Source organism: Chitinophaga flava, from assembly GCF_003308995.1.
GTDB classification, from domain to species: Bacteria; Bacteroidota; Bacteroidia; order Chitinophagales; family Chitinophagaceae; genus Chitinophaga; species Chitinophaga flava.
Genome location: NZ_QFFJ01000001.1, coordinates 1,903,158 through 2,825,903, shown reverse-complemented (window position 1 = coordinate 2,825,903; position 922,746 = coordinate 1,903,158). Strand labels below are relative to the sequence as shown.

Sequence of the window (922,746 nt, the reverse complement as noted above, 5' to 3'; positions counted from 1 at the left end):
TATCCTGAAAGCGATGGGTGCCCGGAAGTCGCTGGTTATGAGAATATTTTTGGCTGAAGGGTTGATTATTGCGGGTATCGGGACCTTACTGGGTTTTGTATTAGGAGGAGGTTTCTGTCTGATTCAACAGCATTTTGGTATTATTAAGCTGGAGGGTACTTCCTTTCTGGTAGATGCTTATCCTGTGAGCATGCATCTGGCTGATTTCGGGCTGGTGTTTATTACCATTCTGGTGATTGGTCTGGCGGCCAGCTGGTATCCTGCGAGGAGAGCGGCAGAGGAAGCAATAACGTTAAAGGCTACCTGATAAGTAGAACAGTCATGATAGACAGTATATAAAAAGCAAAGGAGCGAATCATCTTCGCTCCTTTGCTTTTTATTTTTAGAATTTTGTTATTGGGTTATTAATAATCGCCCAGTGTTTCCGGCAGTTGAGCCAGTGCTTTCGCGAGTTGTTCATCGCTGGGGGCGATACCATGCCATTCGTGGTGGCCTTCCATGAAGTCAACTCCTTTGCCCATTATAGTTTTCATGATAATGGCGATAGGTTTGCCTTGTCCGGTGAGGCTTTTGGCTTTTTCCAGTGTAGCTACGGTATCGTTCATATCATTACCGTCCATGTGGAGGATGGTCCATCCGAAGGTTTCGAATTTGGCTGCTACATCGCCGAGGCCGGCTACAGCGTCGGTAGTACCGTCGATCTGCTGGCCGTTGAGGTCTATAGTAATGATCAGGTTGTCTACTTTATGGTGTGGCGCAAACATAGCGGACTCCCAGATTTGTCCTTCTTCCAGTTCACCGTCACCATGGAGGCAGAAAACAATGCCTTTATCGTTATTCAGTTTTTTACTCAGTGCGGCGCCGATGGCTACGCTCATGCCCTGGCCGAGGGATCCTGAAGCCATGCGTACACCCGGGAGGTGTTCGTGTGTGGTAGGATGGCCCTGGAGGCGGGTATTTAATTTGCGGAATGTGGCAAGTTCAGCTACCGGGAAATAACCGGAACGGGCCAACGCGCTATAGAAAACAGGGGAAATGTGCCCATTGGAGAGGAAGAAAAGGTCCTGGTCGCGGCCGTCCATGTCAAAAGGCTGTGGCGTATGCTTCATAACCTTAAAATAGAGTGCAGTAAAGAAATCTGCGCAACCTAAAGAGCCACCTGGGTGACCACTTTGAACGCCATGTACCATTCGTACAATATCTCTTCTAACCTGGGTAGCAATATCCTGAAGCTGTGGCATGATACTTGATGATTTTTGTGCCGCAAAACTAATTGAATTTCTAGATTTTGTGGCGTTGAATGTTGTTTTTGCGATCTCAAAGTATTAAAAATCCTGATTTTTTTAGTGTTTCTTTTACACATTTCATTGAAATTAATATCTTTGCAAAATAAGCCCCACTAATGGAGAATGTTTTAATTGCTACCGTCCTAAGCTTTGTTGTAACCTATTTTTCAATTCCAATACTGATTAAAGTGGCGGATCTGAAACACCTATACGACGAACCGGACGAAAGGAAAACGCACAAACAACGCATACCAACGCTCGGGGGAATCGGTTTCTTCTCAGGGTTTATTATTGCTGCTGCGGTATGTGTTCCAACCGTACAAAATTCGCCATTTCAGTATATGATGGCAGCCTTTTTTATCATCTTCATGGTGGGAATGAAAGATGATATCGTAGGCCTTTCTCCGTTAAAAAAACTGATCGGTCAGTTAGTGGCCTCCTTCGCAGTTATCTATCTGGGCAATCTGCAAATCAACAGCATGTATGGTTTTCTGGGTATTACCACCCTGCCTGCTAATATCAGCCTGATGCTCACCTACTTTTACTTTATTGTGGTGATCAACTCCTTTAACCTGATAGACGGGGTAGACGGACATGCCGGCAGTATTGGTTTGCTGGTAAGTGCGATCCTGGGTGCATATTTCCTGCATGTAGGTGAAATCACTTATGCTGTATTGGGTTTTGCCCTCGCCGGCGGCCTGGCCAGCTTTCTGATTTACAATATTTCTCCTGCCCGTATTTTTATGGGCGACACCGGTTCCCTGCTGATCGGACTCGTGAATGCGGTATTGGTACTGAAATTTATTGACGTAGCCGGTAACCCTGCCAGTAAAATGCCGGTGGACGCTACTCCTGCTGTCGCCATTGCTATCCTCATCGTACCGCTTTTTGATACCCTGAGGGTATTTGCTGTACGTATGCTGAGAGGAAGATCTCCATTTTCTGCAGACCGGAATCATATCCATCACTATTTGCTGGACCTGAAGCTGGACCATAGACAAACTACCCTGGTATCCGTAACCGTGAACGCTATCTTTATCGCTGCTGCTTTTATGCTCCAGGGACTGGGTACCACTGTTCTTACAGTGCTCGTAGTAGGTACAGCCACCGTGTTTACCAGTTTCCTGTATGTGGCCCGCAAACGGAAACAGGCCCCTCAACCAGCTGTTGCCATCTCCCCGTCGGCTAACACAAGCGCCGCTCCTCCTAAAATACTAAGGGTTACTACCGAAGGTGTGTTGCAGGACAAATAACATTCATGGCGATATACATACCCTTTCAACGGTTACGGTTGTAAAGCAGGTATTTCTAACGCCATTCTTGTATCTGTCACTTTGACGATTAAAAGAAATCCTGTAGGTTTGCAGGCACTTAACTATTTATGTTATGCAAGACGATCTAACGCTTATCATGGATGATGCAGCTGGTTCGATGGCTAAAGCAGTCGGGCACCTGGAGCTGGAACTCACAAAAATAAGGGCGGGTAAAGCTAACCCCCAGATACTGGACGGTATTGCCGTGGATTATTATGGCTCCCCTACTCCGCTTAACCAGGTAGCAAACGTAAGTATAGCGGATGCTCGTACCCTGACCATTCAGCCCTGGGAAAAAAATATGCTGCAACCTATCGAAAGGGCTATTATCGCCTCCAACATTGGTCTCAACCCTCAGAATGATGGTGTCATTATTCGCCTTTTCCTGCCGCCACTGACAGAAGAAAGAAGGAAGGAATTTGTGAAAAGGGCTTATAATGAGGGGGAACAGGCTAAAGTAGCGATCAGAAACATCCGCCGCGATGCAATTGAAGGTATCAAGAAATTGCAGAAAGATGGCCTGAGCGAAGATACCGCCAAAGGTGCAGAAGCAGATATTCAGACACTGACCGACAAATACATCGTGCAGATAGACAAACACTGCGAAGTGAAAGAAAAAGAGATCCTGGCTGTTTAAAAACAGTTATTGTATCAGATAAACGTATAAAAAAGCGGAGAGACCGGCACTGGTCTCTCCGCTTTTTTATTTATCAGGAAGCTGTTTTAGCCCGATTAACCATATATACCCCCAACAGAATAATACCCATACACAACACCTGCACCCAGGTAATCGGCTCATGAGCCAGTAATCCCCAGCCTATAGCCACTACCGGTAACGCATAAGTAACCATCGAAGCAAACATAGACCCTGCACGTCTGATCAGCAGATAAAATAATACAGCTGCCACACCGGTGCCCATCACCCCTAATATCAACCCTGCCGACAATGAACGCCATGGAGCATGATCTGTCGCAAACTGTGGAAAAAAGTCACTAAACCACAATATGGGAAAAGTGATCAGTCCACAAAAAAACATAGCGATAGACCCCAGTTGCAACGAGCCGAATCCCTTCAGGTAATGATGTACCAGACTGATATTAGTGCCGTAGCTGATAGTGGCTACCACCACCAACAGGCTATAATACCAGTGGCCACCGGCGCTGATACCCTTGGAGCTGAAAAGTAGTACTACACCTAATAAGCCAACACATACTCCCGTTAGCTGTGCTTTTTTGATAGGGCTTTTGAAAAGGATCAAACCTGTCAGCAATGCCATCAGCGGTGTTAGGGAGTTGAGAATACCGGCAAGGGAACTGTCTATTTCTGTTTCTGCCACGCAGAAAAGAAAAGCCGGAAGCCCATTGCCCAGTAAGCCGGAGAGAAAAATGATCGGTAATTTGTTGACCGGCGTTTGCCGGAGAGCTTTGGGAAGGAAGGGTAACAAAGCCACACCCGCAGCTACCAGTCTTAAGCTGGCTACCTGATAGGGTGTAAATGATTCCAGTCCGATCTTCATTAAGATAAAAGAGCTACCCCAGGTGAGGGATAGCAACAGAAAAACACCCCAGTGGGCAAATTTGTGGTTCAAAGCGGCATTTTTTTAAGACTACAAAGGTGTGAATATAACCCTACTGCGCAAAATATAAATCATCCGATACAACACTTCTGGACTGATTTTGTTAAATTCATTGACAAAGAGTTTAATCCATGAGTAAGATCAAGTTGTCAGCCATCAGTACTACTGCACCTAAGAAAATAGACAAGGAAAAAATAAAAGCCGCCACACAGGAAATTTTACAGGAACTGGACGAGTTGCAAAATCTGTTATATGCACAACACAAACATTGCATATTGTTGGTTATTCAGGGAATGGACGCCAGCGGAAAAGATGGTGTAATCAAGAATGTAACCGGTACCCTGAACCCGCAAGGCGTAATGGTGCATTCCTTCAAAGCCCCTACTGCCGAAGAAGCTGACCACGATTTCCTGTGGCGGGTACATCAGCATGCGCCGGCTAAAGGAATGATCCAGGTATTTAACCGCTCTCATTATGAAGACATATTGATACAGAGAGTGCACAAATGGATCGACGATAAAATGGCCCGTAAACGAATGGAGGCTATTAATGATTTCGAGAAGCTGCTTACAGTACACAACAACACAAAGGTGCTCAAATTTTACCTGCATGTATCACAGGAAGCCCAACAGCAAAGGCTGATAGAACGGACAGAAGATCACCGTAAAATGTGGAAATACAATGAAAGTGATTTTGAAGAAGCCAAACTCTGGGACCAGTATATGGATGCTTATGAAGATGCGTTCAAATACTGTAACGATATTCCGTGGATGATTGTACCGGCAGACCATAACTGGTACAAGGAGTATATTGTGGCACTAACGTTAAGGGATACACTGAAATCACTGAACATGAAATATCCCCGTTTAAAGAAATAATACACTAATAATTAAGCTGTTCCGCGATTAAACGCTATTTTCGTCGTCTTGTTTTAACCAAAATAAAACCTTGCATTATGTCATTCATCAAAGAATTTAAGGAATTTGCCATGAAGGGCAATGTGATGGATCTTGCTGTGGGTGTGATCATTGGAGGCGCTTTTGGAAAGATAGTTACATCGCTGGTAGATAACATCCTGATGCCACTCGTGGGCTTATTTACACACGGCAAAAATTTCAACGATTATTTTGTGTTGCTGGATACAAGCAAGGGAGACATTCAAACCCTGGCAGATGCCAAAGCCAAAGGAGTAGCGGTATTCGCTTATGGTGCCTTCATCCAGAGTATCATCGACTTCCTGATTATCGCTTTCTGCATCTTTGTGCTGGTGAAGTTTGTGAACAAAATCAACAGAAAACCTGAGCCTGCTCCGGCAGAACCCACTGCACAGGAAAAACTGCTCATGGAGATCCGTGATGAGTTGAGAAAAAAATAATTATCCGTTTATATCCCTCACAGCATTCAGCCTCACCCTTCCCAGGCGTGACGCTGAATGCTGTGTTTATATGTTTATGTTAATCAAAAAAAATACATTGATGAGAAAATTTACTTTGTCCATTGCCTGTTGTTTATTGTGCTTTATGACAGTACAGGCACAAAACGACTGGATAAAGACCCAACGGGAAGAAACCGCCAAAAAAATCAAGAAAGATGATAAGGATACTTCTACCCAGATATGGAGAAAAGGGTTGAACCTGAACGTGAATATTAATCAGGGAACGCTGACCAACTGGGCTGCCGGTGGAGACAATTTCTCCTTTTCCCTGGGTTCCACCGTATATGCGTGGGCGTTTTACAAAGAAGGCCGCCGCGCCTGGGATAACGTAGCCGACCTGGCCTATGGATACATTAATACAACCAGTCTGGGCGGCCGTAAAAGCGATGACCGTATAGACCTCACTTCCAAATACGGCTATGATATCGGCCGGCATTGGTATGTAAGCGGACTGGTAAACCTCCGTACACAGTTTACCAATGGTTATCTGTATTCTTCAGAGGCTCCTCCACAATTGTCGTCTAAGTTCTTTGCTCCTGCTTATGTGCTGCTGTCTCCGGGTTTCGACTATAAACCAGTGCCTGAGTTCTCTTTATTCCTCTCCCCCGCTACTTCCCGCTTTGTTTTTGTAGCAGATGATTTGCTCTCCAAACAAGGGGCTTATGGCGTGGATACCGGTAAATACTTCAAATATGAAATTGGTGCTTACCTGTCTGCCAACTATGTGAAAACAGTAGTTAAAAATGTGACCTACAAAGGCCGGCTGGACCTGTTCTCCAATTATCTTCACAACCCGCAGAACATCGTAGTATTTTTTACCAATGCGTTTGAACTGAAGGTGAACAGGTATATCTCTGCCGTGCTCAACGTAGATATGATATATGATGATAATGTAAAAGTGTTTGAAAACAAAAAAACAGGCGTGATGGGGCCCCGATTGCAGGTGAAACAGGTAATAGGGGTAGGTTTTGCAGCTAAATTCTGATTAGCCGGAATTTTGTTATTTTTGATCATGCAGAGGCGCAGAGCAGCAAAAGGAGTAAAAGTCTTCGCGTTGTAGCTCTGCGCCTTTCGCATAAAAAAACATCATCAAGTGAGTGAACAGGTTTCCTACAAAATAAAATTACCGCAGTTTGAAGGTCCTTTTGACCTCTTGTTGTTCTTTATAGAACGTGATGAGTTGGATATCTATAATATCCCGATCAATACCATTACGCAGGAATTTCTGCAGTACATCCATCATATCGAATCGTTGAACATCGAGTTAGCCAGCGAGTTTATCCTTTTTGTATCAACTCTGATGCGTATTAAGGCTAAAATGCTGCTGCCCCGCAAGGAACTGGACGAGCAGGGGAATGAAATAGACCCGCGGATGGAGCTGATAGATAAGATCCTGGAATACAAGCGGTATAAACAGGCTGCAGCTGAGATGGCGGAAATGGAGGCTGAGAGGATGTTGCATATCAAACGTGGTAATATTGCAAAAGAGCTGGCGGAAATCGGGGAAGTGACCAGTGAAGGAACGGAAATTCAGACCCTGACGCTGTTTAAGCTGGCGCAGACCTTTGAAAAGGTCATTCAGCGCATGAAAGCGCGTGATCATAAGCCCCAGCACGTGGTATACAAATATGATTATACCATGGAAGGCTCCAGAATGTACATGGAAGAGCTTGCTAAGGCAGAACGCACCTTGTCGTTCGAAAAAATATTTGATCACTGTAAAGACAGGGTCCATGCCATTTTCCTGTTCCTGAGCATGCTGGAACTGGTACAGATGAAGCACCTGGGCATTATGGTGGGCGAAGGCAGAAATAACTTTATTATAGATTACATTGATCCGGAAAACAGGGAGGAAGAGCCTGCCGGTACTTTAACTGAGGAGTAAACAGATGGCGGAAAAACGCGAAAATATCGGGATTATTTCTTTACCAGCCTATGCACAGGCAGATCCATCTTTTGTGGTGTCTGGCCTCTGTGAGCTGGGAGAAACCTTTTTTGACCAGGCTGGCGTGCCTCACCGGCACGATTTCTATACCATCTACTGGATCAAACGAGGATCCCTGTTGCATACCATCGATACCGTAACCCATGTGGTAAAACGCAACACCTTGTTTTTCCTCGCACCTGGTCAGGTACATAATTTACAGATGAGCGAGCGCATCGAAGGGTATATGATCGCCTTTCAGGATGCTTTTATGTGTCTGAAAGACCAGACTCAGGTGTCTGGCATCAATTCCGGCCTCTTTTTCAACGACCAGTTCAGCAGTGTGATCACACTTGATCAGGATCAATCTGCTGATATTGAAGCTATTGTGCGCCTGATGCTGAAAGAACTGAATACCCGGGAGCCTGAATATGAAATGGCCCTTCATGGACTGCTGCGTTATTTCCTGGTACTGGGGTCCCGTATTAAAGGCCACAGTGTGGCCATTCCACCGGAACAGCATGCTATGCACAACAGTTCCATCTTCCTGAAATTCAAAAACCTGATCGAAGAAAAATATCACGAACTAAAGACCGTATCTGACTATGCCGGTCTGCTTCATATAAAACCCGTGCTGCTGAATGAAATCAGCAAGCAGCTGTCTGGTATCACCGCAGGAGAGCATATTCGTAACAGGGTTATCCTGGAGGCACAGCGTTATCTTTATAATACCGACCTCACCGCTAAAGAAATTGCCTATAAGCTTGGGTTTGATGACCCACATTATTTCAGCCGTTTCTTCAAGAAATACACGTCCCAGAGCCCTTCCGAATTTAAGGAAGCCTCCCGCTCTGTCAGCCATCAGGTCTGATTTTTTACCCTTCCGGAAAAAAAGTCCATCAGGTAAGACATTTTATCCATTCTATTTAGGTGTTGCAACATGTAATTTTGTATTGTCTTTTAAAAGGAGGCAATATGAAAAACATAAAACATGTCAGTCAGATTTTAATAGCACCAGCGCCACATATGGTGGGCGATGGATTCAGAGTACAGAGTGTTCTGCCAGGCGGTACCCGTACACAGAACAATAAAGTAAGCCCTTTCATCCTGATGGACTATGGTGCTCCATCCTACTTCCCCCCTACCAACAGGCCAAGGGGAGTAGATCAGCATCCACATAAAGGATTTGAAACGGTAACCGTTGTATATCAAGGAGAACTGGAACACCGCGACTCTACCGGCAGCCATGGTAAACTGGCCCCCGGTGATGTACAGTGGATGACCGCTGCGGCTGGTATTGTGCATGAAGAAAAACATGAAACCGAGTTCAGCAAACGTGGTGGGAAAGTGGAAATGGCACAGCTGTGGGTGAATCTGCCTAAAGCATTTAAAAATCATCAGCCTGGTTACCAGAACCTGACCAAAGCCGAAATACCAGTAATAAAAGTAAGTGAAGAAGGATATGTAAGAGTGATTGCAGGGGAATATAACGGTACCAAAGGTGCGGCCAGGACTTTCTCTCCGGTAAATGTACTCGATGTGAAACTGAAAAAGGGAGATACCATTGATGTGGCTTTCCCGCAGCACTTCAATACGCTGGCAGTGGTATTGCACGGAGAAGCCGACTTCAACGGCAACGCAGCCAAAGGTGTGGAAACAGTACTCTTCGAACAGGATGGTACCGATATTACTGTCACCGCCCTGGAAGATACCAGTCTGCTGATCCTCAGCGGTGAGCCTATCAACGAGCCTATTGTAGCCTACGGTCCTTTTGTGATGAATACTCCGGAAGAGATCAATGAAGCCATCAACGACTACAATACCGGTAAAATGGGCTTCCTGAATTAATCTTAACAAACAAACACTATCAATAAACAACTAAACAACAAATAATATGACTACCTGGAAAATAGATACCGCTCATAGCGATGTGCAATTTAAAGTGAAACACCTGATGATCACTACTGTTACTGGTCAGTTTCAAACATTTGATGCTACCATGGAAACTGCCGGTGATGATTTCAGCAGCGCTAATATTTCTTTCAGTGCAGATATCAACAGCATCACTACTCAGAACGCACAACGTGATCAGCACCTGCAGGCGAGTGATTTCTTTGAAGCAGATAAATATCCCAAGCTGCTGTTTGTTTCCAAAGAAGTGAAAAAAATAGATGACGAAAATTATAAAGTGATCGGTGATCTGACGATCCGTGACAATACCCGTCCGGTAGAGCTGAAAGTAGAATTTGGTGGTGAAGTAGTGGACCCATGGGGACAAACCAAAGCCGGATTTGAACTCAGCGGTAAAATCAATCGTAAAGACTTCGGTCTGACGTTTAACGCAACCACAGAAACAGGCGGTGTATTGCTGAGTGATGAAGTGAAACTGCTGGCCAGCGTACAAATGATCAAACAATAACCCCAAAACGATAAAGACACAATCATGGATATCTTAGAGAAACTGGAATGGCGTTATGCCGTGAAAAAATTTGATAGCACCAGAAAACTGACTGCTGCTCAGCTGGACAGGCTTACAACCGCTACACGGCTTTCTGCCTCGTCTTATGGCCTGCAGCCTTACAAGATGCTGGTCATTGAAAATCCAGCCATCAGGGAAAGACTGAAAGCAGCATCCTGGAACCAGCCACAGATCACTGATGCATCACAGCTGGTAGTGTTTGCCAGAATAAGCAATCTGAACGAAACTCACGTAGACGATTATACGAATAATATAGCGGCTGTCCGTAATATCAATCCGGAAGATCTCGCAGGATTTAATGGTGTGATGAAAGGAACTATTAACAGACTGGATGAAGCAGGAATAGCTGTATGGACTTCCAAACAGGCTTATCTGGCACTGGGCACATTGCTTACTGCTGCAGCTGCAGAAGGTATTGATGCTTGTCCTATGGAAGGTTTCGACGCAGCTCAATACGACGAGATTTTAGGACTGAAAGAAAAGGGACTGGCTACAGTAGTGATTGCAGCCATTGGTTTCAGAGCGGAAGATGATGTTATGCAACACGCAAAGAAAGTAAGGAAACCGATAGCTGAATTAGTAGAATTAATCTAAGGCGGCAAGCAAGGCATTAACGGACATAACCTGACGGGACCTACCCGTCAGGTTATTTATTTTAATCACGATAATCCTGTTTATTTTTGTAATTTGAGGCCTCTCACGGATTAATCACCTCAAATTTATAAAAGCACTATAATATGAAAAGAACTGCAACTGCCAATTGGCAAGGCACCGGTAAAGAAGGAAAGGGTACACTGACTTCCCAGTCTACTGTATTAAACAACACGCAGTACTCTTACAGCAGCCGTTTTGAAGAAGGCGTTGGTACCAATCCTGAAGAGCTGGTTGCTGCGGCCCATGCCGGCTGTTTTACGATGAAACTGAGCTTCGTAATTTCCGGTGCAGGTTTAACACCAGGCAGTATAGATACAAAATGCACCATCACCCTGGAAAACGGTGCTATTACCTCCAGCCATCTGGAAGTAAAAGCCAGCGTTCCCGGACTGGACGCAGCTAAATTTGCTGAAATGGCCGCTGATGCAAAAGCAAACTGCCCTATCAGCAAACTGCTGAATACCAATATCACTATGGATGCTGTACTGGTATAACCGGAACAATAAAATTTATGGGAATGCAGCGGTTTTCCGCTGCATTTTTTTTGTCCACGTTTTTCAACATATCATCCATTTCTCTCCCCCTTCTTTATACCGATCTTTGTATTGTTAAACAAGGAGATTAAGTTATGGAAAAGATTATACATCGTGCAGATAACAGAGGTTATGCAAATCACGGCTGGTTAAAGAGCCATCATACTTTCAGCTTCGCCAATTATTATGATCCCGCCAGGATACATTTCGGCGCGCTGCGTGTATTCAACGACGACTATGTGAAAGGTGGTATGGGCTTCGGTGCGCACCCGCACGACAATATGGAGATTGTGTCTATCGTTCTCGACGGTAGTATGGAACACCGCGATAATACCGGCAGACATGAAGTGATCAGAAAAAATGATGTGCAGGTAATGAGTGCCGGTACCGGTATTGTACATTCAGAATTTAATGCATCGAAAACAGAAGACGCCAACTTCCTGCAGATATGGGTTTTTCCGAAAGAAAGAAATATTACACCCCGCTATGATCAGCGTACCTTCGATCCGGCAGCTCGTGAAAACACTTTACAGGTGGTGATTTCACCCGATGCTACTGATGGTGCACTGACACTCCATCAGGACACCTGGTTTTCGCTGGGGGATTTTGAAGCAGGCCGTAAGATTGACCTGACACCTAAACAATCTGGTATTGGTTCTTACCTCTTCCTGATTGATGGTGAAATAAAAGTAGCTGATGAAGTATTAACGACAAGAGACGCGATCGGATTAACTGATTACGAAAAGGTAACAGTGGAAGTAGTGAAACCGGCAAAATTTTTGTTGATAGATGTGCCTATGCTGAACTGATTATTTAGTGAGATATATTAACCCGTTATATGCAGCAAGAGACCGCCGGAAGGCCGGTCTCTTGTTTTTGCGGGTAGTTTGCCATGGCTGAATTTGTATTACACGTCTAAACCTTTTATCTTGACGCATTCAACAGCAGAAAATAAAGATGTTATTAGCAACAGATCTTGACGGAACATTCCTGGCTGGCTCAGCGGCCGACAAAGCACAGTTATATGAACTGGTGCGCAGCCGGGAAGACATACAACTGGTATTTGTAACGGGAAGGGGTATACGTAGTGTACTGACATTACTGGAAGATCCTGCTTTGCCCAGGCCGGAATATATTATCTGTGATGTGGGTGCTACCGTAACACACCTGGCTTCACTGGTGGCGGTAGAACCTGTACAGTCTGCCATTGCGGGGTTATGGCCCGGAGATGAGGTGAGGGAAAAACTGAAATCGGTGAAGGGGTTATTGCATCAGGAGGCACAGCAGCAGTATCGTTGTTCCTATTATTATGATGATGCTACTGATATTGAAACAGCCAGGCAGGTAGCGGAATCGCTGCAGTGTGATCTGGTATTGTCTGCCGGAAAATACCTGGATGTTCTTCCTAAAGGAGTGAATAAAGGCAATACACTGCAACAGTTGTTAGGAGTGCTGTCGTTACCGCATCATCAGGTATTGGTAGCTGGCGATTCTATGAATGATTATTCCATGTTTGAGATGGGATTTAAAGGGGTGGTTGTGGGAGATGCAGAACCCGAATTGCTGGTCCGTACAGCGGGAATGCCCAATGTGCTGCAATCGGACTGCATTGGTGCTGGTGGTATTCTGGAGGCATTAAACCGGTTTCCGGAGTTTGGTATATATCTCTGAATAACAAGTGAGGAAGTACGAAAGTTATGAGGTCGGCATCAAAAAAGATCGTATCTTAGAAGTAGGTCTTTGTTAATAATTGCGGAATGTAAACTGCCAAGTGGATATTGAAATTACTGATTGGGTAATGATGAATCATCATTTTATAAATGGATAAATCAATACACCATGGAAATTACAACACAGCCTGAAGATCTGATCCATCAGATCGACTCCTGGAAGGAGGAGGTAAACGAAGTAAGAGAAGAAGTGCAACTGATGCGGGAGCGACTGGAGCAAATTGCGCTTAGTGTTGCACCGGAAGAAGTAATGAAAAGTGTCGAACACTTTGAGAACCGTTTGTTAAGACAGCGGGAAGTTGCCGACGAGATGTTCCACGATATTAAACAATTTGCCAAAAGCCAGTCGGACCATCCACAAACGGTCATCCACGACGACCGGCCTGTATGCGACTACGAAACCCTGCAACGCCGCATGGAGATTTTTCAGAAACTATTTATTGAGCTGAAAGAAGATTTCAATCATTTTATGATGAATGAGGTGTAGCAGACTATTCTATATTCTTCACCTTATGCTCTATCTTATGAATAATTTCATCCAGTTGCAGGGTGGACTGATGTAGCCATTCCATTAAACGCGAGTTGAGATGAATATCCTGATTGCTTTTATCGAAGAGGTTTGCAATACTGAGGATAGAGACAACGGGTCTGCGTATTTCATGTGAATTGATCCAGGCTATTTCCCGGAGTGTTTTATTCTGTGCTTCGAGACGTACGGCCTGTTTGATATACTTATCTATATCCTGTACGATACCGATCATCCGTATGGGCTGATTGTTTTCGTAGATGACGAAAGCGCGGTCTACTACGTATTTGTAAGTGCCATCGGGGCATCGGAAGCGGTATTGTTGTGACCAGTAATTGATCTTGTTCTGGGTACAGGTTTCAAGCGAGCTCATAACAGCTGGTCCATCTGCCGGATGAATATGGGTGCGCCACCATTCGTAGAGGTCGGCGCCGGATTCGACAGGTGGCTGGAAGAAGCTTTCCAGTCCATGTTTCCAGATGATGGCGTTGGTTTGCATGTTGCGGTCGTAGATGGCATCGTTGGTAGCTTGTGCCAGCAGTTCGTACCGTACACCCAGCTGATGTGCTTCTCTCGCTGCTTTTACCTGTTCGTTCACATCTTTGGCCATAATAAAACGGGCATCTTTCCCATCATACATGGCAGAGTGAGCGTATATTTCCACGAAAAAATTTTCTCCGTTTTTCTGGCGGTGTTTCCATATGCCCCGATACTCTGTTCCGTTACAACGTTCGCGTACATTTTCCATCAGTGCATCCAACTCTTCATGTTCCCGTATATCCCTGATCGTTAGTTGGAGAAATTCTTCTCTTGTATAACCGTATTTGTGACAGGCGGAATGGTTGACATAGAGGAATCGCAGGGTATCTTTCTCATAAACCCACATGGGAATGGGGTGAGTCATAAAGAGGTTTTCGAATTCGGAAACAGCCGGCTTGCGGATCAGCGGAATTGTTAATAACAGAAATGCGCTACACAATACAATTTCATTCAGAATAAGCCAGGTTTTCTGAGTAGATGATTCGCTTCCAGCGAGCAGGTAAGCATTAATAACAATGATTACAAAAAGCAAACACAAACAAGCAATCTTTATCGGGGAGCGTTGCATTTCTCGAATTTCCTCAAAATTTAAATAAAAAAAATCACATGGGAAAAATAATACGCAGACAGATATGATTGATAATTAAACAAATATTATGATACTTTATAATTCAATATTGATCTTTTCACTGGCAGGATAACCGACACAGGTGAGGATCAGCCCTTCTGCCAGCTCTTTGTCTGTGAGCACTTCATTAACAGGCATCCATACTTTACCGCTGGTGCATAGTGCTGTACAGGAACCGCATACACCACCCTTACAGCTATATGGAAGCGGCACATCATGTTCGAGTGCATAGCTCAGGATAGTTTGATTGGCAGGTACGGTGAGGGTATAGGTTTCGTTGCGCAGCAGTATGTTGACTTCCCGCGGTGTAGTATCTGTAGGCAGGGTTGTTTTGGACAGCCGGGCTTCGGTATTCACCACAAAGTTTTCTTTATGCATTTGCGCGTCGCTGAAGCCCATGAAATGGAGAGTCAGCATTATCATGCGCATATATTCCGGCGGCCCGCAGAGGAAGAACTGCGCATCTGTTTTATGGAACAGGAGGTGTTCAGTGACCAGCAGTTCGAGCAGGATATTGTTGAGCCTTCTGTAAGTGTGGTTACTGTCAGGGTCATTACTAAAAAGAAAGAGGCATTTCAGTTGCGGATGCCGGGATTGCAGTGTTTGTAGTTGTTCGTAGAAAATAGTCCTTTCAGGCGATGTATTGCTGTAAATGAGGGTTATTCTGGCAGCAGGTTCATCCTGCAGTATTTGTTTGAGCAGGGAGAATACGGGCGTAATGCCGCTGCCGGCGGCGAGGAGGAAGATATCACGTTCTCCCGAAGGAATAGGTGCAAAAACAAATCTTCCGGAGGGCTCCAGTGAGGTGACGATGTCCCCTTTCTGCCAGGACCGCAGTATATGGCGGGATATTTCGCCGTTTTCTTTTTCGCGGATGGTAACGGCTATTAGTGGGTCGATACCGGGTGTAGAGCTGAAAGAATAAGAGCGGCGATATTCCTTGTTATTGACATAGATGATGAAGGTCAGGAACTGGCCTGCCTGATAAGGGATAGGCTCCGGCGCTGTATTTTCGAGGTAATAGGTGTAGGTGCCGGGTGTTTCCTTTTTTATATCAACGATCCTTAACTGAAAATACATATGGCTGTTAATTACAGGCGTACAAATAAATAAGGAGCGAAGATAAGCCGTGGATATTGAACTTTCCGGCCGGATCTTCGCTCCTTTATCTGTAACGTAAGTTGTATTGATGTTAGATAGTCACGGTAATTTTCTCGCGCAGCATTTCTCTGGTGGCGCGGGCGATACCGGCGGGATCGTATCCGCATTCGCGGAACAGTTCATCCGGTTTACCGTGTTCTATGATCCTGTCGGGGATACCGAGTATACGAATCTTGGATGTGTAGTGATGTTCTGCCATGAACTCCAGTATGGCGCTGCCGAAGCCACCTTTGATGGAGCCATCTTCCACGGTGATCACTTTGTCGAATTTGCTGAACACTTCGTGCAGCATGGCTTCGTCGAGTGGTTTTACGAACCGCATATCGTAGTGGGCAGGTTGCAGTCCGTCGCTGATCAGTTCTTTGCAGGCTTCTGTTACGAAGTTGCCTATATGACCGATGGAAAGGATGGCTATATCCTTGCCGTCGCGGATCTTACGTCCTGTGCCGGCTTTGATGGCTTTAAAAGGAGTTCTCCATTCGGGCATGACACCTTGACCACGGGGGTACCGGATCACGTACGGATGGGTATTTTCTTCCAGTTGGGCGCTGTACATGAGGTTACGCAGTTCTTCTTCGTTCATCGGTGCGCTGATGATGACGTTAGGAATGCTACGCATGTAGGCGATATCGTAAGCACCGTGGTGAGTAGGTCCGTCTTCTCCTACCAGTCCTGCCCTGTCGAGGCAGAAAACCACGGGGAGGTCCTGGATGGCCACATCGTGAACGGCCTGATCGAAGGCGCGCTGGAAGAAAGAAGAGTAGATATTACAGAACACGCGCATACCCTGTGTGGCCATGCCGGCGGAGAGGGTAACGGCGTGTTGTTCGCAGATACCGACATCGAAGGCTCTGTCAGGCATCTTTTCCATCATAAATTTGAGGGAAGAGCCGGAAGGCATGGCGGGGGTGATACCGATGATTTTATCGTTTTTCTCTGCCAGTTCGATAATGGTATGGCCGAAAACGTCCTGGTATTTGGGAGGTTGCGGTCTGTCCGGGATTTTTTTGAATATTTCGCCGGTGATTTTATCGAAGAGGCCTGGAGCGTGCCAGGTAGTCTGGTCCTTTTCTGCGAGGGCATAACCTTTCCCTTTGGTGGTAACGATATGCAGCAGTTTAGGGCCGGGAATATCTTTCAGATCCTGCAGGGTATCGGCCAGTTTGGTGATATTGTGGCCGTCGATAGGGCCAAAATAGCGCATCTGCAGGGATTCGAAGAGGTTACTGGATTTAGACACCACACCTTTGAGGGAAGCTTCCAGTTTGGAGGCCATTTCGCGGGTAAAGCGTTTTCCTACCGGCAGTTTACCGAGCAGGTTCCATACATCGTCCCTCAGTTTGTTATAGGTGGGAGAAGTAGTGATATCTGTCAGGTATTCTTTGAGCGCACCCACGTTCGGGTCGATAGACATGCAGTTATCGTTGAGGATAATCAGCACGTTGGCATTGGCCACACCGGCGTGATTGAGTGCTTCGAAGGCCATACCGGCAGTCATGGCGCCATCGCCGATAACGGCGATATGCTGGCGGTCGAACTCTCCTTTGTAGTGGGAGGCCATGGCCATGCCCAATGCAGCGGAGATGGAGGTAGAGGAGTGCCCTACTCCGAAGGTATCGTATTCGCTTTCGTCTCTTTTGGGAAATCCGCTGATGCCTTTGTATTTCCGGTTAGTCGGAAAGGAATCGCGGCGACCGGTAAGGATCTTATGTCCATACGCCTGATGCCCTACGTCCCATACCAGCTGGTCGTAAGGAGTATTAAATACATAGTGCAGGGCTACTGTGAGCTCCACTACGCCCAGGCTGGCAGCAAAGTGGCCGCCATGCACACTTACCACGTCAATAATATACTGACGTAGTTCATCACACACCTGATGAAGCTGGTCTTTGCTCAGCTTTCTCAAATCCGCTGGGTAATTAATCTGGCTTAAAAGTGAACCGGCCGTGATATTCATAATTTGATAATCCAGGGTTTAATTAAAAACAAAACTACTAAAAAATATGGGTTATCATGCGATATTGGGCGGGAAAAACCCCATATAGCCGGAATACCAGCCATTCGGCAGGTGGGATTCACCATTTACCGGTTTTGATTCGCCATTTATAACATTTTAGATTCCGTTAGGGTGTGTCATACGGTATTTTTGGTATACTTGGGAAGTTTACTAATTTAAATGGATGTTTAAACAAGTATATAAATACTGGTGGGGACAATTGTTAGGGTGGTCGGCGTATTTCCTGATCAATGTATTCTTCAGTTTCACGCTGAAAAAACCAAATCTGCAAACTGCGATGATCTACCTGATCATCTTTGTACTGTGCGGTATTCTTTCTACTCATTTGTTCAGAGCTTTGTTAAACAAGCTCAGAGGCTGGGGAAGTTTCAGTTCTGAAAAGCAGTTGGTACTATATCTGGTGCTGGTATTAAGTACCAGTGTGGTTTTGTATTTTGTGTATAATCTGGTGTTGGATTATCTGGTGGGTAATCCTCCCCGGAGTAAGAACTTCCTGCAGAACCTGCTGGACAGAGGTTATGTATCCTGTTTTGCTGTTTCCTTTATCTGGTGGGCGATATATTTCATCGGGCATTATGTGGACCGAAACCGGATTTCACAGGTAGACCGGCTGAAGCTGGAAGCAACTGTAAGGGAACTGGAGCTTAAAACGATCAAGGCACAGCTGAATCCTCATTTTATCTTTAACGCGCTCAACAGCATCCGGGCACTGGTGGATGAGAACCCGCAGCGGGCAAGGACGGCCATTACGGAGCTTTCCAATATCCTGCGTAGTTCCATGGCTACAGAAAAGATGGAAACGGTGAGCCTGGAGAGTGAATTAAATATTGTAAAGGATTACCTTGCATTGGAGCATATCCGCTTTGAAGAGCGATTACAGGTAAGGTATGAAATAGATCCCGATACACTGGGGCTGCAGGTGCCGCCCATGATGTTGCAAACACTGGTGGAAAACGCTATCAAACATGGCATTTCCAGGGTAGTGAGTGGCGGAACAGTCTTTATCGCTTCCCGGTTGAACAACATGGAACATGAAATCATGATCGAAAATACCGGCCAGCTGGTGGAGAAAAATGTTCTCAATGGCCATGGATTTGGATTACAGAGTACGCGGCAACGATTAAGTATTTTGTTTGGAAACAGGGCTACCTTTGACATCAGAAATAAAGACGAGGCAACGGTAGAAGCCAGGGTGGTAATGCCGTTACTCTGATTGCTTGTTATACGGAAACCGCTATGGCAGATCGTTTGGACTGTCTATAGCTTATTTGGATTATTTAAAAATTAATCATCAACCAAACTTCATATTGCCAATGAAAAAAGCATTGATAATAGATGATGAACGCCTGGCCAGGAGTGAACTGAAAAAATTACTGGCAGATCACCCGGAAATAGTGGTGGTAGGAGAAGCGGTTAACGCGAAGGATGGTATCGAGAAGATAGAGACCCTACATCCTGACCTGTTGTTTCTGGACATTCAGATGCCGGACAAAACGGGATTTGATCTGCTTGCCGAACTGGAGAAGGCACCACAGGTGATCTTCACCACTGCATATGATGAATATGCGCTGAAAGCATTTGAATACAATGCGCTGGACTACCTGCTGAAACCGGTGGAGCCCAAGCGTTTGGCAGATGCAATCCATAAACTGCATCAACTGGAGGAGAAGGACCGGCTGGCCACTGCGGGTGGTATCCGCACCCTGCTGTCTGAAAATGATCAGGTGTTTGTGAAAGATGGTGATCGTTGCTGGTTTGTGAAGCTGCAGGAAATCCGTTTGTTTGAAAGCGTGGGCAACTACGCCCGAGTGTATTTTGAGACTAATAAGCCGTTGATTCTGAAGTCGTTGAATGCACTGGAGGAAAGACTGGACGAAAGGGTTTTTTTCAGGGCCAACCGCAAACACATAGTGAACCTGCGTATGATCGAGAAAATCGACACTTATTTTAACGGAGGGTTGTTACTGGAAATGAGAGGTGGGGAAAAGATAGAGGTGAGCCGCCGGCAGGCCGTTAAATTCAAGGAAATGATGAGTTTGTAACAGTCTTTTGTTATTGAATTGATAAAAAACAGCGGAGACAGCCACTATGGCGATCTCCGCTGTTTTTTTATATCGATAAAAAAGTGAATAAATCGTAAATTACAATGTTACGGGTGCTGTGGAATGTACAGCATCTGCGAGTTCCTTGATCAGGGAAATATCGTGTTCGATGGCATTACCTACTACGATGATATCGGCACCGGCTTTACAGTTGCGATAGGCTTTTTCAGCATCGCGGATACCGCCGCCAACGATAATGGGTACTTCTACCTGGCTAGCTACCCGGTTGATCATGGTTTCAGTGATAGGGTTACGGGCGCCGCTGCCGGCATCCATGTATATAACCTTCATACCCAGCATCTCTCCTGCCATGGCTGTACACATCGCGATATCTGCTTTGTCGGCAGGAATAGGAGTGGCATTGCTAATGTAGGATACAGTGGTAGGAGCTCCACCATCAATGACCATATAGCCGGTAGAAATTACTTCCAGCTGGCTTTTTTTGACAGCAGCAGCAGAAACCACATGCTGACCAATCAGTAACTCAGGATTTCTACCTGATATCATTGAAAGATAAAGGAGCGCGTCTGCATATCTCGAAACCTGCGAAGGGCTTCCCGGAAACAGAATAACGGGAATATCACAGCTGGCTTTCAATTGTTGCACGCATTCATCCAGGTGGTTAGTAATAACGAGGCTGCCACCGAGGAAGATATAATCCACCTTGGCCGCAGTGCATTTAGTCGCGAGTTCAATGATCCCGGCAGGGGTAACCTTATCCGGATCAATCAAAACCGCGAATGCCTTTTCTTTCCTAGCCTTTCTTTCGATGAACGAAGTGTATATTTTATTGTACATCAATAGCGCATTGTTCCGGTTGTCGCAAATGTATAATATTTTTATTAATAACCCACAATGCTAAATAAATATGCATGCAATTCATTTTCTATGAATGAAGTTCATGATACTTACGGCATTATAAGTAACACCCACATATAAAGCTCTGCTAACGACAAATTTTGAGCCGGATTTTTGTTGTACTGGTTTGGGTATAACAAACATCCCGGCAAAGAGTTGATTCAATTATCCACAAGTTGTGCATAATAATCCAACTTACCCAGGTATTTTAAAATTAATTTTAAACCCTCCCCCCTTACATATTTCTTTAATCGTAAGAAAAAAATTTTGGGTATGAAAAATCCAGCAAGCAGCCAGAGTGGCCTGACGTTTTCCCGTTATTTCACACGGGAAGGAGTGTCTCCGTATGAACAGTTTGAGTATGACCTGCGCTCGTCGGTGATCCGTAATCCCGGTGGTGATGTAGTGTTTGAGATGAACAACGTAGAAGTACCTAAAGGATGGTCGCAGATCGCGACTGATATCCTGGCACAGAAGTATTTCCGAAAGGCAGGCGTGCCTCAGGAAGATGGTAGTGTGGGCCGTGAAACGTCGGTGAAACAGGTGGTGCATCGTATGGCCCATTGCTGGAAGGCATGGGGAGAGCGCTATGGGTATTTTGCTTCTCCGGAAGATGCGCAGGTATTTTATGACGAGCTGGTTTATTGTATGCTGAACCAGGCTTGTGTGCCTAATTCGCCGCAGTGGTTTAATACCGGGCTTTATGACAGTTATGGTATCAAAGGAAAACCACAGGGACATTTTTACGTGGAACAACATACCGGTAAACTGGAGAAATCGACTTCTGCCTACGAAAGACCGCAGCCACATGCCTGTTTTATCCTAAGTGTAGAAGATGATCTGGTAGGTGACGGCGGAATTATGGACTTGTGGATGCGTGAAGCCCGTATTTTCAAATACGGTTCCGGTGTGGGAACCAATTTTTCCCATATCCGGGGAGAAGGAGAGAAACTAAGTGGTGGCGGTACTTCCAGCGGATTAATGAGTTTTCTGAAGATCGGTGACCGCGCTGCCGGTGCTATTAAATCAGGCGGTACCACCCGCCGGGCGGCCAAAATGGTGTGCCTGGACCTGGACCATCCGGAAGTACTGGAGTTTATCAACTGGAAAGTAGAAGAGGAAAAAAAAGTAGCGGCATTGATAGCTGCCGGTTATTCTGCGGATTATGAAGGTGAGGCTTACCGGACTGTGTCTGGGCAGAACTCCAATAATTCTGTTCGCATCCCAAACCGCTTTTTTCATCAGCTGGCTGATGATAGTGACTGGGATCTGACAGCCCGGACTACCGGTAAAGCTGTCAAAACCATTAGGGCCAAAGATCTCTGGGACCAGATTGCTTATGCCGCCTGGCGTTGTGCAGATCCTGGCACCCAATACGATACGACCATCAATGAATGGCATACCTGTCCGCAAGGCGGCCGGATCAATGCTTCCAATCCCTGTTCTGAATACATGTTTCTGGACAATACTGCCTGTAACCTGGCATCTGTCAATCTGCGGCGATTTTTTGATGAGCAGCAGCGTCTTTTCGATGTACCGGGATTTGAATATACAGTGCGGTTGTGGACGGTAGTGCTGGAGATATCTGTATTGATGGCACAGTTCCCTTCCCGGGAAGTGGCTCAGTTGAGTTACGATTACCGTACGCTTGGGCTTGGTTATGCGAATCTGGGTTCCATGCTTATGGTGAATGGTATTGCCTACGACAGTGAAGAAGCTCGTGGTATTGCAGGAGCTATTACAGCTATTATGACTGGTGTGGCTTATCAGACATCAGCGGAGATGGCTTCGCATCTGGGTGCTTTCCCACGTTTTGCAGAGAACCGGGAAGACATGTTGCGTGTGATGCGTAATCATCGTGCTGCGGCTTATGATGCAGCAACAGCCTATGAAGGACTCGAAATTCTTCCTCAGGGTATCAATGCCCGGTTCTGTCCTGATTATCTGCTGAAGGCGGCTACCAGGGCCTGGGACGAGGCGGTACAGGCAGGTGAGAAATACGGCTATCGTAATGCTCAGACAACGGTGATTGCTCCTACCGGGACCATTGGACTAGTAATGGACTGTGATACTACAGGGGTAGAGCCTGATTTTGCGCTGGTAAAATTTAAAAAGCTGTCCGGTGGTGGTTATTTCAAAATCATCAACCAGTCTATTCCAACAGCCTTGCATAATCTGGGTTATCAGCCTCATGAAATAAAAGCAATTGTTGACTATGCAAAGGGTACCGGTTCTTTTGCCGGAGCACCTTATATTAATCATCAGTCACTCAGTGAAAAAGGGTTTATCGCTGAAGAGTTGAAAAAGCTGGATAGTGCAGTGGTTTCTTCGTTCGATATTTCCTTTGTGTTTAATGTTTATACGCTGGGAGAAGCTTGTTTGCAGCGATTGGGTTTTACGCCGGAGCAGTATTTTAATCTTGACTTCAGTTTGTTGCATGCGTTAGGATTTACGGATGCAGAGATAGAGGCAGCCAATGATTACATCTGCGGTACGATGACGATAGAAGGCGCGCCGTATCTGCAGGAGGCACATCTGCCGGTGTTTGACTGTGCCAACAGGTGTGGCAAACATGGGGAGCGTTATATTCATCCACATGGACATATCCGGATGATGGCAGCTGCGCAGCCGTTTATTTCCGGGGCTATTTCCAAAACGATCAACCTGCCGCATGAAGCGGAAGTGCATGAAATAGCGGATGCCTATATGCTGAGCTGGGAGCTGGGGCTCAAAGCCTGTGCGCTTTACAGGGATGGTAGTAAGTTGAGTCAACCACTTAGTAATAAGAGTGATAAGAAGAAAAAAGCAGATGTTGCAGCCACTACAGAATCTGCACAGATTTTAGATACCGATCAGTTAACGATTGAAGAGTTGCTGGAAGAAGTGAACAAGCGGATGATCGCTAGTACGGATACTACGTTGAAGCGGCAGCTGTCAAGGATTGTAGAGCGTAAGACATTGCCAGCCAAACGGGGAGGTTTTACCCAGAAGGCAAAAGTAGGTGGGCAGGCTATTTACCTGCATACGGGAGAATATAATGATGGTACACTGGGAGAGATTTTTATTGATCTGGCGAAGGAAGGATCTACGTTGCGAAGTATGATGAACTGCTTTGCCATAGCGGTTTCTGTGGGATTGCAGTACGGTGTTCCGCTGGAAGAATTTGTAGATAAGTTTGTATTTACCCGTTTTGAGCCGGCGGGGATGGTTGACCATCCGAACATTAAATCGGCTACATCGCTGGTAGATTATGTATTCCGGGTATTGGGATATGAGTATCTGGGGCGTACAGACCTGGTGCATTTGCTGGATGCGCCGGGGAATACCGGAGATGAAGACGAGGAAAAAAACGACTCCCATTTGTTATCAGGTATGCGGGTGACTTATCATGGGAGTAGTCCGCAAAGCGTGCCCAGAGCGGTAAAGCAGCAGCCTGCGGTCATGCATTCTGCAGAAAAGAGCACGCAGGATTATTTGCGTAGTATGCAGAGTGATGCCCCTGCCTGCAACGTTTGTGGGCATATTACAGTAAGGTCCGGCACTTGTTACAAATGCCTGAACTGCGGTAACAGCATGGGTTGTAGCTGATTTGATGTTGCAACTCTTGTTAATGATATGTTATTGTGCCTTTAAAATTTCAAAGAAAAATAACATGCACTTACCTTTGTATTCAAATAGGGTTTTCATAGGATAGTAACAAATTGAGGGCGCTTTTCTAGGCGCCCTTACTTTTTTCCAAAAACCCGGTGTTTGAAACACCTTTTTTACCCTCCTTCTTCTAACCTATTACTCCAATGGGGTATTAGGATATTTCATTTTGTCTAATTTTAAGCCTTTAAATTTTCGTTTCTGAAGTTTTGCCTCTTCATATTAGAAAATATTTAATTTTTACCCTTTCCTGCCTGTCACCATATAATTTTATTATATTTGTTATTGTATTAATTTTTATTATGGTTACTGTCCTATGAAAAACCAAATATTCCTACACCGCGTGATTCATCATGCACTGTAAATGACTCTCGAAAGCAATGGTTCGTCCATTGCTTTTGTTTTTTCAGGGAGATACCTATTTTCTGGTAATAGTTCGGTTTCGTGTCGCCGCAGTTGCGGGAGGTTCAGTGGGTGCCGATGGTTGGTATTAAAAAGCCGAAATTGAGACGCTACCTATTTTCTGGTAATAGTTCAGTTTCGTCTTGCCGCAGTTGCGGGAGGTTCAGTAGATGCTGCCAGCCGGCATTAAAAAATTGAGACACTACCTATTTTTTTTAGGCATGAGAAATCTCAGAATATAATTGTATTTTTAAGACTCGAAAAATTGACGCCTTATGAAAAAGCTGTTGTTCTTGCTGCTGGTAGTTTTGGCCGCAGCCACATCAGCAAATGCCAACACTGGTGGCGGGAATGGTGATAACACCTGCACCTGCAAGACCGGGGAGAACAATGGAGATAAAAACGGGGATAACAACGATAACCGTAATAATGCCAGAAATAATGATAAAGCCAAACCTGTACGGGTAGAAGAGTTTGTATTATTATTTCCCCGGGTAGAGACGGCTGAGAAAGTAGATGAAGCAGAGTTGGAAAAAGCTATTGTGGACCTTTACAAATGGTATTTACAAAACGAAACAAAAATAAACACCAACGACTTCCTGAAAGGAAGTGGTAAGGAGATGGCTTTCCCCTTCAAGGTGGATCCCAAGACCTTACAGCAGTATTTCCTTTTCATCAAGAAAAACTTTCCGGGCTTCAATGAGGAGTTCCTTTCCACACTGAAGCGTAACCGTAAGAAAGATGCACCTGTTACTGTACGTGATGAAATGGATAATCCTATGTCGATTTCCGTAAACAGATAAAAATCGTTTTGCCAGTCGCCTAATGCAGTTAGAGTTCAGTTACAATAAGGGAGATGTGTTGCATGCATTACGCTATCATTTTATGCAGCGGGGTGAGATTAAGGTGTTTAGAAACACCCTTATGATCCTGTTGTTGGCCACTATAGCGGGTTATTCCTTTAACCTGGTCACACCAGGCACTCTTTCCGGCATCGCCGTTATGGTACTCCTGCTCGGGCTCGTTTTCTGGTACCTCCTCCCCATTTCCATCTATAACAAGGCCGCTACTTTCAAAGACAATATCCAGCTCCGCTACTCCGACGAAGGCATACAGATCTCTACCAGTGCCAGCGACCGCGAACGCTCTATCAGCTGGAAAAGCTTTTACCGCGTAGTGGAAACCAAAAAATTCTTCTTCCTTTACAGGGATAAAAAATCCTTCTTCCTCATTCCTATCAGTGCTTTTAAAACAGAAGATGCCTACCAACTCTTCTCAACTATGATGAAGTCTAAATTTAGCACCAGCTATTAATTCAGGCGGGTGGTATTTTAGCTGATGGATACTGATTTTCCTGATGAAGGGAGATTATGCTTTATGATTTTGCTGCGAATATTTAATTTCTGATAGATAGAAATTATTTTTTATATATGATATTTAATTAGTTCAAAAGCCCGCTGATTATCAGCGGGCTTTTGTTTGTATTATGTATATGTTGTTTTAGATTATCTGTTTGGGAAGTAATATCAAATGCATTAAAGATTAATGTTCTGAAATACGCTGAAATGCAGGATATGGTTCATGGTTTTGGCTCCGCTGTTTACCTGAACAAGCTGGTTCATATAGCCGATATCAGCTTTCAGGTTGGGGCTGATCTGATAGCCAAAGGCGGTCAGAAAGCGGTTCTGATCAAAAAGGAGGTTGCTGATACTATTACCCCAGAGATTCAGGAAAATTTCGTCCTGTAATGCCACGTAAAACCGGGTTGACTGTTGGTGATGGCGGATAGCCAGCTGGGTACGGTTGAAATACCGCAGGCGGTTACCATATTTCCAGTCACCGATGGCCCTGTGGGCGCCAGGTGCTGATGATTGTGCCACCCAGCGCTGTTCCAGCCGGAAACGGTGGGTCATATCGATTTTAGGAGCTTTGTAGATGTATTGCTCAAAAATACGCTGTTCCGGTAGCCAGGTATCGCTAACATTGTTATACGTAGGTACAAAAGCATATCCCAATAAGACCTGGTGCCGTTTGTTAATAGCATATTGTAGTCCTCCCCTCATCAACAGCTGTCCCTTATTGCTGATTCCGTCTCTGATACGCAATTGTACATCAAAGGGGACAGACCAGTGCTGATTAATTTTCATTGTCCCGAAATAAGTGTACCAGTGCTGATAGGCATGCGTGGTCTCCTGGGCCGAGGCATAGCGGGTAAGGGCTATCACGGCCAGTAATAACAGTACTTTCTTCATAAAAACGCTTAAAACTTACTATAGGGGGGCTTAAAGATAAAGCAAGTGCAGCATTGAGAAAAACGGGAAGACAAGGATCAGGGCCGGACAGAACAAAAAAGCGCCCGCAAAAGCGGGCGCCGGTTGATTGTTTTAGTTGATTGTGTTTTTTTGTTAAAATTTGTTAAACCACAGTTTAGTGCCTTTCACATCACCGCCAATTGCTTTGGCGGCATTTTCATATGATGCTTTATTAATGGTTTGTTCGGAGATCAGGTAAGTAAGGCGGTATGGTACCAAAGGTGTGGAAGGGTCCATAGAACCGGATATGGGTGCTATGAACAAGGCTGTTCCACCTGGTTTTTTGAAGTTGAGCCTGGTGCGCTCAAACCAGCCCTGGAGACCCTGGGGATAGAGCGCCAGCCATTTCTGCGTACCGATTACATTACGCCAGTCGCTGGCATTGTAGGGCACTTTTGCGATGTAGCTGTTAATAGCAGGGTCATCGATACTTCTGTCGTCTGCCAGTTTTTTCCAGAAGCTGATGGATGCTTTGATACCATTGGTGTAGTGGGTGGCGGCGTCGCCTACGTTCATGCCGCGGGCGGCTGCTTCTGCCAGGATAAACTCCACTTCTGCATAATCCATCAGGATACCGGGCATAACGGCGCTATAGATCTGTTTGCCAGGATAGGAAAACTTTCCGGGAGCAGGCCGGGTTTTATCGGCGCTGGCCCAGCCGTAAGGCATTCCGTTGATGACCTGGTCATCTTTGGAAGGACGGGCATAGATGGCCAGTCTGGGATCGGCTACACTTTTCATATAGTCTACCAGGGTAGCACTTACGAAAAAGTCAGAGAGCTCCCTTTCGGAATCATTGTAGGGAAATTTATTGGGAGCGGCATTCAGATAGGTGAACAACGCGTTATCATCATTGCTGGTAAACGCCTGTTGGTAATTAGCTTCGATGATTTCCCGGGCTTTGGCATCGTTGGCATCTGCCATGCGGATGGCGATACGCAACAGCAGTGAATGAGCCAGTTTGCTCCATTTGTCAGTACTGCCAAGATAGATCACGTCGCCGGTGGCCAGTGTGCCTTTAGTGACATCCAGTATTTTGATCTGTGCCTGCAGGGTATCAATCAGCCGGGCATAGACGGTTTGTGCGTCATCGTAGGCTGGGGTGATATTACCGGCGTCGAGCTGGAACGTGCTGGAATAGGGTATGTTGCCGTAGGCATCAGCAAGCACCTGGTATATCCAGCAGGCTGTGATCCGGGCGATGGCCGTTTGCGCAGCTATTTTCGGATCATCGAGTTTGTTGCCGTTTTGGCGGACAATGTTATTGAGATTGTTAAGTGATATACGGTACAGATTGTTCCAGAGCGTGGAGTTGTTGCCTTCGTCCAGTTTGTAGCGGCTGTCATCTGTACGGGAGTTGCCAGACCAGTACTGGGCATAGTGCATACCGATATAACCGTTCTGGAGGCCGCTGTAGAGCACGTCCATCGCGTTTTTCTGGGCGCCGGCCAGCAGGTACTGCGGATCGGCGGTAGTAGGTTTCGTTGGGTCGTGATTGATATCATCGAGCTTTTTACAGCCGGAAAACGCTATGGTGGCCAGCAGTAGAAAAGCGGAGCTATATTTCAGGATCTTGTTAGTCATCTTCACAAATTTTAGAATGATACACTCAGGTTTAAGCCATAAGAGCGGAGTGAAGGCAAGGCCCCTCCTTCTATCCCCTGCACGTTGGTAGAGGAATTGATAATATTGGCCGGGTCTACATTGGGCGCGTTTGATTTGATCAGCCACAGGTTACGGCCATAGAGGGACAGACGTGCGCTTTGGGCACCGATTTTTCTGTACCATGATTCCGGAAGGTTGTAGCCGATTTTAGCTTCTCTCAGGTAGACATAACTGGCATCATACAGATTCGCTTTGCTGATCACATTGCCGCCATTGGAACTGAAGTGGTCCTGTGCGGTGATATTGACTGTATTGGGATGGCCATCGGCGGTAATACCGGGTACTACGATACCTGTTTCGCGGATATTGTTTTCCACTGTGCTTTGCAGCAGGCCAGACTTCTCACCGTACAGGTTGGTGTAGGAGAAGAAGTTGCCACCATGCTGGAAGTCTATCAGGGCGGAGAGGTAAATACCCTTATAGGTGAAGGAGTTGGTGATACCTCCTACGTAGTCCGGATAGGCGTTGCCGATAGGTACGTTTGTTTTGGTAGGCACATAGTGTCCCTGGGCGTCTACTACTTTCTGACCGTTAAGGTACGTGTAGTCGGTACCGATGATGGTGCCGAGCGGCTGCCCCACCATGGCCACTACAGATACCTTCTGGGTACGGCGGTCGGTGCCGATATAGAGCACCGGCAGAGAGGTGTTGTACTGCTCAATGTCGAGGCTGAGCAGTTTGTTGCGGTTGCGTGCGATATTGGCGCTGATATCCCAGCGGAAACCGTTTTTAAGGCGGATAGGATTCAGGTTCAGGCCAATTTCGATACCGCTGTTTTGTACACTGCCACCATTGACATATGAGCTGGTATATCCGGTTGCGGCAGGCAGTGCCAGTGCAATGATCTGGTTTCTGGTGGTGCGGTTATAGTAGGTAAAGTCAACGCCTACACGATTGTCCAGAAATTTCAGTTCCACCCCTGTTTCCACTTCAGAGGTACGTTCAGGTTTGAGATCTCTGTTGTATTTGGTGGCAGAAGACTGTGTGATCGGATAGGAGCCGAACGGCGGTACAAAATCGTAGGTGTTGTAGATTCTGTACGGGTCAGCGTCGTTACCTACAGCGGCCACGCTGCCTCTTACCTTACCAAAGGAGAGCCATTTCCATTCCTTCAGCAGATCGGAGAATACGAAGGAAAGGGATGCTGACGGGTAGAAGTATTGATTGTTGCCTTTTACGAGTGTGGAGCTCCAGTCGCTGCGGCCGGTGAGGTCGAGGAAGAGCATGTTTTTATAGCCCAGATTCGCGGTAGCGAAAGCAGAATTGATCTGTTTTTCGTAGAACTCATCGATAGACTGGGCTGGCTGTACGGAGTTGGCAAGATTGTACACATCCTTGATGGTAAGGCCTTGTACAGTGCTTCCTCCGGTGGTAGTCCAGCGGCGGTGCATAATGTTACCGCCTACTGTAGCATTGAACTGAAAATCGTGTCCGAAGTTTCTTTTAACATCGGCGGTCAGCTGATAGTTCATTTCGCGGGAGGTACGTACGCGTTTGATATAACCACCTACAAAATAATCTCTGGCGGTCCTTTCTTCTTCGAGGGTGTTGTAATCGTCCATGAATACGCGGCCGGAGAAGCTGAGCCATTTGTTGGCGTCTATGTCTACACCGGCGAAACCAAAGAGTCGGTTACGGCTGTCGGTTTCATAGTCCATATAACGGTTCCAGTAGGGGCCATTGCTGGAGAGTGGAGCCGGGTCGTTCCAGGCTTTGCGGTTCCAGGTGCTCTGGGAACCGTCGTCGTATTTGTAACGTTTTTCCATGTCGAGGTCGAGCTGACGCTGACCGTACATGGTAAACTGCAGTGCCGGATTGGGGCCTGTAAAGCCGGTACCAGGGCGGCCCTTGGCATTAAGGGCTACATAATTCATGGCAGCTACTGCCCTAACGCCTTTGGTTACTTCGTAATTGCCGTTGAACGACAGGTTATTACGTTTAATGGAGGCGTTGGGGAGCACAAAAGTCTGGTCCATATTGCCGTAGGAAAGGCGGAAACCACCTTTATCGTTACTACCGGCCATGGATATATTATTTGTAAGGGTAAAGCCTGTTCTGTAGAAGTCTCTTACGTTGTTGGGGTGCGCTGCCCAGGGGGCTGTCTGACCGAAGTAGGGATTGTTTTTGTTTTTATCCCATGACCAGTACGGACGTACGAGGCGCCCATCGAGTTTAGGACCCCAGGAGGCATCTTCGTAATACTGCGGCATCAGATCATAACGGCCTTTGCCATTATTATCGTCGTAGGCACCGCTTTGTGCATTGAGGAAGCCCTCGGGGTTTTTGTTGTAAAACAACGTATCAAAGCGTGGACTGGAGCCACCACCGTATTGATTTTGATAGTCGGGCAGTTTATATACCTGGTCTATCTGAGCATTGAGACTATAGGTAACGCCTATCCCGCGTTCTGAGTCCGGGCGTTTTTTAGTGGTGATGAGCATTACACCGTTGGCACCACGGCTGCCATAGAGTGCAGTGGCGGCAGCACCTTTCAGCACAGAGATATTTTCGATGTCTTCCGGATTGATGTCCTGGAGAGGGCTACCATAATCGTAACCACCACCACCATTGAGTTGGCCGCCCTGGTTGGTGTTGTTGTTCATCATGGGCACTCCGTCGATCACGAAGAAGGCGTTGTTGTCGCCGAGGATGGATTTAACACCGCGGATAGTGATTTTGGTGGCACCACCCATAGAGCCGCTGTTGGTATTGATTTGTACGCCTGGTACCTTGCCGGTAAGGGCGTTTACAAAGTTGACTTCTTTTGCTTCCTGTACAGTGCTACCGCTTACTTCCTGTATGGCATATCCCACGGAGCGTGGGTTTTTTCTAATACCGAGGGCTGTTACCACTACCTCACCCAATACTTTTTTGTTGGCATCAGCGGGCATGAGTGTAATGGCCAGTGTTTCCTTTTTGGAGAGGATAACCGATTGTTCTGCGAAGGTTGGTGAACTTATCTTGATCGTGTCTTTTAATCCTGCTTTGATGGAGAATTTGCCATCAGGGCCGGACTGGGCATAGGTGCCGGTGGTTTGGTTGCGAATGTGTGCGCCGGGAACGGGAGTGCCTTTATCATCCTTTACCATTCCGTTGATAGTAAATTTCCCGATTTCTTTCTTCACGGTTGCATCATCCGGCGGGAGGATAAGGGCGGTGTCCTGTTTGGGTTTCGCAGTATCTTGTCTTGTTTTGGCAGTGTCGGCAGCAGCAGGTTTGGTTACTACCGGAACGGTGGTATCTGCTGGCTGCTGAGCGGTGAGATACCCTTCGGGTTTTGCGTATGCACTGCCGGAATGATAGCAGAATAGGGCATAGCACAGGCCCGACCAGGCTAGTACTTGGCTTCTCATTGTATAGTGCTTGATTTGGTTACAAATTTTTGTTGCAGCGTTTAGGGGCTGCCGATGGTTATACTGGTGGTCCATATCAATTATCTATACAATTGAAAGCCCATTTACAATGGGCTTTATTTCATTTTATCAGGTTTTTCTTCATTTCGTAGTGTGGGATTCCCACTTCAGTAAACTCGTCTCCACAGATTTCGTAGCCCAGTTTCTGATAGAAACCGACGGCTTCTTTTCTAGCATGCATGGTTAGTATTCCGAACCCGTTGCTGACAGCATGTGATTCTGCAAAGAGGATGATATCTCTTCCGACTCCTTTGCCCTGCAATAAGGGTGATACCGCCATTTGCCTTAACTGTACTGTGTTTTCGCTGACGGGTGTAAGGATACAGCAACCGGCCAGCATTGTTTTGTCACCTTCCTGCAGGAACCCGCCGATGAGGAAATCGTTGATTTCCTGCTGCAGGTATTCAGCCGTAAACGTTAGTCCCAATGGTTTACGCAGCACTTCATCACGGAGTGCAACCATGTCCTGGTAGTCGCAACTACCGTATTCGATTATACGAAAATCAATCATCAGACCGGTTTTAATGGTGAATAAGATGTATTACGTTGAGGTATGAACGAAGTTGAGTATTAGCTTCTGGCCATCACGGCATTTACGATAAGTTGATCAACGGATTTAACCTGTAGCATATCATCCTGGATGAGGAGTGCGTTGGGATGGGTATCGGTGCAATAGATACCTTTAATGATACCGCTATCTTTTATTTTCTGAAAGCCGTTGCCAGCGAAGATTCCATGGGTGGTGATGACATAGATTTCATGGGCACCTGCCTGGATGTAGGCTTCAGCTGCATGCAGCAGAGAGCCGCCGGTGCGGATCATATCGTCATATATGATCACGATTTTATCTTTTACATCGGCGCTGATGGCGGTGATGGCTGTTTCTTCACCGGAGATGCGGCGTTTGAAGGCAAAAGCGGCCGGAACATGAAAATCATTGGCTAGTGATTCAACCCATTTGGCCCTGCCTGCATCGGTGCTGGCGAGTACAAAGGGGTTACCGCCGGCTATCTCCAGTGCTGCTTCCTTCACAAAATCTTTCGCATAAAGGTGTACCGGACGGATATCATTCTCAAAATACCAGGTGATACCATCTACATGAAGATCTATCAGCATGATCCTGTTGCCCCGGGAGGTATTAGGAAGAGAAGAGAATAATACTGCCCTGGTTTTGGCTTTTACGATTTCTCCGTGCTGAACGGCTCTTTCCATGGTGGAATAACCGAAGAAAGGAATTACAATGGTAAGAGAGTGTGCCCCCAGCTGGATACATCCGCTGGCGAGATCATATAATTCAAGGGTTTCCTTGTCATCGATGGTGCCGCCTAACAGGATTACTTCTTTATTACTGATCTCACTGACAATACGGTGGTAATGTTCTCCATCAGGGAAATCACGGATTTCGAGCTGGCCGTTTTCCCACTGGGAAGCGGTCTGGGCCAGTATTCGGTCCTTTAAATATTGATAATGCTGGGTGGCAAAAATGATCTTCTGTGGCATGATAATGGTGAATTGAGGTAAAATTAAGCTATTTATAAGGCTGATAATTAATAATTTTGTGCCTGAGCACTGTCATTCCCCCGCTTTTTTAACTTTTCATTTGCGGGTGGAACGTTAAATTTGAACGATTAGTATGTCCATGATTCGACTTTTAGCATATATCGGAGCACTTTTTTTCTTCTTTTTCATTTGCCAACAGCACACATCAGCGCAGGTACGATTGTCTGGTATGGTGGCAGACCAGGAAACGAAAACGGGATTGCCGTTTGTTTCCATCATTAATAAAAGAACAATGACGGGCACGCTCAGCAGTGAGAGTGGTCGTTTTTATATTGAAGGTATGCCGGGTGATACCATTGAGTTTTCTATGCTCAGTTATACCCAGCGCCAGATTGTAATGCCTGGTATGTCTTCTTCTCTGGATATCTACCTGCAGAAAAGGCTTTTTGAGTTACAGGGTGTGAATGTAAGAGGAAGCAACTATAAAAAGGATTCACTGGCTATGCGTGATGAATACGATCGTTATTTCCGTTACCGCAAACCAGGTGCTGTAGACGTATTAAAAACGCTGCCTGCCAATCCTATTACTGCCTTGTCGTACCTGGTGCCCAGCAAAGCGCGTAAGCGTAAGGAGCAGTTCCATGAGCAGCTGTTGTATTGGGAAAAGGAAAAGTATATTGATTACCGTTATTCTCCTGAGCTGGTGGGCAAAATGACCAAACTGCAAAGCCCTGAGCTGGATTCCTTCATGCATAAATATCGCCCTGGTTATCAGTTCCTCAATGATGCTACTGAATATGACCTGCTGCTGTTCATCAAACAGTCATTTGAAGAATATCAGCGGACAAAGGGCAAATAATTCTCCCCAAGGTCAAATATTACCAAATTGTTAACCCGTAAATCTGACTAGGAACATCCCGTTTCCCGAACGTACTCTTCATGTAAACACCCAAAGCAGGGAATCTGGGATATGGACAAACAACTACTGGACAAGTATTTTAAAGGACATTGTACGGAACGGGAAGCGACTGTTGTTGAAGCCTGGTTATCGGCGCCGGACTCTCCCCTGCTCGATGAGTTTATGATGGAAAAGTGGGATGCCGCCAATCCACCGGTAGCGGCTACGCCCAAAATACATCGCTGGTGGTATACAGCAGCAGCGGCCGTAGTAACGGGTATGATAGGGCTGGTATCTTTTCTGTGGCAACAGGGACATGCGCGGCAGGAACTGGCAGCCCATTATGACACATTGCGCAACAACAGCAACAATATCCAATTGTTTACCATGGCAGATGGTTCTGAAGTGTGGCTGAATGCTCATTCCACGGTACGTTATGGACTGCTGTACAACAAAGAAAACAGAGAACTGTGGTTATCCGGCGAAGCCTATTTTAAAGTAGCAAAAGATGAAGACCGGCCTTTTATGGTCCATGCCGGCGGTCTTACTACCACTGTACTGGGAACATCCTTTAATATTGCCACTTCCAACAAGGCCGATGGTGCTATCCAGGTGAGCCTGATAGAGGGAAAAATTGCAGTAAGCAAATTGCATGGATTCAATAAAATATTATTACCTGGCCAGATGCTGGAGTATGTGAATGGCAAAGAACCACAGCTGATGGCTTTCGGACAGAACGAAGTACTGGACTGGAAGAGCGGTAAAATACATTTTGAAAATACCAGTCTGGCGGATGCCTTAATGAAACTGCAGCAGCGTTATGGTATCCATATCATCCTGGAACAACCGGAAATAGGCCACAGGAAGATATCCGGCGAGTTTAAAAAAGAAGTATCACCAGAAAAAATATTGACCACCCTGGCGTATGTGCACAACATCTCCATTACTCGTGTAAATGACAGTACATTCCAGGTACAACGCAAACGCAACTAACCACAATTAAAACTATCTATTTAATCTAACTGAAGTATGCAAAAATCTACACAAAGATTTTGTACAGGGAAACGTATGTCCTTTAAACTGCTGTCCCTGTTCCTGTTGATGATGGGGTCATCGCCTTTCCTGTTGCAGGCCCAGTCCTATATTTCTCTTACTGAAAAAGTACAGCTGCAGTCGGTACGGACTAATGCGGCCGCCGTTGTGAAATCATTGCAGGACCAGACCTCTTATACTTTTATATACGATCCCGAATACCTGACACAGTGCACACTTTCTGCTGTAAAGTTTGATGGTGCTCCATTAGGAAAGGTATTGCAGTATCTCGATCAGCATGCTCCTGTTGATATTGAACTGACTAATAACCGTACTATCGCCGTACGCAAAGGCAAGGCGGAAAAAGCAGCCGTAAAGGTTAGCGGCCGTGTTACCGGCAGAATAGTAGACAGTAAAAATGAACCATTACCAGGTGTAACCATCGTGGTAGAAGGAGGACAAGGCGCCGTGTCTAATGTAGACGGTAGCTACGAGCTGCAACTGGAGCCAGGTAAATACACGCTCACTTTTTCCTATATCTCTTTCGACAGCCGTAAAGTGACAGATGTGGAAGTGACATCCAAAGAGATCACACCACTGAATATTGTACTGAAAAGCAGCGGTTCCCGGTTGAAGGAAGTGACAGTTACCGGCAACTACCGGAAATCCTCTATAGAAGGGCTTTATGCGCTTCAAAAAAATAATGCGGGCATCACTGATGGTATCAGTTCAGACCTCATCGCCCGCACACCGGATAAAAACGTAGGCGAAGTGCTGAAACGCGTGAGTGGCTTGTCTACACTGGATAACAAATATGTAGTGGTACGCGGATTGAGCGAGCGTTATAACCAGGCATCGCTGAATGGTCAGCTGATGCCCAGCACAGAACTGAATCGTAAAAACTTCAGCTTCGATATTATTCCTTCTAATGTAATTGAAAATATAACTGTCATTAAGACACTTACTCCTGACCGTAGTGCGGAATTTGGTGGAGGGCTGGTTGAAGTAAATACAGTAGACATCCCTTCTGAAAATTTTCTCAACATCAGTGTGGGTGGTAGTTATAATGATAAAACAACTGGTAAAACGTTTTTATCGCTTCCGCTGGAAGGCAAGGAATACTGGGCGAAAGCTTCAGACCATCGTAAGCTACTGGGTAAATTTGACTGGAAAGACCGTGCAGATATCATCAGTGCATTTGACGCCAGTATCGGTAAAGGCGAACATTTCAATAACAACTACGGAATTACATCTTTTAATGCACAGCCATCTACGAACTATCAGGTTTCTCTGGGCCGTGTGTTACCAGAGCATGGTAAAGGACAGTTTGGTGTGATCCTGGCAGCCAATTACCGTAATACGCTGGCTACACAGGATGTAGTGATGAGCCGTGCAGGTTTTGAAGGTGATAAGTCGATGGATTATGCCGCTTTCCGGGGACAACGTTATGGCTTTACCACCAATCTGGGTGGCATGGCAGGAATCGGTTTCCGTAATGAGCGCAACCGTATTGGTTTTCAAAGCATCTATCAACGTTCTCTTGATCAGCAGCTGGTATCTGGTATTGGCCAGTCTGCCGCCTACAGTGCACATACCTATGCTTATTTTGATATGACTGGTGTCACTGGTTTGTGGCAGAACCAACTGAAAGGAGAACATTCCATTGGTCATAACGGGCTTAAAGTAAAATGGCTGGGTAGCTATACACAGCTGGACCGCCAGCGCCCCGACAACCATTTTTTTGCAGGTAACTACCTGGACACAGACAACAATTATCCCAACAACTATAACGTTGATTATCTTTTCCCGATCAATGTGACCGCCGGCGCACTCCGCACCTGGAGCAGAGCTCGTGAGAACAACTACAGCTGGGACCTGTCTGCTACACAACCTTTTAAATTCAATATCGGTGCTTTGCCGCTGGATAATACTTTCAAACTGGGCTATGGTGGCTGGAGTAAAAACCGCTTTTTTTATGTGATCAACACTGCCAATACCATCCAGAACCCAGGACAAAATTATCTGCCTGTATCTTCTCTCATGACACCTGCAAACGGACTGGAAACAAAACTGGAACGTTTTGGTGACAACTATAACCGCTCGGCCTCCCTGCATGCCGTTTATGGTATGCTGGACAACAAGATCGGTGATTTCAGGCTGGTATGGGGTGTTCGTGGAGAATACTATAATCTTAACAATGTTAATGCTGCCCTGGATGTGCTGGATCAGGACCTCAACAGAGGCCGTGGTGAAGATAATAAACTGGACCTGTCCGGTTTAAGAAACAGGGAACCTAATTTCCGGCTGTTTCCTTCCGCCAATCTTACTTACAGCCTCACACCTTCCATGAATCTGCGTCTGGCTTATGCAGAAAGTATTATCCGTCCGGACTTGCGTGAGATGAGCGGTTTGAGAGAGTATGACTTTGAACTGGGAGGTACTTACTATAGCACCTATGTAACGTCTACCACTATACGCCATTATGATTTCCGCTATGAATGGTATCCAGGACCTGGTGAGATTGTGTCTTTCTCTCTTTTCTATAAGAAGATGAAGAACCCGATGGAGATATTCAAGGAAGCCAACAACGAATTCCGTTTGCGCAACAGTAAAGAGGCAAAGAATTATGGTCTGGAGATAGAGCTGCGTAAATCATTTCAGTTTACTGGTGTGCCCGTGTTGCGTAACATCACGTTATCCGGCAACTTCACTTATCTGGATTCCCGTGTAACGCCGATGATTGTTCGTTTTGATGGGACAGACCCTGATAACCCGCGTAAAGTGGTGATCACTGAAAATGTATTACCGGAAGAAAAGAGACCACAGGCTGGCGCCAGCAACTACATGGTGAATGCTGGTCTGGCTTATGATACCAAGCCGGTATCTTTTAACCTGGTGTACAACTATGTAACCAACAGGATGTACAGGGCCAATGAAATCTATGCCCTCTCGTTGTTTGAGCGTCCGCTCGAATCACTGGACGCACAGCTGGCATTTCATCTGTTGAAAGGCAAAGGTGAATTAAGATTAAATGTATCCAATCTGCTGAACAGTTTCAGCCTGGTATATATCAACCGTTTTGATGATGATCCGCAAATTCTGGCTGGCAGTAAAATGCCTACTACCAAACGGTTGTTATACCATGCCGGTAACGATGCGATCGACTATAAAGCCAGTCCTGGAAGGACTTTTAGCCTGACCGCCAGTTACAAATTCTGATGAAAGAGCATGCGCATTTTTGTTATATATCCTGATCAGGTATCCCGTTTTTGTTAAAAGAAAAAAAACAAAATCATGAAAAGAAAACCCTTTGGATTAGCCCTTTTATCAGCTGCCGCTTTAGGTGCTGTACTGTTTGCTTCCTGCAAAAAAGAGAACCACGCTCAGGAAGGTCGTCCGGTAACTGCTATCGGAACGCCTCCAGCTTCTCCTACCCTCTCTGGTGTATTAGGTACTTCCCACAGTGTAGCGGATACCATTCTGCTGACCAGTGGTACTGTATGGCACCTGAGTGGCCTGGTGTATGTTGACTCCGCTGACGTACTGATTATTCAGCCTGGTACCGTTATCAAAGGTGACCTGAGTGGTTCCTCTACCGTTGCCGGTGGTGGCCTCATCATCACTAAAGGTGCAAAAATTCTGGCTGAAGGTACTGCTGCCAACCCTATCGTATTCACTTCCAATTCCAGCACTCCACAATCCGGTGACTGGTCTGGTGTAGTACTGCTGGGTAAAGCACCTACCAACGCTCCTACTACCACCCGTGTAGAAGGTATTCCTGACGTATCACCTGCTGATGCTACTTTCGGCGGTAATCTTCCTAATGACAACTCCGGTATCCTGAAATTCGTTCGTATTGAGTATGCTGGTTTTGCTCTGTCTCTGAACAATGAATTAAACGGTCTGACACTGGCTGGTGTTGGTAACGGAACCGTTATTGATTACGTAGAAGTATTCAAAGCAAACGATGATGCTTTCGAATTCTTCGGCGGTACTGTAAATGCTTCTCACCTGCTGGCTATTGACGCACTGGATGATATTTTCGATACAGACAACGGATATAGCGGTACTATCTCTTATGCACTGGGTCTGTCTGACACTACCCGTGCTGACCAGAGCGAGTCTAATGGTTTTGAAAGCGACAACAACGCTGGTGGTACTGGTGCTACTCCAATCACCCGTCCTACTTACAACTATGTCACCATTGTAGGTTTACCCAACGCAGCCAAAGCTGCCAACGGCGCTGGTGGATTCAAATATGGCCGTGCCGCTCACCTGAGAAGAAATGCTGAATTCAACCTGAAGAACTCCATCTTTGTTGGTTTCTCTACTGGTATCAGCCTGGATCAGACAGTAGGTACTACTTACGACAAATACGTAAGCGGTGTGTCTGTTTTCACCAACAACTTCGTTCATGGTTATGTTAGAGCTTATGCTAAAGAGGTGAGCAAAGTATTCACTGTTATCGGTACACCAACCGGAAACGTTGGTACTACGACTCTGTCTAGTATCAGCCTGACTAGTCCGTTTGACCGCAGCGGTGGAGCAGCCAGCTTCTTTGCCGCAGAAGGTACTCCTGAAGATCAGGCGGGTGCATTCCCGAATGGTATTGACTGGACTACTGTAGGTGGTAGCCACAACTGGACCAGATACAATTAATTTTTTCAACAACGTGCAGCAGCTTGCTGCACGTTGTTCTCTTACCCTTTTATCCGCAACAATAAATACATATGCGATATAGAAAGTTACTTTTTTTAGCTGCATTTATTACGCTGCTATACGCCTGCCGGAAAGGCGAACTTCCCATGGAAAACTATTTCGGCAGAGTAGCCCTTACTCAGGTTGTATTAGGTGATACCACCAATCTGGACATCTTTTATAACGGAAAAAAGGTGGGAGCGATGATAAAAGCCCCTGAGGCGATACCCACTGTGGATGTGGTTTTACCAGCCGGACAGCAGGCAGCCAAATTAAGTATTTATAAAGCCGGCACAGATTCGCTGGTAGCAGATACCTCCATCATCATTACCCAAAACAGCGCGCAATCTTTTAGGGTGATCAGTTCCCGTCTGCTCAATATTAACGGTTTTATCGGTAGTGCCGCTGTAACACCTGATTCCAGTAAGTTTCAGCTTTTTTATTATCTCAATCAATCCTTTAATGACTACCCGGAAGCCGAGATGTATATCTATACCTCCGTTGGAAGACCAGCAGTGCTGACGGAAGTGTTGGTAGTAAAAGGATTGAAAAAAGGTGTGCTTGACCCGCGTGTGTTTACATTGCCTTGTAAGTCGGCCGCCGGAGCCACCTTAAATTATGTGTTCAAACTGAAGGATAGCAAAACGGGTAACTGGATATTACGTCAGGCTAATACCGTAAATGGCAGCTACATCTTTATGAACATGAGCTATGAAAGCTTTAAAGGCCGCTTTAACCTGGTGTCTATTATTGATGTGGACGGTGATACACCGGAAACCAACAAGGTTAAAATGGTTCCCAACACCATCTAAAATAATGTGGTATGTTACCAAAAGAAAACTTTTCGTATAGGCGATTGTGTTACATCGGAGTTATCTCCCTGTTGTTGCTATACGCCTGCACGAAGGATGATCAGCCGGTAACAACGCATACAAACCTGGAAATCATCCCCACCACCGATACGCTGACACAGGTGATCAATGCCAATACTCTCCTTACTGCCAATCATCCATGGTATATCAAAGGATGGGTATATGTGAGCAATGAGTCTACCCTGCGTATTGAGCCGGGGTCCATTATACATATTCTTCCGGGAGAACAGAGCAACAGCGGTGGTCTCGTGATCACCCGCGGTGCATATCTGCATGCAGCAGGTACAGCGGGTTCCCCGATTCATATCTCTATAAAGGAAAAAGGCAATGTACTGTTGCTGGGCAAAGCCCCGGTTAAAAACAAGATGCCGCTGGCAGATCATCCCGACAATAAACTAATGCCGGGTATTGCCTATGGCGGAACAAATGAACAGGATAGCTCCGGTGTTGTACGATATGTACAGCTGCATTACCACTCCCCGATGTCTGAAGGTTTAAAACTGATGGGAGCCGGTAGCAGAACAGTTTTGCAGCATGTTACCTTATACGACCGTCATCCTGGTATGAAACCCATTTTCCTCTACTAACATATTTACGAAGACCCTATTTGGTTTATTCTCCATATTTATTACAAGCAATGCAAAAGAAAGCGGCTGCCTCCTGTTTAGGAGACAGCTTTTTTTATTAGAGACAAGCACCGTACTCATCAGGGTCCTAATAAGTTGAATTGAATTTAAACCTCTTTTGTTATAGACTGTTTTCTTAATACCTCTGATTGTTTTATCAGTGGTCTATGTTTGTTGTGAATAACTCCAATTGTTTGCTTTTAAGCAGACTTTTAAATTTAAATCTATGAGAAAATCAAGTGTTCTTTTGCTGTTGTTTATCAGCATAACTGTCATTGGTTTTGCCCAGTCTATTAAGCCTGCTGCTCCACCTTCCAATTTTGCAAGCAAAGTGATGACCGTTGAAAACGGATTGACCATCCATTATGTCATAGGAGGAAAAGGCCTGCCGCTTTTGTTATTGCACGGCTTCGGACAGAACTGGTATATGTGGGAGCGTTTGCTTCCTGAATTGTCAAAACACTTTACAGTGATTGCTCCCGACCTTCCCGGGCTTGGTGAATCCGGTAAGCCTGCTGATGGTTACGATAAGAAAACGATGGCGTTACATATACATGCCCTGATGCAAAAACTGGGATTTAACAATATCATGCTTGCAGGCCATGATATAGGACTGATGGTGGCCTATGCCTATGCCAGACAATATGAAAATGAAGTGACGAAACTGGTCCTGATGGACGCATTATTACCAGGTGTAGAACCGGTGTGGTCGCAGGTCCGGGGCGCTGCCTGGTGGTTTGGTTTCTTTGCCTGGCCTACTTCACCGGATATTGTTGAGGGAAAAGCGAACGCATTCCTGACAGGCTTCTGGCCGGTAGTAGGGCATGTAAAGGACCCCTTTACCAAACAGGAATCAGATGAGTTTATCAGAGCCTATTCGGTACATGGGTCTATTGCAGGAAGCTTCCATTGGTTTGCTGCATTTCCACAGGATGCCAGAGATAATCAGGAATTTATGAAGCACAAGCTGAAAATGCCGTTGCTGGCTATGGCCGGAGAGTTCGCATCTTCTTTTCTTCCGGAACATTGCCGGTTGGTAGCCGACAACGTTAAAGGGGTGATCATAAAAGATGCCGGACACTGGATTGTACAGGAGAATACTCCCCAGGTACAAAAAGAATTCCTGGCTTTTTTACTGGCTCAATAATGGAAACCACGCTTTAGCGTGGAATGATCACTTCTGCACCGGTAGACAAGGTGTTAAAGTAGGTGTTCTCTCTGTTTACATTTTCTGATGATGCTGATCTGCTTCCTCCGTTGATCAGCGCCAGCGCCCTGTTGATGAGGGGATCGCTGATATCGCCGATGGCAGAAAGCGGGAGGTTGGTCATTTCATCTACCACATATTGCGGTGCGATACCTGCAGCATAATTGCCTTCTCCTTTGGCATTGGACAGCCGGTAAGCAATAGGCTGTAATACCCAGGTGATGCGGCGGCTACCGTCTTTGATAATAACGGCACCTTTGTCTTTTCCGTAGGTAGTTTGTCCTATCTGTATTACCTGCGTATAGGGCTTGAGGTTATTGATGGTCAACTCTGCTGCGGAGATGGTTTGACGGCCGGTAAGGATATAAACGCGGTCCAGTGTGAGACGGGAAGACTGGATACTGCTGAAGTTTACCGGTGTGCCACTTTCGGGATAACGCAGTGTAGTGCTGACATCCAGCAGTTGTTTGCCTAGTCTGTTATTACCGGTATACTCTACAAATGAAGTTTGTGCATTGAGCCGGCTGGCTACCAGGCTGGATAAAACAGCCGCTGCGGCCAGGCTTCCGCCCGTATTGTATCGAAGGTCAAGAATCAGTTCGGTGACACCTTGTGTTTTGAAATCCTGAAAGGCAGTCAGCAAAGCGTTATTGTAACTATCGTTGAATGCGTTGTAAAAGAGGTAGCCGATTTTTTTGCTGTTGCTGTTAATCACTTTCTGAAGATAGATCGGATTTTCAGTAGCGATGCCCAGTAGTACTTCCACCGGTGTTTGTTCGCTGATAACGCCTGCTGTGATGGTGGCCGGGGTGAAGTTTCCTTTTCCTTCCCGCAGAAGTTGTGCAGTGATGGTGGCAGCATTGCTGTTGTTGACCGGCTGACCATTGATAGCTGTAAAATACATACCACGGCTAAAGCCCGCCTTCTCGGCATTAGAGCCTGGGACAACGAGGCGCACGACGCCAATAAAACCACTGGAAGCAGAAGGATGTGGAATGATGCTGTAATCCATGCCATAGTTGTATAGCATGCTTCTGGGGTAGGTGGCCCAGTTGCCCGGATTATAAATCGCCGAAAAAGGATCTGCGGTGTTTTTCAGGCTGTTGTAAAAGGAGACTGTTTCCTGTTGGGGGCTGGCAGAGATGGGCAGGGTTTCATTCCACAGGTAGAAAAGGCGCATGCTGTCCAGCATCCAGTTGTTGATTTCCTGTTGGGTGACAGGGCCAGTGGGCGTAGGTGCGGGCTGATCTTTTTTGCTACAGGCCATACAGAAGAGGGCTATTCCCAGGTACCAGTATTTCATGATGTAATTATTGGGTGGTGTCGATATTAAAGTGATGGAGCAGTTCTTTGCGGATGTATTGCAGTGCGGCTGTCAGGTGGTTTTTAACGGTAGCCGGAGAGATGGACAACTGTTGTCCGATTTCCTTGTGGCTATATCCTTCACTACGGCTTAGTATGTATACGTTACGTCGTTGTTCCGGCATATTTTCCACTACTTTTTGCAGTTGTGTAGCTAACTCTTTTTGCAGTAGTATTTTTTCTCCGCTGCTGGCTGTTTGGGAGGCCTGGTTATCAGCTACCAGGGAGAGGGCTTTTTTTTCCCGGTAAAGCTTACGGGTTTCGTCTATGACGAGATTTTTGACGTACACAAACAGCAAGGGAAAAACATCCTGCCCTTCTTTCAGCTGGTGCATATTTTCCCAGAGGCGAACAAAGCATAACTGGGTGATTTCCTGTGCCCGGTTAGCATCACCGGTTAATTTGAATGCAAACCGGTACACCTTCGCATTGTTCTCCTCAAATATTTTTTCAAAATGAGCTTTAGGAGGGCTTACAGACATAGTTCGAGGTTGTTGCATTATCTGGTTATAAATATAAGCAGGCTATGTTACAGGAATGTTAAGGAGCTGCACTATTTCATATAAAAGCGCAAAGCAGCAAAAACCCTTGATGTCTTTGCTGCTTTGCGCTTTTATGGAGTGGTATACTGACTATTGCAGGAGGGAGCCGTTGAGCCGCTGCAGTTCTGTTTCAGCGAGTTTGGTATTATATCGGGCCTGGATAAGACGGTAGTTGGAGTCTTCCAGGCTTTGCTGGGCCTGTTTTACCTCGATGGTAGTAGATACGCCTTGTTTGAAGCGTTCCAGTGCCACCATCATATTTTCTTCTGCCAGCGTGTTATTTTCTTCTTCCAGTGCTAAAGCTTTCTTGTAATATTCATAATCCTTGAAAGCATTATTCAGGGAGAGATCGATCTGTGATTTGATGTTATCGAGTGTGATATTCTGATAATCTAAATCTATCCGGGCATTTTTCACCTGACGTTTTACATTGAAGCCATTGAAGATAGGAATAGCTGCAGTGAGTCCGTAGTTGATTACCCCGTTGCGGTTAAAGCGAGGACTGAAGTTGTTGGATGCTGCGTTAGACGTACTCCTGTTGAAGTTATAAGCGGAGTTGAAGGATACAGTCGGGAAGTAGTCGGCGCGACGTTCTTTGATAGTGAGCGCTGAGATATTGATATTCTGTTGTTGTACTTTGATCGCCGTGTTGTTGTTGGCGATGTTTTGCTGCAACGTTACAAATGACAGACTTGCATTGATGGGAATAGAATCCTGTACATCATATCCGATGGCGTTTGCAGGTACGGCCATCAGCTGATTCAGTAATGCCTTGCTTTGTTCGATGAGCGTAAGCTGCCGCAGGAAAAGTGCTTTCTGTGCGTTGTAATCCACTTTAGACTGCAGCAGGTCTGTTTTAGGACCCAGGCCGGTAGAGAATTTAGCGTCGGAGAGTTTCACTCTTTCTTCTGAAATCGACAGTTGTTCTTTGATAGCGCGCAGTTGTTGTTTTTGCTGCACGATATTGTAGTAACCACCGATCAGGGTAGCAATGGAATTTTGTATCTGGTCTTTGATGCCCATCTCACCAAGGTCTTTGATGGCTTCCAGTTTTTCGCGGGTAGCGAACATTTTGAGACCATCGAAGAGTGTCCAGCTGAGATTGACGCTGGCATTGACATTATTTCCTTTGATGCCGCTGGTATCTCTTTTGGAACCGTTGGCAAACTCCTGTTTGGTGGCGGTACGGCTCCAGTTGGCGCCGGCGGTGGCGTTGAGGCGTGGCGCAAATGCAAAGTCCGCATAGGCGTAATCGTTAGCCGACAGTTCAGCCGTATTTCTGGCCAGCCTGATAGAGAAATTGTTTTTAAGTGCCACGTCTATTGCCTGCTCCAGGGTCAGTATCTTTTCCTGCGCAGTGGCGGCGATACTTCCCAGTAACATGATGAGGAACAGGCAGCTTCCGGTGATATATTTCTTCATAAAAAAATTAATACAGTTTATGCATGAGCGGCTGCTACACCTTCTTCTTTATCTTCTTCCTCCTCCTCTCCATCGTTGCTTTTATTACCGTGACGGGAGAAGAATGTATACATAGCCGGAATAACATATAATGTGAGTACCAGGGAGAACACGATACCACCTACGATCACGATACCCAGCGGAATACGGCTGGTAGCCGCAGCTCCCAGTGACATAGCAATTGGTAATGCACCCAGTGCCATGGCAAGGCTGGTCATCAGGATAGGACGCAAACGCATGGCAGAAGCATGTATTACAGCGTCTCCTTTGGCGAGGCCTGCATCGCGTTGATGGTTAGCAAATTCCACGATGAGGATACCGTTTTTGGTTACCAGCCCGATGAGCATGATCACACCAATCTGAGAGAAGATGTTCCAGGTTTGGTCAAATATCCACAGTGATAACAATGCGCCTGCGAAGGCCAGTGGTACGGTGAGCATGATAATCAGCGGGTCGATCCAGCTTTCAAACTGTGCAGCGAGTACGAGGTAGATCAGTACCAGTGCAAGTCCCAGCGCGAACATCGTATTGGAGCCACTTTCCGCGTAGTCGCGGGAAGATCCGGACAATGCGGTGGAATAAGAGTCGCTGATGACTTTTTCTTTTTCCAGTTTGTCGTAGATGCGGTACATCTCTTTAAGGCCGTCGCCGATAGTTTTGCCGGGAGCAAGACCTGCGGAGATGGTCGCTGATTTATAGCGATTGAAGTGGTAGATAATCGGCGGACTGGTTTCTTCTTCGATGCTTACTACGTTGTCGAGTTGTATAGCTTCGCCGCGGGAGTTGCGTACATACAGGTTCTGAAGGTCGGTAGGATCGTCGCGGTCAGCGCGGAACACCTGGCCCATTACCTGGTACTGTTTACCATTGCGGATGAAATAACCATAACGGAGATTACTCAGTGCAAGCTGCAGCGTCTGAGAGATGTCCTGTACTGAAACGCCCAACTGTGTAGCCTTATCACGGTTGATATGTATACGCAGTTCCGGCTTGTTGAATTTCAGATCTACGTCGGTACCCTGGAAGACAGGGCTGTTACCTACTTCTTCCATGAACTTGGGCAATACATGTGTGAGTGAGTCGAAGTTGATATGTTCGAGCACAAATGAAACGGGGAGGCCGGCTCTGCGTCCTACCTGTATGGTCTGTGTTTCGATGGCAAACACTTTACCCTGAGGATATCGGGCCATGTTGCGGTTGACCATGTTCACGATATCCTTCTGAGAGCGGGTACGCTCCTGTGGTTCGGTGAGCATGACGTTGGCAAAGGCGGAGTTGACCGCACCGGCGCCACTGAAACCAGGAGAGGTAACGCTGAGGATGATTTTCTTTTCAGGTATGGAGTCCGCGAGGAATTTGGTGAGTTTGTCCACGTAGTTATCCATATAGTCGAAAGAGGTACCTTCCGGCGTGGTGATGGAGAGGCGGAACTGGCTTCTGTCTTCCAGTGGAGCCAGCTCGGAGGGCAGTGTTCTGAACAGGAAATAAATCATCACCAGACAACCAGCGATGATCAGTCCGGCCACCCAACGGAAACGCATAAACGCTTCCAGTGAATTTTTATAACCATCTTCCATCCAGCGGAAGAAAGGTTCTGTTTTGGTATAGAACCAGGAGTGGGTATGCGTTTTACGGCCCAGTTTTACGTTGAGCACCGGTGTGAGTGTCAGCGATACAAAGGCAGAGATCAGTACGGCACCAGCCACCACGATACCGAATTCGCGGAAGAGCTGTCCTACGAATCCCTGTAGGAAGATGATCGGAAGGAATACGAAGGCCAGGGTGATGGAAGTCGCAATTACGGCGAAGAAAATTTCTTCAGACCCTTCCCTGGCGGCCTTCATACGAGGCATACCGGCTTCAATCTTTTTGTAAATATTTTCAGTCACTACGATACCATCATCCACCACAAGGCCGGTAGCCAGTACGATAGCCAGGAGGGTGAGGATATTTATTGTGAAGCCGCAGATATACATGATAAAGAAGGCGCCAATGAGAGACACGGGAATGTCTACCAGCGGGCGGAAGGCCATGAGCCAGTCACGGAAGAAGAGGTATACGATGAGGATCACGAGCGTGAGTGCCACGATCAGGGTTTCTTCTACTTCCTCAATAGATTTTTTGATAAACCGGGTATTGTCCATGGCAATGTTGACCGTATAGTCTTCCGGGATATCTTTTTTCAGTTGTTCGTATCGTTTATAGAACTCATCGGCGATAGCTACATAGTTGGAGCCGGGCTGCGGGATGAGCGCCAGCGAGATCATAGGGATGCCGGACTCTTTGAGTACCGTTTCTTCATTTTCGGGGCCTAGTACAGCCTGGCCTATATCCCGGATGCGTATTTCGCTGCCGTTGATATTTCTGATGATGAGGTTGTTGAAATCTTCTTCCGTGAAGAGGCGGCCGAAGGTGCGTACGGTAAAGTCGGTGGCGTTACCGGCGATTTTACCGGAGGGCAGTTCCACGTTTTCTCTTTGAAGCGCAGCCTGGATATCAGATGGCGTAAGGCTATAGGAGGACAGTTTAGCCGGGTCCATCCAGATACGCATGGCATATCTTTTTTCGCCCCATATCTGGATCTGGGAAACTCCAGGGATGGTCTGCAGTTTTTCGAGTAATACGTTGGTACCGTATTCTGTTATTTCCAGCTGGTTGCGGGTGTTGCTTTGTACCGTCATGGAGATGATGGCGTCTGAGTTAGCATCCTGTTTGGATACAACGGGTGGTGCGTCGATATCCGGCGGGAGGCTGCGCAGGGCCTGGGATACCTTATCGCGCACGTCGTTGGTGGCGCCTTCGAGGTCCTGGCCCAGCTCAAATTCCACGGTGATATTACTACTACCCTGGCTGCTGCTGGAAGATATGTTTTTGATACCGGCGACACCGTTGATAGATTTCTCCAGTGGTTCGGTGATCTGTGTTTCGATGATGTCTGAGTTGGCGCCGGCGTAGGATGTCCGCACGTTTACGATGGGCGGATCGATGGCCGGGAAGTCTCGCACTCCAAGGAAGGAAAAGCCCACGAGACCGAATATCACAATGATGATATTCATCACAATTGCCAGAACAGGGCGTTTGAGAGATAATGAAGGTAGACTCATTGGAATATTTTTTTAGGGATTACAGCAGGTAATCGCCCTCTTTCACTATTGTATTTTGTTGAACTTCAGCGGCATACCAGGTTTCAGCTGGAGGATACCGGTGGTAACTACGGTATCTCCTGGCTGGAGGCCGCTGGTGATCTGTACATTGTTTTCGTTGCGGATGCCTGTTTCTACGATCACAAATTTGGCTTTGCCACTATCGGCAACGATTACTTTTTTATCGCGGGTGCCAGGGATGACTGCCTGAGAGGGGATCATGATAGCATCCGGAAGATCTTTCAGGGTGATCTTTACTTTAGCAAAAGATCCGGGGAAGAGTGTACCATTATTGTTGGGTACGATGGCCCTGAGTTTAACGGTGCGGGTGGTCAGATCTATTTTCGGATCGATAGCATAGATGCTGCCTTTGTATTCTTTATTGTCGCCGGCAACGGAGAAGCTGACCTGGTCGCCTATTTTGATGACGTTCCGGTATTTTTCTGCTACGGCGAAGTCCATTTTAAGAGGGTCTATCTGTTGGAGGGTGGTAATGATGGTAGCAGAAGATACGATGGCTCCTTCACTGACATTGCGGAGTCCGAGTTTGCCGCTGAAGGGGGCGCGGAGTTCTGTTTTCTGCAGCTGGGTCTGGGTGTATTGCATATCGGCGCCGTAGGCACTAACCTGGTTGCGGGTTACGTCTACATCCTGGCGGCTGATACCGTTTATTTTGAGCAGGTTTTCCTGGCGTTCGAGTGTTGTTTTGGCCAGTTCCTGTTGTAGTTTCAGTTTTTGTAATTGGGCGCGAAGGTCTTCATCGTAGATTTTTACGAGGAGGTCGCCTTTTTTAACGTTGGTACCTTCTTTAAAATAGAGGTGGGTGATGCGGCCGTTAATTTCCGGTTTAACTTCTACTTCTTCATTGCTTTGTAATGTACCGCTTGCTTCGATGGCTTGAGCGAGGGCATCAGTTTTTACGATCCAGGCGTCTGTGAGGAGCTGTTTTGAGTTGGCTCCTTTGGCGGCGGCGCCGTTGGTTGCGGCGGCAGCTTCTTTTTTGCCGGTTATTTTTTTATAAATCAGAAAGATCACGATGCCTACAGCTACCACTATAATAGTGGAGCGGACTGTTTTGTTGATGTTGGGCATGTTGTTAAGCCTTTTAGCGATTAGCTTTTAATGATAAATTACCGAAGGGCAGTTAGTATTTTAACATTCTACTGTTGAGGTGTTGCATCCAGTTGTGTTACGTATAGCTAACGGCTTCTCATAAGCCGGACAAATTTAATAAATGGAGGGGGTGAATGGATGAGGTGACTGTTAATTAGCGTTAAGGGGTTAGATAAGTGGTGAAAAAGCAGGTTAAATGGATTTTTATTGCTTCGGCAAGGATGAATATTTAAATATTTGGCTATTTTAGAACATGATAATATACGTTTTTTGGAAGAGATGAAGAAGGGTGTATTGGTATTCAGGGGATGGAAAAAAGGGGGAAAATCCTATCAGACGGGGGGATGCCGGGACATAAATCTTTTATTAACAAAGTGAAGAATATGTTTACTGTATTGGGTTTGGGAGGAATAAAAAAGGAGAGTGCAGGTTAAAATTCGGGCTATCTCTTGGCAATTCAATAAAAATTATATTTTTGCACTCAAGTTTTAAACCAAAAACACTTAAAATTATGTCAGACATTGCATCAAGAGTTAAAAAGATCATCATTGACAAATTGGGCGTTGACGAAGCCGAGGTAACTCCTGAAGCCTCCTTCACCAACGACTTAGGCGCTGACTCTTTGGATACGGTAGAACTGATTATGGAATTCGAAAAAGAATTCAACATCTCCATTCCTGACGAACAAGCTGAAACTATTACTACTGTTGGCCAGGCAGTTGTTTACCTGGAAGAACATGTAAAATAATCCTACTAATCAGAATTGTTTTAATGCAACCAAGACGAGTTGTCGTTACAGGTTTAGGCGCTCTTACACCGCTCGGCAATTCCGTAGCCGAATTCTGGCACGGATTGGCGAACGGTGTATCCGGCGCGGATTATATCCGTCAATTTGACGCTTCCAAGTTCAAAACCCGTTTTGCTTGTGAACTGAAGAATTTCGACCCTACTAACTACCTGGATAAGAAGGAGGCCCGCAAGATGGACCCCTTTACACAAACAGCGGTGATAGCCGCAGATCAGGCAATACAGGACGCCAATATCAACAAGGACAAGATCGATGTGGATCGGGCCGGTGTGATATGGGGTACCGGTGTTGGTGGGATGATTAACTTCAGTCACGAGTTAAGAGAATTTCATACCGGAGACGGGACTCCCCGTTTCAGCCCTTTCCTGATCACCAGGCTTATTCTTGATATTGCCGCTGGTTATATTTCTATCCGCCACGGCTTCAGAGGGCCTAATTTTTCCGTTGTATCTGCCTGTGCTTCTGCCACCAATGCAATCATTGAGGCGATGTACAGTATCCGTTATGGTAAAACCGATCTGGTAGTTACCGGCGGCTCGGAAAATGTGATCAACGAACCTTGTGTGGGTGGTTTTAACGCCATGAAGGCTTTGTCTGAAAGAAATGATGATCCTAAGACCGCTTCCCGTCCTTTCGACCTCGACCGCGATGGTTTTGTAATGGGAGAAGGTGCAGGTGCGCTGGTACTGGAATCATTGGATCATGCGTTGGCGAGAGGTGCAAAAATTTATGCTGAATTAGCCGGCGGAGGCGCTACAGCAGATGCCCATCATATCACAGCCCCTCATCCGGAAGGACTGGGTGCGATGAACGTAATGCGGCAGGCGCTGGCAGATTCCGGTTTACAGGCTAATGATATTGATTATATCAACGTACATGGTACTTCTACCCCACTGGGTGATATCGCAGAAGTAAAGGCTATTCAGAAAGTATTTGGTGAACATGCTTATGATCTCAACATCAGCTCCACCAAATCCATGACAGGCCACTTACTCGGTGCAGCCGGTGCTATTGAGTCAATAGCTGCTATCATGTCTATCATCAATGGTCTTGTACCACCCACAATTAACCATTTTACCGACGACCCTCAGCTGGACCCGAAATTAAACTTTACCTTTAACACTGCACAGAAGAGAGAAGTAAGAGCTGCATTATCCAACACCTTTGGTTTTGGCGGACATAATGCCTCTGTTATTTTCAAAAAATTTGTTCCTTGATCTTGATCGTGTGAGATTACTGCCAGGATTTTTATATCGACTCGTATCCAAGAAGCGGCACTTATACAAAGAGCTCACTAGCCTGTTGGGTTTCCCGCCAGGTAACTTTGCCCTGTATGAGATAGCCCTTAGCCACCGCTCAAGCAAAGAGAAGTTTCTCGAAAGCAATGAGCGGCTGGAATACCTTGGCGATGCCATTCTGGGAGCAATTGTGGGTGATTATCTCTTTAAAAAATATCCTTACAAAACAGAAGGATATCTTACAGAGATGCGTTCCAAAATTGTAAACCGCCAGCAACTCAATGATATCGCTATCAAAATGGGCCTGCGCAAACTCACTATCTACGATAAGTACAATAGTTTTCTGAAAATCAGTCAGATCTTCGGTAATACCCTCGAAGCCCTCGTAGGTGCTGTATACCTCGACCGCGGCTACAATAAAACCCAGCAGTTTGTGCACAAACGCATCCTCATGCCTTACATCGATATGGAGCTGCTGGAAAGCGTGGAAATGAACCACAAAAACAAGCTGTATGGCTGGGCTAATAAAAACGGCAAAGTCCTCGAGTTCGAACTCCTCGAAGAACAAATGGACAATGGCCGGCGTATCTTTACTGTAGGCGCTGTAGTAGACGGTGAACTGATTTGCACCGGTAAAGCTTTCAATAAAAAAGACGCCAGCCAGATCGCTGCCCAGCAAGCCATCCAACAGTTAGGACTCGCTGACTAATTTCTCCTTATCATTTTACCGGATGCCGCAGAATCGTTTTCAGTTTCTCCGGTGCTGTTTTCCTGAAATCCGACAGGTATATCTCATGATGCCGTCCATTCATTTTCAGGTTTTGCTGCTCCATCAACACTTCCAGCTTTTTCAATGAAACGGGTTCTTCGCTAAAAGGTCCTATGTGCATGATCTGCACACATCTCCCCTCCTCTATCGTTTTCAGGTCTACGTTTCTGAAGAGGGTTGACTGCTTCTTCTTTTCTGCACTCATCACGGAGGCAGACAGTTGTTGACGGGTTACAAAATCGGGCATACGGATGGCCAGCTCATAACACCATTGGTCTCGCGGCGCCTGCCGCGGATCTCCTTTGGCATCCTCTACCCACCAAAAACCTTCCAGCTTGCTGACAGTAAAGTCACTGTCCGCTTTTTTACATAAAAACTTGATGCCGTATGCAACTGTATACAGGGCGCCGATGTTTTCCGCGAAAGCCTCCCCGTTAGGGTCTCCCTGACCGTTGATCGTCAGGAAGAGCCCTTTTTCCATAGTGGCCAGCTCCGCTGTAGTGGCAGCGCTGTAATAGCTTTTGAATGATTTGGTAAGTTCGAGTTTAGCCATTTCCGTTAGTTTTATTTCATAGTCAATAGTAAATCCTATCAGTAGTATCCATCCAAGGTTACTCCAGTATTTCATTGTAATTAGGGTTTTACCACACCAATCTGGATATTGGTAATATTCTGGTCTGGCTGTTGAAAGTCGTATTGGAAATATTGTTCGCGGTTGTAGCCCGTCATCTTGATACCCAGGAGGTTGATAGCGCCCAACAGTTTACCATAGGTTTCTCCCAGCTTGTCCCAACCGCCTTTGTGGGGCATGGTGATACAGTCGAAACCTGGCAGAACCTCGCACTGGTATGGAGCAGGCACCGGGCCAGCGGTGGTAACAGGAACGCCTATATCAAGCCGGAAGACTGTTTCGGGTTTGCCATCAAACTGGTGATAGTGCCACTGAACAGGGCCAGAGATCTCCATGCCGGTAGCGATGGCCTGCTGGTATATTTCCCGGGCGGCGGTACGTACCAGTGCAAGCATACCACTATAATTGACTTCATAGCTGCGGTAGAAGAATGTAAGGGGATTTACCTGGCTAAACTCCGGCGCCGGACCGTCGGCAAAGAAGCCAAACCAGAAAGCCAGCTGCTGGTTACCGAGCAGGTCGAGTGCCATATAGATCTCTCTGGTAAAAGGCACCATGGCGGGGCCACTGGCAGTAATCAGGTTACCACCGGTTACAGCAGGTTGATTTTTATAGTGGGCCTGTCCTTTATAATCAGGGGCCAGTATTTTGAGTACCGAAGCATCATTGCTGGTATGAGGTACCTCATCAAGGAAACCATGATTACCGATAAAAGCAGTAGCATCGCAGATGGCGGCCAGGAGCCGGCCATTATCCAGTTGTTTGTGTATCAGCGGCAGAATGGCGTTATGTTCGGGGTTGCTGGCGATGGTGGCTCCTCCCGGAATGATGAGCAGGTCTATATCAGCATCCAGGGCCTGTGACAGGCTTTGCTGTGGTGTTACGCTCACATTGCCTCCGGAGGTAATAGGTTGACCGTCAAGTGAAAACGTCACTACCTGAACATCAGTGAAATTACTGAGTCCGTAAATGGCTAAAGCTGGTTCCCAATCTGAATACTGATTGTATACATACACATAACATTTGCGTGGCGCTTTCATAATTGCTTTGTTTTTTGATTACAATACAAAGCAACGAACGGGGTGTGACAACCCTATGTCAGGAGAGGTCTAAATATATTGAATATTAATTTTAAAGTGTGTATGTTGTTGTGTATTATATTTTTACAGATAGTGATCTTTTAGCTCTGTTACCAGTTCTCGCATGGTGGTTTTGAGAGGCTCTGGCTCCAGTACCTTCACAGTGTTACCATACATGACCAGCCAGCGGCTAAAGTACTGGAAACTGCACATGAGGAAAGTCAGTTCCACTTTATCGTCTTTGGCGACTTCCTTCATGAGACCGAAATAATACAACTGCTGACGCATATAGCGCATCATCTCCTTATCCACTTCTATTCTTACCAGCAGGGTTTTTTCAGGGGCGTTACTACGTCTCTGTTCCAGGTATTGCTGGAGCGATGGGTGTTTGTCCTTTTTGAAATAGGAGGAAGAGAGGCTTAATTTGCGGATACGATCTACCCGGAAATCCCGGTATCCCTGCCGAAGCCGGCACCAGGCGATCAGATGCCAGTTGTGGTTGTCATGGAAGATCCCGATAGGTTCTGCTTCGCGGCGGGTGTTCACTTCTTCTCCCAGGGAAAAATATTCTATGCTGATGATCTGCTGGTGGCCAAGGGCTTGCTGGATATCTGAAAGAAAACGGTTGGGAAAGCTGTCTTCTGAAACAGTGGGGCCGTTGCGGATAACGGCAATATTTTCTTCCAGAGATTCCAGATAATCCTTTTCGGAGCCCCGGAGCACAGACCGGATCTTTTCCATAGCAAAGCCAAACTGCTTGCGGTTGGAATGGTCACTGAACTGTTCCATCAGCTTTTCACCGGTCAGCAGGGCGGCAGCCTCCTCCTTTGAGAACATTACCGGGGGAAGATGGTACCCGTCTACAATATAATAACCGGTGCCGGCCTCTGCGCCAATAGGCACACCGGCCTCCTGCAATGCTTTCACATCGCGGTAAACCGTTCGGAGGCTGATATTAAAGCGTTCGGATATCTCCGCTGCTTTTACAATCTTTTTGCCTTGCAACTGGATCAGGATGGCGGTAAGTCTATCTATGCGGTTCATGGAATAGCCTGGTTAAGACCACTAATTTCGGTCGCCTAAAATTATTTTTCATTTTTTTTTATCCTCCGTTAAACTTTGAGAAGATTCAGCTGTCTTTAATATGTAAGAAATCTCCGAAAATAATTAAGTGGTTGATAATGAGTGTGAGATTGAATTTTTTGGAGATCAACAAACACGATGCTACAGTACAGAATATAGGTTAAATGGTAAGCCCCTGTAATTTCTTACGGGGGCCTTTTTTTAACTATGATATCTAAAGTTGCTGTTTTGATGTTTGCTGATAATCCTGATGAACGGAGATTAAATCGAATTTTAGTTATAACTAATTTAATATATAAAGGCGAAGCCCCCGTTGATTAATCAATGGGGGCTTCGCTTTTTATCTCCGCTCATCAGGAGCATCAGTAAAATCATATGAATCATCGTTCTAGTAGCTCATATCTGTCAACTTCACCTTACCTCTAAAAGTCCAGAACACAAAAATACTGTAACCAATTACCAGCGGAGTACCGATGGCCGCTATCAGCAGCATTATTTTCAATGATTTTGTGGAAGAGGCGGCATCATAGATGCTGATACTATTAGCAGGGTCTGTGGTAGAAAGCACAATATTGGGATACAGCCCCACCGCAAAGAGAATCAGCAGACAGGAAGTGATAATGCAGGAGTAGAAAAAGGCGGTGAAGTATCTCCTGGAATCAATATTCCGTTTGATGTTGAGCAGGGTAAACACCGCTATCATCGGGAGAATAAATAGTTGTGGATGGTCCTTGAACTGATGTGTCATATGTGGGATATAGATCAGTGTAGCCATCGAGGTTAATATGAAACAGAGAATGAAAAACTTGCTGCAATTATTCACCAGGACTGTGAGCTTGGCATAGAGCCGGTTTTCGGTTTTCATCACCAGGTAAATGGCGCCATGCAGCATAAACAGCGACAAGGTGGTGAAAGCGATGAGAATAGCGTAGGGGTTGAAGAATGTCAGCAGGTTGCCGGTGAATTCATGCTGACTGTTGAGCGGCAGCCCATGGATAAGGTTACCCAATACCAATCCCAGCAACAACGTGATGGCGGTACTGGAAACAGTATAAGAGATATCCCACATTTTACGCCACCAGGTCCAGGGTTCCTTGCTACGGAATTCTATAGAGATAGCCCTGAAAATCAAAGCCACCAGAAATAACATAAAAGGAATGTAAAAGGTCGAAAGGATCACTCCGTAAACGAGCGGAAAGCCCGCAAACAATGCTCCTCCGGCGATGACCAGCCATACTTCGTTACCATCCCATACCGGCCCGATTGCATTTAGCACCAGACGGCGGCTTTCTTCCTTATTAAAGAACAGGTGTAAAGATCCGGCACCGAGGTCAAAACCATCCAGTACACCATAACCGGTGATCAGTCCGCCGATCACTAAAAACCACCAGGTGGGAAGGTCCAGTCCGAGTATTGTTTCCATACAACAGTATTTTAAGCAGGGAGATTTTCGAGATTATTAGGATAGTACTGATCGTGGTCGTCATCTCTTTTGCTTCCACTTATATCTGGTCCATGCTGTATTTTACGGTTCAACAGGTAGAGGAACAACGCAAACAGCAACACATATACTAACGTAAAGAGGATGAGGGAGAACATAACCTGATCGGCGGTGACCTTTCTGGAAAGGGCATCGGAGGTACGTAACAGTTTATATACCACCCAGGGCTGGCGGCCTACTTCAGCGGCATACCATCCCATCTGATTAGCGATCTGCGGCAGTAACACTGCCCAGGCGAAGATGATCATCAGCCATCGTTGTTCAAACAGTTTCTTTTTCCATAGTAATAACAGTGCCAGCAACGTAAGTCCTATCAGTGTTACACCGATAGAGATCATAATGTGATAGGTCTGGAAAACGAAGTTGACAGCGCCGGGTCTGTCCTGTGGCGGAGTAGCCCGCAATCCTTCCACCGGAGCGCTGAAGCTGCCATGGGTCAGGAAAGAAAGGCCTCCCGGAATTTTGATACCGGTAGTGGTTTCAGTTTTATTATTAACCCAGCCCACGATATACATATCTGCTACGGAAAGGCTGTCGTAATGCCCTTCCATCGCGGCCAGTTTGGCTGGCTGATATTTACTGACATAATGTGCTGAGCGATGGCCGGTGAAAAGCTGCATCAGCGCGGCTATCACCGCTACCGATAAGCCTACTTTGAACATCGCCTGTGCATGTGCTTCAAAACGTTTTTTCAGAATATACCAGGCGGCAACGCTCATCACCAGGAAAGACCCTGCCAGAAAAGAACCGATGATAACATGCGCATAGCGGTCTATGCTGGAAGGGTTATACACCATCTCCCAGAAATCAGTCACCACAGCGCGTGCTCCAAGCGCATGTCCTTCTATGCGGTAACCGGCAGGGGTTTGCTGCCAGGAGTTGGCAATCACGATCCACAATGCAGACAAGGCAGAGCCGAATGCTACCATAATAGTGGAAAAATAATGTACAGCTTTATGCACGCGGTCCCATCCAAATAACAGCACTCCGAGGAAGGCAGACTCCATCGCAAAAGCAAAAATCCCTTCCGCTGCCAGCGCGCTTCCGAAGATATCTCCTACGTAATGGGAATAGGTAGCCCAGTTGGTGCCAAACTCAAATTCCATGACAATACCAGTGGCCACACCTATGCCAAATATCAGGGCGAATATCTTAATCCAGAATTTGGTGATTTCCTTGTACAACAACTTACCTGTTTTCAGGTAAAGACCTTCCATTATCACCAAACACAAGCCCAGTCCGATACTCAGCGGAGGATAGATGTAATGGAATGCTATTGTAAAAGCAAATTGTACTCTGGATAGTATTTCAACGGAAGGCATAATCTTGAATTATGATACAAAGTTAGGAGCTCATCCAATCTGACAACCTGATATTTATCATGAACCATTGATTCATTTGATTCTCCCGATGAGCGGAGATATAAGCGAAGATTTAGCCATGCTTATATGAAGATAAAATAATTAATTTGTATGAAAAGAGAAAGCCCCCATTGATTTGTTTTAATCAATGGGGGCTTTTTTATTTTTTCGCTTAAGTCTTCGCTCATCAGGAGCATCAAAATTATCAGAATTAATCAGCGGTTGTGGTGGCGAAGTCCTTTTTCTTCTCCCTGTACTCTTCCATGGTGAAGTTGTACACGACGGAGTCGCGTTTGTTTTTATTGGAAACAAAGTGACAGGCGTGAATGTAAGGTTCGGCGATGTTGAGTTTGTCGAGCGGTGTTACTACCAGCAGCTGCAGGTTGAGCTGGCCGCAGTATTCCATGAGGTAATGGCTTTTTTCCGGATCCAGTTTACTGAAGGCTTCGTCTACTGTGATGAAGCGCAGGCTGCGGTGCTGGCGGTTGGCCTCATTGATACCAAACTGGTAAGCGATGGCAGCACCCAGGATAGTGTAGGTGAACTGGGCTTTTTCTCCACCGGAGAGGCTGGCCGTGTCTTCGTAGTATTTGAAGGCCTTGTTGTCTGCGATATAGTATTCTTTGGCACCGAAGTCAAGCCAGTTGCGGACATCCGTTACTTTACGGCGCCATGCTTCATTTTGCTGTAATTCGGTGATGAGTACTTTGATGTTTTCGAAGAGTTGTTCTCCATATACTGCATCTTTTTCGAGATGGTATTTAAAGGAGTCCGGCACAGCATTGCTCAGTTTTTCCTTGAAGTTTCTGATCTCTACATCTTTCACATGACGGCATTCCAGCTGGAGATAAGTATCCGGATTTTTGTTGAAGGTGATGTTACGGAGTGGTTCGTTGAGATCGTCCATCACTTCACGGATGAGGTCTTCCTGGCCGTATATCCATGCACGGTAGTTGGTGATGGCGTTGAGCATACTGGTGTCCATGTATTTACGGAAACGTTCTTTATGCTCTATGAGGCGCTGGTACTTGATGTTTTCGTATAGTGAGGTAAATTCTTCAAGATATTTCACATGCGGCTGTAGGTCGCTGACATCACCGAGCCATTCGGGATAGGCGTCGTGGATGGCTTTTGAAGGCATCACGAAAGCAGACAGCTGCCGGGTGATTTCGGCTTCTTTTTCTGCGGCCTGACGCATGGCATCGTGCAGGGTAGCTTTCAGGTTGTCATCGGCCCGTTTGCGGTAGGCAGCCAGTTCTGCGGTGGTCTCAGCCGGTTCGGTGAGTGACAGATCCGACAGGTATTCCAGCACGTATTGCAGGGATATATCGTCGAGTTTATTTACTTTAAGCTGGTTGAAGTGACGCAGTTTTTCTGCGGCTTTATCATCGATACGGCCTTTTTCCTGCAGTGCTCTTTCTTTCTCTTTCTCTTTTTCCTGGATATGGGCGATGGCTTCATCGAGTTGATCACATATTACCTGGTATTTGTCGCTGGTTTTAAGCAGCTGTGTTTTTTCGCGGGTAAAGGACTCGATGACGCCGGCATGTGTTTGCCAGTTGATTTCGCTGTAGTTGCGGAGTGACAGGAAGGCATTCATCAGTGTATTGGCGGTAGCGATGGCCTTACGGCTTTCTTCCAGCTGTGAGATGCTGTGCTGTAGCGATTCGATGTTGCTGTTGCACTCGTCCTGTTCTGCTTTCAGGAGCCGCAGTTTGTTTTTGTTGTTCCAGCCCAGTACATAGCTGTTTTGCTGGGAACGGTTGGGGCGGTCATCTTTTTCATGGCGTGTAGCCTGTCGCGTTAGTCCGTTGGAAGTAACGGCTTTGCGCGATTTGTTGAAGACAGCCATATCATCTGTGCAGGTATAGTCAAACTGGTCCAGCAGCTGGTTTTCCAGCCATTCCTTGAAGATGGTGCCGGGTTTGATTTCTATTTTCTGCAGGAGGCTTGTTTTTTCTGTGGGCATCCTCAGCATGGTATAACTCTCATCTTCCACCTTGTGATAAACCAGGCGGGTTTGCAGGTTATTGGAGTTGATATACCGGTTGATATCCATGATATATTCTTCCGGCACGAGGAGACGCAGACCGAAGTTGTGCAGTACTTTTTCGATGGCGTTTTCCCAGTGGCTTTCGCTGTCTTTTACCCTGATCAGTTCACCGGCAAAAGGCAGGTCATCTTCCTGAACATCGAGCATATCAGCCAGCTGCTGGCGGATACGGACCAGTTCATAAGGAATGTTGCTTTTACGGTTGAGGAAGGAGTCGATTTCTTCTTCCAGCCGGGTAGCCTGTGTCCTTTCGGCGGTGAGGCTGCTTTTGTAGTGGAACATTTCCTCCTGGAGTGTTTCCAGCTGTTTGTCGTGGGCTCCTTTAAGAACGTCGGCGCCGTAGACATTTTCATGGAACTGCTGCTCATCCGGATTGGGGGCGAGTTCCAGCTTATCGGCCAGCATGTTGTATTCTTCCATCTTGTTACGTTTGGCTTCGAGGGCCTTTTGTTCGTAGTGGATGGATTTTTCGATGGAACGTAATTGTTCGTCCACGCTGTTGTTGGCCTTTTGGGCTATGAGCTCATCTTTGCGGAGGTTGAGCGTTTGCAGGTGTTCGTTGATGCCGGTGAGTATGCTGGTGGTTTTCTGTTGTACTTTCTGCAGTTGTTCCAGCTCATTTTCCAGGATATCTTTTTCCTGTTTGTTGAACCAGGCAGGCAGCAGGTCCTGGAGCATCTGCAGCTCGCGGTTCCTGTCCTGCAGCTCCTGCCAGGCAGTTTTATTGGAGATGATGGGCTCCAGCATTTTCAGCTGGGTTTCATCCTTCTGAATGGCGCGGTGGCTGGACAGCAGGCTGTCGTAGTTTTCGCGTAGTTTGAGGAATTCGCCTTCCGCTTCTGTTTCTTCCAGCATCTGGCTACGGATGAAGGTATTGAGGTCACCCAGTACTTTGATACCGACGGTCTGGTTAAAAAGTGAAAGGGCTTTTTCACTTCTGAGGCCGAAGATGTTGCTGAAGAGAGAGGCGTATTCCTTGAAGCTATCGGTGATTTCTGTTTTCGGATATTCGAGGCGGAGTTTCTTTTTCCAGTCTCCTTTCATATCAAACCTGCCACTGCCGAAGTGGTCGTTGATATTGAGTTTATGGGGAGATACGATGAATTGTCTTTTTAATTCTCCCGAATACCATCTTACCTGCGCCAGGGTGATCTGGTGCATGGTGGCAGCATTGTAGAAATAGGCCAGCAGCACGGAATACGGGTTGCTGTCTTTATTACGCAGCTGTTCTGTTTTGGACTGCAGGGAGTCTTCGGAAAATGTTTTTCCGTAATATCCCCAGAAGTAGGATTCTTCTCCGCGGTCTTTACGTTGATCGGTACCGGAAGACTGGTTATAGAAACGTTTACCGGCTGGCACGAGAAGTGTCAGCAGGGCGTCGATGAGTGTTGTTTTACCGCTACCATTGGCACCCGTGAGCAGAGAAGTCTGACCGTTGGTGTTGAGACGGTATATTTTATTATGAAATGTGCCCCAGTTGTATATTTCAAGATACTGCAACCGGAAACCACTTTCTTTAGAATCACTGTTGAACAGGGTTGACATGCAGTTTTAATTTTGATTTTATTTCTTCCAGTTTTTCGTTGTTGACCAAAGCTTTGATCACTCTTTTCACTTCATACTGATGCAGTTCCTTGTTGGCTGCATCTTCCCGGGTAGCCTTCAGGATGCCTATGTTGAGCAGGCTGTTGATTGGCTTGTTGAGATCTTTCAGCAGTTTGGATTTATTGTTACGTTCCTTGAAGAATAAGGTGAGTCTTTCCTTGATTTCCTTTTGTGTCATGAACAACCGGGTACCATTGCCCTGGATATCAAATTCGTCGAGGGCTTCACGCAGCACGATGCAGAGCAGGGTGGCTTCGTAAGTGAGCCTGGTTTTACGCATGAGTCGTGGCAGTGGTTTGTCGCCGGAGCTATCGTCTGCTTCCGGTTGCTGGATGCGGGCGAAACCATCGCTTTCGTTGATGATGAGTTGGAGTCCTACCTGATTGAGATATTTGCTGAGCTCTGTCTGCCAGCCCAGAAGATCTTTCCAGTAAGCTTTGTCTTCTTCATACACAGGTCCCTGCATAAGTTTGAGGAACACGTGTGCAAAGGGAGAAATATTGTTATTGGCCATACTTCGTTTTAGTTTTGTGAGTTAGTAAACAATACCATCGGCATGTTGATGATACGTTCGCCCAGAGATACCGGATCAGGCGTTTCCAGTATAATGTGGCTGGATGACTGGCTGGCGATGGAGAAATAGGTGATGAGCTCTGTCAGCCCTTTTTCTGCGCCATAGATATCTACCAGTTCCTTGAGACTAACCTGTTTTTTGTTTTGCAGTTGGGTATTGATACGATCTTCCAGTAAGGTACGATCGATATTGAAATGATTGAACAGTGCATCGAGATCGGATGCGGAGAAGTCGTTGCCACCAAGACCGTCGGGGAACTCCACGTCGGGGTGGGTTTTTTTATCTTCGGCCATCTCCCAGCGGTCCAGCATATCTATTTCCGGGTCGCTTTCTATTTCGATATAAAACTCTTCTCCGGGAATGTTGTCGAGTGTCTGGAAAGCCAGTTGCCGTATATCGTTGATCAGCTCCATGGCTTTGCGGTGGTCGGTGAGATTTTTTTCACTGAGCACGCGGCTGAGCTTATCACTGAGTTTTTTGTTGGCGTCGATTACTTTTTTGCCGGAGGCATGGAGAAACTGTTTGAGTTTTTTAAGGAAGCGGTCGTTTTTGTATTCGATGTTCCGGTCTTCCAGAAGCGCATAGAGTTGTTCTATGAGCGTCCTCATTTCCTCCTGTTTGTTTTCATCCATGAGGAACTGCCAGAAGGAGTAGAAGCTTTTGCCCTGGTCTTTCTGGCGGAGTGCTTCAAAAGAATCGAGGGTATAGGCCAGCAGGGTGCCTTTGGCGATATCCCGTTCGCTTTGTTTGCGGTAAATTTCCTGGGTGATCTGTTCGAAGTTCTGTTCCACTTCCTTAAAATCGCTCAGAAGTTCGCGGGACATGCGGTTTACGTCGTAACATCTTTCTTTGATCTGCGTATCATCGAACACCTGCACCTTGCCACTGAGAGTGATGCTTTTTATTTCCTGCTCTATCTCGAACTTCTTTCTTTCCAGCTCCTGGATACGCTGTTTGGGGTCTTTGTTGCTCTGGTCTACCAGTTCTTTCAGTTTGGAGAAGATGTCTTTAAAGCGGCTTTCTGTGCCTACAAATTCTCTTTTCTGGAGGGTAGACACCCAGTGCATTACTTTTTCCATGTCGCTGCTCAGCTCATGGATATCATTGCCATCGTCATCGGGGTACTTCCGGAGGAAGCCCTTGTTACTCCATTGCTCTATATATTTCCGGGCCCTTTCGTCTTCATTGTCGAGCAGGCCGGTAGCGTCTATTTCATCATCTGTGGCCCGGTAACCGGTGATCACCAGGTAATCCGACAGACGGGTTACCAGTTCCACATTGGGAACGGTAGTATGGTTTTTCTCCTTGAATGTTTGGTGAAAAAATGACAACATCATTGGCGCGCTACGTGCCCGGAGTATCTTTAGTGTGACTGACTGGGCATATAGATTACATAATTGATCATAAGTCATGCGGTAAAAATAAGGAATTACGGATTATGAATGGCAAATCCGGGTAGGGGTTTACATAATATAAAGCCCGTCTGCCTTTGTTTTTACCGGCTGGGGTATGGGTTCGTCGCCCATCAGCTCTATGAGATTGATTTCTATGGTGCGGGAGATGCTGTCCAGCGGGGTTCCCAGCGGATGGTAGTCGAAAGGATTCATGAGGGTGATGCCGTTCAGATGGGTGACATGGAACACGAATCCGAATATCCAGCCGAAGAGGATGGACCAGGCGCCGATGGCTTCTGTCATCATCAGGGTATTCATGATAACGTAGAACCAGATGAAGAGGCGGGTAAAATACACGTAGCTGGGCGGAAATACTGTGTTTTTGATACGTTCGGATTTACCCATCTGATCGCAGTGTTTTACCAGGAGTTCATTGAGTTCCAGGAAGGCGAAGCCGTCGATGGCACCGTTGTGACGGAGTTGTTGAAGGTCTCTGGACTGGAGATTGAGGATAGCGTTGGGTATGTTCTGTTGGTTTTGTATGTAGTCTATTTCTTCTTTGGTGAGGTAGCGGGTGTAATATTCATCGGGGAGTTTGCGGAGGGATGTTTTCAGGGCGTAGACAAAAGAGAGGTGGCGGTAGATCATGTGGCGGACAAAGGTGTGCAGCTCCGGATCGTCTTTGGTATTGGCGTAATAGAGGAGGCTTCTGGCCCAGGACCGGGAGTCGTTGACCAGGCCTCCCCAGATTGTGCGGGCCTCCCACCAGCGGTCGTATGCCTGATTGTTATTGAAACCTATAAAAAAGGCAATAGCGGTACCCAGTACGGCCGATACGGCCACGGGGATGGCTATATGGGCAGACAGCCAGTAAGTGTCCAGAAAATAAACAACGGTGCAGCAAAGGAGTAGCATGATGTCTACCTTCCAGGTGAAGGCAAAGATCTGGGCAGGTGTGAGACTGTGTTTCAGCAGCATATGTCGGATTTATTTCTTCAGCAATTTATCCTTTAAAATGGTATTCATGACACTGTCTTTTAATCCTCTGGAAACGGGTACGGCAGCGCCGCCCATGTCGATCATGTTCCCTTCTATGCTGGTAATTTTCCGGGTGTTGATGATGTACGACTTATGGGTCTGAACAAATTCCGGACCGGTTACGTTTTCCGCCACGGCTTTCAGGGTAGCGTGTGTCAGATAACGGCCGGTGGTCGTATGGATATATACGTAGTTTTCCATGGCCTCGATGTAGATGATATCTTCGAGCATGATCCGTACCAGTTTTTCCCCGGTTTTGATGTAGATATCCCTTTCTGTGGTGATGGAGGGGGTGGGTGGTGCAAATATTTCCCGGGCTCTGTTGGCTGCTTTCAGGAATCTTTCGAAAGAGATGGGTTTCATCAGATAGTCGATGGCGTCCAGCTCGAAGCCTTTGAGGGCGTACTGTTCGTAGGCAGTGGTAAAAATGACCTTGGGGGGCTGGGAGAGGCTTTCCAGGAGTTCTACACCGTTGATATAAGGCATTTCAATATCGAGGAAAAGCAGATCTACTGGTTGCCGCCGGAGGAGATTGTTGAGTGACAGGGCATCTTCGCAGATGCCGGCGAGTGACAGGAAATCGATTTTTTCGACATATCCGGCTAATCCTTTTCTTGCTACAGGCTCGTCGTCAGTGATAATACAGCTGATCTTCATAAGGCTATTTTTAAATCTGCCGAATAGTTATGCTGGCAGGTATTGATATCGAGGGCATGTTTGCCGGGATAGAGGAGGGCAAGGCGCCGCCGGAGATTTTCGAGGCCTATCCCGCCTTTGCGGTGTTTGGTTGCTATCTGGGGTACGGCATTGCTCACATGGAATACGAGCCATCCGTTTTGCAGGCTGGCGGAAATATTGATCCAGTAGTCGCCGCCGGCGTATTTGAAAGCGTTTTCTACCAATGGCAATAACAATAACGGGTAAACGTTTTGTTTGTTCAGCTGTTCATCAATTTTAACCTGTAACTGGAGATGGTCGTTCATGCGGCTTTTCTGCAGATCGATATAGGACTGCATGTATTGCAGCTCCGCTCCTACCGTAACGGTCTGTTGATGATCGTACAGTTGGTAGCGGAGCAGTTCGGACAGTTTTTCGACAGTATGTTTGGCTGTGCCTACGCTTTCATCCATCTGAAAATAAACGGTATTGAGCGCATTAAACAGGAAGTGGGGATGGAACTGGGCTTTGAGGAAACGCAGTTCTGTCTGCAGTTGATCGTTGCTGATTTTCTCGAGCAGCAGCTGCTGCTCGTAGCTTTTTTTCATGGAGGCGTTGGCACGCTTGATCACATAATACAGCAGGTAAAACAAAGTAGGAATCAGTGTGAAGTTGATCACATCATATAGTTCACAACCCCGCTCACCAGTAAAATGCTGGATGGGCAGGATAAAACCATCGGTCATCAAAATGATCACCCCTGCCACTACCAGATACTCCTTTATGGCGGAAGGAGGTTTGGGTTGTTGTTGATATTTCCGGAGGAGATAGTTCAGCACATAGGAATATGCATATCCTGTTGTCAGCAGCAGACATTCTATAGCAGTCTCTTCCCAGCTTCTTTCCCAGAAGCGGAAGCCGGTAAGGACCGCATTGATCAGCCGCATGCTGGCGGCGATGATGAAAGTATATAAGACAGGGAAAATGTATTTGCGCCAGAACTGTTCCATCAGATCAAGTTAGTAAAAAAAATCGGAAGGAGGCGTGGGCACTTTCACTACCTTACCGGTGACCATTGGCGGTCTTCCAGGTTTTATACCAAAGAAAAAACGAGTCAGCACAAAAGGTTTGATGAGCATATTAAATACAACGATGGCAATAAGGTAGGTGCTGAGTACAACGAAAATGTATTCCATCACCATAGGGTACTCCCATTGCATAACATACCCCGAAATGAGCATGATCAGCGGCTGTTGCAGCATATAAAACGGATAGGCGAAGAGGTTGGCATATGGCCGTAAGGGATGTTCCAGGTCCAGATATTTTTTACCATAACCGGTAAGTACAAATACCCACAGGCCTGCGTGCAGTGGTTCCAGCATTAGCTGTATCCATCCCTGAGGATCAAAGTGGCGGAGAATGATGATGGTGATAATGGCGATCAGCAGCAGGAGCAGCGAACAACGGCGATTGCGTTCCAGGCTGTCCATCAGCTGTGGCTGCAGCATGCAGCAGAATCCGGTCAGCAGCAATATCCACCAGTAAAGGAAACTGGTTGCATATCCTGGTAGCTGCAGGACGATGCTGGCAGCAAAAAGTCCGGCTATGGGGAGTAACAAGGCATATACCCGTCTGCCGGCAGCCAGTACCAGCAGCCGTTGCTGGGTTTTGCGGGCAGCAGCGGTACGGGTCCAGTTCAGTAGTGGAACCATCAGCACCATATAAATGGCCAGGCAAAAGATGACCCACAGGTGGTGCCAGTTTTCAGGTAACAAAGCCATACGGACAGCTTTTGGATAAAACTGCCAGAAGCTTTGCTGGTTGCCGGTTTGGGTTTGTTCGAGATAAATCAGTGGTGGCAGCAACAACAGCATGCCAGTGATCAATGGAATCAGCAGCCGGCGTATCCACAACAAGACCATTTTCGTTTTATTACGTTTAAGTGCCATATGCAGGGAAACGGCGCCGGATATAAAGAAGAGCAGTGGAATACAGCTACTGTTGAGCATATAATCTATTTTATCCGGTAGTGGTGCAGGGATGCCGGGAGTAAAAGGCCGGGCGGCGGTAAACAAAAAAACGCCCAGGATGGCCAATACCCGGAGCCAGTCCAGATAAGCCAGTCGGCAAGTATGGGTGTGCATCTGAAAATGATTTACACAAACCTACGTGCCGGCGGGTTACCAGCCGGGCAGCTTTTGACCATCTGCAGGAATCCTTTGACGAAATGTAAAAATGTGGAAAAGGGTTCTGGGAAGGGTTGTGAAAAATAATCTGATTGCAATATTCTAATAACCAGCTTTTTATAATTTCAATCACATATAGTCTATAGAATTAGTAGGATATTAGTTTTTTTGTTTTATCTTTGTTTCAGTATTCACAACGAGCGATAATATACCTGCGACGGCCATTTTATCAGCCATTAAAAACGAGCGAACATGTCTACTTTACATCGATATGCAGACTACCTGCCAGCACCAACACCAGAGCGTTTCCCCAGCCCTGTTAAAAACAGGGAGCGTATCCAGCCACTGGCCACAGGGCAGTTTTTTCCGGATTTTTATGTAGCAGAAGATAAGGTGATCAATGAGGTTTCTCTGCTGGGGGACCATGTTTCCGGCACTTCCCTGCACCTGCTTACGGTGCAGCCGTTGATCGTTGTATTTTATTCGGTTAACTGGAACGGCTATGGCGATGCACTGATTGCGCAGCTGGCGGAAAAACATGCGGCTATTGAAGCAGCAGGAGCACGGTTGCTGGTATTGTCTGCAGAAGAGAAGAAAGACTTCATGCAGTTTAATAAACAGCCGTTGCCTTTTGATATAGCGTGGGACGCACAAAATCGTATCGCGCGGAAAGCAGGCATCTATCGTGAAACAGACCCTATCTGGGGCCGCGTAGCTGGTGTGAATGCCGACGTACCAATTCCGGGAGTATTCCTCATCACGCCTTCACTTGAAATCACCTATAGCTTTACAGATGCTTATCTGCAGGAAGAATTTTCCATTGATCATCTGCTGACTGCTGTGGAAAAAAAACTGGCTATTAGCGCCTGAGTCCCAGGGCTGAAGCCCTGGGCTAATATTGTGGTAAATGGCCTTGAGTACAGCGTATTGCGACTGAACTCTTTGAGTATATCGTATTTAAGCTACCCCCCTTGCTTATAGCATATTTGAATTAACCCCCTGCCAATATATTTTAGCTGCCCCCTGATTACAGCATATTTCGTCCCATACATTATTTACATATTTGATAAAAGCCTCGCTAGCATCTATTATAGCCCAGGGCTTCAGCCCTGGGACACTAAACGAAGGTGCGCGTTCCGGATGCGGTATAAGCCATACGGAACTCTTTGGGCGTACAATCTTTTTTCTTTTTGAAGATGCGATTGAAGTTGGAGATATTGTTAAACCCGCATTTATAAGCAATTTCATTGACCGTCTGTGTTGTTTCTATCAGCATACGGGAGGCGTGACCCAGTCTGATTTCTATGAGTGTATCCACAAATGTTTTTCCGATTCTGGCTTTGAAAAAACGACTGAAAGCTACGTCTGTCATGGATGCTAGCTTGGCAGCTTCATGAAGGGAGATGTTTTTGTCGAAGCTGCTGTTGAGATAATGCATGACGCTCTCTACACGACGGCTGTTATAGGAAAATGTTTCCAGGTTCCGGAAGGTGGCATCGGAGAGGATGCGCATATTACGGCTGGTAGACAGGTCGTGAAGGATAGACATTAATTCCAGTACGGAGTCGAAGCCTTGTTTTTGTGGCAGGTTGACCAGCCTGGGCATGATTTGCCGGGTGGTTTCTTCGGAAAACAGGATTCCCCTCAGCGAGCGATCAAACATGTTTTTAACAAAACTCATCTGGCTGCGTTGCAGGAATTTTTCATCAAACAGGTCGCGATGAAACTGGATGGTGATTTCCTTGATGGTGCCGCCTTTATGTTTATGGGTAAACCATCCGTGTTGCAGATTGGGTCCTACCAATACCAGTTCCATATTTTCAATGTCTTCCATATGGTCGCCGATAATACGCCGGGCGCCGGCAGCGTGCAGGATGAAGTTCAGTTCAAATTCATCATGATAATGAAGTGGAAAGTCGAAGGCAGTTTTTTCCCGGGAGAAAAGGGAGAAGCAGTCGCTTTGGGTCAATGGGGTGATTTCGCGTAGCAATTTGCTTTTCATGTAAGCAGATTTTGGTTGAACGATAACGTGGAATTGGCTGATTTACTAACCCTTGTACAGACTGTAAGGATAAAAAAGCATTATTTTTTTCTTGTTCCTGTAATAAAACGGGTTTGTGGAATTCAGTATATAATATTACTGATTATCGATGATTTTAACTACAGGAAATTATAGGAGGAGATTATCAAAGTATAACGAATAGATAATAAAGTATTACATAGTTGCAGAAATAAAAATCACTTTTACAAAACGACGATTTCCACATTTATGTGCTGATAAGGGAAGACCGGTTGCATTTTATTTCCACTTATTCGTTTTATTACCTTGCCAGCGGAATGTCTGTTTGTACGCAGGATGTGAGTTCCTGCGACAAACAGGCCCCCGTATAGTGGATGCACTATTTTTCCCAGGGGCCTTCAAAACGTTAGTTGCCAGCAGGTTTAGCCTTGCAGCCCGTAATAGTCGTACTACTGAGCTGTCGTTCGAGGGTATTGCCATCAATCAGTGCCCGGTGCTCAAGGATAAGACCATCTTTGAGCAGAAAGGAACGATAGCCGTGGGTGGTGGCAGTGATGCCTGTTGCAGGAATACCTCGCCATAAGCCAACATGTTTCAGGTGCATGGAGATGCGGATTATGCACCTGTCTGGCTCGGCGAGGTGTTCCTCAATGATCGTCTGTGGTTGAAGGGACTGATGAGTGAGGTCAACCCATTCTTTCAATCCATTAGCATCTGGTGAAAGTTCTTCGGGAAGGGAAAAATCCTTAAAGTTCGGATGCAGGTACATCGATAAGTTGTTGGTGTTGCCTTCATCCCATACTTCCGTAATGTAGCGGGTGATCAGTTCTTTTTGCCTAGTCAGTTCCATGGTATTGGCTTTTAAACAAAGGTACCGGCATGGAACAGATGGCAGTTGTGTCAAACGTCACAAAACGCGGCGCCGGATGCGACTGAGGGTTTCCCGGGAGATACCGATATAGGAACTTAGTTGTGTAATAGATACACGTTGCACTAATTGAGGCTGATGTTGCAGGATGTACTCGTAACGTTCTTCGGGGTTTAGCACTTTTAACCAGTCGGCATGGGCTTCGCTGGTGATGGCGAGTTGTTCGAGTTGTGCGGTGCCATAGGCGGCTATGGCGGACGATTGCTGATACAGTGCTGTCAGCTCTTCTTTACGCCAGCGTAATAAGGTGGTGGCTTCTATTGCCTGCAGATGATAAAGGGAAGGTTCGTTGTTACGCAGACTTTTCATGTTGGTGATAAATGCCTGTTCGAAGAAAAAAGCGGTATTGATTTCTTTATGGTTATTATCGTAGAATGCGCGGCAGGCGCCCTTTTCCACCAGCCATATATGTTGGCAGATTTGTCCTTCTGTTAATAGATAGTCACCTTGTTTGACCACTTGTGTTTGTGCTGCGTTAAATAACATTTCTTTTGAAATGCTATCCAGTTGGGCGTTTTGAAGGACGGATGCTTCAAAAGTGAGGGTTGTTTTTTTCATGTATGATGTTATCGGGAATTTAAAAATACTCACTACTAGGTATTTTAACAATCATTCACTTCACTTACCTTTGTTGGTAAGAGAAATTTATAGACCAATACTGTCACACTAAGTTAATACTGTCACAGATCATCATATTTTTACCCCCAAAAAAGGGTCATCTTCTTCGTGAAGAGGACCCTTATCTGTTTTTTATATACATTTGCTGCAGAGAGCATCAAAAATCAACCACACAGAATTATTTCCTATACACTATATAGCAGGACATGAGTACGTATACCGTATTATCCGAGGCTACCAGTCTTGAAGACAAGCTGAAAGCCCTGCAGGCAATAGAGCGTGAGTTGCCGGCAGTATTTATTGTTATGAACGTGGAGAAGGATTACGTGGAATATATGTCAGAGAACGGGCGGCGTCAGCTGGACGTTTCGATGGAAACGTTGCAGGCCATGGGGCATAGCTATTACGACACTTATTTTAGTCCGCATGATGTGGCAGACTATCTGCCTAAGATTACCGCCATGCTGAGTGCTCCGGCAGAGAAAGATGCCGCAGTGACCTTTTTTCAGCAGGTGAGGCTGGCCCGCCACCTCGACTGGTCCTGGCACCTGGGCACTACCCGTGTATTTATGCGCAATGCCAAAGGAATACCTACCCATGTGATCACCTGCGCCATTCCCATCGATCCGCTGCATCATGTTTCCAGTAAAGTAAACCGGCTGCTGGAAGAAAATAATTTCCTGCGGAGAAACCAGCATATTTTTGCCGCACTTACCAAACGGGAAAAGGAAATCCTTCGCTTGATGGCATTGGGTTTCAGTGCAGGGGAAATAGCAGAAAAAGTGCATATCTCGGAAAAAACAGCCGTTACCCATCGCCGGAATATTAAAAGCAAGATAGGGGCCCAGTCGGGTTATGACCTGACCAGTTTTGCACAGGCTTTTGACCTCATCTGATCCCGACATATTTTATCCGGAATTCCTAAAAAATTAAAGGAAAGAATGCTGTCTGTATAAGGATAAATCGTATTTTCAGGCTGTATACCATATTTTTTCCTGTCTGCCTGTTTTGCAGCAGACTTGTTAACCGGATTATTTATGTCTTTTAAAGCAGTTCTCAACATCGACGGAGAAGAAATGAACATCCTGGAGTGCGACTTTTCCTTCAGTCAGCAAACAGACCACAATGGAAAGCCTGCAGCCCGCCCCAAAGGAGGTGTTATCAACCTGGTAATAGAATCTGCCGGCGAAACCCATCTTTTTGACTGGATGGTCTCCAATACCCAAACGAAAAACGGCAGCATCATTTTTTTCCGCCGCGACTCCATGTCCAGGCTGAAAGAACTGAAGTTTACCGACGCCTTTTGTGTTGGGTATACCGAGCAGTTCAATGCCGCTAATGAACAACCTTTGCAGATCCAGTTGTCCCTTTCTGCCCGTGAACTGAAACTGAACAATTCAGTTTATCAGAACCCCTGGGCACACTGATCCTGTAAAGGCACCAGCACTTTTCCATAACAGAAGAACGCCAACATGATGGAGTATACAGCCCCTTCCGTTTTGTTTGCGTTCTTCAGAGGCCTTATGCGCCCCCTCCTCCCCTTCACCCGCTCTCCCATTCCCGTAAGCAAAAAATGTATGTACCTTTAGGAAACTGCAGCCCTGCTGCTGTCTGCTAAAATGGAAGAGAAAAAAGTTATAACCTATCCTAACGGGAACATCAGTATGACGACCTGGACCTGCGATGGTATCCTCATCGGACACGGTCTGTCTTCATTCAGAGAACTATTTACCTACCCCGCCCATAGTGACAATGATGTGGTGAGGCTGCACTTCGGTCTCAGGGGGGATTACCTCTTTACTTATCAGCAACTGGGACGAACATTTGATCTGGTAGGCGGTCATCACAATATCATGTACTCCCATCCTTTTGATATCGTGGTACAGAATAAAGCCCTGGAAATAGAGACTTTCGGGGTGCAGTTTCCAAGAGAGACCTTCCTGAGTTTCACCCAAAACGCAAGCGACCAGTTGAAGCGTTTTGCGGAATGTATTGTGCTGGGTAAGCCCGTTCTGTTTTCCGATACCTGGGGCGCCGTAGATACACAGATAGAGCAAGTCATCTCCCAGGTTATGCACAGCAAGTATGCCGGTGATTTTCAGCGGCTGTTTCTGTTGTCAAAAGCCCTGGAGCTGCTGGTACTGTCTGCCGAATCCTGTAATATGGCTGCCAGTAAAGCCAATCCATTCTTAAAAAATAAACAGGACACAGAAAAAATCATCGCTGTCCGCGATCTGATCAATACCCGGCTGGATTCCCCACCCAGCCTTACTGAGATCGCCAAAACAGTCGGATTAAATGAATACAAACTAAAACGGGGCTTCAAAGAAAAGTTCAATAATACTGTGTTTGGTTATCTGGCTGATCAACGGTTACAACTAGCCCATCAATATCTGCGGGATACGCGCAAAACAGCCGCTGAGATAGCTGCCGAGCTGGGATATGCTACCCCACAGCATTTCAACAACGCCTTTAAAAAGAAATTTGGTATCACTCCGTTTTCGGTTAGAAATAATCCGTAATGTGCAACGCTCCTGATATCCGGCATTTTACTTTTGTAGGACTACTACAATGAAAAATAACTGTCTACCTAAAAAATAATTATATGAGCCAAGGATTCTTCTTAAGAAATGATATTACTATCAACGCTCCTGCTAATGTAGTATGGGATACACTGGTGAACCCGGAAAAAACCAAACAGTATATGTATGGTTGTGAAACAGTATCCGACTGGAAAAAGGGCAGTGAACTGCTGTGGACCATGATACATGAAGGTAAGGAGCTGGTAGCTGTAAAAGGCGTGATCGAAGAGATCATCCCCAATGAGTTGCTGGTATATACTACTATTGATCCCAACTCCAACATCGACGATGCTTCTGAAAACTACCTGAAAGTAACTTACCGGTTGTCTGATCAGAATGGCCAGACCCTGCTGCAGGTAAGCCAAGGCGATTATACGACAGTGGCTGAGGGTGACAGAAGATACAAGGAAGCGATGGAGGCCGGTGGCTGGGCTTCTATCCTGACAGAGATTAAAAAAGTGGCAGAGTCCAATTAAATAACCGGTAAAAAACCGGCTTTCACCGGTTTCCTGCCTTTGTTTACCTAACGTCGGTTGACCAACTGGGGGCTGTGTCGCAATTTTGGGGTATAAACCTCTATTTTATGACACAGCTCCCAACAAACTTCCATATACTTATTGCCGGTGGCGGCATCAGTGGCCTGGCGCTGGCGCTCTTCCTGAAAAAGGCCGGCATTTCCTGCAGTGTTTATGAAGCATATACTTACAGGGCTTCTGCCGGCGGTGGGTTTAATATCGCTCCCAATGGTATGAATGTGCTGAATACCCTGGGCCTGGCACAAAAAATAATTGATGCAGGTGCTATAGCGGAAGAGTTTTGTATGCGTAATGGCAAAGGCAAAGTGATCGGCCATATACAAAACGGTTCTCCGGAAAAATATGGGCAACCAGGTGTAAGCCTTTCCCGCGCTGCATTATATGATATTTTGCTGGAAGAAATCCATGCACAGGGCCTTAAAATTCAATATGAAAAAAGACTTTGTGATATCCGTCAGGATGAACAGGGTGTTACTGCTGTATTCGCAGATGGTTCCCAGGCAGTAGGTGATATACTGATTGGAGCAGATGGTGTACACTCTGCTACCCGGCAGCTTCTTTTTCCGGAGGGGCCTACTCCGGCTTTTACAGGCATGAAAAATTACGGCGGTTTCACTCCTCTTTCTGCCGTACCCCAATTAACAACCCGCGAAATCAACAGCCTCAACTTCACTTTCGGTAACAACGGATTTTTCGGTTATTGCGCAGCCGGTAATGATATGGCTATGTGGTGGTCCAATCTCCCTTCTGATGAACCTTTTACCAAAGCTGAACTGGAATCTACTACGCTGGAAGACGTAAAAGCCACGATGCTGGAACGGTACCACGATTACCATGCCCCGGTAGCTGCTCTGATTACCAATACAGAAAAGGTACTGAAGGTAAATGTGTCAGATATCGCATCTCTTCCTACCTGGCATAAGGACCGGGTATTGCTGATCGGTGATGCAGCACATGCCGTAAGCCCTAATGCCGGCCAGGGAGCCTCCATGGCGTTGGAAGATGCCATGTATCTGGCAATGCTGCTGCGTGATGCCGGCGTGGGTTCCTATGCAGCCGCTTTCCGTAAATTTGAAAACGACCGTAAGCCGAGGGTAGAAAAGATTGTAGCAGAAGGAAGAAGAAGAGGTGCCACAAAGACCATCCTTAAACCCTGGCAGGCTAAAATCCGGGAGTGGTTGATGGCTTTGCTGATCCCGCTGTTTGCAGCAAAAAATGCAGACTGGCTGTATAAATACCGACTTGACTGGAAAATGAAATACTGATGGATGTAGCTATCTTGCAGGCATAAGTTCTATTTATGCCAACCCATCATTCAAATTTTAGAGTCCCTGCGATTATTGTTATCCCTTTGCTCTTTGGCCTGGCTATGCGTTTTGTATTCGGTTTGAATACTGTAGAAGCTATCTATTCAGTAATGGGATTGTCCTTTCTTTTTCTGGTGCCTTTTGGGATAGGTGCACTCACTATTTACCTGTCTTCTAAAGAAAACGCGGCCCGCAGGGTGTACCGTATTTTTATGCCCTGGGTGCCTATTGTTGCTTTTTTTCTATTGACGCTTCTTTTAGGATGGGAAGGATGGGCATGTTGGCTGATGGTATTGCCTTTGTTTCTGGTGGCAGCTTCACTGGGAGGTAAAGTGGCCGCCCGGTATAAGTTGAAAGGTGAGAAAAAGGAACGGATATATGTATCACTCATCGCCTTGCTGCCATTGGTTGTTTCCCCGGCAGAACAACTGATCAAAAAGATACCTGGACAATACAGAGCATATACATACATTGATATTCATGCCAGCAAGGAAAATATCTGGAGAAATGTAACCCGCGTTGGCGAAATAACGGCAAAACAGGATAAGGGTTGGTTTACCCGTATGCTTGGTTTTCCCCGTCCTATCAAAGCCGAGTTAAACTATGAAGGAGTAGGCGCTTACCGCAAAGCTGTTTTTGATAAAGGACTGGTATTTGACGAAACAGTTACTGCGTATAGCCATCAACGTAGTATGCATTTCGTTATCAAGGCAGATCCCTACAATATTCCTTCTACTACCATGGATGAACATGTGGTGATTGGTGGAAAATATTTTGATGTGCTGACAGGAGCGTATGAACTGCAACCGATGGCCAACGGCTATTACCGGCTTCATCTTTACAGTTATTTCAAACTCACTACCTCCTTTAATTTTTATGCCAGCTGGTGGGCATCCTGGATCATGAAGGATATACAAAACAATATCCTGCAGGTGATCAGGCAGCGTGCGGAATCAGCCTCACCAGAACACGGTATATAAAGCCGTCAGAATACCCACGATGATTACTGAGCCCACGACAAAACCCGGTGTGGTGCGGAACATGGACTTGTCTATTTCGATAGCCTGACCTTCTGCGTCTGTGGGCCTTATGATGCTGATCGCTATCATGATCAGTACAATCAATACAAAAGTGATAGACATGCGGTCGAGGAATGGATAGTCAGGAAAAGCGCCATGGGTCCATGCTGGCAGGAACTTGAGTACGGTTGATATGGGGATGGTGAGTAGCGCGCCGGTGAGTGCTGCTCCGGCTGTTGTTCTTTTCCAGAAAAAGCCGAGCAGGAATATAGCCAATACACCAGGAGAGATAAACCCGACATATTCCTGAATGAACTGATAGGCCTGGTCGAGTGATCGCAGCGAAGGTGTGACGATGGCAGCCAGTAGCATGGCGATGATAACAGCCCAGCGGCCAACGTTGACCAATTGTTTTTCGCTGGCAGCAGGCTGAAAGAATTTTTTATAGATATCCAGTGAGAAGATGGTGGAGATACTGTTGGCTTTTCCTGCCAAAGAGGCCACGATGGCTGCTGTGAGTGCAGCAAACGCTACACCTTTGAGGCCTGGCGGTAGCAGGTTCATCAGGGTAGGATACGCGTGGTCCGGTTTGATGGTGCCAGTCGCATCGGTCATCTCCTGTTGAAACATACCATTTTTGTGCAGTACAAACATTACAATGCCCGGCAGCACAGCAATCACGGGGACCAGCAGTTTCAGGAAAGCCGCAAATAATATCCCTTTGCGTGCCGTCTGTAAATTGGCTCCCAGTGCGCGTTGTGTGATATACTGATTACATCCCCAATAAGCGAGATTGTTGATCCACATACCACCGATCAAGACGGACAGGCCTGGAAGGTCTTTATAATACGGATGGTCACTGCTGAAGATCATATGAAAATGTGAAGGTGCTTCTTTTCGCAGTACAGACAAGCCTTGCAGGATATGGCTTCCATAACCGAATTTCTCTGATAGTAAGGAGAGCGCAAGATAGGTGGTGACGAGGCCGCCGATGATCAGCACGGCCACCTGTACTACATCGGTGTAGCCGATCACTTTCATACCACCGAGCGTAACGATAACTGCGAAAATACAGAGCCCTGCTATACACCATTCAAATGGGATGGCAGAGATGGAAGCAATGGCCAGTGCGCCGAGGTAGATGATGGAAGTGAGGTTGACGAATACATATACCAGCAACCAGAATACAGCCATTACAGTACTGACTTTATCATTATACCTTTTGGCCAGAAACTGTGGCATGGTGTATATCTTATTCTTCAGGTACAGTGGTATAAAAAATACAGCCACGATGATCAGGGTGGCAGCGGCCATCCATTCATAGGTGGAGATGGCGAGGCCCAGTGCAAACCCGGAGCCGGACATACCGATGAAGTGTTCTGCCGAGATATTGGAAGCTATGAGTGAGGCGCCGATAGCCCACCAGGTCAACGATCCTTCGGCCAGAAAAAAATCACGGGAACTGGTGGCAGCTGTTTTTTTTCTGTGGTAGATGTAATAGCCGTAAGAGGCAATGGCAAGGAAGTAGATGAAGAAAACGATGTAGTCAGCCTGATGCAGCTTGTTCATGCGGTGGATGTGTAAGTTGGATAAGGTGTGGAATTGCTGTGGTTGATAAGATACACTGAATTTCGCAATCCCCCAAAGGGGACGCTCATATTCAGTGCAGGACAGTATGTGGACGGTTTTTCAGAATTATCAGAACTTTAAAGTAGCCGGCAGGTATTTGGCCACCAGGTCTTCATAATAAGGCCGAAGCTTGTTCCAGTCTGGTGGTACCGGATTTTTGGAATAGAGATCATATGGGTTGAAGAGCTTCACCCATTTGAGCATTTCGCGGTCATGATCATCGAGGAGATAATCGTAGGCGCCTTCCCGGTGCCAGGCGTAGAATGAATGGTAGCGCAGCATGTACAGGCCTGATTCCGGAAGATGGTCTTTCATCATCTGGTATACGTATTCATCATGTCCCCAGGACATATGAACGTTGCGCAGGCCGCATCCTCGCTGATAGATGCCGCAGCCTTCCTGATAGGCTTTGTTTTGATAGTCAGGATTATTCCGGAAAAACTCCGGATAAACAACTTTGTCGGAGTAAGGACAGCCAACGGGGAAGGTGTCTCCTACTACGGCCCATTGTGGTTCTCCGAAGAGACACAATACTTTGCCCATATCGTGCATGAGGCCAGTGAGCACCATCCAGTCGGGATGGCCGTCGTTTCTGATGGCTTCGGATGTTTGCAGCAGGTGCTGGAACTGGTCCAGGTCTGTGTCGGGATCTGAATCGTCTACCAGCTGATTCAGAAACTGAAAGGCTTCCCATACCGGCATTTCTTTTTTATCAAACCGGAGGAAATTATTTCTTTTCTCTACTACAAAATCGTAGGTCTGATAAGTATGATTGAGCCGGTAAAACTCGCGCACAGTATCTCTTTCAGGCGTATCATAGTTACGGTATTCATCAACGGATTTTGATGTGGCAATACTCTCAGGTGTGGGGTAACGTTCCAGTACGGCATCTTCCCATTGATCAAGGCTTGTTAAAGGATTTTGTTCTTGCTCATTGAAGGATGGCTGTTTGTTATCCATGGCAGGCTGTTTTATGACTGATTTAAATTTCGGCTATTTGAAAGGATTATTCATCTAAACCGGAGGTTTTATTTACGAAACCGGTTTCGTAGATTTATTGACCATGAAAAATGTCAACATCAGGGAGCTGGCGCGGGAGCTGAATCTTTCACCGTCTACTGTTTCCAAGGCGTTGCGCGACAGCTATGAGATCAGTGCAGCCACCAAGGAGCGGATAAGGGCATTGGCGGAAAAGCTGAATTATATTCCCAATGCATATGCCGGCAGTTTAAGGGGCCGTAAGAGCAAAAATATCGCAGTGGTACTGCCTGAGGTGGCAGACAGTTTCTTTTCAATCGCTATTAATGGAATAGAGGCCGCTGTGAAGCCGAAAGGATATCATGTGATTATTTACCTTACGCATGAGAGCTATGCCGGAGAAGCGGCTATATTGAAAGATTTTCAAAGTGGCCGTGTAGATGGGGTGCTGTTATCCGTATCAAGAGAAACCACCACTGCTGCGCATGTGCAGGAGCTGCTGGAAAAAGAAGTGCCGGTTGTGTTTTTCGATCGGGTCCTGGAAGCGGTGCCGGTACCCAAAATAGTGACTGATGATTTTGAAAGTGCCTATAGAGCTACCACCCACCTGATCGAACAAGGCTGCCGCCGCATTGCTTATCTGGGGCTTTCTGAAAGTCTTTCTATCTGCAATCGCCGCCGGGAAGGCTGTGAACAAGCGCTGGAAGACCACTCCCTGCCCTGTCTCAGGCGAAATATGCTCACCTGCTCTACCGACGCCACGCAGAATTTCCGGATGGTGAAAAAACTACTGCAGCATCCTGAAAGACCCGACGGTATCATTGCCTCCGTGGAAAAACTGACGGCCACCGTGTACCAGGCCTGCCAGCAGCTCGCCCTTCATATGCCGGAAGACATCAGACTGGTTTGTTTTTCCAACCTGGAAATCGCCACTATCCTTCAGCCTTCCCTGAGTACTGTAACACAACCCGCTTTTGATATGGGCAAGGCCGCTGCAGAAACACTGGTGAAATGGCTGGAAAAAAGAACACTAACGGCGAAGGACGTACGTATTGTGATTCCTTCGGAACTGATGGTGAGAGGATCGAGTGGGAAATGATTTTATTTTGATTTGTAGTTAATTGATATTTACTCATTTGTTCGATGGATGCGGATTTGCTTAATTTTGATATTATGTTCATCCTGGGCATAGCATTATCCATTTTTTGACCATTTTTATGCGAAGAGACTATATCGTAGAAATATTTGAAGAGCTGGGGAAGATACTGGCGGCTGTAGTGCTTTTGAAGAAAACCCAGCCGGGCAAGGCGCTGGACCAGATCAATACCGCTTTTAAAGGCACGAAATTCGGTGACCGCGCTGCTTTTGACAGCCTGAGCACGGAAGCATTCCCGGATTTCCTGGAGCAACGGCAAATGGGTTATGAAACAGCGGAAGTGATCGTTGACCTGCTGCTGGAGGAAGTAGAGATCCGGTTGGCAATGGGAGATGTAGAGCCGTTGCCGGCGTTGCTGGAAAAGACCCGTCTGTTAATGGATTATGCTGTACAAAAAGAAACAGCGTTAAAAATCTTCTCTCTTAAACATGATCAGCAGTCAGCAAGACTAAAAGATCTCAGCGGAAAAATAATATGAAAAACCTGTTAGCCTATATCCATTCCCTGACCACATTTTCGGAGCAGCATTGGGAGCACCTGCAGCCTGCACTGACAGTAGAGTATTACGGGAAAGGTGATTATCTGTTGAAGGCGGGGCAGATATGTGATGCCCTCTTTTTTATCAGCCGTGGTTATTGCAGGGCTTATTATGACAAGGATGGTGTGGATATCAATACCGACTTCTTTTTTGAAGATGAGATTGCTACCAATATCAACAGCTATGGCCGGCGGGAGCCCTCAGCTTTTGCGATTCAGGCCTGTGAAGATACGGAGGTGGTGCGTTTTGACCGGGAGCAGCTGCTGGCGGCCGCTGCCAGGGATTCACAGATTGAAACCCTGGGTCGGCTGTGTTTGCAACGTATAGCCGCCAAACAGGAAAAACATGCTGCTCTCTTCAAACTGATGTCGGCGCAGGAGCGCTATGCCTACCTGGAAGAACACTATCCGGAGATGTTACAACGGGTGTCACTGAGCCAGCTGTCTTCTTTCCTGGGCATAGCCCGGGAAACGTTGAGCCGTATCCGTGCCCGGCGTTCGTCCTGAGTTTTGTGACGATCGTCACAGGACAGATTCCTTTCGGTCCACGACCTTTACACTTTGATTATTAAAAAACAAAGTGATGACATCAGCAGGAACAACCGTAGAACAATTTATTACAGCCCTGAATCAGGAAGATATGACAACAGCCGGTGCTTTACTGGCCCCGGATTTTAAATTTGTGGGTGTGCTGGGTACCCGCGACGGCGCAGCTGTTTATATGGAAGACATGGGCCGGATGAAAATTAAGTATAATATTCACAAATTATTTGAAGACGGAAATGATGTTTGTGTGATCTGCGACTATATCATGGGCGGAGTTACCGTGTTTGGCACTAGCTGGTACCAGTTGACCGATGGCAGAATCAGCTCACTCAGGGCTGTTTTTGATCCCCGGCCGTTGTTATAATGTTCAGGGCGCGGTTCTAAGGGCCGTGCCCTTCAAAAAAAAATTTCTTGTAGCCGTAGGGTACCTGTCTGATTCGGGTACTATTTACTAGGCTATGGATAAAAATACCTTTCAAGAACTCGTCAACCGATATCTGGACGGCTCTGCCACTACCGCAGAGAAAGCACTGGTAGACCGCTACTGTGAACACCTGGAGACTTCCGGTGATACCGGGCTGGAACCGGAGCAGGAAGCGTATCTGCAAAGTGCGATGTATGCCCGTATCCTGAAAGGGATACAAACACCCCGGAAACGGAATTTCCGCTGGGCCTATGCCGCAGCGGCATCTGTACTGGTACTGGTGACAGTAGGCGCTTTCTTCTATACACGGCATAGTACACCGCCTGCCCGGATGGCACAGGCTTCTGTTTATCATAACGATCTGCAACCCGGTAGTAACAAAGCCACCCTTACATTAGCCAACGGCACTACCATCGTGCTGGATGAAAAAACGACCGACACACTGGCCCTTCAGGGCAATAGCAGAATTGCAAAACCTGGTGGCGGCCAGCTGGTCTATGAAGCAGCTGCCGGCACGCAACCTGTTGTATATAATACTTTGTCTACCCCGGCTGGGGGGCAGTTCAGGCTGATACTGTCGGACGGCAGCAAAGTATGGCTCAATGCCTCCTCCACCATCACCTTCCCTACTGCCTTTACCGGCAAAGACCGCAGCGTGGAGCTGAAAGGAGAAGCCTTCCTGGAAATTAATAAAGACGCCCAAAAACCTTTTAAGGTAAAGGTGCGGGATATGGAAGTAACAGTCCTGGGGACTCAGTTTAATATCAATGCCTATAATGATGAAACCAGCATCAGCACTACGCTGCTGGAAGGCGCCGTCAGCGTGAACCGTGGCGAACGCGTCTGTATGCTGAAACCCGGGCAACAGGCCCAATTGCTGACCAACGGGGAGTTTTCCCTGTTAAACAATGTGGATACCGATGGTATCACCGCCTGGAAAAATGGAGAATTCTCTTTCAACGATGCAGATATAACTACCGTCATGCGCCAGGTAGCCCGCTGGTATGGGGCTGAAGTGATCTATGAGGGAAAAATCAACCACCACTTCATGGGGACTATCCCCCGTGATGTGCCCGTTTCCAGATTGCTGAAAATGCTGGAGCTGACAGGCAGGGTATCGTTTACTGTAGATGGAAACAAAATTTTCGTAAGACCTTAAATCAAAAACCAATCAAATACCAGCAAAAAATGCCGACATCTACCTATAAAAAATCCCGGCCGTAAAAGGCCGGGAGCTGGTCAGACATATTCGCAGTATGGCTGACCGGAAGGGTAACGTCAAATGTCCTGTTTAGAAATTTATTCATCACCCAAAATCAAATGTATGATTTTAAGAGCTTGGTTCCAAGACCAGCGCGGTACCCTGTACCCGCCAGCTAATGAGCACTCCGGGAGATATGCCATCCGGAGAAAAATCTGGAAGATTATGAGATTAACTGTCATGTTATTGTTGGCTGCTTTTATGCAGGTGAGCGCAGGATCCTACGCCCAAACAGTGACGCTTTCTTTAAAGAGAGCACCTCTGACAAAGGTTTTCAAGGAAATGCAACAGCAAACAGGATACTCTTTCCTGTATTCAAAAGAAGACCTTCAACGAACAGAAAACATCAGTCTGGAGTTAAAAAACATCCAGCTGTCTGCTGCGCTGAAGGAGTGTTTTAAGAACCAACCGCTCACTTTTACGATCGTAGATAAAGTAGTAATTATCAAACGGGAAAATCCAGCTCCTTCCGCCATTGAAGAAGCAACTATTGTAGCTTTCGTGCCTATCACCGGTACGGTTACAGATAACTCCGGAACGCCGCTGCCAGGTGCTTCCATCGTGATTAAAGGTACCAGCCACTCCGCTGTTTCGGATGTGAACGGGACATTTAATATCGATGCTAAACCAGGTGATGTACTGATGGTCCGGTATGTAGGTTTCAATACCCGTGAGGTAGTGGTAGGAAAAAATGGTAACATACAGATAGCGCTGGAACAGCTTTCCAGCCGTCTGGCGGCTGTGTCGGTGGTGAGTACCGGTTATCAGACTATTTCCAAAGAGCGCGCCACCGGGGCCTTTGCTGCTATCTCTGCAAATGATCTCAACGGTAAACTGCAAACAAATATCATTGACCGTCTTGAAGGTATGGCTGCAGGCCTGACTTCCAACAGAGGGGTTGTAAATATTCGCGGTGTATCTACTTTAAAAGGTGAACAAAGACCTTTGTATGTACTAGACGGAGTGCCTTTTGAAGGAGATATTGAAGCGATTAACCCTTCTGATATAGCCACGATTTCTGTGTTAAAGGACGCTACGGCGGCTTCTATCTATGGTGCCCGTGCAGCCAATGGAGTTATTGTGATGACTACGAAACCCGGAAAAGCTGGCCCTATAAGGGTTACTTATAATAATTCCATCAAGTTCACTCCCCTGCCCGACCAGGGTTATCGTAACCTGATGTCCAGCGCTGAACTGGTGAATTTCCAGCAGGAGATGTTTAACTACCGTTCTGGTGACTATGCATCGATTGATCCCCGTAAGGCCATGAATGATGTGTATAGATTATTGTACGAACGTAAGGCTGGAAAAATTACAGAAGAACAATTGCAGACTGCACTGGATGTGTTTCGAAACAGAGACCGGTACGACCAGATGAAGGATGAATTGCTTCGCAAAGCGGCTGTTACCCATCAACATAATCTTGGATTCTCCGGCGGCAGTGAAAAATACAGCTACAACCTCTCTGTAAATTATACCGGTACTGCTCCATACGAGAAAAACCAGCAAACACGGCGCCTGGGATATAACCTGCGTAATACTTTCAATTTCACCAAATGGATGCGTGTGGATGTAGGGATATTGGGTAGTAACACCAAGCTGGACTATGACAATGGATTTGCAGGTGAACGTTATCTGCTGGACAAAGAAAGAAAAGCTTCCTACTATATGCTCCGGGATGAAAACGGACAACCAGCTCAATGGTACCAGTCAAAGTCTCAGTATGAAATTGACCGGCTGAACAAACTGGGTCTGCAGGATGAAACCTATCGTCCGCTGGATGAAATCAAAAGGCAGCATTATACCCGTACCAGCAAGTATCTCAATATGAACATCGGTGCTAACTTCAAACTGATGCAGGGCCTTTCCCTGGATGTACGTTATCAGTCTGAACGCACAGATACGATGGACCAGCAGCTGTATCGCAAAGATGCGGCAGCGGTGAAAACCATGATTAACGATGCTACACTTATTCAAAACGGAAAGGTGTTGAATTACATTCCTATCGGTGGTCAGTTCAGGGAGATAAGAGGTGAAACGAATTCCTATACGTTCCGTATGCAGTTGAACTATAACAAACTGATTAATTCGGATCATGAAATCCAGGCGCTGGCAGGTGCGGAAAGACGTGGAATCAGGAGTGCCAGCACCAATATGTATAAATATGGGTATGATGAATACAGCCTGAACTATAAGCCAATTGACGAATGGGCACTCAGCCAGCCCGTTTATGGCACAGAGGCTTTATTCGGTCAGTTCAGACTGGATAGGAAAGAAAAGGAAAAAGAGATGGGTTTCATTGATAGAGAAAACAGATATGCTTTCTTCTACGGAAATGCATCTTATACCTTTAAACGCAGATTAACTGCTTCCGGTAGTATCAGGATAGACCAGTCCAACCTCTTTGGTACCGATCCGAAATATCAATACAAACCTATGTGGTCAGCCGGTTTGCTGTATGTCATCACAGAAGATTTCAAATGGTTAGATCGTTTGGCGGTACGCACTACCTATGGTATCAACGGTAACATCCCGAAAGAAGCCGGTCCTTATATGATCACCAGGGATGACGGCTCCAACAACTGGACGAATGAATCACAGGCTTATATATCCAGCCCGCCAAACTCCGGACTGCGCTGGGAAAAAACAAGAGTGACCAACCTGGCTGTCGACTTCAGCGTGTTTAAAGGTAAGTTGACAGGGTCTGTTGACTTCTATAATAAAAATACTTCCGACCTGTTGGGCAATCGCACAGCAGATCCTACGGTAGGCTGGTCTTCCTACCTGGTCAACTATGGCTCTATGTTTAACCGCGGTGTGGATGTGACATTGACCAGCACCAATATCAATACCAGGGATTTTCGCTGGAATACCACTTTGAATTTCAACTACAACAAAAACCAGCTGACCCGTCTGGACGTATCCCGTAATACGCTGTTCGATTACCTGAGTGGAGTACAGGACCGTGTCGGCAAGCCAATGGGTTCTTTGTATTCCATTCGTTATGCCGGCCTGGACGACAAAGGAAAGCCAATGGCTTATACCAAAGATGGTAAGGTGGTAAAATCAACAGATTTACTTACAATTGATGATCTGGTGTATGAAGGTACCACCGTGCCTCCTTATTCAGCATCTCTGCAGAATACGGTGCATTATAAAGGATTTGACCTCTTCGTGATGTTTATTTACTACGGTGGTCATGTAATGCGTGATGTGACCTCTCCATATCTTACAAAATATCCGGAATTAAACTACACTTCCAATATGGACAGGCTGGCACTCAACTACTGGAAAAAACCAGGAGATGAGGCAAATCCGGATATCGCACCCGGTTATAGTTTCAGCGCACCTTACAACGTCACCCAGATATGGGATGCTGCAGACAAAAACATGAGCAAGGCATCCTATATAAAACTGCGGGATGTAACCCTCAGCTATAATTTGCCCGGCCGCTTACTGAAGAAATATTATATCCAGAACATGCGCTGGAGCTTCCAGGTACAGAATCTGTGGAGTTGGTCTGCCAACAAACAGCATCTGGACCCCGAAGCATGGAGCGGTTTTAACATAAATGCAACAAGAGGATTTAAGGTACCCACCACTTATACAATTGGTGTAAATGTTAATTTCTAAAAGGGACAAGTATGAAAAGGATATTTTACCTGTTATTGACAGGAGCTACCATTATAACTACGCCAGGATGTAAAAAGTTTCTGGATATTAAACCTAAAGGCTATACGATTCCGGAGTTTTATGAGGACTATCAGAAGCTGTTGAGCAACGCTTCCCTGATAAGGGCTACCGCTGCTTATCCCAGCTATATCACAGATGATGTTTTAGCCGGAGAGGATAATGATGTAACAAAATCAGCGGCATTCGCAGGATATTCAGTTTTCAAGAAAAGCCTCTATACCTTTAAAAACGGTCAGACCTTTGAACCGAGCGACTCAGATCCATTTTGGGAACCAGCTTATAATCACATCTATACTTACAATACTGTGATTAATAATATACTGAATGTTCCGGATGGTACTGCACAGGATAAAAAGCGGCTGCGTGCGGAAGCACAGGTGGCCCGCGCTTTTGAATACCTGTCACTGGTAAACGTTTATGCTGAGCATTATGATGTTGCAACAGCCGCTACAGCCTTAGGTGTGCCCCTGGTACTGTCAGAGGATATTAACCTGTCTTATGAACGTAAGAGCGTGGCAGAAGTATATGCACAAATCAAAAAAGATCTGGACGAAGCATTACCTAACCTGCCTGATAATGTTCCCAATAATTTTAAGCCGATGAAGAGCGTAGGGTATGCTTTTCTGAGCCGTATGAACCTTTATATGGGAGATTACAGGGCTGCGCTGGCCAATGCCAATGAAGCACTGAAGCTGAACAGCTTCCTGTTGGATTATAAGATCTATACCAACAAAAAAGGCACCACCTGGGGACGTGTCTGCAAAATCAGTGATGGTACTGCATTTCCGGATGGCAAGCAAAACCAGGAAAGTGTCTGGATCCGTTACGGTAGTTCCAGTTCCAGCCATCTCTTCAACGAAGTATATGCAAGTAGTGATTTAATTAATGCTTATAAAAAGGATCTCCCTGCCGGCGCTACAGATAAACGTTTTGCACTTTTCTTCTGTCATGGTGAATCCAATCTGGGTGGAGGAACGGTATCCTTTCCCGGCAGAGAATTATGGGCGCCTTATGTTGAGTTCAACCTGGGATTCAGCACACCGGAGTTATACCTGATCGCTGCAGAGTGTGAGGCAAGGGTTGGTGACCCGGCAAGAGCTATCCAGCTGATGAATACACTGCGTGACAGCCGTATTGAGAATAATCAGCCACTGGTTGCCAATACCAGCGATGATGCATTAAGACTTGTACTGGAAGAACGCAGAAGGGAAATGCCTTTTATGGGAAGTACCCGCCTGATTGATCTCAAACGTTTGAACAAAGATCCGCGCTTCGCTAAAACCATTACCCATACACAGGGTGCACAGACCTTTACTTTGCCGGCGAATGATAAACGATATATTCTGCCGGTTCCTCCTAAGGTACTCGCGGTAAATCCCAACATTCCGCAATACGAACGATAAATAATTTTGATCACTGCCCGGAGAAAACTTTTCTCCGGGCATTTATAATATTTTATGAAGAGAATTCTTTACGCTTTCCTGATGCTGGCAGCACTCCAAAGCAATGCCCAGGAAGAGATAGCGTTTAACAACGCTTCCTGGCAGGCTACGCTGGACCAGGCCACCAAAGAAAATAAACTGGTATTCCTCGACTGTTACACCTCCTGGTGCGGCCCCTGCAAATGGATGGAGAAAAATGTGTTCAACGTGCCGGAAGTATATCAGTATTACAACCAGCATTTCATCAACACCAAGCAGGATATGGAAAAGGGAGAAGGTGTTGATTTAAGAAAACAGTATAATGTTCAGTCTTTTCCTACCTATCTTTTTATCAATGGTAAAGGTGAAGTAGTACATCGTACCGGTTCCCGCATGTCTGTAGAGGAGTTCCTGGAAGAAGCCCGTATGGCGGGTGATCCGGAGCGTAATATGTCATCTTTGTCTGCCCGCTATAATGCCGGAGAAAGAGGCATTCCCTTCCTGATTAATTATTACCTGGCGGTGCATAAATCGGACCGTCGTGCTGCAAGCAAGATCGGTGAAGAAATCAGTGAGAAATTCCCGGAGAATGAGCTGAATTCTTCACTGGGTTGGAAGGCCATCAAAAACATCGCCGAATCCGGTAAAGACAGATTAGGCAAATACTATCTGGCCAACCAGGCCCAGTTTGCTTCTTACGCCAATCAGGCGGAAAGGGATGCTCTTGCTGACCGTCTTATCTCCAGTATGCTGTATCCGATGATCTATGCCGGAGATGCAAAAGGTTTCTACGCCGGTCTGGACCACTTCAAAAAATCCCCGCAGCCTGAAAGGCAGCGCCAGGCCGTGATGCTGGAAGCAGAATTCTTTTTCCAGGAAAACAAACTCAATGAATATATAAAACTCACCGACAAGGCGATGAAAGGTGTTTTAAAGAATGATGGTGAAAAACTGAGTTTTCTGGCCCGTCGCCTGAATGGCAAACGGGATGCTGATGCTAAAACATCCGCTTTCCTGCCACAGGCTTATAAACTGGCTAAACGCGCTGTGGAAGTAAATCCTGAAGAATACAGCATTCAAAGCACTTTTGGATGGGTATGCCTTTCTATGAAGAAAAAAGAAGAAGGTCTGGTAGCAGCCCGCAAGGCCAGAGCACTGGCAGATGCAGAGACCTCCAAAATACAGAAACTGGCGCAGGCGCTGGTTGATGACCTGGAAAAATTGTAATAGTACCACCATATCCTATGTAGACAAGGTGTAGCGATGATCGCTACACCTTTTGTTTTGAAAAAGGATTTGCATTATTTCCCTTCTGAAATTATCTTCGCCCTAAACCAACCTGCTTCATATATTATTTTTTGAATGTGTTTTGAAGCAGAGATCTCTGTTACTTCCTGTCTGTATACCCGCAACTAACCGAATAAACACCTGAATGTCAAACTGCAGTACATACACGGATGATCAGCTCTGGCAACAGATCACACAGGATGATCAGGAAGCCTTCACGGCGGTGTATAACCGTTACTGGAAAGTGCTGTACCTGCGTGCTCAGCATATGCTGACTGACAGCGACCTCGCACAGGACATTGTACAGGAGGTGTTCATCTCTCTCTGGCATCGCCGTAAGGAAGTGGAGGTATTGCATCTGAAGGCTTACCTTTTTCAGGCGGTGCGCTTCCAGGAACTGAAAGCCCTGCGTAATCTCAAGTCAGACATTAACTTCTACGAGCGGCTGGCTCTTATTTCCAAAGACCTGCTCATTCATGAACCGCTGGCATTTAAAGAGCTGGATACCGTATTGCAGCGGGTGCTGGCCTCCTTCCCGGAAGATCAGCGGATGATCTTTGGCATGAGCCGTGAGGAAGGACTTACCTACCGTGAGATAGCCGGTAAAATGGAGATCTCTGTGAAAACAGTGGAAAAGAAGATGTCGCAGGCATTGCGGGCCCTCCGCAAAGGTATGGACAGCGCTTTCCCACTGGTATTGAGTATGATGGCATTATTGGAGAATAGCCAGAATTAATCGTTTCCCTGATAAATACCTCTTTCCATCTGAATATGCAACTGCTGGTAAAATCCGGCAGGATTAAAACCAATCCGCTTGTATTCAGCCTGCACCTGTGTTTTGGCATTGTCCAGACATTCCTGATTTTTCCAGGTGGCAACGGTAATAACGGAGTACTGTCCGTTTGGTTCCTGGTGCTGAAATACCTTATCTCCCATAAAACCTTCCAGTTTTTGAATAAAGGTTCTGTTGTAGTTCATTTTTTGAGTGAATTCACTGATAGCCGCTGACGGTACAATGAATTTATCGATGAAGTACACCTGATTACGTTTATTCGTTGACGTAATATCTGCGGGGATGGCGCCTAATTGTTGTAGAAAGCCCAGCCGGTCTGTCTGAACTTCGTGACTTATAATTTTTCCGTTTTTGAAAGTATAGATGGCGGTTCCTTCGCTGGTAACGGCTTTGTGTGTAGGTGCGATGTGCTGAAAAGTGTTTTGATGAGTGCCTTGCATGGTTTGTTTTACGAAGACTTTATCACCTTCTGCCATTACCAATGACAAGCTCCATTGGGCATCGGGAAATGACTGAAGGACTGTTTGTGCCGACTGTATAAATCCCTGTATACCGCTTCCTCCCTGGCTATTGGCATACTCCAGGGAGATGAGGCCATCCAGCTGGGCGAATTTTCGCTGGTTGAGGATATCTTCATAAAAGTGGATGATGGCGGCTTTGTTTTGTTGCTGTATTGTTTCCATATCTGATACTTTTTGCTGTGAGAAGGCAGTAGTTGCTATAAGCAACAGACCACCCAGTAATTGTTTGATCATTGTTTGTTTTTATACAGCAAAATTCAGTTTTAGGACAGCCTTATCATTGTAAAAAATCATTGATTTTACCAGAACAGCGGTGACTGGAAGAAATGAGAGGGTGTGAGGCCGGTGAAACGTTTGAAGCTTTTGTTGAAATGGGCCTGATCGAAATAACCGGCATCCAGGGCCAGATCAGTAAGGCTTTGAGAGGGTTGTTTGCGGGTGATGAGAGATTTTAACCGGATGATGGAGGCGTATTGTTTGGGCGAAGTGCCGATGGTTTTTCTGAAACGTTTTTCGAAAGCGTCCTGGCTTAGGTAGTTGGATGCAGCCAGGGTTTTTATAGGGAGATCTCCCTGTGTTGTTTGTATTTGCTGAAGGACGTTTAATATCAGATTGTCCTGTTTGTAGCCTTGCAGTAAAGAAAGTAACAGTGTTTCAATAATCGTTATTTTCTCGTGGGTAGTTTTGGCTTCGGCCAGCTGTTCTTCTATGATAGCTGTCTGCTGGCGGCTGATGAAATTATCCAATGAAATGCTGTGTTCAAACAGTTCATGTAGTGGTGTTTTAAAGAAAGCAGCTGCACCGGCAGGCTTAAACTGCACAATAATAGCTGCGGTATTTTCCTGGTAGTTGATCAGCCGCACAGAAGACCTCAATCCTGAGATGACGGCTGCCGGCACTGGACTGGCCTGCTGATCGCTGAGGTAATTGATCTGGCCTTTATAACGGAAGGCGATAGCCGGCGTAGTTTCAGGCAATACCCGGTTAACCCGTTCATCCTGGCTTTCAATGATTTTGTAAGCCTGAATGAAAGGTTGCAGTGGTGCGGAGGGTATGTAAGGCTGCATGAGCATCTTACTCAAAGATAATAAAATCAGGATTCCGGGGCTGATTCATCATATTCATCCAGGACAGTAGGTTTGAGACTGGCGAGGTGTTTATCTTCCGCGATGAGTAATACACTCTCATAACTCAGATAGGTACACGTATTTTTCATAGGGCCATGTTCCATGAATGAAAATACGGGTCTTGTTATTTCCTGGAAAACTTTATCCCGTCTTTCCTGCGGAGCTACGATATGTAGTTTCACATTCATGTTGGGTTGTAGTGCCATAAGGTCGGCCATGCGGAGAATACCGGAGTAAACAGAAGTGGTATGTTCTACTTCAAAGGCTCTGACGATCATGTTGCGGCTGATCCACAGCACATCAATGTTTTCGATGGTTTTCAGTACAGCGTTTACATAATTTAATGGTAGTGTCTCCAGCAGGCTGTTATCTGCTGTATGCCAGTGCTCCAGTACTCTTTGTCTGTCAGCCTTTGGCAACCATATGCTGAAACCCATTTTCTCCCCTATTTCAGCCAGTTTGGCCTGTATCCTGATGCTCTCCTTTGGAATGGGCTGATTGGACAGGATAACGGGGTCTTCGCGCTCCGGAATGGTGAGCTCAATAGCACCTGTTGTTTGTAATGCTGTGACGGAAGTGTCGATCTTTTTCTGATCAGCATCAGTGAGTGTATAGGTAACAGGAGCAGACTGCTGTTGCAGCAGTATTTTCTCCAGATAGGCACCATCTTCATCCTTCAGTCTGCGCAGATTGCTTCTTAAGTGTACAGTCCAGGTATTACTGCCGGCCGGCAGCGTGCTGGTAAAAGACAAATGATTAAAGCTTCTGTCGTCCGTAATCGGGATACCTTGTTCAAAAGGCAGCCAGACAGCGGGATTGATTTTAAAACGTAACGTATATGGATCATTAACCGGCAAGTATATAGGTTTATCGTTTTCAAACAGGAGACTGTTAATTTCCATGACGCCTATCCATCTCGATAGTTTGGTTACATAACAAATAAGCTTATCACCAGGGCCAAGGTTTTTAGCGATAGAACGCTTGTTCTCCATAAAACCGGAAAGGCTTTTGTCTGAGTTGGAGAAGGCTTCGTAGGTGGCTGGAGAGAAAAGATTGATATAATAGGCCATGGGTGTTACATTCAAGGATTTGGTGATGTAGACAAGTATAAGGTTTTTTGGTGATTAATTATAAAAGCGGGTCAAGATAACAAAGAGGGTAAATAACTAATTTTTTTCAAATTAAAAACCTGGACCAATTCTGATATTGATCCAGGTTCATTTTGCGAAAGCAATATTGCAGTATTTAAAATTAGTTTTTCAACATATAGAAAATCTCATTTTCAATAGCATAACCATCCTTGCCGTTTCCGAGTTCAGTAAAATCGGAAGTATAGAAATGGTCACCTTTCCCCGCATGGTTATAACGGTATACAGGGATTAAATTCGGATCACTCCCCTGAGACTTAAACACATAACCAGCAATGGCTTCGTAAGCATACCCTGCACCGCCACCACCTAATTCATTATAATTCGTGGTATAAAAGTGATCTTCGGTCCTGGCGTTAAAATATCGGTGTAAGGGAACTGATCCGGCTACCTGTGTAGTATAGATATGACCAATAATCCTTTCATAGATATAGCCTTTATCCTGCACGCCTATTTCGCACCAGTCTGCGGTATAAAGGTGATCCTGTCTGTTTCCATCCCAATATTGCATGAATGGTTTAGCGCCTGTATATATAATTGGCTTTGCTGTAAAAACACTTTTGTTGACATAATTGGAAAACTGTTTCACCAGTTGATATACTCCTAAAGTAGGATCATAGAAAGTAATGTGGCATTCAAGTCTGATTTGACCATTCAGATTTGAGAAATTGAAATTTGATATCGTTACACTATGATCGTCGTCATAGTTCGTTCCAATATAAATATAACTATTGGTAGCTTGCTGATAAAGGTACCAGTCATACTGTCCTCCAAGTCCCCAGCAGTTAGTCATTTTTATATCGATGGTATTGTTGGAACAATTGAAATTACCAAACTCAAGATTGGTATTACAACTGGCTTTTGCAGTAAGCTGGCTGTTCTTGTTATTTGATGCGACAGCAGCTTTAATTCTTGCAGAGTCTTTAATAATAAGAGTCGGATTGTCAATTGGTAAAAATATATTTTTACCAGCAGTAATTTCCTTTGGAGCAATGGCAGATTTTATGGCTACATCTATAGCTACAGTATCCGTTGATTCCTGGGCGTCTTTCTTACAGGCTACAAATGAGCACAGCAGGGCGATAGCTATCAAGCTATTTTTAAGGTTCATAGGGAAGAAAATTTGAGAAAATAAAAAGGCTAATACGGGTTACATGATAATACAGAATATTTTGCTTTCACAGATCAAATATATTTAAAAAAACAAAACTGCTTCGATTGATTTTTTGCTTGAAAACAATAGCTTCAGTACGGAACTTTTTATACTTATATGAAGTACCCCAAAAAGTGTTTGACTTTTTGAGGTACTTCATTGTGATAATTTTTTTCCTATCAATATCCATGTGCGATATATTCATTCTCCACTTGTCCATCTTCGTATAACCGCAGGATAGCATATCCCGGCGGTGTCTCGAAGTAGTATCCTTTGCCGGCAGAATCCTTATCACCGGCTCCCCACCAGAAGCCAGACATGGAACCATTGCAGCAATAATGAATACCATTGTATAGGGCATTGTCGGCAAGGTGGTTGTGACCACTGAGACATATCTTCACTTTATCCTTGTGTTTGTAGAAGAGGTTCTTCAGTTTTACATGGTCGCTATGACCACCACCTACCAGTGTGGGTGTTACACCCAGGATGGGATAATGCGACATCACTAATGTAGGTGTACCGGGAGCCAGTTGCTGCAGATCGTTTTCCAGCCATTTGAACTGCTCCTCATCCAGCGATATTTTATCATTGTTGCCATCGAGGATTACAAAATGCCAGCCTTTTTTAGTGAAGCTGTAATAACGTGCTGGGATTTTGAGCCGTTTAACTACATAAGGTTTGCCGTACATCTCATCTTGTTCTGACGGTGCTTTCCACCACATGTCATGATTACCAAGACAGCTATATACCGCATAAGGTTTTACGGTTTCTATGCATCGGTCCCATATGCTCCATAATTCAGTTACCTGCTCCCGTTTAACGTTATCATAAGAGGCATCCATGATGGAGTCGCCACCATTGAGGATAAAGTCAACGCCCTGTTTTTTTACGGCTGCAAGGCATTGGATAAAACGTTCGGGGGCATTATCTCCTGCGGCTATGTGTACATCCGTAATATGGGCAATTGTCAGTGCCGGCTTGCGTTTAGAGCCGGAGGTTGTTGCGGCCTTTATGGCCGGTGATAGTAAGGAGGCTGCTGCGAGCAGGCCACTACCCTTGATGATATCTCTTCTGTTCATATTATTGCCAGTCAAAAATTTGTTTGAGATTAGGATTTAATACCATTTGGGTATAGGGAATCGGACGGTAGTAGTATTGAGGTTCCAGGAATGTTCTGGGTGTGATCTCTGTAACCAGTGCACCGCCGGCGGTACCGTTTTTCATATATACGGTCACGTTATCACCGAAGGCACCGGCTTTGTAGTAGATGAGGTTTACGCCCAGTGAATTTTTTTCCTTCTTATCATCTGTTGGAATATCTGCACTTTTATCTATCAGGATGATATCCGGAACACCATCTCCGGTCAGGTCAAATTTGCCGAGTCCGGGGAAGTACAGGCCTTCGGGCTGTTTGGTGAGCAGCTTGCCGGCATGCCATCTCATCAGGTCATCGAAACGGTAGCCTTCCATCGCCAGTTCTACCCTTCTTTCCCGGCGTATTTCAAGGATGACACCTTTCATCGGGCCGCTTACATCAGGATACCTGGCTGCGAGTATCATATCGGGGTCTGCACCGGCCATGGCCAGGCTGACAGGTGGCATTTGCACGCGGGCCCGCAGCAGGTTAATGGATTGGTCAAGATCAGCTTGTGTAAGGCTTCCCTGTTCGGCTTTTGCTTCTGCATAAGTCAGCAATGTTTCAGCATAACGGTACATTGGTACATCTACACTACCTGCTATAATATTGTCGGTAGTATTGGTAAAACCTTTTATCTGGTGGTAACCGGAGAAGTTTTTATTCAGACGCTGGATATATGGTTTGTTATCACCAGCTTTTACAAAACCGGGCCAGGCCAGTGTTTGCTTCAATCTGGGATCGCGGTCCTGGAACTCCTGTACAAACTGCATTTGATCGTATCCGGGTTGATCGGTGTAGCGGGTACCATCTTTCATGAGGTAAGTCTGTACGAGGTCGCGGGCAGGTGACTGTTCGTAGTCTCCGAAGACAGTGCCGGTACCGCCGCTGCTGGCGGATTTGCTGGCATCATAAGGATAGGCCAGTATCACCTCCTTGTTCTGGAGCAGGTCCTGACTGCTAAAGAGCGTGGCATAATCCTGAGTAGGATTGCCGGTGTTATAGATGGTGAAACCGCCGTTTTTAATAATATCCTGTGTTACATTGATGGCGGTATCCAGAAAACGTCCGGCAGTGGCCTGCAGATTCAGTTCCGGGTGGTATTTACGGAAGGTGCCTTCGTATAGTGCAATGCGTGCAAACAGTGCTTTGGCGGCCCATACGTTGGGAGTACCGGAAGGTACGTTGCTGCGTATATGGGCGACGGCAAAACTAAGGTCTGCCATCATACTGTCTACTACGAGCGCCCGCGGGGAACAGGGTTTATACAGTTGTGCGGTATCATTGGGGTTCATTGTCTGACCATACCAGGGCACATCTGAATAACGTTTTATTTTACCGAAATAAAAGAGTGCGCGGTAATATCTGGCCATGCCTGCATAATGGTCTTTTACATCCTGGGTAGCCTGGGCTTTGTTGTAGTTCTCCAGAAAATAATTGATGTTGCGCAGACGTGCCCAGTCCCAGCCATCAGGCAGATTTTTGGAGCTGGGTGAACCGGTCATGATGTTTTTGACTTCTTTGGCAGCGGTAGTGGCCATATTGTCGCTGCTTTGGTCATCATAGTAGATCCCTGTGCCAGACATAGAGAGCAGACCATTGATATACAATGCCAGATCTTCTTCTGATTTAAAAAAGAGCTGTGGGGAGATGGCATCCTGCGGATACCGGTCGAAAAAAGATTTTTTGCAGGCAGTGCCGGCCAACAGAAGACCGGTTATTATTATGATGGAAATTTTTTTCATGTTACGGTGTTTAAAAGATTACCATATCAGGGATTACAGGTCAAGATTGATACCTACAGCATATTTGCGCTGATAAGGATATGCCCATCCGTAGCCATCTGTAATGGATTCCGGATCGAGATATTTTTTGATGGCAGAAAACTCGAAGAGGTTTTCACCGGAGACAAATACACGTAAGCGTGAGATACGGTAACGTTTTAAAACAGATTGCGGCAGTGTATATCCTATCGTCAGGTTTTTGACACGGAGATAGGCCGCGTTCAGCAGATATTTTGTTTGCGGGATATCCAGGCCGCTGCCATAGTTGTTGTCCGCCAGCCATGACTGTAATACAGGGAAATAGCCATTTGGATTGGCATCTGCGAGGCCGGCCTTGATATAGGACTGGGAGTGCTGTGCGCGCAGGGAAGCATCGTCAGCTGTACCGCGGTAGTAGTCGAGGTTCCATGGGTAAATGCTGGCATACGGCTGTTGATAAGGCCCCCAGAAGAGATAATGGTGCGGATAATAATCCATCTTGGCGATGCCTTGCAGGAAAACGTTTATATCAAAACCTTTCCAGCTGGCGTCCAGGTTGATGCCGAAACGGTAGCGCGGACTGCTGTTGCCAATGATAGTGAGGTCCTGAGGATCTTTGGTACTTGGACCACGATCAATTTTGCCATCACCGTTGAGATCTTTGTATTTAGGCCATCCGGGTACGATATCGAGGGCTCCCCAGGGAATGATCGCTTTTTCATCCAGGGCTTTGATTTCATCTTTGTTTTTGAAGACGCCATCATTAACAAGGCCCCAGATTTCGCCAAGGGTCTGTCCTTCCCGGTAAGTATTCAGCAGTTGCTGATCATTTTTGAAACGGGTGATCTTCGTCTTATCATCAGACACAAACACTTTTGCACCAAAGCTCAGTGGGTCACCCCCAACGTTGAAGGTATTGTGGTAGCCAAGTGTAAGCTCCCAGCCACGGGTAGAGAGGTCTGCAGAATTCTGCATGGGAGGTGCTGTGCCGAGTACTGCCGGCAACTCCACACCTTTCGACAGCATACCGATGGTATTACGTATATAATAATCAAAAGTAGCCTGTACAATGTTGCCCCACAATCCCACGTCTGTGCCTATGTTGGCTGTGGTTACCTTTTCCCAGGTATAGTTGTTGGGATCTACGAGGATATTCGGTGCGCTTTTGATGATGGTTTGATTGATATTCCCTCCGATCAGATAACCGGAAAGATCGGTAGGAAGTGTCTGGATATATCCGAAATCGCTAACGCTCTGGTTGCCCAGGTTTCCGTAAGAAGCTCTGATTTTAAGTGTTGGTAATTGTTTGGAAATACCTTTCATGAAACTTTCTTCACTGGCGATCCAGGCTCCTGAGATGGAAGGGAAGAGTCCCCAGCGTTTGTTGGAAGGGAAGCGTGAGGAGCCATCATAGCGGCCATTGGCTTCGATGATATAACGGTCTTTGTAGGTATAGTTGATCCTGCCAAAGAAACTTCTGATTGCATAGGCTGTATAATCGGTGCCCAGTTTGCTATCACCGCTGGTCAGTGCTATATAAGGCAGGGATGAAGAGATAAGTCCTTGTTTGGTAACATTTAATTTATTCCATTCATAGCTCTCCTGGTTAAAGCCGCCCAACAGCTGGATTTTGTGGTCTTTGCCGAGGGTTTTGTGATAGTTGGCATAGAGGTCATATACATCGTGGATAGCCATGGCATTGTTTTCTGCCACATATCCTGTACCACCTTCCTGACGGATATCATTGGGGCCGAAGCCGATATTGTATTTTTTGGAGTCTGTATGATATTTCCATTGTTCCCGTTTGAAGCTGGCGTCACCGGTAATCTGCAGGTCGTTGTTGAGGAAGGAGGCTACGCCTCTGATTACGTTCTGGAAGCCGAAGCGTGTTTGTGTGGTCCTGCCGCCGTCTACAAGTTGTGCTGCCAGGCGTCCGGCGCTGGTGTTGGCCCAGGTGCCATCAGGATTTACCGCCACCATAGTGGGTTGCAGGTAATAAACGTCGGTGATTTTATAGGTAGGTGCATCCGCTTTGGTCTGGTATATGCTGAGGTTATTGTCTACCTGCAGCCAGCTCAATGGTTTAATATTGATTTTATTGCGCAGCCCATAGCGGTCCCATTTGTCTTTAGCCAGTCTGTTAAGGCCGTTCTCATCGGTGAAGTCGGCTGAAAGCAGGTATGACACCGGCATTTTTTTCGCTGTTTCAGCGGAGCCGTTCAAAGAGATACTATGGTATTGGGAGAAGTTAGACTTACTGAAGAAGTAATCGTTCCAGTTATTGCTGCCCATATAAGCCCATTTGGAAGGGTCGCTGGGGTCGATGCGGGTATCCGGGAGGGAAGGATCATCCGACCTTTCTCTGGCCCATTTATAGTATTCATCGGAATAGCTCACATAGGCCCAGGGGGTATTATGCGTGGCTGTTTCCATTACACGGGAAACGATATAAGGATCGGTTACCGCATCCGGCATTACAGTTCGGCGGGATTTCGCGAAGTAGTTGTTATAGCTGACAGATTGCCGGCCGCCGGTGGTACCTTGTTTGGTGGTGATGAGGATCACGCCAAAAGCAGCACGGGCACCATAGATGGCCGCAGAGGCAGCGTCGCGCAATACAGAAATGGAAGCGATGTCGGAAGGGTTCAGCCGCAGCAGGTCGTCGGTGGCTGCGGTGATACCATCAATAATGATTAAGGGTGCATCTGTTTTGTCATTCAGGGAGGTTACACCACGGATATTGATTTTAGGAGTCTGGCCGGGAGCACCGCCTTTGTAGGTGATATTCAAGCCAGGACTCACACCTTGCAGACCCTGCATAACATTGGCTATCGGTCTTTCTGCCAGCTGTTTTCCGCTGATCTGGTCGATGGCGCCTGTAACATTGATTTTTTTCTGGGTGCCATAACCCACTACGATCACTTCTTCCATAGAGTTTTTGGAAGGCTCCATAGTGATGGTCACATTATCTCTTCCATTAAGACTAACCTCCTGTTGGTTGAACCCTATGTAAGAAACAACCAGTACGGCGTTTTCCGGCACTTTTATTTCGAAATTACCTTTAGCGTCTGTTGTAACGCCAACGGCTGTATTTTTCAGCCGTACGGTAACGCCGGGAAGTGCCTCGCCTGCAGGGGTGATGATCTTTCCCTTTACAACCACATCTTTGCTTACAATGGCTGCAGGAGCGATCACGATAAGGTTACCCGGAATGATACGGTACCCCAGTGCTGTTTTGTTCAGCAATTGCCCCATTACTTTGTCGATAGACAGCTCGTTGGCATCCAGCGATACTTTGAGATGCAACGGAAGATTATCATCATTGTACACAAAGCGATAGCTACTGGTCTTTTCCAGCATGACCAGTGCTTTTTCAAGCTGTACCTGTGATATCTTCAACGTTATCCTTGACTGGGAGCGCACTGCAGCACTCAGATGCAGGCAGGCTACCGTTATGAATAGTGTAAGAAATTTCATAAAAATTAACAGCTTATACAAGCCCCGCCGTTGCAGGGCACAATTGTCCACTGTGTTTTTTTTCATAAATTTGTTTTGTTGGTTAATTAATTTTTGTTTGTTGCGCAAAAGACAATACAAAGCCGTTAACCGATAAATGAGCGGGGAATGGTGCGAACATTTCCCGTTTTCTTTATCCGCTAAGGAAGTAAGTTGGAATCAGTGTTGTAAGATGTGAATTAAGCCATATGGTTAGTTTTATGTTAAACAGATTGGACTATTCAATCCAGATTTTTCCTCTTGTATCTTTAGTGTAAGTAAATGACCCTGTAGATGTTAATGCATCCAGGACTTCATCTAGACTATCTGTTTCAAACATACCGGTAAAGTACAGTCGTTTCTTCTCTTCGTTATGGAAGCCTATTTCCACGCCATACCATTGTTCCAGCAATGCCGTTACTTTTTCAAGTTCCAGATGTTTGAATGCCAGTTTATTTTTTACCCAGGCTGTTTCAGAAACGATGCTGTCTTTTACCTGTGTCAGTTGTTGTTTGTATATCGGGATCTGTAATTTTCCTGTTTCGTTTTCGTGTAGCCGTGCATCATCCGGATTGGCAAACAATCCGGCGGGCACCGTCAGTTTTTCATTTGGACGAAGCAGGACTTTTTGCTGGCCGACCTGGTCCAGCTGTACTTCTACGGCACCATTTACCAGAGAGGTGACGGCACTGTCTTCTTCCGGGTAAGCCCGCACATTAAAAGAGGTGCCCAATACCAGTATGGTAAAGGATTTGGTTTTTACCCGAAAGGGTCTGTTGACATCAGTGGCAATCTCAAAAAAGGCTTCTCCTTCCAGTTCCACCATTCTTGGCTGGCCGGCGGCAAATGTTGGTGGATAGTTCAGTTTACTGCCTGCATTCAGCCATACATGGGAGCCATCCGGTAATAACAGTTGAGAGCGTGTACCCTTCGACGTTACCAGTTTTTCCAGCGGCAACGGTTGGGTGGCAGGGTGGTACAACAGCTTCCATCCGGTGAAGGCTATCAGCGCGATGCTGGCTGCAACGCCAGCTACGCGCCACCAGAGGCGGCGTACCGGGGTGGTAGTGGTTACGTCATCGGTGATGGTTGCTGCTGAAGAGGTGGCTGCCTGCAGACGTTGCAGGTGTCTGGCCTGCATTTGTTGCAGCTGCTCAGGAGTGCTTCCATAGCTTGTTTCCTGCCAGGGTTTTGTAAACACTTCCCGGATATAAGAGGCATGCGGATACTGCTGCAGTAGTTGCTGCAGTTCCTCTGCCTCTGCGGGCGTGAGTTCGTTGGCGATTTCCCTGGTCAGTAGGGTATATAATCTTTCCTGATCCATGATCTTCAGATATTAAAAGGACAGTATTACGCATCGGAATTCCCTATGCGTTTTGAAAAAAAATTAGGAGTCGAGGTGGAGGTAGGATTTTGCCAGTTCGCTGGACAGGTCAAAACGTACTGCCTGGGATATTTTTTTAACGGCAGTAGCCAGTTGGGCATCAACGGTTTTTGGGGAGATATTAAGCAGATCTGCTACTTCGCGGTAACTGAGCCGGTCGTGTTTTACGAGCCGGAAGATAAGCTGGCAGCGGGCCGGCAGGCTACGTATGGCTGATTCTATCTTCTGCGACACTTCCGCGGAGATCATACTGCTCTCTGCATCCGGCGCTATTATCAGTGCAGCAGTATCCAGTAATTCCAGGTTTTCGTGTAGGTGACGACGTTGTTGCTGTAACGTGTTTAATGAAAGATTTTTGGTAATGACATACAGGTAAACAACAGGGTTTTCTACATGCGACAACTGATGGCGCTTTTGCCATAGGGTAACAAAAACATCGGAAACTACTTCTTCTGCAAGATGGAAAGACGAGACGATCGCGGCGGAAAAATGAAGCAGCTGCTGGCACAAAGCAAGATATAACTCATTGTATGCCTGCATATCATCACTGCAGACTTTTTGAAAGAGAGATCTAATCTGCTCATTGTTCCTCATAACACAAAAGTATATAAATCATGGAAAGCTTATTATTAACGATATGTTACGAATTCAGCTTCCACACGCGGAATTACTTAAAAGTAGTAAAATAAATTAAACTATAATAAACAAGATAATTAAACCGCGATACCTTTTTTAGGTGGTGGCAGGCTAATGGTTAACCTCCTAGTTTACAACAATATAGCTATTGGTTGAGTAATAAAAAAACTATATATTTACCTTGTTGTATTTTCATTCTGTAGCTTGAAAAATTGGTCGGAGTACCGGGAAGTACAAGGTTTTGCAGCCCCATCTGAATCATTTTTATTCAGGATATCCCGTAAATAATACCTGGCAGCATTTGAAAGCAGATATGTCAAAACCTTTATTATGGTTGAATCGGAGTCTGAAGTGACAAAAGAACCTTTTATTGGCAAACGATCCACAAACCCAACACTAAGCGCGGAAAAAAGTGAAGGGAAGACCTATATTTTTGCTATAGGTATTGATAATTATCGGGACAAACCGTTACCGAATTGTGTGAAAGATTGTAAAGATCTGATTGAGGTATTGACAAAGGAGTTTAATGATGTTGTAAAAGGAGAGGTATTATATAATGAAGAAGCTACAAGAGAAAATATTTTGTATGCACTGGGTGATATAATTGAGTCACCAATAAACAACCCTACTAACAATCTTATTATTTATTTTTCAGGTCATGGAGATTCTACGGATTCTGAAAAAAACGATTTCTTCTGGGTTCCTTATATAGAGGACCCTAGAAAAATCAAGGACGAATCTTTCTGGGTTGAAGCAAGTGATATTTTGCGCAAACTGGAAAAATACCGATTTGGACATATTCTGGTAATCTGTGATTGCTGTTTTTCCGGAGGTATGCTGAATGTTAGTCAGTATTTCAGGCGTAAAATGAAGGATGGTAGGGATAATGGAATACCAATGTCAAGATTTTATCTTGCTGCAACAAGGGACTATGAGTTAGCCTTGGCTGGGGAACGGAATACGAATAGTAAATTTACCGGGCAGCTTCTTGATCTTCTTAAAGACAACACAGCAGAGTCAGTATCTTGGGAAAATATTGCAAGAGAAGTACAAAGTAAATTTGTGGGTTCTTCTTCACAAGTGGAATATGGGCATTTGTTTAAGGTGGACGTACCCGGTGAATTTAAATTAGCTGGCAAAACTGATATTGTCCGAAAAAGGCAGCGTATTGAACTACTTCCGAAAGTTCTGGAGATATTAAATTATAATGAGCAAGTGGATGAGTTTTCAGACCTGGAAATGTCAGGGAAAAGCCCCTCGTTTTTTATTATTTCAGGAACACCGGATAGTGGGCTGAATAGGGTTTGTAAATTGCTTTATGATGATATTTTTAAAGAAAAGCTAATAGAGAAAATTCGTGTTCCAATCCAGCTTCTGGAGAATCCGCCTGAAGATATGGTAGATATCATTGCTGGTAGTTCTAATCAAGGGAAATCTGATAATGAAAGGTTTTTAACGATGATGAAAAATGTGCCTCATTCTGATATTGTGATAGAAATACGGATTCCCCATGATAATACTGCTGTAAAGAGAAATTCCCGGATTTATGAATCCTTAATTCGCAGTCTGGTAGAAATAGTAGAAAAGATGAATGCTTTAGCTCAACAACAGAAGGTGTACATGGTGATAATTGATGATCATAATACTGATTATTCATTTATTAATCAGTTTGTGCGAACGATCGATATTTTGCACGTTAAAACTGTAAAACCACTGACCCACGTCGGGTATAAGCGTTGGTATAAAGGCAGCAAACGAATGGAAGAAAACTTTCATTACCTCTTTGAAGAGTTATTATGGACCAATATAAAAACTGTGTTTGATCAGGAACCAGAATTGCTGCCGGGGAAAATCATTAAGAACATTTGCAATCTTTCCGGCTGCCCTGATATCGCCTCTAAATTTTTACATCATGACTAATGAAACAAGATACACCGGAGAAGCACTCAAAACAAAAGCAGATGCCGAAAAGCTAGGGGTGGAATCCGCATATATTCCTTCTAAATCTCTGGTGGCTGCTGTCAATCTGGCCTTGATCCTAAAGCGTCCTCTATTGGTAAAAGGGGAACCCGGTTGTGGAAAAAGTACTTTGGCAAAGGCAGTTGCTGCAGAGTTTTTCGGGAAAGATTATAAGGGTAATTATTTTGAATGGAATGTGAAGTCTACTTCCAAAGCACAGGAAGGACTTTATACGATCAAACACCTGGAGCGGCTAAGTGAAGCCAATCTGAATACCGGGCCGGAGAAACTGAAAATCGAATTGAAAAGCAATGGTGATGGTACCTATAAAGCGTCAGGTCAGTTTATCGAACTGGGGCCACTGGGACAGGCATTTTCCAGAAGTAATAAGGAGGGTTTGGTTGCCCCGCAAGTTATGCTGATTGATGAAATTGACAAAGCAGATATAGACTTTCCTAATGATCTGCTATGGGAACTCGACCGTATGGAGTTTCCTATCCCGGAAATCAAGGGAAATGATACCCTAATAATCACCGCAAATAAAAACCTGAGACCCTTGGTAATCATCACTAGTAATGATGAGAAACCGTTGCCCGCGGCTTTTTTGCGCAGGTGTCTTTTTCATCATATCGGTTTTGAAGATATTCAGCTGAAAGAAATACTCAAGGCACAATTCCCCTCATTGGATGAAGCTTTGTTGATAACACCCGCATTGAATATTTTCGAAAAATTAAGGAAAGAAATAAGCGACAAAGGGTTCAGTAATAAAAATGTTACCACAGCCGAACTAATGGATTGGATGAACCTGATAGCTCACTATCATGCTGGAAGTACGGACCCAATTGAGTTTCTGAAGGATGGAAGACCAATTTATCACGAAGCCTTACTCAAGGACGAAGAAAGCCTAAAGATTTCCCTGCGTCATGATAGTTAAATCAACATCGCCTTTGTTTCTGCAGCTTTTTAATAAGTTAAGCAGTATCCAGTCCATCAAGCCCGGTCTGGATGCTTATTTTCTATTATTTCGTTTGCTGGATACTCCAGGGTTTAAGTTAGAAAGTATCGACAATTTTATGTCAATACTGGAAACGATGTGGTTGAAGTCTTTGGATGACAGAGCAGCGTTCAGGCAAATAATGAAGGAACAGGTCAGTTTATTGAAGACAGTATTTGAATCAATAACGCAGCAAAAGGAAGTGCAGGAGACTACTGCAGTGTTGAGTAATGCATTGGTTAAAACGCCTTTACTACAGGCGGAGCAGAACGAAAAGCAAGCTGAAATACCTGCTGCAGCCAGGACTAATTTAGACATAAACAATCAGAATTCTCCTGTAAATACGCCTTTGCCACCAGTTCCACCTCCTGACCTGGAGAGTGACCCGGCACAGTATCACTTTGACGCTGGAAAACTGAGGAAGGACGCTAATTTCATTGATAAGAAGAAACCAAAAATTTTGCTTCCTCGCGAAAAGTCTCTTTATATGCTGAATGATGATTATTTCCCTGTTCGGCGCAGAGATTTGTTGCACGCCTGGAAAAGGTTATCTGTATATGGGGAATACGGTACTTCTGCTGAGGTAAGTATTGAAGGTACTGTTGACCTGATGATTAAAAACGGATTTTTCTCTGACCTTGTCTATAAAAAGAAAACTGTAAATGAGCGGCATCTTCTGATATTACTAGACAATTCAAAGTCTATGGTAGCGGTAGGAAAGTTTGGAAGAGCGCTTCTATCAACAGCGGCAGAAAGTGGTCTTTATATGGAGGGCGGTGAAAAATACTTTAATGGTATTCCGGTTAAAAAAGAGGGTGATTTTTTTCTTAATACGGATGATGGGATGTCACCCAAAAAGTTGAAGGAGCTACTGACGCCGTATTTCCGTGGTAATATAGTGGTACTCATATATAGTGATGCTGGTGGTTTTGCAGGAGATAACAGTGAAAATAGAAAAAATAAAACACTGGACTTTGTCGGACAATTAAAGTCTATGGTGTCCAGAGTGGCATGGATAAACCCTGTACCAGCCTATCGCTGGGAGTTTACTAATGCTGCTGATATTAGTGAGAAAGTACCTATGTTTGAGGCTACCAAAACTGGTATTGATAACGCTGTAGCTATACTTAAAGGAAAACCCGTTTTAAAACCATAATACAATGTTACCTGTTAAAGCTGGTTCCCTGATTTTGGATGAAGATGCCAACTACAGACTGAAAAGTTATTATCAGCAGTTCTGTACTGGCGAAAACAGAAGGAGATATGGCCTTGGTCATATCGTATATGCCTGTCATGCAGCACTGCCATTGGTGTTGAATGCAGACCTGGCTAATCTTATCTGGCTCAACTTCAATACTTACAGGAGCAGTGGGGAAACGCAAAGGATAGATCTTGCTACGGTATCTGATTTTCTGTTGTCGCCATTGGTCAGACGGATCTCCGATACAACATTCGAAGTAATACCGCAGATCCGGACCTTTCTGCTTTATCTGTTGAATAATGGTCAATGGTTTGAATTATTTGGAATCGAACATTTTGGACAATCCCGGTTGGATGATCTGGCCAGCTTCCTCTATTACTATGTTAAGAATGTACCGGATAGTAATCCATCTCCGGGGGTGCAATTCAATAAGCTTAACGAATGGGCTGCGTTGTCATATCTGCAGCCGGATTACCTCGGAGAGGAACTGGTGAAAGAGCTGAAACCCTTGTTGGATGAGAGAAATGAAAATGAATGGGGGCAGCTTAGAATAGACATGCTCCTTAGCCAATTTATTCAACAGGTGAATTTAAGCATCCATGAGCCCAATGCCTCAAAGGATTTGTTAACCAACCTGGTAAGGTATAGCAAAGCCAATACGGCCAGGCTTGCCGCCGATAGTGAAACTGATCTTTTTAAACTATACAATGCTATTGGTAAATCCTATCTTTCGAAAGAAGAAGATGACGCTAGTCAATCACTCAGACTCCCACTTCAGCAAGGCATGGGTGCAAAAATTGACCGGGCAAGACCTTCCGTCTCCACCATACATCCCCTACTGATAGATGCAGACTATACTGCGGTATCACAAAAGGATAATAGCGTCTTCTTAATGGAAGAGTTGTTCCATTTCCTAAATGAGCTTAATGGAAGAAACATTGGACCAGTTTTGATTTCCCGACAACAGGAAATTACAATGGGCACCTTCAGTCATTTTCTGTCGGAGCATGCTGCACAACTGAAAAAAAGGGATATCTCCTTCATTTATTTGTCCTGTGAAAGCCAGGAAAGGGACGGGAATGATAGCCTGATAATAAAAAATGACAGGAATGCGGTAAATGAGGAACCTGATACATGGCTGTCTGCAGCAGCAATGTGTGAGTTGATAAAGTCAAAAGAATTCTACAGCAAACAAACTGTATTAGTACTTAATGCGCCGATTAGCCCAAATTCAATCTTCGTTACGGCAAACAATATTCAGATTAGCTATAGTTCATTGTATCTCCAGTCAGATATAAATAGAGTATCGATAAAAGATAATTTTGCTCAATGGATTTCCGATATATTGAGACACTCCAGGGGGCAGGTTACTTACTCCCACCTGGAGTTAATACTTAGGTATTATGCAGATTTGGAGGCGTCATACATTCTTCCGGAAATTCAGGCACCTTTATCTGCCTGGCATTGTCAATTCTTAACAGTTCATCCGGTAAAATCTGCATTCCGTGGTTACCTCGCTACTTACAATAAAGAAGAAAACTCGTTTGACGTTCACCTTCCACAGTTTGTAAATCCTATTGTGAATAAAAATGCAAGGGCGGTAACATATGATATGTCCGAGCTAATAGGGGATGGAGAGGTGTTTACAAGATATGATGGCAAATTGCGTTTTTCGGGTGCAAACAGGGATAGGAATGGAAAGCCCTGGCCGTTCTTTAAAGTAATACCTGAGCGGCCATATTTAGCTTTAGTTTGGGATTTAAATGAAAAACATAGCAAACAGGTTTACCGCCAGATCTGGCACCAGGGATTTGATATTTATTCATTTTGGGAGGATGTTGATCCCCCTAATCAGCGGGAGATATTTCCATATCATAAAAACGAAGACCATCAATTACGTATAACCAGTGTTCAGAATACAGACCAGTTTTCCTGCGAATATCGAACGGGGCCACCTATATTTTGGACAGCATCCAATTGGGTAGAGTTGAGAAGGACCATCGATAAGCTTGCCCGTTATATCTACCTGCGTGATATACAAGAAATGAGGGATAACAGGTTGATCGAAGAAAATGAGATAGGATATGCGTTCTCCTGGATTCCGCGTGCGAACTTTGACCTGACTCGTAATGATAATGAACTTATGATTACTAAAGATGCTTTTGAAGTTGTTGATGGCGAGGTTAGAATTCAGATACCAATTTTAATGCTCAAGGCATCCAATGCTCCACTTTACTTCGATGTGTATCTGCTGGGTTCAGACATGTCTATTTCAAGGGTGACACCCCGTGATGCGGAGAAATTTGCAGTTGGTGATCGGGGGCGGATGGAGTTGTTTAAATTGAATGATCGGCAAAAATTCCAGAAGCTGATGGAAAAATCCAGAAAGATAGACTTGAAAATATTGTTTAGTACTACTCCTATTAGGATCAACTTTGAGCAGTCAGGAGTAAATTATGTTGAAGAATATGCAGCAATCTGAAAAAGGGAAAAAACATCAATGGGCATCTGCTACTGTTTCCATTGTATCGTCTCCAGACTTCAACTGGGACATTCCAATTGAATATTCTCCCATCATACGTGAGGTGCTGGTTGGTATTAAAGCGATAAGTGTCCTTGATACCACGGAAAAACGGCTTACATTTCCTATGTTCCAGGCATTTGTGCAATATCTTTATGAAGAAGGATATAATACCAGTAACATGCCACAGGTAACAGAATTATGGTTGAGCCGTACCGGCTTGTTCAGAGCAGTGTATAATGCGGGTGTTGTTGAAAAACTACACTTGATATATCCAGAGATACTTTTGACAGTGGAAGGGTTGGGTTACGATCATTGGAATGAAGATGCCCAGCTGGCTTTTAATAAGTTCAAATCAGACTATGTCTTACCCAGGTTGGAGAGAGATAAACAGACTGCCAGTATAATCGGTGCCGTGGCCAATAGGATCATTAAATTTCAGTCAAATAACAGCGATATAATCTCTCTGGAATCTCCATTTTTAAAGTTCAGTGATAACCATAGTGATTTTCGGGTTATAGAGAACCAGAATGAATTTACAATTACCAGGACAGGAAAGGCCGGCATTCCTATTGCCAGAGGAATCATTCCTGGCGTCTGGAAGAAAGAAGATATTGCGGAATTCAACAGTTTGGGTGCATGGTTGATGCTACTGAATATGAAGGTGAAGGTGGGCACTTTTTTTTCTCCATCTAATTTTACTCTTACGTCTGGTGATATGACCATTCCGGTTAACGAGCTTGATGCTGCAAACGAAGGCTTTAGCCAGGTTGTTAATGAAAATTTTATCTTCCCACCATCCAGAAGTTTAACATACATTCAGAATGATTTCATAACAGTCAGTGCTAGTGTCCTGGAGAAAGGCTTTGCACTTATTGTGGCTGTCTTTACTAATAATTTATCATGTCAGTTATATACTTTACCAGTTCCAGGAGGTACGCCCGATTCTAAGCTTGTTTATATTGATAATATTAAAGCGCTTTTTGGAGTAAAGCCCACTGATCCTGGAACGACGATAGTGTCATCCACAAAGGATGTATTTATGAAAATAATGGTGGTTGATGAGGATATCCTGGATACTACTTCTATGAAACAGGTAGAGCCCCTTCCTGGGATGAGCAATACGCCGTTGTTTTACAAACTGATCACTGCTCCGGAGAGCAGTATTTTCTTCGAAACAGTGATCCGTTTCCGTGGTTACACATCCCCGGTTAGTTGACACTGGGAGGAACTATTATATGCTCCGCAATGTCATCCAGCACTTCCTGCATAAAGAAATAGCTCATGTGATCGGAGGCTATTTCTTTACGAATAGGTTTTAAAGACCAGTTGTCACTGTTGCGCAATTGAGTGATACTCTCTGTAGATACAGCAATGTCGTTGGGTTTTTGAAACAGTATATTTAGTGTGTCATACATCATTTGTTTCCTGGAAAATAACTTTTTGAGTCGCTCCATTATATCACCGTGACCGGTAGTCAACAGTTTGGTATTGCCAGCAATAATCACATATGGGGTTTCAGGATCTTTACCGGTATTCAGGTTGGCATATATGCCAGAATGGGCATTCATCTGTTTCAGTGTAACCTGTGTACCTTTTACGAACCTTTTGCTGGCAGCCAGGAGCACTTGCATCCAGGGTTTTAAGGTGATGAGATTATTTAATGCATACGTCAGAAGAAGATCAATCATGTCCCGGACATCTGCCCAGGGAGTACCGTTGTTGGGTGTTCCAAGCATGATGAGTTTGGATACAACTGTCTGCCCCTTTAATTGCTCGATGAAATGCCGGCACACCAGTCCACCCATCGAGTGTGCAACAATTGTCAGCTTTTTACTATGATTGTTTGTCAAACCAACCTCATGTAGTTTACGAGCCAGTAATTCCGCATTTTCTTCTATGGTCGTATGAAGATTTTCATAGTCGTAGGTGAGTATCAGATCACATTTATTGCTTAATGTGCTGGCATCTTTCAGCGGTGTAGTGATACATTTTGCCATGTTTTCTGTATCGCCAATGATTCCATGAATAAACAATACGATGGAATCGGCTTTTTCCACTGCTGCGGCTACATCGGCGCTCTTATAATTATAGCTGACCTCATTATCTAAACTCAACTGAGGAATAGCCAGGCGTGGATAATCATACCTCATGCCGATCCTCCTGCCAATTACTTTCAGGAAGTATATCTTAATAGAGCCTGTAAAGCTGCGTTTGGTAACGGCTGCATCTGAGGTAGTAGGTGTAGGTAGTGTTGTAATATGAACCGTATGATCCTCTGTATGGAAGCCGACAGGGTAATATAAACCTGTTTCTTCATCATATCCCACCGGCAACAGATCTTTATCTTCCTCGCCTTTATGCTTTGTCAAATGTAAAATGACAGGATTTTCATGTGTAACAAGTTCAGGATTTGAAACATCAAAGAGCTCTATTATGTCAGTGATGGGTTGGGTGGTGTCGCCAGGTACCAGGTTGAATGGTATTATCCCGTTGTCTTTGCTGGCATAGGCAGGAGGTGTAATGCCGGTAGTGTTTTTGGTTACGACATTCGAAGAGGAAAGACCTATTGATCCGGTTAATCCGGTAGGAACTTCCACAGTTATGCCATTCAGCACTATTTTGCCGTTTACTGCTTCATGGATATTTTTCTCATCCCTGGGATGGATTATCCGGAATCCAAGTAGTGCCACATCCCATGAATCCGAAACAGGGGGCCCTATATATGGACCTTTTGTTATTGTATTCGTTATATCTGATTTTTCATTAGTTGCACCTAAGTTTTCTTGTGCATATCGTTCGGTGTCGATCCTGGAGGTGCCTATAAATATTTTCAGGTATTCTGTTATTTCAAAATATCCTTTAGATAACAGCTCTTTATCAATATGTAGAGGAATCTTCGTAGTGTCGCCACCGTGAGTTTTTAATATTACCTTCTTCGTGTCCCGGGGCTGTAGTTTCATATCATTGTCGAAGAAATCAGCCTTCACGCCATATTCCACATTTAAATATGCAAATGAGGCATAAAGTGGATGGGATGATAGGTTTTCCAACTCAATCTCAATACTGGGCATTTCCCAATCATCCCCTTTCCACCAAAGATCATTTATTGCAAAAGGATCAGTGATTTCTTCCCTTTCAGAAGAATGTAGTTTGAATAAACGAATTTTATAAACATTTTTTAAAGTACTGTCTGGGTTTTCCAGTTTTTTCATTTGTTCCCACTTCAGTACCTTTTCAAGATTACTCAGCAGTTCAAGCGCGGAATCCCGGTTATCAACTGTTTTTGGGGTATCTATAAGCTTGTCTTCTTGGGTGCGGACAAAGATAAGGTCGCCGTTGTTGGTTTGCTTTATTTGATATAATCCGTTGGGTTCGGAAGTTAAGTGGAAGTACGCGGAATTAAATTCATCGGCTGCATTCAGCAGGTGTTGCCGCGCTTCCGGGGTTATATCAATATGCAGTGTTATCGCTGTTGTTCTCAAATCTTTCCGTTCCACTAACGCCGGTATCTGTACTGATTTGTCCTGTATATGTGAGGGCTTGGTAATCTGGGATTGATCCGGCCGAACGGCTTTTAATACATTTAGTTTGCTATGGCTTTTATCCTGTAAAATCAGTTGATCACCTTCCATAACATTCTGCCATGGTCCTGCATTTACACACCAGTCATATGATGTATCAAAGGAAACAGTATACCTGTTTTGATTGACAATTTTATTTCGGGTGAGAAATATGTGTTGCTGATCATCTGGTGAGATGTCGCCGATGAGGTGCATTTCCGGCGTTTGGTCCTTTACGGTATTCTTTACGTTCCCTTTCACGCGGTCCATCAGTGAGCGATAGTTGATTTCTCTGTTTTCTGTTTCAAGTATTTTCAGGAGGCAATGGGTGAAAACGCCTTGTATTTTACCATCCAATAGTATCTCTGCAGAGAGCTCTGTGGGGGATGATGCGGCGAGGTGAAGGTGGGGGCCCTTTTTTACTTTTAAGCGGCCATCTCTGGTGCGGTCATAAGAATCCTCATCAAAGCCATGATAATCCTTAACGCTGTTGATGTTTTTGGGAGAAGGTGATACCCTCCGGTATTTTTTACTATCACTATCCTCGGAAGCGCCTTTGGTTACGCCTCCGGAGAAGCAGGAATCAGTAATGGCAATAAAATCTATTTTTTTATTTTGGGTAGCTTTCCGGATCAGGAAGGCCACTTCCTTATCTATCAGATCTCTTCCCTCCGCTTCTCTGCTATCGAAACATACAAATGTTTGCACATAGGGGTCTCCTTCGTTATCAAGATCCTTAGGGGCCGGCATCCGGGACCCATGACCGCTATAGTAAAACAGGCAGGTGTCTCCGTCTTTTGCATCATCAAAGAAGGAAAAAGATGCGATCAGGTTATTCCTGGTAGCTTCAGTATCTGTTAATATTTTTACTTTCAGCTCATCATCTGAAAAGCTCTTTTGTAAAAAGGATTCCATTGCTGTTGTATCATTGACACAACCATTTAAAGGAAAATCGGAGTATTTATCAATACCAACCAGCAGTACAAAAATATTAGACATATGGGGAATAAGGGTTTTGGCAATCGCTAATTTACAATTTCTATGGCAGAAGCAGGAGTTGTGTTGGGTAGAGAAGATATTAAATAAAAGAGGCTTGCAAGATGCAATCCTCTTTTATTTAACGGAGAACCCTGCTGCCAACTAATTCAGCAAAATTCATTCGCGGGAATACCGGTCATTAGTCCTTCAGGCCCAGATAATCTTTCACCGCTTTATAATTGTTCCAGTCGATCACATTCGCTTTCCTGGCTTTGGTGCCGCCTGGTATGAGAATGTATCGGTATTGCTGCATTTTCACACCAGCATTATTTTGAATTGTGCCTACGTTCGCGTTGGAATACAACTCTATAGCCTGTTTATATGCAATATATCTGATGTACATACCGGTTTTTAAATCAGTGTATGGCAGGGGCGTTATAACCGGATCAGCAGCGCCATTCAGGTTAATATATACCTTCAGCTCACCTGTGTTCAGTATGCTGGTTGTCAGCTTGGGAGCATCGATAACGGCAAAATAACCCATGGTGTCAATTCTGTTACCGGCAGTATGAACTGTATCGGCCTTAAAGGGAATATCGAGCCAATCGGAGTAGATAATATTGGCGGTGCCGGTATCACCTTTTGGTCCTTGTGGGCCGGCAGGGCCGGTATTGCCGTCTTTGCTGCAGGAGGCGGTAAACAATACTACAGCTGTTGTTATTAGCAGGAAAGGTAGAGAGTGTATTAAACGTTTCATGGATCAGATAATTTAAATTTTGGAGGTTTATTTATTAAAAGTTGGCTGAAACGATTTGAATAGGTTGAATCGGTATAGGGCTCTTGTGCTAACTGCTCTGGTATAAAGAAAAAACCCTGATGATCGGTGATCATCAGGGAATGGTTGCGGAGAAGAAGGGATTCGAACCCTTGATAGGCTTTCACCTATACACACTTTCCAGGCGTGCCAGTTCAACCACTCCTGCACTTCTCCGTAGATTATCTTTGAAACATATTTGGAAGGGTTGAGCTTCCGTTTCAGGGTTGCAAAGATAATCCTTTACTTTTAATTTCCAAGAATTTTTTATGGTTTATCATAAAGTCTCCAGATTCCACCGCCCAAAAGCCCGCCGATAATGGGTCCTACGATGAATATCCAGAGGTGTGCGAGCGCATCACCACCTACAAAAAGAGCCGGTCCGATACTACGTGCGGGGTTTACGGAAACACCGGTGATGGGAATACCTACGATGTGGATCATGGTGAGTGAGAGGCCGATGGCTACACCTGCCAGCATGCCGTTCTTATTGTTTTTGCTGGTGCTGCCATGTATTACTATCAGGAAGATGGCAGTAAATACGATCTCGAAGATGAGGCCGCTGAGTACGTTGTAATGGTCCTGATAGGCGTCGCCGATACCGTTTTGTCCGAGGCCGTTGGCTGCAAGGGTATAATCGCCTTTACCGGCAGCGATGATGTAGAGGATGGCGGAAGCAGCGATAGCGCCGGCTATCTGTGCTACAATGTAGGCGCCGGCATCTTTACCGGATATTTTGCCGGTGGCCAGCATGGAGATGGTGATGGCAGGATTGATATGGCAACCGGAAATATGTCCGATAGCATATACCATGGTCAGTACCGACAGGCCGAAGGCGAAGGCAATCCCCAGCAGGCCTACGTGACTGCCGGCTATCACGGCGCTGCCGCAACCGATTAGTACCAGTACCAGTGTGCCAAAAAATTCTGCAATAAACTTTTGCGTTAACGAAACATTCATACCTATAGATTTTGTGGTGATATAAAGAGCTGCACGGTAAGGGGTAAAATAGGGCACTCAACAATTAAATTTAATAAAAATCTGTAATAAAAAAGCGGAAAGTATACTATTACAATACTTTCCGCTTTAATTATCTTTTATATTCAAATTAGTAGACCTCTATCGGGGTCAGCTCTCCCCTCAGGGATGTCTCGATCATTTTTTTACTGTCAGCTATAGAGAGACCTTGTCCGAGTACAAACATCAGTTTGGTAACGGCTGCTTCGAAAGTCATATCATGGCCGCTTACCACGCCTATTTCCACCAGGTGTTGACTGGTTTCATATTTGCCCAGCTCTACAGAGCCACCGTCACACTGGGTGATATCTACTACCAGGGCGCCGTTGTCGATTACTTTTTTAATGCTTTCTATAAACCAGGGCTGGGTATTGGTATTGCCACTACCGAAAGTCTCCATGATCACGCCTTTCAGGCCGGGAACGCTGAGTGTCGCTTCCACTGCCCTGCGGGTAATGCCGGGAAACAGCTTCAGCACGGTGATATTCGTTTCCAGTTCTTTATGCACTTTCAGCGGAGCTGCAGGTGTAGGCAGGATAAACTGATTTTTGTATTTGATGTCGATGCCTGCTTCTGCCAGCGGAGGATAGTTCATGGTATAAAACGCTTCGAATTTTTCGGCGTTGTATTTTTTGGAACGGTTGCCTCTGAACAGGGAGAAGTCAAAGTAAATACATACTTCCGGCACCATAGATGCCTGACTGCCGTTATGCCTGCTGCAGGCTATTTCCATGGCAGTGATGATATTTTCCTTGGCATCGGTACGTATCTTACCGATAGGGAGCTGTGAGCCGGTGAGGATAACCGGTTTGGACAGATTTTCCAGCATGAAGCTCAGCGCGGATGCGGTGAATGACATGGTGTCTGATCCATGCAGGATGACAAATCCATCGTATCGGTCATAGCGGTCTTCAATGATACTGGCCAGTTCTATCCAGATCTCCGGTTGCATATCTGAGGAGTCTATAGGCGGGTTGAACGCATATACATAGAAGTCGATCCCCATCCGGTAAAGTTCCGGTAAATTGTTTCTTATTTCATTGAAGCCAATAGGGCGGAGCGCTTTGGTCTTATCGTCGTAGATCATGCCTACTGTACCGCCTGTGTAGATTATCAGAATTTTACTCATTGTCTAGCTGCCAGTTGCCTGCAAAGGTATCCACTAAACAGTTAGAGCGTTTTGAATAATTTCCGGGCATTACTGTTGGTAATAGCGGCTACCTCTTCTATTTTTAGATTTTTTATATCTGCCACCTTTTCGCCTATCAATGGGATATAGGCACTTTCATTGCGTTTGCCACGGTGTGGAACGGGGGCCAGGTAAGGCGCATCTGTCTCCAGTACAATATGTTGCAGATCTATGTTTTCAAGCAGTTTGTCGAGGCCTGATTTTTTAAAGGTGACTACCCCACCTATGCCCAGGTAGAAGCCCAGGTCGATGATCTCTTTAGCTTCTTCCAGCGTTCCTGAGAAACAATGAAATACGCCGCTGAGGTTACCATCCTGTAAGGCTTTCACTTCGTTTATACATTCCCGTGTTGCTTCCCGGCTGTGGATGGAAACAGGCAGCTTATATTGCCTCGCCAGCAGCAGCTGCTCCCGGAAAGCCTGGTATTGCTGCTCCAGCAGGGATTTGTCCCAGTAAAAGTCAAGCCCTATCTCTCCGATGCCTTTAAACGTGCGATGTATCAGCCAGTCTTTTATCAGGCGCAGCTGGTTTTCCACGTCGGGTTTTACATAGCAGGGATGCAGGCCCATCATGGCAAAACAGTTTTTGGGATACGCCGCTTCCAGTTTCAGCATGCCGGTGATAGACGACTCGTCTATATTCGGCAGCAACAGTGTGGTCACGCCTGCTTGCAGTGCACGCTCTATCATCTCCTGCTGGTCAGCCAAAAATTCATCTGAATACAAATGGGCGTGCGTATCGGTCCAAAACATGATAAAATTATTTTTTTAAATTTCTATTTTTTGTAATATTAAATAGGTATTTTTATTCCTGCAAAGGTAAAGCCTGAAAAACCTAAACCTAATTTAAAAAAACTATAACTATGAAAAGCTACTTCAGTACAAATCGTGTGCTGGCTGGTACTATCGCGGTCGTGGCCGTGGCTACCCTTTTCTTCGCCTGTAAAAAGGAAGTGACCACTGATACCGCTGCTGCCAACGAAGATGATAACAAAACCCTGCTGGCCGCCTCTCATGAAACAACTGCCCATGCTGTTTATGGCGACCTCTTCGAAACTACTGCAGTGATTGCAGCTAACCAGGGCCTTACCAACGGCCGTAAAGCCGAATACAACGACTACGCCAACGTAACAGCTTGTCCATCTATCCTGCTCAGCAGTGCAAACCCTACAGACTGGCCTAAACAGCTGGTCATCGATTATGGAGATGCCTGCCGTGATAGCTACGGCGTTACCCGCAGCGGTAAAGTATACATCACCGTTTATGGCCTGCTCTTCGGACCTAACTCCAATATTGCTATCCGCCTGGATGGTTATAAATACAATGGTATCCCCGTACAAGGCAGGGATTCTATCTATAACGTCACTTACAATGCCACTACCGGTGTTCAATACACGACAGAAATCACCGGTGGAAGAATGCTCTTCAGCGATACCCTTATCCTGGGATATACCAGCAAAAAAACTGTTAAACAAACTGCTGGTGCAGGCACGCCAACTCCTAACGACAACGTATATAACGTGGAAGGCACCGCTTCCATCAACTACGAAAAAGGTGGTCCTGCCGGTAGCGCTACTTTCACTACTCAAACTCCGCTGGTGAAAGCAACTGCCTGCCAATGGGTAAGCCAGGGCAAGCTGCAGGTAGCTTTAGGCAACCTCTCTGGTATTATCGACTATGGCAACGGCGTATGTGACAACAAAGCCACCATCACCGTTAATGGCGATAAAGTGAAAGAAATCATTTTAAAATAATCTCCAACACTCAATAACAACAATCTTAGCCCAGGGCTTCAGCCCTGGGTTTTTTATTTGATAGCAGCTACGTTGTAGCCTTGTTTTTTGCAATATTCCAGTACACGGGGTAAAGCGTAGGAAAGGCGGTCCCAGGCTTTGGTACTATCGTGAAATACAACGATAGAGCCAGGCTGCATTTTAAACACCACATTCTGTACGCAGGCTTCTCCGTTAATATCCTGGTCGAAGTCGGCGCTGAGTACATCCCACATGATGATTTTGATACCAGGAATAGTCTTTTTCAGTTGTTTGATCTGAAAAGGGGTGATCCTTCCGTAAGGCGGGCGGAAGAGGTTGGTGCTGATATATTTCCTGGCTTCGAGGATATTCTCAATATACTTGTCTGTATTGGTTTTCCAGCCATTGAGATGGTTGTGTGTATGGTTACCTGTACTATGACCCGCTTCCAGTATCTGTTGATAGATATCCGGGTGCTCCACCACATTTTTACCGATACAGAAAAAAGTGCCTTGGGCATTATATTTTTTCAGTTGTTCCAGTATAAAAGGGGTTGCTTCCGGATGAGGGCCATCATCGAAAGTCAGGTAGACGGTATTATTAGCTGGAGACAAGTCCCAGATACAGCTTTTATATAAAGCTTTCAGGATGCCGGGTGTTTTGGTAAGATAGAACAAAGCTTGAGCTTTTTAGCAGTGAGCTGATAACTGCAAGATAGTTAAAAGCACTAAAAGCTGATGGCAGAAAGCTAAAAGCTATTTCCTTACCTTTGCGATCTATGGATCACAAAAAAGTAAGAGTGCGTTTTGCTCCCAGCCCTACTGGTGGCCTACATCTTGGAGGTGTACGCACTGTATTGTTCAACTATTTGTTTGCAAAGCAGCACAAGGGGGATTTTGTACTGCGTATTGAAGATACAGACCAGACCCGTTATGTAGCGGGCGCAGAAGAATACATCAATGAATGTCTGCGCTGGTGTGGGCTCACGCCGGACGAAAGTCCTGCGGTGGGTGGTCCTTATGCACCTTACCGCCAGAGTGAACGTAAGCCGCTGTACCGTCAGTATGCTGAAAAACTGGTTGCTTCCGGTCATGCCTATTATGCATTTGATACACCGGAAGAACTGGAAAGCATGCGTGAACGGTTAAAAACACCGGAAAACCCGCACCCACAGTACAACCATAAGGTAAGAGAAAAGATGCGTAACTCCTTCTCTCTCTCCGAAGCGGAAGTACAGGAACTGCTGGCTAAAAACACTCCGCACGTTATCCGTATTAAAATGCCTGCCAATGAAGAACTGTCCTTTACCGATATGATTCGGGGAGAAGTGACTTTCAACACCGGTCAGGTAGATGATAAAGTATTACTGAAAGCAGATGGTATGCCTACCTATCACCTCGCCGTGGTAGTAGACGACTATCTGATGAAGATATCCCACGCTTTCCGTGGTGAAGAATGGCTGCCTTCTGCACCGGTACATATCCTGCTCTGGAAATATCTGGGCTGGGAAGCCGATATGCCGCAGTGGGCGCACTTGCCGTTGATCCTCAAACCGGATGGCAACGGTAAACTCAGCAAACGTGATGGCGACCGCCTCGGTTTCCCGGTATATGCCATGAACTGGACAGATCCCCGTTCCAACGAATTCACCAAAGGATTCCGTGAACTGGGCTTCCTGCCGGACGCATTTATCAACATGCTGGCCGTGCTGGGATGGAATGATGGTACCGAACAGGAGATCTTTAGCCTGGATGAACTGATTCAGAAGTTCTCCATCGACCGTGTTCATAAAGCCGGCGCTAAATTCGACTACGAAAAGGCTAAATGGTTCAATCACCAGTACCTGCATCATAAAGACAACCAGAGCCTCGCCAATCTCTTCCTGCCTGTACTGGAGGAAAAAGGTATCAAGGCAGATGTTGATTATGTAGCTACCATAGCCGGACTGGTAAAAGAACGCTGCTACTTTGTCAACGAAATATGGGACCATGGCTTTTTCTTCTTCCAGGCACCAGCTGCCTATGACGAAGCTGCCGTAAAACCCAAATGGAACGCTGACAAATCAGCCTTCTTCACTGAATGGTCTGATAAGCTGGCAGATGTTTCTGCCTTCACCGCTCCTGAGCTGGAAGCCAGCTTTAAAGCTTTTGCTGCAGAGAAAAATATCAAGATGGGCGAGTTACAGCTGCCTTTCCGTATCATGCTCACCGGTGGTAAATTTGGTCCTCCCGTATTTGATATCGCAGCAACTATCGGTCTCACGGAAACCCGTACACGAATTGCAAAAGGGTTAATAGCATATAACCAATAACATATAACATTCGCATAAAAAAGCCCGTTTGGTTCATACCAAACGGGCTTTATTTTATCATTTATATCCTTTTAATCTTCGCTTAAATCTCCGTTCATCAGGAACATAGCGGCATCAGATGAATCATTTGTTTACTTTAGCCCACGCGTCCTTCAGTGTCACTGTTCTGTTGAAGACTACTTTTTCAGCGGTGCTGTCCGGGTCTACGGTGAAGTAGCCTTTGCGCATGAACTGGAAGCGGTCTCCCGGTTGGGCTTTGAGCAGACCGGGTTCTACATAGGCTTCTTTGATGACCTGCAGGGAATCCGGGTTGATGAAGTCTTTGAAGTCGCCTTCTTCTGCATTCGGGTTCTCTGATTTAAAGAGACGGTCATATACGCGTACTTCGGCGGTGGCGGCATGTGCGGCGCTTACCCAGTGGATGGTACCTTTTACGGTCATGCCGCTGTGGTCTCCTCCGCTTTTGCTTTCTGGCAGGTAGGTGGCGTAGATGGTGGTGATGTTGCCATCGGCATCTTTTTCCACGCTTTCACCTTTGATGATGTAGGCGTTTTTAAGGCGTACATGCAGACCAGGACCGAGACGGAAGAATTTTTTAGGTGGTTCTTCCATGAAGTCTTCGCGCTCTATGTACAGTGTATTGCTGAAGTGGAGGGTACGGCTGCCGGCGGAAGCATCTTCCGGGTTGTTTTCGGCGGTCATTTCCTCTACTTGTCCTTCAGGGTAGTTGGTGATCACCAGTTTCACCGGATCGAGTACGGCCATTACACGGTTGGCTGTTCTGTTCAGTTCCTCGCGGATACAGAATTCCAGCAGACCTACGTCGATCATGTTATCGCGTTTCTGTACACCAACACGTTCGCAGAGCCCGCGGATGCTGGCTGCAGTATAGCCACGGCGACGCAGACCGCTGATAGTAGGCATACGGGGATCATCCCATCCGCTTACGTAGTTCTCTGCTACCAGCTGTTTCAGTTTTCGTTTGCTCATCACCGTATAATTGAGGTTCAGACGGGCAAACTCATACTGGTGGCTGGGGAATATTTCCAGTTCTTTGATAAACCAGTCGTACAGCGGGCGGTGAGGGATGAACTCCAGTGTACAAACGGAGTGGGTGATATTCTCGATGCTGTCACTCTGACCATGGGCGAAGTCGTACATCGGGTAGATGCACCATTTATCGCCGGTACGGTGGTGATGGGCATGTTTGATGCGGTACATGATAGGATCGCGCATGTGCATATTGGGAGAAGCCAGGTCTATCTTGGCCCGCAGGGTTTTTTCCCCGTCTTTGAATTCTCCTTTACGCATACGTTCAAACAAGTCCAGGTTTTCCTCTACTGACCTGCTTCTGGCCGGAGTCGGTGTACCTGGAGTGGTTGGAGTACCTTTGCTGGCAGCAATTTGCTCGGAAGTAGCATCTTCCACATAAGCCAGTCCTTTTTTGATCAGCTCTACAGCAAATTCGTACATCTGGTCAAAGTAGTCGGAGGCATACAGTTCCTTGTCCCACTCAAATCCCAGCCAGCGGATATCTTCCTTGATAGAATCCACGTATTCAGTGTCTTCTGTAACAGGGTTGGTATCGTCGAAGCGGAGATTGGTTTTACCGTTGTATTTCTGGGCCAGACCGAAGTTCAGTACTATAGACTTGGCATGCCCTATATGGAGATAGCCATTGGGCTCCGGCGGAAAACGTGTCAGTACACGTCCGTCATTGACGCCATTAGCAATGTCGTCTTCAATGATCTGTTCTATAAAATTGAGTGACCTTTCTTCGCTCATAAGAAAAATTAAATATGTCTGCAAAAATAGGAAAAATAGCGGTTAGCTTTTAGTTACGGCTAATCCTTATCTTTACGACCTTAATTTTTAAGCATGGTCAACCAGTTAAATCGTCCTGTTCGTGTGTTGGTAGCCAAGGTAGGTCTTGATGGCCACGACCGCGGCGCTAAAGTGATCGCTGCCGCCCTCCGGGATGCCGGCATGGAAGTTATCTATACCGGCCTCAGACAAACCCCCGAAATGGTCGTTAACGCCGCCCTCCAGGAAGACGTAGACGCCATCGGTATCAGCATCCTCTCTGGTGCTCATATGACGGTTTTTCCTAAGATAATAGCCCTCATGAAGGAAAAAGAAATGAACGACGTACTGCTCACCGGCGGCGGTATCATCCCCGATGCGGATATGCAGCAACTACAGGAAATGGGCGTCGGTAAACTGTTTCCCCCCGGTACACATACCAAGGATATTTCCGATTATATCACTACCTGGGTAGCCTCCCACAGAAATTTTTAATTTTTTTTCGGTTGGGTCGTAACATTTCATACTGGCGGTCGTCTTCTTTTTGAAAATGTCACCAAATCTAAAAAACCACAACCGCCATTTTATGAGATATAAGTTTTTCCCTGCCCTGCTGTTAGTATTGTTAAGCATAACAAGAACCTTTGCCCAGGAGACAACTGATTCCACTGCTAAAATCGATAGCAAATTCTCGATAAGTTTCGGGAAATACCCAAAAAAACGGGATAAGATATACGTAACCAGCTCTCTGTCGGGAATGTTGTCCTTTGCTGATATGAAACAGGATGGAGAACACCTGCGCAATATTCCACGCTTCAGCTTCATTTTCAATTATTCCACCACTTTTAATAAGGACTTCTCCCAACATTTCGGAGTGTTTACCGGACTGGATATCAAGAACATAGGTCTGATCTCCAAACCTACAGACTCACTCAAACTGAAACAACGTGTATACACACTCGGTATACCGGTAGGCCTTAAAATCGGGGATGTTACCGGCGGCTCTTTCTTTTTCTTTGCCGGCGCCGAAATCGATATGGCCTTCAACTACAAGGAAAAACAGTTTGTGGATGGTAAAAAAGTACACAAATTCAATGAGTGGTTCAGCGACCGTACTCCCCTGCTGATGCCTTCCTTCTTCGCAGGATTCCGTATGCATCCGGGCTTTGCGCTGAAAGTGCAGTATTATCCGCAAAACTTCTTCAACCGCGATTTCAGCTATGGAACTACCGGCAACAAAGTATACCCCTACCGCAACCTGGACGCCAACCTGGTATTTGTTACCTTCGGATATAGCTTCAAAGGGGTGAACTACTTCAAAGTGAAGAAAAAAAGAAACTACATGAGAATGAAAAGTGGTAAGGCTGAAATTGAGGTGAACTATTAATACATAAAAACGTTATTCTTTATAAGTCCCGTAGCAGACATCGTTTGCTACGGGACTTTTTTTTCGCGCTTATCAACCGTTTCAACCCCTATCAACCGTAATCCTTATGCAAAAAAACGTACTTCTTTTTGCCCCCATGCTCTTCTTTTTTCAAAGTGCACTGGCTCAGTTCGAAGTAGGCGTTACCGGTGGTTATGTGAACAATTACCTGCACACCAGTGCTGGTTACCGCGCTTTTACACAATACCATCAGCGCAGTGGTTTTATGGCCGGACTGGTATTGCAATATCATTTTAATAACTGGCTGGCTCTCCAGGCGGAGCCTTCCTACATTCAGAAAAACTATGAACAACGCCGTGATCATTTTTTTGATGGTATCTACCAGATTAACAGCAACGGCTATCTGCAATTACCGCTAATGGCCCACTTCTCCTTTGGTGGAGAAAAACTCAGCGGGTTTGTCAATACCGGTGGGTATGCTGCCCGGTGGATGACCGCCCGCGTTAAAGGCGTTATGGCCAATGTTTTTGATAATGCACCCGACCTACCGCCTAACCAGCAGGCATCGGGCTCTTTTCAGTACAACCTGCTCTATCAATACGATCAGAAATATGCCTTCGATAGCCGCCGCGATCGTCGTATGGAATTTGGTCTGGTGGCGGGTGGTGGCGTGGAGTATCTGCTGCAGGAATGTTTACGGCTGTTTGTGGAAGCGCGCTACTATTACGGTTTAAGTGACCAGCAAAAAAATTATATGATCGACCAGGTGCCCCGATACAATGATACCTACGTGATACAGGCCGGATGCCTGTTGAATCTTGGCTGCCTTTTCGGAGGATATGCTGAATAACCTGTTTTTACCTTTCATATCAGCAAGATGAAATCGCTCATACATTTTATCATACCCCTGGCTATACTGGCCACCATGGCTTCCTGCCGGAAGGAGCTGCCCCAGCTTAACGATCCGCAGAATTATGTTAGCGCCAATTTCAATGAAGTGTTTGATGCTTTCTGGACGGGCATGAATAATAACTATGTTTTCTGGGATATCGATACCGTCAACTGGGACGGGGTATACGGAACTTACAAGCCCTTGTTTGCACAGCTGAATGTCAACGATTCCAATGATGTACGTAAAGCCTATACGTACTTTAAGCAGATGACCGCCGGATTGGTAGACTCACACTATACCCTGACTTTTGCAGATACCTGGCTGGCCGATTCCGCCGCCGTGAACCCGGCTTTCCTCCGGAAACGCGGTAGTCCCGGCTTTCATGCCCCTATCGACATACGGTATTTTTATTATACCCTTCCTGCCAATTACCTGAATGCCGGCCAGCGGGGATTCACCAATACCGCTGATGGCAAGCAGTACGTGGCCGTTTCCGGGACTATCAACCAGAACATACTGTACTTTTTCTTCAGTGATTTTCAGCTGAAAACCTTGTTCAACACAGATACTGCCAATGGCTTCAAAACGGTGGAACAGTATTTCTTCAAGAACCTGGCCTCCCGTACGGATTTGAAGGGAATTATCATTGATGTGAGAGGAAACAAAGGTGGGGAACTGGAAGACCTGGATTTTTTGCTGGGGAAGATGATCACCCGGCCACTGTTTTTTGGATACACCCGTTCAAAAATGGGCAACGGCCGGCTGGACTATTCGCCCTGGGCGCCGGCCTATGTAAAACCACAGACGGATAGTAAAGCCATCACGATCCCTATCGTGGTACTGGCAGATGCATGGTCGGTGAGTATGGCGGAAATAACCACTATGGCAGTGAAAGCCTTGCCCAACGGGCATTTTGTAGGGGAACGCACCTGGGGGGCCAATGGTCCGCTGACCGGCAATGTTTTTTTTAATGGCGGACAGTTTACTACCGGCTGGCTTACACAGGTGTATACTTCTTCCCTGATGTTTAAATATAAAGACGGTAATATCTACGAGGGTAAAGGATTTCCGCCAGACCTGACCGTACCTTACGATTCAACCAGTCTGAATGCCGGCCGTGATCCGCAACTCGAGGCTGCTGTAAGCCTGATTCATTAGTTTTCAGATATTGCTTAATATTGATAAAACAAAAAAGAAGGCCCATGTATCAGACATTAAGCACACAATTAGAGAAAAATATCCAGATCATCACGATCAACCGCCCGGAAAAGATGAACGCTCTCAATCAGCTGATGATGGGAGAACTGGGTCTTGCCATTGACGAGGTTTACCGTAATAAAGACATAAAAGGTGCGATCATTACTGGTGCAGGAGAAAAGGCTTTTGTGGCCGGCGCCGATATCAGCGAGTTTCTGACCCTTAGCCCCAAGCAGGGCGAAGAGCTGGCAAAAAGCGGGCATGTGGTATTTCAGCGGATTGAATATTCTCCCAAACCTATCATCGCTGCAGTAAATGGTTTTGCACTGGGTGGCGGTTGTGAGCTGGCGATGGCTTGTCATTTCCGTATCGCCAGTGAAAACGCCAGGTTCGGCCAGCCGGAAGTGAATCTGGGGCTTATCCCCGGATATGGCGGTACCCAGCGGCTTACCCAGCTGATCGGTAAAGGAAAAGCTACCGAACTGATGATGACCGGTGACATGATCACTGCTGATGAAGCGCTGGCCTGGGGACTGGTCAACCATGTGGTGAAACTGGAAGAACTGATGCCCAAGGCTATTTCCATCCTCGAAAAAATCCAGACAAAAGCTCCACTGGCCGTTGCCCGCGTGGTAAAATGCGTGAACGCCGCTATAGACAAAGAACTCGACGGCTGGGAAACAGAAATCAAAGAATTTGCTGCCTGCTTTGCCACCGCTGACTTACAGGAAGGTGCAGAAGCTTTTATCCAGAAAAGAAAGGCGAATTTTAAAGGAGAATAACGCAAAGGCGTGAGAATCCTTACTTTTGTCTCCTAATTCATAAAAGCTTAAGCCATGGAATTTAGAATAGAGAAAGACACGATGGGTGAAGTACAGGTACCTGTAAATGCCTATTATGGTGCTCAAACACAGCGCTCCATTGAAAATTTCAAGATCGCCCAGGACATCAACAAAATGCCGAAAGAAATCATCAAGGCATTTGCTTACCTGAAGAAAGCGGCGGCCCTGACCAACCTGGAAGCCGGCGTGCTCCCGAAAGAAAAATGTGATCTCATCGCACAGGTATGTGATGAAATACTGGAAGGTAAACTGGATAACGAGTTTCCGCTGGTAGTATGGCAAACAGGCTCCGGTACTCAGTCCAACATGAACGTGAATGAAGTTGTCGCCTACCGCGCCCACGTTATTCACGGTGGCAAGCTCACCGATAAAGACAAGTTCGTTCACCCGAACGACGACGTAAATAAATCTCAGTCTTCCAACGACACCTTCCCTACTGCCATGCACATCGCGGCGTATAAAATGCTGGTGGAAACAACTATCCCCGGTGTTAAAAAACTCCGTGATACCCTGGCTAAAAAAGCGGAAGCCTTCAAACACGTGGTGAAAATCGGCCGTACCCACTTCATGGACGCCACACCACTCACCCTCGGACAAGAAATCAGCGGCTACGTAGCCCAGCTGGACCACGGTCTGAGAGCTATCAACAACTCCCTCGCCCACCTGAGCGAACTGGCTCTGGGCGGTACTGCTGTTGGTACCGGTATTAACACACCAAAAGGTTACTCCGAAAGTGTGGCTGGTAACATCGCCAAACTGACCGGACTGCCTTTTATCACCGCTCCCAACAAGTTCGAAGCACTGGCTGCCCACGATGCTATCGTAGAAGCTCACGGCGCCCTGAAAACAGTAGCTGTTAGCCTGATGAAAATCGCTAACGACGTACGTATGCTCAGCTCCGGCCCTCGCGCTGGTATCGGTGAAATCCATATCCCGGATAACGAGCCAGGTTCTTCTATCATGCCAGGTAAAGTAAACCCCACCCAGTGTGAGGCCCTGACCATGATCGCTGCACAGGTAATGGGTAACGATGTAGCTATCTCCATAGGCGGATCCAACGGCCACTTTGAGCTCAACGTATTCAAACCGGTGATGATCTACAACTTCCTGCACTCTGCACGCCTGATCGGTGAAGGTTGTGTTAGCTTCAACGATAAATGTGCTGAAGGTATCGAACCTATTGAAGCTAATATCCGCAAACACGTGGAAAACTCCCTGATGCTGGTGACTGCACTCAATACCAAAATTGGTTATTACAAAGCCGCAGAAATCGCACAGAAAGCACACAAGGAAGGTACCACACTGAAAGAAATGGCCGTGAAACTGGGTTACGTAACACCAGAACAATTTGACGAATGGGTAGTGCCCGGCAACATGGTAGGCGAGATTAAATAAAGCATACCGATTTTATTATATTACGGATTTGTGTGGTGTCAAAAGCCCGCAAATCCGTATTTTTTTTAACCCAACTCCTAACTAACGCTGATGGATATACTTTTTTTTAGTGCGCAGCCATACGATATCACCTATTTTAACCAGGCTAATCAACAGAATACGCATCGTTTCCGGTTTCTGGAATATCCCCTGAATGAAGATAATACTGCCCTCATCAAGGATGAAAAGGCCGTATGTGTTTTTGTAAATGATAAAGTAGATGCTGCTGTTGTACACAAGTTGAAGGAAAAGGGAATAACGCTGATTGCCCTGCGTTGTGCAGGCTTTAATAACGTAGACCTGAAAGCGGCTGCTGAAGCAGGTATCAGCGTGGTGCGCGTGCCGGCATATTCTCCTCATGCGGTGGCAGAACATGCGGTCACTCTCCTGCTGGCACTCAACAGAAAAATATATAAATCGTATAACCGTGTACGTGATAACAACTTTACACTCGCCGGACTGGAAGGATTTGATGTATATGGAAAAACAGTCGGTGTAATTGGTACCGGCAATATCGGAGCAGTATTTTGTCGTATCATGCTGGGCTTTGGCTGTAAAGTGCTGGCCCACGACGTTGTAGAGGATGCATCGTTGGTGCAGGCTGGTGTTACCTATGTTTCCCAGGAGAGTGTCCTGACAGAATCAGATATCATCTCCCTGCATTGTCCGCTTACACCTGATACCAAACATCTGATCAACGGGCATAGTATCAACAGTATGAAACGAGGTGTAACGCTCATCAATACCAGCCGTGGTGGCCTGGTTGATACCAAGGCAGTAGTGGAAGCCCTGAAGAATGGCCATATCGGCGCTTTGGGGATAGATGTTTATGAGCAGGAAGAACAACTGTTCTTTCAGAATTTATCCGGCATTATCATCCAGGATGATGTATTGTCCAGGCTTACGACTTTCCCTAACGTGCTGGTAACAGCTCATCAGGGATTTTTTACCAGAGAAGCATTAACACAGATTGCTGAAACAACCCTGGCCAATATTTCGAGCTTCGAAAAAAATGAACCACTGAAAAATGCACTTAAGTAATAACCTTCTTCATAAAGGAGGGCTGACCAGAACAAACTGGTCAGCCCTCTTTTGTTTTATGGCAGATGATTATTTTCTAAACACATTGTCGTAGGTGATGGCGAAGTAGTACAACCCACGGATGGTAGGGCCGCCCACATACTGGAAATAAGGAGTATTCAGCAGATTGGAAGCACCCAGTTTAAAGGATGTTTTGATTTTGGGAACACGGTAGGTCACCTGTGCATCAACAGTGCTATAGGCCGGCACGTCTGCATTGCCGAAGAGGTTCTGCCAGTAGAAAGTATCCTGCCAGTGCCATACAACGTTGAAGCCTATATTTTTATACAGGTTACGGTTACCGATGCTGATGTTGGTAAACCATTCCGGTGTGTTGAAACCCGGTACCAGTGCGTCGTCTTTGGTCTTATCCTGTGCCAGCTTGTTGAAGTTGGCATTGCCGCTCACTGTATAGTTTTTGTAGATATCATAAGTAACTGCCAGTGCAAATCCGTAGTTGTTAACAGTGGATTTACTGTTGGTCCATACACGGTATCTGTTTTGCAGATTTTTATCCAGCATTTGTTTTAAAACAGCAGCATCCGGACTATTCACGTTGCCGGTTTGTGGTACTACTGCTTCAATCTGCCCGATAAAATGTTTATACGAGCTGTAGTAGCCATCCACATCAACGAACAGTTTGTTGTCAAGTAATACTGCTTTGTAACCTGCTTCAAAAGAAGTGATCTGCTCCGGTACGATTGGGTCCAGGTTGGCTACTTTCAGGATGCCCGCATTTTTAGCAGCGGCCACATCTTTGGTAACATGGTCGGCGTTTACGGTTTTGTTTACTGCTACGTTGAAGGCATCAACGGAGCTGGTAAGGAAAGAGTTTTTAAAATAACCCAGTCCATCTTCAATGAAAGCAAGGCCGCCCACGCGCCGTACCTGTCCGTTGTTCACAAAGGAGTAAGCTTCAAACAGAGAAGGGAAGCGGAATCCATTCTGCCAGGAAATACGGAAGTTGTGTTTATCTTTTATCGTATATACGGCAGCGATACGGGGATTGACTTTACCAGCAAACTCCTGGTTTTTATCATAACGTAGGGAGCCGGTCAGTTTTAAGGCGTCGTTGAAGAACGATTTACTGATCTGGGCGAAGCCTCCTATTTTACCATACCAGATATGTTTGCCGCCCTCCTGGTTACGTTTGTCCAGTGGCCGGGTGAAGTCTACGAAGTTGTTGCCATCCGGTATGATTTCGTAGGTACGGTAGTCAGCACCTACCAGTACATCGGCAAACTTGACATATTTACGCAGGTTCCAGGTACCTTCTGTATGATAAAAACGGCTCTTTTGCAGCAAAGCAGCACCACCGGTAGTGTTGGCGGGGTTCCTGGAGGTAGGGTAAATATCCCAGTCGTTGATGGTTTTGATTTTATCGCGCTGGGCTTCAAATTCGGGCGTTCCCGGAACAAAGCGGCCGGCGTCAGCAAAGGCGCGGGCAGCCTGATGTGCAGCCACGAGGTCTTTTCCTTCGGTGAGAGCTTTGTTGAGGCCGGTGGTATAATCTGTCCCCCAGGCTTTATCTGTTTTGAAAGATTTTTCCAGATTGTCGGCCAGCGGGTTCATGTTGTAGGAATTGCCGGTGTTTTCTATGGAGATATAAGATCTTACAGTAAAGTCGGGGTGTACCAGTTCCAGCTTGTGGTTGCTGACGGTTACCCCTTTAAGGCCGATACGGTTGCCGCGTTGGAAGAAGCCGTCCATTTGTCCCCAGCGGGAAGACCAGGATATTTCCATTTTGTGTGGCAGCCGGAAGTTGAGTGATCCATCTATTTTAGTATTGCGTACGGTATAGTCTCCTACGAGGTCTTTCTCCCAGTAGCCGGTGCGGTGTACGGTGTAGGCGCGGCCGTCTTTGTCGGTGATGGGAATATTGCCCTGATCGGCATATTTGTTCCAGTTGTCAGCAGCGATATTGTTTGGGCCGCTCAGCTGGGGAAAGTCAGGATTGATCTTGCTTTGCGGGGTGAAGTCATCATGACTGTCTGCATACCAATCGGTACCCTGCATGTAGCTGGCATTGATTTTCCAGGCAAACCATTTGGTATAGGCCTGCGCATAGCGTACAGCCGTTTCAGTGAGTGGCTTGGGACTGCTGCCGCTGCCGTCAAAGTGATTGAACGCGATTTTCTGATAAACGCTGACACCCTGGTAGTCGAAAGGGTTTTTGGTGACCAGGTTAGACATACCATTGATGGCATTCATGCCATATAAGGCAGAAGACGCGCCTGGCGTTACTTCCACGCTCTGGATGTCCAGCTCCGTAGGTCCGATGGCGTTACCCAGCGGAACGCCGAGGGTGGCGGCCTGGTTGTCTACCCCATCTACCAGCTGCATAAAGCGGAAGTTGTTGGGGACGTTAAATCCGCGGGTATTAAATACTTTGAAGGTGAGGCCGGCAGTGGTCATCTGTACGCCTTTCAAGTTACCAAGTGCATCATAAAAGGTGGGTGATGGTGTTTCCTTTAGGGCCCGTATGTCCAGCTTTTCGATGGCTACGGGAGAGCGCAGCATTTTCTCCTGCTGACGCGAAGCGGATACCACTACCTCGTTTACCAGTAACGACTGGGTATATAGCTGTATGGCTACTTTACTGTTGCTGTTTTTTACTTCAAATTCCTGTGGCTGGTAACCGATCAGGCGAATGACCAGTTTGAGCGGAAACCGGGTATTGGTTGTTAGCTGAAAACGGCCGGAAGTGTCTGTGGTGGTGCCAAAAGAGGTGCCTTTTATCTGGACAGATGCGCCGGGCAAGCCACTGCTATGGTCGTCAGTGATTTTGCCCTCAATAACGTAGGAGCCGTTCAGCTGTGCATAGGTTAGGGCCGGGCTGAATACCAGCAATAAAAGCAGGTATTTTGCCAGTATAGGTAAGAACTTTTGCATGATGTGGTAGATATTATATCATTATAGATTCTGGAATTGGTGATACTGTAATAGGGGCTGAATGCCGGTGCTGAGCCTCAACATCGGTGTAAGAACATGCTATGTGTGAATCGAAAAGCCATATAGTCTATAGAATTGGTAGACAAATATAGGCCGGGTATTTCTGATTTCAAAATGCTGCAGTGAAAATAAATTGTAAGTGGTTGAGAATGAAACGTAAAAAAATCCGGAAAGTAGTGATGAAGTATGATGATCTTACGGAACAGGTTATACTCCGGAGGTTTCAGGATAAGCTAGTCATAAGAGACAGTGGATAATACACTCGCAAGGGTTCTCAAATGATTGCTAATACTATGGCCGAAGAGATGACATGCTAAAAACCAGACACCAACAGTGGGTAATATAATGGGTATAATATAGCCGTGAAAAATGATGAAGACCGGAAAATGTGGCGGCGTATATGGTTGGATGGCCTGGCCGGAAATGCCGTGTCCAGGCAGTAATCGAAAGCGGCCTGGGTACTTCATCCAATAAAAAAGGTTGCCTTTTAAAAGGCAACCTCATTAATATGTTTATCATCTGCCGAAGGCAGTATCGTTTAAAATCAGGCAGTCTGATCAGCCTTGATCGTGCTTCCCTGTTGCGGGGCCATATGTTTGCCAATGAAACGTTTCTGGAACAGCAGGATCGTGATCACGCCAATGGAGATGGCTGCATCGGCGACATTGAACACCGGCCGGAAGAATACGAAGTAGTCACCTCCTTTAAAAGGTATCCAGCTGGGCAGATAACCTTCATAGATGGGGAAATAGAGCATATCTACCACACGGCCGTGGAGAAAGCTGCCATAACCGCCACCGGGAGGCATGAACTTAGCCACTTCATAACCGATGCTATCGTTGAAAATAAGGCCGTAGAACATACTGTCTATCAGGTTGCCTGCAGCACCGGCAAGTATCAGGGAAACGCAGACCAGCAGACCGGTACTGTATTTTTCGCGGATAAGCTTTTTTATGTATACGAAACCGGCTACCACTGCTACCAGACGGAACGTGGTAAGCAGGATCTTACCGAAGTCGCCACCGAACTTGAGTCCATACGCCATCCCTTCATTTTCAATGAAATGGATGCGGAACCAGTTGGGGAAAATGATGAACTCCTGCTGCATAAACATGTGCGTCTTGATCCAGAACTTCAGGGTCTGATCAACAATCAGGATAAGGATAACGATAAGTACTACGTGACGATATTTCAACTGATATTAAAATTTTGTCAAAAATAACAGATTATTTCAAAGTCCGAAGCCTGCAATATCATTATTCCTGGAAATATACCCTTTTCACCCGCTGTGAAATTCCTGTTAATATTTCATAGGCAATGGTGTCAGCCCAGTCTGCTAATTGCTGTACAGACAGATCTTCGCCGAATACAATCACTTCATCGCCCTCCATAATATCAGGAATATGGGTTACATCTAGCATGAGCATGTCCATGGCTACTACGCCTATAACCGGTGCAAATTTGCCGCGGATGAGCATCTTACCTACCCCATTGCCCAGCCGGCGTGGGTAACCGTCAGCATATCCGATACGGACAGTGGCGGTAACAGCCGGGGCCTCAGCAGTCCATTTAGCGCCATAACCTACGGTTTCACCCGGATCCAGGTTTTTAAGCTGTGCCACAGTTGTTTTCAGCGTGCTGACACTACGCAGCTGGTCCTGCATACCATTGCCGGAATCAAAGCCATACATACCAATACCCAGCCGCACCATATCCAGCTGTAGGTCCGGATGACGGGTGATACCCGCACTGTTCGAAATATGGCGGATTACTGTATAACCCAGCGCTTTCTGCAGTTCATGGCTCATTTCGTAGAACAGGCGTCCCTGCTGCTGTGTGAGTGCATCTTTCTCAGGGTCTTCGCTGGCTGCCAGATGGCTGAAAATAGACTGTACCTTCAGCAGGTGGCTGGCGGTGAGGGCCTGAGACAGTTCCGGAATATCTTTTTTCACAAAACCAAGACGGTGCATACCGGTGTCCAGCTTGATATGTATCGGAAACTCCGTTTTACCGGCTGTGTTTACTTCTTCCATAAACTGCAGCAGGATGTGCATGGAATAAATTTCCGGTTCCAGGTTCCAGTGCAGGATAGCATCAAAGCTGGCGGGTTCGGGGTTCATCACCATAATAGGCATGGTAATGCCGGCTCTGCGCAGCTCCACGCCTTCATCGGCATAGGCTACCGCCAGATAATCCACTCCATGGAATTGCAGCAGATTGGCAATTTCGAAACTGCCGCTGCCATAGGAGAAGGCTTTCACCATAGCCATCAGCTTGGTGTCCGGCTTCAGCATAGACTGATACAATTTCACATTGTGTGCAATCGCTGAAAGATTGATCTCCAGGATGGTCTGATGGGCTTTCTGCTCCAGCACCTTACCAATACGTTCAAACTGAAAAATGCGGGAACCTTTTACCAGAATGGTTTCGTTCTCGAAATCGTCTGAGTTGAACTGCTGGATATATTCATCGGTGGTATTAAAGAACTGTGTTTTTAATCCTTCTACCTGCTGAAAGCTTTTTTTCTCCCTGCCGATGTTTTTACCGATGGCGATCAGTTTGTTGATGTTCTTTTTGTGCAACAGGTCTGCTACTTCTTCATACAGGGAGGCATCGCTTTTCCCGCTTTGCAGGATATCGCTGAGTATCACGGTACGGGTAGCATGCTGTTGTTGTTGCTGCAGGAAGTCGAGTGCAATGGTCAGTGAACCCAGGTCGAGGTTGTAGCTGTCATTGATCACAGAGCTGTTGTTGATACCCTGTTTCAGCTCCAGGCGCATGGCGATGTTGCTGAGCAGGTCCATACGTTGCTGGATCACTTCCTGTTCTTTGCCCAGATACAGCATAAGGGCCCAGCAATGGATCGCATTTTCGATAGATCCTTCATCCACAAAAGGGATGGAGATATGTAGCGTTTCCTGTTTGTACAGGGCTTCGATGCGGGTATGATTATCGTTTTTGTCAACGCTCACGATACGGAGGTCGGCATCTGTTTTTCTGGACCAGGAGAATAGTTCCGGACCACCGCCGCCGCCTTCCTGTGTTTCCTTTTTGCCTACCTGGCTGTGGAAGGACAGTACACACTCATTGAGAGCGAGATAGTCCTTGCTATAGATCAGGATGTCGCTTTTCGCGAAAAGGACCAGTTTTTCGTTGATCTTTTGCCGGATGTTGAGGAAGCCTTCACTATGTGCTTCGCCTATATTGGTGAAGATACCGATGGTAGGGCGGATAATCTTCTCCAGGTTAACCATTTCTCCGGGCTGGGAAATCCCTGCTTCAAAAATGGCCAGCTGGTGTTCGGGTTTCATCTGCCATACAGAGAGCGGCACACCAATCTGTGAGTTATAGCTTTTCGGGCTGCGGACAATGTTGTAGTCCTTTTCCAGCAACTGGTACAACCATTCTTTGACGATGGTTTTTCCGTTGCTGCCGGTAATACCGATAACAGGAACATGAAACTGATGGCGATGAAATGCGACCAGTGTATGTAATGCCTGTAAGGTATCTTTTACCAGGATAAAGTTGGCTTTAGGATATTTTTCCAATGGCACGGGCTCACTCACAATAAAGTTGCTTACCCCTTTGCGGTACAGCTCTTCAATGTACTGATGAGCATTCCGCCTGGGGCTTACCAATGGTATGAACAGCGATGTTTCGGGGAAGCTCAGCTTCCGGCTGTCCAATAAGAGATGTTCAATTTCAGAAAATCCGGTCTCCTGCAACAATTCTCCTTTGAGCGTTTTGTTGATGCTTGCTGCGTTATACACTTTTATCAGATTTGAATAATCAGTTGACAACCTGTTACGACTCCAATAACAGTTGTTTTTTATTAGGCTTTTCCTTCCGGCAATTCTTTTTTCTGATGATGGAGCGAGTACCAGATTGCTCCTCCAAGACAAAGAATAATCACTATTAGCGATACATATACCGGTATATGGATAAAGTATTCTGCCAGCATTTTTAGTCCAATGAATATAAGTACAATGGCGATACCCTGGGGCAGATAATCAAATTTATCTACCGCTCCTCTCAACAGAAAAAACAGGGATCTTAATCCCAGTACGGCGAAAATGTTGGAGGTATATACCACGACTGGTTGCTGTGAGATAGCAAATACCGCCGGTATGGAATCCAGGGCAAAAATAACATCGGTAACAGCGAGCATCGCGACTACTAAAGATAACGTAGTCAGATACACCTTATTATTTTTGCGGATCACAAATTTTCCATTGGCTTCCTCATGTGTTACCCGCAGGTATTTGTTCATAAACCGGTAAACGATGTTTTCTTCCGGGTTGAACTCATCACTGACCTTGGCCGTAAACATTTTAATTCCTGTATACAGCAGAAACACGCCGAAGATATATAATATCCAGTGAAACCGACTGATGAGCACCACGCCCACACTGATAAAAACAGCCCGGAACACAAGTGCCATCAGGATGCCTATCAATAATACACGCGAGTAGTGCTCTTCCCCTATTTTAAAAAAACTAAAAATGAGAATAAATACAAAGATGTTGTCCATGGAGAGCGATTTCTCCATGAGATAAGCGCTCATAAAATTAATCGCTGTTTCAGATCCATCTTCAAACCACATAAAGCCAAAGAACAATACAGCCAGCCCAATCCAGAAAATACTTTGCCAGAAGGCGGTTTTAAGCGTTGTTTTTGTATTTTTTTTGCTGAATAAACCCAGATCAAAAACTAAAGCCAGAACTATCACAATACCAAATATGAGATATGTCCACTGGATCGGTGTCATGAATCGCTCGCTTTTTATGAGCAGCAAAGATAGGCAATTCTGCTCACGCAAAGCTTTAAAGAAGGCAAAGGAACAAAAGAGAATGTTAAAAATTACAGACGTAAAGGCGTAAAATTCACACTAAGGCATTAAAAAAAGCAAAGCAACGAAAGATAGTTGAATGTACTTTGTCGCTTTGCTCTCTTCAATTTCTTTACGTCATCTATTCAGCAAATTTACGCTGGCGCACAAACTGGAACACCATCGCAAAAAGCAGTACCAACCCTATTGGTATCACAAAACAGATAATCTGCCATTTTGTTTTTTCCCGCTGGATTTTTTCGTTGTCCAGCAGTCGAAGGGTCAGTTCTTTGTTGCGGCTTTCCATAATGCCGTTATGACCACTGAGATATTCCAGACAGTTGAGGAAAAATTCCTTATTGGCGAAGGCAAAGCCGGGGTTAAATTCATTGATGCCCATCTGTAAGGGGCCTTCTTTACGAGACACCGCATTGGCGATCAAATCACCATCACTGACGATGATCATCTTATTAACTGTATCCGCCTTTTCCCGGAAAGGCTTACCTGTAGCCTGCCGGAAACTACCTTTGGTAGCTTCGTCCAGGCGGTCGCGGAACAGAGAGGTGAAATGACCTTCCAGCAATACGGCGGCAGGTATGTATTGCTGCCGGTATTCCCGGACATTGGGTTTTGTTTTCACGATATCCCAGCTTATCTGCGAAGGTATACGGACACGGCGACTGCTCCTGGAAGTGGTCAGCAGCACGGTTTTCTGTACCCCATCGGCTCTTACTGTATCAAGAGAGCTGACAAAGCGACTCAGCACCATATCCATATTTTTTACAATGGGATGTGCTCCGGTAGGGGCCAGCATCGGGAAATAAGGAAAGGGTACGGGCTGTATCTGTGGCCGGTTGCCCACACTGCCTACTACCAATGGCACAATATCACATTGCAGATCCTGTACCAGGTCCTGGTTGATACGCACACCATAGCGGAACAACAGATCTTCCAGGTTAAGGCCCTTGTCAAAAGCCAGGAACTCCTGCCGCTGATGCAGGCTGTCCATAGATGCATTGGTTTCATCAATAAACCAAAGCACTTTACCGCCATTCATCACATACTGGTCTATCTTCAGTTTGTCCTGATCGCTGAAAGCCGATGCAGGCTTGGCAAACAGGATGATGTCGAAATCCTGCGGGACAGCAGGAACAGACTGTAAAGTAAGTGTATCGAGATTGTAGCCGGACTGTAGCGTAGTCAGTGCATCATATACTTCGGCACCCAGTGATTCACCATGTCCAAGCATATATCCTACCAACGGCTTTTTCTCCTCTTTCAGTTTGCTGATGGCATTGGCAAACTGGTATTCCAGCAGTGCTTCCGAATTATTCATCGTCTGCATCGGGTCTTGTCCTCCCTGGTTTTTAAGCAGGTTTACGCCCAGTTTTTTTCCCTTGTAATGTACCAGAGCACCGGGAAAAATAAGCTGCTGACTCTCGTTGGCATCTCCCTGTACTTTCATGTTAAAGGGCATGATACCCTGTGCCGTGAGTTCGCCCATGAATTTCATCCGGGCCGAATCGGAAAGGCCCTGCTGATTGGGATTGACGAAGACAAAGCGTATATTTTGTTTACCGTATTCGCGGAACTCTTCCAGCAGCTCACGGGTGGATTGTGCCAGCTGTTTGAAGCTGGCGGGATAATCGCCTTTCAGAAACACTTCTATTTCCACCGGGCTGTTGAGCTGACGCAGCATCTGTTTGGTGCTGCTGGTGAGGGTATATCTTTTTTCGGCTGTCAGGTCCCATCTGCCATGAAAATAGGCGGCGGCAATATTGAGGCCCATGAGCACTGCTATGACTGCCAGCGCACGCTGTATATATTTTTTTCGTTTAGCCATACTGTTTATATTAACCGTTCTGCCAGAGTTTTCTTTGGAGGGATAGTTTGGTAAGATAAAGCATCAGGCCGATGAGGCTGATGAAATAGATGATATCACGGCTGTCGATCACGCCACGGCTTACAGAGGCATAGTGAAATTTAATGCCGGCCATCTGAAGATAGTAATCAGCTCCTCCGCTGAAAGCCGGTATTTTACTGAGCGCATCAAAACCATTGTAGAAGATGTAGCAGGTAAAAACGGCTATCAGAAAAGCAATCATAGCATTGGAGGTAAGAGAGGATGACCACAGGCCGATGGCGGTAAACACGGCGCCCAGCAGAAACAGGCCGGTATAGGCGCCGAGGATGCCGCCATTGTCCAGCTGTTGCGGAGCAATACTCAGTTGCCGGATAGCGATATAATACACAAAGGTGGGTATCAGGGAGATGACCACAATCAGCAGGCTGCCCCAGAATTTTCCCATCACAATCTGCCACCAGCTGAGAGGCTTGGTGCTGAGGAGCTCCATGGTGCCGGTTTTAAACTCATCGGCAAAACAGCGCATCGTGATGGCGGGGATGAGCAGCAGGTAAATCAGCGGCGCCAGATCGAACAACGGATCGAGATTGGCGTAGCCGGTGTCCAGCAAGCTGGTATCAGGGAATACGAAGAGAAACAGGCCATTTGCCACTAAAAAAAGAATAATGGCCACATAGCCGGTGACGCTGTTGAAAAACTGGTTTATCTCTTTTTTAAAGATGGCAAGCATGGACAGTTGTGTAAGGATTAGGATACATAAAAATACAAATATATAAGATTATGGTTGCCGGCAAGAAAATCATCCCTGCTCCTGATGGTGTGCCCAGGAACCGGTATCCTGGAGATGCCCGTCTTTGTACATTTCCCAGAGCGGACTTTCAGCCCGTAACCGGTTGACGGTATCAGTCACCATACGGATCGTATAGTCTATCTGTTCATCTGTGGTAAAGCGCCCCAGCGCGAAACGCAGGGATGCATGGGCCAGGTTGTCGCCCAGACCCAGGGCTTTGAGCACGTAGCTGGGCTCCATAGAGGCCGAAGTACAGGCCGATCCGGAGGAGAGTGCTATTGTTTTGTTGAATCCCATCAGTAACGTTGATCCTTCTATGTATTGAAAGGAAATATTCATCACATGCGGCAGGCGGTGTATCACCGAACCATTCACATAAGTATGTTCTATTTGTAATAACGCTTCCTGAAGGCGGTTTCGCATGGCAGACAATCTTTTTGCTTCGGCTTCCATTTCCTGCTGGCAGATTTCGCAGGCCATGCCGAGTCCTACGATGCCGGGCACGTTGAGCGTACCGGAGCGCATGCCGCGTTCATGGCCGCCGCCGTCCATTTGTGCGGTGAGTTTCACCCGGGGCGACCGCCGTCTGACATAAAGGGCACCAACACCTTTGGGGCCGTACATTTTATGGGCGCTGAGGGTGAGCAGGTCAATGCCGTCATGGTCTACATGGACAGGTATCTTACCCACGGCCTGTGTAGCGTCTGACATATAAATGATGCCATGTTTTTTGGCGATGGCGCCAATGGCCGGCACCGGATTAATGACGCCTGTTTCATTGTTGGCGTACATAATGGCAATCAGTATCGTTTGCGGTGTGATGGCGGCTTCTACGGCAGCCGGGTCTGGAAGTCCGTCTTCATCTACAGGCAACCAGGTAATGACAGCACCTTTTTTCTCCAGATGTTTGCAGGTATCCAGTACCGCTTTGTGTTCTGTAACACAGGTGATGATATGGTTGCCTTTGGTGGCATAGGTTTCAAAGACGCCTTTGATGGCGAGGTTGACAGCTTCTGTGGCGCCGGAGGTAAACACGATTTCCTGTGGCTGCGCTCCTATCAGCCTGGCCACCTGTTCACGGGCATGATCCACAGCTGCTTCTGCTGTCCATCCAAAAGGATGGCTGCGGCTGGCAGCGTTGCCAAACATCTCTGTAAAATAGGGCAGCATTACTTCCAGTACCCTGGGATCACAGGGCGTGGTGGCGTTGTTGTCCAGGTAAACAGGCAGGCTCAATATATTTATTTTATTTTCTATATTATTTCCCAAACAATCCAAATCTACGACATAAGTTCTATTTTTACCCGGTTAAGCAAGACTGCATTTTATTATACCAGTAAATGATTTTCCATGTTAAAAGTAGAACACATCGGGATCGCTGTAGAGTCGCTGGCAGTATCCGTGCCGCTATTTGAGAAATTATTGAACACGCCTTGTTACAAGCAGGAAGAGGTGAGCTCTGAGCAAGTGCAGACAGCCTTTTTTCAACAGGGGGAAACAAAAATAGAGCTGTTGGAGGCAACGGGCTCTGACAGTGCGATTGCTAAATTTCTGGCTAAAAAGGGAGCTGGTATGCATCACATCGCTTTTGAAGTGGCAGACATACATGCGGAGATGGCAAGGTTAAAGGAAGAAGGCTTTGTATTACTGCATGAGACCCCAAAAAAAGGAGCTGATAATAAGCTGATTTGTTTTTTGCACCCTAAGAATACCAATGGTGTTTTAATAGAGATTTGTCAGGAGATCAGGTAGTGAGTTGTTTATGTATGAATGATTTTAATAATTAAAATTATTTTTATTTTTTTTCCATTTTAGCAATCCAAACAGATCCTGTGATACGTAGATTAATATGAACGGCCTCCAAAAGGGATGTACAAACAACATCAGACATAACCAAAATCAGAAATAAATATCTGCCCAAAACTTTTTTTAATTCTTTTTGAACAAATATATTTTCTGATACGTTATCTCTATAAATAACAATTCAAAAGATCACTTTACACTCAAGATATTATAAAGCTTGAATTTTATAGTTAATATAATTTTTAAGTTTTCACGATTACTCTAAAGTTGGCATAGGTTATGAACACCTGCGGGTTTTTTAGCTTGCAGGTCTTTTTTTTAAAGCAGCCAGCGAACAGTTATAACAGACAACCTTTTACTGGTATCATTTAATGGAGTTCTCCTGAGTGGGATAGTACAGAAGTTATACGCAACCGCGTATAATATATTAAACGCATCAGCTCCCCATTTTATTGCTCCTCTCTCAAAAAAGTATAGTTTTTCCCGCTATTATCATTCTACTTCTTTTACTGCTTCTGACTTATCGTTTATTCGGTATTAAAAATATTCGTTTATATCTCCGCTTTAATCTCCACCCATCATAATCATCAGCAGTATCATCCCTTATCACAGTCAAAAATGCCCCCAGAAGCTTTTGACGCTTCCGGAGGCATTGGTATAATTGATTCGGGCAATGTGTGTTTAGTTAAAAATATAACGTACGCCGATCTGACCCTGCCAGCGGGAGATAATGTTGGTATTATCTCTCCAGGAGTTGGTTGCAGGAATCTGGTTATCCTTGTCGAGGTAAGGGAAAGAGAACGCAGGAGCGCTGGTTGCTTTACCATTGGCATCACGGAGCTGGCCTTCATACTTCAGGAAAGAAGGTACGTTGGCAATCTGGTAAGTACCCCATTTTCTGTTGAGGAGATTACCGAAGTTGATGATGTCGAAAGTAAGGCGCAGCGTGTGTTTGTTTTTCTGCTTGCCACTGAATACATAGATATCCTGTGTGATGTTGATATCCATGCGTTTGAAGAAAGGTGCCACTACTGCATTGCGTTCTGCATACTGGCCACGGTGGCGGCTCAGATAATCATCCTGTTTGATGAAGTTGTCCAGCTGATTCCAGATAACTGCTTCGCTGCGTTTGTCAGCGGGGTTAGCGGGATCAAAGGTTTTGTCGCCGTAACCTACCGGTACCAGTTTGATATCGCTTTTGCTGGCTGGAATATAGATCAGGTCATTGTTTCCGCCGGAGCCATCATTGTTGAGATCGCCGTTGTAGGTATAAGAAGCAACACCATTAGGAGCAGCTTCGAAGATCATACCGATAGAGGTGGCGAAATTTTTAGCCCAGTTGAATTTATAGGTAGCGGCAGCAATCACACGGTGAGGGATATAATAGTTGGAGTATCCCAATGTGGGATCGTTAGGATCGCCACTTACGGGGCGGTCGCGCCAGTTGCCTTGTGCAATGGTACCACCGTCGTTTACAGAGCGGGACTTGCTGTAGGTATAGGCCGCACTGAGGTACAGGTTTGGCAGATTTTTCTGCACCTGTAAAGTTACAAAGTAAGAGTAACCTTTGTTGGTATTACGCATCAGGATAGCATCGCTGATATTGGGATTACCCAGGCTGGTACCGGCGCCATACATTTTGGGAGAGCTGTAACGCAGACGGTGATCCGGTGTGCTGTCCAGCTGAATACCGGTTGTTGGCAGGTTGATGTTCTGGAAATATACCGCATTGATGTCTTTGGAGTAGTTACCTTCCAGTGTGGCTATAATACCGCCAGGCAGCTGGCGATCTACTGCCAGTGTCATTTTCAGCACCTGGGGATATTTAAAGTTTCTATCGGTAACGGCTATATTATATTGTTTGGACGGTTCTGTTGTCACAACCCGGTATTTGTTAGGATCCGGATTGAAGGCGTATGGAATAGAAGGTATATTTTCATTGGTTTGACCCACGAATGAACCAAACTGTACACCGTTGTTACCTGCCTGGTTGCTCAGCCATACTGCCGGCGGAGGACCGGAGAACAGACCGATACCACCACGTACCTGTGTTTTACCGTCATGAGTGGCATCCCAGTTGAAGCCGATACGGGGAGAAAACATGGGCTTTGTTTTAGGCGCACGGCTTACATCCACCTGGATACCATCGCGGAAGGTCAGTGCTGCGAGGGAGTCATTTTTGTCGAAGGTGCTGCCTATAACAGGAACGTCTATACGTAAACCGTAAGTCAGTGTGAAGTGATTGTTGATGCTCCATTTGTCCTGGATAAAGGCACCCAGTTCCAGCATATTAATTTTAGCATAAGGGAAAGAACCATCTTTAGTAGTGGTATAAGACAGCGCATAACGGGATGCGTTGGTCAGACCGTTTTTGGCACTGGCATAAAAATCAGTGAGTGTGTTGAAACGGTAGTTGCCAATATAGTTAGGAGCAAATCCGTTTACAAACGTTTTGTAATAGTTCTGTGTACCGATGGTGATTTCGTGTTTGCCTTTGTAGAGGTTGAAGATATCAGACAGCTGGTATACGTTGGTGTTTAATTTATTGTTGTAGGTAAAAGGCTCATAACCGAAGGCGGTGTAGCTGTTGCCTTGTCCGTCGAGGATGTCTACCAGCGGGAATTCTTTCTCAGACAGTGCTGTTCTGAAGTCTCTCATCGCAGAGAAACCTACCTGTAATTTGTTGGAAGCACGGTTGCCGATGCGGGTGTTCAGTTCGGCGATGAAGATATTAAAGTTGTTGTTGATGGTGTAACCACTTCCGCTGAAGGGTAAGCCTGTATTGCTGGGCTGACGGCCTGCTCCGGGCGCGCCGCTGTTGCTGGCTGAGATATCCTTGTAGGATTTGAGGTAGTTGTATTTGAAAGTAAACGTGTTGCTTTCATTTACGTTCCAGTCAATTTTAGCGGTGATTTTATCGCTGGAAGTGCGATAGGCATAGCCTTGATATTCGCCGGGGTTGTACTGATAGTTGTCGATCAGGAACTGACGGAGTTGATTAAGTGTATCAGCTACAGCTCTGGAAACGTTACCAGTAGCGGGTGCGCCGGCTTTGGTATTCGCTACCATACTGGTGGCAGATGCGGTAATTCTTTCCTGTTCTGCGCTGATAAAGAAGAACACCTTGTTGGGTACTATAGCACCGCCGGCGGAGAAGCCGCGCAGGTTATAGTCAAACACAGGTTTGGCTACCTGTGCAGTGCCTACTTTCAGGCCCTGCAGGCCGGGTGACTGGATGTAAGTGTATACAGTACCTTTAAACTGGTTGGTACCGCTTTTGGTAACACTGTTGATACCGGCACCGGAGAAGCCGCCCTGTTTCACGTCGTAGGGAGAAACGTTCACCTGGATTTGTTCGAGGGCTTCGAGGCTGATAGGCTGTGAAGCTGTCTGGGAGCCGAGTGTAGGCTGCAGACCGAATGAGTTGTTGAAGTTGGCACCATCCACAGTGATGTTGTTGAGCTGGTTGCTTCTGCCACCGATGTTGAGGCCGTTGGCGGATGGGGTAAGTTTGGTGAAGTCCTGCATGGAACGTGTTACGGTTGGCAGGCGGTCCATTTGAGCACGGGTAATGATTTCCTGGCTGCCGGTGCGGGCTTGGTTGATAACCTTGCTCTGGCTGGCAGTTTTCACTACTATCTCGTTGAGGTTGCTGGTACTTTGCTGCAGGCGTATATCAGCCTTGTATTCCTGACCCAGCTGCAGGAAGATGTTTTCGCGTTTTTCATCCTTAAAGCCGATGTAGGAAACAGTGAGCACATAAGGTCCACCTACGCGCAGGTTGGGGAGGTTGAAACGTCCATCCTTACGGGACACGGTCACATAACGGGTGCCTGTAGGCTGATGGAGGGCAATAATACTTGCTCCTGGCACAGGACCCTGTTCACTGCCGATGATACCGGCGATGTCAGATGTGGTTTCCTGGGCAAAAAGCAAAAAGGGGATTACGAGTATGCAGCATAGCATACATAGGGTTTTACACCATTTGTTCTTGGGCATTACAATTCAGATTTTGGGCAAATATCAAATGAGAAATAATAGCATTAAAAATAATACAATTATGAAATCATTAACATTTGTTTGCCAAAATATCTAAAAATAATTTTATGCAATTACCTTTTCCATGCCGGTACTGCGAGAACCCTTGATAAGTATGTAGGTGTCCTGAAACTGTTGCTGCTGCAGCCATTGTGCAGCTTCTGCTGAATTTTCCAGGAAGATGTAGGGATGGTTTACCTTTTTAAAATCCCCGCCTACGAGTACCACTGCTTCCCAATGATGGCGTTGTAACTGCTCCACCAAAGCTTCATGTTCGCGGATACTGTCGGTGCCCAGCTCCATCATAGCGCCGAGCATCAGCACTTTGCGGGTAGCATCGATACCTACGAAGTTATCAATAGCCGCTTTCATGCTGGATGGATTGGCATTGTATGCGTCCATGATGATAGTATTGGTACCCTGTTGGATAACCTGGGAGCGGTTGTTGGAAGGCGTATAGTTGGCGATAGCGGGACCGATCTTTTCAACAGGCACATTGAAGTGGCTGGCCACGGCCACGGCGGCCATTACATTCGGGAAGTTATAGGAACCGGTGAGTTTAGTTTGTATAAATCCGATCGTACTGTTGCTGGTTATCTGCACACCGATGAGTGCCTTGTCTGCTGCGGGGGTGCCGGTGTAGTCAGCATCTTTGCTGCCATAGGTGATTACTTTGCTGATGCCTTTGCTCATCTCCATCAGATAGGGATAGTCGTTGCATACGAATACAGTACCGTTGTTGGCCCTGAGATAATCGTACAGTTCTCCTTTGGCTTTTTTTACCCCTTCTTCGCTGCCGAAGCCTTCCAGGTGGGCTTTCCCGATATTGGTGATGATGCCATGGGTAGGCAGGGCGATGGTGCAGTAGCTGGCTATTTCCTGCTGATGGCTGGCGCCCATTTCGATCACGGCTATTTCCACATCGGAGGATATGCCCAGGATGGTGAGCGGAACACCGATATGGTTGTTGAGATTGCCGATGGTGGCATATGTTTTAAAGCCGGCAGATAAAGAGGCGTTAATCAGTTCTTTCGTAGTGGTTTTACCGTTAGTGCCGGTAATGGCCAGAAAGGGGATATTCAGCTGTTTCCGGTGCCATAGTGCCAGTGCCTGTAATGTCTCCAGTACATTGTCTACCAGCATCATTCTGTCGGGGTGGGTAAAGTAGGCGGCTTCATCTACTACAGCAAAGGCAGCTCCCATTTCGAGTGCTTTCGCTGCAAACGTATTGCCGTTGAAGTTATCTCCTTTAAGTGCGAAGAAAATGTCATTAGCCTTCAGTTTGCGGGTATCTGTCTGAACACTGCGATGCTGCAGGTAGATATTATACAGTTGTTCTATGGTCACGGGCGGAAATATTTCATGCAAAATAATAACTAAATATTCAAATAGCTACATTCTCCGGCAACCTATTCTTTGCTAGTTCCGTATCAAGGCATGAATTAAAAAGCTACTATGAAACTTAGAACCTATCTTTTTTTGTCGGGGTTTGTACTGGCAGCTGCCTGTAAGAATGAGCAGGCAGTGGCCCCCGCCAGTGTCGATGGGAAATTTGACTGTAATGTCGCCCTAGTCACTACCAGTTATGTGTATAACGTCGTCACGGCCAACTGTACCTCCCGCGGCTGTCACCGCGCTGGTGGTTCCGATTTCTCTACCGCGGACAAACTGAAATCCTATATCAGTGCGTCCAGGGCTGTTTTTACACAGAGGGTTACCAGCGCCCAGGCCACTATGCCGCCGTCCCGCTTCCCTGCATTGTCTCAGGGAACAAAAGACTCTATCGCCTGCTGGATTGAAAAGGGTATGCCCGATAAGTAAACTTAATCTTTGCCATCATGAAAAGCCTTATCTGTTTATTATTCCTGGCCCTATTGTCCTCACCGCTGCTGGCGCAGGATATTTTCTCCTCTAAAAACACTCACTTTTCTTTCTTTTCCTCTTCCCCGCTGGAAGATATCGAAGCAAAGACTGAAAAAGGAGTGTCTGCCATCAACATCAAAACCAAGGCTATCTATTTCAAGGTGCCAATTGCTTCTTTCCAGTTCAGACAGAAGCTGATGCAGGAACATTTCAACCAAAACTATCTGGAAAGTGACAAGTATCCTTATGCCGAATTCAAAGGAAAAGTGCTGGACGATGCAGACCTCAGCAAAGACGGCACTTATCAGGTAACGGTAGAGGGTATACTAAATCTGCATGGCGTAGACAAAACCTACAAGGAAAAAGGTACTATCACCGTAAAGGGCGGTAATATCACTGCCGGTGCCACTTTTAACATCCGCATTGCAGATCATCGTATCGATATCCCTACGATTGTGGTGAAAAATATCGCGGAGGTAGTAGCCGTCACAGTGAATGCACTGTATACAGTTGTCAACCGGTAAAAAATCCATCATTCATTTTTAAATCAACACATGAAAATTATTGTTTCCCTGATGCTGCTGGCCGGTATCAGCTTCTATGCCCAGGCACAGGATGACCTGAGCAAACTCTTCGATTCTACCGGTGTCCGGCATCCCAAAGTATTATATACCTATAAGGGCACCCGTATTATTATGGGGCATTCTACGGAAACACTCCGTAAACATGAACTGGACTTCCGCGTGGATCACCGCTTTGGTGACATGGCCGGAGAATTCGGTGGTGTAAAGACATTTTATGGCATGGACAATTCTACGGATATCCGTATTGGCCTGGAGTATGGTATTACAGACAGACTGATGGTGGGACTGGGACGTTCCAAAGGCTCCGGCGCACAACGCCAGCTGGTGGACGTACTGGCGAAATACCGTTTGCTGGAACAAACACAGGATGATCATATGCCAGTATCAGTGTCACTGCTGGGCACCACAGTGATATCCTGTATGACTTCGGAAGCGGACCCGCATCAGGCCGCGTATTTCAAGGATGCAGCAGACCGGATGAGTTATGTGGCCCAGGCTATTGTCTCCCGGAAATTTGGCATCTTGTCTTTAACGCTGTCTCCTACTTTCGTCCATCGCAACCGGGTAGGTTATATGGATATGAACAATCTGTTTGCCATGGGCGTTGGTGGCCGGCTGAAGCTGTCGAAGCGTGTGGGACTGATTGCTGAATATTATTATCCTTTCCGGTCTAATGACAGCAAGGATTACTACAAGAAGAGCACTTCGCTCTATAATCCACTGGCAGTAGGTGTTGAGATAGAAACCGGCGGACACGTGTTTCATATCAACTTCACCAATGCCACTGCTATCCAGGAAACCCAGTTCATACCAGAGACCACTTCCTCCTGGTTGCAGGGACAATACCGCTGGGGTTTTAATATTTCCCGTAGATTTACATTATTCGGGAAAAAGGATTGGAAAAAATAAGATGTCGTATACACGTTGATTCAGGGCTTGCCCGCATTGCCGCTATGGTAATGGGAGTAGAACAGGTAGCCATGGTATTGGGACGCACTATACATCTGTATGGGGCGTCCCGTTTGGAGTTTCTGGCCGATACTGCCTGGCTCCGTCATGAAGCCTGTCATGTAAAGCAGTACCAGCAATATGGTATGATGGGTTTCCTGAGAAGATATCTGTATGAATGTGCCCGTAAGGGATATTATCACAACAGGCTGGAAATAGCAGCCAGAATGGCGGAGACTGATCCGCTCGTGCTGGAAGGAATAGAAATTATCTAAAAAATCGTTAAAGTGTTTCCCGGGGTAGAAAAAATCTGCCCACTGGCTTTATTTTTCTTATTTTTACGTCAAAGGTTGATTTTATGGTTAAGAAGGTAACAGAGGGCATCACCATCAGCGTAGAAACATTCTACCAGCCGGATTATTCCAATCCGATTGGAGGCGAATTTATGTTTGCTTACCGTATCACCATTGAAAACAACAATACATTCCCCATCAAGTTACTGCGCCGTCACTGGTTTATTATTGATTCCAACGGTTCCCACCGTGAAGTGGAAGGAGAAGGTGTAGTTGGTGTTCAGCCACTGCTGGCCCCCGGCGAAACCTATCAATATGTCTCGGGCTCCAACCTCCGCACCGAGATCGGAAAGATGTACGGTACTTATCAAATGGAAAATCAGCTTGATAAGAAAATCCTGGATGTCAGGATTCCTGAGTTCCAGATGGTTGTTCCATTTAAACTGAACTAAAGCGCAAAAAAAAGAGCAAAGCTCTTGTGAACTTTGCTCCCGTTTCAGCATCAGGGTCTGTACTTCGACTCCTTGAATATTTCCAGTAAATTTTTTGATTCCATCAGTTGCTGCAAGGTAACATCAGTGTGCTTTTCCATGTATTTGCTCACGATGGCGTACCCTACGAAGTAGCCTATTTTTCCGGGAGAGCCTTCAGGCATGCCCTGGGTTGAGGGCGCATCAGTCATGAAGTGGTTGATCTGCTGCCAGTCGGTGGAATAGAGAAGGTTATTCTGAACAAAAAACTGCCAGATCATCTTTTCATTTTCGTGACACCATTGCAGCTGATCTTTCGTATAGCCGAAACGGATAGAGTCGGCCGTTTGAGGTAATACTTTAGAAAGGAAATATTGTTGTTTGCCGGCTTCGATCATTTGTTCGAGCAGGCCGCCACCATTACGGGGTGCGGGATACAGTTGTTGCTGGATCACCTGCATACAGTTGGTGGTAATATATTCAGGGGCAAAGCGCTGAATCATGTAATCAGGATAATCCGGGATACGGGCATATGGCGGGAAATCGGCGCCCATGTACATATCCAGCCCAATTCCCAGGATAGAGTCGATAGTAATGGCACCATAATTGGCAATACCCGAGATAAAAGTGACTACTTTAGGCGGATGAAAAGCGGGGATGTAATATTTTGTATAACGGAAAGCCTGAGCGAGCTGCGTTTGCAATGATGTGGTATTCCCGAATTTCGCAGTCACGGCCTTCTCCAGCTGACGGAAGTCGGGGTTGGTCAGGAAAAGCCGCACCTGCTGTTGTATTTCCCTGCTGCTGTCTGTATACGCACCCATATTCATGATTTCAGATATGTATATGGGCATAAAAACAGGGTAGCTGGCATGGAGGGCGGTCAGGCCGGGTTGCAGGTTGTTGGTATCGAGGGTGAAAAGGGCCGAATCGAACCGCTGGATACTAACGTCCATGGGTATATGGCTTACATCCGGTGCTTTGCTGCCGGGCTTGCAGGCGTGGAACAGCAGTACCATCAGGCAGCCGGCAAGCAGGGAGTATGTAGGATAATGTCGCATCACAGTAATTAGATTAGAAAAATGCAAATTACGAATTATGACAGTGAATAATGTAATTCGTAATTTCATCGTTAAAATGAATCATATGAAGAGGATTTTCCTTTTAGCATTGACAATAGGTATGGTGCAGATGGGGATGGCGCAGAGCGGGTACCGTACTTTCCGGGAGAAAGTAAGGCTGGGTTTTAAATTAGACCCGATGATATCCATACTGAAACCGCAGGAGTCGGGAGTGAACCGCAACAGTTCCAAAGCGGGACTTGCTTTTGGTGTGATGGCCGATTTTAACCTGAACGAAACCGGTAACTATGCGCTGGCTTCGGGCTTCAACGTGGTGCTGGGCGGTAGTAAGCTGAAATATGATGCTGGTAAAGGATTGGGCGATTTTAAGGCCAGTCCGGCAGAATATAATATGAAACTCACCTACATTGAGATACCATTGGCGCTGAAGTTAAAAACAACCTCGCATAATGATATCGACTGGTGGGGACAATTCGGTACCTATCTCGCATTCCCTGTCAGCGGAAGGGCGGATATCATCTCCCTGAATCAAACCTTTGACAGAGTGAACATACTGCCCGAAATGAACCGTATCAACATCGGCATGCTCATCGGGGCCGGTATTGAATATCCCTTGGGCGAAACCCTTAAAGGCGTAGTAGGTGTCACCTATCAGAATGGTTTTGTGGACGTGACCCGCAATGCGAAATGGAATGATGGTAAAGTAAATATGAATAGCTTTGCACTTCGGCTGGGCGTATATTTCTAGGCAACAGCTGATTTTTTAAATTTTTTCAGGGTATGAAAATTATACTGGCACAACAGAACTACCATATAGGCAATTTTGAACACAACACACAGAAGATCATTGATGGCATTCATGCTGCAAAGGTGCAGGGCGCCGATCTGGTGGTGTTTTCCGAGTTGTGCGTTTGCGGGTATCCTCCCCGTGACTTCCTTGAGTTTGAAGACTTTATCGGGCAATGTTATCATGCTATTGATGTGATTAAAGCCCATACCAAAGATATCGCCGTGCTGGTGGGCAGCCCGGCACGCAATCCTCAGCGTGAAGGTAAAGACCTCTTTAATGCGGCCTGGTTCCTTCATGAAGGAGAAGTGAAACAGGTAGTGCACAAAACACTACTGCCTACCTATGATGTTTTTGATGAATACCGCTATTTTGAACCATCCTACGAATGGAACATTATTCCTTTCAAAGGGAAAAAACTGGCGGTAACCATCTGTGAAGATATCTGGAACCTGGGCAACAATCCACTGTACCGGGTATGTCCGATGGATGTGCTGATGGCGCAGGAACCTGATGTGATGATCAACCTCTCTGCTTCCCCTTTTGATTATGATCATGATGAAGACAGAAAAGAGATCATCCGGGCTAATGTGCTCAAATACAAGCTGCCTATGTATTACTGTAATACAGTAGGCTCTCAGACAGAGATCGTATTTGATGGTGGTTCCCTGATTTTTGATGCAGCCGGTAATGTGGCGAAGGTATTGCCTTACTTCACGGAAGCTTTGGATGGCATGGACCTGGAAGACCTGCTTAGCAAAGGAACAGCAGTGGCAGCCACACCAACATTCACTCCGCTGACTGAACTGGTTTTTGACCACAACATACATCGCATCTATGATGCGCTGGTATTGGGCATCCGCGACTATTTCAGCAAGATGGGCTTCAAAAAGGCCATCCTGGGCTCTTCCGGCGGGATAGACAGCGCTGTGGTGCTCGCCATCGCCTGTGATGCCCTGGGCAGCGAAAATGTAAGGGCTGTGCTGATGCCTTCCCCCTACTCTACTGATCATTCTGTAAATGATGCGGTGGCCTTGTCCAAAAATCTGAACAATCCTTATGATATCATCCGTATCAATGATATCTACGAAAATTTCCTGACCACGCTGGAGCCCTATTTCAAAGGGCTGCCCTTCAATGTGGCAGAAGAAAATACGCAGTCCCGTATCCGCGGTAACCTGCTGATGGGGCTGTCCAACAAATTTGGGTATATTCTGTTGAATACATCCAATAAGAGTGAGCTGTCTACCGGTTATGGCACGCTTTACGGCGATATGGCCGGTGGCCTGTCTGTGCTGGGAGATGTGTACAAAATGCAGGTATATGCGCTGGCCCGTTATATCAACCGGGAGCGGGAGATTATACCGGTAAACATCATTGAAAAGGCCCCTTCTGCAGAGCTGCGCCCTAATCAGAAAGACAGCGACAGCCTGCCGGATTACACCGTGCTCGACAAACTGCTGTATCAGTACATTGAGCGCCGTCAGGGTCCTAAAGAAATTATCGCTCAGGGCTTCGACTCCGCTTTGGTTTCGCGGGCCTTAAAGATGGTTAACACCAATGAATATAAAAGAAATCAATTCTGCCCTATTATCCGTGTCTCTTCCAAAGCCTTTGGTGTAGGCCGCAGGATGCCGATAGTAGGTAAATATCTCAGCTAAATTCTATCTTTGAGCAAAATTTTTTAATACAACATGTTACAAGTACCGTTTATACGTCAAAATAAAGATCTGGTGTTGGAACGCCTGGCCCTGAAAAACTTCAAGGAAGTGGCTTTGGTAGATGAAGTGCTGGCACTGGACGACAAGCGTAAGAAATTAACCCTGGAGTACGATGAAACACAAGCGCAGGTGAACAGTCTCTCCAAAGAGATCGGTAAACTGATGGCGCAGGGCAAAAAAGAAGAAGGAGAACAGCAAAGGGCTGCCGTAAACGCCCTGAAAGAGAAACTGGGCCCGGTAAATGATGAATTGAATGCTACTGAAAAAGCATTGCATGATACCCTGGTGAAACTGCCTAACCTGCCTGCAGCGATCGTTCCTCCTGGCAAAACCCCGGAAGAAAACGTGGAAGTGCGCAGAGGTGGTACCACGCCTGTTTTACCAGCTGATGCCGTACCTCACTGGGACCTGGCCAAAAAATATCAGCTGATCGATTTTGAGCTGGGCAATAAAATCACCGGTAGCGGTTTCCCTGTTTTCAAAAACAAAGGTGCCCGTCTGCAACGTGCCCTGGTTCAGTATTTCCTGGATTATAACCTGGAAAACGGTTATACAGAATATGCTCCTCCTTACCTGGTAAACGAAGCCTCTGCCTTCGGCACCGGTCAGCTGCCCGACAAAGAAGGACAGATGTACCACGCTAAGGACGACAACTACTTCCTGATCCCGACTGCAGAAGTACCGCTGACTAATATCTACCGCGACGAGATCGTAAAAGATACAGACCTGCCGATCAAAATGACCGGTTATACTCCTTGTTTCCGCCGGGAAGCCGGTTCCTACGGTAAAGACGTACGCGGCCTCAACCGGGTGCATCAGTTCGACAAAGTAGAGATCGTACAGATCGTACATCCCGAAAAGTCTTACGAAGCGCTGGATCAAATGGTAGCACATGTAGAACAGCTGCTGAACAACCTGGGACTGGAATACCGCATTCTGCGTTTATGCGGTGGTGATATGAGCTTCACAGCTGCCATCACCTACGACTTTGAAGTGTATAGCGCAGCTCAGCAGAAATGGCTGGAAGTGAGCTCTGTATCTAACTTCGAAGCATTCCAGACCAACCGTATGAAGATCCGCTTCAAAGAACAAAACGGCAAGCCTCAGCTGGCGCATTCCCTGAATGGCAGCTCCCTGGCGCTGCCCCGCATTATGGCCTGCCTGCTGGAAAACAACCAGACAGCAGATGGTATTCAACTGCCAGCCGTACTGCATGATTACTTCGGAGCAGACAAGATCAATTAATTATCTGACTGTTATTTGATGATAAAGAGCAGCCGTAAACCGGCTGCTTTTTTTTATTTTCGTACTATGCGACATTTTTTGCCAAACGGAGCTGAACTCATCATCCGGCAGCCAACTACCGCGGACGCTACCGGCCTGCTGGATAATTTTCAGCGGATGACACAGGAAACAGACTTCCTGTTGTTTACATATGCGGAGTCGCTGGAATTGAGCCAACGAACAGAAGAAGATTATATCAAAACCTACCTGGGTAATTCAGACCAGCTGATGCTGCTGGCCGTAGTGGAAGATAAGGTGGTAGGCTCTATCACTATCAATCACAGCGGGTATCACAAAAAAGGGCATACTGCTGAAATGGGTATTGCCGTAGAACATGCCTGGAGTGGCCTGGGTATAGGCCGTCGCCTGATGACCGCCATGTTGCGCTGGGCAGAACAGCATAAAAAAATACAGCTGCTCTATCTGCAGGTATTTGCTACCAATGACAGGGCTATGCACCTCTATCGTAATTTCGGCTTTCAGGAATGTGGCCGCCTGCCCAACGGGATAGAGTTGCGTGATGGCCAATATGTAGATCTGGTGACCATGTACCGCCAGGTATAACCTGTAAGCTTCCTTAAGACTTTTTGTATGCAACGATACGACCGACAGACAAGACTGGAAGGCTTCGGCCTGGAAAAACAACGTTTATTGCAACAGGCTTCAGTGCTGGTGATCGGCGCCGGCGGCCTGGGAGTGCCGGTATTACAATACCTGACAGCAATGGGCATCGGTAAAATCGGTATCGTAGAACATGATACCGTATCCGTCACTAACCTGCAAAGACAGGTATTATATACCACTGCCGACCAGAACAAACCTAAAATACAACTGGCCGCCGACCGGCTGGGGCAGCTGAATCCTGAAGTGCAGCTGGTACAATACGACACCTGGCTCACCACTGATAATGCCCTGGAAATCATACAGCCTTATGATGTAGTGGTCGATTGTTCCGATAACTTCGGTACCCGTTACCTTGTCAACGATGCCTGCGTAATTGCCGGTAAACCGCTGGTATATGGAGCTATCTATAAATATGAAGGACAACTGAGTGTTTTCAACTATCAGGGAGGAGCTACCTATCGTTGTATATTTCCTGAACCACCGGAAGCCGGTGAAATGTTGAACTGCAGCGAGATAGGCGTGCTGGGCGTGTTGCCAGGTATCATTGGGTGTTATCAGGCCAATGAAGTGGTGAAAGTGATCACTGGTATCGGTACACCCCTCAAAAACCAGCTGATGACGATCGATACGCTGCATAATACCCACCTTATTTTTAATATTACTCCGGTAGCGGCCAACAGGCAGATGCAGCGCCTGGCGGGCAACTACCAGCAAACCGTATGTGAAGTGAATAATTTACAGTCCTTGTCTGTTCAGCAGCTGCATAGCTGGCTGCAACAGGGCAACGCCTTGCAGTTGCTTGATGTGAGAGAAGATGATGAATGGGAGATCTGCCATATCCCGCAAGCCATCCATATTCCGATGGGGCAGGTATTGGGCCGTGTGGCTGCACTGCAGCCGGAAGCACCGGTGGCGGTATTGTGTCATCATGGGATGCGTAGCCGTGCTGTCGGACAACGGCTGGTAGAACTGGGCTTCAAACAGGTGTATAATGTGGAAGGTGGTATCCATGCATGGGCCTGTAGTATAGATGATCAGATGCAAACTTATTAACAGTGGTCATAGAACTCTGTATCCTTTTTTTCCTGGTAGCATTGCTTTATTCAGCTGCCGGTTTTGGTGGCGGTTCCAGTTATCTGGCTATCCTGGCTTTGTGGAGCGTGGATTTTCAGTTGATGAAATCCACCGCATTGTTGTGTAATGTGGCCGTGGTGGCGGGCGGGGTATATCATTTTTATAAAAGTGGTCATCTGCCGCTTAAAAAGGCCTGGCAGCTGTCACTGGTGAGTGTGCCGCTGGCTTTTGCGGGCAGCTACCTGCCGTTGAAACAGGAAACTTTTTTTCTGTTGCTGGGCTTTGCATTGACACTGGCGGCGGTATTTATGTGTTACCGTCTTTTTTTTGAGCGTAGCCAGGAGCCGGAGACGCTGCGGGAAAGCAATGGTACGCTCTATGGTCTTATCGGTGGAGGCATAGGTCTGTTGTCGGGTATGACCGGTATCGGCGGAGGTATTTATCTGGCCCCTGTTTTACGATTGGGTAAATATGATACCGCCAAAAATGTGGCTGGTCTCAGTAGTTTTTTTATTCTTGTTAATTCCATTGCCGGCCTTTTGGGGCAGGCGGCCAAACAGGCGATTGTATTTGATGTTACGTTTGCCGGTCCTCTTCTGCTGGCAGTTATTGTTGGCGGACAGATAGGTGCAAGGCTAAGTGCCCGTGTGCTGAAACCCCGGTGGGTAGCGGGTGCTACGGCTGTATTGATTTTATATGCCGGTGTAAGAATGCTGATCAAATAGATTGTTTTCTACCCTCCTATTACAGACATGCTTTCTGGAATACGGGGATGCTGTTTTTCCGCTTCAAAGCCGTTGGCGGCGCGGTGGTGTAATACCTGCTGCAAGGCTGGTAGCAGGGGTGCTCCTGATCTTAACAGGTCTTTTACGTTGATGGTATCTGCGCCATACAGGCATGTTTTGATACTACCGGTGGCGGATATACGTAATCTGTTGCAGGTACCACAGAAAGTACGGCTATAGGCAGGTATGACGCCTATATTTCCCTGATGGCCGGGTATGCTGTAAAGTAATGCGGTGGCATGCGGAGGATCGGGCAGTTTATGCAGGGGATATGTTTCACGGATGGCATCGAGTATAGTCCGGTAGTTCCAGGCGATGCCGGAAAACGTATGTCCTTGACCGTTAAAGGGCATTTCTTCAATGAACCGTACTGACAGTGCATGGTCGCGGGTGAGGGACGTAAAATGAACCAGCTCGTCGGTATTCACATCTTCCATCACTACTACATTGATCTTAACTTTCATCTGATGGGCCAACAGACTATGGAGTGTTTGCATGACCGCATCAAATTGGTTGCGACGGGTGATCTGTAGAAAACGTGCCGGTTGCAGTGTATCGAGACTAAGATTGATATCTGTGATGCCCAGCTGTTGCAGGGCGGGGATATAATCGCGGGTGAGTACACCATTGGTGGTGATGGCCAATTGCGTTATACCGGGTATGGCTTTGATGGCAGAAAGCAGATTGATAAGTCCGGGGCGCATAAAAGGCTCTCCACCGGTAATCCTGACTTTTGAAATACCGGCACTGGCTAATGTTTGCAGCAGGGAAATAATTTCGGCGTCTGTGAGCAGGGCATCAGACTTCACGAAGCGCATATTTTCCGGCATACAATAAGTACAACGGAGATTGCACCGGTCGGTGACCGACAGTCTAACGTAATCGATTATACGATGATGAGCATCAGTCAGCATTATCTCAGCAGTTTTGCCCGGCATGAGGGTTGTCAAATGCCTGGCTGTCGTCTTCGTCGCGGGTGGTGAGGCACCGGAAGTCTTTTTCTACCAGTATTTTCAGCTCAGAGCCGTCAGGGTTGGGCAGTATCAGTTCAAAGCCTACCTGGTCCGGTTCATACCAGGCATTCAACCTTTCAGACGGGAGCAGCAGATGCACACCATCATGCTCCATTTTGATAACAGGATCGGTAATCTCTTTTGATCGCAGGCAGAAGTGAAGCGTGGTTGCGCCGATATGTGTGATAGACTCTACTTTTCCAGTGTCCTGCAACAACTCCAGATCTGTTTTGTCGAGCCGGTAGCGGATGCTGTTCCCTCTAATCCTTATCTTCATAGAAAATGATTTTCTGCTGATCTAAAAGTACTACTTTATCCCTGCTATATCGTAGTTTTAACCAATAAATCTGAAAGTATGGGCCTATTGCTTTTTGGAGTAGCAAAAGATATTGCGGGTGCGGCGATGATCAGTTTTCCGGCTACTGCTACAGATGTGGCGGCCCTGAAAGAATGGTTGTATGAAAATTATCCGCCGCTGAGACAGCTCAGTTCCCTTATGATAGCCGTCAACCGGGAATATGCAGCCGATTCGCAGTTGATCCATGCCGGCGATGAAGTAGCTGTGATACCGCCGGTAAGCGGTGGATGAGGTTTCCCACAAAAAAGAAAAGGAAGCCAAAACGTAAAAAACGTCTGGGAAAATATGCTCACAAAGCACAGAGCAGCCGGACGTAAAGGAAATCGATCGGGATATTTACCGCTGTTCCTTTAGCATCATATTGTGACAATGGATACTTTAATAGCTATAAAAGATACAGTTACCGTGCAGGAAGCGCTGGACTTTATTCAGGCGCCGGAATGCGGAGGGGAAGTGATTTTTACCGGTACAGTACGTAATCATACAAAAGGCCGTGGCGTAGCAAAATTGTTTTATGAATGTTACGAAGCGATGGCCCTCAGCGAAATGCATAAAATCGCTGCAAGGGTACAGGAGCAATGGGATATCCACAAACTGGTCATATTACATGCCATTGGTGACAAGTATCCCGGAGATATTGCCGTAGTGATTGCTGTTGCCTCAGCGCACCGCGGGATTGCTTTTGATGCCTGCGAATTTACCATTGATACATTAAAAGAAACGGTGCCTATCTGGAAGAAGGAATTTTTTACGGATGGGGAGATTGGGAACTGATCTGTCGGACAGCTTCTGCTTTTTCCGCAGGGGTGTTGGCATTATACTGCTCTTCGTAGTAGCGGTTGTCTAACAGCCGGATGTCTGTATTGAGCAAGGTTTTACGTGGGCAGTTTTTACCTGCTGCCACATTTTCCAGCAGCGCGTCGAGGCCAGCAGGTTCCCAGATGGCTATCAGGGGTTCGGGCATCAGATTTACGGGACTTCTGAAAGCTGTGGCCGCGCAGTCTTTTTCCCGGGCGTTGATGAGTATTTCCAGGCTTTGGCGGCTGATTAGCGGCAGATCACAGGCAAGTACCAGCCAGGCCGTGCCCGGTTGATACTGACGGGCACTGAGTAATCCGGCCGAGGGTCCGCCATAGGGCACACTATCCGGAATCAACAGTGGATAACTATTAAAATCCTGTTGTTGGTCCACCCGGCAGGACAGATAGGTTTCCAGTTGAAAGGATTGTAATAACTCCACCAGGTATTGCCATTGAGGCATACCATGGTAGCGGATACTGCTTTTGTTTTCCTGCATACGGCTGCTGTGTCCTCCACATAAAACCAGCCCTTTCAATGGGGCGCTATTGTTTTCCATCATACTGTATCATTTCTTCTTTTTGCCCTGGAGAGCAATAGTTATCTCTCAAAATCCTGTTTACCTCCTGTTTTACTGATCAGGTGGGTTTGGCGGATCACCATATCGTGGGTGAAAGCCTTACACATATCATAGATGGTAAGGGCTGCCACACTGGCGCCAGTGAGGGCTTCCATTTCCACTCCTGTCTTACCCGTTGTTTTTACGGTGCAACGGATAACGGCCTCTTCATCTTCCAGTTGTATTTGTACATCACAGCCGTCCAGCAACAGGGTGTGGCATAGCGGGATGAGGTCGGGCGTTTTTTTGGCGGCCATGATCCCTGCAATGATGGCTGTCTGAAACACAGCGCCCTTGCGGGTTTGAATATCATGGTCCTTAAACTGTTCACGTACCAGTGCCGGTAAAAAAACACGGCTTTCGGCGACGGCTACACGATAAGTGACACCTTTTCCGCTTACATCTACCATAGCTGGCTGGCCGGAAGAATCTAGATGGGTAAAATCGCTGCTTGATGGATTGGACATAATATCATAAATTTAATCATCTTCACCCTTACAAAAATAATACAAAATGATGCTGACTGTAGTTGCTGCGTTCAGAGCCGTATTACAAACCGTGCGGGATATGGGTACAGAAATGTTGCCTTTTGAAGCTGTTACCGGCCGTGTATTGCGTGAGCCTGTAAAAGCAGACAGGCCCTTCCCTCCTTTTGACCGGGTTACTATGGATGGTATTGCTATCCTGTACGACAGTTATGCACGCGGGCAACAGATCTTCGGGGTAGAAGACATACAGGCCGCAGGTACTCCCCGTCTGCAGCTCTCCAGCACTGCCAATTGTATAGAGGTGATGACCGGCGCCATTTTGCCGGAACTAACAGATACCGTAATACCCTATGAACAGCTGAAAATCAGTGACCATGAAGGTTTCCGCCGTTTTACCATCAGTGGAGAAGTGAAACAGGGACAAAATGTACATCGCAAAGGCTCTGATGTGGAAGCGGGTGTGGTACTGTTGCAGCCCGGTACGTTGCTGGGCCCGGCTGAAGCGGGCGTACTGGCATCAGTAGGTAAAACACAGGTGGAAGTGGCGCGCCTTCCCCGCGTAGTCGTGATCGCCACCGGCAATGAATTGGTACCAGTAGATGCCACTCCGGAAGAGCATCAGGTCCGCATCTCCAATATTTATAGTCTGATGGCTTCTCTTGAGCAATGCGGTATCAGTGCACAATACATACATCTGAGTGATGATGAAACAGAAATGATCAGCCGATTGGAATCACTGTTGCCCGAAACGGATGTGTGGATCAGCTCCGGGGCGGTATCGGCAGGAAAATATGATTACCTGCCTGCGGTGTTACAGCAGCTGGGTATGCAACAGGTTTTCCATAAAGTGCAGCAAAGGCCCGGAAAACCTTTCCTGTTCGGCACTTTCAAAAATGGCCCTGTAGTATTTGCTTTGCCCGGAAATCCGGTATCGGGGTTTATGTGTTTTTACCGTTATGTGCAGCCCTGGCTGAAAGCGGCCATGGGAGCTAAAGAAGCTGCTCCGGTATACGCGGTGCTGCAGGAGCAGGTCACCTTCAATCCTTCACTCGAATATTACCTCCCTGTTAAATTACAATCATTGCCCGATGGTACTATGGGTGCTTTCCCACAACCCTATCACGGCTCCGGAGACCTGGCAAGCCTGCTGCTGGCGGATGCATTCATGACACTGCCAGTAGAAGGCTCCGTTTTTGAGAAAGGCAGCTGTTATCCGGTCTGGATATTTCGTTAAACCTGATGGGCAAAACACAGTCTTACATTAAAATATTTACGTATGCCTGTAGTTGCCAAGAAAGTAGAAATGCAACATCTAGCCTGGCGTGCCGGCTTCGGGGAAACTTTGCCCGTGATCACCGAATGGGAAAAGAGGCGACGGAAAGAGATTGTGAATAAAGTACTGATAGGTCCCAAACGTGCCGAACTAGAGTCTGTTGATGTGATCAATGCCACCGACCTGCCGGATTACAAACGTTTCCGGGACATGACGGAAGAACAAAAGAAAACCGTTAGGGAAATGAATACCCAGGGCATCAAAGATCTTAATGTGGCCTGGTTGAATATGATGGAAAAGAGTGAACATCCGCTCCGTGAAAAAATGAGCCTCTTCTGGCATGGTCATTTTGCCTGCCGTACGCAGGATGTCTTATACAATCAACAACTGATCGGTGTTATCCGTGAAAATGCACTTGGTAACTTTGGCGACCTGCTGAGCGCCGTTTCCAAATCCACGGCCATGTTGCAGTTCCTCAACAATCAGCAGAACCGTAAACAACATCCCAACGAAAATTTTGCCCGTGAAGTGATGGAGCTGTTCACCATGGGCCGCGGTCATTACAGCGAAATGGATATCAAAGAGGCTGCCCGTGCCTTCACCGGATGGGGCTTCGATGACAATGGCACATTTGTGTTCCGCGAAAAACAACATGATGACGGAGAAAAAATCATCCTGGGTAAACGAGGCAACTATAATGGTGACGATGTGCTGAAGATCCTGCTGGACCAGCGACAGACCGCCACTTATATCACCACCAAGATATTCAGGTATTTTGTTGACGATACCCCGGACCAGGCACTGATCGAGTCTTTATCTGATAAGTTTTATCAGTCAGGTTATGAAATCAAAGCGCTGATGCGGGAGATATTTATGTCCGATTGGTTTTACGATAGTAAATACATTGGTAATCGTATCAAGTCGCCGGTAGAGCTGCTGATTGGTATTCGCAGAACCATTCCGATGGCTTTTGAGCAGGAAGAGCTGATGATAGCCTTTCAGCGCATCCTCGGGCAGGTTCTTTTTTATCCGCCTAATGTGGCCGGCTGGCCTGGAGGCCGCAACTGGATAGACAGCTCCAGTCTGATGTTCCGGTTACGGATACCGCAGGTGATCCTGTACTCTCAGGTGCTGAATATCCGCCCCAAAGAGATTGCACCGGAAATGGGTGATGGCGGTAATTATAAAATGACCTTACAGATCAATGATTTTCTGAAAAGACAGTTTGCCAAAAAAGTCAATGCACGGATTAACTGGGACCCTTATATACAGGGTTACAGCGACATCCCAAGGGAAAGTCTGGCAGACGAAATTGCCGGTGTGTTGCTGCAGCAACCTGGTAATATCAAAAAGGCACTGTTGGAGAAATATGCCGACACCGGTTCCCGGGAAGGATATATTAAAACCGTCACCATCGATGTGATGAGTACTCCGGAATATCAATTGTGTTAATCATTCACCAGTAAGCTAAAAGTTATGTATATACTTAACAGGCGTCGTTTTTTACAGGTAGGTTCCCTGGCTTCTGCTGCCATGATGATGCCTAAGTTCCTGAAGGCTTTTGAATCCGGAGCGCTGGTACCTCCCGGCAACAAAGTGCTGGTGATTATACAGTTGTCTGGCGGAAACGATGGACTGAATACGATCATCCCTTACCGTAATGATATCTATTACCGTTCCCGTCCTGCGCTGGGTATCAAAAGAGAAACTGCACTTTCTCTCAGTGATGAACTGGGCATCCACCCATCCCTGGATGGGCTGAAAGCTTTATATGATGAAGGTTCGCTGGCTGTCCTTAATAATGTGGGATATCCTAACCCGGACCGTTCCCATTTCCGTTCTATGGATATCTGGCATTCTGCCAGCCAGTCCAATGAGTTCTGGAATGACGGCTGGATAGGCCGTTACCTCGATGCACAGTGCAACGGCTGTGATAAGCCCACACAGGCACTGGAGATAGATGATACTCTGAGCCTGGCGCTGAAAGGTGATCATAACAAAGGCTTGGCGCTCACAGATCCCGGTCGTCTTTCGAACACCAGCAACGACAAGTACTTCAAAGACTTGTTACAGCAACATGCCCATGAAGACGAACATCATAGTGTAGAATATCTCTACAAAACCATGGCAGAAACGATTTCCTCAGCGGCCTACATCCAGCAGCAGTTTAAGACCTACCAATCGAAGGAGAATTATCCGGCTACGGAGTTGGGGCGTAATCTGCGCACCATCGCCAACCTGGTTATGTCAGACATCAATACTAAAGTGTATTATGTTTCACATGGAAGCTTTGATACACACGTAAATCAGCAGGACCAGCAGGCACGCCTTTTTAAGCAGCTGAGCGAGGCCCTGACCGTGTTTACAGGTGATCTCAAAAAGAACAACCGCTTCCAGGACGTAGCGGTAATGACCTTCTCCGAATTTGGCCGCAGGGTAAGTCAGAATGCCAGCGGTGGCACTGATCATGGCACTGCCAATAATATGTTTCTGATCAGTGGAGGGTTGAAAAAACAGGGTATCCTCAATGATGGGCCTGACCTGATGAATCTGAAGGAAGGGGATTTGCAGTATAAAGTGGACTTTAAAAGTGTTTATGCCACATTACTCAACAAGTGGCTAAGTGCTGATGATCAGCTGATCCTGAAGCAGCATTACGAGAAGATGGATTTTATCTGATTAAATTAGCTCAGAACTTAAACCTAGCCCAGGACTTCAGTCCTGGGCTAATTTTTTATGGTCTGGCTATCAGGGTGATGATAGCTCTGAAAGCACCGTTCCTGATGGTTTTGGTGCCGGTACCGCTAAGATCTTTCACTGTACCGGAGAAAGTACCTTCCACGGAAATATTGTCGATGTTAGTGATTGTAATAACACAGTCTGTGCTACCCTGTGAAGAATAGGTGGCGGGATAGCTGCCACTGTTGACTACTATCATGATGTTGTTGCCTTCTTTGCTGCAGGGGTATGTACCTGGTTTGAAGGGTAATGCAGGTGCCACCATGTTAAAGTTGATGATATCGCCGGTGCTGGTTTTGCCAGTGATTTCCATTGCAGGATATTCATCGGCAGGATTACCAGTGGTAAAATCGGGGGCATATATCAGGCCTTTGGGGTTTTCGCTGAGGAAGATCCTGTTGTCCAGTTTAACGGAAACGAATTTACGGTCTTTACTATCGTTTTTTTCTTTTCCGCAGGAGCTGGCAAGGATTACAACTGCACTCAGTAATGCGGTTACAAGTGTGCGCATAGGTACTTATTATAGAAAGATGTAATGAAAATTCCGATAAAAATAATCAATTTCAAGTAGAAAAACGGATGCCGGTGCAGGATTGTTACATCCCGTACCGGCATCTGAAGGTATCTTGGAAAGTTGATCGTTTATGCTTTACGTGCAGTACGGTAAAGATACCAGCCCATAAAGGCAAAGAATGCACATCCCAGCACATAGTAGCCGCCATGGCCCAGGATGCCGGTAAGACCGCTTTCAGTATTCAGTTTGGTGAGTATAGCAGCAGACCAGTCGAAACCAGCGAGTATAGCGATGATCACACCAGCTACTGCACCGCCGGCCACCAGGCCGGTAGCAAACAGGTTGCCTTTGCCCAGTTCTTCTTCTGCAGCAGAAGTGTGCACATTCGCTTTTTTACTTTTATAGTCTACTACGCCACGGATAGCACCACCTACGAAGATGGGGAGTGTGGTAGACAGCGGCAGGTAAGCCCCTACTGCAAAAGAGAGTGCATTAACGCCGCACAGTTCCATGGTAATAGCGAGGAAAACACCTACCAGTACAAACTGCCAGTCGAGGTTGAATGACAGGATACCTTTAGCCAGTGTAGCCATGAGGGTGCCCTGTGGTGCAGGGTAGTAAGTACTGCCGATGGCGTGTTCGGTGATGCCTTTGCTGATCATCTCAGCGGTGGGCTTGTCCAGGAATTTTACGGTGAGTCCGATTACGATAGAGGATACGATAGCGCCAATAAACAGGGCCAGCTGCTGGTACATTGGGGTAGCGCCTACAATGTATCCGGATTTCAGGTCCTGGGAAGTGCCGCCGGCATTGGCTGCAGCGATACAGATCATACCACCTACTACCAGGGCCATGGGCTCATATACCTTGCCGGTCCAGCCTACGGCGATGAATACCAGGCAGGTACCCATGAGAGTGGCGATAGTCATACCTGAGATTGGGTTGTTGGAAGATCCGATCAGGCCTACGATACGGCTGGACACCGTAACGAAGAATGCGCCAAATACCACTACCAGCAGACCTACCAGCAGTTTTTTACCGATAGAGTCGCCAGGCAGCTGTGGCAGGAAGGCCATCAGCAGGATTAAAGCGATGCTACCGAACAGTACTATTTTCAGGCTCAGGTCTCTTTCTGTTCTGGGTACGTCCATGCGGGAGCCGTTGTTTTCTTTGCCCTCTTTAATGGCGCCCAGACTTCCTTTGAAGGAAGAGATGATCGTAGGGATTGTTTTGAGCAGGGTGATAAATCCACCTGCAGCAACAGCGCCTGCGCCGATCTGGCGTACGTATGCATAGTATACAGCAGCAGAATAATCTGAGAAGGTATGTGCTACCGGGTCCCAGCTACCTTGTCCGCCGGGCGTTTGGAGGTTGGCGAGGTAACCGATTTTCACCAGCTGGGAGGCGATCATGTCTGGTGGCAGCAGGGAGGCCAGCAGGGGGATGAGGGCGAGCCAGGACAGCACACCGCCGGCTACCAGTACGCCTGCAATACGAGGACCGATGATATAACCCACACCCATATACTCCGGAGTGATGTCAGCACTGATTTTGGCAGAAGGGAAAAATTTGCTGGCCTGTTTGGTCATGTACTCCGGTGTTTCGGCGATTACATGGAGGATCTTTTGCAGGATGGCATAGGAGAAAGCGAAGCCCAGGCCATAGAAGGCTGTCCGGGCAAAGTCGCCACCTTTCTCACCAGCGATGAGCACATCGCCGCAGGCCGTACCTTCCGGATAGGGAAGGGTTTTATGTTCTTTAACGATCAGTGACCGGCGTAGCGGTATCATCATCAGGGTGCCAAGGATACCGCCAAAGATGGCCAGTATCAGAATGGTGAAATAATTAAAGAACTGTGCTCCGCCCCCATCGCTGAGAAACAGGAAGCCCGGCAAGGTAAACACCACTCCGGCAGCGATAGATTCGCCGGCAGAACCAGTGGTCTGGATAATATTATTTTCCAGGATGGTGGTGTTGAAAAATTTCCGGCCAAGAGTGATGGCAATTACAGCGATAGGTATGGATGCCGAAACAGTGAGGCCGGCTTTCAGCGCCAGGTATACGGTGGCGGCGCCAAAGATGATCCCGAAAAGACAGCCTAATAAAATGGATTTGAGGGTAAATTCCTTCATCTGTACGCCAGGGGGTACAAAAGGTTTGAAGTTGTTGTCAGACATAAGGTAGAGTTAAGGTAGAGTTAAGGGCTGAAATTACGAATAGGGAATTATAAATCCCATATAAAAAGGAAGACCGAAGCATTACTGTTTGCTTCGGTCTTCTCTTTATGTGTAAGGTATTATTTATTTCACGCCATGCATCCATTTTTTCAGGAAGCTGGTAGAGAGGAACAGCAGAACGGCTGCAGCACCTGGCAGGATCACAAATACCATGAAGAAATCATAGAGGTTGTGGATGGTGAATCCGGCGAAGGTTGGATACTGAGTGGCCAGTTTCAGCTCGTGCAGTTTGTCGAGTTGCTGTGCGGTGGCAGTAACAGTACCGTCCAGAATGCCTTTCAGGTCAATGCCATTTTTAGTGGCTTCGATGAACTTATCAGGTGTAGGAGGCAGCAATGCACCCAGTGTACCAGCCAGTGCATAACCGGCAGCATTGGCCAGGAACCATACGCCCATCAGCAGGGAAGAGAAACGGTGTGGCGCCAGTTTGGCTACGAGTGACAGACCTATCGGAGATAAGCAGAGCTCACCCAGCGTGTGGAACAGGTACATTAATATCAGCCAGCTTACACCCAGTTTCTCATCTGCACCAAGGTTTTTCACCTGGAGCGCGATGATAAAGAAGCCGAATGCCAGCAAAGCCAGACCGATAGATTGTTTTACCGGAGAGATAGGCTCCATGTTACGCTTCTGTAATTTCAGCCATAACCAGCTGAAAGGAAGGGCAAAAGCGATGATGAAAATGGAGTTGAAGTTCTGGATAAGACTGGGTGGCAGCTCGAGGCCTAAGAAGTGGCGGTCTGTTTGGTAGTCTGCTATAAAGGTGAGAGATGAACCGGCTTGTTCGAAGCAGGCCCAGAAGAAGATTACAAAGAAGGCAACAAAGTAGATCACGAGGATTCTCTGTCTTTCTATTTTAGTGATACTTGAATCGGTGAGGATCAAAACAGCGAGGCTGATACCGGATGCATAGATGAAGGGATACAGCCAGGATTTGATCGGGTTGGGATCGAGAGACAGGTAGTGGATAATGAAGAAGAGTACTACCAGCAGGCCCAGTACACCGAAGATAGCGGTGTTGGAGAATTTGGCTTTGTCTGATTCACCTTCGGCCAGGTTAGCAGCAGGTTTGCTGAAGTCTGGTTTACCACCGATAGCTTTACCATCAGGGGTGATTACATATTTGTCTTTCAGGAAATAAAACAGCGCGGTTCCCAGGAACATGGCGATACTGGCGGCGAGGAAGCCCCATTTGAAGGCGCCTACCATCCTTACGTTGTCTACTTTCACGTCACCAGCAAAGGAGCAGATGGACATTCCGAGGAAAGCACCAACGTTGATACCCATGTAGAAAATGGTGAAGGCAGCATCCAGACGACCGTCGTTTTTAGGATACAGCTGACCTACCATGGAGGAGATGTTGGGTTTGAAGAACCCGTTGCCGAAGATGATTACCAGCAGGGCCAGCCATACCACCATTTTGGCCGTATCGGGACTGCTACTGTATATAGTGGCACTGATGACCATGAGTAGTTGTCCGACACCCATTACAAAGCCACCTAATAAGATACAGTTCCTGTTTCCCAGGTAGCGGTCGGAGATATAACCGCCGAGCATAGGTGTAAGATAACAAAGGCCGAGAAAGCCGCCATAGACATAGGAGGATTCAGCTTCAGAGAAAGACAGGGCATTTACCAGGAAGAGCGTCAGCAGCGCTCTCATTCCATAAAAATTGAATCGTTCCCACATTTCCGTGGTAAATAATACATAGAGGCCCTTAGGATGACTCTTTTGCGAGGCATCGACCGGCTTCTGTGCAACAGCTGTTTGCATCATAAATGGTTAGTTTTAGCAATAGTTGTTTTAAGGTTCTGTTAAGTCTCTAGACGGGGCAAGTTAACTAAATTCAGTTATCTCGTAAAAAAATGGTGGAAATGCGCACTTTTTATGGTTTTTTGTGGTTTTTTGATCTTTCTTTGCATTTTCTTTCGCACCTGCATTTATTAGGCAATTCATATGAACATATTATTACTAGGTAGTGGTGGCCGGGAGCATGCTCTGGCCCGGAAAATGTCCCAAAGCCCTCATTGTGGCAAGTTATTCATCGCGCCAGGCAATGCCGGTACTTCGCAGTGTGGTATCAATGTAGATATGGGCGTGAGTGAATTTGAGAAGATCCGGTCTTTCTGTCTGGAAAACGCCATAGACCTGGTAGTACCGGGCTCGGAAGAAGCCCTGGTGAATGGTATTTACGATTATTTTGCCCAGGATGCAGCATTGCAGCATATTCCGGTGATGGGACCTTCAAAGGAAGGGGCCCGGCTGGAGGGCAGCAAGGCTTTCGCCAAACTGTTCATGCAGCGGCATGATATTCCTACCGCGGGTTACCGGGAGTTTAATGCCGGCAACTTTGAGGAGGGGGTAGCTTATCTTCAGCAGCACTCCTTACCAATTGTATTAAAAGCCGACGGGCTGGCTGCAGGTAAGGGGGTGGTGATCACCAGCTCCCACGAAGAGGCGGTAGCCGAGTTTGAGCAGATGGTCCGTGAAGCGAAGTTTGGCGATGCCAGCAAAACCGTGGTAGTAGAGCAGTTCCTGACAGGTATCGAGTTGTCAGTGTTTGTGATTACCGACGGGCACTCCTACAGGATATTGCCGGAAGCCAAGGATTACAAACGGATCGGGGAAGGCGACAAAGGCCTGAACACAGGTGGTATGGGCGCAGTATCACCTGTACCTTTTGCGGATGCTGCCTTTATGAAAAAGGTGGAGGACAAGGTAATACGCCCTACCGTAGAGGGTTTGTCAAAAGAAAACATTAAATACAACGGATTTATCTTTTTTGGCTTGATTAATGTAGAGGGAGAGCCTTTTGTAATTGAGTATAACTGTCGGATGGGCGACCCGGAAACAGAAGTGGTGATGCCCCGTTTGCAGAACGATCTGCCGGAGCTGTTTACCGCTGTTGTGAATAGCACGCTGGCACAGCAAACGATTTTCACCGACCCACGTGCAGCCGCCACCGTAATGCTGGTGTCCAAAGGTTACCCGGAGGCTTATGAGAAAAACAAGGCTATCAGCGGGGTACCGGCACCTACCAACGACCAGATCGTATTTCATGCAGGCACCAAACAAGCGGGAGATACTGTTGTAAGTAACGGAGGGCGTGTGCTGGCCATCACTTCACTGGCTTCCACCCTGTCGCTTGCATTGTCTCATTCCGTGCAAACGGCGGAGCAGATCGCTTTTGAGGGCAAGACCTACCGGAGAGATATCGGCTATGAATTTATCTGATTAAAAATCACCTGACTGAAAATATTCTGAAGGTATTTCCGTTCATGAGTGCAGAGCATAAAGAGAGCTGTTTCTATGCCGTTTACACAACAAACAAGTTTTTTTAATATTTAGCCGTATTATTGCAAGAATATCCACTTTTTGCATCGTATATTCGTTGGAATTATTCATTTTTGCATTCTAATTTTTGACCGTATCAACAATGGGATTTTTTAATTTTTTAACGCAGGAAATCGCGATTGATCTGGGTACAGCGAACACGCTGATTATACATAATGACCAAGTGGTTGTGGACGAGCCTTCCATTGTAGCGATAGAACGGGCTAGCGGTAAAATTGTGGCTGTTGGTAAGAAGGCCATGATGATGCACGAAAAAACACACGAATATCTTCGTACGATACGTCCCCTGAAGGATGGTGTGATCGCGGACTTTAACGCCGCTGAGGGAATGCTCAGGGAACTGATAAAAATGGTTTACCCTAAAAAGCCGCTGTTTGCTCCTAGCTGGCGCATGGTGATCTGCATTCCTTCCAGTATTACTGAGGTGGAGAAGAGAGCTGTACGTGACTCTGCTGAGCAGGCCGGTGCGAAGGAAGTATACCTGTTACACGAACCAATGGCTGCTGCCCTGGGTATAGGCATCGATGTGGAAGAACCGGTGGGCAACATGATCATTGACATCGGAGGTGGTACCACTGGTATCTCCGTGATCGCACTCGCTGGTATCGTTTGTGACCAGAGTATCCGTATCGCCGGTGACGAGTTCACTGCCGATATCATGGAAGCCCTGCGTCGTTATCATAGCTTGCTGATCGGTGAAAGAACCGCAGAACAAATCAAAATCCACATCGGATCTGCCCTGAAAGAGCTGGACAATCCACCTGATGATATCCCGGTAAACGGTCGTGACCTGGTAACCGGTATCCCCAAACAGATCATGGTATCTTACCAGGAAATAGCAGAAGCCCTGGACAAATCTATCTTTAAAATTGAGGAAGCCATCCTGAAGGCGCTGGAAACAACACCGCCAGAGCTGGCATCAGATATTTATCGCAGAGGACTGTACCTGACAGGTGGCGGTGCGCTGCTGCGTGGTCTGGACAAACGCCTTGCCCAGAAAATCAAACTGCCGGTTCATGTAGCGGACGATCCGCTGCGTGCAGTGGTAAGAGGTACCGGCATCGCCCTGAAGCATGTGGGTAAATATCCGTTCCTGATGCAATAAACCTATTTAGATATTTGGATATTTGGTTATTTAGGAATTATCTCACAGAAGAAAGGTCTCCTAAATAACCAAATATTCAAATAACCAAATCTCTAAATGACTCGCGCTTGTGCGGAATTTAATCATTTTCTTTAGGCGATATTTCAACTTCTTCTTATTTCTGCTGCTGGAAGTGATTTGTATTGTCCTGGTATTTCAGAACAATAACCTGCAGCGATCAGCCTATCTTAACTCCGCCAATAATGTCAGTGGAAAGTTGTACGACAAGTATAACAACGTACAGTATTACTTCCATCTGAAAGCCACCAATGACAGCCTGGTAGCTGAAAACACCCGCCTGCACAATGCGTTGCATACCAGTTTTGACTCCATGGTGACCGGCACCGGCCTCAAAATAGATACGATCCGCCAGTACAGCGATGACACCCTTCACCGGGTAATCGGTACTCAGATCCGCCGCTATAAATACTTTGAGGCGAAAGTAATCAACAACTCCATCAACAAACCCATCAACTATCTCACTATCCACCGCGGTAGCCTGCAGGGTATCCGCCCCAATATGGGCGTAATCAGCAGCAGCGGCGTGGTAGGCGTAGTAAGAAGCGTAAGCGACAACTATGCCGTGGTGCTCTCCATGCTCTCCAAATCCAACTCCGTGGCCATCAGTGCCCGGCTGGCCAAAGGCAAGGAAATGGGATCTGTACACTGGGACGGTGAAAGCGCCGGCTATGCCCAGCTGAAAGACATCCCTAAAAGCGCCAAAGTACACAAAGGTGATACCGTGGTGACCAGCGGCTTCTCTGCCCTGTTCCCGGAAAATATCCCCATTGGATACATAGATTCGGTGACAATCGCCGACAAAGCTGGTACCTCGTTCACTATCCGCCTGAAATTGGCTACCAATTTCTACGGCGTACAATATGTATACGTGATAGAGAACCTGCTGAAAGATGAACAACAACGACTAGAAGACTCAACGTACAAGTTGATCAAATGAGTATACTGCTAAGAAATATTATCCGGTTTGCATTCCTGTTGCTGATACAGGTATTTGTGCTCAACAAGATACTGATTCATCAGTTGGTGAGCCCCTATCTGTATATGCTTTTTATCCTGGCGCTGCCTTTTAACCTGCCGCGCCCGATGGTAATGCTACTAGGGTTCCTGATGGGTATTTCCCTCGACATGTTTTCCAACACCATGGGGATACACGCGGCCGCCTGCGTATTCATCGCTTATCTGCGCCCGTTTATCATCAATGTACTGTCACCACAGGGTGGTTTTGAAACTACCCAGAAAACGCCATCCATGACCAGCATGGGCGTATCTCAGTTCCTGATCTACGCGGCGATACTGGTATTCCTGCATCATGTGGTCTTTTTTACACTGGAGATTTTTGGCTTTGGAAGTCCGTTGTATTTAATGCTGAAAATTCTCCTGTCAACTGCCGCCAGCCTTTTCCTGATCGTCTTGTATGAATTGCTATTTTTCACAAAGAAATAGGACTTCGTTTTTAGTGGTTGCCAGATTTTACTATTAAATTTATAGATGGAAATGGAAGCTGTCAGCGGTACTGCCAGCAATAAAAAGTTAAAAATTTATCCGTCCTCAATAGCATGTCAGTTTTTAATCAGCCCAGAAAAAGAGTAATACAGGCGATTATACTTGGGATGGTGGTGCTGATCATTACCAGGTTGTTTTTCCTGCAGATCGTAGAAAAGAAATACGCCAAACTGGCGGATGCCAACGCCGTACTACGGAAGGTGGTATATCCCAGCCGTGGTATCATCTACGACCGGCAAAACCGTGCTATCCTGAGTAACGATGTACTGTACGACCTCGTAGTTACACCTGCCAACGTTAAAAGCATTGATACTGCCTATCTCTGTAAGATATTAAACATCGATAAGGACGAATTCAGAAAACGTATTGTTAACGCCATCGTCCGAAACGGGCGCGTGAGACAATCTGTTTTTGCCGCCCTGCTGCCAGCTGAAGTCTTTGGCCAGCTGCAGGAAAGCATGTACCTCTTCCAGCCCGGATTTGAGCTGGTACCGCGTCAAATCCGCTCCTACCCTTACGCCGCCGCTGCTAATATCCTGGGATATATCGGGGAGATATCACCGGAACGCCTCAAGGATTCTGCTTATTCTTCCTATAACTCCGGAGACTACCTCGGCCTCGCCGGCCTCGAAAGGACCTACGAAGGCATCCTGATGGGACAGCGCGGTATCCAGTATCTTGTAAAAGATAACCTTAACAGGCCACAGGGCGCTTATGAGAACGGGGAATTCGATAGCGCCGCTATCGCGGGTAAGAACCTGCGCCTGTCGCTGGACATAGAATTACAACAGTTCGGGGAAAAACTCATGAAAGGCAAGATGGGAAGCATTGTGGCCATAGATCCGCAAACAGGCGGTATCCTGGCCATGGTGAGCGCTCCCACCTTCGATCCTAACCTGCTCACCGGTTCTTACCGCAGCAGCAACTCTGTACTCCTGAACCGTGATACCACAAAGCCTACTTTTAACAGGGCCATTCAGGCGACCTATCCGCCAGGTTCCACCTTCAAGCCGATGATCGCGCTGGTAGGGCTGGATGAAGGCGTAATCACGCCCAGTTTTGGTTATCCCTGCGGTGGCGCCTACTATGGCTGTAGCAGGCCCATCAAGTGTGAGCACCATGATGCCGGCCACGCGGCCAACCTGCGGCTGGCACTCTCCCACTCCTGTAACTCTTATTTTGCACACGTATACCGACTCAGTGTAGATGCCGGCAAATTTGGCGGCATCAGAACCGGTGGTCTCCAAAAATGGTCGGACTATATGCATAGCTTCGGCTTTGGTCACCGTATCGGGATAGACATCCCGAGTGAAGCCAGAGGAACCGTACCTACACCATCTTTCTACGATAAAATGTATAAAGGCAGCTGGAACTCCTGTACTTCCGTGTTTCTCGGTATCGGTCAGGGTGAGCTGACCCTGTCGCCCCTTCAGATGGCCAACGCCATGTGTATCGTAGCTAACCGCGGTTCTTATTTTATTCCGCACTTTGTACAAAGCATCGATAACGACGATACTCACATACTGGATAAATACAAGGAAAGACACGTAGTAGCCCATATCTCCGATACCGCGTATAGTGCAGTAATCCATGGGATGACCGATGTGGTGGAAAGTGGTACCGGCCGTGTGGCGCAGATTGATGGTATCACCATCGGTGGTAAAACTGGTACGGCTGAAAACTATGGCTTCGTAGATGGTAAACGGACCAAACTGAAAAACCACGCTGCATTCGTAGCTTTTGCACCGGCAGAAAATGCCCGTATAGCCATTGCCGTAATCGTTGAGAACTCCGGTTTCGGTGCCCGTTATGCGGCGCCTATCGCGAGTTTGATGATGGAGAAATATCTGAAAGACTCCATCTCCGTCAAAAGGCAGGCCCTCATGAAATCCGTGATGGAAACGGTGACTATGGACCCGGCTATGGTGAACAGATCCAAACTGGACTCGCTCAACAACAGTGCTATTATCAAGAAAAACGGAACAAAATAATTCAAACGTATAAACAGAGGAACCGATAATGAACCGCTCGCAAGCCAAACTGACACAAGGGATTGACTGGCCTATCGTAGGCCTGTACCTGGCGCTGGTGATCATCGGCATAATGTCCATTTTCGCTGCGGAATACCGTGGCGATGACAATGTCTGGCAGAATATCATCCATCTGAATAAAAACTATTCGCGTCAGATCATGTGGTTGGGGGTGTCGGTGGTACTGGCTTCCATCATCTGGCTGACAGACAGTAAGTTTTTTACGGCTACCTCCAATCTGTTGTATGCCGGGGGGCTACTGCTGCTGTTATTAGTACTAGCCATCGGTAAAGACGTAAAGGGGTCGCATTCCTGGCTGGTAGTAGGCGGGTTTCAGTTTCAACCGGCTGAGCTGACAAAACTTTGTACCAACCTGGCTTTGGCTAAATATCTATCGTCGCAGGAAACGGACTTTACCAAGTTGCGATCACGATTGATAGCCGGTGCCATCGCGCTGATTCCGGCTGCTATCATTATTCTGCAGGACGAAACAGGTTTGGCGCTGGTATATTTCTCCTTCTTCCTGGTGATGTTTCGGGAAGGTTTGCCTGGCGTATTGCTGATAATAGCCTTCTCCGGTATCGTGTTGGTACTGTCGGCCTTGCTGGTGGATAAATACATACTGTTTACCATCTTCTCTGTTATCACGGCGCTGGTCATCTATTTTATGCGCCGGGAGATAAAACGGAAGCGGTCGAGGTTGCTGATCATACTGGGTGTGTACGCCTTCTGTTCGGTATTTGTGATGTTTGTAGTGCCTTTTGCTTTTACGAAAGTGCTGAAAGACTACCAGGTACGCCGTATTGAGGTGATGCTGGGTAAAGAAAACGATCCCAAGGCAACCTATAATACCCGGCAGAGTATGATTGCTATTGGTTCCGGCGGCTTCTGGGGCAAGGGTTACCTGAAAGGCACCCAAACCCGTTACGACTTTGTACCGGAACAGAGTACTGACTTTATCTTTTGTACTGTTGGTGAAGACTTTGGTTTTATAGGCAGCATTGTGTTCCTGGGGCTTTATGTAGCGTTGCTTTTCCGGATCATATTTGTAGCTGAACGACAGCGATCGACTTATTCCCGTGTATATGCCTATGGGGTGGCCAGTATTATCTTCTTCCATCTGGCCATTAACGTCTCGATGACCATTGGTCTGGCGCCGGTGATCGGTATTCCGTTACCACTGGTGAGTTATGGTGGTTCTTCAATGATGACCTTTACCATGCTGATATTTATTATGCTGCGGCTGGATGCCGACCGGCAGATGGTGTTGAGGTAAGCGGCGGCTGCAACTAATGGCTAATGGGCTATCTTTGCATCATGGCACGTATTATTCCATTATCAGAAGGTTCATTTACAGTAGATGCAACCAAACGTTTTTCTCCTTTCAGGCTTGGCACAGATAATCTGCAGGACCGTCCGCATGGTTCCCTGCTGGTAGAGATACAGCCTTTTCTGGTGATTACCGACCGCGACTATATACTGTTTGATGCCGGCCTTGGTTTTCGTAACGAAGACGGTGTATTGCAGATACATCAGCACCTGATTGACCATGGTGTGAATCCCATGGAGATCACCAAGGTATTGATGAGCCATCTGCATAAAGATCACTCCGGTGGTGTATCTGCTGCTGACCCGATCACCGGGGAGCGCACGCTGACTTTTCCCAATGCCACTTATTATGTCAATAATGAAGAGATGCTGTATGCAATGGAGCATGCCGGCAAATCTTATCTCTCTGAAGACATCATTTTATTGCAGCAGCGCGATAATGTGGTGTTTACCACTGGTAATGGCAGTATAGATGGTTATATTCACTATGAATTGACTGGCGGCCACTGTCCGTACCATCAGGTATTTCTGATAGATGACGGGGAAGATAAGGTGTTTTTTGGTGGGGATGTGGCGCCACAGATTTCGCAGATGAAGAGCCGTTTTGTAGCGAAATATGATTACGATGGCAAACGCAGCATGGAGTTGCGCCAGGAGTTCATGGAACGTGGAAAACAGGAGGGCTGGACTTTCCTTTTCTATCATGATACCAAAGAACCTTTTGCCAGATTCTGACAAACATAGCAGACGCCTATGTATACCTTGTACGACAGCTTTACTTTAACCGGACAGCACCATATACAAACGTGGGAGCAGCGGGGTCGGAGCTGGGCGGCATATAGTAATTACCGTCAGCCGGCGGCTCATGGGTTATATGTGCCGCATCCGGTGCTCAATCTGATATTACGGGGAGAAAAACGAATGTATGACGGGCGGCGTGTGCATCACCTGCGAGCCGGCGATGTTTTCCTGATACCAGCGGGCAGCCTTATCTGTTCAGAGATCATGCGTCCGGAGGATGATTTTGCCAGCATCAATCTGGTATTGCCGGAACATCAGCCGGGATGTAGTGATAACGGGCCTGCGGCGGCAACATTAATGCTCTCTCCCGCTCCTCACTGGCAACAGCTTGCCGGAGCGCTGCTCCGGGACTTCATACAACCGGGAGCCTTGCCGGATTATGAGTCTGTGATGTGCCATATATTGCATCTGCTGAATAAAGAGCCGGCAACTGTGAAGCAGGCGTTGGCAACAGTACCTTCTCCTTCTATGCAACAGATGATGGTGCAGTTACACAGCGGGCTGCATGAAGTGCGTTTGCTGGAAGAGGTGGCGTTGATGGGACATGTGAGCCCGGCCACGCTTAAGCGGCGTTTCCGGAAAACTTACCAGCGTAGTCCCATGGATTGGATATGGGAGAAGCGTTTGCAGATGACAGCGCTGTTGTTGCGGACTACTGATTTGTCCGTGCAGGAAATCGCTTATAGTACCGGGTTTGAGGATATCTCTCATTTTTACCGGCAGTTCCGTAAATGTTTTCTTGTGACTCCGGCTCAGTGGCGTCAGGGGAAAAACTGAGCTTTTCAGCCAATAATACAGTTGGTAAAAACAATAACTTGTCCTGAAAAGAAACAGATATGGAAAGTATGACCTCTTTTGCGGATGCCTGGGTACAGGCCTGGAACAGCCACAACCTCGACGATATTATGTCCCACTATGCTGAGGACATTGTTTTTTATTCACCTGTTATCAAGCGGATCAACAATGACCCACTGGGCCGTATTCAGGGAAAGGAAGTACTGAAGGCATATTTTAGTAAAGCATTGGTGGCTTATCCGGACCTTCGGTTTGAATTATATCATGTACTGGAAGGGGTTGATTCTGCAGTGTTGTATTATAAAAGCATCAATAATAACTTATGTACGGAGATGATGGTATTGCGTGAAGGTAAGGTGGTAGAAGTAAGGGCGCATTACAAAGCGATGTGATGATTGCTCTCCTAAAATTATAATAGCCCAGGACCTTAGTCCTGGGCTATTTCTATTTGCTGAGATTATTGTCTTCTTCTGAAGTTAGCGCCCTGGTTCATTCTGTTGAGGCGCTGATTGTTGAGATGATTGATCATGATAGTGCGGAATTCCCGTTCGCTTTTAAATACTGCGCCGGCTTTACGGGCGGGGAGTACGCGTTGGAATTCGTTGGTATACCTTGACCGTATATCGAACATTTTTTTTTCGTAACCGAGATCGTTGTCCATATTTCTTCTGGCGATATCGTCTGGATCGCCGCCGGAAACTTTATCCTGTTGTCTTTTGCTATGGCGTTCTGCTATGAGTGTTTCCACTTCATGGGTATAGTTCTGGTATACCGGCCAGAATTTCTGGGCTTCTTCGGGGGAGAGGTCCAGTTTTTTGGCCAGATATTGCATTTGCAGTGCTTTTATTTTTTCGGCAGCTTCATCAGAGGGCGGCTGTTGGGCCACACTGACGGGGAGCGCGCCGGTCAACATAAGCAGGACAATCCATATTATTTTAAAATCAAAGCGTTTCATGCATCATCACTAATGGTTAGGTACTACCTCTTTTGATAAATCTGACTGTTGCAGATATTGTTCTATGGCAGCAGGCGGAATTTCTTCATTGAGTTGCTGTTGCAGGGTTTCCGGAGCTGTCACGTCAGCAAAGCTGGCAAAAATGGCGTCATTATCAAAAACATCCGTATGGTTTTGGAGATAAAATTCGATATCCTGGTTGTCTAAACCTTCCAGTTGTTTTTCCACGTTGAGGTGGCTTTCTTTCTGGAGGAAGAGCAGTGCGGTGGTGCTGGTAAAGGTTATTAAGCAGGCCGCTACGGCGTATCTGATCCATTTTCGAACCGGGTTGCGGTGAACAATTCGCAGGGATGGTGCAACATGGGCAGGCGGGTGTACTGTCAGGGACTCAAAATATCCGGCTGGTACGGTAAAAGGCGTTTGTCTGGGGATGGCTGCTATCAGGGGTGATAGGGCTTCCAGCTCGGCTTCTACCGGATTTTCTTCAGCGCTTTTGATCCGCTGCATGATAGCCTGAGGAAGGGAGTCGAAATATCCGGCGGGTGTTGTATAAGGGTGATTGGGAATAACAATGCCGGAGAAATCGGGTTTCAGTAAATGAACCTGTTGCAGCACTGTTTCCGGAAACCGGTCGAAGTAACCAGCTGGCACCGTGAAAGGTGCATCAGCGGGCCAGTTAGCGTCCGGCGCCAGTTGTTTTAATTCATTGCTGATATTTTCGTGCTTGTTCATATACAATTTTTAGACAGAAAGCTGTTCCGATAGTTTAATGAGATTTTAATCTTTTGGCAAAAAACTTTAAAGACAGCTTAAAAATCAGTCACCATGCGGCTATACATCGTTGGATTTGATAAATTCCTCGATTTTTTTCACTGCATGATGATAAGATGCCTTTAAAGCGCCTTCAGAAGTGTCGAGGACACGGCTCATTTCTTCGTATGGCATTTCATCGTAATATCTTAAATTGAATACAATTCTTTGTTTTTCAGGAAGTTGAAGAATGGCTTGCTGTAATTTCCATTCCAGTCTGTTTGCATCAAACTGGGCATCCGCCTTGAGTCTGTTGCTGAGGCCATCTTCCACATCAGAGAGGGAGACAGCGAACTTCCGTTTTTGTTGTTCCAGAAAGGTGAGGCATTCATTGGTGGCTATTTTATACAGCCAGGTGAACAGTTGTGCATCTTCCCGGAAATTTTCCAGGTTTTTCCACACCTTAATAAAAACGTTCTGTAGCACATCATTGGCATCTTCATGTGAGATGACCAGCCTTCTGATATGCCAGTAAAGCCTTTCCTGGTACTTGCGGATAATCTGCGTAAAGCCTTGTTCCCGGGTTTCCGGTATCCGGTATAGTGCCAGTAATGTTTTATCGTCCTGTGTAACGGCCATAGGTTAAATGGTTCTTGGACAACTGTGATTTTTATGATTATTACTAATAGTATGATATAAAGAAAAGGAAAAAGTTTAACTGTGATTCGGCTGATGATGATGATTCTTCTGATGTATGTAGATTAAAGCGAATATAGGATTGTTTCTTTGATGTATGTGGATTATGTGCGAAGATTGGATTATTATAAAAACAAAGAAGCCCATGGGTTTTAAACCATGGGCTTCTCTGCTTTTATTTTTCGCTTGAATCTACGTGCATCGGAAGGATCAGTAGTATCATGGCCATCACAGTTATTGTTTTCTGGAGATGGCTTTTTCTGCTGCAGCCACAATGTGGTTGGCGTCGAGGCCGTATTTTGTCAGCAGTTCCACTGGTTTACCGCTTTCGCCGAAGGTATCGTTAGTACCTACGAATTCGATGGGTACCGGGATGTTTCTGGCGGCAACCTGTGCGATGCTGTCACCGAGGCCACCGAGTACGTTGTGTTCTTCTGCGGTAACGGCACAGCGTGTTTTGCTCAGGGATTTGAGTACAGCAGCTTCATCGAGTGGTTTGATAGTGTGGATGTTGATAATTTCCACGCTATAACCTTTTTCTTCCAGTATTTTACCGGCTTCGATGGAAGTCCACACCATATGGCCGCAAGCGAAGAGGGTCACGTCGGTTCCTTCGTGGAGGACCTGCGCTTTACCGATTTCGAACGGTGCATTTTCCGGTGTGAAGTTAGGCCATTTCGGGCGGCCAAAGCGGAGATATACAGGGCCTTCGTAATCAGCGATCGCGATGGTGGCGGCTTTAGTCTGGTTAAAGTCGCAAGGAACGATCACCGTCATGCCGGGCAGCATTTTCATCATGCCGATATCTTCCAGTATCTGGTGAGTAGCGCCGTCTTCACCCAGGGTGAGGCCTGCGTGTGAGGCGCATATTTTTACGTTTTTATTGGAGTAGGCTACAGATTGACGGATCTGGTCGTATACCCTTCCGGTAGAGAAGTTAGCGAAAGTGGTGGTATACGGGATTTTGCCGCCGATGGTCATACCTGCTGCGATACCGATCATATTGGCTTCAGCGATACCTACCTGTACAAAGCGGTCTGGAAATTCCTTAACGAAGGCGTTCAGTTTCATGGATCCGAGCAGGTCGGCGGTGAGTGCTACTACATTTGGGTTTTTGCGGCCAACTTCCAGTATACCTTCACCGAATCCGGCGCGTGTTTCTTTTTCGTTTAGCGGTTGAATATCTTTTACCATTGCGGTTTTTTTAAAATTGAAGCGTAAAAGTAAGCATTTAATATCACGATGTTAATTGCTCAGCACTTTATTTCGGAGGCTTACTTCCCACTGCCAGGCGGTTCGCATGGAGTCTTCTATGCCTATTTCCGGAGACCAGCCGAGTTTTTCTTTGGCGCGGGAGTTATTGGCATAGATAGAGATGACATCACCCGGGCGACGTGGACCGGTGGTATAGTTGAGTTTAACGCCTGAGATTTTTTCGAAGGCTTTGATCGCTTCAAGAACGGTAACGCCGTTGCCTGTACCGAGGTTAAATACTTCACAGTTGGAAGCATTTTTACGATCGATGAGATATTGCATTGCTTTAGTATGTGCGTTAGCGATATCTGTTACGTGGATATAGTCTCTTACACAGGAGCCGTCGCGGGTATCGTAGTCGGCGCCATAAACTACCATTTTCGGGATTTTACCGATGGCAGTCTGGGTGATTACGGGAACCAGGTTATCGGGTTTGCCGAGGGGCAATTCACCGATGAGGCCGGAGGGGTGTGCACCTACTGGGTTGAAATAACGGAGGAGGATGGACTGGGTATCGTTTACACGGCTGTAGTCTTCGATGATCTGTTCCCCCATCTGTTTGGTGCGGGCGTAAGGAGACTGTGCTTCACCCAGTGGTGTTTCTTCTACTACCGGCAGGGCAGTGGTATTGCCATAAACGGAGCAGGAAGAGGAGAATACCAGGTGAGGTACGTTAAACTCCTTGATGCATTTGAGCACGTTGATGAGAGAGGTCAGGTTATTGTGAAAATATAACAAGGGATCTGCCACAGATTCAGGGACTGTTTTGAGGGCTGCAAAGTGGATAACCCCGACGATGTCCCTGTTTTCGTGGAATACTGCGTGCGTATCTTCCAGGTTGCAAAGATCGACTTTGTAATTACGTACTTTTTTTCCGGTAATTTTTTCCACACCATCCAGGAGTTGCGTGGAGCTTCTGATGTTGCTATCAACAGAAACCACATCAAATCCATGGTTGATTAAGTCTACAATAGTATGGGCGCCAATGTAGCCACAACCACCTGTAACGAGAACCTTCATAGTAATTTCGATTTACGATTTTATGAGATGTCAGATCATTTTTTTTGTTCCAGTACTGTCTCCAGGTACTGTCCATAGCCGCTTTTCAGCAATGGTTTGGCCAGGTCTTTCAACTGGGAGGCACTGATAAAGCCTTTACGGTAGGCGATTTCCTCTATACAGGCAATTTTCACGCCTTGACGTTGTTCGATAACCTGAACAAACTGGGAGGCTTGCATCAGTGAGTCGAAAGTACCGGTATCCAGCCAGGCTGTACCGCGTGGTAAGATAGAAACTTTTAATTTGCCGCGCTTTAAATATTCCCTGTTTACGTCTGTAATTTCGTATTCACCACGGGGACTGGGCTGCAGGGCTTTGGCAATTTTCACTACTTCGTTATCATAGAAATAGAGTCCGGGCACTGCGAAATTGGATTTGGGTTTGATTGGTTTTTCCTCGATAGACAGTACGCGCATATCGTCGGAGAATTCCACCACGCCATATCTTTCAGGATCGGACACCTGATAGGCATATACGATACCGCCGTCGGGGTTGGTATTTTGTGCCAGTTGGGTACCGAGGCCGGCGCCATAGAAAATATTATCGCCCAGTACGAGGGCCACATTATCTTTCCCTATAAATTCTTCTCCGATTACAAAAGCCTGTGCGAGGCCGTTTGGCTGTGGTTGTTCTGCATAAGACAGGTTGAGTCCCAGCTGGCTGCCGTCGCCAAAGAGCCGTTGAAAGGCAGGCAGGTCATGTGGTGTGGAAATGATCAAAATATCTTTTATGCCGGCCAGCATCAGTGTGGATAACGGATAATAGATCATCGGTTTATCATATACCGGCATTATCTGCTTGCTGATAGCATAAGTGATCGGGTGTAATCGGGTACCGGAGCCGCCGGCCAGGATAATTCCTTTCATGTTGTAGATCGGTTTTGATTGGACGTCATTCGCTTGTCACAAGCCGCACAAAAATAGTAGCTCTATTTCACATGGCGACATTTTTATAAAAAAAAGCTCTCCGTGAAGTACGGAGAGCTTTTTAAATATGATGGATAATCATTTATGCTAGATGAAGATGCTTACGATCAGGTAGGTGAGCGCAGCGAGGATACCGCTGATGGGGATCGTTAAAACCCAGGCCCAGAGGAGGCTTACGGTTACACCCCAACGAACGGCTGACAATCTTTTAGTAGCACCTACTCCCATAATGGCGCCGGTGATCACGTGGGTGGTACTGGCGGGGATACCGAGATGTTCGGTGAGGAAGAGGGTGATGGCACCGGACGTTTCAGCAGCAACACCTTCGAGGGGAGTTACTTTGGTGATACGGGTACCCATTGTTTTAACGATCTTCCAGCCGCCGCTCATGGTACCGAGGGCGATACAGGTAAAGCAGGCCAGTGGTATCCAGTCGGGCATGGCTTTGATATTGGGAATATATCCGGCAGACACCATGGCTGCAGCGATGATACCCATTACTTTCTGGGCATCGTTACTGCCGTGGCCAAGGCTGAGTGCTGCTGAAGAAGCCAGCTGCAGGCGTTTGAACCAGTTTTCTGCCCGGAAGGGATTAGCCTTGCGGCAGATATTCACAATGATGAGGGTAATGATAAAGGCTACTATCATACCGATCAGCGGGGCGAGTACGATGAAGTACACGATAGGCAGCACTTTGTGATAGTTGATCACATCGAGTGTGCCGGCACTGGTAACGGCTGCGCCGATAAAGCCACCGATCAGGGTATGGGAAGAACTGGACGGGATACCCAGCCACCAGGTAAAGAGGTTCCAGGTGATGGCTGCTACCAGACCGCTGAAGATCACTTTCAGGGTGATGTATTGTTCGAATACGGAGCTGGCAACGGAGTTGGCTACTTTAAACTCGCCGATTACATATTTGGCAATAAAAAAAGCCGCAAAGTTGAAGACTGCGGCCCAAAGTACTGCCTGAAAAGGTGTCAGCACCTTGGTCGACACGATAGTGGCGATAGAGTTGGCTGCATCGTGAAAACCATTGATATAGTCAAACACAAATGCCAGTATAACAATTATTACTAATAAAGTCATGGTAACACGAGGATTATGCGGTCAGAACTATATCCCTTATCAGGAATATTTGATAATAATGGTCTCAATAACGTTGGCGCAATCCTCGCATTTGTCGGTAGCGATTTCCAGAGCCTGGTATATTTCACGCATTTTAATCAGTTCTGCAGCATTTTGCTCAGTATCAAACAAGTCGGCAATGGCTCTGTCGTAGATATCGTCGGCATGATTCTCAAGGCTGTTGATTTTTACACAGGCATCGGTGATAACACGCATGTTCTGCATGTTGCGCAGTTCAGGGATGGCTTTGTGGAGCTCCAGTACGCCCAGGTGGATCAGTTCGGCAAGTTTGCGGATACTTTCGTTGGGAGTATTTACTTTATAGAGGTCCATCCTTTTGGCGGAACCATGGATATAGTCGGCTACATCGTCCAGTGTGGCGGCCAGATAGTGGATATCTTCCCGGTCAAATGGAGTGATGAAATTCTGTCCCAGTTCTACAAATATGCGGTGGGTATAATCGTCGTTTTTATGTTCCAGTCTCTCGATCAGATGTACTTTGTCTTTACGTACGGCTGGATCATTGGTGGCTACCAGTTCGTTGAGCACCTGGGCCATTTCAACGAGGTTGGAAGACACATCTTCAAACAAAGAATAAAATACCCGGTCTTTCGGCATGAATAGTTTAACAAAGGAATTGAAGCCTCCCATACGTTTGAGTTTAAAATTTGCCGCAAAAATAGCTTTCCGAATCAATTGGAGCCAGAAAAAAACACGAATTAATAATTCCTTAACACTGGATTAATATAAAAGTAATATAGCGATTTTTCCTTTGTATAAGAAATTATAATCATAAACAGGTGCCTACAACCTGTTCCATTTTACCCTGTATTAGATGTCAGACAAACGCGCATTAGATATAGTCGTTATCTCCGATGTACACCTCGGAATCTACGGCTGCCACGCCAAAGAGCTCGTCCAATACCTGGACAGCATCGATCCCCGGATTATGGTGCTCAACGGAGACATCATTGACATCTGGCAGTTCAGCAAACGCTACTTCCCGAAGGCACATACCAAGGTGATCCGGAAAATACTGAAGATGATCGGTAAAGGCACCGAAGTATATTATCTGACGGGCAACCATGACGAAGCCCTTCGTAAATATGCCGGCTTCGAGCTGAGCAATTTCACCATCGATAATAAACTGGTACTGGACGTAGATGGTAAAAAACACTGGTTCTTCCATGGCGACGTGTACGACGTGACCATGAAAAACTCCAAGTGGCTGGCCAAACTGGGTGGAAAAGGGTATGATCTGCTCATTATCCTCAATCGCCTGGTTAATCATATCCTGGAGGGCCTGGGACGCGAAAAAATGTCTTTCTCCAAAAAAGTAAAGCAAGGGGTGAAGTCAGCCATTAAATTTATCTCCGACTTTGAACAGACTGTGGCCGAAATCGCAGTAGACAAGGGCTTTGATGTAGTATGCTGTGGTCATATCCACCAGCCGCTTATCAAGGAAATGCCCGTTGGGGATAAATCAGTGACTTATCTCAACTCCGGTGACTGGGTAGAGAGCCTCACCGCCCTCGAATATTCCCAGCAACAATGGACCTTGTATCAACACCCTGTGAGCAAAACAAAGATCGTACTGCCGGAAGATGAAGACGATGCCGCGTCCGACTGGGATGCTGCCCGTGTCATCGTTTTCCCCGGCTCCTGAATATCTTCATGATTTTAATATTTTAAATATTCAAATATTTTTATATTTGAGTATTATTTTCACATAATCATAACAAGTGCTTAATATTAAATTAAAAGTAGACTGCTAAGTTTGCTTATTACTATTCACCTAAGAAAACCTATTTAGTAAGCGCAGTAAATGAAGATTGAACAGCGATGAAAGTACTCAAATTACACCCATTAATGACAATATCCCTGCTACAGATGCAGATCCAGCGTTTGTTGTCCTGTAACGTAGCAGTATATGTACGCCATTCACTGGCAAATGCCTTTGATACACTGAGAGAAGCCGGATTTGAAGAAGAAAACCTGGTGGAATATCCTATTGATGAAACACTCAGCCTCCGCGAATTCGAAGAAGACCTGGAAGAACGTTTTAACTTCAGCCTGGAACTGTGTAACAAAGACAATAAACCTTTTACGAACAAAAGCCAGCATCTTTTCCAGATATCGTCTGCTACCACGCAAGGTAAACGGGAAGAACGCAACTATCAGGTCGATATATCCTTGGATATGCTGATGAACAGGACTGCGCCTCCATCCTTTCTGATGTAAGCCGACTGCTTCAGTTGTTCCATCTCTGCCATATCTTATGTGACCTTATCCTATGAGCCTTTCTGCGTATATACTTTCCCGTTGAATTTATTCCCATAGTATATGTTACTGCAGGCACCGGTGTGTATATACCTGTGCCTGTGTTCTTCATTTCGTATATATTTCCCCGTGTACATTTTACGTATATACTTTGCTGTTACCTCCAAGTAAAGAATAATCGACTATTAACATACAGGTAATGCCGGCTTAACACTTCGTTAATTCAGCCCGGATATTTTTGCCATCAAGATTAAAACGGGATTAAAATAAAATTAAAACCGTATTAAAATAAACCAAACATCGTGAAGGGCTTTTTATCTGTACCTGTATTACTGCTGACTGTTTTCCAATTTATTTTTGCACAGCCTCTTCTGGCTGGAGATCCTGCAAAGGTGACCGGTAAAGTAACCGATAAAAAGACCGGTGAAGCGCTGATCGGCGTTACCATTGCGGTTCAGGGCACCGGCAAAGGTGCCGTTACCGATGTGGAAGGACGATATACATTTACTATTGATCCCGGTGTTTATACAATAGACTTTAAATACATGGGCTATCAGACAAAATCAATATCTGATGTCGTTGTAAAAGTTAGTAGTCCTACCTTACTTAATATTGTCATGGATGAACCATCTTCCAAATCATTACAGGAAGTAGTGGTGAAAGGTTCTTACAAACAGGAAACCATCAACGCACTGTATGCTGCACAGAAAAACAATGCAGTAGTATCTGATGGTATTTCTGCTGATCTTATTAAAAAGTCACCGGATAAAAATACCGGTGAAGTATTAAAGCGTGTGAGCGGCACCAGTATTCAGGATAATAAGTTTGTAGTAGTGCGCGGACTCAGCGAGCGTTACAACACCACGCTCATGAACAACGCACAGATGCCAAGCACGGAGCCCGACAAAAAAGCCTTCTCCTTTGACATCATTCCATCAGGACTGATCGATAATATTACGATCTATAAAACCGCCTCCCCGGACCTGCCCGGCGATTTTGCCGGCGGTGCGGTGAAGGTTAGTACCAAAGACTTCCCTGATCAGCGTTTCCTGGACCTGTCGCTTAGCACCGGTTATAATACACAAACTACTTTCAAGGATTTTTATACAGCTCCTCCCAAAGGGAAATATGATTTCCTGGGATATGATGACGGTTCCCGCGCTTTACCGGATGTCTATAAAAATGCAGCAAAAGGTAATTATACCCTGCTGGAAGATGCACAGAAAATAGCTATTGCCAAACAGTTTCCTAATACCTACAGCAGTGGGAAATTAAATGGTAAAAGCCGCCCTCCTATCGGCATACAACTGTCTATGGGCAATAGCTGGCAGGTGAAAGACCGCAACCGTCTGGGATATATTTTTGCCATTAATTATGGTAATACCAACAAACGTAATACAAGAGACCGCAGCGAAAAAAATGTTAGTGAACACCTCTTTGATTTTAACGATGATGTATACACGCAATCGAGCAATCTGGGTGCTGTGTTGAATTTTTCCTACAGTTTCAGAAAAAGTAAAATAGCACTTAAAAACTTTTACAACAACGATTTTAACACTGCATTTACCCGCAGGTCAGGACTGGTGTTTGACAACAATGATGGCCAGCCCCGTTTGAGCTACAATAATGAAACTACCAGAAACAGTCTTCTGCATTCAACACTGGAAGGTCAGCATGTGATCGGAAAGGACAAACTCAACGCAGACTGGAATTTGTTTTATGCCCGTTCTTCCCGTTATCAGCCGGACCAGCGCATCCTTTCCTTTCAGCAATATGCCGGAAATGATTATTATACTTTGACATTGTCTGGTGAGAACAATCCTGCTATCCGAGATGCGGGCCGCGTATACACCAACCTGAATGAAAATATCTATGGAGGTAATCTGAATTTCTCTGTTCCTTTTAAACTGTTTGGTGAAAGCCAGAAGTTTAAATTCGGCGCTGTAAAAACCTACCGCAGCCGTGATTTTTCAGCTATTGCGCTTGGTTATGCCACTGCATCATCCAGAGCTGAAATACCATTGGATAAAGGTGTGACTGTTGATAACATCTTTAGTCCGGAGATGATTGATAAGTATAGAATTCTGCTGGCGAAGATTGATGCCAACAATAAAGATTATAAAGGAACAGCAGACCTGACCGCAGGTTACCTGATGTTTGATAATAAGCTGATGGAGGCTTTAAGACTGGTATGGGGCGCGAGAGTTGAATCTTATGTGCAGGAGCTGAAAACAGTTGGTCAGACACCTCAGCGGTATAACAATACAGATGTACTGCCTTCAGCCAATCTTACCTATGGCCTCACAGAAAAAAGCAATTTGAGATTGTCGTTTTCTCAAACGGTTAACAGGCCAGAATTCAGAGAGCTGGCGAACTTCAGATACTATGATTACGATAATGAATTCCTTATTCAGGGTAATGAGTACCTGAAACGAAGTGTGGCTACTAATGGAGATTTGAGATGGGAAATGTTCCCTGGAGCAGGTGAGGTTATCTCCGCTTCTGTCTTCTACAAAAAATTCAAAGATCCTATTGAGCAAACCAACGATGGTAATAATATCCTTTCCTACAGTAATGCGGAAAGCGCAACGGATTACGGTGCGGAGATGGAATTCAGAAAACGGCTGAATTTTATTTCACCTGCGTCCTTGTTTGATAACCTGGTTTTTTATGCCAATGCCGCTTATATCTATTCCAAGGTAGAACTGCCTGGTGTTGTAGCTGCGGATAAACAAACACCGTTGCAGGGACAGTCTCCTTATCTTATCAACAGTGGTATTTCGTATGCAGCACCCAACAACAGTTTCTCTGTAAACCTGCTTTACAACAGAATCGGCCAGCGGCTGAGATTCAGAGGTACGAATGCCGGGCTGGACACTTACGAAAAGCCCAGAGATATTGTTGACTTCCAGATCAGTAAAGCAGTCTTCAAAAGCCGTGGAGAGTTGAAGCTGAACATCTCGGATGTCTTCGCACAGCCTATTGCATTGTACTATAAGTTCCCGGGCAACGATAAAACAGCCTATGTAGCAGGAAAAGATTACATCATCAGCTCATTAAAACCGGGTACCACCTTTACCATTTCCTTTAAATATAGTTTCCTGTCAAAAGGGAAATAAGCCAACGAATACTTAAATCTTTTAAACCAAATAGTTTTTAGCGGTATGAAAAAAAATTATGTATTAGCATTGCTGGCTGCTGCCTCTTTTGCGGCCTGCAGCAAAAAGGATGATAACAATAACACCACACCTCCGCCAGCTTCTGGTAATGATACCATCATGATCAGAAACAAAATCACTGCAAACCAGACCTGGAACAAAAACAAGGTGTATGTACTGCGTGGTTATGTTTATGTTGATAATGCGACGCTGAGCATTGAGGCAGGTACAAAGATTATCAGTATGCGTGATTCTGCCGGTGTACTGGTAGTATACAAAGGTGCTCAGCTGCAAGCTAATGGTACCGCTGACAATCCGATCGTATTTACTTCCGGACATACCGAGAAAAAACCAGGAGACCTGGGTGGTATCGTGTTAGTAGGTAAAGCCACCGGTAATGGTAACCACTCTAAAATAGAAGGTAACGTTGACGCTGCCTATTCTGCTTTTGGTGGTAACCAAGATGATGATAACTCCGGCAGCCTGCAGTATGTAAGAATCGAGTATGCTGGTAAAGCGGTAGCTGCCAACGATGAGATCAATGGGCTGTCTTTGTACTGTGTAGGTAATAAAACTACTTTGAATTATATTCAGGTGGTGAATGGTTTGGATGATGCATTTGAATTCTTTGGTGGTAGTGTAAATGCGAAACACCTTATCGCCTACAACTGCGCTGACGACGATTTTGACATGGATGATGCTTACCATGGCATGATTCAGTTTGCAGTATCCGTAAAACAACCATCTTTTACAGATAAAAAATCTGATGGTGACGTATCCAACAACTTTGAGGTAGATAACACCAACCCTAAGAATCTGCCTATCACCACTACACCTACCACTTTCCCGGTTCTGTCCAACTTCACTGCTATCGGACCTAATAATGATGTTCGTACCAGCGCTGACTACGGTTATGGTATGCGTTGGAGAAGAGGTACCAAGTTTATCCTTGGCAACTCTATCATCATGGGTGCTCAGAAAGCTGCATTACGTATAGACGATAACGTTACCATTGGTTTTTATGCTGATGGTACCAGCGGTCTGAAAAACAGCCTGCTGCACGGTTCTTCTGATCTGTTTTCTACTGCTGACGGTTCCGCTGCTGTTGTACTGGATGCTGCTGGTCTCCAGAACCTGGTAACCGGTCGTGATGCAACCAAAATATTTGCGGCTGCCAATGCTGGTGATATTAAGTTAAAAGATCCGTTTAACAACAAAACACCTGATCTGGCTCCTCAAACAGGTTCTCCTGCTATCGTAGCTGATCCTGCTAAATTCGACGGTAAACTGGCTGACGCTTTCTTTGAGAAAGTGAAATACCTGGGTGCTGTTGATCCTGCCAACGACTGGACCAAAGCCAAATGGGTTGCCTGGGACAGAATCGTTGTAACTCAGTAATTTTTTAGATTTCATAAGCTGTATTTACACCGTCCTGGTTTATACCGGGACGGTTTTTTGTTTATACAAAAAAGCTATCTCCTCTGCTTGTAAAAGCTAAGAGATAGCCTTTTTTCTTTTTAAAAGTATTAGGATGCCAATAGATATGACTGCCGCGTGCCTGATACAGCAGCCTTTTCCACTGCATCTATCATACGGTGACGTAGCAACGCTGTTTCAAAAGATGGAATCTCGCCGGTGTTATGAAGAATGCTCTTGCCGACAGCCCTGTAAAACTGGGCGGTATTATAGGCGGGGCCTGTGAGTTCAGTCTGACCTAAGTAATCAAACTGCTGGCTGATGCTGACAGGCACCAGATGCTGTTGGTGTTTGTCTGCAGCCAGCACCGTTATATCGCGCAGATGATGGAAAAATCCAATAGGTGCCTGGATCAGGATATCGCCTTCTGTTCCGTTGATCTCCCATAAAAAGTTATTACCGTTTGTGTGTCCTCCTCTTACGTGAATAGACGCTACTGCACCTGAGGTAAGTGTACCATTCACTGCTACCTGGTCAGGGGAATCAGAGGGAATGATGGCGCCTGTTTCCAGTAGTTGGACGCTGTTTCTGCGTGTTGCCAGGGTGGCATTCAGCGATATAAATTCCCCCAGGACATAGCACAGGGTGTCTGCATAATGAGCAAACTGTATTGACAACATGGTAGCGCCCTGTTGCTTATCGTGCATAAAGGCATGGGCTACAGCGGCTGTTGCTCCAAACACTTCGCCGGAGGCAATCATTGTAGTGGACAACACCGTACCTATATACCCTTTGTTGATCAACGCACGCACTTCATTAATGGCCGGGGAAAAACGGCCCTGTAAACCAATAGCGGTGACTACATTTTTTTCCTTTGCCAGGTGGGCCATTGCTGTTGCTTCCTGTAAGTTCCTACCCAGCGGCCATTCGCAATAGACATGTTTACCGGCTTCCAGTGCTGCCATTACAATGTTGTAATGATCCGGTGCTTTTACGGATACAGTGACCAGGTCAATTTCGGGATGTGTTACCAATTCCTGATAGTTTGAAAACGCATAAGGCAGATGGAACTGCTCTTTCGCCGCCAGGGCCGATGCTGGTTGAGTTGTAGACGCTGCTGTTAATGCATATTCTTCCAGTTCCTGAATGGCAGGAATATGTGCGGTTGATGCCCAGCCACGATGAGGGTTGGCTCCTGCAATACCTACTCTTATTTTTTGCTGTTGATGTTTTGTTTCCATATCGTTGACACTTCGTTTTGTGTTCAGCAAATTTCTCTACCTTAGTTTAGTTGAACAAGTAGTTACAAAAAGGTAAGCAGATATGGAAAACAAAAGTGATCAGCTGGAAGAATGTCCTATTGTTTGCGCAATCAACGTAATAGGTGGCAAGTGGAAGGTGACGGTTTTAAACTTTTTATGTGAACGGACGTACCGGTTTAAAGAGCTGGAGCGAAGTGTAAGCGGTATATCTCCCAAAGTGCTGACAGATATATTACAGGAATTGGAAGATGATGGTTTGATCACCAGAAAGGTGGCGGTTGTTAAGCCGCTGAGAGTGGAATATACGATCTCTCCAAAGGGAGAGTTGGTAAAACCTGTACTGGCATCGCTCAGGGTGTTTGCCCAAAAACTGATGTAGTTTTAGTAAGAGGCATAAAATATAAAAAGACTATCTCGCCCGAAAAACGAAAATCCCGGCCACCAGTGGCAACCGGGATCTGTTTTATAAATTGTCGGCTTATTTAAGGCCTGTTTAATTACCCTGTACAAACCCCGGTGGTGGCGCAAATCGGGGATCTGTTATAAAGCCTTTATCACTCAGTGTTTTGAGAAAGGCGATCAGGTCCTGTTTATCATCGGCGCTGAGCGTAAGTCCGTTTTTAAAGGCAGGGTCCAGTGTCGGGGAGTTATAGAAGCCGTTGTCGTAGTGATTTAATACACTCTCCAGGCTGCCGAAGCGTCCATCATGCATGTAGGGTGCGGTGAGGGCTATATTGCGCAGGGAAGGCACTTTAAATTTGAGTTTATCATCTTCCCGCAAGGTGATCATATAACGTCCGTAGTCAGTGCCGAATGGCCGGGGAGCTACCCCGTTGTTGCGGAAGCTGTTGTCTGTGAACAGTGGTGGCCGGTGGCAACTAGCACACTGTTGTTCAAAAAGGGCCAACCCTCTTTTTTCTGCATCGCTGAAAGATTCTTTTCCGGCAATGTAGCGGTCGTATTTAGCATCTGCACTCACCAGTACAACCATGAACTGTGACAATGCTTTCAGCATACGGGTACTATTGATGCCCGGAGAACCGAAGGCTTTTTCAAATAGCTGCTGGTAGCGGTTATTGCGTTGTAGTTTGTCGACTACATTATTCATTTTGTCATCCATTTCCACCGGATTTTCTATCGGGGCAATGGGCTGTAAATCGAGGTCATGTACACCTCCGTCCCAGAAGAAGGAGGTAGACCATGCGAGGTTTTGTATGGGCGGAGAGTTGCGTGTTCCGAGGCGGTCGTCGATACCGTGACTGACATCGTGTCCATGATGGGTGAAGGCATTAGCCTGTATATGGCAACTGGCACAGCTGATAGTGCCATCGCGGCTGAGGAGGCCATCATAAAACAATACTTTCCCCAGGGCAAAGCCATCTGTAGTCACCGGGTTGTCGGCCAGGCGGTAGGTGGGTTCCGGGAAGTTGGCCGGTTTTACGAAAGCAATGGTTTCCTGTTTCTCCACAACGACGGGATCGTCTTTTTTGTGGCAGGCAGATATGATAAGGATGGTGAGCAAGGGCAATAACATCCCCTTGCACCACCAGTAACGATGATGCATAAACGAATAGTTAAATAAGGAATACTTACTTTTTCAGCTTAGCCATGTATTTCTCCGGCGCTTTCTGGAAGATTTCCTTGCAGGTAATAGAACAGAAATGAACAGTGTCTTTCTGGTAAACAGCCCACTCTTTGTAGCTGGTGTCGTAAGGCATTCTGCATACAGGGTCAGGCCATTTATCGCTGGTGGCTGCTTCTGCCATGGCAGGTGGCTCAGGCATGGGTGCATGGGTCTTTTCAGCGGGCTTATTGTTCTGATTGCAGGCGATTGCCAGCACGATGCTACAGGCTAAGATTACTTGTTTCATGATAGGTGTCATTAAAATTATTCGTTATGCACGTGGTCAATGTTAAACATTTGTGTGTAATTATCCGCGATTTTCTCTGAAAATGGCGAAACCATTACATCCGGATTGGTAGCAATACTCACGTTGGTAGTGCCATTCAGTAATTTTAATGCATCAGCAAAAAAATGTATTTGTGCCCTGCGGTCGCGACGGACAATGGCTTTACCGTTGTTTGGAATGGTGAGGGTTACTTCCCTGGTGTTGTTGATGGTACGCGGACCGTTGTTAAATCCACCGCCGTAGAGGCCGATATGATAGCGGAAAAGTTTCTGCGGATCAGAGGAAACGGGTGAGCTACCTTCCAGTTTAACGAAGATATATCCGCTGTTCCAGCTCCAGTACATACCGGTTGCACCTTCCGCAGGATCAAGCGATCCCTGGCGTTTGCTGATGTCCATAGTATTGCGGGCACTGTCTACTCCGATCATAAATTTGACCTGTGTATAGTCTCCGGCAGGTATGTTGTAGAGGGTATGGAAAGCGGTGGTTTTATCTTCTTCACGGATGATAAAATAGCAGCTATCCTGTGGTACGGTATATACCTGTCCGCTGGCAGTTATAAACCTGAAATTGCTGACGAAATAATTAAACTTACTGATGGTAAGTGATTCGCCGGCAGCATTGCGGTATTGCTGGTTATCTAATATCAGGTCGTCTGATCCTGCGCGGTTATCGAATTCCAGCACTACGGTTCCTTTTTCGTTTGGATCAGCAGCGGGAGTGGTTTTGTCTTTGGAGCAGGATGTGAATACGGTAACGAGCGCAAAGAGTATAATAGAATTTTTCATGTGATTTTTTTAGAAGAAGAAATTAACGGTAGCAGATAACCGGGCATATGTTTTATTATAACCATCAGACAGGTGCTGATATACGGGCAGTTGAGCCTGTACGCCTGCAGAGAAACGTTTGAAATATACATCAGCGCCGATGCTGGTATGCAACATGTCGCCACCGGTATATTCCTTGGTTTTTTGTTGCTGATGGTCGCCGGCAGCATGTTCATACATCAGACCCGCATAGGGTTGCAGGGCTACTGTTTTGCTGAGCGGCTGGTACATGAAGCCACGCAGTGATGTATTGAAGCGATTGCCAAAGCGGTAATCTTCTTTGTTGTTGGTATTAATACGATAGCTGGCATCTGTATTAATACCCCATTTGCTGCGACGCAGTGTATACACAGCATTCACCACAAAGTCGGTACTACGGCTTCCTGGCTGGAAGTTCTGATAGATATTGCCACCTTCATCAGGGATGCCTGTTTTGCCGGTAGGAAGCTTGATACCGCCACCTGCCTGAAACACATGGTGCCACTTTTTACCGAGGTTCCAGTTGTTATCGATGAGTGTATAGTTGGCCATCAGGGTAATATCTCCCAGACCAGAAACGGTGGTGATGCTTTTTCCTTCTTCCCGTTTAAAGTATTGATAAGGGACAAAGGCAAACAGCTGTAATCTTTTGGTAGCATACCATCTACCCCATAGTTCAGTGGTATGATAATACTCTCTTGATTCATGATTCATGGTGTTGCCCAGCTCTGTAGGATGGGTAGATCTGAACTGACGATAACCATAACGCAGGCCGATAAAGTTTTTGTGATATTGCGGCAGTATTCCCAGCTGGTAGCCGCTGGCAGAGCATCCGCAGATATCGCAGGCCATGATGGATACAGGCATAAGAATGGCCATGATGAAAAATAACTTTTTCATTTCAAGGGTTTGGATTACGCATGACGACAGCCTGTTGCCTGTGCTGCAATAAAAAGCATGGGCATTGCTATTACGCATGGCGTAATAATGAATAATGGAAAAAAGGCAGGATTCCTGATGTGATCAGGTAGTGAATTTAACTACAGTAAATAACACAGACAGCTTAACAGAGCGGTGGATGGAATATGCTGTTGGATGGGCTGTGGGTGGGTTTTATAAGATAAAATGCGGTAAGTTTTGTGGAGAGATGAAAGCAGGGGGCTTCGCTGGAAAAGGTGTATTGTTCGCAGAAAAGGGTTATCTCCTTATTCTCTTTTTGTGCGTAAGGATTTTTCTGTTCCTGTTGTTGTTCACGTAGTAGTTGTTTGCGCAACTGACATTTACCGTTACAATGCATACCGGGGTTGTTCCTGTTTTCGCAAAGATTGGCTGCAATATAAGCCTGGTTTATCTTATAGCTGATAAACACGATAGCTGTGCCAAAGTTTTGCATCAGGATGATCAAACACAATAATATGCAGGAGAGTTTTTTCACGCGCAGCAAAAATAGATATTTTCATTATAAAACATTGAATGAATTTAATAAAACTGATATAAATCATATTTGACAAAAAGCCGGCGCCCACTGATATCAGTGGGCGCCGGCTTTTAAATCTTTTGATAAAATCTCCTCACAAGTCTTCGCGCATCAGGAGAATCATCTTCATTATTTTATATCACAGTTACCAGATGGTTACTCTTTCTGCATCAGGCAATACCATTTTATCGCCAGCTTTGCAGCCCCATGCATCCTGGAATTCTTTCAGGTGAGGCAGCGGGCCGTTGATGCGGTCTCTTGCAGGAGAGTGAGGATCTATTTGTATTTGCTGGCGCAGGGCGGCGTCGGTAATGTTGCCGTGCCATACCTGGGCCCATCCGAGGAAGAAGCGTTGTTGCCATGTGAATCCATCAATTGGTTTGGGTTCCTCTTTACCTTCGAAGGATTTTTTCAGTGCGTAGTAAGCAAGGGTCATACCGCCGAGGTCAGCAACGTTTTCACCGATGGTGAGGCTGCCATTGATTTTGAATCCAGGCAGTACTTCGATGCCACTGAAGTACTTGACATAACGTTTGGTGAGTTTGTCGAAGTTTTCGCGGTCAGTTTTAGTCCACCAGTTTTTCAGGTTACCTTCTGCATCGAATTGAGAGCCCTGGTCGTCGAAGCCGTGGGTGAATTCGTGACCGATTACAGCGATGATACCACCGTAGTTGATTGCGTCGTCAGCATTCGGGTTGTAGAAAGGAGGCTGGAGGATACCGGCAGGGAATACTACTTCGTTGTTGAGCGGGTTGTAATAAGCGTTTACGGTTTGAGGTGTCATGCCCCATTCGCTTCTATCCACAGGCTTACCGATTTTGTCGATATTATCCTTGTGTTCCCACAGCATGGCAGATACAGCATTTTCCAGCAGTGTTCCTTTATCGATTTGGATAGAGGAATAGTCTTTCCATTTGTCGGGGTAACCGATTTTGTAGGTAAAGGAGGCCAGTTTTTTGTGCGCCATTTGTTTGGTGGAGTCGCTCATCCAGGTGAGTTTGTCGATTCTTTCGCCGTATACTTTACGTACGTTTTCGATCATCTGGGATACTTTCTCCTTGCTGCTTTCAGGGAAATACTTTTTAGCGAACAGTTTACCCAGCGGCATGCCCAATTTCATGTCGGTAGAGCGGATGGCTCTTTCGGTGCGGGTTTTCTGCGCTTTTTTACCGGTCATGACAGTACCGAAGAAGTGGAAGTTTTCTTCATCGAAAGCTTTGGGCAGGTATCCTGCGAAGCTGGTGAGCAGCTGCCATTTGGTGTATGTTTTCAATACATCGATAGGCGTTGCTTTCAGCAATTTATTGGCGTTGGTCAGATATTCCTTATTCTGGAGAATAACGGTATCTGCTTTGATATCCTGTTTTTTTGTGAAGGCGTCCCAGTCGAAGTCAGGGGCGAGTGTTCTCAGTTCGCCATATCCGGAGCGGTTGTAGGTTTTAACCGGGTCGCGGAGTTCTACGTTAGAGAGCTGTATTAGGGCCAGTTGTGTTTCGAGGCCGAGTACGGTGGTACCTGGTTTAACATCAGGGAAACCGGCGAGGCTGAACATTTTATCTACGTGGTTGACGAATTCGTTGCGCACATTTTTAGTGGCAGAATCCGGTCTTTCGTAGTAGCTTCTTTCACCGAGGCTGAGGCCGCTCTGTGCCTGATAGAGGACATTCATTTTACTGTTTTTGGCGTCTGCTTCAGCGCCGAATCCAGTAAAGGTGGACACGCCTAATTTCTGGAGTTCACCGGTAACAGCGGCCCAGTCAGCCAGTGTTTTAATGCCGTCGATTTTGTCCAGGTAAGGTTTCAGTGGAGTAATGCCGCGTTTTTCGATGGTGGCAGTATCCAGGAAAGAGGTGTAGTAGTCTGCGATCTGTTGCTCTTCGGTACCTTTTTTCAGTTCTTTTTTACCGGTGATTTCGGTAATGATTCCTTTGAGGCGTACTTCCTTGTTTTGTTTATCAAGGATGTTGAAAGCACCCCAACGGCTTTCTGTAGATGGGATGGGGTTGTTTTTTTTCCAGTTGCCGTTGGCGTAATTGTCGAAATCGTCGCAAGCTTTGTAAGCAGTGTCGATATCGGCTACGTTAAATGCGGGGACTTTGGTCGTATCTGCAGTCTCCTGCTGTTTGGTGGAGGTGTTGGTGCCACAGGCCGCAAACGTAACCATGGCAGCCAGTAACGGTAGTTTTACCGTATTGTTTTTATTCATATGTAAAACAGGTTTAGTGTTTAAAGTTATGGAAAAGAGGGAAGCAAAAATCAAGGCTTTTATATGAACGGCAAGGGCCGGGTAAATGTATGCTTGATAAGATACCTGATTTTCTGAATAAATTAGGTAGGTTTGTGTCGTTAAAAACGCTTTTTTGATGAGTTTGATGTTTAAATTATACAGGATTTTTACTGCTCTTTCCCTGATGATTACGGGTCTTTTTACTTTTCTGGGCTTGTTTATGGCGCTGTCATCAGGGGCTAATCCTATGATGCTGTTGTCTGTAATGATTTGGGGTGCATGTTTTATCCATAGCGTTTTGTCATTATATCTTCAGCGGAGTCTGATATTGCCTGAAGTACCTTTGAAAGAGAATACACCCACTGGTATCCGTATTATGGGTGTGATCACTATCCTCTTTGGCGCATTATTGTTTATGGGAGGGCTGGGATTACTGGCGCTGCCACCGGAAATGAAAAAGGAAGTGGCCCAGCAGCTGGGAGCAGACAACGCCAGTGTACTGACACCGATGAGTGTTGTATTTCTGATCATTAGTTTTATTTTAACCTTTAATGCCAACCTGTCTTTCCGGTTCCTGCGGGAGTGGACACGCCGGAATGAGGACAAGCATCCTGAATAATATTGTATGGAGAAAAAGCAGATAACTCACCGTGATGATATTATGCTGTTGATCAACAGCTTTTATGATAAAGTGAAGGAAGACGATGTTATTGGCCATATCTTCAACGAGATTGCACGGGTCAACTGGGACACCCATCTGCCGGTGATGTATGATTTCTGGGAACAGTTGTTACTGAACAGTACCAATTACGGCAGAAATGCCATGGCACCGCATTTTGCACTGAATCAGCGGGTACCGCTGGAGTCGTTGCATTTTGACCGCTGGCTGTTGTTGTTTGAAGGTACGGTAACCGAACTATTCACCGGTGAAAAGGCAGATCTGGCTATCAGCCGTGCCCGTTCCATCAGGGATATTATGCAGTTCAAAATGCAGCAGATCAATCATCCCAAACTATAACATCCATTTATAATCCAAGTGTATGCAGCCATTAGCAGAACGGTTAAGGCCTGTGACGTTAGATGAACTGGTGGGGCAGGAACACCTTACCGGCAAGGACAGTATCCTTCGAAAAGCCATCCAGCAGGGGAAGATACCTTCCATGATACTGTGGGGCCCTCCGGGCGTAGGAAAAACCACTATCGCCAATATCATTGCCCATACGTTACAGGTGCCTTTTTATACCCTCAGTGCTATTTCAGCAGGGGTAAAGGAAGTACGGGAAGTCATTGAACTAGCCCGGCGCCAGCGTCATGCCGTACTTTTTATAGACGAGATCCACCGCTTCAACAAATCTCAGCAGGATGCCCTTTTAGGGGCCGTAGAAAAGGGGATTATTACCCTGATAGGGGCTACCACCGAAAACCCCTCTTTCGAGGTAAATGCCGCGGTATTATCGCGTAGCCAGGTGTATGTACTGAAGCCATTGGGGCCTGAAGAACTGATGGAGCTGCTCCGGCAGGCCATGGAAAGGGATGAGTGGCTGAAAACAAAAAATATCGAATTAAAGGAAACCACCGCCCTCTTTAATATCTCCGGAGGAGATGCCCGTAAACTGCTCAACCTCTTTGAACTGGTAGTGAGCACCATCCAGGAAGACCCGGTCGTGATCACTGATCAGCGGGTAATGGACATCGCACAACAACGGGTAGCCATCTACGATAAAAGCGGGGAACAGCATTATGATATTATTTCCGCTTTTATCAAGAGCATCCGGGGCAGTGATCCTAATGCAGCCGTGTATTACCTGGCCCGTATGATAGAAGGAGGCGAAGATGTGAAGTTCATCGCCCGCCGTCTGGTGATACTGGCATCGGAAGATATCGGGAATGCCAATCCCAATGCGCTGTTGCTGGCCACCAGCTGTTTTCAGGCAGTGAACCTGATCGGTTATCCGGAATCCAGGATCATCCTGTCTCAATGTGTGACTTACCTGGCTGCTTCTGCCAAGAGCAACGCCGCTTATATGGCGATCAACTCAGCGATGTCTATAGTCTCCAAAACCGGTGATCTTCCCGTACCCATGCATATACGTAACGCACCTACGAAAATGATGAAGGAAATGGGATATAGCAAAGGTTACGGCTATGCTCATGACTATGATAACAATTTCGTGGAACAGGAATTCCTGCCGGAAGCTATCAAAGGCACCAAGTTGTACGATCCCGGTAAAAACCCACGGGAAGATGAGCTGAGAAGGCACCTGAAACAACTTTGGAAAGACAAGTATAATTATTAGCAATTAGCAATTACGAATTTGTAATTCGTAATTGCTAATTGTTTTATTTCGTTTCTCTCTCTTTATCCAGTATCTCAAAAGACTGTTCTATTCTTTCGCCGTTTTCATCAACCAGTGTGATGGTATGTTTACCTGCAGGCGGATGTATGGCCATCTGATGAAACTCTACTGTTTCGCCGATGAATTTATTATCGAGATGCCAGTATATTTTACCGGCGCTGTTGCGATGGGTAGCGGTAAAGATGGTTTGGCCCGGTTGGCCGTCTATTTCCATGGGCACAAAGATGCGTGCATTGGGCCTTGGATAGATCAGTTCCATCGGAGCTCTGTCCTGCCCCAGTGATGCAATGCAGTCCGGTTTATAAGGCGGCAGCGGCTCGTAGTAGTTTTTGCCTCTGTAATAAAATTCCTGAGATGGCGGTAAGATAAACCAGGAGCGGTGTTGCATAAACTGTGGCGATTCACAGTTTTCAGTAACGCGCCACTGGCCTGTCCTGTCGAGGTGCACCAGCTGATGGTAGGGGCATACGCCGGAACGGATGCCTGCTGATGGCACATATACGGAATCTTTCACATCACATAATTCGCTGGCCCGGAATCCGCTTTTGCGGCAGACTTCTATTTTCCGGAGCTGCGCATAAGGTGTGGTAAACCAGCTGCCGGTATGTAACAGACGGAATACATCGAAGAGGATAGGTGCGGCGGTAGATACGCCGATGAGGCCGGGTCTTCCTTCTCCGTCGGCATTGCCGACCCACACTCCTACTACGTATTTGGGGGTCACTCCTATAGCCCAGCCGTCGCGGAAGCCGAAGCTGGTACCTGTTTTCCAGGCGATGCGCTGGGAGGAAGAAAACTGTTGCCATAACAGTTCTTCACCGGGTCGCATCACTTCGGTCATTGCTTCAAAGGCATACCAGATGGCGCCAGCACTGAGAATACCATCTTTACTGAGTCCGTATTGAGAAGGACGTTGTATGTCTACCTGATAATTAGGTGGATGGATATCGTCCATATCGTATTTGCCGTGGTATTGTTCCAGGTGGATCAGGGTGCGGGCCATGCTGGCATACATGCCGCACATTTCCCAGAGGGTGGTTTCCCCGCCGCCGAGGATAAGGGAAAGGCCGTAGTGATCGGCTGGTTTGTTAAGTGTGGTGATGCCCATTTTCTGCAGCAGGGCATGAAAACGTTCGTAGCGGTACATCTGCAGCATCCGTACAGCGGGGATGTTGAGAGATCGGGCCAGGGCCCTGGATGCAGGGACGGCGCCATCATAGCCCAGGTCGAAGTTCTGTGGCGAATAGCCGGCTATCTGTGTGGGGATATCTGGTATCAGTGTCTGAGGCAGTATTAACCCGTCGTTGAGCATGGCGGCATAGAGGACCGGTTTCAGTGTGCTGCCTGGGCTTCTTCTGGCCTGAATGATATCCACATGGCTTTCCAGTTCTGGGTCGGCGGGATTGTAGATATTGCCTACATAAGCGAGGGTGTTGCCTGTTTCCACATCGAGTACGAGCACGGCGGCATTGTTGATGCCGTTGGCTTTATAGCTGCTGTGGTATCGTTCTGCGATGGCGGTCACATTTTTCTGGAGTGCAGCTTCCACGGTGCTTTTGATGCGGGTGGGGCCATCAGACTTTTGTTGTATATAATCCTGCCGGAAGCGGTCCAGCAGGTGGGGCGCGTCTTGTGGCAGCGGCAAAGGCTGTTCGGGTAAGGGTTCCAGCTTGGCCAGCTGGCAGGTGATGCTGTCGATGGTTTTGTTTTGCCGGAGTTTATTGAGCAGCTGATTTCTTTTGTTGAGCAGCACATTGCGGTTACGGCCGGGATGTACGAGGGCCGGACTGTTGGGCAATACGGCCAGGGCGGCCATCTCCCCCCATGACAGCTGCTCGGCTTTGCGGCCGTAATAGCGCCAGGCGGCAGCTTCCAGCCCTACTACGTTTCCTCCGAAAGGAGCGTTGGCAGCATAGAGGGCAATGATTTTCTTTTTAGAAGCCCCAAATTCCAGGCGGGTGGCCAGTACGGCCTCGACTATCTTCTGCCAGATATTACGGGGCTTATTGCGTGAAATACGGATCACCTGCATGGTGATGGTGCTGCCACCACTGACTACTTTACTGCCACGCAGGTTTTGCCGGACGGCACGGCTGATGGCCAGCGGATCTATTCCCCAGTGGTAATAAAAACGTTTATCCTCATACGTGAGGATACATTTTTCAAATTTGTCCGGTACATGGGCACTAAAAGGAAAACGCCATTGTCCGTCTGCGGCTATGCTGGCACTGAGTAAATCACCGTTCACATCTTCCAGTACAAAAGAAGTAGGGCTGGTAAACAAATGGCGGGGCAGGCAAAAGTAATAGGCGATCAACAGCACTCCTGCTGCTGTGAGCCACCATTTTTTTCTTTTACACCAATGCCTGAATCGTTGAAAGTTCATGCTCGATAAGCGTGTTGTATTTTATAACAAGAGACTGCAAATTCATTCATTTTAACCAGTTTAGTGTCAATTTGAAAATGAATATGTATAGCATTTACATTTGGAGCCTCACTAGATAAAACCATATTCAGTTAAACCCAAAACATGTTTTATGACCGACCAATTTACGGAAATCGTAACGCTTATAAAGCGTTCGCAGTACAATACTCAAAAAAATGTGAATATTGACATGATCAATCTTTACTGGCAGGTTGGGGAGTATATCCATAAGAAAATTTCAAATGCCAGCTGGGGAAAAGGGACGATTAAAGAACTGGCGTATTATATTGCCAGAAAACACCCCGACCTTAAAGGGTTCACTCAGCCAGGACTTTACAGAATGCAACAGTTCTATTGTTTTTACCTGCCATATTTATTGGATGAGGTTGGGTCTTTGCAAGTTGTTGAAAATCAACAAGAAATTCTCTCATCAGTGATGAGGGAATTTACAGATATTCGTAATACGTTCCTTGTTAAGGTCACCTGGACGCATCATTTAACCCTCATGACGAAAACCAAAACAAAAGAAGAATGTGAATTCTATCTTCGTTTATGCGTTCAGGAGAATTATTCTGTAAGAGAATTAGAAAGACAGATTAAAAGCAGTTTGTATGAGAGAGTACAGCTGGGAAAACAGAAAATGCCTTTATCCCATAACACCACTACTCAGGATAAAAGCGTACTGTTCAGGGATAAATATGTTTTTGAATTTCTGGACTTGCCCGTAAATCATGATGAGAAAGATTTACAGAAAGCACTAACCCTGAAAATGAAGGAGTTTATTCTGGAGCTGGGAGATGGGTTTGTCTTCATTGAACAGGAGTATCGTATTACGGTGGGACGAAAGGATTTTTATATCGATCTGTTGTTCTATCATCGTGACTTGCAGTGCTTGGTTGCTTTCGAACTGAAGACGGCTGAGTTTAGACCGCAATACGTCGTTAAACTTAATTTTTACCTCACTGCATTGGATAAAAAAGTTAAGAGGAAACATGAAGCTCCAAGTGTTGGTCTTATCTTATGTAGGAAACAAAATAATGAACTGATTAAATATGCACTCAGCAGATGTCCGGCACCTATCATCATCGCTGAGTATCAAACTTTCCTGCCGGATAAAAAACTGCTCCAACAAAAACTACATGAATTATTTGAAGAGGAATTCAGGGAAAACTAAAACCCTTTAAAAATAAAATGGGGCTGACTTACAAGTCAGCCCCATTTTCGTATATACGGATTAGTTAGCGTAACCCGGGTTCTGGTCGCAAAGTCTGTTGGACTCTCTTTCCGCCTGTGGAATAGGCCACAGCCAGCGGTAGTTGTCTGCTTTGATTTCGCCAACGGCGTTTTCAGCAGCCTGGTACTCTCCTTCCTTGCTTCTGGTGAAGCCGAGGCCCCAGCGTTTCAGGTCGAAGAAACGGTGACCTTCGAAGGCCAGTTCTTTTCTTCTCTCTTCTCTGATCTGGTTCAGCAATGTAACATCGTCATAAGCATCTACGATAGTTACGTCATATCCAGGGATACGGGCAACGCGTAATGCTTTGAGCAATGTTTTGGAAACAGCTTTATCAATATAATAAGAAGCTTCCATTTTGTTCAATGCTACTTCTGCATAACGGAACAGTTTAGGAGCATTGGATTTTTCCTGCCAGGAAGCGTAAGCCGGGTTACCAGGATATTTGTTGATAACGTAGATAGAGTCTTTTTTGTAACTTCTAACGCTGTCTCTTCTGAAGTAGATAGCACGACGAAGATCTGCCATGTCAAAGGACTCCGCAAACGCCTTAGGCGCTATGAAATCGGGATTAGGTTTCTGACGGCTTACGTCATCACTGATGAGCCATTGTCCGATGGAGAAGTTTTTGGCTTCGGCAACTTCGGTGATAGCTGGTTTAAAGATGATTTCTTTGGTGCTGGCATCATCTCTCCACAGTTTCTGCAGATTGGCTGCAGTATTTTCATAACCGAAAGTAGCTACGGTCATGATTTTATCAGCAGCAGCGATGGACAGGTCCCATTTCTGGAAATACAGATACACTCTGGATTGCAGTGCAGCAATGAAGTATTTGTTTACTCTGGTCTGAGAGTTTGCGTTATCGTCGCCGATGGCTGCAGCCGCTTCGTTAAGGTCTTTTACGATCTGATCATAAGTTTCCTGCACGGTTTTACGTTTGTGCTGGATCTCAGTAGTAGGCGCAGTTACAAAAGGCAGGCCCAGTTGATCTTTCAGATCGAATTTGCAGTACATACGTACCAGGTCGAACATGAACATCGCTCTCAGGGCTTGTGCATGGGCTTTGAAAACTCTTTTCTTGGTAGTTACTGTTTCTGCATTTTCTCCGGACAGCGTCGGTATTTTATCAACATTGGCGAGAAATACGTTGGCACGGTGGATAGCCGGATAAGCAACTGCCCAGAAGTTCAGTGTTTCATAAGTACCGGAGTGCATAGCCCAGCGGTGAATCTCGTTGTATACGTTGTTGGCCCAGGCGCTGAGAATCATGTTGTCTGCCTGAAGATCAGGTATTACCACATAGTTACGGCCGTAGTAGTCTGACTTATAGAAGGTACTGTAGATACCGGTCAGTGCTATTTCAGCTCCGGTGATACTGGTATATATTTCCTCAGTAGCAACACTGGTGGTTGGGAGCTGGTCCAGTTTTTTATTGCAGGCGGAAACAAACAGTGTTGCTCCCAGCACAGCAGTAAGAAATATTCTTTTATTGATAGTCATATTTTCTGTTTTAGGATGTTCGGTAATCTTTTAGAAAGTCAGATCTAAACCAATGGTATAGGAACGGGAAACAGGATAAATACCCAGCTCGAGGTTGTTGAAGTATTCCGGATCATAACCACTCCACTGAGTGAAAGTGAGCAGGTTGTTGGCACGGGCATACACTCTTGCGTTACGGAATACTTTAGTCTGGCTGAGCAGGTTCTTAGGCAGATTGTAGTATACAGTGATGTCTCTTAATCTCAGGAAAGATGCGTTTTCCACATATCTGTCATCGAAGGCGGTAGAAGAACCATATTTAGGATATTTAGCAATATCACCTGGTTTTTTCCACATGTTCTCATAGAGGTCAGCAACGCGGTTGGTGTTGAACCAGGAATCGTTGTTCCATACCAGCCATGCCTGGGTGTTGTTAACCATGTATTTGTCCAGCATGAAGTTCCACTGCATGAACAGGCCGAGACCTTTATAGTTCAGGTCGAAGGTAGCACCACCATAGTAAGGGGCATACATGTTTTTACCTTCCAGGATAGCGGCGTCACCACCGTCGAAGTTGAAGGTTTCGTTACCGTTTTTGTCCAGCCAGATTTCGCGGCCATCTTCCGGATTAACTCTGGAGAAGCGGTTGTATTTAAACTGACCACGGGGATAGCCTACTTTTACCAGAATACCGGTACCAGTACCCAGCAATTCGTCTCTGAAGCCGTACAGTTCTGTAACGCGGTTTCTGTTGTAGGTGAAGTTACCACCAATGTTCAGGTTGAGATCTTTAGAACGGATTACGTCTGATTTGAAGGTAAACTCAATACCATTGTTCTGCATTTTACCCATGTTGGCTTTGATAGAGCTGAAGCCGGTGAGGTAAGAAACAGGAACATCCAGTACCATGTCATAAGTGAGCTCGCGGTAGTAGTCAATGGTAAAGTTCACACGATTGTTGGCCAGCCCTAAATCCAAACCAACGTTGAATTTGCGTTTCTTTTCCCAGCCCAGTTCAGGGTTGGCAGCCTGTGTAGGCACCATACCTGCTTTGCCTTCGTAGTTGGATTTGCTGTTGATGCTATAGGAAGGATAAAATCCGATATCATCGTTACCAGTCAGACCAACGCTGGAACGCAGACGGAGATCGCTGATCAGTTCGGAGTTTTTCAGGAAATCTTCGTTTTTAAGATTCCACAGTGCGCCAACAGCCCAGAATGTACCCCATTTGTTGTTAGCACCGAATTTGGAAGATCCATCGCGACGGGCAGAGAGATCCAGGAAATAACGTTCTTTATAACCATAGTTCACAGAACCCAGCATAGAGAACATGCGGTATTTGCTCAAACTTCCGCCAGAGCTGCTGGGAACAGTCATAGCACCGAATTCATACAGGGTAGGGAATGCGGTGTTACGGGAAGTAACAGAGAAGTCGTAATCGGTGAGTGCGTTGTACTCAGTACCTACCACTGCGTTGATAGAGTGGTCTTTTATTTGTTTGCGGTAGTTGAGGGTGTTGGTCCAGATGGAATTTGACCAGCGGGAGAAACGTCTGTAGGCGTTACCGTTATCAGCGGCTGCTAACTCAGGAGCATTCCAGCTTTTGGTAACATAGTCAGAGAGGTTCATACCAAAGCGGCTGGTGAATTTCAGTTCTTTGGTGATGGTCGCTTCTGTATAAACATTACCCAGGATTTTCAGGTGATCGTTGGCATTGCCCATCAGCCCCTGGCTACGGGACCAGAGTTGGTTTCTTGCGCCGTTGTATGCCTGGTACTGCAGGAATTTTTTCCAGGAACCGTCTTCGTTTTTCAGGTTTTCATATGGCATCAGCATGTAAGCCAGCATACCCGGGTTGCTCAGGGAGTTACGGGTTTCGTTAGGGGTGGTTTCTTCCATGTATGCAGCATATAAAGACACACCAGATTTTAACCATTTAGTGGTTTGGTTATCGATGCTCAGACGGCTGGAATAACGTTTGAATTTGTTATCAAAGTAGATACCGTCCATCTGGAAGTATTCGCCGCCAAAGTATATGCTGGTCACATCGTTACCACTGCGCACAGATATTTCATGAGATTGTGTCTGGGAAGGTTTGAATACCACTTTGGACTGGTTGAAGTCATTTTTCAGCAGTTCAGGAATGGCAGGATCATCCGCTTTCCTTTTACCGATGAAGACTTCATAATCCAGACGGTCTTTGGTATTCATCATTTTGAATTTGTTGCGGTTGATATCGGCATAACCGTAGAAGCCACGGTAGTCGATTTGCGGGCGGGTATTTTTAGCGCCTTTTTTCATGGTGATCAGGATTACACCATTAGCACCGCGGGAACCATAGATAGAAGTAGCAGAAGCGTCTTTCAGTACGTTGATGTTCTCAATGTCATTAGGGTTGATCAGAGAGAAGTCGCTGCCACTCACTGGCTGACCGTCTATAATGTAAAGCGGTGCAGTACCGGAGTTGATGGAACCTACACCCCTCATCAGGATTACAGGTGCAGCACCCGGACGGCCACCGTTGGCCATTACATACATACCGGCAGCTTGTCCCTGCAGGTTGTGCATGAAGTTACCGGACGGCCTTGATTCTACCTGTTTTCCATCTACCACATTGATAGCACCGGTGATAGAACCTCTTCTTTTGGAAATGTAACCAGTGCTCACTTCCACCTGATTCAGTGTTTTCAGGTCTGATGCCAGTTGTACGTTAACATGAGATTTCTCTCCGATGGCCATGTGCATGGTTTCAAATCCAACAAAACTGAAAACCAGTGTAACGTTGCCTGATACATTGATTTTAAATGTTCCATCCGGATTGGTAGTGGAACCGGTGCTGGTTCCTTTAATGGCCACTGTTACGCCTGGTAATGCAGAGCCGTCACGGGCGTCGGTCACTTTACCAGTAACCTGACGCTGCTGTGCAAATAACTGCACACACGTAAGGACTAATAAAAGAAAAAGTAGTGTTTTCTTCATAATCGCTCGATTTAGATTAATGATTGTTAAGAAAAAGTGCAGACAAAAAAGTGCTCTTCCGATAAGTCCGGACGCTAATACAGACCTATCGGTTAAGACAGAAAATGCTCAATACATTAAATGCTCAGTTATAAATTCATATAGTCGTTGACGTTATATCATACGCGTGCTGTGTTTAGATTTAGATTTAGTGTTAATAAATGTCAGGGAATCATGCAAAAAACCAGAAGTATAAGCTCCATAAAGGCAAGGAAATCCCATTACAATACTGAACATCTGATTGTCCGGTATTGAGGTGCAAAACCACGCCATGCTGCGTCTAGCGGGTAGCATGGCTTTATTTTTTATTTAGTTGATAAGTGTTTTATTTTTTGTTGACAGTTGACTTACTTAAAATATAGGCATCTACGGTTTAGATTGATTGCTGGTTGATTTTTAAGCGTACTCTGATAACTGTAAATAGACAGCATCAAAACAAAAATAAAAAGTTATCTAGAAAAAAAGAAGAAAAAATTTTAAAAAAATATTAACACTTACCGGATTTTGATAATATCATGACAGTAAAGGCGCTGCAGTAACAATTGTTACGAAATAAAAAAAGCCGTTCCTGATCAGGAACGGCTTTTTTATAGATAAATAATTACTGTTTTACTTCACTACTTCTACCCAGCGACCTGGAACAAAAGCATGGATGGTATTATCATACATGGCTTCGCAGGAAGTGGCTGGAAGATAGTACCGGCCCAGGTATGCGGCGTTGAGCAGCACGTTGTAGGTTCTGGTTTTGTTTTCTTCCAGGTTGAAATAAGTGTATACCCTGTCATCACGTATATCCATATACGTAGCGGGAGATGAATGGAAGGCGCTGTCGTTGTCCATCAGGCGGGTATTGAGTATTTCCCATCCTGAAGGGAAGATCTGTGACAGGGCCATCTGCTCATAGTAGCCGCGTTTGCCAGGGTTTTTGATGGTCACGGTAGCCATAAAGTCGCTCCCTTGTTTAAGGGTGGCAGGATCTACGGGTTTACCATCACGGGTGCTGTATTGTACCTGCATGCCCAGGATGTCCGGGTTGTTGGTAGCCACTGGTTCCTGGCCGGCTTCCGGCTGACCCTGGAGGATGAGGCGTACATACAGTACATTTTGTCCGTTGTTCTGGAGGGTAACATTACCCTGTGCACCATTGAATGTAACAGGCACCTGAGCTACAAAAGACTGACCGTTTAAGTTGCCTTTCACACCATTGAGTGTATAGTTGATATTGATTTTGCTGCTGCCTTTGTTGTTGCCGCAGAATTTGGATATAGCGATGAGCGCATAAGCGGTGGTTTGTGTGCTGTACCACTGGTCGTTTTGAGACAGGTGGGCAGCAATCTGTTTCACCAGATCGTTGGCGCGGTTACGTTGTCCAAGGATGGTGAGTGTTTCCAGGATCATGGCTTTATCACGCAGATCGGAGCCGAAGGTACCGCCAAGCTGGTTGTATGGTTTCACTTCTGTACTCAGGCCTTGAATGAGCGAATTGGCCACTTCAGGTTGTCCTGCCAGTTTATACGCTGCTGCCAGTCTCCATTTAGCGGGAACGGAAATGTATTTGAATTCCTTCAGCCTGTTCATGGCGCCTACTTCCGGAGCTTTGGCCAGCGCGAGGAGGTAGAGACGGTAAGCCTGGGTAAGGTCGCCGCCGTAGAAGTTCTGGGTGTTGGGAGTCCAGGTGGTGGCTTTGTTACGCTGATATTTTTTCCATTGGTCGAGCAATCCGGGAGGCAGTGTATATCCTTTCTCCTGTGCTTCGAGCATGAAGTTACCGGCATAGTTGGTGCCCCACTCATCAGACTGGGCCTGACCCGGCCAGTAGCCGAGGCCTCCGTCTGATGTCTGGAAGCCTTTGAGCCTGTTGAGACCGGCTTTTACGTTACGGTCTATTTCGGCCAGCTGGCTCTCCTTGAGGTCCATCAGCTGGTTGAGTACCAGTTGCGGGAACACGCCGGAGGTGGTTTGTTCGATACAGCCGTGCGGGTAACTGATGAGGAACTGCAGGCGTTTGCCCAGGTTGAGCGACGGGATAGTAGACACTTCCAGCACACCTTTGTTGGTGCCGGCCATGCCTACAGGGCTGAAGGCGGTATTCCAGTTTTTACCGGCTTCCAGCGTTTGTTCGATCACGTTAGTAACTACCGGATTAGGGTTGCGTACATTCAGTTCTATCTCTTCCTCTGCTCTTTCGCTGCCGCTGGTCGCTACCGCTTTTATTTTGGCAACACCGGTCTGCGGTTTCACTTTCACATCAAAGTATACCATCTGTTCTCCGGGTTGGGAGAAGGTAACGGTTTTGGTGGTTTCTCCTACTACTTCCAGCATGGGGCTGGTGCTGAGGGTTACGTTGGCGGAACGGATATTGGGTTCGAGACCGAATACGGTTACGGGCAGTTGTATTGTTTCAGAAGGTCCGAGTACACGTGGTGCTGTGGTGAGCAACATCAGCGGTTTTTTCACGGCCACCGCTTTTTCAGCAAAGCCGTAGGCACCTTCCTGTCCTGCTACTACCATGGCTTTCACGGAACCGATATATGGAGGCAGTTTGAATTTATGGGTTTGTTTCTGTCCACCTTTGAGGTAGAAGGGGCCCACGAATTTCACTACTGGTTTGAAGCGGTTGGCTTTGGCGGCGCCGGCATTTTTGTTGAGTCCTTCGTCACCACCGATGCTGAGGATACGGTCCATGTCTGCACCATAGGCGCCTACTACGAAGTCAAACAGATCCCATGTTTTTACGCCGAGTGCTTCACGGGCATAGAAGGAGCTGTGCGGATCGGGTGTTTTAAACCTGGTGAGGTCCAGCAGCCCTTCATCTACGATGGCGATGGTGTAGGTCATCGGTTTGCCGTTGCTTTCGCTGACGGTGATGTTGGCTTCTGATTCAGGCTTCAGCTTATCGGCCATGCTGATGACCGGTTTCAGGATAGTACCTGGATCTTCCACGGTGATGGGAATGGTGCCATACATGCGGATAGGCAGGTCGTTGATGGTTTGTGCGTGTGGTTGCAGCAGGGTAACGTTGACGTATATATTAGGCGTCATATTCTTTTCTGCCTTGAAGCGGAAAGTAGTTTGTCCCTGCTGGGTATTGATCCAGAATGTTTTGAGCACCTTGCTGCCGGATTCAATGCTGATGAGGCCACGGCCGCCGGCGCTGCTGGGGATGGTGAGGTTCACATCCTCTCCGGCTTTATAGTGTTGTTTGTCTGATGTAAACACCAGCATGGCTGCTTCTGCAGGGTTTTCCTTCTGCATACGCTCGGCCCATCCCGGCCAGTCGATGTATACGGCTTTACCTGCGGTATGACCACTCTGCAGATCTTTTACGCGCACGAGATAGCGGCCCCAGTCAGGTGAATTAACCCGAAGGTCCCATTTACCTTTACCATTGCTGAGGGTGATGGTTTCCTTGCTGATCAGCTGATTGTAGCTGTCCTGGGTGAAGTTGGAGTAATCATCGGATTCACCTTCATCCCACCACCATCTCCAGCGGATTTTGTACAGTTCGACCTGTACTTCGCGGGTGCCGCCGGTAAGGCTGCCATTATCGTTTACATCTACGATGTCTATAGTATGTTCTCTGTCGGTGAGCAGCATGCCGGTGGTGCGGTCACCTTGTGGTATCCGCAGGCCTACATAGGAAGTAAACGGATTGTAAGGCATGGAGAAGTGGTCGATACTGAAATCACCACCGGGCTCAAATACTTTTACTTCGAAGTTGGCTTTCAGCTGACCGGGAGCCAGTTTACCCAGCTGTATATCAGCTTTCACAGGTGCGGTACCGGTTTCACTCAGCGGGCCTTCGAAGATGGTTTTATTTTCTGCTTCAAAATGAGTGACAGGGTCATCGAAAGTGAAGCCGGAGAAATTTTTGAAACTGGTGGCAGATTGTACCAGTGATACATCTACTTTGGCTTTGAGATGCTGGGCAGTGGCGCCAAACATCCACATGGCCGAGAGGGTGCCCTGGGTGCCGGTTTTGGACAAAGCGGTGTTGGTACCGAAGTCCATTTTTATTTTCAGACGGTTGGGTTTAACCGTTTCGATGCGCACATTTTTCTGGAAAGTGGCGCCTCCTACTTTTACTTTGGCTACCCAGCTACCGGTAGGATCATCCGCCTGGGTGGCGGTAGCAAAGCTGTAGAAACCATTGAGACCTTCGTGCTGGTTGATCCGTTTGTACAGCTGTCCTTTGGGATTGTACAGTTCCAGCGTAACGGGGTGGTCTGCCGGCAGTTTCCTGTCTTTATCTTCCAGGATAAAGGTGAGGTAAATAGAATCGCCGGGGCGCCATACACCTCTTTCTCCATACAGGAATCCTTTGATGCCACTCTGTACTTCTTCTCCTTGTACATCGAAACGGCTGAGGGGCAGGGAACTTCCGTCATCGAGTTTGAGATATCCTCTTTCGTTGTCTTTTTTAGCGATGAGCAGGTAGGGCTTACGTTTCAGGTCGAAGGTAGCCAGGCCTTCCCCATCACTCTTGGTTTTAAAGATCACCTGGTTCTGGTAGTCGAGCAGTTCCAGTTCCACGCCGGTGAGGGCTTTGGTATCGCGTATATCCGTTACCGCTACCAGCATACTGTTGTTATTACCTCTTTTGGCAATGAGGCCGATATTGGAGGCCATAACGTTGCGGGAAGCCCACTTGTCTTTGTTGTAGTAGGAGTTGGAGCATGCGTCGTTGCGGCGGTCCCAGTTGTATCCGTAAGGATAGTAGCTGTCATAACGCTGCCAGAAATCATCTTCATCATCTATCTTCTCACCGCTTCCATAATATTCTCCTTCTCCTTCCTCTTCTTCTCCTTTGGCTGCTTCTCCGTTTTCACCGGTTTTTTTCTCTTCGGTGCATGTGGTGAGTGCATAAGCTTTACGGAAGCCGATGGTAATACGGTAGATAGCACCAGGCTCAGTACGCAGCAATTTATTGAGGTCGAGGAAGAAACGGTTTTTCTTGTGCAGGTTCACAGATTTGTCGGTATCCAGGCGGATGGTTTTTTCTACTACGGGCTTGCCTACACGACGTAGTTCCTGATCACCGTTCAGGTTGTTCCGCTGAAGGTACTGCGGCACATTGTTTTCATATATTTTAATGATGGTCACGTCTACTGCGTTGAGGTTAACGGCCTCAAAGGGCATGACCAGTTTATTACTTTCGGGAAGGATCACTCCTTTGCCGGGGATGCTAACGGCGGGCAGGGTGTTTTCGAAGTTGACGTTGGCGCTGAAAGTCTGGCCCAGCTTTTTGTCGGTGATATTGATCACACCTTCGTTGATGATGGCGTTGTAGCTGCCTTCCAGACGAACGGGCGCATATACTTTTACTTCGCTGCCGTCTATGGTGTAACGCAGGTCGCTCTGGCCGCTGATGCCGATAAGGCCTTCGAGGCTCTGTGCTACGCTCACCGGATCGGAGAACTGTACCAGCAGGTGTTGTTCAGGATCAGACATGGCTTTTACATCGAGCACTTTAAAGTCGCCAACGGCGGGCACTTCCACTGTTTTTTTGCCGCTGTTGTCTACTTTGAGGGCGCTACCGTCCCAGCTGATTTCCAGGTTACGGGCGATGTTAGCGCGTTCTATATTGGCGATGGTGAATTTGGACGTACGTTCGGCACTGTTATGCTGCCAGGTGATGGGCAGTGTTTTACCGCCATAATGGGCAGTCAGCAGTTTTTCGATGGACTGTGGGTTTTCCACATCCGCCGTATATACGGCGCCGGTATAGGTCATCTTGTCCAATGTGGTGTTGGTACTGGCTTTCAGACCGACCATATCCAGGGAAAAAGATGGCTTAATGACTTTGAATTCAAAATCAAAAGACTTCAGTTCACTGGGAACATCCATGATTTTGTTCAGCTTAAAAGTAGCCTGGTAGGTTTTTCCCGGCTGGAGATTTTCATCCGGGCGAAACTCGATGGTGGTGGCGTCTATCCAGTACGACTTCCCTTTGAGAGAAGGAGAAAACTCGAAGACTTCCTTTTCCAGCGGTTCATTCTGGGTGTGGGTCACATTTACCTGCCCTGCCAGCTGAATGCGGATAGGGCTTTGTTTGGAGACGATACCTGCCGTATAAGCTTCTATATACTTGGCAAATCCGGGATTCATCTCTTTTCGCGTGGTCCGGCAGCCACTCATCATATACAACGCTGCCAGGGAAACAAATAATGCTACTACAGCAAACAGCCGTTTTGTTGGGTGCATCAGGAAAGAATTATGGTGATTAACGATTACTCACGAAGATCGAACTATTTTTTGATTTATGTATTTGATTATTTAGTCATTTGATATGTGGCTATGCGGTAATCATCTTTTTAAATAAAAAAATAATCAAATACGTAAATGGGCTATTCTATATCATTTTGCCTCCGCTGAGACGAATGAACTTATCCACGCAGCCGGGCAACTCTTCTTCATAGTGGGTCACATAAATCAGGGTAACAGGTATATGTTCACACAACATTTCTATCACTTTTTTAAAGTGTTGTTTCTGTTGATTGTCCAGTCCCTGGCAGGGTTCATCAAATATCAGCAGGGGTGGATTTTTTACCAGAGCCCTCGCCAGCAGACAAATACGCTGGGTGCTTTCGGATACCTGTTTAAAGGGTGCCGACTGGTAAACATCTATTTCCAGTATTTCCATCCATGCTTTGGCAACAGCCTCCTGTTCGGGCGTTACGGGGCGGGTACTGCCGATGATATCGGTGAAGCCCGAGCAAATCACTTTCAGGCAGTTGTCGCGGGAAGTAAAGTACTGATGTAGTTCCGGGGAAATGAAGCCTATCTTTTTCTTGATGTCCCAGATACTTTCGCCGGTACCCCGTCTGCGGTCAAACAGCCATAACTTATTGGCATAAGCCTGTGGGTTATCGCCGTTGATGAGACTGAGCAGGGTGGATTTGCCGGCACCGTTATGGCCCAGCAGGGCCCATTTTTCATTGGTTCTCACTGTCCAGTTGATCTGGTCGAGGATAGTGGCTTCTCCATATTTCACCCGTACTTCTTCCATACGCACAATGGTATCGAAGTTTTCGGGCTGCCGCTGTTGCACAATGGCGGCTATCTGCTGCGCTTCCATGGCTGGCAGCGGGATGTCTGTCAGTGTGGGCAGGGGCAGTTCCATAAACTCACTGCGTGTATACTTGCCCGTGATAGCACCATTTTCCAGGGTGAGCACATGGGTGATATGTTCGGGGATCTCCTGCGGAGTGGTGGCCAGCAACACGGTGGTGCCATTGCTGATGATTTCATTGATCATCTGGCTGAAGTCTTTCCGCGTTTGTACATCGAGTCCGATATACGGGTTGTCGAGCATCAGCAGCTGTGGCTGTTGCAGGAGTGCGCGGGCGATCATTACACGGCGGGTTTCTCCGTTGGATAATTTGATCAGCCTTTTTTCCATCAGGGGTGCTATCTTCAGCGGTTTTACCAGGTCCGGTACAGCTGTGATTTCCAGGTATTCCATTACAGTAGGGGAATTGTCGGCATCCATACTGTTGAACCGCTGCTGATAATAAAAATCGGTGGTGGTATTGGAAAGGTTACGGAAAGTATGGTGATGACCTACCAGAGAGATCAGGTTACGATAGTTGAAATAGGGATCGGTAACGGTATGCTGCCGTTTCCACGCATCATAAAAATGATAACGGATACCACCATTGATGATATTAAACTTACCAAGTATGGTATTGAGCAGGGCCGTTTTACCTGATCCGCTGGCGCCGGTGATGGCCCATTGTTCGTTTTCCAGTATTTCCCAGTCAAGGGTTTGAAAGATGGTTTTGTCGAGATATCTGACGGTAATATGTTCAAGAGAGAGGAACGGGTTATTGATTTCCATTATTTTCTGAATTGGAACACTGATGAATGCTGATATTACTGATGCTCCTGATGAGCAAAGAGCATAGATGATTTATTGTCGGCTATAAAATTAATAGGAATATTGAAAGCTTCTATTAAATTTATGACAAACGAGTATTTTATGAACTGGGAGATCAAACCTTTTGCAGAACTGACGGTAGATGAATTATATGATGTGCTGCGTTTACGGGCCGAAGTATTTGTAGTGGAGCAGCAGTGTCCATATCAGGATTTGGATAACAGCGACCAGAAAGCGCTGCATCTGATGGGGCGTAATGCAGAGGGGCAGTTGCTGGCATATACCCGTTTATTTGCTCCTGGAATCAAATATGCAGAGGCTTCTATCGGAAGGGTGGTCACTTCCCAACTGGGGAGGGGTACCGGCATCGGCCGGCAGCTGATGGAACAATCCATCGCTACCGTCGAATCGGTTTATGGTAAAGGAGCTATTAAGATCGGTGCGCAACAATACCTGCAGCGCTTTTATACCTCATTAGGCTTTGAACAGACCAGTGATACCTATATGGAAGATGGTATACCTCATATCGAGATGGTCCGTCCTTAATTATTTCTTTTTCTTTTTATTGTCAGTCAACTTTACATGTTCCGTGATTTTGTACAGGGGGAACAGGTAGGAGACTGTGTACTGCATATCAAATACAGCCTTTTTGGAACCACTGCCAAAGCCGGGGATGACCAGCGGGGTGAATTCATCTGATTTTACATTACTGATCAGAATGCGTTCGCGCAGGCTCCAGCCGAGGAAGAAATTTTTCAGCACTTCCGCTTTCAGGCCCAGCACCAGCTCTATCCAGTGGGCGTTGATATTGGTTTTGGGAATGGAGCCGCTAAGGTTGTTGCCCCAGTAAGTGTTGGTGATTTTATAGAAAGGCACCTCATAGGTGAGGTGTGAAAATCCGTACCGGATACCGCCGTAGAACATATTCTTTTCGGAGGGAAACTGCCTTTTCAGGAAGTTGTAATCGATACCCAGGGTGATAAAAGCACCGTTGCCTTTGTAGATGTAGTTGGTATCACTGTGAGGCGTGTTGGCATAACCTATTTCAGCGGCTGCATAGAGGCTGGGGGTAAGGCGTATGTCCGCTACTACTGTCCCCTCCTTGCGGTAGGGATAGTAGATAGAGGTAACGATGCGACTCAGGTCCACTCCTATTCTGAGGCCACCGGGAATGTGGTTGATACTGTCTTTCACCGGTACTATTCTGGTAGTATCGGTGATATGTTTGCGGGTGGTATCTGTTTTGGCGGCTGCGGGTTTGGCAGGTGTTTGTGCCTGTGCAGTAAAGCTTAACAGGATACTACTGATTAAGGAAAAGCAAAGTAAGGTGCGTATCATTACTGTTGGTGACTGCCTTTGAGTTAATAACTACAGAATCGATGGTATGCAGGGTCGTGATCACGGTATCCAGGAAAAAGAAGGTACCGAAGCCACAACCTGGTGATATAAAGTGTCTGGTACGTTTATACCTGAATGTGAGTGTGTCGGGTGTCAGTGCGGAGTCTACCCGCAGAAAGAAGATGCTGCTATCTACTACGGGCGACAGGGGCAGGAAGATATCCTGCAGCGGTTGTTTTCTGTAGATAGAATCTTTGTTGACACCATTGCTGATAGCAAATAACGTCACTTTGGGCATAGTGGTATCACGTACCCTTAATATCCCCTTGGTGGTGTCGAGCAGGGAGAAGTGTATGTGAAGGTCTGTACGAAGTGTCTGGTCGCACAGTTTGGTTTCATTCTCACAAGCGGCCACGCCTATGAGCGCGGCGCAGGTGAGTAGTATCTGGTATAACGTTCTCATGCTTTAATTACAGTTGGCAAGATATTAAATTCCCAGCTCCTTTTTGAGGAATCCGGCAGTATGGCTGTCTTTACAGGTGCTTACCTGTTCGGGGGTGCCTGTACAGAGGATGGTGCCACCGCCTGCGCCGCCTTCGGGGCCCAGGTCTACGATGTAGTCGGCCATTTTGATCACATCGAGGTTGTGTTCAATGACCAGTACGGTATTGCCTCTGTCTACCAGTTTGTTTAACACTTTGAGCAACAGCACGATATCCTGGAAATGCAGCCCGGTAGTGGGTTCATCGAGGATGTAGATGGTTTTGCCGGTATCTTTTTTAGATAGTTCGGTGGCCAGTTTTACGCGCTGGGCCTCACCGCCGGACAAGGTAACGGCCGACTGGCCGAGGGTGATATATCCCAATCCTACATCCTGCAGGGTTTTGATTTTGCGGTGTATCCATGGTACGGCCTGGAAAAACTCCACTGCTTCATCTACGGTCATGTCCAGCACATCGGAGATGGATTTGCCTTTATAGCGGATCTCCAGTGTTTCCCGGTTGTAGCGGCGGCCATTGCATTTTTCGCAGTGAACGTATACATCGGGGAGGAAGTTCATTTCGATGACACGCATGCCACCGCCTTCACAAACATCGCAGCGGCCTGTTTTTACGTTGAAGGAGAAGCGGCCGGCATTATAGCCCCGGATCTTGGCTTCCGGTACGGAGGCGAAGAGAGTGCGGATATCGGTAAAGAAGCCGCAGTAGGTGGCCGGGTTGCTGCGGGGCGTACGGCCGATAGGTGACTGGTCTATCTCTATCACCTTGTCGATATGTTCCAGGCCTTTGATGCTTTTATAGGGCATCGGTACGGCTTTGGAATCGTATGCATGTTTGGAGAGAATAGGATAGAGCGTTTCGTTGATCAGGGTGGATTTACCACTACCGGAAACGCCGGTCACACAGATGAAAGTGCCGAGTGGCAGTTTCAGGTTGACATTCTTCAGATTGTTGCCGGTGGCGCCTTTCAGCTCCAGGCTGTTGCCGCTGCCTTTGCGGCGCTGGGCGGGTATTTCCACGGCGCGTTTTCCATTGAGGTAGCCGGCAGTGGGTGTGTTGAGTTTAAGTATCTGGGAAGGGGTACCCTGAGCGATGATCTGGCCACCGTGTTTACCGGCGCCGGGGCCGATGTCTATCAGGTGGTCAGCATGCAGCATGATATCTTTGTCGTGTTCCACGACAATCACGGTGTTACCCATTTCACGCAGGTTACGCAGGGCATCGATGAGCTGCATATTATCGCGCTGATGGAGGCCGATGCTGGGCTCATCCAGGATATAGGTGATGCCCATGAGCTGGGAACCTATCTGGGTGGCCAGGCGGATACGCTGCGACTCTCCGCCGCTGAGCGTGCGGGTGGGCCTGTTGAGGGTGAGGTAGTTGAGACCTACATTCAGCAGGAAGCCCAGACGCTCACGGATCTCTTTCAGGATATCCTTGGCGATAGCGTTTTGTTTTTTCTCGAGGCGGTCTTCGATGTTGGCAAACCAGTCAAACAGATGGTTGAGGTCCATGTTGCCCAGCTCGGAAATATTTTTATCGTCTACTTTAAAGAAGAGGCTTTCTTTTTTGAGGCGGGTGCCGTTACATTCAGGGCAGGTGCTGAGGGCCATAAAACCTTCGGCCCAGCTGCGTATATGATCGGAGCTGGTGCTGTTGAAATAACGGCGCACCATGTTGACCACACCTTCATATTCGGTAGAATACTTGGTGGCGTCTGTGTTTTCATCGAAGGAAAGGTCTACATCCAGTTTACCGTTTTCATCGCCAAACAGCAGTACGTTCATGGCTTTCTCCGGGATGGCGGATATAGGGCCTGTGAGGGAGAACTTATATTTTTTAGCCAGCTGCTGCACCTGTTTGTAGGTGAAGGTGTCTCTGGCTTCTCCCAGTGGTTTAAGGCCGCCATCTTCCAGGGATATGCTGGCATCAGGGATGATGCTGTCCATATCAATCTGGTAGATGCTGCCGAGGCCTTTACAGCGTGGGCAGGCACCGTAGGGCGAGTTAAAGGAGAAGGTATTGGGAGATGGTTCTTCGTAGGAGATACCGGTATCTTCACACATCAACTGTTTGCTGTACTGACTAACCTTGTTGGTGTCGTTGTCCATTACAAACATGAGGCCTTTGCCCATAGTGAGTGCTTTCTGCACACTCTGGCTGATGCGGGTGCGGGCATCTTCCTGTACCTGTACCCTGTCTACCACCAGTTCGATATCGTGTATTTTGTAGCGGTCTACCTGCATCCTTTCTTTAAGGTCCAGGATTTCACCATCTACTCTTACTTTAAGGTATCCCTGTTTGCGTACCTGTTCAAACAGTTCACGGTAGTGACCTTTACGGCCGCGTACCATGGGAGCGAGAATGACGAGTTTCTTTTTAGGATAGTGTTTGAACAGATGTTCGAGGATTTCTTCTTCCGAGAAACGCGTCATGCGTTTGTTGGTATTGTAGGAATATGCCAGTCCCGCGCGGGCGTAGAGCAGGCGCAGGAAGTCATATATTTCCGTGATGGTACCTACAGTAGAACGGGGATTTTTATTAGTCGTTTTCTGTTCTATAGAAATAACGGGAGAGAGACCGGTGATTTTGTCCACATCGGGTCTTTCCATGTCACCGATAAACTGACGGGCATAAGCGGAAAAACTTTCCATATATCGGCGTTGTCCTTCAGCGTATATGGTATCAAAAGCGAGAGAGGATTTCCCGCTTCCGCTGATGCCGGTGATTACCACCAGCTTATTTTTGGGCAACTGCAGGTCAAGGTTTTTCAGGTTATGCTCCCGTGCGCCAAATACTTCAATCTGGTCATCTGGCGTGATTTCCGGAACGGGTGCGGCGGTTACATTCTCTTTTTTCTTTGCCATAATATTAAACTACTAAGCTACGGGATAATTAGGATTTTTTGATTTCCGATTTTTTGATTTTGGGATTTGTGTGTGGAGATGATTGCTGCGGATGATTTTCAGGGGGATGAGGATATTTATTGATGATTCAATAAACTTTGCTGCATTGTTACTTTGATGCTTTGCGGGCATAAAAAGATCAGCGAAGACCTCTGTGAAGATCTTCGCTGACAGTTATGTTTAAGGCAGCAGGGCTGCTTATTTGGTGTATTTTTTAAATACTACGATGGCATTGTGTCCACCGAAGCCGAAAGTGTTGCTCATGGCTACATTTACGGTGCGGTTCTGTGCTTTGCCGAGGGTGAGGTTCAGGTTGGTCGGAATACCTTCGCCCAGTACTGTAGTGTTGATGGTAGGCGGAATGATATCTTCCTGAGTAGCTTTGATACAAGCGATGGCCTCGATAGCACCAGCAGCGCCGAGCAGGTGACCTGTCATGGATTTGGTGGCGCTGATGTTCAGCTTTTCAGCGTGTTCACCGAAGGCAGCTACGATGGCTTTCAGCTCGCTCACGTCACCTACTGGTGTGGAGGTGGTGTGGGAGTTGATATAGTCTACATCAGCAGTTGTCAGACCAGCGTCTTCCAGGGCTTGTTCCATACCCAGTCTGGCGCCCAGGCCTTCGGGGTGGGTAGCTGTGAGGTGGTAGGCATCGCAGGTCATGGCACCGCCGATCATTTCACCATAGATGGTAGCACCTCTGGCGATAGCGTGTTCATATTCTTCCAATACGATGGCACCGGCACCTTCGCCCATTACAAAGCCATCACGTTCTGTGTCGAAAGGACGGGAAGCATGTTCTGGCTCTTCGTTGCGGGTAGACAGTGCTTTCAGCGCGTTAAAACCTGCGATACCAGCGCGGGTAACAGGAGCTTCAGAGCCACCGGTTACGATTACGTTGGCTTTACCCAGACGGATGTAGTTGAAAGCATCCACCAGGGCGCTGGTAGAAGATGCGCAGGCAGACACGGTACAGAAGTTAACGCCCATGAAACCGTATTTCATAGCGATCTGGCCGGCTGCGATGTCGCAAATCAGCTTGGGAATAAAGAACGGGTTGAATTTAGGTACAAAGTTAGCTGCAGCAAATTCAACGATCTGTTCTTCGAACGTGAGCATACCTCCGTTGCCGGAAGCCCAGATCACGCCTATTTTGGTTTTATCGATACCTTCTTTTTCGAGGCCTGCGTCCACAACCGCTTCGTGTGCAGCTGCCATAGCGTACTGCGTGAAGTTGTCCATTTTGCGGGCTTCTTTCTTTTCCATGTATTTCTCTACATCAAATCCTTTGACTTCACAGGCAAATTTGGTTTTGAACTCTGTGGTGTCAAACTTAGTGATGGGCCCCGCGCCACTTACGCCAGCCTTCAAATTGCTCCAAAAAGTATTAACATCATTCCCGATAGGTGTCAGTGCTCCCAAGCCGGTAACCACAACCCTTTTCAGTGTAACAGTACGCATATTTTTTACTTTAATAAAAAAAGTTAGAGCGCAAATTTAGTTACTTATTGTTATAGATAAGCATATTCATTAAGATTATATAACATAACTTTCCATTTTGGAGATTGAGGTCAATACTGTGGCGGATTTGGATTGTCTGAACTTGTACCGGGAAAGCCAAAAGTGTTATAAAGTGTTAATATTTTCTGCCAGGCAAGGGGAAAAAGCATGTTCGGGAGCCCCGACTGGTTACCTCCAACAGGAAAGGGTACCTTCCTGTTCGTTCGTTGATAAGAGAAAAGTCCCCGGATCATACCTGCATCTTATAAAGATTTCATGACAAGTATCGAAAAGCCGGAAAATAATATTTAATATCGCATATACACTTGTGCCATACTGATGACAGGTCAACCAAATAAAGATATTTTGTGGATGGAGCGTCTGCGGGAGGATGATGCGTCTGCATTTACCGAAATCTATGAGGCTTACCGTGAAAAGCTGCTCGCAGTGGCTTATAACAGGCTGTCCGACATACAGGCAGCTGAAGATATCGTACAGGACGTATTCGCCAGCCTCTGGAACCAGCGGCATAACCGGCAGATCAACAATGCCGGCGCCTATCTGGCCACGGCCGTCAAATATAAGATCCTGGACCGCTTCCGCCGGGAACAACTGCTGCGTCAGTACCAGGAGGTTTACAGTACCAACATACCGGTAAACGTTGCAGAGCCGGAAATGACCTACCAGTATAAACATATCCTGCAGCTCCTGCAGGAAGAAGTGAACAAACTCCCGGAAAAATGCCAGCTGATATTCCGCTACAGCCGTGAACAGGGCATGCCGGTAAAAGAAATCGCACAAACACTCAATATCTCCAGTAAAACCGTGGAAAACCAGCTCACAAAGGCTCTACGCCAGCTGAAGGGTAGCATCAGACACTTATTTTCCATATTTTTCTCCTTTTTTTTCTGAACGACGTAGGGGATCCCTTCCAGTTGTTCGACTCATCAGTGTAATTACCGTTATGAAAGTAAACCAGGATCTATTAAACGCTATAGAGAAGTATCTGCGTGGAGAAGCCTCCGCAGAGGAACGTGCGTTGGTAAATCAATGGTACCACTCCTTCAGCGACGAACAGGTGAATATCCCCCCTGTTCCCGGTTTTGACAAAGAAGAAATTTTCGGCAGAATACAGGGAAACCTGCAGGAACTGGTTCAGCAACCAGCACCTTCCCGCAACAGGGTCCGCAGGCTGTGGCTGAAACGTACCGCTGTAGCGGCCGGAATTACCCTTGTGCTCGGCGCAGGACTATGGTGGCTCCGGATATCCGGAAACGCGGCTCCATCTCAGCTTGCTGCCACACATGCCCCGTTACCGGTGATGCCAGGAAGCAACAAGGCCATACTGGTACTGGACGATGGCAGCACCATGGCCCTGAACGACAGTCTGCAGGCTGCTATTGGCAATGCCCAGGTAAACGGAAAATCCCTGGTATACACACCGGAGAACAATCACAACAGCGCAGTACAGTACAATACCCTGAAAACACCACAGGGCGGCCAGTTTGCAGTAGTGCTGCCTGATGGCAGTAAAGCATGGCTTAATGCTGCCAGCTCATTGAAATACCCTACCAGCTTTAATGGACAACAACGCACTGTGGAACTGAGCGGGGAAGCCTATTTCGAAATTGCACCAGATCAAAATAAGCCCTTCATCGTCCAGGTAAATAATATGAAAGTGCAGGTATTGGGCACCTCCTTCAATATCATGGCTTACCCCGAGGAGAAGCGCATCCAAACAACACTGATAACAGGCGCCGTCAACGTGACCAACGGCCATACCACCAAACAACTATCACCAGGGCAACAGGCTGCATCAGACAGTAGTCAGCAGCTGACCGTCACCCAGGCCGATGTGAACGCGGTGATAGCCTGGAAAGATGGAAAATTCGAATTTGCCGGAGAAACAATTGATGTGGCACTAAGACAACTGGCAAGATGGTATGACCTTCAGCTGCAGTTTGAAGATGGTATCCCTGAAGAACACCTCAGCGCGGTATTTTCACGCAACACCAGCCTGGAAAACATTATCAGAATGCTGGAACTGAGTGGCATCCACTGTAAACTGAAGGATCGCAGACTGATAGTCAGCAGGAATTAATCAATCATTATATCAACATGTAAAAACCAATAATCTAAATCTAAAATGTAAGCAGAACAATGAAAAAACCATTTTAAAAAGCCAGAAGTCAATCGGGCTAAGGGTTTCCGATTGCCATAACTAATCTATTCCAATACCGATAACATTTCACCAAACACATGTGATGTATGAGTTCTCCTCACTACAATGGGACTTCGTATGCCCAAAAATTCACTTTTTTCAAGACATTCCGGGTATTAAGGCTGATGGTCCTGCTGGTATTCCTTTCCCTGCAGGTGGCCGCACTCGGGTATTCCCAGACATTAACCTTGCATCAGCGCAATGCTACGCTTGCCCAGGTCTTTAAAAGTATTACCCAGCAAACGGGTTACAATTTTATGTACCGCGATGAAATGCTTTCCAAAGCACAGCGCGTTACTGTTTCTCTCACCAATGTGGATTTAAAATCAGCACTGGATGTCTGTTTCTCCGGGCAGCCTCTCACTTATTCCATTGTGGATAAAGTGATTGTGGTAGATACCAGAAAAGAAAAAATGCAGCTGACAGCCGTGCAGGACGTGGATCTGCGCGGACGCATTGTAAACGATAAGGGTGAAGCCCTTCCTGGAGCTTCCGTTGTTCTGAAAGGCACTACCAAACGTGCGATGACAGACGAAAAGGGCGAATTTCTGATTAGAGATGCAGATCCAGCCAATGCCATACTGGTAGTGGATTATATTGGATTTGAAAGACAAGAGTTAAATCTGCAAGGCCGTTCATCCATTACTGTTACCCTGAAACAAAAAAATGCAGATCTCACGGATGTGGTAGTAGTTGGATATGCCACACAAAAAAGGGTGAACCTCACCGGTGCCGTGACTACTGTTACCAGCAAAAGCCTGGAGAATCGTCCGGTTACCAATGTGTCCAGCGCATTAGCCGGATTAAGCCCCGGGCTGCAGGTGCGTCAGAGTTCCGGTAAACCGGGTTCTGATGAAGCCACCATTCGTGTACGTGGTGTGGGTACACTCAACAACAGCGATCCGCTGGTCGTGATTGATGGTATCATCGGTACCATGGATGCCGTAAACCCGACAGATATAGAAAGCATCTCTGTGCTCAAGGATGCAGCCTCCTCTTCTATCTACGGTACCCTGGCTGCAAACGGTGTAATCCTCATCACCACCAAAAAGGGCAGCCGCAACCGCACAACTGTTACCTACAGTGGTACCCTGTCTACTGTACAACCCAGCAACCTGCCCAAGTTTGTGAACGACTATGTGCGTTACATGAAGCTCTACAACGAAAGTGCCCGCAACCTCGGACAGGCTGAACTGTTTAAGCAGCAGACCATTGATACCTGGATCAATGCCAACAATAATCCCAATGATCTGAATGCAGCAGGTATCCCCAACTCCGTGGTATATGCCAATACAGATTGGGCCAATACCGTATTTAAACACAACGTGCTGCAACAGCATAACATTTCCGTTGCCGGCGGTGGAGAAAAATCTACCTTCCTGGTTTCCGCAGGCTACCTGAACAACCCCGGTACGATGGACCATACAGAAGCCAAACGTTATCAGATCCGCCTCAACCTGGACAGCAAAATCAATCAATTTATTACGGTTGGTACGCAAACGTTTGCAAGCCAGGAATTATTCGGACTGGGAAATACAGAAAACGCCTTCAACTATCTCCGGCAGACAACACCGGGCGTTCCGTCCATCTACCAGGGAAAATACGGATTCCCAACTGCCCTGGAAGAATCACAGACAGCCAATAACATCCTGTTATATCTTAATAACGTAGCAGGAAAAAATGTGAGGAACAGATTCAACTCCACCGTATACGCCACACTCTCTCTCCTCCGCGGACTGACATTTGAAACCAAATTCAACTACCAGACCCGTTTCCAGGATAAACAATTCCATGATGTTCCTTTTGCAAAATGGGACCTCTCCACCAACGTGGCCAAACAGCCGGCTGCCACACCAGACCAGCTCACCACCAGCGTGGAACACAACAAAGACTTCACCACCACCTTCGATAACGTATTGCGCTACAGCACACAGTTCAAAGGTGGACATGATTTTTCTGCACTCGTTGGTTATAACCAGAATTACTTTTACTACAACCGTGATGCCGCCAGCAGGAAAGGCCTGATCTCTGAAGAAGTGACCAACATTAATGTGGCCGGAAACACCAACAACGTATTTGAAGGTGCAGAATATGACAATGCGCTCCGCAGCTGGTTTGGCCGTATTAACTACGCCTACCGGAACAAATATCTGTTAGAGGCTAACCTCCGCTATGATGGCTCTTCCCGCTTTGCATCCGCATCCCGTTGGGGTTATTATCCTTCTTTCTCTGCAGGATGGCGCCTCACAGAAGAAACATTCCTGAAAGATCTCCTGAAAGATTTCCAGCAACTGAAACTGCGTGGCTCCTGGGGTAAACTGGGTAACAACGGCGGTGGCGACAGGTCTAAAGGCAACTACGATTATCAGACGCTCTACAACCAGGTATATTATTCCTTCAACAATACTGCTGTCAATGCATTGGCTGTTACCAAACTGGGTAACCCCGGTTTGCTCTGGGAAGCTACGGCTATCTCTGATATAGGAGTGGATGCGACTTTGCTGAATAATGCCCTGAACATCTCTATCGATTACTACAGCAAATCCACCAGCGGTATCATTACCACGCCGCCTATACCACTGACAGCGGGCAATGCCGATGCTCCTACTGTAAACACAGCTACTGTATCCAATAAGGGTATTGAACTGGTGGCCAGCTACAATCATAAATTCGGCGAGGTGGATATTACTGTCGGCGGTAATTTCTCCTACAATAAAAATATCATCACATCGTATCGCGGCGCTTTCCAGGATGGTTACACCACTGATGCCAATGGCAACAAAGTATGGGCTTCTAATATCGGTAAGGTATCTTCCAATAGTGGGAATAAATACAGGGTGGAAGGACACCAGATCGATGAGTATTATCTCAACAAACTGTATCAGGGTAGTGGTACTTATTTCAATGCAGATGGCAGCGTGAATATCAACGGTGGTCCGAAAGACGGCATGATCCGGACACCAAAGGATATGGACTGGCTGAAAGCCATGATGGCCGCCGGTTATACCTTCTTGCCTGCTCAGGGCGCCGATAAAGGAAAAATCTGGTATGGTGACCTGATTTATGCTGATACCAATGGTGATGGCATCTATGGCAACAACTACGACAGGACCTTCACCGGTACCAGTGGTACGCCTAAATACAACTACGGGTTTAACCTCAGCGCATCCTGGAAAGGAATATACCTCAATATGATATGGGCCGGAAGTGCCGGGATGCAGTATTACTACAACGACCGCGGATATTTAAGCTCTGTTACTTCTGCCGGTAATGCGATCGGACTGGATGTAGCCAATGATCACTACTATTACAACGACGCCAATCCTGCTGATCCTGCCAACAATATCAACGGTAAGTATCCTCGTCTGAAGCTGAATACAGATCCGCAGAACAGCCTGGATAATAATTTCTATCTCTACAATGCCTCTTACCTGAAATTAAAGAATGTGCAGATCGGTTACCAGATTCCGGAACGTCTTACCAAACGTGCGGCTATCAGCAAAGCCATTGTATATGTGAGTGGAGAAAACCTGCTGACGATTACCAAATATCCAGGCCTCGATCCGGAAATCGGCGCCAACGTTGGGTATCCAACTATGAAGCAGTATGCATTGGGCCTTAATGTTACTTTCTAGTTCTTAAAAGTTAGTGTATGAAAAAGTTCAGAATATTAATATATGCCGCCGGGCTCCTGTCCATAGCCAGTTGTAAGAAAAACCTGCTGGACACCACGTCCTATACACAGGAAAGTGATGCCCTGATGTGGACAACAGACAATCTCACCGATCAGGGTATGGCCGGCGTATATGCCGCCCTGAGATTGAATATAGACCAGAGCAGTGCCTCCGGTAATGAGCTGTATCAGCTGGACCGGTACGGTGTGGGTAGTATGGTGCGTGATGCAGATGGTTTACAGGTGGGTACTATTACGCCCAGCAGTGATATGTTCAGTAAGAACTGGAAACAGTTTTATGATGGTATTCAGCGCGCCAATAATGCGATTGTGAATATCCCGCTGAAATCACCTTCTGCCAGTGATAAAAAAGCAAGATACCTGGCAGAATCCAAATTCCTGCGTGCTTATTTCTATTTCAGGTTGAATCAGCTGTGGCATGGTGTACCAGTGTATCTGCAGCCATTTACCGCAGATGAAGCCGTGAAAGGCCGTGAAACAGAAGACAGTGTATGGCGGGTAGTTATCAACGATCTTACAGATTGTATTAATGAACCGAACCTGCCGCTGAAGAATTCAAAAGGTAATGCCAACTATGGGCACATCACAAAAGGTGCTGCTTATGCGCTCAGAGGTAAAGCCTATCTGTATACCCGCAACTGGGCTGCCGCTGCCACCGATTTCTCAAAAGTGCAGGAAGCGGGATATACCCTTTTCAATGGCGATTATAAACAGCTTTTCAAAGAAGTGAATGAACAAAGTGATGAGATGATTTTCTCCATCCAGAATATCGCTGTGAATAACTTTGGTTCTACCACGCAGTTCTTCTGTGGTAACAGAAGCTCTTTTGGTTCCTGCTGGAATACCTACCTGGTGTCTCCGGTAGTGGTAGATATGTATGAAAATACTGATGGCAGCAAGTTTGACTGGGAAAAGGTTATTCCCGGATTTAAAGGACTGACAGCCGCACAACGGGAAGTATACTTTTTCAGAGATGGCCTTACCGCCGGGGAAATTGCCGGTGCTACTTCACGTGGACTGGATATGAGCAAGTATCTGCCTGTTGGCAATGAAGCCCGTATCAAGGCTGCCTATACCAACCGCGATCCGCGTTTATCCGCCAACGTTATCACGCCGTATTCAGAGTATCTGGGTGTAAACGGAAGTGCCAACCAGGTATACGTTTCAAGGTGGCCTTTCCGTTCCAATACCACGCCTACCTGGGATCTGGCAACAGATACCAAGGCATACTTCTATTATCTGCACCGCAAATTTGTTTATGAAGGTGCCACAGAAACTATCAACCGGGCTTATGGTCCTACTGACTTCCCGGTGATCCGCTTTGCAGATGTACTGCTGATGTGGGCGGAAGCGTTGAATGAGCAGGGATTCAGCCAGCAGTCGCTGGACCTGGTGAACAAAGTGCGGGCCAGAGTAGGCATGCCTGCCCTGCAAAGCGCTGATGTTTCCAAACCTACTTACGTAGGTGATCAGACTACCATGCGTGAGCGTATCCGCAACGAACGCAGGGTGGAGTTTGTGAATGAGGGCATCAACTACTTTGATGAACTGCGCTGGAAAACATGGAAAGAAAAAACCTTTGCCGTAGGTGCTGGCATTCAGCAAATCTGGGGCAACAATGTTGTTAACTATTCCTGGAAAGGCGATTATATCTACAACTGGGCTATCCCGCAGAGCGAAATCGAACGTAATCCTAACCTGGTACAAAATCCGGGCTGGATCAACTAATCATACCCCGTCCTGTTCCATCTTAAAAGCAAAGGCTGTCTCGTAAAGTTGAGACAGCCTTTTTTATGCGGAAGTACATGAAAAGAAGATGCCGTCCCGGTTAGAGACGGCATCTTCTTTTTATAATTGTATTATTAGTCTTTTATTTTATGCGGCGGCTACTGCTGCCGGTTCTGGTATGCTATTGATGCGGAGGGTCCTTTGTTTGAGGAAGGAGATGATCTCTGCATCGGACTGGAAGCGGTCGCCGATATTCACAAAGTGTTTGGCCAGCAGGTCGTAACGTTTGGTCATCAGCCAAAGCCATACATGCAGGAAGTGGATACCGTCGAATACAACAGCATCATTGATAATATACTGATCAAGTGTTTTACGGAAATATACCGGGTGGTCTGTCCAGTGCATGCTGGGCTTGATATGATGGCTGATATGATAACCATCGTTCCAGCATTTGTGGTTGTATTTAGTGTTGATGCAGGTAATGCTGTTTTTATAGCAGTTGTCGGGATCATCTGCACTGATAAAGGCGTGCTGGGCCCAGTTGCCCACCATCATAATGATTCTGGAGATGATAAAGGGCAGGATAAACACAACGAAGGTAGCCGGGAAATTGATAAAGGAAAGACCCACACAGGCGGCGATGAATAACATTTCACCCCTGACCAGTTTTACCATCAGTTTATTCCTTTTTTTACGGATATGGTACTTTGCGGTATCGTAGACGCCAAAAGTCACAAAAGACCAGAGGTAATGCAGGAAGCCACGGAATGAATCGCGTTGGTACATCATGGTGCAACTATCATCGTCTGGCATATTGTTTTCCGGGTGGTGCATACCAATATGGTGGGAATAGTAGGATTCCGGCGTTTGTCCAAACAGGGGGCCTATTACCCAGGGTAGATAATTATTAAGGATGCCGTATTTTTTTTCGAAGAAGGCGCGGTGGCTGGTGCAATGTAGCATCAGGCCGAAAGGCCCTTTGAAGGTAACATTATTAAAAAACTGATAAGTGATGGCAGCAGCCCACCATATCCAATTATTGACACCTGGTAAGTATAGCAGAATGGCGAGTGGCCATAAAGTGAAGGTAATTTTCAGGGTCAGGTAAACAAAAGGCAGATCGCGTTCATCACGGATCATGGATTTGAATACCCTGTCGAAAACCGTTTCATACGCTGGCTTCACATATACAGGATCAGTAAGTTGAGCTAGATGCTTCATAATAATTATTGAATGTCAGTTGGCTACAGACCAGTTGTGTTGATATGGCCGGCTTATTTGTATAACGCTTACTTCAGTCTCTTAGTATTCATGTGCCGGACCGTACTCCTGTAAGATAGCCATTTTGAGGGTAGTTTGAAATGATTTAACAGTTTTTTGTAATTTCCCGGCCGATGCATCGTTAAGACACCCGGGAGTAATCTGTAAGTCTCACAAATGGTGCAGCTGAAAACCAATCAAACTAACTAAAGCGCTAATGAAGAGACTTACACTGAAGGATGTCGCCAAGATGGCCGGTGTGGCACCTTCTACTGTATCCTTTGTACTCAACGGGAAAGGAAAGCAGATGAGGATACGCGACGAGGTCGCAGCCAAAATCATGCAGGTGGTGGAAAAGTCAGGGTATGAGCCACACAGGGTGGCTGTTAACCTGCGCACCGGGCAATCCAAAACCCTGGGCCTGATCGTGGAAAGCATCTCCGGCAGCTTCTTTGCCAGTCTGGCTAAAACCATCGAAACAGAAGCAGAGCAGATGGGCTACAATGTGGTGTATTGCAGCACCGAAAACAATGCCCAGAAAGGTGGGGATCTGATCCGTATGCTGGGCCGCCAGATGGTAGATGGATACCTGATCACTCCTGCACCCGGTATGGAAAAGGAGATACAACAGCTGGTACAGCATCATAAGCCTGTAGTGCTGATGGACAGCTACTTTCCTGCCATTAAAGCGCCTTATGTACTCATCGATAACTTCGGCGGCGTAAAGCAGGGCATGGAACACCTTATCAGTAAAGGATTCACCAAGATAGCTTTTGTGACCGTGGAGGTTAAACTGATCCAGCTGCAGGAACGCCTCCGTGGCTACATGACCACCATGAAGGACCATGGAATCCCTGTCCGGAAGAAACATATCCTGCATCTTAAATACCATAAACAACGGGAAGACTCCCTGCTGGAAATGCAGCAGTTCATACAGGATAATCCTGAAATAGAGGCCATCTTCTTTGCTACCAACTACCTGGGTATCCTGGGACTGGAAGCTATCGCCCAGCTGGGGCTCCGGATGCCGGACGACCTGTCTGTGATCTGCTTCGACGATCATGATATCTTCCGCCTGTACCCTCCCGGTATTTCTGTCATAGAACAGCCTATAGAAGGAATTGCCAAAACCGCCATCGCTATGCTGATGCAGCAGCTGGGCAAAAAGCCCGTGCCCGTTAAAAAACAGGCCGTGGAACTGCCCGGGAAGTTTATTCTGCGTGGCTCCGCATAAGAACCGTCTGCCACTCATCTAATTTCCCGGCAAAAAAATGGTCAATACCTGCTTTAGATCCGAAAATATTTATACATTTAAACCTGTTTCCGGAGGGGGAACCTATCATTCTCCTTCGGAAAAGAGGATAAGGATTCATTGAATCTTTTTTTTCTGTATTGATGCTAAATCGATTTTTCTAATAATTGCACGCATCGTAATATCAGCCGGCAAAGCGGGGAATATTTCCCTCAGCCTGAAACACAAACCCAGTGCCTTTGCCGGCCTGTTTTGCCTTGCGGGAAACACCACTACTACATGAAAAAAGTTGGATTGCTGGCAGCTGCCTTATTTTGTATGCATGGCGCCCAAAGCCAGACTGTGTACAAAGTTGCTGAACCGGTAGAATGGGTCAATACCCTGATGGGTACCGATTCTAAAGTAAGCCTGTCAAATGGTAACACCTATCCTGCCATCGCCCTGCCCTGGGGGATGAACTTCTGGATGCCCCAGACCAATACCATGGGCAACGGATGGGCATATCAATATGCGGCCGATAAAATCAGAGGCTTTAAACAAACACACCAGCCTTCTCCCTGGATCAACGACTATGGCCAGTTTGCCATCATGCCCGTTACCGGCAGCCTGAAGTTCGACCAGAACAAAAGAGCCAGCTGGTTCTCCCATAAAACAGAAGTAGCCAAACCTTATTATTACAGCGTTTACCTCGCGGATGCTGACGTGACCACCGAGATCACTCCCACAGAACGCGCTGCCCAGCTTCGTTTTACCTTCCCTACTACCGACAGCGCCTTCGTCGTAGTAGATGCTTTTGATAAGGGATCCTATATTAAAATATTACCACAGGAACAGAAGATCATCGGTTACACCACCAAAAACAGTGGTGGCGTACCAACCAACTTCAAAAACTATTTTGTCATCTATTTTGATAAACCGTTTACCGTAGCTACTACCTGGAAAGACTCTACCCTGCTGAAAGGGCAACTGGAGCTGCAGGCCGACCATTCCGGTGCAGTAGTAGGCTTCAAAACCAAACGAGGTGAGCAGGTAGTAGCAAGAACAGCTTCTTCCTTCATCAGCTTTGAACAGGCTGAACTCAACCTGCAAAGGGAAGTCGGCAAAGATAGTTTCGACATCACCTGTAAAAAAGCAAAAGATATCTGGAATAAAGAGCTGGGCCGCCTCTCCGTGGAAGGTGGTACCTCTGCACAGGTAAGTACTTTCTACTCTTCGCTGTACCGCACCATGCTGTTCCCGCGCAAGTTCTATGAGATCAATGCTAAGAATGAAATCGTGCATTACAGTCCATTCAACGGACAAGTACTGCCCGGCTACATGTTTACTGACAATGGTTTCTGGGATACCTTCCGTGCGGTGCATCCTTTCTTCACTCTTATGTATCCTTCGCTGAGTGCACATATCATGGAAGGTCTGGCCAACAGCTATAAAGAAAGCGGTTGGTTGCCTGAATGGGCGAGCCCTGGTCACCGCGATTGTATGATCGGCTCCAACTCCGCTTCTCTCATCGCTGATGCTTATCTCAAAGGTATCCGTGGTTATGATATCAATACCCTCTATGAAGCGATCCTGAAGAATACGGAAAATGAAGGCCCGCTTGAATCTGTAGGCCGCAAAGGGGTGAAATACTATAACGAACTGGGTTATGTTCCCTACAACGTGGACATCAACGAAAATGCTGCCCGTACACTGGAATATGCCTATGATGACTTTACTATCTACCAGCTGGCCAAAGCACTGAACAGACCTAAGGAAGAAGTGGAACGTTTTGCGAAACGCTCTCAGAACTACCGTAATCTCTTTGATCCGGAAACCAAACTGATGCGCGGTAAAAACAAAGATGGCCGCTTCCAGACACCTTTCAATCCTTTTAAATGGGGTGATGCCTTTACGGAAGGCAACAGCTGGCACTATACCTGGTCTGTGTTCCACGATGTACAAGGTCTGTCTGACCTGATGGGTGGCCGTACCATGTTTGCCACTATGCTGGATTCCGTTTTCAAAATGCCGCCGGTATACGATGAAAGCTACTACGGTTCTGTTATTCATGAGATCCGCGAAATGCAGATCATGAACATGGGCCAGTATGCACATGGCAACCAGCCCATTCAGCACATGATCTATCTGTATAACTATGCCGGCCAGCCCTGGAAAACCCAGTACTGGATCCGTCAGGTGATGGAACGCCTCTATAAAGCCACTCCAGACGGCTATTGCGGTGATGAAGACAACGGACAGACCTCTGCCTGGTACGTGTTCTCCGCTATGGGCTTCTATCCCGTATGCCCCGGTACACAACAATATGTATTAGGTACTCCCCTGTTTGCCAAACTTACCATGACTCTGGAAGATGGTAAAAAAATGGTGATCGACGCACCAGGCAACAGTGATAAGAACCTGTATGTACAAAAAGCCGCCTTAAACGGTGTCCCCTATACGAAAAACTGGATCAGCCACCAGGACCTCCAGAAAGGAGGAAAACTGGTATTCCAAATGGGCGCTACTCCTGAAAAAACGAGAGGTACCCAGCCGGCTGCTTTCCCTTATTCGTATTCAACAGCCAACAAATAATACGATATAGAAGAATTTCATTGTTCACTGTAAATAATCCATCCCGATTCTTCGGGATGAAGAGTTTTTAAGTCAGAACATGTTAAACTGATACCGATGACCAGCAGGATTTTTTTATCGACCATACTCAGCTGTATTTGCTGTTCACTTTTTGCACAGGAAAATGTGCTTTCATATGTGAAACCCATCACTGGTACCCAACGTATGGGACATACCTATCCCGGTGCTACCGTGCCTTTTGGTATGGTGCAGCTAAGCCCGGAAACAGACACGCTCTCTTATGAGATGAACGGGAAATACAACCCGGATGTGTATAAGTATTGTGCCGGTTATCAGTATGAAGACAAAACCATCGTTGGTTTCAGTCATACCCATTTCAGCGGCACCGGCCACTCCGACCTAGGCGATTTTCTTATTATGCCCACTACCGGAACACTTCAGCTGAACCCTGGCACCGCAGATCATCCTGAAAGTGGCTACCGTAGCAGGTTTTCGCATAGTACCGAAGTAGCAGAACCTGCCTATTACAAAGTAAAACTGGAAGACGATGGTATCCTGGCTGAACTGACAGCCAGCAACCGCGTTGGTTTTCATCAGTATACCTTTCCGGCTTCTGATCAGTCGCACATTATCCTCGACTTCATGTCAGGCATTTACAACTATCCCAATAAAAATGTATGGACTTTTGTAAGGGTCGAAAATGATACGCTGGTAACGGGTTTCCGGCAAACCAGCGGTTGGGCGCGCACAAGGATAGAATATTTTGCGATGGTGTTCTCCAAACCATTTAAGGAATACGGACATCGTAACTATACAAACGATGTGTACAAAGGCTTCTACCGCAAGTTCGACCAGACAAAAAACTTCCCGGAAATGGCAGGCCGGCAAATCCGCGCCTGGTTTGATTTTAACACCACCGCAGGAGAAAAAATCAAAATAAAATTTGCCATCTCTCCGGTAAGCACCGAAGGTGCCCTGAAAAACCTGCGGGCAGAAATCCCGGGATGGGACTTTGATCAGGTAAAACAGGAAGGCCAGGCGCTGTGGACTAAAGAGCTGAATAAAGTACATATCGAATCCGGCAGCAGAGAAGAGAAGGAAAACTTCTATACCGCGATGTATCACGCCTTCATCAATCCTACTACCTACATGGATGTGGACGGGCAGTACCGCGGACTGGATATGAACAATCATACCGCCAACGGATATACGAATTATACTACCTTTTCCCTGTGGGATACCTACCGGGCATTACATCCGCTGTTTAACATCGTGCAGCCGAAACGGAATGCCGATATGATACAGTCGATGATAAATCATTACGACCAAAGCGTACAGCATATGCTGCCCATCTGGTCGCATTATGCCAACGAAAACTGGTGTATGATCGGATATCACAGCGTATCAGTGATTGCAGACGCTATCATGAAAGGCAATGCACCTTTTGATGCAAACAAAGCCCTGGATGTCTGTGTGACCACTGCCAGACACCGCAATTACGATGGGCTGGGCTACTATATGGACATGGGTTATGTGCCGGAAGATAAAAACGGCTCTTCTGTTTCCAAAACACTCGAGTATGCCTATGATGACTGGTGTATCGCACAAGTAGCTAAAAAGCTGGGCAGAACGGATATCTACGAAGAATTCATCAAACGTTCCAATAATTATAAAAATGTTTACGATAAAACCATTGGTTTTATGCGGCCACGGTTGAACGACGGCACTTTCAAAGCGGCGTTTGATCCGCTGCAAACACATGACCAGGGCTTTATTGAGGGCAATGCCTGGAACTACAGTCTTTATGTGCCTCACAATCCTGATGATATGATTGCCATGATGGGTGGAAAAAAACAATTCACCCAACATCTGGATTCATTGTTCACCATGGAGTTACCGGATAAATACTTCGCGGAAACGGAAGACATTACCCGTGATGGTATTATTGGCAATTATGTGCATGGTAATGAGCCTTCTCACCATGTGGCCTATCTGTATAACTGGACCGGCTATCCGTGGAAAACACAGGAACGTATACGGATGATCCTGAAAAAAATGTATCATCCGGGTCCTGATGGTCTTGGTGGTAACGATGACTGTGGCCAGATGAGTGCCTGGTATATTTTCAGTTCCCTTGGATTTTATCCTGTATGCCCCGGCTCCGACCAGTATTCGCTGGGAAGCCCCGCAGTGGATAAAGCCACCCTGCAACTCGAAAACGGTAAAACGTTTATCATCGACGTAAAAAATCAGGGAGATAAAAATGTATATGTGCAGAAAGTGTTGCTGAATGGTAAAGCGCTCGACCGTTTGTATATCACACACAGTGAGATTATGAACGGTGGAAATATTACGTTTTTTATGGGGCCTAAAGCGAAGAAGTGATGTGTTCGAATATATAAAATGCAAAAAGGCCCTGGCGTGACTGCCGGGGCCTTTCCTTTTATTAAAAACATGTGAATGATATTTTTGTTTGTTCAACTAATAAGTTGTTTTTTTAAATTTATATTTCTAGAGATTTAATTTGTTTGTTTCCAGCAATTAATAAATTTAGATATTATAAATAATTATTTTACTGGCTGTCGGATGGTTGTTTTTTCTTTTTTGAAATACAACTAATTAGTTGTGTTGTGGGTTTTTTAGTTTATATTTGTTTTATGAATCCGATACTCTCTTTTGTATGACAACTTATGATGAAGTAGCGCAATTTTTAGCTGATTTTAAAGTTAAATTGAGTTTATGGAGCCATTATTTATCGGAACGACAGAGGTAAGAACACGCAAGCACTTTTAGATTTAGAACTGACCCCTAACCAAAGAACAGAAATAATTAAACGAATAGAAGTAACTGATTATAGCCAAGGCCCTTTGGATGATATTTTAAATGGAGGAGCAAAGATGTGGGTCTTTGGCAAAACACACAACGAAGTAGAAATATATATTAAAATCACTCTAGGACATCCCAGCACTGGTGTAATCTGTATTTCTTTTCATCAATCGGAATTTCCAATGAAGTACCCTTTAAAGTTAAGATTATGAAAAGTCCATTTACCGGCGGCAACGTTAGATTAGAAAGAGAATCCCGAACATTCGAGTTTAGAAAAGAAAAGTTCGAGATAATATATCATTATTATGTCTGCGAAGAGAGTGGCGAGCAATTTACGAATGATGAACTGGACACACTTAATATTACCCAGGTCCATAATAAGTACAGGTCCAGGTTTGGTATTCCTTCTATTGAAGAGATTAAGCATGCCAGATCAAAGTATGGACTTAGTGCAGCCAAAATGAGCGAGATACTTGGGCTTGGTATTAATGTATATCGAAATTATGAAGCAGGTGAAATGCCAAGTATTTCCATCGGAAGATATATTCGATTGGTTGCAGACCCCCAGGAATTTGTGAAACTCGTTGAAATTAATAAATCCTCCTGGGATGCAACAGAATATGCGGAAGTACTGGAGACAATTTCTAAATTTCGTGATCCGCAATTATATGAAGACGAAGGTCAGTTAGCCTTCTCTCTCTTTAAAGATTGCTTACCTAATATTTACAATGGTTTTAGGGTTCCGGGTATTAAGAGAATCGGGGCCATGATTAACTATTTTTCTACGGCTTTGCAACCATTTACAACAGCTTTAAATAAGCTAATGTTTTATGCTGACTTTAGTCACTATAAAAAATATGGCATGAGCATTAGTGGTATAACCTATAAAGCAATACAAAGAGGACCTGTACCCACCAACTATGGAGGACTTTATAACGCTGCAGTGAATAAAGGATATGTTAAAGTAACCGAAGTCGATTTTGGCGAATATGGAGGTGATAAGTTTTATAATGATGAGGAGACAACCTCTGTCAATTTATTAGATGCTTTGACTCAAATTGAATTAGCTACCTTGGAAACGATTACGGAAAAATTCAGGAATATGAATACCAGCCAGATCGTTGATGTAAGCCATAACGAATCGGGCTGGAAAGAAAATGTGAATAATTTTGACAAGATAAGTTATGATTTTAGTTTCAGTTTAAATATTTAGCGGATGAATGATATAAGATAAAAAGGCGGAGGCTCAACAGCCTCCGCCTTTTTATCTTATATCATCTTATATATACTAACTACGAAGCATAAACGAAGCAATACCTAATGGTATTTGTTTGCCTGGATCGGTAGGTCTCATTTTGATGTACAGGTGGTGTTTTTTACCATCGTTGATGGGTGAAAAACTGATACTTGCCTTGTTGGGCACTTTAGCCTGAGCACCGGGGCCGATGGTTGTTTCACCGAGGCGGGTACCGTTGGCATTGTCCAGGAAGGCTTCTACTACATATCCCTGTGACTGGGCATCCTGCACCATATAGGTAATTTCGATGCCGTTGACAGTGGTGAGGTCGAGGTCGTTGTATACGGCCCAACCATTACCGGTGGCAGGGATGAGCAGTTTGATACCGTCGGCCTGGTAGGTAGACACGCCATCTGCTTTGCTATAGGCTGCTGCGGGCAGCTTGGGATTCAGCAGTTGCACGGTGTTGGTACCGGTGATTGGTTTGATGCCGGGGCCACCTTTATCCGTGTAGCTGGCCAGGAGATACAGCACACCGTTATCTTTCAGCTCATTGCCCATAGTGGGATTGAGGCTGCCGGTAATAGGCAGGGACTTGGCTTTGGGTGTGTTGCCACCTAAAGAGAAGATGTATTCCACCAGCTGGTGGGCTTCTCCATTGGACAGGCCAGGATGTGCTGACATCGCGGTTTCACCCCATACACCGCCGCCGCCGTTGATGATCTTTTTGGCGAGTGCGTCCGGAGCGGCCGGATCATTTTTATATTTCTCCGTTATCTGTTTGAATGATGGTCCGATAGATTTTTCATCGGGTTTATGACAGGTTTTACAGTCGGATACTTCCATGATGTTTTTGCCTGCGATGGCACCAGTGATGATCTGGTGGCCTTGCGGAGCGCCGGCTTTATCGCTGCCCTGGATATAATCAGCCTTTACAAATATATTGCTGACATCGAGTTTGCCGCTGGCGCTGCTACCATCTTCCTTATCACTAACGGTAACGGTATAACGTACTTGTTTGCCCGGGAAGTAGAACATTTTATTGCCTTCCAGCTGGATGTTTACCTGTGGTGTTTCATTGCCTGCATACAGGGCAATTTCACTACTCTTGGTTTTACCGCCTTTGCCATCCTGTACTTCTACGTATACATTGTATTCGCCGGCTGTACTGTAGGTAAATTCTACTGTAGGAGTGGAAGTTTCCTTTTTGCTGCCATTACCAAAATACCAGAGATAGGTGAGCTTATCACCGTCAGGATCTACCGATCCTTCGGCAGACAGTTTAACGGTGAAGGGCAGGGCGCCAGTGAGCTGATTGCTTTGAATGGTGGCCAGCGGAGCACGGTTGCCGCCGTTGTAATCGATACGGGCCAGGCCTGCATCAACATTTTTGCTGAACCAGCCATTACCATATTCAAGTACATACAGCCGGCCGTCTGGGCCCATTTCCATATCGATGGGTGCATTCAGTTTGGTGCCAGGCATAAAACGTTCCATCTTGGAGAAGTTACCGTTTTTATCCATGGTTACGGCCATGATCCAGCCGCGTATCCAGTCGTATATGAAGAGTTTACCATTGTAATAATCCGGGAAACGGGTTTCTTTTGGATAAAACTCACTGTAATAAACAGGGCCAGCTTCTGCATTGCGGCCACCGCTGCCTACGATAGGGAATTCGTCTGATTTACCGTAAGGATACCAGATGAAGGCAGGTACGGCTGGCGGCAGTTCTTTCAGACCGGTGTTATTACGGGAATTATTAATGGGTTTCAACGGATCATAGGCCGGACCGGTTTCACCGGTTTCGTAGTTGTAAGCGTGATAGGCTTTGTTGTCAGCGATGAACATGGGATAACCATAGTTACCTGGCTTTTTGGCCTGGTTTACTTCATCGTATCCGCGGGGACCACGGTTAGGATCATCGTTGTTGGCATCAGGGCCTACCTCGCCCCAGTAGAGATAACTTGTTTTTCTGTCTATAGAGATGCGGTAAGGGTTGCGGGTACCCATGGCATATATTTCCGGGCGGGCGTTTTGGGTGCCTTTAGGGAAAAGGTTGCCTTCAGGGATGGTATAGGAGCCATTGGCTTCTACTTTGATGCGGAGGATCTTTCCGCGAAGATCGTTGGTGTTGGCGGAAGAGCGGCGCCCATCGTATTGTTCATGGCCGGGGCGGTCATCCGTAGGGCCGTAGCCGTTACTAACATATTTCTGACCAGCTTCATCAAAAGGAGTGGTATTGTCGCCGGTAGAGACATACAGTAGTTTATCGGGGCCGAAGGCGATGGAACCGCCGGTATGGCAACAGATATTCCGCTGGGAATAAAACTGAAGGATTACTTTTTCGGAGGCCATGTCCAGCTGATTGTTTTCAAACTTAAAACGGGACAGGCGGTTGACAGAAGTATCTATGGGAGAATACATCACATAGATGAAATGATTGTCTTTATAGTCGGGGTCTGCAGCGAGGCCGAGGAAACCTTCTTCGGCATTTACATTAGGAACATCCGTTTTGTAATATACCTTCAGGAATCCTACCTGGGTAAGGGTTTTGTCTGCCTGTTTGTAGAGCATCAGCTCACCGCGGCGTTGTGCCACGAGGATGTCGAGGGTAGGCAGGATGGTCATTTCGGTAGGTTCAAAGAACTGGCCGGAGGTGAGTACGTTTTTGGTAAAGCGGTTTTCATCCGGGGTGCGGAGAGAAGTGGCTTTGCTGTAATCGAGTACCAGGTTTTTACCGATGGCATATTGAATACCGCCCAGCAGATGTTTGAGGAACAGGCTGTCGGAATAACATTCTTCGGTATGTCCGAGGGCGGTGTAGAAGGCGCGGCCGCCGTCGTACTCATGGTACCAGCTTACCGGGTGATCGTTATTCATGGTACCGCCTTCGTATGTTTTTTCATCTACTTTAAGCAGTACGGTGGTAGTGGTATCTCTTTTTTTGAAGTTGTACCATTCGTCGGTATGTTCAAATTTATCGGGCAGTCCGGTGGTAGCGGGGAAGGATTTGTTGACTACCTGTACACTGGCTTTGTGTACGCCGGGCGGATGACTAAGGAAATAGGCGCCTGCGAGATGGTTATACCATCCCCATTCATACTCCGTATCGGTGGCGGCGTGTACGCCTGCATAACCGCCTCCTGCCTGTATATATCTTTCGAAATCGGCTTCCTGTGCGGTGTTGAGCACATCACCGGTAGTATTGAGGAAGATCACGGCAGCGTATTGTTGCAGGGAGTCTTCATTAAAGCGGTCAGCATTTTCGGTGGTGTCTACGTCGAAGCCGTTTTCTTTGCCGAGTTTCTGTATGGCAGCGATGCCTGCAGGTATAGAGGCATGGCGGAAAGCAGCGGTTTTAGTGAATACCAGTATTTTAGGCTGACCAGGGCGTGTTTTCGTACAACCGGCTATAGCAACCAACGCCAGCAATAACAATAGTTTGATCGAATATTTCATCGGGAATTTCAGTTAACATTTTTGATGCCCATAGTATATTGAATACCACCCAACAGGTGTTTCAGATATAAAGGGTCTGAATAGGATTCTTTGGTATGGCCCATGGCGGTATAGAAAGCACGGCCACCTTCGAAGGTATGGTACCAGCACATTGGGTGGTTGCCACCGTTTTTGCCGCCCTGATAGGTGGATTCATCTATTTTGATGAGCACATGTACATCCGGATTCAGGTCTTTGAAGCTGTACCATTCATCTTTACGGATCCAGTCATCGGGCAGGTGTTGTGTAGCGGGATGATGGTGATCGATTACATGAAGGGTAGCCTGTTGTTGTTTGGGATGGTCCAGAAACCAGGCGCCTGCGAGTTTGTTGTACCATGGCCAGCCATATTCGGTGTCGGTAGCAGCGTGGATGCCCATCCAGCCACCACCTTGATGGATGTATTGCTGGAAGGCCACTTGTTGGGTGCTGTCCAGCACATCGCCGGTGGTACAGCTGAAAATGACGGCAGCATATTTTTTCAGGTTGGCAGTGTTGAAGAGCGCTGCGTCTTCTGTGGTATCTACATCAAAACCGTTTTCTTTGCCGAGCTGCATGATGGTGGCTTTGGCAATGGGAATACAGTCGTGGCGGTAGCCGGTGGTTTTTGAAAAGACCAGTACCCTTTTGGGTTTGGGCTTTTTGACGGCCTGTGCGCAAAGGGAGAATGCCAGCAACAGGGTCATGACGGCGGTGATTGTTTTCATTTGCGTGGTATTTTTAAATAGAAATATAAAAAGCAATCGGGCAAGGTGTAAAAGCGTCACGCAAAGAGGCGAGGCAACAAAGTGCAAAGAAAGTGGTTTCCCTGCCTGGTGTCTTTGTGGCTTGCGTCTTTGCGTGACAGCTTTTTGCGCTTGCGCGGAAAAGGATTACAGCACTTTTATTTTGATGTTACGGTACCATACTTTGTTACCGTGGTCCTGCAGTGCAATATGTCCTTTAGGGTATTTACCGAAGCCTTTCCAGTTTTTAAATTTACTGTTGGCTACGAGTGTGTCCCATTCAGGTGTTCCCATGGTTGTTTCAACGGTTTTAACGCCATTGAGCCAGAGGGTAAGGTGGCCGTCTTTTTTCACAATTCTGGCAGTATTCCACTGACCTACCGGTTTTACGGATTTCTTTTCAGATTTCGCCAGGTCGTAGAGGTCACCGGCATTGTGTTTGTTGATTTTGCCATCCGGGTGTTTATCATCATCGAGCACCTGCATTTCAGGGCCGGTGAGATAGGTAGCCTGGAATTCGGGATCTTCGTGTACGCTGAAGATGATGCCACTGTTGCCGCCTTCAGAGATTTTCCAGTCGATGCTCAGTTCATAATTTTCATACTCGCCGTTGGTGACGATGTCACCGCCGGGGGCGCCGTTCTTTTTGGCGTCCACATCAAATTCCAGCGCGCCGTCTACGACTTTCCAGGCCGGACTGGCAGCATCTTTCAGGTAGGTATGCCACCCGTTGGTGGTTTTACCGTCGAACAGCAGTTGCCATCCTTCCTTTTTCTCTTTGGCAGAAAGGTTATTTGCTTTCTGGGCTTTTAATGCAGAAGTGCTGGTGAGCGCACCAAGCATAAAGGCTCCGATGATGATTTTTTTCATTTACTATGGTTGTATAGTGGAAAAGTATTATTTACCTGATAAAGACAGGATGTATTTCACCATTTCCTTCGCATCGTCTTTAGACACATTTGGGTGAGGGAGCATCGCTACTTCGCCCCAGTTGCCTGAACCACCTTTGATTACTTTGTCAGCCAGTTTATCAACATTCTCTGGTGTGTTGGGATATTTACCGGCAATATCTTTCAGGGACGGGCCTACCACTTTCATTTCTTCCTTGTGGCAGGTTTTACAGTCACTCTGTGCCATCAGTTCCTCGCCTTTGCTAGGTGGATTGCCTGCATTGGGAGATACCATGGAGTTGTCTGCTGCAGCGCTTTCCTGGCTGCTTTTGGTTTGCTGTTGATCCTGTTTTTTCTCACCACCGCCGCAAGCTGCAAAAAACAGTACGCTTAATACCAACGGTGCCAGATACCTCTTTTTCATTTTCCTATTTTTTTATTTTGTTATTTGTTGATGGATGTTTGTTCGTTATTTTTTTGTTAGATGAAGGTACTGTGTTAACAGCCTTCTTACAGCTTCTTTATTGACTTTAACCTATTCTTTATTGATGCATCCCTGCCGTTCAAATAAACAAATAAGCAAATAATCAAATATTAAATACCGAGGACCCGTTTGTTGAAAGCATCATCAGTAGCGGCGCCGGCGAAGTCGTCAAAGGCTTTTTCGGTGACGCGGATGATATGATTTTTGATAAACGGAGCGCCTTCGCGGGCGCCATCTTCCGGATGTTTCATGCAGCATTCCCATTCCATAACGGCCCAACCGGAGAAATCGTATTGGGTGAGTTTACTGAATACAGATTTAAAGTCTACCTGTCCATCGCCGAGGGAGCGGAACCTGCCGGGGCGGTCTATCCAGGCCTGGAATCCGCCGTAAACGCCGGAGCGGCCGGTAGGATTAAATTCCGCGTCTTTTACGTGGAAGGCCTTGATCTTTTCGTGATAGATATCGATGTACTCGAGGTAGTTGAGGCATTGCAGTACGAAGTGGCTGGGATCGTAGAGGAGACATGCGCGGGCATGGTTGCCGGTAGCTTCCAGGAAACGTTCATAGCTGGCGCCGTCGTGGAGGTCTTCGCCGGGGTGGATCTCATAGCAGAGGTCTACACCGTTGGCATCAAACTCGTTGAGGATAGGCAGCCAGCGTTTGGCCAGTTCAGCGAAACCTGCTTCCACCAGGCCTGCCGGGCGTTGTGGCCAGGGATACATGGCAGGGGCCCAGAGCAGGGCGCCGCTGAAAGTGGCGTGTGCATTGAGGCCCAGGTTACGGCTGGCTTTAGCCGCATATTTCAGCTGGTTAACGGCCCATTCCGTACGGGCGTTGATGTTATTATGATATTGTGCCGGCGCGAAACCGTCAAACATTTCGGTAAATGCCGGGTTAACAGCCACCAGCTGGCCTTGCAGGTGGGTACTCAGTTCGGTGATCTCCAGTCCGGCTGCATTCACAATCCCTTTGATTTCATCTGCATAGGTCTTGCTCTCTGCTGCTTTCTGCAGGTCTATCAGGCGGGCATCCCAGGAAGGGATCTGTACACCTTTGAAACCGATGGAGGCAGCCCATTCACAGATGGACTTCAGACTGTTGAAAGGCGCTTCATCTCCCATGAACTGCGCCAGAAAAATACCAGGCCCTTTTATTGTTTTCATATAGTCGTGCTTGTTATACGAGATACTAGATCTCGAAGGTGGTCCATTTGGTATCGCTTTGTGCGGAGCGTACCACATTATCGATGAATGCCATGCCACGTACGCCGTCTGCCACACCCGGGAAATCGAGTGATTCTGCAGCTGGCTGTACGCCGTCTATTTTAGCGGAGAGGGTTTGTGCGAAGTTGCGGTACAGGTTACCGAACGCTTCGAGGTATCCTTCCGGATGGCCGCCAGGGGTGCGGGTGTTATGAGTCATGTAGCTGGACTGGAAGCTGTAGCCACCGCCAGCACGATAGATCTCAGTAGGTTTATCGAGCCATTTTACCAGTAAGGTATTGGGTTCGTGCTGTGCCCATTCCAGGCCGCCTTTTTCTCCATAGACGCGGATCTTCAGGGCATTCTCTTCACCGGCAGCTACCTGGGAGGCCATCAGTACACCGGCAGCGCCGTTGTCGAAGCGGAGCAGTACAGCGCCGTCATCGTCGAGGGCACGGCCTGGCACCAGGATATTGAGATCGGCGCACAGTTTTTCTACCTGGGCACCGCTGATATATTCGGCAAGATTAAAGGCATGGGTACCGATATCGCCCATGGCGCCGGCTTTACCGGATTTTTTAGGATCTGTTCTCCAGGCAGCCTGGGCATTGCCTTCACGTTCACTCAGTTTGCTGAGCCATCCCTGCGGATATTCCACCCATACTTTGCGGATTTTGCCGAAGGCGCCGTCTTTTACCATCTGGCGTGCCTGTTTTACCATTGGGTAGCCGGTGTAGGTGTGGGTGAGCAGTAAAGTGAGGCCGGTGGCTTCTACTTTCTCTTTTAATTGTTTGGCTTCTTCGAGGGAGAAGGTGATCGGTTTTTCGATCACTACGTTGAAGCCCAGGTCCAGCGCCATCATGGCGGGTTCAAAGTGAGCGAAGTTAGGGGTCACGATGGTGATGAAGTCCAGCCGTTTGTCTGCCGGCATGGAGGCTTCTTTCTGGAGCATGGTTTTAAAATCGAGGTAGGTGCGTTCCGGATCGAGGAACAGCATTTTCCCGGATTCCAGGGCCACGTCGTTGTTGATGCTGAGCGCACCGGCTGCCAGTTCTATCAGACCGTCCATATTGGCGGCTATACGGTGGATAGCGCCGATGAAGGCATCTTTACCACCGCCGATCATTCCCATTCTTAACTTACGGTTCATCTTCAAATATTATTTAGGTTCTGAATTTAAATTATGGTCAGGTGTTCAAATCGCGTTTTTTACTGCATCCGTGGCACATCGGCAGGCAAGATAACAGCTAAGGACAATATTCCGATACCGTCCATAACATTTAATCCGCGTGCATGTTTCCCCGGATAGTGGATGGTGGCCGGCATTAGAAGGGCGGGAGCCTCTGCCGGCTGTATACTGTTTGGCATAACGTGGAAATTTATAAATTAAGAATAACGGCATAAAAGCCATTAAATTTATAAAAAGTATTTACATATTTTCATTTTTAACTCAGCGCAGGGCATTTTTTTTGAAAATTTCCTTTTCGCACTGTAATGGGTTATCTTAGCTCCCACAGAACCATCATATGCCTTTCTGACTTTTACTTTTTTATGATTAGCGGGTTGTATAGCGAAGAGGTGATGCAGGGCCTGCAGGCCAGAGACCGTGCGGTGTTTGCCCGGGTATACGAACATTTTTATCCCGTTCTTTTTGCCACTGCCCGGAAATACCTGGGTGAACGGGAACAGGCGGAGGAAGTGGTCCAGGATGTTTTTCTCCGGCTGTGGGAAAAGGATTTTACCCTGGAACATGCCGCTGCGCTTAAGAGTTACCTTTTCCGCGCTGTCATCAACCAATGCATCAATCATCTGCAGCGTAATCGTATGCTGGAAGGACATCATGCTGAGATTCAACATTTACAGGAAGAGAGTTACCTGTGCACATTCATAGAAGAGCAGGAATTACGCGAACGGATACACCATGCAGTTGAGCGTTTGCCGGAACAATGCCGGCGTATTTTTAAGTTGAGCCGCTACGGAGGCCTGAAGAACAATGAGATAGCCCAACAGCTGGAGCTGTCTGTAAAAACGGTAGAAAATCAGATGACTATTGCTTTAAGGCAACTAAAAGCTGCTTTACTGGACCATGCGGAAAAACCTATATCGGCTGTCACCAGGCTGAAACTGTTGCTGTGGCTTGCTTCTGTTTAATGTCCCCATTATTTTAAAATTTTTTTTCCTCCTTTTGGGGGTAGGCTTTTGCTGATTTGTCTCAGCAATAAAGCGCATCCTTTTTTCGTAAGATGACCAAACCAACCGACCGCCATTCTTTTATTCTGCTGTGCCTGCAATCGCCGCAAGATGCGGCGCTGCAGTCCCGGCTGCAATCCTGGCTGGATGCCGATGAGGAACACCGGGAATTGTACCGGCAATTGAAACTACTATGGGAACAGGCGCCCTATGCAGCGCTGTTTGAAGATGCTGACGCCATTGCTGCAACGGCCAGATTCCTGGCGCTGCTGGACCAAACGCCAGCCGTCACGCCCGTGCTGCCGTTACGCCGGCCACGTCGTCGCCTGATGACGGCCGCCGCTGCTGTACTGTTTATCGCCGCCGGCGCCGCCTGGTGGCAATACACCCGCAACAGCATACAGTGGCTGGGTAAAACAACCAGCAGTCAGCCAGATTCTCTGTTACTGGCCGACGGCTCAAAAATCTATCTCAACAAATACTCGCAGGTACGTTATCCCGCCGCCTTTAAAGGAAAAGAAAGACAAGTGGAGCTGACGGCAGGAGAAGCGTTTTTCGACATCGCTACCGATCCTGTGTATCCCTTTACTGTTACGAGCGGCCCGGCACAGATACATGTGCTGGGCACTTCTTTCAACGTGAAGGCCGGCGCAGAAAAAATACAGGTATACGTACTGTCTGGCAGGATAGCCCTTGCCATGGAACACAGGCCACAGCGCCTGCATTTGCAGGCCGGCCAGAGCGCTTCCTGCAATACTACCACCGGGGAACTACAGGCTGTGGCCGCAGACATCAACCAGCTGGCCTGGCGCACACACGAGCTTCAGTTTGTGGACACCTCTCTGCAGGATGTATGTAACGCCCTCTCTGCCTGCTACGGCGTATCCATGGTCCTCGATCCGAAGATCAGCCGCAAGCGTAAGCTGAACGCCAACTTCAGCAACAAAACATTAGAGGAAGTATTGCAAACACTAACTGCTTTATATGATTATCAATTTCAACAACTAAACGACACAATATATGTGCACTTGCCTGTGAAATAGTGCAAGCTTACCATCAACCAACCAAAATGTATTAGCCTGAACCGCTAAAATGCCTTAGCCATGATTAAAAATTATCTACGGTACATCACCCGTTTGCGCGGCTGTATGTTCCGCCCACTGGCAATGGCTGCCATCATCATGTCGGCAATGCCGGCATGGGCACAGGATACCTTCGCGCTCAACCGCAAAGTGACTGTGAAAGCCAATAACCAACCTATTGCTGTTGTACTCTCGGAAATCGAAAAACAAACCAACCTGAACTTTGTGTACGACGGCGCCCAGATCAACAGGGCCCAGCCAGTAACTATACAGGTCAGCGGCGCAGTCCTGAAAAATGTACTGCACAACATTTTTAATGATGAGGTACAGTATCAGGTCGTGGGCAACCAGGTGATTGTTAAAAGCGCACCTGCCCGTCCTGCCGCCGCACCAGCTGTGCAGCGCGAACAACAGGAGAAAACAATTCGTATGGCCGGTACCGTTTCCCTGCGCGACACCAAAGGGAATATTCAGCAGATACCCGGCGTTACCATACGGGTAAAAGGAAAACCCCTGGGCACCCATACCGACGCCGCCGGAAAATTTGAACTCACCGTCAGCGAACATGATATACTGCTGGTCAGCTACATCGGCTACAAAGCCGTGGAAGTACCGGTGAAAGGCCGTAACAGCCTTACCATCACCCTGGAGGAAGACGCCTCTAAAATAAAAGAAGTAGTGGTAACCGGTATCTACGAGCGCGCCAAAGAAAGTTTTACAGGATCTGCTTCTACCTATACCGTCAAAGAACTGAAGCAGGTAGGCAACCAGAACGTTATCCAGAGCCTTCGCTCCCTCGACCCTTCCTTTACCGTATACGAAAATAACCTGATGGGCTCCAATCCCAACGTGATGCCCAATATGGAAATCAGAGGTAAAACCAGCGTGCTGGGTATGAAAGAACAGTTTAGTACCGATCCTAACCAACCGCTCTTTATCCTCGATGGTTTTGAAACCAATCTGCGTACCATCGTAGACCTCGATATTAACCGCGTGGAAAGCGTTACCATCCTGAAAGATGCGGCCTCCACTGCCATCTACGGTTCAAAAGCAGCCAACGGTGTAATCGTTATCGAAACAAAGAAACCCAAACCGGGAGAACTGAGAGTGTATTACACGACTGATAACAGCATTACCGTTCCTGATCTGCATGATTACAATCTGATGAATGCCACGGAAAAACTGGAGTTTGAGCGGATCACCGGACGGTTTAAACTCAATCAGGGCTTTGAAAATAACCAGATTTTGCAGAAAATTCTGGAACAGTCTTACAGTGACCGGCTCGCGGAGATACAACGGGGCGTAAACACTTACTGGCTCAACGAACCTGTGCGCACGGGCTTTACTACCGGGCATTCCATGTATGTGGAAGGTGGTGATAACCAGATGCGCTACAGTGCCGGTATTAACTATAAACGTATCAATGGAGCTATGAAAGGCTCCGGCCGTGATATCGGCGGCGCCAACATAAAACTGATATACCGGAAAAAGAAACTCAGTTTCAACAACAATCTCTCCATCAACTTCTTTACTGCCAAAGAATCTCCCTACGGCTCATTCCTGGCGTTTGCGCAGGCCAGCCCCTACTACCGCAAGCGCGATGAAAACGGCAATATTTTTCCGTTTCTGGAAGTGAGAGACAAAGCAGGTAATGGTTTGGATACCACTGTCAATCCGCTGTGGAATGCTTCTATCGGCAATTTCGACGAATCACGCAACATCAGCGTGGTGAACAACTTCATGACGGAATGGGAGCTGAACAGAGATCTCAGAGTGAGAGGCCGTTTGGGCATCACCAAAGAGGAAGGCAAACAGGAAGTATTCTATGATGCCCGTCATACCATGTTCCTGAAAAAAACACCGATGGAAAGAGGCAGCTATGGTAATACGAGGTCTGCTGCTTTCAATTACGACGGTGAGATCACCGCTATTTATGGTAAACTGATCAACAACCGTCATCAGCTGAATGCTGTAGGTGGCTGGAAATTCCAGCAGTTCCGCAATATCAGTGACGGCTATACGGTAGTTGGTTTACCACCGGGAGTGTCTTCACCAGCGTTTGCCGCGGGGTATCCTGCTACCGGTAAATCTTCTTCTGCAGAAGCCACTACCCGCAGTACCAGTGCCTATGTGAATGCCGGTTATATGCTGGATGAACGTTATATGGCAGATGTGAACTTCCGTCTGGATGGTTCTTCTGTATTCGGTTCCAATAATTTCTTCACCACTTCCTGGTCGGTAGGTCTGTCGTGGAACCTGCATAAGGAAGCGATGCTTCGTGATATAAGCTGGATCAATTTCCTGAAGCTGAGAGGCTCAGTGGGAACACCCGGCAATCAGAATTTTTCTACCTACCAATCGTTTACTACTTACCGTTATAATACTTATGCTGTCAATGATTTTGGGATAGGCGCCGTTATCGATGCCTTTGGTAACCCTAATCTGTTGTGGCAGAAAACGCTCGACAAAAACATTGGCGCCGACATCGTGTTGCTGGACAACCGCGTGCGGTTTAATATTGATATGTACAACCGTATCACCGACCCGCTGGTGGCCCAGATCAGCCTCCCCTCTTCTGTCGGTACCAACACCTACTTCACCAATCTGGGTAAGCAGGTAGGTAACGGATATAACTTCATGTTCAGTGTTTCTCCGCTGTATCGTCCGGAAGAGCGTATCAACTGGGCCATCAATTTCTCCGCAAAACATGAAAATGCACGCTTTGATAATATGAGCAACCGGCTCGAAGTGTTGAACAAGGAGAACCGCACTAAAAACCTGGAGCGTTATTATGATGGTGGAAGCCCTACGGCCATATGGGCTGTACGTTCCGCTGGTATTGATCCCGGCACAGGTCAGGAAGTGCTGATTAAAAAAGATGGTAGTCTCACTTTTAACTATGATGCTGCCGATGAAGTAGTAGTGGGCGACAGCCGTCCTAAGTTGGATGGTGTGGTTGGTAGCACTTTAAACTACAAAGGCTTCAACCTGGGTATATACCTGCGTTACCGCGTAGGGGGTGATATTTTCAATAATGCCCTTTACGACAAGGTGGAGAATATTAATACCAATGATATCCTGCTGAATCAGGACAGACGTGCATTGTACGATCGTTGGCAGAAACCGGGTGATATCGCCAAATACCGTGTGATTTCCCTCACACAGGTACCGGACAGGATCACCGCCAATATTCCTCCTATGACCTCCCGCTTTGTACAAAGAGAGAATGTGCTGGCCGGAGAATCTATCAATGTGGGCTATGAGTTCGCCAACAGCATGGTGAAACACTGGCGGATGTCTTACCTGCGCGTAAACGCTTATATGAACGACATTTTCCGCCTGTCTACCATCAAGCGTGAACGTGGTATCGACTATCCTTTTGCGAACACTGTTTCCTTTTCCATCAGTGCAGGTTTTTAATCTCTAAATGAAAGAAAAAATGAAAAAACATATATCCATCAGCGTTATCATACTGGTAATACTGTCCTGCACTTCCTGCAAGAAGTGGCTGGATGTGAAGCCCCGTGATAAAGTCATCGAAAATGTTTTGCTGGAGAACGAAGACGGTTTTATCACCGCCCTGAACGGCGTTTATCTGGACATGACCGATGCCAGAAATTATGGAGGACAGATGACCATGCAGATGATCGAGGTGCTCGGACAACGGTATAATGTGGGTGGCGGTCATAGTTTATACAAGCTGGCGTCCTATCAGTATACAGACCCGGTGTCGCAAGGTATGTTTGGTAATACCTGGTCTGCCATGTATAAAATGGTGGCCAATGTCAATAAAATTCTGTCTGTCATTGATCAGAAAAAAAGTCTCTTCAGGGGTGATCATTATCAATGGGTAAAAGGCGAAGCCCTGGCTTTGCGTGCGATGATCCAGTTTGATTTATTCCGTCTTTTCGGGCCGGTGTACTCCAAAGATTCCACCGCTCTCAGTTTACCTTATTACAGTGCATTCACTACCAGCTATGAGCCTTATCAGAAAGGGAATGACTTCCTCGAAAAAGTGCTGGCAGATCTGGATGCAGCTGAAGCATTACTGACGAAAGACCCTGTACTGGCTGGTATTACGCTGGGTAAAGACAAGGATGGTGGAGAAGGGAATGCCTGGAATTACCGTAACCTCCGGCTGAATTACTTTGCAGTGAGGGCTTTGAAGGCAAGGGTGTATTTATACCGTGGTGATAAAATTATGGCGTTGAGATATGCCAGAGATGTGATCAGCAATGCCGGTGTATTCTTTCCTTTTGTGAAGTTTAGTGATCTTTCCGGTGATCCTAAAAATCCTGACAGAGTATTTTCCAGTGAGCTGCTGTTTGCTTTGCAGGATAGTCGTCGCAACGATAAATACAAAGCTTACTTTGATCCGGGGCTGAAAGACAATGATATCCTGTATACAGAGTCGGGCCGCCTTAGCAGCGAGTTTGGTAACAATGCCAATGATTACCGTTATTATAATGCCTGGATGATACCGGGCTCCAATCAGAAATCCTATCGCTGCTATTACAAGTATGCAGATGTAGAAGAACCTGGTAAACGTTTCCGTAATCTGATACCGATGATCCGTTTGTCGGAGATGTATTTCATCGCAGCGGAATGCGAACCGGACCCTGATGCAGCCATTGCCTACCTGAATGAAGTGCGTAAGAACCGTGGAGCGGTATTGATAGCGCCGGGCGCAGGTGTTGCTGCAGAACTGCTGAAAGATTACAGACGTGAGTTTTATGGAGAAGGTCAGATGTTCTTCTACTACAAACGCACTTTTACGGCCAGCATACCCGGTGGTACCGGTTCCGGTACCGTTGCTATGACGAAAGAAAGATATGTGCTGCCCATTCCCCTGGACGAATCACAATTCAGAAACTAATCCAGCTTATTGCCATGAAAAAGAATATCCGGTATATCACCGCTATAGCAGCGGGTTTGCTGCTGACAGCAGCATGCAGGAAAGCTGAAATTCCTGTTTATTCAACTACCAATGATATCTATTTCTCCGTTGCGAGAAATGAAGTAATATATGATACAACGATCGTCACTTTTGCCTATACGCCTGCTACCCAGGATACTACCATACGGTTGTTGGTACGGGCGCTGGGTACACCTGCCGGCCATGAAAGAGCTGTCGGTTACCGGGTGATTGATACCAGTGCCAGTGCAGCCACTGCAGGTAGCCAGTTTGAGATACCATCAAAGATTGTAATACCGGCAGACAGTGTGAACTGTTATCTGCCGGTAAAATTGCATAAGACAACGGAAATGGCTAAACGCTCTTTCTCCGTGACCTTGCAACTGGAAAACAACAGTGACTTTTCTACCAGGTTAGGGGTTTGGGTAAAAGACAAAACCAACAACAAATTCGTGTCACTGGTAAGACATGTGATCATTGTGGATAATAGGCTGAACAAGCCTGATAAGGGCTGGTATGATGATTTTTACGGGCCTTTCACCGCTAAAAAGATGATGTTGATGAGTGATTTGCTGGAGGTATCCATTATGGAGTTTTATACCAAGGTGTCTACTGCCGATCCGGGCGCGACCAACTTCTACGCCAATTATCTGAAAAATTATCTTAAAGACATGGAAGCTGCCGGAACGCCTGTGATGGAAGAAGATGGAACACCTATGAAGATGGGTAAGTACATGCAGTAAGGCCAGTTAACATCAAAACGATATCAAGATGAAAACGAATTATATCAAGCTGTTGCTGGGTGGATGTATCATCTGCCTGTTTAATACCGCCTGTTACAAAGACCAGGGCAACTATCAATATCATGAGATCAATAATGTGGACAGCATTACTGGTATAAATAAAGAATATGCTATTCTGTTCAAAGACACGTTGCGCATCAGTCCTAAGTTGTTTGCCACACAGGACCAGGGTGATACCGGACGTTATACTTATCGCTGGGAAGCGCTGATTGACGGAGCTTCCTCGGTACCCGGTGATGTGTCCAATGTGCTGATCGGGTCTTACAGAGACCTGTCTTATCCGGTGAAGCTGCGGCCAGCCGGCTATGACTGTTATTACCGGGTGAAAGACAAACAGACCGGGGTGGAATGGTTTCGCCGCTTTCATTTTACGGTGCAATCCCCGGTGTACCAGGGCTGGGTGGCGCTCTGCGATGTAAAAGGTTCTGTGCGGATCGATATGGTGAGCCGGCTTGGAGAGCAGGACCGGTTGATCCAGGATGTGATGACTTTTACCAATGCCGGTTTGCCGGCAAGGCATGGGGCTAAACAGCTGGTGTTTGAATATACCAGCGCTGGCAGACAGTTTTACCTCAATACAGGGGATGGCCTGGAGCGGTTTGAAGGGGAGAATTTTACCTGGAAAAGTACCTATGGTATTCGTTATGAGATGCTGACGCCTGTAAATGCCGGGTTTAGTGTTGATTTGTTCTATAATTCGCCGCTGTATATGGGCGTAGATTATCTGATATCGGGTAAACAGGTGTTTTACAGGAATCAGATGATGGGAGGTAAAGCTTTCGGGGCGCCTGTTAATTATGTAGACGATGAAAAGACGGCTTTTAATCCAGCTCCGTTTATTGCCGGTGGGTATGGCGGTACCAGCCTGCATTTGCTGTATGACAGGGATAAACGTCGTTTTGTGGTACATGATGCGATGATGTCGGGCACCAAATGCAACAGTCTGCAGGACGGGAAGCTGTTTTCCTACACCACCGGGAAAGAGCTGGTATACATGGTGCCCACCTCTTATGGTGGCGGAGACGTGTTTGCCATTATGAAAGATGATGCCGGCAAATACTACACCTACTGTATCAATGTCACCAGGGGCGGGGTAAAACAGAGTTATTATACCGAGATGACGGATGCACCGGAGCTGGATAAGGCTACTGTTTTTGCGGTCAGCAACCAGCTGGGATATGTGTTTTATGCTGTGGGCGGCCGTTTGTATGAATATGATGTTTTTATCCACAAAGCTACGCTGATGGCGGATTTGGGTACTGAAAAGATCAGTGTCATGAAGGCGCCGTTTTTTGCTTCCTATGGGAAGGATTTTTATACCAACCTTACCAATTCCCTGGTGGTGGGCAGTTATGATGCAACCCGTCCGGATACGGAGAATGGGGTCATCAGGGTGTACAGCATCCCTGACAGAAATGATGCTTTGAAGCTTACCTGGAGTTATCAGGGGCTGGGCAAAATTGTAGATCTGGTTTACCGCGAAAGATAACCCCCGGTACCGGATGAAGCGGATTTGCAGGGAGTTTGCCTATAATTTTCCTGCAAATCCGTAATTCGTAATTTGTATGTTTAATTCCCGCTTAAATCCCTCCATTTCCCCGAATTTATTCATAATTTTACCACCCTTGACAAAGCAGCCTACAACAAAACTGACACCTTGACAGTTCTGCTTTCCAAGCATAATATTTGAGTAACTTGTATTTTCCGTCTATCCAGTGACTAAGCCCGCAGCCTCTGTGCCACAGGCTGGAAGCAGGGAAAAACCAACTGACATAGCTTCAGGCCGGGACGGGGAGACGTTAGAAACAAAATTGTAATTCGTAATTAAACATTCAACATGTTAGGTTTTTTAACAAAACTTTTTGGGGGGAACAAATCTGACAGAGACATCAAATCTGTCACTCCAATAGTGCAGCAGGTCAATGAGGAGTATGGAAAGCTGCAGTCCCTGCCTATCGACGACCTGCGTCATAAAACACAGGAGTTCCGCGAGCGCATCAGCGCCCACCTTGTCAAAATCGACCAGGAGATCAACGAGAAAAAAGAAGCGGCAGAAGCCGTAGAAGATATAACACAGAAAGATACCATCTATCAGGAAATTGATATTCTGAAGAAAGACCGCGACAAACAGCTGGAAGTAGTCCTGAAAAGCCTGCTGCCTGAAGCTTTTGCTGTAGTTAAAGAAGCTGCCCGCCGTTTTGCCACCAATCCTACCATTACTTCCACCGCAACAGCGCTGGACCGCCAGCTGGCCGTAAGAAAGGACTATGTGACCATCGATGGCGATAAAGCTATCTGGAAAAACAACTGGAAAGCCGCCGGCAACGAAGTGACCTGGAACATGGTACACTACGACGTTCAGCTGATCGGTGGTACAGTACTGCACCAGGGTAAAATCGCGGAAATGGCCACTGGTGAAGGTAAAACACTGGTATCTACCCTGCCCTCCTACCTCAACGCCCTCGCTGGTGAAGGGGTGCACGTGGTAACCGTGAACGACTACCTGGCCCGTCGTGACTCCGAGTGGAATGGCCCACTGTTCGAGTTCCTCGATATCACCGTTGACTGCATCGACAAACACCAACCCAATACTCCGGAACGCCGGAATGCCTACCTGGCAGACATCACCTACGGTACCAACAACGAATTCGGCTTCGACTACCTCCGTGACAACATGGTACACAGCCCGGATGAAATGGTACAACGCAAACACCACTTTGCTATGGTGGATGAGGTGGACAGCGTACTGGTAGACGATGCGCGTACACCGCTCATCATCTCCGGTCCTATCCCCCGCGGTGAAGAACAGGAGTTCCACGCATTAAAACCACGTATCCAGTACCTGGTGGAAATGCAGAAAAAAGCAGCCAACCAGTACCTGCTGGAAGCTAAAAAACTGATCAGCGAAGGTAAAGACGACGCGAAAACCGGTGGTCTGGCCCTGATGCGCGCCTGGAGAGGCTTGCCAAAAAGCAGTGCCCTGATCAAATATCTCAGCGAGCCTGGTATCAAAGTATTATTACAGAAAGCTGAAAACTACTATCTGGCAGACCAGCAAAGGGAAATGCCGAAAGTAGATGAAGGCCTCTTCTTCGCGATAGAAGAAAAACAAAACAGCGTAGACCTGACAGAAAAAGGTATCAGCCTGATCACCCAGGGCGGCGAAGATCCTAACTTCTTCGTGATGCCTGACGTAGGTTCTGAACTGGCGGAAATTGAAAAAATGTCAGTTTCCCCTGAAGAAAAACTGCAACGTAAGGAAGTAATGCTGCAGGATTATGCCCTGAAGTCAGATCGTATCCACTCCGTTCAGCAGCTGCTGAAAGCTTATACCCTGTTCGACAAAGATGTGGAATACGTGGTAATGGACGGTAAAGTGAAGATCGTAGACGAACAGACAGGTCGTATCCTCGATGGCCGCCGCTACTCCGACGGCCTGCACCAGGCGATCGAAGCCAAGGAAAACGTGAAAGTGGAAGCTGCCACCCAGACCTTCGCTACCATCACTCTGCAGAACTACTTCCGTATGTACCATAAGCTGGCCGGTATGACTGGTACAGCTTCTACTGAAGCCGGTGAGTTCTGGGAAATCTACAAGCTGGATGTGGTAACCATCCCCACCAACCTGCCTATCTCCCGTCTGGATTCAGAAGACCTGGTATACAAAACCAAAAGAGATAAGTATAAAGCTGTTATAGAAGAAGTCAAAGGTCTGCAGGCCAAAGGACGCCCGGTACTGGTAGGTACTACCTCCGTAGAGGTGTCTGAGTTGCTGAGTAAGATGCTGACTTTCGAAAAAGTACCGCACAACGTACTGAACGCCAAACAACACGCCCGTGAGGCCCAGATCGTGGCCGAAGCCGGTCTGCCCGGTGCAGTGACCATCGCCACCAACATGGCGGGTCGTGGTACGGACATCAAACTCGGACCTGGTGTGAAAGAAGCGGGTGGTCTGGCCATCATCGGTACAGAAAGACACGAAAGCCGCCGCGTAGACAGACAGCTGCGTGGTCGTGCCGGTCGTCAGGGTGACCCCGGAACTTCACAGTTCTTCGTTTCCCTGGAAGATGACCTGATGCGTATGTTCGGCTCCGAACGTATCGCCGGCCTGATGGACCGTATGGGCTACAAAGAAGGTGAAGTGATCCAGCACAGTATGATCACCCGCTCTATCGAAAGAGCCCAGAAAAAAGTGGAAGAAAACAACTTCGGCATTCGTAAACGCCTGCTCGAATACGATGACGTAATGAATAAACAGCGTACCGTGATCTATGCCAAACGTAACCACGCCCTGTTCGGCGAACGTCTGGCCATCGATACCGACAACGCTTTCTTCGATGTAGCAGAAAATATGGTCATCACCCATAAAGAAAGCGGCGACTACGAAGCTTTCAAAATGGACGCCATCATCAACTTCGCTATCGATGCCAACATCACCCAGGAAGAACTGGTCCGTACAGATGTGCCTACACTGGCTTCCAGACTGTACCACCAGGCGCTGGAAAACTACCGCCGCAAAGTGCAGGATATCACTTCCAACACCCTGCCGGTGATAGAACGTATCTACAACGAACAAGGTCACCATATTGAAAACATCTCCATCCCATTCACCGATGGTAAAAAAGGTGTTAACGTACTGGCCAACCTGAAAAAAGTTGTGGAAACAGATGGCCACGAAACCATGAACGCCCTGGAACGCAGCATCACCCTGGCTCTCATCGATGAAGCCTGGAAAGAACACCTGCGTGCTATGGACGAACTGAAACAGTCTGTTCAGGGCGCCGTATACGAACAAAAAGACCCGCTGCTGATCTACAAACTGGAAGCCTTCAAACTGTTTAAACAGATGGATGGTGAAACCAGCCGCGATATCGTTTCCTTCCTCTGCAAATGCGGTATACCTGTAAGCCAGGACCAGGACAGACAGGAGGAGCAGATCCGGGAAGGCCATGAGGAAAAAACCGATATGAGCCGCATGCGCGCTTCCCATGAAGATATCATCGAACATAACGGTCATGAGGTAGCAGCTCCGGAATATGATATGCCGGAAGAGAAACAAGAACCGGTAAGAGTAGGCCCTAAAGTAGGCCGCAATGATCTCTGCCCCTGCGGTAGTGGCAAAAAATTCAAGAACTGCCACGGTAAGGACTTGTAATCATTGATTTTACAACATATTTAAGGCGGATTACGGATGTAGCATTTCCCAATGTGAAATACGTAATCCGCTTTATTGTTTATTTTTGGCTCCGATTTTATACTACTTGTCATGAAGATTAACCGATATATTGATCATACCATCTTAAAACCTACCACCACCCTGGAAGACATCAAAACGTTGTGCATGCAGTGTGTGGAATATGATTTTGCTGCTGCCTGTGTGCCTCCTTTGTATGTGAAAGTGGCGAAGCAGTTTCTGGGCGCCACCAATACCAAAGTGGCTACCGTTATCGGTTTCCCCTTCGGTTATTCCGCCATCGAAGCCAAAGTGGCGGAGACAGTACTCGCCATCGTAGACGGAGTGGATGAACTGGACGTCGTCATCAATATCACTGCTGTTAAAAACAACGACTGGGAATATCTGGAAAAAGAGATTGCCAATCTGATGTATATCGTCCGGGAAAAGAAAAAAGTGATCAAAGTGATCATCGAAAGTGGCATATTATTGGAAGAAGAGATCGTTAAGTGTTGCCAGCTCTACAGCAAGTACGGCGTGGATTTCGTGAAAACGTCTACGGGGTATGCGGAAAAAAGCGCTACGGTGGAAGCCGTAAAACTGATGAGGGCCAATTTACCTGATAACATACAGATCAAAGCATCCGGAGGTATTCGTACCTTTGCTTTTGCGAAGGAACTGATTGAAGCCGGCGCTACCCGTATCGGCGCCAGTGCCAGTGTCAACATTGTGAAGGAAGGTGGAGTGGCTACAGCTGACAGTGATTATTAATTCTTAATTATACAGTATTCATGCAAAAATTATTCATCCTGGTTTGCTGCCTGTTGGGAAGTAGCTGGGCCATGGCGCAGGACTATGCGCAGGCTGGCAACGGAACCGTGAAAGTGACCAAAGACCCGCGCCTCGACGTATTGATCAGAAAACAGATCTATATCAATACCCTGGCGGTCCGCAGTCAGTCCGGCTTCCGGGTACAGGTTATCTCCACCAACAAACGCGGCGATGCCAATGAAGCCAAAGCCCGTGTAATGCAGCTGTACAACGATTACCGCACTTACATGGATTATCAGGCACCCTATTTTAAAGTACGCGTAGGCGATTTTAAAACACGTGAAGAAGCCTCCGAACTGCGCGACAAATTATCCAGCCTCTTCTCTGGCGGTGTATTTGTAGTACCGGCTATCATCAACGTGTCACCGGATAAAGAACTATCAAATGAAGAACCGTATTAAAGAGCTGGCTAAAGCCTATGCCCCCGCCTTCGTAGAGATCAGGCGGCATATTCACTCCCATCCCGAATTATCTTTTCAGGAATATAATACCTCCGAATTTATCCGGCAGCAGCTGGATAAATTTGGTGTTCCCTATAAGGCTGGTGTTGCCGGTACCGGTATCATAGCATTGATAGAAGGGAAAAATCCAGCATCCAAAACGATCGCGCTGCGCGCTGATATTGATGCACTCCCTATCACGGAGGCCAATAATGTACCCTACAAATCTGTCAATAATGGCGTGATGCATGCCTGCGGACATGATGTACATACCACCGTAGTGCTGGGTGCTACCAAAATTTTAAATGAGCTGAAAGACGAACTGGAAGGGACTATCAAAATACTGTTTCAGCCCGGAGAAGAAAAACACCCCGGCGGCGCCAGCATCATGATTGAAGAAGGTGCGTTGGAAAATCCGCGCCCCGACGCTATCCTGGGCCTGCATGTGCAGCCCAGCATGGAAACTGGCAAACTAGGTTTCTGCGCCGGTAAATACATGGCCAGTGCCGACGAGATCTACATCACCGTGAAAGGCAAAGGCGGTCACGCTGCACAGCCACACCTGACTGTAGATACCATCCTCGTGGCATCTCAGCTGGTGGTGAGCCTGCAGCAAATCATCTCCCGCAATAACAATCCTTTCTCTCCTTCAGTGTTATCTATCTGCGCTTTCAATGGTGGTTTTACGACCAACGTAATCCCCAGCGAAGTAAAGCTGATGGGCACTTTCAGAGCAATGGATGAAACCTGGCGTTTTAAAGCGCATGAGCTGATCCGCAAACAGGTGATGGGTATTGCTGAATCCCTGGGTGCTGAAATAGATGTCGAAATACTGGTTGGGTATCCTACCTTGTATAATAATGAAGAGGTAACTGCCAAAGCACGTGGTTTTGCAGAGGAGTATCTCGGCAAACAACAGGTAGAAGATACCGAATTAAGAATGGGCGCAGAAGATTTTGCCTTCTATTCACAGATAGTACCGGCCTGTTTCTTCCGCCTGGGTACCGGCAATGTGGAAAGAGGTATCACTTCCGGTGTGCATACACCTACCTTTGATGTGGATGAAAGAAGCATAGAGATAGGAATGGGCACCATGGCTTATCTTGCAACTCAGTTCAAATAACAACAATTGCCATAAAAATAATAAAAGCGTCCTGATGAACATCAGGACGCTTTTTATTTATGATTAACTTTAGTGATGAAGGAACGAGTGGAAAATCATCCCTGTTATGAAATAGTAAAAACGTATATGCTTTCACGTTATCAACTATCTTTATTAATATTTATTTTATTTGTTTGATGTTTTGAATGCTGTTGCCCTGGATGTACATCTCCCTTAAACTGTCTACCTGTATGTCTCCGTATTTGTAGGATGCGCCTAAACGAAGTTTGCTGGCCTTGTCCAATCTTATTTTCAGGCTGTCTGTCAGGGTGCCTTCAGATATGTCCAGCGTGCTTTCGATGCCACCTGAAAAAGAGAGGGAGCCTATCCTGCTGTCGTTAATATGAGTTGTTGCATGTGGGCCGGTTATGATTGTCAAACGGTCCTCTTTCATTTCATCTATACGCAGATGAGAAGAGGGAGCGATCACCTGTTCTATCTGTGGAGCGGTGAGGTGTATATCTCCTGAATTATATACCAGTAAAAACAAGGTGTCGCCGGAGTTCCTGAATTGTACCTTGTCGCCGGTGTTGGTGGTCAGTACATATTTATCAGCCTGTCTGATGTTGAGATAACCTTTATCCCATACACTGCTAACGGTGGTGGTGGTACTGCTGTTGTTGCCCTGGCGTACTTCCACTGCTTTGGTGGAATCCTGCTGTGGGGCGCCGGAAGCGGTGGTTACCAACACCACTTTAAAGGGTGGCAGGGTGGTTGTGATGGGCTTGTTTTCCCCCGACCGATCGTGGTCACTATTGGTAATTCCCTTGCTGTAATTGGCTCGCAGCACAATGTCTGTACTTAACATCAATAACACGACCAGTCCTAAAAAGCCGAGGAATAATTTATTGCTAGTTTTCATGTTATTTGAAATTAGATTTTTTAAATTTTTCGTAGTACGGTTTTAGCTCGTCCATATCGATGTCTAGCAGATACATGCTGCGAAACAGGCTGGGCAACTCGTTAGTGATAAAGGATTCTTTTTTGAACTGCCTGATTTTTTCAATGGCATCGCTGCTGATGAAGTAACCGATGCCTCTTTTGTTGTAGATGATTTCCTGTTGCTGTAGCAGCTCGCAGGTGCGCATTACGGTGTTGGGGTTGACTTCCAGGGCAACGGCCAGTTCTCTTACTGAGGGTATGCGTTCTTCTGGTTGCCATTTGTTGAGCAGCACCTGTTCGCATATGTAGTCTGCAATCTGCAGATAAATGGCTTGTGAATCTTTAAATTCCATCTCATAAAATTTTTAAATTTCCTTGTCCTTTAACCGGAAATAGGCGATGGTCCACAGAACAGGGGCCAGTACATACTCGGCAATGAAGGCATAGCTTTTAATCATCTTTTCTGAGATGATAAACATCTCGCTATTGTACACTCCACCTTTTGTCGCTACCAGGAGGAATGGCACCTGCTGGAAAGGATAGTACATTTTGTTGCCAAAGAGTATCCATACAAAAATGGTGTTGAGGAGATACAGTCCGCCGAGGATTAGCAGCGTAGTGACAAATGTTTTGAAGAAAGCCAGTCGCTGAAAAGAGATAGCTCCCAGCAGGAAGACGGCATGAAGGAAAACATATCCGTAGTAAAAATATATCGCTCCGTTTTTGGTGTTGAAGAATTCCCAGTTACGTGCCAGTCCCATCCCGGTTTTAGAGCGCACCACATTATCGATGGCGAAGAAGCCAATAGATGCACAGAGATTGTACACTAGCAGGAAGCCTATACTGGTAATGAGAAACATGCTGATATATTTTTCAAACAGAGAAGCGGGCAACATGAGAAAGTGTACGCCTTTTTCCTTGTTGATGAAGTCGGTGAAAGACATGCTGGTAAAGAGCATTCCGGCAAAGAAGAGTCCCACATAATAAAAACCAACGAGGTCAGTCATCCGGTTGGGGATGTTGCCTGTCACCAATATGAACAGGGGAAATAGCAGCATAATACCAAGGATGGCGAGCGTGCCCAGCATGTAGGATTTCCAGGACGCCAGCAGATGTTGCCGGAGATAAAAGCCGAAGCGGCGGAAGTCCAGTACGTTGTTAGGTTGCATATTAATTAGTTAAAGAGTTCCTGAATAGATTGACGGTTGGAGAGAATGGCGTTAAAGAGCAGTTCCATATCGATGCGGCTTTGTTCCATGTTCACATTTTTCATGACTACGGCATGGCCGCGCAGGTTGCTATCGGCATATAATACCGGCAGCCGGTCGTCGAGTTGAGTCAGCAGTTTGAAGCTGAGTTTGTCAGTTACGCTGCCTACGCTTTGATTGAAGATGATTTTGTGATCATCGATGATGACGATGCTGTCTATCAGATTGTCGAGGTCCCTTACCTGGTGGGTAGAGATGACGATGCACTTATCATCTGTAACAGCGGCTGCAATCACTTTGCGGAACTGGCTTTTGGAGGGGATATCCAGGCCGTTGGTAGGTTCGTCCATGATGAGCACTTTAGTGTTGGTAGCCAGGGCGAAACTGATGATCACTTTTTTCTTTTGTCCGTAAGACATGTTGGTGAGCTGCTGATCCTGTGGTATCGCAAACTCTTTAAGGTAGCTGTAGAAAGCCTGTTCATCGAAGCGGGGATAAAAAGGAGCATAAGATTTCACATAAGTGTGGATGCTGACCTTGGGCAGAAAGAACTCTTCCGGTACCAGGAATACTTCCCGGAGTAATGCTGGTTGCCTTTGGGCAGATGTATAATTTAAGACCTTACAGGTCCCCCCGTCGGGGAATAACAATCCGGCTATCTGTTTGAGCAGCGTGGATTTGCCGGCGCCGTTTTTACCGAGGAGGCCATATATATGACCAGCTTCCAGGTGGAGGTTGAGATCCTCGAACAGGGGCCTGTTTTGGCGGTAGCTGAATTTCAGAGATTGGATGTGAATCATTTTCTGTGATTTAGTGTACTACTTAACTAGTGCACTATAAAAGTACAACATCTTCTGAAAAATCAAAAAAAATTTCTGGTAGAAATATTAGTCATCTACCTAAATCATTCAGTATCAGAACAAAAAAAATAATAAGCAGGCAGAGGCCTCAGCCGTGTCCATGGCCTGTTTTATCAAGTTATGGGTGGGCGGAAGTTCGGTAGGTTCCCCGGACATTTATCAGGAATGGGTATGATATAGGAAGTTCAGCGGTGTTGTTGAATGGTTTCCGCGCATAACAGATGCTGGCCTGTCAATAGGACCTGAAGATGCTGGGAACAACGCTATAAAAAGAAAGCGGTTGTCTTACAGAAGACAACCGCTTAAAAGAATATATGTCACTGCACCGAAGGCGCAGCAGTCTTACAGTTCAGGATACAGCGGGAATTGCTGCATGAAGCCGTTTACTTCGCCTTTGATTTTAGCGATGAGGGCATCATTGTCAGCATCCAGGAGCAGCTGGTCGATCCAGTCAACGATCTGTTCCATGTGACCTTCTTTAAGGCCGCGGGTAGTGATAGCAGGTACACCTACACGGATACCGGAAGTGATGAAGGCAGATTTATCATCAAATGGTACCATGTTTTTGTTGGCGGTGATTTCTGCTTTTACCAGTGTTTGTTCTGCTTTTTTACCGGAGATATTTTTATTGCGCAGGTCGATGAGCATCAGGTGGTTATCAGTACCGCCGCTGATGATCTGGTAGCCTCTGTCCACGAAGCTTTTCGCCATAGACTGTGCATTTTTCAGGATCTGTTTGGCGTATACATCGTATTCATCAGACAGGATTTCGAAGAAAGACACGGCTTTGGCAGCGATCACGTGTTCGAGCGGACCGCCCTGGATACCAGGGAATACAGCAGTATCGATGAGAGAGCTCATGAGACGGATTTCGCCTTTCGGAGTTTTCAGACCGAATGGATTTTCAAAATCCTTGCCCATCATGATCATACCACCGCGAGGACCACGCAGTGTTTTGTGGGTGGTAGTAGTAACGAAATGACAGTGTTCAAATGGAGAGTTGAGCAGTCCTTTGGCGATCAGGCCTGCAGGATGCGCGATGTCAGCGAGTACGAAGGCGCCCACCTGGTCAGCGATTTCGCGGATACGTTTGTAATCCCAGTCGCGGCTGTAAGCAGAAGCACCACAAACGATCAGTTTTGGTTTTTCACGCTGCGCGATTTCTTCCATTTTATCATATTCTACGAGGCCTGTTTCTTTGTTAACACCATAGAAATGAGGCTGATAGAGCTTTCCGGAGTAGTTTACGGAAGAACCGTGGGTAAGGTGTCCGCCCATGCTCAGGTCGAGACCGAGGATTTTGTCGCCTGGCTGCAGGATTGCAAGCATCACAGCTGCATTGGCCTGTGCGCCGGAGTGAGGCTGCACGTTGGCATATGCCGCACCAAATATTTGTTTGGCCCTGTCAATAGCCAGTTGTTCGCTCTGGTCTACTATTTCGCAGCCTGCGTAGTATCTTTTGCCAGGGTATCCTTCGGCATATTTATTCGTCATCACATTACCCATTGCCTGCATTACCTGCAAGCTGGTAAAGTTTTCAGATGCGATCAACTCAATGCCATGGCGCTGACGCTCCAATTCCTGGCGGATAATATCAAATATTTGCTGGTCTCTTTGCATGATGCCTAAAAATTTGTGCAAATTTAGAATAAAGCCCGATGAAATGCAATTATGAGATTTACGGATTTTGACTTTTTTGAATTTTAAAACACATAAAACCGGTAAAAAGTCAAAATCCGTAAATCTTCATAATTTGTCCTATTTTCGCGGCATTCGGAGCTTATCCTAACTACAACGTACATGAAGGCAATAATACCTGTGGCAGGTGCAGGCACTAAACTCAGGCCACATACATATACACAACCCAAAGCATTGATTCCTTTAGCTGGCAGAACCATATTGAGTATCATTGTGGATCAGCTGGTGGAAGCAGGCATCACGGAATTTGTTTTTGTTGTAGGTTATCTGGGTGAAAAAATCCAGCACTACGTAGAAAAAAAATATCCGCAGCTGACTTGTCATTTTGTGCAGCAGAATAGCAGGGAAGGTACCGGACATGCCATATTACTGACCCGCGAAGTAGTGGGTGAAGATGAAGTACTGATCGTATTGGGAGATACTATCTGTGAATGTGATTTCAAAGAAGTCATTGCTTCTCCTTATTCTATATTAGGTCTGAAAAAAGTAGATGATCCGCGTAACTTCGGTGTGGCGGAAGTAGACGAAAACGCACATATTACCCGTGTAATAGAAAAACCTCAGATACCTAAATCCAATCTTGCCCTGGTAGGCCTCTACAAAATAAAGGAAAGCAAAGAACTGTATGATTGCCTGCAAGCCAATGTTGACAATCATATCAAGTCGCATGATGAGTATCAGCTGACCGACGCACTGGAATGTATGATCGAACGTGGTGTACGTTTTAATTCATTCAAGGTGATCAACTGGTTTGACTGCGGTCGTAAAGACACACTGCTGGAAACCAATGCTATCCTGCTCAAAAAATACAAACTGGCCAACAATCCGGTGTTGCCTTATGAGAACACAATCATTATCCCACCGGTAAGTATAGGAGAAGGATGTAATATCAAGAACTCCATCATCGGTCCTAATGTGGCCGTAGGCGATAATACCGTTATTAACTACTCTATCGTAAAAGACTCCATCATCGGTTCTTTCAGCAATCTGTATGAAGTGGTGCTTAAATCTTCGCTGATAGGCAGTGATGCTAACATCAGAGGGCTCAGCCAGAGCCTGAATATAGGCGACAATACAGAGATCGATCTGGGCTGAGCCGGTTGTAAGGCTTTTCGCCTTATATTCGTTGCATGAACCCGATTAACACTTTATTTGGGATACAGTATCCGATCGTCCAGGCGGGCATGGTATGGGCCAGCGGATGGCGTTTAGCCAGTGCCGTGAGTAATGCCGGCGGTCTGGGCCTCATTGGAGCAGGCAGCATGTACCCTGATGTGCTGAAGCATCATATTCAACGCTGTAAGGAAGCCACCAACAAGCCATTCGGCGTGAACGTGCCACTGTTATATCCTGACATTGACCAACTGATCAACATCATTCTGGAAGAGAAAGTACAGGTAGTATTTACCTCTGCCGGCAATCCCAAAACCTGGACACCGGTGCTGAAAGCCGCTGGTGTAAAGGTGGTGCATGTAGTATCCAGTTCCGCTTTTGCATTAAAGAGTGAAGCGGCCGGCGTAGATGCCGTGGTAGCCGAAGGTTTCGAAGCCGGCGGACATAATGGCCGGGAAGAAACGACTACCATGGTATTGGTGCCCGCAGTATGTGAAAAAGTGAAGATACCCGTGATCGCCGCAGGAGGCATCGGTTCTGGAAGGGCTATGGCAGCGGCTTTTGCACTGGGAGCCTCCGCGGTGCAGATAGGCAGCCGTTTTGTAGCTACCCCCGAAGCTTCTTCCCATATCAATTTCAAACAGGCAGTGGTCAACGCCAAAGAAGGCGATACCATGCTCAGTCTGAAAAAACTCACACCAGTACGACTGATAAAAAATCATTTTTATGAAGCTGTGAGAACAGCGGAAGATAAAGGCGCCGATATCAACGCATTACAAACATTGCTGGGACGCGCCCGCGCCAAAGCAGGTATGTTTGAAGGCAATATGGAAGAAGGTGAGCTGGAAATAGGTCAGGTGAGTGCACTCATACATGAGATCATGCCGGCAGGTGAGGTGGTAAAGCAGATCTGGACAGAGTTTGAAGCTGTCCGCCGTCAGCTGGGGACGAATCACTTCTGATAATTTTTTGTAGTAATAAAACGAAAAAATGCCTTTCCCACCGGGAAAGGCATTTTTTCATATAGTCAATACTGTTATACTTATCCTTTCTTGAAAATCCATCTCAGCGCTTCTTTCATCGTCACTTTTTTACCATACAGCAGGATGCCGGTGCGGTATATTTTGCCGGCGGCCCAGGTAGTGAAAACGAAACCACCTATCAGCGATAACATCGACAGAATCAGCTGCCAGTAAGGAACCGTACCGGGAACACCATAAGGCAGACGTGCCATCATTACCATCGGTGAAGTAAATGGAATAATACTGCCCCATACAGCCAGCGAGCTGCCGGGATCATGTACAGCTTTCATCATGACCATAATACCAATGATGATCGGTACAGTGACAGGGAAAGTAAGCTGTTGAACATCGCTGGCATCTTCATTGGCCAGACTGCCAATGGCAGCAAACAATGAAGAGTAGAAAAGATAGCCACCAAGGAAATAAAACAGAAAGCAGGACAGCAGCAAACTCCAGTTGATACTGCCTACCACGTCAGAGATACGGCGGAAAGCTTCTGCTGCTTCTGCGTTATTACTCTGTGCCATCATACCACCCTGACTGGCAGTCTGTATGCTTTCAGGAGAAATGAACAGCGGAATCACCGTATAGATCACACTGATCAGCAGCCCCCATATCAGGAACTGTAACAGTCCTACGGCTGCAATGCCAACGATTTTGCCCATCATCAGCTGAAAAGGTTTTACGCTGGAGATCATTACTTCCGCGATGCGGCTTACTTTTTCTTCCATCACACCACGCATCACGGAGGTGCCGAAGAGCAGCAGCACAATGTAGATAATGAAACCACTGGCATATCCTACGCCATAGGCTACCCAGGCATTGCCTTTCTTTTCATCATCACCGCTTTTAAATTCTACAGAGACGTTGGAACGGATAGCGTCCAGTTTGGCCCTGTCGATACCTTCCAGCTCCATGCGCTTTTTTTCGATGGCGCGGTTGATGTCGCTGTTAATGCCGGTTTCAAGGGAGATGCCGGCTTGTCCTTTGCTGAAGTAGGTTAAACCGGCAGGCCGGTTGATATCAATATTGGGGATGTACAGGATACCGGAATAGCCTTTTTCCTCGTAGTGTAGTTTGAGGCTGTCGAGGTTGGCGCCGGGCAGGAATTTAAAATATACGCCTTGTTTATCAGGCAGGTTGTTGTTGAAGATGCCGCTTTCATCGATCACGGCAATTTGTTTGCTCTCGTTGCCGCCGACAGCCAGCAGGATGGGGATAATGATCATAGCGGCAAAGGCCACTGGCACCAGTAATGTTACTACCAGAAAAGACCGTTTGCGAACGCGGGTAAGGAATTCCCTTTTTATGATAAGCCAGATTTTATTCATAGTTGTAAGTCAGGATGATCAGGCAGGTTGCTGCTCCACTGTGGGGGCATTTTCCGTTTGTTGTACCTGGGTGATGAATACTTCGTTGATAGAAGGTAAGATTTCTTCAAAATAGGTGACAGGGATATTCTGATGGATGAAGTGCAGGAGTATATCGTTGGTGCTGCTGTCTTCATTCATTTTTACCGTGAAGGCTTTTTCATTTTCGTGGATTTCTACGATTTTGAAGTGGTAGGTAGCCATCTGGGCGGCATTGGGCATTACGCCAAGGCCTATACGGAAGAGGCCCTGCTTGAACTCCTGTTTGATTTGTTTGACGCTGCCATCCAGTATTTTATGGCCTTTGTTGACCAGCATGATATGATCACAGATTTCTTCCACCTGTTCCATGCGATGGGTGGAGAAGATGATGGTAGTACCTTGCTGACTGAGGTTAAAAATTTCCTGTTTGATCAGGTTGGAGTTGATGGGGTCGAGGCCGGAGAAAGGTTCGTCGAGGATGAGCAGTTTAGGATCATGCATGATGGTGGATATAAACTGCACCTTTTGTTGCATGCCTTTACTGAGCTCGTCCACGCGTTTGTTCCACCAGGAATTGATATCGAACTTATCGAACCAGAACCTGATTTTCTGCATGGCTTCTTTTTCGCTGAGGCCTTTGAGGCGGGCGAGGTAGAGGGTTTGCTCGCCGACTTTCATTTTTTTGTACAGGCCTCTTTCTTCGGGCATGTAGCCGATGAGGTGAATATCTCGTTGCGGGTCGTACTGCTGGCCATTGAGCCGGATCGTGCCTTCATCGGGATAGAAGATACCGGTGATCATGCGCAGCAGGGTTGTTTTTCCCGCTCCGTTAGGGCCAAGAAGGCCGAAAATACTGCCTTGCTGAATATCAAAGCTGATGTCATCTACTGCTTTGTGCGTGGCATAGTATTTTTTCAGGTTTCTTACTTCAAGTAGATTCATGATGAAAAAATAACAATTAATCATGAATAATGGATCATTCCGGAGGGGATGATTTTACTGAAGTTTTCTAGCAATTATATCGGCTACACGTTCCCCGTCCATGGCGGCAGACACGATACCGCCGGCATATCCGGCACCTTCTCCGCAGGGATAGAGTCCTGCCAGCTGCGGATGTTCGAGTGTATCGTTGTCGCGTGGGATCCGCACGGGTGAAGAAGTACGTGATTCTGTGGCAACGAGGATAGCGTTGTCTGAGTAGTATCCTTTTATTTTCCGGCCGAATGCTTTGAAAGCGCCTGCCAGCCGCTGGTGTACAGCTGCGGGTAATACGGTGCGCAGGTCTGTGCTTTTGACGCCGGGCAGGTAGGAACATTCGGGCAGGGAAGACGATACTTTTCCCTTCACAAAATCTGTCATGCGTTGTGCGGGAGCTACAAAGAGTCCTCCGCCGGCGATGAAGGCCTGTTTTTCCACAGCCTGCTGGTAATACATGGCGGCGAGCGGGCCATGGTGGGCAAACGGAGCGAAGTCGGATTCATCTACGGTAACCACCATGCCGGAGTTGGCGAAGGGGTTGTTGCGTTTGGAAGGAGACCAGCCGTTGACAACCAGTTCGCCGGGATCTGTAGCAGCCGGGGCGATGATGCCGCCGGGGCACATACAGAAAGAGAATACGCCGCGGCCTTCCACTTGTTCCACCAGGCTATAGCTGGCAGGGGGAAGGTATTCACCACGGAGGTCGCAATGGTATTGGGCGCTGTCTATCAGCTCCTGTGGATGTTCTACCCTGACGCCGAGGGCGAAGGGTTTGGCTTCGAGCAGGATGTTTTGCTGATGGAGCATGACAAATATATCCCTGGCAGAGTGGCCGGTGGCAAGGATTACCTGCTTTGCTTCGAATGTTTGGCCGGTGGCGGTTTTTACGCCGGTAACAGCGCTGTTGTGTATAAGCAGGCTGCTGACTTTTTGTTCGAAGTGGACTTCTCCGCCTGCGGCGATGATCTGTTCACGCATAGCGGTGATGATATGCGGGAGTTTATTGGTACCGATGTGGGGATGGGCATCGATCATGATTTTTTCTTCGGCGCCGAAGTGAACGAAGATATTGAGGATGCGGTTGATATCGCCGCGTTTGTTGGAGCGGGTGTATAGTTTGCCGTCTGAATAGGTGCCGGCGCCGCCTTCACCGAAGCAGTAGTTGGATTCGGGATTGACGATACCGGTTTTATTAAGGGCGGCGAGGTCGCGGCGGCGGGCGCGTACATCTTTTCCGCGTTCGAGGATGACAGGTTTAATACCTACCTCGATGAGGCGCAATGCCGCGAAAAGGCCGGCAGGGCCTGCTCCGGCGATGATAACGCTGGGTGCGTTGGCCGGGAGTTGTTTATACACCGGGTGTGCATGAACTCTTTCATGGAAAGGTTCATTCACAAATACGAGCAGGGTAAGGATGAAATAGACTTGTCTGGAACGTGCGTCTATAGAGCGTTTGAGCAGGTAGTAGCCGGTGATGGCGGTTGGTTTGACACCTAACGCGGCCGCGGCCGCTGTTGTAATATGGGACGGATGAGCTGCATCGGCTGGTGTCAGCTTCAGGGAGACTTGTTGTTGCATGAAAAAACTAGTTAGGGAGTTATCCTAAAAAGAGTTATAAATTATAAAATTTGCATGGTTAGTTTATAACGAAGAGCTTAGCGGATAATGTATATATAATCATTATACGCTAAGCTCTTGGCAATAAGGTGTTGTTCCGGGATGGATTAAAACGGCAGATCGTCGCCACCATCGTTGCCACCAGCGGGCATTTGCGGAGTATTGTAGTTAGGCATTGGGTCTGAGCCGGCAGGAGCGGCCATTACAGATTCCATACGCCATGCATCCAGGTTGGTGATGTAGTTAACTTTACCATCTTTTTCCCATCTGGTACCTTTGATATTGAAATAAACTTTAACGTTTTCACCTTCATTGAACCGGTCAACGATACCTGTACGGTCCTGTACGGACTGGAATTTGATATAGTTGTTGATAACACGGCCATTGATATCATCGGATTTCTCGATAACGAACTCTCTTGTTTTAAAAGTTTCGCTGCGTTGTACCGTGTTGTACTTCACAATCAGCTTTCCGGTAATTTCAAAACTCATAAAAATTTAATTTAAAATTCAGAAGGATCAAAGATACAGCATTCGGCCAAGTGCGGGCAAATATTTTTTATTTAAACCCTGCGCGGGATATATAAAAAAATTGTCTGGTAATAACTAATTACAAACACATTTTTTTAAATGGAGATACTAACATAGTTTTGCACCCTCGCAGAAAAAATTGTGAATATCTCACCTGTTTTCTGCGCTGGATTTTTTTGCGATGAGAAGGTGCGATATTATTTTATCAGGTATATATCCATATTTATGATAAAAAGGACAATGAGAGAGACAAAGATGTTGCTAATCAACAGTATTTATGGTACTTAAAACAGTGCAACGTTAGTGCTGTAAAGCACTGGCAGCAGGGCATGACACAGTATTGACACACTGTTGTCCGGAGAATATAAACAAGGGTAGATAAATTTTTTTTTTCAACATTTTCTACAGATATTCGTCGTCCTGTCTGAAAATTTTTCAACATCCTGCGTTGAGGAATTTAGAATTCGAGAACTAAGCAGCATCCTTAATTAAGAAACAACTAATTTATTTTATCTCAATGAATAAAACTTGCGAACAAGTTTGGGAAAGGTGTCTTAATATAATTAGGGATATTGTGGAATGGCAGCCGTTTAAAACTTGGTTTGAACCTATTAAGCCCATTAAACTTGAAAACAATGTTTTAACCATCCAGGTCCCCAGCCAATTCTTTTATGAATATCTTGAAGAGCATTATGTGGGATTGTTAGGGAAAACAATTAAAAGAGAATTAGGTAAAGAAGCCCGGTTGGAATACCGCATTGTAGTGGAAAACGGTACACCACACCAGCATCCCAGAACGGTCAACATGCCGACGCAGTTTGTCAAACCCCAGAAAGATAATGAGGTTGACTTCCCGCTAACAATACATAATCCGGTTAAGAATCCTTTTGTAATCCCTGGTATCAAACGGGTACAGATAGATTCGCAGCTCAATCCCAACTATACGTTTGACGCGTATATTGAAGGAGATTGTAATCGTGTGGCTCGCCGTGCAGGAAAAACGGTGGCAGAAAAACCAGGTGGTACTTCCTTCAACCCACTCGTTATTTACGGTGGTGTAGGATTAGGTAAAACACACCTCGCACAGGCCGTGGGCAATGAAGTAAAGCGTATTCATCCGAATAAGGCTGTACTGTATGTGAGCGCGGAAAAATTTATCAATCAGTTTATTGATCACTCTAAAAATAATATCATCAACGATTTCATTCACTTCTATCAACTGATAGATGTACTGATCGTAGATGACATCCAGTTCTTTGCCCGCGCAGAAAAAACACAGGACGCGTTTTTCGCGATCTTCAACCATCTGCATCAATCCGGCAAACAACTGATCCTTACCTCCGATAAAGCGCCCAAAGACCTGGACGGTGTGCAGGAACGCCTGCTGAGCCGCTTCCGCTGGGGCCTCAGCGCCGATATCCAGATCCCTGATTTTGAAACCAGAATGGAAATTCTGGAACTCAAAATGAGAAATGATGGATTGGAAATGCCTAAAGAAGTAGTGAAATACGTGGCCTATAATATCCAGACCAACGTACGTGAACTTGAAGGCGCTCTTATCTCCCTGCTGGCACAGTCTTCCCTGAACCGCAAAGAGATTGATCTGGAACTCGCTAAAAGAGTACTGAAGTCTTTCGTCAAAACTTCTTCCAAAGAAATCACCATCGAAAGTATCCAGAAAATGGTCTGCGAATACTTTGATGTACCATACGACAAACTGCTGCAGAAAACACGCAAACGCGAGATCGTACAGGCGAGACAGATAACCATGTACCTGGCAAAATCATTTACAAAAAATTCACTGAAAACCATCGGAGAACACTTCGGCGGAAGGGACCATACTACCGTGATCCACAGCTGTCAGACCGTAAAAGACCTGATGGACACCGATAATAATTTCCGTGACAGCGTCATCGAATTACAGCAAAAAGTACAGCTGGCTGCTATGTAAAGCCAATCCCCATGACCTATTTATGTAATGCCGTTCCTCCACAGGACGGCATTACTTTTATAACGAAGTATTGTCGTATTTTACAGGTTATGTCGACTTAAACCCTTTCTATGAACATTCGCATCGTCATATGGGCTATCCTGTTAATACTGATCATTTATTTGTTTGGTTATCAGATCTCTGTTCCTGCTTATCATGAAGACAGACTTATGGTGTCCCTGGCTGGAGGGCTGCTGACCGCATTGTGCCTGGTGCAGACGGTACGCGCGTATCATGTCATACCAGAAAAAGGAGATAAAAACCGGCGTTATATACTGTACTTTTTGTGGGGAGCCGCTGCTATTGTTGGCAGTGTGGTCTTCTATCGTATTAGCAGCCAGCGGGAAGAAAAGCTGTTTGCAGAACATGGCGTGACAACAGCAGGTACCATCGAAGGTGGGATATATCGTACTCACCGGGGTGGTGCGACCGAAAATATAATCGTCCGTTTTACCACACGCGATAAAAAACAACTCGAACTATATGGCTACAGAGCCGGAGAAGCTGGGAAACCGCATTACAAAGACGAGCCTGTGGGAGTGGTCTATCTCCCGGAATATCCTCATATTTACCGGTTGGTCTATGATAACAGCACCCGTCAATAAGTGTTGGTAGCAGCGGAAAGTTGCTGGTAAAAGAGCTGGAGATAATGCCGGATGCTATCCGCCTGAACCGGATAAGTTTCGCTGGCTGAAAAATAAGGACAGCCAGGCGATGCGATCATACTGCATCCCGGAAAAGAAGTGTTTTTTCTGGCAATGGATAAATCATTCTCCCGGGAAAATCCCTTTTTTATGATGTTCTATAAAAAATAAAAAAGCTGGAAGGCAAATTAAAATAGAAAAGGCCGGCGGCGGATTTAAATTATTGGGGGACACCCGGAAACCCTTTACCAGAAAGCGTTTTGTTCGTTGCTGGTGCAGCATGAAAGGCAGAAATTGGCCACGCTGATCCACTGTCGCCTGCTCCGCTCACCCTCCTGAAATCCGGTATTTCAGAAAATTTTTCAAAAAAAATAGAAATGCTTTTGGTGAATATAAAACTTTTCCTATTTTTGCAACCCCTTCAGGGATATACACGGTGAGGTGCCTGAGTGGCCGAAAGGAACGGTTTGCTAAACCGTCGTACGGGTTAAACTGTACCGAGGGTTCGAATCCCTCCCTCACCGCAGAAAAGGGACCAATCAGCTTCATGATGATTGGTCCCTTTTTCTTTTGTATAAAATTCTGATATTACCCCGAGGGCTTTCGTAAAAAGAGAAAAATTGATATCAAGGATATTCGATGCAGATACCAGATTCCAGACAATATATAAACCAGCTTGAACAACACTACCAACAATATTTTGGTGTGGAGGGAAGAAAAAATATACTCGATAAAGGCCCCAAAGAAAAACTGCATCCTGACTTCTATGTACTTGAAATCCCTCCCAACAGCCGCCACAACGCATTTGTTTATTGTACTGTAGGGATGTCTGCCGACAGAATGGATGACAACCTGATTGAGTTATTTGTATTTTCCCCAAAGGCTGATCATAAGCTGGTAGAATTGATGACATACTGTGCGTCCTACCATAGAACTGGTCGTCCCTTAAATATTCATCATACAGTCAATGTGGGTCAGCCGTGGTTGGATAGCTCCGTATGTGATCATGCTTTCATATCATTACCTTACCTCGACAAAGACGACCTGGCATTTTTTAACTTCGAGGGCCGTCAGATTCATTGTTATTGGCTCATTCCAATCACAAAGGAAGAAAGAGATTATAAGATTGAAAATGGTTGTGAAGCTTTAGAACAATTATTTGAAGAGAAACAACTGGATTATCTGAATCCTGACCGGAACTGCCTGATTACAGGGAAATAACCTGGTTAAACCCGTTATCTTCCGCTGGCTCCATTCAAAACACACACAACTGTTGTGCCTGTAAACCGGACTATCCGTTTTCTCCCGATTGGTGTACAGGTATCATTTATATGAAAAGTAGTTTTGCATAGAAATTGAATCCTACTGATATGAATATAAATACACAACCTACCCTCGGGAATGATGACCTGCAGTTAATACCCCTGCAGGAATCGGATTTTGAAGCCCTTTACGAGACAGCTTCCGATGAAAAGATATGGGAGCAGCATCCGAATAAAGACCGCTGGAAAAGGGACGTATTTCAGCTTTTTTTTGAAGGTGCCATAAAAAGTGGCGGAGCCTTTAAGATCATTGATAAAAAAACAGGTGCAATAGCCGGAAGTACCCGTTTCTACGATTATAATCCATCCGACAACACTATCTTGATCGGCTATACGTTTTATGCAACCTGTTATTGGGGCAAAGGATTAAATCCTGTGGTAAAGCACCTGATGCTGGATTATATTTTTCAGTATGTGGATAGTGTGTATTTCCATGTAGGTGCTTCCAATGTCCGTTCACAGATAGCAATCACCAGGCTGGGTGCCAGGAAGGTGAGAGAAGAAGATGTTGCTTATTATGGCGAAGCAACAAGACATAATTTTGTGTATCAGATTACCAAAGAAGAGTATACCGGAAAACAGGCGACAGATAAGGCTTAATGGAGAAGTCTCCGTTTTTCAGTATCTTTATCGTTCGTGAAAAATCTTTTTTCCATATTCATTTTCTTCTCTCCTGCCAATCTCTTTCAACTGGCAGGCGTTACGCCATTCATCAGTGGCAGACTTTACGCCTTTTCAAATTATAAAGACTTCAATAATTAATCCCCGCTCCGTTGGTTACTGACGGAACGGGGATATTTATGTATGGCCCGCACATCCAGGTGCGGTGGCCGTTGCGTGTTTGTTGCCTGTCATAGCGGGCGACTGCATGCCTGTTGACCGTTGCCGCCACTCCGGTGTGCAACCGGGAATCTATTGTCTTATAATACGTATAACATCATGACTACTGCAAATAAAACATCTCTCCTGCTGTTGAAAAAAGATTATGAATTGTTGCTGGACCATCTTAAAAAAAGTACTCCGGAACTGATGTATGATCAGCATTTGCAACAGGCACAACTGGAAAAGATAAACGGTGCCAGTATACTCGGCACAGAAGAATTTCCCAACAGTGTTTCCCGTTTGTATTCTACGGTTATCATCCGTGACACGGTAAACCGGATTAATCTGGAATACAAGCTGGTGCCGCCTGGTGATGCCGACGAGCATGACGGAAGTATTTCCGCGCTGTCGTTGTTTGGCCTGGCGCTGATGGGGTTACAGGAAGGTGAAAGTTTTACCTGGCAATTGTCGGGCAGAAAAAAATACTACGCTGTAGTAGCGGTGAGGAACAATGCATTTGTGTAGCCGGTAAGGAATGACCCGATGAACCCATGTTGACGGTTGAAATATAAACCTGCCTGCGGGAAGGGTATATTTCAGCCGTCAACAGTTCTTCAGGGTGAATATTGCGGGGTTAATGTTTCCGCCGGGACTTTTTCTTTTCTGTTGTTATTTTTTCAGATGTCCCGTTACTCCCGTAGTTACCGCCAATGCTGTCATTGGTCCGGCTGTTTCGAACAATGTCAGGTATACCGGCCGCCAGGTTTTCGGCCAGTGGTTTGAAGAGGTGGGCACGTACATTGCTCTGGCTGTCGAGTAGTTCCTGCAGCCGTATTACTTCAGGGCTCGCCCACATTTCTGCCAGAAAAAGGCTGTCCCGTTGCCGGGGTGTGTTTGCAGTCTCACTGTTTTGTGCAACAGCCTTCATGGAAATAGAACAAACAAGCATGAAAACGATCTTTTTCATAATCTCAATAGTCGATTGATTCATCACGGTTTGTATTCCCGCAATAATGGTGAAAAAAAGGGTGTACGATTATCTCATAGGAGGTATAGAGAATAGCTAGTTGGTAATGCTCCCCAAAAGTACAATCACCTTACGCAGTGTATTTACGTAATCCCCCAAAAAGTTAAAATTCCCGAATACATAAATCCCCGGTCTCAAAAATTCCTGAATTGATCAACCTCCCGGCCTTTCTGCATCTACCTTTGCAAAAATTTTACGGCATGAGCATTATTATCAGAAGTATCCTGTTGTACACACTGATCTGTTTTCCTTTTCTGTTATCGGCGCAATCCGGTACCGGCAGTATCTCCGGTAAAGTGACCTCGCAGGACAACCAGCCACTGGAGCTGGTATCTGTGTCGCTGCCTGCACTGCAGAAAGGAACACTTACCAACAACACAGGAGACTATCAGCTCAATGCCATCAACCCCGGAAAATATACACTCCGCATACAGATGCTGGGTGCTACAGAAAAGGACTTCACGATTGAAGTCACCGCAGGACAGACCACCGTGCTGAACTATCAGCTTCCCAAAGAAAATATACAGGCACTGCAGGAAGTAAGAGTGGTGGGCAACGCTAATAAATTCTCCAAAAAAGAAAGTATTTATATCTCGCGTCTGCCTTTAAAAAACCTGGAGAATCCACAGGTATACAATATCGTTTCCAAAGAGCTGATAGAAGAACAGATGGCGGTAGATCTGGGCAGTATCTCCCGCAACGTGCCCGGAGCTGGTATCCCCATGCTGGCCAACCAGGGCAGGGTTACCTTCCGCTCCCGTGGCTTTGAAACAGAACCCAATGCCCGCAATGGCGTAGCCGGTGCAGCTTTTGCTGCTATAGATCCGGCTAACCTGGAACGGGTAGAAGCCATTAAAGGACCCTCTGCCACCTTGTTTGGTACCAACGTGTCCAGCAGTTACGGCGGCCTTTACAACCGTGTTACCAAAAAGCCTTACAACGGCTTCGGCGGTGAAGTGGCCTACTATGGCGGCAGCTGGAACTTCAACCGGCTAACGGTAGACGTGAATACTCCGGTGAATGCAGACAAAACCATGCTGTTTCGTTTTAACGGAGCTACTACCTTCGAAAAAAGCTTCCAGGACATGGGTTTCACCAGAAGCCTTAGTCTGGCCCCCAGCTTCTCCTATCAGATTACTGATAAACTCTCCTTGTTGCTGGATGTGGAGTTTGGTCAGGCGAAAGGAACTTCAGTAGTACGTTTTAACCCTTATACGGGCAGCAATAAACGTCAGTCCATCGCTGATATGGGCTTCCCCTATAACCGCATGTTCCTGGGCAATGATATCGCCTATCAGACACAGATGATGAACATCTTTGCACAGGTGAATTATAAAATATCTTCCAACTGGACTTCCCAGACCCTCATCTCCCGTGCACGTTCTTCCATTGATGGATATATTACTGCGCTGAACGGTCGGTCCGACTCTACCCTACGTGCGCAGGTGATGGTAGGATATACCGCATTTATTGCTACTGATATTCAACAGAATTTTATTGGTGATTTTAAAATCGGTAGTCTCCGTAACCGCCTGGTGGTGGGGCTGGACTATTACAATAATTCCAACTCTTTCGACAGGGTTTCTGTCAACGGGCCTACTGTCAACTTTATCAATCCGGGCACGGCTTACAAAACCAGCCGTGCGGCCATCGATGCGCTGGTACCTACTGGTACTCCGCGCTATGAAAACAACGGTGATAATACCTATGCCGTTTACGCTTCTAACGTGATCAACTTCAGTGATCGGCTGATAGCTATGCTGAGCCTGCGTTTGGACCGTTACGAAAACCAGGGTGTATACAACATCAGTACTGGTGTTACTACTGGTAAATACGGTCAGACTGCCCTGGCACCCAAGCTGGGTCTGGTATACCAGGTAGTGAAAGACCGCGTGTCTTTGTTTGGTAACTATATGAGCGGATTTCTGAACAAAGGTGGTTCTGATGCCAATGGCAACCCCTTCAAGCCCGAACAGGGCAATCAGCTGGAATACGGTGTAAAAGCCGATGTGCTGGACCATAAGCTGGTAGGTACTATCAGCTACTACGATATCCGTGTAAAAGACGTACTTCGCATTGATCCCAATGATGTCAACTATTCCATTCAGGATGGAACACAACGTAGCAAAGGAGTGGAAGTGGAAGTAACCGCTGCGCCGGTAGCCGGCCTCAATATCTTAGCCGGTTATGCCTATAACGACAGTAAATACACGAAAGCAGATAAATCTGTGGAAGGACTGAGGCCAGCTTTGTCCGGCCCCGACAAAATGCTGAACTTCTGGGCCAGCTATCGTTTCTCTCAGGGGCGTATAAAAGGGCTGGGACTGGGTTTGGGCGGGAATGCCGGTAGTGCGTCTTATCAAACCAATACCCAGACTGCCCAGGTGATCATTCCGGCATATACAATACTCAATGCCGCACTGTTTTATGATTATAGTAAATTTCGTATAGGCTTCAAGGTTGACAACCTGACAAGTGAAAAAGCCTGGTCAGTAAGGCTCACACCACAAAGCCCGGCACGCTTTACCGGTAGTGTGAGCCTGAAGTTCTAGTGAGGTCTTTTCTTAGAATGATACAGGTAGTATCCCTTCATGATATTGCTGGTTTATTGGGAATAAATATTTCACTTCATATCTTCCACAATCATGTTCCTGATCTTTTTCTCAAATACAAAAGCCCTGACCATATCCCGGGTATCCCAGGATACGTTTTCCAGTACGATGACACTGGTTTGGGTGGTGGGGTAATAAAAGTTGATACAGGTGGTGGCAGCGGCAGGCATATTAGCGGCGCCGCTATGTCCCAGTTCTGTGAGCGTTTCCGGATGTGCGATCTGTATACCATCGCCATAGTCTACAGGGCCCCAGGTGGGATGGTCGCGGTGAGAGAAAGGAGTGGTGAAGATTTTGTAGAGGCTGTCGGGTAGTATCCTGCCGTTGTGCAATGCTTCATTCCACAGGAGCAGGTCGCGGGCGTTGGAGATAATACCGCCGGCGGGGGCCAGCATTTTCATGAAGGTTACATCAGCGCCGGTGGGGATGAGCTGGCGGGTGCTGTCTTCCAGAAAACTTTTCAGGACGATAGGTTTGTTGCCAGGTGCATAACTGTTTTTCATTCCGGCTTTGCTGAAGAGGTCTGCCACCAGTGTGTTATAGGGCTTGCCGGTTACTTTTTCGAGGATCTCACCCAGCAACGAGTAACCGATATTGGAGTAGGCAAATTGTGAACCTGGTTTAAATGCCAGTGGTCTGTCGGGCCAGATAATACCGGAGACATGATTGAGCAGGTGTTGTACGGTGACAGTGTCTTTCCAGCGCTGAGGGATGTTGTGGAGATAACGACCGATAGGCGCCTGCAGGTCCAGGTGTTTTTGTGCGGCCTCCTGTAGTACCAGTACACCGGTCACTTGTTTGCTGACAGAACCTATTACAAACTGTTCATCGGATTGAAGCGGTACTTTGTGCGCCGCGTCGGAAAAACCATAACAGCGGGAATACAGGATTCTGCCATTGCGGGCAATGAGGATCACGCCGTTGAAGGGCCGTCCCAGGTCTGTTTTTATCAGGGTGTCTATACGGGCGATGACCGCAGGACTTTGGCCGCTGGTTGGCATAACGGAAATCAACAGGGCTGCAGCCAGGGCACGCTGACAAACCTGCCTGATCAGGGCAGGGGAGAAAATTTTCATGAAACGGAGTTGAGGATGTTAGCAGATGATTTTATGCTACATGTAAGTTACGCCGACTTCCCGATTTCTTCCAAACAAAATTGATGCACGATAAAAAAATCTTATAACTATTAGTCTACAAATATTGTGTACTAATAAAAATAGTCTTACTTTTACGACGTTGTTATCAGAACAGGCACTGAAAACCACCATCTATATACAGCAGAACCAGCCCTGGTACAGTTTTTAGCACCACCCATTAAAACTGCAGGGCACCAACAGTGCTTCAGGCAACATTTTTCTTCAACACTAAATTTTATTTAGATGTCAACCACTTATTACTGCAACCGTACCGGCGGAGTGAGATGTTGTTCCGGCTGTTGTTGCCTACGGTAGAAGCTTTCCGGCATTTCCTCCTATAGATTCTTTTCTGACAGCGCCTTTGTTTCCAGGGCCTGACATTCCCATGCCCGTTGTCATGTTACAGGTTTTCCGGCTTGTGTGGGCGGGCAGCTAAATTTTTAAATCATGCAGATAATGTTACACAAAAACATATTGGCATGGGTAGGACTATCCATGCTCTTTTTTATCCCCTTGCTTTCAACAGCACAGGTGCCTACAACACCGCTGATCAATTCACACCTGAGTGGCATAGTGGTGGATGCCCGCACCCATGAACCGTTGCCGGGCGCGGTGGTCAACATCAAAGGTACCACGCACGGTGTGTCTACTGATGCAGAAGGACGTTTTGTATTTGTTACCGGACAGAAGTTCCCTTATACACTTATCATCAGTTACATTGGTTATAAAAAAACAGAAGTTGTAGCTACCGGCGGCCATATAGAAATACCGCTGGAATCGGTACAGAGCCAGCTGAATGATGTGGTGGTAGTAGGCTATGGCACGCAGAAAAAAAGTGATCTTACCGGCGCCATAGGATCTGTTTCAGGTCCGTTGCTGAAGCAGCCGGTCAGTGCTGTTGACCAGGCGTTGAAAGGTGCTGTTCCTGGCGTACAGGTAACCCAGACTTCCGGGCAGCCCGGCGGTGGCGTCAGTATCCGTGTAAGGGGAGGCAGCTCCATACAGGGCGGTAATGAACCGTTGTATGTAATAGATGGTTTCCCGATATACAACAGTCCTGCTGGTCCGGGTATACTCACCGGTGCACCCGTTAATCCACTGGCCAGCATCAATCCTTCTGATATCGAAAGTGTGGATGTGCTGAAAGATGCCTCTGCTACTGCTATCTACGGCTCCCGCGGGGCCAACGGCGTAGTGATCATCACCACCCGCAAAGGCAAAGCTGACCGGAACACGATTTCCTATGAAGGATCTTATGGCGTGCAGTCCTTACGCAGGAAGATAGACCTGCTCAACGCCCGCGACTTTGCCATCCTGCGTAATGAAGCACTGTTAGATGCCAATCCTTCCAAAGGCCCTAACCAGTATCTTTCGCAGGATCAGATCAACCAGCTGGGCAAAGGCACCGATTGGCAGGACGCCGCTTTCCGCAGCGCCCCCACACAAAATCATCAGCTAACCATCAGCGGCGGCAATCCTAAAACAAGGTATCTCCTTTCAGGCAATTACTTTGATCAGCAGGGTATCGTCCGCAATACAGACTTCACCCGACTGGGTGTCAGAGCTAACGTAGACGCACAACCGTATGAAAAGCTGAAAATAAGCGCCAACCTGTCTGTCAGCAAGTCAGACGCCAATGTGGCGCCTTCCGGCTTTGTCACCTCCCTGCTGCAGATGCCACCCACCGCCACCATCTATGAACCAGATGGTAGTTATACACTCCGTAATCCTTTCGAAAACATTTTCGCCAACCCTATCGCCACTATCAATGAGCAACGTAACAAATCAACCACCAACCGCCTGCTGGGTACTGCCTTTGCTGAATACAGCATCATTGATGGGCTGAACCTGAAAGTGTTGCTGGGCGCCGATGTGAATAATACCACTGAAAAGAACTACATCCCGGCAACTATCTATGAAGGGATACAGAATAAAGGCAGCGCCGCCAGAGGTACCTACAATGCTTATTCCTGGCTGAATGAAAATACCCTCACGTATACACGTAGTATTGGTAAACATACTTTTGATGTGCTGGCAGGTTTCACCCAACAGGAATTCAAGAGTGATATTGTAAGAACCGGTGCACAGAATTTTGTTTCAGATGATCTTACCTACAACAGCCTGCAGAGCGGATCTACATTGGTACGCCCCTTTGCTGACGCCACCTCCTGGGTACTGCATTCCTATCTGGCACGGATCAACTATAATTATCACGGCCGTTATTATTTTACGGCCAGCATCCGTACAGACGGCTCTTCCCGTTTCGGGAAAGGCAACAAATGGGGCTACTTCCCTTCTGCAGCCGCTTCCTGGCGTATCAGCAACGAACGTTTTTTTGAGCCGGCGACCAAAGTGATCAACGACCTGAAACTACGCGCCAGCTTTGGTACTACCGGTAATCTGGAAATCGGTGAATATCAATCACTCGCCACCCTTTACAGCCTCAATTATCTTTTCGGAAAAAATATAGCCACGGGCTTTGCTCCTTCCCGTCTCGCCAATGATCACCTGGGCTGGGAAAAAACCTGGCAGTACAATGCCGGACTGGATGCGGCATTCCTGAAAGGCAGGCTGTTATTTACGCTGGACGGCTATTACAAGAAAACCACTAACCTGCTGCTGAATGTAGAAATACCCTGGACTTCCGGACAAACCGCTTCCCTCCAGAACTTCGGTTCTGTATTGAATAAAGGTCTGGAAGTAAGTATCAGTAGTAAAAACGTTACCGGAGCGTTTACCTGGAATACGGATTTTAATATCTCCTTCAACCATAATGAAGTGCTGACCATCGGCAATGGTGCCCGCTCCTATATCAGCGGCAACTATATCATTCAGGTAGGGCAACCGCTGGGAAGCTTCTACGGTACCGTGACAGATGGTATTCTGCAAAAAGGAGAAGAAGCTACTAAAGGAAAATATACCGGCAATGCCGTCCCTAAGCCAGGAGACCGCCTTTACAAGGATACTAACGGCGACGGCATCTTCACCACAGCTGCCGATAGAACGATTATCGGCAACGCACAGCCCGACTTCGTGTTTGGCTTTGGCAACAACTTTTCCTGGAAGGGATTATCACTGTCAGTGTTTCTACAGGGATCTTATGGGAATAAAATCCTGAATGCCAACCGGCAATCGCTGGAACTGTTTACCGGTCAGCAAAATGCGGCCGCTTCTGCATTGGACCGGTGGACGCCTGCCAATCCCAGTCAAACTATTCCCCGCGCCAAGCTGGACCCAGCCCCGGTTTTCTCTGACCGCTTTATCGAAGACGGTTCTTTCCTGCGGATAAGAAACATCACGTTGGGCTATACCCTGCCCAGGTCGGTGATCGGTAAAATATCGGCTGTCAACGTGTATTTGTCCGCACAAAATCTGCTTACCTGGACAAAATATACCGGCTTCGATCCTGAAGTAACTTCCGGCAGCAACGTATCACCGGGAACAGATGCAGGCATCTATCCGGTTGCCAGAACAGTAAATGCTGGTGTGCGCATCACACTGTAATCATCTACCAACCACAAAAAACATGTATGAAAAAAGCCTTTATACTATATATCGTTATGCTGGCCATTGGGTGGGCATCCTGCTCCAAACTGGATGAAAAGCCGGAGTCAGTACTGACCACTGATAATTTTTATCAGAATGAAGACCAGGCCAAAGCAGCTGTCACAGCGGCTTACCGAAAACTGTATGAATCGGGGCAGTCTATTTACAACAGCCTTTTCCAGATCGGTGTGGAAATGGCCACCGATGATTATGAAGCCGGGCCGAGGGCACGTAATGCCCATGTACGGGCTATTTCCGGGCTTACCCACGATGCTTCCAACGACCGTATGGAACAGTTGTGGAAACAGAGCTATGACGCTATCAATGTTGCCAATATCGCGATTGACCGTATTGCGCTTATCAGGAAAGAAAATATTTCAGCTACCGTACAAACACGGTTGATCAACGAAGCCCGGTTCCTGCGTGCGCTGCATTATTTTAATCTGGTGAGATGGTTTGGTGCTGTGCCACTGGTACTGCATGAACCAGCATCGCTTTCGCCGGAGGCTCTGTATGTGGAGAAAGCATCGGAAGCTGCCGTGTATGCACAGATCATCAGCGATCTCACCGCTGCGGAAGCCCTGCCTGCTCCCGGAGAATATGGCGCCAACGATATCGGCAGGGCTACTTCCGGTGCAGCCAAAAGCCTCCTGGCCAAAGTATATCTCACCCGCAAAGACTGGGCAAATGCCGTTGCCAAAAGTAAAGAGGTGATAGATCATCACTGGTATGCGCTTTTTGATAATTATGCGGATGTATTTAATGTGGCGAAGAAGAATGGTATTGAACATATTTTCTCTGCGCAGTTCCAGGGCAATTCCGGTTATCAGGGTAACAGTTTGGCTAGTCGGTCTGCCCCCAATGAAGTGCCGGGCGTCAATGGTGATTATTCGGATGCATTGCACAAACAGGGAGGGCTATACGAAAGTTTTGCGGAAGGCGATGCCCGTAAGGCTGTCACCTTTGTAACTCAGATGCTCAGTCCTACTGATGGGAAGTTGTACACCTTTGAACCGCATTTCAACAAATACTATGATCCTGCTGTAATTGGTAACCAGGGCGAGTCTTCCAAAAACCTGCCTATTATCCGGTATGCGGAAGTTTTGCTGATATATGCTGAAGCATTGAATGAGTTGAACGGGCCTTCGGCCGAAGCTTACCAGGCTGTTGATGCCGTGCGGCAAAGAGCTGGTGTGGCCCGTCTGCAGGACCTGGCTCCTTCTCTCAATGCAGACGCTTTCCGCGACAGTGTTTTCCAGGAAAGAAGGAAAGAGTTTGTATATGAATACCAGCGCTGGTTTGATCTGGTAAGAAGAGGACCGGATTATTATGTGAAAGTGCTGAAAGCTGCTGGCAAAACCCTGGCTGCTCCCCGGCATATTCATTTCCCTACACCACAGCGGGAGCTGAACCTTAACCCCAAACTAAAACAGGACCCGCTCTGGGAAAATTATTGATATCGCATTTAAAGTATATCTGATGAAAAAAATGATCACCACCCTTGTTATGCTTGGTGTTATCCACCTGGGCATAGCACAGCAAAAACAACAGCGGCCCAATATCATCCTGATCATGGTAGATGATATGGGCTACTCCGATATTGCGCCTTATGGCGGCGAAATACAAACTCCCAACCTGTCGCGGCTGGCTGCCGAAGGGCTGCGGCTACAGGAGTTTTACAACAATTCCATCTGTGCACCTACCAGGGCTTCCCTGCTGACAGGGCAGTCCAATCATAAAGCCGGCATCGGTTTTTTTAATGTTAACCTGGGGTTGCCTGCCTACCAGGGTTTCCTCAATAAAGAATCGCTGACGCTCGCAGAAGTATTGAAGACAGCGGGTTACAGCACACTGATGTCGGGCAAATGGCATGTAGGCGATGATAGTATCTACTGGCCCAATCAGCGCGGATTCGACCGGTTCTTCGGTTTTATCGGCGGCGCCAGCAACTACTATGATATTGGCAGTTATCCCGATAAGGTGCCACCTGTGCCGCTGGTGGAAGACAACCGCCGCCTCAATCTGGCCCCAGGAAAGTATCTGACGGATGAGATCACCGGTCATGCTGTGAAATTCCTGGAAGAGCAGAATCGTACCAATCAGCCCTTTTTCCTGTATGTGGCTTACAATGCGCCTCACTGGCCGCTGCAGGCGCCACCTGAAGATATCGCCCGCTACAAAGGGCGTTATGCTATTGGCTGGGACTCGCTGAGGAATGAACGTATTGCCCGCCAGAAACAACTGGGCCTCATCCGCCAGGATGCCACCATCGCCCCTGATCCGGAAGTACCGGCGTGGGAAAGTCTTACCTATGATGAAAAAAAGCTGTGGGAGAAAAAGATGGAAGTGTATGCCGCCATGGTAGATCACGTAGACCAGGGCATCGGAAAGATACTTGACAAGCTGAAAGCACTAAAAAAAGAAGATAATACACTCATTGTATTTATTTCCGATAACGGTGCACAGGGAGGTTTTATCCCTACCGGCAGAAGAAGGCAACGCAGCTCAGGGCCTATCGGTACTGCAGGTTCTTACGATTATCAGGAACAAAGCTGGGCACATGTTTCCAACTCACCTTTCCGTTCCTACAAAGCCAGTGCCTACGAAGGTGGTATCAGCTCCCCGCTGATTGCCTGGTATCCTGCTAAAATCAAAGGTGGCAGCGTTGCCAGGGGCACAGCTCACCTGATCGATCTGGCGCCTACGTTTTATGAAATAGGTCACGCTCATTATCCGGCTACTTATCATAACTTCAGTATACAACCTTTACAGGGAGTTAGTCTGGTGTCTTTGTTTTTTTCCCAGCGGGAGATAGACCGGTCGACGCCCCTTTTCTGGGAAAGAGCAGGCAACCGGGCCGTGAGAAAAGGCAAATGGAAACTGATATCCTCCTATCCTTCCAAACAGTGGGAACTGTATGATATAGACAATGACCGTGCAGAAACAAGGAACCTTGCCATACAACAACCACAGGTTGTGAAAGAACTGTCGGCCGCCTATGAACAATGGGCCAACGATAACAATGTAGTAGACTATGATAAGATAAAACCCGCCGGCCCTGCTGGTTTTGCTGGTCCTACAGGCGCGCCGGTTGTTCCATCCAACAATAAAAAACAATAACATCAGCATAAAAGAGAAAAAAATGAAGCAGTTATGGCTAACATTCACCGCCCTCGCCACCCTGACGGTTGTGAACACAATATATGCCCAGGCCAGGAAACCCAATATCATCCTGATTCTGGTAGATGACATGGGTTACTCCGATCTGGGTGCTTATGGATCGGAGATACATACGCCCAACCTGGACCGCCTTGCCAGTGAAGGGTTGCGGCTGAAAGAGTTTTACAACAACTCCATCTGCGCACCTACAAGGGCTTCTCTGTTGACAGGGCAGTATCAGCACAAGGCCGGCGTCGGTTTTTTTGACGTCAACCTCGGACTGCCTGCCTATCAGGGTTTCCTTAATAAAGAATCCCTCACGCTGGCAGAAGTGCTGAAAACAGCCGGTTACCATACGCTTATGTCAGGCAAATGGCATGTAGGCAATGACAGCCTGGCCTGGCCCAATCAACGCGGTTTTGACCGGTTTTATGGTATCATCGGTGGTGGCGCCAACTATTTCGATGCCAGGCCCATGCCGCTGTTTGGATCACAATATCCGGTGGTGCTGGTGGAAAACAACCAGCGGCTGCATCCGGCAGACAACAGCTATTATTTCACCGATGAGATAGCAGCACATGCCATCAGCTACCTGGAAGAACAACGCAACAGCAACCAGCCTTTTTTCCTTTACCTGGCCTTTAATGCACCACATTGGCCATTACAGGCTTTACCAGAAGATATTGCCCGTTATAAAGGCCGGTATGACATAGGCTGGGATTCCCTGCGTACAGAGCGGCTGGCACGGCAAAAACAGCTGGGCCTCCTGGATACTAAACAAACCATCGCCGTAAGAGATGCATCAGTACCAGATTGGAACTGCCTCACCTACGATGAAAAAGTGTTGTGGAAAGCGAAGATGGAAGTGTATGCCGCTATGGTAGACCGTATGGACCAGGGCGTAGGTAAGGTGCTGGACAAGCTGAAAGAATTGAAGAAAGATGACAACACCCTGATTGTGTTTATCTCTGATAACGGTGCGCCGGCAGAAGATGTGGCACACTGGAACGGCTCTGCTGCCGGCCGTAACACCGGCCCGGTAGGTACTGCCGGCTCTTTTGAATCGCAGGGTAAAAACTGGTCGTATGTGTCCAATACACCTTTCCGCGCATTCAAGAACTTTATGTATGAAGGTGGTATCAGTTCACCGCTGATAGCCTGGTATCCGGGGCATATCCGGAAAGGTACTATTGAGAAAGGGACAGCTCACCTGATTGATCTGGCTCCTACTTTTTATGAGCTGGCCGGTGTGAAATATCCGCAACAGTATAATGGCCTAAAAGCCAATGTGCTGCCGGGTAAAAGCCTGACAGGGCTCTTTTTCCGGGGCGAAGATATTCACCGTGATGAACCGGTGTTCTGGGAACGGGCGGGCAACCGGGCCGTGAGAAAAGGAAAGTGGAAGTTGGTGTCTACCTGGCCGCAGTACCGGTGGGAACTGTATAATATCGAAGAAGACCGCGGAGAGACTACTGATCTGGCGGCGCAACAGACACAGGTAGTCAATGAACTGTCGGCCGCTTATTTTGAATGGGCTAAAAGGACCGGCGTGGTGGATTTTGACAAGATCAAGCCGGAACGTCGGCCATAGCACTCTTTCTTATTGCTGACATGCCTTTGTTGTAAAAGCGTTTCATCATTTTGTTGAGATGACTGCTATCGGTGAAGCCAAGGTCGTATGCGATTTCCTTAAACGGAATATCAGTGTACAGGGCCTTGGCTTCTGCGAGTTTCAGCTTGGACCGCAGGATGAACTCCTGATAGGTTTCCCGTGCATTACGTTTGAAATACTCGCTGAAGTAGGTAGGTGCAATATGGAATCGTTCAGACAGGAATTGTGGCGTGATCATCTCCTCATCCAGCAGATGGTACTGGACATGTAGCAGTAAGTCTGCAAATTTTTTTTCTTCGTATAGGGATTGAGGTGGTAATGCTGTTGCTACATTGCGGGCTATCAGTTCCAGGATGGATACCATGGTGCTTTGCATGATACGGCGTGTATGCGGATCGTTGCGCTGGTTTTCATACATCAGCAGTTCCAGCAGATGCACCAGGTGCTGTTTATCGGCGCCGTTACTGATCAGTTCTCCCGGCAGGCGGTTATAGTTGCCAATAATGAAATTGAGGCGACAGAACCATTTTCCGAAATCAATCACACATTCTTCATCACTGGAAAAAAAATTGGCCGTGAAACGGATAAACAAAAAGGTAGTAGTTGCTGTGATGTCATATAAGTGACAATCAGAGGAGGGCAGCAGGAAAAAACTTCCTTCCTGGTAAGGGACCTGATTGTAATTGACACACTGTTTTCCTTTTCCTTTGAGGATATATACCAGTTCAAAAAAATTATTGCGGCGGTTTCGTTTTTCCCAGTGATCCAGCTCGGTAACGCTGATACTGAACGGTTCATGTATTTGTTCCATACTGCTAAAATACATATTTACTGCCATGCTGCAGCCGGTGTCCAATCTCGTTACTGCTTTTCCCCTTTTGTTTACCACTCCATTGGTAAGCCGGCTTCTACCTTTGTTGCTATAAAAAATTACAAAGATGAAAGCAATTGTTTTGGAAAAACTGGATTCCGCTTCACCACTGGAAGTTACAGATATTGCAGTACCAGCTATTACCAATACAGAAGTATTGGTAAAGACAGTAGCCCTGTCTATTAACCCCGTGGATGTTAAGACGTTGGAAGACTATAAAATTGTCACTGATGAACAGACGATACGTGCGAGTGCAGCCGCTGTGTTTGACGGGGTGTCTCCTGTGATCCTGGGTTGGGATCTGGCCGGTATTGTGGAAGCAGTCGGCAGTAAAGTAACAAAATTCAAGGTAGGAGATGCTGTATTCGGGATGGTGAATTTTCCGGGTCAGGGTAACGTTTATGCGGAATATGTGGCTGCTCCGGCATCACATCTGGCACTGAAGCCTGATAATATTAGTTTCGACGAAGCGGCTGCTGCTACACTGGCGGCTGTTACTGCCTGGCAGAACCTCACGCGGCATTATACCGTAAAACAGGGTGATCGTATCCTGATCACCGCTCCTACTGGTGGTGTAGGTCATTATGCTGTTCAGATGGCCAAACATCTGGGTGCTTATGTGATAGCCATCACACAGCCTGCCAGCAAGGCATTGGCCTCTTCTTTCGGTGCCGACGAAGTATTGGATTATGATACCTTCGATCTGGACCATGCAGCCAGCCTGCAGCTCAATCTGTTGCTGGACTTAGGAGGTCGTTTGCCAGCAACCCGTTTTTCCCGTCATCTGTTGCCTGGCGCTCCTGTGCTGTATATCCCTTCAGCTATCCCTGACAAACAATTGCAGCATTACCGCGACCAGGGGCTGAATGTGTCCTATACCATAGTACATTCTGAGGAAAACGCTATTGACGAGATCGCACAGCTGTTGAAAGACGGCAGCGTTGTATCGCAAATAGACAGTGTCTTTGACTTTACTGCTATGAGAGTTGCATTTGATGCCATCCATCAGGGCACAACAAAAGGAAAAATCATCATCAGAATGCCCCAATAAACTTCTTTTTCCGAAAAATCTTCTCTGAAAGAATTCGTTAAAACCTTTAATGGTAAAGGGTTTTGTGTTTCCTTTCAGGAAGATTTTTAAATTTTTTTAGAAAAATTTGCTTTTATGTAAAACAAATCCCTACCTTTGCACTCCACATTTGAAGAAAGGGTTTGCTACAAGAGCGCCTGTTTGATCTGAAATGTGGACCGTTCAGGGATTCGGGGCGTAGCGTAGCCCGGTTATCGCGCCTGCTTTGGGAGCAGGAGGTCGCAAGTTCGAATCTTGCCGCCCCGACGGAAATTTAAAAGAGCCTTCAAGTCGTTAGATTTGAAGGCTTTTTTTGTTCGAAATATTCTTGTTGCAATAGCTTGATCCAATGCCTCGCCTAAGGCAATCCAATCAAGCTTCAGGTTGTATCACTGTACCTGTCCTTAATTCTGTTATTTTCCCCTCATCGATGCTTACACTGAATTGCTATTAAATTTATTTGATATCTCATTTCTTATTTGAATAATCTTTCTCTGAAGTTTACAAAATCCTCTATTAACCTTAAATCCAGTATTAACAAGTTCGAAATTTGTCACGTTCCCCGACTTAGAAAATCAAAGAGGCTGTCTCAAAAGTTCGAGACAGCCTCTTTTGATTTAGTCAGGTAGTTGAATATGCCATTCTCAGCGCCTTCAAAATATTTTTGGTACACCTCCTGTTTATTTGGAGGATAGACACATTTTGTAAAAATCTATTGCTTGAGAGATTTGGTATATTTCATATATTTAGTATTTAAGTATTGCAATTAACAGATAATCATTACTATGCTCGCAGATGACATTCTTTCTAGTTTTGAAACAAATGGCCCAAGAAGTTATTTCCAGTTTGAAACATTTATTCTTAATCTACTAAAATTTCATATAGAAACTGAGAAAAAGCAATTTGCTATATCTGATAGTATAAGAGGTATTGCTGATGCTGTTGCAGAAAATGGGTTTGACGATTTCAAAGGTAAAACGCTGATAGAAATTACCAACAGCATCACTCGAATGCCAATGAAGGAATTTGTGGACCGAATGCTTTATCAACTATCAAGACAAGATGATCTAGAGAGCGTGAAAAATATTTTAATAGTAACCTTGCGAACAATTCCGGCGCCAACGAAGGCCAAAATTGTTAGCCAAGTTACAAATACATATCCAGCCATTGAAATCTTTATATGGGATTCTCAGGATATAAATAAGATCATCAATAAACATCGAAAGCAAGCAAATTCTATTGCCAATAATTTATTCTCTTTAAGGCTTGAAACTGCTGTTTCAAAGAGTTTGGGAGATTGGAAAAAAGAAAGAGAGGAACGTCTAAAAGAATTATCTGATTCATACGATAGAGGGCAATTTGCTTTTTTTTTAGGAGCAGGAGTGTCGAGCAGTGCCGGAATGCCTGATTGGAATACACTATTGAACTCCTTATTTGTGTCCTATTTGGCAAAGGAGTTATCTATTTCTCAAGAGGATATAAAACAGATAGTTAATCGCCTAAATGAAGTTGACGAACCGTCAGCTCTAATGGCAGCGAGGTACCTTAGAAAAGGACTATCAAAGGAGAGAACAGAGATGAGGGAATTTACCAAAATCATAACCGAAAACTTATATCAACTAAGAGACACACAAAGAGAAATAAATTCCGATCTGCTAAAATCAATTTCTAATCTCTGTATGCCTAAGAGAACAGGCGCAAAAGTTCGATCTGTTGTGACATATAACTTTGACGATTTGTTAGAAAGGCAATTAAAAAATAAATCAATCCAATATCACAGTATTTATTCGGAAAACGAATATTACCATCCTGATGAATTGCCAATTTATCATGTTCATGGTTTTCTGCCAGAAAATCCCAACGGCTATGAGGGACTTGATAAAAGCACTTTGGTTTTTTCAGAAGAAGGTTACCATCAGATTTATTCAGAAGCGTATCATTGGTCAAATTTGGTTCAATTAAATAATCTTCGAGAATATAATTGTCTAATGGTTGGTTTATCTATGACTGATCCCAACCTAAGAAGACTTTTAGATATTTCAGCAAGAAATTTGGATAAACCAAGGCATTTTTCGTTGATGAGACGAATGACAAAAGAAAAGTTTATTTATTCCTCTGAGTCAAAAAGTGGAGATAAAAAACAGGTTATCGCAGATTCAAAATCAGCGGAAGAGTTTTTGGACAAACACCATAAATTAAATGAGGAGATAATGAAGGAGCTTGGTGTTTCAATTATTTGGTTTAATGAATTTGATGAAATTCCACCGCTGCTGAACAAATTGATAAATAATGCGTAGCAGGCCTTGCCGCCGCTCCAAATGTCTTCAAAGCCTATCCTCGGTCATCTGCTTGAGTCTTTCAATCGGAGCAGATTTTAAGCTGTAGTTGTTTTATATGAGGCGGGGAGCCGGTTATGCAGATATATAAAATGTGTAAAAAAATAATAATATGATGAGCGAGCTACTATTGGACGGTGTAACTCGCTTAGGTTGGAACCCCCAAAGAAGTAACTTAGGAAAGTTGCCAATTGCTGAGCGTGTTACAAGAAAATCTGGCAGGATATTATCAAAAAAGCAAAGAAAATTCAGGAGTACCAATATGTAATGAAACTCTTAAGGTCAGACATAAAAAGCTTGAAGAAAAAAGAAGTGAAGAAAAGAAGAAACTAGCAAGACAAAAGCAGCTTAGGACTTTAACTGATTATGGGTAGGCGTTGGGCTTGGGAGATTTTTAGCCGCAGCCCAAAACGCATTTAAAGCTGTATTATCTTCCATCATCTGTTTAAGCCTCTCCATCGGAGACTTGGAAAGCCAGATTTTAAGCTGCAATTGCTTTATATGAACGGGTGTATCAGTCATACTTCAAGAAGATTAAATGTATTTAAGTTGAGCTTATTAATCCATGTTCTAATATAGTCCCAATCCAGATTCTCGAGCGAAGCCAAATTCCTGATATCCTCCATTTGTATCGCCGACTGATAATCCTGAATCCAAATAAGTTTGGAAAGAAGCAGATCTTCGACAGAAACTACGTAGACAACCTGACCATAAAAATCTATCTGCACTCTCCTGCTGAATTCCATTTGCCTGAATGGATCAGGCTTCAAAACAACAAAATCCGCTTTAAAACCAGATGCATGATCAATAATATTAAACATGCTTCGACGGTTTATTGCATCTTGTATAGCATCTTTATCACAATAATATCCATTTTCAAAATTTGCAATAAAGCGGTCAATATCTTTAGATTCAAGATGTATGACGAAGTCAAAATCCCTTGTAGCTCTTGGTACAACGTATAAGCTCATCGCCACACTACCTGAAAGCATATATGGGATATTGAGTTCATGGAGTATCGCTATTATTTTTTCGAAAAAAGAAACCATATATAATTACAAGTTAGGTATACTCCGTGTGTGAAGCAAATTTTTAAATTAATTTATTGATATTTAAATGTTTATGATTTATAGAAAACTTTTGAATATCTCTATTTTGATAAGGTCAGCAATAAAAAAGTTCGAAATTTGTCGCGTTCCCCCGACGGAAAAGTAAAAAGCTCTAAAGTCTTTAATATTAACGACTTTAGAGCTTTTTTTTATGGTGATTTTTAAATACATTCTATTAATGTAACCTAAACCAACCTTTTTAAACTTTTGGGCTACGAATGGGCTAAAAGTGGATAAACATATCTATTAACAAGGTAGCAGGGGAGTTAAATGCATCCGATTGGGCTACCATCACCTATAATAGAAGACCGAACTACCATAAAACCTTTATTGGCTTTCCAGGTCTGAATAATTGTATCTTCCCCATTAACCGATAAAGATCCACTGGCAATAAGATTATTAGCGCACATATTCACAATCCTTGCGAGTTTCATTTCCTCTTTGCAATTCATGGAACTAATTCATTTTTTGCAGAAAATAAACGTGCTGTTTCCTCCCTGAAATACATACTATAATCCCAAAGGCTGGAATGGCTCAGATGTATACCATCTACTGTCTGGTATTTATGGTCTTTAGGGGCATTTAAAAAATAAACATTTTCCAGATGCTGAAACCTGACCCTTAGCTTCTCTCTTATTACGGTGGTCAATGGAAGTGGCACTAATGAGGCAGATACCGGCACTTCAAAGATACAAACCTTCCCTCCTGACGCAGTTATGTCCTTTACAAATTCTGTCAATCTGTCTAATCCGCGATTGACAAGTAATGTATCCACCGTTTTATAAATGCTTTCTTGCCGCGTCAATAGGTTTGCAAAAAGAGCAGGCGAAGGGACAGCGTCATTCTCAGGAGCTGGTCTTTCTTCTTTATTCTTTTGTGGTTTCAGAACGCTCAGAAGGATATTTGGCGGCTGGTTCTGGTCTCTCATACCAGGTAGCCAAATCTTTAATTGATTATTTATGCGATTACTAAAAATGTCTTTAAATGATTCACTGCCATCACGGAAAAAATAATTGCTTTCAATGAACACGGTTTTGGGAAGTGTATGTATTGTTCTAACAACTTCTATTCCATCTGCTACATTCAAGCCTGGCAAAGAAAGATTGTATATACTATCTGGTAAATGCATTAATGCAGAAAGCGACGTACCCAGCATTACTGCTGATGGTTTTCTTTCAGCATCATAAATATATTTCTGTGCTCTTATAACATTCAGCTGATATTGATATTGGTATTCGTTGAACTGCTTTTTACTGACTGTCAGATAAATATTAAATGCAGCAAAGATGACTATAAAGACGAGCAGACTTTTCCTGATCATAAATACTTAAAATTGAAAATAAATAAATGAGCCTGATGGCCCGCTATTCACTGCGATCAAAAACAACATAATAGCATTAGCTAGATATTTATAACGATTAACTGTGCTGTTTAATCGCCAATCTGCTGGCATTAGGTAGTGAATATGATACAAAACTACTGGCATAGAGTAGATAATAATGCAAACCAATATCAGACGGTTGTTCGGCACGTGAACGTTCGTCCCGATGGCTTTCAGATAATCCACCACGTCATGAAATGGTAGCCGGAAAAGCAACCAGGCAAGTGTTACAAAAGAAAAAACCATACAACCCTTCAGAATGATGCCTATCCGGCTTTCAATTTTTATACGGAAGGTCTGATTGATCAGTCTTTCGATAGCCAGTGCTAATCCATGAAATGCGCCCCATACTGCGTAGCTCCAGCCTGCACCATGCCATAACCCTCCGAGAACCATCGTGATCGTAAGGTTAAAATATGTTCTGACGTGCCCCTTTCTATTACCTCCAAGTGGAATATAGAGATACTCTTTCAGAAAAGTAGATAATGAAATATGCCATCTTCTCCAAAACTCAGAAAAGGAAGTGGAAATGTATGGAAAGTTAAAGTTCTCCAGCAAATCGTATCCAAACAATTTAGCCAACCCCAGCGCGATCATTGAATATCCTGCAAAATCAGCAAAGATCTGGATGGAATATCCCAAAAGCATTACAATAAGGGTGATACTGGATAGTGTTTGAAAATATGGCGCCGTCATCCAGAAAGTGAAATTTGACAGGTTGTCTGCTATCACCATCTTGAAAAAATACCCTGCTGTCAATTTTCTGAATACATAATCCCAGTCAATTGTCTTAATGCTCTTCTCTTTGATCTGTGGGTAAAACTCATACGCTTTCAGAATAGGGCCTGCAATAAGGTGTGGGAAAAAGGAAATAAAGAAGAGCGTTTTAGTTACATGTTTCCCAATTGATTTATCAATGGTCAGCACATCAGCATGTCTGTTTGAGTAAACATCTAGCAGCAGACTGATACCTTCAAATGTATAAAAAGAAATTCCAATTGGTAATGGAGTCATGATAAGATAATGGCCTAAACCTTTCGAGGTATCCATAAAGGTATGAGCGAGTAAAGACCCATATTTGAAATAAGCCAAAATAGCCAGATTTAAAACGACTCCAAGGGTGACATACAGCTTTCTGTGGTTAACTGAACCGTAAACTGTCATGTAACTCATCATAATATTTATTGAGGCAGAACAGAGCAGTAGTAGTAATAAAGCAGGCTGTCCATATGCATAAAAAAGCAAACTGGAAATGATCAGGATACTGACCTGCAATTTTCCCATGCGGGGCAAATAGTAAATAACAAATGTTGCTAGCAGTAGTAAAATAAAGGCCCAACTATTAAATAACATTATATAATAACATTTTGCGACGCAATATATAACTATTATTATATTACCAATAATTCAATATTTCTTTTGAAGGAAAAAAGGCAATCACTTGTGTATAACTTTGGGATGTGTCACAATTTTAATCATGTGCCATATTGATACTCAGCTTATTTTTTTTATTCCTGGTTGTGATAGTCGTTCATTATGGATTACAAATTCCGCCAAAGCCTTGAGATATTGTAGAAATGAGTTCGACAATTGTCCAGCTCGCCCCGACGGAAAGAAAAAGCCTTACAACTCAATGTTGTAAGGCTTTTTTCGTTTTAGGCATATTCTTAATATACTGAAATTACCCCTCCGTAAAAAATATTTTTCATAGTTGTTTAATCGGCTGATATCATACTTTTGTAACTACAAACGGGACCCCATTCATACCTCAAATAATCGAAAACCCTAGCGTACGCTGATTCCTCACACATTTTAAATAATCATTTAAAACTTAAACGAATGCAAAGCGTAGAAAAAGTAGCCCCAGCAAAAAGAGCCCCTTCTACTACCTCGGGGTTTCAATTCCGTACACCTGCAAACATCCAGGATTTTGCAGATGATCAGACAAAACAAAGCATGATGAATAGTTTATGGAGCAACAACCTTGACGGATTCACGCAACAGGGCATGTTGAATAATCCCTGGAATACAACCAACACGCCTCCAACAACAAATTATTACAACCCCATCGACAACAATCCACCAAGCAATGCTGCCAATATTCAATGGCTGGCTTTCCCTGGGAGACTGGAATATAATTTCCCCACTGCAACACAGGCCAAGTTGTATGAAATGGCTGATACCGGAATAATGCCCGGGCAAATATCGGATGACCCTTGTGGTACAGGTCAGAGTGTTGCCTATTTCCCTTATGGTCCGAGAGGTTGGCAGGATGAGTATTGTGAATGGGCTGTTACCCGGAATGCTGAGGGAAAAATTACGCGGATTGATTTCACCTGCGAAAACCCTGAATACTGGAACACCTTGTGGGAAGTGGACCCTAACAAGGTACTGGCGCTGTATCAGTCTATCCTGAATAAACCACAGATCACCCTGCAGGATCTATCTGTACCAGGTATAGTGAACCCTGTCACCAATCAGCCGGTATACAATCCATTGAACAAATGGAACAGCGGACCGGTATCCAGTGCCACTGCAGGCGGCGCTATACATCTGACCAGTACTCCCAACACCATACAAACAGAGATAGCCCTGGCCACCACATCCGGCGTCCAACGCTTCAACCCTCCTCCTCCGCCGCCTACTACAAATACGATGTGGCAATCGAGGGATTACAATAATTTAATTTGTGTAGGCCAATTTGGTCAGCGCTTCCGCAACAGCGATCCTAATATAGGAGGCACTGTAAATAATTTCGTTACTGGCGGAGCAATGGTGACCCTCGCAGACCCTCCGGGACTCTACATTCAAATGCCGGATTTCTCCGCCTACAAAACCCCTGATGGCACCGATGCGTCTACTTTCTGGACCATTAAACGAGGCAGCATGACGCTGACTTCGCAGGATGGAACATCATTACCGGGTAATTTTATTCTCCATGCCGTGTATGAAGTGCCGGCTAGTAAGGGTTATACCGTAAGCGATATTACTATTTCAAATGTGCCTATCAACTGGGGATCTCAGGTGGCATACACCTTCAAAATGCAAATTGTTGCCAGTGCTTATGCAGGTACCATTCCCAATGGATATGAACCGGTAGGCGATACCACTCCTGATAATACATTTGCACAACCGCTTCAACTCTTCTATCAGGATTATTTTGACACTTTGTATAACATCAGTGTCCCTAATCCGGTTAATCACCCCATTCCATTATTAAGTAACAGTACGTATGTCCCTTCTGTCATTAACGTTGGTACTGCATCTGCCAGCATGGTAGTGGTTGTGGCCACATGCACCGCGCAGGAGAACCAACCGGCCACCTATCCTTCGGTGACCTTTGATGATCCCAATATTAAGGCGACAGTAACTGCAGTAAAAGAGAACGTTTACTATGCTGTACCGGGTAATAGTCAACCCAGCACTAATACAGCGTTGTATATCACGGTCTCTGTTGGCGCCAATGCAGCCCCCGGGCAACATGGTGTTTATGTTACCAATGCCGGCCAGCAACGCCAGGCCGCTATGCCCGCGCTGTTAAAGGTATCATCCGCAACAGCATGATGCGAAACATCAACCCGTCAGATCGATAAAAGAGAGAGGCACATATAGGTTAATATGTGCCTCTTGAATTATAACCCCTACTTCATTTAAATCTTGCAAAAATGAACAGATCTGTTACCATCCTCATGATTTCCTGTTCGGTTTTATTTATCACGCAATTCATCACATCAGCTTTCAAACCGAAAAACAGGAATGACCAGTTGCCGCGGTCAACAAACACCTGCAACTGTTACGCTAGTTCTCCTCTTTACAATATTGTCATTAAATTCAACAACCAGGTGCCTGGAGACCTTCCGGCATTTAATAATCAATCCCAGGCGGATTGTTTTGCCTGGCAGGAATTCATTTCCATGAACTGGCCAGTCAACCCTTCGGGGTATTTTGGCCCCCCCCGGAGATATTACACCCGTAAGCTGGGAAACATATATGCCAATAGATGTGCTGTTTCAGCCGGGAGGCGTGCCGCCGTCATCATGGGGCACGCTTGTTTCGCCGCAATATGCCGCCAAGTTTAAAACACAAAGATTGCTGATGAATCCGGGTAAAACGAAATTGTTAACCTTCACCACCAAGTTTGCACTTGATACCACATTTGGCCTGGATCCCGATCAGGCAGCGCCTTTTGGCAAACCCAACTGGCTGGGCGCTCAAAATAACACCAATGTATGGTATGAGATCAAGCTGAATAAGGATTATTATGATTTTGTAATCAAGAACGGTTATTACAATGCCGTCACACAGCATGATTCGGCTAAAAACGGCGTCCCGCTTAATTTTCCGCAAGGCGTATATAACGGCGCAGTAGGCGCTATAGAAGTAAAAGCCGCATGGATGGAAGTGGACAGCATTAATTCACCTAAATGGCAGCGATATAAACTCTCCCAGGCAACTGTATTTGATTCCGCTACAGGGAAATTAAGGGAAACAACTGTTGCTTTGGTAGGTTTGCACATCCTGCATAAAACACAGAATCAACCGACCTGGGTATGGGCTACTTTTGAACAGGTAGATAATGTACCGGGCACCAACAATCAAGATCCCCCACCATACGGATATAATTTTAATAGCGCGAATTGTATTCCCCGCAAGGTAAACCTGAAAGGAGGAGGTACTGTAACAGTAGGCTGTACACCGAATACTTCGCCGCCCTATTACCTGTCGCAGGCAAAACCAGTACCTATACAGCTTACCAGGTTAAACCCGATTGATCCGACAGATGCCGTGCCTATCAATGATAGTATGCAAAACAATATCAGGAAATTTTATCCTCAATCGGTTTTTCAGTATTATGAACTGGTAGATGTTATCTGGTCGCAAACGTTGCAGCCAGACAAGACAACGCCCATTCAGGCTCCGTTTCCGCTAAATACATCCGCTATGCTGAGCGGCGCTCATATAGTGGCCAATACGATCCTTGAAAGTTATGTACAGAATACCAACACTTGCTATAGTTGTCATAAATACAGCACCATTGCATCTTATCCTGCCGACTCAGTGAACAATAATATCTTCGGCGATTTTAGTTTCGCGATATCTGCCGCTCAATACCCGCTATCAAAGGCGAAGAAAAAATGATAATTTCCTACAGGTATTTTGAATTAAAAAAAGAAAGCCTTACAACGAAAAGTTGAAGGCTTTCTTTTTTTTGATGCCTGTAATAAGTTGATACGGAAATTTTGCTGTAATGACACGCTGTGGCCGGTTTGGAGACTATAAAATACTCTTGTATGCTATTTCCATAATATATCGTTGCAATAGCTATCTAAATGGATAGTTATTGCAAAGCTACCATGCTATAAATAGCTTTGCAACTATAATTATTATAGTTAAATATTTCATTAAATATCAAAAGCATGATTGCTAATTCAAAAGAACAAGATAAACCGCTCATCACTATTACCGGTGTGCTGGGCAAACAGGGTCGCAGTGCCGCATACACGCTGTTGGAAAGCGGGCGTTATCGTGTAAGGGGCATCACCCGCCGCATTGATTCGCCGGAGGCGCTTAGTCTGGCAGCACAAGGAGTTGAACTGGTAAGTATACCACTTGATCTGGGATATAAAAATGAATTTGTGGAAGCATTCCGGGGTTCGGAAGGGGTGTTCATGATGACGCCCAGTATTAACCCGCCTGCAACCCACGAGTTCGAGTTAGGTAAACAGCTGGCTGATGCAGCAGTTGAAGCTGGAGTACAACATATTATCTTCAGCAGCCTGGAAAATGTAGATAAAATTACAGGTGGGGAACTGTCTGCGCCCCATTTTACAGACAAGGCTAAGGTAGAAGAATATATCCGCACGCTACCAGTCACCAGTTCATTTATTTACATGGCGTTCTTTTACACGAATCTGATTGAATTTTATACACCGGCTGTGGAAGGCGATACACTTGTATTTCCGATTTATTTACCCAAAGACTTCCGTGCGCCATTTGTTGATCCGCTTACGGCTACAGGCCCTGCCGTGTTGGAAATTTTGTCCAACCCAACTAAATATGCAGGGGAGTCGTTGCCGGTAATCGGTGATATCATTTCACCTCAGGAGATGGTCGATACTTTTATCCGGGTGACAGGTAAGAAAGCGGTATATAGTGCTGCATTTACAAGGGATGAGCTACTACAGCATTTTCCGGAATTTGGTTCCAATGAGGCTTTAGTGCAGGAGATTTTGGGGATGGTGGAATACGCAGTTAAATATGAATATTACGGAAAAGATCGTGACCTGTTTTGGAGTAGAAAAATGAACCCGAATACACTCAATTGGGAGCAATTTCTGCGCACCTCTGGTTGGATGGGCCAAAAACTTTCATATTGACAGCTACTGAACCGGAGAGAACGTTACGCCTTCTTCTAACGGACGTCTTTCTCATTTTGCCTACGAAAATCCTCAATTACACTACAAGTAACAATCGGTATCTGCTGACATTTGTTGTGTTGTTCATTTAAAGCATAAAAATCATGACACATCAAAATGATCATTCAGGAGGAAAGAAGGTTTGGTTTATTACCGGGGCCTCCCGTGGTTTTGGACGCGTTTGGGCCGATGCTGCGCTTACCCGCGGAGATAAGGTGGCCGCGACGGCGCGGACGTTAGCAAGTATCGCCGATCTCAAAGAAAAGTACGGTGCAAACGTGCTGACATTGGAGCTTGATGTAACCAGGCCGGACCAGGTAAAAGAGGTAGTGGCGCAAGCGCATGCTCACTTTGGAAGGCTGGATGTGGTACTCAACAATGCGGGCTATTCACTGGTCGGTATGATCGAGGAAGCCAGTGCTGATGATGTCCGTGCGCTCTTTGAGACGAACATCTTTGGTGCATTGGCGGTCATCCAGGCTGTCTTACCTTTGTTACGAAAACAAGGTGCGGGGCACATTCTTGGTGTATCAAGTACGCTTGGTCATACAACGTTGCCTGTGATTGGCTACTACTGTTCGTCAAAATGGGCATTCGAGGCTATTCATGAAAGTCTGGCGATGGAAGTTAAACCTTTCGGGATAAAAGTAACGATCATAGAACCCGGTGCATATGCTACCGAATTTGGAAGCAAGGAGTCTTTGAAATTTGCAGCTGGTCTTGATATTTACGCAGAGCATAAAACACAATTTGCAGAGAGACTGAAAAATACCGAAAAGGGCGATCCTGCTGCAACACCACAGGCACTTTTCCAGATTGTCGATAGCGGTAATCCGCCGCTGAGATTTAATCTCGGTAGCCACAATCTACCTTTGGTAAGGGCCGCTTATGCGGAACGGCTGGCAATCTGGGAAGAATGGGAGTCTGTCTCCAACTCCGCTCAGGGTAATTCAAAATAAGCATCTTTGATAACTGGTAATTAAAAACATTATCAGTTATCATTGTAATAATTTTACAATATGAAAAAGGAAGAGAACGTCCGGATTAAATTTGATTCAATTTCAGACGCACATCAAACCTTAGGCTTGCCTAAGCCTGTACATCCGTTGATAAGTCTGATCAATAGTGCTAATACTCAGGCCGGAGCAATGCTGCCAGCAGGCACTCATGTACTGAACTTTTATAAAGTATCGTACCGGCCAAGACTCAGCGGGAAATTAAAATATGGCCAGGGTTATTATGATTTTGATGAAGGTGGATTATTGTTCGCTGCCCACTACCTGGTTAGGGGCAGCAATAACGATAAAGAGGTTAGGGAATGCTCCCTGTATACTTTGCTGATCCATCCGGATTTTTTGTGGAATTATCCTTTGGCTAAAAAAATAAAAAAGTATGGCTTCTTTTCTTATTCGGCCAATGAAGCATTACATCTTTCAGAAAGTGAGAAAATAACGATCATTTCTATTTTCAGGATTATAGAAGAAGAGTTAAACAGCAGGATAGATGATTTTAGCCAGGATATCCTGATCTCCCAGATAGAGTTGTTATTGAATTATGCTGATCGTTTTTACAAGCGTCAATTCATTACCCGCAAAGCTGTAAGCAGCGACCTGTTACAAAAGCTGGAAGAAATTTTAGACGAATATTTCAACAATGAAAAATCATTAAGCCAGGGCATTCCGACCGTTCAATACCTTGCAGAAATGATGAATATAACACCGAGTTATCTAAGTGATATGCTGCGTTCCCTCACCGGGCAAAATGCACAGCAGCACATACATCATAAACTCATAGAAAAGGCGAAAGAAAAATTATCTACAACCAGCTTGTCAGTAAGTGAGGTTGCCTACGAATTGGGTTTTGAACACTCACAGTCGTTTAGTAAACTATTCAAAACAAAAACTAATCTTTCACCCCTCGAATTCAGGCGGTCTTTTAACTGATTTTAAATCAGTTTGTAAATAAACTCCTCTATTTCTGCTTGTCGTGCATTGGCGAAACCTTTGTCTGTACCGATTTTTACGAAATTACATTTCTCTAAAACTTTCTGTGAGCCGAAATTGTCAAATGCCACCCGTCCGAAAACAGGTCTCCTGTTTTCGCTTTTTAGAAACGCCTGAAGCGCTTTTGTCGCAATTCCTTTACCCCAGAACTTTTTGTCAATCCAATAGGTAACTTCTGCTTCACCTTCCATCTCAAATGCTGCAATACTTCCTGCAATACTGTTACCGACAATGATTGTCTGCATATTTATAGTCGGGTCATCCAGCAGTTTTGAATATTTCTGAAGATATGCTGTTTTATCTGTTGGATCTTTTGATGTGAAAGCAGCTAAATAGTTTGCTTCAGTGTCAAGCTGAAAGATAAAGAAGAACGCTAAATCAGTAGGTTCTGTCTTTCGCAATATGATTTCATTACCGTTCATCATTCATTATATTTCTCTTATTATAACACTATTTTTAGCAGAAAACAACTTTTAAAACTACTTATTAAGAAGCGTGACTATCGCCATATTGGCGGAGGTGTCCATCAGCATCGGCCCTTCGGATAGTGCGGAACGCTGATGAGTTATGAAGTCACTGAATTGAAATAACTGCTGTTGTAAGTTCACCGGCGTAAAGACAAAACTTCTGCGAAAGCAGCCGGTTTAATCTGAAAAATCACTCCGCTGATGTAACCGGCTCCAGCACTAACTGAAGTTTTTCTTCCAGTATTTTTTTCTCTTCCGTGGTCAGTCTGATAATCACGATATCTTGTCCGGCCCAGGTGTAGTCAGGACCGAGACATGCGTAATAGGGCTCCTTTGTTGCGGCGGCAATTTCAACAAGTACATCTCCCAGTATCATATCATCATACCAGTCATCCTGATAGGCTGGTGTAAAAGTCTTTTCCTGCCCGTTGATTTTGCAGTTAACGTTTATAGGGCCGCTGTTACTCTCCCATACTTCCCGGATATCAGTGATAAAATCTTCTTTTCCGGATATCCTGTTACATAACAGTAGAAGATCAGTATAGCTGTTGTTACCGGCGCATACGTCAGCTTCCATGTCCAGATAAAGCACTTTCTCTGTGTCCAGTGTAATAAGGCCATGGTCGGTGGTGGGAATTTCAGAAGTGGGTCCATTAAAGAGATCAAAATAAGCATCCTTTCTCTTTTTCAGTATTTCGTCCAGCAGGGCTTCATTACTAAGAGAAGCATAATCCCTGAAAAATCCCGCTTCCCTGAGAACAGTCAGATAGCCAAAAGGGCGTGAGGGTGTTGTAGTGTTTTCGTTCATAGCATAGTAAGATTATGTTTAACAGAGGCAAGATATCATCGTGCTACGCAATGTATCTACGTAAAAAAACAATTGTGCCTATAAACCGAGTAGGTTGCGGATAAATGGATAATTGGCAGCTATGTAAACCATAAATATGAGAATCATAAGGAATCCCATTAACCATTCCATAATAACCAAGATCAGCAGTGGGGTGGGAAAACTGAAATATGTTCCGTTGAATTTGTAACCCCAAAAGATGTGAAAACTTTTCCACAAACATTTTAGAAAATTTTTGATGTGATCTTTGGGGTCGTATGAACTCCTTTTTCGCTTTTTGCTCTTATTGGTACGCTCGTTTTTCTCTTCGTTTTCAGCGTCGATATATTCTATGAATGTTTTTCGGAAGAGAAAATAATAAGAAAAAGTGAAAAAGATAATGATTAAAAAGCAACACGTCAGAAAGTTTACTCCGCCCCTGTAGCCATTCCCTACTGCGAGTTCGAGAAAAATTATCCGGTATAATTCAAGTAGATTTTTTACACTTGGGTTATGGCAGAGGTAAACTATTTTAAAGCCCAGTTGCTCGTGCCGATACTTGTTCTCCAGCTCGTTAACCAGGTCCTGGTTACGGCTATACGTAAATTTAATGTCATCGATCACCTTATCGTAGAAACTATTGGCATTTTCCAGGAATGCTTTACTACGCATAGAGATAGCCGAATTCGTTTGGCAATACATAAAATTTAGTTCACCTATGGAAACGGGATTGATGTTAAAACCGGAGAGATTGAAATTTGATGGATTGAGAATGATATTCAGGCCGGATGAAAGATGAGTGTAGTAAAAGTTATTGTTGGTTTTCGACGAGTCTTTAATGATGGTATTAAAGAGCATTAAGGTATCGGAGAAAAAGGCGTCTTTTAAATCAATGTTATTCACATACTGGTTGTTGAAACTTGTCATATGTGAGAAATTGGCAGAATTAAAAGACATATTGCAGATGGGGAATTTCATGTTTGAAGCCGGTGCCAGATCAATCTCCGGAGCGTCTTCTGCCTGACTGTCATCGTATTTTAATCTTGACTGATCCCGGAAAAAGGTGGTAATGTAGGTTCTCCCTTTAAACGTTACTCCGGAAAAATCAAATGAGTAATATGGATTGTTGTTGTAAATGACAGCTTCGTTATAGAAGATACAGTTGGGGTTAGCTTTATAAGCTGGCTGCGTTCTTAAACCACTAAATGGATCGGAAAAAAAATTGCTGAAGACTTTTTCAGCCCAGGTGAATACCTTATTTCTGATCTGCGTTATCTGCTGATCATCGGCAAGTGGAAAATGGGTAATCTGAGAGATGTAATCATTGATAATTCTTGATTTTTTGTTAAACAATGTGTTGTCAAATATGACACCATTTGAAAATCTACCAAAAGTAAAATTGTTTAGGAAAGTAACATCATCATTAAAAATGACATTCCTGAAATATAGACTGGTGAAGGTACACTGCTTAAATGTTACAGGTTTTTGAAAAAGTATTTTTGGGTGATTGCGATTTGAAGTATGAGGTGATTTGTCCGGAAGTCCTTCACCGGGGAATTTTATGTATTGAATGTAAGAATTTTCAAAATGTAATTGATATGGGATAACCCAGTTGGGTCCTTGCTTTTGGGCAAGTGAATCCAGATAAAGGGTATCAATCATTGAAGCCGTTATAGGTATATTATTTTTTATCTGCCAGAATAATTGCCATTCGTTATTATTCTGCTTACTGTATTCAATCAGTAGTCTCGAAGGGGTTCGCTGGAATATTAAAGTATTACTGTCGATAAAATGCTGATCTGCTTCGTAGACGTTCATAAATATTTTGGATCTTCCATTAGAGAACCTGTAATAGTTAATATCATTATAAGGATCTATCCGGCCTATAATTGTTTTGTAATAGTCGTATTGAACAGGATTGCGCTGAGCATACATTGGTAAACCAGATATCAGTAGGATCAATGACAATAATGCGCACTTACAGAGTGGAGAAGGCATTTCTTTAAAAGAATTTTTTTGGGTGATGAATTTAATAAAAAATTAATCCTGTGGATAAGGGGCGTATGTTTTAAGAAAGAGGATAATTGTTAATCCTTGCAGGTAGTATTTTTATTCATGCTCAACTTATCAACAGTATAAAATTTTTTCATTTTACCCAACCTCTTTCGCAACTGCTCCCGTTTACTTTTATAAACGACTTTTCTTATGAGATATCTTCCTATTTATTTTTTAGCAGCATTGCTGGGTATTTGTTTTGTGATTGGTTGTAAAAAAGACATGAGCGAAATAACCCTTCAGGAAATGGCTGCACAGAAGGCGAAATTGAGTGCCGACTCAACGGGGCATCGCCATGATAGTACCAGGCTTGATTCTATACATCATCCCGGTGATACCATCAAACATCCGGATACTCCGTGGCATCCAATAGATTCACCAAGGCATCCGATTGATACACCGAGACATCCGATTGACACGCCCAGGCATCCGGTAGACAGTCCCAGACATCCGATAGATACATCATGGCATCCCCGCCCGGACACTTTACGGAGGAGATAACTGATGACGTGTATGCTATCCTGTTAGACAAAACAGTTTTCTGTTCTGCATTTGTAGACAGTACTGATAACAAGAGCTTTAGTTGCTATATGACTGTATAGTCTATAGCAACTTTTTCCATTCTGATAACCCACATTTGGTACTGTAACAGTATTGTCCTTTGGAAGATTTACAGCAATTGGTACGTGAGTGCCTGGCCAACGACAGACGTAGCCAGGAAAAACTATACCGGAAGTTCTACCCGGCACTATTCTTATTGTGCCGGAAATTCTTCAGCCAGCCTGAAGAAGCAGTGGAAGTACTGAACGATGGTATGCTGCAGGTATTTACACAACTGGAAAAATATGACGCCGCTAAAGGGGAATTCTTTAACTGGGTGTATACTGTTGTCAGAAATACGGCACTGGACAAAATACGCAGCCGTAAATGGCCATCACATAATGAAATAGATGAAGAAGTAGTGACGACGCAGAATAATACGCTGGACAAACTGGCCTGGGAAGATATCTATAAGCTGCTCGACGCATTACCTCCATCTACCAGAGCTGTGTGCACACTGTTTTATCTGGAAGGCTTTCCGGTGAAAGATATTGCCGAAATGCTTAAACAAAGCCCGGGAACAGTGAAATGGCACCTGAGTGAAACACGAAGCAAACTGAAACCGATATTGGAGCAACACTACCTTAAATGATACCTGAGTGAGTGAAAGTAACCTGCATAAGCACTTTTGGGACGAAGGAGAAGTCCCCATTTCCTTACCTTCCGCTGATGACAGCTGGAAGCTCATGGAGCAGCGCCTGAATGCAGTGATGCCCGTGACATCCCCTACCCATGGACATCCCGCTCCAAATTCAGCTGGCATCTTCGCCAAAATGCTGCCCTTCGTTAAATATGCAGTCGGTGCCCTGTTTATATCCAGTACTGTACTATACGTTGTACACCGGAATAACCTTCCTGCGCCGGTATTAGAGCCGGCAGACAATGCCATTACCATAAAAGACAGCACGACCCTTACTAAAGATTCCATGGCGGATCACGTAAGTATCCCCGTAGTTTCCAAACCAGATACAGCGCTGGCTGCTGACAAAACAACAGCTGCAGATCCAGAAAAAACGAAATCTTCCCTGCCGGATATCCCTGAAGAAGAACGGTCCTCTGTTACTACAGTAAGTACTAAGCAACGGACGGCTGCCGCTAACACATCAGGTATTTCCCCCATGTCAGGCGCTGCTCCCAATACAACAGCTCCGGCTGCCAATGACCCTGCATCTGCAGCTCCTGGTCATTCTGCCTCGAATGTGTCAGCAGGTAATAACAGCACCTCCTCATACCTTCCTGCAGCAGGAGGAAGATCTGCGAAAAGCTCAGCCACATATAAAACCGCAGCTCAGCATACTCCCGCTGATCCTGGTGACAAAGCCGGGCGCCATTCCGGTACAACGGTTTTGCATATACGTAGGCATATCACTCCATCCGGTAACAATGCCGGAGAATCAGAAAGAAACGACAATGATATAACGGCTACGAATACACTGTCATCTTCTGGCCTATCCCAGGAAGTCTCCGGGAATACTGCAGCATCAGATCTGGCAGCCGTTAACGGCTCCGAAGCATCCGCCATGCTAAAACCTGCGTTACCTGCCAGACTGAACCTGCAAGCCCTTCCGCTTTATCATCATAAAACAGAACACCCCTTAAAAGCCAGCCGGGAAACCATAGACCGCCTTGCCAGTAACCATTTGCCGCAGGTAAAGCAACATACGCCAGGATTCTGGCAGCTGCTGGGACAGTGGACCATCCCGGTGCCGGTGAACAGCCATCCGGGCTATTACAAAGGCCCCGATGGAAACAGCCAGCTGTACAGACTCTTAATTCCGGGTATCCGTATACAACGCACCTGGAATAATGCTGCCATCAGCCTGGACATGAATGCAATGGCTACCCAACTGTACAAGGATGCCCCTTATTACAGCGGGATAAGCCTGGCAGGACCTAACGATAAGATCACCCGTACACTGAGGCAAACCTTCGGCTATAGCGCATCACTGGCCTACCATCACCGTATAGTGGGTGATTTCTTCGGAAGCGCAGGCGTACAAGGATATTACGGACATACTGCCTCCATCTTTGAAACCAAAGAAGTCCGTGATACCATCAGTACCCGCACTAACAACAGCACTACCGCAGATAAAAGTAAAACCTGGAACAGCATCGGTCAGTTCCAGGGTAATATCACTGCTGAAGTATATTACGATCATCACAGATGGCAGGCTGCAGCCCGTACGGTAATTCCGGTATTACATACTGCAAAGGATTCGCTGGGAATGAATATGAAGCTGGTGATGCAATGGGAGTTATTACTCAGATGGAAGATCAACCGACGTAAATAATCATAGTAGTTTCCTGCGGAACTGCAGGGGTGTTTCCCCTGTCATTATTAAGGCCATCTGATACCGGTTACTTCTTCGCTGAACTTCCACAGGGTGGCGGCATTAAGCGGATCAAGGGCATGGTTGCGGATACCATAAAAGGCAGGGTCATCATCGGGCACGGGAACGGCTATATCACAATCTTCACAATAAACGCCACCCATGCCGTTTAGTTGAGAACTCAGGGCGCACCAAACAGAAGTAGCAGCTCCTTGCTGCGGCGTTTTAAGGTTATCCACCCGTGATGCCCAGACTTGTTGTTCTTCAGGTGTCACATGCCGGAAGATATCTGTCATGATAGCGCCGGGATGTACGGCAAATGCCCTGACGCCATGTTCCTGCCCTATGCGGTCCAGTTCAACGGCAAAAAGTACATTGGCTGTCTTGGATTGTCCATAGGCTTTCATGGTATCAAAGGGCTGCTTTTCAAAGTTTGGATCGTCTAATCGCAGGCCCATGTGCCGGTGTCCTATGGAAGACAGAGAGATGACCCGCGCACTGCCTGCATTTTTCAGTGCCGGCCATAGCCGCCCGGTCAGTTGAAAATGCCCCAGATGGTTCACACCAAACTGAAGCTCATAGCCACGCTGGTCTTTCATAAGTTGTGGCACCCGGAATAATCCGGCATTATTGAATAATAAATGCAGTTGGTTATGTTCTGCCAGAAAATGCGCTGCAAAGCTGTCTACAGAAGCTGGATCGGCCAGATCGAGCGGAAGAAAGGACACATTTTTCAGATGAGCAAGCCGGTTTGCTGCTTTGCCGGCATCCCTGGCGCCAACAACAACTGTTGCTCCTATAGCCGCCAACGTTATAACGGTTTCATAACCGATACCTGAATTGCCGCCGGTGACTAAAACGACTTTTCCCGTTAAATCATGACCAGCGGCTATTTCCTCCGCTGTACTGGAAGCATGAAATCCTGAATGAATGGGTTGTTGCACTGTTTTCATATGAGTTAGAAGTTAACACAGCAAAGTTAGATCAACCTGTTTTAATAAAGTTATGCGAATTAAATCAATGGCGATGCAGTGCAAAACTTATCCTGTAACATTCACCAATCTCTCATCGTTTGAATACAAAATCACACGTATGAAAAATGTTTACCTCTTTGTCCTAATGCTGACGGGCATTCTGTTTGTATCATGCAAAAAAGATAAGATTGCCTATGACAATGATTTTAAAAAGAGCTACGATGCCTGGATGAATTTTAAAGCATCCTCCAATAACACCTATCGGTATGGGGTTTCCTTTGCATCCTGGACTGGAAGCAGTTCTGTAACAGTTATTACTGTAAAGGAAGGTAAAGTTATCATGAGGTCTTATGTGGCTAAAGACAGAGATCCAGGCTCCAACCAGGTAGTTACAAAGGAAGAATGGACCGAAGACGAAAGTTCGATAGGTTCGCACGGCGCCGGTTTTTCTATGCTCACACTGGATGAAATCTATAAAAAGGCGAAAGACGAATGGCTGATCAAAAGAGATAATGCAAACAGCTATTTCGAAGCCCAGAACAATGGTATGATATCCCGTTGTGGATATGTGGAAAAGACTTGTGCAGATGATTGTTCTATTGGTGTTAACATAATATTTATTGAGAAGATATAACGTAATTTTTCCTGTCTGAAATTCGCAAGTTTCGGGTTTTTATTTTAAAAAGCTGTCGGGAGCTTTGCTTTCAAAAAGATGAAAGCGAAGCGTGTATTTATTCTGGGAACGACAGGATATATCGGTGGCTCACTGGCAGTTTATCTGTTGGAGAGAGGTTATCAGGTGAATAGTCTGGTGAGGAAACAGACAGACGTGGCATTAGTACAACAGTTGGGAGTACATGCAACTGCTGGAATACTGCTGGAAAATCCTGATTTGCCGGCTCTTTTTGAAACGGCAGATATTATCATTAATGTCTCCGATTCCGATGATCCCTTTATGGTGGCGGCTATCCTCGATGCACTCGAAGGAAGTGGAAAAACATTTATCCACACTTCCGGAGGCGGTATTCTTGGTGATAAGGCCGAAGGACAATATGCCGGCGAGGTAGTATATACAGACATCCCGGAAAACCCTTTGCTGGAGAGGGCCGGACGTGTAGCGATTGACAAGGCTGTACTGGCTGCTGCACAACGGGGCATACGCAGCATGGTGATCTGTCCTACGCTGGTATATGGTAAAGGGCTGGGTCTTAAAAAGGAAAGTGATCAGATACCTACCTTGATAAGAGAAGCAAAAAAAAGAAATAAGGCTGTGATGGTAGGTAAGGGCGTGACGCTTACTTCCAATGTGCATGTCATGGACCTGATCGCCTTGTACGAGCTGGCTTTGGAAAAAGGCACAGCAGGCTCTTTCTATTATGCGGAAAACGGGCAGACTTCTTTTTATGCTATTGCTGAAAGAATTAATCAGGTTTTAGGATTGGATGGGGAGATAACATCACTGTCCATCCAGGAGGCGATTCGGACCTGGGGGCCTGCCATGGCTCATTTTGGTATGGGTTCTAATATTCTTGCCAGTGCAGAAAAGGCACGTAAGGAGCTGGGATGGCAGCCTGTTCACAATAATCTTCTGGAAGAAATCGGGTTGTAAAATGTAATAGGGTTGTGATATTGCCTGATAGTAGATAATTTTGAAAGAAACTATCAGGTAATGTTTCATCCCTTTATTCAACATCTGAAAAATTATATCGCTGTCCAGGATACTGATGCAGACAGTATACTAAGTTTTACAGATACCATTGAATTAAAGAAAAAGCAAAATCTCTTTGCAGAAGGACAGCTTTGCAGGGCCAACTATTTTGTAGTGAAAGGTTGTCTGAGAATGTTTTTTATTGATGATAAGGGAACAGAGCAAACCACCCATTTTGCTATTGAGAACTGGTGGCTGACAGATCATATGTCTTTACTCAGTCGGCGGCCAACGGATTTTTGTTTGCAAGCAGTAGAAAAGAGTATCGTGCTTGCTATCAATAATGATGTGTATGAGGGCCTGATAAGGCAGTTTCCGGCCATTGAATCCTATTTCAGGATTATGCATCAACGGGCGCTGGCTGCTTCTCAATACAGGATCAAATATTTGCACGATTTTTCCAAGGAAGAGGCATATGAGCATTTCAGTAAGAATGAACCAGCTTTTGCACAGCGGATTCCTCAGTACCTGCTGGCATCTTATTTGGGCTTTACTCCTGAATATTTAAGTGAATTACGAAAGAAACGAAAATCTTAAACGGGTTTAAGATTTTCCGGAGTCCGGTGATATAGTTTTGTGATTAAATAAAAGATATCACTATGGAACAAAGAATGAATCTCGCTGCGGTGCAGCCTGCGGCTTATGAAGCACTGAGGGGCCTTGAAAAATATTTACATACTACCCAGTTGTCTGAGATAGAAAAAGGATTGATAAAGGTACGTGCTTCACAAATCAATCACTGTGCTTACTGTATCAATTTACATACAGTGGATGCAGTCCGTGATGGTGAAAATGCCCAAAGGCTTTTCCTGTTGGATGCATGGAAGGAAACCAATCTTTTTTCTGAAGAAGAAAAAATCATGTTGCAGCTCACCGAAGAAATTACGCTCATCCATCAGCATGGAGTGGCTGCAGATACGTACAACAAAGCCCTTACTATTTTAGGTGAAACGAAACTGGCGCAGGTGCTCATGGCAGTTATCGCCATCAATGCCTGGAACAGGCTGGCGATTACTGCTGAGATGGGCTTTTCCGTGAAGTTATAATATTAGCTGTTGGCTAAAACCGGCGCCGGTATAACAACAGCTTTTCCCCATTGAGAGATAGTGTGTCTCTGAATTTCAATCCCAGTTTTTCCAGTAGATGGATAGACCGTTCATTGCCGGGTACGGTGGTGGCCAGTATGTGGGTATGGGCGGGATCGTTTTTTACATCTTCCATCAGGGCGTATGCTGCTTCATAGGCATAGCCCATTCCGGCGTACAGTGGCAGGAAGGCAAAGCCGATATCATGATGAGGCAGATATGTTCGTTTGATCAGGGTGACGATACCAACCCGACACTGATCTTCCAGTCTTCTGACTACTTTGAAATCGGTGGCAGGGTTTTCCATTACACGGTCGATATAGCTGATGGCATCATCGAGTGTGTTGACGTGTCTGTCGCCGATAAACCGTTTCCAGGCATCGGTGTTGACTAAAGTATAGATGAAAGCAGCATCAGCAATGCTGATAGGTTGTATGATGAGTCGTTTGGTTCGCAGTATTTCCGTCATAGGATCGTTTTATTGAGCCTGTTGCTCTTACTACGAACTTACAATTTTTACAATCATGTTCCGGCAAGGGAAGAAAAACAAGTTATAGATAAGGAACATGAGAAGTTTGATGTAGAAAATGTGTATGTTTTATTTATAGTTTACTAATATTGTATGTATTACATTTTAATTAACTATAAATAAAACCTATATTATGAAAAGAATGTTATTAGGATCGTTTGTTTTAATCCTTTTTTCCACCGCTATTTTACTATTTCAGATCAGTTGTAAAAAATCTGCCGATGCTGAACCGGGAAGCAATACGGGTGGTAATGGAAGTAACGGTAGTAACGGTAGTGCATATACGCTTCCTCCTGCTACAGCCACAACCTTAGGCGGTGTGATCGTGGGTAATGGTCTGAGTGTAAGCCCGACAGGAGTCCTTTCTGTAAATGGTGCAGGTGGTGCTGCCACACAGCTTAACAAACTGGCGTTTATAAAGTATACACCCGAAACTGGTGAGGAAATATGGCTGGTGAACTACGATGGCACCGGACAAAAAAAGGTAAATATTACGCTGGGAGCCGACCAGAGCATCATTAACGATGTACGTTTATCACCGGATGGCAAAAAAGTATTCTTTGTAGTGGAAACGCTTTATCCTGCTACTCCTGGCCGTAGGAAGCATGATATCTACGGTTGTGATGTGGATGGCAGCAACTTGAAGAAAGTATATGATCTGCCGGCAGGTAATGGTCCTTCTATTGATCTGGGAGGAGCTTATTAATAACAATATTTTTTTTAGATAAAAGGCCGGTCACCTGATCCGGCCTTTTTTTATGGTATTTATACAAATTCTTCCATGATGTCCTTCAGGTCGTTGGCGAGTGACATTGCGTCACGGCCTTCTATTCTGTGTTTGGGGATGAACATGACCAGTTCCCGGTCTTTAAACATCGCAATGGATGGAGATGAAGGAGGAATATCAGAGATGTGTTGTCGAAAGCGGGCGGTAGCTTCCAGATCTTGTCCTGCGAATACAGTTAGAATACGATCTGGTTTTTTACTTCCATTTTCGATCATCAATCTAATAGCTGGACGGGCAGTTCCGGCAGCGCAACCACAAACGCTGTTGATAACCACCAGCGTAGTGCCATCCTGGTCCATGGCTTTGTCTACATCAGCTGCGGTTAGCAGTTCCTGTACACCTGCTTCGGTCAATTCTTCTTTAAAAGGTTTTATTAACAAAGGAGAGTAGGGCATAACATTACTTTTTTTAAGTTAAAAAATAGGGTGAATTCATAATGTAGTTTTTATAACAATCGAAAGACTCAAAAAGTTATAGGCAGAAATTGCCTGAAATAAAGCGTCCGGTATTTACCGGACGCTTTTATGATTAATTGAAAGCCTGAAAGTCAATTGTAGCAGGCTTGTTGGTGTTTTCTGTATCTGGTTTGACCACTACCTCTATGGGTGCATCTTCCCTTACTCTGGGCATGCTGATAGGCACGCCAGCAAACAAACACATACACATAGCAGCCATCATACAAAACAATATAATTCGCAATACCCGCAATACGGGTTTCATTTTTTTCATGGAGTGAAAAATTTAGATAATAAAATTACCGTTGCCGGAGAGGCAACATTTAATGAAGCATAACTGGTATCAGGAGATTAAAGGGAGTGCTTCTTCTGCAGTGGGCATTTTTACGGGAAGAGAAGGAGGAAAAGACTGGATATGCCTGCATTTTTCAGCAGCACTGCGCAGCAGGACGTGGATATGATTATCTGCAGCTGCCAGGGCCATGGTTACCGATAAGTGGTAGTTCGCCACAGCCGGATACAACAGCGATAAAGCCCTTTGATAACTGATCGTTTTGCCGCCCTTACAGGTACCGGTATATACCTGTTCGTCCTGTACGGCTGGTTTGTTGCAATACCCGTCATATGGCAGATAAAAGGCCGTGCTACATAACGCAAACAACACCATCAGCCAGAGCGGCGGATGTTTTTTTATATCAGCGATATGTGAACAGGGTATCATCGTTTAAAGGTAGTTATTTTATACTGAAGGGCCATAACAGCAAGGGCACCCATTTCAGGGTACCCTTGTAGTACTTCTAACATACCTGCGTTCGCATTTTAACGCAATTTTTTATTCACCTCTCAGGCTTTTCACCAGATTGATGTTAATCGTCTTAATAGCCTGAAAACTAATAGTTCCCAATGCAATCAGCACAGCAATCATGCCGGATAATACAAATATCCACCAGCTGATGCCTGTTTTATAGGCAAACTGCTGTAACCAGACATGCATGGCCCACCAGGCTATCGGAGCCGCTATCAGGAAGGCGATGGCTACCAGCGACAGAAAACCGGATGACAGCAAACCAAACAAGGACGCTGCACTGGCCCCCATCACCTTACGGATGCTGATTTCTTTGGCCCGTTGTTCCGCTGTGAATACAGACAGTCCCAGTAGCCCCAGACAGGAAATAAAGATCGCCAGCACTGCAAAGATCACCGACAGCCGGCCGGTCACCTGCTCACTTTTATACAGCCGGGTATATTCTTCATCTGCAAACTGATAGCTGAAAGGGAATCTGGGATTCAGCTTACGGCATAGCTGTTCCAGACCGGCCAGCACCTGCCGGGCTTTACCTGGTTGTATCCTCACCAGAAAAGTCCCTGCCTGGAAGGTGCCGAATACGCCGGAGGCATTGCTGTTGTCCAGCCGTAATACAAGTGGCTCTATCGTATTATGCAACGATTGGTAATTAAAGTCTTTTACCACGCCGATGATATGTCCGCGTTTACCCCAAAAGGTGAGTGGTTTGCCGACAGGGTCTTTGTAACCGATTTTTTTCGCAGCGGTTTCATTCACAATATAGCCCACAGAATCAGTGGCAAATTCTCTGGAGAAATCGCGCCCCTGCGCCATCTGAAGATGCATAGTGGAAATATAATCATAACCTACTGTAGAATGGGTGAAGTAAGATTTGGTAGTAGGGTTTCTGCCTTCCCAGTCAATACCGCTGGTACGGCTGTCCAGGCTGGTAGGATTGCCCAGCATGCGGGTAACGGCCACCACACCAGGGGTGTTGAGCGCTTCCTGTCTGAACACATCTTTCTGATTGCTCAGCTCTCCATCTATCGGTATATACACCAGATTTACCCGGTCATATCCCAGGTTGGAGTCCTGGATATAGCTGATCTGTCTTGAAATTAATATCGTGGAGATGATGAGGATAATGGACAGTACGAACTGAAAAGTTACCAGTCCCTTTCTGAACCAGCTGCTGCCGGCCTTTTGTGACAGGGTACCTTTCAGTACTTTAATGGGGCTGAAGCCTGACAGGAACAGCGCTGGGTAGCTGCCGGAGATGATACCGGTGAATAATGTCAGCAAAGCGAGGGCGCCCCAGAACAGCGGCAGATGAATAGGCAGGGACATCTGTTTGCCGGTGAGGGTATTGAACCCCGGCATCACGAGCAATACCACCAATACTGCTAGGAAAGCCGCGCAAACGGCTGTCAGCACGGCTTCTCCGATGAACTGGCGCACCAGTTGTCCGCGAACGGCTCCCAGTACTTTACGTACGCCTATCTCTTTCAGCCTTTTGGAAGAACGGGCAGTTGTCAGGTTCATAAAGTTGATGCAGGCGATCAGGAGGATAAACACTGCCACCAGGCTGAATAATTTTATATAGGTGATGCGGCCTCCACTGATTTGTCCGTTTTCAAAGCGGCCATGAAGATATCTTTCATCATAACGTTGCAGGCCCAGTTCACTATGGAAGGCTGCGCTGTGCCGGTTGTAATCCTGTAGAAAGTTGGTGATTTTCTGTTCCAGCTTTGCAACGTCGGCGCCGGGACGCAGCATGATAATTGTCTCTGGTCCGTTATTGCCCCAGTCGGTGATCCAGTCGTTTTCCTGTTTCATGGCTTCCCAGTTGAGCAGGAAGTCAAACCGCTGTGAAACATTGGCTGGCAGGTCTTCAAACACGGCGCTGATGGTAAAGTCGCGGTGGTTATCATACCGGATAGTCTGATGAATAGCCTTTGCCGCGCTGCCAAAGAAAGCCACGGCCATCCTGCGGGAGATAGCAATGTTTTCGGGAGCTGACAAAGCTTCCTGTACACTACCTTCCACCAATGGATAGCTGAACATCTCAAAAAAGTCAGTGCCGGCTGCACGACCTTCTTCTTTCAATATTTTATCTCCTGCGGCAAAAGAGTTGGTACTGGACCATCCCATGCCGGACGCTTTTTCTACCTCCGGCATAGAACGTTTCAGCTCTTCTGCCAGCAAGCCAGGGGTGGCATAGCCGGCATCAATGAGGCCCTCATGAAACATTTTTTCGTATACACTATACAACCGGGGCCCGTTGGCATGAAAAGCATCTACCTTTTTTTCGTCCTGTACCCATAAGAGGATCAACAGGCTGCAAGCCATGCCCAAAGCTAATCCCGCAATATTAATGACAGAAAAGGCCTTGTGTTTCCACAGGTTTCTGATCGCGATCCTGAAATGACTGTTAAGCATTCCTTTTAGTTTTGGTCATTGGGGCCACTAGGATAGTGCCATTTTAATTGTATTATGACTGTCAGGTAGTTATGAAAGTTCAAAAATCGTGTGACGTCCGGTTTTGATACAGCCGGTTGTCCGGTTTTGCATAGATACAAATTGTTTGTGGTAAATACTAAACTCTTATAGTGGCGATGACTGCTGCCAGCAATGTTAATATTACCATCCAGTAGTATGCCTGCCGGGTGAAGGGTTTATCTGCAAAACGGATATTCATTACCGTTATTACCCCAAAAATCCCCAGTTTGGGTACTACCTTGTAGTAATTGATAGCCGGGTATTTCAGGGCTACCAGGGCGATGCCTGTGAGTAGAATGGCGATGCCCAGGAACAGTCCTTTTTTATCCCGGGGGGCTTCTATGTTGGTCCACAAGGAGGCAAGGATAAACAGGTAACCGGCAAAGGCCATAAAATGTGTCAGCAGTAACAGGTTGAAAAGCAACATGGGAAAAGGTTTTAGGTAGTTTGATTTATAGGACAAAACTAAAACCGGAAAAAAAACTGTTCATTCACCTGAGTTAATAAATCGAAAAGAGGGAGAAAGTTTTTGCTGTAGATACTTTTGACAACCTGTATAACGTTTATGATATCATCGGATCAACGGGATGTTATCTTGTTCCAGTATAATTTCCCTTTTCAACAGAACGCTATTATATTTATCCTGTCAAACAAATGCTTATGAGAAAAGGAGCGTATGCCAGCTTCCTCTGTTTTTTTGTAGCGATTGTCACCCCTGCTGCTGCACAGCAAAAAGAATCCTTTACTGACTTTCATGTTGATTTCACTCGTTTCTTCCCCTCTCTGTCTGAAGAGCAGGCGTCCAGGCAACGGTTAATGGACAGTGTGAAGACCTTTCAGACAGATACGGTCTGGAACCGGAATAATCTGATAGCCCGGCTGGACAGATCGGAACAGCTGCAGGTTTCTTTACAGCGACATTATCTGTATCGCAAACTGGCGGCCTGGGGAAACATAAAAGACAGCGCAGCCAAGGCAGATATGAACCAGCTAAGCAGCAGTATCGGCGTGCTGGAGACCTTTGTCAACAATGCATTGCAGCGGCCGGCGGTAATAGCAGCAGCTGCTTCGGTACAAGACCAGACTGCCCTGAAAAAATATGATTATCGTTTACGACAAGCCCGGGAAAAAGCAGTCCACACACCTGCTGTACGGGACCAGGAACTGATTGATAAGCTGGTAGATCCGGTGCTGGATGGACTGATAGACCGGTATGACCGCCTGATGGACAAGGTAAAAGGAGAGCCTGTTATCACGCCGTCCGGCGATACGCTGGAACCAGTCAGCAAAAGATCCGTGTTGCTGAAACATCCGGATGCGGCGGTAAGGGCCGCCGGAGCCCGTGCCTACAGCCGTGCTTACGCCCAACATGGGGAGCTGCTGGCCGCCACCCTGATTGATATTGTCAGACATGGCAACAACCTGGCTGGTGTGTACAACTATGTCAATGCTCCGCAAAAGGCCTATGCTGGCCGTTTACAGCTGACAGATACCAGTGTGAAGGCTTTGCTGGATGAAATGATGAAACATGCAGCGGTAGTGAAAGACTATCAACGTTTGCAGGCGGCACAGCTCATGAAACAGAAAGGGCTCACCTCTGTGCATAGTTGGGACCTGTCTTTACCTACCGGATGGAACCCGCCAGCACAGTCATTTGCCAGTACACGCCGTACTATACTGAAAGCGTTGTCTCCCCTGGGAAAAGAGTATGTGTCTCACTACAGCTGGCTGCTCGATCCGCAGCAGGGAGCCCTGGACCTCTCCGGAGGTCCCAACCGTCAGACAGAATTTACTTCGCTGGGTTATCCGGGTGTACCCGTCTCGGTGTATATGAAAGAATATGACGGCAGCCTGAAGGCTGCACTGGTACTGATTCACGAAGGAGGGCATGCTATCCATCGCAAACTTATGGGCGAAGGGGTGACTGTTCCTTCGTATAGTCGTGGTCCCAATTTCCTATTCGAATCATTTGCCATGCTCAACCAACTACTGTTGCTGGATGAACTGATTCAACAAGCTGCCACCAGGGAGGAAAAAATTTTTTATACCAAACGGCTGACCGACTATCTGGCGTTTGAGTTATTTACTTCCGCCGTGGAAGGTACCTTTGAAGAACAGTTGTACGAAGGCGTGGCTGCCGGTAAAATCAATAACCAGCAGGATATCGATAGTCTGTATACGGGCATTGCTTCTGCCTACAGCATTTATACGGCCAATGAGCCGGAAAGTAGTACAGAATGGATCAATAAACGACTACTCTTTGATGATCCGTTGTATAATGTCAATTACCTGTATGCGGTGCTGGTAGCATGTAAGTTGCTGGATATGTCACATCAGGATGCCCGCTTCGCGGAGAAATACGTAGCGATGTTGCGGCATGGATTCGATGCACCAGCCAACGAGCTGCTGCAGCATTATATGGGATTTTCGCTGGACCATGGCCATCTGTTGAATGGTGCACTCCGGCTGATGCAGGATAAAACACAGGCGCTACGCGGATATTATGACCAGCAATAATTATTGCCCTTTTTATGTATTTTTATGAAGATGATAACCGCGGATAACCATATCAGGTACGAGCTTATTCCGGCACCTGCTTACCTGCAGGCTTATATTCGTTATTTCTGGACACTGGAGGGCAATGATCCCCAGGCACTGGCCAAGGCCTTTGGGTCTTTGGTAGATGGTTGTCCGGGGCTGATTTTCCAGCATCCGGATGCCGGCACTTTTGTTCGGGAAAACAAGGAGCTGCCGGAAATTTTCCTGTATGGACAAACCACCCGGAATGTAGAGATCGCATCGTTGGGCCCGCTGAAGGCTACCGGCGTTATCTTTCACCCCAATGGGCTGAAGTCGGTGTTTGGTATGAATGCCGGCGAGCTCACCAACGACTGTGTGGATCTGGGACTATTGCCCGGAAAAAAAACATTGCCGGAACAGCTGGCCACAGCCGGTTCTGCCACCAACCGGATAGAAGTTTTATCTGCCTATCTCCATAATAAAATCACCCAAAACAAAGTGACAGGAGACAGTATTGTGGAATATGCCGTGTCACAAATCATGGGCTCCAATGGCAGCACTTCTCTCAAAGATCTGCAGGACAAACTACAGCTCACAGAGCGTACTTTTGAACGGCGCTTCAAGGAGTATGTGGGTATCTCCCCAAAATTATTTTCCAGAATCTGTCAGTACCAGGCTTCCCTGCACCAGCTGAAAAGCAACGACTACAATAAACTCTCAGATATTGCCTTTGAAAACGATTATGCCGATCAATCTCATTTTATCCGCTCCTTTAAAGAATTCACCGGCTGCTCTCCCTATCAGTTCCAGAAGCTGCTGGATGAAACAGGTGAAGAAATATTGCTTATAAAATAATCCAGTGTCGGTTTTATTCAATTTTTAGTGTGCCCGCAGCTATAGCTTTGGGGTATAAATTATTTTCCAGATGAACACAAGACAGATCATAATGATCACCGCTACTTTAACCGCTGCCCTGGTGGCAGGGTTGTTTTTTGGCTTTGCAGTATCCATCAATCCGGCTTTCACCCGCCTACCCGATGCGCAGTATATTACCGCGATGCAGGCTATCAACGATGTGATCGTTAATCCGTTGTTTATGAGTGCTTTCCTGGGAGCTGCGATACTGTTGCCGGTAGCGGCTATTCAACAGCAGGGACGCAGAAAAGGGCTGCTGTGGCTGTCTGCCATCCTTTACATTGTAGGTGTGTTTGGTATCACTTCCGCAGCTAATGTGCCGATGAACGATGCGTTGGCAAAGGTACAGGTGGCCGGAGCTTCCGCACAGCAGCTGGCAGACGCCCGTAATACTTTTGCCGGACCCTGGAACGGCTGGCATAACGTCCGCACCATCATTTCTGTGGTTGCTACCATACTGGCGATTATGGCCTGCCTGCAAAAAGAAGAAAGTAAAAAATAGTTTTTTTTGCGGAAGAATTTGGTTTTGTAAAATTTATACATACATTTGCATCCCGATTCGCCGATAAGGCGTTGCTGTCGGAACGGGGCGTAGCGTAGCCCGGTTATCGCGCCTGCTTTGGGAGCAGGAGGTCGCAAGTTCGAATCTTGCCGCCCCGACAGAACTGAACAGGATGGTATTTATACCATCCTGTTCTTTTTTATCCCCACCTGTAATGCTGTTCTGGCTTACAATTGGCACAAATACTTCATTTACATTTGTAGTTAGAAATGTGCCTTTTTCGTGATTATAGCTCACCCCTTCGGGAAACGGCAGTTTTTGTACTTCTTCTTTCACTGGAGTTGCAATCCCATATCGCCGGAGTTTAGCCGAAAGTATCATAGCCCAACTGAAGTATTGTATCTTCTTCCAGCCCTTCTATTTTCTTCTCAATACCTGCCAGGTTGTCTTTAAGGGTTAGGTGCTCTTTAAGGGCATTTTTATGGTGTTTATCGAACGCATGGTTTATATGGTACAATACAGGAGCCAACTAAATGTGTAGAAATGGATGTATCGGGTTGGTGTTGCAACATTTCAACCCCTGATCTGCAACAAATGGATACCTTTTTGATCCCAGGGTCAAAGTAGATTTGGGGCTTAATCAAGTAATGATAATGACAAGGTATTATAAGCCAGAACTGGATGTCCTTCGTTTTTGCGCATTTCTTTTTGTGTTTTTTACGCATAGATTGGATCTTGCGCCTATCGATCCGGCAGAATATTATTGGGGCTATCATCTTAGCCTGGTTGGTGTTTTCGGGGTTCCGCTTTTCTTTTTTCTTAGTGCGTTTTTAATTACAGAATTGCTTACTAAGGAGCAGGCGTTATTGGGGACAATTAGCGTTAAATCATTTTATATACGACGAATACTACGTATTTGGCCGTTGTATTTCACTTTCTTTTTTGGAATGGTGATGGTTACACAGTTTTCACATAAGTTTGGACAAATTTCTTCCGGGACACAGCTTGCATTTAGTTTTTTTTCCGGCAACTGGTATATTACATTTAAGGGATGGCTTGGGTCTTATCCTATTAATCCGCTTTGGAGTGTTTCTGTCGAGGAACAACTATACATTTTGCTTCCTCTGGTTATTTTTTTTACAGGCAAACGGGGGTTGCTCATTTTTTCCTATCTGGCACTGTTCGTAGCGTATGCAGCTGTCATTTATTATGCGCAAAGGCCCACGAAAGAATTTAGCGGCGAATGGACAAATAGCTTTGTGCAATTTCAATTTTTTGCAGCAGGTATCCTTTGCTCCCTTTACCTGAAGGGGATGCAGCCTAAATGGCCTGTCATGGCGCGAATTGCAATGTTCATTGCGGGTGTAGCCTGTTGGTTAATTGCATCGATTGTTTGTGAAGTCCATGCGGACTCTCCGCATCTTTCAACAATATGGCAGGCAATTAGTGGTTGGGGCCTGATTCTTACAGGGGTAATACTTTTCTTTTTGTCTTTGTATGGCGTCGAAGAAAAGTTTATGCCGCGGGCTTTGGCCTACCTCGGTCGTATATCTTATGGAATGTATGTTTTCCATATAACGATGTTCTGGTTTGTTTATCAAATATATAAGAAGGAACTGGATGCTTTCAGTAAATTGATTGGTGCGTATGAGTGGCGAAATGATGTAGGTTTTATAATTGCGTTCGTTGTAACTGTAATTATTGCCATGTTGTCATACCACTTTTTTGAGAAACCATTCTTGCGGCTTAAAAGAAAGTTTACATTAATTCTATCAAGAGATTAACTGTTGGCTGTCACAATGAAACATTTCTTTATTTCGTTAGTAGAATGGTTAAATATCAGTTTCGATTTAAAGATACGTAACTTCATATCTCATCCTAAAACCCTATGCATATATGGCCCCCCAACAAAAAATAAATTACGGCATTGACGCTCCTAATGTAATCAGGAATCTTTTTGTTATTGGCGTAATCCTTGTCGCGATACCATCTTTCTTTCCTTATGTTTATGTTACCTGGATGTACTTTCCCGGCATCATCTTTATACTGGAAACGGTGCTGATGCTCGTTTATTCATTGTATGGCAAATTTGCACACAGGGATCGCATGCTGAACAAGATCAGCTGGAAAGGCGATGAGCAGGTGCTGGATATAGGTACCGGTAAAGGGTTGCTGATGATCGGCGCCGCTAAAAGACTGACTACAGGAAAATCCACCGGCATCGACATCTGGAATGCGGAAGACCTTACCGGTAACAATCAACATAATGCATTAAAGAACGCCGCTATCGAAGGCGTTGCCGACAAGATCGAAATTAAGAATGAAAACGTTATGAAAATGGACTTTGCCGACAACTCTTTCGATGTGATCCTCTCCAATCTTTGCCTGCACAATATCTACAATAAAGAAGGCAGAAGTGCCGCCTGCAAAGAGATCGGCCGGGTACTGAAACCAGGTGGCACCGCCATAATCTCTGATTTCAGGCATGGCAAAGAATATAAACATAATTTTGAAGCTTTGGGCCTGCAAACAACCGCTTACACACCCAATTACTTCAGCACCTTTCCTCCATTGAGGATATTGGTGATCAAAAAGTTGTGATCAATTGAACATCGGTTCATCTACAAACACCTAGCCTGCTCCCCTTTGCCCTATAAATCTATCAATCCTCATTATGCTTTGCGTCTGAACTGTCGAACAATTTTGAAGACTATTTGTTCTATTGATTCACCCTGGTGAAAATCAGTTTCAAATATTCATTCCTTAAAAAAACTATTCTATGGTGAATTGTGGATTATTAGTTAAACTAAATGCCAAACCGGGAAAAGAAGACGAACTAGCTGCTTTTCTGAGAGGTGGACTTGCGATCGTTTCAGGAGAACCAGCTACCATTAGTTGGTATGCTATTCAAATGGCGCCTTCTGCTTTTGGGATTTTCGATACTTTCAGTGACGATGCCGGCAGACAGGCACATTTGGCAGGCCAGTTAGCTGCAGCATTGATGGCAAAAGCACCCGATTTACTGGCTGAACCTCCTTCTATTGAAAGAATAGATGTACTGGCTGTTAAGCAATCTTAAAATAGCTAAAGGTTGCAGATTTTAAAAAGGCAACACTGAAATCTTTCATCTTAATTATTGGGAGGAGGTCTTCTCTCTAAACAGCTACTCATTGTTCTTTCCAAAAGCTATCAGTCTTTTCCCAATCGGCTGAAAAATAGTTCGAAATTTGTCGCGTTCCCCGACAGGAAAACAAGAACCCGCTCTATGAGCGGTTTTTTTTGTGTTTAATATTTTCATCCTCTTTTAAATCCGGTCGTCACCGCTTCGGTTTTCATGAGGCCTTTCTGTTGTAAAATTGAGGATTTATCTGAAGGCCAGGTCATTGCAAATAAGAAGGCCTATAAGCTGAACTTACAGGCCTTCCTCGAAATTTCCCCAACTGGAATTCAATCAACACAGGATCAATTACTATAGCTGTTGGAAATTTTCATTTGTAATAGCAAGCAACATTAGTCAGCTTTTCTGAAGCTATATTTGAGATTCCAGGCGTCTCCGTCTCCATCAGTGAATTTCTGTGTCAGCAGGAAGCCGGTTTCAGTATTATACGTGCTAGTAGCCTCGAAAGTATTGCTGCTTGTGTTACCGTTTGAATTGGAGGAATAGATCCATTTAGCTAAATTTCCGGTACCAAGAGATACTTCAAGGAACTCGTCAAAAGTTACCATATAGAAATACAGGAACGGATTCTTCTCAAATGCATATTGGAATCCATTTGGCTTATTGTCGTAGAAATAATTATAGGTATATACATAAGTATTTTTATTGCTGCCATCCATGTTGCAGCTACCATTGACAGTACTTTTGTTGGTCAGGTTGCCACCAGATACAGTATACTCAGTATAATCTACATATTTAAACCTTTCGCTGGTAATAGTATCTTTGCTTCCCATTAAGACAGCCTGATTATTCTTCATGGTATATTCGACAGACGATTTGAAAGAATTTCCAGTAGCCCATGAGATCATCGTGATTTTATCATTATTATATACCACACTGTCGATGTATTGTACATTGTTCCTTTGAATATCTACATACTCAACTTTTTTGCATCTACCATCAGCACCATACACAAAATTGTACCGGTAGTCATAGGTGCCATTACCTGTTGGTTCAGTATACACACTCTGGATAATGTTATTCTTAAAAACAAAGCTATCAGTAACCTGTCCGGATACATTGTCTGTAACTGTCAGCGGCAGATAATGCTGAACGGACGGAGAGGGAGGAGGAGGGGTATTATCATCTTTTTTGCTGCAACTGGTCATTGCAAGTGCAAGCATTGCTGCGCCGGCAGCCATTTTTAACATCATTCTTTTTTTCATAAGTATTAAGTAATTATTAATAGCGAGCATAATCAGCATATCACACTGAAGTGATCTGGTATTGGGTATTGCATTACATTCCAGGATTGCCGGATTGATGGTATTAGGTTTATAGGTATGGGACAATTGTTCCTGGATAGAATAACAGATGTTGGTTACTCACAGGTTAAACACAATTAATAGCGTTGTTATATCACTACAGCTAATTGTAAGACAGACTTTGTGGTTTTATATTCAGAAATTCCCCTCTGACTTCAAAAATTGCTTTTGTTTTGTACCCCAATAATTCGGCAAGTAAGTTTCCCGGGAAAGAAATGATGGCATTGTTATAGTCCATTACTACATTATTATAAACCTTCCCGGAGGCAGAAAGGCGGTCCTCAATATCTGTCCACTTTTTCTGCAGTTGAAGAAAATTATCGCTGGACTTGAGATCGGGGTACTTTTTTACTGCCTCCATAATTTGTTTTAATGTGCCAGTTATTTTGTTATTAAGTTCTATTTTTTCAATTTCACCAATATTATAGGAAAGTGCATTCGCATGCATTCTCGTCAATTTGATCAGCGCATCACATTCGTAATACATGTAAGATTTTACTGTATCTATCAAGTCAGGGATTAAATCGTAGCGTTCTTGCAGAGAAGTATTTATGCTTTTTGTCGCGTTATCCACCTCATTTTTTCTTTGAACAAGTTTATTGCAAAAATAAATTGCAGGTGTTGCTATCAACCCGGCTGCAATCAATCTGATGTCCATATTTTAATTCCTTATTGTTTGGTAATCATTTTACTTTACCGACCAAATTTTTCAGAGTATGGTATTCTATTTAACCATAGTGTCTTAATAAGATATTTTCTTTGCCAGGGTATACAAAACAGTATTGATTTTACAGGATACGGGGTAGTGAATTACGAATCAATGCAGGTATTGATTCTTTGTTTCCCGAACTCTCCATCTGACTGCCAATGACATCAAAAATGTTTTATTATCTCAAAAGTGGAAAAAAAAGGAATTAAAAAATCATCCAGTAGATAACCCTATACGAATAATCTATCAAACGCATCAACCAGTATAGGAAAATATTGGTATTTCATTGTCAATTAGAATTTGCTTTATTATTTCATAACCAACGAAATGGCCATAGCTTTATATATTTGCTAATAATTAATGTATTTTGAACGCCATGAAGTATAATTGCCTGGTTATAGAGGATAATATAATAGAGAGAGATCTTTTAGAAATGTATCTCGACAAAATCAATATCCTTGAAATTAAAGCTATCTGTAAACATGCTGCTGAAGCATTTAAAATACTATCCACTACCAAGATTGATATTATATTTTCAGATATAGACATGCCCGACATTTCAGGTATTGAGCTATTGAAGGGGCTTAAAAACCCACCTCTTTTCATCTTCATCACCTCTCATATGGAACATGCTGCTGAGAGTTTTGAACTCGACGTAATGGATTTCATCGCTAAGCCAGTTAGCATGGAACGACTCATGAAATCGGTTCATAAAGCGATAGAACATCTCGATCTCAGAAAAAAGGTCCGGTCTTTAGCATCGGAACAGAAAAGTGATCAGGATTTTTTCTTCATCAAAGACAGCAAGGGATATGCACGTATCAACTACGAGGAAGTCATTTATATTGAGAGCTTTGGGGATTTTTCCAAACTACATACTTTCGATGGACATACCTATACTGCATTAATCAATCTTAAAAATCTTACACTTCAGTTACCAGGTTTCTTTGTCCGGGTTCACAAACAGTACCTTATCAATTTCAACAAAATTATGAGTGTGAACACCCACGAAATTATTTTGGAAAGTGGTGCAAATATACCACTCAGTCCTTCCTATCGCGAGGAGTTACTCCGATTGATCAATGACCGAACCCTCAACAGGATAGCGAAAAAATCCGGCATTTAGTTCTTGCAAACAGACGCCTTTAGTTCTTTTGGAGCAGGGACTTTAGACGGCATCGACAGCATAAAAACAGTCCCTTGTTTATTATTGGGTGAAGCGGTTAATTCGGCATTCATCATCATTGCAAATGTTTTACACAATGTGAGTCCAAGACCTGTGCCTTTTTCACTATTTGTACCTGCTGTACTACGGCCAAGTTCAATACTGTTGTGCTCATTGAACCGTTGCAACTGCTTTTCTCCCAGACCAACACCTGTATCGGCTATATAAAGCCTGACCAGTTGGAAGTCGTGTTGAATCTTAACATCGATATATCCTCCTTCCGGGGTGAATTTTATGGCATTGTTCAACAAATTTCTAACGATCAAAGTTACCATATTCATATCACCAAACACCTTAGCTTCGTTATCCTGAGAGAAAGATATGTGAAGCTGCTTATGAGATGCATCCCCTTCTGCTGCAGTCACCAGCTCCTGCACCAGATTACTAATCTCCAGTATTTTTAAATCCGGTTTAAAACCTTGCATTTGACTATACGCCCAACTTAGCAGGTTTTCCATCATGGAGGAGGTATGTCCTAATGTTTGCCTTAAACTGAGCGTATATGCTCTTAACTTTTCCTCACCAGGATTCCCATGTTCCAATAGTTTTGTAAAGGATATTAGGGAATTCACCGGTGCGCGCATATCATGGCTTACCATTCCTAAAATCCGATCTTTGACTTTTCCTAACTCTTCCAGCTCAGCCTTTTGTATTAAAACCAGGTGATTTAATTGTTGCGTTTTGCGGTGTGCCCGGTAAACCAGTAACGCTGCACCCAACAATCCCAATACCAATAATCCTAAAAATATAGCGAGGTTTCTATTTAGTCTGGCCTTGGTTTCCTGCTTTAGGATCTTTTCGTCCCGATACTTTCTGTCCAAACTGGCGTTTAGGCGTTGCCGTTCCAGTTCACTTTCCTTTTGCAACTTTTCCTTTTCCAAAATTGCCTGTTTTTGTAAGAAGGCCAATTTTTCGATTCGTATTTCCTTTTCCTTCAACTCCAGCTCTTGCTTTCTTTCTCTTGCCTCCAGGGTTCTTTTTTGAAGAGCAAGACTCATCACATGCTGCCTGCTCTTATAATCATTTTCTTTGACCAAAAAATCCAGTTGCAAGCGTTTACGGGTTATTTCCCGTTCTTTTTCCTCATTAAAAATCTGATCGCGAAAACGAATGTAGGCTTTAAAATATTCAAATGCTTTTGTGAATTGTTGCTGTTTTTCGGCCAGTTTGCTCTGTGCAAGATTGGCATCTCTTTGTAAGGCAGGAAAGTGATTCTCCTCTCCAATATTCAGTGCTTCTGTTACCAAAGGAGTGGCCTCATGATACTGTGCATGTTCGATATAAAAGTCAGCCAGGGCTAACAGATCCAGTGCAAACGCTTTTTTATTATATAAATGCTTATTGGATGCTATCGCCTTCTGAAATGCCTCCAGGGCTTGTTCAGAAGATCCATTTACACTCAATATCTTCGCACGTGTACGGTAAATGTTACCGAAAAGAGAATAATCGTGGAGCTGATTAGCAAAGCCCAGGGAAAGATCCAGGAAGTTAAGTGCCATCTGATACTTTTCTATCTTACTCATTCCCAGCTCCTTCTCATCGGCGAGGAAATAATTGGCCCCCATATCTGCATAACTAAGCGCTAAGCCATAATCGCTCCCTTTAAATTGTTTAAAGACCTGTACTGCCTGTTCTAAATAAGTAATGGCAGTTTTATGCTGTCCGAGGCCTTTATAAGCATCGGCAATATTAACATAACATCCTGCGGCATCTAATTTATTATCGATTTCATTATAAACGGAAACGGCTTTCAGGTTAGCGTTTAGTGCCTTATCGTAGTCTGGCCAACTGGCATACATGGCGCCCAGGTTATAATAGATATCTCCGTACAACCGTTTATCACCAGTTTCCTGGGATTTCCTTATCCCTTTGTTATAGATATCTTCCGCCTGAATATAATTTCCGTGACTTTGATAATAAAATCCCAGGGAATAGTAGGCACGACCAATAAATGATGGCAGCTTTAATTTTTCGGCAAGCTTAATTGTCCTGTCTACATAGATCTCGGCCTTATCGATCTCACCAAGCTTGCCATAACTCTTATAGATCTTTACGTAACGTTCCAGCTTGTTTTTGTCTTCCGTCGGGGATTGGTTATCAGCAAGAAGCAGGCTGTCTAGTGTCAGTTTAATTTGCTGCTGGGCAAATCCTGTTTGAAATACAATAAGTAAGAATATAAGGTGATAGCAACGCAACTTCATGTTCGGCCGGGATTAAAAATGTGGCACAAGATACGAATCAGGGCCATAAAACCCGACAGATTAAAAAGAACTCCTGGTATTGGCCGGGAGTTCTCTTTGTTTATATCTGCCTTTAAAGATGACACACAGCCTCCTTAATCTGCTTTTTCAAATCTTTTTTTCGCTTCTGCAGTCGCTGGTGTAAAAAAGTTAATAAGATTACCATCCGGATCCCTGAATAACAATGACCGGTTACCCCAGGGCATAGTAGTTGGTTTTTGTACAACAGCTGTATCCAGGAAGGTAGCCAACGTCTCGTAACTTTTATCAACGTCTTCTACGCCGAACTCAATGATAACTGAGCTGTTAGTGGCGGCTTTTGCCACTTCGTCTCCACCAAAAAATGCCAATGTCCTGGTGCTCCCAATAGCCAGAGATGCCAGGGACGTGCGCAGTTCAGCAAAATCATCGGTATACCATGTCATGGGAGTTCCGGTAATATGTTCATAAAATTGAACGAGACGCTTAATGTCAGCAGTGATAATCCTGGCCGAAGAAAAATTCATAGTAAATGTTTTTGTAGAACAAAGGAAAATACCGTTAGTGACAACCCTATGTCAGTAGAGGTAAGCTGTTATTCAACCTCCCGAAAAAAAAAGCCAGTACCCTGATCGGTACTGGCTTTTCAGCATTGGGTTATGTATTTCTGTTTATTGTTTAACAATCTTCTGCATAGTCACCTGTTTTACGCCATTCTTAATTCTCACCATATAAATACCTATAGGCAGTGTGGAAATATCAAGCTTTGAGTTAGCGGCACCCACTTCACGACGTAATACTTCGCGGCCGTTTACATCAAGGATACTCACTTCTGATTTTCCGGTGTAACCTGCAAGGTTAATGTACAGTATATTATTGGCAGGGTTGGGGAATATTTCCACTTTCTGCACTTTACTTTCAGTAATATCGGTAACATCTGCATTTTCTGTTCCGCGGCTGGCAGTACCTAATTGTACGCGTAATGTATAGCAGGAAGTAGCACTATTGGCTCCACTATAACCATACACCTGTGCATAATAGGTACCCGGAGTAACGGTCCTGCTGATAGTTTCACTGGTGGTGCCGCCTGCCTGTGAAATAGCCACCTGTGAACCTGCGCTGTTCAACAGTTTCAGGTCATAGTCGGCAGGCAAGGTGCCTAATGTAATCGTAATAGTACCGCCGGTAGTGATCACAAATTTATAATTATCTATATCACCACTTGGGCTGATGAGACCAGTGATATCAGTATTAAATGGAATGGTTGCAGCGCCGGCAATGGTTCCATTGGTTGCATTATCATACGGACTTGCACAACCTGTAGATACGGTAGTGAACTGTGCAGCACCATATGTGCTGTTGCCATCTGAACAGTTGGTTCTCACTCTCCAGTCATATAATGTGCCTGATGTTAATCCGCTTAGATTAACAGAGGTGGCGGTGGTACCGGTAGCGGCATTGGTCCAGGTAGAAGATGTATTAGGTTTATAATCTACATCATAACTCAGGGCAGTGCTTACAGCCGTCCAGCTGACAGTTGCAGCTGCAGCTGTTACACCTGAACTGGTTAAGCCAGTGGGCGTAGTACATGTTGATACGGTAGAGAACTGTGCAGCTGAGTAAACACTGCTGTCGCTGGCACAATTGGTTCTTACCCTGTAGTCATAAGTAGTTCCCTGTGTAAGACCTGTTAAGTTAACAGAAGTGGCTGTTGTAGCTGTAGCTGCATTGATCCATGTAGAAGATGTGGTAGCTTTATAGTCCACATTATAGGATACACCGCCGCTTGCTGCTGTCCATCCTATTGTTGCAGATGTAGTAGTAATAGCAGAAGCAGTTAAGCTTGCAGGAGAAGCACAGGATGAACCGGAGGTAATAACGAAGTTGGCATTGGAAATATCAAAGAAAATATTTCCTACCGCTTCTACTTTTATTCTGGCTGTTGTAGTGGGCGTATTGGGAATAGTTACCACTTCACTGCCGTCATTTGGAGTGCTGGCCACTAAGGTATTGAATGTATTGCCACCATCTGTAGAGAGGGAAATTTTTACATTGGCGCAACTAACAGGTGCTGCTGTTGAATTGGCGACATTCCATGTAATAGTTTGAGATGAATTGCCGGCCCATGATACACTGGTGTTAGGGGAAGTCACTGCAAAAGGTCCTGATGTATTGGAGACGGTTACAGTCATATCGGCGAAATTGGTCTGACCGATAGTTACCGGTGGAGTTGAGCTATAGAGAACATTATCTCTTACCGTTAACCGGAATTTCAAAGTTCTATTAACAGAACTTAAAGCTTCTGTATTGGCGCCGGCACTACCACCTGGTAATGGGCCGGACACTAAACCACCTGCAAGAATAGTCGCCAGTTTCGGGAAATACCTTATTGGAGATGTAGTAGGCTCATTTGATATCCAGTTAGGGCCGGAGGCCTTGGTAGGGCTGGCTACACTGGCGGTTCCTGTTTGTGATGAGGAAGCATTGTCATATTGCTCCCAGGAATAAGTCAGCACATCGCCGGCATTGGCATCAGTAGCTGAACCGGTAAGCGCAAACGGGGTGCTGATAGGAATAGTATAATTAGCGCCGGCATTGGCAACAGGAGTTGCGTTATTGGCTGATATATCGACAGTGGTTGCGCAAGTTTTGCTGGCAAGATTAGCCTGGATCTGTGCAATGGAAGCAGCGTGATAATAGGCAATAGAGTGAGGAGCAAGGTTCTGGGCGGTAATACCAGCATACCCCATGATAGTAATCCCTGAACCAAGTTCCATATTAACGCCTGTACCTTCATTACTCATGGAGAAAGTATGGTTAGCGCCCAACTGGTGCCCTACTTCATGCACTACGTAATCGATATCGAAATTATCACCCTGTGGAATATTATCAGCAGGAGAAGTAAAACCACTTCCTTTTTGATTGTCAACGCAAATGCAACCGATACAGCCGGCGTTACCGCCACCACCGGATGCACCGAACAGGTGGCCGATATCATAATTTGCTGCGCCAATCACAGAGGTCAATGTGTTTTGCAACTCACTGTTCCACGCTCCGCCAGCGCCGCTGGAGGCATCAGAATATGGATCTGTTGCAGGATTATAATAGATCACACTAGTTACATTCGGAACCAGGTTAAGATGGACAGCCAGGTCCTTTTCATAAACACCATTGCAACGGGTAAGCGTAGCATTGATAGCTGCCAGCACCAATCCCACCTGCGAAGCGCTGGTAGCTCCAAAATAATTGGAGTATTCGGCAGTAACTGATTGTGCCAACCGTAATGTTTTTGCATCGCCGGTTGACCTGGCAGTTGATACCTGCCGGTCTATGCCGGTGGCCATCTTTTGCTCAGGAGTAGAGCATTTCCATGGTAAAGTCCTCGGTTGTTTTTTAAATACAGTATAAACTGTGTGGTCTGCAGAATAAGGTTCAATAAATTCATTATCCTTTTCTGTACGGAAGACCATCGCTTGTATTCCCTGTGGAGAAATACTCAGCTTTAAAGTGGCCTGTTTGTCGGTAATGCCTTTTCCGGAGAAGGCCCTGATGTCCGGAAACTTAGCCTGTAATGCAGGGTCGAAATTGGAAGACTCAATAATTTCGAACTGTTCAATTTTTCCATCTGCATTAGGCAAAGAGATAATTGTCTTACGTGCTTGCGCATTGCCAACAGTTTTGAATACTTCTTTCCGCAATGGATTGAAATTCAGGTCAAATAATTTGAACTCAGTAGGGAATGCTAGGCGTGCTACAGATTTGTCGGTAGTGATTCTGACTGCATCTGTGTGGGTTTTCCAGTAATCTTGCGCAAACGACATTTTGCTACATAGCAATGCTGTTGCGAAGAGTAGAACTTTTCTCATCATGATTTAGATTAATTGGTGAAAAATGGTAATTTCTATAAATGTAGATTAACTCTCTGCGGTATAAATTGTACTGAATTAAAATGTCTGCACGCCATAGGATACGTAATATTTGAGTTACTTAATCTTCGTTATTGATCAATAAAAAAAGAATCGGAGTCCATACGAACTCCGATTCCTTTTATTTAATTAATCCGGTGTGGTATTGATCTTACGGGGCTTGCAGCCTGTCAACTCGTGAAATGGATTCATCACTGCTGATCATCTCGAAGGAGATTTTTTGTACTCTTTCATACAGGAAATGATTGCTCCATACATAATTTACCCGTCCCCAGTTCATGGCTGACGCTACATCCGGGAAAAAGCCTTTCCCGTTGTAGTTAGCGCTGGTATTACATAAAAGAGGGATGCCACTTAGTTTTTTATATTCATTAAGAAGACGGAATATGACCGGGTTATCTGATTCACAGACGGTCTGTAGTCTGGCGGTACCGTCCAGATGGCAGATAGCAGGGATGCGGCTTTTCCATTCCTCTCTGACCTGGTGGTCAAAGAGCATATAGGGGTCTTTGCTACCGGGATCGAAAATGTTTTTTGCATCATGCTCCAGACAAATGGGAGCTACCGGACGATAATCTTCTCTGCCTTTTATGTGATTAAGGATTCGTTTCATATGGGGCTGAGTGGCGGGTGCCAGAATGCTTCTGTTACCAAGGGCTCTGGGGCCCAGTTCTGCCCGCCCGTGTAGAAATACTACAGGTTCATTCTTCAGGAAAAGATGCAGCGCCAGTTCTTCAACAGTAGCCGGTTTCTTTATCCAACCTTCATGCTGCGTATCTTCCATAACTGGTGGTCCGGAGAAAACGTTCCAGTCAAGATGGTTTATACCGGTACTATGGATCATTTCGCAGCAACCAGCACCAATGGCACTGCCGGCGTCATTTGGGAATGGAGGTACCCACACCTCGTTAAACAAACCGGCATTGCGGATAGCGCTGTTCCATTTAATGTTCAGCGCACTCCCTCCGGCAAAACATAAATTCTTCGCTTTATTACCTCCATTTTTTATTTTCACTCCCAGTTCTTTGACCAATAGTTGTTCAAGAAAAATGTGGAAAGAAAGTAGAATATCCTCATGCGCATAATGAAACGAACTCGTTTGCCTGATAAAGTCCTGTGCAAATAATTGAGCAAAGATTAATCCCCGTTCTTCGTGTCCCTGTCCGAAGATGTTGGCGCAAGCCATGGCTTTGTCCTGGTGTTTCTCATAAAGTTCATGGAACACCGGTATCATTTCTTTTCTGTAGGTACCTTTTGCAATATATGCCATCACTTTCCCGGCAACACTCAGATCATCCATAAGGCTGTCTTCATTCACCAGAAAGGGTTTGAAATATTGAGAGAAGAGAGAGTATATATTCCCGATCATGTTGAATAATACACCCAGGCTTTCCACTTCATTTGTCTTGCAATGATAATAGAATAGCTGCGGGTACATACCTCCGTCCCAGGTAAGTACATAGGAATCTTGTCCTGCTTTAGCCATGGGACTGGTACAATAAGCGGCCGCAATATGTCCGGCTATATGAAAGTAACTGGAGTAATGAAAGCTGATGGGGCCAGGCAGTTCAAAACTTTTCCGTTGCATAATATCGGTGCTCTCTTCACTGTAACGATCGTATCCTGCGAGATTTACAGTGGTGTTCCCTCTACCAAGGTCTATGACTTGTGGCTCGTGCGGGTCCCATCCATCGATGACATACTTATCCATTTGCCAGAATGAGTAACCATATTGATGGAAGATGGCATTGATTTCATCTATGCTTATGTTGAACTCGCTGTACCGTGCAGCGTTGTTCAACTTTTCCATCTCATAACTGAAAATGAGCCGTTGATCATCGATCAGTGCTATGGAGCCATCATGGCTTAGTTTGATACTGCAGATTTTCATATGAATTATTTTGAAGTACGTCAGTGTAAAATGAAATAAGCTGATTGTATGTCTGATAAGGTGAAAAGAAGGAATGAAACCTTTGCTGAGCAAGTGTTATGAGGCTTTGGCGGAATACAGGGTCGATAAGGGTTTGTTCCATCATCCTGGATAAGGAATGAGTATCAGCGATCGGAATCAGGCCAGGGTAATCGGCTCCCAGTACCCATTTTAATCCATGTGTCATAGTACTGATCAGCGGTTTGCCGCGGTAAGCCTGTTCCAGCATGGCGATCCCACATCCTTCAAACAGTGAAGAAGAAATAAAAATTTCGGCGCTGTCGCTGATAGACAAAGAATCTTCGAGGGGATGAAAAGCGCCGTGAAAATGAACACGGTCGGCAATGCCCAGCATTCTTGTTTGCTGTAGTAGCCTTTCATGATCATCTCCTTCTCCCCAAATACAAATGGTGGCGGTGGGATACCGTTTCGATAAAAGACTGAAGGCCCCCAGCAGATATTCCAGCCCTTTTTCCGCTGATAACCTGCTGATACAACCAAATGTAGATAGTGGATAACTCCGGTCCGTACGTTTGTACAGATCATTCATCAGGGTATTTGAAACGAGCTGGATGGGCTTGTTGAAATGGTACTCATTTCTGGCGATGATTTCGGTATACGGATTCATCACAATCAGTCCATCCAGGAATTGAATATGCTCCTGCATGTTTTCCGGCAGCCACCAGCAATGATTGCTGAGGTCTGTAGGCTCGAGCCCGCAAACGGGAAACCCATATTCCTTATACCGGATGATGTCGAAGGAAAATGATTCCAGGGGCATCACCTGCATCAGGGAGATTGTAAACCGGGCGGTAATAACATCAATTGTATGGATGTAGTCAATGATGTTATCGGAATGGATCTCGGCAAAGTTGACCTGTCCGGGACCGGAAGCCTTATCCATGACGGTTTTCCAAACAGGATGAATAGCCCGGGTTATAATATGTACATGGATGCCTGCCGACTTTAGCAAACGACAAAAGGCTGACACCATATACTCGCTTCCGCCAAGTTTACTCAGATCAGGGGTGAGCCAAATGATTTCCATTGATGTTTTCATTCGTAATAGGGGTTTCAGCATCCTGGGTTCCGGGGCTTGTTTTGGGGTTTCAGTTTGTTTGATATGGAACAAATCTGCTACAAAAAAGTTCGAAATACCGGCAGGGTCCGGATCGGGCAGGTTATGGAATACAGTTTGTTTTAATCCGGTAATTACTATCTTTGCCCCGTTTTCGTTCTTTTCTTTCCCCAACAAAAAGAGGTTCTGCTTAAGTGCAGATTAATAGGGAATCGTGTGAAAATCACGAACTGTCCCGCAACTGTAAGTAACAATCAGGTTACTGCCAGAAAATGTCCACTGGTCAATGATGACTGGGAAGGACGGCAGTAATGTTACAAGTCAGGAGACCTGCCTTTTTTATGCTGGCAATGCTTTCGTGGGCTGAAGCAACGTCAAGTTTGGAGTTTTTGCATCTGAAGTGTATTCATTTCAGGGGCAGTGTATGCAATGGGCATACCTCCGGTCTTTTTCTGTATAGCAGTATCCGATGGCATGGTAAAGTTTTGAAGAACAATTTTCTGTCTTCATCATCATTATCAATGCAAAACTCTACAATCAACCACTCCCGGACGAGGAGCAACGTTTTTAACTGTCCCACTTCTTATTTACGGACTTTATTCATGTGTACAATGATCGGTCTTTTACAGATGGTTGTTACAGATGATCAACTTCACGCACAATCGCAAACGACTGTCGCCCATACCGGCAGCCTGCGCGGACAAATTACTGCCGAAACCGGTGAACCCCTGCCCGGTATTACAGTACGGCTGAATGAAACTGGCTATGGTACTGTAACAGATGCCGATGGCCGGTTCCTGCTTTCAGCTATACCTGCAGGCAACTACACCCTTGCGGTCAGCGGTGTTGGCTACCATGTGGCTGAGCAACGGGTGACAATAAGCAACCGGAAAACAACGGAGTTATCGTTGCAACTCAGTAGTCGCACCGGGCAACTCTCTGAAATCACTATCACTTCAGCACAAAAGTCTGCTGTCACTAGTGTGAATAAAATTGCTGTCCCCATCAGAGACCTACCACTTACAACAAGTACTATCTCTGCCCGTACGCTGGAACAAAGAGGCACAGATGACCTGGGAGAGGCTATGAAAAATACTACTGGTGTGCGTGCAAACAATACCTATGGCGGTTTTCAGCACTTTACCATTCGTGGGTTTAATAATTTTGTATTGCTGGTAGATGGTGTCAGAGATGAACGTCACAATATTTCCACCAGTGCACCTGCTACTAACCTCGCTAACATCGAGCGCATAGAGGTATTGAAAGGGCCTGCCTCTGTTTTATATGGACATTCAGCATTGGGGGGTATCATTAACCTGGTCCGTAAACGTCCTACCAGCGAACAAAAGGCGGACTTCTCCGCTTCCTACGGTAGTTTTAATACCCGCCGGATGCGGGTGGGCGCCGGTGGTGCACTGAGTAAAAAACTCCTGTACCGGGTAGATGCAGGACTGTCTGCCACCGACGGTTACCGCCAGTCTGGTATGAATACCAACAACGCCTATCTGGCACTGGATTACACGCCCACAGCCCATGATAATTTTTACCTGACCATCGGCGCCAACCACGACAAATACGCTACAGACGCCGGTATTCCAATGCTGGAAGGTGGAAAGTTAGCACCAGGCATGAACGTAGATACCCGCTACAACGATCCGGCTGATTTCCTGAAAAATACACAGTATAATGTTCAGCTGCGTTATACACATCAGTTCAGCAATTCACTCCTGTTGTCCAATCAGCTTTCTTATTCAGATGATAACATCAATTATTTTTCAACAGAAGAACTGACATTCAATAAAACACTGGATTCTCTCAAACGTACTTCCCCACTCTATTTCAACCATCTGACAAAACCGCTGCAAAACCAGCTGGAGTTGACTTACAATACTCAAACCGGAAAAATTGAACACAAAGTACTGGTAGGGTATTCATTCAGTTACCTCGACAGAAAAACCTATAGCGCCAATATCTTCGGTGCAGGGCTGCATGCACAGGTGGCTATACAAAACCCTGTATTGAACCAGGGTAACGTTGACTACTATACGACGCAGTACAAGGCTACGGAAGAAACCGTACATGGCTTTTATCTGCAGGACTGGCTTAAGTTTTCGGATAAACTGAAAGGTCTGGTTGGTTTGCGTTATGATATTTTCAAAGGGACTTATTATACCAATAAAGTAGACGCCAGCCGCCATATCACCGACAGAGGCGCTAAAACCGATATTCCCGCCGCAGCACTGACCTACCGCGCCGGTCTGGTATATCAGCCTACGAAGGCTTTGTCTGTTTATGGTTCCTATTCCACCTATTTCAAGCCTTCCCGGAGAGTGGCGCCCAATGGAGAAACCTTCGATCCGGAAGATGGTTATCAGGGAGAAGTGGGCGCAAGGCTGGAGTTGGGCCATAGCTGGGCAGTAAACGGCTCCGTGTATTACATGCGGAAAAATAATCAGGTGGAAAGTTTGCCTGGTGGCGTATACAAACGGATCGGCTCAGCAGATTCCAGAGGGTATGAACTGGAGTTGCAGGGAAGCCCGCTGGCAGGCCTGGATGTTAATGCAGGATATACCTTTACCAATGCGGAGTATCGTCCTTTTGAAGGAAAGGAGATCAATACGGTGGCTGGAAAAACAGTGGCAATGGCTCCAAAACATATGGCTAATCTATGGGCCAATTATCAGTTGCAGCGGTCTGTGTTACGTGGTTTGAGTGTAGGTATGGGATTGAATTATATGGGAGATAGTTATGCGAATAGTGCCAACACCTATATCCTTCCCGCATATACGGTGATAGATGCAGCATTGGGGTATCAGATCGGAAAGATTGGTCTGCGGCTGAATGTCAACAACCTGGCGAATGAACGTTATTTCGCCAATGTGATCATCACCAACCAATTCTATCCGGGTGCTACCCGCAACTATCTGCTGACCCTGAAGTATTCCTTATAGGATCTGAACAGATTTACACCTTATAGCCATGTTCAGAAAAAAAATGCTAAAAGCAATACTATTATTGCATCGATATCTGGGTTTTGTACTGAGTCTGATGTTTGTCGTTTGGTTTTTATCTGGCTTTGTGATGATGTACACGGGTTATCCAACGATGAAACTGGATCAGCGGTTAAAACAGCTGCCGCCAGTCAATATGGAGACCTGTCATCTGACGCCGCAACAGGCATTGAATGTTGCCGGCATTACAGATTCCATCGTTACCATCCGGATGGGTATGCTGTTGGAACGCCCTGTTTATAGAATCGTTACACAGCAAAAAAAGCATATTGCCATCTTTGCAGACAATGGTGCCATGATAGATAAAATAGACGTTGCATCAGGCAACCAGCTGGCACGGGCTTTTGTACACAATGCCAGTCAGCCGCAAACGGTAGATACATTATGGCAGATAGACCAGTGGATGGCTGCCCATCGTTCCCAGGGGTATCTGCCGGAGGTATATCGGTTTAAGATGAATGATCCGGCTGCTACCTATGTATATGTATCCTTTCATACCGGTGAAGTAGTACAGATGGTGAATGCCAGGCAACGGTTCTGGGCCTGGCTGGGGCCTATTCCCCACTGGATCTACCCGACTATACTCATTCGTAACCGGCCGGTATGGAGCCAGGTGGTGATATGGGTTTCTTTCATTGGTACCGTGATGTGTCTGACAGGTATTATCATGGGCATTGTTCGTTACAAGCGGAAAAACAAACAGACGCTGGCCTTCAGCCCATATAAGAAAAAATGGTTCCGTTATCACCATTATACGGGGTTTGTGTTCGGCATATTTGTATTTACCTGGGTTTTAAGTGGCTGGTTTTCGATGAGCCCTGTAGCATTCGGCCCGGAACCAGGCAAACAACAGGCTGAACGCCATCTTTTATCCGGAGGCCCGTTAAACGTAGCGGCGTTTACGTTATCCCCCTGTCAGGCTGCCTCCGGATTCAGTTCATTCTTAACAGTAAAGGAAATACAATTGATACAGCTGGATGGCAAGCCCTATTACCTCGCTTACCAGGACGCTCAGCATACACGATTACTGGCAGCTGACCAGGAGAAGAGTATTCCGTTTGAATATTTCCCGGACTCACTTTTTATTAGTAAGGTCAGGGCTTTTCAACCGGCACAACAGATAAAAGAGTCTGTTATATTGAATCACTATGATGACTATTACTATTCCCGTACATTCGAAAAAAGATTACCTGTACTAAGAGTAAAGGTTGACAACCCTGAACAAACCTGGTATTATTTCGATTTGAAAACAGGTCAGCTGGTGCTGCGGCACGAAAAGGGAAGCCGGCTGGAGCGCTGGCTGTATCATGGTTTGCATAGCCTGGATTTCAGCTTTCTCGTATATAGGAGGCCGTTATGGGATGTTGTGGTATGGGTGCTGATGCTGGGAGGTACCGCTGTCAGCATCACCGGATTGGCACTTACCTGGAAATGGCTTAGAAGAAAGGCCGGAAAAATGTATTAGGCATTCATGATTATTGCAACGCATTATAGATTAGTCGATTAATCTATAATGCGTTGTGCTTTTTTTAAATCCTGGTACAATAAATATGACAGAAATAATATTTTTATAAGGTAATATACTGATTAAGTAATATCTTTACCGGACCATTCTCCTATAGTTCTGTTGCTTTTGCTTATGAAAAGTGGCAACAAAGTGCCCCTGTTATTAACGTTTAATGCTAATCAAACCGGTGTTTAAAGCAGATCAACCAATCTATTTTAAAGTGCCCCGTCATTTTTGAGCCAATAATTAACAACCAAAAAAACTGAACAATTTTCTAAGTCAACATTGTCTAAACCAACATTTTATTAATCAAATTTAACAGTCTATGCTGCGTTTCAACTCGTTTATGAGCATTCTCATGCTCATAAGTGTCCTGTCATTCGCACAGGCCAAGCGTATTACCGGTAAAGTTACAGACTCAAAAGATGGCAGTCCTTTGCCAGGAGTTACTGTAAAAATTAAAGGAGCCAACGCCGGTACAATTACTCAAGCTAACGGAAACTATGAATTATCTGTTCCTGAAAACGCTACCACGCTCGTTTTTTCTTTTATAGGTTATGCCGATAAGGAGATGGCAATTGGTGGTAAACAAACGATCAGTGTTTCAATGGGAAGTGGAAGTAAAGATATCTCCGAAGTAGTGGTGGTGGGATATGGTAGCCAGAACAAAAGAGAGCTCACCGGTTCTGTAACCAAAATAGCTTCTAAAGAAATAGCCAACCAGCCAGTGGCCAGCTTTGAATCTTCCATACAAGGTAAAGCACCTGGTGTGGTAATCGAATCTGGTAGTGGTAAAGTAGGTCAGGGTATGAAGATCCGTATCAGGGGTACTTCTTCTATATCAGCCAGCAGCCAGCCATTATATGTGATCGATGGTATGCCAGTGATATCAGAAAGTATGTCTGATAACACTAACGACCCTACGAATCCATTAGTGGATATCAATCCTAATGATATTGAATCAGTGGAAGTGCTGAAAGACGCTTCTGCTGCTGCTATCTATGGTGCACGTGCTGCCAACGGTGTGGTGTTGATCACTACCAAAAAAGGTAAGGCCGGTGAAAAAACCAACATCGAACTGAATGTAAACACGAGTTTCGCCAAACCAACCATGAGACGTAAATTCCTGGATACACAGCAATACGTAACGCTGATTCAGGAAGCCGCAGTAATGGATGGTAAATACGATTTCGCCAACAAAGTAGGCAACTTCCCTACTGAACAGGATGCTATCAATTCTTACCAGAAAAAGGTGGATAGGAGAATGACAGCACTGGCAGGTAAAGACTGGCGTACAAGTAACGTCAACACTGACTGGCAGGATGAAGAATTCCGCAAAACGGCTCATACCAACCAGATCGACCTTTCTGCTTCTGGTGGTAACGAAAAAACCAAATACTATGTTTCAGGATCCTATTCAGATCAGGAAGCAATCGTGATCGTAAACCGGTTCAAAAGATATGGCGCCCGCTTAAACCTCGAACATACAGCTAATTCAAGACTGTCCTTCGGCGTTAATATGGGCGTTACCCGTTCAGAGCTGAACCGTATTTCCACTGATGACGCCTTCTCCTCACCAGGCCAGCTGGTAGCTCAGCTGCCAATAACACGCCCATATGATTCCCTGGGTGAGCCTAATTCCAATACATTGTATTATAATGGTCTGATAGATAAGAAATATGCGTATAACCGGCAGGTTTCTTTCCGTACCATAGGTAATGCTTTCCTGAATTATCATTTCCTTCCTTCTTTGGCTTTCAGATCTGAGCTGGGAACGGATATTTATAATCTTAACGAAGATTTCTTCCTGGGCAAACAAACACAGGATGGTAAAGGTATCGGAAGGGGAGGCAACAATATCACCCAAAACGTGAACCTCAATACCAATAACTACTTCACCTTTACACCTCATATCGATGATAAAAACAATATATCTGCTGTAGTGGGTATGAGTTACCTGCAGAATGACCTGAGAAGTAACGCTGTGAGTGGTGAGAACTTCCCAAGCGATGCGGTGAAAAACCTGGGTGGTGCAGGAACAATTACGGGTGGCTCTTCCAATGAACAGCGGTATACCTTCCTGTCTTATTTCATGAGAGCAAACTATAACTATAAGAGCAAATATCTCGCTTCCTTCAGTATCCGTACAGACGGCTCTTCCCGTTTTGGTCCTAAAAACAGATATGGTTGGTTCCCTGCAGGATCTTTGGGCTGGGTTGTATCAGAAGAAGATTTCCTGAAAGGCAGCAATGTGCTGAATTTACTGAAGATCAGGGCCAGCTATGGTAAAACCGGTAACGCTGAGATTGGTCAGAATAACTACTATACTTTGCTGAGTGTAACGAACTATCCTATGCTCCCAGGCTTTTCACCTACACAGCTGGGTGATCCGACCCTGCACTGGGAAAGCACTGTGCAGGCTGATGCCGGTGTGGAATTTGCCTTGTTCGACAACCGTTTGAGCGGTGAAATAGACTACTATAATAAACAAACCTCCGACCTGTTATTAAAAACAAACGTACCACTGTCAAGCGGTTACGCCACTATTTACAGAAACGTCGGTTCAATGGAAAATAAAGGTGTTGAAATATTACTGAACTCACGTAATATTCAAACCAGAGACTTTACCTGGACCACCTCCCTGAATGTGGCTTACAACAAGAACAGGGTGAAAGCCATCAATGGCCAGATCATTGAAAGTGGTGTACAACGTGCTGTTGAAGGTGAACCTATCGGTGTATTCTATATGCAACGTTTTGCGGGAGTAGATCCTAACAACGGAGATGCATTATATTATACCAAAGATGGTAAGACAACAAACGACTACTCTCAGGCCGACAGAGGTGTAGTAGGTAAAGCAAATCCTGACTGGACAGGCGGTTTCACCAATACGCTCAGTTATAAAGGAATTGACCTGAGTGTGTTCTTCACTTTTGTTCAGGGCAACCAGATCTATAACCAGGCAGGCCAGTATCAATCTGTAGGTTTTGGTGGTGGTTATGATAACCAGACTACCGATCAGCTGAACAGATGGCAGAAACCCGGCGACGTCACCAACATCCCAAGACTGTCCCACTTCTTCGGAAACGGTAACCAGGCCCCTTCTTCACAATGGATATACGATGGTTCATACATCCGCTTAAAACAGGTGACATTGGGTTATAATCTCCCTAAATCTGTTCTGTCTTCTGTAAAACTTAGCAGCGCCCGCATTTTTGTTGCAGGATACAACCTGTGGACAAAAACCAAATATATCAGCGATCCGGAAGTAAATACCAGTACACTCGGCAATATCACCGGTGGTATTGATTTGTACACTGTTCCGCAAGCCAAAACAATTACTGTAGGGCTTAATGTGAAGTTTTAAACAGTAGCAAGGTTGAACATAACATGAACCACAAAAAGTTAAAGTAATGAAACCAATAACTAAATATATCAGTTATATTGTATTACCTGCTATGCTGGCTTTTACAGCTGCTTGTAATAAAAAACTGGATGTGATACCGGGGCAGCAGATCTCGCCGGAACAGATCAAGACAGAAGATGATGTGAATGGCATTCTGATGAGCGCTTATAACTCCATGCAGGACCCTAATGCATTCGGCGAACGATACATATTCCTCGCTGACCTCTTCGCATCCGACTACTCAGCCGATGGTTTTATCTATTATCAGGGTACGTTTCAGCCTTATGCGCAGGTAAACAGCAGACAGGTACAGAAAAGCGGTATCATCCCCGAGGGGGTATGGCGCAGGGGATATGTTATTATCAACACTGCAAACATCGTACTGGCAAACCTGGACAAAGTAAGTGAAGGTAACAAGGCTGCCCTTGCTGCTGAAGCCAAGTTTATAAGAGCTATTAACTATTATGAACTGGCCGGCTTTTATGGCTTGCCTTATTCAGCCGGGAATGTAGATAAAAATCCGGCAGTGCCGCTTATTACCACTGCTGTGATCAGCACTGCAGACCTGCCTGCCAGCAAGCAGCCCAGGGCAACCGTAGCGGATGTATATAAACAGATCATTGCCGATTTAAAGGAGGCCGCTGCCAACCTGCCTGACAGCTACGGAGAAAAGAAAAATAAAAGCAGGGCAACCAAATATGCTGCATATGCTTTCCTGGCAAGGGTTTACATGGCACAAGGCAACTATACGGAAGCTGCAAAAGCTGCAGACCAGGTGATCGAATCAGGCAATTATTCCCTGGTGCCTTCTTTTGATGCTGAATTTAATAACACCTCGCTCTCCGCAGAAGATATATTTGCGATTCTTCAAACCAGTCAAAGTAATGCCGGTACCTCTGATAATGGCCTCGTTACTTTTTATGCACTGGATCAACGTAATGATGTTCTCATCAAGACTGAACAGCTTGATCAATATGGTCCCGGCGATCAACGCAAAAACTTCTATACCTATTCCAGTGATAGCTCCAGTTTCACAACCAGCAAATGGAGAGACATGTATGGCACCATCCCGGTTGTGCGTTTGGCTGAAATGTACCTGACCCGTGCAGAAGCCAATCTCCGTGCCGGTACTGCTGTTGGTGATAATCCGCTGAATGATGTTAATAAGGTAAGAAGCCGCTCCAAAGCCACGCCACTGGCTGCTGCTACGGCTGATGACGTAGTACAGGAAAGAAGACTGGAACTGGCATTTGAAGGTGATAGCTACTGGACAGTAAAACGTTTACAGCTGAATGTGGGCTCTATGCAATATAATAATAACAGGTTGGTTTTTCCGGTTCCACAGCGTGAAGTAGATGTGAACTCGACATTGGTTCAGAACCCAGGTTATTGATTAAATGAATGAATAAATAAATAAATGGAAAGGGCGTCTCCTGCATGTTGTAGTGAGACGCCCTTTTTTTGATGATGATTTATTGTTTGATAATCTTTCCTTCCATTTCTACTTTCCTGTCTTCCAAAACACGGTACAGGTAAGTACCCGCCGGAAGTCCTGTGGTGTTAATCTGTTCGGTACGATTACGCAGCTGTCTGCGCATCACTATTTTACCTGTCATATCTGTGAGTTCAAGGAATACAATACTGTTTTCTTTGTTGACAGCATAACTTATCTGTAAAACATCTGTTACCGGGTTGGGATATACGCTGTTTTCTGTGCGGGCTTCCGTTACGGCTTGTTGTAGTTTGCGGACCGTACTGCTGTCTTCCAGCGGGTATAGTATGGTGTTATCTGTAATACGATTATCGAACAGACGTAACCAGGATTGGGCGCGGAGTCTGGCCCACATGGAAGCTTTGGTAGCAATCGTTTGAAGTGTGTTGACTTGGTCGGCAGTGAGGTCTTTTCCGGTCAGTCCTTTACCTGCGAGTGCTATGCGCAATGAGATGAGGTTGCGGCCCCAGTTGTTGAATTCTTCAGCTTCATCACCGGCCAGCTGATATTTGGATACAATACTGTTATAGGTGGTATTGGCTTCGGGGATGTTGCCATTATCGATCAACAGGTCCACATAAGCCAGATCCGCATATGGGTCCTGCCATTGGCCCAGATAGAATTTCAGGCTGTCGGTACAAAGATCGTTGGTGGTATCTGCCAGCATACGGTGAAGCGCGTAAGGAGGTATGGTAGGGAATGGGACGGTAGGGTCTTCCCATGACTGATCTTTGTCTTCCGGACAATTATTTTTACTGCCGGTGACCGCAAAAATTTTAACGTTGTTAGTATGATAGTTCATGGGCTGCTGATTGACCGTATTGGCATTGTAGTAATAGTTGACCTTCCCTACCTCATCTATACGGTTGTAAACTTCCTGGTAACCGCCACCATAACTTAATATGTTGGCAGTGGCAAATCCTGCGCTACCCTGACTGGAGGCCATGCCATCGAATATTGGATTGGCACCCCGGGCTACAATGTCATACAGTACTGCTTTGTTGGTGTTGCAGCGAAACTGCAATCCCAGCAGACCTTTAGGCGCAAACAGAATAGCCCGGTTCCTGTAGTTGCTCAGGTTGGCGGTACCAATGTAGTTATAGGTGTTTCGCTGTACCACATTATTACCTGATCCGGTATTCCATGCCAGCACCCCTACATTATAAAACGGATAATCACCTTTAAAGCTGTTTTCGCTGATCCGGAAACCGCTGCCTCCCATTACCTGTACACCAATATTCCCTAAAAAGCCCGGTGCTCCCGGTGACGGCGGAATGCCCTTCGGCACATTAAACGTATTGTACTGTATCTGCGGTACGATCAGGCCCTGTGCCCATACCCCCTTTTTATTATTGTCGAAGGTGGCGCCTGTAACCTTCAGATAACCATAGGTGGGGCTGGTGGCCTGCACGGTTACTGCTTCGTCGAGGTTGGTGAACTGGCAGGGGATGGAACCATAATTCCCGATAGTCACACCGAAATCCATTCCCAGTACGCCGTAATTATAGGGTGTTTTTACACCGGAGCTGTTGATGAAACGGCAACCGCTTATCTGTACACCACGCACTTCCCAACCGGAGATGAAGCCACGGAAAGGACCACTTAATTCACGGTCTACCAGGAAGTCACAGTTGAAGAAATGTGCATTGTACGGCGACTTATACGTTTGCCCGTTAAAGGTATAGGTATATAGATAATGGTTGAAAGAGATGCTGCGGGAATTATTGTAGAAACGACAGTTATTAGCTAAAATGATTCCTCCACTCTTTTGAACAAAATTATTCAGATCAGTACTCATAAAGCCGTCTACTGCATAGCTGATAGTACTTTTGTCCATCATGAGTGTACCTTGATAGTACTTATATACCCCATGCATCTTCTGGTCAAGGCTGTTGTTGCCTTCTGCTATCACGCCCATCCACATGGCTTTTTCGATGCCGCATGGGTGAAAGGCAGTAAGGGTAGCGTTTTCGAGCTTTAAAAATCCTGCGTAGGAAGACGCGTTAGGCGCTGCCTTAATGCGGGCATAGGCTTCCGGTCCGAACTCCACGCTCATGTCCTTGATTTTCAGGGACGCGCCGGGAAGGATGGTCAGCCCGTGTTCAATGCGGATGATGCTACCGCCGGTGCCGTATAGGTTGTTGAGCGGGTTGCTGCCGGGTGTCCATACTTCATTGCCGGTAACCGTATAGTCGTACAGGTGATAGCTGCTGCCAGGAATATTATTGCCAGGGTCAGGCTGGCTGATGTCAGACTGTACTACCAGCGGCGCCGGAAGCACTATTTCGCGGATGCCGTCATTCACACGAACGTTAATTTGCACAGGCAGACCGAGATTGCCCGATTGCAACAGGATCAGCATATCATTGTAGGTAAAATAATGATCAGTCGGGTCAGGGGCCGTGGCTGGATCGAAATTGCTGCCTCTATAGACGCCTACGCCCTGAACAGTGGCCCATACGGCATCACAGGAGATAGATGCCTGGTATTGTTCAATGTATTCGCATTGATGATTCGCGTTAACATAATAAGGAACCAAAGGTGCATTGTTCAACACATCTTTCAGAGAATAAGGCCAGGTCTTTACGTTGAAATGATAATCAGCTCCCGCTTTGATGAAGGTTTTCGGACAGATTTCAGGTGCTTCCACCCATACTTTTTCTATTTTGGGAATGACAGTAAAAGTAACATTGGCAGGATTTAGATCTGTCGATCCGTCATTATACCAGAAGGACAAACGTTTTACTGATTTTTCATGAAACACAAATCTGACGGTATCATCCACTGCCAGGTGACTATAGAAGTTGGCAGTTTGTAAAGTATCATTGGAGTAAAGGTCTACATCATAAACAGGTGGGTTGTTAATGTCTGGATTTTTGTGTAATACGAGGGTGATGGTATCGCCGATATATACTCTGAACATAAATCGGCGTACACAGGTCCCGTTGACTGTGTTGTACTGTGGAAAGTAAATAGAATCGGCGTGTTGGTCAAATCCTCTGATGGCCACAACCTGGACAGTCCAGGTGTTCTGAGTGGGGCGGTTACCTGCCCAGGTGCTGCCATGCAATAAAATGAAGCACACAATGGCAAATAATAGTTTCCAGTATCGCTGGAAACCGGCGGGTTTTGTTGTCATGTAAAAGTATTTTGAGGTAAAGAATGAATTGAAAATAATGGGCGGTTACAGAGCATAGTGGCGGCCCATGACTGTAGTAAAGGGCTTTTAAGGTACGTGGCATATTGATCATTTACAGATATAGTTGCTCAAAACAGGTGGCTTGTCCTAAAGGGGCAATAGGGTTTCGGGATAGGTACTTAGGGGCAGCGGAGGTTATTTCCTGGTAAAGGTCAGATAGTCAATCATTCTCCACGTGATACCATCGTTGCTGGTTTCATAAGTCATTTTGAAAGACTGATCAGATAGTTTCTCATAGATGAAATGCTGATACTGTACGCCTGTCTTTGGATAAAAGGTGTTGCAGGTAAGTATCAGCTTCCCGTTTTTCCAGCCGTTGCTGTCAAATTTCCGATGACCCTGAAAGTTGTCAAATGCATATGCTGCAAACTGTCCGGTTTGTGCATCGATGCCCCACATAGAGTGAGCTTTGTAGTGGTTGGGAGCTTTATCTGTATGTTCATACATGATCCAGCTGCTGTCCAGAGAGAGCTGGAAACTGAGGTCTGCTGCTATTTTCCGGCCGTTGCTGAATTCCCCTTCCCCGCTCCAGTTACCGGTAAAGAAATGCATGAGGTCTTCCGGTAGTTTATTGGTATTGGTTTGTGCCTGCAGATACGAGGAGAGCCCAAGGCAAAGCATAGCAGTTGCTACGAGGTATTTCATTTTTTATTCTGAAGATAATCAAAAGGCGGCTGATGTACAACCGCTATGCTGGATGGCCGGATGGTAATGAACTATGAATGGCAGACATAGTTATCATGCCGCGATGATAATCATTGCCGCTGAGGGCTGTTTTCATTTCTATGTGTTTTATCTTCCAGTAATGATACCAGATTGTGCAGTTTCGTTTCCCAGAATGTATCGTAGAAATCAATCCAGTCCTGTAGTTCGTTGAAGCCATCCTTTTTAAGGCTACAATATCTTTCCCGTCCTATATTTTGTATGGAGATGAATCCTGCACCTTCCAGTATTTTGATATGTTTGGAAACGGCGGGCCTGCTCACGTCGAAGTTGTCGGCCAGCGCGTTGATAGTCAGGCTGTTTTTGAAAAGCAGTTTTAATATTTGTCTTCTGCTTGGGTCGGAAATAGCCTGAAAGACGTCAGAGGTTTGTGGGTCCATTCTTTCGATGTGTTGATGTGTACAGCTATCTTTTGCATATTCCTGAGCCAGCCGTTACCGGATTTTACTTCGCCATCATGTGTAACTTTTGGGTTACCTGAAGTCAGCGGTAACCCAAAAGTTAAGAAAATTTAATTTTGACGATCGCACCCATTCCCGATAGTAGCTGGTAAAGCTACCCCTGACGGACAGTTGATTGACTGATGTCCATTCACCCTCTGTTTTTATTTTTCAAACGGTAACAGCTGAGTTATTTTTTGCTCCCTTCCAAAATCCTGATATCACGATATAAATATTCCCCGCCATGGCCGGCTGTCGACGGAACATGACGGGGAACTGAAGATGATTGTGCTTAGAAATTATTTGACAGATAGCTGCTGCAGTTAGGATCAGAGCTTGCCAGTGTGCTGGCATTGTAAGGAGGCCTGTTGGTATTGCAGTATTTGGCTTCTGCAGATACCGCCAGGTATTCGGCTTGATTGCTCAATACATAAGATCCAGCAGGGTATACGCCGGAATTACGGCACCACCACCACAGATTGTAAATATCGGAGTTGTTGAATCCACCACTTACCCACTGGTCGTGCAGGTAGTGGAACAGTTCGTGGAAAATTACGTTTCCAGGACCTGTGTGCACACTACGGTATGTGGCAAAGTTTACGATATATACGTTACCGTTAGTATAAAACAGATCCCCGGTTCCTGGGCTGTTATACACATTGATAGGTGCACCGGTCATCCGCTGCTTGGTAGTGGAGGTGACACTGGTGTTGTACAACTGATCGATCTCTCCGTTCACCAGTGTTTTGATGTCACTGGGAACAGTTCCGGAATAGTTAACGGTGAATGAACGGTAGTTGACAGCTGCTACCGCGCCAGTGGCTGCGCCTTTGGCATTTTTGTTCTTGTTGAAGAAGTCGATGATCTTCTGACGTTCTGGTGTGATGGTAAGGTGATCTTCAACAAGATCTTTCTCTACAGGTTTTTCAGGTGCTACTACAGGCTGATCTGCTTTTTTACAACTGTAAATGACAGTCATGGTTAACAACAGTGCAATAGCTGAGTTAACGAGGGTTTTAGTGTGTCTCATTGATAAGATTTTGGGTGAAGGTTATTGACTCGCCTGACCAGGTTAAACATCAGACAAGTGGGTTTCAAAAATCATCACAATGCTACAACCTACGACTGCTACTAGTTCACAGCTGCTGTCCTGTTTCAGGGAAAACTCAGAAAGTAATGCCAACAACGAAAAGATTGGCACTGACAGATTGGTCCGGAATATTTATGAACTCGTCATTTATCTTAATATCTTTCGGAAAAGTATACTCATATCCCCGGTAAATATAGGACGCATACACGCCGATTTTTTTAAAGTGATAGATAACACCCAGCCCTGCACCATAAAAATATTTACCGCTCTTATTAAAGGTAGTAACCGCCTGTATGCCGGAAGGTGTCGTCAGGTTCTCTATCTGCTTGACGTTATAGCTGTTATAACCGAACTGCCCGGTAATATAGGGGGAGATATGAACACGATCAAAGCGGTATTTGATCTTCATGTCTATAAACACGGGAATCATGCCATGATCTTCAAAGGAGGTCACCTCTACGCCCGGCCCTATATTAACGATATTCCATAATTCTACATTGCAGACCACGCCTCCACCAATATTGCCATCATGGTTCATCACATAGGCATATCCATACAACAGTTTGTCAGTTTGTTGTGCAAAACAGAAAGCGGGCATCAACAGCAGAAAAAACAGTATTTTCTTCATGGCGCTAAGGTGTTTAAGAAATCCCCTTTCTTTAACAGACAGCAGTGTTATATTGTTGGCTGCCGGCCGGACAGCCATAGCAATCTTTAGCTCAACTGTTGGCGGTATAACCACCAGCAGCAGCCCATCACCAGTACCGGCACAATATAATGCCAGGCTGCATCATTGCTTTTAAGATGCGTTACCACGGCGCCAATCATGATCATAAACATACCTGCCAGTGCATAAGTCCGGATAGCGGGCCACCATACCCCTGCTGCTATCAGCAGCTCCATCACTGCAATCCCATGAAAAAACACTCTGGAATAGCCGGCTTTTTCAAAAACAGCCCAGTGTACCGGATGATCCTGTAACTTTGCAATCCCGGCAAAGCAGAACAATGCTGTCAGCAGTACCAGCAATACGTAATAAACAATTTTCATAGTGTTAGTTTTTTGGTACCGGCAAAATTAGATAACAGCATGTACGAAACAGCCGGGCTATCATCGGTGATAGTAGTATCATAAAGTATAGTTACATGAGTACAGGAAAATTATGTCTGGAACATATCAGGCCCGTCATCGATGCAGTGGACGTGCTGAACGGCAAATGGAGAATACCAGTAGTGGTAGCGCTCTGCGAAAGCCCCAGAAGGTTTAATGAGTTGCTACGGGATATTAAAAACATCACTCCACGGATGCTGGCCAAAACACTGCAGGAACTGGAGCAACACGAACTGCTGGAAAGAGTTCCTGATACTGATAATCCAGCCACCACCATTTATCAGATCAGCGAATACGGACATTCCATAGAACCCCTGATCCTGGCGCTGACAGAATGGGGCACCGCCCACCGGAAACGATTGATCGGTAAAAGTTAACTACAAAAAAAAAGCCGCATCCGGGAAGATGCGGCCATTACATATTTTAGCGGAGGCTATTCTTTTACATCGTAAAGAATTACAAATTCTACCCTTCTGTTTCTCGCTTTCCCTTCTTCTGTGCTGTTGGTAGCAATAGGATGGCGGTCTGCCAGTCCCCAGGTAAACATACGGTCATTATTTACCTTGTATTCTCCGAGCAGTGCTTTGGCACTCACCGCACGTTTCTCAGACAACTCCCGGTTATAACTGGCCGTGCCGGTGCTGTCGGTATGCCCCGTGATCAGTATCTTGGTTTTGTTATACTTGTTCAGTATCGCTGCAAAACGCCCGAAGGTAGGCTTGATCTCTTCCTTCAACTGATCTGATGAAGAAGCAAACAGTACATTATTGGGAAATATAACTTTCACACTGTCATTGATAATACTTACTTCCGCCTGATTCAATACATCCTTTAATTCCTTGTACTGCTTGTTCATATAAACATGCGGACTGGAACTCTTTTTTGAAGATGCGCAGGAAGCCATAAAAGCGATGGCCAACACAGCGTATATCCAGTAACGTGAGGTTGTTAACATTCTTTTCATATCCTGTTTATTTGGCTGCAAAGGTATCTAAAATTCAGATTATCAATTTGTTGTGATGATAATCTATAATATATGAATAAAAATATGTGTAAGAAGATTATTCACCGATTCTTATGACTGAGGTTGTATCAGCACTGATTTTTCTTGCTGATAACGCAACCCTGGGAGGGACATAAAACGATCCCGCATATCACACACGGTGGAACCTGATTTTGCCTGCCGTTCTAACCGATGAATCATGGCTGCGGTTGGCAGCCCCTGTACTGTTCGGTGGTTTTTAAAAACATTGTTTCCGGATGCAATGGGGTAATTGCCGAAAGAAGATGGAGAGAAGAGGTTAAGAGGTAAAGCAGCTCCCGCCATATCAGTATGGCGTATCAGGACTGCAGGGTGCCGGGGCCCGTCCGGTAATGTAAGCCAGCTCCGTTCTTCACGGGCTACAGCAGCTATTTCCATTATTATTCGGTTTAATGTTTTGAAATGATAAGGACTACTACTGCTTGATAACAATACCTGTGAATGTTTTGTTCCCGGTGCATCCGCCCCGGGAACAAAAATTATTTTAACGCTGGTAGCTGCCGGCGATTTTGATAAGCCTGTCGGGATAGTTGGTGATAATACCATCAACACCGAGCGACAACATCCGCTGCAGATCAGCTTCTTCGTCCACTGTCCAGGGCAGTACCTGTACTTTTTTGGCGTGTGCTTCTTTGATGAGGTCTGCTGTTACCAGGTTGAAGTTGGGACTGTAGATGTCCGGCACAAATCCAAGTTCAGTGATATTGTCTGCGAAAGACTTTTGATTGCCTATCAGCAGGGCTGTTTTTTGTTTAGGATAAGTTTTGTGAAGCACCTGTAAAGTCCGGATATCGAACGATTGAATGGTAACCCTGCCAGCGATTTTTTTCTGGTTGATGATATCCATTACACGGGTTACAAATACGGCTGGTACCGGATTGTAGATGCCGTCGCCATTAGCTTCGGATTTGGTTTCCATGTTGTAGTATACCGGTTTCAGATGATGTAGTTTCACATAGGCTTCCACACTGTCTATCAGATCGGTGAGCAGTGGGCGGTGAACCAGCATTTTCTGCTGCTGTGGAAAACGCGGGTGCGGTTTGGTGCCGGCATCATATTTACGGATGCTGTCGTAAGTCATGGAAAACAGCACCAGCTTTTTTTGTTCTTCTTTGGTGATATCACTGCCATCGGGTTTACGCATGAACTCTGCTGACATATACGCATCATGCGATACCACCACCTTATTGTCTGCTGTGATAATACAGTCCAGTTCCAGGGTACGGGCACCCAGTTTCACAGCATTCAGCATGGCAGGGATAGTATTTTCCGGCATCAGCCCCATGCCGCCACGGTGGGCCTGCACATCTGTTTTCTGTTGTGCGTTGCTGCCAACGCTCAGGAGACTGCCTCCCAGCAGGAAGATAAGGATACGTTTCATCATGAATATTATTTTGAATGTTCGGTAAACTGCAAGATACGATATTCAGTTGCCCGCTAATAACCTTTAGCCGGGCTACTGCGATTCATAAACTAAATTTAACGGTACAGGATACTTTTTGATTTATCTTACGGATGATGAAAATGCCCTTCAGAATAAATAGTGTTTTATTGATACTCAGCCTGTGGTGGGCTGTTTCGGCCAATGCCCAGGAGATACAGCAGGTAGACCGCGCTGTCAAAGCGTTTATGTCGAAATATAAAGTGCCGGGTATGGCGGTGGCCATCACACGTAATGGGAAGCTGGTGTATGCCAGGGGGTATGGTGTGGCCGATAAAAGCAGCGGCGAAAAGGTAACTGCGGATAGCCGTTTCCGTATTGCCAGCGTATCCAAGTGTATAACGGCAGTGGCTATACTAAAACTGGTGGAAGAAGGACGCCTGTCTCTCCATCGCAAGGTATTCGGCCCGGGTGCCTTGCTGGGCACCGTTTACGGTAGCAAGCCCTATTCAGCATGGCTGCAGGAAATAACGGTGCAGCAGCTGCTGGAACATACGGCTGGCGGCTGGACCAACGATGCACAGGACCCTATGTTCAGCCATCCGGAATGGACTGCCGATACGCTGATCTCCCGCACCCTCGACCAGCGGCCGCTGAAGTATCAGCCAGGCAAGGTATACGCCTATTCCAATTTCGGCTATTGTGTGCTGGGACGTGTGATAGAAAAGGTAACGGGCAAAAGTTATGCACAATATGTACAGGATGCTGTATGTGCACAGATGGGCATCACAGACATGGCCATCGGCGGAAATACACTGTCAGAAAGGAAAGCCGGTGAAGTAGTGTATTACGACCGGGAGGAACAACCTTATGGTTTTAATCTGTCCAGGATGGACTCCCATGGCGGCTGGATCGCTTCCGCTACCGGACTGGCCCGCTTCCTGGCGGCCACTGATGGTTTTGATACCCACCCCGACCTGCTCTCTCATGCAAGCACCAAAACCATGACGACCGGCTCTGTAGCTAATCCGGGCTATGCTTTGGGCTGGGCAGTCAACAGCTGGAACAACTGGTGGCATACCGGTTCCCTGCCCGGTACTGCCAGCGAAATAGTACGTGCCGCTAAAGGGTTTAACTGGGTACTGTTATGTAATACCCGTACCAACAAAGCTTTCTATAACGATCTGGACGGATTGATCTGGAAGGCTGTGAACGATACCACTACACAATGGCCTGACACAAACCTGTTTTAGGATTTATGATTTAAATGCTGCCTAAATCCCTCAATCACAACAGCACTTTCTGGATGGTGGCCCAATTACGGGTCGTGGCCACAAGGCGCAGCTTTTTTTCAAGGAAATTGTTGGAGAAGGGATTGCCGCCCTCGATTTTTTTTGTCAGCACATATACTTCCCGGCCGTTGATACGATAGGTTTCTATATCGTTTTGCATGGTCTCCAGGATGGCGATGGCTTCTTTGCCGGGCCATGTCTGCAGGAAGGCTACATAAATCTGTAATTCTTTATTGGGGATAATACCGGGGAAAGGGGTGTTGTCCACCACAGCGCTTAGTTCAGCTGTAGATCGTATACAGGTAGGTACATCAAATCCCAGGTTTTTCAACAGCAATTGCTCTATTTTATTCTCCAGCGAGGCACAGTCTTTACTGCTGCTGTCGAAGATCACATTCCCGCTTTGTATATAGGTCTTTACGTTTTTAAACCCTGCCTGTGAAAATAGTTCTCTGAGTACTTCCATCTTCACTTGTCTTCCCCCCACATTAACTGCCCGCAGAAAGGCAACGTATCTGGTCATAGCCTGGTTAGTTTTTTGCCCAATACTACGGCAAAGAATCCATAAAATATAGCAGCCATCACAATAGCGAGGTAGTCGATACTTTTACGGTACAGCAGGGGCTGCTGTTGATAAAGCAGTAGGATAATGCTGGTAACGACGATTGTCAGCAGCCAGAATACGACCTTGTTTCGCGCCGGCTGCCCGGCAGGAAGCGGATCGGCAGGTATCTTCATGAAAAAATAAAACAGCAGCAACAGGCCAGCCAGTGACGTGATATACTGCATCAGATACCATGCTTCCATCGTCTGTCCGAATACCTGTACATCTCCCTGCAGGAAGGGCATCAGCTGTACAAAGTAACCATTCCCATGTGTAAAGGCATCCAGGAAAAAATGTGACAGGGTACCGGCAATGATGGAGCCGGTCACTACCAGATAATGCCGCCTGAAATAGCTCCCCCAGTGGAAATACCGGAAATGATGCAGCCTCGACCCTGCCCAGGCTGGCAGATAACGGACCAGCGCAGGCCGGGCTATTTCGTGATACAGAAAGGCCAGCGCCAGCGACAATGGAATATCATATGCAAAAATGCCCCACCAGCTATGTCCTCCGTCAAAATAAGGATTGAATAATACAAAATAGAGGAAATCCGGCGCCATAGCACCGATCATCAGGCCGGTCAACGAAAGGTAAGGACGGTGTTTACACGTGAGAGGCAGAACAATGGCGATATGTGAAATCGTGAACGGCATAGGTGCGTAGTTGTTACTAAAATTAAAGCATATGTAGAAATAATGTTAAAATTTCCCACATTAAATTATCCTCCGCGTGCAAATAGTACATCATTTCCGGTATTTTATCCAACATCCGTAGGCGTGTCAGGACCTAAATTTGTTATGTCTTTGAAACATAAAAAAAACAATGTGCTATGACTAACTGGAAAATTGATGAATCACACAGTGAAATAGGATTCAAAGTAAAACATCTTATGATCACCAATGTGAGTGGTTACTTTACACGCTTCTCCGGCAGTGTACAAACAGAGAGCGACGATTTTCATGACGCTTCTATCTCCTTCGAAGCGGCAGCAGACAGTATCGACACCCAAAACCAGCAGCGGGATGAACATCTCCGCAATGGCGATTTCTTTGATGCTGCTACTTTCCCTAAAATCAGCTTCGTCTCTAAAAAAGTTAAAAAAATAGATGGGGAGAACTATAAGCTGGTGGGCGAACTGACCATCAAAGGCCAAACCCACCCTATTGAGCTGGAGGTGGAGCATAGTGGTACTACCGTAGACCCCTGGGGCCAGCACAAAGCAGGCTTTGCGCTGAAAGGCCGCTTACACCGCGCAGACTATGGCCTGCGCTGGAATGCCACCACTGAAGCCGGCGGTATCGTACTGAGTGATGAAGTGAAACTGAATATGGAAATACAGTTGGTCAAATCCTGATCATATCCCGGTTAAAGCGCCGGAGCCGGAGGGCTTTCTCCCCCGGCTCCGGCGCTTTCCTTCTTTGCGTGCGGTAATTGGTTTATCTTCGCCGCAGATAACCGGCGTAAATGAAATTTGAACAGTACAATATATCTCCTGACATCAAGGAGAGCCTGGCTGAGTTGGGCTTTAAACGTCCTACCGACATCCAGTACAAAGCGATTCCTTCTATTCTTAAGGGAGATGATGTGATGGCCATTGCCCAGACAGGCACCGGCAAAACGGCTGCATTTGCCATTCCGGTGCTCCACCGGCTTCATCAGCAGGAACGGCGCTCCCGGAAAGGCAAGTATGAAGTGAAGTGTCTGGTAATGGTGCCCACCCGCGAACTGGCCATTCAGATAGCCGGCGTGTTCCAACAGATCGCTCAATTCACCGAACTCCGCATCCTGGCTATGGTAGGCGGCGTTGACCAGGAACCACAGGTTAAATTCCTGGAGAAAGGGGTAGACGTGCTCATTGCCACCCCCGGCCGTATGTTCGACCAGATCAATCAGGGACACCTCGACCTCAGTAAGGTACAAACGCTGATTCTCGATGAAGCCGACCATATGCTCGACCTGGGCTTTATCCGCGATATCCGCGATGTGATCAAACATATCCCCCGCGATCACCAAACCCTGTTCTTTTCCGCTACCCTCGATAAAGACATCAAAGACCTGGCATATTCGGTAGTCAACAACCCTATCCGTATCCAGATCTCCCCGGAAGACCCGGTATCCAAAAACGTGAGCCACGCCGTGGCCTACGTGGAAATGGACGATAAACGTTTCTTCCTGGAACGCCTGGTAAGGGAGTTTCCCGGCAAAAAAATACTGGTGTTTGTACGTACCAAAGTAAGGGCCGAAAGAGTGGTGGCTGCTATGGCGCGTGTAGGTATCAGCTCCCTGGCCATGCACGGTGGCAAGGAGCAGGATGACCGCCTCCAGGTGATGAGCGAATTCAAAGAAGGTGCAGTGCCCTTATTGATCACCACCGATGTAAATGCCCGTGGTATCGATATCCCCAACGTAGATTATGTGGTTAACTACGACCTGCCCGACGTCCCCGAAAACTATGTACACCGCGTAGGCCGTACCGGCCGTGGCGTACAAAAAGGACAGGCCGTTTCTTTCTGCAGTACCGAAGAAAAGCCGCTGCTGGCAGACATCCAGAAATTTATCGGTAAAGAAATCACAGAGATGAAAATCAATAAAGGTGACTACCAGGAAACCATCCGTTTCTCGGAAGAAGTACCGAATGATAACTGGCAGCTGCTGATAGATCAGCACCACGAGGAGATGGATAAACTGAAAAAGAAAAAGAAGAAAAAGAAATAAACAACCTTATCCGTATACTTTTTTCATGCCATCATACAACATTTTAGCTTTGTTACGCAAAGCACGGTTTTCATCCGATGGATGTATGGTGGCATTGAAAATAGCCAGGCCATAGATCAGTGGCATCTTCTGATAGTTGATATTATTGTTTTGCAGATCCGTTTTCCAATTATTGTTGGCGTAGTTGTCTTTATAGCTGTCATTGATAGCATTATACTGGACCTGACAACTTTCTTCATCAAACCAGCTGGCCATTGCTGCAATACCAGTGAGTTCCTGCATCAGCGCTCGTTCTTCCTTTTCTTCCTGTCGGGTGTGGCCGTATAAAAACAGCATATACAACGCTGCAAGCGTAAGCAGTACCGCTATCGTGATTGATAAGGTACCGGGCCTGTCTCCCGCTATCAGGATGGCAGTCAGGCTGCCTACGGTAAGGGGTGAACGAAGATAACCCGCAATCACACTTTGCCGGTGTAGCTTAATCCTGAAACCTTCCCGCCCGCTTTTTTCTTTCCCTACTACTACCATGGAGTACTGTGGTATGAGGGGTAGTATCACTAATGTAAACCGGGTTTCTATCTGCTGCTGGTTGAATTTTTTTACAGAACCGAGGAAAATGTTGCCGACGGCCATGGACGGATAGTTTTTTTGAATGCCAGCAAATCTACTGTTTTATCATAAAGCAACAAAGCGGCAAAGAATCCTTTGCCGCTTTGTTATCATGTTCCTTTATATGCTCACCAATTACTGCTTAACAATTTCTGCGTTTACCAGAATATCTACGGTAGGCGCTACTGCGTATACACCGGTAGCTAATTTGTCGGCATATTTTACACCGAAGTCCAGGCGGTTAACAGTTGCTTTGGCGGTGAAACCTGCTCTCCACAGTCCCCATGGGTCTTTTACAACACCGTTGTAAGTAACGTCAAAGGGTACACGTTTAGTAGTGTTGCGCATGGTCACATCGGCCAGCATTACATATTTGTTGCCTGCTATTTTTTTGAAGGAAACGCTTTTTACCTTGATCTCAGGGAACTGCGTCGCATTGAAGAAGTCATCGGTTTTCAGGTGGTTGTCACGCTGTTCGATGCCGGTGTTGATGCTGTTCACATCAGCGGTGAATTCTACTTTTGCATTCTGAAAGTTGGTGCTGTCTGCAGTTTCAATAGTGCCATTGAATTTGGCAAAGTGACCCTGTACAAAGTTGATGCCCAGGTGTTTTACACTAAAGATGATGGCGGTATGTGCCGGATCTGCATTCCATTTAACCTGTGCAAAAGAGGCAATGCTGGCTAATACCAGGAGGGCGGTAGAAAAAAACGCTTTCTTCATGTTTTGTTGTTGTTTTATTGAAAAGAATTAAAAAAATTATTTGGTCAGCTGACGGTCTACAGACCAGCGGCCTGCACCTTTAACGATCAGGGCAATACAGATACCGATTACCAGCAGATGGTATTCAAACCCTTCTCCTTTCTGGGTACCGGCCCAGTTCATAAAGAAACCGTTGGCGGAGTGCATATTGGTAGCTACGAGCATGATGACTGTCAGCATCAGGGCCCACAGGCGTGTAGTAAAACCGAAGAGGATCAGCAAAGCACCGATGCTTTCAGTGATGATCACCAGGAAAGCCAGGACAGCAGGGGTGCCGTTGGAGGTGAAGAAGTTCATCGTTGCCTTAAAGCCATAACCACCAAACATACCAACCAGTTTCTGAAGACCGTGTGGCAGCATTACAAGGGCTACGGTGATACGGATGATGAAGGAAGTAAGGTTATCATCGGTTTGCAATAATCGTTTTAACATAAAATGTTGTTTAAAAAGTGTGTGTTGTAATTATAGGTGTGAACAAATATTGTATATACAATTGTTAGGGCAAAAAAATTAGCCGCGTAGTTTATCCAGCAGATGGCTCAACTGATGGGCTTCTTCCTTCGTCATTTTTTGAGCTAGAAACTCATCATTCTTCTCTACGGCCGGATCCAGCTCCCGTAATACTTCCATGCCTTTATCCGTAATTTCAATCTCTACCTTGCGGCGGTTAGACGGGCACTGAATACGGGTCAGCAGCCCTTTCTGGCGCAACTTCTCCACCAGGCGGGTGGCATTGCTCATTTTATCCATCATACGCTCCTGTATGTCCAGCAGGTTCAACGGATTGGGCCTGCTGCCACGCAATATGCGCAGTACATTGTATTGCTGGGAAGACAGGTCATAATGCTTCAATATCTTTGAAATGCCTACTTCCAGCCAGTTTGCCGTAAAAACGATGTTTAGCATGGCTCGCTGATAGTCACTTTTAAATTTTACCTGTTTTATTTCATCCTCCAGTCTCATAATTACAGTTACTACTGTTGTATATACAACAAAGGTAAATGTATTTTTTATTCGTGCAAATTTTTTTTGAAGAATTTCAGCGTGAATGAGGTTAACTGGTTGATAGATAAATATTTAGAATGATGAGGCTGGCGGAATCATAAAATATGCCGGACAGCAGGAATGTTTTTTAGCAGGATATGGGGTTTATATTATTATTACTTATAAAACTTTTGAGAAGGCATAAATACTACTGACATAATGCTGTCACAAGAGGGGTGTTTCTTTGTATTGTAAATGATTCACACTATGATACAGACTACTACAGAAACCCATTCCACTTCACTGGCTGAATTCGCCAAAGGTTATGCTGCTTACAATTTATGGGCTGATCAAACAATGATAACCTGGCTGCAGAAACAGGACCCTGCTTTACTGGAAAAAGAGGTGGTGTCCAGCTTTCCGACTATCAAACATACGCTGAAGCACATGTTGAGCACTGCCAGCTGGTGGATAAAAAACCTCCGCGGCGAACATCCTGATCTGACCTATGGGCCGGTAATATGCGAGGAGTCCGTGGCAGAGGTGCTGGCCGAAGTAGTGGCTGTATCAGAAGAGCTGATGGAACTGGTATCCTCCATGACAGCGGAACAATTACAACACCCTTATCTGGTAACGATCCCTTTTGTTGGTGATTTTAATATCCCGGGTTATGAGATGTTGCCTCAGATTATAAATCATACCGCTTACCATCGGGGCCAGGTGGTGACCATGGGCCGCCACCTGGGTATCACGGATGGGCCTAATACAGATTATATGTATTATGTGCTGGTGGGTGCCCAGCGTTATTAACTGTTGGTGCCGCCGTCTATGGTGATGGCGGTGCCGGTAATATAACCGCTTTCAGCAGAGGACAGGAAAGATACCAGTGCTGCAATATCTTCTCCGGTACCATATTCGCCCAGGGAGATGTTTTTTCTTTGTGCATCGGCATGTTCGCTGTTGGCAGGGTTCATATCGGTATCAATAGGGCCTGGCTGTACCAGATTGACAGTAATGCCTCTGGGGCCGAGGTCACGGGAAAGGCCTTTGTTGAAGGCGGTGAGTGCGGATTTGCTCATCGCATAAAGGGTGCCGTAAGGACCGCTTACCCGGTCGGCCATGCAGCTGCCGATGGTGATGATACGGCTACCTTTACCCATATGTTTAGCGGCTGCCTGTGAAGTGATAAACACGCCACGGGCATTGATGTCCATGGTCCAGTTGTATTCTTCAACGGTATAATCCTCAAAAGGTTTCAGAACAGCAACGCCGGCATTATTAACGAGAATGTCTATACGCCCGAATGCTTTGATGGTTTGTTCTACTGCGGAAGTATTAGCGGCAGGGTCGGCGCTGTCGGCTGCGATAGCGAGGCTGCGCAGTCCTTTGTTGCTCAGTTCTGCAACGATGGCAGCTGCTTTCTCTGCTCCTTTGGTATAAGTGAAAACTACAGCGGCTCCTTCTTCTGCCAGTCTTTTTACTATTGCGGCACCGATGCCACGACTACCTCCTGTTACCAGGGCTACTTTATTTTCCAGACGTTTCATAAAAATTGATTTTATGTCTGCAAAGCTAGAGTGGTAGCCTGGTTTAAAGAAGAGGAGATGTAATTGTTAAGGACTAACATAAATGTTAGTCCCTTTGTATTACAGGTATCTTTCGTGGAGAATCCGGAGGTGATGTATCTGATGTCCGACAAGGGTAAAGCCCATAGCCAGTACGCTCATCTGGTACTTCCAGCAGGTACCGTATCTCAGCAGGGCTTCATCCGGAAAACTGCTGAACAGCGCGATGGTAGATTTCCTTACTGCTATCAGCTCATCCATGATTTCTGCGAGGAAACGGTTGCTGGCAAATGTATTCTCGGCATACAGGTCCTGATCCATACCGGGAGCCGCACTTTTATCATTACGTGCAAATAACAGGGTACGATAGGCAAACACCCGCTCTGTATCGGTGATATGCTGGAATACATCTTTTACAGTCCATTTACCAGGTGCGTAAGCATAGTCTGCCAGTGATGTCAGCCTGGTCATATCCAGGGCCTGCAGCTCCTGCAGAGAGGCGTCCAAAGCTTCGCGTATGGTAAGGTCTGGTACCTGATTGATGTAACGGCCAAAATATTCCGGATCGGGTGAAATGGCTTCTTTTTTCATATCATGATTTCTTTTTGGAATAAAAATAGTTAATGCCTAAAACAGCGATGCAAATAAATAATCCAAAAAACTCCCGGGTCTCTTCTATCCAGGGCTTTTCCGCTTTCATGGTCTGTGCAATATTCTCCGCCTGATGTTGAGACATCCAGTCTATCACCCCATCTTTGGTAAAGAATAAATAGAGCGCATATACGAAATATACAGCAATGCCCACCAGGTACCAGCGGCGGTAAAAACGCTGTCGTGCAGCCATCAGACAACACCAGGAAGCAAACAGATAAATGGGCATCCATACATAGGGATCGGGATCATTATATTGTAATCCGGCGAAAATGATAAAGATGACACAGAAGAAAATGTTGAAGAATTTCATGCCATGAAAATTAAGCATTAAACATACATAAAAGTATCAGGTGTTTATACTTTTTTAACTGTAAACTATTATACTTTTTTATCCCGCGGATGCGGATTACTGTTAGAAGTGCCTGCAGTAAATTTTTTATTTAGAGAAATGTTAAAAAAACACTTGACTGGGCTAATTTATTGTTATATATTCGGCTTATTGTAATAAAAATTCCACGTGAGAACCAAAATCTGAAGTCAGAAAGCATTGTACTAAACTGAACCGTTTCTCACTAGATCATTATCAAAAAAAAGATTATCGATTTCGGACAAAAAAAAGTGCATTAAAAAAATGTATTGAACAACCCGGTGTAAACATGTCCGCATCCATGTCTTGCATCCTTTAACGAATTGGTTTTAATTGTTGATCAGACAGTTATTGTTTGTGTCGCTACTGTATTGCATCCTACGGTGGTGATGGAGAAATAATGTCTTTTCATACTGCCCCTATATGTCCTGCCGCCACCTATGCCGGCAGAAACGGGATTGTTATGCAAAGAACTGTCTGCAGGCAAGAGAACATACAAGACAGGTACTCTATTTTTTAACCGATTTTTTTAAAACGTTACCCTTAAACCACGTTATGAAAAAACATTTCTACCAAAGACTTGCCGTACTACTATGCGGCATACTGCTACTATTGTGTGGTAGTAACGTAGTCGCACAAACGAAATATACGGGAAAGGTGTCTGATAAGGCATCCGGCAATCCGCTACCCGGTGTTTCTGTATCTGTGAAAGGTACCAACAGGGGCACCGCTACAGATCCTTCAGGTAATTTCAACATTCAGGCTAAATCAGGAGAAACATTGATCTTCTCCTTCGTAGGCTATGATCCCCAGGAAGCGGTGATCGGCGCTGGCCCTATCAGTATCCTGCTTGCGGAAAAAGTAGGTTCCCTCGAAGAAGTAGTCGTGACTGGTTATGCCAGCCAGAAGAAAAAAGATCTGACTGGCGCCATCTCCGTTGTAAAAGTGGAAAATCTCACCAAACAACCTACTTCCCAGATCGCCAACCAGCTGCAGGGACAGGTGTCGGGTATTACCATCGTTGGCACCGGCCAGCCTGGCCAGGAGCCGCAGGTATCAGTACGCGGTAAAAATACCTTTGGTAACAACACTCCCCTGTATATCGTAGATGGAGTACCTATCTCCAACCTCGCTGATGTAAACCCCAATGATGTGCAAACCATGCAGGTGCTGAAAGATGCCGGCGCCGCCTCTATCTATGGTGCACGTGCAGCCAATGGCGTTATCATCATCACCACCAAAAGAGGTACCGGTAAAGTAAAAGTACAATACGACGGATACTATGGCGTACAAAAGCCACAAGGCGGCAACCCTTTCAATATCCTGAATCCACAGGAACAGGCCGACCTGAAATGGATGGCCATCAGAAACAGTAGCAAAAACCCTGTATTTGATGATGATCTGTATGGAAAAGGTGATAAACCGGTACTGCCGGATTATATCTTTCCGGTAGGCGCCAAAGAAGGTGATCCCCGCGTAGATCCTTCCAAATATTATGTGAACCCCGAATATAAAAGGCAGAGTGACTTCGCCTCTTTTTATCGTATCAACAAAGCCAATAAACAAGGTACCGACTGGTACCACGAAATATTCAAACCAGCTCCCATCACCAGCCATAACATCTCTGTTGCAGGTGGTGGAGATATCGGCAGCTACTTCTTTTCCCTGTATTATTTTAATCAGCAAGGCACGCTTACCAATACCTATAACAAACGTTATGCTGTAAGAGCCAATAGCAGCTTCAATATCACAGATCATATCCGGGTAGGTGAAAATATGGAATACTCCATTATCAGTAACCCCAGAATAGGCATCCTCACAGAAGGAAGTGGCGTTGGCATGTCCTTCAGGATTCCCAGTATCATTCCTGTATACGATATCAAAGGAAATTATGCGGGTACCTATAGTGGCGCGCTGGGCAACTCCCGCAACCCGGTGGCTATACAGGACCGTTTCGGCAGTACCAAAGCACTGGGCAGCAGATTACTCGGTAACGTATACGGCGAAGCAGACCTCATCAAAGGGCTTACTTTCCGTACTTCCTTCGGTGGTGAAATTTATTCTACATCCAACCGTAACTTCACTTATCCGGAATACGAAAACAAGGAAAATAACAGTGTCAATTCCTATACAGAATCTGCTGGTAGTGGCTTCGACTGGACCTGGACCAATACCCTCAGCTATCACAAAAATTTCAACCGCGCACATGATATCAAAGTGATGGTCGGCACAGAAGCTTTTGAACAGGAAGATCGCATGATGACGGGTACTACCACGGATTATTTTTCCTTCAATCCTGATTTTGCCAATCTTACTACGGGCTTCGGAACACCGGTGAATGGCAGCGGATATGGCTCCAATAGCCTGTTTTCCCTGTTTGCCAGAGTAGACTACGCTTTTCGCGATAAATACCTGATCGGCGCTCTGGTCCGCCGTGATGGCTCTTCTCGTTTTGGTGCCAACAACCGCTATGGTAACTTCCCTGCTGTAAGCGCCGCCTGGCGTATATCACAGGAAGAGTTCATGAAAAGCATTGCCTGGATCTCCGACCTGAAACTCCGCGGTGGTTACGGTATCATGGGTAACCAGATCAACGTGAACCCCAGCAACGTTTTCACCATGTTCACCTTTAACAAGTCTACTTCCTTCTATGATATGAACGGGACTTCCAATTCCCTGGCTACCGGCTTTATGCAGGGCCAGATCGGAAACCCCAATGCGAAGTGGGAAAGCAACGTCAATTCCAACATTGGTATAGACGCAACCTTGTTTAAAGGAGCACTCGAATTCACTGTGGACTATTACAGTAAACTGATCAGAGACCTGCTCTTTAATCCGGAACTCCCTGGTGTATATGGTGCTGCCGCACCACCATTTGCCAACGTGGCAGAAATGAAAAACACCGGTGTTGATTTCTCCGCTACCGGTAATATCAATCTGGCACCTAAGCTGAAACTCACGCTCACCGGTACCTTAACAACATATAAAAACAAAATCCTGAAAATATCTGAATCAGCTCCTTACTTCGAAAGAGATACACGCCGTTATGGTGTAGCGATCATCCGCAACGCAGTAGGCAGAAGTATCAGTGAGTTCTTCGGATATCAGATCGAAAAATTCTGGGACAGCGATAAAGAGGTAAGCGATGCCAATGCCGCTGCTGCCGCTAAATATCCAGGTCTTGCAGAATACCAGCAGGCCGCTGCTCCCGGTCGTTTCCGCTACAAAGATGTAAACGGTGACGGTAAGATAGATGCACAGGACCGCACTTATCTGGGCAGCCCCAATCCTGATTTCACTTATGGCCTCAATATCGGACTCACTTACAAAAACTGGGACTTCTCCATGTTCCTCTATGGTGTACATGGCAACAAAATCTGGAACCAGGTAAGATGGTGGACCGATATCTACGGTTCTTTCGATGGTGCAAAAAGCAAGACAGCCCTGTATGATTCCTGGTTGCCTACCCGCACCAATGCCAAAGCGCCTATTCAGGAGCTGAAACCCAACTTCAGCACTTCCGATCCTCCAACTTCATACTATGTAGAAAACGGAGCTTATCTGCGTGCTAAAAACATAATGCTGGGATATACTTTCCCTTCCTATATGCTGAAGAGAATAGGAGTTGATAAATTCAGAATATATGCACAGGCTGCCAATGTGTTTACCATTACCAAGTATACAGGGCTTGATCCTGAAATTACGGGTAATACAGACTCTTTTGGTATCGATGAAGGTGCTTATCCTAACCAGCGCCAGTACCTGGTGGGTGTTACCCTGAATTTCTGATCTGATAGTTTGAACTGTTAAACCGAGAAAAATGAAAATATTACGATATACAAGTGCAATATTGCTCGCGGGGACGCTCCTGAACAGCGGATGCTCCAAAGGCTTTCTGGACAAGCCGGCATATGGTGGTTTGTCTAATGAGATCGTGGCTAATAAGGATGGGGTCAACTACCTCCTGGTGGGCGCCTATGCAGCACTCGACGGACAGGGAAACCCTACCGGCGCGCTGGGTGGTGGTGGCAATGGCTGGGAGGCTTCGCCTACCAACTGGATCTATGGCAGCGTGGTAGGTGGCGATGCTCACAAAGGCAGTGAGGGTACCGACCAGACACCGATCAATGAAATTGCCATCAGCCAGCCCAATGTCAGCAACTCTTTCTTTAACACCAAATGGAAAGCGGTATTTGAAGGCGTGGCCCGCTGTAATAATACCCTGAAACTGATGGCACAGGCTAAAGATATGTCTGATGCAGAAAGAACACAGGTACAGGCAGAAGCCCGCTTCCTCAGAGGGCATTATTATTTTGAGCTGAGAAAGATGTTCAAAAAAGTGCCCTACGTCACAGAAGCTACCGCCGACCCGCTGGTATCTAATGATGCAGAAATATGGCCTAATATCGAAGCAGATTTTAAGTATGCGATGGACAATCTGCCTCCAACGCAGCCTCAGGTGGCCCGTGCCAACAAATGGGCGGCAAAGGTTTATCTGGCCAAAACCTATCTCTATCAGAAAAAATATCCGGAAGCACTGCAGCTGTTTAATGATGCCATTACCAACGGTGTTACCTCCAATGGCCTGCCTTACGCACTGACAGCCAATTTTGAAGATAACTTCGATGCTTCCAAAAAGAATAATTCGGAGTCCGTATTCGCTATTCAGATGTCGGCAAACGATGGTACCAACAACATCGCCAACGCCAATATGGGCGATATGCTCAACTTCCCCGGCAATTTTAAATGCTGTGGTTTCTATCAGCCCTCCTTTGATCTTGTCAACTCCTATCGGGTAGATGGAAGCGGGTTACCTTACCTGGACGATTATAACCAGCATCCGATAAAATCAGACATGGGTATCCGGTCTGCGGATTCGTTCTCCCCGGATACAGACCCGATAGATCCGCGTCTTGACTGGACGGTAGGCCGCCGTGGTCTTCCATACCACGACTGGGGATACTTTGCCGGTTCCGACTGGATTCGTGATCACTCACAACGATATGCAGGTCCTTATGCCACTAAAAAAATGGTGTACTGGAACTATAACCAGGACAAATATCTGGATGACCACTCCTGGGCTCCGGGCACAGCTATCAATGTACTGCTGATCCGCTTCGCAGATGTGTTGCTGATGACAGCAGAATGTGCAGCAGAAACCGGCGACCTGGGAAGGGCCAAGGATCTGGTGAATCAGGTGCGTCACAGAATGATCGATCATCCGGAAAACTGGGTACATGATTACAAAGATCCCGCTAAACCTATTCTCGGATTTGATCCCGCTAAACCTATCTCCAATTATAGCATCGGAGAATATCCGGCTTTCCCCAACGTCGATTTTGCCCGCAAGGCAATCCGCTTTGAGCGTAAACTCGAACTGGCGATGGAAGGACACCGTTTCTTCGACTTATCCAGATGGGGCATTGCCGATCAGGTGCTGAATGCTTATTTCGCCTTTGAAGGTCAGATTACTCAGGATGTTCAGGGCGGACACTTTACCAAGGGTAAAAACGAATACTTCCCCATTCCGCAACGTCAGATTGACCTGACGCTGAAAGACGGAAAACCGGTGTTAAAACAAAATGACAACTTCTAGTAAGTTGTTCACTTGATAGAGAGGAGCAAAAACGAAAGCGGTATCATCATTCTCCGCTAGCGTCTTTGCTCCTTTCTCATTATATTAGGATACCAAAATCTAATCCATGAAAGCATTTGTCCTTGCCACACTTTTTATTATCCTCTCAGGTATTATGATCATCAGCAGTTGTTTTACACCGTCAGCAAAAGAGCAGGGAAAAATGCTGGCCGACAAATATTGTACGGGTTGCCACCTGGTGGTAGATCCGGCCATGCTGGACAAGGAAACCTGGACCAAACACGTGCTGCCCGCTATGGCGCCCAAATTGGGGATTAGAGTATGGGCCGGTGATCAGTACTATCCGGCTAGTCCGGGTGAACAACAGGGCCCCATATCTTTTAAGGAATGGACAGCGCTGGTGGCATATTTTGGGCAGAACGCCCCTGCACAGCTTACACCAGCCAAACCGCCGGTGCCGCTGCAGCACGACTGGTTTGGCTTTGCGCCCCAATACCCCGTTGGAGTGGACTCTCCCAATGTTGCGGGTACCACGATGGTTTCCTTTGATCCTGCAGGGCACCGCATTTTTACCAGCGATACCTATACGAGTACCCTTGATGCCTGGGATGGTTCCCTGCGTAAAACAGGGTCCTGGCGCTTGCCTTCCCCTGTGGTGGACATCTTATATACCACCGATAGCGGAAAGTCATCACCTGCAATCATCACTCAAATCGGAAATATGAAAGCCCTGGATGCACCGGCTGGTATTGTAAGCAGCCTCAACATCCATGATCCGCAGAGCAAACAAACAGATCTGATGCCTTTTCTGAAACGGCCGGTGCAAACAGTGCAGGCAGATTTTGACAAGGACAACCTAACTGACTTGTTGGTATGTGCATTTGGGCATAATCAGGGAGGACTGTACTGGCTGAAACAGTTGCCAGATCACAGATACGAGCAGAAGACCATCACAGAAGTGCCTGGTGCTATTCATGCAGAAGTTGGAGATTTTAATGGAGATGGATGGCTCGATGCAATGGTACTTTTTGCTGCTGCCGATGAAGGCATATGGTTGTTTGAGAACGACCGGAAAGGTGGATTTAAATCTGTTAACCTGCTGAGATTCCCGCCCCTCAACGGTTCTACCAGTTTTCAGCTGGTGGATTTTAACCAGGATGGAAAGCTTGATATATTATATACCTGCGGTGATAATGCAGATTTTTCGATGGTGCTTAAACCTTATCATGGTTTGTATGTCTATATCAACGAAGGAAAAAACAGGTACAGACAGGCCTGGTTTTATCCGGTGAATGGCTGTACAAAGGCTGTGGCAGCGGATTTTAATCTTGATGGTAAAATAGATATTGCAACAATTGCATTTTTTGCAGATATGAAAAACAATCCTGCAGAAAAATTTATTTTGTTCGAAGGAAAGGACCATCAGCTGAACTTCACGCCTCATGCGCCTCCTATAGAAAAGGAAGGGCGCTGGATATGTATGGATGTGAAGGATATGGATGGAGATGGAGACCTGGATATAGTACTAGGAAACTATGGGCGTGGATTTAATATACTGGATGGTTATAAGCCTAACTGGAAGGAGTATCAACCGTTTATGGTGCTTGAGAACAAACAGAAATAAAAAACACTAACGATAAAATCGTTTGTTTATTTGGAGAAGAAGTAGAATAATATGTATATTGCCGATAATTATTCTGCGAGCAGGTACACATGTCGGGTCACACACATTCAGAGAAATAATGCATTCTATTGTTCCTGAAGGAATGTACTTTTGTTCTTTTAATTCAGCCATTATCACCCAAAGATATTTTCAGGGCGCTTTCCGCTGAGGCGCAATGATAGAAAGATATCCTGATGCATAATCAGGTTTTAGAATGGCGGAAGGAGAGGCAGCAATGCCTCTCTTTTATTTTTATTACCACCTATCAAATATTAGCCTCCTTAATCAGAAAATATGGTCAATCCTGTTTACTTTTAATCAGAAAATAAGCATTCTCATTTTTTAAATAGGATTTTCAGTGGCGGAATATGTATACGACCAGCAGAAAATGAGCAACGGGCTTGAAGCCATTATTGCCAGCAATAGCAGTAACACAGCCAGGGAGTGGTTGCAGCAGCGTCTGCAGAAAGCCGCATCCATACCGCAGTTTAACCAAACCTTTACCGCTATTCCCAGATTCACCGGAAAAAATATTATTTCCGTAACATCCGAACAGGCAGCTGTGTTACAACAGGACGTGCCGGGATTTTTCGTACATGGATGGACGTTAGACAGGCTGGTAAGAGTCTGGTGGTTGCTGCAGCTGAACATCAGTACTAAAACGATTTATATTGATACGGTAGAACAGCTCTTCAACGCCGCCGAAATGAACGAGCTGGCAGCATTATACAGCGCACTCCCGCTGCTGGCGTTTCCGGAAGCGTGGAAACTCCGCACAGCAGAAGGCATCCGCTCCAACATCGGGATAGTGCAGGAAGCTATCATGTTGCATAATCCTTATCCGGCAAAATACCTGGATGAACCCGCCTGGAATCAGCTTGTCATGAAGGCTATCTTCACAGATAAACCGCTGCACCGTATCTCCGGCCTGGATGAACGCCGCAACATTGCACTGGCAGCTATTCTAACCGACTTCGCCCACGAAAGATGGGCCGCCGGCAGAAAAGTTGATCCTATGCAATGGCGACTGCTCACGCCTTTTATCAACAACGAAAATCTGCCAGATATCACCCGTGTATGGCATTCCGCTGATCAGACAGAAAAAGCCGCCGCCGCACTGGTATGTGCCGGTTCTGATTATCTGCCTGCTCAGCAGCTGCTGGCCTCCAATTTGACCCTGGCAACCGAAATACAGGATGGCGCCCTCACCTGGGACGTCATCGCCACAAAATTATCCCAGTAACTAAACCTGAAAATTATGTGTGGTATCCACGAACTCACTGAAAAAGATCTGCAACCGCTTTCCTATACACCGGCTTATCTGGATAAAATCAAAGGCATGCGTTTCTTCGATCCGCATGTGCATATGACATCCCGTACTACCGACGACTATCAGGCTATGGCTGATGCCGGCATCGTAGCACTCATCGAACCCGCCTTCTGGCTCGGTCAGCCACGCACCGGCGTTGATACCTTCCGCGATTATTTCAACAGCCTCCTCGGCTGGGAACGTTTCCGCGCGTCTCAGTTCGGTATCAAACACTACTGCACTATCGGCCTTAATTCAAAAGAAGCCAACAACGAAAAACTGGCGGAAGCCGTCATGGAAATACTGCCACAGTTTATCTACAAAGAAGGAGTGGTGGGTGTTGGTGAAATAGGCTTTGATGACCAGACAGCACTGGAAGAAAAATATTATCGTGCACAGCTGGAACTGGCTAAGGAAGCAGGTTTGCCCGTACAGATCCACACGCCTCACCGCGATAAGAAAAAAGGAACACAGCGCAGCATGGACATCGCCATCGAACATGGCCTGCCTCCTCATATGGTGATCGTAGATCATAACAACGAGGAAACGGTGAAGGAAGTGCTCGACCGCGGTTTCTGGGCAGCTTTCACCATCTATCCGTTTACTAAAATGGGTAATGAAAGAATGGTCGCTGTTGTGAAACAATACGGCAGCGAAAGGATTATGGTCAACTCAGCTGCCGATTGGGGTATCAGCGACCCTCTTGCGGTACCTAAAACAGCTGCTTTAATGCACGAAAGTGGTATTGACTTGAATGACATTCATTCGGTAACTTACATGAACGCTGTAAAAGCATTTGCGCAAAGCGGACAAATCAATGAATCGGATTTTGAGTTGGCCGGAAATATAGATCAAAGTGAAAGATTTAATGGAAGCACCGTTTTACGTGGAGGTCAGCAGCCCAGAATCAATAAAAATACGACCATCATCCGGTAAAGGCCTGGCAGTTTCGTTACTGCTGGCAATGAACCATGAAAACCTGTTTAATCGGTGAGTTATATTGTTAGCAAAGTAATTGGATACCTGCGCCTGATGCGCCCAGCCAATATTATTACGGCTATTGCCGATATTCTGGCAGGGGTTGCCATTTCCGGCTATTTTCTGAATGCAACCTTTTCCTCCCTGACACTGGATCAGACGCTCCCGGTGGTATGCCTGTGTCTGGCCACTGCCGGACTATATGGAGGCGGTGTTGTGTTCAATGATATTTTTGATACAGATCTGGATAAGATAGAGCGGCCCGAAAGGCCCATCCCCAGTGGTGTTATCACACGCATACAAGCGATTATCCTCGGCTGTTATCTGCTGTTGGTAGGAATACTGGCTGCCTTTTCAGTGGGCGGTTTCCACGGCATTGCAGGCTGGCTGGCCATCGCCACCGGCGCCTCAGCGCTGATATACGACAAATGGGGAAAACATCATAGTTTCCTCGGTCCTGTAAACATGGGACTTTGCCGTGGCCTCAACCTCCTGTTGGGTATCAGTATTGTGCCCGGCGCTGTGGAAACATGGTGGTGGATAGGCCTGGTACCGGTGTTGTATATCGCTGCTGTCACCAACATCAGCCGGGGAGAAGTATATGGCGGTACCAGCACCAGCACCCGCATCACGGCGGTTTGTTATGGTATCGTGCTACTCACCATCGGAGGGTTGGCAGCCTATAATCACCATCTCCTGAAAGCATTGCCTTTCCTGCTGCTCTTTGCCTGGATGATCATGAAACCTTTATACAAGGCATTTAAGGATCCTTCCGGGCCCAACATCGGAAAGGCAGTAAAGGCCGGCATTGTAGCACTGATAGTCATGAATGCCGCCTGGGTGGCGGCTTTTGATGCTATCGGTTATGCACTGTCAGTGTTGCTGTTATTGCCAATATCAATGGGACTGGGAAAAATTTTCGCCATTACATAAACTAATCAGTTCCTAACTCGTAATTAGTCTATCAGTCCTCTTTTGATGGCTTCCTTTACCAGTCCGGCTGTATTTTTTACAGCCAGTTTCTGCGTGAGGTTAAGTCGGTGCGTTTCTACTGTACGCAGGCTGATAGACAACATATCGGCGATCTGCTGATTGGAATATTCTTCTGCAATCAGCTTCAGTATTTCTTTTTCACGACGGGTAAGCGGAATGTCGTAGCCGGTGGATTTCTGCCCGGTGATCATTTCGTGTAACAGTTGCTGTTTGATGCTGGCATCAAGAAACTGCTCTCCGGCATATACCTGTTCTATGGCTGCTACCAGCATGTGCTGGTCGGTGTTTTTAAGCAGGTAGCCGCTGGCGCCGTTGCGTAGCATTTGCTTGATATAATGCGATTCCATGAAATTGGTGAGCGCAATGATTTTTATCTCCGGATAATTTTTCCGGACTAGTTTACACAATTCCAGTCCATCGATATCCGGCATTTGTATATCCAGTAGCAACACATCCGGCTGGCTGGCCGGTAACGCCCCCATCAGCGCGGTGGCGGCATTGCTTTCGTATACTATTTCTATGTGTGGATAGGGCGCCAGCATGGCTTTTAATCCATTAATGACCAGCAGGTGGTCGTCTGTGATGGCTAACTTAATCTTCATAAAAAATAATTGATATGGAAATCAGACTTCCATGAGTTGCATAATCGCGATATCAAATTCTATATAGGCGGTAGTACCATGTCCGTGGGATGCGTCTATTTCCATATTACCGTTTAATGCTTTTATCCTGGATTGCAGGCTGTTGAGGCCCATACCGGTTTGAAGGCCGGGGTGGGTCTGGAAGCCTATCCCGTTGTCTTCAACGGTGATGGTGAGCAACTGCCCGTGCCGGGTAAGCTGTACAAAGGCTTCTGTAGCCTGTGAATGTTTGATAATATTGTTGACCAGTTCCTGTACAATACGATAAACAGACAGTTCGAAATTGGCATTGAAACGTCCTATATCATCCGGTACATAACAGGAGATGGTCAGGTGCCGGGAATGGCTCACGTTGCGGCAATAAAAACGGACCGCTTCCGCCAGCCCCATTCCGGCCAGCAGCTCGGGCATCAGGTTGTGCGCGGTTTTACGTACTTCCCCTATGGCATCGTCCAGCATGCCCATCGCATGCAGGAAACCTTTGTCTGTTTGTAAGGCGGTACGGTCATGCTTTACAGCTGCAAAGTGCATTTTAACGGCAGACAACAATCCGCCTACGCCATCGTGCAGATCTTTCGACAAGCGGGTACGTTCTCTCTCTTCACCCTGTATCATCGCTTCCAGCACCTGTACTGTTTTTTCCACTTCCATGGTCTGTAATTGCTGTTGCTGCAGTTTGTGGCGGTGCTTCAGCCGTTGCCATACCAAAAAGGCGAATACCACCAGCAGGATTGCGGATATCAGGAAGAACAATAGCCACATATTTTTATGTTGCAGCTGGAGGTCCTTGCGGGTGAGCTGCAGTTGTTTTTCGGTGAGCTCACGGTCTTTTTTCTCAGACTGGTACTGCATTTCCAGTAATGCCACATTATTGCGGGCCGCATCACCCGTAAGGGAATCATTCAGCATTTCAAACTTCTCCCGCAGGAGAAATGCCTGCTTATAATCGCCCATGGTGGCTTTCAGATTGGAAGCTACCAGATAAGCCCAGCGCAGTTCATTGGTAGCATCGTATTCCTGAGCCATGGTAATGGCTTTTTCTACATAAGCGAATGCTTCGCTAAATCTGTTGAGGTTGAACAACTCCCGTCCGTAGCCCAGGTACACATAGGTGAGCAGCTCGGGTTTGGGGTATTTGTCCGATAGCTCCAGCGCCTGGGAGTATTGCTGGTAGGCTTTTTCCCGGTTCCCTTGTTCAAAGTAGAGATTGCCCAGATTGAGCTGTGCGTTGAGCACGTAGGCACTGTCTTCCAGCTCCCGGCCTGTGTTGATGGCCTGCCGGTAATATTGTTCCCCTTCCTCATAGCGGTGCAGCGACACCATACAGGTGCCCATCGTGATCAGGGCGGCAGAGGTACGTCGTTTGTTGCCTGCCGTAAGACCGTTGTGGTAAGCCTTTTCAGCATATCGGAAACCTTTGCGGAAGTCTTTCAGGATCACAAAAAGGGATGCCAGGTTGTTGTTCATCATCCCTGAAAAAAGGCTGTCCCGCATGGTATCGGCCAGTTTGAGCGCTTCCAGGTAACGACCGGCGGCGGCAGGGAGATTACCCAGCAAATGATGTTCATTGCCGCTGAAACTAAGGGCCCGCATCAGGTTCACCGTGTCTTTCAGGGCTGCGTATATACCGACGGCCTTGTCTACCATAAACAATGATTCCCGGTATTGTCCACGCATATCCTGGATATACATGTAATAACAGGCGAAATCCGCCACGCCCTTATCATAATGCAGCTGACGGCTGAGATGCAACGCTTCGTGGAAAATCTGGTCCGCCTTCTGTAAACTGTCCGGCAGATAACTCATAGCATAGGCAAACAGGGTACTTACCCGGCTGGTATCGGCCTTCTTGTATTGCAGTACCCGAAATAGGCTGTCTTGTGCTGCCGTGTTAAACGCCCGTGCTGAAAAGCAAAGTCCGGAGATCAAACAGGAAACAAAAAATAATCTTTTTAACATTGCTCAATAAGCTTCTTTTTCAATCAGATCAATATCTGGTGGTATGCCTGAAAATGAGTCTGGGAGAGAAAACACTATGTTCCCGGCCAGGCTTGATGCTTGTGACAATTTACGTAGTAATGCAACAAGAGAAGTACGAAAAACAGCCGTGTTACAGGGTTAACAACATGGGGACATTTACCGGATATTCATCTAAACAAACAATTAATCAATGACTTACAGATAGCAGTACAGTCCATCTGCAGCGGAAGATAAAGATCTTCAATTCCTGTTTAATACGCAACAGGTAATAGGACGAACGGGAAGGCTTGCCGGCTGTATTTTCGGTGGCAGATAATATAATGCCTGATAGATAAGGGCTTGCGGCAAAAAGTAACTACCAGGTAGAACTACGTAATTATTTAAATAATGGTTTGTACCGTGGAATAACCGTATAAAACCTGGTTTCTTTGCAAAGAGTAATGAACCATTTGTCAATTGCATACCGATAACAACAAACAGGTAGAACCCCAAAAAAGGCTCCGTGAACGGAGCCTTATTCTTTATAAAAATATCGCATTTTTATATGTACATTTAATGGCTATTGAATTTTTTTAGATTGATGTATGCGGAACTAAGCCATGGAGTATATTCAACAACAATTTGACGTTAACTTTTCTTTCGGGGTATTTTTTTCCAGACATTTATTTGATCCTGCCAATACCTGCTTGTCAGCTTTCCTGGAATCCAAAGCTAGTACCGCCTTTCAAAAGAAACTGCTGGTCATCCTCGACGGAGGTGTGGCGGCCAGCCATCCCGGTCTTGCGGAACAGATCAGCCGTTATCTGGGCCAGGTGCGAGGCTTTCAGCTGGCGCCTGAAATCATTACCATCGCCGGCGGGGAAAGTGTAAAGAATGACCTGCCCCTGCTTTTCTCACTGGTAGATGCCATCGACCGCTACGGGATAGACCGCCATTCCTATGTAATCGGCGTCGGCGGCGGTTCCCTGCTCGATCTGGTAGGGTTTGCAGCCGCTATCTCCCACCGTGGAGTAAAACATATCCGTATCCCTACTACCGTGCTGTCACAAAATGATTCCGGTGTAGGGGTGAAAAATGGTGTCAACTACAAAGGCAAGAAAAACTTCCTGGGTTCTTTTGCACCACCGGCGGCAGTATTTAATGACAGCACTTTCCTCACCACCCTGGATGGCCGCGACTGGCGCTCCGGCATGGTGGAAGCGGTAAAGGTAGCCCTCATCAGGGATGCTGCTTTCTTCGAATGGATGGAACAAAGAGCGGCGGCGCTTACCGCCGGTGATATGCCTGGTATGGAAGAGCTGATCTATCGCTGCGCAGACCTGCATATGGCGCATATTGGCGGTGGCGGCGATCCCTTCGAAAGCGGCTCCGCCCGTCCACTCGACTTCGGGCACTGGAGTGCACATAAACTGGAACAACTGACTAACTTCGCTTTGCGCCATGGAGAAGCCGTATCCATCGGTATCGCAATCGACAGCGTGTATTCCTGCCTGTTAGGTTGGATCAGTGAATCGGATATGCACCGTATCGTCAGCGTTCTCAAACAGATGCAGCTGCCGGTATGGCATCCGCTTCTGGAAAAGCAGGATGGCAAACCATCTCCCGTGATCGCAGGACTGGAAGAATTCCGCGAACACCTGGGTGGCCAGCTGACCATCTCCCTGCTGAAAGCCATCGGTAAAGGCGCAGAAGTGCATCACATTGACCTGGACCTGCTGTACAAAGCAGCAGACATCTGCAAAAATTTACAGTAATGCAAACAGCATACGGACACCTGACTTATTGCACTAATATACATCCTGGTGAAAAATGGGAAGACCATTTCGCCCAACTCAAAAAATATATTCCTCAAGTCAAACAACAGGTAGCTCCCGGCCAGCCCTTTGGTATAGGGCTGCGGCTGGCCAATACGGCCAGCCTGGAACTAGCCAAAGAGGAAAACCTGAACGCCTTTAAAGCCTGGCTGCAACAGGAAAACTGTTACGTATTTACGATGAACGGTTTCCCCTACGGTGGCTTTCATGATGTAGTGGTGAAAGATCAGGTACATGCACCCGATTGGACACAGGCCGACCGTGTAGCCTACATCATCAGGCTGTTTCGCCTGCTGGCAGCCCTTTTACCGGAAGGAATGGAAGGCGGCATCTCTACCTCTCCGCTCTCTTATAAGTTCTGGTGCAACCGCTGTGAGGAAGAAAAAAACGCTTTCACCGAAAGTGCCACACTGAATATGTTGCTCGTGGTGGAACAGCTGGCCCGTATCCACCATGGCGGCGGACCCCTCATGCACCTCGATGTGGAACCGGAGCCCGACGGACTGTTGGAGAACACCCGGGAGTATATCAACTGGTATACAACATCGCTGTTGCCCGCTGGTATCTGCTTTATTAAAGACAAACTGGGTGTCGATGAAGAGGAGGCTGCTGATATTATCAAAAGACATGTGCAGCTCTGTTATGATGTTTGCCATTTTGCACTGGAATATGAAGAACCGGAACAGGTGCTGAAGCAGCTGCAGACTCATGGTCTCCGTGTAGGCAAAATACAGATCAGTGCTGCCCTGAAAGCAGACCTGCCAACGGAAACGGATCAACGTAATGCCGTTATCAACGCTTTTCGTCAGTTCAATGAACAGGTGTACCTGCATCAGGTGATCGGCAAAAAAAAGGATGGCAGTCTGATACATTACCCGGATCTGCCGCAGGCACTGGAAGATGCCGCCAACACGGCTGTTGCCGAGTGGCGCTCCCACTTTCATGTGCCTATCTTTATCGATCGTTTTGAAGTGTTGCAATCCACCCGCGAAGAGATTGTCAGGGTGCTGGCATTACAGCGGCAACAACCATTTACCGCCCATTTGGAAGTAGAAACCTATACCTGGGATGTACTGCCATCGGGGCTTAAGGAAGAAATGGCGGTGTCTGTGTCAAGGGAACTGAACTGGGTCAAACACGAATTACAAATTACGAATTACGAATGAGATGTATCATTTCATTCATCATTCGTAATTCGTAATTTGTAATTCGTATTTGAATTATATAGCTTTATATCGGAAAATGAAACGTTGATCATATCTATGAGAAAGACAGTTGTATTGGATGTTGTTGGGCTATCCGCCTCTTTGCTGGAGCATATGCCATTTCTGAAAGGTTATGCGCAGCAGCGGCATATGGCAACCGTATCACCGATGTTACCGGCAGTAACCACTGCGGTACAAAGCACCTATCTTACAGGCGAATGGCCAAGTGAACACGGTATTGTAGGTAACGGCTGGTATGACCGTACCGATTGCGAAATCAAATTCTGGAAACAATCCAACAAACTGGTGGAAGGCCCGAAAATCTGGGATAAGGCTAAGCACCTGGATCCTTCCTTTACTTGTGCTCAGATGTGCTGGTGGTACAATATGTACGCCAACGTGGACTACTCCCTGACACCCCGTCCCAATTATCTTTCAGACGGCCGCAAAATACCGGACTGTTATACAACACCCGATACACTGCGGGATTATCTTACCCAGGAACTGGGACCATTCCCGCTGTTCAATTACTGGGGCCCTACTGCCAATATCAAATCGTCGCAGTGGATTGCAGACGCTTCGATATTGACAGACAAACGATACGATCCTACTTTAACACTGATATACCTCCCGCACCTCGATTACTGTCTGCAGAAATTCGGGCAGGATCCCGCTGGTATTGCCAAAGAGCTGAAGGAAATTGATGCTGTATGCCAGCAGTTGATTACCTACTATCAGCAGAAAGGCTGCGACCCGATCGTATTGTCTGAATACGGTATCACCAATGTCAATAATCCGGTACATATCAACCGTGTCCTGCGTGAGGAAGGCCTGCTGGCTATACGTGTGGAGAGAGGCCTTGAGCTGCTCGATCCCGGTGCGTCCAAAGTATTTGCAGTATCTGACCACCAGCTGGCGCATATCTATTTCAACGATCCATCCTGCTTCAGAAGAGTAAGGGAGCTGTTGGAAAAAGTACCCGGTGTACAAATGGTGCTCGACCGGGAAGGCAAAAGAGAACACCACCTGAATCATGAACGCAGCGGCGATCTGGTACTGGTAGCCGATGCCAACAGCTGGTTTACCTACTACTACTGGTTGGACGATAACAAAGCACCCGATTTTGCGCGCATTGTGGATATCCATCGCAAACCGGGATATGATCCGGTGGAAATGTTTATGAATCCTGCAGATCCACTGATCAAACTGAAAGCTGCAGCCAAACTGCTGAAGAAAAAACTGGGCTTCCGTTACCTCATGAATGTAATCCCGCTGGATGCTACGCTCATCAAGGGTTCACACGGCCGTCTGGAAGAAAACCCTGCCAATCATGCAGTGGTGATCAGCAAAACGTCACTGGCGCAAAAGCAGTTGCAGGCCATCGACGTATACGACGTGATATGGAATCAGCTGACGGGTGAATAAACCGTCTCCCATGTATAAATTGGTTTGCGCCCTCATCGGCTTGTTGCTGCTCTCCGAAAGGCTGGCAGCACAGGAGATTGTTTTTCCTGGAATCGTATAACCGTGACCGGATTCATACCACCAGGGCCGGTATGCTGGTATTGGGGGCAGATAATCTCCATGGGCACAGCTCGCTGATTTGGTGTCCTGCCAGCATTTTTTACAGATATTAAAATCAGGTTAATTCATCGTTATTGAGCGGTTTCAGGCTGTTTTTTTCTCCGCTTAATTCGTTATTTTTATAAAGCAGTTTCAATTACTATTTACAGCAAACGCATATTCCACATATGTAGCATATTTCAATATGTTTGTTTGTGGTAGATTTTGAGGTAACCCGTTCAAAGACGGTAATGTAAACGATGTTTTAAACTTGCTGCTATGTTTGACAATACCCTTGATTTTTGCCGGTCTTTACCGGCTGTGACCACAGAAAAGAAGTGGGATAATGAACTGCGTTTTTTTGTGGGGGAGAAATTATTCTGCATGCTCTCTCTTGACCCGCCCCATCGTGTATCCTTCAAATGTACGCCCAGTCAGTATCATCAGCTGATAGCCAAACCGGGTATTGTGCCGGCACCGCATCTCGCGCGTTATCATTGGGTACAGGTGAAGCAGGAAGATCTGATGCCTTCAGTAGAACTGGAGCATTTCCTGCACAATGCCTACGACCTGATCCTTGAAAGCCTGCCTCCCTACGAGCAGGAGGCAATTCAGAAACAGCGGAGAGTGGACGCCTGAATCACTAAACCCACAGCGTATATACAATATCGTACAATCCGAAAAGCACTAGTGTTAGCGCGAAGATTTTTTCCAGCAGGGGTGTTTTCATTTTTACTGCCGTTTTAGCGCCGAGGTAAGAAGCCGGGAAAGCTGTTAAAGACAACAGCAGCGCGATGTTCCAGTCAATATGCCCGAGGCACCAGTGTGTAATGGCACCCGGCACCGACAATATCGCTGAAAGCATCACCGCGCAGGCAAGTGCCTGTTTGATGGGCATCTTCAGACGCCTGATAAAAAAGGTGCTGAACAGGATACCGCCTGCATTGGCCAGCAGGCCTGCCAAAAAACCGATACACAAAGCAGCGCCCATTACCTGGGAGGCCTTTATATCATTACTGTTCAGCGGTGTTTCCACAGAAGTGCCTTTGTTGCGCAGATAGGAATACAGCAAAGAAGAGCCTAAAGACATAATAAACAAAGCAGTCAGTATCATCAATGTTTTTCCCTGCAGAAAACTGCTCATCCAGGAACCCGCGATAGTGGCGGGCACGCCAAATAAAGCCCCCAGTAATACCACTCTTTTATTAAACAGCTTTTCTTTGGTATATACCGCTGTGGCAGAGAGTGTGCTGGAAATAGATGCCGGCAGTGGAGATGCCAGTGCAAAAAAAGGATTGACGCCTGCAAAAATCTGCAGCGCAGGGGTACTGATAGCACTGCCGCCTTTGCCCAGCAGGCCCGATAAATAGCCGACAACTATACCTATCACCAGTATTGACAGGTAGTTGGATTGTTGTAAATATTCCATTCATTCATCCCTCCGGGAAACGTGCAACTAATGGTTGGTGTGGTTGGTTTATCTCAATTACAGGTAGTCCAAAAATAGGGGCAGGAAATTAATAATGGTGATAACTATAAGTTATGGGAGATAACAATATATTATATTTATTGCTAGTCTATAAAGCTAATGAAGTGAATATTCGTTATTTTCATATCGCTAACGAATAGCAGTTAAATTGTCATATGATAAAGAAAGTGGATTTTCCCAATGCTGATTATACCTTGCAATGGATGTACCGGGACCATAACCAGCATATCTACGAAGATTACAATACCATAGGCGTTCCGAGTGAACAGGTTTTTGAGGATATTCACCGTATACTGGAAGTGCTGCATGGGGCGCAGTTATTGATTCCCACCAATCTGAACAAGTCAAAGAAGTTCGAGTTTTCTAGTATGGACATTGATCATATTGTGTCTGAAATCCGGCAGTGGGTGCGGTCTCGGGTGATCAAGCAGAAGTTGGGCATATACGGTTATGGAATCGTAAAGTTGCCGAATGGTGAAGATGTGATTCAAAAAGACCTGGTACAGGTAGCAGAGTTGCGCCTGACAGAGAGGAGTTTTAAGATATCGACTGCTAAAACCATCTGGGTGCCGGTAGTGCAGGATGAATCGGAGCATTACAACTGGCAGATAGGGTTGGCGGAGCTGAATGCTCCCCGGCTGGAAAACTGTCTGGCAGCCGTATTTCATAAGTTGAAGCTGGAAGTGGTGCCTGGCCTGGAAGAGGAAGACCGGTCCAAACCGATCTGGCAGAAGGGCTTCAAGCTATACCCTTCCCGGGATGCGATTGAAAGTGCTTATATAGAAGATCCGCCTCCGCCCAGTTTCGATATTGCAAAATACCTGCTTCCCAAAACGGAGGCGAATCACTAATTATATTTTAGGAGCCCAGCCTTTTTCATATTCTCTTTCCCACAGTTTCATGGCTTCCTTATCGTTGAGGATGCGGCCATTAGCGGGGTCGGTATGCAGTATGCGGCCGGTACGCTGAGCGATGTTGCCGAGCAGGCACAGGAGTGTACTGCGGTAACCGATATTGATTTCTGAATTGAGCGTCGCTTTTCCGCGGATGCTTTCCAGGAAGTTATTGATATGCACGGCATCATAAAATTCTCCTGCCGGGCTTACGGTGTTGGTCACGCTCTGGTCAGGATTAGCGGCTTGTTTCACCTCTTTCACCACTTTGTTTTTATTGTCTACTATTTTGTAGCTGTCGCCGCCGGAGTTGTAAAGGCTGCCGTTTTCACCGAAGATGGCGAATCCGCGGCCACTGCCTTCCAGTGTGAAAGGATCGCAGCTGCGGCCTTCCCAGGTGATGGCTTTGTTGCCTTCAAATTCGAAATTGAGGGTTTGTGTATCTGGTGTTTCCCAGTCATCTTTCGGGTGGGCATAACGGCCACCGGCGGAAGTAACTTTAGTAGGGAATTCCAGGTCCATAAACCAGCGCAGGCAGTCGAGTTCGTGGGTAGCGTTGTTACAGGTTTCGGAGGTGCCCCAGTGCCAGCGCCAATGCCAGTTGTAGTGTACGATATTGTCCAGGTAGTCTCTGCGGGGTGCAGGACCTTGCCAGAGATCCCAGTCGAGCGTACCAGGCACAGGAATTTTTTTACCGATACCGATAGGTTGGCGGTCGTTGACATACCAGCCGCGCCCATAATGTACTTTACCAATGATACCTTGTTCCTTTACTTCTTTGATGGCTTGTTGCAGGTTGGGCCAGGAGCGGCGCTGGTTGCCCATTTGCACCAGGCGGTTGTATTTTTTTGCAGCGGCAACCAGCAGCTCACCTTCATGCGGATTATGGGCACATGGTTTTTCCACATACACGTGTTTGCCGGCAGCGGTGGCCATAATGGCGGCTGGGGCGTGCCAGTGGTCAGGTGCCGCCACGATGAGTGCATCAAAATCTTTCTGTTCCAGCAGTTTGCGGATATCCTTTATAACGGTCGGTTTCCGTTCCTGGGCACCGGCAACGGCTTTCAGCCCCTTTTGAATGGCGCCGTCTTCTACATCACAGATATAGCCTATTTCAGCGCCCGGCAGTTTGGCTGCTACCTGTGCCAGCCAGTTCCCGCGGGAGTTAACACCCATGACGCCCAGCACCAGCTTGTTGCTGGGTGCGTTTTTCCCAAATACCGGGAAATTGAGAATAGTTAGCCCCGCTCCTATACCAGCCAGGGAACCGGTTTTTATAAAGTCTCTTCTTTTCATAACGGATCTCTCCAGTTGAATAAAATGTTTTTAGCAATCGGTTGCAGAGTGAAAAATAACAAGAAAATTTTATGGTTTGTGTAAAATTTTGATGAAGGGAACATCAGGAAGGAAAATGTGGATAAAAGATGGATACTGAAGAAAATACTATGGAAATAAAATACTGTTTATATAAATACTAAGGAAATAAAACCGGCTTATACATATCAATGCTTAAGCCGGCTGATCATGCACTGTAACCATATGAAGCCCGGGGAATTTAATCCTGAATAATGCTACAAACCGGACATTAAAAAACCGGGCTGCACTACGCAGCCCGGTTTTAACCAGTTTTTTCAGTAGCAACTGCTTGAAAATCTTATCATTTAGATCCGTAAAATCTCGCCATTTTTTCTTCGAGCACGGACAACGGTATACAACCATCTTTCAACAGCTCGTCGTGGAAAGCAGGCAGACTGAATTTATCACCAAGGGCTTTGGTGTATTTCTCCCGCAACTCTCTGATTTTAATCTCACCGATCTTATAGGACAGGGCTTGTGCCGGGATGGCCATGTAGCGTTCTATTTCGGCGGTGGCTTCGTGTTCGGATACCGGTTCGTTGTCCATCATGTATTTGATAGCTTGCTCACGGGTCCAGCCTTTGCGGTGTATACCAACGTCAACGACTAAACGAATGGCGCGGTGTATTTCGTCGGTAAGGCGTCCGAAGTACATATAAGGATCGGTGTACAAGCCCAGTTCTTTACCGAGGCTTTCGCAGTAGAGGGCGTAACCTTCACCGAAAGCGCCCACCCAGGCGAAGCGGCGGAACTGAGGCAGGGAGTCATTTTCCTGTTGCAGGGAGAACTGGAAATGGTGTCCTGGAATGGCCTCATGCAGGAAGAGGCATTCCATGCCTGTATAAGAGAAATCGGCCGCATTGAGGATAGGCACATAAAAAGTACCCGGACGGGAACCATCAGGGCTGCCGGGCTGATATTCTGCAGAGGCTGAAGCAGCGCGGTAGGCCTCTGTTTGTTTGATTTCAAATTTGGATTTGGGAAGATGACCATACATTTTTCTGACACCGGGCATGATTTTGTTTTCGATCGCTTTGAAAGAATCGAGTACAGCAGCGGGTGTTTTGAAGATGCGCAACTTTTTGTCGTTGCGTACAAAAGTGAAAAATGCGGACAGGTCTCCTTTGAAGCCGGTGCTGTTTTTGATGGCTTCCATCTCTCCGCGGATGCGGGCCACTTCACTTTCACCCAGCGCATAGATCTCTTCAGGTGTTTTATTGGTTGAAGTCCAGGATCTTACGAGATAGTCATAATATTTTTTGCCATCAGGGATACCATCGATACCGCTTGTTTTGCGGGCTTTGGGCAGATATTCTTCCTGCATGAATTTGTACAGCCTGCTGTAAGCCGGCAGGATAAATTTTTCGATGGCAGCATTGTATTCGCTGGCAAGCTGTTGTTTGGCGGTTGCATCCAGCGAATCAGGCAGCGTTTTGAGTGGTGCGAAGAAAACGTTGGTACTGTCTTTTTTAGACAGGTCTTGCAGCTGGGGAAGCGTTTTGATCACCAGCTTTTCCGGCAATACATAACCGGTGGCAATACCCTGGCGCATATTGGAGATAGCGGTATCTGCCCATGCAGAAAAACCTTCCATGCGGTGCATGAAGTTCTCGTAATCCTTTTTGTTTTTGAAAGGCTGGGCGGAAGCGCCGGAACCCAGCTGGGCCATGAGGATGGGCAGGCAGGTGAACTGCTGTACCGGCATCAGGTATTCATGATAAGTAAGCACTTCCCGGTTGAGCGACAGTTCCCGCTGCAACATGGCATAGGTGATACGATCATTATTAGATAAGCTGGAGGTATCTATCTTTTTAAGGGCCTCCTGGTAAGAGGCATAAAAAGAGTCGGCCCGGTGACGGTAGGGCTGGCCGATATCTACCGGCAGTTGGTCATTGTACTTGTTTTCACCGTTTAAAGTAGCCTGCACAGGCTGGAGCGCCATATTCCCTTCATAGTAACGGGCCGCAAGCTGGTGGAGGGAATCCCGCGAGGCCTGTGGACTGCTGTGACTGGCGCGCTGCTGGCAGGAAGCAGCCAACAGGCTTCCTATCAACACTAAAGAAGCGTATTTCATGTAATTCTGATTGTTTGATGATAGATTGGTAACAAATTACTTAAATCCTAAAAACAAAAAAGCATTCCGAAGAATCGGAATGCTTATTTAGAACAGTGAACAATGAAAAAAAAGATAAAAAATATTTTATTTCAATACTTTAATTCGAATATTTTTAAAGGAAACCTCATTACCATGATCCTGTAAAAGGATGTGTCCTACCGGCCAGAGACCAAAATTTTTCCAGTTTTTGTATTTGCTGATCGCCACCAGATCTTTGAAGGCTTGGGAGCCCCGCTCATATTCCAATACTTTAAAACCGTTCAGCCAGTGCTCCACGTGGTTATTTGGATACACAATAATACGACCTTTGTTCCAATCTCCAATAGGTAGTAGGGCACGTTTTTCCTGTTTTCTTGTCATGAGATCATAGAGAGACGCCAGGGTCCGGTTGCCATCGCGGCCCAGCTTGGCATCCGGGTGCTTTTCGTCGTCCAGTACCTGGTATTCCAGTCCGATGGCAGATTTACCACCCGTCTCATATGATTCATTCACGAAATATTTTACACCACTATTGGCTCCTGCAGAGAGTTTGAACATAAATTCCAGTTCAAAGGCGCCGTATTCCTTTTCTGTAACAATATCACCACCACTGCCTTCTTCATCACCATTGGAATGAGCGATGGTCAGTATGCCGTCTTTCATTTGCCAGCCGGTGGCCGGGAAATCTTTTCTATAAGCCCCTCTCCAGCCTTTGCTGGTTTTTCCGTCCCACAGTAATTGAAAGCCGTTCTTTTTCTGCTGGGCAGAGATAGTATTGTCAATATTGTTGACTACATAAATATTGTCGTAGGGAGAATACTGGGCAGCAGCTGGTTTGTCGATGATACGGATATTCTTCCAGTAGATGTGTTTGTTTTCATCAGCAGCATTTTTGCCGATACCATGTACCTGCAGGGCGATGAAACCTTTTGGCAACGCGGTGTCCACCAGGTGGGCAGTAGGTACCCCATTTACCCAGGTACGCATTTCATTGCCGCGGCATTCAATACGGTATTTATTCCAGCCCTCGTTTTTGAAGGCTTGTTGTCCGGCAGGGTTGAGTTCCAGCGGATACTGCCAGCCTCTTCTGCCTTCTTCATAAATACCTCCGCTCCATTTGCGGTCAGAAGGGTCGATCTCCATCTGGTAGCCAAATACCCGGCCATTCTGATAGTCTTCCCTGCTCTGGCTGCGGAACTGGATGCCGGAGTTAAAAGGCGCTCCCAGCTTAAATTCCAGCTCAAGAATAAAGTCGCCGTATTCCTTGTCGGTTGCCAGGAAGGAATTCGGTGTGCCCGTTACCGTAGTACCTACTATCTGACCGTCCTCAACATTATAGACGGCCTTGCCTCCCAGCTGTTTCCAGCCTTTCAGGTCTTTACCATTAAACAGTGGCTGCCACTGGTTTTTCTGCGCGAATAGGCTGCCATACATGCAAAGCAGGCTGCCGCATAATAAAATCGTTCTTTTCATAACTAAACCGGAAATGAAGCGTCAAATTAAACAATGAAAATGATTTTTACAACCGATTGCAAAAAGAAAATTTAGGTGAAAGAAAAGCTAAAATGAGCATTTATAGAAAAAAATGCCGAATTGGTTTGCCAAGGTGCTACAGAACAGGAAAAATGGGTTAAACTTATCCGGTATGGCACTGTTAAAATCCACGCTCATCAGAAACATCAGCCTTCATCACAATGCATCACCGTTACGGTATAACGCTAATACCGCTTTCATGATAGTATTAATTTTTTTCATGGGCAGGTCTTTTTCGGGATCAAGCAGCAATATCTTCATTCTGGCTCTTTTTTCTGTCAGCAGATCGGGATGATCTATACTATGTCCTTCTACGATGCCCAGGTAGGGTTGTCCATATTTTTTATGTACCCAGAGATAACAACACATTTTCCCTTTGTAACAATAAAAAGGCATTCCGTATTTCCAGTCTTCTTTGAGGTTGGGGTCCGCTTTGAGCAGATAAGCGCGCATAAATTCCAGGCAGCTTTTCAGCGGCTCCGGCTGTTTCAGGAAATAGTTGTCGATAGGTCTTAACATACTACAGATTTAATGGGTGTACTGCTGAACTACAGCATGTTGCAAAGGTATGCTTGATTAGGAATACTGCTGACTAGTCGCAGTAAAATAGCCATCTCCCTAAAAAGTAATTCGAACTAAGATACCCTGTGGTCAAAGGTTTGAAGGAAATCATCGTTACTGGTCCGAACAAATATACAACATGTGAAATGCAATCGTTTGCATATATCAGAATAATTATTATTTTGAGCGTGATAAGTTATTACCCAATTGCCACGTATTTGAAAAACTGATAACGTTATGAATAGGATTTCACGTTTATGCCTTGCAGCGTTATGTCTACTGCTATGCCATCAGCTTGCTCAGGCACAATCAACCACCCAACAGGTCGAAGGAAACGTACTCTCGACAGATAAATCCCCGCTTGTAGGGGTAACGGTAGCCGTCAAAGGCGGTACTTCCGGCACACAGACGGATGCCAACGGGCATTACAAACTACAGATTGCCAATGCCAATACCGTACTGATCTTTTCCTTTATTGGTTACTCCCGGCGTGAAGAGCCGATCAACGGGCGCCACGTCATCAGCATCACCCTGGAAGAAGACCGTAAAAAACTGGAAGAAATAGTTGTGGTTGGTTACGGCCAGCAAAAGAAAAAAGATGTCACCGGCTCTATCGCTTCTGTAGGCACCAAAGCGATTCAGGAAGTACCGGTAACCAACGCCCAGCAAGCTTTACAGGGCCGTACACCAGGGGTAGACGTTGTTAGCAACAGCGCCAAACCCGGCGATGAGCCCACCGTGCGTATCCGCGGTACCCGCTCCCTCTCCGCCGGCAACGACCCGCTCTATGTGGTAGACGGCATCCCCTACTCCGGCAGTCTCAACGACATCGGCCCCGGTACTATCCAGTCAATGGATATCCTGAAAGACGCCTCCGCCACCGCTATCTACGGCTCCAGAGGGGCCAACGGCGTAGTGCTGATCACCACTACCCGCGGTAAAGTGAGTAAACCAATCGTCTCTTATTCCGGCTCCTACGGTATCGTAAAAAATCTTGGTCAAACAGACCTCATGAATGGGGAGCAGTTCGCTGAAATGAGACGGGAAGCCAACCGCACTGTCGGTAAATACAAAGATAGCAACCGTGACTCCTCAGATAAGGTAATCTTTACCCCTATCGAATATGCCGGCATCCAGAAAGGTACCAATACCGACTGGCAGAAACTGATCCTCTCTACCGGCTACCAAACCAATCACGCCATCAGTGTTGCCGGCGGTACGGAAAAAACAAAATATGCCATCGGCCTCGGTTACTACAAAGATCAGGGCGTCCTCAAACTACAAAGCTATGAACGCTATAATATCAACATCGCACTCGATCAGATGATCGGCTCCCGCGTGAAAGTAGGGGCGTCACTGTTAGGTTCCTACAGCAACCGCAGAGGTGAAACCTACAATGGTATCAACAACGCCCTGCGTATGCTGCCTATCTCTGCACCTTATGATGATAACGGCAAACTGATCATCTTCCCCAATGGCGACAGCAACCTCCCCAATCCATTGCTGGACTATGTAGATGGTAACCGTGTGGAAAACCGCAAACGTTTCCGTCTTTTTACCAGTTTGTACGGAGAAGTGGAAATCATCGACGGACTTAAATACAGATTGAACGTAGGTCCTGATATCTCACAATACAACTATGGCCTGTTTCAGGGACGCAACAACGTAAACCTGCTGGTAGGCGGTGGTGATGCCACCGCTACCAAAAGAAGTGGTGAAACGATTGCATATACAGTTGAAAATGTCCTCACCTACAACAAAACTTTTAACCGCAAACACAATATCGGCTTTACCGGTTTGTACAGCGTGCAAAGACAAAGAGGCGACAGCTCCACCGCAGATGTGCGCGGCGTACTGGTGGAATCACAGGAATATTATAACCTGGGCGAAGCCATGAACGTAACCGGCGTAGGCAGCAGCCTCGGCTCCTGGACTATCCTGTCTTACATGGGCCGCCTCAACTATGGCTACGATGATCGCTACTTGCTCACCCTCACCATGCGTGCAGACGGATCTTCCCGCTTTGCTCCCGGAAAACAATGGGGCTACTTCCCCTCTGTAGCCGCAGCATGGAACATCTCCAATGAACAATTTCTGAAAGGCCACAGCACCATCAATAACCTGAAACTACGTGTCAGCTACGGCCGTATAGGCAATACCGGTATTGATCCATACGCTACACAGGGACAGCTCTCCCGCATCCCCTATTCATTCGGAAGCAAAGGCGTGATCGGATATACACCGCAAATGCTGCGTAATCCTAACCTCACCTGGGAAACCACCACCTCCTTTGACGTTGGCCTAGACTTCGGATTCTTCAATAATCGTTTAACCGGTACCGTAGACTATTACAAACAGAAAACCACCGACCTGCTCATGCCTTTCCTGCTACCCTACAGCAACGGCTTCAACAGTGTTTTGCAGAATGTGGGTGCTACCAGCAATACCGGCCTGGAAGTGGGTTTGTCCGGCATCGTGATAGACAACCCCAAAGGATTCAACTGGAGCATGGATGTCAATTTCTCCCTGAACAGGTCTAAAATCCTGGAACTGATGGATGGTAAACAGGCAGACATCGGCAATGGCTGGTTTGTAGGGCAACCTACCTATGTGTACTACGACTACAATAAAATCGGCATCTGGCAAACCAGTGATAAAACTGACGGTCTGGGCTACAAACCGGTACCAGGAACCATCAAAGTGGAAGATACCAATGGTGACAAAAAGATAGATGCCAGCGATCGTAAAATACTGGGTACTCCGCAACCTGACTGGACAGCCGGTACCACACAACGTTTCAGCTACAAAAACTTTGAGTTGTCTGTAGTAGCCTTTGCCCGCATCGGCGGTATGATCAGAAGTGATTTCTATCAGAATACCAATACACTTTTCGGTCGGTTCAATAACCTGAACATCAACTACTGGACACCTACCAATCCTACCAACGATTTCCCCAGGCCTAATGCCAACCAGGAGCGACCGGTCAACTACCAGTCCCTCGCTTATTTTGACGCCAGCTTCCTGAAAATAAGAAGTATTTCGTTGTCATATGCCTTGCCCGAAGCTGCTGTAAAACGTATGCAGATGCAGGATCTTCGCTTTAATGTAAGCGTAAAACAACCACTCATACTGGCGCCATATCGACAGAAATACAAAGGTGTAGATCCCGAAGATGTAAATGTGATAGGTATCGATGCACCCGCTACCTGGATGCTGCAATTTGGCGTGAATGCACGGTTTTAATTTTCTCAATCAAAAACATTCGTCATGAAAAATATATTGTGGGCCATAGCATTACTGGCAATCGCTGGCACCGGATGCAACAAAATGCTGCAGGAAGATGTCGTAACCAATACCACCGATGATTTCTATAATACCCGGAATGGTTTCAAAACGGCTGTCAATGCCAGTTACGCCGGCATGCGTATCTTCTACAGCACAGAAAGAGGGATGACACTGACCGTAGTAGGAACAGATACCTATACCAACGGTTCTGATGGTAACTTCAAATTTGCCAATCAATACACATCTCAGCTCGATGCACGCTATGATCACGTAAGAGAGTTATGGAACGGATTGTATCAGTCTATCAACAACAGTAACGTAGTGATAGATCGCGCTAATCAGGTAAAAGACCTGGACTCAGCCAGCAAAAGCCTGGGAGTGGGGGAAGCACTGTTTTGCAGAGCACATTATCACTTCATTTTATTGCAAACGTTTGGTAACATACCCTTACGGCTACACGAAAATAAGGAAATCAACACCGCTGCTACCCGGGATACAGCCAGCAAGGTATATGATGCTATTATCAGTGACCTGAAGATGGCTGCACAGTATCTTCCGGCGGTACAGAATGAGTGGGGCCGCGCTACAAAGCCGGCAGCAGAACACCTGCTGGCAAGGGTATACCTCACCCGTGCTTCTTCGCCGCAGGCACAACCCGATGATTATGCCAATGCCGACAAATATGCAGAAGGTGTTATCAAAAACTACAGCTTTAAATTGCTGGATGATCCCGGAAAAGTATGGGCACAGGGCAATGAAAATAATGTGGAAACCATCTTCGCTGCACAATACACCACTGATCCGCTCTATGCTTCACCAGACAACAATGCCTGCCGTTTTTTCCTGATGCAGTACGATGTGCTCAATGGTATGCAGCGCGACCTGGCCAATGGTACACCCTGGAAACGTTTCCGGCCCACTGCCTTCCTGCTGGATACCCTGTATAAAGACCGCGTGCATGATGTACGGTACGAGAAGTTTTTTACAACCGTATGGTTCGTCAACAAACCCGCTACCACTCCCTGGGTGATGAAGCTGGGTGATACAGCGGTATACATGCCAGGCCGTCCGGTAACGGATGCAGAGATAAAGAGCAAAAATTACCTGCTGGTATCTTCCGATAAATATACCGAACGTTTATATCCGTCCCTGAATAAGTTTAGTGATGCATTACGCCCTGATAATCAGGCTTCCGGCGTGAGGCCCTTTATTGCTTTCCGCCTGGCAGAAACCTATCTGATTGCTGCAGAAGCCCTGTACAAACTAGGCAATGCCCAGGGCGCTGCCGATATGGTAAACGCAGTAAGAATGAGAGCAGCCCGCCAGGGCAGCACGCCGGCAGAAACGCAGGTCAATCAGGACGCGATGAAAATAAAAGCCACCGATGTGGATATCGATTTTCTCCTTGATGAAAGAGGACGTGAGCTGATTGGTGAACAACTGGCCTGGTTTGACCTGAAACGTACCGGTAAACTGATCGAAAGGGTGAAGAAACATAACCCTGAAGCCGGTGCCGTAGAAGCTAAATACCTGCTGCGGCCTATCCCGCAAGACCAGATTGACCGCTCTTCCACACCGTTCCCCCAAAACCCGGGATACTAACGGTATACTAAAACAAACATAGCCCAGGACTTAAGTCCTGGGTTGTAAATCATAGTGCTTTTTTCAGTATCTTAAAGACTCAAAAAAACTAACCATATATGGCACAGAAGAAGATTTTATTACTGACGGGAGATTATGCAGAAGATTATGAAACCATGGTACCTTTTCAGATGCTGCAGATGATTGGACATGAGGTACATGCGGTATGTCCGGACAAAGCAGCCGGTGAAAAGATAAAAACAGCCATTCATGATTTTGAGGGCGACCAGACTTACAGTGAGAAACCGGGGCATGGGTTTGTGCTCAATGCTACTTTCGCGGATGTGTCCGGGGCGGATTATGATGCGCTGGTGATTGCCGGAGGAAGAGCGCCGGAGTATCTCCGTCTGAATAAGCATGTGCTGGAGCTGACCCGGCATTTCTTTACTGAAAACAAGCCAGTAGCGGCTGTTTGTCATGGTATCCAGATCCTTACCGCAGCCGATGTGGTACGGGGTAAAAAACTGACGGCCTATCCGGCGGTAGCGCCTGAAGTGACGGCTGCCGGTGGCACCTATGTCTCTGTAAATGTATATGAAGCGGTAGTAGACGGCAACCTGGTAACAGCGCCGGCATGGCCTGCTCATCCACAATGGATCGCTGCCTTTCTGCAGGTACTGGGCACTTCCATAACATTGTAATATTGATTATTTGTAATTTATTGAATAGCAATCTTTAAAAGAAAGATTGAATTATCTTTTTTACGGATTTTCAAATTATACTGTCATTGCTTACCTTTGCAGCCAAATTCAGGAATTAAACCCCTGAATGGGTCACAAGTATTAGTCATTCGTAATTGATTAAAATATGTCCGGACAGCTTAAGGAAGTTCGAAACCGAATCAAATCTATTCAATCTGGTCAGCAGATCACAAAAGCCATGAAAATGGTGAGTGCTGCGAAATTAAGACGTGCCCAGGATGCCATTTTGCTGATGCGTCCTTACGCCTTAAAGCTCCAGGAAATGTTGCAGAATATTGTTTCCAACAGTGAAGGCAATATCGACACACCTCTGGCAGCACAACGTGCGGTTGAAAAAGTACTGATCGTGGTAATCACTTCAGACAGAGGCTTGTGCGGTGCATTTAACTCCAACCTGATCAAAACTGCCAAACGTGTTATCCGCGAAAAATACCACGAGCAGTATGAGCAGGGCAAAGTAGAAATACTGCCTATCGGTAAAAAAGGATATGAGCACTTTGCACAGAACGGTTACAGAGTAAACGACAAGTTCTGGCAGATGTTCAGTAACCTGACTTTTGATCATGTGAAAGAAGCTGCTGCTGTAGGGCTGAACGGCTTTATCGACGGTACCTACGATGCAGTGGAAATCATTTACAGCGAATTCAAAAACGCTGCTACCCAGACATTTGTGTCTGAGCAGTTCCTGCCTATCGCTAAGGTGGAAAACAATGACAACAACAAATTAAAGGCTGATTTCATCTTCGAACCACAGAAAGATGTGCTGATTGCAGAGTTAATGCCTAAAATTCTGAATACCCAGTTCTTCAAAGCTATCCTGGACACACATGCTTCTGAGCACGGTGCCCGTATGACCGCGATGGATAAAGCAACAGAAAACGCTCAGGAACTGTTGCGCTCCCTGAAGATCTCTTACAACCGCGCCCGTCAGGCCGCCATCACTACCGAGCTGACCGAGATCGTAAGTGGTGCTGCTGCGCTGGCTGGTTGATAAAAGCTACGTCAACACTGAACATTTAAATATTTTCAGATTAGGGTCAAAGACTGTATTTTCGGTCTTTGACCTTTTTTTGTAAGCCATACTTCTGTTATTAACATGGAAATATCACAGCTCATCCCGCATGTGGAAGCACTTATCTTTGCGGCTGACAGGCCTTTGCCGCTGCTGGAAATAATGGATTTACTCAACAATGCGCTGGCCTTTCTCGAAGACCGCGCTACGTTAGACCAGGTAGAAGCAGCTATGGAAGCCATAAAGGAAAAATACAGCTCCGAATTTTATGCCTTTGAAGTCAGAAACAGCGGTGGTGGATACCAGTTCATGACTAAAAAAGAATATTATCAAACCGTAGCCCAGCTGAATGGTGATAAATTCCTGAAACGCCTGTCCACCGCGGCCCTGGAAACACTGGCCATTATCGCCTACCGCCAACCTGTCTCCAAAGGTGAAATTGAATATATCCGTGGTGTCAGCACCGACTATTCCATTCAAAAACTGCTGGAAAAAGAACTGATCGTGATCTCCGGCCGCAGTGAAGATCTGCCCGGAAAACCATTGCTCTACGCCGTATCCCGCTCATTCATGGACTATTTCGGCATCAACTCCGCCGCCGACCTGCCCAAACTCAGAGAGCTCTTCGAAGAAGAAATGGTACAGCCTACGCTCATCAACGACGATACCGCCACCATCGGCCGTGGAGAAATAAAGGATGAAGTAAATGACGAAGGAAATGATGAAGTACCAGGGCATTCCATGATGGTGTCTGAAAGCGGAGAGCTGCTGGATCCCGATCATGAGCTGGATAACCTGGAGGAGTCTGGAGAAACACCGGAAAGACTGCCTGCAGCGGAAGATGAAGATGCGGAACCAGACGACGAAATCATTCACTACGATACCTATCTTTCAACCGGAGAAGGAGACACCACTGCAGATGCTTCCACCCCGGAAGATGCTATTACTCCGGATGAGGAAAACGAAGCCAAGGACCCTGATGGTATGATAGAAGAAGCCATGGGCCTGCCTACAGAAGATGATGAACCTTCGGAGGAACAGGAAGAAGAAGATGAGGATGAGGATGAGGATGAGGATGAGGATGAGGATGAGGATGAGGATGAGGATAAAGGAGAAACCAGCGAAGAAGGTACAGATCAAACAAAATAAAATAGTAAAGCCTGCCATAATGCAGGCTTTTTTTATGCGCTGGAATTAATTTCCTTTCCGTGCTATCAGGTAAAAAAGTGGTGGAAAGAAACGTTTAAACCAGAGCAGTACCCGTTCTGCGCGGGCAATCAGTACCAGTTTTTTTCGTTTACGCATGGCCGTGAGGATGCGCCGGGCACATCGTTCTACCGGGATACCATGTTCCTGGCCCGGGTCCATCTTCCCGAACGGAGACCCATCAGCAGTGATGGCTGCATAGGTAATAGGTGTATGAATACGGCCGGGACATACCAGGGTCGTGTACAATTGAGGGATGGGCTGTTCTGTCTGTAGTGTCTCGAAATACCCTTGCAGGGCGTGTTTGGCGGCATTATAGCCGGAGCGCCATGGATAGCCCATCAATCCTGCCATGCTGCTGATAACGATGATCTGGCCACGTTGCTGTGTTCTAAAATAAGGCAGTAGGGCTTTGGTGAGCATCACAGGCCCGAAGAAGTTGACCTCCATTAGTTGCCGAATGGCAGACACTTGTGTATCTATCAGCTTGGAACGTTGGGTGACGCCTGCATTGTTGATCAGCACATCAATTTTCCTGAACAGTTGCCAGGCACGCTGGGCACCTTCATTAACCTGTTCTTCGTGGGTGATGTCCATCACCAGTATTTCACAATGTGGGGTGTATTGGAGGCATTCCTGTTTTACGGCCTCCAATGTATCATGGTGGCGGGCTGTCAGGATCAGCCAGGCTTTTTCCTGCGCCAATAAAAGCGCCAGTTGCCGGCCTATACCGGAACTGGCGCCTGTTATAAAGATTACCTGGTCTTTGTAGGTCATTATTTATCTGGTCGTTTTGTATCCAAATAAACAAATAATTATCCTTTCAGTGGAACCAGTTTAATATTTTTCCATCTTACCTTGATGCCTCCGCCGGAATGGATCTGCAAGGCAATCTGACCGTCGGCTGCGCCGATTTTTTCGTCTTTCAGGGTGATCATCTCATGACCATTGAGCCAGGTGGTTACCTGATCGCCGGAAACCCGGATTTTCATGGTATTCCATTCACCCATTTTCAGGTATTGTTCTTTTTCCTTTTCGGGTTTAATCAGCCATCCGCGGCCATAGGATTCGTAGATACCGCCGGTGTGCAAGTTGGGCGGCGCTACTTCGGCCTGCCAGCCGGCAATTTTGGTGCCTTCCAGGGAAGAGTGGAAAAACACACCGCTGTTGCCGTCTGCTTCCTGTTTGAACTGTACGGTCAGCTCAAAGTTCTTGTATTGTTTGTCGGTGGCCAGATAGCCGTATTCTTTATCCGGACCGCTTTCACATATCAGTTCACCTTTGTCTACATACCATTTTTCAGTACCGTGTATTTTCCAGCCATCCAGGTTTTTACCGTTGAATAATGATTGTGCTTTCTGAGCAAAAGCGCCGCTGGTACATAATATGAGGGCAGCTCCCCATACAAATTTTAAAAAAGACCGCTTCATATAGATTATTGGATTTTTGAATGAAATATAACGTGGTAGTCCGTTGTTCGCATATAAAAAAAGTCCCCCGGTTTTACCGGAGGACTCCAATATAATATCAAAATTCCAGATATCTAAATCAGAATGATTAGCGGGCAATGTTCACCGCGCGTTTTTCACGGATCACCGTTACCTTGATCTGACCTGGGTATTGCATTTCGGTCTGTATTTTATTCGCGATCTCGAAAGACAGGCGGTCAGCATCGTTGTCGGATACTTTATCGCTCTCTACGATGATACGTAATTCTCTACCGGCCTGGATAGCGTAGGCTTTCTCCACACCTTCGTGAGACAAGGCCAGGTTCTCCAGATCTTTGATACGTTGGAGGTAGCTCTGCATGATTTCGCGGCGGGCGCCTGGACGGGCGCCACTGATGGCGTCGCAGGCCTGAACGATCGGAGAGATCACGTATTGCATTTCCATTTCATCGTGGTGGGCGCCGATGGCGTTTACCACTGCGGCATGTTCGCCGTATTTTTCAGCCAGTTTGGCGCCGAGGAGGGCGTGGCTCAGTTCAGTTTCTTCGTCAGGCACTTTACCAATATCGTGCAGGAGGCCGGCACGTTTGGCCAGTTTAGGGTTGAGGCCCAGCTCAGCAGCCATTACCGCACAGAGGTTAGCGGTTTCTTTGGAGTGCATGAGCAGGTTCTGACCGTAGGAAGAGCGGAAACGCATCTTACCTACCAGACGAACCAGTTCTTTATGCAGGCCATGGATACCCAGTTCAATCACAGTTCTTTCTCCAATGTCCATTACCTGTTCTTCCAGCTGTTTCTTGGTTTTTTCCACTACTTCCTCGATACGGGCAGGGTGGATACGGCCATCCTGTACCAGGCGCTGGAGCGACAGACGTGCAATTTCACGGCGCAGTGGGTCGAAGGAAGACAGTACGATTGCTTCAGGAGTATCGTCTACGATCAGGTCTACACCGGTAGCAGCTTCAATGGCACGGATATTACGTCCTTCACGGCCGATGATCTGACCCTTGATCTCATCACTTTCCAGGGTAAACACGGTGATGGTGTTCTCGATGGTCTGTTCAGCAGCAGTACGCTGGATAGACTGTATGATGATTTTTTTAGCTTCCTTGTTGGCTTTTAATTTGGCATCTTCGATGATTTCCTGGATATGAGACAGCGCCTGTGAACGGGCTTCCTCTTTCAGGCTTTCCACCAGCTGATGTTTAGCTTCTTCGGCAGTGAGGCCGGCTACTTTTTCCAGGCGGCGGATATGCTCTTCCTGGTGTTTTTCGAGTTCGCTACGCTTAACGGTAACCAGTTCCATCTGGCGGTTCAGCGTATCTTTAATAGCATCGTTTTCGTTTATTTGTTTCTGAAGTTGCTCGTTTTTCTGATTGAGCGATTGCTCTTTCTGTTTGATACGGTTTTCAGATTCAGATATTTTCTGGTTGCGCTGCATGACTTCTTTTTCATGCTCACTTTTTAATTGCAGGTATTTTTCCTTCGCTTCGAGTAACCTGTCTTTTTTGAGGTTTTCAGCGCTCACTTGTGCATCTGCGATGATTTTTTTAGCCTGTTGCTCAGCGTCGTCTATTTTTTGCTGTGTGTTTTTGGCAAATATCACCTTACCTAGCACTATTCCTATGATCAATGCCACTACTGCAGCTATTGTCGTATAAAGTGTAACATCCATATGAATTATTTATACTTGATTTATGTTGCATTCTCATACCCTTGTCACTGCTAAAACGCAACAGGGGCGAGAACTGACCCGCGAAAATACAAAAAAATAGCAGTAAAGCGTGTTTAATACGTGATAATTAGCGAATTAGCTAAGTCATTGTTTAGCAGTGGATAATGCGATTATCCCAGTGCCTGGTTGATGATTTCTTCCAGCTTTTCCAGCTTTTCCTGCAGAAAGGGAGCAGTAACAGCCTGCGCCTTGCCTCCGCTGGTAACAGGGTGGGTGGCATACATGATGAGGGCCATAGCAACGTAGTCCTGCTGGTCTTTCCCAGCATAAGAGGTCTTAAAGTCAACAATTTTTTCATTCACTTCCTTCATAATACGACGTACCTCTTCCTCTTCTTCCGGCCGTATTTTGATCCGGTAAGAGCGGTCAGATACCACGATATTGATAGGAATGAGTTGTTCCATATGTTGAAATTATTTTTATCAGCCGTTTAACAAGGCTATACACCGGTCAATTTCCCTGATATAGTCATTGATTTTGCTCCGGATCTCCTTTTTAAAGGCTGCGTCATCTGTTGCTACGGCGGTACCTCCCTGGGCGGTAGCTGCAATCCTGGCGAGGTGCAGTTTATCTTCCAGTGCCTGTATGGCCAGCTGCTGCTGTTGCAGCGTTTGTTGCTGGTGGTTGATTTCTTCTTTCAGCGATGCATTCTCCGACTGCACCTGGTGTAAACGTTTTACCAGCTGCTGTAGCTTTTCTTCTACCCGTTGAATGTATTGCTCTAATACCATTTTAAACAAATTATGTCATTTCTGATGTTGACATGCAGGCCTGCATGTCAACATCAGAAAAACGAAATCTATCGGCGTATTTCCGCTTGTAACTGTGTTTCGAAAGTCTTTACCAGCTTGTCCATTACCCCATCAATCTCCTTGTCTGTCAGGGTTTTCTGGGTGTCCAGGAAGGTAAAACTTACGGCGTACGATTTTTTATTGGCTCCCAGCTTCTCACTTTCGAAAACGTCGAAGAGGTTGATATCCTGGAGCAGGGAGGACTTCACAGCGCGTGCAGCGGCTTCTACAGCTGCAAATCTCACCTGTTTGTCCAGTACCAGTGCCAGGTCCCTCCTTACGGCAGGGAAGCGGGGGATTTCCTTGTAAAAGTTATCACTTTTTTGTAACAGTCCGAGTATTTTATCCCAATTAAATGTTGCAAACCATACCGCTTGCCGAATATCGAACTGTTTCAGTTTCTGTGCTGTAACACCACCGAGGGTTACCACCACCTGGTTTTTTACCTTTATTTCCCAGGCTGGCTGCAGATCGGCAGCATTGCTTTCAACCCACTGTAACTGACTGTATCCCAGTTGTCTTAATACGTTGATTACAAACCCTTTCAGATCGTAGAAGTCGGCAGGGCTGGATTTATGCATCCAGGTTTCCGGTGTTTTTTTACCAGTCAGGTATAGTACAAGGTGGTTGGTTTCTCCATAACCTTTTTCCAGTACCTGGTAGGTTTTACCAAACTCAAAGAAGAAGAGGTCTTCATTCTTGCGGTTCAGGTTGTGGGAGATGCTTTCCAGGCCAGTTTCCAGCATGGAAGGGCGCATCACATCGAGCTCCACGGTGAGGCTGTTCATCATTTTCACGGTATGTTCCAGCACTTCGGGCGTAAAGTATTTGCTGTTGGTGATGGAGTTGGTGAAAATTTCGTTGAAACCATTGCCTGCCAGGTAGTTGGCTACTTTTTCCCTTACACCTTCTTCATCCGGGTGAGATGACAGCGCCGGGGAAATAGTGACATGGGAGGGGATTTCGATATTGTCGAGGCCGTCAATACGCATCACTTCTTCTACCAGGTCTGCCGGCAGGCTGATGTCGGGTTTGCTGAAAGGTACAGCTACCCGCAGTCCTTCAGCAGTTTCAGACAGTACCTCAAAACCCAGGCTGCGCAGGATATTCTTCACTTTGTCGGGAGAATAGTTGCTGCCGCTGAGTTTGTGGATATAAGCGTAGGTGGTTTCCACCTGTGTTTTCTGTTTGGGCATAGGGTATACGTCTACAATGCCGGAAGCTGCTTTGCCACCTGCCAGTTCGCAGATGAGAGCCGCCGCGCGTTGCAGGGCAAATACCACATTGGAGATATCCACGCCTTTTTCAAAGCGGGAAGCGGCATCGGTACGGAGGCCGTGCCGGAAAGAAGTAGTACGGATACCGCCGGGGGAGAAGAACGCACTTTCCAGGAAGATATCCCGGGTGGTATCGGAAACGCCGGAGTGCAGTCCGCCGAATACGCCGGCAATACACATGCCTTCGCCGGCGCCGTTGCAGATCATCAGATCAGTGGCGTCGAGTTTTCTTTCTTTTTCATCCAGGGTCACGAAGAGGGTATCCTGCGGTAGGTTTTTAACAACCACAGCATTACCTTTTACGGCCGCTGCGTCGAAAGCGTGCAGAGGCTGGCCGGTTTCATGCAGAACGAAGTTGGTGATGTCCACTATATTATTGATAGGGCGTACGCCGATGGCCTGCAGATGATTTTTGAGCCATTCCGGGGAAGGAGCTACGGTAACGCCGGTGATGCTGATACCACTATAGCGGGGGCAGGCATCGGTATTATCGATGGTCACGCTGATCGGGAGGGGAGCATCTGCTTGTGGCAGGGCTTTTATTTCCGGCAGCTGTACCAGGTATTTATGGGTGTGTTCCAGGTTGTTGAGAAAAGCACATACGTCTTTGGCTACGCCTACATGGCTCATCGCATCCATACGGTTGGGAGTGAGGCCTATTTCGAAGATCCAGTCCTGTGCAGGGCGGAAGACTTCGCTGGCGGGAGTGCCAGGTATGAGAGATGCATCCAGTACCATGATACCGGCATGGCTGTTGCCCAGGCCGATTTCATCTTCAGCGCAGATCATACCGTGACTTTCTTCGCCACGGATCTTTGCTTTTTTCATGGTGAGGGGCTCACCGCCCAGGGGGTAGATGGTGGTGCCGATAGGGGCTACCACTACTTTCTGTCCTACGGCCACATTGGGTGCGCCGCAGACAATCCGCAGCGGCTCACTGTTGCCGGTGTTGACAGTGGTCAGTTTCAGTTTGTCCGCGTTGGGGTGTTGCTCTGCTGTCAGTACTTCTCCGATCACCAAGCCGGCCAGGCTGCCTTTTACTGCCTCAAATTTTTCAAGGCTTTCTACTTCCAGGCCTATACGTGTCAAGATGGTGGATAGCTCCTCCGGTGTAGGTTTTACCGGTAAATACTCACAAAGCCAGTTGTATGAAATCGTCATTGTCTGCTTGGTTTATAAAGAAGCGTAAAGTTAAAGAATTACGCATTACAAAGGGCGGATTTACAGGGAGATTTGGGCGATAGGGCCTTTCCGGCTGCCTGTTTGCCTGTTTTTGCAGGAAAAAGAATGTTTTTTCCGGCGTAAACCTGTTCCCCTGCGGGATCCTGAACCGTCAGTGACTGATGTGGAAAACCTTTTTTGCACAATGTGTGTGAATAATCAGACCTTTGCGCGTGGTTTTTCTGGTTTTTTGTGAGTAACTATATTGTTGCTTGTGGATAACTGCCGGAATGACGGTGGATAACCTGTGCGTGAGGCTTAATAAATTTAGTCGTCAAATAAAAAAGGTTAATTAAAAAAATGCCTTTACCTTAGTTTGTGCGGCTCGAGAAAATTTACAATTTCTTAAAGCGGAAATTGCTGCAGCATAACAGAGAATAATGCAAAATAATTGTAAACACTACCGGAAAGGCCCATTGACAGTAACCTTTTATTAACTTTTATTAATACTCTAACCATAAATGGATCTCAATCTTAAGAAGGACCGCAATGTTCGCAGAAAACCGGCCATTGAAGTGTCGTCCTTGGTGTATGGCAAGATACCACCACAGGCTAAAGAATTGGAAGAAGCTGTTTTGGGAGCCATAATGCTGGAGAAAGGTGCTTTTGATATTGTTGTAGAAATATTAAAAGGAGAATGTTTTTATGTAGAAGCACACCAGCAGATCTTTTCCGCCATGACCCGACTGGCGTCCAAGTCTATGCCGGTAGATATTCTCACCGTTACAGAAGAGCTGAAGTCAATGGGTACGCTCGAAGCTGTCGGTGGCCCCTTTACCGTGATGAAACTCACCAATGCGGTTGTATCTTCCGCCAACATTGAAGCACATGCCCGCATCATCCTGCAGAAATTCATCCAGCGGGAACTAATCCGCATCTCCGGCGAAATCCTCACAGAATCCTATGAGGACACCGCCGACGTATTCGACCTGCTCGACAGCGCCGAATCCAAACTCTTTGAAATCACCAATAACCACCTCCGTAAAAACTACGACTCTATCGACCGCGTACTGGTGAACACCATGAAACGAATCGAAGATCTTCGTAATAAAGGAGATGATATCACCGGTGTGCCCTCCGGTTTCCCTTCACTTGATAAGGTGACCTACGGCTGGCAGTCAACGGATCTTATCATCATCGCGGCCCGTCCGTCTGTGGGTAAAACCGCTTTCGCCCTTAACCTGGCCCGAAACGCAGCACTGCACCCCCGCTTCCCTAAAGGCGCAGCGGTATTCTCTCTGGAGATGTCCTCCGGCCAGATCGTACAACGTATTCTCTCGGCCGAGTCAGAAATAAAACTGGAAAAGATCTCCCGTGGTAAACTGGAAGAATATGAGATGAAGAAGCTGATGACCCACGGTATCGAACGTTTGGCCAAAGCTCCTATCTTTATCGATGATACCCCGGCACTCAATATCTTTGAGTTGAGGGCCAAGTGCAGAAGGCTGGTACATAACCACGGTGTAGGCGTTATCATCATCGACTACCTCCAGCTGATGAGCGGTAGTGGTGATGGCAGAGGGTCCAACCGTGAACAGGAAATCAGTAAGATCTCCCGTGACCTGAAAGGGCTCGCAAAGGAGTTGCAGGTGCCCGTGATCGCCCTCTCCCAGCTGAGCCGTGATGTGGAAAAACGTAAAGACGGTAATAAAATGCCTCAGCTGAGTGACCTCCGTGAATCCGGAGCGATCGAGCAGGATGCCGACATGGTAATGTTCCTGTACCGTCCTGAATACTATGAGATCAATGCCAACGAGATGGGTGAGTCCAACAAAGGTGAAACCCACGTTCGTATAGCCAAACACCGTAACGGTCAGTTGGACACCATCAAATTAAGAGCCGTACTGGAATTCCAGCGCTTTGAAGATGATGGTAGCCTGGAAAATCCGGGTGGTGGCAGCCCATTCGCAGGTATCTCCCGTCCACAGCAAGGCGGTGGCGGCAATGATGAAGCGAAACTGTATATACAGAAGGGTTCCAAGATGAACGACATGAACTTTGATGAAGGGTTTGAAGATGCTCCGTTTTAGCGCATAAAATATTTGCAATAAAAGGCCGGCATCACCTGATCGCCGGCCTTTTTGTTTATATACCTGAAGTTTTTAACCTGACAATAATTAATCGACGAATCAATGAAACAGCTCTATCTAAAATACCGGACTTATTACAAAGACAATTTTCATTTAGCCTATCCTGTTGTTATTTCCCAGCTGGGGCATACCCTGGTAGCCCTGTCAGACAGTATCATCATCGGTCATACCGGTAAAGTGCCGCTGGCGGCAGTATCATTAGGCAACAGCCTGTTCAGCATTTTTATGGTCACTGGTATCGGCATGTCGTATGGCCTTACCCCGCTTATTGCCCAGGAAAACGGGCGTGGCAACAAAAGCGCGATCGGCCATCTGTTGAGCCACAGTCTTATCATCAACATGGTGGTAGGTGTATTGTTATCAGCGGTGATCTATTTCGGCAGTAACCATCTGGAACTGCTCAGACAAGAGGCTGATGTAGCCGAACAGGCCAGACCCTTCCTGCGTTACCTCGGTTTTTCCTTCATCCCCCTGATGTTGTTCCTTTCCTTCAAACAGTTTGCAGAAGGACTGGGCTTTACACGCCAGGCCATGAATATCAGTATTATCGGTAACGTGATCAATATCCTGATCGGTATCACACTGGTATACGGCCTTTTCGGATTTCCCCGTATGGGTGTAGTAGGCGTAGGTATCGCCACTTTTACGGACAGGCTGATCATGGGCATCACCATGGCTTTTTATGTGCTTCGCTCTCCCCGTTTTAAACCTTACCTGCAATCGTTTGGGTTTAAGCAGTTGAAGATGGCTTCCATCAAAAAAATTCTGGGCATCGGCACACCGGTGGCCCTGCAGTATATTTTTGAAATCAGTGCTTTCAGTGGTGCGGCGGTGATGGTAGGCTGGATTGGCGCAGCCGAACTGGCGGCCCACCAGATCGCTCTCAGCCTGGCGGCCATGACCTACATGATGGCCAGCGGTATCTCCGCAGCAGCTGGTATCAAGAGTGGCAACAACTTCGGTAAAAAAGATTATCATGCCCTTCGCCATTCTGCCATCGCCAGCTATCATATGGTGCTGGTGCTAATGGGCACTACCGCGCTGATGTTTATGATGTTCAAAAATCTGCTACCGGCCATGTACATCAATGATCCGCAGGTGATACATATTGCAGCTGGTCTGCTCGTGATAGCCGCTTTCTTCCAGTTGTTCGACGGTACTCAGGTGGTAGGACTGGGAGTACTCCGTGGCCTCGGCGATGTACGGATGCCTACATTTATTACACTGCTGGCTTACTGGGGTATCGGTATCCCGCTGGGCTATCTGCTGGGCATCAAACTGGAGCTGGGCGTGGAAGGCATATGGTGGGCGCTGTTGTTAGGCCTGCTGGTGGCCTCTGTACTGCTGTTTGTGCGGTTCCATATTAAAAGCCGCAAACTGCTCGCGGAAGCTTAATCAAAAAGTTATCTTTGCGCCCATGGACCTGCCTATCTTTTATGCGCCCGATATAGTGGAAGGCGCTACTGTTTATACGATGAATGAGGATACTTCCAAGTACTGTATCCAGGTGCTGCGGCATGAAAACGGTGACACCGTGTTGCTGGCGGATGGTCGTGGTCACCGTTATAGTACAGTGATCACAGACGACAACCGTAAACGTTGCAGTGTAAAGATCACCCATACGGAAACGCTGCCGGCCCCAGCCCCGGCACTTCGTATAGCCATTGCCTTTACCAAAAACACCTCACGGATAGAGTGGTTTCTGGAGAAAGCTACAGAGATAGGCATCCAGACTATCATCCCCCTGGTAAGCCAGCGGACGGAGAAGGAAAAAGTGAAGGCAGAAAGACTGCAAAACATACTGGTATCGGCTATGCTGCAATCGCAGCAGTTTTACCTGCCCCAGCTGCAGGAGCCGGAACCCTTTGACAAAGTAGTTAAAAATGCTGCCGATCCGCAGAAGCTGATCGCACACTGTTTACCGGAACAAAAAAAGGAGTTGCAACACCATATGAAGCCCGGAAAGGACACCTTGCTGCTGATCGGGCCGGAAGGTGATTTTACACCGGAAGAGATCCAGCTGGCATTGGAACAGGGTTTTGAACCTGTGTCTCTGGGAAAAAACAGACTGCGTACGGAAACAGCCGGCATCGTTGCCGTGACATTGATGAACGCTGCGCAATATTTTTGATCCCAGGGCTGAAGCCCTGGGCTATATTGGTTTTAAATTAGCCCGGGGTGTTAAAATAGCAAATATTCTGGCGCTGAAGCCTTAGGTTATTGTGGCTGGAGTATTTAAAATAGCAAAAATTCTGTTGGGCTATATTGGTTTTAAATTAGCCTGGAGTATTAAAACGGAAAATCGCCAAGGAATTTTAGCCTTGGAAATAATGATATATAAAAATGAGAAGGGCCCGGGATGTGTTTCCCGGGCCCTTCTTATTTTTATCCAGCCCCAGGCTCTGGGCTATTATGTTGGGCTACTAAGTTAGCCCAGCTATTAGAATCGAAAATAGCCCAGGGCTTCAGCCCTGGGACCCTATAATTTGGGCTCTTTGAGTTCCACGGGAGTGCCATGTTTTTTACGTACTCTCATATTCAGCATTTCTACGCCGAAGGAGAAAGCCATTGCGAAATAAACATAGTTTTTCAGGTGGAGATCGTGGGCTTTGTCCGCGTCCCAGCCTTCAACGATGAGGATGGCGCCTACCATTACCAGGAAGGAGAGGGCCAGCATTTTAAGGGTGGGATGTTTGTGGATAAAGTCGCTGATACGGGGTGCAAACAGGAACATGACGATCATGGCGATTATAACGGCGATGATCATGATGGGTACCTGTTTGGCCAGGCCTACGGCAGTGATGATACTGTCGAAGGAGAAGACCGTATCGATGAGGATGATCTGACCTACCACGTTGATCATGGAGGTAGTAGATTTGCTACTGTTGATGGATTGTGCTGTTTCTTCCTCGCCTTCCAGTTTGTGGTGGATTTCGAGGGTGGTTTTGATCAGCAGAAACAGGCCGCCTCCCAGCATGATCAGGTCACGCAGGCTGAAACCGTGGCTGCCGATATGGAACAGCGGGTTGACAGCCCTGACAATGTATCCGATACAGAGCAGGAGGATGATACGTACAGCGATGCCGGTAAACATCCAGATGCGTCGGGCAGCAGGGCGTTTTTCGGCCGGGAGCCGGTTCATGACGATGGATACGAAGATAACATTGTCAATGCCCAGCACGACTTCCATGAGCACCAGCGTAAAGAGGCTGATGAGCGACTCAGCAGTCAGAAATTGTTCCATATAGGTTGTAATTGAGATGCGGTATTATTTACGCAACCCTGCACAGATCTTTTTCACGATGGTAGGACCTTCGTAAATGAAGCCGGTATATACCTGTACCAGTGAAGCGCCGGCATCCAGTTTTTCCTGTGCATCGGCGGCGGTGAAGATACCTCCGGCGGCGATGATAGGAATGCTGCCTTTACTACGGGTATGGATATATTTTATCACGGCCGTGGATTTTTCTTTTACAGGAAGACCGCTAAGTCCGCCAGCACCAATTTCCGTAACGGTGGCTGCCGGTGTGGCAAGACCTTCCCGGCTGATGGTGGTATTGGTAGCCACAATGCCTGCAAGTTTGGTTTCCTGTACAATTTCGATGATATCGTCCAGTTGCTCGTTGGTCAGGTCAGGAGCAATCTTCAACAGAATAGGTTTGGGTTTGAGTTTCTGTGCGTTGAGCAGTTGCAGATGATGGAGCAGCTGCTTGAGGGGTTCTTTCTCCTGCAGGGCCCGCAGGTTGGGCGTATTGGGAGAGCTGACATTTACTACAAAATAGTCTGCCACATCATAAAGGGCATGGAAACACTTTTCGTAGTCGCTGACAGCTTCTTCGTTGGGAGTATTTTTGTTTTTACCGATGTTGCCGCCAACGATAATATTAGATTTTTTACGTTGCAGTCTCTTAGCTGCCGCGGGAGCTCCTTCATTGTTGAAGCCCATCCGGTTGATCAGGGCCTTATCTTCCGGGAGGCGGAAAAGGCGTGGCTGGTCGTTGCCTGGCTGAGCCAGCGGAGTAACCGTCCCGATTTCAACGAACCCGAATCCGAGACAGGACAGTTCATCAATGTATTTGGCGTCTTTATCGAAACCTGCAGCCAGCCCTACCGGGTTGGAGAAATGCAGGCCGAATAATTCCCGTTCGAGTCCGCTGGTTTTAACATCACAGCAGGCTCTCAGTATATTTTTGCCAAACGGGAGCGCATAAATTGTTTTCATCCCACGCATTACAAGGTGGTGGATCTTTTCCGGCTGAACGCGGAATAACAGTTTTTTAATCAGTTGGTACATTGCGCGACAAAGATAACTATGATTTAAATGATTTTTAACTGTGATGTATATGATTTCAAGTATTCTCCTGATGTGCGAAGAGGTAACGGGGATTTATATGATTTTTCTGATTCTCCTGATGGGAGAAGAGGGTGTTGGAGAATATTTTTACGTTTTGGAAGAAAAAAATATAAAAAACATTCATTCATCATTTATCTGAATAAGTATAACAAAAAATTAGCATAATACGCTCTTTGGATGTCGGGAGAATCGGGAAAATCAGATAAATCATAGTTATATTTGTGCCTCATCATGTTGGAGCTCCAATCATTCGAATTATTGTTCCGGGAAAATCATGCTCAATGCATCGCCTTTGCCACTCACTACATGGGAGACCCCCACGGGGCGGAGGAAGTAGTTCAGCAAGTGTTTCTGCGGATATGGGAAAAGCGGGATAGTATAACTATTACCGGCCCGGTAAAGGCATACCTGTTTTCGGCTATCCGGAATACAGCCATCAGTCAATGGCGTAAGGAAAATGTCAGGTCTGACCGGGAAACCTATTACAGTAATATCAGGGATACGGCCACAGAGGCCACAGACCAGGCCAGGGAACTGGAAAGACTGTATCAGCAGGCGCTGGAGCGGCTGCCGGAACGGTGCAGGGAAGTTTTCGTCCTGAGCCGGCAACAGCAGATGAAATATGCTGAGATTGCAGCTACCCTCGACATTTCGGTAAAAACTGTTGAGAATCATATGGGGAAGGCACTTCGTATCCTGCATGAGGAACTGAAAGAATACCTGCCCCTGTTGCTTATAATTTTATTTTCAAAAAAATAGAGGACGCATAGGGGAAGTACATTTTTCCATGCGTCTATTTATTTAGACCCCCTGCCGTTGGCAGGAACAACAAAACTTACAACTACGCATGACATCAACCTTTTCTGATGAGGCACTGTATACCTTGCTCTGCAAGTATCTGCTGGAAGAAGCGGACAAGGAGGAGCATGCCTGGGTAGAATCCTGGTTACAGGAAGATGCAGGCAATCCTGAATTGCTGGCGTCACTTCGTAAAGTGCTGCGCACTGCCACAGATCAGGCGGTGGAGATAAACGTAGATACGGACCGCTCCTGGCAGCAGCTGTATGAAAAAATGGACGTAGCTCCCGGAGAAACACAACCCGAGCCGGTTATGACAGCCATACCGGGTGGCAGAAAAGGAGGTCTTTATACCTGGCTTAAAGTAGCCGCGGTATTGCTTATAGTCCTGGGAGCAGGATGGTGGTTTATGGTAGGTAAAAAGCCAGCTGCCATTTATGCAGGGCCAATGGTGGCCCACCTGGAGGATGGCAGTAGTGTACAGTTGGAGGAAGCAGCCAGGCTGGAACTGGCCAGAGGCTTCAATACCAGCAACAGAAAAGTGAGCCTGCAGGGCGTGGCTACCTTTGATGTAGCCGGCAACGCAGCACAACCTTTTATTGTGATGCTAGGACGTACAGAAGTGAAAGTGCTGGGTACCCGTTTTACGGTACGTTATGAGCCTGGCAAACAGGGCATTTCCGTTCACGTTGCCAGCGGTAAGGTGATGGTGATCGATCATGAGAAAGCCGATAGTGTAGTGCTTACACCAGGTATGTTGTTGCAGAACGACAGTGCCCGTCCGGTTTTCCGTGTCGCCGCACATGTGGAGGACATACAGAAAAAGTCACTTGCTTTCAGAGATACACCGCTGGAAGAAGTATTACATACGATTACAGAAGTGTACGATGTGAAAGTGGAACTGGAAGATACTTCCCTGCTGAAGTTGACGGTCAGCACCACTTTTAATGGTGAAAGCATTGATGAGGTTATCAGTGCGCTGGCCATGACGCTTAATGCATCATGGGAGAAAACAGGTGACAGACAGTATAAATTGAAATAGACATTACCTATAACATTGTGGCGAACTTGCTGGGAGATCATCAAGCTGATCTCCCCGTGGGTTCGCTATTCATCGTTTGTTGGAGGTACTGTGGTAGTATATATCCCAATAACAAGTCATTCATTAAATTATGTCGTTAGCCGGAAAACTGGTGACGGGCATCATATGTATAATATTATGTTTCCCGTTAAAAGTTTCAGGGTGGGATTGGCAAACAAGAGTCACAGTGGTAGTAAAGGACCAGCCCCTAAGGGTGGTGTGTGAAATACTGGAGAAAGAATACGGCATCCATTTTTCATATAGCAGGGAACTTGTAGACTTATCCCGTAAAGTTACCGTCACAGCTCAGCAACAGCGGCTCAGAAGCTTGCTGGAGCAGTTATTTGCGCCCGATGATATCCGGTTTACCCGGGTAGGAGACCAGTTGGTATTACAACAGGAAAAGCGTATCAACCGCACCATCAGTGGATATGTACAGGATGCAGTAAGTGGTGAAAAACTACCTGGAGCCACTATCTATGCCCCTTCCCTTAAACAGGGAACTACTACCAATCAATATGGATTTTTCAGTTTAACGACTGTTAAAGATACCAATAGCCTGGTAGTATCCTATGTAGGATACGAGTCTGCACTGTTGCCGGTAGAAGGCCAGGCCAACAGGATATTGCTGGTACCACTGCAGCCCCTGCCCAGCCTGCAGGAAGTGGTGATCAGTGGTACGGATAAAACAAAACTGCAGGACCAGACACAGATGAGTAGGGTAAACCTGCCGCTGGCCGCTGTAAAGTCAATGCCTAAACTGTTAGGGGAAGCGGACGTGATGCGCACCCTGCAGTCTATGCCCGGCGTAGGCGGCGGTATGGACGGCGCCGGCGGTCTCCATGTACGTGGTGGCAGCCCTGACCAGAACCTTATCCTCATGGATGGTACCCCGGTATTTAACTTCTCCCATTTTTTCGGGGTATACTCCCTGCTCAATGCCGATGTGGTAAAATCCGCCGACCTCTATAAAGGCGCTTTCCCGGCCCGCTTTGGCGGACGCCTCTCCTCTGTGGTGGACATCTCCCTCAAAGACGGGGACATGCGGCATTATCATGGTGATGTGGCCATCGGAATGATATCGGCCAAGTTTAACCTGGAAGGACCCATTATCAAGGACAAAACATCTTTCATCGTTTCTGCCCGCCGCTCTTATCCCGACCTGGTATATAACATGGCACTCAAAACAGACACCGACTTCGGAAAAGACGGTGCTTTTTATGCCTATTTTTATGATGTCAACGCCAAAATCAACCATATCTTCTCTGCCAAAGACCGTATTTACCTGAGCTTATACAAAGGAGAAGATAATCTGTTAATCCGGACAGTACCGGACACGGTCAATTTGGACAATGCCGGCCGTCTTACGGAAAGCAGCCATTTTCAGCTGAAGTGGGGTAATACTATTGGCGGACTGCGATGGAATCATATCTACAATACCAGGCTTTTCTCCAACATCAGCCTTAACTATTCCCAGTACGCCTTCCGGACAGAATTCGGATTTAAATACACCATGCCGGTGGTGGGGACAACCTCCGACCAGTACGGTAAATACAGCTCCCGTATGGAAAACGCCGGTATCAAAATAGATTTTGACTACCGGCCTATGCCTAACCACTCAATCCGTTTTGGTGGTGCACTAACAGGACATTATTTCAAACCCGGCATCAGTGAATTCTCCGACAAGGGAAGTACCATAAAACCACTGGATTCCACAGGTACCGGTTTCCGGACCAGAGGAACGGAAATGCTGCTGTATGCGGAAGATGACTGGCGGCTGCTGCCCGATTTGTTTGCCAATGTGGGTTTTCACGCTTCCGGCTTTCTGGTGGAAGGCCGCTTCTATCATTCCATACAACCAAGGCTGGGACTACGCTATATGCTACCCCGCAACTGGGCGGTGAAGGCCTCCTATACCCACATGAACCAGTACATTCACCTGTTGTCTACATCCGGTACTTCCCTTCCTACAGATATATGGGTACCTTCCACCCAACGGGTGGCACCCATGTATTCGCGGCAGGTGGCTGCAGGTGTTGCCAAAACCAGTACCAATCTCGCCTTTGAGTTTTCACTGGAAGGATATTACAAGTCGATGTACAACATGATTGAGTATGCGACCAATGATATGCTGGTCAATGACGACCTGAAACGCTGGGATGAGAATGTGGTGATTGGTAAAGGCTGGAGTTATGGCGGAGAACTGATGGTGAAAAAACAGAAAGGTTCTACCACTGGCTGGATAGGGTATACATTGTCCTGGAGTAATCGTCAGTTTCCTGGTATCAACAATGGGAAAATATTCCCCTATAAATACGACCATCGCCATGACGTGGAAGTGGTGTTGTCGCAATGTATTGGCAAACGCTGGGAACTGTCTGCTTCCTGGCATTATACAACCGGGGCGCCGCTCACCCTGCCGGTGTCCAGTTACCATGGTGTAGGCACCGCCTCTCCCTGGGACCCCGGAAGCACCGATGTGTCAGTTGACAGATACGACGGCCGTTATAACTATCGGGCTGCCGATATACATCGCCTGGATGTTGGTGTCACCTACTCCAAGCAAAAAAAGTACTGGCGTAAAAGCTGGAACTTCAGCATTTACAATGTATACAACCAGAAGAACCCATTCATTTATTATATGAAACGGGATGAAATACAAAAACAACGGTACCTGTCGAAGGTAACGGTATTGCCTATACTACCTAGTATTACTTATTCTATCAAGTTTTAAAATGAATAGTATGAGAACGTTTTTCGCTGGTGGGATATTATTATTGGCAGGGCTGCTGACCAGCTGTGAACAGCGGGTGAATATTCAGTTGCCCTATGAAGGGGATAAAATTGTGGTGAATAGTTTACTGCAGCCGGATAGTGTGGCTTATATCCGCGTTACCCGTAGTGTTCCGGCTAATGTTTACGATGATAGCGGGTTTCAGGAGATTAACAATGCCCAGGTAGTGTTGCAGCAGGATGGTGTAGACCTGAGCCCTTTACAACCGCAGGTGATCAAAGGGCGAACTTATTTTGTATCAAAAGAAAAGGTGACTACCGGTAAGGTATATACGATAAAAGCTGCTGCCAGTGGTATGACACCCGTGAGTGGAGAAGATACCCTGCCTCCTTCGCCAGTTGTATATGATCCTGCTACACAGCGCGGCAGCACCAAAGTACAGTTTATACTGGAAGACCGTGCCGGCGTACCGGATTACTACCAGATACGGCTTTTTACCTATGGACCTGATATGCAGCCGGATACCATTCGCTCTTTCCGTTTGGACCCTGTTTTAAGTAATAACCTGATCGATGCCATCACCAATAGTTACTATTCCACGCTGATAATGAGCGACGTCCGTTTTGATGGTAAAACAGCCACCTTCGTGCTTGAAACAGATCTGCCCATCAATGCTTCGCAGGTAATGGTAGAGGTCAGTGCGCTGACTAAAAACGCCTACCTTTATTTCCGGTCTATATCAATGCAGCAGAAGACCTCCGGAGGGCTTATCACAGAGCCGGTTACGGTATTTACGAACATACGTAATGGTTATGGTATAGTCGCTGGTATCAATTCAAAACGGTTGGTATTTAAAGCGGAATAGTATACTGTGTTTTCTTCCTTAATGTTAGTTGCATTATGAACTAAGTTTCCCGATTTAATATAAATTTTCCCGATTCGATAACTCCCTTACAGTTTTGTGACGTAGATTTGATACACAAATTAACTGGCCGAAGTTTGTACCCACTATCCTCTGCATCAAACTACTGATGTTGGTAGTGTATTCATCATTTTCATTGAAACGATAAAAATATTTTGATGGACTTTTTTATCGGAGTCCCATCAGGAGAGGATATGAATATCTTCTTCCAGCATATCCTGCGGAAATATGGCGGAAAAATTGTTTCTGCGGGCTGGTGGTTACCCTATTCCGGGTAGGGTGACCATCTTTTTTCTGATATCCTCTCTCTGTTATCCCTATATCTGAATACTAACGGTGACGTATAAACTACACTTAAAAAATTAGTATCCCATACTCTTTTTCATAGAAGTCTTTTATGGAGGTTTTTACTGATTCCGGTGCTTGCCGAAGAGCAGGTATTTGCTAAGAAAATGTTAAGGAAACTTTCCTTTTTGCGTAAATCGTTTTCCTGATCCGACAATGGTACTTGTATGTCACGGTTTACTTTTGCTTTATAACAATATGCTTCGATACATAGAAAGAGAAAGTATCTGTTGTTTGTAACACCATTATTAGTAAAGAGTGATGAAACAAAAGTCCTGACAGCGGCCGTACAACCGGCCGCTGGAGGCACTAACCGCGATAGCTTATGTGTAATTATCAGACTTTATATCATGGTCAGAATGGATATGTGATCCGTTGCCCCCACTGCAAGGGTATACAGCTTGCTTTTGGTACCAGTGTTGTTAACCTTGCCCCGGAAGAGTTTTTGTGTTTTGCTGATATGGTTGTACGCCTGTCAGAAGGTAAGGAAGCTTCTTATCCGGAGAATGAAAAAAGTATTTGTTTGCCTTTGCCGGCAGATCATGTGATGATGTTGCTGACGCCGGCAGAGACAGGCAGGCTGGCATCCATGGTAATGGAGGTACGGGCTTTGCTCGAAGCTTATCAGATTCTGGAAGCTGCCTCCCCTTATTCCTCCGACGCCTACGGGGAATAGTTTTTTGTTGACCCCTTTCCTCTTCAGTAAATTGACGCTTTAAATGGTATAGGCATTTGTTGTTAACCACACAGTTATTTCCCGTTTTTTTATCCTTTTTCAGGAGAGAAATAACGCTCCCTTTTGAACTTTATTTACTTCAGGTGTGTTCTAATAGCTACGCAGGAGAAGGAAGCAGCGCTGTTATGTATCAACGTATTTAAATTTTTCTATTGATACAGCGATGTCTGTATGATTTTTTATTTCGTGTATACTTCAACGTTATATCCTGTTCCTTTGCTCACTTAAGCAGTGTATATCAACTTCTAAAATACTGAAGACGGGTCTTTTCAGGCATTTTACCTATGGGCAGAAAACTACTACTCACCACCTTACTGGTATTAGGGATGCTGTCGGTGCTGGAAGCACAGACTATGGATAGTCTGCGCCGGCGTATCGACAGTCTGGAAGCCAAGGTATCGAAGATAGAGAACCGGATCATCAGGCCACAGCCGGGGCGGCGTACAGAAACCAGGAGTAATCTGGAAGCCGGCGGTTATGGTGGTTTTGTTGTGGCAGATGTACATAAAACACAGCTTACGATTGGAGGGTTTGTACAGGGAGATTTTATCTTCGATTTTAAGCAGATGGGTAACAAAGAAGCATTTGCGCCCTCTTCTATTCCGATCAATGGTGATGATGAAGGGCAATTAACCTTTGCCGCACGGCAGACCCGGTTTACCATTTTATCCTCTTCTGATACACGACAAGGGGAGTTGAAGACCCTGCTGGAAGTAGATCTTTTTAACAGCAACGGTACTGCCGTCCCCCGGCTGCGCCATGCCTGGGGGCAGTTGGGTAAATGGGGTGGTGGCCAAACCTGGTCTACCTTTATGGATATCGATGTGTTTCCCAACATACTGGACTATCAGGGACCCAATGCCATGGCTTTTGGCCGGCAGATACAGATTCGTTATACTGAGCCCCTGACTAAAAAATCGACCCTGGCCATCAGCATAGAAAATCCGGGCAGTGATACAAAATTGCCCGCTGATTCAGGGTTTAACTCCCGGCAATTATTTCCGGATATGGTGGCACAGTACCGCTACAACTTCACTGCTGCCACCCATATACAACTGGCGGGCCTTTTCCACCCTATTACCTTTGATAATTATCTTGACAGAGATCATACTAATATCGGCTGGGGCCTGAACCTCACCGGTTCTATAGAAACGTCAGTAAAGGGCAAAGATATTTTCGTATACGAAGGTACTTATGGCCATGGTATTGCCCGCTATATCATCGATCTGAATGGCCTCGGATTGGATGCCGTCGCCAAAACCAGAACTATTGTACAGAACATTCCCGTATGGACTGTAATGGGCTTTTATGACTTCTGGTGGAGCGACAAATTTAGCTCTACGATAGGGTATGCCTATCTGAAGCTGGAAACAAAAGATTATCAGCCTCCTACAGATCTGCAGTCTACTCAATATGGCGTGGTCAATCTGTTGTTTTACCCTTCCTACTTTGTAAAAGCTGGTATAGAGTTCCTCTATGGGAAAAGAAAAAATATAGATGGCTCCGCCGGAGAGAACACCCGGATTCAGTGTTCTATGATGTATAAATTCTGAACCTGTTAAAATACACCATATGATAAATCGATTACTGTTTTTCCTGATGGGCATTTCCCTGTTATGGCCTCACTGCACCTATGCACAAAAAAATGAGTTACTAACGGAAAAGCATATACGTGAAGTAATGCAACAGGCTTATGACAGATTTAAAAATACCAGCGGCGGGGCCAATGCCAGCTATATTCCCTATCTGGCGGATATTGACCCTAAGTTATATGGTATCGCTGTTTGTACTGCAGATGGAAAAGTGCTGGAGTTGGGAGACACTAAATTTGAGTTCGGAATAGAATCGATCTCCAAAGTATTTGTACTGGCACTGGCCATGCAACAGCGAGGCCCCCAAGCGATAGAAGACAGTATCGGTGTAAACGCTACCGGCATGCCTTTCAATTCTGTACTGGCAGTAGAACTGGACCCACAACGGGCGGTCAACCCACTGGTAAATGCCGGTGCCATGGCCACCAACAGCTTTGTGAAAGCCTCCGGCAGCGCTGCCAAATGGAGCATGATCGACGATCTGACAACCAGATTTGCAGCCCGCAGATTATCAGTCATACAACAGCTATATGCTTCTGAAACAGCCACCAATCTGCATAACAGAGCCATCGCCTGGCTACTGTACTCCTATGGCCGCTTTTATGGAGACATCAGCGAGGCCGTAGACCTCTATACCCGCGCCTGCTCCTATGGCTCCAGTACCCGCGACCTGGCCATTATGGCCGGAACCCTGGCCAACAACGGCATTAACCCGGTGACAAAGGAAAAAGTGATCGAAGCGGGGCTGTGTCCGCGTATACTGGCCACCATGATGACAGAAGGACTATACGATAATACCGGCTCCTGGGTATATCATACCGGCCTGCCCGCCAAAAGCGGCGTGGGCGGCGGTATTATCGCAGTGGCACCGGGTAAACTGGCCATCGCCGTATTCTCACCTCCCCTCGACAAATCAGGCAATAGCGTCAAAGCTCAGAAAACACTGGAGTTTATGATAGACGAGCTTAAGCTCAATCTGCTGGATGCGCGCTGAGTCCCAGGGCTAAAGCCCTGGGCTATATTGGATGGGGTTGGGATGATGGCTTTTGTAAAATAAGGGGTTGCTTTGGGTTAAATGAGTTTAAAGCCCTGGGCCAATGGGGTAGTACTCCTGATGAAGAAGCTTAGTGCTTTTGGCTAAAGCCCTAAGCTAAAGATGCTACAAACATAGCCCAGGGCTTCAGCCCTGGGAATGGTATATTTCTTGTGGACTTTTAAACGCCTGAACAAGTTTTTATCATCACATGTTGTATACTTTATGGAAGTAAAAGATTACTACAAGATATTGGGTGTAGAAAAGGCAGCAACGGCGGAACAGATCAAGAAGGCTTACAGGAAACTGGCTGTGAAGTACCATCCGGACAAAAATCCGGGAGACAAGGCTGCAGAGGAGAAATTTAAGGAGTTGAACGAAGCCTACGAAGTACTCAGTGATGCCGAGAAGCGTAAGAAATACGATCAGTTTGGGGACAACTATAAGTATTACGAACAACACGGCGGTCGTCCGGAAGATTTTGACTGGTCACAGTTTGGTGGTGGTGGTAAGCAGGGTAGCTACACCTACTCCGGTAATGTGGAGGACATGTTTGGTGGTGGGGAAGGGTTCTCTGATTTCTTTGAACAGTTGTTTGGCAGCCGCTTTGCCGGCGGCCACCGCAGACAGCAGGGACCGGCCCATGGCCGGGATGTACAGGCCACTATGGAAGTATCTCTGGAAGATGCCTATAGTGGTGCCACCAGACAGGTAGAAGTAAACGGCAGCCGGCTGAATATTAAAATGAAACCAGGTCTTTATGAAGGTCAGGTAATCCGGCTGAAAGGAAAAGGCTCTCCGGGCCGCCAGGGCGGACAGCAGGGTGATCTGCTGATCTCCATCCATATCAGCCCCCATCCTCAATACGAACTGAAAGGCCAGGATATTCATACAGATGTACCTTTACCTTTATATACAGCCATTCTGGGGGGTAAACTGACAGTGCCCACGCCGGCAACAACCCTGAGCATGAATATCCCTGCAGGTACAGACAGCGGAAAGGTGTTCCGCCTCAAAGGTAAAGGCATGCCGGCCTACGACCACAAAGGAACATCAGGTGACCTGTATATCAAGACTGTTATACATATTCCGAAGAACCTTTCTGCTAAAGAAAAAGAACTGTTTCAGCAACTTTCACAACTAAATGAGAACGGTCATGCTTAAACTTTTTGACTATCTGGAAGAAGTGATTGCTACAGAGAGAATATCGCAGTTAAAGAACCCACCCCTGCTGTATACTGCCAGCGAAATCATGCATGAACTGGGCTATGAAGACCCTCATCTGCTGCAGGAACCCCTCGACAGAGCCATGCATGCCTGTGCCTCACTGCAGATACCGGTCAACTACAACTTCCGCAAAATATATTGCTTTAAAGACGGCGGAGAGATGGAAACAGACTGGCAACTGTCTGAGCTGGCAACCTATCTCTTTATGATCAACTGTAATCCGCTCAACCCGTTGGTAGCTAAAGCACAACTTATTTTCATGATGAAAGACAGGGTATGAGAAATGTCAACCGGACCGGTATTCTGATCGTGATCATCATGGGTACTACCATGGCGGGAATAGACTCCAGCATTGTTAATATATCCCTTCCCGTTATGAGCAGGCAGTTCAACTGTACACTCAGTGAAATAGAATGGGTGATCACTGTATACATGCTGAGTTTTTCTATATTGATGCCACTGACCAGCTGGCTGAAAAACAGGATTGGTTTTTTTAATCTTTACATCGGCGCTGTAGCTCTTTTTACTTTTGGATCTTTGTTGTGTGCCTTGTCCACCACATTGCCTTCCTTGCTGGTAGGCCGTGTGATACAGGCGCTTGGTGGTGGGGCCATGGCACCCACCTCTATGGCCATCATCTCTTATGTGTTTCCAGCCCGTGTAAGAGGCGCTATCCTGGGCTGGTGGGGCCTCGGCAACCTGGTAGGACCAGCCATCGGTCCTACATTGGGAGGTATCCTCACCCAGCAGTTTGGCTGGCCTTCTATCTTCTATATCAATCTTCCCATAGGTATTATCACAGTATTTCTTTCCTTCAAATACCTGAATGTACTGCGAAGTCAGGCTAAACTGAAGCTGCCTTTCGATATCTGGGGCTTTACCTTCCTGACTGTTTTCCTGGTATGTCTGCAATATGGGGTAGCCAGGGCTGAAGTGAAGGGTATCGGTTCTCCTGAAATACTGGCTACGCTGGGCGTGGCGGTGGTGGCGCTGGCGCTCTTTATCCTGATAGACCGGGGCAAACAGATTCCGCTCATTGACCTGCATCTGTTTACCAATTATGCTTTTGTGAGTTGTATACTGGTCACTATCTCGCGGGCAGCGGCCTTGTTTGGTGGACTGTTTCTGATGCCTTTCCTGCTGCAGGAGCAGATGGGTTTTTCAGAAGGGGTGTCGGGGCTGCTGATACTGCCTAACTCTGTTTTTATGGCAGCCATGATGCCTTTTGCCGGTAAGTGGTCCGATAAACACGGTTCCCGTGAGATCTCCATGCTGGGCATTATGTTGCTGGCTGTTTCCATGTATCTTTTTTCTTTGCTTGACAGGGGCAGCAATATCTGGTATGTGATGATTGCTATGACGGTGAGAGGTTTTGGTATGGGGCTGCTACTGGCGCCATTAAATGCGGCCACGCTTAGTGCTGTAAGGCCCAGTGAAGTGACCATGGCTTCATCCATCAGTACACTTATGCAACAGGTGGGCGGCGCTATCGGTATAGCAGTGCTTGCCATTGTTACACAAACGACTTACAACAACTACGTGCTGGCCGGGAGCCCTTCTCTGAGTGCGCATCACCTGGCGCTGCGCGAGGGTTTCCTGATCTCTCTCTTCATCCTGCTGGTGACGCTGGTACCCGCATGGTTTATGCCCCGCAGGAATATCGTATTGAAAGATACCGACACCCATATTGATACCTGATGTATATTGGTGCATAATTATTGGTTAATAACGCGGACTATTCCCGAGCATATGGCTATAAACGGCAAGACGCATATTTTGATGATTGATGATGACGAGGATGATTTTTTTCTGGTGAATGCTCTGTTGCAGGATATTTCACCCGATCAATACATATTGCAATGGGTATCATCTTACAGGGAAGCATTGGCTGTCATTGAATCCCGGACTCACGACCTGTATCTGGTGGATTACCGCCTGGGTAGCCACACCGGTATAGATGTGTTGCACCATTTCCGCAATCTGGGCTATAAGGCCCCCGTTATACTGTTTACCGGCAAAGGGGATTATCATATCGATAAAGAAGCGATGCAGGCCGGTGCAGCCGACTATCTTGTGAAAAGCGAGATTACTGCGGTTGGACTGGAACGTGCTATCCGCTACACATTGGACAAATTCACTCATCTCAACGTTATAGAAAAAAGTGAAAAACGTTACTTCAGTATCTTCGAAAAATCCAATGATGCTATCCTGCTGGCCGACAGCGAACATAAGATCGTAGCGGCCAATCCGGCGGCTATGCATCTGCTCCGCTATGAGGAAGTAACCCTGTATAATCACTATCTCAGCAACCTGTTTGCCAATGAAGATCAGATAAAGGCTTTTATAGCGCAGTTGTGCAGCGATAAAGGAGTTGTGCAACAGGAATATGTGTTCCGTACTCATCAGGGGCAATTGCTGGATGTTATAGTCAACGCTTCCTTGCTCGATGAGAAAAAGCAACTGTATCTCTGTATCATACAGGATGTTACGGAGAGGAAAAGAAAGGAGCAGGAGAAACAGCAACATGAAAAGTTTGCCATCACCGGCCGTATTGCCAGGCTGGTGGCCCATGAAGTGCGTAATCCGCTTACTAACATATTACTGGCCGTATCTGAACTAAAAACGGCTGAACTGACCGATACCCCTGATGGTCATCTGTACCTCGATATTATGGAGCGCAATTGCCACCGTATCAATCAGCTGGTAACGGAGTTGCTGGAGTCAACGCGTATGTCGGAACTAAATATGCTGCCGCAGGGGCTGAACGTGCTGATAGAAAAAACAATGCAGCTGGCTGCAGACAGGTTGCAGCTGAATAATATCCTGGTCATCAAACGGCTGGAGGAACCCGACAGGATGATTATGGCCGATGAAGACAAACTGATCATCGCACTGCTGAATATTATTATCAATGGGATAGAAGCCATGAAGGCGGGAGATGGAACCCTGACCATCGATTCCTGGTATGAATCCGATCGGGTTTTTGTTCGTATAATCGATACCGGTAGTGGTATTCCGCCGGAAAATCTGGCCAAACTATTTGAGCCTTTCTTTACCAGCAAAACAAAAGGTACGGGCCTGGGGCTGACAGCCACTCAGAATATTATCCTCAATCACAAAGGGACCGTGAACGTGGAAAGTAAGCTGGGCGTAGGTACCAGCTTTCTGATCAGTTTTCCGGTGATAAGGTAGTCCTGTAAAAACGCAAAGCAGCAAAGAGGATATCATATTCATCTTTGCTGCTTTGTGTTTTTGTGGAAAATCATCAGGCTTCTTTGAAGCCTGTTTGTGTGAAGATGATCTTTCTTTGTTTATAAAGATTTCCAATTGTCATTTTGAAGGTCTTTTTGCTCATCCCGAAGAACTCCTGTATTTCTTCAGGAGTGGATTTATCGTGGTAAGGCAGGTAGCCACTGTTTTCGTGGAGGAGGCGAAGGATTTTTTCCCCTTCATCTTCCACGCGTTTATAGCCGGGCTGGCCCAGTATTACATCGATTTTATCATCTTTTATCTGGCGGATGAAGCCTTTGAGTTTGTCGCCTATTTCCACGCTGCGGAAGAGCTCATTGTGATGGAGGATACCAGTATGCTGGTTGTTGATGATCACCACATAACCGATGTCTGTGCGTCGGTATATGATGAGGTCTACCTGGTCCATTTCCTTCACGCTGATGTTTTCGTTGCTAAGGAGTCGGTCAAATTTCTCGGTGGCAGCCACACGGCCGGTCATCTCGTCGATGTATATTTTAACGAGATATTCCTGTCCGGGTACCATACGGGTCAGTTGCTGTGATTGGGGCACGAACAGGTCTTTCATGAGGCCCCAGTCGAGGAAGGCCCCTTGCCTGGTGGCGCTGACCGCTTTCAGTGTTACGATATCACCGGCGATGCCGTAAGGTTTCTGGGTAGTGGCGATCAGTCTGTTTTCGGAATCGTGATACAGGAACACTTCCAGTTCGTCACCTATTTTGGTGCCATCAGGCACAAACCGTGTGGGTAGTAGTATTTCCTGGTCTACCCCTTCCAGATACACGCCAAAATCAGCTTCTTTTTTAACCCTCAACAGGTTGTACTCACCCACCTTTATCATAAAAAACAATTAAGTATACGACTGCAAGTTACTTATAGATTGCGGATTGTGGGAATCATATTCTGCTTACTTTTGTAACATTGGCCATTAGGGCTGTTTTTTTATTGCCTGTAATTGCTGATCTAAACCAACCAGACCATCTTATGACGATTTTATCATTTACATTGATCCTGCTTGCCGGGGCCTTTCTGGCTGGGCTATTGGGATCGCTCACCGGGCTAGGAGGCGGTGTGGTAATCATTCCGCTGCTGACCCTGGTCTTCCACGTTGACATCCGTTACGCTATTGGAACGGCGCTGATTGCCTCCATTGCCACCTCTTCCGGCTCTGCCTCCGCTTATGTAAAGGAAGGGATTACCAACATCAGACTGGGCATGTTCCTGGAAATAGCTACTACTACCGGCGCGGTGATAGGGGCGCTGATAGCGGTCTTTATCCCCACCAATGTGGTGGCTATCATTTTCGGCAGTGTGCTGATTTTTTCAGCGTTTATGTCACTGCGTAAGAAAACACAGGCTGTTTCCGATGAAGACGTGAGCAAGCTGGCCCGTCAGCTGAAGCTGAACGGCTCCTATCCTTCCGGAGGTGGTGTTGTGTCTTACAAGGTAAGACATGTGCCGGGCGGATATTTTATGATGATGTTTGCCGGCGTTATGTCGGGCTTGCTGGGCATAGGTTCCGGCGCCTTAAAAGTGCTGGCCATGGACAACGTCATGCGTATTCCCTTTAAAGTGTCTACCACTACCAGCAACTTTATGATCGGGGTTACCGCTGCGGCCAGTGCCGTAGTATACCTGCAGCGGGGATATGTAAGCCCGGGGCTGTGTATGCCGGTGGTACTGGGAGTATTGCTGGGTGCTTTCGGAGGGTCCAGGCTGCTGGTAAAAGCCAATACCAAGTGGTTACGTATAGTCTTTAGCGTTGTAATCACCTTCCTGGCGTTTCAGATGATTTATAATGGTTCAACCGGTAAACTGTAAGACATGAGGCTTTTTTCAAAACATTTCTGGGCAGATAAGGACATCCAGCAACTGATCGGAAAACAGCTGCGTGTAGGGGTGATCACATCCAGTATTATAGTATTACTTGGCGGTATCGTGTATCTGTACCGGCATGGGCATGAAAGTCCCGACTATGGCACCTTTACCGGTGTACGGGAAGGGCTGGACAACCTGCCTGGCATCCTGAAGGGTATCATGGCCGGTCAGGGACGTGATGTGATACAGCTGGGCGTTGTTTTATTAATCGCGACACCGATTTTTCGTATAGTCTTTTCCGTTTTTGCGTTTTTGCTGGAGAAGGATTACCTGTATGTGGTTATTACCCTGATCGTATTGGCGGTGATTACTTTCAGTATGGTAGGTGGATTGGAACGACTGTAGCAATCAAATACGAAATTGCGAATAAAAAAAGCGAGGACTGAGGCATTATCTGCTTCGGTCCTCGCTTTTTTTATTCGTAATGGATATTAATTACCAGCCTGGATTTTGCGGATAGGGCGTACCGGTGGTGGTGGCATCGATCTGGTCCTGTGGGATAGGTCTGAGCCAATGTTTGGGTGATTTGAAGTTGCCTCTGGAATTGTCGTCGTTGTGTTTCAGCAGTCTGTCCTGCAGGGTGCGTGTTCTTACAAGGTCCAGCCATCTTACGTTTTCGCCGGCCAGTTCACGGGAGCGTTCATCGAGGATGAAGTCGATGTTCAGGTTGGCGACGGTGATATCCATCTTTGTTTTATCACCGGTAGGAAAGGCAGCTCTTTCCCGTACTGCATTTATATAGGTTATGGCTTCAGCAGGGCGCCCGCTCTGCATCAGTGCTTCCGCTGCTACCAGATAGGTTTCTGCCAGACGGTATGCGATGAGAGGCCGGATAGATGGCGCATTCATATCAGATCGTTTGGTATCAACGTATTTGGATAATGCCGGTGACATTTTGATAGAGTACTTACTGGACGGGATCAGTGTATAAGGTGCTGCAGCAATTTGTGCATCTGTGAACTTGCCTTGCGGCATGTAGATACAGGTGTCTCCCGGTTTCATTTTAGGCTTACCGGGAGCCGCATCAGCCGGAGCGCCCGGTGGCAGCGGGTTAGGCCATACCGGAATGCTGCTGGCGTTGTTGCAGAACCATACTGTCTGAAAACTTTTATCGAAGCGGGTATCATTTTTCCGTTCAGCAAAAACAGTATCAATCAGCCATTTGGTGGGCACTGTACGGATGTAAGGCCGGCCGTCACGAATATTGCGGGCCATGCCATCTATCTTTTCATATTGTGGTACAAACAGGTGTACAAGCATATTGTCTGGTGTACTGTTGTTCTGGGTAGGAGAACCGTTGTATGACAGACTGGAGGTATGTTGTACAGTCCATAGTACTTCTGCATTGTTTTCATTGCCTTCGGCGAAGATGCTGCCGAAATCGGGCAACAGCGACAAACCCAGTGCAGGAGCTGTTGTCAGCAGATCTGTTGCAGTGGTGGCAGCATCCTGGTAGTCAGTAGCTTGGGCAGCTTTGCTGCCGGCCCTGGTAAGATATACTTTAGCCAGTACATGTTTGGCTGCGGCTGCATTGGCTCTGCCGGGATCTGTTCCTTTAGGGCCGGGCGCCAGATCAGGCATGGCCTCTTTCAGGTCGGTGATGATGGCGTCGTATACTTTAGCCAACGGATCCCTGTTGGCCGAAGTGACAGGCCCGGAAATAAAGGTGGTGGTAAGTGTTACATCTCCCCAAAGCTGTACCAGCACAAAATAATAGTTGGCCCGAAGGAATTTGGCTTCTGCAACAGCTTTCTTGCGTATAGCATCAGTAAGGCCCGGAGCGGTGGGTGCAAACTGAATCACAGCATTACAGGTATTGATGTAGGTGTAAATGTTGTTCCACTGGGCTTTAAACTTACCGTCACTGGGGAGCAGGCCCGGATCGTAGGTCATAAAGTTCTGGTTGCCGTCGTTCCCCCTTTTAAATTCATCGGTGCCAGGCGTGGTCATAGAGAAATAATCTTCACAACCCCAGATGGTGCGGGTGCCTGCATAAGAAGCATCCAGTGCGGCATTTACGCCCTGCGCTGTTTTATAAAAATCCGGTACCAGTACGGACCGTGGCGTTTCATTCAGCATCTTACTGCAACTTCCAAGAAAAGAAGCGCTGGTAAAAAAGCTTATAGCGAGCAATATTTTTTTCATAACTCACGGTTTTGAAGATTATAAAGTAAGGTTTACGCCGAAGAGCATAGACCAGGTGGCTGGCGTATCTGCGTTGATGTTGCCGGCAGATTCAGGATCTACACCATGAAATTTGTTGCGGTATTCAGAGAAAAAAATGAGCGGGTCCTGTGCGGAAACATATACGCGCAGGGAGCGTGCTTTCAGCTTCTGGATAAAGGAAGACGGGAGATTGTACCCCAGGCTCAGTGTCCTGATCTTCAGGTAACTGCCATCTATATATCCGAGTGTAGAGTTGTATTGCGTTTGTGTTCTGGACTGATTGGGTTTTGGAAAATAAGTTTCTCCGCTAGTAGGGATCCAGTAGTTGACGTTAAGGTTGTTGTAGTTGCCCTGGAAGGTGTTGGCAAAACCGCCACCATACAGCTTGCTGTTGAGCGTACTGCCGATGCGGGCATACATCACGATGGTAAAATCAAAACCTTTGTAGCTGAAGCGGTTGGTCATACCGCCTTCCCATTTGGGCTGAGGAGTGCCTACGATGGTTTTGTCTGCATCGCTGAAAGTGCTGTCGTTGTTGATATCTTTCACGCGGATCGTTCCGATCACGGAAGAGTTGCCGGTTACTTTCTGACCATAGGCGAGTGCGGTCATGGAATCGGCTTTGATATTCTGCCAGATGCCGATGCGCTGGTAGTCGTAGTAGGAACCAATAGGATGACCTACAAACCAGTTGTTGGAAATATCCTGTTGTATACCGTTATACAGTTCTGTGATCTTACCTCTGTTGATGAAGAAGTTGAGATCTGATGTCCAGGTGAAATCACCGGCACCTTTGCCTTGTACATTGACAGTGGCCAGGTGTATTTCAAGACCTTTGTTTTGTGTTTTGCCTACGTTGACGAGTACATCACCCGGGATACCAGATGTACCAGGCAAATGCAGTGGCAGCAACAGATTGCTGGTATTGGCGGAATATACTTCCACACTACCGGTAATACGGTTGTTAAGTAAACCAAAGTCAATACCAAGATTGGCGGTGGTCGTGTATTCCCATTGCAGTGCGGAGTTAGGTGCTGTATTGATGAATACGCCGGTTACATTGGTAGAACCGTAGTTATAGTTTATTCCCTTGAGGGCGCCTAATGTCTGGTAGGGATTGATAGCCGTGTTGCCGGTGCGTCCATAGCTGGCGCGGAGTTTCAGGTTGCTGAATAGTCGGGCACTACGCATAAATTTTTCATTGCTGATATTCCAGCCAACAGCGGCGGAAGGGAATCCCTTGAATTTGTTGCCAGGCGCGAGTCTTGAACTACCATCGCTGCGGGCGGTGAGGGTGAGAAGGAAACGTTCATCGAAGTTGTAGTTGATCCTGCCCATGTAGGAGATGATATCCCATTTACTTTCTGAACCGCTGCCGGCGAGGTTAAGGCCATAAGTAGCATTAAAGTATTGCAGGTCGTCAGACAGCAGGGTATTGTTGTTATAGTTGTTGGTTTGACTGCCGGATTCCTGCAGGCTGTACAGGCCGGTGAAATTGACGCGATGTTTACCGAATTGATGATCATACACGAGGAGATTTTCCAGAGTGTAGTTGATTTCGTTGTTGTATTTGTTTTCGCTGGTGTTGAGGCTGCCGAGGTTGTTGGTGGTTTTGCTGGCGGCGAAGTTGCCGTAGTTATCGCTTTTGATTTCAGCGCCGCCATTGAAGCGATATTTCAGGCCAGGTAAGATGTTGATATCAAGATAAGCGGTGGTAAAAGTTCCGGAACGTTTTCTTTTTTCTACGGTGGCACCTGGGAGGAAATCGGCCAGTGGGTTCCAGATTTGTTTTTGGCTGCCGGCGAGGAAGTCGTTGATCAATGCACCGGTGCTATCGTAGGCAGGGGCCATCGGACTGGCTCTGAGGGCTTGTCCCATAGGATTCACACTTTCACCGGTAGTAGTAGAAAAGTTATTGAGTGAGCTGACACCGATTTTGAAAACCTTATTGATTTCATGGTCGATGCTGGCTTTTACGGTGAAGCGTTCAAAGGACTGGCCGGGATATACGCCGGTTTCTTTATAATATCCTGCAGAAGCGCTGAACTGTGTTTTGTCGTTACCGCCGGAGATGCCTATCTGGTGGTTGGTCATGATGCCGGTTTTGTAAACGAGGTCTTGCCAGTTGGTGCTGTTGCCTTTGGCCAGTTGTCTTCTTTCTTCTGCATCAAAGGCGTCTATCAGTATCTGCGGATCTTCAGGGCCGCTGTATTTTAAAGGCGGATCCTGAGTACCATTCCAGTAGGCCCATTTTTTCAGGCCGGCATATTGTTCGGCGTTCATAAGGTCGTAGTTGCCGGAGGGTTTTACAAAGCCGCCGTATCCGCTGTAGGTGACGATGGCTTTGCCGCTGCGTCCGCGTTTGGTGGTGACGAGTATCACGCCATTGGCGCCTCTGGAGCCGTAGATAGCAGTGGAAGAAGCATCTTTGAGCACATCTACGGAAGTGATATCATCAGGATTGAGGTCGTTGATATCACCGTTGTAAGGGATACCATCTACTACAAACAGCGGGGAGTTACCGGCTTTGAGCGATCTGCTGCCGCGGATGAGGATGGAGGGTTTGGCACCTGGTTTACTATTACCGCCGCTTTTCTGAATATCGATGCCGGCGCCTTGTCCTTTCAGGATGGATGTGAGGTTGGAGGCGGGTACATCGCGGATGGCCTGTGCATTGATGGTGGTGATGGAACCGGTTACGTCGGCACGTTTCTGTGTGCCATAACCTACTACCACTACTTCATTCAGTTCTCCCTTATCTGCTGCCAGTGAGATGTCTACGTTATTTATATTGGTGTTGTCTACTTTCAGTTCACGGGAAATAAAGCCTGTGTATGAAATTTTAATGAAAACGTTTGCAGGTACATCCAGTTGAAAAGTGCCATCAACTTTGGTAGTGATACCTCTGTTGGTGCCTTTAACCGCGATGGTGGCTCCTGGGAGCGGTTCACCCGATTGAGAGGTGACACGGCCCTTAACGCTGACGGTTTTGTCCTGTGCATATAACGGTATAGTATACACGCAGATAGACAATAACCAACAAATCATGATTTGAAGCAGGCGTAGGGATGCGGCCTGCCGTCCTGAAATCGGAATTTTCATAACGTTAGTTTTAGGTTGATAAAATGGAATATTGTCTGTTATTCAGTGATATCCTTTCCGTTGAGTCTTAATGTCAGTTGAGCTTCGAACAGGGAAGCCGGTGCTACAGTCTGTCCGGGGAGCTGGTTGATCCCAGCGTTTTCTACAGTAACTTTTGAATCTGCCTGAAATCCTGCGAGGATGGGCGCTGCAATGGTATAGTTACGGCGGCGGTCCATATCCCAGAAGTTATAATGTTGATCTTTGGTAGAGCTATGGCGGAAGTTCCATAGCACCAGCTGTTTACCATGATGAGGGTGGCCTGGTTCAGGGCCTCCCAGGTTATAGAAGACACCACCGCGAATATCATCGAAGAGGGTTGCATAGGGTTGACCGGAATGGCTGTCGAAATTCTGATCGGTGCCTAGTGCGCATTGGGTGATGACGGTGCCTGCTGCACTGTAACCGGTGCCGGGACCGTGATGCTGTGCCCCGTTGAAATAACATTGTTTGATGAGCACACCATAACCGGTACGGGCATGTACGGAAGCATGACCTTTTTTGCCGAGGAAGGTTACGTTCTGCACAGTTACCTGATAGCCGGCGCGGATATTAATACCTTCATTCCAGTCCTGGAAAACGCAATCACGTATCCAGCTGTTTTTTACGTATTCCATGCCTACAGCTTCCCAGGCGTAGTCGTGAATTTCATTTTTATGATGCACAAAATCTTCGGGCCAGGATTTCCAGTTGCTGGAGAAACGGATGCCGGCGATACCGCATTCTTCGATGCTGTTGTAGGAAACCAGTTCAAAAGGTTTGCCGGGCACGAGATGGATATCGAGGTGCAATGGGTTTTTAAAAGTGACGGTATTGCCGGTTATTTTTTCAATGGTATGTATTTCCTGTATCTGCATACCACCTTTATCTCCGAAAAGCCTTGTCCACTGCTCTTTTAAAGACAGCGGTGCAAAATACCATTTCGTATAGTCTTCACTGCGATGTTTCAGGACTACGTCCTGACCGGGTTTGAGCAGAGAGGCGTCTTCCACCTGAATGGTAAAGGTTTCACGCGGTGCATCGGCGGTAACAACAGCCAGCCGCTGTTGCTGGTTGGCGGCAGGCCGGAACAATAGCTGTCGGGTATTGATCCTTTTTTTATCCTGGTAAATTTCAGTGCCGCCTTCGCCGCTGCCACTACCTTGCAGAATGATATTGCTGGCAGTGATGAGCAGTTGTTTTTTATCATCTTCATCGGGAGCGAGCAGGAATTTACCTTTCGGGAAAAAAACGATACCACCGCCAGGATGTGCGGAAGCTGCGTCTATAGCGCGTTGTATAGCCTCATCATCGTACTGGTCGTCATTGGGAGTAGCGCCGTATTGTGTCACATCAAACTTCTTTCTGCCGGTAAGATCGGGCAAAGGTTTCTCCGAAAAATGATAACCGGCATAAGAGAAGTCGGGTAATACGGGAATGGTATTGTTTTTCCTGGCTGCTACAAATTCTTTCCAGAGTGGTGCTACCACAGGAGCGGCAGCCACGCGGCCATCTACGGTTATGTTTCGGGCAGCGCCTTCCAGTTGCAGGAATTTATCAGGAAGAGCAGGGTGTTTTATCTGCTGCAGCTGTATGTTGCCTGCGTCTGAAATTCTTACCAGTGGCTCTTTACCGGTATTGCCGGGCAGTGTCCATTTGTTGAATTGTATCTGTTGAATATCGCTGGCAATTATTGCAGGCCGTGCATCCTGTTTATCACTGGTATAGGAAACGTTATCAAAGCGTATATTCCTGGCGTGTCGTATGTACAGGGCATAAGCAGGAATCTGTTTACCAAACATTTTTATCTCCGGATAATCGCTTTCCTTTTCTTCCAGTTTTACCTGGGCATCAGTGGCAGTACCTTCTCCCGGTACATTGATACGGATATTTTGAAGGGTGATACCATCGATATAATGGCCGGGAATGCCGCTGATGAGCATGCCGGTCCAGGTGCCTTGTTGTACGGTCACATTTTTTATTTTGATGTTGCTGATGCTGCCTACCGCCTGTTGGGCATCGCCTTCACGAAAGGTTTTCAGCCGGGCACCAAGCCGGATAATAATGGGCATGTTGACCTTATCCATCTTTACATCACTGATCTCGATGTTCTGCAGTTTGGCGCCATCAACAGAAAACAATTTAATGCCACCTTCTCTGGCGAAGGCTACATCTATGTTGCTGACACGGATATTTTCGAAATTGCCGGCTGATTCAGTACCGAATTTTATAGCGCCTTCGCCGGTATTAATTTTAATATTGCTGATGGTCACATCGCGGCAGGGATAGGGACTGGTAGTTTTAAAGCAGATGGCGTCGTCTCCGCTGTCGATATCACAATCACGGATATTTACTTTTTGACAGCAGTCGATGTCGATACCGTCATTGTTGCCCAGGCCGCGGCTGCGAATGATGACTTTTTCTGCGAGTACATTGGAGCAATGGAAGAAGTGCATAGTCCAGGCGGTAGGTCCTTGCAGATGAATATCCGTAACTTTTATCTGATGGCAGCGAACAAAGCGCACCAGAAAGGGGCGTCTGTCGTGGCCGCCGGAGGCTCTTACCAGTTTACCCTGACCGTCAATCGTGCCTTTACCGGTAATGCCGGTATTACTGGCATCTACTGCGCCGATGAGGGCATATCCCATCTGCTGGCCAAGGCCGTCTTTAAAGCCATCAACGATCTGATAGTCTTTTATATCGGGGCTTCCCAGGAGTGTGCTGTTTTCTTCTACCTGCAGTACAACATTGTTTTTAAGCAGGAGTGTGCCTGTCAGCCAGGTGCCGGCCGGCACGCGTACCTGGCCACCACCCTGTGCGGAACAGGCATCGATGGCCTGCTGAATGGCAGCGGTATTGAGTGTTTTTCCATCTCCAACAGCCCCAAAGCGGGTGATGTCGATAGTCGTTTTTTTATCAGTTGCACTGGCGAGCATAGCCAGCAGCAACCAGCATATAATCTGGAGTAAGTGGAAGTTTTTCATAACCTGTGGAAATAAAGAGACAGGTGACAACGAAGTCTCATCTGTTGTCACCTGTTTTTTTATAAAGTGCCTGCTGTTTCAACTTTGATGACAGTAGCGATGGCGTCAGGAGCCTGGGCTGGCACATTGATCACCACACCTTCATCGGTGGTAGTGGTACTGAGTTTTTTGCCGCCCGCCAGCAGTTGGGCACTGTTGACTTTATTTTTCAGGCCGGGTACCACCAGCTTGCCATCGGTAGGCCAGTTAAATACGTGGAGATAGAGGGTAGTATTGCTGCCATTAGTTTTCTTTGTGCAACGGCCCCAGGACAATGTGCCCAGCGGACTTCCATTGGTAGCGTAGATGGCTTCACCGTTTACTTTCATCCACTGGCCGATGCCTTTAAGTCCTTCGATGCTGCCTTGGGGGAACTGGCCCAGTGCATCAGGTCCTACGTTCAGGAGATAGTTACCGTTTTTGGAGGCGATGTCTATCAGGTTTCTGATCAGTGTTTCAGTGCTTTTCCATTTGTTGTCGTAGCTTTTGTAGCCCCAGGTACCATTCATGGTCATACAGGTTTCCCAGTCGCGGCCATCGAGTTCAGATTGTGCAGGGATCTTTTGTTCCGGTGTTTTATAATCGCCGGGGAAGTTGGGTCTTTTGAGGCGATCGTTAGTGATGATATTAGGTTGCAGGGAGAGTACTGCCTGTAGTTTTTTAGCAAATTCATCGGTCATGTTGGTAGGCGTATCCCACCATAATACGGCTACATCACCGTAGTTGGAGAGCAGTTCCTTCACTTGCGGAACGGCTACTTTGTCGATGTATTCACCCATTGTGGCGCTGGTTTGAGCCGGGTCCCAATGGCCGGTATTATCTTTCGTATAGGCGTCTATTTTAGCAGAGTCCGGGTTGGCCCATCCTTCGGAGGTTACTTTGCGTGCGGCGGCACCACCGGGGTTATTCCAGTCCTGTGCCTGAGAATAGTAGAAGCCCAGTTTGAGGCCGTATTTTTTACAGGCGGCGGCCAGTGGTTTCAGTACGTCTTTTCCATAGGGAGTGGCATCAGCGATGTTCCATTTGCTGGCACCGGATTTAAACATAGCGAAGCCGTCGTGGTGTTTGGCGGTGATAACGATGTATTTCATGCCGGCATCTTTGGCTGCTTTCACCCAGGCGTCGGCATCATATTTCACCGGGTTGAAGGATTGGGCTACCTGCTGATAATCAGCTACAGATATTTTACCGCGGTTCATGATCCATTCGCCACCACGGCCTATCTGATGTCCCTGCCAGTTTCCTGCGAGCTGAGCATATACGCCCCAGTGGATAAACATGCCAAAACGGGCTTCCCGCCACCATTTCATGTGCTGGTCCTGTGAAGTAGGGGTTTGTGCAAAAATGGTTTGTGTGGCACAGCTGAGCGCAAGCAAAAGGAGTACTAGTTTTTTCATTACGTGTTATTAAACGGTGATAAATGCTGATTTTTTCTTTGGATGAAACCGGAACGGTGATAAATACTGATTTTTTTGATGGTCCTGATGAAGAGCTTTAGTGCCTGATCGGGATGATTATTTGTATGCCATTCATAAACTTCGGGCAGCACCCATTATCAGGACCATCAAAAAAATCAGTATTTATCACCGTTCCGGTTCTTTTTCACTATTTTTCTGCAATCGTTTGCATAATTTTTGCAAAAAATAAGCGCGAAGCGCTTGTCTGACATTGATGAATTTGATTTGGTTGATGCTGCTGATCTCATATTTTATAAGTCTTCAGGAGCATAAAAATAATTGTACTAAAGATCGGGAATAATTCCCCTGTGGATTGTTGCGATTTTAACTTTTTGTCATGCTTTTTTCGCATTATCTGCCGGACTGGGAAAGAATTATACAATTCAGGAATCAGGTGTTATCTTAGCTGTTATCCTCATCTATCTAAAGCAGGAATAATGGTGAACATGAAATCAATCCTTGGGCTGGCCCTGGCTATTGGTATTGCCTTCCACGCCCATGCGCAAAAGGGGCCCGCTACGGCCCGCCCGAACATTGTACTGATCTATGCAGATGACCTCGGTTATGGCGATATCAGTTGTAATGGCGCCACCAAAATACGTACGCCGCATATCGACCGCCTGGCATCACAGGGAGTGCGGTTTACCAACGGACATGCCTCTTCGGCCACCTGTACGCCTTCCAGGTACTCTATCCTTACGGGGCAATACGCCTGGCGTAAGAAAGGAACGGGTATTGCCCCTGGCGACGCTTCCCTGATCATCGATACGGCTGTTACCACACTGCCTTCGCTGTTGCGCAAAGCAGGTTATGCTACGGGCGCTGTGGGGAAATGGCACCTGGGTATCGGTGACAGCAAAGGGCCGGACTGGAACGGAGAACTGAAGCCTGGCCCGCTGGAAATAGGTTTCGACTATTGCTGGATCATGCCGGCTACTGCAGACCGCGTACCTTGTGTATATGTGGAAAACCACCGGGTAGCCAATCTGGACCCTGCTGATCCTATCAAAGTCAGCTATACAGCACCTATCGGCAACGAACCTACGGGGAAAAAGAATCCGGAGCTGCTGGTCATGCACTCTTCCCAGGGACACAACAATGCTATCGTTAACGGTATTGGCCGTATTGGCTTTATGCAGGGCGGTACCGCTGCACTGTGGAAAGATGACAGTATTGCTGCCGTACTAACGGGAAAGGCACAACGTTTTATTGTTGATCATAAAACTGCTCCGTTTTTTCTATACTTTGCTACACATGATATTCATGTACCCCGCGTGCCTGGTAAAGCCTTCGCCGGCAAAAGCGGCATGGGTGTGCGCGGAGATGCTATCCTACAGCTCGACTGGACAGTTGGCCAGATAATGCGTACACTCGACAGCCTGCACCTGAGTGATAATACCATCTTCATTTTTACGAGCGACAATGGTCCTGTGGTAGATGATGGTTATGCAGACCAGGCCAGGGAACTGCTGGGCGGGCACACACCTTCCGGCATTTATCGCGGTGGTAAATACAGCAACTTCGATGCAGGTACGCGTGTACCACTGATCGTCCGCTGGCCCGGAAAAAGCCGCCAGGGCGTGTCTAATGCGCTCGTAAGCCAGGTAGATCTGCTGGGTTCCTTCGCTGCTCTTACCGGTCAGCAGTTGCAACACGAAGATGGTCCCGACAGCTTTGATATGATGGCTGCATTCACCGGTAAAGACCTCAAAGGCCGTGAAAGCGTTATCGAACATGCGGGCACACTCAGCATCATCAAAGGCAACTGGAAGTATATTACTCCCGGCAACGGTGCCCGTTATGACAACGCCACAGCAATAGAGCTGGGCAACGATCCCGCACCACAACTGTATGACCTGCGTAAAGATCCGCAGGAGAAAAATAATGTGGCCGCACAATACCCGGCGGTGGTAAAAGAATTATCTGCACAACTGAATGCCTTAAAAGATGCAGGCAGAAGCCGATAGTTTTTAAATACGGTATTTTGCTTTACAGTTACTTGCAGGTATCAACGCTTCGTCTTTCAATACCAACCAGATTATCAGTACTCCTTCCTGTTTTAAAGTATTACTTTTCAACAGGAAGGATTTTTTTATGATCATTCTCTCAAAAAACTCTTTGAAATTTGCAAACGATTGCATATTTTCGATACAGCCAGGATCTGATTACCCAACCATGTAGTTTGGGAGCATAGATAATTGTTAGCTTCGTCTCTGAACCTTTTCTGCCGGAAACTGCCTGTAGCCCAGTGTTGTTGAAAACCCGTTTCCCTTACGACTGTTTTTTGGAAGTTTTAAATCAACACTTTATGAAGTCCCCGTAATGCCATCATGCTTTTAACAGGAGTACCCTGCCTGTAACCGGAGCTATTTTGCAGTGTATAACAGTAATGGATATACGCTGATTGGCTACGCATGTTTTTATAACCCTCATTATCCACCTTTAAAGTTTTCTCCCTTTATGAAAAAAAGATACGCAATGATTTTATTGTTGCTGTGGTCTATTACGACGTTGTCGCAATCCCTGCCTTCCAATTTTCAGCGGGTGCAGGTAACAGGCGGCATCAGCAACCCCACAGCCATGGCCTTTCTGCCAGATGGGCGTATACTGGTATGCCAGGAAACAGGCCAGCTACGCGTAGTCAAAAACGGCGCTTTGTTATCCACGCCAGCCGTTACCTTGTCTGTCAACAGCAGCGGAGAACGTGGCCTGATCGGTGTGGCGGCAGATCCTAATTTTGCCAGCAATCATTATATCTATCTGTATTACACGCATACGTCGGGGCCGCACAACCGGGTAAGCCGTTTTACTATGACCGGCGATGTGGCCGGGTCTGAAACGGCTATACTGGACCTGCCCACGCTAAGCGCTATCTATCACAACGGTGGCGGCCTCTCTTTTGGCAACGACGGTAAGTTGTATGTGTCTGTTGGCGATAATAAAGTAGGTGCCAATGCGCAGAACCTGGACAGTTACATGGGTAAACTGTTACGTATCAACACTGACGGTACGGTACCGGCAGGCAACCCTTTCAGTGGCAGTGCGCAACGCAGCCGCGTGTGGGCGTACGGGTTACGCAACCCTTTCACTAATGCCATAGATCCTGTTACCGGTAAGATCTTCATCAACGATGTAGGTGAATCCACCTGGGAAGAAATCAACGATGCCACCACCGGTGGCCGTAACTTCGGATGGCCCGACCAGGAAGGCAACTGCAGCGGTTCCTGTACCGGCCTCACCAATCCCATCTACCGCTACAGCACCAATAGAAACGCTGCTCCTCCTGATGGACAGGGCTGCGCCATCAATGGTGGCACCTTCTTTAACGGGGCTATCAGCAACTATCCCGCTACTTACAATGGCAAATACTTTTTCCTCGACTACTGCGGCGGCTGGATTAATTACCTCAACCCCGCTTCGCCCTCCAGGAGTGCTTATGCTACTGGTCTGGGTGGCGGCCTGGTATATCTCAAACAGGGCCTTGATGGTAACCTGTATTACCTGAGCCGCGATAACAGCGCATTGTATAAGATTGTGTATACCGGCACGCAGGCGCCAGCGATTACAACGCAGCCCCAGCCGGTTACCGTGCCGCAGGGGCAAACAGCCACCTTCAGTATTACTGTAGTCGCTAATCCGGCACCGACCTATCAGTGGCGGAAAAACGGTGTGAATATCAGCGGTGCTACTACCGCTACTTATGCCATCGCCAATGTACAGCCGGCAGATACCGGTCTTTACAGCGTTGTGGTTACCAACAGTGCCGGCAGCGTTACCAGCAGCAATGCCCGCCTCAGTGTAACCAAACCCAATACCCTGCCTGTAGCCACTATCACTTCGCCTTTCAATAATGCTAAATTCCGTGCAGGCGATACCGTTAGATTTTCCGGCACCGGCACCGATGCGGAAGATGGTGTATTGCCCGCCGGCGCTTTCCATTGGTGGGTAGATTTCCATCATGCCAACCATGTTCACCCCGGACCGCAGTTGCCAGACAGCGTTACCAGCGGCAGATTTGTCATCTCCGCCGAAGGACATACCGAAACAGATATCTGGTATCGTATACTCCTTTCCGTTAGAGACAGCCGGGGCGAGCTCGACACCACCTATGTAGAACTGTTCCCGGTGACTTCCAATATCGCACTGCAAACGCAACCCGCCGGTTTACAAATCAAACTCAACGATATTCCTTTCACCGCACCGTACAGTACCCCTACTTTATCCGGTATGGTCAGGCCGATGGAGGCCGTGTCCCCTCAGGTGCTCAATGGGGTAACCTATATTTTCGACCATTGGGCACACGGGGGCAGCAGAGTACAGAACATTACTATCACCGACAGTGATACCACCTACACCGCTGTGTTCAGAGCGGGAGCTGCTACCATCCAGTTGCTGCCGGTACAGGACGCTTATGTGCGGGATGGTACCAATGCTGCCACTACTTTTGGCACCACCGATTCTACTTTACTGATCACCAAAGTATCGCCAGCCGGACAACTGAATAACGCCCGCGAAGCCTACATGACTTTTGATCTCACCAATACAGCGAGTGCAGTCTCTTCGGTCGTGTTGAAAGTATATGGTCGTGTAGACGGTACCGTAGCCATGAGTGTGCCGGTAGGCGTATATCCGCTGAGCAATACCACCTGGCTGGAGAAAACGATTACGTGGAACAACAAGCCCGCTTCCGGCGCCAACTTGCTGGCATCCAGCGTGCTCACCAACGACAGTGCCCGTTACTATACCTGGGATGTGACCAGCTATGTACAAAGTGAGCTGGCAGCTGGCAGGAAAAAAATAGCTTTTGTGCTGAAGAGCCAGCAAGCCCATGATCCGCGTATTTTCCTGAACTCAAAAGAAGCTGCTGCCAATCCGCCGCTGCTGGCTGTGATAGCCGATTCCAACGCTTCTTCTTCCTGCACACCGGCAGTGGCCAGCGCAGATGATGGCAATGTGGCCGCCAACGCTACCGACAACGATATGAACACCCGCTGGTCTGCTTCCGGAGAGCAGTGGATACAGTTCTGTTTGGGTAGTGCCGCAACTGTCAACGGTGTGGATATCGCCTTTTATAAAGGAGACACCCGTCGTGCCCTGTTTGATATACAGGTGAGCAACGATGCCATTACCTGGACCAACGTTGCTACCGGTCTGCAAAGCAGCGGTACCTCTACCGCCTTCGAAGCCTTTAGCTTCAATGGCATAACGGCGAAGTATGTACGAATTTTAGGTCATGGCAACAATGTCAATGCCTGGAACAGTTATGCAGAAGTGAAAATCAGGACTAGCACGCTGGCCGCTAAAGCGGCTGTAGAGGCCGTTATGAGCGCCTATCCCAATCCTGCTGCTACAACCCTCACGATTACACTGAGACTGCCATCTGCCGGACATACCACCCTTGGCGTATATGATGTAACCGGCAAACAATTGCAGGTACCCATCAACAGCAACCTGCCTGCAGGTACCCATACCAGCAACCTGTCTGTTTCAGGATGGCCTGCCGGCGTGTATTTCCTCAAACTGGTACACAACGGAAAAATGATTGTGAAACGAATAATTATTGCCCCCCAGGGCTAAAGCCCTGGGCTGTATTTGTGGCCGCCGATGTATAATTAAATTGCTGGAATAAAGCATAGCTGCTTATGTTTCTGCGTTGAATTTTCTAAATAAAAAATAGCCCGGGATTTTAGTCCCGGGCTATTTTCTTTACTATTATTCTTCGCTAAAATTCAAAACAAAATACGTGGCGCTTATTCCACATAAAAAATAAATCAGGACTAAGCTGAGGGCGTATTCTAATCAATACCCCCATACCAACCCCAACAAATATAGCCCAGGACTTTAGTCCTGGGAATCCAGAGCGACAGCCTGCATGGCTTTCAGCTCCAGAACGGATGTGGTCCAGTCGCGGAGCTCATCGCAGTGTTGCGGGTTGTTGAGCAGAGACTGGCCGTAGGAAGGAATCATTTGTTTGAGTTTACGCTGCCATGCTTCTGTTTCAACGTAGTCTTTAAAGCAACGTTTCAGCAGGTTGAGCATGATAGATACTGCGGTGGATGCGCCGGGGGAGGCACCGAGCAGAGCGGCGATAGAGCCGTCGGCTGCGCTCACTACTTCTGTACCGAATTCAAGGATACCGCCGTGTTCAGGATCTTTTTTGATTACCTGTACACGCTGACCGGCAATTTCCAGTTTCCAGTCTTCCATACGTGCTTCTGGGTAGTATTCACGAAGTGCTTCGAGTCTGTCTTCCGGTTTCTGGCGTACTTGAGCAATGAGGTATTTGGTCAGTGGAATATTGTCGAGGCCTGCAGATACCATTGGGTGGATGTTATCAACTTTGATGGATTTGGGCAGGTCGAAGATAGAACCGTTTTTGAGGAATTTGGTGGAGAAGCCGGCATAAGGTCCGAACAGCAGTGCTCTTTCACCATCGATCATGCGGGTGTCGAGGTGGGGGACTGACATGGGCGGTGCGCCTACAGAGGCTTTACCATATACTTTAGCCTGGTGTTGTGCAATGATATCGGGGTTGGTGCAACGCAGCCACTGGCCGCTTACAGGGAAACCGCCGAAGCCTTTACCTTCAGGGATATCGGATTTTTCCAGCAGGGGCAGAGAACCACCACCGGCGCCGATAAATACGAAGCTGGCTTTGATAGTCTGTTTCTCGCGGGTTTCACGATCTTTTACTTTTATGATCCAGCCGCCGTCATCTGCTTTTTTCAGATCACGTACATCGTGGTTGAAGTGTATGTTGACACCATCGAGTTGTTCGAGATGGTTGAACAGTGCACGGCTCAGGGCGCCAAAGTTAACGTCGGTACCAATTTCCATATGGGTGGCCGCTACTTTCTGGTTGGGGTCGCGACCTTCCATTACCAGTGGCATCCAGGCTTTCAGCTGTTCCTGGTCTTCGGAGTATTCCATCTTTTTAAACAGATGGCACTGCTGTAAAGCTTTGTATCGCTTCTTCAGGTAGTCTACATTCTCTTCTCCCCATACAAAACTCATATGAGGGATACTTTGAATGAAGGCTTGCGGGTTGGAAATAATATTGTTCTCTACCAGATAAGCCCAGAACTGCCGGGACACTTCAAACTGTTCGGCGATATTCACGGCCTTTTTAATGTCTACAGAACCATCCTGCTTTTGTGGTGTGTAATTCAACTCACAAAAAGCAGAGTGGCCGGTACCTGCATTGTTCCACGCATCAGAACTCTCTGCAGCTGCCATATCCAGTCGCTCAAAAATTTCAATGGTCAATTCTGGTTGCAACTCTTTCAGGAGTGTTCCCAGTGTAGCGCTCATAATTCCGGCGCCTATTAAAACCACATCCGGACCTGTTTCAGACGTACGCTTGCTTCTAAACATAACCCCATTTTTATTCGAGGTGCAAAGTTACAATCAAAACATTTAGGGCGGATAATAAAATGAAGGATTAGGAGTAATATTAACAATCTGATTACAATTCTTTCTGAATAAATTGAAAGTTTAGATAGATGACCAGAAAAAAGCGCATGAAAACGATTGCTTTAAATGATCGTAAATAATTGAAAATAAATATGTTATAATATTTTGTATGATGAATTCTCAGATATGATTATGGCTTTTGGAAGTTTGATAGTATCTTGATCCAGCCTGATATTTTTTTGACAGACAAGGTGCTTATTGCTGAGGTTGTACTTTTCATGGATCACTCCCCGAAACAGAAGCGTGATTTTTATAGTTATCAAGACATACCTCCTTATATAATATAGGAACATTTTACCTTTCCGTTAATATATCCCGGCTGCTATTGATTCCATATCGGAAGCACTAATTTTAACGCATGATGAATAGACGAGAATTCTTCCGCGGCATATCTGCCGCCATCGTTATCCAGGCCGCCGGCCGGATAGCTACCGCCGCAACCAGAAAGGACTTTCAGCGTAAAACCGTATTCCGCTTCGCCATCGGCTCCGATTGGCACTATGGTGAACCAGGTACACAATATGAGCAGTTTTACCACGACCTCGAAAAGGCTTTCCGTACCTATGAGAAAGAAAATCCCTGCTCCTTCTTTGTACTCAACGGAGACGTTATCCACAACGATCCGGCCTTTATGACGCCAGCATCCACACTCTTCAAACAAATACACCCCCGTGTATTCGCTACCCGTGGCAACCACGACCATGTGACTGCCGAAGCCTGGCAGCAGGCTTGGGGCCACCCGCTCAACCACGACGTGGTAATGGGTAATAACGTGATCCTGCTGGGTGATACCGCCGATATCGAAGGTAACTACCTGAGCCCCGATGTAGCCTGGTTCCGCGAGAAACTGGAGCAACATAAAAAAGCAGCCAATATCTTTATCGTTATCCACATCACCCCGGTGAAATGGACCAAACACGGCATCGATGCACAGGAATTCCAGACCCTGATCAAACAATATCCCAATATCAGAGCGGTCTTTAATGGCCACGATCACCAGGAAGACAGCGTGAAATACCTCGACGAAAAAATTCCTTTCCTCTGGGATGGCCACGTAGGCGGCAGCTGGGGCGTTGACTATCACGGCTTCCGCGTAGTAGAACTCAAAGACGACGGCAGTCTGTTATCGTTTGTAATGAATCCCTATCAGAAACAGGGTGAACTTACCTTTAAACGTGCAAAGGCAAACAAATAGCAGTATCTTGCCTGCGTAAATCCTCTAATAAGATGACGATACTGGAAACGATAGAGAAAGACTACGATTTTACATATCCCACGTTATATAAGCAGTTGAGTAAAGATGGTATGCTCGACTGGGGCGTATTGGGGCCGGAATGGTTTAATAACGAATTTCCACACCTCCGGGAGAACCCACCTTTGCTGCTGTTTGCCAACGATTTTGAGATTATGGAAGAAGATGAGATTACAGAAGGGATGCAGGAAGGAATGCTGTTTGCCGACGAAACCCACCGCTTTGTACCTTTTGGTGTGACTGGTGCCGGTGATTGGTACGCCTTTTATTATAACCTGCAGGATGGAAATGATGTGCCGGTGGTGCTGGTATATCATGACAGCAACGAAGCTGTGGTCCTGGCCAAAAATCTGCAGGACTTTATATTCGCGCAGCTGCTGGAAGCCGTTACCAATCCCGATCCGAAATACCCCGGCCTCATCGCTAACGGAGACATGCAGGAAAATACCCGGCATTTCCTGCGTACACATGCGCCTTATATTACACCGCATCAGCAGGAGATCGTGGCAGAAACTTACCGTAAAGGCTCTCTGACAGGAGAAGAGCTGCAGGCTATCCTCGAAGCTGAGATCAACTTCGAATGGCTGGACAGCAGTTTCCCATATCAGATCAGTGAATAATAATGCAATTAATAAAGAAGGCCGGAGTGGATGATAAATCTGCTCCGGCCTTTCTGTTTGTTATTCCTTATAAAAGTCGATCAGCGCGCCGAAATAGGCTTCCTGCCAGCCGGTGGTAATATCTTCATAAGCTTCGTCGGGAATATTGGTATGCCTCAATTCCGCGTCGGTGCCCTTTTTGCTGGGATGAAGAATAATAGTGACAATAGATGCCGCTTCTTCATCTTCCCCAAAATACCACTGCTGTACGATCTTCCTGCCTGGCTCAAATTCCAGGTTCTTGCCCACAATACTTTCTTCCCACATAGAGAATTCAGACCCCGGTTCAGTAGACATTTCTGCCACTTCCCCTGTCCATAACCGGATGGTAGCCGGGTTAGTCAGTGCAGCGTAAACTTCTTCCGGTTCAGCTGGTATAATAAAATGTTTCTTAAAATCTTTCATATCAGTTCGTTCTAACCCAAAGCTAGTTAATTTTGATTTTGTTGATTATCAGAAATAGTATTTATCTTTTACTTATTAATCTATCGTACCCCGTATGGATGATAAACCCACATTTTTCGAAACGAGTGAAACATTCCGTCAATGGTTGGATAAACACCATCACAAAGCAGAAGAATTGCTGGTAGGATATTATAAGGTTGGTTCCGGTAAAAAAAGCATGTCATGGTCAGAATCGGTAGACGAAGCTATTTGTTATGGCTGGATAGATGGTGTCCGGAAATCTATTGATGAGGAGCGTTATTGTATTCGTTTTACGCCCCGTAAACATAAAAGTATCTGGAGTGCGGTCAATATCAAAAAAGTAGAAGACCTCACCAAAGCCGGTAGGATGATGCCTGCGGGCATCGCTGCCTTCAATAAGCGGGAGGCGGAGCGTTCGGCTATCTATACCTACGAACAAAAGGAGCCTGTCCAGCTTTCCGAAGCGTATGAACAACGTATCCGGGCCAATAAAAAAGCCTGGGAGTTTTACCAGAAAATGGCGCCTACCTACCGGAAGGTGACTGCCAACTGGGTGATGTCTGGCAAACAGGAGGCTACCCGGGAAAAACGCCTGGCAGAACTGATCCGCGACAGTGCAGCCGGAACAAAAGTGAAGAAATATAACTATTAAGCATATACGATTATTTATGAAGAATATTAAAGTTGCATCAGCTCAATTTGAGAACAAAAGCGGAGACAAAGCTTACAATCTTCAACAGATTAATGACCTGGCGGCCAAAGCAGCTGCCGATGGCGCACAGGCTATCGCCTTTCATGAATGTTCCGTTACCGGCTACACTTTCGCCCGGGGGCTCTCCCGGGAACAGATGCTGGACCTGGCAGAGTTTATTCCCGATGGCCCTAGTATCCAACGGCTGACTGCCATTGCCCGGGAACATGATATCGCTATCCTGGCGGGCCTGTTTGAAAAAGATGCGGCAGACAAATTATACAAAGCCTATGTGTGTGTGGATAAAAACGGACTGGTGGCCAAGTACCGCAAGCTGCATCCTTTCATCAACCCATATCTTACGCCTGGTGATGAATACGTAGTGTTTGATCTGCTGGGATGGAAATGTGGTATCCTGATCTGCTACGATAACAATGTCATTGAAAATGTAAGAGCTACCAGTCTGCTGGGCGCCGATATTATCTTTATGCCACATGTGACGATGTGTACGCCGTCTTCCCGTCCGGGTGCAGGTTTTGTAGACCCTGCTCTGTGGCACAACAGAGCTGCAGACCCTACCTCCCTGCGTATGGAATTTGATGGACTCAAAGGCCGCAGTTGGTTGATGAAATGGCTGCCGGCACGTGCCTACGATAATGGGGTATACGTAGTGTTCTCCAACCCTATTGGTATGGATGATGACCAGCTGAAAAACGGCTGCTCTATGATCCTCGATCCATTCGGCGATATCATCGGCGAATGCCGCAAGCTGGATAACGATTACACGGTGGCCACACTGACACCTGAAAAGCTGCAGCAGGCCGGCGGACACCGTTACCGCAAGGCTCGCCGCCCCGACCTGTACAGGAATGTTATCGGGCAGGAACATACGCCGGAACAGAAGGTGGTATGGCTGGACAATAAATAATTGCTACGCTGATTTTTTTTAAGGAGATGATCATTCGGTATCCTATCGGATGATCATCTCCTTTTTAATGCCATTTCATCTCCCTGAAAAATATTCCGCAAAAAAAATATTGCAGGTGGGTCCTACGTTTAATGCAGAAACCTGCAGGAAAATGCATTTTTATATTTGTTTGAATGCGTTTTTTTGCCGAAATTAAAAGTAGAATCATCTTCCTATGTTAAAGAAGGAACGCCAGGCATATATCTTACATCAGGTCAACCTGCACAACAAGGTATTGTCCTCTCACCTGAGTGAGCAGATGGGTGTTTCGGAAGATACGATCCGGCGGGATCTGGCATCGCTGGCACAGGAAGGGAAGATCCTGAAAGTACATGGTGGCGGATTGTCTAATTCATTTCACCAGGGGATTGTTTCACAGGATGTTTATGCCATTGAGGAGAAGCGCATGATTGCGCTGAAAGCGGTGGAACTCATACACGACGGTATGTTTGTGCTAACAACAGGCGGCACCACCATATTGCAGCTGGCCAGAATATTACCAGCTGAATTGCGCGCCACTTTTATCACCGTTAGTCTGCCTGCAGCATTTGAATATGCCAACCATCCTAACATTGAAGTGATTGTCATCGGAGATAAGCTGGCCAAAAATTCAAAGATCACCGTTGGCGGCGAAGCGATCTCCAAAATAAGAGATATCCGTGCCGACTTGTGTTTCCTCGGCGTAAATGCCATCGATGTAGAGGCCGGCCTTACAGATAACGACTGGGAAGTAGTACAGGTAAAAAAAGCCATGGTCAGTACCGCCAGAAAAGTAGTGGCACTCTGCATCTCCGAAAAAGTAAATACAGCAGAACATCTGAAGATATGTGACATAGAAGATATTGATATGCTGATAACAGAGCTACCACCAAAATCGAAGAAATTACAACCATATAGCAGTAAGGGAATAAAAATTATATAAGAGTCATTTTCATTTTTATCCTCCGTATTATCAACAAATAGCCCTCCCGGGCTGTTTTACAGGACAAATAGCGGTAAAAGACTGAATGTTTGAAGAACGTTCCGGGACAACACGTTTTGACTGAACTGACAACAGGCTTCGGAATGCCTGTCTCTTTAATTATTATCAATAACAAACAAAAGAAGAAACAAGAAGAGTCATCAACCATGCAACAGCTTTAGGAGCTGTTTTAGAAGCAACCAACAATAGTAACCATAATTAAAAATTGTTTATGATCACGCGTCTATTTATGCGATTGACAGAAGGCCGCCGTGTGCTGCTTTTTCTGTTGATGACCTGCCTGGCAGCCACCGTCAGTGCGCAGGTGAAAATATCCGGTAAGGTGACAGACGAAACCGGAACTCCCTTACCTGGAATCACGGTAACACTGAAGAACACCAAACTGGGCTCCAATACTTCGGTAGATGGTATCTATAGTTTTATGGCCAATGTACCGGCTGGAAGCTACACCCTGGTTTTTACCGGTATCGGTTTTACTTCCCAGGAAATGCCCGTCACTATTGGTACCAGCAATATCACCAGAGATGTGAAGATGGGAACCTCTGTATCCAAACTGGATGAGATAGTCGTTACCGGTACCTCTCAGGGTACCACCCGCCGCCAACTGGGTAGTTATATCGCCTCTGTAAAGGCCGACGATCTTAACAAAGGCGCTACCGGCAACGTACTGGCAGCGCTTCAGGGTAAAACAGCCGGAGCCCAGATCACCCAAAACTCTGGTGATCCTTCTGGTGGTATATCCGTGAAACTCAGAGGTATCAGTACCATCAACGGTTCTACGGAACCACTCTATATCGTGGACGGCGTAATTGTGGATAACTCCACTACTCGCGTTACCAACGCCGATCCCAACTATGCAGGCGCCAACTTCGTGGGTGCTGTCGGACAAAACCGTATGGCCGACATCAACCCGGATGATATTGAAAGGGTGGAAGTGCTCAACGGTGCCGCGGCCGCTGCTATCTACGGTTCCAGGGCCAACGCCGGCGTAGTACAGATATTCACTAAAAGAGGAAGTTCCGGCAAACCAGTGATCAACTTCTCCACAGGCCTCTCTATCAACGAGCTGCGGAAAAAACTGAGTGTCAACAGGGCTCCTACCAAATTCGGTGGCAACCCTCAGGACTCCACACAAAATATTCTCACACCCGCTGTAGTCAGCACTTTTCCGGTACAACGCTTCGACTACCAGGATTTTATCTTCCGCACCGGTGTAGGTACAGATAACAATATCTCCATCGCCGGCGGTAAAGACAAAACCAAATACTACGCTTCTGCCAGTTACTTCTATAACCAGGGTATCATCAAAAATACAGACTTCAACCGCTTCAGCTTCAGAGTCAACCTGGACCAGGAAATTACCAGTTGGTTGAGTGTTAATGCCACCGTTAACTACATCTATAGCAAGTCGAATGAAAAGCCGGATGGCAACACCTTTTATTCACCGATGAACTCCGTTACCATCCTGGGTAACTACTACGATATTCAGCAAAGGGATGCATTTGGCAATCTTCAGAAAGTGGGTAACCTGGGCCGTGTAAACCCTGTATCCATCATCCAGGATTTCCGCCAGCAACAACAGGTGGGGAGGGTAATCACCGGCGTTGGCCTGAAACTCAATCCCATCAAGAATCTGACAGTAGACTATCACGTGGGTATCGACAACTATTACCAGTATGGTACCACCTTTATTCCGCCATTTGCATATAACGTAAGTACCAGCTTTTTCGGTGGTGGTACAGCGCTGGACCCCAGCCAGAACGGCTATGCCAGCGTAGGTGCCAATAATTCACTCTTGCTCAACCATGATGTGAACGCTACCTATAACGCCAGTATCAACAAGGACCTGGAATCTGTGACACAGGTAGGTTACTCTGTACAATATCAGCGGCAACAATACTCCCTGCAACAGGGCAGAGGTATGCCTCCCTTTGTGCAGACTGCCGACAGGGCCACTACCGCTATTCCGGGCAGTGATCAGCGTACCGAGCTGTCTATCTCCGGGGAATATATCCAGCAGAACTTCAAATTCCGCAACCAGTTGTTCCTGACCGGCGCCCTGCGTGTGGATGGTTCTTCTGTTTTTGGTAGTAGTGAACGCAACCAGCTGTATACTAAACTCAGTGGCAGTTACGTGATCTCCGGCACCGATTTCTGGGGCAAGTCCTCCATCTCCAAATGGTGGACCCTGCTGAAACTGCGTGCTGCCTATGGCGAATCTGGCAACCTTACCGGTATCCCCGCCTACGGACGTTTTAACACTTATAACGCCAATGCTTTTATCGGTGCATCTGGCTTTCAGGGACAGACCACCTTCACCGATCCCAACGTAAAACCAGAAAAACAGAAAGAGCTGGAAATAGGTACGGATATGTCGTTTCTGGGGGATCGTATAGGCCTCAGCGTTAACTACTACCGTAAAAAAGTGAACGACCTGCTGATCAGCAGAGCGGTGGCGCCTACCAAAGGTTATCAGTTCATACTGAGTAATATCGGTTCTCTTCAGAACAATGGTTTTGAAGTGGTGCTGAATGCTGTGCCGGTGAAAACCACCAATTTTACCTGGAACTTCACCGCTATCTTCAACCGCAACAGGAATAAGGCGTTGAGCATAGGACAGTCACTGATATTGCTGAACACTGTAGGCGGAGCACCAGTAGGGATTGCCAATGGAGAACCTATCGGATTCTTTTACGGTACTTTCTTCGCCAGAGATGCCAATGGCAATATCATCACAAATGCCAAGGGCATACCTTTAACAGAAAGAGGCATACAAAACAGCCCTTTAACGTATACGCCACAACGTGATCCTGCCACCGGCCTGCCCCTGGCTACTGCGCCGGCGCTCAATAAAATAATCGGAGATCCTAATCCTGACTGGACAGGGACTTTCACCACAGACCTGCAGTACAAAAAACTCGGGCTGCATATCCAGCTGGATGCAGTGCAGGGAGTAGATGTATTTAACGCGGACTTCAGGACCCGTCAGGGTGTGGACAATGGTAAAGTAGCAGAGCAGGAAGATAGGGGACAGCTGCCCAGAGGATACATTGCCGGTGTGTACAATATCCAGGAGTTCAGGATAGACGATGGCAACTTTGTAAAACTACGTGAAGTGTCCCTGAGCTATGACTTTGGCAACAAGGTAGTGAAGGGCTTGAATAACCTCACCGTGAGCCTCGGAGGCCGTAACCTCATTTCCTGGGACAACTACAAAGGCTACGATCCGGAAGTGAATGCCGCCGGTCAGAGCACGGTATTACGCGGGATAGACTTCGGGGCCGTACCTATTCCCCGTACTTATAACCTGACTGTCCGTGCTAAATTCTAACTACAAAACAGATGATCATGAAACGATATATTGCGCTCTATAAATATTTGGTCATGGCAGCACTGATGTTGTGTGTTATGACTGCCTGCAAAAAAGATTACCAGGACCCTTCAGGGCCTTCCCTGGACCAGGCTTACAGTTCCCCCCAGGCACTCACCGATGTGGCCGTGGGCTTACAGGCCTGGTATGTAAAAGACAGGATAGGACTGATATATACCACCACTACCTCCGGCAGCTTATTGACCGGTGAAACATTCGTTACCAACCCTGGTAACGCAGATGAAGGCCAGCTGGCCACCGGCGGCAATACCCTGCTCAATAACAATGTGGTGGTAACCGGTATGTGGTCTGTGACAAATAAAATAGCCTATGAAGCAGACAAGGTGCTCAATAAGACCAATAGTGTGGTGGCTGATAAAGGCTTTGCCAGCGGATTGATTGCCTATACTTCCATTTTTAAGGCGCTGGCGCTGGGGGTACAAGCCAATTACTGGGAGCAGGTGCCTGACACCACCAGCCAGCCAGACAACCAGACGGGCGCTGTTCATTTTATCCCGGCCCAGCAAGGGTATGCGAGGGCGGTACGCACTATCGACAACGCACTCAATACCATTGCCGCTACGCCGATAGGCGCCAACTTTGCGCCTAATATACCCAAGGGTATCAATATCGTTAATACCCTCTATGCACTCAAGGCGCGTTATGCACTCTGTGCCGGCGACTATGCCACTGCGCTGGATGCAGCCAATAAAGTAGATCTTACGGCCGCTGGTATCAGTACCTTCAACTTTAACCCACAGGTACCCAATCCTATTTTTATACTGGTAGCGTCTACCAGCAATATTTATCAGGTGGTGGATTCTACTATGGGCCTGCCTGTGGGCATACAGCCGGACCTGGCAGATGCACGCATACCTTTTTATATCTCCCGGCCTCCTAATGGCAAACCTACCAAATTTGCAATCGGCGGCTTCTTTACCACCAATATCCAGTCCATCCCGGTATTTCTGCCCGGAGAAATTACGCTGATCAAAGCTGAATGTTATGCCCGTATGAACAATCTGGCACAGGGGCTGACAGAGCTGAATAAAGTAGTGACCAAAACGCCGGCACAGGACCCGTTTGGTGTAGGGGCCAGCCTGCCGCCTGTTGCGGTTGGCAATATCCCTGACCTGCTGACGCAGATATACAGAAACCGTCGCATCGAGATGTTTATGTCGGGGCAGGAAGTGGAAGATGAAAGGCGTTTCGGCCGCCCTGTTGCTGAGCGGAAACGTAATTTCTTCCCTTATCCTTTTGTAGAAAGAAATGATAATACCAATACACCGCCTGATCCTATTTTCTGATAGTTGTATTATCTTTATGAACGGCAGCCAGGTATACTGACTGCCGTTCATATTTTTATCCTGTACCCTTAATGTCCTGTTGCCATGAATGATATCGGCATTGTAACCCTGGTGTTGATCCTGTTGAATCTGGTGGTGTCCTATAAAGGATTTAAAAACACCGCTTTTTACTACAACCATTCTTTTATTGTGGATGAAATACTGATCCACAAGGAATATGGACGTCTGGTAACTTCCGGCTTCCTGCATACCAGCTGGATGCATCTGATTTTTAACATGATGTCGCTCTGTTTTTTCAGTGGCGCAGTGGAAGTGGTGTTAGGCATCAAATATTTTCTGTTCATTTATATGACCAGCATGGTAGGTGGTAACCTGTTATTGCTGTTTGTTCATCGTCATCATGGGGATTATAGTGCTGTAGGCGCGTCCGGAGCGGTATGTGGTATCATCTTCGCTTCCATCGCACTGTTCCCGGGTATGGATATCAGCTTTTTCGGCATACCGTTGTATATCCCCGGCTGGATATACGGTGCCGGATATACGCTGTATACTATCATGAAAATTAAATCAGACGATGATAGTACAGCCCATGAGGCCCACCTGGGAGGCGCTTTCATCGGACTGCTCTTTGCTATCTGTCTGCATCCGGAAGTGGTGAAAGAAAACTACCTGCCTTTACTGGCGATGACACTGCCTTGTCTGGTGTTTCTGTATGTACTCTTCCGTAAACCACATGTACTGCTTACTGATAACAATGCTGCAAAACATTACCGGAACGTCGATGATTTGTATAATCAGCAGCGTACCATACAGCAACAGGAGATAGATACTATACTTGAGAAGATTCATCACAATGGTATCAGTAGTCTTTCAGAAGAAGAACGGCTGAAGCTGCAGCAGTACGCCGAAAGATAACCTTGCTGCAATTATTATTTCTCTATTTTGTTAAAACCTTATGCCTTTATATGAAATCATTTAGCGCTGTTTTGTGTTTCGCTGTACTACTCCTGGGAGCCTGCAAAAAGAATAATGACAATAGCCCCAATGATTATTCCAGTGTGAAAATTACTGCTATCTCAGATATCCCTCCTTTCAAATACCAGGGCGACCGCCTGGTGGCCATTGGAAACGAAACATTTACCTATGATAATAGTGGCCGTATTATCAGCAGCCGTATTGAGCATAGTGATACGGTGAACAATATTATCAGCGGGTATATTTATAAAAGCACCTATACATGGACCGGTAATATTTGCAGCGGCAGCATTGCCGATTCCCTGTATACCTTTTCCAAAACAACTACGGGAAAAGGCGTTGATTCCGAACACTTTGAAAACGGAAATGTATTGAGCAGCTATGGCTACAACTATGTCACCAGCCGCCTGGATTCGCTGACCTTCATGCCTGGCAAATGGAATACGGCTTACTACACTTCCGTGAAATTTGAATATGATGCCAAAGGCAATATCAGCAAGGCGATTGCCTATGTCCGTGATTTTGTGTCTACTCCCGGTATTCCGAGGGAAATTGTAGTGAAGATCACCTATCAGTATGATAACCACCCCAACCCTTTTTATGCGATGTATAAAAAATACGGGATGGTACTGCCTGCTCTGCAACGGTTTGCTGACCTGGTTTCCCCGAACAATGTTATAAAAATGAATATCGCTATCGGTAATACCATCGAGCTGGTGCAGCAATACAGCTATGAGTATAATCATGCAGGATATCCGGTGAAAATCGTCACTAATGGCGGTAATATAACCGGCCAGACAACTTATATATCCTACGAATAAATGCCCGTTTTGTCTGCACATTTTGCCGTGTAGTCGCATACCGGGTTTTGCCGGAAGGGAAGGAAGGCACTTTGCCGTATATTTATACTGTAAATGAAAGCATTCCCGACATCCGCATATATTAACGTGATACTGCATGCACTCATCTGGGGCATGCTGTTGTTCCTGCCGTATGCAGTATCTTCTGCCGAAAGTAATTATAGCATAGGCCCTATTCCCGGACCTTTCTTTACCATTGCCGGTGTGATCCATATGGCCATATTTTATGGCAATGCTTTTTATCTGTATCCACGGTTGATGAACCGGCGTTATTGGTGGCTGTATATTATTGCCGTTCTCCTGATGCTGATAGTTTCTTTTCAGTTGAAATACCGGATTATGGCGTGGTGGTTTCCGGAGCTCCTGAAGAACACCGCTGCCTATCGTTTTGTATTTGCGCCCTCTGTGGCAGTGTTTATTATCAGCCTGGTATACCGAAAGATACTCGATCGCATATACGAAGAAAAAAAGCAGAAAGAAAAAGAGGCCGCGCAACTGGCTACAGAACTGAAGTTTCTGCGTTCGCAGATCAGCCCGCATTTTCTTTTTAACGTGCTGACCAACCTGGTGTCACTGGCCCGAAAAAAATCCGACAGATTGGAAACTTCTCTGATTATGTTATCAGAGCTGATGCGTTATATGCTGTATGATGCAGGCGGAACCAAAGTAGCACTGTCAAAGGAAGTTGACTATCTCAACAGTTATATTGCCTTGCAGCAGCTTCGTTTTGGCAGTGATGTAACGATCGAATGTGATACGCCTCCAGCTGCCGCGCTGGAAGGTTATATGATAGAACCTATGCTGCTCATCCCTTTTGTGGAAAACGCTTTCAAACATGGTACCGGCGTATTGGATCCTGTTATTCATATCCGGCTGTCTGTTGTTAGGGAAGATGTGCTTACCTTTGAAGTGGAGAATCAATACGATCCGGTACAGGATATCAGTAAGGATGAGAGTTCCGGTATAGGACTGGTCAATGTCAAATCAAGGCTGGAGCTGTTGTACCGTGATCACTACCATCTGACTGTCAATGATGATCATAACCGGTTTCATATTCACCTAACGTTGAAGCTTATATGATGCGTTGTATTGCTGTAGATGATGAACAACTGGTGCGGGAACTGTTGGAAGACAATATCCGACAGATACCTTTCCTGCAACTGGTGGCTACCTGTAAAAACGCACTGGAGGCCATGGAAGTGTTGCAAAAGGAATCTGTAGACCTGATCTTCCTGGATATACAGATGCCTCGTCTCAGCGGCCTGCAATTCCTGCAGTCGCTGAAACACCCGCCACTGGTGATTCTGGTGACTGCCTATGAAAAATATGCACTGGAAGGCTATAATTTGCAGGTAGTCGATTATCTGCTGAAACCCTTTAGCTTCGAACGTTTCCTCAAAGCCTGCAACCGCGCCAACGAACTATTCCGTTTACAACAAACCCCTGTGCCTGTTAAAACGTTAACTGACTTTTTTGTCAATGTGGAATACACACAAGTGAAAGTCGTTGTAGACGATATTGAATATATAGAAGGGTTAAAAGACTATATCAAAATCCACCTGTCATCTTCTCCCAAACCCATACTCACACGCATGACCATGAAAGCAATCATGGAAAAATTGCCTGTTGAAGCTTTTGTCCGCACACATAAATCCTATCTGGTGGCCGTGAAAAAAATTACGGCTGTCAAACGTGATCTGGTTTGTGTGGGTGAAAAAGAAATTCCTGTCAGCGATTTTTTCAAAGAGAATATCAACCGTATTGTAGCAGGTCCTGAAAATTAAAATACGCAGACTTTTCCGTCTTGTCGCGACACTTCCCTTTATAGTCTCTTTGCCGGAATGGCGGTTGTACTACCCACTAGCTTTGTGGGCAGATAATACTACCAGCGATGGCAAAATATATCAGATGGATTTTTCTGACAATGCTGCCCACCATTGTCAATGCACAAGGCCTCCCTAAAGACAGCGCCGGCAAAGCGCCGCAGGATACCGTTGTCCGGGGGACCTCCCGTTCGTTGAAACAGGTGACAGTAAATGCCGGCGCTTTTGAAGCCAGCGACAAGGCCAAGGGTGCTTCCCTTACACCCATGGATGCGTTGACAGTGGCGGGCAACAATGGAGACCTTTCTCAGGCATTGCGGTCACTACCTGGTGTTCAACAGATCGGAGATCAGGAAGGTCTTTTTGTAAGAGGTGGCACCAGCGACGAAACAAAACAGTTTATTGATGGTACGTTGTTTAAATACCCCAACTACCCGGCAGTGCCTGGCATTCCGCAGGGCGCACGTATTAATCCCTTCCTCTTTAAAGGAATACTGTTCAGCTCCGGAGGTTATTCCGCCCTGTATGGACAGGCCATGAGCAGTGCCCTGATACTGGAAAGTGTAGACCTGCCGGAGAAATCCTCTGCCAGCCTGTATTTGTTCCCTTCCAATCAGGGCGCGGGTTTGCAACACCTCGCCAAAGACAACCGCAGTAGTTACGGACTGGGGTTCAACTACTCCAATCAATCATTGTATAATTCACTGGTACCACATGTTCCGGATTATTTTCTGGGCCCTGCCTATGTGGAAGGCAATGCCAACTTCCGTATTAAAACAGGCCGTACCGGTATGCTTAAAGTGTATACAGTATGGAGCCACAGTGCAGTAGGGATGTATAATCCGGATATTGACAGTGCTGCGCTACGCTCCGGATATCAGGTGAAAGGAGATAATTTTTATACCAACCTGAGTTACCGCAATTCATTTGGCGAACACTGGAAGATGGAAACAGGGCTGGCCTATAGCTACAACAAAGTGAATACAATACGCAGTCTGGTGGATGAATCAAAAAATACGGTCGTACTGCCGGAACTGCCTTTCCTGGCTAAAAACGCCAGCAGTAATATAGGTTCTGACTTTGCCCAGGCAAGGGTGGTTTTCACTCGCTTTCTGCCAGGGGTGCAGGCAATCCGGTTTGGAGCAGAACAATTTTATACTAAAGATAAAGGCTATACGAACGACAGTGCCATAACACTCACAGACCAGCTGTCTGCTGCCTTTGCAGAAGGAGATATTTATATCGCCCATAATGTGGCTGCCAAAGTGGGTTTACGGCTGGAGCACACTTCTCTCTTAAAACAATGGTCGCTAGCTCCGAGATTGAGTATTGGCTGGAGGCTGAGTGAAGAAAGTCAGCTAAATCTTGCCTATGGCATATTCTATCAGGAACCCCTCAACGACTTTTTATACCACAACAGAACGTTGTCGCTTTCCCAGGCTGCTCACTATGTACTCAACTATACCAGGCGTGCCCATAACCGGTTTTTCCGCGTGGAAGCCTATTACAAAATCTATGATCATTTGGTGAAGTTGTTACCACAGAGTGAGTCTAACGGTAACGGATATGCGAAAGGTGTTGAATTGTTTTTCCGTGATAAAAAAACGTTTAAAAATATGGACTATTGGGTTACTTATACTTTTCTGGATACGAAAAGAGATTATCTCAATTTTCCGATGGAGCTGAAGCCTGGCTTTGCTTCGCCACATACGATGACCATCGCCGTGAAGAAGTTTTTCCCGGACATATCTACTGGTGTGAACGTGTCCTATGCGTTAGCGGCGGGAAGGCCATACTATGATATTCGTTTCAATAACGGCTGGCAGTTGTATGACGAGGGAACTACAAAGCCCTATAGTGTAGTGAATCTGCATCTTTCGCATATGCTTTCCTTATTCCCTAAGTGGAGACATAAAGACTTTTCAGGTTTTGCGCTGGGTGTGAATAACCTGCTGGGCACCAAACAGGTGTTTGGCTACAACTACAGTTACAACGGTCAGCATAGGGTGCCGATAATGTTGCCGTCCAGTAGAACCTATTTCATTGGCTTCTTTATGACGCTGGGAATAGACCGTACCGATGATTTTATCAACAATAATTTATAACCAGAAAATTCATTAAAAATGAAAAAAACAATCTTGTCACTGCTGATGCTGTTTTCTTTCTCGGCCATAGTGTGGGCTCAACAGCCGGCTTCTCTGGGCGAAGCTGTGCGCCAGCTGGATAAAGCAGCCGCTGTAAAGGACTTTGAAGCATTAGAAAAAACATTTGTGTCACTGGCGGAAAAACAGCCTCAGTTCTGGCTACCGTGGTATTACGCTGCCTATTGCAATGCGAGGATCGGTTTTTTATATCAGGATGACGGAGAGAAGATAGAGCCTTATAGCAACAAAGGAGAAGAACAGATTAACCGGGCTGTATCGCTGGTGGATAGTGCATCTCACAAAGCATGGTCATCTGAAATATATACCGTGATGAGCATGGTGTATCGTACAAAAGTATTTATCAATCCGATGACTTATGGTCGTAAGTATGGTTCATTGTCTGAAAAATATCTGCAGGTAGCGCGTCAGCTGGCGCCGGAGAATCCCAGGGCATTGTATGTACAGGCATGGGTAAAATATTATACGCCTAAGTTATGGGGTGGTGATAAACAGCTGGCTAAAGAGCTGGCAGGAAAAAGCCTGGCATTGCTGGCAAAAGAACAGACCGGAGATACACCTCACTGGGGTAAAGCTGAAAACGAGGCGTTGCTGAGCAAGTTCAGGTGAGTGTTTTCAAATTAAAAAATCAAAAAAATGATCTTTCCCTTTCTTATCCTTCTCAGGATACTTTTTGCAGCCTGTATGGTATTTATTATCGGTTATATCTTTGGTGGTTTCTCCCGGAAGCGGGTATTGGCGAATATCTCCAAAGTGGCTGCGATACTTGTTATTGTACTCTTTATCGGTATGAATGTATTATTGATGCGCGCAGCTTTTCGTCAGTTTAGCGATGGTTGGCGGGGTTGCGGACAGCAGGTGCATACAGAAAAACAGGGCTGACCAATGGTCAGCCCTCTGTTGTTGTTTTATTGTTTTTTAGGGTAGAGTTTGTAGAAGATGGGCGGATTGTCTGCTTTGTTTCCGCGGAAAAAATACAATGCCCCACTTTTATCCTGACCAATGAGTGATACCCCTGAAAAGTCAACCCATTTGGCTAATCCGGTTGTTTGATTCTGCTCACTTATCGTTTGATTTATTCCTGCTTCCACACCTGCATAAGTATAGGTGCTTTGGGAAGGAATATCGTAGCACTCAAGTATGTGGCTTTGTCTTATCAGGGTAGTACCATTTGCCAGCTGTATATTGTTGTTTAACACCGTACTAGCCGGGCTCACACCAAATGCGGCAAACGTTCCGGTCATCTTGTATTCGGGATTGGTTTCATAGGAGTGATATGCAAATTGAGTTTGGTTGGATTTCAGGGTTACACCCTGGTCGTCTTCAGGAATATTATACTGAATACCATTATAGGAAATCCAGTTAGAGGAATAGTATCCATACAGGAATTTGCCGCTTGGATCAAGCGAATAATAGCCGGTGGATACCGGAATGCCAATAGAGGGGAACCATTGCTTCCAGCTCATTATACCCCGTACCTGCCCGGCAGGGTCCATTTTAGACACCATTATAATACCATTGATTGGTTCCTGGCCAACTTGTCCGCTGAAGTTTCCGCCTACATAGTTATACCATCTGGCATGGTTTCCGGAAGCTACTTCAGGTGCATAATAATTGGTGTAATAAAGATTGTTATTAACATCTGTATTCAGACGCATCGCCACTATTTTTAGTTGGGATATCTCTCCCTGCAGTATGGTGTTGGTTTCGGCAGTGGTGGCGTTTTGGGTTACCAATGTGCGGTTGATGGTAGTTATAGTCTTGCTGGCCAGATCCATTTTGCACAAACGGAAGATATAGTTTTGTGCGGCTTCCGGAACATCTTCAGTTGTTTCTGTGGTGAAGTATAATACATCTCCGGTAAAGGTAATGGTACTACCCAGTATGTATTTTATGCTGAAGCTACTGTTTTTACTGTCCTTTAAAGCGTCTCCGGCTTTGAGAATGGTGGTAAAGTTGCCGTTACGGAACGATTGGATAGATAATTGATTGTCAAAGTAAATATTACCGAACATGTCTGTATGGACTGAACGGATAAGATTGTAATTTTTTTTCTGATAATCACTCAGGTTGTCCGGTGTCCATTGCGCAAGCTGATCTACCCATAGCGTAGTATCCGTGCGCAGGCTGCTGCCACCTATCAGTTTGATGCTTACAGAAGGACCATAAACGGTAACACCATTAGCAGTGACTGTAACAGGTCTGTTGTCGCCGGCACCCATTTCACGGGTTACCACAAAGCGTACGGCATCGATTTGCCCTTGCTCGCTGTAAGTTGTGTATCGTGGTGTCAGCTGTGCTGTATCTATTATTTTGATGGGCACATTACCTACGCTGATTACAGTGCCGGTACGGGTTGGGAATAATTTTCCTACCAGCGTGGCCGTATCGCCAACAATAAGAGAAGAAGGGTAAGTCCAGTTGATGGGCGCGAGACGGCTACCAGTGAACTGGGTATATTGCTCAGAGAACCACGGTTGATCTGCCACCTGGGCTGCGTGATCATCTACTTTTTTGCAGCCGCACCAAAAGAGCAGGCAAAGACTTAATAATGTTAATACCTGTTTCATCTGTAGTTTTTTAATTAGAATGTTTTTATGACGGCAAGAGAGAAGTTATTACTGAGACTTACATTGGCACCGGTTAGGGGATCCTTATAGCTTCCCGGGTTATTATCTGAATAACCACTGATTATCAGCGTATAGGCGTGACCGGGAATAGCTTCCAGTGTACCACGGGTGAGAAAATTTTTATCATCACCATACCGGTATACTTTGATGTTGAAGGTTTGTGGTGTACTCAATGCCATTGGAAGAAATCCGGTATGGTCCATGTATTGGGTATATGCTGGCAGGCCAGGGGGCACGACTTTGTTCAGGGTCATATACACCGGGCCGGTAAACGGGCTGAGATTAATAATCCTGATGCCGATTTTGCCTGTATCGGCAACAAACGGATCGGCAGCAATGATATGGCTGTAATTACCGATACTGTCGCCATAAAATACTATCGCCGGTTTGTCTGCATCCAGCGTAAATTTCACACTGTCCAGCAAGCGGGAGGAGGTGTCTTTAAGGGACAACTGATGCTGGCCGGCATCCAGTGCCATAAATTGAATCCAGCTGGTCTTCGTTTGCGGGTAAGTGGTGGATCTTTGAGATGGATTATACAGAAAAGGATAAATGGAGGAGAAGATATCTTTAGGCGGACGATAGCTGCTGTCGCGGCTGTCTATCAATACCAGATAACCTTTGGAGCCCCTTACTTCAGCCCCATTGGTCAGTGCTGTGGAGGCAAAGTAAAAGCTGATCTGTCCTTTTGCTGCCTCATCCGGGAGTGTAACGTCCTTGTTACAGGCATGCAGCATGCCGGTGAGTATTATTAACAGAAGTAGAGTATACTTATTCATAACTTATTTTTTAAAAAGTGTAGGTAAACTGCAGCAGGATATACCTACCGGGTTTGTATCTGGTATAGATGTTATCGCCACTGAAGTATTTTTTGCCATCTTTTCTTTCTACTTCTACTTCTTTGTCGTAGCGCTGGTTAAAATTCTGATCTTCCACAATGCGGTAGCTTTGATCCAGCAGGTTCTGGATACTCAATTTTACTTGCAGTGATTTTATGATACGTTGGGTAATGGAGAGGTCCAGCAGATGTGTGGGCAGCTGCAGCAGGTCCGGACGGATATAGGTATCGTTAGCGGTGGAATCAGCCAGTGTACGAATACTTTTGGCGTAGATACTGGGGCCACTTACGTTGTATACCAGTCCTGCCTTGGTGCCGGTAGCCACATTTTCATAGAATAATCCGGCATTCGCGATATAGGGCGCTTGTCCCTGTAAAGGACCACCTGATTTGTGCAGGCTGTCATTAGAGGCGTTGTCATGAGTTTGGCGTCTTTCTGTATTGCTTTTGATGAAAGTGCCATTCAGAACTACAGACAAGTGTTTGAAGACATTACCGGGAATAAACGAGAGACTTTTTTTGATTTCCGCTTCAATACCCATGATGTTGGCGCTAACGGAATTGTCGTAGGTGATCCTGTTGAATCCCCATCCGTCGTGCATTTCATCACTAGTAACTTCATCCCGCATTTTTTCAATCGGATGTTTGATGTGTTTATAAAAAACGCCTACGTTGATCACCTCGTTATTGGTTTTGGGATATAGTTCGGCGCGCAGATCGAGGTTGTCGATTTCGGCAGTTATCACTCTTGGGTTTCCTTTTATTTCTTCATTGCGGGAGAAGTCGTAATCGGTGTAAGGTGTTAATTCCCGGAAGTCTGGCCGGTTAACGTTGCGGCCATAGCCAGCGCGGAGCACCAGGGTATTTTGGGGCCGGAAGCTGATATTAACAGAAGGCAGCAGGACAGTCTTTTTATGATCTACATTGACCATTTCCACTGTGTTTTTTCCGGTGGCGCCGTCTTTGGCTCCTGCGAGGCGCTGCCGGTCATATTCCATGCGCAGGCCGGCATTCAGTGTGAGGCGTTCTTTGGCTGCTTTCCAGTCGCCCATCAGGTAAAAGGCATTATACTGTTCACTGGCGGTATAGGCGTCCATCGGCGTGGTGGCGTCGTATACGGCGAGGCCGGTATTGTCGTCAGGGAAGTAGTGGCTGTTCCATAACCGGGGCAGGTCAGATAGATGGTAGTGCAGGAGGGAGACATTGTTATAGCCAAATCCGGTATTCCATTTCAGATAATCAGTGTTACCTGGCCCGGCTTCCAGCTCATCTGACTGAAGCCCGGCCCTGTTTACCCGGAAGAAACGGCGTCCCACTTGTCTAACCTTAAAGAGCTGGTACCCGCCGGCTTTTACGTAGAGATTGGGCTGGAGATGAAGAGTGTAGTCCACTGAGCCGTTGTATACCTGTTCCAGGTTTTTGATATAGAGTCTCGAAACCATGCCCTGGTAGGTGGTTGATCTGCTGACATTGGAGCCGGCCGGAATCCAGGTGACGGAGTCGGGATATTGGGCATCTCCGTTCACGAAATGCAGCATCCGTTGGTCAGGTACGTTTTGCAGGTCATGTGTATATCCCAGGTTCCAGGTAAGTTCATGTTGTTTTTTTGCTCCCAGGAAATGGGTGCCGTTCAGGTTGCCGGAATACAACATCCGCTGCTGAAAGGAGAGATTCATATCCTGTTTAAGCCGGAACGGCAGGTTCGCGTAGTATTCGGGTAGTGCATTGGGTATTGTGCTGCTGATGCTCGTAAACCGTTTGCCATCGTTGACAAAAAAGTTGAGCAGGGCCAGCTGATGACGGTCATTGAGTTTTAAGGTGAGGTTTTCCAGTACATTGATTTTACCGGTTTCTGTAGTCTGGTGGCCTATTGATATTTTGTTGTTGTCACCGTATGCCTGTCCCATCACGGTGTCGAGCATGTAGGCGTTGGTATTGCCTGACTGGCGGTACATTTCTGTAGCTGCTGTTTCTTTTGTATAGGTGACGGAGGTAAGATCATACAGTCTGGCTTTCCCCAGCTGCCAGCTGTTGTAATAGTTGGCAAAGAGTTGCATGTCGGGGCCTGCATAACGTTTGCCGGGCATGAGGGTAGAGGAAAAGCCGTTGAGCCATTCATGTTGGGGCAGTGCATTGGTGGCGATGTGTTGATTACTTGCAAAGACGCCGGGTGAAAATCCAGGTAGTTTGCGGGTACCATCGTCGATGCCGAGGAAGTCCAGTTTGCCGCCGTTGTGGCTGTCTACGTTGCGCATGCTGGTACCATCACGATAGCCCAGCTGTACGCCTATGTCGAAGTGTTTTACGGGCATGGCATTTTTAGTGAATACCTTTACGGCTGCACCGGCATAGTCGCCTACGAGGTCGGCCACTGGTGATTTGTATACCAGTATTTTATCGATTATGCTGGAGGGGAGCAGGTCGTAGGCGAAAGCTTTGTTGTACAACTCCGTAGAGGGGGCAACGTTACCATTCAGGTAAGTGATATTATATCTTTCGTTCATACCGCGTACTACGATAAAACGGTCGTCCACTACGGTGATGCCGGAGATACGTTTTACGATTTCTGCGGCATTGCGGTCGGCAGTTTTGGCGATCAGTTCATTGGATATACCGGATACTACGCCGGTGGCGCCTTTGATCTCCTGGAGCAACTGTTGTTCGGTGCTGTGGGTAACGGCTCTTACCTTACGGGTGCCACTGCCGATCACTACTTCCTTCAGGGCGCCACCGGTCTGCATTTTGATATCATAGGATGCAGACTGATTATTGCGGACCTGTACCCGGGAAACGATGCCCCGCTGATATCCTACGAAAGTGGTCAGCAGGGTATAGGTGCCTTCCGGCACATTGGCCAGCTGATAAAAACCTTTGCTGTCGGTGATGGTACCGAGGGTAGTGCCTTCCAGCTGTAAGGTGGCGCCGGGGAGTGGGGTGGAAGTTTCGAAATCCACCACACGTCCGCGAATGGTGCCGCTGCCGGCCTCCTGTTTGGTATTGGGGCCTGTTTTAACGGCAATGGTGTGGGCATTTACCTGAAAGAGTATGCCGTAGGTGTGGTTGAGTTCCGACAGCACATTTTTCAGTGATACGGCTTTCCAGTGTACATTACTGAGTTTTACGCTACTCAGGGAAGCGCGGTCGTAGGAAAAGCTGAAATCGCTTTGCCGGTCTATTTCTGCCATCACGGTGGCCATGTTGGTATTGCTAAGATTTAGCGTTACCGGTTGTTCCATGGCCGGAGATTGGGCGTAGGCATGGCCTGCAATCAGCAGCCATAATACCAGCCCTGCCTGCCACCATTTTCTTTTGAGCAGGTTTGCATTGGTTTGTCTAAATTTGTTCATACGTAAACTTTAAAAACAATTGTTTTTGATGTCCCGCCTGCCAGCGGGACATTTTTTATGTGATTAATGAATGAAGACTGTGTCGCGGGTTTCCTGGTATTGGAATCCGTAAATGAAAGCCATGTTTTGTAATATGTCTGACAGTGTTTCTGTATGGTAGGTAGCTGTAAAATGAGCCCTGGACTGAGCAGAGGGGGTAAAGACAATCTTTTTGCTGAACCGTTTTTCGAGTCTGCTGAAAGCTGCATCCAGTGGTACCTCATCGAGTACGAGGGCACCGCGTTTCCAGTCTGTTTCTTTTTCGGAAACAAAGTGGCGGGTGGTGAAGCGGTGGGTGGCCTGCTGATAGGTGAGTTTAAGGCCAGGGGTGAGCACGAGGGAGCTGTCGGGGCGTACTTTTACAGAGATACTGCCGGCAGAAAGGGCGATGCCGGTAATATGCTCACCTGGATAAGCTTCTATGTTGAAGTGGGTGCCTAATACCGTAGCTTCCAGACCACCTGCATTTACCCGGAAGGGAGCTGTCTGAGGAGCTACTTCAAAATAACCTTCACCGCTAAGTGTCACGTTACGTGCCTGGGTATTATAATCATCAGGAACAGAGAGAGAAGATCCGGGTGTCAGCCATATCTGGCTGCCATCGGAGAGTGTGAGCTTGCGCACATGAGCGCTGTTATTGGCTATCTGCCGGCTATGAACAGCAAGGGGCTGCAGCTTTTTCGCCGGGCGTTGCCACCAGAAAAAACTGCCCGCCAACAGGGCAATGGAGGCTGCAGCAGCAGTGCGGCCCAGATAACGCAGATAGCGGGAACGGGCCGGATAGGTTAGTTTCACGCCCTGTCGCCTGAGCTGTTGCTCCAGTGCTGCAGCCATTCCCGCCGGCATTGTACCTGCCGGCTGGTCCCAGCCCTGGTCCAGGGAGGCTTCCAGCTGTTCGGTGGAAGCGGATTGCAGCCAGTCCAGCATCTCTTTTCTGGCTGCTTCGCTGTCGGTTTTATCAATATATCTTTGCCAGGTATCCTGATCTTTCATGCCGTTATTGTTTACGTGCTACTATCAACACGTAGAAACAACTGTTTACCTCAATCACCTGAATGGCAATTAACAATTTGGTAATATTATTATTCCATAATGGCCTGCCTATCTTTGTAAAACTTATGTCGGATACAGCTATGCATAATAAGGAACAGGTGTTTACCGGACTATATCACGCCTCCCGCGACAGGCTGTATCAATACCTGCATCAGTATACAAAAGATACCCACCTGTTGCAGGATTTGCTTCAACAATGTTATCTGAGAGTATGGGAGAAGATGGATGATATGTATGATGTGGAGAATGCATTTCCACTGTTGAAAACAATCGCCCGAAACCTGCTGGTGGATGTAGTACGCAAGCGGATAAAAGAAGATATGACCTGGCTGGAAACAGTAAAGGCAGAGGCAGAGCAACTGCTGTCTACTCCTGCAGAAAGTAGCCGTAATCCTATGCTGGCGCTGGATGCATCGATAGCACAGCTGCCGGTCAATTGCAGACAGGTATACCTGCTTCATCGCGAAGAAGGACTATCTTATCGTGAAATATCTTCGCGTTTATCCATCTCCGTTAGTATGGTGGAAAAACATATGAGCAAAGCGATCCGTTTACTCAAACATGACCTGCTCACTAATTATGAACTGTTACTGATCGTAGTGGCGGTTAACAGAATACTATAAAATAAAGGCGCCTCTTTTGAGACGCCTTCACTTTACAAGCCGTATGGTCTATCGTATATTATCTATGTCTTCCGTGGCCCATTCCGCCACCACCACCCCAGCCGTGGCCCATTCCGCCGCCGCCGTGTTGGAAACCACCCCGCTGCATTTGCTGCGGTTGCCTCATAAAATTACCTTGTGACTGCCTGCTCATCGCCATTGGCTGTCTGGTCATACCGGCCTGGTGATTACCATTCCACATTCCGCGTGAAGCGTTGGCCCGGTTGTTAAAGGTATTGTTGGCCACGTTATTACGGGTGAAATTATTGGTGCGGTTGTTATTAAAGGTTGTGTTACGGTTAAAGTTGTTTCGGTTGAAATTATTGTTATTGTTGACTACGTTGTTACGATTGAAGTTATTATTGTTGACTACGTTGTTCCGGGTGAAACTGCTGCGGTTGTTGATCACTGTTGAATTACGGATGACTTCCCTGTTGACGTAGGTATTATGAACAAATGTCCTGTTGACACTTGTTACCGCAGTATTGTAATGGAAGACACTGCCTCGCCACATACCGCCTGTAAAACCTACGCCGAAATAACCGAATCCATAGTTAATACCGCCATAGTATCCGATATGAGGACCCCAATAGCCGGGGTGCCAGCAATAAAGTCCTCCTGTTAATGCCCAGTAGCCTGGTGTCCAGAGTGCTCCCGCATAAGGAGCCCTTACCCATACACCCGGTACCCAGTAATAGTGATTACTATAGGCCCAATAACCTGGTACCCACATAAAACCATCACCCGGACAGAGAGGTTGTGAATAAACCGGTATGGCCGGTGGTGCAATGCCAACAGAAATACCTACGCTTACTTGTGCAAATGCCTGTGGTGTGGGTATTGCAAACGCCAACAGGGTACTAAGCATCAGGGCAATCTTTTTCATGACCTGTATTTATTGATTGAGTTCACTTCTTAGACATCCTTTAGCTCAGGAGGTTTAACCATTTTTCCATTGTTAAGTGAGTAGAAATGTTAAAAAAACAATTTGGAACAATCATTCCGGAATTAGGTGGCTATCGGTTCCACCGTTGGGGGGAGTCTCCGCTGGGCCTGCTGGCTACACCATGGATAAGTGCCCTGCTGGTGCTGTTGGGCTGGTTATCTGCAGCTACCGCTGGGAAAGAAGCCATGTACGCCAGTCTTCAGCCACCTTGTCCCAGTTGAAGATATCATAATCTGGCTCCCCATTTGATTTCAGCGGAAAATAGTTGTGTTCTGTGCCGATATATTCTTTAAATGTGAAGTTGGTTTTATGCAGACGGATAATCTCTGTATGAAAGAGATCGATGTAGGGCACTCCTGCATCACGGGTGCCAAAAGTAATCAGGACGGGAATCTTCAGCTGGTTAAGGTAACGGGCCGGAGGGATAGAAAAGTCGTTGGTCACTTTATAGGAATCTCCAAATGAGCGATTCATATTCTGTGGATCGGCTGATATTTTTTCCCAACGGTCGAAAGCGGTGGGTACTCCACTGCTACTGTCTGTTTCGTGTGCCCGTTCCCGTGTGATCATGGTTAACATACGACCTTGCGGGTTTCCACCGGAGTAGATGAGATGAGTTACCCGTGGAAATACGGAAGCTATTTTGGCAGCGATGGTACTGCCTTCGGAATGGCCGGCTACTACCAGCTGCTTCTGTGATATCCAGGGCTGCCGCTGCAGGAAACGGATCACAGCGATGTTTCTGTTTACATAATAATCCAGGTAGTATCTTTCCAGGTATTGTTTGGGAAACTGGCCGGTGCTGTCGCTGTAGGTGAAGTCGGGGTTGAGGTTTTTATGATCTGCAATCAGTGGAACATATGCCTTGCTGATGATAGCCAGGTGATAATGTTGTGCAAGGCTGTCAGGGTTAAATACAAAAACATTACCGATTGACTCCCGGCCGTTGTCATCATACCGAATGACCAGCGGTTGTGGCAGGCTGCCCTGGCAAAACAGAAAGAGGGGTTTGGGGACCTGTTCATCTCCTTTCTTTGATCTTATCAGGATATCTACCGTATCTCCCTTAAAAACAGTCTGCAGATGGCGGTAACCGTATACATCAGGCAGCGACTGGGAATACAGTTGTCTGGTTGTAAGCAGGAAACAACAGAGCAGGATGAATTTTATATTCACTTGATAAGAATAATTGGTGCATACCAATATAATTCAAATATGCGTTACCGTTATATTACTTTCTCCACTCCTGATGGATGACGGGCCGGCCAGGAATAGCCAGCCTTTCTCCAATACGAAATTATTGCTCGTTGTAACAGATACATGCCAATAAGGACTACAGATAGCATGGTATCCGTTATGAAGATACTATGGTCGCCATGGGCAGATTTATTTAATCCGAAAAAAAATTTACGCAATCGGGAATATCTTAAATGATTATATTTAAAAGAGTTAATCTACCTGGTACACATGGAAGCCCGTCGTTTAAAAAACATGGTTTTAAGCGCTGCGTTTGCTGCAATGATTAGCAGCGGCGTGGTTTCGCTGTTATGGCTGGAGACTGTTGAATTATCTGAGGCTGCAAGAAATAGTGATATGTATGGGCTGGGTCATGTATTGGTTGCTTTTTGTGTGATCTGTATGGCTACGTCTACAACCACTATTTTCCTGAATAAGCTGGCTGTCGTCAGGAACAATCTTTTTTTGTCCCTGTTATCTTTCTTTCTGGGCCCTTTGGTGGTTGCACTTTGTTTTGGTATAACAGTCTTCGATAAGCGGGATATAGATCTCTTTTTTGTGATGGTGGCTTCTTTCGGGTTACCGATGGCTTTTTATTTTGCACGGTACCGGAAAATGCTGGATGGCGAAGATGCATGAAGGTTTAGTGTGTCCCGGATTATTCCCCTTTCTAAGGCACTATCGTAGTAAACAGATAGGTAGCCAGTATTACCAATAGGATAACACCTTGCAGGATATTGGTACGCCCTGCATTAAAAGAAATGCTGATGGTGAACAACGATAACACCAGGAGCAGCGTGGATTTGGTATCGATACCCAGTGTAACGCTAAAGCCTGAAATGACAGTAACGATGGCCACTGCGGGGATTGTCAGTCCGATACTGGCGAGTGCAGAGCCCAGTGCGAGGTTCAGGCTGGTCTGCAGTCTGTTGCGGCGGGTGGCTCTGATAGCGGCCAGTCCTTCGGGCAACAGGATTACTGCTGCAATGATAATACCCACCAGACTTTTGGGAGCCCCCAGATTGACTACCATTGTTTCAATCACCGGAGAAAGCTTTTTAGACAACATTACCACCAATGCCAGCGACATAAGCAGAAACCCCATACTGATGGAGGTGGTCAGGTTATCGGGAGGAGCGGAGTGGGATTCTTCTTCATCTTCCGGAAGAAAATAATCCCGGTGTCTTCCTGTCTGCACAGACACAAATCCTCCGTACAATACCAGCGATATGATGGCTACAAACAGCAGCTGACTGGAAGAATATACGGGGCCAGGCGTAGTAGTGGTAAAATTGGGCAACACCAGTGTCAGGATAGAGATAGCGGTAAGGGTAGACAATGCCGCATTGGTACCTTGTTTGATAAACACCTGTTCCTTGTAGCGATAACCACCCAATAGCAAACACAAGCCTATGATGCCGGTCAGCAATATCATAATCGCCGCAAATACCGTGTCTCTGGCAAGTGTGGATCCCTGGGTCCCTTCACTCAGCATCAGGGAAACAATCAATGACACTTCAATAACGGTGATGGCCAGCGCAAGAATCAGGGTGCCATAAGGCTCTCCTACCTTATGTGCCACCACTTCGGCATGGTGCACTGCCGACAATACAATGCTGATTAGTGATATAGCCTTTAACAAAGAGAAAACAGGACTGTTTGTGCTTCCGGTCAGCTCAAGTATTGCCAGGCCAATTAAAGGGCTTATAAGGCTCCATAAAGGCAAGGCTATCTTCCATTGTCTGTATAGAAAGTGTTTGTATGGCATATACGTAATTACAAAAAAATAATTAATTGGTTCATTTTAAATTTACAGGCGGTTGATTAACTGCCTTGCTTATGAGAATGTTGTTATTGTGCTATGCCCCGTAATGAGTTAATTATTGCCAACGTTATATTTTCTTTTTATCAATAAAATCTAATCAAAAAATGGAAAAACTGATGCGGGAAGTACACTTCCTGAAATTCTATTCTCTCATCCTTACGACGCTATTGATCGCCTTTCTTTTTATGGCATTCCGCAATGATTTCGGGAAACAACGTTTCGAAGAGATAGATGTAGAACGAATCAACGTTATTGAAAAAGATGGTACTATAAAATTGGTAATTTCCAATGCGGAGCGGCAACATCCGGGTATGGCAGAAGGAAAGGACACTACAGTATTCCCAGGATGTGGAAGGCCCCAATAAAAACCGTTCTTATGGTCTTAGGCTCTGGGACCGGCCAGATGAATATCCCATCTCCAAAGTTAATCGTATAGTCGATTCCGTTAAATCAATTAAAGGAGATAAGAGGGTAGAAGAAGTTATTGGTAAAATGGTGGACGAAGGTAGCCTGGGAGCTGAGCGTTTGTTTGTAGGGAAAACAAAGAAAGGAGACGTAGGGCTGTTTATACGGGATGGTAAAGGTGTTGTGAGAATTAAGACTTCAAACACTCTGGTCCATTCTTCTCCACTATCAGGAGCATCCGCTTCATCAAAATAAATCAGCGGTTAAAAAAAACATCTCATCATTTTTCTTAACACCTTCAAACTCCCTGATACCCGCTTCTCCAGCGTGCTCACAGGTACTCCCAATAGTTGCGATGCTTCCTGATACGATCTTTCTTCTTCACGGATGAGATTAAATGCTACTCTTTTTTCGGGAGATAATTCCTGCATGATTTTTTGCAGACGGTTTTGTGTTTCCTTCAGTTGGTATTGCTGGTCGGGGTTTAGTTGACCGGGCTGGTTGTCTGCATCTGCGGGAAGTTCCATCATTGTAAGTGCAGCGCGGATTTTTTTGCGGTGATATACTTTCACCTGATTATAGGCGATACCGAATACATAATTGACAGGGTCCTGCAATCCTTCCCATTTTTTCCACAGTTCAAGATAACATTCCTGCACCAGGTCTTCCACCTGATGCTCATCGGTGGTCAGTTTCCGGAAGATCCGGTATAAACCATCCCGGGTAGTTTCAAATACCTGTAAGAATGCAACTTCGTCGTTCCTGGACATAGATAGGCGGATAACGGTTACAAAACTATAGTTATTCCGGTATGGCCATAGTCTGTTAACAATAAGTTCACATTGGGCATTGGCGGAAAAGGTCTCATAATGACAGTTTAATGGAAAGAAAGGAACAGAATGCAATTGCCTGTAATGATTTGGGAAAAATATCTGGCCGGCACCGCTTCCCGGGAAGAGCTGGAAATACTGGACGCCTGGTTGCAGGAAGCTGGTAATGAGGAACTTGCTGCCCTTATGCAAAACAATCCATTGGATAAAACTAAGATGCCAATGGAAATGGCTACACGTTTACGTGTCAGGTTGCAGCAATTACCTTCAACAGGCAAACGAATACATGCTATACGTAAATCAGTTATCTGGTGGGCAGCCGCTTCGATATTCATTGCGGGTCTTACCGGCCTGTTTTATCTGCTGAATCACCGGCAAATGACCTCTTCATCACAGCTGGCTGTAGTGCAATGGGACAGCATCAGCAATACATCAGCACATGCCCGGATGCTTACACTGCCAGACCAGACAAAGATCTGGCTCAACAAACAAGCAGTATTATACATCCGGAAAGATTATAGTAAACATCGCGAAGTTCGGCTGCAGGGTGAAGGTTACTTTGATGTAGCTCCCGATGAAACGCATCCATTCAGGGTTACAGCCGGTAAAGTACAGACATTGGTATTGGGTACCGCTTTCAACATTGACAATACACCTGGACAGTCAGCAGTATATATCAGCCTGGTAAAAGGTAGTGTAAAAGTACAACAGGATACAGAACAGCCACCATCCGGCAATACAGCTGCTGTAGTCCTGCAACCAGGGGAGACTGTCAAAGCTGATTATCAAGGAAACCATCTGAGCAAAACCAGCGTCACAGATGTATCCGGCTGGGTAAAAGGACAACTGGTATTTAATCAGCTTCCGCTGTCGGAAGCCTTGCCTAAACTGGAAGCTTACTATGGCATCCATATAGAAGCTGACCCTGCCCTGCTACGGAATAAAACAGTGACGGCAGTATATCGGAAATATGAAACCTGGCAACAGGTTTTACACCATTTGTTATTCATTTATCAGTTGTCATACAAAATAGGGCCTGACCAGGAAATCGTCATACACTCCTGAATGATGCCCGCCAAACAATAACAGGCTATCAGCTAAAAGACTCAAACAAAACACACAATGATGAAAGTATCTTCCGGATGGAAGCGGCTCCGCTCCATCTGCCAGCAACTATTGCTGTTGCTATTGCTATGCCTGGCCGGTAACAGGCTTCCGGCCCAGGTAGCCCGTCTTGCAGGTAATGTGACCCTGCAGATGGATAAGGCCAGCGTGGCCGACGTGATTGCCGGCCTGCAGAAACAAACTGGTTATGTTTTTTCCTATGATAAGAACAGGCTGTCTGCTATTATGGTACGCGATATCCACTGGCAGCAGATTCCGCTGGGCAAAGCACTGACTGCATTGCAGGAAAAAGCAGGACTTGAATACACGATGCTTAATGATAATATAGCCGTAGCCGTTAGAAAGTCCGGTCATCAGCCGGAAAATGTTCAGCCGGCGGGTAATGGTGCCATCAAAGGCCGTATCGTGGACTTTGAAACCTCACAGCCACTGCCCGGCGCTACTATCAGTATCCCGGAAGCTTCACAAACAGTGATATCCGACGAAAAAGGATACTACCATTTCAAAAAAGTGCCAGCAGGTACATATACCCTGGTGATCACCTATACCGGTTACCAGAAAAGAACTATGCAGCAGCTGCACCTGCAGGCAGACCGGGAGATGATAGCCGATGTGAAAATGCAGGCAGGTAAAACACTGGAGGAAGTGGTGGTACAATCGGGCGTTCGCAGAGTAAAAGCAGTGACACATTCTACAGAAAGAGAATTGCTGAATGAGCTGCGAGGCGCTACCGGTGTGGTATCCGGTATCTCCAGTGAACTGATCGGCCGCACCGCTGACCGTAACGCCGCAGAAGTGGTAAAACGTATTTCCGGTGTAACGGTAGTGGATAATCGTTTTATTGTGGTAAGAGGGATGAACGAACGTTACAATATCACGTATCTGAATGATAATATCGCTCCTTCTACAGAAATGTACAGCAAGGCATTTGCTTATGACCTGTTGCCCAGTAGTATCATCGACAAGATCCTGGTGTTTAAATCACCCCGTCCTGATCTGAATGGAGAATTTGCCGGAGCTGCCGTGAAAGTATATACGAAAAATGCGGTGCCGGTAAGACACATCGATATTGGCGTTCAGCTGGCACACCGCCCTGGCTCCACTATGACGGACATCGACAGCTACCGCGGCGGAAAACTGGACTGGCTGGGCATAGACGACGGTACCCGTAAAATGCCAAACCTCGCACCTACTTATTTCCAGTCGGGCAAGGATACCAGGCATTTATCTCAGGCTGATATCCTGCGTGAATTTTCTCCTGTGTTGTCAACGCAACGTACTACCAGTACGCCGGACATGCAGGTATTCTTCAACTATTACAATGCCTTTCATCTGGGTAAAGCCTGGTTATATAACCTGAGCTCCGTTACCTATACAAAAGAAACTACCGGTTTTGATGTATACCGGCAAACCGGCAATACAGATGCCTACATGACTGCAGATGCAGACCTGAACCTGGGTACGAATAACCAGCGTATCTGGTCAAAACAAAGCACCGAAACAGGTAAGATCAACGTACTGGAAAACTTCACGCTGAAGCTGAATCCGCGTCATACCCTGCAATTCAAAAACTTCTTTGTAAATGATGGCCGCAGGGTTACCAATATCAATGATGCAGAAGGCAATGTTACACCACGGATAGATTCCGCTCAGTACATGAATAACCGGGAAAAAAATATTCTTCTCTCTTTCCAGCAACGTATTCTGTATTCCGGCAACCTGGGCGGCACACATGACTGGGGCAGTACTCACAAACAACGCCTGGAATGGAACCTGGGATATACCTATGACCAGCAGAATGTTCCTGATCAGCGTATCAGCCGTTTTAAGACTGCATTTAGTCAATATTCTTCTGATGTGCCAGGGATGGCCTATACAGCCCGTGGTACTAACGGTAGTGATGCCGATGCTTTTCTGGGTATGGTTTCCCGGCTTTATGTAAAAAACAATGAAGATGTATATAATGGTGCTGTTGACTATACTTTTCATGCTTCCAAACAGTGGGAGCTGAAGGCAGGTTCCTACCTGTCATTCAAACGCAGGAACGTAAGCCGGCGTTTCTTCCGGGTAAACAGGGGCGGACTGGGACCGGGTGAAGTCAGCATGCCTGGCAATGAAGGTAGTGGAGCTGGATGGCCTCAGGGGTATGGTCTGAGTAACCCCTCTCTGATCTACTTCCATCTGCAGGACCTCGACCGGGTATGGAGCACCGATTATTTCCAGGAGAACAAGAGCGGACTGGAACTATACGATGCTACTACTCCGGTGGATAAATATGTTGCAAGTGAGCAGTATAATGCTTTCTACGGCATGGGATCATGGAAAACACCTGATGAAAAACTGACGCTGAACGGTGGTGTGCGTGTGGAATATGACCGGCAAAAGCTGGCTGGTGCCACTGCAGCAGATAATGGTTCGCTCCGCACCGTATTTGTTGATCATCCTAAAACATCCATTCTCCCCTCCGTCAATTTCAGCTACCGTCCGACTGATGCCTTTGTAGTCCGTACCGGATGGGGGCGTACGGTGAACCGACCTGAGTTCCGTGAGTTAACACCTTACGATGATTTCGATTTTGTGAACAATGAGTTGATTAGAGGTAGCCAGCAGGTAGTAACCGCAACCATTGATAATTATGATCTGCGTTTGGAATATTATCCACATAACGCAGAACAGAATGAGGTATTTAGTCTGGGTGTGTTTTACAAACACCTGCAGGATCCCATAGAACGTATGCGTAAGGAAAAGAACGGTTTAGCAGATGGTTATGGCTTTACCGGGATCAGTTTTGCCAATGCAAAGGACGCTACTGTGTATGGCCTGGAGGCGGAGATCAAAAAAAGCCTGGCTTTCCTGGGAGATGGTTTCTTCAAGCGCCTGAGCATAGCAATAAATGGTACATGGGTGAAAAGTACCACCCAGCGCTTAGTTACAGATCACTATACCCCAGGTGTAGGCATGGATACCTTGTTAGTGTCCGGAAGGGCTTTACAAGGGCAGGCGCCTTATGTAATCAATGCAGGACTTTTCTATGAACATCCGGGCACTGGTACCAAAATCGGTGTTACCTATAACGTGAATGGTCCGGTGATCTATGCCAAATCTATTGCCAGCAAGGATGTACAGTTTTCGCAAGAGGACAAGAACATCTTTAACAGTACACGTCCCGACCTGGTACAATTACCGATGCACCTGCTGGACCTGTCCATTACACAACGTATCGTAAAATCACTGAAAGTGAAGTTCAGCATTCAAAATCTGTTGGATCAGGCTTATCGTATCGTGGAAGATCACGACTACAATCAGCGGTATAACAAGGAGTATCCTGTGCAGAACCGCCGGGGACAGACTTACTACGAAGGGGATAATATCTATACCCGTTATAAGCCCGGGCGCTATTTTCAGTTGGGGTTCACCTATGCTTTCTAAACAATCAAAAAAGATCACATGCGTATCATTTACTCATACACAAGACTGGCGGTAATAATAGGCCTGCTGTTTGCGACAGCCTGCCGTCAGCAGGATAATGACCTGCAACCGGAGGACGCGCAGATCGGCTTCTACAACGCCTCTGAATATATACGGCTGCAACTGAAGAACACCCCCAAAGCAAACTACCTGTTTGTAGATACAAAGGATACGGTGCCTTCAGGTGCTGTCCCCCGTTTCACCAACAGCGATTACATTAATCAGTTTCCCAACAAGTTCTACTATGTTAATCACCCGCAACCATGGTTGAGTTACATACGGGTAGCGCCAGGCGCCCATCAGCTTATTCTCCGGGACACCAGTATGCGCCGTACGCTGGTTATTGATACCGTGCTTTCCCAGCATGGAGAGCCTATGACAGTCTACTTTGCTGATGACAAAGGTAAATTCCGTACCTGGAAACTGTCTGACCAGGTAAATACAAAAAGTGATTCCATTTATCTGCGGATATTGAATCTCAGTCCGGATGCCGGTAAAGTGTTCCTCACTATTAACGGTAAAGTACCTACGGGACTTCCTGCTTCCCTGGACTATGGCGATGTGACCAGGTTTACAGGCAGAGCTGTTAGTGGCCCCGATACGCTGCGGGTGCGCTTTTATCAGCAGTCCGCTCCTGATGCGGCTATCATCAGTGCCACCCTGCTGACAACACCAGGCAGTGCTTACAACATAGTGCTGAAGGGCAATCTGATGGCTCAGTCATTCAAAGATCCTTTAACCGGCCTGGTTCTCAACTATGATGCGAGTCTGAAACTTGCATTGACACAGGTTAAGTAAAACTGTTCATCAACTTATAAATCAATAGCATGTTAGCAATACATCATTTTTTCAATCGTGCTGCACTGCTGTCGTTACTCCTGGTAGTACTTTTTTCCTGCCGGAAAACAGACAATTATGCTCAGGAAATAAACGATACTCCCTATCTCATCACCGGGGAAATACCACTGGGACCCAACAAAACGTACAGTGGTTTCAGGAGTTCCTACCTCGTGGGAGATACCGCGATGCTGATAGGAAGACTTTTCCTGGAAAGGCCAGGTTCCAGAATTCTTGTTGGTGGGCAGCCGGTAAAAATAGAGGACCAATCCAAACTTTCGTATATCCGGAACGAGTATACGAAACAAGCGGAGTCCCTGGATATCATACGTTTTGTGATCACTCAGGAAATGGGTCTTGGAGATCATATTCCGATAAGCCTTGTCGCCAACGGACAGACCATCCAGGCGCCGGAGATCAGCATCCGAAAATTTGCCGGCAGTATGCATCGAACAGATACTACTCTTTATGTGGATCTCCTGACAAACTGGAAGCCCGCAAACAGCAGTTTATATCAGCAGAAAAACAGGCCGTTGATCAACAATGTCAATCTTACTTCCGAAGGAGATATCTATTTTAGTAATAATACAGAGATCGATGTTTATAAAGGTGGAAAGATCACCCAGCTCATTAATGTAAACGATCAGTTCCAGGAAAATGGTACTACATTCGCTATCAAAATGATACAGGGTAGTGCAGTCGCTTATGATGGCAATACGCTGACCTTCTCTGCTGAAGTAACGGAAACTATACCCGAGGCGGCCACATCTTATATTTACAGGTTGTGTAAAATGGAACTGGCAACCCAAAAGATTACTACCATTAACCGGACCCTGGTTACCAAAGGGCGGGTGACTGTCAACGAAGTTGCAGGGCCGTTTGAAGGAGCCATTGGTACATTGAAAGTAGTAGCCACTCAGCTGAAAACAGATATGAATGGTGCGCTGTATTTTGTCAACAATTATGCGCCTGCCCGTACAGACTGGGTGAATGAAATCGACTGGTATAGTAATGGATGGGGACCTTCTTTCTACTATATCAGCCCAACTGTTTACGCCAATATCTGCCGGGTTGATGCCGGTGGCTCTGTAAAGTCCATTTTTAAGCTGGAAGAGTTCTTTATGGGGCCTTCCTATTACAACATTCCCGGTCGGCCACTGGAGCTGACCACCGATTACGTGCTCAGCCCCGACGGTAAAACAGCCTTTGGTACCTGTGCGGTGAATAGTATGGGAAGCATCTTCAAACAGGCTGCATATGATCTGGAGCATGACGAGATATTAATGATGCCAAAGAGTTTCTATTTTGAGCCTTACCGCTTCTTCTCTTATGATACCGCTGCGGTTACCGGTTACCATAAATCCGAAATGTCATTCGGCTATTCTCTTAATGATGAAGTATACCTGAACCACTATTGTTTTACTACTGAGGGTGAACTGCTTGCAGCAGATGGTGTTTCCATAGCAGCTGTAGATCTTGTTAATAAATCCCTGTACTGCTATGCAGGAACAGAAATGGGTATTGGTACAACAAATGCTCCATGGCAGGATCAAAAAACCGGCCCCGCCAAAAAAATTAATTTTGGTACAGAGACAATGATGATCGGACAGGATAAATACGGAAATGTTATTTATACCGGCTCGCGAAGTAACTATAACCAGGGAGTTACTTTTTACAAGTTACATTCCCGCAAATAAAGCAAGGAATTGAGCTAAAGACTGATATTGGTATTTAAGACTGGAAATGAGAGAAGACAGGCCGCAGTAGTATCTACTGTGGCCTGTTTTTTTGTTAGTATAGCTAATTACCTATTCAGTGCTTAGTGAAGTGAGATTACTGCCTGTATGCTGTAACTTTCTTATGCCTAATGTCAAACCCATCTTCCAGACGATATACGTTTTTGTAATTAACCCGTAACCATAAAAACAAAAAAAACATGAAAAAAACCCTCCTCTTAACAATCCTGTCATTGCTGGCAGTAGGATCATTGTTTGCTCAGCAATCTACCGCAGTACAGCTTCGCGACTCAAAAACCTTCAGGGTATTTAAAGCTGACCCCGTACTCGGTACCGTAATATCTATCGACTGTGGCTCAGCAGTCGTGAGACAAGGTGATGCACCTTTCAAAAACGGTGTGGCAAATATGAATGTCTGGTATATTCCTTACGTTGGTGATGTTGCCGGAGCCATTCCTGCAGCCGATGCCGGACCTATTGCTTCTCAGGGTGTTGAAGGCTTGCAGCTGGTACTTCTTGATGGGAACATAACCTCCGGAACCTGGGCGGAAACTGTCGGAATATGGGGAACACCTACCTCCTCAGGAACAGCGTCTTTTCCTATCCACTTTGGAGGCCAGTCTTGTACACTGAGTGTGACTGTGCAGCCATAGCTATCTTCTGTGTTGCTATTCTGCAATGCTGTTAGATTATACAACAAAATCCGCCTCATAGGCGGATTTTGTTGTATAATAACCATTTTGAGATTGATTCAGGCTTCTCTTAATAATTTCGGTTTGAATAAATTTAGAAGAATATAACTTTGATACTCGTTATTAAATTCTGATATTATGAGTATTCCCAGACCTAATTTATTTAAAATTTCTACAAAAGAACTTTCTCAGGATGCAATCATTACCTGGCTTTTACAATGGGCAAATCCGGAAGTGAGATCAGAAGATAAAGCACTCCATGAATGTGGTACCGCACTGTTGAGATTGTTGATAAGTAATTACCCGGGATTGTCAGAAAAGAATATTGAACGGGTGGAAGCAGGCCGGCAATGGGAAAAAATTGATATCTGGGCGGAAATTTACTTTCACAACGGAGAAAAACTCTTGTTGATTATTGAAGATAAAGTATTCGCTGGCGAACATGCTGACCAGTTGACAAGATATAAGGAATATGCAGAACAATGGTGTAAAGAGAATGACTTCGGTTTAATATGTGCATTCATCAAAATAGGCAGTGAGGCTCAATCAGTATTAAAAAAGATTGAGGATAAAGGATACAATGTGTTCACCAGAAATAAGATACTTGAATGCTTAAAGGATCACCTTCACACTGACAATAATATCCTTGAAGACTTCGTTTTATATATTCAGGGTATCGAAGCTGCTCATGAATCCTTTCGGGAACTCCCGCTTAACAAATGGTATGATCAATCCTGGATCGGCTTTTATCAATATGTGGAATCTCAGATAAAAAATGTTCATTGGCACTATGTCAATAATCCCAGTGGCGGCTTTTGGAACTTACATCTAACATGGAAATATTGGATCGATATTCCGGTTTATATGCAGATTGAGCAAGGGCGGTTGTGCTATAAGGTAGCTCTTTGCGATGATGAAACGGGGCTGGGTTTGAAACCAAAAGATATGAATCTGGTGCAAGACCATATTCACCGATGCCTGGTTGATTTTGCTTTAAAAAATAATTTTAATGAAATTGTTAGACCCAACAGATATACTAATAGAGGTAGCTACCGTACAATAGGCGTCATTTACCACAATGATTGGTCTGGAGATCCTGAAAATATACTTGATAAAGAGTTGGTAATAAACAATCTTAAACGTTACATTGACTTTCATGATTCATTCATTGATTATTTAAGGAGGTTTAATTACAAGGGCATTGGATTAAATCTGGAGGGAGATGTATCATAATTTTTTATTGACTATTAGCAGGTCACAAGAGAATCTATTCAAATTAGAAGGCTGATCCTTAAAATGATACTGGCCAAATGGTATTTAAACCATTGGGCCAGTGTTTTTAATCCAGATTATCTTCCGTATTTAATAGGTATATAATATTGGGTCATCCTCCAGATATAAGCGGAGAAAATCATTAAGCGAATCTGTGATGGGTACAAATGATTCTCCATGTGGAAGAATCCCTATAGTATATTTATCTGTTTTCCTCTCAAAGAGCAGTGCATAATACCAGGATGCCTGTAGGTAATCGATAAAAATAATACATACCTTATTCTGGTCAAAAAAGCCTAGAGGGTCACCTCTGAAAATTTCATTGTAATTCTCCCACCTTTCCAATGGATAAAAGGCGAACCCGTTGTCATCCTCATCATTCAATCCATTTACACTGGAATAGAAATCAGATAACTCATGACTGAATCGAATATCAAAATATGCTTCCGTTTTTTCTATTACAGCAGCAGTGGCTCCCTCAACAATTGGCACGCCGGTGGCGCGCCAATGTTCTTTAACTTTTTGAATAACTGATATTACCATAAAGAGAGTATTTTCTCCATTAATGCTTTTCTGGGGAGCAAATTAATGTTGCTACCTGCTTTTCTTGGATCAGCTAATGCCTTACCATAAGACTCCAGCTGTTTCTCTACCCATTCTTTAGGTAATCCTAATTCTTTCAATTCTTCCACCACTGCTTTGGTCAATTTCTTTGTCAGTCTTATAGTAATCTTAGCAGCTTTAGGCGCCTGACTCTCTCCCCATCCTATCATCTCTCCGAAAAAGGCACTTGTGCCCGGTGTTTTCAGGGCTACCCTAAAGGTTATCTGATAGCCTGATAGACCAATGCTCTCAAGTCCTCCCAGGGCAAATCCCTCTACGACAGGAGCAAAGTAATCCGTAACAAAGATAAACTGTTTGTCATAGCCTTTTATTGCATCCAGGAAGCCCCACCAGGTATCATTTCCACGATAATTTTTTAATGCATTGGTGTGATACTTCCATGGGAACCCTCTGTACAATCTTTCTGCGGTAACTTCCACCGGTTGTGCCCAATATCCCAGCCAGGGCTTAACCGGACCTGCCGTTCCTGGAGGATCTCCATCCAATCCTCCATTCGGATCTGTCCTGTTAAACGGATCGTTGCCCATTGACAAATAAGGAGAAGCGTACTGGAATTCCGGATCAATAGATAGCCATCTTCCGATTCTGCTGTCGTACATCCTTAGTTCAAAAGCATTCCAACCTGTTTCCGGATCTTGTTCGGAATACTGTCCCTGGTAGCCATACCGGTAATCCTGACTGCCACCGGTTCGTGCAACAGAGCCAAATGGATAGTAATCTGTATACTGCTTAATGTTCCGGCTGCCATCTATCACTGCTCTGACATTGCCGAGATGGTCACTTAATTCATACTCGTAAGTGCCTGCTGCACGTCTGAATAATCCAATTCGTCCATCACCACCATAAAGCGCTACTTCAGCTTGTACGGGCGTAGCTGTACCTACCTGGTTATAGGTAGCCAATATATTTCCATTCACATCCGGAACGTAATACGTAGTAGTATTATTAACCCAGTCTTTCTTTACAACTCTTATTCCGGCCTCATTGTAAAGATAGGTTACTTTGCCTTGAGTCAAGGCTGCATCTGTATACAGACCGGCCACTTTATTGGTGAAATCATATTTAAGGTAACGGGCGGCCGCACCAGTCAGCGTTTCCTGAATTACTCTACCCAATGCATCATAGGCATAGGTATCAAATAAACTGGTTCCATTTTTTATGTCCAGCAGCTGATTACCATTGTTAGCATAGTTGTAGGTGAAATTATCCGTTATAGCACCAGTTGCATCCGTCCGCTGCAGATTAATAATATTTCCATGGCTGTCGTAGTTAAGTACTTTTTCGTTGAATGCAGACGATGCACTAAAAGCAGGAATGCCGGCGTAGGACGGCGTGCCCCATGTAGCCGTTTTCATCTGTGATTTATTATCGTATGTTAATGCATACATTGCTGGATTTTCAATAAGGCTGCCGGAAACAGCCAGAACACTGGCGGGCTTGCGGGAATGCCAGCTTAATCCTTTCTTTGTGCCGTTAAACAGATCTGTCGCATAGGTACCTGGTATCTGAATACTGTTTATATTGGTATTATTCCTTTGGTAATCCTGATCGTAATATTCCAGGTTCATGCCAAAGACGTCTTTCGCGAAACCTGCGTTAACACCACTGATACCGTCCATCCCCGGATCCATGTCCCGGTTGCTGTTATTGATTGCCTTCAGATCTCCCTTCACGGTATAGGTATAGTCTAGTCCCTGTACATTTCCGCCTAGTTCGATACGCTTTAACGGCCCGTGGAGATAATAGGTGTATTTTGCCTGCAGTTTTTTCGACGCATTATCATCTGTTGTATTGGTATAGACCGCCTTTAAATCCTGATCTTGATCATATTCATAGTAGTGAACAAATGTTTCTGCCGAAGATGTTTTCTGATATATTTTCTTCACTATTTTACCTAATGCATTATAGGTATAATCGATTGTTTTAGATCCCAGCCCCGGAATATTCATGATGCGCCATATTACTTTCCCTTGCTCGTCATAATTATACCAGGTTTTAACGCCGGCTGCATTTTCTGTATAGGACACGTTTCCTCCTAGATAAATTTCATCCTGCACGTACCCGCTTACAGTACCGGCAACCGGAATATCGTAAACGGTTTTCACCCAATCTGATTTAACACCCACTCCAAGGCCTCCGTCGTTTGTTACCACGTCTATATTACTCATGCCAGCTGTAGAAAAAGAAATCCCTCCACTTCCCGGTGTAAATTCACCGCTTTCTGTATTCCTTCCCAGCTTATCAAAATTCGTATATGCATACCTTCCAGTAGGACGCTGTACAGCATTCTGAGAAAATCTTGCCTTACCGTCTGTTGTGTAAACAAATTCTGTCCTTCCCGCTTCCTTATTGGTAACTGCCGTCAATTGTCCTTTAAGATTGTACTCTTGCTGCGTAATAAATGGGATATCAGCACGGTTTGTATAATTGTTGAGTCCTGTCCCTAATAATTTTTTCACGCCCTCCGGTGGAACGATGGCAACTAATTGCCCAAGCTGATTATAGAATTTATAGCTTAAATCTGAAAAACCGGATTGGTAGGTAACTGTTACCGCGTTATCGATGCTATTTGTTATCACTTTATAATAACCTGCTGGTAATGAAGCCCCGCTGGTAAAAGCAACCGGTTGTTCATTATTGTTCATATTCAGGAGCGTCCATCCTGATCCGGAAATATTAACAGCTGTAGATTTATTCAGATAAAAATAGCAATACTTGCGGGAAACCGGATCGATATACTTGTATGATGGCCGGTAAACCGTCTTTATTCCAAATGGTCCTCTTTGGCCAACAGCTAAGGAAAAGGGTTGATCCGATTCAATCCTTACCGGAAATGTTATGTTGCCTGAAGGTGCTCCGGATGAAGGTCCCTGATAGATTAATACTGGCGTATTGTTTGTGTTATTGTAAACGCGCACATTGGCATAACTTCCATCCCAGTTGTAGAGATAATCCCTGCCTCCGCCCACTTCCACAATATGTGTTGCAGGATTTATTAAATGACTGTTATCAACTTGTAAATCGGCTCCGGGCAGACCTGTCATTAAGGTTTTCCCATTCTGATCAAGTATTGAGATATTTTCCTGTCCATTTTGATCATGTTCTATAACTTTGGTGGCGGCCTTATTCAGATCAGCAGGTAATGCTCCCAGTTCGGCGGTTGTAAAAAACTTATTCCTTAGGCTGATGTAGTTAGCCAGCTCTCCTGCTATCCCCAGCGATATTTTCTGTAATTCGTGTCCACCGCCCATTTTAAGGGCTTCGCCTGGCGCAGAAATGAATTTTGCTGCACCGCTTCCATCTTTAAAATAGCTGGTATTTGAGTAGGGATATCCGGTTGCCCCAACATATGGCTCCAGAGTATTGTTATTGCTGTAATACCATCCCAGTGTTCCTGCTACATTATTTCCTACTGCATCCGGATTAAGCTGTTTGGCTTCGTCAAAATTGGCAGCATTGTATACACCTCCGGCTGTATTCGTCACAAAATCACTTTTGTAATCCAGCTTGGTTGTCATTGTTGGCGCCAGCAATGTTTTTATCGTTGGCCTGTCGAAATAATCATAGATGTACTGACTGGCCAGTACCATACCAGAGGTAAGGTTTTTGCGCTGGGTTTGCATTTCACTCCCCTTCTCATTATAGAAAGTAATCACTTCACTTCCCAGCTCACCGGTGGCACCAAATGTCCTCGATAGCCGCCAGTTCATGTTACTGTTTGTAACAATGTCCCCGATAGAGAATGTCACTTCAGCACCAAGCTCAATGGTGGTATTGGGTAGTATTTCAATTTCCTTTGCACTTATATAAGTTATCTGTTGACCCGCTGTAATAACTTTATCACTACCAGCCTCCGGAATGGTAATCTTCTCAGCGCTTTTAATAAGCTGGCCGGATACATGGGTATTTGCCGAAAGCAGCATCACTACCATAGTTACAAGAGGCAGCAACCGGCTATTTATATTTCTTATTATCTGATTACTCATAAATCATTAATAAAACAATTAATACTTGGTTTAAGAAATAGCATTTTAGTAGCTACACTCATATCAACCCGAGATTTTTTTTATAGAAGGAAATTCGTGGTAATGCCTTTCCAGCAGTGCTGGCAATACATCCTTTCCCATAGTTGTATTCGAATTCTGAAGTTTTGATCACCCCATTACTGAAGGTTTCGGTATAAGTACCGGTGAGCTTTCCGGCTGCATCAAACTCATATCGTTTGTACATATTATTGCCATCAAGGATATAGGCAACTTCTCCGCTTGTTTTATCATAAACATAAGCCGTAGCAGATGCATTGAGCGGCTGTATGAGGAAATCATCAAAGAATACATCCGTGCTTCCATTGTTGATACATCCGAACTTAATACTATTACCAGTGGTAGCAGCAGCGGAGGCTGGTGTTACAATATTCAACTGGTACCATTCTCCCGCTTTGCGGGTTGCTATTACAGTTGCGGGAACTTGCGTACCATTATTTACCTGGTAGTAAAGAGATGCCGACGGTGCAGCTCCTGAACTGCTCTTCACCCATACACTTCCACGATATTGCCGGTTGAGTTGCTCGTTATTCACTACGACGGTAAAGCCAAATCCTTCTTTCCCAGCGGATGTTTTCAGACTACTGTAACCCGTATGTGCTGTTGCTGCAGGGAAAGATGTGCTACGTTCAATGACACCATTTCCGAGCCCAACACCTGTTTCAAAAGTTGATCCTATCAGGTCGTCCTCTGCACTGGAATAAGCAATTTCATTATATTGTGCGGCCTTGCCGGTAATTACCAGCCTGCTATCCTGGTAGCCATATTTAACTGCTGAATAATTCCCATTGATATCTTTGGATTCCAGCGGATGAGAGTTAACACTATATAAGGTAAGTTCTTCCGCTTTACGCCATGCAATATTTGATGACTGTGGATTGGCCCAGTTGAAGTCAATGAATTGCGCCAGCGGCATTATTCCATCTGTAGTATTTCCTGCGGGCTGCCAAATGTAGGAGGCTTGTTTTCTCCATACATTGCCCAGAGCAGTTGTTTGCTGCGTAATGATACTGTTGCTGTTGTCCGGATTTCTGACTTGCAGATTATTGCTCCATACCTGTGCCTGGGCATTAATGACACCTGTTTTGGTATCATTAGCGTCCAGTTTGTAAGTATAGGAAGCAGCTACCTGTGACAGCATATTCTTATTGGTGGTGTTGTTTATCTTCAGCCCCATCTGTGGATAAACGCGATATGCCGGAATAATTTCTGTCATAAAACTATTCCCATACGTGTCCTGGGTTTTTGTTTTAGTTACTTCTCCGCTATAGAAATCAAATCCAATATTTCTGGTCTTTGTTGTAATGCCCGTCTTATAATCTATCTTGTCCTCTCCTGTTTTAATTACAGGATACTGCTCCTTCGCACTCATTGTCAGCATGATCTTGCTTTTCCCTGTGCTGAGATTATTCACATATTTTTCCTCTACGTCACGTTCTATTATAACTCCCTGGTAGTTGTACCTGGACAGGCCTCTGTCGAAATAATCGGTTAAGAAGTAAGAGGAGGAATTATTAAAATCATCATGCAGATAATTGTTGTATGTTGCTGATAATTTATTCCCCTGATTATCATAATTGATAATACTCCGCAAAGTGCCTACAGCGCTGGATAAATTTTGAATGGACTGGTTGTTGCCGATATTGACCATATCTGATGGAGTACCATGATAGTATCCCACAGTAGTGCCCTTACCAACTTTTCTCCTGGTAATCATATTTTCATTGAATACCTCAAATTCATAGGCAGTACGTCCATCCACCTGATGTTCCGATCCATCGGGGGCTATAACTTTTTTGCTGACAGCAATATTTTTGTAGATAACGCCGGGTGCAGGCACTTCCCTGGCGATGGTAAGCAGGTAATTGATTCCCTTGTAAAGCTCTTTCTTATATCTCCCCGCAACGGGTGCCAGGATGGCGTAGCTTGAGACTTCGTCGTAGTCAAAAACAGAGGGTTCAAAAGAAGTAACGCCCGAACTCAAATCTGCCTGATCCGGAATACGATAATCATAATCATTCACAACCGTGTTCTGCGAAGTTGTAACGGATAATGATTTAACGCGAAGACCGCCACCAAACTGGTTAATATTATTCGTGTAAAACAAATTTCCGGTTAAAATATTATGGACTTCAACTTTCGGGTCTGTAATATCCATTAGATTGATGGAATGGCAACTAACTGTAATGGTCATATTACTATCATCAATAGCCGTAATAGTAAAGTCGGTAGGATCTGTAATTCTAGTGTCTTGTGTACGGAGAATAAGAGGTTGCGGGGTGGGATAGGTTCCAAGGAGCCAGTATATGAGCTCCTGTGCTATAATTGCGTCTACCTTGCTTCCTACCTTGTAGATAGAGCTAAGGGGAACATTTTTATCTGCATTGGAAACAGTGAATTTAAGTCTGCGTGTATTGTTATCAAAAATGAAATTATTAATTACATAAGATCCCACTCTGTTTAACACTGCTTTACTGTATACATCGGACTCATATTCCACTTTGATTTTGGATCCAAGTGCTGTATTCACCGCACGTAATGACCAGGCGTCGACACTTGCTGCGGAGATAACATTGGTTACCCCTCCAAGATTCGCATTTTTAGCTGCAAGAGCCGGATTATAATCAGATTTGAACATTCCCCACATATCTCTTGCCTTTTGCTGATAAGGAGGGTTTTTAGTCAGTTGGCAAGGCATTTGTGTTGCTCCGGAAGAGGAAGGTGCATAGCCCGGAAAATATTTGATATCAAAATTGACGGCTGAATATTTTTTTATAATTACACCACAATACAAATTCTGATTAATGGTAAGTATATCACCAATCTGGTATCCGCCATTCGGTATAGTACCTGTAGTAATTTGCCCGATCCCTGATCCCGGATCCGGAGCGGCCATACTTACTATCATTCCTGCTTTTACGTTTTCTGGCTCATAGATAAAATCTGTTGCCGGAAGCATACAAGCTCCGCCTCTTCCTTTAACAAGCATCTGCGTTAAAGTCAGTTTCCCTCCGGTTGATGCGGGATTTGTTGTAAAACTGTTCAACGTACTCTTACAAAGGCTATAATCATATTTCAAGTCGATAATCCTGAAAGCATTTTTTTCAAAATCAGCATTTGATACATCATATTTATCCAATACGTTACTAGCATAGTGTTGGTTGATATTAAGCGGGCTGGTACTGGTCATATTCACTGCCGGCATGTCAGCATTGGCATATAATAATATCCTGTCCAGCTTGAGTGTATATGCTGATGTATTATCATAGTAGCCACTATTTTCTGTGTCTCCGCTGGTTGACATGATACCAGCAGCAGCTCCTCTTCCATCATTCCTGATATCTTTCACAAATAGCGCGGTATGGCTTCTTGTCTTGATGGTATTTAAGTAATAGATTTCTTTTTGCCCTTTGGACGCATTCTGAAACTTATTATCAATGTCGGGAGTGAAGCCGGCCTCCGGATTTCTCCAGTAGTAGCTGTCTGTCCATTTACCATATTCAAATTTTACCCAGTATCCCCAATCGCCTTCATCCAGTACACCGTTTCCGTTTCTATCTACATAATCGGGTCCTGTAACACCTGTTAAATACCAGGTATAAGCATATTTACCGGGTTTTACCTGACGGTTAAAATTCTTACTCATTCCATTGCCTTTACCGGCATCTATTTTTTCTGAGTAGATGCTCTCATTGAATGAATATGCAGGCAGGCTATAATGATAGGTAACACCGGAGGAATTAGTGATGGCATATCCTCCAATACTTTTGTTCAGTGCTGCATCATAGGAAAAACCGGTAGTCCCGGAAGGATAAAGGAATCCTTTTTTGTCAGCTGCACTAAATAAAGTAGCATAGTCTATCGTCCGGATACTGCGGGACCCTGCCAGTTCTGTTGTAGCCGGGTTATATGCGGTCATGCCGTCACCATTGCCGTATACAGGTGCCGGGTCAAAAGGAGCCGGGAGTTTGTTCCCCCAAACATTTTCAAGGTCGAAGTCGTTAAACTGCTGCCTGTATTGGTTAGAGAAATCATTATCAAACCGGAACTGGGGACGGACGCCCATCATAGTAGTTGAATTCCCTTGCCCGGGGCATACGTATGTTAGGTTGATTGAATTTTGATTACTCCTGTTCTGTCTGGCCACATATCCCTGAAATATATAAGGGCGCATCGTACCTGCCATGCCCTGTGCTGTTACATGGTAATTGTCAAAATCAGGATATGTTCCTCCCTGTAAAAGATCAGCATCATTATTATCAACGATATTGGTACTATCCATATAAGCCGGATCATAGTTAAGCAGGGAATAAGTATCAAAAGCATGTGATTGGGTGATCATATCCCATCCAGGCAGGTTAAGACTACCATGTACCGGAACATTTACGGATTCATCAGACCAGTAACGTGTATAATTATAACCTAAACGTACGTTGACCAAATAGGTAATAGGAATGTCTAAACTAAAGCCTGACTCATCTGTCTGGATATTACCAGCCTGGTTATTACGTGTATTTGCGGTGTACCCACCAAGTGTCAGGCTGCCTTGGGGATTATTGGAGCCCATCGAAACTCCCAATACTGTATTTCCCTTAACATCATATCCTGCACTTCCACTAATAGACGTACCATTTCCACTAATACCTACATTCAAGGATGCTCCTAATCCGGGGCCATCGGGGTTTTGGGAAAGATTAATTCCCAGACCTGCATATTCATCTCCATATGGACTAATACCTGCTGATACACCAACAGATACATTACCATACTTTATGCCTGCGCCAACGTCCATACCTACACCAAACCCTCTATAGGTATCTTGCGAAAAAGAAAGACCGAAGCTAACAGTTGCCGGTGTACTGGCAATACCTACGCTTACACCAATATTGTAGCTGGTTGTTTGTCCTCCTTCCCAAAAGTCCCTTCTTAACGCTGTTTCAGAATACCAGTCATCCGGATATCCGTTTACGTTACGTGTAATGGCTCCCGGGTTCAAACTCCAGCCCAGCCCTGTCCAACTGGCATCTTCACCTGGCTGAATGCCTGCATGATATGATAATGCCAGTGGGTAACCGCCTTCCGGACCAGGTACTTCCAGTAAAGGGATATTGTAGGTAAAATCCCCCGTTTGAGGATTCACCATTTCTGTTGTGTCTACAGGTTCAAAGCTTGTCGCCTCAGGTGCAGTAGGTCCTGAAGTAAGCGCATAGGCAACTGTAGGAAATCCAATCTGGAACAGTAATGTGGAAAGGAAAAATAAGGCAAGAAACTGCCTGCATCCTTTTTTTCGAATAAACATAGGTAGTCAGAATATAAAACGTGTGATAGAAATAATGATACAGAAAGAATGGGAAATAGTATCCGTGATGATTACTATAACCAATGATATAAATATTTCGCCGTCCGTATTGGCAAAAAAAACTTACTTATGGCCACTGACAAAAGGGACAAACAAAAATTCATAGTATAAGCTTTAATATTTGCACTTATTTTATATAAGGAATTCGTAGTACAAGCAAAAATTATATCCCATAGTCTTTATTGCCATTGTGGCTCCTCATACACTCATATTAAAATAATAATCAGCTAATATCAGTACAGGTACTAAAATCAAGGTTTGCAAGAGGATATATAATATGTTATAGCTACAATGAATATATGATCCAAATATATAACTTGCTAGTTAAAGCGTTCTTTTTTTTACATAGTTTTTTTATCCGAGACCTCCAAAGTAAAACGCTTTGATCTAATTTAAAAATGGTGACGTGTAGGCGATAGGGTTATCCTGTCACTAAAAAAGGCAATAACAGTTTGATAAAATCTGGCAGGCAGATAAATTGTAGCGCACCTTTATCATCGGTCGTATACTTTTCATGAGCATCTGATTAATGAAAATCGAAGTTATTTCTACTTGGGAAATCTGAATCGACTTGTAGTCATTTGCCCTTCCTGATTTAATCCTCTGGGGCCAGGGTTAACAGGTTAAAGTATTTTGGGATACATGATGGGGGATACGAAACTTTGCTTTCTCTTTATTCCGTTTAATTCCGCTTTCCGCTGAAATCCGCGTCCGGTAAAGAAAAACGCCCAACCTTAGTAAGACTAAGATTGGGCGAATTAAATAAAAAGTGACCCTGTAGGGACTCGAACCCTAGACCCGCTGATTAAGAGTCAGCTGCTCTACCAACTGAGCTACAGAGTCAAAAAATCGATGCCAACAAATTTAACTGTTCTACAGCATATTTATGTAGTTTATTTAATTAAATTTGGTTAGATGGTAAAATGTGGATAAAAATCCATCATCTTGATAATCTAACCGTTAGCTCATTATAAAATTATTTTTTCATGCAAGAAGCGTACATAGTAGCTGGATACCGCACTGCGGTGGGAAAAGCTAAAAGGGGCGGATTTCGTTTTTACAGGCCTGATGACCTGGCAGTAGATGTTATTACCGGTTTGCTGAAATCTGTGCCGCAACTGGATCCCAAACGAGTGGACGACCTGATCGTTGGTAATGCTGTCCCTGAAGCAGAACAAGGCCTGCAGATAGGCCGCATGATCTCTGTCAGAGCATTGGGCATTGATGTCCCGGGTATGACTGTCAACCGTTACTGCGCATCCGGCCTCGAAACAATCGCTATTGCAACCGCTAAAATACAAACAGGGATGGCCGACTGTATCATCGCAGGTGGTACAGAAAGTATGAGCCTGGTGCCTGTGGCAGGCTGGAAAACTGTGCCCAACTACACTGTGGCCAGCACCACCCCTGATTATTATATAGGCATGGGACTCACCGCTGAAGCAGTGGCCAATGAATATAAAGTGAGCCGCCAGGACCAGGATGAGTTCTCTTTTAATTCCCATCAGAAGGCTATACGCGCTATTAAGGAAGGTTATTTTAAACCCGGTATACTCCCCATTTCAGTGGAAGAGGTATATGTAGATGAAAAAGGTAAAAAACAAAAACGTTCCTTTACAGTAGACACCGATGAAGGACCACGTGCCGACACCTCAATGGACGCACTGGCTAAATTAAAACCTGTTTTCGCCGCCGGTGGTTCCGTTACTGCTGGTAACTCCTCCCAGACATCTGACGGCGCTGCCTTTGTGATTGTGATGAGTGAGAAAATGGTGAACGAGCTGGGACTGAAGCCTATAGGCCGGTTGGTATCCTGTGTATCTGCGGGGGTGCATCCCCGTATTATGGGCATCGGCCCGGTAGCGGCTATACCCAAAGCATTGCAGCGTGCCGGTAAAACACTCCAGGACATTGATCTCGTTGAATTGAACGAAGCTTTCGCCTCTCAGTCTATTGCAGTGATCCGCGAATTGGGTATCAATCCTGATATCGTAAACATCAACGGCGGTGCTATCGCACTGGGACATCCGCTGGGATGTACCGGCGCCAAACTCACCGTACAATTACTGGGTGATATGAAACGTCTAAAGAAGAAATACGGCATCGTTACCGCCTGCGTAGGAGGCGGACAAGGTATTGCCGGAATTATTGAAAACATCGACTGATTTTCGTAATACATTATAGCTCAAGGCCGCAGGATATTTCCTGCGGCTTTTTTGATGCCTGCCCCTATTATTTTAATATAATTTAATCAAGATGAATTAAATTTTTTGCTAATTTGGCTGAATAATAGGCTATCTCCCTATCTCAACCATATCGCTTTATGGATCGCAGACAATTCCTAACCTTATCGCCCTCCCGCGCTGCACGTAACAGCAACGCTGTTGCCCGTACAGCTACAGGGCTCACTCCTTATACAGGCAGTTGGGGTACCCAACAGCTGATACATCTGCTCAAACGTACCACTTTCGGTGCTTCTCCCGAAAACATCAAAGCACTCAAAGGAATGGGTATGCAGCAGGTGGTGGATACACTTCTCACTGCGCAGGCTGATCCTCTTCCGCCGGTAAACAACTATGGTGCAGACAGTACAGGCGTGGCTCCCGGTGCTACCTGGGTGAGAGCTGCTATGGGCGATGATGTGCTGGAAAGACAAAGGATCGCTTCTTATAAAGCCTGGTGGGTAGGGCAGATGATAAGCCAACAGGCAAGTATACACGAAAAAATGGTGCTCTTCTGGCATAACCACTTCGTGACGGAAACGAGCACGGTCCATGATAGCCGTTTTATCTACCAATATAACCTTACCCTCCGGCATTATGCATTGGGCAACTTTAAGGCCCTCACCAAAGCCATAACACTGGATCCGGCTATGCTGGTGTATCTCAACGGTTACCTCAATTCCAAAGGAGCTGCCGATGAGAACTACGCCCGTGAACTGCACGAGCTTTTTACCGTTGGTAAAGGCCCGGATTCCCACTATACGGAAGATGATGTAAGAGCTACAGCCCGTGTACTGACAGGCTTCCGGGTAGACCGCAGCGCCATCGTCAGCACTTTTAATACTACACAGCACGATATCACCAATAAACAATTCTCCGGCTTCTATGGCAACAAAGTCATCTCCGGTAAAACCGGCCCGGATGGCGCCACTGAAGTAGACGACCTGTTGACGATCATCTTCGCACAACCGGAAGTGGCTAAATTTATCTGTCGTAAGCTGTACCGCTTCTTTGTATACTACGATATAGACCAGGCCACAGAAGATAATGTGATCCTGCCGCTGGCAGAGATCTTCCGCAGCAGTGGATATGATATCAAAGTAACACTCAATGCACTGTTTACCAGCGAACATTTCTTTGATCCGCTCAATATGGCCTGCCTGATAAAAAGTCCGGTGGACTTTTGTATTGGCTTGTGCCGGGAGTTTGGTATCGTCTTCCCATCAGACTACACCACGCAGTATGCGCGTTGGACTGACCTGCACAACATCATGGCACTGATGCTGCAAAACCTCGGCGATCCGCCACTGGTAGCCGGATGGGAGGCCTACTATCAGGAGCCTGCCTTCCATGAGTTGTGGATCAATACCGCCACCCTGCCTAAAAGGAATCAGTTGAGCGATGGCATGATCACTACCGGTTATAAAAATGTAAAAATAGATCCATTGGCTTTTGCTGATAAATTGTCCAATCCCGGTGATCCGGTAGCATTGGTCAATGATTCGCTGGATATCCTTTATCGTGTAGGCGTTTCCGATAATGTGAAGACTTTCCTGAAAGACAAGATCCTACTGGCCGGACAAAGTACTAACGCTTACTGGACAAGTGCCTGGAACAACTATAAATCCAACCCCGGGGATGCGGCCAACACAAAAGAAGTGACGAATCACCTGCAGGCGCTGTACAAATACATCATGAACCTTTCGGAATACCAATTATCCTGATTCCTGAAAAACCTTTCTATGAAAAGAAGAGACTTCCTCAAATATACAGCCCCTGCTACGATACTGCCAACGATTATCAATGGCTTCTCTATAAAGGCTTTTGCAAACTCCCCTATGCTGGCAGCGCTGAATAGTGCTGCTGATAACGATCATGTGCTGGTGATGATACAGCTTACTGGTGGTAATGATGGTCTTAACATGGTCATCCCCCTGGATATTTATGGCAAATACCAGGCTGCCCGTACCAACATCGCTATTCCGGAAGGGAAAGTACTGCGCCTGGATAATTATGTCAAATCAGGACTGCATCCTGCGATGAAGGGACTGCAGCAGTTGTATAATGATGGGAAAGTCAGTCTTATTCAGAGTGTAGGTTATCCTTCTCCCAATTTTTCCCACTTCAGGGCAACAGACATATGGCTCACTGGTTCAGATTCCAATGAGGTATTGTCTGCCGGTTGGGGAGGCCGTTATCTCGATACAAAATACCCGGGAGCGCTGGACAGCTATCCTAATGCAGACAACCCCGATCCGCTGGCGATACAGATAGGGTCTATCGTTTCTCCGGCTTTTCAGGGAGCAGAGGGCAGCAGGGGGATGGCCATTACCAGTGCTACTGATTTTTATAATCTGATTGACGGGGTGATGGACCCAGTCCCGAATACCAAAGCCGGAAAAGAACTGGAATATATCCGTCTGATCGCTAAACAGACTAACAGTTATGAGAAAGCGATCAAGTCGGCTGCAGCCAAAATCACCGCCCAGGGCGCTTACCCGGCCAACAACTATCTGGCAGATCAGCTGAAGATAGTAGCCCGCCTCGTAGCTGGCGGCCTCAAAACCCGCATGTATATGGTGAGTACTGGTGGCTTTGATACCCATGCCAGCCAGACAGAATCCGGAGATACTACGCTGGGCGGCCACGCCAAACTTCTCGGAGGTGTCTCCGATGCTATTAAAGCCTTTATGGATGACCTCAAAGGCTTGAAAGCCTCCCGCAGGGTGGTGGGCATGACTTTCTCTGAATTCGGCCGCCGTATCAAATCCAATTTCAGTATGGGTACAGACCACGGCGCTGCAGCTCCCATGATCGTCTTCGGGGATTATGTGATGCAGGGTGTGCTGGGTAATTCTCCCGCTATCCCTGATAATACTACGGTAGCCGATAACGTGCCTATGCAGTATGACTTCCGTTCCGTATATGCCTCTATCCTGGAACAGTGGTTCTGTGTAGATCAGACCGATCTGAACAAAATACTGCAGAAAGACTACCAGCGCCTGCCATTAATCAGTGGTGTGGCCTGTGGTGTTATTACCGGTTTGCCCGATGTTGTTAATGATGATAAACACCTGATCACCAACAGCCCTAATCCATTTACAAACGCTACCACCATTACCTATATTACCGGGAACGGTAATACCATGATCCAGATTTTCGATACGATGGGCCGGTTGGTAAGTGTGCCTGTCAATAAAATACATTCTCCAGGGACCTATACCATTACTTTTGATGCGGAGTATCTGCCTACCGGCGTGTATTACGCCCGTTTCCAAAACGGTTCTGTTCAACAGGTGAGACCAATGCTGAAAGTTAAATAGTGCAAAATAAATGCAGCAATGTTGCAAATGAGTAAAGTTTATTACCTTTGCTGCTGTGTATAAAAACTACATACAAAGAGTATTAGCTATCATCCTGCTGGGAGTATTTACATTTAATACGCTCCCACGGGAATTTATACACGCGTTTGCCGGTCACCACGATACAAAAGACGAGCGTTGCCCGGCCGGCGGAATAACGATTTCAGAGCACCACCGCCACTGTGAATTTCTGCAGATAGGGGTAGAGCCTTACGAACAATATACCACAACCTTTATAGCACCGGTATGGCTGGTGATTTGGGTCTTTCATCCGCAGGACCTGCCGGAAACCAGCTATGATACTCACCGGGACCTTTCTCCCAGGGCGCCACCATCCGGAATCGCCTGATTTCTTCTTTTACACTGCACTGTTTACCTGGTTGTCATGAACCAGCCAGTGGTATTTATTGTTTTCTTATTTCTTATTCGTCAATTATGCATTATTTGCGTGTATTTATACTCGGATTAATGGGCGCCCTGTTGTTGATACAACCATCCGCCTATGCCGGAAACCCAGAAGAGGGTACTTTTTCCAATGTGCTCACTGGTAAAGTGACAGACAAAAACACACATACGCCTATCCCCGGTGCCACCATCTATCTGCCGGATCTGCATGTAGGCGCAGCCACGGATAACCAGGGAAATTATACCATCAAAAACCTGCCTAAAGGAAAATATATTGTGGAAGTGCATTCCATGGGTTATGCCGCATATACGGAAACGGTTAACATCAGCGGAAACACGGCCAAAGATTTTGATCTGTCTGAAACACTCATCGAAAAAAATGAAGTAGTGATTACTGGTGTGAACCTGGCTACTTCTGTGAAAAAAACACCTACACCCATCAGCATTATCCGTCGGGATTACCTGGATGATAATATCTCTACCAATATCATCGATGCGATCGCTAAAGTGCCAGGAGTGAGCCAGCTTTCTACTGGCCCGGCTATCTCCAAGCCATTTATTCGCGGTCTGGGTTACAACCGTGTAGTCGTGGTGGGTGATGGCATCCGTCAGGAAGGACAGCAATGGGGCGATGAGCATGGCATCGAAATCGACGATTATAATGTCAGCAAAATTGAAGTGCTCAAAGGCCCGTCTTCCCTCGTATATGGCTCAGATGCGCTCGCTGGCGTTGTAAATATCGTTCCTCCTGCTACTTTGCCTCAGGGGAAAATAAAAGGTAATGTAGAAGCCAACTATCAGACTAATAACGGTCTGATGGCCTATCACGCTGATATTGCCGGTAATAACAACGGTTTCAGCTGGGGCGCCTATATCACACAAAAACAAGCCCACGATTATAAAAACAAATACGACGATTACGTATTTAACTCCCGCTTTAACAACACTAACTATGGCGCCAACATTGGTATCAATAAACAATGGGGTTTCTCCCGCCTCAGCTTTACTTCCTTTAATCAGCACCTGGGCCTGGTAGAAGGAGAACGTGACAGTGAAGGGAGATTCCTGAAACCCATCAATAATAACGGTACAGCGGAAGAAGTACCTACCACCGGTAGTGACAACAAGTCCTACAGTATGACGGTGCCCAAACAACAGATCAACCACCAGAAGCTGGTATGGGACAACAGTCTGTATCTACACAATGGAGGTCGTATCGGGCTTACGCTGGGTTATCAGTGGAACCAGCGCCGCGAATACGGAGATGTGCTCAATCCCAATACCCCCGGACTCTGGCTCAATCTGAAAACATTCAATTACGCTGCAAAATACTATCTGCCTGAAATGAACGGCTGGCAGACCAGTGTAGGCGTAAATGGTATGCAACAGAACAACGGTAACAAAGGAGAGGAATTCCTGATTCCATCATATGACCTGTTTGATTTCGGTGCTTTTGCAGTAACCAGCAAAACATTTAAGAAGCTCACCTTGAGTGGTGGTCTGCGTTTTGATACCCGTTCCCTGCATTCCCAGGCACTGTTTCTGGATGCGAACGGGAAACCGGCACCAACCGGTGAAACCAAATTTGAGAAATTCAACCGTAACTTTTCCAATGTGTCCGGAAGTGTGGGCCTCAGCTATGAAGCCAGTGACCGTGTGGTGCTGAAGTTAAACGCTGCCCGTGGTTTCCGTGCACCTAACATTGCCGAACTGGCTGCCAATGGCGTGCATGAAGGAACTATTAAATACGAATATGGAAACCAGGACCTGAAGCCGGAAGTAAGTACACAGGTGGACGCGGGTGTAGATTTTAACACACAGCACGTATCCCTTACCGCCAGCCTGTTTTACAGTCACATCAATAATTTTATTTTCTCCCGCAAACTGTTCAATGCTGCGGGGACAGATTCCATTCCCGTGGAGAACAATGCTGAAGGCTTCGCCGCCTTTAAATACCAGCAGGCAAATGCAAACCTGTATGGTGGTGAGCTGATGCTGGACATCCATCCTCATCCGATAGACTGGCTGCATTTCGAAAATACATTCTCTTACGTGAGAGGTACTGCATCCAATGCTACCGATTCTACTAAAAATCTGCCTAATATCCCTGCTGCGAGATGGTTGTCTGAGTTGAAAGGCAAATTCAAAAAAGTAGGAGGACCGTTGCGTAACGCTTATATCGGTGTACAGATGGATATGAATTTCGCGCAGAATAATGTTTTTGATGCCTACGAAACAGAAACATCCACCAAAGGATATACATTGTTCAATGCCGGACTAGGGTCAGAGTTTGTCAACAAACATAATAAAACACTGTTCTCGCTGCATTTTGCTGTGAATAACTTCACAGACGTGGCATATCAGAACCACCTGAGCAGGCTGAAATATGCTCCTGTTAATGAATTGACAGGTCGCCAGGGAGTGTTCAATGTTGGTCGTAATTTTAGTGTTAAACTGGCAATTCCTATTGATTTTAAATAGGCTTTTGTCCGGATTATTTCAGTCATAGCAGGCTGGCCATATTTATGGCCAGCCTTTTTTATATCATCGGTTAAACACGGGTAGTGTCCCGTGTTTTGGTGTAAGTGGCTTTGTTGTCTTTTATCCTGAAGCGGAATGCATCTTGCCGGATATTGAAAGTGATGACAGTGTCTTTCCCATTGATCGTGAGATAAGGCGTAGGCAACACTTTCTCTGTGGTATCAAAAGCCCGGATATAATTGATCAGCCGTTTCTCATTTTGTTGAATGCTGATAGTCTGAAGAGCTTCAGTTGTATTGACAAACGATACGGTAATGCCTGATAAAGCAAAGGTAGCATTACTGCTGTCAGGATGCCCGCCACTCAGTTTGAAGGCTGTCGGCTTGGCCACCCTGGATGACATAATACCTTTACTGTTGCTCTGCTGGCTGCCGGCCTCAGTAGCAGGATTACAGGCTACAAAGGATAGTATGGAAAAAGATATGAGGATAATAGCTCTATTCACGGTACACGGTTTATTTCGGTATAAAGCTATTGAATTTTTTGTCTTCATAGGGTACGTTTTAATACATAGGATTTGCTGGTATCCTCCAGAATGGCACTGGAAATAATATAATATTGATCAGCTTTTTTGAAGATTTTGAATAAGGGCGTATTTATTTGTTTATAGAGCTGGAAGCCACGGGTGTCATAAGCATAGTAACCTGTAAGCGTATCATTTTTCTCTGAAAGAGAACACATGTTGCTAAATGCATACTGTATGCCGTTGGCAGTAAACAGGCAGCTATCACTGTTGATGTTGAGCTCATAAAAGGTACCAACTTGCATGTCATTCATGATTTCATCTCTCGATGTGCTGAGTTCATAATGTCCTTGCCACATAGATAAATTATTAAAGCCAGATATTGGGTTGCATCCATTAATGAAAAATCCCAAAATGACTTTCGAGAAAATTTGTTCAAGTATTTTTTGCATATTGATTGTTTTTATCAGGGTTAATAATTGGGTATTGATTAAGTTCTTTTATCAATTGCAGCGGGTCTATTCTTTGATCCAATCCTCTTCCTACCTTGTCACTGACACGAATTTCAAAATGTAAATGCTCCTGTTCTGTTCTCATATGAATAGCATTTCCGGTTTTTCCGGTGTAGCCAATAATACTGCCTGCTTTTACATTAATTCCTGGTTCATAAAGGGGTTTGTCTTTCAGGTGAGCATAAAAAAAGTAATAACTTTCATTGTCATATTCGCCATTAAGTATAACAACATATCCATAAGAGTCTGAATAATAGGACTCCGTAATAACTCCATCAACACAGGCGTAAATAGGGGATCCAATAGGAGCATAAAAATCCAGTCCCTGGTGTTTTCCGCTTTTTCTTTCAGGGATATATCCATACTTGCTTCTTTCCGGAGCCCAGCAATCATACCATCCCCTCAGCTGTAGGTGGTCTGTCGGATGGTGCCATTGAGATTGATGAGTTGATTGTTCATTAAGGTGTAGAGGGCAATTAACTGAACATTCGTTTTTGTAATTTAATCCTTCAGTATATTTTTTGTGAATAATAATGCTGACTTCTTTTTTGGTTATAATGGTATCGTTATTAAAGTCAAGTCCTTGATTTTTTTCATACCATTGTTTTCCCATTCTTTCATCTAGCGCTTCACTAAATACCACATATTGCTCGCTTTTGCCTGTTCCTTCTGGTTTTAAGATGGTCATATAAAAGTCTTCCAGTGTATTTAATTTTCCTTTGAATTCCAGCAGGTAGAAATAGACGTACTTCAGTTGTTCTTCTGCAGTCATCCGGACGAGTTTTCTTTTGGAAACATCCAGTTTCCATCGACTGTTTAGATGATCAATACCCGTTCCTGTAAACTGCACTAACCCTACCGCATGTTTCCCCAATTGTTTATCCGTAATGGCTTCAGGTGCTGGCGTATTCGCCGGCCGGTATCCGCTGAGCAGATGTGGGAGGAAGGATCCACCAGTTTCGAAGGCCATACAGGTCATCAGGTGGTTAGGATCGGCTTGAAGTTTTTGGGCAATATTGATGACTTTCTTCCTGAAGGCACAGCTTACCCTGCTGCCCCAAACAAGAGATTCACAAGACTGCTGACGACGTATGGAAACCCGTTCTATGACTGTGCTGGCACTGGCTTTTAGGGGATCTTTTAGTTTTATGCATTCGGCGGGATACACTAAAATTTTCGGGGTGTATACAGCATTAAATCCCGGCAATTTTATCAATGCATAGATCAGCGAGTAGTGCTGAAGGGTGTTGAGTGGTACTTTCAGGAAGACAGTTCCTTTTTTATCTACAGTACATTGACAGCGGTGTAAAACGGTATGCTGAGTGAGCTGTGGCTGCAATGCTGTAATAGGGTATAGTGTAAGAGGACGTTGCAGGTGGTGGGGGCTCTGCAGGCGTAATAAGGTGATGTCGAGGACAGTATTGTTAAGATTGATGGCATATATTTTTAAAGCTATTTCCCGATGATGATCAGTAACAAAATAGGTGCGTTGCTCTTGCATATCGGTGAAATAGGCTTTCACGATCTGTTGTTTTTCGGTGATCAACAGATGTTCTGTATAGTTACCAGGAAAGGTACGGTCACTATGTAAAAGAGGAAAGGCGGTTGTTTTGATCTGAAAGTAGAGATAGGCTTCCCGGCCGTTCCATGTTTGAGGAATTTTTTGTTGGAGGCTTTTATGGGTGTCTAGTTGGTAATATACTTTTTTACTGGCAGGCAGCTGTAAGGTCTCTGCTAAAACGAGGATCGTTCGTAAAGTTTGTCTGGCATATATTTCCAGCTGTACCCTTTGTGTTTCCAGTCCGGTATGTTCAAAATAAAGGCCGATTTCCTGGTCGTACCCAGCCTGACGGATCACCTGTCCGTCAGCATCAATCCACTTACCGCTATGTACCATCGCTGTTTTTACGGTGAACTGCAGTTTTGCTTCCTGGTGTATATCGTACAGATAGGCATACAGTATATAATTCCCACTTAATGTAAAATGATGACGGAAGTCCTGTAAGCCTTGACAGTGGATGTTTTCCGGACCTTCCAGTTTCCAGTGCAATTTATTTTTCTCAGGAAGGTTCATCTCCGGAAATACCATCTGCTGAATATGAAAAATGATAGTGGAACCGGTGATGGTAGGCTGATCTGTATGGATGGATTGAATCCGGTTGTAGCAGACCGTAATAGACTGCTGCCAGGTTTGTTGCGGAGTGATGGCCTGTATTACATAGCTGCCGGGCTGTACAAAGGTCTGTTGAATACTGTTCGTGGATGTTGTTGCAAGGGGGCTACTGTTGCTTTTTTCATCGGTTTGTATCCAGTTTATGGGATGGTCTGTTGGGTTGGTATGGAGGGTGAAGGTGACAGTTTCTCCTGGTCTGCAAAGCGTATGTGTGCTGCTAAGGCCGGATGGTACTACTTCAATCGTTTGGGATAACATGGTTTCAGATGTTGCTCCACCAAACACTCGCAGGGTAAACTGACCATGTATCTGGAAGCGGTATGTGAAACGGATGTTTCCATGCAACGTATTTTCCTGATGGCCTTGTTCATCTTCCAGCACCCAATGCAGGAGGCTGATATCTTCCGGTGTGGGTGGCTGGGTAAACTGTACTTCCCAGGAACCTTCTGTTGTTACCGTATCCGGGCCGGAAAGGCTTACAATGGTGTTGGAACGTGTTTCCGGAAGATCAGACGACGGGACCGGAGGTATTGTGGTAGTGTTGTCTGATGATGGTAAGCTGTCTGGTTCAAACTGGCTGTGATGGCTGCTGTCGCCGGGCAGCTGTCCATGTGTCAGTATATGTATTTGCCCTCCTTTAGCAATACAGGTGGCGGTTGCATTGTCTGGCAGGGGATAGGCCCCATTGGCCAGCTGTATACGCTGCTGGGAGACAGGAATACGCCATAATAGTGCCGCTGTGCAGGGTAGCGGTGGGCTGGTGGCCAGGCAACTGCCGAAATTCAGGGCACGCTGATCATTTTCATGACTGGTCACTATCAGCCTCGAAGTTCCGATGCCATGAATATAATATCGCTGATGTGAAATGACTTTAATCGGTATGGGCGCTGCTGCTTTGTCGCAGCTACAGAGGGCGCCTTCGCAAACCAGGTGCCGGGCCGGGGTTGTGGGGGTAACAGATTGTTCGGTCATATCAGGACAGTTTTATTTTTTCCACACTGTTAATAGCAATTGTCCCCGACGATACCAGTGTCAGGTCTTCCTTGATACTATTGAGCAGGATACTCTCTGCCTGTTCTTCCAGTCTGCGCGAGGTGCGCGTAAAACTTTCCTGCGCCTGTTGTATGATGTGGGTAGATAATATGGTTGTATGGTTACCTGCATAAAGACTAAAGTTTTCTCCGGCTCCCTGGGTGATGTTTTCTCCTGCATGAAGATCGAGCTGTTCGCTGGCTTCTATGCTGATCTGCCGCGCTTTAAGATGCAAATGCCCGGGAGAGGTGATAGTGATATTACCATGATGGGTATCCAACTGAATAATATTACCGTTGTGGTCGTGTATCTGCAGCTGTTCTGCTCCCTGGCTGTCATCCATCTGTATGGTGTGCCCGCTGCGCGTTTTGATAATTTTGATATTGTTGTCGGGATCACTGAATTTCGTATTGGCTTTACCGTTATAGACGGTTCCGGTGGCAAACGGAAGTTCCGGATCTCCTCCTTCAAAGTCGACCCATACTTCTTCCCCTTTTTCGGGTATAAAATAAAAACCTTTGCCGGCGCCACTATGCGGGGTTATCAGCCTTATCCAGGGTGAACTGCCCTGCTGCTGCCAGTGATGCCGGATGCGGATGCGTCCCATTCCTTCCGGATCATGGTTGTCGGTTACAATGGCGCTCTGTGCTTCGCAGTAGGGGGGAATGCCATTATAACCGGAGGGAATACAGCTGTCGCTGGGAGTGCTGGTGAACTGGTTATAGTACGCGCCATCTCCCTGGCAGTGATGGATAAGATGTGTGACGGTGAAGGTTCCTTCCAGGTCCTGCGTGGGGATTGACTCTGCTGCCTGTATAATGTCGCCGATACGGATACCGGGGTTTTCACTACAGCCGGTTAGCTGTACACTGGTTGATTGTTGTCGTCTTTCGTGTAGCCTTGCCTGTGTTAATAAATCTGTTATAACGCATGTCCGTTTTTCTGTACCGCCCTGCTGATAAATTTGCCGGCTGGCTTGTTGCGTAATGCTCGTGAGGGGATGGGTGCCGGCATTGCGGGCGGCAGGTACATCATGACTAATGCTGCTACCCTGATGATAATCATAACTGATGAAGCAGCGGTTGTTCGAAACCAGTTGCAGCCGGATATCAAAGTTCACTAGTTCGGCAGGATGCTGCAAGGTGATTTTTGCCGGAGCATAGGAGCCGAAAACCATCTGCTGGCCATTATAGAAGAACCATTCACCGAAGCGTGCCGCCAGCCGCTGCAGAAAAATAAAATTACTTTCCTTGTACTGCACCAGATAGGGATGGGATGTCGTGTTACCAGGAGCTATCAGAGAATGGCTATAAGGCGCCAGTGGTTTTAAACAATGCCGGGCGATATCTGCCAGTGTCTGGACTTCATATACCTGCAGCTGTGGCTCCCCGTCGAGTACGATGCCCGGGTCTGTTCCTTTCAGTACACAGAAACCCTGTGAAGTATCACCTTCTTTACCGGTATGGATTGCAGTGATCAGCCCTTTGAAATGCAGGGCTTTTAGATGAGGTAAAGTATCGGCAGGGGCAATATGAATACAGATCTCTTTGCCCAGGAGGTCTTTCCCGCTGCCCGGAATATCATCTGACTGAACAACCAGCCATTCCTGGTTAATATATAATTCAAACGTATGATGTCCGTCTATACGCTGATCGATGGTCAGCTCCCGGAAGTGGAAAAAAGTTTTCCCGTCAACAGATATACTGGTTAATGTATTTAAGGGCATAAACAATAAAATTTATTGGGTTAACAGTGAAGTATATACGAATATCGCTTAGGGCCACGGATTCCGGTATACAGACTGATTCAGCAACAGCTCACGGGCTGAAAGCTTCATCTTCACCTGCATAGGATGTGCTCCGCTGGCATTAAAATATTCGGTGTACCTGACGCAATACGCATCGGAGAACCGTAATTCTTTCATCCGCGACAAGGCATCACGCCGTAAAAAAGTAATCACACCGCTTTTAGTGCTGGTATTGGAAATCATCCAGTCAAAAAGCCGGGTGCTCCCGTTAGACTCGATAATAATAATAACGGTTCCCCCGCGAGGCTTGTGGGAGGGCTTGCCGCTATGGTCTGTAGGCTGTGAAAAGGTAAAATGACATTCCAGTACATTCATTTCTTCCCCTTCCAGCAGCATGGTTGCTTTAAAAGACATATAGTTGCTGGTTTATTTGTTAATAAACAACAAGTATATAAGATGAAGGCTGGTGGAGAATTGGATATGGTTTTTTGAGTGAATTGAAGCAGCTGTGTTAACAAAATTTCATCACAAAAAACTGGTTACCGCCGCTTATCCTGAAGTTACAAATATTCTCTTTACAAGATTAATTTCACCTATGTTTTTTTTCAGCTCATGGTTAAAGATTTGCCATTTATATAATTTTGTGTTCGGAATTTTAGTGGAATTCGTAGCTTCGTCCTGCTTTTAGATAGTGTGATTGATTGTCCTGCCCGAATGGCTAAGCAGTTTTCCCTCTTTATTTATTATTTGGTTTTGCAGAGTAAAATTTTTCTGACCACCATTGGTTCAGATTTTGGTTGAAAAAGAAAGGGGCTGTTTTTACAGCCCCATACTATTTTCAACAATATTTTATTTTAGTTTTTCTCCGGATGATGATGTGCCTGTGCTGGCAGGGACGCTGTATCCTCATCATAATAAACAAAGAAATACAGGTAAATAACCCTTGAAATGCGCATCAGCCATGGCTGTATCAATACCAGCAAAACTCCGTTTATACCCAACCATATAAATATACTATTGTCTCTCCAGCTGATACCAAAAAAAACGGCAAACCAGATAAGATTGAATACACTGAATGCCACGGAAAGTGCATAACTCACATAACCCGTCCCAAACCAGAATCCCGTTTCCAGTTCAAACTTCTGATCACATACCGGACAATTGTCGTACATGTTGAAGATCTTCGAAAACTTGACATGAAAAGGATTTTTGTCTTTATACATATCTCCTCTCCGGCATTTGGGACATTTCATCGTTAACAGGCTGACGAAATAATTTGGGCGTTTGTGTTCCATAGTTTTTACACTGATTCGGTGCAAAAATAAGTTTTTTAATTCACTAGACGGTTTCCAGCTTGCGTTCGCCTATCTGCTGGCGCCACATGGCATAATACAAACCTTTCTCTTTCAGCAATTCCTCATGTCTGCCCGTTTCCACAATACGGCCTTTTTCCAGTACATAGATACGGTCGGCATGCATAATGGTGCTCAACCGGTGCGCAATCATCACTGTAATATGCTGTTTGCTGGCGGTTACCTGTCTTACTGTTTTGGTGATCTCCTCTTCTGTGATGGAATCCAGCGCTGAAGTAGCTTCATCAAATACCATCAGCCTTGGCTTACGCAGCAATGCTCTGGCTATAGACAACCGCTGTTTTTCTCCTCCGGAGATTTTAATACCTCCTTCGCCAATAACAGTCTCCAGTCCTTTGTCAGCCCTTGCCAGCAAAGAATAACAGGAGGCTTTGTTCAATGCTTCCATGACCTCCGCATCAGAAGCTCCCGGATTCACAAACAACAAATTTTCCCGGATAGTGCCGGCAAACAGCTGCGTGTCCTGCGTTACAAAGCCTACCTGGTGCCGCAGATCTTCCATGTCTGCTTCATTGGCATCTACACCGTTGTAAAGGATATGACCTTCATTAGGTTTATAGAGACCTACCAACAGTTTTACCAGCGTGGTTTTACCGGAACCGGAAGGACCTACGAAGGCTACGGTCTCGCCTACACTCACTGCAAAGTTCACCTGGTCCAGCGCCTTGGTGGCCGCTGTCAGATGTTTGAAACCTACATGACGGAAAGTGAGCTCGTCAATGTGGTTGATTTTTATTGGGTGGGCCGGTGTCTCTTCTACCGGCGTGCTCAAAATGCTCTGGAAATTCAGCAGCGATACCTGTGCTTCCCTGTAGTTCAGGATAATATTTCCCAACTCCTGTAAAGGACCGAAAATAAAGAAGGAATACAGCTGCAGCGTCATCAGCTGGCCAATGCTCACATAATCACGATAGATGTAAAACAACAGCAGAAACAGAATACTCTGACGCATCAGGTTCACAAAGGTACCCTGTACAAAGCTGATACTGCGGATACTGCGTACTTTCTTGAGTTCCAGCATCAATATTTTGATAGTGGTGGAATTCAGCCTTCTGATCTCCTGTTGCGTAAGGCCAAGGCTCTTTACTAACTCTATATTCCGCAGCGATTCGGTAGTAGAACCAGCCAGCGCTGTGGTTTCCTTCACGATCGTTTTCTGGATCACCTTTATTTTCCGGCTGAGCAAACTCATGAGTATGGTAAGCAATATGCAGCCTGTCAGATATACCAGTGGCAGTGTCCAGTGTACTGTGGCTGCATATATCATCACAAACACCACTCCGATCATGGAAACAAACAATACGTTTACAAAGGAAGTGATGAACTTTTCGCAGTCTGTCCGCACCTTCTGCAGAATCGCCAGTGTTTCACCGCTACGCTGGTCCTCAAACTGCTGATAAGGCAGTCTTAGAGAGTGTTTTAACCCATCGGTATACACCTGTGCGCCAAATTTCTGCACAATTACGTTTACGGCATAATCCTGGAATGCCTTGGCAATCCTGGATACCATCGCTACCCCGATAGCAGCGCCAACGAGCAACAATACGCCTGTCAGATATTGCCCCTCCGGCCTGAATATAGTGCCACCTTTTAGGGTACTATGCGGATGTGAAGCAAACCGGTCAATTATCCAACCAAAAATCATCGGATCCAGCAAAGAAAAAAGCTGGTTAACACTCGCCAGTACCATCGCCAATACAACGAGCCATTTATATCTCTTTAAATAATGCAACAATAATTTCATATATCGATTTTTCTCGGAGCACAAAGTTACTGCATGTTGTAACATATTATGGGTAATGTTAAGGTCATTTTTTGACCAAAAATCGTTAACTTAATAGTAGTTCTTTGTTAGGCAAAGGTGATAATCGATTACCTGATTAAATCTCCACATATGAAGACGTATGATGAAAAACATATCAAAAACATCGTACTGTTAGGCGCACCCAAAAGCGGCAAAACTACCCTCTCCGAAACAATGTTGTTTGAAGCCGGTATTATCAACAAGCGCGGAACAGTAGAAGAGAAAAACACTATCTCGGACTACCACGAAATAGAACACGAGCGCGGCAACTCTGTCTATGCCACTGCACTGCACACCGAATGGAAAGACTACAAAATCAACATCATTGATACCCCTGGCCTGGAAGATTTTATAGGAGAAGTGATCTCCGCCATCCGCGTGTGCGATACTGCTGTGCTCCTGCTTAACGCTCAGTATGGCGTGGAAGTAGGCACAGAACTGATCTGGGATTATGTAGACAAATACCGAAAGCCTACCATCCTGGCAGTCAACCAGCTCGATACCGAACAGGCCAACTTCAATAAAACAGTTGAAGACGCCACCCGCATCCTCGGTAATGCAGTCACTATCATGCAGTACCCCGTCAATCAGGGACACGGCTTCAATGCCATTATCGACCTGCTCAAAATGACCCTTTACCGCTTCCCGGAAGATGGTGGCAAACCCGAAAAACTCCCTATCCCCGATAGCGAAAAGGAAAGGGCCGAAGCCTTGCACAATGCTCTCGTGGAAAAAGCAGCAGAAAACGATGATACCCTCATGGAACAATACTTTGAAAAGGGCAGCCTCGACGAGGACGAACTGCGCCAGGGTATCAAAATAGGCATGCTCAAACATCAGATTTTCCCGGTATTCTGCCTCTCTGCAAAAAATGATATGGGCAGCGGACGCCTCATGGGCTTCATCGACAATGTAGCCCCCTCCGCGTCCGAAATGCCGCCGGAAATCACCATCGATGGTAAAGAGATTCCCTGCGACCCGGCCGGTCCTCCCTGCCTCTTCATTTTCAAAACCCTGCAGGAACCCCATATCGGCCGCCTCTCCTTCTTTAAAGTGGTCTCCGGGGAAATAAAACCAGGGATGGAGCTCGTCAATGAAGAGGCTAACACCACCGAGCGTATCAGCCAGCTGTTTATCGCCGACGGAAAAAACCGCAACAACGTTGATTCCCTCAAAGCCGGCGACATTGGCTGCACCCTCAAACTGAAAAATACCTACACCAACCACACCCTCTCTGAGAAAAACCTGGCCGCACAAATAGACCCTATACAGTTCCCCACTCCTAAAGTACGCGTGGCCATCGAAGCCAAAAACAAAAGCGACGATGAAAAAATGAGCGAAGTACTCGCCGAAATCCACATGGAAGATCCCACCCTGCTGGTGGAATTCAACCGGGAACTGAAACAGGTGATCCTGCACGGTCAGGGAGATTTGCACCTGCTGGTCACCAAATGGCGACTGGAAAATATCTACAAAATGCAGGTAGCCTACCTGCCCGCCAAAATACCCTATCGCGAAACAATCCGTAAGCCGGCACTGGCATCTTATCGCCATAAAAAGCAGTCCGGCGGCGCCGGCCAGTTTGGGGAAGTGTATATGAAAATAGAACCCTGGTATGAAGGAATGCCCCCGCTGAAGGAATATCCCGTCAGAGAAACTGAAGAAGTGCCACTACAGTGGGGCGGTAAACTGGTGTTCAACAACTGTATCGTAGGCGGCGCAATAGATAACCGCTTCCTGCCTTCCATCCTTAAAGGAGTGATGGAGAAAATGCAGGAAGGACCACTTACCGGCTCCTATGTGCGTGATATAAGGGTAAGTGTCTATGATGGAAAAATGCACCCGGTAGACAGTAACGATATCTCTTTTAAGATCGCCGGTATGATGGCCTTCAGAGAAGCCTTCCACCAGGCTGCGCCTCAGCTGCTCGAACCCGTGTTCGACATCGAAGCCACCGCTCCCGATGCCATGATGGGCGATATTATGAGTGAACTGCAAAGCCGCAGAAGCGTAATAACGGGAATGGATACACTGAATGGCTATCAGGTCATCAAAGCCCGTACGCCACAGGCTGAGCTGGACAAGCTGTTTGCCGCCCTGCGCAACGTTACCCAGGGAAAGGCCAAGGTTCATTCTTCCTTCGCGGAATATGCACCTGTCCCACCCGAAATACAGAAAAAACTAAGCGAAGAATACCAGAAAGAAGAAGTTGTTTAACTCATAACCCATAATTCGTAATTTTTTTCAGTTGCCCCATCCTTCCCGGTCCAGGCTTCTGTATTGAATAGCTTCCGCCATATGCGGTACTTCCACGCTTTCACTGCGGGCGAGGTCGGCGATGGTACGGCTTACTTTTAATATGCGGTCATAGGCCCTGGCCGACAGCTTTAATCGGCGGATGGCATCCTTCAGCAGCTGGTTGCAGTTGTCGTTGATGGTGCAGTGTGCTCTCAGCTGCTGGCTGTTGACCTGTGCATTGCAGAAAATACCGGGATAGGCTGCATAACGCCGCGCCTGTAGCGTCCGCGCTGCTATCACACGCTCACGGATATACGTACTTTTTTCTTCTTCCCTGTTTTCTGTCAGGGCGCTGAAAGACACCGGCGTCACCTCTACATGTAGGTCTATACGGTCCAGCAGCGGACCTGATACCCTGTTGAGGTATTTTTGCACCATCCCTGGTGAACAACTGCATTCTTTTTCCGGATGGTTGAAATAACCGCAAGGGCAGGGATTCATGGAAGCCAGCAACATAAAACCCGCGGGAAAGTCAATGGCAGAACGGGCGCGGGAGATGGTCACCCGCCGCTCTTCCAGTGGCTGACGCATCACCTCCAGCACTTTGCGCTTAAATTCAGGCAGCTCGTCGAGAAACAATACACCATGATGTGCCAGCGAGATCTCGCCAGGTTGCGGGACACTGCCGCCGCCCACCAGCGCAGTATCACTGATGGTATGGTGCGGCGACCGGAACGGCCGCTTCGATATCAGCGAAGCATGACCAGGCAGTTTCCCGGCTACAGAATGAATCTTGGTGGTCTCCAGCGCTTCCTGCAGGGTGAGCGGCGGCAAGATCGTGGCCAGCCGCTGTGCAAGCATGGTTTTGCCCGCTCCCGGCGGACCTATCAGGATCGCATTATGTCCTCCGGCTGCAGCTATTTCCAGCGCCCGCTTGATATTATGCTGCCCTTTTACATCGCTGAAATCCACATCAAAAAGAGATTGCCCTACACTAAAATGCTCCTGCGCGGAAACATGCACCGGTGTAAGACTGTCTGGTTGCCGGAAAAACTGCAGTACCTCCGAAAGATGAGATACACCATACACTTCAAGGTGCTCCACCATGGCTGCTTCCCGGGCATTGACGGCCGGCAGCACAAAGCCGCTGAAACCCTCCTGCTGCGCTTGTATGGCCATAGATAACGCTCCTCTGATAGGCAGCACTGTGCCATCCAGCGATAACTCTCCCATCAGCAGATAACGGGCAAAAGATCCGGCAGGTATCTTACCTGAAGCCCCCAGTATGCCTACTGCAATCGGCAGATCATAGGCTGCACCGGCCTTACGGATATCGGCAGGGGCCATATTCACCACCGTTCTTGTCCTGGGCATCTTAAAGCCCAGGTGACTAATGGCCGACTCAATACGCCGCTCACTCTCCTTTACTGCACTGTCTGGCAGTCCTACCATGTAAAATCTGTTTCCTTGTGAAGATACGTTCACCTCTATGGTGATAGTGATGGCATTGACGCCATAGATGGCGCTGCCGAAGGTTTTAACAATCATATGGTTTTGGGTTAACAGCTACTAATATAATGTGTTCATACAAAGCGGCCAAAGTATAACGGTTTTCTACCGCCCGGAAAAGGTCTTTCACCGAGCTTTTGGGTTGATTAACCTAGGGCAGATTGTCCGGCGTGGTACCTCAGAATAATTTTACAACATGAAAACTAACACCGTTCTGATCTCCGGTGCCAGTATTGCGGGCCCGGCACTGGCCTACTGGCTTACTAAATATGGATATGATGTTACTATTGTTGAACGTTCTCCTACTATCCGGCCTGGTGGTCATGCTGTAGACTTTCGGGGCGCAGTGATGCCCATATTGAAGGAAATGGGTATTTGGGAAGAACTGCTTAAATATGAAACCAGGTCCGGGAAAATCACGCTGGTAGATAAGAACAATAAGAAGGTAGCCCGTTTCCCGGATGGATTTACCAGTGGTGAACTGGAAATCATGCGGGGCGACCTGGTAAAGATAATGTACGAAACAACCCGTCATCAGGTAAATTATATCTTCAACGACACCATCACCGCGCTTATACAGGATGAGGAAGGTGTGAATGTCACTTTCAAAAACAGTAAACCCGCCCGCTATGATTTTGTATTCGGCGCCGACGGTCTGCATTCTCAGGTAAGGTCTATTGCTTTTGGAGAAGAAAACAGTTTTTCATCCCATATGGGAGTATATATCGCCATCTTTACTATACCCAACTTCATGAACCTGGGTATGGACGGATTGTATTACGGCACACTGGGCAAACGGGTGGGTGTTTTCGGGTCCAAACAAGGTACGGAAGCAAAAGCTTCATTCTATTTCTGCGCTGACCGTTTTCATTACGATTACAGAGATATCGATCAGCAAAAGCAGATCATCAGAAAAAACTTTTCCGGAGAAGAATGGCAGGTACCACGTCTGTTAGAATTGATGGATACATCTTCTGATTTTTATTTTGATTCCATCAGCCAGATTAAAATGGATAACTGGTCACGAGGCCGTGTTGCGCTCATTGGCGATGCAGCTCACTGCGCCTCTCCAATGTCGGGAATGGGTACTTCTATGGCTTTTATCGGCGCTTATATCCTGGCAGGAGAGCTGAGGGCAAACAACGGTAACTATCAGCAAGCCTTTGCTAACTATGAAACAGCGATGCAGGGCTTTGTAAAACGTTGCCAGGAGCTGGCTGAAGGGCTTGATTGGTTTGTGCCCAAAACAAAATTTAAGCACTGGATGAGCCAGCAATTTTGGAAGATATTACCTTATACTCCCTGGAAAAATATGATGATAGAGATGCCCTCAAAGATTGCTAATTCTATTTCCCTCAAAACATATCATTAGCCCAGGACTTTTAGCCCAGGACTTCAGTCCTGGGCCCTTAATTAATTAATCTGATTCAACAGGTCGAGTACTTTCTCCCGCTTCAGGATCAGATAACCGATTTTTTCTTTGGCAATACCATCTTTCAAAAGATAGGTAAAGTGCAGGTTATCATCAATCACTTCTGATTCAAAATATTTAAACAATATCCTTTGTTCCTGTTGCAGTTCATCCGCAATCTCATACAGGTGAGTGGATAAGATAAACAGACAGTTGGAACTGCGCAGCAGTCCCCGGATAACGGCCAGGGAACAGTTTTTCGCGTCTTCCACATTGGTCCCTTTAAACATCTCATCAATCAGTACCAGCCAGTTTTTACCGTTGTTAATTTGCAGGATGGTATTTTTGATACGTTGTACTTCGCTGTAGAAATAACTCTCTCCTTTGAAGATATTGTCCTGTACTTGTATATTACTGAAGATGCCATGGAAAAAGCTGAGTTCCATTTCTTTGGCAGGTACGCCCATGCCTATATGAGCCATGAATACGGCAATACCTACTGCCCGGATGAAAGTGGTTTTGCCGGCCATGTTGGCGCCGGTGAGAAACAAAAAGTGATTTTGTTCATCCAGGGTGATATCATAGGCTACCGGTTCCTGCAGGATAATATGATACAGCTGCCTGGCTTTGATAGCCGGTCGCGGATTGTTGGTGAAAGCAGGAAACCCGAGCTTATAATGTTTGATGGCTTTGGCCATAGCATAAAAGGCGTCCAGCTGATGATAAAGGGTCACCAGTTCCTCTACTACTTTTTTATGTCTCTTCCTGATATAATTGTCATACCGGAGAATTTCCACATAATTCAGGTTCCCCGCAGCCTCTGTTTCCAGGATATCGCTGAAATCCTTTTTATGTAGCAGTTGCTGTGCCCTGTCCAGTAATACCTTTAATACTTTCGGCGTCTGATCTGAATTAAATACATCCACAAAGGTGCGGAATCCGCGGAGCAGGTTCACCAGCTGGGTAAAGGAAAACTTGATATACCCGAAATCCGGCGCGTACAGGGTTTTATTGATGATGGCCTGGAGCCGTAATGGTAGTCCTTCCGTGTTGGAGATGGGCTCAATCTGGGCTTCCAGGTAGTTGTCCACCACTACAATGGTACCGTTGGAAATAGTGGATGGCCAGTTGTTTTCCAGGTCCAGAATATATTGCAGGGCTTTTTGCCGGTTCTGGATGGCGGTGATGTCCTGTAAGGGTGAGCTGAAAAGCTGGCGCAAATAGTCTCTTCCGCCTGCAGTGGTAGTAAAATCGAGCCGGTGAAATAAGGAGTATTCTTCGTCCCTGTTGAAGATTGACAGGTCATAATAGGATGTTTTGTCCAGCTGCATGCGACATCTTTTTGGTGAATATATAGGGAAGATGCTGGGATCAGGATTTTCCACATGGATTTTCCCACTTGATTACTTAAATATTTGGATATTTATTTCAGTGAAACACAGGCTTCAGGAAATAAATATCCAAATAAAGTAATTCTAAAATAATCAAATCTCCTGATTACTACCGTTCAAAACGGAGCCGCTGTCCTTTTACAGACTCATCAAACTGACCATTTGCATAGGCCAGGTGCCCGCTTACAAACGTGTGGGTGATGGCTGCCGGGAAGACATGGTTTTCAAACGGGCTCCATCCGCATTTATAGTAGATATTTTCTTTGGCTACAGGCGTTTTATCGTTCATGTCCACGATCACACAGTCGGCGTAATAGCCTTCTCTGATGAAGCCTCTGTCTTTTATCCGGAAGCAGATGGCCGGTGCATGGCTCATTTTTTCCACTACTTTTTCGATGCTGATAGTACCCTTTTTTACGTACTCGAGCATCAGCAGCAGACTGTGTTGTACCAGCGGAACACCTGATGGTGCCTGGAGATAAGGCTGTTGTTTTTCTGCCCAGGTATGAGGAGCGTGGTCGGTGGCGATAATATCCAGCCGGTCGTCCAGGAGGCCCTGCCAGAGGGCAGCTTTATGCTCCGGTGCTTTGATGGCCGGGTTGCATTTGATCAGGTTGCTGTACAGTTTATAATCATCGGCTGTAAAGTGCAGGTGATGTACACATACTTCCGCAGTAATACGTTTTTGTTCCAGCGGCATCATGTTGGTAAACAGTTGCAGTTCCTTGGCAGTAGATATGTGGAGGATATGCAGACGTGCATCATGTTTTTTTGCAAACTGCACAGCTGTCCAGGATGATTCGAAGCAGGCTTCCACGCTGCGGATCAGCGGATGGTCAGCGGCAGTAAGGCGATCGCCTTTTTCCTGCTGGAAAGCCTCCATATTGCTGCGGATGATCTTCTCATCTTCACAGTGTGTGGCAATCAGCAGTTCTGTGCCGGAAAAGATTTTCTCCAGGGTGAGATAATTGTCCACCAGCATGTTACCGGTAGAAGAACCCATGAATACTTTCACACCGCATACACGGTCTTTTTTCTCATTGGTTTTCAGCACCTCTTCCACATTGTCGTTAGACACGCCCATAAAAAAGGAGTAATTAGCCAGGGAATGTTGCTGGCCGATGGCATACTTATCTTCCAGTAACTCCTGGGTGAGGGCAGCGGGTTTGGTGTTGGGCATTTCCATGAAGGTGGTAGTACCGCCGGCAACGGCAGCGCGTGCTTCTGTATAGATAGTAGCCTTTTCGGTCAGTCCCGGTTCGCGGAAGTGTACCTGATCATCTATCACGCCGGGCAACAGGTATTTACCTTCTCCGTTGATTTCCTGGTAGTTGCCGCTGACAGTGAGATTGGGCCCCGTCTTTTCTATACGGCTGTCTTTGATCCATACATCCTGTACTGTAGTCTTGCCTTCGTTGACTACAGCTATGTTCCTGATGAGATAGTTTTGCATGGTTACAAAGATAGCTCAAGTGCGGGTTCACGCAAAGCGGTAAAGATTTTCTGACATTGATATCACTTATCCTTCCAGATGTATGGAGAATACGATCATACGGGACTGCAGCTTTTCAATGACATTAGCATAGCGCAGGTTGGGATCTTTTACCAACACGTTGCCAAAGCCGTTACTGATTTTAAATTCAGGGGAGAAGATGAAGCTTTCGAAGTAAAATTCGAAGCCGGCGCCGGCCTCATAACCATAATCGCTCTTTTGGATTTTGATCAGGTTTTCTGCGCGGCGGGCGCGTGCATTGGAGGCCAGGTCATAATCGTATTTCAGGCCGCCGATCACGTATACACGCATATTACCGATGCGGTCCGACTTGAATTTAAGTTGCAACGGAAAGCTCAGCAGGATAGATTCGATCTTTTTATCGCTGTCTGTAGGTTTGGGATAGGTATCCCGGTAATACAGGTTCTTGGACGCAAAAAGCAGCTGTGGATTAAACCGGAGGTCAAAATGCTCCGACAGGCGGGCATTGGCCAGTAATCCCAGGTTAAACCCCATCGTTTTCAGGGGCTCTGCCACCATAATAGAGTCTGTTGCCAGAAAGGCAGGAGAATGGGCGAGCTTGAAAAACGACTGGTTGGCGGCCAGTGTTATGCCGAAATAATAGGGTTTTGCATCATGGTCTATCATATTCAGGTTGGTTTGTGCTGATGCCGGCAGCACAAACAGGATCAACAGGGATATCAGCGCGTAGCGCAGTAGATAGAACATATGCCGAATGTGAGCGTTTTGCATGTAACGGCCTGGAATCCTGTGTTATGTAATATGGTTCGCATTTCTTCGCCCTGCGGGAACGCTTTCACGGATTCTGGCAGATAACTGTAGGCCGCTTTGCTTTTGGCCACAAATTTCCCGATCAGAGGTACGATAAGACGAAAGTACGAATTATATAATTGTTTAATAGGAAAAACTGTAGGGTTCGAAAATTCGAGGATCACAAGTTTTCCACCTGGTTTCAGTACCCGGCGCATTTCAGACAACCCTTTTTCCAGGTTTTCGAAATTACGTACACCGAAGGCTACCGTTATGGCATCAAACGTCTGGTCCGGGAAACTTATTGTTTCACTATCGCCCAACTGCAGGGTGATTTTATTGTCCAGTCCCAGTTTTTTTATTTTTTCCCGTCCATGGGCCAGCATACCTTCGGAGATATCGATGCCGGTAATGCTTTCGGGGTGCAGCTTTTTCTCGGCCATGACAGCAAAATCACCGGTACCGGTGGCCACGTCCAGCATCTTTTTCGGTTGCAGGCTCTTTAAATAGGAAAGTGCTTTTTTACGCCAGATGATGTCTATACCGAGCGACATAAAATGGTTAAGAAAGTCATAACGGTAAGCAATATCATCGAACATGGAGGCTATCTGCTCCTTCTTGCTTAATTTTGATCCTTCAAAGGGAACGATCTTCTGAACATTTGTTTCTGGCGACATGGCCGCAAAGTTAAGTCATCTGAAGGAATGCAAATACGGAAGAAGCGGGATTTTTAATGGAACAAAGTATATCATATGGTTATTAAGTCAGCAGAATATCTTATCAGTAGCCCCGATTGGGAGCAATGCCCCACTCCCAACATGGCAGAATACGCTTTTATCGGCCGTTCCAACGTGGGAAAGTCTTCACTGATCAATGTGCTGGCCAACAATGAAAAGCTGGCCAAAACTTCCGGCACACCCGGAAAAACAGTGTTGATCAACCACTTCCTCATCAATAAAGAATGGTATCTGGTGGATTTGCCCGGATACGGTTTTGCCAAAAGAAGTATGTCCCAACGCAAACAATGGGAGAAGATGATCGAAAACTATCTGCAGAAACGGTCCAACCTGGTAAATGTTTTTGTGCTGATAGACAGCCGTCACAGCCCGCAGAAGCTGGATATCGACTTTGTCAATCAACTGGGAGAATGGAATATTCCTTTCAGTATTGTATTCACAAAAGCCGATAAAAGCACACAGGCGGAAGTAAGCCGCAACGTAAAAACATTCCTCCAGAAAATGCGGGAAACCTGGGAGTTTCTGCCACCTCACTTCGTGACATCTACCGTTAAAAAAACAGGGCGCGACGCCATCCTGGGATATATTGAAGAAATGAATGCTCAGTTCAGGGCTATTGCCTGACCTGTCAAAAGCAGATTGGAGAAGCCTGACGTTTATACGAAAACGTTAGGCTTTTTTATGTACGCATAGAATCGGCTGTCTCTGAAAGGAGATAGCTGTCAAACGAGTGCAGTAAACGGCTGTTGGTAGCAGGGAAACGGTTAGGTAAGGGGGAGGAAATCACCTGACGTGCGGAACACATCAAAAATCTGAGAGAGGTACAATATCATTAACAGGTGCGTGGGCCTTACTAGTTCACTATTTTGTTAGCACAGCTGCTGCTGGCGAAGGCTTCAGGCTTGGCTTTAAAAGCGAAGCCCATACCAAGAATATAACCCATGGCTTCACGCAGGGCCAGGTTACTTTTGAACTGAGGATTGGTATTGATATCGGCATGTACTTCCATATCTACATCATATTCGGTAAACAGGTCGCACAGTTCATAGGCGATTTCAATACTTTTGGCCACTTCCACCAGCATACGTTCCTTGATGGAATAGCAGTCCTTGGTTCTTTCATTGTGGATAAACATAAATCCGCCATGACCTTCCCGGAGGAAAACAATCACAGTGGCAAACTCAGTATCCAGTCCTTTTACCTGAGAATCGGTGCCAATGCACACTTTCAGGCGAAATCCCCGGGCAGTCTCCCGGATAATGGCATCCCGCACTTCTTCCTTTATAGGAAGGTGGATTGCCTCTCCATTAAATCTTCTCCATTGCATAAAATATATATTAAAGGGTGAACATGCAAATGTTTCAGATATGAATATTGCCAGCCAAAAGAAGTAGTGCCAAGCTATTTGGGTCAACAAGATGGAATCTTTTCCATTGGGGTTACACGGCTAATATATAATTATCGAATATACGAAAAAGCTGTTAGTTTTTTGGCTAACAGCTATGAATAAAAATTTTTCAGGAAGAAAAACCGAAAGCGCATTAAAACTGTCCGGTGCTCAACAGCACGAGGGTACAGGCTTCCAGCGGTTGTATATTGTTTTTTCGGGCCAGTTCTTCCAGTTCCTCGTTTTCGGCGCCGGGATTAAAAATAATCCGTCGCGGCCGCAACTGCAGGATATAATCATAGTATTCTTTCTGTAAACCGGGGTTGAGGTACATCGTTACGGTATCAACATGTTCCAGCGGTGGATGGTCTGTAACAATGGGAATATCACCAATGACAGCAGACTTTTTACCGATCGCTACTACCGGATGGCCTTTGTCGGTCAGCCTGTTAACAGCCATATTGCTATATCGTTCCGGATTGGGCGAGGCTCCCAGTACCACAGTGAGTTTCTTATCGTTGATGGTTTCCATTTAACTAAGATACGAATTTCAGAACAAGTGATAAGCGCTTCGGGGCATATGGGCCAGGATGTCGGGGAAAGCCTTCTCCAGTGTCGGGTATTGGAAGGAAAACCCTTCCCGCAGGGCTTTTGCAGGCAATACCCACCTGCTTTTGAGCAGCAGCTCTGTTTCCGTGCCTATAAGGGCCGCACCAATGGCCAGCAATGGAGCTGGCGCCGGTAACCCGAAGAGGCGGCCGGCACTTTTCCGGAGCAACCGCATAAAGGTTTTGTTGGGAACAGGATTAGGTGCCGTACAATTGTAAACACCACTGGCCTGATCATGTTGGTACAACCAGTCAATCATACGGCATACATCCACAATATGCACCCAGGTAAACATCTGCCGGCCATTGCCCTGATGCCCGCCCAGACCGAATTTCACCAGATTGAGATAAGGTTGCATGACACCGCCCGGCTGCCATCCTAAGGTAACGCCTATACGAAGAATTACTTTACGTGTATGCGGCAACGTTATTGCATCAAAAGCGGCTTCCCATTGTTTGCATACCTGCACAGAAAAATCATTTTCGATCTCTCCGTTATACTCATCCATAGGGCGGTCTTCGGCATGGCGGTATATGGTAGCGCTGGCAGCATTGATCCAGAGTTTTGGCGGCTGTGTCAGCGTTCGGAGAACCTCTCCGAGTATAGTGGTGGCATGTGTACGGCTATCAAAGATTTCCTGTTTGTTATGGGAATTGTAACGGCAATTCACACTTTTACCGGTCAGGTTGATCAGTAAATCAGCGCCTTCCAGAGCAGCAGCCCAGTCGCCCCTGGTACGGCCATCCCAGGCCAGGTATTGTATGCTGCCCCGTGTATGGGTGATCTCTCCATCTTTCACTGCGGTAACAGCTGTCGCTGGCGGATTACGGGTCAGTATGACTATATCGTTGTCAGTACCAAAGTATTCTGCCAGACTTCGGCCAATAAAACCGCTGCCACCCGCTATAATGATGCGTTTATGTTTCATTGTTTTTGTTTTTAGTATTCAGAATTTTCAGAAAATATTGAAAGATCATGACAAAAAATTTTAGGCTTACTTGATCAGCTTGAGCAGACTGCTATAAAACCAGTTTTCTTCTGACTTAATAAAGGCACTGATAGTTTTGTCAGTTTGTTGGGCAAACTTGTTGATGTTGGAGATAGATTCCTTGAAAGCCTTCAGTTCCCGGTCTTTTGGATCTCCTTCGGCCTGCTGGAGTTGCATTAACACCTTCATGATGGGGTCCAGCTCACGCTTCTTGCGCTCTCTGGCGATATAAGTGGCTACTTTCCAGATGTCTTTTTCTGCTACAAAAAATTCTTTCCTTTCGCCGGGGATCAGTACTCTTTCTACCAGTCCCCAGTTGATCAGCTCCCGCACGTTCATATTGGTATTGCCACGGGAGATGTTCAGCTCAGCCATAATATCATCGGCACTCAGCGGATCAGGCATCACCAGCAGCAACGCGTGGATCTGAGCCATGGTACGGTTAATGCCCCATTGCGCTCCTAAAGATCCCCAGGTTTGAATAAACTGCGCTTTTGCGTCCACTAAATTCATGTAAATGCTGATTTATTTTTCCAAAAATACACCAAGTTTTTGAACTTTCAAAAGGTAATGAAACAAAATCGTAAAAATGGGAGGAGAGGAGATGGCTGAAAGTGAAAAGGAGCAGCCATCTACAAGATGGTCATGCTCAGCGCCATTGCCGGTAGTGATATCTAATGATACTCATATTAGGAGTCGCACGAACGTTGAGGTCACTATTACGCTAGCGGCATTTAATAATACTCCTGTATAGTTGTAGCGTTGGTTCCACCCTGGTACACCATTAAGCCGGCTACATTTAATGACACACCTTCCGCAAAAACAAAGACCGAAGCTATTGGCTTCGGTCTTTATATAATCAGATGATAATTCGTAGTGAATACTTACACCAGCATGGTCACTGGATTTTCCAGGTAAGTTTTCAGTGTCGCCAGGAAGCGGGCGCCTACGGCTCCATCCACGCTTCTGTGGTCGCAGCTCATAGTCAGCTTCATGATATTGGCGATTTTCACCTGGCCTTTTTCTACGATGGCAGTTTCTTTGATACCACCTACAGCCAGGATAGCAGAATCCGGCGGATTGATGATAGCGGTGAACTCATCGATACCCAGCATACCCAGGTTGGAAACGGTAAAGGTATTACCGCTGAAATCCTGTGGTTGCAGTTTTTTGTTTTTTGCTTTGTCGTACAGGCCTTTGGCTTCACCAGCGATCTGGCTCAGTGATTTCTGGTCTGCAAAACGGATCACAGGTACAATCAGACCATCTTCGATAGCTACGGCAGAACCGATATGCACGTGGTGGTTGTGACGGATAAAGTCACCCATCCAGCTGCTGTTAACATCCGGATGCTGACGCAGCGCCAGGGCGCAGGCCTTGATCACCATATCATTGAAAGAGATTTTCACCGGAGACATCTCATTGATGGCCTTGCGGGCTTCCATGGCTTTATCCATGTTAACATCAATCTTCAGGTAGAAGTGAGGTGCAGTGAATTTGCTTTCACTCAGACGTTTGGCAATTACCTTACGCATCTGGGTGAGCGGAGTATCAGTATAACCTTCCTGACCAGCCGGAACGAAGGCAGGAGCAGCAGGTGCAGCGCCGGTTTTGGCAGCAGCAGGAGCAGGAGCAGCGGCAGGAACGAAGCTGTCCACATCTTTTTTCACGATACGGCCATTGTCACCGCTACCAACAACCTGGTTGATATCGATACCTTTATCAGCAGCCAGTTTCCGGGCCAGCGGAGACGCTTTTACACGGCCATCAGAAGAAGCTGTAGCTGCAGGAGCAGCAGCGGCAGTACCGGTAGTAGCAGCGGGGGCAGCAGCTTCTGCCGGAGCAGCTTTCGCAGGAGCAGCATTTTCAGCAGCCAGGATGGCATCCACATTGGTGCCCGCCTTACCTACGATTGCCATGATACCATTAACTTTGGCAGCCTCTCCTTCGTTTACACCAACGTACAGCAGGGTACCATCAGCATAACCAATCACTTCCATGGTAGCCTTGTCGGTTTCCACTTCTGCCAGTACATCATCACTTTTTACAGTGTCGCCTACTTTTTTATTCCAGGCAACTATTTTTCCTTCCGTCATCGTATCGCTCAGCAGCGGCATACGGATAACAGTCGCATTTTTCAGTGCTTCTTTTAATGCAGCATCATCAGCGGCAGGCGCAGCGGCCGGTGCAGCTTGTGGTGCCGGTGCAGCGGCTTGCTGGGCAGGTGCTGCAGCAGTAGCGCCGGAATTACCTTCCAGAAAAGGTTTGTAATCTTCACCTGGTTTACCCACGATGGCTATAATCTCATTAACCTTAGCTGCTTTGCCTTTTTCCACACCAATGTATAATAATGTGCCCTCTACGTAGCCCATTACTTCCATCGTTGCTTTGTCCGTCTCCACTTCAGCAATAACATCGTCTGCTTTTACTTGATCGCCCACCTTTTTATGCCATTCCGCAATCACCCCTTCCGTCATCGTATCACTCAGGAGGGGCATTCTGATAACTTCTGCCATAGTGTTTATTAAAAATTTTGCTCAAACCTACATGTTTTTGCGCAAAAACGCAAAGAAGGAATGCTAAACGGTTTAAAAATGTCTAATGATCGTTAATATAATAATATACAGAACCTGCTTAAAAATCGAGCTCCATATTAAGTCTGTCTTTTAATTCCTTTACCAGCGGAAACTGTTCCGCCATCTGCTGGAATTGTTCCCTGCTGGAAAGCGGTGCCGGACCCAGGTCCTGGACCTGCTGGCTTTCATCCAGCTGAAGGGTGAGGATGATAGCCGGGTTGTTGAATTTCTGTTTGAAAAACTCTGATATCGCCAGTTTCTCCTCTTCCATAAACCGGTACTGCACAATGTTACGGCTCACGATGCCTATCTCAGCGGTATCCAGCAGCTTGAGGTTAGCCAGTGCCAGATTGCTCACCACCGTCATTTTGTTGGCCTGTCTGAACCTGTCAATGAATTCTTCCCAGTACACTTCCACTGCGCCGGCTGTGAGCGGAATACTTTGTACGGTGCTGGTGGTCTGCTGTTTGGCTGCCAGGGCTTCTTTCATGGCTGCCAGCCCTGTCAGCTTGCTGGCTGGCGCGGCTGGTGTAGCTTTAGCTGCTGCCGGTGTAGCCGTTGTTGTAGCATTTCCCTGCATGGTGGCAGGTGCCGTATGGGTGACTGGAGCCTGTGTGTTGGCTGCCGGTGCGGTGGTCGTATTCACTGGCATAGCAGGCTGGGCCGCTGTGGTCGTGTTAACGGCAGAAGCTGGTTGTGCCGGGTTGGCTGATGGCATGGCTGCTGGTGTCTCTACAGTCAGTCTGGCTGTTTCAGGAGACTGTGCCGCGATACTGGCACTGGTCGCAGGTTTGTCAGTCAGGCTTTTGGTCGTTACCGGCTGTGCTCCTGGTGCTCTTAGCCGCTGCGGAGGTGTTCCGTCAGCTACCAGCTTTTTTTTTACGACCTCGCCGTTATTGTCGTCACTTACCAGGCTGACTGCCTGCTGCAGAAAACAGAGCTTGATCAGCGCCATCTCCACATGCAGCCGCTTGTTGCGGGCCAGCCGGTAGTTGATCTCCGTTTCATTGAGTAACTGAAGGGCGGTGATCAGGTAAGCAGGGCTGATCTGGCCAGACAACTGTTTATATCTTTCTTTCAGGTTGCCCGATACTTCTACCAGGTGAAAAGCTTTTTCTTCTTTGCTCAACAGCAGATTACGCAGAAACTCCGCCCAGCCGTTCAGGAAGTTGTCGCCTTCAAAACCTTTCTGTAAAATTTCATCATAGATCAGCAGTGCATTGGCCACATCCTGCCGTAATACGGTATCCATGATCCTGAAGAAATAATCATAGTCCAGGATGTTCAGGTGCTCCAGCGTATTCTGATAGGTGAGATGCCCGCTGGTAAAACTCACGATTTTGTCCAGGGTGCTCAGTGAGTCACGCATACACCCATCTGTTTTCTGGGCTACCAGATGCAGGGCATCAGCATCTGCCTGGATATGTTCTTTGGTACAGATCTCCTGCAGGTGGTCTACTGTATCCTGGATGGTGATACGTTTGAAGTCAAATATCTGACACCGGCTCAGGATGGTCGGTAATATTTTATGTTTTTCTGTAGTAGCCAGGATGAAGATTGCATAGGAAGGCGGCTCTTCCAGCGTTTTCAGAAACGCGTTAAAGGCCGAGGAGCTGAGCATGTGCACCTCATCTATGATATAGATCTTGTATTTTCCGGCCTGTGGCGAAAAACGTACCTGCTCCACCAGGGTACGGATATCATCTACCGAGTTGTTGGACGCGGCATCCAGCTCGTGAATGTTGAAGGAACTGCCTTCATTGAAGGATTTGCAGGAATGACATTCATTACAGGCTTCACCATCCGGCTGCAGGTTTTCGCAGTTGATGGTCTTCGCCAGGATACGGGCACAGGTGGTCTTTCCTACGCCACGGGGACCGCAGAAAAGAAAGGCATGCGCCAGCTGACTGTTACGGATGGCATTCTTGAGCGTGGTGGTGATATGTGCTTGTCCTACAACCGTTGAAAAGTTCTGCGGACGGTATTTACGGGCTGAAACGATAAAATTCTCCATATGACTGCTACGCTTTCGCGTGCGCCGAAAATACGCACAAATTCACTAAGAGAAAAATGATAGCCACCATAGCGGCTTTCAGCCCGTCTCAACCCGGCTCCAAAGTCAGCAGCAACTCCAGGTAGGACTTCTTCAACAGGATATTGCTGTTGTTATATTGTTCCATAACAGCGGAGATCACCTCATGCAACTCCTGAAGGGCTGCATAATCGGGTACTTCCTGTTGTATAAAAACACATTCCTGATCGGTAAACCGCTGCACCTGCTCATACAACTCAGGACTGAGTGTGCCCGAATAGCCGGTAGATACAGTAGCTTCGTGCAACAAACGCCTGAAACGCCAGCACTCTGCATTCAGCTCCTCCAGCCACGGACCCAGTAAGGGCAAGGTATCATGGCCAATATTAAATATCTGGCTGATGCCATGGATAATGCTTATCACCTGATCATTCAGTCGCTGCGCGAATTCCTGGTACAACAGGATGTCCTGGTATTGTTCTTCCTGCTGCCGGGCTATGTCAGGACCCTTCTCCAGGGCGCGCTGATAATGATAACGGTAAGCCAGCTGGTCGTGCGACAGCAGCCAGCTTTGTTCCTCTGCCACATGTATGGCCAGTTTACGCAACAGCACCCGGGCTTCGGCCGCCTTGTATTGCTGACCATCAAATTCAAAGACACGGGTCTGAAACTGCCCCGATGCAATGGCCTGCAAGGTCTCCACATCCTGTTTATCCCGGTAATACCGGCGCATCCGCAGGATAATGTCCGGATGATACAGCTGGGCAAAGTTCAGGGTGGCAGCAGTTTCCGGTAATGGACCGTTATGCTGGACCGGTGGAAAAGACCGGTTGTCATAATAATCGTTGAAGACTGTGGGGTATTCGTATAAACGGTGTTTCCGGGTAAGGTCTTCTATGAATGCTGCCGGTTCTATCCAGAAGTCCTCCTGTATATCCGGCGCTGATAGGTCGTATATTAGTTTTGTGTTTTGTTCCTGCAGGGATTCAGGGTTGTTGAACAGCTGCCAGGCGCTCCCGGTGGCCTCTTTGCAGGATACGGCTGCAGCCAGATACCGTTGTTCCCTGTCTTCCCGCGTAGGATGGGTTGTCCATTGCTCCCGTAGCTGTACCCGGCTTTTCAGAAAAGTCTGGAAATAATTGTCTGTTATTACTGGCAGGCCTGCTGCATCAATGGAAAGATGGTTCTGCTCCGCAAAATAATCCATTACAACCCTATGGGTGCTGAACAGGTTGCGGAAACGCTGTCCTGCAGCCTCCGGATCGGATAAACGATGCATACAGTAATCCATACAATAGCTGCCCATCTCCAGCCTTCTGGTGCCACTGACCGCTGCAGCTGTGCCTGCCAGGGAAACAGCCACAGCATCGGCCCGGAACTCCATTTCCCGGCTTAATACCAGATATTGCCGGTTGATCAGATGGTATACTTTCTTCAGCAAAAACTGCATACTGTTCACAATCATTCTGGTCAGGTGAGCAAAAAAGCCGGGAAGACTGCCATGACTGCTCCAGCGTATTACCAGCTCATTCCAGCTGTCATTTTCATAAAGCATGTTGTATAACACCTTGTTCAGGGTATACACATAACTGCCCAGCTTCATGCTGCGCCGGGAAAAATGCGCAAACTCATGTGCCAGCACCATTTTAAACTCACTGATATTAAGACTGTTCACCAGCCCTAGTCCAATCTCCAGGTTCATGGCGGAGGGCCATAAAAGACTGAAAAAACTGGTATTGTAAAATACCGATGCCTGTACTTCCGGTACAACAAAAATCCTCTTCGGAAAACGAATCCGCGTCTCCTTTACCAGTCTGGAAATAAAATCGAATAAACGGGGATGATGGTCTGCATCAATCAACGTACGATAGGGGTTGACCGGTGGCCGCTGATAAAACAGAAACTTAATCAGAAAAAACAGTACCATGCCTCCCAGCAATAGGAGGGCCGGCCCTACAATGAAGGTGTAGATACTCGGATAATAACCCGGTAAAGCTACGCCGGCTGCAACAAAGCCAGCGGCCAGGGCTACAGCTGTCAATAATATGATCACATACAACAGAAAAAAGAGCAATATAAAGCCGGTAACCTTGACAATCTGCAGCCTAAACAGCGCCGAAGGCTGGAAGAACAAAGGATCTTTCACCCCCGGACTTTCAGGATATAAGTTGGTCATAACAAAACATCAGATTAAATACAATACGTATGGTCGCTGTTAAAGGGATTTAAATATAACCATAATTAAGGGATTTATTTTCCCCGCAAGCGCAGGTAAGATATTGATATGGTGTAATGAAGTCTGCTGCTGTGGCCGGTTACGGCAGTCATACATCTCTCCTGTCTAAAGTTGTCATGCCCTGAAATAGAACGATGGTGTGAGGGGCTCCATATCCCATTCAATAAAAAAACGCGAAGGATATTTCCTTCGCGTTTTTGAAGTAGTATATTTTACAGGGATGCCCCTTTTTTATTCTAAAATCGGATGTCTTTCCACTGGTATGCTGGGATCAAACATACACCGGTAGGTGGTCAGCGTCCTGGTAGGAGATGCGCCAAGGCTGGCTGCCACGTTCAGCATCCGGGGATTGAAGTCCCCGACCCATTGCATTTCATAAGACTCATAAGGCATGCTCCGGGGCTGTATCACTCTGGCGCCTTCCATAATAAGGTAAGCATCCACTCCTTTACTCTGGAACTCCGGCACTATCCCGAAAATGATACCCACCATCTTATTACATTGTCTGGTGAGTTTCATCCATACAAACAAGAGTTTGCCCCACAGGCCCATTTTCCCGTTCATATGCTTTATGTACTGGTTCAGGTCGGGCAGATTAAGCCAGATGCCGATCGGTTCATCTTTATAATAGGCAAACCAGGCAATTTTTTCGTCCAGCAGCGGCTTCATCTGGTTGAAGAGGCTCAGTGCCTGCCCCTTGCTAATTTCCTTTCCGCCGGCATGTTGCGCCCAGGCTTTGTTATATACAGTGCTGAAGTCTTCCGCGAATTTCTCCAGCTGGTTTTTGCGGATATGTTTTGCGCTGAAATTAGGATCCTGGCTAATGGCGGCATGCCGGGTATGGAACTTTTGGGCCAGCTCACCACGGCTTCCCATACCGTAACATATCTGATTGAAAAACAGTCTGAAGCCGTAAGTCTCAAATAACCGCACATAGTAGGGTGGGTTGAAGTTCATGCAATATAAAGGCTCGTGATAACCCTGGGTCAGTAATCCCCACCAGTTGTTACGCTCCCCGAAGTTGATAGGGCCGTCCATGGCTTCCATCCCTCTTTCCTGCAACCATTTTTTGGCGGTATCAAACAGTTGGTTGGCCGCTTCCTGGTCATCGATACAGTCGAAAAAGCCAATACCTCCAACTTTTACCTTATCTCCTTTATTGGTATACTTTTTATTGACAAATGCAGCGATCCTACCGGTCAGTTGGCCCTGTTTGTCTTTCATGATCCACCGTATGCACTCCCCATGCCGGAATGCCTTGTTCTTCTGAGGGTCAAAAACACCATCAATATCCTTGTCCAGTGGCCTGATCCATCCAGGTACGTCTTTGTTTAATCTAACGTGTACTGCCAGGAACTCCGCTGCCTTTTGAGCGTTGTCTACTAAAATCAATTCCATTGATACTATTTATACAAAAATAATAAAAACAGTCGTTGGCATTATTTTTTCTGAATGCCACCGTATGAAGCGAAATTATATAATCCCTTTGATACTAAGCACACTTACCATAATCCTGGCCCTTGGTTATTGCCGGCAACAAACGCAGGTACGGAAAGTACTTGCTGAAAACCAACGTTTAGGGAATGAAAACAGGGACCTTCGCAAAACACTGGAACAATACAATAGTGTAAACCATCAGATAGCCGACCGTCAGGCCGTTCAACAGCGGGTGGCCGGGCAGTTCATCGAAAGACGTACCTATTACCGCCGCAACTGGCAGCAGTTCATCACTGTAGGGGCCAGCGATTACCGGACCGGTTTTCTGGGCGGTATCAAAGGACTTAGTATTATTGTGCGTAACCAGACAGAATACCCAATAGATAATGTGGTGGTTACTGTACAATATATGCGTAATAATAATGATATCTTTAAGACAGAACAATATACCCTCAACAATATCCCGGAAAAAGGGGAGCGAAGCATCGCAGCGTCCAACAGCCGTAAGGGTAGTAAGGTCAATCTGCAGCTGGTTAGTATCACCAGTCAGGCGATGAATTTCTGCTGGGCAGCAGACAAACCCGCGCCCGCAGGTAACCCTGATCCGTTTGAATGTGTGCCCTCCGCCCCAAAGAATCCGTAATTTTACCGCATGATTACATTAAAACCTGTCAGTACCCCGGATGAAGCAGTCAGAGAGCTGTATGAAGAAGCTTTTCCCTATGAAGAGAGACGGGATTGGCCGGTAGTACTTTCCCTGATGGAAACAGGCAAACAACGGCTGCTACATTTGACCAAAGACGGACAGTTTGCCGGTTTTGTATTTTACTGGCCACTACCCGATTTTACCTTTATTGAATATTTCGCGGTCCATACTGCTACCAGAGGTGGTGGTATTGGTACCTATATCATGGAAGAGCTGGAGAAAATGTTTGGCCGGCTGGTGCTGGAAGTAGAGCCACCCCTCACTGAACAGGCCCGTCGCCGGATCGTATTCTATGAAAGACTGGGATATAAAATGTTTGATGAACCTTATTTTCAGCCCCCTCATCACGAAGGATATGCTGAGCTGGAACTGCGTTTAATGAAGAAAGGTTCCACACAGGGTGAAACCTTTCATTCCATTAAAAATCAGATATATCACTATGTTTATAACCTCAGCTAGTCTCTTCTGATCCTTTCTCCATTGCCACTGTTATTGGACTCACGTGGTTGTGGCTGAGGTTGAGATTGTCGTTGTACTTGTTGCTGCTGACGCTGGATCCTTTCCTGTTGCTGCTGTTGCTGTCTCTGTTGTTGCTGTTGTTGCTGTTGCTGTTGTTGCTGTCTCATCTGTTGATCTCTCTGCATTCTTTGTTGTTGTTCCACCTGTTGCTGCTGTTGTCTCGCCTGTTGATCTCTCTGCATTCTTTGTTGTTGTTCCACCTGCTGTTGCTGTTGTCTTGCCTGCTGATCGCGCTGGTACTGTTGATCTCTTTGTACCCTTTGCTGTTGCTCCATCTGCTGCTGCTGTTGTCTCGCCTGCTGATCGCGCTGGTACTGTTGATCTCTTTGTACCCTTTGCTGTTGTTCTATCTGTTGCTGCTGTTGTCTCGCCTGTTGATCGCGTTGGTACTGTTGATCTCTTTGCATCCTTTGCTGTTGTTCCATCTGCTGTTGTCTTATCTGGTCGTCACGCTGAAACTGCTGGTCCCGTTGGATGCGTCCTGGCTGCTGTATCGGTTGTTGTTGTGTAGGCTGTTGTTGTGTAGGCTGTTGTTGTATCGGTTGACGGTCATTGCCAGGCTGTCCTACTCTGGAAGGACGGCCTCCGGGGTTGCCGGGTATATTATTGCCGCTGTTGTTGTTATTGTTGTTAATCACCGGTTCTCTTGAAATACGGCCATTGTTATTGTTACCGTTATTGATATTTCCGTTGTTGATGTTACCATTATCACGGGCTGGCCTGTTGTTGCCTCTGTTGAGGGCAGCAGCATCCGGACGGAAGATCTGATACTGGTTGTTCTGAATTCTGCTGGCGCCGGGTCTGTCGGTGCTGGCTACTCTTACAGGTCTGATAGCGCCGCCGGTATAACGTTCCACTTCATTAGCACTGGGACCTCTGGAAATTCTGCCGGAGGAACCATAATTATTGTTGATGATAGTCGTGTTGTTGATGATGGTAACGTTACGGCTATTGTTGATATAGTAGTTGTTGACATGCGGACTGCTGATATATCTTCTGGGTACAAAAGACCAGTAAGCAGTAGGCATCGCGTAGGATGCAGGGCCCATAGGCGCCCATCCGTAATAGTCTCCTCCACTTCTCCAGTCTACCCATGCAGGTCCCCATTCGTTACCGGGTATCCACATCCAGCCATACATGCCGTCGTACATCCAGCGGCCATAGTGGAAGGCTGCCCATCCCCAGCTGTAATCAGACATCCAGGTCCAGCCATAATCGGTGTAAACCCAGTGCCCGCCGGAATAATATGGCCTGAAGTCCGCGCCTGCATTCGGTATCCATACCTGATTGTAACCAGGGTAGCTGACCCAACGGCCATAGGGGCTTAATTCATCATAAAATGAGATAGACGCGCCAACCTGTACCTGTGGTCCGGGGCTGTATGCAGAATAAGTGGTGGCGCAGCTGCCCAGGAAGAAGGATATAAGTAAGAGAGATAATGCTGTATTTTTAAATAATCTGTTCATAGCTCCTGTTTTTTAGTCCTGATTGGTTTCGCTGTTATTAGACTTTGCGGAGACTCAATGGCTTGTTTATTTTCCGGTTTAAACTTCAATGATCTGCTAACGGGATTGGTGTTTCAAACGCGGTCTAAATGCAGTTTGTCCACTAAGACAAATTGTTAGGAAATTTGTTAAAATTTTTATAACGCTTTGCTGCAGGTAGAGCGTTATATCTTAACTATGACAAAAATGATTCCAATTTATTCGAAGACCGTAACATATACTGATACAATGTTTTAAGAATTGTGTATTATTGAGGGATGATCGATTTTCTCAATATTAAAACATCTAACCCACCAACAACCTTTGCCCTTCACTTTTTTCTGATTTCCTGACTTTTTTAAACCTATATGAACCTATGTTAAATGAACTAACGTTGAAGTATAAACGAATTTTTAGAATATTGTTGCTGCTGTTTACAGCGATGTTTTTATTCCGGTTATTATACGGATACTTGTATAAAGACAATACCCCCGCAGAATTGGGCGGAGACGACTTTTTCTCGAGTATTGTAAAATACCGGAGGAACTATGCTTCCGAAAAAACAAAATCATTTGCAAAGTCAGGTGCAGAGCCGGTGGCGATCACTTCCGGGCAGAAATACGAAAAGGTGGCCAATGTACGCTCCCGCTCGACTAACTTCACAGAAGAAGAGAAGCTGGTACATGGTACTATCCGTCAGTTTGGCGCCATTGTGCAGTACCAGCAGGAGTCTGGTAATAAAGGCAGCCGTGAAATACAGCTGCTGATCGGAGTTTCGCCGGAAAAATTCGATTCCTTCTATTATGCAGTGCAAAAAATCGGTGTCATCAGATCTACAGAAATAAAAAAAGTTGATAAAACGAATGAATACCGTAAACTCAATGCCAGCAGGGTTTCACTGGAGAAAAATCTGGAATCGCTGAATAAGCTTACCTCACAACCGGGTGAAATTGATGAACGGATTCAGTTGCACGAAAAAATATATGAGGTAGAAAAACAATTGCAGGACCTGGGCGTGGAGCTGGGTAATTTTGATACAGAAAATGAATTCTGTACCGTCCAGTTTTCTATGTACGAAGGAGCTGTGGCGAAGACAGTGAGCCTGTATACCCGTGTAAAGGTTGCACTGCAATGGACCATCAAATATTATCTGATGTTGATGGGAGGATTGTTTTTTGCATCAGTAGGTGCCTGGCTGCTGGTGGTGATTGTAAAGAAGCTTGATCTTGATAAGAGCAAATCAGCATAAAAATTTTAGAAGAAGAAAAAAGACCCATTGAGATGAAATCAATGGGTCTTTTTCTTTTTAAACTTCTTCGATCTTCGCTTTTATCGCCGTTTATCAGGAGCATCAATAGTCATTGTCTTAATCACAGTTCCGTCGTCGCGGAGCATAGTGAGCACCAGTTGTTGCTGATCGGCTTTTATTTTGATAAGGGTGCGTTTGCCTTCCTGGGGGCCACCGCCTATAACCAGTGGGTAGTTGTGTTGACCGGGTACAGGATCGTAGGTTCCATATTGATGGGTATGGCCGCATACCAGTAAGTCTATTTTGTATTTATTGAACAAAGGGCCGAAGAGGGTGCGGCAGTGGGTGGCGCCGTGCCAGTCCCCGCCGTGGTAGTGTGGGATATGCATCAACACTACCTTATATTTAGCTTTTTTGTAGGCGGGGCTTTGCAGTTGTTTTTCGAGCCAGCGGGCTTGTTCTTCGCGGTAGCTGTCAAAGTCGGTGATGCCGGCGTAGACGGGGGCGCTGTCTTCCTTGTCTTCGCCGGTGTCGAGCACGATGGCATGTACAGGGCCCCGGGTGAAGGTGAAATAACTGCCATGGCCGGGGTTATCGAAGTATTGATGCCATTCGCGGGCGTATTTGCCGCGGGTTTCGTGGTTGCCGCGTACATACATAAAAGGGATATGGGTGGAAAACGTATCTCCGCAGGGTGCCAGCAGGTGGTCGATGATCTGTTGTTCATCTGACTGGTAGTCGAACATATCGCCGTTGAAGAATACGAAGTCGTATGGATCGTTGCCGTTCAGCTTCAGGAGGTGAGGGATGGACGCAGGACGGTCGTGGATATCGTTGAGCATCAGCCATGATACTTCCCTGGCCTGCGGGTTGGGAGCGGTGAAGGCGTAGGTATCGCTGGTGATGGTATTGCCGTAGGTAAGTTTATAGGGCTGGAAGTCGGTGATTTCTTTGGACAGTACGCGGTAGCTGTATTGTTTGCCGGGCTCCAGGTTATCCAGTTCGATACGGTGGAGGCGGTTGTTGGCGTCTACCAGTCCTTTGGTGACATGATGGGCTTTGTGGTTGAGTTGACCATCAGTACCATATTCTACCCAGCTGTAGCAGGGGCGGGAGGTGAGCCACATGACGGCGATGGTGTCTGGTGCGGGCACCTGCAGGTAGGGTTTGCAGAGGAAAGCATGTTCGGGGTTGTCTGGTGTGGCGGAGACCCTGACTTTTGGGCTGGCGGCGCTTGCGGCAAGTGGTGCCAGGCCGGTGATGCCTAATAACCCGGCTTTGGACAGGTTGCCCAGGAAGCTGCGGCGGGTTTGTTCACTGTTTATCTTTTTCATATTATATATTACACATATGTGAAGGATGGCTAAAAATAGCCAAAGGGGTAGCAAAGAGGTGTTTTTTTTTATGAGCGGGGAAGAAGTGGCGAGGGAATCCGATAAATAGTTATAGATGAGTAAAAAATTATATTTGACAGTTCCTTCTTTGTATTGCTGGGAATCGGAGGGTGGATAATGGGAAAAACGGCGTAAAATGGGCCTCAAAAAGGATTTTTTTCCTTAATCGCTTTTTGATTTTCCCCCATTTACTATTACCTTTGCGCCAAATTTTAGAAATTGTTGCGTAGCAGCGATTTTTGAGGAAATAACTTTTTAGTATTTTATAAACCTCTTTAAAAATATGCCTAACACAGGTAAGATCAAACAAATTATCGGTCCCGTGGTGGACGTGCACTTTGAAGATAAGTTGCCCGAAATCTACAACGCATTGGAATTAACCCGCGAAAATGGTCAGAAAGTAGTATTAGAAGTACAACAGCACCTGGGTGAAGACAGTGTACGTTGCGTGGCAATGGACTCCACCGACGGTATGGTTCGTGGAATGGCCGTAGTGGATAAAGGCGCGCCTATTAAAATGCCAATTGGCGACCAGGTTAAAGGACGTTTGTTCAATGTGGTAGGTGAAGCAATCGACGGTCTGGGTGATATCGCAACTGACAGTGGTTATCCTATTCACCGTCAGCCGCCTAAATTTGAAGAGCTGGCTACAGATACGGAAGTACTGTTTACCGGTATCAAAGTAATCGACCTGATCGAGCCATACGCAAAAGGTGGTAAAATCGGTCTGTTCGGTGGTGCGGGTGTAGGTAAAACCGTATTGATCCAGGAGCTGATCAACAACATCGCGAAAGGTTACGAAGGTCTGTCTGTATTCGCTGGTGTGGGTGAGCGTACCCGTGAGGGGAACGATCTGATGCGTGAGATGATCGAAGCTAACATCGTAAAATACGGTGACAAGTTTAAAGAATCCATGGAACACGGTGGTTGGGATGTAACTGCCGTAGATAAAGAATTACTGAAACAATCACAGGCTACGTTTGTGTTTGGTCAGATGAACGAACCTCCTGGAGCACGTGCTCGTGTGGCACTGTCCGGTCTGACCCTGGCAGAATATTTCCGTGATGGAGATGGTACTTCAGGTGGTGGTCGTGATATCCTGTTCTTCGTAGACAACATCTTCCGTTTCACCCAGGCAGGTTCCGAAGTGTCCGCTCTGTTAGGCCGTATGCCTTCCGCGGTGGGTTACCAGCCTACCCTGGCTACTGAGATGGGTCTGATGCAGGAACGTATCACCTCTACCAAAAACGGTTCCATCACCTCCGTACAGGCGGTTTACGTACCTGCGGATGACTTGACCGACCCTGCTCCGGCTACAACCTTCTCCCACCTGGATGCTACCACCGTATTGGATCGTAAGATCTCCGACCTTGGTATCTACCCGGCTGTGAGCCCGCTGGACTCTACTTCACGTATCCTGTCACCAGCCATCGTTGGTGAAGCACACTACAACTGTGCACAGCGCGTGAAAATGATCCTGCAACGTTATAAGGAATTACAGGACATCATCGCCATCCTCGGTCTGGATGAGCTGTCCGACGAAGATAAACAAACTGTTGCCCGCGCTCGTCGTGTACAACGTTTCCTGTCACAGCCTTTCCACGTAGCAGAACAGTTTACTGGTCTGAAAGGTGTATTGGTTCCGATCGAAGAAACCATCCGTGGCTTCAACATGATCATGGACGGTGAAGTGGACGAATATCCTGAAGCAGCTTTCAACCTCGTAGGTACCATCGATCAGGCTATCGAAAAAGGTAAGAAACTGCTGGAAGCAGCTAATAACTAATTCTGAATGGTCCCGGTCTCCGGGACCATTTTCCCATCACCATTCACGATCATAACATGCTATTAGAAGTATTAACACCAGAAAGAAAATTATATGCAGGTGAAGTGTACGGCGTACAGCTGCCTGGCATTGACGGTTCTTTTGAAATACTGGATAAACATGCGCCCTTAATCGCTGCTCTTGGAAATGGTAGAATGAAAGTGCTGAAAGATAAAAATCACAGCGAATTCTTTACCATCACCGGCGGCTTCGTGGAAGTACTGCGCAACAAGGCTACCGTGCTTGTAGAAGGTGCTGTAGCTAACGAAAAATAACATACTGCCTTTAGTATAAAACATAGGCCGGGTAAGATTACCCGGCCTTCGTTTTGTCCTAACTATTCCAATCTTAGAAGACCCGAAAGCATAGTAAGAATACCTGCCGGGATTTCCGCTAATCATCATTTCTGCACAATACACGCCTTAACGGCCCAACAATGCTGTCAGACCGCAGTCATGTACGTACATCCATGACCAGCCCTTTCACAGGCTGCATATATTACCTAATGAATAATCTTTACTGTTGAACTTATTAGTTAATTCCTATCGTTGTTTCAGGTAAATTCGGGCGTCTTTCTTTCTACTGAAGGTGCAAAAAAATGTTTTTCATAGGTGTTACCCTGCCTTCATAGGTGTATTCTATCGGTTATTCTTACCTGATTATAACGGGTTATTTTGTGTTGTTACTTTAGCAAGATATTTAATTTGTTGCAAAAAAAGCCATTCATTTTTATCCATTTTTGAATTCGGGGCCGGCTGGCAACACATCTGCCTCTCTTTCAGAATATTAGGTGGTTAATTTAAAGATGGATCAATAGGGAAATTTGCCATCATGGCAAAATTACTGCCAAGATTTCGGAGCGCCTGCTGCCATATCTGCTGCTCTTCAGCCTCAAATATCAACGCCGGCGTGCTCTCAGAAGGGATCCATGACTTCTCTTTCAGCTCTTCTTCCAGCTGCCCTTCGGTCCACCCGGAATAACCAATAAAAAACTTGATCTTCCGCAGATCCAGCGCACCCTTGTTCAGCAGCTCCACCACATCATCGAAACGGCCGCCCCAGAACACCCCGGGAGACACCTCCAGACCACCCGGAATAAGCTCCGGCAACCGATGCATAAAATGAATCGTATCCACTTGCACCGGCCCCCCGTAATGTACCGGAATACCCGGATAAATCACATCAGGAATCAACATGTCCAGCTGCTGATCAAATAATCGGTTGATAACGAAGCCAAAACTACCCTTTTCGTCATTTTCACACAGAAAAATTACCGTACGGGCAAAGTTGGGATCTTTCAGAAATGGGTCGGCTATAAGCAAAATACCGGGCGACAGGCTTACCATAATACATACGTTTTGATCGCTAACCAAATTTAAATAATTGATTACAAAGCAGGAAAGAAATCAACAGGAAAAGAAAAGCAGTTAGGAAAGGAAACAAAATTTGCTTGAAAATGAAGGAAATAAAAAAGGAGGCTAGAAAACCTCCTTACCATTTTATCAACCAAAATCTAAATCGCTTATGGAACGAATCCACGTCGATGTATGTAGAAAGTTTAATTACTTTGTTATAAATTGTTACTAATCAAATTTAGTACCAATTCTGTAAAGCAAAGGTAAGAAAACAAACAATAATAAAATCAGCAGTTGCCCGTTAAAATTACGTTAAAGTAATATTGTATTGTTGTTAAGAAGCCCGCCAGCCTGCGTAACTATTTAATTTTGTATCATAGTTGCTATAGCAAATATCTTTTTTAACAATATTTAAATTTGCAGGTTAAGTATATTTAAGGCCTGACTTAACTTTCATGATACCACTAAAGAAAATTTTTCCTGTCATCGTTGTACTGATCACTTTATCCCTGCTGGGTATTATCTATATTCAGTTTAACTGGATCAAAAATGCCATCGCTATCAAAAAAGAGCAGCTGGTAGAACGCTCCGTCAACATGATCAGTGATGTGCAGAAAGAAATGCTGATGGAACGGAAAGCCCGTGTTATGTTCCGCATCAACGAAAAAGATCAGAACACCCTTAAAGGATTCAACCTGGACCTCGACCGTGGTATTCCGTATCTGCCCCCTGCCAGCGAACTTTACAACAATGTCCGGGAAATGAGGATTCTCATTCGGGACAAGATGAGGAAAAACCACCTCGACACAGCCAATTTCGAGTTCGCCATCCTGGCCCCTGTGCCCGGTATTGGCTCCCAGCTCAAAGTACATTCTCCCAACTTCGAAAGAATTTACAGGGAAAACGAAAAAGACAGCGCCAGCGAAATCAAACGTTTTCAGGTGACCTATATCGCGCTGGACGACATGATCAACCTGGGTCCACAGACCGAAAGCCTCATGGTCATCATGAAATCAGATGACTCTATCGCCCGCCAGCTGGGCTTCATGATCACAGGCAGCGTACTGTTTACTTTCATCCTTGTAACAGCATTTGCCCTGACAGTCCGCACCATGCTCAACCAGAAAAAGCTGTCGGAAATAAAGTCAGACTTTATCAACAACATGACCCATGAGTTGAAAACGCCCCTGGCCACTATCTCCCTGGCCATCGATGCTATCGGCAACGAAAAGGTAATGAGTAAACCCGATAAAATCCGCTATTTCTCCGGTATTATCAAGGAAGAAAATAAACGGATGAATAAACAGGTGGAAAGTATCCTGCAATCAGCCCTCCTGGAGAAAGATGAAATTGGCCTCAAACTGCAGGCAATGGACGTACACCAGGTGATCCGCACCACCACCGACAATCTGCAGCTGCAACTGGCTTCCAAAAACGGAACAATAGACCTGCAGCTGGATGCCATCAACCCTGTCATCATGGCCGATGATGTGCATTTCTCCAACGTGGTGTTTAACCTGCTCGATAATGCCATCAAATACTCCAAAGACAACCTGGAAGTAAAAATACAGACCTATAATACCCGCAAAAGTCTCTTTATTGTCTTCTCGGACAATGGAATCGGCATGAGCCGGGACACTATTTCCCGTATCTTTGAGAAATTCTACCGCGCCCACACAGGTAACGTACACAATGTAAAAGGCTTTGGCCTCGGTCTTACCTATGTTAAGGCCATCGTAGATGCTCATAAAGGAAAAATCAAAGTGGAAAGCACCGTAGGCAAAGGCAGTAAGTTCACCCTCGAATTTCCACAGGAATAGTTAAAGGTTCAGCGTATGACACTCAGTGAAAAAGAATTACAGCATTTTAAGCATCCCATCGCGGTACCCGGTATAGGGGTAGGCATGCAGGAAAAACTGAATGGTGCCCGCGTACTGGTTGTAGGAGCCGGCGGTCTTGGCTGCCCGGTGTTGCAATACCTCAGTGCCAGCGGTGTAGGCGTAATCGGTATCGCAGATTACGGCGTCATCAACGACGAAGACATGCACCGTCAGCCTATATACCAGATGCAGGATATCCGTAAACACAAAGCCAAAATGGCTGCCAGCAGATTATGGGCGGTAAATCCATTCACCAAACATTATCCCATGCTGGTGCAGGCCAAACCCGCTAATATAGAGCTGCTGCTGCCCGGCTTCGACCTGGTGATAGACTGCTCCCAGCATCTGCCCACGCACCTGCTCATCAACGACGCCTGCGTAAAACATAACCTGCCCTTCGTGACAGGGGAAGTACATAACTGGATGGCCTGGTATGGTGGTTTTAATATGCCCCTGCCCGATGGTACCCGCTCAGCTACCTATCGTTGTGCCATACCCATCACCGAAGAATACCAGAACTTCGATGCCGGCGCCCTTGGTGCCACACATGGCGTTACTGGTATGCAAATAGTAGTGGAAGTGCTGAAATATCTCATGGACGTGCCCGGCGGACTGGCCGGAAAACTCTATGGCAAAGACTACCTGCACAACCTCACTACCGTGCATGACCTCACTGTAAATGCCGGAGTACTGGAGAAAACCGTGATGGATGGCATATTGACTGCAGAAGACTACGGACTGGACATTGTTCCGGATGTCGAAGACTAACGGTGATAAAAATGATACTTCTGATGCTCCTGATGGAGCGATGATAAAAGCGAAGCCCCCATTGAGTTTTATCAATGGGGGCTTCGCTTTTATTAGCTTAATAACGTATGCCGTTTGTACTTATTTTCGCTTTGCTCTGCGCTTATCGTCATCATCATCATCAGTCACAGACATCACCGTTTTCAGTTCGCCTACTTTCAGCTCATGTTTCATTCCCAGCCTCAGCGCGTAATTTTCAGGCTGGTGGCCGGATGGGAAGCCAAAGCATACCGGATAGTCATACTCTTTGACGATATTGTGGATAATTTCGTATTCCGTTTGTCCGAAAGGTATGTTCATGTCTTTGCCTTCGGTAAAAGACCCTACTACCAGGCCGGCAAGTTTGTCCAGCCATCCGGCACGCTTCAGGTTGTACATCATACGGTCAATGTTATAGCGGTATTCCCCTATATCTTCGAGCAGCAGGATTTTATCTTTGGTATCGATCTGGGATTTGGAACCCGAAGAATTGGCCAGCAGCGACAAATTGCCGCCTACCAGTATGCCGGAGGCAGTGCCTTCCCGGTTCAGTGTATGTGAGGGCGCAGAATAGCGGTAGGATTTACCTTTCAGAGCAGCAGCGAGACTATTTACATATTCATTATCAATAGTTTCGGGTGTAATGCCGCTGCACATCATAGAGTGAAGGGTAGGAATGCCATAACGCTCCTGGATATGTGCATGGAGGATGGTTACATCACTGTAACCACACAACCATTTGGGATGTTTGCGGAAACGGGTAAAGTCAAGTTTATCCAGGATACATACCATACCATAGCCACCCCGCCCAAATACGATTGCTTTTATTTCAGGATCATCCAGCATATCCTGCAGCTCTTCGAGCCTGAGCTCGTCCGGTGCGGAAAAATTATGAAAACTGGTGCCTACAGTAATGCCCAGGTGAACCCGGTAGCCCCATGACGATAACACTCCGGCAGCATATTCGGCCGCCTGCAGCTCCATTTTGCTGCTGGCGCACGTAACTCCAATCAGGTCGCCTTTTTTCAGATATGGCGGAATTTTTACCATTGTACTTTTGTTTACCTTTGCAGATTAGTGAATACTTTTACTATTCGCAAACTAAGGTGATAAATAGTTTGGTGATTCCAAAAACAAAAACGGGAAAAGACATTTATTTAAGCATTCTTTAAGATAGTATGGGAAAATTTAACAGATATCTAATAACTGCGGCATTGCCTTATGCCAACGGCCCTGTCCACATCGGACACCTCGCCGGCTGCTACCTGCCCGCAGATATTTACGTGCGTTATCTGCGCGCTAAAAAAGCAGATGTGAAATTCGTTTGTGGTACCGATGAACATGGTGTGCCTATCACCATCAAGGCCATGAAGGAAAACGTGACGCCCCAGGATATTGTGGACAAATACCATAAAATTATAGGCGACAGCTTCGCAGCCATGGGTATCTCTTTCGATATCTTCGCCCGCACCAGCGCCCCTATACACCACGAAACAGCATCTGACTTCTTCCTCAAAATGTACAATGAAGGCCTTTTTGAAGAAAAAGAATCAGAACAGTACTTCGACCCGGAAAAGAAAGTGTTCCTGGCCGACCGCTATATCGTGGGTACCTGCCCCAAATGTGGCAATGATAAGGCTTATGGCGATCAGTGCGAACGTTGTGGTACTTCCCTTAGCCCTGATGAACTGATCAACCCGCATTCTGCCCTCAGCAATGCCGTGCCGGTCAAAAAACTGACCAAACACTGGTATATGCCCCTTCAGAACTATGAGCCATGGCTGAATGAATGGTTGCTGGAAGGTCATAAAGAGTGGAAAAACAACGTATATGGTCAGTGCAAAAGCTGGCTCGACAGCGGACTGCAAAGCCGTGCGATGACCCGCGACAGCAATTGGGGTATCAAAGTCCCCCTGAAGGATGCAGACGGAAAGGTTCTCTACGTATGGTTTGATGCGCCCATCGGTTATATCTCTGCCACTAAAGAACTCACCCCCAACTGGGCTGACTACTGGTGCAAGGAAGATACCAAGCTGGTGCACTTCATCGGAAAAGATAACATCGTTTTCCACTGTATCATCTTCCCGGCCATGCTCAAGGCGCACGGCGGTTTCGTATTCCCGGACAACGTACCGGCCAACGAATTCCTGAACATCGAAGGAGAAAAAGTATCCACCTCCCGTAACTGGGCTGTATGGGTACACGACTATATCGCCGATTTCCCTGACCAGCAGGATGTACTGCGTTATGTATTATGCAGTACTTCCCCTGAAACCAAGGACAACGACTTTACCTGGAAAGACTTCCAGGACCGCAATAACAATGAGCTGGTAAACAACCTGGGTAACTTTGTAAACCGTACTATGGTGCTGACCCACAAATTGTGCGGTGGCAGAGTACCTCGTTTGCATGAAGAACTGCTGGATAGCGATGACAAGGAACTGCTGGCTGAATTCCAGGCTACTAAACAACGGTTGGAGACCAGCCTGGAAGCTTACCGTTTCCGCGAAGCGCTGGCTGAAGTGATGGAGTTTTCCCGTAAAGGAAACGGCTATATGCAGAAGAAAGAACCATGGATTCTTGCAAAAGCCATGGATAAACTTAAAGCTGGTGAAACGCATCCGACTTATACAGTAGCTGATCTGGAACTGTTACAGAACCGGATAGACAACTGTTTGCATATATGTTTACAGTTGATGGCTAACCTGGCAATCTTCACACATCCATTCCTGCCATTCACATCCAGAAAGATCTGTCATCTGCTGAAAGTGGTAGATCGTATGCTGGAGTGGGAAAATGCAGGCAGCATTAAACTGGTGAATGTAGCATATCCGCTGCGCGAACCAGAACTGCTTTTCCAGAAAATTGATGATGAAAAAATTGCAGCCCAGATAGAGAAACTGCACGCAGGCCTCATCAAGCCAGCTGCAGAAGCTGTCACTGCCGCTCCGGCCGCAGTAGAAGAAAAACCTGCTGCTCCTGCCAAACCTGAAATCCAGTACGATGACTTCGCCAAACTCGATCTTCGTGTAGGTACTATCGTTCAGGCAGAAAAAGTAGAGAAAGCAGATAAGCTGCTGAAACTGCTGGTAGACATTGGTACTGAACAACGTACAGTCGTTTCCGGTATAGCCATGCATTTTAATCCGGCAGATATCATTGGCAAACAGGTAACGCTGGTGGCCAACCTGGCGCCCCGCAAAATGCGGGGTATCGAAAGCCAGGGAATGATTCTGATGGCGGAAGATAATGGCAAACTGGTGTTTGTCAATCCCGCTGAAGCCGTAGCACCCGGTAGCGGAGTGAGCTGATATTGCACCCGGCAGACACATGTAATGATGTAATGTCGCAGTAATAAATTAATACACAAAGGAGTAGAGAGTATTCTCTGCTCCTTTGTGTTTTTTATTCTTCAAAAAAACTGTTCGTCTTTGTCGCTTTGTGTCTTTGCGTGACAAAAAAATCCTAAATTCAAGGATCATAAAAGGCAAAAGCTATGCAAAGACACATCAACAAAGTAGCCGTGCTCGGCTCTGGAGTAATGGGATCAAGAATTGCCTGCCATTTCGCAGGTATAGGCGTACAGGTATTATTGCTGGATATAGCGCCAAAAGAGCTGAATGATGCAGAAAAGAAAAAGAACCTGTCACTCGACAGTACCGTGGTGAAAAACCGGATCGTGAACGATGCACTGCAAGCTGCCCTTAAATCAAATCCATCTCCTGTTTATACCAAAGATGTGGTGAAACGCATCAAAACCGGAAACTTCACGGATGATATGAAACGAGTGGCTGAAGTAGACTGGATCATCGAAGTAGTGGTGGAAAACCTGGACATCAAAAAAATAGTTTTCGACCAGGTAGAACAATTCCGCAAACCCGGTACCCTCATCACTTCCAACACTTCCGGCATTCCTATCCATCTGATGACAGAAGGCCGCAGCGAAGATTTCAAAAAACATTTCTGCGGTACCCACTTCTTTAACCCGCCCCGTTACCTCCGTCTGCTTGAAATAATACCTACTCCACATACAGATGCTGCAGTGATTGATTTTCTGATGCATTACGGCGATCTGTTCCTTGGTAAAACTACCGTGTTGTGTAAAGACACACCGGCATTTATCGCCAACAGAGTAGGCGTGTATTCCATCATGGCCATCTTCCACATTATGCAGGAGATGGGCCTCGGCATCGATGAAGTAGATGCACTCACCGGCCCGGTAATAGGCCGTCCAAAATCAGCGACCTTCCGTACTGCCGATGTGGTAGGTATTGACACCCTCGTGAAAGTAGCCAGGGGCGTGAAAGACAACTGCCCTGATGACGAAGCAGCCAGCATTTTTGAGATACCTTCTTTCCTGCAGAAAGTGGTGGAAAACAACTGGCTGGGCGATAAAACCGGTCAGGGTTTCTACAAAAAAACCAAAGGAGAAGGAGGAAAAGAAATTCTTACGCTCAATCTGCAAACGATGGAATACGGGCCTAAACAAAAGCCCAAGTTCGCCAGCATAGAAGCAGCCAAACCAATCGAAGACCTGAAACAGCGTATCCGCGCGCTGTCTGCCGCTACCGACAAAGCCGGACAGTTTTATCAGCAGTTTCATGCCCGCCTGTTTGCTTATGTATCACACCGTATTCCGGAGATAGCAGATGATATCTACAAAGTAGACGACGCCATGAAAGCCGGCTTCGGCTGGGAGATAGGTCCCTTCGAAACCTGGGACCTGCTGGGGGTGGAAGCCTCCGTGAAAATAGTGGAAGAGAAAGGCCTTACCGTAGCACAATGGGTGAAAGACATGCTGGCAAAAGGTATCAAGAGTTTCTACAAAGCAGAAAACGGAAAGAAATTTTATTACGATATCAATTCCCAGGCTTATAAAACAGTTCCGGGTGAAGGCGAATTTATCATACTAGAAAACTTCTCCAACAATATCGTTTGGAAAAACAACGCCTGCAATCTGGTAGACATCGGCGACGGTGTAGTGTGTTTTGACTGGAAAACCAAGATGAACACCATCGGTGGTGAGGTACTGGAAGGACTAAACAAAGCGGTAGACCTGGCAGAGAAAGGTTTCCGTGGTTTGGTAGTAGGTAACGAAGGCACTAATTTCTCCGCCGGCGCCAATGTGGGCATGATCTTCATGCTGGCAGCTGAGCAGGAATACGATGAGCTGGATATGGCAGTACGCCTCTTCCAGCGTACCACTATGCGTTTACGTTATTCCTCCATACCTGTAGTAGTAGCGCCTCATGCGCTTACGCTGGGTGGTGGTTGCGAAATGGCACTCCATGCGGATAAGGTACAGGCAGCCGCCGAAACCTATATTGGTCTTGTAGAACTGGGCGTAGGCCTGATTCCTGGCGGTGGAGGTACCAAGGAAATGACCCTCCGTGCCAGCCTGGAATTTAAAGAAGGCCGTATCGAAGAAGAGCCACTGAAAGATTATTTCATGGCCGTAGCCACAGCAAAAGTGGCCACCTCCGGCTTTGAAGGCTTTGATATGGGCGTGCTTCGCAAAGGTCATGATGAAATTACCATGAATCCCGGCCGTCTGATTGCTGATGCCAAACGCAGTGTGATCGCACTGGCAGATGAAGGATATACCCGTCCTGTAGAACGCACGGATATCAAAGTGATGGGACGCAGCGCCCTGGGTGCCCTGCTGGCAGGCGTTTACGCGATGAAATTCGGAAACTATATTTCCGAACATGATCAGAAAGTGGCCAATAAGCTGGCTTATGTGATGTGCGGCGGTGATCTCACAGAGCCTTCTTTCGTGAGCGAACAGTACCTGCTGGACCTGGAAAGGGAAGCCTTCCTAAGCCTCTGCGGCGAACGCAAAACGCTGGAACGTCTGCAAAGCGTTATTAAAACAGGTAAACCGGTCCGTAACTAATTATCTACCTCATAGGAAGGGAAATACAGAGAAGATTAGCCATAAGATCTTTCTCTGTATTTCCCTTTATCTTTATATCCTTAATTCTATTTTCCTTGCCAATCTTATCCTTACAAAACATTTCCAAAAGGTTTGGTGCTGTACAGGCACTTTCCGGGGTATCCTTTGATGTGCCGCAAGGTGCTATTTACGGTATACTCGGACCTAACGGCAGCGGTAAAACCACGCTGCTGGGCATCGTTACCGATATCCTGAAGGCGGATACCGGTAGTTTTACCCTTTTTGATAAAACACCTACTGCCCGCGAACGCAGGCAGATAGGGACTTTGCTGGAAACACCCAATTTCTACCACTATCTCAGTGGATACAAAAATCTGGAGATCTCTGCAGCCATCAAACAACGTGGAAAAAACGACATCGCCCGGGTACTGGAGCTGTGCGGGCTTACAGCCCGGCAACATGCTGCTTTTAAAACGTATTCACTGGGTATGAAACAACGGTTGGCGATCGCAGCTGTCATGCTGGGAGATCCGGACGTGCTGATACTGGACGAGCCGACTAATGGCCTCGATCCTGCAGGGATCGCTGAGGTGAGAGAACTGATAAAAAATCTGGCCCAGGCGGGAAAAACCATTATCCTCGCCAGTCATTTGCTCGATGAAGTGGAAAAAGTATGCACCCATGTGGCTATTTTGCGGATGGGTAAATTATTGCGCTCCGGCAGTGTAGACGTGGTTATCAGCCGCCATGATTATCTGGAACTGTCTGCTGCTGATAATGAAGCGCTCAGTGCTGCTTTACAGGCGTATCCCGGATGTACCAGTGCGCAACAGAACGGTCACCTTGTAGTGGCTGTATTCTCCGCTCCGCCGGATGCTGCGCAGGTAAACAGTTACCTGGCCGGCAAGGGTATCTGGCTGCAGCACCTGCAGTTACGCAAAAAGAGCCTCGAAAAAGCATTTCTGGAAATAACCAACGATCCTGCATGAAACTACTCCTCTATACCGAATGGCTGAAAGTAAAGAACTACCGTACTTTCTGGATAATGTTGCTGGTAGCTGCTATCATGATTCCGGCAGGTAACTATGTCCCTGCGGAAGTAATGACCCGTGAAATGGGGCAGGCTACTAAAATGCTGGGGCAGTCGCCTTTCAGCTTCCCTACTGTATGGCAGATGGTCGCCAATCTGAGCAGCTATGTATCTGCGCTGTTTGGACTGATGCTGATTATATTGGTCACCAATGAATATACTTTCCGTACCAGCCGTCAGAATATTATCGACGGATGGGAGCGCCGGCAGTTTGTATGTGCCAAACTGATATGGGTGTTGCTGTTGTCAGTAATTGCTTTGCTGGTGGCCGTACTTACGGCTGTGGTTTTTGGGCTGGCATACGGTACTACCGGCTTTAGCCTGGAAGGCTTTGTTTATATGTGGTACTATTTTTTACAGGTAGTACTCCTGCTGAGCCTGGCTTTGCTGCTCAGTGTGCTGATGAAACGGGCCGGTTTTGCCATGGCTATTTTCCTGGGGTATACGATGATGCTGGAACAGACGCTGGTGCTGTTACTGAAGCGTTATGTAGGCAAGATAGGGAGTCTGTTGCCGCTGCAAACAGGTGATGAATTGTTGCCTTTCCCATTGGTAGGAAAGATGATGCCCGGTACCGACGGGTATAGTGACAGTATTTATTTGTTATGTTTGGTGGGCTATATTGCATTGGCCATCTATTTGGTTTTCAGGAAAGTATTAAAGTCGGATCTGTAAAAAAAGCTATATATTTCACATTCTTTTAAAGCGAAATGTTTGTGAGAGAGCTTAAATTTGTTGAGCAAAGTTAAAAATGTGAAATATGGAAAAACAGGAGCGGATTATATTAGTAACAAATGATGATGGTATAACGGCACCGGGTATACGTGCGTTGATAGAAGCGGTACGTCCGCTGGGTAAAGTGGTAGTGGTAGCACCAGACAGCCCGCAGTCCGGCAAGGGACACGCTATTACCATCGGGGTACCTTTGCGTTTGAATCAGGTAGATATTTTTGAAGATATAGAAGCCTGGCAGTGTTCCGGAACGCCGGTAGACTGCGTAAAGCTGGCCAGGGATAAGATCCTGCACCGCAAGCCGGATATTTGTGTAAGCGGTATCAACCATGGTGCGAATCATTCTATCAACGTAATTTATTCAGGGACCATGTCTGCGGCCATGGAAGCTGCCATAGAAGGTATTCCTTCCGTAGGTTTTTCTTTCCTGGAATACAGCTACGATGCAGACTTTTCACTACCTGCCAAAGTAGCCAGGGAAGTAACAGAACGTATGCTACGTTCCGATCTGCCGGCTGGTACATTGTTCAATGTGAACATCCCGGTTGTGGAGGAAAAGGATTTCAGAGGCCTGCGTCTCTGCCGGCAGGCAGACGCCAAATGGGTAGAAGAGTTTGATGAACGTCGCGACCCTCACGGTAAAAAATATTACTGGCTTACCGGACAGTTTAAAAACAGGGATACAGGAGAAGATACGGATGTGTGGGCCCTGGAAAACAACTATGCATCCATGGTGCCGGTACAGTTTGACCTGACCAACTACAGGCTGAAACAGCAGCTGGAAGCAGACTGGAAAGATCTGTAAAACTTACGGCAACCTTAATATCGCCATTATAATAACAGTATGTTGAAAAAAGACAACCTTTCCTTAGGAATTGTTCTGGGGTTGATAACCCCGCTGGTAGCATTTTTCCTGTATTATTTTTTCCTCATCAGACCTCATAACAATATGGGGCTGGGACAGTTTTTAAACATCCTGAAAGACAACAGGCAAATGATTCCCAAAATCATGAGTGTTTGTGTGTTGCTCAACGGGTTGGTCTTTTTTCTGTATACCAGGACCAGGAAAGACATTACAGCAAAAGGTATTTTCCTGGTAACGATGCTGTATGCAATAGGCATGCTGTTACTGAAACTGATCAGATAATTTTTAATAAACACCAGATTGAAATATTACATTATAGCAGGAGAGGCGTCAGGAGATCTGCATGGCAGCAACCTGGTCAGGCGGATGAAGCAGCTGGATACTGCAGCAGATATACGGGGATGGGGCGGTGATCTGATGGAAGCTGCCGGGGTAAACGTGGTGAAGCACTACAAGGAACTGGCCTTTATGGGTTTTGTGGAGGTAGTGATGAATCTGCGGACGATCCTGCGTAATATGGAGCTGTGCAAAAAAGATATTGCTGCCTTTAAACCCGATGTACTGGTGCTGGTAGACTATCCCGGCTTTAACATGCGCATCGCGGAATGGGCCAAACAGCTGGGTATTAAAACAGTTTACTACATCTCTCCCCAGGTATGGGCCTGGAAAGAAAGCAGGGTGAAGAAGATTAAGCGGGATGTGGACAAAATGCTGTGTATCCTGCCGTTTGAACAGGAATTCTATCGCAAATGGAATTTTGAAACGGAGTATGTAGGGCATCCGCTGGTGGAAGTGATCAAAAACGCCAAAGAAGCGCCTGCAGATGCGCCGCTGTCCAGCAAGCCGGTGATAGCCGTATTGCCGGGTAGCCGTAAGCAGGAAGTAAGCGTAAAGCTGCCGATTATGCTCACGATGGCCAAACATTTCCCGGATTACCAGTTTGTGGTGGCACAGGCCCCCAGCCTCGACGACCATTTCCTGGAAGGTCTCACCGGTCAGCATCCCAACGTATCGATGGTGAAAGGCAAAACCTACAGATTACTGCGCCAGGCAAAGGCAGCCCTGGTAACATCGGGTACCGCCACCCTGGAAACAGCCTTGTTTGGCGTGCCGGAGGTAGTATGTTACAAAGGCAATCCTATCTCTTATTTTTTTGCTAAAAAGCTGATCAAGGTAAAATATATCTCTCTGGTTAACCTCATCATGGACAGACCAGTAGTGAAAGAGCTGATCCAGCACGATCTCACTGAAGAAAACCTGCTGACAGAACTCACCAGTCTTCTTAAAAACGATGGTGCCCGCCAGCGTATCCAGGCCGATTATGCCGAGTTATGGCATAAACTCGGTGAAAAAGATGCCAGCGGCAGGGCAGCTGAAGTAATCGTGAATTACGCAAAAGGAAAATAATTTAAAGAGATTTATAAAAGGGAGCAGCCATTGACACCAGGTCAATGGCTGCTCCCTTTTTATCAAAAATCAGAATATCAAAAGTCTATAATCTCCGCGGGCTATCATCATACACATCACTATCATCACATACATCACAGTTCCGGTTAATGCCTTCTCATTAATCTTATAATCATCACAATCAAGGCGATGACGAAAAGAATAATGGAGATGCGGTTCATGCCATGCATCATAGCCACATAACGCGTTTTGGGCGCATTGGGGTCACCTTTACCAATATAGAAGTATCTTAATATTTGTCGCCACAAGCTTTTCATGTACCAAAGATCGTAAATCAATGTTATTTTTGGAACTGGTAGAAAAATCAAGTTATGAAATACAATAGATGGGGTCGATGGCTGATATCGATCTTTTTTTTAACCTGTTTTACTAAATCGATTTATGCAGCGGAGATCGTTGCTGATACACTGGTTTCAGGATGGGAATTCTCTCGTGTGGACGAAGGCATATGGCGACCGGCGACTGTTCCCGGCACGGTACATACTGACCTGCTGGCATTGCAACTGATACCCGATCCTTTTGTAGGCACCAATGAAAAAGCGGTGCAGTGGGTCGATAAAAAAGACTGGCAATATCGCAAAAGATGGAAGCTGACTGCCAGTGATCTGCAGTATGATGTACTGGAACTGGATTTCAAAGGACTGGACACCTATGCGTCTGTATACGTGAATGGGCACCTGGTATTACAATCTGCCAACATGTTTGTAGAACAGGTGGTGAATGTAAAACAGTGGCTGCATGAAGGCGAAAACGAATTGAGGGTGCTGTTCGAAAGCCCTATCAAACATGATATGCCACAGTTTCTGAAAGATCAGGTGATCTATCCGGCTGGTAATGATGCCAGTGATATTCCGCTCAGTGTATACGCCCGCAAAGCGCCGTATCATTATGGTTGGGACTGGGGCCCCCGTCTGGTGACTGCCGGCATATGGAAACCCGTATACCTGAAAAAATGGAATAAAGCGATCATTCGGGATATATGGTGGCAACAGCAGCAGCTGGACGCCGCTAAAGCTGCTATAAATGCAGTGCTTACGCTGGAAACGGTAACAGCAGGCACTTACAGCCTGAAGCTTTCCGCTGCCCTGCCGGGAGCCGGACAGCAAACCATCACCAAAGTAGTAACGCTGCAAAAAGGCACTAATACCATTCAGGTACCGGTACAAATCAAACAGCCGAAACTATGGTGGCCGGCAGGTTTGGGCGATCCTACCCGTTACACCATGTCTGCTCAACTGGTGGATAAAAACACAGTGTTGGCCACAGATCAACAGTTGATAGGACTCCGTACAATTGAAGTGGTGAATAAACCAGATAGCCTGGGCGAAAGCTTTTACGTGAAAGTCAATGGCCGCGCGGTTTTTATGAAAGGAGCCAATTATATTCCGCAGGATAATTTTCTGCCAAGGGTTTCTGAAAAGAAGTACCGGCAGCTGTTTGAAGATATGCAGTCCAGCCATTTTAACATGGTGCGTGTTTGGGGAGGTGGTGTTTATGAAGATGACCAGTTTTATGCACTGGCAGATGCCAGCGGGATTTTAGTATGGCAGGACTTTATGTTTGCCTGCACGCTGTATCCGTCTGATACGGCGTTTCTGGCCAATGTAAGGCAGGAAGCTGCATATACGATAAAACGTTTGCGTAACCATCCTTCGCTGGCGTTGTGGTGTGGCAATAATGAAGTGGCCGTGGCGATTAAGAACTGGGGCTGGCAGAGCGGTTATGCCTATACGGACGCACAATGGGCGAGCTTGCAACAAGGCTACGATCAGTTGTTTAAAGAGCTGTTACCCACTGTGGTGAAGGAAAATGATCCGGGCCGGTTTTATTTTCATTCTTCTCCTATCAGCAACTGGGGCAAAAAAGAAGATTTTACCAAAGGCGACAACCACTACTGGGGCGTATGGCATGGTATGGAATGGTTTGAAGCATTTAACACACATATACCGCGGTTTATGAGTGAGTATGGTTTTCAGTCATTCCCCGAAATGGCCACCATCGACAGTTTCGCGACCAAAGCCGATTACGATATTTTTTCCAATGTGATGCAGGCGCATCAGAAAAGTCCGGCGAAAGGTAATACTGCCATTAAAACCTATATGCTGCATTATTACCACGCACCCAAAGACTTCCCTTCTTTTGTATACCTGAGTCAGGTGCTGCAGGCTGAAGGCATGAAAGTGGCGATAGAGGCACATCGCAGGGCGATGCCTTATTGCATGGGTACTTTATACTGGCAGTTGAATGACTGCTGGCCCGGACCTTCCTGGTCTGGCCGGGATTATTACGGCCGCTGGAAAGCCTTGCAGTATTACGTGAAAGATGCTTTCACGCCATTGCTGGTATCTGGTCTGGTAGAAAACAAACAGCTGGGTATATGGCTGGTATCTGACGAAAACAAAGACCAAAAGGGAGATCTGGAGCTGATAGCCACCAACCTTTCCGGTCATCCGTTGTGGCAGCAAACGTTAAAGAATATCACCATAAAAGCCAATACCAGCAATAAAGTGATTGCTGTGGACACGGCTGCCATTCTGAAGGGAAGGAATCCTGCTGAGGTAATATGCTATGCACAACTGCGAATTGACAATAAGATTATCAAGAGGAATATCTTTTATTTTGTGCCTGCGAAGGAGATGGCCCTGGAAGAGCCGTCTGTTGCGGTAACATTCGGGAAGCAACCGGCGCAGGATAACGTGGTGTATATGACTGTTAAAGCGGAGAAACTGGCGAGAAATGTTTATTTACAGCTGGACGATGCTACGCCGGAAGAAAGGTTTGAAGAGAATTATTTTGATCTGCTGCCTGGCGAAAACAAAACTATCAGGATATATACAAAACGTAATCCGGTAGCCATCAGGGCTGCACTGAAGGTGACCTCTTTGGTAGATACTTATAAAAACTGATTTATGAGAAAATTATGGATGGCATTGGGTTGTGCATGGCTGACAATAAATGCGGCCAGTGCGCAAACAGAAGAATTGCCTTATGTGCCGGAAACAGATCCGGCTGTAGTGCAGAAACTGGATGAGTGGCAGGACTGGAAATTTGGTATGATCATTCATTGGGGGCCATATTCCCAGTGGGGTGTGGTGGAGTCATGGAGTATCTGCCCGGAAGATGAAGGGTGGACCGCCCATAACCCTAAGATGTCTTATTTTGAATATCTGCAAAAGTATGAGGCGCTGGGTAAAACGTTCAATCCTACACGGTTTGCTCCTGAAAAGTGGGCGAAAGCAGCCAGGGAAGCAGGTATGAAATACCTGGTGTTTACCACCAAGCACCATGATGGTTACTGTATGTTTGATACCAGACAGACAGATTACCGCGTGACCGCTCCTGACGTGGCTTTTAGCAAAAATCCACGGGCCAATATTGCCAAAGAAGTGTTTGAAGCTTTCCGTAAGGAAGGTATTCATGCAGGTGCCTATTTTTCCAAGCCTGACTGGCATTCCGATGCCTACTGGTGGAACTATTTCCCGCCCCGCGACCGTAATGTGAACTATGATGTAAAAAAATATCCTGAAAGATGGAATCAGTTCAAGCAGTATACCTACAATCAGATCGAAGAGCTGATGACTGGTTACGGTAAACTGGAGATCCTCTGGCTGGATGGCGGCTGGGTAAGACCTTTGCGTCAGCAGACCAAAGAATCCCTTTCCTGGAGCAAAACACCACCACAGGATCAGGATATCGATATGGGCAAAATTGCCAAAATGGCCCGGAGCCACCAGCCAGGCCTGATTGTGGTAGATCGCAGTGTACACGGGCCATATGAAAACTACCGTACCCCTGAGCAGCAGATCCCTGATAAGCCGTTGTCTTATCCCTGGGAGACCTGCATGACGATGGGCGGTTCCTGGTCCTATGTGCCGGATGACAAATACAAGCCGGTAGGTACACTTATTCACAATCTGGTGGATATCGTGGCCAAAGGGGGTAACTACCTGCTGAACGTTGGTCCCGGCCCCGATGGAGAACTGCATGAAGCTGCCTATACCACCATGAAAGGTATCGGAGAGTGGATAAAAGTGAATGGTGCTGCGATTTATGGTACCCGGGCGGTAGCGCCTTATAAAGATGGAAAGGTATGTTTTACCCGGAAAAAAGATGGCAGCGTATATGCGATATACCTGCTGGACAACCAGGAAAAGCTTCCGGCCACGATTACATTTAAGGGTCTTAAACCGGCCAGGGGTGCGGCTATGCAGTTGCTGGGTGCATCCGGTAAACTGGGATGGAAATCCGTAGGGGATACTGTTACCGTAAGTATACCTGAAAAGCTGCGTCAGCAGGCCTGGAATTACGCGGTAGCAATCCGTATCGAAGCTGTGGAAAAGATGTGAATATGATGTGAATACAGTATTCGTTCGCGTAAATAAGAAAAACAGGCTGTTGCTAACCCGCGGCAGCCTGTTTTTTGTTTTATAGATAGAATGTCCAAAAAGCTTGACTATGAACATGCAAACCCAAGTGAATAAGAACCCCCGTATTCTGCTTGCGGAAGATGATAAGGCACTCGGTGAAATCGTCAAAAGAAACCTGGAAAGTATCGGTTACCAGGTTGAGCATTGTGTGGACGGTGAAGATGCCTGGGCAGAATTTCAAAAGAAACGCTACGATTTATTGTTACTGGATATCGTAATGCCGAAAAAAAACGGCTTTCAGCTGGCCAAGGAAGTTCGCAGCAAAAACACGCTGGTACCCATCTTTTTCCTGTCAGCCGAAAAAACCATGGATGCCGACCGGCTCGATGGCTTCCGGCTGGGTGCAGACGGGTATATCGTAAAACCATTCAGCCTGCTGGAGTTGCAAAGAAGGGTCAAGGCATTCCTGAAATGGACCCGCCCCCCCAAATCTGAACTCCTCATCGGGCACGTGGTAGGTGAACATACCTTCAACTACCGCAAAATGAAAGTATATCCCAAAGACAATCAGACAGCATACGTCGCTACTTTCTCCCCCACAGAGGCCAAGCTATTGCGATATTTCCTCAATCGCCCCAATATCATCATCAAAAAAGATGAACTGCTGATGAAACTCTGGGGACGCGACGATGTCACCTCCAGCCGCAGTATGGACGTCTTTATCGGCAAAATCCGCAAACAAATGAAGCTGGAACCCAGACTTAACCTGGAAACCATCTTTAACGTTGGCATGCGCCTCAATGTCCCGAAAGATTTCATACTACAGAAAATTACCATCCCACTGAGCAATACAGCTATCCAATAACCCGGTTACGCAAAAGAACGCAAGGGATTTAAACCCCGTAAGCACCAAAGTTGTGAAAGGTTATATTGACTTATATGCTTATATACTTTTTCCTGTAAGTGATAAGTCTTTTCCACTTTTTACCCCTTTGTGTGCTTATTTTGTTGCGTTGTAAAACCTTGTGTACTGGCCCTTCCCTGTAGCGGGGAAGCAGTTTTGTCAGCGCTCGCTTTTCCTTCCCGGCCGCTGTTTCTTTCAGATTATATTAAATCGTAACTTTATGCCCAATGGAAACAGCGGCAGTTCAAAAATATAATCTCGACGAAGAGCAGGAGAAAAAAGAAATCGTCCGGCATTACCGCGCTTTATTAAGGGCGTTGAAACCCCGTTTGAAAAAAGGCGACAGGGAGCTGGTACGTACTGCTTTTGAAATGGCAGCGGACGCACATAAGGAAATGCGCCGGAAATCAGGCGAACCTTATATCCTGCATCCGTTGGCAGTAGCACAGATATGTGTGGAAGAAATAGGACTGGGCGTACGCTCGGCTATCTGTGCCTTGCTGCACGATACGGTAGAAGATACAGAAGTGACCCTGGAAGATGTGTCCCGCGAATTTGGTAATGAAATAGCCCATATCGTGGACGGTCTTACCAAAATATCCACGGTCATCGACTCCAATACCAGCACAGCACAGGCCGAAAATTTCAAGAAAATACTGCTCACTCTGGCAGATGATCCCCGCGTAATACTCATCAAGCTGGCAGACAGGCTGCATAATATGCGTACCCTCGACAGCATGAGCCGGGAGAAACAACTGAAGATAGCCTCCGAAACGGTGTTTATCTACGCGCCACTGGCCCACCGCCTGGGACTTTACAATATCAAGTCCGAGATGGAAGACCTGGCCATGAAATACACGGAACAACAAACCTACCGTGAAATCGCCAAACGCCTTAAAGAGACCAAACGCGAGCGTACCCGTTATATCAATGAGTTTATCAAACCCATCAAAGAGGTATTACAGGAGGAAGGCTTCACTTTCGAAATCTACGGTCGCCCTAAATCGATCCACTCCATCCACAATAAGATCAAAACAAAAGGCGTAGCCTTTGAAGAAGTATATGATCTCTTTGCCATCCGTATTATCCTGGATTCACCACTGGACAAGGAAAAGGCAGATTGCTGGAAGGTATATTCCATCATCACCGACTTCTATCACCCCAGCCCCGAACGCACCCGCGACTGGCTCAGTAACCCCAAGTCCAATGGTTACGAAGCCCTGCACGTGACCGTAATGGGCCCCAACGGTAAATGGGTGGAAGTACAAATACGCTCCAAACGTATGAACGACTACGCCGAAAAAGGTGTGGCCGCTCACTGGCGCTATAAGGAAGGTGCCCAGAACCCGCAACAGGAGTCTAAATTTGATCAGTGGTTTACCCAGATCAGGGAAATCCTCAGCAACCCGGATTCCAATACACTGGACTTCCTGGCCGATTTTAAAAGCAACCTCTTCACTGAAGAGATCTATGTATACACGCCAAAAGGCGACCTGAAAATATTACCGGTCAACTCCACCGCGCTGGATTTTGCCTATGCCATCCACAGTGCTGTAGGTAACAAGTGTATTGGCGCCAAAGTCAACTACAAGCTGGTACCACTCAGCCATAAGCTACGCAGTGGAGACCAGGTGGAAATCATTACTTCCAACAAACAGAAGCCGTCGGAAGACTGGCTCAACTTTGTACTGACAGCCAAAGCCAAGTCCAAAATCAAGGACGCACTGAAGGAAGAAAAAAGGAAAGTGGCCATGGATGGTAAAGCTGCGCTGGAACGCAAGCTGGACCACATGAAAATCACTGCCAGTCAGCACAATATTAACGAGCTGGTCCAGTTCTATAAACAACCGTCACCACTGGACCTCTACTACCAGATCGCGGTTAAGAACATTGACCTGAAAGAGCTGAAACAGTTTTCCCTCCTGGGCGACAAGCTGGAACAGCCCAAACCGGCCAAACAACCGGAACACCAGCCGGAAGAGCATGTCAAACATCAGCAGCTCCCTTCCAAAAAAGATGCAGAGCTGATCATCTTCGGAGAAAGTTCTGATAAGATAGCCTACAAACTGGCCAACTGCTGCCGTCCTATTCCTGGTGACGACGTGTTCGGCTTTATCACCGCCAGTGAAGGCCTTAAAATTCACCGTACCAACTGCCCCAATGCTGCACAGCTGCTGGCCAACTACGGCCACAGGGTGGTAAAAACCAAATGGGTTAAAAACAGAGAGATCTCCTTCCTGACCGGTTTACGGATCATAGGAATGGATGATGTGGGTGTTATCCACAAAATCACCAATATCATCTCCGGTGAACTGAAGATTAATATCTCTGCCCTCAGTATTGAGTCTAAAGAGGGGCTTTTTGAGGGGCTGATCAAAGTATATGTACATGATAAGGAAGAGCTGGATGAGTTGGTAGAACGGCTTAAAAAGCTGGATGGCATACAATCTGTACAACGACTGGAAGAATCGCAATTATAAAGTTTTCCGTAAAAGGGGGGCTTGCAAATAGCAAGACAGTGAAGCGCGCAAAGGATTTACTTTTGCGCGTTTTGCTGCGCTGTAACTGGTCATGTGCTGAGGTGCTTTGCCGGCTTATATCTTTGCCGGAAACCCCCTTAGTGTCTTTTACAGGAAATTTGAAGTTTGATTTTGTAGTATTTCAGCTTAATTTTGCCACTTCTTTTAAAAGCAACCTCCGATAATTAATTAAATCATTATGGTAGACGTTTTGTTAGGCCTGCAATGGGGCGACGAAGGCAAAGGTAAAATTGTGGACTATTTTGCCGGCAAGTACGACGTAATCGCTCGTTTTCAGGGTGGACCGAATGCTGGTCATACGCTCTATGTAAACGGTCAGAAAGTAGTTTTACGCACTATCCCTTCCGGTGTGTTCCATGATAAGACCATCAACCTCATTGGCAACGGTGTGGTGCTGGATCCTGTCGCTTTCAAAAAAGAGAGTGAAGATATCGCTGCGCTGGGCATTGACCTGACAAAAAACCTTTTTATTGCGGAAAAAACACATATCATTGTTCCTACGCACCGTGCGCTGGATAAGGCTTCCGAGATATCCAAAGGTTCCGAAAAGATCGGTTCTACCCTGAAAGGTATCGGTCCTGCATATATGGATAAAACAGGCAGAAACGGCCTGCGTGTGGGTGATGTAATCTCTCCTGATTTCCTGGCGCTGTATGAAAAACTGAAGCAGAAACACCTGCAGATGCTGTCCCAGTACGAGGTAGAAGGACTGGCTGAAGATATTGCTGCATGGGAAAAAGAGTTTTTCGAAGCCGTACCATTCCTGCAGAAAATGAATATTGTCAGTGGTGAATATTTCCTGAACGAGCAGCTGAAAGCCGGTAAAAAAGTGCTGGCTGAAGGTGCACAGGGAAGCATGCTCGATGTTGATTTTGGTACTTATCCGTTTGTTACTTCTTCCAACACGATCTCTGCCGGCGTATGTACTGGCCTGGGTATTGCCCCTAAATGGATCCGCGAAGTAATTGGTGTTACCAAAGCTTACTGCACCCGTGTAGGTAGTGGACCATTCCCTACAGAACTGCATGATGCTACCGGTGAAAAACTGCGTACAGCCGGTCATGAGTTTGGCGCCGTAACAGGCCGTCCCCGCCGCTGCGGCTGGATTGACCTGGTTGCACTGAACTATACCTGCATGCTGAGTGGCGTTACCCAGCTGGTAATGACCAAAAGTGATGTACTTGATGAATTTGATGAAGTACTCGCCTGCACTGCTTACGATATCGATGGCCAACAAACCAAACAACTGCCTTTCCAGCTCAATGGTTTAGACATTAAGCCAGTATGGGAATCCTTCAAAGGATGGAGTGATAAGACTGCTACATGCAAGCAATTCAACGAGTTACCTGTTGAAATGAAAGCTTTTGTAGAAGCAGTAGACAAGTATCTGGGTGTACCCGTGAAATACGTCTCCAACGGGCCGGGACGCGATCAGATTCTTGAGCGCTAAATCATAAAAATTAAGGAAAAAAAACGGCAAAAAAAATTTGGCTAATCAAAAAAACTGTTAAAACTTTACGGCAAAGAAATTAAGCGAACCTATTATGAAATCAAAATCTGATAAAGAGAAAGAGACGAAAAAAACTACTTCTCCTAAGACTGCAAAAGACGCTCCCAAAGCTGCGGAAAAGCCTAAGAAAGAGGTGGATGACGATGATGATGATGAGGACGGAGAGGATGAGGAAACTACATCTAAGAAGCCCTCAAAAAAATCAGATAAGTCAGCTTCCAAATCCAAACGTAAAAACGACGATGAGGATGAAGATGATGATGACGACGATTATGATGATACGGATGATGCTGATGCCTGGGAGAAAGGCGAAGACGAGGATTATGACCCGGACTTCGAAGAGTTTGACATGCCTAAATCAAAAGGTAAACGTGGCCGTCCTGCTGGTAGCAAAAAGGCGGACGACGATGATGACCTGGGCCTGGACGACGACTTCAAAGATATGGATCTGTTCAATGATCGCTTTGATGATGAGGATGATGATTTTTAAGGATTAAAAGCGATTATTATCAGAATCTTTCACACTTTTCCGGTCGACGATCAGAAAATATTTAAACAACAAATGTTGAATTGGGCAAACCAGTTCAACATTTGTTGTTTATTGGACAATAATAATTATCCCGACCTTCATCATCGTTTTGAAACCTTACTGGCAGCTGATGCCCTGCAATCCCTTGAGGTAAACGCCGGCAACGCCTTCTCTGCACTGGAACAGTTTTATGCCTCCTGTCAGGACTGGCTTTTCGGACACCTGGCCTACGACCTTAAAAACGAAACAGCACCCGGACTCCGGTCTGATAACCCCGACGGCACCGGCTTTCCGGATATGTTCTTTTTTCAGCCAAGGGTAGTAATGCAGCTCCAAAACAATCAGGTTCATATCGGAGGGATTCATTTTTCCGCAGCAGACGCCCTGGCCATATACCAGGACTGTCTTCGTATGCCCGTTGACGTTGTTGCACCGGCAGCACCCCGGCTAACGCCCCTTCAGGCAAGGCTGGACCACACACAGTATATCCACGCGGTGAAAGGACTGCAGGCACATATTCTGCGCGGTGATTGTTATGAGGTGAACTTCTGCCGGGAGAATTTTATGGAAGATGCCTGCGTATATCCGCCTGCGTTATTTACGCAGTTAAATGCACTTTCTCCGGCTCCCTTTGCGGCTTATTACCGCCTGAATGACCGTTATCTCATCAGCTCCAGCCCCGAACGTTACCTGCAAAAAACAGGTAGCACCGTTATCTCACAACCTATCAAAGGCACCAGCAGAAAAGATCCGGACCCTGTCCTCGATCAGCAGCTGCAGGATGCGCTACGCAACAACCCCAAAGAGAGAGCAGAAAACATCATGGTGGTAGACCTGGTACGCAACGATCTGTCGCATACCGCTGTCCGTGGCAGCGTTACCGTGAAAGAACTTTGTGGCATCTACTCATTTGCCCAGGTACATCAGATGATATCTACCGTGGCCGCCGAAATAGCTCCCGGCACACCACTTACAGCCATACTGAAACACACCTTCCCCATGGGCTCCATGACAGGTGCCCCAAAAATAAGGGTGATGCAGCTGATTGAAGAATATGAGCAAAGCCGCCGGGGACTGTATTCCGGAGCGGTAGGATATATTACGCCGGAAGGAGATTTTGACTTCAATGTAGTGATCCGTAGCATGATCTACAATGCCTCCCGCCGCTACCTTTCCTTCCAGACCGGTTCGGCTATTACTTTCTATAGCAATCCGCAACTGGAGTGGGAAGAATGTCTGCTGAAAGCAGCAGCCATGGTAAAACTACTTGAATAGCTGTTCCATGGCTTCTTTTACGGTAGGATAGGAAAACTGAAAACCGGTATCCTGTATCTTGCGGGAAGACACGTTCACACTTTTTAATACTTCAATACTCATTTCTCCCAATGCCAGCTTCAGGGCAAAGGCCGGTACATAACTGGTAACAAAACTGCGCCCCTTGGCTGCATGAGCCATCGTGAGTATCAGCTCTTTATGTGTAACAGGGTAGGGAGCTACTGCATTATAAGTGCCCTCCAGCTGGTCGTTTACAATAGCATTGAAGTAGAGCCTGACCAGGTCCTGTATATGAATCCAGCTGATATACTGGTCGCCCGAACCCAGGATGGTGGCAAAGCCGAACTTCAGCGGTTTGTAGAACTCTTTCAATGCGCCACCTTCCCGGCTCAATGCAATGCCGGTACGGAAGATGACCAGCTTTTTGCCGAGCCCTTCAACCGGCGCAATGCTTCTTTCCCAGGCCAGTGTGGTACTGCCCAGAAAGTCGGTAGCCGGCGGATCTGTCTCTGTAAATGGATGGTCTTTCCATTCCCCGTAATAACCGGTGGCTGAAGCACTGATTACTTTTTTTACTTTGTTGGGGTGGGTCTGTAAGACTTTGACTATAAGTTCACTGCTTTGGGTCCGGCTGTCTGCTATCTCCTGTTTCCGCGAAGCGGTCCACCTTTTTTCACCTACATTGGCGCCTGCCAGGTGTACGATATAGTCAGCCTGTTGCAAGGCATCTACGTCCAGCGTTTGTGCGTTCACGTCCCAACTGGCGTAACTTACTGCCTTATTGGGGCCCTTTTCCGGTTTTCTGGTGAGGATGATCACTTTGTAGCCACGTTCCAGTAGTAAACGGGTCAATGCCGTTCCTACCAGTCCCGTACCACCGGTTATCATAACGGTCTCCATCAGGTATATCTGCGTTTAAAAATATTTTATTAAAAATACACAATAAATCCCGCCTTTTGGTATTTAAGTAAAGTCAGGACTTACATCGCGTAATTTGCCGTATTAATTTCTGATTTTTAGTGTAAGTTTGGAAATGATGCGTTTGTTCGCATTATCCACCATTTTCATCATCAGCATTATTGAAATTTCATTAGAGTATGCACATGCTATACCGGATCCAACTCCTCCTGTTGCTGCTTTTTGCCAGCGGGACAGCAGTAGCACAGAAAATTTCCTATTCCGAGCCCGAAAAAGATGATTACAAAAGCACTGAGTTTGAAATCATAGGTAAAGTGGGTGGTAATATACTCGTGTATAAGACCGACCGGGGAGATTTTTCCGTATCTGTGTATGATGGTGAAATGCAGCTGAAAGAACGTGTAAAACTGGACTTCCTCCCCAGGAAAGTGATCAGCATGGACTTTGTGGCCTACCCCGACAGAGTGCTGATGATCTATCAGTTTCAGCGTAAAGATGCGGTATATAGCTTTTGTGCCACCATGTCGCCGGATGCCAAATTCAATGATGCGCCCATCATGATCGATTCTACCCGCATCGGCATGTATTCCAAGGAAAATAAAGTGTATTCGGTAGAGATATCTGAGGATAAACGCCGGATCATGGTGTATAAGATCAACCAGGACAAGGAAGACAACAATGTGTTTTATACCTTCCTGTACGACAGCGCTATGGCACTGGTGAATAACAGCCGCCTCTCTCTCCCGATGGCCGGCAGAAAACAGTTCCTTAGCAACTTTAGTCTTACCAACGAAGGCGATTTCGTGTTCAATAAACTGGAACGTACTTCCAACCGCGACTACGTGGTGAGTGGCAGTATGGTGATGAAGAGAGCACTGGTAGACAGCTTCGAAGTATCGGCCATGGGATTCAAAGGGCAGCTGCTCGATGAAGTGAAAATGAAACTGGACAACAACAAACATACTGCACTGGTCACCGCTTTCTATTACAAACAGAAAAGGGGTAATGTGGAAGGGATGTACCTGTATAAGTTCGATTATCAGGGTAACAAACCCCTGTACGAAAAATCCGTGGTGTTTTCCAACGACCTGAAAATGGCTGCACGTGGAGAATCCAGTACTTCCAGCGCTTTCAACGACTATTTCATACGCCGTATTATCAATACCGCCAATGGCGGTTTCCTGCTGACGGCTGAAGCTTTTTATACTTCTTCCCGCTACCAGCCCTGGAACCGCTGGAACTATATGTACGGCAGCCCTTATGGCGGTATGTACTATTCCCCTTATTACTACTCTCCGTATTCTCCGATGTATTACAACCCCTGGTACTGGAATAATTCCCAGGGAGTGCGTTATCACTATGATAACGTGGCTGTATTATCTTTCGACGAGGAGGGCAATCTGCAGTGGAACAATTTTGTCCGTAAAAGCCAGTTTGATGATAATGCCGATCTGTATCTGTCTTACCTGATGGTGAATATAGGCAGTGAGCTGCGTTTTCTGTACAATGAGCTTGACAGGCGTAATTATATGCTGACAGATGTAAGCCTGGCCCCCGGAGGAAAGGTTACGCGTATGCCTACTTTACGCAACCTGGACAAGGGTTTCACCTGGATGCCCCGGTACGGTAAACAAATCAGTGCCCGGACGGTGTTGGTTCCGTGTGTATATAGGAACTATATTTGCTTTGCTAAAATTGACTTTTAATCACACCTTTGCACTGTGATACGTTTTTTCCGTTCAGGCAATCCGCTTACGGTATTGCTGTTGCTGATTTACACATTACTGGTTAAGTTCTACTATCTGTTGCATCCTGCTGCCTACATGGCAGACGGTTCAGAGGGTCTTTTGTATGATTTGCTCGTAAAGTGGCTGCATATACTGATGGGCAACAGCCCGTTCTTTTTTACATCGCTGGCCATCCTGCTGATTTTGCTGCAGTCGCTGCTGCTGACTAAAATCATCAACCACCACCGGCTTTTCCCCAAGCCTACTTATCTGCCTGCCATGTGTTTCCTGCTGTTTACATCACTGTTACAGAGCTGGAATACTTTTTCACCGGCACTGCTGGTGAATGTGATCATGTTGTGGGTGTTTTCGAGTATAACGGAGCTGTACACACGTACTTCTGCCAGGGATGTGGTGTTTAATATTGGTTTTGCCCTGGGTGTTTGCGGGTTGTTTTATTTCCCGGCTGTTATTTTCTGTTTGTTGCTGCTGGTCAGCATGCTGATCATGCGTGCCTTCCGGCTGGCCGAATGGATTATTGCCATTTTGGGGCTTATCTGTCCGTTGTATCTGATGGGTACTTACCTGTTTCTGACAAACCAGATGGCGCTGCTGCGCAAGATTCCTAATATAGGGCTCTCCCTGCCAATGATCACTGATTATAAGGTGTGGGGAGCGATGATTGCCTGTTTGCTGTTTTTTGTGCTGGGATGGCTGCTACTGCAGCGTCCGCTGAAGAAAATGCTGATACAGGGACGTAAAATCTGGGCGGTACTGATCATTTATGTGCTGGTAGCGGTGATGGTCCCTTTCTTTAACGTGGAATTTTCTCCTGCTTACTGGGTGCTGGCGGTTTTGCCGGTGGCCATGTTTGCTGGTAATGTATTCTGGTCTATCTCCAATGAAACTTTCGCCAATGTTGTCCATTTTATTGTACTGGCGTATATGATCGTGATGCAGTATTTCAGCTAATACCGCTTTTTAAAACCAATTGACCTTCAGTATTTTGTTAAAACGGGATGAGCGGCAATGGAAAATTGCGTAGGGAAAAGTAATTTTGTCTTTTCCTGGCAGCTTTGATATGTGGTATTTTATTCATGTGAAAGACGGGAAATCTAATTTATAAAGCATTATTTACATATAAACACAAAACATTTTCAGATGAAATTTGGTGTTGTCACCTTTCCGGGTTCTAACTGTGATCATGATATGATTGATTCCCTGCGCAATGATCTGGGGCAGGAAGTAATAGAGCTGTGGCATAAGGATAAAGACCTGAGCGCATTCAGCACAGAAGATTGTATTATATTACCAGGTGGTTTTTCCTATGGTGATTACCTGCGTTGCGGCGCCATCGCCAGGTTCAGTCCCATGATGCAGAGTGTGATTGAATTCGCCCAAAAAGGCGGTCGTGTGATTGGTGTATGTAATGGTTTCCAGGTACTGTGCGAAGCCGGATTGCTTCCAGGTGTACTGTTGAGAAATGAAAACCAGCAGTTTGTATGCAAAAACGTTTTCCTGAAAAGCGAAAACAATGCAGCCTCCCTTACAAAAGACGTTACCGGCAGACCGCTGATGATTCCGATCGCACATGGTGAAGGCCGTTTTTATGCAGATGACGCTACGCTGGACGAACTGGAAAAAAACAACCAGATCCTCTTCCGCTACTGCGACGAGTTTGGCAATATTATTGACACCGCTAACCCTAACGGAGCCATCCGTAATATCGCTGGCATCTGTAATAAAGAAAGAAACGTATTTGGAATGATGCCTCACCCGGAAAGAGCTACCAGCCAGGGGCTCGGTAATCTCGACGGACAGCTCATCTTCCAGAGTCTGATCAATAATAATTAGTATCAATCAACCAACCAATTAAAAAGAAAAGCATGAAAAAATTATTAACAGCACTGGCTTTGTTCGCCCTGCCTATTCTGGCAAGCGCTCAGATCGAAAATCCGGTTAAATGGAGCTTTACCTCCAAAAAGGTAAATGCCACCACCTACGAGGTGCATGCAACAGCTACCATTGAAAACGGCTGGCATTTATACGCTCAGGAAGCAGGAGAAGGTCCTGTGCCTACCTCCTTCAAATTCACTAAAAACCCGCTGGCCGCTACCACCGGTAAAGTGACTGAAGTAGGTAAACTGCACAAATCCTTCGACAAAAACTTCAATTCTGAACTGAAATACTACGAAAACACCGTGAACTTCGTTCAGAAAGTAACCGTAAAAGGTAAAGCAGCTACTAAAGTGAAAGGCTCTGTAGAGTTCATGGTATGTGACGACCATCAGTGTCTGCCTCCTAAAGAAGTGGAATTTGCGGTAAGTGTGGGAGGAAAATAAGTTTGCACACGGTAACCGAAAATATGTCTTATACGATGAACGAGTTCCTCCAAAAGGAACTCGTTGTCGTTTAATCTCCTGTATATTATTTAAAGCCTATTGACTATATGAAGCATTTGCTTTCATTCCTGATACCGGTTTTTGCTTTGTTTGCCTTCAGCGCAAACGCGCAGGAACAAAGCCCTAAGCCAGTAAAATGGGAATTTTCCGCTGAGAAGAAAAACGACCAGGAATATGTACTCCATGCCAAGGCAACGATAGAAAAAGGATGGCTGTTGTTTTCCACCACCATGGGCAACGACGATCCCAACACCCGAATTGTGCCCGACAGTACCGCCAAACTCACCCTGGGAACTGTTACTGAACAAGGTAAGCTCCAGCAGCGTAAAGAACCGCTGTTCGACAACCTGGACATCAAATATTTTGAAAATGAAGTGGAACTGGTAGCCGATATCAAAGGCATGCCCGCTTCCGGCAAAATCAAGGGCAATATCAACTATATGGTCCTGAAAGGAGAAGAAGTCCTGCCGGAAGAAGCAGCTTTTGATGTAGCGGTAGCACCAGCTGCTGCCGGCAATACCACTGCTGCGCCTGCTGCAGGAGGTACCGCAGCCGACAATGGTGTGGCTGAAGATGATGCTTCCAACAAATCCCTGCTGTGGATATTCCTGGCCAGCTTTGGTGGTGGTTTTATCGCGCTGATCACGCCCTGCGTGTTCTCCATGATCCCCATCACTGTAAGTTTCTTTACCAAACGCAGTAAGACAAGGGCTGAAGGCATCAAAAATGCGTTCACCTACTCGCTGTCTATCATCATTATTTATACTTTACTGGGCTTCCTAATCACTAAAGTATTCGGTGCCAGTGCGCTCAACTCCCTCGCCAGTAATGGTATTGCCAACATGATCTTCTTCGTGATCTTCCTGTTGTTTGCCTTTTCTTTCCTGGGAGCTTTCGAGATCTCCCTGCCCAGCTCCTGGGCCAATGTGTCCGACTCCAGGGCAGGAATGAGCAGCATGGCAGGCATCTTCTTTATGGCGCTTACCCTGGCTATCGTATCTTTCTCCTGCACCGGTCCTATTCTGGGTAACCTGCTGGTACTGGCAGCGAAAGGTGGCAATACCGGCCCGCTGGTTGGTATGTTCGGTTTCTCCCTGGCCCTGGCCATTCCGTTCTCTCTGTTTGCGCTGTTCCCCAGCCTGCTGAACAAGATCGGTAAATCCGGCGGCTGGCTGAACGCGGTGAAAGTAACCCTCGGCTTCGTAGAACTGGCGTTGGCACTCAAGTTCCTGTCCAACGTAGACATGGCCTACCACTGGAACCTGCTGGACAGAGAAATATTCCTGGCGCTGTGGATCGCTATCTTCGCGCTGCTTACTCTTTACCTGATCGGTAAACTGAAATTCAGCCACGATAGCGACGTGCCTTTCCTCTCTGTAACCCGCCTCTGTTTTGCGATTGCCACTTTTACGTTTGTGATATATATGGTTCCCGGTATGTGGGGCGCTCCACTGAAAGGTATCAGCGGATTCCTGCCACATGAAGGATCGCAGGACTTCAACCTGAACAAATCACTGGTAGATATACAAGCCTCCCTGGAAAGTGGCGGCGGTGGTGGTGGAAACACCAGCAATGCCAATACCATCAAGCCTAAAAAGCTGGTTGGCCTACTGCATTCTGAAATCCCGGGTGTGGAAAACATATTCTTTGATTACGAAGAAGCACTGGCAGCAGCCAAAGCGGCCAACAAACCACTGATGCTCGACTTTACCGGACATACCTGCGTTAACTGCCGTAAGTTCGAAAAATCCGTGCTGTCCAATCCGAAAGTGATGAAGATCCTGCGCAATGATTTTATTGTAGCTTCCCTCTACACCGACGAAAAGACATCCCTGCCTGAAGCAGAGCAGTATGTTTCCAAATTCGACGGCAGCAAGATCAAAAACGTAGGCCAGAAAAACCTGGACCTGGAAGCCACTCATTTCAAACGCAATTCGCAGCCCTACTATATTCCGGTAGACCTGCAGGGAAATGCGCTGGTGAATAGGGGTTATGGGTACGATCCGAAAGAAGATGCGGACGCATTTATCCAGTACCTGGAAAGTGCGAAAGCAGAATTCGCCCAAAGGCAGAAATAATTTGGCTATTTGACCATTGGGTCATTAAAATATAAAAAAAGCGGAGATCAGTGTTATGCTGATCTCCGCTTTTTTTAATATCAAAATAATCAAATGACTAAATAATAAAATCTGCCAGTTGTTCGGCTTTGATTTTATCCTGTTGGCCAGTGGTGAGGTTTTTCACGCTAACGAGGCCTTCCTGCATTTCAGATTCGCCCAGGATGATCACATAAGGAATACCCCTTTTATTGGCGTATTTCATCTGTTTGTCCATTTTGGCATTTTCGTGGAACAGTTCAGTAGCGATGCCTTTGGCGCGGAGCTGCATCATGTAGGAGAAGCAGGTGCGGGCACTGTCATCGCTCAGGTTGAGGAACAGCACTTTGGTAGACTGTTGCGCTTCCTGAGGGAACAGCTGCAGCTCTTCCAGCACATCATAGATACGGTCTACACCGAAGGAGATACCTACACCGGAGATGCCTTTGAGGCCGAAGAGGCCGGTGAGGTCATCATAACGGCCGCCGCCGCCGATGCTGCCTATTTTTACGGTAGGAGGCGCTTTCACTTCCACGATCATACCGGTGTAGTAGTTGAGGCCACGGGCCAGGGTTACATCGATGATGGGCGTGGTGCTGAAGGTGCCGAATCCGGAGTTGAGCACGTAAGAGAGTTCCTCGATGCCTTTGAGGGCAGTAGTGGATGACTGGAGCAGTGTTTGCAGCTGTGCCAGTTTTTCTTCGTTGGTGCCGCCGATGGCGAGGAAATTCTCGATGGTGGCGATATCTGTATCGGTGAGGCCTCTTTCTGCCAGTTCTTTTCTTACGCCTTCCGCACCGATTTTATCGAGTTTATCGATGGAGATGGTAATATCGGTGAGCAGTTCCGGTTTACCGATCACTTCGGCAAGGCCGCTGAGGATTTTGCGGTTGTTGATACGCAGTTCATAACCCTGGAGGCCCAGTTTGGTGAATACGGTATCGTAGATCAGGAGCAGTTCCACTTCGTTGAGGAGGGAGTTGCTGCCTACCACGTCGGCATCACACTGGTAGAACTCGCGGTAGCGGCTTTTTTGTGGTTTATCGGCGCGCCATACCGGTTGCATCTGGTAGCGTTTAAAGGGAAGAGCCAGATCGTTCTGGTTCATCACCACATAACGGGCGAAGGGGATGGTGAGGTCGTAGCGGAGGGCTTTTTCGGTCACAGCGGATACCAGCGATTTGTTGTCGGTGGCGGCCTGTGCTTCCTCGAATATCTCTCCGTTGTTGAGTATTTTGAACATCAGCTTATCACCTTCCTCGCCGTATTTGCCGGTGAGGGTGGAGAGGTTTTCCATGGCGGGTGTTTCCAGGGGCTGGAAGCCAAATACCTCGAAGGTTTCGCGGATGGTGCTGAAAATATAGTTACGTTTTCTGACCACTACAGGGCCAAAATCGCGGGTTCCTTTGGGAATACCGGGTTTTATCATCTCAAAAAAATATTATAGGTGGTTGTTATTGTTTGTTGTCCGTGATGCTTTTGCAGGCATCATAAATCAGTTTAAATACCGGGGCGAAGAGGGCGTCATCGAACCAGGGGTCGGGTACGTCCTGATCATCCGGCAGCAGATGGTATACTTTGGCCTTGTCAGCTGCATTGCGGGCCTTTTTCAGCACGTCACGATGGTTGTTATGGTCCATTACGTAGATGCGGTCGAAGGCGTCGAAATCGGCGGTCTGGAACTGGCGGGCGCTCAGGCCGGAGATATCTATTCGATGTCGATGGGCTTCCTTAATGGCCCGATGGTCCGGCGGATGGCCGATATGCCAGTTGCCGGTGCCGGCAGAGTCTATTTCCCAGTCTAATCCCTTTTCTTGTACAAGATGCCTCATGATACCTTCCGCCAGGGGAGAGCGGCAGATATTGCCCAGGCATACCATCAGTATCTTCATATTAAATTGCGTATCAGCCCGCAAACCTACAAGTTATTATGGAAATGTTCACCTATTTGCATCTATATAACAACAAAAGCGCCTGTTCCGGTTGCAGTTGTTTCTAATAAAACAAAGGAGGGGTTCATTTGTAATCTCCGGAAAATGATGAAATTTTAAATCAAAAATTTACCACATGTTGAAAAAATGCCTCAAATTGCGTGTGGATGAAGGTCCGGCATTGGTTTTGGCGCTTTTTTTTAACATTCTTCTAAAATTCCCGAATCAAGTTTAAAAAATATTTTTTTGTATAATTGTAATTCGCAAGATGGAAATGCAAGACGAACAAACAAACAGGCGACTGGAAAACAAATACAGGCCTATCGGTGAACTGGTAAGAGGTATCTTCTTTATTCTCTTCGGGCTTTTCGCAATCTTTGCGCAAAAGCTGGGACTGGTAGAGTTCCGTTTATCCCCCCAATGGATGACAGCATTAGGAGTGGTTTTAATGCTTTATGGAGCCTTCAGAATATTTAATGGGATCAGGAAACTATTTTTTAACAGGAACTAACGGGTAGATATGTTTTTCGGTTTTACTAAAAAGTATGCTGTATATTTAACAGCCTTAGCATTAGTGGCGGCCTGCAGCCCCAATCCGAATGCGAAAAAATTAGATACAGCAACAGAAGGGGAGATAAAGATTAGTGTGGATGAAACTTACAAGCCACTGCTGGACTCTGAGATCAAGGTATTTGAGTCGCTGTATCCCAAAGCACATATTATTCCTTCCTATAAGCCGGAAGCGGAGTGCTTTAAAGATCTTTTAAATGACAGTGCCCGCATGGTCATCGTGACCCGCGATTTTAATGCTGCAGAACGTGATTACTTCAAGAAAATAAAGATCACGCCTCAGAGCCTGATGCTGGCGTGGGATGCGCTGGCGCTTGTAGTAAATCACAGCAACCCGGACTCCGTCCTTACGATGGACCAGGTACGCGGTATCATGGACGGCACTAATAAAGACAGAAAATGGCAACTGGTGTTTGATAATGCCAACTCAAGCACTGTCCGTTATATTCAGGATTCCATCAATAAAGGTAAACCTCTGCCAGCCAACACTATGGCAGCTAAAACGAATCCGGAAGTAATAGATTATGTTTCCAAAAACAAGGATGCGATAGGCGTAATCGGCGTGAGCTGGATCTCAGATCCAAGCGATTCGTTGTCTATGGCCTTTATCAACAAAGTCTCCGTTGTGAAACTGAGAGCAGATAATGGTTCGGATTTTGTATTACCTTATCAGGCGTATATTGGGATTGGAACATATCCATTAAAACGTGGCTTCTACTTTTGTCTGAAAGAGCCTTACCATGGTTTAGGCTCGGGATTTGCTACCTTCCTCGGTAGTTATGAAGGACAGCTGGTTATCAAGCAGTTCAGATTATTCCCGGCAAGATTGAATGTAGTATTCAGGGAAGCCAACCTTAAATAGTCAAAAAACACAACTAAAACTAAAACCAGATTGCAAATGAACAGACGGAAAAGTTTACTCGTAGCGTTGCTGTGTGCCGCCTCAGGGAGCGTAATGGCTCAATCTGTGGAGGATGGATTGAAAGACCTGTATTATGGTAAAAACCTGTCCGCAAAACAGACGTTTGAAAAGGTAATTGCTGCGAAACCTACGGATGACAAGGCTTATTATTACATGGGTATTGCACAACTCGCTCTGGAAGACGTAGCTGGCGCCACTGCCACTTTCCAGAAAGGGTTACAGGCGGTTCCTACTTCTGCGTTATTACAAGCTGGTATGGGACGTATAGACCTGATCAAAGGTGATGCTGCCGCTGCAAAAACTAAATTTGAAGCTGCCAGCGCTGCCACTCAGGGCCGTGATGGTGATGTAGCCCGCGCTATCGCTGATGCCAGCACCGAAGTAAAAGGTGGTGACCGCGCCTACGCCCTCACTGTAATGGATAAACTCCTGAACAACGAAGGCCGTAAGAAAAAAGAAATGTACACCGCTACTGCGGCTGACTATATCGAACAAGGGGATGCTTACCGCTACCTCGGTGGCGAAAACGGTGGTAAAGCGATCGGTGCCTATGAAAAAGCACTGGAACTGAGCCCTAACAACGCTGAGGCTGTAATGAAAGAAGGTATGGTTAACTACAACGCCAGGCTGAAAGCTGAAGCGGTAGCTGACTGGACCAAAGCCACCAACATGGACCCGAACTATGCTCCTGCTTTCCATGAGCTGTTCCTGTTCTACACTACTCCTAAAAAAGATCAGCTGTCCTGGGACAAAGCAGCAGAATACCTGGAAAAATATATGAAGGTAGCTGACCCTGCAGACAAGCTGAAAAATGAATACTACTCCGCTTCTATCTCCTTCTTCAAAAAAGATTACGACAACGCTATCAGCAAGGGTAATGCTGCCCTCGCCGGTGCTGACGCTATCTACAAAGGCAAGTTCAGCCGTCTGATCGGTGATGCTTACCTGCAGAAAGGCGATTCCCTGAACGCTAAGAAGGTAATGGATGAGTACGCTAAATCCTCAGGTAACAAACTGGAACCAAACGATTACAAACTGCTGAGTGAAATCTATGGCCGTGTAAAAGTGCAGGATTCCGTACAGACTGCTGTGAATGATTCACTGGCTTCCCTGTACCTGGAAAAATACGCTACTTCCGACACTACCAAAGACGTGGACACTTACCGTAACGTGGCAGAGTCTTTCAAGAAGCTGCGTGACTTCAAGCGCTCTGCAGAATGGTATACCAAACTGGTAAATGATTTTGATGATAAAGCCAACCCAGGCAAACTCCAGGACTACTTCTGGAAAGGTACCATGGAAATGTACGCACGTGACTATGATGCTGCTGATGCTACTTATGGCACCTTTATCACCAAATATCCTGAGCAGGAAGCGTTTGGCTTATACTGGAGAGGTCGTGCCAACATGGCGAAAGACCCGGATGCGAAACTGGGCCTGGCTGTACCTTACTTCCAGAAGTTCTTTGAAATAGACGGTCCTGAAAAGGCTAAAATCAAAGCTGGTCAGCTGATGTACCCTTATCAGTACCTGATGATCTACTATTATAACAAGGAAGATAAAGCTAATCTTCAGATCTACATGGATAAAGTATTGTCTATCGATCCGACCAATGCTACTGTAAAACAGATTAAAGAAAACCAGGCTGCTCCGGCTGCCAAACCTGCTGCAAAACCTGCAGGTGGCACCAAAGCTCCCCAGAATAAAAAATAATCTGTCGGAAAATCATACAGAAAAGCACCCTTCCTGGTTATGCCGGGAAGGGTGTTTCTATTTAAGAAGGATTACATACGTATCGGCCTAATTGTTTATATGTAATTGTCAGTGAGGTAATACCGCAGGGATTCATTGTGTAAAAAAGTGAAAAAGGCTTTGGGTTATCAGCTTCAGGAGGTAAACCAGATTTGTACAGGATGGTTTCCCGGGTTTCCGGTTGGCAAAAAAAGATAATATTTTAGATCCTAATAGATTTGATATTTGGTTTAGTTACAGTATTTTTGCGAATTCGGACAATGTTTTATCGGGAAGCTTATGTATACAGAATCTGTATTTTTGTCGGCAACGACTACTCCTTTTAGCTATTTCCCTATAGTACTGCAATTACTTGCTGCTTTAGGTTTTGTTGGGATCACTATGCTAGCCACTCACTTTCTGGGTCCCAAGCGTAAAACAAGTGATAAGCTTATTAACTTTGAGAGCGGAATTGAGCAGCGTGGCAACGCCAGGCAGCCAGTAGCCATTAAGTATTTTCTGACGGCTATCCTCTTTGTGCTCTTCGACGTGGAAGTGATCTTTTTCTACCCATATGCTGTTAACTTTAAAGAGCTGGGTTGGGAAGGATTTACAGCTGTGCTGATGTTTGTGGGCTTCTTCCTGTGCGGATTTATTTACATTGTGAAGAAGGGAGCCCTGAAGTGGGAAGACTAATCTTAAACCTTTAAATCTTAATCAATGGCTCGTCCGGTTCAATATAATACCAATGTGAAGATGGTGGAAATCCCGGAAGGATATTCCGGAGAAGGGTTTTATGCCACTTCTTTTGACAAAGCGATAGGTCTGGCACGTAAAAACTCCATCTGGCCTTTACCATTTGCTACTTCCTGCTGTGGTATTGAATTTATGGCCACCATGGCTGCTACCTACGATCTGGCCCGTTTTGGGGCAGAACGTATGGCTTTTACGCCGCGTCAGTGCGACCTGCTCATGGTAATGGGTACCATTTCCAAAAAAATGGGCCCTATCGTGCGTCAGGTATATCTGCAGATGGCGGAACCGCGCTGGGTGATGGCAGTAGGTGCCTGTGCCTGCAGCGGTGGTATTTTTGATACGTATTCTGTTTTACAAGGTATCGATCAGGTGATACCGGTGGATGTATATGTTCCCGGATGCCCTCCCAGACCCGAAGGTATTATCGACGGTTTTATGAAAATACAGCAGCTGGTAGGTAATGAAAGCCTGCGCCGCCGTAATTCAGACCGGTATAAGGAGCTGATGGAATCCTACGGTATCAAATAGGTAAGGGTGTGAATGGTAACTTGTAACTCGTAAATCTCTTATTGTTAATGTCTTTAACAAACGAACGCATACAGCAACGCCTGACAGAGAAGTTCGGGGATGTGCTGACCGGCTTTGAAGAGCCGTTCGGAATGCTCACCTTCACTGCACAGAAAGATTATAACCTTAAAATAATGCAATTCCTGTTTGATGATGAGGAATTGCGTTTTCGTTTTCTGACGGATGTCACTGCCGTGCATTATCCCGAAAGAAAAGGAGAGGAGCTCGCAGTGGTATACCATCTGCATAACTTTGTTGACAATGTCAGGCTGCGAATGAAAGTATATACGCCGGTCGCTTCACCTAAGGTGTTCACCGCTACCAGCTTGTATCAATCTGCCAACTGGATGGAGCGGGAAACCTATGATTTCTTCGGAATCGATTTCGTTGGACATCCTAACCTGATCCGTATCCTTAATGTGGACGAAATGACCTATTTCCCCATGCGTAAGGAATTCCCACTGGAAGACCCTATGCGTACGGACAAAGACGACGAAATGTTTGGTCGGGGCGGTCACTTTTAATTAAACCAGGCTATGTTAGACCAGAAACAACATATAAAACTGCCGGAAGGCTCCATAGAAAAAAATACGACCACGCTGAACCTGGGTCCTACACACCCGGCTACACACGGCGTATTCCAGAATATTCTGGAAATAGACGGCGAAAGGATTGTGAGCGCAGTATCTACTGTAGGATATATTCACCGCGCATTTGAGAAAATCGCAGAACGCCGTCCTTACTACCAGATCACACCGCTGACAGACAGGCTCAACTACTGCTCTGCCCCCATCAATAACTTCGGATGGATCATGACAGTAGAAAAACTGCTGGGCCTCGAATTACCTAAAAGGGTAGAATATCTGCGTGTGATCATCATGGAGCTGGCCCGTATAGCAGACCACCTGATCTGTAACGCGGTAATGGGTGTGGATACCGGTGCACTCACCGGTTTCGTATACCTCATGACCTACCGTGAACTTATATACGAAATTTATGAAGAAATATGCGGCTCCCGCCTGACGACCAACATTGGCCGTATTGGTGGTTTCGAAAGAAACTTCACGCCTGCAGCTTTCGAAAAAATTGAACGTTTCCTGAAAGAATATCCTGAGGCACTGAAAGAATTCGAAACCCTGCTTACCCGTAACCGTATCTTCATGGAACGTACACAGGGAGTAGGCGCCATCAGCGCTGAAAGAGCGATGAGCTACGGCTTCACTGGGCCTAACCTCAGGGCTGCGGGTGTTGACTACGACGTGCGCGTGGCCACCCCATATTCTTCTTACCAGGACTTCGACTTCTCCGTACCAGTAGGTACTACCGGCGACTGCTACGACCGTTATCTCGTACGCAACGCTGAAATGTGGGAAAGTATCAGTATTATCCGTCAGGCAATGGACAAACTGAAAGGTCTGCCTGATGATGTATACCATGCCGACGTACCGGCTTATTACCTGCCTGATAAAAAGGATGTATATACCAAGATGGAAGCGCTCATCTATCACTTTAAAATCGTGATGGGTGAAACGGACATCTTACCAGGTGAGGTGTACAACGCAGTAGAAGGTGCCAACGGAGAGCTGGGCTTCTATCTGATCAGTGATGGCGGCCGCAGCCCTTATCGTCTGCATTTCCGTCGTCCCTGCTTTATCTACTACCAGGCTTATGCCGAACTGGTGAAAGGCGCCATGCTGAGCGATGCGATCGTGTGTATGAGTAGTCTCAACCTGATTGCCGGTGAACTGGATGCGTAGTAGGTACAATCGAATTTTTGAAGAATAAAGCTGATTAAAAAAATGGCTGTTCAATTTTCTGAGGAGAAACTGAATAAAGTAAAAGAGATCATCGCACGCTACCCGGAAGGGAAGCAGAAAAGTGCGCTGATACCCGTGCTGCATCTGGCACAGGAAGAATTTGACGGTTGGCTGAGTGCGGAAACAATGGACTATGTTGCGTCTTTACTGCAAATAAAACCCATTGAAGTGTACGAAGTAGCCACATTCTACAGCATGTTCAATCTGAAGCCGGTGGGCAAATACCTGTTTGAGGTATGTCAGACAGGACCCTGTATGGTAAGTGGTTCTGATCAGATCATTGACTATATCAAGAGCAAACTGGGTATCGGTGTAGGTGAAACTACGCCTGATGGCATGTTTACCCTTAAAACGGTGGAATGCCTGGGTGCCTGCGGATACGCGCCTATGATGCAATTAGGCAAACACTTCCGCGAACACCTGACCCCTGCAAAAGTGGATGAGATCATCGCAGAATGCAGGGCAAAAGCAAACTAATGCATCACCAAAAAACGATAGTCATGCGTATCCGGGAGTTATTTCATCAGCATAAGCTGATCGTGATTGAAGCCATACTGCTGATGACAGCACTGGCAGGTCTGTGGAGGATTGACAATGTGTTCCTGTCCTTTGTTTGTGGTGTCAGCGCAGGGTTGTTGTTTTACAGACTGGGTGAACGCATTGCCCAACATAGGATACGCAAGGCATAAAAGATATATCATACAAATCTGTTGATGGTGCTGGTTTATCTATCACCATTAAACCATAAGGAAGAAAATGGGACGCAAATTACTGTTAGACAAAGCACACATAGAAGGTATCCGGTATTATGATACTTACCGGAGCAACGGCGGTTATGCAGCAGCAGAAAAAGCGCTGAAATCCATGGGCCCTGATGCCGTAGTGGAAGAAGTGAAAAAAAGCGGCCTCAGAGGTCGTGGTGGTGCAGGTTTCCCTACCGGTCTGAAATGGAGTTTCATCGCTAAACCGGAAGGTGTTCCCCGTTACCTCGTGTGCAATGCGGACGAATCTGAGCCAGGTACTTTCAAAGATCGTTACCTGATGGAGTTCATCCCTCACCTGCTGATAGAAGGCCTGCTCATATCCAGTTTTGCCCTGGGTGCTAACAGTGCGTATATCTATATCCGCGGCGAATATGCCTGGATCCCGGATATCCTGGAACAGGCTATCGCAGAAGCGAAAAATAAAGGCTGGCTGGGGAAAAACATCCTCGGCACCGGCTTTGACCTCGAAATATATGTACAACGTGGCGCCGGCGCTTATATCTGCGGTGAAGAAACAGCTCTGCTGGAATCACTGGAAGGTAAACGCGGCAACCCCCGTATCAAACCACCATTCCCGGCCGTAAAAGGTTTATGGGGATGCCCTACCGTGGTAAACAACGTAGAAACCATCGCAGCCGTAGTTCCTATTATTAACATCGGCGGTGACGAATATATCAAATTCGGTATCGGCAAATCTACCGGTACCAAACTCATCTCTGCCTGCGGTAATATCAACAAACCAGGCGTTTATGAGATCGAAATGAACATCTCTGTAGAAGAATTTATCTATTCCGATGAATACTGCGGAGGCATCAAAGGTGGTAAACGCCTGAAAGCCTGCATCCCCGGCGGTTCTTCCGTACCGGTGCTGCCGGCCAACCTGCTGCTGAAAACAGCTAAAGGCGAAACCCGTATGATGACCTACGAAAGCCTGAATGACGGCGGCTTTGCCACCGGCTCCATGCTGGGCTCCGGCGGTTTCATCGTGATGGACGAAGACCAGTGTATTGTACGCAACACACTCACCTTTGCCCGTTTCTACCACCACGAAAGCTGTGGTCAGTGCAGCCCTTGCCGTGAAGGTACCGGCTGGATGAAAAAAGTCTTGCACAACATCGAATACGGAAAAGGTAAAATGAGTGATATAGATCTGTTGTGGGATATTCAGCGGAAAATAGAAGGCAACACCATCTGCCCGCTCGGCGACGCCGCTGCATGGCCGGTAGCTGCTGCCATCCGTCACTTCCGCGACGAGTTTGAATGGCATGTGAAACACCCGGATGAAGCGCTTACCCGTAACTTCGGACTGGCGCACTATGCTGACCCGCTTCCTTTACCGGAACCGGCAGCTGTATAGTTCCGCCAGGGCGCTAAGATTCACAGAATAGTCAATAAATAATAACAACATAAACTTTGCTGCATCGCTTCTATAAAAGCGCTGCAAGCAAAAAATATAATAAGATGGCGGAGGAAAAAAAATTATTCAAGGTTAAGATCGATAACATCTCCGTAGAGGTCGAACCTGGTACAACGATACTGAATGCGGCCCGGAAGATAGGTGGGGATGTAGTGCCGCCGGCTATGTGCTACTATTCCAAGTTACAGGGCAGCGGCGGTAAATGCCGTACCTGTCTGGTAAAAGTGTCCAAAGGCTCCGAAGCCGATCCGCGCCCGATGCCTAAACTGGTGGCCAGCTGCCGTACTACCGTAATGGACGGTATGGAAGTAGCCAACATCACTTCTCCTGAAGTACAGGAAGCCCGCAAGGGAGTAGTAGAATTCCTGCTGCTCAATCACCCGCTCGACTGCCCCGTTTGCGACCAGGCCGGTGAATGCGATCTGCAGAACCTGAGCTACGAACACGGTGCCGAAGCTACCCGCTACGAATTCAAACGCAGAACATTCGATAAAATCGATATCGGCGACAAAATACAGCTGCACATGACCCGTTGCATTCTCTGCTACCGTTGTGTGTATACCGCTGACCAGCTGACGGAAAAACGTGAACATGGCATACTCGGCCGTGGCGACGCTTCCGAAATCAGCACTTATATCCATCAGTCTCTCGACAACGAGTTTATCGGCAACGTGATCGACGTTTGCCCGGTAGGCGCGCTGACAGATAAAACCTTCCGTTTCAAAAACCGTGTATGGTTCCTGAAACCGGTAGATGCCCACCGTAACTGCGAAAATCCAAAATGCTGCGGTAAAACCGTATTGTGGATGCGTGGTGACGAGGTATTCCGCGTAACAGCCCGTAAAGACCAATACGGTGAAGTGGAAGACTTTATCTGTAACACCTGCCGTTTCGATAAAAAGGAAAAATCAGACTGGATCATTGAAGGGCCACGCAAAATTGACCGTCACAGTGTTATTTCTCAGGGCCATTACGTAAATACCGTTAAACCGAAAGATCCGCTGGTGGAAGTACTGGATGGCAGACAGCCCAAACTGCTGTTTGATATCCACACGCAAAGCCAGGTAAACAGGCCGGATATCGATCTGTCGAAGATCGAAGGTCCTGCTCACTCGGACGATTTTAATAAGTAAGCATCGTAATTCGTAATCGTAACTTATAACAGGAAATGACGTTATTAAGCATAGACTGGTTTTTTATTCTTGAGAAAATACTGCTGATATCCGCAGTGTTGGTACTGTCACTGGTAGTAGCTATGTACTCTACCTGGGGCGAAAGAAAGGTGGCTGCCTGGATCCAGGACCGTTTAGGCCCTAACCGCGCAGGTCCGCTGGGATTGCTGCAACCCCTGGCCGATGGTGGTAAACTCTTCTTCAAGGAAGAGATCATCCCAACCAACTCTAACCGGTTCCTCTTCGTTCTGGGCCCTTCCATCGCCATGCTGGTGGCCTGTATGACCAGTGCCGTAATTCCATGGGGCGATACCCTGACCATTGCTGGCCGCACCATTTCCCTGCAGGTAGCTGATGTAAACATCGGTATCCTGTTCATATTCGGTGTAGTGAGCATGGGCGTATACGGAATTATGATCGGTGGCTGGGCATCCAACAACAAATACTCCCTGCTGGCCTCTGTGAGGGCTGCCTCCCAGATCATTTCCTACGAACTGCCAATGGGTCTGGCGCTGATCGCATTGCTGATGCTGACCGGCACCCTGAGCCTGAAGGAAATCGTGGAGCAGCAACGTCATAGCATGTGGAACGTGGTATACCAGCCGCTGGGCTTCTTTATCTTCCTGATATGTGCTTTTGCGGAAACTAACCGTACGCCGTTTGACCTGCCGGAAGCAGAGAACGAGCTGAATGGTGGTTACCACCTGGAATACTCTTCCATGAAACTGGGCTTTTACCTCTTTGCGGAATATATCAACATGTTTGTCAGCTCTGCGCTGATGGCCACTATGTATTTTGGTGGATATGCCTTCCCTGGCATGGACAGCCTGGGCGTTAGTCCCAATCTGCTCACCATACTGGGCTTCCTGGCATTGTTTATCAAAATACTGGTGTTTATATTCTTCTTTATGTGGGTACGGTGGACGATCCCAAGATTCCGTTATGATCAGCTGATGCGTCTGGGCTGGAGAGTGATGATCCCGCTGGCACTGGCTAACATGCTGATTACCGGAGCAACTGTATTGGCTCGTCAACACTAATTTCTTTTACTTTTTACACACTTTCGGGTGTGGACTAAATAAAGCATTTCTTATGCAATCATTAACAAACAGGGCAAAACCGGTAGACCGCAGCCCGATGACCCTTGCGGAAAAAATGTACATTCCTGCCATTGCGAAAGGTATGAGCATTACCCTCAAGCACTTATTCAAACGTAAGGCTACCGTAAGTTTCCCGGAACAGAGACGTCAATTCAGCCCGGTATTCCGTGGTTTACACGTACTGAACCGTGATGAGGAAGGCCGTGAAAGATGCACCGCCTGCGGCCTTTGTGCTGTAGCCTGCCCGGCAGAAGCCATTACCATGGAAGCTGCTGAAAGGAAGCCCGGAGAGGAAAACCTGTACAGGGAAGAAAAATATGCGGCCAGGTATGAGATCAACATGCTGCGTTGTATTTTCTGCGGATTCTGTGAAGAAGCCTGCCCCAAAGACGCCATTTACATGTCTGAAACCTTCGCTCCTTCCAACTATCAGCGTAAAGGCTTCATTTATGGAAAGGATGATCTGTTGATTCCTAATCCGAAACAACAGGGTAAATAATATTATTCACAGTGCGCATTAGCTAAAAATACAATAGTCAAACATAGAGATGGGAATGAGTATACAACAAATAATTTTCATGGTGCTTTCTGTCATCGCCCTGGTTTCGGCATTGGGCGTAGTACTGAGCAAGAATCCTGTGACGAGCGTATTGTGTCTGATCGTAACCTTCTTTACCATTGCAGGGCATTATATCATGCTGAACGCCCAGTTTCTGGCCGTGGTGCATATTATTGTGTATGCCGGTGCGATCATGGTATTGTTCCTTTATGTGATGATGCTGATGAATCTCAATGCAGAGCTGGAGCCTCAGAAGCGTAACTGGCTGAAATACGCCGGCGCTATCAGCGGTGGTGCCTTACTGGTAGTACTGGTAGCTGCCCTGCGTGATGCCAGCATGCCTGCAATCGGTACAGCATCTACAGATATAGGGTTGATCAAAAACCTGGGACAGATGTTATTCAAACAATATGTAGTGCCATTTGAGGTGAGCAGTATCCTGTTCCTCAGCGCAATGGTAGGCGCAGTTGTTATTGGTAAAAAAGACTAATACTACACGGGCTTTACAGGCCCGCTATTCGTAATTCCTAATTTTTTATTATGCCTGTTCAATATTACATATTCCTGAGTATCGCCCTGTTCTGTATTGGTGTGATGGGTGTATTGATGCGTCGTAATGCGATCATCATCTTCATGTGCATAGAGCTGATGCTCAATGCGGTAAACCTGTTGCTGGTGTCTTTCTCCAAAATGTGGGCAGACGCAGGAAGAGTAGATGCCGGATCAGCGCAATTGTTTGTATTCTTTATTATGGTGGTGGCAGCTGCGGAAGTGGCAGTAGGCCTGGCTATCATTACAATGGTCTACAGAAATACACATTCAGTAGATATAAACATTCTTAACAGGCTGAAAAATTAATAATTCATCCTCTTAATTATTAATTGTTTCGACGTCGTAAATAGAATTGATAAATGATTAATCTAGTTTGGCTGGTACCATTTTTACCATTATTGGGTTTCCTGGTGAATGGGTTGGGACGCAGATTTTTATCCAAGTCTCTGGTAGGATTTATCGGAAGCGGCTCTGTCCTCGTTTCCTTTGTGGTAAGCTTATTGATATTTTTTGAGGTGAAAGCCCCGGGATTTCAGGCACAGGTGGTACACCTGTTTAACTTTATCTCTGTTGGCAGCCTGCACATCCCCTTTGCATTCCAGGTAGATCAACTGAGTGCATTATTTCTGCTGATCATTACCGGTGTGGGTACCCTCATCCACATTTACTCCACTTCTTACATGCATGATGAAAGCAACGAAGGTTTTGCGAGATATTTCGCTTATCTCAACCTCTTCGTGTTTTCCATGTTGATACTGGTACTGGGCGCCAACTATGTGATGATGTTCATCGGATGGGAAGGTGTTGGTTTGTGCTCTTATTTGTTGATTGGTTTCTGGTTTAAAAACACCAGTTATAATAATGCTGCCAAAAAAGCATTCGTGATGAACCGCATTGGTGACCTCGGTTTCCTGCTCGGTATCTTCTTCATGATCATGCAGTTTGGCACGGTTACTTTCCCTGAAGTATTTGCCAAAGCGGCACCACTGGGTATGAACAACCCTACTATTGCAGCTATTGCGATGCTGCTGTTTGTAGGTGCAATGGGTAAATCAGCTCAGATTCCTTTATATACCTGGTTGCCAGATGCGATGGCCGGTCCTACACCGGTATCAGCCCTGATCCACGCGGCTACCATGGTGACTGCCGGTATATACATGATTGCGCGCAGCAATGTGATTTATACGCTGGCACCGCATATCCAGACGATAGTAGCTATCATTGGTCTGGCTACTGCACTGTTTGCAGCTTCTATCGCGCTGAAACAAAACGACATCAAAAAAGTGCTGGCCTACTCTACTGTGAGCCAGCTGGGTTATATGTTCCTGGCACTGGGCGTAGGCGCGTATTCTGCTGCCGTATTCCACGTAATGACACACGCTTTCTTTAAAGCCCTGTTGTTCCTTGGTTCCGGCTCTGTTATCCACGCTATGGGCGGTGAACAGGATATCCGTAAAATGGGTGGTCTGAAAAAATACATGCCCACCACCAACTGGACTTTCCTGGTAGGCTGCCTGGCAATTGCCGGTATCCCTGGTTTCTCCGGTTTCTTCTCCAAAGACGAAATACTGGCGCATGCATATGCCAGCAACCCGATCCTGTACGGACTGGGCCTGTTGGGTGCACTGATGACCGCTTTCTATATGTTCCGCCTCTACTACATCACTTTCTCCGGAAAGTTCCGTGGTACACATGAGCAGGAGCATCATCTGCATGAAAGTCCGTCTGCCATCACTATCCCTCTGATCATCCTGGCAGTACTCTCCATCTTCGGTGGTTATGTAGGATTACCGGAAGTATTTGGTACCAAAAACATGCTGGCAGAATACCTGTCACCTGTATTTGCGCCTTCTGCACCGTTTGTAACCGAACATCACCTGCCTCATTCCATGGAGTGGATGCTGATGGGGCTGAGCAGTGTGCTGGTGATCTGCTTTATCTTGATAGCCCGTCAGAAATTTGCTGCTTATGAAGATACCGGCAAAGAAAACATGGGTCTGGCTAAAGTACTGGAAAACAAATGGTATGTGGATGAGCTGTACGATGCTATCATCGTAAAGCCTTTGATGGAGCTTTCCCGTTTCTTCCGTGATACGGTTGAAAAAGCAGGTATCGACAAACTGGTAAATGGTGTTGGCCGCAGCGTACAATGGGGCAGCCAGCAGATCCGCCTGATACAGAACGGACAGGTAGGTTTCTACATCTTTGCCATGGTAATCGGTATGATCTTATTATTTGTGATCGGATTCTTATTATAAACCAATAGCGGAAGTTACAAGCGCAGATAAATTATGTTGACAGTTTTATTAATATTGATTCCTTTCATAGCGGGCCTTATTGCATTTGGCCTGAAAGGGTCCGGACCGAAGGTGCTGGGCATGATTGCATCCCTGGCGTCGGTGGCAATAGCAATAGGAGCTGGGTGCACTTTTCATGCATCACCCGACAAACTTTCTTTTGTTGCCAGCTGGATTCCCCAACTGGGAAGTCAGTTCAGGGTAGGATTGGATGGTATGGGCGTGATGCTGTGTTTATTGACAGCTATCGCTTTTCTCCTTGTTTTCATCACCATTTACAACCGCGATATCGAAAGGCCTAACGGCTTTTACGGATTGATGTTGTTATCGCAGGCCGGTCTGATAGGCGTTTTCACTGCCTTCGACGCGCTGCAGTTTTATATTTTCTGGGAGCTGGCACTGATACCGGTATATTTCCTTTGCTCTATGTGGGGCGGCGAAAAACGTATACCTGTTACCTTTAAATTCTTCGTGTATACTTTCCTGGGTTCGCTGTTGATGCTGGTAGGTATTATCTACCTGTATTTCCAGACCCCGGACCACTCTTTCAGCTGGACTTCCTTTACCAGTCTGCAGTTGAGCATGGGTGATCAGAAATGGCTGTTCTGGCTGTTCTTTGTGGCATTCGCCATCAAGATGCCGGTATTTCCTTTCCACACCTGGCAGCCCGACACTTACGATCAGTCTCCTACTCCGGTGACCATGATTCTGTCTGGTGTAATGGTGAAAATGGGTCTTTTCGGTCTGCTGCGCTGGCTGATGCCGGTAGTACCGCAAGGTGCAGCCATGTGGACTGACGTAGCTATCGTGCTGTCTATCATCGGCATTATCTACGCTTCCTGCATCGCTATCGTACAGAGCGACCTGAAACGACTGATCGCTTACTCCTCCATCGCGCACATCGGCCTGATGAGTGCCGCTATTTTTGCACACAACGAACAAAGCACACAGGGTGTATTACTGCAGATGTTTAACCACGGTATCAACATTATCGGACTGTGGATCATCGTAGAAGTAATCCAGAACCGTCTGGGTGTAAAAAATATGGACCAGCTGGGTGGTATGGCCCGCAAGGCGCCACGTATGGCTATCTTCCTCGTGATCATCAGCCTGGCGAACATCGGCTTACCGCTGACCAACGGATTTATCGGTGAGTTCCTGATGTTCAGCGGCCTGTTCCAGTACAACCACTGGTTTATGGCTTTCGCCGGACTGGGTATCATCCTGGCAGCAGTTTATACGTTGAATATGGTTCAGAAAGTGATTTTTGGTGAAGGAAATACCCTGACAGACAACACTACAGACTTACAGCCCGGCGAAACCCTGGCATTAAGCCTGGTGGTGATCATGATCTTTGTGCTGGGTGTTTATCCTCAGCCTATGCTGGATCTGGTAAGCAAGGTATTTTGAGATTACGGATTTATTGATTTAGGGATTTTACATAACTAAATCTCAAAATTCCAAAATCAGCAATTTTAAACGGGTTTTGTAACGCAACAATATGAATGCACTAATTTCTACTGCTTTATCGGGCGTTGTTCTGATGTTTGTCGGTTTATTTGTACGCAATAAGCAGCATATTAAATTTTTTGCCATCGCGGCCATCATCATAGCATTTATTGCTAACCTGGCGCAGTTTCCTTCAGTGGAGCTGGGCAGCTATACAATGTATGGTATGATCGAAGTATCCAGGTTCAGTGTGTTGTTTAATGCAGTGGCTTTAGGTGCAACCCTGTTATATTTCCTGTTGTCCGGGAGTGAGTTTGAAAAAGTGGGCGAGCATGTGGCAGATTATTTTGCCCTGATATTCTTTATCCTGGCAGGTATTTCCCTGGCCACCACTTTCAGCAACCTGCTGATGCTGTTCCTGGCGATAGAAATCATGTCTATCCCACAGTATGTGCTGGCGGGTACCGATAGAAAAAACCTGAAGAGCAATGAAGCTTCACTGAAGTACTTCCTGATGGGTTCTTTCTCAACCGGTATTCTGTTGATGGGTATTGCCCTGATCTACGGTGCTGCCGGTTCCTTTAATATCACCGAGCTGGGCCTGGGCGCCGACAGCGTTCATCCGCTGGCATTGTGTGGTATCATCCTGATGGCCTTTGCGCTGGCCTTCAAGGTGTCTGCCGTTCCGTTCCATTTCTGGACACCAGACGTGTATGACGGTTCTCCTACCGTATTCACTTCCTTTATGGCTACAGTGGTGAAAGCCGGTGGTTTTGTGGCTTTCCTCCGTATGTTCCATGTGAGCTTTGCGGGTGGTGCCATCAGTGAACACTGGACACTGATACTGTCAATTATTACTGCCGCTACCCTGATACTTGGTAACTTCAGCGCGGTGTTCCAGCTGAGCGTAAAACGTATGCTGGCATACTCTTCTATCGCGCAGGCAGGTTTTATGCTGTTTGCGGTGATTGCCATCAACCAGTTTGCCGCACAGGGTATCATACTGTATGCAGCAGCTTACAGCATTGCCACCATCGGTGTATTTGCTGTGCTGATGAAGCTGAAAGACTATACTTTTGAAGGATTTAACGGTCTGGCCAGAAAGCAGCCGCTGCTGGCACTGGCTGTAACAATATTCCTGTTCTCTCTGGCCGGTATCCCGGTAACTGCAGGTTTCTTCGCGAAATACTTCGTACTGTCTGCAGCTATTCAGCATGGGCATCTCCTCTGGCTGGTGATTGTAGGGGTACTGTGTGCTGCTATCAGCGTATACTACTATTTCCGCGTGATTATCGCCATGTATTTCAAGCAAGGTGATCCTGAGGTAGAACCAGTGTCCAATGGCTTTAAAGCAGCCCTGATACTGGCAGTAGCCCTGGTGCTGGTACTGGGACTGTTCCCCAACCTGCTGATAGGTTGCCTGTAATAAATAATCGGTTACGAATAATATAATAAAGCGAAGACCGGAGTGGTAAATCCCCTCCGGTCTTCGCTTTTCAGTTGAAATATATCTAAGCCCGCCTGAATCCCCATTTTACCATTTGTAATTCGTAATCTCTAATTCGTAGTTTTTCACCTGAATTGCCTTAACTTTATTATATGCGGTTTTTAGATATATTTTCCCTTGCTTATCGTTCCGTGAGTGGCAACAAATTGCGCACGGGCCTTACCATTGCTATTATCGCGGTAGGTATTACTGTCCTCGTCGGCATTCTCACTGCCATCGACAGTATGAAAAACAGTATTTACAGCAGCTTCGCCAGTATGGGGGCTAACAGCTTTTCCCTGCGCAACAGGGATATGCAGGTGCATATCGGAAATGACGATGCTAAAGCTTCCAAAGGAAATAAAAATGTCAAAAAAGTAAGGAAGTCCAACAGTAATAAAACGATTAGCTATCAGGAAGCGGTGCAGTTCAAGGAAAGATATACATTCCCCGCTATCGTCAGCATTAACTTCAGAGCTTCAGGTATCACCACCGTATATAAGGATGATAAAAAGACCAACCCCAATGTAAACGTTATCGGTGGAGATGAAAATTATCTTGATATCTCTAATTATACCATTGAGGACGGCCGTAATTTTAATGCATTGGACGTTTCTTCCGGTCGTAATGTGGCCATCCTGGGTAAAGACGTGGCAGAAAAACTGTTTGGCAAAAAGCTTAAAAACGTAGTCAATAATACCATCCGGGTGGGTGATATCCGCTACCGTGTGATAGGCGTACTGCAAAGCAAAGGTAGCAGTAACCTCATGAGCGCGGATAATGTGGTGATTACTACGGTCAACAATACACGAAGAATATTTAACCACCCCAATGCTTCCTATCAGGTAGGCGTGGCTGTGAAAGATATCCGGCAGCTGGAAGCCGCACAAGGGGAAGCAGTCGGTCTTTTCCGTGTCATCCGTAAACTTGATCTCAACGAAGAAGATAACTTCCTCATCAGTAAAAGCGATAGTATCGCAGAGATGCTGTTCTCCAGCCTTAGCAAAGTAAACCTGTTTGCCGTTGTTATCGCATTTGTGACCCTCTTTGGCTCTGCTATCGGTCTGATGAATATCATGCTGGTGTCTGTGGCCGAAAGAACCCGCGAAATAGGCGTTACCAAGGCGTTGGGTGCTACCAGTCACACCATCCGTAAACAGTTCCTGTATGAAGCCATCATCATCAGTGTGATGGGTGGATTGATAGGGGTGTTTATGGGTATGTTGCTGGGCAACATTGTATCAGCCCTGCTGAAATCCTCCTTTATCATACCTTGGCTGTGGATACTCATTGGCGTGAGCCTTTGTGCAGCTGTAGGGCTTATCTCCGGTATTTATCCTGCATATAAGGCGTCCCGCCTGGATCCGATTATCGCGCTGCGGTACGAGTAGAATTCCCGGGATCTATTTATTATATTGTTCTTTCCTAAAAAGAAAGAACATATGCCACTATTGATCGTTATTGCAGCCATTATCTTGCTGGTTGTACTGGTTACCTGGTGTAAGATAAATACCTTCCTTTCTTTCCTGATTGTATCCCTGTTGATGGGACTGGCCCTGCATATGAAAATCGGGGACATTACTCAGTCTATCCAAACCGGTATTGGTAAAACACTGGGCTCTCTCATCGTAGTCATTGTATTTGGCAGTATGCTGGGTAAACTGGTAGCCGAAAGTGGTGCTGCGCAGCGGATTGCCGGCGGGCTTATGAAGCTGCTGGGGGCCCGTTATATCCAGTGGTCACTGATGCTGACAGGTTTTATTGTGGGCATACCGTTGTTTTATAACATCGGTTTTGTACTGATGGTACCGCTGATTTTTACGGTGGCAGCACAAACGAAGCTGCCTGCTGTTTATCTGGGCATTCCTATGCTGGCCTCTTTGTCTGTCACCCATGGATATCTGCCGCCACATCCATCTCCTACCGCGCTGGTACAGCAGTTTCACGCCAATATGGGACTCACCCTTCTCTATGGTATATTACTGGCGATACCAGCTATTATTCTGGCCGGACCTGTGTTTTCGAGGTACCTGAAACGGTATACAGGTGAGCCTGGAAAGATGTTTGTAGCAGCTGCTATGCCAGAAGACCAGCAGCCGGGTATGATGCCCAGCCTGTTTGCAGCCATGCTGCCGGTATTGTTGCTGGCGGTGACAGCCCTGCTGAAAGTATGGATACCAGCAGATCAGGCTTTGTATCACTGGGTCACCTGGTTGGGGGATCCGCTGATCGTAATGCTGCTGGCAGTACTCAATGGTATGTATCTGTTGGGAATACGGCGAGGTATGACATCAAAAAAGATATTGGGTCTTATGGATGATGCTGTAAAGGATGTGGCGGTAATTATCCTGATCATCGGAGGCTCCGGCGCGCTGACGCAGCTGTTGCATGACAGTAAGGTTAGTGAATATATTGCTGTTACCCTGCAAAATATGCATATGCATCCATTGTTGCTGGCATGGGGTATCGCAGCTATTATCAGGGTTTGTATTGGTTCTGCCACGGTGGCGGGCCTCACCACGGCAGGTATTGTTGCACCACTGATCGCTACTTCAGGCGTCAATCCCAACCTGATGGTATTGGCTACCGGCGCAGGCAGTCTGATGTTTTCCCATGTTAATGATGCTGGCTTCTGGATGTTCAAAGAATACTTTAACTTGTCTGTAAAAGATACGATCAAAACATGGTCGGTGATGGAAACAATCGTTTCCGTAACAGGACTCATCGGTAGCCTGTTACTAAGTATGATTGTATAACATGAACGAATAAACGAAAATTATAACCTTCAGAAATTTAATATAAAACAGAAATGGATTGGTATCAACTCAGCAATACAGACCAGATAGATTCACCCGCTATTGTGGTGTATAAAGACAGGATCATACAAAATATTGCACTGCTCAAAACCATGATCGATGATATACAACGGTTACGGCCACACGTAAAGACAAATAAAATGTCAGAAGTGGTGCAGTTGATGCAGGAAGCCGGCATACAGCGCTACAAATGCGCTACCATCGCTGAAGCGGAAATGCTAGGCATGGTGAAAGCGAAAGATGTATTGCTGGCATATCAACCGGTGGGACCTAAAGTAATACGTTTACTGGAACTGGTACAACGTTATCCTGATACCATATTTTCCTGCCTCGTAGATAACAAGGTCGCGGGCGAAGCAATCAGCGCGGTTTTTGCTGCGCAGCAAAGGAAATTACCGGTATACCTCGATCTGAATGTTGGTATGAATCGTACCGGCATCAAACCGGATGAAACGGCATTGTCATTGTATCAATATCTGCACACATTGCCCGGCATTGAGCCCATAGGTCTCCATGCCTATGACGGACATCTGCACGACACGGAGATGGATATACGAAAAAGACGTTGTGATGAAGCTTATGCACCGGTACCTGTTTTACAAAAGGCTATAGTAACCGCTGGTTTGCCGGAGCCGGTTATCGTTGCAGGTGGCTCACCTACTTTCCCGATACATGCAGCGAGACCACATATTGAATGCAGCCCTGGTACCTTTGTATTCTGGGATTGGGGATATGCTAAGAACCTGCCGGAACAAGCTTTCCAGTGGGCTGCTGTAGTCCTCTCCAGAGTTGTCTCTATCATTGATGGGCAGCTGTTATGCCTTGATCTGGGACATAAATCCGTTGCGGCAGAAAATCCGCAGCCCCGGGTACATTTTTTGAATGCACCGGAAGCGCGGCCGGTTTCTCAAAGTGAAGAACATCTGGTATTAAGAGTTGCTGATACGGCTGCTTATCCTATCGGGACGGTGTTTTACGGCATACCACTGCACATATGTCCTACTATCGCGTTGTATGAAAAAGTATATGTAGCAGAAGATCATGTTTATTCGGCTACCTGGAAGGTTATAGCCAGAGACCGGCAGATTATTCTGTAAATCATAAAAAAGGAGAGCAGCTGAAATGCTCTCCTTTTTTATGGACGTTCCTGTGAAACATGTTTGATTAAAACATTCATGCTGGAATCTATGGTGGCAGCTACTTTATGGGTATTCTTCAGTTGGCGGGCATCCGCGATCGGTAGTAATTTTTTATAGAGCACAATAGTGTGTCCGTCTTTATCACTATACACCAGCACTTTCAACGGCAGGTCGATACCGGTTTCCTGATCTTCCTGCATCAGTGCGGTACCTACTTTAGGATTGCCGATGATAAATAATCGCGTGGGTCTTAAATCAAGTCCGGCCTGCGTTGCTTCTCCTGCATGATCAATGATGCAGAATACTTTTATGTTTTTTTCTTTTAAAACAGTTTTCAGCCTGTCGACTGTTTGTTCAAATGAGTATAGACTGATATACCGGCCATGCTGGCTATCATCAGCAGAGGCATGCCTAAAGATCATAGTCAGTAGTATTAGAATTGTTTTCATATTAGCAGCATACTATTCGGAGAAAAGATCATTGAAACTCTCAGCCATTGATGGATGCGTATAAATATTGTCCCGCAATGTCTTATAGCTTAAAGCATTGTTTATGGCGAGTTGTACGATGTTGATCAGTTCATGGGCTTCGGCACAGAAAAGTGTACAACCGAGTATTTTTCCGGTTGGGATGTCAACAATCGCTTTTAGGATACCGTCTTTCTGTTGTAGTATGGCTGCTTTGGGTATGCCAGCGGCTTTTATCCGGAAGGTTTTGAAATGCAGCCCTTTTTCAGTTGCCGTCTTCTCATTAAGTCCTATGCGGGCATAGGGGAGGCTGAGAAAAACAGCTGTAGGATAGAGCAGTCTTTTATCTGTGGAATTATATGGGCCTGCGGATAGCTGATTTTTGATGATCCTGAAATCATCCAGCGAAATATAGGTGAATTGCGGGCTTCCGTTTACATCTCCTAAAGCCCATATATTTTCTGCTGTAGTTTGTAGTCTGTCGTTTACTTTGATATATCCTCGTTCATCGGTGGCTATTCCTGCGGCTTCGAGGTTCAGCCCTTTGGTTTCGGGTGTTCGTCCGGTTGCGATCAGCACAGCATCTGTAGGGAAACTTTCTTCCAGATGATCCTTTTTGTAAGTGACGATGGTTTGATTTGTTTGGGTGTCGAACTGTACTACGGTGGCTTCGGCAATTAGTTGCAGTCCGTTTTTGACAAGATGACCATGGATAGCATCAGCCACATCACGGTCTTCATGAGGGAGGAAGACAGCAGCACTTTCCAGTAGCGTTACTTTGCTGCCGAATTTCAGGAACATGTCAGCGAATTCGAGGCCGATAAATCCGCCACCTATGATGGTGAGGTGTTCCGGCCGTTCGCGGATATCCATTAACGTTGTACTGTTATAGATATTTTTTCCATCGATGCCTTTTATGTCGGGGATGGAGGGGCTGGCTCCGGTATTGATGAAAATACGATCGGCAGTAAGGATGACTTCCTGTTGTGCCATCTGTACCTTTACCTTTTTGGGGGAGATGAAAGATGCTTCTCCATCTATGATGGTAGCATAGTGGGTGTCGGCCAGTTTTTTATAGTTCTTCTTACGAAGATCGGTCACCAGGTTTTCCTTGATCTCATGAGAAGTTTTGTACGGCGTGCCTGCGTCTGCGTTGGTAATAAGTGACTTGCTGGGGATACAACCAATATTGATGCAGGTGCCTCCATACATGCGGTTCGACTTCTCTATGATAGCCACTTCTTCTTGCTGACTGGCAAAGTAAGCTGCCAGTGTTTTACCTCCTTTGCCAAAACCAATAATCAGATTTTTGTAGTGATGTTTAATCATCGCTGTAAATGATTTTATACACTAACAAAATTACCAGATGAAAGTTGTGGCATGAATGGATAAAACAGGCTTTTACCTGGACAGATAGGGCCAAATAAAAAACGGCCGTCTTTCAGACGACCGCTTTTATCGAAGACTTGTTAAACATTAACGATGCTGTATCACTTTCAGGTTGTCTATCTCTCCTTTAAAACTATTAACCGTATCACCTATCATTTGCAGGGGGAAAACCAGTGTTTGCACTTTGGCGATTTTATCTTTGATGTTGGGAAAGGAGATGGTGGCTCCTTCCAGTTTTTCCACCAGTTGTCCGTTGATGAAAAGGGAAGTTCCTTTATGATCGCCTGAAATAGCCACGTGGGTCCAGGTTTCGGCGGGTAGTGTATAGTTAAAGTTGTAATGATAACCTTCCCGGGTAAAGCCCAGTTTGCCGGTTTGTTGCTGCAGTAATGTAACTACCGCATGAGGAGAGGAGAATATCACAGCTTCCGGCAGGTTGTCTTTAGTGGGTTTGATATCAAACTCCACCGTGTAGCCGTATCCTATTTCCGGGAGAGGTGTTTTTATGAAACTGTTGCCACCTTTGAGCAGCAGGGTTTTGGAAGGAGTGATGTCTGCATTGTGTTTTTGCTGTGCAGCTCTTTTGTTGGCACTGATATCGTTGACTGCCGGAGTAGAGAAGTCGTATGACAATACGATGCTATCGCGGCTGTTTATTTTTGCGCGCATGTTTAATCCGGGACCTTCTCCAATCTGATGGCTATGTTGTGAGAAGGAGTTGTAGTTGCTTTGCAGGGTATGGCCGTTCCACATTTTTTCGGCCAGCACCTGCATTGCCGGGAATACGCGGTCATGCACATCTTTTTCGGTGATGCCATTGCCCGGATGGTCGTTCCATACGGCAAAGGAACCGCCTCTTATCTGTGGGTGTCCTATCGGGAAAACAGCTTCGCCAATCATGTTTGGCTCCCAGTTGTCGTATAGTTTGGGAAGGTTTAGATAATCATGATAATAACCTGCGGCAGGTACGATATACAACCATCCATCGGGGCTACTGATGAGGTCATAACCCTGACGCATCATATCAGCAGGATCTGCATAACCGTTATACCAGGCATTCATGGTAACGCCGGCTGATTTTACCGGGGTGGTACCCTGGGCATGTGTGAGAGAGCCCCACATTCTTACCTTTTTGCCGAAGCTTTCCACAAAACGGATGTAATGGTCTGTAAAGGCCCTGAATTTCTCCGCTTCTTTTTTGGAGTACTCATCTGTACCGATATGTACTTCATCGCCTTTAAATACCTTTTCCGGCCCTTCCAGGTACTCTTTAAACACTTTGTCGATCATCGCATAGGAGGCACTGTCCAGATTGAGGTGGTCCCGTCCGTATTTCAGGCTGGCTATTTGTGGTACCGCTTTGGTGAAAGCAAGGGAGTGTGCTGGAACATCTATCTCCGGTATAATGCGTACTGCAAAGCTGTCTGCCAGGCTTTGAAGGGCCAGGAACTCCTTCTTGGAATAAGACCCGTCGCGGGCGGTAAGACCCGGGAAGGTATTGTTTTCCAGCCGGAAGGCAGAGTAAGTGCTGTCCCAGTTGTTGCCAAAGAATTTCTCAAACCCGTTGTCATTAAGATGTATGTGAAAATCGTTCATTTTGTAGTAGGACATGAATTTCACATAGTGCCGGAGAAATTCCATAGTGAAGAATTTCCGGCCAACGTCCAGTACAAAACCTCTGACCTCGTATTTAGGATAGTCGCGGGTGATGCCTTGCGGAATACGGCGGTGTTGTGGGTCTTGTTCCAGTATCTGCAACAGGGTCCGGGTAGCCCAGAACGCCCCTCTGGCATGAGTAGCCTGTATTGTTATCTGATTGCCGATTTCCATCTGGTATCCTTCATCGCCTAGCTGGCGGTCGGGTGACTGCAAGGTGAAGAAGATATCACCTTTACGGGGTTGTCCCTGACGTATGCTGATTTGCCGGTTGCCGGTAAGTAACCGGAGATCATCCCGGAAAGCAGTTATACCTGGCAATAACGCAGACGCATATACGGGATCTATCGCCAGTGTAATAGTGGCCGGAAGAGTATAGGAACCATTGCCTCCATACCATTCGCGCAGCGCGGGAATCACAAAGGGTGCGGGGTTTCCGGCACTGGCGGTGTATCTTCCCGGTATGGTCACCTGGATGTTAGGCACATCCATAATAGCCTGGTCGCTGTTTCGCTGTAATACAAAATAGAGGCTGACCGGGGTGTTTACCAGCGGCGTAGTGATGTGTCCCTGCTGGTCTACCACAGGCAGGTGGTCAGTACCCCTGAGTTGTAGGCTATAACCGTCTGGTGCAGCGGGCATGGGCAGTTGCCGGGTGTTGCCATTAATGGCCGGTGTTGATTTGATGGAGGCCGCAAGACGGGCGAAGGCAGCAGAATCTGCAATTTGTTGGGCTGCTGCAGATTGCCATAACAATCCTGATAATGCAGCCAGGCATATATATTTCATTGTTCACTTTATTTACAAGGCTGACCAACATGCTGGTCAGCCCTCTGCTAAAAATACTCTTTTCCCGGATTTTTTTTCCGGGGTTTATTCCATGTGAGTTTCTTGTTTTCCGGCTTTGATTTAGGGATAGGCACAGATAAAAGGCATCTGTAGATACCCATGGGAAGGAATATATATCAAGTGGGTAGTCTTCTTAAAAAAATAAATGTGATAATACATTAGTCTCGTCAAATGATGCAGGTTTCAGTTCCTGAAACATAGTGTATTGTTCAGCGGTGAACAGGGGTTTGAGTTTGGCTCGCAGCCCGTTCTGCATGCTGTTGATTTTAGATTTATAGGCAGGCTGATTGTTTTGCTGTAAAGGCAGAATATTTATTTTTTGTTGCAGATAGGAGGTAACGATATTGAGTAGTCTGGGTTTTTGTTTGTCGGTGAGTGAGAGGGATTTGTCCAGTTTGGCAACGATGGAGTTAGCAGTGCCTTCTACGTTCATAGTAGGTGCCTGTCGATGGAGACGTGGAAGAAAGCTGGTGGCAGCGTTAACAGTAGTAACGGTGACTGCCACCAGCAAAAGGAATGAGAATAATTTTTTCATATGCAGTGGAGAATTGATAGTTACGGTATGTATCTCAATATACTAAATACCTGTAACATCTCCCTGGTCCTACTGTATCACCATTTTTACATAGCGGGTACGTTCGTTTGCATTGTCCTCCTGGGTTTGATAAATAGCAATAAGCGTTTTGTTATCAATCCATTGTACTTTGTCGATACCATATTTTTCCAGGGACACATCTCCAACGAGGCGCAGGTTTTTATTGTTTATTTCAAACAACTGAAAGCCATTCACGTCAAAGCCAGCTGCTATGTCCATATTTGAGCACATGAAATATTTTTTATCAGGAGAGATGGCAGGAGGGCCCCATACATTGAGGGTATCGCCATTGTCGGGGTTGAGCAGTTCAAAACCCGTTCCTTCATAAAAGGTGAGCGATAACACATGTCTGTGAAGAGCGGGATAGTAACCGGCATAAAAGTAATGCACGTAATCACCGCCTTCCTCTTCGTTGTCTGCACGCACTTTCTGTTGCCCGTTGGTCAGCTGGAAAACCAGTGAGGTGCCTACACGTTTAACAGTACTGTCTTTGGCGAGGGTCCTGGTTTCGGAAGAGTCCACCGGATATTTATAAGCAGGATATTGCTCAAAGGTGGCTTTATCGATAAGGTAAACCAGGAGTTGTTTGTCACCTACCTTAAGGGTGTCAATAATGTTGAGGTGTGCGCTGGTGGGGTGTTCGGACTGGGTACTGTCTTTTGACGTATAGGCGCTGTCGTTGGTAGCATTTCCTGTGCTTTTGCCGGAATTGCAGGCCCACAGAAGGTTAACGGCCAGTCCCAGCAATAATAGTCTTTTTATCATAGTACGGAATTTTACTTTGTTGTAAAGGTTCAATATTTATTTTTAGCGGTGGGGAAGCTCCCTAACCTTACTGCATCACCATTTTTATAAAGCTGACACGTTGCTTTGAAAAGTCCTCACGGGTTTGATAAGTGGCAATAAGCGTTTTGTTATCAATCCATTGTACTTCATTGATACCGTATTTTTCAAGGATTATATTGCCGATAGGCACAATGGTTTTGTTTTTGACTTCAAACAACTGAAAACCGTTCTCACGAAAACCATATCCAAGGTCCAGGCTAGGGCAGAGGAAGTATTTTTTGTCCGGGGAGATAACGGGTGGAGTCCATAGGCGAAGGGTGTCGCCATTATCGGGATTGAGCAGTTCAAAATAGCTTGTTGCGTAAAAGGTGGCATCCAATCCATGTCTGTGCAGGGCTGGATAGTAACCGGCATACTGATAACGGGCAAAATCGTCACCCTCGGAATTTACATTGGTATGTATTTTTTGTTGCCCATTAGCAAACTGGAAGATCAGGTCGTCACCTACCCGTTTAACAGTACTGTCTTTAGCAAGAGCCTTGGATTCGGATTCGGGGTCTATGGAATGATCATATTCAGGATATTGCTCAAAGATGGCTTTATCGATAAAGTAAACGAAAAATTTTTTGTCGCCTACCGCTATGGTGTCAATAATGTCGGGGGCGTCGTCGATGGGCTGTTCAGACTGGATACTGTCATTTGGCGTATAGGCGCTGTCGTTGGTGGCATTTCCGGTGTCTTTGCTGGAATTGCAGGCCCACAGCAGGTTAACGGCCAGTCCCAGCAATAATAATCTTTTTATCATAGTAAGGGATTTTGGGGTACAAATGTAGGGAATTCCTCAGGGAGAAGCAGTATCACTTCAATCGTTTACCATCGTCCGGCGTGAGGGTGAAATAGAGGATATATCCTGCCAGCATACCACTGAGAAAACCTGTCAGATGGGCAGCATTGTCAATATCCTGTGCAAAGCTGACGGAGAGCAGGTTGAGGAGGATGAATAAACTGATATAAGCGAGAAAATTACGCCGGGGAACAGGAGGAAACAGGCGGGTGGTCAGCAGGGCCAGAAATACGCCATAAACTCCGAAAATAGCCCCGGAAGCACCTACACCTACTACCTGACGATGAAACCAAATACTGGCGTAATCAGACAGTAATCCGGTAAAAAGATAGACAATTCCAAAACGGACCTGTCGTATAACCGGTTCCAGGAAAACCCCTGCAATCAATAATCCCAGCATGTTGGTAAATAGATGCCACCATCCAGCATGGAGAAACATGCTGGTAAACAGGCGCCAGTATTGGCCTTCCCCGATGGTGAGCGGCCAGTAGTTGGCACCCCAGTGCAGCAACTGCGCCCCATTGCCCCACCAGCCGTTCATACCGGCTATCACAGTGAGCAGGTATATCAACAGGTTGACGGCTACCAGCAGCAAGGTAACCGGCATTAGTCTGAATCGGGTGCGGGTGTCCATCCATTAAAAGTTACGGATAATTCCCCGCATGGCGTTTATTGATAACTATAATCCAGATTTACCTGGGTATCCGAGTCCAGTTTGGTGTATCCTTCAGAGTGAAAGTGAACCCTGGCAGTGACAGGATAACCATTTTTACAGGCATAAAAGAACTGCATGGTGTTGTTCCGGAAGTACTGTTGCGAAGTCTTGCCATAGACAGCCTTCTGCTGTTCGTCCATTTTAATCAATGTAGGATTGTTGGAACTGACAGTCAGTAAAAAATCAGATAATTCAGGTAACGGAAGCGCCTGCCCCGGTGACAATCCTGGCACCATCACCAGCTGGTTGACCAGTGGCCGCAAGGGATTAATCGTGTCATCCCATTCATACCGGGCGCTGCGGATACAGATACTGGTATCCTGGCCATCGCTGGTGGTAGTATCTGTACTGATGTTTTTCCAGTCAGGGTTTCCATTGGTATAATTCCAGCTGATAGCCTGTGTGGAATCAATGTACTTAAGGGCTACAGGCATTCCTTTTTTCCAGGTGAGACGGGCAGTTTTGACGGGGATATTGTTAGTATCGTAATACTTGACTACTGTAACGTTACCCAACGGGTCCCAGGCGCTCACAGTCGCCTTCTGATCGATAGTGGTATGGCCACGGTCCTGGTAGGCAGATTGCATGCCTGCCAGCCTGTTGGAGTTGTCGTATTGGAAGGAATATATCTGACTGGCATCTTTCCGGTAATGTTTGGTTAGCCGAATGAGATGGCCGGCAGTATCATACTGAAAAGAATATTGTGGGATGCTGTCGCCATGTATAGTGATGGCTGTCAGCCGCACAGGTGTTGTTTTTTTGTTTTTGTGCGTGTTGCAGGCTGTCAGGAGCACTGGGATGAGGAAACAGAAAAGGTATTTTTTCATACTGGCGGAATATGTGTATGAAAATACTAATAAGATTTGAGTTTTTCAGCGGTGGATGCTGAGGAGCTAGGATTACCAACCACCAGAATCCTCGGAGATAGCAAATTTATGTTTTAAGATAGTGGCGATCTCTTTATTTGTATAGGTATCACGAGTTGATTTATCATACACACTAAGAAGATATACCACTTCGTCCTGAATAATGGCCTGTATGATTACCCGCGCACCACTACTTTCTCCACATCCTTTATCAGAAATAGACATTCTTACTTTATAACAGCCTTTGCCTAGAGAAACGTTTCCTGTTATTGGATCTGACTGAAGTTTTTCATTTAGGGAAACAAAATCTTCTTTTATGTTGGGGTATTTCTTTTTAAGGTTTTTGGCTTCTTTTATAAATCGGGAAGTTGTAATTACCCTAAAAGTCTTTGAGGAAGTCTTCAAATGTGATTCCCGGGCGTTTCCCTGCGTGGATTTCTTCGGCTTCATTCAAGCTGCGCATTATTTTATTGACTTGCCTTTTGGCTTTTATCCGAACAATGCACCGCTTAATCCAATTAGGAGTTGGTCCAGGTGACTGGCTGTTAAAAGCTGATGTAACCTGGCCAGCGCTGTGTTTTTTCAATTGAAGTGCGTGTGCCATAAAGTGATTTTAAATATTGAATTAATGAGGAACAAACCTGAGTGTTTTGCCTTCCGGCTCAGTCGTTATTATAGCTTTTGAACAATGGTGATTTAACCATTTGGGATCCATAATCATCTTTTTAAATTTTTCAATGATTGTGGATTCAGGCATCACTTGGTTATTGAGCAGTTTCATATGTGATACATTACAAATATACCCCAAAATTATCACTCAGGATATTGTCAATTGTTAACCACTTCCAAACGCAAAAAAAAATCCCGGACTGACAGGCAGTCCGGGATTTTTTTATTCCGGTAAACCGGATGAATACTACTCAGCTACAACTTCAAACTCCATTTCGGTTTCGTTGCCTTTACCGAAATCCAGGCGTGCTTTGTAAGTACCTAATTCTTTAACATCATCCAGGATGTGGATGCGGCGACGGTCAATTTCGTAACCTTTCTGTTCTTTGATAGCACGAGCGATCTGAACACCAGTTACGCTACCGAAGATTTTACCGGAAGTACCAGTTTTAGCGCCGATTTTAACAGGAGATGCTTTCAGCACTTCCACCACTTTCGCGATTTCAGCCAGCAGTTTTTCTTCTTTCACTTTCTGCACTTTCAGGCGCTCCTGCAGTTGCTTCAGGTTGGAAGGGCTAGCTTCTACTGCGAATTTCTGAGGAATCAGAAAGTTCCTGGCGTAACCATTCTTTACGGTAACCAGTTCATTCTTCTGACCCAGGTTATCTACGTCTTGTATTAAGATAATTTGCATAACTTCTTACTTTAAAAGGTCAGTAACATAAGGCAATAAAGCCATTTGACGAGCTTTTTTAATAGCCTGGGCTACTTTACGCTGAAATTTCAGGGAGTTACCTGTGATACGGCGGGGCAGCATTTTACCCTGGTCGTTCAAAAATTTCTTCAAAAACTCACCGTCTTTGTAATCTACGTACCTGATGCCCATTTTCTTGAAACGGCAGTATTTTTTCTGACGTTTCTCGGTTTTTACGGCTGTTAAGTACTTGATTTCCTGTTTTTTTGGTTTAACTGCCATAATTTTAAGCTTCAGTAGTTTTAGATTCTGCATTTACACCATGTCTCTTGCGGCCGTTGTATTCTACAGCGTGCTTGTCAAGCGCAGTGATCATGTGACGTAATACATTTTCATCGCGGTTCAGCTGGATTTTCAGCTTCTCATTGAGGTCGGATGGCGCAGTGTATTCCAGAACCACATACATTCCTGTAGTTTTTTTCCGGATAGGATACGCCAGTGATCTTAATCCCCAGGGATTTTCGTGCGTAATGTTTCCGCCGTTATCTTTAATGATATCAGCGAATTTTTTCTGAGCCGCTTTGTAGTCGTCTTCAGAAAGCACAGGGGTAAAGATCACCATCAATTCGTAGTTCATAATTCCCTGTTTTAATTGTTTTAAATAAAAAAATTGGATCGCAAAGATACTGAACTATTGATAATTTCCGCGTTACCCTACCCATTTATCCCTAAATATCTTGTCTTTTCTCCATTTTAATGTGTAAGTGTCTGTAAACCAATATGAAAAAAGCCGTCCCGCATTGCGGAACGGCCTATCAATTGCATGGCTTTTTCAAAAAGATCAGTGGTTAACGACAATCTTACTCACCTGTACCTGCTCCCCGGATTGTATCCGCAGGAAATAAATACCCGCAGGTAACTGGCTGATATCTATAGTTCTGAAATTCCTGCCTTTCACCAGATCAGTACCACCCTGGTAACGAACGCGGCCCTGCAGGTCTATCAACTGCACACCAGCAGCCCCGCTTCTACTCCAGTCTACCCAATATTGTAACTGGTGACCAAATATACACCAGAATAACTTCAACCAAAGATCTTTGCCTGTTAAAAACACCGTTTTCACCGGACTATATTTTTCACTGCCATCCAATCCCCTGTATTTCAACCGGTATAATGTCATACCTGGCCATGCATCGTCATCATAAGACAGATACTGATTCATTTCCCGGCTCACACCATGTGCTGCCACTGTATCTATCGGAGCAAAGTGTATCAGATTACGGGAACGTTCTATCACAAAGGAAGCGGCATTGATCTCATAAGGGGTAGTCCAGCTTAACTGCACCTTGCCGCCATCGGCCCGCGCATCAAAATTGTTCAAGGGCAGTGGATTGGCCAGCACACGCAGATCATAACGGCTCATCACCGGATAATGGTCTGTAGTAGTGGTACCATAACCACTTACCAGCTGCTGTACCTGTTGCATCACCCTGGCAGATGCTGGCAGATAAGCCACCCCTGCTTCGTCAGACCCGATCACATTGTCAATCACAGATGAAAAACTGACGGTAGACCGCCCGCCGGCCAGACTCAACGGTAATGTAAAAGGCTTATAATGCAGGGTATCATTAATAAAGTCAATATATGAAGTGGTGGTATCAGGAGCCCGCTCTATGGTGATCGTCCTTGCCAGGTCATCATTAAAATCGCCCAGCAGGATCAGATTGTGATACGGGTAATACCGATCCAGCGTGTCTTTCAGCTCTTTCAGCCCATTTCGGCGACGATCCCAGGACACCAGCTTTTCAGCTTTGGTGCCGGTATTGGCTTTGGCATGCAGCAAAATAAATTGTATCCGGGCAGAATCGTTGTCCAGTCTGACTGTAGCTTCCATCAGATAAGGGAACCTGCCGGAAGACCAGTTGTAATAGGCCGTGCTGCTGCCACCCTGGCGGAGTACTCCATAGGTGCGGACTTTACGAACAACCGAAGTTTTATATACAAATGCCAGTTTCTGTGCAGAAGCATAGTCCACATCAGTAACACTGTCAGCATAAGACCCGAAATCTGACAAAGTATAGGCATATCCGGGCATCTGACCCACTACTGCGCGGAAACGTGCGGTGTCTACTACTTCTGCCAGCGCATAAATATCTGCGTCGAGATATTGTAGTATCCTGGTTATATTGGCCTGCTGCAGACTGTCATTGGTAGGCCCTTGCACCGGACTGCCAAACCATTCTATATTCCAGTTCACCACTTTCAGCGAACGAAGTGAAGTGCCGGTCAGCCGGATATGGTTGTCGCTGAAGCCCGGCGCACTGAAACTGATGGCTCCGCTGTAAGCAGTGCCTGTGACGGCAGGAGCGAATTTGAGCCATAATTGTTGCGGGCCTGCACTGACCGTGGCCTGGGGAATGCTGAGATGAGCACTATAACTGCTACTATCGGCTGATATCAGGAAACCTGCCGGTACATTGATTTGCAGGTCACCGGTGAAGTCATTACCCCAGTAGCGGATCAATTGTGGCGCCGACTGCTGCCCGGCTTTAATATAATCGAAGTCCAGGGTGGCGGGGCTGCTGGTAAGGGTAGGAGCTGGTGCTGCCGTGGTATCTTTCAGTCCGAAATCATCGATCGTCCAGCGCGCAGCCTGGGCTGCCGGAGAAGAAGTATATACAAAGGCAATGTATACATTGGCGGCTTTGTAGGCAGCCAGGTTAATGCCATTGCTGAGATTCCATACATCGCTGCCGCCGTCAGGAAAACGACCGTTCAGCGTATACCAGGTAGCGGTTCTGGGATCCCCGCTGCCGCTATAGTCGGTAGATACTTTCAGCGCCAGCGCAGGACCGGTAAATGCAGTACGGCTGCTAAAATGAAGCAGGGGAACCTGGAAAACACTCAGGTCAAAAGCCGGAGATATCAGCCAGTCTTCATTTTCGACGGCGCCACCACTATAACCGTTTATCTGTACACCATTACTGTTATTTTGTCCGAAAGTAGTACAGGCCCAGGTCTGAGCACCACTTACACTATACTGGATAAAGCCGCCGCTCAGCATACTGTTGCCGGAAGGGGTGCAGCTATTGAAATCATAGTTCAGCTGCTGTGCGCCGGTAGAAAAACGCCATACAGCGCTGTCGGTGATGCCGCTGAAAATATTGCCGGACATATCTTTCACCACTGCACTGTCTGTAGTGATATAATAGTTACTGTTGGGCCGTAATATTCTATTGATGATCAGGAGATTGTTATTAATGCTGATAGAAGGATGGGTAATGGAGATGGTGTCAGTATGTTGACGGGTACTGTTATGCAGGTAGATGTTACCCTGTCCGGCCTGAACGTTTTCGCTGAAGACGATGTGCAGCGGCGCTGCGGGTGACACATCTGCAGACTGATTGGCCGGTACCAGATTGCTGATGGCAGGTGGGGTAAAATCACCGCCGGCGCCGTCCACAGTGATGTTGTCTACCGCAAAGGAAGGGCGGGAGCCTGCCCCGCTGATCTGACGGTTTACCCATCGCAGTTGTACTACCGGCTGGTTGTCGCAGGCTGCAGGCAAGGCGACGGTAATATGCACCGGCTGTTGTGGCAGGGTAATACCCGCGCCGGTTTGAGTAATGGTATTGTTCTGATAGGCTGTTCCAGTGATATTAATAAAACTACCGGTGTCGCCTACACGAAATTGCAATGCCATTTCATTGATGCGCGTGTTGGCACTGCCATCGTATGGATTCCTGATGGTCATGGCGTCATAGGCTACACTGATGTTTACCTGACCGCTGGTGTTGACAGACAGCACCAGAGCATTGTCTACAGTACCACTGTTGAGAAAACCCAGTTTGCCGCTGTAGTTATACGCTCCGTTGGCGGTGGAGGAGGCACTGCCATTGGATGTCAGTGGTTTGTCGGACGCAGGGGCTGCAGTGTTGAAATTGCTGCCCGGCGAGCCGCTCAGGGCCCAGCCCTGCCAGCCATCCGGATAGACGGTAGCTGAGGCCGACAATGCGTCAAAGTTTTCCTGATAGGGTAGTGGCCTGGGTAATGGCTGGGTTTGTGCTAAAACCTTTAATCCACAAAATGTTCCCAATAAAAATAATAATGCGTGTAAAAGTCTCTTCATAGACAGACTGGATTTAAGTGAGTGGGGATTTAGTTCAGAATCTTGGTTACTTAAATCTACTAATTTGCTGCCTTTCGAAAATGTTTTTATATGATTTATATGTTAATTAAAAGGGATTATTAATATTATTTTTTTGAAGAATATTATTGTGGTTGTTGCAACAATGTTTTCATATGGTATAATTTCCTATGTAAATGTTGACATCTTGTCAGATACTCCCGGGCTGGCATATACTTTGAAATGTTCCCCAAAACAAAATAGCCAAATGCAAAAAGGTGCAATACGTGTTCAGACGGAGAATATCTTCCCCATTATCAAAAAGTTCCTCTATTCGGACCATGAAATTTTTATCCGCGAACTGGTAAGTAACGCGGTAGATGCCACGCAGAAGCTGAAAACACTGGCCAGCGTTGGTGAGTTTAAAGGTGACCTTGGCAATATTGACATTGAAGTAAGACTGGATAAAGAAAAAAAGACTATCACGATCGCGGACCATGGCATCGGTATGACCGCTGAAGAAGTGGATAAATATATCAACCAGGTAGCTTTTTCCGGTGCGGAAGAGTTCCTGAAGAAATATAAAGGCCAGGAAAACGGTACTAACATCATCGGCCATTTCGGTCTGGGTTTTTACTCCTCCTTCATGGTGAGCAGCAAAGTGGAAATCATCACTAAATCCTGGAAAGAAGGTGCATCCGCTGTACGCTGGGAATGCGATGGCAGCCCTGAATATCAGCTGGAAGAAGTAAGCAAGGAAGAAAGAGGTACCGAAATCGTGATGTATATCAACGAAGAAAGTGAAGAATTCCTTGACGAAGGACGCATCCGCTCCATCCTCACTAAATTCTGTAAATTCCTGCCGGTACCGGTTAAGTTTGAAGGAACACAGCTCAATAATACCACACCTGCATGGACTAAAAAACCAAGCGAACTCACTACCGAAGATTACCAGAACTTCTATAAGGAATTGTATCCGTTTGCAGAAGCTCCGCTGTTCTGGATCCACCTGAACGTAGACTATCCGTTCAACCTCACCGGTATCCTCTATTTCCCGAAAATCACCAAGAGCTACGAAATACAGAAAGATAAAATCAACCTGTATTCCAACCAGGTGTATGTAACCGACGAAGTAAAAGATATCGTACCTGAATTCCTGATGCTGCTCCACGGTGTGATCGACAGCCCGGATATCCCGCTGAACGTAAGTCGCAGCTATCTCCAGGGTGATCCTAATGTGAAAAAAATCAACGCGCACATCACTAAAAAAGTAGCCGATAAACTGGATGAAATGTTCCGCAACGACCGCAAAGGTTTTGAGGAAAAATGGGAGTCCATCGGCCTGTTCGTGAAATACGGCATGATGACCGATGACAAGTTCATGGACAAAGCCAACAAATTCCTCGTACTGGAAAATGTAGAGGGCGGTACCTTCTACACCCAGGAAGAGTATAAAACAGCTGTTTCCGCACTGCAAACCAATAAAGACGGAAAAGTGGTGATCCTGTATGCCACTAACCCGGTGCAACAGGACAGCTATGTACAGGCTGCCAAAAACAAAGGTTTTGTGGTAGTGAAAATGGAAACACTGGTGGATTCCGCCTTCATCAGCAATATCGAGGCAAAATGGGAAAACATCCAGTTTACCCGTGTAGATGCTGATATTGCGGATCATCTGATTGATAAGGAAGAAAACAGCAATACCGTGCTGACAGCAGACCAGGAAGGTGCGCTGAAGGAAATCTTCACTACCCAGGTAACCCAGCCCAACATCAAAGTGGAGCTGAAAGGCCTGACTGGAGAAGCACAACCGGTGATCGTTACCCGTCCGGAGTTCATGCGCCGTATGAAAGATATGGCTTCCATGGGTGGCGGCGGTATGAGCTGGTATGCAGCCATGCCGGATGAAATCAATATGACTGTCAACGCCAACCACCCTGTATACCAACAGATTTTGGATGAAAAAGACAACACCCTGCAACAGAAACTGGTGAAAAACCTGGCAGATCTGGCCTTGTTGTCACAGAACCTGTTGACCGGTGCTGATCTTACCGCTTTTGTAAACAGAAGTGTGGAGTTAATAGCAAGCGGAAAAAAATAATCTGCTCAATAGCATAAAATAAAATCTTTCTTTTCAGCGTTGGTTTTTCTACAACATGAAAAACCACTCCTAAAAGGAAAAACATATTTTAAACCTGGTCCCCTGGCTTATCGCCAGGGGACCTTTTAGTTTATAGCTGTTATATGAAAAAAAGAAAGATTATATTTTTTAGCCATGTCTTAGTTCTGGGAATGTTTGTTTTATTCTCCTGTTCAAAATCAGAAAAAGTCACCCCGATTAATCCGGCCCCTCCCAGAGACACTTTTCCCCAACAGACTGCTGGTCTTACCGTAGATGCAATCAGCCAGCCTGGTTCCAATATCACCAACTATCTGCTGTATATCCCTGATGGTTATAACAGTCAGACTGAAAAATGGCCACTGGTGATTTTTTTACATGGTGTGGGGGAAATAGGCACCAATATCGACGTGCTTCGTAATGTGGGCCTGCCCAAAGTAGTGAAAGGTAAACCATTTGTGATGATAGCGCCGCAATGCCGGGCCAACTGGTGGAATACAGATGCGCTGGAATCACTTTATAAAACGGTGGTCAGCAAATACCATATAGACCCCAGCAGGGTATACCTCACCGGGTTAAGCATGGGTGGTATGCAAACATGGGACTGGGCGGAGGCACATCCGGAACGTTTTGCAGCCATTGTGCCTATCGCTGGAAGAGGAAATGTAAGCCTTGTTGGAAAGATCAAAGACTTGCCCATATGGGCCTTCCATTCGGCCGATGATCCTACTGTATCTGTATCCGGTTCCAGGGATATGGTCAAAGCCCTGCAGGCCCTGGGCAGCAATGTGAAATATACAGAGTATCCCAATGGAGGCCACGACTCCTGGACCCGTGCTTATGCCACGGCGGATTTATATACCTGGATGTTGAAACAGAAGAAGCAGTAATGTCATACAAAGGAACGAAGCCGCAAAGGCGCCAGGGATAATATTCTTCGCGCCTTTGCTGTTTTGTATGTTAACAGGAGGCCCTGATATCAATTACTTTCAGTTGAAGAGTAGTTTGTCCGTTCCACTCATTTTCATCAATGTTGAAAACCATATCAAATGGCTTGCGACTGCTGACGATCGGAAATTTGTCGGCCATATAAAATCCTATGCCCGACAAGGCAGGACCAGTTTTACCTTGTTTTACAGAGAATTTAATGTGTTCTTCTTTCACCAGTCTGGAATAACCGGTGTCCATCAGATTGCGGGCGAGGAAAACAGGCCGCAGGTTGTCCGGGCCTAGTGGTTCGAACTGTTTCAGGATATTGTAAAAAGCGGCGGTAATATCTGTGAAGGATATTTCGGTATCGATGACAATCTCCGGTACAAGCTGGTCTGGCCTGATGCTGCTGGCTACTACCTCTTCAAATCGTTGCTGGAAGGCGGGTACGTTTTCCGGTTTGAGCGTCATACCTGCAGCGTAAAAATGGCCACCGTAGTTTTCCAGCAGATCCTTGCATTGATGAATGGCCTCGTATACGTTAAATCCTGTTACAGACCTCGCGGAACCTGCTACCACATCGTTTGACTGGGTCAGGATGATAGTAGGACGGTAGTAATATTTGTCGATCAGCCGGGAAGCTACAATGCCTACCACGCCTTTATGCCAATGAGCCTGGTAGAGCACAGTGGACTTTTTCTGGGCGATGGTGTCATCATTTTGCAGCAGGGATACAGCTTCCTGCGTGATGGTGTTGTCAACCTCCTTGCGGTCGAAGTTATCAGCATGCAATACGGCTGCAATAGCGGCAGCTTTTTCCTCGTCATTTTCGATGAAGAGGTTTACAGCCTTACGGGCGTCGTCCATGCGTCCTGCGGCATTAACGCGGGGCGCAATCACAAATACCAGGTTGGAGATCGTCAGTTGTTCTTTCAGGGCACTGAGGGTAATGAGTGCTTTGATGCCTGGCAGGGGACTGCTGTTCACTTTTTTCAGTCCGTGAAAGGCCAGCACCCTGTTTTCTCCGGTCATGGGCACAATGTCAGCAGCGATACTGGTAGCTACCAGGTCGAGGTATTGATTGGCTTCTGATATGGGGAGGCCACGTTTCTGGGCGTAGGCGCAGATCAGTTTGTAGCCGATACCGCAACCACTCAGTTCTTTATATGGATAGGGACAATCATACTGTTTGGGATTGAGGATAGCCACTGCGGGAGGCACTATGGCATCGGGCAGATGGTGGTCGCAGATGATAAAATCAATCCCCATGTCTTTGGCCTGGGAGATAAGATCTACGGATTTGATGCCGCAGTCGAGGGTAATTACCAGGCTGAAGTCATTGTCCCGTGCATATGCAATTCCTTCGGTGGAAATGCCATAACCTTCGCGGTAACGGTGTGGAATATAAAATTCTATGTTATTGTAATGTTTATGTAGAAAGGCGTACACAGTAGCCACCGCAGTGGTGCCGTCTACATCATAATCGCCATACACCAGTATTTTTTCGTGCCGGAAGAAAGCCAGTTCTATGCGGGAGATGGCTTTGTCCATGTCCTTCATCAGCCATGGATCGTGTAAGTCTTCAAGAGTGGGGCGAAAAAACTGGCGGGCCGCTTCATAGGTGTGCACATGGCGTTGTACCAACAGCCGGCACAGCAAAGGGTGTATGCGTAGCGAGGATTGGAGTAATTTTTCCTGATTTGGTTGATATGCTTTGACTGTCCAGCGTTTTTGCATTATGTTCTGGTAAAATAGAAACAGATTAAAAAGAAAAAATGTAAAATAATCAATGTAAACAGTAACAGTGGCTACATAAAGGAGCCGATTAGGGTTACAGTTTACATTTATTATTTTACATTTTTAATTTTTTCTTTCTAAAAAGTTCTGTCCGTTGTAAACCTTACCAGGGATTCCAGTCCGTCCCGGATCGCAGTTTGCGGGAAACGATGGAGGATGGCGAGCGCTTCATCGCGGTACTGCAACATTTTCTGTTGTGTATAATCTATTCCTCCAGAAGCTTTTACCAGCTGGATTACTTCATCTACACGGTCTTTTTCCGTATTATGGTTCTTAACGATATTGATGATTTTCCGGCGGATGTCCGGGGTGGCGTGTTCCAGCGTGTAGATGAGCGGGAGTGTCATTTTCTTTTCGCGGATATCAATGCCTGTTGGTTTTCCGATTTTGGCGGTGCCATAATCGAAGAGGTCGTCCTTGATCTGGAAGGCGACTCCTACTTTTTCGCCGAAAAGGCGCAGCTGTTCGGTGGCATCATCATCCTGGCTGGTGCTCCAGGCGCCGGCAGCGCAGGCGGAGGCCAGCAGGGACGCAGTTTTTCGCCGGATGATCTCAAAGTAGATATCCTCCTTAATATTGAGCTTCCGGGTTTTTTCTATCTGCAGCAGTTCGCCTTCACTCATCTCTTTCACTGCCTGGGATAATATCTGCAAAGCTCGGAAATCATTGTTGTTAAGAGACAGCAGTAGTCCTTTGGACAACAGATAGTCGCCCACCAGTACAGCTATTTTGTTTTTCCACAATGCATTAATGGAAAACAGGCCCCGGCGCTGATTGGCGTCGTCTACCACGTCGTCATGCACCAGGGTCGCTGTATGTAACAGTTCTACCAGGGCAGCGGCCCGGTAAGTGCTTTCCGGGACATGATCGTTGAAAAGTCGTGCGGAAAGCATCACAAACATTGGCCGGATCTGCTTCCCTTTTCGCTTCACAATATAGTGCATGATCCTGTCCAGCAGCGGCACGTGGCTCTTTACGGAATCCGCAAACTTTTCTTCAAAATCCTGTAATTCCTTACCTATCAGTTGCTTAATGTCGTCCATGTAATAAATAAAAAGGATTGCTAAGCTAGGTTTTAAATAGGAAATTTTAACATTTTGGCCTTGAATTTGTATATGAAGTATAACATTCCTTTAACACAGGTTAAAGATTCCTTTAACAGGCTTTAAACAGAGAGTTTAGCAGAACCTTGAATAAGGTATGTAAATAGTTTCATTTAAGCTCTAATATTGAAGCACTTATCAATGAAAATAATATTGCAAGAAAAATTTGTATATTCATTTATGATATTTACCTTTGCTAGGTAAAAAACGGGTTATTAGTAAATTTTTAACAGTTTTTAAATAAAACACAATTATGGCAAGCAAAAAGTACTTATTACTGGCAGGCGCTGTGGGGTTACTAACAGCATCTACCGGTTTTGCACAGGTTCAACCAACCGGCTATGATGCACTGGATTCATCCAAAGTGTCAGGCAAGCGGTTGGTACAACAAAATAACTTCATGAACCACCAATCCAACTTTCCTGCTAAACCCAGGGATATGTGGGAGCTCGGTCTCAGTGGTGGTTTGCACCTGATCAGCGGAACCATCCCTCCTCATCCTGGTTTCGGTGGCGGTATCTCCTTGAGAAAAGCACTGGGTCATACCTTCTCAATTAGAGCTGAGTACATCGGTTCTATCGACAAAGGTCAGGACTATCAACTGCGTGATGTTCCAGCAGGTGCTCAGTATGCTGCATGGGATGCAACTGCTGCTGTTTCCCAAAGCAAAGGTCTGGGTTACAAAGTAGTTCCTAACTACAGATCTCAGAACCACCAACTGTCTCTGGACATGATTGCCTCTCTGAGCAACATCCTGTTCTACAGAGCAGAGCCTAAAATCAACTGGTACGTACTGGCTGGTTACTCTATCGTAGCTGCTGACGTAGACGTTGACGCTCTGGATGGTAACGGTAATGGTTACGACTACAGCGGCATCAACTTCAATGCTAAACGTAGCGATATCAGAAAACAACTGAACAACCTGAGAGATAAAAAATACGAGTCCAACGCTCCTTCTCAGGGTAACAGAATCTCTATCGGTCGTCACGACAACAACCAGCTGATTCGTCACGCTCTGGACGTTGGTACCGGTATTGCTTTCAAAGTTACCAAACGTTTCAACATTGGTGTAGAAGAGAAACTGACTATGCCTTTTGACGCTTACCTGGATGGCTGGGCTGGTCCTGGAGGTTCTTCTAAAGACTTCTACTCTTACACTAGCCTGCGTCTGAACTTCAACCTGGGTAACTCTTCCAAACGCGTTCAGCCTCTGTGGTGGATCAACCCGCTGGAATACGCTTACAGCGAGCTGAGCAACCCTCGTCACATGAAACTGCCTACTCCAGTACTGCCTGATGCAGACGGTGATGGCGTTACTGACCAGTTCGACCGCGAACCTAACACTCCTGCTGGCGCACCTGTTGATTCTCACGGTGTTGCTAAGGATACTGACGGTGACGGTGTTCCTGACTACAAAGACAAACAGCTGATCACTCCTACTTACTGCCAGCCAGTTGACGCTGACGGTGTTGGTAAATGCCCAGATCCTGAATGCTGCAAAAACATCGGTCCTGTAGCTACTTGCTCCACCCTGGTTCTGCCTAGCGTTTCTTTCAAAGGCAGTGCTACTAAAGTTGGTCGCGATCAGGAAGCTATCCTGGCTTCTGTTGCCTCTACTCTGAAAGCTAATCCTTCTTGCAACGTGCTGGTTACTGGCCACGCTGGTGCTAAAGGTAAAAAAGGTGGTGTTGATCTGAGCAGCCGTCGTGTTGACGCTGTGATCGACTACCTGGCTGACAAACAAGGTATCGACCGCGGTCGTTTCATCAAACAAAACACTCCTGGTGAGTCCGGTACTGTTGACTTAGCTCCTGCTAACTAATCAGTTTCACTCATTGAGATGAATAATTAAAAAGTCCTCTCCCACTCATCTGGGAGAGGACTTTCTCATTATGCCAACCCCTACCGGCCTCTTCACTGTCACCTTTTATTGCTGATCTCAATATTTCCTCCTAATTTTGGAGGCTTTTTAAAAAAAATTCTTTGTGGGCATAAACATTAACAGGGTATCCCTGGCAGGTTTAGTAGTAGCGCTGGGTATCATCTACGGCGACATCGGAACTTCTCCGCTCTATGTTTTTAAAGCCATTGTAGGCGGTAATCCCATCAGCGACCTCCTCGTCATCGGAGGCATTTCCTGTATTATCTGGACGCTGACATTACAAACCACCGTTAAATACGTAATTCTAACCCTGAGGGCCGACAACAAAGGGGAAGGTGGTATCTTCTCCCTCTATGCGCTCGTCAGACGACACGCCAGATGGGCCGTTATCTTCGGTATGATCGGAGGCGCCGCCCTCCTCGCAGACGGGATCATCACTCCGCCGATCACCGTCACCTCTGCCATCGAAGGGCTACGAACCCTCGAAGTATTTAAAGACCTCAGCCAGCTGACCATCGTAAAAATCGTATTAACCATCATTACCGGACTCTTTATCATGCAGCAGTTCGGCACAGTGTCTATAGGCCGCATGTTCGGTCCTATAATGGTACTATGGTTTTCTATGCTGGGTATCCTCGGAATCTCCCACATTGCAGATGACCTGGGCATTCTTAAGGCGTTTAGTCCTCATTATGCTATAGAACTGCTCACCACCTATCCCAAAGGATTCCTCATCCTCGGTGCCGTATTCCTCTGTACCACAGGGGCGGAAGCACTCTATTCCGACCTCGGTCACTGCGGAAGAGGCAACATCCGGGTATCCTGGATCTTCGTAAAATCATGCCTGATCCTCAACTACCTCGGACAAGGTGCCTGGCTACTCACCCAGAAAGGGCAGATCCTTCCTAAAGATCAGAACCCCTTCTTTACCATCATGCCGGAATGGTTCATCATTTTTGGGGTACTCATTGCTACAATGGCTTCCATTATCGCCAGCCAGGCCCTGATATCAGGCTCATTTACGCTCATCGCGGAAGCAATGCGCCTCAACCTCTGGCCTAAAATGAAGGTGAATTATCCCACTGAAATGCGCGGACAGCTCTATATCCCCGGTATCAATACCATGCTGTTTGTAGGCTGTGCGGCTATCGTTATACTCTTCCAGGAATCTTCTCATATGGAAGCGGCTTACGGGCTCTCCATCACTATCTGTATGCTGATGACCTCCTGCCTGTTCGCCTTTTATCTATACACACGGAGGGTATGGACAGGATGGATACTACTATACCTGGTGGTATACCTCTCCATAGAATTCTCTTTCCTGTTTGCCAACCTGGTCAAATTCATGCACGGCGGTTACGTGACTGTTATAGTGGCCGGCGCCCTCTTCCTGGTCATGATCGTATGGTTCAAATCCCGCAAGATCAAAAACCGCTATGTGGAATTTGTGAGACTGGAAGATTATCTGCCTATCATACAGGAATTGAGCAACGACACTACCATCCCTAAATATGCCACCCACCTGGTATATATGAGTAGTGCCGACAATCCGAAAGAAATAGAACATAAAATCATCTACTCCATCCTCAATAAAAAGCCCAAAAGGGCTGATATCTACTGGTTTGTACACGTAGATGTAGTGGATGAGCCTTACCTGAGCGAATATTCCGTTCAAACCATTATCCCCAACGAAGTAATACGGGTGGAATTCCGCCTCGGTTTCAAGGTGGAACAAAGGATCAACCTGATGTTCAGAATGGTGGTGGAAGATATGGTACGTAACAAGGAAGTGAATATCACCAGCCGTTACGAATCACTCAGTAAAAACAATGTAGTAGGTGACTTCCAGTTTATCGTGATGGAAAAGTTCCTTTCCCACGACAACGACCTGCCACTGTACGAACGAATGATCATGAAGATGTACTTCTTCCTGAAAAAAATCAGTTTGTCAGAAGAAAGAGGTTTCGGGCTGGATTCCAGCTATGTAACTATCGAAAAATATCCGCTGGTAGTGGCTCCTGTCACCAACCTGCAGTTAAAACGCATTATACACTAACCGGCTGACAGAGATTTGATTATTAGGATTTCCCGCAAAAAATCCGGATATTTTTAAGATCTTGGGTGATAGGATTTTGTGGGAAAACCCAAATAATCAAATCTCTGTTTAGTATGGTGAACAAATTTTTTGGCGTGCTGGTATTACTGGCATTGCAACAAAACGTATGGGCCCAGAGTGGTCCGGCCGCCGGATACCAGGAGTTGCCTGATCCCCGGCCTGTCAATAAAGCTTCCTGGGAAGCTGTAAAAGGCAACCAGCTCCACGTTGCCTTCGGTTCTGCCGATATCCGATACGAAAAAAGAAATGCTCCCGATCCCAACAGTCTGACTTCTTCCTGGAGTACCAAAGCCTGGAAAGGCGAAAGAGTACATACACAGTTTCTCCTCTGGACCGCCAATCCGCTTACTGATGTGAGTATTGAAGCTGGTGCCCTGCAGGGCGGTAAAGGAGCCATTATTCCCGCCAGCGCTGTTACTACCGGCTTTGTACGATACGTAATGACTGACGAGCTGAATAAGGATGGCAGCGGCTGCGGTTATCGCAAGCCTGAAAACTTCGACTCTTCACTGGTGGCTGACGGTATTGATATACAGCGTAAAATGAACATAGCGGCTAATAATACGCAGCCTGTGTGGCTGAGTATACAAGTGCCGGCTGGTACTACTCCAGGCCTCTATAAAGGTCTTGTGAAGATAAAAAACGGTAACACGATCAGTAGCCTGCCTTATGAGATACAGGTAGTTAACCATACCCTCCCGGCGCCTAAAGACTGGAAGTTTCACCTCGACCTCTGGCAGAGCCCCGATGCTGTGGCCCGGATGTATGGCGTAAAACCCTGGAGCGAAGCTCATTTTAAGGCGATGAAGCCTTATATGCAGATGCTGGCAGCAGCCGGACAAAAATGCATTACGACCACAATTATCTACGATCCGTGGAACAGCCAGACGGAAGATGTGTATGGTTCCATGGTAAAATGGACTAAAAAGAAAGACGGTTCATGGGCTTTTGACTATACCGTTTTTGATAAATGGGTACAGTTCATGATGGATCTCGGCATCAAAAAGGAAATCAACTGTTACAGTATGATTCCCTGGAACCTGAAATTCTATTATTATGATGAGACGAAAGGCAAAGACACTTTGTTGATCGCCAAACCTGGTTCTCCGGAATATGCCGCCCACTGGCAGCCGATGCTGAACGATTTTGTGAAACATCTGAAAGCCAAAGGCTGGTTTGATATCACTACCATTGCCATGGATGAACGTCCTATGGCGGATATGCAGGAAGCCCTGGCTCTGATCAGAAAAGCAGATAAAAACTTCAGATTATCGTTGGCGGGTAGTTATCATGCACCACTGGACAAGGATATCTATGATTTTTGTGTTGCCTCCAAAGAGCCATTCCCGGATGAAGTGCTGAAAGAGCGGGTAAAAAAGGGATGGCCTACTACATTTTACACCTGCTGTACAGAAGGGTTTCCTAATACCTTTACATTCTCACCTCCGGCAGAAGCTACCTTTATGGGCTGGCATGCTGCTTACAAGGGATATACCGGTTATTTACGCTGGGCATATAACTGCTGGGTAAAAAGGCCATTGCAGGATAGCCGTTTCCGTGCCTGGGCTGCAGGGGATACATATTTCGTATATCCGGGACCGCGGTCTTCCATTCGTTTTGAGCGCCTGGTAGAAGGGGTGCAGGATTATGAAAAAATCCGGATTTTACGGGAAGAATATACCAGAACTCACAACACTGAAGGACTGGCAAAGCTGGAAAAGATGCTTTCACCGTTTGATATCAATGCGTTGAAAACCGTTCCGGCAGCAGATATGCTGCGAGGGGCGAAGCAGCAGCTGAGTGAATTATAAAAGAAAAATCCTCCGGGGAACCGGAGGATTTTCTTTTTAACACAACTAAAAAACAATCAAATGTCCGAATGGAATATCTCTAAGTTCATCAATCGGGCTTCTTCCCATCTAAAAATGTATTGATAGTATTTATTTCGGGATGGTTGTTTTGTCCTGGTTCACCGCTTACAGTGTAGTTGGAATAGAAGTGTTCGGCGGAGCCGGCACCATTTTCCAGGGCTACATTGCGGCGCAGATAGGCCGGGATGTTTTCAATTTCCGCATTGTTGTCCATGTTTTTTACGTTGAAGCTGATGCTGCGCAGTTTGGCAACTCTTTCTGCCTGTTTGCGTTTTTGTTCTTCCAGCTCTTCGTAAGAGTGTTGCATGGGCACTTCAGGTGGCAGCGGATGATGGTTTATTTCCTCTTCCCTGTACACCATTTTCATTTCAGGAGGAGGAGTATTGCCTGGTTCCACATAGATGTGTGACGGCCTGTTGAGGTAACCGCCTGCGCTGCTACCGCCTTGAGGCTGGATTATGTTTACATTGGGCTGTGTGGAAGGCGGTACCTGTTGCGGCTGATGTTGCTGGTGCAGCTGCTGCATCTGTTGCTCCGGTGTCACCTGCGGCTGTTGAGCAGGCACCTGTTGAACATTCAGTACATAGTTCTGCCGGGCAGGAGCGATGGGCGCCTGCTGTTGTGGCGGAGTATAGCCGGTGGCAGGGTCAACGTGAGGCACTGCAGGTTCCATCAGGCGAGGGGCCATCAGGTCTTGCGGTTCGTGGAAAAGCACGCCCTGTGCCTGTTGCGTGTTCATCTTTTTCTCATCCCCATCTTTACCCAGCTGCATTACGATTTTAGGTTCGGTACGTTCCGGAGTGGAAGGTGCCATTTTCATCTGCTGGATTGGTTTCTGTTCAAAACCGGTAGCGATGATAGTAACACCCAGTTTGCGGTCCAGTGTCTGGTCGTAGCCCACACCCAGGATCACGTCGCAATCCTCACCAGCCTGGCTCTGTACATAAGCCTGGATGATGTCCATTTCATCCAGCGTATGTTCAAATTCACCTTCAGAAGAGGAGATATTGATAAGGATCCATTTGGCACCACGGATATCGTTGTCGTTCAGCAACGGAGAAGTCAGTGCATCTTCGATTGCTCTTTGTGCACGGTTTTCGCCTTCTGCGATGGCAGAACCGAGGATCGCCACGCCACCGTTACGCATAACGGTACAAACGTCGGCAAAGTCCACGTTGATCTGGCCGGTGGAGTTGATAACGTCGGTAATACATTTGGCAGCAGTTGCCAGTACGTTATCTGCTTTTTCGAAGGCGGCCTTAAATTTAAGGTCACCAAATTTCTGCCTTAATTTATCATTGGAGATGATGAGCAGGGTGTCTACATACTCTTTCAGTCGTTGAACACCTTCATCTGCCTGCAGCATTCTCTTTTTTCCTTCATAAGAAAACGGGGTAGTAACAATACCAACGGTCAGAATACCCAGTTCCTTACATATCCGCGCGATGATAGGGGCGCCACCGGTACCGGTGCCACCGCCCATACCGGCAGTGATGAAGGCCATTTTAGTATTTACCTCCAGTATTTTTTTGATTTCTTCAAAGGATTCTTCTGTCGCCTGTTTTCCGATTTCGGGATTGGCGCCGGCTCCAAGACCCTGCGTGAGGTGAGGACCCAACTGTATTTTGTTGGGCACAGGGCTGTTTGCGATAGCCTGGGCATCGGTATTACAGATAATAAAATTCACCCCTTCAATGCGTTGGCTATACATATGATTCACCGCATTACTTCCACCGCCACCAATGCCGATGACCTTGATGATAGAAGATTTTTCCTTAGGAAGATCAAAATGTATCATGACTCTATACTTTTATGGGTTAGTACGGATAATTAATAATGAACATGTTAGATGTTAATTGCGTGTATTCTTTGCCGTTAATATGGTTCGTTTGTCCTCTCATTATTAATTATCGTTCTTGATTGCATATATATTAAACGTTTGCTGCTCGCAACAATTGCGCCATTTCATATTTACAGTTTTGCGTCTTCTTCTTCTGTAAACATGTCAATGATTTTTGTTTTCATTTTGTCCAGGAAATTTTTGAGCGAAGCATTTCTTTCTTTTGCTTTCCTGTCCTGGATTTCCTGGGAGGAAGGTGCATCTTCCGTTCCCCAATCGTCTTGTTGTACAGCTGATTGTGCAGCTTGTTCCTTGGCGAAATAGCTGGTATTAATTTTTACATAATTTTCTTCTAGTGACTTACGGTCATTTTCATAATCGTTGTAACCTTTGAGTATCAATCCTACGCAAGTAGCGTACATAGGTTTGGTCATCTCTTCGTCGAACAGTCCACTGGACAGATGTTCGTTGGGGAATCCGATGCGTGCACTGGCGCCGGTAGTGTATTCAGTGAGCTGAATCAGGTGTTTTAGTTGGGAACCGCCACCAGTAAGGATAATACCGCCATTCAACATTTTATTGTCCATGCCGATCTGTTTGAGGTGATACACTACGAAATCGAGTATCTCACTCATACGGGCCTGGATGATATGTGCCAGGTTTTTAACGGATATTTCCTTGGGGCTTTGTCCGCGTAAACCGGGAATAGTGATATAAGCGTTGCTTTTAGCTTCATCGGCCAGGGCATAACCGAATTGCACTTTCATCTGTTCTGCCTGTGTTTTTAATACACCGAGGCCGTTTTTAATATCATTGGTGATGTTTTCCCCGCCATAAGGAATAACAGCAGTGTGTTTCAGAATACCTTCATAGAATACAGCCAGGTCGGTGGTACCGCCTCCGATGTCTACGATGGCAACGCCGGCTTCAAAGTCCATGTCGCACATAACAGCGGCGGCAGAGGCCAGCGGCTGCAGTACCAGGTCACGGATTTTCAGGCCTGATTTTTCCACACTACGGTTAATATTACGGATGGCGTTTTTATCACCGGTGATAATATGGAAGTTGGCACCCACCTTCACCCCAGACATACCAATAGGGTAGGTGATATTCTGCAAACTATCCACAATATATTGCTGCGGGATCACATCAATGATTTGATCACTGGCAGGGATAACGGTTTTGTACTGATCATTGATCAGCTGGTCAATATCTTTCTGGGATATTTCCGCCTCCACATCATTGCGGACAATATCTCCACGGGTTTGCAAACTTTTGATATGATGACCGGCGATGCCGACATATACTTCATTGATCTCCAGATGGGGGCTGGAGGCATAACAGTTTTCCAGGGCTTGCCTGATGGCTTTTATAGTCTGGTCAATGTTCAGCACCATGCCGTGCTGCACACCAAACGATGTAGCTTTACCGAATCCCAGGATTTCCAGTTTCCCGTATTCATTCTTCCGTCCTGCTATGGCAGCAATCTTCGTAGTTCCTATGTCGAGACCTACAATGATGGGAGCTTCCTGATTCATGGCGTTTTTTGTTTTTTTGATGTGTTAACAGATTTATTCCCTGGCTTATACACTGCTTTAGGTTGTTGCCTGGCTGGCGCTGCTGCTTTCTCCTGTTTCACTTTTTTCTCGGGCGCCTTTGCCTTTGCTTTAGTTGTGGCTGGTTTGACAGCCTGTTTAACCGGTACCGGTGGATGTTCCGGTGGTTTCGCTGCCGTCTTCTCCGCTGTATCTTCACTATTGTCTCCGATGGGCGGTTCGTCCGGCATAAACTGTTTTACCGTGTCTTTGGGTATCGCCGGTTGCAGCGGTGCTACACCATCCTTACGCGTACATACTACCTCATTCTCAAATGCTACATTGATACGCGTGTAATTGTTCCAACCTACCTTGTTCAGTCCTTCCTTGTAAAAAGCCAGCAGTTTGGTAAATTTTTTTTCTATATCCATACCTTCTCCGAAAACGATTACCTGGTCGCCCAGTTTGGGTATGAACTCGAATTTCCGGTCGGGGGTGATCATCAGTTGTTCTACCTGCGCCATCCAGAAAGGATCTTTGCTGATAAAACTTCCCATGTCCACAATCTGGGCGGCGAGCAGACTGTCTGTTCGCTGCAGCTTTTCCACATCGGTGGGGAATCCGGTGAAAACCGGTACCCTGGCGGCGTAGCGCGATGAAACCGGGATACGTTCCGCTGCTTCATCGAAGTAAAAACTGTTGCCCGAAAAGGTAAACACCCTGGCTACAGGCTCCCGTTGAGTGACTTTGATATGCAGTTCCTGTTTACTGGTGAAATAGATTTCTGCATTCTTTACCCAGGGATCCTGGTCGACCACTGCTTCCAGTGCCTTGATATTGATATCCCTGATGGGTTTTCCAACCGGGTTCAATGTTTTGTTTTTGGTAAGCAAAGAGCGGATATCCTTGGCTTCAATGAAGAAATTATCATCCTTCCCTTCAAATTTCACCTGAATACCTTTACAGATACCACTGTCTTTGTCTTTATTGGCTGCCACCAGCAGGATAATAAAGCCTGTGAACGCAAGCACCCAAAGGAGCAACGCGCTCAGTCGTTTTAATATCGTCGTGGTTTTGGCCATTCTTGTGATTCCGTAATTTTATTATTTAGCTTTCAGTAACTGGTTGATCGGTTCTTTTAACTGATCGATATCGCCGGCTCCTGCTGTTATCAACAACGGGGCTGGTGTTTTCTGCAGCCAGTCCAATACTGCTTCTTTTGACATGATCTGTACCGGTGCTGTAATCTTTGCTGCCAGTATTTCGCTGGTCACTCCTTCTATGGGCAGTTCTCTTGCCGGATAGATGGGGAGCAGAATTACTTCATCCGCCAGTGAAAGGCTCTCCGCAAAACCATCCGCCAGATCACGGGTACGGGTAAACAGATGCGGCTGGAATATTACCGTACAACGTTTGCCCGGGAATAATGTTTTAGCACTTGTAATCAGTGCACGCAGCTCTTCCGGATGATGGGCATAATCATCGATATACACCTGATGATCATTCTTGATCACATATTCAAACCGGCGTTTGATGCCTTTGAAACTCTCTATGGCCGCTTTGATCTTCTCATTGTCTATACCCAGCAGGTGTGCTACAGTAATGGCAGCAATAGCGTTTTCCACATTGTGCATGCCACCAATATGCAGGCGTACCTTGTCGATCATCCAATTCTGCTGCATTACATCAAACTCATAACCGCCGTGTTCCATTCTGATGTTGGCAGCATAAACATTGGCTGCGTTATTCTGCAGGCTGTACATCAGTTTGTTGTCTGCTTTCAGCTCTCTTTCACGATGTAGGCCGAACTTAGCAATCAGCGTGCCATTGGGCTTGATATTGTGTGTATATTGAATAAAAGCTTCTTCCATTGCTTCCGCAGTGCCGTAAATATCCAGGTGATCTGCATCCATGGCAGTTAACACTGCGATATCCGGACTTAATTTCAGGAAGGAGCGGTCGTATTCGTCTGCTTCGATGACTGCTACTGCTTTATCGCTACTCCAGAAATTCCGGTTGTAGTTGACGCTGATACCACCCAGGAAAGCATTGCAGCCATAACCGCTATGTGTAAGCAGGTGGGCGATCATGGTAGAAACGGTGGTTTTACCATGTGTACCTGCCACGGTGATGGCAAACGATGATCTGGTGATCTCCTGTAATACATCGCTGCGTTTTACAACTTCAAAGCCATTGTCACGGTACCATTGCAGCTCTGTATGGGAAGCGGGGATAGCCGGCGTGTATACGACCAGGTTAGCCTGCTTGTCCAGCAGATTGATATCATCGGTGTAATGGATCTGCATACCTTCTGCTTCCAACTGCTGCGTAAGCGGTGTTGAGGTACGGTCATAACCGCTTACGGCCACTCCTTTTTCATTGAAGAAGCGGGCGATGGCGCTCATACCGATGCCGCCGATGCCAATAAAATAAACCCGTTGTATGTTGTTCAAATCCATATATCCGAATCCCTGAATCTCTTTATCTGAAAATGTTTATAACTTCTTTTGCGATGATCATATCTGCGTTGGGGTTACCCAGTTCGCCTATATTTTTTTCCAGCTGTTCCATCAGCGCTCTGTTTTGCAGGAGGCTAAATAATACATCGGAAAGTTGTGCGCCTACCTCATCATTCTTAATGATCAACCCGGCTTTTTTGTTCACCAGGTTCATAGCATTGGAAGTCTGATGGTCTTCCGCAGCGAATGGATAAGGCACGAATATCACCGGCTTTTTCACTACACAGAGCTCGGCGATGGCCAGGGCTCCGGCGCGTGATAGTACTACATCTGCAGCTTTGTAAGCCATGTCCATCACGTTGATGAACTCATGCACCTTAATATGGGATGCATAAGGGGCTGCAGCAGCTTTCGCTGTTTCGTAATACGGCTTTCCTGTTTGCCAGATCAGCTGCAGGTCTTTCTGCACGATGGTTTGGAGCAGGGGCTGCAAAGCCTCGTTGATGGATTTGGCACCCAGACTACCGCCTACGGCGAAGATGGTCTGTTTATGATTGCTCAGTCCAAAGTGTTGCAGTGCATCTTCTCTGGATACAGCCGACTGGGTGATATTGTTTCTGACAGGATTGCCGGTGAAGACGATTTTGTCTGCCGGAAAAAATTTATCCATGCCATCATAAGCCACACAGATCTTTGCTGCTTTTTTTCCCAGGATTTTGTTTGTTTTTCCTGCGAAGGAATTCTGTTCCTGAATCAGCGTTGGAATACCATTTTTCTGTGCCCTTCTCAGCATCGGGAAGCTGGCATAACCACCTACACCCACTACTGCATCGGGTTGGAAAGTATCCAGTATATTTTTGGCCTGACGCAGGCTTTTCCAGATTTTGAATGGCAGCAGGATATTTTTGAAAATATTGCTGCGATTGAAACCGGCAATTTCCAGTCCTTTGATTGGATAACCAGCCTGTGGTACTTTCTCCATTTCCATTTTGCCGGCGGCGCCAACAAAAAGGATGTCGATATCCGGTTGAATTTTCTTCAACGCATTGGCAATCGCTATCGCCGGGAAGATATGTCCTCCCGTGCCTCCACCTGCTATAATCACTTTGCGTTGCATTGTTTCTTCAGTTACGATTGATGTTTATGTTATAGATACGTATCAGGCTACTGCTGCGTTTTCCGCTTGCGCCGCCATTACACGTTCGAGTCGTTCTTTTTCTGCCTGTTTACCCTCCATTTCTTCTACATTACGCGACACACTGAGGATAATTCCGATGGCCATGCTGGTGAAGAGTACAGAAGATCCACCCATGCTGACCAGTGGCAGTGGCAGCCCTGTTACCGGAAACAGTTGTACGTTTACCGCCATATTGGTCAGTGCCTGTATGACCAGTGTTACACTCAGGCCTACTGCCAGGAATGCGCCGAAGGCATAAGGGCATCTTTTATATATCCGGATACAGCGTAGTAATAATACCATATAAGCCGCCAGTATCAGGAATGCACCAAACAGTCCGTATTCTTCTATGATGGTGGCATAGATATAGTCGGAGTAGGCGTGGGGCAGAAAGTTACGTTGTGTACTATTGCCCGGGCCTTTCCCCAGCAGTCCGCCACCGGCGATGGCTATATTGGCCTGTTGTACCTGATAGGGTACTTCTGTATGGTCGTCATTCAGGAAGCTGTCCAGCCTTTTTTCCCAGGTTTTGGTACGCATGTCGTTACCGGACAGTTTCGCGATGGCAAACATCAGCGCTACTGCCAATGCACCGGCAGCTACCATGCCGGCAAGGAATTTTACCGGTACCCTGCCGATGAAGCAGAGCAGCATACAACTGGCCATTAACAGCAAAGCCGTGCTCATATTGGCCGGCATGATGAGTATACAGATAACCGCTACAGGAGTGATGATGGGCAGAAATCCTTTTTTGAAATCGTTGATCACATCCTGCCGCCTCGACAACTGCCGGCTGACATACATGAAGATGGCAAGTTTGGCCACATCCGATGTCTGGAAGGTCAGATTGATGATCGGTAGTCTGATCCACCGGCTGGCATCGTTAATATGTGATCCGAATGCCAGTGTGTATATCAGTAGTGGTATCGATATCAGGAAACCTACCTGCGCCACCCTGGAGTAAATAGTATAGTTTACCCGGTGTGCAAAATAGATGATCACGAGGCCCATGCCCAGTACGATAAGCTGCTTCAGGAGATAATACTCCGTATGGCCGCCCCGTTCGCGATAAGCCAGTGATCCGGTTGCGCTATATACGGCCAGCAGGCTCACCAACGATAGAAAAATTACTATCGTCCAGATGACCTTATCGCCTTTTGTTCTATAGAGCAAACCGTTCATGTTAGTTAATTACGTTTATTCCTTACTGTTATTCAAACCCTTTTACCAGCTCCACTATAAAGCCTTTACAGCTTCTTTGAATTTCCGGCCTCTGTCTTCATAGTTTTTAAATAGGTCGAAGCTGGCGCAGGCGGGGGATAGCATTACCACATCTCCTTTGGTGGCCTGCTGGAAGGCTGCCTGAACAGCTTCCATCATGCTGGAGGTGTTGATCATCACCGGCGTATCTTTTGACAACGCTTCGATGATCGGGGTGTTATCAATACCCATGCAGATGATGGCCTTTACTTTTTCCTTCACCAGATCACGGATAGCGGAGTAGTCGTTGCCTTTGTCTACACCACCCATGATCAGTACGATGGGTTTTTCAATGCTTTCGAGGGCAAACCATACGGAGTTAACGTTGGTAGCCTTACTATCATTGATAAAATCCACTCCTTTTACGGTTGCCACATATTCCATCCGGTGTTCGAGGCTTTTGAAGGAAGCCAGGCTTTCGCGGATTTTTTCTTTTCTGATGTCCATGGTCCTGCCTGCAATTGCTGCTGCCATCGAGTTATACAGATTGTGTTTCCCTTTTAGTGCCAGATCATACATCGACATGATGACCGGTTCTCCGTCAACCAGTATTTGCAACTGCTCGTTGGCGATAAAGCCGCCTTCTTTCAGTGGTTTCATGATGGTAAAAGGTATTGATGTTGAATAAATGGGTTGCTGCGCCAAATGCTGCATGATCTCGGGATCGTCCATACAATAGATGAAATAATCTTCTTTTGTCTGGTTCATCGCGATCCTGAACTTGGAAGCCACATAATTTTCCATTTTGTAGTCGTACCGGTCCAGGTGATCAGGCGTAATGTTGAGCAGGATGGCTACGTTGGGTTTGAATTCCACGATGTCATCCAGCTGAAAGCTGCTGATTTCAATCACATAATACTCCGCTGGTGCGGTTGCCACCTGTCGGGCATAACTAACGCCAATATTGCCTACCATGGCCACGTCCAGTCCTGCCGTTTTGAAGATGTGGTAGGTGAGGGCGGTGGTGGTGCTTTTGCCGTTGCTGCCGGTGATGGCAATGATCTTTTTACCTTTTGAAAAACGGTAGGCCAGCTCTATCTCAGAAATAACCGGTATGCCTTTTTCGCGTACCTTTTTCATCAGCTCTGTTTTTTCAGGGATACCCGGACTTTTGACGATTTCGTCAGCGTTCAGGATGATATCCCAGGAGTGATGTCCTTCTTCGAATGTGATGTGGTTTACCGCCAGTTCCTGTTTATAGTTGTCTTTGATGATGCCGCCTTCTGATACAAAAACATCATACCCTTGCTGTTTTCCCAGCAAAGCTGCCCCTATTCCACTTTCTCCTGCTCCTAATATGATGAGTTTGTGCGCCATTTTCGTTTATTCTTTCCTGTTATATTTTTAAATAATTGATTATCTCATTTTGAGGGTAGCGATGGTAAATACCACACACATGATCGTTACGATCCAGAAGCGTACGGATATTTTACTTTCGTGATACCCTAATTTCTGATAGTGGTGATGCAGCGGCGACATTTTCAGGAGGCGTCTGCCTTCACCATATTTTTTCTTGGTGTATTTGAAATAAGACACCTGCAGCATCACTGACAACAGTTCTACCAGGAATACGCCGCAGAAGATGGGTATCAGCAGCTCTTTACGCACGATGAATGCCAGTGCAGCGATGATGCCACCCAGTGCCAGACTACCGGTATCGCCCATAAACACCTGTGCAGGATAGGCATTGTACCAGAGGAAGCCTACGCAGGCACCCACGAAGGCTGCGATAAAAATAGACAGCTCGCCGAGGTTGGGGATGTACATAATGTTCAGGTACTCCGCAAACTGAATGTTACCCGATACATAAGCAAAAATGCCGAGACATACTCCGATAATGCCCGACACCCCTGTGGCTAGTCCATCCAGTCCGTCCGTTATATTAGCGCCGTTGGATACGGCAGTAATGATAAAGATGACGATCAGGATATAGATAACGAAGGTGTATTTTTCTGCGCCTGGTATCCATGAAATCAGTTTAGCGTAGTTGAATTCATGGTTTTTCACGAACGGGATAGTGGTAATTGGTGTTTTTACATCCACAAACCTTTGCCCTTCGCGGGTTACCCTTTCGGGGTGGTTGGTGGGGCGTCTTTCGTAGGCAGCCAGTTTCTGGGTGCCCATCAGTTCACGGGATACTACCACATCGTTGTTGAAATACAGGGTAGTGCCTACGATAAGGCCGAGTCCTACCTGTCCGAGTATTTTAAATCTGCCGGCCAGTCCTTCCTTGTTCTTTTTGAATACTTTGATGTAGTCATCGAGGAAGCCGATGAGGCCTAACCAGATGGTACAGAGCAGTACCAGCCAGATGTAGACATTGGCTACCTGTGCAAACAGGAGGGTGGGGATGATGATGGCAGCGAGTATGATCAGACCACCCATGGTAGGGGTCCCTTTTTTGGAGGTTTCACCCTGAAGGCCCAGCTCACGGATTGTTTCACCGATCTGTTTACGTTGCAGGAGTCTGATAATACGTTTACCCAGCAACAGAGAAATAGCCAGCGACAACAGGAGGGCCATCGTTACACGGAAGGTAATAAACTGGAACATACCACCGCCGATGACGCTGATCTTAAATTCTGTTTTCAGGTAATTTAAAAAATAATATAACATATTGTTTTAGTCGTAGCCGTTCATCTGCATCGTGAGATGCGGCTGTTAAGTCATTGAGTTATTTACTATTGTTCCTTCCGTAAAAATTATTTGTCCAGCAGCTTCATTACTTCTTCCAGCACTTGTTTATCATCGAAGGGATGTTTCACCCCTTTGATTTCCTGGTATTTTTCGTGTCCTTTTCCAGCCACGAGGATGATATCTTCTTTACCTGCCAGTGTGAGTGCGGTTTTAATCGCTTCTTTACGGTCGGTAATAGAGATCACTCTTTTTTTCTGGTGTACAGGTACGCCGGCTTCCATTTCCCGGATAATAGCATCCGGATCTTCGGAGCGGGGATTATCGGAGGTGAAGATGACACGGTCGCTGCTATCAGCTGCTACAGCGGCCATTACAGGTCTTTTGGCTGTATCCCGGTCTCCACCGCAACCTACTACGGTGATCACCTGTTCGTGACCTTTACGCAGGTTTTTGATGGTGGCCAGTACATTTTTCAATGCGTCCGGTGTATGGGCATAGTCTACGATAGCGATGATCTGGTCGTGGGCAGACACGATATAATCGAAGCGGCCTTCTGCACCCTGGATGTCGCTGAGGGCGCGCAGTACGCTTGTTTTGTCTTTGCCCAGTAATACAGCTGCGCCGTATACAGCGAGCAGGTTGTAGGCATTAAACTCACCAATCAGGCGGAAGTGTACTTCGGTATCATCTACCTGCATGATCAGTCCGGTGAGGTTGTTTTCCAGGATCTTTCCTTTAAAGTCAGCCAGTGTACGCAAACTGTAGGTAGCCTTTCTGGCTTTGGTATTCTGCAGCATCACCATGCCTCTTTTGTCGTCGAGGTTGGTGAGGGCAAATGCCGAAGCAGGCAGGTTATCAAAGAACGATTTTTTCACCCGGATATATTCATCGAATGTTTTGTGATAATCCAGGTGATCGTGGGTGATATTGCTAAAGATACCGCCGGCGAATTTCAGTCCTGCAACGCGTTGCTGGTGTATGGCATGGGAGCTGACTTCCATAAAGGCGTACAGGCATCCTTCTTCCACCATTTTAGCCAGCAGGGCATTGAGGCTGATCGGGTCCGGTGTGGTATGGGTAGACGGTATAACGGTATCGCCTATCTGATTTTGTACTGTGGACAACAATCCACAATGATACCCCAGTCTGGTAAACAAACGAAACAGGATGGTGGCGATTGTTGTTTTACCGTTGGTACCGGTAACGCCTACCAGCTGTAGTTTGTGGGAAGGGTTATCATAGAAGTTGCCGGCCATGATACCACTTGCCTGAGCGCTGTTGTCTACCTCGATATAGGTAACATTATCCAGCAGCACGGTGGGCATTGTTTCGCAGATAATAGCTGCTGCACCCTGAGCGATGGCTTTATCAATATACTGATGTCCGTCTGTATGTACTCCTTTCACTGCAATGAAGGCATTGCCGGGTCCGATGGACCTGGAATCAATCATGAGGGTGTTGATGGTAATATCGGTATTACCGTGAACGGCCCTGATGCCTACATTGTATAATATGTCGCGCAGCGTCTTCATCTAGCTGAGTTCTATTACGATTGTTTGTTCGTTTCCTATTCTTGTACCGCCGGGGAGTGATTGTGTTTTCACTTTTCCGGCTCCTTTTACTACTACGCGCAGGCCTGCATTTTCCAGCAGATACAGTGCGTCTTTGAGACCCATTCCTGTCACATCCGGCACAGCTCCTTTAGCCTGGGCAACTGGTTCGAAGGTGATTTTCCGGTTGCTAACGCTGGGGCTAACCCAGCTGTTGTTGGCCACGGAGCCGCTGATGGGCAGCTTCAGGGTTTTGAGTATTTGTTTCCATTCGCCGCCTTTCCCATTTTTGAGGGCCAGCAGGGTATCAAGCTGCATGGTGGCCTGTAGGGGCTTTTGTTTTTCTACGGCGATGGCGTACAGTTTATCGGCTACCTCGCGGAATACCGGTCCTGCAACGTTGGCGCCATAGAAGCGCAGGGCGTGCGGTTTGTTTTTGATTACCACCACGCAGGTGTACTGCGGGTCATTTGTGGGGAAGTACCCGGCAAATGATGATTGGTAGATCTTGTCGGCATAACCGCGGCTGCCGTTGGCTACCAGGGCTGTACCGGTTTTGGCGGCGAAGTTATAGAAGGGACTGCGCAGTTTTCTGGCGGTACCATCTGTTGCTACGCCTTCCAGCATGGCTTGCACTTGTTTGAGGGTGCTGGCGGAGCAGATACTGTCCATGACTACGGTAGGCTCAAACTGTTTAACTACCTGGCCATATTCCATGATGGAATTGACGAGGTAGGGTTTCATCATCTTACCGTTGTTGGCCACAGCGTTGTACAGCATACAGGTCTGCAGCGGGCTTATCAGCACCTCATATCCGAATGCCATCCAGGGCAGGGTGGTGTTGCTCCAGGTTTTGGAGCTGGTGGTTTTAATCACCGGATGGCCTTCCCCCACCAGGTCGATTCCCGTATTCTGGTCCAGTCTCAGTTGTTTGAGGTGGGCCACGAATTTGTTGGGCTGTCTGCCATAGTGTTGAACGGCCAGTTTTGCCATAGCGACATTGGAGCTGAGCTCAAATGCGTGTTTGATGGTTACGTTCTGGGGGCCAGGATGCGGTTCGGAGTCGAAAACCGTTCTGCGTCCAACCTGCCAGCGTCCGCCGTCCATGTTAACCATCGTGTTCATGGTGGCGTATTTATCTTCCAGTACTGAGATGAGGGTGGCCAGTTTAAAAGTGGATCCTGGTTCTCCCACCTGCAGTGCGAAGTTCATGTTTTCCCAGTAGCTTCCGTCGGGTAGGTGACCGATGTTAGCCATGGCTTTGACTTTCCCTGTTTTCACTTCCATGAGGATGCAGGTACCTTGTACGGCTTCATTTTGCACCATCATGTTCATGAGGGCTGTTTCCACGATATCCTGCATGTTGACGTCGAGGGTAGTGATGACATCTTTACCATTTTCCGGTTCGATGTCATATCCTTCTACCGGAACATAGGTACCGCCGGCGATGCGGCGCATGAGCCTTTTACCGGTAACACCTTTCAGGTATTCGTTGTAGGTCCTTTCGAGGCCTACGCTTTGTGAATTTTCGCGGGCCAGCCCGATGGTCCTGTTGGCAAGGAGTTTAAAGGGGTTGATGCGTTTGCTTTTGCTTTCAGCGATCATGCCGCCTTTGTTTTTTCCGAGCCGGAACATGGGAAAGGAGCGCAGTTGCTGGTACTGGTTAAAGGGTACGTCTCTTTTCAGGAGAAAGTAACGGTCCTTTGATTGGTACCCGTCCTGCAGCAGTTGTTTATAAGCCGTTTTGGTGCGGTCGCCAAACAGTTGGGACAGGCTGAGGGAGAGGGAGTCGAGGTTTTCTTTAAAAACCTTTCCTTTTTTGTCCCGCAGTCCGTCGGCGGCAAAATCTATCCGTATATCGAAATACGGTATGGAGGTGGACAGCATTCTGCCTTCTTCCGAATAGATGGTGCCTCGTTCCGCATCGAGGGCTACGTAGCCGGTGTGGAGGCTATCGGCCATATTGCGCCAGTAGCTGCCTTTTATGTTCTGGATGTAAAATACTTTAGCCAGAATGGCGATGCCAAACAGAGCCATGCCGATCAGGCACAGATACACACGCCACAATATGTCTTTTTTTACGTCCACGTTCCAGCTGTTTAGCTTTAAGCTTTTAGCGGATAACTTCCAGGGTTTTAGTTGCCGGGATAGCGACTAAGGGCTAAAAGCTAAGGGCTAAGAGCTATAAATAGATACCTGACGCTGGCTGCGATTTAAATGAGATGCTTGCCAATTAATTGATTTACCAGCATTCCCGTTCTGTTTAGATATCAGGCGGGCAGCATCAGGTACCAGTATTAAAGTCATTTTTCGTTTTCTTTTGTCAGTATAATTTTCTGCGGAGGGGAACTGAGTTGTTTGAGGCCCAGTTGCTCTACGGATTTGCTGACTTCACTCATTTTACTGCGAAACATGAGCTCACTCTTCACGTTGATATATTCCCACTTCAGCTCTTTGATTTCTTTGCCAAGTTGATTAATTCGGCGTATTTTTTTTTCAGCGAGGTGACTGTTGGCGATATAGATCAGCGCCAGTACGGACAGGAAACCGATAAAGGGCATGTTTTGCACCAACATTTTATAGTTGATGCGTAGCCGCCATTCTTTTTTCGGTTCCTGAGCCGGAGCGGGTGAGGCTTCGGCTGGTTCTTCCTGGTATGTTTCTATAACTTCTTCCTGCAACACGTGCTATGCCTTTTTAAAAAAATTGACAATATAAAATTGAAAGCAAATCACAACAGATGTGTATAGGATAGGATAGGATCTTGATGATACGGCGTAAGGCGGTATCAAGCTGTTTTTTCGGCTACCCGCAGTTTTGCGCTTCTCGATCTGCTGTTTAGTTTCAGTTCAGCATCGCTGGCGGTCACCGGTTTTTTTGTGATTAATCTGAACAATTTAGGGGGTGTTTCCTTTCCAAACGGATCTTCTGGTGCTTCCTCGAAACTGCCTGTCTTCATAAAATTTTTTACCAGCCTGTCTTCCAGTGAGTGGAAGGTGATGATGGCCACCCGGCCTCCTGGTTTCAATACACTGGCAGACTGTGTGAGCAAATCTTTTAAAGCGCCCAGTTCATCATTGACGGCTATACGCAAAGCCTGGAACACCTGTGCCAGATATTTTTGCGGGTTGCCTTTTACAATAGGCTGGATCACGGATTTAAATTCCGTGATGGTACGCATGGGGTGTGTTTTTCTTTGCCGTACAATGGTTTGTGCCAGGGTTTTGGCATTGGTAACTTCGCCGTATTCCTGAAAGATCAGCTGTAGCCTTGCTTCGCCCCAGGTAGCCAGAATCTGTGCTGCCGTGAGGTCTGTTCTCGTATCCATTCGCATGTCCAGATCGCCGTTGAAGCGAATACTGAATCCTCTTTCGGCAGTATCAAACTGGTGTGATGACACGCCCAGATCTGCCAGTACTCCGTCTACCTGTTCTGCTTTATGAAGTTTCAGAAAACGTTGCAGGTGCCGGAAATTTTGTTGTACAAATGTTACACGTTCGTCTATGATCCTGTTACGATACGCATCTTCATCCTGATCAAATACAATCAGTCGTCCTTTTTCGCCCAGTTTCTCCAGTATGGCCCGGGAATGTCCTCCGCCTCCAAACGTAGCGTCTACATAAGTCCCTTCGGGATTGATATGCAGCAACTCCGTTGTTTCCTGCAGCAGAACGGGTAGGTGATATTGTTGTTCGCCCATATGCTCCAGTTTAAATTGAAATATTGTTGTCTCCTCCTCCCATTACCTGTTGAGCCAGATCACTGAAGGCCCCTGGTGAGAAATTTTCAAAGAACTCCTGGTATTTACCTTTATCCCAGATCTCGATTTTATTGGATGCTGCTGCCAGCACAATATCTTTTTCCATATTCGCATACGACAGCAGGTTTTTCGGTACCAGCAGTCTTCCTGCGCTATCCAGCTCCAGAATGGTTGCCCCGTTGAGGAAGTAGCGCCTAAATTCCCTTACTTTCGGGTCAAAGTCGTTCAGCTTGCTGATACGTTCGAAAATGGGCTGCCACTCATTCATGGGATACAATGACAAGCATTTCTCAAAGCCGCGATTGATGACAAACTGACCTCCTGCCTCTGCTGCCAGCTGCTTTTTGAAGCCTGCAGGCAGTAGAAAACGTCCTTTGGCGTCTAGCGTAGCCTCATATTCGCCTAGAAAACCTGTCATACCATGGGGCAAAGTACTTGAAAAACCATTTTCTAACACAAAATAACACTTTTTCCCACTTTTTAACGAAAAAATACTTTATAAATTTTTTCCACAGGACCAAATTAGCCATGGAAGAGGAATTATCCCTGTTTTGTGCATCGGTTTTAGGATGGGGATGTTAAAATGTGTGGATAATAGATATTGATATGTTTATAACATGTTTATAACCTATAAAAAACACGACTGTACTGATATTGAAGATCTACGGTTGACTGCGGTATTTCATCAGTACCGAAAGAAAAATTTATTTTACAAATAGGGTTTTGTTTTAATTTGAATAACTGTTTTTACCTTTTTTTGATGGTTACCCCGCCATTTTTTATTTTCGGCAGCTAAAGGCAAAATAAGTCCCCTGCCAGAGGAAATACCCTGTTTCAGCGACTTAACTGCCTCTTTTGCAAAATTTTAACAGCAATGAAAATCTCTTCGCCTTACATTTACATTTAATTCTTAACTTTGCCACTCTTTTATGCGGAAATTTTTATTGTATAGCAGTTTTCTTGCGCTTATCGTTGTAGCTTCTTCCTGTAATAATGAATTGAGGAGGATAGAAAAAAGCAACAACTTCGAAAAGAAGCTGGCTTATGCAGATAAGCTGTACCAGAAGAAAAAATACAATACAGCACAAACGCTCTATCAGGACCTTCTACAGGTGTATAAAGGCACTGAGAAGTTTGAAGGCCTGTATTACAATTACGCATACTGTTCCTATTATGTAAAGGACTATGTACAGGCAGCTTTCCACTTTAAAAACTACCTGGACGTATTCCCCAACAGCCCCAGAGCGGTAGAAATTGACTACATGCAGGCTTATTGCTATTACAAGCAGTCGCCCAAGGTATCACTGGACCAGACAAATACCATGAAGGCCATTGCCCAGATGCAAACCTTCATCAACAACTACCCCCAATCGGAAAAAGTAGCGGAAGCTAATCTCGTAGTTGAGCTTTGCCGCCGTAAACTGGAAAAAAAGGAATTTAACAGTGCTGAACTGTACTATAACCTCGGTTTTTATAAAGCTGCCGGTATTGCCTTCAAAAACCTGATGCGCAATTACCCGGACTCCGATAAAAGCGACGGTTACAAAATAATGGCCATCCGGGCTTACTACAATTACGCTAAAAACAGTGTGGAAGAAAAACAGCGGGAACGCTACGAGACAGTTATCAGCGAATACCTCGACTTCGCAGACCACTATCCCAACAGCAAATTGAAGGTGGATGCAGAAAAATTTTATACCTTAGCGCAAAATAATATTAAATCACTGGAAAATGAGCAAAATAAAGAGAAGTCTAACCAGTAGTCTTAATCCCTGGGTAGAAACTAAAAATACTACCGATATTAAGAACAGGACCGGTAATTTATATGAGTCTATTGCCGTGATAGCCAAACGCGCCAATCAGATCAATATTTCCGTGAAAGAGGAGCTCCATTCCAAGCTGGAAGAGTTTGCCAGTCATACTGACAACCTCGAAGAAGTTCATGAAAACAAGGAGCAGATAGAGATTTCCCGCTTTTACGAAAGAATGGCGAATCCAGCTATCCAGGCTACCCAGGAATTCCTGGACAGCAAAATTTATTTCCGCAAGAACGACGACGATCTGTTCAGCTAATCCGCCACACTTTATTTGGTGAGGTGCATGATTGCGAAAAATAAAAATATTAATTTCATGGCGGCAGAATCTTTTCTGCCGCTTTTTTTATGGACGATATTAAGATGCTACAAGGAAAAAAAATCCTCCTGGGCGTGTCTGGCAGCATTGCCGCCTATAAAGCTGCTACCCTCACCCGCCTCCTGGTGAAGGAAGGGGCCATCGTAAAAGTGATCATGACGCCCGCCGCGGCTGACTTCATCACTCCGCTCACCCTCGCCACCCTGTCTAAAAATGAAGTGCCGCTCCATATCAGCGACCATAACAGCTGGAATAACCATGTGATGCTGGGCCGCTGGGCCGATGTTATGCTCATCGCTCCCGCCTCTGCCAACACCATCGCCAAAATGGCCAATGGCCTGTGCGACAACCTCCTGCTGGCCACCTACCTCTCCGCCACCTGCCCGGTACTGTTTGCCCCGGCCATGGACGAAGACATGTGGAAACATCCCGCTACCCGCCAGAATATAGCCCGTCTCCTGCAATATGGCCACCAGCAGATCCCCGTCGCCGCCGGTGAACTGGCCAGCGGTCTTATCGGAGAAGGACGTATGGCCGAACCGGAAAATATTGTGGCCCTGCTGCGCCGCCATTTCAGCGTAGCTGCCAGCGCCCGTAAACCACTCGACGGCAAAATAGCCGTGGTAACTGCCGGTCCCACTATTGAACACATCGATCCTGTAAGATATATCAGCAATCACTCCAGTGGTAAAATGGGCATCGCCATCGCAGAAGCCCTCGCCGATGCCGGCGCACAGGTGAAACTGGTACTGGGACCCACTAATCTCACTACCCACCACAATGGTATTGATATCATCCCGGTACAATCCGCAGAAGACATGTTCCGCAGCGTGATTGCCGTATACCCGCTGTCGGACATCGTGGTGGCTGCCGCCGCCGTGGCTGATTACCGCCCGGTTCAGATAGCAGATAAAAAAATCAAAAAAGGAGAAGATAAGTTCAGCATCTCCCTGGAAAAAACACATGACATACTCCGCACCCTGGGTAACAACAAAGGTCCCCAGCAACTGCTGGTCGGCTTCTCCCTGGAAACCAACAACGAAAGGGAGTATGCGCTCAAAAAACTGCGTGATAAAAACCTCGATATGATCGTGATGAACTCCCTCGCTGATCCCGGCGCCGGTTTTAATCATGATACCAACAAGGTGACCCTGTTTGACAACAAAGGAAAAGAACGTGATATCCCCCTCAAATCCAAACAGGAAGTAGCCAGAGATATTGTTTCAGCTATAATTGAACTGCAACATGCGTAACCGTTTCCCGTTCACCCTGCTACTGGCAGGCATCTTCGTTTTAATGGCCAACTGCCTGCAGGCGCAGGAGATCAGAGCCAATGTCACCGTAGTGGCGAACCAGGTACAGGGTGTGGACAGGAAAGTGTTCACCACGCTGCAAAATGCACTTAAGGAATTCCTCAACAACCGTCACTGGTCTGATGATGTCTTCACACCGGCAGAAAGGATAGAATGTAACTTCCTGCTCAATGTAACCGGCGTACTGGGAGAAAACACCTACAAGGCCTCCCTCACTATACAGGCCACCCGTCCGGTGTACAACAGCGGTTATGTGACCAGTTTGCTTAATACACAGGATAACAACGTAGTGTTCCGGTATGCTGAGTTCCAGCCACTGGAATTCAGCGACAGCAGGGTAGTAGGCAACGATCCGATGGCCTCCAACCTTACTGCTATCATGGCTTATTATGTGAATATTATCCTGGGCCTGGACTACGACTCCTTCTCTCCCCGTGGCGGCGATATATATTTCAAAAAGGCGCTCAATATTGTGAATAACGCACCCGATGGAAAAGATATCTCCGGCTGGAAGGCTTTTGAGGGTAACCGTAACCGTTACTGGCTGCAGGACAACCTGCTGAACGCCAAGTTTCTTAATTTTCACGATGTAATGTACCAGTACCACCGCAACGGACTGGACGTGATGTATGATGATGTGAATAAAGGCCGCGCAGCTATTATGAACTGTCTCAACCTGTTGTATACCATCTACCAGGATGTACCCAACTCTATGTTGATGCAAACATTTTACGCTGCTAAAGCCGATGAACTGCAAAAGATATTTTCGAAAGCGATGCCACAGGAGAAAAGCAGGGCTGCTGAACTGCTGGCACAGATGGATGTGCCCAACGCACAGAAATATCAGCAGATGAAATAACAGTCCGCCTTTGCACCGGACATCCAATTTTTATAGAAGAATGAACAACAGTTTTAAAGCGCTCATTACAGGATTAATAATATTGACGGCATCATGCGGCGAGCCTGGCAACGTGCCCAAACAATATATAGGGAAAGACGAAATGAGCAGGATACTGGTAGATATGACCCTGGCAGATGCCTATGGCAACGAAGTAAGCGCAGAGACACTGCGGTTGCCCGACTCTCTGCGTCAGGAAAAAATTAAGATCCTCTATAAGCAGGTACTGGACCTGCACCATGTATCTGTAAAGGATTTCATGACAAGTTACAACTGGTATGAAATGCATCCCGACAGGCTGAAGGATGTTTTTGAGAAGGTACAGGCCGACATCGATATGCGGAGAAACAAGCTGGGTAACCCCTCCGATGAAAACGCGCCGGTGATGTTCCGCCTGAAGAGCTTTTTCCCTCATGCCGACAAAGCTTTCCTGGTGCACACTTCCGATACCGTGCGGCCCTTCATTAAACGACAGCCATAGATCAACATAAAACACCAAAACATGAACAAAGTAGTAGCAAATGCAGACGAAGCCATACAGGACATCCAGGATGGCGCCGTGATCATGCTGGGAGGGTTTGGTTTGTGTGGAATACCGGAAAACAGTATCGCAGCGCTGGTCAGAAAAGGAGTGAAAGGCCTGACCTGCATCTCCAACAATGCCGGCGTAGACGATTTCGGTTTGGGGATGTTGTTGAAAACCCGTCAGATCCGCAAAATGATGTCGTCTTATGTAGGCGAAAATGCCGAATTTGAAAGACAGCTGCTGGCCGGAGAACTGGAAGTAGATCTCATCCCACAGGGCACATTAGCCACCCGCATCCAGATGGCCGGCATGGGTATCCCCGCCTTCTTTACTCCCGCCGGTTACGGCACTGAAATCGCTGAAGGAAAGGAAACCCGTGAATTCAACGGTAAGCACTATCTCATGGAGATGGCCCTGCATGCCGATTTCGCCATCGTAAAAGCCTGGAAAGGGGATACGCTGGGCAACCTCCAGTTCCGGAAAACAACCCGTAATTTCAGCACCTCCATGGCCAAAGCAGGGCAGATCACCATCGCAGAGGTGGAAGAGCTGGTACAGCCGGGACAACTCGATCCGGACCATATCCATGTGCCCAGCATCTACGTGCACCGCATCTTTGCCGGCACGAATTATGAAAAACGGATAGAACGCAGGACCGTAAAAATCTAGCCTGCGACTGCCCCATTATTCCACTTTCCAAAATCAGTAATTTATGCCTCTCGATAAATTTGGCATCGCCAAAAGAATAGCAAAGGAGTTAAAGGACGGTATGTATGTTAACCTGGGCATTGGTATTCCTACGCTGGTGGCCAACTACATCCCTGCCGGCATGTCCATCATGCTGCAGTCCGAAAACGGTATGCTGGGCATGGGCCCTTATCCGGTTGCGGAAGATATTGATGCTGACCTCATCAATGCCGGTAAAGAAACCGTTACCCTCCTGCCTGGTGGCAGCTTCTTTGACTCCGCAGAAAGTTTCGGTATGATCCGCGCAGGTAAAGTAGACCTCACCGTACTGGGCGCCATGGAAGTGTCCGACAACGGTGATATCGCCAACTGGAAAATACCCGGTAAAATGGTGAAAGGCATGGGCGGCGCCATGGACCTGGTAGCATCTGCCAAAAATATTATCGTGGCCATGATGCATACCAATCCCAAAGGTGAAAGTAAACTGCTGCCAGCCTGTACATTACCCCTTACCGGTGTGAACTGCGTCCGCAGAATCGTGACCGAACTGGCCGTCCTCGATGTAACACCGCAGGGTTTCCGACTGTTGGAACGCGCTGCTGATGTTAGTGTTGAGGAAATTAAAGCCAAAACAGCCGGACGATTAATTGTGGAAGGTGAAATAACTGTGATTAATGCTGATTAATACTGATGTTCCTGATAAGCAAAGATCAGTGTAAATAAAGAGAAAGCCTCGCTTGGAATTATCAAGCGGGGCTTTCTCTTTATTTATACTTGTTTTTTTACTTAATTAATGCCAACAAAACAGTACTACGTCTATGAAAAAGATCCTATTCTGTACATCAGCATTTGTATTGCTGATTCATTCTCTTAAAGGACAAAATCTGCAAGCAGTAACAGATATCGGGAACAACACCAGCAATCTGATACGTGTCGAAGGGGTGAATAATATTCCTGGTACCGGCGCCGGGCTTGAATTATATTATACTAACGGTCAGGGCTATATTCAAAGCCGAAACAGAACAGGCAATGTTAATACTGTTTTAAACCTGGCCGGATCATTGATCAATACAACGTCCCGCACACTGATCAACTTTGCACAGGATGACGGCTCAACAGCATTACAGGTGAATGGGGGAATTAAAACCAGCGGAGCCGCTTATAGGGCCTTCACCGCAAATATCACCGGAAGTTATGGTACGATTGATCTGACTGATAATAATAACAGGCGTGTATTTATGGGCTACAATGCAGATAAAACTGCTAATAGTTATGCCACATTTGGAGTGGTAGATGATAATGGAGCTGAAAGAGGAATATATATGCAGCGTGCATCGGGGTACGTAGGTATCGGAACAACAATCCCGCAACGGCTGCTGGATGTAGCCGGGCCGATACGTATATCTTCAGAGAATAATGCTGTCATTGATTTTTCAAATTCCACAGATAATCAGATATGGTATAACAAGGTCGATACAAGTCTCAATTTGAAAACGGGAGGTGTCGAGAGATTCGTTGTTTTGGGAAATGGCAACGTTGGTGTCGGCACGCTCCATCCTCAATCCAAATTGGCTGTAGCCGGAACTATCACCACCCAGCGAATAAAAGTAACATTATCTGATTGGTCTGACTTTGTATTTCATGACGATTATCGATTACCAACATTACAGGATGTTGAAAAATATGTTATTGAACATAAACATTTGCCTGATATTCCTTCTGCTGAAGAAGTTAAAAAAGACGGTATAGAGTTGGGTGAGATGAATAAAAAACTACTGCAGAAAATTGAAGAGCTGACTTTACATCTTATCCGTCAACAGAAAGAAATAGATTCACTGAAAGAATGGAAGAAAGGAATAGAAGGGAAATAAGATCAGCTTGCCTGCTATATTATTGCCGCCGGAGTGTAGCGTGCTGAACGCTTTGATGGCTGCATATCAGATGGGATGCTTTAATGAGTTGTTTGGGTGGACTGCCTGATTAAATTTAACATTTCCTTGGTGGCTGACCATGAAGGTCGGCCACATCCCTCTGGTCAAAATCACAAAATAATTGGGTAACTTACACTTTGCTAAACACAGTTCGAGTGCAAGTTGGTTTTCTTTGTTATAATGGTAAATTTTTCCCCGCTGGAGACCCGATCCTTACGGCAGACAACCGCTCTTTCCGCTACGGGGATGGATGTTTTGAAACCCTGCGAGTATATCAGGGGAAAGTATTGCTGAGCGACTTACATTTTGAGCGCTTAATGGCCAGTCTTAACCTGTTGCATTTTGATGTTCCTCCTTACTTTAGCAAGGATTTTTTCATCACACAGATACTGGATTTGTGCCATAAAAATGGTCATACCGATATTGCCCGTGTCAGGTTTTCTGTATTCCGCTCAGAAGGCGGATTATACGAGCCTGTTAATAATACTCCCAACTATATAATCCAGGTATGGGAACTGAACAAATCAGTTCTTGAACTCAATGAAGTGGGCTTGGTACTGGATGTATTTCCGGATGCCAGAAAAAGCAGCGATAAGTTTTCCTCCATTAAATCCAATAACTGCCTGCCATATGTAATGGCCGCCATGTACGCCAAACAACACCGGCTCAATGAAGTCGTGTTGCTGAATCAATACGGTCGTGTTGCAGACAGTACCATTGCTAATATATTTATTGTGCATGATAATACGATCTACACGCCTCCGCTCTCGGAAGGTGGTGTATGTGGTGTGATGCGCAAACATCTGCTGAAAACAGAGCTTCCTTTTAAAATCGAGGAGAAGCCATTGACAGTGGATGATCTGGAAAATGCAGATGAAATATTTTTAACGAACGCAGTCCAGGGAATCCGCTGGGTAGGCGTTTTCCGCGACACCAGCTATGGCAACGCCACCGCTGCCATCTTACATGAAGTGCTATTCGACGGAAAACTGTGACCCGCTGATACCATGGTGGGAAAGGGAGCAAAGAACGCTAAAAGAAATAACGGCGGCTTTGCTCCCTTTTTCGTCTTTGCGTGATAAATTTGACGCATGACTCCCAAAATCAATCTCTGCTGGCTCCGCCGTGACCTGCGTCTGAATGACCAGGCTGCTTTGTATCACGCATTGAAAGACAAAAATCCGGTGGTGCCTGTGTTTGTATTTGATACCAATATTCTGGATGATCTGGAAGATAAACACGACCGCCGGGTGACGTTTATTCATGAAGTGCTGGAAGATATACAAAGACAACTGGTGGCCAAAGGAACAACCCTTGATGTATTTTATGGTACGCCTGAAGATGCTTTCCGGCATTGGACTTCCCGCTATCCGGTAGAAAAGGTATTTACCACCGGTGACTACGAACCTTATGCCCGGAAACGGGATGCAGATGTGGCAGCATGGCTGCATAAAAAGAAGATCTCCTTTCACAGTTATAAAGACCAGGTAATATTTGAAAAGTCTGAAGTGGTGAAAGATAACGGTGACCCATATACGATTTTTACACCTTACAGCAAACGCTGGCTGGCTACACTAAAACCGTTTTATCTGAAACCATATCCGGTGGAAAAATATGAGAGTAACTGGTACCAACAACGGGCATTGAAGATACCGTCACTGGCCATGATGGGTTTTAAAGCCGGAAAGAAAGACTTTCCCTCCAAAGAATTTCCGGAAAGTATTATCACACACTATGATCAGACCCGTGATTTTCCGGCGCTGGCAGGCACTACCGGATTAGGTGTGCACTTGCGCTTTGGTACAGTGAGTATTCGCGAACTGATGCAGCGGGCGATGCAACTCAATCAGACATTTGCAAAGGAACTGATCTGGCGTGATTTTTTTCAGATGATACTCTGGCATTTCCCGCATGCTGCAGGGGCTTCTTTCCGGAAAGAATATGATAATATCCGCTGGCGTAATAATGAAGCGGAGTTTGAGCGATGGTGTACAGGGCAGACAGGTTATCCTATCGTAGATGCTGGTATGCGGGAGCTAAATGCCACGGGGCATATGCATAACCGTGTGCGGATGATCACAGCCAGTTTTCTGACCAAACATTTGCTGATCGACTGGCGCTGGGGAGAAGCTTATTTTGCGGCTAAACTGCTGGATTATGATCTGGCTTCGAATAACGGTAACTGGCAATGGGCGGCTGGTTGCGGGTGTGATGCTGCTCCTTATTTCAGGGTGTTTAATCCGGCCTTACAAACAAAAAAATTTGATAAAGACCTGCGGTATATCCGCCGTTGGGTACCTGAATTTGAAGATCTGTCTTATGTACATCCCGTTGTATCGCACGAGGAGGCACGTAAGCGTGCCATTGCGGTTTACAGTCAGGCAGTGAAACGTTAGTTTATCTAAAAAACCAGGACGCGGAGAGGTACATTATCTCCGCGTCCTGGTTTTTAATATTGTTACGTTTCAATTAGTGCGTTGGTGTAACACGATTAGCCGCTTCCATAAGCGCTTCTACTGCAGCTCTGCCTTCTGTGCCGAGGTCAAGGCTGTAGTCGTTCACATAGAGATCAATGTGCTGGCGCATTACCTGCTCATCCATTTCCTGTGCATGTGATTTGATATAATCAGAGAGATGAGGGTATTCACTGTAGGCATGCTGCAGGCTTTTGTGGATGAGAGCATCTACCTTGGCGCGGGTTTCGGCTGGAATATCCTTACGGATGAAGATACCGCCCAGTGGGATCGGGTTACCAGTGGTGGATTCCCAGTATTCACCCATATCCATGAGTTTAACGAGTCCTTTGAGCTGGTAGGTGAATCTGTTTTCGTGTATGATCACGCCGGCATCTACGTCGCCGTTGAGGACAGCGTTTTCTATTTCTGAAAAGAGCATGACCTGTTTGTTTTTGGCTTCCGGGAAAGCGATGGAGAACAACAGGTTGGCGGTGGTGTTTTCACCGGGGATGGCTATTTTCAGATTTTTGATTTCTTCTTTGGGGATATCTTTTCTGGCGATGAGCAGTGGACCACAGCCGCGGCCCAGGGCACTGCCGCTGTTGAGCAGGTCATATTGGTCCCTGACTTTCAGGTATACGGCAAAACTCAGTTTGGTAACCGGTAATTTCCCTTGCAGGGCCCAGCGGTTGAGTGTTTCCACATCTTCCAGTTGGGTATCGAATGTAAAGCCTTCCGTATCGATCTTATTGTTAACCAGTGCGTCGAAGATAAAAGTATCATTCGGGCAGGGCGAGAAACCTAATGATAAATGCATATACTTTGAAAATTTTATTTATTACGATAAGCTGGCCAGTGACTTAACAATTGAAATGAGTTCTTCATTCAATGTTTTCACAGACAGCGGAATATTCCATTTGCTCTTATCGCGTATTTCCACATAGTTGGAGAGACTACGTATCTGCAGGAAAGGTATTTTTTCGCTGAGGCACGCATAGTGGAAGGCGGCACCTTCCATGCTTTCTATGTCGGGCATATACTTGCTTTCGAGCCGGGTGATAGTTTGGGTGCTGCCGCTGACCATGTTAACACTGGCGCTGGTGGCCTTGGGTAACTGGGGAACGTAGGGCAGGCCAGCGAAAGTGTTGACCAGGGCGGTGCCGGTAAAAGGAGGCTGGGAGGGTTGCCACAGTTGGATATCAAATAAATCCTTAAACTGTTCATTATCTTCTGCGCCCAGGTCGGCCAGGTATTCGCGGTCTACCATTACCAGGGAGCCCAGTTCCCAATCGCGGCGGAAACTGCCGGCAATACCTGCCTGTACTGCGAAATCAGGGCGGTGGCTGGCCAGGTGGCGGCCCAGGTGATAGGCGAAGGGCATCATACCGATACCGGCTACGAGAATTTGTATGTCGCAGTTGGCAAGGCGGTACTGATGGGCTGACACTGTGTGGCTTTCACGGTCCAGAAAGTGCAGAAATGGCTGGACTTCCAGCGTGGTTGCAGCGGTAACCAATAATTTCATGCGGTAAAAGTACATCAAAAATGATGTTGTACAGTGTAAAACAATTGACAGGAATAAGGATAAACTTGGGACTACTCACAGAATAGTGGTATTTTTGCGAAAATTTTTTGCAATAATGATTTATTTAACGAGAGTAGAGAACTTTAATGCTGCGCATAAGTTGTCTAACCCGGGATGGAGCAAAGAAAAGAACGAGGAAGTATTCGGAAAATGTGCCAACGACAACTGGCATGGTCATAACTATGAACTGCATGTAACCGTAAAAGGTAATCCTGATCCTGAAACCGGATTTGTTTTTAATGCGAAAACACTGGGCGTGATCATCCGGGATTCGGTTATTGAGAAAGTGGACCACCGCAATCTTAATCTGGATGTGGATTTTATGACAGGGAAGTTTACTTCTGCAGAGAATCTGGCTATTGCCATCTGGGAGCAGCTGGCGCCGCATCTTCCGGCTGAAGTGCAGTTACACTGCATCAAGCTGTATGAAACCCCCCGTATATACGTAGAATACTACGGCGGTAAATAAAGACCCCACGCCTATCGGTATGAGTTGTGCAGCATGAAAGGTGCGGGCATCAGCATTAGGAATTGATTAAATCATATAAGAATGGCGTATACTAAGGTTGAAAGTTACGACGAAAAGATCACGTCCGGTCTTGTAAAGAACTATAAAGAATGCCTCGAACTGCTTGGAGAAGATTCTGAGAGAGAGGGGCTGCTGAAAACCCCGGAAAGAATGGCTAAAGCCATGCAATTCCTTACACAAGGCTATCAGCAGGACGCCAGGGTAATCCTGAATGGTGCCAAATTCACTGAAGCCTATAGTGAAATGGTGATCGTAAAAGATATAGAATTGTATTCCATGTGTGAGCATCATATGTTGCCTTTCTTCGGAAAAGCACATGTGGCTTACATTCCCAATGGCTATATCACCGGCCTGAGCAAGCTGGCCCGCGTAGTGGATGTTTATGCCCGCAGGCTCCAGGTACAGGAAAGAATGACCCACCAGATCCTGGACGCTATCCAGGAAACCCTTGAGCCACAAGGTGTAGCGGTGGTGATAGAAGCCCAGCACCTTTGCATGATGATGCGCGGTGTGTCCAAACAGAACTCTTTGACGACTACCTCCGCTTTCAGCGGCCAGTTTATGGATGGTACTACCAGAGCTGAGTTCATGAAACTTATTGGAAGATAAGCCCTTTCAAAGGCCCTTGCAAAAATGGTTTAACCGTTTGTGGTTAAACCATTTTTGTTTTAATGCTATTTTAGCGCAGTTTTGCAGAGACTTTTAAAAGTCATTGTTAAAATCTAATTGATTGTATATTTGAATTATTTCTATTTGATATTATAAATACAATATAAGCAACCATGAAGCATGCATATGTATTTCCCGGACAGGCGTCACAGTTTCCGGGTATGGGCAAAAACCTGTATGACACCAATGCAAAAGCAAAAGAATTATTTGAACAAGCTAATGAGATACTGGGTTTCCGTATCTCCGATATCATGTTCACCGGCACAGAAGAAGATCTGAAACAAACCAAAGTTACCCAGCCGGCGGTATTCCTGCATGCTGTTATCGCTTTCCTCTCCACCGAACATTCCCAGCCTGAAATGGTAGCGGGCCACTCTCTGGGTGAATTTTCCGCACTCGTTGCCAACGGTGTTTTATCTTTTGAAGAAGCGCTGCGCCTGGTAGCTATCAGGGCCAACGCTATGCAGAAAGCCTGCGAGCAGCAGCCTTCCACTATGGCCGTGATCCTTGGTATGGAAGATGCCAAAGTAGAAGAGATCTGCGCCAAAGTAGCTGCTGAAACCAATGAAGTAGTAGTACCAGCCAACTACAACAGTCCTGGCCAGCTGGTGATCTCCGGCACCCTCAAAGCAGTGGAAACTGCCTGCGCAGAACTGAAAGCTGCCGGTGCTAAAAGAGCGATGGTACTGCCGGTAGGTGGTGCATTCCACTCTCCGCTGATGGAATCTGCCAGGGAAGAACTGAAAGCTGCTATCGAAAAAGCCGTTTTCAATACACCTGCCTGCCCTGTATACCAGAACGTAGTAGCTGCTGCTGTAACAGATCCCGCACAGATCAAACAAAACCTCATCGACCAGCTGACCGGCCCGGTAAAATGGAGCCAGTCCGTATTAGCTATGGTAGCCGATGGCGCTGGTGAATTCACTGAAGTAGGCCCTGGTAAAGTGTTACAGGGACTGGTGCAGAAAATCGCAAAAGAAGTAACTGTAAACGGTATCAGCTAAACACTGTTACCATCTGCATAAAAACAAAGAGCGCAGGGCTTATCGACAGCCTTGCGCTCTTTGTCTTTGAATGTCGTATGATTAAAGCTCAACAGCCATTTCATATTGTGATAGAAAATACTGCAGTCCTGCTTGTTCGAGGAAAGCGCCTATCTCCTGATTTTTTTCATCGATATTGATGATACTCATAGGCCCGTCCAGCTCCTGTGCTACATACTGCAGTAAGGCATTGGCAATACCTTTGCGCCGGAAGGCCGGATGTACTGCTATGTTGCGGATACGTCTGCTCTCTTTGTTGACACTGATATAACCCACTACTTCTCCGTTGAATACGGCTTCCCAGGTGCTTGTAGCTGGCCGTTCCCGTTGTATACTGCTAACCATATTGGACCAACTGGGCTCCATATCCATAAAGGTGCTTAATAGGGTCCACTCCGGTGTGTTGTTCTCCCGGATGTTGATGCCCGGTGCTGTTTTGTGAACGTTTACAACACCTTTGTAACAACGAAAAACACGTACCTTATGAAAGCCGCTGTTAGTATAAGCCTTGATAGCTGGTAAGTTGGAACTGATTACTTCCAGCAGTATTTTCCGGATACCCTGTTGTTTGTAGTACGGAATAAACTGTTCATACATTTTCTGAATCAGATGTTGGCCGCGGAAAGCGGGGATTACGCCGGTGCCGCCGTTGTACAATACGGTAGGGTGTTCATTGTTATCTACGCCATGCAGGATAAAGGCCCCCAGCTCATTACCATTGAAGGCACCGATAGACCATGCCCGTTGTATGTTTTCGGCTTTCATCTTTTGTTCCAGGATGGAAGGAGTGAGGTGCATCGGCACGATATAGTCGCTGAACGCTTCGTTGAAGGTACTGCTCAGGGTTTCTGTAGACGCTGTGCGTAAGTCGCGGAAATCGTGAAGAAAAATCATAGTAAAAATTGTATGTCATCAATATTAGTGAGGATTGATGACATACAATGCAGGAATGTTATAAACGGAAAGATTATGATAATTCAATGCTGACATTGATCCATTCAGGATCAAATTTGGTAGCGTATTTTTTGTAGAAATTGATCGCCGGTGTATTCCATTCCAGTACCTGAAAAAGAATGCCGCTGAACTTTTTTTCCTTTGCTTCCACGATGAGTTGATCGAACAGTATTTTACCCACTCCTTTGCCACGCCATTTTTCGGTGACCAGAAGATCTTCGAGGTACATGCGGCAACCTTTCCAGGTAGAATAACGAACATAATACAGGGCAAAACCCACGATAAGTTCTTTACCATCTTCCTGTGTGGTAGCTACAAATGCTTTCCATACGGGGTTAGATCCAAAGCCTGCTTCTTCAAAATGTGCCAGGCTGACTGTTACTTCCTGGGGTGCTTTTTCATATTCGGCCAGTTCATGGATCAGTTCCAGCAAACGGCGACAATCTTCTTTTCGTGCAACCCTTAACGTTATATCTTCCATAGTATCAAAAATTATGCAAGTGAATCGGCCAGTTGTTTCAGTAACTCCGGCCACCAGTCAATATCTCCCCATTTTTTGCCAAAGCGTACAATCACAGCCTGTTTGCGGGGAGAGATATAAATCAGCTGGCCTTTTACGCCTAATGCAAAATAGTCAAAATTATGAGGATCCGTTTGGTATCCCCACCATAAGTATTTGTAATATCCATGCGGACTTCCGGCCCATTTGCACAACGGAGGCACCATACGGGAAAGGTATCGGGTGTTGTCTGCAGTATGGATGGGGGCACTGGTGGATTCATGTAACCAGGATGCAGGAATGATCGTTTGACCATTGATTTGACCGTTTTGCAGACAGAGTTGTCCGAAGCGGGCGAAGTCGATGGCGAGGGCATTGAACCCGCTTTCCATCTTGGCAAACCCGGAATGGCGGCTATCCATACTCCAGGAGGCATCGGCTTCGGCGCCGATATGCTGCCATATCTTTTCGCTGAAATAGGCTGGTACGGGCTGTCCGGTGGCCTTTTCCAGTATCATGCCCAGCAGCAGCAGGTTGTAGTTGTTGTAATGATAAGTGCTTCCGGGTGTTTCTATGAGTCTGGCCCGGAGTGCTTGCTCACGTAGCCGCAGGCCATAATATACCCTGGCATCATCGGTCCAGGGAAACACGCCCTCTTTATATTCCAATCCGGAACACATCTGCAGCAAATGCGAAATGGTGATCTGGTCATATCCTGTTTTGTTGAAATCTGTAAGATAACGGGCTACGGGATCTTCTACAGCATGGATGGCGCCTTCCGCAATAGCAATGCCGGTGAGTACGGAAGTCATGGATTTGGCTGCAGAAAAGGAGGTATTGATGGAGTTCCGCTGGTAGCCGTTGAAATACTGTTCGTATAATATTTCCCCGTGCTGTAGCACGATACAGGCGGTAGAACCGGTGGAGGCGAGCAGTTCGCTGAGCTGCCCTTCCCGGGGCTGGCCCCTGAACTTCCAGGAAACGGGGCGCTGTGGCATTTTTTCCGGGGCCTGTGCCAAAGGCAGGACAGTACCTCCTTTAGAGATGGAAGCGTTGGTGAAACGCTTGTAATCGTCGATCTTCGGGATGTTCCAGAACAGGCAGCGGCTGAGGTAAGTGAGTTCCATGATATTTCAGGTTAGGGAATGCAAAGATCGCAAGGCAAAATGACAAACAATATTGTAATTTGTTGAATATTCATCAAGACCTGTTAATTAACCTTTTTGTACATGAAAGAAATCCTGGTGCGGTTTGCATCTTATAATCACTGGGCTAATCAACAGCTGGTGGCTGTTATGCTGAATCTGGATGCAGAAAAGACAGAACGGGAGCTGGGAGGTAGTTTCCCTTCGCTGCACAAAACAGTATGTCATTTATGGTTTGGGGAAAGTATCTGGTATCAGCGTTTACAGCTGACGGAGCAGCCGGTAGATCCGACGGTAGCTTTTACCGGCACTTTTGAAGAGGCTTGTCAGTCCTGGCTGCAGCAGTCGCAACTGCTGGAGGAATGGGTGAAACAGGCTACCGAAGTGAAGTTGAACCATACCTTTGCTTTCGCAGCAGGTAAAGGGGAACAGGTGAAGTTGCCGGTACAGGAAGCGGTAATGCATGTGTGTAACCACAGTACCTTTCACCGCGGACAGCTGGTAAATATGCTTCGCCAGCTGGAGGTGACCAAAATTCCATCTACCGATTACCGCCGCTTTAAACCAAAAAAATAAGCGGTTTTATATTATTTTTACCCGATATACGCTGGAAAAATTCCGTTTTATGAATGCTGCTTCTTTTTATGCGCAAGCCCCAAAACACCTGGTGGCGGTAGATTGTATCATCTTTGGTTTCGACGAAGGCAAGCTGAAGTTATTGGTGATGAAGCGAAAAGTCGCTCCTATGGCGGGTGAATGGTCGCTGGTAGGTGGTTTTGTGCAGTCGGAGGAAAGTACCGACGAAGCGGCGGCCCGGGTACTCAAACATACTACCGGCCTGGAAAATATCTATATGGACCAGTTGCACTGTTATGGTGAGGTATCCCGGGATACCGGTGCAAGGGTAATATCAGTAGCCTATTATGCCCTGATACGTATCAAGGAACACGACCTGCCGCTGGCTCAGGAACACGGTGCACACTGGCTGGAGCTGCATGAAATCCCTGCATTGATCTTTGATCATAACCGTATGATCAACGATGCACTGGTGCAGCTGCGTAACAACGCGCATTTCCATCCCATCGGCTTTGAACTGCTGCCGGAAAAATTCACCTTATCCCAACTGAGAAGCCTGTATGAAGAAATATATCAGAAAACCCTTGATAAACGTAACTTCCGCAAGAAAATACTATCACTCGATGTGATGGAGAAACTGGAAGAAAAGGATAAAACCTCCTCCAAAAAGGGCGCACATCTGTACCGCTTTGATCCTGCAAGATATGAAGCGCTGATGCGGAAAGGGCTGGTGTTCGAGCTTTAGCAGGGGCCGGAGGAAAATGAACAAAATGAACAGGCACTGACAGTACGCTGTTGCCGTATTTATTTTTACTTTTCCGGTTGAATGATGACCATCCTGAAGCGATATATGCTGTTGCATATGCACTGGCTGCTATTTGTTTTCCCATTGATGTTGCAGGGGCAGCATAAGGAAATTGACAGATTAAAAGCCTTGTTGCCACATGTGAAAGACAGCGTAGCATATGTGAATGCCTTAAACAGGCTGGCTGTCCTGTATCAGGCCTGTCAGCTTGATAGTTGCGGGCATTATGCATCAAGGGCAAGAGAGGTGGCCACCCGTATCAATTATCCTTCCGGCAAAGCCAGGGCACTGCGTAACCTGGGCAACTACTACGCTTTCCGTCCCCATCATTATCTCTCTTATCTTTTTTATAATGATGCGCTGGAGGAAAGTCGCCATGCTGGCGATTCTATCAGTGTTTCCCAGGTGTTGATGAGCATCGGCATCTATCATCAATATACCGGCAAACATACTTCCGCCAACGATTATATCCATCAGTCATTACAGCTTACCCGGCAGCTGAAGCAGGATTCGCTCCACGCCCTTGGATTGGCCAGTTATTATACGGTCAACTATGCTGACCCTGTCCTGCAGTCAGCCGCTACTGCGGCCCTCAAAGAGGCTACAGCCCTGGCCAGACGGTTTCATGATACCCGGGAACTGCTGTATATAAACCTGCTGCTGGTCAATGAGGATTTTGCCGCCGGCAGGTTTGAAATAGCCGATCATCTGCTCAGACAGGTGATCGATACGGCCTTGAAGGAAGGTTATACTTACTTTGCCATGTACGGCTCCCTGCAACTGGCAGCTTACAAAAGCTGGTTGCACCAGGCCGATTCCATCAAATACCAGCAGGATGCTGTCAGCTACGGCGTGGCCGGAGGATATGCGGGATTGTTGCTGCCGCAGGTAACACAGCTGTACCAGTACTTCCAGCAAAAAAAAGATACCCTTCAGGCGGCCAGATACAGCCGCATTGCGCTGAATATCATGCAGCAACGGCAGGATGATATGCAGCAGGGAGAAATGGATTATATCGCTTACTCCCTTCAGGACCAGATGCTGGATTCTCTCAAAATGCAGTCAGCCCTCCAGCAGACGGCCTTACAGAAAACGAGGCTGGCACAACACTACTGGCAATACCTGTTTATATTTATCGTGGTCATTATCCTGTTACTACTGGTGCTTACCTACTACCTTATCCGTTCCTATCGCTCTTCACGGCTGCGCTCCCAGCGTCTGGCAAGGATACGGACTGAAATAAGCGCTGCTAATGAAGTACTGAAGACCAATGATGATTTCAAAAACAAACTGATTTCCCTGATCGCTCATGACTTCAGGACACCGCTATATAATATCATCGATATTACCGGGTTTGTGAATGAAGATATACTGACGCCGGAAGATGCCGCCGGTATGGTGATGGAAGTGGAACATACTGCTACGGCCACCCTGAAAGTATTTGAAGAGATATTGAGCTGGATGCGGACACAGTTGTCCGGATTTGTTTACCGGCCACGGTCTTTTGGGCTGACAGATATGCTGGGCGCTTCCGTACAGAGCATTCAGCATCTGGTACGTGAAAAAAACATACGGCTGCTAATACATATCCCTGAAGGCATGACCATACAGGGCGATTTTGAAATGCTGCAGTTTATCCATCGGAATTTTCTGCATAATGCCATCAAGTTTTCACCTGAAAATGGTGCTATCACTATTACGGCTATACGTAGAAGTGATTTTGTAGAAGTGACTTTCCGGGATGAAGGACCTGGTATAGACCCTGTAATACTTCCGGGATTGTTTACCTACAGTAGTGATGGGTATACGAAAAAGCGTTATGGCAAAGGGGCGGGACTGGCGCTGATCATTTGCCGGGATTTTATTGATAAGATGAGCGGGGAGGCTGGGGCCGCCAACAACGAAGAAGGAGGCAGCACGTTTTTTTACCGGGTGCCGGAAATTAATTTATAAAAGGATACAGGTAGTAATGATAAAAGCGTTTATACATAAACGTTATACAACTGTTATACTGGTTTGCTGGTTGTGGATGCTGCCAGCCCTCAGGGGCCATGGTCAGGCTGCCATATTACCGGGCCTGAAGCAGGACCTGGCGCAACAGCGCGATAGTGCCGGGTATGTGGCCGTATTGGGAAAAATCGGTGCACTCTATGCCAGTATACACCTGGATAGCTCCTTCTATTATGCCCGGCAGATGCTGGAAATAGCAACACGACTGCATGATGTAAGCGGCATGGCCGATGCCAACAACATGCTGGGATGGTATTATACGGCTAAAACGGATTATAATGTAGGCATCACCTATGCATACAAAGCACTGCTGCAGAATGAACAGCTCGGCGACTCTGCACAGATGATAAGATCATTGAATATTATCTACGGGTGTTATAAGAACTCCGGGCATCCGGTGGAAGCCAACAATTATTTTTACAGGGCTTTCCATATGGCCAACAGGCTACCGCCGGAAAAAGATTCTATAGCGGCCACTATGCTGGTAAATTATGCCTGGCGCTTTTTCAATGACAGCACGCGTACTGATTCTGTGAGACTGGTATTACGAAAGGCGGCGAAAATACTAAAAAAATATCCCGACAGCAGAGCTACTTTTTATGTAGCGGCTTTTGAGGCCGATCTGCTGGTCAGAGAGGGCAGAGGCAGAGAGGCAGAACACCGTATCTACGAACTCGCTAATCTGGCACAACAAAAGGGTATGCCTTACGTGGCGATGGACATGTATGGCCGTTTATATGATTTTCAGCAACTGGGCTATTTTACAGATTCTACCAACTATCAGGACCAGGCGTATCGGGTGGCCGCACAATCCGGCAGTATGGAACTTAACCTGTACTGGCTGGGCAGACTATACGACTATTACCGTAGCCGGCAACAGCCCGAAAAAGTAGTGTATTATGGCAATGAAATCATGCGGTTGGCCACCCTGGACCGTTACAGGATTAACGCTCGGGTATCCCGGCAGGAAGCCAATTACATCGATTTTTTTCTGAAAGAGAAAGCGTTACAGTCTCTCTCCCTTGCCAACAGGATACAGCAGCAGCAGCTGGAAAAGGAGCTTGCGGAGAAAAAAAACAGGACACTGGTAGCAGTAGGATTACTCATCATTATTCTGTTGCTCATCACCCTGTTTACCGGCCGGTATCTGCATTACCGGCGCTGGAAGCAGCAAGAAAACGCACTGGCCCTGAGTTATGTGCAACTGGCCAGGACCCACGCCGCCCTTACGGAAAACGATCTTTTCAAGAATAAACTGATCAGTATGCTGGCCAGCGATTTCCGGACACCGCTGCATCATATCATTGCAGTAGCCACGCAGTTAAAAACAGGTACGCTTACACAGCCGGAGGTAATAAGCCTGTTGAAACAGATCGGTAACGCATCCCGCAAAACCCTGGGCGCATTTAATAATATCCTGAAATGGCTCCGGATGCAGCTGTCGGGCTTTACTTACACGCCGGTCACCTGTAAACTGCTGCCACTGATAGTAGATGCGGTGGAATCTCTGCAGGAAGAAATGAACGACAAACAACTCACGCTGGTGAACCGTATTGCGCCTGCGCTGACGGTTATGGCAGATGAAGAAATATTGCGGCTGGTGAATATCCAGCTGTTTCAGGTAGCTGTTGCCACTGCCAAAGCAGGTAGTGTGCTGGTAGTATCAGCACATGGGGAAGACGGGAAGATAACAGTCCGTATTATGGCTGATGGTGGGCCGGCTACCAGGAAGTTATTGGAAGAACTCAAGGATAAGGAACATAATATTTTTGCTTTAGGGATTATTATCAGCCGGGATTTTATGCATAAGATGAAAGGCGGACTTATTGTACAGGAAGAAGCTGAAGGTTTTTTGATGTTGGAGTATACGATTTAGTCGTACATGCGTAAACGTTATATTGCCACTATTTGCTGTCTATTATCACTGAAGATGGTTGCTCAGTCTCCGCAATTGCCGGAGTTGCAGCACGACCTTGCCCGGCAGCGCGACAGTGCGGGCTACATATCTGTATTGGGAAAAATCGCCACCTTGTATATTGTTATCGACTTGGACAGCTGTTTCTATTATGCACTGAAAGTGCGGGATATGGCTATCCGGCAACATAACGCCAGGGGATTGGCAGATGCTGATGATATACTTAGTTCTTACTACGCGCTTAAAACCGATTTTGATGTAGCCAGCGTGTATGCCTACCGGGCGTTGAAAGTACATGAGCAGCTGGGCGACTCTGCACGTATGGCCAAAACAATGGGCAACATCTATCTCTACTATTATAATATGGGAAGGGCCGCAGATGCCAATACCTATTTCTATAAGGCCTTTCATCTGGCTGGTAGGTTACCACGCGGGCAGGACTCTGTATATGGTTTTTTGCTCATCAATTATGTCATGCGTTTTTATAAAGACAGTACCCATGCCGATTCGGTGCATTGGGCCTTGAAAACAGCCCGCAAGGTAGTATCCCGCTATCCGCGTTCCAAGATAATTTTTTATGTGGATGCCTATGAGCTGAACGATCTGATATTGAAGGGAGAGGGCCGGAAAGCAGAAGCAGCCATCTATCAGCTGGCTGATAAGGCGATGCGCAGCGGAATGCCTTATGTGGCCATGGATATGTACGGCCGGTTGGATGATTTTCCGCGGATGGGTTATCATGCAGATACAGCAAAGTATCAGGAAAAAGCATATCAGTTAGGAGTGCAAACTGGTAGCATTGCCATTAATCTGTATTGGCTGGCACGGCTATACGATTTTTACAGCAGGAAAAACGATGCTGCCAGGGTGGCGCAATACAGTCAGGAAATCATGCGCCTGGCCGGAGAGCCACGTTATCAACCTAATGCAGGATCTTATGATTATATAGCTTTTTTCAGGAAAGAGAAAACTTTGCAGTCGCTGGTCCGGCAAAACCGGATACAACAGCTGATACTGGATAAAGAGGAGGCAGAATCCATCAATCGTAAGTTGTTGATCATAGGGATGCTGATTGTATTTATACTGTTGATGGTGCTGATGTGGGAACGTTACTGGCATTATCAGCGGCTGAAACAGCAGGATGAAGCGCTTTTACAGGGATATAGGGAGATGGAGCACATTCACCTGACATTGAAGGAAAATGAAGCGTTTAAAAACAAGTTGATCAGCCTGCTGGCGAGGGATTTTAAAGGGCCGCTTGTACATCTTACAGAGGTGGCGGCGCGGTTCCGGTCGGGGACCTTGTCGAAGGCCGAAATGACTGCATGGCTAAAGCAGATCAGTACTACTTCTGTAGGGATTCTGGATCTTTTTGATAATATTCTGAAATGGCTGCGGTTGCAGCTGCAGGGCTATACTTACCAGCCTGTCTCCGGTACGCTGCTGTCCCTGGTGAAGAGTGCGACAGGGCCGCTGGAGGCGGAAATAGCGCAGAAGCAACTGAAGATAGCTTATTATATACCGGAGGGTATGCAGGTGCTTGCGGATGAGGAGTTACTAAAACTGGTAAACATACAGTTATTACAGATAGCCGTTACCGTGGCAATGGTGGGCAGCACACTGATGATTGCTGCCGGGGAAAATCCGGAGCAGGTGGAGGTGAGGATATTGGCGGAAACGGGTAAGGATGCCCGTTTTGTACTGGCAGGCCTGGAGAACTGGCAGGACAATGGGCTGGCGCTGGGGCTGGTGATTAGCAGGGATCTGATGAAGATGATGCATGGGCATATAATAACAGAAGGCCAGGGGCAAACGCGCCTGGCCTTCGGGTATATCTTGCCTTAAAGGTTATTTACCAAATTTGTCACCGTCGTACGCCCATTTAATGTAGCTGGCGCCCCAGGTGAAACCTCCGCCAAATGCGGCCATGATAAGGTTATCTCCTTTTTTCAGTTGTTTTTCGTAGTCCCACAGGCACAATGGAATAGTACCGGCGGTAGTGTTGCCATAGCGCTGTATGTTCATCATGATCTTCTCTTCAGGTAAGTTGATGTACTGAGCGGTGGCAGCAATGATACGTTTGTTAGCCTGGTGAGGAACGAGCCATGCAATGTTGTCTGCAGTCAGATTGTTGCGTTCCAGTACGTTGTTGGCTGCTTCAGACATGTTGGACACTGCATATTTAAACACCATTTTACCTTCCTGGTATACATAGTGTTCGCGGTTCTGCACTGTTTCGATGGAAGCAGGTTTTACGGAGCCACCGGCTTTCATGTGCAGGTATTCACGGCCATGACCATCACTTTTCAGGATGCTGTCAATAACGCCGTAACCTTCGGTATTGGGCTCGAGCAGTACACCACCGGCGCCATCACCGAAGATGATGCAGGTAGTCCTGTCGGTATAGTCAATGATAGAGCTCATTTTGTCTGCACCAATCACCATCACTTTCTGATAACGGCCACTTTCAATAAACCGGGCGCCAGTGTCCAGAGCATACAGGAAACCAGAGCAGGCAGCACTGATGTCGAAACCGAATGCGTTTTTAGCACCGATTTTATCTGTTACAACATTGGCAGTGGCGGGGAATGTCATGTCGGGAGTTACAGTGGCTACGATGAGCAGGTCTATTTCTTCAGGAGAAATACCTCTTTTTTTGCAAATCTCGAGCGCTACAGGTACGCATAAATCGGAGGTGCCTTTCCCTTCTCCTTTAAGAATCCTTCTTTCAGAGATGCCAGTCCGGGTCAATATCCATTCGTCTGTTGTGTCAACCAGTTTTTCAAGTTCCTGATTGGTCAGCACATAGTCAGGAACATATCCACCCACCGCTGTAATAGCGGCCGTTATTTTATTCATATAAACTAAATATGTGTTTAAATCGAGGCGTAAAAATACGATATAAACGAATATTTCCTAAAAAAGTCGCATATGAACCCGTTAATGGCTTGTCAATCCATTAAAAGTTAGCATCTTTGCCCTTTATTGCAGGGAATGCTTTATTCCTCATTTTTTCGTAAGTTTTAGTTAAATTACCGAACCTTTACCTTCTATGATCGCTTATTTGGATGGAAAATTGGCATATAAGTCACCGGCATTTGTTCATATGGATGTGAACGGAATAGGATACGAAGTCCAGATCAGTCTTAATACCTATTCACGGATACAGGCCCTGGAAAGTTGTAAATTGTTAACCTATTTACAGATCAAGGAAGACGCACATACCCTGTATGGTTTTTTTGAAGAAACAGAAAGGAGCCTTTTTCTGTTATTGCTCAGCGTATCAGGAGTAGGTGCCAGTACGGCCAGAATGATGTTGTCTTCTCTTCAACCGGAAGATATCCAGCGGGCCATTATGATGGAAAATGAAAAAATGCTGGAAGGTGTCAAAGGAATAGGGGCCAAAACAGCCAAAAGAATTATTCTGGAACTGAAAGACAAGATAAAGAAACAAAAGGATACAGGCAGCTTACAATTATCTGCAGCATTAAACAATACAATCCATGAAGATGCGTTAAATGCTCTGGTAACTCTTGGCATAGCCCGGAACATGGCAGATACGGCAATTCAGAGAGTTATGAAGAACGAACCAACATTGCAAAACTTGGAAGAGCTGATCAAAAAAGCCCTGAAAAGTTTATAATTAATAAAGACCTCTATAAAAACCTATTTTTCTTGGCAAGAAAGACTTACTATGGTGCTTTTGCAGTAATAGGAATTGTATCTTTTATCATTGTTGACACTGCCGCAAGGGAACGATCCGGGAATATTAAATTTTTGAGCAGGGCGAGTTGGAAGTCGGACACCACAACTACTGGTAATACCAAAATCGATACTACCGGGAAGAAAGATACCCTGAAATACCCCCTTAAGGACAGACGCGGCCCCACTATATCGGACCCGACGTCCAGGAATGCTATTGACCTGAATGATCCGGCCAATATCAACAAAACTGTAGAATACGATCCCATTACCAAACAATACACCGTCACAGAGAAAATCGGCAACCAAAATTACCGGAACCCGACTTATATGAACTTCGATGAGTTCTATAAACTTCAGTCGGCACAGAGTGAAAAAAATTACTGGCAGAAAAGAGCCAGCGCTCTCGGTAATCTCAACCAGCGTGGCAATGGCCCGCAGCTGTACAACGGTAATAACCTCTTTGACCGCATCTTTGGCGGCAGTAAAGTGGATATCCGGCCGCAGGGAAGCCTCGACCTGACATTCGGCTACCAGGGCCAGAATATCAAAAACCCTGTACTGGTGGAGCAGGCCCGTAAAAACGGGGGCTTCAACTTCGACATGGGTATCAACATGAACGTTACCGGAAGAATCGGTGATAAACTGAAACTGATCACCAACTACAATACCCAGTCTACCTTCGATTTCGAAAACCAGGTAAAACTGGAGTATACCGGCTATAATGACGAAATTATCAAGAAGATAGAAGCCGGTAACGTGAGTTTCCCCCTCCGTAGTTCCCTGATCTCCGGTATCCAGTCTCTCTTCGGTGTGAAAACCCAACTGCAGTTTGGCCGCCTCACGGTAACGAGTGTACTCTCTAACCAGAAATCACAGAAACAGAACCTCATGCTCAAAGGCGGTACCATGGTACAGGATTATAATATCCGCGCCGATGAATATGAAGACAACCGACACTTCCTCCTGGCGCAGTTTTACCGCGATACGTTTAACTACGCCATGTCCAATCTGCCTATTATCCGCTCTCTCTCCAATATCACCAGGATAGAGGTGTGGGTAACCAATAAAACCGGGGCCACCACTCAAACCCGTGATATCGTAGGTTTGATGGACCTTGGTGAATACAAACCTTACAACGACCAGATCAAGGTAAACACTTCGTCTCATTTGCCGGACAGGGCTACCAACAGCCTGTACGCCAGCCTGGTAGGTGATCCCGCCAGTCGTAACACCAGTATCGTAGTAAGTCGCCTGCTGGCCCTGGGCCTGAAACCGGTGTCGGAGTTTGAAAAAACATTCGCCCGTAAACTGGACTCCACAGAATATACGGTTAACAAACAACTGGGCTTCATCTCCCTTAATCAACAGCTGCAACCAGACGAAGTGCTGGCAGTAGCTTATCAATACACCTATAACGGCCGGACATATCAGGTGGGTGAATTCTCCCAGGATATCCCACCAGACCAGAACAACAGCGCCAACTCACCGGTGCTGTTCCTGAAATTGCTGAAAGCCACTTCTGCCCGGCCTACACTGCCTATCTGGAAACTGATGATGAAAAACATCTACGCCACCGGCGCCTTCCAGGTGAATAAGCAGGACTTCAAAATGGATGTTTTCTATAAAGACCCCGGTGCAGAAAACAGACCACCCAGCGATAAACGTTACCTCCCCGATGCAAAAGGCGATTACGCCGGCGCACCAATTATTACTATCTTAAACCTCGATCGCCTCAACAACCAGCTCGACCCGCAGCCGGATGGAGTGTTCGACTACGTAGAAGGATACACGATAAATTCCCTTAACGGGAAAATCATGTTCCCCATGCTGGAACCTTTCGGGGACGGACTGAAAAAAGCTTTCGGCGGAGATGCTACCCTGGAAAAACAATACATGTACCGCGTACTGTACGACTCCATCAAGGTGGTAGCACAACAGTTCCCGCAGCTCAACCGCTACGTGATACGCGGCTCCTATAAATCAGCCAACTCTTCGGAAATCAATCTGGGAGGTGGTATCACCATTCCTCCCGGCTCCGTAACCGTAACAGCCGGTGGCCAGGTACTGCGTGAAAACGTGGACTATATTATTGACTATAACCTCGGCAGGCTTAAAATTATCAACGGCGGTGTGCTCAACTCCGGCGTACCGATCAATGTACAGTTTGAAAACAATGCACTGTTCGGCCAGCAGGTCCGCAACTATTTCGGTACCCGACTCGATTACCTCGTAAATGATAAACTGAGCATCGGTGGTACCATCGTCCGTATGAGTGAAAGACCTTACTACCAGAAAGTAAACTATGGCGAAGATCCTATCAAGAACACCATGGTAGGCCTCGACCTTAACTACGCTTCTGAATGGAAAGGACTGACACGTTTCCTGGACAAACTGCCTAACTACAGCACTACCACACCTTCCCACGTCCTGTTTACCGGTGAAGTAGCCCGACTGTTCCCTGGCCACAGTAAACTGATCAATCAGCCCGGCAGCAAACAGGGTACAGCTTATATCGACGATTTCGAAGGTGTAAAGAGTGGATATGACCTTAAATTCCCTGCTACCAGCTGGGCACTGGCTTCTACGCCGAAAGGCGCTACCAATGCCAGCGGTACCGTGCTTTTCCCGGAAGCAGAGGTGAATAACATGCTCGACTATGGTAAAAACAGAGCGAAACTAGCCTGGTATATCCTGGAGCCAACACTCCAGTTGCCCAAGTCACCCAACCTGCCTCCCGGTATATCTGTTGATGATCAGTCAGATCCCCGTGTAAGGTTGGTATACCAGAAAGAGGTGTTCCGTAACAGATCTACCGATTTCGGACAAAGCCAGCTGAGTACCCTCGATCTGGCCTACTACCCTACAGAAAGAGGCCCGTATAACTTTACCAGCAGTCCGATGGCTATGGACAGGAATGGTAAACTGGCGAATCCCAGAGCAAAATGGGGTGGTATCATGCGTGCCATCGACAACAGCGACTTCGAAACTGCGAATATCGAATACATCGAATTCTGGATACAGGACCCCTTCATTAAATCACCCAACAGTGCAGGTGGTTCGCTCTACTTCAACCTGGGTAACGTTTCTGAAGACATTCTCAAAGACGGTAAAAAGTTCTTTGAAAATGGTATGCCGGACCCGAATCAGGACCCTAACAAGATCGATTCTTCCAACTGGGGCCGCCAGCCTAAGTTCCAGCAGCAGATCACCCAGGCTTTTGACAATGATCCCAATATCCGGGCTTATCAGGACGTGGGTTATGATGGTCTGAAATCTTCTGATGAGGCAGCGTTCTTTAAAACCTATATGAACGAAATGGCCATGAACTTCGGTGGTTCCCCTGTATATCAGCAGGCACAGAAAGACCCGGCCAACGACGACTATAAACATTACCGCAGTGCCGATTATGATGCCAGCAAGGCCAGCATTCTGGAACGTTATAAAAACTATAGCAATCCGGAAGGCAACTCCCCGGTATCTGATCCTAAATCATCATTCTCTACTGCGGCTACCAATATCCCCGAGTCGGAAGACCTGAACAGGGATAATACCATGAACGAAACGGAAGAGTACTTCCAGTACAGGGTAGATCTGAAACCCGGTATGACGGTAGGTTCCAACTTCATTGTGGATAAAATTGATGCGCCGGTAGATCTGCCCAACGGACAGAAAACCACCGAGACCTGGTATCAGTTTAAAGTGCCGTTAAACCAGTTCAACGCTAAGGTGGGCAGCATACCCGACTTTAAGTCCATCCGCTTTATGCGTATGTTCATGACTGATTTCAGCGAGCCGGTAGTGGTACGTTTTGCGAAACTGGAACTGGTGCGCAACCAATGGCGCCGTTATATGTACGAGTTAAGACCAGGCGATCCTATACCGTTAAATCAGACCACCACCTTTAACTCTTCTGCTGTAAATATTGAAGAAAACTCTTCCCGCAGCCCTATTCCTTATGTGCTGCCACCAGGAGTAGTAAGACAGAATACAATCAGTACCAACAATACCACACTGCAGCTGAACGAACAATCCCTGTCTGTTCAGGTATGTAATCTGCAGGACGGAGAGATCCGCGCACTGTACAAAACCCTGAACATGGACATGCGCCAGTATAAAAAACTGGAGATGTACATGCACGCAGAAGCTATGGGATCAGCCAGTGCACTGAAAGACGGACAGGTACAGGCAGTGATACGTATCGGTAGCGACTTTGTGAGCAACTACTACGAATACCGTATTCCGCTGAAGGTGACTGCCTGGAACTCCAAATCACCTACAGAGATATGGCCGGAAGGAAATAACCTGCAGCTGGTCATGGACCGGTTAAGTCAGCTCAAACAGAAAAGGAATATGTGTGATTCCTGCTCTCCGCTGCTGCCATACCCCATGACACCGGTGACTGATGAATACGGCAACTATATGTCAGTAGTGGGTAACCCCAGCCTGGGAGATGCACGTACCATGATGATCGGTATCCTTAACCCCAAAGACGATGGATTGCCCCGTTGTGCGGAAGTGTGGTTCGATGAACTGCGCCTGTCTGACTTTGATGAGAAAGGTGGTTATGCTGCTCTCGCCAGGGCTGACTTTCAGCTGGCCGATCTGGGTACCATATCCGTTTCCGGAAATATGCACACTGCCGGCTTCGGAAATATTGACCAGCGCGTGAATGAACGTTTCCGTGATAACTTCCTGCAGTACGATGCCGCTGCCAATCTGGACCTAGGTAAACTGTTACCTAAAAAGGTAGGTATGTCTATCCCCGTATATGCCGGATATTCACAATCCGCCAGCAATCCGGAATATGATCCGTACGATCTCGATATTAAACTGAAGGATAAAATGGCGCTGGCCCGGTCAGCACGGGAGAAGGACTCCATCCGCAAAAATGCGCAGGACTTCACCTCTATCACCAGCCTGAACTTTACCAACGTCCGGAAACTCAATCTGAAACAGGGAAAACGACATTTGTGGGATATCGAAAACTTTGACATCAGTTATTCGTTCTCACAGATCAACAGGCATAATCCGCTGATTCAAAGCGACCTGCTGACCAAACACCGCGGTGGACTCGGGTATAACTATGCTGGTCAGCCACGTTATATCGAGCCGTTTAAAAAGCTGCTGAAGACTAAAACACACTGGCTGGACCTGATACGGGACTTCAATGTTAACTATGTGCCTTCTATCATCAGTTTCCGCGCAGATATTATCCGGCAGTTTGGCGCATCCCGTATCCGCAACGTGGGCGGTGATGTGAAATATCAGCTGCCTGAGACTTATGATAAATACTTTACATTCGATCGCTATTATACACTTAAATGGGATCTCACCCGCAGTATCAACATCGAGTTTAATGCGGTGAATAATTCCCGTGTAGACGAACCGTCAGGTAGAATAAACACTTCCGCGAAGAAGGATTCTGTATGGGGTAACTTCTTCAAAGGTGGTCGTTCTGTAAACTACATGCACAACGCTAACTTCACGTACACCCTGCCTACAGCCAAGTTCCCGGCCTTAAGCTGGACCAACGTAGCAGTGGGGTATAGTACCGAATACCGCTGGACCGGCGCTTCCAGGCTGGCACTTTATCTGGGTAACGCCATCGAAAACAGTCAGCAGCGCACCGTAACAGCAGAATTCAAATTTGTGGAACTGTACAACAAATCCAAGTTCCTGCGTAAAATCAATGCGCGCAAACAACCCTCCAACAATAACAACAATAACAATCAGAACAACAAAAACAATACAGGCAATAACAATCAGTCATCTCAGCAACAACCAAATGCTGATGATATTTCACCATGGGTGAAAGGTGTGCTGAAACCATTGATGGCACTGAAGCGTATCGGCATCAACTACAATGAAAATGCCGGAACACGCCTGCCAGGTTATCTGGACAGTACCAAAGTGCTGGGTATGAACTGGCAATCTATGGCACCAGGTATTGGGTTTGTATTGGGCAAACAGCCGGATAAAAAATGGCTGGACGATTTCGCCAAAAAAGGACTGATTACGCCGGACCCTTCACTGAACATACAGTTCCAGCAGCAGTTTACCCAACGTTGGGACGCTCAGGCACAGCTGGAGCCGTTCAACGATCTGCGTATAGATCTTAACATGACCAAGTCGTTTACCAAAACGCATACAGAACTGTATAAGAACCTGCAGGATTCTACCGGCGCCAACCTCGGCTTCCAGCACCTCAGCCCTTATGATGCCGGTGGTTTTGAGATTACCTATATCGCCATCAAAACCATGTTTGGCAGAATCAACACAGCAAATGGGGTTTCTGAGACGTTCCGTAATTTCGAGGCATACCGTAATATCATTTCCCAAAGACTGGGCGCAGCTAACCCGTACAACAAAGATCCGGGAGTACCTGCCGGCGATCCGAAAGATCCGTCTTATGCCTACGGTTATACCCGATATGCACAGGATGTGCTGATACCAGCCTTCCTGGCTGCCTACACCGGCAAGTCGCCCGACAAGATCGGACTGCTGCAGGGACCTGGTAGCTCTGTAAGAAGCAATCCGTTCAAAAACTTCATACCTAAACCTAACTGGCGTATAACGTATAATGGTCTGACCAAGCTGGAACCATTCCGCAGCTTCCTCACCAACTTTACGCTGACGCATGGTTACACTGGTACGCTGTCGATGAACTCCTATAATACTTCCATGTATTATGAAGATCCAAGACTGGCAGGTTATCCTGCCTTCAGGGATACCGTATCGGGCAACTACTTCCCGTACTTCCTGGTACCTAACCTGACACTGACAGAACAGTTCTCGCCGCTGCTGGGTGTGGACCTCACCTTTACCAACAGCCTCAATGCACGTATCGAATTCCGTAAGAGCCGTTCACTCAGTCTCAGTCTGATCGATTACCAGCTGACAGAACTGCGTTCCAGCGAAATCGTGATCGGCGCCGGCTATCGTATCAGAGGGCTGCAGCTGCCATTTGCGATCAGTAAAAACGGAGGAAAGCGTTTGCAGAATGACCTTAACTTCCGTCTGGATATGAGCTTCCGTGATGATAAAACAGCTAACAACCGACTGGATGCCGATCTGGTGATTCCCACAAGTGGTCAGAAAGTGGTGGGCTTTGCTCCTTCTATCGACTACATCGTAAACAATCGTCTGAATCTTCGTTTCTTCTATGATCGCAGGCAGACCATACCGGTTATTTCCACTGCTTATCCGATCACCAATACCAGAGGTGGTATTACTTTCCGCTTTGTATTGTCACAATAGTGACCGAAATAAATAGCTTAAAAAAGAAGCGGCCGTCTCAACAAGAGATGGCCGCTTCTTTTTATTTTAGTCAGGAAATTTATTGTCTAGAGGATAATTATAAATTCTTGCTTACAGATAATATATCCTGATTCCAAGTTGAAAACCAAAACAATGTGTCTTCATCACTTACTCAATGAAGACACATTGTTATCATGACAATTGTTTTATCTGTAAAGGGTTTATGCCAAATTGTGATTTGAATGAGCGGGAAAAATGCGACAGGTTCTCAAAGCCGGATTCATAACAGGCATCACTCACGTTCATTTCCGTATGCATGAGCAGTTTACGGGAGTGATCCAGACGCCTTTTCAGCAGCCATTTTCCAGGAGAGATGTTGAACACCTGCTGAAACTCACGCTTAAAGGCTGATAAACTTTTGCCGGTTATATATGCAAATTCTTCCAGGCTCAGATTCTTTGTAAAATGCTCCTCCATTACTTTTCTGAGATCGTTTTTATAGGGCAACGAAAAATCGATCAGATGGGGTACAAGATCATGATGAATAGCGATGAGCCCAAATAACAGCTCCTGCATTTTCAATCGCAGCAAGGCTTCCTGAAATATGAATGACTCATTGAAGTATGGTTTAATTGATTGGACGTATCCCATTAAGGCCTCATTCATCGGAAGTTTGATTATACTGGTAGCTCTTACTGGTAATGGTTTTACGGCATCATTAATCTGCAACACTTCGCGAATAAAGTCATCTTTGATAAAGAAAAAAATGCATTCAAATCCCTGCATGTTCTCTGCCGCAAATTTCTGATATTTGAGCATATTGGATCTTCGCATCAGCACACATTCACCGGACCCGATATTCATCTTTACTCCGTCGACTTGAGGTTTGTAAGTTCCGTTCAACACAAAGGCGAACACATGATCCTGCAGAAAAAGTTCTTTTTCTGTGCGTATTTCACTATGGCAAGACTCTACTAAAGTGAAATCGTCAAGCTTAAGATACCTGCGCGTAGTACCTGGTATGGTAAAGCATTCAGGTGCTTTTGAGAATAGCATCAAATAAAACTACTGATTCTTCTGACAATATGGAAACAGTTCCAGGAGAAAATCGGAAATTCCTTCTGCTATAGGGGTAGAAACGTATTGACGCCATGCCGTTTCATTTTCCCAACGCGTATATAATACAAAAGTGGATGGTTCATTTTCTACACTATGTAGATGAAAGGCAACACAGCCTGGTATGGCCCTGTTCTTTTCCACAAGCGTTGACCAGGTGTTGATAAACATCTCCCGTTCGCTTTCAGGTACTGTAAAGGTAATCAAGTGATCTATAGATTTGGTGGTGTCCGCCGGAAGCCGATATGTGGCCTGATCGACAGGAGATAAATCCGTCAACCGCCTGATATTAATTGGCTCAAATAATGCATCGGGCGCTAATTCAAACACCGTTTGCGTATAATCATACTGTAGGTGCAGATCCAATACAAAGTTGTCCTGCCAGCGTTCATAAAAATAGAGCAGATCTCTATCTTTCTTAGACTGGAATAAGTGCATAGACCAATTGCCGGGTTCATTTCTGGCACCCAACAGATCATCGATGAGTGCGGCCTCGAATCTTTCTCTTTCGGTTGGTTTGATACGGAAGGTAACAAGTAAAGTTGTTTCTTGTGTGTTCATAATTTCCATTTTTATTAGTAGCAAAATTATGAGGAGTAAGAGAAATGTATTTTGCTTTACAGTCCAGTGTTTTTGCTGTGGAGGTCAGAAAGAAACAAACGGAGCATAGAACAGGCAATTGGTCGGTCAGGGAAATAATAGCTTTCAGCCGGCATTAAAAGTATTACATGATATTACCATAGTCGTTAACATTAGTATCCGCGAATTATTAATTGATTCCGGAAAAGAGAAGAAATAAAAGATAGGTGGCTTAATAGCAAACAGGAAGGAAGTGACAACGAAATCGCCAACGGTCAAAAACAAAAAAGCCTCAAACACTTTATTGAAAAGGTTAGAGGATTTAAAACTGCGGAGAGAGAGGTTGCCCCGTAAATCTGGTGCGCCCCGTTTGGTAGATGATCTGCCAGGGTAGGGAAAATAAACCAAAGGAGGAGGCTCAGATTGCTATTGAGATACCTCCTTTTGTTTTAAGGCCCGGCCCTTCGGGCGATGCATAACAAAACGTCCTGATAAAAATCATGATATTTTTAATGATTGTTATTTAAGTTTGCAGTGTGAAATATTTTCTCATCATATGCATTTCATTAGGACTTTTGCTGCAGAACTTCAGCAAAAGTCTTATCGTTCTGCAGTTTGACGCACAGCAGTCCTACATTGCGCGGGTGTTGTGTGAAAACAGGAACAAACCGGAGATGCATTGTGATGGTAAATGTTATCTGAAAAAAGAACTGGACCGTGACGCCCGTCAGGACAAAAACACTGGTAGTAACAAGGAACGTTATGAAGTGATGTTTGTGAATGCTTTGCCGGTATATATTCAGGTACCGGTAGCTGCACAGGTAGTACATGTAGCTTTTTACACATCTCCATCCCTGGAAACCCCCGTCTCCGCTATTTTCCGTCCACCGCAGCCATTGATCGGCTAAGTCTTTGTGTGTTGGTTTGATGACCTAACGATGATGATATCGTTGGAGTTGTTATACTGATATGCTCCATCCTTATTATTCCTGATAAACCAGGTGTATGCTTTTCATGCTTACACCCCATTAATGATGTAATGAGAATTTTTTATATACTTTTCATTGCCTGTATGGCGATGCAGGCGAGCTATGCCCAGCAACTGGAAGGACGCATAGCAGATGCCCGGACCAGAGAAGCCTTACCAGGCGTAAGTATCAACCTGACAGCAGCCGGTAAAGGCTGCACCAGTAATGCGCAGGGACATTATGTATTGCCCGCGCCCGCTGCAAACGATTCGCTGAAGATTTCCTATGTAGGATACATCACACTTAAAATACCTGCCTCAGCAGCAGTACAAACGCCAGTCATCTACCTGGAAGCCAGTTCCACCAACCTGAATGAGATCGTCGTTTCTTCTTCCAGAGAAAAACAATATCGCACAGAAGTACCTGTGGCCATCAGCACCATTTCTCCACAAACATTACAGGAAACCAAAGCCACTACTCTGGACAAAGTGTTGAATAAAGTAAGCGGGGTATACATGGTAGATCTGGGTAATGAACAGCATACAATGGCCATCCGTCAGCCTATAGGCTATAAAAGTCTTTTCCTATATCTGGAAGATGGTATTCCCATCCGTACAGTAGGAGACTTTAACCATAATGCGCTGATAGAAATCAATATGGCTGCACTGCGTAATATCGAAGTGATCCGTGGACCGGCCTCTTCCCTGTATGGCAGTGAAGCAGTGGGTGGAGCTGTCAATTTTATCACAGCAGTTCCTACGCTGGTACCTACCGCCAAAGTGCAGTTGGAAGCCAGCAACTGGGGATATAAACGTACCGACTTCAGTGTTTCTGATACCAAAGGGAAAGTCGGTTTTCTGGTAGGCGGTTATTATGCTGATCAACGCAATGGTTATATGGACCACAGCGACTTTCATAAACTGGCGCTGACTGCGAGAGCGGATGTACAGCTCAACGAAAAAAACAAATGGACCACCGCCGCCACACTGGTGAATTATAAAACAGACCAGACGGGTGGTTTGGACAGTGCACATTTTTTTGCGAAAGATTATCGGAACTTCCAGACTTTCAGTTACAGAGAAGTGAAAGCCCTGCGTATCCGCAGTACACTCGACCATGAATGGGATAGCCGCAACCATACGAGTGTGACCGCTTTTTTCCGTCACAGTACCATCGGGCAGAATCCTTTTTATGCTATCAGGGATGTGCGTAATACCTTAAAGGCAAGAGGAGAAATCAATAGTGATGCTTTTTATAGTTATGGCATTATTGCGCAGCATAAAAAAGATTTCGACTGGAAGAACGCTTCGTTGATAGCCGGTGTGAGCGCGGATTACAGCCCAGCTACCTATAACGCCAATTATATTGATATTGATAAAGATGCCGCTGGTTATTATGTCGGCTATCGGCTCACCGATTCAGTGCTCACCAATTATCGCGTAGGGCTGCTGAATACGGCTGCATATACACAGTTTTCCTTTATGCCGCTGGCTAACATGCGGATAGTAGCTGCACTGCGTTATGACAGGATGGACTATGATTTTAACAATTATCTGCCTCCTTCTGCATTTACCGGTGCACCCAGCGAACGTAATAACTTCAATGCGCTCACTCCCAAACTGGGATTGACCTATAACCTTCAGCACAACAGAGGGCTGTATGCCAATTACAGTAAGGGTTTTGCCCCTCCTAATATTTCAGAACTGTACAGAGGGGTGAAAGTGCCGGTGTTGAAATCTGCTAACTACAATAACTATGAAGCCGGCGGCTGGTTTGGTTTCGCGCAAAATAAAGGATATGTGGATGTCAGTGTGTATCTGATGAAAGGAAGCAATGAAATTGTGAGTGTCCGTACTGCGGATGGTTCTTATGAAAACCAGAATGCAGGTGCTACTACTCATCGCGGTATTGAATGGAATGCCCGCTACACACCACTTCGTTCTGTATTTATACGGACCAGCGGCACTTATGCGTCTCATATCTTTGACGCCTATACGGAGAATGGAAAAACATACGATCACAATGCTATGAATGGCGCTCCCAAATGGATCACCAATACGGAACTGACCTGGAAACCTTCTCTGTTGAGGGGTTTCAGGATAGGAGGAGAGTGGCAGCATATCAGCGGATATTATATGGATGCCGCCAATACGGCCTGGTATGATGGATATGATCTGTTTAATATCAGAGCTGGTTATCAGTGGAAAGGCTTTGAATGCTGGCTCAACTGTATGAATGCAGGTGACCGCCTGTATGCTACCACTGCAGAGAAATCTGCTTATGGTAAGAGTTACCGGGTAGGCCCAAGGCAAACATTCAACTTTGGCGTAGCATATACTTTTACCGGAAAAAGATAATTATGAAGAGGATAGTTATAATGATTACAGCGGGATTACTGGGGTTATGGTCGTGTAAGCCGCAACAGCAGGAGGGGGCAGTAGTGTTGTCGCACAGGGGCATGGATGCTTCCTGTCCTTACATTACCGGGGATGCATCGGGGAATACGGTGATTAGTTGGGTGGAGAAAGATAGTACTGCAGATACCGGTGTTATGTTATATGCGGTATCTAACGATAACGGACATACGTTTTCTGAGCCTGTAAAAATTGCTGCTACCACTGGTGTATACCCACATGCGGAAAACCTGCCCAAACTGCTTTTTAAACCCGATGGTAGTGCGATCGCCCTGTTTGGGGTGGAGCAGCATGATCCCCGGAATAAGTATGCGGGAAAAGTGATGTACACGCTTTCTGCTGATGGTGGTAAAACCTGGGGGGCTGCGCATCCTTTAGTGACAGATACGGCAGGTTATGATCAGCGGTATTTTGATATGGCGTTGTTACCTGGCGGAGAAGCGGCGGCGATCTGGCTCGACAACCGTAAGGATACCAAAGCAGAAGGGTCTACGCTGTATTGGGCTGTGACAGCGGGGCCGCAAGGCTTCCAGGCCGCAAAGCCGGTGGCGCAGACTGTCTGCCAGTGCTGCCGTACCCGTTTATATGTAGCCAGCAATGGCGATGTACACCTGGCTTATCGTGATATCATTAATGATTCTATCCGGGATATGGTGCATCAGGTGTCTTTAGATGGCGGAAAGTCTTTCAGTGAGCCGGTACGTATCAGTGCAGACAACTGGGTGGTGAAAGGGTGTCCGCATACTGGCCCGGCGCTGACGGCCAACCGTAAGGGGTTGCATTTTGCCTGGTTCACGATGGGTGGTGGACAAGGTGTTTTTTACGCAGGATCCGAAGATAACGGTAAAACCTATACGCAGAAAGAATCACTGAGTAAAGCACCTATGGCCAAACATCCGCAGATCGTAACAGCGGCCGGCGATAAGGTGGTAGTGGTATGGGATGAACCGGTGAAGTGGCAGGGAGATTTCCGCAGCAGGGTAGGTATGGTGGTCAAATCGCCCGAAGGGCAAACAATCAGCAGTCGTTCACTCACGGCTGACAGCCTCTATGCTACCTATCCGGTAGTGAGTGCTTTGGCCGGTAAATCAGTGCTGGTGGCTTATACAAGGAAAGGAGAGGTGGTGTACGAAGTAGTATCTATTTGATTGTAGATAATAAATAACGGCTTAAAACAAAAAGGGTGACCAGTATCTGGTCACCCTTTTCATTGATAATTTCTTTGGTCAGCTATAGCTCCAGCTGTAACCCTCACTCCAGTCTTTGCGCGAAGCCCAGCGGCCATAGTTGCCTCGGCGGGACTTGCCGAAATAAAGGCGCCAAAATTCTTTCCACCTTGGATAGTACAGGCGCAATACGTACATAGTTAAGAATGTAAGCATAGGGATATGGTTTTCATTAAATGGATAGAGTCTGTTCTCGGCTTGTTTTAGTTAGATGTCATTGGTATATATTTTTTTGAGCATAGGGACTCCAAAAGATATATAAATGTTTTCAAATATAGAAAAATACCCTTAACTATATACTCACATAAACGTGTTAATTTTTATCAATATAATAGGCATTGGCCTGTTGTAATGGTGTTAATACGAGGTCATTGATACAAACATGTGGCGGCAGGGTAGTGCAATAGTATACCACGTCAGCCACATCTTTGGCGCTCATCGGAATAAAGCCTTTGTATACATCTTTGGCTTTGTCTTCGTCGCCTTTGAAGCGTACCAGGGAGAACTCGGTTTCGGCAGCACCCGGGTGGATGGCGGTTACTTTTATCCGGTAGGGCAGCAGGTCTATGCGCATACCTTCGGAAATGGCATCCACAGCAGCTTTGGTGGCACAGTACACGTTGCCTTTGGCATATACGGTTTTGGCGGCGGTAGAGCCGATGTTGATGATATGGCCACGGGTACGGGAACGCATCCACGGAATCACAGTACGGGAAACATACAACAGCCCTTTGACGTTGGTGTCTATCATACTATTCCAGTCTTCGGTATCTCCTTCATCGATGGTGCTAAGGCCTGCTGCCAGTCCGGCGTTGTTGATGAGGATATCCACCGCTTTCCATTCTTCGGGGATACTGTTCAGTGCTGCCTGTACGGCCTGTTCATCTCTGACATCAAAATTCAGGGCCAGTACATTGGCACCATACTCCTGAGAAAGTTGTGTTTTGAGTGTTTCCAGCCTTTCCTTGCGACGACCAGTGATGATCACGTCATGGCCTTTTGCTGCAAATATTTCTGCACATGCCTGGCCAAATCCTGCCGTAGCGCCTGTAATAAGAACGATTCCCATAATAACATGATTGGTGGCCCTCCCTGTTGGTTGGTGCCTGTTGAAACAATACTGTAAAATTAGGATGATATCACCTAAAAAAGGATACTTTTTACATGAACTAACGGATGAGTGTAACAGTCCCCTTTTTGAAGATCTCCTTACCGTTGAAGTCGGTGCCCTTCAGTATCCACAGATAAGTGTCTACAGGTGCCGGCATGCCTTTGTAGGTACCGTCCCATCCGTTTCTGAAATCTGTGGAGGAATAGATCTCCTGGCCCCAGCGATTGTAAATCCGGAAGAACTGGTAATGAACAATGCCTACCGGTATAAAGCGAAACCGGTCATTTACGCCGTCACCATTGGGTGTAAAAGCATTGGGGATATACATTTCCGGGCCGGTGAAATACTTAACGCTGATGCTATCATACCCAACACAACCCTGTAGATCAGATACCTTCAGCACATAGGTGATGTCTTTATTGTAGGTAAGCACCGGATGGGCGATATGAGGATCGCTGAGCCCGTCGGGAGGCTGCCAGGTGTAAACATTTCCGCCGCTGCCCTGCATCACCATGGTTTGCCCTTTGGCCAGAATAGTGTCATTACCGGCGAAAGGTAACACCTGGTAAATACGCACGTTTTGTGTAACAGTTTTTTCACATTGTTTGTCGGTATGAAGGGTGAGCGTCACCGTATATACGTTCCCTTTAGGAAAGGTATACTGAACGCTGCGGTCTCCGGCTGGCAGCCTTACGCTGTCATTGGTACCAAAATTCCAGGTACGGCTGGTGATCTGGCCGTATAGGTAGGAGGAGGTGTCATTGAAACTAATGGGGTCTTCCTTGCAGAAACCGGCAGTGGTAAAACCGGCTTTCAGCCCGGGATAGTTGTGTACTTCTCCGTTGACGCTGTCCCGGCAGGCGAGATGCGGATTGACCACCAGTTTTACTTTATAGATACCGGTATCGGGGTATTGATGATAGAAGAGGGTTCTGTCGTCTGTTAGTGTATCCGTTCCATCACCAAAGGTCCAGTAGTAGGTGGAGCCGTACCCGGAATTACTGTAGTTGGGTATGGGCACCTTTAATTCCGGCGTTTCCGAGCAATTGTTGAGTACGGAAGGAAATCGGGCGACTATTTTGGTAGTGCAGTCAAATACTGTAAGCAGAATATCTTTGCTATGTATGCCGAGGAATCGTTTGGTGGTTCGGTCGTATTCATTTACGCATACCGTGATTACATACTTGCCTGGTTTATTGGGTGTACAGGTGATCAGCCCTTTATTATCGATAGAGATGCCCGGGCTTCCGCCCATGGGATTAGTGCCCGAGTAAGGGGGAATGTAGCGTACTGTAGAATTATACGGAGGAGGAGTGGAGGAATTGATATCATTGTTGGCAGTACCATCCGTGAGGGCACTGCAAAGGCTGTAGGTCAAACTATCCCCGTCTTCATCAAATGCAGCATAATCTATTTTAAAGGGCATACTATTGCAGATAACGATGGCGGTGTCTTTGTTGAAATAAGCGCTGTTATTATAAGGTTTGGATTCAACACCGGGAATGATGGTGTAGTAGGTAGAACCTTCATGTTCTGAATCATAGATATTGGCGAGTTTTTCGCCGCGGCAACATCGTTGGGAGGCTACATAATAGCCGCCGAAGACTGGCGCCAGATCAATGGTAGCGGTATAAAAGGCTACTTCCAGGTGTTGCGCCTGTGGTGCAAGACAGGGGTTTTTCAGTGTATCGATGAGCGGGACAACCTGACTCATGTAAAGATATACGGAAGACAATACAATGGTACCATTGGCCGTATATACGTTTGCCACGACCGGGTTTTCGAACTTGTCGATACAACCTTGCCGGTCGCCACAGGTAAAGTCTGCGTCGCGGTATAGCTTGAGGGTGATGAGATAACGGTAGCGGGTATTATCTCCATTCAGTCCTATCGTCTTATAATATATTTCGCCACCAATGATGTGGTATGCAGCTGCGATGAGGTTAAACAAACAGCAGCTTATAACCAGTAGTAAGACTCTCTTCATGATTGGGGTACTGCTCTCTGAATTTAACAAAAAAAAAGCAGACCCGGTTCAGTCAGTACCAGTATTATTTGCAGGAACAGCAGGGCATTTCAGGTGAGGGATTTATATGCAAACAAATATCGGCATACCTAAATCTTTACATTTCAGAATCTTTAACGGATAAGTGTTACCGTGCCTTTACGAAGCACAGTTTTATTGTTGATGTCCAGGCCTTGTACTACCCAAACATAAGTGCCTATAGGAGCGAGTTGGCCGTTTACTTTTCCATCCCATCCTTTCAAATAGGCGGTATTGTCGTACATCAGTTTTCCCCAGCGGTCAAATACCCGGAAGAAGTCCAGTTTCACCATGCCTACGGGCAAGGGACGGAAAACATCATTAAGACCATCACCATTGGGAGAGAAGGCATTAGGAATATAGATTTCCGGACCTATAATAAAGCGTACAAAGATATCGTCTTTGCCACTACAACCTTCCTGCGTATAGGCGGTAACGGTATAGGTGACGTCGCGGTTGATAGTGGTGACAGGATTGTCAATATTGGGATTGTTCAACCCGATGACAGGAGACCAGGTATACCTTACACCGCCGGTGGCATGCAGCTGAAATGGCTGGTTGAGCATCACGATGGTATCGTTGCCGGCAAAAGCAGGAACCGGTGGTACTACTTTGACCAATACGCTGGCAGTAACAGGTTTGGGGCATCCCAGTGTATCCGTTACCGTTACAGTGAAGCGGGTTGTGTCTTTGGGATGGCCTATGGTAATGGCTTTGGTAGCACTGTCTACGTAATAGGCCGGTGACCAGCGGTAATAAGTGCCACCGGTAGCCCTTAGGGTGACCGGTATCCCGAAGCAAACCGTAGTGTCAGGTGAGGCCGTAGGTTTCGGTGGATCTACCACTTTGAGAGTAACGGTATCGGCTGTATGACATTTTCCCAGGCTGGCCATTATTTCATAGGTCTGACTGGGCGGATCGGGTGTTACAAAGGCATCGCCCAGATTGCTGACTACCTGATTGTTGCCCAGGTTTGTCCAGCGGTAGTTGTAAGCACCATCTGTAGTTACACTCAGATGTATTTCATCACCGGTGCAGATCGTACTGTCTGGCTGGGTATGAATATAGAGGGAGTCACGGACGTTTATGTGTATCTTTTTATCGTTGGTACATCCCTGCAGGTCGGTAAAGGTGACGGTGTATGTGGTGTCTTTCGCTGGGAAGACAATAGGGGCGGGACTGTTAGGGTTTAGTATTTTGTAGTCGGGAGGCGACCATTTATAGGAGCCCGGCTGACCGCTGGCAGTCCACATCTGCAGACTGTCTTTAAAACACAGCAGGGTATCGCCGGTGGCGCTGAAAGGTGGCCGGTCGTAGATGGTAAGCGGATGGGTAATGGTTTTTTCACAGCCTACAGTGGAATGCAGAAACAGCTGAACATTATAGGTGCCGGGCTGCCGGTATTGATACTGCGGGGATCTGACATTGGAAGTATCTCCGGCTACACCGGTCCCGAAATCCCATTTGTAGTAGTCTACGCTGCCTCTGTCTATCCGGGTGATATCGGGTGAGAACGCAGTAGCTCTTTCGATACACATCCCTGCTGCTGAAAAATCAGGGTCGAATTTCGGGTAGGCGTATACGGTAGCGAAGGCGCTGTCGCCGCAGTTGCTTTCTTTATCCACATAGAGTTTTACATGGTAGGTGCCTTCCTGGGCATAGGTATGTGGCAGGGGATCGGTGGTCGTTACTGTAGTGGTGGTACCATCACCAAAGTCCCAGTAGTAGGGTTTGCCGAGGGTACTGGTGTTGAGGAAAGTGATCGTGAGACTGCTGCAATCGGCATATTTATCCGGCATGGCGGCGGTCACCTGTTTTACACAGGTGGTCACGTTGATGTGGAAATCTTTTCGCAGCGTGCCTATCTTCTTGTTGTTACGGTATTCATTTACACAAACGGTCACTACATATTTGCCTGCAGCTGGGGCGACACCGGAGATAATACCTGTTTTGGGATCAATCTTAACATTGGGCCCCAGAGGCGATCCTCCGGAGAAAGGAGAGTAATATTGTACAAAGCTATAAGGCGGGGCAATGGCTGCCGGTGGGATTCCTCCCTGTGGCGTAAGCTGACCGCCTTTATAGGCGTCACAGAATTCATACACCAGTTCGTCACCATCAGGGTCGGAGGCAGAGAAATCGTAGGTGAACTTTTTATCTGCGCATACCAGGGTGGCTTCTTCCTTGTTAAATTCAGGGCTGGAATTTTTGACAACACCATTGGCGTCTACTGCGCCGCTGTTGGTACCCGGAATTTCTGCAAAATAGGTGGCGCCGGTACCCCGGTCGGGGGTGCCGGGAATGGGATCAGATATAATATTCACCATAAAGGGATCGCGGCAGCAGCTCTGAAAAGCAATCGTGTATCCGTCTGCGTTATTGGGCAGGGTGATCTCTGTTTCAAAGGTGCCCACCTGAAAACATACCGGCGGTGGATTGACAATACAGGGATCCACCTGGGCAAGATTCTTGACTTCGAAGTTGGTTCGATCGATGGGATACTTGGCAACCAGACTGTTATCTGTTTTATCGAAGGAGGCGAGAATGATGGAGGTGGGCATCTCCGCTATCCGGTCACCCCGTTCGCAGATGCGGTATAACTTCATGGTGACCAGGTAGGTGTTCAACCTGCCGGTGGACCTCACTAGTTTGTAATAGATCTGGCCGCCGATAATATGGCTGGCATACGCCGGAAGGGCGTATATCATACATATCAGGAGAAGAATAAATTGTTTCTTCAAAGGGGGCGATTTTGGTTGTGGTGATCAGTAATATCAAAGCTGACAGAAATCCGCAAACTGATGCAGGATCACATTAGCAGCTTCAAATACTTCCCACATGCCCATATGTCCCACTTCATCAAAAATATGAATACTGCTTACGCGAGGCAGCGTAATCTGCGGTAATATAATATCTGCCGGTACGGCGTTATCATCTTTTCCGATGATAAACAGTACGGGCATTGTTGCATCTTTCAGAATGACTGTCCGGTCAGGCCTTTGCATCATGGCCTCATAATAGGCTATCATGGATTGCTGGGGGCATTGCATACCCATCTGCACATAAGCTTCTACACGGGCTGGCTGAACGGCTTTAAAAGTGGGGCTGAACATATTGGGCAATGTTTGCCGCACAAAGGTTTCAGCACCATATTCCTGTATGAGTTTGATAGACTTGCGGCGTACTTCTTTTTTCTCTTCACTATCGGCAGTGGCGGTGGAATGGAACAGTCCCAGTCCTTGTACCAGCTGCGGATATTTCTCGGTGAGGGCGAGCGCCACATATCCACCCATGGAGTGTCCTATGATAATAGCTTTGTCTATGCTTTCAGCTAACAGGATGGCATAAACGTAGTCTGCCATTGATTCCATTGTCAACGGATCAGTCAGCGGAACCTCACTAGTGCCGGGGAGCTCAGGGGTAATAATCCGGAAACGGTCTTTGAGATAGGCTTGTTGTATTTCCCATAAACTACCATTTTCAGAAAAGCCGTGAATGAGCACTATTACCGGGCCTTGTCCCTGATCGTCGTACTGATGGGTTCCGTTATTGATTGTTTTCCGCATGTCTTAAGCCGGGAATAAATCGTGAAATAAAAGCATGTACGAGCAACAAGATACAAAATATTACCGCTCCTTTAGACACAAGATCTCCATTTCTTACATAGAACGTAATATCCTGTCTGGGTGTTACAGTTGCTTTGATAACTGCTTCCTGCCAGTAGGGCTGAGGTTGGGACACATTGCCGGCAGGATCTATCACTGCAGAGGTGCCGGTATTGGCGCTTCTCAGTACCCAGCGTCTGGTTTCGATAGCGCGGAGGCGGGCATATTGCAGGTGTTGCCGGTGTCCTTCGGTATTGCCCCACCACCCATCATTGGTAATGATAGCCAACAGGTTGGCACCTGGTTTTACACCACCGGCCACGTAATCGCTGAAAACGGATTCATAGCAGATAGTGGGGAATATGTTGATGCTGTCTGCAGGGCTGGTCAGCATCGTTGCTCCTGGTGTACGGCCATAGCTGCCGGTAATACCGCCGAAGTCGAGTGCCAGCGTTTTCATAAAGGAGATATACCGGACATAGGGAACGAGTTCCACACCGGGCACCAGTTCATATTTATGATAGATCTGTATGCTTTGTGAAGTGTCTATCTGCAGGGCTGCATTAAACGGTTCCCAGTAGGTACCGTCTTCCATCATGCGGGCGGTGGCGGGTATCTCGTCTGTGCTGCGGTATTGTTTCATGGTCACGGCACCGGTTACCACCCTGGCTTTGGGATAACGTTGCAGCATCTGCCGGATAGCCTGAACTTCCGGCTGATAGTTGAGCTGATGCTCCCAGGCGCCGCCAGGGAAGAGCGCTGTTTCCGGCCATATGAAATAACGGGTATCACTATCCGCTTTTTCTTCGGAGAGGCGGATAAATTTATGCAGTTGTTCTATGGCAGAACTGGCGCTGAATTTTTCATCGTAAGGATTGATGTTGGGTTGTACGATCACCACGCCTGTTTTGCGGGCGGGGTCAGGGGCGGGATGGATGAAGGCTGACAGTAGCAGCGGAGCTGCTATTACCATTGCAGGCTTCCATATTTCCCGGCGCAGCAGCTGTGCCCAACTGAGATCGTATATGCGTGCCCGTTTCCACACCTGATAAATGGTGATGTTGGTGAGCAGTACCCACAGGGTGCCGCCGCTGGCGCCGGTGATTTCATACCATTGTACCCATCCTGGCCGCATGGCAAAGGCGTTGCCCAGTACCAGCCAGGGCCAGCTCAGTTCCCAGGTCTGGTGTACCCATTCAAATGTCAGCCAGTATACGATCAGCGCAAAATAAGCCATGGTTTCGGGCAGGCGCCTGCGGCTGCTTTTATAGGCCAGCCAGGGAATGCTCATCAGGAGTGCATTAAAGCTGTTGGCAAATACGCCGCTGGCAGGCACTGGTGTGTTACCCACCCACCAGGTAGTAGCCACGTTCCATATCAGTAACGAAAAAAAGATCCACCCGAAATATTTCCCGCGGTGGTGTATTTTCTCGGTGAGATACAACAACGGAGTAAAGCCGATAAAAACCAGCGGTGTGAATGGCATGGTGGGCCAGGCCAGCCACAGTAGCAGGGCGGCGAATATGCTGAGAAAAAAAGCAGATAATTTCATGATCTGGTATAAACGAAACAGCAGCGAAGATAAGGAATGCACCCACGCTATTTTAAGTAGATTTTAATGATTTAATCCAATATTAAAACAGACATTTATTACAACGTGTCAAGATAAATATATAATTAAAAATCATATATGATGTATCTTGAAAAGTTTAACATTTTTTTCATAATTTGGACACTCAATGATACATAACGGGGCTGTCACATAAAGAGTATGTAATTCCCGGATCGCGCTATAGAAAAGTCAACTTGAAGAGCCACTGAAGAACGATGAAAAATAAGCTGCTGGAAGACGCAGCTGATCAACCGAAGAACACTTGTTAGGAGCAATGAAAAAACGCAGGCTGAGCGTTCTTGTTTATCAGCCGGATTTTAAAATTACGTGTGAGAGAATAATTTGATCACAACACTTGTTATGGGAAGTATCACCTTTCTTAAAAAGGTTTTTGCATCATCTAAATCTAAAAAACGCATCATCTAAATCTAAAAGCTAGACAACGACCATTTATCTGAACAATTAAGCTACCGCTTAACAACAATCATCTTTCCCGGATCATTACTGCCGCCAACTGGAAGTATATCCCGGATCAGGAATTTATTGCCTGTTAAATCCTTTTAGCCTGTGTAACGCTGACGTATACACGGAGAAGGAAGCGGCATGCCATTCCCGGAGGTATCAGAATCATCTATCAAAATCTAAATTGCTCATGAAGAAAGGATTAATCCTTTGGCTGTTCGTGGCCTTCAGTATGCTACATGCTTATGCCCAAACACGAACTATTACAGGTAAAGTAACCGACGCCAGAGATGGTACGACTTTACCAGGGGTGAACATTGTTATCAAAGGTTCTTCCAAAGGAACTGTATCCGGGGCCGACGGCGCCTTTAAGCTGGAAGCACCATCAGGAGCCACACTCCTGTTCTCCTTTGTAGGATATGCCAACCAGACAGTCACCACAGATGCCAGCGGTACCCCGCTTGTTATTAAGTTACAGGGAAGCAACCAGTCTCTCAACGAACTGGTGGTAACTGCATTGGGTATTAAAAGAGATAAACGTACACTCACCTATGCCACCCAGGAAGTGAAAGGTGCCTCCATCGTGGAAGCCAAACAAAACAACCTGGTCAATGCATTGTCCGGTAAAGTCGCCGGTGTACAAATCACCAACTCCAGCGGTATGCCCGGCAGCTCCGCCAGGATCGTGATCCGCGGCAACAGCTCTCTCACCGGCGAAAATCAGGCGCTCATGGTCATCGATGGTATCCCCATGGACAACCAGGAAGCCGGCAACCCGGATGGCTCCCTCAGTGGTGGCGGTACTTCCAACCGTGCTGCTGACATCGACCCTAACATCATTGAAAGCATCAACGTATTGAAAGGTGCTGCTGCTACCGCCCTCTACGGATCTGCCGCTGCCAAAGGTGCTGTGATCATCACCACCAAAAACGGTATGGGCGCCAAATCCGGCAGACCTACCGTGTCAGTAAGCTCCAGCTACTCCTTCGAAAACCCCATCCTGCCTCAGTTTCAGGATAAATATGCACAAGGTACCGGTGGTAAATATGTAGACGGTAATAATGGTAAACAAGGCTCTGCCTCCTGGGGACCACTCATGGATACGCTGAAAGTAAACGGTGTGCCCGTTCCCAAGAGAAACAACCAGAAAGACTTCTTCAAAACAGGACATACAAAAGACAACAACGTGTCTGTCAGCGGTTATACAGATCGGTCCAATTACCTGGTGTCTTATTCTTATATAAAGACTGATGGTACTATGCCTAACACCGATTATTCCCGCCATTCCCTGTTTGCCAAATACAGTGTGGAACTCACTAAAAATCTGCGTCTCACTACTCAGTTCAACTATATCAACTCAGACAACCACCGCCTCCTGGAAGGTAACAGCCTCGCCAGTCCGCTGTGGACGGTATACGCTGCGCCCATCTCCTGGAATCCTTTCCCTACTACCAAACCAGATGGAAGTCAGCAGGTATACCGCGCTGCCCGTAACAACCCTTACTGGCTCGTAGACAATACCGGACTGCGCGATCGTACCAACCGTATCATTCCGGTGATCAACCTGTCTTATTCTCCGCTCTCCTGGCTCACCATCACCGAAAGATTCGGTGCCGATATGTATGTAAACAATACCGATTATCATGAAAATATGGGTATCATCGGCTCTAAATCCGTAGATGGCAGACTGTATAAAAGAGACATACAATACCAGCAGTTCAACCATGATCTGATCGTACAAGCCAGAAAAACCTTTGGTGACTGGACCACAGACGTGATCGTAGGTAATAACATCCTCTCCAACTACAACAACAATAACTATGTAGAAGGTGTGGGATTGTCTGTTCCCGGCTTATATAATATCTCCAATACGAGCAATGTCAGTTCTTCCTACTATCTCTATAAAAGCAGAAAAGTAGGTTTTTATGCACAGGCTAACGTGGAGTGGAAAAAAATGCTGACACTGGCCATGACCGGTCGTTACGACGGAACTTCCGTATTGTCTAAAGATAAACAGTTCTATCCCTACGGATCTATAAGCGGTGGCTTTATCTTCACAGAACCACTGGGCCTTGCTTCCAGCAAAATATTCAACTTCGGTAAATTGAGACTGTCTTATTCTGCAGTAGGTAACGACAACGTGGGTCCTTACTCGCTGACCACCCCATATGTGAAAGCTTCTGTAGGTAATGTCAATTTCCCCTTTGGTGGACAAAATGGTTATCTGCAGTCAACTACCTATGCTTATCCGCTCAAAAACGAAAGTGTGAAAGAGTTTGAAATTGGTCTGGAAACCAAATTCTTCCAGAACAGGGCCGGCCTCGAAGTGAGCTACTTCGATAAAAAGAGTCTGGACCTGCTCACTACTTCCCCGATTTCCGGCTCTACCGGCTACTCTTCAGCCAGCCTCAATGCCGGCGATATGCGTAACAAAGGTGTGGAAGTAGTGCTGAACATCACACCGATAAAAACCAAAAACATGACATGGGATATCGGTGTCAACTATACGAAAATCAATAACAGTGTTACCCGTCTGGCACCTGGTCTGAACAGCATTTTCCTGGCCGGTTTCACTACACCAGGTATCTATGCTTTTGCCGGACAGCCTTATGGTGTGATCATGGGTTCTCACTTCAAACGTAATGATGCCGGTCAGCTGCTGCTGGGCGACGATGGTTATCCGCAACTGGCTGATAATACCGCTCCTATCGGTTATGTAACACCCAAATGGCTGGGCGGTATCACCAGTACCTTCACCTGGAAAGCACTGACTTTCTCCTTTGTGCTGGACCACAAACATGGTGGAGATATCCTCAACCTCGACAACCACTACCTGCTTTTCTATGGTACACCTAAGGTTACCGAAAACCGTGGTACTACCACTATATTCCCTGGTATCATAGAAAGTACCGGAAAACAGAATACTACTCCGGTTGCGCTGACACAGGACTATTACACCAATCTTTATTCTTCTGTGGATGAAAGCTCCATCGAAGACGGCTCTTTCCTGAAATTAAGACAGGTATCCCTGGCCTATAATTTCGGTGCATTCCTGAAAGGCACACCTTTTAAATCACTGGCGCTGAATGTTACCGGCACCAACTTCATCCTGCATAAAAACTATACGGGTTCAGATCCTGAAGTAAGTCTTAATGGTAGTGGTAACGGACAAGGTTTTGCCAACTTTATGGCGCCATCCAACCATACCATAATCATCGGTTTAAAAGCAACCTTTTAGTAGTATTAAAAAGTAAATTATCATGAAAAGATTATATATAGCCACCATATTTTTAAGCACGGTGCTATTGGGTAGCGGCTGTAAAAAATACCTGGACGTCAACGATGATCCCAACCATCCGATGCAGGTATCGGAAAAATTGATCCTGTCTCCCGTAGAGGTCACCACCTCTACATCGGTAGTAGGCGGATTCAATGGAACCAATGCTGCTTACTGGATGCAGCAGTTGTCTCTCAATCAGCCTTCGCCGGATGAAGAAACTTATCGCATTTTTCCGGTGGATGTGGACAATACCTGGACTTTTTACATTTATCCCAATATCCTCAACAACCTGCGGTTGATGATGCAACAGGCGAAAGCCGCCGGCCACAATGAATACATGGCCATCGGTAAAACACTGTATGCCTACAACCTGGCTATTGCTACCGACTTATGGAATAATGTGCCATACAGCGAAGCGATGAAGCTGCCTGCCATCTCCAATCCTAAATATGACAGCCAGGAGTCTGTTTATCAGCAGCTGCAGATCATGCTGGACAGCGCTATTTATTATGCCAGCCAGCCTAAAAGTGCGGTGGCTCCTGGTTCAGATGATTATATCTATCAGGGCAGTATGAACAAATGGAAAAAACTGGCCTACATGCTGAAAGCCCGCTACTATCTGCGACTCACCAAAGCACCTGGTCGCACTGCTTCTCTGCAGGCCGACAGTGCTTTAACAGCCATTGCCAACGCATTTGCAGATAACAGCGACAACGCAGCTATGACGTATCCCGGTACTGCACAGGCAGAAAGCCCCTGGTTTAAGAATACAGAACCCGGCGCTGGTGGCGTAGTAATGTCTAAAACTTTCATAGACTTCCTGCAGGGCAACAGCGATCCCAGGCTACCCATCATCGCTACAAAAGATGCTGATGGCGGTTATAGCGGCCGTGTTCCTGGTTCCACTCCGCTTCCTGACCCGACTGTTTTATCACTGGTAAATTCTTTCTATGCAGACGCTGCTTCTCCGCTGTATCTCGCTACTTACAGTGAAGCACTGTTTATCAAGGCAGAAGCTACTTTCATTAAATCCGGTGCCACTGCTGCCACACCTGTTTTCCAGGCCGCGATCCAGGCACATATGGATATGCTGAAAGTCGCTCCGGCTGCTGCACAGGCTTATATCAACAGCAGGCCGGTACTCACCGCAGCTAACGCATTGCAACAGATTATTTATGAAAAATATGTGGCCAACTTCCTGTCTATTGAAACCTACAATGACTGGAGACGTACCGGTTTCCCGCAGTTACAGTTGCCACAGAATGCGTTCGTAAACTACATCCCCAGAAGATGGCCTTATCCTTCCAATGAAGTACTGGCCAATCCTCAGCCCGATCAGAGCGCTACCAGCGCAGATCGCGTATGGTGGGACACTAAGTAAATTAGCAATTACGAATTATAAAAGCGAAGACCGAAGCAAGTATTTCTGCTTCGGTCTTCGCTTTTATAATTTCTAAATTTCTAAATTTTCAAATTTAAAAATTGTGACTATCTGCTGTAGTTAGGAGCTTCTTTGGTGATCACTACATCGTGTGGGTGGTTTTCTTTCACAGTGGCAGCGGTGATTTTCACGAACTGCGCTCCTTGCAAAGTTTTCACGTCTTTGGAACCGGTGAGGCCCATACCTGCACGCAAGCCACCTACAAATTGCTGGATCACTTCAGACAGGTAACCTTTGTAAGGTACACGTCCTACGATACCTTCCGGTACCAGCTTTTTGATATCATCTTCATCCTGGAAGTAACGGTCTTTACTACCTTCCTGCATGGCTTCGATAGAGCCCATACCACGGTAGGATTTAAATTTACGGCCTTCGTAGATGATGGTCTCTCCGGGGCTTTCTTCCACACCAGCGAAGATAGAACCAGCCATGATACAAGTTGCGCCGGCAGCCAGTGCTTTTACCATGTCACCGGTGTAACGGATACCACCATCTGCAATGACAGGAATACCCATTTTTTTCAGTGCTTCAGCTGCATCCAGAATAGCAGACAGCTGAGGGAAACCAGCACCGGTTACGATACGGGTAGTACAGATAGAACCTGGCCCTACACCTACTTTAACAGCGTCGGCGCCTGCCTGTGCCAGTGCCAGTGCACCTTCGGCGGTAGCTACGTTACCGGCGATCACCTGCAGTTTAGGGAAGGTTTTCTTTAATTTTTTCAGTGTATTGATCACCGCGATAGAGTGACCATGAGAGCTGTCCAGACAAACTACGTCAACACCTACATTGATGAGTGCCTGAGCACGGTCCAGCACATCAGGAGTGATACCCAGTGCAGCACCTACCAGCAAACGGCCAAACTCATCTTTAACAGCGTTAGGATAGCTGGTCAGCTGAAGAATATCACGGTAAGTGATCAATCCTACCAGTTTGCCCTGTTTGTTAACAACCGGCAGCTTCTCAATTTTATATTGCTGGAGGATTTTCTCCGCTTTCTTAAGGTCGGTACCTTCCGGTGCAGTGATCAGCTTTTCGCTGGTCATCACTTCAGAAACGAGGCGTTTCTTGTTTTTCTCAAAACGAAGATCTCTGTTGGTGAGAATACCAACCAGCTTGTTGCTGTCGTCGATAATAGGAATACCACCAATGCCGTTTTCTTTCATGAGTTTCAGCGCTTGTCCGATGGTAGCGTCTGGCTTCAGCGTAACAGGGTCCATGATCAGACCGCTTTCACTACGCTTCACCCTTCTTACCATTTCGGCTTGCCTTTCAATGCTCATGTTTTTGTGGAGAATACCTATACCGCCTTCTCTCGCCAGCGCAATAGCCAGATTGGCCTCTGTAACAGTGTCCATAGCGGCTGATACCATTGGCATGTTCAGGCGGATGGTTTTTGTCAGTTGCGTTGAGATATTTACGTCTTTCGGATGTATTTCGCTGTAGGCCGGCACAAGGAGAACATCGTCAAATGTAAGTCCGTCAGCTACAAATTTGGGTTTAGATTTTCCCGCAGGCATGATGCAATTATTAATCAGTTATAAAAATAATTGCACGCAAATGTAGCTCTATTTTGGCAATAAATAAAATATTCACCAACGGATGATGCCGTATTCTCTGTTAATATTACGTTATTGCCCACGGTTCATCACTCATTGTACCAGCTCGTAACGCTGTCCCGGTAAGCTTTTGAGTAAACTTTGCATTTCCAGGTTAAACACTGCTGTTGCCACTTGGCTGCCCGAAAGGCCGGTATGCAGGTACAGCTCTTCCAGGTGCCGTTGCGGCTTATCCTGAAAAAGTTGCAGTATCTGTTGTTCATTGTCTGATAATTGTAAAAACAATTCCCGCTGTAGCGGAACAGCCCGCCTGGCGCTGTTTTCCCAGCCCATCATCTTCAATATATCGGTGGCTCCTGTGATCAGCATGGCTTTATTATCTTTTATAAGATGATTACAGCCCGCCGCATGCGGATCATCTACCTGCCCCGGAATACAGAATACATCCCGGTTGTAGCCTGTCGCGAGGTCTGCCGTAATCAGTGAACCACCCTGAAGCCCGCTCTCTACTACAATAGTAGCATCGCAGAGACCTGCCACAATTCGGTTACGCTTTGGGAAATTTTGTTTGTCGGGTAGTTGTCCACTCATAAAGTCGGTCAACAGTCCGCCTTGTTCTATCATGGCGGTAGCGGTTTGTTTATGGGCTGCCGGGTAAATACGATCCAGTCCATGCGCCAGCACCCCGATAGTGGGTATACCCGCCTGTAAAGCCGTTTGATGGGCCAGTATATCAATACCATAGGCGAGACCGCTCACCAGCGTTATCTGTGCTGCCGCCAGCTCTTCTGTCAGTTGCCGGCATATTTTTTTACCATAAGCTGAAGGCCGTCTTGTACCCACTACACTGACGATACGCCCCGCATTCAGAGAGGCGCTGCCTTTATAATATAGCATGACAGGGCCGTCATAACAATACTGCAGGCGCTGCGGATAATCAGGATCTGTACAGAACAAGGGTCGTATCCGGTATTTCTCTATAAAAATCATCTCTTTCTCTACTGCATCAAAGTCCCTGAAACCGCGGATGGCATTGGCTCTTACGCTGCCTACAGTTTCTATGCGTTCCAGCTCCTGTTTTTTAGCTTTGAAAATATTACCGGCGGTACCGAAAGTCTCCAGCAGCTTTCTGATAATCACATCGCCAATTAAAGGAATACGGGTTAATGCAATCTGGTACATCAATTCCTGGGGCATAACAAACATATTTCCATTTAAATTACGATTTTCCATCAGCACTTATGTTGGAAGAAGAGATTATTTTTGCGTGTCAAACAACAGCAAATTTTATGATGATGAAAAGGGTATGGGCTGGCGCATTGCTACTGGGAATGCTGGCCTGCAAAACAACAAGGCCGGTACAAACATCCACAACAACACAAACAACATCTGCTACTCAACTGATACCTTACGGCCAGGCCTGGGCCGCTCTCTGGCAACAACAATCCGGCGAGTACAAGGCGCTCTGTCTGCAAGCCTATCAGCTGGCTGCCTGGCGCCTCGATCAATATCTGGCGCAGCCACATAATAAACCACTGGCCGTTGTTACAGATATCGATGAAACCGTGCTGGACAACAGTCCTTACTCTGTACACCAGGCCCTCGAAGGCAAAGGATATGACGAAAAAAGCTGGATGGAATGGACCGCCAAAGCGATCGCGGATACAGTGCCAGGTGCACCTTCCTTCTTTAAATATGCTGCCTCCAAAGGCGTAAAAGTATTTTATATTACCAACAGGCTGGAAGCAGAAAGGACTGCCACCCTTAAAAACCTGCAGCGTTACGGTTTCCCGGATGCCGACGATCAGCACCTGTTGCTGAAGACAGCCGGTTCAGGCAAGGAACCCCGCCGCCAGCAAGTGTTACAGCAGTACGATATTGTACTCCTGTTTGGAGATAACCTCAGCGACTTCGCTGAACGCTTTGATAAAAAACCTTACAACGAAAGAAATGCAGAAGCCCTCAAGTCCGCATCCAGCTTTGGAAGCCGCTTTATCGTGTTACCCAATCCGATGTATGGCGACTGGGAAGGCGCTTTGTACAACTTCCAGTACAAACTTACACCACAGCAAAAAGACAGCGTGATGAAAACGCGGTTGAAAAATTACTAAGCACAGCTATTATATTAAAATGCAAAAGGAGCGAAGATCAACAGGTCTTCGCTCCTTTTGTGTTTTGTGAGAATATTGTGCTAGTTGATGCTGACGATGCGGAATACGGTTCTTCTGTTGGCAGCACGGCCTTCTTCGGTATCGTTGGTTGCGATAGGCTGTGACTCACCATAACCTTTGAAAGTAAGCCTGCTGATGTTGATACCTTTATCGGTCAGATATTTAACGACAGCCTTGGCTCTGTTGGAAGACAGCACCAGGTTATCTTTATCGCTGCCCACGTTATCGGTATGGCCTGCAATTTCAATTTTGACGGATGGGTTATCCTGCAGCAATTTCACCAGCTTATCCAGTTCGGTGACGGACGCCGGTTCCAGGTTATACTGTTTGCTCTGGAAGAAGATATTATGCAGGATGATGCTGGCATTGGCTGCCAATGGTTGTAATGGGATATTCTTTTCAAAGGGTACGCCTGGATGATGATCTTTCAGGGAGAAGTTATCTGAATAAAAGAGATACCCCTTTTTATTGACATGGAAGGCGTAATCCTTGCCTACGGGTAGGGGAGCAAGGAAGTCGCCGTTTTCATCCGTTTTTACGGCTGCTATCGGGTAACCGCCCTGCAGGTCGATCACGTCTATATTAGCGGTGAGTCTTTGATGAGTGGTGGTGTCGTACACAAAACCTTTCACGTAAAGTGTTTGCAGTGGTCTGGCTTCGGGGTACAGCTCAAAGCTGTAGATATCGAGACCGCCGCGGGTGTCGGAGCGGTCGGAGGCGAAATAGGCTGTTTTGCCGTTGGCTTCCACTACGAGGGAGGCATCTTCATCGATGGTGTTGATAGGATAGCCCAGGTTGATGGCTGGTCCCCAGCTACCATCAGGCTGGCGGCGGGAATAGAAGATGTCGAGGCCGCCATATCCGGGATGACCGTTGGAGGCAAAGTAAAGTGTCTGGCCGTCGGCGTGGATGAAGGGAGTAGTTTCCCTGCCGCTGGTGTTGATATTGGGACCCAGTCGTTCAGGTACGCTCCAGCGGCCGTTTTCCAGGCGGTGGCTGGTAAATATATCAGCGCCGTTGTCGGATGTTTCCCGGGCAAAATAAAGCGTTTGTTTATCCGCTGTGAGGCTGGGCTGTGATTCCCAGTCGCGGGTGTTAATGGGAGCGCCTATGTTTTGAGGCGCACTCCATCCATTAGGCGTTTTCATGGAATAATAGATATCGCAGCTGCCTTTGCCTTCGGGGAATTCGCAGCCGGTGAAAACGAGCATGGTGCCATCCTGGGAGATGTTCTGAGCGCCTTCGTTGAAGGAGCTGTTCACAGGTTCGCCCATGTTCTGTGCGGGTTGCCAACCAGTGGAATCCCGGTGTGTGATATAAAAATCTTCGTTCCTACCATTCACACGACGGGTATATATAAGCGTTTTACTGTCTATGGTAAGAGATGGAAAATACTCCGGGTCTTTGCTGTTGATATGATCACCGAGGTTTTCAGGATGAAAGGGGACCTGTTGTTTCTGGCTGACAGCGAAAGTATAATTGGCTTTCAGTTTTTCTGCGTTGGCATTTTTTGTTTTGGTATTGGCGAGGTATTGATTGATCACCTGCAGGGCACCCTGAAAATCGCCGGTACCGGCCAGTGCGCGGGAATAGGGGACCATCACCGGGCGCAGCCCGCTGCTATCCAGCTGTTTCAGTTTCCCGAAAGTAGCGGCCGCAGCAGCATAGTCTTTCAGTTCTACATAACAAAGCCCCATCTGTCCATACGCATCTGTAAAGCCTGGTGCGGCTTTCAGCGCTTCCTGCAAGAGGCCCACGGCCTCCTTGCTTTTGTACAGGCGTACTGCTTCTATCGCTTTGTCAAAAATAGCTTTGGCTTTCTTAGGTGCTGTTTCGTAGGTGACTACCTGGGCCTGTAATTGCAGCCCGAGGAATAGTAGACAGCCGGATAATAACAAAGAAGGTTTCATGGAATTGTGATTAGTTTGATGAATACTGATGCTTCTGATGAGCGGAGATATCAGCAATGACGAAGATAAATGATAAAAGCGAACGATGATTAGCGTGATAACTGCTGATGCTCCTGATAAACGAAAGAATAAAGCGAAGAAGCTACTGGTTCAGATCAGTAGCTTCTTCGCTTTATTCTTTTCGTGTTTCGTCAATATCCGCTTTTGTCTTCGCTTATCAGGAACATCAGCCGTATCAGCATTCATCACCGTTTATGGGACGTGAATATATTTATGGCTCTGCAAAGACAGGGTCCATTCGGGATGGTCCTTGATATAATCTACGATGAGCGGAGTCATTTCAGCACCGCGTTCCCATTCTGTCTGCAGATAGAGTCTGCAGTCTTTGCCAACGAGGGCAGCATATTTCTCAGCCCAGGCGAAGTCGGATTTGTTGAAGATAACCACTTTCAGTTCGTGGGCTACCTTACAGATTTCCGGCAGGGGGGCTTTGAATTTTTTGGGAGACAGGGTGATCCAGTCCCAACTGCCGCTGAGGGGGGAGGAACCGGATGTTTCCATGTGGGTATGGAAGCCTTTTTTGTGCAGGGCTTTGGTGAGTGCGTCGAGGTTGTGCAGGAGTGGTTCGCCGCCGGTGATGACAGCGATGCGGCCCGGGTGGGCAGCAGCTTCTTCCACGATATCGGCTACTTCACGTTGTGGGTGCCTGGAAGCGTCCCAACTGTCTTTTACGTCGCACCAGTGGCAGCCTACGTCGCAGCCGCCCAGTCTTATAAAGTAAGCAGCCCTGCCCTGATGAAAGCCTTCTCCCTGGAGGGTATAGAAGCTTTCCATCACCGGCAGGGTGGTGGTTTTAATATTCGTTGTTGTTGTTAATACAGACATGATCTACGGCACAAAGTTCCGGTTTTTGCGGAACTTTTTAGTTCATACTTCCTTTCAGGCCGATGTTGGCATGATAGGTATTTTTCAGCAATGCGGCGATGGTCATAGGACCTACACCACCGGGCACAGGCGTGATAAAGCTGCATTTAGGTGCTACTTCATCAAATTTAACATCTCCTTTGAGGCGGAAACCGCTCTTTTTAGATGCGTCAGCAACACGGTTGATACCTACGTCCACTACTACAGCTCCTTCTTTTACCATGTCGGCGGTCACGAAGTCCGGTTTACCGATGGCGGCGATGATGATATCGGCCTGGCGGCAGATTTCGGGCAGGTTTTGTGTCTGGGAGTGGGTAAGGGTAACGGTGCAGTTGCCAGGGTAGGTATTACGGCTCAGCAGTATGCTGACAGGTGTACCTACGATATGGCTGCGACCTATTACCACGGCATGTTTGCCTTTGGTTGGAATGTTATAGTGTTCCAGCATCAGCATGATACCATAAGGAGTGGCAGGAATGAAAGCCGGTAAACCGCTTACCATTTTACCTACGTTCATCGGATGGAAGCCATCTACGTCTTTGCTGGGATCGATGGTGTTGATCACCAGTTCTTCGTTGATATGCTTAGGCAGCGGCAGCTGTACCAGGATACCGTCTACATCTGCGTTTTCATTGAGCAGGATAATCTGGTCCAGCAGGTGTTTTTCGGAGATCTGTTCGTCAAAGCGGAGCAGGGTGGAGTTGTAACCGCATTCTGCGCAGGATTTGACTTTTGATGCCACATATGTTTCACTGGCAGGGTTGTTGCCAACCAGGATCGCCGCGAGATGAGGTACTTTTTTACCAGCAGCCTTTAATTCAGCCACCTGAGCGGCTAATTGGGCTTTAATAGCCTCAGAAACTAGTTTACCGTCTAAAATTTGCATGTGCAAAGGTAATGAAAATGGGGAATTGGGGAAATAATTGAATTTCCGGAGAGTGTGTAATTACAGGTTAAACGGGGAAACGAAGTGGTGGTTTTTCGCTGGCATTCAGCAAAACAAGCGTTAGGGAGCGCTTGTTTTGCTCGGGCATTGCGCCCGTCAGAATGCGCGATAGTGGAAATTATAAGGCAAAACTACATACAAATCTTCCTGCTGCTGTTATCAGTAGCAGGAAGATTTCAGATCACAAGTATAAAATCAGATTTTTGGTGCGGCTGCGAGTATTTCGGCTTCTGCGGCGGCAGCATATTTTTCGAAGTTGCGGATGAACTGGTTGGCCAGATCTTTCGCTTTTTCGTCATAGGCTGCTTTGTCTTCCCAGGTATTGCGTGGGTCCAGGATGTTGTCCGGAACGCCGGGGCAGGCTGATGGGATGGCAAAACCGAATACAGGATGTTGATGGAAGGTGGCGTTGTCCAGCTCGCCTTTGAGGGCGGCAGAGATCATGGCGCGGGTGTAGGCCAGTTTGATACGGCTGCCGGTGCCATAGGCGCCGCCGGTCCAGCCGGTGTTGATCAGCCATACATTTACCTTGTGCTCACGCATCTTTTCACCGAGCATCTGTGCATACTGTGCAGGATGCAGCGGGATAAACGGAGCACCGAAGCAGGCGCTGAAGGTAGATTTAGGCTCTGTAACGCCAGCTTCTGTACCAGCTACTTTAGCGGTGTAGCCGGAAATGAACTGGTACATAGCCTGACCGGGTGTCAGCCTGGAAACAGGCGGTAATACGCCATAGGCGTCGCAGGTCAGGAAGAATATGTTTTTAGGAATACCTCCTACAGAAGGTTCCAGTGCATTGTCGATGTAAGACAGCGGATAAGATACACGGGTATTCTCGGTGATAGTACAATCGGTGTAGTTCACCTTGTTAGTGCCTGGGAAAAACTGAATGTTCTCCAGCAGGGCACCCGGACGTACCGCACGGAATATCTGTGGCTCTTTTTCTTCAGAGAGGTCGATACATTTAGCATAACAACCGCCTTCGAAGTTAAATACGCCGGTGGCGGTCCAGCCGTGTTCATCGTCACCGATGAGTTTACGGGAAGGATCTGCGCTGAGGGTAGTTTTACCGGTACCGCTCAAACCAAAGAAAACGGCGGTGTCGCCTTCTGCACCCTGGTTGGCGGAGCAGTGCATGCTCAAAACCTTTTTATCGTGTGGCAGCACATAGTTGAGAATGGTGAAAATACCTTTTTTGATTTCACCGGTATAAGCACTGCCACCGATAATGATCATTTTGCGGGAAAAGCTCACCATGGAGAAGTTAGCCTGGCGTGTGCCATCCACGGCAGGATCTGCCAGGAAGCCGGGCGCCTGGATAACGGTCCAGTCGGTGTGTATGTAGTCCAGTTCGTCTTCGTTGGGACGAAGGAACATATTATAGGCAAACAGATTTGACCAGGGAAGTTCAGTAACCACTTTAATGTTTACACGGTAATCTTCGTCTGCACAGGCATAACAGTCGCGCACCCAAACATCTTTACCAGTAAAATAAGCAGTGATTTTTGTGTATAAACGGTCAAAAACTTCTGGAGATACAGGGATATTAAAATCGTTCCAGTTGACAGTGTCGGCAGTGATAGTGTCTTTGACAATAAACTTGTCTTTGGGAGATCTTCCGGTGAATTGGCCCGTGTTAACGGCCAGCGCTCCTGTGTCGGACAATACGCCCTGTTTTCTGGCGATTGTCTGCTCTACCAGTTTTTCTGGTGCAAGTTGATAGTATACATTCGACACATTCTCTATGCCCAGTTCCCGTAAGTCAGCAACAGGGTTCCTTACGCTACTCATTTGCATAAAAAGCAAGATTGTTTTGGTGTAAAAGCAAAACTAGGCATTTTTTGATATTGTCAAATTTTATCGGTGTTGTACCATTAAAATTTAGATAAGAGGCGTGGTACCAGCCGTAATTGTTGCGATTTTTTCAATTTGCTCGCATTTCCTTGCAGTATTTCAAAAGCCCGATGTGTTAATATAACATTAAGTAATTGTAAGAGAGTATCAGTTTTTAACAGGTTTTGCCAGCTTTTTAACAGGTTTTGCTGAATTTAAATTTATCCCCTGCAGGATTCATGAAATCACAAAATTTTGCCCTAGGTTTGGAGCCTCATTTGAAATATAGACGATATGAAGAATTTGCCCTTGGATTCGCAGCTGTTTGTCAATAACCGCGCGCGTTTCGTGGCCAAAATGCAGCCACAGTCAATAGCCATTATTAACTCTAATGATGAATTGCCTACTAACGGCGATGCGTTGTATAAGTTCAAACAAAACTCCGATCTGTACTGGCTTACAGGCATAGATCAGGAAGAAACCATGATCGTATTGTTTCCAGACAACCCGGACCCGAAATACCGGGAAGTACTGGTACTGGTACGTCCTAACGAGCTGAAGGAAAAGTGGGATGGACACCGCCTCCGTAAAGACGAAGCTTTTGCTGTTTCCGGCATCTCTACTGTAGTATGGCTCGACAGCCTCGACGCCCTGCTCCAGCAATGGATCAACGATGCCTCCAATATCTACCTGAATTCCAACGAAAATAACCGCAAAGCAAACCTGGTACCGGTAAAAGATTACCGTTATGCCCAGGAGATGAAAGTGCGCTACCCGCTGCACAATTATCTGCGCGCGGCACAGATCTTTAAAGAACTGCGTGCCGTTAAAACAGCTGAAGAGGTAAAAGTGATGCAGGAAGCCATGGATATCACAGAAAAAGCTTTCCGCCGCCTGCTGAAATTTATCAAGCCTGGTGTGTGGGAACATGAAATTCATGCCGAGATCCTGCACGAATTCCTCCGCAACCGCTCTGCTGGTGAGGCTTACGGCTCTATCATCGCCTCCGGTGACCGTGCTCGTACCCTGCATTATATCTCCAACAACCAGGAGTGTAAAGATGGCGAGCTGATACTGATGGACTTCGGTGCTGAATATGGTGGCTACAATGCCGACCTCACCCGTACCGTGCCGGTGAATGGTAAGTTCACTGCCCGCCAGCGCCAGGTTTATGATGCCTGCCTGCACCTGCACAACTACGCTAAAAGCATACTCCGTCCGGGTATCACCATCGCTAAATACCACGAAATGGTAGGCGAAGAAGCCGGTAAGGAATTTATCAAACTGGGCTTGCTCACCGAAGCAGATATCAAAAATCAGGACCCGGAAACACCTGCTTACCGTAAATACCTCTACCATGGTATCTCTCACCACCTCGGTGTGGATGTACATGACCTGGGACCGTCTTTCCACAAGCCTATCCCCGAAGGTGCTGTTATGACCATCGAACCTGGTATTTATATCGAAGAAGAACAAATGGGTATCCGTATCGAAAACAATATCTGGCTCACGGCCAGCGGTAATGTGGACCTGATGAAGAATATTCCTATCACCGCCGACGAGATCGAAGCGCTGATGAAATAATTACCAGAAAAAATAAAACGAATGATGAATCATCAGACACTTGCCTGATGATTCATCATTTCGTAGTTTTATATCTCAAGCCATCTGAATGCGACAACTTCCTAACATTATTACCCTATGTAACCTTTTTTGCGGTGCACTGGCCATCATTTGTGTGTTGCATGCACCGGAATATCATGTCGATCTTAACGGTAACGACTATACGGTGACCAATCCCGAGCCTATTTACTGGGCTTCTGCACTGGTAGTACTGGCAGCCATATTCGACTTCTTCGACGGGCTGGTAGCCCGCCTGTTGCGCGTACAGTCACCGATGGGCAAGGAGCTCGACTCTCTGGCTGATGCAGTTACTTTCGGGGTGGTACCCGGTATGATGCTGTACCGACTGTTGCGCAGCGCCTATTATCAGTTGCCGGACGCTTTCGAAGTGTCTATGGTCAACCTGGCCCCGGCCTTGCTGGTACCCTGTTTCGCTGCATACCGCCTGGCCAAGTTTAACCTGGATACCCGGCAGACCGAAAATTTCATTGGGGTGCCCACTCCGGCAGTAGGCTTGCTGGTGGCTTCTTTCCCGATGATCGTGCTGTACAATCCCTACAACCTGGCTCACTGGCTGCAGAACATATGGGTATTGTACGCCATTATTGCAGTGCTCTGTTACCTGATGGTGGCTGAGATTCCCATGCTGAGCCTTAAAGTCAAAGAGAAATCACTCAAGGCAAACTGGACACGTCTGCTACTGGTAGTATTAGTACTGGTAAGTGTGCCATTCCTGAATTTTGCCACTGTTCCGTTTATATTTATCTGTTACGTGATACTTTCACTGGCAATACCCCCAAAAGTAACGCCCGCCTGATTTTTCAAACACTAACAAGAATCAGCAAAGGAGCAGAAATGAAAGTTTCTGCTCCTTTGCTGTATGATAACCTTACCGTTTCCTTGCTGTGGATCTTTGCGCCTTTGCAAGACATTCGCTTTGAGAGAGTAATAATTTTCCGTAGGTTTGCGGCAAATTTTTAGCACAATGACTTTTACTGCAGATATCAATGTGATGCCACTGAAGGAATTACTGGACCCGCAAGGTAAAGCGGTGATGAGTGGTCTCAAAAACCTTGGCATGGGCCAGGTACAAGATGTACGGATTGGAAAACACATTACCCTGCAAATTGAAGCCGCCAGCAAGGAAGAAGCACATCAGATCGCTGAAAGTGCCTGCCAGAAACTGTTGGCAAACCAGGTAATGGAATACTTTGAAGTACACATACAATAAAAAAATTACGAATTATCAATTACGGATTACGAATTACACCGATCGGTATTCATTCGTAATTCGTAATTGATAATCGATCGTTCTATATGAAATTATTCCTCATTCCATCTCCTATCGGCAACCTGGCCGATATTACTTACCGGGCTGTCAAAGTACTGGAGGAGGCGGAATTAGTGCTGGCAGAAGATACCCGTACCTCCAGCGTACTCCTCAAACATTACCAGATTAACAAACCGGTAACTCCCTACCATCAGCATAACGAACACAAGATTGTTCAACATCTGCTGCAACAGCTGCAGTCTGGCAAAACCATGGCCATGCTCACTGACGCAGGGACACCCGGCATCTCCGATCCCGGTTTCCTGCTGGTCCGTGAATGTATCCGTGCCGGTGTGCCGGTAGAATGCCTGCCAGGCGCTACAGCCTTTGTGCCTGCTCTTGTCAACAGTGGCATCCCTATGAACCGCTTCACCTTCGAAGGTTTCCTGCCGCTGAAGAAAGGCCGCCATACACTGTTTACACAGCTGAGCACCGAAGAACGTACTATCGTTTTTTATGAATCTCCCATGCGGCTGGTAAAAACACTGGCCGACCTGATCCAGTATTTCGGACCAGACCGCCCCTGCTGCGTAAGCCGCGAACTGACTAAAATGTTCGAGGAAAACAAACGCGGCACCCTGCAGGAAGTACACGACTATTTCCAGGGGAAAGGAGTGAAAGGTGAGATCGTAGTAGTAGTGCAGGGCGCCAGTTAATCATTTCCCTTCATAAAATACAGCAACATCTTCCAGTGGTTTCCGGTGAATGTCCGGTACCCAGCATGTTTCAGCGGGATAGCCTACCGGCACCAGCAGAAAAGGCTTTTCATTTTCCGGCCTTTGCAGAATGTCGGCCAGGAAATTCATTGGGCTGGGCGTATGCGTAAGCGCCACCAGGCCCGCATGATGAATGGCCGCCAGCATAAAACCGGCAGCAATACCGATGCTTTCCTGTACATAGTAGTTGTTGTGCTTTTTGCCACCCTCATCTGTTTCATAAATCCGTTTAAACATCACGATCAGCCAGGGAGCTACTTCCAGAAAGGGTTTCTGCCAGTCGGTCTGCAATGGTTTCAGATCATTGAGCCATTCCTGCGGCATGCGCCCGTTATAACTCCGGTATTCTTCTTTTTCGGCCTCTTCACGGATGATCTTTTTGAGAGCCGGGTCAGAGATGGCACAAAAAGTCCAGGGCTGTTTGTGTGCGCCTGAAGGCGCTGTGCTGGCGGTACGGATGATATTTGCTATCACCTCCCTGGGGACTGGTGTGTCGGCAAAATCCCGTACTGTCCTGCGTTTGTCCATCCATTGCTGAAAAGAAGCGGCTTGGGCTTTCATCTGAGGTGGGTCAAAACTGTCGTGGGTGTAACTGATGAAGGGATAACCATCAATGAGTTTTTGGGCTGACATATGGTGTATAATTTTGCTGAATTTACAAAATACCAATGATGAATTGTTTATTTTAGCCACGGAATCAAAATAAAACTGAATGAAAGTGGTACTAGGAAGCTGTCTGGCCCTCACTATGCTGGCTGGCAGTTGGTTACAACTAAATGCACAGTCAGATCGCTGGCAGCAAAGGGTGAAATACACCATGGACGTAGCAATGGATGCTCCCGCCAATAAATTTACCGGTAAGCAGCATCTGGAGTATTTCAATAACTCTCCCGACACACTGAAAAAAGTATTCTATCACCTGTACTGGAACGCATTTCAACCGGGTAGCATGATGGACGTGCGCAGCCGTGAGCTGGGCAAAATTGTCATTGGAAAAGACAAAAGCGGTAATAACCGTCTGGACTGGGACAACCGGGTACGTGACCGTATTTCCAAACTGAAACCCGATGAAATCGGCTACCAGAAAATCATCTCCCTCAAAAGAGATGGGAAACCACAATCATTCAAAGTAGTGGAAACCATCCTGGAAGTGCCGTTGGACAAGCCTATCCTGCCAAATTCAAAAGCTGTGTTTGACATGGAATTTGAAGCCCAGGTACCTGTACAAATCCGCAGAAGTGGCCGCCACAACGCAGAAGGAGTAGACTTCTCCATGGCACAGTGGTATCCCAAAATGTGCGAATATGACTACGAAGGATGGCATCCAACCCCTTACATCGCCCGTGAATTCTACGGCGTATGGGGCGACTACGATGTGAAAATCACCATCGATAAAAAATATATCCTGGGTGGTACCGGTTATCTCCAGAACCCTAACCAGATCGGTTATGGCTACGAAACACCCGGTGCAAAGGTTACCCGCCCTGCAGGCAACACACTTACCTGGCATTTTATTGCTCCTAATGTACATGACTTCATGTGGGCCGCAGATCCGAATTACAAGCACATTACCCAGAAAGTAGATGGCTTTACTGCCCACTTCCTTTACCTGGAAAATGAAAATACCCGCGAAACATGGCCCCGGCTGGCTAAAATGATACCCGCCGCTTACGACTATATCAAAGCACATTACGGCGCTTATCCTTATCAGCAGTATTCCTTCATCCAGGGTGGTGATGGTGGTATGGAATATCCAATGTCCACACTGATACTGGGTAATGGTAAGATGGATGGCCTCTATGGCGTGGCGATCCACGAATGGATGCACAGCTGGTACCAGGGTATGCTGGCTACTAACGAAAGCCTCTACCCTTGGATGGACGAAGGTTTCACCACTTTCGGCCAGGATAATACCATCTACAATACAGTAGATTCCCTGAAAGGAAAAAATCCGCATGAAGATTCTTATGCCGGCTACTTTGCACTTGCAAGAAGTCCGTTTGAGGAACCAGCTACTACCCATTCTGACCACTACAACACCAACTATGGCTACAGCCTCACTGCTTATTCCAAAGGAGCCGTGTTCCTGGAACAGTTAGGTTACGTGATCGGTGCTGCCAACCGCGATGCCGGTCTGCTGCGTTATTACAACGAATGGCGTTTCAAACATCCGAATGCAAACGACTTTATCCGTGTAATGGAAAAAGAAAGCGGTATTGAACTGGACTGGTACAAACAGTACTTTATCAATTCTACCAAACATATCGATTATGGTATCGACAGCATATACAGCAATGGCAACAAAACAATGGTACGCCTGCGCCGCATCGGCCAGTTCCCTATGCCGATTGACTTTATGGTCACCGACAAAAAAGGCAACCAGGTAATGCACTATATTCCGCTGTCTATTATGTTTGGAGAAAAGCCAAACGAACAACCGGCTATAAAACGTATAGTCGAGCCCGCATGGTACTGGACCAACCCTACTTACGAAGTAGAAATAGACCTGCCACTGTCTGAGATCAAAGAACTGGAAATAGATCCCAGCCAGCGTTTGGCAGATGTGGACAGACGCAATAACAAAGCAGTATCCTGATACCTTCAGGATGATCTGAAAAAATAAATAAAAGCCCCGGGCCGGTATATCGGCCCGGGGCTTTTATTTTATCTCTGTTCCATTGCCTGAGCAGCTTTCCATTCTCCGGCCTGTATCATCAGTTTAACAGCGCGGTTAATGAATTCCATGCCGCCCATACCAGCGTCAAGCGGAGTATCCGGGCGCAGCACCCTGATATTGATGACTTTTTTGCCTTCAAATGGGCGTGCCTCGGGAATATTGAAACAGGCAGCTATGGTATCAGGGGATACACCTGCTGCTGCCAGTTTAAGTTTGATCGCTTCCAGGTATTGGATTGACTGGTTATATACCAGCGGCAAGGCCATATCATTTACTGCCAGGTTGATGGTGCTCCAGTCCATAGTGCGTTCGAGCACATCCACCAGGTTTTTGAACTGAATCGGATATTGCTCTGGTGCGGCAGGCGTATGTAATATCACGTAGATGTCAGTAGCGCCCCGGTCGATGGCGAGTTTTACCGGTGCGTAGAGGGGGCCTCCGCCATCAATGAACTGTTGCATGGGTTGATTGGACATTGTAATTTCTACCGGCGGCATAAACGCGGGTTGCGTGAAAGAGGCCACTACGGCGTCACGCAGCTCATTCAGGTCACTAGCTTTTCTGATATCATAGGTGCTTTCGCCGGAAGCCTGATTGGAGAAATAAACGGAACGACCTGTTTGCAGGCTCCGGGTGGCAATAAACAATTCCCTTTCGGCTGTCATCAGGCGCTGAAAGCGTTCTTCGGTGATAACAGCATTCACTTTATGCAGCAGTGGAACGATGTTGTAAAGCGAAAGATTGTTGTTGGCCAGCCGTTGGATGGCGTGGGAGGTGGAGAGGAAGTCTTGTGTAACATTGGCGGTAAAGATTTTTTCAGTGAGTTCATTTTCTTCGATGGCGGTGAGGAAGGCGATAAGGGAGCCACTGCTGGTGCCGCAGAGGATGTCGAAACGCATATCCGGATGATGCTGACGGAAGTACTGGATCGCTCCGATGGCAAAGGCACAACGTGCGCCGCCGCCGCCTAAAACTAGGGCTGTTTTTGTCATGTTGGGTTCTTTCATGTATACGTTCATTACAGCTAAAGCGGCATGTGGGCTATTGAACGGTGGCAGGTGGTTGATACAAATTACAAAATCCGGGTAAAAAAAAGATCAGGACGGTAAGCGTCCTGATCCAGGTGTAGAAAATATGTTCGTGATGAGGTTGTTAAAATATCAGTTGTTGTAATTGATTTTCCCATGTATGGCTGCGTAGCTCGTGGTCTTGCAGCTTTTCGAGGTGGTGCTGATTATGGTAGGCGGTGAAGTACAACATTTCCCTGATCGTAATTTTTCCAAGCAGGGGATGAGGTAACCGATACTTATCAAGATCGTTTTCTGACCAGTTGTCCAGATGTGCCAGCAGTTTTTCCTTCTGTTTGACAAATTCCTGGATCAGCACAGGTCGTTGGGCGCTGTAGATAACGCCGGGGAGATAGGCACCGGTGGATTTGGCGCCATGGGCCAGCACCTGGTCGTATTGTTCTGCGAGCATATCGTAGGAGCGCGAAGGGAGCTGACTTACACCAAAGTAACGCAGCAATATCCTGGGATAACCCATGGCGGTGGTTACCGGCCTTACAGATTTGATAAGATGATGAAGTTGTTGTCCGGCGGACCATTTACCGTATGGTGTGGCGGTAAAACGATGATCAGGCAATGCCTGCACAAAATCAACAAAGTGATCGAAGCTTCTATTTAACAGAGAACGAATCTCATGCTGGTTCAGGTACATAGGAAATGATTTAGAGGGTTCATAAATACACAAAACCGGACGCAGCAGTATGTTATACCCGGGCCATTTGCATTCTTTCTGAAGTTACGCCGGTTTTGTGACCTGTCCAATAAATTGATAGATATAAATAAGAACAATATTTACTTTCCAGGTACCTATCTCGCTAATTTGATCATTTCTCCCTAAAAAGTTCAATTATTCCAATGGTTCACATGAAAAACCCTGTCTTTGTACAAATTCAATGATAATATTTTCAGTCACCTGAAGGTCAGCTATCCTTAATACCTTATCGCAGTCGTCGAGGTCTACATGGCAGCTGCCTACTTCAAAACGGGAAGTAATGGCGTGGATCATCTGTTGTTTGGCGTGCTGACTGTTAATATTGGTTTTGAAGATGCCTATCATAGCCGGAGGATTTAGGTTAAATGTCTTTGTTTTGCGGTTTCTCATCTGCTACATCTTTCCAGGGGGCTGTTTCTTCATCGTGCCATTCAAATCTTCCGCTGCCACAGCGGCTGCGGAAAAATGCTTTCATTTTTTCCTTTTGTTCGGGTGTCATATCGGCCATCTTTTCCTTCATCCGTTCTTTCCATTCCCGGCGCTGGCGCCATCCGCCGCCCCAGCCGCGGTTATGACCATGCCAGCCAAAGAGGAGTTTACCCAGTACCAGCAATCCGAGTGCCTGCCAGTAACTGATCACCGGCCCATGGAAAAGTTCTGGTATCAGATTATTCCACAGTACTTGTGTCAACAGAATGACAGCGGCAAAGAAGGCAATGCCCAAAATGATTAAACCGATTTTTTTTGCGGGTCGCATATTGTAAGAATTTTTTAGTTATCGAATAATTCACGGTACAGTTCTGCCAGCCGTTCACGGAGGTACAAAACAGCATAACGTTTTCTCGACAGTAGTGTATTCACACTGACACCGGTTTCTTCGCTCATTTCCTTGAACGATTTACCTTCGAGTTCATGCTGGAGGAATACCTGTTTTTGTTCTGCCGGCAGCTCATCGATGGCCTGCATGATTGTTTCAGACATGATTTTCCGAACCATGGGTGTATCAGCCTGCAGGGATTCATCGGAGAGTAATTCCGGCAGGAAAAGGACTTCTTCTCCTTCTATTTCGCGAACATAGTTAGTGAATGGCGTTTCCTTTTTCTTACGGAACCAGTCTGTAATACGGTTGCGGGTCACAGCAAACAGCCAGCCGGTAATGGAGTCTATCTGGCTGCCCAGCCGGAGATATTCCGTGAACTGGTACAGCACATCCTGCAGTATATCCTCCGCATCCGACGCGTTGTTGACACGCTGCCGGATGAAGTTCAGCAAACGCTTACGTTCCTGCTTCACAGTAGCTTGTATGCGTTCGTTTTGCTCTTGGGCCATGATGCTGTTTGTGAGGAGCAACTGTTTCATCGTAATAAGGAAGACGAAACAGAAATGCCGATATTTTATTTTTGGGAAAAAATATCAAGGGGGTAACAAAATCAGCTCCGGAGGCGGTATTCATCAGCTTTTGGCCAGCACAATATATTTGTCTTTGAAACTTTCTTCAGGGAAGATGTCATAGATGTTGAGCAGCCTGGGTTTGACACCGCTATCAGCAATTTCCTGGTTTAGGTCTCCGCCTTTGAGGCATATCAGCCCTTTTTCAAACTGTTTGCCTGGTACAGCAGACTTCTTTAATACCGGTTTGCTCCAGCGCCAGAGGTCACCCAGCGGAGCTACTGCCCTTGATACTACAATATCGAATTTACGGTTTTTTATATCCTCCACCCGGCTATGGGCGGTGGTCACGTTTTTCAGCCCCAGCGCTTCGCTGACGCCTTGTACTACCTTTATTTTTTTGCCGATGGAATCCACCAGATGAAACTGTACTTCCGGGAAAAAGATCGCCAGCGGAATGCCCGGAAAACCACCACCGGTACCGAGGTCCAGTATCTGGGTGTCCGGCTGGAAATCTGCGACGGCCGCTATACTCAGTGAATGCAACACATGTCTCTCATACAGAGAGTCAATATCTTTCCGGGATATGACGTTGATCTTCTCGTTCCATTCTTCATACAATCCTTTCAGGGCTTCAAACTGCTTTAACTGAACAGGCGAAAAATCGCTGAAATACTTTAAAATAATTTCCATGTCGCAAAAATACTGTGATTTTATTATGATTTTTACTGATAACCCTGATAAGCGGATATAAAAAATGAAGCGCCTGCAACAGGCGCTTCATTTAAACTATCTTAAAAAATAAAAAAACAATCAATAATCTCCACTCATCAGGAGCATCATAAACATCAAATACATCACCGTTACCAGCGGTTTTTTGACTTAAACATCAATGCCGGTGTAAATATGATGTAATAAAATACCATGAAGATATCCATCAGCCAGCTGAACTTAAACAGATCACTTTCATCCAGTTTACGCATGGCTGCATAGGTGATGATGGACTGGGTCAGCACTTTTATCCCGAAGATGCCCAAGGCATACCATAAAATCGGCGGCGGGAAAAACAGGGCGAGGATAAAGGCAGGGTAGAAGAGGAAATGGGTCAGGGAAAACAGGCCCAGCACAAATTTATGTCCGAAACGATAGTGTTTGCCGGTGGACATATGCCGGGTTTTTTGTCTGAACCAGCTTTTCCAGTTCTGTTTAGGCTCAGAATAGGTAAAAGCCTGTTTATCTATCACTACGCCTACGTTTTTACGGTTGGCGGCGGCATTCACAAACAGATCATCATCGCCGCTGGCCAGGTGCTGGTGGCTGGTAAAGCCCTTGTGCCGGAAAAACAGCTCTCTTTTATAGGCCAGGTTGCGGCCCACGCCCATATAGGGCATGCCGCTCATGGCAAAAGACAGGTGTTGCATGGCGCCGAAAAATGTTTCGTAACGGATCACCTTGTTCAGGAAACCGGGTTTTTTGTGGTATGCTCCGTAACCCAGTACGATCTCTTTCTCATCCGCAAATCCCTGGCTCATCAGTGATAACCAATAGGTGCTGCCCGGTTTGCAGTCGGCGTCAGTGAGCAGTACGTTTTCATACTGGGCTCCTTTGAGACCTATTGACAGCGGGTATTTTTTTCCGGGGATGAATTTGGCAGCCTGCTTGATTTCGATGTGCCGGTAGTGTGGATAACCGGGCTCTATGGAGCGGAGATAATATTTGGTGTCGTCTTCGGAGTTATCATTTACCACAATCACCTCATATTCCGGCTTGTGGTGTACATGATAACGTTGCTGCAGGACCCCCGGCAGATTTTTCTGAAGATTCAGCTCTTCGTCTTTTGCGCAGATGATCACGGAAAAAGGCCCTTCGGGCGCGAGGTCCAGGTCAAACTTACGACGGTAGAAAGCTACCCGGGAGAAAACAAACAAATAATAGATCGTTTGTATCCCTGCAACGGCAGCAAAAAAGTATAAGGCAATTTCACCCAGATTGTCAAGCATAATGCTGGCAAAAATATAATATTTTTATTATCTGTAAAATAATAAATCGTTTCGAATCCGGATTATTTATTTGATAATTTGAAAGTTGTAAAGCAGACGATCTTCCGTTCGCTCCAAATATCAAACCGTCAAATCGCCAAATATTCCGATCTTTGCAGGCTTGAAATTAAGACCGTGAATTTTGAACTGATCACAACAGATAGCGGCAGCAATGCCAGGGCGGGTAAAATTACCACTGCCCACGGGGAAATAGAAACACCGATTTTTATGCCGGTAGGTACTGTGGGTAGCGTAAAAGCTATCACACAGGAGCAGGTACGGGATGATGTGCAGGCGCAGATCATCCTCGGCAATACCTATCACCTCTATCTGAGGCCAGGCCTGGAAGTGCTGTCACTGGCAGGCGGTCTGCATAAATTTAACGGCTGGGACCGCCCTATCCTTACCGACAGTGGCGGATATCAGGTGTTTTCCCTGGCGGCTAACCGTAAAATCAAGGAAGAGGGCGTGGTGTTCCAGTCGCATATAGACGGTTCCAAACACCTCTTTACCCCCGAAAATGTGATGGACATCCAGCGCACCATCGGAGCGGATATTATCATGGCATTCGATGAATGCCCGCCATATCCGTCTGAATACCGCTATGCGCGGAAGTCGATGGAACTCACCCACCGTTGGCTGGACCGCTGTATTCAGCGCCTGGGTGATACCCAGCCGGCTTATGGCCACGAACAAACACTGTTCCCTATTGTACAGGGCAGTACCTATAAAGATCTCCGCAAAGCCTCCGCAGAATATATCGCCTCCCGTGGCGCAGCCGGTAATGCTATCGGCGGCCTGAGCGTAGGAGAGCCTGAAAATGAAATGTACGATATGTGCGGCCTGGTATGCGATATCCTGCCCAAAGACAAGCCCCGCTACCTCATGGGCGTAGGTACCCCCTGGAATATCCTGGAAAACATCGCCCTGGGCGTAGACATGTTCGATTGCGTGATGCCTACCCGCAATGGTCGTAATGGTATGCTTTTCACCTGGAACGGCGTGATGAACATCCGGAATAAAAAATGGGCTACCGACTTCAGTCCGATCGATGAAAACAGCGACTGCTTCGCTACCAGCGGCTACTCCCGTGCCTACCTGCGCCACCTGTTTGTTGCCGGAGAAATTTTAGGCATGACATTAGCGAGTATCCACAACCTCGCCTTTTACCTGGAACTGGTGAAAGAAGCCCGCCGTCAGATACTGGCAGGCACCTTTGCTACCTGGAAAACAGGAATGGTACAGCAGTTGAAAACGCGCCTGTAAAAGTTCGGACTATAAAATAAACTAATATCTTTGGGCTCATGACTAAAATAGACTGGTACATTTTACGCAAGCTCATTGGAACGTTTATTTATTCCCTGATGATATTGCTGGTCATTTCCGTAGTGATCGATATTACAGAGAAGATAGATGATTTCATTAAGTATAATATATCCCTCCACGATGTGATCGTGGATTATTACTTTGGCTTTATCCCGCATATTGCCGCCTTGCTGTTTCCCCTGTTTATCTTCATTTCCGTTATCTTTTTTACCTCCAAAATGGCGTATCGCTCGGAGATCATCGCTATCCTGAGCGCCGGCGTGAGTTTCCGCCGTTTTTTACGCCCTTACTGGGTAGGTGCCTTCCTGTTTGGTGGTATCCTCTGGCTGGCCAACTACTGGGTAGTACCCAATGCCAACCGTATCCGCACCACTTTCGAAAATACAAGGATCCGTACTCCGGATAATCAGACGTCGCAATACGATCGTACCAGCCGTATCGACAGCTTTACTTACGTTACCTTCGGTACCTACGATCCTAACTATAAGAGTGGCAGCAATTTCATACTGGAAAGAGTAAACGGACAACAACTGACTACCAAACTGAGAGCAGACAGGATCACCTGGGATTCCACCAAAAGAGCCTGGAGGCTCGATTATGTGTCTGTACGGCATATGGATGGTCTCAAGGAAAAATGGGTCAGCCTGCAGGACTCTACCCTTAAAATTCCTTTGGTGCCTAAAGATCTGCTGGAGGTGAAAAACCTGCAGGAAGCCATGACAACACCGGATCTGCGCAAATATATTAATCGCGAAGCCATCCGTGGCTCCGAAGGGCTTAATACCTACTGGGTGGAATACTACCGGAGAACAGCCGCGGCAGCGGCCGTGGTCATCCTCACCATTATCGGCGGTATTATCGCAGCCAAAAAGGTGAGAGGTGGCAGCGGGCTGCATCTGGCCGTAGGTATCGTGATCAGTGCCAGCTACATTATCCTGATGCAGTTCACTACTGTGTTCAGTACCAAAGCGGATCTCAACCCGCTGGTGGCTGTGTGGATACCCAATTTCCTCTTTGGCGGACTGGCGTTGTATCTGTACCGCCGCGCACCTAAATGATGATTTTTCCCTTTTCAACATAAGCGGGGCTGACCAGTACTGGTCAGCCCCGTTTTTTATTTTTAAAGTGCCGAAACAATGTCTGCAATTTTCACCCGGCCATAGTGGGATTGGCTGATTTAGCCTTCCTTATAGTTTCCATGTATTCCTAATCGGTCATGTATACGGAAATTGTCCAAATCAATGAATGAAAATGAAATTTCAGCGTTGCTTCTTTCAATATTTTCAATTCATTCTGAAAAAATTTACATTTCTTTAACGCTTAATGGGTGATAATATTTTACTACTTGTAAATAATTGATAATTAATAATGTTATAGTGTTTTTGCTGCGGTAGTTTTTACAGTCATGCATTGGTTGTCTGGTTGTTAAATTGACATTAAATACCATTGAATGGTGGTAACTTCGTTAACAAATCATTACTTTTGACAATTGATCGATTTTGTTTTCATTTATAAACAATAGCAGTAAAATGGGGTACATAAAAGAAAAATTCAAGGTTAAAGCAGATGATCTTAACGTTGAAGTAAAGGACCTGGTAAAAAATCATGGATCAAAAAAAATTGAGGACGTAACTATTGCGCAGGTTTACCAGGGTATGCGCGGTATTACTGGCATCGTAACGGAAACCTCCCTGCTGGACGCCAACGAAGGTATCCGCTTTCGTGGGTACTCGATTCCAGAACTGAGGGAACATTTACCAAAAGCGCCAGGTGGTGCAGAACCATTACCGGAGGGGTTGTTTTATCTGATGCTGATTGGTGAACTGCCTACTGAAGCAGATGTGCAGTATTTATCCAGCATGTGGGGCCGTCGTTCTCATGTACCCAACCACGTATTTGACGCTATTGAAGCCCTGCCGATCACTACTCACCCAATGACTATGTTTACCGTAGGTATCATGGCGCTGCAAACAGAATCTCTTTTTGCAAAAGCATATGCCGAAGGAATCAATAAAAAAGACTACTGGAGCTATATGTACGAAGACACGATGAACCTCATCGCCCGTCTCCCTCGTATCGCTGCCTACATCTATCGCCGCAAATACAAAGGCGGTCAGCATATCCAGCCTAATGGCATGCTCGACTGGGCAGGTAACTTCGCTCATATGTTGGGTTATTCTGACGAAGGATTTAAAGAACTGATGCGCCTGTACATGGTGATCCACGCCGACCACGAAGGTGGTAACGTGAGCGCACACACGACACACCTCGTAGGTTCTGCCCTCAGCGATGCTTATCTGTCATTTTCCGCTGGTATGAACGGTCTCGCAGGTCCGCTGCATGGCCTGGCCAACCAGGAAGTGATCAAATGGATACTCTCTATGCGTGAAGAACTGGGTGGTGGCATGCCTACCAAAGAACAAATCGAAGCATACGTTCGTAAAACCCTGGCGGAAGGTAAAGTAGTACCAGGTTATGGTCACGCTGTACTGCGTAAAACTGATCCCCGCTTTACTGCGCAGATGGAGTTTGCTAAAAAACACCTGCCTAATGATGAACTGGTGAAAATCGTATGGACAGTATACGAAACCGTACCACCAATCCTGCAGGAACTGGGCAAGGTGAAAAACCCATGGCCAAACGTAGACGCTCACTCCGGCGCATTGCTGGTACATTACGGAATGGTGGAATATGAATTCTACACCGTACTGTTCGGCGTTTCCCGTGCACTGGGCGTACTGGCATCTCTCTGCTGGGACAGAGGATTGGGCCTCTCTCTGGAAAGACCTAAATCTGTTACCACTGAATGGATGAAACAGTTCGTAGAAGGTAAAGTAACTGCTGACGCAGAATAATTCCGTTACGGAACAATATACTTAGCGAAGATAAAAGCTGTCATAGCTTTCATCTTCGCTAATCTTTTTAAAAAACATCCTGCTATCATTGAAATCAGTCTACGCTGATTGGTTATCTTCGTGGCTCATTAAAAAACAGTTAACTATTTCTACTTTCACTGCCATATTATCCAACCCGATTGAATACCTCAAAGGTGTAGGCCCGCAGAAGGGAGAACTGTTGCGGAAGGAAATCGGTGTGCATACCTTTGGCGATCTGCTACAGTATTTTCCTTTCCGCTATGTAGACCGTACGAAAATAGACAAGATATCTTCCCTTAGTGGATATGAAGATTTTGTGCAGATACGTGGGCGCATTCTCCGGATGGAAGTAGTGGGTGAAAACAGAGGAAAAAGACTGGTAGCTACTTTTAAAGATGAAACCGGTGTGATAGAGCTGGTGTGGTTTCAGGGATGGCAGTGGATGCAGAAAGCGCTGCGCGAAAATGTAGCTTATCTGGTGTATGGCCGCATCTCTGTATTCAATGGCGTGCCACAACTGGCGCACCCGGAGATGGACTTGCTCACAGAAGAAATAGCCTCCGGCAAACAGTTCCTGGAACCCGTATATTCCACTACCGAAAAACTGAAAGCACGCGGACTAACGGCAAAGGCTATTGGAAAACTGACGAAGGCATTGCTCGAACAGATGTCACCTATGGAAGTAAGGGAGAATATTCCGGTGGAAGTGTTACAGCAATACCGGCTGATGCCCAGATCCATGGCGTATTTCAAGATACACCTTCCTGCTGGTGAAGAGGATGCACGCCAGGCACAACGACGCCTGAAATTTGAAGAATTGTTTATTGCCCAGATACGCATATGCCGTCTGAAAATCAAAAGGCATAAGCTCTCGCAGGGTTATGTGTTTGGAGCAGTAGGAGAATCGTTCAACGAATTTTACAATCATCATCTGCCTTTTGACCTCACCGGCGCACAAAAAAGAGTGCTGAAGGAAATCCGGATGGACACCGTGCATGGCCGTCAGATGAACCGCCTGTTACAGGGTGATGTGGGCAGTGGTAAAACCATGGTGGCCCTGTTGTCTATGCTGCTGGCAAAAGATAACGGTTTCCAGGCCTGTCTGATGGCTCCTACGGAAATCCTCGCACAACAGCACTATAAAGGCCTGGCGGAGCTGCTTCAGCCTATGGATGTTAAGATTGCACTGTTGACCGGTAGTGTCAAAGGCAAGGCCCGTAAACAGATACTGGCCGGCATCGCTGATGGCAGTATTCATTTCCTGGTAGGGACACATGCCCTGTTGGAAAAAGAAGTGGTATTCCAGAACCTGGGAATGGCCATCGCAGATGAACAGCACCGTTTTGGGGTAGCCCAACGGGCACGGCTATGGGAAAAAAACGATATACCCCCTCATATACTGGTCATGACGGCCACGCCTATACCAAGAACGCTGGCCATGACCATCTACGGAGATCTTGACGTTTCCGTTATCGATGAAATGCCTCCCGGCAGAAAACCAATTACTACGGTACATCGCACTGAATTCCAGCGTCCGCAGGTGATGGACTTCATCCGGGAAGAAATCAAAAAAGGCCGCCAGGCTTATATCGTATACCCGCTGATTGAAGACAGTGAGAAAATGGATTATGAAAACCTCATGAAAGGTTATGAGGAAGTGAAAGCGTTTTTCCCTGAACCACAGTACTATATCAGCATGGTACATGGCCGCCAGCCTGCAGAGATGCGGGAAACCAACATGCAGCGCTTTGTATCCGGCGATACCAACATCATGGTGGCCACCACCGTGATTGAAGTAGGCGTGAATGTGCCCAATGCTTCCGTGATGGTGATTGAAAGTACTGAACGCTTTGGTCTGTCGCAGCTTCACCAGCTGAGAGGCCGCGTAGGCCGCGGTGCTGAACAGTCTTTCTGTATCCTGATGACAGGTAATAAGCTGGGCCAGGTTTCTAAAGAACGTATCAACGTAATGGTGCAGACCAACAACGGTTTTATTATCTCAGAAAAAGATATGGAGCTTCGTGGCCCGGGCGATATCGAAGGTACCCGCCAGAGCGGCGTACTGGATTTCAAACTGGCTGATATTCTGCAGGATAAAGCTATCCTGGATGCTGCCCGTGTAAGCGCTGAAAAAATTCTATCAGAAGATACAGACCTCGTCCTGCCTGAGAATCAAGGCTTAAAGGAATATTTAGCCCTTCAGCGCGGGAAATCTCAATGGAGTAAAATTTCCTGACGCTTTTAACGTTTATTAATTTATACAGTCTTAGTTAATAGTATAGGCCCTGAAAACTATCGTGAGGACAGCGGTATTATAGTGAGTGCCCGTAACAATTTAATGGGCTTCTGCGTTTATAGATGTATATTGGTTTTTTTAGCATTAAAATAAATTTTATCCCGTTGAAATTTACCCTCCCGAGCGGCCTTGCTGGAATGATGATTCTTCTGTTGTTTACCGGATATAAGGCCCGGGGACAACAGCAAACCAATTTCACGCCATTGAACTTTATCGAGAATAAAGGCCAGTGGGACCCGCAGGTCCTTTACAAATCAGATGTTGGTACTGCCGATATATACCTGAGAAAAACAGGGTTTACTTTCATGCTGTACAGCAAGGAGGATATGCATGATCTTTACGAGTATATGCATGGACATGGTGCAGCAACCGACTCATCTGCATCAGCTGTGATCGTTGGTAAAAACAGTGCATCAGCTGGTAAGTCTGTGAACAATCCTGCTGTCAGCAGCGGCGAAAAACCACCACCAAGACCAGGCCGTCTTCCTGATGTAAGAGGACATGCCTATAAGGTAGATTTCATCGGCGCCAACCCCAGCCCTGAAATCATCCCCGAAAAACAACAGGAAGCTATCAGCAACTACTTTATCGGTAACGACCGCACCAAATGGGCTTCCAACGTAAAATCGTATCAGGGGCTGGTGTATAAATCCATCTATCCCGGTATCGACGCCCACGTATATTCCGATGCTTCCCAGCTGAAATATGATATCATTGTGGCAGCGGGCGCCAACCCCGATAAAATACAGCTGTCGTATGAAGGGGCCGCCGGAATGGAAATCAAAAAAGGACAACTACTGGTACATACTTCTGTAGGCGATGTGCTGGAACAGCTGCCATACGCCTACCAATATGTGAATAACCAGCGTGTGCCGGTAAAAGTATCTTATCGGTTGAATGGCAACAAGGTAGGATTTAAGATCTCCGGAGAATACAATCAGGCGTATCCGTTGGTGATAGACCCGGTGTATGTGTTTTCTACCGTTTCCGGTTCCCGTGCCGATAACTGGGGCTTTACGGCTACCTATGATGATGCCGGAAACTTCTACGGTGGCGGTATCGTATTCAATAATGGTTATCCCGTTACTACCGGCGCGTTTAAAACCGCCTTCAATGGTGGTGCTTTTGATATTGCGATCTCCAAGTTCAATCCCAATGGGACCAAGCTTATTTATGCCACTTACCTGGGCGGCGACGGACAGGAGCAGCCTCACAGTCTTTTCGTAGATCAGCAGGGCAACCTCGTGATCTCCGGCAGAACAACTTCGGGTAACTATCCTTATGATAAAATTGAAGGTACCAACAGAGGCGGATGGGATATTGTAGTCACCAAACTCAATGCAACAGGCACGGGTTTGATCGGCTCACTGATCATCGCCGGCAGTGGTGATGACGGTGTAAACATGCGTGAAAACCGTGCTGGCGGCGACTGGGTATTACTTCGTAACTATGGTGATGATGCCCGCAGTGAAGTAGTGATCGATGATGCAGGATATATCTATGTGGCCAGCTGTACCCGTTCTTCTGATTTCCCGGTAACAGCCGGTGTTTTTCAGGGGACCTTTGGAGGCTCTCAGGATGGTGTGGTGATGAAGATCAACCCTATGTGCCGTGGACTGGTATGGGCCAGTTATCTGGGTGGTTCTGCGGAAGATGCCGCTTATGTGATAGCATTAAACAAACTCAATACCCTGTATGTGGCTGGTGGTACTGCCAGTGGTAATTTCCCGGTCACTCCCGGCGTCATCTATCCCGCTTACAGAGGTGGAGTATGTGATGGCTTTATTGCCCATATTACCAATGATGGTACTAAAATCCTGCAAAGTACCTTCCTGGGTTCAGATGATCCTTCGGCGGATCAGGTATATGGTATCCAGCTGGATAAAAACGGCTACATATATGCAATGGGTACTACAGAAGGTACCTGGCCCATTAAACTGCTGAACCCCGGTGATTACAATGATAACTCACTCCAGTATATTGTGAAGTTACAGCCCGATCTGAGCGCTTTTGTATACTCCACTACCTTTGGTAAAAGGAGACAAATTGCAGGGACACCTTCGATTTCACCGACCGCTTTCCTGGTAGATCGCTGCGAAAACGTATATGTGTCCGGATGGGGTGGTGGTATCAACAACTCATTGCATTACCCCAACTCGGGTACTTTCGGGCTGCCGGAGAAAAACGCCATCCAGAGTACAACAGACGGTATGGACTTTTATTTCTTTGTGCTGCAGCGGGATGCGGCCAGTCAGTTGTTTGGCAGCTGGTTTGGCGGTAATGGTTTATATGAGCATGTGGATGGTGGTACCAGCCGCTTTGATCGTAACGGTGTGATCTATCAGGGTATCTGTGCCTGGTGTAATGTAAGCCAGAACGGCGCCAAGCCCCGTTATCCCACCACACCCGGTGCTTATTCCAGTACACCGCCTCCGGGCTGTAACTATGGTGCACTGAAAATAGCCTTTAACCTCGATGGTGTTAAAGCAGGTATTAAAACGCTGAACAGAAGAGTGAACTACTGTGCACCTAAAGAAATCACTTTTGTGGATACTACCCGTCTTTCGGCAGAAAGATGGGAATGGCATTTTGGAGATGGCTCACCGGTAGTGATTGGAACTGACACAGTGAAACATACATTCCAGAACGTAGGTAGCTATACCATTATGCTGGTAAAAGTAGACCGTGCCAGCTGTAATGGTGCCGATACTGCCTATATCGACATAAAACTGGGCGATAATGAAGCGAAATTTGATTTTGATGCCCAGCGTCAGCAACCCTGTCAGGACCTGGCTTATCTATTCACCAGTAATGCAACGCCTGCCGGCCACTTTGGCGACAGCTCCTTTATCTTCGATCTGGGAGATGGTTCCAAACCGGAGTATGTAGGCCCTTCCAAGTTCCCGTATGCCCATAAGTTTAGTGCCCCTGGCATCTACAATGTGAGCCTTACGCTGGTAGACACCAACTTCTGTAATGCACCGGAAACGATTACCAAGCCACTGCGTGTGGCCGTTAACGTTACTGCACAGTTTACTATGCCGGACACCGTTTGTTTGGGCACCGAGCTGAAGCTCGATAATGGCACATTGGGTGGAGATAGCTTCCTCTGGACGTTCGAGGACGATGGTTCTACATCCAGCGATCCTTACCCTACCCATAAGTTTAATACAGCTGGTTTGTGGAATGTAAAACTGCTGGCGCTGGATGAAAACACCTGCAATAAAAAAGACAGTATTACCAAAAAGGTGTTGGTAGCCCCGCCACCTACAGCAGACTTCGACTTTACGCCGGCGAAGGCTACAGAGAATACACCTGTCACTTTCACCAACCTGTCTCAGGGAGGTGCTACCCGTGCATTGTGGAACTTTGGTGATGGAGATACCACTTCTATCTGGAACCCGGTACATCAGTACCTGAGAACGGGGACATATAACGTGTGTCTGACTTCTTCCAATCCGGAAGGTTGTACGGAAACCACCTGTAAACAGGTGAGTGCGATTGTAGTGCCTTTATTTGATGTGCCATCGGCATTTTCTCCAAACAATGACGGTGTAAATGATGTATTCTATGTGAAGGCTTTTGGTGCAACGAAATTCAATCTGAAAATATTCAATCGCTGGGGTCAGTTGGTTTTTGAAAGTTCAGACCCCAGAATTGGCTGGGATGGCCGGTATAAGGGTGAACTGCAGCCCATTGACGCATATGCCTATGTGGTAAGCCTCGAGTTTACTGATGGCACAAAAGGCAGTAAGACAGGAAATGTAACCTTGTTAAGATGATGAGCCATGAAGAAGTTGATTGTTAACATCACGGTAGTATGGATAGTTGGAATGTTGGTTTCTGTAAGTGTATCCGCTCAGGACCTGCACTTTTCCCAGTATTTCAATTCACCGTTAACCACCAATCCGGCGAACACCGGTTTTATCCCTGACGGAAACTTCCGTGTCGGTATCAATTACCGTGACCAGTGGAGTAGTGTCCCTGTTCCTTACAAGACGATGTCGGCCTATGGAGACCTGCAGTTGTTGAGGGAAAAGCTTATCTATGGCTGGGTAGGTGTAGGTGCTGTAATCCTGCGGGATGTGGCCGGAAGCGGTAATCTGACATCTACCAAAGGATACGCCTCAGTGGCTTATCATCAGCTGCTGGGCGAAAGTAGCTTGCTGTCGCTGGGCTTTCAGGCCGGATCTGCTGGTAAACGGGTAGACATTACCAAGCTTACCTTCGGTGACCAGTGGAATGGAAAGTTTTTTGATTCCCGCATGCCTACTGCTGAGCCTTTCACGCAGTCGGCCGTTAACTATTTTGATATGAATGTGGGAATGAACTACGCCTATTTCCCGACAGAAAATTTGTATATCAACACTGGTCTTGCAGTTCAACATATCAATACGCCCCGGGAAACTTTCTATGACGGTGATAACAAGATCTCACGCCGGTATACGGGCTTCCTGAATGCCAGTATCAAAACCAGTGACGTGCTGATCATCAACCCCAGTGCTTACTATTCCCAGCAGGCTAATACACATGAATTTGTGATCGGGTTGAGTGCCGCTTATAACCTTTCTGGTGACGGCGACAAACAGGTGTCTGGCGGTATTTACTACCGGGCTAAAGATGCAGCGGTGTTTTTGGTAGGATATCAGCTTAGTAATATAAAGCTGCAGTTCAGTTACGACGTGACCACCTCCAACCTGGCTACTTCCAACAGCCGTCGGGGTGCTTATGAAATCGGCCTGGTTTACAGTGGATTGTATTCCAATCGCAGCTTCAATAACGCCAAAAGGGCTACTATCTGCCCCTCTTTCTAGGTACAGTGGCCGGCAAAAGCTAAATATGGACAGCTGAGTGGTAATAGTTATTTTTGCCAGGGAAACACCTATGGGGAGACCGTTAACTATCGCCCCTTCTATTCATTAAAATAATAAACCAGGTATGAAACGTTTATTGACGGGTATTCTTTTTCTTATGACCACCCAGGTGGTAGTTGCACAGTATTATAAAACAGACACCAGTGCACACACGGGCTTTGATCGTTCCCGCCTGATCCTGGGTGGCTCGCTGGGGATGGTGTTCGGCGATTATACCAATGTGGATGTGTCTCCGCTGGTAGGTTACCGCTTCAACGATTACATAGCTGCCGGTGTGAATGTGAACGCGCAGTATGGTCAGTTTAAAAGTTATGACGGTTATGGTAATACCGCCCAGCGGGATAAATACACCATTTTCGGAGGGGGCATATGGGGCCGTGTATACCCTGTTCCTATGTTGTTTGTGCATATCCAGCCTGAGTATAACGTGATCTCCCAGAAATCCACTGTTTATTATACAGATCCGAAACGTGACTTCAGCACTAACTACAGCGTGCCCAGCCTGCTGATCGGTGCCGGTTATACCCAGAGTGTAGGCGGACGCGTAGGTGTTGGTATCTCCCTGATGTACGATGTGATCCAGGATAACCGTTCTCCTTACCGGAACAATCTTATCTACCGTGTAGGTGCGGGAATAGGTTTCTAATATCCGCCATTGTCAATGATATTGCCCGTCCGGCCCTTGCCGGACGGGTTTTTTTATGCCGGTTATTGTGTTACCTCCTTGTTAAATGTTTATAAAGGCTAAACTTATTTTTACATCTTTAATACCTTTGTGACCTGTTAATTTTAAAGAGATGGAGATACAATTAGCCGTTTTTGATATTGCCGGCACCACGCTGCACGATGAGTCGAACGTAGCAAAGGTGTTACAGCAGACCATTCTGCTGGCCGGGGTAGAAGTTACTTTGGAAGAAGTGAACGAAGTAATGGGATATGCCAAACCTTATGCGATCCGTTATCTGCTGAAACAGAAAAACGATGCACGTTTTGCAGATGAAAGCTTTATCAGGGAGCTGCATACCAGGTTCGTGGAAGACATGAAAAAACACTATGCCACCGACAGCACTGTCCGTGAAAAACAAGGCGTATCCGCCGTATTTGCGGCATTACGGCAAAAAGGTATCAAAGTGGCGCTGGATACCGGCTTTGACAGAGACATCACCAATGTGATCCTGGAGCGCACCGGCTGGCTGCAACAGGGACTGGTAGACGCAGTAGCTACTAGCGATGAAGTGCCTTATGGCCGCCCTTATCCGTATATGGTGTACCGTATCATGGAACAACTGGAAATACGCAGTATTGCCCAGGTAGCCAAAATCGGAGATACTATTTCTGATCTGGAAGAAGGTACCAACGCAGGTTGCCGTTATGTAGTAGGTGTAACCACCGGCGCCTATACCCGTGAAGAACTGGAAAAAGGACCACATACCCATCTGGTGGCCTCTTTAGATGAATTGTTATCTATATTGTAAACGCATTCTTATTAACAGCAATCATGCAACAACAACAAGCTGACGTAGCGGTAGTAGGCGCAGGCATAGTAGGACTGGCCATGGCTTACAAGCTGGCTGTCAAAGGCAAAAAAGTAGTTTTATTTGAAAGAAACAGCAAAGCTATCAGCGCTTCTATCCGCAACTTCGGGCTGGTATGGCCTATAGGTCAGCGTGCCGGTAAGATGTACGACCGTGCTATGCATAGCCGCAGCGTATGGAAGGAAATTGCTGCCGCCACTGGTCTGCAATGCCAGGAAACAGGTTCTCTGCACCTCGTATACGAAAAGGACGAACTGGCTGTACTGGAAGAATTTGCCCAGGCCGCTCCTGGCAACGGATTTAACTGTGAGCTGATCACTCCAGGCAATATTGGTAAATATACCAGCGCTATTAAAACAGACGGTCTGAAAGGCGCCCTGTGGAGCCCTACAGAAATGACGGTCAACCCCCGTGTTGCCAGCGCTACCATTGCAAAGTACCTGGAAGAAAAACTGAACGTGATCGTTCGTTTTAATACTGCTGTCAACGGTATCAGTATGCCGTATATCGAAACAAAAGACGAACGCTGGAGAGTGGATCAGGTGTATGTATGCAGCGGCGCAGATTTCGAAACATTATACCCGGCAGCCTATGCTACCGCACCGCTGACCAAATGTAAACTGCAGATGATGCGTACCATTCCGCAGCCAGGCAACTGGCAGCTGGGCCCTGCATTATGTGCCGGTCTTACCCTGGCGCACTACGCTTCTTTCAACGACTGTGCTGCATTGGTTCCTCTGAAACAACGTTTTCAGGAAGAGATGCCGGAATACGTGAAATGGGGCATCCATCTTCTTATCTCCCAGAACGGCGCAGGAGAACTGACCATCGGTGACTCTCATGAATATGGTCCGGACTTCGAACCATTTGACAAAGCATTCATCAATGATCTTATCCTGAAATACATGCATACTTTCCTGGATGCACCTACTTATACCATTCAGGAACAATGGCATGGTATCTATCCTAAACTCACCAACGGTGGCACCGAACTGGTGATGTCTCCGGAGAAAGGTGTCACAGTTGTAAATGCACTCAGCGGAGCCGGTATGACACTGTCTTTTGGTTTGGCAGAAGAACTGACAACTGCAACCGCTGATAACTTTTGATTTAGATGATGAATATGATGTATAAGAATGTGTAGGTGAGATGAATCATCATAAAATTATCAGTAATAATTTTTTATAAAGCCTGTAAAAAAGCGCCCATTGATTTTTATCAATATGGGCGCTTCTCTTTTTATGTCATTCAAAATTTCCGCTCATCACATCATCATAAAAATCAAACAAATCACAGTTGTTTTTCATCTAAATAATTAATAAATTAAATCTGATCTGATTTATTCGGGTCCTATGAAACGTTATGAAAACAATTGCCGGCAACTGCCTTTGATTTTCAGATTATTCAGTCAATATCGTATTAACCAACTTTAGCAACGTTTCTGCAGCCAGGTTTTAAACGACATGGCTGCATGTTCATAACGTGTTAAATGTAAAGCGGGTTTCTTTTAAGTTACCTGCTTTTTTGATTTATAGGGTAGAAAGCCAATAAATTCCATAAATTACAAGGGTGTCCTGTATTCGCGTGTGGAGTGGGATACCTTAAATTGTAAAAAATAGCAATGGCATGAATGATAGTTTAAAAAATCTCAAAGAAAGGGACTGGACAGAAACAAGAGCGCATTCCAGCTGGCAGATATTCAAGATCATGGCGGAATTCGTAGATGGCTTTGAGTCACTCGCTAAAATAGGACCTTGTATCTCTATATTCGGCTCTGCCCGTACCAAACCCGGCAACCGTTATTACGACCTGGCACAGGATATAGCCAAAAGACTGGCGGAAGAAGGATTTGGTATCATTACCGGTGGTGGTCCGGGTGTAATGGAGGCGGCCAACAAGGGTGCCCAGGCAGCACATGGAAAATCGGTAGGTGCCAATATCACCCTGCCGCATGAGCAGAATCCCAATGGTTTTATTGATCCCGATAAACGACTCAACTTCGATTATTTCTTTGTCCGCAAAGTAATGTTCACCAAATATTCTCAGGGTTTTGTAATGATGCCCGGTGGATTTGGTACCATGGATGAATTTTTTGAAGTAGCTACCCTTATCCAGACTAAAAAAATGGAGGAAACTCCAATGGTACTGGTAGGCCGCGAATACTGGAGCGGTTTGCTGGAGTGGATCCGTACCGTGATGATGGAAAAAGAGAGCAATATCAACCCACAGGACCTCGGATTGCTGAAACTGTTTGATACAGCTGATGAAGTAGTGGAGTATTTCCGGGTATTTTATACCACCAATAAACTCAGACCTAACTTTTAATACTGCCGTGTCCGGCTACTGGTGGCCGGACACGGATATACCTGCCCGTTACCGGAACAGAATAAATTCCGGTGCGGTAACGTTATGTGTATAACTGTTGTCCATATGCGGGTTTTTACTTGCAGGCTCATCACAACCGCTTTTTTCATAGTTTTGCAGAAATTTTTTATATGGAGCTCATATCAGCGGCAGCAGAGGCATTTTCAGAGAAGTATACTAGTCCGGAAGGTGAGGTGCTGTATAAATTAAATCGTGAAACGCATCTGAAAGTGGAGTTGCCACATATGCTCAGCGGCCATGTACAGGGCCGTTTTTTGCAGATGGTGAGTCACATGATACGTCCGCGCCGTATTCTGGAACTGGGCACTTATACCGGCTATTCCGCTATTTGTCTGGCTGCCGGCCTCCCGGAAGATGGAATGCTCCATACTGTAGATATCAATGAAGAACTGGAAACCCTTTGCCTTCAGTATTTTGAAGCATCCGGGTATTCTGATAAAATAAAAATGCATATTGGTAAAGCAGCCGAAGTGATCGATTCACTGGATGAAGTGTTTGACCTCGTGTTTATTGATGCTGACAAAGCCGGTTATGTACATTATTACGACCTGGTTTGGGAAAAATTACGCCCCGGCGGATTTATCCTGGCCGACAATGTACTGTATCACGGACAGGTATTACAGCCGGAAAATGAGCAGGGCAGTCAGGCCAAAGCCATGGTGAGATTCTGTGAAAAAGTGCTGGCCGATGACCGTGCAGAACAGGTGTTGATCACCCTGCGCGATGGCCTCCTGCTGATCAGAAAAAAATAAAATCAGCACCTAACCATGCCCATTAAATTCGACAAAACATGCAAGTAAGAAAATTTTTGTTGGTAGTCAGTTTTCTTATTGGCTGCTTGCCGCTGATGCTGAAGGCTCAGAAAATGACCACTCAGCAGTACATTGCTACCTATAAAAGCATCGCTATCGATGAAATGCGCCGCAGTGGCGTGCCCGCAGCTATCAAACTGGCACAGGGTATTCTCGAAACACAGTCCGGTAACGGTACCCTGTGTTTGCAGTCCAACAACCACTTCGGTATCAAATGTAAAAACACCTGGACCGGTAAAACCATCCGATATGATGACGATGCCGCTCAGGAATGTTTCCGCGTATACGACAATGCCAGAGACTCCTATAAGGACCACTCCGACTTTTTACGCAACAATCCCCGCTATTCTTTCCTGTTCCAGTTTGATGCCGATGATTACAAATCCTGGGCTTTCGGACTTAAACAGGCTGGTTATGCTACCAATAAAACCTATCCGCAACAGCTGATCAAGATTATTGAAGACAATAACCTGCAGTTATACACGCTGATCGCTATGGGTAAAGCTGCCCCGGAACAAGGTAGCTTTGATGAAAAAACACCCATATATGCCGGCAATAACAATAAACCAGATACCAAACCAACCTCTTCCAAAAACAACCATACGGGATATAATAAGCCGGTAGCCGGCAACTACCCCAAAGGTGTGTTTGAGATTAACGGCCGTAGAGTGGTATTCGTAAAAGCCGGTACCTCCCTGATTCAACTGGCCAGCCAGCACAGTATCCGCCTTAGCAAACTGGTGCGCTTCAACGATCTGGAAAACGATAATCCTCCCCGTAAAGACATGTTTATCTTCCTGCAAAAGAAAGGTAAAAGAGGCAGCAAGGAGTTTCACAGTGTAAGCAATGGAGAAACCATGCACGACATTGCGCAGGCTGAAGGTATGCGTTTGAGATGGTTGCGCCGCCGCAACAAGATGTATGAAGGGGAAGAGCCGGCAGCAGGCCAGCGCCTTACGCTCGACGGCTATGCCTCCAATGCTCCCCGTCTGGCTAAAAACACCCGGATATTAAAAGAAGAAGATCAGGAACCACCGGAAGATTTTTCTCCCCGCAAGGAAATCGATAAGATGAAGGAAGAAATGGGCAAACCAACCCAGGGTGGAGTGGCCGCTGTGCCGGAATCCAAACCTGCTCCCCAGCAGGGTGGTGTACCAACAGGCATGGTGGAAGACCTGAAAAAAGTAGGAGATGTGGGTACTAATGGTACGGCTAAAGCTACGCTGCCACCAGCATCTACGCCTGCACCGGCGCCTCAGCCTCCGGTGTACAAGCCTGCACCGGCACCCGCACCGGTTCCACAAGCGGGTACCCGTTATCACGATGTACAGCCCAAAGAAACGCTGTACGGTATTGCCAGGATGTACAACAAATCTGTAACCCAGTTACAGGAATGGAATAATTTGCAGGGCTTCGATATTAAAATAGGACAGCGCCTGTTAGTGAATAAGTAAGCAGTGATCCTTTTCCTGCTTATCATTGTTAAATTAGGAAATGAAGTAGTATTATGTCGGTTATTCAGGTGCATGACAAGAAGTTCCAGCCTTATATTGGCGCCACTGAACTGCAGCAACGTATCAGGGAAATGGCTGCCGAAATGAGCAGGGACCTGAAAGATGAACGCCCGCTGTTTATTGCCATCCTCAACGGCTCTTTTATGTTTGCCGGTGATCTTTTCAAATATCTCAACATTCCGGCTGAGATATCTTTTATCAAACTGGCTTCCTATAAAGGAACCAAATCTACCGGCAATGTAGTTCAGGCCATCGGACTGGATGAAGATCTCTTCGGCCGTACCGTGGTGATCGTGGAAGATATTGTGGATACCGGTAAAACGCTGAGCCAGTTCCTGCCACAGCTGGAACACCAGCAACCTAAAAAACTGCTGGTAGCATCACTGCTCACCAAACCGGAAGCCATGGTGCATCCGATTAAAATTGATTATCTGGGATTCTCGGTGCCTAATAAATTCCTGTTGGGCTATGGATTGGATTATGATGGTCTGGGCCGTAACCTGCCTGAGATCTATCAATTGGTAGAGTAGGAGAAGACCTTCGGAATACAAAGCAGCAAGGGTGCAAAGGGAATACAGATGGTTGCCTTTTGTGTCTTTGCTGCTTTGTGCTTTTACAGCAAAAACTGGTAGGAAATTACTACCTTAACATATGCGAAAGTTCCTTTTACTCTTATTGTTATGGGGTGGAAGTATACAAGCGCAAACAATATGGGTGTCGGGAGCGGTGGAGGACAGTATTACCCATCGTCCTCTTGCCGGTGTTACCGTGAGCGTTATGAACGATACGGCGAAAGTATTGACCAATGCTTTCGGCCTTTTTAAACTGGGGATTCCCGCTACTGTGGCGAAGCTGTTGCTTACCCGGGAAGGTTACCATCCCCTGCAGATCACGGTTAAAAACACGGACCGTCTGCTGATAACATTGTCGCCTATACGTAAAGCCCCTGACGCTATAGCGCTGGCTAAAGCCAGTGCCCGTACCCGACAGTACAGTAACCCCAACTACGGCAATGTAGGCATGGGCGTTAATGCTTTTTTCAATGAAACATATGGCACCACTTATGAAAACAGGTTCACCCGTGCAAAGGTGCGCCCGGTATCTGTTTTTGCGGTGGATGTGGACAGAGCCTCCTACAGTAATGTACGCCGTTTCCTGCGGCTGAAAGAGCCGGTACCGGTGGATGCTGTACGGATAGAGGAGATGGTCAATTATTTCCATTATGACTATCCGTTGCCGCCGGAAGGTAAAACCATGGCGTTATACAGCCGTTATACTACCTGTCCCTGGGAACCGTCGCATCAGCTGCTGCAGATTGCGATGAGGGCCAAAGCTTTGCAGACAGACAGTCTGCCGCCCAGCAACCTGGTATTTCTGATCGATGTTTCCGGGTCTATGGGTACACCTAACAAACTGCCTCTCCTGCAGGCCGCCTTCCGTATACTGGTCAATAACCTGCGTCCGGCTGATAAAGTAGCAATCGTTACTTATTCCAGTGAGCCTGGAGTCAAGTTACAGGCCACTTCCGGCGAGGAGAAAGAAAAAATATTAAATGCGATCGATAACCTCAGCGCAGGCGGAGCTACTGCCGGAGAAGCTGCTATTAAAATGGCTTATCAGATAGCCGCCGAGCAGTTTGTTCCTAATGGCAATAATCGCGTTATTCTGGCTACTGATGGCGATTTTAATGTAGGCCTCACCAGCGATGCTGAGATGGAAGAGCTGATCACACAAAAGAAAGAGAGCGGTGTATTACTGACTTGTCTGGGCTTTGGTATGAAGAATTATAAGGACTCCAAGCTGCAGGCTTTGTCCAGCAAGGGGAACGGCAACTTCGCCTATATCGACGATCTGGAGGAGGCGAGCAAAATTTTTGCACGTGAGTTTGGCAGCACGCTCTTTACTGTTGCCAGGGATGTGCAGACAGAAGTGACTTTTAACCCCGCTGTAGTAAAATCGTATAGGCTTGTAGGTTATGAGAACAAAGTGTTTGATGTAGATACCTCTGCTCATGAGAAATATGGCGGTGGTATTGTGGGCAGCGGACACTGTGCGGTAGCGCTCTACGAGATTATGCCACAGGATGGAGCCTTACCGGCAGATAGTCTGCTGGCAAGGGTAAAAATCTCTTACCGTAATCCGCAGGACGCTGTTTTACAATATGTCAAAACAGATATCAGCACAGCTTCTTCCTCTTTTGAGGCGGCGCCGGATGATTTCCGGTTTGCCGCCTCAGTGGCTTTGTTTGGTATGATACTGCGCAACTCTGCCTACCGGGGTTGCGGTGATGCTGATATGGTGATGGACATAGCCCGCAAGGCCCTGGGCAAAGACAGGGAAGGGTATCGCCAGGAATTCCTCAAGCTGGTGAAAATAGTACGTAAAACGAAGTACTGACACTTATTTGATCAGCCGGTAACATTTACGGATCATCTTCTGCTGGAAATCGAAGGGCAAGGTTTGATTAGTGATATCCTTGATGGAGGATGCGTTGATTTTGTCTGCTTCCAGTACAAAGCGCCGGTAGTTATTACTGAAGTATACTACACCGTCTTTTTTGGTGGCCAGCAGCACCTTGTTGAGCAGTTCGGCATGGTCCCGTTGTATATCGAGGAATTCCTTCATCCGTTTGCTGTTGGAGAAGGTGGGCGGGTCCATGATAACGAGGTCGAAGGTGTTTAATTTGAGCGAATCGAGGTATTGCAGCACATCGGCATGTACAAAAGGATGTTTGGACGGATCGAAGCCGTTAAGGCGCATATTCTCTTCAGCCCAGGCCAGGTATGTTTTGGAGAGGTCTACAGAAGTAACTTCAGCCGCGCCGCCGGCAGCGGCATATACGGAGAAGGAGCCGGTGTAGCAGAACAGGTTGAGTACTTTTTTATCTTTCACTTCATCGCGTACCATGCTCCGGGTGATGCGATGGTCGAGGAAAAGGCCGGTATCGAGGTAGTCAGACAGGTTGATTTTGAATTTCAGCCCGTTTTCGTGGACGGTCATTTCCTGGCTTTCTATGCTGAGTTTTTCGTACTGGCTTTGGCGGTTTTCCTTGCGCTGCCGCTGTTTTACCCAGATATTGGCAGGTGGGATGTTGAGTACCTTGCTGATGAGTTCCAGGCAGTTGTCGAGCCAGGCTTCGTGGGCATCTTCTTCCATTCCGTGCTTGCGATGATATTCCGCGATGTATACGTGATCTTCATATATCTCAATGCTGAAGGGGAATTCGGGGATATCATCATCATACACCCGGTAGCAGGTGATGTTTTGTCGTTTGGCCAGTTTGGAAATATGCCGGAATACTTTGGTAAGCCGGTTCTCGAACATCTGCAGTTTGGAATCCATATCAAATCCAATATAACGAAGACCATAGCGGGGGCCGCTATGGTCTTCGTTGTTTATGATAAATAGTTAAATGATCAATCAGCTGAATATATCTCTTACCTTTTCGAAGAATCCTTTTTCGGATTTTTCGGGGTTGGGTTTGAAGTTATCGGATGATTGTAATTTATCGAGCATTTCTTTTTCGTCCGCGCTCAGGTGTTGTGGCGTCCATACGTTTACCTGTATGAGCTGGTCACCTTTTTCGTAGGAGTTGACAGAGGGGAATCCTTTGCCTTTGAGGCGGAATATTTTTCCACTTTGTGTACCGGCGGGTATTTTGATTTTTGCTTTACCGTCGATGGTGGGTACTTCTACCTGGGTACCGTAAACGGCATCCGGGAAGGAGATGTGCAGATCGTAGGCTACGTTGAGGCCATCGCGCTGCAGTTCAGGGTGTGGTTCTTCTTCGATGAGGATGAGGAGGTCACCGGGAGCGCCGCCTCTTTCGCCGGCGTTACCTTTACCGCTCATGCTGAGCTGCATGCCTTCCTGTACGCCCGCCGGGATGTCGATGCTAACCATTTCTTCACCGTACATGCGTCCTTCTCCTTTACAGTGGCCGCATTTGCTGGTGATGATCTGGCCTTCGCCATGACAGGTAGGACAGGTAGTAACAGTTTGCATCTGGCCGAGGAAAGTCTGTGTTACTTTCCTTACCTGGCCGGAGCCGCCGCAGGTGCCGCAAGACTGGAACGCGTTTTTATCTTTAGCGCCCAGGCCACCGCAATGCTGACAGGGAACGTATTTCTTTACCTTGATTTTTTTGTTGGCGCCTTTGGCTATTTCTTCGTAGGTCAGACGGATCTTGACACGCAGGTTGGAACCGCGGGTACCGCGACCACGGCGGCCACCGCCGCTGCTACGTCCGCCGCCTCCAAAGAAGCTGCCGAAAATATCATCGTTGCCGAAAATGTCACCGAAATTGGAGAATATGTCGTCCATATTCATACCACCACCGCCTCCGAAGCCGCCACGGTTACCGTTCATGCCGGCATGGCCAAAGCGGTCGTATTGTGCCCGCTTATCAGCATCGCTCAATACTTCGTAAGCTTCGGCAGCTTCCTTGAACTTTTCTTCCGCCTCCTTATTGTTGGGGTTGCGGTCAGGGTGAAACTGCATGGCCACCTTACGGTATGCCTTCTTGATTTCATCCTGGGATGCGCTTTTGGCAACACTCAGTATTTCGTAATAATCTCTTTTGGTAGACATTATAAAAATCACTTATTACCGGTGCAAGGCACTGGTATTTATCAGTAAAAAATATTGTTTTACGTCAGCTTTCAGCATAGGCGATTGCAGTTTATGCCACATCGTCACTTTATTTACCTACTATTACCTTGGCATGACGGATCAATTTGTCATTCAGGTAATAGCCTTGCTGTAATACGTCTACCACTTTACCTTGTAAATCCGGAGTTGGGGCCGGAATTTCGGTGATGGCATCGTGCAGATCGGAATCAAAGGTGGTGTGCATACTTTCCATAGGTTTCAATCCTTTGGCCTGCAGGGTAGTTTTCAGCTTGTTGAATACCAGATTTACCCCGTCTTTTACGGCATTGATATCATTGGAAGTATCCAGCTGTTTTGTAGCCCGCTCGCTATCATCCAGTACATCCAGCAAAGATATGATAACTTCTTTACCCGCTGTTTGCAATAATTCCAGTCTTTCTTTTGCAGTCCGCTTACGGAAGTTATCAAACTCAGCCTGCAGACGAAGGTATTTATCACGCATTTCATTCAGCTGCTGCTCTTTTTTAACCAGTTCTTCACCCTCTTCTACTTCTAATGCATTAGTCATATGAGGTGTTTCACTGATGTTTTCTTCAGCATTGAAATCAGGCATGCCATTGTCATTGTCTCCAGCATTGTTAGCCTGTCCGTTTGTCTGCATGTCTTGGTCTTTTTCTGTCATAATTGTAATGATTATCTGCAAAGGAGGTTAGTCAATTATTTTGCCAACCCCTGTTTAGCGGACAAAAAGACAGGAACAGGGAATAATTATGAATGGCGAATACGAATTACGAATGAAGGTGACAGAAAACCAGGCTGATCCATAAATCGTAATTCGTAATTCGCAATTCGAAATTGTTCTGTGTACCTTTGCAGTTCGAAATAAAGTAAATGACCAAGGTTTTTTTAAAGAAACAGATACAAAACAGGGTATTGCTGGGCCACCCCTGGGTGTTTGGCAATGAGGTGTCAGAGATCAAGGGAGATGTGGTGCCCGGTGATATCGTGGACGTACATACCCATCAGGGCTCTTTCCTCGGAAGAGGGTACATCAATCCCCAGTCTCAGATACTGGTGCGCCTGCTGACCCGCGATAAAAGCGAAGAAATCAACGGGGAATTCTTCTACCGTCGCCTGCTCAAATGCTGGCAGTACCGTCAGAAACTGGGCTATGTGGAAAACTGCCGCCTGGTTTTCGGGGAAGCAGATGATCTGCCTGCCCTCGTTATCGATAAGTTCAATGACTATCTGGTGCTGCAAACCCTGGCGCTGGGCATGGAAAAATGGAAACATGCCATTGTAGACGCGCTCAACAGGATTTTCTCCCCCAAAGGTATCTACGAACGCAACGATGTACCAGTAAGGGAACTGGAAGGCATGGAACAACAAAAAGGCTTCCTCAGCGCCCCGTTTGATACCAATATCATCATCAATGAAAACGGCCTGAAATTCCATGTGGATATCGTAAATGGCCAGAAGACAGGCTATTTCCTCGATCAGCAGGACAATCGCCGTGAAATCAACCGTATTGTGAAAGATGCCGATGTGCTGGAAGCATTCTGCTACACTGGCACTTTCTCCTGCCACGCTGGTTACTATGGTGCTAAGAGCGTGCTGGGACTGGATATCTCCGAACATGCCGTTCAAACTGCCCGCCGTAATGCAGAACTCAACAACCTGCAGGATATCTGTAAGTTCCAGGCGGTGAATGCTTTCGACCAGCTGAAACAATACACCCGGGATGATCGCAAATTTGATGTGGTAATATTGGACCCACCTGCTTTTACCAAAAGCCGTGAGAATATTAAAAAGGCAGTAACCGGATATAAGGAAATCAACCTCAGAGGGATGAAACTGCTCAACCAGGGCGGTTTTCTGGTTACAGCTTCCTGCACCAATCTGGTTTCACCGGATCTTTTCCTGCAAACCATCGATGCGGCAGCACGGGACGCGAAAAAACGTTTGCGTCAGGTTACCTTCCAGACACAGGCAAAAGATCACCCCATTTTGAGGAATATTGAGAATACGACTTATTTGAAATTCCTGATCGTAGAGATCGTTTAAGAAGGATAAAGGAGTAGCTTTCGGGTATAGGCTTTCTTTGTTAATGGGTTTATGTTAATGAGGGATAGTCGATAGCTGAAAGCTATTTTACTACGTTGAACTTACCGGATTCTACCAGATTACCACGCTGGTCGCGCAGCTGAAAGATATAAAGACCGTTGTAGTAGTTGTCGAGATTTACAGTTGTTCTGCTACTGATGCTTTTTATCTGATCAATTTTTTTTCCCAGAAAATTGTACACAATAAGATCATACATGCGGTCGTTATTATGCTGTTGAATTTCAAAATTGATGATGTTGGTGGCAGGGTTGGGATAGAGTTTTACAATTTGCCTACCCCCCTCCGGATTGTTGCTCGGTAGGGTCCTGTCTTGAGCCTTGCCAACGAAGGATAAAAGGCTAAAAACCGTAATAAGAATGAGGGTAGAGGTTTTCCACATAGTCTTATAAAAATAAAGTTTTTTTCAAATATTTCCTAATTTTTGTTTGTTAATTCAGGCCCACAAGTCCCATTTTCCTCCATAAAAATAACAAACAATGCGCCATTTTGTTAATCACGCATTTTTTTTATGTAAAATTTAACGCTTTAATTTTTGAAATTTAAATAGCTGATTTTCAGTCATTTAGAACTTGGGGCAGTTCAAACGTTCCAGTGTACTGTTGCGGCTGTTGAGGAACCCCTTGAAAACCAATGACACTTCAAATCCACCGAAACTTTTACTGGCTGTTCTCAACTGCGAGATATTAGCATCGTAACTCATCGCTACCTCAAATTTCTCCATATCGATCTTCACAGTCGGGATAATGGCATCATTCCAACGCAAAAACAGTCCTCCGTAGATGGCACGGGTAGACTCCAAACCTTCGTTCATCAATCCATAACCGATCAGCGCTCCACCGATATATTCTGAATAGCTGCCCTGATGAAGCTGGTTATAATGCGCGATCAGCTTTACCCTTTCCTCCAACGGAATAGTAATACCGGCATTAATAGACAGTTTGGGTGCCATTTCTATGTTTTTGTCATTGTAGAAGGAGATTTTAGCCCGGTTGAAGTGGTAATAAGCCGCTCCGAGGAAATAATTCACATCTTCCCCGATTACACTGTTATAGCTGAGCCCCACGCCGGCATCCAGATAAGTATAACCTTTGAGGGCCAGTTTGCCTTCTTCTCCGGTAGGAGCTGCCGGATCAAAACGACCACCGTTATACTGGTTGTTGAAAGTCATATTGGTGAGGTCAAACTGCCGTTGTACAATACCGCCCATAAAACCCAGGGATAAAAAGCTGGTTTTGTCTTCATTCAGGGATTTATGGTAGTTGACAGCCGGAAATATCTGGGTAGACTGCAGTTTGGAAGTACCGGCCCGGTCATAGGTCAGCTGTAACCCTGTGGTAACATAGTCGTTACCGTTACCAACGGAGAACTTGATTTCACCGCTCATAGTACCGGTCTGATAAGGAATGGTAACGCTGTTCCACTGGTTGCGGTATACTGCCTGAAAACGCACATCTCCGTTGAAAATGCCGATCAGGGCAGGGTTACGGAGTATCGGCGTTTCATAAAACTGGGACAGGTGTATGTCCTGTGCATGCAGCTGTGTGCAACAGCTGATACCAATGAGCGCCAGTAATAGTTTGTATATAATTTTCATATGGTCTGCTTGTTATTATCTGAGTAATGTTACATTGCCTTTCAGCCTGAAAAATTCGTTGGCATCACAGTAGGCTTCCACGAAATAAATATAAACGTCGGCTGCCTGCGGTTTGCCGTTGAATGAGCCATTCCATCCGGCATTGATATCTTCCACATTAATATTTTCTCTATGAAAAACTTCCTGTCCGAGGCGGTTGAAAATACGGAAGGACTTCACGAGGCTGATGCCTTTGCCGCGCAGGTAAAAGACATCGTTTACACCATCTCCGTTCGGACTGAAAGTATTGGGAATAAATATCAGGTCGGTATTACATACCAGGTCTATCTTCAATACATCACTTTTCGTACAGCCAAACTGGTTAGTACCGGTAATGGCGTAGGTAATGGATTTACGCACTGCTGCATTCGTAAATGGTGAAGTCGGATTGTCGAGGTAATCAGTAGGTGACCATTGCCATTTCACGATGTCTGCGCTGCCGCTGGCCATCAGTTTTACAATATCTCCGGCTACGATAGTCTGATCATTACCTGCCTTGATGCTCGGGATGGGTTTAACGGCTACTTTCACCGACAGAGGTGCACTCATAGGACACATCGGATCGTTGGTACCGGTTACCTGATAGGTGATATCTTCAGTAGGTGTAGTGACCGGATTAGCGATGGTATTGTTGGTAAGCCCGGTGACAGGTGTCCAGTTGTAAACGGTGGCGCCGCTGGCTTTCAGTTGTACAGAAGATCCGTAGCAGGCGAAAGTATCTTTGCTGACGCTGAGGTTTACCTTAGGTACTACAGCAATATCCACAGAGTCTTTTGTCGTACAGGCGTACATGTTGGATGCTTCCACATAGTAGCGGGTATTGGTAGTGGGAGAAGCTACCGGATCGGGGCAGTATACACAACTGAGTCCTGCAGCGTTGAGCCACTGTACGTTTCCGTCTGACTGGGCGTGTAAGGTAACATTGTTGCCTTCGCAGATTTTAGGTTGCGCACTGGAGGCCCGTACAAAAGGTGTGGAATTGATATTCACATCTTTGCTGATGGAGTCCTGACAGTTGCGAGCATCGGTGATGACCAGTTTTACTGTATAGGCACCAGAGGCGGAATAGGTAGTAGCAGCGGGCGTTTGTGACGAAGACACTTTCCCGTTGCCTAAGTCCCACTGCCAGGTGGCGATGGGGATATTGGTAGAAGGTACAGACGTATTGGTAAAGGTAACCGGTTGTCCGGCGCAGGTGGCGGAAGCAGTGCCGAAATCGGCCTGCGGCGCCAGGATGTTGATATTGGCGGGTTTGGTGACAACATCATTGCAGTAGGCCGGATCTTTATAGCGGATGGTCAGCTGATCGGTGAAGGAGCCGGCGGTAGCCCATGTTTTTACGAAACGCTGATCGGTGGTGGTAAATACGGAGCCATCGCCAAACTGCCAGGTATAGTCGGCTACGAGGTTGACGGGCACGTTGAGTACTTCGTAGGTGGCTTTGCTGCCGCGGCAGATAGCACTTACCCCGGCGGAGAAATCAGCTTTAAAATAATAAACTGTCTGGAAGCTGCTATGGCTGCAGGTATTGCCATTCTCGCCAATAGTCAGGCGTACGGTATAATTGTCGGGTGTGGTATAGGAGTGCACGGCATCGCGACTGTTCACAACCGGTGTGTTATCGCCAAAGTCCCACTGAAAGGTGGAGTTGGGATTGATGCCAACAGATGTGTTGGTGAAGATAAATTTGCTTTTATCGTTGCAGTCGCGGGCAATGGTGAAGCGGGAAACAGGTCCGGTGATATTAACAGTTACTGGTGGTGCTGCGGTGTAACAGCCGTTGCTGCCGGCTTTCATATTGACGGTGAGGTTGCCATTGGCTGTAAATGCATGGCGTATATCGTTGGTAAATACTTCTTCGGTGTTGCCATCGCCATAGTCCCAGCTGTAGCTGTCGGCGTATTTGGCGCTGGCGAGCAGTCTAACGGGCTCGCCTACACAGGCAGCTGAAGGGGTAGCGGTGAAACTCACCTCTGAAGGTGGATTGCCGGTGCGCACCTGTTTGTTGAAGGTTTTGCTGATTTGACAGCCGCTGTTGGTTTTCACGGAAACAGTCACGTTGTAGGTGCCTGTTTGCGGATATGGGTGTACGGTAGATCCCGTAGCTGTAATGAGAGAAGTGCCATCGCCGAAGTCCCATTTCCATTCTGTTACAGGATCGTTGAGAGCGTTGACAGAAGTGGCATTCAGTGTGGCATTATAGGGTACGCAACCATTCACTGGCTGGTCCATGGATATTTCCGGAAGGGAAACGGTGATATAGGCTGTTTTGGTGATGGATGCCTGGCAACCGTTGCTGTTGATAACGGTGAGGCTGACGTCAAATTTACCTGCTTTCGTATAGGCGTGCGGGGTAAATGCGTTGCTGGTGGTTACCAGCGGTGTTCCATCTCCGAAATCCCAGATACGAGTGACTGCATTGGGAGTGGCATCGGTGAAATTGGCGGTATATAATTTACAGTTACTGGTCACATCGGCACTGAAAGACACCTGTGGGGTGGCTCCTACTTCGAAAGTGCGGTAATAGGTGCTGGACCCGTTGGCATAAGTGGCTACCAGGGTAACCTTCTTAGGGCCGGAGGCGGTGTAGGTGATCTGCGGGTTCGTATCATGCGAAGTCCTGCCATCGCCGAAGTCCCAGGAATAGGCGGTAGGTTTGCCAGTACTGTTGTTTTTAAATGTCAGTGTAACAGGATTGCACATATTGGCTGGTACCGCGGTATAGGAGAAATCGGCCTGCTGGGCCAGCAAAATGTTGCCCTGCACCAGGAATATCAGGAGCAATAGCGCTCTGAGACACTTAGCCGGTAGGTATTTCATAGGATACATACCACAAATTAACGAAAAATAGTATATATATAATTTTTTGATTTATGATTTTTTAATACAACTACCTGGAATGAACTGAGAATGAACCGGTTATTTCAAGCAGTTGTATCAAAAATCAGTCGTTTATCGTATCAGTGTCACATTTCCCTTCAGCAAAATCGGTTCTCCGTTATCACATACCACTTCTGCATAATAGATATAAACATCCGGGTTGAGCAATTCTCCTTTATACCGTCCATCCCATCCGAAAGTAGGATCGTCGGCATTAAAGCCAAAACGTTCAAACATCAGCTGTCCCCAGCGGTTGAATACCTTGAAGGAGCGGATGGTTTGCATACCCCTGCCGCGGATGTAGAAGATATCGTTCATACCGTCGCCATTAGGAGAGAAGGTATTGGGAACGAATACATTTCCACCGTTACACACTGTTTTGATGGTGATATCATCGGTGGCAACGCAGCCGTATTGGTTCATTACCATTACATGATAGGTAGTAGATGCTTTGGGAGTGGCCACCGGTGCCAGACAGTTGAAGCAGCTGAGGTTGGTGATGGGTGTCCATTCAATTTTAGTGATATCATTGCTGCCTACTGCCGGGATGGGTACCACCGTACCGGTAGCGACTTCCATATCAGGGCCTGCATTGATTTGTGGCGTAGGATGTACGGTCACTTTTGCCAATACAGTATCGGAGAAACAACCTATGTCATCAAAGCCCACTACCTGATAAGTGGTGGTAGCGGCAGGACTGGCCTCAGGGTTGGGAATATCAGCGCGGTTAAGGCCTGTTGCCGGTATCCATTTGTATCGTTGCGCACCTCCGGACTGAAGCTGGATGCTTCTGCCGGCGCATATCTCGGCGTCCTGCGTAAACATCCGGAAAGGTTGTATTACTGTAACACTTACTTCTGCTTTGTTTTTACAGCCAAATTCACTCAATGCATTCACCACATATACCGCGTCTTTGTCGGGTTTTACCATGGGTGTTTTGCTGGTGGGATCTGATATATTGTAAGGTGTCCAGCTGACGGTGGACGATGGATCTGTATTAGCATACAGCTGCAGGGAAGCACCTTTGCAGATGGTAGATATAGCAGGTGTGGGATTGAGGGTTGGTGGCGGATGTACAATGATATTCGTATTGGCTACACCCGGACAGGTACCATCGGCGTTGGTGATGGTGAGCCTTACCGGCGTGGTACCAATGGTGCTGATATCCAGATCTGGTGGTGCAGGGACATCAAACTGCTGGTTGTTGCCCACCAGCCATATCCATTTGGTGCCGGGCAGATTGTTGACCTCTGTGCCGCGTAACTGTACTTTCCCGCTGATACACAACTCAGGGATGGCAGATATCACAGGCATCGGCTGCGTAGGCACGACAACCGGCAATGTTTTAGTGTCTGGGCAACCATAGTTGCTGACTACTTCCAAGGTAACATTGTAGGTACCTGGCTGTGGATAAGTAAAGGAGCCATCAGTATTGGATGAGGTATTGCCTGGTGAATAAGTCCATTTACTGGTGTAATTCAGGCCCAGTAAATCTTTGGTGACAGCGGTACTGGTGTTTTTGAACTTAATGGTCCCGCCGCCGCAGGCAGCGGTGTTGTCTATGGTGAAATTAGCCACCATATTGTCTACAACGATCTGATCGGACCCATCTGCCTTTACCGAACAACCTTTTCCATCTACCAGCGATACACGCGGGGTATAAATACCAGGCTGGGTATAAGTATGGGCGGGAGCTACCGGCACCAGAGTAGTGAGTACGGTACCATCATCAAAGTCCCATTGGTAATTAGTGGTTTTATTGGCTACGGCGGTGATGGTCACGGGCAGCGGGACGCAGCCTTTTCCTGGTGTGGCAGTAAATGATCCGTCGGGGCCTTCGATGGTCACCGGGATGGTTTTCATGTTGGAGCAGTCGCCTTCTGAATATACGGTGAGTGTTACATTGAAGGTTTTGGCCTTCACATAGATATGTTCACCGGGATCGCTTTTGGTAGAAGTGCTGTTATCACCGAAGTTCCACAGTGATTTTACAAAATCGCTGGATTTATTGGTGAACAATACTTTTACCGGTGGGCAGAGTTCCAGATTAGGAGGATAAGAGAAGTCGGCTACGGGATTGGGTACACGAAGAACTTTATCTTTTGTAATCTGATCTGTACATCCTTCCCGTGTGGTGATCTTCAGTGAAACGGTATAAGTGCCGGGAGCCGCGTAGGATTTACTCGGACTAGCATCAGTGCCGGTGGTGTTATCGCCGAAGTCCCATTGATAATTGGTGATAGTACCGGTAGAAGTATTGGTGAAATTGAAACTGCTGCCTTTGCAGACAATACTGGGTGCTCTGAAATCAGCTTTCACGGTTTCTATGTACACCAGCTGTTGTGCAGGCACTATACATCCGTATTTATCGGTGGTGGTCAGTATGGCCGTATAGGCTTTGAAGTCAGTATACTTGTGAGGTGTATTGATGGGTTGGGTGGTATAATTCTCCGCAGGGGATCCATCACCGAAATCCCATTTCCAGTTGACGATCTGGTTACCGGCATCGATAGTGGATTTATCTGTAAAGGAAAGCAGATCATCTTTACATTTTTTACCGGTAACGGTAAAATCGGCCACAGCGCCATGTACATCTATTTTTACGGGAGTCGCTACACGTCTGCAACCGTTTTTGTCAACGATCGAGAGTTGTATGGTATAGGTGCCGGGTTTGAGATAAGTATGAGACAGACCTTTGGAAGGGTCGATCTCAAACCCCTGAAACCACAGCTGGGTGCCATCTCCCCAATCCCATGAATAGGAGTTGATATTGCCGGCAATGAGAGGACCCAGGCTTACATGCAGGGATTTACCCACGCATATCCAGGGTACATCAGGCAGCAGGACAGGTTTTTCGTCGATGATGTTGATGTTCGTCGTGGTAACTGATTTACAGATACCGTTGTCGATGGTGAGTTTGACGGTTTTACTACCGGTAGTGGTGTAGGTAAAGTCCGGGTTTTGCAAGGTTGAAGTAGCGCCACCTTCGCCAAATTCCCACAGCCATTCTTTTTTAGGCACCGGATCAGGACCGAAGTCTGATTGATCGATGAATTTCCGGTGATAGAAATCCACACAGTCGGGTTGGTTGGTGAACTTCGCTTTGGGTGGTAATATCTGTATGTATTTAGGCTTTAGGAGTTCGCGGACACATCCGTTGTTGTTGACGATTAGCCGTACATCATGCATCCCTATTTCATTAAAAACATGGGCGGGATTTTCCTGCGTACTGGTAGTATTGTCCTGTGGGAAGATCCAATTATACGTCACATCAGGGCCTTTGGGTGTGGAGAGGTTGTTGAACTGCACAGGTTCCATTGGACAGGACTTCAGGGGAGTAGCATCGAAATCCACCACCGGAGGTACACCTGTACGGAAAACAGCCTTAGCACTCAGGTTACAGCCGCCGGCGGTGGTCACCTGCAACGTAACAGTAAAAATCCCCTGTCCGTTAAAGACATGAGTAGGGTTGCTTAGTGTGGAAGTAGTACCATCGCCAAAATCCCACAGATAGCCGGTAATGGTTTCACCATTGGTGATACTGACGCTAAACGGTAATGTCAGTGGAGTACACGCAGTACCGCCGCTGGGCGTAATCGTGAGTATCGGCGGGGTGATCAGGATATAGTCGTATTTAGTGACTGTCACAGAACAGTTGCCGCTGCCCTTGGCTGTGAGGGTGACAGTAAAACTACCTTGTCTTGTATAGGTATGCGTGGGATTTTCTTCTGTAGAAGTAGTGCCATCACCAAAATCCCACAGCCAGGAAGTAGCGTTCTGCGACTGTGCTTTAAAAGTAGTGGTAAATGGTGCAGAGCAGGAGCTTTTGGGTGAAGCTACCGGATTGATCACAGGCCTGGTATCTATATGAACTGTCTGTGTTATTTCCTCGGAACAACCGCCAACAGTGGCTTTCATTTTCACAGTGTAGTCGCCGGGCATACCTACAATAAAGCCCGGATTAAAGCTGGTGGAGGTAGTACCATCAGGTAATACCCAGCTTATGAAATCCGGCCTGGGAGTGGTGGTACTGCTCAAAGTAGCAATTTGACCCACACAGCCATCATTAAGCACAAATCCGGGTGTCAGTTTTTTTATGATTACATAATCCTTTTTCTGTAATGGAGCCGCACAGTTGTTGGTACTGGTAGGGATCAGTGTAACCGTATAATTGCCCTCCTTCGTGTAGGTGTGGGTAGCGTTGGTGCCGGTAGTTCCATCTCCATAATCCCATACAAAAGTCATGGGATCTCCGGTAGTGTTGACAGTGGTATTCTGGAAGTTGATGGTCAGCGGTGCTGTACAGCTCTGGGTATTGTCGGCTGTAAAAGAGAGCAGGGGCGCATTCCGGACAGTGATGATTTTAGGTTCACTGCTGGTTCTGCAACCTTTGCTGTTGGTGACCAGGCTGATTACGTTGTAGCTGTTGGGGTCTGTGAAACTATGGGGGACATTAGGGCCCTGGTCGGCGCTACCATCTCCGAAATTCCATACAATACTTTCTATGGTACCATCTCCAGGGGTGGAATGGTCGGTGAAGTTCACCGTCAGCGGTGAGCAGCCGTTGTCTTTATCTACCGTAAATGACACGACGGGCCTATTGTAAACAGTGATATCTACTGTCTTCACTATTTTTTTGCCGGCATAATCTGCGGTGAGTGTCACATGGTATACACCTGGGTCGGGAAATATACGGGAGGGTGTAGGGTTGTCGATTACTTTGGCGCCTATACCAAAATCCCATTCCAGCCGGCTATAGCCAGGATCCAGCTTAGTGTTGAAGAAAACGGTAAAAGGTGGACAGTCAGCAGTTTTGTTGGGTAGTATGTCTATATTCTGTGAGAAAACATCAACTGGGTTGATCAACAGCAATAATATAGCACCGAGCAGCTGAATTACAATCCTTAAGTATTTCATGGCATAGGATAATTCCCTTACGGGGGTCAATTGGTATAAAGTATAAAAATAAACAATTATGTTTGTAATTAGTGTTTTTAAGAGATAGTCACTGATGGAGAGAACCGATCCGCAATATTGGAATAACCGTTACTTGACCGGCGATACCGGCTGGGACATGGGGCAGGTATCACCTCCCCTGAAAGCATACATTGATCAGTTGGAAGATCATGATCTTCAGATACTTATACCTGGTGCGGGGAATAGTTACGAGGCTGTTTATTTGCATCAGCAGGGGTTTCAAAACGTGACAGTGCTGGACATCGCCCCGGCACTGGTGGAGCAGCTGCGTACCGCTTTGGCCGGTACCAACATACAAGTGGTGGAAGGAGATTTTTTTAATCATGATGCCCGTTATGACCTGGTGCTCGAACAAACTTTCTTTTGTGCATTAGACCCTTCTCTGCGGAGAGATTATGTAGACCATATGCATACACTGATCAAACCAGGTGGGCATCTGACAGGGGTATTATTTAACCGTAATTTCACACATGACGGCCCGCCATTTGGGGGAAGTGAGGCCGAATACCGGGAGTTATTTGCGCCCTTGTTTCATTTTAAGACCCTGGCCAGTTGCTACAATTCTCATCGTGCGCGGCAGGGAACAGAATTGTTCATTAATTTTTTACCGAAATAATCCATTATGTACCGTTTTTTAGTAACTGCCGTTTTATTATGCACCGGCAGTGTCTTACAGGCACAGCAGTCCAACATCGAAGATGCAGCTGCTTTTTCAAAAGATATCCATCAGCCTGGTGTACAGGTTTTTGATGTGCGTACAGCCGCTGAGTACAATACAGGGCACCTGCCGAATGCTTTGCAGGCAGACTATAACAACAAAGCAGAGTTTAGTGAGCGGGTGAAATACCTCGATAAACAGAAGCCGGTTTATGTGTATTGTTTGGCCGGAGGCCGCAGCAGCAAAGCTGCGCAGTGGATGCGGGAAAATGGTTTTAATAAAGTGGTGGAACTGGAAAATGGTGTCAACGCATGGAAACTGGCCGGTTTGCCACTGGAAGGGGTATCAGAGAAAAAGGCGCAGATGACCGTGGATACTTACAACAAAGGCATCGCTAAAGGTATTGTGCTCACAGATGTAGGCGCAGCATGGTGCCCTCCCTGCAGGCAGATGGAACCTACGCTGGTGAAGTTTCTGCAAAAAAATAAAAACGTCACCTTCGTGAAGGTAGATGGCGGCAATGATATCGATGTGATGAAAGCGATCGATGCGAAAGGATTGCCTACACTGATCCTGTATAAAAATGGTAAAGAGGTTTGGAGAAAACAAGGTGTATCTACGATGGAAGAGCTGAATGCAGCCCTGAAACTGTGATGTAAGTGATTTTTTTGATGCTCCTGATGAGCGGAGATTTTATAAAAGTCAATCGCCCATTGATTAGTTTCAATGGGCGATTCGCGTTTTATTTTTTCTGATGTGTTATTTAAGTGTAATAGGTGCTATGCTGGTAACCTGCCCTATGCTTACGTTTACGCTGGCTACGATCGTATCTTTTACGAGGCCATCACCTGCGAAGGCAACGTTGTAAGCGCCTGCATTCAGTCCGGTCAACAGGAAAGCACCGGTCAGCGGATCTGGTTTGGCGGTAGCGATGGTGTCTGTGTTCTGGATAGCGAATACGCTATTGATGTGGATGGCCGGGAGTACTATACCCTTGATGGAGCCGCTGGTAGCCTGGGTATAGGTGCGGATCACCGGTTTGAGGATATACTTACCATTGCCGGTAGTAACTACAGATCGGTTGGCATCAAAGTCAATCCAGAGGCGGTATTCCACGCCTGCTGTGAGTGTGGCCTGTACATTGAGTTTGAGGCCGGATTGCTGAGCAGAAGGCGTTTCCAGTGGGTAGGCAGCACCATTGACCACTACGCTGTTTTTACTGCCCAACACCAGTCTTATCTGGGAGATTTTGCCTGCAGGCAGGCCGCTGGAGGCGAGTACAGTATCGATGCCATTTCTGAAATTCAGGAGATTGTAGACGCCTGGGCGCAACAGATGGATGGATTGCCAGCCGTTGTCTCCGGCGGATGCATTTACCAGAACATCCTGAACATCAATATTTACAGCATCATAATTAGCAGGAGCGTCTGTAAGGTATACGGTTAGTTTGGCGTTGCCGTTTCCGCCGGAGTCGTTTTTGTTACAGGCGCTGAAAAGCAGTGCAAGTGCAGGCATGGCCACTAAGAAGGCCCGGATTTGGTTTTTCATGATTCGGTTTTAATAATTGTGGTTTGATTGGCAATATTAATATATAGATATTAAATAATATAAATTTGCGTGCTCAAAGTTGTATCAGTGCTCAATAGTTGACAGTCTGTTGTGACATGGCGCTTGAATATCTGCTTATTACATTCATCCTACATTCATGCACGTGATAGCAAATGATACGCCAAAACAGGCTGTTGAGTGAAGTTTTGTTATTCACATCCGGGGATATAAGAACCATTGCATTGGGAAACAGCGAGATACGGGAATGATATCTGTTATTTAATGTTAAAAGAGGAAATTCTTTTACAAGTTTAAATAATTTGCAGGAATGAATCCTGTACTGCTATGTCTTTGATTGAAGAAATAGGATTATACAACTATCTGGTCCAAAAAAATATTCCTGCTCTGAAAGAACATGTGAAAGTGATTTCTGTGAAGAGAGGTAGCCAGTTGTATGATACTAACCAGCGTTTTACTGATATCTACGAGATTGTCAGCGGAGCAGTGAAACTTGGACGTATCTCGGACAAAGGCCGGGAGTTCATATATGAGCTGGTTGTTCCGGGAGAATTTTTTGGTAACCTGGACGTATTGAAGGAAGATGATTTTTCAGAATTCTGCAGACCGCTGGTAGCAACACAGTTAAGAGTTTACAACACTGCTTTTTTTAAACAGGTGACTACACATGATCCTGAAGTGGCGGAATGGTTTATGGCCAAAATCGTTTCCCGCTGGAATAAAACAGAATCAATACTGGCCAATATTCGCACCTATGAGCCAAGGGAAAGGATCTTGTTATTATACAAAGCATTGCAGCAGATCAGGCTCTTGATTGTTAACCGTGATATTCTTCTGGCTGCGCTTGTTACCAACCAGGACATTGCTGACCTCACTGCTACTACCCGGCAACTGGTGGCCGATACGCTCAATAGTGATACTTCTCCTGCCTGATTTCCCGCGTTTGTGGCCCTTTTACCGCTTTAAATGTAAGAATCTTACATCCTTAATGTTTTTATAACTATTTGGTGATTTTTAGATTACACCTTCTGATTTCTTCTTCATTTACTTTGCATCTTCATTTGAAAACATTTGTATCTAACGTTCTCCGGACGTTGAACCTAAATCTAAAAATGTTATGAGAGTATGCATGTCGTATTTATCCCTGTTGTTTAGTGCTATCATTTCTGTTACTGTGAATGCACAAATTCGTTCCACTCCTGTGTTTCAACAGGCAGGCCGTTAAGGGAAATATTCATACTGCGACTGAGGTAGGATAACCGATGTTATCAACATCAGAGCGCCCAACTGATGCAGGATTCAAACCCTGTACTGCTATTGCTTTGCCTATACATTATAACTAAAACGCTGTTTTTTTATGTCACTGAAGAAAGTATTATTTTATTGGCTATGGCTGTTTTTATTGCCATTGGCAATGAGCGCACAGGTCACGACCGGCGCTGTAACCGGCATCGTGAAAGGGCCGGATGGAAAAGGTACAGAAGGAGCCAGTATCACATTGGTCCATCAACCTTCCGGTACAAGGTACCAGAACCGCTCATTGAAAAATGGTTCCTTTACCTTAACAGGTGTACGTGTAGGAGGACCTTACCTGTTAAGAGTGGATTTCATCGGTTTTAAACCACAGGTAGTGGAGGGTTTTAACGTGGTGTTGGGTGAATCATACGATGTAGTGGTTACACTTGATGAAAGTGTGACTGAACTCAAAGGAGTTACTATCAATACCAACAGTGTAAAAAGAAAAGGGGCAACAGAAAAAAGTGGTGCCAGCACTGTGTTTGACTCCCGTCAGCTGGCTACGCTGCCATCATTTAACCGTAGTGTAACTGACCTCACCAAACTTACACCACAATCCAACGGCGGTAACTCATTCGCCGGAAGAAGCGGTTATTACAACAACCTGAAAGTGGATGGTGCTAACCTCAACAACAGCTTCGGACTGAACACTGATCCGCTGCCTGGTGGTGGTGCTTCTCCGATTTCCCTGGATGCCTTTGATGAGCTGTCTGTAAATATAGCTCCTGTAGATGTGCGCCAGTCCGGCTTTACAGGCGCAGGTATCAACGCCGTTACCAAAAGCGGTACCAACGAATTTCATGGTACTGTATACGGATTCTATCGCGACCAGACATTTAACGGTAGAAAAGTAGCAGATGTAAAACTGGATGAAGCAGTTGCTTCTTCCAGAAAAAATATTGGCGCCAGTTTGGGTGGCCCTATCATCAAAAATAAACTCTTCTTCTTTGTGAATGGTGAGTATGAAGTCAACTCTGGCTCAAGAATCACCAACTTCGTAGCTGATGGTAGTAAGAATGCTGGTAATGCATCTTCCACACCTATCGACTCCATGGCGAAACTCGCTACATTCCTGAAAGATAAATATAACTACGATCCGGGTGCGTATGATAATTATCCTACAGCCGGAAGATCCAATTATAAATTTCTGGTAAAAGTAGACTGGAATATCAACAACCACCATAAGCTGACTGCCAAGTACAGTGACTTTACAAGCAATGAAGATCCTTCTTCTATCAATGCTTCTTCTATCATTGGTGGTGGTGGTTTTGCGCTGCCCGGTACAACCAACAGTATCTCTTCTCTGCCTAATGGTCGTTTGAGCAATAGGTCTATGGTGTTTTCCAATTCAATGTATGGCTTTAAGCGTGTTGTTAAAACCGGTACACTTGAGCTGAACAGTACCTACGGTAAAATATCCAATAACCTGTTGCTGACTGCTACCAAGGTACAGGACACACGTATTACCAACAGTACGCCTTTCCCGTTTGTGGAAATATTTGATGGTACTACCGTTCCACACAACTACATGAGTTTTGGTTACGAGCCTTATAGTTACAATAACGATGTTCTCAATAAAACATACAGCATTACTGACAACTTTACCTACTATACCGGTAAACATACGCTGATGGCTGGTTTGTCTTATGAGTATCAACTGGTGGGCAATATGTTTATGCCCGGAGCACAGAGCTATTATATCTATAATTCACTGAATGATTTCATGACTGAAAAAGCACCACTGTATTATTCCTATGCCTATTCCATGGTGCCCGGAAAAAAAGCAGTGTACTCTGCAGAACTGAAATACGGACAGGCCGCAGCTTATTTCCAGGATGAAATCAAAGTAAATAACAAACTGAAAGTAACACTGGGTTTAAGAGCGGAAAGACCGGTTTATCTGGATAAAGCGCTGGAAAACCCTGCTATCACTGCTTTGACTTTTCCTGACAAAGAAGGTAATATGACGCATTACAATGGTCAGTGGCCTAATTCAAGAACCACCCTCTCTCCGCGTGTAGGCGCAAGATGGGATGTATTGGGCGACAAGTCACTGATTATCCGCGGAAGCACTGGTATCTTCAATGGTATGGCGCCTTTTGTATGGCTGACCAATATGCCTACCAACTCCGGTATGTATCAAAATAGTGTGTCGCTGAAAAACAACAATACCAACGAAGCAGCCAAACTGAACGATATCAAATTCAATCCTAATATTGATGCTTATGCAGACCTGTTCCCGCCGGTAGCAGGAACTTCCATTCCCAGCAATATTGTGCTGGTAGATCCTAATTTCAAGTTCCCGCAGATCTTCAGAACAGACATTGCTGTTGATAAGAATCTTGGAAAGGGGTATACCTTTACCCTGGAAGGTTTGGTGACTAAAGATATCAATGCTATCCGTATGCGTAATGCCAACCTGAAAGATCCTACCGGCATGGCCAATGGTGTAGACAACAGGCCCCGCTATATGTCTACCGCAGGTCCTGACAGATATATTTATCCTAATATCAGCTCCGCTGTAGTACTGGAGAATACCAGCAAAGGATATTCCTATGCGATGACTGCCCAGCTGTCAAAAGCCTTCTCCAAAGGATTTTACGGATCTATCGCTTACACCTATACGAAAGCCAAGGATATCTCCGGCAATACCGGTGCTCAGGCATATTCTATTTGGAATGGCAATGCTACAGTAGGTACCAGCAATGATCTGGAAATGAATCCGGCTTCATCTGTTGCACGTCATCGTATTGTGAGCATACTGTCTTATCGTTTCGAGTACCTGAACCATGCTGCTACTACTATTTCATTGGTGTATCAGGGTGCTCCTTCCGGCAATGTGACCTACAGGCTGAATGGAGATATGAACGGAGATGGTAATAACCAGGACCTGATGTTTGTGCCTAACAAAGCGAAAGACTTCAACTTCGAACAATACACTGCTACAGTAGGTGGTGTTACCTATACTTACACACCAGACCAGCAGGCTGCAGCGCTGGACAAATTCATCGACAACTCACCTTACCTGAGCAAACGCCGCGGTCAGTATGCTGAAAGAAACGGTGCGATCACCCAATGGTATAATGATATTTCTGCCCGTTTTATGCAGGAGCTTTATCTGAAAACCGGTAAGTCCAAACATACCCTGCAGTTTACAGCAGACATCAATAATCTGCCGAATCTGTTGAACCGGTTCTGGGGTATTCAGAAAGGTGTTACTACCAGCCAGCCGCTGGCATTCAGAAGTTACGATGCCAATGGAGTGCCTGTATACCGTATGCAGTACAACAATAACGGAGCGCTGTATACCACACCATTCCAGAATCTTTATAGTGCTTCCAGCACATGGTCTATGCAGCTGGGTGTTCGTTACATTTTCTAATCAATTATTGCTGTCAGTATGAAAAAGATTGTTTATTTATCAGCATATCTGCTTTTGGTGTTGACTTCCTGTACCAAAAACAATGACTTCGTTAAGGAAGAACTGGAGAAAGCATTACCTACAGTAGAAGTGACCAGTGTAGGGCTTTTGCGACAGGTAGGGCCTTTTGCTACCACAGATGTGATACAGGTGACTTTTGGAGGTGCGCTCACCAAAGCTAATCCTGGTGCGTTGGATTATGCCTGGTATGATGTACCGGTATCCGGTGCTGCCAAAATGGTGGACAGCGTGCATTTCAACAGCTGGAATGAATCGGCTGCAGCTGCAAACGGTAATAACAGTGTTGCCACTACACTGACACCTGCTTCCTATCCCAATACCAATATCTATTCCGGTAATATTAACATGAAGCTGAGCAAGTTGCCTGCGGGATCAAAATCGTATAGCCTTCGTGTTTATGTGCGTACAGAGAAAGGGGAGATGGCTATGATTTCACAGACCAGGTTTATCACGGTTAAGTAGTAGAAATAGAGAAAGAAAGGAGAGGCCCAACAGCATTGTTTGCTGTTGGGCCTCTCTGTTTTATGAATGATCATTAGTGATTGTAGATGGATGCATATTTTTTTTCTGCGTAGTCCATGAAGTAGCTGAACTGCAGTTCTTTCCCTGTTACTTTTTTACAAAGTTCGCCGGAGGTGTAGAAGCGGCCGAAGGGATGGATGTTGCTGCGCAGCCATTCGAGGAGCGGGTGGTAGTTGCCGGTGGCGATGGCATCGTCGAGGCCTGGCACCTGCTTTTGTGCAGTGGTAAAAAACTGGGCGGCGTAGAAGCTTCCCAGGGAGTAGGTAGGGAAGTATCCGAAGCTGCCATGTGACCAGTGGATATCCTGTAATACGCCGTGTACATCATCTGGCACGGTTACGTGCAGGTATTGACGGTAGTATTCGTTCCAGGTATGTTGCAGATCATTGGCAGAGATGCTGCCGTCCATGAGGCCTTTTTCGATCTCATAACGGATCATGATATGGAAATGGTAGGTCAGTTCATCGGCTTCAGTGCGGATGAGGGATGGCCTTACCTGATTGATGGCCTGATAGAAACTGTTGAGTGGTACAGCAGCGAGGTTGTCGGAGAACTGCAGCTGCAGGCGTGGGTAGTGATGTTTCCAGAATTGGAGGCTACGGCCGACGTTGTTTTCCCAGAGTCGGGACTGTGATTCGTGGATGCCCAGGCTGGTGGCTTCTCCGCAGGGGAGGCCGTATTGGTCGGTAGGCAGGCCCTGTTCGTAGAGGGCGTGTCCGCCTTCGTGGATACAGCTCCAGGTCATGTTACCAAAATCATTTTCATCGATGCGGGTAGTGACCCTTACATCGAGGGGGTTGAAGCTGGTGGTGAACGGATGTTCGGAGATGTCCTGTCTGCCGGCCTGGAGGTCGTAGCCCATGTCTCTGAGGAGGTCTATGCCCAGTTTCCATTGGTTATCGCGATCGTAGTGTTTGAGCAGGAAGTCTTTGTCCACCTGTGGGCGGGCTTCAATTTTTGCGAGTAATGGAGAGAGTGCTTTTTTCACATCTTCGAAAATGGAGTCCAGCATGGTGGTGGTGGCGCCTGTTTCGTATTCGTTGAGCAGGGCGTTGTAAGGATGGCCTTCATAGCCCAGGATGGCGGTCTCCTGTTTTTTGAGTGTTATCATTTTGGAGAGGGCAGGTGCAAAGATGGTGTAGTCATTGGCTTTGCGTGCCTTGATCCAGGCGTGATAACATTCATTGGTGGTTTGTGACATTTCGGCCACAAAAGCGGCAGGATATTTTTTATTTTTTTCGTAGTCTTCCAGGGAGAGGGCGATGTTTTTTTGCTGGAGGGCGTCGAGGTCGCTGTGGTTGTGCAGTTCATGGAGGAGGGTGCCCAGGTCTTCTTCAGTAAAGAGTTCGTGGGCGATGGTGCTGAGAGTGGTGAGCTGCTGGCCTCTGAAGGCGGCGCCTTTTTCGGGCAGGTAGGTTTCCTGGTCCCAGCCCAATACGGCCATGGCATTTTTTACGTCTGCAATTTTTTGCATCTTTAATTTGTACCGGGTATATTGTTCTGCCGTAGATTTGCTTCCTGTCATAACTGTGTTTTTTACAAATGTACAGGATGGCGTGAAGGAACAGTCAAATTCTTTGTTATGAAGATAAAAGAGATTATGCAGGTGCTGGAGGCGTATGCGCCTTTGCCGTACCAGGAAAGTTACGATAATGCGGGCCTTATTTTCGGGGATGCTTCGTGGGAGGTGACGAATGTGTTGCTGACGCTGGATGCTACCGAAGAAGTGATAGATGAGGCCATAGCCAGGGGATGTAATCTGGTGGTGGCGCATCATCCGATTGTTTTCGGGGGGCTGAAGAAGATCAACGGGCGTTCTTATGTAGAGCGGGTGGCGATCAAAGCTATCAAGCATGATATTGCGGTATATGCGGCGCATACCAACCTGGATAACGTGCGGAACGGGGTATGTGCGCAGATGGCTGATATGTTGGGATTGGAGCAGCGCCGGGTGTTGCAGCCCAAGAGTGGGTTGCTGAAAAAGTTATACACATTTGTGCCGCAGGCGGATGTGGAAAAGGTGAGGGAGGCCCTGTTTACTGCCGGTGCCGGTCATATCGGCAACTACAGTGAATGCAGCTTTAATGCAGCAGGAGAGGGCACTTTCAAGGGGGCTGCCGGTACCCATCCTTATGTAGGTACGCCCGGGGAAAGACATTTTGAGGCAGAAATAAAGTTGGAAGTGATTTTTCCGGTATATTTGGAATCCAGGATTTTGCAGGCATTATTGGCCAGCCATCCTTATGAGGAGGTGGCCTATGATGTGGTGACGCTGGATAATGCCTACCAGGAGGTAGGGTCCGGGCTGGTGGGCGAGTTGCCTGAACCGATGGATGAGCTTGAATTTCTGCAGTGGGTCAAAGGGCAGTTCCGGACAGGATGTGTACGGTATACGCCTTTGAGGGGCCGTCCGGTGAAGAAAGTGGCTTTGTGCGGGGGAGCGGGCAGTTTCCTGTTGAAGCGGGCTATTGCGGCGGGGGCGGATGCCTATATTTCCGCGGATTTTAAGTATCATGAATTTTTTGACGCTGATAATCAAATAGTTATAGCAGATATCGGACATTTTGAGAGTGAGCAGTTTACTGTTGAATTATTTTATCATATATTGACTGAAAAATTCCGTAATTTTGCGCCTCTTAAATCTACGATTAAAACAAACCCGGTAAATTATTTATAATACATGGCTACCGTAAAAGAATACTCCGTTGAGGAAAAATTAGCATCTGTGCTCAGGCTGCAGAAGATCGATTCCAAACTGGATGGAATCCAGGTGTTGAAGGGGGAGTTGCCGATTGAAGTGAAAGACCTGGAAGACGAGATCGAAGGGTTGAATACACGTCAGTCTCATATTGAAAATGAGATTAAAGGTATCCAGGACTTCGTTGCCAGCAAGAAAACTGCTATCAAGGATGCCGAAGCGCTGATCAAGAAGTATGAGAAACAGCAGGATAATGTGAAGAACAACCGCGAGTTTGAGGCGATCACCAAAGAAATGGAGATGCAGTCACTGGAAATCAAACTGGCCGAAAAGCATATCAAAGACGCAAACGAAGAAATAAAAGAGAAGTCCCGGACGCTGGAAGTAGCTAAAAAGGCTATCGCTGATAAAGAATCCAATCTGAAACATAAAAAATCAGAACTGGAAAAGATCGTTGCTGAAACTGACAAGGAAGAAAAAGCTTACCGTAAGGAGAGTGAAGACGCAAAAACCAAGGTAGACCCTCGTTTACTGGCCGCCTACGAAAAAATCCGCAAGAACTACCGTAACGGTCTGGCTGTGGTAACTGTAGAGCGTGATTCCTGCGGTGGTTGCTACAACGCTATTCCTCCTCAGCGTCAGGCAGAGATCCGTCAGCATAAAAAAATCATCGTATGTGAGCACTGTGGCCGTATCCTGGTGGATAACGACCTCGAAGCTACCGTTACGATCTGATTTTAAAGCGTATACATTATTGGAAAGGGCATCTCCGGATGCCCTTTCTTTCGTTTAGCCCTTCCCGTTATAAAAATATACTAATTTATTTAGCTTTGTTTTACTAAATATGTTAGCTTTGTCCCCAGTTACCATACGCAGTTAGTCTGCGTAGTAGTTCTTTTAATTTGTGGCAGGAAATTGGATGGGCAATGCAACTTTAAAAAATGTGAATTGTTAATTTGGGATTTGTGAAATTGTTGTGTGAGATTTGGTGATTATTCCAGGAATTTTGCCCTTATGCGTATTATTTTTTCTTTGATCCTTTTGTTGAGTACAGGGTTAACAGTTAGCGCCAGACAGAAAGTATATGATTTCAACAGCCGTTGTGAGCAGGCCTACGAAGCGATCATGCAACTACGGTTAAATGCGGGAAGAACATTACTGGAGGAAGAGAAAAAAGAAAATCCCGATAACCTGATCCCTTACTTTCTGGATAACTATGCGGATTTTTTTCCCTTGTTTTTCAATGAAGATGCAGGCGAATATGCCAGAAAAAGAGGGATGCGGGGCATCAGGCTGGACAAGATGCTGGAGGGATCGCCGGACTCTCCTTACTATCTGTATACGCAGGCAGCCATCAAGTTTCAATGGGCGATGATCAAAATCAAGTTCAATGAAAAATGGGATGCTACCTGGGAGATCCGAAAGGCGTATATGACACTCAAGGAGAATCAGCGCCGGTTCCCGGATTTTATGCCCAACAAACTGTTGCTGGGTACTATGCAAACAGTATTCGGCACCATCCCTGAAGGGTATAAGTGGATTACCAATATCCTCGGACTGAAAGGCAGTATCCGGGATGGAATGAGTAATGTGAATGCCTTTATCGAAAGCAATGCGCCGGAAGCCAGATTACTCAGAGAGGAATCCTATTATTACTATTGTTACCTGATGCTTTTTATTGTGAATAAACCGGAAGAAACCTGGGAGTTTCTGCAAAGAAAGCAGCTGGACACCAAATCAAACTATCTCTATGCACTGATGGTGGCAAATCTGTCTTTAAACAACCAGAAAGCCGCCAATGGTATCAGAGTACTGGAAGAGAAGCATGACAGCAACGAATACGCAGATATCGAATATTATAACTACGTATACGGTCTGCTGAAACTGACCCGGCTCGACAATGATGCCCATGTGTATCTCGAGCGGTTTATCAATAACTTTAAAGGCAAGTTCTATATCAAGGAGTGTCTGCAGCGGTTAAGCTGGTACTATTACCTGGAAGGCAACCAGGCACTGGCCAACAAATACCGGAACATGATCCTAACAAAAGGTGGGACAGAAACAGATGCAGACAAACAGGCCCTCAAGGAAGCGGAGAACGGCAAATGGCCCAACCCCTTCCTGCTGAAAGTCAGACTGCTGAGCGATGGTGGTTTTTTCAGTGAAGCCCTGAAATTACTGCTGACTAGAAAAGCAGCCGATTTCCCGGCCATGGAAGACAAACTGGAATACGCCTATCGCCTGGGCCGTATCTATGATGAAAGCGGACAAGACGACAAAGCGATTGTGATGTATGAAGTAACCATAAAAGTAGGAGCCAACCGGCAGGAATATTATGCTGCGAGAGCTTCCCTGCAATTAGGTTATATTTACGAAAAAAGAAAAGATAAAACCAAAGCCGTTCAATGTTACCAGCAATGTCTGGACATGAAAGGCCACGATTATAAAAACTCCCTTGACCAACGGGCAAAAGCAGGCATACAACGTGTAAACGGCAGTTGATGAGGGAGAAAAATTGTGATTCAAGTTATTTCCTGACTTATGTTACAGCGACTAATCATTAAAAACTACGCCATCATTGACCACCTGGAAGTGGACTTTTCTGGCAATCTCAATGTAATCACCGGCGAAACCGGCGCCGGTAAATCTATCCTGCTAGGCGCACTCTCCATGATTCTGGGAGAACGTGCAGACCCTGGTGTGCTGTTCGATAAAACAGGCAAATGTGTGATCGAAGGATTCTTCAAAGTGAAAAAATCACAAGTGGCCTCCTTCTTCGAACGCCATGAACTGGACCTGGAAGAACAGCTGATCATCCGCCGCGAAATCAGCGCCTCTGGCAAATCAAGAGCTTTTGTAAATGATACTCCTGTCAACATATCCCAACTGTCTGAACTGGCGGCCTGCCTGGTAGATCTCCATCAGCAGTTTGATACCCTGGAATTGGGCAACTCCGATTTCCAGCGGGAAGTAATAGATGCGCTGGTCAACAAACCCGCCATCCTCCAACAATACAACAACGTGTACCAGCAATACCTGCAGGTACAGAAAAAATATAAACAACTGGTAGACGACCGTGACCAGGCCAACAAAGAGCTGGACTATAATAAGTTCCTGCTGGATGAGCTGCTGGAAGCGGATTTCAGTCCCAACGAAGTGGAAGACCTGGATAATGAGCTGCAACTGCTTACTCATGCAGAAGAGATCAAGAACTCTCTGAACAGGGTATATTTTCAACTGAAAGAAGATGAGCAGCCGCTGTTGCAGCAGCTTAAACAATTACAGTCTTCCCTGCAAAACATTGCAGCCTTCCACAAAGACATGCCTGCTGTAGCTGAAAGAATGCTTTCTGCCTATCTTGAACTGCAGGACATCGCCGGTGATGTGGAAAGGATCAACGACCAGGTACAATACGATGCACAACGTATTGAACTGGTGAATGACCGTATGGCACTGGGATACCGCCTTTTCAAGAAACACGGGGTACAAACCACCGATGAGTTGCTGGCCATTAAAGACGCGTTGTCTGTTAAAGTAGACAGTGTATTGAATCTTGATGAACAGCTGGCTTCACTGGAAAGAGAACAAGCCCAGTTGCATGAGCTGCTGTTGAAAGATGCTGCTGTTATCACGGAAGCAAGACAGGAACAGTCGGCTCCTTTTGAGCTAAAAGTAAATGCTCTGCTGGCACAGGTGGGCATGCCCAATGCGCGCCTGAAAGTGGATATTGTACAAGGTGAACTGAATCCTTATGGTCAGGATACGATTGAGTTCCTGTTTGATGCCAACAAGAGCAATCAGTTTGCGCCGGTAGGTAAAGTAGCCTCCGGGGGTGAGCTGAGCCGTCTGATGTTGTGCATCAAATCATTGGTAGCACAGTCTGTAGCGCTGCCTACGCTTATCTTCGACGAGATCGATACCGGTATCTCCGGAGAAGCTGCAAGGCAGGTAGGTGTTATTCTGAAAGACCTGGCGAGAGCGCATCAGATCATCTGTATCACGCACCAGCCGCAGATAGCAGGTAAAGCAGATGCCCACTATTTTGTGTATAAAGATGCCAAAGCTGAAAAAGTAACAACCAGTGTAAGGCTGTTGTCTATGGAAGAAAGAATAGACAAGATCGCGCAGATGCTGAGTGGAGAAAGGCCTACCGCCGCTGCCCTCGAAAATGCCCGCGAAATGGTAAGATAACACATGCGTAACCGTTATTGCTTCCTGTCCGGGAATCCTAAAAAGCCGGGGATAGGAAGCAATAACTTTTTTTTTCAACTATAACGACTATTTTTGCCGAAATTAATTTTGACCAAATGGCTCATAACTTATTAAAAGGAAAGAAAGGTATCATCTTTGGTGCACTGGACGAAAAGTCACTGGCTTGGAGAACAGCGCTCCGTTGTGTGGAAGAAGGCGCTGAAATAGTGCTTACAAACGCACCTGTTGCTCTGCGTATGGGTGAGATCAACAAACTGGCTGAAATCTGCAAGGCCCCTGTTATTCCGGCAGACGTAACCATCACGGATGACCTGAAAAATCTTTTTACCAAATCCATGGAGCATTTTGGCGGTAAAATAGATTTTGTACTGCATTCTGTTGGCATGAGCCTGAACATGCGTAAAGGAAAGTCCTATACTGATCTGGACTATGACTTCTCGCTGAAAACGACGAATATCTCCGCCCTGTCCTTACACCGTGTACTGCAGACAGCATACCAGATGGATGCTATCAGCGAGTGGGGTTCTGTAGTAGCACTCACTTACATCGCAGCACAACGTGCCTTCCCTGACTACAGCGAAATGGCTGATGCCAAAGCTATGCTGGAATCCGTTGCCCGCAGCTTCGGCTACCACTATGGTGTGAAAAATAAAGTACGCGTGAACACCGTATCTCAGTCTCCAACCCCTACTACTGCCGGCGGTGGTGTAAAAGGTTTCGGTGGCTTTATTGGTTATGCAGACAAAATGAGTCCGCTGGGTAATGCTACTGCCGACCATTGCGCTGACTACGTGGTAACTCTGTTCTCAGACATGACCAGAATGGTGACCATGCAGAACCTCTATCATGATGGCGGATTCTCCTTCACTGGTGTATCCAGTGCTATTATGGAACAACTGGAGAAATAGTTGAAATCATTCGATATTAAAAAAGCCGTTACCTTGTGGTAACGGCTTAATTTTTTTTATCAGGCAGAACGCCGGGAGTACTATCTGTAGTACAATCAGGGTCTAATATTCATCTTCATTAAAGAAGAAGTCGTCCTGTGACGGATAGTCAGACCAGATATCTTCAATCCCCTCATAAATTTCTCCCTCATCCTCCAGCTCCTGTAAATTCTCGATTACTTCGATCGGTGCACCGGAACGAATGGCGTAATCAATAAGTTCATCTTTAGTAGCTGGCCATGGAGCGTCCTCCAGGTATGAAGCTAATTCTAATGTCCAGTACATCGTATTAAAATTTTTATTTTTTAATTTTTCGCAAAAGTATTATTTAATTTGAAATAAACAACTTTTACTATTTTATCGGTTATTTACCTTTTCTTTGGGTTATGCTAACCGCTCGCAATGTTACCAAAAATTATTCCAACTTGCCCATTCTCAAGGGAGTAGATATTACAGTCAATAAGGGTGAGATTGTGACTATCGTTGGATCTTCCGGCGCTGGCAAGAGTACGCTGCTGCATATCCTCGGAACATTGGAAACACCCACCCAGGGAGAGATCTGGCTCAATGATGTCAATCTGACGGGTTTAAGCGGTAATGCACTGGCTGATTTCCGGAACCGCCATATTGGCTTTATTTTTCAGTTCCACCACCTGCTGCCGGAATTCAATGCTCTGGAAAATGTATGTATTCCCGGTTTTATAGCCGGTACACGGAAAAACGAAGTAAAGGAAAAAGCGGCCTTCCTGCTTACCACCCTGGGCCTCGGGCATCGCCTGGAACACAAGCCCAATGCCTTATCCGGCGGCGAACAGCAGCGCGTGGCTGTAGCAAGGGCCCTGATCAATAATCCTGATGTAGTGATGGCCGATGAACCTACCGGCAACCTCGACTCCCATAATGCCAGGGAGCTTCATAATATGTTCCTTCAACTCAGGGACCAGTTTAAACAAACTTTTATCATCGTTACCCACAACGAAGAACTGGCGCCGCTCAGCGACCGTCAGCTGCTCATGAAGGATGGCAGGATCATCTAGCTGCCATAAATATCCAGTCCGGCTTTAAAGGTATTACAGTGTGCATTTACAATGTCGCTGATACGGGTAGAATAACCGCCGCCCATGGCTACGGCGCAGGGTATGCTATGCTTATACAGCAGGCTGAAAACAAATTCATCCCGCTGCAGGCAGCCTGCAGGGGTGACCTTGAGCTTACCGAACCGGTCTGTTTCCAGGATATCTACTCCTGACAGGTAAAACACAATATCGGGTTTTACCTGATCTATCAGCCGTGGCAGGGTTTCTTCCAGCAGCTGCAGATAAGGGCCGGTGGTCATTCCATCGGGCAGTGGGATATCGAGGTCTGAAGTTTCTTTGTGGAAAGGATAGTTATGAGCGCCATGCATGCTGAAGGTGAACACCTTTTCATTGCCGGTAAACAGGGCAGCGGTGCCGTTGCCCTGGTGTACGTCGAGATCTGTTACCAGTATCTTTTTGGCTTTCTTCTGCTGTAACAGATAATTGGCAGCGATGCCGAAATCGTTGAGCAGGCAGAAACCTTCACCATGGTCGGCAAAGGCGTGATGGGTACCGCCGGCCACGTTGAATCCGATACCGTGGTCCAGGGCGTGCAAGGCGATATCGATGGTGCCCTGGGCGATAACGATTTCCCGCTGGGTGAGCAGGGGCGATTGCCGGAAGCCTATATGACGCTGTTCTTTATCCGATAAGGTCTGGTCTCTGAGTTTCTCCCACCAGGAAAGGTCATGGGTGCTCAGTATAGTTTCCGCTGTGGCCGGAAGAGGCGCAAACAGCTGTTCGGCAACGATAACGCCTTCCCGCAGCAGCTGGGCGGGTATCAGCTCGTATTTCACCATCGGAAAACGATGGTCTGCCGGCAACGGATGGGTATATATGTCGTGATAAGCAATTTTCATGATGCAGCCTTAATGTGTCCGTATAATCGATTTTCCGGCGATTACAAACACGGTTTCCCCAGGAGAAGGGTTCAGGGTAGCCAGACCGGTAAAGTCGCCAAAAGCGGGTAAAATGCCGCAATGCAGACCAAAATAGAAGCAGGGTAAACGTAACCGTTGTTTGGCAGGGCCGGCCATCACCACACCAGGATGCAGGTGACCGGAAAAGGTATACCGGTAGCCATTGCTGTCTTCACAAGGCTCGTGTACAAAATGAATGTCCCGGATAGTCAGGGTGTCATATACATCCAGCTGCAATTCACTATATATCTCTTCTTCCATAATATCATGATTACCCAGCACCAGATCAAAACGAATATGGGGAAACTGACCACGCCATATCTTGAAATACTGTACCTCGTTGTTATGCCGGCTGTGGAACATATCTCCTACAATGATGATACGTACGGGCAGATAGCTGGTAATCAGCTGTTGAAGCCGGAACAGGTCTTCCTGCATAATGCCCGCCGGCACTGCAATACCAGCTTTCCGAAAATGAGCCGATTTGCCCAGGTGCAGATCTGACAGTATCAGTGTTTTTTCTTCTTCCCAGAAAATAGCCTTCTCGGGTAATAAATGCCAATGCTGCTCTTTGAACCGGAATATTTCCTTCCCCGCTGTATCCATTTGTTGCATGGGCTGCAAATTATTAATTCTTAGCCGTTGACTGCAATCAATTTTTTGATACGGTCTTCCAGTTTTTCGCTGGTCATGGTGTCACGCAGGCTGTCTACCTTGATGGGGAAGCAGAAAGGGGTGAGCTTCTCCGGCTGGGTGATAACGATTTTGCTGTCTGCAATACGTTCCAGCGTCTCCCGCAAACGGGCTTCTTCCATCTGATAAAAAAATGCTTCGTTAAAAGCCTGCTTCAGCAGAAGGTTCTCCGGGTCGTAATCCTTAAATACATTAAAGAGCAGGGAGGCAGATGCCTGTAAGTGACGGTTGGCCTTGTGTTTACCGGGGAAGCCCTGGAATATCAGCCCGGCGATGACAGCAATGTCCCGGAATTTACGGCGCGCCATTTCAGTGGCATTCACACTGGTTTGCAGCTCTGTAAGCAGGTTGTCGGTAGTGAACAGTGCTTTGGCATTGTCTTCGGTAAGCGGGATAGGCTGGTCTGATAGCAGCTCAAAGCCATAGTCATTCATGGCGATAGAGAAAGTGATAGGCTGGATACGACTGATACGATAGGCCAGCAGTGCGGCCATCACTTCATGTACCAATCGCCCTTCAAAAGGATATACAAAAAGATGGTAACCATCTTTGGTGTTGATTTTTTCTATCAGCAGTTCATTATCCTTAGGGATATGGGAAAGCTCTTCCTGCCTGTTGAACAGCGGTTGCAGGGCTATCAGTTCAGGGTCTTTTGTCCGGCGGGACAACGCCTCGTTGAACTTTCGGCGCAGCATACGGCCCAGGTTGGACGACAAAGGTATACGGCCTCCCTGATAACTGGGCACGATCGTACGTTTGGCGTTGGACTTACGTACCAGCACCGTCATATCCTTGATAAGCACAAACTCAAGGTTACGGCCAGCCAGCGTGAAACTGTCTCCCGGCGAGAGGCGTGAGATAAAACTTTCTTCAATCACACCTACATATCCACCACTCATAAACTTCACTTTCAGCATGGCATCGCTCACAATGGTACCGATATGCAGCCGGTGCCGCATGGCCAGCATACGGCTTTTGCAGTAATAGTGGTCGCCCTGTCTTTCCAGTTTTCTGAACTCGTCGTAACTGCCGAGAGCTTCACCGCCAGTAGTCAGGAAGGCGAGTATCCACTGCCATTCATCCGGTGTAAGATGTTGGTAACAGAAGGTTTGACGGACTTCTTCATATATCTCCGGTGCATTAAAACCATCCGATACGGCGAGCGTCATGAGGTATTGCAGTAGCACATCATAAGCCAGCAACACGGGCATCCTGCTTTCTATCAGTTCCTCTTCCATGGCTGTTTTTAAGGCTGCGGCCTCTACCAGTTCGAGTGCATGGGTAGGCAGAAAAAATATTTTGCTGATGGCGCCAGGCTGGTGTCCGCTACGGCCGGCCCTTTGCAGGAAGCGGGCCACACCTTTGGGGCTGCCCACCTGTATAACGCTGTCCACCGGCCGGAAGTCCACCCCCAGGTCAAGGCTGGCAGTACATACCACCGCTTTGAGAATACCGTTGTGCAGGGCTTCTTCCACCCATATGCGCAGTTCCATGTCGATGGAGCCGTGGTGCAGTGCCAGCGCGCCTGCCAGCATGGGATCATATTTCAGCAGTGACTGGTACCATATTTCCGATTGGGACCGGGTATTGGTAAAGAGCAGGGTGGTCTGGCTATCTTCTATAATCGGCAAAGCCTGTGGCAGCATACGTATGCCAAGGTGTCCGGCCCATGGATAATTTTCTATCTCATGAGGGATTACACTTTGCAGGGAGATATTTTTTTTGAGATTGGCGCGGATAATAAGCCCCTGCTGGTGATAGGGGCCCAGCAAGACTTCCAGAGCTTCGTCGAGGTTGCCGATAGTAGCGGATATGCCCCATATTTTGAGAGAGTGTTTGCCGGTGGTTTGTGATAGCCCGCGTAAGCGGCTCAGTGCGAGTTCCACCATCACGCCGCGTTTGCTGCCGATCAGCTCATGCCACTCGTCTATAACAACGGTATGCAGTTGTTTGAACACAGCGGGATATTCTTTCTGAGCCAGCAGCAGATGCAGGCTTTCGGGGGTGATGATCAGCACTTCAGGCATCTGTTTTTTCTGCTGGGCACGGGCGGCCAGGGGTGTATCACCACTGCGGATGCCTACCTGCCAGGGAAGGTCCAGTTCCCGCAATACCTCTTCCATAGCCCTTCCCAGGTCTTTGGCCAGTGCACGGAGCGGAGTTATCCACAGCAGCTGCAGTCCGTTTTTTGTTTTTTGCTGATAGTCTTTGGGATGGGCATCGATCCAGGCGATCACAGCACCCAGAAAGAGCGAGAAGGTTTTGCCAAAGCCAGTAGGTGCGTTCACTATCCCCGAAAGGCCCTGCAGATAAGCAGTCCAGGCATCTTCCTGAAATTTGAAAGGCTTCAGTTCCTTATCCGCCAGCCATCCGGTTATCACTTTCCATCCGCGCGTGTGTTGTTGCATGGAATGAAATTAGCATAAAATGATAAATCCCGAATCGCTTATTTTTGCAGCATGCTCGCAAAATTTTTCAAGCTCTCCGAAAACAATACAACTGTTAAGAAAGAAGTCCTTGCCGGATTGACCACCTTTTCCACGATGGCTTATATTCTGGCCGTCAATCCCAGTATTCTGTCGAGTACAGGAATGGATTTTCATGCTCTCATTACCGCTACCGCACTGGCGGCAGCTATCGGCACACTGGTAATGGCGCTGTATGCACGGCTGCCTATTGGTGTAGCGCCCGGTATGGGACTGAACGCTTTTTTTGCGTATACAATTGTAGCGGGGATGGGCTATAGCTGGCAGTTTGCGCTGACAGCCGTTTTCCTGGAAGGACTTATTTTTATCCTATTGTCGATGTTCCGGATACGGGAAGCGATCATCAATAGTATCCCTGAAAACCTCAAACACGCTATCTCTGTAGGGATAGGGCTGTTGATAGCATTGATAGGTATGGCCAATGCCGGTATTATCGAAACCGGTATGCGGCACGTAGGTGAAGGCAAACTGGGCGGTGTGATCCTGAAAATGGGCAATATCACCAGTATAGGGCCGTTGATTGCATTAATAGGGCTGATTGTAAGTGCTGTGCTGATGTACCGCAAGGTAAATGCGTCATTGCTGATCGGCATCCTGGCAGCGACTGTAATTGGTATCCCGCTGGGCATCACCCATCTGCCCGAAGGGCATCTGGTAAGCCTGCCACCTTCTTTAGCACCTATTGCCTTCAAACTGCAATTTGATAAAATATTCAGCCTCGATATGGTGATGATCTTATTCACCTTGCTGATGGTTAACCTCTTTGATACTGTAGGCACCCTGATTGGGTTATGTAATAAAGCCGGCTTGCTGGACGAAAAAGGACGCTTGCCCCGGGCCAAACAGGCGCTGATGGCCGATGCGGTGGGTACTACCGCTGCGGGTCTGCTGGGTACCAGTGTAGTGACAGCTTATGTAGAAAGCGCCAGTGGCATTGCTGCAGGTGGTAAAACAGGACTCACCGCTTTTACAGTGGCTATCATGTTTTTGCTGGCGCTCTTTTTTGCACCGGTGTTTGCTATGATACCACAGGCTGCTACCGCGCCGGCGTTGATTATCGTAGGCATGCTGATGATGGGCGCTGTGGTAAAAATTGATTTTAATGATGTGACAGAGGCGATACCAGCCTTTCTCGCCATAGTGATGATGCCTTATACCTACAGTATTGCAGAAGGAATTGTGTTTGGTATGTTGTCTTATGTGTTGCTGAAAGTGCTGACCGGACAGTACAAACAGATCAGCCCGGTGATGTATGTGCTGGCCTGTTTGTTTATCATTACTTTCCTGGTGAAATAGTTATTCTTTCAGTGTTACTTTATCATCGGCTACGGTAAGCGTGTGCATCATACCACATTTGAGGGCATAGTTGTTTTTCTGGTGTCCTACCGGGAAGTTGAAGCATACCGGGTATTTAAAGTTTTTGACTTTTTCCTTTACCATATCGTATACGGTACGGCCAAATTCTTCGCCCGGATCGTCGGGCTTCAGTCTGTTGAAGCCGCCGATGATCAAACCTGCGAGGTTGTCGAACTTGTGGGAACGCTGGATAGTGTTCAGCATACGGTCCAGGTTGTACAGATATTCTCCTACTTCTTCGAGGAACAGAATTTTACCGTTGGTATCTATTTCAGAGTCGGTGCCGGACACACTTTGTATGACTGACAGGTTGCCGCCAATAAGGATGCCGCGTGCAGTGCCTTTACGGTTGTTGGGATCAGGAGCTGCCGTATACTGCATCTTTTTACCGGTGAGTGCCTGATAGATAGACATGATAGTGTCTTGTACAATAGGCTCTGCCTTGCTGAAGTCGTCCGGGAAGCTGTTGCACATTTTGGAGTGGAGCGTGGCAATACCAAAGTGGCGGTTGATATGGCAGTGGAGGGCGGTAATGTCACTGAATCCGATCACCCATTTAGGATTTTTCTGAAAGCGGGAGAAGTCCAGCTGGTCTATAATCCGGGCGGCTCCATATCCTCCGCGGCCACACATGATCGCCTTTACATTGGTATCGTTCAGCATGGCCTGCATGTCTTTTGCTCTTTCGGCATCTGTGCCGCCGAAGCTGTAATCACGCGCTCCTACGGTCTGGCCTATACGAATATTGAACCCCCAGCTTTCCATGATACGCAATGAGGGTAGTATCTCTTCTTTTTTAATGTAACCGGCCGGGCAGGTAATACCGATAATATCCCCGGGTTTCAGGTAGGGAGGCACCTGGAGCTGTTTGGCAGCATCAGTGTCTGTGATGCCAACAGCAGCAAGGGTTTTCATAGCCGGTATGCCAGCACCGGCAGTTATCAGCGTGGATAGAAAATGTTTACGATTCATGGAATTAAAGTAAACATATTTTCGGGGAATTTCATGCAAAGGCGCAAAGCAGCAAAACAACGGGGAAAATTTACGCCTTTGCGTGAGTAAACAATGGAAGAAGGCCGTGCTATTTGTGGTTAATTGTATAGGTAAAACCGACTTTTCCGGTATTGTTATAGGTTATGGGTGTCTGTCCTTTGGAATGTACGCCAACGGAAAACCGTGCGTTGATACCAAATCCGTAGGGCAACTGGTAACCCCCACCCATTGAGAGATTCAGGGTTGTTCTGTCATTGTTGTAATAGTCAGCCACACCATAGCGGTGGCCATCCTGTTGCTCTGTAGATTCTATCAGGAAGTTCAGTTCAGGCCCTGCTTCTATATATAACTTAGGTATAGCGTAATATTTGATCATGATAGGAACGCTGATATAGTGCTCTTTCCGGGTGGAATTCACCAACGAGGTACTACCTGAGTGCTGGGCACGTTCGTAATTAAACAGGCCATAACCTCTGTTTTTGTAATACACTACTTCCGGTTGCATGGCCCAACGCTGGCTGATTGTTATTTCTGCAAAACCGCCGCCATAAATGCTAGTACGATATTTGTCAAAATTGCCGGTATAATTAAAGTAGTTAAGCCCTCCCTTCAGGCCATAGCTGATTTTTTTCTGGGCATAGGCTCCCAATACTGCTGTCAGGACAAACGACGGCACCAATAGAGTTTTCCTCATAGTAAGATGTTTATTAGATGATGTAAATACGACTATAGGTTGTGACAGTAATGCATTACGGTTGTAAAAGTAACCGGGCAAATGTTAAGGAAATCCTTACATTATCTTTTTTGATTTTTTTTAAGATACCTGATAAGTTGATGCTGGAATGTAGTCGTGGCAATGTTTTTGAGAGGTCTTTCTAAACCCTGCGTATATGCGTTACCTTTTTATTTTTATTGGAATGATGCTGACCGGCACAACTGTCAGCGCACAAAAAGAATCCTTTCTGATAGTGCCCGGCGTATCGATAGGAATGGTCAGCATCAACGAACCTGCTCCTCAGCTGGATGTGCTGGGAAAGCCGGATGGCGGCGATGCTGCCATGATGAAAGCGTGGCGTTTGTGGTATGGCAGGAAAAAAGACGGCTCCCTGGATTCTGCACATGTGCTGGCAGTATTTACCGCTATGCGCACACAGGACACACAGTATGTAAAAGAAATCAGAGTCACTTCACCTGAGTTTAAAACGGCAAAGGGAATGGGGGCCGGAAGTACCATGGCTGATATCCGGAAAGCTTATCCTGGCCTGCGTTTGCAGCGGGTATATGTGTCCGGCAATAAATCCCGTCGTATTGAAGTATATGACGACAAAAAGCTGGGAATCGCTTTTGAAACAAACCAATCCCGCAGCCGCCGCCCGGTGTGTAGCATGGTGGTGGTGCATACACCGGGAGAGGCTGCGGGTAGTTATCTCGACTTTCACGCAGGTTTTGACAGCATGCAGCCGCAGCAGCGCTAGTTGTGTTCGAGTGCTCTCTTACCCGGATGGATGTTGTAGGAAAGGCCGGCGCTGCCAATGCCCGATATGTCCGGGTTGAACGCATTGTTGTTGAACAGATACGTAAAATGCAGGCCAAGGGAAGTGTGGCCGATCATAAAGCGGCAGCCGGTGGTGAGCACCAAGCCAGACACGTGTACCTGATCGGTAGCGCTTTCCTCTTCATCCGAGTATTCCACATAACGCGTAGCGTTGTGAAAGCCATAACCCGCGCCGGTATAGATTCCCAGCCGGGTATGTGCACTGGTCGTTGCAAAATTACCATAGTTGTAGGTGAGCAGCAGCGGTACATCGGCCATAAAGATGCTGGTGGAGTTGCCTCCGCTATTACGGCTGTAGCCCGCGTGTAAACTGCCGCCCAACGCCAACTGCGTACCGATGGCAAAGGTGGAACGTTTGGAAATGATGCCAAAATTGAACCGCGGTGAATAAACGATGCCACCTGCAAAATGATTATTGCCGGTATATACACCGGCACCGATGGCATGAGCAAAATAGCCTGACTGACTCTTCGCAGGCATCATCGAACATACAAGGCATGCTATGCACAGCCATGTGTAAAGCTTGAACATAGGTGGTTGGTAGGTTTAGGGAAATAATTACTGTCCGCCGCTAATATACAACCTGATGTGTTTCTTTTATAACAGAGATCACAAAAATACTTTGCGTATGACTAAGGTTGTCTAATTCCCCTAGTTTATTCACATAAAATTCACGGTATTCATCCATATCCTTTACCTGTACTTTGATCATAAAATCAAATTCACCGGAGATATTAAGACATTCCGTTACTTCCTGGAAAGAGATGATTTCCTGAATAAATTTTTTACCGAATTTTTTATTGTGCTCCTTCAGGGTGATGTAACAGAGCACAGTCATGCCTTTGTTGATCTTCCGGGCATCTACGATGGCAGCGTATTGTTTGATAACGCCGGCTTGTTCCATTTTGCGGATACGTTCATAAACAGGTGTGGTGCTGAGATTCAGCTGACGGGCAATATCCCTGATCGTCATTTTGGCATCCTGCTGCAGGAGTTTAAGAATGCCCATATCTTTTTCATCCAATGACAGCGGAGGGTGTTCAGTGGTCTGTTCTTTTTTATGGTCCATTTTTATTATTTTTTAGAACAATAATCTTTTTTATATTTAAATAACAGGTATTTGTTCCAAAAATATTCAATCTGTCTGATAGATATTCTGAATTTTTATGTTTGTACCGAAAATTAGTATAATGGAAAAGCGAATTATCCTGACCGTGGCATGTATGGCCATCTTTTTTGAAGCATTGGATGTATCGGTATTAAACATGGCCTTACCAGGAATGGAACAGTATTTTCACTTTAGTCCGGATGCTATTCAGTGGGTACAAACTTTATATGTGCTGGCTTTTGCAGGTTTTGTACTGCTGGGTGGCCGGCTGGCAGATGTTATTGGAAGGAGAAAGATATTTATCACCGGCGCGTTGTTGTTTGTGATGGCTTCCCTGGGTGCAGGTTTCTCTGTCTCATTTGCGTGGCTGCTGGGCTGCCGTGCTTTGCAGGGGGTAGGTGTAGCATTGGCGATACCGGCTGCCATGGCTATTATCAGTCATACTTTTACTGAACCGGCAGAGAAGAATCGTGCTTTCGGTATTTTCGGTGCGATGGCGGGTATAGGCTTTGCTACCGGGCTGGCCATAGGTGGATTGATCAGTGCCTGGTGGGGCTGGCAATGGGTTTTCTTTATCAATGTGCCAGTGATCGGCACCGCTGTTGTTCTGGCTTTCCGGTTTATCCCCCGTGATGAAAAGACGGAGCATCCCCAACATAGCAACTGGCTGAGCGGGGCCTTGATCACGCTGCTGATGATGATGGCCGCCTGGCTGATTCACGATCTGGGACATATTGCACAACATCCGGTCTTCTTCCTGGCGCTGCTGGTATTGTTTATTATCACAGCTGTTTATTTCGTTAAAAGAGAACGCGTACATGCTTCCCCGTTAGTGGACTTCAGCCTGTTCCGGCTGAAAGGTGTCATGACCGGTAATATAGGCGCTCTGTTGCTGGGCAGCACTTTCCTGCCGTATGTTTTTTTACTGACACTGTATCTTCAGCAGGTATTGGGCTTCAGTTCTTCACAGGCTGGACTGTTGCTGTTTCCTTTCAGCATCCTGTCTGGTGTGATTTCTAAATATGTGTTGCCGCATTTGTTCCATCGGCTGGGAGTAGTGCGTACGGGCATTCTGGGAAGCAGCTTTATGCTGGCGGGCATTGTATTTTTTATCCTGAGTTATTTTACTACCTGGCAGCTGCCTTTCATATTGGGTGCGGTATTGTGTATCAATTCCCTGGGGATGTCGGTGACTTTTCCGGCTATAACGATACTGGCTATACAGGCAGTTCCGGAAACGCAGCATGGCCTTGCCTCCGGCATTAATGGTACGTGTAATTCGATGGGGGGCGGACTGGGGCTGTCTCTCGTAGGACTGATGATACAACTGGCAACTGTAAATAAATGGGACATTTACGGGGCTGGTCTGGCAGCATTGGTGATCGTGGCGGTAGTGGCCATATTGCAGTTATGTCGTTTTATGTTTCGGGAGAAAGTAGTGACGGCTGCGCGTTATGCGGAGGTACCTTCCTGACCCGGATTACGCGGAAGTGTCTCCGCTTTGTTGTAATAATGTTTTCAGGTCTTCGAGGGTATTGATTTCTGCTACAGGTTTGTCCCGGCGCCAGCGGTTGATACGGGGAAAACGTAGGGCTACGCCTGATTTGTGCCGGTTAGAAGCGGCAATACCTTCGAAGGCTATCTCAAATACCTGCAGGGGCTGTACGGTTCGTACCGGCCCGAATTTCTCCAGCGAATGTCGCTTGATCCAGTTATCTACTTCCGCTATTTCCTTGTCTGTTAACCCCGAATAAGCTTTGGTAAAAGGTACCAGCTGATCGCCATCTCTGACAGCAAAAGTGTAGTCAGTATAGAGGTTGGAGCGGCGCCCATGTCCTTTCTGTGCATAGATCATGACTGCATCAATAGTATACGGATCTATTTTCCATTTCCACCAGTCCCCGCGTTTGCGGCCTACCTGATAGGGGGCACTTCTTTTTTTGAGCATGAGTCCTTCGCTGTTGTTTTCGCGTGATTGTTGCCGGATGGTGGTCAGCTCATCCCAGGAGGAGGCTGTCACTTCGGGGGATAACAGTAGTGCGGGTTGTTGTTGTGTGCCGACCAGCTGTTCGAGCAGGTGGCGTCTTTCTATCAGCGGTAGTTCGCGTATGTCGGCACCTTCCCATTCCAGCATGTCGTAGCTGAGGAAGGCTACAGGCGCTTCCTGTAATTGTTTGCGGGTAACATTTTTCCGGCCTATCCGTGTTTGCAGTGTCTGGAAGGGCAATGGCCGGCCATCGGCATAGGTGAGTATTTCACCGTCTATCACGGTACCATCCGGCAAAGTGCCGGCCAGCGGGGCAAATTCAGGAAATTTATCGGTGATCAGCTCTTCACCACGTGACCATACAAACAGCTGTCCTTCCCTTTTGATGATCTGACCACGTATGCCGTCCCATTTCCATTCTGCCTGCCATTCGGCTATGGGCCCCAGTCCGCCGGGCTCTCCTTCGAGGGCGTAGGCGAGGTAAAAAGGATAGGGGCGGGAAGCGTCTGCGCCGCTGGTGCCCTGATGAAGCAGCTCTTCTATGGAGACAGTGCCAGGGTTCCAGGAGCCGCTGATCATGTGCGACAAAGTAGCGGCGGGGATGTCGTAGGTTTTGGCCAGTGCATTGACCATCATTTTCTGGGAAACGCCTATACGAAAACCACCGGTGATCAGTTTGTTGAAAACGAAACGTTCTCCGTTGTCGAGCGCATCCCAGGTATGCAGGATAAACTGTTGTTTGTCTGTTTCCGTGGCTTTTTCCAGTTGCTGCAGCTGTTGCATCCAGTAGTGAAGCGGCGCGCTGGTGGCCTGGGTACAAGGTGGAAGCAACAGGGCGATGGTTTCAGCAAGATCACCTACTGTGAGATAACATTCGTTGAACAGCCATTCAGGCAGGCTGGTAGCTTGTATGCACCAGTTTTTCAGCTGGGTACTGTTGACAGTGCGCTTGGGCCTCCGGCCCGAGAAGAGGGCGAGCACCCAGGTTTTGTCTTTGGGATGGGCGGTGGCAAAGTAATGGCTGAGCGCCTCCAGCTTTTCGTTGGTTTTGGTGCTGTTGCTGAGTAATCTGACGAGTTGGGCGAACTGTTGCACGGTGTTAGGTTTCCGGATTAGGAATTATTTCTTCATCATCATCACTATAGCTGGTGCTGACTTCAGTGGCAGCGATGCCTTTTTCGGTGAGATAACGGGCAAATACGCTACTGAAGCCATGTGTAACATATACCTGTGAGGCCCCCGTAGCGGTAACAGCGTCCAGCAGCCCGTTCCAGTCTGCATGGTCTGAGAGTGCAAAACCTGCGTCAGCATTACGTCTGCGCATATGTCCTCTTACCTGCATCCAGCCGCTGCAAACACCCAGCGAAAAAGGTGTAAAGCGGCGCATCCAGGTGGAATCATCTGCGGATGGTGGTGCTATGACTACCGCGTTTTTTAAAGCAGTTTTGGGTGTTTCCGGTGTCACTCTTTCTATGGAGGGCAGGGGATATCCCTGTTGTATCAGTAATTCGTTGACCTGTGAGATGGCTCCGTGCGCCATAATACGGGGGACTTTATCTTTCAGGTAATATAACAACCGCTGGGCTTTGCCCAGGCTGTAAGCTGTGATGACCGATGTTTTGCCGGCCTGCTGATTTTCGTATATCCAGTTGCTGATACGAGCGAGGAGCTGCTGTTGAGGTTCCCACCGGTAGATAGGCAGTCCGAATGTAGATTCGGTGATAAAAGTATGGCAGGGCACGGGTTCAAAAGGAGTACAGATACCGTCGTTTTCCAGTTTGTAATCGCCGCTGGCCACCCATACTTCGCCGGCATGTTCCACTCTTACCTGTGCTGAGCCGATCATATGACCAGCAGGGTGCAGAGATATTTTTACACCGTTCAGATAGATAGTTTCGCCATAAGGAATGCCTTGCACATCAATATCGGCACCCAGCCGCATCTGCAGCAGCGGGATACCGGACTGTTGGCAGAGGTAGTGCTGGTTGCCCGGGCGTGCATGATCGGAGTGCGCATGTGTGATCACCGCCCGTTTGACGGGTTTCCAGGGATCGATGTAAAAATCACCAGCTGCACACCAGATGCCTTTATCGGTAAATTGAAGCAGTTCCATATGTTATGAATATACATAAAAAAAGCGGGCCATGGCTGCTGCCATGGCCCGCTGATATCGTTGGTAGAATCGTTATTGATTCATTTTTACATCTGCATTTTCACCTTTCTGGATGATGAAGATTTTTTTGTTTTCAAAGTAGGAAGGTGTTTGTTCTCCTTCTTTGACATACACCGGCTGGAAGTCGAAGCGGGTGATGACGGTTGGTGATGACGCTACCGCGCTGTTGAAATAAACACCGTTGTTGTGCAACAGGCGTACAAAGTAATAGGTCATATCAAAACCTTTGTAGGCCATGTCGGAAGGACGGGCTTTGTAGGTTCTGCGGAAACTATCGAAAATATAACGGCTGAAGTTATCTGTTTTTTCGTTGAAATAAGGAGAGGAGTAGAACACCTGTAGTCCTTTGAACTCAGGTTCTTTGAGTTTGAACACGTCCCAGGTAGGCATGCCGAATATCTGCATGGGGTAGTTGGCGTGTGCTATGCTGAGTTTTCGCAGCAGGTTTTTGGCACCGGCTTCATCGAGGGCGGTCACGATGATGATGTTGGGCCTGTCGGCGAGCAGATATTTGGAGATTTCTTCCGGTGTGGTGGCATCATTCCAGATAGCTTCGCGGATCCTGGTTTTTTTAGGATTGTTCATTTTGTCGTAAGAGGCTTTGAAATCAGCGGCGAGGCGGCTTTCGAAAGCGGTATTACGGCGAAGCAGCACAATGTTTTTAGAGGAGAAGGCATCCTGGATATAGTTCTGGATGGCTTCACAGTGTGTTTTCAGGGTGCTGTTGGAGATGAACAGGAAAGGGTTGTCGGTGATACCGGCATCATTTGGGAAGGTGGCAGAAACGAGGTTGATTTCTTTCTTTTTGGCGAAATCGCTCAGTTCTTTCAGTTCCGGGTTGCTGACAGCGCCGATGATGAGGTCGGTAGCATCAAGAGCTTTGCTGTTGATGACAGCGGCAACGCTCTGGCGGCCTTTGCTGTCGTACACATTTACTTTCAGGCTGTAGCCTTGTTGTTGAAGACTGTCCAGTGCCAGCTGGGCGCCTTCATAGAATTCGAGGCCTGGCAGCACATAACGTGGCATGGTGCGGCCGGGAATATCGTTGGAGTTGGCAAATACGGAGTCGAGGTACAATGGCGCAAAAAAGGCGATATTATAAGTGGATTTTTTCACTTCCCTGGCAAAAGCCGGTACATTGAAAGGAATGGCCTTTTCTTCTTTTTTGGGTTCCGGTTTCTTTTCCGGTGTAGGTTTACTCAGTGATGGGGGCGGGCCATCAACGCGGCTCGTCGACTTCCGGGAAGATGAACAGGCAGAGATCAGCAGACACAGTGCCAGCCCGGATAGCAGGTTTTTTACAGATATTATTTGGCTCATAATGGGCGCTAATTTACAAAAATCATTCCGTGTAAAGTCAAGTAAGGGAACACTGGCGTATTCCATAACGAAGATTTTTTATGGAGATGAGGAGAAGGATATAAGGAGAAAGGCGCAGGGAGGATTAGTCCGCTGCGCCTTTCTGCGATAATATCGATCAGTAGTGTTATACTACTTCGTGTTCTTTGTATGCAACTACTCCCATTCGATGGTAGCAGGTGGTTTGGAGCTGATATCGTACACCACGCGGTTGATACCTTTTACCCGGTTGATGATGTCGTTGGACATTTTAGCCAGGAATTCATAAGGCAGATGTGCCCAGTCGGCGGTCATACCATCGGTGGAGGTAACGGCCCTTAAAGCTATGGTGAACTCATAAGTACGTTCGTCACCCATAACACCTACGCTCTGTACAGGGAGGAGGATGGTGCCTGCCTGCCATACTTTGTCGTAGAGACCAGCTTCGCGCAGTCCTTCGATGTAGATAGCGTCTGCTTCCTGGAGCATAGCCACTTTTTCGGGGGTGATAGCACCGAGGATACGGATAGCCAGACCTGGTCCGGGGAAAGGATGGCGTCCGAGGAAGATTTCGCTAATGCCTATTTCGCGGCCTACACGACGTACTTCATCTTTAAAGAGGAAACGCAGTGGCTCAACCAGCTGCATATTCATCTTTTCTGGCAGTCCGCCTACGTTGTGGTGTGACTTGATGGTTACGGAAGGACCATTAACAGATACAGACTCAATTACGTCAGGGTAGATGGTACCTTGTCCGAGGAAAGCGATGTCTGTCAGCTGTGCAGCCTCATGCTGGAATACCTCGATGAAGAGGCGGCCGATGATCTTGCGTTTTTTCTCCGGATCGCTTACATCGTTGAGCTGGCTGTAGAAGAGATCTTTTGCATTAACACCTTTTACGTTAAGGCCCATATGTTTGTAAGACTCCAGTACTGTTTCGTATTCATCTTTACGCAACAGTCCGTTATCTACGAAGATACAGAAGAGATTTTTGCCGATGGCTTTGTGTACCAGTTCAGCAGCTACGGTAGAGTCTACGCCACCGCTCAGTGCCATTACCACTCTTTTATCGCCTACCTGTGCTTTGATTTTTTCTATAGTTTCCTGTACGAAAGCAGCCGGAGTCCAGTCCTGCAGGCAGTTGCAGATATGTACGAGGAAGTTGCGGATGATCTGTTTACCTTCCAGGGAGTGAGTCACTTCCGGGTGGAACTGTAAACCGAAGATAGGATTAGCGGCCAGGGTGGTGCTTTTGAAGGCTGCTACCGGGATGTTTTCGGTGGTAGCGATCACCTGGAAGTTCTCAGGGATACGTTTGATGGTATCTGAGTGGCTCATCCATACCTGGCTGCGGGTAGAGACGTCGTATAATAATTTTTCCTCTTTGTCATTGTGCTCCATAAAGGCACGGCCGTATTCGCGGATATTGCTTTTGGCTACTTCACCACCGAAGTTTTTAGCCATCAGCTGGGCGCCGTAGCAGATGCCCAGTACCGGTACTTTCGCAGCAATGGCAGCGATATCCAGGGTAGGAGCTTTCTCATCATTTACAGAGAAAGGGCTGCCGGACAGGATAACGCCTTTGATGGAATCGTCCCAGGCGATGGGCTGGAGACAAGGTTTGATTTCGCAATAAACATTCAGTTCCCGGATGCTGCGCGCGATCAGCTGTGTATATTGGGAACCGAAATCGAGGATAAGTATCTTTTCTGTCATGGTCGTGCAAAGATAAAGCCCTTCCTTCAATTTCGGATTCCCGAAAATAGAAAATAGGAAATCTAATTGTATCTTTCTTTTTATAATCTAAACTTATGCAAACCAAAATTACGCTGTCCTGTATGGCACTCGTTGTGTCCATCACGACTTTTCTGAGCGCCTGTAATGTGATCGGCCAACATGTAAAAGGGAGTGGAAATGTTATCAAAGAAGAAAGAAAGGTGGCCTCGTTTCACAAAATCAAAGTAGAAGGTAGTATGAACGTATACCTGGCTCAGGGGCCGGAAAAAAATGCGGTCATAGAAGCAGAAGATAATATCACCCCGCTGGTGGAGCTGATTGATGAAGGAGGAAGGCTAAAAGTACGTTTCCGCAATAATGTGAATATCAGCACACGGAAAGGGGTAAACGTATACCTGACCACTCCGGAAGTAGACGACATCGCACTGGCTGGTTCCGGCGATATGAAGCTGATGGACAAGTTTAACAGTAAAGAGGACATGAGGCTCAGCCTGTCCGGCTCAGGTAACCTGAAAGGGACCATTAATGCGCCTGCAGTAAAGGCTTCCATTGCTGGTTCCGGCAATATGTACCTGGAAGGTGAAACCCGTACCGTGAATATTTCCATTGCCGGCAGCGGTGATTATGTAGGCGATGGTCTGTTGTCTGAAGAAGCTAAAATCAGTATAGCCGGCAGCGGTGATGCTAATGTGCACGCCAGTATGAAATTGGATGCAAAGATTGCTGGTTCAGGTGATGTGAAATACAAGGGTAATCCTTCTGTATCCAGTTCTGTGGCGGGTTCCGGCTCCGTGCGGAAAATCTAGAAAATTAAAATTTGCAAATTTTTAACATTTCAATTATCATATTAAAGACGCTTTTGCAGTTATTTACATTGGTTTTGAAAAAAATCTAAAGTCCTTTGGTCCAGATACTGCCGCAGCATCACAAGCCGGCTGAGGCAGTATCTGGCTGGGGCACAAGCCAGCTTTAGCACCTACTCACTCCCCATGTCTCCTGAATGCATACTGTCAAATTATCATTAAATGACATAAATAATAACTCCTTTTTTGTATGTTTACAGTTTGAATTGTTGAACTCCTATTCCTTTTATGAACGAAAGACCGAAGGTCCTGGTGGTATACTATACTCAGACAGGCCAATTAAAAAGGATCATTGATCATGTGTTGGGACCACTGGCAGACAGTGTAGACATTACATACGAAGAATTGGTTCCGGTAACACCGTTTCCTTTTCCATGGGGCAAACAACAGTTTTACGATACAATGCCGGAAACTGTACAGGGAACGCCGCGTGGTATCAGGCCATTAGAAGTGGATGTGAATGCACATTTCGACCTGGTATTACTCGCATATCAGCCCTGGTTTCTGTCTCCTTCCCAGCCTACCGCCGCTTTCCTGCAAAGTGAAGCTGCCGCACGCCTGTTGAAAGGCAAGCCGGTAATCACCCTGCTGGGTAGCCGTAACATGTGGCTCAACGCCCAGGAAAAGGTGAAAGGATACCTGCATAAGGCAGGGGCCAAACTGGTAGGTAATATAGTGCTGGTAGACAAGTCACCCAACCTGATTTCACTGATCACCGTTCTTCGCTGGGCTTTCAAAGGAAAAAAAGAAGCAACCCGCTTTCTGCCACCGGCGGGTGTACAGGAAAATGAGATCCTCACTTCCAAGCGTTTCGCAGCACCTATTTCCCAGGCATTAGACAATAAAAAATGGGAAGAGCTGCATCCACAGCTGATGTCGCTGGATGCGGTAGAATTGTTGCCCAATCTCGTACTGCTGGAAAACAATGGTATCAGCGCTTTCCGCTTCTGGGCGAAATTCATCAGTGCTAAAGGAGGACCAGGAGCCGCTGCCCGTCAGGGAAGGGTAATGATGTACAGATTGCTGCTGCTGGCAGGAATCTTTGTATTAACCCCCATTACGCTGATATCTTCCCTGATCAAACTCAATCTCAAACGGAATGAGCTGGAACAGGAGGTGGAATACTATAAAGGTATCCGTTTACGCTAACTTCATGATTTACCGTATAACCGCTAGCTTTGCAGGAAAATGAGTAGTGGCGTGATAATTGTAATTCGGATTAGAATTCTATATTTACGTCCTCTTAAAATGTATATAAATCAAAACATGTTTATAACCGCAGGAAGGCTGGCACTAAGCGCTCGTCACTATGGGTATTGCATGCAGCCTTAAAAGACGAATTATTTTCAAATGAAGGAAGTTTATATTACCAGGCTATCTAAATTTTTACCCAACAAGCCTGTTGAAAATGATGAAATGGAGAGCATCCTCGGAATGGTAGACGGAAAAGCTTCCCGTGCACGGTTAAAGATTTTGGGCAACAACAAAATCAAAACCCGCTATTATTCTCTGGACAAAGAAGGCAACTCCACCCATTCCAACGCAGAGATGACCGCAACAGCGGTGAATGCATTGTTTGATGAAAAATATCCTATCAGCAATTTACAATTGCTCGCCTGTGGTACTACCTCTCCGGACCAGCTGCTGCCTAACCACGCTGCTATGGTACACGGTCTGCTGAAATGCCAGCCGGTAGAACTGATTGCTGCCACCGGCGCTTGTGCCGCGGGTATGCAGGCATTTAAATATGCGTGGATGTCTATCCGTTGTGGTAACACCTCCAATGCTGTAAGTACCGGTTCTGAGAAATTTTCTGCCTGGATGCTGGCACAGAAGTTCCAGCCTGAAGCAGAAAACCTGAAGAGCCTGGACGAGAATCCAATCATCGCTTTCGAAAAAGACTTCCTTCGCTGGATGCTGTCTGATGGTGCCAGTGCGGCCCTGTTCCAGGACAAGCCTAATGAAGAAGGCCTGTCACTGCGTGTAGACTGGGTAGAGATCCTGTCTTACGCCAACGATCTGGAAACCTGCATGTATGCCGGCGCGATCAAAAATACCGATGGCAGCACCAAAGGCTGGATCGATATGACACCGGAAGAATGGGCACAACACAGCGTTTTCTCCTTCAAACAAGATACCCGCCTTCTCGGCAAAAATATAGTGCCTTCCGGCGCACAGATGTGGAAAGAACTGGTAGAACGTCACAACATCAACCTGGATGAGGTCGATTTCTTCCTGCCACACTTATCTTCCGAATTTTTCCGGTTAAAGATTGATGAGGAAATCACTCGCCTCGGCGTTCATATTCCGCTGGAGAAATGGTTTACCAACCTGGCGAATGTAGGTAACGTAGGTACGGCTTCTCCTTACCTGATGCTGGAAGAACTGATGAACACCGGTCGTTTCAAAAAAGGACAGAAGGTGATCATGATGGTACCAGAAAGTGCCCGGTTCTCCTATGCTTATGCGCAAATCACCGTTGTATAAGGATAACTTCTAAAACACTGCACTCATGAAAAAAGACGAAGTGCCACAGGATGGCGATAACCTCCATGAAGGCACATTCAAACAGATTATGTATGCGGTAGATAACTCCGGTAGTTATGTACAGGTGCAAAGTGCAGGATGGGAACCGGAAAACATCGCCCTGTCACAGGCCTGGGATGAAGTAAACGAAAAAGTAGCAGCCGCCAAAGTGCTGGTACAATCCGGTGAAATCAGCCCTGTCGCTTATTACATGGAGAAATGCCTGATGGACCTGGCCCTGCTGGCCAATTACGTTGGGAAGTTCCAGTGGCAGGTGAAAAGGCATATGAAACCGGCCGTGTTCCGGCGCCTCAGCGACACGATGCTGCAACGTTACGCAGATGCATTTAAGATCAGTAAAGAAGATTTACTGCATATAAAATAATATTATCACAGAAGTCGCAAAGTTGCAAAGCAGCAAAGGAAACATATTGGACACTCTTTGCTGTATTGCAACTTTGCGATTTTCTGTGAACATCCAACAATTATGAACAACCATCAATTCCGTCATAGGCAGACTGCACACTGTGAAAGTGGCGTTATCTCCAACCTGTTGGGGCACTACGGTTTACAGATCAGTGAGCCGATGGCCTTTGGCATCGGCGCCGGTCTCTTTTTTGGCCACCTTCCTTTTGTGAAAGTAAACGGAGTGCCTGGTACCACTTACCGTATCTGGCCGGGAGCTATCTTTCAGCGGGTATGCAAGCGCCTGGGCGTAAAAATGGAATTGGCTAAATTCTCTACACCAGAAAAGGGGATGGCCGCACTGGACAAGGTAATTGACACTGGAACGCCGGTAGGACTGCTTTCCAGTGTTTATTATCTGCCTTACTTTCCTCCTTCCTATCGTTTTCACTTCAATGCCCACAACCTGGTGGTATATGGCAAACGGGAAGGTCAGTACCTGGTAAGTGATCCGGTGATGGATACCGTAACGGAAATTGATCCTGTAAGTCTGGCTCAGGCCCGCTTTGCTAAAGGATTCCCTGCCCCTAAGGGAAAAATGTACTACCCTGTACATGTCCCCGATAAAGCTTCTTTCGAAAAACCGATCAAAGAAGGGATAGAACAAACCTGTCATTATATGCTGAAGATACCTTTCCCGATGTTTGGTGTGAAGGGTATTCGTTTCCTGGCCAAGCGGGTAAAGGATTACCCTGAAAAAGCAGGCGAGCGCAAAGCCGGCCTTTATCTGGGTAATGTTATCCGGATGCAGGAGGAAATTGGTACCGGTGGTGCCGGTTTCCGTTTCGTATATGCGGCTTTTCTGCAGGAGGCGGCTACATTGCTCAACAAACAAGAGCTGAGCCTGCTGGCAGGGGAGCTTACGAAGGTGGGTGACCTTTGGCGTAACTTTGCTTTTTCAGCCGGAAGGGTATGTAAGAGCAGATCCGCTGATAACGTTTCTTACCGTGAGCTGAGTGAAATGTTGTTACAATGTGCGGCAGCAGAAGAAACGTTTTTCAGGAAACTGGCGCAGGTGAGATTTTAATTGTGTGAAATGGCCAGCATATCAGTAAAAGAATTAACCAAAACATACGCGGCAGCAGCAGAACCAACGCTGAAAGGGCTTTCGTTTGCCTTTCCTGAAAAGAAGATAGGCGGGCTGCTGGGCCCCAATGGTGCCGGCAAAACCACTACGATCTCTATTTTGTGCGGACTGGTAAAAGCCGATGGTGGTGAGGTAATGATCCATGGCTTGCCACAGGATGATGCCCACCGCGAACAAATCAAAAGGATCATTGGTATTGTACCACAGCAGATAGCATTGTTCCCACAGCTTTCTGCGGTGGAAAACCTGACATACTTTGGTAACCTCTACGGTTATAAAGGTCAGTCGCTGCAGAAAAAGATTATGCAGCATCTGGAGGTTTTTGGCCTCGAAAAAAGTGCCCATAAGGAAATATATAAATATTCAGGCGGGATGAAACGCAGAGCCAATATCATTGCTGCCATCCTGCATGAGCCTGATTTGCTGATACTGGACGAACCTACCGCAGGAGTGGACGTACAGTCGCGCAGCATGATCCTGGAATTTTTGCGGAGCTACAACGAACGGGGCGCCAGTATCCTCTACACTTCACACCTGTTGGAAGAGGCACAATCGCTCTGCCACGAGGTGGTGATTATGGACGAAGGCAAAATGATACTTCACGGAGAACCTGCTTCATTGATAGCAGCGACACCGGATTGCCGCAACCTGGAAGATGTGTTTTTGCATTGTACCGGGCATGCCTTGCGGGATTAATAAAAAGACAGAAAAGCTATGCTTAGATTACTGGCTACCATAAGAAAAGAATGGCAGCTGTTGTTGCGCGATAAAATGGGACTTACGCTCCTGTTTGTGATGCCGCTGGTGCTGATCACCGTGATGGCATTAATACAGGACGCGCCCTTCAAAGACTATCAGGATGTAAAGTTTGATATACTGACAGTAGATAATGATCACGGACGCCTGGGGAAATATATCCGGGAAGGGCTGGCATCCGGCGGCCAGTTCAACGTCATCGATTCATTGGATGGAAAAGCCGTGACGGCAGAACAGGCAAGAGAACTGGTCAACAGCGGCCACTTTAAAATCAGCATTGTAGTACCGGCCGGAGCTACCGGAGCGATAGTGAGTAATGCCAACCGCATCGTAAACGATATCACCAAACGGATGGGCATGAGCGTTTCTCTGCCGGTAAAAAAAGGTGCCGACTCACTCAACGTGGTCATTTATTTCGACCCTGCTGCCAAAAAAGCTTTTAAAGGCGCTATCCACCAGGCATTGGACAACTTCCTGACCCAGGTGGAAACAGATATGCTGCTGGACCGGATCAAACAACAGCTGCATAACAAAGATGTGCAGGCTACACCGGAAGACACACTGCCTATCCGCCTGCAGGCCGTAGGTTTGAAAGAACGGGCCACCGGCACAGGCAAACAGCTGGATGTAGTGTCTAATTCCGTACAACATAACGTACCGGCCTGGAGCATTTTTGCCATGTTTTTTATCGTTATTCCGATAGCTGGCAATATGATCCGGGAAAGGGAAGATGGTAGTCTTTTAAGGATGAAGCTGATACCAGGTTCCTATTTATCTATCCTGGCCGGAAAAATGACTTTTTTTATAGGCATTTGTATACTGCAGTTTTATCTGATGATGCTGGTAGGTATCTATCTGATGCCATTGCTGGGCCTGCCCAGACTGGTGATGGGACATGCGCAGGGCGCCACTTTGCTGGTAGCCGCCGGCATAGGGCTGGCAGCCACCTGTTATGGTATACTGATCGGCACACTTTTCAAAACACCGAACCAGGCCCTCAACTTCGGCGCCATCTCTATTGTAATCCTGTCTGCCATCGGCGGAATATGGATACCGCTGGAAGTGATGCCGGGCAATATGCAGGCCCTGGGACATCTGTCGCCGCTCAGCTGGGGACTGGATGCTATCAACGATATTTACCTTCGTAACGGTGGTATTGGGTATGTGTGGAAAAACGTAATACTGCTGGTGTTCACCGGATTGGTGATGCTGGCTATAGCCGGATATGTGGAAAAACGAAGAATGAACTAATAAATATTTTCAAAACAATAGTATTTTTACTCCCCACATGGGCCATCTCCTGTTGGGTACAGCAGGTGATAAACCTACAACATTATGGAAGAATTAAAAAGTAAACTCAAAGCGCAGATCATTGAAGCATTAAATCTGCAGGATACTAAACCGGAAGATATCGAAGATAACGCCCCTTTATTTGGTGAAGGGCTTGGTCTCGACAGTATTGACTCCCTCGAGCTGATGGTATTGCTGGAAAGACAATACCAGATTAAAGTAGAAGATCCTCGCGAAGGACGTAAAATCCTGCAGTCTGTGCAGTCTATGGCTGAATTTATCCAATCCAGGCAGCGGGCCTAAGTAAACAGCTGATATGGCGGAAAGAGTGTTTATAACAGGGATGGGAATGATCACCGCCATAGGTGATAATGTAGCTGAAAACCTGGAGCAATTGCGGCAACAACGCAGTGGACTGGGTTTTACCAGTTATATTGATACCATTTACAGGCAAGTGCTGCCGGTAGCGGAAGTAAAACATACCAACGAATCGCTGGCAACACTTGCCGGTACAACGCCCTGTAAAGGATTGACCCGTACCACCCTGCTGGGAATGGCGGCCATGAAGGAAGCATTGCAGCAGGCAGGTATCAGCGATGTACAATCTGCCCCTACAGGTTTTATCAATGCCAGCACCGTAGGCGGTATGTGCGACACCGAAAAGGTATACTTTGATATCATCAACCCCGAAAAAGACGGGACTTTTCTACAATACATTGATACGCTGGACTGTGCCGACTGTACCCAACGTATAGCCGATGCCGTAGGTTTTTGTGAGTATATTGCCACCATCAGTACTGCCTGTTCCTCCTCTGCGAACGCATTGATGTTTGGCGCCCGCATGATCAAACAGGGCATGCTGCCCAGGGTGATATGTGGTGGCACAGAAGCGCTCACCCGCTTTACCTTAAACGGGTTCAACTCGTTGAAAAACGTAGATAAGCAGTTCTGCCGGCCTTTTGACCAGCAGCGCACGGGGCTTAACCTGGGCGAAGGCGCTGCCTATCTTGTATTGGAAGGAGAATCTTTTGCCAGGGCCAACAACAGCAGAATACTGGCGGAACTGACCGGCTATTGCAATACCAACGAAGCATTTCATCCTACCTCTCCCTCTCCGGACGGCGACGGAGCTTATGAAGCGATGAAAGCGGCGCTGGCTATGAGTGGCAGATCAGCAGATGCAGTAGATTATATCAATGTGCATGGCACCGCCACGCTTAACAACGACGTGTCGGAAGGAAAAGCGCTGGAGCGGCTGTTTGGCAGCAAGGTGCCACTGTTCAGCTCCACCAAACCCTTTACCGGGCATACGCTGGCAGCAGCAGGTGCTATTGAAGCTATCTTCGCGGTACTGGCCATACAAAACGGGTTGATATTCCCGAATCTCAACTTCTCGGAAAAAATGGAAGAACTTAATATCACTCCGGTAACGCGGCTGATAGAAGACGCTTCTGTTAATAATGTTATTTCAAATTCATTCGGCTTCGGAGGCAACAACGCTTCCCTGGTGATCAGCAAATATGAAGGTTAAGTGTTACATACAAGGAATGGCGGCCATTTCCCCGCAACAGACTTTTAACGGGGATATTTTTTCGGCGCCGCTGGTGCATACAGACAGTAACCTGCTTCCCTGTATTGAACCTGATTACAAGCCGTTTATCCCGGGCAACAGCCTGCGTCGGATGACACGTGTGCTGAAGATGGGACTTACCACCGCTCTGCAATGTGTGCGCGACAGCGGACTGGATACCGTAGGACCTATTGTAACAGGCACCGGTAAAGGCAGTCTTCAGGATACCGAAAAATTTATCCGCGAGATAGAGCAGTATAAGGAAACAGCGCTCAATCCCACCCCTTTTATCCAGTCTACTTACAACTCTGTCAATGGCCTGGTAGCGTTGCAGCTCAATGCTACAGCCTATAACAACACCTTTGTGCATCGTGGTTTTTCTTTTGAAACCGCATTGCTCGACAGTATGATGTTGCTGGCAGAAGGAGCTTCCAATACCCTCACCGGCGCTTTTGAAGAAATGACTGCTGAACATTTTTATATCAAAAGCCGGATAGGTTTCTGGAAACAGGCGCCCACTGATAGTCGCAGCCTGTATGAACAACTGTCCCCCGGCAGTATTGCCGGAGAGGGGGCTGTTTTCTTCTCCCTGACAGCCGCGCCAGCAGACAACCAATACGCAGCAGTAACAGGTCTTAAGCTGCTCTATAAACCTACCGATGAAAAGCTGGCCGATACCCTGGCTACTTTTGCGGAAGGTGCTGATTTGATATTAACTGGCAGAAACGGAGACAACCGTTATGAACACTATTATCAGCAAGCCGACCGCCTGAATATTCCGCAGCTGCCATTCAAACATCTCTGCGGAGAATATGATACAGCCGGCGCTTTCGGTATGTGGCTGGGCGCAAATATCCTGCGTTCACAGCAGGTTCCTGCCCAGTGGTTTCCTTCACTGGAAAAGGTACCGGCTACTATCAACCGCATTTTACTCTATAATCATTTTTATGGAGAACAGCACGCGATGATCGTGCTGGAAAGGGTTTAACATAACAAATTTATATTGCTAAAAACCGTTATTTAAATTGGCTGACCAATTTAAATAACGGTTTTTTTATATCGTGAATTGGTCAGACACTGTCTGACCAATCCGGATTTTTATAAAATTCTATACACCGGATACCGCATGTATTCTGGTTCTGCGTAGGGGGAGTTTTTATAAATAAAGCTCAGTTGTGCGCTGGCGTTGTTAGCGAAAGCGGTATCTGCGGCTTTTTTATTGTTCAGCAAGGTTTGCAGTTCAGGATGAGTTTTCAGGTATTCGGCACCGGTATCTTCAAAAACATAAGATGAATAACCTTCTTTTTGTCCGAGTATAGCGTCAAAGAAGTTCCATGCGAAGTAGGAGTCGCCGGCGGTTGGTTCCAGTGTTTCCATGAGGAAGCGGTTGGCCGTTTGATTCATGGGAATATAGTAATCACCGCTGCGGAAGTGGATGGAATCGCGGCTGCTGGAGACTTTGATGTCGGTATGCAGGTAATGTTTTTCGAATGGTTTTGGATAGGTTTTGAAGTCTGCGATATGGTATACTTCCACATAGATGGTGGTATCCTTTTGCAGGCGTTGCATATTGACTTTATTATTTTTCAGCAGATCGATGACTGCCCACCATCCCTGGGGGATGATGTAGGCTTTGGGTTTATCCACATAATTTTCCGCGTTGGCGTAGTTATAGAACTTTACCTGTTTTTCATAGGGCTTGCTGCGGTCGTAGTAGAGGCGGGGCAGCCCGGAGATATCGCTGGGTTTGTGTCCGGAGGTGAAGCCTTTAAAAGTGATGAGGCTGTATTTGTTCATGTCGAACTTCCAGGAAAGCGGGAAACTTTTTTGAGAGATGGTCGTTTGTTTGGCCTGGTCGCGCAGTTGTTTGATAGTGGCGCTGTGTTCGCTGGTGAACTGAATAAATGACTGCATCAGAGCGTAGGTGGCCTTAACCCTTTGTGGATAAGGTTTGAGCATATGAGTTTCCGGAACAAAGCCGAAGGTATGGAAGAGGGTAGTATATCCGGAGGAGTAGCGGGGCAGGTCGGAGAATTCGACCCAGCCGCTGTCGGGTGTTTCGTCGAAGTGGTTGACATAGGGAACGAGGTCATAACCTTTGGTTTTCATGAGCTGGTAGAGGCCTGGTTCGAAGGTATTGTGGAGGAAATCGCCCATGGGGCCACCAAGTTTATTGTACTGGGTAGACAGTAGGGTGATGATATGTTGATAGTCGGCGCCATTACTGACGTGGTTGTCGATAAAAACGTCGGGGTCTGTGAGGTGGTATATCTGCTGGAAGGTGCGGGCGTTGCGGGAATCGGCTTTGATGAAGTCGCGGTTGAGGTCCAGGTTTTGGCCGTTGCCTCTGGATCCGAAGGCATCGGGGCCGTTTTGGTCTACCCGGTAGAAGGCGGAGCGGTTGAGCATGCCACCGATATTATAGACGGGGATGACGGCGAGGACGATATTATCGGGGAGAACGGCTTTGCCCTGGGCGAGGTCGCGGAGCAGCATCATGGAGGCATCGATACCGTCGGGTTCGCCGGGGTGTATACCATTGTTAATCAGTATGATGCGTTTATTTTTTTTATGGAGGCTGTTGAAGTCGAAATCCCGGGAGGGGGAGTAGGTGATCAGATGAAGGGGAAATCCGGCGTCAGTGGTACCTATGGTGGTCATTTTGAGTTGAGGGTACCGAGCGGAAAGTTGCTGATAGTAGCGGATTACTTCCTGGTAGGTAGCTGTTTCCCGGCCATTGGTTTTTTCGAACCGGGTAGTGAAGTCCTGGGCTTGTGCGGCCATAGTCAGCATAAGTGCTATGGCTGTGAATAACTTACTCATGAGAAGAAATAAGGTTATGAAAGTGACAGGAAAAACAAAAAGCCCTTCCTTTGTGAGGAAGAGCTATAAATATTTGTTACTGAAAAGATTAAGCTAAAGCAGCTACTTTTTTAGCCAGCTTGCTTTTCAGATTTGCAGCTTTGTTCTTGTGGATAACGTTACGTTTAGCCAGTTTGTCAATCATAGATGCCACGTCAGACAGTTCTTTTTCTGCTGCCGCTTTCTCAGTTATCGCTTTCAGGTCACGGATGGCATTACGGGTAGTTTTGCCGTAGTAACGGTTACGTTCGTTACGTTTTCTGCTTTGACGTACGTCTTTTTTCGTTGCTTTATGATTTGCCATTTTTCAAATTTCAAGTTTCGGACGGCAAAGGTAAGTATATTCCAAATATCAAACAAACAAAAAGTAAGTTTTCCGTCCGGGTATAAAAGTAATGGATAAAATCATCTTTACAATCAGAGGAAATCATATGATATTTTCTCATTTTTTCCATCCTCTGTATTAAAAAACGAGCGATATTTGCAATCCCATATATTAATATATCGGGACACCAACAGAAAAGTATTTGAACTGAAGATCAGCAAAACTCGTTGTAAATGAAGGACTTCTCATTTGTCACCAATTCACATCCTGCTTACATTGAATCGTTATACCAGGATTTCCTCAAAGATCCCAACTCTGTAGACCCTGATTGGGTGAAATTTTTTGAAGGATTTGATTTTGCGGTATCCACTGCAAATGGTAAAGCGGTAAGTGCGGCTACGGCAGCAGGCGGCGGCTCTTTGCCGGTGAGTGGTGATCAACTGGCCAAGGAGTTGGGCGTATACCGCCTGATCCAGGCATATCGTAAAAAGGGCCATCTCATTGCTAAAACCAACCCTATCCGCGAAAGGAAAGACAGAAGGGCCAATCTGGACCTTGCCAGCTATGGACTGGGAGATGCTGATCTCAAAACCCAGTTCTACGCAGGTACTGTGATCGGCCTGGGACAAGCTTCCCTGGAAGATATTGTTGCCTACCTGAAAAAAATCTACGCTGGTTCTGTAGGTATTCAGTATACCTATATCAACGACCGTGATAAATCCAAATGGCTGGAAAGGGAATTTGAAAAGGTAATGACACAGCCTTTATCGCTGGAGCAGCGCCGTCGGGTGATGCAGAAGCTGAATCAGGGCGTTATTTTCGAAAAATTCCTGCACACCAAATATATTGGTCAGAAACGCTTTGGTCTGGAAGGTGGTGAATCCACTATCCCGGCGCTGGATGCCATGATCAATGTTGCCGCAGAATACGGAGTAAAAGAATCCGTAATCGGTATGGCACACCGTGGCCGTTTGAACGTACTGGCCAACATCCTGGGCAAAACCTACGAACAGATCTTCAACGAATTTGAAGGCCTGGCCGTTCCGGACATGACCATGGGCAGCGGTGACGTAAAATACCACCTGGGCTTCCGTTCTCAGGTTACTACACCTTCCGGTAATGCGGTGAACCTGCAACTGATGCCTAACCCTTCCCACCTGGAAGTGGTAGACCCGATCGTGATCGGTTTTGCACGCAGTAAAGCAGACGTTATTTACGACAGCGACTACGATAAAATACTGCCTATCCTCATCCATGGCGACGCCGCCGTGGCCGGACAAGGTATCGTTTATGAAGTGGAGCAGATGAGCAAACTGAAAGGTTACTCCACAGGTGGTACCATTCACTTTGTGATCAACAACCAGATCGGTTTTACTACCGACTTTGATGATGCCCGCTCCTCTGACTATTGCACCAGCGTTGCTTCTATCGTGCAGGCACCAGTATTCCACGTGAATGGTGATGATGCCGAAGCAGTGGTAAAAGTATCCCAGCTGGCCGCCCGTTACCGTCAGGAGTTCAATGAAGATATCTTCATTGACATGGTGTGCTACCGTAAACACGGTCACAACGAAGGTGACGAACCTAAATTCACCCAACCCAGTCTCTATGCGCTGATCGATAAACATCCGAATCCGCGTGAAGTATATACTCAGTACCTGCTCAATAACGGTGAGTCTGATGCTCAGGCCATGGCGAAAGAAATGGAAAAAGTTTTCTGGGATGATCTGCAGGCACGTCTGGATGAGGTAAAACAACATCCGCTGCCTTATGCTAACCAGAAACCGGAAGAATGGTGGCAGGCACTGCGTAAAGCAACCCCGCAGGATTTCGAAGGTTCTCCTGTTACTGCTATCAAGGAAGAAGATTTCAAAAATCTGTTTGACGCCCTGATGAAATGGCCGGAAAACTTCGTGCCACTGCGCAAGGTGAGCAAACTGCTGCAGGACAAAATCAAATTATACCAGGAAGAAGGTAAGGTGGACTGGGCTACCGGTGAACTGCTGGCCTATGCAAGCCTCCTGATTGAAGGCAAAGACGTGCGGATGAGTGGTGAAGACGTAAAACGCGGTACCTTCTCCCACCGTCATGCGGTATTGTTTGATGAAAATACCAACGAAACTTATAACCGCCTGAGTAATCTCACTGAGAAACAAGGCAAATTCAGAATATACAACTCATTGCTGAGTGAATACGGTGTACTGGGCTTTGAATATGGCTATGCAATGGCCAACCCCAACAGCCTGGTGATCTGGGAAGCGCAGTACGGCGACTTCGTAAATGGCGCCCAGACCGTTATTGACCAGTATATCAGCAGTGCAGAACAAAAATGGACGACACAGAATGGTTTGGTAATGTTGCTGCCTCATGGTTATGAAGGTGGTGGGCCTGACCACTCCAATGCCCGTCCGGAGCGTTTCCTGCAAACCTGTGCGGAAGAAAATATGGTGATTACCAATATTACCACTGCAGCTAACTTCTTCCATGCGTTGCGTCGTCAGCTTACCTGGCAGTTCCGCAAACCGCTGATCAACTTCTCTCCAAAAGCTAACCTGCGTCATACCGGTGCTTATTCTACCATGGAAGAATTTACCCAGGGTGGATTCAAGGAAGTGCTGGACGATCCGTTTATCACTGATGCTTCAACCGTGAAGAAAGTGTTGCTGTGTACTGGTAAAATGTATTTTGACCTGAGCGATAAACAGGCCAAGGAAGATCGTAAAGACGTAGCCATTGTAAGGCTGGAGCAGCTGTATCCGCTGCCAGTGAAACAACTGGAAGTGATTGCGCAGAAATACAAGGGTGCTACCTTCTTCTGGGTGCAGGAAGAACCGCTGAACATGGGTGCTGCAGCTTATCTGCAGATGAACCTGAAGCAGATCAACTATGGTGTTATCAGCCGTAATCCGAGTGCATCTACTGCTACCGGTTATGCCAAAGTGCATGCCCGTGAGCAACAGCAGATCATTGATACCGCTTTCAACATCTAATTAAAACAGCAAACAATAAACAGAAACAAGTGTTGAGCTGTTAGCCTTTATCGATGCGTAAATGTCAGCAGCCAGACACTGGTTCACCATCAACTGATAAAATATGGTTATCGAAATCAAAGTCCCTACGGTAGGAGAATCTATTAGCGAGGTAACAATTGCAAAGTGGTTGAAAAAAGACGGAGATTATGTGCAGCAGGACGAGGTGTTGTGTGAAATGGAGTCTGAAAAGGCCACCTTCGAACTGAATGCAGAAAAAGCAGGTATCCTGAAGATTGCAGCACAGGAAGGAGCCACGCTGAAGATTGGTGATGTGGCCTGTACAATTGATACAGCGGCAGCAGCACCTGCACAGGAGGCGGCACCGGCCGCAGCGCCTGCAGCACCTGTTACCGAAGCAGCACCGGCAGCTCCCGTAGCACCGGCTGTCAACAAAGGGGTTATTGAAATGAAAGTACCTACGGTAGGTGAGTCTATCAGCGAAGTAACTCTGGTGAAATGGACCAAAAAAGATGGTGATTATGTAGAAAGAGATGAAGTGGTATGTGAGCTGGAATCAGAAAAAGCCACTTTTGAACTGAATGCAGAAGAAGCCGGCGTATTGATCCTGGTTGCCAAAGAAGGTGATACTTTAAAGATAGGCGACATCGCCTGCAAAATAGATACCAGCGCTGCCCGTCCGGCAGGTAAAGCTGCTCCGGCCGCACCGGCAGCACAGCCCGCCAAAGCAGCGGCACCACAGCCTCAACAGGCACCGGTGACCAGTATCCCCAATGATATCAAAGCTACCCCAGTAGCTGCTGCCGTTATTGCAGACAAACATGTAGACCCGGCTACCATCAAAGGTTCCGGCGCACACGGCAAAATCATGAAAGATGATGTATATGCCGCTCTGCAAAATCCGGGAGTAGCTATCGGCCAGGAAATGTTCAGCCGTCAGGAACGCCGTGAAAAAATGAGCAACCTGCGTAAAACTGTTTCCCGCCGCCTGGTAGAAGCTAAAAACACCACCGCTATGCTCACTACCTTCAACGAGGTAGACATGACCAACATCATGGCGCTGCGTGCTAAATACAAAGACATATTCAAAAAGCAACATGAAGTGAACCTGGGCTTTATGAGCTTCTTCACTAAAGCGTGCTGCTTCGCCTTACAGGAATTCCCGTCCGTAAACGCTTACATCGACGGTGAAGAACTGGTATATCACGATTACTGCGATGTATCCATCGCCGTATCCGCTCCAAAAGGTCTGGTAGTACCGGTAATCCGCAACGCGGAGAGCCTGGATATGGCCGGCATCGAAAAAGCGGTACTGGAACTCGCTACCAAAGCGCGTGAAAACAAACTGACTATTCCTGAAATGACCGGCGGTACCTTCACCATCACCAATGGTGGCGTATTCGGCTCCCTCATGAGCACTCCGATCATCAATATCCCACAATCCGCTATCCTGGGCATGCACAAAATCCAGGATCGTCCGATGGCAGTAAATGGTCAGGTAGTAATCCGCCCAATGATGTACATCGCACTGAGCTACGACCACCGTATCATCGATGGTCGTGAGTCGGTAAGCTTCCTCGTAAGAGTAAAAGAAATGCTGGAAAATCCTGAACAGCTGCTGTTCGGTAAAGATCCACTGAAAGCACTGCTGAAACTCTAACAGCATCAAAAGATAATAAACGGGGCGAAGAGCAATCTTCGCCCCGTTTTTTTAGGATATCTTTGCGTATGACCCGTTGGGAGAATTACTTAGCATCAGCAGCAAAAATTATCGGCGCCTATCAGGGCAGCCTTCCGTTACATCATTTCCTGAAAGCTTTTTTCAAGGAGCACCCCTATATGGGAAGCCGCGACAGGCGCTGGATTTCCCAGCTGGTATATCATTACTATCGCTTAGGCCATTGGGGTAAGGAACTACCCTTAAACGAACGTATCCTGGCCGGTACCTTTTTGTGTGAACATACTTCCACCGATTTACTGAAGGCGCTCCAACCCGCTTGGGACGAGCAAATACAGCTGCCGCTGGAAGAGAAGGCCGCTTTACTGGGACTACCGGTAACGGCTGAACGTATTTTTCCGCTGGTGACGGAGCTGTCTCCCGCCGTGGATACGGAGGCATTTGGATTGTCGTTTCTGCAACAGCCGCGGTTGTTTATCCGTGTACGGAATAACAAGCTGGACAAGGTGTTGAAGTTGTTGCAACAAGCTGCCGTACACTATGAAGTATTTGAGAATAACGCCACCATTGCTTTACCGAATGGTACCAAAATAGAAACCCTGTTGCCCGAAAAGAGCTGGTATGAAGTACAGGATGCTTCCAGTCAGCAGACCGGCAATTTGTTTCGTCCGGGTAAAAACGAGCAGTGGTGGGATTGTTGCGCTGCCAGCGGGGGCAAATCCATCCTGCTGAAAGATCAGCAACCCGGTGTAAAGCTGCTGGTTAGCGATGTACGCCGCTCCATTCTTGAGAATCTGCAACAACGTTTTGCCGCCGCCGGTATCAAACAATACGAAGCCCGTGTGGCCGATCTTACCGCTGACCGTTTCCCTGCTACTATGGGCCAGCAGAAGTTTGACGGTATTATCCTCGACGCACCCTGCAGCGGTTCCGGCACCTGGGGCCGTACACCGGAAAGTGTCAGCTTCTTTAATCAGGAAGAAATCCTGAAATACCAGCAGTTACAAAAACGTATAGCCTATAACGTTATACCCTTCCTGAAAAAAGGGGGAGCGTTGATTTATATTACCTGTTCCGTTTTCCGTCAGGAGAATGAGGATGTAGTGCAGTATATCGAGGAGAACAGTGCTTTACGGAAGCAGGAAGGTGGGGTTATTGCTGGTTATGGTCAGGGGGCGGATACAATGTTTGCTGTAAGATTTTCGTAATCAATGGGTTATATTTTTGACAATAGTTTTTTTGTCAAAGGTTTTGGCGATGAAATTTTTTGTCATGTAACTTGGTGGAAATCCATTGTTATGAAAAAAATTGTCGGTCTCCTCAGATAGATGCTTTCATGAACAAAGTCAAGGAGCTCAAACAATTATTAAAAGATTAACGTCACTCTTTCACCAGCGCCCACATATTAATATCAAACAGCCGTCCGTCCCATTCCATCCATTTTTTAAGCGTTCCTTCCTGATGGAAACCGTTTTTAACGAGCACTCTCTCAGAAGGTATGTTGGCGGGCATTACTTCTGCTTCGATGCGACTGAGCTGTAATTCCCGGAAGCCGAATCTGACCATTTCGAGGATGGCTTCGGTCATGAGGCCACGGCCCCAGTAGGGATGGGCGAGGGCGTATACAATGACGCCGCGGTGTATTTGGGGGAAGCTGTTGAAGCCGATGGTACCGATGAGTTTGGATTGACCTTTGAGGGTGATGCCCCACCGGATGCCCAGCTGGTCTTTATAGCGGTGATGGAAGTAGGTGATTACTCTTTCTGCGTCCAGTATGCTTTTGAGCGGCATGACATGGTAATATTCCGTGACGCGTTGATCTCCGAAGAGTTCGAGAATATCAGCGGCATGGGAGGGTTGCAGTTCGATCAGGTCCAGCCTTTGGGTGTGGAGTTCAGGGAATATATTCGGTAGTGGGTGCATACAATTGCGGTTATCAAACTAAAATACATAAAAAGGGCGGGATAAATTCCCGCCCTTTCTGTTTATGATGAAAAAGGTTGTTATAATGTGATCGGGCCGCGTTGGATGATACCACCGCCGATTACGTCGTCGCCTTCGTAGAATACGGCGGATTGCCCGGGGGCTATGCCTTTCACGTCTTCGAAGAAATTGACTTTTACTTTACCGTCTTCGTTGTAAAGGGTGCTCAGTGCGCCGGGATCTTTATACCGTATTTTGGTAATGGCTTCGAAACCGTCGGTGATGGTTTCGTATTTACCCATGTTGAGGCCGCTTACAAACATTTCGTTTTTCCTCAGTTCATCTTCGTTGCCGAGAACGACGGTGTTGGTTTCCGGAATGATTTCGGTGACGAACACAGGGCGTCCGAGGGCGATATCGAGGCCTTTACGCTGACCGATGGTGTAGAAGGGGTAACCTTTGTGTTTACCCACGATAGTGCCGTCAGCGAGCACAAAATTGCCGCCGTTGACTCTTTCTTCCAGGCCATCTACTTTCCTTTTGAGGAATCCGCGGTAGTCGTTGTCGGGCACGAAGCAGATTTCATAGCTTTCTGCTTTTTTGGCGAGTTCGGGGTATCCGAAGTCGAAGGCCATCTGCCTGATTTCTGTTTTGCGGTATTTACCCAAAGGAAGGAGGGTGCGGGAAAGTACATCCTGCTGGATGCCCCACAGCACATAACTCTGGTCTTTTGTTTCGTCGATGCCTTTGCTGATTACCATGCGGCCGTTGTCGTGGCGGCGGATCTGACCGTAGTGTCCGGTAGCAATAAAATCACAGTCCATGGCATCGGCCCGTTTCATCAGGGCGCGCCATTTGATATGGGTATTGCACAGCACACAGGGGTTGGGAGTACGTCCTGCAATATATTCGTCTACGAAGTTATTGATGACAAAGTCCCCGAATTCGTCGCGGATGTCCAGCACAAAATGTGGAAATCCATGATGTACCGCGGCTGCGCGGGCATCATTGAAAGAGTCGAGGTTACAGCAGCCGGTTTCCTTCTTACTGGAACCAGCAGAAGCATAATCCCAGGTTTTCATGGTGATGCCCACCACTTCATAGCCCTGTTCATGCAACATCAGCGCTGTAACGGTACTGTCGATACCACCGCTCATGGCCACCAGCACTTTACCATGCTTGCTCATTTTTTAAAAGTTTAAGGACGCAAATTTACTGAAAATCCAGGCAAACGCCTATTGATAGAATTAATGGGGGCATTGAGACTGATTATGCGGATTGTATCATTTTAACCAGTTTTAGCTAATATTTGTCCACACACTACAATTTGTTAAATCAACATTATATATTTAATGTGTCAAGAACCTATTTAGCATAATTTAGAAGCAATGCTGCATACATTAAATAAAGAGTATATATTAAGCAGTGCAAATTCCGGCGTTCATGAAAAAAACTTCCATTTCCCGGAAAAGATCCTGCAGTTTGGTACCGGTGTGCTGTTGCGCGGACTGGTAGATTATCTGGTTGACAAGGCCAACCGTAATGGTGTTTATGAAGGCCGTATTGTGGTGGTAAAGTCTACCGATGGGGATACTACCGAATTCAGCAGCCAGGACAGCCTTTTTACCACGCATATCAAAGGAATTGCCCAGGGAGAACTGGTTGACCAGGTACTGATTAATTCTTCTATTAGCCGGGTTTTGCAATCGAATGCAGATTGGCAGGCTGTGCTGGAAACGGTTCAGCAGCCGGCGTTGCAAACCATCATCTCCAATACCACGGAAGTAGGCATCCAGTATGTACCGGAGAAAATCGGGGCGTCAGCACCGGCTTCTTTCCCCGGCAAATTACTGGCAGTGCTGAAAGAGCGGTACGACTACTTCCAGGGCCGTGCCAACACGGGTTTTGTGATAGTGCCTACTGAACTGGTGGTAGACAATGGGCGTTTATTAAAAGAAATCGTATTAAAGCTGGCAGCTTATAACGACATGCCAGCTGCTTTCATACAATGGATTGAAACAGACAATCACTTCTGTAATTCACTGGTAGACCGTATTGTGCCGGGTAAACCCCGTAATCTGGCGGAGATAGAGCAGCAGGCTGGATACACAGACAAACTGTGGATTGAAGTGGAACCTTTCCTGTTGTGGGCGATAGAGGGAGATGAACATATACGGTCTGTACTGGGTTTTCATAAGACTGATGAGCGGATGCTGATTACACCCAGCATTGTTCCATTCAGGGAGCAGAAACTCCGTATTCTGAATGGTAGTCATACGGCGGCGGTGCCACTGGCCTTCCTTTCAGGATTAAATACAGTATATGAATGTATGCAGGATGAATACATGCGGCATTTCTTCCATGAAGTGATACTCCGGGAGATACTGCCTACTATCCAGGATACCTGTCCGCAAGCCACCAGCTTCGCACAGGACGTACTGGACCGTTTTGCCAATCCATTCATCGCACACAAGCTCATCAGCATTACTTTCCAGGAAAGTTCCAAAATGAATGCGCGTAATGTGCGTACACTCGTGCGTTATTATCATCAATATAAAACCATACCCGAATACATGAGTCTTGGCTTCGCAGCCATGGTGCTGTTTTTGAAGCCCACCCGTGTTGAAGATGGTAAATACTTCGGTATGCGTGGTACAGAAGAATACACGATCACTGATGATAACGCCGCCATTTTTGCTGCCCACTGGGCCAGTTATACTTCAGTCCTGCAACTGGCAGAGCGGGTATGTGCAGATGAGAAACTGTGGGAGTCAGATCTGGCTACTATTCCTCATTTTGCGGAAACAGTGGCTGTCCACCTCGAAGAACTGATGAAAAACGGTGTGAAAAACTTTATGCAACTGCAGCAACAAAAAAACTAATCACAGTATATGAAGGGATTTCTGACCGAAGATTTTTTACTGCAAACAGAAACTGCTAAACGACTATATTTTGATTATGCACAGTCTATGCCGGTGATAGATTATCATAATCACCTGCCTCCGGACGAAATAGCCCAAAATAAGGTGTTTGAGAACCTCACTGCCATCTGGCTAAGGGGCGATCATTACAAATGGCGCGCTATGCGTGCCAATGGAGTGGCGGAAACGTTTATCACAGGCAACGCTGATGACTATACGAAATTCAGACATTGGGCGGCTACCACACCCTATACCATGCGTAACCCGCTCTATCACTGGTCGCATATGGAATTGAAAAATCCTTTCGGTATCACGGATCTCCTGAGCGAAGCCACTGCACCTAAAATCTGGGAACAGGCCAATGAAAGGCTGCCACAACTCTCTACCCAGGCCCTGCTGCAACATTTTAAAGTGGAAGTGGTATGTACCACCGATGACCCTACTGATTCGCTGGAACATCACCGGGCGGTAGCGCATCAGCCTTTTAGTACCCGCGTGTTGCCTACTTTCCGGCCAGACAAAGCCATGGCTGTGGAAAACCCGGGCATGTTCAACGCTTTTGTGGATAAGCTGGCGGAAGTAACTAACAAAGACATACGGTCTTATAATGATCTGGTGGAAGCCCTGCGCCTGCGACATGATTATTTCCACGAAATGGGCGGGCGGCTGAGCGACCATGGTATTAATACCTTCAGCTTTGCGGCTTACACGCAAAAAGAGCTGGACAATATTTTCTCCCAGGCCCGGCAAAACCAGCCTGCCACCGCTCATGAAAGCGAGCAGTTTAAGACGGCTCTGCTGCTGCAGATCTGCGAATGGAATCACGAAAAAGGCTGGGCACAGCAGTTTCATGCTGGCGCCATCCGTAACAACAATTCCCGTTTGCTTCAGCTGCTGGGTGCAGATGCAGGTGTGGACTCCATCGGCGACTGGAACATGGCATCAGCTATGAGTGCCTTCTTTAACGAACTGGATAAGAAAGATAAACTGGCAAAGACCATCCTCTATAATCTCAATCCGGCCTGGAATGAAGTGTTTGCCACTATGGCGGGCAATTTCCAGGATGGCACCGTGCCTGGTAAAATCCAGTTCGGGTCTGGCTGGTGGTTCCTCGACCAGAAAGATGGTATGGAGAAACAAATCAATACCCTGAGCAATATGGGATTGCTGAGCCGTTTTGTAGGTATGCTGACAGATTCCAGGAGTTTTCTATCTTTTCCCCGCCATGAATATTTTCGTCGTATTTTGTGCAATCTCATTGGCCGTGATGTGGAAAACGGTGAATTGCCCAACGACATTCCGTGGTTAGGGAAGATGGTCCAGGATATTTGTTACTACAACGCTAAAGCATATTTTGATTTTTAGATGAAGTCTGTAAAAGTTATCACCTTTGGTGAGCTGCTGTTACGCCTGTCGCCTGACCTGGCCAATAACACCTCGGCTGTTTATGTAGGCGGCGCAGAAGCCAATGTAGCTGCGGCATTGGGCCGTTGGGGTACGCCGGTGGCGTATATCAGCAAAGTACCGGAAAACGGTTTTTCGAAAGACGTGCTGCGGCAGCTGAGCGACAGGGGCATTGCCACCGACAGGATGTTATGGGGCGGCGACCGTATTGGTATTTATTACCTGGCCCAGGGCAGCGACCTTAAACATGCGGAAGTAGTGTACGACCGCAAGTACTCTTCCTTTAGCCAGATAGTGCCGGGAACGGTGAACTGGGACGAATTGCTGGGAGATGCTGAATGGTTTCACTGGAGTGCTATCAGCCCGGCACTGAACCCGGATGCGGTGCTGATCTGCAAAGAAGTGCTGGAAGCAGCTACCCGTAAAGGAATGACCATCTCCACTGATCTTAACTACCGCAGCAAACTGTGGCAATACGGCAAAAAGCCCCACGAAGTGATGCCGGAGCTGGTGGCATATTGTGATGTAGTGATGGGTAATATCTGGGCTGCCAATAATATGCTGGACACCCCGCTGGATACGGCTGCACTGGAAGCCGATACCCGGGAAGCCTATCTGCAGGAAGCCATGAAAGTGGCGGCGGCAATAACGGAGCAGTATAAACGCTGCAAACGGGTGGCCTTCACCTTCCGTTTCAGTAAGGCAACTACACACAATTTATATTACGCCTTCTACTATCATAACGGACAGGTGAGCATTTCCCGGGAATATGAAACCAATGATGTGGTAGACAGGGTAGGTAGCGGCGACTGTTTTATGGCAGGCCTTATCCATGCCCAACTGCAGGGGAAAGACGATCAGGGCATCATCTCTTATGCTGCTGCTGCCGCCTATTCCAAGTTTTTTGTGAAAGGAGATTTTAACACCACCTCTGCCGAGGATATATTAAAACTGATTTAGTATGGCACCACAACCGGAGATTATTATAGCTGCATTTGAGCAGAGCGGTATCATCCCTGTTTTTTACCATGAAGATGCTGATGTTTGCTGTGAAGTATTACAGGCCTGTTATGACGGTGGGCTGCGGGTATTTGAGTTCACCAGCAGGGGCGCTAATGCGCAGCAGAATTTCGCCAGGCTGCGGGAGCTGAAACAGGCTAAAATGCCGGACCTCTATCTGGGTATCGGTACTATTAAAAACGCGACTGATGCAGCCACGTATACAGAACTGGGTGCTGATTTTATTGTTTGTCCGGTTACGGATCCTGAAACCGGCGCTTATTGCCGTTCCAGACAGATACTGTGGATCCCTGGCTGTATGACTCCCACAGAAGTTTCTGTGGCAGAGAAACAGCAGGCTAAGCTGGTAAAGCTGTTCCCTGGTAATGTACTGGGACCAGGTTATGTAAAGGCTATCAAGCCACTTTTTCCACAGATGAAATTTATGCCTACTGGTGGTGTAGAGCCTACCCATATCAGTATGAACGCCTGGTTTGATGCCGGTGTGGTTTGCGTAGGTATGGGCAGCAATTTGTTGTCTAAATCGATGATCGATAGTAGAGATTGGGCATCGCTAAAAGATAAAATCATGCAAACGATTGCATTTCTCGGGCCTAAGCCGTAACTTGAAGCCAACTTATAATTTTCCAAATCAGCCGAAATGAATTCCACAACTTTAGGTAACTATCGCTGGCGTGTGTGTGCGCTTCTATTTGTTGCTACTACAATCAACTATATTGACAGGCAGGTGCTTGGTTTGCTGAAAAGTGATCTTTCAAGCGAATTTAACTGGACGGAAAAAGATTATAGTAACCTGGTGATGATCTTCTCTGCAGCCTATTCTGTGGGGTTATTATTTTTTGGGCGGCTGGTAGATAAAATGGGTTCTAAAAAAGGATACAGTATTTCCATCGTTGTATGGAGCCTTTCGGCGATGGCACATGCGCTGGTGCGTTCTACCATGGGCTTTGGCGTAGTACGTTCTATACTGGGCATCAGTGAAGCGGGTAACTTTCCTGCAGCTATCAAATCCACTGCGGAATGGTTTCCCAAAAAAGAAAGGGCCCTGGCTACGGGTATATTCAACAGTGGTTCCAACATCGCTGCAGTAGTAGGTCCTGTACTGGTATACTGGCTGGCCCGCAACCACGGCTGGCGCCATGCTTTCTTATGGACCGGTGCCATTGGCTTCATCTGGCTGATATTATGGTGGGTTTATTATGAAGTGCCTGCCCGTCAGAAAAGAGTGAGCAAAACAGAATTTGATTATATCCACTCTGACCAGGAAGTAGAAGAAGCTGCCCCTCAGCCGGTAAAATGGGGAAAACTGCTGGGTATCAGACAAACCTGGGCTTTTGTGTTTGGAAAGCTGCTCACAGACCCGGTTTGGTGGTTCTTCCTTTTCTGGCTGCCCGGTTACCTTGAATCTATTTTCCATGTAGACCTCAAAGCCAACCTGGGCTTACCGATTATCATCATTTATTCTGTCACCAGCTTCGGCAGCATCGGTGGAGGATGGCTTTCTTCCTATCTGATTAAAACCGGATGGCCCATTTTTAAGGCCCGTAAAGTGTCTATGCTAATATTTGCCTGCTGTGTAGTACCTATCGTATTTATACAGTATACCAACAACCTGTGGTTTGCTGTGGCGCTTATCAGTCTGGCTACTGCTGCACACCAGGCATGGTCAGCCACCATCTTCACCACTGCTTCAGACATGTTCCCTAAAAGGGCTGTCAGTTCTGTTGTAGGTATTGGCGGCATGGCAGGTTCCATTGGTGGTACACTTTTCCCCATCGTGATCGGTAGCATGCTGGATTACTATAAAGGCCTGGACCATATCGGTATTGGCTATAATATTCTCTTTGCGATGTGTGGTGTTGCTTACCTCCTGGCATGGACAGTGATGCATTTCTTTGCACCGAAGATGGAACAGGTGAAACTGTGATTAGTGTGATAAATACTGATGTTCCTGATGGGCGAAGATTGAATGGTGATGAATGAATGGAATGATGTACATAGATTTTCAATAATCAACAATAAACGGGGCTGACCAAAAAGCAAAATAAGGCATTTGGGTCAGCCTTCTTTTTTAGGTGAAAATACCTTAAAGCAATTTTGCGTTGTTAAGCTGTCATTTCCAGTTTAAGCAACTGTAGGTCAACCTGGAACCGAAGCATTTATGATAAATTTTGCGCTATATACGTTGGATGAGTCTGGAAATAATCAAACACTATATGGCTATTTCCAATGGGCCCCAACCATTACGGTACCAAAACAATAACAGACATACATATCCAAAACTTCAGGCGGACTAAAAAGCATATAACGGGTATATGCTTTTTAGTCCGCCTGAAGTTTCTATTTACTTAACTAATCTACTTAATTAATCTTCGCTCATCAGGAGCATCAGTATTTATCACATCCATCACCGTTACAGGGATACGCCTCTTTTCCACGGAATAAAGTCATCCTGGTTCAGTTGTTCAGCTTTGGTATGTACCTCGCCGCTGGCCGTTTTAATGACGTATTCAAGGATCTGTTCGCCCATTTCAGCGATGCTGTGTTCGCCGCTGATGATGGTGCCGGTATTGATGTCGATGATATCTTTCATGCGTGTGGCCAGTTTGGTGTTGGTGGCCAGTTTCACTACAGGAGCGATCGGGTTGCCGGTGGGTGTACCGAGGCCGGTGGTAAACAGTACCACGTTGGCGCCGGAGCCTACTTCAGCAGAGGTAGACTCTACATCGTTGCCGGGTGTGCACAACAGATTCAGACCTGGTTTGGTAACATATTCCGTATAGTCGAGCACGTCAGTCACGGGGGAGGTACCGCCTTTTTTAGCTGCACCGGCAGATTTGATGGCGTCAGTGATCAGACCATCCTTGATATTGCCTGGAGAGGGGTTCATATAAAAACCGGAGCCAACAGACTGGGCCTGGTTTTCATATGCTCTCATGATACGGATAAATTTATCAGATGTATCCTGGGTTACACAGCGGTTGATCAGTTCCTGTTCTACACCACACAGCTCGGGGAATTCGGACAGGATGGAAGTGCCGCCGAGCGCTACCAGCAGGTCGGAAGTATGACCTACCGCAGGGTTGGCAGAGATACCGGAAAATCCGTCGGAGCCACCGCATTCCAGTCCGATAACCAGTTTGGACAGCGGGCTGGGCTGACGGGTTTGTTTGTTGACTTCTATCAGCGCCAGGAACGTGTCTTTGATGGCCGCAGACAGCATGGCAAATTCAGAAGCACTTTTCTGCTGTTCGTATACCAGTACAGGTTTGTTGAATTGTGGATTAAGCTTTTTCAGAGACTCCTGCAGAATGGATACCTGTGCGTGTTGACAACCCAGACTGAGGATGGTAGCACCTGCCACATTGGAGTGGTGGATATAACCTGCCAGGAGTGCGCATAAAGCGTCTGAATCCTGCCGGGTGCCACCGCAACCGCCTTCATGCGTCAGGAATTTAATACCGTCTATATTGGGAAATATAACATTGCGTTTAGTCGTTTCCGTTATATTGCCTGCTTCGTATTGTTTGATGGCATCAATGTTACCGCTTTTGTAAAGGGATACGAGGTCTTGCACCTGTTCGTTGTAAACCTCTGCAGGCGCAAATCCCAGCCCTTTTTCGAAAGCTGTTTTGATAACATTGACATTTCTGTTTTCGCAGAAAACCAGTGGTATTACCAGCCAGTAGTTACGGGTGCCTACCTGTCCGTCTTCACGGTGATAACCCATGAAGGTGGCGTTTTTCCACTTGTTTACATCCGGTGCTTCCCAGGCAGTAGAGCTGTCTTTTTCATGGAATGCATTGGCATCGTGTACAATATTTTCAATAGTGATGATTTCTCCTTTTTTCAATGAACGGGTGGACTTGCCTACCAGTACGCCGTACATGGTAATAGGCTCGTTGCTGTTGATATCATTGATCAGGAATTTATGTTTCGCAGAAATATTTTGCTGAAGCTGTATGTCGTGACCATTAAATGAGATGTTGGTCCCGGCCGGGATATCCTGTAGGGCAACCAGCACATTATCATTCGGATGAATTTGTAAGTAAGTGTTCATAAAGGCTAAAGTAGTAAATAACGTTACCGGCTGTTAATACTATAATGTTAATCCATGATAAGATTTTGACTATTTGCCAAACACGCTGTAACGTTTGATGGTGGCAAGTTACGAATGAATTATGATTTAAATGTAGTGCTTAACAGGTTAAAAAAACAGTAGTGTAAAGACTGGTATTTTTTGAGTGTATACTGATATTTTTTTGATGAAATAACTGTGGGGAGCAGGTTTACGATAACAGTTATCTTGAAAAACCTGCAGCATATTTTTTATCTTACCTCAAACAATTGTTGTATGCGCATTCAAAAGATCTTCACGTTTTTATTGTTGATGTTATGGGTAGGTTGCCAGTATGTGACCGCGCAAGACCATAAAGCAGCACGCAATTACCTGCATGCGGCCTGGGAAAAAGCCGGTGGCAATACAGCTTTTAATGCCACTGACAGCTGGCGGGAACAACGGTATTCCGCTATTATAACAGCGATACAACAATTGCCGGCATCTACCCGTCAAACATTGGTGAAGGAGGCGGACAAAGCGATGAGCTTTACCTGGCCTGCATTACCGGCGTCGTTGTATTTACAGTACCGCGATAATGGTAACCGGGTGAATTTTGAAACTGTACAGTCAGAGCGGCGTAGAGTGCTGTCGGTGCTGGTAGTGGGAGAACTGGCAGATGGCAACGGGAAGTATATCCCGCAGATTGCAAACGGACTATGGGCTATCCTGGAAGAAAGCACCTGGGTGTTGCCGGCGCATATCGGTGTCCAGAAAGCCGGTACAGACCTGGCTGATCCGGCAGAACAGGTGATCGATCTGGTAGCCGGGGAAACAGCCGCAGCAATCAGCTGGACCCAGTTTCTGCTGCGGGAACAGCTGGATAAGTATTCTCCGATGATCAACAAACGGATATCCTATGAACTGAACCGGCGTATCGTTGTGCCTTTCCTGGAGCGGAATGATTACTGGTGGATGGGATTCAATGGTAAACCGATGAACAACTGGAATATCTGGGTTAATACGAATGTGCTGCAGACAGCGTTACTGGTGGTAAATGAGACGGATACACGCAATAAAGTGATTGAAAAAGCAGTGCGCAGTGCCGACTTTTTTCTGAATGGTTATCCGGAAGATGGAGGCTGTGATGAAGGTCCCAGTTACTGGGGACATGCCGGTGGCAAGCTGATTGAATTTGTGAACTGGCTGAACAGTGCTTCCGGTGGCAAAGTGAGTTTCCGGGATAATGAGCTGATACATCGTATCGGCGCATATATCTACAAGATGCATATCGACAGCAGCCGGTTTGTGAACTTTGCAGATGCTTCTGCCAGCACTATTCCGCCGCCGCATACGGTATATCTCTATAGCCAGACTTTCCAGGACCCGCTGATGAAGGGATTTGCTGCTTATCTCTACCGGCTGGCCAACCGGGATACTACGCGTATCAATACCAGTTCGTTGTTGTTTTTCATATATGATCTGGAGTGCCGCACTGCTTTGCTGGCTGCACAGCCGGCAGCGCCTTTTACCGATGTGAACTGGTTGCCCGATCTGCAGGTGTTGTCGCTGCGTTCTGAAGCAGGCCGTGCCAGGGGCTTGTATTTTGCTGCCAAAGGTGGTCATAATGCAGAAAGCCATAACCACAATGATATCGGCAATTTTGTATTGTATATGGATGGAAAACCCGCTATTATCGATGTGGGGGTTGGTACCTATACCAAACAAACATTCAGCAAAGACCGGTACAAGTTGTGGTATATGCAGTCCCAGTGGCATAACTGTCCGACGGTGAATGGTGTTCAACAACAGGATGGGCGCAGGTTTCAGGCTAAGGATGTATCCTTTAAGGACAACCGTACCAGTAAGGTGCTGAGTATGGATATTGCAGCGGCCTACCCGGAAGCAGCTATGGTAAAGGCTTTGAAGCGGACCTTCACCTTTACCCCCTCATCATCCGGTTTACAGCTGGCAGAGTCTTATGAGTTGGAATCCTGGAAAGCTCCGTATATGCTGCATTTTATGACATCATTGCCGGTAGATACCGCTACTCCCGGAACGGTAGTATTACAAGGTAGTGAGGCCCGGCTGTTGATGACTTATGATCCCGCTTTGTTTGAAGTGGTGGTTGACAGGCAGGCCATTGATGATATCCGGCTTTCTTCAGTATGGGGTAGTGCAGTGTCGAGGGTTACACTGAAGGCCAAAGGCCAGGCCCTACAGGCGCGTTATAGAATTGGTTTTACGATGAAACGATAGCTGACTGCCTTGGACTACAATCATTTACAGGATTTTCGGAAGACACTAAAAATATGATAGAACACCCGGAGAATACACCGGGTGTTCTCTGTTTGAAGGGAGGTGTAAAAATTACTTTTCAAGCAGCTGGATTTTTTTTCTCTAAATACTTTGTATTTTGCAAACGTTTGCATTACTTTTAGATATGCTGACACGGTAAGGCATAACAGAAGCCTGCCGGTCAAACAGTGAACAATGCGGAAATGACTGCTATCCGGAAGAGGCAGTGCCACGTTAGTTTTTGCCGGCAAGCCGCATCGCCGCCAACAGACAGCCGTACGCCTCCGTGACACAGCTGGAATGAAACCAATGAAATCAGAGTGCCCGCACGAATAGTGCAGGGATGGGCGCTGCCGTTGTAAGGAACGAATGAAAATCAACAATAACAATTACGATATGAGCACACAGTATGAATCAAGGTATGCCAGCAGTCCGGCTGAGGTGAAAGGCATGGATACCGAAGCGCTGAGAAAGGCATTCCTGATCGAAAAAATTTTTGAGGCAGACCAGATTTCCTGGGTGCATACCCATTACGACCGTTACCTGACTGCAGGTGCAATGCCGGTAAAGGGAGCGATTATTCTGCAAACGATTGATCTGCTGAAAGCCTCGTATTTCCTGGAGAGAAGAGAGCTGGGCATGATCAATGTTGGCGGCCCCGGCATGGTGGAAGTAGATGGAGAACAATTTGAAATCGGCTTCAAGGAAGCCCTTTACATTGGTAAAGGCAAACAAAACGTCGCATTTCACAGTAAAGATGCGAGCCAGCCCGCCAAATTCTATCTCAATTCCACCCCTGCCCATCATACCTATCCTACTCGTAAAGTATCCAAAAACGAAGCAGAAATAGTAACGCTGGGCGCACTGGAAACATCTAACCACCGTACCATCAACAAACTGCTGGTGAACTCAGTACTGGAAACCTGCCAGCTGCAGATGGGCATGACCGAGCTGAAAGCCGGGAGTGTCTGGAATACCATGCCGGCACATACACATGACCGGAGAATGGAAGTATATTTTTATTTTGAAGTACCGGAAGGGCAGTCAGTATGCCATTTTATGGGACAGCCCCAGGAAACAAGGCATATCTGGATGCAGAACGAGCAGGCTGTGATTTCTCCACCCTGGTCAGTACACTCCGGTGCAGGTACCAGCAACTATACCTTTATCTGGGGCATGGCTGGTGAAAACCTGGACTATGGCGACATGGACCATTGCAAGATCAGCGAATTACGTTAAACCCGATCAACCAATTTATCATGAAAATGAAAAACATCATTGCGGGAAGTCTGTTGGGCCTGTCGGTCCTGCAAGTGGGACTGTGTGCTGCCACGCCGGTACAAACAGTTGTACAGGCGCCCGGGCCGGACATCTTCACGGCGCAGTCCATCCGTTCACAGATGGAGAAAGTAGCCAACTGGCAATGGCAGTTCATTCACAATAAAGGCTGGGCCAATCCGGAAACCAACTGGACCAACGGTGCCATGTATGCCGGAATGGTGGCGCTCAGCAAAATCACCGTCAACCCCTTTTATACACAACGGCTGATGCAGATAGGCAGCGATAACGACTGGAATACAGGCCCGGACCGTTTTTTCGCCGATGAATATTGTATTGGTCAAATGTATGCGCAGCTGTATACTGCATACAAAGACCCGGTGATGATCACAAAGTTCCGCCAGCTGGCAGATAGTATTGTGGCTGCTCCGCATACAGAACCGCTGGACTGGAAAAACGGTATCCATCATCGTGAATGGGCCTGGTGTGATGCCCTGTTTATGGGCCCGCCAGCACTGGGCTACCTCTCCACCGCTACCGGTGATCCCCGGTACCTGGAAACAGCCGATAAGCTGTGGTGGAAAACAACTGACTTTTTATTTGATAAGGCCGACAGCCTTTACTACCGCGATGCCCGTTATTTCGATCAGAAAGAAAAGAACGGTTCCAAAGTATTCTGGAGCCGGGGTAATGGCTGGGTAATGGGTGGCCTGGCCCGTTTGCTGGATAATATGCCGGCCACTTATGCCAACAGGGCCCGTTTTACAGACCTGTTTAAAAAGATGGCCTACCGCATTGCAGCGCTGCAAACAGCTGACGGCACCTGGCATGCCAGCCTCCTGGACCCTGAAAGCTATCCGGCTAAAGAAACCAGCGGTACCGGTTTTTACGTATATGCGCTGACGTGGGGTGTTAACAACGGTATCCTGCCGGAAAAAGATTTTATGCCGGTTATCCGTAAAGGATGGCAGGCGCTGACAGACTGTGTGCAACCCAATGGTAAACTGGGCTTTGTACAGGTAGTAGCTGCCGCTCCAGGTAAAGCTACAGCCGATGATTCGGAAGTATACGGCGTAGGTGCTTTCCTGTTAGCCGGCTCGGAACTGATAAAGTATGATCTCCGTAAAAGCAGTTCAGGTGATATCACCCTCACCAATACTACCGGTCTTTACCGTGAAGATGAGATCGTTGAGATTCCTTACGATCAGTTTGTGGCCAAACTGGACAAGGAAGCCCGTAAATCCTTTAAGGTAACGGATGTACTGTATGATCAGGAGATCCCTTACCAGTTGATATATGAGGGTGGTAAAACTCCGAAAAAAGTGTTGTTGCTGGTCAACATCGCGCCAGCGGCCAGCAAATATCTGGCAGTAAAAGCAGGCAGCCCTGCTCCTGTAAAAGCCAGGGCCTATGGTCGTTTTGTGCCGGAGCGCAAAGATGACTATGCCTGGGAAAATGACCGTATGGCCTACCGTATGTATGGCCCGGCATTGGAGAAGACACCGAAGGAAATGGCCTATGGTATTGACGTATGGGCTAAACGTACTACGGATATGGTGATAGATACCTGGTACAAACTGGATAACTATCATCATGATAATGGCCAGGGGCTGGACTATTACAGTGTAGGACTTACCCTGGGCGCTGGTGATACAGCACCTTATGGCAAAGACTCGATCTATTTCCCGAAAAACTATCGTACCTGGAAAAGATTGGACAATGGCCCGCTGCGTACCACTTTTGCACTGACTTATGACACCTGGCAGGCTGGAAATATACCCGTGTCCGTTACCAAAACCATCTCCCTGGATGCTGGTTCTCAATTGAACAAAATGCAGGTGCAGTACAACTTTAAAGGTGACCAGCTGCCTGTGGTGACTGGCATCGTGAAACGCAAAGACCCGGGCTCTGTATTGCTGGATGAAAAGAACGGCGTGATGGGCTACTGGGAACCACAGCATGGAGAAGATGGTACACTGGGCCTGGGATGTGTTTTCCCCGCAGCAGTACCTGGTATGAAAACAGACAATGTGCATTTGCTGAGTCCTGGTACCGCTAATAGTCAGCATCCCTACGTATATTATACCGGTGCTGCCTGGAACAAGGGAGGGCGGATCACTTCTGCCACGGAGTGGTTTAGTTATCTGGAAGCTTTTGCACAAAAAATAAAGGAACCGATTAAAGTAACGATACAATAACTGATCATATGGACCTGTTTCAACTGAAAGGAAAAACAGCGCTGGTAACCGGCTGCAAGCGTGGCATAGGTAAGGCGATGGCTGTAGCACTGGCATCTGCCGGCGCAGATATCATTGGGGTATCAGCCTCGCTGGAACTGAGCGGGAGCGAGGTGGAAAAAGAAGTGACCGCGCTGGGTCGTAGTTTTAAAGCCTACCAGTGCGATCTTTCTGACCGTACATCGCTGTATGCCTTTATTGGCAAGGTGCAGCAGGAAGTAAAGCAGATAGACATCCTGGTAAACAATGCAGGTACTATCCTGCGCAAACCCGCAGCAGAACACCCTGACGAGTACTGGGACGAGGTAATCAACACCAACCTGAATGCTCAGTTTATCCTTACCCGTGAAATAGGAAAGGGCATGATTGAAAGAGGCGCCGGAAAGATTATCTTTACGGCCTCGTTGCTCACCTTCCAGGGTGGGATCAACGTACCGGGATATGCCGCCAGCAAAGGCGCTGTAGGCTCGCTGGTAAAAGCATTCGCCAACGAATGGGCCAGCAGGGGAGTGAACGTGAATGCTATTGCACCCGGTTATATTGCCACGGATAATACTACCGCCCTGAGGGCAGATGAAAAACGCAGCAGCTCCATTCTTGACAGAATACCGGCAGGACGCTGGGGTGAGCCTGAAGATTTTGCAGGCCCCGTTATATTCCTGGCTTCAAGGGCTTCAGATTATGTACACGGCACCATACTCACCGTAGATGGCGGCTGGATGGGCAGATAATGAGAACTTTTACAGTTAATGGCTAATACATGAGCAAACGCACAGAAAAAACAATCGTTGATATTGCAGAAGAACTGAAATTATCGGTATCTACTGTATCACGCGCACTGAACGACAATCCTAACATCAGCGCACGTACGAAAGACAGGGTTAAAAAAATGGCCCGTAAGCTGGGATACCGTCCCAATGCGCTGGCTGCCGGCTTGCGCAACAATAAAAGCAAGACCATCGGATTGATCGTCCCGCGTATCTCCATGTTTTTTCCAGCCACTATCAGTACCATTATCCAGAATAAATTACAGGAACATGGTTACAACCTGATCATCTGCCAGTCCAACGATTCCTATGATCAGGAAGTAACCCTGGTCAATACGCTGTATTCTGCCCGTGTAGATGGCCTGGTGGTAAGCACTACCCTGTATACCACCGACTTCTCCCACTTCGATATCTTCAAAGACAATAACATACCACTGGTATTTTTTGACCGGGTACCCAAAGATTATAATGTAAAGGTGATCAAGGGAGATGACTACCTGGGCGGATTTACAGCCACCAGTCACCTGATTGAAAGAGGATGCCGGGATATCGTGCATATCTCCGGACCGCTGAGCTGTAACCTGTACCTCGAAAGAGTAACGGGGTATAAAAATGCATTGCAGCAACATAAACTGCCTTTCAAAAAAACAAGGGTTTTCTATCAGGAGCTTACCCGTGATAATGCCTGGCAGACCTGTGAGAAAATTTTCGCGCAGAAGCCTTATCCTGATGGGATTTTCGCATCCAACGATACCACGGCCATCACGATTATGGAATATTGCCGGAAACAAAATATCAGGGTGCCGGAAGATCTGAAGATCGTAGGCTATTCCAATGACCCGCGGACTGAAATCGTAACACCACCTGTTACCAGCATTGATCAATATCCCGCCATGATGGGAGAAAGAGTAGTGGCCGCCCTGATGGAACTTATTACCAGCAAACAAACAGGAACTCCCCGTTATTCACAGGAGATTATACCTATTCAACTGATAGCAAGGGAATCCAGTGCCGGCAGCATCAAAGCCGTCACGAAAAAAAAATGATTCAACCTATAACTAACTTTTTATGAAAAAGAATCTGTTCTTTACCCTGCTGATGCTGCCGGCGATGTTCGTGCAATCGTATGCACAGTCTGGTAAAGCCAACCAGGAATTGCTTCGTAAAGCGGATGAAACATTACAGTTTGCCGCCAGACAATATAAGGGGATGATGACCCATGTGCCGGATAGTGTAATGCCCCGCACCACTAATAAAGACGGCAGTCTGATGACCTCCAACTCCACCTGGTGGACATCCGGTTTTTATCCCGGCACCACCTGGTACCTGTATGAATACACGAAAGATCCTGCCTTTAAAGCAGAAGCCATCAAACGTATGCAGCTCTGCAAAAAAGAACAGTACAACACCCGCACCCACGACCTCGGGTTTATGATGTATTGTCCCTTTGGCAATGCCCTGCGTATCACCGGTGATACCGCTTATAAACGTATCCTGATCACCAGTGCCAATTCCTTGGCTACCCGCTTTAATTCTACAGTAGGCTGTATCAAGTCATGGGACCATGGCACCTGGAAGTTTCCGGTGATCATCGACAACATGATGAACCTGGAACTCCTGAACTGGGCCAGCCGTGAAACCCGCGATCCCCGTTATGCCATGATTGCACGTACCCACGCCAACACTACCATGGAACACCATTTCCGTCCGGATTACAGCTCTTATCATGTGATCGACTATGATCCTGCTACCGGAGACGTTTTCCAGAAAAGGACACACCAGGGCTTTGCCGACAGCTCTGCCTGGTCACGCGGACAGGCATGGGGACTGTATGGTTACGTCGTGATGTATCGTGATACCAAAGACAAATCTTATCTCAACCAGGCCCGTCATATTGCAGAATACATTCTCAACAACCCGCATATGCCGGCAGATCTGATTCCTTACTGGGACTACAACGCACCGGATATCCCCAATGCCTTGCGGGATGTTTCTGCCGGTGCGGTAGCTGCTTCTGCACTCCTGGAGCTGAGTCGCTATACCAATAAAACGGAAGGCAAACGCTACTGGAATGCTGCAGAGAAAATGCTGACAAGCCTCTGCAGTCCTGCTTATCTGGCTAAAGAAGGAGAAAATAATCAGTTTATCCTGATGCATAGTGTCGGCTCTCTGCCTCATAAATCTGAAGTAGACGTTCCTTTGACCTATGCGGATTATTATTTTGTGGAAGCGCTCCTGCGGTACAAGCAATGGGCTAAATAACTAATACCTTGGACAGACGATTTTTTCTGAAAGCAGTACCCATGGCCGGCATCGCCGGTTCCCTGAAAACGGATAAAAATATACTGGCGGATATAGCCGGCCCTGTGCCAGTCAACGACCGAGAGTATAACCTGAATCTGTTACTTCGTATATGCGATCCCGTAATAAGCAGTCTTGCTAAAGGACAACTCAAGGCTACCATGCCTACGGCCGTGGCTCCGCATTATGGCAAACCGGTTGACAAGGTCACCTACCTGGAGGCATTCGGCAGAACACTGGCGGGGCTGGCCCCCTGGCTGGAGCTGGGACCTGACAATACGATGGAAGGCAGCCGCCGTATCCTGATGCTGGAGAAAACACAGAAAGCCATCGCGATGGCGGTAGATCCGGCATCACCGGATTTTATGAACTTCACCAACAAGTTTGATCCGCAACCGCTGGTAGACGGAGCTTTTATGGCGCATGGACTGTTGAGGGCTCCGGAGTGGCTGTGGGAGCCACTCTCCGATACCACCAAACAACAGGTGATAGAAGCCTTTAAAAGTCTGCGGAGCATCAAAACATTCAGTACCAATAACTGGGTGCTGTTTGCAGCCATGATTGAAGTGGCGCTGCTGCAGTTCAATGGTGGCTGGGACCGCAAGCCGGTGGACTTTGCCATTGAGAAAATAATGGAATGGTATAAGGGCGACAGTATGTATGGTGACGGTGCTCATTTCCATTATGACTATTACAATTCCTTCGTGATACAGCCTATGTTGGTAGATGTGCTGAAAGTGCTGGTTGATCATCAGGAGGGCAGTAAAGAACAGTATGAGCTGGCGCTGAAGCGGATGCAACGTTATGGAGTGATACTGGAGCGGCAGATATCTCCGGAAGGTACATTCCCGGTGGTGGGCCGCTCGATGCCGTACCGGAATGCGGCTTTTCAGGCACTTACACAGCTCGTGCTGCAGGGAAAGCTGCCGCCAGAACTAACACCTGCACAGGTACGTTGTGCACTAACGGCAGTGAATAAACGAATTTTTGATACACCAGGTACCTTCGATAAAAATGGCTGGCTGCAGATTGGTTTTTGTGGCCATCAGCCTGAGATAGCGGATGTATATACCTCTACGGGCAGCCTCTATTTATGTACTACCGGTTTTCTGGACCTGGGCCTGCGGGCGCATCATCCTTACTGGTCTTCACCGGCAGCTGAGTGGACGGCACAGAAGGCATGGACAGGTAAAACTATCAATAAAGATCATTCACTGGAATGAGTTGGTGAATAATTTTGATAAAAAAAGAGTGGGAGAAGCATCATGCTTCTCCCACTCTTTTTTATGTGAAATAGGAATAATCTTATTGCTCTGGAAATAATCGTATAGTATCCTTGCCATCTGGCGTTAGCCATTTTTCGTAAACCACTCTGACCGGTTCATATTGCTGAGAGGCCAGGAACTGCTGCATCCGGTGGTTGTTGCTAAGCGTATAACGTACAATCCTGCGGATACCTTTACGGATGTAGATGGCTTCCAGTGCATCGTTGAGCTGACGGTAGATGCCCATTCTTCGGAAAGCGGGGGCTACATATCCGTCGGACACATAGAGTGTATTACCGGTATAGTCTTCAATGCGGCTTTCGTCGGGTTCTTCCACATAGGCGAAGATAAACCCTGCCGGTTCGTTGTCTTGCGTGGCCAGCAGGCAGGTACCGTCGTATTCTTCCTGTGTGGAGATCACATGTTGCATATAGTCGGCCCGGATGTTTTCCCAGGCGGCTGTTTTATGAAAGAAGTCCAGTTCAGAAAGATGCAGTTCTTTCATCATGGCAGCCAGCAGTTCATAATGATCGCTGACACGTATAGGCGTGATCGTTACCATGTGTTATTCCGGTTTGATAGGGCTACCGGTCCAGTCGGTACCGGGTTGCAGTTTTTCTCCTTTCATAACGAGCGACAGTGGTGTTATGTTGACATCATCGCCGATTTCGCTATCGTAGAGGATAATGGTGCGGGCGCCTATGCTGCAGCGCTCGCCGATTTTGATGGCGCCTATTTTCATCACTCTGTCTTCAAACAGGTGGGTTTGCGGGCCGCTGTCTTCATTGAGTGCAGAGTCGTGACCTATTTCCACCATATCAAATTCGGTGATATCGGTGGTGTTGAGCCATACGCGGTAACCGGCTTTAACACCCAGCATCCGCAGTAATACAGGCAGCCAGGGTGTGCCTCGCAGGAAGTCGAGCAGGAAAGGTACTGACAACGCTTCGTAGGTGGAAGTGGTGCCTTCGCTGCGCCATACTTTGGATGTCCACATCGGGCTCTGTATTGAACGGTACTGGCCGGTGAGTACCCATTTCATGACAACTGTGAAGAAGAATGCGGGCAGTCCGAGGAAAAACAGGTAATAGAAGGGGAATCCCAGCAGTACCTGCCACCAGGCTTTATCAGTTACCAGATCATGTGCATAGGCAATGAAGAGGATACTGCAGCATATCACGATGGTTTCAGGGATGAGGATACGTATAAATTCCATGAATCCTCTGGCCATTTTCCTTTGCGGAGAAGGATTGGTGGTCAGTTCCGGTGGGAAGAAACGGCTTTCCTGGCGGCGCGGGAGGGCGATCGCAGGGGAGCCAAACCAGTCGCGGGCGGTGCTGTTGGCCATCTGCTCTTTGGTAGGAGGGATAGAGAGTACCCCGATGAGCATATTGGGTGGCAGTTCATAGCCCTGTGGTATGAGGGCACTGTTGCCTACGAAGCTGGTATCGTGTATAACTGTTTTTTCGAGTATCAGTCGTTGTGCGCGGACATCGGACTCGCCGAGTGTTACCGCATCTGCGATGAAGGCGCCATTGCCTATTTCAAGCAGGGGATGGGTAACGCTGCTGGCGGTGGACACTTCTGTATTTTTCCCGATACGGGCTCCCAGTGCACGGAACAGGCTGGAGATATATACCGTGGCAAAGATGGGATGTATTACGATCAGTGTCAGCGACATCAGCTGGTCGGCAAACCATTTACGCACATAGAACAGGCTGTAAATGGGATAGGTGCCGGGTTTGATACCCCACTGCAACAGGCGGCTCAGCAGAACGGTCTGTCCGGTGAACAGGATGATATAACTCAGCGCCAGTGATGGCGTGATGATCATGTAGTTGAAGTTATAATCCGGCGCGGCGTTATCCAGCTGGTTGAGCGTGATGATAGTAGGCAGCAGGGGCAGCAGGATGGTAAAGGGGAATACCAGCAGGAACAGTGAGAAGATCAGGCTGTATTTTCTGCGGGTGGCAGCGGATACCGGCAGTGGTTGCGGCAGTTCGCTGATTTCCTTTTTTACTTTGAGTTGTGCGGGGCTGCCATGCCATACTTCGCCGGAGGCGATGCGGCTGTTGGCCGGCAGGTAACTCAGGTCCTGCAGTTCGCTCCAGGGTTCCATTACGGTATCACCGGCAATAACGGCGCTGCTGCCGATATAGGCATGGTCGCCGAGGTGTACGGTGCGTAATTTGAGCCATCCGTCTTCTACAAAGGCGTTGTTGATGACTGCCTGTGAGCTGATGCTCACATCGCTGCCGATGGTAACCAGGTCTTCGGCGCCGATGGTAACAGCACCGAGTTGTGCATCGGGGGCTATTTTCACGCCCAGGAGGCGGAGGTATGCCGGATAAAGTGGTGTGCCGTTGAGGAACTGTGAAGGCATGAGCCGTTGCATGGTTTTCACAAGCCACCAGCGGAAATAATATTGTCCCCACAGCGGGTAGTCGCCTGCTTTCATTTTGCCGATGACCAGCCATTTAACACTGATGATCAGAACTGAGAAGATGGGCGGTAGCAGGCAGAACATGCTCAGTGCGGTGATGATGGCATATCCCAGGCTGCTGGTTTCCTGTTCTACATAGTAGTAACCGAGGTAGGGCAGATATATCTGCATGGCAAAGAGTCCGAATATCAGCAGCAGCGATGCGGTTTGTGCTGACCAGCAGGCGAGGTGACGCCACCAGGGCACTTTGTTGAAGCTGCGTTCTTTCTTTTTGCCGGGTTGTGGTTGTGTGCTCCAGGTATCAACGAGTGACTGCAGCGGGCGGTGGATATAAATATCTTTCAGTGAAGCCTGTGGTACATTGGCTTCCCGGCGCAGGCGGGAAACAAAAGCGGCGGCGAGCAGGGAGTGTCCGCCCAGGTCAGTAAAGAAATCCTGTTGCAGGTTGATGTTCCTGTCGGGAAATACTTTGGTAAGGATGGCCAGTACCCGGTCCTGCAGCGGCGCGTTGGCATCGATGGTTTCATGCGTAACGGGCTGGGCGAAGGCAGGGGGCAGCGGTAATGCCTTGCGGTTTATTTTTCCGCTGGGCAGCCGTGGCATGTCATCCAGTTCGAGGATGGTGCCGGGCACCATGTAGGGAGGCAGTACTTTAGCCAGTTCAGCGCGGAAGTGGCCTTCATCAAAGGACTGGTCATCGCCCATCACTACATATCCTACCAGCTGGTCCTGGTCGTTGTTATCTTTTCTAACGGCAACGGCGGCGGCTACTACGCCGGCGATGGCGTTGAGCCTGTTTTCTATTTCACCCAGTTCTATGCGGTAGCCGCGTAATTTGATCTGGTCGTCGAGGCGGCCCTGGAAGTCGATGTTGCCGTCGGGGAGGATGATGGCGGCATCGCCGGTACGGTATACCATGTCTCCGGGGAGCATGTCCATGGAGACGGGTTTGGGCACGAACTTTTCGCGGGTCAGTTCGGGCCGGTCGATATAGCCGTAGCCTACGCCGGGGCCGGTGATCACCAGTTCACCACGTTCTCCGAGGGGGAGTATGTTCAGCTGGTCGTCTACTACTGCCATGTTGTAGTTGGGCAGCGGATGACCGATGGTGATGGGATCTCCTGGTTTGAGTGCGGCGAAGGTGGCGCTAACTGTTGTCTCCGTAGGTCCGTAACTGTTATAGAAGAGACGGGGAGGTACGCCCCACCGGGCCAATACCTGCGGGGTACAGGCCTCTCCTCCGGCATTGATCAGGCGGAGGGTGGGTATATCATCTTCCATAACGGCCAGCAGACTGGGTACGGCATGGAGGACGGTAATTTCTTCCTGCCGCAGGGTGGCAGCCAGTTCATCAATGGCTTTGGCGGTAGTGGTATCCGCCACCCAGAGGGTAGCCCCTGCAAAATAGCTGACCCAGGTTTCTTCGCACCACATATCAAAGGATACGGAAAAGCCCTGGTATACTTTATCGTGGGAGTTGATTTTGAGAATGGTCTGTTCGGCCCTTACCAGGTGGCATATCTGCCGGTGGGTGATGGGGATGCCTTTGGGCTTCCCTGTACTACCGGAGGTATACAGCACGTAGGCAATATTTTCAGGGGAAGGGCCGGCGGTCAGGTTGAACTGCTCTGTGATATCAGGTACCGGCGGTACAGCAAGAATAGCTGCCTCAAGGTGCAGCGATTCCTCACTAAAACAGGCGGCGGCCTGTACTTCGGTGAGTACACCCTCCACCCTTTCTGCCGGCATTTCGCGGTCAAGCGGAACGTAGGCCGCCCCGGCTTTTACGATACCCAGGATCGCTGCATGCAGTTCCAGTCCCCGCGGCCACCATACGCCTACCACACTGCCAGGTCCAATGCCCCGCGCTTGCAGCATGGCAGCTACGGCGTCGCTCCAGTGGTCCATTTCGGCGTAAGTGAGGGATTGGTGCTGGAATATCAGCGCGGTATGATGTGCATGCTCTTTAGCTGCATGTCTGAAAATATCCGCCAGGGTTTCCTGTTGTATTAATTCCTTTAGCTGGGGCCCTTTTACTATACTATAACCATTCATAATTTTGCTTCCTGTAGTAATCATTAGTCTTGGTATTAACAAAGTTACAGGGTACAGTGATAGGTAGTAATTATAATTACCTTAAATTTAAGTATTATGGGCGAATTTACGCTTATAATCTGGCAAAATGCTGTAGCCGGGGCGCAGTCTTAGAAGATAATTTCATGAAGGAGGCCGCCAGACAAGGCCGGTTGCGCTGATTTTTGACCCGCCATCAGGAAACAATGAAAAATTGTCGGAACAGGTGCTGTCTGTAAGTCAGGATTGTAATGATTCCGCTGATAATCAGCAACAATCAGCCAGACTGCCGATGGTGCCATCATTGGCCAGGAACGCCGTACGGAGCAGACCAGCGGCATTTTCCGAAGGGGAATAGGTCGTTTTCAGGTAGGTCCTGCCTCTCCCCTGGCAGCGGATCTCCGGCATCGAAAGTCAGGTTGCTGCCCTGGTAATGGAAGGACCCAACTGAGAGCTTAACTGGAGAGAAACTACCATTTAACCGGTTTACGATTATCCCAATTGGTATGGCGGACTATCAAAAGATGCTACGGAAACGATGGTTTGCCTATTGCTTTTTCAGACAGCAGCTCACGGAAATTCTGTGGATTTTAACGGAAATGGATATACGATATCATGATTGGTTATGCTGAATGGCGCCGATACATGAAACAGGTCAATGTGTTTGACTGTCTGTTATCTTTTTTATTTCATCCAGTACATGACTCCAGTATATTTTCATTTCTTCCCGCTCCTGGCTGTTGGCCAGCCATTCGTGGTGAAAGCTGATGGTGGTTTTTTCTTTTGCGGGGATCACCCTTATCTGAAGGGTAGAGGTATTGGTTTGTCCTTTATGTTGCCATTTCATTCTGATCACTTTCACTTCAGTGACGCTGGTAACGGTAATGGTTATACCGGCTGTAGTGGTGTAGGTATCTCCCGGCTGAAAGGTAAGCAGGGCTTTATTATCCAGCCAGGCGCCGAGGACGGGTTGGCTGAAGAGGATCGTCCAGGCTTGCGCCGGTGTTAAGGAAAAGGTACGTCTGACGCCTGTTTCCCAGCCTTGTGAAGAGGTGTTGCCGACTGCGCTGTTGGGTGTTGTCATTTTTTAAAATAAAGGTAGAAAAAAATATTTTGGCTCATTTTTAATATGTAACAATTTGTTTTTGAATTGTTTTTAAAGAGGTACTTGTTGTGATATCAATGCTTTCTTTTGAAGAACTGTAACAAGGTAAAATTTTTTTTATATTTTTATTCTAACCTATAAAAGTGTAAGTAGAGGATAACGATAGTATTGCAACCAAAATCTGAATTAGTGATACTGCTGTGAAGCACTGTAGCATAAATAAAACCAAAATCAGAATCAGAATCAGTTTTTCTTAACAAGTAAAATCAAAATTTAAGCTAACAGAAATTTTATCTAAGCGAAAAAATCTAAATCTAATTACGTACAGCCGTGCTGTAGAAACAGTGCTGTAGTACTATGGCCAGTAATCTTTAAGAGGAATTATTTAGAAACTCAAATGCGATTTTAATACCCGTCATGATCAGTCATGATGTAGGGAGAGCTATGACCAAAATCTGATTACATCAGCATTTTACTATTTATTAATCTAAACCAAAATCTGCAATTACATGAGGAAATTATTACTCGTGGTGGCCAGTATGCTATTAATAGCAGCTTCGTTGCTGGCACAAAATCAACGTACTGTTACGGGCAGGGTTACCGATGAGTCGGGGAATCCGTTACCCGGTGTAACAGTGAGTCTGCCAGGAGGTAAAGCCGGAACTATTTCAGATGCCAATGGCGGCTTTTCTATTTCTGTACCTCAGGATGCGAAGGCGCTGAGAGTTTCATTTGTTGGATATGAGTCCCGGACAATGGCCATTGCCGGTAACAGTGTTGGTGTTATTAAGTTAAAAGCTGATACCAAAGCCATTTCGGAAGTGATTATAGTGGGTTATGGTACACAACGTAAAAAAGATGTAACAGGTAGTATAGCCAGCGTTAAAGGTACAGCTGTAGCGGAGTTGCCGGTGCAGAGCTTTGAAGCTGGTCTGGGCGGTCGTGCTGCAGGTGTGCAGATCACTGTTCCGAATGGGGTGGTGAACAACCCCCCGGTATTCCGTATCCGCGGTGCCAACTCTATTGCCGGTAGTTATCCGTTGATTGTTATTGACGGTGTTCCTACTTTTACCGGTGATGCAGGATCCACCAGCGCTCCGCTGAACCCCCTGTCCAGTATCAATCCTGCTGATATTGAGTCTATAGATGTATTGAAAGATGCTTCTGCTACTGCTATTTATGGTAGCCGTGCAGCTAACGGTGTGGTACTGGTTACCACTAAAAAAGGTAAAGCTGGTAAGGTAAGGATATCCTATGATGGATGGGTAGGTGCTACTGCTCCCACCAGACTGCCCAAGCTGCTGAATGCACGCCAGTATGTAGCGATTAAAAATGAGGCAGAAAAAAACAACCCAACCAGTAAAGAGCGTTATGCATTGAATGTGGATGCTAAGGGAGATACTATTGATACAGACTGGCGTGATGTAGTATATCGCAGTCGTGCTATCTCCCAAAGCCATACTGTTTCTGCTTCCGGTGGAAACGAAAATACTACTTACTATTTCTCTGCCGGTTACACCAAACAGGAAGGTATCCTGAAAAGGAATGACTTCATCCGTAAAAACCTGCTCTTCAACATTGACCAGCGTTTGGGCAAAGTGGTATCACTGGGTACCAAACTGTCTTTCTCCAATGAACAAAGTCTGATCTCTGGCGCTTCCGGTTCAATAGAAGGAGAATCGTTTGCTTCCGGTGGTCTTGCCAGGCTGGCATTTGTGACTTCTCCGATTGTAACACCTTATAACAAAGACGGCAGTTACAATATCTCAGGTCAGTATATCGGTAACTATGACAGTTCTTCCCGTACCGGTTTGTACAACCCGCAGGTGTTGCTGGATCTGGATCATTCCAATACAGAGAACAACCACGTACAGGGTAACGTATACCTGCAGGCCAAACCATTTGAATGGTTAACCCTGCGTACACAGTACGGTATCGACTATATGTTCCTCAATAATGATATCTACCAGAACAATATCCATGGTGATGCGTGGACGCTTAACGGTAGAGCATACGGTATCTTTGCGCAAAGCAAAAGATGGGTATGGACCAATACCGCACAGTTGGAACACAGTTTTGGTAAACATAATGTAAGCCTGTTGCTGGGTAGTGAACAGCAGCGTGACAACCGTCAGCGTTATGGCATCACGCGTTCAGGACAAACAGATAAATACTTTACCAACGTACAGGGTGGCTGGAGCCTTAATGATCCTTCCGGCATGTTACGTCGTGAGAACTATCTGCTGTCTGCCTTCAGCCGTGCTAACTATACCTATGCGGATAAATATTTCTTAAGTGCTAATCTCAGGCAGGACCAATATTCAGCTTTTGGTCCTGACAAAAAGAAAGGTGTATTCTATGGTTTTGCTGCCGGATGGGAAATTGCAAAAGAAAATTTCTGGACTGACGGTGCATTGGGCAGGGTTTTCAACAGCTTTAAAATCAGAGGTAGCTATGGTAAGGTGGGTAACTCTGCCGGTATAGCTGATTTTGATGCGCTGGCCTTGTACACTCCATCTCTGTATGGCGGTGATGGTTCCCTTTATTACAGCCAGACCGGAAATCCGCAACTGGGATGGGAAGTAAGTAAGAAAACAGACCTTGGTATCTCTTTTGGCTTGTTTAACGGTAGGCTCACCGGTGAAGCTGCTTACTACTATAACAATATTGATGGTTTGATTTTGTTCCTGACACAGCCGCCTTCCGCAGGTGTTCCGACCACTATTCCGACCAATATTGGCCGCATGTATAACAGAGGTTTTGAGTTTTCCGTGAATGCAGTTGCTATCAATAAAAAAGATTTCCAGTGGAATAGTTCCTTCAATATTTCCTTCAACAAAAATGAAGTGACTGACCTGGCCGGATCAGCTGTTATTCCTTTCACCACCAGTAGTCTTGAACAAACCAGTGCCAATGCCGTAGGATATCCGGTATCCATGATTTTCCTGGTAAGAGAAGGTGGTGTAGACCCTGCTACCGGCAGAAGGATATTTATCAATAAAGCCGGCGAAAACGTGTACTACGATGCGAGTTCCAAAAAATACAACTATGCTGATGGTAAAACAGCGCCCAGTGTAAGCGTAAATGATGCGGTACCTTACAAAAATACCAACCCTAAAATCCTGGGTGGTTTTGAAAATACGTTCCGTTACAAAGCATTTGAACTGAACGTACTGTTGACCTACCAGGCTGGCTTCTACGTGTACTACGGCAGCCGTGCCGGTTTGCTGGACCAGCGTTTCTGGAACAACAGCACCGAAGTACTTGACAGATGGCAGAAACCTGGTGATGTTACCAATATTCCGAAACTGGTATTTGGCGACAACGTTTCCAACGGTTCCAGCTTTGCAAATTCATCTAACGTGTTCAAAGGAGATTTTATCAAACTCCGTAATGTTGGTCTTACTTATAATCTCCCTGAAAGAATTGCGGCAAAAGCACGTATGTCTGCGGCGCGCATATATGTAAGGGCTCAGAATCTGGCCATTATCACCAAATATCCTGGGCCTGATCCGGAAGTGTCTTCCAACGGTAACAATGTTTCCGGTCAGGGTATAGATCGTAACACACTGGCTAATGGCCGCACAGTTACGGTAGGAGTTAATGTTAATTTCTAAACTGAATGAAGATGAAAAGAACCAATTTATATATCCTTTTATTGGCGACAGGGTTATTGGCCAGTTGCCAGAAAGAGCTGCTGAAACCTGTTCCTACAACCGATATCTCCGCGTTTTCTGCATTCGAAAATGCGGAACGTATAGCCAACCAGGTGAATGGTATGTACAGCGTGTTGAAGAACGGGAAATTTCTGGGTGGAAAACTGGCAGTTGCCAATGAAGTAAGGGCCGGCGATTTTGTAGTGGAAGGTAGTAACAGTGTGACTTTATATCTCACCTGGAGCATGATTCCCAACGGTACAGCCCAAGAGGTAATCGAAACCTGGGAGCAGGGATATCTTACCATCAACAATGCGAACGTATTTATTGATGGAATGAATGCGGTAGGAACCAAGGTGGTAGGTGATGAGCTGTCTAAAAAATATATCGGAGAAGCGAAATTTGTGCGTGCACTGAGCTACTTTACCTTGTTGCAGATTTATGCCCGTCCATACTGGGATGGCGCTGGCAGCAAACCGGGGCTGGTGTTGCATACGCAGGGACATACTAAAAAAGAAGACTATAATAAAGCGAGGGCCAGTGTGGCAGAAGTATATGCACAGATCCTGAAAGATCTGGATGATGCAGAAGGCGCTTTACCGGCAGCTACAGCCGGCAACAAAGCCAGCATAACGCATGCAACTTCCACAGCCGCTGTTGCTTTAAAGACAAGGGTATATCTGCACATGGCTAACTATGCCAAGGTAATCACAGAGGCCAATAAACTGGTATCTGCTGCAGCTCCTTTTGTTTCGCCCACCAAACATGCACTGGCACCTGATATCACGAAAGTATTTGCTTCCAACTATCAGTCAACAGAATCCGTCTTTTCACTGCCTTTCACCAGTGTGGTAGGAGACTACCCGGGTACTCAAACGCAGCTGGGCTTCTATTACAGTACAGAGTATTCCATCGATGCCAAGTCTGGTGTTTTTGCGGATGCCACCTGGAAAGCAGGCGATGCACGCAGGAGCTTTATCCGGACTGTGGGCGCAAAATCATACTGGAATAAGTTTTCTACTCCAAGTCCTTATACAGACTGGATTCCGGTGATCCGTTATGCAGAAGTATTGTTGAATCTTGCAGAAGCGAAAGTACGCAGTACCAACACGGTGGACGCACAGGCAGTTGCATTGCTGAGTGCAGTAAGAGGGAGATCAGATGCCGGCACTACTTATACTACTGCTGACTTTGCAGATGCCAATGCTTTGCTCACTGCTATCCAGAACGAAAAACATATTGAATTTATCGGTGAAGGTATGAGAGGAAATGAGATTACCCGTCTGGGGCAGACCATACCGGGGAAATCCAATCCGGCAGTGACAATTGATCCGGTGCCGAGTAATTCATCAAAATACATCTGGCCTGTCTCCGCGAATGAACTGCTTTATAACAAGCTATGCGTAGATAACCAGTAAAGAATATCCTCTAATTAACAGACAGGCATTTTCCAGTGCTGGTCCTCTTTCATAAGCAAATAGGGCTGCCCTTCACGAGTGGGCGGCCCTTTTATTTTGTGTCCGTTTTGGCAGCTTCCCATCCGATCATTGCCTGTTTACGTATATTTCCCCAGTGATACTGACCAAATTCGCCGGTAGCTCTGATCACACGATGACAGGGTATGAGGAAGGCTACGGGATTTTGTCCTACAGCGGTACCTACGGCCCTGGAAGCACGCGGACTGTCTACTGCTGCCGCCAGTTGCTGATAGGTGGTGAGATCTCCCATCGGTATTTTCAGCAGGGCTTCCCATACTTTCAACTGGAAAGCGGTGCCTTTCAGGTGTAGTTTGATTTCAGAAAGACGATGTTGTTCTTTGGTGAAAATATACAGCGTGTTTTGCTGGATGAGATCTACCATTTGAGTGAACTGCGCGTTGGGGAAGCTGGCTATCAGCTCCTGTAAAGCCGTTTCACGATTGTCGGCAAACGCCATGTGGCAGACACCTTTTTCGGTGGAAGCGATCAGGATATTACCGAAAGGACTTTCTGCAAAGCTGTAGTTGATATGCAGGGATTTGCCTCCGTTTTTATATTCCCCTGGTGTCATGCTTTCTATGTTGATGAAAAGGTCGTGCAGCCGGCCTGTGCCTGATAATCCGGTTTCAAATGCGGCATCAAACACGGTTGTTTTTTCCTGTTTCAGGATATGTTTGGCGTGATGGAGCGTAAGGTATTGCAGGAACTTTTTAGGTGTTACTCCTGCCCATTCACTAAATACCCGCTGGAAATGAAACGGGCTCATATGTACAGCGGCCGCCATATCCTTCAGTTCCGGCTGTTCCCTGAAATGATCGTTGATGTATGTAATTGCCGTGGCAATCTTATCGTAGTTGTTCATGATCTTATTGTTTAGGACAAAATTACCACGACGAAAGTCGGCAAAAAACCCGGAACTTGCGGAACCTAAAGCTTTTGCAGTCCTGCCTGCCATCAAAAAAATTCTGTTACATATATTATTTTTTGTAGATTCCCTATCAGGAAGCATACATACTTATTAAAATCCATGGTCATGAAAATGAAAAAAACATTCATGGTAGCAGCAGCACTTACAGCAGCAGTTACCTTGTGTTCTCTGGCATTGCCTCAGGAGAACGAAAAGCCTAAAAACCTCAAAATATTACCGAAAGATATCAGCCATGATGAGCTGATTTCCACCATGCGCTCGTTTAATACCGCTTTGGGTGTGAAATGTAATTTCTGTCATGCACAGCAGAAAGATGACCCTAAGAAACTGGATTTTGCGAGTGATGACAACCAGCATAAGGATGTGGCCCGTGAAATGATGAAAATGACCAAACGCATCAACAAAAAATTCTTTAAGAACAGTGACGTCATGACGGTATCCTGCTATACCTGTCACCATGGTAACGAAGAGCCTAAAAGCAAACCTGACGCAGCAGCAGCGCCTGCAGCAGCACCGGCGCCTGGCAAATAAGGCTGGCAAAATGATATGTTAAAAGGGCCGTCTTCCTTTGGGAAGAGGGCCCTTTTTCTATGTATAAGGTTTTGATCAATAGAGCTTTGGCTGCCAACGCATTTTAAGATATAATCATTATTGATCATATTACTGATTTACTGACCGGAAAATGCTTATCTTTACCGATGTTATGTTGAGTTCAAAGCATAAGGCTCTCTCCAGAATCTTTCTTTACTGCTCTCCTCAATGCTGAACGCTAGTGAAAAAAAAGCGTTTTGATTTTTATTACGAACAGATTTAATACAATATGCTATTTGAGCAATTAGGGCTGATTGAGCCCATTTTAAAAGCGATAAAAAAAGAAGGTTATACCCAGCCTACCCCCATACAAGTAAAATCCATTCCTATTGTTTTAGAAGGGAAAGACCTACTGGGATGTGCACAGACAGGCACAGGTAAAACAGCTGCATTTGCCATCCCCATTCTGCAACAGCTTTACAATACCAGGTCTGGTGTTGAAGGCGGTTATAAACATATCCGCTCACTGATCCTTACGCCTACACGTGAACTGGCTTTACAGATTGATGAAAGTTTTGAAGCGTATGGAAAATTCACCGGTCTTAAACATGATGTTATCTTCGGTGGCGTACCACAACACCGGCAAACGATCGCACTGCGCAACGGAACGGATATCCTCATTGCCACACCAGGCCGTCTGCTCGACCTGATGAACCAGGGTTATATTTACCTGGACCATCTGGAGATATTTGTGCTGGATGAAGCAGACCGTATGCTGGACATGGGTTTCATCAACGATATCAAAAAAGTGATCCGTGAACTGCCGCAGCAACGGCAAACACTGTTCTTTTCGGCGACTATGCCGCCGAACATATCCAAGCTGGCCAATTCCCTGTTGTACAACCCGGAAATGGTGGCTATTACGCCAGTGTCTACTACTGCGGAAAGAGTGGAGCAGTCGGTATATTTTGTGAAGAAGAAAGATAAGCCGCTGTTGCTGGATCATATCCTGAAAGACAAAACCATCCGCCGTACCATCGTGTTTACACAAACCAAACACGGCGCCGACAGGATTGCTAAGAACCTCCGGAAAAGTAATATCAACGCGGATGCGCTGCATGGCGACAAGTCACAGTCTTCCCGTCAGAATACGCTAACAAACTTTAAAAGCGGCAAGCTTCGTGTACTGGTGGCCACAGATATTGCTGCCAGAGGCATTGACGTAGATTCGCTGGAACATGTGATCAACTACGATCTGCCCAATGTATCAGAAACCTATGTGCATCGTATAGGCCGTACCGGTAGAGCCGGCGCTGCCGGTTACGCGCTCTCTTTCTGTGCGCTGGAAGAAAGGCCGTTTCTCAACAGCATCAATAAACTCACCAAACAAAAGATTCCTGCAGTGAGTCATCCGTTTGAAGAGTCTGCGCTGATTGAAGCCAACAATGCAGATCCGGATACACCAAAGGCACCACCCAGAAAGCCAAAGCCTAAGAACCGCAACCGCTACGGGCGCAACGGCAAAGCGGACAAACGCGACCAGAAGATTGATTTTTAATTCCAGTCCCGGGGCTGAAGCCCTGGGCTATATTAGATGGAAGCAGAATCACGTTGCTATCGTATTGCTGAGTCCTTGCCTATTAGCCGGAACCTTGGTTACATTGTCTGAAACCTGCTCGTTTGGCTTAATAAAGCATAGTCTATTTTAGCTTAAAGCTCTCCACTATATTACTAAAGCCTTCATCATCTATTGGCTCTGGCCTGGATTAAAGGAGGCAAATCAAAATTAGCCCAGGGCTTTAGCCCTGGGAATAAATTAAGCTATTTCCACAGGCAGCTGTCCTTTTTTAATGGCTTTGGTAAATTCCGCGAAGTCTTTTTCAGTTTGATCGGCGTAGGCCACCGCAAATTTGCCGATGGCGGTATCCATTAACTCACTCTTACCCATATACGCACTGATTTGTTCTGAGGGGCCGGTTTTGGCATGGGCACGTGCCAGCATGCGACCACAGAGGCCTGCATAAGCCATCAGTACTTCTTTATCAAAATGATTCACATCGGGGGCTATTTTACGGTCTCTCAGCTGCCGCAGGTAAAAATGGCGGCCATCGTCGCTGGTGCTCCATCCCAGGAAGATATCACTGGCTGCCTGTACCAGGCGTTGTCCCTGTACTACGCGTTCACCTGCATGTTTGTATTTGCTTTTGGCGGTGAAGTTTTCCAATACGCTGGCATTGGCTTCCTTTACCTGCAGAAACAGCGGTTCGTTTTTATCATTCATCATCAGTGCTACCAGGCAACGGGTACCTACGCTGCCTACGCCTACTACCTTCAGGGCAACATCTTCCACATGATATTTGCTGAAGAGATAACGACGATCTTCCTGAAGGGTATGGCTATATTCCTTGAGGAAGTTCTGGATACTGGCTTTCTCTTTTTCCAGGTTCAGCGGATGATAGATCAGTGGGTGCTGGTCGGTGATTTCAAAGGTGCCCAACACGTTTTCGGTGATTTTGTAGAAAACTTGCTGAGGGGTGGCTTTCTCTGCTTTGGCGATAGCATCCCTTAGCATATTTCTTACCTCATCGCTGGTGGTACTGTTCATCAGGGCATGCATTTCGAATTTCATATACCAGAGGTCAAGGGTGTTCATCCGGGAGTATTCGTACATGCTATGACGGTAGGAGGTGCTTACTTTGACGGCCATATCACGGGCATCTGCTTCCTTGAGTTGGTTGTGACGGGCTGCGAGCACAAAGCTGGTAGCCAGTCTTTTGACATCCCATTCCCAGGTGGCCGGGAGGGTTTCATCGAAGTCATTGGCGTCGAAGATGAGTGTTCGTTCAGGAGTGGCGAAGCCGCCGAAATTGCTCAGATGGCAGTCGCCGATGGCCTGTACGGTCAGCTGGGTATGTGGTAGTCCGGAGAGGTCGAAGGCCATGAGGCCGGCCATACCGCGGTAAAAAGCAAAGGGTGATTCGCTCATCCTGCCGTGGCGGATGGGTATCAGCTTTTTTACCCGTCCTTCATTGGATGTCCGGATAGCCTCCAGTACACTGGGGCGTTGGGGGGAGAGGATAAAATCACCTTGTGAGGTGCGGGGAACGGTGGCCCTGATTTGTTTGCCGGGTGTATCTTTTTCAACAGCCATAAGCAACTGCGACCAGTGATGGATGTGAAAACACCAGCCGTTTATAAAATTACGAATTATCAATCACGAATGACGAATGAATGATCTCTGTATTCGTCATTTGTGATTGATAACGCGTAATTATTTATCCTGGTAGCGGGTGAAGCGGAATTTGTCTTTGATGGCTTCGTTGAAATAGGTGCCTTTGGAACGGGCCTTTTTCATGGCGCGGTATATGGCTTCCGGTACGGCTTCATAGTCGTATATCGCGCCTGACATGAAAACGATGCGTAGTACCGCATGCAGGCCGTCATAGTAATATGCCCGGATAACAGAGGACGGCATGACTGATGTATTAGCAGTAAGCGCCTCAATTATCGTACCTGGGGCTTAGTCGGCTATGGAGCCGCAGGATAGGTTGATGACCGCACCGGTGATGGCACTTGCATTATCGGAGGCCATGAATGCGGCGGTATGGGCAATTTCACGGATAGCAGGGAGTCGTCGTAGCATGGTACCACTTTCCATGGCGGCTTTGAATTCTTCGGAATCTTTCATGCCCATTGCCTGGGTGAAGATGTTGAGTACATTTTGTACCATGGCTGTTTCCGGCATAGCGTTGGCGCGCAGGCATACTACTCTGATGCCGTGAGGGCCCAGTTCGGCTGCCAGCGTACGGGAGATAGATTCTATGGCGGCCCAGGCGGTGGCCATACCTCCTGCCAGTGGCGCTGCGAGCCTTGCTGGTGTGGCTGAAATGTTAAGGATGACGCCGGAGCCCTGTTTGATCATATGTCTGGCTGCAGCGGAGGCGGTGATGAAGTTGGAACGGGAATAGGTAACCACCGGCAACATAAAATCATCTGGCTGGAGGTCGGCCATCCATACGCCCTGCATGCCCTGCTGGGGTATGGAAATAGCGTTAAAGACGATGTCTATCTGATGGGCCTGATCCACTATTTCCTGGAGGTGTTGATTGACCGCTGCCTGATCGAGTGCATCTACGCTGGCGGTGAAAGCTTTTCCTCCATCGGCCTTAATCTCATTGGCCACCTGTTGCAGGGTGCTGATATTGCGTCCTGCGAGGTATACGACAGCTCCTTCCCGGGCAAAAGCACGTGCTACCGCACTGCCAATATCTCCTCCGCCACCATAGATGACGGCATTTTTGTTTCTCAACAGCATATTAATTGTTTTCTCAGTGATGAAATAAATCCGCAGTAAAAGTACGGGAAGATCTATCTTTATCACAGTGGCAAAAATGACATTCTGAGAGGTTGATATTGCCATGGTGTTGTTATGATTAACAGATAATAATTTGCAGTCTTATGCGTATTGCTATTTTGGATTATGAAAATGCTGTCCCTTCCAGTGTTGCTGGTCCTGCAGATATTCTGGCGGCGATGGCCCGTACTTATCCTTTGCTGACCGGTACGCCTGTCAGTATCCGTTTTGATATCGACTTTATCAGTGTTAAAGACAACCAGTTGTGGAGAAGGGCCATGAGCACCGTTGTGCCGGCAAAACTTCGCCGCCAGGAAGTGTATGATCTGGTGATTATTCCGGCGATGGAATCAGATAAAATACTGCCGGTGATACAACGGGAAAAGCGGTTGATAGACTGGCTTCGGCAGCAGCATCTGCAACAGGCCGAGCTGGCCAGTATCTGCGTGGGCGCTTTTATGCTGGGGGCTACGGGATTGCTTGATGGCAAATCTGCCACCACCCACTGGATGTTTGCAGACCGGTTTCGTAAAATGTATCCGCTGGTAGATGTACAGGATGATAAAATTATTGTTGATCAGGGCAGCATCTATACTTGTGGCGGTGCTTTCAGTTTCACCACTTTTATGATGTATCTGGTGGAAAAATTCTGTGGTCATGAAGCAGCGATCATCGCCTCCAAAATATTAATGATCAACATGCATCAGTTGCCGCAGGATTCATTCTCCATTTTCCGGCTACAGCATGGTCATGCGGATGATGTGATCAGTAAAGCACAACGGTATATCGAAAAAAATTATGCGGAATCTGTGAGCATAGAAGAACTGGCCAGTCAGTGTAATATGAGTATCCGTAATTTTATCCGGCGCTTTGAACAGGCTACCAGCAACACGCCACTGGCATATCTGCAGCGGGTGCGTATCGAAGCCGCAAAAAAACTGCTGGAGAACAGCCATGAAGGTATTGAGCAGGTAGCACAACGTTGTGGCTATGAAGACATGAGCTTCTTCCGGAAAATATTTAAGCGTCATGTAGCCATGACGCCTAAAGCATATAAAGATAAATATGGTAAAAACGGCCTTCGGCTTGTAGCTGCCGGCATGACCCAGGTGTGAGATTTCTCTCTGAAAAAAATAACAACAAACGGCAGGGCAAAAGGACGCAACAGGACTAAGGTTTGCCCCTAAGAACAAACAACTGCGTCCTGCCACTGGACTATCCCGGTTTCCCGGAAGCAGGAATCGAACCTGCGTTTCAGCTCCCAAACGAAGTAACCCGTTGCTACGGCACCCGCGCTGTTGTTGTATCCGGGTAACAAGTATGATGGGAGTGAGATTCATTAAGCGTGAAGTATCCCATCAAAACGACACCGGATTTTTATGTTGAATGCTTCTCTTTCAGAGGCATTATTGTTTGATGAAAAAGGGCAACAAACATGATAGGATTGTTTTTCAGTGACGGTGAAGTATCCAATCATAACGGCACCTTTTTTTATTGTACATACCCGTCATTGCAGGGTATTATTATCTGTTTAAAAGAACAACAGCAGCAGGGCAAAAAGGCGCAACAGGACTGTGATCTGCCTATAGCAGACTGCCTGCGTCCTAACCACTAGACCATCCCGGTTTCCCGGGAGCAGGAGTCGAACCTGCGTTTCAAGCCTGGAACGAAGTAACCCGTTACTAACGGCACCTGCCGCTGTTGTCAAGGGTAATAAGTATGATGGGAGTTTGTTTCTGGAAAAGAAGTATCCCATCAAAACGACACCTTTTAAGTTGAATCACATCATTAAAAGCAGGGCAATAAGACATAACAGGACTTATTTCTGTTGTTTACCACTAACTATCCCGTAGTTTCCCACAGGAGCAGGAATCGAACCTGCGATCTCAGATTCGCGAAGTAACCCGTTATTACGGCACCTGCCTTTTTTTGATGTAATATGTTGCCCGGACAGGATTCGAACCTGCATTTTCATTGCTGAACAGTATGGCTGTAAATACGCTTCCCTACTAACATTGAAGTGTTCGGTGCACTGTAAATTCTGATCATTGCAGGGCGTGCCCACAACGATATGATCCATACACTCCGCGGCTGAGTAATTTTTCCGCAGCTTTTTCCCTTTAAGCTACCGGGCCTGGTGGGCAGCGCGCCCTTTCAGCGCGCTGCATTGGGTAGTTAACAAAACCGGATGAAATATTTTACATCGTGATGTTGTGAATATGATCCAGTGCGGTCTGACCGTTTTCGATGGCATCCATTACTTCAAACACTTTATCACTCCATCCACCGATCAGGTGAACACCATTCTGTTGTACATCTACCGGTGCGGTACCATGTCCCTGCAGATCGAAGATGTATAGTTTGGCATTGGGTGCGATGGTTCGGTAACGTATCCATGCGTCATTGAAGGCGTTGGCCTGGTTGTTACCATGGCTGTTCCACATCTGACAGTCGGTGAAGAGCATGATTTTATCTGCCACATATTTTCTTGTGATCAGGTCCTGCAATACCAGATGTCCATTGGTGGAATAACCCACTTCTCCTTCTCTTTTGTAGAGAGCATCCACGTTGGCGAGGATATTATCTCCCGGCAGCGCGATGGTTTTCCATCTATCACCGAATATACCGTTGACAACATGCTGGCATTTATGCTGGAGCAGCATACCGAGCATCAATCCGATGTCGTAGCCTTTGATTTTGCTTCTTGGTGAGATCGGGAACTGCATAGATCCGGACACGTCGCAGGCAATTACCACACGGGTGTTGATATCGAATCCTTTCAGATGTTGTACGCTCTTTTTGACGGCTGTTTCCAGCGCCTGCAGGATACGTCCTGTCATACCATGTGGTACAGACTGTAGTTCGCGGTAAGCGGCCAGGAACCGGAAAGGCAGCTGTTTTGAATTCAGTACGGCCTTATCATCGGATAGGTGGTCGCACACTATTTTAATATGATCGTTGCTGACATTACTTTCCAGGATGTTGCGCAGGTTACGCAGGAGGGCCATATATCCCAGCTGGTTGCTGGTGATCAGTCCTTCCCATGCGTAACGCATGGCGTTCTGTTTGGCTGCTGCGGTGGCAAACTGCTGCTGCCCGGTGGCAGACAGGGTGGTTTCCCAGGTATAAGGCGTAGCCAGTGTATCGCTTACGATTTTATTAAACAGTTCCTGCTGCGCATCACTTTTGGCTTTTGGATGTACGAGGAACAGCGCGTCTTTCAGCGTGATAGCTGTCTGGCGGTTGTACTTCGCAAACTGATATTCGTCGAAACGGTTGAAAGCCTGTGCCAGTCCTTTTTGTACCTGTTTGCTCAGCTTATTCAGCTTTTTCATTTCCACACGCTGGTTAGCCAGGGTATAATAAGACAGCATTTCTGTGATTTCATCTGCACGTTGTATTACACGCGCTACTGTTTTACCTACCAGACTGTTACCGCTGTAGCGTTTCGCCATTTCTACTGCCAGTACCATCGGGATGCTGCGCAGATGCATTTTTTCCCGGGTGTATACAGCCAGTCTGGCTACGAAAGCAGGGTCGTTCTGGTCTATCAGTGCGCCGATACGAGCCAGTCTGTCACCAGCGCCTTCATAAAACTGATCGCTCAGGGATGCCGTTACTACACTGGTATACAGCGCCAGTTCCGGTGTCAGCGTGTATGCTGGCGCTCCTTCGTGATTGATTGCCTTTTTAGTGCCTTTGGTAGAAAGATTGAATTTCATATCGTTTTGTATTACTTTGTTATTGATGATACAAAGATGTCCCCCTATGTGCGCAGTCTTTTTGCGCAGATATTTTTTTTATTTATTTTTATTAAAATTTTTTTCCGATGCCTGTTAACCGTAACGCATTAATAAGATATAAAACCATTGATACCTGCCTCCGAAACCGCCGCCGGCGCTGGACTTTAGCTAACCTGATTGATAAAGTTTCCGAAGCTCTTTATGATTATGAAGGCATGGAGAAAGGAATCAGCCGTCGTACTATACAGGCTGATATACAAATGATGCGCAGTGATAAGTTGGGTTATAATGCACCTATTATTATAGTAGACAAAAAATATTATACCTACGAAGATGCTGATTACAGCATTACCAATATCCCGCTGAGTGATAATGATCTTACCCGCATGACGGAAGCAGTAGAGGTACTAAAACAGTTTAAAGGATTTACACACTTTCAGCATCTGAATGATGTGGTGCAGAAGCTGGAAGGCCACGTATATGCTTCTGCGCATGATCAGCGTACGGTAATTGATTTTGAGAAAAATGAACACCTGAAAGGATTGTCGCACCTGGCGCTGATCTATGACGCCATTATCCGGGAACAAACCCTGCTGATAAAATACCAGTCTTTCAAGGCCAAGTCGGCCAGCAGTATGCATCTGCATGCCTGGTGGCTGAAAGAATTTAAAAACCGCTGGTTTGTGGTAGGTACCAAAAATACTTCCGCAGCCATTGTTACGCTGGCACTCGACAGGATAGAGACCGTACAAATCGATGAAGCAGAACTTTACCGGCCTAACACCGGCGGATATACGCCCGAAGAATATTACAGACACGCCATTGGCCCCACTGTGTCGAATATAAAGCCGCAGCTGGTGACCATTCTGATCACACCGGAACATGCTCCTTATGTAATCACCAAACCGCTGCATCATAGTCAGCAGGTCGTATCTGTCAGTGAAGAAGGTACCGTGATCTCCATTGAAGTGGAACATAATTTTGAACTGGAGCGGGAGATACTGGGATTTGCAGAAGGGATGAAGGTATTAACACCGGAGAAATTGCGGAAAGTGATACAGTATAAGCTGAATAAGGCAGCAGGGCTGTACTAATAAAAGACAAAGCGGGTGTTCCAATTTTATGAAACACCCGCTTTGTTTACAAGAAAAGATTATCCCAGTTTTTCAATTCTGAAGTCGAGTCTTTTATCTTTCTTAAAGTATTCCATGATCATCACGGAACCACTTTTTGCAGGCAGTACCTGCATACGGCTGGCTTTGGATTTCAGCTCAATTTTATCTTTGGTGAATTTGGTACCGTTATAACGGATAGAGTTAAACGTTTTTCCTTTATAGTCAGCAGTTTTTTCCCAATCGCTGTAGCAAACCACAAAGTTGTTGTCGTCCGGATTGCCGGTGGTAAACTCATAGTCGAAGTAGCCCTGCATTTTAATGAGCATAGCCAGTGCGTGCTGGCTGTTGTAATCGGCCACTTCACCCAAAGCAGCGGTATTATCACGCTTCTCATAAATAGAAGCTCCTTTCAGCTTAAAGCTTTTATCAAATTCCATTATTACCAAATCAGTAATCACGATTTTGGTCACGCCGGCATTTCCAGGCCTACGGCCCATGACGCTGAGTGCTGTTAATGCAATACCTACACCATCGGCCTGTCTTTTATATCCTTCACCCACAACAAAGATCTTTCCATCAGGTGTCTGGATCAGTTTATGAACATACAGGAAGCCGATTTTATCGATTTTGCCTTTACTGTTGGTAGGCAGGTAATGCGCGATTTCCTTGTTCCAGCTGTTGTATGTTTTGTTTAATACTTTGCCGCTTGCATCCAGTTCGTAGATGGCGAGGCCTTTGCTGAAGTCTTTCAGGATATTGGCTTCTTTGTCGAAGTAACTGCCCATCACGATAAATTTACCGTTTCCTTTTGCCGGCAAAATGCTGCTGGGAACAAAGGTCACATCATCGTTTTCATCATCCAGGTCAAATACTTTTTTCTTTGTTTCGTGGTTAATACAAACCAGATGTGCAGTGCCGCTGCCGCTCATTTTCCTGTTTTTCTTGGTTACTTCCAGAAAGATCAGGCTGTCGGTAGCCATCAGGAATTCAGCCTGGGCAAAACGTTCCTTATCATCTTCCGGTGTGTATGTCCACATTTTTTTCTTGTCGGAAGAATATACATCCACTTCGTAGGTCACATCGCGGCCATCTCTCAGCGGCATCACGGAAACAAAACCTTTGGAGCCCAGTTCAAATACGTTCTGGTTCATACCTTCATCTGTATGCAGTGTTTCATACTGCTTCATCAGAGCATCGGTCTTTTTGGTATATGGCCGGGTGTAGGTATATTTCAGTTTACCATCCAGGTCATATATTTTCATTTCCAGGGTTCTGTCTTCTCCATTTTTAAAGAGGAAAGCCAGGGTATTGCCATTAAAGGAGGATTCAAGCAGACTTAATCTTTTAGTGTCTTCAAACTTGATATCCTTTCCTTTGTTCAGGTTTTCGTCGAGAATCTGAAGGGTGTATTCATTGGTTTTACGATCAATTTTATCACTCTGATAGAGATAATAATAACCTTTGATCTGGTCTTTATCGGTGATAGCGCCGCTGCTTCTCAGGTAAGCACTATACACTTTGTCAACGGATAATTTGGCTTGTGCCGATAGGGAATGGGCACCAAGGCTACTCAGCAGCAGTACTGCAGATAGTTTTCTAATCATGGTATAAGGATTATAGGTTACTGTTTTATAAAAAGTGCACTCTTATTTAATTGTTCTTTGAAGGCAGGGTAACTGCTCAGTTCTCCGGAATATTGCTGGAGATAATGATAACTTACTTCGGCAAACTCTTCCAGATAGAGGTTCTGGAAGAACTGGAGTACCAGGTTATATCCGGGCATAAATTCCGGAGCCGGGAGGTCTACCATTTTACCCAGGTTATGGGCTTTTCGGGCGGTGTAGCTGTTATTCATGATCCTGCCTATCTGTGTGACCAGGTATGGATCTTTTGGGTATTGTTGTAACAGTATAAGTGTGTGATAGAAGCTTTTGGAGTATTTCTCTGCCTGATAGGCGTATTCAATGATTTCGTATTTAAAGGTGTTTTGCAGGGCGGAGAATCTTTCTTTACCTGTCAGGAACAGTTGTCCTTTGGCAGATCCGTTTTGGGTGATGAACGGCTCCAGCAGGCGGATACGGGTTTGGCAGTCAGGGTGGGTTTTGAGAGAATCATCCATATCGCTTTTAGCTTTTACGGAAACACCTGCCCCGATGATACTGCTGCTTTTAGCAATCCATTTATCCCGGAAAGGGAAGTTGGCGGGGTTTAATTCCTTTTTGAAACAGGCGGCGATATCGATGGAGTCTTTATCAATTTCATCCAGCAGCTTTAATGCGGTGACAGCTCCGGAAAGGTCAAAGGCGGTGTTTTTCATCAAGGCTACGGCCATGGAATCTGCTTGTGATTCATGGTTTCTGCTGTGACGACGGTGATTAAAGGCCACCTTTTTAGTGAGCTTCTCCAGCAATTCCCTTTTGCGGAATTCGGTATGTTTTACTTTACGGAGTTCCTGTTGATAACTAGCACTGTTGATGGTACTGATATATTCTGAAATGGCGTTGTCACTGTGCTGCAATACATAGTGGGCTATCTCATGGCATAATACAAAAGCGGCCTGACTTTCGTTCTCCAGTTTTTCGAAGAGGCCCATATTAAAGAGGATGATTCCTTGTCCGATGTAACTGGCATTGGGTTCGCTGGTACGGGAAAAGTAGCAGTGCAGTGGATATGCTTTGAGGGAAGGATTTCCTTTTACAATAACATCCACCAGGTCTGTCATGTATTTGCGGGCAGGTTCGGCTGTATAGATCTCTTTCCGGTCGAATACACCTTTTATATGCTCCCATCTGGAGTTATACACTTCCTCGTAATCCTTGCGGTATTTTGATGGGAGTGCAGAGATAGTGAGCGCAGTTTTGTGTTGCTGTTCAAACTGGGCGGTCAGTTTGTTGAGCATTGGTTGGTCTATGGTAGCTGGCGTAAATGGGGCGTGTTGTCCCGCTACGGAACCTGCCATCAAAAAAATAGCACTAAACATTGACAGTACAAATCGGGTAACAGTTGACATACAACAGGTTATAGGTACACTGGGATAATGGGGCAAATATAGCCAAATAGCAGAAAGGGGCTTGTGAATTTTTGCATAAAGGTATCATGTGGCTGATGTGTATCCAGGAGGGTCTTTAAAAGCAGAAAGCCGGCCCATGGGCCGGCTTCATTTCTCTCAAAACATTCCTCTTTTAATTTCTGTATACTCTTACATAATCCACTTCCATGGTATTGCGTGTGAAAGCGGGATCGATGGTGCCGCCAAAAGTTCCGCCCATGGCGAAGTTGAGTAGAATAAAAAAGTCGTGGTTAAAAGGCAGTCCTGCTGCGTTGTTGAAGGTGAAGTAAAGTTTATCATCTACATACCAGCGGAGCTGTTTGGGAGACCAGTCCAGTGTATATTTATGGAAAGCTCCTGTTTCGTTGGCTACCATGGTGGTGCCACCGTCGGCATTACCGCCGGCATGTCCGGGATGATGTACTGTTCCATAAATTTTCTGTGGTTCATTGCCTTTATGTTCCATGATGTCTATCTCACCGGAAGCAGGCCATCCAACGTTGGAGATGTTGCTGCCCAGCATCCAGATGGCAGGCCAGGTGCCGCCGGCAGCGGGGAGTTTAGCGCTTACTTCTATTCTGCCGTAGGTGAAATTAAATTTGCCTTTAGTTAAGAGCCGGGCTGACGTATAGGCCATACCGTTATAACTCTCTTTTATGGCATTTATTTTCAGTGTACCGTCTGATACTACAGCATTTTCGATCCGGTTAGTATAGTACTGCGCTTCTGCATTACCCCATCCGTTATCACCGTTGCCGATATCGTAGCCCCATTTTTTAGGATCGGGGGCGCCGTCGTTATTAAATTCATCAGACCATATCAGTGCTGTTGAAACGGGCACCACTACCGAAATGGTTTTAGCGAGCGTAAGACCATCGGCGCTTTTGGCGGTGACGTTAACGGTATATGTATGTTCTCCCGGTGTGTTATAGGTATAACTCGTATATCCGTTGGCGGTAGTTTTAATATATCCGTTACCGAAGTCGTAGTCAAAACTTACGGCATGGTCGGCGGTGGCGGTAAAGGTTACGGTGCCGGTGCTGTCCTGGCTCACGGTGGTACTCACGGAGAGGTTGAGCGGCGCTACTTTCTCAGCCGGTTTGGTGTCTGTTTTTCCGCAGCTGGTCAGGCTGACCAGCAATGCCATCATTATTCCTGTGAACTGTTTCATATGCTATTGTATTGCTATAATTTTTACATACCAGGCTCCCGGGTCCTGTACACAACGAAGGGTCATATGGGTATCGGTTCTTTCGAGCACCTGGAATTTATGTGTGCCGAGATACATGCCCATATGTCCTTTCACGGGGAAGGTGATAAACTCTGTGGTAGCGCTGCCGTCATATCCGAATGTTTCGGTGTATTCAGCGGCTTTGGGACCGGTGAGGGTGTAGTCGCCGGTACCGGTGAGGGTCGGATCAAAATCCTTCAGGTATTCTTTTTTACCAAAGAGGTCGTTGTTGGTGGTATGAGTGAACACGTTGCCGTTGGCATTAAACGTATATACGTCATCGTAGATACCGAGACCGTCTTTTTCGTTGGGGGCAGCTGCCCACCAGGCGGGTGTGAACACATCGGCTGAAGATACGCCCAGGTGGCCGGGAGCGTCTTTATCTACCCGCCATTTTTTGATGCCGTTGTTGGTCAGCATTTTTACCAGATCGGGGTTGGGGGTGAAGGCGCGGTATATTTCTACGTCTACGGTGCTGGAGCTGGAGATGCCTGCTTTACCGGAAGCGATTACGGTAATGGTGAATTTTTTGGTGCCGGTATGTTTATAACCATAGGAGATGCTGCTGACAGTGCCGGTTTTAGGCTGCTGGCCATCGCCGAAATCTACTTTGTAATTATAGGCATGTGCTGAGTTGATGCTCAGCTGTATGTTACCGGTCCCGTCGCCATAGGGATGGGTAGCGTCTTTCCCGTTGATAGTGACGTTGAGTACCGGTTTGCCTGGCGTGGTAAGATCGCCGAAGCTATAATCATTTTTGTCGCAGCCGGCAGCAAACAGGAGGATGACAGCCAGCAGGAACGGATATGTGATAGATCTGATCATGGTCGATGTGCAATTAGTTGGTTAAAACGATGTCGTCAAACAGTATCGTGTAGTTCTGGCTACCATCGCCGAGGGTACCGTTGTCGAGGAAGAAAAGGATGTTCTGCAGTCTCTTGCTGTTGTCAGTGATTTTACTGCTGAAGTCGAAGGTTAGTTCTTCCCAGGTGTTAGCAGTGGAGGTAACGGCTTCCACGTTTTCCATGAAAGAGTTGTCGCCGGACCTTTCCAGTTGCAGTAATACACGAAGTCCTGGCCGGAAGGAATATACTTTCACCTTGAATTTTTTATTGCTGGTGAAATCGAGCGGACTGCTCATGGAGATGTAATTGCCGGCCCAGGTCTGGTCTTTTGTTTTCACGATCTTACCCACAGTGGCGCTGGTGTTGATACCGGAAGGGTAAGGGTTGGGGATGATGGTGGTGTTGCTGCCGCCAAAATCGCCCCAGGCGTAGTTAACATCTGTTTGTTCGAAGGTCATGGGCAGGATGAGCGCATTGTAGATAGTTATATCTTTTGTGGTGCTGGTGCTGGCAGCACCTCCGCTGAGGGCTTCCACTTTTACGGTGTATTTGCCGGCGCTGGCGTAGGTATGTGTAACACTGGCACCTTCGGCTATGAGTACGGGTACTTCATTGGCCGCATCGCCGAAGTACACTTTAAATCCACCAGTGGCATACAACGCGGAGGCCGACACGGTAAGATCGTGCAGGTTGGCGTTGGCAGTGATGGCCAAGCTTTCAGGTGCCCTGAATGTTACAACCAGTTGTTTGATAGTTTCTGATTTCAGTCCGGTGATGCCCGTGGCCACCACTTTCACGGGGTATGTCCCTTCTTTATAGATGTGGGAAGTGTTTTGTCCGGGCAGCACATGGGTAGGCGAGGTGGAGGCGGGGGTATCACCAAAATAGATATCGTAGGCAGTGGCTCCGGCGCTGTTGGGCGTGATGGTGACCAGGCCGGAGTTATCGTTGCTGATGTTGAAGTTGATGGCCTGGTCTGCAGGCGCGGTGCCTGTTTTCAGGAAATCGGTATTATCAAATTTGTCTTTGGTGCAACTGCTGCCGGCAAGGGCTATCAGCAACAGGAGCGGTTTATAGCTAAGTTTGTTCATGCGATGGAGTTTAGGCGATTAGTAACCTGGGTTTTGCGGCAGCTGAGAGATGTTCACTTCCAGTTGCGGGATAGGGAACAGTTCATTTTTACCTGCTTTAAAACCTGTGATAATGGTGGCGGCACGACCTGTTCTTACGAGGTCAAAGAAACGATCACCTTCCATGGCCAGTTCTAGCCTGCGTTCGTCCCAGATGGCTTGTTTGAGGGCTGTGCCGGAGGCGGTAACATCGTGGAGGTTATCGCGGAAAGCGCGGCGGCGTACTCTGTTGAGATAATCCCTGGCTTTGGCATCGTTGGCAGTAGTAGCGCGGTTGTTGGCTTCTGCGGCCAGCAGCAGCACTTCAGCAAAACGAATGGTGCGGTAGTTGTTGAGATAGTTGAGTTCTGGCTGACCGGAAGTCTCACCTTTGCGGGGCAGATACTTCTGATTGTACAGACCTGTATTTTTGTAAGGAGCTACCTGATAGGAGATATTGTACTCGGGGTGGGCAGTCTTATATGCTTCGATATCCAGGATGGTAGCGTCTTTGCGCTGGTCGCCGGCGGCATATGCATTGGCGAGGTCCTGTGAAGGAAGGTTGGTACTCCATCCTGGCGCATAGGGACTGGAACCGTTGAGGCCACGGATACCGCATTGTTGTACGGCATAGTTGCCCTGGCCGCGGGTGGCGGCGCCCCAGTTGTAGTAAGGGAAGAGGTTGGAGTATTGTATTTCAAATACAGACTCAGCACCGTTTTCACCTGACTGCAGGAAGATATCTGCGAAGTTGGGCACCAGGTTAAAGGGCCCGTTGACCACGTTTTCCAGCATGGTGGCAGCAGCATCGAATTTATTCTGATAGATCAGTACTTTACCCAGCAGCGCCTGTGCGGAATAACGTGTCACACGGCCTGCCTGCGGATTGGAGGTAGGCAGCGCAGCGATAGCGGCGTTGAGGTCTTTTTCAATCTGGGCATATACTTCCGCCTGTGGTGATCTTTTGAGGGTCCTGGAATCGGACATGTTCAACCTTCTCTCATAAAACAGCGGTACATCACCAAAAAATCTCACCAGGGTGAAATAATAATAGGCGCGCAGGAAATACACTTCTCCGTAAAGCGCATCTTTACCGGAGAAATCAACGCTAAGACCAGTCGGGTTCTTATCCTTATACTGGGTGAGGTAGTTGGCGCGGTTGATACCTTCATAAGCCGACTTCCATATTTCGGTGAGGTAGTCGTTATTAGGTGTATGGGTATAGTCGTCTATCTGTTGCAGGCCCAGTACGTCTGAAGCGTTTTCGCCACCGGTAACGGAGTTGTCGGAAGCAATATCACCGATAGGAACGGTCTGGTTGAGCCATTGCAGCGGGGAATAAACGCTGACCGTCATTGTCTTGTAATCGTCAGTCGTTTTGAGATAATCCAAATCGGTGATGTTATAGTCTTCATGCGGGTCGTAGTCTACCCATTTTTTACAGGAGGACAGCAGCACGATGGTGATAAACAGTCCGGTTATATGCAGTAAGTTTTTCATTTTCTTCTTTTTACGTTAGCTCTTACAGTTTAAAATCAATGCCTACAGACCAGGTACGGGCCTGTGGATAAGCGCCACGGTCCACGCCGGTGTTCATAATGGCGCCGGCTATTTCGGGATCAAATCCGGAATATTTTGTAAAGGTGAACGCATTCTTTACCTGTACGTATAGGTGTGCCTGTGAGAAGCCGGCTCTGTGCAAGAAAGATTTGGACAGCGTATAGCCGAGCAGGATATTTTTGACTTTCACAAAAGAACCATCTTCCACATAACGATCAGAAGCTCTGATGTTGCTGTTGCCATCAGTGAAAGAATAGCGCGGATGACGGGCATCGTTGGTGCTTCCCGGGCCTGTCCATCTGTCGAGTATGTCCCTGAATTTATTGGTATAGTTGGCGTTTCTTTCGTAGGCCCTGTAAACGTCGTTGCCTACAGAAGCATAGGTGAACACGTTAAGATCAAATTGTTTGTAGGCGAGAGACAGGTTCCATCCGAGGGTGAATTTAGGAAAGGGGTTACCGATCTGTGTTTGATCTTTTGCGTTGATAACACCATCACCGTTCACGTCTATATAGCGGATGTCGCCGGGCTGGGCACCGTCCTGTTTGGGCGCTTTCGCGATTTCATCCTGTGATTGGAACAGGCCATCGGTTTTATAACCATAGAAATAGCCGGGCGCTTTACCGGTTTCAAAGCGGGTCACGTTTTGAGACACACCATTGAAGTAGTTACCTCCTTCTATGTAGGAGCTATTATCTGTATTGGTGGCGGTTACGATACTACGGAAGGTGGTGAAATTGACGTTGGTATTCAGTTTCAGATCGCGTCCGATCGTTTCGTTATAACCTACGGTTATTTCCATGCCACTGCTGCGGGTGGAGCCGATGTTGGCATTCGGTACATCAGCAGTACCCATGTAAAGGGATACTGATGGTTGGAACAGCAGCCCTTTTACTTCTTTGCGGAAATAGTCTGCGGATACAGAGAATTTATTTTTATAGAAGGTGATGTCGAAGCCGATGTTGCCTTGTGTCTGTTTTTCCCAGTTGATGTTGGGATTGGCATAGGAAGCAATGGTGGAGCCGGGAACGAAGGTATTTCCAAACGTATAGCCGTTGTTGTTACCACCATTGTAATTAGGGCCACCGATGCTTACTTTAACGATAGGAGGTCTTACGCTTTCGTTACCTACTGTACCATAACTACCTCTTATTTTCAGGAAGTTGATAAAGTCAGAGTGGAAGAAGTCTTCCTGGGAGGTTACCCAGCCGGCAGAACCGGAGAAGAAGTTAGCAAACGGGTTGTTGATACCGAATGCGAAGGAGCCGTCCCTTCTGGCGGTGAAGGAAGCGAGATATTTGTCTTTGTAATCGTAGTTGATACGGCCAAAGTAAGAGAGATTACGACGGAAGGAGTAGTAGTTGCTATTCGTACGGGCGTTGAGGTTAGGAGCTACATCGCCGCGGGAGTCGCGTACCTGTGTGGAGACGCCATTGATCACGGTGTCCCTGAAATATATCACGCCGGCAGAGTTGGTGCCGGTGGCGGCGCTGAGGTCTGCCAGGGCCCAGGAGTTGTAAGGCACGTCCTGTGCGGTAGCGGTGATGCCGCTGGAAGTGGTTTTGTACATGGAGCCACCGGCTACTACATCAAAATGGTGATATTCTTTTACCTGGAAGGTGTAGTTGGCAAAAGCTTCAGCGGTGAAGCTGAAGTCATTGTTTTTGCTTTGGCTCACGCTGTTGTGGGCGCTGGAGGAAATGCCACCCAGACCATTTTTGATAACCACAGGGGTACCGTCGGCATTCATGGTGTTTTCCACATTGAGTGGTCCGTAGAAGGCCAGCGGCGTAAATGTTTTGCTGGTATTGTCCCAGTTGGTATAACCGAAGCGGCCGGTGAGTTTCAGGTTTTTGATCACATCATACTGCAGTTCCGCTTTCCCAAACAGTTTGTTGCCGTTGTTGAGGTTGTAGGTGTTTTCCAGTTTGGTGAGCGGGTTGAAGATTTCGGACAGCAGCAGATTGCTATAGCTGTATTTGCCTACAGTATTGGTTTCATTATATACCGGTATGGTAGGGTCGAAGTTGAGTGCACTACCGATGATGGAGTTGAAGGAATTTTCCGCCAGCCCTTTGCTTTTGATATTAGTGAAGCTGGTGTTGAGAATAAATTTCAGCCTTTTGGTGATGTCGAAGGAGAGGTTGGCTGTGGCATTGATTCTGTTGAAATTGGATTTGCTGCCGCCGCCTACGATACCATCCTGGGCCATGTATCCTGCGGAAACGAAGTAGGTCATTTTATCGCTGCCACCGCGTGCGCTGGCGTTGTAGTTCATGATTGGTGCGCGGTGGAAGATTTCTTTTTGCCAGTTGGTGCCGGCGCCCAGTTTGCTGAGGTCGGAGAAGATGATATTGCCGCCGGAAGCTACGCTGCCTTCGTTGATGATAGCGCCGTATTCTGCGGCGTTGAGCACGGGCATCATTCTCATGACTTCCTGGGTGCCATAGTTGGCGTTGACGTTCAGCTCTGATTTCTGGTTCCTTTTACCACTGCGGGTGGTGACAACGATAACGCCGTTGCCGCCTTTTACGCCGTAGATGGCCGTGGTGGCGGCATCTTTGAGTACGTTCATGGATTCGATATCTGAGGCATTGATGGCGTTGAGGTCATCGAGTGATTGCATCACTCCATCGATAATGACGAGGGGATCTGTTCCGTTGTAGGAGGGGATACCTCTCACGAGTACAGTTGGTTTGGCGCCTGGTGATCCGGTTTGTATTACGCTGACACCGGAAGCTCGGCCCTGGAGGGCTTCTTCGGGCCTTACCGGTCTGAGGGCGGCGATGTCGGCACCTTTAACGGTAGTAACGGCGCCGGATACTTTGGTTACTTTCTGGGTACCATAACCTACCACCAGTATTTCGTTCAGCTCACTGGCGGCGGTTTGCAGCACGATACGCAGGGGAGCTGCTGTGATGGCCACTTCCTGTTGTACAAATCCGATGGCAGATACCTGGAGTTTTTTTTCACCCGGGATAACGCTGATACGGAAGGACCCGTCCGGATTGGCGGCAACAGCTGTCTTACTATTGCGGGATACAATCGATGCTCCGGGGATGGCTTCCCCCTTTTCATCGGTTACTTTACCAGTGACCGTAATGTTCTGTGCCCATGACATATTGGCAAACAATAACAGTACAGGCACCAGCATGCATTGAAGAATTTTTTTCATACGTGAGTTAGTTTTTACAGTTTCATACGGAATAGATGTCGCGTGATGATGCTGATGGTCTTTTCAGTTTTTTTAGAGATTCCGGTTTTGATTTTAGTTGACAGGATTGTTGTTCTGGATGTGGTAAAATTATAGGATCTCTTTTGGTGCCCAAACAAATGGAGTACATCTCTACTACATCATAATTATTCAGTTCGTTGATTATCAATAAATTTTCACTACATCATTACTACATCATCCTAATTTTATATCTTCATTTCATGAGAAAAGTAGGGTTGCTTATCTTATTATGCCTATACACGTTTACCTGTGCCGGACAAAATACAATAGGGTTACCGCAGATCATTAATTACAGCAAAACTGATTTTAAGGCAGGCACGCAAACCTGGGATATCCGTCAGGATAGCAGGGGGATGATGTATTTCGCCAACAATGAAGGCATGCTGACTTACGACGGTAGTCACTGGAACGTATATCCGTTACCGAATAAGACCATCGTCCGCGCGCTGGCCATGGACGCTGCCGACCGCGTATATGTGGGCGGTCAGGATGAAATCGGGTATTTCTCCCAGGGAAAAAACGGAGTACTCACCTATACCTCCCTCAAACAATTACTGCCAAAATCGCAGAACAGATTCGCGGACATCTGGCGGATAGAGCTGTTTGGGGAGTCGGTTTTTTTCCAGGCGTCGGACCGTATCATGGAATACCACAACAACAGCATCAAGGTATATACTACCACCAGCGAATGGATGTATCTGCGAAAAGCAGGTAACAAACTGTATGCACAAGATAAGGCCAGCGGTCTGTTGCAACTGGAGCGGAATGAATGGAAACCGGTGATCACACAGCAGCCCATGAATAATGTGCTGATTTCGGGCATGTTGTCTATCGGCCAGGATAGCCTGCTGATCGCCACTCAGACCAATGGTCTCTTTCTGCTGGATGCTCAGGGCGTTATTCATCGTCAGGACAGCAAGCCACCTGCCAATGTGAACCTGTCGGTATGTACCAGAATCAACGCGGGAGAGCTGGTGGCAGCCACTACTTCAGAAGGCTGTCTGGTCATGGATTTTAACGGACGCATTGTACAAAAGATCTCCCGGACAGAAGGACTGCAGAATAATAATGTACTCAGTGTTTTCCTCGACAGAGATAACAACCTGTGGGCAGGATTAAATAACGGCATCAGTTTTATCGCTTACAATGCAGCTATTAAATATATCAGTCCCAATAAAACCAATGAGGTTTCTGGTTATTCTGCCAGAATCTACAAGGGAGAATTGTACATCGCCACCTCAGACGGCGCCTATTATGTGCCTTTGTCGGGCAGCGGAGACCTGAGTTTTTCAAAGGGTGATTTTACCCGTATTACCAGCGGGCAGCATGAGGTATGGCGTTTCGATGAAGTCAACGGACAGCTGCTGATGGGGGAGCATATTGGTTGTTTTGAAGTTAAGAATAATAGCAGTCATCCTTTGGCTTACGGGCCTGGTACCTGGCTGTTTAAGCCTATGTCGTCGGTATATCCGTCTGCTCAGGTGCTGGCAGGTACCTATGCGGGGTTGCGGCTGCTGGAGTACGACCAGGGCCGGTTTACAGACAAAGGAATGGTACCCGGTCTGCAGGAATCCATCCGTTTTCTGGAGATAGACAACAACAATACCATCTGGGCTTCCCATCCTTATCGCGGTGTTTATCAGTTGCATCCGGCCGCTGACCGTAAAACGCTGTCCTTTCAGCTGTTTACCGATAGTGCCGGCCTGCCTTCTGCATTGAACAACTTTGTTTTTAAAGTGAAGAACAGAGTAGTGTTTGGTACCGTTAAAGGGATCTATGAGTTTGATGCTGCTACCGGACGTTTTGTGCCTTCTGCTTTTCTGAAGCCGGTATTTGGTGATATGGAGATACGTTATCTGAATGAAGATGCAGAAGGTAATATCTGGTTCTGCAGCGGTAAAAAAATAGGTGTGGTCAACTTCCATCAGCCTTCCGGCGGCAAACCCTTTACCATCACCTATATCCCGGAACTGGATGGTAAAATACTACTGGGTTTCGAAAACATCTATCCTTATAATAAGGAGAATATTTTCATCGGCTCCGAAAAAGGCATGATCCAGCTGAACTATGAAAAATATGCAGGCAACAAACAAAATGTACGCATTCTGCTGGGACAGGTGAGAGCCCTCGGCAAATCCGACAGCCTGATATTTGGCGGTTATTTCGACCGGACTGCCAAAGGTTACCGCCAGGGTGAACAACAGGTGATGGCTCTTCCCAAAGGATACAACTCGTTTCATTTTGAATACAGTTCACCGGCATACGGACAACAAAACAATATTGAATACAGTTATCAGCTCGAAGGCTACGACAGCCGCTGGTCGGCCTGGTCATCGCGGCCAGAGAAAGACTATACGAACCTGCCTGAAGGAAATTATGTGTTCAAAGTAAAAGCACATGACAACCTGGGGCATGAATCGGAAGTAATCAGTTACCGCTTCATCGTAATGGCGGCCTGGTACAAAACCGTCTGGGCCTATATTATTTATGGACTGTTGTTCCTTGCCTTGTTGTATCTGTTACATCGCTGGCAGCAACGGAACCTGGCCATACAGCAACGTCGTTTTGATGAAGAACAGAACCGTCTTAAATATATATATCAGCTGGAGCTGGAGAAAAATGAGAAGGAGATCATCGAACTACAAAATGAAAAGCTGGCCAGCGAGATCCGTTTTAAAAACAATGCACTGGCAGATGCTTCGCTGCATCTCGTAGAAAAAGAAGATGCCCTGGTAAAGGTAAAAGACATTCTGGCCAGCGTTTACAAAAAAAATGGTAACAACCCGGAAATCAAAAATGCGCTTTTGTTGCTGGGTGATGTGGAAAAGAATAATGCCAACTGGGAGCAGTTTGCTTCACATTTTGATGAGATCAATAATAATTTTCTGAAGAAACTGAAGACCAGATATCCGGTGCTGACGAATACAGATCTGAAATTGTGTGCTTACCTGCAGCTGAAGTTGTCCAGTAAAGAGATTGCGCAGCTGATGGCCATATCCGTGCGGGGCGTGGAGATCAAACGATATCGTTTGCGGAAGAAACTGAACCTGCCTACCGAACAGCAGATGACTGATTTTTTTCATACCATATAACGGGATGTATTATGGGTATCAACAGAAGGAATTTTTTGAGAACGTCCAGCCTGTGTGTTTGCCGGCCGTGGTAACGGGAATGGTTGATCAGGTAGTGGTGAAATCGGTGTGAGAAGGAGAAATTTTATATCTAAAGAAGTATTTATGGGAATGATAATAAGTGATCAGAGAGGGGGATGGCAGGAGCTCAGCCGGTCTTTTTCGCTGGGTGGTAGTCAGGAACCGTTGCTGGTGAGGGAGCGGCGGGAGAAGCTCAGCTTTTCCTTTGGTGACCTGGAGTTGGTGGAGCTTACATTACCCGATATCTACATTGTGTATGGAGATATGCGGTTAAAACATTATCAATTCAGGGTACGGTCTGAGGATATGCCTGATACGGTGGAGCTGCATTTTGCCCTCGAAGGCGAAGGGGTAGTGGAAAACCATGCCTGTGGCCGTACTTACAACTTCCGTGCGAATGAAAATAATATTGTGTATATCCCGGAATTTGATTGTAGTATTAATTATACGCATGGTAAACCTTTCCGTTTTTTTGAGGTACATTTTTCCCGCAGTCGTTTTTTAGAGCTGGCGCAGCATACTACGGCCACGATGCAACGGTTTCTGGAGAAAGTGGATAAAGGCCAGCATGGCGATCTGGGGGCAGAAAATATTCCTATTACGATGCCAATGCATCAGTGTTTACAGGATATTATGCAATGTAGATTCACCGGCGGGCTGAAATTGTTGTTTCTGCAGGCCAAGTGTCTGGAGCTGCTGACCTTACAGGCGGAGGCTTTTGACAAGGCTGGTCAGCGGCAGCAGCAGACGGTTATCCGTTCGGCTTATGAAAAGGAACGTATCCTTTATGCGCGTGAATATCTGCTGTCACATATGGCGGAACCTCCTTCTCTGGAGCAGCTGGCTACTATTGCTGGTATCAATACGTTTAAGCTGAAGAACGGCTTTAAGGAATTGTTTAATAATACGGTTTTCGGGGTGCTTGCGGATGTACGGTTAAGTACAGCAAAGGAGCGTATCCTTTCCGGCGAGGCTATTAAAGATGTAGCGGAGGAGCTGGGCTATTCTTCTGTCCAGCATTTTGGTACTGCTTTCAGGAAGAAGTTTGGTATAACCCCTGGCACGGTAAAATAATAACAATAATATCCCTCTCTTCGTTCCCTCTTGTCTTCGCTCATCAGGAGCATCAGCATTCATCATATTAAATCACAGTTACTACATCACAGTTATCTATTTCTAATACAGAATTAACAATTACATAATAACTTCAAGCAAAATTTTGATAATTATATCAAACTAATTAAAATTTTCATGGAAGTTCTTGTTTGATTTTAGAAAGTTTACCTATCTTGAACCAGATTTTCACGTATAGAAAGATCGCTTGTTATTAAATTGTGACCAGTGCAAAATTATCAATCAAGATGGTGTCTGATCGCCAAGAGTTATTCAAGAAGACAATACTAAAACACCTTTATTTCAGCAAGGAGTTGTCCTGTACCGACCTGACGCAGTTGACCGGTAAGAGTCTTCCGCATACGACCAAGGCATTAAATGAGCTGGTGAAAGAGGGATTGGTGATGGAATCGGGGTATGCCATTTCTACCGGAGGACGCAGGCCGCAGATGTATTCTGTGCGGCAGGATTACATGTATATACTTTCTGTGGCGATGGACCAGTTTATGACCAGTATATGTATACTGGACATGGGCAACAAACTGATTGGAGAAGAGCATGTACTGGAATTGAATTTATCTGCTCATCCGGATGGTATTTCCATACTGGGGCAGGAGTTAAAGCAGGTCATTGAGCAATCGGGTATTCCCAGAGATAAGTTTGCCGGCATTGGTATTGGCATGCCGGGATTTGTAGATGTGACGAAGGGTGTCAACTATTCTTTCTTTGACACGTCTGTCAACAGTATTAACGAATATTTGGAGTTGGTAACCGGTGTACCGGTGATCATAGATAATGATTCGAGCCTGATAGCACTGGCGGAATGGAAGCTGGGCGAGGCCCGCAGCCGGCAGCATGCTTTGGTGGTGAATATTGGCTGGGGCATTGGTTTGGGTATGGTCTTGAATGGCAGTCTTTTCCGTGGAGAAAACGGATTCGCCGGTGAATTCAGTCATATTCCTTTGTTCACCAACAATAAGATCTGCAGTTGTGGTAAGATGGGTTGTCTGGAAACAGAAACATCGTTGTCGGTGATTGCAGAAAAAGCGATGGCCGGTATCCGGGATGGCCGGACCACGGTTATGAAAAATCTGTCGATGGAAAACAGGATCGCCACTTATCATCAGATTATGGATGCGGCGATCAAGGGAGATAAATATGCGGTAGAGTTATTATCGGAGGCGGGGTATCATATAGGCAGGGGGATCGCGATACTGATCCATCTGTTTAACCCTAAACTGGTGATATTGAGCGGACGGGGAACGAAGGCTGGTAAGTTATGGCTGGCGCCCGTACAGCACGCATTGAATGAGCACTGTATACCAAAAATTGCTGAGAATGTAGAGATAAAAATTTCGTCACTGGGCTATGCTGCGGAGAGGCTGGGCGCAGCAGCACTTGTTATGGAGAATATAGATAGAAGCCAACATAAATAAAGCATCTTTTATTTTTTAGGATCATCAAATATAAAACGGCACTGGAAGGCTGTATGGGGCTTCGTGTGTTGTAACAAAACTGTGTCTTCATTTATTTCATAAAAATCAAAATTTACCGCAATGAAAAGGTGGTTAGGCTTTTTGCTGCTAACTTGTTTAGTAGCCATCTGCTGTCAAAGCGTTTATGCGCAGGAGAAAAAATGGGTATCCGGTACCTTGAAGGATGGCTCCGGCGCTCCTATTATCTATGCAACCGTACTTGAAAAAGGTACTACCAATGGTGCTACCACCAATGAAAAAGGTGCATTCCGCGTGCAGGTAGCTCCTAATGCTACGCTGGTGATCACCAGTGTTGGTTTTACCAAACTGGAAGTACCGGCAGGTGGTAACCTGAACCTGGTGATGGAAGATGCCTCCAAAGGATTGAATGAAGTAGTGGTAACCGCTTTGGGTATCAACCGTCAGAAAAAATCCGTGGGTTATTCCATGCAGGAAGTAAAAAGCAATACGCTGGTAGAGGCGCATGAAACGAACGTGACCAACGCGCTGACCGGCGTGGTGGCAGGTTTGCAGATCAACCGCTCCAGCACCGGCCCTGGTGGTTCTTCCAAAATCAACCTGCGCGGTAATAACTCCCTGACAGGTAAAAACCAGCCACTGATCGTAGTTGACGGAGTACCTATCGATAACTTCGTAGGTGTAGTAGGTGGTAAAGATGGTACCAACGATTACTGGAACCCTTCTACTGACATGGGTAACGGTCTGGCTGACCTGAACGCCAATGACATCGCCAGCATGTCTGTACTGAAAGGACCTGCTGCTGCTGCGTTGTATGGTAGCCGTGGCGGTAATGGTGTAATCCTCATCACTACCAAAACCGGTAAGAAAAACAGTGGTGTAGGTATCACGGTATCGTCTACACTGGGTTTTGAAAGCATTTTCATGCGTCCTGAACGCCAGAAAACCTACGGACAAGGTTTAAATGGCTCTTTCAGCCCAACAGAAAGTGCGAGCTGGGGTGCGAAAATCGAAGGCCAGGAAATATCCAACTGGGATGGAAAAAATGAAGCAATGCGTTACTATGATAATGCTAAAAGCTTTTACGGTACAGGTGTGAACCACAACCAGAATATCTCTTTCCAGCAGCAACTGGACAAAACTTCTGTGTACACCTCCCTGAATTATATGAACGACAAGAGCATGGTGCCTGGTACCAAATATTCCCGCGTAAACCTGACCAGCAGGGTTACCAGCAAATTTGGCGCTAAGGACAGGCTGACCACCGACTTCAAGGTACAGTATAACAATACCAATGCGTTGAACAGACCTGCCACAGGTTCCAACGCCAGAAACTACGCTACCCTGTTGTATACCATGCCTACCTCTATAGATGTTACCCAGTTCAAAGATCCGCTGAATGAATTCGGTAAAATGCGCTGGTACTCCAATGGTAATGATGTAAACCCTTACTGGTCCAGCAAATACATGCTGAATCAGGATATCCGTAACCGTTTCATCATGAATGGAAGCGTGAAATATCAATTCACTGACTGGTTGAATGCAGAAGTAAAAGCTGGTGGTGATATGTATACTACCAATTTCGACAGCAAAACATATGTAGGTAGCCCTTCATCTCCTAATGGCGCTTACAGTGTCGGAAAACAGACTTTTTCTGAAATCAACTACAGCTCACTCATCACTGCCAAAAAAGATAACCTGATTGGTAAACTGAGCGGTACAGTTAGTGTGGGTGGTAACCTGATGAAACAGAAGAGTACCCGCCTGGCAACTTCTACTGGTGAACTGGTGGTGCCTAACCTCTTTATGATCAACAACTCTGCAGGTAATCCCAGCATTACCGATGAGCAGTTTGATCACCGGATCAATTCCCTGTATGGTGTAATGGGCCTTAGCTGGGATAGCTATCTGTTCCTGGATGTAACAGCACGTAATGACTGGTCTTCCACACTGAGCCCTGAAAACAGGTCTTATTTTTATCCTTCTGTAAGCCTGTCTTACCTGTTCACTGAGCACATCAAATCACTGCCTGAGTGGTTGAGCTATGGTAAAGTAAGAGCTTCTTACGCCGTTGTGGGTAATGATATGAACCCTTATCAGCTGTATAATACTTATGTGATCGGTAAAGATCCGAATGGTAATGTTACAGCAGCCAGGAAGAATATCTTCTTCGATAAGAATGTAAAAAGTGAGCTGATTAAATCCAAAGAAATAGGTGCTGAACTCCGTTTTGTGGACAACCGTTTTGGACTTGATTTTACCTACTACAAAACCAATGCGACCAATCAGTTAATCGATTTACCTATGGATCCTGCCAGTGGTTATGCTTACAGGAAAATCAACGCTGGTAATATCGAGAACAGTGGTATCGAGATCATGGCAGATGCTAAAATCCTGAACGAAGGAAAACTGCTGTGGAATGTTGCCGGTAACCTCTCTATCAACCGTAACAAAATCATTGATATCAACAGTGCAGCAGGTATAGATATCTATCCGCTGGGTGGTTTTGATGCCGTGTCTATCCTGGCTAAAAGCGGTAGCCTGTATGGTGATATCTATGGTAGTAAACTGAGCCGCGTATCAGATGTGAAGAGCCCTTATTACGGTCAGTTGATCGTAGATAAAAACGGTCTTCCTTCTATCGACGGAAAGAGCGTATTGCTGGGTAATCAGCAGGCCAAAGCGATGGTAGGTATTACCAACAGTTTCGCTTACAAAAACTTCAGCCTGTCCTTCCTGGTAGATGCACGCATTGGTGGTGAGATGTATTCCGTTACCCAGCTGGCTATGCAGAAATCCGGTACTGCGGCTGTAACTGCACCTGGTGGCGTAAGAAACGACATGGTGGTATCTGGTGTAATAGACAACGGTGGTGGCAATTATGCGCCTAATACAAAATCCATCACACAGCAGCAATACTGGAGAGCAGTGACCAGCGGCAACCTGGGTGCTGGTGAGATGAATATCTATGATGCTACCAATATCCGTTTGCGTAATGTGCAGATAAACTACAACCTGCCTAAAAAAGCATTTGGCCGTATGCCTATACAGGCTGCGAAAATTGGCGTATCCTGCAATAACGTATGGATGATTTCCAGCCATATGAACGGACTGGATCCTGAGTCTGTATTTGCGATAGGTTCCAACGCAACCGGTTTTGAAAATGGTGCGCCTCCAACCACCCGTTCTTTCCTGGTGAACCTTAGCCTTAGTTTCTAACCTTTAATTGCAACTGAAATGAAAAGAATCATCATAAAATCAGGTTTGTCATTGGCAGCTTTTTCCATGCTGTTGTCTGCCTGTAATAAATTTGAAGACCTGAACAAAAACCCGAAGGAAGCTAATGAAAACCAGGTGCAGGAAGAGTTTCTGATCAATGGTTCTATCATCAATGCACAGATGGACCCGGGTGTAGCTGAACGTTCCTTCGTACTGATCTGGAAAGCTGCCGCACACCAGCAACTGGATGATGGTATTACTTCCGGTATCGGAAATGATGAATGGTCCAATGCTTATTATACTTCCTGTACCGGCTGGCTCACCAGTATTAATGCTGCCATTCAGCTGGGTGAACAGAAAATCCAGTCCGGATCTATCAATGAATATACCGCCAATCTCCTGCAGGTAGCCCGTATCTGGCGTGCTTATCTGTTGAGCGAACTGTCCGACAACTACGGACCTGTTGCTATAGATGCTTATAAGAGCACTAATCCTGACTTTGCGAGTGTAAAGGATGTGTATTATTATCTGCTGGCTGAACTGAAAGATGCCAGTGCCAAGCTGAAAACAGACCAGGCTCCTACGGATGCCATGAAAAAACTGGATCCTGCCTATAGTTACGATTTCAAAAAATGGCAGCGTTATGCTAACTCCATGCGTTTGCGTCTGGCTATGCGCCTGTCTGAAGTAGATCCTGCCAAAGCCAAAGCAGAGTTTGAAGCTGCGGTATCCGGCGATCTGATCACCGATATGAGCCAGGCCTTCCAGGTACAGGAAAAACCAGGATGGGACGCGCTGACCGGTGTAATGAGCCGTGAGTGGAATGAGCAGATGATGTCTACTACCATGGAGAATCTCTATAACGGTTTAGGTAGTGTTAAAACTGCTGATCAGCTGACAGATGCTGTTTACCAGCCTTATATCAGACCCGCTGACTGGGCAGGTCTGCAACTGACTGACCATTTCCCTACCACTTCCAATGATCCGCTGGCTGGTTTCTGGTTTGACGGTCTGCCTCAGACCATCGATCCACGTGCCTATAAAGCGTTTATCCCTGGTGGTGATTTCTCCAATACTAACTTCTGCCGCTATCCTTCCTGGAACCGTAAGGCCTGGGAACAAACAGCACGTCCGCTGATGAAAAATTCTACAGACACTGCTGTATTACTGGATGGTAAAATGGCCTGGAATGGCTCTACCAACGGTGACTGGGGTGATAAAGGAACCAACAACCGTTCCTACTTCTGGCCTGCAGCTTATCCCCGCATGAGCCAGCAGTTCCGTAGCAGCACCAGCAAACGTATCTTCTTCGCTCCATGGGAAGTACAGTTCCTGATTGCGGAAGCAGCAGTAAGAGGATGGAATGTTCCGGTATCTGCTAAAGCAGCCTATGAAAAAGGTATCGCACTGAACTTCGAATACTGGGGCGTATCCAACTTCCTGGGCACTTACCTGGCCTCCAACGATTACAACACAGTAGGTACTTCCGTAAACTTTGATCATATTGCTGAGCCTCCGGTAAGCCATACCATGAACTTCAAAAATGGTTATACTGGCGCACCTGGCACTGTAGAGATCAAATATCCGGTTAACAATCTGTATAAAAACGGATCTGCGAAAAATGACCAGCTGACCAAAATCATTACGCAGAAATATATTGCGCAAATGCCATGGTTACCGCTGGAAGCATGGAATGATCAACGCAGACTGGGATTGCCATTCTTCGAGAATCCGAACGTAGAGCAGGCACTGCCTGGTCTGCCGGCCCTCAGCTCTTCCAACTACATGACCAGCAGCGTGAAAAATTTCCCGCAGCGTATCAAGTATCCTGCTCTGGTAAGAAATACCAATCCAAAAGGATATGATCAGGCCGTACAAAACCTGGGTGGTGCAGAAGAAATCACTACACCGCTGTGGTGGGCTAAAAAACAATAATTTTTGCCTAAACCATAACTGTCACCGGGGCTGACCATCATCATGGTCAGCCCCCTTTATTTATAAAGCTGCCATTTCTTTCAGGAAGATATCTTCCACCATTTTTATTTCCTTGTTGTAGATGGTCTTTTTCCTTGACCCGAAATAAAGTGTGTTTTCCACACAAACATCCCCGTCCCATACTACTTTTATTTTACCGCTTTTAATCTCATCCCGGCAAAGAAAATCGGGTATGATGGCAAACCCTTCGTTGCCACCCAGACAGCGCACAATAGAGCTGATATTGGGCACAATGTAGTTGGGTTTGAAGTCGATGTTATGCCGCAGGTTAAACTTCCAGAAACGTTTGAGATGTTCCATGTCAGCAGCGGTGCTATACCATATCTGTTGTTTGAGCCATTGTTCTACTTCCGCTATCCTGGCGGATTTAAGCTGTTCGTCTTTTACATTGGCTTCTTTCAGCAGTGTTTTAAGCTGTTTTATATTGGTATTGGAGCCGCATACCATCACGATTTTTTCTTTGGAGAAAGGTTTGAATTCGAGGCTGGGCTGATCAGTTTTCTCTGGCGTCACGATCATGTCCAGTACGCCTTTGTCGAGGTCGTGGATCATTTCGGGGTATAAGCCGAATTTGACGATCACATTAAACGGAAGAGAAGAAATATATCTTTCGAGGGTGAACTGAAAGGTCTCGAAACACATACCAATACTGATGGTGGCGCGGCCTTCCCGGCTGCTGCGGTGAAACACCTGTTCTGCCATTTCGAGGCGGCCCATAGGCTCCTGGATAAAGTTGTACAACACCTTAGCCCTTTCGGTAGGTACCATCTTTTTAGCAGAGCGGTCAAATAATGTGTAGCCGGTGGCTGCCTCCAGGGAATTGAGGTGCAGGCTGACGCCGGGTTGCGAAATATATAAAGCCTGTGCTGCTGCGGTAAGAGTACCTTTCTCGTAGATAGTTTTAAAGGTCCGCAGCCATTCCATATTAAGATTCATATTCTATCATTTTTCTGATGCAAAGATACAATTTAACTTATTTTGATGATAGGTTAATCTTTAGGAATTTTGTCCTGTGAAATTTTAAAAACGATTTAGACATGCTTTTTACACAACATACCATAGGAAAAATTACACTGAATAACAGAATTGTAATGCCACCCATGACCCGCTCCAGAGCTGGCCAGGGAGATGCTGCCACTGATATGATGGCCGAATATTACGGACAAAGAGCTTCTGCCGGCCTCATCATCGCAGAAGGCACACAGATCAGCCGTCAGGGCCAGGGTTATGCCTGGACACCTGGTATCTATAGCCCCGAACAGGTAGCCGGCTGGAAAAAAGTAACCACCGCCGTACACCAGAAAGGCGGACGCATATTTGCCCAGTTATGGCATGTGGGCAGGGTATCACATGTATCACTGCAACCAGACGGTGCCGCGCCAGTGGCCCCTTCCGCTATCCTCGCCGAAGGCGTGAAAGTAGCGCTACCCGGACCTACCGGCGGCGTGCTTATGGAACAGCATTCCATGCCTCGCGAACTGAGTATCCCGGAAATCAAAGCCATCGTTAAAGAATATGCTGAGGCTGCCAGAAACGCCATCGCCGCCGGATTTGACGGTGTCGAGCTGCATGGGGCCAATGGTTACCTGATCGAACAATTCATTGACTCACAAACCAATCATCGTACTGATGAATACGGTGGCTCCCTGGAAAACAGATTACGTTTCCTCAGAGAAGTGGCAACTGCTGTGGCCGATGCTATCGGAAAAGAAAGAGTTGGCGTACGTCAGGCACCGCTTACCACGCTGATGGGGGCGCAGGATGACCATCCGGAAGTAACCTATATCGCAGCTGCTAAAATGCTGAATGAAATAGGTGTTGCCTATATCCACGTTGCAGAAGCCGACTGGGACGATGCGCCGGTGATGTCTGCAGATTTTAAGGAAGCTTACCGCAAAGCCTTCTCCGGTACCATGATCTATTCCGGTAAATATACCAAAGCAAGAGCTGAAGAAGCATTGCAAAAGGGATGGGCAGACCTGATCGGTTTCGGCAGACCCTTTATCGCCAACCCCGACCTGCCTTATCGTCTGCAACACGATCTCCCGATGAATACGCCCGATAAGACCACCTTCTTTGGTGGCACCGAAAAAGGGTACCTTGATTACGCTTTTTATCAGCAGCCGGTACCGGCACAAGTATAGTATAGTGGCATGATAAGCCGGCCATGGTTGTTCCGCAAAGCCGGACCAGCCATGGCACTACGTGTAGCCGTTATCGTTTGAAATACCCCTTATAATTCTCCGTTCTGCCTATATTGGATAACAATCATTTTTTTCGTTTATCCAAATATCCGCTTCATGAAAACAATCCTCTTTGTTTGCGCCATCACCGCATTGTCTCTGGGTGTAGGTACCACTCGTGCCAACAATGGAACGCCTGCAAAACCGGTAGTTGCCGGCAAAAGATTTATCAACATGCAGGGCCCTTCCACTATCAGTCTGTCTACCGGCCCTTACGGTTATTCGGTGGACCTGCATGGGGCTACCCTGCCTGATAATGCCAAATGGACTATCGAAAAAGACGGGAACGTGGTGGCACGTTTCTCTGCCACCCAGGTGGTGAACGGCATTGCTATGCTGTCTGTAAATGGTACTGATTTTGGCACTACCGGCACTTTCTACATCAGCCTCACCGGCGTTACGAATGATGGCTTTGGAATGATCTATGGCGCCAAATCGGTGACAGCAACGTTGTAAAAAAACATGGACTGGCCCGTATGGTCAGTCCGGTTTTTAACCATTGCTGTTGTATCTCTGCAACAGTGGTTACCTTTGCATAGATAACGATTCCCTATGCCTTCCAAAATCTACCGAATAAAGACGTTTTTCCTTCCCTTTCTGTGGATACTCCTGTTATTTATAACAGGATACAGCTTCCTGAACTGGTTGTTGTTTACCCATTATGCTGTTTTCCCGGTACGGGAAGAAATACTCGATTTCGGACTGCCGGTTGTATTGGGTGTAGTACCTGCTTGGATATGGATGTGGCCCCGCATTAAAATGTTTTCATTCCGTAATGGGAAAGCTGATGTGCTGTATTATTCTGTGGTGACCCTGGGAATAATTGTTCCTGCACTTATAACCCAATCGTATATACGAAAAATAAATGAAAGACTGGTAAAGCTGAATACAATCAGTGAGATCACACAACATAATGCTGCTGCTTATCAGGTCAATAAACTGTATATCGACAAACAGCGTGCTTCAGCATGGGCCTATGTTACCATAGAAGGAAAGCATAATACACAGTATGTTTACCACATTTATATTACTGCTCCGTTATTGGACGGGGCGCGGGATACCGTTAGTACCCAGTGTTTGGCCTGGTATGGTTTAATATATCAGACAACCATCAGCAATCGTTTATCAGATGAGGAAAAAGACCGGCGTTGCCGTCAGTATGCGTTGTTGTGTGAACAGAAATTTCAGGCTGCTGATTTGAAGGATTTTGTTTATCTCGAACGGTTGGGTAATACCAACGAGCGGCCCTTGTTTCTGCAGGCAGCCGCCAGGAACCTCTGGTTCCAGGCTCCGGAAAATATTGTGCTGATGCCTGTCAGGAAATCGTTTGGTATGCGGGCAGATAGTTTTTTACCCTGGATTTTTGGTACTGTCACTGTTTTTCTGGTACTCTGGCTGATCATGAGTTTGTATACGGAATTAAAGATGCCGTCCGGAAAGCAGCCACCAGACTGGAGATGGCCAGCCACTAATCTGCTTGCCTGGATGATGGGCACCTCTTTGTTCTTAGGGCTGATAACACATGCTATGGCCTCTGATCTGACAGTGTTGGGCGTCAGTTCACGGCCACTGGTACTAGGGGGCCAGTGGTGGCGGTTGGTACTCAGTATTTTTCTGAATATTACCTTTTTACAGGGCTTCTACGTCGTTGCTTTTTACCTGGCAGGTTTTATACTGGAACCGTTGCTGAAATGGAAGTGTTTGTTGTTATGGCTGATATGCGGAATTGCCGGAAATATTATGAGTATGGTTATATATCCTGACTATCTCACTTTCGGGGCTTCCGGCGCGGTGCAGGGCTGTTGGGGTTTTTTGCTGGTGTTTGTTTTCGCGGGCGTGTTTTCGAAAGATACCGGTACCAATCTATTGTATGCGATGGGGTGCCTGGCGGTGGTGGTATTAGGACTATTACTGGGCTTAAAAGGTACTTCCGATAGCGCTGCCGACCTGGGTGGGCTGGCATGTGGCATACTGCTGGGTATGCTGTACTACCGGAAGTATCGTGACGTGGCTGTTTATAAAGGCTGATATGGCATAGCGTTCAATAATATGTATTCCCGGTGCTGTCCGTTAAATTGTACGTTCTTGTCGGAAAGCAGGATGGGTCTGGTGACGATCAGTTCATCGCTGATCACGATACCTTTACGGAAGGTGGTGAGGCCTGTCCAGTGGGAAGTGCCGGTCCTGAGCTGCAGCCGTTGTTTTTTCCCATCCAGGGTGGTGATGTCGAGTTGTTTGGGGTCGTTGTCATGTGGTCCTTCACTATAACCTTCTCTTTGCAGGGTGATGGTCTGATGTTGTTCATCCAGTGAGATGACTTTTACTGTTTGTGTACCCACGCCGCCCAGTTCCCAGGGGACGGTAATTTTGTTTTGCCAGGTATCTCCTTCGTGGACGTTGACAGGTATGGCCCCCCAGATCAATTCGTTGTATAACAGGCCGCTGGCGCTGGTATTGGTATAGGTTTTATCCTGGTAGGTATTGGTGCCATTGAGGCCGATGATCGAAACGGAGCGGCTGATGGGGCGGCCGTCGTAGAGGTCGGCTTCCTGGAATACCGGTTTCAGGGGATTGTTGTCTGTCACCTGGTAAGTGCTGGTACCACTGATTCTGAATACCAGGGGGGCGAAACTGTCTCCGGAATAGGTGATAGTCCTTGAGTAAATATTGGCCAGGGAATCCCCTTTGGCCAGCTGGTGCATGAGATACGCCTTACCTGTTTGGCATCTGCCTTGATAAGGAATTGTTAATATTAGCAGTAGAAATAGTAATGGCTTCATACTTTTCTTATATTTTGATTTTATGGGTTAAAGGTGGGCATATTGTGACAACAGCGGAAATCGTTTAAACGGGAGCAGGCATATTTTCAATTATCTGTATTACTCATTCAATATTTCTGTCTGTGCAATGGAGGGGGTGGCATTATTTATCGTCTTAATAGTACTACAACTGTTTTTGATGCTGCAAACCTTCATCTGTACTTGCAAGGGATGGGCCGTGTTTTTTTGCTTACTGTTGTCAGCCCGAATGGTTTGTGGACAAGGTTCCGCGATGACCCGAGGAAAAGTGGTGAACAAATTCACAGAGGAACCATTACCATTTGCTACCGTGTACTGGAAATACGCCGATCATGGTGTAATGACAGACAGTGCCGGCGAATTTAAATTAAAGAGAAGCACCCGGACCAGCGATACGATGATCGTCCGCTATGTGGGATATGTTACGAAAGCTATACCACTGGCCGCTACGGACCAGGAGCCACTGGTAATACAAATGGAAGCCACCATGAACGTGGGGGTAGAAGTAAAAGCCAAAATGGACAAAGGGCTGGTATGGTGGCGGCAGGTAGTAGCCCACCGGCCAGAGAATGCACCCGGACATTACAATAGTTATTACGCAGAACTGTATAATAAACTGGAGATAGATCTCTCCAATATCAACAAACAACGCTGGGAACGTTCGCGTATCATGAAACCATATACCTTTGTAACCCAGCGGGTAGATACCACCTCCGAAACAAAGCCTTTCCTGCCGGTGTTTCTCAGCGAATCCGTTTCAGATTATTATGTGGCCGGCTCTCCGTCCAAAGTGAGGGAAGAGATCCGGGCCTTAAACACCAGCGGTATCAAAAACGAGTCGGTGATGCAATACCTGGGAGGCATCAACCAAAAAATAAATACCTATGATAACTACCTGTCTATCTTCGGACGGGAATTTATCAGCCCGGTCAGCAACGTAGGCGACCGCTACTACCATTACAAAGGACTGGACACCGTTATACAAAACGGTCAGCAATATTTTCATCTTGCCTTTACGCCCCGGCGGGAAGGAGAAAACCTTTTCTCCGGCGATTGTTGGATACAGGCTTCCACCTGGGCTTTGCAGAAGATCAGCCTTTCTGTGTCCGGAGCAGTGAACATTAACTTCGTAAAAAGACTGGACATTATCCAGGAATTCAGCCAGCGCAACGAAAAAGAATGGGTAGTGACTAAAGACCGCTTTATCGTGGAGCTGGCTTTCCTGGGAAAAGAAAAAACAACCTTTATCGGCAGAAAGACAACGCTGTACCGTAACATCGCTGTGGACCAGGATTTTATCGTCCGGAAACTGAATGAGAACCGCCGTAAGGAAGAACTAGTGATACCAGACAGTGCCACCGTTATCGGCAAAAATTATCTGGAACAACACCGCCCTGATCCGCTGACCACCAATGAAAAACATGCTATAACGTTAGTGGATACACTAAAATCGATGCCCGCTTTTAAAAAGCTCAGCAACACCGTTACCTTCCTGGTGGATGGGCATATTAAAATGGGCAATGTAGAAATAGGTCCCTGGTATAAATGGATCAGCCGCAACAGGATCGAAGGACTGCGTTTCCGTTTTGATCTGGGCACTACACCGGAATTTAGTCGTAATCTGCGATTGTATGGTTATCTGGCCTACGGTACAAAAGATGAATCTCTGAAAGGAAAAATGGCAGTAGCCTATATATGGCCTGGAGATAAAGGCTGGAGTACGCTGGCTTCCTACAAAGATGATCTTGATAACAATCAGCGTGGCTTTAATGGAGAAGAAGTGTCTCTCGATAATATCTTTGGCCAGCTGGTACGCCGGCACGGTATTCCGCAGAAATTTACCCGCGAGCAGGAAATGCAGCTGACGGTAAGGAAGAGATTCCCTGAGCAATTCTCCTTGCAGGGCACTGTTTCGCGCAGCCAGTATACCACCTATGATCCGCTGCCTCCGCATAGTATATTCCGGTCATCTCCCAACGACAGAAGTCATATAGTGAATGCGGAGTTCAGGCTGGGCTTCCGGTATGCTCCGGGAGAGAAGGAAATCCGCACTTTCCGTAAAACGCGCAGAGTGAAAAGTAATCAGCCGGTGATTGATGTGGCTTATGCAGTGGCTCCGGCCGGTGTGCTCAACAGCCGGTATCAGTATCACAAAGTCAACTTCAGTATTCAGCAACAGTTTCCGCTTAATCGCTGGGGGCGCGTGAATTATATGATTTATGCCGGAAGGATTTTTGCAGACAAACTGCCGTTTGTATTACTGCAGATCCATCCGGGTAATGAAACCTATTACTATAATAAAGATGCTTTCAGCCTGATGAATAAATATGAGTTTGTGAGTGATCGTTATGCAGGCTTCAATATAGAACATAACTTCAATGGCAAACTATTGAACCTGTTGCCTTTTATGCGTAAGACGGGTATTCGTCAGTTCTGGAATGCAAAGGCTGTAATAGGCGACCTGTCTCATGCTAACCGTGTATACAATCAGATAGAATATGGCCGTTATGGTATGCGCTCCCTGGATGGGAAGGTGTATACCGAACTAGGTACCGGCTTTGATAACATTTTCCGTTTCTTCCGGGTAGATGCTGTATGGCGGCTTTATCCGCAGAAGGGAAATGTGTCTTACAGCAGTTTCGGCCTGTTTGGAAGTTTCAGATTACAGTTCTGATATGCCATCTGACCCGGAAAATAATACGTATTAACAAAAAATATTAAATAACATGAAAATTATGCATAAATTGAAGTAACATTTAAAACATTACTTTATGATCTGGACTATTATTATCGGCGGTATTGCCGGTTGGCTTGCCGGTAAACTGATGCGTGGTGAAGGGTTCGGGATTATCGTAGATATCCTTGTGGGTATTGTTGGCGGCTGGCTGGGTGGCTGGCTGTTTGGTAAGCTGGGCCTTCATATGGGCAATGGCCTGATAGGTTCGCTGATAACTGCCCTGGTAGGATCTATCATTCTGATATGGTTGGTCCGGCTGGTAAAGCGAGGGTGATAACAGACTGTCAAAAAAAATTGCGCCGGCCGTGATATGGCCGGCGCTTAACGTTTATGGATATACGTAAATATTTTTTGTTTTAAAAATCATTCTGCTACTTTAATATATCCCCATCCTTCTTTTTGTTTAGTGATGATTTCATAGATGGCGTCGGGAACAACCTGTACGCCGGGAATCAGTTCACTGGCGTTTTTGTTGTTTCTTTTCATGGTGGCGCCACATACTTTAATGTTCAGGTTTTTATGATTTTTGATGAGCTCGGAGATGGCGGGTTCTACTTTTGATTTATCCTTCAGTACCATGTCGAGGGCATCTCCGTATACGGCTACTTCGAGTTGTGCGTTGGGATTGCCTTTCAGGATACCATTGAGTTGCCGTATAATGGTGTTTTGTGCTTCGGGGCTTTTACTGGTGATATCGAAGATTACTTTGTAGTCTGCTTGTGCATAGCAGAAAATGTAGCCCAGTAAAAGTGTAAAAGTGATGAGCAGCTTTTTCATAATGATCATTTTTAGGTGGATTACTTTTTTTTATGCTGCCGGGCGATAGGGCCGAAGGGCCCGTATTTGTGTTGTATAGCGGAGTAAGTATCGCTGAATGGGCCGAAAGGATGATCGGGCGGTTTGGTACGGATATCGGGCCAGTCGGCCGGGAATGCTTTTTCCGGCCGGGGCTGTGAGTTGACAAAAGCCGCCACGTTCCAGGCTTCTTCATCGCTGAGTTGCGGATGCTGATAATTGGTGCCCAGCGGCATGTTGTATTTGACATAACCGGCGAATCTGGATATTCTGTATAGTCCGGCTCCGGTGTTATAGCTGTTTTGCCCCCAGAGCGGAGGATACAGGTATTCTGTGCTGCCGGGTTTAAGTTCGCCTGCACCATCGGGGCCGTGGCAGCGCTGGCATTTTTGCAGGAAAACGATCTTTCCTTTCGAGGTGTCTGCCGGTATTGGAAGATATTCCAGGTCTCTGATACCGCTGCCGGGTGTTTTATAGCCTTTGGGCAGATCTTTTCCAAGCCAATGTATATAAGCGATGATAGCCTGTAGCTCGTGGCTGTTGCTGTCGAGTGCCTGGCCATTGAGACTACGGACAAAACAATCGTTTACTTTTTTTTCTATCGACTCCACCGTACCGCTGCGGGCTCTGAATTTGGGATACAAGGTGGCCGTACTGCCGTAGTTGTTACCCCAGGGCCTGGTGCCGGCATCGAGGTGGCAGTTCTGGCAATTCATGCCATTGCTGATGGCAGCTATGCTGCCATGCGGGCCAAGATACTGCGCGGTATGCGCTATCAGTTCACGGCCATATCGTATCCGCTCGCCTTCGGTGGTATGGGGAATGGAGGCGGTATCCGGCGCCATCCACAAATCTTCTTCACCTTCCACCCACACGTTGGAGCGGCGTAAAAGTTGTCTGATCACCAATACCAGGCTTACGGCAAACAGTCCTGATAGTATTACCGTACGCCATTTTATTTTTTTCATCCTGCAAAACAATAACCACAGTTCTTTTCCTGTGCCCGTGTGATGGCCCACAATCCGGAAGGCAGCAGCTGTACGCCGGGCAACATACCATCTATCCATTCTTTTTTCACTACCTGTGGATCGAGAGACATTTTTTGTGCTGCCACAGCACTGTACACTGTAATCGCCATATTACAGGCGCCGAACAGTACACCACTGGATTGCAGATCATTGATACCAATAGCCACATTGCCGATGCCCGGAACAGCGTAATCGCCTGCTTTAGGCTCCCAGAAAGGATTCCGTGTGGCTGCCGCTTGGGTTTTAGGATCATCTATTTTGAACATTTCACCCAGTTTGTATTTTTCCCATAGCTCATTTTTCAGGGCATAAGGGATCGCTTCATGCCGTAGTACAACTACAGCGCAACAATCTTTTTCAGGCGTACCAGCAGCATGATTGGAGATCAGAAATACTCTGGGCCAGGCGAAAGGATATATTCCGTGGGGTTGTGGGACATCCAGTACCATCCTGTGTTTCCCTTTGATTTTACTTAGCCAGTTTTCAGCGCTGTTGGTGGTCATATGTTTGCTTTCCTGATCTACAGCATCCCCAATAGCAAAGGAAAAAGAAGGTATACTCAGCATGGTCGCTCCTGCGATCATCTTCCCCAGAAAATCACGGCGGTTGGTACCCCCATTACTTGGATTGTTCATAACATTTGATTTAGAGGTGTACAAGGATCGGCTTTTATAATAGGCCTCTTTTCCATATGATGTGGGCAAATACCTGAAGAGAACGGAAAATAAATGTAGATAATTAAAACAGTGGCATGTCGGATAAAAGTGACAAAATTTATAGCGTCCACAGCTGGTCTGCGTCTTGCATCACGCCCGAAAACTGATGGGGCAGGCAACGGGTGAAATAGCGGAACTCATTGATAAAATGTGTCTGGTCACAATAGCCGGTTTGACTGGCCAGCAGGCCCCAGTTAGGATAGCGCATCCTGGTCAGATATTCTATGGCTTTGCGGAAACGTACAATACGGCAAAACATTTTCAGATGCAGTCCGGTTTGTTCAAGGAAGGTCCGTTCCAGTGTACGTTTGGTGAGGAATACGGCTGTTTCCAGTTGCCGGATGGTGATATTGCCATTGGCTGCGAGGATGAGCTGTATGACTTCTTCAATATTTCTTCCGGCGAAATGTTTTTGTGTGCTCAGCTGTTCCAGAAGATAGGATTCGAGGATATGGACCTGTTGTTCGGGATTGTTGCAGGCCCTGATATGATGCCCTGTTTCAAGGATCTGCGGGCCGAGGAATACAGACAGGTCAGTACTTTTATTACAGCACAGATGGGGCGGAATTCTGAAAAACCTGTACCAGGCACCAGGTTGAAGGCTGACTACCAGGTGTTTCATGCCTGGTGCAATATACCATTCGCGGATGCTGTCGTGTGGTCCTGTTACAATAGCAGGAGCGAGGTATTGCCGGTGATGTATATCATAAACGGTTTTTTCCTGTCCGAGGTTAAATAACAGGTGCTGGCTGTAGTGTGGTAAAAGGGTCATGCGCCTGTTGCTTTCTTCCGGGAAATCGCTTTCCAGGACCTGATAGGAGCGAATGTAGTTGTGAAGCAACCCATGAGGCTGAAAATGCCGGATTTTAAACATATTCAGGCGCTTGAGGGGGGACCCAATGCAGCACAAAGGTCACAAAATTTCCTGAAGGAAACCGTAACTGTTTAACGAACGGATTAGTTGACCATTCCCTGTAAAGCTTTTCTGGCGGCCTGTACAAACAGCTGGAGGCTTATTCTGGCATCATCAGGGAAACCGTTGTCTGCTTCGAGGAAAGCGGAAGCCTGCTGATGGAAGGTGCTGTATTGTTGCAGGCAGAAACTTTCAAAAAGCATTACATAGTTGCGGATGAGCTCCTGCTCTGTTGTCCGGGGTTGATAATGTTGTACAGCCGGTATGAGGTCTACCAGAAAATGATGTGCGTGATGCAGGAAAAGCGGACCGTGTAATTGTTTGGTCAGTTGCTTTAGTGTTTGGGGCATCACCTGATAGAAGGATAGATTGCCTCGTTGCTGGTAGTAGGCTGCATGTTCGGCTGCAGGGATTTTGAGGTCGGGGAGTAAGGGGGCGCTGCCGCTAAGCAGGAAGATCAGGATCTGGGAGGCTGTTTGAACGGCCTGTGCTGCTTTACCGCCGGCGAATGCGATATGGGCAACATGATGGTATTGTTGTATCCGCTCAAAAAACAGATGGTGATAGCCTTTGGCTTCCATATGTTTGAAGAGCAGCATGGTATCTTCCACCATGGCAGTGGCGGCGCTCAGGTTGCGGGTTTTATAGAGGTAATAGGTTTTTTTCAACAGATAATCCAGTTGCAACACATGCCAGAGATGGGTATGGATGGGCAGTTTGTCCATATAGTGTTTACTTCTGGTGAAGTAATGGTCTGCCTGATGGAGGCGGCCGCCTTTGGCGTGATGGAGGCCTTTGGTATTATAGCTGGATATGGCATGGAAGGTACATTTTTCATGATGGCTGAGCGGTTTCAGTAACAGCTCGTGGGAGTAATCTTCCAGTTTGGCTCCGGTGGTATGGAGGGCAGTCGGTGTAATCTTATTGAGCATAGACTTTTTTTAGAATCCGGCGGGTTACAGCTTTGGAAGCAGGCCGGCAGAGAGTAATACGCGGTTGGGCAGATTTCTGCTGAAGACAGGGCAATCGTCGTTGCTGTCATCTGTTTTCAGTGTGTTGCCGCCGCAGAGCGGTAGTTGCTGGCAATACCTGCAAGGGCAGCCGGTAGCAAACAGGTGTTGAACAAACGTATCGGTATAATACTGGGCAAACATTCTGGTAGAAGGATATTGGTGAAGGCGGTACAGTTCTTCCTGTTCCAGTACGGCCGGTACTTTGAGTATCTGTATAGTGCCGGGTTGGAGGCTGTTTTCCAATAATTGCTGGAGGCTCACCTGCATATCGGGTCTTACGCTGAAGGTCGCTGGCGGGAGCCATTCACAACGGATATTCTGGGCGCTCATGAATTTCATGAAAGCCAGTTCATCGGCTTCAGACAGGTCGGGATAACAGAAAAGGGTGGCCTGTGGCAGGGCAGACAGCCGTTGTAATATATTGATCATCTGGGTATCCCAGTTAGTCCAGCAGTTGCCGGTAATGAGCAGGGTAATGCTGAGCTGCAGGTGGGGAATGGATTCCAGTTGTTTGGACAGGTGTAGCAGCATAATAACGGTATTGTCTATACGTTTTGGCTGCCACAGATTGCCGATTACCAGGTGGATGTTGTTTTGTATGGTATGTTTTAAAGAGGGGGCAACAAAGGCGTCTTCCGGATGAAGGTAAAGTAGCTGAAAGGCAAAGTCTACCCGGTAGGTATTGCTCAGCTGTAACAGGTGCTGGTCGAGATGATGCAACCAGGACAGATCTATATTGTGTTCCTGGAGTACGAGCAGCAGCCGGATGGTGTGTTTAACATCTTTTACGCCGGCAGCCGGCAGTTGGCGGCATGCGGAGGCAATGCCCTGATGGAGCTGGGTGATAAATATATTGTCGGGTTCCGGATGAAACGGTAACAGCAGCGTAGTGGTATTAATGGCATGATCAGCTGCGATAGACAGGTTGCGGGTGATGATGGTATCGGTTTCGTATTCATCAGAGGGCACCAGCATTTCATGCTGTATCAGTGTTCTGAAAAGGGGCATGGGCAGATCCTGAAGTTCTCCGGTATGTATTATGTCAAGGTACGGTCGGGATATACGAATGGTCTTACCGGTCCGGGTGCTGTACAGTAGTTTGTCAGCAGCATGGTCCTGTTCAAATGCTGGGATGGATATTTCCATGGTGAACCTGGATAGCTTGAACTTCATCATATTTAGACCTTATTCTTGATATAATCGTTACTGTTAGGGATGATGGGTAATCAGTTCTGGCAAGGTATTCGGACCAGGAAGCAGCGGTTTTCAGGACATACAGGTCCATGGCTACAGGCTACGGTACTAAATAAAAAACCCTGTTCAGAGCTGGTAGCCTGGTCTGCCGGTCCGATAAGTGGCCGGGAAGAGGACTCCTGCCGCCGCAGCAACAGGAGTGCTCTCGTCAGCCAGGTTACCTGTTATTACCTTTGCTCTGCGGGGTAACAACGATGGATGTAAAGTAGGGTTGATATGGATAGTCTGAATATTTTTATGGGTAAATTTCCCAGGGAATGATAGCTGTCGTGTTTGGCATTTAGTTGTCAGTAGTATTTGGCATTTAGTTGTTTTCTGATTTCAAATTTGGTGTTTATAGCCCGCTGGGTGAAACTTTTTAGATGTAATGTGCTTCTTCCACGATAAAATGCACTTTCCCTTCAACATTATGTTTTAGTAGTTGAATTATAAGCATTTAACATATTCATAATATGTTAAACCAGGATTTAATTCCTTTCCTATAAATTTTTTTACTTATTTTCCGGTACAAAAGCGACTGAAATCTAATCGAACAAGCTTTTGTGAACGACCAATGCTAACCTTTTTTAGACGTAATGCCGGTGAAGTGCCAACAGAACAACAGCTGCTGACAGATAGATTTGCCCTTTTCCTGTCAGACAAAAAATACACCCAGGGTATCAGATGGACGATCCACTTGATAATGTGGCTGGCCATGGTCCTTTTGTATACGATGATGATGTCTACAAATTATTCCGAAAGTATGGGTGTAACCATGGTGTTTGTAGTGAGGAATATCATTGGCTGTATGGTGTTTTTTTATTTTACTTTTTATTTCGTGATACCCCTGATGTTGCGGGGGGATGTGGTACCGGCTACGGTTTGTCTTTGCCTGCTTTTTTATTTCTGGTCGGTGATCAGTTATCTTTCTGCCCTATGGCTGATGCAAGATTTTTATCTCACTAATGATCAGTTGAGGCGTGATCTGATCCGGGTAGTAGGAGGAGGTTGGTCCAATACTTTCAGTGTGATGCATATTCTTCGGATATCCCTTGGGGTTATAATGATAGTAGCGCCTCCCATGGTGCTGAAACTGGTGGTAGACTTTGCACGTTCCGCCACCCGTAGTCTGCGGCTGGAGCGTGATAACCTCAACCTGGAAGTGAGTTTTCTGAAATCGCAACTGAATCCGCATTTTTTATTCAACACCCTGAATAATATTTATTCGTTGTCGATCCGGAATGATTCACTGGCACCAGACCTGATCATGTACCTGTCGGAGATGATGCGTTACACCCTGTATGATTCCAATACAGACAAAGTGGCGCTGAGTAAGGAAGCAGAGTTTTTAAAAAACTATGTGGAACTGGAAAGCATCCGTTATGGTAAAAATGCGGATATTTATTTTAAATGTGATCCGGAAAGCTTGGAGATGCATAAGATTTCACCATTGTTAATGTTCCCATTTGTGGAAAATGCGTTTAAATATTCGCATAGCACCCAAGCAGACCATTGCTGGATTCATGCTTCCATGCAGATGGAAGATGGCCGCCTGGTTTTTGAGATTTCCAACAGTAAAGGAGAGATGCCCAAAAATAAAGAAGGGGTAGGTGGTATCGGTCTTGCCAATACCCGTAAACGCCTGTTACTGCTGTATCCCGGAAAACATGACCTGAAAATTGTTAATGAACCGGATGTGTATAATGTGAAACTTGTGCTAACATTGATATAACTGTTTTATGGACCAGATGATTACCTGTCTTGTAGTAGATGATGAACCATACGCGAGGGACCTGATGGAAAATTATATCTCCAGGATTCCTTACCTCCAGGCGGTGGCTTTCTGTGAGAAAGCCTTTGACGCCATAGATGTACTGCAGCAACAATCCGTCGATCTTTTGTTTTCAGACATTCAGATGCCGAATATCAACGGTATTGAAATGATCCGTTCCCTGAGCAATCCGCCTTTTGTGATTTTTGCCACTGCTTCTCCCGACTATGCGGTAGATGGTTTTGAACTGGATGCAGTGGACTACCTCGTAAAACCTATTTCATTCGAACGTTTCCTGAAAGCTGTCAACAAAGCCAGGGGCCATATACAGCAGAAACGCCCGCAAACCATTCCTGCGGCTCCGCCGGCACCACCCGTAGCCAACCACCTCTTCGTAAAGGATGGCTACAAACTCTCCAAAATACTTTTTGAAGATATCTACTATATCGAAGGCATGAAGGATTACATCAAACTGGTATGTAAACAGAAAAATGTGATCACCTATATGCGCATGAAAGCCATTGAAGACGCCTTGCCCGAAGATCAGTTTATCCGCATTCACAAATCATATATCGTAAGGGTCCAGGCTATCAAGTCGATCATCGGTAATACGGCCGAACTGATTAATAACGAGTCTGTCATCATCTCCAAGTCCTGCCGCGCCGATCTGAATAAACGACTGGGCATTAGTGGACCTCAGGAGAAATAGCCTGTATCTATACCATATTATTCAGGGCCATCCGGAGCGGATGGCCTTTTTAATGCCCGTATCCATCGCTATTTTAACGGATGATGTTGCTATCATCTTCCGTTCGTCGAAGACAACCTGCATTACGTCTAATAAAATACGTTAAAATGTGGAATATTCGGATGTTTGTGAGGTCATCATTAACCGTTGTCAACTAACACGCATTAAACGAATTGTATGAAAAAAACAGCTATATCCTCAGATTCCACCTTCCAGCTTACGCTGGATAAAGAAATCATTTCCAAAGCAGACGCGATGGATATCGAGAATCTGAATTTCATGAAAAAATTGCCGGAAGGATCTCAATATTCACTGCTTCCTACTGTTCCAATGACTAGTTTCAGCTTCAGTGTTAAAACACTGCTGACCAATATCTGATTTTGTTTCCCCCCCTTCATCTACCAGTTGTCAGTACATGACTTATGCAATACAGGTGTGCAATAATAGATGACGAACCACTGGCGCTGGATATACTGGAAAGTTATATTCAACGGACGAATCAACTGAAGTTGATCGCGAAAACCAGTCAGCTAGCCACTATTATACAGCTGGTAGATGAAAAAAGGGTAGACTTGGTATTGCTGGATCTCAATATGAGAGGGATCAATATGGACAGCCTGCAATACCTGCTCAGTAAGGATTGTCGATTTATCCTGGTTACGGCTTATCCCCGTGACGTACTGACGGATAAAGGCCTGGACAACGACTTTGGCTATATAGCAAAACCAGCCAGTTACAAACGATTTATCAAAGAAGTGGAAAGAGTGGTCGAAGGAGTAACTCATCACTAACATATCATTGCCCATTGCCGGGTTTAATGGCAGGGTAGTGCAGGGCCATCACGTCTAGCATTGGTCTGAAAATAAATCCGGTATATTTATATTTACTGGAGCTCCTGTACTACACCTGCCGTTAACCAGGCGGGTAGATGTTATAGATCAAACCGGAATGCTGTTATGTCAGAACTCGTGCCACTCAACTTTTATCTGCTTCGTTTGCCCCTGCTTCCTTTGGGGAAGCCGGTTCAACTGCCTGAAGAACATATTGCTTTTGCGACAGCAATAGCTACTATCTATGAAAACCCACTATTACAGGAAGCCATTTATCTGGCCAGCCCCGCCTTACATCAGGAAATGATGAAATGGCTCCGCTCACCCGCCCAATCAGATACCAGACATCAGAAGTTAATCCTTGCCCTTTACCGCTACCTCCTCAGGATGAGCGTAAGGGCAACCCCATATGGCCTATTCGCCGGATGTGCCACTGGTACCGTCACCGCTGCCCCATCCCGCCTGGAGGTAACACCCATCCGTGTTATGCAAAAGATAACAAGGCTGGACATGGGCTATCTTTCAGAAATAGCTACAGCCCTGACCAAAGATCCCGAAACCCGCCAGAAGATCAGGTTTTTCCCCAACAACAGCCTTTATCTCAGCGGGGAGTCCTACCGGTATTTCGAATATCAGCAACGGGATAAAAGACGGCGTTATTTTCTCAGCGGATTTACCTGTACCCCCTACATCGCAGCAGTAGTAGTAGCTGCAGCCAAAGGCGCCCGGCTGTCTGAACTGGTGAATGTGCTCACCGAACAGGGCATCCCGGAAGCAGAAGCTACTAAATTCCTGCATCTGCTGATAGATAACCAGATATTGACAGCAGAAACAGATCCTGTTGTAACCGATAGTGATTATCTTTCGAGAATGATCGGCCTGTTACAGGAGTGTCCGGAGCCTCCTGCCATCGTTGAACCCCTGCAGGCGATCCAACGGCTGCTTCACTATCAGCAGCACGGTATACAGCGGTATCAGCAGATCCGGGAAATAGTACAGGCCTGTTTCCCCACCATCGACGGAAAAGACCTGATACAATCCGATCTCTTTTTTAAGCCGGCAGCCAATACCCTGAATGCCACCACCGTAAAACAACTGGTGTCGCAATGTGCTGAACTGGCGGTACTCACCCGACCTATGGAATGCGCAGACCTGGCCACCTTCCGGCAGCAGTTCTATCAGAAATTCGAAGAGCGTGAAATACCCCTGATGCAGGCACTGGACAGTGAATCCGGTATCGGCTACGGACTGGTGTCCGGCGATAATTCCAGCTATACCCCGCTGATAGATGACCTGATAATGCCCGGTCAGAAAAATGCCGGCAATATCGCATGGAACTATTACTACCGTTTTGTGATGAACAAATACCTGGATACACAGCGGCAGGGATTAACCCGTATTGATATTACCGCCGAAGACCTGGCAGCGCTGGCATCCGAAAACGAGCAGCTGGTGATGCCATCCAGCCTGTTTCTGATGGGAGCCCTGGTGGCCGATAATGCACAAGCTCTTGATACAGGTGATTATTCGTTTATCCTCAAATCATTTACCGGCCCGCAGACCTGGTCCTTGCTGGGGCGCTTTGCTGCAGGCAATGATAGCCTGGCACAACAGCTCCGGGAGCAGGTACAGCAGGAACAGTACAACAATCCGGACCGTATTATCGCGGAAGTGGTACACCTGCCGGAAGGCCGTACCGGTAATGTGTTGTTACGGCCCCGGCTATACGATTATGAAATACCTTTCCTGGCCAACGCTTCCGTAGACCAGGATTTTCAGATAGCTGTCAGCGACCTGTACGTCAGCGTCCGTAACAACAGGGTGGTACTGCGTTCCCGCCGGCTGGGAAAAGAAATCCTGCCCCGCCTTACCAGTGCACATAATTTTGAACAGGGACTGCCTGCCTACAAATTCCTCTGCGACCTGCAGCATCAGGAACATGCCAGAGGCTTCATGTGGGACTGGGGTTTGTTAGGAGAACAACCTTTCCTGCCCTCCGTTCATTATGGAAATATTGTATTAAGCAGGGCCAGATGGTATCTGACAAGTAAGGAGTTCCAGTCTTTACAGTCCCGGAACAGCCCTGCGGAGGCCCTGCTGGCGATGTGGAAAAAGTATCATGTTCCCGATCAGGTATTGCTGGCAGAGGGAGATAATGAACTGTTGATAGATATCCGCAATCCCTATGGACAACAGCTGGCTGTGGAAAAACTGAAGAAAGGAAATATAGAGCTGCTGGAATATTATTTCGGCCCGGCATCCGGGTTGGTAGTGGGAGAAGAAGGTGCCTACACGAATGAAGTGATCATCCCTGTTCTTAATAAGTCCTATGTTCATCAGCAGGTTTCGCCTGCGCCGGCTGTGCCGGAGAGGGTACAGCGTGTATTCCCTCCCGGTAGTGAATGGTTATATGCTAAAATTTACTGTGGCCCCAAATGGATGGACAAACTACTGGTCCGTGAACTGTTGCCCCTGATGACTGAACTGCGGGAGAAAGGGCTGATACAACAATGGTTTTTCCTGCGTTATCAGGACCCTGATCATCACCTGCGGATAAGACTCCTGCAAACGCCGGCATCCGCCGGCAGCAATGTGCTGACAGAGCGCCTACGGGAGCTCATTCAGCCATATATAGAAAATGATGTAGTTAAAAAACTGCAATATGATACCTATGTTCGTGAGTTGGAGCGTTATGGAGAACAAACCATGGCGCTCAGCGAAACACTGTTTTTTTATGACAGTGAGACCGCAGCAAGGCTCCTTACTTTTATCCCCCGAAATGAAACCAATGACCGGTGGCTGTTGACCCTGAAAGGAGTTGATGACCTGCTCTCTGCCTTCGGGCTGAAAGACACGGAGAAACTGGACCTGTGCCGCCAGCTGTACAACGGATTTTTTACTGAGTTTAATGGTAATGATACGTTATTATTGCAACTGAACAACAAATACCGTCGTCATATGCGACTGATTGCTGATTTGTTGCAACAATCGCCACAACAGGCAGTATGGCCGCCACAGGTGACAGCCGTCTTTGAAGAACGTGCTTCGCGGCTGGCCGGCATACGCTGGCAGCTGCATAGCATGGCTGCTGACGGTACTATTCCGGAAAATATGTATCTGGAGCTGTTGCCACATTACATCCATATGTTCATGAACAGGATGTTTATTGCCAACGCCAGAATGCATGAACTGGTGGTACATCACTTCCTGATGAAGTATTATACCTCCCGTGTAGCCCAGCATGCCAGACAAATGTCATAATCTATTATCCTGTACAGAGACATTACAGACCAATAACCCATTTACCTCGAAAAAACAGTAGGACTTTATGAAACCAATTTTAACCTCCCTGCTTTCCCTTGCTATGATGCAGGCTTTTGGACAGAAAACATTTGTACAGTGTGGTAAACTGATTGACGGTACCGGGGCTGCACCCCGCCAATCGGTCACCATCGTAATCGAAGGTAAAACCATCAATGCTATCCAGAATGGCTATACGACAGGCGGAGCAAACGATGTGACTATCGATCTGAAAGATAAAACCGTATTGCCTGGTCTGATCGATTGCCATGTGCATATTGAAAGCCAGTTTAATAAAAACTCTATACTGGACGGTTTCCGCCTCAGTGATGCTGATGTTGCCTACAGAGCAGAAGGATTTGCCCGTAAAACACTGCAGGCCGGATTCACCACTGTACGGGATTTGGGCGGCACCGGTGTTAACATCGCGCTGCGCAATGCTATCAACCAGGGCCTGGTAGAAGGACCGAACATCCTTACAGCCGGCACGGCCATCTCCGCTACCGGCGGCCATATGGATGAATCAGTAGGACTGCGTGATGAAGCTCATGCTCCCACCAGCCCTGAAAGAGGCGTGGCCAACGGAAAAGACGAACTGGTAAAAGCTGTTCGTTATCAGTTTAAAAAAGGAGCCGATGTGATCAAGATCGCTTCTACCGGTGGTGTGCTGGACCTGAGTAAAGATGGTTCCGGCGCACAGTTTACCGTTGAAGAGATTAAAACAGTAGTGGAAACAGCCAAAGATTATGGTATGCGTGTAGCCTGTCATGCTCACGGTGCAGAAGGTATCAAACGGGCTATCCTCGCTGGCGTCAACTCTATCGAACATGGAACTTATATGGATGATGAAGCCATAAAGCTGGCTAAACGTAATGGTACCTGGTATGTACCTACCATCATCGCCGGTAAATCAGTAGCAGATTCTGCTAAGATCCCCGGTTTTTTCCCACCTGTTATTGCAGCCAAAGCGATGGAGATAGGACCTAAGATACAACAGGCTTTTGCCCGGGCTTACAAAGCTGGTGTGAAGATCGCTTTTGGCACAGATGCCAGTGTATATGAACACGGAAGAAATGCGCTGGAGTTCCAGTATATGGTGGAAGCCGGCATGCCGGCCATGGCAGCCATCCAAGCGGCTACCGTGAATGCTGCTGAGCTGCTGGGCATCAGTAAGGAAAGAGGATCTGTTACCGCCGGTAAAATGGCTGATCTGATTGCAGTGGACGGTGATCCTTTACTGCACGTCAAAGTACTTTCTGATGTGATTTTTGTGATGAAGGAAGGAAAAGTATACAAGAAAAAATAATATACGATTGCAGCAGCCGGATCATACGGTCACCGTTTGATCCTGTGATTCCAGCTGCCCTTTGAATAGCTGCCGGAAATAACCCTTGCGGGCACAAAGTTCTTTATAACTGCCCCGCTTCACAATACGGCCCTGTTGCATACAAAACACTTCATCCACTTTCAGTGCTGCAATAGTACTGACACGATGAGTGATCAACAATATGATCTTTCCCTCAAAATAACCTGCTGTATTCTCAAACAGTTGGTGCTCGCTAACGCTGTACATTGCTGAAGTGGATTCGTCGAGGATAAATATCCCGGCGCACTTCAGCAATGCGTGGGCGCCTGTATGATCTGTTTTTTATTCCCTATGTAAGTGCGGTGGCAAATAATAATTTCTTAACACTGGTTATGTAGCTTCACACCTGCAAAAGGGTCATTCAATGAAATATATTATTCTTTTAGGGGCTTTCCAGGCATTGGTGGTATTTAGCATTTTTGTTATCAATCATAAAAAAACAACGGCTGATAAGATATTGAGTTGGTTTTTGATGTGTGTCTTTATTCATCTGGGCAGTGCTTTTCTGCTACATGTTCTTTTCCCGAATGCAGAGATCCACAAACAGTTCTACACTTTTATCAGCCTGATATATGCACCCTTGTTCTGGACTTATGCAGCGCAGCTTTCCGGCCGGTATCAGCATATAAAAAAGAAGTTTCGTTTTCTTTTCCTACCGGCGCTGATGGCGGCAGTGGTATATTTCAGCATCGCTGGTTATGTGATAGCGCATGACGGAGCAACACCTCCGGTCATTATCCTTTATAATAAGACGGTAGGTTATGCTTCTTTAATTTCCAGCATTGTATATGGGATTTTATTGCTGGTGGAATCCCCCCATATACCGTTTTTCTGGCAGTCGGAGCGAAAACTGATCCGGTTTATGGGCATTGTATCTTTGATAATGTCTTTGTTCTCAGCGGGGCTGATGATCAATAATATGTTGCCTTACTCTTCCCGCCTGATACTGGACAGCCATTTATGGGGCAGGATCGTAACTTATATCTGCCTGCTGAGTGTTTGCCTGGCTATTGGAAGGGTTAAAGTATTATCGCTGATTTATACTGATACCCAGGTACCTATTTTGGAAACAGCCCGGGAGGTGTTGGCAACAGTGATCGATGAGCCTGTTCCTTTTACAGAAATGGAAGAAGTAGAAACACCGGAAGCAGCCATGCCGGAGCCTCCCAGCCAGCACCGGAAATTACTGTTGTCTCCCGATCTGCAATCGGCTATTGCCAGAGATATCAAACGTTGGATGGAGGAAAAGGAACTCTATAAAGATCCCGAACTGACGCTGGACAAGCTGGCGGCTACTATGGAAACATCCAGGCATCACCTTTCTGAAACACTCAACCAGTACCTGGGCCAGTCTTTTTATCAGTTTATTAATGAATACAGGATCAGGGAAGTGGTGAGGTTGATCGATGAACACCGGGAAAATAAGGTGACGCCCAACATCCTCTCCCTGGCTTTCGAAGCAGGCTTTCATTCCAAATCTTCCTTCAATCAATACTTCAAAAAAGTGACCGGCAGTACACCTTCAGCTTATCTGAAAAGTACAAATACCGTTGTACGGTTCACGAACATCTCTATCAACAATGCCTGATACAGGCGTTTTTTTGTGGCTCTTAATAATATGGTAATATAAATTAACTGATTGATTTTCAGTTAATAGAAATTGATATAGTCCACTCTGACCGACACGGTCGTACGGATTTATCCAGAAGGACGACTTCTTTAGCAGGCCGGATCAACTTTGCGAAAAAAATAATTCGCTCATGAGTAGCCGGCTTTTGTTATTGATTTTACTCCTGCCTGTTTTCTGTACAGCACAGCAGATCAGGGGAAGCATTTTATCCAAAGAAGGACCGTTGCCCGCCGCCACTATTATCATCGATGGAACAGGGACACAGACTGATCTTTCGGGGGCTTTTGATATTGTTGTCAAAAAAACGGGGAAAGTAACGCTTAAAATCAATTATGTTGGTTTTGCCGTCAAAACGATGGAAGTGGATGTCAGGCCCGGCGTCAATCAATTGGGAGCGATACTAATGGAGCCTGCCAGCGACGTACTGGGAGAAGTAGTGGTGAAGGGGGCTTCCGCCGGATCGCAGGTGCGGGCCATCAGTATTAAAAAGAACGCACAAGGTATTATGGAAGTACTGGCCGCTGATGCTATCGGTAAACTGCCCGATCGTAATGCAGCTGAAGCGGTGCAACGTATCCAGGGCGTATCTATCGAAAGAGATCAGGGTGAAGGACGTTATGTATCTGTTCGTGGTACGCCTATCCAATGGAGCGCCACCCTGCTCAATGGCAACCGCCTGCCCACCGCCAGTCTGGACTATACAGACCGTCGCATACAAATGGATATCTTTCCTTCTGAACTGATAGAATATGTACAGCTGTCCAAGGCAATCACACCGGATATAGAAGGAGATGCCATTGGAGGCTCCATTAATTTTATTACCAAAGCAGCTCCCATGTCCCGCACGCTCAGGATCAACGCTGCTGGCGGATATGGAGATCAGGCCCGTAAAGGTTCCTATAATGCTTCTGTTGTTTATGGAGACAGGTTGATGAAAGGTAAACTGGGTTTTGTGCTTTCCGGCGTGATATGGGACCGTACCTCGGCCCAGGACCGTTATAATATGAATTATGATTTTACCAACCCTGACCGTAAACAATCCTATTCCATTACTGATCTGCAGTTGCGGGACTATATCGCCCACCGCAGAACTACCGGCTTAAACGCAGGCCTGGAATATAAATTCAATGACAGGCATAAAATCCAGTTCAAAGGTATTTACAGCGATTTCCTGGATGGACAGATGGTACGGGAAACGTATTTTTATTTCAACGCCAAAAATGCAACCATTACCTCCAGAGCTTCCAATTACCTCACCAGCCTGTATTCCGGAGAACTGAGCGGACAGTCCGTCCTCTCTCCTAAAGTAAATCTGGATTGGGCTGCCAGTATGGATAAATCTGAATTCCGGTTTAAAGATCCTGGTTATTATCCGATGGCTGTCTTCCAGCAGGCCACTACCTATGAAGGGCTTGCTGCCGATGGAAAAAAATATCTGGCCATGGATGCTCCGGATGGAAAAGGCGATGTGATGGATGCGGTATTGCCTCATTTATCAGCGGCTACACCTATCAGCAGCACTTCCATGAAACTATCTCAGGTAGTGATGGTACGCAGCACCAACTGGGAAGAAAACAAACGTTTCGGCTTTAACTTAAAATATACACCAGACAATAAACTTCACCTGAAATTCGGTGGTAAGTTCATCCACAAGGATAAAGTGGTGCAGTCACCTTACAATGTTTATCTGGCGGGTATTCAGGGCGCTGCGCCTACCATGGCCGGTTTTGGCAGTGAACCATTCCCTTACAACGGTGGTTTCCTGACCGAAATAGGTTCGCCTTACAACAATGTGATCATCGACCAGATGCCACTCAGTCAGTTGAAAACACTGGTAACACCTGAAGGTATCAGTAATAATAAACTGTATCCTTACCAGGTAGATTCCGCTACCAATGTATCCGGCGCTACCAAATATTTTACTGGTGTGGAAAACGTATATGCCGTATACGTTATGGGCGAATACAAAGCTTCGGATAAGTTAACACTGACCGGCGGTATCCGCAACGAATACAACAAAGTGACCTTCAACGGTAGTAAAGTGAGCACCAGCACCAAGCAGGTTACAGCGCTTACACAAGACAACAGCTACAACGCCTTTCTGCCCATGCTGCATCTGAAGTATAACGTGACCAATAAGGATATTATCCGGCTGGCTTATACCCGCAGCTTTGCCCGCGCCGACTTCAATAACCTGAACCCTGGTACCACACAGGATGATGTCAACAAAACCATCAGCAGAGGCAACGCCAATCTGAAACCCACTTTCGCCAATAACTTCGACCTGATGGCTGAACATTATTTCGGAGGAATAGGCATGGTCAACTTCGGCGCCTTTTATAAAAAACTGACGGATCTTATCTATACCAATCAGTCTTCTGAAATGGTAGGTGGTATACAATACATGGTCAGTGAGCCACAAAACCTGGAACATGCATGGCTGGCCGGTTTTGAAGCGGGTTTTGTAAAAAGATTTACCGGTCTCCCCGGCTTCTGGAAAGGATTTGGTATAGATGCCAATTATACCTACACCGATTCCAGAGTGAAGATTCCTCGTTTTATAGGTACCGAGAAAACAGAAGACGAAAGTGCGATACCCAAACAGGCCAAACATATCTTCAATGCATCGCTGATATATGAGTACCGTAAGTTGATGGCCAGGATTGCCGGCAACTACAAAGGAAAATACCTGGATGTGATCCGTCAGGCTGCAGGTCCTGATCATTACCGCTGGTATGCCCAGAACTTCACCGTAGACTTTTCTGCTTCTTACGCGATCACGCCTAAAATCAGGACATTCCTGGAGCTGAACAATATCACCAATGCGCCGGTACGCTATTATCATGGCACCTTCGACCGGGTGGAACAGGCAGAATGGTATTCTATCAGAGGTCAGATAGGTGTCAATGTAAAAATCTTCTAATCATAAAAACTTCATCATGCATACAATTATTAACAGAGCGTTGGCCACTGTACTGCTCTCCTCTGCAGCCGTGGCTGGTTTTGCCCAATCTTCCAAAAAAACTTCTGCGCAGCTGGATGCGCTTAAAATAAACCAGGTGCAGGTACTCGGTACACACAACAGCTACGCAAAGCCCGTGGACGCTGCAGTGCTGGCTTATATTGATCCTATTCTCGAAAAAATGGCGAAAGGTTACTTCGCAAACATGTCGAAGGAACAGGCGGCAGCTTTCCATGAATTTCATCCGAATGAAATGAAGATGAGTGAAGGGTTAAAGTATAATCATCCTCCGTTTGATGTGCAGCTGGATGCAGGTGTACGCAGTCTGGAGATAGATGTGCATTACGATCCTACCGGCAACCGTTTTAATGATCCCGCAGCCTACCGGGAGTTGCGTAAGAAAGGATATGAAAATCTGGCGCCATTTGAAACCAAAGACCTGGACAAGCCCGGCTTTAAAGTGTTGCACATGGCCGATATTGATTTCCGTACCCATTACACCACCTTCAAAGGTGCGTTAACAGCGATGAAGTCCTGGTCTGATGCACATCCTGGTCATTTTCCTATTTACGTGATGATAGAAGCGAAAGACAAAGGTCTTCCACTTTTCCCCAATTCCGCACAGGTATTACCCTTCGATGAAAAAGCCTTTGATGAGCTGGACCAGGAAGTAGTGAGTGTGCTGGGCCGTGATAAGCTGATTACGCCAGATGATGTACGGGGGAAATTCCCTACGCTGCGTGAAGCAGTACTGGCCCGCAACTGGCCTACGGTAAAAGCTGCCAGCGGTAAATTCATTTTCCTGTTGCTGCCTTCTACAGCCGGTATGAACCTGGTTTCTGACTATGCTAAAAACAAACCTAATCTGGAAGGTCGTATCATGTTTATGCAGTCACTTCCACAGGATACTTATGCAGCCTTCTTCCTGCTGGACAATGCTATTGTTCGCCAGAAAGAAATACAGCAGTATGTACAACAAGGTTTTCTGGTGAGAACACGCGCGGATATTGAAACGTATGAAGCGAAAGTAAATGATCATACCAGGGCTGACGCAGCTTTTAAAAGCGGCGCCCAGATTATTTCAACGGATTTTTTCCGTAAAGGAAACGGATATGGTACACCTTATTTTGTGAACCTGCCAGGTGGAGGAGAGGCGAGAGCTAATCCGGTAAATAAGTAATGCTGATGGATCTTAAGCGCCGCATCAGTCCTGAGATTGATGCGGCGCTATTGTTATTCTTTTTGCAACTAACAATGAGTAGGGGCAACTATTAGAATGCTGATTGTTTTTTGTTTTTTTAGATGACGGAAATGTAAGTCGTTTGTTGCGCTGTTGCAGTGGCATCTGTTAACTTTAGAGAAGACAAATCATATCTTATGATAAAACTTTACACGTGAACCTTTTCTGTTGAATAATGTGGGATTCTGTGCCCCGGTCCTGTTTATATCTGTATGAACTATTTCCCCGCACGTATAAGTCTGAATCAATACTTATCCTGATAGACCTATAGCCATAGGGTATTTTTTGTCTGTATAGTCCGTTTGTTATTACCTGCATCACCGGCAGGTGTACTATAACTATGCCTTTTTTAGCCCAACAATTTCATCACCCAAATTAAAATCCTTATGAAGAAAGCACTATTCATTTTATTAGGGGTTTTATTAACCTCTCCTCTTCTCAAAGCCCAGGTAAGCAAAGGCGGAAAACCCTACAGCTTTACTGCTAAGCTGGCACAACAGGATGTTAATGTTAAAACCATTTCAGCGTTACCGGTACAAAAGCTGCAGCTGGAAGATGACCAGAACCTGAAACAGGGACTGCCACTGCGTATCGGTGTCATAGCACCGGTGTCTTATTCACTTAATAATTCCGGTACCTGGACCAACCTGCCTGGAGGTGACCGTTTATGGCGCCTGAAAATACAGGTGCAGGGAGCGGTGGCTACCTCTCTCTATTACAAAGACTTCCTGTTGCCGGAAGGTGCCAGCCTGTATATTTATAATGGCGACAACACCCAGCTGATCGGAAGTTATACCAGTGCGAATAACGAAGGAACCGGCGTGTTTGCTACTGAAATACTAAGAGGAAACACCTGCGTACTGGAATACTATGAGCCTAAAGCAGCGAAAGGCAAAGGCCATTTCACTATTACTGGTGTTAATAATATCTACAGTAATAAAATCCCGGAATCAAGAACTACTTCTATTGATAAAACAGTTGGCGCTTCCGGTACCTGCGAAGTGAATGTAAACTGCCCTGAAGGTGCTAACTGGCAAAATCAGAAAAGAGCGGTGGCTAAAATATTGTTGAAACTGGGTACCAGCGCCTACCTCTGTTCCGGTTCCCTGGTCAACAATGCCCGTAAGGATTGTAAGCCTTACTTCCTTACCGCTAACCACTGCGGGTCTAACGCTTCTGCGACAGACTTCAGCCAGTGGATTTTTTATTTCAACTACGAATCCCCCACTTGCGCCAACCCAGCCAGTGAACCAGCCAGCAATACTATTACTGGTTGCGTACAACGCGCCCGTGCCGGTGAAAGTGGCAGTGTTGAAGGATCCGATTTCCAGCTGCTGGAATTTACGCAAGCTATTCCAACTTCCTACAATGTGTATTATGCCGGCTGGAATGCAGGAGCAGCAGCCAGTCCCAGTGGTGTAGGTATTCACCATCCTGCAGGCGATATTAAAAAGATATCTACCTATTCCGCTCCGGCTACAGGAGCCAACTACGGCGGTGGTGGTACAGCTCCTTATACCCACTGGCAGGCCAACTGGGTACAGACTGTAACCTCATGGGGTGTTACTGAAGGTGGTTCATCCGGTTCTCCATTGTTCAACAACTTAGGCCAGATAGTAGGCCAGTTATCCGGTGGTCCTTCCAGTTGTACAGTTGCCAACTCCAGTAAATACGACTATTACGGACAGGTGTACCGCAGCTGGACATACGGTACAGATGCGCTTCACCAGCTGAAACCCTGGCTGGACCCTGATAATACAGGGGTGCTGTCACTCAATGGTACCAACTATCCTTGTGGTGATACTACTGTTCCTACTACCTGCACAGATGTATACGAACCTAACAATTCCCTGGCCACCGCTGCCAGTATACCAACAGGAACGGATATACGTGCTACTATCGCTACCGCCACAGATACTGACTATTTTAAAGTACAGTTGTCTGATACGAGCAAACTCAATGTCGTGCTGGATAACCTCCTGGCCGACTTCGACCTCAGATTGCTCTCCGCCAGCGGAGCACAGCTGGGCATCTCCCAAAATACAGGTACTACTGCAGAATCCATTACATATAACGGTCCCGCCGGTACGTATTACCTGCAGGTATATGGAAAAAATGGCGCTCACGCTGATTCTATCTGTTACCGTTTGAATGCTGGTGTTACCAGCCTTAACGGCTGTACCGACCAGCTGGAGCCCAACGATACACAAGCCACTGCCGCCGCTATTGCAACGGGAACGAATATACGGGCACAGATCGCCACCGCTACAGATGTGGACTTCTATAAGTTTACCACTACCGGTACCAATGATCTGAACATCCGCCTCGACAGCCTTCCCGCCGACTACGACATTGTGCTGCTGAATGCTTCCGGTACCCAGCTGGGTATTTCCCAGAATAGTGGTACTACTCCCGAATCAATCACCTATGGCGCTGCCGCAGCAGGTACCTATTACGTGAAGGTATATGGTTATAACGGTGCATTCAGTAATACAAAATGTTATCTGCTCAATGTTACCGCTACACCGGTAACTGCCTGTACAGACGCATATGAACCGAATGAAACACGCACTGCTGCTGCTACCATACCCGTTAATACTGTGATCTCTGCACAGATATCTTCCTCAACGGATAAGGACTGGTATAAGTTTACCAACACTGCCAGCCAGCCATACATAGAAGTGCTGCTGACCAACCTGCCAGCTGATTACGATCTGGTATTGTATGATGCCAACGGTACACAATTGGGTATATCACAGAACTCCGGTACTACCAACGAAAGGATTGTTTATAACGTTGGTACAGTAGGTACCTATTATATACAGGTATATGGCTACAGTGGTGCATCCAGCACTACCCAGTGTTATAAACTGGCCGCTAATATCGGCAGCTCTCCCAAACAGGTACCTGTTGCCGCTAAGAGCGATAAACCCGGTGATGTAGCAGCTAAAGATCTTCATGGGAACATCCGCCTTTATCCTGTGCCGGTAAGGGATGTGGTATATCTGGAATTGAACAGTCAGCATAACATGCAACAAACAGTTATTATTACCGATATCAATGGTAAAATCGTTTACAACCAGCAACATCGTGTTGTAGATGGTTTCAACCGCCTGGAAATACGTTTGCCGGCTTCATTGAAAGATGGTACTTATATTGTTTCCACCAGCAAGTTGCATTCACAGAAATTTATTTTACAACGATAATTCCAGGGCTAAAGCCCAGGACTAATATAGCCTGGGGCTTCAACCATAATTAATTCAAGACTTCAGCTATAATTAATTCAAGACTTCATCTATAATAGCCCAGGGCTTCAGCCCTGGGCTAATAGGTGAGCATTCTCCTGGCCGCATTATATTGCGGAGTGTAATGTTTTAATTTCTCCACGATTAAATCGGCCACCTTGTTTCCATAAATATTGTCAGAGTCCTGATGAGCCCAGCGGGAAGTGTTGTCAAAGGCGTTAAGGGTATTGTGACAGATAAATTTTTCCGAAACCGGAGGAAGTAAAAGGTTACCGCCGGCATCCAGTATGGTTTCAGGACGGTCTGTTGAATATCGTAAGGTAAGGCAGGGAACACGGAGTATATGTGCTTCTTCCTGCAGTCCTCCACTGTCTGTATAAAGCCCCAGGCAATAGTCGGAAAGCATAAACGATATAACATCAAGATAGGAAGGCCATAGTTCACATATTTTAACGCCTGCCTTTTCGGTAGCCCCGAGTTGTTCTTCCAACCCAAACTGATGAATGGCGGCCATCATAGCATTGGATTTTACCAGCAATATATTCATCCCTTCCCTGCTTAGTTTAGCGATGCCGCTGAGAACGGCCATCAGCCTGTCGGGAATGAGGTTTTCCCGGCGATGCAGGTCTACCCGGAGCCATTTTTTCCCTGATAAAAAAGGATAACGGTCCAGGAAATCTTCTGTATGCGTAAATTTTTTCATTAATTCCACTGCATCACTGCTCAATGATCCTGTCACCATAATATTTTCTGCAACATATCCTTCATACAGCAGATTGTCCATATTTCTCTTCACAGGGGCGAGCAGTAATTCAGAGCTGATGCTGGCGAGTCTGGAATCCATTCCTTCCGGGAAAGGATCATTTACATACCGGGCCCAGTCCCATCCGGCCTGATGCAACACGTTGCCTTCCTGCCATCTGTTCTTGTCTGCCGGGCCATAGGAGCGTAGCCCTGCTTCCACATGAACACTCCGTGCTCCCGCCGAGAAATAAAACAATTGTGGTAGTATACCCGCGGAAAAGGTATCTCCGGATACAACCGGAATGATATCAGGCTTTTCTGTATATGTTGCGAGCACGCTCAGGAAGTCAGTTACAGATTGACACATCGTGATGATCCGTTCATTAAAATCACGACCATTGGAATATAAATTAGCACCAATCTGCTGTTTATAACCAAGTTCGTCAATCTGTGCTGTCAGCAGCTGATCATAATGCTGGTTACTGTTTACCAGCAGGAAGGGGAGGTCTTGCTGCGTCATTGACTGTATCAGACTTGCCATTTTGATGAAGCAGGGTTTGGTGGCAATGATGGGAAGATACAGGGGGCGTTTCAGGTCCATCGCTTTTTCGATGGCGGCCTCCATCATGCCTGCGCAGCTGGGGTTTTGTATTGTATATTTCATAGTACTGATAAGCTGGTTACCGGGAAAGTGTTTCAAAGTAATCCGTCTTTAAAACCGACAGCGCATCGGCTATTTCGGCTAAATGCACAGGCACCAGATAACTTCCCTGGTTCACCTTTACCGATCCGATACTGTCCAGTAGTACCATAGGCGTTTCTTCAGGTGTGTGCATGATTTTTCCTTTTTTATTATCTGATTTCACCGACTGCATTACCTTTTCAATATCTGTTTGTGCGGCAATCCGTAAAGGGCATTCACAGAGCCGCAGCAGTTCTACGTGTTGTATCACCGCTGCTTCACTTATCCATCCTCTGCGTTGTGCGATGTATGCTGCTGCCAGCATGCCCAGTCCTACAGCCTGACCATGGAAAAGCTGATGGGTATTCAGTTCCAGGCTGTGGCCAACAGTATGGCCATATTCCAGGATGATACCGATTTCTTTCTCATGAGGGTCTTGTTGCAGTAATCCCCGTTTTTGCAGAATCCCCATTTCTACCAGCTTCATGAGTTTTCCGGGTACCAGAGGTGATTGCAAAATATTAGACAGGTCAACAATAGCGTGTGGATCAAAGGCCAGGCAGTTCTTGACAATTTCAATAATTCCACCATGAAGATGTAACAGGTCCAGGGTGGCGAGATACTTGATGTCGATAATATTGAGTGCCGCTTTGTGATAGAGGCCGAAGCTGTTTTTGGAAACGGGACCGTTGACAGCCTGTTTCTGGGAAAGTATCGCATCTGACATCGCGAGCAGGGTAGTAGGAATATGTATCAGCTGAACACCTCTGAATAACAAGCCTGATATGACCCCTGCTACATTACCGGTAAGGCCTCCACCAAAAGAGATGATGGCGCAGGAGCGTGAGGGGGCAGTGGCCATGATGGCTTCCAGCAGCCGGGAAACAGTGGAAAGTGTTTTCTCCTTTTCGGTTGCATCGATAGCGTATATCCGAACAGGTAGTATGGCAGAAAGAATCGCATACACTTCATTGTACCATAGTTCATTTACATACTGGTCAGCTATGATGATGGCTTCGGTACAATAGGTTGTTATCATTTTAAGTTCGTCTGCCAGGATCTCATGACCAAGCCTGATGGTTGTTTCGGCGTTGCCAAAGGGAAAGGTGATTGTCCTGGTTCCCGGATCAGCAATGGTGGATATGTTCATTGCACGATGGTTTTTATTTTTTTAATACTATTTACTATATCGTTGATATCCTCTTCATTCCCCAGTAGCATGGAATGATGAAGCAGCAAATGGGTATTATATACTTCCCAACAGCCGGGTAGCTGGTATCTGGAAGGATTCAGCTGTTCCCTGCGGGCGGCAAACCGCGGATCATCCGTTACATACAAAGGGTGTTTATTCAGTGGAATATAAGGCTGATGAATCCAGATGCCCAGTTCTGCACTGAGCATTTCGCATAAGGCTTTTATCGTTATGTTTCCGAAGTGAGAGCGGTTTATTCTGAGCGGAAGGTGGTAGGTGGAGACGCTGGTGGTGCCGGGTGCGCTGTCTGTCATGCTTACTCCTTCTACATTACCCAGCAGCTGTCTGAGCAAATGCCGATTATTGTTTCTGATCTCATTCTCCTGATCCAGTGATTGCAGTTTGTTGAATAAGATAGCGCATGAAATTTCACTCAGGCAATAGTTGGAGGCAAAGCTGTCGCCGGCGTCTTCGAGTTCCATGTAGCCCGTGCTGGGTTTGCCGTTCATTTTTTTTCTTGCGTTGGTACGTATGCTGTATATCTTATCTGCCAGTGTCTGATCGTTGGTAACAACAGCGCCCCCTTCGCCGGAGGTCAGTATTTTCCCTTGCTGCATGCTGAATGCTCCTACTGCCCCTATTGTGCCTACCCGTTTTCCCTGCCAGGTGGCGCCATGTGCCTGTGCGCAGTCTTCAATAATCGGGATATTGTATTTTTCACTGATGTGGAGCAAAGCGCCCATGTCGGCAACAGCACTGTAGAGATGCACTACCATAATAGCTTTGGTACGCTCTGTTATCGCTGCTTCTACTTTTTGCGGTGAGAGACAAAGGGTATGCTGATCTACATCGACCATTACGGGAATGGCATTCAGCGAGGCCACCGTGATGGCGCAGGCCACCCATGTAAGCCCGGGTACGATCACTTCATCATCAGGGCCTATGCCCAGTGCCTGAAGTGAACAGAGGAGCGCAGCCGTGCCATTGGCCGTTGGAATACAGAAGGCGGCATTGTTAAAGTCTGCAAATGCGCGGGCAAATTTTTCTTCATAGGAGGGCTGGTCCTGGTAAAATCCGCTGACTGTCCATCGCTGGCTGCGCAGGCATTGCATTACTTCTTCTTCCAGCGCAGGGCTGGAAGCCGGCCACCGGGGCCATGCCTGCTGCCTTACTGGTTTACCTCCGTGGATAGCTAGTTGTTCCATCTGCATGAATGGTTAATTAATACGATAGTTAGAAACACCTCCCAGGTAATACCGGATGGTGGCCATTCCCGATCCTGCGATAGGCAGGTGGAGTGACTGAATACGGGCAAATAGTTTATCATCTTCTCCCACCCGGTTGATCAGATCGTGTTCGCTGAAATCAAAGTCCAATCCTATCTGCTTCAGTACGGCGGTGTCAAAAAGCCATTCGTTCATATCAACGGTGGCCAGCCGCATAGGGTCCGGAACAGCTACAGGCCCGTCGCGCATGACAGGCTGCCCCTGTACCATTACACCGGCTTCCACACACCACTGCCATCTTTTGTATGCTTCCTGCTCATCACTATGCCAGGGATACGACATGCCATCAAACTGGCTACCATCGTTGTATAACAATGATCTCCAGGAATAGGCGGCGAATACCTGCTGCCGTTCCATGACAGCCATAAGGCTGTTAAGATGACCGGACTCCATTTCATTATCATCATCCAGAAAACATACATACCGCTCTGAAACGGCGGATAACGCATGCTGACGCAGAGCGGCCATCCGCGGAGAAGAAGGCCCGCGATGAGGAACTCCTTCCAACAGAAAAAAATCAGTGGTATCTCTGCAAAAATCCAGTCGTTTATCTTCCATCAACTGTGCATAGTTCTCTGAAAAAACAATATGTCGTACAGGAATCTCCTGTAATAAAACACTCTTTATACAGCGAATAAGAGCGTCCACTCTGTCAACCGTAAATGTTATCACACAGATTTCCTTATTCATATGCCCATGTTTGTTTTTGACCAGAATCTTTCTCCCTGATGCATGTTCATGTATTTCCGGACGGAAGTAATATCCTTTTCTGTCACCTGCGATCTGTAAAAACGGAGCAGAGATAAACGCTGCTCCAGTACACTGATATCAGTGTTGATTTGTGGATACAGATCTTTGGTTAGTTTGCTGATCCAGTGGGTATATTCCTCCTGGCGGATTTCTCCGGCGTAGGGAAGTTCTTCATAGTATTTTATCTTCAAAGGGAAAACCTGTTCAGCACATTGCCGTACCAGTATATGATCGATGTGGCCGCAAATGCCCAATGGGGAATAAACCTCTGCAGGCCTCAGCGTTTCGTTTAGCATGGCGAGATCGCTGGAGATGCGCTGTTTTAGCTGCTTTTCATGGTCAATATCACAGGTATGATCGAAGATATTGCTGATAGACCATCCTCTCAGCAGCGCTTCATCATACTCAAGTACATGTGCCCTGACAGCTATTTTTTTACAGAAATGTTTATGTTCTGTATATCTTAAAGCAGATATCTTCTCGGTGTCTGACAGGGCGGAATAGGGCGCAAAGGCGCTTCTGGAGAAAATAGTGACAATCGTGGTGTCTGCTGATATAACACCAGAAAGCAGCAGCCCTGCCATTGAATAGGCGGTATCATCAAAATGGGGTTCCAGGATCAGTGTGCTCATTGCCGATGATGTTGGAAAGAATCTTTAAGCTGAAAGACGTAGATGCCTGCATTGCTGTCTTTTTGCCGGTCGAATGGAATGAACTGCCGGAGATCAAACCCGGCCATCCCTGCAAATGTTACCAGCTCCTGCTGTGTAAATAATTTCTGTCGAAGCGTTTTATAAACAGTCTTTTCCACTTCTCCATTCCCGCGGATAAAATCGAAGGTCTGGTGTGAACAAAGGATGCCGGACGCTGTGTCGTAGTCCTCCCAATACTTCATGGATGCCGAAAACGTGCCTTTGTCTGTATGAACACCGTGTACAATGCCGTAGGTATAGATATTTTTCGGGTAGGTATGTTGTGCCTGGCGGAGCTTATCCGTATCCCGTATTCTGAGATCTGTGATAAAGCAGCCATCAGAATCAATGCTGGTAGCTATTTGCCGGAAAATATATAATACGCGTTCTTCATCAAGAAAGTGCGTAAGAAAATCATCCACTGCTATCGCAATATGATGACTGTCTTTTATGACGGCTTCAGTGCCATTGGCACAGATTGTTTTTATACGGCGCCGGGTATCCGGAGGAAGATCATCGATCTTTTTGTCCAGGTGAGTGAGCATGCTTTCGGAGATGTCGACACCGGTGACGGTATGGCCTTTGTCTGCCAGCTTGAGGATGACACGGCCTGTACCGCAGCCATATTCGATTATTTTCCGGGGTGTGTTGCCAATAAGGTCGAAATATAGCTCTTCTGCCTCGTCAGAATAAGCATCGCCGGCTGCGGCGTCAAACAGGGCAGGGTCATAGAACTGGTCTTCCCAGGGGGTTATCAGGGTGTTAATCATTGGGTAATAATTTCACTGTAATTTATCCAGTTCTCATCGATCAGGTATTCGAGGTCAGCATACCTTCTTTCGTAGCACCAGTTACAATCGGCGCAGCTGGAGATATATCCTCCGTTTAAGGCCAGGAGATGCTCTTCCCGGAGACGTTTCATTTTTTCTCCCTGCCAGAATGATCTGAAGCCATTTTCTCCCTGCCATTGTCCCCAAACAAATTCAGCAACACCATTGAGGTGGTCACAGAAGCCCAGTCCGCCTTTTGAGTTAATATATAAATAGGTGAATGGGTGGATGCAGAATTTTTTAACCTTCTGTACGTTGGTGTTTTCGTGGAGCAAAGAGGCAGAATATTCTATTTTCAGATAGGGATGCTCTTTCACGAGTTGTGTTAGCTGAGCAATGGAATGGTTGACCTGCTGGGCATGATGGATGAGGTTGGAAGGGTCTTCCGGTGTGGTTTTCAGGGGTTCCATCTTAAAATGTGTGATGCCGAATTGCATTCCCAGTTTTACAATCTCACGTAGCTGATGAATATTGTCACCACTTGCAGTGATGCAGAAGTAGAGGTTGTCAGCTACTTTATGATCATTGCTCAGTAGCGCATCCTTCAGTATTTCCATGTTCTGAAGAACCCTGGTCATGGAGGCGCCGCCTCTGATGTGTTCGAATGTCACTTCATCGGCAGCATCGAAGGAGATACCTACCAGTACACCTTCACGGCCCAGCTTTTCCCAGAGTGAGGGCCGGTTGACAGTGCCGTTGGTAATCAATTTGATCCGCTTTTTATAACTCAGCGCTACATCCAGGTAGTCATCGAAGTTCTTCAGAAGCGTGCTCTCTCCCCATCCACGGAGATCAATAAATTTAGCATGCGGAAAGAGATTCTTCGCGATGTCGAGGTACATGTCAAAAGGTAATACATCTCCTTTGAAGCCGGCAGAGCGGCACATAGGGCAACTCAGATTACATCTGTCGGTAAGCTCAATATAGAGTGCCTGGGGATAGTCTGATAATTGAGGGTCTATCATAAGATGGGGGTTTTAGTTATGTCCTTACGTTACTCCTGGTATGACTTGGGGTATGATTGCTTTCGGAAGGGATGGGGTTGTTTTTTGCTTCTCTTAGTGATGATGTATCATATTGTGTTTATACATCAACACTTCTTCTAATTTAGTTTTTTTTGAGAATATTGTAAAATAAAATTTAGTATGGATAGCTAACTTTTACTGACGGGCTGAAGCTTTGTAGCGATCTGTCTTTTTGGACCTGTCTGTTTTTTAAAACAACGTGAACCCAATGTTGTTTACAAACCGCTAATGAATATTCCGGTTCAGGAAAAAGGAATTTTTGTGCCGGATGGGGCTGTTGAAGCTGGAAGGCCCGGAATGCTTAAAACCTTGTTAAAATTCAGTTTGTTTCCGGTACAATTGCCGGTAGACATAATAACTGCGTAGTATATACGTTTTTGACTAAATTTGAGCCAGAAAAACTTATAGCCAACAAATCCGGATGACAATAAAGCCTCCGGTCCAATCTGATATGAAGAAGAATATTATTACAGCTGCAGCATTACTCCTGGCCTCCTGTGCCTTTGGTCAAACCAAGCCGCTCATTGGTATTGTATTCAAAGGCAGTGACAGCACCGGCCACCAGGCTGCGATCCGGAATGCAGTGGAAGATGCTTTCCTGCGTGCCAAACGGTTTGATTTTGTAGAACGGGAAGCCATCGACCAGGTAAAGGGCCAGTCGTCTGAAAATGCGCAGCTGACTGCCATGAAGGAACTGAAGGCCCAGTACCTGCTGGTAGGCAACGTGGTGAGTGTCATGGAGGACCAGAAACAGTCCAAACTGCCGGTGCTGGGTACTACCGTAACCTCGCAAACGGAGATCATCTTCAATGTAAAAGTGATGGACGTTAATTCTGGTGAGCTGATAGCTGCCGGCAACTTCGCCAATACAGGCAAAGGAAAAAACGCTTTTAACGATGCCTTACTCGGTACCCGTGGCCGCCTGGATAAATTTGTAAAGGATAATTTCAAGCTGATGGCTTCCATCGCCTCCATTGAGGAGAAGAACGCCTATGGAGATGCGGTCAAAGTACTGCTTTCCGCAGGTAAAGCCGTGGAATTGAGAGAAGGGGATGAGTTTAAAGTGTATGAATCGGTAGAAGTGAATGTGGATGGTAAAAAGATCACCCGTAAGAAAACAGTTGGTAAAATCGTGGTTTCCCGTATCGAAGACGAACATTTCAGCGTTTGTACGGTACTGGAAGGAGCCGGCGAAATCACCAAACTGATCACCAGCGGCGCTACGCTCCGATGCGAGCTCACTGCCGAAGCTCCCAAAAAACTCTTTTTCCAGAAATAGATTTTTTGTTTCGTGAGAAGCTGCAGCTGTGGGAACATAGCTGCAGCTTTTTTGCTTCTCCCCTAATTTTTTGCGGTACTGCTCCCAAATTTCTTCACTTTCACCGGGCGTTTTTGCACCTGTATACGCAACCCTATTTTTACAGGAGTGCTGGTGGTTAATGTAATTTGCTGTGGAGGTTCTATATACTGATACTTTTCAGGCAAACCTTGGGGATCAACAGTAATGGTATAAGTATTGGAAGGAGCATATAATGTAAAGATGCCATTTTCGTTGGTGCGTGCCACAAATATCCTTCCTGTAGGGTCTTTCGCCGTAATGGTTATTGCTGCTACACTTTCATCTGTACTATAACTTAATGATTCTTTTTCCAGCATTACATGCCCTTGAATTACCCCTATTTTGTGTAAAGGAATTTGTATCTGTGTTTTACCATTCACCGATATGATGCTGTCGCTTGCAAAGTAGCCCCCTGCAGATAATATGGAGATCTTTGCAGGACCATTGGGTAGGTTTTTAAACGTGATCCGTCCTTCATTACCGGTAACAAAAACCTCCTGATTGATCCGTACCATTACATTTCTTGCCGGATGCTCACCAGGGTCAAATAAATAGTTGCTGTTATTATCTTCAAAAAAGAAAATATCCAACGTTCCATTAGTTGTCAATGCTGCCTTACTACTACCAAATTGTTTTCTGATTCCTATATCTATTCCATTGATTTGTTCACCCAAACCGCCATATATCCTGTTGTATCCGGCTTCCAGCGTCAACCGGGAGCTTAGCCTGTAAGTAGTATTAACAGAGAGGTTATTGTATAAACGTTCAAAACTACTCTGATAAGTAATATAATCGAACACCTGAAAAAACAGCCTGTTACGAAACAGGCGTCCACTATAACCCGGACTGATGGAAATCAACTGGTATTTTTTTCCTGGCAGGAGATATTGATTCATCTCACCGGCCAGATAAGGGCCGTGCTGGATAAACGCATTTAAAAGAAAATGTTTGTAGGTCAGGCCCGAATAGATCCTGAAAGCAAAAAAATTCGTGTAGGCGGTAGTGTTACCCTTATTGAATCCAATGTCTGCAGTGATCCAGAAAAGTTGTCCGTTCTGTCCCTGATAGCGGAGGTCTCCGCTAATCCTTATTGATTGTAGGTTTGGAGAAATTGTGCTGAATCCATTGTTATACTCTGTATGCTCTTCATAATAATAAGGCTTCAACCCCAATTGCCAGTGTTCATTGAGCGCTTTGGTTGTCCCGAGCTCCAGGGTGCGCAGGGAATAGTTCTCGTAGTAGCCTTTATATACCGGGGATATATACCGGGGATTGGCGCCAAACTGACTGTAATGTATGTACCAGGGTTGTCCTCCACCGGGTGTGAAAATTATTTTCTGATCGAGGTTCAATACACCTTTTCGGGTGCCGGCATAGAATGGTGTGCTGTAATAATTAATAGATACTCCCTGCCATCTTTTACCGATATAGGTATAATTAAATGTCCCTGCATAACCGCGGGCATTTTTACCATCATGTTCATATTCCTGTGTGGTGCTGTAGCTGGTGTATGCGCCACCTTCCATCTGGTGTTTTCCATCCTGGGATTGCCAGCCCAGACTTCCTCCACCCAGTATATCATCTTTTAGTTCCTGCGGATTTTGTTGAAAGATAAATTGCGCATTTCCATTTAGAGCATCGGAGAAATGAGTGGCCGTGTGTAAAAAGTAAGCATTGTAGGGGGTATAGAATTCATTATTGTTTCCAGTGAAACTGCTTACCAGATTGTAATTCCCGTTTACATATCCGGCTTCAAATTTAAATAATGTATCGGGTGTAAGTACTGCCACTGCGCCTCTTCCGCTTAACATCATTTCATAACTCCGGAAGATGCTGCCGGCAGTGAGGTCACATGCAGGGCTTTGATAGTTGATAAAAGTATTGGTCAGCATCCAGGTTTGAGAGCGGGTGAAGTAACGGGCATCCGCTTGATATCTTAACGTCTTAGTTTCTGTCAGATTTGCCTGCCCTCCTGCCAGTGCTTCCAGGTAGTGGTAGTCTGAACCGGTCATCCGGCTATAGATAGCGGCAGTATGTCCGGGGCCTGTGACATTGCCATCCAGAGATTGGTCTGCAGCATAGTTACGTTGATTGGACACATTGTATATAGTGACCGGTAATGTGGTAATAATATCGTTATTGGAATTTTTTCCTGTAATACGTAGCTGATTACGCGTATTAGCCATTAATGCACCAGGTATTCTAATCCGGAAATGTAGAATGGTATCTGAAAAACTATTTACCGTTAGCGTTGATAAGGTCAGTTCTTTTTGTGGTTGTAAAGGGTCCGTAACAGTGATCGTTACTTTTTGTGAAATATTGCCTGTATTACTACATTTCAAGCTTACGTCCGCTTCATTTTTTCCGCTCAGCAGATATATATCCGGTTCCAGTACCTGCAGGGATATACGATTTATAGGTGTCAGGCTGATAGTTGTGCTATCCATTAATGTGTGATCCGTACTGATTGCCTTCCAGGTAATCAGATAATTTTTATCTGCGGCAGCACCACGGGGAATGTATATGGTGGCCGTTAGTAAAGCGCTGTCTCCCGCTGCTATAACTACTTCCGGTTGCTGGGATGTGATTTGCTGAAAAGGTGCGCAATACAATATGGGCCGGTAAGAAATACTTTTTGCCGTATGGTTACTGATAATTGCCAATAGTGTAAGTGCAGATCCTGAACTTATTTGTGCATGTCGTTGTTGTATACGCATAACACCTTGTGCACAGACATTTCCTGTTACACATATATACGCATATAACAGCGTAATACAGAATATATATCTGGAGTTTTCTGAGGGGCTCAATTTGCAGTACGTTTAATGAGGTTGGTGTAACTAAATGGTTATCCACAATTTCATCAGGTTGATAGATTGCATTCCTAATCTTAAATGTACAAATAAATAAAAACCATTAATGAACTATATCATATATATTTCAAATATATAAATGGAAAATTAATATGTGAACGAATATGATTTTCAATTATTATTGCAACTTAATACTTCTCAATAACATTCAACTGCTTTGTTTAACACACCCAAACTATCACTTATGACTACCAAAATTCGCATGTTTATTCTGGCTGTGGTACTTTGTTTACCATTCGTATCCAAAGCCCAGTTTACACCAACAGCAAGTACTACATTAACAGTAAACCTTTCAGCATTATCAGGTATTGAATTAAATGCTGCCGGGCTTAATCCCACATTAAATTATCTGGCCTCTTCTGATTACACGAATGGTGTAACAGTGTCGCAAACAGCTGCGCTTTCAGCTTTCAGTACATCGCCTTACAGTATTACTATTCACGCTAGTGGTCAGCTGGTAAATACGACCAATAGTTCCAACACTATCCCGGTAGGAGATGTAACGGTAACTCCATCACTGGCAGCATCTAATTCTGCTATCACTATTACGCCGCAGGCTATACCGGTTTCGGCCGGCAGTGCCCTGAAACTGATTGCTTCTACTGCTGGCACCATATTGCAGAATTTCAATCTTGCATATTCTACTGTAGGTGCCCCAACAACAGATTTTATCAACAAACTGACAGGTGCATATACTACAACCATCGTTTACGCCATCACTAACCCCTGATCACTTCAAATACAGGGTTATTCTAAAATAGATATATCTTGATGAGGTTATTCTTTATGATGATTGTGCATATACTGGTATGTATACCGGTATATGCACAATCAGGTCTTGCCGCTGCTCCCATGCAATTAAAATTCGATGCAAATACAGGAGCCACCCAAACACAAAAAGTAATCCTGAGCAATCCCAGTAAGGGACCTGTTATGGTAGCAGCGGAATTCTCAGACTGGTACCGCGATAGTACCGGCAATATCATTTATAGGTTACCTTCTTCCCTGCCTGCATCCTGTTCCGGATGGTTAAAAATCTTCCCTGCCAGTCAATTTGTACTACAACCGGGAGAACTGAAAGAAGTGACTGTTATGCTCAGTATGCCGTCTGATGCGCTTAAGGAAAGTACCAATAGTATGTTGACATTTACGCAACTGAATAAACAGCAGGTGATGTCACAACAAGGCATTCTTATTAACCTCGCTGTAAGAGTTGGCATACAAATCTATAACGTACCGCCAGGTGTACATATAAAGGACGTGGATATTGATCAGTTTACAGATACTTTGTTTAAAGGGGAAAAGGTAGTAGGGAAACAACTATTCCTAAGGCTCCGTAATTCAGGGGAGTTATCTGCCGAAGGTAAAGCCAGTATTGAACTAACCCATAAGGAAACAGGTGCCAAAACGGCTCTCCCGTCTGTTCCATTCTATACGCTTCCAGGCGCCGTACGCCAAATAAGCATACCATTAGCCGACAGTTTGCCTCCAGGAAGATACAGCGCAGTTGCACTAGTGGATTACGGAGAAGATCAGGAACTGAGGGTAGGGGAGCTGGAGTTTACAAATACAGCAAACAACGGGCTAAAAGTAGTAAAATGAGAAGATGGTTAACCGGTTGTATGTCCATCATCATACTATGTTATAGCCTGCGCATATCAGCGCAATCACTAACAGCTCCTCCTGTAACGGTAAATTATACCACCTACAGTCAGCTCAACAGTACCCAGACAGCCACCAACCGCCTAACTTTAACGGGTGCACTGGCGGTTACTGTATCACTGTCTATTAAAGCCAGCGGTCCACTCATATCTACTACCGTTCCGAGCAATACGATCCCTCTTAGCAATGTTACCGCACAACTTACGGATGTTAATCCCACCATTGTGGGCATGGCAGTACCCAGCAGTGTGCTTACCCTTACCACAAACAATCAGGCATTTGGCACAGGTCTTTTATCTTTAGCCACTACCCATTTCACAATAAGCTATAATATTGCAGGAGGCAGTAATCTGATGGTACCACCAGGCACCTATGTAACCACTCTGACATATACGGTAACAAATACACTTGGGCTTTTCCCTACCACTACGGGTACCGCCCTGTTATCCGTTGTTATCAGCCCTATGTCAGGCATTGCGCTGCAAAATGGAGGTAGTAACGCTACTATTGCATTCACCACATCTGCCAATTACACAAACGGTGTAACTCTTCAACAGGCCAACGCACTATCGGCATTCAGTAATTTACCATACAGTATTACCGCAAACACTTCTTCTGCCAGCCTGGCGAATGGAACTAATTTTATTAATGTTTCAAATATCAGCCTGTTATCAACGCCTGTAGTTACCAACCCCCTCATCACTTCCAACTCAATAGCATTGTCAACAAGCTCTCAAAACATTATCACGTCTACTGCTGTTCCAGGCGTTTACAATTTTAACCTGCAATACCAGACAGCTCCGGGCAATACCGCATTCCTGATGCCGGCAGGTAATTATACTAATACACTTACGTATACGATCACCAATCCATAAACCGATGATCCCCACACTAATCCTTCTCCCCCAGCGTAATCCGAAGCCGGTTGAGTGCATTCATCAGAGAAATGCTGGCAGTGAGATCCACCACTTCTTTTTCACTAAAATGTTGCCCGAGCTTTTCGCGTATCCGTTGCAGATCATCCTGCATCAATGTGACTGCTTCTGCCCATAACAATACCAGCTCCTGTACCGGATCAAAAGCTTTGGAATGTTTCCAGCCGGGCAGTTTATCAAGTATATCCTGGTTGATTCCCATTTGTCTTAATTCATTGCTGTGAAAGCTGCAGCAATAGGCGCATCCGTTTAATTGAGATACACGTAGCTCTGCGAGCGCAATCAGTTTGTTGTCCAGGCCTGACTTTCTGATACTGGCATGTGATTGATACAGGAAGCCGATTGTTTCTTTTGAGATTGTTTTGTAATCCATATACAGTGTTGTCTTCTATTGTTGCACAAAATTGATCATCTTACCCATCACCTGACGGTAATGTCATCTGAAAAAACAGTAACGTGATGGGAAATGATTTTTGCCTGGGTGGGAGTTTGTATTTTTGTATGATGGAACACCTGCATGATACATTTGCTGTAGAGATTGCTGAATATCAGGACTGGAGCGATAGAAACCGGAAGAATAACTTCTTTGAACTGGTATATGTTCTTCGGGGAACAGGTTTGCAAAGCGTAAATTATGTCAAAAGGAAATACGCTAAAAACGGTATTTTCCTGCTGCCTGCGGCTAAATGCCATGCGTATATCATAGAAGAGCCAACCCGTTTTCTTTTTATTCGCTTTACCGGAAGTTACTTTGCATCCAGGGGAAAAGACCAGATCGATTACAGTTCATGGTTTAGCCATCTGAATTTTATTCTGGGCAATCATGATCGTTTTCCGGGAGAGATCATCAGCGATCCCGTAGAGAAAAGCCGGGTGAAACGATTGCTGGATGTGGTTCTTTCCGAATATCAGCGAAAAGATGCCTGTTCTGCTTTTGTGATACAGAATACGCTGGTGTCTGTGTTGGGTATTCTGGCACACAATATTCAGAAAAAGGTATTGCAGGGACGTACTTTTAAAGACAGCAGGTTTACCGAATTAATCAATTTTATATCGTTTAATATTTTAGATCCGGAGAAGATATCACCTGCTTATCTTTCTGATAAATTTAATATCGCGGAGAGCTATTTCAGCGAATACTTTCAAAGGAATGCTGCTGAGCGTTTTCAGGACTTTGTATTAAAAACCCGTTTGCAGATTGCGGAGTCCAGAGCTATCTATACCAGTACGCCTATAACGGAAATCGCCTGGGAACTGGGGTTTACAGATAGCAGTCACCTGAATAGGATGATGAAAAAACATTTTGGCAGAGGGATGAGAGAGCTGAGAAAAGGAGTGGTGTGACCCCGGAAATCAGATGTAAAAATTGTTTGGACCCCCATTATTACTGCTGTTAAATTTCAGTATAAAAACAACTGCTTTTCATGTATCAGTTTTTGTGTTTGAATGAAGTTGGTAATTGAAAGAATGCCTATATTTATAGGCCATTAGTTGTTTAAACCATGCCATAAGGTAACCAAGCCATATCTGATGTTAGTTAGTAATAAACATTTCACCCCTGTTATAGGACTGGATATTCACATTGTTATCCTGTTTGGTTTTCCCATACCCTTGCCTCATCCTTATATTGGGCTGGTAGTAGATCCTATGGACTATGTGCCTTTTATTGGCGCTACCACCAGGGTGAACCATGTTCCGCGGGGAAAAAGCGATACAAGCGGGAAACTGATATTTTTATTTCATATACCTATGGGCGGTCCTTTTTTGCTGGCGCCGATGATAGGGCATGATTCCGTTAATTTCTTTGGTAGTAAAAAAGTAAAGGTAGAAGGTAATATGATGAGCCCTTCCGGGCATATGCTTATGACCTGCAATGACATAGGTTTGCCTTTATCCCTTTCACCCGGAAAGAAGTTTATCCCCATTCCGAGTCTTTACCTGCCTACCTCTTATTCCATCCCGCTTTCTTTTGGGAAACCGGTTATGGTGGGAGGCCCGTTTGTGCCGGATTGGTCAGGCGTGTTATTGAATCTGGTGATGTCTTATGGTTTTGGTGCTGCCATGAAAGGATTGGGTAAGCTGGGGAAAAAACTGATGACGAAGTTTAACCATGCATTGCAGGGTAAGTTGGGCAGTAATAAACTCAGCCGGTATCTGTGTAAGAAAGGACTGGAACCGGTAGATTTTATACAGGGAATTGTTATTTATGACAGCAGTGATTTTGAGCTGGCAGGGCCTGTTCCGCTAAAATGGGAACGGTCATGGAACAGTGACAGCGCTTTTGAAGGCCTGCTGGGGCATGGTACTCACCTGAGCTTTGATATGCGCATACAGGAATTTCCTGCTGAAGCGGTGACCATTGTATTGCTGGAAGATGGCCGTAGTGCTGTTTTTGAGTTATTGCCTTATAGTGGGAACAGCGATTATAACCGCCATGAGAAGTTGTTGTTGACCCGTACCAACGTAGCCGAATATACGCTGTTTGACTATGAAAACAGGTATACCCGTACTTTCAGAAAACAACATCCGCAGGATAAACAATACCGCCTGGTTTGTGTTCAGCATGAGGCGGGATTTATGATTAGTCTGCACTATAATGCGGTGGGTCATCTGCTGCGGATCATCGACAGCGCAGGCCGGCATCTGCTGGTGAATAGCGATGCGGCCGGCAGGATTACCAGAGTCATTGCGCAACACCGGGGAGAACAACGTTTGCTGGTGAGTTATGCATACAATGAACAAGGTGATATGTGTGAAGTCACCGATGCCCTTCAACAAACTACGTATATTGAATACCGTGATCACCTGATGATTAAGAAAACGGATCGTCACGGGCAGGCTTTTTACTGGGAATATGATAACAGAAAACGTTGTACCCATACCTGGGGAGATGGCGGCCTGATGGAAGGATGGCTGGAATACCATCCGGAAAAGGGGTTCAATCGTGTAACCACTTCGCAGGGAAACACTACCACCTATTTTTATACACCCGATTTCGTAGTGTCTCAGATCAAAGACCCATTGGGCAATTCCACCTTCTTTAGTTACACGGAAGAAATGGAAGTGTACCGGGTAATAGATCCGGAAGGTAACACCACCGGCTATACGTATGACGAAAGAGGAAACCAGACAAGTGTAATGCTTCCGGATGGATCGGCCATTACCTCCCTGTATGATGAGCAGGGCAGGCTGGTTTTATCTACAGATGCAGAGGGTAACAGTACTACCAGTATATATTACGCAGATAGTGGCTTGTTACACACGCATACAACGGCAGACGGCAGTATCCGTATTTTCCGTTACAACGAACAACAACTGTTATGCAGGATAGAAGATGAACAGGATAATACCACCTTGCTCACCTATGATACTGATTTTAACTTAAATGGATTAACGCTGCCCAATGGAGGCAACACCGCCTGGGAATATGATAACTGGGGACAATGTTTGCAGCTGATTAACCCGCTGAAGGAAAAACAGACTTTTCAGTATGATCAGCTGGGACGTGTGACTGCAGTATGGACGCCGGACGGAAACCATGTGAAACTGCGGTACAACGCCTATGATAATGTGGTGGAGGCCAAAGATAAACACCATCATGTACGTTACGACTATACGCCATTAGGTAGTGTGAAATCGCGGGAAGAGAACGGTGCCAAAATGCACTTCGTTTATAATAACGCTGAGAAGCTCACCGCGCTGGTAAATGAACATGGTGAGATGTATCGTCTGGAACGTAATGCTAATGGAGATATTATCACTGAAACAGGTTTCGATGACTTAACACTACGTTATGAGCGTGATAGCACCGGAAAGGTTTTGAAAGTGCATCGTCCTGGTGGAAAATGGACCTCCTTTGAATACAATAATAATGGATTTGTTTCCCGGATAGATTATAACGATGGTCAGTGGGAAATGTATGATTATGACCGCAACGGCGCCTTGCTGGCGGCTTCCAACCCCAATAGTACCGTGACGTTTAAACGGGATGCTTTAGGCCGGGTCATATCAGAAAACCAGAACGGTTATATCGTCACCAGTAAGTACAATGAACGAGGGGAGAGGATATGCCTGCAAAGCAGCTTGGGTGCCAATATCCACAATGGATGGAATGAAATGGGCGATCTGACTAGTATCAGGGCCACCACAGCAGGCTCGGAAAATCCCTGGACCGCCCATATCCAGCGTAATCTGCTGGGATTGGAAATAGAACGGATATTATCCAATGGCGTAAAAAGCAGTTGGACCTTCCATCCCGGTTCATCTGCCAACGGAACGCCGGATGCGCACATCGTTACGAGCAACGGAAAAACCACCCGTAACCGGCAATATCACTGGGATGCCAATTACCGGCTGAAGCAGGTGTTAAATGGCCTCAGCAACGGACTGGTTAAATTCGGACACGATGAATTTGCCAACCTGGCATGGGCACAATACGAAGATGGGATATACGACTACCGCCTGCCGGATAAAGTGGGCAATCTCTATAAAACATCCACCAGAGTAGATCGTAAATACAACGCCGGCGGACGTTTGATGGAAACAGCCGACGCCAGGTTTATATATGATAAAGAAGGCAATCTCACCAAAAAAATAGTCGTTCAGTCATCATTCCCTGTAACATGGGAGTATCAGTGGTACAGCAACGGGATGCTGAAGGAAGTGTGCCGGCCGGACCAGAAAACGGTCTCCTTTCAGTATGATGCTCTGGGACGCAGGACTGAAAAGGTTTTCAACAACCGGGTTACCCGTTTTGTCTGGAATGATAATACACCCCTGCATGAATGGACCTATCCGGAAAAAGACAGGCCACAAACTGTTATCAATGAATGGGGCGACATCCTGGAGAGCCATCCCGAACCGGTACCGGAAGATGAACTGGTCACCTGGGTCTTCGAAGATGCTACCTTTAACCTGGCAGCAAAAATAATCGCGGGCCGGCAGTACGCTGTTATTACCGATCACCTGGGAACGCCTTGTGAAACCTATGATGAAACAGGACTTAAAGTATGGAGTGCCGAACTCGATATTTACGGCAGTGTGCGTAAATACGAAGGAGCGAAAGACTTCGTGCCATTCCGTTATCAGGGGCAGTATGAAGATGCAGAGACAGGGTTGTATTATAACCGGTTCAGGTATTATAGTCCGCAGGAAGGTATATTTGTAAGCCAGGACCCCATCCGGCTTAACGGTGGTATGCAGTTATATGCGTATGTGCATGACAGTAATGTCTGGATAGACCCGCTGGGATTAAAAGAAGGAAGGTATCACGGTCCTAAGCCTAAATACGATAATCCGGGGCATCACCAGCCGGGGCATCCGAAATTCAGAGGTGGTGGCGCCGGTAAAACATCTATCTTGCCCAAAAATGCAGAGGAGATTTACAAGAAGGCCATTCCTGATTCAGAAGGTAAACACTGGTACGCCAAAGATGAAGCAGGGGAAATTCATCGTTTCGGTAACAGTAACGATGGAAAAGCACACTGGAATGGTTCTTCCGGGCAGGGACGAGGAATAGAAGTTCCCAAAGATGTGAAGAAAAGATTTAGTGACCCCAATGCCTACAACGTGGCACCTAAAGCGGATATTTGCTATAAATAAATAATATGGTATTCGGACAGGAAAATATATTCATCATCGACGCAGACCTGAGCCAATCAGGCTATTACTCCTTTATTAATTGCTGTTTCCGCGTTAAGGAGGTGACCATTGGAGATATAACACAATCTTCTTTGTTAGGGGTGGCACAACCGCTCTTTAAGCAGGTCCTGTTAAAAGAAGGCCAGCGAAGTGCAGCTGCATTAGGTAAAAACAGTGCTGATGAAATCATTCATCTGTTAAAAGAAGCAAAATCAGGAGAAAATGAAGCAGCAGAAGCACTATTGGAAACATTGGAGATAGACCTGAATGGTATCGAATGTTTTGATGGATATTATTTTTTTCTGATAGAAGAACAGGGATTTGACCGGCTGCTTATCAGCGATAATGTGGATCAGAAAAATTATGAATTCAAGTTACCTAAAAATCATTTCTATAAGAGCATCAAATCATTGCTGGCATGGATCAATGATGTTACCTATATTGCGCTGAAGACCGATATATAAATATGCTATCTTATAAAAGAAGCTGTCTCCTGTTTTATACAAACGTAGGAGACAGCTTCTTTTTTTACTTCATCAGATTTTATTTGTTCTCTTTATAAATATCCCAGTTTACTTCATCTGCGGGTCTTTCAAGCTGCGTGAACACACTGCCCTGGTCCTGCGCCACCGGGATCTCATTCAGGCGGTTGTAGCGACGGAGGTCTATCCAGCGATGTCCTGCCGGCTCAAACCAGAGAGAGTATCTCCGCTGGAAAAGTATTTCCGTAATGAGGGCCGGAGTGTCTTTTGTACCATTGTAGGGCGTAAGACCGGCAGCGGAACGTATGCGGTTAATAGCCGCAATAGCATCTTCCGGCTGATTCAGTTGGGCTTTGGCTTCTGCATAGATCAGGATCAGCTCTTCGTTGCGAATATAGGGGATAGGGCTTGAGTTCTGTGCCCAGCGCTTATCCTGGTACTGGCTGGATAACGGTATCGCACCTACGGTGTTGATCAGTGGTTGTTTTCTTAAAAAGAACTTTTCCGTTACTCTTTTGTCGCCTGGCAAAGCATCTGCCACAAGCGAAGGATGCACTACGGGTATTCCGTTGAAACTGCCATCCGGCAGGTAATAGAGCGGGTTAAAACCATCAGGCGGCGCACCGTATATATGAGCAGGTCCGGCGTTCAGATCACCATTGAGGTCAAAGAAGGAGCCGGAAAGCGCATCCAGTGCACCCTGCCAGTCCTGCTGGTAAATGGCGGTGCGGGCGGCCAGTGCGCGGTTTACCTTTGCCAATCCTGCGGGAGTACTGAAATTACTGTATCCGGCTGTAAGTCTGAATGGTAGCGTGTTTCCGGCTTGCGTGAGTGCTTTGTAACCGCTGTCCAACACATTCCTGATCGCTTTTAAAGCGTTTTCATAACTCACAAAGTTGCCGGGATTCAGCTCATCGCTTACCGATATACGTATACCACTTTTATACTGGCTATTGGCCGGGATGAGATACTGGTATCCCTGAATGGTGAGCGCAAATCCAATGTAGGACTGCTTTTCGAGATCACTCACGGCATATGTGTTGTTCACGGCACTGATGAGCACATTTGCTTGTTTGATGGTCTGATAAGGGGCTGCATAGGCGGTAGTTACACCGTAGAAGTTGGCATCAGGCTTGCGTCCGCCCTGACCTAACCAGAACTGTATGTATCTGGAATCAGCGGAATTGAAATACCAGATTTCCCGGCCAAAGGTGCCAAATGCTGTTGCAGCAGTGGAGAGGTATTCCCTGCTGCGGGCTTCCAGGCCGGTAACAAGGCTCTGCAGCTGGTTGCGGGAAGCATTGGTCGTAACGCTTGCCACGGATGGATTGTTTGGATCTGCAATAGGGTCCAGTTTGCAGGAGCCTAATGTCATTGCAGAAAGTATAAAGAGTGTAGTAATCTTGTTTTTCATCATCAGTAATTAAAAGAATTAGAAATCCACTTTCACATTAAACAGGATACGTTTGGAAGAAGGGTATTGAAAGAGGTCCGTTCCTGCATTGATGGCCTGTGTACCAAAGTTGGACGCTTCGGGATCATAACCGGGATAACTGGTAACGGTAAACAGGTTGGTGGCTGATACACCAATTCTCACCTGGTCTACTACATTCCTGAAAGCCCGGCTGATCAATGGTTTGGGGAAGGTATAACTGAGGCTTACCTCGCGGATCCGCAGATAACCTGCGTCCTGCACGTATACACCTGCACCGGTGCCTGCTCTGTCTTTCCCATTAGGTACACCATTGTGGTTATAGTCATCGTTCCAGTCTTTGGTAGTACCACCGTTGTCAGTGTTATACAATGTGATGTTCAGCAGGTCGCCGCCTTTTTTCCAGTGCAGCAGGAATGAAAAATTGAAATTGTGGAGGAACTGAATATCGTTGTATAGAGAGCTTTGGAAGTCGGGCTGCGAATTGCCGTATACGGTGTATTCTCCTTCCTTTGTTCGTGGTACGCCTACGATAGTGGTAGGTGAGTAACCTTTGCGGATCAGGTATGTGCCGAAGGTAGGACCATAGGAGCCTGTAGTATAAGAGGGTACGTCCAGCCTGGTGATTTTGCTGGTGTTTTTCCAGAAGAGCAGACGGCTTGTCCAGGTCAGATTACGGGTAGACACCGGCACACCGCTCACCGCTATTTCCACACCTTTGTTCACCAGTTCTGCAGCATTGATCTTCTTGGTGGTAATACCGGTAGAAGAAGCCAGGGTGAGGTTCTGTATGAGGTCAGTCACACGTTTGCTGTAATAGGTGCCTTCGAAGTTGAGGCGGTTATTGAAGAAACCCGCATCGATACCCAGTTCCAGCTCACCGGCGCGTTCCGGTTTAAGGTTTGGATTGCCTGCCACACCTGATATTTTGGAACCGATGAGTCCTCCGTTGATAGCTGGTTGCAGAGAGCTGTAGGTATCGCCAAAGGAAGCCAGCCCGCCTGTTTGTCCGTAAGCGGCTCTCAGCTTGAGTTGTGAAACGGTGCGTGATTTCCAGAAACTGAATTTGCTCACATTCAACGCCACCGATGCTTTGGGAAAAGCATAGTATTGATTCGCATCACCATTTAAGGTGGATTTGTCGAAACGCACGCCCAGCGTAGTAATCAGCTTATCATCGAAGTTTACTTCTTCCTGTGCTACGATACCGGCATCTTTTACCTGCTGATCATACTGCTGTAACAACGACTGCACGGCTGCCTGCGAGATATTTTGTTGTTTGGCCACCAGTCCCCGTCCGCGGTTAAGTGTGCTGTAGGACTTTGTTTCCAGGAAAACTGCTCCGGCCTGTGTGCTGAAATTGATTTTGCCAACAGCTTGCTGGTAGAGGAGGAATGCCTGGAGATTGGTGTTGATGGCGTTTTCCTGCCCCAGCACAATATCGCCGGGATTAGCTTCGCTGCGTTGTGCCTGAAGATCATCGGGGAAGTATACTTTGGTGCGGCTGCTGAGATAATCCACGCCGCCCTGCACGGCAGCAGACAGGCTGCTGCGGGCATTGCTGAAGAGTTGAATATTCAGTTTGCCGGACTGTATAAAGCGGTTCACGTTTGAATTGTTGATGGCTTTATCGCGTAGTGCCAGCGGGTTTTCAGATTCCGAATAGGGATTGTCCGGATAGTTGCCGGCTGCATCAGGGAATGGATTGAAGTAGTTGGGTGTGTAACCGATAATATATCCCAGGCTTGCGCCAGCATTGTTTTCATTGCCGGTAAAGCCTCTGTCGGTGTTGCTGTTGATATAGTTTGAATTGATGGAGAAGCTGATACGCGAACTCAGTTGATGATCGAGGTTAAGCCGTATGGATCTGCGGGAGAAGCCGGTATATTTGATGATACCGTTTTCCTTAGACAGATTACCGGAAACATAAAACTTTGTTTTCTCTGTTCCGCCTGAGATGTTGAGATGTGTATTTGTGAGCAGGGGTGTTTCGCCGTACAGGATTTTTTCATAGTTGAAAGGGCCGCCGTTGGCGAGTGCATCGTGGTATCGCTGTAGTTCCAGCTCCTGCCTGGATGGTGGGAAGAACTGACGGATTTTGTTTTCATCCCAGGGAGCGCTGCCCATGTAGTGTTGTATTTTGGCGAAGCCGATTTCCTGGCCGAGGCTTACGCGGGTGCGTCCTGCCTTTCCTTTTTTGGTGGTGATGATGATAACGCCGGCGTTGGCGCGGGTGCCGTAGATAGCGGAGGCAGAAGCGCCTTTCAATACTTCTACGGTGGCAATATCATCGGGGTTGATGTCTGCCAGTCTGTTAGCGGCATCGTCTTCCTCTTTGCCGCCGGCGCCGGTGATGGTGGATCTTCCTGTACGTATCACGCTGTTGTTGAGATACACGCCATCGATGATATAGAGAGGCTGAGAAGCGCCCTGTAGTGAGCTGATACCACGCAGCTGTATAGAGAGACCGCCGCCGGGTGCGCCACTGTTGCTTTTGATGTCGGCGCCAGGGAGTTTGCCATAGAGGGCATTGTCAAGTGTTTGCGGAGTGGCCGTGCCGGTCAGCTCTTTGGCGGAGATGGATGTCACCGCGTTGGCGAGGTTGGCGCGTTTGGTGGCGGAGGCAAGCCCGGATACCACTACTGCGTCCAGCGATTTTACATTCTCTGTGAGCTGTACGAGCAGCTTCCTGTTGTCTGTTACCCTAACATCCTGGGGCAGGAACCCGATAGCGGTGAAGTTAAGCACCTGGGTACCCGGTGGTAACACCAATCTGAATACGCCCTGGTTGTCTGTAATAGCGCCTGTGGTTTTTCCTTTCACCGTTATGGTGACGCCTGGCAGTAATGCACCGTCTGTGGCGGATCTCACCTGGCCGGTAACGATGTTGTCCTGGGCCTCCGCTGCCCGTGATAACAGCAGCAGCATGCACAGGAAGTGCAGCATTTTTCTCATTTGCTTGTTTATTTTTTTGTTGAAATTGTACAGTTGGCTGATGGACATGGTATTCCCTGTACCGCTTTTTGCGGAAGAAAAAACATGAGGCAGATTGTGATGCTGACGGTGCTGGTGGTGGGATTGGCAGCAACAATAAGAGAAGCCGGTTATGCTGTTATGCTACAGCATTTACAATAGTTGTTCAGGTGCATAGTTTCATTTCTTGCCTGCAAACCTATGGCAATTTTATAAGTCTACAAAATTTGTGGACTAAAAGAATTTGGTTTTTGTTAAAAAAGAAAAGAGGATGTCTCCTGTTTGGGTAAACATGAGAGACATCCTCTTTTGCGTAGTAAAGGTTATTGTATCAGGTACTCATTAAAAAGCGCTTGCAGCATCCAGTAATGCAATATCTTCTTTGTCCAGAACAATGGATGGTGCATCGGTCAGTGTTTTTAACTGACTCCTTGAAGTAGCACTCACGATAGGAGCTACCACATGCGGTCTTGTTAATAACCAGGCCAATGCAATAGTAGCTGGTACTGTTTGATGTTTATCGGATACCTGGTCCAGTGCGGTTAGTATTGCAAGGCCTTTTTCATTCAGGTATTGTTTCACACCTCCACCGCGCTGGCTCTTATTGAAATCGGCTTCAGTGTGGTATTTGCCGGTGAGAAAACCCGATGCAAGGGAGTAATAGGGTAATACGGCCAGCTTAAACTTATCTATTACAGGGGCATAAGACGATTCATATTCCTTCCGTGCTACCAGGTTGTAGTGAGGCTGATATACTTCATACGGTGGGATTCCATGCTTGTCTGAATAGGCCAGGGAAGCCACCAGGTTTTCCACGCTTAAATTGGATGCACCGATATGTCTTACTTTTCCATCCCTCACCAGTTTGGTATGAGCTTCCAGTGTTTCTTCCACCGGCGTCTTACCGTCATCTTTATGTGTATAATAGAGATCGATGTAATCTGTTTGCAGACGACTCAATGATTCTTCTATGGTTTTGATGATATTGCTGCTGCTGATATCTGCGGGACGCTCATTGTTTTCATAGCCTACCTTGGTAGCGATAATTATTTTATCGCGGTTGTGGCGGGCTTTCATCCAGTTGCCGATAATACGCTCTGATTCGCCTCCATTATTACCGGTAACCCAGTATGAGTAAGTGTCTGCTGTATCTATAAAATTAAATCCTGACTCAGCAAATGCATCCAATATATCAAAAGACTGTTTTTCATCCAATGTCCATCCAAAGACGTTCCCACCCAGATTGAGGGGTGCGGTCTCTAATTGCGTTGTTCCTATTTTAATCTTTTTCATCTGTATATTCTTTTATTTTACCAGGGCTATAATACATCAATGAATGGCGACAGGGTTAATGTTCACCTGTGTGGAACCTATATATAAAGGCTGTCCCAATACAAACAGGAATTCCCATACTTTATCACGTACCAGCGGGCGGCTATCGATCAGCTCCAGGTTATAAATTCCCCTTTTAGCCAGCATAAACTGGTTAATAGGAAATTCTTCATTACTCTTTGGGTTCGGATATACTTCTGATGCCCAGGTGTCTCCTCCAAAAGCAACGATACCCTGGTCAGCGAGCCATTGTGCTGCTTCCATACCAATGCCCGGTTCAACTTCCAGAAACTGTTTGTTATCTTTTCCAATTAATTCCAGCCAACCGGTATTAAACAGCACTACATCTCCTTTGCGCAGCGTGATCCCTTCTTTCTTCAGTACTGCCTGTATATCAGCAACGGTGAACTCTGTGCCGCCGGGAACTATTTTCTTTCCATAGTGTGCTGTCATATCCAGTACTACACCACGTGTAACCATAGGCGGTACCTTCTCAATACCCAGTTTCTTAACTCCTTCTACGGTAACAAAATCCACTGCTTTGTTGCCATTATAGTAAACATTGTCAATACCAATGTGGCCAATACCATTGAGCTGCGTGCCTACGCCGGTCCAGCCATTCACCAGTTCATCATTAAAGCTGAATTTGTTGGGGCCAAGAGTTCTGCCGCCTTGCTCGCCGGGCTGTATGTTATACAGGTGAAAACTGCGGTGGCGAAATGCAGGAAGATTCTTATCTATAGGCACCGCCAGCGGATAGGTTTTGCCTGTCTTAACCAATTTGGTTGCCGCAAGGACTACATCCGGTGTCAAAAGATTGACAGCCCCGATCTCATCATTTGGACCATAGGGAGAACGATACCAGCTTGTATCTGCCACATTAATGGAAGTGTGGCTTTGTCCAAATGCAGGCAGTACGGCGATCATGATCGCACTTGTCCATGCAGATACTTTATTAAAAATTGTTGTTTTCATTAGTTAACACTTTTATAAGTTGTGTAATCGGTATACCCATGCTCAGCACCGCCATAGTGGAGGCTCCGGTCGGGTTCATTCAGTGGCCAGTCATTTTTTAAACGGGGAACGAGGTCAGGATTCGCAATAAATGGTTCGCCAAATGCGATCAGGTCTACCAATCCTTCGTTCAGGAATGATTCCGCCTTTGTTTTGTCCATTCCTCCTGCGAGGATCAATACTCCATCGTACCAGTGGCGGAATCTTGCCAAAAACCCATCAGGCAATGCATAACTCCCTCTGGACTTTTGGTCCATGATGTGGATATAGGCAATCTTCCTTTTGGATAATTCCTCTGCCAGGTATTTGTAGGTAGCTTCAATTTCATCATAGTGGGGCAGTTCATGCAAGCCGCCGTATGGAGTAAGGCGGATGGCCACTTTTGATGCTCCTATTGCTGCAATGCTTGCATCTATTGCTTCCAGGAGAAAACGACTGCGATTTTCCACACTCCCACCGTATTCATCTGTTCTGTCGTTGATATATGGATTCAGGAACTGCTCGATCAGATAACCGTTGGCACCGTGTAACTCCACACCATCAAAGCCTGCTTTAATTGCGTTGGCAGCGGCAACAGCAAAATCATCTACAATGCCCTTTATCCCGGTAACGGTTAGTCTGCGCGGTTTGGAAGAAATCAAAAAATTCTCTTTGCCATTATCATCATAGCCCCATGCATACGAGTTGGAGGCCTGAATCTCAGAAGGGCCAACAGGTTGTATTCTTCCGGGTTGATTGGTGATATGGGAAACTCTTCCCACATGCCATAACTGTGTGAATATCTTACTACCTGTTTTCTGAACAGCCCTGGTAACGAGTTTCCAGCCATTCACCTGTTCCTGTGTGTATAAACCGGGTATATGTAATACGCCTGTGGAAGTTGGGGATATCGCTGTACCTTCTGTAATAACAAGACCAGCGCCATCTATTCCACTTCTTTGTTCATAATACTCGGCATTCATTTCGTTGGGGATGCCGTTGGGATTACGGGCACGGGTCATCGGTGCCATTACTACCCTATTTAATAATTCAAAGTTTCCTTTACTGAATTTTTCAAAAACTATCATCACTTGTCTTTTCAGTTGTTAGATAATCATTCGATCTACAAAGCTTCTGTATTAGTCAGCGTGTGAGAGATCGAATGGGGAACTAT

Annotated in this window: 727 protein-coding genes, 5 tRNA genes, 1 pseudogene and 1 riboswitch (1 of these 734 cut by a window edge); of the genes and pseudogenes, 400 read left to right on the top strand and 333 right to left on the bottom strand. The window is 46.5% G+C overall.

Going from position 1 to position 922,746, the window contains the following annotated elements; genetic code table 11:
* A protein-coding gene (locus DF182_RS11300; RefSeq protein WP_113615726.1) for an FtsX-like permease family protein crosses the window boundary here: on the top strand, positions 1-307 show its 3' end. The gene continues 917 nt to the left of window position 1, outside the view; only the last 307 of its 1,224 coding nucleotides appear in the window; the start codon falls outside the window, past its left edge; its stop codon occupies positions 305-307.
* A gap of 97 nt (positions 308-404) precedes the next feature.
* On the opposite strand, the gene DF182_RS11295 is transcribed toward DF182_RS11300, so the two are convergent.
* Positions 405-1,241, bottom strand: a complete 837-nt coding sequence (locus DF182_RS11295) for a transketolase (protein WP_113615725.1) — start codon at positions 1,239-1,241, stop codon at positions 405-407.
* A 233-nt stretch (positions 1,242-1,474) separates the two neighbouring features.
* Between DF182_RS11295 and DF182_RS11290 the strand changes: the two genes are divergently transcribed.
* Together DF182_RS11290 and frr are read left to right on the top strand one after the other, a co-directional pair.
* Positions 1,475-2,539: an MraY family glycosyltransferase gene (locus DF182_RS11290; RefSeq protein ID WP_245957409.1), complete on the top strand. Its 1,065-nt coding sequence runs from the start codon at positions 1,475-1,477 to the stop codon at positions 2,537-2,539.
* 133 nt (positions 2,540-2,672) lie between these two features.
* Entirely contained in the window at positions 2,673-3,236 is a 564-nt protein-coding gene (gene frr / locus DF182_RS11285) for a ribosome recycling factor (protein WP_113615723.1), read from the top strand.
* Positions 3,237-3,309: 73 nt separating this feature from the next.
* Here the strand turns inward: frr and DF182_RS11280 are convergent, their stop codons facing one another.
* Positions 3,310-4,188 (bottom strand): DMT family transporter, encoded by an 879-nt coding sequence (locus DF182_RS11280; RefSeq protein ID WP_113615722.1) that lies wholly within the window; start codon positions 4,186-4,188, stop codon positions 3,310-3,312.
* A gap of 119 nt (positions 4,189-4,307) precedes the next feature.
* On the opposite strand from DF182_RS11280, the gene DF182_RS11270 reads away from it, so the two are divergent.
* The 12 genes from DF182_RS11270 to DF182_RS11215 all read left to right on the top strand — a co-directional run bounded on the left by DF182_RS11270 (position 4,308) and on the right by DF182_RS11215 (position 13,418).
* Positions 4,308-5,054, top strand: a complete 747-nt coding sequence (locus tag DF182_RS11270) for a PPK2 family polyphosphate kinase (RefSeq protein ID WP_113615721.1) — start codon at positions 4,308-4,310, stop codon at positions 5,052-5,054.
* A 77-nt stretch (positions 5,055-5,131) separates the two neighbouring features.
* Positions 5,132-5,551, top strand: coding sequence for a large conductance mechanosensitive channel protein MscL (gene mscL, locus DF182_RS11265; protein ID WP_113615720.1), 420 nt, complete (start codon positions 5,132-5,134; stop codon positions 5,549-5,551).
* Between the two features lie 100 nt (positions 5,552-5,651).
* Complete coding sequence (locus DF182_RS11260) at positions 5,652-6,596, top strand: DUF3078 domain-containing protein (RefSeq protein ID WP_113615719.1); 945 nt, start codon at positions 5,652-5,654, stop codon at positions 6,594-6,596.
* A gap of 108 nt (positions 6,597-6,704) precedes the next feature.
* Positions 6,705-7,496 carry a segregation and condensation protein A gene (locus tag DF182_RS11255; RefSeq protein ID WP_113615718.1) on the top strand — a complete coding sequence of 264 codons (792 nt, stop codon included), beginning with the start codon at positions 6,705-6,707 and terminating at the stop codon, positions 7,494-7,496.
* A 4-nt stretch (positions 7,497-7,500) separates the two neighbouring features.
* Entirely contained in the window at positions 7,501-8,406 is a 906-nt protein-coding gene (locus tag DF182_RS11250) for a helix-turn-helix domain-containing protein (protein WP_113615717.1), read from the top strand.
* 104 nt (positions 8,407-8,510) lie between these two features.
* Positions 8,511-9,383 carry a pirin family protein gene (locus tag DF182_RS11245; protein WP_113615716.1) on the top strand — a complete coding sequence of 291 codons (873 nt, stop codon included), beginning with the start codon at positions 8,511-8,513 and terminating at the stop codon, positions 9,381-9,383.
* Positions 9,384-9,429: 46 nt separating this feature from the next.
* On the top strand, positions 9,430-9,954 hold the full coding sequence (locus tag DF182_RS11240; RefSeq protein WP_113615715.1) for a YceI family protein: 525 nt from the start codon (positions 9,430-9,432) through the stop codon (positions 9,952-9,954).
* Positions 9,955-9,978: 24 nt separating this feature from the next.
* The gene (locus tag DF182_RS11235) at positions 9,979-10,608 is read left to right on the top strand and encodes an NAD(P)H-dependent oxidoreductase (RefSeq protein ID WP_211327095.1); all 630 of its coding nucleotides are present in this window, start codon (positions 9,979-9,981) and stop codon (positions 10,606-10,608) included.
* Positions 10,609-10,751: 143 nt separating this feature from the next.
* A complete protein-coding gene (locus tag DF182_RS11230) occupies positions 10,752-11,162 on the top strand; it encodes an OsmC family protein (protein WP_113615713.1) in 411 nt (136 codons plus the stop codon).
* A 134-nt stretch (positions 11,163-11,296) separates the two neighbouring features.
* Positions 11,297-12,010 carry a pirin family protein gene (locus DF182_RS11225; protein ID WP_113615712.1) on the top strand — a complete coding sequence of 238 codons (714 nt, stop codon included), beginning with the start codon at positions 11,297-11,299 and terminating at the stop codon, positions 12,008-12,010.
* Between the two features lie 148 nt (positions 12,011-12,158).
* The gene (locus tag DF182_RS11220; RefSeq protein WP_113615711.1) at positions 12,159-12,872 is read left to right on the top strand and encodes an HAD-IIB family hydrolase; all 714 of its coding nucleotides are present in this window, start codon (positions 12,159-12,161) and stop codon (positions 12,870-12,872) included.
* Between the two features lie 168 nt (positions 12,873-13,040).
* The gene (locus DF182_RS11215) at positions 13,041-13,418 is read left to right on the top strand and encodes a hypothetical protein (protein ID WP_113615710.1); all 378 of its coding nucleotides are present in this window, start codon (positions 13,041-13,043) and stop codon (positions 13,416-13,418) included.
* Between the two features lie 4 nt (positions 13,419-13,422).
* Here DF182_RS11215 and DF182_RS11210 read toward each other — a convergent pair whose 3' ends face one another.
* The 3 genes from DF182_RS11210 to dxs all read right to left on the bottom strand — a co-directional run bounded on the left by DF182_RS11210 (position 13,423) and on the right by dxs (position 17,743).
* Positions 13,423-14,529, bottom strand: a complete 1,107-nt coding sequence (locus DF182_RS11210) for a PAS domain-containing protein (RefSeq protein ID WP_161964120.1) — start codon at positions 14,527-14,529, stop codon at positions 13,423-13,425.
* A gap of 132 nt (positions 14,530-14,661) precedes the next feature.
* Positions 14,662-15,705, bottom strand: a complete 1,044-nt coding sequence (locus tag DF182_RS11205) for an iron-sulfur cluster-binding domain-containing protein (RefSeq protein ID WP_113615708.1) — start codon at positions 15,703-15,705, stop codon at positions 14,662-14,664.
* A gap of 112 nt (positions 15,706-15,817) precedes the next feature.
* Positions 15,818-17,743, bottom strand: a complete 1,926-nt coding sequence (gene dxs / locus DF182_RS11200; RefSeq protein ID WP_113615707.1) for a 1-deoxy-D-xylulose-5-phosphate synthase — start codon at positions 17,741-17,743, stop codon at positions 15,818-15,820.
* 223 nt (positions 17,744-17,966) lie between these two features.
* Here dxs and DF182_RS11195 point away from each other — a divergent pair, with 223 nt between their 5' ends.
* Complete coding sequence (locus DF182_RS11195; RefSeq protein WP_113615706.1) at positions 17,967-19,016, top strand: sensor histidine kinase; 1,050 nt, start codon at positions 17,967-17,969, stop codon at positions 19,014-19,016.
* A 100-nt stretch (positions 19,017-19,116) separates the two neighbouring features.
* Positions 19,117-19,845, top strand: coding sequence for a LytR/AlgR family response regulator transcription factor (locus DF182_RS11190; RefSeq protein ID WP_113615705.1), 729 nt, complete (start codon positions 19,117-19,119; stop codon positions 19,843-19,845).
* A gap of 99 nt (positions 19,846-19,944) precedes the next feature.
* Here the strand turns inward: DF182_RS11190 and DF182_RS11185 are convergent, their stop codons facing one another.
* A complete protein-coding gene (locus DF182_RS11185; RefSeq protein WP_113615704.1) occupies positions 19,945-20,703 on the bottom strand; it encodes a geranylgeranylglyceryl/heptaprenylglyceryl phosphate synthase in 759 nt (252 codons plus the stop codon).
* Positions 20,704-21,036: 333 nt separating this feature from the next.
* Between DF182_RS11185 and DF182_RS11180 the strand changes: the two genes are divergently transcribed.
* The 3 genes from DF182_RS11180 to DF182_RS11170 all read left to right on the top strand — a co-directional run bounded on the left by DF182_RS11180 (position 21,037) and on the right by DF182_RS11170 (position 26,127).
* On the top strand, positions 21,037-24,351 hold the full coding sequence (locus DF182_RS11180; RefSeq protein ID WP_113615703.1) for a vitamin B12-dependent ribonucleotide reductase: 3,315 nt from the start codon (positions 21,037-21,039) through the stop codon (positions 24,349-24,351).
* A 737-nt stretch (positions 24,352-25,088) separates the two neighbouring features.
* On the top strand, positions 25,089-25,616 hold the full coding sequence (locus tag DF182_RS11175; RefSeq protein WP_113615702.1) for a hypothetical protein: 528 nt from the start codon (positions 25,089-25,091) through the stop codon (positions 25,614-25,616).
* Positions 25,617-25,638: 22 nt separating this feature from the next.
* Complete coding sequence (locus DF182_RS11170) at positions 25,639-26,127, top strand: YcxB family protein (RefSeq protein WP_113615701.1); 489 nt, start codon at positions 25,639-25,641, stop codon at positions 26,125-26,127.
* A gap of 221 nt (positions 26,128-26,348) precedes the next feature.
* On the opposite strand, the gene DF182_RS11165 is transcribed toward DF182_RS11170, so the two are convergent.
* The 5 genes from DF182_RS11165 to prs form a co-directional block, all read right to left on the bottom strand.
* Positions 26,349-27,065 (bottom strand): DUF2490 domain-containing protein, encoded by a 717-nt coding sequence (locus DF182_RS11165; RefSeq protein ID WP_113615700.1) that lies wholly within the window; start codon positions 27,063-27,065, stop codon positions 26,349-26,351.
* A 153-nt stretch (positions 27,066-27,218) separates the two neighbouring features.
* Positions 27,219-28,709, bottom strand: coding sequence for a SusD/RagB family nutrient-binding outer membrane lipoprotein (locus tag DF182_RS11160; RefSeq protein ID WP_113615699.1), 1,491 nt, complete (start codon positions 28,707-28,709; stop codon positions 27,219-27,221).
* Positions 28,710-28,720: 11 nt separating this feature from the next.
* Positions 28,721-32,143, bottom strand: coding sequence for a SusC/RagA family TonB-linked outer membrane protein (locus DF182_RS11155; protein ID WP_161964119.1), 3,423 nt, complete (start codon positions 32,141-32,143; stop codon positions 28,721-28,723).
* Positions 32,144-32,264: 121 nt separating this feature from the next.
* A complete protein-coding gene (locus DF182_RS11150; protein ID WP_113615697.1) occupies positions 32,265-32,714 on the bottom strand; it encodes a GNAT family N-acetyltransferase in 450 nt (149 codons plus the stop codon).
* A gap of 59 nt (positions 32,715-32,773) precedes the next feature.
* A complete protein-coding gene (prs, locus tag DF182_RS11145) occupies positions 32,774-33,703 on the bottom strand; it encodes a ribose-phosphate diphosphokinase (RefSeq protein ID WP_113615696.1) in 930 nt (309 codons plus the stop codon).
* Positions 33,704-33,836: 133 nt separating this feature from the next.
* On the opposite strand from prs, the gene DF182_RS11140 reads away from it, so the two are divergent.
* The 7 genes from DF182_RS11140 to DF182_RS11110 all read left to right on the top strand — a co-directional run bounded on the left by DF182_RS11140 (position 33,837) and on the right by DF182_RS11110 (position 42,976).
* Entirely contained in the window at positions 33,837-34,562 is a 726-nt protein-coding gene (locus DF182_RS11140) for a carboxypeptidase-like regulatory domain-containing protein (protein ID WP_113615695.1), read from the top strand.
* 111 nt (positions 34,563-34,673) lie between these two features.
* Positions 34,674-35,594 carry a FecR family protein gene (locus DF182_RS11135; protein WP_113615694.1) on the top strand — a complete coding sequence of 307 codons (921 nt, stop codon included), beginning with the start codon at positions 34,674-34,676 and terminating at the stop codon, positions 35,592-35,594.
* A 36-nt stretch (positions 35,595-35,630) separates the two neighbouring features.
* On the top strand, positions 35,631-38,852 hold the full coding sequence (locus DF182_RS11130) for a TonB-dependent receptor (protein WP_245957407.1): 3,222 nt from the start codon (positions 35,631-35,633) through the stop codon (positions 38,850-38,852).
* A 75-nt stretch (positions 38,853-38,927) separates the two neighbouring features.
* Positions 38,928-40,292 (top strand): hypothetical protein, encoded by a 1,365-nt coding sequence (locus DF182_RS11125; RefSeq protein ID WP_113615692.1) that lies wholly within the window; start codon positions 38,928-38,930, stop codon positions 40,290-40,292.
* Between the two features lie 71 nt (positions 40,293-40,363).
* Positions 40,364-41,143 carry a hypothetical protein gene (locus tag DF182_RS11120; RefSeq protein ID WP_113615691.1) on the top strand — a complete coding sequence of 260 codons (780 nt, stop codon included), beginning with the start codon at positions 40,364-40,366 and terminating at the stop codon, positions 41,141-41,143.
* Between the two features lie 11 nt (positions 41,144-41,154).
* Entirely contained in the window at positions 41,155-41,790 is a 636-nt protein-coding gene (locus DF182_RS11115) for a hypothetical protein (protein ID WP_147243412.1), read from the top strand.
* A 265-nt stretch (positions 41,791-42,055) separates the two neighbouring features.
* Complete coding sequence (locus DF182_RS11110; protein ID WP_113616852.1) at positions 42,056-42,976, top strand: alpha/beta fold hydrolase; 921 nt, start codon at positions 42,056-42,058, stop codon at positions 42,974-42,976.
* Positions 42,977-42,989: 13 nt separating this feature from the next.
* Here the strand turns inward: DF182_RS11110 and DF182_RS11105 are convergent, their stop codons facing one another.
* The 5 genes from DF182_RS11105 to DF182_RS11085 all read right to left on the bottom strand — a co-directional run bounded on the left by DF182_RS11105 (position 42,990) and on the right by DF182_RS11085 (position 50,636).
* Positions 42,990-44,339 (bottom strand): S41 family peptidase, encoded by a 1,350-nt coding sequence (locus DF182_RS11105; protein ID WP_113615689.1) that lies wholly within the window; start codon positions 44,337-44,339, stop codon positions 42,990-42,992.
* Positions 44,340-44,346: 7 nt separating this feature from the next.
* Positions 44,347-44,898 carry an RNA polymerase sigma-70 factor gene (locus DF182_RS11100; protein WP_113615688.1) on the bottom strand — a complete coding sequence of 184 codons (552 nt, stop codon included), beginning with the start codon at positions 44,896-44,898 and terminating at the stop codon, positions 44,347-44,349.
* A 132-nt stretch (positions 44,899-45,030) separates the two neighbouring features.
* Positions 45,031-46,362 (bottom strand): TolC family protein, encoded by a 1,332-nt coding sequence (locus tag DF182_RS11095; protein WP_113615687.1) that lies wholly within the window; start codon positions 46,360-46,362, stop codon positions 45,031-45,033.
* 17 nt (positions 46,363-46,379) lie between these two features.
* Positions 46,380-49,505 carry an efflux RND transporter permease subunit gene (locus DF182_RS11090; RefSeq protein WP_113615686.1) on the bottom strand — a complete coding sequence of 1,042 codons (3,126 nt, stop codon included), beginning with the start codon at positions 49,503-49,505 and terminating at the stop codon, positions 46,380-46,382.
* A 45-nt stretch (positions 49,506-49,550) separates the two neighbouring features.
* Positions 49,551-50,636, bottom strand: a complete 1,086-nt coding sequence (locus tag DF182_RS11085) for an efflux RND transporter periplasmic adaptor subunit (protein WP_113615685.1) — start codon at positions 50,634-50,636, stop codon at positions 49,551-49,553.
* Positions 50,637-51,168: 532 nt separating this feature from the next.
* Between DF182_RS11085 and DF182_RS11080 the strand changes: the two genes are divergently transcribed.
* From DF182_RS11080 to rnc, 3 genes are read left to right on the top strand one after another with little or no spacing between them, the layout of a single operon-like run.
* Positions 51,169-51,405: an acyl carrier protein gene (locus DF182_RS11080; RefSeq protein ID WP_111594820.1), complete on the top strand. Its 237-nt coding sequence runs from the start codon at positions 51,169-51,171 to the stop codon at positions 51,403-51,405.
* Positions 51,406-51,428: 23 nt separating this feature from the next.
* Positions 51,429-52,682 carry a beta-ketoacyl-ACP synthase II gene (fabF, locus tag DF182_RS11075; RefSeq protein ID WP_113615684.1) on the top strand — a complete coding sequence of 418 codons (1,254 nt, stop codon included), beginning with the start codon at positions 51,429-51,431 and terminating at the stop codon, positions 52,680-52,682.
* 10 nt (positions 52,683-52,692) lie between these two features.
* Positions 52,693-53,412, top strand: coding sequence for a ribonuclease III (gene rnc / locus DF182_RS11070; protein ID WP_245957406.1), 720 nt, complete (start codon positions 52,693-52,695; stop codon positions 53,410-53,412).
* A gap of 10 nt (positions 53,413-53,422) precedes the next feature.
* On the opposite strand, the gene DF182_RS11065 is transcribed toward rnc, so the two are convergent.
* The 12 genes from DF182_RS11065 to DF182_RS11010 all read right to left on the bottom strand — a co-directional run bounded on the left by DF182_RS11065 (position 53,423) and on the right by DF182_RS11010 (position 68,592).
* Positions 53,423-54,100, bottom strand: coding sequence for a GyrI-like domain-containing protein (locus DF182_RS11065; RefSeq protein WP_245957405.1), 678 nt, complete (start codon positions 54,098-54,100; stop codon positions 53,423-53,425).
* A gap of 5 nt (positions 54,101-54,105) precedes the next feature.
* Positions 54,106-55,143 carry a DJ-1/PfpI family protein gene (locus DF182_RS11060; protein ID WP_113615682.1) on the bottom strand — a complete coding sequence of 346 codons (1,038 nt, stop codon included), beginning with the start codon at positions 55,141-55,143 and terminating at the stop codon, positions 54,106-54,108.
* Between the two features lie 123 nt (positions 55,144-55,266).
* Entirely contained in the window at positions 55,267-56,226 is a 960-nt protein-coding gene (locus DF182_RS11055; RefSeq protein WP_113615681.1) for a helix-turn-helix transcriptional regulator, read from the bottom strand.
* A gap of 427 nt (positions 56,227-56,653) precedes the next feature.
* Positions 56,654-57,688, bottom strand: a complete 1,035-nt coding sequence (gene cydB, locus DF182_RS11050; RefSeq protein ID WP_113615680.1) for a cytochrome d ubiquinol oxidase subunit II — start codon at positions 57,686-57,688, stop codon at positions 56,654-56,656.
* Positions 57,689-57,699: 11 nt separating this feature from the next.
* The gene (locus tag DF182_RS11045; RefSeq protein ID WP_113615679.1) at positions 57,700-59,088 is read right to left on the bottom strand and encodes a cytochrome ubiquinol oxidase subunit I; all 1,389 of its coding nucleotides are present in this window, start codon (positions 59,086-59,088) and stop codon (positions 57,700-57,702) included.
* Between the two features lie 250 nt (positions 59,089-59,338).
* Complete coding sequence (locus DF182_RS11040; RefSeq protein WP_113615678.1) at positions 59,339-62,725, bottom strand: ATP-binding protein; 3,387 nt, start codon at positions 62,723-62,725, stop codon at positions 59,339-59,341.
* Positions 62,703-63,299: a DUF4194 domain-containing protein gene (locus tag DF182_RS11035; protein ID WP_113615677.1), complete on the bottom strand. Its 597-nt coding sequence runs from the start codon at positions 63,297-63,299 to the stop codon at positions 62,703-62,705. Before DF182_RS11035 ends, DF182_RS11040 begins: the two co-directional genes overlap by 23 nt.
* An 8-nt stretch (positions 63,300-63,307) precedes the next feature.
* Positions 63,308-64,771 carry a DUF3375 domain-containing protein gene (locus DF182_RS11030; protein WP_113615676.1) on the bottom strand — a complete coding sequence of 488 codons (1,464 nt, stop codon included), beginning with the start codon at positions 64,769-64,771 and terminating at the stop codon, positions 63,308-63,310.
* Positions 64,772-64,822: 51 nt separating this feature from the next.
* Complete coding sequence (locus tag DF182_RS11025; protein ID WP_113615675.1) at positions 64,823-65,731, bottom strand: bestrophin family protein; 909 nt, start codon at positions 65,729-65,731, stop codon at positions 64,823-64,825.
* Between the two features lie 9 nt (positions 65,732-65,740).
* Entirely contained in the window at positions 65,741-66,448 is a 708-nt protein-coding gene (locus DF182_RS11020) for a LytR/AlgR family response regulator transcription factor (protein WP_113615674.1), read from the bottom strand.
* On the bottom strand, positions 66,445-67,458 hold the full coding sequence (locus tag DF182_RS11015; protein WP_113615673.1) for a sensor histidine kinase: 1,014 nt from the start codon (positions 67,456-67,458) through the stop codon (positions 66,445-66,447). The genes DF182_RS11020 and DF182_RS11015 overlap by 4 nt, the downstream gene beginning before the upstream one ends.
* A gap of 9 nt (positions 67,459-67,467) precedes the next feature.
* Entirely contained in the window at positions 67,468-68,592 is a 1,125-nt protein-coding gene (locus DF182_RS11010) for an acyltransferase family protein (protein WP_113615672.1), read from the bottom strand.
* A gap of 294 nt (positions 68,593-68,886) precedes the next feature.
* Between DF182_RS11010 and DF182_RS11005 the strand changes: the two genes are divergently transcribed.
* Positions 68,887-69,504 (top strand): redoxin domain-containing protein, encoded by a 618-nt coding sequence (locus DF182_RS11005; protein WP_113615671.1) that lies wholly within the window; start codon positions 68,887-68,889, stop codon positions 69,502-69,504.
* A gap of 247 nt (positions 69,505-69,751) precedes the next feature.
* On the opposite strand, the gene DF182_RS11000 is transcribed toward DF182_RS11005, so the two are convergent.
* The 3 genes from DF182_RS11000 to DF182_RS10990 form a co-directional block, all read right to left on the bottom strand.
* The gene (locus DF182_RS11000; protein ID WP_113615670.1) at positions 69,752-70,636 is read right to left on the bottom strand and encodes a helix-turn-helix transcriptional regulator; all 885 of its coding nucleotides are present in this window, start codon (positions 70,634-70,636) and stop codon (positions 69,752-69,754) included.
* 424 nt (positions 70,637-71,060) lie between these two features.
* On the bottom strand, positions 71,061-71,504 hold the full coding sequence (locus tag DF182_RS10995) for an ester cyclase (protein ID WP_113615669.1): 444 nt from the start codon (positions 71,502-71,504) through the stop codon (positions 71,061-71,063).
* Positions 71,505-71,561: 57 nt separating this feature from the next.
* On the bottom strand, positions 71,562-72,140 hold the full coding sequence (locus tag DF182_RS10990) for a Crp/Fnr family transcriptional regulator (protein ID WP_113615668.1): 579 nt from the start codon (positions 72,138-72,140) through the stop codon (positions 71,562-71,564).
* Positions 72,141-72,406: 266 nt separating this feature from the next.
* On the opposite strand from DF182_RS10990, the gene DF182_RS10985 reads away from it, so the two are divergent.
* The 6 genes from DF182_RS10985 (at position 72,407) to DF182_RS10960 (ending at position 77,605) form a co-directional block, all read left to right on the top strand.
* Positions 72,407-73,096: a helix-turn-helix transcriptional regulator gene (locus DF182_RS10985; protein ID WP_113615667.1), complete on the top strand. Its 690-nt coding sequence runs from the start codon at positions 72,407-72,409 to the stop codon at positions 73,094-73,096.
* Between the two features lie 141 nt (positions 73,097-73,237).
* Positions 73,238-73,627, top strand: coding sequence for a type VI secretion system tube protein TssD (gene tssD / locus DF182_RS10980; RefSeq protein WP_113615666.1), 390 nt, complete (start codon positions 73,238-73,240; stop codon positions 73,625-73,627).
* Between the two features lie 237 nt (positions 73,628-73,864).
* Complete coding sequence (locus tag DF182_RS10975) at positions 73,865-74,722, top strand: helix-turn-helix domain-containing protein (protein ID WP_161964118.1); 858 nt, start codon at positions 73,865-73,867, stop codon at positions 74,720-74,722.
* A gap of 83 nt (positions 74,723-74,805) precedes the next feature.
* Complete coding sequence (locus tag DF182_RS10970) at positions 74,806-75,258, top strand: SRPBCC family protein (RefSeq protein WP_113615664.1); 453 nt, start codon at positions 74,806-74,808, stop codon at positions 75,256-75,258.
* A 107-nt stretch (positions 75,259-75,365) separates the two neighbouring features.
* Positions 75,366-76,583 (top strand): FAD-dependent oxidoreductase, encoded by a 1,218-nt coding sequence (locus tag DF182_RS10965; protein ID WP_113615663.1) that lies wholly within the window; start codon positions 75,366-75,368, stop codon positions 76,581-76,583.
* 104 nt (positions 76,584-76,687) lie between these two features.
* Entirely contained in the window at positions 76,688-77,605 is a 918-nt protein-coding gene (locus DF182_RS10960) for a hypothetical protein (RefSeq protein ID WP_211327094.1), read from the top strand.
* Here the strand turns inward: DF182_RS10960 and DF182_RS10955 are convergent.
* Positions 77,585-79,213, bottom strand: a complete 1,629-nt coding sequence (locus DF182_RS10955; RefSeq protein ID WP_113615661.1) for a sodium/sugar symporter — start codon at positions 79,211-79,213, stop codon at positions 77,585-77,587. The genes DF182_RS10960 and DF182_RS10955 overlap by 21 nt on opposite strands.
* Positions 79,214-79,342: 129 nt before the next feature.
* Positions 79,343-80,233, bottom strand: coding sequence for an inositol oxygenase family protein (locus DF182_RS10950; protein ID WP_113615660.1), 891 nt, complete (start codon positions 80,231-80,233; stop codon positions 79,343-79,345).
* A 103-nt stretch (positions 80,234-80,336) separates the two neighbouring features.
* On the opposite strand from DF182_RS10950, the gene DF182_RS10945 reads away from it, so the two are divergent.
* From DF182_RS10945 to DF182_RS10905, 9 genes are all read left to right on the top strand, one after another.
* Positions 80,337-81,350 (top strand): LacI family DNA-binding transcriptional regulator, encoded by a 1,014-nt coding sequence (locus DF182_RS10945; protein ID WP_113615659.1) that lies wholly within the window; start codon positions 80,337-80,339, stop codon positions 81,348-81,350.
* A 118-nt stretch (positions 81,351-81,468) separates the two neighbouring features.
* On the top strand, positions 81,469-81,885 hold the full coding sequence (locus tag DF182_RS10940) for a hypothetical protein (protein WP_113615658.1): 417 nt from the start codon (positions 81,469-81,471) through the stop codon (positions 81,883-81,885).
* A complete protein-coding gene (locus tag DF182_RS10935; protein ID WP_113615657.1) occupies positions 81,882-82,451 on the top strand; it encodes a Crp/Fnr family transcriptional regulator in 570 nt (189 codons plus the stop codon). The genes DF182_RS10940 and DF182_RS10935 overlap by 4 nt, the downstream gene beginning before the upstream one ends.
* 76 nt (positions 82,452-82,527) lie before the next feature.
* Positions 82,528-82,854: a nuclear transport factor 2 family protein gene (locus DF182_RS10930; RefSeq protein WP_113615656.1), complete on the top strand. Its 327-nt coding sequence runs from the start codon at positions 82,528-82,530 to the stop codon at positions 82,852-82,854.
* 94 nt (positions 82,855-82,948) lie between these two features.
* Complete coding sequence (locus tag DF182_RS10925; protein ID WP_113615655.1) at positions 82,949-84,073, top strand: FecR family protein; 1,125 nt, start codon at positions 82,949-82,951, stop codon at positions 84,071-84,073.
* Positions 84,074-84,340: 267 nt separating this feature from the next.
* Entirely contained in the window at positions 84,341-87,808 is a 3,468-nt protein-coding gene (locus DF182_RS10920) for a SusC/RagA family TonB-linked outer membrane protein (protein WP_161964117.1), read from the top strand.
* An 11-nt stretch (positions 87,809-87,819) separates the two neighbouring features.
* Entirely contained in the window at positions 87,820-89,271 is a 1,452-nt protein-coding gene (locus DF182_RS10915; RefSeq protein ID WP_113615653.1) for a RagB/SusD family nutrient uptake outer membrane protein, read from the top strand.
* Positions 89,272-89,325: 54 nt separating this feature from the next.
* On the top strand, positions 89,326-90,516 hold the full coding sequence (locus tag DF182_RS10910; protein ID WP_113615652.1) for a thioredoxin family protein: 1,191 nt from the start codon (positions 89,326-89,328) through the stop codon (positions 90,514-90,516).
* Positions 90,517-90,721: 205 nt separating this feature from the next.
* Entirely contained in the window at positions 90,722-91,312 is a 591-nt protein-coding gene (locus DF182_RS10905) for an RNA polymerase sigma-70 factor (protein WP_113615651.1), read from the top strand.
* Here the strand turns inward: DF182_RS10905 and DF182_RS10900 are convergent.
* The 9 genes from DF182_RS10900 to DF182_RS10860 all read right to left on the bottom strand — a co-directional run bounded on the left by DF182_RS10900 (position 91,309) and on the right by DF182_RS10860 (position 103,689).
* Positions 91,309-92,124, bottom strand: coding sequence for an ester cyclase (locus DF182_RS10900; protein WP_113615650.1), 816 nt, complete (start codon positions 92,122-92,124; stop codon positions 91,309-91,311). The two genes, DF182_RS10905 and DF182_RS10900, sit on opposite strands and share 4 nt — an antisense overlap.
* A 65-nt stretch (positions 92,125-92,189) precedes the next feature.
* Positions 92,190-92,963, bottom strand: coding sequence for a helix-turn-helix domain-containing protein (locus DF182_RS10895; protein ID WP_113615649.1), 774 nt, complete (start codon positions 92,961-92,963; stop codon positions 92,190-92,192).
* 20 nt (positions 92,964-92,983) lie between these two features.
* Positions 92,984-94,102 carry an EVE domain-containing protein gene (locus tag DF182_RS10890; protein ID WP_113615648.1) on the bottom strand — a complete coding sequence of 373 codons (1,119 nt, stop codon included), beginning with the start codon at positions 94,100-94,102 and terminating at the stop codon, positions 92,984-92,986.
* Between the two features lie 166 nt (positions 94,103-94,268).
* The gene (locus DF182_RS10885; RefSeq protein ID WP_147243411.1) at positions 94,269-95,276 is read right to left on the bottom strand and encodes a hypothetical protein; all 1,008 of its coding nucleotides are present in this window, start codon (positions 95,274-95,276) and stop codon (positions 94,269-94,271) included.
* A gap of 221 nt (positions 95,277-95,497) precedes the next feature.
* The gene (locus tag DF182_RS10880) at positions 95,498-96,397 is read right to left on the bottom strand and encodes a metallophosphoesterase (RefSeq protein ID WP_113615646.1); all 900 of its coding nucleotides are present in this window, start codon (positions 96,395-96,397) and stop codon (positions 95,498-95,500) included.
* Position 96,398: 1 nt separating this feature from the next.
* Complete coding sequence (locus tag DF182_RS10875; protein WP_113615645.1) at positions 96,399-98,198, bottom strand: RagB/SusD family nutrient uptake outer membrane protein; 1,800 nt, start codon at positions 98,196-98,198, stop codon at positions 96,399-96,401.
* A gap of 33 nt (positions 98,199-98,231) precedes the next feature.
* Complete coding sequence (locus DF182_RS10870; RefSeq protein WP_113615644.1) at positions 98,232-101,759, bottom strand: SusC/RagA family TonB-linked outer membrane protein; 3,528 nt, start codon at positions 101,757-101,759, stop codon at positions 98,232-98,234.
* Positions 101,760-101,949: 190 nt separating this feature from the next.
* Positions 101,950-103,035 (bottom strand): FecR family protein, encoded by a 1,086-nt coding sequence (locus DF182_RS10865; protein WP_113615643.1) that lies wholly within the window; start codon positions 103,033-103,035, stop codon positions 101,950-101,952.
* A gap of 63 nt (positions 103,036-103,098) precedes the next feature.
* Entirely contained in the window at positions 103,099-103,689 is a 591-nt protein-coding gene (locus DF182_RS10860) for an RNA polymerase sigma-70 factor (protein ID WP_113615642.1), read from the bottom strand.
* A gap of 372 nt (positions 103,690-104,061) precedes the next feature.
* On the opposite strand from DF182_RS10860, the gene DF182_RS10855 reads away from it, so the two are divergent.
* From DF182_RS10855 to DF182_RS10835, 5 genes are read left to right on the top strand one after another with little or no spacing between them, the layout of a single operon-like run.
* On the top strand, positions 104,062-105,651 hold the full coding sequence (locus tag DF182_RS10855) for a caspase family protein (RefSeq protein ID WP_113615641.1): 1,590 nt from the start codon (positions 104,062-104,064) through the stop codon (positions 105,649-105,651).
* On the top strand, positions 105,644-106,624 hold the full coding sequence (locus DF182_RS10850) for an AAA family ATPase (protein ID WP_113615640.1): 981 nt from the start codon (positions 105,644-105,646) through the stop codon (positions 106,622-106,624). The genes DF182_RS10855 and DF182_RS10850 overlap by 8 nt, the downstream gene beginning before the upstream one ends.
* On the top strand, positions 106,614-107,840 hold the full coding sequence (locus DF182_RS10845) for a hypothetical protein (protein ID WP_113615639.1): 1,227 nt from the start codon (positions 106,614-106,616) through the stop codon (positions 107,838-107,840). Before DF182_RS10850 ends, DF182_RS10845 begins: the two co-directional genes overlap by 11 nt.
* Positions 107,841-107,844: 4 nt before the next feature.
* Positions 107,845-110,367, top strand: a complete 2,523-nt coding sequence (locus DF182_RS10840; RefSeq protein ID WP_113615638.1) for a hypothetical protein — start codon at positions 107,845-107,847, stop codon at positions 110,365-110,367.
* The gene (locus DF182_RS10835; RefSeq protein WP_113615637.1) at positions 110,342-111,625 is read left to right on the top strand and encodes a hypothetical protein; all 1,284 of its coding nucleotides are present in this window, start codon (positions 110,342-110,344) and stop codon (positions 111,623-111,625) included. The genes DF182_RS10840 and DF182_RS10835 overlap by 26 nt, the downstream gene beginning before the upstream one ends.
* Here DF182_RS10835 and DF182_RS10830 read toward each other — a convergent pair.
* The 6 genes from DF182_RS10830 to DF182_RS10805 all read right to left on the bottom strand — a co-directional run bounded on the left by DF182_RS10830 (position 111,618) and on the right by DF182_RS10805 (position 118,719).
* A complete protein-coding gene (locus tag DF182_RS10830; protein ID WP_113615636.1) occupies positions 111,618-114,968 on the bottom strand; it encodes a caspase family protein in 3,351 nt (1,116 codons plus the stop codon). The genes DF182_RS10835 and DF182_RS10830 overlap by 8 nt on opposite strands.
* A 178-nt stretch (positions 114,969-115,146) precedes the next feature.
* On the bottom strand, positions 115,147-115,704 hold the full coding sequence (locus tag DF182_RS10825; protein WP_147243410.1) for a hypothetical protein: 558 nt from the start codon (positions 115,702-115,704) through the stop codon (positions 115,147-115,149).
* 147 nt (positions 115,705-115,851) lie between these two features.
* Positions 115,852-115,938: transfer RNA gene (locus DF182_RS10820), tRNA-Ser, on the bottom strand.
* Positions 115,939-116,028: 90 nt separating this feature from the next.
* Positions 116,029-116,721: an aquaporin Z gene (gene aqpZ, locus DF182_RS10815; RefSeq protein WP_113615634.1), complete on the bottom strand. Its 693-nt coding sequence runs from the start codon at positions 116,719-116,721 to the stop codon at positions 116,029-116,031.
* Positions 116,722-116,869: 148 nt separating this feature from the next.
* Positions 116,870-117,907 (bottom strand): asparaginase, encoded by a 1,038-nt coding sequence (locus DF182_RS10810; protein WP_113615633.1) that lies wholly within the window; start codon positions 117,905-117,907, stop codon positions 116,870-116,872.
* A gap of 41 nt (positions 117,908-117,948) precedes the next feature.
* Entirely contained in the window at positions 117,949-118,719 is a 771-nt protein-coding gene (locus tag DF182_RS10805) for a TatD family hydrolase (RefSeq protein WP_113615632.1), read from the bottom strand.
* 110 nt (positions 118,720-118,829) lie between these two features.
* Between DF182_RS10805 and DF182_RS10800 the strand changes: the two genes are divergently transcribed.
* Positions 118,830-119,720, top strand: coding sequence for a hypothetical protein (locus tag DF182_RS10800; protein WP_113615631.1), 891 nt, complete (start codon positions 118,830-118,832; stop codon positions 119,718-119,720).
* A 53-nt stretch (positions 119,721-119,773) separates the two neighbouring features.
* Here DF182_RS10800 and DF182_RS10795 read toward each other — a convergent pair whose 3' ends face one another.
* A complete protein-coding gene (locus tag DF182_RS10795) occupies positions 119,774-120,397 on the bottom strand; it encodes a polysaccharide deacetylase family protein (protein WP_113615630.1) in 624 nt (207 codons plus the stop codon).
* Between the two features lie 101 nt (positions 120,398-120,498).
* Between DF182_RS10795 and gltX the strand changes: the two genes are divergently transcribed.
* On the top strand, positions 120,499-122,031 hold the full coding sequence (gene gltX / locus DF182_RS10790) for a glutamate--tRNA ligase (protein WP_113615629.1): 1,533 nt from the start codon (positions 120,499-120,501) through the stop codon (positions 122,029-122,031).
* 123 nt (positions 122,032-122,154) lie between these two features.
* Here gltX and DF182_RS10785 read toward each other — a convergent pair whose 3' ends face one another.
* Entirely contained in the window at positions 122,155-123,816 is a 1,662-nt protein-coding gene (locus DF182_RS10785) for a glutamine--tRNA ligase/YqeY domain fusion protein (RefSeq protein WP_113615628.1), read from the bottom strand.
* Between the two features lie 93 nt (positions 123,817-123,909).
* On the opposite strand from DF182_RS10785, the gene DF182_RS10780 reads away from it, so the two are divergent.
* From DF182_RS10780 to DF182_RS10750, 7 genes are all read left to right on the top strand, one after another.
* Positions 123,910-124,329 (top strand): cobalamin B12-binding domain-containing protein, encoded by a 420-nt coding sequence (locus DF182_RS10780; RefSeq protein WP_113615627.1) that lies wholly within the window; start codon positions 123,910-123,912, stop codon positions 124,327-124,329.
* A gap of 91 nt (positions 124,330-124,420) precedes the next feature.
* On the top strand, positions 124,421-125,221 hold the full coding sequence (locus DF182_RS10775; RefSeq protein ID WP_113615626.1) for a hypothetical protein: 801 nt from the start codon (positions 124,421-124,423) through the stop codon (positions 125,219-125,221).
* Positions 125,222-125,327: 106 nt separating this feature from the next.
* Positions 125,328-126,071: a porin family protein gene (locus DF182_RS10770; RefSeq protein ID WP_113615625.1), complete on the top strand. Its 744-nt coding sequence runs from the start codon at positions 125,328-125,330 to the stop codon at positions 126,069-126,071.
* A gap of 27 nt (positions 126,072-126,098) precedes the next feature.
* Positions 126,099-127,271 carry a S41 family peptidase gene (locus DF182_RS10765; protein WP_113615624.1) on the top strand — a complete coding sequence of 391 codons (1,173 nt, stop codon included), beginning with the start codon at positions 126,099-126,101 and terminating at the stop codon, positions 127,269-127,271.
* Positions 127,272-127,315: 44 nt separating this feature from the next.
* Positions 127,316-128,092, top strand: a complete 777-nt coding sequence (locus DF182_RS10760; RefSeq protein WP_113615623.1) for an enoyl-CoA hydratase/isomerase family protein — start codon at positions 127,316-127,318, stop codon at positions 128,090-128,092.
* A gap of 54 nt (positions 128,093-128,146) precedes the next feature.
* Entirely contained in the window at positions 128,147-129,547 is a 1,401-nt protein-coding gene (gene fumC / locus DF182_RS10755) for a class II fumarate hydratase (RefSeq protein ID WP_113615622.1), read from the top strand.
* A 90-nt stretch (positions 129,548-129,637) separates the two neighbouring features.
* On the top strand, positions 129,638-130,627 hold the full coding sequence (locus DF182_RS10750) for a 2-hydroxyacid dehydrogenase (RefSeq protein ID WP_113615621.1): 990 nt from the start codon (positions 129,638-129,640) through the stop codon (positions 130,625-130,627).
* A 69-nt stretch (positions 130,628-130,696) separates the two neighbouring features.
* Here the strand turns inward: DF182_RS10750 and DF182_RS10745 are convergent, their stop codons facing one another.
* The 7 genes from DF182_RS10745 to DF182_RS10715 form a co-directional block, all read right to left on the bottom strand.
* Positions 130,697-133,558, bottom strand: coding sequence for a TonB-dependent receptor (locus DF182_RS10745; protein ID WP_113615620.1), 2,862 nt, complete (start codon positions 133,556-133,558; stop codon positions 130,697-130,699).
* A 604-nt stretch (positions 133,559-134,162) separates the two neighbouring features.
* Positions 134,163-134,813: a lipoprotein signal peptidase gene (locus DF182_RS10740; RefSeq protein WP_113615619.1), complete on the bottom strand. Its 651-nt coding sequence runs from the start codon at positions 134,811-134,813 to the stop codon at positions 134,163-134,165.
* Positions 134,814-134,874: 61 nt separating this feature from the next.
* Complete coding sequence (locus tag DF182_RS10735) at positions 134,875-137,388, bottom strand: bifunctional UDP-N-acetylmuramoyl-tripeptide:D-alanyl-D-alanine ligase/alanine racemase (RefSeq protein WP_113616850.1); 2,514 nt, start codon at positions 137,386-137,388, stop codon at positions 134,875-134,877.
* A gap of 62 nt (positions 137,389-137,450) precedes the next feature.
* Entirely contained in the window at positions 137,451-138,386 is a 936-nt protein-coding gene (locus DF182_RS10730) for a TerC/Alx family metal homeostasis membrane protein (RefSeq protein ID WP_113615618.1), read from the bottom strand.
* Positions 138,387-138,588: 202 nt separating this feature from the next.
* Positions 138,589-140,289, bottom strand: a complete 1,701-nt coding sequence (gene gldG, locus DF182_RS10725; protein WP_113615617.1) for a gliding motility-associated ABC transporter substrate-binding protein GldG — start codon at positions 140,287-140,289, stop codon at positions 138,589-138,591.
* A gap of 10 nt (positions 140,290-140,299) precedes the next feature.
* A complete protein-coding gene (gene gldF, locus DF182_RS10720) occupies positions 140,300-141,040 on the bottom strand; it encodes a gliding motility-associated ABC transporter permease subunit GldF (protein ID WP_113615616.1) in 741 nt (246 codons plus the stop codon).
* Positions 141,041-141,109: 69 nt separating this feature from the next.
* Positions 141,110-142,336, bottom strand: coding sequence for an IscS subfamily cysteine desulfurase (locus DF182_RS10715; protein ID WP_113616849.1), 1,227 nt, complete (start codon positions 142,334-142,336; stop codon positions 141,110-141,112).
* A 114-nt stretch (positions 142,337-142,450) separates the two neighbouring features.
* Between DF182_RS10715 and mce the strand changes: the two genes are divergently transcribed.
* Positions 142,451-142,852 (top strand): methylmalonyl-CoA epimerase, encoded by a 402-nt coding sequence (gene mce / locus DF182_RS10710; RefSeq protein WP_113615615.1) that lies wholly within the window; start codon positions 142,451-142,453, stop codon positions 142,850-142,852.
* A gap of 732 nt (positions 142,853-143,584) precedes the next feature.
* Here mce and DF182_RS10705 read toward each other — a convergent pair.
* Both DF182_RS10705 and DF182_RS10700 read right to left on the bottom strand, forming a co-directional pair.
* Entirely contained in the window at positions 143,585-146,869 is a 3,285-nt protein-coding gene (locus DF182_RS10705) for a TonB-dependent receptor (RefSeq protein ID WP_113615614.1), read from the bottom strand.
* 138 nt (positions 146,870-147,007) lie between these two features.
* On the bottom strand, positions 147,008-148,288 hold the full coding sequence (locus DF182_RS10700) for a UDP-N-acetylmuramoyl-tripeptide--D-alanyl-D-alanine ligase (RefSeq protein ID WP_113616848.1): 1,281 nt from the start codon (positions 148,286-148,288) through the stop codon (positions 147,008-147,010).
* 108 nt (positions 148,289-148,396) lie between these two features.
* Between DF182_RS10700 and DF182_RS10695 the strand changes: the two genes are divergently transcribed.
* From DF182_RS10695 to apaG, 5 genes are all read left to right on the top strand, one after another.
* Positions 148,397-148,762, top strand: coding sequence for a hypothetical protein (locus tag DF182_RS10695; protein WP_113615613.1), 366 nt, complete (start codon positions 148,397-148,399; stop codon positions 148,760-148,762).
* Positions 148,763-148,779: 17 nt separating this feature from the next.
* A complete protein-coding gene (locus DF182_RS10690) occupies positions 148,780-149,328 on the top strand; it encodes a YceI family protein (RefSeq protein ID WP_113615612.1) in 549 nt (182 codons plus the stop codon).
* 30 nt (positions 149,329-149,358) lie between these two features.
* Entirely contained in the window at positions 149,359-150,297 is a 939-nt protein-coding gene (locus tag DF182_RS10685; RefSeq protein ID WP_113615611.1) for a DUF5777 family beta-barrel protein, read from the top strand.
* Entirely contained in the window at positions 150,285-150,611 is a 327-nt protein-coding gene (locus tag DF182_RS10680; protein WP_245957404.1) for an eCIS core domain-containing protein, read from the top strand. The genes DF182_RS10685 and DF182_RS10680 overlap by 13 nt, the downstream gene beginning before the upstream one ends.
* A gap of 83 nt (positions 150,612-150,694) precedes the next feature.
* The gene (gene apaG / locus DF182_RS10675) at positions 150,695-151,081 is read left to right on the top strand and encodes a Co2+/Mg2+ efflux protein ApaG (RefSeq protein WP_113615610.1); all 387 of its coding nucleotides are present in this window, start codon (positions 150,695-150,697) and stop codon (positions 151,079-151,081) included.
* 50 nt (positions 151,082-151,131) lie between these two features.
* Here apaG and gldB read toward each other — a convergent pair whose 3' ends face one another.
* A complete protein-coding gene (gene gldB / locus DF182_RS10670) occupies positions 151,132-152,160 on the bottom strand; it encodes a gliding motility lipoprotein GldB (RefSeq protein WP_113615609.1) in 1,029 nt (342 codons plus the stop codon).
* A gap of 85 nt (positions 152,161-152,245) precedes the next feature.
* Here gldB and DF182_RS10665 point away from each other — a divergent pair, with 85 nt between their 5' ends.
* The 6 genes from DF182_RS10665 to DF182_RS10640 all read left to right on the top strand — a co-directional run bounded on the left by DF182_RS10665 (position 152,246) and on the right by DF182_RS10640 (position 158,396).
* Complete coding sequence (locus DF182_RS10665; protein ID WP_161964116.1) at positions 152,246-152,929, top strand: porin family protein; 684 nt, start codon at positions 152,246-152,248, stop codon at positions 152,927-152,929.
* A gap of 32 nt (positions 152,930-152,961) precedes the next feature.
* Positions 152,962-154,629, top strand: coding sequence for an NAD+ synthase (locus DF182_RS10660; RefSeq protein WP_113615607.1), 1,668 nt, complete (start codon positions 152,962-152,964; stop codon positions 154,627-154,629).
* A gap of 33 nt (positions 154,630-154,662) precedes the next feature.
* Positions 154,663-155,934: a serine--tRNA ligase gene (serS, locus tag DF182_RS10655; protein WP_113615606.1), complete on the top strand. Its 1,272-nt coding sequence runs from the start codon at positions 154,663-154,665 to the stop codon at positions 155,932-155,934.
* Between the two features lie 66 nt (positions 155,935-156,000).
* Positions 156,001-156,537: a GNAT family N-acetyltransferase gene (locus DF182_RS10650; protein WP_161964115.1), complete on the top strand. Its 537-nt coding sequence runs from the start codon at positions 156,001-156,003 to the stop codon at positions 156,535-156,537.
* 27 nt (positions 156,538-156,564) lie between these two features.
* On the top strand, positions 156,565-157,650 hold the full coding sequence (locus DF182_RS10645; protein ID WP_113615604.1) for a HesA/MoeB/ThiF family protein: 1,086 nt from the start codon (positions 156,565-156,567) through the stop codon (positions 157,648-157,650).
* 2 nt (positions 157,651-157,652) lie between these two features.
* Positions 157,653-158,396: a sulfite exporter TauE/SafE family protein gene (locus DF182_RS10640; protein ID WP_113615603.1), complete on the top strand. Its 744-nt coding sequence runs from the start codon at positions 157,653-157,655 to the stop codon at positions 158,394-158,396.
* A gap of 8 nt (positions 158,397-158,404) precedes the next feature.
* Here DF182_RS10640 and moaA read toward each other — a convergent pair whose 3' ends face one another.
* Together moaA and DF182_RS10630 are read right to left on the bottom strand one after the other, a co-directional pair.
* A complete protein-coding gene (gene moaA / locus DF182_RS10635) occupies positions 158,405-159,370 on the bottom strand; it encodes a GTP 3',8-cyclase MoaA (protein WP_113615602.1) in 966 nt (321 codons plus the stop codon).
* A 4-nt stretch (positions 159,371-159,374) separates the two neighbouring features.
* Positions 159,375-159,746, bottom strand: coding sequence for a DUF7009 family protein (locus DF182_RS10630; RefSeq protein ID WP_113615601.1), 372 nt, complete (start codon positions 159,744-159,746; stop codon positions 159,375-159,377).
* 78 nt (positions 159,747-159,824) lie between these two features.
* Between DF182_RS10630 and moaD the strand changes: the two genes are divergently transcribed.
* Together moaD and DF182_RS10620 are read left to right on the top strand one after the other, a co-directional pair.
* The gene (gene moaD, locus DF182_RS10625) at positions 159,825-160,058 is read left to right on the top strand and encodes a molybdopterin converting factor subunit 1 (protein WP_113615600.1); all 234 of its coding nucleotides are present in this window, start codon (positions 159,825-159,827) and stop codon (positions 160,056-160,058) included.
* 138 nt (positions 160,059-160,196) lie between these two features.
* Positions 160,197-160,601: a molybdenum cofactor biosynthesis protein MoaE gene (locus DF182_RS10620; RefSeq protein ID WP_113615599.1), complete on the top strand. Its 405-nt coding sequence runs from the start codon at positions 160,197-160,199 to the stop codon at positions 160,599-160,601.
* Here the strand turns inward: DF182_RS10620 and DF182_RS10615 are convergent.
* Positions 160,576-161,187, bottom strand: a complete 612-nt coding sequence (locus tag DF182_RS10615; protein WP_113615598.1) for an NTP transferase domain-containing protein — start codon at positions 161,185-161,187, stop codon at positions 160,576-160,578. The two genes, DF182_RS10620 and DF182_RS10615, sit on opposite strands and share 26 nt — an antisense overlap.
* Positions 161,188-161,225: 38 nt before the next feature.
* Complete coding sequence (gene moaC / locus DF182_RS10610) at positions 161,226-161,711, bottom strand: cyclic pyranopterin monophosphate synthase MoaC (RefSeq protein WP_113615597.1); 486 nt, start codon at positions 161,709-161,711, stop codon at positions 161,226-161,228.
* Between the two features lie 46 nt (positions 161,712-161,757).
* Between moaC and DF182_RS10605 the strand changes: the two genes are divergently transcribed.
* From DF182_RS10605 to DF182_RS10595, 3 genes are read left to right on the top strand one after another with little or no spacing between them, the layout of a single operon-like run.
* A complete protein-coding gene (locus tag DF182_RS10605) occupies positions 161,758-162,966 on the top strand; it encodes a molybdopterin molybdotransferase MoeA (protein WP_113615596.1) in 1,209 nt (402 codons plus the stop codon).
* A 42-nt stretch (positions 162,967-163,008) separates the two neighbouring features.
* Positions 163,009-164,457 carry a DUF1800 domain-containing protein gene (locus DF182_RS10600; RefSeq protein WP_245957403.1) on the top strand — a complete coding sequence of 483 codons (1,449 nt, stop codon included), beginning with the start codon at positions 163,009-163,011 and terminating at the stop codon, positions 164,455-164,457.
* A gap of 24 nt (positions 164,458-164,481) precedes the next feature.
* On the top strand, positions 164,482-165,684 hold the full coding sequence (locus DF182_RS10595; RefSeq protein WP_113615595.1) for a DUF1501 domain-containing protein: 1,203 nt from the start codon (positions 164,482-164,484) through the stop codon (positions 165,682-165,684).
* A 55-nt stretch (positions 165,685-165,739) separates the two neighbouring features.
* Here the strand turns inward: DF182_RS10595 and DF182_RS10590 are convergent, their stop codons facing one another.
* The 3 genes from DF182_RS10590 to DF182_RS10580 form a co-directional block, all read right to left on the bottom strand.
* Positions 165,740-166,255 (bottom strand): hypothetical protein, encoded by a 516-nt coding sequence (locus tag DF182_RS10590; RefSeq protein ID WP_113615594.1) that lies wholly within the window; start codon positions 166,253-166,255, stop codon positions 165,740-165,742.
* 131 nt (positions 166,256-166,386) lie between these two features.
* Complete coding sequence (locus DF182_RS10585; RefSeq protein ID WP_113615593.1) at positions 166,387-168,435, bottom strand: OPT family oligopeptide transporter; 2,049 nt, start codon at positions 168,433-168,435, stop codon at positions 166,387-166,389.
* 123 nt (positions 168,436-168,558) lie between these two features.
* Positions 168,559-170,271 carry a peptide MFS transporter gene (locus DF182_RS10580; protein ID WP_113615592.1) on the bottom strand — a complete coding sequence of 571 codons (1,713 nt, stop codon included), beginning with the start codon at positions 170,269-170,271 and terminating at the stop codon, positions 168,559-168,561.
* Between the two features lie 180 nt (positions 170,272-170,451).
* Between DF182_RS10580 and purD the strand changes: the two genes are divergently transcribed.
* From purD to DF182_RS10535, 9 genes are all read left to right on the top strand, one after another.
* Entirely contained in the window at positions 170,452-171,729 is a 1,278-nt protein-coding gene (purD, locus tag DF182_RS10575; RefSeq protein ID WP_113615591.1) for a phosphoribosylamine--glycine ligase, read from the top strand.
* Between the two features lie 202 nt (positions 171,730-171,931).
* The gene (locus tag DF182_RS10570; RefSeq protein ID WP_078669179.1) at positions 171,932-172,954 is read left to right on the top strand and encodes a rod shape-determining protein; all 1,023 of its coding nucleotides are present in this window, start codon (positions 171,932-171,934) and stop codon (positions 172,952-172,954) included.
* Positions 172,955-173,063: 109 nt separating this feature from the next.
* A complete protein-coding gene (gene mreC / locus DF182_RS10565; RefSeq protein WP_113615590.1) occupies positions 173,064-173,951 on the top strand; it encodes a rod shape-determining protein MreC in 888 nt (295 codons plus the stop codon).
* Positions 173,948-174,457 carry a rod shape-determining protein MreD gene (locus DF182_RS10560; protein WP_113615589.1) on the top strand — a complete coding sequence of 170 codons (510 nt, stop codon included), beginning with the start codon at positions 173,948-173,950 and terminating at the stop codon, positions 174,455-174,457. Before mreC ends, DF182_RS10560 begins: the two co-directional genes overlap by 4 nt.
* Before the next feature lie 113 nt (positions 174,458-174,570).
* Positions 174,571-176,508, top strand: a complete 1,938-nt coding sequence (gene mrdA, locus DF182_RS10555) for a penicillin-binding protein 2 (protein ID WP_113615588.1) — start codon at positions 174,571-174,573, stop codon at positions 176,506-176,508.
* Positions 176,509-176,536: 28 nt separating this feature from the next.
* Positions 176,537-177,823, top strand: a complete 1,287-nt coding sequence (gene rodA / locus DF182_RS10550) for a rod shape-determining protein RodA (protein ID WP_113615587.1) — start codon at positions 176,537-176,539, stop codon at positions 177,821-177,823.
* A 41-nt stretch (positions 177,824-177,864) separates the two neighbouring features.
* Positions 177,865-178,611, top strand: a complete 747-nt coding sequence (locus DF182_RS10545; protein ID WP_170148831.1) for an MBL fold metallo-hydrolase — start codon at positions 177,865-177,867, stop codon at positions 178,609-178,611.
* 18 nt (positions 178,612-178,629) lie between these two features.
* Positions 178,630-179,454, top strand: coding sequence for a helix-turn-helix transcriptional regulator (locus DF182_RS10540; protein WP_113615586.1), 825 nt, complete (start codon positions 178,630-178,632; stop codon positions 179,452-179,454).
* A 59-nt stretch (positions 179,455-179,513) separates the two neighbouring features.
* A complete protein-coding gene (locus tag DF182_RS10535; protein ID WP_245957402.1) occupies positions 179,514-179,864 on the top strand; it encodes a nuclear transport factor 2 family protein in 351 nt (116 codons plus the stop codon).
* A 65-nt stretch (positions 179,865-179,929) separates the two neighbouring features.
* Here DF182_RS10535 and DF182_RS10530 read toward each other — a convergent pair whose 3' ends face one another.
* The 8 genes from DF182_RS10530 to DF182_RS10495 form a co-directional block, all read right to left on the bottom strand.
* Positions 179,930-180,427, bottom strand: a complete 498-nt coding sequence (locus DF182_RS10530) for a hypothetical protein (protein ID WP_113615585.1) — start codon at positions 180,425-180,427, stop codon at positions 179,930-179,932.
* 9 nt (positions 180,428-180,436) lie between these two features.
* Positions 180,437-181,159, bottom strand: a complete 723-nt coding sequence (locus DF182_RS10525; protein ID WP_113615584.1) for a hypothetical protein — start codon at positions 181,157-181,159, stop codon at positions 180,437-180,439.
* A 99-nt stretch (positions 181,160-181,258) separates the two neighbouring features.
* Positions 181,259-181,816, bottom strand: a complete 558-nt coding sequence (locus DF182_RS10520) for an RNA polymerase sigma factor (protein WP_113615583.1) — start codon at positions 181,814-181,816, stop codon at positions 181,259-181,261.
* A gap of 291 nt (positions 181,817-182,107) precedes the next feature.
* On the bottom strand, positions 182,108-183,067 hold the full coding sequence (locus tag DF182_RS10515; RefSeq protein ID WP_113615582.1) for a transketolase family protein: 960 nt from the start codon (positions 183,065-183,067) through the stop codon (positions 182,108-182,110).
* Between the two features lie 51 nt (positions 183,068-183,118).
* Complete coding sequence (gene galE / locus DF182_RS10510; RefSeq protein WP_113615581.1) at positions 183,119-184,147, bottom strand: UDP-glucose 4-epimerase GalE; 1,029 nt, start codon at positions 184,145-184,147, stop codon at positions 183,119-183,121.
* A 35-nt stretch (positions 184,148-184,182) separates the two neighbouring features.
* Entirely contained in the window at positions 184,183-185,052 is an 870-nt protein-coding gene (gene rfbA, locus DF182_RS10505; RefSeq protein ID WP_113615580.1) for a glucose-1-phosphate thymidylyltransferase RfbA, read from the bottom strand.
* Positions 185,053-185,199: 147 nt separating this feature from the next.
* Complete coding sequence (locus DF182_RS10500; protein WP_113615579.1) at positions 185,200-186,201, bottom strand: inorganic phosphate transporter; 1,002 nt, start codon at positions 186,199-186,201, stop codon at positions 185,200-185,202.
* A gap of 39 nt (positions 186,202-186,240) precedes the next feature.
* Positions 186,241-186,891 carry a DUF47 domain-containing protein gene (locus DF182_RS10495; RefSeq protein WP_113615578.1) on the bottom strand — a complete coding sequence of 217 codons (651 nt, stop codon included), beginning with the start codon at positions 186,889-186,891 and terminating at the stop codon, positions 186,241-186,243.
* A 184-nt stretch (positions 186,892-187,075) separates the two neighbouring features.
* Between DF182_RS10495 and DF182_RS10490 the strand changes: the two genes are divergently transcribed.
* The 4 genes from DF182_RS10490 to DF182_RS10475 all read left to right on the top strand — a co-directional run bounded on the left by DF182_RS10490 (position 187,076) and on the right by DF182_RS10475 (position 193,076).
* The gene (locus DF182_RS10490; protein WP_113615577.1) at positions 187,076-187,906 is read left to right on the top strand and encodes a UDP-2,3-diacylglucosamine diphosphatase; all 831 of its coding nucleotides are present in this window, start codon (positions 187,076-187,078) and stop codon (positions 187,904-187,906) included.
* A gap of 203 nt (positions 187,907-188,109) precedes the next feature.
* A complete protein-coding gene (locus tag DF182_RS10485; RefSeq protein ID WP_113615576.1) occupies positions 188,110-188,481 on the top strand; it encodes a hypothetical protein in 372 nt (123 codons plus the stop codon).
* 341 nt (positions 188,482-188,822) lie between these two features.
* Positions 188,823-191,639, top strand: coding sequence for a TonB-dependent receptor (locus tag DF182_RS10480; protein WP_113615575.1), 2,817 nt, complete (start codon positions 188,823-188,825; stop codon positions 191,637-191,639).
* 45 nt (positions 191,640-191,684) lie between these two features.
* On the top strand, positions 191,685-193,076 hold the full coding sequence (locus DF182_RS10475) for a hypothetical protein (RefSeq protein ID WP_113615574.1): 1,392 nt from the start codon (positions 191,685-191,687) through the stop codon (positions 193,074-193,076).
* 128 nt (positions 193,077-193,204) lie between these two features.
* Here DF182_RS10475 and DF182_RS10470 read toward each other — a convergent pair whose 3' ends face one another.
* The gene (locus DF182_RS10470) at positions 193,205-194,335 is read right to left on the bottom strand and encodes a Gfo/Idh/MocA family protein (RefSeq protein ID WP_113615573.1); all 1,131 of its coding nucleotides are present in this window, start codon (positions 194,333-194,335) and stop codon (positions 193,205-193,207) included.
* Between the two features lie 82 nt (positions 194,336-194,417).
* Here DF182_RS10470 and DF182_RS10465 point away from each other — a divergent pair, with 82 nt between their 5' ends.
* Positions 194,418-194,735 carry a winged helix-turn-helix transcriptional regulator gene (locus tag DF182_RS10465; RefSeq protein ID WP_113615572.1) on the top strand — a complete coding sequence of 106 codons (318 nt, stop codon included), beginning with the start codon at positions 194,418-194,420 and terminating at the stop codon, positions 194,733-194,735.
* Between the two features lie 114 nt (positions 194,736-194,849).
* On the opposite strand, the gene DF182_RS10460 is transcribed toward DF182_RS10465, so the two are convergent.
* The 6 genes from DF182_RS10460 to DF182_RS10435 form a co-directional block, all read right to left on the bottom strand.
* On the bottom strand, positions 194,850-195,920 hold the full coding sequence (locus tag DF182_RS10460) for a cytochrome-c peroxidase (protein ID WP_211327092.1): 1,071 nt from the start codon (positions 195,918-195,920) through the stop codon (positions 194,850-194,852).
* Positions 195,921-195,945: 25 nt separating this feature from the next.
* A complete protein-coding gene (locus DF182_RS10455) occupies positions 195,946-196,227 on the bottom strand; it encodes a YHS domain-containing protein (RefSeq protein ID WP_161964114.1) in 282 nt (93 codons plus the stop codon).
* A gap of 17 nt (positions 196,228-196,244) precedes the next feature.
* Positions 196,245-197,054 carry an MbnP family protein gene (locus DF182_RS10450; protein ID WP_113615569.1) on the bottom strand — a complete coding sequence of 270 codons (810 nt, stop codon included), beginning with the start codon at positions 197,052-197,054 and terminating at the stop codon, positions 196,245-196,247.
* A gap of 9 nt (positions 197,055-197,063) precedes the next feature.
* Complete coding sequence (locus DF182_RS10445) at positions 197,064-197,972, bottom strand: transporter family protein (RefSeq protein ID WP_113615568.1); 909 nt, start codon at positions 197,970-197,972, stop codon at positions 197,064-197,066.
* Positions 197,973-198,135: 163 nt separating this feature from the next.
* The gene (locus tag DF182_RS10440; RefSeq protein ID WP_147243406.1) at positions 198,136-198,516 is read right to left on the bottom strand and encodes a hypothetical protein; all 381 of its coding nucleotides are present in this window, start codon (positions 198,514-198,516) and stop codon (positions 198,136-198,138) included.
* 178 nt (positions 198,517-198,694) lie between these two features.
* Entirely contained in the window at positions 198,695-200,755 is a 2,061-nt protein-coding gene (locus tag DF182_RS10435; RefSeq protein WP_211327091.1) for a M13 family metallopeptidase, read from the bottom strand.
* Positions 200,756-200,912: 157 nt separating this feature from the next.
* On the opposite strand from DF182_RS10435, the gene DF182_RS10430 reads away from it, so the two are divergent.
* From DF182_RS10430 to DF182_RS10420, 3 genes are read left to right on the top strand one after another with little or no spacing between them, the layout of a single operon-like run.
* Positions 200,913-201,395, top strand: a complete 483-nt coding sequence (locus tag DF182_RS10430; RefSeq protein ID WP_113615566.1) for a hypothetical protein — start codon at positions 200,913-200,915, stop codon at positions 201,393-201,395.
* 6 nt (positions 201,396-201,401) lie between these two features.
* Positions 201,402-201,794: a group III truncated hemoglobin gene (locus DF182_RS10425; protein WP_113615565.1), complete on the top strand. Its 393-nt coding sequence runs from the start codon at positions 201,402-201,404 to the stop codon at positions 201,792-201,794.
* A 22-nt stretch (positions 201,795-201,816) separates the two neighbouring features.
* Positions 201,817-203,073 (top strand): replication-associated recombination protein A, encoded by a 1,257-nt coding sequence (locus tag DF182_RS10420; RefSeq protein WP_113615564.1) that lies wholly within the window; start codon positions 201,817-201,819, stop codon positions 203,071-203,073.
* A gap of 43 nt (positions 203,074-203,116) precedes the next feature.
* Here the strand turns inward: DF182_RS10420 and pbpC are convergent, their stop codons facing one another.
* Positions 203,117-205,519 (bottom strand): penicillin-binding protein 1C, encoded by a 2,403-nt coding sequence (gene pbpC / locus DF182_RS10415; RefSeq protein ID WP_113615563.1) that lies wholly within the window; start codon positions 205,517-205,519, stop codon positions 203,117-203,119.
* A 151-nt stretch (positions 205,520-205,670) separates the two neighbouring features.
* On the opposite strand from pbpC, the gene DF182_RS10410 reads away from it, so the two are divergent.
* Complete coding sequence (locus DF182_RS10410) at positions 205,671-206,732, top strand: PDDEXK nuclease domain-containing protein (RefSeq protein ID WP_113615562.1); 1,062 nt, start codon at positions 205,671-205,673, stop codon at positions 206,730-206,732.
* A gap of 60 nt (positions 206,733-206,792) precedes the next feature.
* On the opposite strand, the gene DF182_RS10405 is transcribed toward DF182_RS10410, so the two are convergent.
* From DF182_RS10405 to DF182_RS10390, 4 genes are all read right to left on the bottom strand, one after another.
* A complete protein-coding gene (locus DF182_RS10405; RefSeq protein ID WP_113615561.1) occupies positions 206,793-208,289 on the bottom strand; it encodes a RagB/SusD family nutrient uptake outer membrane protein in 1,497 nt (498 codons plus the stop codon).
* A gap of 30 nt (positions 208,290-208,319) precedes the next feature.
* Positions 208,320-211,247 (bottom strand): SusC/RagA family TonB-linked outer membrane protein, encoded by a 2,928-nt coding sequence (locus DF182_RS10400; RefSeq protein ID WP_113615560.1) that lies wholly within the window; start codon positions 211,245-211,247, stop codon positions 208,320-208,322.
* Between the two features lie 648 nt (positions 211,248-211,895).
* Positions 211,896-217,490: an alpha-2-macroglobulin family protein gene (locus DF182_RS10395; protein WP_113615559.1), complete on the bottom strand. Its 5,595-nt coding sequence runs from the start codon at positions 217,488-217,490 to the stop codon at positions 211,896-211,898.
* Between the two features lie 148 nt (positions 217,491-217,638).
* Positions 217,639-219,126, bottom strand: coding sequence for an ATP-binding cassette domain-containing protein (locus DF182_RS10390; RefSeq protein ID WP_113615558.1), 1,488 nt, complete (start codon positions 219,124-219,126; stop codon positions 217,639-217,641).
* A gap of 123 nt (positions 219,127-219,249) precedes the next feature.
* Between DF182_RS10390 and DF182_RS10385 the strand changes: the two genes are divergently transcribed.
* On the top strand, positions 219,250-219,711 hold the full coding sequence (locus DF182_RS10385) for a GNAT family N-acetyltransferase (RefSeq protein ID WP_113616842.1): 462 nt from the start codon (positions 219,250-219,252) through the stop codon (positions 219,709-219,711).
* Here the strand turns inward: DF182_RS10385 and DF182_RS10380 are convergent, their stop codons facing one another.
* The 4 genes from DF182_RS10380 to fabF (DF182_RS10365) form a co-directional block, all read right to left on the bottom strand.
* Positions 219,712-220,503 (bottom strand): DUF6048 family protein, encoded by a 792-nt coding sequence (locus DF182_RS10380; protein ID WP_113615557.1) that lies wholly within the window; start codon positions 220,501-220,503, stop codon positions 219,712-219,714.
* On the bottom strand, positions 220,466-220,966 hold the full coding sequence (locus DF182_RS10375) for a DUF6452 family protein (RefSeq protein ID WP_113615556.1): 501 nt from the start codon (positions 220,964-220,966) through the stop codon (positions 220,466-220,468). Before DF182_RS10375 ends, DF182_RS10380 begins: the two co-directional genes overlap by 38 nt.
* A 24-nt stretch (positions 220,967-220,990) precedes the next feature.
* Positions 220,991-223,870, bottom strand: coding sequence for an excinuclease ABC subunit UvrA (gene uvrA / locus DF182_RS10370; protein ID WP_113615555.1), 2,880 nt, complete (start codon positions 223,868-223,870; stop codon positions 220,991-220,993).
* Between the two features lie 237 nt (positions 223,871-224,107).
* Positions 224,108-225,370 (bottom strand): beta-ketoacyl-ACP synthase II, encoded by a 1,263-nt coding sequence (gene fabF, locus DF182_RS10365; RefSeq protein ID WP_113615554.1) that lies wholly within the window; start codon positions 225,368-225,370, stop codon positions 224,108-224,110.
* Between the two features lie 378 nt (positions 225,371-225,748).
* On the opposite strand from fabF (DF182_RS10365), the gene DF182_RS10360 reads away from it, so the two are divergent.
* The 4 genes from DF182_RS10360 (at position 225,749) to DF182_RS10345 (ending at position 233,052) form a co-directional block, all read left to right on the top strand.
* The gene (locus tag DF182_RS10360; protein ID WP_113615553.1) at positions 225,749-226,321 is read left to right on the top strand and encodes an RNA polymerase sigma factor; all 573 of its coding nucleotides are present in this window, start codon (positions 225,749-225,751) and stop codon (positions 226,319-226,321) included.
* Positions 226,322-226,373: 52 nt separating this feature from the next.
* Complete coding sequence (locus DF182_RS10355; RefSeq protein WP_113615552.1) at positions 226,374-227,510, top strand: FecR domain-containing protein; 1,137 nt, start codon at positions 226,374-226,376, stop codon at positions 227,508-227,510.
* 167 nt (positions 227,511-227,677) lie between these two features.
* On the top strand, positions 227,678-231,265 hold the full coding sequence (locus DF182_RS10350) for a TonB-dependent receptor (protein WP_113615551.1): 3,588 nt from the start codon (positions 227,678-227,680) through the stop codon (positions 231,263-231,265).
* A gap of 17 nt (positions 231,266-231,282) precedes the next feature.
* Positions 231,283-233,052, top strand: coding sequence for a RagB/SusD family nutrient uptake outer membrane protein (locus DF182_RS10345; protein ID WP_113615550.1), 1,770 nt, complete (start codon positions 231,283-231,285; stop codon positions 233,050-233,052).
* Positions 233,053-233,199: 147 nt separating this feature from the next.
* Here the strand turns inward: DF182_RS10345 and DF182_RS10340 are convergent, their stop codons facing one another.
* Positions 233,200-234,273, bottom strand: coding sequence for a fatty acid desaturase family protein (locus DF182_RS10340; RefSeq protein WP_113615549.1), 1,074 nt, complete (start codon positions 234,271-234,273; stop codon positions 233,200-233,202).
* A 256-nt stretch (positions 234,274-234,529) separates the two neighbouring features.
* On the opposite strand from DF182_RS10340, the gene DF182_RS10335 reads away from it, so the two are divergent.
* The 4 genes from DF182_RS10335 to DF182_RS10315 all read left to right on the top strand — a co-directional run bounded on the left by DF182_RS10335 (position 234,530) and on the right by DF182_RS10315 (position 242,174).
* Positions 234,530-235,546, top strand: a complete 1,017-nt coding sequence (locus tag DF182_RS10335; protein WP_113615548.1) for a LacI family DNA-binding transcriptional regulator — start codon at positions 234,530-234,532, stop codon at positions 235,544-235,546.
* Between the two features lie 297 nt (positions 235,547-235,843).
* A complete protein-coding gene (locus DF182_RS10330) occupies positions 235,844-238,135 on the top strand; it encodes a GH92 family glycosyl hydrolase (protein WP_113615547.1) in 2,292 nt (763 codons plus the stop codon).
* A gap of 96 nt (positions 238,136-238,231) precedes the next feature.
* Positions 238,232-240,520 (top strand): GH92 family glycosyl hydrolase, encoded by a 2,289-nt coding sequence (locus DF182_RS10325; RefSeq protein WP_113615546.1) that lies wholly within the window; start codon positions 238,232-238,234, stop codon positions 240,518-240,520.
* A gap of 649 nt (positions 240,521-241,169) precedes the next feature.
* Complete coding sequence (locus tag DF182_RS10315) at positions 241,170-242,174, top strand: type II toxin-antitoxin system antitoxin SocA domain-containing protein (RefSeq protein ID WP_113615545.1); 1,005 nt, start codon at positions 241,170-241,172, stop codon at positions 242,172-242,174.
* Between the two features lie 75 nt (positions 242,175-242,249).
* Here DF182_RS10315 and DF182_RS10310 read toward each other — a convergent pair whose 3' ends face one another.
* The 7 genes from DF182_RS10310 to DF182_RS32300 form a co-directional block, all read right to left on the bottom strand.
* A complete protein-coding gene (locus DF182_RS10310) occupies positions 242,250-245,657 on the bottom strand; it encodes a ThuA domain-containing protein (protein ID WP_113615544.1) in 3,408 nt (1,135 codons plus the stop codon).
* Between the two features lie 8 nt (positions 245,658-245,665).
* Positions 245,666-246,403 carry a ThuA domain-containing protein gene (locus DF182_RS10305; RefSeq protein WP_113615543.1) on the bottom strand — a complete coding sequence of 246 codons (738 nt, stop codon included), beginning with the start codon at positions 246,401-246,403 and terminating at the stop codon, positions 245,666-245,668.
* A 165-nt stretch (positions 246,404-246,568) separates the two neighbouring features.
* The gene (locus DF182_RS10300; RefSeq protein WP_113615542.1) at positions 246,569-247,291 is read right to left on the bottom strand and encodes a 3-keto-disaccharide hydrolase; all 723 of its coding nucleotides are present in this window, start codon (positions 247,289-247,291) and stop codon (positions 246,569-246,571) included.
* Positions 247,292-247,318: 27 nt separating this feature from the next.
* Entirely contained in the window at positions 247,319-247,735 is a 417-nt protein-coding gene (locus DF182_RS10295; protein WP_113615541.1) for a c-type cytochrome, read from the bottom strand.
* A gap of 170 nt (positions 247,736-247,905) precedes the next feature.
* Complete coding sequence (locus tag DF182_RS10290; RefSeq protein ID WP_113615540.1) at positions 247,906-248,961, bottom strand: sugar phosphate isomerase/epimerase family protein; 1,056 nt, start codon at positions 248,959-248,961, stop codon at positions 247,906-247,908.
* Positions 248,962-248,986: 25 nt separating this feature from the next.
* The gene (locus tag DF182_RS10285; RefSeq protein WP_113615539.1) at positions 248,987-250,150 is read right to left on the bottom strand and encodes a Gfo/Idh/MocA family protein; all 1,164 of its coding nucleotides are present in this window, start codon (positions 250,148-250,150) and stop codon (positions 248,987-248,989) included.
* Positions 250,151-250,209: 59 nt separating this feature from the next.
* A complete protein-coding gene (locus DF182_RS32300; protein ID WP_153260000.1) occupies positions 250,210-250,368 on the bottom strand; it encodes a hypothetical protein in 159 nt (52 codons plus the stop codon).
* Positions 250,369-250,551: 183 nt separating this feature from the next.
* On the opposite strand from DF182_RS32300, the gene DF182_RS10280 reads away from it, so the two are divergent.
* From DF182_RS10280 to DF182_RS10235, 10 genes are all read left to right on the top strand, one after another.
* Entirely contained in the window at positions 250,552-251,151 is a 600-nt protein-coding gene (locus tag DF182_RS10280; protein ID WP_161964113.1) for an RNA polymerase sigma-70 factor, read from the top strand.
* A 92-nt stretch (positions 251,152-251,243) separates the two neighbouring features.
* Entirely contained in the window at positions 251,244-252,233 is a 990-nt protein-coding gene (locus tag DF182_RS10275; RefSeq protein ID WP_113615537.1) for a FecR family protein, read from the top strand.
* 60 nt (positions 252,234-252,293) lie between these two features.
* Positions 252,294-255,692, top strand: a complete 3,399-nt coding sequence (locus DF182_RS10270) for a SusC/RagA family TonB-linked outer membrane protein (RefSeq protein WP_113615536.1) — start codon at positions 252,294-252,296, stop codon at positions 255,690-255,692.
* A gap of 19 nt (positions 255,693-255,711) precedes the next feature.
* Positions 255,712-257,148 carry a RagB/SusD family nutrient uptake outer membrane protein gene (locus DF182_RS10265; RefSeq protein WP_161964112.1) on the top strand — a complete coding sequence of 479 codons (1,437 nt, stop codon included), beginning with the start codon at positions 255,712-255,714 and terminating at the stop codon, positions 257,146-257,148.
* A gap of 14 nt (positions 257,149-257,162) precedes the next feature.
* The gene (locus DF182_RS10260) at positions 257,163-257,930 is read left to right on the top strand and encodes a DUF4843 domain-containing protein (RefSeq protein ID WP_113615534.1); all 768 of its coding nucleotides are present in this window, start codon (positions 257,163-257,165) and stop codon (positions 257,928-257,930) included.
* 28 nt (positions 257,931-257,958) lie between these two features.
* Positions 257,959-259,479, top strand: a complete 1,521-nt coding sequence (locus DF182_RS10255) for a PKD-like family lipoprotein (RefSeq protein ID WP_113615533.1) — start codon at positions 257,959-257,961, stop codon at positions 259,477-259,479.
* 348 nt (positions 259,480-259,827) lie between these two features.
* Positions 259,828-263,145 (top strand): preprotein translocase subunit SecA, encoded by a 3,318-nt coding sequence (secA, locus tag DF182_RS10250; protein WP_113615532.1) that lies wholly within the window; start codon positions 259,828-259,830, stop codon positions 263,143-263,145.
* Between the two features lie 111 nt (positions 263,146-263,256).
* The gene (deoC, locus tag DF182_RS10245) at positions 263,257-263,934 is read left to right on the top strand and encodes a deoxyribose-phosphate aldolase (protein WP_113615531.1); all 678 of its coding nucleotides are present in this window, start codon (positions 263,257-263,259) and stop codon (positions 263,932-263,934) included.
* 20 nt (positions 263,935-263,954) lie between these two features.
* Positions 263,955-264,395: an SPOR domain-containing protein gene (locus tag DF182_RS10240; RefSeq protein ID WP_113615530.1), complete on the top strand. Its 441-nt coding sequence runs from the start codon at positions 263,955-263,957 to the stop codon at positions 264,393-264,395.
* Positions 264,379-265,557: a M20 metallopeptidase family protein gene (locus tag DF182_RS10235; protein ID WP_113615529.1), complete on the top strand. Its 1,179-nt coding sequence runs from the start codon at positions 264,379-264,381 to the stop codon at positions 265,555-265,557. Before DF182_RS10240 ends, DF182_RS10235 begins: the two co-directional genes overlap by 17 nt.
* Positions 265,558-265,717: 160 nt before the next feature.
* Here the strand turns inward: DF182_RS10235 and DF182_RS10230 are convergent, their stop codons facing one another.
* The 5 genes from DF182_RS10230 to DF182_RS10210 form a co-directional block, all read right to left on the bottom strand.
* Positions 265,718-266,458 (bottom strand): hypothetical protein, encoded by a 741-nt coding sequence (locus DF182_RS10230; protein ID WP_113615528.1) that lies wholly within the window; start codon positions 266,456-266,458, stop codon positions 265,718-265,720.
* Position 266,459: 1 nt separating this feature from the next.
* On the bottom strand, positions 266,460-266,831 hold the full coding sequence (locus tag DF182_RS10225) for a GntR family transcriptional regulator (RefSeq protein ID WP_113615527.1): 372 nt from the start codon (positions 266,829-266,831) through the stop codon (positions 266,460-266,462).
* Positions 266,832-266,843: 12 nt separating this feature from the next.
* A complete protein-coding gene (locus DF182_RS10220; RefSeq protein WP_113615526.1) occupies positions 266,844-267,647 on the bottom strand; it encodes a hypothetical protein in 804 nt (267 codons plus the stop codon).
* 5 nt (positions 267,648-267,652) lie between these two features.
* Positions 267,653-268,486, bottom strand: coding sequence for an ABC transporter ATP-binding protein (locus DF182_RS10215; RefSeq protein ID WP_113615525.1), 834 nt, complete (start codon positions 268,484-268,486; stop codon positions 267,653-267,655).
* A gap of 402 nt (positions 268,487-268,888) precedes the next feature.
* Positions 268,889-270,166, bottom strand: coding sequence for a serine hydroxymethyltransferase (locus DF182_RS10210; protein WP_113615524.1), 1,278 nt, complete (start codon positions 270,164-270,166; stop codon positions 268,889-268,891).
* Positions 270,167-270,346: 180 nt separating this feature from the next.
* On the opposite strand from DF182_RS10210, the gene DF182_RS10205 reads away from it, so the two are divergent.
* Positions 270,347-271,339, top strand: coding sequence for a sugar phosphate nucleotidyltransferase (locus DF182_RS10205; RefSeq protein ID WP_113615523.1), 993 nt, complete (start codon positions 270,347-270,349; stop codon positions 271,337-271,339).
* A 35-nt stretch (positions 271,340-271,374) separates the two neighbouring features.
* The gene (locus DF182_RS10200) at positions 271,375-272,319 is read left to right on the top strand and encodes an NAD(P)H-dependent flavin oxidoreductase (RefSeq protein ID WP_113615522.1); all 945 of its coding nucleotides are present in this window, start codon (positions 271,375-271,377) and stop codon (positions 272,317-272,319) included.
* Between the two features lie 80 nt (positions 272,320-272,399).
* Here the strand turns inward: DF182_RS10200 and DF182_RS10195 are convergent, their stop codons facing one another.
* From DF182_RS10195 to DF182_RS10180, 4 genes are all read right to left on the bottom strand, one after another.
* Complete coding sequence (locus DF182_RS10195) at positions 272,400-273,710, bottom strand: ABC transporter permease (RefSeq protein ID WP_113615521.1); 1,311 nt, start codon at positions 273,708-273,710, stop codon at positions 272,400-272,402.
* 18 nt (positions 273,711-273,728) lie between these two features.
* On the bottom strand, positions 273,729-274,673 hold the full coding sequence (locus DF182_RS10190; protein WP_113616841.1) for an ABC transporter ATP-binding protein: 945 nt from the start codon (positions 274,671-274,673) through the stop codon (positions 273,729-273,731).
* 54 nt (positions 274,674-274,727) lie between these two features.
* Positions 274,728-276,287, bottom strand: a complete 1,560-nt coding sequence (locus DF182_RS10185) for an NAD(P)/FAD-dependent oxidoreductase (protein ID WP_113615520.1) — start codon at positions 276,285-276,287, stop codon at positions 274,728-274,730.
* Between the two features lie 146 nt (positions 276,288-276,433).
* A complete protein-coding gene (locus tag DF182_RS10180) occupies positions 276,434-276,817 on the bottom strand; it encodes a DUF3127 domain-containing protein (RefSeq protein WP_113615519.1) in 384 nt (127 codons plus the stop codon).
* A 556-nt stretch (positions 276,818-277,373) separates the two neighbouring features.
* Here DF182_RS10180 and dnaA point away from each other — a divergent pair.
* From dnaA to DF182_RS10150, 6 genes are all read left to right on the top strand, one after another.
* Entirely contained in the window at positions 277,374-278,807 is a 1,434-nt protein-coding gene (dnaA, locus tag DF182_RS10175; RefSeq protein WP_113615518.1) for a chromosomal replication initiator protein DnaA, read from the top strand.
* Positions 278,808-278,917: 110 nt separating this feature from the next.
* Entirely contained in the window at positions 278,918-279,451 is a 534-nt protein-coding gene (locus DF182_RS10170; protein WP_113615517.1) for a hypothetical protein, read from the top strand.
* 474 nt (positions 279,452-279,925) lie between these two features.
* Positions 279,926-280,014: transfer RNA gene (locus DF182_RS10165), tRNA-Ser, on the top strand.
* Positions 280,015-280,129: 115 nt separating this feature from the next.
* Positions 280,130-280,711, top strand: coding sequence for a suppressor of fused domain protein (locus DF182_RS10160; RefSeq protein ID WP_113615516.1), 582 nt, complete (start codon positions 280,130-280,132; stop codon positions 280,709-280,711).
* A gap of 149 nt (positions 280,712-280,860) precedes the next feature.
* Positions 280,861-281,412: a GNAT family N-acetyltransferase gene (locus tag DF182_RS10155; protein WP_113615515.1), complete on the top strand. Its 552-nt coding sequence runs from the start codon at positions 280,861-280,863 to the stop codon at positions 281,410-281,412.
* Positions 281,413-281,751: 339 nt separating this feature from the next.
* Positions 281,752-282,159 (top strand): GreA/GreB family elongation factor, encoded by a 408-nt coding sequence (locus DF182_RS10150; RefSeq protein ID WP_113615514.1) that lies wholly within the window; start codon positions 281,752-281,754, stop codon positions 282,157-282,159.
* Between the two features lie 109 nt (positions 282,160-282,268).
* On the opposite strand, the gene DF182_RS10145 is transcribed toward DF182_RS10150, so the two are convergent.
* On the bottom strand, positions 282,269-282,601 hold the full coding sequence (locus DF182_RS10145; protein WP_147243405.1) for a hypothetical protein: 333 nt from the start codon (positions 282,599-282,601) through the stop codon (positions 282,269-282,271).
* A gap of 260 nt (positions 282,602-282,861) precedes the next feature.
* Here DF182_RS10145 and DF182_RS10140 point away from each other — a divergent pair, with 260 nt between their 5' ends.
* Positions 282,862-285,213, top strand: coding sequence for a TonB-dependent receptor (locus tag DF182_RS10140; RefSeq protein WP_113616840.1), 2,352 nt, complete (start codon positions 282,862-282,864; stop codon positions 285,211-285,213).
* Between the two features lie 71 nt (positions 285,214-285,284).
* On the opposite strand, the gene DF182_RS10135 is transcribed toward DF182_RS10140, so the two are convergent.
* Positions 285,285-286,349 carry a serine hydrolase domain-containing protein gene (locus DF182_RS10135; RefSeq protein WP_113615512.1) on the bottom strand — a complete coding sequence of 355 codons (1,065 nt, stop codon included), beginning with the start codon at positions 286,347-286,349 and terminating at the stop codon, positions 285,285-285,287.
* Between the two features lie 516 nt (positions 286,350-286,865).
* On the opposite strand from DF182_RS10135, the gene DF182_RS10130 reads away from it, so the two are divergent.
* From DF182_RS10130 to DF182_RS10115, 4 genes are read left to right on the top strand one after another with little or no spacing between them, the layout of a single operon-like run.
* Complete coding sequence (locus tag DF182_RS10130; RefSeq protein WP_113616839.1) at positions 286,866-289,913, top strand: SusC/RagA family TonB-linked outer membrane protein; 3,048 nt, start codon at positions 286,866-286,868, stop codon at positions 289,911-289,913.
* A gap of 26 nt (positions 289,914-289,939) precedes the next feature.
* On the top strand, positions 289,940-291,412 hold the full coding sequence (locus tag DF182_RS10125) for a RagB/SusD family nutrient uptake outer membrane protein (RefSeq protein ID WP_113615511.1): 1,473 nt from the start codon (positions 289,940-289,942) through the stop codon (positions 291,410-291,412).
* A gap of 22 nt (positions 291,413-291,434) precedes the next feature.
* Positions 291,435-293,075, top strand: coding sequence for an arylsulfatase (locus DF182_RS10120; RefSeq protein WP_113615510.1), 1,641 nt, complete (start codon positions 291,435-291,437; stop codon positions 293,073-293,075).
* Positions 293,076-293,097: 22 nt separating this feature from the next.
* Positions 293,098-294,705 carry an arylsulfatase gene (locus DF182_RS10115; protein WP_113615509.1) on the top strand — a complete coding sequence of 536 codons (1,608 nt, stop codon included), beginning with the start codon at positions 293,098-293,100 and terminating at the stop codon, positions 294,703-294,705.
* On the opposite strand, the gene DF182_RS10110 is transcribed toward DF182_RS10115, so the two are convergent.
* Positions 294,683-295,537, bottom strand: coding sequence for an AraC family transcriptional regulator (locus DF182_RS10110; protein ID WP_161964111.1), 855 nt, complete (start codon positions 295,535-295,537; stop codon positions 294,683-294,685). The two genes, DF182_RS10115 and DF182_RS10110, sit on opposite strands and share 23 nt — an antisense overlap.
* Positions 295,538-295,664: 127 nt before the next feature.
* Here DF182_RS10110 and DF182_RS10105 point away from each other — a divergent pair, with 127 nt between their 5' ends.
* From DF182_RS10105 to DF182_RS32295, 4 genes are all read left to right on the top strand, one after another.
* Positions 295,665-296,648, top strand: a complete 984-nt coding sequence (locus tag DF182_RS10105; protein WP_113615507.1) for an NADP-dependent oxidoreductase — start codon at positions 295,665-295,667, stop codon at positions 296,646-296,648.
* A 210-nt stretch (positions 296,649-296,858) separates the two neighbouring features.
* Positions 296,859-296,933 (top strand) — tRNA-Pro (locus tag DF182_RS10100).
* Between the two features lie 518 nt (positions 296,934-297,451).
* Positions 297,452-298,963 (top strand): SIR2 family protein, encoded by a 1,512-nt coding sequence (locus tag DF182_RS10095; protein WP_113615506.1) that lies wholly within the window; start codon positions 297,452-297,454, stop codon positions 298,961-298,963.
* Between the two features lie 239 nt (positions 298,964-299,202).
* On the top strand, positions 299,203-299,376 hold the full coding sequence (locus DF182_RS32295; protein ID WP_153259999.1) for a hypothetical protein: 174 nt from the start codon (positions 299,203-299,205) through the stop codon (positions 299,374-299,376).
* A gap of 144 nt (positions 299,377-299,520) precedes the next feature.
* Here DF182_RS32295 and DF182_RS10090 read toward each other — a convergent pair whose 3' ends face one another.
* The 3 genes from DF182_RS10090 to DF182_RS10075 form a co-directional block, all read right to left on the bottom strand.
* Complete coding sequence (locus tag DF182_RS10090) at positions 299,521-300,051, bottom strand: DUF6036 family nucleotidyltransferase (protein WP_113615505.1); 531 nt, start codon at positions 300,049-300,051, stop codon at positions 299,521-299,523.
* Between the two features lie 508 nt (positions 300,052-300,559).
* Positions 300,560-301,432 (bottom strand): hypothetical protein, encoded by an 873-nt coding sequence (locus DF182_RS10080; protein WP_113615503.1) that lies wholly within the window; start codon positions 301,430-301,432, stop codon positions 300,560-300,562.
* Positions 301,433-301,438: 6 nt separating this feature from the next.
* Complete coding sequence (locus tag DF182_RS10075; protein ID WP_211327090.1) at positions 301,439-302,776, bottom strand: MBOAT family O-acyltransferase; 1,338 nt, start codon at positions 302,774-302,776, stop codon at positions 301,439-301,441.
* Between the two features lie 555 nt (positions 302,777-303,331).
* Between DF182_RS10075 and DF182_RS10070 the strand changes: the two genes are divergently transcribed.
* From DF182_RS10070 to DF182_RS10050, 5 genes are all read left to right on the top strand, one after another.
* Positions 303,332-305,056, top strand: coding sequence for a hypothetical protein (locus DF182_RS10070; RefSeq protein WP_113615501.1), 1,725 nt, complete (start codon positions 303,332-303,334; stop codon positions 305,054-305,056).
* Between the two features lie 426 nt (positions 305,057-305,482).
* A complete protein-coding gene (locus DF182_RS10065) occupies positions 305,483-306,631 on the top strand; it encodes a cytochrome c family protein (protein WP_113615500.1) in 1,149 nt (382 codons plus the stop codon).
* A 278-nt stretch (positions 306,632-306,909) separates the two neighbouring features.
* Positions 306,910-307,869, top strand: a complete 960-nt coding sequence (locus DF182_RS10060) for an NmrA/HSCARG family protein (protein WP_113615499.1) — start codon at positions 306,910-306,912, stop codon at positions 307,867-307,869.
* A 143-nt stretch (positions 307,870-308,012) separates the two neighbouring features.
* A complete protein-coding gene (locus tag DF182_RS10055) occupies positions 308,013-308,867 on the top strand; it encodes an SDR family NAD(P)-dependent oxidoreductase (protein WP_113615498.1) in 855 nt (284 codons plus the stop codon).
* A gap of 60 nt (positions 308,868-308,927) precedes the next feature.
* Positions 308,928-309,851, top strand: a complete 924-nt coding sequence (locus DF182_RS10050; protein WP_113615497.1) for a helix-turn-helix domain-containing protein — start codon at positions 308,928-308,930, stop codon at positions 309,849-309,851.
* Positions 309,852-309,853: 2 nt separating this feature from the next.
* Here DF182_RS10050 and DF182_RS10045 read toward each other — a convergent pair whose 3' ends face one another.
* The 3 genes from DF182_RS10045 to DF182_RS10035 form a co-directional block, all read right to left on the bottom strand.
* Positions 309,854-310,336, bottom strand: a complete 483-nt coding sequence (locus tag DF182_RS10045) for a GNAT family N-acetyltransferase (RefSeq protein ID WP_113615496.1) — start codon at positions 310,334-310,336, stop codon at positions 309,854-309,856.
* Between the two features lie 232 nt (positions 310,337-310,568).
* A complete protein-coding gene (locus DF182_RS10040) occupies positions 310,569-311,186 on the bottom strand; it encodes a hypothetical protein (protein ID WP_113615495.1) in 618 nt (205 codons plus the stop codon).
* A 78-nt stretch (positions 311,187-311,264) separates the two neighbouring features.
* Entirely contained in the window at positions 311,265-312,866 is a 1,602-nt protein-coding gene (locus tag DF182_RS10035) for a hypothetical protein (RefSeq protein ID WP_147243403.1), read from the bottom strand.
* Positions 312,867-313,409: 543 nt separating this feature from the next.
* On the opposite strand from DF182_RS10035, the gene DF182_RS32115 reads away from it, so the two are divergent.
* The 3 genes from DF182_RS32115 (at position 313,410) to DF182_RS10025 (ending at position 316,150) form a co-directional block, all read left to right on the top strand.
* On the top strand, positions 313,410-313,760 hold the full coding sequence (locus DF182_RS32115) for a hypothetical protein (protein ID WP_147243402.1): 351 nt from the start codon (positions 313,410-313,412) through the stop codon (positions 313,758-313,760).
* A gap of 160 nt (positions 313,761-313,920) precedes the next feature.
* The gene (locus DF182_RS10030; RefSeq protein ID WP_113615493.1) at positions 313,921-314,451 is read left to right on the top strand and encodes an RNA polymerase sigma factor; all 531 of its coding nucleotides are present in this window, start codon (positions 313,921-313,923) and stop codon (positions 314,449-314,451) included.
* A 7-nt stretch (positions 314,452-314,458) separates the two neighbouring features.
* A complete protein-coding gene (locus DF182_RS10025; RefSeq protein WP_113615492.1) occupies positions 314,459-316,150 on the top strand; it encodes a hypothetical protein in 1,692 nt (563 codons plus the stop codon).
* A 47-nt stretch (positions 316,151-316,197) separates the two neighbouring features.
* Here DF182_RS10025 and DF182_RS10020 read toward each other — a convergent pair whose 3' ends face one another.
* Positions 316,198-317,142 carry an SDR family NAD(P)-dependent oxidoreductase gene (locus DF182_RS10020; RefSeq protein WP_113615491.1) on the bottom strand — a complete coding sequence of 315 codons (945 nt, stop codon included), beginning with the start codon at positions 317,140-317,142 and terminating at the stop codon, positions 316,198-316,200.
* A 139-nt stretch (positions 317,143-317,281) separates the two neighbouring features.
* On the opposite strand from DF182_RS10020, the gene DF182_RS10015 reads away from it, so the two are divergent.
* From DF182_RS10015 to DF182_RS10000, 4 genes are all read left to right on the top strand, one after another.
* The gene (locus tag DF182_RS10015) at positions 317,282-317,797 is read left to right on the top strand and encodes a hypothetical protein (RefSeq protein WP_147243401.1); all 516 of its coding nucleotides are present in this window, start codon (positions 317,282-317,284) and stop codon (positions 317,795-317,797) included.
* Between the two features lie 78 nt (positions 317,798-317,875).
* Entirely contained in the window at positions 317,876-318,772 is an 897-nt protein-coding gene (locus DF182_RS10010) for an NAD-dependent epimerase/dehydratase family protein (RefSeq protein ID WP_113615489.1), read from the top strand.
* 60 nt (positions 318,773-318,832) lie between these two features.
* Positions 318,833-319,408: a Crp/Fnr family transcriptional regulator gene (locus DF182_RS10005; protein WP_113615488.1), complete on the top strand. Its 576-nt coding sequence runs from the start codon at positions 318,833-318,835 to the stop codon at positions 319,406-319,408.
* Between the two features lie 62 nt (positions 319,409-319,470).
* Positions 319,471-319,917, top strand: coding sequence for a carboxymuconolactone decarboxylase family protein (locus tag DF182_RS10000; RefSeq protein WP_113615487.1), 447 nt, complete (start codon positions 319,471-319,473; stop codon positions 319,915-319,917).
* 13 nt (positions 319,918-319,930) lie between these two features.
* Here the strand turns inward: DF182_RS10000 and DF182_RS09995 are convergent, their stop codons facing one another.
* Entirely contained in the window at positions 319,931-320,425 is a 495-nt protein-coding gene (locus tag DF182_RS09995) for a GNAT family N-acetyltransferase (RefSeq protein ID WP_113615486.1), read from the bottom strand.
* Positions 320,426-320,618: 193 nt separating this feature from the next.
* On the opposite strand from DF182_RS09995, the gene DF182_RS09990 reads away from it, so the two are divergent.
* Positions 320,619-321,191 carry a TolB-like translocation protein gene (locus DF182_RS09990; RefSeq protein WP_113615485.1) on the top strand — a complete coding sequence of 191 codons (573 nt, stop codon included), beginning with the start codon at positions 320,619-320,621 and terminating at the stop codon, positions 321,189-321,191.
* Positions 321,192-321,250: 59 nt separating this feature from the next.
* Here the strand turns inward: DF182_RS09990 and DF182_RS09985 are convergent, their stop codons facing one another.
* The 5 genes from DF182_RS09985 to DF182_RS09965 all read right to left on the bottom strand — a co-directional run bounded on the left by DF182_RS09985 (position 321,251) and on the right by DF182_RS09965 (position 325,437).
* On the bottom strand, positions 321,251-321,667 hold the full coding sequence (locus tag DF182_RS09985; protein WP_113615484.1) for a BrxA/BrxB family bacilliredoxin: 417 nt from the start codon (positions 321,665-321,667) through the stop codon (positions 321,251-321,253).
* A 133-nt stretch (positions 321,668-321,800) separates the two neighbouring features.
* Positions 321,801-322,001 carry a hypothetical protein gene (locus DF182_RS09980; protein ID WP_147243400.1) on the bottom strand — a complete coding sequence of 67 codons (201 nt, stop codon included), beginning with the start codon at positions 321,999-322,001 and terminating at the stop codon, positions 321,801-321,803.
* 69 nt (positions 322,002-322,070) lie between these two features.
* Complete coding sequence (locus DF182_RS09975) at positions 322,071-322,448, bottom strand: hypothetical protein (RefSeq protein WP_113615482.1); 378 nt, start codon at positions 322,446-322,448, stop codon at positions 322,071-322,073.
* A gap of 111 nt (positions 322,449-322,559) precedes the next feature.
* Complete coding sequence (locus DF182_RS09970; protein WP_113615481.1) at positions 322,560-324,950, bottom strand: ABC transporter permease; 2,391 nt, start codon at positions 324,948-324,950, stop codon at positions 322,560-322,562.
* A 157-nt stretch (positions 324,951-325,107) separates the two neighbouring features.
* Positions 325,108-325,437 carry a hypothetical protein gene (locus tag DF182_RS09965; protein WP_113615480.1) on the bottom strand — a complete coding sequence of 110 codons (330 nt, stop codon included), beginning with the start codon at positions 325,435-325,437 and terminating at the stop codon, positions 325,108-325,110.
* A gap of 233 nt (positions 325,438-325,670) precedes the next feature.
* Here DF182_RS09965 and DF182_RS09960 point away from each other — a divergent pair, with 233 nt between their 5' ends.
* From DF182_RS09960 to DF182_RS09945, 4 genes are all read left to right on the top strand, one after another.
* On the top strand, positions 325,671-327,527 hold the full coding sequence (locus DF182_RS09960; RefSeq protein ID WP_161964110.1) for a M3 family metallopeptidase: 1,857 nt from the start codon (positions 325,671-325,673) through the stop codon (positions 327,525-327,527).
* A 24-nt stretch (positions 327,528-327,551) separates the two neighbouring features.
* Positions 327,552-328,385 (top strand): helix-turn-helix domain-containing protein, encoded by an 834-nt coding sequence (locus DF182_RS09955; protein ID WP_211327089.1) that lies wholly within the window; start codon positions 327,552-327,554, stop codon positions 328,383-328,385.
* Positions 328,386-328,455: 70 nt separating this feature from the next.
* Positions 328,456-328,947 carry an anthrone oxygenase family protein gene (locus DF182_RS09950; protein ID WP_113615478.1) on the top strand — a complete coding sequence of 164 codons (492 nt, stop codon included), beginning with the start codon at positions 328,456-328,458 and terminating at the stop codon, positions 328,945-328,947.
* An 83-nt stretch (positions 328,948-329,030) separates the two neighbouring features.
* Positions 329,031-329,105: transfer RNA gene (locus DF182_RS09945), tRNA-Pro, on the top strand.
* A 206-nt stretch (positions 329,106-329,311) separates the two neighbouring features.
* On the opposite strand, the gene DF182_RS32290 is transcribed toward DF182_RS09945, so the two are convergent.
* Positions 329,312-329,464: a hypothetical protein gene (locus tag DF182_RS32290; protein ID WP_153259998.1), complete on the bottom strand. Its 153-nt coding sequence runs from the start codon at positions 329,462-329,464 to the stop codon at positions 329,312-329,314.
* Positions 329,465-329,600: 136 nt separating this feature from the next.
* On the opposite strand from DF182_RS32290, the gene DF182_RS09940 reads away from it, so the two are divergent.
* From DF182_RS09940 to DF182_RS09930, 3 genes are all read left to right on the top strand, one after another.
* On the top strand, positions 329,601-330,731 hold the full coding sequence (locus DF182_RS09940; RefSeq protein ID WP_161964109.1) for an acyltransferase family protein: 1,131 nt from the start codon (positions 329,601-329,603) through the stop codon (positions 330,729-330,731).
* 112 nt (positions 330,732-330,843) lie between these two features.
* Complete coding sequence (locus DF182_RS09935; protein ID WP_211327088.1) at positions 330,844-331,548, top strand: class I SAM-dependent methyltransferase; 705 nt, start codon at positions 330,844-330,846, stop codon at positions 331,546-331,548.
* Between the two features lie 178 nt (positions 331,549-331,726).
* Positions 331,727-332,026 carry a putative quinol monooxygenase gene (locus DF182_RS09930; protein WP_113615476.1) on the top strand — a complete coding sequence of 100 codons (300 nt, stop codon included), beginning with the start codon at positions 331,727-331,729 and terminating at the stop codon, positions 332,024-332,026.
* Between the two features lie 431 nt (positions 332,027-332,457).
* Here the strand turns inward: DF182_RS09930 and DF182_RS09925 are convergent, their stop codons facing one another.
* Together DF182_RS09925 and DF182_RS09920 are read right to left on the bottom strand one after the other, a co-directional pair.
* Positions 332,458-333,330 carry a hypothetical protein gene (locus DF182_RS09925; RefSeq protein WP_147243399.1) on the bottom strand — a complete coding sequence of 291 codons (873 nt, stop codon included), beginning with the start codon at positions 333,328-333,330 and terminating at the stop codon, positions 332,458-332,460.
* 202 nt (positions 333,331-333,532) lie between these two features.
* A complete protein-coding gene (locus DF182_RS09920; protein WP_113615474.1) occupies positions 333,533-334,087 on the bottom strand; it encodes a LemA family protein in 555 nt (184 codons plus the stop codon).
* Between the two features lie 427 nt (positions 334,088-334,514).
* Between DF182_RS09920 and DF182_RS09915 the strand changes: the two genes are divergently transcribed.
* Positions 334,515-335,264, top strand: coding sequence for a LytR/AlgR family response regulator transcription factor (locus tag DF182_RS09915; protein ID WP_113615473.1), 750 nt, complete (start codon positions 334,515-334,517; stop codon positions 335,262-335,264).
* On the opposite strand, the gene DF182_RS09910 is transcribed toward DF182_RS09915, so the two are convergent.
* From DF182_RS09910 to DF182_RS09890, 5 genes are all read right to left on the bottom strand, one after another.
* Positions 335,261-337,564: a tetratricopeptide repeat-containing sensor histidine kinase gene (locus DF182_RS09910; protein ID WP_113615472.1), complete on the bottom strand. Its 2,304-nt coding sequence runs from the start codon at positions 337,562-337,564 to the stop codon at positions 335,261-335,263. The two genes, DF182_RS09915 and DF182_RS09910, sit on opposite strands and share 4 nt — an antisense overlap.
* Positions 337,565-337,698: 134 nt before the next feature.
* Positions 337,699-338,109 (bottom strand): VOC family protein, encoded by a 411-nt coding sequence (locus DF182_RS09905; RefSeq protein ID WP_113615471.1) that lies wholly within the window; start codon positions 338,107-338,109, stop codon positions 337,699-337,701.
* Positions 338,110-338,253: 144 nt separating this feature from the next.
* Entirely contained in the window at positions 338,254-341,451 is a 3,198-nt protein-coding gene (locus DF182_RS09900) for a reprolysin-like metallopeptidase (protein WP_245957401.1), read from the bottom strand.
* A 208-nt stretch (positions 341,452-341,659) separates the two neighbouring features.
* Positions 341,660-343,399: a carbamoyltransferase N-terminal domain-containing protein gene (locus DF182_RS09895; protein WP_113615469.1), complete on the bottom strand. Its 1,740-nt coding sequence runs from the start codon at positions 343,397-343,399 to the stop codon at positions 341,660-341,662.
* Positions 343,368-344,498: a glycosyltransferase family 4 protein gene (locus DF182_RS09890; RefSeq protein ID WP_161964108.1), complete on the bottom strand. Its 1,131-nt coding sequence runs from the start codon at positions 344,496-344,498 to the stop codon at positions 343,368-343,370. The genes DF182_RS09895 and DF182_RS09890 overlap by 32 nt, the downstream gene beginning before the upstream one ends.
* A 182-nt stretch (positions 344,499-344,680) precedes the next feature.
* A riboswitch (cobalamin riboswitch) is annotated at positions 344,681-344,869 on the top strand.
* A gap of 258 nt (positions 344,870-345,127) precedes the next feature.
* On the opposite strand from DF182_RS09890, the gene DF182_RS09885 reads away from it, so the two are divergent.
* The 4 genes from DF182_RS09885 (at position 345,128) to DF182_RS09870 (ending at position 353,833) form a co-directional block, all read left to right on the top strand.
* Positions 345,128-347,467, top strand: coding sequence for a TonB-dependent receptor (locus DF182_RS09885; protein ID WP_245957400.1), 2,340 nt, complete (start codon positions 345,128-345,130; stop codon positions 347,465-347,467).
* 28 nt (positions 347,468-347,495) lie between these two features.
* Positions 347,496-348,992: a PepSY domain-containing protein gene (locus tag DF182_RS09880; RefSeq protein ID WP_113615467.1), complete on the top strand. Its 1,497-nt coding sequence runs from the start codon at positions 347,496-347,498 to the stop codon at positions 348,990-348,992.
* Between the two features lie 367 nt (positions 348,993-349,359).
* The gene (locus DF182_RS09875; protein WP_113615466.1) at positions 349,360-352,401 is read left to right on the top strand and encodes a SusC/RagA family TonB-linked outer membrane protein; all 3,042 of its coding nucleotides are present in this window, start codon (positions 349,360-349,362) and stop codon (positions 352,399-352,401) included.
* A gap of 46 nt (positions 352,402-352,447) precedes the next feature.
* Entirely contained in the window at positions 352,448-353,833 is a 1,386-nt protein-coding gene (locus tag DF182_RS09870; protein WP_113615465.1) for a RagB/SusD family nutrient uptake outer membrane protein, read from the top strand.
* Between the two features lie 79 nt (positions 353,834-353,912).
* Here DF182_RS09870 and DF182_RS09865 read toward each other — a convergent pair whose 3' ends face one another.
* The 6 genes from DF182_RS09865 to DF182_RS09840 form a co-directional block, all read right to left on the bottom strand.
* Complete coding sequence (locus tag DF182_RS09865; RefSeq protein WP_113615464.1) at positions 353,913-357,071, bottom strand: T9SS type A sorting domain-containing protein; 3,159 nt, start codon at positions 357,069-357,071, stop codon at positions 353,913-353,915.
* Positions 357,072-357,266: 195 nt separating this feature from the next.
* Complete coding sequence (locus tag DF182_RS09860) at positions 357,267-357,776, bottom strand: hypothetical protein (protein ID WP_113615463.1); 510 nt, start codon at positions 357,774-357,776, stop codon at positions 357,267-357,269.
* Positions 357,777-357,886: 110 nt separating this feature from the next.
* Positions 357,887-358,234 carry an ArsR/SmtB family transcription factor gene (locus tag DF182_RS09855; protein ID WP_113615462.1) on the bottom strand — a complete coding sequence of 116 codons (348 nt, stop codon included), beginning with the start codon at positions 358,232-358,234 and terminating at the stop codon, positions 357,887-357,889.
* Between the two features lie 352 nt (positions 358,235-358,586).
* Positions 358,587-359,324: a hypothetical protein gene (locus DF182_RS09850; protein ID WP_113615461.1), complete on the bottom strand. Its 738-nt coding sequence runs from the start codon at positions 359,322-359,324 to the stop codon at positions 358,587-358,589.
* A gap of 136 nt (positions 359,325-359,460) precedes the next feature.
* The gene (locus tag DF182_RS09845) at positions 359,461-360,012 is read right to left on the bottom strand and encodes a hypothetical protein (RefSeq protein WP_147243396.1); all 552 of its coding nucleotides are present in this window, start codon (positions 360,010-360,012) and stop codon (positions 359,461-359,463) included.
* An 86-nt stretch (positions 360,013-360,098) separates the two neighbouring features.
* Entirely contained in the window at positions 360,099-360,434 is a 336-nt protein-coding gene (locus tag DF182_RS09840) for a DoxX family protein (protein WP_113615459.1), read from the bottom strand.
* 95 nt (positions 360,435-360,529) lie between these two features.
* On the opposite strand from DF182_RS09840, the gene DF182_RS09835 reads away from it, so the two are divergent.
* The gene (locus DF182_RS09835) at positions 360,530-360,871 is read left to right on the top strand and encodes a winged helix-turn-helix transcriptional regulator (RefSeq protein ID WP_113615458.1); all 342 of its coding nucleotides are present in this window, start codon (positions 360,530-360,532) and stop codon (positions 360,869-360,871) included.
* 56 nt (positions 360,872-360,927) lie between these two features.
* Here DF182_RS09835 and DF182_RS09830 read toward each other — a convergent pair whose 3' ends face one another.
* The 3 genes from DF182_RS09830 to DF182_RS09820 form a co-directional block, all read right to left on the bottom strand.
* Positions 360,928-361,458, bottom strand: a complete 531-nt coding sequence (locus tag DF182_RS09830; RefSeq protein WP_147243395.1) for an OmpA family protein — start codon at positions 361,456-361,458, stop codon at positions 360,928-360,930.
* 111 nt (positions 361,459-361,569) lie between these two features.
* Positions 361,570-361,914 carry a hypothetical protein gene (locus tag DF182_RS09825; protein WP_113615456.1) on the bottom strand — a complete coding sequence of 115 codons (345 nt, stop codon included), beginning with the start codon at positions 361,912-361,914 and terminating at the stop codon, positions 361,570-361,572.
* A 106-nt stretch (positions 361,915-362,020) separates the two neighbouring features.
* A complete protein-coding gene (locus DF182_RS09820; RefSeq protein ID WP_245957399.1) occupies positions 362,021-362,920 on the bottom strand; it encodes a glycerophosphodiester phosphodiesterase family protein in 900 nt (299 codons plus the stop codon).
* Between the two features lie 140 nt (positions 362,921-363,060).
* Here DF182_RS09820 and DF182_RS09815 point away from each other — a divergent pair, with 140 nt between their 5' ends.
* The gene (locus DF182_RS09815) at positions 363,061-364,170 is read left to right on the top strand and encodes a serine hydrolase domain-containing protein (RefSeq protein ID WP_161964107.1); all 1,110 of its coding nucleotides are present in this window, start codon (positions 363,061-363,063) and stop codon (positions 364,168-364,170) included.
* A 34-nt stretch (positions 364,171-364,204) separates the two neighbouring features.
* Here DF182_RS09815 and DF182_RS09810 read toward each other — a convergent pair whose 3' ends face one another.
* Together DF182_RS09810 and DF182_RS09805 are read right to left on the bottom strand one after the other, a co-directional pair.
* Positions 364,205-364,732 (bottom strand): DUF1697 domain-containing protein, encoded by a 528-nt coding sequence (locus DF182_RS09810; protein ID WP_113615454.1) that lies wholly within the window; start codon positions 364,730-364,732, stop codon positions 364,205-364,207.
* On the bottom strand, positions 364,729-365,466 hold the full coding sequence (locus DF182_RS09805) for a DUF4184 family protein (RefSeq protein ID WP_113615453.1): 738 nt from the start codon (positions 365,464-365,466) through the stop codon (positions 364,729-364,731). Before DF182_RS09805 ends, DF182_RS09810 begins: the two co-directional genes overlap by 4 nt.
* A gap of 176 nt (positions 365,467-365,642) precedes the next feature.
* Here DF182_RS09805 and DF182_RS09800 point away from each other — a divergent pair, with 176 nt between their 5' ends.
* The gene (locus DF182_RS09800; RefSeq protein WP_113615452.1) at positions 365,643-366,167 is read left to right on the top strand and encodes a YceI family protein; all 525 of its coding nucleotides are present in this window, start codon (positions 365,643-365,645) and stop codon (positions 366,165-366,167) included.
* Between the two features lie 110 nt (positions 366,168-366,277).
* The gene (locus DF182_RS09795) at positions 366,278-367,528 is read left to right on the top strand and encodes a DEAD/DEAH box helicase (RefSeq protein ID WP_113615451.1); all 1,251 of its coding nucleotides are present in this window, start codon (positions 366,278-366,280) and stop codon (positions 367,526-367,528) included.
* Between the two features lie 6 nt (positions 367,529-367,534).
* Here the strand turns inward: DF182_RS09795 and DF182_RS09790 are convergent, their stop codons facing one another.
* From DF182_RS09790 to DF182_RS09775, 4 genes are all read right to left on the bottom strand, one after another.
* On the bottom strand, positions 367,535-368,161 hold the full coding sequence (locus DF182_RS09790; protein ID WP_113615450.1) for a hypothetical protein: 627 nt from the start codon (positions 368,159-368,161) through the stop codon (positions 367,535-367,537).
* A gap of 111 nt (positions 368,162-368,272) precedes the next feature.
* Positions 368,273-368,860, bottom strand: a complete 588-nt coding sequence (locus DF182_RS09785) for a YceI family protein (protein ID WP_113615449.1) — start codon at positions 368,858-368,860, stop codon at positions 368,273-368,275.
* A 36-nt stretch (positions 368,861-368,896) separates the two neighbouring features.
* Complete coding sequence (locus tag DF182_RS09780) at positions 368,897-369,331, bottom strand: DoxX family protein (protein WP_113615448.1); 435 nt, start codon at positions 369,329-369,331, stop codon at positions 368,897-368,899.
* Positions 369,332-369,409: 78 nt separating this feature from the next.
* Positions 369,410-369,862: a MarR family winged helix-turn-helix transcriptional regulator gene (locus DF182_RS09775; RefSeq protein WP_113615447.1), complete on the bottom strand. Its 453-nt coding sequence runs from the start codon at positions 369,860-369,862 to the stop codon at positions 369,410-369,412.
* Between the two features lie 288 nt (positions 369,863-370,150).
* On the opposite strand from DF182_RS09775, the gene DF182_RS09770 reads away from it, so the two are divergent.
* On the top strand, positions 370,151-370,693 hold the full coding sequence (locus DF182_RS09770) for a DinB family protein (RefSeq protein ID WP_161964106.1): 543 nt from the start codon (positions 370,151-370,153) through the stop codon (positions 370,691-370,693).
* On the opposite strand, the gene DF182_RS09765 is transcribed toward DF182_RS09770, so the two are convergent.
* The 3 genes from DF182_RS09765 to DF182_RS09755 form a co-directional block, all read right to left on the bottom strand.
* Complete coding sequence (locus tag DF182_RS09765; RefSeq protein ID WP_113615445.1) at positions 370,690-371,430, bottom strand: SDR family NAD(P)-dependent oxidoreductase; 741 nt, start codon at positions 371,428-371,430, stop codon at positions 370,690-370,692. The genes DF182_RS09770 and DF182_RS09765 overlap by 4 nt on opposite strands.
* 99 nt (positions 371,431-371,529) lie before the next feature.
* Complete coding sequence (locus DF182_RS09760) at positions 371,530-372,039, bottom strand: DinB family protein (protein WP_113615444.1); 510 nt, start codon at positions 372,037-372,039, stop codon at positions 371,530-371,532.
* Position 372,040: 1 nt separating this feature from the next.
* Positions 372,041-372,412, bottom strand: a complete 372-nt coding sequence (locus DF182_RS09755) for a transmembrane 220 family protein (protein WP_113616834.1) — start codon at positions 372,410-372,412, stop codon at positions 372,041-372,043.
* 612 nt (positions 372,413-373,024) lie between these two features.
* On the opposite strand from DF182_RS09755, the gene DF182_RS09750 reads away from it, so the two are divergent.
* The 6 genes from DF182_RS09750 to eboC all read left to right on the top strand — a co-directional run bounded on the left by DF182_RS09750 (position 373,025) and on the right by eboC (position 382,948).
* Positions 373,025-376,258: a SusC/RagA family TonB-linked outer membrane protein gene (locus DF182_RS09750; protein WP_113615443.1), complete on the top strand. Its 3,234-nt coding sequence runs from the start codon at positions 373,025-373,027 to the stop codon at positions 376,256-376,258.
* Positions 376,259-376,289: 31 nt separating this feature from the next.
* Entirely contained in the window at positions 376,290-378,065 is a 1,776-nt protein-coding gene (locus tag DF182_RS09745; RefSeq protein WP_113615442.1) for a RagB/SusD family nutrient uptake outer membrane protein, read from the top strand.
* 106 nt (positions 378,066-378,171) lie between these two features.
* Entirely contained in the window at positions 378,172-379,689 is a 1,518-nt protein-coding gene (locus DF182_RS09740) for an FG-GAP repeat domain-containing protein (protein ID WP_113615441.1), read from the top strand.
* A 397-nt stretch (positions 379,690-380,086) separates the two neighbouring features.
* Entirely contained in the window at positions 380,087-380,971 is an 885-nt protein-coding gene (locus DF182_RS09735; protein ID WP_245957398.1) for an EboA domain-containing protein, read from the top strand.
* A 15-nt stretch (positions 380,972-380,986) separates the two neighbouring features.
* Positions 380,987-381,973, top strand: coding sequence for a TatD family hydrolase (locus DF182_RS09730; RefSeq protein ID WP_113615440.1), 987 nt, complete (start codon positions 380,987-380,989; stop codon positions 381,971-381,973).
* Positions 381,974-382,027: 54 nt separating this feature from the next.
* Positions 382,028-382,948, top strand: coding sequence for a UbiA-like protein EboC (eboC, locus tag DF182_RS09725; protein WP_245957397.1), 921 nt, complete (start codon positions 382,028-382,030; stop codon positions 382,946-382,948).
* A 23-nt stretch (positions 382,949-382,971) separates the two neighbouring features.
* Here the strand turns inward: eboC and DF182_RS09720 are convergent, their stop codons facing one another.
* Both DF182_RS09720 and DF182_RS09715 read right to left on the bottom strand, forming a co-directional pair.
* The gene (locus tag DF182_RS09720; protein ID WP_113615438.1) at positions 382,972-383,610 is read right to left on the bottom strand and encodes a response regulator; all 639 of its coding nucleotides are present in this window, start codon (positions 383,608-383,610) and stop codon (positions 382,972-382,974) included.
* Positions 383,611-383,631: 21 nt separating this feature from the next.
* The gene (locus DF182_RS09715) at positions 383,632-385,608 is read right to left on the bottom strand and encodes an ATP-binding protein (RefSeq protein WP_113615437.1); all 1,977 of its coding nucleotides are present in this window, start codon (positions 385,606-385,608) and stop codon (positions 383,632-383,634) included.
* 620 nt (positions 385,609-386,228) lie between these two features.
* Between DF182_RS09715 and DF182_RS09705 the strand changes: the two genes are divergently transcribed.
* The 4 genes from DF182_RS09705 to DF182_RS09690 all read left to right on the top strand — a co-directional run bounded on the left by DF182_RS09705 (position 386,229) and on the right by DF182_RS09690 (position 390,850).
* On the top strand, positions 386,229-387,383 hold the full coding sequence (locus DF182_RS09705) for a 3-dehydroquinate synthase (RefSeq protein WP_113615435.1): 1,155 nt from the start codon (positions 386,229-386,231) through the stop codon (positions 387,381-387,383).
* Positions 387,383-388,609, top strand: coding sequence for a metabolite traffic protein EboE (eboE, locus tag DF182_RS09700; RefSeq protein ID WP_113615434.1), 1,227 nt, complete (start codon positions 387,383-387,385; stop codon positions 388,607-388,609). The genes DF182_RS09705 and eboE overlap by 1 nt, the downstream gene beginning before the upstream one ends.
* 96 nt (positions 388,610-388,705) lie before the next feature.
* Positions 388,706-390,073, top strand: coding sequence for an alkaline phosphatase family protein (locus DF182_RS09695; protein WP_113615433.1), 1,368 nt, complete (start codon positions 388,706-388,708; stop codon positions 390,071-390,073).
* Positions 390,074-390,490: 417 nt separating this feature from the next.
* Positions 390,491-390,850 carry an MmcQ/YjbR family DNA-binding protein gene (locus DF182_RS09690; protein WP_113615432.1) on the top strand — a complete coding sequence of 120 codons (360 nt, stop codon included), beginning with the start codon at positions 390,491-390,493 and terminating at the stop codon, positions 390,848-390,850.
* Between the two features lie 4 nt (positions 390,851-390,854).
* Here the strand turns inward: DF182_RS09690 and DF182_RS09685 are convergent, their stop codons facing one another.
* A complete protein-coding gene (locus DF182_RS09685; RefSeq protein WP_113615431.1) occupies positions 390,855-391,640 on the bottom strand; it encodes a sulfite exporter TauE/SafE family protein in 786 nt (261 codons plus the stop codon).
* A 215-nt stretch (positions 391,641-391,855) separates the two neighbouring features.
* Here DF182_RS09685 and DF182_RS09680 point away from each other — a divergent pair, with 215 nt between their 5' ends.
* Positions 391,856-392,551: a hypothetical protein gene (locus tag DF182_RS09680; protein WP_113615430.1), complete on the top strand. Its 696-nt coding sequence runs from the start codon at positions 391,856-391,858 to the stop codon at positions 392,549-392,551.
* Here DF182_RS09680 and DF182_RS09675 read toward each other — a convergent pair whose 3' ends face one another.
* From DF182_RS09675 to DF182_RS09660, 4 genes are all read right to left on the bottom strand, one after another.
* Positions 392,552-393,889: a Gfo/Idh/MocA family protein gene (locus DF182_RS09675; RefSeq protein WP_113615429.1), complete on the bottom strand. Its 1,338-nt coding sequence runs from the start codon at positions 393,887-393,889 to the stop codon at positions 392,552-392,554.
* 361 nt (positions 393,890-394,250) lie between these two features.
* Entirely contained in the window at positions 394,251-396,023 is a 1,773-nt protein-coding gene (locus DF182_RS09670) for a DUF885 domain-containing protein (protein WP_113615428.1), read from the bottom strand.
* Positions 396,024-396,149: 126 nt separating this feature from the next.
* Positions 396,150-397,517 (bottom strand): 3-keto-disaccharide hydrolase, encoded by a 1,368-nt coding sequence (locus DF182_RS09665; RefSeq protein WP_113615427.1) that lies wholly within the window; start codon positions 397,515-397,517, stop codon positions 396,150-396,152.
* 216 nt (positions 397,518-397,733) lie between these two features.
* The gene (locus tag DF182_RS09660) at positions 397,734-398,096 is read right to left on the bottom strand and encodes a DUF1801 domain-containing protein (RefSeq protein ID WP_113615426.1); all 363 of its coding nucleotides are present in this window, start codon (positions 398,094-398,096) and stop codon (positions 397,734-397,736) included.
* Positions 398,097-398,375: 279 nt separating this feature from the next.
* Here DF182_RS09660 and DF182_RS09655 point away from each other — a divergent pair, with 279 nt between their 5' ends.
* The 5 genes from DF182_RS09655 (at position 398,376) to scpB (ending at position 405,926) form a co-directional block, all read left to right on the top strand.
* Positions 398,376-401,381, top strand: coding sequence for a SusC/RagA family TonB-linked outer membrane protein (locus DF182_RS09655; RefSeq protein ID WP_113615425.1), 3,006 nt, complete (start codon positions 398,376-398,378; stop codon positions 401,379-401,381).
* Between the two features lie 24 nt (positions 401,382-401,405).
* On the top strand, positions 401,406-403,025 hold the full coding sequence (locus DF182_RS09650) for a RagB/SusD family nutrient uptake outer membrane protein (protein ID WP_113615424.1): 1,620 nt from the start codon (positions 401,406-401,408) through the stop codon (positions 403,023-403,025).
* Between the two features lie 98 nt (positions 403,026-403,123).
* Positions 403,124-403,705, top strand: coding sequence for a DJ-1/PfpI family protein (locus DF182_RS09645; RefSeq protein ID WP_113615423.1), 582 nt, complete (start codon positions 403,124-403,126; stop codon positions 403,703-403,705).
* 166 nt (positions 403,706-403,871) lie between these two features.
* Positions 403,872-404,756 (top strand): ATP synthase F1 subunit gamma, encoded by an 885-nt coding sequence (atpG, locus tag DF182_RS09640; protein WP_113615422.1) that lies wholly within the window; start codon positions 403,872-403,874, stop codon positions 404,754-404,756.
* A 105-nt stretch (positions 404,757-404,861) separates the two neighbouring features.
* Entirely contained in the window at positions 404,862-405,926 is a 1,065-nt protein-coding gene (gene scpB, locus DF182_RS09635; protein ID WP_113615421.1) for an SMC-Scp complex subunit ScpB, read from the top strand.
* Between the two features lie 45 nt (positions 405,927-405,971).
* Here scpB and DF182_RS09630 read toward each other — a convergent pair whose 3' ends face one another.
* The 6 genes from DF182_RS09630 to pheT form a co-directional block, all read right to left on the bottom strand.
* Positions 405,972-406,760 (bottom strand): SDR family oxidoreductase, encoded by a 789-nt coding sequence (locus tag DF182_RS09630; protein WP_113615420.1) that lies wholly within the window; start codon positions 406,758-406,760, stop codon positions 405,972-405,974.
* A gap of 38 nt (positions 406,761-406,798) precedes the next feature.
* Positions 406,799-407,413 (bottom strand): 3-keto-disaccharide hydrolase, encoded by a 615-nt coding sequence (locus DF182_RS09625; protein ID WP_113616832.1) that lies wholly within the window; start codon positions 407,411-407,413, stop codon positions 406,799-406,801.
* Between the two features lie 127 nt (positions 407,414-407,540).
* Positions 407,541-409,106, bottom strand: coding sequence for a ribonuclease Y (rny, locus tag DF182_RS09620; RefSeq protein WP_113615419.1), 1,566 nt, complete (start codon positions 409,104-409,106; stop codon positions 407,541-407,543).
* 170 nt (positions 409,107-409,276) lie between these two features.
* On the bottom strand, positions 409,277-409,570 hold the full coding sequence (locus tag DF182_RS09615; RefSeq protein WP_113615418.1) for a cell division protein ZapA: 294 nt from the start codon (positions 409,568-409,570) through the stop codon (positions 409,277-409,279).
* Positions 409,571-409,588: 18 nt separating this feature from the next.
* Entirely contained in the window at positions 409,589-409,897 is a 309-nt protein-coding gene (locus DF182_RS09610; protein ID WP_113615417.1) for a hypothetical protein, read from the bottom strand.
* Positions 409,898-409,965: 68 nt separating this feature from the next.
* Positions 409,966-412,395, bottom strand: coding sequence for a phenylalanine--tRNA ligase subunit beta (gene pheT / locus DF182_RS09605; protein ID WP_113615416.1), 2,430 nt, complete (start codon positions 412,393-412,395; stop codon positions 409,966-409,968).
* A gap of 521 nt (positions 412,396-412,916) precedes the next feature.
* Here pheT and dnaB point away from each other — a divergent pair.
* From dnaB to DF182_RS09590, 3 genes are all read left to right on the top strand, one after another.
* Positions 412,917-414,485: a replicative DNA helicase gene (gene dnaB / locus DF182_RS09600; protein ID WP_113615415.1), complete on the top strand. Its 1,569-nt coding sequence runs from the start codon at positions 412,917-412,919 to the stop codon at positions 414,483-414,485.
* Positions 414,486-414,587: 102 nt separating this feature from the next.
* Positions 414,588-415,940 carry an MATE family efflux transporter gene (locus DF182_RS09595; RefSeq protein ID WP_113615414.1) on the top strand — a complete coding sequence of 451 codons (1,353 nt, stop codon included), beginning with the start codon at positions 414,588-414,590 and terminating at the stop codon, positions 415,938-415,940.
* Between the two features lie 22 nt (positions 415,941-415,962).
* On the top strand, positions 415,963-416,676 hold the full coding sequence (locus DF182_RS09590) for a 16S rRNA (uracil(1498)-N(3))-methyltransferase (protein ID WP_113615413.1): 714 nt from the start codon (positions 415,963-415,965) through the stop codon (positions 416,674-416,676).
* Between the two features lie 348 nt (positions 416,677-417,024).
* On the opposite strand, the gene DF182_RS09580 is transcribed toward DF182_RS09590, so the two are convergent.
* Both DF182_RS09580 and DF182_RS09575 read right to left on the bottom strand, forming a co-directional pair.
* On the bottom strand, positions 417,025-417,789 hold the full coding sequence (locus DF182_RS09580) for a TerC family protein (RefSeq protein ID WP_113615411.1): 765 nt from the start codon (positions 417,787-417,789) through the stop codon (positions 417,025-417,027).
* A gap of 24 nt (positions 417,790-417,813) precedes the next feature.
* Complete coding sequence (locus DF182_RS09575; RefSeq protein WP_113615410.1) at positions 417,814-418,839, bottom strand: quinone-dependent dihydroorotate dehydrogenase; 1,026 nt, start codon at positions 418,837-418,839, stop codon at positions 417,814-417,816.
* 291 nt (positions 418,840-419,130) lie between these two features.
* On the opposite strand from DF182_RS09575, the gene DF182_RS09570 reads away from it, so the two are divergent.
* The 11 genes from DF182_RS09570 to DF182_RS09520 all read left to right on the top strand — a co-directional run bounded on the left by DF182_RS09570 (position 419,131) and on the right by DF182_RS09520 (position 432,559).
* Positions 419,131-419,658 (top strand): RNA polymerase sigma-70 factor, encoded by a 528-nt coding sequence (locus DF182_RS09570; protein WP_113615409.1) that lies wholly within the window; start codon positions 419,131-419,133, stop codon positions 419,656-419,658.
* An 88-nt stretch (positions 419,659-419,746) separates the two neighbouring features.
* Positions 419,747-420,739 (top strand): FecR domain-containing protein, encoded by a 993-nt coding sequence (locus DF182_RS09565; RefSeq protein ID WP_113615408.1) that lies wholly within the window; start codon positions 419,747-419,749, stop codon positions 420,737-420,739.
* A 226-nt stretch (positions 420,740-420,965) separates the two neighbouring features.
* Positions 420,966-423,512, top strand: a complete 2,547-nt coding sequence (locus DF182_RS09560) for a TonB-dependent receptor (RefSeq protein WP_161964105.1) — start codon at positions 420,966-420,968, stop codon at positions 423,510-423,512.
* A gap of 10 nt (positions 423,513-423,522) precedes the next feature.
* Entirely contained in the window at positions 423,523-424,377 is an 855-nt protein-coding gene (locus tag DF182_RS09555) for a DUF4249 domain-containing protein (protein WP_161964104.1), read from the top strand.
* Positions 424,378-425,104: 727 nt separating this feature from the next.
* Positions 425,105-425,455: a DUF6686 family protein gene (locus DF182_RS09550; RefSeq protein WP_113615405.1), complete on the top strand. Its 351-nt coding sequence runs from the start codon at positions 425,105-425,107 to the stop codon at positions 425,453-425,455.
* 344 nt (positions 425,456-425,799) lie between these two features.
* Positions 425,800-427,068: a DcaP family trimeric outer membrane transporter gene (locus DF182_RS09545; RefSeq protein WP_113615404.1), complete on the top strand. Its 1,269-nt coding sequence runs from the start codon at positions 425,800-425,802 to the stop codon at positions 427,066-427,068.
* 19 nt (positions 427,069-427,087) lie between these two features.
* Entirely contained in the window at positions 427,088-428,101 is a 1,014-nt protein-coding gene (gene glsA / locus DF182_RS09540) for a glutaminase A (RefSeq protein WP_211327087.1), read from the top strand.
* A 264-nt stretch (positions 428,102-428,365) separates the two neighbouring features.
* Positions 428,366-429,304, top strand: coding sequence for a DnaJ C-terminal domain-containing protein (locus tag DF182_RS09535; protein ID WP_113616830.1), 939 nt, complete (start codon positions 428,366-428,368; stop codon positions 429,302-429,304).
* A complete protein-coding gene (locus DF182_RS09530; protein ID WP_113615403.1) occupies positions 429,297-429,647 on the top strand; it encodes a damage-inducible protein D in 351 nt (116 codons plus the stop codon). Before DF182_RS09535 ends, DF182_RS09530 begins: the two co-directional genes overlap by 8 nt.
* Positions 429,644-431,065, top strand: a complete 1,422-nt coding sequence (locus DF182_RS09525; protein ID WP_113615402.1) for an MDR family MFS transporter — start codon at positions 429,644-429,646, stop codon at positions 431,063-431,065. The genes DF182_RS09530 and DF182_RS09525 overlap by 4 nt, the downstream gene beginning before the upstream one ends.
* Positions 431,066-431,116: 51 nt before the next feature.
* A complete protein-coding gene (locus tag DF182_RS09520; RefSeq protein ID WP_113615401.1) occupies positions 431,117-432,559 on the top strand; it encodes a hybrid sensor histidine kinase/response regulator in 1,443 nt (480 codons plus the stop codon).
* Between the two features lie 73 nt (positions 432,560-432,632).
* Here DF182_RS09520 and DF182_RS09515 read toward each other — a convergent pair whose 3' ends face one another.
* Positions 432,633-433,457 (bottom strand): CvfB family protein, encoded by an 825-nt coding sequence (locus tag DF182_RS09515; RefSeq protein ID WP_113615400.1) that lies wholly within the window; start codon positions 433,455-433,457, stop codon positions 432,633-432,635.
* A gap of 143 nt (positions 433,458-433,600) precedes the next feature.
* Here DF182_RS09515 and DF182_RS09510 point away from each other — a divergent pair, with 143 nt between their 5' ends.
* Together DF182_RS09510 and DF182_RS09505 are read left to right on the top strand one after the other, a co-directional pair.
* Positions 433,601-434,437 carry a sulfite exporter TauE/SafE family protein gene (locus DF182_RS09510; protein WP_113615399.1) on the top strand — a complete coding sequence of 279 codons (837 nt, stop codon included), beginning with the start codon at positions 433,601-433,603 and terminating at the stop codon, positions 434,435-434,437.
* A 3-nt stretch (positions 434,438-434,440) separates the two neighbouring features.
* Positions 434,441-434,839, top strand: a complete 399-nt coding sequence (locus DF182_RS09505; RefSeq protein WP_113615398.1) for a DUF1634 domain-containing protein — start codon at positions 434,441-434,443, stop codon at positions 434,837-434,839.
* A gap of 90 nt (positions 434,840-434,929) precedes the next feature.
* Here the strand turns inward: DF182_RS09505 and DF182_RS09500 are convergent, their stop codons facing one another.
* Genes DF182_RS09500 through DF182_RS09485 form a run of 4 tightly spaced genes read right to left on the bottom strand, consistent with a single transcriptional unit; the run spans position 434,930 to position 444,200 of the window.
* Positions 434,930-436,639: a RagB/SusD family nutrient uptake outer membrane protein gene (locus DF182_RS09500; RefSeq protein WP_113615397.1), complete on the bottom strand. Its 1,710-nt coding sequence runs from the start codon at positions 436,637-436,639 to the stop codon at positions 434,930-434,932.
* An 18-nt stretch (positions 436,640-436,657) separates the two neighbouring features.
* Complete coding sequence (locus DF182_RS09495) at positions 436,658-439,762, bottom strand: SusC/RagA family TonB-linked outer membrane protein (protein ID WP_113615396.1); 3,105 nt, start codon at positions 439,760-439,762, stop codon at positions 436,658-436,660.
* 38 nt (positions 439,763-439,800) lie between these two features.
* Complete coding sequence (locus tag DF182_RS09490) at positions 439,801-442,764, bottom strand: DUF4955 domain-containing protein (protein WP_147243394.1); 2,964 nt, start codon at positions 442,762-442,764, stop codon at positions 439,801-439,803.
* A 59-nt stretch (positions 442,765-442,823) separates the two neighbouring features.
* Positions 442,824-444,200, bottom strand: a complete 1,377-nt coding sequence (locus DF182_RS09485) for an alpha-L-fucosidase (protein WP_113615394.1) — start codon at positions 444,198-444,200, stop codon at positions 442,824-442,826.
* 506 nt (positions 444,201-444,706) lie between these two features.
* Here DF182_RS09485 and DF182_RS09480 point away from each other — a divergent pair.
* Together DF182_RS09480 and DF182_RS09475 are read left to right on the top strand one after the other, a co-directional pair.
* Complete coding sequence (locus tag DF182_RS09480; protein WP_211327086.1) at positions 444,707-446,227, top strand: sulfatase-like hydrolase/transferase; 1,521 nt, start codon at positions 444,707-444,709, stop codon at positions 446,225-446,227.
* 493 nt (positions 446,228-446,720) lie between these two features.
* Positions 446,721-449,837, top strand: coding sequence for a PQQ-dependent sugar dehydrogenase (locus DF182_RS09475; RefSeq protein ID WP_113615392.1), 3,117 nt, complete (start codon positions 446,721-446,723; stop codon positions 449,835-449,837).
* A 264-nt stretch (positions 449,838-450,101) separates the two neighbouring features.
* Here DF182_RS09475 and DF182_RS09470 read toward each other — a convergent pair whose 3' ends face one another.
* On the bottom strand, positions 450,102-451,634 hold the full coding sequence (locus tag DF182_RS09470) for a malate:quinone oxidoreductase (RefSeq protein WP_113615391.1): 1,533 nt from the start codon (positions 451,632-451,634) through the stop codon (positions 450,102-450,104).
* A gap of 457 nt (positions 451,635-452,091) precedes the next feature.
* Between DF182_RS09470 and DF182_RS09465 the strand changes: the two genes are divergently transcribed.
* Both DF182_RS09465 and DF182_RS09460 read left to right on the top strand, forming a co-directional pair.
* A complete protein-coding gene (locus DF182_RS09465) occupies positions 452,092-452,928 on the top strand; it encodes a metallophosphoesterase family protein (protein ID WP_113615390.1) in 837 nt (278 codons plus the stop codon).
* A 32-nt stretch (positions 452,929-452,960) separates the two neighbouring features.
* Positions 452,961-453,605, top strand: coding sequence for an SMI1/KNR4 family protein (locus DF182_RS09460; RefSeq protein ID WP_113615389.1), 645 nt, complete (start codon positions 452,961-452,963; stop codon positions 453,603-453,605).
* Positions 453,606-453,665: 60 nt separating this feature from the next.
* Here DF182_RS09460 and DF182_RS09455 read toward each other — a convergent pair whose 3' ends face one another.
* The gene (locus DF182_RS09455; protein ID WP_113615388.1) at positions 453,666-454,049 is read right to left on the bottom strand and encodes an SRPBCC domain-containing protein; all 384 of its coding nucleotides are present in this window, start codon (positions 454,047-454,049) and stop codon (positions 453,666-453,668) included.
* A 94-nt stretch (positions 454,050-454,143) separates the two neighbouring features.
* Here DF182_RS09455 and DF182_RS09450 point away from each other — a divergent pair, with 94 nt between their 5' ends.
* The 12 genes from DF182_RS09450 to DF182_RS09395 all read left to right on the top strand — a co-directional run bounded on the left by DF182_RS09450 (position 454,144) and on the right by DF182_RS09395 (position 468,089).
* Positions 454,144-454,722: a YdeI/OmpD-associated family protein gene (locus DF182_RS09450; RefSeq protein WP_113615387.1), complete on the top strand. Its 579-nt coding sequence runs from the start codon at positions 454,144-454,146 to the stop codon at positions 454,720-454,722.
* Positions 454,723-454,738: 16 nt separating this feature from the next.
* On the top strand, positions 454,739-455,689 hold the full coding sequence (locus DF182_RS09445; protein ID WP_113615386.1) for a nitrilase family protein: 951 nt from the start codon (positions 454,739-454,741) through the stop codon (positions 455,687-455,689).
* Positions 455,690-455,903: 214 nt separating this feature from the next.
* Positions 455,904-456,650 carry a DeoR/GlpR family DNA-binding transcription regulator gene (locus DF182_RS09440; protein WP_113615385.1) on the top strand — a complete coding sequence of 249 codons (747 nt, stop codon included), beginning with the start codon at positions 455,904-455,906 and terminating at the stop codon, positions 456,648-456,650.
* A 271-nt stretch (positions 456,651-456,921) separates the two neighbouring features.
* Entirely contained in the window at positions 456,922-460,041 is a 3,120-nt protein-coding gene (locus DF182_RS09435) for a SusC/RagA family TonB-linked outer membrane protein (protein WP_211327085.1), read from the top strand.
* Between the two features lie 17 nt (positions 460,042-460,058).
* Positions 460,059-461,387: a RagB/SusD family nutrient uptake outer membrane protein gene (locus DF182_RS09430; protein WP_113616828.1), complete on the top strand. Its 1,329-nt coding sequence runs from the start codon at positions 460,059-460,061 to the stop codon at positions 461,385-461,387.
* An 84-nt stretch (positions 461,388-461,471) separates the two neighbouring features.
* Entirely contained in the window at positions 461,472-462,302 is an 831-nt protein-coding gene (locus tag DF182_RS09425) for a rhomboid family protein (protein WP_113615384.1), read from the top strand.
* 50 nt (positions 462,303-462,352) lie between these two features.
* The gene (locus tag DF182_RS09420) at positions 462,353-463,183 is read left to right on the top strand and encodes a hypothetical protein (RefSeq protein ID WP_113615383.1); all 831 of its coding nucleotides are present in this window, start codon (positions 462,353-462,355) and stop codon (positions 463,181-463,183) included.
* A gap of 93 nt (positions 463,184-463,276) precedes the next feature.
* The gene (locus tag DF182_RS09415) at positions 463,277-464,302 is read left to right on the top strand and encodes a sensor histidine kinase (RefSeq protein WP_113615382.1); all 1,026 of its coding nucleotides are present in this window, start codon (positions 463,277-463,279) and stop codon (positions 464,300-464,302) included.
* Positions 464,299-465,006 carry a LytR/AlgR family response regulator transcription factor gene (locus tag DF182_RS09410; protein WP_113615381.1) on the top strand — a complete coding sequence of 236 codons (708 nt, stop codon included), beginning with the start codon at positions 464,299-464,301 and terminating at the stop codon, positions 465,004-465,006. The genes DF182_RS09415 and DF182_RS09410 overlap by 4 nt, the downstream gene beginning before the upstream one ends.
* A 107-nt stretch (positions 465,007-465,113) precedes the next feature.
* Positions 465,114-467,150, top strand: a complete 2,037-nt coding sequence (locus DF182_RS09405) for a TonB-dependent receptor plug domain-containing protein (protein ID WP_113615380.1) — start codon at positions 465,114-465,116, stop codon at positions 467,148-467,150.
* A gap of 18 nt (positions 467,151-467,168) precedes the next feature.
* Positions 467,169-467,816 (top strand): hypothetical protein, encoded by a 648-nt coding sequence (locus tag DF182_RS09400; protein WP_113615379.1) that lies wholly within the window; start codon positions 467,169-467,171, stop codon positions 467,814-467,816.
* Positions 467,817-467,843: 27 nt separating this feature from the next.
* The gene (locus DF182_RS09395; RefSeq protein WP_113615378.1) at positions 467,844-468,089 is read left to right on the top strand and encodes a hypothetical protein; all 246 of its coding nucleotides are present in this window, start codon (positions 467,844-467,846) and stop codon (positions 468,087-468,089) included.
* A gap of 26 nt (positions 468,090-468,115) precedes the next feature.
* On the opposite strand, the gene DF182_RS09390 is transcribed toward DF182_RS09395, so the two are convergent.
* From DF182_RS09390 to DF182_RS09375, 4 genes are all read right to left on the bottom strand, one after another.
* Positions 468,116-469,777, bottom strand: coding sequence for a hypothetical protein (locus tag DF182_RS09390; RefSeq protein WP_113615377.1), 1,662 nt, complete (start codon positions 469,775-469,777; stop codon positions 468,116-468,118).
* A gap of 14 nt (positions 469,778-469,791) precedes the next feature.
* Complete coding sequence (locus DF182_RS09385; RefSeq protein ID WP_113615376.1) at positions 469,792-470,616, bottom strand: DUF4397 domain-containing protein; 825 nt, start codon at positions 470,614-470,616, stop codon at positions 469,792-469,794.
* Positions 470,617-470,626: 10 nt separating this feature from the next.
* Positions 470,627-474,022, bottom strand: coding sequence for a TonB-dependent receptor (locus tag DF182_RS09380; RefSeq protein ID WP_113615375.1), 3,396 nt, complete (start codon positions 474,020-474,022; stop codon positions 470,627-470,629).
* A 63-nt stretch (positions 474,023-474,085) separates the two neighbouring features.
* Positions 474,086-475,054, bottom strand: a complete 969-nt coding sequence (locus tag DF182_RS09375; RefSeq protein WP_113615374.1) for a FecR family protein — start codon at positions 475,052-475,054, stop codon at positions 474,086-474,088.
* Between the two features lie 125 nt (positions 475,055-475,179).
* Here DF182_RS09375 and DF182_RS09370 point away from each other — a divergent pair, with 125 nt between their 5' ends.
* Positions 475,180-475,737: an RNA polymerase sigma factor gene (locus DF182_RS09370; RefSeq protein ID WP_161964103.1), complete on the top strand. Its 558-nt coding sequence runs from the start codon at positions 475,180-475,182 to the stop codon at positions 475,735-475,737.
* Positions 475,738-475,795: 58 nt separating this feature from the next.
* Here the strand turns inward: DF182_RS09370 and DF182_RS09365 are convergent, their stop codons facing one another.
* Positions 475,796-476,662, bottom strand: a complete 867-nt coding sequence (locus DF182_RS09365; RefSeq protein ID WP_113615372.1) for a YXWGXW repeat-containing protein — start codon at positions 476,660-476,662, stop codon at positions 475,796-475,798.
* Between the two features lie 86 nt (positions 476,663-476,748).
* On the opposite strand from DF182_RS09365, the gene DF182_RS32110 reads away from it, so the two are divergent.
* A complete protein-coding gene (locus tag DF182_RS32110) occupies positions 476,749-476,943 on the top strand; it encodes a hypothetical protein (RefSeq protein WP_147243393.1) in 195 nt (64 codons plus the stop codon).
* Here the strand turns inward: DF182_RS32110 and DF182_RS09360 are convergent.
* Positions 476,888-477,898, bottom strand: coding sequence for an alpha/beta hydrolase family protein (locus tag DF182_RS09360; protein WP_147243392.1), 1,011 nt, complete (start codon positions 477,896-477,898; stop codon positions 476,888-476,890). The genes DF182_RS32110 and DF182_RS09360 overlap by 56 nt on opposite strands.
* A 315-nt stretch (positions 477,899-478,213) precedes the next feature.
* Here DF182_RS09360 and DF182_RS09355 point away from each other — a divergent pair, with 315 nt between their 5' ends.
* Positions 478,214-478,597: a hypothetical protein gene (locus DF182_RS09355; RefSeq protein ID WP_113615370.1), complete on the top strand. Its 384-nt coding sequence runs from the start codon at positions 478,214-478,216 to the stop codon at positions 478,595-478,597.
* Between the two features lie 31 nt (positions 478,598-478,628).
* Here the strand turns inward: DF182_RS09355 and DF182_RS09350 are convergent, their stop codons facing one another.
* Positions 478,629-479,600 carry a calcium:proton antiporter gene (locus DF182_RS09350; RefSeq protein ID WP_245957396.1) on the bottom strand — a complete coding sequence of 324 codons (972 nt, stop codon included), beginning with the start codon at positions 479,598-479,600 and terminating at the stop codon, positions 478,629-478,631.
* Between the two features lie 287 nt (positions 479,601-479,887).
* Here DF182_RS09350 and DF182_RS09345 point away from each other — a divergent pair, with 287 nt between their 5' ends.
* Together DF182_RS09345 and DF182_RS32440 are read left to right on the top strand one after the other, a co-directional pair.
* A complete protein-coding gene (locus DF182_RS09345) occupies positions 479,888-480,148 on the top strand; it encodes a hypothetical protein (protein WP_113615368.1) in 261 nt (86 codons plus the stop codon).
* Entirely contained in the window at positions 480,072-480,443 is a 372-nt protein-coding gene (locus tag DF182_RS32440) for a hypothetical protein (protein ID WP_161964102.1), read from the top strand. Before DF182_RS09345 ends, DF182_RS32440 begins: the two co-directional genes overlap by 77 nt.
* Before the next feature lie 8 nt (positions 480,444-480,451).
* Here DF182_RS32440 and DF182_RS09340 read toward each other — a convergent pair whose 3' ends face one another.
* Complete coding sequence (locus DF182_RS09340; protein ID WP_113615367.1) at positions 480,452-480,958, bottom strand: RNA polymerase sigma factor; 507 nt, start codon at positions 480,956-480,958, stop codon at positions 480,452-480,454.
* A 144-nt stretch (positions 480,959-481,102) separates the two neighbouring features.
* Here DF182_RS09340 and DF182_RS09335 point away from each other — a divergent pair, with 144 nt between their 5' ends.
* From DF182_RS09335 to DF182_RS09310, 6 genes are all read left to right on the top strand, one after another.
* Positions 481,103-482,083: a FecR family protein gene (locus DF182_RS09335; RefSeq protein WP_161964101.1), complete on the top strand. Its 981-nt coding sequence runs from the start codon at positions 481,103-481,105 to the stop codon at positions 482,081-482,083.
* Between the two features lie 57 nt (positions 482,084-482,140).
* Positions 482,141-485,572: a TonB-dependent receptor gene (locus tag DF182_RS09330; protein WP_113615365.1), complete on the top strand. Its 3,432-nt coding sequence runs from the start codon at positions 482,141-482,143 to the stop codon at positions 485,570-485,572.
* A gap of 18 nt (positions 485,573-485,590) precedes the next feature.
* The gene (locus DF182_RS09325) at positions 485,591-486,409 is read left to right on the top strand and encodes a DUF4397 domain-containing protein (RefSeq protein WP_113615364.1); all 819 of its coding nucleotides are present in this window, start codon (positions 485,591-485,593) and stop codon (positions 486,407-486,409) included.
* 29 nt (positions 486,410-486,438) lie between these two features.
* A complete protein-coding gene (locus tag DF182_RS09320; protein ID WP_113615363.1) occupies positions 486,439-488,145 on the top strand; it encodes a hypothetical protein in 1,707 nt (568 codons plus the stop codon).
* Positions 488,146-488,384: 239 nt separating this feature from the next.
* Positions 488,385-488,837 carry a hypothetical protein gene (locus tag DF182_RS32520; RefSeq protein WP_113615362.1) on the top strand — a complete coding sequence of 151 codons (453 nt, stop codon included), beginning with the start codon at positions 488,385-488,387 and terminating at the stop codon, positions 488,835-488,837.
* A 177-nt stretch (positions 488,838-489,014) separates the two neighbouring features.
* On the top strand, positions 489,015-490,109 hold the full coding sequence (locus tag DF182_RS09310) for a PD-(D/E)XK nuclease family protein (protein ID WP_113615361.1): 1,095 nt from the start codon (positions 489,015-489,017) through the stop codon (positions 490,107-490,109).
* A 129-nt stretch (positions 490,110-490,238) separates the two neighbouring features.
* Here the strand turns inward: DF182_RS09310 and DF182_RS09305 are convergent, their stop codons facing one another.
* The 4 genes from DF182_RS09305 to DF182_RS09290 all read right to left on the bottom strand — a co-directional run bounded on the left by DF182_RS09305 (position 490,239) and on the right by DF182_RS09290 (position 501,017).
* Entirely contained in the window at positions 490,239-490,691 is a 453-nt protein-coding gene (locus DF182_RS09305) for an SMI1/KNR4 family protein (RefSeq protein ID WP_113615360.1), read from the bottom strand.
* Positions 490,685-494,758: an RHS repeat domain-containing protein gene (locus DF182_RS09300; RefSeq protein ID WP_113615359.1), complete on the bottom strand. Its 4,074-nt coding sequence runs from the start codon at positions 494,756-494,758 to the stop codon at positions 490,685-490,687. The genes DF182_RS09305 and DF182_RS09300 overlap by 7 nt, the downstream gene beginning before the upstream one ends.
* A gap of 58 nt (positions 494,759-494,816) precedes the next feature.
* Positions 494,817-500,114 (bottom strand): hypothetical protein, encoded by a 5,298-nt coding sequence (locus tag DF182_RS09295; RefSeq protein ID WP_113615358.1) that lies wholly within the window; start codon positions 500,112-500,114, stop codon positions 494,817-494,819.
* An 830-nt stretch (positions 500,115-500,944) separates the two neighbouring features.
* A tRNA-Lys gene (locus DF182_RS09290) sits at positions 500,945-501,017 on the bottom strand.
* 143 nt (positions 501,018-501,160) lie between these two features.
* Here DF182_RS09290 and DF182_RS09285 point away from each other — a divergent pair.
* The 5 genes from DF182_RS09285 to DF182_RS09265 all read left to right on the top strand — a co-directional run bounded on the left by DF182_RS09285 (position 501,161) and on the right by DF182_RS09265 (position 508,644).
* Positions 501,161-502,339, top strand: a complete 1,179-nt coding sequence (locus DF182_RS09285; protein WP_113615357.1) for a thiolase family protein — start codon at positions 501,161-501,163, stop codon at positions 502,337-502,339.
* A gap of 158 nt (positions 502,340-502,497) precedes the next feature.
* Positions 502,498-504,120 carry a DUF1800 domain-containing protein gene (locus tag DF182_RS09280; protein WP_113615356.1) on the top strand — a complete coding sequence of 541 codons (1,623 nt, stop codon included), beginning with the start codon at positions 502,498-502,500 and terminating at the stop codon, positions 504,118-504,120.
* A gap of 18 nt (positions 504,121-504,138) precedes the next feature.
* Complete coding sequence (locus DF182_RS09275; RefSeq protein WP_113615355.1) at positions 504,139-505,719, top strand: DUF1501 domain-containing protein; 1,581 nt, start codon at positions 504,139-504,141, stop codon at positions 505,717-505,719.
* A gap of 55 nt (positions 505,720-505,774) precedes the next feature.
* Positions 505,775-506,107: a hypothetical protein gene (locus DF182_RS09270; RefSeq protein WP_113615354.1), complete on the top strand. Its 333-nt coding sequence runs from the start codon at positions 505,775-505,777 to the stop codon at positions 506,105-506,107.
* A gap of 86 nt (positions 506,108-506,193) precedes the next feature.
* Positions 506,194-508,644, top strand: coding sequence for a TonB-dependent receptor (locus tag DF182_RS09265; RefSeq protein WP_245957395.1), 2,451 nt, complete (start codon positions 506,194-506,196; stop codon positions 508,642-508,644).
* A 70-nt stretch (positions 508,645-508,714) separates the two neighbouring features.
* Here the strand turns inward: DF182_RS09265 and DF182_RS09260 are convergent, their stop codons facing one another.
* From DF182_RS09260 to DF182_RS09230, 7 genes are all read right to left on the bottom strand, one after another.
* Entirely contained in the window at positions 508,715-509,149 is a 435-nt protein-coding gene (locus DF182_RS09260) for a hypothetical protein (RefSeq protein WP_147243391.1), read from the bottom strand.
* A 44-nt stretch (positions 509,150-509,193) separates the two neighbouring features.
* On the bottom strand, positions 509,194-509,619 hold the full coding sequence (locus DF182_RS09255) for a DUF5991 domain-containing protein (RefSeq protein ID WP_113615351.1): 426 nt from the start codon (positions 509,617-509,619) through the stop codon (positions 509,194-509,196).
* Complete coding sequence (locus tag DF182_RS09250; protein ID WP_113615350.1) at positions 509,603-512,824, bottom strand: peptidoglycan DD-metalloendopeptidase family protein; 3,222 nt, start codon at positions 512,822-512,824, stop codon at positions 509,603-509,605. Before DF182_RS09250 ends, DF182_RS09255 begins: the two co-directional genes overlap by 17 nt.
* A gap of 1 nt (position 512,825) precedes the next feature.
* On the bottom strand, positions 512,826-514,610 hold the full coding sequence (locus DF182_RS09245) for a type VI secretion system Vgr family protein (protein WP_113615349.1): 1,785 nt from the start codon (positions 514,608-514,610) through the stop codon (positions 512,826-512,828).
* A gap of 48 nt (positions 514,611-514,658) precedes the next feature.
* Positions 514,659-515,045, bottom strand: a complete 387-nt coding sequence (tssD, locus tag DF182_RS09240) for a type VI secretion system tube protein TssD (protein WP_113615348.1) — start codon at positions 515,043-515,045, stop codon at positions 514,659-514,661.
* Between the two features lie 440 nt (positions 515,046-515,485).
* Complete coding sequence (locus DF182_RS09235; protein ID WP_113615347.1) at positions 515,486-515,926, bottom strand: DUF983 domain-containing protein; 441 nt, start codon at positions 515,924-515,926, stop codon at positions 515,486-515,488.
* 43 nt (positions 515,927-515,969) lie between these two features.
* Positions 515,970-517,748: an ABC transporter ATP-binding protein gene (locus DF182_RS09230; protein WP_113615346.1), complete on the bottom strand. Its 1,779-nt coding sequence runs from the start codon at positions 517,746-517,748 to the stop codon at positions 515,970-515,972.
* Between the two features lie 150 nt (positions 517,749-517,898).
* On the opposite strand from DF182_RS09230, the gene DF182_RS09225 reads away from it, so the two are divergent.
* Positions 517,899-520,025 carry an elongation factor G gene (locus tag DF182_RS09225; RefSeq protein WP_113615345.1) on the top strand — a complete coding sequence of 709 codons (2,127 nt, stop codon included), beginning with the start codon at positions 517,899-517,901 and terminating at the stop codon, positions 520,023-520,025.
* Positions 520,026-520,052: 27 nt separating this feature from the next.
* Here the strand turns inward: DF182_RS09225 and DF182_RS09220 are convergent, their stop codons facing one another.
* Positions 520,053-521,594 carry a YifB family Mg chelatase-like AAA ATPase gene (locus DF182_RS09220; RefSeq protein WP_113615344.1) on the bottom strand — a complete coding sequence of 514 codons (1,542 nt, stop codon included), beginning with the start codon at positions 521,592-521,594 and terminating at the stop codon, positions 520,053-520,055.
* Positions 521,595-521,751: 157 nt separating this feature from the next.
* Here DF182_RS09220 and DF182_RS09215 point away from each other — a divergent pair, with 157 nt between their 5' ends.
* A complete protein-coding gene (locus DF182_RS09215; RefSeq protein ID WP_113615343.1) occupies positions 521,752-522,927 on the top strand; it encodes an FAD-dependent monooxygenase in 1,176 nt (391 codons plus the stop codon).
* Between the two features lie 41 nt (positions 522,928-522,968).
* Here DF182_RS09215 and DF182_RS09210 read toward each other — a convergent pair whose 3' ends face one another.
* The 4 genes from DF182_RS09210 to ubiE all read right to left on the bottom strand — a co-directional run bounded on the left by DF182_RS09210 (position 522,969) and on the right by ubiE (position 527,297).
* A complete protein-coding gene (locus DF182_RS09210; RefSeq protein ID WP_113615342.1) occupies positions 522,969-524,297 on the bottom strand; it encodes a MutS-related protein in 1,329 nt (442 codons plus the stop codon).
* A 169-nt stretch (positions 524,298-524,466) separates the two neighbouring features.
* Positions 524,467-525,810: a dihydroorotase gene (locus DF182_RS09205; protein WP_113615341.1), complete on the bottom strand. Its 1,344-nt coding sequence runs from the start codon at positions 525,808-525,810 to the stop codon at positions 524,467-524,469.
* Between the two features lie 66 nt (positions 525,811-525,876).
* Entirely contained in the window at positions 525,877-526,578 is a 702-nt protein-coding gene (gene porT, locus DF182_RS09200) for a type IX secretion/gliding motility protein PorT/SprT (RefSeq protein ID WP_113615340.1), read from the bottom strand.
* Positions 526,551-527,297: a bifunctional demethylmenaquinone methyltransferase/2-methoxy-6-polyprenyl-1,4-benzoquinol methylase UbiE gene (ubiE, locus tag DF182_RS09195; RefSeq protein WP_113615339.1), complete on the bottom strand. Its 747-nt coding sequence runs from the start codon at positions 527,295-527,297 to the stop codon at positions 526,551-526,553. The genes porT and ubiE overlap by 28 nt, the downstream gene beginning before the upstream one ends.
* A gap of 75 nt (positions 527,298-527,372) precedes the next feature.
* On the opposite strand from ubiE, the gene yihA reads away from it, so the two are divergent.
* A complete protein-coding gene (gene yihA / locus DF182_RS09190) occupies positions 527,373-527,981 on the top strand; it encodes a ribosome biogenesis GTP-binding protein YihA/YsxC (RefSeq protein WP_113615338.1) in 609 nt (202 codons plus the stop codon).
* 229 nt (positions 527,982-528,210) lie between these two features.
* Here yihA and DF182_RS09185 read toward each other — a convergent pair whose 3' ends face one another.
* The 8 genes from DF182_RS09185 to DF182_RS09150 all read right to left on the bottom strand — a co-directional run bounded on the left by DF182_RS09185 (position 528,211) and on the right by DF182_RS09150 (position 538,583).
* Complete coding sequence (locus tag DF182_RS09185; RefSeq protein ID WP_113615337.1) at positions 528,211-528,684, bottom strand: ribonuclease H-like YkuK family protein; 474 nt, start codon at positions 528,682-528,684, stop codon at positions 528,211-528,213.
* A 214-nt stretch (positions 528,685-528,898) separates the two neighbouring features.
* Entirely contained in the window at positions 528,899-529,276 is a 378-nt protein-coding gene (locus DF182_RS09180) for a CoA-binding protein (protein WP_113615336.1), read from the bottom strand.
* An 18-nt stretch (positions 529,277-529,294) separates the two neighbouring features.
* Positions 529,295-530,281, bottom strand: coding sequence for a TIGR01777 family oxidoreductase (locus tag DF182_RS09175; protein WP_113615335.1), 987 nt, complete (start codon positions 530,279-530,281; stop codon positions 529,295-529,297).
* A 66-nt stretch (positions 530,282-530,347) separates the two neighbouring features.
* Complete coding sequence (locus tag DF182_RS09170) at positions 530,348-530,854, bottom strand: GbsR/MarR family transcriptional regulator (RefSeq protein ID WP_113615334.1); 507 nt, start codon at positions 530,852-530,854, stop codon at positions 530,348-530,350.
* Positions 530,855-531,225: 371 nt separating this feature from the next.
* Positions 531,226-532,857 (bottom strand): pyruvate dehydrogenase complex dihydrolipoamide acetyltransferase, encoded by a 1,632-nt coding sequence (locus DF182_RS09165; protein WP_113615333.1) that lies wholly within the window; start codon positions 532,855-532,857, stop codon positions 531,226-531,228.
* 118 nt (positions 532,858-532,975) lie between these two features.
* Positions 532,976-534,931: a DNA polymerase III subunit gamma/tau gene (locus DF182_RS09160; RefSeq protein WP_113615332.1), complete on the bottom strand. Its 1,956-nt coding sequence runs from the start codon at positions 534,929-534,931 to the stop codon at positions 532,976-532,978.
* 88 nt (positions 534,932-535,019) lie between these two features.
* Complete coding sequence (locus DF182_RS09155; protein WP_113615331.1) at positions 535,020-537,125, bottom strand: M48 family metallopeptidase; 2,106 nt, start codon at positions 537,123-537,125, stop codon at positions 535,020-535,022.
* Positions 537,126-537,416: 291 nt separating this feature from the next.
* Positions 537,417-538,583 (bottom strand): hypothetical protein, encoded by a 1,167-nt coding sequence (locus DF182_RS09150; RefSeq protein WP_113615330.1) that lies wholly within the window; start codon positions 538,581-538,583, stop codon positions 537,417-537,419.
* Positions 538,584-538,647: 64 nt separating this feature from the next.
* Here DF182_RS09150 and DF182_RS09145 point away from each other — a divergent pair, with 64 nt between their 5' ends.
* Both DF182_RS09145 and DF182_RS09140 read left to right on the top strand, forming a co-directional pair.
* Positions 538,648-539,265, top strand: coding sequence for a hypothetical protein (locus DF182_RS09145; RefSeq protein ID WP_113615329.1), 618 nt, complete (start codon positions 538,648-538,650; stop codon positions 539,263-539,265).
* Between the two features lie 9 nt (positions 539,266-539,274).
* Complete coding sequence (locus DF182_RS09140) at positions 539,275-539,787, top strand: GNAT family N-acetyltransferase (RefSeq protein WP_113615328.1); 513 nt, start codon at positions 539,275-539,277, stop codon at positions 539,785-539,787.
* Here DF182_RS09140 and DF182_RS32285 read toward each other — a convergent pair.
* A complete protein-coding gene (locus DF182_RS32285; protein ID WP_153259997.1) occupies positions 539,784-541,313 on the bottom strand; it encodes a DUF6600 domain-containing protein in 1,530 nt (509 codons plus the stop codon). The two genes, DF182_RS09140 and DF182_RS32285, sit on opposite strands and share 4 nt — an antisense overlap.
* Before the next feature lie 394 nt (positions 541,314-541,707).
* On the opposite strand from DF182_RS32285, the gene DF182_RS09130 reads away from it, so the two are divergent.
* Positions 541,708-542,580, top strand: coding sequence for a DUF4349 domain-containing protein (locus tag DF182_RS09130; protein ID WP_113615327.1), 873 nt, complete (start codon positions 541,708-541,710; stop codon positions 542,578-542,580).
* Between the two features lie 80 nt (positions 542,581-542,660).
* Here the strand turns inward: DF182_RS09130 and DF182_RS09125 are convergent, their stop codons facing one another.
* Positions 542,661-543,914 (bottom strand): purple acid phosphatase family protein, encoded by a 1,254-nt coding sequence (locus DF182_RS09125; protein ID WP_113616827.1) that lies wholly within the window; start codon positions 543,912-543,914, stop codon positions 542,661-542,663.
* A gap of 343 nt (positions 543,915-544,257) precedes the next feature.
* Here DF182_RS09125 and atpD point away from each other — a divergent pair, with 343 nt between their 5' ends.
* Together atpD and atpC are read left to right on the top strand one after the other, a co-directional pair.
* On the top strand, positions 544,258-545,760 hold the full coding sequence (atpD, locus tag DF182_RS09120; RefSeq protein ID WP_113615326.1) for a F0F1 ATP synthase subunit beta: 1,503 nt from the start codon (positions 544,258-544,260) through the stop codon (positions 545,758-545,760).
* A 56-nt stretch (positions 545,761-545,816) separates the two neighbouring features.
* Entirely contained in the window at positions 545,817-546,074 is a 258-nt protein-coding gene (gene atpC, locus DF182_RS09115) for an ATP synthase F1 subunit epsilon (protein ID WP_113615325.1), read from the top strand.
* 519 nt (positions 546,075-546,593) lie between these two features.
* Here atpC and DF182_RS09110 read toward each other — a convergent pair.
* Positions 546,594-547,145, bottom strand: coding sequence for a YqgE/AlgH family protein (locus tag DF182_RS09110; protein ID WP_113615324.1), 552 nt, complete (start codon positions 547,143-547,145; stop codon positions 546,594-546,596).
* 464 nt (positions 547,146-547,609) lie between these two features.
* Between DF182_RS09110 and DF182_RS09105 the strand changes: the two genes are divergently transcribed.
* Together DF182_RS09105 and DF182_RS09100 are read left to right on the top strand one after the other, a co-directional pair.
* Positions 547,610-548,974 carry a sensor histidine kinase gene (locus DF182_RS09105; protein WP_113615323.1) on the top strand — a complete coding sequence of 455 codons (1,365 nt, stop codon included), beginning with the start codon at positions 547,610-547,612 and terminating at the stop codon, positions 548,972-548,974.
* A 15-nt stretch (positions 548,975-548,989) separates the two neighbouring features.
* Positions 548,990-549,802, top strand: a complete 813-nt coding sequence (locus tag DF182_RS09100; RefSeq protein ID WP_113615322.1) for a HesA/MoeB/ThiF family protein — start codon at positions 548,990-548,992, stop codon at positions 549,800-549,802.
* Positions 549,803-549,922: 120 nt separating this feature from the next.
* On the opposite strand, the gene DF182_RS09095 is transcribed toward DF182_RS09100, so the two are convergent.
* Positions 549,923-550,870: a S66 peptidase family protein gene (locus DF182_RS09095; RefSeq protein WP_113615321.1), complete on the bottom strand. Its 948-nt coding sequence runs from the start codon at positions 550,868-550,870 to the stop codon at positions 549,923-549,925.
* Positions 550,871-550,998: 128 nt separating this feature from the next.
* Between DF182_RS09095 and metG the strand changes: the two genes are divergently transcribed.
* The 7 genes from metG (at position 550,999) to lpxB (ending at position 559,810) form a co-directional block, all read left to right on the top strand.
* Entirely contained in the window at positions 550,999-553,131 is a 2,133-nt protein-coding gene (gene metG / locus DF182_RS09090; RefSeq protein WP_113615320.1) for a methionine--tRNA ligase, read from the top strand.
* Positions 553,132-553,316: 185 nt separating this feature from the next.
* Entirely contained in the window at positions 553,317-555,716 is a 2,400-nt protein-coding gene (locus DF182_RS09085) for a 3-hydroxyacyl-CoA dehydrogenase/enoyl-CoA hydratase family protein (RefSeq protein WP_113615319.1), read from the top strand.
* Between the two features lie 95 nt (positions 555,717-555,811).
* Positions 555,812-556,705, top strand: a complete 894-nt coding sequence (locus DF182_RS09080) for an ABC transporter ATP-binding protein (protein ID WP_113615318.1) — start codon at positions 555,812-555,814, stop codon at positions 556,703-556,705.
* Positions 556,702-557,481: an ABC transporter permease gene (locus DF182_RS09075; protein ID WP_113615317.1), complete on the top strand. Its 780-nt coding sequence runs from the start codon at positions 556,702-556,704 to the stop codon at positions 557,479-557,481. The genes DF182_RS09080 and DF182_RS09075 overlap by 4 nt, the downstream gene beginning before the upstream one ends.
* 85 nt (positions 557,482-557,566) lie before the next feature.
* Positions 557,567-558,343, top strand: a complete 777-nt coding sequence (surE, locus tag DF182_RS09070) for a 5'/3'-nucleotidase SurE (protein ID WP_113615316.1) — start codon at positions 557,567-557,569, stop codon at positions 558,341-558,343.
* 39 nt (positions 558,344-558,382) lie between these two features.
* A complete protein-coding gene (locus DF182_RS09065) occupies positions 558,383-558,685 on the top strand; it encodes a hypothetical protein (RefSeq protein ID WP_113615315.1) in 303 nt (100 codons plus the stop codon).
* 18 nt (positions 558,686-558,703) lie between these two features.
* Positions 558,704-559,810 carry a lipid-A-disaccharide synthase gene (gene lpxB / locus DF182_RS09060; protein ID WP_113615314.1) on the top strand — a complete coding sequence of 369 codons (1,107 nt, stop codon included), beginning with the start codon at positions 558,704-558,706 and terminating at the stop codon, positions 559,808-559,810.
* Positions 559,811-559,956: 146 nt separating this feature from the next.
* On the opposite strand, the gene DF182_RS32805 is transcribed toward lpxB, so the two are convergent.
* The gene (locus DF182_RS32805) at positions 559,957-560,127 is read right to left on the bottom strand and encodes a DUF6728 family protein (RefSeq protein ID WP_317048413.1); all 171 of its coding nucleotides are present in this window, start codon (positions 560,125-560,127) and stop codon (positions 559,957-559,959) included.
* A 54-nt stretch (positions 560,128-560,181) separates the two neighbouring features.
* On the opposite strand from DF182_RS32805, the gene DF182_RS09055 reads away from it, so the two are divergent.
* The 7 genes from DF182_RS09055 to DF182_RS09025 all read left to right on the top strand — a co-directional run bounded on the left by DF182_RS09055 (position 560,182) and on the right by DF182_RS09025 (position 570,995).
* On the top strand, positions 560,182-562,776 hold the full coding sequence (locus DF182_RS09055; RefSeq protein ID WP_113615313.1) for a beta-mannosidase: 2,595 nt from the start codon (positions 560,182-560,184) through the stop codon (positions 562,774-562,776).
* A gap of 3 nt (positions 562,777-562,779) precedes the next feature.
* Positions 562,780-564,216, top strand: coding sequence for an alpha-L-fucosidase (locus DF182_RS09050; RefSeq protein WP_113615312.1), 1,437 nt, complete (start codon positions 562,780-562,782; stop codon positions 564,214-564,216).
* A gap of 109 nt (positions 564,217-564,325) precedes the next feature.
* Positions 564,326-565,102, top strand: coding sequence for a response regulator transcription factor (locus tag DF182_RS09045; protein WP_113615311.1), 777 nt, complete (start codon positions 564,326-564,328; stop codon positions 565,100-565,102).
* A gap of 266 nt (positions 565,103-565,368) precedes the next feature.
* Positions 565,369-567,621 (top strand): RelA/SpoT family protein, encoded by a 2,253-nt coding sequence (locus DF182_RS09040; protein WP_113615310.1) that lies wholly within the window; start codon positions 565,369-565,371, stop codon positions 567,619-567,621.
* Positions 567,622-567,859: 238 nt separating this feature from the next.
* Positions 567,860-569,131 (top strand): adenylosuccinate synthase, encoded by a 1,272-nt coding sequence (locus DF182_RS09035; RefSeq protein WP_113615309.1) that lies wholly within the window; start codon positions 567,860-567,862, stop codon positions 569,129-569,131.
* A gap of 94 nt (positions 569,132-569,225) precedes the next feature.
* A complete protein-coding gene (locus DF182_RS09030) occupies positions 569,226-569,681 on the top strand; it encodes a hypothetical protein (RefSeq protein ID WP_113615308.1) in 456 nt (151 codons plus the stop codon).
* Positions 569,682-569,753: 72 nt separating this feature from the next.
* Complete coding sequence (locus DF182_RS09025) at positions 569,754-570,995, top strand: anthranilate synthase component I family protein (protein WP_113615307.1); 1,242 nt, start codon at positions 569,754-569,756, stop codon at positions 570,993-570,995.
* Here DF182_RS09025 and DF182_RS09020 read toward each other — a convergent pair.
* Entirely contained in the window at positions 570,984-571,895 is a 912-nt protein-coding gene (locus tag DF182_RS09020) for a TIGR01777 family oxidoreductase (protein WP_113615306.1), read from the bottom strand. The two genes, DF182_RS09025 and DF182_RS09020, sit on opposite strands and share 12 nt — an antisense overlap.
* A gap of 203 nt (positions 571,896-572,098) precedes the next feature.
* On the opposite strand from DF182_RS09020, the gene DF182_RS09015 reads away from it, so the two are divergent.
* The 5 genes from DF182_RS09015 to DF182_RS08995 all read left to right on the top strand — a co-directional run bounded on the left by DF182_RS09015 (position 572,099) and on the right by DF182_RS08995 (position 578,120).
* Positions 572,099-573,619: a hypothetical protein gene (locus tag DF182_RS09015; protein ID WP_113615305.1), complete on the top strand. Its 1,521-nt coding sequence runs from the start codon at positions 572,099-572,101 to the stop codon at positions 573,617-573,619.
* Positions 573,620-573,634: 15 nt separating this feature from the next.
* Positions 573,635-574,612 carry a hypothetical protein gene (locus DF182_RS09010; RefSeq protein WP_113615304.1) on the top strand — a complete coding sequence of 326 codons (978 nt, stop codon included), beginning with the start codon at positions 573,635-573,637 and terminating at the stop codon, positions 574,610-574,612.
* A 189-nt stretch (positions 574,613-574,801) separates the two neighbouring features.
* The gene (gene purQ / locus DF182_RS09005) at positions 574,802-575,494 is read left to right on the top strand and encodes a phosphoribosylformylglycinamidine synthase subunit PurQ (RefSeq protein WP_113615303.1); all 693 of its coding nucleotides are present in this window, start codon (positions 574,802-574,804) and stop codon (positions 575,492-575,494) included.
* A gap of 32 nt (positions 575,495-575,526) precedes the next feature.
* Complete coding sequence (locus tag DF182_RS09000; protein WP_113615302.1) at positions 575,527-575,982, top strand: protein-disulfide reductase DsbD domain-containing protein; 456 nt, start codon at positions 575,527-575,529, stop codon at positions 575,980-575,982.
* A gap of 107 nt (positions 575,983-576,089) precedes the next feature.
* Positions 576,090-578,120, top strand: coding sequence for a protein-disulfide reductase DsbD family protein (locus tag DF182_RS08995; protein ID WP_113615301.1), 2,031 nt, complete (start codon positions 576,090-576,092; stop codon positions 578,118-578,120).
* Between the two features lie 97 nt (positions 578,121-578,217).
* Here DF182_RS08995 and hisS read toward each other — a convergent pair whose 3' ends face one another.
* Together hisS and DF182_RS08985 are read right to left on the bottom strand one after the other, a co-directional pair.
* Complete coding sequence (gene hisS / locus DF182_RS08990; RefSeq protein WP_113615300.1) at positions 578,218-579,567, bottom strand: histidine--tRNA ligase; 1,350 nt, start codon at positions 579,565-579,567, stop codon at positions 578,218-578,220.
* Between the two features lie 25 nt (positions 579,568-579,592).
* Positions 579,593-580,030 carry a low molecular weight protein-tyrosine-phosphatase gene (locus DF182_RS08985; protein WP_113615299.1) on the bottom strand — a complete coding sequence of 146 codons (438 nt, stop codon included), beginning with the start codon at positions 580,028-580,030 and terminating at the stop codon, positions 579,593-579,595.
* A gap of 313 nt (positions 580,031-580,343) precedes the next feature.
* Here DF182_RS08985 and DF182_RS08980 point away from each other — a divergent pair, with 313 nt between their 5' ends.
* The 21 genes from DF182_RS08980 (at position 580,344) to DF182_RS08880 (ending at position 601,141) form a co-directional block, all read left to right on the top strand.
* Positions 580,344-580,580 (top strand): hypothetical protein, encoded by a 237-nt coding sequence (locus DF182_RS08980; RefSeq protein ID WP_147243389.1) that lies wholly within the window; start codon positions 580,344-580,346, stop codon positions 580,578-580,580.
* Between the two features lie 9 nt (positions 580,581-580,589).
* Complete coding sequence (locus tag DF182_RS08975) at positions 580,590-581,501, top strand: substrate-binding domain-containing protein (protein WP_113615297.1); 912 nt, start codon at positions 580,590-580,592, stop codon at positions 581,499-581,501.
* Positions 581,502-581,537: 36 nt separating this feature from the next.
* Positions 581,538-583,274 carry a tetratricopeptide repeat protein gene (locus tag DF182_RS08970; RefSeq protein ID WP_113615296.1) on the top strand — a complete coding sequence of 579 codons (1,737 nt, stop codon included), beginning with the start codon at positions 581,538-581,540 and terminating at the stop codon, positions 583,272-583,274.
* A gap of 318 nt (positions 583,275-583,592) precedes the next feature.
* Positions 583,593-583,988: an NADH-quinone oxidoreductase subunit A gene (locus tag DF182_RS08965; RefSeq protein ID WP_113615295.1), complete on the top strand. Its 396-nt coding sequence runs from the start codon at positions 583,593-583,595 to the stop codon at positions 583,986-583,988.
* A 24-nt stretch (positions 583,989-584,012) separates the two neighbouring features.
* Complete coding sequence (locus tag DF182_RS08960; protein ID WP_078668889.1) at positions 584,013-584,576, top strand: NADH-quinone oxidoreductase subunit B; 564 nt, start codon at positions 584,013-584,015, stop codon at positions 584,574-584,576.
* Positions 584,577-584,623: 47 nt separating this feature from the next.
* The gene (locus tag DF182_RS08955) at positions 584,624-585,139 is read left to right on the top strand and encodes an NADH-quinone oxidoreductase subunit C (RefSeq protein WP_113615294.1); all 516 of its coding nucleotides are present in this window, start codon (positions 584,624-584,626) and stop codon (positions 585,137-585,139) included.
* Between the two features lie 12 nt (positions 585,140-585,151).
* On the top strand, positions 585,152-586,372 hold the full coding sequence (locus DF182_RS08950; protein WP_113615293.1) for an NADH-quinone oxidoreductase subunit D: 1,221 nt from the start codon (positions 585,152-585,154) through the stop codon (positions 586,370-586,372).
* A gap of 42 nt (positions 586,373-586,414) precedes the next feature.
* Positions 586,415-586,909, top strand: coding sequence for an NADH-quinone oxidoreductase subunit NuoE (nuoE, locus tag DF182_RS08945; RefSeq protein WP_113615292.1), 495 nt, complete (start codon positions 586,415-586,417; stop codon positions 586,907-586,909).
* A complete protein-coding gene (locus DF182_RS08940; RefSeq protein WP_147243388.1) occupies positions 586,909-587,121 on the top strand; it encodes a hypothetical protein in 213 nt (70 codons plus the stop codon). Before nuoE ends, DF182_RS08940 begins: the two co-directional genes overlap by 1 nt.
* A 67-nt stretch (positions 587,122-587,188) precedes the next feature.
* Positions 587,189-588,553: an NADH-quinone oxidoreductase subunit NuoF gene (gene nuoF, locus DF182_RS08935; RefSeq protein ID WP_113615290.1), complete on the top strand. Its 1,365-nt coding sequence runs from the start codon at positions 587,189-587,191 to the stop codon at positions 588,551-588,553.
* A gap of 104 nt (positions 588,554-588,657) precedes the next feature.
* Complete coding sequence (locus DF182_RS08930) at positions 588,658-589,746, top strand: 2Fe-2S iron-sulfur cluster-binding protein (protein WP_113616826.1); 1,089 nt, start codon at positions 588,658-588,660, stop codon at positions 589,744-589,746.
* Between the two features lie 35 nt (positions 589,747-589,781).
* The gene (gene nuoH, locus DF182_RS08925; protein WP_211327084.1) at positions 589,782-590,825 is read left to right on the top strand and encodes an NADH-quinone oxidoreductase subunit NuoH; all 1,044 of its coding nucleotides are present in this window, start codon (positions 589,782-589,784) and stop codon (positions 590,823-590,825) included.
* Positions 590,826-590,877: 52 nt separating this feature from the next.
* Positions 590,878-591,384 (top strand): NADH-quinone oxidoreductase subunit NuoI, encoded by a 507-nt coding sequence (gene nuoI / locus DF182_RS08920; protein ID WP_113615289.1) that lies wholly within the window; start codon positions 590,878-590,880, stop codon positions 591,382-591,384.
* Positions 591,385-591,439: 55 nt separating this feature from the next.
* Positions 591,440-591,934, top strand: coding sequence for an NADH-quinone oxidoreductase subunit J family protein (locus DF182_RS08915; RefSeq protein WP_113615288.1), 495 nt, complete (start codon positions 591,440-591,442; stop codon positions 591,932-591,934).
* A 50-nt stretch (positions 591,935-591,984) separates the two neighbouring features.
* Positions 591,985-592,302: an NADH-quinone oxidoreductase subunit NuoK gene (gene nuoK / locus DF182_RS08910; protein ID WP_113615287.1), complete on the top strand. Its 318-nt coding sequence runs from the start codon at positions 591,985-591,987 to the stop codon at positions 592,300-592,302.
* A 53-nt stretch (positions 592,303-592,355) separates the two neighbouring features.
* On the top strand, positions 592,356-594,254 hold the full coding sequence (nuoL, locus tag DF182_RS08905; RefSeq protein ID WP_113615286.1) for an NADH-quinone oxidoreductase subunit L: 1,899 nt from the start codon (positions 592,356-592,358) through the stop codon (positions 594,252-594,254).
* Between the two features lie 33 nt (positions 594,255-594,287).
* On the top strand, positions 594,288-595,703 hold the full coding sequence (locus tag DF182_RS08900; RefSeq protein ID WP_113615285.1) for a complex I subunit 4 family protein: 1,416 nt from the start codon (positions 594,288-594,290) through the stop codon (positions 595,701-595,703).
* A 91-nt stretch (positions 595,704-595,794) separates the two neighbouring features.
* Positions 595,795-597,168: an NADH-quinone oxidoreductase subunit N gene (locus tag DF182_RS08895; protein ID WP_113615284.1), complete on the top strand. Its 1,374-nt coding sequence runs from the start codon at positions 595,795-595,797 to the stop codon at positions 597,166-597,168.
* Positions 597,169-597,341: 173 nt separating this feature from the next.
* Positions 597,342-598,619 (top strand): ABC transporter permease, encoded by a 1,278-nt coding sequence (locus tag DF182_RS08890; RefSeq protein ID WP_113615283.1) that lies wholly within the window; start codon positions 597,342-597,344, stop codon positions 598,617-598,619.
* A 51-nt stretch (positions 598,620-598,670) separates the two neighbouring features.
* On the top strand, positions 598,671-599,984 hold the full coding sequence (locus DF182_RS08885; protein ID WP_113615282.1) for a gluconate:H+ symporter: 1,314 nt from the start codon (positions 598,671-598,673) through the stop codon (positions 599,982-599,984).
* Positions 599,985-600,037: 53 nt separating this feature from the next.
* The gene (locus DF182_RS08880) at positions 600,038-601,141 is read left to right on the top strand and encodes a D-TA family PLP-dependent enzyme (protein ID WP_113615281.1); all 1,104 of its coding nucleotides are present in this window, start codon (positions 600,038-600,040) and stop codon (positions 601,139-601,141) included.
* A gap of 38 nt (positions 601,142-601,179) precedes the next feature.
* Here the strand turns inward: DF182_RS08880 and DF182_RS08875 are convergent, their stop codons facing one another.
* The 13 genes from DF182_RS08875 to DF182_RS08815 form a co-directional block, all read right to left on the bottom strand.
* The gene (locus DF182_RS08875; RefSeq protein WP_161964100.1) at positions 601,180-601,605 is read right to left on the bottom strand and encodes a DUF302 domain-containing protein; all 426 of its coding nucleotides are present in this window, start codon (positions 601,603-601,605) and stop codon (positions 601,180-601,182) included.
* Positions 601,606-601,644: 39 nt separating this feature from the next.
* Positions 601,645-602,979: an FAD-dependent oxidoreductase gene (locus tag DF182_RS08870; RefSeq protein WP_113615279.1), complete on the bottom strand. Its 1,335-nt coding sequence runs from the start codon at positions 602,977-602,979 to the stop codon at positions 601,645-601,647.
* Between the two features lie 147 nt (positions 602,980-603,126).
* Positions 603,127-605,484 (bottom strand): family 20 glycosylhydrolase, encoded by a 2,358-nt coding sequence (locus DF182_RS08865; RefSeq protein ID WP_211327083.1) that lies wholly within the window; start codon positions 605,482-605,484, stop codon positions 603,127-603,129.
* Between the two features lie 193 nt (positions 605,485-605,677).
* Positions 605,678-606,079 (bottom strand): hypothetical protein, encoded by a 402-nt coding sequence (locus tag DF182_RS08860; protein ID WP_113615278.1) that lies wholly within the window; start codon positions 606,077-606,079, stop codon positions 605,678-605,680.
* A gap of 69 nt (positions 606,080-606,148) precedes the next feature.
* Complete coding sequence (locus tag DF182_RS08855; RefSeq protein ID WP_147243387.1) at positions 606,149-606,904, bottom strand: hypothetical protein; 756 nt, start codon at positions 606,902-606,904, stop codon at positions 606,149-606,151.
* A gap of 67 nt (positions 606,905-606,971) precedes the next feature.
* Positions 606,972-607,730: a hypothetical protein gene (locus DF182_RS08850; RefSeq protein ID WP_113615276.1), complete on the bottom strand. Its 759-nt coding sequence runs from the start codon at positions 607,728-607,730 to the stop codon at positions 606,972-606,974.
* 52 nt (positions 607,731-607,782) lie between these two features.
* Positions 607,783-608,403: a rhomboid family intramembrane serine protease gene (locus tag DF182_RS08845; protein ID WP_113615275.1), complete on the bottom strand. Its 621-nt coding sequence runs from the start codon at positions 608,401-608,403 to the stop codon at positions 607,783-607,785.
* 35 nt (positions 608,404-608,438) lie between these two features.
* The gene (locus DF182_RS08840) at positions 608,439-609,311 is read right to left on the bottom strand and encodes a hypothetical protein (RefSeq protein WP_113615274.1); all 873 of its coding nucleotides are present in this window, start codon (positions 609,309-609,311) and stop codon (positions 608,439-608,441) included.
* A 72-nt stretch (positions 609,312-609,383) separates the two neighbouring features.
* Entirely contained in the window at positions 609,384-609,800 is a 417-nt protein-coding gene (locus DF182_RS08835) for a hypothetical protein (RefSeq protein WP_113615273.1), read from the bottom strand.
* A gap of 466 nt (positions 609,801-610,266) precedes the next feature.
* Positions 610,267-610,713 carry a 50S ribosomal protein L9 gene (gene rplI, locus DF182_RS08830; RefSeq protein WP_113615272.1) on the bottom strand — a complete coding sequence of 149 codons (447 nt, stop codon included), beginning with the start codon at positions 610,711-610,713 and terminating at the stop codon, positions 610,267-610,269.
* A gap of 6 nt (positions 610,714-610,719) precedes the next feature.
* Complete coding sequence (rpsR, locus tag DF182_RS08825) at positions 610,720-611,028, bottom strand: 30S ribosomal protein S18 (protein ID WP_317048412.1); 309 nt, start codon at positions 611,026-611,028, stop codon at positions 610,720-610,722.
* Positions 611,000-611,350 (bottom strand): 30S ribosomal protein S6, encoded by a 351-nt coding sequence (gene rpsF / locus DF182_RS08820; RefSeq protein WP_245957394.1) that lies wholly within the window; start codon positions 611,348-611,350, stop codon positions 611,000-611,002. Before rpsF ends, rpsR begins: the two co-directional genes overlap by 29 nt.
* 204 nt (positions 611,351-611,554) lie before the next feature.
* Positions 611,555-614,842: a T9SS-dependent choice-of-anchor J family protein gene (locus DF182_RS08815; protein ID WP_113615270.1), complete on the bottom strand. Its 3,288-nt coding sequence runs from the start codon at positions 614,840-614,842 to the stop codon at positions 611,555-611,557.
* Between the two features lie 265 nt (positions 614,843-615,107).
* On the opposite strand from DF182_RS08815, the gene htpG reads away from it, so the two are divergent.
* The gene (gene htpG / locus DF182_RS08810) at positions 615,108-616,940 is read left to right on the top strand and encodes a molecular chaperone HtpG (protein ID WP_113615269.1); all 1,833 of its coding nucleotides are present in this window, start codon (positions 615,108-615,110) and stop codon (positions 616,938-616,940) included.
* A 191-nt stretch (positions 616,941-617,131) separates the two neighbouring features.
* On the top strand, positions 617,132-617,848 hold the full coding sequence (locus DF182_RS08805) for a carboxylesterase family protein (protein ID WP_161964099.1): 717 nt from the start codon (positions 617,132-617,134) through the stop codon (positions 617,846-617,848).
* Between the two features lie 70 nt (positions 617,849-617,918).
* Here DF182_RS08805 and recJ read toward each other — a convergent pair whose 3' ends face one another.
* Positions 617,919-619,625: a single-stranded-DNA-specific exonuclease RecJ gene (gene recJ / locus DF182_RS08800; protein ID WP_113615267.1), complete on the bottom strand. Its 1,707-nt coding sequence runs from the start codon at positions 619,623-619,625 to the stop codon at positions 617,919-617,921.
* A 137-nt stretch (positions 619,626-619,762) separates the two neighbouring features.
* Positions 619,763-620,728 (bottom strand): polyprenyl synthetase family protein, encoded by a 966-nt coding sequence (locus DF182_RS08795; RefSeq protein WP_113615266.1) that lies wholly within the window; start codon positions 620,726-620,728, stop codon positions 619,763-619,765.
* Positions 620,729-621,041: 313 nt separating this feature from the next.
* Between DF182_RS08795 and DF182_RS08790 the strand changes: the two genes are divergently transcribed.
* The 3 genes from DF182_RS08790 (at position 621,042) to DF182_RS08780 (ending at position 626,597) form a co-directional block, all read left to right on the top strand.
* Complete coding sequence (locus tag DF182_RS08790) at positions 621,042-622,610, top strand: OmpA family protein (RefSeq protein WP_113615265.1); 1,569 nt, start codon at positions 621,042-621,044, stop codon at positions 622,608-622,610.
* A 163-nt stretch (positions 622,611-622,773) separates the two neighbouring features.
* A complete protein-coding gene (locus DF182_RS08785; RefSeq protein ID WP_113615264.1) occupies positions 622,774-624,726 on the top strand; it encodes a KUP/HAK/KT family potassium transporter in 1,953 nt (650 codons plus the stop codon).
* A gap of 113 nt (positions 624,727-624,839) precedes the next feature.
* A complete protein-coding gene (locus DF182_RS08780; protein ID WP_113615263.1) occupies positions 624,840-626,597 on the top strand; it encodes a DUF4091 domain-containing protein in 1,758 nt (585 codons plus the stop codon).
* An 88-nt stretch (positions 626,598-626,685) separates the two neighbouring features.
* Here the strand turns inward: DF182_RS08780 and ftsZ are convergent, their stop codons facing one another.
* The 13 genes from ftsZ to mraZ form a co-directional block, all read right to left on the bottom strand.
* Positions 626,686-628,455 (bottom strand): cell division protein FtsZ, encoded by a 1,770-nt coding sequence (ftsZ, locus tag DF182_RS08775; protein WP_113615262.1) that lies wholly within the window; start codon positions 628,453-628,455, stop codon positions 626,686-626,688.
* 173 nt (positions 628,456-628,628) lie between these two features.
* Positions 628,629-630,035, bottom strand: coding sequence for a cell division protein FtsA (ftsA, locus tag DF182_RS08770; RefSeq protein ID WP_113615261.1), 1,407 nt, complete (start codon positions 630,033-630,035; stop codon positions 628,629-628,631).
* A complete protein-coding gene (locus DF182_RS08765) occupies positions 630,032-631,114 on the bottom strand; it encodes a cell division protein FtsQ/DivIB (protein ID WP_113615260.1) in 1,083 nt (360 codons plus the stop codon). The genes ftsA and DF182_RS08765 overlap by 4 nt, the downstream gene beginning before the upstream one ends.
* A 21-nt stretch (positions 631,115-631,135) precedes the next feature.
* Positions 631,136-632,491, bottom strand: coding sequence for a UDP-N-acetylmuramate--L-alanine ligase (gene murC / locus DF182_RS08760; RefSeq protein WP_113615259.1), 1,356 nt, complete (start codon positions 632,489-632,491; stop codon positions 631,136-631,138).
* 22 nt (positions 632,492-632,513) lie between these two features.
* The gene (gene murG, locus DF182_RS08755) at positions 632,514-633,608 is read right to left on the bottom strand and encodes an undecaprenyldiphospho-muramoylpentapeptide beta-N-acetylglucosaminyltransferase (RefSeq protein WP_113615258.1); all 1,095 of its coding nucleotides are present in this window, start codon (positions 633,606-633,608) and stop codon (positions 632,514-632,516) included.
* 42 nt (positions 633,609-633,650) lie between these two features.
* Positions 633,651-634,850, bottom strand: a complete 1,200-nt coding sequence (locus DF182_RS08750; protein ID WP_113615257.1) for an FtsW/RodA/SpoVE family cell cycle protein — start codon at positions 634,848-634,850, stop codon at positions 633,651-633,653.
* 54 nt (positions 634,851-634,904) lie between these two features.
* Positions 634,905-636,245 (bottom strand): UDP-N-acetylmuramoyl-L-alanine--D-glutamate ligase, encoded by a 1,341-nt coding sequence (gene murD, locus DF182_RS08745; protein ID WP_113615256.1) that lies wholly within the window; start codon positions 636,243-636,245, stop codon positions 634,905-634,907.
* A 39-nt stretch (positions 636,246-636,284) separates the two neighbouring features.
* Complete coding sequence (gene mraY, locus DF182_RS08740) at positions 636,285-637,544, bottom strand: phospho-N-acetylmuramoyl-pentapeptide-transferase (protein ID WP_113615255.1); 1,260 nt, start codon at positions 637,542-637,544, stop codon at positions 636,285-636,287.
* 86 nt (positions 637,545-637,630) lie between these two features.
* Positions 637,631-639,097 (bottom strand): UDP-N-acetylmuramoyl-L-alanyl-D-glutamate--2,6-diaminopimelate ligase, encoded by a 1,467-nt coding sequence (locus tag DF182_RS08735; protein WP_113615254.1) that lies wholly within the window; start codon positions 639,095-639,097, stop codon positions 637,631-637,633.
* Complete coding sequence (locus DF182_RS08730) at positions 639,098-641,203, bottom strand: penicillin-binding protein (protein ID WP_113615253.1); 2,106 nt, start codon at positions 641,201-641,203, stop codon at positions 639,098-639,100.
* Between the two features lie 215 nt (positions 641,204-641,418).
* Positions 641,419-641,799, bottom strand: coding sequence for an FtsL-like putative cell division protein (locus tag DF182_RS08725; protein ID WP_147243386.1), 381 nt, complete (start codon positions 641,797-641,799; stop codon positions 641,419-641,421).
* Between the two features lie 104 nt (positions 641,800-641,903).
* Positions 641,904-642,815, bottom strand: coding sequence for a 16S rRNA (cytosine(1402)-N(4))-methyltransferase RsmH (rsmH, locus tag DF182_RS08720; RefSeq protein ID WP_113615251.1), 912 nt, complete (start codon positions 642,813-642,815; stop codon positions 641,904-641,906).
* Positions 642,816-642,825: 10 nt separating this feature from the next.
* Positions 642,826-643,293 (bottom strand): division/cell wall cluster transcriptional repressor MraZ, encoded by a 468-nt coding sequence (gene mraZ, locus DF182_RS08715; protein WP_113615250.1) that lies wholly within the window; start codon positions 643,291-643,293, stop codon positions 642,826-642,828.
* Positions 643,294-643,804: 511 nt separating this feature from the next.
* Here mraZ and DF182_RS08710 point away from each other — a divergent pair.
* The 10 genes from DF182_RS08710 (at position 643,805) to DF182_RS08665 (ending at position 652,759) form a co-directional block, all read left to right on the top strand.
* A complete protein-coding gene (locus DF182_RS08710; protein ID WP_113615249.1) occupies positions 643,805-644,638 on the top strand; it encodes an outer membrane protein assembly factor BamD in 834 nt (277 codons plus the stop codon).
* A complete protein-coding gene (locus tag DF182_RS08705; protein WP_113615248.1) occupies positions 644,607-644,948 on the top strand; it encodes a DNA-directed RNA polymerase subunit omega in 342 nt (113 codons plus the stop codon). The genes DF182_RS08710 and DF182_RS08705 overlap by 32 nt, the downstream gene beginning before the upstream one ends.
* A 104-nt stretch (positions 644,949-645,052) precedes the next feature.
* On the top strand, positions 645,053-646,261 hold the full coding sequence (gene coaBC / locus DF182_RS08700) for a bifunctional phosphopantothenoylcysteine decarboxylase/phosphopantothenate--cysteine ligase CoaBC (RefSeq protein WP_113616823.1): 1,209 nt from the start codon (positions 645,053-645,055) through the stop codon (positions 646,259-646,261).
* Positions 646,254-647,180 carry a type IX secretion system protein PorD gene (gene porD, locus DF182_RS08695; protein ID WP_113615247.1) on the top strand — a complete coding sequence of 309 codons (927 nt, stop codon included), beginning with the start codon at positions 646,254-646,256 and terminating at the stop codon, positions 647,178-647,180. Before coaBC ends, porD begins: the two co-directional genes overlap by 8 nt.
* A gap of 40 nt (positions 647,181-647,220) precedes the next feature.
* Complete coding sequence (locus DF182_RS08690; RefSeq protein WP_113615246.1) at positions 647,221-647,700, top strand: DUF4296 domain-containing protein; 480 nt, start codon at positions 647,221-647,223, stop codon at positions 647,698-647,700.
* 21 nt (positions 647,701-647,721) lie between these two features.
* Positions 647,722-648,414 carry a CoA transferase subunit A gene (locus DF182_RS08685; protein WP_113615245.1) on the top strand — a complete coding sequence of 231 codons (693 nt, stop codon included), beginning with the start codon at positions 647,722-647,724 and terminating at the stop codon, positions 648,412-648,414.
* A 43-nt stretch (positions 648,415-648,457) separates the two neighbouring features.
* Positions 648,458-649,117 (top strand): 3-oxoacid CoA-transferase subunit B, encoded by a 660-nt coding sequence (locus DF182_RS08680; RefSeq protein ID WP_113615244.1) that lies wholly within the window; start codon positions 648,458-648,460, stop codon positions 649,115-649,117.
* 133 nt (positions 649,118-649,250) lie between these two features.
* Positions 649,251-650,303, top strand: a complete 1,053-nt coding sequence (locus tag DF182_RS08675) for a hypothetical protein (RefSeq protein WP_113615243.1) — start codon at positions 649,251-649,253, stop codon at positions 650,301-650,303.
* A 215-nt stretch (positions 650,304-650,518) separates the two neighbouring features.
* A complete protein-coding gene (locus DF182_RS08670) occupies positions 650,519-651,358 on the top strand; it encodes an aminotransferase class IV (protein WP_161964098.1) in 840 nt (279 codons plus the stop codon).
* 96 nt (positions 651,359-651,454) lie between these two features.
* Positions 651,455-652,759: a cryptochrome/photolyase family protein gene (locus DF182_RS08665; RefSeq protein ID WP_113615241.1), complete on the top strand. Its 1,305-nt coding sequence runs from the start codon at positions 651,455-651,457 to the stop codon at positions 652,757-652,759.
* 73 nt (positions 652,760-652,832) lie between these two features.
* Here DF182_RS08665 and DF182_RS08660 read toward each other — a convergent pair whose 3' ends face one another.
* Positions 652,833-653,636: a 1,4-dihydroxy-6-naphthoate synthase gene (locus tag DF182_RS08660; protein WP_113615240.1), complete on the bottom strand. Its 804-nt coding sequence runs from the start codon at positions 653,634-653,636 to the stop codon at positions 652,833-652,835.
* A gap of 21 nt (positions 653,637-653,657) precedes the next feature.
* Positions 653,658-654,344 carry a futalosine hydrolase gene (gene mqnB, locus DF182_RS08655; RefSeq protein WP_161964097.1) on the bottom strand — a complete coding sequence of 229 codons (687 nt, stop codon included), beginning with the start codon at positions 654,342-654,344 and terminating at the stop codon, positions 653,658-653,660.
* Between the two features lie 115 nt (positions 654,345-654,459).
* Between mqnB and DF182_RS08650 the strand changes: the two genes are divergently transcribed.
* The 3 genes from DF182_RS08650 to fabD all read left to right on the top strand — a co-directional run bounded on the left by DF182_RS08650 (position 654,460) and on the right by fabD (position 656,606).
* Entirely contained in the window at positions 654,460-654,873 is a 414-nt protein-coding gene (locus DF182_RS08650; RefSeq protein ID WP_113615238.1) for a 6-pyruvoyl trahydropterin synthase family protein, read from the top strand.
* Between the two features lie 81 nt (positions 654,874-654,954).
* The gene (gene folE, locus DF182_RS08645) at positions 654,955-655,542 is read left to right on the top strand and encodes a GTP cyclohydrolase I FolE (protein ID WP_113615237.1); all 588 of its coding nucleotides are present in this window, start codon (positions 654,955-654,957) and stop codon (positions 655,540-655,542) included.
* Positions 655,543-655,715: 173 nt separating this feature from the next.
* Entirely contained in the window at positions 655,716-656,606 is an 891-nt protein-coding gene (gene fabD, locus DF182_RS08640) for an ACP S-malonyltransferase (protein WP_113615236.1), read from the top strand.
* Positions 656,607-656,687: 81 nt separating this feature from the next.
* On the opposite strand, the gene DF182_RS08635 is transcribed toward fabD, so the two are convergent.
* The 3 genes from DF182_RS08635 to DF182_RS08625 all read right to left on the bottom strand — a co-directional run bounded on the left by DF182_RS08635 (position 656,688) and on the right by DF182_RS08625 (position 659,225).
* A complete protein-coding gene (locus tag DF182_RS08635) occupies positions 656,688-657,539 on the bottom strand; it encodes a GNAT family N-acetyltransferase (RefSeq protein ID WP_113615235.1) in 852 nt (283 codons plus the stop codon).
* A 73-nt stretch (positions 657,540-657,612) separates the two neighbouring features.
* The gene (locus tag DF182_RS08630) at positions 657,613-658,080 is read right to left on the bottom strand and encodes a GNAT family N-acetyltransferase (protein ID WP_113615234.1); all 468 of its coding nucleotides are present in this window, start codon (positions 658,078-658,080) and stop codon (positions 657,613-657,615) included.
* Between the two features lie 11 nt (positions 658,081-658,091).
* Positions 658,092-659,225 carry a serine hydrolase domain-containing protein gene (locus DF182_RS08625; protein ID WP_113615233.1) on the bottom strand — a complete coding sequence of 378 codons (1,134 nt, stop codon included), beginning with the start codon at positions 659,223-659,225 and terminating at the stop codon, positions 658,092-658,094.
* A gap of 102 nt (positions 659,226-659,327) precedes the next feature.
* Here DF182_RS08625 and DF182_RS08620 point away from each other — a divergent pair, with 102 nt between their 5' ends.
* The 5 genes from DF182_RS08620 to DF182_RS08600 all read left to right on the top strand — a co-directional run bounded on the left by DF182_RS08620 (position 659,328) and on the right by DF182_RS08600 (position 666,394).
* Complete coding sequence (locus tag DF182_RS08620; RefSeq protein WP_113615232.1) at positions 659,328-659,819, top strand: DinB family protein; 492 nt, start codon at positions 659,328-659,330, stop codon at positions 659,817-659,819.
* A 49-nt stretch (positions 659,820-659,868) separates the two neighbouring features.
* Complete coding sequence (locus DF182_RS08615; RefSeq protein WP_113615231.1) at positions 659,869-660,564, top strand: NUDIX hydrolase; 696 nt, start codon at positions 659,869-659,871, stop codon at positions 660,562-660,564.
* Between the two features lie 81 nt (positions 660,565-660,645).
* Positions 660,646-662,577, top strand: a complete 1,932-nt coding sequence (locus DF182_RS08610) for a sensor histidine kinase (RefSeq protein WP_113615230.1) — start codon at positions 660,646-660,648, stop codon at positions 662,575-662,577.
* Positions 662,578-662,593: 16 nt separating this feature from the next.
* A complete protein-coding gene (locus DF182_RS08605) occupies positions 662,594-664,510 on the top strand; it encodes a sensor histidine kinase (protein ID WP_113615229.1) in 1,917 nt (638 codons plus the stop codon).
* A gap of 6 nt (positions 664,511-664,516) precedes the next feature.
* Positions 664,517-666,394 (top strand): sensor histidine kinase, encoded by a 1,878-nt coding sequence (locus DF182_RS08600; protein WP_147243384.1) that lies wholly within the window; start codon positions 664,517-664,519, stop codon positions 666,392-666,394.
* Positions 666,395-666,397: 3 nt separating this feature from the next.
* Here the strand turns inward: DF182_RS08600 and DF182_RS08595 are convergent, their stop codons facing one another.
* A complete protein-coding gene (locus DF182_RS08595; RefSeq protein ID WP_113615227.1) occupies positions 666,398-667,408 on the bottom strand; it encodes a beta-ketoacyl-ACP synthase III in 1,011 nt (336 codons plus the stop codon).
* Between the two features lie 193 nt (positions 667,409-667,601).
* On the opposite strand from DF182_RS08595, the gene ruvA reads away from it, so the two are divergent.
* Positions 667,602-668,192, top strand: coding sequence for a Holliday junction branch migration protein RuvA (gene ruvA, locus DF182_RS08590; protein WP_113615226.1), 591 nt, complete (start codon positions 667,602-667,604; stop codon positions 668,190-668,192).
* 32 nt (positions 668,193-668,224) lie between these two features.
* Positions 668,225-675,511: a T9SS outer membrane translocon Sov/SprA gene (gene sov, locus DF182_RS08585; protein ID WP_113615225.1), complete on the top strand. Its 7,287-nt coding sequence runs from the start codon at positions 668,225-668,227 to the stop codon at positions 675,509-675,511.
* A gap of 192 nt (positions 675,512-675,703) precedes the next feature.
* Here the strand turns inward: sov and DF182_RS08580 are convergent, their stop codons facing one another.
* Together DF182_RS08580 and DF182_RS08575 are read right to left on the bottom strand one after the other, a co-directional pair.
* A complete protein-coding gene (locus DF182_RS08580) occupies positions 675,704-676,567 on the bottom strand; it encodes a helix-turn-helix transcriptional regulator (RefSeq protein WP_113615224.1) in 864 nt (287 codons plus the stop codon).
* 9 nt (positions 676,568-676,576) lie between these two features.
* Positions 676,577-677,188 (bottom strand): antibiotic biosynthesis monooxygenase, encoded by a 612-nt coding sequence (locus DF182_RS08575; protein WP_161964095.1) that lies wholly within the window; start codon positions 677,186-677,188, stop codon positions 676,577-676,579.
* A 554-nt stretch (positions 677,189-677,742) separates the two neighbouring features.
* On the opposite strand from DF182_RS08575, the gene DF182_RS32515 reads away from it, so the two are divergent.
* The 3 genes from DF182_RS32515 (at position 677,743) to DF182_RS08560 (ending at position 681,736) form a co-directional block, all read left to right on the top strand.
* The gene (locus DF182_RS32515) at positions 677,743-678,114 is read left to right on the top strand and encodes a hypothetical protein (RefSeq protein ID WP_147243382.1); all 372 of its coding nucleotides are present in this window, start codon (positions 677,743-677,745) and stop codon (positions 678,112-678,114) included.
* Positions 678,115-678,245: 131 nt separating this feature from the next.
* A complete protein-coding gene (locus tag DF182_RS08565) occupies positions 678,246-680,531 on the top strand; it encodes a TonB-dependent receptor (protein ID WP_113615221.1) in 2,286 nt (761 codons plus the stop codon).
* A gap of 2 nt (positions 680,532-680,533) precedes the next feature.
* Complete coding sequence (locus DF182_RS08560) at positions 680,534-681,736, top strand: sialidase family protein (RefSeq protein ID WP_147243381.1); 1,203 nt, start codon at positions 680,534-680,536, stop codon at positions 681,734-681,736.
* Between the two features lie 78 nt (positions 681,737-681,814).
* Here DF182_RS08560 and DF182_RS32280 read toward each other — a convergent pair whose 3' ends face one another.
* The 6 genes from DF182_RS32280 to lnt form a co-directional block, all read right to left on the bottom strand.
* Positions 681,815-681,970 carry a hypothetical protein gene (locus tag DF182_RS32280; RefSeq protein WP_153259996.1) on the bottom strand — a complete coding sequence of 52 codons (156 nt, stop codon included), beginning with the start codon at positions 681,968-681,970 and terminating at the stop codon, positions 681,815-681,817.
* 157 nt (positions 681,971-682,127) lie between these two features.
* The gene (locus DF182_RS08555) at positions 682,128-682,883 is read right to left on the bottom strand and encodes an SDR family NAD(P)-dependent oxidoreductase (RefSeq protein WP_113615219.1); all 756 of its coding nucleotides are present in this window, start codon (positions 682,881-682,883) and stop codon (positions 682,128-682,130) included.
* A 100-nt stretch (positions 682,884-682,983) separates the two neighbouring features.
* The gene (locus tag DF182_RS08550) at positions 682,984-684,912 is read right to left on the bottom strand and encodes a gliding motility-associated C-terminal domain-containing protein (RefSeq protein ID WP_113615218.1); all 1,929 of its coding nucleotides are present in this window, start codon (positions 684,910-684,912) and stop codon (positions 682,984-682,986) included.
* Between the two features lie 152 nt (positions 684,913-685,064).
* A complete protein-coding gene (locus DF182_RS08545; protein WP_147243380.1) occupies positions 685,065-687,710 on the bottom strand; it encodes a gliding motility-associated C-terminal domain-containing protein in 2,646 nt (881 codons plus the stop codon).
* A gap of 33 nt (positions 687,711-687,743) precedes the next feature.
* The gene (locus tag DF182_RS08540; protein ID WP_113615216.1) at positions 687,744-688,535 is read right to left on the bottom strand and encodes an alpha/beta fold hydrolase; all 792 of its coding nucleotides are present in this window, start codon (positions 688,533-688,535) and stop codon (positions 687,744-687,746) included.
* Positions 688,516-690,168, bottom strand: coding sequence for an apolipoprotein N-acyltransferase (lnt, locus tag DF182_RS08535; RefSeq protein WP_113615215.1), 1,653 nt, complete (start codon positions 690,166-690,168; stop codon positions 688,516-688,518). The genes DF182_RS08540 and lnt overlap by 20 nt, the downstream gene beginning before the upstream one ends.
* Positions 690,169-690,838: 670 nt before the next feature.
* Here lnt and DF182_RS08530 point away from each other — a divergent pair.
* Positions 690,839-693,886 carry a SusC/RagA family TonB-linked outer membrane protein gene (locus tag DF182_RS08530; protein WP_113615214.1) on the top strand — a complete coding sequence of 1,016 codons (3,048 nt, stop codon included), beginning with the start codon at positions 690,839-690,841 and terminating at the stop codon, positions 693,884-693,886.
* A gap of 22 nt (positions 693,887-693,908) precedes the next feature.
* Positions 693,909-695,309 carry a SusD/RagB family nutrient-binding outer membrane lipoprotein gene (locus DF182_RS08525; protein ID WP_113615213.1) on the top strand — a complete coding sequence of 467 codons (1,401 nt, stop codon included), beginning with the start codon at positions 693,909-693,911 and terminating at the stop codon, positions 695,307-695,309.
* 107 nt (positions 695,310-695,416) lie between these two features.
* On the opposite strand, the gene guaB is transcribed toward DF182_RS08525, so the two are convergent.
* Entirely contained in the window at positions 695,417-696,889 is a 1,473-nt protein-coding gene (gene guaB, locus DF182_RS08520) for an IMP dehydrogenase (RefSeq protein WP_113615212.1), read from the bottom strand.
* Between the two features lie 132 nt (positions 696,890-697,021).
* Positions 697,022-698,125, bottom strand: coding sequence for a DNA-processing protein DprA (gene dprA / locus DF182_RS08515; protein WP_113616822.1), 1,104 nt, complete (start codon positions 698,123-698,125; stop codon positions 697,022-697,024).
* Positions 698,126-698,217: 92 nt separating this feature from the next.
* On the opposite strand from dprA, the gene DF182_RS08510 reads away from it, so the two are divergent.
* The gene (locus DF182_RS08510; protein WP_211327082.1) at positions 698,218-699,039 is read left to right on the top strand and encodes a 5'-nucleotidase, lipoprotein e(P4) family; all 822 of its coding nucleotides are present in this window, start codon (positions 698,218-698,220) and stop codon (positions 699,037-699,039) included.
* Positions 699,040-699,119: 80 nt separating this feature from the next.
* On the opposite strand, the gene DF182_RS08505 is transcribed toward DF182_RS08510, so the two are convergent.
* The 4 genes from DF182_RS08505 to pckA form a co-directional block, all read right to left on the bottom strand.
* Positions 699,120-701,009: an OmpA family protein gene (locus tag DF182_RS08505; protein WP_113615211.1), complete on the bottom strand. Its 1,890-nt coding sequence runs from the start codon at positions 701,007-701,009 to the stop codon at positions 699,120-699,122.
* 252 nt (positions 701,010-701,261) lie between these two features.
* The gene (locus tag DF182_RS08500) at positions 701,262-701,894 is read right to left on the bottom strand and encodes a 7-carboxy-7-deazaguanine synthase QueE (protein WP_245957393.1); all 633 of its coding nucleotides are present in this window, start codon (positions 701,892-701,894) and stop codon (positions 701,262-701,264) included.
* A gap of 37 nt (positions 701,895-701,931) precedes the next feature.
* Positions 701,932-702,819: a bifunctional methylenetetrahydrofolate dehydrogenase/methenyltetrahydrofolate cyclohydrolase FolD gene (gene folD / locus DF182_RS08495; protein WP_113615210.1), complete on the bottom strand. Its 888-nt coding sequence runs from the start codon at positions 702,817-702,819 to the stop codon at positions 701,932-701,934.
* 255 nt (positions 702,820-703,074) lie between these two features.
* A complete protein-coding gene (pckA, locus tag DF182_RS08490; RefSeq protein WP_113615209.1) occupies positions 703,075-704,676 on the bottom strand; it encodes a phosphoenolpyruvate carboxykinase (ATP) in 1,602 nt (533 codons plus the stop codon).
* 330 nt (positions 704,677-705,006) lie between these two features.
* Between pckA and DF182_RS08485 the strand changes: the two genes are divergently transcribed.
* The 4 genes from DF182_RS08485 to rsmI all read left to right on the top strand — a co-directional run bounded on the left by DF182_RS08485 (position 705,007) and on the right by rsmI (position 708,321).
* Positions 705,007-706,296: an aminopeptidase P N-terminal domain-containing protein gene (locus tag DF182_RS08485; protein WP_113615208.1), complete on the top strand. Its 1,290-nt coding sequence runs from the start codon at positions 705,007-705,009 to the stop codon at positions 706,294-706,296.
* Between the two features lie 88 nt (positions 706,297-706,384).
* Positions 706,385-707,152, top strand: a complete 768-nt coding sequence (locus tag DF182_RS08480) for a CDP-alcohol phosphatidyltransferase family protein (protein WP_113615207.1) — start codon at positions 706,385-706,387, stop codon at positions 707,150-707,152.
* Between the two features lie 168 nt (positions 707,153-707,320).
* Complete coding sequence (gene purS, locus DF182_RS08475; protein WP_113615206.1) at positions 707,321-707,566, top strand: phosphoribosylformylglycinamidine synthase subunit PurS; 246 nt, start codon at positions 707,321-707,323, stop codon at positions 707,564-707,566.
* Positions 707,567-707,652: 86 nt separating this feature from the next.
* A complete protein-coding gene (gene rsmI / locus DF182_RS08470; protein ID WP_113615205.1) occupies positions 707,653-708,321 on the top strand; it encodes a 16S rRNA (cytidine(1402)-2'-O)-methyltransferase in 669 nt (222 codons plus the stop codon).
* On the opposite strand, the gene DF182_RS08465 is transcribed toward rsmI, so the two are convergent.
* Positions 708,322-709,014, bottom strand: a complete 693-nt coding sequence (locus tag DF182_RS08465) for a nitroreductase family protein (RefSeq protein WP_113615204.1) — start codon at positions 709,012-709,014, stop codon at positions 708,322-708,324.
* Positions 709,015-709,093: 79 nt separating this feature from the next.
* Between DF182_RS08465 and DF182_RS08460 the strand changes: the two genes are divergently transcribed.
* Positions 709,094-710,977 carry a M1 family metallopeptidase gene (locus tag DF182_RS08460; protein WP_161964094.1) on the top strand — a complete coding sequence of 628 codons (1,884 nt, stop codon included), beginning with the start codon at positions 709,094-709,096 and terminating at the stop codon, positions 710,975-710,977.
* Between the two features lie 68 nt (positions 710,978-711,045).
* Here the strand turns inward: DF182_RS08460 and DF182_RS08455 are convergent, their stop codons facing one another.
* From DF182_RS08455 to DF182_RS08425, 7 genes are all read right to left on the bottom strand, one after another.
* Entirely contained in the window at positions 711,046-712,050 is a 1,005-nt protein-coding gene (locus tag DF182_RS08455) for a patatin-like phospholipase family protein (protein ID WP_161964093.1), read from the bottom strand.
* 160 nt (positions 712,051-712,210) lie between these two features.
* The gene (locus DF182_RS08450) at positions 712,211-712,777 is read right to left on the bottom strand and encodes a DinB family protein (protein ID WP_113615202.1); all 567 of its coding nucleotides are present in this window, start codon (positions 712,775-712,777) and stop codon (positions 712,211-712,213) included.
* A gap of 195 nt (positions 712,778-712,972) precedes the next feature.
* The gene (locus DF182_RS08445) at positions 712,973-713,182 is read right to left on the bottom strand and encodes a hypothetical protein (RefSeq protein WP_113615201.1); all 210 of its coding nucleotides are present in this window, start codon (positions 713,180-713,182) and stop codon (positions 712,973-712,975) included.
* Between the two features lie 16 nt (positions 713,183-713,198).
* Positions 713,199-713,594, bottom strand: coding sequence for a hypothetical protein (locus DF182_RS08440; RefSeq protein WP_211327081.1), 396 nt, complete (start codon positions 713,592-713,594; stop codon positions 713,199-713,201).
* 14 nt (positions 713,595-713,608) lie between these two features.
* Positions 713,609-714,166, bottom strand: a complete 558-nt coding sequence (locus tag DF182_RS08435) for an RNA polymerase sigma factor (protein ID WP_113616818.1) — start codon at positions 714,164-714,166, stop codon at positions 713,609-713,611.
* Positions 714,167-714,289: 123 nt separating this feature from the next.
* Positions 714,290-714,919: a 16S rRNA (guanine(527)-N(7))-methyltransferase RsmG gene (gene rsmG / locus DF182_RS08430; protein WP_113615200.1), complete on the bottom strand. Its 630-nt coding sequence runs from the start codon at positions 714,917-714,919 to the stop codon at positions 714,290-714,292.
* A 170-nt stretch (positions 714,920-715,089) separates the two neighbouring features.
* Positions 715,090-716,226, bottom strand: coding sequence for a glycosyltransferase (locus DF182_RS08425; RefSeq protein ID WP_113615199.1), 1,137 nt, complete (start codon positions 716,224-716,226; stop codon positions 715,090-715,092).
* Between the two features lie 174 nt (positions 716,227-716,400).
* Between DF182_RS08425 and tgt the strand changes: the two genes are divergently transcribed.
* The 14 genes from tgt (at position 716,401) to DF182_RS08355 (ending at position 736,280) form a co-directional block, all read left to right on the top strand.
* On the top strand, positions 716,401-717,531 hold the full coding sequence (gene tgt / locus DF182_RS08420; protein WP_113616817.1) for a tRNA guanosine(34) transglycosylase Tgt: 1,131 nt from the start codon (positions 716,401-716,403) through the stop codon (positions 717,529-717,531).
* A gap of 38 nt (positions 717,532-717,569) precedes the next feature.
* Positions 717,570-718,649, top strand: a complete 1,080-nt coding sequence (locus DF182_RS08415; protein WP_113615198.1) for an LptF/LptG family permease — start codon at positions 717,570-717,572, stop codon at positions 718,647-718,649.
* Positions 718,650-719,120: 471 nt separating this feature from the next.
* Positions 719,121-720,446, top strand: coding sequence for a citrate (Si)-synthase, eukaryotic (locus tag DF182_RS08410; RefSeq protein WP_113615197.1), 1,326 nt, complete (start codon positions 719,121-719,123; stop codon positions 720,444-720,446).
* Between the two features lie 88 nt (positions 720,447-720,534).
* Positions 720,535-722,703 (top strand): ATP-dependent DNA helicase RecG, encoded by a 2,169-nt coding sequence (recG, locus tag DF182_RS08405; protein WP_262511078.1) that lies wholly within the window; start codon positions 720,535-720,537, stop codon positions 722,701-722,703.
* A 164-nt stretch (positions 722,704-722,867) separates the two neighbouring features.
* On the top strand, positions 722,868-726,545 hold the full coding sequence (locus DF182_RS08400) for a DUF7948 domain-containing protein (RefSeq protein WP_161964092.1): 3,678 nt from the start codon (positions 722,868-722,870) through the stop codon (positions 726,543-726,545).
* A 6-nt stretch (positions 726,546-726,551) separates the two neighbouring features.
* On the top strand, positions 726,552-727,577 hold the full coding sequence (locus DF182_RS08395) for a PorP/SprF family type IX secretion system membrane protein (protein WP_113615195.1): 1,026 nt from the start codon (positions 726,552-726,554) through the stop codon (positions 727,575-727,577).
* A 124-nt stretch (positions 727,578-727,701) separates the two neighbouring features.
* Entirely contained in the window at positions 727,702-728,283 is a 582-nt protein-coding gene (locus DF182_RS08390; RefSeq protein ID WP_147243379.1) for a hypothetical protein, read from the top strand.
* A 151-nt stretch (positions 728,284-728,434) separates the two neighbouring features.
* Positions 728,435-729,112, top strand: a complete 678-nt coding sequence (locus DF182_RS08385) for a phosphonatase-like hydrolase (protein WP_113615193.1) — start codon at positions 728,435-728,437, stop codon at positions 729,110-729,112.
* Between the two features lie 23 nt (positions 729,113-729,135).
* Positions 729,136-730,281 (top strand): TIGR03364 family FAD-dependent oxidoreductase, encoded by a 1,146-nt coding sequence (locus tag DF182_RS08380; RefSeq protein WP_113615192.1) that lies wholly within the window; start codon positions 729,136-729,138, stop codon positions 730,279-730,281.
* A 517-nt stretch (positions 730,282-730,798) separates the two neighbouring features.
* Positions 730,799-731,497: an LOG family protein gene (locus DF182_RS08375; protein ID WP_113615191.1), complete on the top strand. Its 699-nt coding sequence runs from the start codon at positions 730,799-730,801 to the stop codon at positions 731,495-731,497.
* Positions 731,498-731,667: 170 nt separating this feature from the next.
* Entirely contained in the window at positions 731,668-732,309 is a 642-nt protein-coding gene (locus DF182_RS08370; protein WP_113615190.1) for an O-methyltransferase, read from the top strand.
* Between the two features lie 38 nt (positions 732,310-732,347).
* Positions 732,348-733,823, top strand: a complete 1,476-nt coding sequence (locus tag DF182_RS08365) for a glucosaminidase domain-containing protein (protein WP_113615189.1) — start codon at positions 732,348-732,350, stop codon at positions 733,821-733,823.
* A 53-nt stretch (positions 733,824-733,876) separates the two neighbouring features.
* Positions 733,877-734,413 (top strand): hypoxanthine phosphoribosyltransferase, encoded by a 537-nt coding sequence (gene hpt / locus DF182_RS08360; RefSeq protein ID WP_113615188.1) that lies wholly within the window; start codon positions 733,877-733,879, stop codon positions 734,411-734,413.
* Positions 734,414-734,534: 121 nt separating this feature from the next.
* Complete coding sequence (locus DF182_RS08355; RefSeq protein ID WP_113615187.1) at positions 734,535-736,280, top strand: YfbK domain-containing protein; 1,746 nt, start codon at positions 734,535-734,537, stop codon at positions 736,278-736,280.
* 3 nt (positions 736,281-736,283) lie between these two features.
* Here the strand turns inward: DF182_RS08355 and DF182_RS08350 are convergent, their stop codons facing one another.
* From DF182_RS08350 to DF182_RS08340, 3 genes are all read right to left on the bottom strand, one after another.
* A complete protein-coding gene (locus DF182_RS08350) occupies positions 736,284-737,225 on the bottom strand; it encodes a class I SAM-dependent methyltransferase (protein WP_245957392.1) in 942 nt (313 codons plus the stop codon).
* A gap of 78 nt (positions 737,226-737,303) precedes the next feature.
* Entirely contained in the window at positions 737,304-738,473 is a 1,170-nt protein-coding gene (gene dnaJ, locus DF182_RS08345; RefSeq protein WP_113615186.1) for a molecular chaperone DnaJ, read from the bottom strand.
* A 109-nt stretch (positions 738,474-738,582) separates the two neighbouring features.
* Positions 738,583-739,176 (bottom strand): nucleotide exchange factor GrpE, encoded by a 594-nt coding sequence (locus DF182_RS08340; RefSeq protein ID WP_245957391.1) that lies wholly within the window; start codon positions 739,174-739,176, stop codon positions 738,583-738,585.
* 209 nt (positions 739,177-739,385) lie between these two features.
* Between DF182_RS08340 and DF182_RS08335 the strand changes: the two genes are divergently transcribed.
* Positions 739,386-740,558 carry a class I SAM-dependent rRNA methyltransferase gene (locus tag DF182_RS08335; RefSeq protein ID WP_113615185.1) on the top strand — a complete coding sequence of 391 codons (1,173 nt, stop codon included), beginning with the start codon at positions 739,386-739,388 and terminating at the stop codon, positions 740,556-740,558.
* 82 nt (positions 740,559-740,640) lie between these two features.
* Here the strand turns inward: DF182_RS08335 and DF182_RS08330 are convergent, their stop codons facing one another.
* The 4 genes from DF182_RS08330 to DF182_RS08315 all read right to left on the bottom strand — a co-directional run bounded on the left by DF182_RS08330 (position 740,641) and on the right by DF182_RS08315 (position 750,048).
* A complete protein-coding gene (locus tag DF182_RS08330; protein WP_113615184.1) occupies positions 740,641-740,997 on the bottom strand; it encodes a T9SS type A sorting domain-containing protein in 357 nt (118 codons plus the stop codon).
* A gap of 183 nt (positions 740,998-741,180) precedes the next feature.
* Positions 741,181-742,212, bottom strand: a complete 1,032-nt coding sequence (locus tag DF182_RS08325; protein WP_113615183.1) for a PorP/SprF family type IX secretion system membrane protein — start codon at positions 742,210-742,212, stop codon at positions 741,181-741,183.
* A gap of 15 nt (positions 742,213-742,227) precedes the next feature.
* Entirely contained in the window at positions 742,228-745,071 is a 2,844-nt protein-coding gene (locus DF182_RS08320) for a PKD domain-containing protein (protein WP_161964091.1), read from the bottom strand.
* A 132-nt stretch (positions 745,072-745,203) separates the two neighbouring features.
* The gene (locus DF182_RS08315) at positions 745,204-750,048 is read right to left on the bottom strand and encodes a PKD domain-containing protein (RefSeq protein WP_147243378.1); all 4,845 of its coding nucleotides are present in this window, start codon (positions 750,046-750,048) and stop codon (positions 745,204-745,206) included.
* Positions 750,049-750,142: 94 nt separating this feature from the next.
* Here DF182_RS08315 and DF182_RS08310 point away from each other — a divergent pair, with 94 nt between their 5' ends.
* Together DF182_RS08310 and DF182_RS08305 are read left to right on the top strand one after the other, a co-directional pair.
* Positions 750,143-750,724 carry a methyltransferase domain-containing protein gene (locus DF182_RS08310; RefSeq protein ID WP_113615180.1) on the top strand — a complete coding sequence of 194 codons (582 nt, stop codon included), beginning with the start codon at positions 750,143-750,145 and terminating at the stop codon, positions 750,722-750,724.
* Between the two features lie 6 nt (positions 750,725-750,730).
* Positions 750,731-751,420, top strand: a complete 690-nt coding sequence (locus tag DF182_RS08305) for a rhodanese-like domain-containing protein (protein ID WP_113615179.1) — start codon at positions 750,731-750,733, stop codon at positions 751,418-751,420.
* Positions 751,421-751,525: 105 nt separating this feature from the next.
* Here DF182_RS08305 and DF182_RS08300 read toward each other — a convergent pair whose 3' ends face one another.
* Entirely contained in the window at positions 751,526-752,314 is a 789-nt protein-coding gene (locus DF182_RS08300) for a DUF4382 domain-containing protein (protein ID WP_113615178.1), read from the bottom strand.
* Between the two features lie 345 nt (positions 752,315-752,659).
* Here DF182_RS08300 and DF182_RS08295 point away from each other — a divergent pair, with 345 nt between their 5' ends.
* From DF182_RS08295 to DF182_RS08285, 3 genes are all read left to right on the top strand, one after another.
* Positions 752,660-753,265: a Crp/Fnr family transcriptional regulator gene (locus DF182_RS08295; RefSeq protein WP_113615177.1), complete on the top strand. Its 606-nt coding sequence runs from the start codon at positions 752,660-752,662 to the stop codon at positions 753,263-753,265.
* 424 nt (positions 753,266-753,689) lie between these two features.
* Positions 753,690-757,010, top strand: a complete 3,321-nt coding sequence (locus tag DF182_RS08290; protein WP_113615176.1) for a TonB-dependent receptor — start codon at positions 753,690-753,692, stop codon at positions 757,008-757,010.
* Between the two features lie 18 nt (positions 757,011-757,028).
* Positions 757,029-757,532 (top strand): hypothetical protein, encoded by a 504-nt coding sequence (locus tag DF182_RS08285; RefSeq protein WP_113615175.1) that lies wholly within the window; start codon positions 757,029-757,031, stop codon positions 757,530-757,532.
* 73 nt (positions 757,533-757,605) lie between these two features.
* On the opposite strand, the gene DF182_RS08280 is transcribed toward DF182_RS08285, so the two are convergent.
* The gene (locus tag DF182_RS08280) at positions 757,606-759,117 is read right to left on the bottom strand and encodes a carboxypeptidase M32 (RefSeq protein ID WP_113615174.1); all 1,512 of its coding nucleotides are present in this window, start codon (positions 759,115-759,117) and stop codon (positions 757,606-757,608) included.
* A gap of 57 nt (positions 759,118-759,174) precedes the next feature.
* Between DF182_RS08280 and DF182_RS08275 the strand changes: the two genes are divergently transcribed.
* The 5 genes from DF182_RS08275 (at position 759,175) to DF182_RS08255 (ending at position 765,410) form a co-directional block, all read left to right on the top strand.
* Positions 759,175-760,269 carry a Nif3-like dinuclear metal center hexameric protein gene (locus DF182_RS08275; RefSeq protein ID WP_113615173.1) on the top strand — a complete coding sequence of 365 codons (1,095 nt, stop codon included), beginning with the start codon at positions 759,175-759,177 and terminating at the stop codon, positions 760,267-760,269.
* A 3-nt stretch (positions 760,270-760,272) separates the two neighbouring features.
* Complete coding sequence (locus tag DF182_RS08270) at positions 760,273-761,025, top strand: zinc ribbon domain-containing protein (protein ID WP_113615172.1); 753 nt, start codon at positions 760,273-760,275, stop codon at positions 761,023-761,025.
* Positions 761,026-761,304: 279 nt separating this feature from the next.
* Entirely contained in the window at positions 761,305-762,792 is a 1,488-nt protein-coding gene (locus tag DF182_RS08265; protein ID WP_113615171.1) for a tetratricopeptide repeat protein, read from the top strand.
* Positions 762,793-762,831: 39 nt separating this feature from the next.
* The gene (gene recN, locus DF182_RS08260) at positions 762,832-764,481 is read left to right on the top strand and encodes a DNA repair protein RecN (RefSeq protein ID WP_113615170.1); all 1,650 of its coding nucleotides are present in this window, start codon (positions 762,832-762,834) and stop codon (positions 764,479-764,481) included.
* Positions 764,482-764,597: 116 nt separating this feature from the next.
* The gene (locus tag DF182_RS08255; protein WP_113615169.1) at positions 764,598-765,410 is read left to right on the top strand and encodes an enoyl-ACP reductase FabI; all 813 of its coding nucleotides are present in this window, start codon (positions 764,598-764,600) and stop codon (positions 765,408-765,410) included.
* Between the two features lie 102 nt (positions 765,411-765,512).
* On the opposite strand, the gene DF182_RS08250 is transcribed toward DF182_RS08255, so the two are convergent.
* Positions 765,513-765,734 carry a DUF2795 domain-containing protein gene (locus tag DF182_RS08250; protein ID WP_012794455.1) on the bottom strand — a complete coding sequence of 74 codons (222 nt, stop codon included), beginning with the start codon at positions 765,732-765,734 and terminating at the stop codon, positions 765,513-765,515.
* Positions 765,735-765,874: 140 nt separating this feature from the next.
* On the opposite strand from DF182_RS08250, the gene DF182_RS08245 reads away from it, so the two are divergent.
* A complete protein-coding gene (locus DF182_RS08245) occupies positions 765,875-766,486 on the top strand; it encodes an ABC transporter ATP-binding protein (protein ID WP_245957390.1) in 612 nt (203 codons plus the stop codon).
* Here the strand turns inward: DF182_RS08245 and DF182_RS08240 are convergent.
* The 3 genes from DF182_RS08240 to DF182_RS08230 are packed head-to-tail and all read right to left on the bottom strand — an operon-like array spanning position 766,483 to position 770,546.
* Complete coding sequence (locus DF182_RS08240) at positions 766,483-767,385, bottom strand: histone deacetylase family protein (RefSeq protein ID WP_113615167.1); 903 nt, start codon at positions 767,383-767,385, stop codon at positions 766,483-766,485. The two genes, DF182_RS08245 and DF182_RS08240, sit on opposite strands and share 4 nt — an antisense overlap.
* Positions 767,386-767,394: 9 nt before the next feature.
* On the bottom strand, positions 767,395-768,060 hold the full coding sequence (gene pdeM, locus DF182_RS08235; RefSeq protein WP_147243377.1) for a ligase-associated DNA damage response endonuclease PdeM: 666 nt from the start codon (positions 768,058-768,060) through the stop codon (positions 767,395-767,397).
* Positions 768,061-768,080: 20 nt separating this feature from the next.
* Entirely contained in the window at positions 768,081-770,546 is a 2,466-nt protein-coding gene (locus DF182_RS08230) for a ligase-associated DNA damage response DEXH box helicase (protein WP_113615165.1), read from the bottom strand.
* A 51-nt stretch (positions 770,547-770,597) separates the two neighbouring features.
* Between DF182_RS08230 and DF182_RS08225 the strand changes: the two genes are divergently transcribed.
* Entirely contained in the window at positions 770,598-771,920 is a 1,323-nt protein-coding gene (locus tag DF182_RS08225) for an NCS2 family permease (RefSeq protein ID WP_113615164.1), read from the top strand.
* Here DF182_RS08225 and DF182_RS08220 read toward each other — a convergent pair whose 3' ends face one another.
* Both DF182_RS08220 and DF182_RS08215 read right to left on the bottom strand, forming a co-directional pair.
* Positions 771,921-772,952: a S66 peptidase family protein gene (locus tag DF182_RS08220; RefSeq protein WP_113615163.1), complete on the bottom strand. Its 1,032-nt coding sequence runs from the start codon at positions 772,950-772,952 to the stop codon at positions 771,921-771,923. It abuts the gene before it with no gap.
* Between the two features lie 109 nt (positions 772,953-773,061).
* Positions 773,062-773,667 carry a porin family protein gene (locus DF182_RS08215; protein WP_113615162.1) on the bottom strand — a complete coding sequence of 202 codons (606 nt, stop codon included), beginning with the start codon at positions 773,665-773,667 and terminating at the stop codon, positions 773,062-773,064.
* Between the two features lie 196 nt (positions 773,668-773,863).
* Between DF182_RS08215 and DF182_RS08210 the strand changes: the two genes are divergently transcribed.
* Positions 773,864-774,448, top strand: a complete 585-nt coding sequence (locus DF182_RS08210; RefSeq protein ID WP_113615161.1) for a hypothetical protein — start codon at positions 773,864-773,866, stop codon at positions 774,446-774,448.
* Here the strand turns inward: DF182_RS08210 and DF182_RS08205 are convergent.
* Complete coding sequence (locus tag DF182_RS08205; RefSeq protein ID WP_147243376.1) at positions 774,445-775,059, bottom strand: hypothetical protein; 615 nt, start codon at positions 775,057-775,059, stop codon at positions 774,445-774,447. The genes DF182_RS08210 and DF182_RS08205 overlap by 4 nt on opposite strands.
* 40 nt (positions 775,060-775,099) lie before the next feature.
* Positions 775,100-775,597 carry an Lrp/AsnC family transcriptional regulator gene (locus DF182_RS08200; protein ID WP_113615159.1) on the bottom strand — a complete coding sequence of 166 codons (498 nt, stop codon included), beginning with the start codon at positions 775,595-775,597 and terminating at the stop codon, positions 775,100-775,102.
* A gap of 121 nt (positions 775,598-775,718) precedes the next feature.
* Here DF182_RS08200 and DF182_RS08195 point away from each other — a divergent pair, with 121 nt between their 5' ends.
* The gene (locus DF182_RS08195; RefSeq protein WP_161964090.1) at positions 775,719-777,110 is read left to right on the top strand and encodes an MFS transporter; all 1,392 of its coding nucleotides are present in this window, start codon (positions 775,719-775,721) and stop codon (positions 777,108-777,110) included.
* Between the two features lie 6 nt (positions 777,111-777,116).
* Here DF182_RS08195 and DF182_RS08190 read toward each other — a convergent pair whose 3' ends face one another.
* The 4 genes from DF182_RS08190 to guaA all read right to left on the bottom strand — a co-directional run bounded on the left by DF182_RS08190 (position 777,117) and on the right by guaA (position 782,850).
* Positions 777,117-778,718 (bottom strand): ATP-dependent DNA ligase, encoded by a 1,602-nt coding sequence (locus DF182_RS08190; RefSeq protein WP_113615157.1) that lies wholly within the window; start codon positions 778,716-778,718, stop codon positions 777,117-777,119.
* Between the two features lie 4 nt (positions 778,719-778,722).
* A complete protein-coding gene (locus DF182_RS08185; RefSeq protein WP_113615156.1) occupies positions 778,723-779,736 on the bottom strand; it encodes a ligase-associated DNA damage response exonuclease in 1,014 nt (337 codons plus the stop codon).
* A gap of 72 nt (positions 779,737-779,808) precedes the next feature.
* The gene (locus DF182_RS08180; RefSeq protein ID WP_161964089.1) at positions 779,809-781,116 is read right to left on the bottom strand and encodes an ABC transporter substrate-binding protein; all 1,308 of its coding nucleotides are present in this window, start codon (positions 781,114-781,116) and stop codon (positions 779,809-779,811) included.
* Between the two features lie 195 nt (positions 781,117-781,311).
* Complete coding sequence (gene guaA, locus DF182_RS08175) at positions 781,312-782,850, bottom strand: glutamine-hydrolyzing GMP synthase (RefSeq protein WP_113615154.1); 1,539 nt, start codon at positions 782,848-782,850, stop codon at positions 781,312-781,314.
* 95 nt (positions 782,851-782,945) lie between these two features.
* On the opposite strand from guaA, the gene DF182_RS08170 reads away from it, so the two are divergent.
* The 10 genes from DF182_RS08170 to DF182_RS08125 all read left to right on the top strand — a co-directional run bounded on the left by DF182_RS08170 (position 782,946) and on the right by DF182_RS08125 (position 792,416).
* Entirely contained in the window at positions 782,946-783,677 is a 732-nt protein-coding gene (locus DF182_RS08170; RefSeq protein WP_113615153.1) for a head GIN domain-containing protein, read from the top strand.
* A 285-nt stretch (positions 783,678-783,962) separates the two neighbouring features.
* On the top strand, positions 783,963-784,883 hold the full coding sequence (locus DF182_RS08165; protein WP_113615152.1) for a hypothetical protein: 921 nt from the start codon (positions 783,963-783,965) through the stop codon (positions 784,881-784,883).
* 201 nt (positions 784,884-785,084) lie between these two features.
* Positions 785,085-786,221 (top strand): beta-ketoacyl-ACP synthase III, encoded by a 1,137-nt coding sequence (locus DF182_RS08160; RefSeq protein ID WP_113615151.1) that lies wholly within the window; start codon positions 785,085-785,087, stop codon positions 786,219-786,221.
* 25 nt (positions 786,222-786,246) lie between these two features.
* The gene (locus DF182_RS08155; protein WP_113615150.1) at positions 786,247-786,645 is read left to right on the top strand and encodes a hypothetical protein; all 399 of its coding nucleotides are present in this window, start codon (positions 786,247-786,249) and stop codon (positions 786,643-786,645) included.
* A 102-nt stretch (positions 786,646-786,747) separates the two neighbouring features.
* Positions 786,748-787,752: a BtrH N-terminal domain-containing protein gene (locus DF182_RS08150; protein ID WP_113615149.1), complete on the top strand. Its 1,005-nt coding sequence runs from the start codon at positions 786,748-786,750 to the stop codon at positions 787,750-787,752.
* A gap of 9 nt (positions 787,753-787,761) precedes the next feature.
* Positions 787,762-788,508: an ABC transporter ATP-binding protein gene (locus tag DF182_RS08145; protein ID WP_170148830.1), complete on the top strand. Its 747-nt coding sequence runs from the start codon at positions 787,762-787,764 to the stop codon at positions 788,506-788,508.
* An 18-nt stretch (positions 788,509-788,526) separates the two neighbouring features.
* Positions 788,527-789,819, top strand: coding sequence for an ABC transporter permease (locus DF182_RS08140; RefSeq protein ID WP_113615148.1), 1,293 nt, complete (start codon positions 788,527-788,529; stop codon positions 789,817-789,819).
* Positions 789,820-789,903: 84 nt separating this feature from the next.
* On the top strand, positions 789,904-790,161 hold the full coding sequence (locus DF182_RS08135) for a phosphopantetheine-binding protein (protein ID WP_113615147.1): 258 nt from the start codon (positions 789,904-789,906) through the stop codon (positions 790,159-790,161).
* 13 nt (positions 790,162-790,174) lie between these two features.
* A complete protein-coding gene (locus DF182_RS08130; RefSeq protein WP_113615146.1) occupies positions 790,175-791,389 on the top strand; it encodes a beta-ketoacyl-[acyl-carrier-protein] synthase family protein in 1,215 nt (404 codons plus the stop codon).
* The gene (locus tag DF182_RS08125; protein WP_113615145.1) at positions 791,379-792,416 is read left to right on the top strand and encodes a beta-ketoacyl synthase chain length factor; all 1,038 of its coding nucleotides are present in this window, start codon (positions 791,379-791,381) and stop codon (positions 792,414-792,416) included. The genes DF182_RS08130 and DF182_RS08125 overlap by 11 nt, the downstream gene beginning before the upstream one ends.
* A 110-nt stretch (positions 792,417-792,526) precedes the next feature.
* Here DF182_RS08125 and DF182_RS08120 read toward each other — a convergent pair whose 3' ends face one another.
* Together DF182_RS08120 and rpsT are read right to left on the bottom strand one after the other, a co-directional pair.
* Entirely contained in the window at positions 792,527-794,251 is a 1,725-nt protein-coding gene (locus tag DF182_RS08120; protein ID WP_113615144.1) for a M14 family metallopeptidase, read from the bottom strand.
* An 88-nt stretch (positions 794,252-794,339) separates the two neighbouring features.
* Positions 794,340-794,594, bottom strand: coding sequence for a 30S ribosomal protein S20 (gene rpsT / locus DF182_RS08115; protein WP_113615143.1), 255 nt, complete (start codon positions 794,592-794,594; stop codon positions 794,340-794,342).
* Positions 794,595-794,848: 254 nt separating this feature from the next.
* On the opposite strand from rpsT, the gene DF182_RS08110 reads away from it, so the two are divergent.
* The 3 genes from DF182_RS08110 to DF182_RS08100 all read left to right on the top strand — a co-directional run bounded on the left by DF182_RS08110 (position 794,849) and on the right by DF182_RS08100 (position 800,491).
* Positions 794,849-797,605, top strand: a complete 2,757-nt coding sequence (locus DF182_RS08110) for a 2-oxoglutarate dehydrogenase E1 component (RefSeq protein WP_113615142.1) — start codon at positions 794,849-794,851, stop codon at positions 797,603-797,605.
* A 103-nt stretch (positions 797,606-797,708) separates the two neighbouring features.
* Positions 797,709-799,265, top strand: coding sequence for a 2-oxoglutarate dehydrogenase complex dihydrolipoyllysine-residue succinyltransferase (odhB, locus tag DF182_RS08105; RefSeq protein ID WP_113615141.1), 1,557 nt, complete (start codon positions 797,709-797,711; stop codon positions 799,263-799,265).
* Positions 799,266-799,333: 68 nt separating this feature from the next.
* On the top strand, positions 799,334-800,491 hold the full coding sequence (locus DF182_RS08100; protein WP_113615140.1) for an RsmB/NOP family class I SAM-dependent RNA methyltransferase: 1,158 nt from the start codon (positions 799,334-799,336) through the stop codon (positions 800,489-800,491).
* A gap of 172 nt (positions 800,492-800,663) precedes the next feature.
* Here DF182_RS08100 and DF182_RS08095 read toward each other — a convergent pair whose 3' ends face one another.
* The gene (locus tag DF182_RS08095) at positions 800,664-801,206 is read right to left on the bottom strand and encodes a GNAT family N-acetyltransferase (RefSeq protein WP_113615139.1); all 543 of its coding nucleotides are present in this window, start codon (positions 801,204-801,206) and stop codon (positions 800,664-800,666) included.
* Positions 801,207-801,286: 80 nt separating this feature from the next.
* Complete coding sequence (gene mnmA / locus DF182_RS08090) at positions 801,287-802,393, bottom strand: tRNA 2-thiouridine(34) synthase MnmA (RefSeq protein ID WP_113615138.1); 1,107 nt, start codon at positions 802,391-802,393, stop codon at positions 801,287-801,289.
* A gap of 201 nt (positions 802,394-802,594) precedes the next feature.
* Here mnmA and DF182_RS08085 point away from each other — a divergent pair, with 201 nt between their 5' ends.
* From DF182_RS08085 to DF182_RS32850, 6 genes and pseudogenes are all read left to right on the top strand, one after another.
* Entirely contained in the window at positions 802,595-804,088 is a 1,494-nt protein-coding gene (locus DF182_RS08085; protein ID WP_113615137.1) for a tagaturonate reductase, read from the top strand.
* Between the two features lie 9 nt (positions 804,089-804,097).
* Positions 804,098-805,492: a glucuronate isomerase gene (uxaC, locus tag DF182_RS08080; protein ID WP_113615136.1), complete on the top strand. Its 1,395-nt coding sequence runs from the start codon at positions 804,098-804,100 to the stop codon at positions 805,490-805,492.
* Positions 805,493-806,491: a sugar kinase gene (locus DF182_RS08075; RefSeq protein WP_113615135.1), complete on the top strand. Its 999-nt coding sequence runs from the start codon at positions 805,493-805,495 to the stop codon at positions 806,489-806,491.
* Between the two features lies 1 nt (position 806,492).
* Positions 806,493-807,155, top strand: a complete 663-nt coding sequence (locus DF182_RS08070) for a beta/alpha barrel domain-containing protein (protein WP_113615134.1) — start codon at positions 806,493-806,495, stop codon at positions 807,153-807,155.
* 36 nt (positions 807,156-807,191) lie between these two features.
* A complete protein-coding gene (locus tag DF182_RS08065) occupies positions 807,192-808,478 on the top strand; it encodes an MFS transporter (RefSeq protein WP_113615133.1) in 1,287 nt (428 codons plus the stop codon).
* A 216-nt stretch (positions 808,479-808,694) separates the two neighbouring features.
* Positions 808,695-808,814 (top strand): annotated as a pseudogene (locus DF182_RS32850) (AidA/PixA family protein); the annotation flags it as partial.
* Between the two features lie 150 nt (positions 808,815-808,964).
* Here the strand turns inward: DF182_RS32850 and DF182_RS08055 are convergent.
* Positions 808,965-810,611, bottom strand: a complete 1,647-nt coding sequence (locus tag DF182_RS08055) for a UxaA family hydrolase (protein WP_113615131.1) — start codon at positions 810,609-810,611, stop codon at positions 808,965-808,967.
* Between the two features lie 294 nt (positions 810,612-810,905).
* Here DF182_RS08055 and DF182_RS08050 point away from each other — a divergent pair, with 294 nt between their 5' ends.
* The 7 genes from DF182_RS08050 (at position 810,906) to DF182_RS08020 (ending at position 820,712) form a co-directional block, all read left to right on the top strand.
* The gene (locus DF182_RS08050) at positions 810,906-812,867 is read left to right on the top strand and encodes a heparinase II/III domain-containing protein (RefSeq protein ID WP_113615130.1); all 1,962 of its coding nucleotides are present in this window, start codon (positions 810,906-810,908) and stop codon (positions 812,865-812,867) included.
* Positions 812,868-813,302: 435 nt separating this feature from the next.
* On the top strand, positions 813,303-814,145 hold the full coding sequence (kduI, locus tag DF182_RS08045; protein ID WP_113616812.1) for a 5-dehydro-4-deoxy-D-glucuronate isomerase: 843 nt from the start codon (positions 813,303-813,305) through the stop codon (positions 814,143-814,145).
* Positions 814,146-814,165: 20 nt separating this feature from the next.
* On the top strand, positions 814,166-816,382 hold the full coding sequence (locus DF182_RS08040; RefSeq protein ID WP_113615129.1) for a DUF4861 family protein: 2,217 nt from the start codon (positions 814,166-814,168) through the stop codon (positions 816,380-816,382).
* 8 nt (positions 816,383-816,390) lie between these two features.
* Positions 816,391-817,152 carry a 2-dehydro-3-deoxy-D-gluconate 5-dehydrogenase KduD gene (gene kduD, locus DF182_RS08035; RefSeq protein ID WP_113615128.1) on the top strand — a complete coding sequence of 254 codons (762 nt, stop codon included), beginning with the start codon at positions 816,391-816,393 and terminating at the stop codon, positions 817,150-817,152.
* Between the two features lie 29 nt (positions 817,153-817,181).
* The gene (locus tag DF182_RS08030; RefSeq protein WP_113615127.1) at positions 817,182-818,234 is read left to right on the top strand and encodes a LacI family DNA-binding transcriptional regulator; all 1,053 of its coding nucleotides are present in this window, start codon (positions 817,182-817,184) and stop codon (positions 818,232-818,234) included.
* A 22-nt stretch (positions 818,235-818,256) separates the two neighbouring features.
* Entirely contained in the window at positions 818,257-819,450 is a 1,194-nt protein-coding gene (locus tag DF182_RS08025; protein WP_113615126.1) for a glycoside hydrolase family 88 protein, read from the top strand.
* 8 nt (positions 819,451-819,458) lie between these two features.
* A complete protein-coding gene (locus DF182_RS08020) occupies positions 819,459-820,712 on the top strand; it encodes a DUF2264 domain-containing protein (RefSeq protein WP_113615125.1) in 1,254 nt (417 codons plus the stop codon).
* An 82-nt stretch (positions 820,713-820,794) separates the two neighbouring features.
* On the opposite strand, the gene DF182_RS08015 is transcribed toward DF182_RS08020, so the two are convergent.
* The 4 genes from DF182_RS08015 to DF182_RS08005 all read right to left on the bottom strand — a co-directional run bounded on the left by DF182_RS08015 (position 820,795) and on the right by DF182_RS08005 (position 826,354).
* Positions 820,795-821,316 carry a GNAT family N-acetyltransferase gene (locus tag DF182_RS08015; protein WP_113615124.1) on the bottom strand — a complete coding sequence of 174 codons (522 nt, stop codon included), beginning with the start codon at positions 821,314-821,316 and terminating at the stop codon, positions 820,795-820,797.
* Positions 821,317-821,319: 3 nt separating this feature from the next.
* Positions 821,320-825,276 (bottom strand): Pls/PosA family non-ribosomal peptide synthetase, encoded by a 3,957-nt coding sequence (locus DF182_RS08010; RefSeq protein ID WP_211327080.1) that lies wholly within the window; start codon positions 825,274-825,276, stop codon positions 821,320-821,322.
* Positions 825,277-825,537: 261 nt separating this feature from the next.
* Positions 825,538-825,678, bottom strand: coding sequence for a hypothetical protein (locus tag DF182_RS32275; RefSeq protein WP_153259995.1), 141 nt, complete (start codon positions 825,676-825,678; stop codon positions 825,538-825,540).
* Between the two features lie 247 nt (positions 825,679-825,925).
* Positions 825,926-826,354, bottom strand: a complete 429-nt coding sequence (locus DF182_RS08005; RefSeq protein ID WP_113615122.1) for an SRPBCC domain-containing protein — start codon at positions 826,352-826,354, stop codon at positions 825,926-825,928.
* A gap of 530 nt (positions 826,355-826,884) precedes the next feature.
* Here DF182_RS08005 and DF182_RS08000 point away from each other — a divergent pair.
* Together DF182_RS08000 and DF182_RS07995 are read left to right on the top strand one after the other, a co-directional pair.
* Complete coding sequence (locus DF182_RS08000; RefSeq protein WP_113615121.1) at positions 826,885-829,992, top strand: SusC/RagA family TonB-linked outer membrane protein; 3,108 nt, start codon at positions 826,885-826,887, stop codon at positions 829,990-829,992.
* 11 nt (positions 829,993-830,003) lie between these two features.
* Entirely contained in the window at positions 830,004-831,449 is a 1,446-nt protein-coding gene (locus DF182_RS07995) for a RagB/SusD family nutrient uptake outer membrane protein (protein WP_211327079.1), read from the top strand.
* Positions 831,450-831,540: 91 nt separating this feature from the next.
* Here DF182_RS07995 and DF182_RS07990 read toward each other — a convergent pair whose 3' ends face one another.
* Positions 831,541-832,371, bottom strand: a complete 831-nt coding sequence (locus DF182_RS07990) for a methylated-DNA--[protein]-cysteine S-methyltransferase (protein WP_113616811.1) — start codon at positions 832,369-832,371, stop codon at positions 831,541-831,543.
* Between the two features lie 171 nt (positions 832,372-832,542).
* Here DF182_RS07990 and DF182_RS07985 point away from each other — a divergent pair, with 171 nt between their 5' ends.
* Both DF182_RS07985 and DF182_RS07980 read left to right on the top strand, forming a co-directional pair.
* A complete protein-coding gene (locus DF182_RS07985) occupies positions 832,543-832,968 on the top strand; it encodes a c-type cytochrome (RefSeq protein WP_113615119.1) in 426 nt (141 codons plus the stop codon).
* A 289-nt stretch (positions 832,969-833,257) separates the two neighbouring features.
* On the top strand, positions 833,258-834,526 hold the full coding sequence (locus tag DF182_RS07980; RefSeq protein WP_113615118.1) for a DEAD/DEAH box helicase: 1,269 nt from the start codon (positions 833,258-833,260) through the stop codon (positions 834,524-834,526).
* Between the two features lie 258 nt (positions 834,527-834,784).
* On the opposite strand, the gene DF182_RS07975 is transcribed toward DF182_RS07980, so the two are convergent.
* The 3 genes from DF182_RS07975 to DF182_RS07965 all read right to left on the bottom strand — a co-directional run bounded on the left by DF182_RS07975 (position 834,785) and on the right by DF182_RS07965 (position 837,388).
* Positions 834,785-836,119, bottom strand: coding sequence for a DUF2252 domain-containing protein (locus DF182_RS07975; protein WP_113615117.1), 1,335 nt, complete (start codon positions 836,117-836,119; stop codon positions 834,785-834,787).
* 120 nt (positions 836,120-836,239) lie between these two features.
* On the bottom strand, positions 836,240-836,443 hold the full coding sequence (locus DF182_RS07970) for a KTSC domain-containing protein (RefSeq protein WP_113615116.1): 204 nt from the start codon (positions 836,441-836,443) through the stop codon (positions 836,240-836,242).
* A gap of 45 nt (positions 836,444-836,488) precedes the next feature.
* Positions 836,489-837,388 (bottom strand): SDR family NAD(P)-dependent oxidoreductase, encoded by a 900-nt coding sequence (locus tag DF182_RS07965; protein ID WP_211327078.1) that lies wholly within the window; start codon positions 837,386-837,388, stop codon positions 836,489-836,491.
* A gap of 38 nt (positions 837,389-837,426) precedes the next feature.
* Here DF182_RS07965 and DF182_RS07960 point away from each other — a divergent pair, with 38 nt between their 5' ends.
* Positions 837,427-838,437 carry a GlxA family transcriptional regulator gene (locus tag DF182_RS07960; protein WP_113615115.1) on the top strand — a complete coding sequence of 337 codons (1,011 nt, stop codon included), beginning with the start codon at positions 837,427-837,429 and terminating at the stop codon, positions 838,435-838,437.
* 320 nt (positions 838,438-838,757) lie between these two features.
* Positions 838,758-838,937: a hypothetical protein gene (locus DF182_RS07955; RefSeq protein WP_113615114.1), complete on the top strand. Its 180-nt coding sequence runs from the start codon at positions 838,758-838,760 to the stop codon at positions 838,935-838,937.
* A gap of 583 nt (positions 838,938-839,520) precedes the next feature.
* Here DF182_RS07955 and DF182_RS07945 read toward each other — a convergent pair.
* Positions 839,521-841,044 carry a TROVE domain-containing protein gene (locus tag DF182_RS07945; RefSeq protein WP_113615112.1) on the bottom strand — a complete coding sequence of 508 codons (1,524 nt, stop codon included), beginning with the start codon at positions 841,042-841,044 and terminating at the stop codon, positions 839,521-839,523.
* 107 nt (positions 841,045-841,151) lie between these two features.
* Between DF182_RS07945 and DF182_RS07940 the strand changes: the two genes are divergently transcribed.
* Positions 841,152-842,159 (top strand): helix-turn-helix transcriptional regulator, encoded by a 1,008-nt coding sequence (locus DF182_RS07940; RefSeq protein ID WP_113615111.1) that lies wholly within the window; start codon positions 841,152-841,154, stop codon positions 842,157-842,159.
* A 59-nt stretch (positions 842,160-842,218) separates the two neighbouring features.
* Here DF182_RS07940 and DF182_RS07935 read toward each other — a convergent pair whose 3' ends face one another.
* The 7 genes from DF182_RS07935 to DF182_RS07905 form a co-directional block, all read right to left on the bottom strand.
* Positions 842,219-843,784 (bottom strand): DUF6770 family protein, encoded by a 1,566-nt coding sequence (locus tag DF182_RS07935; RefSeq protein ID WP_113615110.1) that lies wholly within the window; start codon positions 843,782-843,784, stop codon positions 842,219-842,221.
* A 17-nt stretch (positions 843,785-843,801) separates the two neighbouring features.
* Positions 843,802-845,190 carry a M48 family metallopeptidase gene (locus DF182_RS07930; RefSeq protein WP_113615109.1) on the bottom strand — a complete coding sequence of 463 codons (1,389 nt, stop codon included), beginning with the start codon at positions 845,188-845,190 and terminating at the stop codon, positions 843,802-843,804.
* A 172-nt stretch (positions 845,191-845,362) separates the two neighbouring features.
* Complete coding sequence (locus DF182_RS07925; RefSeq protein WP_113615108.1) at positions 845,363-846,400, bottom strand: family 16 glycosylhydrolase; 1,038 nt, start codon at positions 846,398-846,400, stop codon at positions 845,363-845,365.
* Between the two features lie 3 nt (positions 846,401-846,403).
* The gene (locus tag DF182_RS07920) at positions 846,404-847,285 is read right to left on the bottom strand and encodes a PKD domain-containing protein (RefSeq protein WP_113615107.1); all 882 of its coding nucleotides are present in this window, start codon (positions 847,283-847,285) and stop codon (positions 846,404-846,406) included.
* A 13-nt stretch (positions 847,286-847,298) separates the two neighbouring features.
* Complete coding sequence (locus DF182_RS07915; protein WP_113615106.1) at positions 847,299-848,396, bottom strand: PKD domain-containing protein; 1,098 nt, start codon at positions 848,394-848,396, stop codon at positions 847,299-847,301.
* Positions 848,397-848,414: 18 nt separating this feature from the next.
* Positions 848,415-849,914 carry a RagB/SusD family nutrient uptake outer membrane protein gene (locus DF182_RS07910; protein WP_113615105.1) on the bottom strand — a complete coding sequence of 500 codons (1,500 nt, stop codon included), beginning with the start codon at positions 849,912-849,914 and terminating at the stop codon, positions 848,415-848,417.
* A gap of 22 nt (positions 849,915-849,936) precedes the next feature.
* Entirely contained in the window at positions 849,937-853,149 is a 3,213-nt protein-coding gene (locus tag DF182_RS07905; RefSeq protein WP_113615104.1) for a SusC/RagA family TonB-linked outer membrane protein, read from the bottom strand.
* Positions 853,150-853,409: 260 nt separating this feature from the next.
* On the opposite strand from DF182_RS07905, the gene DF182_RS07900 reads away from it, so the two are divergent.
* The 5 genes from DF182_RS07900 (at position 853,410) to DF182_RS07880 (ending at position 864,082) form a co-directional block, all read left to right on the top strand.
* The gene (locus DF182_RS07900) at positions 853,410-856,301 is read left to right on the top strand and encodes a ligand-binding sensor domain-containing protein (RefSeq protein WP_113615103.1); all 2,892 of its coding nucleotides are present in this window, start codon (positions 853,410-853,412) and stop codon (positions 856,299-856,301) included.
* Between the two features lie 144 nt (positions 856,302-856,445).
* Entirely contained in the window at positions 856,446-857,435 is a 990-nt protein-coding gene (locus tag DF182_RS07895; protein ID WP_113615102.1) for a helix-turn-helix transcriptional regulator, read from the top strand.
* A 287-nt stretch (positions 857,436-857,722) separates the two neighbouring features.
* Positions 857,723-858,910 (top strand): ROK family transcriptional regulator, encoded by a 1,188-nt coding sequence (locus tag DF182_RS07890; protein WP_113615101.1) that lies wholly within the window; start codon positions 857,723-857,725, stop codon positions 858,908-858,910.
* 120 nt (positions 858,911-859,030) lie between these two features.
* Positions 859,031-862,147 (top strand): SusC/RagA family TonB-linked outer membrane protein, encoded by a 3,117-nt coding sequence (locus DF182_RS07885; protein ID WP_113615100.1) that lies wholly within the window; start codon positions 859,031-859,033, stop codon positions 862,145-862,147.
* 18 nt (positions 862,148-862,165) lie between these two features.
* The gene (locus DF182_RS07880; RefSeq protein ID WP_113615099.1) at positions 862,166-864,082 is read left to right on the top strand and encodes a SusD/RagB family nutrient-binding outer membrane lipoprotein; all 1,917 of its coding nucleotides are present in this window, start codon (positions 862,166-862,168) and stop codon (positions 864,080-864,082) included.
* Between the two features lie 60 nt (positions 864,083-864,142).
* Here the strand turns inward: DF182_RS07880 and DF182_RS07875 are convergent, their stop codons facing one another.
* Positions 864,143-865,078 carry a LysR family transcriptional regulator gene (locus DF182_RS07875; protein ID WP_113615098.1) on the bottom strand — a complete coding sequence of 312 codons (936 nt, stop codon included), beginning with the start codon at positions 865,076-865,078 and terminating at the stop codon, positions 864,143-864,145.
* Between the two features lie 101 nt (positions 865,079-865,179).
* Here DF182_RS07875 and DF182_RS07870 point away from each other — a divergent pair, with 101 nt between their 5' ends.
* From DF182_RS07870 to DF182_RS07860, 3 genes are all read left to right on the top strand, one after another.
* Positions 865,180-866,286 (top strand): alkene reductase, encoded by a 1,107-nt coding sequence (locus DF182_RS07870; protein WP_113615097.1) that lies wholly within the window; start codon positions 865,180-865,182, stop codon positions 866,284-866,286.
* Positions 866,287-866,442: 156 nt separating this feature from the next.
* Positions 866,443-866,841: a hypothetical protein gene (locus DF182_RS07865; protein ID WP_113615096.1), complete on the top strand. Its 399-nt coding sequence runs from the start codon at positions 866,443-866,445 to the stop codon at positions 866,839-866,841.
* A gap of 96 nt (positions 866,842-866,937) precedes the next feature.
* On the top strand, positions 866,938-868,413 hold the full coding sequence (locus tag DF182_RS07860; RefSeq protein ID WP_113615095.1) for a rhomboid family intramembrane serine protease: 1,476 nt from the start codon (positions 866,938-866,940) through the stop codon (positions 868,411-868,413).
* Here DF182_RS07860 and DF182_RS07855 read toward each other — a convergent pair.
* Positions 868,401-869,165 (bottom strand): hypothetical protein, encoded by a 765-nt coding sequence (locus DF182_RS07855; RefSeq protein ID WP_147243375.1) that lies wholly within the window; start codon positions 869,163-869,165, stop codon positions 868,401-868,403. The genes DF182_RS07860 and DF182_RS07855 overlap by 13 nt on opposite strands.
* Positions 869,166-869,436: 271 nt before the next feature.
* Here DF182_RS07855 and DF182_RS07850 point away from each other — a divergent pair, with 271 nt between their 5' ends.
* Both DF182_RS07850 and DF182_RS07845 read left to right on the top strand, forming a co-directional pair.
* Positions 869,437-871,857 (top strand): DUF5686 and carboxypeptidase-like regulatory domain-containing protein, encoded by a 2,421-nt coding sequence (locus tag DF182_RS07850; RefSeq protein WP_161964087.1) that lies wholly within the window; start codon positions 869,437-869,439, stop codon positions 871,855-871,857.
* 97 nt (positions 871,858-871,954) lie between these two features.
* Positions 871,955-872,194 (top strand): GlsB/YeaQ/YmgE family stress response membrane protein, encoded by a 240-nt coding sequence (locus tag DF182_RS07845; RefSeq protein ID WP_113615092.1) that lies wholly within the window; start codon positions 871,955-871,957, stop codon positions 872,192-872,194.
* Between the two features lie 89 nt (positions 872,195-872,283).
* On the opposite strand, the gene DF182_RS07840 is transcribed toward DF182_RS07845, so the two are convergent.
* The 6 genes from DF182_RS07840 to DF182_RS07815 form a co-directional block, all read right to left on the bottom strand.
* Positions 872,284-872,697, bottom strand: coding sequence for a DsrE family protein (locus DF182_RS07840; protein WP_113616809.1), 414 nt, complete (start codon positions 872,695-872,697; stop codon positions 872,284-872,286).
* A gap of 20 nt (positions 872,698-872,717) precedes the next feature.
* Positions 872,718-873,683 carry a c-type cytochrome gene (locus tag DF182_RS07835; protein ID WP_113615091.1) on the bottom strand — a complete coding sequence of 322 codons (966 nt, stop codon included), beginning with the start codon at positions 873,681-873,683 and terminating at the stop codon, positions 872,718-872,720.
* Positions 873,680-874,378 carry a hypothetical protein gene (locus tag DF182_RS07830; RefSeq protein ID WP_113615090.1) on the bottom strand — a complete coding sequence of 233 codons (699 nt, stop codon included), beginning with the start codon at positions 874,376-874,378 and terminating at the stop codon, positions 873,680-873,682. Before DF182_RS07830 ends, DF182_RS07835 begins: the two co-directional genes overlap by 4 nt.
* A 139-nt stretch (positions 874,379-874,517) precedes the next feature.
* A complete protein-coding gene (locus DF182_RS07825; RefSeq protein WP_113615089.1) occupies positions 874,518-875,333 on the bottom strand; it encodes an AraC family transcriptional regulator in 816 nt (271 codons plus the stop codon).
* A gap of 83 nt (positions 875,334-875,416) precedes the next feature.
* A complete protein-coding gene (locus DF182_RS07820; RefSeq protein WP_113615088.1) occupies positions 875,417-876,304 on the bottom strand; it encodes a hypothetical protein in 888 nt (295 codons plus the stop codon).
* Between the two features lie 24 nt (positions 876,305-876,328).
* The gene (locus DF182_RS07815) at positions 876,329-877,561 is read right to left on the bottom strand and encodes a hypothetical protein (protein WP_147243374.1); all 1,233 of its coding nucleotides are present in this window, start codon (positions 877,559-877,561) and stop codon (positions 876,329-876,331) included.
* A gap of 631 nt (positions 877,562-878,192) precedes the next feature.
* On the opposite strand from DF182_RS07815, the gene DF182_RS07810 reads away from it, so the two are divergent.
* The 6 genes from DF182_RS07810 (at position 878,193) to DF182_RS07785 (ending at position 885,573) form a co-directional block, all read left to right on the top strand.
* Positions 878,193-879,350: a sensor histidine kinase gene (locus DF182_RS07810; RefSeq protein ID WP_113615086.1), complete on the top strand. Its 1,158-nt coding sequence runs from the start codon at positions 878,193-878,195 to the stop codon at positions 879,348-879,350.
* A 7-nt stretch (positions 879,351-879,357) separates the two neighbouring features.
* Positions 879,358-880,098 (top strand): LytR/AlgR family response regulator transcription factor, encoded by a 741-nt coding sequence (locus DF182_RS07805; RefSeq protein WP_113615085.1) that lies wholly within the window; start codon positions 879,358-879,360, stop codon positions 880,096-880,098.
* 216 nt (positions 880,099-880,314) lie between these two features.
* A complete protein-coding gene (locus DF182_RS07800; RefSeq protein ID WP_113615084.1) occupies positions 880,315-880,515 on the top strand; it encodes a hypothetical protein in 201 nt (66 codons plus the stop codon).
* Positions 880,516-880,559: 44 nt separating this feature from the next.
* Positions 880,560-880,928, top strand: a complete 369-nt coding sequence (locus DF182_RS07795) for a LytR/AlgR family response regulator transcription factor (RefSeq protein ID WP_113615083.1) — start codon at positions 880,560-880,562, stop codon at positions 880,926-880,928.
* 165 nt (positions 880,929-881,093) lie between these two features.
* Positions 881,094-884,228, top strand: coding sequence for a lantibiotic dehydratase (locus DF182_RS07790; RefSeq protein WP_113615082.1), 3,135 nt, complete (start codon positions 881,094-881,096; stop codon positions 884,226-884,228).
* A gap of 67 nt (positions 884,229-884,295) precedes the next feature.
* A complete protein-coding gene (locus tag DF182_RS07785) occupies positions 884,296-885,573 on the top strand; it encodes a metal-dependent hydrolase family protein (protein ID WP_113615081.1) in 1,278 nt (425 codons plus the stop codon).
* A gap of 21 nt (positions 885,574-885,594) precedes the next feature.
* Here DF182_RS07785 and DF182_RS07780 read toward each other — a convergent pair whose 3' ends face one another.
* Positions 885,595-885,840: a hypothetical protein gene (locus tag DF182_RS07780; protein ID WP_113615080.1), complete on the bottom strand. Its 246-nt coding sequence runs from the start codon at positions 885,838-885,840 to the stop codon at positions 885,595-885,597.
* A gap of 157 nt (positions 885,841-885,997) precedes the next feature.
* On the opposite strand from DF182_RS07780, the gene DF182_RS07775 reads away from it, so the two are divergent.
* From DF182_RS07775 to DF182_RS07760, 4 genes are all read left to right on the top strand, one after another.
* A complete protein-coding gene (locus DF182_RS07775; RefSeq protein ID WP_113615079.1) occupies positions 885,998-887,221 on the top strand; it encodes a helix-turn-helix domain-containing protein in 1,224 nt (407 codons plus the stop codon).
* A 172-nt stretch (positions 887,222-887,393) separates the two neighbouring features.
* Positions 887,394-890,186 (top strand): TonB-dependent receptor, encoded by a 2,793-nt coding sequence (locus DF182_RS07770; RefSeq protein WP_113615078.1) that lies wholly within the window; start codon positions 887,394-887,396, stop codon positions 890,184-890,186.
* A gap of 16 nt (positions 890,187-890,202) precedes the next feature.
* Positions 890,203-891,405 carry a Ca2+-dependent phosphoinositide-specific phospholipase C gene (locus tag DF182_RS07765; RefSeq protein ID WP_113615077.1) on the top strand — a complete coding sequence of 401 codons (1,203 nt, stop codon included), beginning with the start codon at positions 890,203-890,205 and terminating at the stop codon, positions 891,403-891,405.
* 446 nt (positions 891,406-891,851) lie between these two features.
* On the top strand, positions 891,852-894,671 hold the full coding sequence (locus DF182_RS07760; RefSeq protein WP_113615076.1) for a pre-peptidase C-terminal domain-containing protein: 2,820 nt from the start codon (positions 891,852-891,854) through the stop codon (positions 894,669-894,671).
* A gap of 118 nt (positions 894,672-894,789) precedes the next feature.
* Here DF182_RS07760 and DF182_RS07755 read toward each other — a convergent pair whose 3' ends face one another.
* The 7 genes from DF182_RS07755 to DF182_RS07725 are packed head-to-tail and all read right to left on the bottom strand — an operon-like array spanning position 894,790 to position 901,851.
* Positions 894,790-896,118, bottom strand: coding sequence for a UDP-N-acetylglucosamine 2-epimerase (locus DF182_RS07755; protein WP_147243373.1), 1,329 nt, complete (start codon positions 896,116-896,118; stop codon positions 894,790-894,792).
* Between the two features lie 16 nt (positions 896,119-896,134).
* Positions 896,135-897,286 (bottom strand): 3-dehydroquinate synthase family protein, encoded by a 1,152-nt coding sequence (locus DF182_RS07750; RefSeq protein ID WP_113615074.1) that lies wholly within the window; start codon positions 897,284-897,286, stop codon positions 896,135-896,137.
* Positions 897,283-898,533 (bottom strand): DegT/DnrJ/EryC1/StrS family aminotransferase, encoded by a 1,251-nt coding sequence (locus DF182_RS07745; RefSeq protein ID WP_161964086.1) that lies wholly within the window; start codon positions 898,531-898,533, stop codon positions 897,283-897,285. The genes DF182_RS07750 and DF182_RS07745 overlap by 4 nt, the downstream gene beginning before the upstream one ends.
* Positions 898,534-898,545: 12 nt before the next feature.
* On the bottom strand, positions 898,546-899,304 hold the full coding sequence (locus DF182_RS07740) for a glycosyltransferase family A protein (RefSeq protein ID WP_113615072.1): 759 nt from the start codon (positions 899,302-899,304) through the stop codon (positions 898,546-898,548).
* Entirely contained in the window at positions 899,301-899,996 is a 696-nt protein-coding gene (locus DF182_RS07735; protein WP_113615071.1) for a PIG-L deacetylase family protein, read from the bottom strand. Before DF182_RS07735 ends, DF182_RS07740 begins: the two co-directional genes overlap by 4 nt.
* Complete coding sequence (locus tag DF182_RS07730) at positions 899,993-900,826, bottom strand: class I SAM-dependent methyltransferase (RefSeq protein WP_113615070.1); 834 nt, start codon at positions 900,824-900,826, stop codon at positions 899,993-899,995. Before DF182_RS07730 ends, DF182_RS07735 begins: the two co-directional genes overlap by 4 nt.
* The gene (locus DF182_RS07725; protein WP_113615069.1) at positions 900,823-901,851 is read right to left on the bottom strand and encodes a radical SAM protein; all 1,029 of its coding nucleotides are present in this window, start codon (positions 901,849-901,851) and stop codon (positions 900,823-900,825) included. Before DF182_RS07725 ends, DF182_RS07730 begins: the two co-directional genes overlap by 4 nt.
* Before the next feature lie 511 nt (positions 901,852-902,362).
* Between DF182_RS07725 and DF182_RS07720 the strand changes: the two genes are divergently transcribed.
* Positions 902,363-903,190 (top strand): hypothetical protein, encoded by an 828-nt coding sequence (locus DF182_RS07720; protein WP_113615068.1) that lies wholly within the window; start codon positions 902,363-902,365, stop codon positions 903,188-903,190.
* A gap of 62 nt (positions 903,191-903,252) precedes the next feature.
* On the opposite strand, the gene DF182_RS07715 is transcribed toward DF182_RS07720, so the two are convergent.
* Positions 903,253-905,967, bottom strand: a complete 2,715-nt coding sequence (locus DF182_RS07715; protein ID WP_147243372.1) for a hypothetical protein — start codon at positions 905,965-905,967, stop codon at positions 903,253-903,255.
* Between the two features lie 340 nt (positions 905,968-906,307).
* On the opposite strand from DF182_RS07715, the gene DF182_RS07710 reads away from it, so the two are divergent.
* Genes DF182_RS07710 through DF182_RS07700 form a run of 3 tightly spaced genes read left to right on the top strand, consistent with a single transcriptional unit; the run spans position 906,308 to position 908,660 of the window.
* On the top strand, positions 906,308-906,853 hold the full coding sequence (locus tag DF182_RS07710; RefSeq protein WP_113615066.1) for a hypothetical protein: 546 nt from the start codon (positions 906,308-906,310) through the stop codon (positions 906,851-906,853).
* Positions 906,854-906,891: 38 nt separating this feature from the next.
* Complete coding sequence (locus DF182_RS07705) at positions 906,892-907,725, top strand: fimbrial biogenesis chaperone (RefSeq protein WP_147243371.1); 834 nt, start codon at positions 906,892-906,894, stop codon at positions 907,723-907,725.
* On the top strand, positions 907,722-908,660 hold the full coding sequence (locus tag DF182_RS07700; protein ID WP_147243370.1) for a hypothetical protein: 939 nt from the start codon (positions 907,722-907,724) through the stop codon (positions 908,658-908,660). Before DF182_RS07705 ends, DF182_RS07700 begins: the two co-directional genes overlap by 4 nt.
* Positions 908,661-908,676: 16 nt before the next feature.
* On the opposite strand, the gene DF182_RS07695 is transcribed toward DF182_RS07700, so the two are convergent.
* Positions 908,677-909,093 (bottom strand): carboxymuconolactone decarboxylase family protein, encoded by a 417-nt coding sequence (locus tag DF182_RS07695; RefSeq protein WP_113615063.1) that lies wholly within the window; start codon positions 909,091-909,093, stop codon positions 908,677-908,679.
* An 86-nt stretch (positions 909,094-909,179) separates the two neighbouring features.
* On the opposite strand from DF182_RS07695, the gene DF182_RS07690 reads away from it, so the two are divergent.
* The 3 genes from DF182_RS07690 to DF182_RS07680 all read left to right on the top strand — a co-directional run bounded on the left by DF182_RS07690 (position 909,180) and on the right by DF182_RS07680 (position 914,824).
* Positions 909,180-910,064: an AraC family transcriptional regulator gene (locus DF182_RS07690; protein ID WP_113615062.1), complete on the top strand. Its 885-nt coding sequence runs from the start codon at positions 909,180-909,182 to the stop codon at positions 910,062-910,064.
* Between the two features lie 186 nt (positions 910,065-910,250).
* The gene (locus DF182_RS07685; RefSeq protein WP_113615061.1) at positions 910,251-914,321 is read left to right on the top strand and encodes an RHS repeat-associated core domain-containing protein; all 4,071 of its coding nucleotides are present in this window, start codon (positions 910,251-910,253) and stop codon (positions 914,319-914,321) included.
* A gap of 5 nt (positions 914,322-914,326) precedes the next feature.
* Entirely contained in the window at positions 914,327-914,824 is a 498-nt protein-coding gene (locus DF182_RS07680; protein ID WP_113615060.1) for an Imm42 family immunity protein, read from the top strand.
* A gap of 79 nt (positions 914,825-914,903) precedes the next feature.
* On the opposite strand, the gene DF182_RS07675 is transcribed toward DF182_RS07680, so the two are convergent.
* The 5 genes from DF182_RS07675 to DF182_RS07655 all read right to left on the bottom strand — a co-directional run bounded on the left by DF182_RS07675 (position 914,904) and on the right by DF182_RS07655 (position 922,660).
* Positions 914,904-916,259 carry a RagB/SusD family nutrient uptake outer membrane protein gene (locus DF182_RS07675; RefSeq protein WP_211327077.1) on the bottom strand — a complete coding sequence of 452 codons (1,356 nt, stop codon included), beginning with the start codon at positions 916,257-916,259 and terminating at the stop codon, positions 914,904-914,906.
* A gap of 15 nt (positions 916,260-916,274) precedes the next feature.
* Positions 916,275-919,229: a SusC/RagA family TonB-linked outer membrane protein gene (locus tag DF182_RS07670; RefSeq protein WP_113616807.1), complete on the bottom strand. Its 2,955-nt coding sequence runs from the start codon at positions 919,227-919,229 to the stop codon at positions 916,275-916,277.
* Between the two features lie 360 nt (positions 919,230-919,589).
* Positions 919,590-920,540, bottom strand: a complete 951-nt coding sequence (locus tag DF182_RS07665; RefSeq protein WP_113615059.1) for an aldo/keto reductase — start codon at positions 920,538-920,540, stop codon at positions 919,590-919,592.
* A gap of 36 nt (positions 920,541-920,576) precedes the next feature.
* Entirely contained in the window at positions 920,577-921,554 is a 978-nt protein-coding gene (locus DF182_RS07660) for a cyclase family protein (protein ID WP_211327076.1), read from the bottom strand.
* Positions 921,554-922,660, bottom strand: coding sequence for an alkene reductase (locus tag DF182_RS07655; RefSeq protein WP_113615058.1), 1,107 nt, complete (start codon positions 922,658-922,660; stop codon positions 921,554-921,556). Before DF182_RS07655 ends, DF182_RS07660 begins: the two co-directional genes overlap by 1 nt.
* Between the last annotated feature and the right edge of the window lie 86 nt (positions 922,661-922,746).

What these genes read in the sequence shown, in the direction of transcription:
- DF182_RS09790 (WP_113615450.1), bottom strand. Translation starts at nt 368,161, where the DNA reads ATGGCCGTCGGCAACATTTTCCTCGGTTCTGTAAAAAAATTCAACCAG.
- DF182_RS10685 (WP_113615611.1), top strand. Translation starts at nt 149,359, where the DNA reads ATGAAAATTATTGTTTCCCTGATGCTGCTGGCCGGTATCAGCTTCTAT.
- DF182_RS10270 (WP_113615536.1), top strand. Translation starts at nt 252,294, where the DNA reads ATGATTAAAAATTATCTACGGTACATCACCCGTTTGCGCGGCTGTATG.
- DF182_RS09745 (WP_113615442.1), top strand. Translation starts at nt 376,290, where the DNA reads ATGAAAATATTACGATATACAAGTGCAATATTGCTCGCGGGGACGCTC.
- DF182_RS08480 (WP_113615207.1), top strand. Translation starts at nt 706,385, where the DNA reads ATGCGACAACTTCCTAACATTATTACCCTATGTAACCTTTTTTGCGGT.
- DF182_RS08705 (WP_113615248.1), top strand. Translation starts at nt 644,607, where the DNA reads ATGAGCAAAATAAAGAGAAGTCTAACCAGTAGTCTTAATCCCTGGGTA.
- DF182_RS09410 (WP_113615381.1), top strand. Translation starts at nt 464,299, where the DNA reads ATGATGCGTTGTATTGCTGTAGATGATGAACAACTGGTGCGGGAACTG.
- DF182_RS09275 (WP_113615355.1), top strand. Translation starts at nt 504,139, where the DNA reads ATGAAAAGAAGAGACTTCCTCAAATATACAGCCCCTGCTACGATACTG.
- DF182_RS10345 (WP_113615550.1), top strand. Translation starts at nt 231,283, where the DNA reads ATGAAAAAGTTCAGAATATTAATATATGCCGCCGGGCTCCTGTCCATA.
- DF182_RS08040 (WP_113615129.1), top strand. Translation starts at nt 814,166, where the DNA reads ATGAAAATGAAAAACATCATTGCGGGAAGTCTGTTGGGCCTGTCGGTC.
- DF182_RS08275 (WP_113615173.1), top strand. Translation starts at nt 759,175, where the DNA reads ATGAAGATAAAAGAGATTATGCAGGTGCTGGAGGCGTATGCGCCTTTG.
- DF182_RS09665 (WP_113615427.1), bottom strand. Translation starts at nt 397,517, where the DNA reads ATGAAAAGAACGATTTTATTATGCGGCAGCCTGCTTTGCATGTATGGC.
- DF182_RS08300 (WP_113615178.1), bottom strand. Translation starts at nt 752,314, where the DNA reads ATGAAAAACCAAATCCGGGCCTTCTTAGTGGCCATGCCTGCACTTGCA.
- mrdA (WP_113615588.1), top strand. Translation starts at nt 174,571, where the DNA reads ATGTCAGTTTTTAATCAGCCCAGAAAAAGAGTAATACAGGCGATTATA.
- DF182_RS10265 (WP_161964112.1), top strand. Translation starts at nt 255,712, where the DNA reads ATGAAAAAACATATATCCATCAGCGTTATCATACTGGTAATACTGTCC.
- DF182_RS09225 (WP_113615345.1), top strand. Translation starts at nt 517,899, where the DNA reads ATGAAGACGTATGATGAAAAACATATCAAAAACATCGTACTGTTAGGC.
- DF182_RS08140 (WP_113615148.1), top strand. Translation starts at nt 788,527, where the DNA reads ATGCTTAGATTACTGGCTACCATAAGAAAAGAATGGCAGCTGTTGTTG.
- DF182_RS07935 (WP_113615110.1), bottom strand. Translation starts at nt 843,784, where the DNA reads ATGATTAGAAAACTATCTGCAGTACTGCTGCTGAGTAGCCTTGGTGCC.
- DF182_RS08675 (WP_113615243.1), top strand. Translation starts at nt 649,251, where the DNA reads ATGAAAAAGATCCTATTCTGTACATCAGCATTTGTATTGCTGATTCAT.
- DF182_RS08750 (WP_113615257.1), bottom strand. Translation starts at nt 634,850, where the DNA reads ATGAACGGTTTGCTCTATAGAACAAAAGGCGATAAGGTCATCTGGACG.
- DF182_RS09955 (WP_211327089.1), top strand. Translation starts at nt 327,552, where the DNA reads ATGAAGATGATAACCGCGGATAACCATATCAGGTACGAGCTTATTCCG.
- DF182_RS10920 (WP_161964117.1), top strand. Translation starts at nt 84,341, where the DNA reads ATGAGATTAACTGTCATGTTATTGTTGGCTGCTTTTATGCAGGTGAGC.
- DF182_RS11120 (WP_113615691.1), top strand. Translation starts at nt 40,364, where the DNA reads ATGCGATATAGAAAGTTACTTTTTTTAGCTGCATTTATTACGCTGCTA.
- DF182_RS09755 (WP_113616834.1), bottom strand. Translation starts at nt 372,412, where the DNA reads ATGAAATTCTTCAACATTTTCTTCTGTGTCATCTTTATCATTTTCGCC.
- DF182_RS09330 (WP_113615365.1), top strand. Translation starts at nt 482,141, where the DNA reads ATGATGAAAGTATCTTCCGGATGGAAGCGGCTCCGCTCCATCTGCCAG.
- DF182_RS09065 (WP_113615315.1), top strand. Translation starts at nt 558,383, where the DNA reads ATGTTGAAAAAAGACAACCTTTCCTTAGGAATTGTTCTGGGGTTGATA.
- DF182_RS10135 (WP_113615512.1), bottom strand. Translation starts at nt 286,349, where the DNA reads ATGAAAATTTTCTCCCCTGCCCTGATCAGGCAGGTTTGTCAGCGTGCC.
- DF182_RS10355 (WP_113615552.1), top strand. Translation starts at nt 226,374, where the DNA reads ATGAAAGTAAACCAGGATCTATTAAACGCTATAGAGAAGTATCTGCGT.
- dnaA (WP_113615518.1), top strand. Translation starts at nt 277,374, where the DNA reads ATGAATAAAACTTGCGAACAAGTTTGGGAAAGGTGTCTTAATATAATT.
- DF182_RS11165 (WP_113615700.1), bottom strand. Translation starts at nt 27,065, where the DNA reads ATGAAGAAAGTACTGTTATTACTGGCCGTGATAGCCCTTACCCGCTAT.
- DF182_RS08890 (WP_113615283.1), top strand. Translation starts at nt 597,342, where the DNA reads ATGCGGTTTTTAGATATATTTTCCCTTGCTTATCGTTCCGTGAGTGGC.
- DF182_RS09885 (WP_245957400.1), top strand. Translation starts at nt 345,128, where the DNA reads ATGATCGGTCTTTTACAGATGGTTGTTACAGATGATCAACTTCACGCA.
- DF182_RS08170 (WP_113615153.1), top strand. Translation starts at nt 782,946, where the DNA reads ATGCAAACCAAAATTACGCTGTCCTGTATGGCACTCGTTGTGTCCATC.
- DF182_RS10215 (WP_113615525.1), bottom strand. Translation starts at nt 268,486, where the DNA reads ATGATTCACATCCAATCTCTGAAATTCAGCTACCGCCAAAACAGGCCC.
- DF182_RS08960 (WP_078668889.1), top strand. Translation starts at nt 584,013, where the DNA reads ATGGCTCGTCCGGTTCAATATAATACCAATGTGAAGATGGTGGAAATC.
- ftsA (WP_113615261.1), bottom strand. Translation starts at nt 630,035, where the DNA reads ATGAATCAGGAAGCTCCCATCATTGTAGGTCTCGACATAGGAACTACG.
- DF182_RS10600 (WP_245957403.1), top strand. Translation starts at nt 163,009, where the DNA reads ATGCCTGTAGTTGCCAAGAAAGTAGAAATGCAACATCTAGCCTGGCGT.
- DF182_RS08125 (WP_113615145.1), top strand. Translation starts at nt 791,379, where the DNA reads ATGAAGGTTAAGTGTTACATACAAGGAATGGCGGCCATTTCCCCGCAA.
- DF182_RS09510 (WP_113615399.1), top strand. Translation starts at nt 433,601, where the DNA reads ATGACGATTTTATCATTTACATTGATCCTGCTTGCCGGGGCCTTTCTG.
- DF182_RS09505 (WP_113615398.1), top strand. Translation starts at nt 434,441, where the DNA reads ATGAGGCTTTTTTCAAAACATTTCTGGGCAGATAAGGACATCCAGCAA.
- nuoK (WP_113615287.1), top strand. Translation starts at nt 591,985, where the DNA reads ATGCCTGTTCAATATTACATATTCCTGAGTATCGCCCTGTTCTGTATT.
- DF182_RS07990 (WP_113616811.1), bottom strand. Translation starts at nt 832,371, where the DNA reads ATGAACAACTACGATAAGATTGCCACGGCAATTACATACATCAACGAT.
- DF182_RS10315 (WP_113615545.1), top strand. Translation starts at nt 241,170, where the DNA reads ATGAAAAGTCCATTTACCGGCGGCAACGTTAGATTAGAAAGAGAATCC.
- DF182_RS11130 (WP_245957407.1), top strand. Translation starts at nt 35,631, where the DNA reads ATGCAAAAATCTACACAAAGATTTTGTACAGGGAAACGTATGTCCTTT.
- DF182_RS32275 (WP_153259995.1), bottom strand. Translation starts at nt 825,678, where the DNA reads ATGCCGGAGATCCGCTGCCAGGGGAGAGGCAGGACCTACCTGAAAACG.
- DF182_RS10340 (WP_113615549.1), bottom strand. Translation starts at nt 234,273, where the DNA reads ATGAAGCATCTAGCTCAACTTACTGATCCTGTATATGTGAAGCCAGCG.
- recN (WP_113615170.1), top strand. Translation starts at nt 762,832, where the DNA reads ATGTTACAGCGACTAATCATTAAAAACTACGCCATCATTGACCACCTG.
- DF182_RS09920 (WP_113615474.1), bottom strand. Translation starts at nt 334,087, where the DNA reads ATGGACATCAGATTGATTGCAGCCGGGTTGATAGCAACACCTGCAATT.
- DF182_RS08050 (WP_113615130.1), top strand. Translation starts at nt 810,906, where the DNA reads ATGCGCATTCAAAAGATCTTCACGTTTTTATTGTTGATGTTATGGGTA.
- DF182_RS32440 (WP_161964102.1), top strand. Translation starts at nt 480,072, where the DNA reads ATGCGGAGCGGCAACATCCGGGTATGGCAGAAGGAAAGGACACTACAG.
- DF182_RS09595 (WP_113615414.1), top strand. Translation starts at nt 414,588, where the DNA reads ATGAAACAGCTCTATCTAAAATACCGGACTTATTACAAAGACAATTTT.
- DF182_RS10910 (WP_113615652.1), top strand. Translation starts at nt 89,326, where the DNA reads ATGAAGAGAATTCTTTACGCTTTCCTGATGCTGGCAGCACTCCAAAGC.
- DF182_RS09915 (WP_113615473.1), top strand. Translation starts at nt 334,515, where the DNA reads ATGAAGTATAATTGCCTGGTTATAGAGGATAATATAATAGAGAGAGAT.
- DF182_RS09170 (WP_113615334.1), bottom strand. Translation starts at nt 530,854, where the DNA reads ATGAATTTAGTGGACGCAAAAGCGCAGTTTATTCAAACCTGGGGATCT.
- DF182_RS07930 (WP_113615109.1), bottom strand. Translation starts at nt 845,190, where the DNA reads ATGTCAACTGTTACCCGATTTGTACTGTCAATGTTTAGTGCTATTTTT.
- DF182_RS09515 (WP_113615400.1), bottom strand. Translation starts at nt 433,457, where the DNA reads ATGATAAAGGTGGGTGAGTACAACCTGTTGAGGGTTAAAAAAGAAGCT.
- DF182_RS09925 (WP_147243399.1), bottom strand. Translation starts at nt 333,330, where the DNA reads ATGAAAAAAAGAATGATGTTAAAAATGGCTGCCGGCGCAGCAATGCTT.
- DF182_RS08445 (WP_113615201.1), bottom strand. Translation starts at nt 713,182, where the DNA reads ATGATAGGCATCTTCAAAACCAATATTAACAGTCAGCACGCCAAACAA.
- DF182_RS11045 (WP_113615679.1), bottom strand. Translation starts at nt 59,088, where the DNA reads ATGCCTTCCGTTGAAATACTATCCAGAGTACAATTTGCTTTTACAATA.
- DF182_RS08530 (WP_113615214.1), top strand. Translation starts at nt 690,839, where the DNA reads ATGAAGAAAGGATTAATCCTTTGGCTGTTCGTGGCCTTCAGTATGCTA.
- DF182_RS08225 (WP_113615164.1), top strand. Translation starts at nt 770,598, where the DNA reads ATGCTCGCAAAATTTTTCAAGCTCTCCGAAAACAATACAACTGTTAAG.
- DF182_RS08885 (WP_113615282.1), top strand. Translation starts at nt 598,671, where the DNA reads ATGCCACTATTGATCGTTATTGCAGCCATTATCTTGCTGGTTGTACTG.
- DF182_RS10530 (WP_113615585.1), bottom strand. Translation starts at nt 180,427, where the DNA reads ATGAAACGCTTTGATTTTAAAATAATATGGATTGTCCTGCTTATGTTG.
- DF182_RS10660 (WP_113615607.1), top strand. Translation starts at nt 152,962, where the DNA reads ATGAAAATTATACTGGCACAACAGAACTACCATATAGGCAATTTTGAA.
- DF182_RS09365 (WP_113615372.1), bottom strand. Translation starts at nt 476,662, where the DNA reads ATGAAAAAGATTGCCCTGATGCTTAGTACCCTGTTGGCGTTTGCAATA.
- DF182_RS11095 (WP_113615687.1), bottom strand. Translation starts at nt 46,362, where the DNA reads ATGAAGAAATATATCACCGGAAGCTGCCTGTTCCTCATCATGTTACTG.
- DF182_RS10905 (WP_113615651.1), top strand. Translation starts at nt 90,722, where the DNA reads ATGTCAAACTGCAGTACATACACGGATGATCAGCTCTGGCAACAGATC.
- DF182_RS10490 (WP_113615577.1), top strand. Translation starts at nt 187,076, where the DNA reads ATGTCAGACAAACGCGCATTAGATATAGTCGTTATCTCCGATGTACAC.
- DF182_RS10155 (WP_113615515.1), top strand. Translation starts at nt 280,861, where the DNA reads ATGAATATAAATACACAACCTACCCTCGGGAATGATGACCTGCAGTTA.
- DF182_RS08425 (WP_113615199.1), bottom strand. Translation starts at nt 716,226, where the DNA reads ATGCTTGACAATCTGGGTGAAATTGCCTTATACTTTTTTGCTGCCGTT.
- DF182_RS11040 (WP_113615678.1), bottom strand. Translation starts at nt 62,725, where the DNA reads ATGTCAACCCTGTTCAACAGTGATTCTAAAGAAAGTGGTTTCCGGTTG.
- DF182_RS08485 (WP_113615208.1), top strand. Translation starts at nt 705,007, where the DNA reads ATGAAGAATTTGCCCTTGGATTCGCAGCTGTTTGTCAATAACCGCGCG.
- DF182_RS08160 (WP_113615151.1), top strand. Translation starts at nt 785,085, where the DNA reads ATGAAGGAAGTTTATATTACCAGGCTATCTAAATTTTTACCCAACAAG.
- DF182_RS10520 (WP_113615583.1), bottom strand. Translation starts at nt 181,816, where the DNA reads ATGGCCGTTACACAGGACGATAAAACATTACTGGCACTATACCGGATA.
- DF182_RS07785 (WP_113615081.1), top strand. Translation starts at nt 884,296, where the DNA reads ATGAAACCAATTTTAACCTCCCTGCTTTCCCTTGCTATGATGCAGGCT.
- DF182_RS32115 (WP_147243402.1), top strand. Translation starts at nt 313,410, where the DNA reads ATGAGATATCTTCCTATTTATTTTTTAGCAGCATTGCTGGGTATTTGT.
- kduI (WP_113616812.1), top strand. Translation starts at nt 813,303, where the DNA reads ATGAGCACACAGTATGAATCAAGGTATGCCAGCAGTCCGGCTGAGGTG.
- DF182_RS08795 (WP_113615266.1), bottom strand. Translation starts at nt 620,728, where the DNA reads ATGGACGACATTAAGCAACTGATAGGTAAGGAATTACAGGATTTTGAA.
- dnaB (WP_113615415.1), top strand. Translation starts at nt 412,917, where the DNA reads ATGGATCTCAATCTTAAGAAGGACCGCAATGTTCGCAGAAAACCGGCC.
- DF182_RS08985 (WP_113615299.1), bottom strand. Translation starts at nt 580,030, where the DNA reads ATGAAGATACTGATGGTATGCCTGGGCAATATCTGCCGCTCTCCCCTG.
- DF182_RS07945 (WP_113615112.1), bottom strand. Translation starts at nt 841,044, where the DNA reads ATGAAATTCAATCTTTCTACCAAAGGCACTAAAAAGGCAATCAATCAC.
- DF182_RS10590 (WP_113615594.1), bottom strand. Translation starts at nt 166,255, where the DNA reads ATGCGCACACTTGTAACCGCATTACTGAGTGCAGTTGTAATCCTTGCC.
- DF182_RS11020 (WP_113615674.1), bottom strand. Translation starts at nt 66,448, where the DNA reads ATGAAGATCAGCTGTATTATCACTGACGACGAGCCTGTAGCAAGAAAA.
- DF182_RS10205 (WP_113615523.1), top strand. Translation starts at nt 270,347, where the DNA reads ATGAAGGCAATAATACCTGTGGCAGGTGCAGGCACTAAACTCAGGCCA.
- DF182_RS09185 (WP_113615337.1), bottom strand. Translation starts at nt 528,684, where the DNA reads ATGCAATGGAGAAGATTTAATGGAGAGGCAATCCACCTTCCTATAAAG.
- guaA (WP_113615154.1), bottom strand. Translation starts at nt 782,850, where the DNA reads ATGACAGAAAAGATACTTATCCTCGATTTCGGTTCCCAATATACACAG.
- DF182_RS10090 (WP_113615505.1), bottom strand. Translation starts at nt 300,051, where the DNA reads ATGGTTTCTTTTTTCGAAAAAATAATAGCGATACTCCATGAACTCAAT.
- DF182_RS07695 (WP_113615063.1), bottom strand. Translation starts at nt 909,093, where the DNA reads ATGGATTACAAAACAATCTCAAAAGAAACAATCGGCTTCCTGTATCAA.
- DF182_RS09815 (WP_161964107.1), top strand. Translation starts at nt 363,061, where the DNA reads ATGCCCTTCAGAATAAATAGTGTTTTATTGATACTCAGCCTGTGGTGG.
- DF182_RS10930 (WP_113615656.1), top strand. Translation starts at nt 82,528, where the DNA reads ATGACATCAGCAGGAACAACCGTAGAACAATTTATTACAGCCCTGAAT.
- DF182_RS10360 (WP_113615553.1), top strand. Translation starts at nt 225,749, where the DNA reads ATGACAGGTCAACCAAATAAAGATATTTTGTGGATGGAGCGTCTGCGG.
- DF182_RS10665 (WP_161964116.1), top strand. Translation starts at nt 152,246, where the DNA reads ATGAAGAGGATTTTCCTTTTAGCATTGACAATAGGTATGGTGCAGATG.
- DF182_RS11170 (WP_113615701.1), top strand. Translation starts at nt 25,639, where the DNA reads ATGCAGTTAGAGTTCAGTTACAATAAGGGAGATGTGTTGCATGCATTA.
- DF182_RS08355 (WP_113615187.1), top strand. Translation starts at nt 734,535, where the DNA reads ATGCGAAAGTTCCTTTTACTCTTATTGTTATGGGGTGGAAGTATACAA.
- DF182_RS11125 (WP_113615692.1), top strand. Translation starts at nt 38,928, where the DNA reads ATGAAAAGAAAACCCTTTGGATTAGCCCTTTTATCAGCTGCCGCTTTA.
- tssD (WP_113615348.1), bottom strand. Translation starts at nt 515,045, where the DNA reads ATGTCTTTTAAAGCAACCATGCTGCTGGAAGGGGAAGAAATGAATGTA.
- DF182_RS08575 (WP_161964095.1), bottom strand. Translation starts at nt 677,188, where the DNA reads ATGAACACACAAGAAACAACTTTACTTGTTACCTTCCGTATCAAACCA.
- dprA (WP_113616822.1), bottom strand. Translation starts at nt 698,125, where the DNA reads ATGCCCCAGGAATTGATGTACCAGATTGCATTAACCCGTATTCCTTTA.
- gldG (WP_113615617.1), bottom strand. Translation starts at nt 140,289, where the DNA reads ATGGCTAAACGAAAAAAATATATACAGCGTGCGCTGGCAGTCATAGCA.
- DF182_RS10115 (WP_113615509.1), top strand. Translation starts at nt 293,098, where the DNA reads ATGAAGCAGTTATGGCTAACATTCACCGCCCTCGCCACCCTGACGGTT.
- DF182_RS09530 (WP_113615403.1), top strand. Translation starts at nt 429,297, where the DNA reads ATGCTTAAACTTTTTGACTATCTGGAAGAAGTGATTGCTACAGAGAGA.
- DF182_RS10010 (WP_113615489.1), top strand. Translation starts at nt 317,876, where the DNA reads ATGAAAGCGAAGCGTGTATTTATTCTGGGAACGACAGGATATATCGGT.
- DF182_RS11195 (WP_113615706.1), top strand. Translation starts at nt 17,967, where the DNA reads ATGTTTAAACAAGTATATAAATACTGGTGGGGACAATTGTTAGGGTGG.
- DF182_RS10400 (WP_113615560.1), bottom strand. Translation starts at nt 211,247, where the DNA reads ATGAAGAAAACACTACTTTTTCTTTTATTAGTCCTTACGTGTGTGCAG.
- DF182_RS10430 (WP_113615566.1), top strand. Translation starts at nt 200,913, where the DNA reads ATGAGTTTGATGTTTAAATTATACAGGATTTTTACTGCTCTTTCCCTG.
- DF182_RS09400 (WP_113615379.1), top strand. Translation starts at nt 467,169, where the DNA reads ATGAAAAAAACAATCTTGTCACTGCTGATGCTGTTTTCTTTCTCGGCC.
- purD (WP_113615591.1), top strand. Translation starts at nt 170,452, where the DNA reads ATGAACATATTATTACTAGGTAGTGGTGGCCGGGAGCATGCTCTGGCC.
- DF182_RS10915 (WP_113615653.1), top strand. Translation starts at nt 87,820, where the DNA reads ATGAAAAGGATATTTTACCTGTTATTGACAGGAGCTACCATTATAACT.
- DF182_RS08650 (WP_113615238.1), top strand. Translation starts at nt 654,460, where the DNA reads ATGATTTATTTAACGAGAGTAGAGAACTTTAATGCTGCGCATAAGTTG.
- DF182_RS07845 (WP_113615092.1), top strand. Translation starts at nt 871,955, where the DNA reads ATGATCTGGACTATTATTATCGGCGGTATTGCCGGTTGGCTTGCCGGT.
- DF182_RS10645 (WP_113615604.1), top strand. Translation starts at nt 156,565, where the DNA reads ATGCAACGATACGACCGACAGACAAGACTGGAAGGCTTCGGCCTGGAA.
- DF182_RS09520 (WP_113615401.1), top strand. Translation starts at nt 431,117, where the DNA reads ATGGCTATAAACGGCAAGACGCATATTTTGATGATTGATGATGACGAG.
- DF182_RS08280 (WP_113615174.1), bottom strand. Translation starts at nt 759,117, where the DNA reads ATGACAGGAAGCAAATCTACGGCAGAACAATATACCCGGTACAAATTA.
- DF182_RS08505 (WP_113615211.1), bottom strand. Translation starts at nt 701,009, where the DNA reads ATGAAACCTTCTTTGTTATTATCCGGCTGTCTACTATTCCTCGGGCTG.
- DF182_RS08205 (WP_147243376.1), bottom strand. Translation starts at nt 775,059, where the DNA reads ATGTTCAAGCTTTACACATGGCTGTGCATAGCATGCCTTGTATGTTCG.
- yihA (WP_113615338.1), top strand. Translation starts at nt 527,373, where the DNA reads ATGGTTATTAAGTCAGCAGAATATCTTATCAGTAGCCCCGATTGGGAG.
- DF182_RS10040 (WP_113615495.1), bottom strand. Translation starts at nt 311,186, where the DNA reads ATGAACGAAAACACTACAACACCCTCACGCCCTTTTGGCTATCTGACT.
- DF182_RS07875 (WP_113615098.1), bottom strand. Translation starts at nt 865,078, where the DNA reads ATGAATCTTAATATGGAATGGCTGCGGACCTTTAAAACTATCTACGAG.
- DF182_RS09040 (WP_113615310.1), top strand. Translation starts at nt 565,369, where the DNA reads ATGGAAACAGCGGCAGTTCAAAAATATAATCTCGACGAAGAGCAGGAG.
- DF182_RS09680 (WP_113615430.1), top strand. Translation starts at nt 391,856, where the DNA reads ATGATAAAGAAAGTGGATTTTCCCAATGCTGATTATACCTTGCAATGG.
- DF182_RS08085 (WP_113615137.1), top strand. Translation starts at nt 802,595, where the DNA reads ATGCTGCATACATTAAATAAAGAGTATATATTAAGCAGTGCAAATTCC.
- DF182_RS08200 (WP_113615159.1), bottom strand. Translation starts at nt 775,597, where the DNA reads ATGGACCATAAAAAAGAACAGACCACTGAACACCCTCCGCTGTCATTG.
- frr (WP_113615723.1), top strand. Translation starts at nt 2,673, where the DNA reads ATGCAAGACGATCTAACGCTTATCATGGATGATGCAGCTGGTTCGATG.
- DF182_RS07965 (WP_211327078.1), bottom strand. Translation starts at nt 837,388, where the DNA reads ATGGCAATATCAACCTCTCAGAATGTCATTTTTGCCACTGTGATAAAG.
- DF182_RS08550 (WP_113615218.1), bottom strand. Translation starts at nt 684,912, where the DNA reads ATGAAGAGAGTCTTACTACTGGTTATAAGCTGCTGTTTGTTTAACCTC.
- DF182_RS10290 (WP_113615540.1), bottom strand. Translation starts at nt 248,961, where the DNA reads ATGAAAACAATAAAAGGGCCTGGTATTTTTCTGGCGCAGTTCATGGGA.
- DF182_RS08880 (WP_113615281.1), top strand. Translation starts at nt 600,038, where the DNA reads ATGGATTGGTATCAACTCAGCAATACAGACCAGATAGATTCACCCGCT.
- DF182_RS08860 (WP_113615278.1), bottom strand. Translation starts at nt 606,079, where the DNA reads ATGAAAAAATTATTCTCATTCCTTTTGCTGGTGGCAGTCACCGTTACT.
- DF182_RS08240 (WP_113615167.1), bottom strand. Translation starts at nt 767,385, where the DNA reads ATGAAAATTGCTTATCACGACATATATACCCATCCGTTGCCGGCAGAC.
- DF182_RS10130 (WP_113616839.1), top strand. Translation starts at nt 286,866, where the DNA reads ATGTTACACAAAAACATATTGGCATGGGTAGGACTATCCATGCTCTTT.
- DF182_RS10225 (WP_113615527.1), bottom strand. Translation starts at nt 266,831, where the DNA reads ATGGAATTTAAAGATTCACAAGCCATTTATCTGCAGATTGCAGACTAC.
- DF182_RS09695 (WP_113615433.1), top strand. Translation starts at nt 388,706, where the DNA reads ATGAGAAAGACAGTTGTATTGGATGTTGTTGGGCTATCCGCCTCTTTG.
- DF182_RS10945 (WP_113615659.1), top strand. Translation starts at nt 80,337, where the DNA reads ATGAAAAATGTCAACATCAGGGAGCTGGCGCGGGAGCTGAATCTTTCA.
- DF182_RS08415 (WP_113615198.1), top strand. Translation starts at nt 717,570, where the DNA reads ATGACTAAAATAGACTGGTACATTTTACGCAAGCTCATTGGAACGTTT.
- DF182_RS07710 (WP_113615066.1), top strand. Translation starts at nt 906,308, where the DNA reads ATGACTACCAAAATTCGCATGTTTATTCTGGCTGTGGTACTTTGTTTA.
- DF182_RS08780 (WP_113615263.1), top strand. Translation starts at nt 624,840, where the DNA reads ATGGTGAACAAATTTTTTGGCGTGCTGGTATTACTGGCATTGCAACAA.
- DF182_RS07840 (WP_113616809.1), bottom strand. Translation starts at nt 872,697, where the DNA reads ATGAAAAAGCTGCTCATCACTTTTACACTTTTACTGGGCTACATTTTC.
- DF182_RS10990 (WP_113615668.1), bottom strand. Translation starts at nt 72,140, where the DNA reads ATGAAAAAAACAACCCTCACTTTTGAAGCATCCGTCCTTCAAAACGCC.
- DF182_RS10570 (WP_078669179.1), top strand. Translation starts at nt 171,932, where the DNA reads ATGGGATTTTTTAATTTTTTAACGCAGGAAATCGCGATTGATCTGGGT.
- atpC (WP_113615325.1), top strand. Translation starts at nt 545,817, where the DNA reads ATGCTATTAGAAGTATTAACACCAGAAAGAAAATTATATGCAGGTGAA.
- DF182_RS08665 (WP_113615241.1), top strand. Translation starts at nt 651,455, where the DNA reads ATGACTCCCAAAATCAATCTCTGCTGGCTCCGCCGTGACCTGCGTCTG.
- DF182_RS08540 (WP_113615216.1), bottom strand. Translation starts at nt 688,535, where the DNA reads ATGCGGAAAACAATCAATAACGGAACCCATCAGTACGACGATCAGGGA.
- DF182_RS09935 (WP_211327088.1), top strand. Translation starts at nt 330,844, where the DNA reads ATGGCCCCCCAACAAAAAATAAATTACGGCATTGACGCTCCTAATGTA.
- DF182_RS08630 (WP_113615234.1), bottom strand. Translation starts at nt 658,080, where the DNA reads ATGGAAGATATAACGTTAAGGGTTGCACGAAAAGAAGATTGTCGCCGT.
- DF182_RS09910 (WP_113615472.1), bottom strand. Translation starts at nt 337,564, where the DNA reads ATGAAGTTGCGTTGCTATCACCTTATATTCTTACTTATTGTATTTCAA.
- DF182_RS08455 (WP_161964093.1), bottom strand. Translation starts at nt 712,050, where the DNA reads ATGACAAAAACAGCCCTAGTTTTAGGCGGCGGCGGCGCACGTTGTGCC.
- DF182_RS09840 (WP_113615459.1), bottom strand. Translation starts at nt 360,434, where the DNA reads ATGAAAATTGTTTATTACGTATTGCTGGTACTGCTGACAGCATTGTTC.
- DF182_RS08940 (WP_147243388.1), top strand. Translation starts at nt 586,909, where the DNA reads ATGCATCACCAAAAAACGATAGTCATGCGTATCCGGGAGTTATTTCAT.
- DF182_RS09770 (WP_161964106.1), top strand. Translation starts at nt 370,151, where the DNA reads ATGATACAGACTACTACAGAAACCCATTCCACTTCACTGGCTGAATTC.
- DF182_RS09265 (WP_245957395.1), top strand. Translation starts at nt 506,194, where the DNA reads ATGCATTATTTGCGTGTATTTATACTCGGATTAATGGGCGCCCTGTTG.
- DF182_RS09580 (WP_113615411.1), bottom strand. Translation starts at nt 417,789, where the DNA reads ATGGAACAATTTCTGACTGCTGAGTCGCTCATCAGCCTCTTTACGCTG.
- DF182_RS08135 (WP_113615147.1), top strand. Translation starts at nt 789,904, where the DNA reads ATGGAAGAATTAAAAAGTAAACTCAAAGCGCAGATCATTGAAGCATTA.
- DF182_RS08950 (WP_113615293.1), top strand. Translation starts at nt 585,152, where the DNA reads ATGTTAGACCAGAAACAACATATAAAACTGCCGGAAGGCTCCATAGAA.
- DF182_RS08635 (WP_113615235.1), bottom strand. Translation starts at nt 657,539, where the DNA reads ATGATTTTTCTTCACGATTTCCGCGACTTACGCACAGCGTCTACAGAA.
- DF182_RS10275 (WP_113615537.1), top strand. Translation starts at nt 251,244, where the DNA reads ATGACCAAACCAACCGACCGCCATTCTTTTATTCTGCTGTGCCTGCAA.
- DF182_RS11015 (WP_113615673.1), bottom strand. Translation starts at nt 67,458, where the DNA reads ATGGAACAGTTCTGGCGCAAATACATTTTCCCTGTCTTATATACTTTC.
- DF182_RS08680 (WP_113615244.1), top strand. Translation starts at nt 648,458, where the DNA reads ATGCCTCTCGATAAATTTGGCATCGCCAAAAGAATAGCAAAGGAGTTA.
- DF182_RS10305 (WP_113615543.1), bottom strand. Translation starts at nt 246,403, where the DNA reads ATGAAAACAATCACCGCCGTCATGACCCTGTTGCTGGCATTCTCCCTT.
- DF182_RS10900 (WP_113615650.1), bottom strand. Translation starts at nt 92,124, where the DNA reads ATGATCAAACAATTACTGGGTGGTCTGTTGCTTATAGCAACTACTGCC.
- pbpC (WP_113615563.1), bottom strand. Translation starts at nt 205,519, where the DNA reads ATGAACTTTCAACGATTCAGGCATTGGTGTAAAAGAAAAAAATGGTGG.
- DF182_RS07810 (WP_113615086.1), top strand. Translation starts at nt 878,193, where the DNA reads ATGCTAACCTTTTTTAGACGTAATGCCGGTGAAGTGCCAACAGAACAA.
- DF182_RS11180 (WP_113615703.1), top strand. Translation starts at nt 21,037, where the DNA reads ATGAAAAATCCAGCAAGCAGCCAGAGTGGCCTGACGTTTTCCCGTTAT.
- DF182_RS08625 (WP_113615233.1), bottom strand. Translation starts at nt 659,225, where the DNA reads ATGGAACTCACTTACCTCAGCCGCTGCCTGTTCTGGAACATCCCGAAG.
- DF182_RS32805 (WP_317048413.1), bottom strand. Translation starts at nt 560,127, where the DNA reads ATGAAAAGCTTGTGGCGACAAATATTAAGATACTTCTATATTGGTAAA.
- DF182_RS10535 (WP_245957402.1), top strand. Translation starts at nt 179,514, where the DNA reads ATGGAAAGTATGACCTCTTTTGCGGATGCCTGGGTACAGGCCTGGAAC.
- aqpZ (WP_113615634.1), bottom strand. Translation starts at nt 116,721, where the DNA reads ATGAATGTTTCGTTAACGCAAAAGTTTATTGCAGAATTTTTTGGCACA.
- DF182_RS08620 (WP_113615232.1), top strand. Translation starts at nt 659,328, where the DNA reads ATGAAAGAAATCCTGGTGCGGTTTGCATCTTATAATCACTGGGCTAAT.
- DF182_RS08610 (WP_113615230.1), top strand. Translation starts at nt 660,646, where the DNA reads ATGATGACCATCCTGAAGCGATATATGCTGTTGCATATGCACTGGCTG.
- DF182_RS08380 (WP_113615192.1), top strand. Translation starts at nt 729,136, where the DNA reads ATGCAACAACAACAAGCTGACGTAGCGGTAGTAGGCGCAGGCATAGTA.
- DF182_RS07835 (WP_113615091.1), bottom strand. Translation starts at nt 873,683, where the DNA reads ATGAAAAAAATAAAATGGCGTACGGTAATACTATCAGGACTGTTTGCC.
- DF182_RS10940 (WP_113615658.1), top strand. Translation starts at nt 81,469, where the DNA reads ATGCGAAGAGACTATATCGTAGAAATATTTGAAGAGCTGGGGAAGATA.
- DF182_RS09630 (WP_113615420.1), bottom strand. Translation starts at nt 406,760, where the DNA reads ATGACCTACAAAGACCAGGTAATCTTTATAACAGGCGCCAGTTCCGGT.
- DF182_RS10595 (WP_113615595.1), top strand. Translation starts at nt 164,482, where the DNA reads ATGTATATACTTAACAGGCGTCGTTTTTTACAGGTAGGTTCCCTGGCT.
- DF182_RS08845 (WP_113615275.1), bottom strand. Translation starts at nt 608,403, where the DNA reads ATGGACACCCGCACCCGATTCAGACTAATGCCGGTTACCTTGCTGCTG.
- DF182_RS09380 (WP_113615375.1), bottom strand. Translation starts at nt 474,022, where the DNA reads ATGAACAAATTTAGACAAACCAATGCAAACCTGCTCAAAAGAAAATGG.
- DF182_RS08605 (WP_113615229.1), top strand. Translation starts at nt 662,594, where the DNA reads ATGATAAAAGCGTTTATACATAAACGTTATACAACTGTTATACTGGTT.
- DF182_RS10760 (WP_113615623.1), top strand. Translation starts at nt 127,316, where the DNA reads ATGTATCAGACATTAAGCACACAATTAGAGAAAAATATCCAGATCATC.
- uvrA (WP_113615555.1), bottom strand. Translation starts at nt 223,870, where the DNA reads ATGGCAAAGAAAAAAGAGAATGTAACCGCCGCACCCGTTCCGGAAATC.
- DF182_RS10375 (WP_113615556.1), bottom strand. Translation starts at nt 220,966, where the DNA reads ATGAGAACGTTATACCAGATACTACTCACCTGCGCCGCGCTCATAGGC.
- DF182_RS10065 (WP_113615500.1), top strand. Translation starts at nt 305,483, where the DNA reads ATGCCAATAGATGTGCTGTTTCAGCCGGGAGGCGTGCCGCCGTCATCA.
- DF182_RS08555 (WP_113615219.1), bottom strand. Translation starts at nt 682,883, where the DNA reads ATGGGAATCGTTCTTATTACAGGCGCTACGGCAGGATTTGGCCAGGCA.
- DF182_RS08710 (WP_113615249.1), top strand. Translation starts at nt 643,805, where the DNA reads ATGCGGAAATTTTTATTGTATAGCAGTTTTCTTGCGCTTATCGTTGTA.
- DF182_RS08210 (WP_113615161.1), top strand. Translation starts at nt 773,864, where the DNA reads ATGCGTTACCTTTTTATTTTTATTGGAATGATGCTGACCGGCACAACT.
- DF182_RS08410 (WP_113615197.1), top strand. Translation starts at nt 719,121, where the DNA reads ATGGGGTACATAAAAGAAAAATTCAAGGTTAAAGCAGATGATCTTAAC.
- nuoL (WP_113615286.1), top strand. Translation starts at nt 592,356, where the DNA reads ATGATTAATCTAGTTTGGCTGGTACCATTTTTACCATTATTGGGTTTC.
- porT (WP_113615340.1), bottom strand. Translation starts at nt 526,578, where the DNA reads ATGTTCTATCTACTGCGCTACGCGCTGATATCCCTGTTGATCCTGTTT.
- DF182_RS07850 (WP_161964087.1), top strand. Translation starts at nt 869,437, where the DNA reads ATGACCCGAGGAAAAGTGGTGAACAAATTCACAGAGGAACCATTACCA.
- DF182_RS09255 (WP_113615351.1), bottom strand. Translation starts at nt 509,619, where the DNA reads ATGCAAAAAATACTTGAACAAATTTTCTCGAAAGTCATTTTGGGATTT.
- moaC (WP_113615597.1), bottom strand. Translation starts at nt 161,711, where the DNA reads ATGTCCAATCCATCAAGCAGCGATTTTACCCATCTAGATTCTTCCGGC.
- DF182_RS10525 (WP_113615584.1), bottom strand. Translation starts at nt 181,159, where the DNA reads ATGAACAAGCACGAAAATATCAGCAATGAATTAAAACAACTGGCGCCG.
- DF182_RS09610 (WP_113615417.1), bottom strand. Translation starts at nt 409,897, where the DNA reads ATGGTATTAGAGCAATACATTCAACGGGTAGAAGAAAAGCTACAGCAG.
- DF182_RS07870 (WP_113615097.1), top strand. Translation starts at nt 865,180, where the DNA reads ATGCTTTTTACACAACATACCATAGGAAAAATTACACTGAATAACAGA.
- DF182_RS10830 (WP_113615636.1), bottom strand. Translation starts at nt 114,968, where the DNA reads ATGTCTAATATTTTTGTACTGCTGGTTGGTATTGATAAATACTCCGAT.
- DF182_RS08915 (WP_113615288.1), top strand. Translation starts at nt 591,440, where the DNA reads ATGAGTATACAACAAATAATTTTCATGGTGCTTTCTGTCATCGCCCTG.
- DF182_RS08900 (WP_113615285.1), top strand. Translation starts at nt 594,288, where the DNA reads ATGTTGACAGTTTTATTAATATTGATTCCTTTCATAGCGGGCCTTATT.
- DF182_RS10020 (WP_113615491.1), bottom strand. Translation starts at nt 317,142, where the DNA reads ATGAAAACAGTGCAACAACCCATTCATTCAGGATTTCATGCTTCCAGT.
- mnmA (WP_113615138.1), bottom strand. Translation starts at nt 802,393, where the DNA reads ATGAGCAAGCATGGTAAAGTGCTGGTGGCCATGAGCGGTGGTATCGAC.
- DF182_RS11035 (WP_113615677.1), bottom strand. Translation starts at nt 63,299, where the DNA reads ATGGCCAATAACAATATTTCTCCCTTTGCACACGTGTTCCTCAAACTT.
- DF182_RS09015 (WP_113615305.1), top strand. Translation starts at nt 572,099, where the DNA reads ATGCTATACCGGATCCAACTCCTCCTGTTGCTGCTTTTTGCCAGCGGG.
- rfbA (WP_113615580.1), bottom strand. Translation starts at nt 185,052, where the DNA reads ATGAAAGGAATTATCCTGGCCGGCGGCTCCGGTACCCGATTACACCCG.
- cydB (WP_113615680.1), bottom strand. Translation starts at nt 57,688, where the DNA reads ATGGAAACAATACTCGGACTGGACCTTCCCACCTGGTGGTTTTTAGTG.
- folD (WP_113615210.1), bottom strand. Translation starts at nt 702,819, where the DNA reads ATGCAAATTTTAGACGGTAAACTAGTTTCTGAGGCTATTAAAGCCCAA.
- DF182_RS09970 (WP_113615481.1), bottom strand. Translation starts at nt 324,950, where the DNA reads ATGCTTAACAGTCATTTCAGGATCGCGATCAGAAACCTGTGGAAACAC.
- DF182_RS08290 (WP_113615176.1), top strand. Translation starts at nt 753,690, where the DNA reads ATGTCACTGAAGAAAGTATTATTTTATTGGCTATGGCTGTTTTTATTG.
- DF182_RS10105 (WP_113615507.1), top strand. Translation starts at nt 295,665, where the DNA reads ATGAAAGCAATTGTTTTGGAAAAACTGGATTCCGCTTCACCACTGGAA.
- DF182_RS08685 (WP_113615245.1), top strand. Translation starts at nt 647,722, where the DNA reads ATGAACAAAGTAGTAGCAAATGCAGACGAAGCCATACAGGACATCCAG.
- DF182_RS08460 (WP_161964094.1), top strand. Translation starts at nt 709,094, where the DNA reads ATGAAAGTGGTACTAGGAAGCTGTCTGGCCCTCACTATGCTGGCTGGC.
- DF182_RS10185 (WP_113615520.1), bottom strand. Translation starts at nt 276,287, where the DNA reads ATGCAACAACAAGTCTCCCTGAAGCTGACACCAGCCGATGCAGCTCAT.
- DF182_RS07860 (WP_113615095.1), top strand. Translation starts at nt 866,938, where the DNA reads ATGCCTTCCAAAATCTACCGAATAAAGACGTTTTTCCTTCCCTTTCTG.
- rpsR (WP_317048412.1), bottom strand. Translation starts at nt 611,028, where the DNA reads ATGCAGAATCTAAAACTACTGAAGCTTAAAATTATGGCAGTTAAACCA.
- tssD (WP_113615666.1), top strand. Translation starts at nt 73,238, where the DNA reads ATGTCTTTTAAAGCAGTTCTCAACATCGACGGAGAAGAAATGAACATC.
- DF182_RS07890 (WP_113615101.1), top strand. Translation starts at nt 857,723, where the DNA reads ATGGTGTCTGATCGCCAAGAGTTATTCAAGAAGACAATACTAAAACAC.
- DF182_RS08865 (WP_211327083.1), bottom strand. Translation starts at nt 605,484, where the DNA reads ATGAAATATATATGCCTGGCTGCATTATCAGGATTGTTATGGCAATCT.
- DF182_RS08980 (WP_147243389.1), top strand. Translation starts at nt 580,344, where the DNA reads ATGCAAGACGAACAAACAAACAGGCGACTGGAAAACAAATACAGGCCT.
- DF182_RS09230 (WP_113615346.1), bottom strand. Translation starts at nt 517,748, where the DNA reads ATGAAATTATTGTTGCATTATTTAAAGAGATATAAATGGCTCGTTGTA.
- DF182_RS09590 (WP_113615413.1), top strand. Translation starts at nt 415,963, where the DNA reads ATGGACCTGCCTATCTTTTATGCGCCCGATATAGTGGAAGGCGCTACT.
- DF182_RS10785 (WP_113615628.1), bottom strand. Translation starts at nt 123,816, where the DNA reads ATGAGCGAAGAAAGGTCACTCAATTTTATAGAACAGATCATTGAAGAC.
- DF182_RS10380 (WP_113615557.1), bottom strand. Translation starts at nt 220,503, where the DNA reads ATGATACGCACCTTACTTTGCTTTTCCTTAATCAGTAGTATCCTGTTA.
- nuoF (WP_113615290.1), top strand. Translation starts at nt 587,189, where the DNA reads ATGGGACGCAAATTACTGTTAGACAAAGCACACATAGAAGGTATCCGG.
- DF182_RS10860 (WP_113615642.1), bottom strand. Translation starts at nt 103,689, where the DNA reads ATGAGGAACAATGAGCAGATTAGATCTCTCTTTCAAAAAGTCTGCAGT.
- ruvA (WP_113615226.1), top strand. Translation starts at nt 667,602, where the DNA reads ATGATCGCTTATTTGGATGGAAAATTGGCATATAAGTCACCGGCATTT.
- DF182_RS08435 (WP_113616818.1), bottom strand. Translation starts at nt 714,166, where the DNA reads ATGGCCCAAGAGCAAAACGAACGCATACAAGCTACTGTGAAGCAGGAA.
- DF182_RS09250 (WP_113615350.1), bottom strand. Translation starts at nt 512,824, where the DNA reads ATGACCGAACAATCTGTTACCCCCACAACCCCGGCCCGGCACCTGGTT.
- DF182_RS07660 (WP_211327076.1), bottom strand. Translation starts at nt 921,554, where the DNA reads ATGAAAACAACAATTTTTAATAAAGTATCTGCATGGACAAGTGCGATC.
- DF182_RS07825 (WP_113615089.1), bottom strand. Translation starts at nt 875,333, where the DNA reads ATGTTTAAAATCCGGCATTTTCAGCCTCATGGGTTGCTTCACAACTAC.
- DF182_RS09645 (WP_113615423.1), top strand. Translation starts at nt 403,124, where the DNA reads ATGGCACAGAAGAAGATTTTATTACTGACGGGAGATTATGCAGAAGAT.
- DF182_RS08970 (WP_113615296.1), top strand. Translation starts at nt 581,538, where the DNA reads ATGAACAGACGGAAAAGTTTACTCGTAGCGTTGCTGTGTGCCGCCTCA.
- DF182_RS09865 (WP_113615464.1), bottom strand. Translation starts at nt 357,071, where the DNA reads ATGACAACAAAACCCGCCGGTTTCCAGCGATACTGGAAACTATTATTT.
- DF182_RS08320 (WP_161964091.1), bottom strand. Translation starts at nt 745,071, where the DNA reads ATGAAATACCTACCGGCTAAGTGTCTCAGAGCGCTATTGCTCCTGATA.
- DF182_RS09405 (WP_113615380.1), top strand. Translation starts at nt 465,114, where the DNA reads ATGGCAAAATATATCAGATGGATTTTTCTGACAATGCTGCCCACCATT.
- DF182_RS08330 (WP_113615184.1), bottom strand. Translation starts at nt 740,997, where the DNA reads ATGTGGAAAACCTCTACCCTCATTCTTATTACGGTTTTTAGCCTTTTA.
- DF182_RS07995 (WP_211327079.1), top strand. Translation starts at nt 830,004, where the DNA reads ATGAAAAGAACCAATTTATATATCCTTTTATTGGCGACAGGGTTATTG.
- DF182_RS11220 (WP_113615711.1), top strand. Translation starts at nt 12,159, where the DNA reads ATGTTATTAGCAACAGATCTTGACGGAACATTCCTGGCTGGCTCAGCG.
- murD (WP_113615256.1), bottom strand. Translation starts at nt 636,245, where the DNA reads ATGGCGCACAAACTCATCATATTAGGAGCAGGAGAAAGTGGAATAGGG.
- DF182_RS11270 (WP_113615721.1), top strand. Translation starts at nt 4,308, where the DNA reads ATGAGTAAGATCAAGTTGTCAGCCATCAGTACTACTGCACCTAAGAAA.
- DF182_RS09650 (WP_113615424.1), top strand. Translation starts at nt 401,406, where the DNA reads ATGAAAAATATATTGTGGGCCATAGCATTACTGGCAATCGCTGGCACC.
- rpsF (WP_245957394.1), bottom strand. Translation starts at nt 611,350, where the DNA reads ATGAACTACGAATTGATGGTGATCTTTACCCCTGTGCTTTCTGAAGAC.
- DF182_RS11160 (WP_113615699.1), bottom strand. Translation starts at nt 28,709, where the DNA reads ATGACTAACAAGATCCTGAAATATAGCTCCGCTTTTCTACTGCTGGCC.
- mraY (WP_113615255.1), bottom strand. Translation starts at nt 637,544, where the DNA reads ATGTTATATTATTTTTTAAATTACCTGAAAACAGAATTTAAGATCAGC.
- DF182_RS09425 (WP_113615384.1), top strand. Translation starts at nt 461,472, where the DNA reads ATGAATGATATCGGCATTGTAACCCTGGTGTTGATCCTGTTGAATCTG.
- atpD (WP_113615326.1), top strand. Translation starts at nt 544,258, where the DNA reads ATGCCTAACACAGGTAAGATCAAACAAATTATCGGTCCCGTGGTGGAC.
- DF182_RS09675 (WP_113615429.1), bottom strand. Translation starts at nt 393,889, where the DNA reads ATGAAAAGAAGAGACTTTATAAAAACCGGTTCCCTGGCTGGTATAGGA.
- DF182_RS09825 (WP_113615456.1), bottom strand. Translation starts at nt 361,914, where the DNA reads ATGGAAATAGCTGCTGTAGCCCGTGAAGAACGGAGCTGGCTTACATTA.
- DF182_RS08385 (WP_113615193.1), top strand. Translation starts at nt 728,435, where the DNA reads ATGGAGATACAATTAGCCGTTTTTGATATTGCCGGCACCACGCTGCAC.
- DF182_RS09050 (WP_113615312.1), top strand. Translation starts at nt 562,780, where the DNA reads ATGAGAAAATTATGGATGGCATTGGGTTGTGCATGGCTGACAATAAAT.
- DF182_RS08030 (WP_113615127.1), top strand. Translation starts at nt 817,182, where the DNA reads ATGAGCAAACGCACAGAAAAAACAATCGTTGATATTGCAGAAGAACTG.
- DF182_RS07755 (WP_147243373.1), bottom strand. Translation starts at nt 896,118, where the DNA reads ATGAAATATACAATACAAAACCCCAGCTGCGCAGGCATGATGGAGGCC.
- DF182_RS11230 (WP_113615713.1), top strand. Translation starts at nt 10,752, where the DNA reads ATGAAAAGAACTGCAACTGCCAATTGGCAAGGCACCGGTAAAGAAGGA.
- DF182_RS10800 (WP_113615631.1), top strand. Translation starts at nt 118,830, where the DNA reads ATGAAAAGCTACTTCAGTACAAATCGTGTGCTGGCTGGTACTATCGCG.
- DF182_RS10810 (WP_113615633.1), bottom strand. Translation starts at nt 117,907, where the DNA reads ATGAGTAAAATTCTGATAATCTACACAGGCGGTACAGTAGGCATGATC.
- DF182_RS10880 (WP_113615646.1), bottom strand. Translation starts at nt 96,397, where the DNA reads ATGAACAGAAGAGATATCATCAAGGGTAGTGGCCTGCTCGCAGCAGCC.
- DF182_RS09820 (WP_245957399.1), bottom strand. Translation starts at nt 362,920, where the DNA reads ATGATGAAACGTATCCTTATCTTCCTGCTGGGAGGCAGTCTCCTGAGC.
- DF182_RS07700 (WP_147243370.1), top strand. Translation starts at nt 907,722, where the DNA reads ATGAGAAGATGGTTAACCGGTTGTATGTCCATCATCATACTATGTTAT.
- DF182_RS09570 (WP_113615409.1), top strand. Translation starts at nt 419,131, where the DNA reads ATGTTGGAGCTCCAATCATTCGAATTATTGTTCCGGGAAAATCATGCT.
- DF182_RS08815 (WP_113615270.1), bottom strand. Translation starts at nt 614,842, where the DNA reads ATGAAGAGACTTTTACACGCATTATTATTTTTATTGGGAACATTTTGT.
- DF182_RS09940 (WP_161964109.1), top strand. Translation starts at nt 329,601, where the DNA reads ATGACAAGGTATTATAAGCCAGAACTGGATGTCCTTCGTTTTTGCGCA.
- DF182_RS11005 (WP_113615671.1), top strand. Translation starts at nt 68,887, where the DNA reads ATGTCTACTTTACATCGATATGCAGACTACCTGCCAGCACCAACACCA.
- dnaJ (WP_113615186.1), bottom strand. Translation starts at nt 738,473, where the DNA reads ATGTCTACCAAAAGAGATTATTACGAAATACTGAGTGTTGCCAAAAGC.
- DF182_RS11010 (WP_113615672.1), bottom strand. Translation starts at nt 68,592, where the DNA reads ATGCACACCCATACTTGCCGACTGGCTTATCTGGACTGGCTCCGGGTA.
- DF182_RS10435 (WP_211327091.1), bottom strand. Translation starts at nt 200,755, where the DNA reads ATGAATAAAAACAATACGGTAAAACTACCGTTACTGGCTGCCATGGTT.
- DF182_RS09245 (WP_113615349.1), bottom strand. Translation starts at nt 514,610, where the DNA reads ATGCCCTTAAATACATTAACCAGTATATCTGTTGACGGGAAAACTTTT.
- htpG (WP_113615269.1), top strand. Translation starts at nt 615,108, where the DNA reads ATGCAAAAAGGTGCAATACGTGTTCAGACGGAGAATATCTTCCCCATT.
- DF182_RS07760 (WP_113615076.1), top strand. Translation starts at nt 891,852, where the DNA reads ATGAAGAAAGCACTATTCATTTTATTAGGGGTTTTATTAACCTCTCCT.
- DF182_RS08805 (WP_161964099.1), top strand. Translation starts at nt 617,132, where the DNA reads ATGTTTGTTTTATTCTCCTGTTCAAAATCAGAAAAAGTCACCCCGATT.
- DF182_RS07885 (WP_113615100.1), top strand. Translation starts at nt 859,031, where the DNA reads ATGAAAAGGTGGTTAGGCTTTTTGCTGCTAACTTGTTTAGTAGCCATC.
- nuoH (WP_211327084.1), top strand. Translation starts at nt 589,782, where the DNA reads ATGACGTTATTAAGCATAGACTGGTTTTTTATTCTTGAGAAAATACTG.
- DF182_RS08025 (WP_113615126.1), top strand. Translation starts at nt 818,257, where the DNA reads ATGAAAAAGAATCTGTTCTTTACCCTGCTGATGCTGCCGGCGATGTTC.
- eboE (WP_113615434.1), top strand. Translation starts at nt 387,383, where the DNA reads ATGCAAACAGCATACGGACACCTGACTTATTGCACTAATATACATCCT.
- DF182_RS09450 (WP_113615387.1), top strand. Translation starts at nt 454,144, where the DNA reads ATGGATGATAAACCCACATTTTTCGAAACGAGTGAAACATTCCGTCAA.
- rplI (WP_113615272.1), bottom strand. Translation starts at nt 610,713, where the DNA reads ATGCAAATTATCTTAATACAAGACGTAGATAACCTGGGTCAGAAGAAT.
- DF182_RS09775 (WP_113615447.1), bottom strand. Translation starts at nt 369,862, where the DNA reads ATGAGACTGGAGGATGAAATAAAACAGGTAAAATTTAAAAGTGACTAT.
- DF182_RS09480 (WP_211327086.1), top strand. Translation starts at nt 444,707, where the DNA reads ATGAAATCAATCCTTGGGCTGGCCCTGGCTATTGGTATTGCCTTCCAC.
- ubiE (WP_113615339.1), bottom strand. Translation starts at nt 527,297, where the DNA reads ATGTCGCCAGAAACAAATGTTCAGAAGATCGTTCCCTTTGAAGGATCA.
- DF182_RS07915 (WP_113615106.1), bottom strand. Translation starts at nt 848,396, where the DNA reads ATGAACAAACTTAGCTATAAACCGCTCCTGTTGCTGATAGCCCTTGCC.
- DF182_RS10005 (WP_113615488.1), top strand. Translation starts at nt 318,833, where the DNA reads ATGTTTCATCCCTTTATTCAACATCTGAAAAATTATATCGCTGTCCAG.
- DF182_RS07720 (WP_113615068.1), top strand. Translation starts at nt 902,363, where the DNA reads ATGAAGAAGAATATTATTACAGCTGCAGCATTACTCCTGGCCTCCTGT.
- DF182_RS08230 (WP_113615165.1), bottom strand. Translation starts at nt 770,546, where the DNA reads ATGCAACAACACACGCGCGGATGGAAAGTGATAACCGGATGGCTGGCG.
- DF182_RS09810 (WP_113615454.1), bottom strand. Translation starts at nt 364,732, where the DNA reads ATGACCAGATACGTTGCCTTTCTGCGGGCAGTTAATGTGGGGGGAAGA.
- DF182_RS10420 (WP_113615564.1), top strand. Translation starts at nt 201,817, where the DNA reads ATGCAGCCATTAGCAGAACGGTTAAGGCCTGTGACGTTAGATGAACTG.
- gldF (WP_113615616.1), bottom strand. Translation starts at nt 141,040, where the DNA reads ATGCTTGCCATCTTTAAAAAAGAGATAAACCAGTTTTTCAACAGCGTC.
- DF182_RS10145 (WP_147243405.1), bottom strand. Translation starts at nt 282,601, where the DNA reads ATGAAAAAGATCGTTTTCATGCTTGTTTGTTCTATTTCCATGAAGGCT.
- DF182_RS10000 (WP_113615487.1), top strand. Translation starts at nt 319,471, where the DNA reads ATGGAACAAAGAATGAATCTCGCTGCGGTGCAGCCTGCGGCTTATGAA.
- DF182_RS08120 (WP_113615144.1), bottom strand. Translation starts at nt 794,251, where the DNA reads ATGAGTAAGTTATTCACAGCCATAGCACTTATGCTGACTATGGCCGCA.
- DF182_RS08965 (WP_113615295.1), top strand. Translation starts at nt 583,593, where the DNA reads ATGTATACAGAATCTGTATTTTTGTCGGCAACGACTACTCCTTTTAGC.
- DF182_RS08325 (WP_113615183.1), bottom strand. Translation starts at nt 742,212, where the DNA reads ATGAAAATTATATACAAACTATTACTGGCGCTCATTGGTATCAGCTGT.
- ftsZ (WP_113615262.1), bottom strand. Translation starts at nt 628,455, where the DNA reads ATGATACATTTTGATCTTCCTAAGGAAAAATCTTCTATCATCAAGGTC.
- DF182_RS09995 (WP_113615486.1), bottom strand. Translation starts at nt 320,425, where the DNA reads ATGACGGAAATACTGCGAACCAAACGACTCATCATACAACCTATCAGC.
- DF182_RS10935 (WP_113615657.1), top strand. Translation starts at nt 81,882, where the DNA reads ATGAAAAACCTGTTAGCCTATATCCATTCCCTGACCACATTTTCGGAG.
- DF182_RS09430 (WP_113616828.1), top strand. Translation starts at nt 460,059, where the DNA reads ATGAAACGATATATTGCGCTCTATAAATATTTGGTCATGGCAGCACTG.
- DF182_RS07955 (WP_113615114.1), top strand. Translation starts at nt 838,758, where the DNA reads ATGATAGGATTGTTTTTCAGTGACGGTGAAGTATCCAATCATAACGGC.
- DF182_RS07975 (WP_113615117.1), bottom strand. Translation starts at nt 836,119, where the DNA reads ATGGCTGTTGAAAAAGATACACCCGGCAAACAAATCAGGGCCACCGTT.
- DF182_RS07985 (WP_113615119.1), top strand. Translation starts at nt 832,543, where the DNA reads ATGAAAATGAAAAAAACATTCATGGTAGCAGCAGCACTTACAGCAGCA.
- DF182_RS10985 (WP_113615667.1), top strand. Translation starts at nt 72,407, where the DNA reads ATGAGTACGTATACCGTATTATCCGAGGCTACCAGTCTTGAAGACAAG.
- DF182_RS09785 (WP_113615449.1), bottom strand. Translation starts at nt 368,860, where the DNA reads ATGAAGAAAGCGTTTTTTTCTACCGCCCTCCTGGTATTAGCCAGCATT.
- DF182_RS11080 (WP_111594820.1), top strand. Translation starts at nt 51,169, where the DNA reads ATGTCAGACATTGCATCAAGAGTTAAAAAGATCATCATTGACAAATTG.
- purS (WP_113615206.1), top strand. Translation starts at nt 707,321, where the DNA reads ATGACTTTTACTGCAGATATCAATGTGATGCCACTGAAGGAATTACTG.
- DF182_RS08180 (WP_161964089.1), bottom strand. Translation starts at nt 781,116, where the DNA reads ATGAGCCAAATAATATCTGTAAAAAACCTGCTATCCGGGCTGGCACTG.
- DF182_RS07735 (WP_113615071.1), bottom strand. Translation starts at nt 899,996, where the DNA reads ATGAGCACACTGATCCTGGAACCCCATTTTGATGATACCGCCTATTCA.
- DF182_RS10075 (WP_211327090.1), bottom strand. Translation starts at nt 302,776, where the DNA reads ATGGGAAAATTGCAGGTCAGTATCCTGATCATTTCCAGTTTGCTTTTT.
- DF182_RS08395 (WP_113615195.1), top strand. Translation starts at nt 726,552, where the DNA reads ATGAAGAAGTTGATTGTTAACATCACGGTAGTATGGATAGTTGGAATG.
- mraZ (WP_113615250.1), bottom strand. Translation starts at nt 643,293, where the DNA reads ATGACAGGTTTTCTAGGCGAATATGAGGCTACGCTAGACGCCAAAGGA.
- surE (WP_113615316.1), top strand. Translation starts at nt 557,567, where the DNA reads ATGGAAAAACAGGAGCGGATTATATTAGTAACAAATGATGATGGTATA.
- DF182_RS10580 (WP_113615592.1), bottom strand. Translation starts at nt 170,271, where the DNA reads ATGATGCAAACAGCTGTTGCACAGAAGCCGGTCGATGCCTCGCAAAAG.
- DF182_RS10470 (WP_113615573.1), bottom strand. Translation starts at nt 194,335, where the DNA reads ATGGAAACAAAACATCAACAGCAAAAAATAAGAGTAGGTATTGCAGGA.
- DF182_RS07750 (WP_113615074.1), bottom strand. Translation starts at nt 897,286, where the DNA reads ATGAACATATCCACCATTGCTGATCCGGGAACCAGGACAATCACCTTT.
- DF182_RS09085 (WP_113615319.1), top strand. Translation starts at nt 553,317, where the DNA reads ATGCAAAGACACATCAACAAAGTAGCCGTGCTCGGCTCTGGAGTAATG.
- DF182_RS10870 (WP_113615644.1), bottom strand. Translation starts at nt 101,759, where the DNA reads ATGAAAAAAAACACAGTGGACAATTGTGCCCTGCAACGGCGGGGCTTG.
- coaBC (WP_113616823.1), top strand. Translation starts at nt 645,053, where the DNA reads ATGCTACAAGGAAAAAAAATCCTCCTGGGCGTGTCTGGCAGCATTGCC.
- dxs (WP_113615707.1), bottom strand. Translation starts at nt 17,743, where the DNA reads ATGAATATCACGGCCGGTTCACTTTTAAGCCAGATTAATTACCCAGCG.
- DF182_RS09875 (WP_113615466.1), top strand. Translation starts at nt 349,360, where the DNA reads ATGCTGCGTTTCAACTCGTTTATGAGCATTCTCATGCTCATAAGTGTC.
- DF182_RS10235 (WP_113615529.1), top strand. Translation starts at nt 264,379, where the DNA reads ATGAAGAACCGTATTAAAGAGCTGGCTAAAGCCTATGCCCCCGCCTTC.
- serS (WP_113615606.1), top strand. Translation starts at nt 154,663, where the DNA reads ATGTTACAAGTACCGTTTATACGTCAAAATAAAGATCTGGTGTTGGAA.
- DF182_RS10895 (WP_113615649.1), bottom strand. Translation starts at nt 92,963, where the DNA reads ATGCTCATGCAGCCTTACATACCCTCCGCACCACTGCAACCTTTCATT.
- DF182_RS32285 (WP_153259997.1), bottom strand. Translation starts at nt 541,313, where the DNA reads ATGAACAGATTATTTAAAAATACAGCATTATCTCTCTTACTTATATCC.
- DF182_RS10255 (WP_113615533.1), top strand. Translation starts at nt 257,959, where the DNA reads ATGAAAACGAATTATATCAAGCTGTTGCTGGGTGGATGTATCATCTGC.
- DF182_RS09235 (WP_113615347.1), bottom strand. Translation starts at nt 515,926, where the DNA reads ATGGAACACAAACGCCCAAATTATTTCGTCAGCCTGTTAACGATGAAA.
- DF182_RS07910 (WP_113615105.1), bottom strand. Translation starts at nt 849,914, where the DNA reads ATGAAAAACTTACTGCATATAACCGGACTGTTTATCACCATCGTGCTG.
- DF182_RS08185 (WP_113615156.1), bottom strand. Translation starts at nt 779,736, where the DNA reads ATGGAACTGCTTCAATTTACCGATAAAGGCATCTGGTGTGCAGCTGGT.
- DF182_RS09295 (WP_113615358.1), bottom strand. Translation starts at nt 500,114, where the DNA reads ATGTTTATTCGAAAAAAAGGATGCAGGCAGTTTCTTGCCTTATTTTTC.
- DF182_RS07665 (WP_113615059.1), bottom strand. Translation starts at nt 920,540, where the DNA reads ATGAAAAAGATTAAAATAGGAACAACGCAATTAGAGACCGCACCCCTC.
- DF182_RS08000 (WP_113615121.1), top strand. Translation starts at nt 826,885, where the DNA reads ATGAGGAAATTATTACTCGTGGTGGCCAGTATGCTATTAATAGCAGCT.
- DF182_RS08955 (WP_113615294.1), top strand. Translation starts at nt 584,624, where the DNA reads ATGTCTTTAACAAACGAACGCATACAGCAACGCCTGACAGAGAAGTTC.
- DF182_RS10405 (WP_113615561.1), bottom strand. Translation starts at nt 208,289, where the DNA reads ATGACTATCAATAAAAGAATATTTCTTACTGCTGTGCTGGGAGCAACA.
- DF182_RS07745 (WP_161964086.1), bottom strand. Translation starts at nt 898,533, where the DNA reads ATGGAACAACTAGCTATCCACGGAGGTAAACCAGTAAGGCAGCAGGCA.
- DF182_RS07740 (WP_113615072.1), bottom strand. Translation starts at nt 899,304, where the DNA reads ATGAATAAGGAAATCTGTGTGATAACATTTACGGTTGACAGAGTGGAC.
- DF182_RS07670 (WP_113616807.1), bottom strand. Translation starts at nt 919,229, where the DNA reads ATGAGAAAAATGCTGCACTTCCTGTGCATGCTGCTGCTGTTATCACGG.
- DF182_RS09140 (WP_113615328.1), top strand. Translation starts at nt 539,275, where the DNA reads ATGATTACATTAAAACCTGTCAGTACCCCGGATGAAGCAGTCAGAGAG.
- DF182_RS10730 (WP_113615618.1), bottom strand. Translation starts at nt 138,386, where the DNA reads ATGACACCGATCCAGTGGACATATCTCATATTTGGTATTGTGATAGTT.
- DF182_RS10970 (WP_113615664.1), top strand. Translation starts at nt 74,806, where the DNA reads ATGAGCCAAGGATTCTTCTTAAGAAATGATATTACTATCAACGCTCCT.
- DF182_RS09095 (WP_113615321.1), bottom strand. Translation starts at nt 550,870, where the DNA reads ATGGTAAAAATTCCGCCATATCTGAAAAAAGGCGACCTGATTGGAGTT.
- DF182_RS11000 (WP_113615670.1), bottom strand. Translation starts at nt 70,636, where the DNA reads ATGAAAAGCAAATTGCTACGCGAAATCACCCCATTGACCCAAAGCGAC.
- DF182_RS10050 (WP_113615497.1), top strand. Translation starts at nt 308,928, where the DNA reads ATGAAAAAGGAAGAGAACGTCCGGATTAAATTTGATTCAATTTCAGAC.
- DF182_RS09325 (WP_113615364.1), top strand. Translation starts at nt 485,591, where the DNA reads ATGCGTATCATTTACTCATACACAAGACTGGCGGTAATAATAGGCCTG.
- DF182_RS09990 (WP_113615485.1), top strand. Translation starts at nt 320,619, where the DNA reads ATGAAAAGAATGTTATTAGGATCGTTTGTTTTAATCCTTTTTTCCACC.
- DF182_RS09035 (WP_113615309.1), top strand. Translation starts at nt 567,860, where the DNA reads ATGGTAGACGTTTTGTTAGGCCTGCAATGGGGCGACGAAGGCAAAGGT.
- rpsT (WP_113615143.1), bottom strand. Translation starts at nt 794,594, where the DNA reads ATGGCAAATCATAAAGCAACGAAAAAAGACGTACGTCAAAGCAGAAAA.
- galE (WP_113615581.1), bottom strand. Translation starts at nt 184,147, where the DNA reads ATGAAGGTTCTCGTTACAGGTGGTTGTGGCTACATTGGCGCCCATACT.
- DF182_RS09455 (WP_113615388.1), bottom strand. Translation starts at nt 454,049, where the DNA reads ATGAAAGATTTTAAGAAACATTTTATTATACCAGCTGAACCGGAAGAA.
- DF182_RS11140 (WP_113615695.1), top strand. Translation starts at nt 33,837, where the DNA reads ATGTCCATGATTCGACTTTTAGCATATATCGGAGCACTTTTTTTCTTC.
- DF182_RS10750 (WP_113615621.1), top strand. Translation starts at nt 129,638, where the DNA reads ATGGATATACTTTTTTTTAGTGCGCAGCCATACGATATCACCTATTTT.
- DF182_RS10230 (WP_113615528.1), bottom strand. Translation starts at nt 266,458, where the DNA reads ATGAAAACTAGCAATAAATTATTCCTCGGCTTTTTAGGACTGGTCGTG.
- DF182_RS09845 (WP_147243396.1), bottom strand. Translation starts at nt 360,012, where the DNA reads ATGAAGAAAATACTGTTTTTTCTGCTGTTGATGCCCGCTTTCTGTTTT.
- DF182_RS09340 (WP_113615367.1), bottom strand. Translation starts at nt 480,958, where the DNA reads ATGTCCAGGAACGACGAAGTTGCATTCTTACAGGTATTTGAAACTACC.
- DF182_RS10445 (WP_113615568.1), bottom strand. Translation starts at nt 197,972, where the DNA reads ATGAAAAAGTTATTTTTCATCATGGCCATTCTTATGCCTGTATCCATC.
- DF182_RS08285 (WP_113615175.1), top strand. Translation starts at nt 757,029, where the DNA reads ATGAAAAAGATTGTTTATTTATCAGCATATCTGCTTTTGGTGTTGACT.
- hpt (WP_113615188.1), top strand. Translation starts at nt 733,877, where the DNA reads ATGTCGGTTATTCAGGTGCATGACAAGAAGTTCCAGCCTTATATTGGC.
- DF182_RS11185 (WP_113615704.1), bottom strand. Translation starts at nt 20,703, where the DNA reads ATGTACAATAAAATATACACTTCGTTCATCGAAAGAAAGGCTAGGAAA.
- DF182_RS07905 (WP_113615104.1), bottom strand. Translation starts at nt 853,149, where the DNA reads ATGAAAAAAATTCTTCAATGCATGCTGGTGCCTGTACTGTTATTGTTT.
- DF182_RS09370 (WP_161964103.1), top strand. Translation starts at nt 475,180, where the DNA reads ATGTCGGATACAGCTATGCATAATAAGGAACAGGTGTTTACCGGACTA.
- guaB (WP_113615212.1), bottom strand. Translation starts at nt 696,889, where the DNA reads ATGCCTGCGGGAAAATCTAAACCCAAATTTGTAGCTGACGGACTTACA.
- DF182_RS08095 (WP_113615139.1), bottom strand. Translation starts at nt 801,206, where the DNA reads ATGCACCCACTACCGAATATATTCCCTGAACTCCACACCCAAAGGCTG.
- DF182_RS10545 (WP_170148831.1), top strand. Translation starts at nt 177,865, where the DNA reads ATGGCACGTATTATTCCATTATCAGAAGGTTCATTTACAGTAGATGCA.
- DF182_RS32110 (WP_147243393.1), top strand. Translation starts at nt 476,749, where the DNA reads ATGTTAAAAAAACAATTTGGAACAATCATTCCGGAATTAGGTGGCTAT.
- DF182_RS09345 (WP_113615368.1), top strand. Translation starts at nt 479,888, where the DNA reads ATGGAAAAACTGATGCGGGAAGTACACTTCCTGAAATTCTATTCTCTC.
- DF182_RS10495 (WP_113615578.1), bottom strand. Translation starts at nt 186,891, where the DNA reads ATGGGAGGCTTCAATTCCTTTGTTAAACTATTCATGCCGAAAGACCGG.
- DF182_RS10190 (WP_113616841.1), bottom strand. Translation starts at nt 274,673, where the DNA reads ATGAATCTACTTGAAGTAAGAAACCTGAAAAAATACTATGCCACGCAC.
- DF182_RS10695 (WP_113615613.1), top strand. Translation starts at nt 148,397, where the DNA reads ATGAAACTTAGAACCTATCTTTTTTTGTCGGGGTTTGTACTGGCAGCT.
- DF182_RS09795 (WP_113615451.1), top strand. Translation starts at nt 366,278, where the DNA reads ATGAAATTTGAACAGTACAATATATCTCCTGACATCAAGGAGAGCCTG.
- prs (WP_113615696.1), bottom strand. Translation starts at nt 33,703, where the DNA reads ATGCCACAGAAGATCATTTTTGCCACCCAGCATTATCAATATTTAAAG.
- DF182_RS07815 (WP_147243374.1), bottom strand. Translation starts at nt 877,561, where the DNA reads ATGATGAAGTTCAAGCTATCCAGGTTCACCATGGAAATATCCATCCCA.
- DF182_RS07655 (WP_113615058.1), bottom strand. Translation starts at nt 922,660, where the DNA reads ATGATAGTTTTTGAAAAATTCAGTAAAGGAAACTTTGAATTATTAAAT.
- pheT (WP_113615416.1), bottom strand. Translation starts at nt 412,395, where the DNA reads ATGACGATTTCATACAACTGGCTTTGTGAGTATTTACCGGTAAAACCT.
- DF182_RS10330 (WP_113615547.1), top strand. Translation starts at nt 235,844, where the DNA reads ATGAAAAAAGTTGGATTGCTGGCAGCTGCCTTATTTTGTATGCATGGC.
- DF182_RS09985 (WP_113615484.1), bottom strand. Translation starts at nt 321,667, where the DNA reads ATGCCCTACTCTCCTTTGTTAATAAAACCTTTTAAAGAAGAATTGACC.
- DF182_RS09100 (WP_113615322.1), top strand. Translation starts at nt 548,990, where the DNA reads ATGACACTCAGTGAAAAAGAATTACAGCATTTTAAGCATCCCATCGCG.
- DF182_RS09285 (WP_113615357.1), top strand. Translation starts at nt 501,161, where the DNA reads ATGCAAGAAGCGTACATAGTAGCTGGATACCGCACTGCGGTGGGAAAA.
- DF182_RS07685 (WP_113615061.1), top strand. Translation starts at nt 910,251, where the DNA reads ATGTTAGTTAGTAATAAACATTTCACCCCTGTTATAGGACTGGATATT.
- DF182_RS09870 (WP_113615465.1), top strand. Translation starts at nt 352,448, where the DNA reads ATGAAACCAATAACTAAATATATCAGTTATATTGTATTACCTGCTATG.
- DF182_RS09025 (WP_113615307.1), top strand. Translation starts at nt 569,754, where the DNA reads ATGTTGAATTGGGCAAACCAGTTCAACATTTGTTGTTTATTGGACAAT.
- mce (WP_113615615.1), top strand. Translation starts at nt 142,451, where the DNA reads ATGTTAAAAGTAGAACACATCGGGATCGCTGTAGAGTCGCTGGCAGTA.
- DF182_RS11105 (WP_113615689.1), bottom strand. Translation starts at nt 44,339, where the DNA reads ATGAAATACTGGTACCTGGGAATAGCCCTCTTCTGTATGGCCTGTAGC.
- DF182_RS07980 (WP_113615118.1), top strand. Translation starts at nt 833,258, where the DNA reads ATGCTATTTGAGCAATTAGGGCTGATTGAGCCCATTTTAAAAGCGATA.
- DF182_RS09445 (WP_113615386.1), top strand. Translation starts at nt 454,739, where the DNA reads ATGAAGAATATTAAAGTTGCATCAGCTCAATTTGAGAACAAAAGCGGA.
- DF182_RS09490 (WP_147243394.1), bottom strand. Translation starts at nt 442,764, where the DNA reads ATGAAAAACTTCCACTTACTCCAGATTATATGCTGGTTGCTGCTGGCT.
- pdeM (WP_147243377.1), bottom strand. Translation starts at nt 768,060, where the DNA reads ATGCAACAAATGGATACAGCGGGGAAGGAAATATTCCGGTTCAAAGAG.
- DF182_RS08560 (WP_147243381.1), top strand. Translation starts at nt 680,534, where the DNA reads ATGAAGAGGATAGTTATAATGATTACAGCGGGATTACTGGGGTTATGG.
- DF182_RS09565 (WP_113615408.1), top strand. Translation starts at nt 419,747, where the DNA reads ATGACATCAACCTTTTCTGATGAGGCACTGTATACCTTGCTCTGCAAG.
- DF182_RS11135 (WP_113615694.1), top strand. Translation starts at nt 34,674, where the DNA reads ATGGACAAACAACTACTGGACAAGTATTTTAAAGGACATTGTACGGAA.
- DF182_RS07895 (WP_113615102.1), top strand. Translation starts at nt 856,446, where the DNA reads ATGGGAATGATAATAAGTGATCAGAGAGGGGGATGGCAGGAGCTCAGC.
- DF182_RS09705 (WP_113615435.1), top strand. Translation starts at nt 386,229, where the DNA reads ATGGAGTATATTCAACAACAATTTGACGTTAACTTTTCTTTCGGGGTA.
- DF182_RS09805 (WP_113615453.1), bottom strand. Translation starts at nt 365,466, where the DNA reads ATGCCGTTCACGATTTCACATATCGCCATTGTTCTGCCTCTCACGTGT.
- DF182_RS10745 (WP_113615620.1), bottom strand. Translation starts at nt 133,558, where the DNA reads ATGCAAAAGTTCTTACCTATACTGGCAAAATACCTGCTTTTATTGCTG.
- DF182_RS10775 (WP_113615626.1), top strand. Translation starts at nt 124,421, where the DNA reads ATGAGATATAAGTTTTTCCCTGCCCTGCTGTTAGTATTGTTAAGCATA.
- DF182_RS32300 (WP_153260000.1), bottom strand. Translation starts at nt 250,368, where the DNA reads ATGCCAAACAGTATACAGCCGGCAGAGGCTCCCGCCCTTCTAATGCCG.
- DF182_RS10560 (WP_113615589.1), top strand. Translation starts at nt 173,948, where the DNA reads ATGAGTATACTGCTAAGAAATATTATCCGGTTTGCATTCCTGTTGCTG.
- fabD (WP_113615236.1), top strand. Translation starts at nt 655,716, where the DNA reads ATGAAGCATGCATATGTATTTCCCGGACAGGCGTCACAGTTTCCGGGT.
- rsmI (WP_113615205.1), top strand. Translation starts at nt 707,653, where the DNA reads ATGAAATTATTCCTCATTCCATCTCCTATCGGCAACCTGGCCGATATT.
- DF182_RS09500 (WP_113615397.1), bottom strand. Translation starts at nt 436,639, where the DNA reads ATGAAAAAAATATTGCTCGCTATAAGCTTTTTTACCAGCGCTTCTTTT.
- purQ (WP_113615303.1), top strand. Translation starts at nt 574,802, where the DNA reads ATGAAATTTGGTGTTGTCACCTTTCCGGGTTCTAACTGTGATCATGAT.
- DF182_RS09765 (WP_113615445.1), bottom strand. Translation starts at nt 371,430, where the DNA reads ATGAAACGTCTGGAAAATAAAGTAGCCCTGGTAACAGGAGGTAGTCGT.
- DF182_RS10455 (WP_161964114.1), bottom strand. Translation starts at nt 196,227, where the DNA reads ATGAAACAAGTAATCTTAGCCTGTAGCATCGTGCTGGCAATCGCCTGC.
- DF182_RS10390 (WP_113615558.1), bottom strand. Translation starts at nt 219,126, where the DNA reads ATGGAAATCAATAACCCGTTCCTCTCTCTTGAACATATTACCGTCAGA.
- DF182_RS09160 (WP_113615332.1), bottom strand. Translation starts at nt 534,931, where the DNA reads ATGGAGAATTTTATCGTTTCAGCCCGTAAATACCGTCCGCAGAACTTT.
- DF182_RS10500 (WP_113615579.1), bottom strand. Translation starts at nt 186,201, where the DNA reads ATGACTTTATTAGTAATAATTGTTATACTGGCATTTGTGTTTGACTAT.
- DF182_RS10180 (WP_113615519.1), bottom strand. Translation starts at nt 276,817, where the DNA reads ATGAGTTTTGAAATTACCGGAAAGCTGATTGTGAAGTACAACACGGTA.
- DF182_RS07690 (WP_113615062.1), top strand. Translation starts at nt 909,180, where the DNA reads ATGGGAAATGATTTTTGCCTGGGTGGGAGTTTGTATTTTTGTATGATG.
- DF182_RS11090 (WP_113615686.1), bottom strand. Translation starts at nt 49,505, where the DNA reads ATGAGTCTACCTTCATTATCTCTCAAACGCCCTGTTCTGGCAATTGTG.
- DF182_RS10220 (WP_113615526.1), bottom strand. Translation starts at nt 267,647, where the DNA reads ATGCAACCTAACAACGTACTGGACTTCCGCCGCTTCGGCTTTTATCTC.
- rodA (WP_113615587.1), top strand. Translation starts at nt 176,537, where the DNA reads ATGAACCGCTCGCAAGCCAAACTGACACAAGGGATTGACTGGCCTATC.
- DF182_RS10335 (WP_113615548.1), top strand. Translation starts at nt 234,530, where the DNA reads ATGAAGAGACTTACACTGAAGGATGTCGCCAAGATGGCCGGTGTGGCA.
- DF182_RS10515 (WP_113615582.1), bottom strand. Translation starts at nt 183,067, where the DNA reads ATGGTAAAAGATATTCAACCGCTAAACGAAAAAGAAACACGCGCCGGA.
- DF182_RS10385 (WP_113616842.1), top strand. Translation starts at nt 219,250, where the DNA reads ATGACAAACGAGTATTTTATGAACTGGGAGATCAAACCTTTTGCAGAA.
- DF182_RS09180 (WP_113615336.1), bottom strand. Translation starts at nt 529,276, where the DNA reads ATGGAAACCATCAACGATAAGAAACTCACTGTGGTACTGGGAGCCTCG.
- DF182_RS09685 (WP_113615431.1), bottom strand. Translation starts at nt 391,640, where the DNA reads ATGGAATATTTACAACAATCCAACTACCTGTCAATACTGGTGATAGGT.
- fabF (WP_113615684.1), top strand. Translation starts at nt 51,429, where the DNA reads ATGCAACCAAGACGAGTTGTCGTTACAGGTTTAGGCGCTCTTACACCG.
- DF182_RS07940 (WP_113615111.1), top strand. Translation starts at nt 841,152, where the DNA reads ATGCCTGTTAACCGTAACGCATTAATAAGATATAAAACCATTGATACC.
- DF182_RS10850 (WP_113615640.1), top strand. Translation starts at nt 105,644, where the DNA reads ATGACTAATGAAACAAGATACACCGGAGAAGCACTCAAAACAAAAGCA.
- DF182_RS10925 (WP_113615655.1), top strand. Translation starts at nt 82,949, where the DNA reads ATGGATAAAAATACCTTTCAAGAACTCGTCAACCGATATCTGGACGGC.
- DF182_RS07830 (WP_113615090.1), bottom strand. Translation starts at nt 874,378, where the DNA reads ATGAACAATCCAAGTAATGGGGGTACCAACCGCCGTGATTTTCTGGGG.
- DF182_RS10450 (WP_113615569.1), bottom strand. Translation starts at nt 197,054, where the DNA reads ATGAAAAATTCTATTATACTCTTTGCGCTCGTTACCGTATTCACATCC.
- DF182_RS09465 (WP_113615390.1), top strand. Translation starts at nt 452,092, where the DNA reads ATGATGAATAGACGAGAATTCTTCCGCGGCATATCTGCCGCCATCGTT.
- DF182_RS08005 (WP_113615122.1), bottom strand. Translation starts at nt 826,354, where the DNA reads ATGACAACACCCAACAGCGCAGTCGGCAACACCTCTTCACAAGGCTGG.
- folE (WP_113615237.1), top strand. Translation starts at nt 654,955, where the DNA reads ATGGCGTATACTAAGGTTGAAAGTTACGACGAAAAGATCACGTCCGGT.
- DF182_RS08600 (WP_147243384.1), top strand. Translation starts at nt 664,517, where the DNA reads ATGCGTAAACGTTATATTGCCACTATTTGCTGTCTATTATCACTGAAG.
- DF182_RS10125 (WP_113615511.1), top strand. Translation starts at nt 289,940, where the DNA reads ATGAAAAAAGCCTTTATACTATATATCGTTATGCTGGCCATTGGGTGG.
- DF182_RS09280 (WP_113615356.1), top strand. Translation starts at nt 502,498, where the DNA reads ATGGATCGCAGACAATTCCTAACCTTATCGCCCTCCCGCGCTGCACGT.
- DF182_RS10845 (WP_113615639.1), top strand. Translation starts at nt 106,614, where the DNA reads ATGATAGTTAAATCAACATCGCCTTTGTTTCTGCAGCTTTTTAATAAG.
- DF182_RS11110 (WP_113616852.1), top strand. Translation starts at nt 42,056, where the DNA reads ATGAGAAAATCAAGTGTTCTTTTGCTGTTGTTTATCAGCATAACTGTC.
- DF182_RS09830 (WP_147243395.1), bottom strand. Translation starts at nt 361,458, where the DNA reads ATGAAAAGAATGTTAACAACCTCACGTTACTGGATATACGCTGTGTTG.
- DF182_RS10280 (WP_161964113.1), top strand. Translation starts at nt 250,552, where the DNA reads ATGATTAGCGGGTTGTATAGCGAAGAGGTGATGCAGGGCCTGCAGGCC.
- DF182_RS09045 (WP_113615311.1), top strand. Translation starts at nt 564,326, where the DNA reads ATGAACATGCAAACCCAAGTGAATAAGAACCCCCGTATTCTGCTTGCG.
- DF182_RS11155 (WP_161964119.1), bottom strand. Translation starts at nt 32,143, where the DNA reads ATGAGAAGCCAAGTACTAGCCTGGTCGGGCCTGTGCTATGCCCTATTC.
- DF182_RS09575 (WP_113615410.1), bottom strand. Translation starts at nt 418,839, where the DNA reads ATGTACCAACTGATTAAAAAACTGTTATTCCGCGTTCAGCCGGAAAAG.
- DF182_RS09525 (WP_113615402.1), top strand. Translation starts at nt 429,644, where the DNA reads ATGAGAAATGTCAACCGGACCGGTATTCTGATCGTGATCATCATGGGT.
- DF182_RS07800 (WP_113615084.1), top strand. Translation starts at nt 880,315, where the DNA reads ATGAAAAAAACAGCTATATCCTCAGATTCCACCTTCCAGCTTACGCTG.
- DF182_RS09125 (WP_113616827.1), bottom strand. Translation starts at nt 543,914, where the DNA reads ATGAAAAAGATAAACAGTGAACAAACCCGCCGCAGCTTCCTGGGCAAC.
- DF182_RS08015 (WP_113615124.1), bottom strand. Translation starts at nt 821,316, where the DNA reads ATGGTAACGATCACGCCTATACGTGTCAGCGATCATTATGAACTGCTG.
- DF182_RS09720 (WP_113615438.1), bottom strand. Translation starts at nt 383,610, where the DNA reads ATGAAGATTAAGTTAGCCATCACAGACGACCACCTGCTGGTCATTAAT.
- DF182_RS09960 (WP_161964110.1), top strand. Translation starts at nt 325,671, where the DNA reads ATGAGAAAAGGAGCGTATGCCAGCTTCCTCTGTTTTTTTGTAGCGATT.
- DF182_RS07805 (WP_113615085.1), top strand. Translation starts at nt 879,358, where the DNA reads ATGGACCAGATGATTACCTGTCTTGTAGTAGATGATGAACCATACGCG.
- DF182_RS10885 (WP_147243411.1), bottom strand. Translation starts at nt 95,276, where the DNA reads ATGAACCTTAAAAATAGCTTGATAGCTATCGCCCTGCTGTGCTCATTT.
- DF182_RS09690 (WP_113615432.1), top strand. Translation starts at nt 390,491, where the DNA reads ATGTTTGACAATACCCTTGATTTTTGCCGGTCTTTACCGGCTGTGACC.
- DF182_RS07795 (WP_113615083.1), top strand. Translation starts at nt 880,560, where the DNA reads ATGCAATACAGGTGTGCAATAATAGATGACGAACCACTGGCGCTGGAT.
- DF182_RS09415 (WP_113615382.1), top strand. Translation starts at nt 463,277, where the DNA reads ATGAAAGCATTCCCGACATCCGCATATATTAACGTGATACTGCATGCA.
- DF182_RS11245 (WP_113615716.1), top strand. Translation starts at nt 8,511, where the DNA reads ATGAAAAACATAAAACATGTCAGTCAGATTTTAATAGCACCAGCGCCA.
- scpB (WP_113615421.1), top strand. Translation starts at nt 404,862, where the DNA reads ATGGAAATATCACAGCTCATCCCGCATGTGGAAGCACTTATCTTTGCG.
- DF182_RS10770 (WP_113615625.1), top strand. Translation starts at nt 125,328, where the DNA reads ATGCAAAAAAACGTACTTCTTTTTGCCCCCATGCTCTTCTTTTTTCAA.
- rny (WP_113615419.1), bottom strand. Translation starts at nt 409,106, where the DNA reads ATGGATGTTACACTTTATACGACAATAGCTGCAGTAGTGGCATTGATC.
- DF182_RS08870 (WP_113615279.1), bottom strand. Translation starts at nt 602,979, where the DNA reads ATGATTAAACATCACTACAAAAATCTGATTATTGGTTTTGGCAAAGGA.
- DF182_RS08580 (WP_113615224.1), bottom strand. Translation starts at nt 676,567, where the DNA reads ATGCTATTCTCAAAAGCACCTGAATGCTTTACCATACCAGGTACTACG.
- DF182_RS09220 (WP_113615344.1), bottom strand. Translation starts at nt 521,594, where the DNA reads ATGATTGTTAAAACCTTCGGCAGCGCCATCTATGGCGTCAATGCCATC.
- DF182_RS10965 (WP_113615663.1), top strand. Translation starts at nt 75,366, where the DNA reads ATGACACAGCTCCCAACAAACTTCCATATACTTATTGCCGGTGGCGGC.
- DF182_RS07765 (WP_113615077.1), top strand. Translation starts at nt 890,203, where the DNA reads ATGCATACAATTATTAACAGAGCGTTGGCCACTGTACTGCTCTCCTCT.
- DF182_RS07680 (WP_113615060.1), top strand. Translation starts at nt 914,327, where the DNA reads ATGGTATTCGGACAGGAAAATATATTCATCATCGACGCAGACCTGAGC.
- murG (WP_113615258.1), bottom strand. Translation starts at nt 633,608, where the DNA reads ATGCAACGCAAAGTGATTATAGCAGGTGGAGGCACGGGAGGACATATC.
- DF182_RS11250 (WP_113615717.1), top strand. Translation starts at nt 7,501, where the DNA reads ATGGCGGAAAAACGCGAAAATATCGGGATTATTTCTTTACCAGCCTAT.
- DF182_RS10605 (WP_113615596.1), top strand. Translation starts at nt 161,758, where the DNA reads ATGATGCTGACTGTAGTTGCTGCGTTCAGAGCCGTATTACAAACCGTG.
- DF182_RS11055 (WP_113615681.1), bottom strand. Translation starts at nt 56,226, where the DNA reads ATGAACCGCATAGATAGACTTACCGCCATCCTGATCCAGTTGCAAGGC.
- mqnB (WP_161964097.1), bottom strand. Translation starts at nt 654,344, where the DNA reads ATGAAATTATTGGTTACCGCTGCAACCACGCTGGAAGTCCAGCCATTT.
- DF182_RS08790 (WP_113615265.1), top strand. Translation starts at nt 621,042, where the DNA reads ATGGCAAGCAAAAAGTACTTATTACTGGCAGGCGCTGTGGGGTTACTA.
- DF182_RS09965 (WP_113615480.1), bottom strand. Translation starts at nt 325,437, where the DNA reads ATGTTGCTTTTCAACCTGTTACTGCTGACACATTTTATGGCCTTTGCC.
- DF182_RS09860 (WP_113615463.1), bottom strand. Translation starts at nt 357,776, where the DNA reads ATGAAATACCTCGTAGCAACTGCTATGCTTTGCCTTGGGCTCTCCTCG.
- deoC (WP_113615531.1), top strand. Translation starts at nt 263,257, where the DNA reads ATGAAGATTAACCGATATATTGATCATACCATCTTAAAACCTACCACC.
- DF182_RS09900 (WP_245957401.1), bottom strand. Translation starts at nt 341,451, where the DNA reads ATGATGAGAAAAGTTCTACTCTTCGCAACAGCATTGCTATGTAGCAAA.
- DF182_RS10975 (WP_161964118.1), top strand. Translation starts at nt 73,865, where the DNA reads ATGACGACCTGGACCTGCGATGGTATCCTCATCGGACACGGTCTGTCT.
- hisS (WP_113615300.1), bottom strand. Translation starts at nt 579,567, where the DNA reads ATGATAAAACCCGGTATTCCCAAAGGAACCCGCGATTTTGGCCCTGTA.
- DF182_RS11085 (WP_113615685.1), bottom strand. Translation starts at nt 50,636, where the DNA reads ATGCCCAACATCAACAAAACAGTCCGCTCCACTATTATAGTGGTAGCT.
- DF182_RS07780 (WP_113615080.1), bottom strand. Translation starts at nt 885,840, where the DNA reads ATGTACAGCGTTAGCGAGCACCAACTGTTTGAGAATACAGCAGGTTAT.
- DF182_RS08875 (WP_161964100.1), bottom strand. Translation starts at nt 601,605, where the DNA reads ATGATCTTTAGGCATGCCTCTGCTGATGATAGCCAGCATGGCCGGTAT.
- DF182_RS09355 (WP_113615370.1), top strand. Translation starts at nt 478,214, where the DNA reads ATGGTTTTAAGCGCTGCGTTTGCTGCAATGATTAGCAGCGGCGTGGTT.
- DF182_RS10620 (WP_113615599.1), top strand. Translation starts at nt 160,197, where the DNA reads ATGGATACTTTAATAGCTATAAAAGATACAGTTACCGTGCAGGAAGCG.
- DF182_RS08155 (WP_113615150.1), top strand. Translation starts at nt 786,247, where the DNA reads ATGAAAAAAGACGAAGTGCCACAGGATGGCGATAACCTCCATGAAGGC.
- gldB (WP_113615609.1), bottom strand. Translation starts at nt 152,160, where the DNA reads ATGCGACATTATCCTACATACTCCCTGCTTGCCGGCTGCCTGATGGTA.
- DF182_RS08250 (WP_012794455.1), bottom strand. Translation starts at nt 765,734, where the DNA reads ATGTACTGGACATTAGAATTAGCTTCATACCTGGAGGACGCTCCATGG.
- apaG (WP_113615610.1), top strand. Translation starts at nt 150,695, where the DNA reads ATGGTTAAGAAGGTAACAGAGGGCATCACCATCAGCGTAGAAACATTC.
- DF182_RS10060 (WP_113615499.1), top strand. Translation starts at nt 306,910, where the DNA reads ATGATTGCTAATTCAAAAGAACAAGATAAACCGCTCATCACTATTACC.
- DF182_RS11225 (WP_113615712.1), top strand. Translation starts at nt 11,297, where the DNA reads ATGGAAAAGATTATACATCGTGCAGATAACAGAGGTTATGCAAATCAC.
- DF182_RS09310 (WP_113615361.1), top strand. Translation starts at nt 489,015, where the DNA reads ATGAGTATTCCCAGACCTAATTTATTTAAAATTTCTACAAAAGAACTT.
- DF182_RS08465 (WP_113615204.1), bottom strand. Translation starts at nt 709,014, where the DNA reads ATGTCAGCCCAAAAACTCATTGATGGTTATCCCTTCATCAGTTACACC.
- DF182_RS08840 (WP_113615274.1), bottom strand. Translation starts at nt 609,311, where the DNA reads ATGAAAAAATACCTTTTCTGTTTCCTCATCCCAGTGCTCCTGACAGCC.
- DF182_RS07730 (WP_113615070.1), bottom strand. Translation starts at nt 900,826, where the DNA reads ATGATTAACACCCTGATAACCCCCTGGGAAGACCAGTTCTATGACCCT.
- DF182_RS10160 (WP_113615516.1), top strand. Translation starts at nt 280,130, where the DNA reads ATGCAGATACCAGATTCCAGACAATATATAAACCAGCTTGAACAACAC.
- DF182_RS09930 (WP_113615476.1), top strand. Translation starts at nt 331,727, where the DNA reads ATGGTGAATTGTGGATTATTAGTTAAACTAAATGCCAAACCGGGAAAA.
- DF182_RS08070 (WP_113615134.1), top strand. Translation starts at nt 806,493, where the DNA reads ATGGCACCACAACCGGAGATTATTATAGCTGCATTTGAGCAGAGCGGT.
- DF182_RS10240 (WP_113615530.1), top strand. Translation starts at nt 263,955, where the DNA reads ATGCAAAAATTATTCATCCTGGTTTGCTGCCTGTTGGGAAGTAGCTGG.
- DF182_RS09670 (WP_113615428.1), bottom strand. Translation starts at nt 396,023, where the DNA reads ATGAAATACGCTTCTTTAGTGTTGATAGGAAGCCTGTTGGCTGCTTCC.
- odhB (WP_113615141.1), top strand. Translation starts at nt 797,709, where the DNA reads ATGGTTATCGAAATCAAAGTCCCTACGGTAGGAGAATCTATTAGCGAG.
- DF182_RS07725 (WP_113615069.1), bottom strand. Translation starts at nt 901,851, where the DNA reads ATGATAGACCCTCAATTATCAGACTATCCCCAGGCACTCTATATTGAG.
- DF182_RS08340 (WP_245957391.1), bottom strand. Translation starts at nt 739,176, where the DNA reads ATGACAGAAAAAGACCAAGACATGCAGACAAACGGACAGGCTAACAAT.
- DF182_RS09715 (WP_113615437.1), bottom strand. Translation starts at nt 385,608, where the DNA reads ATGTTAAAAAGATTATTTTTTGTTTCCTGTTTGATCTCCGGACTTTGC.
- DF182_RS08500 (WP_245957393.1), bottom strand. Translation starts at nt 701,894, where the DNA reads ATGTCTGTATTAACAACAACAACGAATATTAAAACCACCACCCTGCCG.
- DF182_RS10805 (WP_113615632.1), bottom strand. Translation starts at nt 118,719, where the DNA reads ATGTTTTGGACCGATACGCACGCCCATTTGTATTCAGATGAATTTTTG.
- DF182_RS09110 (WP_113615324.1), bottom strand. Translation starts at nt 547,145, where the DNA reads ATGGTAAGCCTGTCGCCCGGTATTTTGCTTATAGCCGACCCATTTCTG.
- DF182_RS08130 (WP_113615146.1), top strand. Translation starts at nt 790,175, where the DNA reads ATGGCGGAAAGAGTGTTTATAACAGGGATGGGAATGATCACCGCCATA.
- glsA (WP_211327087.1), top strand. Translation starts at nt 427,088, where the DNA reads ATGATAAATCGATTACTGTTTTTCCTGATGGGCATTTCCCTGTTATGG.
- DF182_RS08195 (WP_161964090.1), top strand. Translation starts at nt 775,719, where the DNA reads ATGGAAAAGCGAATTATCCTGACCGTGGCATGTATGGCCATCTTTTTT.
- DF182_RS10425 (WP_113615565.1), top strand. Translation starts at nt 201,402, where the DNA reads ATGGAGAAAAAGCAGATAACTCACCGTGATGATATTATGCTGTTGATC.
- DF182_RS09155 (WP_113615331.1), bottom strand. Translation starts at nt 537,125, where the DNA reads ATGACCAACTTATATCCTGAAAGTCCGGGGGTGAAAGATCCTTTGTTC.
- DF182_RS09850 (WP_113615461.1), bottom strand. Translation starts at nt 359,324, where the DNA reads ATGAGACACACTAAAACCCTCGTTAACTCAGCTATTGCACTGTTGTTA.
- DF182_RS09390 (WP_113615377.1), bottom strand. Translation starts at nt 469,777, where the DNA reads ATGAAACAGGTATTAACATTATTAAGTCTTTGCCTGCTCTTTTGGTGC.
- DF182_RS10260 (WP_113615534.1), top strand. Translation starts at nt 257,163, where the DNA reads ATGAAAAAGAATATCCGGTATATCACCGCTATAGCAGCGGGTTTGCTG.
- DF182_RS09075 (WP_113615317.1), top strand. Translation starts at nt 556,702, where the DNA reads ATGAAACTACTCCTCTATACCGAATGGCTGAAAGTAAAGAACTACCGT.
- DF182_RS11115 (WP_147243412.1), top strand. Translation starts at nt 41,155, where the DNA reads ATGTTACCAAAAGAAAACTTTTCGTATAGGCGATTGTGTTACATCGGA.
- DF182_RS08335 (WP_113615185.1), top strand. Translation starts at nt 739,386, where the DNA reads ATGACCAAGGTTTTTTTAAAGAAACAGATACAAAACAGGGTATTGCTG.
- DF182_RS11295 (WP_113615725.1), bottom strand. Translation starts at nt 1,241, where the DNA reads ATGCCACAGCTTCAGGATATTGCTACCCAGGTTAGAAGAGATATTGTA.
- gltX (WP_113615629.1), top strand. Translation starts at nt 120,499, where the DNA reads ATGGATCACAAAAAAGTAAGAGTGCGTTTTGCTCCCAGCCCTACTGGT.
- DF182_RS09975 (WP_113615482.1), bottom strand. Translation starts at nt 322,448, where the DNA reads ATGATACCCTGTTCACATATCGCTGATATAAAAAAACATCCGCCGCTC.
- DF182_RS09660 (WP_113615426.1), bottom strand. Translation starts at nt 398,096, where the DNA reads ATGTTAAGACCTATCGACAACTATTTCCTGAAACAGCCGGAGCCGCTG.
- DF182_RS07775 (WP_113615079.1), top strand. Translation starts at nt 885,998, where the DNA reads ATGAAATATATTATTCTTTTAGGGGCTTTCCAGGCATTGGTGGTATTT.
- DF182_RS10295 (WP_113615541.1), bottom strand. Translation starts at nt 247,735, where the DNA reads ATGAAAAAGAGGTATCTGGCACCGTTGGTATTAAGCGTACTGTTTTTT.
- DF182_RS09305 (WP_113615360.1), bottom strand. Translation starts at nt 490,691, where the DNA reads ATGGTAATATCAGTTATTCAAAAAGTTAAAGAACATTGGCGCGCCACC.
- DF182_RS11175 (WP_113615702.1), top strand. Translation starts at nt 25,089, where the DNA reads ATGAAAAAGCTGTTGTTCTTGCTGCTGGTAGTTTTGGCCGCAGCCACA.
- DF182_RS07960 (WP_113615115.1), top strand. Translation starts at nt 837,427, where the DNA reads ATGCGTATTGCTATTTTGGATTATGAAAATGCTGTCCCTTCCAGTGTT.
- DF182_RS08075 (WP_113615135.1), top strand. Translation starts at nt 805,493, where the DNA reads ATGAAGTCTGTAAAAGTTATCACCTTTGGTGAGCTGCTGTTACGCCTG.
- DF182_RS10120 (WP_113615510.1), top strand. Translation starts at nt 291,435, where the DNA reads ATGAAAAAAATGATCACCACCCTTGTTATGCTTGGTGTTATCCACCTG.
- DF182_RS08165 (WP_113615152.1), top strand. Translation starts at nt 783,963, where the DNA reads ATGAACGAAAGACCGAAGGTCCTGGTGGTATACTATACTCAGACAGGC.
- DF182_RS09030 (WP_113615308.1), top strand. Translation starts at nt 569,226, where the DNA reads ATGAAATCAAAATCTGATAAAGAGAAAGAGACGAAAAAAACTACTTCT.
- DF182_RS08390 (WP_147243379.1), top strand. Translation starts at nt 727,702, where the DNA reads ATGAAACGTTTATTGACGGGTATTCTTTTTCTTATGACCACCCAGGTG.
- rsmH (WP_113615251.1), bottom strand. Translation starts at nt 642,815, where the DNA reads ATGGGCGAACAACAATATCACCTACCCGTTCTGCTGCAGGAAACAACG.
- DF182_RS09615 (WP_113615418.1), bottom strand. Translation starts at nt 409,570, where the DNA reads ATGGAACAACTCATTCCTATCAATATCGTGGTATCTGACCGCTCTTAC.
- DF182_RS08055 (WP_113615131.1), bottom strand. Translation starts at nt 810,611, where the DNA reads ATGAACACTTACTTACAAATTCATCCGAATGATAATGTGCTGGTTGCC.
- DF182_RS10070 (WP_113615501.1), top strand. Translation starts at nt 303,332, where the DNA reads ATGCAAAGCGTAGAAAAAGTAGCCCCAGCAAAAAGAGCCCCTTCTACT.
- DF182_RS10045 (WP_113615496.1), bottom strand. Translation starts at nt 310,336, where the DNA reads ATGATGAACGGTAATGAAATCATATTGCGAAAGACAGAACCTACTGAT.
- DF182_RS10325 (WP_113615546.1), top strand. Translation starts at nt 238,232, where the DNA reads ATGACCAGCAGGATTTTTTTATCGACCATACTCAGCTGTATTTGCTGT.
- DF182_RS09890 (WP_161964108.1), bottom strand. Translation starts at nt 344,498, where the DNA reads ATGAAAACATCAATGGAAATCATTTGGCTCACCCCTGATCTGAGTAAA.
- secA (WP_113615532.1), top strand. Translation starts at nt 259,828, where the DNA reads ATGTTAGGTTTTTTAACAAAACTTTTTGGGGGGAACAAATCTGACAGA.
- atpG (WP_113615422.1), top strand. Translation starts at nt 403,872, where the DNA reads ATGTCCGGACAGCTTAAGGAAGTTCGAAACCGAATCAAATCTATTCAA.
- DF182_RS09385 (WP_113615376.1), bottom strand. Translation starts at nt 470,616, where the DNA reads ATGAATAAGTATACTCTACTTCTGTTAATAATACTCACCGGCATGCTG.
- DF182_RS10485 (WP_113615576.1), top strand. Translation starts at nt 188,110, where the DNA reads ATGACAATATCCCTGCTACAGATGCAGATCCAGCGTTTGTTGTCCTGT.
- DF182_RS08765 (WP_113615260.1), bottom strand. Translation starts at nt 631,114, where the DNA reads ATGGCCAAAACCACGACGATATTAAAACGACTGAGCGCGTTGCTCCTT.
- DF182_RS09000 (WP_113615302.1), top strand. Translation starts at nt 575,527, where the DNA reads ATGAAAAAATTATTAACAGCACTGGCTTTGTTCGCCCTGCCTATTCTG.
- DF182_RS08615 (WP_113615231.1), top strand. Translation starts at nt 659,869, where the DNA reads ATGAATGCTGCTTCTTTTTATGCGCAAGCCCCAAAACACCTGGTGGCG.
- DF182_RS10690 (WP_113615612.1), top strand. Translation starts at nt 148,780, where the DNA reads ATGAAAAGCCTTATCTGTTTATTATTCCTGGCCCTATTGTCCTCACCG.
- DF182_RS07855 (WP_147243375.1), bottom strand. Translation starts at nt 869,165, where the DNA reads ATGAAGCCATTACTATTTCTACTGCTAATATTAACAATTCCTTATCAA.
- DF182_RS08010 (WP_211327080.1), bottom strand. Translation starts at nt 825,276, where the DNA reads ATGATTACTACAGGAAGCAAAATTATGAATGGTTATAGTATAGTAAAA.
- DF182_RS10705 (WP_113615614.1), bottom strand. Translation starts at nt 146,869, where the DNA reads ATGCTATGCTGCATACTCGTAATCCCCTTTTTGCTTTTTGCCCAGGAA.
- DF182_RS08150 (WP_113615149.1), top strand. Translation starts at nt 786,748, where the DNA reads ATGAACAACCATCAATTCCGTCATAGGCAGACTGCACACTGTGAAAGT.
- murC (WP_113615259.1), bottom strand. Translation starts at nt 632,491, where the DNA reads ATGGATTTGAACAACATACAACGGGTTTATTTTATTGGCATCGGCGGC.
- DF182_RS32520 (WP_113615362.1), top strand. Translation starts at nt 488,385, where the DNA reads ATGAAAAAAACCCTCCTCTTAACAATCCTGTCATTGCTGGCAGTAGGA.
- DF182_RS09780 (WP_113615448.1), bottom strand. Translation starts at nt 369,331, where the DNA reads ATGTTAAAACGATTATTGCAAACCGATGATAACCTTACTTCCTTCATC.
- DF182_RS08855 (WP_147243387.1), bottom strand. Translation starts at nt 606,904, where the DNA reads ATGATAAAAAGACTATTATTGCTGGGACTGGCCGTTAACCTTCTGTGG.
- DF182_RS07790 (WP_113615082.1), top strand. Translation starts at nt 881,094, where the DNA reads ATGTCAGAACTCGTGCCACTCAACTTTTATCTGCTTCGTTTGCCCCTG.
- DF182_RS09130 (WP_113615327.1), top strand. Translation starts at nt 541,708, where the DNA reads ATGTTAAATGAACTAACGTTGAAGTATAAACGAATTTTTAGAATATTG.
- DF182_RS10460 (WP_211327092.1), bottom strand. Translation starts at nt 195,920, where the DNA reads ATGCATCATCGTTACTGGTGGTGCAAGGGGATGTTATTGCCCTTGCTC.
- DF182_RS09905 (WP_113615471.1), bottom strand. Translation starts at nt 338,109, where the DNA reads ATGAATTTTTCTTCGGCCAGGATTATCACTGCTGACATTAAGCGTCTC.
- kduD (WP_113615128.1), top strand. Translation starts at nt 816,391, where the DNA reads ATGGACCTGTTTCAACTGAAAGGAAAAACAGCGCTGGTAACCGGCTGC.
- DF182_RS09800 (WP_113615452.1), top strand. Translation starts at nt 365,643, where the DNA reads ATGACTAACTGGAAAATTGATGAATCACACAGTGAAATAGGATTCAAA.
- DF182_RS10080 (WP_113615503.1), bottom strand. Translation starts at nt 301,432, where the DNA reads ATGATCAGGAAAAGTCTGCTCGTCTTTATAGTCATCTTTGCTGCATTT.
- DF182_RS11205 (WP_113615708.1), bottom strand. Translation starts at nt 15,705, where the DNA reads ATGTATTTTCAGTTAAGGATCGTTGATATAAAAAAGGAAACACCCGGC.
- DF182_RS10350 (WP_113615551.1), top strand. Translation starts at nt 227,678, where the DNA reads ATGAGTTCTCCTCACTACAATGGGACTTCGTATGCCCAAAAATTCACT.
- DF182_RS08270 (WP_113615172.1), top strand. Translation starts at nt 760,273, where the DNA reads ATGGCTACCGTAAAAGAATACTCCGTTGAGGAAAAATTAGCATCTGTG.
- DF182_RS09550 (WP_113615405.1), top strand. Translation starts at nt 425,105, where the DNA reads ATGTGTAATTATCAGACTTTATATCATGGTCAGAATGGATATGTGATC.
- DF182_RS09895 (WP_113615469.1), bottom strand. Translation starts at nt 343,399, where the DNA reads ATGAAAATCTGCAGTATCAAACTAAGCCATGATGGCTCCATAGCACTG.
- DF182_RS08265 (WP_113615171.1), top strand. Translation starts at nt 761,305, where the DNA reads ATGCGTATTATTTTTTCTTTGATCCTTTTGTTGAGTACAGGGTTAACA.
- DF182_RS09535 (WP_113616830.1), top strand. Translation starts at nt 428,366, where the DNA reads ATGGAAGTAAAAGATTACTACAAGATATTGGGTGTAGAAAAGGCAGCA.
- DF182_RS08975 (WP_113615297.1), top strand. Translation starts at nt 580,590, where the DNA reads ATGTTTTTCGGTTTTACTAAAAAGTATGCTGTATATTTAACAGCCTTA.
- DF182_RS10195 (WP_113615521.1), bottom strand. Translation starts at nt 273,710, where the DNA reads ATGAATAAAATCTGGCTTATCATAAAAAGGGAATTCCTTACCCGCGTT.
- uxaC (WP_113615136.1), top strand. Translation starts at nt 804,098, where the DNA reads ATGAAGGGATTTCTGACCGAAGATTTTTTACTGCAAACAGAAACTGCT.
- DF182_RS09495 (WP_113615396.1), bottom strand. Translation starts at nt 439,762, where the DNA reads ATGAAAATTCCGATTTCAGGACGGCAGGCCGCATCCCTACGCCTGCTT.
- DF182_RS09150 (WP_113615330.1), bottom strand. Translation starts at nt 538,583, where the DNA reads ATGGAATTGATTTTAGTAGACAACGCTCAAAAGGCAGCGGAGTTCCTG.
- DF182_RS09980 (WP_147243400.1), bottom strand. Translation starts at nt 322,001, where the DNA reads ATGAAAAAAATGAAACCCGTATTGCGGGTATTGCGAATTATATTGTTT.
- DF182_RS07865 (WP_113615096.1), top strand. Translation starts at nt 866,443, where the DNA reads ATGAAAACAATCCTCTTTGTTTGCGCCATCACCGCATTGTCTCTGGGT.
- DF182_RS10995 (WP_113615669.1), bottom strand. Translation starts at nt 71,504, where the DNA reads ATGGAACTGACTAGGCAAAAAGAACTGATCACCCGCTACATTACGGAA.
- DF182_RS07820 (WP_113615088.1), bottom strand. Translation starts at nt 876,304, where the DNA reads ATGCTCAATAAGATTACACCGACTGCCCTCCATACCACCGGAGCCAAA.
- DF182_RS10630 (WP_113615601.1), bottom strand. Translation starts at nt 159,746, where the DNA reads ATGAAGATAAGGATTAGAGGGAACAGCATCCGCTACCGGCTCGACAAA.
- DF182_RS10865 (WP_113615643.1), bottom strand. Translation starts at nt 103,035, where the DNA reads ATGGATCAGGAAAGATTATATACCCTACTGACCAGGGAAATCGCCAAC.
- DF182_RS10310 (WP_113615544.1), bottom strand. Translation starts at nt 245,657, where the DNA reads ATGAAATATTCGATCAAACTATTGTTATTGCTGGCGTTGGTTGCTATA.
- DF182_RS09730 (WP_113615440.1), top strand. Translation starts at nt 380,987, where the DNA reads ATGTGTGGTATCCACGAACTCACTGAAAAAGATCTGCAACCGCTTTCC.
- pckA (WP_113615209.1), bottom strand. Translation starts at nt 704,676, where the DNA reads ATGCAAATGAGTAGCGTAAGGAACCCTGTTGCTGACTTACGGGAACTG.
- DF182_RS10015 (WP_147243401.1), top strand. Translation starts at nt 317,282, where the DNA reads ATGAAAAATGTTTACCTCTTTGTCCTAATGCTGACGGGCATTCTGTTT.
- DF182_RS11215 (WP_113615710.1), top strand. Translation starts at nt 13,041, where the DNA reads ATGGAAATTACAACACAGCCTGAAGATCTGATCCATCAGATCGACTCC.
- DF182_RS08510 (WP_211327082.1), top strand. Translation starts at nt 698,218, where the DNA reads ATGATGATGAAAAGGGTATGGGCTGGCGCATTGCTACTGGGAATGCTG.
- DF182_RS11065 (WP_245957405.1), bottom strand. Translation starts at nt 54,100, where the DNA reads ATGAAATACTGGAGTAACCTTGGATGGATACTACTGATAGGATTTACT.
- DF182_RS10540 (WP_113615586.1), top strand. Translation starts at nt 178,630, where the DNA reads ATGTATACCTTGTACGACAGCTTTACTTTAACCGGACAGCACCATATA.
- DF182_RS11240 (WP_113615715.1), top strand. Translation starts at nt 9,430, where the DNA reads ATGACTACCTGGAAAATAGATACCGCTCATAGCGATGTGCAATTTAAA.
- DF182_RS08835 (WP_113615273.1), bottom strand. Translation starts at nt 609,800, where the DNA reads ATGAAGCCGAAGAAATCCACGCAGGGAAACGCCCGGGAATCACATTTG.
- DF182_RS09835 (WP_113615458.1), top strand. Translation starts at nt 360,530, where the DNA reads ATGAGTACAGGAAAATTATGTCTGGAACATATCAGGCCCGTCATCGAT.
- DF182_RS07925 (WP_113615108.1), bottom strand. Translation starts at nt 846,400, where the DNA reads ATGAAACAGTTCACAGGAATAATGATGGCATTGCTGGTCAGCCTGACC.
- DF182_RS09625 (WP_113616832.1), bottom strand. Translation starts at nt 407,413, where the DNA reads ATGAAGCGGTCTTTTTTAAAATTTGTATGGGGAGCTGCCCTCATATTA.
- DF182_RS08565 (WP_113615221.1), top strand. Translation starts at nt 678,246, where the DNA reads ATGAGAATTTTTTATATACTTTTCATTGCCTGTATGGCGATGCAGGCG.
- DF182_RS10780 (WP_113615627.1), top strand. Translation starts at nt 123,910, where the DNA reads ATGGTCAACCAGTTAAATCGTCCTGTTCGTGTGTTGGTAGCCAAGGTA.
- DF182_RS08595 (WP_113615227.1), bottom strand. Translation starts at nt 667,408, where the DNA reads ATGAATAAAATAACGGCCGCTATTACAGCGGTGGGTGGATATGTTCCT.
- DF182_RS08440 (WP_211327081.1), bottom strand. Translation starts at nt 713,594, where the DNA reads ATGCGACCCGCAAAAAAAATCGGTTTAATCATTTTGGGCATTGCCTTC.
- DF182_RS09545 (WP_113615404.1), top strand. Translation starts at nt 425,800, where the DNA reads ATGGGCAGAAAACTACTACTCACCACCTTACTGGTATTAGGGATGCTG.
- DF182_RS08895 (WP_113615284.1), top strand. Translation starts at nt 595,795, where the DNA reads ATGAATGCACTAATTTCTACTGCTTTATCGGGCGTTGTTCTGATGTTT.
- DF182_RS07920 (WP_113615107.1), bottom strand. Translation starts at nt 847,285, where the DNA reads ATGATCAGATCTATCACATATCCGTTCCTGCTGGCTGTCATCCTCCTG.
- DF182_RS08350 (WP_245957392.1), bottom strand. Translation starts at nt 737,225, where the DNA reads ATGGATTCCAAACTGCAGATGTTCGAGAACCGGCTTACCAAAGTATTC.
- DF182_RS07675 (WP_211327077.1), bottom strand. Translation starts at nt 916,259, where the DNA reads ATGATGAAAAACAAGATTACTACACTCTTTATACTTTCTGCAATGACA.
- moaD (WP_113615600.1), top strand. Translation starts at nt 159,825, where the DNA reads ATGGGCCTATTGCTTTTTGGAGTAGCAAAAGATATTGCGGGTGCGGCG.
- DF182_RS09210 (WP_113615342.1), bottom strand. Translation starts at nt 524,297, where the DNA reads ATGCAGCTGGACAAAACATCCTATTATGACCTGTCAATCTTCAACAGG.
- DF182_RS07970 (WP_113615116.1), bottom strand. Translation starts at nt 836,443, where the DNA reads ATGCCGTCCTCTGTTATCCGGGCATATTACTATGACGGCCTGCATGCG.
- DF182_RS10200 (WP_113615522.1), top strand. Translation starts at nt 271,375, where the DNA reads ATGAACCCGATTAACACTTTATTTGGGATACAGTATCCGATCGTCCAG.
- DF182_RS10095 (WP_113615506.1), top strand. Translation starts at nt 297,452, where the DNA reads ATGCTCGCAGATGACATTCTTTCTAGTTTTGAAACAAATGGCCCAAGA.
- DF182_RS10055 (WP_113615498.1), top strand. Translation starts at nt 308,013, where the DNA reads ATGACACATCAAAATGATCATTCAGGAGGAAAGAAGGTTTGGTTTATT.
- DF182_RS09300 (WP_113615359.1), bottom strand. Translation starts at nt 494,758, where the DNA reads ATGAGTAATCAGATAATAAGAAATATAAATAGCCGGTTGCTGCCTCTT.
- DF182_RS09485 (WP_113615394.1), bottom strand. Translation starts at nt 444,200, where the DNA reads ATGAAAAAACTAGTACTCCTTTTGCTTGCGCTCAGCTGTGCCACACAA.
- DF182_RS07900 (WP_113615103.1), top strand. Translation starts at nt 853,410, where the DNA reads ATGAGAAAAGTAGGGTTGCTTATCTTATTATGCCTATACACGTTTACC.
- DF182_RS09740 (WP_113615441.1), top strand. Translation starts at nt 378,172, where the DNA reads ATGAAAGCATTTGTCCTTGCCACACTTTTTATTATCCTCTCAGGTATT.
- DF182_RS08145 (WP_170148830.1), top strand. Translation starts at nt 787,762, where the DNA reads ATGGCCAGCATATCAGTAAAAGAATTAACCAAAACATACGCGGCAGCA.
- DF182_RS10825 (WP_147243410.1), bottom strand. Translation starts at nt 115,704, where the DNA reads ATGAAACGTTTAATACACTCTCTACCTTTCCTGCTAATAACAACAGCT.
- DF182_RS11100 (WP_113615688.1), bottom strand. Translation starts at nt 44,898, where the DNA reads ATGCAACAACCTCGAACTATGTCTGTAAGCCCTCCTAAAGCTCATTTT.
- DF182_RS08255 (WP_113615169.1), top strand. Translation starts at nt 764,598, where the DNA reads ATGGCTCATAACTTATTAAAAGGAAAGAAAGGTATCATCTTTGGTGCA.
- rsmG (WP_113615200.1), bottom strand. Translation starts at nt 714,919, where the DNA reads ATGGAAATTATTTTAAAGTATTTCAGCGATTTTTCGCCTGTTCAGTTA.
- DF182_RS10955 (WP_113615661.1), bottom strand. Translation starts at nt 79,213, where the DNA reads ATGAACAAGCTGCATCAGGCTGACTACATCGTTTTCTTCATCTACTTC.
- DF182_RS09320 (WP_113615363.1), top strand. Translation starts at nt 486,439, where the DNA reads ATGTTAGCAATACATCATTTTTTCAATCGTGCTGCACTGCTGTCGTTA.
- DF182_RS09420 (WP_113615383.1), top strand. Translation starts at nt 462,353, where the DNA reads ATGAAATCATTTAGCGCTGTTTTGTGTTTCGCTGTACTACTCCTGGGA.
- DF182_RS10210 (WP_113615524.1), bottom strand. Translation starts at nt 270,166, where the DNA reads ATGCAAAGAGACCAGCAAATATTTGATATTATCCGCCAGGAATTGGAG.
- DF182_RS09470 (WP_113615391.1), bottom strand. Translation starts at nt 451,634, where the DNA reads ATGTTTAGAAGCAAGCGTACGTCTGAAACAGGTCCGGATGTGGTTTTA.
- DF182_RS10475 (WP_113615574.1), top strand. Translation starts at nt 191,685, where the DNA reads ATGAAAAAAAATTATGTATTAGCATTGCTGGCTGCTGCCTCTTTTGCG.
- DF182_RS10035 (WP_147243403.1), bottom strand. Translation starts at nt 312,866, where the DNA reads ATGATTGATACCCTTTATCTGGATTCACTTGCCCAAAAGCAAGGACCC.
- DF182_RS08110 (WP_113615142.1), top strand. Translation starts at nt 794,849, where the DNA reads ATGAAGGACTTCTCATTTGTCACCAATTCACATCCTGCTTACATTGAA.
- DF182_RS09055 (WP_113615313.1), top strand. Translation starts at nt 560,182, where the DNA reads ATGAAATACAATAGATGGGGTCGATGGCTGATATCGATCTTTTTTTTA.
- DF182_RS11235 (WP_211327095.1), top strand. Translation starts at nt 9,979, where the DNA reads ATGGATATCTTAGAGAAACTGGAATGGCGTTATGCCGTGAAAAAATTT.
- DF182_RS08215 (WP_113615162.1), bottom strand. Translation starts at nt 773,667, where the DNA reads ATGAGGAAAACTCTATTGGTGCCGTCGTTTGTCCTGACAGCAGTATTG.
- DF182_RS11260 (WP_113615719.1), top strand. Translation starts at nt 5,652, where the DNA reads ATGAGAAAATTTACTTTGTCCATTGCCTGTTGTTTATTGTGCTTTATG.
- moaA (WP_113615602.1), bottom strand. Translation starts at nt 159,370, where the DNA reads ATGCTGACTGATGCTCATCATCGTATAATCGATTACGTTAGACTGTCG.
- DF182_RS11025 (WP_113615675.1), bottom strand. Translation starts at nt 65,731, where the DNA reads ATGCTGCTGAAACACAGTCTCACACCTGCCCAGATCTTTGCCTTCACC.
- DF182_RS10765 (WP_113615624.1), top strand. Translation starts at nt 126,099, where the DNA reads ATGAAATCGCTCATACATTTTATCATACCCCTGGCTATACTGGCCACC.
- DF182_RS08315 (WP_147243378.1), bottom strand. Translation starts at nt 750,048, where the DNA reads ATGAAATACTTAAGGATTGTAATTCAGCTGCTCGGTGCTATATTATTG.
- DF182_RS10410 (WP_113615562.1), top strand. Translation starts at nt 205,671, where the DNA reads ATGACCGACCAATTTACGGAAATCGTAACGCTTATAAAGCGTTCGCAG.
- DF182_RS09760 (WP_113615444.1), bottom strand. Translation starts at nt 372,039, where the DNA reads ATGAAAAAAGAAGCCATTTCACCCGATCCGGAATATTTTGGCCGTTAC.
- DF182_RS09475 (WP_113615392.1), top strand. Translation starts at nt 446,721, where the DNA reads ATGAAAAAAAGATACGCAATGATTTTATTGTTGCTGTGGTCTATTACG.
- DF182_RS10585 (WP_113615593.1), bottom strand. Translation starts at nt 168,435, where the DNA reads ATGTCTGACAACAACTTCAAACCTTTTGTACCCCCTGGCGTACAGATG.
- DF182_RS08220 (WP_113615163.1), bottom strand. Translation starts at nt 772,952, where the DNA reads ATGAATCGTAAACATTTTCTATCCACGCTGATAACTGCCGGTGCTGGC.
- nuoI (WP_113615289.1), top strand. Translation starts at nt 590,878, where the DNA reads ATGCAATCATTAACAAACAGGGCAAAACCGGTAGACCGCAGCCCGATG.
- DF182_RS08995 (WP_113615301.1), top strand. Translation starts at nt 576,090, where the DNA reads ATGAAGCATTTGCTTTCATTCCTGATACCGGTTTTTGCTTTGTTTGCC.
- DF182_RS08735 (WP_113615254.1), bottom strand. Translation starts at nt 639,097, where the DNA reads ATGAAGACGCTGCGCGACATATTATACAATGTAGGCATCAGGGCCGTT.
- DF182_RS08930 (WP_113616826.1), top strand. Translation starts at nt 588,658, where the DNA reads ATGGCGGAGGAAAAAAAATTATTCAAGGTTAAGATCGATAACATCTCC.
- DF182_RS09435 (WP_211327085.1), top strand. Translation starts at nt 456,922, where the DNA reads ATGATCACGCGTCTATTTATGCGATTGACAGAAGGCCGCCGTGTGCTG.
- DF182_RS09855 (WP_113615462.1), bottom strand. Translation starts at nt 358,234, where the DNA reads ATGGACCCACAAACCTCTGACGTCTTTCAGGCTATTTCCGACCCAAGC.
- DF182_RS08450 (WP_113615202.1), bottom strand. Translation starts at nt 712,777, where the DNA reads ATGTACCTGAACCAGCATGAGATTCGTTCTCTGTTAAATAGAAGCTTC.
- DF182_RS10960 (WP_211327094.1), top strand. Translation starts at nt 76,688, where the DNA reads ATGCGTTTTGTATTCGGTTTGAATACTGTAGAAGCTATCTATTCAGTA.
- DF182_RS09105 (WP_113615323.1), top strand. Translation starts at nt 547,610, where the DNA reads ATGATACCACTAAAGAAAATTTTTCCTGTCATCGTTGTACTGATCACT.
- DF182_RS09395 (WP_113615378.1), top strand. Translation starts at nt 467,844, where the DNA reads ATGATCTTTCCCTTTCTTATCCTTCTCAGGATACTTTTTGCAGCCTGT.
- DF182_RS08850 (WP_113615276.1), bottom strand. Translation starts at nt 607,730, where the DNA reads ATGATAAAAAGATTATTATTGCTGGGACTGGCCGTTAACCTGCTGTGG.
- DF182_RS09880 (WP_113615467.1), top strand. Translation starts at nt 347,496, where the DNA reads ATGTTCAGAAAAAAAATGCTAAAAGCAATACTATTATTGCATCGATAT.
- DF182_RS09145 (WP_113615329.1), top strand. Translation starts at nt 538,648, where the DNA reads ATGAAGCGAAATTATATAATCCCTTTGATACTAAGCACACTTACCATA.
- DF182_RS09460 (WP_113615389.1), top strand. Translation starts at nt 452,961, where the DNA reads ATGACGATACTGGAAACGATAGAGAAAGACTACGATTTTACATATCCC.
- DF182_RS08690 (WP_113615246.1), top strand. Translation starts at nt 647,221, where the DNA reads ATGAACAACAGTTTTAAAGCGCTCATTACAGGATTAATAATATTGACG.
- nuoE (WP_113615292.1), top strand. Translation starts at nt 586,415, where the DNA reads ATGGCTGTTCAATTTTCTGAGGAGAAACTGAATAAAGTAAAAGAGATC.
- DF182_RS10950 (WP_113615660.1), bottom strand. Translation starts at nt 80,233, where the DNA reads ATGGATAACAAACAGCCATCCTTCAATGAGCAAGAACAAAATCCTTTA.
- recJ (WP_113615267.1), bottom strand. Translation starts at nt 619,625, where the DNA reads ATGCAAAAACGCTGGACAGTCAAAGCATATCAACCAAATCAGGAAAAA.
- DF182_RS09950 (WP_113615478.1), top strand. Translation starts at nt 328,456, where the DNA reads ATGAACACAAGACAGATCATAATGATCACCGCTACTTTAACCGCTGCC.
- DF182_RS10150 (WP_113615514.1), top strand. Translation starts at nt 281,752, where the DNA reads ATGACTACTGCAAATAAAACATCTCTCCTGCTGTTGAAAAAAGATTAT.
- DF182_RS10840 (WP_113615638.1), top strand. Translation starts at nt 107,845, where the DNA reads ATGTTACCTGTTAAAGCTGGTTCCCTGATTTTGGATGAAGATGCCAAC.
- DF182_RS10300 (WP_113615542.1), bottom strand. Translation starts at nt 247,291, where the DNA reads ATGAAAAAAATCATCATCGGAGCCTTTATGCTTGGTGCGCTCACCAGC.
- DF182_RS09165 (WP_113615333.1), bottom strand. Translation starts at nt 532,857, where the DNA reads ATGGCAGAAGTTATCAGAATGCCCCTCCTGAGTGATACGATGACGGAA.
- DF182_RS10615 (WP_113615598.1), bottom strand. Translation starts at nt 161,187, where the DNA reads ATGATGGAAAACAATAGCGCCCCATTGAAAGGGCTGGTTTTATGTGGA.
- DF182_RS09655 (WP_113615425.1), top strand. Translation starts at nt 398,376, where the DNA reads ATGAATAGGATTTCACGTTTATGCCTTGCAGCGTTATGTCTACTGCTA.
- DF182_RS10110 (WP_161964111.1), bottom strand. Translation starts at nt 295,537, where the DNA reads ATGGAACAAATACATGAACCGTTCAGTATCAGCGTTACCGAGCTGGAT.
- DF182_RS11190 (WP_113615705.1), top strand. Translation starts at nt 19,117, where the DNA reads ATGAAAAAAGCATTGATAATAGATGATGAACGCCTGGCCAGGAGTGAA.
- DF182_RS08065 (WP_113615133.1), top strand. Translation starts at nt 807,192, where the DNA reads ATGAATTCCACAACTTTAGGTAACTATCGCTGGCGTGTGTGTGCGCTT.
- DF182_RS09175 (WP_113615335.1), bottom strand. Translation starts at nt 530,281, where the DNA reads ATGAAACATAAACGCATCATTATAGCGGGTGGCAGCGGTTTTATTGGC.
- DF182_RS08305 (WP_113615179.1), top strand. Translation starts at nt 750,731, where the DNA reads ATGTACCGTTTTTTAGTAACTGCCGTTTTATTATGCACCGGCAGTGTC.
- DF182_RS09750 (WP_113615443.1), top strand. Translation starts at nt 373,025, where the DNA reads ATGAAAAAACATTTCTACCAAAGACTTGCCGTACTACTATGCGGCATA.
- DF182_RS08100 (WP_113615140.1), top strand. Translation starts at nt 799,334, where the DNA reads ATGACCCGTTGGGAGAATTACTTAGCATCAGCAGCAAAAATTATCGGC.
- DF182_RS07770 (WP_113615078.1), top strand. Translation starts at nt 887,394, where the DNA reads ATGAGTAGCCGGCTTTTGTTATTGATTTTACTCCTGCCTGTTTTCTGT.
- DF182_RS08365 (WP_113615189.1), top strand. Translation starts at nt 732,348, where the DNA reads ATGCAAGTAAGAAAATTTTTGTTGGTAGTCAGTTTTCTTATTGGCTGC.
- DF182_RS10170 (WP_113615517.1), top strand. Translation starts at nt 278,918, where the DNA reads ATGAACATTCGCATCGTCATATGGGCTATCCTGTTAATACTGATCATT.
- DF182_RS08375 (WP_113615191.1), top strand. Translation starts at nt 730,799, where the DNA reads ATGAATGATAGTTTAAAAAATCTCAAAGAAAGGGACTGGACAGAAACA.
- DF182_RS08370 (WP_113615190.1), top strand. Translation starts at nt 731,668, where the DNA reads ATGGAGCTCATATCAGCGGCAGCAGAGGCATTTTCAGAGAAGTATACT.
- fabF (WP_113615554.1), bottom strand. Translation starts at nt 225,370, where the DNA reads ATGCGTACTGTTACACTGAAAAGGGTTGTGGTTACCGGCTTGGGAGCA.
- DF182_RS10395 (WP_113615559.1), bottom strand. Translation starts at nt 217,490, where the DNA reads ATGCACCCAACAAAACGGCTGTTTGCTGTAGTAGCATTATTTGTTTCC.
- DF182_RS09020 (WP_113615306.1), bottom strand. Translation starts at nt 571,895, where the DNA reads ATGGAGACCGTTATGATAACCGGTGGTACGGGACTGGTAGGAACGGCA.
- DF182_RS10835 (WP_113615637.1), top strand. Translation starts at nt 110,342, where the DNA reads ATGTTGAAGAATATGCAGCAATCTGAAAAAGGGAAAAAACATCAATGG.
- DF182_RS08660 (WP_113615240.1), bottom strand. Translation starts at nt 653,636, where the DNA reads ATGCATTTATCATTAGGTTTCTCGCCCTGCCCGAATGATACTTTTATC.
- DF182_RS09205 (WP_113615341.1), bottom strand. Translation starts at nt 525,810, where the DNA reads ATGCAAAACTATCTCATCAGGAACATAGCTGTAGTCAACGAAGGCAAG.
- DF182_RS10855 (WP_113615641.1), top strand. Translation starts at nt 104,062, where the DNA reads ATGGTTGAATCGGAGTCTGAAGTGACAAAAGAACCTTTTATTGGCAAA.
- DF182_RS10650 (WP_161964115.1), top strand. Translation starts at nt 156,001, where the DNA reads ATGCGACATTTTTTGCCAAACGGAGCTGAACTCATCATCCGGCAGCCA.
- DF182_RS11030 (WP_113615676.1), bottom strand. Translation starts at nt 64,771, where the DNA reads ATGACTTATGATCAATTATGTAATCTATATGCCCAGTCAGTCACACTA.
- DF182_RS10465 (WP_113615572.1), top strand. Translation starts at nt 194,418, where the DNA reads ATGGAAAACAAAAGTGATCAGCTGGAAGAATGTCCTATTGTTTGCGCA.
- DF182_RS08525 (WP_113615213.1), top strand. Translation starts at nt 693,909, where the DNA reads ATGAAAAGATTATATATAGCCACCATATTTTTAAGCACGGTGCTATTG.
- fumC (WP_113615622.1), top strand. Translation starts at nt 128,147, where the DNA reads ATGGAATTTAGAATAGAGAAAGACACGATGGGTGAAGTACAGGTACCT.
- DF182_RS07715 (WP_147243372.1), bottom strand. Translation starts at nt 905,967, where the DNA reads ATGCGTATACAACAACGACATGCACAAATAAGTTCAGGATCTGCACTT.
- DF182_RS09440 (WP_113615385.1), top strand. Translation starts at nt 455,904, where the DNA reads ATGTTAAAGAAGGAACGCCAGGCATATATCTTACATCAGGTCAACCTG.
- DF182_RS11150 (WP_113615697.1), bottom strand. Translation starts at nt 32,714, where the DNA reads ATGATTGATTTTCGTATAATCGAATACGGTAGTTGCGACTACCAGGAC.
- DF182_RS10140 (WP_113616840.1), top strand. Translation starts at nt 282,862, where the DNA reads ATGAGCATTATTATCAGAAGTATCCTGTTGTACACACTGATCTGTTTT.
- DF182_RS08295 (WP_113615177.1), top strand. Translation starts at nt 752,660, where the DNA reads ATGTCTTTGATTGAAGAAATAGGATTATACAACTATCTGGTCCAAAAA.
- DF182_RS10285 (WP_113615539.1), bottom strand. Translation starts at nt 250,150, where the DNA reads ATGAACCGTAAGTTAAGAATGGGAATGATCGGCGGTGGTAAAGATGCC.
- DF182_RS09335 (WP_161964101.1), top strand. Translation starts at nt 481,103, where the DNA reads ATGATTTGGGAAAAATATCTGGCCGGCACCGCTTCCCGGGAAGAGCTG.
- DF182_RS11060 (WP_113615682.1), bottom strand. Translation starts at nt 55,143, where the DNA reads ATGAAAGCGCCACGCAAATGTTATGTGTATGTATACAATCAGTATTCA.
- DF182_RS07880 (WP_113615099.1), top strand. Translation starts at nt 862,166, where the DNA reads ATGAAAAGAATCATCATAAAATCAGGTTTGTCATTGGCAGCTTTTTCC.
- DF182_RS09375 (WP_113615374.1), bottom strand. Translation starts at nt 475,054, where the DNA reads ATGAAAGATCAGGATACCTGGCAAAGATATATTGATAAAACCGACAGC.
- mscL (WP_113615720.1), top strand. Translation starts at nt 5,132, where the DNA reads ATGTCATTCATCAAAGAATTTAAGGAATTTGCCATGAAGGGCAATGTG.
- DF182_RS09555 (WP_161964104.1), top strand. Translation starts at nt 423,523, where the DNA reads ATGAGAACGTTTTTCGCTGGTGGGATATTATTATTGGCAGGGCTGCTG.
- DF182_RS10875 (WP_113615645.1), bottom strand. Translation starts at nt 98,198, where the DNA reads ATGAAAAAAATTTCCATCATAATAATAACCGGTCTTCTGTTGGCCGGC.
- metG (WP_113615320.1), top strand. Translation starts at nt 550,999, where the DNA reads ATGGGAAAATTTAACAGATATCTAATAACTGCGGCATTGCCTTATGCC.
- porD (WP_113615247.1), top strand. Translation starts at nt 646,254, where the DNA reads ATGCGTAACCGTTTCCCGTTCACCCTGCTACTGGCAGGCATCTTCGTT.
- DF182_RS09215 (WP_113615343.1), top strand. Translation starts at nt 521,752, where the DNA reads ATGAAAACTAACACCGTTCTGATCTCCGGTGCCAGTATTGCGGGCCCG.
- DF182_RS08310 (WP_113615180.1), top strand. Translation starts at nt 750,143, where the DNA reads ATGGAGAGAACCGATCCGCAATATTGGAATAACCGTTACTTGACCGGC.
- DF182_RS32280 (WP_153259996.1), bottom strand. Translation starts at nt 681,970, where the DNA reads ATGCTTACATTCTTAACTATGTACGTATTGCGCCTGTACTATCCAAGG.